Source organism: Opitutus sp. sgz309028 (genome assembly GCF_059821195.1).
In genome coordinates this window covers 1-922,746 of sequence record NZ_JCAMRR010000003.1, presented here as the reverse complement: position 1 = coordinate 922,746, position 922,746 = coordinate 1, and the positions used below count along the sequence as shown (strand labels likewise).

Sequence of the window (922,746 nt, the reverse complement as noted above, 5' to 3'; positions counted from 1 at the left end):
ATTGGGTCTGGCATGTACTTGGAGTGGCATGTTGTTTACAGGAACAATAGGTGGAAAAGTGGTGGCATCTTGGATCGAAATCGACGATAGTCAGTGTGGCGGGACTCCTGGTGTTGTTCGCGCGTGGAGACCCGAAAGCAGTGGGGGGCCTCCGAATAGACCTCAAGGTTCCCGAGGAGATTCCGGTGGAACGGAACAAGCCCCAGATAAAACGGACGAGCAGACTCCATGCGAAAAGCTGATCTCAAAGTATTCAGCCTATCTCAAAAACAAGAACTACGGCAGCGTCGACGAGGCAGCAGTGTCTGGATTGCTCAGGACCTTGACGTCAGGTGGAGTCACGCCTGGCTCAACAGAATACGCTTTCTCGATCTACCGCGATAATAACGACCAGATTCAGCTTGGGCAGTTTGTCACGAATCGGTCAGATCGGTCGGTGAATCTCGGCCTCAACCCATTTTTCAAGCAGATGCTTAGTTTGGGTCGCTTGCTCGGCTGGGGCCATAATCACCCCCCGCCCGGTGGAGAGAGCTTTTCAGGATTCGGCGGAGATAAAGGGTTCTCCGACAATGCTGGTCCAGGTGGAACTCCCGGATATGTGGTTACGCCGACATATAGAATTCTTCGTTACGATCCTCCTGATCTCTCTCACTGGAACGATACCGATACCCGCTACGGCTATGCGAAGCCGCAAGGCACAGTATCTGATCCACTCCTCCCGCCGGAAGATGTCTCACAACTGGTTGACTGCCTCAGGGCGAAAAAGAAATAGGAACAATATGTCTCGCAGACTTCTAGTTCTCGGAATCGCGTTGTGGTGTGCCCAGCCTGGGCTGTTCGGCTTGCCAGCCGCATTCGGAACCCGGGATGCAGCGGCAAAGCATTGGTCCATATTCGAGTTGCTTTGTGGCAAAACCCCTCCGGTAACCCAGAGAGTCAGGGTGATCGGCTATCTTCACGTGGACGGCCAAACCCCGTTGCTGGCGCCATCTCCAGACGTAATCGACATGGAGGATCAGTCTTCCGTCCTTTTCTTAGAGATCGACTATAGCAAACTGAACTGCACTCTGGAGGACGTTCAGAAGCTGTCGGGGTGCTATGTCGTCTTGGAGGGTATTCTCTCTACTGAAGTGAACCGGCATGCGTTTCTCCATCGTCTGACCACGTTGAAGGACGTAACGAGGATTGAGTTCCGGGGGAGGCCTAAACGCGTTAAAACTGACTAGCCCCAAACAATTCGACGACCTCAAGTCGGACACTAATAAGCTTAGGATACACACAGGCATCGGGCTTTGAAGCGCACGGGAAGTATCACACATTCGTCATCGCGACTAACCTTGTTACTGGAAAAAGCTACATTGGGCGCGGTGGACCAAGCGCTCAATCTGCTTCAGGTTCGACTTCTGCAGTGTCGAAATCCACGAGCGGTGGCTCTCTTTCTGCCACAGCTGGTAACGGCGGATCTGGGGGGATGGGATTCGGAACGCTCAGAGGTCAGGCCGCTGAATGGAGCGATAATTTGGCGTTTGATAGACCATCGGATACGGTCCGAACTCAATCGATTGGCGTGGTGAACAGGACGTATGAGGACGTCGTTTCGGCATTGGTAGAGTTTGCGAACGTGACTAACGAGAATCAGATCCCTTACACACCAGCCGGAGGAGGTGTCTTTGGAATGAACAGCAATTCCTATGCGTTCACATTACTCGAAAGCCTTGGCTTCGAACGACCGACACCCCTGCTTCCGGCTCCCGGTTGGCGGAATGGCGAGCCATCAGCAGCGTTAACCTATTAAGCACATGAGATCCGTCCTCGTCTATCTTGCGTTCGCGTGCATCCTGCTATGTCCCGCTTGCGCAAAAGAAACGCCCATGTCTGAACAGCAGGTTGCAGCACTCGTGAATCAAAATCTAAATCCGGGAGATTCTGCTTCGAAAATCGAAGCGTTTCTTTCGGCGCAACATTGGCCATTCTCCTACGACCAGTATCAGAAGCGGTATCAATCTCACTATCCAGCAGGAGAGGAGAACACTCCTTCGTCAAAATCTGGCGTAGCGATTTGGATCTATGTCGACGATCACCGCGCCTTCAAGAAGGTCGTGGTCGAAAGGGTTTACACCGGCATTTGATGCCCCAAACAAGGCACTGAACGATTGCTACGCTGCTGCCCGAGCTGCGCACGCGGCGGATACTGCGAAGTTGGGGCAGATCGGTGAGACACGAGTCGAATCATTGCTCGGTTCAGCGGCTGCTCAACGTAGCGCCGCAAATTGGGGTTTGGCCGAGGGTATCGCGACAACTGTTCGTGATACGTCGCTCGTGGTCGCTGGCACATACGCTGTCGGCTGGGCAGCGGGTGCTACTCAATACGCGAGAATAGCGGCGAGCGGAAGGGCGTTGTATGCGACGGCGAGAAATTGGCAGGAGGTAAACGCAATGTAAGCGTCCGACGCGACACCTCATTGACGGAGCAGGGCTACGGCAGGTGCCCGTGGCCACTAACTCCGTAGTTACCGCCGTTTTGCCGAGTCATTCTACACGACTAGAGTTACCGCAACTACGAGGTTTCGTAAGCGTCCGACGTTCTGCCTCGTAGACGAGTCGTAGTTGTGACGACTACGAACGCTCGTCTGGCATAGTTGTGACAGCTACGAGGCAGTTTTACGAGGGCTGCCACTGTGCCGGCGTGAGCGGAGCGAGGTCGTCCTGGTTGCTCATCGCCGGCAATCGCCGCAGCACGTCGCGCAGATACCCGAGTGGGTCTTTGCCGTGGCGCTGACACGAGACAACGAGCGAGTAGATGATGGCGGAGCGCTGTCCCGCGTCGGGATGTCCGATAAACAACCAGTTCTTCTTCCCGATGGCGGAAGGACGGATCGCGTTTTCGACGAGGTTGTTGTCGAGGCGCGTGAACGGGTGCTGTTGATGCGCGACGAGCGCGTCCCAGTGATCGATGGAGGCGGCCGAAGGGGTCATGTGTGAACTATAGACAAACGTGCAAATCAGAAGCTGATCTGGCGCACATGCCACGGAAGCTTCGACTGGAATACGGGGGCGCTTGTTATCACCTGATCAGCCGGGGCAATTACCGGCGGGATCTGTTTGTGGGGAAGGGCGCGGCGGAGTCGTTCGAGGTCTGCGTGTTCAAGGCGGCGAAGCGGTTTCAGTGGCGGCTGCATGCGTTCGTGATCATGCGCAATCATTTCCATCTGGCGGTGGAAACGCCCGAGCCGAATCTGAGCGAGGGCATGAAGTGGCTGCAGGGGACTTGGGTCGCGCGGTTCAACCGGTTTCACGGCGAGACGGGCCGACCCTTCCAAGGTCGCTACAAGGCACTGCACGTGGAACCCGGCCATGCGCTGGCGCAGGTGGCGCATTACATCCATCTCAATCCGGTGCGGGCCAGAATCGTGCCGGTGGAGCGCTTGCTCGACTATCGCTGGAGCAGCCTGTCGTGGTTTGCCGGGAAGGGCCGACCGGAATGCCTGGAAGCGGCGACGATCCTTGGCGAATGCGGCGGTTTGCGGGACACGACGGCCGGTTGGCGAAAGTATGTGGATTATCTCGGGGTGGTGGCGGAGCAGCCAAGCTTGCGCCGAGGCGGATTGATCCCACTCTATGAGCACGATGGTTTTTGCTGAAATCAAATCGCAGATCGAGCAGCTCCCGCACGAGGAGCTGCTGAAGACGTTGGCGTTTTTGAAGCACCGCTTACGCGTGGAGAATCCCGAATATCAGCGCGAACTCGCGCAGCGTCACGTCGACATCGAGGCGGGCCATGGCGTTAGCCTGACTGAGGCGAAAAAACGCTTGGAGCAAAACGGCTGAACTGCGCGGCGTGCGTGCCTACGAAGTGATTTTGCACGAGCGGGCGTGGGCCGCACTGGCCGCGACGCGCGGCGCGGAAATGCGGCGACTGCTCGCACGACTCGACGAGTTGAAAGCTGAACCATTTCGCCGAGGCGACTTCCAACAGCGCGATACGAGCGGACGCATCAACGAAGTCCTTTTGCTTGGCGATTGGCTGGTGACGTTTTGGAGCGACCACGGCGCCGCCCACATCCACGTGGTGCACTTGGAACGCGTCGAAGATTGACCGCTGCCGCGGTTCTTTGGGCTGCCGGAGCGTGTCTCGAAGCCTGACGAGAGATGGTGAGACCTGGCGTCGTAACTCTTCGCGAGATACGACGCCGATCCAGTGAAAGTCCGGGCAGTGGGGGCCGGGAAAGCGGCCCGCAACAGTTCTTAATTCCAGCCGGGCCTCCGCGATGCATCGAATACGACGAGCGGAATCGCTCGGCCGGGGTGGATGGCGTTCGCGGGCAAGGTAGTGTTTTCGAAAACCAACCGCTTACGTTTCGTCGGACCTCAAGCCACGGCATCCCCGCAGATCGCCTGAAGGTTCCCCGAACCGTTCAGGTAGGGTTCCCGAAGGATCAGGCTACAAAACGGCCGCCTTACGTTTCCCACCATAGCCCGGCAACTCACCTTAATGCGTGCAGGCCGAGGGGAGGATATCCGACGCCTTCAGGTGATCCGTCATGGGAACTCCTGAAGGGATCTGCTCACCGAGCAGGGCATCTGGATGAATATATTCAGGAGGAGTGAAGAGAACGCAGAAAATATAGTATCGGGACGAATATAGCGGGGAAGCGCCGGACCACCGCGTTCATAGATCTGGTTTTTTCGGCAGGAGGCTCTTTCTCCAAGTTCTACGTCGGGATGCGCGTGCCGGAGACACGGCCCATCGCGCATCCAGCAGAAAAACGTAACAACCCTGTTACGAAAATCCGCCGGTGGTGGGAGTTTTCCCGATTTCGCGTTACCCGGCACGGGCCTACACTTGGCGCGCTTCCAGCGTCAACGCCCCACCTGAGTACTCAACCAGGAGACCACAGTGAAATCACACCCCCGCGGAAGCCTTTCCTTCGCGCCCGTTTTCGCAGCGCTCGCGCTCGTCGCGCTGGCGCCCGCTCTTCAAGCCCAGCTCGCTTACCGGCAGAAGAATCTCGTGTCCGACCTGCCGGGCATGGCCCAGTACACCGACACGAACCTCGTCAATCCGTGGGGCATCTCCTCCGGTCCCGCGACACCGTTCTGGGTTTCAAACGCCGGCGCCGGCAACACGACGCTGTACAATACAGCCGGCACGCCACTCCCGCTGGTCGTCTCGATTCCTCATCCGGCCGGAGGCCCCGCCGTTCCCACCGGCCAGGTGTTCAATGGCTCCGCCACTTCGTTCAATGGCAACCGGTTCATCTTCGCCGACGCCCGGGGCACGATCGCCGGCTGGCGGCCCGCGCTGGGTCCCACGGCTGAAACCATGGTCAACAACTCCGCCGCCGGCGCCTCTTATCTCGGCGTCGCCACGGCTACCTCCGGCAGCAACGACTACCTCTACGCTGCGAACTTCACGCAGGGACGCATCGACGCGTTCTCCAGCACGAACGCCCCCGCGTCTCTCACCGGCAGTTTCACCGACCCGACGCTGCCGAGCGGCTACGCGCCTTTCAATATCCAGAACCTCGGCGGCAGCCTTTATGTCACCTACGCGAAGGTGAACGACGAGGGCGACGAGGAGGAAACCGGCGCCGGTTTCGGTTTCGTCAACCGCTTCGACACCGAGGGAAATCTGCTCGGACGCGTCGCCTCCAACGGCGTGCTCAATGCCCCGTGGGGACTCGCGATCGCGCCCGCCACCGGCTTCGGTCCCTTCGATGGCAGCCTGCTCGTCGGCAACTTCGGCGATGGCACCATCAACGCCTTCGATCTCGTCAGTGGCGACCTGCTCGGGACCCTCAAAGACTCCAATGGCAACCCGCTCGTCATCGAGGGGCTCTGGGGCCTCCGGTTCGGCAACGGTGGCGCCGGTGGCAAGCCCGGCACCCTTTATTTCGCCGCGGGAATTCAGGATGAAACGCACGGTCTCTTCGGGAGCATCAGCCCGGTGCCGGAGCCGTCCACCTACGCGGCCTTCGCCGCCGTCGGCTTGATCGCGGTGATCATGCTGCGCCGCCGGCGCGCTGCGAAGCCGGTCGTCACCTAAAGGATGTTTACGCGGGCGGCGGACACCCCGGTGTGCTCGCCGCTCGTGGGTTTCATGGAGGAGACCGTTCCGCCCCACGAGCCTCCTTCGGGTATTAGTTCGATCCGCTCAACGTTCGGGGACGCGAAATGTTTCCCCGACGTTGACGGCGAGCAGTTGATCGTCACGTCCGCGGAACGCAGCCCGAATCCGCCGCGCGGGCTCGTCCATCGGCTCGGAGCTCAGCTTGAAGGTTTCGTGGTGAATCGGGACGAAGGACCGCGCGCCGGCTTGCTGCGCCATGTCGAGCGCCTGCTCCGGACTGCAATGCGCGCGAATCCACGGATCGTAAGCGCCGATCGGCATCAGCATGAGATCGAGCGAATCGACGCGTGAGCGCAGCCGCGCAAAGGCGCGCGTGTAGGCCGTGTCTCCCGCGAAACAAATGGAACGCCCCTCGCGCTCGAGCAGGTAGCCGTTGTAGCCACGGTGATGGTCGCGCAACAGCCGCGCGCCCCAATGCGACACTTCGAGCGCGGTGACGCGCACCTCTCCCGCGCGGGTTTTCACCGGCAGCGATTGGCCCCAGTCGAGTTCATGCACCTGGCGGAAGCGATGCCGCTGCAGGATATCGCGCGTGGCCCGGGCAGTGACGATCGGCGTGTCGCGGCGAAACTTCCGCAGGCTCCAGACATCGAGGTGATCGAAATGAGCGTGGCTGAGCAGAATCAGATCCGGCGGCGGGATCTCCTTCGCGCGAAGCGCCGGCGCGAAATATCGCTTCGGTCCGAGCACGAACGGCGGAATGCCGGGCCCGACGCGACGGAACAGCACCGGATCCGTCAGCACCCACACCCCGAGAAAATTCAGCAACACCGTCGAATGTCCGAGACAACTGCCCGTTACGGCGCGGTCGCTCCAGCTGGCGGGATCGGGCCGATGCCGCGGCGCTGCCGGCGGACCGCGCCCGTCGAAAATCATCTGCCGCAAAAAGCGCGCTCGCGACATCCCGGCTTTATCCGCAACTCACCGGCTGCTGCAGCCGGCCGGCGCAAAGGAACTTCGCACAAACTCCGCGTGCGCTTCGTCGATCTTTTCGAGCGCGTCGGAAACGGCGCGGCCGGCATCGGGAGAGAGGCGGCTGACGTCGCCGGAAATCGTCGCGAGCGTCGCGCGCACGATCTGCAAATCTTCATCCAACACGTGGGGAGGCAGTGACGAGGGAGCGTCCATGGGCTTTTCCGACGTCCCTTCAGCCGAAATGGTTTCCCGAATTTTGTGTGTCAAAAATTGAACGCGCCTGACACCGACACGACGCGGCGGGACGTATCTCCCGCCGCGGATTTCGACCACTCGACTCAGCGGTCGGCGTAGCCGCGCGGGTGGGCCGCGTGCCACTTCCACGCGCTGGCGACGATCGATTCGATGTCGGGATATTTCACTTTCCAGCCGAGCTCGCGCTGGGCTTTCGCCGAGTCGGCGTAGAGGGCCGGCGGATCGCCGGCGCGGCGCGGACTTTCGACGACCTTGACCGGCTTGCCCGTGACCTTTTCGACCGCGCGGATGACTTCGCGATTCGAGGTCGGTTTGCCCGTGCCAAGATTGTAGAAAAACTGCGCACCCGGCTGTCCCAGTTTATCGAATACGGCGATGTGCGCGCGGCTGAGGTCGTCGACGTGCACGTAGTCGCGCAGGCAGGTGCCGTCGGGCGTCGGATAATCCGTGCCGAACAGCTGCAGGTGAGGGCGCTTGCCAACGGCGACGTCGATCGCGACGGGAATCAGGTGCGTCTCGGGATCGTGGTCCTCGCCGATCGAGCCGTCCTCCGACGCACCGGCGGCGTTGAAATAGCGGAACGCCGCGAAGCTGAGTCCGTGCGCGTGGGCGAGGGCTTTCAGCAGATTCTCGACGTCGAGCTTCGTCTGGCCGTAGGGATTGATCGGCGCCTGCGGCAGGTTTTCGTGGATCGGCAGCGTCGCGGGGATGCCGAACGTCGCGCAGGTCGACGAGAACACGAACTTCTTCACGTCCGCCGCGATCATCGCGCTGAGGAGGTGCAGCGTGGCGTCGACGTTGTTGAAATAATACTTGAGCGGATCGGTGACAGATTCGCCGACGTAACAATACGCGGCGAAGTGCATCACGATTTCAATCTTCTCGTCGCGCAGGATGCGGCCGACCGCTGCTTCGTCGCCGAGATTCGCGTTGTAAAACGGAATGTCCGCGGAGACGGCCTGCCGGTGGCCGTAAACGAGATTATCCAGCACCACCGGGCGATGGCCCGCGGCGATGAGCTGGCGAACACAGTGACTGCCGATGTAGCCGGCGCCACCTACGACGAGAACATTCATAAGGAAGTAGGAGTCAGATGGATTGCGGTGTTACGAACCGCCTCGCAATGACAAATCCCGCCGACGGACGTTCGCCACGGAGCGATTTTACTCCGCGGATTTGTCGCGGGAAACGCGTCCGGGTGACGAACCGTGTCTGGAAAGATTGCTTTCGCCCGCGGCTTTCGTAGCCATTGCCGTTTTGTCCAATTCATGAAGCCAGCGCGCATCGTCATCACAGGAGTCGGGTTGACCGCCCCGAACGGCAACTCGCTTGCCGAATTCCGCCGCAACCTGCTGGAGGGCAAAGCCGGAATCGAGCGCATCGACATCCGCTACATGGGCCCGCAGCTCGCCGGCGTGTGCCACTACGATCCGCTGCGCTACCAGAAAAAGAAGGAAGTGCGCGTCGGCACGCGCGCCGGCAGCATCAGCATCTACTGCGCGCGCGAAGCGCTCGCGGACAGCGGCGTGAATTGGGACGCGGTGCCCAAGGATCGCGTCGGCATCTACATCGGCTGCACCGAGCACGGCAACGTCGAGACGGAAAACGAGATCTACAACATCTCGAAATTCAATTACGACACGAAGTTCTGGTCGCACTACCACAACCCGCGCACCGTCGCCAATAATCCGGCCGGCGAGACCTCGCTCAACCTCGGTGTCACCGGTCCGTCCTACACGATCGGCGCGGCGTGCGCGGCGGGAAATCTCGGCCTGATCCACGCGACGCAGATGCTGCGGCTCGGCGAAGTCGATTTCGCGATCTGCGGCGGCGTGAGCGAGAGTATCCATACTTTCGGTATCTTCGCGGGCTTCAAATCGCAGAACGCCCTCGCGACCCACGAGGACCCGCATCAGGCGTCGCGTCCGTTCGACAAGGCCCGCAACGGCATCGTCATCAGCGAAGGCGGCGGCTTGTTCACGCTCGAGCGGCTCGAGGACGCGCAGGCGCGCGGCGCGAAGATCTACGGCGAGATCGCGGGCTATCACGTCAACTCCGACGCGAGCGATTACGTGCTGCCGAATCCGGCGCGGCAGGAAGAGTGCATTCGCGCGGCGATCGCGCGCGCGGGCCTGACGCCGGCCGACATCCATCTCGTCAACACCCACGCCACCGCGACGCCGCTCGGCGACATCCAGGAGTGCGAGGCGATCCGCGCCGTGTTCGGCGAGAACTGCCCCGACACCTACATCAACAACACCAAAAGCTACATCGGCCACTGCATGGGCGCGGCGGGTGCGCTCGAGCTCGCGGGCAACCTGCCGTCATTCGAGGACCTCACGGTTCACCCCACGATCAACGTCGACGACCTCGATCCCGCGTGTGCGTTGCCTAACCTGGTGTTGAACCAGCCGCGCACGGTTGCGAAAGTGGAAACCATCCTGAACAATTCTTTCGGGATGCTCGGAATAAATTCCACGTTGATTGTTAAACGTTTTCGCGCCTAATTCCGCGCCTCAGATCAAAATGACCAAAGACGAATGCAAGAAGGTGGTGCTCGACATCATCGCCGATATCGCCCCTGACGAGGATTTGAGCAACGTGAAGCCGGACGTTCGCCTTCGCGATCAGCTGCAGCTCGATTCCATGGACTTCCTCGACATCGTCATGGAGCTCCGCAAGCGCTACGGCATCGAGGTGCCGGAGAAGGATTACCTGCAGCTCGCATCCCTCGACAGCTCCGCGGAATACCTCACGCCGAAGTTCAACGCGCTCGCCGGCAAAAGCTGAGCGCCCGAACGCGACGCATGTTTTCAAGCCGGGCTTTCCAGCCCGGCTTTTTTGTCTCATCGAAAGGACGTCGCCGGCCTCGCAACATAGCGTCGGCGACGACCGCTTGAGACCTCACTTTCCCTCGTGAACACCTCCTCGCACTACGACGTCGTCATCATCGGCGCGGGCATGTCCGGCCTCGCGGCGGGCATCCGGCTGGCGCATTTTGGAAAGAAGGTGTGCATTTTCGAACGGCACAACGCCGTCGGCGGCCTCAACGGCTTCTACAGCCTCGCCGGGCGGAAATTCGACGTGGGCCTGCACGCGATGACGAACTTCGTGAAGCCCGGCGTGAAGGGCTCGCCGCTCACGAAGCTCCTGCGCCAGCTCCGCATCGATCGCGCCGAACTCGATCTGTGCGAACAGCGCCAGTCGCGCGTTGCCTTCGGACCGCACGGTGAGACGAGTCTGCGGTTCTCGAACGATTTCGCGTTGTTTGAAGCGGAGGTCGCGCGCGCTTTCCCGCAGCAGATCGATGGATTTCGTCAGCTCGTCGCGGCGATCCGCACCTACGACGACGTGTCGCTCGACGCCGCGCCCGAATCCGCGCGCACCGTGGTGCGGCGGCACCTCACGGATCCGCTGCTCGAGGACATGCTGTTTTGTCCGGTGATGTATTACGGCAGCGCGCAGGAGCGCGACATGGAGTTCGGGCAGTTCGCGATCATGTTCAAGGCGCTGTTTCTCGAAGGCTTCGCGCGGCCGTTCGACGGCGTGCGCGTGATCCTGCGCGTGCTGCTCGAAAAATACCGCGCCGCCGGCGGCGAGCGGCGGATGAAATGCGGCGTGCAGCGGATCGTGGCGCGCGCGGGCAGGGCGGCCGCGCTCGTGCTGGACAGCGGCGAGGAGATCACGGCGAACCACGTGTTGTCGTCGATCGGCGCGCCGGAAACCGAACGCTTGATCGAACTCGGCCGCGCGGCTCCGCCGCCGGAATCCGAATCGGAGGAAAACGCGTCCTCGACGCGCGAGATCGGCCGGCTGTCGTTTGTCGAAACGATCAGCGTGTTCGATCGCCAGCCGGCGGACCTCGGCTTGGGCGGCGACACGATCGTGTTTTTCAACGACTCCGCGCGTTTCGATTACGCGCGGCCGGACGACCAGGTCGATCCGCGCAGCGGCGTGATCTGCATTCCGAACAATTTCGATTTCGGCGCGGAGCGTCAGCTGCGCGAAGGCATCCTGCGCGTTACCTGCCTGGCCAATTACGATCGATGGGTGGACTTGGGCGAGGACCACTATCGCGCCGATAAAGCGCGCTGGTTTGACGCGGTGCAGCATTCGGCGCTCCGGTTTTTGCCGGAGTCCGCGGATCCGGGGCGGATCGCGGACGCAACGCTGACCACCGACATGTTCACGCCGCTCACGATCACGAAGTTCACCGGCCATTTCGGCGGCGCGATCTACGGCTCCCCGGTGAAGCACCGCCAGGGCCGCACGGAGCTGGCCAACGTTTACCTTTGCGGCACGGATCAGGGATTTCTCGGGATCGTCGGCGCGATGCTGAGCGGGATCTCGATGGCGAATTACCACATTCTGCAGAAGGAAGCGGCGGGCGGGGGGAGTTGAGTAAGCCATCGGCGGGAAAGCGCTGCCGGCTGGCGCTTGCAAAACCTTTGACCCGCGCGAACGTCAGAGCCGTTCACCCCATGAAAACCAAACTGGCTTGTTTGCTCGTTCCGATTTTGGCCCTTGCCGCGACCGCGTTCGCCAAAGGTCCCGATTTCAAGGACCACCTCGGCATCCAAATGTGGAGCCTCCGCGAAACCACGAAGGAAAGCGGTCCGCTGAAGTCGCTCGACCTCGTGAAAAACTACGGCCTCACCGAAGTGGAGACGGCAGGCTTTGGCGACCTCACGGCCGAGCAATACGCCGCGGAGCTGAAAACGCGCGGCCTGAAAGCGATCGGCGCGCACTACGGCTACGACGCGCTCAAGAACGATCTCGATGGCGCGATCAAAGCCGCCAAGACGATCGGCGCGACCTACATCATCTGCCCCTGGCTGCCGCACGAGAAATCCGGCTTCGACGACGCGCAGGCGCGCAAACTGGCGGCGGATTTCAACGCCTGGGGCAAGATCGTGAGCAAGGCCGGCCTCAAGCTCGGCGTGCACCCGCACGGTTTCGAGTTCGTGCCGTCGCAGAGCAAGCCCGGCGAGACGGCGTTCGACGTGTTCGCGAGCGAAACGGATCCGAAGAATGTCGTGTTTGAGATGGACGTGTTCTGGGTCTTTCACGCCGGCCAGGATCCGGTGAAAATGCTGGAGAAATACGGCAAGCGTTGGGCGCTCCTGCACGTAAAAGATATTCGCAAGGGCGCCGTCACCGGCCTCTCCACCGGTGGCGCGCCGCCGACCGACAACGTGCCGGTCGGCGAAGGTCAGATCGACTGGCCCAACGTCCTCCGCACCGCGCAAAAGGTCGGTGTGCAGCATTACCTGATCGAAGACGAAACGCCCGCCGCGCTGCAGTGCATCCCGAAGAGCCTGTCCTACCTGCGCGGGCTGAAGCTCTGATTCGGCGGAAACGTCGAGCGCGTTCGCCCGTTTTCGGGCACGATTGTCATTCGGCTCCGCCTCGGCGGAGCCGTTTGCGTTTCGGGCGGGCCTGAAACCCCTTGCGCTGGCATCCGCAGCCTCTTCACTGATCCGCTTTCATGGCTTACGACTGGCTCAAAGGAGTTGCCGACGACTACGATGTGATCGTGATCGGCAGCGGTCTGGGCGGACTCACCGGCGCGAACGTGCTGGCCAAGTCCGGCCACCGCGTGCTGCTGCTCGAGCATCATTATCAATTCGGCGGGCTCGCCACGTGGTTCACGCGCAAGGGCGGACACATTTTCGACATCTCGCTGCACGGATTTCCGTCCGGCATGATCAAGTCCTGTCGCAAATACTGGTCGAAAGAGATCGCCGACTCGATCGTCCAGCTGAAGGACATCCGCTTCGTCAACCCGCAGATGGACGTGTGGACGACGTTCACGCGCGAGGACTACACGCGGGTGCTGGTCGAGCAGTTCGGGCTGGCGCGCGAAAAGGTGGAGTCGTTCTACGACTACCTCCGCGCGATGAATTATTACGACAACAACGCGGAAACGACCGGCGAGATGCTCGAACGGTTCTTCCCGGGACGCGACGACGTGAAGCGACTGCTGATGGAGCCGATCGCTTACGCCAACGGCTCCACGCTCGACGATCCGGCGATCACCTACGGGATCGTGTTCTCGAACTTCATGGGCGCCGGCGTCTACACGTTCCGCGGCGGCTCGGACCTGCTGATCGAAAAAATGGTCGCCGAGCTGAAGCGCAACGGCGTCGAGCTGCGGAAGAAAGTTCTCATCGAGAAGATTCTCGTCGAGGAACGCGACGGCCAGAAGGTCGCCTGCGGCGTGGTCGCCCCCGGCGGCCGCGTGATTCGGGCCAAGGCGATCCTGTCCAACGCCAACATCAAGAACACGATTCTCCGGCTGGCCGGAGAGGAGAATTTTCCGCCCGACTACATCGCGGCGGCCAAGGCGGTGCGGATCAATTCGAGCTCGTGCCAGGTGTATCTCGGTATCCGCAAGGGCGAGAGCATTCCGCACATCGGGGATCTGGTGTTCACGTCGGCGAATCCGAAATTCAGCAGCCAGGAGCTGACGCATTTCAACACCACGAGCCGGACGTTTTCGGTTTATTATCCCGACACGCGTCCAGGCTCGGACCGCTACACCGTGGTCGTGTCGTTGAACAGTCAATACGCCGACTGGAATGCACTATCCGAGGAGGATTACGAACGCGAGAAGGAGCGGCTGATCGAGGAATCGATCGCGGCGCTGGAAAAGTTCATCCCGGACGTCCGCGCCAAGATTGATTGGAAGGAGGCCGCCACGCCGCGCACGATCGAGCGTTACACGACGCACATGGGCGGCACGTCGTTCGGCACGAAATTCGAAGGGCTGAAGGTGTCGATGGACCTGTCGGAGAAACTGCCCGGCCTGTATCACGCGGGCTCGGTCGGCATCATCATGTCCGGCTGGCTCGGCACCATCAATTATGGCGTGATCGTGGCCAACAAGATCGACAAGGCGCTGCACGCGATGAAGTCAGCCACCGCGATCGGCTGAAAGACTGAGTAGTTACACAGAGGGCACGAGAGGTGGCACAGAGAGCACAGAGTGATTTTTCGAGAGTCGGCCTTTCTCCGTGACCTCCGTGCATCCTCTTGTGCCCTCTGTGTAACTTAAATTCCCCATCATTCTCCTCATTTCTCAATTCCAAGAGCCAAGGCATAGCTGAATAGTTACACAGAGGACACACGAGGTGGCACAAAGAGCACAGAGTGATTTTCAAAGAGTCTGCCTTTCTCCGTGACCTCTGTGTTTCCTCTCGTGCCCTCTGTGTAATTTAAATTCCCCATCCATTCTCCTCATTTCTCAATTCCAAGAGCCAAGGCATAGCTGAATAGTTACACAGAGGACACACGAGGTGGCACAGAGAGCACAGAGTGATTTTCAAAGAGTCTGCCTTTCTCCGTGACCTCTGTGTTTCCTCTCGTGCCCTCTGTGTAACTCAATTTCCACCCCCATCTCTTCACTTCCCACGTCCATGAGCCAAGTCACCGATCTCATCCCTCATCGCCCGCCGTTTTTGTTTGTCGACGAGATCGTCTCGGAATCGGCCGACGGACTCGTGACGAAGCGGACGTTTCGCGCGGACGAGGATTTTTACCGCGGCCATTATCCCGGCGCGCCGATCACGCCGGGTGTGCTCCTCTGCGAAGCGGTCTTTCAAACCGGTGCGCTGTTCATGTCGCGTCAGGCTGCGGCCGCCGGCGCGAAGCCGGGCGAGGGCGTGCCACTGCTCGCGAAGATCAGCGATGTGCGTTTTCGGAATCCGGTTTTTCCGGGGGAGACGATCGTCATCGAGGTGAAACGCAAGGAAGCGCTGGGCGGCTTCACGATGATGAGCGGTAGCATCAAGAGCGGCGAGAAACGCGTGCTGACGGTCGACTTTGCCGTCGCGTGGAAAACGCCGGAAGCGAAAGCCTGAGCCGCGCCGCGCACACTTCCATGGCCGATTTTCTCCAGCTCAGCGGCAAAACCTTCGTCGTCTTCGGCGTCGCCAATCGCAAGAGCGTCGCGTGGTTCGTCGCCAAATCGCTCGAAGAGCAGGGCGCCCGCGTGATCTACAGCGTGCGCTCCGAAGCGCGCAAGAGCTCGCTCCAGACGCTGCTCGCTGGAAAGCCGGTTTTTCTCTGCGACGTGGAGCACGACGGCGCCGCCGCGAAGCTCGCGACGCAGATCGCCGCCGAGAGTTTTGGGCCGATCCACGGCCTCGTGCACTCGATCGCCTTCGCGAACTACAGCGAGGGCTTCAAACCGTTTCACGAAACGAAACGCGCGGATTTTCTGCAGGCGACCGCGATCTCGGCGTTCTCGCTCGTGGAGATTGCCAACGCCTTCAAGCCGCACCTCGCGCGCAACGCGTCGGTCGTCACGATCGGCATTTCGTCGCTCGTGGTCACGCCTGACAACTACGGCTACATGGGCCCGATCAAGGCCGCGCTCGAGTCGGCTTCGCGCTTTCTGGCGAAGTCCTTCAGCGCCGATACCGAAGTGCGCTTCAACGTCGTCGGCGCGGGTCCGCTGAAAACCAGCGCCTCGGCGGGCATTCCCGGTTATCTGGAAAGTTATCTCTACGCCGAAAAACTCACGTTTCGGAAACGCAATCTCTCGACGCAGGAGGTGGCGGACACCGCGCTTTTCCTGTTGAGCGAGCGGAGCAGCGGCATCAATGGCGCCACGCTCGTGGTCGATGCCGGCTTGGGCTCGAACTATTTCGACAAGGAAATCATCCGGTTGGCGATGCGGCCGCCCGGCGCCGCTCCAAGTTCGGGCAACGCATGAAATTCGAGCACGTTTGCCTCGAAGCGATCGCCGTCGCGCTGCCGGACGAGATCTGGACCTCCGCCTCGATCGAGGAGCGGCTGCGCCCGCTTTACGAACGGCTGAAGCTGCCGGAAGGCCGGCTCGAACTGATGACCGGAATCCGCGAGCGCCGCATGTGGCCCGCCGGCACGCATCCGTCCGACGCGAGTGCGGCCGCGGGTCGCGCCGTGCTCGCGCGTTCGGGCGTCGCGGCGGAGCAGGTCGATCTGTTCATCCACGCCGCGGTCAGCCGCGACATGCTCGAGCCGGCGACCGCGTCGTTCGCCCATCGCAAGATCGGTCTGCCGGGCACGGCGCAGATCCTCGACGTTTCCAATGCCTGTCTCGGCTTTCTCAACTCGCTCACGCTCGCGGCCGGGCTGATCGAAAGCGGCCAGATCCGCTGCGCGTTGATTGTATCCGGAGAAAATGGACGCCCGCTGGTCGAGCAGACGCTGCGGACTCTCGTCGACCGGCCGCTGAGCCGCAACGAGATCAAACCGTATTTCGCCAACCTGACGATCGGTTCGGGCGCGGTCGGTGCGGTGGTCTGTCACCGCTCGCTCGTCCGCGGCCGCGCGCACCGGCTGCTGGGCGGCGTCGCCCGCGCGGCGACGCAGCACAGCGATCTTTGCCAGGGCGACACCTACGGCGCGGAATCGCTCGCGATGCAGACCGACTCCGAGCAACTGCTGCTCGCCGGCGTGGCGCTGGCGCGCGAAACGTGGGCCGATTTCACGCGCGAGCACGGCGACGCGTTCGATCGCTTCGTCTGCCACCAGGTCGGCAGCGTGCACCGGCGAAAACTCTACGAAACGCTCGGGCTCGACCTGGCGAAGGACTTTTCGACCTTCGAAACGCTGGGTAACACCGGATCGGTGGCGCTACCTGCGACCCTCGCGCTCGGAATCGAAGCGGGCGCGGTGCGCGAGGGCGATCGCGTCGGTCTGCTGGGCATCGGCAGCGGCCTCAACTGCCTGATGCTGGCGCTGGAGTGGTGAGCCGAACATGAGCGCCCCGACGATCCCCGCGTGGCTCGCGCCGCTGTATCCGTTTTCGCCGCACACGTTCACGACCGCCGGCGGCGCGCGGATGAGCTTCCTTGACGAAGGGCCGCGCACCGATTCCGCCGTGCTCATGCTCCACGGCAATCCGACGTGGTCGTTCTATTATCGCGACCTGGTCCGCGCGCTCGCGCCGACACGCCGCTGTCTCGTGCCGGATCACGTCGGCATGGGACTGTCGGAGAAGCCGGAGAACTATGACTATTCGCTCGCGACGCGGATCGCCGACGTCGAGGCGTTGATCGACCGGCTCGGGGTCAAACACATCGACCTGGTGGTGCACGACTGGGGTGGCGCGATCGGCTGCGGCGTCGCGGGGCGACGACCGGAGCGGGTAGGGCGCATCGTGATTTTGAATACGGCGGCGTTTGTGTCGCCGCACCTCCCGGCGCGGATCGCGCTCTGCAAGGCGCCGCTGCTCGGACCCTTGCTCGTGCGCGGCGCGAACGGCTTTGCGTGGCCGGCGACCTGGATGGCGATGCACCGGCGCCGGCTCACGACGGACGAGAAGCGCGGGTATCTGTTCCCCTACGATTCGTGGGCGCATCGCGTCGCGGTGAGCGCGTTCGTGCAGGACATCCCGATGAACGCCACGCATCGCAGCTGGTCCACTCTCACGGCGGTCGAGGCGAATCTGGCGCGACTGCGGGACAAGCCGGTGATGATCGAGTGGGGCGGCCGGGATTTTTGTTTCAACGACCGCTTTCTCGGCCGCTGGCGCGAACTGCTGTCGCAGGCCGCGGTGCACCGCATGGCGGACGCCGGGCACTACGTGCTTGACGATGCGCGGGACGAAGTGCTGCCGCGCATCGTCGAATTTCTGCGTTGAGCGCGGATTATTCCTGTGGGGCCGGTGCGGGCTGCTTTTTGCCTTCGCGGCCATAGAGACCGGCGAGTTCGCGCAGGTAGGGGGAGGCGCCTTCGCGAAGACTGCGCAACTGTTCGGCCTGGTAGCGCCACGACCAGTTGCCTTGCGAGGTACCGGGTTTGTTGAAGCGCGCCGCGGAGCCCAGGGAAAGCAGGTCCTGCAGTGGCACGATCGCGAGATTGCTGACGGCGCCGTAGGCGGCGCGAATGAAATCCCAGCCGATCTCACGCCCGCTTACGCGGAGGTAGCGGCGCACGTGGTCGCGCGTCGGCTCGTCGATGGACGCATACCAGCCCAGGGTGGTGTCGTTGTCGTGAGTGCCTGGATACACGGCACTGTTGGCGCGGAGATTGTGCGGCAGGTAGAGGTTGTCGGCACCGCTGCCGAAGGCGAACTGCAGGATCGCCATGCCGGGCAGGCCGGTGGCCTCGCGGAGCGTGATCACCGAGGGACTGAGGTCGCCGAGGTCCTCCGCGATCAGCTTTGCGTGCGGCAGGCGTTCGCGCAGGCGTTGAAAGAAGGGCAGCCCCGGTCCCGGTTCCCATTTTCCGGTGCGGGCATTCGGCGCTCCGGCAGGGATGGCCCAATAGGTGTCGAACGCGCGGAAATGATCGATGCGGACGACGTCGTAGAGTTCGAAATTCGCGCGCAGGCGGTCGAACCACCACGCGTAATCCTCGGCGGCGTGCGCGGGCCAGTCATAGAGCGGATTGCCCCAGAGCTGACCGTCGGCCGAAAAATAATCCGGCGGCACCCCGGCAACGACCGTCGGTCGCGACGTCGCGGGATCGAGCCGGAACAGTTGCGGATGCGCCCAGACGTCGGCGCTGTCGATCGCCGCGAAGATCGGCGCATCGCCAATGATCGTGATGTCGAGGTCGGCGGCGCGCTGCCGGAGCCGGACCCATTGGCCGAAAAAGAGGTATTGGACGAATTCATACGCCTCGGCGCGCGCGGCCACCTGGCCGGCGAGCGGCGATTTCCGTGCGCGCTCCAGCGAGCGGACCTCCGCCGGCCACTCCCACCAGGGCTGGCCGTTGAAATGCTCCTTGATCGCCGAGAAGAGACTGTAGCCGGGGAGCCAGTTTGCATGCCGCTCCCGAAACGTGTCGAAAGACCCATACGGCAGCGGGCGCTTCGAATCGCGTTTCCACGCCGCGTGCGCGGAGAACAGGATCGGCAGTTTGAGCTGATACAGCGCGCCGAAGTCGACGCGGTCCTGACTCAGCGCACGCAGCGGCTGCAGCGCCTCCTCCTTCAGCAAGCCGGCCGCGACGAGCGCACCCGGATCGATCAGGTAAGGGTTGCCGGCGAAGGCCGAAAAGCACTGGTAGGGCGAATCGCCGAAGCCGGTGGGGCCCAGCGGGCACAGCTGCCAGGCCTTGATGCCGGCGGCGGCGAAGAATTCGAGCAGCTCGATCGCTGCCTGATCGAAGGCGCCGACGCCGTAGCGGCTCGGCAGTGCAGTGGGGTGGAGCAGCACGCCCGCGATCCGTTCGTCGAGCCAGTTGAACACTTGGGGACCGGCGGCGGTGGAAGAAAGTGGAGTCGCCATGGTGAGGAGGTCGGAATGCAGCTTCGGAGGCGGGCGAAACGAAGTAAAGCGGCCGCATGGCGCCGGCGAGTCTTGGCCGGCCGTCGTTTCCATGACCTCAGGACCGGGAAACCGGGGTCGTGTGAAATCCGGGAAGATTTTCCGGATTTGGCGCGCTGGCAGACGCTGACATAAACGTCAGGTGGTGGACCTTGTTGCACAGGGAGTTGTGCTCAGGTTGAACCCAACGGTGACGGCCATCCGGCCAACGCAGTGACTCCAGTGGAGTCTGACGATGCGCACCTTCTTTGCGGGCGGATGTCTTCACCGCCTCCATGCTTTATGACGAACAACGTACTCAGAGCTGACAGTCAGCTCCCCCGAATCGCAATGATTTCAACGCACGGCTACGTCGCCGCCGTGCCGCCGCTCGGCGCGGCCGACACCGGCGGACAGGTGGTCTACGTGCTGGAGCTCTCCAAGAAACTCGCCCAACTCGGCTACGAGGTGGACATCTGGACCCGCCGGTTCGAGGACCAGCCGGAGTTCGACCAGGTGAACGATCGCGTGCGCGTGATTCGCGCGCGCTGCGGCGGCAACGAATTTCTACCGAAGGAATACCTCGTCGAGCACATCGACGAATGGGGCGAAAACGCGCTGCGGTTCATCCAGAAGAACGGCCTCAAATACGAATTCATCAACAGCCACTACTGGGACGCCGGCGTGGCCGGCCAGCATCTGGCCGAGGTGCTGAACGTGCCGCACATCCACACGCCGCACTCGCTCGGCTTGTGGAAGCAGCGTCAGATGGAGCGGGACTATCCCGGCGACAGCGCGAAGTTCGAGAAACAATACAACTTCTCCCGGCGCGTGCGCGACGAGCGCAAGCTTTACGCCGACTGCAGTCTCGTCGTGGCCACGACGCCGCCCCAGCTCGATTTCATCATCAACGACTATGGCGTGGCCCCGGAGCGGGTGCGCATGGTCCCGCCGGGTTACGACGACAATCGTTTTTATCCGGTCGGCGAGGCGAGTCGCGAGGCGATCCGCCAGCGGCTCGGCTTCAGCGGCTCCGTCGTGCTCGCGCTCGGCCGACTCGCGCGCAACAAGGGCTACGACCTGCTGATCGAGGCATTCAGCCTCGTGGCGCAACGCGAACCGACGGCGAACCTGTATTTCGCGATCGGTGGTGCGGACCTGAACGAGGCCGAGCAGAAATTCTTCGACGAATTGAAGGAGCTGGCGGCGAAGTCTTCCGCTGCGGATCGCATCAAGTTCGGCTCGTTCATCAGCGAGGAGGAACTCCCGGACTATTATCGGGCGGCCGACATGTTCGTTCTCTCCAGCCGCTACGAACCGTTCGGCATGACGGCGATCGAGGCGATGGCGTCCGGCACGCCGACCGTGGTGACGGTGCACGGCGGATTGTATCGCGCGCTCTCGTTCGGACGGCACGCGCTTTTTGCCGACCCGTTCGACAAGGAGGATCTCGGGATCACGATGGCGAAAGTTTTCCGTCACTCGCGACTGCGCAGCCGTCTGTCCCGCATGGGCGCGCACAAGGCCCGCAGCCTGTTCACGTGGACCGGCATTGCCCAGCAACTCGTCGCGGCGGTCGAACACCGGCCGTCGACCGCGCTGACGCTCGACGACAAGGAGTGGGACGAGCCCTGGAACGATCTGGATTGAGCGGGCATGGCGTCCACCGCTTCCGAAAATCTGCGGCCCGAGGATGCGAAGCCGCGCCGGGTTGCGAAGAGAAGTTGTGCAACGCGCGTCGGTGGTAATAGTGCGCGCATGTCCACCGAAGGCACCGCCGCCATCCGCCTCTTTTCCTCCGATCTCGACGGCACACTCCTGGGCAATCCCGAATCCACGGAACGTTTCAAGCAGACGTGGGACCGCCTCGAGGGCCAGCGCCCTTACCTCGTCTACAACACCGGTCGCTCGGTGAAGGACGTGCGCTCCCTGGTCGCCGCGCGCAAGCTGCCCGATCCCGATTTCATCATCGGTGGCGTCGGCACCGAACTGTTCGACCCGCGGCGCCGGGCTGAGCTGGCGGACTTCGGCTCCCAATTCGGCGAAGGTTGGGATCTGGCCATGGTGGAGGAAATCGTCAGCTCGACTCCGGGCGTCGAACGCCAGCCGCCCGAGTTCCTGCACCCCTACAAATCGAGCTGGTATTGGCATCACGCCAGTCGCGAGAACATCGCGGAATTGCAGCGCCGGCTGCAGGAGGCGGGACTGCAGGTCTCGGTCGTGTATTCAAGTTTGCGAGACCTGGACGTGCTCCCGGCCCGCGCCACGAAGGGCAATGCCCTGATGTGGCTTTGCGCGCGACTTGGCATCCCGCTCGACCAGGTGGTCGTGGCCGGCGACACCGGCAACGACAGCAGCATGTTTCTCGTTCCGGGGGTAAAAGGCATCGCGGTCGAGAACGCACAGCCCGAGCTCTTCGAGGCGGTCGTGCACCTGCCGGTGCTGGTCACGCGCCAGATCATGGCCGACGGCGTGCTCGAGGGACTGCAGCACTACGGGGTCATTCCCGAGGCCCCGCCGCCGCGCAGCCTCCCGCCGCGCGACCGGGCCGCCGGTGCGTGGAAGGGCATGCTGTTCGGCCCGGAAGCGTTTCGCTCGCTCAGTCCCGAGGATCGCGAACTGATCGCGACCGGCTACGAGCACGCGCTTGTGGCACTGCGTAAAAACATCACGCCGCTTGGCTTCTCGGCCTGTTCGCTGGCGGACAACGTGGTCGTCGGGACCGACGTCAATTACCGCAGCATCTGGGCGCGCGACGGTTGTTTCACGATCGTGCAGACGATCGAGATGGACGATCCCGACATCCGCGAAGCGCAGCTCCGGACCTTGCAGACATTGATCAACGCCGTCAGCCCCACCGGGCAGGTGCCGGCCAATGTCCGGATCGAAACGCTCCAGCCCGAATACTCCGGCATCGGCGGCATCTGCTCCATCGACAGCGGCCTCTGGCTGATCATCGCGGTCTATCATTATGTGACGCAAACCGGCGATATGAACTTCCTCACGGAGAATTCCGGCCGGCTGCAGCGGATCATGGACTGGCTGTCGGCGCACGACAGCAACACCGATGGTCTGATCGAAGTGCCGGAAGCCGGCGACTGGACCGACTTGTTCGGACGCAGCTATCACGTGCTCTACGACGAGGTGCTCTGGTATCGCGCCAACGTCTGCTTCGGCCGACTGCTCGAATACCAGCGCGATTTTCCCCGCGCGGCGGACTACCTCCGCTGGTCGCAATACATTGCCGGCAAGATCAAGGTCGCGTTCTGGCCGACCACGCGCGTCGACGGCAATCACACGAGCACCTTTGCGGACCGGCAGACCTCGCTCGGCGATTCTCAGTATCTTTTGGCCGAGATCACGCCGTTCAGCTTCAACTGGCGCTGCGACGTCCTCGGCAACGTCCTCGCGTTTCTCACCAACGTGATCGACGTCGAACGCGCCCGCACCGCGTTTCGCTTCATGTGGGGCGTCGGCGTGAACGATCCGTTTCCGGTCGCGAATCTCTATCCCGCGGTGCAATCCGGCGATCCCGACTGGCGTGCGTATTACACGGTCAACTTGCTCAACCTGCCGCATCATTACCACAACGGCGGCATCTGGCCGTTCATCGGCGGCATGTGGGTGCGTTTCGTGCACCGGCTCGGCCTGCACGACATCGCGCGCAACGAGCTCGTGAAGCTCGCGCGGGTGAACCAGCTCGGGAAAAACCACACGTGGGAGTTCAACGAGTGGGTGCACGGCGTCACCGGCCGCCCCATGGGCAAGGCCTATCAGGCCTGGTCGGCCGCCGCCTACCTGCGCGCGTGCCAGGAACTGCACGTCGGCCCGGATTCGATTCGCGATGAGTAAGGGAGCGGCGAACTCTCGCACCGCGAAGTCGAAGCCGGTCGTTGCCTGCTTCGGCGAGGTGCTGTGGGATTGCCTGCCGCGCGGGCTGTTTCTCGGCGGGGCGCCGATCAACGCCGCGTATCATCTCGCCCGGCAGGGACTGCGGGTGGTGCCCGTCACCGCCGTGGGCGCGGATTTCCTCGGCGAAGAGGCGCTGCGCCGCGTCGCGAACGGGGGCGTGGACACGCGCTTCATCGCGCGCTTGCGGGATCGTCCCACGGGGACCGTGCGCGCGGCGCTCGACGACGCCGGCGTGGCCCGCTACGAGATCGCCCGCCGTGTCGCGTGGGATCGGATACCGGTCACGCCGCGGCTGCGGCGACTTTCTCCCGCACCGGCTGCGATCGTGCATGGCACGCTGGCGTTGCGGGAGCCCGCGAACCGCGCCGCGCTGGACGCGCTTTTCGCTGCGTGGCCCGATGCGCTGCGCGTCGTGGATCTCAATTTTCGTCCGCCGTTCGACACGCCGGCGGTGACGAACCGGGTGCTGCGTTCCGCCCAGTTGCTCAAGCTCAACGACGAGGAACTCGCGCGCCTCGCGCAACGTCCGCGGCTGCGTCCCGCCGAGCTGGCCCGCGCTGCCCGGGACATCGGCGAACGTTACGGCCTCGCACGCATCTGCGTGACCGCCGGTGCCCGCGGTGCCGGGCTGTTATGGGACGGCGCCTGGTTTTGGGAGAAGGCGCGGCCGATCGAGGTGCGCGATACCGTCGGAGCGGGAGATGCCTTTCTCGGCGGCCTGCTGGGCGCACTGCTCGCCCGAGAGGCCACGCCGGCGATCGCGTTACGCCAGGCCTGCCGCTTGGGCGAATTCGTCGCCAGCCAGGACGGCGCGACGCCCGACTACGACATTTCCAAGGTGCTCGCCGGAACCGCCTGATCAGGAGCGGGGGAGGATCAGCCGGAAGATGCTGCCGCGCGGCACGGCCGGCGCGTATTCGAGCGATCCGCCCAACAAACGCATGTAGGCGTGGGTGATCGCCAAACCGAGACCGAAGCCGCCGTCGCGGCGGCTGCGTCCGCTGTCGACGCGATAGAACCGGTCGGTGATGCGCTCGCGTTGCTCCGCGGGAATGCCCGGGCCTTCATCGCTCACGCTGACGACGCAGCGGTTGGGCTGGCTTTCGATCGTGACGCGGATCGTCGACTGCTCCGGAGAATATTTGATGGCGTTGTCGACCAGGTTCTGCAGCGCCTGGCGGAAGATGACGGGATCCGTCGCGAGCGTGCAGCGGTCCGATACGAACGCGATCTGCTGCCCCTTGGCCTCGGCAAGCACGCCGAGTTCGCCGAGGCAGCGGCTGACGCAATCGTCGAGATCCACCGGCTGGAAGCGCACGTTCTGCGCCCCCGCGCTCGCGAGTTCGAGCAGCCGCTGAATCAATAACTGCAGGCGCTCCGACTCCTCCAGCATGCTCGCGATGATCTCGCGATATTCGTTGAGCGTCCGGCTGCGTCGCAGTCCGACTTCGCCGACACTACGCAAGGTTGTCAGCGGCGTGCGCAGCTCGTGCGACGCGTCGGCGACAAAACGGTCGAGCGCGATGAACGAGTTCTCCAATCGCTCGAGGGTGACGTTGAACACCGTCGCGAGCTGCCCGAGTTCGTCGTTCGGATTGTCGACGGTCAGGCGGCGGCTCAGATCCTCCGCGGTGATACGACGCGCCTGTTCGACCATTTGATCGAGCGGTTTCAGCCAGCGGCGCGTGATCGCGTAGCCGCCGAACACCAGCAGCGCGATCACGGCGGGCAAGGCGAGTACGATGATCAGGAGCAGCGCGCGCAGCGCATCCGCCACCCGTTCGTGGATGCGCATGACGCGGATCATCCACGGGCGATCGGCGGGACCGGCGAACGGCACGGAGAGCACCCGCAGCTGCAGGTCCGAGGCGACGTTGAAGATCGACACCGTCTCGCGGTTTTTCGCCGGTGCGGCCGGCAGCCTTTCGAAGCGGCTCTCGTCGAGATGCCAGAAACGCATGACGAGTTCGCCGTGTTCGTCCCAGAGTTCGAACCAGGGGATCGCGCGGGTTTCGGCCCTGTCGCTCTCGAGCGACGCACCATCCCACCGGACGTCGCCGTTCGGGGCGATGGTCAGGTGTTGTTGAATCGCGGCGAGGTCCGAGCGGAGTTGCTCGTCGAGCGGCTGGGCGACGCGGCGCGCGACGAAAAAGTAGAGCGTCGTGCTGAACGCCGATAAAAGCAGCACGCCGCCGAGCGCATACCAGGTGGCGAGGCGGAAACGCAGCGTGCGCTGCCGCCACCAGTGTCTCACTCTTCCTCCTTGCCCAGCCGGTAGCCGCGGCCGCGCAGCGTGTGGATGAGCTTTTGCGAGCCTTCAAAATCGACCTTCTTGCGCAGCCGCATGATCTGTACGTCGATCACGTTATCGAGCGAGGTGAAGCGATGGCTCTGCTTCCATACATCGCGCTCGAGCATCTCCCGCGTCACGATCTGGCCCTGATAGCGCAGGAGGTATTCGAGGATATCCACCTCGCGCGGCGTGAGCGCAATCGGCTGGTTCCCGCGCATCGCGATCCGTGCGCGCGTGTCGAGCTGCAGATCCTCGCAGCGCAGGAACTGGTCGCTGCTCAGGATCGGGCGGCGCAGCAGCGCGCGGCAGCGCGCCACCAGTTCGGCAAACGCAAACGGCTTCGCAAGGTAGTCATCGGCGCCGCTTTCCAGTCCGGTCACTCGATCCGCGACGCTGTCGCGGGCCGTCAACACGAGAACGGGCGTGTGATTACCGCGCTGCCGGATGTGCCGCAGCACGCTCAAGCCGTCGCGATCCGGCAGCATGCGATCGAGCACGATGAGATCGCACGCCTGCGCCTCCAGCAGAGACATGGCTTCGGCTCCGCTCGCGGCGACCGTCACCGACCAGCCCTCAAGCTCGAGTCCTTCTGCGATCGACGCGCGCGTTTTCCCTTCGTCCTCGACGATCAGGACGCGGGCGAGAGAGCTGGAAACATTGGATGACAAGAGGGGACAGGGCTCTGAACTCACGGATTTGCTCACAGCCTGCGAGCGCGCGATGCCGCTTCAAGTTCTCTGTTCGCCGCCCTCAGTCGGCCTGCACGTGATTTTCCTCCAGCACCAAGCGGCCCGGCGGTGCGGCGGGAAACACCTGCGTCGCTTTTTCCGTTTCGATCCGGTTGCCGCGAAGTATCACCTGACCGCCGCTCCCGTGCTTCTGCGAGTGGATGTCCGACACCGCGTCGAAAATGGCGCGCACGCCGCGGGCCTTGATCCGATTGCCCTCGAGGCGCAGATCGCCGCAGGAACCGCCGACGATCGCCACATTCTGCAGCGCCGGCGTGCCGGTGACGTCGAAGTCGGAATCGACGACCGTGCACGCGAAGTTGAATTCCGTGAACGCGACGTTCGTATCGCGAAACCGGCACGCGATGAATTCCACGTCGCCGAACGAACGGGCGAACTGCATCCCCACGGCCGGACGTGCGATCACTTCGCAGCGGTCGAAACGCGCGAAACGTCCGCCGTCGCCATCGATCGTGAGCCCGCCCGTGAAACCGCCCTCGCGGAGATCGCGGATGAACACGCAGTCCGCAAACGCGACCTCGTAGCTGTTGGAAATGTTCACGGCTTTGCGGCGTCCGACGATCGTCAGATTCTCGCAACGGAAATCGCGGGTGCTGCGCGTGAGCTTTAGAATGGTGCGTGACTTCGCGATCTTCTCCCCGGCCGGGATGACGGTGCCCCGCGGGGCGTTGGCGCGTCCGCGGTTCTGCAGGATCAGCGTGTCGCGCCAGGCTTTTCTCACCCGAAAGATATTCTCGCCGATGGTCACGACACACCGTTCCGGCGGCGTGAAAAAGCCTTCGCCGGTGCGGATCTTCACGTCGACCTCGCCGTTCGGCTTCGGCAGCTGGAAGGCTTCGGCGACCTCGGCCGCCCAGTTGACGCTCGCGAGGGTGTAGTCCCGCGCCAGCGCATGTTTCAGACGCAGGATGCCGCCGGATTCCACGGCTTCGACTTCGTTGAACTCGCCGTAGTCCTGGTCGAAACGGTTGGCGCCGTTGCGGACAAAAACGAGCTCGCCGGGCTTGAACTCGTCCGTCCATTCGGCCCGCGTCAACCGGATCCGGCGATCGCCGGCGCGACCGCTGTCACCGGAAAACGGATACTCCCGGTTTGCACCCTCCCGCCAGCCGGCGTGGCGGTAGGGCGCGACGCTCAGGCCGTCGTCAATTCCGGGCGCGGTGGAAAGGGTGGTGCGGTCGGCGCCATCGCCGGTGAGCCGGACGTGGCTGCGCCAGATCCGCCACGGATATCGGCCGCTCACGTAGTGGCCCGCAGGGAAGTGGATCGTCCCGCCCTCGGGCGGGAGCGATTCCTTCGCGAGGACGAACGCGACCTCGTCTACGCTCCAGTCGGTCGAATCGACGAAGGGGAATTGTTTTTGCAGCGCCCGCAGGTTGCGGAACCGCCCCGCCTCGATCCATTCGCTCACGCGGTGAAGTTGTCCATCGCCGACGGCCCCGAAGCGGCGCACGTCGGAAATGACGCCGTCCGCGGCGCGGCCCGCAGTGGCAACTGCAAGCAGCAGGCAAAGCGGCACGGTCCGCCGCAGGAGAGGCGCGAACGAAGCTGGCACGACGCGACCATTGAGCATCGGCGGACGGCTGAAGTTCCAATGCGGCGGGGCCGGAAGAACAGATGTTCCGCGCTGTGGGCGAAAATCAGACAATCCCCGACAATCGGCATCGGTGATTCGCGAGGCGGGCGCTCAGGGGGCGCCGCGTTTTCGGAGCGGAAGCCGCCCGATTCCGAGGTGACGCGTTCATCGCTAACGTAGCGGTGACTTAATCCGCGAAGCGGTCGTCGTCGGGCGACCGCGCGCTTCGGTGTCGCGCTCCGGACACGAAGTTCCGCGGGAAGCCATCAACACCAGCTCCTCCACTCCACATGAAAATTGTCCTTTGGGGCATCAACTATCACCCGGAAGCCACGGGCATCGCGCCCTACAACACGGAGCTCGCGGAATATCTTTCGCGCGCCGATCACGATGTCACCGTCGTGACGGGTTTCCCGTATTATCCGCACTGGCGGAAGGAGCCGGGAGACCGCGGCCGGCTTTACCGGACCGAAACGATCAACGGCGTGCGTGTGGTTCGCTGCGCGCAATATGTGCCGGGCCGCGCGACGACGCTGCGGCGGATTTTTCACGAGCTGAGCTTCGGCCTCAGTTCGCTGCTGCGCGTGCTGTTCCTGTCGCGCGCGGACGTTTACTTTGTCGTCAGCCCGCCGTTGGTGCTGGGATTTTTCGCGTGGATCGCGACGCGGCTGAAGCGCAGTCGCTATGTGTTTCACGTGCAGGACCTGCAACCCGGGGCCGCGGTGGGACTCGGGATGGTGAAGAGCCGGGGCTTTATCCGCGTGCTCTTCGCGCTCGAACGCTTCGCCTACGATCACGCGGCGGCGGTGTCGGGCATCTCCGACGGCATGATGAGCGAGTTTCAGCGCAAGGGCGTGCCGGACCGCCGCCGGATCTATTTCCCGAACTGGCTGCGGAATTCGGGCGGTGCCGCGATGCCCGTCGCGGCCGGCGAGTTTCGCCGCAAGTTCGGCGTGCGGGAGGACGATCTGCTCGCGGTCTATTCGGGCAATCTGGGAAAGAAGCAGGGCATCGACATCCTGCTCGAAGCGGCCCGGCAGCTCATGCTCGGCGATCGCTTCGCCCGGCGCGTCGCGCTCGTGATCGCGGGCGCCGGCGCGGAGCGCGAGGCGCTGGCCGAGCGGGCTCGGAAGCTCGCGCTGCCGAATCTGCACCTGCTGCCGCTGCTGAGCGACGCCGACTACGCCTCGATGCTGGCCGACACCGATGTGGGTTTGATCACGCAGGCGAGCGGCACGGGAGAGTTTTTCTTTCCCAGTAAACTGTTGTCGCTGCTGCAGGCGAAAGTGCCGGTGGTCACCGTGGCGGACGACGCGAGCGAACTGGCCCGCGCCGTCGCCGACGGCGGTTTCGGCGCCAACGTCGCGCCGGGCGATGCGGTCGCACTCGCGGGTGCGCTGGCCAGCCTCAACCGGGATCGCAGCGTGCTGGCCGCGTGGCGTGAACGCACGCGGTGGGTGAATCAGTTCAGTCCCGCGGCGGTGCTGCCGCAGTTCGCGCGCCAGCTCGAACTCGTTGCCGGTGAAGCGTCGGGAGTGTCCGAAATCGTCGGACAGCACGAACCTTCGCGACTTTAAGGCGTCAGTAGGGCCTGCCTATGGATGCTGCCTCCAGCCTGCGCTCAACGAGTGTCTCTCTCGAAACCGACCGCCCCCTTCACGCTGCCACCCGGCGCGCGTGGTGGGCGGGCTTCGCGCTTTTGGCCGTGGCGTGGCTGCTGGTGTGGAACCAGCAGCGCCTCGAATGGAGTGTAAACCCGACCTACGCTTACGGCTGGGCGGTCCCGTTTCTCGCCGGTTATCTCGTCTATGAGCGCTGGCGCACGCGGCCGGCGGCGTGCCGGCCGACGCGTTCCTGGGCCTGGCTCGCGATTCCGGCGCTATTGCTCCTCGCGTATCTGCCGATCCGCGTCGTGCAGGAGGCGAATCCCGACTGGGTGAAGATCAACTGGCTGATGACCGGCCTAGTGATCGGATTGTCGTTCTCCGCCGTGTTCTCGCTCAGTGGCTGGCGCGGCGCGTTGTTCTGCGCGTTTCCAATTCTGTTCTGCATGACCGCGCTGCCGTGGCCGGTGTGGATGGAGGACAATGCGACGAAGTGGCTGATGAGCTGGAATGCCAACGCCTGCGCGGAGGTGCTGACGTTGAGCGGCATGCCCGCGCTGACGAAGGGCAACCTGATTCTCGTCGGCACGTCGTGGGTCAACGTGGAGGAGGCCTGCAGCGGCGTGCGGTCGCTCCAGACCGCGTTCATGGTGTCGCTTTTCTTCGGCGAGTTTTACCGGTTCGGCTGGCTGGCGCGCGGCGCCTTGCTGCTGAGTTCGTTTGCGGTCGCGTTCGGCTTGAACTTTGCGCGGACCGTCACGTTGGCGGCGTTGAGCGGGGTCGGTGGCAATGCGCTCTCGGAAAAATGGCACGACACCGTGGGCAACGTCGCGATGGTGCTTTGCCTCGTTTCGCTTTGGCTCCTGGCGGAGCTGTTTCAGCGCTGGCGGCGTCAGCCGGCGGACGTGCAGCCCACGACTGCGCCCGCCCCACGTCGCGGTCCGTTTCCGTTCTGGTTCGCCCTCGCTGGCCTGGCGTGGCTCGGCACGGCGGAGGCGGCGACGCAGGGTTGGTATGCGTATCACGAACGCCAGTTCGCGAAGCCGGTCGCCTGGGACATCCGCTGGCCACGCGAGGCGGCGCAATTCCGCCAGGACGAACTCGGCGAGCGCTCGCGCGCGCTGCTGAAATACAACGAGGGAAAGATCTCCTCGTGGCGCAGCAGCGACGGTTCGTTGTGGCAGATGTATTATCTCCGCTGGCTGCCGGGACGCGTTTCGAAGTTTCTTGCCGGCGGACATTATCCGACCGTTTGCCTGCCGGCGAGCGGCCTGCAACTGGTCGCGGAGACCGGCCCCTTCGTTTGCCGCGTCGGAGATCTCACGCTGCCGTTCGTCACTTACCTGTTCAACGACGGCGGCCGCGACGTGTATGTGTTCCATGCGATTCTCGAAGACAACCAGGCGAGCTATGACGGCCGCGTCGTTTACCGGCAGGCCAACTCGACCGAACGCATTCGCTCGGTGCTGCGCGGCGAGCGCAATCTCGGGCAGCGCGTGATCGGCATCGCCATCACCGGTCCGCTCGACGGAGCGGAAGCGCGCGACCAGCTCGAGTCGACGCTGCAGGGCATCATCACCACGGACGGGACGCCTCCGGCGTCCGCTCATCGCTCATGAAACTTGGAACGAAATCTCCCGCGCGCCGCTGGCTGATCGTGCTGGTCGTCCTCGGGATCGGCCTGCCCGGCGGCTACTACGTCGCTCGCTATCACGCGTGGCCCGCCTACAAGGGCTGGCGCGAAGCCAAGCTGGCCCGCATGACCGAGAGTTACATGGCGTCGGGCGATTACGACAACGCCCTGCTCACGGCGCGGCAGGCGCTGCGCGACAATCAGCGCAGCCTCTCGCATTGGAAACTCGCGGCGGCTGCGGCGAAGGCGAAGGACACGCCGGAATCGATCTATTACCAACGCAACGTGCTGCGGCTCGAGGATCGGTTGGAGAACCGGTTGGAGTTGATCCGCCTCGCTCTCCAATACGGCGATTATCGCGACGCGATCGATGCCATCGAAGGCGCCGACGACGACGCCAAGCGGAGTGTGCCGTTTCACCAGCTCGCCGCGCAGACCTACCTGGGCGCGGGTCGTCCGGTGGCCGCGAAACTTCACCTTTATTCGCTCGTGAGCCTCGATCCCAACAACGAGGACGCGCGACTCGACCTGGCCGAAATCGAACTCGCCGAGGACCCCGAGGGCCGCGAACCGGAAGTCCGTGCCGAGCTCAAGACGCTCGCCGGGCGTCCGGCTTTGCGCGTGCGCGCGCTGAGCCTGCTCCTGCGCGATGCGCTCGAGCGGAAGGACGATGCCGCGGCGGTCGCGCTGGCGAACGAACTGCGCGAAGACCGCACGCTGAACGGCGAGCAGCAGGTGCTGGTGCTGTCGGGACTCGCGCGTGGCGACAGCGACCGGGCCGAGGCCTATCGCAACCGGCTGCAGACGGAGTTTGCCAACGACCCGCGCGCGGTGGTGGCGCTGATCGGTTACTACCGCGACACCGGGCTCGCGCAGGAAGCGCGCAAGTGGTTCGACTCGCTGCCGCGCGAAGTCCGGGAGGACGTCGCCGTCCAGGAGGCGATCGCCCGAGCGTTTCTCGAATGGAAGGAGTGGGCGCGCCTCGATGCCGCGACCTCCGGGACGCCGTGGAAGAACCGCGAATTCATGCGGCAGGCGTTCACGGCGTATTCGGCGCGAAAAACCGGCCGGCTGGCGGACGCGGGCAACGCCTGGCGGCTCGCGGTGCTCCAGGCCGGCGACAGCCCGCGCCAGATTTCGGAACTGCTGGCTCTCGTGGCGAAGTGGGGCTGGCAATCCGAGCAATACGACCTCGTGTGGAAACTCTTCGCGCTGATGCCGCGCAACGAATCCATCAGCCGCCAGCTGATCGCATGGGAGCGGCATCAGGGACGCACCGCCAATCTCAATCGCATCTTCGTGCGGCTGGCGGAGTTTTCCTCCGACGACCCGATGGTGCGCAACAACGTCGCCTACACGAGCCTGTTGCTCGATTCGAATCTGTCCAAGGCCTACGAATACGCCCAGACCAACTACCGGAGCGATCCGGAGAATCCTTTCTTCGTCACGACCCAGGCCTTCGCGCTTTACAAGCAGAACAAGCCGAAGGACGCGCTCGCGCTCCTCGAGACCCTGCGACCGGCGGCGCTGGCGACGCCCGAACGCACGATGTTCCGGGCGTTGTTCCGGGTCGGCGCCGGCGATCCGGCCGGTGCCGCCGATCTGCTCGCGGGATTGCGCACGACCAATTTCCTGCCCGAGGAACGGCGCCTGGTGGCGCGCACCACCGAGGAGATCGCGCGCGTCGACCGCGAACGCGGTGAAGACCTCCGCCTGGTCGCGCTCAAAAACAGCGGCGAAGTGGATCGCAGCAAAGGCTGGCTGCACAGTTTGCCCGAAGAAGTCCGCCGGACGGCCACCGTCGACATGCAGACCGCGGATGCGCTGTTTGCGGTCGGAGATATCAAAGGGCTCGGCGCGCAACTGCGGAAGGGCGCGTGGGGCGATCACGAACATCTGCGACTCGCGCTGGTGGCCTACGTCTCCCGCTCGCGAGCGGACGAAAGCACGGCACGGTCCTATTGGCGGACGGCGCTCGGCACCGCCTCCGGCGACCGCAGCCGGTTGGAGCAGCTCGAGACGCTGGCGCGGCGGTGGGAGTGGCCGGCGGAGCGCGCCGAGGCGCTCGCGCGGCTCTATGAAAACAATCCCGCGGACACCGAGGCGTTTGCGCAGCTGATGAGTTATTACCGTTCCGCCGGGCGGACGGCCGAGTTGGTGTCCGTGCTTCGCGCCTATCTGTCCGCTCACCCCGACGACGAGAACCAGCGCGCCGGCTTCGCGTATTACAGCATGCTCAGCGGCTTGAACATCACGCGCGCCTATGTCGCGGCCCAGGAGGCGTATCGCGCGGCGCCGAACGAGCCCACGCGCCAGCTGGTTTACGCCTTCTCGCTTTGGAAGCAGCGGCGCGCGGGTGAAGCGTGGGATATCCTCGAGGACCTGCGAGGTGACGACGGGCAGCTCGTGCCTGCGTCGCTGTTGCGAGCGGCCGTGCTCGCGGATCTGCGCCGTCGCGACGAAGCGGCAAAAGCGCTGCAGACCTTCCGCGCGGAAGGTGCGCTTCCCGAGGAGGCGAGCATCGCGACCTTGGTCGCGAGCAAGTTGCGCGAGCTCGACGGCGTGTCGCGTCTGAACTGACGAGCACCTAAAGCGCGAACAAAGGGAGCGGGCTGCGGCCCGCTCTTTTTTTGTGCGCACCTGGATTATCGGGGATTTTACTATTCCGATTATCCAGAATGTTAACCCACTGTGAATACAGGGATGTTCCTAGGTTCTTGATTGAAGAGTTCCGTCGTGTGCCGACACAACGAGGGCACGCGCCAGCGTGTGTTCACGCCACAGCGGGATGGGCGGGGGCGCGTGTGCGGGGCCAAGCGGCTCCGCAACCTCAACGTCATCAAGAATGCTAAAGAAAGTTCTGCTCCTCGTCACGGCGCTCCTTGGGCTCGCAACAGCCGCCAGCGCCCAAGAAAATTTTGTCGGCGCTTTTGCCGAACCTCGCGATGGAGGAAACCTCGATACGAAGTATTCGAGCTTCGACGGCGCCATCGTGACCATCGTGCCGCGCGCACACGCGAGCGAGGCGCTTGGCGGGGCGACCCGCTGGCGCAACGTGCTTTTCGCGATTCGCGGCATGAAGGGAAAGTCGCCGGTCTTTCGTCTGCCCCTCACCTCACCGGGGAGCGGCAAAATGATCCTCCAGGGCGACTCGATTTCCTTTCAACAGCTGAAGCCGGTGTGGAGCTACGAGCCGAACGCGGTGAAGTGGAACGAATTCGACACCTACGCGCGCTCCGGTTCGGGATCCTCCACCTGGAAGGTCGAGGCCCGCAACGCGGCGTCGTTCACCGAGGACGTCGTGTATGTGAGCATCAATGAGCATTTCCCCGTCGGCGATTTCTATGAATGGATCGAAGCCGACGTGCTGACGCATCCGTGGGTCAGGCCGACGCCGAGCGAGAGCGCGGCGGGCTCGTTCCTGATTGGCTACCAGTCCGGCGCCCCGGCGGGCGCGGCGTTCAGTCGCGCGATTCCCGACATGCCGCTCTACGGTTTCGTGATCAAGGATCCGGCGGCGAGCCCCAAGAAGCTCGTGATGCTCGTCAGCGGCCAGCATCCCTACGAGGGCCAGACCAAGGTGGCGCTCCAGGCCGCGGTCGACTGGATTTTGAAGTCCGACAGCGACGAGGCGAAAGCCTACCGCGCCGAATATCTCACGGTCGTTTATCCGTTCGTGAATCCCACCGGCGAACTCGCCGGCCTGTGGCGCGGCACGGCCTACGGCCCCAGCAAGGACACCAATCGCAACTGGCACACCTCGGAAACCGTGCCGTCGCGCAACCGCGCGATCGACACCGTCATCGTGCACAAGAACGCGATGAAAAAGGACATCGCGGCGCTTGGTCTCGGCGAGCCGTATGCGATTTTCGACTACCACCAGAACTTCGGCGACAAGGCCCCGAAGCTCGATTACGTGCTGCATCCGACGTATTCCTCGTCCTCCAGCGTCGTCTCGCGCCGCGCCGTGCTCAACGAGTTCACGCCCTTCTATCAGCGGCTCAACGCCCTGACCGGGATCAGCGAAATTGGCTCCGATCTCACTTCCCAGGAAACGCTGCGCGGCTACATGACCATGCGCGGCGCCACGCTGCCGCTGACGTTCGAGCGCAGCGTCTACAACACGATCGCGAGCGAATGGGCGTTCGGCCAGGCGACGATGAAGGCGTTGGTCGATCCCGCCTTGTTGGTGCCGAGCGTCCCGGTGATCGTCGAGCCCGCGCCCGAGCCGGTGGTGGAAGACCCCACGCCGGAGGAGCCGGTCGTCGAAGCGCCGCAGGATGTGCCGACGGAAGAGCCCGTGGTTGAGGCGCCCGCCGAGCCGACCGAGCCCGCCACGCCGGTTGACCCCGAACCCGAAGTCCCGGCTCCGGCACCGGCTCCGGTCGAAAACCCGCCCGCCGCGGGACCGACGGTCGTGTTGTCCGACGGATTCTCCGCCAGTGGCGGCGTGCTCAATCGCCGCATTCCGGACGGCGTCGCTCCGACTGGCGCCGAGTGGCGGGTCGAAAGCGGACTCTTCACCCTCACCACGACCGGCGAGACGACGACGGTGATCTCAAGCCGCGCGGTAATCGAGACCGGGGTGGCGGACGCGCAAGTCGCCGCGACGGTCCGCACCGGCAGCAATCCGACCGGACTGATCCTGCGCTCAAGCAGCAGCTCCAACTACCTTCGGTTCGTGATCAGCAGCAAGGACTGGGCGCTGCAGAAAACGGCTGGCGGCAGCACCTCCACGCTCACCAGTGGAAAACAGGCGTTCGCGATGGGGGTCGATCACTTGCTCGTGGCGACGCTGAACGGAACGACCATCACGCTGACGATCGACGGCGCGGTCGTGAAGACGATCGACGTTGCATTCAACGAGAGCGCGACGCGGCATGGCTTGTTGAGCAACGGCAGCGGCGAGCGGTTTTGGGATATCTTTCAGGTGAGCAGTTTGGCCGCGAATCCATAGTCTGGCGATTCGCAGTCGATGACTCCCGGCCCGTCGCATGCGACGGGCCTCTTTTTTTTGCTCAGGGCGTGGGGGCGTTCTCCGGCACGAGTTTCGTCGCCGGGACGCTCGCCAGCTGGCGTTGCTTCCGCAACTCGGCCGCTTTCGCCACCGCGAGAAATTCGTAGACCGCGTGCAAACGCGCGAAGAGATAGCCTTCGCGTCCGTCCAGAAAGCCGGCCTGGAAAATGTAAACGTAGAGAAAGCGCAGGAGCGGCCGGCAGGGGAGGCGGCGCACCAGCCGTTTCAACATCCGGCGGAGCCGCACCGGTGCGGATTGCGGCACGTGATTGCGTGCATGATCGAGGCCCTCCTCGAGTTCCAGCCGCGCTTCCCAATTCGAATAGCGGTTGTGCTTCTCGACGAATACGTCGATCGACGCGAACGCGTAGTGATCCATTTCGCAGCGCAGCCGGCCCGTCGTGCCGTTCACGATGATGTGCTCGTGAACCTCGTTGTCGCCGCTTTCGGTGGCGCCCTGCACGAGTCGCTCGTAGCGGCCGAGCCGGTGTTTGAAGAGCCGCAGGTTCCAGTTCGGATAATACGCGTGTTTGAGCCAGCGCCCCATGAACATGAAGCGACGATTGATCCAGTAGCCCGCGTGCCCCGCGCCGTCGCGCGCGACGAGTCCGGCGATCTCTCTCTCCGCGTCGGGCGGCATCACTTCGTCGGCATCGAGAATGAGCACCCATTCATGGCGCCACGGGATGTTCTCCAACGCCCAGTTTTTTTTCTTCGGCCAGATGCCGTTGAACCGAAACTGGACGACCTCCGCGCCGTGCCGGCGCGCGATCTCCGCCGAATCGTCCGTGCTTTGCGAATCGACGACGACAATCTCGTCGGCCCAAGCGATGGAGGCGAGGCAACGGGGGAGGTTGCCCGCTTCATTGCGGATCGGGACGAGGACGGATACAGGGACTTTGGGCATGGAGGTCTTCACGGACAGCGCGAACCCGTTCTGGTGTCAGCTCATGCGCGCTGGTGGAGCCACAACATGACTCCGACTGTGTTTTTCAGCGGGGTGGAGTGAATGATCGGGTCCTCGAAGCGAGGAATCCGCGCGTCCGCCGGCGGCACCACTGCGGCGAGTTCGTCCGGCTTGAACAGCTCGCGCGCCGACGACCGCGCTTGATCGGCCAGCCGCCGCACGACACGCCAGCCCGGCCCGTTGATCTCCATCGTGCGCACATAAAAGCGCGGCTCGCGGCCGATCCGGCATTGCACATGTCGCGACCAGCGCACCAGCCGGCGCCGGAGTTGACCCCAGGGCGACAGTTTCGGGCCGAGAATCGGAAAGGTGTCGACGTAATTGCGGTCGATCTCGAGCCGCGCGAGCTCCGGGAAACGCGTGATGAGCATGTGCGTCTGCACGCGCCTTTTCTCGACCAACGAATGCGGCAGCCGGGCGGCGAGCCGGATCAGACGGCGATCGAGCGCGGGCAGCACGGGCCAGGAAAACAGCGAGAAACGCCAGGCGCACACGCCGACGGCGAAGCGGTGCCGGTGCGCGAGATTCATCCGCCATTCGCGCAAGGCGTCGGTCGGGGCGGCGTCCCGGTAAGCTTTCACCAGCTCGTTGCGGATGTCCTCGCAGGCTGCGAGCAATGCCGGCTCGGCGACGAGGCGTGCGAGTTGCTCGCGCTGGAAGCCGAGGCGTCCGATGCGCAGTTGTTCGAACGCGAGATCGCCGTCTGCGCGAGCAGTGTGCTTCGGACCGCCGATCACGGCGTCGAGCGTCAGGCCGCAGACCATGCGATCCATTTCGACCGGCGGAGGTCGCACCGAAATATTCCAGCCCATTGCCAGCGAATAGAGCCCGCCGCTGAGATTCTCCTGCCGCACGCACGACGACGCATAGCTGGCGTAGTCCGCGGGCTCGCTTTCCCAAAACGTCTGCGGCCACGCGAGGTGCTGTGCCACCTGGGTCGCGCAACGTGCATCGAGATCTTCGCGACGACCGAACGTGAGGCAGGCGGGGTGATGGCCGAGTTCGTGCACGAAACCGGCGAGCAGTCGCGAGTCCAGTCCGCCGGACAACTGCAGTCCTGGCTGACGCGCCGAGCGCAGAGCCGAACGGAGAAACGCGCGGTGCAGCGCGGACGCCTCCTCGACCGCCTCCTCCAGTGACGTCAGCGGAGCCCCGGGTTCGAGCGCGGGCGGCGACAGTTCCACCGCCGCACCACCGGGCGGACACAGCAGCACATGATCCGGACCGAGCCGCGTCACGCCCTGCAGGAGGGTCCGGCCGCCGACCATCCCGCTGGTGAGCAGCAGCGCGGCGATGCCGTGAAGATCGGTCTCGCGGCGGAACGAAGGATGACAACGGAAGAGTTCGGGACTGCTTGCGACCAGGACGACGTCCCCGGACTGCCAGTAATATATCGGGAAGATGCCGAGGACATCCGCCTCCACCCGCAACCCGTGCAACGGGTCGAACATCAGCGCCGCGTAGTATCCATTAAGTTGATGCACCGAATCCCAGGCGATGGCCTGGCGAGCCGACAACGCTGCGGCGTCCACGCTCTCTCCGTCGTCGTCATGCGGTTCGCCAAAGAGGAGGCAGGAGATGCCGGATGGACCGTGCGCGTCGTGCCGGCTGACGGGAGCGCCGGGGGCCGCGGCCCACGCGACCGCATAGTCGGATATCAGGCAGAGATCGGCCTGCATCCGCGGCAGGAAGGCGACCTGGTCGCGCGCCTGTAGTGCGGCGGCGCGGCCGCGGTCGCGATCGGAATCGCGAATCAGGATGAAGTTGGCCATGGAGGGGAGAGTTGAAGCGCGGCGGAGGACCGCTCCGGCTTGGACACAAAATGGAAAAGGCTGCTCCCAACGAATTGGAAGCAGCCCGCAAAGAACGGAATGAACTCGCTTAGGCAGCCGCCGGCGTCGTGGCGGGCTTGTTGCCGCGGAAGCGGCGATAAGCCACGAAGCCGACCAGCAACGCCGCGCCGAAAGCCGCATAGGTGGACGGCTCCGGAACCGGCGTGAACGTCACATAGACGTCGCCCTTTTGCACCCAGGTGTCCTCCGGAACCTGGAATTCCATCGGGTCGAAGTGCACGTGGAACTGCACGAGGTAGTCCGCGATCTTGACCGACGGCGGCTGGGTGAACGCGACCGAGAACTGGTCGGGGTTCGTGCCGGCATTGTTCGGCGTGTGATCGATGTGGAAGGTCATCGTCGTCAGCGCGATTTCCTGCCACTCCGGCGAGGTCAACTCGAGGCCGAGATTGAACTGCGCCGTGGGCGCACCCGAACCCAGCAACGTGCGACCGTTGGTGATCGTGAACAGCCCGACTTGGATCGGCTCGCCATAACCGACATCCGTGAAGGTGTCGTTGGAAAACTCGATCGAGGACTGGGTCGACGCGCCGTAAGGGATGCCCGTCGAGAATTTTGCCCAGCTGCCATCGGGTGCATTGCTGACCGTGGTATTAGCCTCGGCCAGATCGACAAACGTGCCCGTTGTCTTACCGCTCAGCAATAGCTGGGCGTTCGCCAACGAGCACGTCAGCGCCAGCCCACAGGCTGCCGCGAGTAATGAACGAATGCGTGTGTGCATTGTTTTCCTTGGTTGATACTGTTGATGTAACATCAAACGAACTTCGCCACCCGCCAGCGGGTAGCTGCTGTCAGGATGTTTTACAGGTTATTGATTACAAGAGGATTGGCCATCGCATTCTCCCGATTGCCTCATAGGGGAAACGAGCAATCCCGCCCTAGGAACCACCCTTGAATTAGCCGGTCGGCGGGAACATGCGCCCGCCTTTCTCATCCGCTTACGCCGCTTGGCTTTTTGCAGTTGTAGCGTTTATCCCCAACGCGGTCTGCGCAGCCAGCGGCGTTTCTCCCGCGACTGAGGGAACCTCTGATGTCTTCTTGAGTGTGGACTCCGGATACGCGACGCCGCTGGTCGCGTCGGCCGCCGAGTCCGACACCTTGCGCGTCTTCTCGGTCGAAGAAAGAACCGGCATATCGCGGAAGGGTGAGCTGGTCCGCGCGCCGGTCTTCTTTGCGGAGGGAGAGTGCCGCTCCCTGGCCGAACTCGCCGTCGTGGCCGACGACGCTCCGGGGACTCCCGTCGAGGTGCAGTTTGATGACATTCGCCGCGGACCGGATGGCGGTATCAGCCGGGTGCACGTTTGGTTCGCCACCGATCTGCCCGCGTTCGCTCACCGACGTTTCCGGCTGACCAAGCGGTCCGCCGCCGCGTCGGAGGTCGCCCGGAAGCCGACCGAAATCCGGGAGACCAAGGAGGCTTTGATCTATGCGACGGACGAGGGCGAAGTCACCTGGTCGCGTCGCAGCGGCGGATTGAAGAGCGTGCGCCGGGGCGACGCCCGCTGGACCTTCGATGGCGCGGGCCTCGGGCCGAGCGTTCTGCTTCAGGTTTCCGCGGCGAAGGAGGCGGCCGGTTTCGAGACCCGCTTCGATGGCGACTCGAAGCGCGAGGTCGCATGGGCCGCCGGCCCCTTGTTCGCGAAAATGCGTATCCGGATTGTGGATCCAAACGGCGCGGTGCTGAAGCAGGAAATGCGCGTGCCGCGTCACGGCCGCGAAGTCGTGGTCACGACCGATATCATTCCAGGTGTTCGCGCGCGAGCGGCGCTGCGCGATTACCGGGTCCTCACGGGCGAACTGGAGGGCGCGTCCGCCTCCAACCTCACCTTGACCGACATCCCCGCCGGCGTGCGGTTTGCGTTGAGGGCGGAGCAGCCGTACACCGTGAACGCCCTCACGAGCGCCGGACGACGTTCGTCGCTGCTGGCGGTGCCGCTGGTGATCGGCGGACCGAACGGACGTTTCGCGCTCGAGGGGAAACAGCTTTCGCTCCGCGGCCAGACCGCGTCGCAGCGGGGCAATGAGGGCGAGAAAGATTCGCTGCGCGGCTTCTGGAACGAAGTTCGTCTCGTGCCGATCGACACGGCCGAGCCGGAGTCGCTTTGGCGGGCCTATCGCGATCACGTGCAGCCGCTGGTGGCTGTCGTCGAGGAACCGGGTGCGTCGGTCGAGTCGTTGCATGCCGCGCTCCAGGCGATCGCGCGGGAGATGAAACCGATCGGCTGGCGGCAGGAGGCGGGCCGCGCCTGGGTGCTGGGCAGCGCCGATCGCATGCAAAAAATTCTTTCGCAGCCGCAGGTCGCCAAGGAGGCGGATCAGGAGCGGCTCGTCCGTGGGGCAGAGAACTCGCGCGCCAAGCTGACGCAGAACGGAAAACGAAAGCTGCGCGAAGACGAAAAGGGGCGCGCCTACGGGATGCTCGATCCGTATCATATCACCTATACGCAAAGCGCGGCCGCAGCCCTCGGCGTGCTTGCGGACGTGCCGGATCCGGTCCACGCCGTCGGCCTCGCTTACGCGCGCGGGGTTCGTGAGGTGGGCGGACGGGCGGACGCCACCGGATTGCCGTATATCGACTGTTTCAACCGCACGCTGAACATGCAGATGGGGCCGATGCTGTTTGGATTGACGGAAGGGAAGCGCGCCGGAGACGAGGAACTCGTTCGCTTTTACCGCGACCTCGCGACCTCGCCGCCGGTGCTCGGCGTGTTCGGACGCGGACAGCGTCCCTACACCGGCGCCGCGGCGAAAGACGCCGATCAGACCGACTATCTCTACCAGGCCATATCCGATTTTTGGTTACGAACGGCGGAATTGCTGGCAGGGGAGAATCTGCAGCTCCATCCGCTCGCCTATGGACGTTATACCGACTGCATCGACGTCACCGCCGATCTCTACCACGGCGAATGGGCGAAGGATCAGAGCGACTCGGGCGACGTGCGCGCCAACTTTTTCCGCGGCCAGGCTCACACCCACCGGTGGTTGGGCTGGTCATGCGCGCCGTTCATCCGGCTTCTACAGGCGCCCGAAGAGGAAGCGAAGGTCGGCCTGACCGAGGCGATTCGCTACGCCCAGGCGCGAAAGGGGCACTGGAAAAACTGGCCGGACCTCACGTTCTACCTGCTGGCCGATCTGTTGGTTCGCGAAGGACTGACCCGAGCGAGCCCGGTGACATTGCCCGCGCCGCCGGCGGATGTGCGCGTCCAGCGCAATGGCGCCACTGTGCAAGTTTCGTGGACTCCCGCGCCGGGCGCGGCGAGCTATCGCATCTATCGCGCGGAGAAATCGGGCGGTCCTTATCGCTGGCTCAATTCGCCCTACACGGCACCGGCGGGCGAACGCCTCACTGGCACCGGTTACCGGGACGCGAAAAGCACCGCGAACGCCGGTTATGTGGTGACAAGCGTCGACGCGAACGGCCGCGAAAGCGCCTGGCCCGATACTCCGGCGATGCGTTGATCGCGTCTTAGCTGGCGGCCGCAGCCGGACGGCCGCCGAAGAGCCGGCGCACTTTCATCTCCACGCGGCGCACGCGGCCCCAATACAGCGCGCGGGTGAACTGCCGCATCGAAAACGGCGTGCGCTTGATGAAGCGCACGTGCGGCATCGCTGCCAGGCTGTGGTGATAAATGGCCTCGTTCTTGAAGTAGTTGTTGCGATAGAAAAACACCTTCCGGCCCATCATCGCCGCCGTGATCGCGCCGTGCGTGCGATCCGTGTGAATCTCCGAAAAACGCGCGACGAAATCGAGCAAGCGCTCCGGCTCCGTGTCCCGCCCGTAGGAAGCGTCCTCGATGACGTCCATGTTGCGCGGCAGCCGGCCATACGCTGCCTCGTTGTCCTGGCGAAAAACGCCGGCGCGTCCGCTGGCCGGCCGCGCGGTCCAGGGGCTCAGGTCCGCGTGAAAGGCGAGATCGTGGCCGATCAACAGCGCCTTCGGCTTCACGCCGGCCTGGCGCAGCATGTCGAAGCTGACGAGTTCGCGGCAGAACACCGTAAACTTCTGATTCCATGTCTCCGCGAAATCGCGCACCCGCGGCTCGTTGAGATCGAACGACGACGGCAGAATCACGATTTCCGAGAAGCGCGGTGCCATCGACATGAGCAAACGCGGCAGCGAGTGCGTGCCGCGCGAGAGCGCGCCCGCGCCGTAGATCAGCAGGACGTCGCCGTTCATACGGCCGAGGTCGTCCGTTTCGTGGAACTCGCGGCAAGCTACGCCCAGCGACGACAGCAGGCGTCGGCCGCCCATGTGAATCACCCCATCGCCGCGGTTGCCGCGGTTCAACAGCGCAACGATCTCACGCCCGCGGAGATCCGTGAGCAGTTGAGCCAGGGCGCCATTCATCGAGAGTCGGGAAGACATGCTTCGACATACGACCCGGTCCCCGCGTGGGGTTCCCGCAGCCGGCGAAATTCGGCGATAAACCTGCCGGCGATTTCCGGCAGGGTGTAATCATGAGCAGTGGTCCACGCGGCCGCCCGGCGGCGCGCCAGTTCCGCGGCGGAGGCCGTCGCGGATGCGAGCGCTTCCGCGAGGCTGGCGGCCGGATCCGCCCCGCGATGATCGAAGACGAAACCGTTTTCGCCGGCGCGAACGAAATCCTGAAAACAGCCCAAGCTTGAGACCACCGGCGCGCAGCCCGAGGCCATCGCTTCCAGCACGGCGAGGCCGAACGTCTCGCCTTGTTCGGCCAGCGATGGGTAGGCAAAAACCGCGGCGCCTCGATACTGCCTTGCAAGTTCCGTTTCGTCGAAAATCGGCTCCAGCAATTCGATCCGCGCGCCCGCGGGGTGTGCACTGCGGCGCAAGCGTTCCCGATAATCCGCCCCGCCGCCACCTTGCTCTGTGCGCCACGGACCGACGATGCGCAGCGTCCAGTTCTGCAAAGCGCCAGCGCTGACGCGCACGAAGGCGTCGATGAGGAGGTGCACGCCCTTTTCCGGATGCAGCCGGCCGGTGTAGAGAATCACCGGGGGACTCGCTGCTGGCGCCGCCTCCGACAAATACGCCGGCCCGACCGGGTAAGGCACGACCTGCACCCGCGCTCGCGGCGCTTCGCGCAGAATCGCGGCCCGGATCGGCTCGGACACCGTCTGCAAAACCGCCCGGCGCCCATACAGCCGCATCTGCCCCTTGGGAAAACGGGCGACATGCACATACGGAACCCCGCGCGAGCGGCGTCGCTCCACGATCGGCATCCAGAACGTGTTGGTGACCACGACGTCTCCTGGCGGCAGCACCCGGCGGGCGCGCAACGAGTAGAGGAGGTCGAGCTGCTTCAAGCGCCAGAGCGACGCCGGTGTATCGTAACCGCGAATACGACGATGCTGCACGCCGTGCTCGACATTGGCGGCCGGCAGCGCGGGATGGGCGCGACTGACATGCGTCACCTGGTGCCCGGCCCGGGCGAACTCCTGTCCCAGCGCATACCAGGCCTTCTCGACGGCGCCGCCGAGCAGTGGCGGCACCGGGAGGAATGCGCCCTGGACGATCGAAATACGCAACAGCGACGAATCAGTGGACATGAGCCTTCGTGCCGTTGACGGGAGCGGCGGCCCTGGAATGCGTCCGCGCGCGACTGCGCCAGAGGATGCGGTTGGCCGCCGAACGAAAGCCGTCCTGCATCGCGGCGGGCACGAAATCCTTCAGCGCCTTGCCGGCCTGCCAGAGGCGCTGGCGCCGGCGGTTGCGGCTGATCGTGCGGGCAACCGCCGGAACCCAGGGGGCCTGCAAGCCGCGTCGTTTCGCTTCCGTCAAAAGATAGATCTGCTCCTCGAGCGCATTGGGGCCCTTGATCACGAGCCGCTCGATTGCCGACGGGTCGACCGGCAGCGGAAAGGCGTCGGCTTGGGACACGCCCACCAGCTCCAGCATCAGCATCGTGCGCACGCACTTTTCGCAACGACAGCAGTTGCGATCCATTTCCGCGCCCTGCCAGCAGACACGCAGGTGCCGCATCGCCATCGGCCACCGGGCGAGGAGCTCCAGTTTTTGGATACGGCCGAACGACGTGCCGTCGTGCACGATCGGGAACGACAGGCTGGAGAGCATTGGATCCGTGAGCGGGCTCGAGCCGTAGTTGAACTTCGTGTGCGACCAATCCTGGAACGACGGCAGCAAGCCGTAGGAGTAGGCGGGTTGGTAGAATGCCAGGCACGCCGCGACCGCCGTCGCATAAATGTCCTCCCATTTGACGGGGAGCGAGCGCAGGTTGGTCGCCCCGAGGTGCAGCGCCAGCCCGGCGTCGTCGGTCAGATGCCGCGACCGGGCGGCGGCCCGGAGAAAGGTCTCGCGCTGTTCGAGCGGAATATCGAAGCCGTGCATCATCAGCGAACCCGACAGCAGACGCTTCGGCTGCAGCGACGAGAGCGGCGTGTGCCGGTAAACGGTGAAGCAGCTGTCCACGCCGCCCGAGAACGCGCTGATCCCGCGCGGCGTCCGCGCGGGGCGAAACTCCTCCGCCGTGGACGATGCCTGGAGCTCCATTGGCGGCACCGGCCGGCCGCGGTGAAACGCCTGGTAGGCCGATTGAAAATCGGCGAGGTTGGCGAGCAGGCCGGGGGAGACGGCGCCGTGGATGTTCATCCGCTTGTATCGATCCATCGCATACACGAGCGTCGCGATCACGAAGGGATCGGCACGCCGGGTCAGCATCGGCGCGTCGTCCGCTGGAAACCGGAACCACAGCCTGCGCTCGCCGGCCGCGTCCACCAAACGGGCCGAGAATTCGATCTGTTGCGGAGTCGCGGCGAATGGCGCATCGACCACCAGGTCGACGGCACCTTCAGGCGGCATGGGAGGCACGGGGGTTTTCATGGGGAGAGCGCGGACGGGTTGAAGTCAGCTGCGGGCCGATCGTCTCGACGAGACTGCGCGCGACCCGCGAAATTTCGTAGCGCGAGTGAAACAACCGCCGGGCGGCCTCGCGCATCGCCGCTTGCTGCGTGGGCGTGGTTTCCCTCCACCGCCGCAACAGGCGCATCGTGCCGTCCTCGTTGTCGGCATCGGCCCAGCCGGCGCCGGCGCGCTCGATTTCGGGCCAGATGTTCACCTCGCGCGAGATCAACACCGGCGTCCCGGCGGCGAGCGCTTCGACGACCGCGATGCCGAAATTCTCCTGGTGCGAGGGCAACACAAATGCCTCGGCCGCGCGCAACGCGCCCCATTTTTCCGCGCCCTGCAGCATGCCCGCCCAATGCACCGCGCCGCCGGCTGGTAGTTCGCGGACGAGGGAGTCGAGTCGCGCGCGATAGCCTGCGTCGGCACACGGGCCGGCGATCACCAATGCGGGCGGCGGCCGCCTGGTCTCCGCCGCGATCTGTCGGTAGGCCCGCAGCAACAAGTCGACGCCCTTCTTCGGATGGACGCGGCCCAGAAACAGCCAGAAGGGTCGGCCGGCGAGACCGGGCTGCGAGCGCTCCCACGCGGCGATTTGTGCCGCGGCCTCGTCCGGCGGAGCGCCGGCGCCATAAGCGACGACCCGCTCGCGGCACTCGAACGGCCGGAAAGTGGTGCGCGCCAGCCGCAACTCCTCCTCGCAGGTGAAGAGCACCGCGGCAGCGTCCTTCAGCACCCGCCTCTCGCAGAGCTGCCAGTAAACCCATTTTTTGGCATGCTTCAGTGGATACGCGCGACGAAACCACGGATCGAGCATGCCGTGGGGAAACACGAAATAGGGAACAGATGTGTCGCGCAGCGCGGCACGCACCGCGCGGCCGTGATATTGCCAGAGCCCGTGCACGAACACGGCATCGTAGTTCCGCGCGTGACGCTGCAGCCAGGGCAGCAGCCGGGGCGAAAACGCATAGCCGCCACGCGCCGGACCGAGCGCGTGCACCGGCGCATCGCCCACGCGCGGCGCTCCGGAACCCGGAGCATCCAGGCTGACAAACTCCGTCGTGTGTCCGAGGTCCGCGAGCGCAGGCGTGACCGCCCGCAGGCCCGCCGCCGGCCCGCCATGGCGCGGATCGAGGGTGGCGATGACGCGGAGCAGTTTCATGCGGCTGCCGGCGCGTGCGCGTTTATCGCCTGACGATAGACCTCGAGGTAGCGCGCGATCATGTGTCCCGGATTCCATTGGGGCGCGCGGGCGAGTCCGCAGGCGCGCATGGCATCCCGTGCGCCCCAGGCGAGCGCGATCCGGCGCCCGGCCTCGCGCGGGTTGCCCGGCGGCACATAGGCACCCGCTTCGCCGCCCACCTCCGTCATCGGCGCGCGGTCGGAGGTAAAGACGGGGCAACCGCAGGCCTGGGCCTCGGCCACCGGCCAGCCGAATCCCTCGTGCCACGAGGGAAACAGCAATCCCTGCGCGAGCGTGTAGATGGCGGAGAGCTGCGCCTCGGAGACATTCGAGACGTGGACAATCTCCGACGCCAGGCGCAGGCGCTGGATGCGCGCGACGATCTCCGGCGCGAGCGGTTTGCCCACCATGAGCAGCTTCGGCGGCGGAGAGAGGCGTCGGCGCAGCTCGGCGTAGATGTTAATCACCCCGCGGCGGTTCTTGTACCACTGACCACCGCCGATGTTCATGAGGTAGCCGCGGCCATCGAGATCGAGCACGCCCGGATCGAGTCCGCGCTCGACGAGCATCTCGCGCACAATTGCGCGCGCCTGCGCCGGCGGCACGGGTTGATACGGATAATTCAGCGCGAGCGGAATCACGGTGGTGCGCTCGAGCGGCACGTTCGCGAGCCGGCGCAGTTCCAGGCTCGTCTGGTGCGACGTCACCACGATGCGCGGGAGCTTCGCGAGGCTTTCGAGAATCCACGACTGGTAGCGGCGGCCGAGCGCGGAGACCCGGTGCTGGGGGAAATCGCCGTGCGCCGCGCGGATCTGGAGCAGGTCATGGCAGGTGGCTAACAACGGGCGTCCCGCGAACAGCGGACCGTAAACCGCGTTGGCGTGATCGGTGATGTGGACGACGTCCGCCTGCAGCCCGCGCGCGAGTTGCTGCCGCACGCGGCGCGGGAAAAGCACGAATTTGTCGAAATAGCCGATGAACTTCGCCGCGCCGTTGTAACGGTAGCGGGGAAGCAGGCGGACCAGCCGCGGCTCGGGCGACCAGGTTCGCACCTCATGCCCGCCGTCCCGCAGGCTTTGCTCGAGCAGCCGGGAAAAGCGCAGCATGCTTTCCTGCCGGTCAGGCACGAAGTTTCCGATCAAGAGAATGCGCATGGATCGCCGAAGTGAAGGTTGGACCTAGTAACGTTCCCGCCACGGGACCGGCGCGGCGGCCACCGGTTCGACTTCAGTCGATTCATTTTCGTTTTCCGCTTCCTCCTCTTCCTCATCGTCTTCGTCGTTGAGCGAGGCGAGGAGCAGACCGCCGCCGAGCACTGCGAACCCGAGAATCGTCGGTGGCGCCCACTGATTCAGCGCGATGGGAATCGCACAGGCCGAGAAGATCAGCAGCGGAAGGTTGTCGCGATTCTGGAAAAGCGCGCCGAGCGCCTTCAGTCCGAGATGCGCCACGATGCTCAGGCGAAACAGAATGAACGCGCCGCCGAGCACCGGTCCGAGCTCGAGGAAGATCTTGCCCCATTCGTCCTCCGCGAGCAGGAACCCGACGCGACCGGACAACAGCCGTGCGCCGACGTTGGAGCCGACGCCGATGCCGTTGCCGAAAAAGGGCGCGACGGAGGCCCAATGGAGCGGTTGCGTAAAGCCGCCGACGATGCGGCCGACGATTCCGCCCCAGGCGTCGCCTTGGGTGCTGACCGCGGCGGTTTCCCAGCGCGCCTGAAAGACTGTGGATGCTTCGCCGAAAATCGGCAGATAGGAGACCGCGATCGCGACGGCGCCGAGCGCGATGCCGGCCTTCAGGTGCGCGCCGGAGCGGATGCCCGCGCGCGACATGGAGAGGATGAACGCGAGGCCGACGATCGCCGTTGCCAGCATCGCCGTGCGGCTGATCGAGACGGGCAGCGCGATCAGGATCGCGAGGCCGCAACCGATCAACAAGGGCCACCACAGCCGCCGGTGACCGCTCGCCTGATTCAGAAAGAACGCCGCCGCGAGCGGGAAGAAAAGCTGCGGGCCGGTGATGAACGAGAAGAACCCAGGCGGACGAATGCGCCCCATCGCGCCGTAGATTTGCCCGCCCTCGTCGCTGCCGATGCCGCGGTTGATCCACGCATTCATCGGCGAGCGAAACTGCATCATCATGAGCACGGTCATCGGAATCGCCACGAGCAGGATGAAGGAGCCGATACGCTCCACGTCCTTGCGATTCAGCACCTGGGGGATGATCCAGATCAGCGGCACGTGGCCGTAGTTGATGCGCAGCCCGTAAGCCACCACGAGCGCATTGGTGTTGGTCACGAAGAGGCTCGCCACCGTGGAACAGAAGGCGAGCACACCCGTCGCGACGATGAAACCGTTCATCGGAAAACGGCCGGACATCAGCGCGAGTGCATAAATGCCGAGCGCCACCGGATCGCGCGCGATCAGCAGCGGATCCGACAACGATGGCATGACCCACTTGCGCAGCGCGCCCTCGAACAAAAGCAGCACCACGTAGAGCCAGATGAGGAACTTGATCTGCTTATCCATCTTCAGGCGCGAACCAGGCTCGACGACACGCACGCCGCCAGCGACTGGCCGTATTGGTCCCAGGTGAATTCCCGCGCCCGCGCGCGGGCCCGCTCGCCCATGTCGGCGCGCAAATCCGGATTTCGTTGCAACAGCTCGAGCCGCTCGGCGATCGCCGTGGCGGAGCGAATCGGGACAATGAAGCCCTCGACGCCATCCGTAATGAGATCAGGACCGGCGGTGTGCGGTGTGGTCACGATCGGCAACCCCATCGCCATCGCCTCCAGCAGCACGAGTCCGAAACCCTCGAACAGCGACGGGAAAACGAACACGTCGTGCGCGGCCATCTCTGCCAGCACCTCGCGATGCGAGCAGGAGGAGATCCAGCGCGTCTGCGCCAGCGCGCGGTCCAGCGCGGGACACTCCGCCAGCGGACGCGTTCCGATCACGGTCAGCTCCACCGCCGACCCCAGCAGGCGAATCGCCTCGAAAAGGTAACTCAGGCCCTTCCGTTGTCCGAGCGAGCCGACGAAGAGCACGCGCAATTTGGATCCACGGGAGCGCGGTGGGGCGACGGGCGGCGGCGACTCGGGTTCGGGTGCCCCGTAGGGGATCACGACCACGGAGCCGTTGAATTCCGGTGCATGCTCCAGAGTGCGGAGCGTGAACGTGCTCGCGACGACGACGAGGCTGGCCTGATGCAACTCCGCGTCCTTGCGCGCGGTCTTCTGCGGGCTGTCGAGATTGCCGTTGATCGTCATGGCCCACGCGGGCTGCAACTGCGCCTCTTCCTGCAGAATCGACCGCGCGGCGCGCCAGTAGCCGATCGGAAGGTCATAGAACCGCAGCTGGCCATTGCGGGTCGCGGCGCGGAAACTTTCGCGCGCGCCATCCTCGTAGGCGTAGACCGCGCGGAACCGTGGATCCGCCAGGCGTTCGCTTACGCGGCGGTCGAGGGAACGATAGACCGCGTCGACGCTCAGCGGTCCTTGTTCGTGGCGGACGAGCGAGCGCAGTCCGGCGCGCGGCGCGAGCAGCCGGCCGAGTTCGCGCAGGGGGAATGAGCGCATCTTGCCCTCCAGCTCCGCCGGAAAGACCCGGCGTCGCAGCTGGCGCGTGATCGCTCCCGGCAGCAGCCGTCGCAACAGCGGCGTCTCCTGGTAATTGACGCAGGTCCAGAACTCGCCCAGCAAACCGGCGCGGTGCAGCCCGAGCGCGGCGTGGCGGACGTTGGCGTTTCCTGTCGGATGGGAAAAAAGAATCATGCGGTGGCAGCTGGGATGGCGGAAAGGATTGGTTCGAGCGCGGCCGCGAAACGGCGGGGATCGACCACGATGTCGCGCTCGCGCGCGGAAACGTCCGGCACACCGCGCATCACCGGGCCCTCGCCCAGCACGATCGTATGCGATAAGCCGATACGCGCGGAGAGCATCCAGTGATACGGGGCCAGCCAGCCCGGTGGCGCGATCTCGACGACATGGGCGCCCGGTGTCGCGAAGGCCAGGTTGGCGAATGCCGCGCCGGACGGGCCGGCGATGATCGCGGCTTCGGCAAAAAGCCGGGCCTGGGCTTCGATCGAAAGGGTGGCCGGAACCACGATTTCGAAGCCATGCGCCTCGAGCAGCGGCCGCAGTTCCGCCTCGTTGCTGAGTTTGCGGAAGCCGGCGTCGTTGCGGCTGAGAAAAATCCGTCGGCGCGGACGACCCACGTCCTCGGCGGGAAGGAAAACCTGCCGGAGAAAGGCGAGGTCCGCCGAGGGCGCCGTCTGATTCTCCGGCTTCAACGAGGGCACCACCAACCGCCGCGCGCGGAGATGCAGCGCATCGTCCGCGCAGATGATTCTCGCGGGGGAGATTCCCAGTCGCGCCAGGGTCGCAAGCTGATAACGGCGCGAAGCATGATTCACGAGCACGTGATCGAACTCCTCGAGACGCCAGCCCGCGGCGCGGACCCGGCCGAGCCGGGGCAGCAGATCGATCATCCAGTGGTGGAAGTTATCTCCGGCCTCCGGCGTGACCAGATAAAGCAGGCTGCCGTCGGTTCGCTGCGGCCGCGGCAGATGGGTGCGCGTCCACACGGTGTGAAAATCGGCGCCGCACGGATCGTGAGTGAAGGCGGGAACGAAGCGTCCGTCTTTGGTGAATACACCGCCGGTTCCGTGTCCCCACGCGATGCCGTCGGTGAACTCCGCCACGTAGGCCGGCGTGCTGGTTTCCCTCGTGCGGTCGGCGAAGAAGGCGCGAGCGGCGGCGGGAGCGTCCCCGAGCTCCGGCAGCGGCCGCGTGAAGGTCTCGCCGCCGGTCAGGCGCACGACCCGCACGTCCGGCGATGCGTCCCGCAGCGGGTCGAACGTGTCGTTCGACGGCAGATGCAGGCGTCGGCGCAGCCATGGGAGGCGCCGCGGCGCGGCCAGCGCCCGGATGCGCGCGCGCCGGGCGTGATAGAGAACGGATTTGGCCAGACGTCGAGCGGTCATGAGACGGAGGCCTGCTGGCGCGCGGTGTGCGACTGCTGACGCCGATAATACAAGCGATACGCGATCTCCGGCAGCGAATAGCGCAGTAATTGGAGATAAAAGCGGGGATTGCGCCACGGCGAGATGGTGCGAAGCCCGTAGCGCCGGCAAAAGGCGTTGAAGACCCGCGTGCGCATCAGCGTCTGCCGGATCTGGAGATCGCGCGTGCGGTTCCGGATCGAATCGGATGCGACATGGCGACGCCACTCCGTGCAGGCCTGCGGCAGCGTGATCACCCGTCCGAAATACGGCGCGACGATGCTCAGACGTGTGTCGAGCCAGAGATCCATCTCGTCGGAGAAATCGAGCGGCAGCACGCAGTCGAGATACGTGCGCGAGAAAGCGAGCGCGCTCGTCGGATAGAACAAGTCGACGTCCTGTCGCCGGTAAATCTCCTTCAGATGTTCGACCACGTGTTTCCGCGGTTCGGCATTGTTGCCGATCTTGCGGCCGAATTGATCGATCTTGTCCATCGGCGCCTGGATCAGCACCGCGTCGAGATTGGCGCGGTAGACCGAGAGATAGCGCTCGATCTTGTCGCGCTTGAAGCGGTCGTCCCCATCCAGGAGGAAGATCAGCCGGCCGGTCGAGTGCCGGAAAGCCGTGTGCACCGCACAGGCCTGGCCGATACGCGCGGCCCGCTGCTTTTGCCGGCCTTCGATCAACCGGATGCGGCTCCCGTAGCCGCGCAGGCGCGCGACCGTATCGTCGGAGCTGCAATCGTCGTAAACGATGATCTCGTCCGGCAGCACTTTCTGGACGAGCAGCGAATCGATGCATTCCTCGATGTAGGGCCCGTGATTGCAGGTGTTGACGAGAACGCTCGTCGTCACGGCGCCCGGATCGTCGCCGGTGAACGCGTTGCGCGGCTGAGGATCGCTTCCCTCGCGGCGTCCGGAGGCAAACGCCCGCATCTCGCCCGCGAGGAAGCGGGCGACCATTGCGGACACCGGGTTTGCCCCGACCGCCGGCCATGCTGCGACGGTGTGCTTCATGCGGCCTTCGTCTGCAGATCGCGATTCTCCAGGTAGGCGCACCACGACTCGGCCACGACCGGCGGAGCGAATAGTTCGTCGTAGACCCGGCGTTGATCGTCGCGCGATGTCCTGCCGGACCGGATACGCGACGCGAGTTCCCGCACGGCCGCGGCCAGCGTCTCCAATGTGTGCGGCTGGTTGACGACCACGCAGTTCTCGGCGCTGACGGCCATTTCGCGGGTGCCCCCGCGGTCCGTGGCAATCCACGGCAGGCCCGCCGACATCGCCTCCATGAGACTCAGCGGCATCCCTTCGTTGTGCCGGGAGAACAGCACGAGCGCATCGAGGCTTTGCAGGATCGCCGCCTGCTGCGAACCCGCGGTGTAGGGACCGTGATAGACAACCTCGGGGTATTGAGAAAAGAACGACGGCGGGTAGGCGTCGCCGGCGCCGTGCACATGCCAGGTGATGCCGGCGAGATCGGGATCGCGGCTGAGGGCGCAAAGGTCGTCGATGCCCTTCTCCGCCACGAGCCGGCCCATGAAGCCGAAATGCAGGTGGGCATTGGGCGCATAGAGCCGGTCTTTGACGCCCACCGCCGCGACTGGCGCGTTGGTGAGATAGGGGAGGAAGTGCACGTCGTCGCGTTGGAGCGCCTGGCCCAGCGCGCGCTGGGTCGCCCGGCTGCACGCGACCAGTTCGGGCGCGTTCTTCAGCACGCTCCGGAACGCGCGGGACCAGGTGGCCTGCTCGCCGGCATCCGCGGCTGTGTGGTGGTGATGGACGATCCGGGTGTGCGGGCGGGCCGCGAACCATGCGAGGCGGGCGAGGGCGCTCTGCCCGTTCGTGTAGATCACGTCCCAGCGCGTGTTCTCGTTGCGAATCGTCTCCGCGATCAGCCACAGGCTCTTGCGCAGCTTGCCGGCGTGACCGCGACTCCGCGCCAGTTCGCGCAGGATCACGCCGCGATTCCGCAAGCGTTCGCGCAACTGCGGCGCGAGCGAATTGCTGGTGGTCAGGAGCGTCACCGCGTGACCGCGTGATGCCAGGACCGCCGAGAGATCGCACACGTGGCGTTCCATGCCACCGTAGGCGGCCATTTGGGGAGCGTAGACGAGGATGTTCATGCGACGAGAGCGCCTCGGGGAACGGGACCGCTGAGATGACCGATGAAGCGCGCGGCCAGCGCGGGGAGAATGGCCGCGGGCGGACGCCGGGCGCCGAGCCAGCGGGGAAACGACTCCGGCGTCAGATCGGCCAGGCGTTGCAGGAGGGAGTCGCGCGCGCCGGCGATCGTGCCGTGTCGCGGCTGCCAGTCGTCGCGCGGCACCAGCACCGGCAGGCCATGCTCCAGCAGCGTTGCGGTCGTGCCGCTTTTCTCGATCAACGCCCACGGATGGGTCGCCACGCCGAAATCGCAGGCCTGCAGCAGATGCGAAATCTTTTCGGGCGTTTGCGGCCCGAGGGAAAATACCTCGATGGCATCGCCGTCGGCGGTCAGGTGCTGGAGCAGGCGTTGTCCATGCGCGCCGACCCGGCCGATCGCAACCAGGGCAATCGGGCGGCGCGCGGCGGCGGAGACCTCGCGCAGGAACGCGAGCGTCGGTTCCGGGCGCCACTGCGGGTGAATGGTGCCGAAGATCGCCCCGACCCAGCGCGGCTCCGGTGGCAGTGTGGGCCCCGCCAGTTCGCGCAACTCGGCGCGCGCGAGATAGGACTTCACCGGCAGCACCGGCATGTTGCCGAACAGCGGCAGGATCTCAGCCGGCCAGCCGTAATGCGCGAGCGCGAGCTGGTAGGCGGTATTCGTCGTATGGAGACACGCGGGCGCGAGCCGGCGCAGAAATGCGAGCAATTGCCGCCGCTGGAGAGCGCCGATCAGGCGAGGGCGCAGCCGATCCGCCTGGGCGAGGCCCAGCCACAGTTCGTGCAGCATCACGTGATTCTGCCACGGTGCGGCGGCCTCGATCAGGCGTCCCGCGCCCGAGGGCAGCACGCCTTTCGGATGGAAACCATAAGGCACGAGCTGCCAGCTGACCCAGTCGGGATTGAACTCGTGCAGATGCCGCCGCAACAGCTCGCCGCGCTTCTTCCAACTCAGGCTCGCGGAAAAGCGCACCTCGTCCGGCCGCTGGATCAGGGCGGCCGGCGGGGAGACGTGGCGATCGTGCAGCGCGACGAGCGAGCACGTGTGCCCCAGTTCGGTGCAGGCCGCGGCGAGTTGTCGGACATAGTCGCCGACGCCGTCGCGTCCCGGCGCCAAAGACGAACAAAGGAATGCGATTTTCACAGAAGGAAAGTCTCAGGCCCGGCGGTAAACGCGGCCGAGCAGGGCGCTGGATAGCAGCGACAGTTTGAGGCGGGCGAGATGGCCCGCGGGGAACAGCGGCAGCGGCGACTGCGCGAAACGGAAGAAGGATTTCTGCGCCTGCCCGGGCGGATGGCCGCGCAACGCATCGCGCAGAAAACCGCCACGCCACGGCTTGCGACCGCCGATCGCGTGGGAAAGCAGATGCCCGCCGGGGGCGAAGTCCATTCCCTCCGGCCCCGCGGCATTCACCGGCACGTCACTCGCCATCAGGGCCAGGTTCAACGCATCCTGGTCGGGCGTGTGAAACAGCGCCGTCGGCCGGTCGACCTTGATCGTCGCGAGCGAGCCGATGGCCTCGCCGGCGTATTCAATAATCTGTGACCAAGTCCCGAGCAGGTGCCGGTGGATCCGGGGCAGCCCGACAAAGCCGGCATTGTAGTAGCGGTCGAGGGGACGCCGGGCGGGCAGACCGCGGGCGGCCAGAAAATCCGCCCAGGCCAGCCGCTGCGGATGGCGGGCCGGAAGATAGGAGTTCACATCCTCGCACAGCGCCACGCCGTCGGCCGCCCAACGCTCGAGCACGTTCCATGGCGCTTTCACCACGATGTCCGGATCGAAGTAGTAAAGCTGCTGCGCGTCCGGTGCGTGCGCCGCCCAGCATTCCTGCATGAACACGGGTTTGTAGTGGGTGAAATGCACGCGCGGCGTCACCGGCACGAAGCGCACCTCGATGCCGTTCAACCGGCGCGCGTTCCCGGCCCATTCCGGCTCCGCTCCCCGGTATCCACACACGATGCGTCCCTGAAATCCGCTGGCGTGGAGCGAATTGATGAGGGCGCCGACGCCCAGGTGGTAGTGCCCCTCGAAGAGCGTGCAGACGACGTGGTTCATGCGGCTTTTCCGCGGGTGCAGTTCAAGACGGCGGCGGCGAGCCAGTAGCCGTAGGTCGAGGGCGCAAGCGCCCGATGACGGAGCGCGCGGCCGAAAAAGCCGCGCGCGCTGCGTGGATCGTCCCGCAACGCCATGCGACCCGCGGCAACCCACGCATCCGCCGCCTGACTGCGCCGCAGCCGGCTCGGCACCGCTTCCCAATCGATGTTCTTTTCGAAAACGCGCGCGCTCGCGAGCGCCATGGCGACGCCATGGCGCGACATGGCGCCGGCGTGCTTCCGATAAAGGCAGGTGTTAAGCCCAGTGTAGGCGAAGCGCGCGCCGCTCCGGGCGCAGCGAATCCACATCTCGCGATCCTCGACGTAGCGGAACGTCGGATCGAAGCCGCCGACGTCGGCCCACAACTGCCGGCGCATCACGACGGAGGAAGGCTGGATCAGGTAAGCGCCGTTGAAGAGGCTGCGTGGAAAATCGGCGATCTGCTGCGGCGTCGGTGCGCGCACCTCGAGTTCGCGGCCGCTGTCGCTGTCGAAGAGGATCGAGCCCGAATGGATGAGTTCCGCGGGTCCGCGCGAAAATTGTTCGGCGGCGGTCTCCAGGTGTCCGGTGGTCCAGACGTCGTCGGCATCGAGCAAGGCGATCCATTCGCCGCGCGCCGCGGCGATCCCCGTGTTGCGTGTCGCGGGCAGACCCTGATTTTGCGCGTGGCGATCGTAGCGAACGGACTGCGGCACCGTGCGGGCGAAGGCGCGCACGATGTCCTCGGTCGAGTCGTGGGAGCCGTCTTCGGTGACGATCAATTCCCAATCGGTGAACCGCTGGGCGCGCACGGACTCGAGCGCGGCCGGCAGGTAGCGGTCGGCGCGATAGGCGGGAATGCAGATGCTGACAAGAGGTGGCTTCATCTTGGGAGGACGCGAAAAACGCGGCGGGACCAATAAAAAAGCAGGGCGGAGTGTTGGGCCGCTCTGCCACGCGTCAGATCGGAGAAAATCCGATCCGACGGGCAGCGCATGGACAGCAATTCCGGTCAGGAGTGCGCGACAACCTCGTGAACTGTCGGTGGAAGCCCGAGATGCTCGGCAAGGCGGTCGAGGATTGCCGAGTCGACGGTGTCGTCGAACTTTCGGGCAAAATACGCGGGGCTTTGCCGCAGCCGGTCGAAATCCGCCTCGCGAAACGTGCGGGGATGCGGGCGGTTGGGCGGAAAATCGATTTCCCGCAGATGACCGTTGACGATCGTCGAGGCGAGCGGGCTGTTCAGCAGCACGGTTTGAAAAACGATTTCATTGGCATGCGCCGCATGGCTCAACCAGCGCGTGATGCGCTGCGCTTCGGGATCGTGGGCCAGATAGGCTGCACCGGCCCGGCTGAGGATCACATGGTTGGCGCCGCCGTAGTAGCGGAAGTCCGGCCAGCGTCGCGTGTAGCGCGGAAGGTGCGGCAGCCGGTTCCGCCAGCCGAGCAGGCGGCGGATCCGACGCCCGGCGCCGGGCACGCGCAACACGCGCTCCAGCCACGGCCACTCGAGATAATAAAAGCGCATCCGGTCGCGGGCATTGCTCCACAGCGGCGTGAAGACCGGATCGAACCAGCTCACGTAGTTGAATTCCGGATTCGCCGCGAGGTGAGCGTCGAGCGCCGCCACCGGCTTGATCGGGAAATCCTGTCCCGTGAGATTGATGAAATGATGCCAGCGGCCGTCGGCGCGCAGCGCCGCCGCCATCGCCTGGATCTGCACGGCCGCCATGCGGTAGCCACCCCAGAGGATCGTTTGCGGCCGGAGCAGGTGCACATTGCGATGTGCTCGCGACAGTTGCCGTCCGAGCTCGTGCAACGCGGCCGGCGCGCGGCGATCAAAATGCAGCACCACCACATCTTCCGGGCGGTGGATGGCGCGAAAGAGCCGCTCCACCTGTCGAGGGTTCTTGTGCGCGAGAATCAGGAACGCGAGAGACATGCGGGCTCGTTCGCGGGTGACGCGCACTCAGGCGGCCTTCGCGGCGGGATTGGCTGCGCGCCAGTGAGTAAAGGCCAGGTGGACGGGAATCAGCGGGTTCAACGGTTCGCACCGCCACGCCTGCCAGAAACACGCGGCGCTGCGATCGCGGTCGTGCTCGCGCAGCAGACGGCCCTGGCAAATCAGGCTTTGCGCCAGCAGATGGCGCCGCAGCCGCGCGGGCACGGCGTCGAGATTCTGATATTTCTGATAAAACCGGGTAACGTGCTGCGCGACGACGTAGGTGCGCGCCATCGAGCTCGAAAGGTGTTTGGCGTAATTGCAGGTGAAGCGGCCGGTGCCCCGAACCCGCGCGCCGGCCAGCGCGCAACGCAGCCAGTAATCGCGGTCCTCGCCGATGCGCAGGGTGGTGTCGAACTCGCCGGCGCGACCCGCCACGTCGCGCGTCAACGCGACCGAGGAACTTGTGATGATCACGCTCTCTTCGAAAAGCGCGCGCACCGGATCGGCGAACAGCTCCGCCGGCGGCTGCACTTCCTCGATCAGCGTTTTCTTCACGAGATCGAAGGTCCGCACGCCGCTCACGACGAGATCGGCGCCGGCTTCGATCTGTGTCGCGGCATTGGCGAGGTGATCCGGCTCCCAGGTGTCGTCGGCGTCGAGAAAGGCCAACGCGTCTCCGCTCGCAAGCTGGAGCAGATGATTGCGCACCGTGCCGACGCCGAAGTTTTCGCCGAGATTCCGGTAGACGACCGGCTGCACGCACGACGCGGCGAACTCCTCGACGATCGTCTTGGTGTCGTCGCGCGAGCCGTCTTCGACGACGACGATCTCCCAGTCGCGGTGAGTCTGCGCCCGGACGCTGGCGAGCGCCGTGGCGATGAACGGATCGGCGTGAAAGGCGGGGATCAGGACGCTGATTTTCATGCGGCAAAAGACACCTCGCCCTGGGCAAACCGCCACCAGGCGAAACTGCGGTTCATCCCGTCGGCGAAGCTCACCGACGGCCGGTAATCGAGATTTTCCTCCGCCCGCCGGTGCGGCAGTTTCCAGCTGCATTGCTGCAGGAGCGCCATTTCCTGCGACACCCGCGGTTGCGGGCCGTTGGGGATGGTCCACGAATCCTGACGCGGCGCCGGCGCGTTGGCCGCGATCACCGCTTTCGTGCTGCGTTTCAATTTGTAAGGCACCAAGGGCAGCAGCCGTTGCACCAACGGATGCGCCGCCGCGCGGTCGGCGCGCTCTTTCCACGAGCGTTTGAACATCGGCAGTTGCGAGAGCTGGTGAATGCTGGCGAGCGGCACGTCGAGATGCACCGCCGCGGTGCGGTAGAACTGCTCCCACGTGACCGTTTCGGCGTCGCCCACGAGATAGGCGCCCGCGGCGTCATCCGTGGCCTGCAGGCAGCACGAGATCGCATGCACGAGATTGTCGACATAGATGCCGTTGCAGATCCCACGGCCTCCTTCGTAGAGCCACGCGCGGCCTTCGATCATCTCGTTCGCGAGGTCCGCGATCCAGCGGGAGCGCGGACCATAAACAACGCCCGGACGGAGCGCGAAACCGACGAGCGAGAGGCGGCGGCATTCCGCGAAGAAGCGCTGCTCGGCGCGGACCTTCGCGTTGTTGTAGTCCATGGCCTGGTTCGTCGTCAGCGGGCTGTTCTCGTCGGTGCCCGGCGGAGGATTCTGCCCGTGCACGGATGCGCTGCTGAGATAGACGAGTCGCTTCACCCCGGCGGCGGACGCGGCGAGACACAGCGCGCCCGGCATCCGCTCGATCTGGGCCGGGTCGCCGATCGCCGCGTGAATCACCGCCGTGCAACCGCTGAACGCCCGCGCGAGGGCATCGGTGTCCAGGGCATCCGCGAGATGCGTCTCGATCGAGAACCGCGCAGGCAGCGCGAGGCTCGAAGGACGGCGCACGATCGCGGCGAGCGACGGGCCGCCGCCGAGGTGAAATTGTTCGATGATGCGGGTTCCGATGAACCCGCTGGCTCCGATGAGGGCGACTTTCATGTGGCGGCAGGCAGAGCGGAGCTGAATTCCTGGGCGCGCGTCGCTTCCTCCGGCGTCAGCCACGGCTGTTCGATCAACGTGCGATGCGCATAGCACTGCTCGATGAGCCGCAGCGAAAGCTGACCTTCCTCACCCGGCACGAGCAGCGTCTCCTCGCCGGCGATCGAGCCGAGGACGTTCAGCAACTGCAGAATGAAACATTGGGCGTTGGTCTCGAGCGCGCGCGGCTGCGGACAATACGGCGGCTCGGGCAGCGGCGCGATCAGCGTGCCCTGCACCGCGGCGGGCGCGCCCACCAGCTCGACCGTGAGGCCGTTGGCATCGTTGACCTTCCAGGTCACGACGCCGCGTTCGAATTCGAAACGATACTGCTGCATGGTGTTCCAGTCGCGGCTCAGGTGCACCTTTCCGCGCACGCCGTTGGCGTGGGTGAGCTGGAGGAAGGCGTTGGTCTCGAGCCCGCCCATGGCATCGTCGGCGTAACGCAACGTTTCCGGTTCCCCGAGCCACCAGCCCAGCAGGTCGAGCACGTGCACGCCGACGTCGAGCAACACTCCGCCGGGCGTCTGCGCGCGATCGAAGAACGAGGGTCCCGCCGGCCAGCGGAACGGTCCGCCTTCGGAAATCGAGTAGGTCACGAGCGGCCCGAGCAGCCAGTCCCGGCACAGGCTGTAGAGATAGCGACTGGCGGGAAAAAAACGTTTATACAAACCGACGGCGAGCAGGCGATCGTGCCGACGCGCGGCGGCCACCATCTCCGCGGCTTCGGCGGCGCTCGAGGCCATCGGTTTTTCGCAAAGCACGTGCCAGCCGCGTTCGAACGCCGCGATGGTCTGCACAGCGTGAAATCCGGGCGGCGACGCGATGATGGCGAGGGTGCCGGCCGGCGCGGTGGTCTGCTCGAGCGAGGCGGATTGGCCGGCTTTCGGAAACGCACGGGCGACGAACTCGCGGGCATTCACCGCGGGGTCGACGATGGCGGACACGCGCACGAAGCCCGCGTTCTGCAACACCCTGAGCGCGGGCACATAGAACTGCCGGGCCACGGCACCGCAGCCGACGAGAATAACGCGACGGGGGGAGGAAGAAGACATTGAACAGGACGAAGTGACGTCCTTTGTCACGCTGCGCGGCGTTCGGTGCCCGGCAGAAGCGCGTTTGCCAGCTGCGCCTGGATGCGAGTCGGATCGAACTCGGTCTGGGCCAGATGAAGCGAGAGCGCGGCGCGCACCTGCCACACCTCGCGCTGCCGCAGACCGGCGGCCCACTCCTGCAACGCGCGGAGATTGTCCGGCTCGTAGAAATACGGAAAACGCAGCCGTTGCGCCCAACGCGCCACCGCGCTGTCCGCCGGTGCCACGATCGCGACGGGCAGACCCAAATGACAGAACTCGACCAGCTTGCTCGGAAAACTCGTGGCGCACCACGGCATCTGCGCAACCGTGTCCGCATAGGAGACGATCACACCCGCCGCCTCGCCGGCGAGATGCGCGAGCGCCTCGCGGTTCGTCGGCTGCGGCGCCAGGCAGCGGACAGGTTCCGTTTCGCAGAAAGCGCGCAACGTCTCCGACCCTTTCGCCATGATCGTCAGTTCGGCGCCGGCCGACTGAATCGCACGAGCGGCGCGCCCCAGGAGCGGCAGCTGCTCCGGCCACACATGGCCCGCGTAGTAAACCCGGGGAAGGCTGGCGCGCCCTTCGTGCCACATCGCCGGACGATCCCAACCTTCCGGAATCGGATAAAGAATCCGTCGGTGTGGCGCGGTGGACGGATAACAATCCGCGAGTTCGGGCGAAACAAACCAGCACTCATCGGCTGCGTTCAAGATGCCTTCATGCACCGCGCGGATCTCGGCTTCCTTTCCGCGCGCGGCGGGAAATGCCGTCGGATCGTCGTGCACCAGCACGTGCAGCGGTGCGCCCGTGATCTGCGCGACGTGCGTCGCGAGTTGCGTGGCGAAATCGGAGTGAAACGCCAGATACGACAGGATCACGTCGGGGCGCGGGGAGCCCGCGGCCGCTTCGTGCGCCAGGAGCCGCAATCGCAGCCAGCGCAAGCTCGGCGAATGCTTGCGATACGGCGGCCACCACCAGCGGCGATGGCACAGCTGCTTCACGCTCCAACCGGCGTTCCGGCACACGCGATAGTCCCCGCCGTAGTCGCCGACGATGGAGATCTTCCAGCCATCCGCGGCGAAGCGCTGCAAATGACGCAGGACGATCACCGGACTGCCGGTTCCCGTGGTGGGATTCTGGCCGATATAAAGAAGATGAGGCATGCTCAGGAGATCGAACGGGAAACGCGCGCCAGGTTCTTCGCCTTGGCCGGAATCGGCGCGGTTAATGCGTAGCGCAGGCTGCGCCACGACTGCCAGTTCCACGGATCGAGCCGGCAGGCGGCGACGCCGTGCCGCACGGCCACGCGGCGGGAACCAAACTGCAAGGCCGTGGCCGCCCATTCGCGGTAGCGGCGGACCGGATCGGCCCACGCGGCGCTGCGATCCGGAATATCCCGCTCGCTGAACGGCAGACCGCGCGCGCGAAACGCCTCCGCCATCACACCGAGCTTTGTCTGGTAGCGGCCGGTGTTTTTGGTGAAGTTGATGCTCGTCGTGTGAATGCGGTAGCAGAGGAGCGTCTCCGGCAGGTTCGCGAGCCGGCCGACCAGCGCGAGGCGAAGGTAGAGATCCAGATCCTCGACGTATTCGGCCTGGCGACGATACCCGCCGATCGAAAGCACCGCGTCGCGCCGGAGCATCACCGACGGATGAATCATCATGCCACCATCGCCCTTGAGCAGTCCGGACTCGATCGACGCGTGATCCAGCGGACGCGGGCACGACATGACGCGGTGGCCGCTCTCGTCGAGGAAATCGACCGCGGTGCCGAGCGCGACGCAGTTCCGATTCTCCTCCATGTAATTGAACTGGCGCGCGAACCGGTCGGGCAGGGCGACATCGTCCGCATCCATGCGCGCGATCAACGGCGCACTGGCCGCCGCCAAGCCATCGTTCAACGCGCCGACAATTCCGGTGTTGGGCCGGCTGACGATATGCACCCGACGATCACGGCGGGCAAAACGCTGCAGGATCGCGAGCGAGCCGTCCCGCGAACCATCGTCGATCGCGAGCAGTTCGAACCGGGTGAACGACTGCGCGAGGATGCTTTCCATCGCGCCGGCGAGGTAGCGCTCCGCGTTGTAAACCGGGAGCACGACACTGATGAGAGCGGAACGATTCATAAAAGAACGGATTCGCGGCCGGTCGGCGAGGTCGCCTCGGCCCAATCGAGAAATGCACGCAGGTCCGGCGCGGCGAGCAGCGGCTGGGCGGAGCGCAGCCGATCATCGGGCCAGTTCCACCACGCCAGGCGCGACAGCCGGGCGATCGCGGTTTCGTCGAAGCGAAAACGAATGAGCTTCGCCGGGGTCCCACCGACGATCGCGTAAGCCTGAACATCGCGCGTGACCACGGCGCCGGCCGCCACGATCGCGCCATCGCCAATCGTCACGCCGTCGCGGATGAAAGCCCGGGCCCCGATCCACACGTCGTGACCGATCGCGATGGGCCGGCGCTCGGCAAAAAGATCGCGCGACGCGAACGTATCGCCGCATTGGCGACGGAGCGAATAGAAGGCCGGCGACGTGGAGCCGAGATCCGTCGGATGCTCGCCCAAACCCGCCAGCACCGCCGGACCGATCGACGAAAACGAACCGACGTCGACCAGATTCAGATAAGCGCTTCGCCCGACATACGTGTAGCGCCCCACGCGGCAGTCGGTGAGGCTGGCCTGACGCTGAAGCTGGACGTGATCGGCCAACGTGGAGTTGAACAACTCCACGTCGCGTTCGAGCGTGCCCCGCGCGCCGACTGTCGTCCGCGCGACCCGTGACCCGCCGCCGACCACGACTTGATCGCCCAAAGTCACCTCCCGCAGGAGCTCCGCGCCGCGCAAAATCGCGCAACGCTCGCCGGTTCGCGTGCCGCGCGCGATCCGCGCGGCGGACTGAACGTAGGTGCCGCGGCCGAGCACCGCTCGCGGATGGCGGCAACGGTTCCACCAGCCGCGCAAGCGGACCTTCGCGTCCCGGGAGATGGGCAGAGTCAAGGGCATCGTCGGAACGAAATCAGAGCGCCGCGAGCCGCCGCCGCAGCGGCAGCACGAAACGGCTGTGCAACCAGATCCGCGGCACGGAACGATCGACGCGTCCGGAGCGGTAGAATTCATTGATCCGCCAGCGCAGCGCGCGATCCTCCCGCAGTGGAATCCGGTTTACCGGAATGGAGTCGACCGGCTCGGTGTCGAACCGCTGATCGGCATGGCAGTGGACGCCGGTGCCATCGTGACCGACGTTGCGCACGAGCGACTGGGTCGGAAACAGCGAGAGTCCGTCCTGCGCCAGCCACGAGGCATACCAGCGCACGGCCCACGACTTGATGCGTCCCGCCTGGTTCTCCTGCAACTGCCGGTAGAAGTCGGCATGGCCTTCGATATTGAACTTTCGGATACGTCCGGGCGCCTGCAGCCGTTTCAGGTGCAGCGCGACATCCGGCTCGTAGTGCCGCCACGCGCGCGCCCACGTGGCCCAGCCCCAACAGGAGAGAATCTGCAGGAAGGCCGTGCCGCGCCGGCGCAGACCGAGCGGATACATGTAGCCGGAAACATGCATCACCCGCGGCTCGGCGGCGTAAAGTTCGAGGCTCGCGTTGAAATACTCGAGGAAGCCCGGCGAGGTGACGATGTCGTCTTCGAGCACGATGACGCGGTCGTGCTTGGACAGGATCTGGCTGACTCCCCCGACGATCGAGTCGGCCAGACCGCGATTGGTGGGGGATTCGAAGACGTGCGTTTCAGCGGTCCAGCGGCGGCTCCGCACCAGCGCGCGCGTTTCCTCGATCCGTGCGAGCTCGGCCGCCGACGCGCCCGGTTTCGGTCCGTCGGCGAACACATGGAGCGGCGTGTCTGCCGCCTCGCGGTTGCGCGCGAGCGCCTCCAGCGTCTGACGGGTTTTGTCAGGCCGGTTGTAGACGAAGAGAGCGACGGGAGCGCGTCGGGACATGGCAAAATTTAGGTCGCGGGCAGCGTGGCCGCAGCCGGAGCGGCCGCAGGAGCGGCGTCAATCTGCAGCCAGCGTTTTACGGAGTTGTAACACGCCTCGGGCGACAAATGCCGGGCGGCCGCCGCCTGCAGGTCGCGGCCAAGTTGCGTGCGCAGATCCGCACTGGCCAGAACGCGCACCATGGCGTTGGCGAAGGCCTCGGGAGCGGACGCGCACAGGACGGCCGGCTCGAAGAATTTCAATCCTTGCAAACCGACGGGCGTGGTGACGCAGGCTTTGCCGTGGCTCGCCGCTTCGACGAGTTTGATTTTCATGCCCGTGCCCCGGAGGAGGGGAACGACCACGGCTTCCGCGGCCGCGTAATCCTGCGCCAGGTTCTCGACGCGTCCACGAAAGACCACACCCTCGCACGGCTCCCGAAAGACCTCGCACACGCCGCCGCAGACGTGCAGCGACGCCTCAGGCCAGGCGGCACGCACACGGGGCCAGACGCGGTCGAGAAACCAGCGCAGGCCTTCCTCGTTGGGAGCGTTGCGACCACCGACAAAGAGACACCGGCCCGCGACCGTGGACGCCGGGGACGAAGCCGCGGGGAGTGGCGCGGCCTTGGGCACCGTGAGAACGGTTTTGGTCGGATGCATGCCACGGAACACTGCGGCGTCCTCGTCGCTGATCGCGAGAATCGCATCGGCGTCGGCCAGCAGCGCGGCTTCGCCTTCGGGATGCGCGGGATTTCGCTTCCGGGGAAGGTCGCTGCGAGCCGCGCCGGTCAGGCGGAGGCGGTGCGACGCGACATCGTGGGTGAGGACCATCCTGCGGGCATACGGCACCTCCGCAGCCAGCGGCATCAGCCAGCAGTAGTTGATCAGAACGGCGTCCGGGGCGATGCGCGCGGCGAGCGCGCGAAACGCCTGCGTCTCCGCTCGCGACGGCAGGGCACTCCAGGCGAAAGTCGCCGGGGACGGACTGGCCGGGCGGGTGGCGGCGCGTCGGGCGAAACGCTGCCGGAAGGCGGGAAACATGCAGAGCAGGGTTTTGACGAAGTGGAGCGAGCGGGCCTTGAACGGCAGCCACCACACGGAGGGGAAAAAGCGCCAGCGCCCGAAATTGATCGCGCCCGGCAGGTGCAGCCGGGCGACCGCATGGAAACGTCGTGAAGAAATGAATACGCCGCGGCGGTAAAGGGCGCGGTCGGGCTGCAGCCACAGCAGGTCGATGACGGCACCGCCGTGCTTGAGATGGGAGAGCAGGTCGAAAAGGTAGGCCCCGGCGCCGTCGTTTTCAGGAAAGGGACAATGCCGGGTGACCACCAGGAGACGATGGCGAGGTTGAAGCATGGGAAAAAGAGCGTGGACGAAGCGCGTCCTGCCAGGACGGGGCAGGACTGGACGGGGAGAATCCGGCGGCGATCAGGCCACCAGTTCCACACCCGTCCGAACGTTCCACTCGAAAACTGGACTCAAAAAACCGGGGCGGCGCGTCACCAGGCACGGTGAATCGCTCAGGCCGCCGCGAACTTCATACGAGAGCGTCGGACCCTTGACGCCCGGTTCGCAGAACCATTTGCGACGATAGAGACTCATGTAGAGACCGACCCGATACGCGCCTTCGTTGACGAACCGCGCCGGAATTCGTGACGTGAGCCGGACCGAGCCGCGCGGCAGGTCGACCCACGACGCCTCCGGCTGGTCGAGATTTGTGCTCACATACAGCAGGTCCATCTCGTCGGTGAAGAGACCGTAGCCGAGTTGGAGGTTCGAATCCGGCTTCAGCACCTCGCCTTCGATGACGACGCTGACCGGCGTATCGTTGGGCACGGGATGCGTGAGGACGTCGCCGTTGGGATCGGTGAGGTAAAAGCGATCGATGCGAAAATAGTCGTTTTCCCACGAGTTGTCCTCGTTCTGCCAGAACGCGCCCGAGGTGCCCTGTTTGTGCTCCGCGATGTACTGGCGAACGATGCCGCGGACGTCCGGACCCTCGCGGACCATCTGTCCCTGGCGCATGAGCACGCCGCGGGTGCAGATGTTTTCCACCGCGTTCATGTTGTGGCTGACGAACAGCACCGTGCGCCCCTGGCCGCGGGAGATCTCGCGCACCTTGCCGAGGCACTTGCGCTGGAAGGCCACGTCGCCGACCGCGAGGACCTCGTCGACGATGAGGATCTCCGGTTCGAGGTGAGCGGCGACCGCGAAGGCGAGGCGCACATACATGCCGCTCGAGTAGCGCTTCACGGGCGTATCGATGAATTTCCCGATTTCGGAAAACTCCACGATCTCGTCGAACTTCCTTTTGATCTCGAGCCGCGACATGCCGAGGATGGCGCCGTTGAGGAAAATGTTCTCGCGACCGCTGAGCTCCGGGTGGAAGCCGGTGCCGACCTCGAGGAGACTCGCGACGCGGCCGCGGATCCGGATCTCGCCCTCCGTGGGCTCGGTGATGCGGCTGAGGATTTTCAGCAGGGTGCTCTTGCCGGCGCCGTTGCGACCGACCAAACCCACGACTTCGCCCTGCTCGACGTCGAAACTCACGTCGCGCAGCGCCCAGAATTCGGTGGCCGGCACCGGCTTCGCGGTGACGCCGAGCGCGGTTTCGTTGCGGCGCAGGCGCGCCCAACGACGCTGGAGTTCATCGCGCAGCGTGGTCATGCCGACGACGCCGAGGCGGTAGCGCTTCGAGACGTTACGAACGGAAATGGTGGGTTGTGACATGGTTCTTCGGATAAAGGATGAACGGACCGGGGCCGGGCTTCACACCGTGTCGATGAACGTCCGGGCGGTGCGCTGATAATTCAGCACGCCGAACAGGAAAATCGTCACGGCGACGCCGATGGAGAACAGGAGGTAAGGCAGGGGCATGCCCGGGGTACCGAAGAAAAGCGCCCGGACATTCTCGATCACCGCGGCCATGGGGTTGAGCGCGGCGATCCAGGAGTGTCCGGGAAATTTCTGCTGGACGTGAGCGAAGGGGAAAATGACCGGCGACGCATACATCCACAGCTGGAGCATGAAACCGGTGAGGTGTTGAAAATCCCGATACTTCGCTGTGATCGAGGCGAGCGTGAGTCCGACGCCCATCGCCAGCAGCGCGGTGTGCAGAAGAATCAGCGGCAGGGAGAGGAGCGCGATGCCGACCTGCGCCAGCGACACGTCGGCGCGATGGGTCGCGACGTTGAAAGCGAGGACGGCGAGGAACGTGCATAGTTGGATGCCGAACGCGATGCAGCTCGAGACGGACATCGCCAGCGGCACGATGAGCCGCGGGAAATAAACTTTTCCGAACAGACTCGCGTTGTGGAGCAGCGCATTGCTCGTCGTGCTCAGCAGGTTCGAGAAATAGGACCAGGCGAGCATGCCCGAAAGATAGAACAGCATCGGAGGAATTCCCCCGGTGCCCACGCCGAGCACGCGGCTGAACACCACCGTAAACATCAGCGAAGTGATGACGGGATTGATGATGAACCACGCCGGTCCGAGAATCGTCTGCTTGTAACGGGCGATGAAATCGCGCCGCACCATCAGGAATACGAGATCCTTGTATTGGAGGACGCCGCGCCAATCGATGCGCAGCCAGGATTGATTCGGGCGAATGACGATTTCTTCGATAGGAGTCGATACGCTCATGAGGAGGGAGAACTAGACCGTTTTCGCGCCGGGAGTTCCGAGGCACCTGCAGACCAGGCGAGAGCGGCGAGGGCGATGACATTGTATTGGATCGCGGGAATCTGCTGCGGAAAATCGATCAGCGACTGGGTGAGCACCGCCCCCAGCGCGACCGTCGCGCCCGCGCCGATGAAATCCGTGGCCGGCTGTCGGCCGAGGCGTCGCAACGCGTGAAAACCTCCGCCAGGCACGAGCAGCAGCCACCCGGCCGCTCCGATCAGTCCCCATTCGACCCAGGTCTGCAGGTAATCTTCATGGGTGAACTGCACGATGAGAAAAAAAGTTCGCACAAACGGGTCGGAGGAATGGTGCGCGGCGGCGGCCGTCCATCCGCCCGGCCCCCAGCCAAACCAGGGCCGCTCGCGGATCGCGCCGATCGCTGCAGCGTACATCGCGCCCCGATCGCCGAGGGGATAGGCGCTGTGGTCCGAGGGGACGAACAGGTCGTCGCGCATCAGCCGGCGCCAGTCGCGCTCGGGCGGCACGTTGGCCACCCGGCTCGCATCGCCGCGCAATCCCTCCCAGCTCAATAGCGACCAGCGCGCACGGATGTCCTTGATGCGTCCCGCACCGCCGGCCACCACGATTACGCCCACGATCAGTGCCACGGCGCCCAGCGCGATCCGCAATCCGCGAACCTCGCCGAGCACGCGCCAAACTCCAGCCCACAGCGCGAAGACCACGAGCGCTGCCAGCGCGATGACCTGCGGCAGCCGGGACACATGTCCACCGTGCGCCGCCAGGATCAACGCCGCTCCGATCAAACACGCGGCGATCGTCAGCCGCGTCCCTGCCTCGCCGCCGTTGCGGCGAATCGCCGCGAGCGCGAGCGCCAGTCCCAAGGGCCACGCGGTGTTGAGATAGGCTCCGGCTGACGTGTGGTGAAAGAACGGTCCGAAGAACGCGCCCGGCAGCCGGTGCTCGGTGTCCCAGTAAATCCCGCGCGCGCGCGTCGCGTTCTGCAGCAAGCCGAGCAGCCCCACCGTGACGGCCGTCCAGAGGATCACGCCGGCGATGGCCGTTCGCCAGGCCCGCTGGCGGGCGAGGTCCCACAAGGCGACGAAGGCGATCAGCGCGGCGAGCGCCCACAGGAGCAATGAAGAGAAATCGCGCGGCACGACGCTGTGAGGCCAGCGTGCTTGAATGCGCGCGAAGTGGCCGCGCGTAAACGCCGGCACTTCCGGCGGAGTGAAGGCCAGTAGCCAGGCGAGCGCCACGAAAAGAACCAGCAGGATTCCGATGCGCGCGGGCCAGGGCGGCAGAGGAAACTCCCGGCGAACGACCGTGCTCAGGAACCAGCAGCCGCCGCCCGCGAGCGTCAATGCGAACAGCGTTTCAAACGGAACGGGGCGGGTGGAGCCGTAGTTCAGCGGCGCCACCGCCAGCGCGATCAGCAGCACGACGCCGCCGAGCGCGCGAAGCGTATCCGCGAGCGGCGCCCCGCGAGTGGAGTGCGGCATGAGCAGTGTCGATTACGATCACCGCATCAATGCGCCGCACTCGTCTTGGCGTAGGCCTGGTAATACTCCTGGCCATATGCGCCGTAGCCCTGATAGCCGCACGCGCGGAAACGCGACTCCGGCATCTGATTGATGACCAGTCCGAGCACCTTCACGCCGGTCTCGTGCAGCTTCTGCAGCGTGCGCCGGACGTTGTTGAGACGCACGGAGCCGAATTTGCAGACGTAGATCAGCTCCTTGCAATAACGGCTGAGCAGGAGGGCGTCCGGGAAGACCGCGACCGGCGGCGTATCCAGAATGACGAGATCGTAACGCGTCAGCAGCCGTTTGAGCATGCCGGAGGTGACGAATTTCTCGAGCATCTCGGTCGGATTCTTCGCGACACCACCGGAAGGCAGCAGGTCCAGGTTTTCGGTGAACGCGATCGTCGGCGGTTCCGCCGGCGTGCCGGCGGCCGGCGCGGGCGCGTTCAGCGCCTGTATCCATCCATTTGTGACATCGACGCCGAAATACCGGTGCAGCACCGGCCGGCGCAGGTCGCAGTCGACGAGGAGCGTGCGGCGGCCGTGCGCGGCGAACACCGCCGCGAGATTGCTCGCGGTCAGGCTCTTGCCGTCGCCCGGCATGCTGCTGGTGCTGATGATCGCCTTCGGAAAGGCCTCCGTGGAGTGGATGTCGATCGAGCTGTAGATGCCGCGATAGCTTTCGGTGAGCCCGTCGTCCTTGTGCAGTCGATACACATGCGCGCGCTCGACCTCGCCGAGGCCGTCGATCGGCTTGACGGCGCCGAGCAGCACCTCGCCGAGGGAGTCCTCGACGTGCGAGACCGTCTTGATGCGCGTATCGAGAAAACCGAGACCAAGCGGCACGAAGACGAGCAGGCCGACGCCGATGACACCCGCCTTGAGCGCGATGCCGAGCGCACCGTCGCCGATGGCGCTCATCGGCACGTAGGCCGGATCGAAGATCTTGATATTCGTGTTCTCCATCTGGCTCGCGACGCTGGCCTCGTTGAGCCGGTCGACGATGCGCGCGTAAGTGGAGCGCTTGGTGGCCGCATCCTGTTCGAGAAAACGGTAGTCGATGGACGTCTTGTCGAGCTCGTGGGCTTTGCCCTCGGCGTCGGCGAGCTCCTTGCGCAGACGCGACTCATGCTGCGCCGCGATGCGCAGGCGGGTTTCCAGGTTCGCGATCGCCATTTTCACGGCGTCGTTGAGCAGCCGCGACGTCTCGTCGATCTGCAGCTGGTTCTGGACCATCTTGGGGTGGAGCCGCAGGTATTTCTCCGCGAGCAGCAGCCGCGCGGCCTTCAGTTCCTCCAGGCGGACCCGCAGTCCGTTGACCTGGCCGAAGCCATTGATCTGCGGGATCTCGAACAGGTCGCGCTTGTCGGCGCGATACTCCTCGATCTTGTCGAGCACCGAGCGCATCTCGACCTGCTCCATCTGCGCCTGCACGAGCGCGGTGCCGACGGTTCCGACCTTTTGCAGGACCACGCTCTGGTTTTCGCCGAGCGAGGCGATGTTGTACTTCGTGCGATAGTCCTGCAGCGAAGCCTCCGCAGCCTCGACCTGCGCGCGCATCTCCTCCGCCTGATTGCGCAGGAAGATGATCGCCGAGTTCGTGCCGCTGTTGGCGCGATCCAGGTTGAAGTCGATGTAGCGGCGCGCGTAACGGTTCGCGATCAGCGCGGCGGCCTCGGGGTTGCGATTCGTGACGCCGATCACGATGATCGTCGTGTTGCGGCGCGGGTAGATGTTGACGTTGGGCCGGATGATCTCGGCGAGACTCGGCAGCGGCTTGTCCGGCTGCTCGAGGTCGCGATAGGCCTTTTGGATGCGCGCCGTCTCTTCCTTGTTGAAGGAGGACAGCATGTAGTCGAAGAAGGTCTGGCTGCGGAGCTGCTCCGCATGGATGTTGAGCTCGTTGGCGCTCCGCACCCCGGTGTCGACCACCTCCTGGATGTTGAGCACGCGGTCCTTTTTCGATTCGAACAGCAGGCTGACCTCGCTGTAATATACAGGATCTTTACGCGGTTGCAGAAAAACAAACGCCGCGGCCGCGGCGGCGCCAATCAGGAGGCCGATCAACCAGCGCTCCTGAAACATCTGCAGGATGTCCCGCGGAGAAATGCGAAAAGCGGGCGCGGCCGCCGCGGCGGAATTCTTCGTCTTGGCCATAGGTGTGGGAATTTGAAGTTGGAACGAAATCAGAAGAGGCGTTCGGGCACCCAGATCCGGTCTCCGGGATAAATGGCAAATTCGCGGCGGCTCGCATCGCCGCGGCGCCGGCCCGAGATCATGCGTTCCACGTCGACCGTAGTGACCTCCTCGGTGCCGTCCGGTTTGCGGCGAATGACACTGACGGCGTCCGATTTGGCGGTCGGTGAAAAGCCGCCGAGGCGTGTGATCAAGTCGGCGATGTCGAGACTGGTGGTTTCCTTGGGAAACTGGAAATTGCCGGGCGAACGCACGGCGCCGAGCACCGAAACCTCCCGCAAGGCGTAGTTGCTGACCGCAATCGTCACGAGCGGCGACTTCAGCAGTTCCCGTTCCTTGTACAAATTCTCCAGGCGGCCTTCGGCTTCGCGGACCGAGAGGCCGCCGAGCTTGACCTCGCCGATCATCGGCAGGCGCAAGACGCCGGTGGAGTCGAGCCGCTGGGCGGCGGACATGTCGGCTTCGCCGTAGACGTTGACGGACACCGAATCGCCCGCGGTGAGGCGGTAGGACGGATCGGTGTCGCTGGAGGCAGGCAGCACAGGCGTCGGCTCGATGGCCGGCATCTGCGCGCGCGCGGACGCCGCGGACAGCAGCGCCACGACAGACAGGAGGCGAAGGACGGAGGACATTTTAGAAAATGTAGTTCACCGAAACGTAAGCGACATGGCGCGAGTAGTCCGCGTTCGACCAGCTCGAGCTCGAGTCCCGGAGTCGATACTGCGCATGAGCCGACCAGGCCGGATTGATCCGGTAGGCGAGCCCGGCGGAGGCGATCGTGGCGTGATCCTTGCGTCCCGCGGTGCGATAGTCGCGCTGTTCGCGACCGATGGAGGCGTTGGCGTCGATGAAGGCGCCGATTTTCTGGGAGACGCCGATTTCCGCCGCGCTGGTTTCCACGGTGAGATCATTGATCGACAGTTCGAGGGAACGGCGAAGATCGAGGAACACATCGGTGCGCTCGCGGGCGTGCCAGGTCACATGGGCCGAACCCACGAAACGTTCGCCGCCGGTGTCGTTGATGCCGGGCGATTCGGCCTTTTGATAGCCGATGGCGAAGGAAGTCTCGACCTTGGGAAACATCGATTCCGGGAGGAACGGCCCGTCGACGCGAAGCGTCACGATCGAGCCCTCGCTCCGGTCCGAGCGGCCGAAAACTTCGCTGCGCGAACGGTTCAGGATCCGGTAGCCATAGCTGAGCGAGCCGCGAAAATCGTTATAGATCGGCCGGGAAAACGTGATGGAGTAGGTGTCGCTTTGCTGATCGAGCGGAATCCCCCAGGCATTGCCGCCGCTGGATTCGAGATCGGTGTGACGATAGGTGAGTTCCATCATCGCGCCGCCGAGAAAGTTGCCGTAGCGAAAACCCGCGTAGCCATCCCACGATTCGCGATCGCTGAACTGATTGCGCTGGTCGTTGCGGAACGAGCCGCCGAGCACGACGCTCGTTTTCAAGCCCGTCGGAATGAGCGCGTTCGCACTGGTCAGGAAATTTTTCTGACGCACCCGCGTGTTCACGTCGTAATTGACGTCCGTCCGCTCGTCGTAGCTGATCAGGAACGTGCCGGAAAAACGTCGTGCCTCTTCGGGGGGCAGCCGCAGCCGCAGCGAGCCGACGAAATCTTCCGAGTTCAATTCGGTGAAATCCAGGTAACGATTGATGCGCGTGCCCAGCTCGCTCTCGAGTTTGATCTGACCGGCCTCCCGCCGGTAAATCAGCAGCGGTTCGAGCGAGAAGATGTAGTCGTCGGCGCCGTTGGCGCCGCCGAAGACGCGGGAGTCGTATGTGGCCCGGGCCGTGGTCGACAGTTTTGCCTCGCCGCGGGCAAACTCGGCAAACGCGAGGAGGGAACTGGTCGCAGTGAACGTGGCGGCAACCGCCAGGAGGACGTGAGGTGCTTTCATGGATGTGGGAGGAGGCGAGGGGAGCTGGATGCCCACCGGATCGCCGGTTTTCGCCAAGCTGCCGCCTCAGCGCATCGCACTGCGATGCACCTCAGCTGCCAGATCTCCCCTTGGCCGGGAGCTTCACTGCCCCATGGACCTAAAATCAGGCGACTGGTGCCGCGCCGATTTCAGAACGCCTCAATCCCGCGGGGTACTTCCGCGAAGGATCGTCCTCGTTTACAAGTTGGTGGGCCGGAACGCTCACCTGAATCTCCCGCCCGAGCAGGCTGAGTAACACCCGCACCCGTTCGGTCTGCGGATCGAAGGCGAGGACGCGGCCTTCGAGATCGCGAAAACATCCGCTCGCCACGCGCACCCAGGCGCCCGCCGGAAATACCGGCAGCGGATCCGCCGCGCCGGCGCGGCGAAGCTGCGCCCGCAGGAACTCGATCACGCCGTCCGCCACGGTCGGCGGCTCGCCCCCAAAGCTGACGACACCGGTGACGCCGCGGGTGCTCACCACATGCCGCAACTGGTGCGGATATTGAAAGCGCGCGAAAATATACCCCGGAAACAGAGCCTCCGCCACGGAGGTCATCACGCCGCCGCCGGGCCTCGTCCTTGAAATAAGGATACGCGGCGCGAACACCTCGACACCCACACGCTGTTGCAGCGCCAGCGCGGCGGCGTGCTCCCGACGCGTCTGCGCACGGACACAAAACCACCCTGTTCGCGCTGTCGTGTCGGCCGTGTTCATCGCGGATGGTGGCAGCGTCGTTCCGTCTCGGGGCGAGGCAAGGGGGATCGCGCCGGGGAGGCCACGATCAGGGATTGCCCGATGAGATTTACCGCACTGTGGCGGAGGTCCTGAACAGGGGGCCGGACGCTACCTTAGTCACGAACTGGGGCTATGATCCACTGTCGCTGGACACCACACACACACATTCCAGGACCGCTATGCTAAAAGACCGACAAGAAGGGCTGCGCTGCCTCCATGGCTGCGCCTTGGTTCTCACCGCGTCGATCGTCTACGTGGCTTGGGCCGCGGCGATCGAGTGGCTGGGCTGGGTTAAATTGGCGGAGTCCGTCAATCTCTCCATTTATCTGCTCGGCGTGTTCGCCAGCGCCTTGTGGATCACGCACGGATTGCGCGGCTATCAGAGCCGGCTGGGAAATCTCAGTTGGGCCGAGGCCGCGGGGCTCGCGCGCCAGCAGCTCGTCCGGATCATCGCGGTGCTTTTCACGATCGCCTTCGCAACGAAGGACGCCGGCGTCTCCCGTATTTTTCTCTCGAGCTACATGGCGATCATGGCCGTGACGCTGGTCTTCGCGAACCACTTTTTCCCGCGGTTGATCATCCGCCTGTTTTTCCATCGCGGAGTGATGCGCACAGTACTCGTCGCGCCATCGGAAGACCTCGACGATCTCGCCGACTGGATCAAGGAGCGCGAGCACCTTGGTATCCAGGTCGTAGGTTGGGTCGGCAACGGTGGCAACGGGCGTTCGCGACTGCCGCTGCTGGGCAGCTTGTCCGAACTGCGTCGCGTGGTCATCGAACACGACATCTCCCAAGTCGTCGTGTCGCAGTTCGCCCACGACCCGCGGCAGGCGCGCGAGATCGCGCGCTGCGTCGAAGACGCCGGCTGCCGGGTGCGCTTCTACTCCAACAGCCGCCGCTATTTCGGCGGGGCGCCGATCGCGATCGAGCACGAGGGCGACTACACGTTCGTGATGCTCACCGCGGAGCCGCTCGAGAATCCGGCCAACCGCGCCCTCAAACGCACGCTCGACATCGTGGTGGCGCTGCCGGTGGTGCTGTTCGTGCTGCCTCCGCTCGTCGCCTGGGTGGCGCTGATGCAGCGGCTGCAATCGCCGGGGCCGATCTTTCACCGCCAGTTCCGCTCCGGGCTCAACCGCCAGAAGTTTCTCATCTATAAGTTCCGCACGATGCACGTGGCCGGCGCCGAGCAGTCCGTGGCGAAGCAGGCCCAGCGCCAGGACTCGCGCGTGTATCCGTTCGGACGATTCATGCGGCGCACGAGCATCGACGAGATTCCGCAGTTCCTGAATGTGCTCCTCGGCGACATGAGCGTCAGCGGTCCGCGTCCGCATCTGCTGGAGCACGACGAGCAGTTCGCGAAGGTGGTGAACTCCTACTACACGCGCCATTTCGTGAAACCGGGCATCACCGGTCTCGCGCAAAGCAAGGGTTTCCGCGGCGAGATCTCGGAACCATCGTTATTGCACAAGCGGATCGGATACGACATGCTCTACATCCGCCGATGGACGATTTTCCTGGATTTGCTGATCCTCGCTCGGACGGTGCGGCAGGTATTCATTCCGCCGCGCTCGGCCTATTGAGGAAAATTCCCGATGGCGGAGCGGTTTTGCGCGAACCACTTACGCCAGACGAGGTCCATGCGCCGGCAGAAATGTCCCTTCAATACACGTGAAAGTAGCAAGCACCTCCAGCGCCACGAGCGCCAAAACTCCCTCGGTCGTTCGCGTTTACTCGAGCGGACCCGCCGTTCCGAATCCGCCGGCAGCCAAAACCCGGATCTATGTGGTCGACGATCATCCGCTGATGCGCATGGGCCTGCGCGCGATGATCAACGCGGAATCCGACATGGAGGTGTGCGGCGAGGCGGCCGATGCGGCGACGGCCACGGCCGAGATCATGAAGAACCGGCCTGACCTGGTCATCGCGGACATCTCGCTGAAGGGGAATTCCGGCATTGAACTGATCAAGAACATCAAGGCCTTCGATCCGGGGATCGATGTCGTGGTGGTTTCAATGTACGATGAGTCGGTCTATGCCCTGCGCGTGCTGAAAGCCGGCGCGCGAGCGTATGTGATGAAGCAGGACGTCACGAGCCGCGTCCTCGACGCGATCCGGCGCGCCCGCAACGGTCAGCTCTTCGTCAGCGAACGCGTCGCGACCCAGATGCTGAACCGGTTCGTGGACGGCACCGAGGATGGCGCCGCGGATTCGCCGGTGAGCAGCCTGAGCGATCGCGAACTCGAGATCGTCAACCTGATCGGCGAAGGATTGCCGACCCGGGAGATCGCCTCGAAACTTTTCCTCAGTATCAAGACCGTCGAGACGCATCGCGTGCACATCAAGCGGAAGCTGAACCTCAACAACGCCACGCAGCTCGTGCAATTCTGTGTCCGGTGGGTCGAGGAAAACAAGGCGGCGAACAATCACGACGCCGGCCTGCAGCAGCAGACCGCCTGAAGCGGCGTCACCAGTTTTCAACTACAACGTCGCGAGGTGAACGTCGCCTTGCGACGGTTGCGGCTTTCGAAGCCGTCAAGGGCCAATAGTTGTGCGGGTTTCCGCTGGCTTCGATCGGCACGACCGCCTCTGCCGCTTGCAGGAATGCGGCCTGAATGATCGGTCCCGTCGTCCGGCGCCGGGTCAGAGAGTCTCAGTCTCGTATTGCCGTCGATGCGGAGTCGCGACTCACTTCCGGGCATGAATCTGAGTCGCCGCGAGTTCATCATCCAATCCGCCCTCGCGTCCGCCGCGGCGCTGGTGCTGCCCTCCCTGAGTTCGTGTGCCGCGCCGCGAGCCCGCGTGCGTCGCCCCGATCCATCGGCGCGCATCAACCTCGGCGTGATCGGCTACGGCACGATCGCGTTTTCGACGGTGCCCAATTTTCTCGCGGATCCGCGCGTGCAGGTCGTCGCGGTGGCCGATCCCGTCTCCGAGCTGGGCAACTACGGTTATCAGGGCGAGGCGCGCGGCGGCCGGCTGGTCGGTCAGCGAACCGTTGACGCGTTTTATGCGGAGCAGCAGCCGGGCGGGACCTTCAAGGGGTGCCGCGTCTATGAAGATTTTCGCGAAATGCTCGCGCGCGAGGACCTCGACGCGATCTACATCGCCACGCCGGATCACTGGCATTGCGCGGCGACGCTGATCGGCGCGCGGCAAGGCAAGCACATCTATACGCAGAAGCCGCTGTCGCTGACCGTCGAGGAAGGTCAGCGCATGACGCGTGCGGTGCGCGACGCGGGGGTGACGTTTCAAACCGGCTCGCAGCAGCGGAGCTCGACGCACTTTCGCACCGCGTGCGAGTTGATCCGCAACGGCCGCATCGGCCGCGTGCAGAACGTGAAGATCGGTTTCAGCGGCGGGCACACGAACTGGTCGAAGCTCGGCGATCGCAAGCAGCCGGAGCCGGTGCCGCCGGAGCTGAACTGGGATCTCTGGCTCGGGCCGGCCCCGAAACGCGATTACGCTCCCGCGCTGCTGCAGCTCAACTGGCGCCACAACTTCGATTATTCCGGCGGCTTCATCACCGACTGGGGGGCGCATCATCTCGATATTCTCCAGTGGGCGCTGGGCACGGACGATTCAGGGCCGGTGAGCATCGAAAACGTGAAGGCGACGCTGCCGCCGGCGACCGATCTGTATAACACGCCGACGGAGTTTTCCTTCGATGTCGTCTACGCGAATGGCGTCCGCGCAAACGTCGCGCATAACAACCGCAACGGACTCCTGTTCGAAGGCGAAGACGGGCGTTCGATCTTCGTGGCCCGTGGCATTCTGGAGTCGAATCCCGACACCGTGCGTCGCGAGCGAATCGGACCGGGAGAGGTTCGCCTTTACGAGAGCCACATGCACGAGCGCAATTTTGTGGACTGCATTTATAACGCCCAGCCGACGATCGCGCCGGTGGAGGTCGGTCATCGCTCGATCTCGATCGCGCACCTCGCGAACATCGCGATCCGTTTGCGGCGTTCGAGCCTGCGCTGGGATCCCGCGACCGAACGCGTGGTCAACGACCCCGAGGCGAACCGGATGCTTTCGCGTCCGATGCGCAAAGCCTACGCGGTTTAGATTTCGCGTATCGGCCGACGCAAAGACTCGAGCTTGGTCGGCATCGTGTCGGCACTCGAGGATCGCGGGTCAGTCGGTAGCGCGAGCGGCCCACGCTGGCGCGTGAACTCGTGACGCGTTACTGCTTTTGGAACATCACCGCATCCGCGACCGAATAGCCGGCATCGCTGGCGGTGAGTTTGATCGAGTTGCCGGTCCCGGCAGCAAGATTGTAGGTGCCCAGGTAGTACCAGGCACCGCCTTCCAGTTGTTGATTCACCTGAACCGTGGTCGTGGAGGAGCCGCCATTATAGCGGATTTCAAAAGGGGCGGCGTCGGCCCGATTGGCGTGCGCAGTCCAGCGGGTGTAGATCTCGTAGTTGCCCGCAACCGTGATCGTGGGTGTCCACGTGGCGGTCGCCGTGCCAGACGGAGCGGTGAGATAGCTCGAGCCGTAGCAGCCGTCGACGCCCGTCGCGGTGTTCCAGATGCCGGTGGAGGAAAAGCCGGCGGCGCCGTTGTCCAAGACCAGCGTCGGCTGGTTGAGTCCGGTCAGCCATTCGAGATTAAACCGCGCGACAGTGACGCGTGCAGCCGGATTGGCCGGGTCGACGTCGATGTTGTGATTGTTCCCGTCCCGACCGAAGACGCAATAGATGTAGCCGAGCGAATCGCGGGCGAGATCGGAGTAGGTCGCCGGTCCCGTGTAGATCGTTTTGGCGGTCGGCCAGGTAACGCCACCGTCTGCACTGGCTTTGACGGCGAGATTGAGACGCGTGGTGGAGAGCGGGTTGTTGGAAAGTGAATACAAATGGCAGGTGTCGCTGAACCGCAGGAACCCGCCATCGACGAACTTGGTGCCGACGAGGCCGGCGGCGTCGACCCAGTTGTTCCAGTTGAAACCGTTGGATATCGACGATCCGGATACGCGGCTGCGGGTGTGGGTGGTGGTGTTCCAGCGTTTGCGCGCGACAATCGCGAGCGTGCCATCGGCGCGCTCGGCGACGCGCGATTCGTTGGGACCGATGTCGTTGGCGCTGCCGGCGTCGGTCTCCTGCGACATCGGCGGCGGTGTTCCCTGGGCGAGGGTCCAGGCACCGTTCGGATCGCGATAGAGCGTGTCGATGCCGTATTTCGCGGCGCTGGCCGGGGTGGTGGAGCCGGTGCGGTGGTGAAACGTGAGCACGAGCCGGCCGCGATGCGGGTTTTTCAGCTTTTTGATACCGTGGCCGATGGCACCATGTTGCACCCAACCGTGCGGAAAGCTTTGGCCCCAGAGGCTGTTGATGTTTGCCCGTGGCGTGCTCCAGGTCGCGCCGTTGTCGGTCGAGGTTTTGTAGTGTAGCGTCTTGGTGCCGGTGAGTGTGCTGCCGTAAAAAAGGTAGATCGTGGTGCCGTCGACGACGAAGGTGGGATTGGTCCAACTTGCGCCATCACCACCCTCGACCACGATGTCGTTTCCCCATGTGACGCCGCGATCGAGGCTGCGTTTGACCAGCAGGAATTTCGCGCCGGCGTCAGGGGACGACACGCTGTGACTGGTGCGACCTTCGCAGGCGACGAGGATCGTATCGTTCGACGTGACAGCGATGCCATAAACGAAGTGAGGCTCGGGGCCGTTGGCGAGATTGCCATCAAGCTCACCGTTTGCGGGCGTCCAGACATCGCTAAGGATGAACTCGGGAGCGGCGGTCGAACTTCCGGAGAAGAGGACAAGCGGAGCGACGAACGTGGAGAGGGCGCGGAACACGCGCCGCAGGGGCGAGGGGTATTTCATCATGGGTTTTCGGCGCAACTGGGCCGGAGTGGCAAAGTGCCCGTCCTGCCAACGAACGCCGGGGCCGCCCGGACGAAAGCACTGCGTGATGGTCGACCGAGGGGACCGTCGCCGGCTCGGCGCCTCGCGGTGAACTACTGCTTCTGCAGCATCACGGCGTCGGCGCGCAGCATGCCGGCCCCGTTTCGGCGCAGCTGGATCTCGCAGGTCGTCGCCGCCATTACGGGCAGGGTGGTGAAATACCGCCAGGTGGCCCCCTCGACCGTTTGATCGATCGTTTCGGAAAAAACGATCTGACCGTCGACAAGGATCCTGACTTCCGCAGACATGGCGTTTTCCCCGGCGGCCGGCCAGCGGACGAAGACCTCGTAGTTCCCGGACACCGGCAACTCGGCGCGCCACGTGGCGGTCGCGTTTTCATCCATGCTCCGGCGATGCACTCCGCCATAGGCGCCGGCTTCGTCGCCGACGCCCCAGTCGCCGGTCACGGTGAATCCCGCGTCCGTATCGTCGATCACGATACACGGCGTCGGCGCCCCCGTGAGCCACTCGAGGTTGAACTTCGCGAGATAAACCCGGTCGCCCATGAAGTCCGATCCGTCGCCGCCGTAGAGGCAGTAGATGTGACCGAGGGAGTCACGCGCGAGATCGGAGTAAGTCGACTGCCCCTCGTGGACGAGCTTGGGCTCGCCCCACGAGCGACCGCCGTCGGTGCTGACGGCGATGGAGAGGTCGCGACGCTGCTGGGCGGAGCGCGCCTGGCCGGCGGGGAAGGAATAGAGGTGACAAGTATCGCTGAAGCGCAGCAGTCCGCCGTCGCAGACGGTACCGCGGAGGTCCGATTGCGTGGTCCAGGCACTCCAGCGTTCTCCGCTGCCGTCGTCGTCGGAGCGGGCGCGCAGCTGGTTGTTGCCTGCCGCCTGTCGGGCCATGAGATAAATCGAACCGTCAGCGCGTTCGGCGAGCCGGGCTTCGTTGGTGCCCCGGCCGGGCTCGAGCGGAGGGCCGCCAGCAATCTTCCAACCCTTTTCGGTGAGGTGAAGAACATCGTTGCCATAGCCGCGCCGTGCGGGCGGAAGATCGACCCTTCCGCGGTGGTGGAAGGCCAGGAGCACGCGTCCGCGATGCGGCGGCTTCAGTTTCTTGATTCCGTGTCCGATACTCGAGCGCTGCGTCCAGCCGTAAGGATTGTTGTCCCACAATGACGTGATCTCTGTGCGCTCACTCCAAGTCAGGCCATTGTCGGTCGACGTGCGGTAGAAAACACGCCCGATGTCGCTGCTGACGCTCTGGGCATAAAAGAGGTAGGTCGTGAGACCGTCGGTGACAAATGTCGGATTGCTCCAGCTCAGCCTATCGTGAGCGCCCTCGATGGTTTGTTCATCGCTCCAGGTTGCGCCTCGATCCGTGCTGCGCTTGAGGAGGATGTCCTTCTCGCCGGCGTCCGCGCCGCCGACACGCCCCTCGCATGCGACCAGGATGGTATCGTTCCAGGTCACCCCGATGCCGTAGACGAAATGAGATACGTAGCCGTCCTCCTGCAGGTCCCACAATACCTGCTTCGAGAACATCGGCACGGAGTGCAGCGACGAGAGAGCGGCGGTGAGCGAAACGAAAACGAGGGAAACCGGGAGACGGAGCGAAATAGGCATGGGACGCGGAGAACAACGACGGGGATCAGTAAGCGCGGCGAGGGAAACCTGCCGTGCCGAAACCCCGAGCGCAAAGAGCCGTCTGCTGGCATCCCGGAGAGACCACCTCGCGGACCACGCTGAGCCTCTTTCGATGCTGCACCGGGGCGGCCCCAACCCCCGGTCGACGGAAGAGACCACCACGAACGCCTTTCCGTTTTGGTGGAGCAGGGTTCGCTTCGCCACCTCGGACCCATGCCTCCTGCGTGGTGGTCCGCACACAACCCCCGAACCCGCCCCTATGAAGCGACGTCGTTTCCCCGTTGTTCTGCTCACCGTCAGCCTGGCCGCGAAAGCGCCGGCCCAATCGACCGGAGCCGCCGGCCCTTCTCCGTCGCCGTCGGCGGACGAGGCGATCGTGCTCTCGCCTTTCCTTGTTCAAAGCGATCGCGATCGCGGCTACGCCGCGACCCGTTCGCTCGGCGCGTCGCGCGTCGCCCTCGATACCAGCGACGTCCCGGCGTCGGTCATCACCCTCAACGAGCAGCTTTTCGCGAATGTCGGCGCGGTCGATGCGATGGAGGTCGTTTCCTATGCCTCGGGCGTGCAGCGGATCTCCAACAGTGCCCCGGGACAGGAGGCGTTTTCGCTGCGCGGGTTTGCCGTCACGGGACTGCGGATACGCGACGGTCTGCCGGAAGTGGTCGAAGGAGTGGACCAGCCTTACGACGAATCATCGGTTTACGAACGCATCGAGATCCTGAAAGGGCCGGCGGGCACGCTCTATGGCACGACCAGCATGGGCGGAGTCGTGAACAAGATCAGTAAATGGCCGCTGTTCACGCCGAAGGACCAGATCGAGTTGCAGGCGCAGTCCTACGACGAGTTCTACCGCGGTATGGTGGACGCCACCGGTCCGCTCAACGAAAACACCGCCTACCGGGCCGTGCTCTCCAGCCGCACCGGCACGCGCTACTACGCGAAGCACGACGCCCCAAACGACTTCACGAATGCGCTGCTCGCGTTCACGCACCGGATCGGACGTGAGCGTCAGGGAAAAATCTGGACGCGTCTGCAATACCTCCGGGTCGAACTCGATACCGAAGCGGGCCCGCAGTATGCGACCGGCTACCTCGATCCCGTCCGTCCCGGCGTCGCCGCCGTGGTGACGGATCCGAAATTCCCCGTCCCAGTGGACGCAAATCTCTTTCCGGAAGACGACGTGACCAAGGCGAACGTCGCGAGCTTCGAAGCTGGCTACGAGCAAACGTGGGCCGGACCATTTCAAGGGGAATGGACCCTGCGCATCGTTGGCCGCTACAGCAAGGGACGCGGCGACAAAGGCCCGTCGTATGCGGCCGGGCGGCCGGTGCCGGTCGATGCCAGCGGCGCGATCGTGAAATATGTGAATGCCGCGGGACAGCTGCTCAATGGCGACTCCCGCTACATCGGCAGCGACGACCCGCGTGTGGCGGACTGGCGCTCGACCTTGAGCGTGCGCGAGTTTGACGGATTCAGCGAGAGCGGCGGAGCCTTCGCTGACGTGGTCGGAGATTTCTCGACGGGAGTCCTGCAGCACAAACTCGTGCTCAACTCGCAGCTGACGATGACGGGGCGCGAGCGCGCGTTCTTCTTCTGGGACGTGCCGAATCCGGCGAACACGACCGCGCTCGCGAATTCGTTCTCGATGGTCGCTCCCGATTACGCCCGCTTCGATCTCGCGCAGGTGAAGGCCACCGCACCGTTGAAATTCAACCCTTTCAACGGGCACGCGGAGTCCGACGGATTCGCCGCGGGGTTTCAGGACAATATCAACTTTCTCGACGGCCGTTTGATCGCGGTGGTCGGCGCGCGTTTCGACAGCGTTCGCTCGACCACCTATACCTTCGATTCGGCGAAGAGCATCGCGCAGCAGCGGTTTGTGGCGGACCCCGCGAGCACGCGGAACGTCACCAATCACGACTGGACCTTCAAATACGGTCTGGTGGGCAAGCCGGTGCGCGGGCTGAGTGTGTTCGCGCAGGTCGCGGAGACGTATATCCCGATCAATTCCGCGAACGCCGCCGGACAAAAGCACCCGAACCAGGACGGCGAGATTCACGAGGCCGGCGTGAAGGTCGACCTGCTCGGGAACCGCCTGGTGGCCACCGCCTCGGTGTTCGAGATGGAGCTGACGAATGTGCTGATCTCGGTCCCGAATCCGCCGGAACTCGGCGGCGGACTCGTGACCGTGCCCGCCGGCACGCAAAAGACGGACGGTTTTGAGATCGATGTCGCGTATGAGCCGGTGGGAGGGCTGAACCTGTTGCTCGCCTACAGCGACGTGACCTCCACCAACGAAGCGGGAAACAGCTTCCGCGGGGTCTCGATCGATCCGACCTGGTCCGCGTTTGCCAAGTATCGAATCGGCGCCGGCCCGCTGGCGGGAACGTTCTTTGGCGGCGGTTGGAAGCATCTCGGCCGCTCGGCCGGCGATCCGGCGAACACGTTCTATATCGACAAGGCGGATACGTTCGACGCGTTCGTCGGCTACGGCCGCCCGGACTGGAGCCTGCAGTTGAATGTCTTCAACGTCACCAATTCCGACGACATCATCTCGACGGTGGGCGACACGGCGATGTTTCGACCGCTCGCGCGGATGTACCGATTGACGTTCCGCTACACGTTCTAGATGCCTTGGTCTCCGGCGCGGACCGGTCCCGGTTCGCGCCTTCGCCCAAGGAGCGCGGCGGGAGACACGGCCTCCGATCCCCGGCCGCGTTCCGCCGGCGCCGCCGCCAGCCGGTCCCCCCAGGAGACCAGCAAGACAGCCTTTTGTCCGATCCGATTCTCCATCAATTCCTGCCGCCCGATGACGCCACCCCAACTTTCCACTCCCGCCGCCGTGGCCACAATCGACGAGTTGGGCCGCGGAAAGCGCAAGACGGCGTGGCATTTCGCCCCGTGCATCGGGACCTGGCAGGGATTGATCAATCCCGTGTTGGTGTCGGTGCCGACGGTGTTGTTGAAGTCGCTTGGCTTCTCGAACGCCGTGATCGGTTACGCTACGCTCGCGACCCTGCCGATGGCGCTGAAGTTTCTGCTCGGACCGATGGTGGACGCCCACCGCACGCGCCGCTGGTGGTCGATCCAATCGGGCGGGTGGCTGATGGCCTGCGTGCTGGTGCTCGCGACCTCCCTCATGCTGCCGGAGTTCTCGTTGTGGATCTATCTGACGGCGCTGGCGATTCTGGCGGTGGTGAAGTCGATTCAGCAGATCGCACTGCAGGGTTTTTTCACCCTGTCGCTCACCAAGTCGGAACAGGCCTTGTTTTCCGGTCTGGATCCGGTGTGGGGGCGGGCGGCAACAATTTTTAGCGGATCGGTGCTGCTCGCGGCCGCGGGAGCCCTGGGCGACCGGTTGGGCGATGCTCGGGTGACCTGGGCGGCATATTACGGGGGGCTGTTCCTGGTGTTCCTGCCGTTGTTTCTCTACACGCGCCGGATATTTCCCTTTCCGGCGGCGGATCGCGCGCCGGCCGCGAACAGTCGTATGCCGGCATTGCCGTTCTGGCAGGTGTTGCGCGGTTACTTCGCGCTTCCTGCGCTCATCCCGGGTGTCACGTATCTGTTCTTCATGCGGTCGGGCGAGACGTTTCTCGCGAAGATGGGCATGGCGTTCCTGATGGATGCACCGGAGGCGGGCGGCTACGGGCTGAGCATAACGGAAGTCGGCGTGTTCACGGGAGTGATGACGGCGTTTGCGATCACCGGAGGGGCGATCTCGGGCGTGCTCCTCCAACGCTACGGATTGCGACGGGTGGTGTGGCCCTTCTCGCTGGCGGCCGTCGGGCCGAACTTGATCTACGTTTATCTGGCAATGACGAACCAGGCGGGCCGCTCGCTCGTATCGGTGGATCTGACGGCATTCGGCGGCGGGCTCTGGCAGCTCGACCTCGTGTTGTTGCTGCTGCTCGGGCTCGAAAACTTCGGCTTCGGCCTCGGGTTCACCGTGATGAACTACTACATGTTTCGCATGGCGGCAGGCTCGCGTTACCCGGCCTCCTATGTGGCGCTGAATGCGTCGGTGATCTACGCGAGCTACATGATTTTCGGCACGATCAGCGGGGTGTGTCAGGAATGGCTCGGCTATCCCGGGCTCTTCGTGTTGAGCGTGATCGTCTCGTTGCCGGCATTTTTCGCGATTCCCTATCTCAACTACCGCCTGGATCAGCGGAACGATTGAATCGCGGAACGCGGCCGCGGCCTTGTATCGGCCAGGAGGCCGCAACCATTTCCATGAAGATCACCGATCATGCCATCGCCGTCGCCAACGCAAAACATCGCGAACTCGCGCGCGGCTGGAACACCTGGGACACACGCAATGTGCTTCGTCACGTCCTGCTGCCCGAGGGCCTCGCTGTGAGCCTCGGCTTTGCCGCGCTGGATAAACTCGTCTGGCTGAATGACGCGCATTTCGGTCGCAAGGAGCTTGGCCGCACTGCCGGCACCATGTTGACGAGCACGGACAAGGCGCTGCCGATCGCCAACGCCGTTGAAGTGTTGCCCGGACTGCGCAGCTACGATGGGAGCTATACGGATCTGGAGGTGAATCTCCGTGGCGCGCGTTTCCGCGTGGAGACATCGGCCCGGGGCAGCGACTGGGTGGCCTTGGTCACTCCGCTGCAGGAGGAGCCCTGGCCTCGCATCCTGACGGTGCATGCGGGGTTCGTGTGGAATCGCGCCGGTCACGCGACGCGGGCGGACCCGCACCGGCTGACGACGCACACGGACGGGCGCACCCGTGACATCCGGGGCGAGGGGACGCCGGTAGACGATCCCAACCTGCCGGTGCTTTCGCCGTATCTGGCGTTCCGCCTCGACGGACCCGTGGCGATCAGCGCCGGCCGGCCGGCCGACCTGGCGGAGGTTCGCCGCCGGATTGCGTCCGCCCGCGAAACGGTGGTGTCGCTGCACGCGGGCTATGGAGCCCTGCGGGAGGGCCACGAGGCGATGCAAAGCAGCCTCGCCTGGAACATCATTTACGAACCGAAGTTCGAGCGCGTGGTCTGTACGGTCGCGCGGGATTGGAACTGCCTCCGCGGCGGCTACGCGGTGTTTTGCTGGGACACCTTTTTCACGGCATGGATGATCGCGCAGGACGATCCAGAACTCGGCTACGCCTGTATGCTGGAGGCGTTTCGCGAGATGGTGGACGAATCGTTCGTCTCGAACGTCGTGCAGGGCACCGGCCGGCGCGCGCTCGACCGCTCGCAGCCGCCGGTGGCGAGCGTATGCGTGCTGGGCATGTACCGCGACCGGCCTGACCGGGAGGCGCTCACGGCCGCGTGGGCTCCGTTGCTCGCGTGGAATCGCTGGTGGAATCGTGCCCGTCGCAACCCGAAGGGCTCGCTTTCGCTCGGATCCAATCCGTTCACGCCACGCGTCGGCGATCCCGCGGAGTTCGTACAACCGAATTCCCTCGCCGGCGCCGCGCTGGAAGCGCTGGACAACTCGCCCATGTACGATCGGGCGCCCTTCGATCCCGCGACGCACCTCATGCAGGTCGAGGATGTTGGACTGAACTCCCTCTATGTCGCCGATTGCGAAGCGCTGGCGGAGATCGCCTCGATTCTCGGTCATGAGGCGGAGGCCGCGGAGTTGCGCGAGCGTCGGGATCACTATCGTCGACGGATCCAGGACCTCTGGGAAGACGGGCAGGGGATCTTTCTTAATCGACGGCTGGACAACGGCGAAGCGAGTGCGCGGCATTCGCCGACGTCGTTCTACCCTCTGCTGGCCGGGGCGGCGACGGCCGTGCAGGCGGAGCGCCTGGTGCGCGAGCATCTGTTGAATCCCGCCGAATACGCCGGCGAATGGATGATCCCCGCCGCACCGCGCAACGACCCGGCGTATCCGGAACAGCTCTACATGCGTGGCCGGATCTGGCCGCCACTCAACTTCCTCGTTTACCTCGGTCTGAAACGCTACGGCTTCGATGACGTGCGGCGCGAGCTCGCCGGGAAGTCGCTGGCGCTCCTGGCCAGAAACTGGCGCGAGCGCCGGGTCGCGCCGGAAAATTTCTCCGCGATCGACGGCATCGGCGGCGGTGGAACACACACGCATCCGTTGCTCACATGGAGCGGGCTGCTGGCGTTCATCTCCATGATCGAAGGCGGAACTGCCGCGACTCCGCTCGGGCCCGTCACCACGGTCCAGTCCTAGACCGGTGGCGGTGCCAGGGTGCGATCCGCCTTGGCCGTCCGGTCTCTGGAGGACACCGGCTCCCCTGACGCTTCCCATTTTCCCAGTGCCTGTCTCATGAAAATCTCTGCGTTCGTTCCGACAACCCTCGTCTGCGGCGTCACTCTGTGCGGCTTTTCCGCGCCGCTGCCGCTGGTGGATCTTTCAATGGACACGCAACGACATGTGGTCGTCGCAGCGGGGACCGACGTCGTTTATCAGGGCCATCCCACAACCGTGCTCCTGCCCGACGGAAAGACCATGTATGCGGTTTGGACCTACGGTCACGGCGGGCCCTCTCGGTCCGCTGAAGCGCAGCGACGACGCGGGGCTCACGTGGAGCGAGTTGCTGACGGTGCCGGAAAGCTGGCGCGTGGTGCGAAACTGTCCCGCGGTCTATCGCCTCACCGATCCTGCAGGAGCATCCCGGCTCGTCGTCTATGCCGGCGAGGGCCCTGACAGGAACATTCATCGGGCCTATTCCGAAGACAATCTGGAAACCTGGTCCGAAATGGCGAGCATCGGGCTTCCCGGCGTGATGCCGTTCTGCACGATCGTGCCGATTCGCGACGGGGCGGCGCTCCTCGGCATGAGCAACATCCGCCGCCCCGGCGAGGCGATCGAGAAGCGCTCGAATGTTGTCGTGCAGAGTCTCTCGACCGACGGCGGCCTGAGCTGGGAGCCGTGGCGGATCGTGGCGGATCTTCCAGGATTGAAACCGTGCGAACCCTGGCTGGTGCGCTCGCCGGATGGACGGGAATTGTTGTGCCTCATCCGCGAGAACACGAGGAGGGTGGCTTTGCAGATGACGAGCGCGGACGAAGGGGCGACCTGGTCGCAACCGAAACCGCTCCCACCCGGACTGCACGGCGATCGTCACGTGGCAAAGTATCTGCCGGACGGGCGTCTCGTCGTCTGCTTCCGCGACACGGGAAACGACAGTGCGACGCGCGATCACTTCGTCGCCTGGATCGGCACGTATCACGATATTTTGGACGGATCCGTCGGCGCCTATCGCATAAAGCTGCTGCACAGCCACAAGGGCGGCGACGGCGGCTATCCGGGCGTGGAGGTTCTGGAAGACGGCACGGTGGTCGCGACGACCTACATCAAATACCGCGACGGCCCGGAGCTGAATTCCGTCGTCAGCGTTCGCTTTCATCCGCACGAAACCGACCGGCTCGCGCGAATCCTCGACGAGGATCCGTCGCGTTGAGCGACACATTTGGTTCCCCGGGGGAACCGCTACGATGCGATTGAAGGCACCCCGGTCCATCCGTGGGCTCAGCCGCGCAGACGAGAGGACAGGCATCGCTGCGAACCCCGCGAGCTCCCCATCACTGCCACTCCAACTACTCCCATGTTAATGACCTCACATCCCCGACATCGTTTCGCCTTCGCGGTCCGGCCTCGCTTCGCCGCTGTGCTGGCGTTAGCCACCTTGTCCCTTCCGACGTTTGTGCCTGCGCAAACCCTGCCGGCCGCGAGCGATCGCGGCGCCGCTGAGACGCCGGCCGACCAACTGGTGGAAATGAGCCCCTTCGTTGTCGAGGCCACGCGGGACGACAGTTACGGCGCGATCAATTCGAACTCGATCACCAGCTTCAAAACCGAATTGGAGCGTCTGCCGATGTCGGCGGACGTGATCACGCAAGCGTTCATGGAGGACACCGACAGCATGCTGTTGGAAAACATGCTGCGCGAATACTCCGCCGGTTCCGGCACCGGCTCGGCCGCGGGCGACGTCGGCGGCGTTCCCGTCACAGATCCCCTCGATCGGGGCGGCGGCGACAGTGTGTCGGCCGGTGTGCAGTTGCGCGGCCTGGGTGCGGCGGTGGTGAAGCTCGACGGCTTCATGGTGCCGGCTCCCGCGGGAACCGGGTTGAACAGCAACTTCGGCGTCGAGCGCGTCGAGGTGATCAACGGGCCGCAAGCTCTACTCTACGGCAACGGGGGCGGCGGGGGTGTGGTGAACAGCATCTTGCGGCAGGCGCGTTTCGACGGTCGCAGCCGGGGCTCGTTGAAACTGCAGATCGATCAATACGACCATGAGCTCGCGCAGTTCGATTACAGTTTCAACAAAGGCCCGATGGCCGTGACGCTTTCGCTTCTGCATCAGGATCTCGGCGATCGTCGCGACTGGATCGGCGGACCGCTGCAGGGCTTTTACGGTCAGGTCGCCCTGAAGCTCGGCACGAAACATGTCCTGCGGTTTACGGGCAAATACACGCACCTGCACCGGTTCACGCAGCAGACGGCCATCATGGACCAACTCGGCGGAGCCGCGGCCGACGCCCGCCACAATCAGCGCCTTCGCTACCTGCTTGCGTCGGGCCAGCTCGACGCCGCCGCGTCAGGTCCAAGCGCCGCGGGCCCGCTGCTCAACGGCCACGTAAACTGGAACAACGTCGATTCCTTCGGCGGTTCGACACGCGAGGAAATTTCCACCACCAAACTCGGCTCGATTGTTCTCGAGTCGAACTGGGCTCCGTGGCTTTCGACGCAGCTCTCCGTCGGCTACTGGACGAAGGACAGCCTGATCGGCTACGGCAGCGGCTTCGATTTCTTCGCGCCCAACGCCCCGAACAATCCGCTGCCCGGCGGTTGGACGGCGGCGAGCGGCGGCAGCACGGGCGGCGCCGCCTCCGTGCAGCCTTCCGAGTCGCAGGCCTATCGGTTTTCCGCACTGTTCAGCAACGATCTCTTCGACGGCCGTGCCCGCAGCCAGACCATCGTGGGCCTGGAATACACAAAGAGCCTCTTCGCGAACGAAAGCTGGGCTTACTTCGAGGTCGACGCCAACGGCACGTTCAAGACCGACGCGAACGGCTCGCGCTTTCCCTTCCGCCTCGACGAGGGCGACGGCCCTGTTCCGTATTGGTCCGTCCAGGACGGCCCGGTCAAGTATCCGTGGTATCGCGTCGGCACGCCGACGATCACCTACAACGGCGCAAGCTACCGGCTGGCCGTCAACAAGGAGACGGATCCCGCGCTCGTTTCGCCCAACAATCCGCAGGGCGTGATCAGCCATCCCGACAACAACAACCTCTATGTACACAGTCGTGCATATAGCGGAGGAATCTTTGCCGCGAACTATACGAACTGGCTCGACGGACGTCTCACGACATTGCTCGGCGCCCGCTACGTGGACGCGAACAACCAGCAACTGCCATCGACGGCCATTCCGAAGATCGAAGCCGGCGACCGGAACATGAGTTTTTCCGTCGGAGCGAACTACGCGCTCACGCCCTGGCTGCGGCCGTATTTCACGGTGTCCGACACCTACAATCTTCCCGGTGTGCTGTTGACGGTTCCTGCGGATCCGTTTGGCCGACCGGCGCAGGTGGCGCACTCCATCGGCGAGGAAATCGGCGTGAAAGTTGCGCTGGGCAGCAAGGTCTCCGGTTCACTCGCCCTGTTTGCGGTGCAATCCACCAAGGAGCCCTACGCGATCAACACCGCGATTCGGGACGACATTAACGGCGCGGGCATCAACGGCCGCCACCTGGGCGCCACTGGCTCGATCATCTCGGTGGATCGCAAATCGGAAGGCGTGCAGACGGCGATCACCGCCTCGCCCAACAAGAGCTGGCGGATGCGGTTTTCGGCCGCCTACGTGAAGGGCACGATTGGCAGCGACACCAGTTTCCCCACGCTCTATAACGATCAGTTCCACCTGAACGGCAACGGCCAGGTCACCTACGCCAACGGAACCGTCGTCTACGTCCTGAACACCGGGACCGGCAGCAATACTCCCGGGACCTCGGCCAGCGGGGCAAACTACGTGCCGCTTACGATCGCGAAGCTGAGCAATCCGGCGGACCCGTATTATGTCAGCCCCGATCCGGTCAGCGGGCTCTTCACGACCGCGGGTTCGAAGCGCGGCCGCAACGTCCTCAATTCCTCGGGCGGCGGCGTGGTAGCCAACGGTCCGATCAAGACCGGCGTGACGGGTCTGCCAATCTCCGAATACCAGCCGCAGATCGCGGGGTTCACGCCGGTGCCGGAAATCGTCACGTCACGGGTGGGGGACCGCACCACCGGCTATCCCCAGTACAGCCTCAACTTCACGAACATGTATACTTTCCGCAGCGGCCCCTTGAAGGGCTTCCGCGCGGGCGGCACGGTGACGGCCGAGTGGGAACGCGGCGACTTCTACTACTATCCCGACGGCTACGGCCGCGAAGCTCCGCGGGAGCTGTTCACCTGGCCTTTCGCCGTTCGCTTCAATGGCGTGCTCGGCTACGAAAAGAAGTTCAAGTCCTTCACGTGGTCGACGCAGCTCAACATCACGAACATGTTCAATAACTACGATATTCTGATTCGCCCCAACGCCACGCTTGGATTCGCCGGCCAGAAGGACGCGATCTTCTTCGGCCAGCCCCGCGAATATACGTGGACGAACACGTTCAAGTTCTGACGTCGCACCGGGGGCTTCCGGGTCCCGCAGACGCCCGGAGTGCACCGGTGCGATATCGACAGCGTAAAGGCTGTCCGCAGACAATGCGGACAGCCTCCACCAACGCGCTCAATCTCTGAAATCCATGATTCGCCGCTTTTCCCACGCACGATGGCTGGCCACCGTCATCGCCGTAATCGTCGGGGCCAGCGTCGGCGCGCTTGCAGCAACGCCCTCGTCGATTGGCACGCGGCTCGTGCCGCTTTGGCCGGAGGGCAGCGCGAACAATCCCGCGGAAGGACCGCGGCCGTCGCTCGAAATTTTTTCTCCTTTCGATCCGGCTCACGCGATCGCGGCGACGATCGTGATTCTTCCCGGCGGCGGTTATGGCGGACTCAGTCCCTACGAGCGGTTGTTCGCGGAACACTTTCGCGCGCTCGGCTACACCGCAGCGGTCGTCACCTATCGGGTTGCTCCGCATCGGCACCCCGCGGCCTACGCCGACGCGACCCGGGCCATCCGGCTTTTGCGTGCGCATGCCGGCGATTGGAAAGTGCCGGTGCAACGTTTGGCGCTCATGGGCGGCAGCGCCGGCGGGCATTTGGCGGCGCTGGTCGCGACTCGGCCGGACCTCCGTGCCGATCCGGCGGACGATCTCGCCAGCCGGATCTCCGCCCGGCCGGACCGATTGATTCTCGCTTACCCAGTGATCTCAGCGGTGACAGACCCGCATCGGCGCTCGTTCGAACGCCTGCTGGGCCCCGACGCGACAGACGAGTTGAAGCGGGACGTGTCGCCGGAGCTGCACGTGTCCCTCGAGACGCCGCCCTGCATCCTTTTTCACGCCGCGGATGATACGCAGGTGCCGGTGGGGCATAGCGTGATGTTTGCGCAGGCGTGCTGGCAGGCCGGGGTCGCGGCGGAACTGCATGTCTTTCCGCGCGGCGGACACGGACGCTTGTTCGCTTATGCGTCCGACGTGAGCCCCCGATGGCGTGCGCTGCTGGAACAGTGGCTGAATGCGTGGCTGGCGTCGCCGGGCACTCCGGCTTCGACGCCTTGAGGCGGGCGCGCCGGGGACAACACTCACACGCTCCTCACGCGCCGGCCGGCGGCCGGCCGATCGAAGCCCCCTTGATGAAATCCGGCATGATGCGCACTTCGAACCGCGCGGTTGTGCTGCGTTCGAGGACGCGGTTGATGGCGTGATGCAGCGCGGCGGCGAACTTCGCCGGCGGAGTCGAGTAGCGCGTCGGCGCGGGGAGCAGGTGGGTGAGGAACGGCTCCTCGTCGCGGGAGATCAAGGAAAGGTCCCGGGGCACGCGTCGCCCTTCCGCGGCAAAATAGCTGAGGGCGGTCAGATACGAGAAGGAGTTGGACAGCAGGATGCCGGTCGGCGGCCGAGAAAGATTCTGCAGGCGGCGCAACTCGCGCACCACCGAGGCAGCCCCCTTGTCGGGGCGGCAAATCAAAGGATTCTCGGCGTGTTCCGCGCTGGCCAGCCCCTCGCGAAAGCCCTGCTCGCTCTCGGCGTCGCCACCATGGCCGGCTTTCTCCAGAAACACCGCGAGCCGCTCATGTCCGGCGCGGAGAAAGGTGACCGCGGCATGGCGGCAAAGGGCGCGGTGATCGAGATCGACACTGGGAAGATCGATGCCGGGATGCGTCGAACCGGCGACGATCGCCGGCAGCCGGTTGTCGGCGAACCACTGCTGCATGGCGCGGTGCGAGCGGGCGAGGATCCAGCAGCGAGCCGGATGCGCCTTGACCAGACGTCCGAGAGAACGGCCCGAACGCGCGCCGAAGTACTTGGTGCCCGTCACCAGTTCGAGCTGCAGCCCGGATTCCTGGAGACGCGCCATCAATCGGTTGACCCAGAGGACGGTGAACGGCCGCGCTCCCTCGAGCGGCTCCGGCAGCAGCAGGGCGATGCGCCGGAGCGGCCCCGGCGCGTTCTTGATGCGAGTCGCGACGAGCGAACTGGCGCGACTGCGCTCGGTCCGGATGAGACCCTCAGCCCGCAGCATGGCGAGCGCACGGCGGACGGTCTTCCGACTCACATTGAGGCGGGCGGCGAGCTGCCGCTCGCCGGGCAGAATCTCGCGCCAGTCGCCCTCGCGAAGGGAATCCCGCAGCGATTCGGCGACTTGCGCACTGATCGATTGATAGGAGGACGGCATGGAAATGAGGGACCGCCTGAGACCGTGGCATCATGCGCCGCCGGCGTTAAGCCGATGACACTGGTCTCCCCGGGAGACCATCTGGTCAACATTGTTCCGTCCGGCCGGCGGGCCACGCTGGCAGTCACACCTCTGATGCTGCTGTATCCGTTTATTGACGTCGCATTCCCTTCCGGACCGGCCGCTCGCGAGCGCAAAGCACTTCCATGATTTACGACCGACTCGATGCGAGCGACCGCTACCGCGGTCTCGGTCCCGATTTCGCGCAGATCTTCGACCGCCTGCGGGACCCGGCGGCCGTGTGGCCGGACGGACGGACAGAACTTCGCGCCGGCGATCTCTGGTTCTCGGTGGTGCGCAAGGCCGCACGGAGCGCGGTTAGCGCGGGATTCGAATACCACCGCAATTTCGCCGATCTGCACTTTTGTCTCCAGGGGGCGGAGCGCATCGGGTGGCGAGGGGAGGCAGAGGGATTGCCGGTTCGCGCGCCTTTCAATCCGGGCGCCGACTTCGGTCTTTACGACGGCACCCCGGCCCAGTTCCTCCCGGTCACCGGCGACCGCTTCGCGATCTTCTTTCCGGGTGAGCTCCACGCGCCGCTGATCGGTGAAGGCGAGATCACCAAGGTGTGCTTCAAGATCCGGCTAAACCCTTCCGCATGAGCTATCAATTTTCTCCCAACCGCGCCCTCGCGAAAATCCGCTCCGGCGGAGTGGTGACCGTGTATGTCACCGGAAACTTCGCGAGTCCCCGCCATGTCGACTTCGTGAGTGGCTCGCGCCTGTTCGATGCCATCTGGTTCGATCTGGAACACTTCGACATTCCGACCCAGGAACTCGCGACGTTGAATCTGGTGGCGAAAGCCCACCCGGTGACCACGATCGCCCGGCTCAAGGCCGCCGACTACCAGGTCGTGATGCGCACGCTCGAAACGGGCGTGGGCGGCCTGATGTGCTCGATGGTCGCGGACGCCGACGAGGCCCGCCGGATTGTCAGCTGGTCGAAGTTCAACAACCCGAAGCCGCTGGCGGGCGAAGTCACGGGACAGCGCGGTTGGAACGGCGGCAACATCGACAGCGGGTATGCGTCGCATCCGCCGATCGAATACATGCGGCACCAGAACACGCAGACCTTGCTGCTCTGCCAGATCGAACACGAACAGGCGGTGGCGAATGCGGCGGCGATTGCCGCGGTGCCCGGGGTCGACGGACTTTTCTTCGGGCCGGGCGACTACTCGACGAGCATCGGCGTGCCGGGCCAGCTCGGGCATCAGGAGGTGCGCAGCGCGATGGAGAAGGTCGCCGCGGCGGCCAAAGCCTCCGGAAAATTCTGGGGAACGGTCGCGGTCGGCCCTGAGTTGTATGCGCAGGCGGTCGCGCTCGGGGCGCAGTTCCTGTGCCCGGGCGGGGACCTCAAGGTGATGACTCTCGGGCTTCGCGAACTGGCCAGGACCTTGTCGGCCGGGCCTGCCAAAGCGACGGGCGCAACGGTCACCTATCCCTGAGCCATGCCGCTGCAAACCTGCCGCGCGGACGCGGTGATCGCCGGAGGCGGCGTCGGAGGCTGCGCCGCCGCGCTTGCGCTGCTCGAGAACGGCCGCACCGTCATCCTCACCGAGGAATTTGCCTGGATCGGGGGACAATTCACCTCGCAGGCGGTGCCGCCCGACGAGCATGGCTGGATCGAACGCTTTGGCTGCACCGCGCGGTATCGACGTTTTCGAGACGGCGTGCGCGGCTACTATCGCGCGCATTATCCGCTCCGGCCGGAGCACCGGGAGAATCCGATTTTGAATCCCGGCAACGGGTGGGTGTCGCCGCTCTGCCATGAGCCGCGGGTCGCACTCGCAGTGTTGCAGTCGCAGCTCGCGCCGTTTGTCGCAGCGGGGCGGTTGCACGTGTTGACGGAGCACGAGCCGGTGGCGCTCGAGCCGGCGGGGGCAGCCCGGTTCAACGCCCTCGTCGCGAGGAACCGGCGAACCGGCGAGACGACTCGCCTGGTAGGATCCTACTTCCTGGATGCCACGGAAAACGGCGATCTGCTGCCGCTCGGCGGCGTCGAACACGTCACCGGCAGCGAATCCCAAGCGCAGACCGGCGAGCCGGGGGCGGACGCGAGGGCCCGCCCGCGCAACGTTCAGGCCCTGTCGGTTTGCTTCCTTCTTGAAGAAGGGCCGGAGGAACGCGTGCTCCCGGTGTCCGAAGGTTATGCGCGCTGGCGCGACTACGTGCCAGCGTTGACACCGCCATGGCCCGGCCGGCTGCTCGACTGGACGGGATTGAACCCGCGCACGATGGCGGAGATGCGCTATCGTTTCGACCCGCATCGCGAAAAGCCGGGTTTGTTCTCGGGGCTGTGGGCCTTCCGCCGGATCGTCGACCGCTCGCTCTTCCGGGAAGGATTCTTTCCCAGCGACCTGTGCCTCGTGAACTGGCCCATGATCGACTACATGGAAAAAGACATCCTGACGTGCGATCGGGAGGAGCGGGCGAGACGCATCGCGGAAGCACGGGAATTGAGCCGCAGCATGGTTTACTGGCTGCAGACGGAGGCCCCGCGGCCGGACGGCGGTCAAGGCTGGCCCCGGCTGCGATTGCGCGGAGACCTGCTCGGCACCGATGACGGACTGGCAATGGCGCCCTACATCCGCGAATCGCGACGTATCCGCGCGGTTACGACGATTCGGGAACAGGACGTTTCCGCGACGCATCGGTCGGGCGACACGCTGGGCAACCGCCATGCGGATTCGGTCGGAATCGGATACTACCGCATCGATCTGCATCCGACCACCGACGGCGACAACTATGTCGACGTGCCGTCGCTGCCCTTCCGGATTCCCCTGGGCGCGCTACTCCCGCGGCGCGTGGAAAATCTGCTCCCGGCGGCGAAAAATATCGGCACCACGCACATCACGAACGGCTGCTACCGGCTGCATCCGGTGGAGTGGAACATCGGCGAGGCGGCGGGACTCCTCGTAAGCCACTGCCTCGATTGCGGCGTGGGGCCCCACGCGGTGCACGCCGATTCCCGACGCTTGGGCGACTTTCAAGCGATGCTCGTACGGCAGGGCATCGAACTCGCCTGGCCGGAAAACCTGGTGCTCGATGACGGCGATCCCCACGCCCATGCCCGCTGACCCGCGCGACCCGCCGCGGTGTGCGGGCTCGACCCGAAGGAGTTCAATCCGACAGGGATGACTGCACTCGACGGCGTCATTGTGGCTGGCTACCTCGGCGTGGTGCTGCTGGTCGGGGCGCGGTTCGCCCGCCAGGGTTCGCTGCGCGAGTTTTTCCTCGGCAATCGCGATGTCCCGTGGTGGGCGGCGATGTTCTCCGGCATCGCGACGATCGTGAGTGGCGTCTCGTATCTTGGGGCGCCAGGACTCGCCTTCAGTTCGAATTATACGTTCCACCAGATCCGGCTCGGGATGCCGCTCGCCCTGCTGGTGTTGGGCGCCGTGATGCTGCCCATTTTATTCCGGCTCAACATATATTCGATTTACGAATACCTCGAACGCCGCTTCGACCGGAGGACACGGCGCCTCGCCAGCTCGCTTTTTCTCCTGCTCAAGTGCGGATACCTGGCCGTCGTCATCTACGCTCCGTCGCTGGTCCTTGCGGAAATCACCGGATGGCCCGTGCTGGGTTTGATCCTGATGACCGGGCTGACGACCACGCTCTACACGGTGGGCGGAGGAATTCGCGCCGTGATTTGGACCGACACGCTGCAGCTTTTCGTGCTGCTCGGGGGACTCGTCGCGGCCATCGCCATCGTCGTCAACGGCGTCGACGGCGGCCTCGCGCGAATCTGGGACATCGCGGAAGGGGCGGGGCGGCTCCAGCTCTGGGACGCCTCCGCGGACTTCACGAAGACCTACACCTTATGGGGTGGCGTGTTGGGCGGCGCTTTCATGCTTCTGAGCCAATGGGGGTCCGATCAAGCGGAGATCCAGCGCTTCATGACGACCAAGTCGGTCGCGCACGCCAACCGCGCGCTGATTCTATCGATGCTGATTTCGGCCGGCGTGGGACTGGGATTGTTCTTCGTCGGCACCGCGTTGTTCGCGTTCTACTCTGTACATCCGGAAAAGGGCGGCCTGGTCACGGAACCGAATCGGATCTTCGTCAAGTTCATCACCGAGGAGATGCCGGCGGGCGCACGGGGCCTGCTGGTTGCGGCGGTGCTGGCTGCTTCGATGTCCACGATCAGCGCGGTGCTCAACTCGCAGGCTGCGGTGTTGCTTTCCGATTTTTTCACTCCGTGGAAAAAACGCCCGGCGTCCCTGAGGGAAGCTCGCTGGACAACGTTCGCTCTCGGGGTGCTGGTGACGTCTGTCGCGTGCGGCAGCGGCCGGCTGGGGCACTTGCTCGAGGCGACCACTCGCATCATCAATCTTTTTGGCGGCAGCCTCACCGCGGTGTTTCTCCTCGGCATGATCACACCTCGCGTGACGGCGGCCGGAGCGTTCTGGGGGACGCTGTGCGGCATCGCAACCGCGGTGGCGGTTAACTTTCTCACTCCGATCTCGTTTCTCTGGCTGGGACCGATTTCGGCTGCAGTCGTGACAACCGTGGCGCTGGGGATAGCCCGCTTCGGGAGCCGGCAGGAAGCTCGCGACCAAACCGGACTGGTGGCGTTCGAGCAAAGACGCGGCGGCTGAGCGGTCGTTCGGTTTTGGCGGCTTACTCCGGCAGACGCGGTGGCGCGGACACCGGCATCCCCATTTTCGCGCCGGCAAAAAGATAGGTCGCCTGTTCCACGACGCGCTTCCTGGCGTCCGTGACCGTGACCCGATACAGGCCGGGCGCGAGATTCGTGATGGCGGCGGACGTCGCGCCGTTGGACCACGCGTAAGTATAGGGAGCGGCACCGTTGATGGCGTTGGCGGTGATCGCACCGTCGCTGCCCGCACTCGTAGGGGGCTTGGCGACGAGAAAGACAGAAAGCGCACCCGACTCCGCGTAGCCGGCATCGTAGCGGCGGCCCTGGGGTCGTGGCGCGCCCTGAAAATCGGTTGGCACGTAGTCAGGGAGCGGCACACCTTCGTCGATCCCATGCGGCGAGGTGTCGAGGAGACGAAAATCGTAATGGTCGGGATCGGCGAAATGCAGCGCGGCGCGGTCGCGTTGAAAACTGTTTCCCGCTTCAACACCGGTCGGCAACGGATGGTCGGGACGGTTGGGCGGCTTGTCGTAATGGACGAACTCGCGGCCTTCGGATCCCGGGCCGATCGCGAGATTGTTTTTGAATTGATTGTCGGTGAGCGCGCTCATCGTCCACATCGCGCGTCCGGCAATCGCGATGAAGGTGTTGTTGTAAACGTAATACGGCGCTCCGGGCTGAGTCTGCCGCTCGGGCGGAGTGTCCGGCCCGACGGGATCGGGCCGGTTGTCGAGGAAGATCCCGGTGCGCGCGCCGTGGATCAGATTATTGAAGATGATATTGTTCCCGAGCCCGAACATCGCGATGCCCGTGTTGCGGCTGTTGACGATTAGGTTGTTGTAGAGACGGCCGCTGACGCCGGCGCCGAGTTGTACACCGACGCCCGTATCGCCCGATTTTCCGGTGCCGCCGCCGATGCCCGAATCGACGACGACGTTGTTGAAGATCTCGACACCCACCGGAGCACCGCCGACCTGGATGCCGTCCCAGAGACAGCGCTCGACGAGATTGTTATAGATTCTCAGTCCTTCGATATTGTGGGCGTAGCCGCCCTCGCCGGCGGGACAACGATCGTCGGTCCAAAAGGAAAATCCAATATAGAGACCCTCGCCACCGCAGTCGTGGATATAGTTGTCGTGAACGCTGATGTTGCGATAGACGAGATTCGGGTGGGAGGTGGCAGGATTGCAGCGAGGATCCTCCTTGATCATGATCCCGGCGAAGGCGGCCTCGCGGATTTCGAGAAAGCTGACCGCGACGTCGCTGCTGATGCCGGTGACCTCGACGCCTCGTTTGCCGCTGCCGCCGTTTTTGCCGCCGGCCCGGGCGATTTCGATCCCGTAGCGATTCACGGGGTCGTTGTCGCCGCGGAGTTGGACGAATCTGGCGTTGTGGAGGTGAATCGCGGTGCGATGCGGAGCGGAAGCGTTGTCCGGATCGAGATCGCTGATGGAGACGCGACCAGTGCCATGGCGGTTGGTGATGACGATCGGGAAGCGCGCCGTGCCCGCCCAGTTGCGAAACTCGATCGGATTGCGCACTCCGCCCTCGATGCCGATCACGAAGCTGCGATCGGGAGGAAGCTCAACCCCGGTGCCATCGACCAGCGTGACATCGCTGGGAGCTCCGGCGGTCGGCACGATCAAGTCATACGTTTCAAAGCGCTGCGCCTGCATCGCAGATGTGACTAGGAATCCCGCGACAACCGCGCTGACCTGAAATACGGGGGTGAAAAGACGCCGGATGAATTTCATGGGAGACATGAGCAGGCGGGAACCGATTGGTCGACGGGACACGCAGCATCCGCCCAAAGCCGGTGCCGCGACGACACGGTCGCGCGAAGCACGTTTGAAAGACACCGGCCCACGACTCAACCGCATGAGCGGCCAACCTGCACGCACGCGACGATGATCGATCGGCTACGCTCTCCGCGGCCGCGGCGTTAAATCGATGTGCAAAACCCGGTAGCCGCCGATCACTTTGAAATAGAGCAACAGCGAGAGATAGATCGCGGCCATGATGGCGGGAACGAAGGCGTCGGCCTGCAAGGTGCGGCGATCACCGGCGATGCTCGCTTCGTGGACGGTCCGCTCGGCGGGCGTCAAAGCGGCATACGCGGTCGTCGGGGCGGCACCGGTGCGCGCGGCTTCGGCGCGGGCGGCGGCGAGTTTCTCGGAGACCGCGCCGAACTTGCGACCGTCGAGTCCGGTGGCGTCCGAGAAGAAGAGGAACTGCGAGGGCGTGGGAGATTTGTATTCCGCGTAAGCGGCAGGATCGGCCTTCGCGAGTTCCTCACCGGCAAAACGATCCTTGGCGTAGCCAAGCCCGGGACCGCCGATGACGCCCGCCGACAACATGCCGATGCCACCCATGATGGAGATCGCGAGCGCGCCGGTGCGCGGGAAGCGGTCGGACGCGACCGCGAGCATTGTGGGCCAGAAGAAGGTTTTGCCGACCGCGTAGACGCTGAGCGCGAGCAGCGCCATCCCGAAGGAGTTGATGCGACTCGTGAGCGTGAGGCCGAGGCTGGCGAGCACGGCGCATACCAGGAGCAGGCCGACGGGGGAAAGCTTGAGATTGCGCTCGATCCAATCCGCCGAGAACCGGAGCGCAAACATCAGGGCCGAGGTCCAGATGAAGAGCCATTTGCCCTGCTCGGAGCTGAAGAGATTGCCGGTGATGTTCTGGATCCAGCTGTCCGTGCCCAATTCGACGGCGCCGACGAGCAAGTGCGTGAAGAACAGCAGAAACAGCAGGAACGAGCCGAGGGAGAAACGCGTGATCACGCCAACGATCACCAGCAGGACGCCGGCGATGGCGTATCCGGTGTTTTGTGACAGGCCGAGCGCGTTGGCGAGAAACAGGGAAAGGAGATAGCAGACGACGAGCGCTCCCAGCAGACCTACGTCCTTGAACATCTCGGCCAGCCCGATGCCTCTCTCCGACGCCTCGGATTTCGGCGCCTTCTGGCCGAGGAACATCAGGCCGTAGACGACGGTGGGAAGGAGGAACAGACTGAGCTGGATCTTCCAGCCAAGATGAAAGCGGTCGTCGAGGATCCAACCCAGCGCCGATCCGAGCACCAGGCCGGCGGGCCACGCGGCGTGGAGGATGTTGAGGTAATGCGTGCGGTTGTGGGGAAAGAGCGTGGCCACGAGCGGATTCGCGACGGCTTCGAGGGTGCCGTTCGCGACGCCGAACAGGAACGTGCCCCAGTAAAGCATCGTGTAGGCGTTCTCGATCCCTGCGCTCAAGGTCACGATCGCGGACAGGACGTGCAGCACGAAAGCGGCGATCACGAGTTTACCGTAGCCGATCTTGTCGGCCACCAGGCCACCGATGATCACGCCGAAACAGAAGCCGGAGAGTCCGGTGCCGCCAATGTCGCCGAGTTGAGTCGCGTTGAAGCCGTACTCGGCGCCCCAGTTGTCGAGAATGCCGCCGCGAAGGGCGAACCCGACGGCGGTGGCGAGGATGGCGGCGAAGCCGGCCCAAAGGAGGCGCCGGGCATGAGGAGCGGTTCCTTGATCCGAAGCGGGGGAGGCGGTCATGGGGTGAAGGCAGGGTGAAGCGGAGATGTGGAGTGGATCTTTTTTTTGGCGGCGGGAAAGTGCGCGGGCTTCGACTGTTTTTTCGCGAAGCCTGAAGGCGGGGAGAGGCTCCGCGCTCCTGGAGGCGCGAGGCCGAATGGTTCCTAGAGGGTGAAGGCGGGGAGCTTCACGATCCGGCCGCCGGCCAGCGCAGATGCATGGGCGCAAAGCCCCACACAGGTCCAGTTGGCGGACTTTTGGGCGTTCGGATACGGATCGCGGTCTTCGATCAGCGCCGAGATGAACTCGTGCGCAAGATGCGGATGCGAGCCACCATGCCCGGCGCCCTGCGTGAAGCTGAGGTGGGTTTTCTTGCCGAGGTCGTAGACGCCTTTCGTCGTGAAAGGACGGATACCTTTCGGCAGCCGTTTCGCATAGTCGGGGACTTTGACCTTCTTCGGAATCCTGGACTCGGGAAGCTTGGCGGTGTGGAGGACGTGGGGCTCGTGTTCGATGAGCGACCACTCGAAGGATTTCTTCGAGCCGTAAACGTCGATCGATTCGCGATACTGACGGGCGGTGTCGAAGAGCGAGCGGATGATGCGCGCGGAGAGATCGGAATCGCGGAACTTGAGGTGCGCGGTCTCGACGGCAAACGGCGAGCCGTAGTGCTTCACGAGTTCCGGGCGAATGGTGCCGGAGCCGAAGCAGGAAACGTATTCGGCGGCGGCGTCGGTCAGCGCGAGCATCGGTCCGACGCAGTGCGTGGCATACCACATCGGCGGAAGGCCGGGCCAGTAGTGAGGCCAGCCGTCCATGTCCTGTTGATGGCTGGCCTGCAGGAACTGGATCTTGCCGAGTTCGCCGCGGTCGAAGAGGTCCTTGATGAAGAGATATTCGCGGGCGTAAACGACCGTCTCCATCATCATGTATTTCAGGCCGGTCTTGCGCGTGAGTTCGACGATGCGCCGGCAGTCTTCGAGCGAGGTGGCCATCGGCACGGTGCAGGCGACGTGCTTGCCGGCTTGCAGCGCCTGGATGGTCTGACCCGCGTGATCAGGAATCGGCGTATTGATGTGAACCGCCTCGACGTCCGGGTCGCGCAAAAGCTCCCGGTAGTCGGTATAGCCCTTCCCGACGCCGAAAGCTTTTTGAAGCGATACGAGCTTTTTCGGGTCGCGCTGGCAAATGGCGACGAGATTCGCGTGGGGATGTGCTTGATAGATCGGGATGAACTCGGCGCCGAAACCGAGTCCGACGATCGCGACGTTGATTCTTTTAGCCATGAGGAAGCGGTTATTGAGTGAGCGGCACTTGGGTGGGGCTGCGCAGGTAGGCGATGAGGTCGGCGACCTCGTCGTCGTTCATCCCTTGCAGCAGACCGGGGGGCATGAGCGACATCTCGAGCTGCGAGACGCTCTTGATCTGGTCGCGCGCCAGCGTCGTGGATTCAACCTGGTTCACGAGCGTGATGCTCGCGGCGTTCTGACGCCGAAGGATGCCGGCGGCGGTGCGACCGTCCTTCGTTTCGACGGTGGTGAGGAGGTAGTCTTTACCGATGACGGCATTGGGATCGATGAGGTTGACGAGCAGGTAATCGAGGTCCGCGCGATTCGAGCCGGTGAGTTCGGGGCCGATGGTTTTTCCGGAATCGAAAAGCCGGTGGCAAAGGGCGCAGCTCTGCTCGAATTTCGCGCGCCCGCGGACAGGGCTGGCGGCCGCGAGCTTTTCGGGGGTGAGGATCCGTTTCCAGCGGGCGATTTCCTGCGCGGCCGACTCCGGAGATTCGCGCACGACACCCCAAAGGTCCGCGGCAGCGCGCGAGATTTCCGCATCGTGCAAGAGCGCGAGCTGACGCAGCCCGCTCGCATCGACATCGGCTTTCGGAATCGTGCCGGCGCGCACGGCCTCAATCAGGACGCGCGCGTAAGCGGGCCGGCCGGTGAGGACGGAAAGCGCGGCGCGCTTCTCTTCGTCGTTGAAGCTTGAATACATGGCGAGGATCGCCGGCGGGGTCGTGGGCACGTCGTAGGCTGCCAGCCCGCGGAGCGCGCCGAGGCGCAGGCCGGGTTCCGGGAGGATCTTTTGGTAAACCGGCGTGAGCTGGAAATTCCGATGATCGAGCAGGACCTGCAGTGCCGCGAGCCGGGCGGATAACGGCGCGAAGGGGTCGAGCACGACGCCTTGCTTGCGCCACACCATGTCCTTGTCCCCGAGCCGCGCGGCGAGCGCGTCGGCTTTGGCGACGAGTTGCGGGTCCTCGCTGGCGCTGAGCTTCGAGAAAACCGCGCCCCAGGCGGCCGGTGGCTTCAGGTCGGAGCGGCCTTCGGTGGCGCCCATGATGCTGTCGAGAATCTCGTGCTGGTAAGCGACGTCGGTGGTCTCCGCCAGTGCCTTGAGGAGCCCGTCGAGGGAGCTCGCGCCGTCGCCGTCGGCAGCAGCGGTTGCTTCGGAAAGCGTCGCCTGACGTTTTGCGATCCAGCCGCGAACGGCGGTGAGCGGCGTGCGGCCGCCGAGAGCGAGGGCCCGGGCGGGATCGAGGGGCACGAGGGGTTCGAGCGCGAACCAGTAGAGCAGCGGGAGATTGTGGTCGGAAGCGTCCTCCGCATGCGCGAGCAGCGACTCGACGATGTCCCAGCGTTTCGCGGGGGCGATGCGTTGGGCGGCTGAGGCGAGGAAACGGCGCACGACGGGCGAGGGGTCGTTGCGCGCGAGATCGGCGAACGCTGTGAGCAGGGCGGCGGACGGAGCCCTGTCTTCGCAGGCCAGCTGGATGGTCCAGCCGCGGACGTGCGGTTCGGGATGCCGCAGGAGATCGAGGGCGATCGCTTCGGTGAGTCCGCGGACCGCATGCAGGGCCCAGAGGGAGCGGAGCTGGCGCGTCACCTCTTTTTGCGCGCGCAATTGCTCGAGCAGCGCGGCAGCCACGGCGGGATTGGGTCCGCGTTCCTGCAGGAGCAGGCGGGCGCGACGAACCCACCAGTCGTTGGTGTGGAGCTGGAAGGCGACGAGCTCCTCGTTGGAGCAGATCGCGAGATCGACGCGCAACGGTTTCGTTTCTCCAAAGGAGATTTTATAGATGCGGCCGTTGGTGCGATCGTCGGGACGCTGTTGGTGACACGCGCGGGCGTCATACCAATCGCTGTTGAAGAGCGAACCATCGGGACCGACCTCGAGGCGCAGGCCGCGGAACCACGCGTCGTTGGCCTTCATGAAATCCGGCGCGTGACGCCCGATGTAGCCGGAGCCGGACGGCTCAAGCACGTCGCGATTGATCCGGCTGCCCATGATGTTGTGCGTGAAAAGCGAGCCGCGATATTCGGCGGGAAAGCTGTCGCCGAGATAGATCAACGTGCCGGCATGCGCATGGCCGCCGCCGGCGGCGTCGGTTCCGCCCTTGCCCAAACGCGAGTCGACCCAGGTCTGGCCGCGATCGTAGTGGAAGTGATCGGCAATGGTTTTGATGTCGTCGTAAACATGCGGATTCGCGTGTGGGCCAGCCTGGCGTTGGTAGCTCGCGCCCTGGATGACGTGGTAGAGATGCGGTATCACACAAGCGGTGACGAACGCGTCGCCGACATCGTTGAAGTCGAGCCCCCATTGATTGCTCATGCCCTCGGCAAACACCTCGAAAATTTTCTTGGTGGGGTGATAGCGCCAGACGCAGGCATTGAGGCGGATTCGCCCGGCATCGCCGGAACCGGGACGGCCGACGTTCGACTGCGTGAACACGCCCTGGTTGCCGTAGAGCCAGCCATCGGGGCCCCACACGAGGCTGTTCAGCGTCTCGTGGGTGTCGTCATGTCCCCAGCCATCGAGCACCACTTCCGGCGGCCCGTCGGGAATGTCGTCGCGGTTCTTGTCGGGAATGAAAAGCAGATAAGGCGCGCTGCCGACCCACACGCCGCCGAGGCCGACGGCGATGCCGCTGCCGAAGTTCAGCTGATCGTAGAAAACCTTGCTGGTATCGAAACGCCCGTCGCCATTCGTGTCCTCGAAAACGACGACGCGATCGCGCCCATAGGGTGACCAATCGGGATACGAGTAGTTTTCGACGACCCAGAGGCGGCCCCGTTCGTCGATGGTGAAGGCGATCGGCTGGTGCACGTCAGGCTCGCCAGCGAAGAGGGTCGCGTGAAAGCCCGGCGGAAGTGACATCGCCTTGGCGGCGGCTTCGGGGGCGAGACCCGTGCCGGCCGCGATCGGAAAACCCTCCTGGGCGTGAACGGAGACGGCGAAGACAGCAGCGACGGCGAGGGCGGTGAAACGCGAGCACAGGTATCGAAGCATGGAAGGAAACCTCATGGGCGTTCGGTCAGGAACATCAGCAGCTCGACGACTTGCTTCTCGGAGAGCGTTTGCAGCAATCCGACCGGCATGAGCGACTGCTCGAGGGCCTCGCGGTGTTTCAGTTCGGATTTTGGCACGTTGACGGTTTCGGTCGCAGTGCGAACGACGAGTGCGGTCTCCGATTCGCGCTCGACCATACCGGAGACGACGCTGCCGTCGTTCTTGGTAATGAGGTTGAGCTGAAAATCGGTGCCGACGACGGCGTTGGGATCGACGATGTTCTCGATGAAGTAATCGACGCCGTTGCGCCAGGAACCGGTGAGATCAGGGCCGAGGTTTCCGCCCTGGCCTTCGAACTTGTGGCACGTGGCACAAAGCTGCTGGAAGGTTTCCTGTCCGAGGCGCGGGTTGTAAGCCCACCGCGGTGCGCCTGCGAAGGACTTCCGGTAGCGATTCATCTCCGCCTTGATTTCAGCCGGAGACTCGGCCACGCGGCCCCAGAGCCGGTCGAGCAACGTATCGACGGATTTGTTACGCAGGCTCCGCAACTGGCGGACGTGCAGGGCGGTGAGATGCTTTCTGTCGAACGTCCCGGCGCTCACCGCCTCGAGCAGAGCGAGGCCCAGCCGCGGGTGACTGGTGAGCGTCGCGAGCGCGGTGGCGCGATCGGCATCGTTGAGCGATTCGAAATGCCGCAGCAGGCCGGACGCAACCTGGGGATTGTCCACGCCGGCGAGCAACGGGATCACGGCGCTGCGAAACGCCTTCTCCTCGAGCAGGCGGATGTAAACGGGAACCGCGGCCGGATCGCGCGCGCGCTTGAGAAGCGCGAGCGCGTTTTCGCGTTCAGCGAGCGGAGCGCGGGTATTGTCCAGCGTGGCCCGGGTGCGGGCCAGCACCGCTTCGTCGCCGAACAGCGCCGCGAGCTGGAGAGCGGCAGCGCGCTCGGGTGATGTTTCCGGTTGCGAGAGGAACCGCTGCGACAGCTCGGGCCAGAGCGGCGGCATCGGGAGGCTGCTTTCGCTCTCGAGGGCAAAGGCCATGAGGCGCACAGCCCGCGCGGCGACGTCCGGACTAGCGGCCACGAGCTGGGCGACGAGTTGCTCGCGTGCGACGGGACTTTGCGCTGCGAACCAGCGGATCGAGTCGGCAAGCGAGGGCAGCGGTGTGCTGGCGGCCATCTCGAGGCCGCGGCCAGGATCGGCCGCCATGAGCGGGGCGATGCCAAACCAGATCATCCTCGGCAGAAAGCGGTCGTCGATATCCTCGGCGTGCCGCGCGAGCGCCGCGGCGATCTCCCAGCGGTCGGCCGCTGCGAGCGCGGGCAGCGCGGAGGCGAGCGCGAGGCGGACGGTCGGAGAAGGGTCGTCGGACGCCAGCACGACGAGCGATGCAACCGGGAGAGCGGGAGCGCTGCGCCGCTCCGTGGCGAACGTGACGCCCCACGAGCGCACGAGGTCACTCGGGTGCTGAAGGAGCGTGGCGAGTTGGGCGGCGTCGAGCGCGTCGACGACGTGAAGCGTGAAGAGCGCGCGCAAGATCTGCGACACCTCGCTCGATTCGGCAGCAATCCGCCGGAGTTCGGCGAGAGCGGCGGCGTCGATCGGTCTGGCCGCGGAGCGCTCCTGTAGCAGGCGGCGCGAAGTGCGGACAAACCATTCGTTCTTGTGGGTGTGAAGCGCGGCGAGTTCGCGGTCCGTCTTCTCGTAAAGGTTCACCTTCGTCGGTTTCCACGTTTCTCTCCAAGCCATGCGATAGAGCCGACCGTTGGTGCGCTCCCAAATATCGTCGCGCGGTGAATGGCAATGCTGGTGGTCGCACCAGTCGATGAGGTAAACGGCGCCGTCAGGGCCATACTGCAGATCGACGCCCATGAATGTGCGATCGGACGCGAACAGGAGATCGAAACCGGCGTGGAACGTCTCGTATCCAGAACCCTGCCGCACGTTGTGCTGCTGGTTCATCTGGTGACCGTGCAGGTTGAGCGTAAAAAGATGGTCGCGGTAGATGTCGGGCCAGTTGTCGCCGAGGTAGATCATCGTGCCGACGTGCGAGTGTCCGCCGTAGACCGCGGTGGTGCCAGGCTTGCCCGCGCCGCCTTCGCCGCTGTCGTAGCGCGCCGACGAGGGAAGATAGTTCTTCAACGCCGGCGCGAAATCGGGACCGCGATTGGAAACGAACGGCGCGTAGTCGGAGTTGGCCTGATTCCAGTAATGGCCGTTGCGGATGACGTGCGTCGTGCCACCGCCGCCGTAAAAGCTCCGGCAGTGTGTCATGAAGAGGTGGCCCGCTTCGTTGAAATCGAGACCCCATTGATTGCTGCCGCCGCTCGCGAAGATTTCGAACTCATGGCGGAGCGGATGATAGCGCCAGACGCCCGCACGGAGGCGCAGGCGTTCGTTGTCGGGAGTGCCGGGCTTGCCGATGGCGGACGTCGTGAACACGCCTTGCACGCCGTAGAGCCAGCCGTCGACGCCCCAGGTGAAGCTGTTGAGGGTTTCGTGCGTGTCCTGATAACCCCAGCCGTCGAGCAGCACCTGCGGCGCGGCGTCGGGACGGTCGTCGCGATCGCGGTCGGGGATGAACAGCAACTCGGGCGCCGCTCCGATCCACACACCGCCGAAACCCACCTCGAGACCGCTGACGAGATTAAGGCCTTCGATGAAGACCTTGCGCGTTTCAAAGGAGCCGTCGCCATCGGCATCTTCGAAAATGAGGATGCGATCCTTGCCCTGTCCGGCGGGTTGTTTGGTGGGATAGCTGTAGGCCTCGGCCACCCAGAGGCGTCCACGCTCGTCGATGGCAAACGCAATGGGCTGATGAATGTCGGATTCGGCGGCGATGAGCTCGGCTTGAAAGCCGTTCATCACCTTCATGTCGCGCACGACCTTTTGCGCGTCGACATTGGGAATGGCGGTGGGCGCCGCGGGATTCGGCTGCAGGTGCCAGAGCACGGCGCTCTCGTGCTGACGAAAGTCGTCGGGGTTGACCGTGAAATCGGGCTGGCGGTCGTGGAAAACGAAATCGTCGAAATCGATGTGGCCATAGAGACCTTCGGTCGCCTGGTCGACGAGACGGATGAAAACGCGGCGACCGACAGAACGGCCGAAGTCGATGACCTCGCGGCGCAACGCGTCGCTGCCGCGGCCGGAGGCGGAATGAAGAATCGCTTGAGTGGATGCATCCACAAGCTCGATACGCGTCCGGTTGATATCGCTGCCGCCGCCGACCAGATAGCTGGCCCAGCGATGGGTGACCTCGAACGTGGGGGAAATGAGCTGGCCGGTGCCGTGCGGGCCGGGACGCTTGGCCGGGCCGATCCAGAAATTGCCGACGGGATCGGTGGGCGCTTCGCCTTTGCGCCGGGGAGTGTCCGGCTCGTAGTAGCGAACCGGTTGGGCGGACCACGCGTCGCCTTCAACTGTCCAGCCGTCGAGCTTGCCCGTCTCAAAACCGAAATTCAGCGGCTGGCCCGAGGCGTCGGTCGGAGAAATCGAAATGACGGGACGGTTCTCGGCGGCTTCCGGCGCTGGCGGCGGTGGGAGTGCGGTGCGGCCGAGATGAGCGACGCGGAGGTTGCGGAATTGAACTTTCGCAGGGCCCCGGCCGCTGTGCAGCTGGAGCGCGAGCAGCCCGGAGAATTCGGCTTCGCCGGCCTGGTGGTCGTCGAGCGCGGAGACGAGGACACCGTTGATCCAGATCTCGACGTGCGACGCCTTGGCGGTGATGCGACAGGTGTTCCACGCGTCGCGCCGATAAAGCGATTTGAAGCTGGCGGCCGGGGCGAACTCGTCGACCCAGCGACCGCCACCGGGCGCGATGGCGACGCGCGTGCCACGTTCGACGAGCAACGCGCGGCCGTGTTCGTCGTAGATGCGACCGAGCCAGGTCGCGCCATCGTCGAGGTCGGCTTGGTAGCCGGCGGCGTGGCCATCGGGCCCGCGCTGGGAGCGGAACTGGATGCCCGAGTTGGCCGAAGGATCGCCGGAAATGCGGAACTCGAGTTCGAGGACGAAATCGTGGAGTTCTCCGTTCCAATAGATGAACTCGTTCTGGGCGAGCGTTTCACCGGCGCGGATTTCTCCAGTGAGGGCGCCATCCTCGACGCGCCAGGTTTCGGAATTGCCCTGCCAACCGCCGAGCGTGCGGCCATCGAAAATCGGCTGGGTGGGCGGCGGATCAGCGCGAAGGGAAAGAGCGAGGAGGAGAACGGGCCCGAGAAAGGAGCGAACGGTCATGGATGAGGGGCTGCGGGCGAAGGCTGGGAGAGGAAGAGGAAGGTGCCGCGCTTGTTCACGGTAATGAGATCCGGATGACCGTCGGCGTTGATGTCGTCGGCGACGAGTTGCGTGCCGACGCCCGAAGCGCGATCGATCAGCGCAGGCGCGAATGAAACCTCGCCGGCGGGCGTGCGGCGTAGGAGGAAAGCGTAGAGCACAGGATCGGCGTTGGGTGCCGGGTCTTTCGTCGGACCGTGGGCCCACCAGCGTTTACCGGTAACGATGTCGGGGACGCGATCGCCATCCATGTCGGCGAGCGTGACGGCGTGAAGCTGGGAGAATTGAACGCCCGCGACGATCTCTTCGGTCTTCGAAAGGATCGGGTGCTCGCGAAACGAGACGGCGCCGTCGTCGCCGCGCACCTGCTCGAACCAACTCAAGCCGTAGCCGTGCGCGTTGAGCGACGTGATGACGTCGGGCAATCCGTCGGCGTTGACGTCGAGCACGTGGATGTGTGCGCCGTTTCCGAAAGAAGCGGGGTGATGGATCCAGACCGGGTCGTTGACGAGCGAGGCCGGCTGTTCCCACCAGCCCTCCGACGCAAGCAGGTCGGCGCGACCGTCGGCATTGACGTCGCCGAAGCCGAGACCGTGCGTGAAACGATTCCAAGTCCTTGTCTCGGTGACGGGATGAAACGTCCATGGCCGCGTCGGATCGCGGGCATCGGATTTCGCGTAGCCCATGCGACCGTTGCTCATGCAAACGAGCACCGGACGGTCGGCCGCGAGCAGGGGCCCGAACGTGGGTGACTCGTTGTCGACGGGCGCGTAGGCAAAATGACGTCTCCACGTGCCGGCCCGGTCGCGGGGGTTTTCGAGCCAGAAAGCCTCCTGCCCGGGAAAACCGATGACAAACACATCGGGCCAGCCGTCGCCGTCGAAGTCGTGGACGAATGCGGAGAAGTTGTCCGAGTAACCGAGCGGATCGAAAGGTTTTGGTGGATACAGCTCATGCCGCTCGACGAAATCCGGACCGGCATACCAGAACGGGCCGGCGATCGCATCGACGTGACCGTCGCGATCGAGATCTCCGAACGCGCCTCCTTCGGCGAAGAATTCGGTGCTCAGCTGAACCTTCCGGTAGGACAGCGCCGACGCGGAATGGGATTCGGTCGAAGCGGCGAAGACGGTGCCGCTCACAACGAGGACAGCGAGGGCGGAACGAGAAAGCGAGCGGCCAGCGGACATGGGGGTGGGACGACGCCAAAATTAACACAGCCGTCGGCCGGCTCCCATGAGACTTGGCGCAATAATTCTGAGATTTTTCACCAATCGTTGCGTCGGCGTTCGTCATCGAAAATCACCGCCCCTGCCGGAGGGCGATGGCCTGAGTTGATTTTTTGCGAAGCGATCTGCATACCTGCGCGGTGAGATCGCCCGGCTCCCGTCGCTCCGCGCCCCGCCGCCGTCAGGTGGCCTTGCTGATCGAGACGTCCAATGCCTATGCGCGCGGACTGCTGCAGGGCGTGATCCACTACGTGCGGGAGCACCCGGCGTGGTCTTTTCACCTGATGGAGCAGGGGCGCGGAGACGATCCGACCGCCTGGTTGAAGGGATGGAAAGGGGACGGCATCCTTGCGCGGATCGAGACGCCCCGGATCGCCCAGGCGGTGACACGCGCCAAGGTTCCGTGCGTGGACCTGAGTGCGGGGCGGCTGCTGCCGTCGCTGCCTTGGGTGGAGACGGACGATGCAGCGATCGCGGCGATGGCGGCGGGGCATCTGCTCGAGCGCGGCTTCAAGCATTTCGCATTTTGCGGCGACTCGCGCTTCAACTGGTCGCTCTGGCGCGAGCATCACTTTGCGCAGCGGGTGCGCGACGCCGGGCACGATTGCCGCATCTACTCGCTGAAAGGCAGAACCGGCGATCTGGCGTCGGAACGGCGGAAGTTGGTGACGTGGTTGCGTGCGCTGCCGAAACCGGTGGGGATTCTCGCCTGCTACGACCTGCGCGGACGCGAGGTGCTGGAGGCGTGCCGGCAGACGGGCCTCGCGGTGCCGGACGAGGTGGCGGTGCTGGGTGTCGACAACGACGAACTCCTCTGCGAGCTGGCGACGCCGCCACTCTCGAGCGTGATCCCGAACACACGGCGGGCCGGCTATGAAGCGGCGGCGTTGCTGGATCGATTGATGACCGGCGGAAAGGTGTTGCCCGAGCCGCATCTGATTCCGCCGTTGGGCGTGGCGGCGCGGCAGTCCACGGATGTGCTGGCGCTGGACGATCGCGAAGTGGTGCGGGCGGTGCAGTTCATCCGCAGCCATGCTTGTGAAGGGATCAACGTCGCGGACGTGTTGAATGCCGTGAAGATCTCGCGGCGGGTGCTAGAGCAACGGTTCCGCAAGCTGCTTGGACGATCGCCCCACGAAGAGATTCTTCATCTGAGATTGTCGCGCGTGCAGCAGTTGCTCGCCGACACGGATCTTCCGCTTTACACGATCGCGGAGCGGACGGGATTTGAGCACGTCGAATACCTCAGCGTGGCGTTCAAGCGCGAAACGGGCCTGACGCCGCGGGCATTTCGGAACCAGGCGCGCGTCTAGGAACGCGCCAAGGTCTACGCGGTGCCGCGCACACGACGGCGGAAGGCGCGGGGCGACTGGCCGAAACGCCGTTTGAAGCAGCGCGAAAAGTAGAACTCGTCACAGAACTCCAGTTGCGCCGCGATTTCCTTGATGGTGAGCCGGCCTTGGTGAAGCAGGGCCGCGGCCCGATCGATGCGGGAATCGAGATGGAAACGGCCGGGGGCGATGCCGACGGCGTCGCGGAACTTTTTGCGAAACGACTCGTAGGAGAAGCCGAGCCGGCGCGCGACGACCTCGGGTTCCAGACCGCTGACCCCCTCGTGCGTGCCGAGCAGTTCGGAGGCGTCGGTCAGCCAACCTTCACTTGCGGGCGCGGGAGCCTCCTCGGCAGATTCATTGCCCGCGAGCAGTTCCGTAACGACGGCGAAAAAGCGGGTGACGATCACCTCGGGCGGAGTCTTCTCGCGCAGGTGCAGCGGCGGAATGATCTGGAAGAAACGACGAAACCAGAAATCGCTGTCCTGCGTGTGATGCAGCGGACGCTTCGGCGTTATCATGCCGGTCTGCCGCATGAGATCGAACGCGGGCCCTTCGCATTCGAACCAAAGTTCGTCCCAAAATTCCCCCGGCCGCGTGCAACACTGGTGCGGACGTGAAGGAAAAAAAATCACGAGGTCGCCCTTGCTCACGGGAGTCTCCGGCGTGGACGCATCGGAATACACCCCAGTGCCGTTCATGATGTAGGTAAAACCGTAGCACGTCAGCTTGCGGCGGCGGTCGGGCGGGCGACCGATGCCGAATCCGCCCTGGTTGATGCCGCCGAGTCGGATGGTGCCGATCGACGACTTCACGGGCCGCAGCAGCAGGCGCGTTTTGATGGTGGGGTCGGGGCGGTGCGACATGAAGACGGCGATGCCAGAAAACACATGTTTTCTACCAGAGCTCCCATTCTGCAACTCCTAAAATAGGACTACAGTGGCGCATCACATCGGCCCAAGGAGTTCATGTCCCCCACCGCCCCCGTAACTCAGCGTGATGTCGCCCGCGCCTGCGGCGTGCATCCAAGCACGATCTGCCTGGCGTTGAAAAATTCGCCTTCGATCCCGCTGCCGACGCGCTTGCGGGTTCAGGCGGCGGCGGAGGAACTCGGTTATCGCCTCAACGTCGCGGCCCGGAATCTCGCGATGCTGCGCGGCGACAAGCAGGGCGCGGGGCGGCTTCCTATCGCGTGGATCAATCAGGAATCGCAGCGCACTCACTGGCGCACGGTCGCGGAAGCACGGGTGCTGTTTGAAAGCGCGAAGCGTCGCGCCGACGAACTCGGTTATCACCTCGAGGAGATCTGGACCCGCGAGCCGGGCATGAGCACGGGCCGGCTCGTGCAGATCGTGCGGGCGCGGGGGATCGAAGGCGTGATCTTTCCGGTGCATCGCAGCTTCGAGTTCTCGTTGCTGACGCCGGCCTGGGGCGAGTTCTCGCTCGTCGGCCTGAACGATCACCGTTTGAGCGAGTGGGTGGACGTCGTTGGTCCCGATCATTACCGCGATGCCGAACTGATCCTGCGGCAGGTCCGCCGACTCGGTCACACCCGGGTGGGGCTTGCCATCGGCAGCCAGTTCGATTCCGCGAGCAGCGGATTGCTGCATGGCTGTTTTCTGCGCAACCAGACCGACGTCGCACCGGGCGACCGGGTGCCGGTGTGCTTCCTGCCGGACGATGCCGGCAAACAGACGGTGTTTGAGGAATGGCTGAACGCCTATCAGCCCTCGGTCGTTGTGTGCCCGGAAGCGACCGTGGTGGCGCGAGCGCGGGACGAGGGTTTCGACGCGCTGTGGCTCGGCCTCGGATCGGCGTCGGCGCCGTTCGACGGCGGCATCGACCGTTCGGCGGGCGACGTGGCCATGGCGGCCGTCGACTGCGTGGTCGACAAGATGCGCCGTTTCGAGAAAGGCCTGCGCGAAGCGACGCGAATGCATTTGCTGCGAAGCATCTGGGTGGAGCCGCGCGTCGCCCATGAGGTGGAGACGGTCGTGGCATGAGCGTCACCAGGAGCTGGATACGACGGGGGAACCGGGCGCTCGCCGCCGCATGGCTGTTGGCGAGCGGCATGGCCGGCGCTCCGGAACCCACTGGCGAATTATGCGTGGCGTTTTCAGCGACGGACCGCGAGCTGCTGATCCCGGTGGGGAATGCGACCGGCCAGCCGCGCGAACTGCGGCTCGAGACGGACGGGCTGACGCGGCTCGAGCTCGGCGATGACGTCGGTGAGCCAGGCATCATCTATCTGCCGCCGCCGCCGGGCGTGTCCAATGAGGAAGAGGCGAAACGCGGCGCCGAGAACGTCTTCTTTTTCAACGAGCTCACCGACGCAGCGGGCTGGGAACTCGTGGCCAGGTTCGACGACGAAGAACGGGGCAGGTGGAAGCTGAACGGGCGGTTTTCGCCGCTCGGTGGAGCGATCGAGCGGGAGATCGTGATCCCCGTCGCGCAACTCGAGCCCGGAGAGAACCTGCTGCATTTGCGCAGTGCGACCCTGAAGCCGCCAAGGATGTATTTTCGCCGCACACTCGGCGCCGAGACGTCGGTGCGGATCCGTTTGAGCAGTCCGGAATGGGGCGGAAGCGTGACGCTATGGGAACGTGCGGCCGCGGGGGCGTGGCAGCCGGTGAGCCAATCGGTGATCGCGTCGCGTCAGGCGGAGCGCACGCCGGTGGACGTGCGCGGCGCGTGGTGGGATGACCGCACTTTCGTCGAGAACGCGGCGCTGGCGGTGGGGCGCAACCTGCTGGCCGCGCAAGTGCGTCAGCCCGGAAGTTTTTTCGAGGGCGGTTTTCATCTCGTCTACGATCCGACGCACCGGGCTCACCGCATGGCGCACTGGCTCTGGTCCTGGGGCCCGGCGATCGACCTGTTGTTCACGCTCTCGCACGAGGACTTTGCACGCACGGCGGGGTTGGCGGGAAAGTTTCGCGTCGCGGCGATCGCGGCGGCGGAGCGCAGCCTGCAGTTCGGAATGCTCGACGCGACGCATCCGGCGTATGGCGTGTCGACGGTGCGTTGGGAGCCGTCGCGCGCGACACCGAACGGCTGGGCGGAGTATATCTCGACGGCGGACTCGTTGTTTCTCGCGGGCTGGGGCTGGATGGCGGCGCACCGCGAAACGGGGCGGCCGGAATTCCTGGAGCGCACGAAACTTCTCGTCTCCGCGGCGGAGCGATTGATGAAGCAGTATCCGGTGGTGCCGCAGGATTGGATCGTTGAGCGTAACGACTGGACGCCGCACACGCTCGACGAGTCGGTGTTCGGCATGATCGGTTTCCGGCGTTTGTATCAGGCGACGCACTCGAGCTCCGTGGCGGCGGCGGGAAAGCGATTTTTGGACAGCCACCTCGAACACATGGGACGTGAGGGCGGGCTGCTGGCGCGCGGCTGGATGCGCGAGGAAGATCGCGAAATTTGGGATCCGGACATCAAGGGGCACGCGTGGGTGTTCGAGGGCTATCTCGACGCGCACCGCCTGTCCGGTGACCCGCGCTACTTGCAGCTGGCCGACGAACTCGCGAAACGCGTGCTGGAATGTCAGGCACCAGAAGGACGCTGGACGTTTCTTTTCGTCCGGCCGAAACCGGGCGATCCGAGCGACGACAAAGGCACCGCGATCTGGGCGTATCTGCTCTATGAACTCCACCGGAGCACAAAAAATCCGGAGCACCTTGCGGCGGCGCGGCGCGCGCTCGGCTGGTGCCTGCGCCATCAGTATCGCGGCGAGGATCCGAATCTCGACGGCGGTCTGTTCAATCCGAACAGCATGGCGTATGTGCGGCGACGCCCTCTGACGGTTCTCTATGGCACGACCTTTCTCGGGATGGCCTTGCTCGAAGAGCTGAAACTTCGGAGCGCAACGGGGTCGGCAAGCAGGGCGCGACACGGGCCCTGAGACGCCCGGCTCAGACGAGCTGGTTGCGCTTCATCACTTCCGAATACCAGCGGGCGCTGAGCTTCGGAGTGCGCCTGAGGGTTTTGTAGTCCGTGTAGCAGATGCCGAAACGGCGGGCGTAGCCGTCGAGCCATTCGAAGTTGTCCATGAACGACCAGAGGAAGTAACCGCGGACCGGCGCGCCATCCTGAATCGCGTGATGCAACTCGACGAGACACTGGCGGACGTATTCGAGACGATGAACATCGAGGACTTCGCCGTCGACGGGCGGCTCATCGTCGTAGCCGGCCCCATTTTCGGTGATGTAGATCGCCTTCGGCCGATAGAGGCGGGTGACGTGCTGCAGGCCCCAATACATCGCGCGAGGGAGGAGCTTCAGCCACCAGGAATTTTCCGGAGACGGGTAGCCCTTGGGAAAAGGAAGCTGCTCGGGTTGGCCCCCGCGTCCTGCCCGCACGAATACGCCGGTGTAGATGTTGAAACCGAAAAAGTCGGTGGGCAGCGCGATGAGCTCGAAATCGCCGCGCTGCACCTTAGCGCCATCGCGGCCATAGAGGCGTCGGTAAATCGGCGAGTAGTGTCCGCGGAAGATCGGATCGATGGAGCGGCAGTTGAGCTCCTGAAACCGAACGCGGGCCGCGGCGATGTCGTCGGGCGTTTCCGTCACCGGGACCGTGATCGTGGAGTCGTCGGTGAGACCGACCTGCGCACCGCGGCCGCCGTGTTCCCGCACGGCGCGAACTCCGTGCCCGTGGGCCAGGAGGGCATGGTGATAGGTCTGGTTGACCACCTGGATGGACTCGATCACGCCGGGCGGCCGGATCGTATCGCCATAAGCGAGCACGGTGAAACAGCGCATTTCGTTGAGCGTGATCCAGTGCTTCACGCGGTCGCCGTAGGCCCTGACGATCGTGTCGGCGTAAACACCGAACGCTTCGGCCGTCGCCCGGACGCGCCAGCCGCCAATATCTTCGAGCGCCTGCGGCAGGTCCCAATGAAACATTGTCGCATATGGCTGGATACCGTGGGCAAGCATGGCGTCGATCAGCCGGTCGTAAAAGGCGAGCCCCTTCGGATTCGCCGTGCCACGGCCCTTCGGAAAGATCCGCGGCCAGGCGATCGAGAACCGATAGTTCTTCACGCCGAGCGTCCGCATGAGCGCGAAGTCCTGCCGGTAGCGGTGGTAGTGGTCGCAGGCGACATCGAGGGTGTCGCCGTTCGCGATTTTGCCGGGAATTTGGGCAAAGCGGTCCCAGACCGACTCGCCCTTGCCGTCCTCGAAGGCGGCTCCCTCGATTTGCGGGGCGGCGGCCGCGACACCCCAGGTAAACCGGCGTGGGAATTTGTAGATCGTGCGCATGCGGAACGTGAACGGCGCGGACGAAGGGCCGCGATCGGGGCTCAGCTGAACTAGAGAATGCCGAATTTCTTGAAGGCGTCGGTGGCGGACATGCCGCCCTCGATGGCTTGGCGAACCACCTTTTCGCCACGGGCCTTCTCCAGGGCGCGGGAAATCACCTCGGCCTCGAGGGCGCGAGGAACGATGACGACGCCGTCGAGATCGCCGAACACCAGATCGTCCGGCTCAATCCAGACGCCGCCGATTTCGATCGGGCAGCGGTAGGCGGCAATGGCGGTGCGCACCGAGGAGTCCTGCGCAAAACGGCCGCGGCTGAAGACCGGCCAGTTTTGCTCGAGCACCTTCGGCGTATCGCGGTGATAACCGTCAATCACGGCGCCCGCGGCGCCGCGCGCGCGGGCCGTGGCCGTGAGAATCTCGCCCCAGTAAGCGGAGCGCATGGTGCCGCCGCCGCAGACGTAGACCTCGCCGGGACGCAGGTCATCGAGCGCCGCGGTGAGCAGACCGAAAGGTTTGGCCTGCGGTCCATGCACATCGATCGCCAACGCGGGCATCGCGCGCCCGGCCACGGTCATGTCCTCGCGCATCGGTTGGACGGGGGCCGGAAGAAACCGATGGTATTCGCCGAGAGTGTCGAGGATGTCGCCCACGACCGGCGTATAAAGTTCGCGCCGGCAAAGGCGGAAAAGTTCGTCGTCAGATTTCCACTCAGGCATGGCGGGAAAGGTTCGAAATCAAAAGGCGCCGCTGCGCTTCAATTGGGCAACGAGGCGGAGAAAGAGACCGGTGGCATAGGTGCGTTCGCCCAGGCCGGAGAGTTTGTGAATCTCCCAGCCGCCGACGCCGGCGGGGAACTGCGCGCCCACCAATGCGCCTGTTTGCGGAACGATCCACTCGAGCAATTCCCGCCAGCCGCGCAGGACAGGCTGCATCACGGACACGTCGAGCCAGCCCGCGGAGACGCCGGCGGCGAGGCCCGCGAGGATCATCGTGGAGCCGCTGGTTTCCAGATGCGATTCCTCGCATTCCGGAACAATCCGCCAGAGTCCGCACGGGTGTTGAAGACGTAGCAGACCCGCGGCGAGCGAACGGTAGAGCGCGAGAAGATTCTTCCACTCGGCCGTATCGGCCGGGCACGCTTCCAACGTGTCCGCGAAAGAAAGCATCACCCAGCCATTGCCTCGCGACCAAAGCGACGGGCTACGGCGTCCGGTCGCAGGATCGACATCGTGAAAGAAACAGCCGGTGGTCTCGTCGCGCAGGTAACGGGCATGCAGCAGGCATTGCTTCATCGCCTCGTCGGCGTAAGCGACATTTCCCGTGACGCGGTAACCGGCCGCGAGAACGCTGGCCGAGTAAAACAAGGTGTCGACCCACGCGGTCCGGCGGGCATCGGGCCATCCGCCGTGCGCGAGGATGCCACCGTCGAGCCGCGTGCCGCCGGTCAGGACATAATCGCAGATCGTGGCGATCGCGTCGCGATCGCCGGATTGGGGATTGGATTCTGCCAGCGCCGCGAGGACGAGCGGTCCTCCCCAGATGCCGCAATACTCGTTGAGAAAAAAACCGGATTTTGCGGGAACGGCGCAGTCTTCGCGTTGCGGTATGACCTGCACGCCGGCAGCCAGCTGGCGGTCGGCCCAGCGTCGCGCCCAAGCGGTGAGCTCGGGATCATTCCAGGCTGCACCGGCGAGGGCGGCACCGTAGGGCAACAGCACATCCTCCCAATTGGAATCGAGCTCCTCGATGGGGAGATCGAGGAGGCGGCGGCGAAAGCGGGCGAGGGGAGGGAAGTCGGCGAGGCTCACGAGCAGGACAGGATTTCGATCGACGGGGGGCGGTTCATTCGGCGCGAGCCGCGGGGCGGACGCCGGGGCCCGGTGCGCCGTCGCCGAGATCGCGCGCCATCGCGGACGCGAGTCGCTGGAGACGCCGGACGACGTCGGGGTGCCGCGCAGCGAGGTCGGTGCGCTCGCCGAGATCAGTATTCAAATTGTAGAGACGGGCGGAGGAGCCGGCGGCATCCGGCGGGAATTGTGGGTCGCCCAGGTTCTCGATTTGCGGTCGAAGCGCGAGTTTCCACGGACCCGAGCGGACGGCTTCGAGACGATCCACGTTGTAGAAAAACCACGCCTCGTGCGGCGAGACGACGTGGTCGCCCAACAGGAGCGGGGAAAGGTCGCGACCATCGACGCGGGGCGCTTCGGGGATCGGCGCGCCGGCGAGCGAGACGAAGGTGGGCAGCAAATCGATGAGGCCGATGGCGGCGTCGCTCACCGCGCCCGCAGGAATGCGGCCGGGCCACCGCGCGAGAGCGGGGACGCGCACTCCGCCTTCCCAGGTGGACCCCTTGCCGCCGCGCAAAGGGCCGGCGGTGCCGGCCTCCGCGCCATACGGCAGCCACGGTCCGTTGTCGCTGGTGAAGATCACGAGCGTGTTTTCCTCGAGACCGTTCTCGCGGAGCGCCTCGAGGATGCGGCCGACGCTGGCATCGAGTTCCTCGACCCAATCGCCGTAGGGTCCGTTGGCCGATTTGCCCTGGAAGTTTTTTCCGGGAAGCAAGGGGACGTGAACGGCGGTGGCGGCGAAGTAGAGGAAGAACGGCCGCGTGCGCTGTTCCGCGATGAAACGCAGCGCTTCGTCGGTGAAGCGTGCGGTCTGGGTGTTGCGCTCATCGCCTTCGAGGGTCTCGATCACGGTCTCGTCGCGCATGAGCGGAAGTCGGACTCGTCGATCGTAGGGCAAGCCGAAGTAGCGGTCGAAACCGTGGTGGGTCGGGAGGTGCTGCGGTTCGTGACCCAGATGCCATTTGCCGATCGCCATGGTCGCATAACCACGCTCGCGGAGAAGTTCCGGAAGGGTGCGCTCGTCCGGATGAAGTCCGTGCCGATCGTCGGGGAGGACGACGAATGGCACGGAAACGCGTTGGGCGTAGGAGCCGGTGAGAACTTGCGCGCGGGACGGGGAGCACACCGGCGCGGCATAAAAGCTTGTCAGCTTCATGCCCTCCCGCGCCATGCGATCGAGGGCGGGAGTGCGATGGAGGGTGGAGCCGAACGGGCCGATGTCGGCGTAGCCCATGTCGTCGGCGAGAATCAGCACGAAGTTGGGCGGTGGCGCGACGGAGGTGACCGCAGCAACGCCATGATGGCCGAGGCTGGCCAGTAATGTCAGAAGGAGCAGCAGCCGTGGCATGGCGGCGAGGGCACGGCACGCGCTATCCCTGATCCGGGCGGAGCCGGATCTCGAGCAGCGCCACGCCGGGGCATTCCATGGTGAAGCGCGCGACTCCATTCTCGACCGTGACGGGAGTGGAGGACGGGGCGAGGGCGTTGGTGGCGGCGAGCTCACGCGTGTGTTCGCGGGACAGATACACCGGACTGCCGAGCTCGCGCCAGCGGGCGATGACGTTATTTTCGGAGGAATCGATGCGGAACAGCGGGCCGGGTGCGGCCCCGTCCGGCAGCTCAACGGTGACACCGATCGAGTCGCATGTGCTGTCGTCGGCCGGCTCGTAGGCGAAGACCAGCACATGCGCGCCATCGGACGAGACGGTGGCGATCGCATTGCACGTCGGTTCGACGCCCTCGCCGTGCACGGCGACGCGTTCGGTGCCGAGCCGGGAGAGAAGTTCGAATGCGTGGTAGGCGGGTTTGCGCAAGCCCTGCAAGCTCAGCAGGCCGTAACCGCCGAAGAAGGCTTCGCGGCCATAGCCGACCTGGTCGTAGATGTCGCTGAGGCACCAATACGAGAACGCGTCGGCCTCCTGGGAAACTTCGCTGAGCAGGCGGACGATGAAAGCGGCTTCGGAGGGATTTTCGCGGTGATGATCGACGGCGTGGAACGAGCGGCCCCATTCGTTCCAGTGGAGTTCGCCCTTGAAACCGCGGCGGTCGAGCATGGCGCGAACGCCGCGCATGAGGTCCATGGCAAACGTCGGCGACTTGCTGCCGCGGTCCGTGGCGGTGGGGTCGAAGGGCGCGAGCGGGTGGTCGACGGCGCTGTCGTTGTTATAAATGTGGGTGATGAGATAATCGGGGGCACAGTCGTTGGCCGCGCCGAACTCGAGCAGCTCTTCCATCCATTCCGCGCGCGCCGTGGAGGGCCCGCCGACGCGGAGAGAGGCATCGACCGATTTGATCGCGCGATAGGTGCTTTGCCAGAGGCGGAGGAAATCCTGCTGCGTTCCGCCCCAGAACCAGCCCTCGAGGTTGGGCTCGTTCCACACTTCGAACGGCCAGGTGCGCACGACGGAAAGCGAATAACGGTCGACGGCGTGCAGGACCGCATCGCGGACGAACTTTTCCCATTCGCGCCAGTCCTTCGGCGGGCTGGTGTGTGCTTTCGTCGTGAATACCGTCGTCGGCCCCCCCGCGAGCGCGGCGGGGATGAAGCTCGTGGTGAACACCGGGTGCAGTCCGCGATCGACGAGCGAATCGATGACGTAGTCGACGGTCTGCCAGTTCGTGCGCGGCTCGCTCGGCTCGTAGCCCATGAAGGCGCCGGGCCCCTGGCAGAAGACGCGCATCTCATCGTCGAACATTCCCACTGCGCGCACGTGCGTCGCGCGGAGTTCACGCTGGGCCATCTCGAGCTGCTCCTGCAGGTCCCGGCGGACCATCCAGCGGAACTGGTCGACGTTGACGATGCCCTCCCAGGTGTGCCGGAACACGGAGCGAGATCCGGACCACTGCGGCTGTAAACGAAGCGGCCGGAGCGCGGCGCGGCGCGTGGTGGAGAGCGGGGAAGGGGGGCGCGAGGAGATCGGCTGGCCCGTAGCGGTCTGCATGCCTGCAGTAGGCGTTTGAAGATGGTTTTCTGAAACGTTGAGCGCGCTCAATCGCATGAGAGCGCATCGAGGCAGGACCGGCAGGCGCGGGACAATAGGAGCCGACATCGTCGCGACGGATTCTGATAAAATGTCGTTGGGGCTGCGATCTGCATCTTTCCGCCGGAGGCGGGACACGCCAAAATTCGCGGTCCGATCGCGGCGCGGAATGGCAGGCAAATAGGCCGGCCGCGGGGCGTCCACGCGCCGACGCGAAAGCGCCGCCAAGTCGCGGGCAAGTTCAACGGCCCGCTCATGCGATTGAGCAAGCGCTCGGTTTCGTTCGGCGGAAACAATCGCACTTTCGCCGCAGCACCCCGCTACCCCCGGATGATTCATTGCTCGATCCGTTCTCGCATCATCCCGCCCAAACCCTTTCCACCATCGTTAAGCAAAACGTGGAATCCCAAACATGAAACTACCATCCCCCAGCAAAAGCCGGGCCTGGCGACTGGCCGCCAGCCTGCCCTTGACGGCACTGACGGCGTTCGGCCAAGCCACGACCGCTCCCTCCGCCGCGGCGAATCAGGACAAGGATGTCGTCGTCCTCTCGCCGTTCCAGGTCACCGACGCATCGGAAGAGGGTTATTACTCGCCCCAAGCCTTGTCCGGCACGCGCACCCGCACGGAGCTGATCAACCTCCCGCTCAACCTGACCGTCTTCAACGAGAACTTCATCCAGGACATCGGTGCGCGTGACCTGGTCGACATCGTCTCGTTCGCCTCGGGTGTCGGCGGCGGCGGCACCGCGGGCTCCGACCTGCAGAACGGCGACACGCTCGGCTTCATCCTGCGCGGCCAGGGCGGATTCGTGCCGAATCGAAACGGCTTCCGGCGCCTGCGCCTGGTCGATCCGGTCACCATCGCGCGCGTCGAGATCCTGAAGGGGCCGTCCTCGGTGCTCTACGGGCCGGCGTCCCCGGGCGGCAGCGTGAATTATATCACCAAACGTCCTGTGCAGCGGAAAATCATGAGCTCGAGCGTCCGGCTCGGCAGCTACGATTTCTACAAGGGGTCGGTGGACGTGAACATTCCCACGCCCGCCAAGAACTTCGCGGTCCGGTTCGTGGGATCGATCGAGGATTCGCAGTCCTGGATGGCGAACCATCGCAAGCAGCAGACGGTGCTTTATCCTTCGATGACCTGGTGGATCCGCCCGGAGACCACGCTCACGATCGAATACGAGAGCACGAAGAGCCGGGAAGATCCGCAAAGCTCGATTCCGTATCACCCCTTCCTCGATCCGCAGCGGGGCATGCTCGGGGCGGTGGACCGTAGTTTCAATTTCCGCGGACCGCACGATTTCAAAGACGTGACGATGGATGCCTTCACGGTCGAACTCGTCCACAAGTTCAACGAGAACCTGACCCTGCGCGCCAACTGGTCGGATGTGAGCTGGGAGGACAACGTCCGTTACAACAGCCCGACGACGGTCATCGCGAGCGTGGCCGGCGGTGCGCCGACGAATCCGCCGACGCTGCAGGGGCGCGGCTACAGCCGCGGCATTCGCGGCTCATGGGACAAGTATCGCCAGGTCGAACTCCTCAACAATTTCGAGTTTCACGGCGTGAAGGTGCAGAACCTCTTCGGCTACCAACTCGGCAAGGAAAAGTTCGTCCAGGTGTATAACGAAATCGCACCGCCGGTGAACAACGATGTGCGCTGGAATCTCAACGATCCTTCGACCTGGATCCGCTCGGAGCGGTTCGAAGGGTTGGGCACCGCCAACAACACCGGCAATCACGCCCGCAACACCGTCAACAGCGGCTACTTCGTGAACCAGCTCACGCTGCTCGACGACAAGGTGCACACGCTGCTCGGCGTGCGGGTGGACAAAATCCGTTCGGACGGTCGCCAGAATGTGAATACGCCGAACCCGACCCAGACTTATGCCGAGTATCCCTCCAAGACCTCCCCGCAGGTCGGCGTGCTCTACAAACCGGTGGCGGGGCTGTCCTTCTTCGCGAATTATTCGACGTCGATCGTCAACCTCTACACGACGACCGGCCGCCATCCGGACGGCACGTTCTTCAATCCCGTCCCCGGCAGCGGCAAGGGCTATGATTTCGGGGTGAAGACCGACATGTTCAAAGGCAAGGTGTCCGGCGTGCTCTCGATCTATTCGCTCGAGGAGAAGGATATCGTTCGCTTCCTCCCATCCGTCACCATCAACGGCGAAACCTTCACCCCGATCGCCCAGTCCGGCGTGAACAGCAGCACCGGCGCCGAACTGGACCTCAGCTACCGGCCCACGCGGCACACGCAGATCGGCATCGGCTACGCCTACACCTACTCCTACGTGAAGAGCGATGAAGGCACCGCCACCACGATCAACGGTCAGCGCGTGCTGACCCGCCAGAACGTGGGCCTGGCCTACGCCCCGCATCACACGTTTGGCGCCAACATCCGCCACGATTTCGGGGCTTGGGGGAAGCTCGACAACTTCTATGTCATCGGCAACGGCCGCTGGGTGGACGAACGTCGGCATACGGACACGCTGGTGGTGTTGAACAACACCCTGGCCCAAGCCTGGAAACTCGACGACTTTCTCGTCCTCTCCGCTGGCTTCGGTGGCAGCTTCACGTATGGCCGGGCGAAATACACCGCGTCCTTCATGGTGAAAAACCTGACCGACGAGGATTACCTCTCCAGCCGCAACTTCTACGGTGCCCCCCGCACCTACGAGTTCACGCTGCGGATGGATTTCTAGCAACGCGCGAGATCGATCGCCGTGTTTCGCAACCGCCCGCTATTCGGATCGCTCCGATAGCGGGCGCTCACTTTCGCGGACGCGGGTCCCGGCCGGGCGCCGGAGGTTTCGCTTCCCGGCACCGTTCGAACCGGCTATAAAGCCGCAGCAGACGATGAATACACCCCTGTCAGGATGGGGAGGCACAGTGGCGCGGTGGATGACGTTGGCGTTGGTGCTGCCGCTCGCCGGACGGGCGGAGCTTTTCGGCCCCCGCACCACGACGCAGGTGAGGATCGTGGTCGATGTGACGGCCGAGGGCCGCAAGTTACCATCACCGACGGTGGAAAAGCCGGTCGTGTATTTTCCGGTGACGGCTGAACTGGAGGAGCGTGCCGATGCTCCGGCGCGCCAGGATGTGCATCGGTGGCTGGCGCAGGCGCTCGCGTCGCAGGGCTACATCCCGGTGAGTCCCGAGCACGATCGCCCCTCGCAGTTGCTCGTGTTCGAATGGGGCGAGATGGAGCCGCGGATCGAGGACATCGATGGACGAGTCGACGAAGAGAATCCGATCCTGGGGCAGACGTTTTGGAACGAAAGCGAACTGCTCGATCTCGTCGCGGGCCAACGCGCGCAAGGGCCGATGCCTTGGTGGAAGCGAGAGGGATTGCGACGGGAGGGTGTCGCCGGCCGGCATTTCGTGCGACTCGTCGCCTACGATTACGACGCGGCCAAGAAACAGCGGAAGGTGCTGCTCTGGCATGCACGCGTGAGCACGCATTCGGACGGCGTGAAGCTGAACGAGGTGCTGGCGACGTTGATCAAGGCGGGGGCGCCGCACTTCGGCCGGCAGACGCGCGACCCCGTTCTCATTCACCTGCCGTATGTCCCCGCCGGCCGGGTGGAACTCGGCGACCCGACCGTGGAGGAATATATGCCGCCCAGCGACGGAACGAAAAAGTAGAATCGGCGAACGCGTCGCTTGCGTCGAACCGGGCCGGCACTTTCGTGGCCAGATCGACTCCGCCTGCAGTGGTTCCGGTCCGCACTCATGCGATTTAGTCGATCGTGGCTTGGCGCCGAATGCGAACGGAGGTCTCGTGACGGCAGCGATCGGCGCACGCCGCTCCGGTTTCTTCTATGAATTTTTCGCCCCGCTTCGGTCCGTTTCGCGTTTTCATTTTGCTGGCGATCGCTTTCACGCACGGCGTCGCGCTGCGAGGGGCCGCGGCAACGGTGCGCGTCGAGGGCGAAGCCAAGCAGTGGCACAAGGTCACGCTCACGCTGGCTGGTCCCGCCGCGAACGAAACCGACCGCGATCCGAATCCATTCACGGACTACCGTTTCGAGGTGACCTTCACCCACCAGTCCGGCGCGCCGCGCTACACGGTCCCCGGCTATTTTGCGGCGGATGGCGATGCGGCGAACACGTCAGCGAAAGAAGGCAACATCTGGCGCGCGCACTTTGCTCCCGACCGGACGGGCACCTGGAGCTACCGGGTCGTGTTCCGGCGCGGGAAGAACGCCGCCATTGACGGCGGTGGGGCGCGGCTGGCGCCATTCGACGGACTCCAGGGTGAGTTCAATGTCACGGCGAGCGACAAGACCGGCCGCGACTTTCGCGGCCGAGGCTGGCTGCACTACGTCGGGAAGCATCACCTGCGCTTCGCGGGCAGCGGCGAGTATTTCCTGAAGGCGGGACCGGATTCGCCGGAGACGCTGCTCGCGTATCGGGATTTCGACGACACCGCTTCGGACAAGCAGGACGTTCGCCTGAAGACCTGGGAGCCTCACATCCGCGACTGGCGCGAAGGCGATCCGACCTGGGCAGGCGGCAAGGGAAAAGGCTTGATCGGCGCGATCAACTATCTCGCGGACAAGGGCATGAACACGATGTCGTTCCTGCCCTACAACTCCGGCGGCGACGGCGACAACGTCTGGCCGTTCGTGTCGCGCCAGGACAAGCTTCATTACGACTGCTCGAAGCTGGAGCAGTGGGCGATCGTGTTCGACCACGCGCAGGCAAACGGGGTTCACCTGCATTTCAAGCTGCAGGAAAACGAAATGGACGACAACCGCGTTGGCACCTCGCGCGAGGTGAAGGAGGTGCCCGAGTCGTTGGACAATGGCGCACTCGGACCGCAGCGGAAGCTTTACCTGCGCGAACTGATTGCACGGTTCGGACACCTGTTGGGCGTCACGTGGAATCTGGGCGAAGAGAACACGCAAACCCCGGACGAGATCCGGGCGATGGCGCAGTTCATCGCGGATACGCATTACCACCCCAGCAACATCGTCCTGCACACGTTCACGAACGAACAGGAATTTATCTATACGCCGCTGCTCGGAGCGGGCTCGGCCTTGACCGGACTCTCGCTGCAGAACGACTGGTCGGAGACGCACGAATGGACGGTGAAATGGGTGCGCGATTCGGCGCAAAGCGGCCGCCCCTGGGTGGTCGCGAACGACGAGCAGGGGCACTGGGCCTACGGCGTGCCGCCCGATCCTGGCTACGAAGGTTTCGACGGCGTCGCCCGCGATCCGCGGCGCACCTACACGTTGCACGAAATCCGCAAACTCACGCTCTGGGGCAACCTCATGGGCGGCGGCGCCGGGGTGGAGTATTATTTTGGATACCGGTTGCCCGCGCACGACATCAACGCCGAGGATTTTCGCAGCCGTGATCGAAGCTGGGATTATGCGCGGATCGCAGTCGAATTCTTCCACGAACACAAAATCCCGTTTTGGGAAATGCAGCCGGCGGACGAACTGGTGGGCAATTCGATCAACGCGGAGCCGTATTACTGCCTGGCGAAACCGGGCGAAATTTACCTGCTGTATCTGGCGTGGGGCGACGTCTCGGCGATCGACCTGCGCGACACGACGGGCGAGTTTACCGTGAAGTGGTTCAATCCGCGGACCGGCGGCGAACTGATCGACGGACCGCTGACGCGCGTGCGCGGCGGGCAGCGGGTGCGGCTCGGCCTGCCGCCACGTGAAGTCAACGAAGACTGGGTCGCGATCCTCCGCCGCTGAGATGCAACCCTCACCGTCGGCTTGGAAAAACGTCAGGGATTTCGGCGCCGTGGGCGGCGGCGCGACCCTGCAGCACGAGGCGATCAATCGCACGATCGCGGCCTGTCATCGCGACGGAGGCGGAACGGTGCTGGTGCCGGCCGGGATCTATTTGATCGGCACCGTCGACTTGCTCAGCAACGTCACCCTGCACCTGGAGGCTGGCGCGGTGTTGAAGGGCAGCCCGAACCTCGCGGATTACCGGGCGTTGCCCTATGCGAGCGAACTGCGGAACACCATGCTGATCCTGGCGGACGGAGCGACGAACGTCGCGCTCACCGGACGGGGGGCCATCGACGGCAACGCCGACGCGTTTGCGCGCTATGGCGAGGCCGATACGTCGCGGGATTTCGAGGCCCGGCATACGCGGCAGGGCGAGGCGTATTTGGAAATCAACGACGATCCTTCCGATGGTCCGGTCAAGCACAAGTCCCGGCCGGGCATCCTGATCCTGCTGCGGCAGTGTCGCGACGTGCTGGTGCGCGACGTCAGATTATTGAACGCACCCAACTGGTGCCTGCACGTGGCGTGTTCGGAGGACGTGTTGCTCACCGGACTGGAAATCAGGAGCAGCCTGCTGATGCCGAACAGCGGCGGCCTGGACGTGAGCCTTACTCGCAACGTGCGAATCAGCGACTGCAACATCGAGGCGGGGGACGATGCGATTGCGTTCAGTCCCTGCGCGGACGGTTTCGGGACGGGCACGGCGGAGAACATCGTGGTGCAGAACTGCGTGCTCCTGTCGCGGTCGGCGGCGATCCGGATCGGCTGGGGGCTGCACGACTTTCGAAATCTGCTGTTCAACAACATCGTCATCCGCGACACGAACCGCGGCATCGTGCTCAACGTCCGTCACGGCGAAACGATCGAGCACGTGACGTTCTCGAACATCCTGATCGAAACCCGGCTCTACAAAGGCAAGTGGTGGGGCAAGGGGGAGCCGATTCACATTTCGGCGGTGAAGGAGAGGCAGGACGAAGCCCGCCCCCGGGCGGTCCGCAACGTCACGTTCAGTCACGTCTCGGCGACGGGCGACCACGGCGTGGTGATTTACGGGGAAGGAGACGGGGCGATCGAAGCGGTGACGTTCGACCATTGCCGGCTCACGCTGCGGCCGAGCGCGCTGCAGGAGTCGTTTGGCGGTAACTTCGATCTGCGACCGTTCTGGGATCCGTCGCGAAAGGTGTTCAAGCATGACGTCCCGGCGCTGTTCGCGCGTGGCGTGAAACGGCTGGCGCTGCGGAACCTCGACGTGGTGCGCGCGGAAGGCCTGCCGGATTTCTGCCGGCACGCGCTGGAGATCGAGCAATTCGAGGACGTCGTCATTGACGGCTTTCGAGCGCGACGGACTCCGACGACCGCGGGCGCGGAGGCGGTGGAGATCGTGTTGCGCGACGGACGCGAGGCGGTCGTGAGGCACGCGAAGGCGGCGGCGGGAAGGCTTTTGCGCGCGGACCGCGTCGACGAGTTCCACGATGAGACGACGCGAACCCTTTGAACGCATGAAAATCCGCAACGTCATCCTGTTTGTCGTCATTGCCGGCCTGTGGTCCGGTTGTCAGACGCCCATGAAGCCAACGGTCAGACAAGCCGCGAAGAAGACCACGATCACGATGGTCCAGGAGTATCGGTATTTGCGATACCTTCCGCCCGGCTACGGCGACGAGCGGGAGAAGCACTGGCCGCTCGTGCTGTTTTTGCACGGCGCCGGCGAGCGGGGCAGTGACCTCGAACTCATCAAGAAGCACGGGCTGCCAAAGCTGATCGAGGCGGGGAGGGATTTTCCCTTCGTCGTGGTCTCGCCGCAGTGTCCTCCGGGCGAGTGGTGGAACATCTTCGCGCTCGAGGGGCTGATCGAGGAGGCGGCGCGCGAGCTGCGGATCGATCGCGACCGGGTCTATCTGACCGGATTGAGCATGGGCGGTTTTGGCACGTGGGCGCTAGCTGTGCGGCATCCGGAGCGTTACGCCGCGATCCTGCCGGTCTGCGGCGGGGGCGAGCGGCAGCTGGCGCGGACGCTGCGTGATGTGCCCGTGTGGGCGTTTCATGGCGACGCGGATCCGGTCGTGCCGGTGGAGCGCTCGCAGGAGATGATCGACGCGATCAGGAAGCAGGGAGGCTCGCCGCGGCTGACGGTGTATCCGGGAGTAAAGCACGACTCATGGACCGCGACCTATGACAACCCGGAAATCTACGACTGGCTGCTGTCGCACCGGTTGAGCGATCGGACGAAATCCGAGTAGGCTTTCGTCGCTGAAGAGGAACGAGACGCGAGGGGAGCGGATCCTGTTGTCGCCGGGCTCATGCGATTGAGCGAGCATTTCTTGGAGATGTCGCGAAGGTGCATCGACGGTGCGAAGCTAGCGGCCTGAACCATCGTGGCGAAGGCGCCGGCGCACACGTATGAAAACCCCCACCCTGAAAAACAACGCCAGCGCCGGGAGCTGGCTTTCGTCGGTCGAGGCGCGTTCGCTCCTCGGCGCGATTCTGGTCCTGTTCGGCTGCAGCCTTTCGGCCCGGGCTGCGAACATGACCCTGTCAGCGGCCCTGCTCGACAGTCTGAACGGAACCGTCGACTTCTCGCAATCGACGATCGGTTCCGGCGCGCTGGCGGTCAGCAATACACTCGCGCCGGGCGACACGGTGTTCATCGAGGCGCACACCCGAAAGTTTCTGATCCTCCGCAACCTCACGCAGGGCACGACGGCGAATCCGGTCACGATCACGAACACCGGCGGGCAGTTCGTCATCGAAATCCCGACCGTCGACGACGCGGCGGGGCACGGCATGGTGCTCGGTGGCTGCCAGCACGTGATCCTGAAAGGGACGCCCGGAACCGGATATACCTATGGCATCAAGCTCAACGGATCCCGGTACGAGCTGGGTAACAGCGCGCCGGGATTGAGGATCACCGACAACGGCCAGTCCGTGGCCAGCGGAAACTGGGTTGGCGCCCTGGATGTGGAGGTGACCGGGATCGAAGTCGCGAACTCGGGCTTTGCGGGCATCATGGCGAAGAGCGATGCGGCGCCCACGGGCTATGTGTTGGACGGGCTGCACATCCATCACAACTATATCCACGATACGGAGACGGAAGGGATGTATCTGGGGCTGACCACGGTCAACCCGGCCCACACCCTGGCCAACGTCGAGGTGAACGACAACCTCCTCGAAAATCTCGGTTGGGATGGCATCCAGCTCAACACCTGCCTGACCAACGGGAAGGTCCATCACAATACGATCATCGGCTACGGGATCCAGAGCCACGAGGTCTCGTTCAAGTCTCCCGGCGAGTCGCCGCATTGGCAGAACGACGGCATCACCGGCGGCAAGAACGAGGTGGACATCTACAACAACTGGATCGAGGCGACGGCCGACGGCGGCGGGGCGGGAATCTTCCTCTCGGTGCGCAAGAGCCACAACATCTACAACAATGTGGTCATCCACCGCGGCGACTCGGGCCCGACGAACATCGAACCTGGCGTCTACATGCGGGACGACAACCTGGTCGCGGGCACGACGGTGAAGATCATCAACAACACCATCGTGACGCCCGAAGGTCCCGGTGTTCGCGATCAGACGACGGCGCCGGTTTACTACTACAACAACATCGTGGCCCAGCCGGGCGCAGGTTACGGGTATGTGGAAAGCGGAGCGCCGTTCACGTCGTCCAACGCGGTCCACGAATCCACCGTGGCGGGCGTTGGCTTCGTGAATCCGGCCGCCGGCGATTACAACCTGACGGCCAGCTCGCCGGCCTATAATGCCGGCATGGACGTGAGCAGTCATGGCGTGACGACGGATTTCGTCGGCACCGCACGGCCGCAGGCAGGCACCTACGACGTCGGCGCGTATGAGCTGCAGCCGACGACGATCATCACTCCTGTCGCCTGGGGACAGGGTGGCGGCGCGTATTGTCCGGCGACCGGCGCGTTCGACGAGCAGCCGACGTGGAATGCGACCGCGGGCGCGCCGGCGGGCGTCTCGAGCGCTCCCCATGCGAGCACCGCCACCGGTTATGCGAACCGCTATTGGTATGTCGATTTCGGCGCCAATTACGCGAACGTGCGTATCACCGAAATGTGGACGCGTTATCGGCCCAGCAGCTCCGGCAACCAGGCCGGGTTTGGCACGATGTGGTGGGATGCCGATCTCGACACCGTCAAGGAGGGACCGGACGCGACCGGATTCAAATTCAACTCCGCGCAGGGCCTTTCGAGTTCGGGTTCGCAGCAATGGGTGCGGGACGCGGATTTCAACGGGACGCCGAAAACACCCGCCGCGCGCTACCTGATCGTGCCGACGGGCTCGACGGTCACCGACCGGGCGAACGAATTTGCCTTCGTCGGCTACACGGTGCCGTAAGCGATCGCTGAGGAAAGGACTTCATCCGGCGGGCGCGTTCAGAGATGGACGCGCCCGCTTCGCGAAGGCGCGCGAGAAACCGCCGCGAACAATCAGCCGAACGAGGGGGGTGAAACCGCATCGCACGCCGGGAATGTTCAAGCGATTGAGGAAGGCGGCGAATGCCGTCGGCGGCGGACGGACCAGCCTGCAGGGATGAGAAGAGCGAAGCTTCGGGCGGGCGCGGTGATGATCGCGGCGATCGTGGGCGCGACCGAGGCAAGCGTCGCGCGGACGCGGCCGTTGATGCGGGAATTCGTCGGCTTGAACAGTTATGCTCCGGGGCATTCGACGCAGCGGGCCTTCGATCCTGAGTTGTATCGTCCAGTGGCGCGGCGGCTGCGCGAGTATCACAAGGTGGCCCGCGACTTGGGCGACGATCCCGCCGAGCCGGCGCCGCTGCCGCGCGGGAAGGATGGGACGGACTGGGCGGGCATCTATCGCGAGTGGACGGAGAAGGGATGGAACGTCGAAGTCTCGCTGCAGTTCGAGAGCATCGAACGCGAGAAGTGGACGGACATCGCAACCCAGGCCCGGGATTATGGACGGCGCTACGCGCGGGAGTTCGGGCCTTCCGGCGAGCGAAGGCTCGTCGACACGGTGGAGATCGGCAACGAGCCGACGAAGTGGAGCGACGAGGATTACACGCGGATGTTCCGCGCGATGGCGCGTGGCATTCGCGAGGGCGACCCCAGGATGCGGATCGCGACGAGCAACATCACCGCGGGTCCGAGCGGCGCCTGGGACAAAAGTGTGGAGTGCGTCGCCCCGTATCCGGAACTCTATGACGTCCTCGCCCTGCACATCTACGCGGAGATCGAGCAGGATCCGTCATGGCGGCGGAGTTATCCCGAAAATCCGAAGTTGTTGCGGTATCTGAACGATGTCGACGCGTTGTGCCGCTGGCGCGATGCACATGCGCCGGAGAAGGAAGTGTGGGTCACGGAGTTCGGTTACGACAGCAGCACGAAGAAGGCGGATCCGAATGGGAAGCTGCCGCACTGGGTCGGCGTGACGGACGAGCAGCAGGCGCAGTGGCTGGTGCGCTCGTTACTCCTGTTCGCATCGATGGACGTCGGGCGGGCGTATATCTATTTTTTCAACGATCGGGATACGCCGAGCCTGCACGCGAGCGCGGGGATCACGCGGAACTTCGAGCCGAAGCCGTCGTTTCATGCGCTCGCGCACTTGCAGAAGGTGCTCGGGGATTATCGGTTTGGTCGGATCGTGCGTGACGAGCCGGGGCGGGTGCGCGTGCAGGAGTTTGAACATGGCGACGATCCGACCCGGGTGGTGTGGGCGGTGTGGTCGCCAACGGGAGACGGAGTGCTGTCGCGGCAGGTTTTGGCGAATGTGCCGGGCGTGCTCGAACGCGCGGAACGGATGCCGCTGGGGGCGGAGGAAAATGGCGGAGCGAAGGCGCGTCAGCGCGAGGATGGAGCGATTGAAGTCGAGGGGGGCGAGAGTCCCGTTTACCTGATGATCAAAAACAAGAGTCGATGAGGACGAAGGACGCAGTTACGGCGGGAACAAGTCTCCGTGCGAAGGAGCTGAATGCCTGGCTGAGGTCGTTGCACGAGGTGCCCGAGCCGTCAGTGGATCGCGTGATCGTGGGCGATCCCGAGACGCCGGTGCGCGGCATCGCGGTGATGTGGACGCCGACGTGGGACGCGTTGCGCGAATCCCTGGCGGCGGGATGTAACGTCGTCGTGACGCACGAACCCACGTTCTTCAGTCATTTGGATCTGGAGGCGTTCGAGGGCGAAAAAAGCGGTTTGTCCGAGGCGGCGTTGAAGGCGATGGGAGGGACGAGGGACGCGAAGAAGACGTGGATCGAGGAAAACCGAATGGTCGTGATCCGGTGTCACGACGTGCTCGATTTGATGCCGGGCGGCGTGGCGGATTCTTTGGCGAAGAAACTGGGTTTCGCGGCGGAAGACGTGATTGTAAACCAGCCGTATTATCGGGTGGTAAAGATCGAGCCGGCGATGAAGGCGGAGGAACTGGCGCAGCGGATGGCGCAGGCGTTTGGCGAGATCGGACAGCCGGGAGTGGTGTTTTATGGCGATCCGGAGAGGAAGGTGGAGAAGTTGGGACTGGGAACGGGGTATGCGTGCGAGCCGTGGAGGTTTGTGGAGCTCGGCGCGGAGATGGCGCTGACGATCGACGATCGGATCAAAACGTGGGTGGAGACGGAATGGGCGGACGACGCGGGGTTTCCGCTGGCGGTGATCCATCACGGCACGAGTGAGGAGTGGGGCGTGCACACGCTGCACGGGATATTGAAGGAGCGATTTCCCCAGCTGCCGGTGAAGTTGATCGTGCAGGGGTTTCGGGCGCGGTGGATTCCGGCGGAGAGAGGATCCACGAAAAACATGAAATGAAGCACGACGGTGCCGCGCATCGGATTTCTTTATCCTAACGTGCGCCGCGCGTGACGCGGACGGCGAGGCCGGTGGCGGCGGCGAAAACCAAGGCGGCGATGAAGAACGAAGCGCCGGGGAAGTGGAGGCCGGACCTTCCGTCGATGCTGGCCCCGAAGATCCATCCGAAGCAGAGCGGGCCGATCATGCCCGCAATGCAGCGGAGGCCGGTGAGCGCGCCCTGGAGCTGACCTTGTTCGGACGCGGAGACGTGTCGCGTCATGAAGGTTTGCAACGGGGCGTTGCTAAGTCCCCAAAATGCCATGACGGCAATGCCGAGGATGAAAATTTCGGAGCGATACGCGAAGGCGTAGATAAGGAAGCCTGCGGTCGGAGTGACGAGGCCGAGGAGCAACGTGGTGCGCTCCCCGAATCTTTTTACGGAGTAGCCAACGCCCCACAGGCCGACGATCGCAGCGGAAGCGCCGATGGCCGTGACCGCGAGGCCGATGGCGCGCTCGCCCCAGCCGTAGCGGAAGCTCATGTAGAGCACGATCAGATTGGGCAGCGCAGCGTGCGCGAACGCAGTGAGCCAGGCGACCCAGGAAAGACCGTAGAGTTCGGGATGCCGGCGGAGGAGAGCGAGGGCGCCGAAGGGGTTGGCGCGTTTCCAGGAAAACGGCGAACGACGATCGCTCGGAAGCGATTCAGGCAGGACAAAGATACCGTAGGACGCGTTGACGAGGCAGAGAACGGCCGCGCCCCAAAACGGCAGACGAAGATCGATATCGCCGAGGAGGCCGCCGACGGCAGGGCCAATCACAAAGCCGAGACCGAAGGACGCACTGAGAATCCCGAAACGCGCAGAGCGTTGTTCGAGGGGCGTGATGTCGGAGACATAGGCAGCGGCAACCGGATAGGTGGCGGAAGTAATGCCGGAAATGATACGCCCGACGAAAAGCCAGCCGAGCGACGGCGCGAGTGCCATCAGGATGTAGTCGAGTCCGAGCCCGGTCATCGAGAGGAGCACGACGGGGCGTCGGCCGAAACGATCGGAGAGGACGCCGAGTGCGGGGGCGGCGAAGAACTGCATGAGCGCCCAGATGAAACCGAAGACGCCGGTAATGTGCGCGGCGCGGGAGACGTCGCCGTTTTCGAATTCGACGATCAGGCCCGGCAGCACGGGAGAGACGATCCCGAGCGCGAGCATGTCGAGCGTGACAGTGACGAAGATGAACGTAAACGCGGCGCGGGAGGATGAGGGCACGGAAGGGCGCAGACGAGGAGGACGGCAAGTGAGAGACGGACGGATCGCATGGGGATCAAGCGGTGGTCGAGAGCGAGAACGGTCGGGAGAGTTTTCCGCGTTCCCGGGCGGTTTCGGGCGAGCGGGACATAGAAAACACGAGTTCTGCTCCATCGCGGATCGCGGCATGCGGGAGTTCGAGCGAGGTGACGGAGGTGCGGTTGAGTTTCACGTCGCGGACATAGCAGGCGTCGGGCGCTTGCTCTTCGGCGCGGATGCGAAAGGCGCCGCCGTTGGGGAGACGGATTGTGGCGGAGTCGAACAGCGGCGAGCCGAGCACCCAGGCAGGGTGACCGGGCGTGAGCGCGTAAAGGCCGAGCGAGTGGAGGACAAACCAGGAGCCCATCGCGCCGTTGTCTTCGTCGCCGCAAAACGCTTCGGGAGAATAGAGTTCGTTGAGGACACGCCGGACCCAGTATTGCGTGCGATCGGGTCGACCGGCGGCAGTGAAGAGCGACAGGACGTGGTGAACGGGTTCGTTGGAGTGCGCGTATTGGCCGAACGGGACGGCGGCCATTTCGGTCATCTCGTGAATCGTCGCATGATAGCGGCCGATCTCGTAGTGCGGCGGCAACGCGAGCAGGCGGTCGAGTTTCACGATGAAAGCCTCCTCTCCGCCCATGAGGGCGGCGAGTCCGGCCGCGTCGTGGGGTGCGGACCAGGTGTGCTGCCAGGGTCCCCCTTCAATGTAGTCGCGCGTCCAGGCGAACTCGCGGAAGTGAGGCGGAAAGGAGCCGTCGGCGTTGCGACCGCGGAGGAAACCGACGCGAGGGTCGTAGAGGTGGCGGTAGTTGAGCGCCCGACGATGGAAACGGTCGGCGTCGGCGCGATGGCCGAGGGCGCGGGCGAACTGACCGGCGCCGAAATCGCCGAAGGCGTAGTCGCACGTGCGGGCGGCGGAGTGATCGAGTTCGTCGTCGGGCACCCAGCCGAGTTCGTTGAAGCGAGCAAGCCCGGAGCGACCGCAGGCGAAGGACGGCGGTTCCTGCGAGGCGTCGTGGCGGACGGCAGCGTAGGCGGAGGCGATATCGAAATTGCGGATACCCTTGAGGTAGGCGTCGGCAATGGCGACACCGGCATGCGAGCCGACCATGCACGGAATGTAGCCGGGACTGGCCCAACTCGGGAGCCAGCCGCCCTCCTGGAAAGCGTTGACCCAGCCCTGGATCATCTCGCCGTGCTGCTCGGGCGCGATGAGCGTGAGCAGTGGCATGAGCGAGCGATGGGCGTCCCAAAAACCGATGTCGGTATAGAGCGGGCCGGGGGTGACGGCGCCTTCGGCATGGAAGAAGCTGCGGTGAATCTGAGCGCCGGCGGTGTTGAACTCGTGCGCGATTCGCGGATACAGCAGCGAGCGGTAAAGGCACCCGTAGAACGTCTGGCGCTGGGCGTCGCTGGCGCCCTCAATCTCGATCGCGGCAAGGCGATGATTCCAGTCGGTTTCGGCGGCGGCCCGGGTTTGATCGAAGGTGGCGTCGCCGAGTTCGCGACGCAGATTGAGGAGAGCCTGATCGACGCTGATGAAGGACGTGGCGATTTTGGCGGTGATTTGTCCGTGAGCGGGGCGGTCGAGTTTGAGCCAGACGAGTTGCGAAGGATCGTCGGGAGCGGGCGGAGCGCCGTTCACGTCGATGACTCCAAAGTCGAGAAAACGCGTGCTGAGCTCGGCGGCAAAGCAGCAGCCGAATTCGCCGGGCACGGCGGCGCCAGGAGCGATGGCGGAGGAGACCCCCAGGATGAGACGGCGATCACGGTCGACGGAAATAATTTTCCCGGCGGCGGGGCGGAAAGTGAGCCAGGCGTTTTCGCGCGGTTCGTAGGTGAAACGGAAGTGGGCACCGCGTTCGGTGGGTGCGATCTCGGCGACGATATCGTGGCGGACGAGATGCGTGCGGAAGTAGTGAGGGCGGGCAACGGTTTCGGCTTTGGGGTAATAGGATTCGCCGTCGACGACCGTGAGCGGCGGTTGCGGACCGGAGCCGAGAAGAAGGAGGAAGTTACCGTAATCGCCGATCCACGGGGACGGTTGGCGCGTGGCCCGGAACCCCTGAAGCGTGGGCGAGCGGAAATCGAAAGCCCAGTTGCCGGGATCGGTTTGCGGAATCCAGCCGACCATGCCGTGGGGGCGGGTGGTGAGCGGAAGCGTGTTGCCCTTGGAGAAGGCGAGATGGGAATCCGTGCCCTGGAACGTGCTGACGTGATCGACGAGGGATCGGGGGCTCATACGCGGAGGAGACGACGCCAAAGAGGCGCAGACGGCGAAAGAAGGTGGAGCCCGACGACGTCGTCGGACTGGCATGCAGATGGGAGGTGCTTCAGCCCGAGAGGGACGTCGGACCCCGCCGAGGACTTCATAGGCGGAAGGTTGGCGGTGGCGCCGGGGGCGCGACGGGGCGGCGGCTCAAGCGATTGAGTGGAGCGGGGTTCACATCCGGGCGCGAACGCGCCATGGTGGGGCATGCGCTTGGGTATTTGGCGGACGGGTATCGTGGTGGCGATGAGCGCGGCCTGGGTTTGGAGTGCGGAGACGCCGACGATTCCGGTCGGACTCGACGCCTATCGACAGTGGGAAGACTGGGCGGTGCAGCGGATTGGGGTGCGCGCCTACATGCGGAGCACGTATGATCGGAAGGGCGGCAACGAGCGAGCGGATGCGAGCCACTATTTGTATCAGTTGGCGGAGAACAAAAACGTCACCCTCGATGTGGCGGGGCCCGGGGTGCTGTATTTTGCGCGCTACAACCACTGGCACGGGAGTCCATGGATCTACGAGGTCGACGGGGCAGAACATGTGGTCACGGAGACGAGCACGGCGACACCGACGAAGCCGGTGGAGCATTCGGTGTTCGAGCCGCGGGAGGCGCTGCCGAATCCGCTGACGTGGACGTGGTCGGTGACCAAAGGCGCGGACCTGATGTGGGTGCCGATCGGATTTCAGGAGTCGTTTCGGATGATGTATGGGCGGACGTATTACGGCACCGGATACTATATCTTTCATTCGATCGACCCGGCGGCGCCGCTGTCGCAGCCGGTGAAGGCATGGGACGGCAAGACGCCCCCGGGCAAAGACGTGCTGGAGTTGATCGCAAAGTCGGGCAGCGATCTCGTGCCAGCGGTGGGATCGGAGGAAGGGCGGGCGATGGGATTGTGGGAGAAAAACGGGACGCTGGATCTGCCCAGCGGCGGGGTGGCGCAGAAGCTCGTAGAGCTGACCGCCACGGCATCGCAGCAGCTGCGGGCGTGGACTTTTTCGGTGCCGCGAGAACGGGCGATCGATTTCGGACGGGCGCGGCTGCGGGTGACGTGGGATGACGCGGAGCAGGCGTCGATCGACGCGCCGGTGGCGCTGTTTCACGGCGCGGGCACGCTCTACAATCGCGACAACCGCGAGTATCTGGTGAAGGCCTTTCCGGTGAACATCCGCTACGATGCGGAGCGGGTGCATCTCGCGTGTTACTTTCCGATGCCGTTCGAGCGGAAGGCAGTGATCGAGTTGGTCAACGAAAGCGGCGAAGCGATCCGGGATGTGCGGTGGTCGGTGCGGGTGGCGCCGTTGCAAAGGCCAATGGCGCACGTGGGATATTTTCACGCAACGTATCGCGACTTTCCGAATCAGGTGCCCGGCGAGGATATGGTCTTGCTGGATACGCGTGGAGTCGAAGGCGGCGGCGACTGGTCGGGAAGCTTCGTGGGAACGTCGTTCATCTTCACGCACGACAACGTGCTCTGGACGCTGGAGGGCGACCCCCGGTTTTTCTTCGACGACAGCCAGACGCCGCAGGCGTATGGGACGGGCACGGAGGAGTGGGGCGGCGGCGGTGATTACTGGGGCGGGCTGAACATGACGCTACCGTTTGCCGGGCACCCGACCGGAGCGCGGAAGGCGGACGAGGCGAAGAGCGAAGAGGACAAGATTCACTCGGCGTATCGCTTCCTGCTGGCGGATCTGATGCCCTTTGGGAAGAACGCGCTGATCCGGCTCGAACACGGACCGGAAAACGACTCGTGGGAGCACTACAAAACCGTGGCGTTCTGGTATGGGCGGCGCGGCGCGACGCTGGTGAAGACGGATGCCTACAAGCCGGGCGATCCGGCGAGCGAACGCGCACACGATGCAGTGACGCCGAAGGCGTCGGAGAACTATGCGCTGCACTCGCGCTACGAGTGGGGTCCGGACACCCTCAAAGGAAAAGAAATCTATCCGACGCACTCGGAGTGGGCGCGAACGATGACGGGCACGACGGAGTTCACGATGACGATCAATCCGGAGAACGTCGGCGTGTTGCTGCGGCGGAAACTGGATTATCAGTATCCGAATCAGCGGGCGGAAATCTTCGTGGCGCCTGTGGGTCGCGACGGCAAACCGGGGGAGTTCAAGGCGGCCGGCGTGTGGTATCTGGCGGGGAGCAACACGTGTTTGTTTTCGAATGTTTCGCATGAGCTATCGGCGTCGCAGCACGTGGTGCAGACGTCGAACCGGCGTTTCCGCGATGACGAGTTCCTGGTGTCGCGGGCGTTGACGAGCGGGCATGCGAAGATTCGGGTGCGGGTGACATTCACGCCGGTGGAGATTCCGTTGATGCCGGGTCGGCCTTTGCCGGAATTGGCGTGGAGCGAGATCCGTTACGACGCATATAGTGTGATGCCGACGGCGAGATGAACGTGGCAACAGCCGGAACCGGGCAACCTACCTCGAAGAAACGCCATGAACCTGAAACCAATCCTGCTTCTAGTCGCAGCAGCGCTGGGTCTGGGAACGCTCCTGCACGGACAAAGCACCGCCGAGCCCTTCAACGGGCTCGGCATGCACCTCGGCAACCTCTCGCGGCTGTCGACGGCGAAAACGCGTTCCATCAGTCCGGAGAATTTCACCGGCGATAAAGGCCGGGGCGGAATGTCGACCGACGGTCCGGCGCTGCGCGCGGCGGAAAAGCTGGGCGGCCAGGGCTGGAAGGTATCGCCCTATGTGCGAATCCAGCCGGGCCAGACGTTCACGCTCGCGGCAATCGATGGCGAGGGCGCGATCCAGCACATCTGGATGACCCCGACGGGAAACTGGCGGTTCTCGATCCTGCGAATGTATTGGGACGGCGAGGAGCAAGCGTCGGTCGAGGCGCCGGTGGGCGATTTCTTCGGGATGGGTTGGGGCGTGTTCGCGCCGCTCTCGTCGCTCGCGGTGACGGTAAACCCCGGGAGCGCGTTCAACTGCTACTGGGAAATGCCATTCCGGAAGTCGGCGAAGATCACGATGACGAACACGGACGACCGCGAGATGGTGCTGTATTACCAAATCGATTACACGTTGACGGACGTGCCGGACGACGCCGCGTATTTCCACGCGCAGTTTCGCCGGGTGAACCCGGTGCCGGAGCGGAGCGTCTACACGATCGTCGACGGCATCCAGGGGCGCGGGCACTATGTCGGCACCTACCTGGCATGGGGCTCGAATAAACCGGGCTGGTGGGGCGAGGGGGAAATCAAGTTCTACCTGGATGGCGACTCGGACTTCGCGACGATCTGCGGGACCGGGACGGAGGACTATTTCTGCGGATCGTATAATTTCGAGAATCGCGCGACGAAGCAGTATCAGGAATTCAACACCCCGTATGCGGGGCTGCATCAGGTCATCCGGCCGGACGGCGTCTATCAGTCGCAGCAGCGATTCGGAATGTATCGCTGGCACATCATGGATCCGATCCGGTTCGAGCAGGATCTGCGGGTGACGATCCAGGCGCTCGGGTGGGGCGCCGACGGCCGCTACAAAGCGCTGCAGGACGACCTCGCCTCGGTGGCCTTCTGGTATCAGCTCGAGCCTCATGCCCCTTTCCCCAAGCTCCCGGAACGCGGCGAGCTTGAGACGAATTGAGGAGAAATGAACCGCCCGCCCGCAACGAGGCAGGGCGAACGCATTCAAACCATGGATACTAAAACTAGAAACGTCGGGCGCTGGCTGGGGATGATTCTGGGTCTCGCGATCGGGGCCGACGCCGCGGGAGCGCAGGAGCGCCCGAACTTCGTGGTGATTCTGTGCGACGACCTCGGGTGGGGCGACATCGCGTCGAATGGCCATCCCCACATTCGCACCCCGAACCTCGACCGCCTCGCGGCGGAAGGGATGCGATTCACGAGCTGTTACGCGGCGGCCCAGGTGTGTTCGCCATCACGGGTGGGACTCCTGACGGGAAGGAATCCGAATCGCGCCGGGGTTTACGAGTGGATCGCCAACGCACCGGAAGACTGGATCGCGCGGGAACGCAGCCGCCACCTGGTGCACCTGCGGGCCTCGGAGGTGACGCTGCCGCAGCAGTTGCAACGCGCGGGTTACGCCACGGCGATGGCGGGCAAATGGCACTGCAACTCACGTTTCAACGATGCGGCGCAACCGCAGCCGGACGCGGCGGGTTTCGACCACTGGTTCGCGACGCAGAACAACGCGGCCCCCTCGCACGAGAATCCGGTGAACTTCGTGCGGAACGGAGAGCCCGTGGGGAGACTCGAGGGTTTCAGCGCGCAGATCGTGGCCCGCGAGGCCATCGGCTGGCTGGAGCGCCAGCGGGCACGGAATGCGGCGCAGCCCTTCTTCATGTATGTGGCGTTTCATGAGCCCCACGAACCGGTGGCGTCTCCGCCCGAGCTGGTGAACCGCTATCGCGATGTGGCGCGCAACCTCGACGAGGCGCAGTATTTCGCCAACGTGGAAAACATGGACCGGGCCGTGGGCGAACTGCTCGCCGCGCTCGACCGGATGAGGCTGACGGAAAACACGCTCGTGTTCTTCACGAGCGACAATGGGCCCGAAGGGCTTTTCCGCTATCCGGGCACGCCGCGATCGTATGGATCGGCGGGACCGCTGCGCGGAACGAAAGTATGGACAACCGAGGGTGGCGCGCGGGTGCCGGGAATCGTTCGCTGGCCGGCGCAGGTGAAGCCGGGACAAGTTTCGGACGAACCGGTCAGCGCCCTGGATCTGGTCCCCACGTTCTGTGCGCTCGCGAAGGCGGGCTTGCCGGCGGGGCTGACCCTGGACGGCGCGGATCTCCTGCCGGCCCTGCACGGCGGGAAGATCGCGCGGGAACGACCGCTGTTCTGGGTGTATTTCCACGCCGCCAACGATCAACGCGTGGCCATGCGCGACGGCGAGTGGAAGCTGTTGGCGAAGTTGAACGGCGGACGGCTGCCGATGATCGACAACGTGACCGAGGCGACGGCCCCCCAAGTGCGCGAGGCGCAGTTGACGGACTTTTCGCTGTATCGGGTTTCTCGTGACATCGCCGAGGCGACGGAACTGAGCGACGAGGAACCGGAGAAACTGCGGGAGCTGACACGAAAGATGGAGAGCCTGTATCGCGAACTTACGACCACGATGCACGTGTGGCCGGACGAACCGTATCCGGAAGCGGAGATGAAGAAGGTGCGGGCCCGGAACGCGCAGGAACGGGCGCGGTTGGGACTCTGACGGCGGACAGGGCGTCACCCTTTGACGGCGCCGGAGGTGAGGCCGGAGATGAATTCTTTTTGGAGGAGCAGGAAAAGGCACATCACCGGCGCGATGGAAACGAGCGTGCCGGACATGATGAGGCCGTAGTCGGTCGCGTAGATGCCGCGAAGGTTGTTGACCGTGACGGAAAGCGGTAAGAGCCCGGGCTCCTGCAGGACGATCTGCGGGCTGATGAAATTATTCCACGCACCGAGGAAGGTGATGAGGAGAAACGCGCCGATCATCGGACGGACGAGCGGGATCACGATGGTGAAGAAGATGTGGAACTCGCCGGCGCCGTCGAGACGCGCGGATTCGAGGAGCTCGGCGGGCACGGAGTTGAGCATCGACTGGCGGAAGAGAAAGACGCCGAAAGCGGGAGCCAGCGCGGGCAGGATGAGGCCGGAATACGAATTCAGGAGACCAAGCTGCCATAGCAGCTGGTAGCTGGGAGCGATCAGGAGCGGCGCGGGAATGATGAGCGCCCCGAGGACGACGGCGGTGAGCCAGCCGCGGGCGCGAAAATTAAACTTGGCCAGGCTGTATCCACCCATCGCACACGCGAGCGTCGCAGCGGCACTGGAGACACTCGCGAAAAAGAAAGAGTTGAACAGGGCTCGGCCCACGGGATGTTCCGCGAAGAGGCGTTCGAAATTGGCGAACGTGATGCGATCCCACGCGACGCCGAAAAGTCCATCGCCCGCGGGAAGGAAGTAGGACGTGAAGAAGTCCGACTGATTCTTCACGGCGGAGGTGGCCATCCACACGAGAGGGATGAGCGTCAGCGCGGCGAAGAAGATCAGCGCGAGGTAAACGACAGGGAGGGATACGCGGCGCATGGATCAAGCAGAGAGAACCACGAATGGACACGAGTCCGCACGAATGGAGGCGATGGGAATGGTCGCAAAGAGGCGCGAGAAGGCGCAAGAAAGAGGAGCCGCGGATGGATGCGGACGGACACGGATGTGGGGGCTTGGGGATCCGGGTCCATTCGTGTGCATTCGTGGTTAATTTCCCTCGCTGCGAGTGGCGCGGAGTTGAAGCAGCGCGGCGAGCGCGAGGAGGAGACCGAGGATCCAGCCGATGGCACTGGCGTAGCCGAGGTCGCCGGTGAGAAAGCCGGTCTGGTAAAGATACATCACGATCGTGAGACCGCGGTTATCCGGACCGGCGCTGTTGTTGAGCAGGACCCAGGGGAGTTCGAAGGCCTGGAAACTGCCGATGATCGAGAGCAGCAGCACGAAGCCGCCGACCGGTCGGATCTCGGGGAGGATGACGTGGCGGAAACGAGCCCACGGACCGGCACCGTCGAGGCCTGCGGCTTCGAGGAGTTCCCGGCTGACGTTTTGCAGTGCGGCGAGAAAATAGATCATGTTGAAGCCGGCGTAGAGCCACACGGTCGCGACGACGAGCGACGCCATGACGTGCCGGTCGAGCCAGGCGAATTCCGGATCCCACGCGGGGAAAAGGTGGTGAAGGCCGGAGTTGATGAGTCCCGTGCGGCTTTGGAAGAGGAGCGAAAACACCATCGCGACGAAGACCAGGCCGACGAGCGACGGCGCGAAGAAGATGAGACGAAACACGGCGCGGCCGCGGAGACCGGGTCGGTTGAGGAGCAACGCGAGCCCCAGCGCGATCGGGAGCTGAATAAAGACGGAGCCGGCGGTGTAGAGAGCGGTATTGCCCAGCGCGGTCCAGAAGAGCGGATCGCGGAGAAGAAAGCGAAAGTTGTCGAAGCCGACGAAGGCGCTGTGCTTCGGGCCGAAGGTTTGGGAAAACGCCAGCACGAGCGCTTGCCCAAGCGGCCAGAGGGTAAATGCCGCGAACAGCAGCAGGAACGGAGCGAGGAACGCCCACGGCGCCCAGAGGGAATGAGGCGGAGCCGAGCGAAGGTTGCGGCGTGCTCCGGCGCGGGCGTCTCCATCGGCGTGGATCGGGGCGGAACTCATCGCGCGCGATAAAGGTGGTTGCGATCCATGCGCGCGGCGATGTCGGCCTGAGCGGCGTCGACAAGACGTCGGGCCTCCGGCAGGAGTGAATCCGCGTCGAACCGGTTTTGCGCGATGGCGGTGGCTTTGAGCGAGACGAGAATCGCCATCATGCGTTCCTTCACGAGCGAAAGATAAGGAGAGGAGTGGCGCAACGGCACGTGTGGCGCGGCGGCGACGTAGAGTTCGCCTACCGCCTGGCCGCAGAAGAACGGATCGCGCTCGCGATAGGCGGGAAGAGCCCAGAATTTTTTCACGGGCGAGATGATGCAGGTGGCGCGGAAATGCGCTTCGGCGACCTCGGGCGAAAGGTAGAGGTGTTTGGCCATCGACCAGGCACGATCGACGTCAGGCGCGGCTCGTGTGATGCCAAGGCAGCTCCCGCCGGAAACCGAGGTGCGCCGGCCCCCGGGTTCCCACGCGGGCAGCTTCATGAGCTTCACCTTGCCGTGCAGGTCGGGAATGTAGGTCTTCCACGTGCCCGCGAGCCAGTCAGGCAGGATCGAAGCGATGACGGTTCCCTCGATGCGCATGCGGTCGCCCCCGGCGGTGAACTCGCGGGCGTCGACGCAAAAACGATCCGGGCCGGCGATCCAGGAGACCAGGGAGGCAAGCGTGCGGGCGTGACGCGAGGCATTCAGTTGTGGGTAACCATCGGCGTCGAAGAACGGATCGCCGGCCTGCAGCAAAAGTATTTCGATGAGGTCGAAATTGTTGTCCCAGAAATTGAGCAGGAAGCGATCGGGGCGGCCGTCGCCGTCGAAGTCCTGTATCAGCGGCGCAAGCACACGGCGAAAGTCGTCCCAGGTTTCAATCCGGGACACGTCGATTCCGGCGGCCTCGACGATGTCGGCCCGGTAGCCGAGCAGGCAGGGATGGACATCGTGCGGGAGGCCGAAGGTGCGGCCACGGCTGGTCCAGAGGCTGAAGGACGGGGCGTTGATCGCGTCGAAAAGACCTTCGGCGCGCAGACGATCGGTGAGATCGACGAAACCCACACCCTTGATCGGGCCGGCGAAAGCGCGAGCCATCGCCTGGCTTTCGGTTTCGACGAGGTCGGCAATCGGGGCGTCGGCGGTGAAGCCGGCCACGAGGCGGCGTTCCAGCGCCTGGTAATGGATGAGTTGGACGTTGAGCTGGTCCGCGGGATCGCGGTGCGCGGCGTTCCAGGACTTTGCCGCCTCGAGGTAGGGCGGAAGGTTGGGCGGGCTGAAAAGCCAGAAGTCGCGGCCACGGTGCTCGGGGGTTGGGCGAACGAGGTGGAGGGCCAGGGACAGCAGCGCGCCGATCAGAATAAGCCAGGCGCCGAGCGAAAGAAAATCGAGCGGGCGCGACGAAGACATGGGGGCGGCAAACGGAAGCGGTGGACGTCCGCCGGTTCAAGTCCGCAGGAGAAAGCCGAGCAGTGGATCTTCCGACGACTCGGTGAACCACGAGAGCTGCAGCTTCGTTTCGCACTGCTGGCAGGAAGCGGGCTCCTCCCGGTCGGCAAAGACGGCGCGCACCTCGCGCACCGCGGAGGATCGGGTGATCTCGATCGAACCGGTGCCGTCGGGAGCGCGACGGATGAGTGTCGCGCGGTCGACGGAGAGATCCCACCGAAACGCATAAGCGGGGCACGTGATGTCGATGGTGGGCGGGCAGGGTCTCATAGAAGCCTCCCGGGGAAGGTGAGCAGGGCGGCTTGAATGCCGAGCCACCGGCGACTCGTGCGATTGAGTAAGAGCAGCGTTGCCGACGGCTCCCGCAGGCGGTCTTACCTCACAAGGCTATGGCCCTACGTGCGATCCTCGTTCTCGTCGCGTGGCTGATGTTGCTGGCGCGCGTGCCCGCGGCGTCGTCCTCGATCGATGCCTATCGCGAACTGCGGGAGCGGGTGCAGCGCCGGGATTCGACCCAACGGCGGGTGCCGGCGATTCCGCCGAAGGATCAGAAGATTCGGGTGATCATCGACGCCGACGCGCATAACGAGATCGACGACGTATGGGCGATCGCCCTCGCGCTGCTGAGCCCGGAGCGTCTGCAAATCGAGGGATTCGTTGCGGCAAACTACGATAACGAGAACGAGGGCGCGGGACCGCGCAGCATCGAGACGTCGGCGCAAACGATTCACACGCTGCTGCAGAAGGCGGGGCTCGCGGGGAAGATTCCGGTGAAGCTCGGATCCGCGCCGATGCGCTATCAATTCGAGCCGTCGGAATCCGAAGGCGTCGATTTCATCGTGGAGCGCGCGCTCGCGTCGACGCCGGAGGATCCGCTGTGGATCGTCGGTCTCGGGGCCGCGACGAACATCGCGTCGGCGTATTTGAAAGAGCCGCGCATTGCGGACCGCGTGGTGATATTCTGGCACGGACGGACCCAGTGGCCGGACAAAGCCGCGAACTTCAACGTGCACGGCGACGTCCGGGCGGCGCGGCGACTGTTTCAGTCGGATCTTTCATTCGTGCTCTTCGACACGGGCAGTCACCTGTTCTGCCCCATGGCGGAGTCGGCGCCCTGGGCGAAGACGGGGGAGTTGGGCCGGTTCTTGCACGAATTCCGTTTCAAAAGCGGCTGGTATCAGAGCCCGACAAAAGGATTCTACGATCTCGGCGATATCGCGGCGCTGGTGGACCCGTCGCTGGGCAGTTGGGAGGTGGTCGACGCTCCGGAATTCGGCTGGGATCTGGCGTATCAGTTCAAGAACACGCGCGGACGCATTCTCCGCTGCGCGGACATCGATCGCGACGGCACCTTTGCCTTGCTGACACGGAAGCTCAACGAAGCGGCGACTGCGATGCCGGCGGCCGAAACCAGCGAGAAAGTTCGCGTGATCTTCGATACGGACGTAGGCGGCGACATCGACGATGTGGCGGCGCTGGCAATGTTGCATGCGCTCGCGGATCGCGGGGAAGTCGAACTGCTGGCCATGGGCGTGGTGAACGGACACCCGGCGGCGGTGCCGTATGTGGATGCGTTGAACACTTGGTATGGCCGGCCGGACATTCCAGTGGGAACGATTCGCGGGGGCGCGCCGTTCGAGCGGGATTTCTACATGGCGCCGACGGTTGCGGAGTATCCGCACGATTTGACAAAGAAGCAGGCGCCGGAGGTGGTCGGTCTGTATCGCCGGATTCTCGCGACCCAGCCGGATCGCAGTGTCACGTTGATCGCGGTCGGGCCGGTGACGAACATCAGCCGGCTCCTCGCGTCGGGACCGGATGAATACAGCCCCTTGAACGGGGTGGATCTGGTGCGCCAGAAAGTGAAATTCTACAGCGCGGCGGGGAACGGCGATGGCCAACTCCCGCACGGAAAGCCGGGGTTCAATTATCACATGGACATGGCCTCGGCGCGGGACGAACTGGCCAGGTTTCCCGCGGAGGTGCCGCTGGTGCAGGCCGGTGGCAGCGGGTGGCGGCTGACGATCGGCTCCTGTTACTGGAACGCGTGGCCGCAGCATTTCGTGCGGAAGTCGTTCGAGCGGTATTTCAAAGGCAAGCGCGACATGGACCGGCCGACGTGGGATCCGTTGCGGGTGTTGTATGCCTGCCGGCCTGGATCGCGGGAAAACTTCGAGACCTCCGCCGAGGGCGACCTCGGATTCGACGCCCAAGGTTTGCTGCGCTGGACGGCGGAGCCGAAACGCGGGCGCGCGTATGCGTATGTGAAAAACGGTGACGCGGTGCGCGCGGAATTGACAGAGCTGATGATGCACGCGCCCGCCCGATGAGGCGCGCCGACGCGCCCGGGATCCGGCACAGGCGTTAGTGCAACGAAGGTGACCGGTTCGGCTACGCTCCCGACTCGGGGCGAGCACGCCCGGCGGCGCTCCACCGGAGCCATGTCGGGGAAAACGTCAGAAAATCCGAGGGATTTTGCGCGGCCGCGTGTATAGCCGGTGAACCATCATCATGAATTCGCGATTCTCCCTTCGTTCCGTCGTTCTCGCAGCCGGTGCGCTGCTCGTTGCCGCGCCTGTCATCGCCCAGCACGATCATCACGGCTCCGGGCCCAAAACGGATGCGTCCTCCCAAAACGCTCAACTGATTCGCGTCACCGACCAGGACGCGTCCTGGGCCGCGGCGGAGCGAGCCAAGTATCCACTCACTACCTGCGTGGTGTCGGGCGAGGAACTCGGCAGCATGGGCAAGGCCCCCGAATATATTTACCGCGTCAAAGGCCGGCCGGACCGTCTGGTGGTGTTCTGTTGCAGCGGTTGCGATGAGGATTTTCTGAAAAATCCCGCGGCGCATTTGGCGAAGATCGAGGCGGGGAAATCGAACCCCGCCGGCAACGCCGGGGGTGGCCACACCAATCATCACTGATTTGGGCTCTGCGCGCGCAGGATCCTCCGCTCCTCCGATCTCATTTTTCGCGATGCGTTCTCTTATATGCCTCGTTGCCGTCTTCGTCACCGCGCTCCCGCTCCGGACTGTCGCACAGTCCGGCCACGCGCCCGCGGCGCGAACGGAATTTCTGCAAGCCGTCATCTCCGCTCCGGCGCTCACGGCCGCGGGTCAGCGCACCCAAGCGTCGCGCGAACGCGTCGGATCGGCCGGTCGGCTCGCAGATGTTGAGGTCGAAGGCATGGGTTCGCGAATGGTTGGTCCCATGGATGAACGGGCGACCATGTGGGAGGTGAATGTGCGACAGCCGCTGCCCAAACGCGGCGAGCGAGCCGCGGAACGCGAGCGCGCGCGGGCGCTCGTGGCGATGTCCGAAGCCGATTATGCCCTGATGGCCGGCGAAATGGCCGCCGATGTCGCCATGGCGATCGCGGAAGCGGACGGTGCGACCGAGCGAATCCGGCTGCTGGAACGGCAGATTCAACGGCTCGACGCCGTGCTGCGTAGCGTGGAGTCGCGCATCGCGTCCGGCGGCGGACGCATTGCCGATCGGCTCACCGTGCAAACGCGGATCGCGGAAATGCAGCTGATGATCGAAGAGGAGCGTCGCATGAGCGAGGATGCCTTGGCCGACGCCCGCGGGCGTCTCGGACTGGGACCCGATCAAGCGCTGCCAGATTATGCCGCTCCGGCCGGAGATCGGATCCGCCCCGACGATGCCGCAGCAATCCGACTCGCGGCGGCGCGCACGAGCGAGGCCCACGCCATGGTGAAAATGGCACGGGCTTCGGCCCGGCCGATGACGTCGGTGGGAATTCGCTTCGAGCAGGAACGTCGGGCGATGGGAGACGAAAACTCGCTCGGTCTCGCGTTCATGACGGACCTCCCATTTCGCAGCCGTCGTTACGCCCGTGCGGAAGCCCGCGCGGCCGAGGCCGAACGCGACGCCGCCGAGACGGACGCCCGGGCGGTCCGCTACCGGATTTCCTCCGCGTTGACGCGCGTCGATCGCGCGGAGCGCCTGGCCGCGACCGCGCGTAATCTCAGCGCGGATACACTGGTGCGCCTGAACGCCGAATACGACGCGATGGTCCGCTCCGCGGGCGTGGGCGTCGCGGGCACGATGGGCGACTCCACCGTGCTGCAGACGGTGGAAATCCTCGAGAAAACCACCGCTGCCGAACTGCAGGTGATCCGGGCGGATACCGCGGTCCGCGCGGCCCGCGCCGAACTCTGGCGCTACGTGCCGGCCGACGAATTTTTAACCGATAACCAGGACCCTTCATGACCCGAAACCTCTTCATTTTTCTCGCCACCTTCGTGGCCGGTGCCGCCATCGCGCTCGTCGCGCGCGCCGCGATGTTCAAGCCGGACGCCGGGCACGCGGGCCACCCGAGTGGCGGCGGCGATTACGCGCCGCTGGTCGCCAACACCCTCGCGCCAGCGAAAGCCGTGCCGACGCCCAGCCGCGCCGAAGCCGCATCGAAGGGCGACGAGCACGCGGGACACGGCGTTGCGATGTCGGACGCTCCCGCCAACCAGCCGGTGAATTCGATCTGCGCGATCTGCGGCATGGACGTGGATCCCAACCTTCCGACCGCGCAATACCAAGGCCAGACCATCGGCTTCGGCTGCAGGATGTGCCCGGCCAAATTCAAAGCCGATCCGGACCGCTGGGGTCCGCTCTATCTCGAGAACGCCGTCTCGAAGAAATAACCGTCATGCGCTTTCCTTCACTCGTGGTCGCGGCCGCCGGTCTTTGCGCCGGTGCCGGACTGATGGCCCTTCTTCCGCAACGCGCGCTTTTCGCGGTGGCGGACAAACACGATCACGCCGCAGAGGCGGCGAGTGGCGAACGCTGGGCGTGTCCCATGATGGATTTCATCGGCAACCGGCCGGGCGATTGCCCCGTTTGCGGGATGAAGATGACGAAAGTCACCGCGGGCGAATTGAGCGCCGAACAGCAGCGTCGGATGGACGTTCAACTCGCGACGGTCGCGGAAGGCCCGGCGCGCGCGCTCGTTCGCGCCTATGGTGTCGTGCGCTACGACGACCGCACGTTGCAGGTGGTGATTCCCCGAGTCGCCGGACGCATCGTGAAACGCCACGAGGCCGCGCGGCACGGCGGGGTGCTCGTGAAAGCCGGAGACCCCATCGTCGACCTCTACAGCCCGGAGGCTTTCGCGGCCCAAGGTGAGCTGGCGGCCGCGGTGGGTCTCGGCGAGCAGGCCACGATCAATGCGCTGCGCGACCGTTTCGAACGGTGGAATCTCGCGAACGTCGCCGAAGCGATTCTGCAGGGTGGCACGCCCACCGACACGATCACGATCACGAGTCCGTTCGCCGGCCGCGTGGTGCTCGCCGGGGAAGGCGATGCCGAAGGGATGAAGACGCGCCTGCCGCAGGTGGGGCAGGAGGTCATGGGAGATGCGCCGCTGCTGCGGCTGGTCGATCCTCACGCCTACATGATTGTTGTCCAGGTGCCGGAAAACCGCGGACATTGGGTCCGCGAGCATCAGCCGGTTCGACTCGCTTCGGACGACCGGGGCGAATTGCCGGACGTCCAAGCCACCGTCGCGTGGGTTGCGCCGGAACTGAATCCGGAGATTCGAACGCGCGAAGTTCACCTCCATCTCCGCGACCCGAACGGCCGCCTGATTCCCGGCGGGCTCGTCCAGGCGCGCTTCGCCACGGCGCTCAACGCGGAGCTGGACGCCGCCGATGCCGAGAAGCCGGAGACGTGGGGCCGGTTTCCGCTCGTGCCGAAAACGGCGGTGCTCTCAACCGGCGTGCGCCACGTGGCGTGGCGCGTGGTCGAGCGCCAGCGCGACGGCCGGCTGCGTATCGAACTGGCTCCGCTCGCGCTGGGACCACGTCTCGAGGACGAGGCGGGCAACGACGTTTACATCGTGCGCGCAGGTTTGCAGCCCGGCGACGAGGTCGCGGCGCAAGGCGTGTTCCTCATCGACAGTCAGGCGCAATTGGCCGGCACGCCGAGCCTGTTGTTTCCAAACGGCGCGGTCGCTCCAGCCCCGGCCCACCAACACTAGTTTCTTTCGCAGCTTCGCCACGCCGTCCGCGGCGCCGCGAACAGGATTCGCCGATCAATGCTCTCCTTCGTCATTCGAAATTCGTTCCTCACACTCGCCGTCGCCCTCGCGCTCGGAATCGCGGGGCTGTGGGGCTGGCGTCACGTGCCCGTCGATGCGATCCCCGATCTCAGCGACAACCAGGTGATCGTTTGGGCGGAGTGGCCGGGCAAGAGTCCGCAGGACATGGATCAGCAGGTGACGTCGCGCCTCGCACGCGAGCTGCAGGGACTGCCAGGCGTCGAGACCGTGCGCGGAATGTCCCTTTACGGTGCGAGCTATATCTACGTGATCTTCGCCGAAAACCGCGATCTTTACGAATGCCGCACGCGCGTGCTCGAGCGCCTGTCGCAATTGCAGGGGATCCTGCCCGCCGGGGTGACGCCGCGGCTCGGGCCGGACTCCACGGCGATGGGCCAGGTGTATGGGTTCACGCTGCAGGGGCCGCGCGATATCGAAACGAAGCGCTACCTTCTCGATCAGATCGTCGTGCCCGCGTTGCGCGCGGTGCCGGGTGTATCGGAAGTCGCACCGGCCGGCGGCGTGGTCCGCGAATACCAGATCGACGTCGAACCGGAGCGGCTCAAGGAACAGGGCCTCACGCTCGACATGCTCATGATGGCCGTGCAACAGGCCGGGCGCGACGTGGGCGCGATGAGCGTCGAGCAAACCGGCGTGGAAACGATGATCCGCGGCGTTGGCTTCATCCGTTCGGTCCGGGATGTGGAGAACATCGTCATTCGCGGCGACCGGTCGAAAGGCGCGGGCCTGAAGCTCGGCGAGATCGCCACCGTGCGACTCGGCGGCCAGTTCCGCCAGGGCCTGCTCGCGGACGGCTACCAGGAACACGTCGGCGCGTTCATCGGAATGCGCGTCGGCGAGGACCCGAAAACCGTGATCACCGCGGTGAAACAGCGGCTGGCGGATTTGAAGCCGACGCTGGAACGGGAGGAGTTGAGCGTCGTGTCGTTCTACGATCGCTCGCAGCTGATTCGCGAGACGACCGACACGGTGACCGCCACGCTTCAGGAGGCGGTGATCACGACGGTGATCGTCGTAGTGATGTTTCTGTTACACGTGCGGGCGAGCCTCGCGGTGGCGGTCAGCCTGCCGCTCGGGATGCTGTTCACCTTCCTGGTCATGCACCTGTGCGGCATCGGCGCGAACATCATGAGCCTGGCGGGTATCGCGATCGCGATCGGTGTGATGGTCGATTTCGGCATCATCATGACCGAGAACATCACGCAGCATCTCGTGGACCTGCAGGAGAGGTGTAAACGCGAGGGACGCGCGATGCCGACATCGCCGTTCGATCCGGAGATCACGGAGACGGTGGTGCGCGCCGCCCAGGAGGTCGCCCGGCCGTTGCTGACCTCGGCCGCGACGACGGTGATCGGTTTTCTTCCGATCTTCGCGCTGACCGACCAGGCGGGCCGGTTGTTCGAACCGCTGGCGCTGACGAAATCGCTCGCGATCAGCGGCGCCGTGCTTTTCGGCACGCTGCTCGTCCCGGTGCTCTGCCGACTGCTGCTGCCGCCATGGCATATTCGAAAGCCGGTGCTGTTCGGGCTTATCGGCATCGCCGCTGGTGCGGCTTTCGGCTGGTTCGTCCGGGATGGCTGGTCGATGCCGATGGACTACGGTCGATGGACGCTGACGATTCCCGGCTGGCTGTTTGCTCCGCTGCTTGCCGTGCTCGTCGGCTCGGCCATCTGGCGGATCGGCCGGGAGCGGCTCGTCAACTACGAGGAGAATCCGATGAGTCACGCCATTCACGTCGCCTACGAATGGGCATATGCGCGGATTCAGCGGCACAAAGTCGTCTTCACTCTCACGATCGCCACGATGGCGCTGGGCGGCTACCTGCTGGGGGCGGGCTGGCAGACGTTGAGCTGGCCGGTGCGGAAGGTTTTTGAAGCCGCCAGCGGCGACCTGGCGCATACGCGCCTCGATCAGGCGATGACGCGCGCGTTCCCGGGGGTGGGTTCGAGTTTTCTGCCGCCGCTCGATGAAGGCAGCCTGTTGTTCATGCCGTCGATTCCGGCGACGGGCGGGCTGGGCGAGACCCAGCGCATCATGCAGATTCAAAACCGGCTCATCGAGTCGGTGCCGGAAGTCGCCAGCGTGATGGGCAAGATGGGCCGCGCCGAGACGGCGCTCGATCCCGCGCCGATCGGCATGATCGAAACGGTGGTGCTGCTGAAGCCCTACCACGAGTGGCCGACGCATGAAATCATCGGAGCGGACGGCACGATCGCGCACCGTCCGCGCACGCTCGAGGAAGTGCGGTCCGCGCTCGCGGCGATCACCGACATTCCCGGCGTGGCGCCGAGCTGGCTGCAGCCGATCGAAACGCGCGTGGTGATGCTCTCGACGGGCATTCGCAGCCTGATCGCGCTCCAGCTGCTGGGCGACGACAGCGACGCGCTCGAACGTTTCGCGGAGGCCGCGGAGAAAGTCATCCAGCCGACGCCCGGCGCGGCCGACGTGCAGATGCAGCGTGAAGGGGGCAAACCCTACGCGGAGATCCGCCTGGATCCGGACAAACTCGCACGCTTCGGACTCACCAACGAACAGGTGATGCGGGCGGTGGAAGCCGCGCTCGGCGGCATGCCGGTCACGTATTCCGTCGAAGGCGCACTGCGGTATCCGGTTCGCATCCGCTATCTGCGCGAACGACGCGACGATCCGGACGAACTCGTGCAACTGAGAGTTCCCGCTGCTTCGGGCATGGGTTCGATTCCGCTGACGCATCTGCTCGCGATTCCGACGGTGCACGTCCTGGAATTTGGAGGTGCTTTCGATGCCACGGCGCTGAGCCGGCGACTGCCGTTGTCACACCAGCGCAACTACACGATCGTCGATTCGCGGCGCGCGGAGCTCACGGTGCCGGCGGGAGAACCGCTCCCGGAGGAGGTCGCTTCCGCGCTCGCCGCGGGACAACTCCGCGTAACCGCCACGCGTCCGAGCGAAGCCGGCCTCACCTACACGATCGGCCCGATGGCGATCCGCTCCGAAGGCGGCAAGCGCACGCAATACGTGCTGCTCAACGCGCGCGGTCGCGGCGAGGTGGAGGTGGTGCGCGACGCCGAGGCGCGTCTGCAAACCGCGCTCGCCGACGGACGCCTCGAGCTGCCGCCGGGCGCGACCTATCGCTGGGTCGGGCGTTACGAACAGAAAATCAAGGCGGACCAGACCCTGCGTCTGATCATCGCCGTATCGATGGCGGTGATGGTGATGCTGATCTACATCGGCACCCGATCGTGGCTCATCACCGCAATCATCATCCTGGCCAACGCCACGGTAACGACCGCCGGCGGATTCTTCTTCGTGTGGCTCTGGGGCGTCGAGATGACGACCGCCGTGGTCGTCGGATTCCTCGTGCTCCTGGGCGTGATGTTCAACGACGGCATCCTGCTGGGCACCTACATTCAGGAGCAGTTCAAGACGCATCCCGGCACGCTGGACGAGGTCAACCGCCGCGTTTTCGTCGCCGGTCTGCGACGCCGGCGTCCGGCCATCATGACCAACATGACGGCGCTGCTTTCGCTCATCCCCGTGCTGTGGTCCACAGGCCGCGGCTCCGAGCTGATGGTGCCGATGGTGTTGCCGGTCGTAGGCGGCATGATCTTCGACATCGTGTCGCTGTTTTCCGTCCCGGTGTTCTACACCTGGTATTGGGAGCGCCGGCTCGCCCGCGAGGCGGAAGCACGCGCGATGATCGCGGCCTCTCCGTCGACCGCGTAAGCGAAACCGCGGGTAGCCCGAGCCGGGGCCAAGACCTGCGCAGTTTCACGCAAGACCTGCACAGGGTATTGCGAGGGAACGCGCGCCTCCGGGTGTAGTGCTTGGTGAACCCCTTTGCCTATGAAAACAAAAACCATGCTCACGAACATTGTCGCAGCGGGCGCCCTCGCGCTTGGAACAGCTCTGGTCATTCCTTCCGCTTGGGCGCAAACGAGCGCGTCCTCCGTCACCCAGGTCTGCACCGACGCGCGCACGGTATCGGTGAAAGAAGCCAAATGGGTCCCCGGCCTCGGCCGCGGAGTCGTGATCGTCGACGCGGGCAAGGCTCTCGTCTGCAACTCCTGCACGCACGCCGCTCCGGCGGCCCGACCGCGCGACCGCAACTCGAACGGTGCGAAGTCGACGCGCCCGGCGAAAAATCTTCACGACTGCAACCAAGGCGGCTGTGCCGGCGGGAAGGCTGCTCTCGCGAAGTGAAAGGAACGCTCGGCCCGCTAACGTGAAGTGGGGCGGATCGAAAACCCGCCCCGGCGGGGCGTCAGGCAAGGTGGGCGGATTGCGACGCGGTGACTTGATGAAGGAGCGGTTCCCCGCGCAGCCACCGGCGAAGCTCGTCGATCATCGCCCGCCCCAGCCGGGGAGCTTCGGCGGGGCAGGTGCCGGCGATGTGCGGCGTCACCGTGACGTTGGTCAGATCGAAAAGCGGAGAGTCTGAGGCGGGCGGCTCGGGGTCGGTGACATCGAGCACGGCGTGCAAGTCGGGCCGACGGCGCAGGACCTCGATCATCTCGGATTCGCGCACGACCGCGCCGCGCGCCGTGTTGATGAACGTGGCGCCCGACTTCATCGCGGCGAAATGATGACCGCGCACGAGGCCTTGCGTTGCGGGGAGCAGCGGCGTGTGAAGCGAAACGATGTCCGCCCGCGCGAAAGCGTCGTCGAGCGACACGCATTCGACGTCGAGCGTCGCGGCTTCGGCGCGCGACAGGAACGGGTCATGGGCGATCACGCGCACGTCGAACGGGCGGAGGCGTTCACGCACGAGGCGTCCGACGGCGCCGAGCGAGATCAAGGCGACGGTGCTGCGATAGGACCCCGGCAGGTCGGTCTGCCACCAGCGGTCGCGGAATTGACGAACGGTGGACGCATAATGCCAGCCGCGGCGGAGCCCGAAGAGAACGGCGGCGAGCGTGTATTCGGCGACGGGGAGGGCATTGATCTGGTGGGCGGTGGAAACGACGAGGTTGCGCGCCCAGAACTCAGGCGTGGTGAAATAACGGATACTGCCAGCGGCGTGAAACACGGCACGCAAGCGGGGCGCATGCGAAAGGAGTTCGGCGTCGAGGCGGACCATCCCCCAGCTGGCGAGAATCACGTCGACCTTTTCAAGCAGGGTGGGATGCGCGAGGACCGAGTCGGCGCTCTGGGGCGGCGCGACGAGGGCAATGCCTTCCGCGGCAAGCTCGCCGTCGACGGCTTCCGGGTAGATGACGCGCTGCCACCGGGGATCGAGAACGTAGAGAGCATTGAGCATGAGGACGCGATCGGGTTGGACGCCGCAAAAGAAGGAACGAGTCGAGAAGGAACGCCCGCCCGCGACGCCATGGAGGGCCGCTCGGAGGAAAGGCGCGCCGCACCCGGAACTCAACCGCTTGAGCGCCGGCGCAATTACCCGCCGCGAAGAGGTAAACAGCGTGGCGCTTTGCTTACGTCCAACTCCTTTGTCCCGTCGTTCGTTTACGCCTTCGATTCCCGATGATCGCTGTTTCACTGACTGACAAAGCCGCGGTTTGGAGCTTTCGCGAGGTGTCGACCACGCGCTGGCGCGAAGCGGTGGTGCCGGGGTGCGTGCATCGCGACTTGCGGCGTCACGGGCTGATTCCGGATCCGTTCTACGGCAGGAACGAAGAGGCGTTGCAGTGGGTGAGTGAGCGCACGTGGGAGTATCGGACGGAATTCGAGGTTTCGGCGGACATGCTCGCGGAAGAGCGGATCGATTTGGTGGCCGACGGACTCGATACGCTCGCGGCGGTGCGGGTGAACGGGCGCGTGGTGGCCCGCTCGGAGAACATGTTTGTTGGTGTGCGCGTCTCCATTCTTCACGTGGTGAAGCCCGGGCGGAATGTGCTCTCGGTGCAATTCGGCAGCGCGACGAAATTCGTCGCCCGCGAGCGGCTCGATCACCGCCCACGTGAAGTGAACGACCCGGTGGGTGGCTGCACGCGGATTCGGAAGCAGCAGTGCCAGTTTGGATGGGATTGGGCGCCGCGGCTGGTGACGGCGGGAATTTGGCGGGACCTGCGCGTGGAAGCGTGGAGCGGGGCGCGACTGCGGGATATCCGGGTTCGTCAGAAACACGACAGCCGCGGGGTCGTGCTCACGATCGAACCCGAGATTGAACACGGGAAGAAAGCGCGCGGGCGGAAAAACGACCTTTGGATCAAGGGGCGTGTTTTCTTTGGCGGGCAGCTGGTGACGCGGATCGAGAACAACGAGGCCCGAATCGAGGCGCCGCAACTGTGGTGGCCGAACGGGCAGGGGGCGCAGCCGCTTTACGAGGTACGCGTCGAGCTCTGGTGCGGCGAAACGAGGCTGGATGCATGGACGCGGCGGATCGGCTTGCGGACGATCGAAGTGCGGCGGGAACGGGATCGATGGGGCGAGTCCTTCCAGTTCGTGGTCAACGGACGTCCCATCTTCGCGAAAGGCGCGAGCTGGATTCCGGCACACAGCTTCGTCGGAGGCCTGACGCGAAAGGACTATGAACCGCTCCTTAAGTCGGCGGCGGCGGCGAACATGAACATGATCCGAGTCTGGGGCGGCGGAATCTACGAGCACGAATGTTTCTACGATGGGTGCGACGAACTCGGACTGCTCGTCTGGCAGGATTTCATGTTTGCCTGCACCTTGTATCCCGGCGACGCGACGTTTCTGGCGTCGGTGCGGGCCGAGGCGGAATATCAGGTGCGGCGGCTGCGAAACCGGACCTGCCTCGCGCTCTGGTGCGGAAACAATGAACTGGAGTTGTTGAACGGACCCGATCTGGCGAAGCCGCGGGCGCGGCAAGCCTACGATGCCGTGTTCCGCCGGATCCTACCGGAAGCAGTCCGGGCGCACGATGGCGTGACGACCTATTGGCGCTCGTCGCCCACGCAAGCCGATCAGGCGGGATTGCGCGATCCGGAGCGGAGCGGCAACACGCATTTCTGGGACGTGTGGCACCTGTTGAAGCCGGTGAAGAGCTACGAGCAGAAGGTGTTTCGTTTCGTATCCGAATTCGGGATGCAGTCGTTCCCCTCGCTGGCGACTGCGCGGACGTTTTGCCCGCCGGACGAGCTGAACATCTTTTCTCCGGTGATGGAGAACCACCAGAAGAACCCGATGGGGAACCGCATCATCCTGGAATATATCGCGCGGCGTTACCGGTTTCCGAAAGACTACGCGGCGCTGGCGTATCTCTCGCAGCTCAATCAGGCCCATTGCATGCAAGTCGGCGTGGAGCACTACCGGCGAAACCAGCCGCGCTGCGCGGGCACGCTCTACTGGCAGTTGAACGACTGCTGGCCGGTCGCGTCGTGGAGCAGTCTGGAGTTCGGCGGCACGTGGAAGGCGTTGCATCATGCGGCGCGACGGTTTTATGCGCCCCTGCTGATGTCAGCCCACGTGCCAGGCGACGAAACTGCCGGGATCGGCAATCGCCTGAAGAGCACGGTGCGCGAACTGCATTTGTTCACGATTTCAGACGAGCCGCGGACGGTGACCGGAGTGCTGCGTTGGGAATTGTGGTATTTGGACGGCAGCATCATTGCGCGCGGGGAAAAGCGCGTGCGTCTGCGTCCGGGCGAAAGCATGCGGCAGAAAACGGTGAAGCTGGAGCGCGCCGTGGAGAAATACGGCCGCGAGACCCTCTACGTGCGGATCGCGCTGGAAGTCGATGGACGGGACGTGGGCGAAGACACCGTGTTTCTGTGTCCGCCGCGAATGCTGTCGCTCGCGCGCAGGCCGGCGGATGTGCGCCTCGTCGGCCAGTCGCCGACGAAGTGGACGATGGAGCTCACGGCTGCATGTTTTCAGCATCGGCTGGCGTTTGAGCTGGCGGACGTGCCACTGGTCGCGACGAGCGACAACTGGTTCGATTTGTATCCCGGGCGAACAAAGCGCGTGATGATCGAAACGGGCGTGCCCATCGACGAGCCGACGCTGCGATCCGCGCTGCGCCTGCGATCGCTCGTAGACAGCTACAGCGAGGCGGAGTGAAGATGGCGGATGGCTTTGTCGGAGCGCGGCCACTCAAGCGGTTGAGCGTGCCGGAGCGGAGTTCTCCTTGAATCCCGGCCGTTTCGCACCGGTCATTGTCGGGATGTCTGCTCCGCTGGTATTGAGCTATCGCGACCTGGCTGCGCGCGTCGTGGATCTCGAACGGCTGATGCTGTGTCCGCCGCCGGGCGAACGCACCGCGCTGGCCTCGAGCTACGATCGGGCCAGCCGCTACGACGCGGCCCAGGACCGCTATCTCGAATGGGGCGCAAACGCCGACGGGACGGGCGTGGTGCGAATGGAGCGAGAGGAGGCGGTGCTGGCGGAAATCGAAGGTCCGGGCTGCATCTGGCGGATCTGGGCGGCGACGGTGGGCCGCGGGCGGGTGCGTTTCCATCTCGACGGAGCGGCGGAACCGGCGCTGGAACTGCCGTTCGGGGCGTTGTTCGACGGAACCCGGGAGCCGTTCACGCGGCGGAATCTCGTCTATCAAACCGCTGCGATGGGCTACAACAATTACACGCCCATTCCGTTTCAGAAATCCTGCCGGATCGTCGCCGAAAAGGACTGGGGAAAGTATTACCATTTCAACTACACGCAGTTTCCCGCCGGGACGGTGATTCCGACGTTCGCGTGTCCGCTCGACCCCGAAGCGGCGGCGGCGCTGGACGAGGTGGACCGCGTGCTGGGTCGGGCGGGGGAGAATCCGGCCCCGCCGCCGGAGGGCACGCAGGTGTTCGAGCGCGCGCTCACCGCGTTGCCGGGCCGGGCGACGCTCGTGGCGGATCTGCCCGGGCCGCGAATGATCCGGTCGTTGCGCGTGCAGGCCCGGCTGCCGGACGACGTTGAAGCGCAACGCCGGGTGCTGCGCGAGCTGGCGCTTCGGATCACGTGGGACGACGATGCGCAGCCGGCGGTCTGGTCGCCGCTGGGCGATTTCTTCGGATGCTCGGCCGGCGCCGTGCCGTTTCAGACTTTGCCGGTGGGCCTGCGGGAGGATGGCGCGTTTTACTGTCACTGGCCGATGCCGTGTGCGATGCGCGCTCGGATCGATGTTGAAAACGACGGGGCGCAGGGACTCGAGATGAGGTGGGAAATCGAGCATGCGCCGCTGCCGCACGCGATCGAAGACTGCCTGCGGTTTCACGCGAAATGGCATCGGGATGTGCTGCCGGTGCGGGAGGATCGACGGCCAGACTGGACGCTGCTCGAAACGAAAGGCGCGGGCCGGTTTGTCGGCACGCAGCTGCACGTGTGGAATCCGCGCGGCGGATGGTGGGGCGAGGGCGACGAAAAATTTTTCGTCGACGGGGAGAAGTTTCCCTCGACGTTCGGCACGGGTACGGAGGATTACCTCGGATATGCGTGGAGCTCCGGCAACACCTTCGTGCAGGCGTTGCACAGCCAGCCGGTGAATCAGAACAATCGCGGCCACGTGAGCGCGAACCGCTGGCACCTGCCGGACGACGTGCCGTTTCAAAACCGTTTCGAGGCGGCGATCGAAAAATATTTTCCGAACAGCAACCCGTGCGAATGGGCGGCCGTGGCATACTGGTATCTGGCACCGGGCGGCGTCGATCCGTTCGGCGCGGTGCCGGTGCAAGAGCGGATTGGCCCCTGGACCTGGCCGGCAATCTGGCGGGAGACGGACGTGTTCGAAGCGGAGGATCTGCCGGTCGTGAAGGAGCAGTGGACCTACGCTGGCGGCGCGATGGACGCCGTCGCGCGCAACATTCCGGCGGGCGTGCTGAGCGGAGATCGGTTTCTGATCTGGTGGGTGGACGCGGTGGGACACCGCCTCGAACTGGGCGGATTGAAAGTGGCGCGGGCCGGACGATACCGCGTGCTGGCACGCTTCATTCGGGAGCACGAGATGGGCATTTTCCGGTTCGATCTCGGGGGGCGGCCGCTGGCGCAGGCGGTGGACCTGTTTGCGCCGACGAAAGGACATCTGCCGCTGGTCGGCGGACCGGAGGCGCTGGGCGACGTCGAACTGGAGGCCGGAGAACACGTGCTCGGCATCGAGGTGGTGGGCAAACACACGGAATCGACCGGTCTTCTGCTCGCGCTCGATTACGTGAAACTTGTCGCACTTTGATGAATACGTTCGCTCTCACGCCCTCGGAAAAGCCGCAGATCACGCCGGACGGGCGGAAGCTCTGGACGGTCGGGACGCTGACCTACACCACCGGGGGGCTGGTGATCCTGTTCTGCTGGCTGCTCGCGGGCGACTTCGCGTGGTCCATGAAGGAGCGGTCGGTGATGTGGGTGGTGCAGTTGCTCATCAAGAAATTCGAGGCCTCGGACATGATCTCGGGATTTTTGATTGGCACGCTGCCGCAGGCACTGGCGCTCGTGCTGACGCCGATTGTCAGCTACCGCTCCGACCGCCATCGCGGCCGGTGGGGGCGGCGGATTCCGTATCTGATCATACCGACACCCATCGCGGCGCTGTCGATGGTAGGACTGGCGTTCAGCCCGGATCTCGGGACGCTGTTGCATGACACGCTCGGCGGCGTTTCGCCCGGACTGAACCCATCGATCCTGATCGTGTTCGGCGTCTTCTGGACGCTGTTCGAAGTGGCGACCGTGACGGCGAACGCGGTGTTCTTCGGATTGATCAACGACGTGGTGCCGAAAGCGGTGCTCGGGCGATTCTACGGGATGTTTCGGGCGATGGGATTGATCGTCGCGATGGCGTTCAACTTCTGGCTGTTTGGCAAAGCGGAGACGCACTACACGGCGATCTTCATCGGCATCGGGATCTTGTATGGCGTCGGTTTCACGACGATGTGCTTCAAGGTGAAAGAAGGGCAGTATCCGCCGCCTCCGCCGGTGCAGCCGAGCAAGGCCGGTGGTCTCGTGGCGGCGGTGAGAACGTATTTCCGGGAGTGTTTCACGCGGCCGTATTTCCTGTGGATCTACGCCTCGATCTCGCTCTCGTGGATGGCGATGCTGACGGTGAATCTGTTCAACCTGTTTTTCGCGCAGAGCGTGGGGATGAGCATGGACACGTATGGAAAGTATCTCGCGGCGACCTTTCTGATTTCGTTCTTCATGGCGTATTTCATCGGCGCGCTGGCGGATCGGGTGCATCCGCTGCGCCTGAGCCTGGTGCTGCTGGCGATCTTCGCGGTGGTGACGCTTGCGGCGGGTTTGCTGATCAAGGATGCGACAACCTTCGGCATCGCGCTGATCGCCTATGGGGTGGTCGGGGGCTCATGGCAGACCGCGGCGGCCTCGCTGACGATGCGGTTGTTTCCGCAGGCGCGCTATGCCCAGATCGATTCGGCGAAAGGGATCGTGCAGAGCTTCGGCATGATGCTGGTTGGTCCGGCGATGGGCTACTTCCTCGATCTCTCCGGTCACGACTACCGCCATGCCTACACGGCAAGCGGCATCCTGGCGACGCTCGCGCTGCTCACCGGGCTGGTGGTGCACGCACGATTCATGAAACTGGGCGGACCGCAGGCCTACGTGGCGCCGGAGTAAGGGTGCCGAACGCAGAAGCGGATCGATGCCGTCATGGCGCGGGTGATCCGGCGTCAGCCATAGAAGCTGCACAGGCGGCGGCTCTCACAGGTAAACTAATCTACTTAACATAATCTGTATTGTGCGTCAGATAGGCCATGCGATTCGAATCCGGCTGATTGTCTAATGCGCATGTGATTTTGGTCGCCTCGTTCGTCTGCCCGGCCTTCAACCTTCGCGATGAAGGATTCGTTTCGCTTTCCCAAGGGTTTCACCTGGGGCGTCGCCGCTGCCGCGCCACAGATCGAAGGTGCCGCGACCGAAGACGGAAAAGGTCCGTCCATCTGGGACCGCTTCGCCTCCTTGCCGGACCGAGTCGTCGGCGGCGACTCGCCCGCCACGGCCTGCGATCACTATCATCGTTTCAACCAGGATTTCGCCCTCATGCGAAGCCTCGGCGTGAAACACTACCGCTTGTCGCTGGCGTGGCCGCGGTTGTTTCCCGATGGCGGACGCAGCGTCAATGCGCGCGGCATCGACTTTTACCGCCGCGTGTTCGATTCGCTCGCCCAACACGACATCACGCCTTGGGTGACGTTTTATCACTGGGATCTTCCCCAGGCCCTCGAGGACGCCGGCGGCTGGCGGAATCGCGCGACGGTCGATGCCTTCGCGCATTATTGCGACGCGGCCGTTCAGGCGTTTCGCGGCCAGGTGCGCCACTGGATCACGCTGAACGAAATCCCCACCTTCGTTGGACACGGCTATCGTCTTGGCGTGCATGCGCCGGGCGCCCGCGAACCCGCGGCGGTCGTTAATCAGATCTTCCATCACGCTTTGCTCGCGCACGGTCGCGCGGTCCGCGCCGTGCGCGAATTCGGCGCCCGCGGCTCACGCGTCGGGCTCGCGCACGATATCGCCGTGCCGGTGCCAGTCACCGAAACGCCGGCCGATATCGCGGCCGCGCAGGCGCAACTGGCCCACGACCACGCGCACGTGCTCGCCCCAATTTTTCACGGTCGTTATCCGGATGCCTATCTTCGTCGTTGCGGCGTCGATCGACCGCGCGTGGCTCGTGGCGATCTCGCATTGATTGCCGAACCGGGAGATTTCCTCGGTCTCAACATCTACAGTGGATTTTTCGTGCGCGCGTCGTCGCGCGGACGCCCGGAAACGATTCCATTCCCCGCTCAATTTCCGCAGGCCGCGATGGACTGGCTGCGCCTCGTTCCGCAGTCGATCTATTGGGCGCTTCGCCATTGCCATGCCCTCTACCGGCCAAAGGCACTCTACATCACGGAAAACGGCGCCGGCTACGACGAACCCGCCACCTTTGCCGGCGAAATCGCCGACCTCCACCGTCGCGACTACCTGCGCAATTATCTCCTCAACGTTCACCGGGCCGTCGCCGAGGGCATCCCCTGTCGCGGCTACTTTCAGTGGTCGTTTATGGATAATTTCGAATGGGCCATGGGCTACGCCAAGCGCTTCGGCATCGTGCACGTCGATTACGCCACGCAGCAACGCACGCCGAAGTTGAGCGCGCACTGGTATGCCACCGTCATGCGCGAGAACCGGATCGTCTGAACCACGGATCGTCGACGCCGATCACCGGCAGATTTGCCCGCCGCAACGCCCGTTGCAGCGCGGCCGCGTGGGCACGATCGCGGGTTTCTACCGTGCAGATCGCGCGCACCGCGCTGACATCGGGCCCACTGAAGGCCCGATCGTGCGTGATGTCCCGGATGCTCGCACCGGCTTCCGCGATCACCCGGCTCAGGGCCGCCAATCCGCCGGGCCGATCGCTGATCGAAACGACGAACCGGCAGAGACGTCCGTCGGCCACCAAACCGTGTTCGATCACGCGACTCAGCTTTGCCGGATCGATGTTTCCGCCGCAGGCCGTCAGCACGACTTTCTTCCCGCGCAATTCCGGCAGTTTGCCAGCCATCAGCGCGGCCAGTGGAGCCGCCGCCGCGCCTTCTACGACGCTCTTTTCCAACTCCGCCATGCGCAGGATCGCGAGCGCGATCCAATCTTCCGTCACAGTCACCACGCGGTCCACACGGCCACGCGCCAGGGAAAACGCATTCGCGCCCACCTGGAGCACCGCCAATCCATCCGCGAGCGTCGGCCGGCGCCCGATCTCCACCGGCCGGCCGGCTCGCAGCGCAGCGGTGAAACTCGCCGTTTCCCGCGATTCCACACCGATGATTTTCACGCGTGGCCGCAGCGCCTTGGTGGCAACCGCCAATCCTGCGATCAGACCACCGCCGCCGACGGGAGCCACGATGGCATCGACGTCCGGCACCTGCGCGAGAATTTCGAGCGCCATCGTGCCCTGACCCGCGATGATGGCGGGATCGTCGAAGCCGTTGATATACGTCAACTCCTCCGCCACGGCCAACGCGTCGGCACGAACGCGCGCCTCCGAAAAATCCTGACCTTCCAGCACAACGCGCGCACCCAGCCGCGCGCAGGTCGCCTGCTTGATGAGCGGCGCATGCATCGGCATGACGACCGTGACCGGAACTCCCAGCAGGCGTCCGTGATAAGCGAGCCCGAGCGCGTGATTGCCGGCGGAGGCCGTGACGACGCCCCGTCGCCGTTGCGCCGGCGTGAGGAGCGCCAGCGCGTTCCGCGCGCCGCGTTCCTTGAACGAGCCGGTGCGCTGCAGATTATCCAGTTTGCAACAGACGCGTGCGCCGGTGATCTCGGCGAGTGCGATCGATTCGGGACAGGGCGATTTCAGCACGTGTCGCGCGATGCGCCGGGCCGCGGCGTTAACGTCGGCCAGGGTCACGGATGGCTTCATGATGAGGCAGATTCCGCGATTTCGTCCACGGAGGCGAGCTTGCCGCTCAACGCGCGATTCCGGCCTTCGCCAGGACCCAACCGCGGACGCGTTCGTCGACTTCCGGAAAAACCGCGTGTCCCATCCCGAGTGCCACGAGCAATTCCTTCGGCGCCGTCAGTGTGTTGTAGGTGGAAAAAATCGAAGTCGGCGGACAGTTCTCGTCCACATAGCCGAGCGCAATGAGCATCGGCACCCGGATGCGCCGCGCGAGATTCACGGTGTCGTAATAACCGGTCGTCGCGATTTTCTCCGGCGTGCGGTGACGACTGTCGGCGCCACGCATCATGTGCGGCCAGCCGCCGGCGCGATCGTGCAGATAGCCGGTCACGTCACAATAGGCCGGCACCATCGCGGCGGCCGCCGTGACTCGCGGATCCAGCGCTGCGGTGGCGAGGGTCAGCTGCCCGCCCTGGCTCGCGCCGAACACGATCAGGTTCTTCCCATCCCAGGCCTCCCGCGAGGTCAGGAAATCGTTCGCGCGCAGACAGCCGAGATACACCCGGCGGTAATAATACAGCTCGCGATTATCGAGATTGTACAAGGGATAGCCATCGAGTCCTCCCGTGCGCAGCTGTTCATAAATCTCGATCGGCTGATTCACCGGAATTCCGTGGATGCCGATCTCGAGCGTGATCGCGCCGCGCTCCGCCAGTTCGCGTTGCCCGGTGTAGGGCCGCACGCCGGCCGACGGCACGCGCAAAATCGCGGGATAGCGGCCGGGCGCTTTCGGCTCGCACAGGATGCCGTAAATGCGGCCCGCATACTGCGGCGTGGTCGTCGAGCGGCTCCAGTTGCGAAAGCTGACGTGGTAAACGTTGATCGGGCCGCGGCTGGCCTCGGGAATCAGTTCGAGTCGCGGCTCCAGCGGAATTTTGGCGAGCTCCGCTTTGCCGGCATCCCAGAACGCGTCGAAGTCCTCCGGATCCTGCTGCGTCGGCGCGATATTTGCCGGCGCGAAGCCGGCGGCGGCCAATTTGCGGTAAGCGCGTCCATCGATCGTGGCCGTGACCACGCAGCGGATGAATCCCGGCTTCAACAATGTGCCGCCGTCTATCATCAAGCCGTCGGCCGGCACCACCGCGGTGCGCGGCTCGGCCGGCATTCCTTCCGGGCCCACGCGATATTCGATCTGCGCGCCGGCGATGGGCTGACCGTCAGCCGTGAGCCGAACAGTGAACCGCGCGGTTTCGCCGGGCACGTAATGCCAGCTGGCATGATCCGGGGCGACCTGTAGGTCGATCACGGATACGCGTGCCGCCGCCCCGTCGGGGCGAACCGGCGAGGCCAACGCTGCCAGCGAGCCGGTCGCAGCGAGCCAACCGATGAGGCCGATGTGAATCGCCCGCCGGACGCTGAACCCCGCGCGCTTCATTTTGGCGCCCATTGCGCCCGTCCGCCGCGATCAGCCAGAAACGTCAGACCGGCTTCGAAGGCGACCAGGTGCGCGTCGACCAGCATCTCCGGAGTATGCTTGGCCACCTCGCCCGCCCGGTCGACTCCGGCGAAACTGTGGGACGGCGCTTCGATGAGGACGGCGAGCGCGCCACAGTGAAAGTTGAGCGCGGTGTCCAGGTTCATGCGCGGCGAACCGGGCTTCGGCGGCGCCGCCTCCAGCTCGACGTCTTTCGTGCTCTGCAATCCCGCCTGGGTCAGCGCCGTGTGCACGGCCCGATAGAGATCGTCAAACGTCGGCAGCAGCGCCGCCTCCGTCGCAGGCCGGTGCATGCGCACGAAGTAGTTTTTCGGCGGAGCTCCAGTGTGCATGTTGAACATCAGATCGGGACGCTCCCGCGCGACCAGATCGAGCAAGGCCTGGGTCTCGGGCTGCCGGTCGCCGAGGAAGTCGTCGTGCTGAATGTTCACCCCCGCATCGTTCGGATAACCGCCCGGGAATTGGGTGCGGGAAAAATCCAGCGGGATGAATTCCTTGATCGTCGGCCAGCCGATCGGCTTGCCGTCTTTCCAGACACCGGTGTTGAAATAAACATGCGCGCGGTTGTCGGTGCCGAGATACGGCTCCATCCGAAGCGGCACGCGCGCGCGACCGTCGACGTTGACCACCGGGATCAGCACGATGCGATCGACGCGGTCGCGCGCGGCGACGATCCCTGGCCACGCCTTGCCGCGCAGATCGTGCCCGGTTTCGAGCACGGAGATCAGATTCATCACGCCGACGATTCCCTCGAACTCGCCGCCGTGCACCCCACCCATCCCGACGAACACCTTCTTCGCGTAATCCGGTCCGAGATAGGCGCGAACATCGAAGAATCCGAGCGATCCGGAAAAGGTGGTCGTTCCCCTGCCCTGCCGCGGCTTTCCGTAGGACACCGCCCGGATCGGCCGGCCGCCCGCGGTGTGCCCAATGATCTCGACCTGGCCGCGCTTCACCTGCGTCGCGAGATATCGCTCGATCGCGTCAACTTCGCTGACCCAGAAATCCGGGATCGACTCGGCCTGGCGCAGGTAGTCGGCGGGAATGTCGGGAAACGAGGTGGCCGCCGGCGCGGGCGAAACGAGCGCGAAGGCGGCAGCGATCGCGAGTCGCCGGGCAAACCGCCGGCCATCGCGGCCCAAGCTTGCGATCCGGAAGAATGAAGGACGGGGACAGAGGCGCATGGAGATCGGGAGTTGTGGGTTCGTCGTTCTGAGAGGCGCTAAGGGAGATCGGGAATCGGAAGAACCGGCGATCGCTCGCGTCAAGCCAGCCAGGCGGCGCGATGACGGGCAACGAAATCGTCGTCACAAAGCCACGGATACGCGGTGGAGACCCGGCTGATTTCGCGCGCCTGACCTTCGGAGAGCCGTTCGTGCGGATCGAGACACGCGGTGGTTGCGAGCAGCCCCTGCCGCCGCAGCACTTCGTGAATGCCCGGCAGGCAGCCGGCGAATGCGTGGGCGCTGTCGAAGATCGCCGCGTTGGCGTCGGTCAGCGCGACGTTGCGGGCGAGCCAGTCCCGGTCGATCTTCCCGCGCGAGCGGGCCCGCTGGAGCTCGCGAAAAAGCGCGACCGCCCGCTCGGTCCATACGCCCCACTGACCGAGCAGCCCGCCGTCGAACTGACGGGTGCGTCCGGCGAACTGAAACAGCGTCAGCAGGTCCGCGATGATGTTGTCGTCGTTGCCGGTATAGAGAGCCACGTCGTCGCGCCCGGCTTCCATCACCGCGCGCACGGCATCCAGCGTGCGGTAGCGATCAAACGGCGCGAGCTTCAGGGCGACGAGCTCGGGTATCTCGGCAAAACTGCGCCAGAACCGATACGAAAAGATCCGTCCGCCCACTGCCGGCTGAAGATAAAATCCGATCAACGGCAGCTCCGTCGCGACGCGGCGACAATGCTCCAGGACCGCGCTCTCGGGTTCGTTCTTCCACGCTCCGAGGCTCAACAATCCCGCCTCGTAACCGAGCGCGCGGGCCGTGCGCGCCTCCGCGAGCGCCTGGCGGGTCTTGCCACACAAACCCGCGATCAGCGCAAAGGGCCGCGGACGTTTCGCGCGTCCCAACCAGTTGCGGGCGGCGTCGGCCGCCAACGCCAGCACGGGCTCATACAAGCCGATTTTGGGATCGCGGATCGCAAACTGCGTCGAATGCACCGCGACCGCGAGGCCGCCGGCACCGGCGTCGACATAGTAGCGAACCAACGCGCGCTGACGGCGCTCGTCCCAACGGCGGTCATTCCGCAACGCCAGCGGCAGCGCGGGAATCACCTGCCCGGCCAGCAAATGCGAACGCAGTGAATACGAAGAGGCTTTGGTCATCAAAACAGCGGAGAAAATTTGCGGCGCAGGACGCGTTTCAAAACCGACCGTCGCGTCGTTCGAACCCGGTGGGCTTGCCCCATGTCTGGCCCACGCCGCACAGCCACGCGGCCGTCCAGCGCATCATCTCGTCGAGCGAGGTTCGCGGCGCCCCGAACCGTGCATGCGAGCGCCGGGCGTCATTGAGCCAGGCCGTCGGGGCTTCCTGACCGGTCACGATCGCCGGTCGGCCCAGCAACTCGCCGAAGCGTTCCGCGATCTCGCGCACCGCCAGGATCGCACCGCCGGTGACGTTGACCGGCACCGCGGGCGAGCCGGCCATATCGAGAGCTTGGATACTGTGCTCCACCGCGTCCGTCTGCCAGATCACATTGACGTAACCCATCGCGACATCGACGGGCCGCCCCTCGAGCACCTTCTGCGCAATGTCGAGCAACAGGCCGTAGCGGAACTCCACCGCATAATTCAGCCGGATGAGCGCGACGCGGGTTCCGTCCCGGGCGGCGACGTCGGCAAACGCGCGCTCGCGCTCGATGCACGACGCCGCATAGGCGGCCGGCGTCGGGTCCACCGGGGTTTCCTCGGTCGCGCCGCCCGATTCCGGACTCACGAAGGGATACACGCAGCCCGTGGAAAACGCCACGATCTGCGCCTTGCGATAACGCGCGGCCACCAGCCGCGGCATCTCCACATTCATCTTCTGCAGAAGATCGGACGCGGCGGAGGTGCCGAACTTCACCCCCGCCAGAAAGAACACCGTGGGCGCGTCCGGCAGCTTCGCCAGCGCCGCTTCGTCGGCCAGATCGCACGCCACCGTCGAAATACCGCGCGACTCAAAGTCGGCCCGGTCGCGGAGCGTGGAAAAACGGGACACCGCGATCACGGGATCGCGTCGGCCCACGGCGTCCAGTCCGCGTCGCAGCATCGCGCTCAGGTGCAATCCGATCTTTCCGCCCGCTCCGAGCACGAGAAACGGCCCGGCGTGGCGAGCCAGCGTCTCGCTGACGGCCGTCGACGGGCGGCTGAGAAAATCGTCCACCTGCTCCGGCGCGCAAGGCAGCGCGACCGCGCCGTCAGACTGGGGAAACTCAGGACCTTTCGTCACTGCGGCAGACATGGCGCGCACCTTGTCCAATGCGCATTTGAATTCAAGACAATTGGTTCCTTCTCCGGCAAATTATCCGTTGGCGCGACGGCGCTCGGCGAACGGGTGCCGTCGGTCACGGTCCCGGTAGCGCGCCGCGCCATAGGCCCGCAGCCGCGCAGCGACGTCCGCCGCGGTCGCCGAGTAGGCGCATTGGGGACAGTAGTGTTCGTCGCGACGCGCGTCGTGCAGCAGAAACACGACATCGACGTCGCGGGCAAAGCACATCGGACAGCGAAGGGGTTTCATGGGGCGCGCAGGATCAGTCGTGTTTTCAAGCTCTCCCCGGTCGTCACCGGTCCGCTCAGGGTCAGCGTGTAGAAGGGCTGAAACATGAAGCCCTCCCCGGCCTCGCCGTGCGTGACGGGCCCGGCCGGCTCGAGCGCGACTTCACAGCGCACGAATGGCAGCGCGGCACTCACGCGTTTCGGCGCGTCGACTCGCAGCGTGCGCGCACCATAGGCGTAAACCAGTTCCGAGCGCTGGTCGGCCGTTTCCGCAGCGAGGACGATCCCGCGCATGTCCTCGGGATACTCCGTCGTGCCCCAGCAGCCGCGGTGGGTTTCCGCCAGTTCGATCTTCGCGGAAGGATCGGACACCGCCAGGAGGCGGCGTTCGATCTCGACCACTCCGCCGCCGGGGAAACGAAAGACCGAAGCGACGGTCACTTCCACGTCGCCGACGTTCAGCGTCAGCGGCTCCGTAACGAGTTCCGGCCCGCCCTCCTGTCCACGCGTCACCCGGCCGGTGGTTCGTGCCGCGGAAAACGCCACCCGCGCGCCGCGACAGCGCACCTCCGCCGTCTGCCGTGGCCCGGCCGCCACGCCCCCGCGATGCTCCGAGCTGATGAGATACGGGTAGTTCCCGTTCCAGAGATTCTTCGTATCCGCTCCCATGTTACCATCGACCTGTCCCGCCAGCGGGCGCAGATCGCAAAGGGTTCCGCCGGCATTCAGGTCGATCGTCAGACGGAAGAAGGCATCCACATACCAGAACATCTCGCGACGCGAGCCGCAGAGGATGTCGCGCCAGAGGTTTACTTCCGGCCGGGTGAGCGGCTGGCGCTGTCGATACCACTCGCCGGTTTCGCTCACCGTCTGATCGCACACGAGTCCGGCACTGCGGCGATCGGCCAGATAAGCGAGCGATTCGCCATACAGCCGGCGCGCGGCCCCGGGATCGGGCGAGAAGGGATGTCCTGCTGCGAGCCATGGCGGGCTGACAAACAGACTGTAGTAGACGCAGTCGTTGTAGTTCAGCTGGTCGAGCCACTGGTCGATGAAATGCAGCAAATAATCGCAGCGGTCGCCGTCGTTGGCCATGGCGCGAACGAGGTTCACCGGATGGCTCGCGAACAAGTCGTCACGGCTGGTCAGCGACAGCACCATGTCGCGGTTAAGATGCGGCAAGGCCACGATGCCAACGGCATCGGCTTCGTCTTTCGCCGGACAAAGATGATTGTTGCGGGAAGGGTGATAAATTCCCCACGGCCCGCCCTCGCTGAAGAGATGCCACTGGCGATTATTGCCGTGATACATCTTCAATCCTTCCTCGAAACAGCTGACGATCGCCGTGCGGATTTCCGGAAACTCCGTGCGCAGGAAATTGAGCGTGGCCGCGTCGAGAATATACGAACCGATCGCTTGCGGCGTGCGCCCGAAAACCTCGCGGAATCGTCCGATCAAAAACCGGATCACGGCGTAGCGCGTGGCCGACGGCAGCAGATAAATCGCCTTCTCCTCCGTCCCGAAACGCGTGCGATAATCGTCGCAGACGAGTTCGTGCAGATGGAGACCCAGTTCGGTGCCGTGCGCGGAGGCCTGTTGCGCGACGTAATCGCAGACCTGCGGTTCAAAGAGCGCGCCGTAGGTCACGAGGATCGTGGTTCGCAGGCCGTGCCGCTGCGCCTCGGCCTGCTGAAACTGCAGCACCTCGAGCCGGTCCGCCGTCCGGTCGGCCCGGTGAATGACGTTGAGCAACATCCGCTTCATTGGATCGGGAGGTTCACGGCGGCGCCGGTGCGATCGCTCTCCGCCATCGCGGCAACGATGCGGATGCCCTCGACGATGTTGGCAATGCCTGCCGTGTCGAGCGGCCGACGCGCCGTGATCGCGTCGACGAATTCGCGCCACGGATACTCACCACTGCGCGGCGCGACTTCCTCGGTCGCTACCAGCCGGCGTTGCGCGCCGTCGCCCATCACCAGGCTGAGTCGCGCCGCCGAGCCGGACGGCGGACGCCACGGCATCGCCGGATCGAGATTCCGGTAAATCGTGCCGCGCTCGCAATGGAGCAACAGACTGTTCAGATAACGGTCGCCGTCGTCGCAACAGAAAGTCGCGAAGACGCTCGCGAGTCCACCCGAGCGAAACCGGATCGAGAGCTGGCCCTGATCGGCCGTGGGCCGTCCGGTCCGCAGCCGCTCGCCTTGGGCGAAAACCTGGCTCGCGGAGCCAAACAGACGCACGAGATCGTTGATCGAATAAATGCCGAGACGAAACACCGGCGCCAGTGGGCAACGGAGCGGATCGTCATACCACGAGCCGTCTGCGTCTTCGCGGACGCTGGTCAGCATTTCGGAGCGCGCGGCGACCGGCCGACCGAGATCGTAGTCCCGTATCCATTTTTCCATGCGCACGACGTCCGGCGGCTGGGGACTCGGCGAGTTCACGTGGACAACGCGCCCGAGCCGCTGCGCTTCCTCCAGCACAGCGGCCGCGGTGCGCGGATCGAGTTCGAACGGTTTCGTCGTGATGACATCCTTGCCCGCGCGCAGGCAGAGCCGGATGAGCTCGGCGCGTCCCGACGGCGGCGTAAACAGCGCGACCGCGGGAAACCGGGGGTCGGCGAGCGCCTCCTCCAGGCGTTCGAACGCGGGGATGGCGAGTTCGTCGCCAGTGCGGCGCGCCAGCGCGCCGTCGCGATCGCAAACGGCCGCGATACGCACCTCGGCACCTTCGTCACCGCGCAGAACGCGATCGATCAAATAACGGCCGAAACGAAGGCCGACCACCAGCAAGGGCAGTTTCTCTGGTTGAATCATAAAACGTGATGCATTAGCGCGCGCTCGGCGCCGGACCATCGAAGCCCACGGCAAGCGCGTCCGGTCGCCGCGGATCGGCCGCACCGCGCTGCAGGCCGGTTTCCGGATCCACCGCGATCGTCGACGCCGCGCCCTGATAAGCGCCTTCATACGATGCCCGTTCCTCCACGTGGTGTCCGCGCGCGCGCAACGCCGCGACGGTGTCGGCGGAGATCCCGTAACGTTCGTAGGTCAGGACGTCCGGAAGCCACTGATGATGGATCCGCGGCTCCTCCACCGCCTGCATCGCCGGCATTCCAAGATCGACGACATTCGAGACGACCTGCAGCACCGTGTTGATGATCGTGGGGCCGCCGGGACTGCCGGTGACGAGGATCAGGCGGCCGTTCTTCAACACAAACGTCGGCGTCATCGACGACAGCGGACGCTTGCCCGGAGCGATCGCGTTGGCGGAGCCCTGGATCAGTCCGTAGGCATTCGGCCTGCCGGCCGCGGTCGTGAAATCGTCCATTTCGTTGTTCATCAGGATGCCCACACCCGGAATGGTCACGCCGGAGCCGTAGGACCCGTTGAGCGTGTAGGTATTCGAAACGGCATTACCGGCGGCGTCCGTCACGCTGAAGTGCGTCGTCTCCTTCGATTCCGGCGGCGGCAGCGAGGCGACCGGCCCCAGCCCCGGCGCCAGGTCTCGGCTCGAGGTGGCGTGTTGCGGATCGAAGTCCGTCATCCGGCGTGTGAGGTAGTCCCGGTCGAGCAGCCGCGCCACGGGAACGGCGACGAAATCCGGATCGCCGAGATATTCGGCGCGATCGCGAAAGGCGCGACGCATCGCTTCCGCGAAAAGGTGATATCTCGCCGCCGAACGATGTCCCAAAGCCGCGATATCGTAGGGCTCGAGCATCGCGAACATCTGCAGCAGCGCGATGCCGCCGGAACTCGGCGGCGGCATCGTTACGATCTCGTGGCCGCGATACGAGCCGCGGAGCGGTTCGCGCACCATCACCCGATATCCCGCCAGATCGGCGTGCGTTAGCGGTCCGCCATGCGCCGCCATGGCGTCCGCCAGCCGCGCGGCGGTCTCACCTTCGTAGAATTCGCGCGCCCCGAGCTGTTGGATTCGGGCGAGGGTCTCCGCCAGCTCTGGCTGGCGGAGAATCTCACCCGCGGCGTAAAACCGGCGTTCCTTCAAAAAAATCCGCCGCGACTCGGGATCCTGTTCGAGCAGCCGCGCCGCGCTGCGGAGACTTGCGACCGCGCCCTCGCTGAGCGGGAACCCCTCTTCCGCCAGGCGCCGCGCCGGCTCGACGATGTCGGCCCACGAAATTTTGCCCGACCCGTAATGCTCCCACGCATACGCAAGACCGGCGACCGTCCCGGGAATACCGCTCGCGCGCCAGCCGAGCGTCGACGATCCCGGACCAGCGATCGCCTGGCCGTTGGGACTGAGATACATGTTTGCCGTCGCCGCCGCCGGCGCGGTCTCGCGATAGTCGATGGCGAAGTCTCGTCCATCCGCGAGATGAACGAGCATAAAGCCGCCCCCGCCGAGATTGCCGGCGACCGGATACGTGACTGCGAGGGCGAAACCGGTGGCCACCGCCGCGTCGATCGCATTGCCGCCGCGCTTGAGAATCTCCACCCCCGCTTCACTGCCGAACTGCTGGGCGGAAACCACCATGCCGTGCGTCCCCTCCACCGCGAGACGCTGGGCGCGCAGCGGCAGGCTGCCCGCCGCGATCAAGGCCAACAGGCAGAGCGAGCGCACCGCGATTCGTAACGACTTCATGATTTCAAAGATTTGATGCGTCTCTGCGGGGCCGCGGATTCCTCGTCCAGCAGCCGGCGAAAGGCGCCTACGCCCGCCTCGAGTTCGGACTCCTCGATGAACTCGTCGCGCGTATGCGCTTGTTCGATACGACCCGGGCCGAAGGCCACCGCGGGAATCCGGCTGGCGAAGACGTTTCCGTCGCAAAACCAATCCGCGGTGGCCCAGCCCCGCCCCACTCGTCGCAATGTCCTCGCCCACGGCAGCGTGCGTTCGGTTACGAACGACGGACCCTGCCGGTGGAGGCTGAGCCGCGCGCCGGGCGCGTGGGTGGCGATCGCCGTGCGCACGAGGTGCAACGCTTCGCGCGAATCGCATCCCGGATGCAGGCGCAGATCGAGGCCAAGCCGGCAGTTCGCCGGGACGACGTTCAATCCCGAGCCAGCCGCAACGATGCCGAGGTTCAGCGACGCCCGTCCCAACACGGGATGCACGCGTGCGGCGAGCGCCGGAGCAACCTGGTCGCGCAACTCGGCCAGCAGCGGCAGCGCAGCAAAAACCGCGTTGCGTCCACGCTCGGGCGTCGCGCCGTGCGCCGCGCGTCCGGGCACATCGATCCACAGGCGCAGGAGCCCCTTCGCTGCCGAAACTACGCGCAGTTGCGTCGGCTCGAGTGCCACCGCGAAATCGGCCGAGAATCCCTCTTTCATCAGGGCCTCCGCGCCGAGGCTCCCCTGCTCCTCGCCGGCGGTCGCGGCGAAGATCCAGCGCGTGCGCGAAGCAAGCCGCCGGCGCGACTGCGCCCAAACTGAAAACGCGGCGAGCAGCGCCGCCATCGGACCTTTCGTGTCGCACGCGCCGCGGCCCTGCAGACGGGTGCCCCGCCGGGTCAGTTGAAACGGCGGGACGGTCATGCCGTCGACGCCGACCGTGTCGAGATGCGGCACCAATGCGACCGTGGCGGCGGGTTGTCCTGAAGGTTCGAATACGGCTACGACGGAGCTGCGTCCGGGCGCGAGGGCATGCAGACGGACCTCCGCGCCGAGCCGGCGCAGCGTCTCCGCCACGTGCTGCGCCATCGCGGCCTCGCCGGGCGTCGTTCCGCCGGAATCGGCTTCGGGATGAACGCTCGGAATGGCGACGAGATCCGCGAGGATCTTTTGCACGGAAACGGTGCGGCTCATTGGTACGGCGCTCCGGTTTCGATTGCGGGCGGCTGCACCGCATCGGCCATCGCGGCGATCAGCTGCGCGCCGAACTCGATCCGCTCCGCCGCAGTCGGCTGCGTGGCGCTCTTCCGCCCCGGCTCGGTGCGCAGTTCCATGAGGACCACCGGAACCCGAAGTTCCTTCCACAGCACCAGCATGGTCGCGGACTTTCCGCCGTAACCGGGCGGCCGATACGGATCGAAGTGGCTGTCGCGCACCAGTCGATCGAACAGCCGCTGCACCGACGCACGCGCAGGTTCTTCATCGACGGCGCTGTCGAGAAACTCGGAACGCGTGTTGTGCAGATTGACGAGCAGATCGATGCGCTGGCCGGCGCCGAGCCAGCCGACGATGGATTTCTTCACATACCAGCTTTCCGGCATCGCCCGGAGGACGGCCTTGTCGCGCAGGTCGATGTGATCCCAGTGCCGATTGAGATCGTAGCCATTGGCGTTGAAGCGAACGCCGCCGGTCGCGCTGCCGTCGGGATCGACCATCGGCGTGAAACGAAAAATCGTCCGGTCGCGCAGCGCCTGCGCACGTGGGTCGTCGGAAACCACGAAACGCAGCGCGCCTTCCATGGTGAAGGAGGTGCCCGTTTCCCAGGCGTGCTGCCGCGCTTGCAGCCAGACGGTCCTTTTTTCGGCGTCAGATGTTTCGAAATTCGTGACCGTGATCACGTGGAGGTCGCGTCCTTGTACGCTCTTTCCGATCGTCTCGACCCGCGCGAGAGGCGAGCGGTCGATTTCGTCCCGCAGACTCAAGAATCGGGAAAATGGATACGGCTCCAGGTGGGCGATCCAGACGCGATCGGCGACAGGGTGCAGCTTCACGGTGGCTTCCTTCGCCCGCTCGTCCCAGATCATTTCCTCGACCCGCCGCCAGTGCTCGCCGTCTTCGCTGACCCAGGGATGAAGCCTTGGGCTCATCGGCACGGTGCCCGGGATGTCGTTATACTCCCCCACCCAATCGGTGAGCGTCACCGTGATTTCGCGGCCGGCGACGTGATCCATCCGGAAATAATACCACGTCGCCTGTCGGTTGCGTCCGCGCTCGTCCTGCTGGCCGCGGATGCGCACGCGAAACGTCGTCTCGTCGATCGTTTCGACTGCGCCGATCGAGGCGCCTTCGAAGGCGGTGTTGAAACGAATGGGTTCGCGTTGACCCGGCGACGGCAGGGCGAGGCTTACCATCGAAAACGCGCCGGCGGCGATCGCCCAGCCCAACGCCCGGCGGAATGAAAATCGAAAGACGTTCATGGCGTGGCTTTCGGTCCGGGTGACGACGCAGAGGTTTCATCCGCGATTTCGGGCAGGAAGGTCGAGCGATTCGCCTGCGCGTCATCCCGCGCCGTCGCGTCCCCGGGGAAATCGGGCCAGAACTCCACGTCGTCGATCCACTGGTGATTCGGGCCGCTCGCCAGCCACTCCGGACTGAGGTAGAGCTTGAACGGAGACCAGAAGCCGATGGGCAGCGGGCGGTCCGGCTGCTGCGTGCGGCCGCGGCGGAGCGCGACCTGCCGGCCGTCGATGGCCAGCCAGAACAGTCCGTCGTCGGCATGGCGGAAGAAGACCTCCACCTTGAACCACTTTCCCACCGGCACCGGCACCTCGTCGTTGAACAGATCCCAGTCGACCTGGCGGAACGGCTGCGGCGCTTCGCCGCGAACATGCCAGTAGAGCTCGCCGGAAGGTTTGCGCCGAACGTAGCAGGAGATGCGATAGTTGTTCGTTCCGGTTTGCCGATTTTCCGTGGCATGCCGTCGCGGCGCACCTGAATCGGGTTCCTTCAACTCGAAAAACATTCGCCACGAAGTCCGATGATCGCGCGGACAGACTTCGAGATAGTTGTCCTGGAGCTTCATCCAGTAGCGCGTGTAGGCCTGGCGGTAGTCTGGCTTGAAGAGCGAAAACTCGCTGCGGTTGAGGATGCCCGCCGATCGCACCGTCGGATCCTGCGCACGCACCTCCATGCGCAACGCGCGCGTCGGTTTTCCGTCGTGGCCTTCGGTGTCGCGCAGTTCGGTTCGCACGAAGTCTGACGGCCGGGGATGCCGCACGAGATAGAAGAAGTTGGCCGTGGGCGCGGGCAAATCGGTGGACCAGTCGAAACCCGTCGTCGCATCGCGTCCGCTCAGCTGATCGCGGGCGCGCGTCGGTTCATCGTAGCGCAACTCCACTCCCCGTTCGAAGCCGGAGCGGAACCAAGGCCGGGACGCTGCGCGATCGGCGGTGCTTCGCGTGAGCGCCGACACGCGGACATCGGACCACCAGACTCGCGAGCGCCAAGTGCGCAGCGCGAAATGTCCGCCGGGCAACGGCTCGGGATCGCGAAAATCGTGCACGAGTTTTCCGTCGATCCACGCGAGCACACGCCCACCGGCAATCGCGACCCGGAACCGATAGGAGCGGCCAACTTCGGATCGCCAGGAGCGGTCCTCGCTCGCGAGGTTGAAACCGGGATTGCGCCGCGCGCGCGCCCATCCTTCCTGAAAGCCGCCGGTCAGCGTGAGGATGTAATTGGGAATCTTGTGATACTCTCCGTAGCTTCCCGAGCGACCGACGCGGTAGGCGCTCCCATCGAGTTCGCGGGCATGAACGAAAAGATTCAGGTTGGCGGCGTTGTTGTCGTCCGCTGGCGGCGTCGAACCCGCGGTGAACTCGATGAGGACATCCGCCGGCAGCGGCTCCTTCCACCAGATCGTCGCGGCGTCCGCCGTGGCGGGATCGCGCCGGGTGACGACGTTCAGCCGGCCATCGTGCGCCTCCACCTGTGCGTCCCCCTCGACCTGCCACCGGGCATGCCAGCTCTCATCGGCAAAGCTTTCGTGAAACAATTCCGTCGCGCCCCAGCTTTGTCCGTCGATTTCAAGCGAGGCTGGAGCGGCGGCGAGCGCCTGGGCGAAGACGCCGACGACGAGGAGGATCGGGCGAAAGGGGCGGAACACGGGCGGATTTCGGGGGTTGAGAGGAGGCGAAGAGAACCGGCCAGCGGCTCCGGCAGCAATTCACATTCGGCTTTGATTTTATGGCAGCAACTCAGCTTGGGCAAAAACCCTGTCATTGCACGACCGCGATGTGAAGGGTCCGGCGGGCGGATTGAAACAGGAACCACCGGGCGCGATCGGCAAGGATTTTCCGCAAAAGCACGAATTTTATCTAATGCGCTTGTGATTTTTTAATTCCTGTCGTTCCTCGGCGCGCATGTTCGCCTTTCAGGAAACAAGGCCCCCTGCCCTCCGCGGTGTGACGAAGCGGCTTGCGATGCGCGCGTCGCGATTCGCTGATGACAGGACAATGGTCGATACCGGGAATCTCTTGGAGTCATGAGTTCATCGTCGGACCAGCGAACGCCACCATCCCCTCTCCCGGTGCAGGGGCTTGTTGCGCTGAACCGGGAGGAACGCGAGCTGTTCCTCGGCGCGGTCGAGCGTGACTTGCCCGAGCTTCCTGTTCGCTGGCGATTTTTGAGCGACGAAGAGCTCGTCGAAACGGGTTGGCGAGAGCGGCTCGACGAGCTGGCGCCCGCTATTCTGGTGAGCGCTTGGCGAACCCCGCCCATTCCTTCGGAGTGGGTGCAGGGTCCGGAGTGCCCGTTGCGCTATGTCTGTCACCTCGCTGGTTCGGTGCGACGGCTGGTCCCCCGGGCCTTTCTCGAGCGGGGTGGCGTCGTGACCAACTGGGGCACGCGCGCGGCTGCGGCGGTCGCCGAGCACGCGTTGCTGCTCGCGCTGGGCGCGCTCCGCAATTCTCCCGGTTGGTCCGCCTTCATGCGCCAGCCGCCGGAGACGCGGGCGGCCAAGCAGCTGGCAACCCGTTCGTTGTTCGACCGCCGCGTCGGCCTGCATGGCTTCGGCGCGATCGCCCGGGAATTGGTGGCGCTGCTGCGGCCGTTTCGCCCGGCGCTCGCGGCTTATTCGGCCGGCGTGCCGGCGGCTGTCATGACGGACCTCGGCGTCGAACCCTGCGTGTCACTCGAGGAACTCTTTGCGCGCAGCGAGGTGATTTTCGACTGCGAAGCCCTCACTCCCGCCACCACGGGCAGCGTGACCGCCGAAGTGCTGGCGGCGCTGCCGGACGACGGCGTATTCGTGAACGTCGGACGCGGGCGCATCGTCGACGAAGACGCGCTGCTCCGCGAGGCGCGCAGCGGGCGGATTCGCGTGGCGGTCGACGTGACCGCCAAGGAACCGATTGCGCCGACTTCGCCCTGGCTGCAGGAGCCGCGGGTGCTGGTCTCGCCGCACATCGGCGGCCCCACGCTCGATCTGTATCCAGAACTTGGACGCCACGCGCTCCGCAACCTCCAGCACTTTCTCTCCGGACAGCCCACGGAGGCCACCGTCACCTGCGAATCCTACGACCGCTCGACCTGACCGCCCGTCGCACGATCGACCGCATCTCGTTTCCCTACCGACCCCATGCTCCATCCCTTCGATTACGCCGTCATTGCGATCTTCTTTGCCGCCCTCGTGGGCATTGGCTGGTTCTTCCGGCGGTTCGGCGGCGACAGTAATCAATACTTCCGCGGCGGCGGGCGGATGTCGTGGTGGCTGGTCGGCACGTCTGCGTTCATGGGCGCGTTCAGTGCGTGGACGTTCACCGGCGCCGCCGGGCTCGCGTTCGATCAAGGCCTGGTCGTGCTCGCGATTTATTGGGCGGGCGCCTTCGGCTTTTTCTGCAACTGGGCGGGTTTCGCCGCGTGGCTGCGCCAGACGCGGGTGATCACGTCGATGGAAGCGGTGCGCGCGCGGATGGGACCCGCCAATGAGCAGGTCTTTACGTGGCTCACGCTTCCGATCGGGATCATCGTCGCGGGTATCTGGCTCTACGGTCTGGCGATTTTCTGCTCGCCCGTGTTTGGGTTCGAACTGCAGGCCACGATTCTTCTCTGCGGCGTTGCCGTCGTGTTCGTGGCCGCGGCTGGCGGGCAATGGGCAGTGGTGGCGGGAGATTTCGTGCAAGCGCTCATGCTGCTTCCCATCACGATCGTCGCCGCCGTGTGGGCGTGGGTGAAAGTCGGCGGCTGGTCCGGTTTCCAAGCCGGCCTACCCGAATCGCATTGGAGCATCGCCTCCTCCGATGCGCTCGGGTTTGGGAAGTGGTGGCTGCTGGCGATCTTTATTGAGAAATTTTTTGTGCAGAACGCGCTGCACGGTGCTGGTCGCTACTTGAATGTCCGTGATGGCAAAGAGGCGAAACGCGCAGCGCTGCTCGCCATGGTCCTCTACGGCACCGGCTCCTTGCTCTGGTTTCTGCCGCCGCTGGCCGCCCGGGCGCTGGACATGAACCTCGCCGAACAATTTCCGGGACTGACCAAACCAAGCGAGGCGGCGTATGTGGCGATGGCGGCGCAAAGCCTGCCCGTTGGTCTGTTGGGGCTGATGGTCACCGGCATCATTTCGGCGACGCTCTCTTCGATGGATCATGGCCTGAACCGCAATGCCGGCGTATTCGTGCGCAGCGTGTATGTGCCGCTCATCCGGCCGCACGCCAGCGAACGCGAGCAGGTGCTCGCGGGCCGCCTATCTACGCTGGCCTTCGGGGGCATCGTGATCCTCACGGCCTTGCTCTACAGCACGTGGAAAGATCTTGGCGTGTTCAACCTCATGTTCGGCTTCACCGCCCTGCTCGGCATTCCCTATGCCGTGCCGATGGTGTGGTGCCTTCTCGTGCGGCGAGTCCCGGACTGGGCGGGCTGGTCCACGGTCCTCGTCGGAATCGCCGTGGGTGCGGTGGTGGGTAGCGCCCATACCCTCTTCGCTCGATGGGTATCGCCCGATTCGGGCCTGGCCGCACTCCTCCAATGGACGGGCAGCCATCATTTCGCAGCCGTAACCATTTCCGGGACGGTGGTCAGTTCCCTGTGGTTCTTCGGCGCCGCCGCCCTGTTCGGCCACCGCATTCCTCCGCAGCGCGCCGCCCAAATCGACCGCTTCTTCGAAACGATGCACAAGCCCGTCGAACCCGGCGCTGAGGCCGTTGAAGAAGTCAACCACCGCGGCACGCTCGGAATCGGCCGACTGTGTCTCGCCTACGGTGTGTTCATCCTCCTTCTGGTGCTGCTGCCGAATCCGCTGACCGGCCGCCTGGCGATCGCGTTCTGCGCGATGTTCATGCTGGCGACAGGTTGGGCCCTGACGCGCACCGCGCGCAGGTCCATCGCCGGAGGCGTCCTGCCCATCGATCGTTCGGTGGCGGTTTCGACGCCGGTGGTAGAAAATGCCGGAGATCGTCGCCCGCGATAGCTCAAAAGCGCATTTGCTTCGGTTGGTCGGCGGGCCGCCTCCGGCCCACGACCCCGCCCCCGGCCGTCCTTATCATGCGCCGTCCGCTGGGGGCTGACGCCTTATAGTGCAAGTAAACGGCCGCGCCGCTTGAATTCACATGCGCATGTGATATCGTGAAACGAATCCAGCACCGCGCTCCCGGCGCGGTCCGGCCCGTTTTTCGTTTTCGCTTTTTCGACGCCGTCACTGCACCCCGATCCGCCTGGCCTGACCCGAATTCCCCCGACTGCGTTTGGTGCGGTTCAAGACGCGCCGAGGTCGGGCTGGGAGATCATCTCGTTCCGCCCCCATGAAGATACCAGATGCGAAATGTCTGCGCGCGTTCCTGTTTGGAGCCGCTGCGTTCTTCGGCCCCCTGGCCGCAAGCGCCCTGCCCGTGTTCCCCGGTGCGATCGGCTTCGGCACGGACACCACCGCGGGACGCGGCGGCACCGTGTACCGTGTCACCAACCTCAATGACAGCGGTCCGGGCTCGCTGCGCTACGGCATCGAGGATGCCAGCATGCGACAACCGCGCGTGATCATCTTCAATGTCTCCGGCGTGATCGAGCTCCAGTCCGACCTTGTCATCCGGGACGACTCATTCGGCGCCTACTCGCATCTGACGATCGCCGGCCAGACCGCCCCGTTTCCTGGCATCACGCTCAAGAACTACGGCATCAGCATCCGGTCCCACGACATCCTCATCCAGCACATCGCCATTCGTCCGGGAAATCATGTCTTCACGGGCACCCAGCTCGACAATCGCGACGCCATCAAGATCGAGCCTCCGACCGGAGTGACGGTCTCCAACATCGTGCTCGACCACGTCTCGTGCAGTTGGAGCGTCGACGAGATCGCCTCGCTGTGGGCGCAGAACGGCCAGATCAACAATGTCACGTTCCTGAACTGCATCTTCGCGGATCCGATCATGAACGGCGAGCCCGACAGCAGCGGCCACTCGCGTTTGCGGACCCACTCGGAGGGCACGCACGGCTTCGGCCCGCTCGTGGGCCCCAACACCTCCTATGTCTCGCTGATCCAAAACATCTTCGCGTTCATCTACGGTCGAAATCCGGCGGTCTCCAGTTCCTCCGGCGGCGCCCAGATCGTGAACAATCTGATCTATCGTCCCGGCCCGTGGTCCAACAACGTCATTCGGTTCAACACCATTTCCGGGTCGCCTCAGACCGCGTCCGTGATCGGCAACGCCATCATCCGGCATCCGCTGCCGTTCACGATGGACATCACGGAGATGCCCGCACCGCCGGCAACGCAGCAGTTGATCACCACCGCGACGACGTTCACGCAGTTCTACAGCACGGGCATCTACATCTTCGATGACGTGTCGAGCAGCGCGACCTTCTATCTCGACGATAACCGTCTGTTCGATCCGCAGAACGGCTCGTGGCTGCTCAATAACTCGATTCTGCGCGACCGCTCCACCACGCCGGTGACGCGCCGCACCTCTGACTATTATGACAACTCCGGCGGCACCGTCTGGACGCCCTGGGCGTCGGCAGACGTCACTGACAATCTGCTCACCCGGGCCGGCAAGTTTCCCGCGAATCGCGATGCGATCGACGCCGCCCTCATCACCAAGATCCAGAACCGCAACAATCCGCAGCCCGCCGGGGGCACGTTTCTCGAACGCTTGTCCGACCTCGGCACCGATCCCTGGGCGCCGGTCAACCTGACGAATACCCGCGTCCTCACGCTGCCCGGCTCACCCAACACCGTGAATCCGGACGGCTACACCAATCTCGAACGGTGGCTGCACAGTCTCGCCGCCGACGTCGAGGGCACGAGCGGCGGGAGCGGTCCCGCCAATCTGGGTATCTCAACTTTCGATACGTTCAGCGATGGCAACGACAATGGCTGGACCTGGCACGGCGCCGTCAATTGGGCGGTGACCTCCGGCGCCTATCGGCAGAGCGACCTGACAGGCGGCGCCCGGGCAATGCTCGACGGCACGAACTGGGAGGATCAAGTCGTCGAGGCCCGCGTGACGCCGGTCAGCTTCGATGGCACCAGCCGGTTCGCCGCCGTCTATGCCCGCTACGTCGACATCAACAACGGCTACTACGTCGCTCTCCGCAACGGCGTCGGCACGGGCAACCTGGGCCAGGTGGAGCTCAAAAAGGTCGTCAACGGCGCCGCGTCGAATCTCGCCACCGCCCAGAACTTTCCCATCACCGCGGGCACGACCTACAAGGTTCGCCTGGTCGTCTCCGGCACCTCCGTGTCTGCCGTGGTGACGAATCTCTCCAACAACGCCTCCGCGACGTTCACGCCCGTGACCGACACGTCCCTCGCATCCGGTCGCGCCGCGATCGGCACTTACCGGGCTTCGGCAGATTTCGACGACGTGTTCGCCAGCCCGGACGTCACCTCCGTGCCGGTGCTGACGGATGACTTCGACGACGGCAATTCAACCGGCTGGGACACCACTTGGACCGGGATGGGCGGCAGCTGGAGCGTGGTTGCCGACGGTTCGAATGGGCTTCGCCAATCGGCCACTTCCCTCAGCGTCGGCGCGCGCGCGATCGCACCGGACCTCACCAATCTGCCGGGTGCGAATCAATCGATTCAAACGGACGTGAAGCCACTGACGTTCAACGGCAACAGCTGGGTGGGCGTTTTCGCGCGCTTCGCCTCGCCGACGGAAACCTATTACCTGCTGCTGCGAAACAACCGCGATCTGGAGCTGAAGAAACTCACCTCCAGCGGACAGGTGAGCTTCGCCGTCAAAACGATGCCGTCGGGCTTCGATCTCGCCGCCTGGCACACGCTGCGGCTCGTGGTGACGGGCACCTCGACCGTTTCCCTGCAGGCCTACGTCGATGGCGTGCTCGAACTCACCGGCAGCGATTCCTCTTCACCGATCGTGAACGCCAACAAAGCCGGTGTCGGCACGTTCTCCGCGAGCGCTCACTTCGACGACATCGTGATCACCTCGCCGTAAGCAACGGCTACGCCGCTTCTCGCTCCTGGCGCGCCGCGCGAAAGCCAGCGCGCCATTTTTACGTCTCCGTATCGGGCAGGACTCGGCAACCGTCGTGGCGAGAGCATTCCGCTCAAAGCTTACTGGCGTCGCGGCCGCATTGTCATCGCGCGGAGCGCGATGCGCGCCGTGGCGATCCCGCTGAATCGTTCGCCACCACGCTCCTCACTTGGAGCGACCGACTGAGACGTCGATCGCCGTGCTCGGACAAGCCGGGCGGAGGATTTTCCGCCCGGCTGCAAGACAAGTTCTCGACTACGGAGCGACGACCACCAAGTCGTCAAACTCCGCGCTCGCCGACGACGTGATGAATCCTACCGAACCGGTCGAGAAGGCCGCGTCGGTCGCCTGCAGGATGAGGCGGCCGTTCAGGTAAATCTTGAGCGACTCGCCCACCGCCGCGACCCGCAAGGCCTGCCAGGCGTTCACGGCGATCGTCGCGGCACTCGTGGCGAGCGTCGTCGTGACGCCACCTTCGATTTTCTGCAACTCGAGCATGCCTCCGTTCCGCAGCGCGACCGCGTAATGATTCGCGGCGTCGAGGTGACGCACGGTCAGTCCGCACCATCCGTCCGCGGCGCCGAAGCTGAGCGGCTTAATCTCCACGTCGATAATCTGACGGTTGCCGCCGCCGCTGCCAATGTGCGCCCACGCGAGGCCGGTCGCTTCGGTTTGACGAAGCACGTGATTGTCGCCTTCGGCCGCGACCGACCACGCCCCACCCAATGTCGTCCAACCCTCGCTGTCGCCATCCTCGAAATCGTCGGCCGCCAGCACCGGACGGTTCGGCGTCGGATCGATGTGAATGTCGTCGAACGCAACGTCGCTGAAGAACGTCAGCAGACCGGCCGAACCCGAGGTGAAGCTTGTATCCGTTCCTTGGATCTTCAGCTCGCCGTTCACATAACCTTTCAACGTCGAACCGATCGCTTCGAGCCGGAGACGATACGTCGTTCCGACCGCGACCGGAAACGACGTCACCGGCGGCGCGATGTTCGCCGCGACGTTGTTCACGATCCGCTTCAACTCGATCGTGTTGTTGGTCCGCAACACGAGGTAATAGTAGTTGTTCGGAGTGGCACCGTGCCGCGCCAGCACGCCAAAGAAGCGGTTGTTGCCCGTGACTTCGCGCAGCGTCACATCCGCCTCGACGACCTGATCGGCCCAATCCGTGTCCGCGCGCACGGAACGCACCGCGGTTAGTCCGGGATTGGTCTGCCGGTAGACACGTGTGCCGACGTCTGAACTGACGGTCCACGTGCCGCCATCGGAGATCCACTCCTCGGCCGCACCGGTCTCGAAGGTGTCGAAGATCGCATTTGCGACCGTGACGTTCACCGGTGCCGAGGTGGTCGTGTTGCCTTCACGATCGCGCGCGACGGCGGTCAGCACGTAGTCGCCTTCAGTCGTGGGCACTGTGTTCCACTCCAACGCGAAAGGCGCGGTGCGGACTTCGGCGCCCAGATTCGTGTCGTTGGCCCTGAACTGAACGCCGACCACGCTGCGATCGTCGCTCGCCTCGGCCGTGACACTCACCACGCCTTTAATCGTTGCGCCATCGCTTGGCGTGACGATCGCGATCGCCGGTGCGACCGCGTCCGCCGTCTGCCGCAGTGTCGCGCCGCCGTTGACCGTCAGCCGATTCGCGACCACCCGGCCCGCGAGTTGCGCGCCGCTGTTCAGCACGATCGTGCCGGACGGAGCCACGATCGCGCCGTGAAAGGCCACCGCGCCGTTGAGTGTCACGCCTCCCGAGGCAACCTGCAACGTGAGCCATCCGGGATTCGCCGCCGCACCCACGGTGGCGTGGTTGAACATCGCCGTGTTCGCGAGCGTGATCACGACCGGCCCCGCGACCTGCAGCTGGCTTCCGCTGTTCAACGTGAGGCTTTGCAGATGATAGATCGCGGGATGGGCCGCACCCGCAACACCGAGGCGAAAGCCGCTGCCGCTGTTCGCGGTGAAGTTGCCGTAGGTGCCGGGCGGAACCTCGATCGCGCCGACGCCGCTGTTGAGCGTAAGATTCCGCAACGTCGCGAAATCGCCGGGATCCTGGCCCGGATGATTGAGCGACACGTTTCTCGTGCCGGACGGCGTGATCGGTGCCGCGACCGTCGGCAACGCCGGTGCATCGATTCGTCGCATCGTGTGGCGCAGGCGTGCACCGCCGTTGAGCGTGATCCGATGCGCCGTCGGCGAGGCTGCACCTTCGCCATCGATCGTTCCGCCGTAGCTCGGTGTGCCGTTGATCCGCACTTCGGGCGTGCCCGCGACGAGCAGATCGCCGTTCACGCTCGCGCTGCTGTTCAACGTGATGCTCTCCGGCAGGACAACCTGGATCGAACCGTCCACCCCGCCATTGATCGCGGGTGCGTGCCGCACAAACGCGGTGGGTGCGATCACCAAGGTGCCACGCGCGGTGCCGCTGAACGCTGGATCTAGAATCGTCGCGACGACCTCGTAGGAGCCCGGCAACGTTGGCGGAGTCGGACTACCATCGTAAAGCACCTCGACTGCGAGGTTCTCGGGGAACGTAACGACGGTCGCCGGCTTTGGCGTTCCAGAATACGTGAAGTTCAAATCGGCGAACGCGACCGGCGGCGGCACGTCGACGACTTCGACGGTAACGGCGTCGGTGCTCGTCGCGCCTGACGGGTCGGTCACGACCAGCGTCACGATCGTCTGGCCAACCGGCAGCAAAACCGTCGGTGTCGCCCCGGTGGCGCTGCCGCCCGGCCAGGACCAGGTGTAGGCAAGCGCATCGCCGTTCAGGTCATAGGAAGCGCGGCCATCGAGTGTCACCGCCGCCGTCGGCTCGCCGTGCACCACCGCGGTCTGATCGCTGCCGGCATTCGCGACGGGCGGGACGTTGTCGGCCGTTTCGACCGCCGCAGCCATGAGGTGCAGCCACTCTTCGAGATTTGTGTAACCATCGCCGTCATCATCGGCGTTGCCGTTGGCGGGAAGCTCGAGCGAACGCTGATTCTGCAGATTGGCGGGTGCCCAGGGATCGGAGCCGAGATCGGAGAATCGCTCGAGAAACGTGCCGCCGGCCGGATACGGTTTCGTGCGGTCGAGCATCTCGCCGATGAGCGCCGCATCGATCGGATCGCGCTGCGCGGGAAATTTGCCGGCGCCAAGCAGCAGATTCGCTTCCACCTGATCCGATGGCCACGGCGCCCACGACGTGCCGCCGGAGTTCGCATAAGGGTCGGCCTCGAGTCGCGTCACCGGCGTGCCGGAGCGATCGCGGACGATCTCCTCGTTCAGGAGCCAGGCGTTGTTCTGCGGATCGAGGAGCCGGTTGTCCGCGAGATAGAACGCGGCGCTGGCGGACACGTTGTCGCTGATATAGATGCCCGTGCTGTAGAAACTGGGATGGTCCGTCGGCGTGGTGATGAGCGTCTGCGGATCGACAATCGACGGATCCGGCAGCCGCGTGATGTCCATGACGAACGGCGTCGGGTGGCGAACGATCGCGTTGCCGACGACCGAGACCTGATGCGGGGCCGCGGTGATGTTGTCGAAACGGATGACGCCGTTCGGCCACGGGGCGGGCCGATAGATGAGGTTATTGATGATCTGCGCGCCCGCCGTGGCGTTGGCCACCGCAGGATTCCGGCCGTAGTTGAACGCCAGAATGTTTCGAATCAGCGAAATGTTCGAGGTGTTCGGCCCCACGAGCGGGCCGAAGCCGTGCGTGCCTTCCGAATGGCTGCGCAGCCGCGAGTGGCCGCTGGCGTCTGGCTCGCCGTTCATGATCGGTTTCGCGAAAATGCTGTTGAGGAACGTGACGTTCGTGATCGCTCCGTTTGCGCCCCACATCGAAGCCATCTCGTCGACCGACCAGCTGCAGGAAACGTGATCGAGCACGATGTTCGAAACCGTCACACCGGCGGGAGTTTCGATCTTGATCGCGTCACGATTGTCCAGCTGCCCCTGCGTGCCGACGAGATTTCCCGGTCTGATCGCGATGTGCTGGATCAGGATGTCGTGCGAACGAATGCTGATGCCGTAGTTTCGCAGGGTGATGCCGGGATACGGCGCCGTCTGGCCCGCGATCGTCAGGTGCGAATAGGCGCCGAACGAATCGTCGCGAATGACCAGATCCGACTGGAGGTCGATCACGCCCGAGACTTCAAAGACGATCACCCGCGGCTGCCGCATGCTCGCATCTTCGATGCCGAAGCGCAGTGAACCGGGACCGCTGTTGTTGAGGTTGGTGACGCGATAGACGATGCCGCCGCGCCCCGCTGGCGTGTCGGTGCCGAAACCGACGGCTCCGGGCACGACAGGAAGGGCAAACGTCAAAACGGAACTGAGCAATGCGGCAGCCGCCGCGCCCAGGAATCTGAAGGGGGAACAACTCGAGGGTTTCATGGTAGTGGGGGAAGAAAGCAGACGGGAACAGGACGCGGCCCGCGGATGGGCCGGTCTCGCAAAAAAAGGATCAACCGCGAGGTCGACCGCTCTCGAGCGCGGCCGCGAGTCCATGCAGCCACGCCTCGAGATTCGTGTAGCCATCCCCGTCGTCGTCGCCGTGGGGGTTGTCCGGCAAGGTCAGCGACCGCACGTGCTGCAGGTCGACGGGAGCCCACGGATCTTCACCCGCGAGATCCTGAAGAAACGATCCCGTCCGCGCGCGGACTTTTGCCACGAGGGCCGCGTCAATCGCATCGCGCTCCGCCGGCCGCTGCCCCGCCCGCGCGAGCACCGCCGCCTCCACCTCTTCGGAAGACAACGGAGTCCAGGACGTCCCGCCGGAATTCGCATAGGGATCCGAGGTCAGGTGCGCGACGGGATGCTTGGTGCTGTCCTTGAAAATCTCCGTGCTCCACGGGTCGCCATCCGACGGATGCCAGGCGCCGGTTTGCGGGTTCTGCACGCGGTTGTCGTGCAGATAGAGGCCTGCCTCCGGCGAAACGACGTCGTGCACGTAAATCGCGGTGTTGCGATAATCGCTCGCGGCAAAATCGCGCCGCGCTCGTACGCCGTCCGTTCCCGTCATCTCGAGCTGGAACGGCACGGGATGCCGCACGATGATGTTGCCGATCACCGACACCGCGTGCGGCGGCAGCGTGAGGTCGCCGATGTAGATCGCGCCGTTGGACCAGATGCCCGGACGATAAATGAAGTTGTTCACGATCTGCGCGCCGCCGGTCTCGTCGCGGATCAGCGGGTTCCTGCCGAAGTTGAACGCGAGGAGGTTGCCAATCAGCGAAAGCCGGGAGGTGTTTCGGCCACCCAATGGCCCGTAGGGATGCGAGCCCTTGCTGTGGCCGCCGTTGACAACCGGCTCGCTGAAAATGCAGGACGAGAAGGTCACGTCTTCGACGGAGCTTCGGTCGCTCCACGTCGAGACGGTTTCGTCCACCGCCCAGCTGCAGGACACGTGATCGATCACCACGTGATGCACCGGGTGCCCCGGGTAGCCGCCGATCTTGATGCAATCGCGATTGTCGACCGGCTTGAGCCGGTCGCCCGGCCGGATCGCGAGGTGCTGGATCAGGATATCATGAGATTGGATACTGAGACCGCCCCCCGCGAGGGTGATCCCTGGAGCCGGGGCGGTCTGGCCCGCAATCGTGAGGAAGCCGTAGTCGCCGTGTCCGTCGTGACGAATGACGAGATCCGATTCCAGGCGGATCACGCCCGACACTTCGAAGACGATCACGCGCGGGCCCGTAATGTTTTCGACGCCGTGACGAAGCGATCCCGGACCGTCGTTCGCGAGTGTGGTCACGCGATAGATCGCGCCACCCCGGCCTGCGGGAGTGTCGGTGCCGAAGCCGATCGCGTGCGGAAACACGGGCAGCGCGACCGCCCGCGTCGCACCGGGAAAACACGCCCCGCTCAGGGCCAGGATACCTGCGAGAGCCCGCACCGCCCGAAATGGCGCCGCTAAAATTCCAATGCGCATGTGTTCCGCACAACACCCAAGTCCCCGGGCGACGCAAGCAGATATTCGCCGCCCGACTTAGCTCTATACAGGCGGTCCGGCGCCGCGCGCCTTCGCCGCGGTCCGCGCGGCAGCGTGGCCGCAATCTGTCGTGAGGATCACAACCGCATTTGGGCCGACGGTGATTTGGGGCCGTCAGGCGCCGTTCTTCCCAGGCGCCGCGCTCCGCAGATGCGCTATGGGGGCTCCTGCCCCGCAGGTAAAAACCTGCGCTAATTCGGCGGGGTCAGGAGACCCCGCCCTACCTCCCCGCATTCGATTGTCAGGCGCGCCAGACCGGTCCGGTCGATTCGCCAATGATTAACTCGGGCGCGACCGTCTCGGCGTCGGCCCGGCCGCGTTGGTCCGCGGGGAGCTCGAGTTGCTCGAGCAAAAGCGCACCGGCGCGCTCCATCAGCCGAAGCGGATTCTGTTCGATGGACGTGAGCGTCGGATGCAGTTTGCGCGCGAGGTCGAGGTTGTCGAAACCGGTGACCGACATCTCCCGCGGCACGTCGACGTTGGCGTTCTTCAACGCCTGGATCGCGCCCAGGGCCATGCGGTCGTCGAGCGCAATCAGCGCCGTCGGACGCTTCGGCCATTTCAGGACGGACTCGGCCATGAGTTCGCCCGCCTCGATCTGGCTCTCCACCTCGGGCATGCCTTTGACCGCCGTGAGTGCGCGCGACGCATCGAGACCGTGCGCTTCGGCCGTCTCCACCAGAGCGGACCAACGCCACGGATCGTCCTCACCAATCCCCAGCAGCGCAAAGCTCCGATGCCCGAGCCGCAGTAGATGCTCCATCAGCAGGCGCATCGCGCGGCGCCGGTCCACCGAAACGCACATTGTCGGCTGCGGCTCGTGCGGATCCACGTGTACGCACGGAGTATCGCCCAACACCTTTCGCGACGTGGCCGCGTCGAGCTCGGAGTGGATGAGCACGATGCCGTCGACGTGAATGCGCCGGAAATCCTCGATCGCACGCACCTCCTGCTGCACATCGCGCAACCGCATTTCGAGGAGACTGCGCAACTGATGCCGCCGCAGAAACTCCTGCAGATGATAGACCTTCCGATCGAGGATCGGATTGCCGAGCCCCATGAAGCACACGCCGATCATGCTGGTGCGGCGCCCGCCGAGACCACGCGCAAGCGGATTGGGACGGAACCCCACCTCTTCCATCGCCGCCATGATCCGCCGGCGGGTCTTCTCGCTTACTTCGGGATGGCCGTTGATCGCGCGCGACACCGTCCAGCTCGACAGGCCGAGGTATTTGGCGAAATCGGGAATCGACATGATCGGCTCCGGCGTGGTGCGCCGAACCGGTTTCTTCGAGGAAGCTGCACTGCGAGCCATAGACAAGTTGGGTTGCCTGCACGCGGCACTCAGGTCCGGCGCCAGACGTCGCCAGAATTATGCGGGGGGCACCAATAGCAAGGAAACTCTCCCACCCGGCCACGGCCGCCCGGCGGATGGCGGCCCGCGCCGAAACGCATTTCCTCAAACGCGGTTGCCAATAAATCGAGGCTCAAATTTTACGCAAAAAATTCCGCCACAAAGGTCTTTGCGACGACCCTGACGAAGAAATGCATTAACGCTGGACTATATCTAATGCGCATTAGATTAAATGGGGCAAGGGCTCCCTGAACGACGCGGTTGCGCGTCGCGAGCCCGGATCTCTCCTCGCATGATCATTCAGAATTCCCCAGCTCCGTCCGCACCCTCGAAGGTCGGGCGGCCCACACGTTTTGCCTATGTCGGCACCGGCGGCCGTGTCCGCATGTTTCTCGATCCCATACCGCTTCAATTCGCGGACTCTGCCGAGATCGTCGGCCTGTGCGATTCCAGTCTGGTCCGGGCGAACTACCATCGTGACCGCTTGCGGTCGCAATTCGGGTATCGCGAGGTGCCTGTCTACGATGCCGCGAGCTTCGGCCGCATGCTGCAGGAGACGCGTCCGGACACCGTGATCGTTTGCACGATCGACAGCGAACACGATCGCTACATCGCCGAGTCGCTGCGCGCAGGCTGCCATGTCATCACCGAAAAACCGATGACGACGACAGCGGAGAAATGCGCTGCCATCTTTCAGGCCGTCGCCGAGACCGGCAACTCCGTCCGCGTCGCCTTCAACTACCGGTGGGGTGCCGGCCCGACGAAGGTCCGTGAAGTCATCGCCTCCGGAGCGATCGGTCGCGTGCGACACGTCACCATGGAGTATCTCCTCAACACCAGCCACGGCGCAGATTATTTCCGACGCTGGCATGCGCAAAAGCGGAACTCCGGCGGGCTGCTCGTTCACAAATCCACGCACCACTTCGACCTCGTCAACTGGTGGACCGACGCGATTCCCGCCCAGGTTGTCGCCTACGGCGCGCTGCAGTTTTACGGACGCCAGAACGCGATCGCTCGCGGCGACGAAGCCCTGACGCGCTACTCCCGCTACCACGGTAACGCGGTCAATCACGATCCGTTCGCCTACGACTACAACCGATCGATGATCCGGGACCCGGCCATGGAGCAGGCCATTTATCTCGGGGCGGAAAAAGAGACCGGCTACGTGCGGGATCAAAATGTTTTCCGCGACGACATCGACATCGAGGACGCGATGGCGGTGCTGGTGCGCTATCGTGACGGCACGCTGCTGAACTATTCGCTCAATGCCTACAGCCCCTACGAGGGCTATCGTGTCGCCTTCAATGGCGACCGCGGCCGAATCGAATACAGCGAACTTCACGGTGCCCACGTAATCGGCAGTGCCGCGGTCGGTGAGGAGCATCTTGGCGCGCGCGAGCCCGAACTGCGCGTGTTTCCGCATTTCCAAACACCTTATCAGATCCAAGTTCCCCGTCCCAAGGGCGGCCACGGTGGCAGCGATCCCCTGCTGCAGGAGCAGATCTTTTCGCCCCAGCCGCCAGCCGATCCCTTCCAACGCGCCGCCGGTCACGAACAGGGGGCGGCTTCGATCCTCGTCGGCATCGCGGCGAACCAGAGCATCGCGACGGGCCAGCCGGTCGACCTTTCGAGCTTGTTCGATCTGAAACCCGCGGCCCGACGCCTGTCGGAGCTGCAATAACCCCGCCCCCCGCCGTCCGCCGCGTTGCCCGCGCCGGACGGCGCAGCCCTGCTTTCTCATGACCCTCTCCCCTCGCCTTTCCGTCCACCTTGGCCTCACGCTACTCGTGACCGCCTTCGTCTTTGCGGCCGGGCGCGTCGCGGCCGAGACCCGCCCGGAACAACTGACACTGGAGGAGCAACCCGGTGTATTCACGATTCATTACAGCGGGCGTCCGGGCTACATCGGCATTCCGTCCTGGCAGGCCGTCGTCCGCCAGGACGACGCCGGCAACATCACCGCGCTGCACGTGCCGGCGGATCATCCTGTCCCGCTGTCGTCGCGGACCGGCCAGTGGCCGATCAGCATTGTGATGTCGAAGAACACCGGCGGCGTTGAGGGCACCATGACCAAGGGCCGCGAGAATTTCGCCCGGTTTTCCGTCGAAACCTTCCGGCTGGTCGAGCGTTCGCTGGACAAGATCGTGATCGCGGTCGGAGGTCCGTCCAAGAATCGGCACTACGAACACCAGCGCACCTACACGTTCACGCCTGTCGGTATCCAGATTGAAGGCACGCTGCTTCCGCTCATCGATCTTTCGTCGGTGGCCTTCGATCCCCACTTCAACCGCACCCAGATCGCCGATTCGCATCTCGCGCTGCTGCCGCTGCGCACACAGGGACGCGGCGGCTGGGTTTACATGGCCCCGAGCGGTCGCGACGGCGCCACGGCGTTGCCCGAAGGCGTCGATTTTCCGCTCGAGGCGCAGCTTCGCCTGCGGCGCGAGCAGCCGATCTTCCTGAAGATCTTCTACGACCAAACCTTCGAATCCGCCGCCGGCAAACGCGTACTGATCCACAACAACAAGGACGGTTGGGAAGCCAAGGCCGACAAGGTCATCTTCGAAAAGCTGGTCGGCATCGTCGGTTATCCGGTGCCCAAAGGGGCCCGACAGACTTTCAAGGTTCGCTTCGAATTCGAAACGCAGCCTTGGGATTGACGCGCTCCCCGCAGAAGTTTTCCCACCATGGTTTCCCCTCTATTTCCCGCTTTTCCCTTACGGTCGCGTGCGCCCGCCCTCCGCCGCCTCGTCGGCATTGGTATCGCTGTGTGCGGTCTCACGGCGAGCGCCGCGGCCGGCACCTTCCCCGCCGAGTTCCCGATGGCGACGCCCGAAGCGCACGGTTTGGTGTCCGAAAAACTCGATGCGATCTGGTCCGGCCTCGAGCAGCGACAGACGAAGATCTTCGTCGTGATGCGCAACGACCGCATCGTCTACGAACGTTATTCCGGCGGCTACACGCGGACGAAGCCGCATTACACCGCCTCGCTCGCCAAGACGCTCGTCGGCGGCCTTTCGCTCATGCTCGCCATCGACGATGGCCGGATCGACCCAGCCGATCGCGCGAGCCGCTTTGTTCCCCAGTGGCGCGATGATCCGGTGAAGCGCGACATCACCATCGCCCAACTCGCCACCCACACCTCGGGAATCGAAGACGCCAACGAGGAAGGCGTGCCGCATCGCTCGCTCACTGGCTGGAAGGGCGAATTCTGGAAACAGTCGCCCATTCCCAACGACCCCTTCACGCTCGCCCGCGATCGCGCCCCGGTGCTGTTCACACCCGGTTCGCAGTATCACTACAGCAACCCCGGCATCGCGATGCTCACCTACTGCGTCACGGCGGCATTGCGCGACACGCCGCATCCCGACGTGCGTTCGCTGCTGAAAGCCCGCGTGATGGATCCGCTGGAAATCCCCGAGAACGAATGGAGCGTCGGTTACGACCGCACTTATGAAATCGACGGCCTGCCGCTCGTGGGTTCGTGGGGTGGCGCCAATTTCAGCGCCAATGCCACCGCGCGAATCGGCCGGATGCTGCTGCACAAGGGCGATTGGGACGAGACCACGGTTTTCTCACAAGAAATCGTGGCCCGGGCGCGCCGCTCCGCCGGCCTGCCGAGCAATTCCGGGCTCAGCTGGTGGATCAACATCCGCCCCGACTTCACGCGTGTATTTCCCACCGCGCCCGCCGATTCGTTCTGGGGGCTCGGCGCCGGCGGACAATTTTTTCTCGTGATCCCAAGCCTCAACCTCGTCGTCATCCGCTACGGCGAACGCCTGGATCCGGAACGCGAGTTGATCGACACGATGCGCGATTTCATCGTCGCGCCGCTGATGCAGGCGTTCGCGCCGCAGTCCCACCCGCCGTATCCGCCCAGCCAGGTCATTCGCCGGATCGAATGGGCTCCCGCCGACACGATTGTGCGCCAGGCGCCCGGCAGCGACAACTGGCCGATGACGTGGGCCGACGACGACGCGCTCTACACTGCTTACGGCGACGGCAACGGCTTCGCGCCGCTCGTGCCGGACAAGCTCAGCCTTGGCTTCGCGAAGATTGCGGGAGGCCCCGCGGATTTCAGCGCGGAAAACATCCGCACCGCGAGCGGCGAGCAGCTCGGCGACGGGCGTCACGGCAAGAAGGCGAGCGGCATCCTCATGGTTGACGGCGTCCTCTACCTTTGGGTCCGCAACGCCGGCAACTCCCAGCTGGCCTGGTCCGCCGACCACGCGAAAACCTGGACCTGGAGCGACTGGAAATTCACCGAGAGCTTCGGTGCACCTTCGTTCCTCAACTTCGGTCGCAATTACCAGAACGCCCGCGACGGCTACGTGTATGTCTACTCGACCGACGCCGACACCGCCTATGTGCGCGCCGACCGCCTCGTGCTCGCGCGCGTGCCCAAAGACCGGATACGCGAACGCGCCGCCTACGAGTTTTTCGTCCGCGTGGACGAACACGGTGCCCCCGTGTGGTCGCCCAACATCGGCGATCGCGGCGGTGTCTTCACCAACCCCGGCGCCGTTTACCGGACGCAGGTCAGCTATCACGCGTCGTCCAAACGCTACCTCCTCAACACCATCGGGCGCGGCAACGACACTCGCTTCCACGGTGGATTCGGCATCTACGACGCGCCCAATCCGTGGGGCCCGTGGACGACTGCGTTTTTCACCGACAACTGGGACGTCGGCCCCGGCGAGACCAACAGTTTTCCTACCAAATGGATGAGCGCCGACGGCCGCACCGCGTGGCTCGTGTTTTCCGGCGACGATCACTTTTCGCTCCGGAAGGCGACGCTTCACTACGCCGACGGTTCCAATCCGTAACGACGCGGCGTGCAGAAACCGGTTCGAATCTACTCCATGTCTGCCCCGCCGTCATCGCGAGGAGCGCAGCGACGAAGCAATCCGGCTGGATTGCCACCCCGCGTTGGGCGCTTCTCGCAATGACGGGATAGCAGCGCCTCAGCCCATCCGCAGCAGCCGATCCTCGACGTCCTTCTGCAGTCGCCGGACGTGTTCGAGCGTGTAGTCGACGAGCGAGAGCCTCGGCGTATGCAGCAGCGGCGTGAGGTCCATCGCCCAGGTGATGCCGTTCACCCGGTCGGTCGCGTGCGAGGTGTGAAACGTCGCGTGCGCCGCGCGCCGGCCCAGGGCCGCCAGATCGTAGCGTTTCCCGCCGGTCACCTGGGAATCGAACACCTTGAGCAATTCCGCCGCGAGTTCCGGGTGCCGGCCGGAGTCGAGCGCGACTTTGTCATCGTCGACGAGCCAGTCGAGATCGCGCCACACTTCGCAACCGAGAACCTGTTTCGGCTGACGCTCCCGCGGCAGCGCGCGCAAGGCCGTGAGGCAGCGCGCCAGCACCGCGACATGCGTGTCGTGCTTGTCGGCCGGATTGTGCAAATAGACGATCTCCGGCCGGCAGGCGTTGAAGATCGCCGCGAGATCGTGCGCGACGTCCGCATTCCCCGGCGATTTCACCGCCGCACTCGGATGCGCGAGCTGCAGCTGGATCGCATAGCGGCCCAGCCGCGCCGCGGCCCGCTGCTCATTGCGCCGAACCTTCTGCATCTCCGCGTCGGTCATCTGCGCGTAGGTGCCGGTGCGCGGCGATCCGGACCCGTTCGTCACCACCACGCCGCCAAAGGCGCGTTCGGGCGTCTCGAGGCAGTCCGAGATGCCGGCATGCGCCATGATCTCGATGTCGTCCTGGTGCGCCGCCACGCACAGGTGCGTCACGCGCGCGAGCGCCGCTTCCGGCGAGATGTCGCCGGCGGACAGGTAGATGTCGGCTTGGGGCTGGGACAGTTTCATGGAGAAATCTTCTTGCGCAGCGACGGGAGGCTCGCCGCGGCGATCGCCTGGCCGTGACGCTTGTCGTGCTCATTGGGCGTGTGCAGCCGGATCGTTTCCGCGAGGGCCGGAAACTCCGCACGCAAGACCGCTTGCGCCTCGTCGAGAATCACATCGCCGCCCGCGCCGCTCGTCACGCGCCCGAGCACGAGCACGTGCCGCAGCTCGTAAAAATCGGCGTAATGCGCGGTCGAATACCCGAATGCCGCGCCAATCGATTCATAGATCGCCCGCGCCCGCGGATCGCCCTTGGCCATGGCAGACTGCACCGCGACCAGCTGTTCCGGCAAAGGCTGGTCCGAGGGAAAATCAAATCCTGCCGCGCGCGCCAGCCGGCCGACACCTTGCTGCGAGAAATACTGCACGCCGCAGCCGCGATCGCCCGACCATTCGTCCCGCGGCGCATCGGGATGATAATCGACGGGCGCAAAGGCGAGTTCGTTGAGCCACGAGGTGATCCCTCCGCCCGAAGTCACATACCCGCCCGCTTGGCTCGTGCCGAGCGACACGCCCAGCACCGCTCCATCTCCCAAGCTCATCGAACCGGCGAGTGCCGTGACCTCGCCGTCATTCGCCACCTCGAAGGGGACCCCGCCCCATCGCTCCTGCAGCGTGAAAAACATCCGGCGGATTTCGCGGTCGAAGCGCTCCAGCGGCACGCCCCGGAACAGCGACGCGACCCGCACCTCGTTGTTCACATACACCCCGGCGGCACTGCCGCCGATCGCATCGACGCGGGGCAGGTGTGCCGCGGCGCGCCGCAGCGAATCCTGCACGCCTTCGATATGGTAGGCGGGATCCTGTTCGAAATACGGATTCCACGGAATCTCTTCGGAGAACACGACCCGTCCGTCGATCACGGCGGCGGCCTTGCGGTCGCTGCCGCCCAGATCGAAGCCGATGCGGCAGCCGTCCAGATTCCGGCCGAGCGGCAGCACGGCCACCTGCTCGCCGGGAAGCTCGTCGAAGTCCGCCGCTGCCACCGAGAACGCGCGGCCGTAAACCTTCTCACCCATGAAAGCGTGATCGAAGGCCCGCGCCGCACCCGGCGCATAAATCGCGGCCAGCTGCGCGGCCAGCTCCGGCGCGCCGGCAACCAGCACCTTGCTGCCGCCCTTCTGCCACAGCAGGAACTTCAGCAGGCGCTCGATGTAGGTGAGATTCAGATACGCCGCCGGATGTTCGCGCCCGAGCACCCTGGTCTGCTGCCGTGCGGCGGAGCCGTCCGGACGGACGAGTGCGAGGGCGAGCGGCCGGGCGGTGCGATCTTCGGCCACGAGCGCGCGATACGCGCGGTTCCAAAGCGCCGCGGGCAGGAAATTTTTCTCCAGTCGCGGAGGGCGCGCGGGCTGGAGGTTCAGGAGGGTCAAGGGATCCGTCATCGTTGGCATCGGTTAGAAAGGCGCCCGGCAAAACGCCTCGATCGCTTCGTAGTTCGCCAGCCCGAGCCGGTCGTAGGTGTCGGCCAGCCCGCGGTTCTGCTGCTCCGCCTGCTGCCAGGGTTCGCGCAGACCGGTTGCGACCGGCGTCTGGCTGCGCTGGCTCTTGTGTTGAAAGACGGCTTGGATCTTCTGCTCGAGCTCCCGCGGACTGAACGGCACCGCCATGTCGATCTCCCCGGCGTCCCACGGCGTCTCGACGCCGCGATAAAGCCAGACGCGACATGCATCATACCAGGATTCCGCGGCGACGACCTGACAGGCCTGGCGCACGAGATCGAAGCAGACCGCGGAGACCGACGAGGGATCGTCACGATCGCCGGTCACGAAGATCTGATTCGGGGTGCGCTCGCGAAGCACGCGCACGATTGCGTCGACGTCGGCCCGACCGGGCGAAAACTGCCGGTAACGCCCGCGTTCGTAGAAACCGAGATCGAGGAACTGCGCCTGCGCGGCCGGAATCCCGCAATCGCGCAACGACGCCCGCGCTTCGCCGCGGCGCAACAGCCCCTTGAACCGGCGCACCTGCGGCGAGTCGCTCGCGAACGTCGATTTCGCCAGCAGCTCCTCGCGCACCTCGCGGTTGAACGCCTGCATCGGCCCTCCTGTCAGCTCGAACGCACCGCCGAGTTCCCCGATGAAATCGGCCGCGATCACGGCCTCCTCGTCCGGTAATCCGAGATTGCCGGACGTCAGATACACGACGGTCACCTCGTGTCCCTGATCTTGCAGCCGACGCAACGTGCCGCCCATGCCGAGCACGTCGTGCGAAGGCTCCGGACTGAGCACGACGACCCGCTTCGGAAACGGCCTCGCGCGCTCGGGCCGCGCCGAGTCGTCCGCGTCTGGTTTGCCGCCCGGCCAGCCGGTGATCGTATGCTGAAGCTCGTTGAAAATCTGGATGTTCAATCCATACGCCGGTCCCTGCTCCGTCAGCAGATCGGCCATGCCATGCTCGCTGTAATCTTCGTCGAGCAGTTTCAACACGGGTTTGTTGACCGTTTGCGCGAGCCAAACGATGGCCCGTCGGCGCAGTTGCGGCGTCCACTCCACCGGCCCCACTAGCCACGGATGCCGCATCCGCGTGAGCATCGCCGCCGCGGCGGGATCGAGGAAGAAACTCACCTGCGGATGACCTTGCAGGAAGCTCGCCGGCAGCGCGTCGGTCGGCGGTCCTTCCACGGCCTGGGCAACCACGCCGGCCTTCGCCTCGCCCCACGCGAGCAGCACGATGCGCCGGGCTTCGAGAATCGTGCCGACGCCCATCGAAATCGCATGCCGCGGAACGTTCGCCTCGCCGAGAAAATCGCGGGCTGCATCGCGGCGGGTGACACTGTCGAGAGTAACGAGGCGCGTGCGCGAGTCGCGCATCGAACCGGGTTCGTTGAAGCCGATGTGGCCGGTGCGGCCGATGCCGAGCACCTGCAGATCGAGGCCGCCGGCAGCGCGGATCTGTTCCTCGTAGCCGCGACACCAGGCGAAGGTTTCGTTGCGCGGCACCGTGCCGTCGGGCACGTGAATGTTCTCCGCCGGCAAGTCGATGTGATCGAACAACTGCTCATGCATGAACCGCCAGTAGCTCTCCGGATGCGTGCGCGGCAGACCGTAATATTCGTCGAGATTGAAGGTCACCACCCGACGAAAACTCAGCCCCTCCTCGCGATGAAGCCGGATGAGCTGACGATAGAGCCGCACGGGCGTCGAGCCGGTCGCGAGGCCGAGCACGGTCGGACGCCCTTTGGCATCGTGGCGGCGGATGAGAGCGGCGATCTCTGCGGCAACGCGCGCGCACGCGTCGTCGGCGGAGGAAAAAATTTCCGTGGGGATGCGTTCCCGTTCCTGCGATTCGACGGTGGCGGAGGTCATGGGCGGACTACTTGGCTGATTGGGAACGGAAATACTCGAGGGTTGAACGCAGCCCGGCCTCCAGCGAACCGGTCGGCCGGAAACCGGCCGCCGCGAGCCTGTCTACGCTCGCCCGCGAATGCCGCACGTCTCCGGCCCGCTCGGGAGCGTAACGAATCTCCGAACGCGAGCCGGCCAGCGCGATGATCCGCTGCGCCAGCTCCAGGATCGTGATCTGTCCGCCGTAGCCGACGTTGAACGCGCCGCAGGCGCCGGGCGTCGTGGCCGCGAAGACGTTGGCCGCGACAATGTCCTTCACGTAAACGAAATCGCGGGTCTGGCCCCCGTCGCCATAGATCGTCAGAGGCTGATGCGCCAGCGCCCGCTGGATGAAGATCGGCACCGCCGCCGCATACGCGCCGGCGGGATCCTGCCGCGGACCGAAGACGTTGAAGAAACGCAACGCCGCGGTCGCGAGCCGGCCGGATTCGTTGTAGTGCTGGCAGTAATACTCGCCGTCCAGCTTCGTGACCGCATACGGGCTGCGCGGCTCCGGCAGCATGTCCTCACGTTTCGGCACCACCGGATTGCTCCCGTAAATCGCCGCCGAGCTGCTGAGGCAGAGCTTGCGCACGCCGGCCGCGGCTGACGCCTCGAGCACGTTGAGCAGGCCGGTGACGTTGAGCTCGACGCACTCGTGCGGGCGCTCGACCGATTCCGGCACGCTGACCAGCGCCGCAAGATGAAAGACGTAGTCCACGCCCTCGACCGCCCGTCGCACCGCGGCGCGATCGGTGATCGAGCCTTCGATGAACTCGACGTCGAGACCGGCGAGGTTGCGCCGGTGACCGGTGCGCAGGTTGTCGAGCACGCGCACCTGCGCCCGCCCTTGAAAGTGTTCCGCGAGATGGCTGCCGATGAAACCCGCGCCGCCGGTGATCAACACTCTCATGACGCATGCCTCCGCACGATCGCCTCCATCGGGCCGGCCTGCGCCTCGAGGCTGCGCACGAGCGCGAACTGGTTGCGCGCGCGGTCGAGGTTATGGCCTGGCCGCTTCGTTTTGAAATAGATGTCTCCCTCGAGGAAATCAGTCAGGAAACGCAGCCCGACTTCCAGGGTGATGAGCCGGCCCGAGAACGCCAGGTGCGCGATTTCCGCCTCGTTCAGGAACGGCCGCGCGGCCGCGAGATAGCCTTCGACCAGCGCCTCGAAGATCGGCAGGCGCGCATGGACCCGCGAAAGATCCCGCTCGTCCTCGGCCGCCGCATTCGTGGCGGACCGCACCATGTCGCCGAAATCGTAGAGCGCGAGGCCCGGCATCACCGTATCCAGATCGATCACACAAACGCCCTCCTGCGTGGCGTCGTCGATCATCACATTGTTCAGTTTCGTATCGTTGTGGGTGATACGTTCAGGCATCTCCCCCCGCGCCTGCAGGTCGAGCAGCCGGTCCACCTCGGACTCTCGCGCGCGGACGAACTCGAGCTCCGCCCTCGCCTCCGCGGCGCGTCCCTGCTCGTCGCGCGCGGCGGCGCGCTGCAGGGTCTCGAAGCGGCTGCGCGTATGGTGGAAGTTCGGGATGGTCTCGTGCAGGCGGCCGCCCGGCAGGTCGACCAGCAGTTGCTGGAACTCGCCAAAGGCCCGCGCCGCCTCCCGCGCCTGGCGCGGGTTTTCGATGATGTCATGCGTCCGGGCGCCTTCGATGAAAAGATAGCAGCGCCACCAGCCGCCGTCCGCATCGCGGTGCCACGGTTTCCCGTCGAGCGCGGGCACCAGCGTCAGGGCGCGGCGCGCGGCATCCTCCCCGCCCCGCTCGCCGGCTTTCAGGGTAGCATGGGCGGTGACCCGCGAGATGTTCTGCATCAGCGCGGGCACGTCCTTGAAGATCCGATGATTGATCCGCTGCAGGATGTAGCGCACGGGCCGGCCCGCCTGATCGAACGTGACCGCAAAGGTGTCGTTGATATGGCCGCTGCCGTAAGGCGTCCCTTCGCGAAACCGGCCGAGCAGCGGAAAGCTGCGGACGATCGTCGCGAGGTCCGGCCTCGTGGATGCGGCGATGGGAGAAATGGCAGTGCTCATGAAGTGAGAGTCGCGCCCAAGGTTGCCGGATACTCGCCGGCGGCCACGAGTTGCCGGATCGCCTCGACGACGCGGGGTTTGTCGTCGCGGTAGGTGATGCCGAACCACGTCGCCTGAGTGGGCAGAACGCTCACCCGCGCCTCGCCGGATTCGATCATCGCGGAGACGGCAGCCGGCAGATAAAATTCCGATTTCAAATCCTCGCCGCGGGTTTGCAGGAAAGCGGTGAACTGCCGTTCGAGCGCAGCGAAGATCGCCGGCTTCAGCCCCCAGCAGTTCATCGACACGATTTCGTCGCCCGAGAACGTCCGCCCTGGGCCGACATCCTCGCGCCGGATTCCGGTGTGCTCGACGATCGTTCGCAGCCCGTCGTCGCCCTCGGTGCACACGCCTCGTGAGACCGCGCCGTTTTTTGAGAGAGTCCTGGCCAGACGAAAGCCAACCATCGCGAGGTGAGTCGGTTGGGACGACGCGGGGGTGCCGCGCAGAAAGTCGCCGAGTCGGGCCAGCGAGTCGCGGCCGTAGAAATCGTCGGCATTGATCACCGCGAACGGCCCTTGGACGGCCGTTCGCGCACACCACACCGCATGCCCTGTGCCCCAAGGCTTGGTGCGGTCCGAGGGGCAGGTGAAACCCGCCGGCAGCGCATCGAGTTCCTGGAAAACGTAAGCGACCTCCACGGCCGCCGCATAGCGGTCGCCAATGCGGGCCCGGAACTCAGTGGCGAACTCCCGCCGGATCACGAACACGACCCGGGAGAAACCGGCGCGAATGGCATCGAACACCGCGAAATCGAGCACCGTTTCCCCGCCGGGACCGACCGCGTCGAGTTGCTTGAGGCCGCCGTAGCGGCTGCCCATGCCGGCAGCAAGGATCACGAGGCTCGGTTGCATGCGATGTTGGAACAGCGCTCGTCTTAGTTGCGCAACAAAATTATTTTGTTTCACACATTTTCGTTGCGTTGCCGACGGCCTGGTTTTCCTCGGACCCATGGCCCGCGCCCGCTCCAACCGCCCTTCAGCCGTATCCCCCCCGCCGGATCTGGCGGCACGCCTGCGCCGTCTCGTCGCCGAGGCCCCCAACGACCGCCCGCTGCCCACCACCCGTGCGCTCGGGCGGACCTTCGGTGTGGCCAACACCACGGTGTTCCGGCTGTTGCGCGACCTGGGCGCGTCCGGCGAAATCTGGCAGCATCCCACCAACGGTCGCTATTATCCGGCCGCCGCCCAGGCGGTGATCGATCGGCCGAAACCGGTGGCGTGCCTCTTCCGGCGCCTGGAGCTCGGCAGCGCGCTGTATCGGGAGCTGCTCGAGGGCGTGAGTGTCGGCTGCGGCGCCAACCGTCGCACGATGCTGCTCTGGCACGACGAACTTCTCGTCAACCATCCCGACCCTCACGAGCCACCGGTCTTCGCCACCATTGCCCAGCAACGGGCAATTCTCGCCGACTTTCTCGATCGCCACGGCGAGGCGGCGGGAGGTTTCGTGCTCGATCACGTGTGGAGCGACGAAGCGCTGAGCGGCTTTTGCGACCGCCTGCGGCCGGCGGTGGTGCTCTTTCGGAAATCGTCGCTCGAAAGCTGCAGCAATGTGCGGGCTGATTTTTCTGCGGGTGCCTTCAAGGCTCTTGCGCACCTGCTCGGCCGCGGCTTCGAACAGATCGTGCCGGTGGAGCCGTTTCGCGGCGATCCGGCGGTGGCCGAATTCATTGCCGCACTCGATACCGCCGCCGGCGAACTCGATTGTCGTAATCGCATCGCATCGCTGGTCAGCGCCAGCACGGCCAGGGAGCGCGCGGCGCTGATCGAGCGGCTGCGGCGCACGAGCAAGCGCGCCGTCCTGCTATGCCCCGAAGATCATGTCGCGGCGCTACTGGTGGAGGCGGCGCGTGACGCCGGTCTGCGCTGCCCGGAGAAACTCGGCGTGCTTTCGGTGATGGGCACCGACTTCGCGATCAAAACCGGGTTGAGCTGCCTGCGCTTCGATTTCCGCGAACTGGGTCGCCGCGCGGTGGAAGCCCTCGCCAGTGCCGAGCCGCAGCGACACGCGCTGGAGCCTCAATTTTTCAGTGGCTCGACGACCTGAATCCGCCGCGCCTCGCGCAGAGCTCACGGATCCTGCACCAGTCGGAAACGCCCCTCGATCGAAGCCCAGCGGTCGTTCTTCGTGTGCACGATCACGAAGTCGCGGCCATCGGCGCTGAGCCATTTGTTGACGAAGGTGAAGATGATCGTGAGCGCGCCCCAGCGCTCCGGATTATGCTCGGTGTGCACGTGCGTCCACGGGCCCCACGGCTCCGGCGCATCGTAGATGCTCATCCAGCCCGAGCGGTCCTTGGTAATCGTGGTCAGGAGGTAGCGCCGTAAACCCGGGTTGTAACTCACCGCGATGCGGTGCGTGCCATTGACCGCATCCGCCCACGTCGGCTGCCGCCGCGCAAGGTCGCGCGTCCAGCGCGGCTGCCCCGCGTCGTCGACGCCCGCGAAGAACTCGTAGGCCGCCTTGTCCTCGAGGCGGTCACGGTGCACGCGCAGCAAATTGATGCGGCCGGGCAAACGCACGTGCCAATGCGATGGATCGATGATGTCGGGCGCGTAAACGTAGACATAGTCGTCGCGCGCGCCGGCATACGCGCGACCGAACTGACAGAACGCCGGCGCGAACATGCCCGCGTCGTCCGCCGGGAAATCCTCGCTCTTGCTGAAACGCACCCCCGTCGCGCGCCAAGTGGCGCCGAGATCGTCGGAGCGCCAGAGTTCAACGAACTTGAAGTAGCCGGGACTCGAGGCGTCGCCGTCGCGCCAAAGATAAAGCGTGTCACCGAGCGCGAGGATGCCCTCGCTTTTTCCGGTGAACGGCGGCGCATGCGGCGCGCCCACGCCGCCGGCGAGATTCTCTCCCCGATAGTCGCGCGGGCCGCCGATGACGCGCGCCACGCCGAACGAAACGCGGCCTTCGTCGTTGGTGCCGCCGAAGCCGCCGCCGTCGCCCCACGCCGTGTAGAGTTCGCCATCAGCCGCCCACGTGAGCGGCCAGATGTCGCTCCCCGGTGCCTCCGTGCGCGCCGTGGCGTCGTCGAACTCCACGCCAGCGATGACATTACTTTGTGGATACGCGGGGCGAAAGATTGACGGGCCCTCGCCCGGGTTCGCCGGCGCGCTCGACGCAGCTGCGACCAGCGACACGAGTGGCAGCCACCATCTCATCAGAGGGAGCGAGGTCGGGTTCATGGCGCGCGTTCGATTCGGGCGGCGCCGCCAGCCGCGAAAGGGAATTCGATCTTCCAGCCGGCAACGTTCACTCCCACCCGCCCTTCGTCACGCGTCAGCTTGGCGTCTTCGGCAGCAACCGGCGCAGCACCGGCGTCGTCCACGAAGAGCACGTGGAGAAAATAGTCGCGGTTGGCCGGCGCCGACGGTGACACCTCGAGCCTCCAGGCGCCGCCCTCGCGTCCCGGTCGCACGCGGTGCGTCGGGTCCCACGGATGATTCTCGCCGTCGACCCACGCTTCTTTCCCCGGTCCGCCGACGAGGTCGAGCCTCGCCTGCTCGGGCAGCAGCGTGACGCACGTCAACCGGCCGCCCTTGTGCTCCGCGACCGTGACGCGTCCGTGCACCGATGGCTCGTTCACGGTGTGGAGAAGAAACTTTTTTTGGAAATACGGCTTCGCACTTTCGACGCGGTCGAAGACAACGACCACCGGATGCGCGCGCCCGGTGCCGCGGAGATAAACGATGTCGCGCTGGGCGAGGCTCACGCGGGCAGGATCGTAAGCCTTCGTGGCATCGCCCGACGCGTAAGTATAGTCCGCGGTGTCAACGAAACGGGTGATTCCGTCGAGATGGGCTTGGCCGCCGGGTTGCAGGTCCTCGAGCTTCGTCGGCTCTTCGCGGTAGGTTTGTCCACCGTCGTTCGAGGCCGGTTCGCCGAGCACGGTCATCTTCTGGGCGGGATCGAACACCACGATCGCGTTATGGGCGATGGTGCGGGTGAAATAATTGCGCCAATGCGGTCCACCATAGCCGCCTTTCTGGGTGCCGCCTTCATCGTAGAGACCCGAGTCGATTGCGAGGCCGCCGCGATAATGAAGCGTGAACGAGTTCTCGTCGCGGTGGTGATGGTTGGCCGAATAAAACGGCACCGAGCGAAACTGCAGGAGCGTCGTGGCTTCGTCCCAACGGTCGCGCGCGACGACCACGCCAGCGTTGCCGAAATTTTTGCTGAGCGGCAACGGGGCCTGCGGATCGTCCGGCGCGCGCGGCGTAACGCGTTTGTCGCCGAACAGGATGTCGGCGAAGCGGTCGTGATGACGCCGGATGGTCCAGGCCGCGTAAGGATCCTTGAGGACGCCGGACGCGATCATGAGCAGATCGCGATGGTAAGCGTTGAGGTCGTCCTGCACCGTGTAGGCGTCGCCGGTGTTGGGATAGAAGCCGTCGCCCTGCCGGCCGTAGATCCAGAACCGCGGGAGCTTCCCGAGCCAGGGAAAGAAAACCGTTTCGTTGGTTGCGACGGACCAGACGAGATTGATGCCGCCGGTCAGGTAGGCGGCGCTGTAGGCCCAGCCCATGTGATAGCCGCCTTCGTTGGCGATCCACGCCTGGGCCGGGAAATAGCCGTTCAACCAGTGATTGCGCACCACGAGCAGCTTGTCCCGGAGGTCCGGTCGCTCCGACACCACCGCCAGGAGTCCGGCGGCGAGGGCGAAATTCCCCCAGCGGGAGTGACCGCCGATGTAGTTCGTCGACCCGCTCGCGAAATACCAGTTGCGATCGATGTGGGCCACAATGGCCTCCCGCAGCCGCTGTCGCTCCGCGTCGGATAAAAACGGATACAACCAGTCGTAAGCGATCGCCAGACACTGCAGGCGGCCGCGATATTCGTTGTCGTTGCCCACGGGGCCGGCGGCGGCCAGCGCCTCCGCCCAAGCCTTGGCCCATGCGAGATACTTGCGGTCTCCGGTGACCACCGCCGCGAAGACGACGTTGCGGCCCGACCAGAGCTTCAGATGGGGACCTTGCGCAAGCTTCGCTGCGGGCTGGCGCAGCGCCTCCTGCTCGATCTGATCCAGCATCTCCCGCCATTCGGCGCGATAATCGCCCGCGATACGTTCGCGGATCGCCGGCAGGTCCGAACCCCGGAAAAACAAACGCGGATGGCCTTCGTGGACCTGGAAATCGGCGGAATCGTCATGGATCACCACGTTCGGGATCTCCGTCTGGCCAATCTGATAGGTGGCGTGAGCGGACGCGGCGATTCCGACGGAGAAAAGAAAACGAATCAGGGTGGATTTCATGACCATAGCGGAAAGCTGGCTCGTTAGCGTGGATCGACGAGGAGGAGTTTGGCCCGGCGGACCGCGAAACTGTCGTCGCCGGAAAATACAAGATGAACGATCGTGCCGTCGGCGCTCATCCATTTCGCCGGGAAATCGCCGTGTTCGCCGGGGCCGACATCCCACTTTTCGGTGAAGAACGCCGTGGTCCACGGGCCCCACGGTTCCGGCGCATCATAAACTGCGAAGCCGCCCTCGAAGCGCGTGTCGCCACGATCGCGATGTCCACGCGGCTGCGGAATCGCCTGCCACCACAGGTAGCGGCGGAGACCGGGGTTGTAGGTGATCGCGGAGCGAAGGCAGGCGTCCTGGTTTTCAAAAACCGCGGCGCGTCCGCCGATCTCCGGGGTCCAGGTCGGCTGACCGGCGGCATCGCGGCCCGCAAAGAACTCCCACGCCGCGCGCTCCGTGAGCCGGTCCTTGGGCGCCCGCATGAGAATGAACCGATCCGCGGGGACATCGGCGCGAGCGGCATCGTGCGAATACGCGTAGACGAAATCGTCGCGTGCGCCGGCGTAGCCGCGACCGAAGTTGATGAAGCCCACGAGACCAAACTCCGGGAAATGCCAGTCGGCAAACGTCCACGTGCGCGCCTGGTTGCGCGACCAGGCGAGCTGCGCGGCACCGCCGCGCTTGTCGGCGTGTCCAAACCATAGATACAGCACATCGCCGACGGCGAGGATACCCCACCCCTTCAGACCATTGCGCCCTTGTCCGGGTTGTTCGCCGAGCGAGAAAAGATTCTCGCCCACGAATTCGTCCGGGCCGCCGGTCACGCGCGCGAAGCCGCAGCTCAGCTTCTCGGGCACCTTCGGGACGAAGCCGGTGCCGTCGCCCCACGTGGTGTAGATCGCGTCGTCGGCGGCCCAGGTCACGGGCCAGTTGTCGCCGTCTTCGGCGGCGCGGCGGATTGTCTCGACCGGCGCCCACTCGATCGAGCGGATGATGGGGCTCGCCGGATACGGCGGAGTGGCGGCGAAGGCGGCGAGCGTGCCGGTGCCGAGGAGGAACAGCGCGAGAGTCTGAATCGGGTTCATGAGGCGGCGAGACGCAGAAGTCCCCAAAATACAACTACAATACCTCCGGAAATGCCGAGGCACGCCAGGAAGCCCCAGGCATCGAGCCGGTTCCATTGGGTGAACTCCCACGAGGAGTTGGGGAAAAGTTTCAGATGATCGAAGCGACCCGGGTCGCGCAGCGTCGCCGCCATTTCAGCGGCGTCGGCTTCCGGATCGGGCGCCACGGGCGTTTTCATTTTGCCGAAGAACGGATCGAGCACCTCGCGAGGCGGCGGACGCGTGACCACGCTGACGAGGATCAGCAGGACGAAGGGGGCGAGTCCGTCGAAAAGCAGACGGGCCGCGAAACGATGCCCTGGCGACAGGCTTTCCACCGGCACGCCGACGGCGTTCAGCAGATAAAGTTCCGTATGAAAGCGCGTGCGGCCCTCGAGCGGACTGGAAGGGTCCTTCGGATCCAGCCGCGCGATGCTGTCGAAATACACGGGATTGGGCCGGCCCTGCGCGTCCTCGGCGCGAACGGTGAGCGCCGGGTGCAGTTGCACGGCCGGCAGCCGCGCGAGCACCAGCGGTCCGACGATGTTGACCAATGTCGAAACGAGCACCGCCACCCACACAGCTGGCAGCGTCAGCCGTCGCCAGAAGAACATCAAAAACACCGCCGCGCCGAACGGCACATTGATCGTCAGGAGCAGCTGGAAAAACGTGAAGACGTTTTCGGCCAGCAATGCCGCGCCGACGCCGAGCAGCAAGACGGCGGCGATCGTCCAGCGTCCGGCCGTGACCGCTTCGCGCTCGGTCATCCGCGGCCGCAGCGGCCGCCAGAGCGTGCGCACGACCAGCGCCGAAGCCGACATCGCCTGCGCGCCGACCGACGACATGTTCGCCGCGAGCACGCCGGCCAGCATCACGCCCAGCAGGCCGGGGCCGAGCAAATCGCGCGACATCGCGCCCCAGACCATGTCGGCGTCGGACAAACCGCCGGAGTAAAGCGCATAAGCCACCAGCCCGCAGAACGACCACAAAATCACCATGAAACGCTTGGCGTAAGTGCCGGCGACCGCACCAAAGCGGGCCGAGAATTCGGTGCGCGCCGAGCCGCCAATGGTCATGTTGCCCATGATACCGGTGATCTGCACCCAGGAAACGAAGAACACCGCGAACACCGTGAGGCCGGTGACCTGGCTCACTCCGGCCTCGCCGAAAAATTCGAACATCTGCCGCGGCACGCGCTCCGCGAGCTGGTCGAATCCGCCGATCGCCCCGAGGCCGACCGGCAGCAGCATCGAGGAAAAGACGAGGATCAGCACGCACTGCACCATCTCGTTGATCGCGGTCGCCGTCATGCCGCCCATCAAAATATAGGCGCCGATCACCAGCGTATAGAGCAGATAGAACGGCAGCGGGTCGAAAGGACTGATCGTGTCGCGCAACTCGTCGCGGGCCGCCCGTTCGCGCAGGACGTCGAGCTGGCTTTGCTGCGTCGGATCGAGCACGCCGGCGGCGGCGGCTTGCTCGAGTTTTCTCCAGGAGCGATAGCCCTCGACCGACTGGCGCTCGGTCGCCGTCCAGCTCGCTTCCGGTTTCACGACGACCGCCGTGGAAATCTTGTAGGTGACGAAATTGCCGAAACCCACAGTGATGATGACGGCGACCAGCAACTGCAGCACCGCGTAGAACTGCGCGAGCCGGCGGCTGTTCATCCGCTGCTCGAGGAGATCGGCCATCGTCACCAGCCGCACACGGCGGAACCAGAGATTCATGAACCAGAAATACGGGTTCATGAAAACCATCTGGAAGGACAGCCACGCGCCGGAGACGCCCTGCTGATAAACGAGGCTCGCCGTGCTCACGGCGTTGTTCGCGTCGGTGGAGTTTCCGAAGTTGAGAACGAACTGGTACAGTTTGCCGAGTTTGCGCCCGGCCAGAAAGAACCCCTCCTCGCCCTGCGCGGCCGGCTTGCGACTCGCGCGCCGCCCCAGCGCGACGACCAGGATGAAGTAGGCGGCGATGACGAGAAAATCGAGCAGGTGAAGATGACCCATGGAAATTCGAGCGGAGGAGCCCTCGCTAAACACAAGACCGCCGGCGCAGGCGCGAAGGACTTCGCGACGCCGCCGGCGGTCAGTTTTTACCTGAACAACAAAACCGAAGCGTTAGAACGAGAAGGTCGTGCGCAGCGAGATGTATTGCGGCTCGCGGATACGCCAGGCGGCGATCGAGCCGTCGGGCTGCGCCTCGACCGGAATCAACTCTTCGCCGACGCCGACGTTCTTCACGTTCAGCTGCGCCTTGAAGTTGAATTTCTTGAACTTGCGCGAGTAGCCGACCCAGAGATCGAAGTCGGTTTGCTTCGGGCCGTAGTAGGGATTGCGCACGTCGGAAATGCGGTCCAGCGAGGTGTCACCGTTGACGTGGACAACAGGGAAACCGATGGCGACCTCGTCCTGCCAGCGCACGCCGCCACCGATGTTCCACCCCTTCAGGAAGCCCTGGGCAAAGGTGTAGTTGGTGATGGCGTTGAAGCGCCATTCGCGCAGTTCGTTGGCCGGCAGACCCTCGGCCGCAGTCTTGGGCAGCATCTGATTATAGACCTGCAGGGTCATCCGCTCCTTCAGGAATACGGTCTCGAATTCCGAAAAGCCGTTCGGGTTGGGGCTCAACCTGCCGGCGGAGCCGTTGACGAGCGGCATGACGGAGTTGACCATGAGGTCCTGGAAATCGCGCGCGATGTTGGTGCGCACGGCCTGGGCACGGTTCGCGTTGAGCGCGATGCGCCATTGCGGCGTGGGATTCAGAACAACCTCATACTCCTCGCCCTTCGAGACGACATCCGCGGTGGCAACCACGGCGCCGTCACGATCATCATAGTTAACCTCGGCTCCCATACCCGAGCCGACTTCCTCCATGCGGAACGTATTGCGCAGCGCCATGCCCACCGGTCCGTTATACCAGGCATTGAACGCCTCGATGCCCGCGGCGTTGCCAGGATAATTGGCCAGGTCATCGGGATTCGGGTTGTTCCACCAATTGCCGCCCCGGATGATCTGCTCCCGCATCTCGGCGATGCCCTTGGCGAGATTGTTGATGGCCGTGTTCAGGGAGAACAGGGACGACGACAGGCCGGAGGTCGTCTCGTATTTCATAAACTTGAATACGAGTTTGTTATTCAGCGTGGAAACCAGGACGCCGTACTCCTTGCTCTCGCCCGTTTCGGCGGGCAGGAGATTGTCATAGATATCATAGCGCTGGCCGGCCGGGCGGAAGTTGTCCGCTTGATTATAGATCAAGCTGAGCGACGTGCCGAGCGGCAGGTGGCGGCGGATGAAGTCGGGAGAATGCAGCACCAAACCATAGTTGAAGCTGGTTTCGGTCTGCTGGCCCATGGGCACGGGCTCGAAGCCATCGAGGACGGCGCGGCCGGTCTGCGGGTCGTTTTCGACCGAACCGGCATCGTAGGTCCGGACCTTGTCCCGGCGCCAGCCCAGCGTGCTGACGAGCGTGCCGTCCCACCAGTAGCTTTGCGCCACGCCGACGAGCGAGTCGATTTTCTCCCGCCTGCGAACGGCCCGGCTGATCACCTCGTCCACATCCTTTTCACCTGCGGCCAAGATGCTGAACGACTGCTCCGACCACGTGCCCGGGGTGGGACTGGTGGCGGCGGTGGGCTGAGCATAATAAAGGATGCGGGCCGTGCCGAGACTGCCGGTATCCTGGGTGACGGGCACCGAGATCGCGCCGGTCACCGGGCTGGCGGACGCGCTGAGGTCCGGGCCGAGAAAACGCATTACCGGGAGGCCGCGACGGCTCGAGCTCAGGTTGTTCACCGTGCCCCATTCGGTCGCGTTGTAATCAAGGCCCGACGCGAGCGCGAAGTTGTTCCTGCTCTCGAACGCGGAATTGTCCAGCGACGTCCAGGTGCCGGTCAGCCGGTGACGACCCAGCAGTTTGCCGAGCCAGTTGGCGCGCTTGCCGATGTTTTGGAGGTCGAGATCGTAATAGAGCGTGCCGCGCATGCCCTCCTGTTCGTAGCGCTGGAGCGTCGCCTTGCTATAGCCGGTGACAAACGGACGGCCAAAATTCGGGTTCACCTGGCCGTTGCCGAGGTGCGAATTCATGTCGATGCGCAGGGTGTAACCGCTGATCACGCTGTCGAGCTGCATCACGTTGCCGTTGTCGAGCAATTCGCGGTGAAAGGAGAACTCAGCGCCGCCCCTGCCGTTGAAGAGTCGCTGTTCGAGCGTGACGTCATAAGCCTCGAGGTCGGCCCACTCGTGCTTGTTCTGACCGTGCAGCATGTGTTCGTAGAAATTGAAAATCGCCGGATCGGAGATCTGCTGCCCCTTCCAGAACCCCTGGGTGATGTCATTATAGTGGAGAACGCGGTTGTAGATATAGTTCCAATCGCGCACGCCCCGGGTCTGGGTCTGGCTGTACGAGGTGCCCGTCGCATTCGGCTTGTTGCCGTTATAGTTGCCGTTGCGGAAACCGACCACATTGGAGCCGGGGAGCCCGAGGGAAGGAAGCGCGCTGTTGGGATCGTTGTACACAATCACCATCTGGCGCGAACCGTTGCCCATGGCTCCGATCTGGCCGCCGAAGAGATTGCCGGAGTTCGAGGTGTTGGAGCCGTCGTAGGCCGGACCGCCCGTGTTCGCAGCCGCGCCTGCCGCCGTAAACACCGTCGTAGGCCAGCCGGCCGCGGGCGTGCCGAGCAGCACGCCGGTGTTGGTGCTCGGGTTCCACGCCGGCCGGCCCATCGCCCACCACTGCGTGTAGGCATCGCCAGGCGGACGGACCTCGGGCATATTGGAATCGATATCGCCGAATTCGACGCTCGCCTTGATCGTGGTGTCCGCGAAGGGACGATAGGAGCTGGTCAGAAAGATGCGCTTGTTGCGACGCCAAGCCTCTTCGACCTTGTAGGCCTGGTCCTCGTAAACTCCGGCCACTCGCAAGGCCAGCTTGTCGCGAATGAGCATCTGGTTGTGATCCAGGACTGAACGGAACGAGCCATATTGGTCCGTGCGCAGCTCGAGCTCGGTGCGGTTGCGATCGGCCCGGGCGGAAATCAGCGACGCATTGATGATGCCGGACGGGCTGCCCAGACCGAAGAGCATCGCGTTCGGGCCGCGGCTGATTTCCATCCGCTCAATATTATAAGCGTCGACCGGCAGCCGGCTGACGAAAAAGTCACGGGAGAGATCCGCCGAGGTCAGGCCGCGGACGCGCGTGCTCGGTGTCGCCGAGGCGAACGCCGCGTCATAGTCCGTCTCCGCGCCATTGGGATTGTCGACGGTACCGGCATCGGAAAAATTGCCGCCCACGCCGTTGACCTCGGTGCCGAGCGTGTAGACGAGGAGGCCTTCCAGATCCTTCGCGCCGATATCGCTCATGAAATCCTTCGTGATGACCGAGATCGACGAAGCGATGTCCTTCAGATCGGTGCGCAGGCGGGTGCCTGATTGCGCCGTGCTCGCGAGGTAGCCGGTATCGAGATCGCCCCTCACCTCAAACGGCGACAGCACGACCAGTTCGCGATCTCGCTCGGAGGACTCGTTCGATTGTGACCAACTGTTCGGAACGCTGAGAAAGCAGGCGGCAGCGCCTGCGAGGAGGGTCGAAATCACCGGTCTCGTGCGCGGACGACCGAGGACGGTGGTAGGTGTGCGGTGGTCTGTCATGGTGTTATCTGGCAGGGTTGAACAAGAAAGGTGCGAACGAGCCGGCGAGTATCCGGAAAATGGATCAAGCAAGGGGACAGGCTCGGATTGGGAAAGAATCTGGGTGACGCAGGAAGAGCGCCACCCCTGGTAAAACTCCGCGACGAAGCAACTGGCGCGCTGACACCAATGCGCATTGGAATTTTATGTCAACGCGAGAATTTTTGTTTTCTTCGTTCTTCCGCGACCCAAGAAGAATCCGCCACGAAGAAAACTAATGCGCGTTAGCTACGCCTGAAAGTTTTCGATTCCACCACGTTTCCACCTGTATTCCCCCATGCCCTTCTGCCTTGCCTTCTCCACGTTGGAGATCGGGCCCTTTCCGCTCCTGCTTCTCGGCTTGGGCGTGCTGCTAGTCGGCGAATGCCTCGTGCGGCGTCTCACGCTGTTGTCCCGCTCGAACATTCCGCCCGCGATCATCGGCGGATTGCTGGTCGCAGTCCTGCTTCTCGCCATCGGCCAGATGGAGCCGGGCCTCGCGGTTCTTCGTGGCGATACCGCGGCCTCCGCCTGGCTCTGGTCCATCCTGCCGCAGTGGGACCTGCGCCCAGCGGCCCCCATGGATGTCGAGCGCCCGCTGCTGATTCTTTTTTTCACCTGCATCGGAATCAACGCCAGCTGGTCAGTCGCCCGACGCGGAGGGAAACCCCTGCTCCTGCTGCTGTTTTTGTCCATTTCGATCGCGGCGATTCAAGCCGTTCTTGGCGCGTTGACTGCCGCCGCTCTGGGCGAAAATCCGTTGCTCGGCGTCATGGCGGGCAACGTTTCCCTCGTCGGTGGTTTCGGCACCGCGGCGGGATTTGCGCCGGAGTTCGAGAAAGCCGGCCTCGCGGGCGCCGCGGCGATCGGCGTGGCGGCCGCGGCCGCGGGCGTGATCACCGGCGGGCTCCTCGCTGGGTTGCTCGGAAGCTCCCTGATTCGCCGTCTCGATCACCATGCGCCGGCCGCCGCCGCCCTGCGGCAGACCGGCACCGTCCAGGCGGAGGCCGGTTTCGTCGCGGAAGTTCGCCAGCTGAGCCGTCAACCGCGACAGACGTTGCTACATCTGCTCGTCTTGGGCGCCTGCATGAAATTCGGCGCTTTTTTGAGTGTGTGGATCCAGCAAACCGGAATCACGTTTCCGGTCTACATGGGCGCAATGATCGTCGCCGCCTTCCTTCGCAATGCCCACGATCTCCTGCGCGGCAGCTGGCTCAGCGGCGAATGCGCCGATGGGATCGGGTCGGTAGCGCTGATGTGGCTGCTGACGGTGGCCATGATGGACCTGCAACTCGCGGAGCTCGCCCGCTCGGCCGGTCCGCTCCTCGTGATCCTCGCGGCCGAAATCCTGCTCACCGTGTGGCTGGCGCGTTCGGTCGTGTTTCGGCTGATGGGACGCGACTACGAGGCGGCGACCATCAGCGCGGGGATGATCGGATTCGCGCTTGGCGCCATGTCCAACGCCATGGCCAGCATGCGCGTGATGGTGCAGCGTTTCGGCCCGGCGCCCCGCGCCTTTCTGATCGTGCCGATCGTGGGCGCGTTCCTGGTGGATTTCGCCAACGCGCTCATCACCACCCTCGCGCTGAATCTACTGCGGTAGGGACCTGCGTCGCCCAGCTCCGCAGATGCGGCGAGGCTGGTTGCGCCGGCACCCGGAAAGCGCTCCGCCGACTACCGCGCCGGCCCCCAGCGCGACGTAAACGGAAAGTACACCATCAGCGGCCGGCCGATCGCATCCTTGGCCGGCACCAAGCCCCAGTAGCGACCGTCCTGGCTGTTCGACGAATTGTCGCCGAGCGCAAAGTAGTTCTTCTCCGGCACGTGCACGGTGTGACCGGGCGCCAGCAAACCCGATGCGACATAGCCCGTGTATTTGCCGGCGCGTTCGGCGTTGGCGGCAAAGGCCGACGAGCCGGCAATCGGCTGTCCGTTCCGGATCAACGCCGGGCCTTTGATTTCCAGATCGTCGCCCGGCACGCCCGCCAGCCGCTTGATGTAATACTGGTCGCCATACTGCCGCGCGATTTCCGGGATGTTGCCCGTGCGAAACACGATTCCGCTGCCGACCTTCGGCCGGACGAAATGGTAGCTCATGCGATCGACGAACAACTGGTCGCCCGTCAGTTCGTCGAACGACAAAACCCGCTCGCCGCGGGCGACGCGTTTGCCCGTGCGGATGCAATGCAGTCGTTCGCCGTTGACGATCCGCTCCACCACCTGCCCCGACCGGATCCGTTCCTCCATCGCGGCGAGCAGTTTCGATCCCGAATACGCGCCCCGGCCTTCGGCAAAGAACGCGTCGTAGATCGCCCAGTCGAAATCGAAGTCGAGCGGCACGCGCGTCGTCACCGGACGATCCCCGACCAGCAGCGTGTATTCACGAAGCTGAGTCGGCAGCACCAGCCAGGTGCGTCCCGGCACAACGCGGTAATGCACGATCCCGCGGGACTCGCCGCCGACCGGAATCAGGATCTCCCCGTCCGCCGGCGCGTCCAGCCGGTGCGGCCACGCACCGAACGCCGCCATGCGCACGGCCTCGACGGCGGTCGAGGGTTCCGCGGCCGGAGTCTGAAACACCTCCGGCGTCATCCCGTGATACGTCGGCCACATCGAATTCGTCGGAATCTTGAACGGCTGCACGAAATATGTGCGAATGCCGAGAATCACGATCGCGGCCACGAGGAAGAACTCGACGTTCTCCACCAGCGAAGTCTTGGGATACATCGCGCCGCCGGTGCGCCGCAGCACGCCTTCGAGCGCTTCGATCCCGAGTTTCAACCGCGCCGCGTCCGCCCGCGCCTTCAGCTGCTTGCGGAGGTCCTCGGTGCGGCCGAGCAGATCCGCCGATTCCTTCTCGTTCAGCCGGTCGCGCCGGAAATTCCACACTTTCTCCGCCAGTTCGATCCAGTTCGCCGCATTGTGGCGCATCTTCTTCTCCTGCGACGCAAAGAATCCGAACATGGCGGGGACGTTAGTTGGTTTTCAGCACCTTGATGAACGCATCCGATGGAATCGAGACCCGACCGAACTGCTTCATCTTCTTTTTGCCCTCTTTCTGCTTGTCGAGCAGCTTGCGCTTGCGGCTGATGTCGCCGCCGTAGCACTTCGCGGTGACGTCCTTGCGCATCTCCTTCACGTTGTCGCGGGCGATGATCTTGCCGCCGATCGCGGCCTGGATCGCGACCTTGAACATCTGCGGCGGGATGATCTCCGCCAGCTTCTCGCAGAGTTCGCGGCCCCGGCCCTCGGCCTTGTCGCGATGCACGATGCTCGCAAACGCGTCGACCGGGTCGCCGTTGATCAGGATCTCCATCTTGACGAGATCCGCAGCGCGATACTCGCCGAGTTCGTAGTCCATCGAGCCGTAGCCGTGCGTGATGCTCTTCAGCCGGTCGTTGAAATCGACGAGGATTTCGTTGAGCGGGAGACTGCAGGTCAGCATCACGCGGTTGGCGTCGAGGGTGTCCGTGTGATCGACCACGCCGCGTTTTTCCATGACCAGCGACAGGATGTCGCCCATCGCGTCGTTCGGGATGTGGATCGCGGCTTTGATCGTGGGCTCGCGGATCTCGAGGATCGTGCCCGGATCAGGCAGGTTCACCGGATTGTCGACCTCGATGAGCTCGCCGCCGTGTTTCACGACGTGGTATACGACACTTGGATACGTCGAGATGATGTCGACGTCGTGCTCGCGGCGGATGCGCTCCTGGATGATCTCCATGTGCAGCAGCCCGAGGAAGCCGCAGCGGAACCCGAAGCCGAGCGCCACCGAGCTCTCCGACGAGTAAACGAAGGCGGCGTCGTTGAGCCGCAGCCGGCCCATCGCGGCCTTGAGCTTTTCGTAGTCCGAAGATTCGACCGGATACAGGCCGCAAAACACCATCGGCCGCACTTCCTTGTAGCCCGGCAGCATGTCGGTCGCCGGCCGCTGCGAAAGCGTGATGGTGTCGCCGGTCTTGATTTCCGACGTGTCCTTGATGCTCGAGACGACGTAGCCGACATCGCCCGTGCCGAGCGACGCCATCTTCTCCATCTTCGGAACGAAGACGCCGACCTCCTTCACCTCGGATTTCGCGCCGTTGCTCATGAGCATCATCATGTCGCCGGCCTTGATCGCGCCGGAGAACACGCGCACGTAGGCGATGACGCCGCGATACGAATCGTAGAGCGAATCGAACACGAGGGCGCGCGTCTGCGGATAATCCGCCCAGCGCGGCGCCGGCACGCGTTGCACCACGGCTTCGAGGATATCCTGAATTCCGATACCGGCCTTGCCGCTCGCGAGGATGGCTTCCTCGGCGGGAATCGTGAGGATGTCCTCGAGCTGCTTCAGGCAGAGTTCGAGATTCGCGCTCGGCAGGTCGATCTTGTTGATGACCGGGATGACCTTCAGGTGCTGGCCGAACGCGAGGTGCGCGTTGGCCACGGTCTGCGCCTCGACGCCCTGCGCGGCGTCGATCAGGAGCACCGCGCCCTCGCAGGCGGCAAGACTGCGCGAGACTTCGTAGGAGAAATCCACGTGGCCCGGCGTGTCCATGAGGTTGAGCTTGTAGCTCACGCCATCCTTCGCGCGGTAGGTCATCGTCACCGGGTGCGACTTGATCGTGATGCCTCGCTCCTTCTCGAGGTCCATCGCGTCGAGATGCTGGTCGGTCATGACCCGCTGCTCGACGGTGTTGGTATATTCGAGCAGGCGGTCAGACAGGGTCGTCTTGCCGTGGTCGACGTGGGCGATGATGCAGAAATTGCGTGTGTTTACGTGAGACATCTCAGGCGCTTGCGTCGCTGAACTCGGCAAAGCTTTTCACGGTCCAGGTCTTGTCGGTGCGGCGCGCGAGTCCGGCGAGCACGCCGCCGGGCCCCAGCTCCCAAAATTCCGTCGCGCCCGCGGCCACCGCGCTGCGCATGCAGTCTTCCCACAAGACGGACGAAACGACCTGCTTCACGAGCGCGGCCTTGATTTCGGCGGGCTCGCTGACGGCGCGGCCGGTGGTGTTGGTAAACACGGTGAAACGTGGCATCGCGAACGGCACCGAATCGAGGTAGCGCGCGAACTCCGCGCGTGCCGGCTCCATCAACCGGCTGTGATACGCGCCGGCGACATTGAGCGCCATGACCTTCTTCATCCCGCGCTCCTTCGCGCCCGCCACAGCGGCGTCGATCTTCGACTTCTCGCCGGAAATGATGATCTGCCCGGGAGCATTGAAGTTGGCGGCTTCGACATCGAAGTCCCGGCAAAGCTCCGCGACTTTCTCGCGTTCCTCGCCGATCACCGCGGCCATGCCGCCGGTCGTGCGCTCGCAGGCCTGTTGCATCAGGCGCCCACGTTCCGCGACGACACGCAGGCCCGTGGCAAAATCGAACACGCCCGCCGCCGTGTAAGCCGTAACTTCACCGAGGCTGAGCCCGAGCGCGAACTTCACCTCCGGCAGCTTTCCCTGCTCACGCAAGGTCGCGAGCAGCGCCATGCCGTGCGTGAAGAGCGCCGGCTGGCAGATTTTCGTCTGGGTAAGCTCGGCTTCCGGGCCCTCGAAACTGAGCTTCTTCAGATCGAAACCGAGCGCCGCATTTGCCTCGTCGTAAACGGCCCGCGCAGCCGCGGACTGCTCGTAGAGCGACTTGCCCATCCCCACCTTTTGGGCGCCCTGTCCTGCAAATAAAAGTGCCAAAGCCATGATTGAAACGTGCGAGACAATCGGTCGCCACGTCCGAATCCAAGCCCTAAAAACGCTTCAGCTGCTTGAAATACTTTGCGTCTTCGGATCCGCGCAACCACTCGCCCGGCGACGGGGTTTGCGGCGGCGCCGGCCCTTCGCCGCGAGCGGTCGGCGCCGGTCCCGGAACGGCGAGCGAAGGTGGTGCCGGCGGCGGTTTCGCCGGCGCGGAAACCGGTGGCGGAGCGAAGCCCGCGAGCGACGACTCCAGCGGTGCGAGATAAGGATTAGGCAACGGCTCGCGTTGCATCTCGGACGCGAACCCGGGCGCGGGAGAATATACCTTGGCGAAAAATCCGGGGGCGTCCGCCGCAGGTGTGGTCGCGAATCCGCTCACCGCCCGCGGCGCATTCGGTGCGGCCAGAGATGACGTCTTCGCAGCCGACGCCAGCAGCTCGAAATCGCGCGGCGTCATCCATGACGCCATGAATGCATCCAACGGATTCGCCGGCGCGGATTTTTCTTCGTTCTCCGGGTTCGCACTGCGCGCGGCTGGATTCTCGCGGGCAGTCACACGCCCTCCATCGAGCAACTCGCTCTGCAACCGCGCCGCAATTTCCTCGTCCGCCGCGTCGGTCGCGCCGAGCGCTGGAGGCGAGTCACGGTCTGTTTTCAAACGTGCTTTGCTCGATGCAGGTTGGCGCATCGCCTCGAGCAACCAGTTGGCCGACTTCTCGCGCTGAGCTTTGAGCTTTTCGGCCTCGCGCCGCGTCGGCGCACGCGGCGGCTGCAGCGAGAGCGCGTCCGGCACACCGACCGAAATCGGCGGCAGATTGTCCTTCGAGATCCCGAGAGCCGCTTCGGTGCGAACGCCGGGCTTTTTGATCTCGGCGTAGTCGCGCTTCGCGTTTTCGAGCGGCGTGGCCGAAGGCGCGGAGTCCGCGGCGAAACTCGCCGCCGCCGCGAGCAACACGCCCGCGCCGGCAATACGTCCGCCAACCCCCGCCCACCCCGCGCTCACGATTTGATGAAGATGCCCTTCAGATTCATGTCGAGGGCCTGCGGATTCGGCGAGAAACGCAGCCCGTCGGCCTTGCTGATTTTGCCGGCCTTGATCAGGCGATACAGGTCCTTGTTGAAGGAGAAGCTGTTCGAATCGCTGCCGCCGTCGAGGATGCCCTGGATCTTCTCGAACTGACCTTCAAGTATCAGGTTTTTGACGACGGCATCGGCGAACAGGAGTTCGTTCGTCGGCACGCGTCCACCGCCTTCCATCGCGGGGATCAGTTTCTGGCAGATGAATCCGCGCAACGAACCCGCGATCGCGCGCCGAGCCTGGATCTGTTCCTCGGGCGGGAAAAACTCGAACAAGCGCGTAAGCGACTGCGCGACCGTCGCCGCGTGCATCGTGGAGAACACGAGGTGGCCCGTCTCGGCCGCCGAGATCGCGGTCTCGAAGGTTTCGCGATCGCGCATTTCGCCGATCAGGATGATGTCGGGATTCTGGCGCAGCACCGCCTTGATCGCCAATTCGAAGTTGGGCACGTCGAGCCCGATCTCGCGTTGCTGGAAGAGCGATTTGTCGTCGAGAAACGTGTATTCGATCGGGTCTTCGATCGTGACGATGTGCTTGTCCATGTTCTGGTTCACCCAGTTCAACATGGCCGCCATCGTGGAGCTCTTGCCGGAGCCCGTCGCGCCGCACACGAGCAGAATGCCGTCCTTCGCCTGCACGAGCTTGATCAACGCTTCCGCGGTCTGGCCGAGCCCGAGTTGATCGAAATTCGGGACGGTGCTCTTGATATGACGCAGGACGATGCTGACGAGTCCGCGTTGATGAAAGGCGTTGACGCGAAACCGGCCGATGCCCTCGACCGCATACGCGAAGTCGATCTGGCCGACGTCGTCCCACTTCTGTTTGAAGATCCGCGGCACGTGTTCGTCCACCCACGCCTGCGCCTCGGGGCTAGTGATCGGATCCATTTCGACCGGCTTCAACCTGCCGGAGAGCCGCACGTAGCCGGGCTTGTTGGACTTGATGATCACGTCGCTCACTCCGCTGTCCACCGCAAGCTTCAGCAGGTCGTTGATGATTTCGGTGTGGGGTGTGAGGGCTGGCATGGGAAAAAATCGTTGCGGATTCCGTAATTCGCCCTGCTTTGTTCAGCAAGGCTCCTTTGCCAACTCACATGAAACTCCGTCCGCTCACCGGCACGATCACGGCCCTTGTCACTCCCTTTCGGGACGGCGCAGTCGCCTATGACGACCTCGCCAAACTGGTGGCTTACCAGATCAAAGGCGGGATCAACGGCGTCGTGCCGGTCGGCACCACCGGCGAGTCGCCGACGCTGAGCCACGAGGAGCACATGGAAGTCATCCGCGCCACGGTCGCCGCCGCACGCGGACGCGTGCCGGTGATCGCCGGCACCGGCTCCAATTCGACGCACGAAGCAGTCGAGCTCACGCGACTCGCGCAGGCCGCCGGCGCCGACGCGATGCTGGTCGTCGCGCCGTATTACAACAAGCCGAGCCAGGAAGGACTCTTCCGTCATTATTGCGCGGTCGCCGACGCCACCGACCGGCCGATCATTCTTTATTCGATTCCCGGTCGCTGCGGCATCGAGATCTCCGTCCCGGTCGTCGAGCGTCTCGTCAGCCGCTACAAGCACGTCCGCTGGATCAAGGAAGCGGGCGGCAGCGTCGATCGCGTGGACCAGTTGAAACAGGCGCTCGGATCCGATCTCACGGTGTTGAGCGGCGACGACTCCCTCACTCTGCCCTTCATGGCCGTCGGCGCCGAAGGCGTGATCAGCGTCGCGTCGAATCTCCTCGTGCGCGAGGTCGGCCAACTCGTGCGCCACGCGCTCGCCGACGAGTTCGCCAAAGCCACGAAGCTGCACCGCAAGCTGTATCCGGTTTTCAAGGCCCTCTTCATCGAGCCCAATCCCGTGCCGGTCAAAGTCGCGCTCGCGCGCGCGGGCGTGATCGGCTCGGCCGAGGTCCGGCCTCCGCTCTCCGACATGACGCCGGCGAATCTGCAGGTTCTCACGCAGGCGCTCGCCGCGATCGGCCGCTGATTTTTCCGATGTCTACTCGCATTGCGATCAACGGCGCCAAGGGGCGCATGGGCCGCGCTCTCATCGACGCCGCTCGCGAAATGAACCTGTCCGTCGTCGCCACGCTGGATGTGGGCGACGACCTTGCCGCGGGCATTCGCGACGCCGACGTCGTGGTCGACTTCAGTTCGCATCACGCGACCGAGGCCGTGTTGCAGGCGGTCGCGACGCAGAAAAAAGCCGTGGTGATAGGAACGACGGGCCACTCCGCGGAGCAGAAAGCGAAGCTGCTCGCGGCCGCGGCGGGCGTTCCCTGCGTTTGGTCCGGCAACTACTCGGTGGGCGTGAATCTGCTGTTCGCGCTCACGCGTCGCGCCGCGAGCGTGCTCGGCTCCGATTACGACGCGGAAGTGATCGAGATGCATCATCGTTTCAAGAAAGACGCTCCCAGCGGCACCGCCTCGCGTCTGCTCGAAATCATTCTGGAGGAACGCAAGCTCACTGCCGACGCGCTGCGCCACGGCCGGCAGGGCATCACCGGCGAACGCACGCCGACGGAGGTCGGCATCCACGCGCTGCGCGGCGGCGATGTCGTCGGCGACCACACGGTGATGTTCGCCGCGCTCGGCGAGCGCATCGAGCTGACGCACAAGGCGAGCGATCGCGGTATTTTCGCGCGCGGTGCGCTGCGCGCCGCGCAGTGGGTGGTCAGTCGTCCCGCCGGCGTGTATGACATGCAGGATGTGCTCGGCTTGAAGTAAACGCATCGTCCGATGATCACCTCGATCCAGGGCACGCTCACGTCGGCCACGCCGCTCCACGCCATCATCGAACTGAATGGCTTCGGCTACGAAGTGAACATCCCCGTCACCACGGCCGAGCGCCTCCCCGAGGCGGGCGCGGTGGTGAAGCTGCACACGCTGGTGATTTATCGCGAGGACGCGCAAACGCTTTACGGCTTCGCGACGGTGGCGGAACGCGATTTTTTCCGGTTGATGATCGAGCACGTCACCGGCGTCGGTCCGAAGATGGCGCTGGGCATCATGAGCCGGCTGTCGTTGCCCGTATTGCAAAGCGCGATACGCACCGGCGATGTGGCGACCCTCTCGAAATGCCCCGGCATCGGCCGCAAGACCGCGGAACGCCTGGTGGTGGAATTGCGCTCGAAGCTCGGCGCCAGCGAGAATACGGAATTGCCGGCTGTGCCCGGCGAAGCGGCGGCGCCCGCGGCCGATAGCACGCATCGCGATGCGGTGGCGGCGCTGGTGGCGCTGGGTTTCAAGGCGGCGGACGCCGATCAGGCGGTGCGGAAATCCGCGCTCGCGCTTGGACCTCGCGCGAGCACCGAGGCACTGGTGAAGCGCGCCCTCGCACAGGGATAAAAAAAAGCGCCGACCGGAATCGGTCGGCGCGAGAAGTATTTTTCCAGCGGGCGCCGGGCGCCCTCAGCGTTGGAAGCGGAACGCCGCCAGGGTCGTCTGCGGCTCGGCGGGACGGGGCGACCGGAAGATGAAATCGGTCGGCACGGTCGGGTGGCTGTCGAACCAGAATTCCTGCGCCGGGAGGCGCTGGAGGTTCACGCGATTCATCCAGTCGAGTTTGATGTCGGCGGCAAACGCGGCGTCCGCCTTTGCCTCCTCGCCGATCAGACCGGCGAACGCCGGCTGGAGCGCGGGGCGCGCGGGCGCCGGTGCGGCCTGAGCCGGGGGAGCTGCGACGACGGCGGCGACAGCGGGTGCGGCGGAGACCTGCTGCAGCGCCACGCGTTCGTTGAGGCGCGTGCGTTCCACCAGCACGAGCGCCACGCAGGCCGCGGCGGCCAGCATGCCCATGCCGTAGGTTGCGAAGCGAAGACGCGAACGCACCTGACGGGGAAACTCGACCACCTTGCCCGCGGGCGGCACCTGGGTGCGGAAGTTCTCCGCGAGCACGGAACAGGCTTTCTGCATCTGACAATATTGCCGGTAAATACGGCGGCGCTCGGGCGTGCGCTGGATCTCAGCCTCGAGCCGCGCGGCATCTTCGGCGCTGATCTGGTGATCAACGTAGAGGTTCAGCAGCTCGATGAATTTTGAGTCTTTCATTTGAAATCTTCTCCCAGCCGGCTGCGCAGGCTCTCGCGGGCGCGCGCGATCCGGCTCTTAACGGTTCCCACGGAGATATTCAGGATGTCGGCGATCTCTTCGTAGGAGAGGTTCTTCACGTTTCGGAGAATCAGAATCTCGCGGTGTTTGGCGCTGAGCTTCTCCATTCCCCGACCGATCCGCGACACGAATTCCTGCGTCACGGCGATGTCGTCCGGCGTCTCCACTTCCGCCGGGATGATTTCAGCCAGAGTCGTGGCGTTCTCCGCGCTCACGGGCGCGTCGATCGAGACGGACTGGTCGCGCTTGCGCCGCCACCAATACCAGTAGCGGTTGCGGGCGAGGTTCGTGGCGATCTGATACAGCCAGGTGGAAAAGGCGGAGTCTCCACGGAAGTTGGACAGGCCGCGATGGGCGCGGATGAAGGCATCCTGCGTGACTTCCTCGGCGTCCTCCGAGTTGCGGAGGAGCTGGTTGACCATCGCGTAGATGCGGTCCCAATAGCGCGACACCATCTCGTCAAAAGCGGCGTGATCGCCGTTCTTGAAGCGGTCCACGAGCATGCGATCGAGGGCAACTTCCTGCGCTTTGGAAGACATACGTTCTTCCTCGGTCTGATGGGTATATTTCTGGATTGTTCCCAAGATTTTAAGAGGGCCGTTCTGCTTACTCGCGCGAAGCGGCCGGGTCAACGCGGACAGGGTTTTTCAGTCCAAAAACTGCTTGCCAAGCCGAGAAGGCAAAACCCATTTTCGTTCTTCATCGCTCGTGGGTTGGTAGCTCAATGGTAGAGCAGCGTCCTTTTAAGTCGTTGGTTCTGGGTTCGAATCCCAGCCAACCCACCAAGCTGTCCGAAATCCCTCCACTTCACTCTGCGCGGGCCGAAAGAAGCCCCTTACATGAAACGACTCGTTATCGTCGAAGATCAAACCGCCATTCGTGAGATGCTCGTGGAGATCCTCCGCCTGGATGCCAACTACCAGCTGGTCGGAGAAAGCGGCGACGGTCAGAGCGCCCTGTCCCTTTGTCTCGAGGTTAAGCCCGATCTCCTCGTCCTCGATGCCAAGCTGCCCGGTTTGAACGGCGTCGATCTTCTCCGCCGCATCAGCAAGAAGCTGCCGGAGATGCGGGTGCTCGTCTTCTCGGGCCACGAAAATCCGGTGCTTATTCGCGAAATGCTCGAAGCCGGCGCGCACGGTTTCGTCGAAAAGACCGCGGGTTTGTTCGAATTCAAAAAGGGCCTCGAAACCGTGGCCAACGGCGGCACTTACTTCGGGCCGGCGGTCGCCGCCCTGCTGCGCAACGTCGTCGCCAATCCGTCCGCCAGCAACTCCGCCGATTTCCTGACCGATCGCGAGCGCGAGATCCTGCAGCTCGTCGCCGAGAGCCACAGCACCAAGGAAATCGCGGCCAAGCTCGGCATCAGCATCAAGACGGTCGACAACCACCGCACCAACCTGATGCGCAAGCTCAATCTTCACGATGTCGCCAGCCTCACCCGCTACGCGCTGGAGGTCGGACTCATCGAGCCAAAGAAATCGCTGTAAAAGCCTTGCCGCTCCGGGAGCTTTCTTCAATTAGTCCCGCACGGCCATCCGACCTTCCATGAACATCGCCTCGAAGAAATTTTTCCTGATTCTCGCCAGCTCGGCGTTCCTCGTTGCCGGCTGCTCCAAAAAACCGAAGCGCCCGGATCCGAGCGCGACGGTGCTGGGGCCGACAGGAACCGGAGGCGCCCTGAATCCGACGGACGTCAACGCTCAGCTCGACCCGTCCGCCATGGGCCTGGAGGCGCGCGATCCCAACATTCTCGAGGACGCCAACAGCATCCGCGGCCTCTTCCAGCCCGTTTACTTCGACTTCGATCGTTTCAACATCAAGGAAAGCGAACGCGCCAAGCTGCAGGAAGCCGCGAAATACCTGAGCGAGCATCCCGATCAGCGCGTCCTGCTCGAAGGCCATTGCGACTGGCGCGGCACCGCCGAATACAATCTCGGCCTGGGCGATCGCCGTGCCAACGCCGCCAAGCGCTACCTCGGCTCGCTGGTCAGCCCTGATCGCGTCGAAACGCTTTCGAAGGGCAGCCTCGATGCCACGGCCAATGGCGACGATGCCACGATGGCGAAGGATCGCCGCGTCGACATCGTGATCCTCAAGGCCCATCCCTGAGCGCCGACCGACTCTTTGAAAACGAAAGCCCCGGTTTTTACCGGGGCTTTTTTGTGGCGCGAAACCCTCGTCGCGCCTGCGTCTCGCTCTACTTTTTCGCGAGTTCCAGCAGCACGCGCTTCGTCGTCTCCGTGCCGCGCTTCATGATATCGAGGTTAAAGCTTTCGTTCGGCGCATGCAGATTGTCCTCGGGGAGGAACAATCCGAAGAGAATCGAATCGAGCCCCGTCACGCGTTTGATGTCCGCGATGATCGGCACGCTGCCGCCTTCGCGCAGATAGATCGGCGGCTTGCCCCAGACCTCGGCGACCGCCTGCTCCGTCGCGCGAAACGCCCGCGCCAGCACCGGCGACTGGTCCTTCGGCGTGTTCGATTTGCCCGGGGGCACGACCACGTAGGGATCGCCCTTGTGCTGATCGACGAAGTCGATCTTCACGCCGCTCGGCACGCGCGCGCGAATCGCGTCCATCACCAGCCGCTTGATCTTGTCCGGCTGCTGATTCGGCACCAGCCGGCAGCTGATCTTCACGAATGCCTGGCTCGGGATGACCGTCTTGGTGCCCTCGCCCTGATAACCGCCGCCGATGCCGTTGAATTCAAGCGTAGGCTGGAACCGCAGCGCCTCGAAGGGCGAGTAGCCGGGCGTCGTATAGAAACTTTCAATACCAAGGAAGTCCTTGTAAGCCTGCTCGTCGGCGCCGAGTTTCTTCAATTCCTCGCGCTCCCACGGATGCACATCGAGGACGTCGTCGTAGAATCCGGGGACATTCACGCGTCCTTCCGGCGTGTGCAGCGTGGCGATGATCTCGGCGAGCGCCTGGATCGGATTGCGCAGCACGCCACCGTGCAGCCCGGAATGCAGGTCGCCTTTCGGTCCCGTCACATGCAGGTCGAAAAGCGCGAGGCCGCGCAATCCGCTCGTGATCACGACCTGGTCCGCACGCGGCAAAACCGTGTCGGACAGATAAACGAAATCCGCTTCGCGCAGCCGGTCCTGGTGCGATTCCAGAAACTTCGGGAAACTCGGGCTGCCCATCTCCTCTTCGCCCTCGATCAAAAACGTGATCCGCAGCGGCAGGCTTGGATTCTCCGCCAGCGCCGCCGCGACCGCGGCGATGTTCGCCATGAGCGGCCCCTTGTTATCCGCCGCGCCGCGACCGTAGATGCGGTTGCCGACAATCGTCGGCTCAAACGCCGGCGTCTTCCACAGGTTCAGCGGATCCGCCGGCTGCACATCGTAGTGTCCATAGATCACCACGTGCGGCCACGAGGCATCGCCGCCGCGCTGCGCGAAGACGATCGGATGCAGCTCGGTCGGCACGACTTCAACCTTGAAACCCAACGACGTGAGCAGCGAGGCAACAAACTCCTGCGCGCCGCGCATCCCCTCCTTGAACTTCGAATCGGCGGAGACGCTTTGAAAACGAATGAACTCCTTCAGCTTTTCGACGGGATCGAACATCCGGCTACCGTGCGCCAACCCCGTCGCCGCGCCAACCGGAAAAACGCCCGAAAACGCCCTCAGTAGCGGCCGCGATTCTGCTCATAGACCGCCACCATTTCGGGCATCAGCGCCTGCAGGTCCGCGATTCGCTGCTGGTCCGCCGGATGCGTCGACAGAAAGGTCTCGATCTTGCTGGCCGGCGCCCCTTTTTGCGCGCTCATTTTCTGCCAGAACGTGATCGCCGCGCGAGGATCGTAGCCGGCCTTGGCCGCAAACAGCACGCCCATGTGATCCGCCTCGCTCTCGTTCGCGCGCGAATGCGGCAGCACGCGCCCCACCGTCGCCAATCCGGTATAGGCGGTCTGGAAGATCTGCAGCGTCTGCGGATCGTATCGATCCTGCGCATACGCCGTGCCCAGCGCGCCCAGCCCCTGGATCACCATCTGCTCCGACATCCGTTCCGCGCCATGGCGCGCGATCACATGCCCAATCTCGTGTCCCATCACGGTTGCGAGTTCGTCGTCGGAGGCCGCCAGCTTCAGCAAGCCCGTGTAAACCCCGACCTTGCCGCCGGGCAACGCGAAGGCATTCACCTCCGCCGAATCAAAGACCACAAATTCCCACTGCGCCCCTGGCATTTGGTCGCCGACCGCGGTGGCGATCCGTCGCCCGACATTTTGCACGCGCTGGTTCAGCGCGGCATCGGTCGACACTTTTTCCTGCTGACGAATTTCCGCGAACGACTGTGCGCCGAGCGCGAGTTCCTGGCTGGGCTGAACGAGCACCAGCGACTGGCGGCCGGTGACGGGGTTGGTGTAACAGGCAGCCAGCGCCAGCAGCGCCGCGACGGAGAAACCGAGAACAGGGGCCTTCTTCATGCGCCGCAACCATGCGAACTGCGGCGCATTGCGCAAGCGGCCGCGCTCAGTGTTTGAAGTGCCGCACGCCGGTGAAGACCATTGCCATTCCGCGCTCGTCGGCCGCGGCGATCACTTCCGCATCGCGCACCGAACCGCCCGGCTGGATCGCCGCCGTCGCGCCGGCGTTGGCCGCGGCGATCAGGCCGTCGGCAAACGGAAACAGCGCTTCGCTGGCCACGACCGAACCTTTCAAATCAAGCCCGGCCTCGCCCGCCTTCCACACCGCGATGCGCGAACTGTCCACGCGCGCCATCTGGCCCGCGCCCACGCCCAGCGTCTGTTCGCCGCGGCAATACACGATGGAGTTCGACTTCACGTGCTTGCCGACCTTCCAACCAAACATCATGCCCGCCCACTCCTCCGGCGTCGGCTGCCGCTTGGTGACGACCTTGAATTCGCTCACGTTGCCCAGCGTGCGATCGCGGTCCTGCACAAGCACGCCGCCGACCACCGAGCGGATTTCCTGCAGGGCGTCGGCGCCGATGCCGCCCTTCGCAATCATCAGGCGCAGGTTTTTCTTTTTCGCGAAGATCGCGAGCGCCTCGTCGCTGAAACGCGGGGCGATGATCACTTCGGTAAAGATTTCCGCGATCGTCTTCGCAAGGGTGCCGTCGAGCGTCTGGTTGACGATGATGATGCCGCCGAACGGCGCCTGGCGATCGGTCGCGTAAGCCTTTTCCCAGGCGTCGGTCAACGTGTCGGCGCTCGCGACGCCGCACGGATTCGTATGCTTGAGGATCGCGACCGTCGGCCGCTCGAATTCGCCGATGAGATACGTCGCCGACGTGATATCGAGAATGTTGTTATAACTGAGTTCCTTCCCTTGCAGTTGCTGGAAGTGCTCGTGAAACGTGCCGTAAAGCGCCGCCTGCTGGTGCGGGTTTTCGCCGTAGCGCAGCGACTGCGCCTTTTTCCACGATAGCGTGAGCGTGCCGGGAAATCCGCTCAACGCCTCGAGATCCGGCGCCGCTTCCTGCGCTTCGAGATAGCGCGCGATCGCGGTGTCGTAGCTGCCCGTGCGCTGAAACACCTTCAACGCGAGTTGCCGGCGCAGCGTCGCGAGTTGTTCGGGCTTCGCCGTTTCCTCCGCGAACGCCGCGAGCACCCGATCGTAATCGGCGGGGTCGCACACCACGGTCACGCTTTCGTGATTCTTCGCGGCGGAGCGCAGCATCGAGGGCCCGCCGATGTCGATGTTCTCGATCGCTTCCTCGAGCGACACGTTCGGCTTCGCGACCGTTTCCTCGAACGGGTAAAGGTTCACGACCACGAGGTCGATCAGCGCGATGTCGTTGCGCGCGGCCTGCGCGAGATGCTCGGTCTTGTCGCGGCGACACAGCAGGCCGCCGTGGATCTTCGGATGCAGCGTTTTCACGCGGCCTTCCATGATTTCGGGAAACCCGGTGTGCTGGCTGACCTCGGTGACCGGCAGTCCTTTTTCCGCGAGAAGCTTGGCCGTTCCGCCGGTCGAAAGCAGCGTGTAGCCGTGCTGCTTCACCAGGGCCGTGGCGAAGTCCACGAGACCGCGTTTGTCGCTGACGGAAAGGAGGGCGAGTTTGGCCATGAGGGGGCGAGTTTCTGGTTTTCGTCCCGCGTGCAGCAAGCCGATTGTCGGCGCCTGCGCGTCAGCGAAGCGGTCATGCGTCGCCCGCGGACGCGTCTGGATTCGCCGCTTGCCGCACGCGGTTTCCCGGCTCTTGTTGCGGCGTGTCTTGTTTTTCCAGCGAAGTTCCCGGCCTGCAGGCGCGCCTCGATCGGCTCGCCTACCATCATGGCGGCCCGTCGCTGCCGGCGGACAAGCCGCACGCGTTCGTTTATTTCATCACGATCGAGAATGCCTCCGACCGCACCATCACGCTGCTCGGCCGCAAATGGGTGATCCAGCACGCCGACGGCAGCCGGCTCGTGATCGAGGGCGACAAAATCGTGGGCGAAACGCCGCGTCTTGGGCCGGGTGAGCAGTTTTCCTACAACAGCTACCATGTGTCCGGCTGCGACGCCGTCGCGCACGGCTGCTTTCATGGCGTCGACGACCAGGGCAATCGGATCCACGTTCTGCTGCCGCCGTTCGAGATGGAGATTCCGCGATCCTGAAAAACTGCTCGTTTCCGATGCGTTTCCCGTTCTCTCTCGGCGAGATTCATGAAGCTCATTGATCTCAACCGCGACGGCGGCATCGGCGCCAACTCCCTTTTCGTTCAGTTCGGCGACCTGCGCGTCCTCGTGGATTGCGGGCTCCATCCGAAAAAAGTCGGCCGTGCCGCCACTCCCGATCTCACCGCCTTGCGGGGTCACGAGCTCGATCTGATCATCATCACGCACTGCCATCTCGATCACATCGGCAGCCTGCCGGTCGTGATGCGCGAACATCCGAACACGCCGGTGATCATGACGCAGGGCAGCCGCATGCTGATCGAACGCATGCTGCACAATTCCGCGAACGTGATGATGCGCCAGCGCGAGGAGGACAACATCCCCGACTACCCGCTCTTCACGCACGACGACATCGATCGCTGCGCAGGCCGGCTGACCGGTCTGCCGATGGGCCACGTGAAAAAATTTCGCGGCGCGAAGGACGAGATCGAGGTCACCTTTCACCACGCCGGCCACGTCGCCGGCGCCGCGGGCGTCGAGATCCGCCACAAGCACCGCACCGTCTTCTTCACCGGGGACGTGATGTTCGAGAACCAACGCACGCTGAACGGCGCGCGTTTCCCCGCCGGACACTTCGACGTGCTCGTCACCGAAACCACCCGCGGCATCACCGAACGCCCCGCCGGCAAGGAGCGCGTCAACGAAGTCGCGCGTCTGGTCGACACGATCAACGACACCATCCAGCGCGGCGGCTCGTTCCTGCTGCCGGTGTTCGCGCTCGGGCGCATGCAGGAGATGCTCGCGGTTTTCCACGACGCGCGGAAATTCGGCCGGCTCGTCAACTGCCCGATCTACGCGTCCGGCCTCGGCATGGATCTCGCGGACTATTTCGACGAGATCACGCGGAAGACCAAGTCGCTCCAGTTCAATCGTGGCGTCATCAAGGACCTGAAGATCAAGCCGACGCCCCGGAAGCTCAATGCCGGCGAGGATCCGAAGCAGAACGCCATCTATCTCGTGAGCTCCGGCATGATGGTCGAGCGCACGCCCAGCTACACGCTCGCCTCCGGACTGCTCAATCACGCGCGCAACACGATCGGCTTCGTTGGCTATTGCGATCCCGACACGCCCGGCGGCCAGTTGCTCGCCGCGAATCCGGGCGACGACTTCGTTTTCGGCGCCGTGCACGTGAAAGCGAAGGTCAAGGCGCGCATTGAGCGCTTCGAATTGAGCGGTCACGCCGATCGCGAGGAACTGCTCGAATTCGCCGTGCAGACCAGCGCCCGCAGCATCGTCCTGACCCACGGCGATCCTGCCGCGCGCGCGTGGTTCGCCGAATCGCTCGCCGCGGCGTTGCCGGAAACCAAGGTCATCGATCCGGTCCCGCTGCAGTCGTATCAGGTTTAGTCGGACATCGCGCAGGATTCGCGCGCTAAAAGCCAACAAACGCGGAGAATCTCTTCTTCATTTCTGCCACGCTCCGCGCGCGTGGCCGCCCCGGTCGCGCCGCGTCACCCCAGCGCCCCACGCGAGCCACCTCACCGTGCGATTTCCCTCATATCCACGTCGTCCCGTCGCTCGTCCGCTGCGAGGATTTTTCCATTCCCATCGCTGCCTTTACCCCAATGAACATCGCGATCCTTGGTCCTTCCGGCGCCGGTAAGCGCACTCACGCCAGCTCGCTGGCCGTTCGTTACGGACTCCGCGCCGTTTCGCTTGGCGATCTGATTCGCAAGCACCTGCAACAACACACGCAACTCGCCAACGCCGTTCGCCGGCACCAGAAATCCGGCGCGCCGCTGAGCGCCGAAACCATCGCCGCGATGATCGAAGGCTGGTGCGCGGAGCTTCCGCGCCGCGCCGGAGCGTTGTTCGACGGTTTGCCGCGCACGCTCGAGCAGGCGCGCACGCTGGACGAGGCGCTGCTCCGCCACGGACGCACCTTCGACGCCGTCATTCACCTCGAGGTCTCGGATGCCGAGATCCTGCGGCGGCTCGCCGAGCGCATTGTCTGTCCAACCTGCCACATCACCTATCATCCGCACCTGAAGCCGCCGACGCAGTTGGGGGTCTGCGATCTGTGCAACAGCACTCTGCCTTCCATACCCGTCTCTCAGGACGAGCACGCGTCGCGTTTGTTGACCGCCTTTCGCGAAAACATCGCGCCTGTGCTGGATCACTATCGGCGCGCGGGCCGGCTGATCGCCGTGTCCGGCGAAGGCACGATGAGCGAAGTCAATGCCCACCTCATCCAGGCGATCGATCAACTCACCGCCGCGCCGCAGGCGCTGGCCCATTCCTGAGCCGCTGCGTCGCGCGATCTGAGGGTTTACGCCTGCAACAACTCCCGCACGCGCGCGCAGATCGCGGCATTACCCGCGACATAGAAGATCCGCCGCATCTTCAAATCGAACTGCATCAGCGGAAACTGTTCGCCGTTGAGAAACTGCACCTGGCCCTCGCCCGCCAGACAGAGCGGCACCGCGGCGGCGATGTCCCAGATCTTCACGTTGTGGTCGACCGTCCCACCGAGGATGCCGACCGCCACGTAAGCGAGATGCAGCGTGCTGCTGCCGAGGCCGCGAATCTTGAAATTTTGCACCAGCGTCGTCGCATGCGGCGCGAAGGTTTTGTCGTAGGGACTGTGAAATCCGAGCAGCGTCTGCGCATCCGGCGGTTCGCGCCGCACATGCGCCGGCCGGTCGCCATCGAACAACCCCAGCCCCGGTCCGCCGTGGATCAGCGTGCGCCGCGCCAGATCGTAAACCACGCCGTAAACCGGGTGCCCGTTTTCAAACAGGCCGAGCGAGATCGCGCAGTGTGCGATGCCCATGGCGTAATTGTTGGTGCCGTCGATCGGATCGAGCACCCAGGCAAAACGCTTCGTCAGCGGAATCGCGCCGCCGGCGTGCGTCAGCTCCTCGCTGAAAAAATCGTCGTCTGGAAATCGCTTTCCGAGTTCGCCCACGATCGCTGCCGAAATCGCCAGATCGACCGTGGTCACGCGCGTGCCGTCGGCCTTCCACTGGCTCTCGGCTTTGCCGAAGAATTGATGCAGCAGCGGAGTCTGCGCGAGCACCGCGTGCTTCGCGGCTTCAATGCGGGCAAGAAGTTCGGGCGATGACATGACAGTTCCCATGAAAGACACGAATCGCGCGAAAACCAAAAGGAATTCGCGCGTGCGCCGCCTTCGCGCGCGTCCTCACTCGTAATCGTAAAGCTGCGGATCGCGCGCCGGCGCGCCGCGTCGCACGCGAAAACGATGCCGCGGCTCCTTCGGATCCGCCGCGGGGCCGCCGTTTCCCATTCTTTCGCCGAACGGATCGTCGGGATCCGGCATGCTGCAGGGTTTTTCGCCGCCGAGTTCGTCTTCCAGCGCCTCGGGATCGGTGCCCTCCTCGAGCTTGCGCACCACTTCTTCCATTTCGCCGTCGATCTTTTCTCCCGTGAGCTCCGACATCCGCCGCATCATGCGAGCCATCGCGCGCGGATCGTTTTCGTCGACGTTCGCGAACTCCTTTTCCATCGCGTTCATCGCCGCCTCCATCCGCGCGTCCTCCGCCGGATCGCCACTCATTCCCGCGGCGGGATTCGCGTCAACGTCGCCGGAGTCCTTCTTGCGTCCCGTGACCGCGAATTGCGACAGCATCTTCACCATCCGGAATTGCGGATTGTGCGGGCACTTCGGGATCGTGCGCCCCTGCGCCAGCGTCTTCGCGTAGAACTGGTAGATCGTGTGATTGTCCGGGCAGTAATACTCGTAAATCGGCATAGCGATGGCGGACTTAGCGCGCTCGCGAGCGCTTGGCAAGTTGGTGCCCGTGCTGAACCGCCGCCGCGCGTCCGCCACGATTCAATGCATCGATCACCCCGGCGAGGCGGCGGCGCTTCTCATCCGTCTCGGCAAACATCTCCAACTGCGTCGCGCCGTCCTCCACTGCGGAAAACCGCACACTGATCAAACGCAACGGCCGGCGCTTTTTCCACGCGGCCTGCAGCAGCGGTTTCACCAGCGGATAAAACGGCGCCTCCAGGTCCACCGCTTCAGCCAGGCTCCGGCCATGCGACTCCTGCGAGAAGTCCGGATAGCGCACCTTGAGCGTCATCGTGCGCACGCGTTTCCCATCCTCGCGGATCTTCGGCAACAGCTCGTCGATCATCCGCTTGGCCACGCGTTCGATCTCCGCGAAATCGCCGACGTCCTCGCCGAAGGTCTCCTGCTGCGAATAGCTTTTCGCATCCTCGTGTTCCGTTTCCACCGGACGGTCGTCGATGCCGCGCGCGCACTCCACCATCTCGCGCCAGCCGCGGCCGAAGATCGATTGCAGTTCGCTTTCGCTGCGCGCCAGCAGATCGCTGACGAGTTTGATGTCGTGGCGGTGAACCAGCACCTCCTCGGTCTTCGGGCCGACGCCTGGAAGTTTCCCGATCGACAACGGCGCGAGAAACGCCGCCTCGGTGCCGGGCGGCACCACGACGAAGCCGCGCGGTTTGCGCAGTTTCGACGCGATCTGCGCGACGAGCTTGTTGATCGCCATCCCGAACGAAATCGTGATCTGCAACTCGCGCCAGATCCGTTCCTGCAATCCGCGCACGGCTTTTTCGATTTCCTCCGTGCTCCCGAATCCGCACGGCGTGAGATCGAGATAACCTTCGTCGATGGAGTTGCGCTGCACGATCGGCGTGAGCGTTTCGCAGAGCTCGAACATCTGCCGGGACACCTTGCTGTAGAGCCCCGACGTGTGCGGCAGCATGATCAGGTCGGGACAGACCTGCAGCGCGCGCCGGGTCGGCATCGGCGTATACACCCCGCAGGCGCGCGCCTCGTAGCTGGCCGACGAAATGATCCCGCGCTCCCGGCCGCCGACCGCGCACTTCGTCCCCCGCAGCTCGGGCTTGAGCGCGAGCTCGCACGACACGAAGAACGCGTCGGCGTCGAGATGAACGATGGTCGGCAGCTTCACGCCCAAACCTTCGCTTCGCCTCGAACAAAAGCGGAGCGAAATCTGCACTCTATCCGCTCCAATTTACAGCTTCGCCAGCCCGCCGCGTTTCTCCACCAATTGCACCAGCGGCTCCGCGGCGACCGTGCCGGCGGCGATCACGAGCCGCTCGCCCTCGATCACGACCACGCAGACATGCTCCCGCGTGCCGAAGCCGAACGCCTCGCTCGCGTAAATCGCGACCGTGCTGTCGCCATCGTTGACCGCCACGGCGCGATGCCAGCCACGCTCCGCCAGGCGCTGGTCCGCTGCGAGCAATGCCGCCTGACGCTGCGTCGCGTCCGGGGCGTGCGGCAGCGTGTAAACTCCGACGCTCGCCTTGCGCAGAGCGCGCAAGGCCATCCGCGCCTCAGCGGGCACGTTGGGCGCAAACGCCAATCCCGCTCGCGCCGCCGTGAGGAGCACCGGACCGGCCGTGAATTGAATCTCGGTCGACGGGCGCTCGTGCATCGCCTGACGAACGCTGTCCCGCAGCACCGCGGCATCACGCGTGAGCGTCAGGAGATTATACACGCCGACCGCGAGGAGCAGCAGCGAGGCTCCCAGAATCCCCAGGAGCCAAACCCACCACCGGCGACGCGGGGCTTGGGGCGTGGCGTGATTCGCGTTCATGGCTGAGATCGAAGGCGGCTAGCCTATTCTTCACGCGTTCTTGTTGCTCGCCGGCGCAACTTTATCGAGACCCGGCAGATTGAATCGCTTGCTGAGCGCAGCGAGTTGTTCGGGACGAATGCTGCCGACGACATTGACGAAGACCGCCTGCTTTTCATTGGAATCGATGACCGTGACGACGACGCCACCGATCGCCGAGTCGGCGTTCAGTTTGACGAAGACGGCGACATCCGCGTCTCCCTCGCTCGCACCCTGCTTGACGGTGACGGCGCGGGTCCAGCCGGCGTTCTCGAGTTGATCGCGGATCTGGCCGATGCGAGCCAGGGTGTCGGCGCGATTGGTGTCGTTGAAGCCGACGACGTTCACGTGCACGCGTTTCAAATTGCGGATCAACTCGGCCGCCTGCGGCTCCTCCTGACCGACGAAGAGCGACGCGACCTTGAGCAGCGGAAGGTCGAGGTTCACTTCAACAAACTGGCAGCCCTCGGCGGGCGTGAACTTTCCCAGATCGACATAGCCGGGTTCGGCCGCACGGGCGGCGAACGTGCCCAGCGTAATAGCGGCAGCTAACGTGGCGAAACGAAGGGTGGATTTCATGACGGAACGAGGGGGTTGAGGGAAAGGCGCGACGTGCGCCGGATATCCTCAGCACACCGCGGCGGCGCGGAAAGTTACAGCGGGCCTCGTGCTTTTTCGTCCGCCGGATGCCACGCTTCGTCGTTGCGCGCCTTCGGGCCGGTTGTCAGCGTCAGCGGCTTATGGGACGTCAATGGCTCCACGCGAAACGCGCCATCGTAAACCTCAAAAAGGGCCAGGTGGTCGGCAAACTCGTCAAAGAAATGACCGTCGCCGCGAAGCTCGGCGGGCCGGACATTTCGGCGAACGCCCGGCTCTTCGCCGCGGTCGAGAAGTCGAAGAAAGCCAGCGTGAAAGCCGACGTGATCGAGCGTGCGATCGCCAAGGGCTCCGGTGTCGGCGGCGACAAGTCCGCGATGGAGCACGTGGTTTTCGAAGGCTACGCGCCCCACAAGGTGCCCGTGATTGTCGAAGTCTACACCGACAATCCGCAGCGCACCGCGCCCGAGATCCGCGTGTTGTTCAAGAAGGGCGTTCTCGGTGCCGCCGGCAGCAACAAGTTTCTGTTCGATCATGTCGGGATCGTCGAAGCGCATACCGCCGATGCGGCCGCAGATCTCGAAGCCGCGGCGATCGAAGCCGGCGCCAATGATTTCGAGGCGCTCACGCACGAGCAGAACGACGACATCCCGGCCGATCGCAAAGGCGCGCGCTTCATCACCGAGCGCACCGGTGTCCACGCGGTCTCCTCCTGGCTCAGCGGCCACGGCTGGTCCGTCGTCACGAGCGAGATCGGTTACCTGCCGAAGAATTACCCGGAGCTCGACGACAACGCCCGCGGCGAAGTCGGCGAATTTCTCCAGGCGCTCGAGGATCACGACGACGTGCAGCGCGTCTGGGCCGCGGTGCGTTGATCCGTCGCGGCGTGCAAACGCCGACGAACCTCTCGGGTGGCGACCCTAGGAACGCCGTTTCCTGCCGCCGGACTATCCGGCTGTCATGAAACGTTTAACCCCGACTCAGCAGGCGTGCACGCTTGCCCTGACGATCGCCTCGCTCGTCGGCGGCGGCTGCACCAGCACCGCCTCCAACACGCAACGTGGCGCCGCCGGCGGCGCAGCGCTGGGCGCACTCGCCGGTGCGATCATCGGCAACAATCGCGGCAGCGGCAACGCCGCCAGCGGCGCGGCGATCGGCGCGGCCGCAGGTGCGATCGCCGGTGGCGCCATGGGCCACGCCAAAGACAAACGCGAAGCCGCCAGCACCGGCAGCCCGCCGGTCTACAGCGCCGACGCTCCCAGCAACGCGATGACCAATATTTACGTCGACACCCCGCCGCCCATGCCGACGGTCACCGAGCCGGAGTCGATCTCGCAACGGCCCAACGCCCGCGCGCTCTGGGTTCCAGGCTACTGGTCCTACGACAACGGCCAGAATTATTCGTGGGTCGCGGGGCACTGGGAAATCCCGCCGGCCGGATCCACCACCTTCCGCCCGCCGGAGTGGCGGCGCCAAGGCAATGGCTACGTTTACGTGCGCGGTTACTGGCAGTGAAGTCCGCCATCCCTTAAAAAAAACACCCGACCAGCGACAACGCCGGTCGGGTGTTTTGTTGTTGGCGATTTTAACGATCGCGATTCGGAGCGCGACCGCGGCCGTTGTCGCCCCGTCCGCGATCCGAACCGCCGGGACTCGTCGGCTCCGAGCGTGGCGAAAACGACGGTGCTCGTGCGGGCGCCGCGGCGGGTGCACGCGGGGCCGGAGCCGAGGCTGCGACCTGCGGGGCTCGCGGGGCCGCAGTCACGGGCGGACGGGACGTCGCCATTGGCGCCGAACGGATTTCGTTGCGTCGGCCGGGAGGCGGCGGCGTGTCCGGCCGAGCGGCGGGCGCCTGTGCCGTGGCCGACGGCGGCGGGACATTCTGCGATGGCCGCACGCGCGGGACGCGATCGGCATTGCGCGTCCACTCCCGCGGCGGGTTTCCGGACGCAGGCGGCGGCACATTCGGCTTCACTTCGCGTGCTCCCGCCGGGCTGGACGGCCGGTGCTGCCATCGCCGTTCATCGGTCAAGCGCCCGGGCTGCGGCCGCCGGTCACGGTCGCGATCGCGATCGACGCGCGGCGGCCCGACCGGCCCCGGATGGGGAAACTCACGCCGCGATGTGAAATCGCGACGATGAAAAGGCGGACGCGGCCGTCCCGCCGGCGGCGTCCACGGACGCCAGTGATCGCCGAATTGCGGACGGTGCGCGAAATGCTGGCGCTGCCAGTCGTGCAACCGCCAGTGTGCGGCCGGCCGTCGATTCACCACGATCACACGGCGACCCCAATCGCAGTCGTTGTGCAGCCACCAGCCGACGCCGAATCCGACGCCGAACGTCAGCCAGGTGTCCGGCTGATAATAGGTCGGATGCTCGACGTAGATGACGCGATAGTCATACCGCGGCACGTAAATCACTTCCGGCTGCGCGGGCACGATCCGGATGTATCCATTTTCGTCCAACACTGTCTGCTGCGTCGTGCTGACGAGCAGCCCGCCCGCTTTCGCGCGACTGCGCGCGCGCTGCACCGCGGCCATCACGTTTTCCGGGCTGGCGAGATACGCTTCACCGAGCTGCTGCGTCCACGCGAGATTCTCGTCCATCCACTTGATCACATCCGGATAACGCGCGAGCGCCTTGACGTCGTCGTCCCACGACTGGGCATCGATCTGGTTCGCATCGCCGTTGTCGCGCAGGTAGCGCGCAGCGAGCACCACGTCCGAGCTTTCGGTCGAGGCCGGCAGGATCAGCGCCACCAGGACATCGGGATACAACGCGATCGGAGCCACGAGCTGTTCGAGTTGTTCGGGCGCGAGCTGCGAAACCGCCGGCGACGCCGCGGTCTCCGGAGGCGTCGGGGTCTGCCCCCAAACCGATGTTGCTGCAGCGCCGCCGCCGAGGCCGGCCAGCAGCGATGCGCAAAGGAGCAAATGGCGCAGGGGTCTCATGGGGTATCGGAGCAACCAGCACGCATGACGCTGGCGCCCGTCTGAAGTGACACGACGCGATGCGCTTTCGTGCCGCGAAATTCGAGTGATGAAATCTGCATGCATCAACATGGTCCGATCGCAGGAAAACACGAACCACGCCGGCGATTTCCTCGCCGGCGAAAGCGCCACGTGAGCGCGCGGCTCACTCTTCGTGATGCGTCAGCCAGATGAGCGTCACCAGGGCGGCAAACGTCAGGGTCGGGCCAATCACCCAGAACGGATTGAATTGCAGATTCCAATGCCCGACGGCCCACCAGACCGCCGCGCATTTCCCCACAATCACCGCCCAGGCGATCGCCATGAACCAGACGATCCGCCGTGGATACTGACTCACATGAAACGGCGAGTTCATGGCGAAACTCTACGCCGCGGAGCCCGCCGCCGCTGCGCGTTCCTTGGCCAACCCCGCGCCGGAATTGTGCGGCGAAGCGCACCTGCTGCTGTCGCCACCCCTTCAGATGGGGCGAGTCTCCGCCCCGCCTTTTTGCGCTGCACGCGGTCGAAGGCGGGTCGGAGACCCGCCCTACTTTTCATTCGCTAGACCGCGCACGACCGTGGCTAGTCGCGCGCCGCCATCGACCAGCGACGCAGCGCCTCGCCGGTCAGCGAACGCTCGCACGTTTCGATTTCGGAACGCGCCCCGGCGAATACGATCTCGCCGCCATCGCGACCGCCGCCCGGGCCGAGATCGATGATCCAGTCGGCGAGATTGATGACATCGAGGTTGTGCTCGATCACGATCACCGTGTTGCCGGCGTCGCGCAGCTTGAACAACAGGTCCATCAAGCGCTGGATGTCGACCCAGTGCAGTCCCGTCGTGGGCTCGTCCAGGATGTAAAGCGTCCCACCCTGCTGCCGTTTGCTGAGCTCGAGCGAGAGCTTCAATCGCTGCGCTTCGCCGCCCGAGAGCGTCGTCGCCGATTGGCCGAGCGTCAGGTAGCCGAGGCCCACCGCATCGAGCGTGGCGAGCTTGTCGATCACGCGCGGGATATTGCGAAACAACGCGATCGCCTCGCGCACGGTCAAGTCGAGCACGTCCGCGATCGACTTGCCGTGAAACAGAATCTCGAGCGTTTCGCGGTTGAAGCGCCGCCCGCCGCAGCTCGGACAGGGCGCGTAGGCGTCGGCCATGAACTGCATGTCGAGTTTGATCATGCCATCGCCCTGGCAGCGTTCGCAGCGACCGCCGCGCACGTTGAACGAGAACCGGCTCGGCTTGTAGCCGCGCACTTTCGCGAGCGGCACCTGCGCGAACAAATCGCGCAACAGTCCGAGCAGATCGACATACGTCGCCGGATTCGAACGCGGGCTGCGGCCGATCGGCTCCTGGTCGACCTGCACGAGCTTCTCGAAGAAATCGAGATTCTCGATCTGCCGGTGTTTCGCAGGAAACGCTTTCGCGCCGTTCAGCTTGCGCGCGGCGGCGGTGGCGAGGATGTCGTTCACCAAGGTGCTCTTGCCTGAGCCGCTCACGCCGGTCACGCACGTGAGCAGACCGATCGGAAAACGCGCATCGATGCCGCGAAGATTATTGGCCCGCGCTTCGCGCACCGTGAGCCAGGCGCCGTCGGGCTGCTTCGTTTTCGCGTCCTTCACGACACCCAGCGTCCGCGCCAGAAACGGTCCGGTGCGCGAGAGTTTCGCCGGCAGTTTCATGCAGTCCTGCGGCGTGCCTTGAAACAGCAGATAACCGCCTTCGACACCCGCCTCTGGTCCCAGCTCGATCAACTGGTCGGCGATGCGCATCGTGTCCTCGTCGTGCTCGACGACGATCACCGTGTTGCCGCGATCGCGCAGCGCCTGGAGCGTCTCGAGCAGCTTTTGATTGTCGTGCGGGTGCAGCCCGATGCTCGGCTCGTCGAGCACGTAGATCACGCCCATCAATCCCATGCCGAGCTGCGTCGCCAGCCGCACGCGCTGCGCCTCGCCGCCCGACAGCGTCGCGTAATCGCGGTCGAGCGTCAGGTAGCCGAGTCCGGTCTCGAGGAGAAACGCGAGCCGCTGCTCGATGCCGGTCACGACTTCGCGCACCGCTTCGTTCGCGCCGTGCATCGTCACCGCCTGTTTCGCGACAGCGTTCGCGGTCTCGACATCGAGCGCGAGGAATTGCGGATACGTGTGAAACGGCGGCTCGCCGCCCGCGCTTCCCGGTTCGCCGAGATTCAGGCGCACCGCGCCGCTGCGGGCGTTGAGCCGCGTGCCGTGACATTCGGGACACTCGCCCGCGACCATGAAGGTCGTGAGTCGCGCGCGGAATCCTTCGCTGTCGGTGTGCCGCCAGCTGTCCTCCAGATCCGCGATCACCCCTTCGAAGGGCATCGCCTTCGCCTCGCGCATCCGGCGGAGCTTGAACGCAAACTGCCGCTCGCCCGCGCCGTGCAGGATCGCGTCGCGCGTCTCCTCCGGCAGGGAGCGCCACGGCTTGTCGGGATCGAAGGGCAGCTGCTCGGCCAGCTGTTTCAGCAGCGCATTGTGCTTGATGATCAGATTTTTTCCGCCGATCCGCCACGGCTTGATCGCGCCTTCGCGCACGCTCTTCTCCGGATCCGGCACGATCAGTTCCGGCACGAAACGCAGCTTGCGGCCGAGCCCGCCGCAGGTCGGGCACGCGCCCTCGCTGTGGTTGAAGGAGAAATGCCGTGGTGTCAGCTTTTCGAATACATCGCCGCAGATCTCGCACGCGAGCGACTGGCTGAGCGGCAGCTCGCGCCACGGCGCATCGGGCGACTTCTGCGCCAGCACGATCGCGCGGTCCTTGCCTTCGCGAAACGCCAGTTCGAGCGAATCGGCCAGCCGGCTGCGCTGGTCCGCCGACGCCACCAGCCGGTCGATCACGAGATCGACCGCGATCTCCTTCGCCGCGGTGGAAATCAGCTTGGGCTCGTCGAGGTTTTTGACCTCGCCGTCGAGTCGCACGCGTTGAAATCCGCGTTGCCGCAGCCGTGGCAACTCCTCGCGCAACACACTCGCCTTCGCGCGCATCCAGGGCGCGAGCAGGATGATCCGCTCCCCGGCGCACTGGGTCAGCACGCGTTGCACGTTGTCATCGAGCGAGCGTTGCACCACGCGGCCGCCGTCCTTCGGACAGCGTTGCTCACCGACGAGGGCCCAGAGCAGCTGCGCATAATCCGCGATCTCCGTCGCCGTCGCAATCGTGCTGCGCGGTCCGCCGGCACCCGTTCGCTGCTCGATCGCGAGGACAGGCGAGAGACCATGGATGAAATCCACGTCCGGGCGTTTCAGCTGCTCGAGCACCTGCCGCGCCTGCGTGGAAAGGCTCTCCATGTATTTGCGGTAGCCCTCGGCGTAGATCGTGTCGAAGGCCAGCGACGATTTGCCCGAGCCGCTCGGGCCGGTGACGACCACGAGCTTTCCGCGGGGAATCCGCAGCTCGAGGTTCTTCAGGTTGTGCTCTCGCGCACCTTTGACGTGGATGTGAGTCGCGGCCTGCATGCGGGGAACACGCACCGTAATCGAATCGCCGCCACGTCAAAGAGCTAAGTGCAATTTTCCGCCGGCATGTGACGTGATTCCTGTGAGCCGCGGGTCCGAGACCCTCGCGCCGAGTCGCTTTCATGGGCCCTCAGGCGCGTCGCGAGCCACGCCCTTGCCAACCACGCTCCTGACGAATCAGGGCTCGTTGAGCGGCAGGTCCCCGGCAGTAAGCGGTCGACCCAGCAGCCGGGCGTATTTCGCGCAGAGCACCAGCAGCAGCTCCGCCGTCGTGAAGGCATCGCCCTCGGCCGTATGACGCTCCATCGGCGTGATGCCGCAGTGCGTGCAAACCTCGTCGAGCGAGGGCACCCGCTGCCCGGGATAACCGGTTTTCCGAAACGCCTCCAGCGCGCGCATCGCGAGATGCGCCGTATCCAGCATCGGATTACGAAGCTTCACCCGGAAATGCCGCTGCAGCGCGGCATTGAGCATGGCGACGTCGAAGCGCAGGTGATGCCCCACCAGCACCGTGTCCGTCGCAAGCGGCAGCCACGCCTCCAGCACCGCCTCCTCCGGCTCGCCCGTGCGCGTCTCCGACGGAAGGATGCCATGCACCCGCACCGCCTCCGTCAGCCGCGCCCGCGGCTGGTAAACCAACCAGGAACGCAGGCCCGCGAGCTCCGCCACACCCGCGCGCACCGGCACGGCGGCGAGCGAAAGGATGCGATCGTTCACGGGATCGAAGCCTGTGGTTTCCGCGTCGAGCACGAGGAACGACAGCGTGTCGACAGCCGTTTTCTTCGGCACCCGCGGATCGGTGCTCTCGCGATATGCGAGCGCCGACGGCGCGAGCGAGCGGCGTTTGAACCAGGATAACATCAGCGCGGCCCCATCAGATCGAACTCGCGGCGGAGCGCTTCCTGCACGAGCCGCACCACGTCGAAGATGCTCGAGAGCTGGCTGCGCTCGAGCTTGGACAGCTGCCCCGAATTGATGAAGCGCCCCGAGTCGCCGCGCTTGAGTCCGTTGAGTGTGCGCAGCCGCAGCAGGAAATCGTAGGCGTCTCGCGCGGACGCGGCGAGTTCCGCCAGCCGCGGCTGGTTTCGCCGCACCTCCTCCCAGCGGCCGCCCGTGGAGTAGCGGCGGCTCAACCGGTATTTCAGGCACAACAATCGCGCCGCATCGCGCAGCGGAGCCATCCCGCGCGATTTCAGATCGAACTCCTCCTGGCCGGCGCCGAGCTTTTCCATCACGAAACGTCCGATGAAATTGAGCGGCGGCGCCGTATCGACGACGTGTTCCGCCAGACGCCGCTGCAACCGGCCGTTCGCCGTCACGGTGTCGAAAATCGTCCGACGCAGCGTCTCGCAGAGCGACTTGTCGCCGGCGACGTAACGCAGGTCATAGAGCACCATCGCCCGCAACAGCCGATCGCCCTCCAGGTCGTTGCCATAAGTCTGAAATTCCGCGAGCCACTCCGCAGACGTGCGGCACCAGCGCGGATTCAGTGCCATCACGCCGCCCTGGCAGCGCGCGAAGCCTGCCGCCGCCATGCGATCGATCACCCGCGTGGCCAGCTGCAGAAACACCGCCCTCGCCTCCTCGTCCGCCTCGGTCGAGCCGAGCGGCTCGAAAACGAGCGCGTTGTCCATGTCGGTCCGCAGGATCTGCTCGCGGCGTCCGTCGCTGCCGACCGACATCCACGCCCACGCCGTCGGAGGGATCGGCGTGCCCGCATTCGCCAGCTCGGCCGCGGAGAGCTCGATCAGCCGCTGCACGAGTTCGTCGTAAAGCTCCGCGCAAATCTGGCCGAGATAGATCGCCGACACCCCTGCCTCGAGATAGCTGCGGGCGATCGACTGGATTTCGTCGCAGAGCTCGCGAAAACGCGGATTGGTGCGCGCGAGCCGGATCTCGCGCAGCAAGCCGGCGGGATGATGTCCGCTCTGCGCGAGAAGGTCCTTCTGCGTGCAAACGTCCAGCGCCGGCGAGTGCGGCGTCCCGTCCTCGGTCACGCACACCTGCCCGATGCGCTCGCGCAGCATCACCAGCATCGCCGCCGTGGCGCTCGACTGGGGCGAGACCGTGATGACCGGCTGCGCCATGACGGACGCGACTGTCGCCGTTTTTTCAATACCGTCGACGATCACCTGCTTGACGAGAGCGTTGGCGGTCACGATGCCCAGCGGCCGGCGCTCCGGATCGACGATCAGGATCGACGGCACCTGTTTGGCGGCCATGAGCGCCGCGGCGGCGCTGATCGGCGCATCCGGGGCACACGTGAGCAGCCGCTCGGCCGGCCGCAGCTGAATGAGCTGCGCGCCGTCGAGATGCGCCTGCAGGATGTTTTTGGCGCGCCCTGCGATCGCGGAGTCGGTCGGCTCGGTCAACGCCACGGTCTGACCGACGCGGGCGACCCAGTAGGAATGCCGTCGCACATAATGGCGCGCCTCATCGTGCGTCTCGAGCACCGGCCGGATGCGCGCGGCGGGCAGGATGTAGAAAAGACAATCCTCCGCCGCCTGCGCCGAGACGCTGTGCTGGGCTTCGTTGTGCGTGACGGCGGTGAACCCGAGCACGTCGCCGACGTCGCGAATATCCACGCGCTCCCGCCGCCCCTCGACCTGCCAGATATATTCCACGCGGCCGCGCGCCACAAACAGGACTTCGTCCCGCGGCCGATCGCCCTGGCGCCACACGAAGTCTCCCGCCGCCATCGCGCGCACCGAAGCCTCGGCGGCGAGTTGCTGCACCGTTTCCATTTCCATCATGGAAAACGGCGGGAAGCGGCGCAGCGCGGTGGCGATTCGTTCGGTGATGACGTTCTTCGACTGCACAGTGAGAAAGGTAGCCGCCTTTTCTGTCGGCCCGCCAGAAGCGAGTCAACCGGCGCCGCGACCTGCAGCCTCGCTCACTCGTAACGCAGCGCCACCATCGGGTCCACGCGCGCCGCCCGGATCGCCGGCCATCCACAGGCCCCGATGCCCACCACGGCGAAGACGATCGCCACGCTAGCAAACGCCACCACGTCGACCTGCGAAGGTGCCCCGGTCAGAAGACCGAACAACAAACGAACGCCCGTCACCGCGACGGCAGCCCCGAGCGTCCCACCCCACGCCACCGTTTTCAATCCACCCGCCAGCACCAGACGCAACACCGCTGCGCGTGTCGCTCCGAGCGCCATCCGCACTCCGATCTCCTGGGTGCGCTGGCTCGTCGAAAACGCCATCGACGCGTAGATCCCCGAGGCGGCGAGCGCCAGGGCGAGTCCGCCGACAAACACCGCAAGTTGCGTCAACTGTGTCATCGTCCTGAAGGCAATTTCGCGCAGCGGCAGCGCGCGCGGGGTGATCGTCTCCGCCGCCACATTTCGCAACACGTCGTTGATCGCGACCGTCGCGTCTTCTGCGCTCCCTTTCGTCGCGATGAGCAACCCGCGCTCGTTCGTGGCGCGCAGCGGCAGCCCGTCGTAAACCGTGGGTTCGCTGCCGCCATCCTCGACGATCCCCGCGACGAGGTAGCTCTGGTTTTCCACTTCGAAATGTTCCCCGACCGCGTCCGGGCGCGACCAGAAGCGCTTCGCCATCGCGCGGTTCACCACCACCTGCCGCACCGCTCCTTCCGCAACGCGTCCAAACGCAGACGAGCCACGCAGCACCGTCGCCCCCACCACTGCGAAATAGTGTTCGTCGACCCGCCGCAACCATACCTCGGGCCGCAGGTCTGCCGTCTCCGCGCTCGTCGATTTCCTGCGGCCGAAGCGGCGTTTTTCTGCGCCGAGTCCCTCCACCCACGCCGCGTCCGCCACTCCGTCGATCCCCAACACGCGGGACCGCGCCTCCTCGCGCTGCGCCGTCGCCGTCGCTTCATCCGCAGCGTGAGGCCATGGCGCATACGCGAGCCGGTCCATGCGCTGCGCCTGTGCGCCGACATACGCCTCTGCCACCAGAGACTTCACGAACGTGCCCGCCACCGCGAGCAACGCGAAGCTCGAGGCGATCTGCGTGATCAGGAAAAACCCGCGCAGCCGCGAGCTCCGAAACGCCGGCGAATCGCTTTCACCTTTCAACGTCGCGTTGACATCCGGTCGGACTGCCTGGTGGGCCGGCACGAGTCCGAACAGCAACGCAGCCACAACGCTCACCGCGCCGGTGTAGGCAAACACGCGCGCGTCCAGCTGCACGGAGAAGGCTCCGAAGTCCGCGAGGGTGGCGAATACGAAATCGAGAGTCACCGCGCCAAACCACAGTCCTGCGGAGCCGCCCAAGGCCGCGAGCAGGAGGCTTTCGGCCATCAACATGCGCAACAGCCGCCCACGTGTCGCTCCACTCGCCAGCCGGATCGCGATCTCCTTCCGCCGCTGCACCGCGCGGGCGAGCAGGAGATTACCGACGTTCGAACACGCGATCCACAACAGCCCGCCCGCAACGACCAGCGGCACCGTCGTCACGAGAAAAAATTCCGCTTTTTTCGCCGCCGACATCTCGCCGCGCCAATCCTCGCGCCCAAGCGAAAGTCGAAAGCTCAGGTCGGTGCCAAAAACGTCCGGCGAGCGCGCAACGACTAAGTCGACCGCCGCCTGCGCCTGCGCGAGCGAAACGCCGGGCTTGAGTCGTCCGAACGCCGCGAACTGCGTCGGGCCCGCGTCAGCGAGCGCGCCCACCGGCACCCACAAGGCCGGACCTTCCGGACCGGGTCCGTGAAAATCGCGCGCGGCGACGCCGATCACCGTCACGAGCGTGCCGTCGACCCGGAGACTTTGCCCAAGCACTCCGGGATCGGCGCCGAGTGCCTCCCGCCAGAATGCATGGTTCAGCACGGCGACCGAACCGCCGGTCAGCGCGCAAGCCGACTCCGCCGCGAACAGTCTTCCCTGTGCCGTCCGCACACCAAACGTGGAGAAATGATTGGCACTCACCACACCGACGCGCGCCGTCCGCTCTACATTTTCGACGGCCACCGTAGCCTCGAACCCGGCAGCACCGAGCACCTGAGCCACAGGCGCCAATTGCTCGCGCAGCGCTTCCAGTTGCGACCACGAGAGGCGCGGACCGTTGAAAAAGAGCACGCGTTCCGGCTGCGGCACGCCGCGAATCGTCTGATAAAAAATCGCGTTGATGATGCTGAACACGGCGGTGTTCAGGCCGATCCCGATCGCGAGCGACACGACGGCGACGATGGTGAACGACGGAGTTTTCCGCAGCATGCGCGCCGCGAAACGGATGTCCTTCACGCCGTCCTCGAGCCAGCCGAAGCTGCGCTGCGCGCGCGCGACCTCCTTGATCTGCTCCACTCCGCCGAACTGCCGCAGCGCGGCGTAACGCGCGTCCTCGGCGCTCATCCCGGCGGCGATGTTCCTCTCCGTCTGCAGCTCGAGATGCAGACGCATCTCCTCGGCCATCTCGGCCTCGAGGGCCCTCCTCCGGAACAGCGCGCTCAATTGTCGGAAAAGTCTCATGTGCGGCTTGCGATCAACTTGCCACCTTCTGCTTTCACTCGCACCGGAGCGCCACCATCGGATCCACCCTCGCCGCCCGCCGCGCCGGCAGCCAGCACGCGAGCAGGGATACTGCCAGCATCAACAACGAGACCCCGGCGAACGCGATCGGATCGAATCTTCCGACATCGAACAGCCACGCCTGAAGGAACCGCGTGAGGTAAATTGCCGCCACGAAACCAATGGCCACGCCCAGCCCGGTGCGCCACATCCCCTGCCGCAGGATCATCGCGACGATCTGAGTGCGCGTCGCACCGATCGCTCCGCGAATCCCAATCTCGCGCGTGCGTTGCGACACATCGTAAGCGAGCACGCCATAAAGACCGATCCCCGCGAGCACCAGCGCCAGCCCCGCAAAGGCACCGATCAGCAGCGTCACGCCGCGCCGCCCCATCATCAGGCTGTCCAGGCCCTCCTCGATGGTTGCCGTCCCGTACAACGGCAGCGTCGGTTCGATCGCGTGCAGTTTGCGTCGGATTTCCCGGAGGAGATCGCCGGTCTCGCGGGGAGAGCGCACGACGAACGAGAACCCGAAGGCCGGTTGTTGTACCATCGGCATGAATACAATCGGCACGCCGTCGCGCGCCTCCAAACCGGAGAGCTGCGGCCGACGGACCACCCCGACGATTCGCGGCCACGGCCGACCGTCCGGCGGCGGCCGATCCGACAACGCGACCTCCTGCCCCACCGCGCTGCGACCGGGAAAATATCGCTGCGCAAACAGATCGTCGACCACCAGCACCGGACTGCTGCGGATATCGTCTGCGTAGGTGAAGCCTCGCCCTTCGAGCAGCGTGATCCGCAGCGTCTCGAAAAATTCCGGCGACACGGGATCGACCGCCACCAGCGGTCGGTTTGCACCCGGGCTCGCCGCTTCTCCACGGATCACAAACGGTGACGATCGAAAACTCCCCGCCAGCGCATAATCGAACACCAGCGCCGCTCCTTCGACGCCCGGGATCTCCCGCAATCCCTCGACGATGCGCCGCTGCAATCCGACATTGGCGTCGACCGGTTCGAACGCCTTGGGAACGGCCATGCGTCCCTGCACGAGATTCGAGGTGTCGAAGCCGGGATCCGTGGCCAGCACCCGCGCGAAACTTCGTCCCAACAACCCCGCGCCTACGAGGAGCAGCAACGCGATCGCCACCTGCACCACGATCAGGGCGCCACCGAGCACGCGCGCGCTGGTCCCCGCCGAGGCGGTGCGAGTTTCGTTCAGTTTCAAGCCGCGTTTCCACACCAGCGCGAACGGCACCGCGCCGACCACGAGCGCAAGCCCGAGCGCCACGGCGGCTGCCACTCCGACCATCGACAACTCGACCTGCACCGGCGCCGCCGATCCCGCGAACATCGGCAGGTAAACATTGATCATGCGCACCGCGGCCCACGCCATTCCCGCGCCCAGTGCGGTCGCCATCGCCGTGAGCAACACGCTCTCCGCGATCAGCTGTCGCATCAGCGTCGCGCGCCCCGCACCGAGCGCATGCCGGATCGCCAGTTCCGGCCGCTTCGTATTCGCACGCGCCAGCATCAGGTTCAGCACGTTGACCGCGCCGATCAGCAGCACAAAACCCGCCCCGACCTGCAACAACGTGAGCGGCCGCCGCACCAGGTCCGCGACCTGCGCCCCGATGCTCTCGACCCGCACCCGGTGGCCCGTGTATTCGAAATAGGTCCGGGTCGCGGACGCCGCCAGTTCGTCGAGATAGCGGCGGTCAACCGCACTCAGCTGCGCCTCCGCGACCGCGCGCGTGACGCCCGGTTTCAAGCGACCGAACAAAGTCGCTCTCCCGCTGTAACGCGCCCGCGGATCCACCTCGTTGGGCACGGATTCGAAGGGCTTGAAAAATTGCGTGTAGCGGTCGAGCACCTCGACGCTGCGGGGAGCCACGCCGATGACGGTCCACGGTTCCCCGCCAAGTCGCACCGTGCGTCCGATCACACCCGGATCCGCGTTGAATTGGGATTCCCAAAAGGTCCTGGTCAATACGAGCACCCGGTCAGCGCCGACCGCATCTTCTTCCGGCGTGCCAAACCGACCGAGCAACGGACGCACTCCGAGCAGATCGAAGAAACCCGCCGTCACCCGCATGCCCATCACCCGCTGCGGCGCGGTGTCGTCATCCAGCGTCGTGCCCGCGTAACGCATCAACGCAAATCCCTCGAACAAGTCCGCGTGAGCCTGGAAATCCCGGTATTGCGGCACGCTGCCGGCCTGCCGGCTGCGCCCTCCGCCCAGTTTTTCGAAGGCGTTGTAAACCTGAACCAGCCGCTCCGGTTCGTGGAATGGCGCCGGCTTCAGCACCAGCGCATACAGCACGGTCAGAATCGCGGTGTTCGGGCCGATGCAGAGCGCCAGGGTGGCGATGACCGCGCCGCTGAACAAGGGCGCCCGCCGGAGCGACCGGGCCGCGAATCGCAGATCGCGAAAGCTGTTCTCGAGCCAGGTCCACCCGCGCTGCTCCCGACAACGCTCCTTGATCTGCTCCACTCCGCCGAACCGTCGCAGCGCGGCGTAGCGTGCCTCATCGTCATTCATGCCCGACGCGCGATAGCGTTGCTCGAGCATCTCGAGATGGATCCGAATCTCCTGCGACATCTCGACGTCCATTCGCTCTCGGCGCCACCATGAACGCAGAACTGAGGTGAATTTCATAGGGCGCGGGATTCGTCTGGCCGGGGAAGATTGATGCCTCACACGGAAGCGCGGCAGGCACTCGCCGCGTTCACGGTTGCGAAAGCCGTCCGAGCGGTCCGCATCTCGTCCGTCCACTGGCCGAACAGCCGCACAACGGCTTTCTGGATGCGCTCCCGGCGCGTCGCCGGCCGCTTGGCGGTCGCGATCCAGCGCAGGTAATCGGCCCGGTGAACGTAAGGGCACTCGCAGAAAAACTCCTCCAACCCGCTCTGTCGCAGCGCGCGGAGAAAATCCTCTGGAATGGCATTCACGACCTTCGCGCGACTCACGCGTTGCCCAGCACCAGGTTGATCGCGGTCGAGAGCTTCGCCCAGCTCCGCTCCTCGGCCTGGAGCTGCTTCCGGCCGGAAGCGGTCAGCGAGTAGAACTTCGCTTTCCGGTTGTTTTCCGAAACGCCCCACTCGGATTCGATCCAGCCCTGATCCTCCAATCGATACAGCGCAGGATACAACGATCCCTGCTCCACCTGCAGCATGTCCTTGGACATCTGCGCAATTCGCATCGCCACGCCGAAACCGTGCATCGGTTCGTGCTGCAGCGCTTTCAAAATCAGCAGGTCCAGCGTCCCCTGCAGCAGATCGGCTTTTTTGTCCGGCATGGCTCCTCTCCTAGATTATCTAGGAAGAAACCACCTTCCCCTAGATTGTCAAGGAGAGAACCGGTTGCGCCGCCGATCTGAGCGGTCACTTGGCAGTTTCCTTCGTTTCCGATTCCTCGACCGGCCCGAGCGTCTTGAGCTCGCCGAATTCCACCTGGCCGACACGGCGTTTGATGTCGACGCGCTGGATGCCAGGCAGGTGGTGTCCATACACCGGCGAGCCGGCTTCCGCGATCGCCGGGATCGCTTCCGTGAAATTATTCCCGGCGGCGCGCACGCTGATGCGGGTGACCCAGAGCAGGCGCGGCTGATGTTCGCGCCGCATGAACGCGTAGTCGTAGGCCATCACGATCACGAAATAGCGCTCCTCATTCAGCTCCTCGTTCATCGTCTGCTCATCGGCGCTGGAAAACACCTTTCGCTGCTCGCGCTCCAGCACCTCGCGGTAGCCGAGCAACGCGGCATTCCGCGCGATCGCGCCCTGCGCGCTCGCAGAACCATTGGACCTTTCGTTCAGCGCCGCATTCAACGCGCCCGGATCGGCATCGCCGCCGTTGGCGGCCGCGGCGCTGCGATACTCGTTCAGCGCCTCGTTGATCCGCTCCGCGTGGAATTCCTTTTGCGGATCTTCGTAAACCGTCGTCGTGCCCCAGTGCACCATCAGCAGGAGATCGGCCGTCGCCGCGTCCTTGGTGGGAAAATACGCCTGCTTCGCCAGCTGCGGCGCAAGCGCCTCCGCCACGTCCGTGAACCGGGTGCGGCTTTGACTGCGATCGACCGTGCGACCGGCGAAGAATTTCCCTTCGGTAAACACGTAGGTTTGCGGTCGCGGCTGACCGTCGTCGCCGAGGGGGCGGGCGTAATCGCGCACCGCGGTCGCGCTGACCGCGATGAATTTGATCGGGGCGGCCTCCAGGTTGACGCCGACCAGAGCCAGCATCCCCAACCGCAGGGCGAAACGGCGCAGCCAAGGCAGGCGAACGGATTCCGCGTTCATGGCATCGATGAGTTCACGACACCCTCACGCTACATCGTCCGCTCGCCGGGTTAAAGTTTTTTGCCGGAGCGACCGGCCCGTTGCAGGCTTGCGTGCCCTCTGCGGCTCGATTCGCTGCGACACGTTCCGCGCCATGCCGCCCGAGCCCATCCCTCTCCTGAATCCTACCCAGCGCAAGCTCGTCGGTGTCGCACTGACGTTGCTGGCGGTGCTCGGATCCGCGGCGCTCATCGTCGGCGCGTTGATCGTTTTGGGAAATTCGATCAGTTATTTTTCCAATGTGCTCTGGCCGCTCGCCACCGCCGGCGTGCTGGCCCTGATCCTCCGTCCGCTCGTCGACCGGCTGTCGCGCCGGTTCGGCCACCGCCGGTTGGCCGCGGTCATCCTCCTTTACGGCATCGTCGTGCTCGCCATCGCCGGCCTGCTGATCGCCGTCCTGCCGCCACTGATCGATCAGACGGTCAACTTCGTCCTCTACCTGCCGACCCTCTGGCAGAAGGCCTACGACTACGTGCGCGGCCACTACCCGGAGTGGGTCGACGTGATCCAGCGCCAGCTCGACAACCCGACCGTGCGCCAGATCAGCGAAACGGTGGTCTCACAGACCCAATCGCTTTTCAAAGAAGCCCTGCCGTCTCTCAAGGCAGCGGGTGGCGGCGTGATCGGCGTGTTCGGGTTTTTCACGTATGTCGCGATCATCCCGGTTTACCTGTTTTTCTTCCTGCTCGCGCGCGGCGAGCCTACCCGGCATCTCGACCAACACCTGTCGTTCGTTCCGACGCCGCTGCGCGACGACATCGTTTTTCTCGTGCGGGAATTCGTCGCGATCATCGAGGCGTTCTTCCGCGGCCAACTCGTCATCGGCCTCATCATGGGCGTGCTGCTCGCAGCGGGCTTCAGCCTCATCGGCCTGAAGTTCGGCCTCTTCATCGGCCTGGTGCTCGGGATCCTCAATATCGTCCCGTATCTCGGCTCGATCATCGGCCTCGCCGTCGCGCTGCCGCTCGCGTTTTTCCAGCCGGAAGGTGGCTGGCATTTGGTCGGTCTCGTTTTGCTGGTCTTCGTGCTCGTGCAGGCAATCGAAGGCTGGATCCTGACGCCGAAGGTCATGGGCCATCAGACCGGCCTCCACCCGGTTGCGATCATCGTCGCCGTCTTTTTCTGGGGCACCGCGTTCAGCGGCGTCCTCGGCATGCTGCTCGCGATTCCATTGACCGCGTTTTTTGTCACAGCCTGGCGGCTGGTGCGCCGGAAATATTTCACGACGCCCGTCGGAGTCGACAAAGGCAACCCGTCGCTGTCCGCTGTGCCCTGATGCGCCGCCCGCCTCCTCCTTCCGAATGTGCCCAGTGCGGCGCCGAGATCCCGCGCAACGCCCTCGCTTGTCCGGAATGTGGCGCCGACGAACGCACGGGCTGGCGCGAAAGTTCGATTTACGACGGGATGGAACTGCCCGACGACGCCTGGGAGGATGAACACGAAGCCGCGAAGCCTTCCCGCGCGCCCGACCGTCGCGTCAACGGCCTCGCATGGTATTGGTGGGCCGTCGGCGTCGCGTTGTTGCTCCTGATCGGACTGAGCTTTCTCGGCCTGCGGTAGTCCGACCGCCATCCGATGTAGGGCGGGATCTTCCGACCCCGCCGGGTTTTGAACCGGCGAGCATCTCGAACGTCGGGGCCAGAGCCCCGCCCTGCCTGACCAACCGCCGCCGCACCGCGGTGCCACTTGCCTCGCCGGCCGGTTTGCGTCCCTTGCGCTTCGCTTCGCATGTCCTGGGATATCAAGTTCGATCGCGGCGTCTATCTGCCCCAGCTCGACTGGTGGCTCGATGCGCACGATCCCGTGCATCGTTCGTTCGTCTCGCACGCACACTCCGATCACACGGCACTGCACCGCGAGATTCTCTGCTCGGCCGGCACCGCGCGTCTCATGCAAGCGCGACTGCCTGGCGAACGCATCGAGCACGTGCTGCCGTTCGGCCAAACCGAGGCGCTCACCGCCGACTGCGCGGTGACGCTGCACCCTGCTGGGCACATTTTCGGATCGGCGCAGTCGCTGCTCGAACATCCCCAACACGGCTCGCTCCTTTACACCGGCGACTTCAAACTGCGCCGCGGCCTCTCCGCCGAGCCCTGCGCCACGCCGCACGCCGACACGCTCATCATGGAAACAACGTTCGGCCGCCCACACTACGTGTTTCCCCCGACCGAGAAGGTGCTGCAGGACATCGCGCACTTCTGCCAGGAGACGCTCAGCGACGGCGGCACGCCCGTGCTGTTCGGCTACAGTCTCGGCAAGAGCCAGGAACTGCTTTCCGGCCTCGCGGCCGCCCGACTGCCGGTGATGCTGCATCCGCAAACGCACCGCCTCACGCGCGTCTACGAGGAACTCGGCATCGCGTTTCCGCCGTATCGGGATTTCAACGTCACCGAGCTCGCGGGCCATGTCGTGATCTGCCCTCCGCAGTCGCGCGAGTCGTCTTTCGTCCGGCGCATCCCGCGCGCCCGCACCGCCGTCGTGACCGGCTGGGCGATGGATCCAGGCGCGATTTACCGCTACCAGTGCGATGCAGCGTTTCCGCTGTCGGACCACGCCGACTATCCCGATCTGCTGCGCTTCGTCGAAGCCGTCCAGCCGCGTCGCGTGCTGACCCTGCACGGTTTCGCGCAGGAGTTTGCCCGCACGCTGCGCGAACGCGGAATCGAAGCCTGGGCCATCGGTGAACCCAACCAGCTCGAACTCGGCATCGCCGGCGCCGCCGCACCGCGTTTTCCAGCAACGACAGCGATCGTTCCGCTCGCCGAACCGCAGGCAGCGCCGTCTGAAAACATCACCACGCCGCCAGCGGCAGCGGACGCGTTTGCACGTTTCGTCGTCGCGGCCGACGCCGTGAAAGCGACGCCGAAGAAGCTCGAAAAGATCGAACTTCTGCGCGCCTATCTCGCCGCCCTGTCTCCGGACGACGCGGCGATCGCCGCCACGTTTCTCACCGGTCGCGCCTTTCCCCAACGCGACCCGCGCAACCTCAATCTCGGCTGGGCGATCATCAAACGCGCGGTGCTCGAAGTCGCAGGCACCAACGAAGCCGATTATCGCGCCGCGTATCATCGTTACGCGGACGCGGGCGATGCGACCGGCGCCGTGCTCGCGCAGCGCCCTTCCTTTCTCTCAACCCTCAACGCTCAACCCTCAACTCGAGCCACCACCCTCGCCGACCTCGCGGGCTTCTTCGACGCCGTCGCCGCCGCGCGCGGACCGGCCGCCAAGCTCGACCTGTTTCGCGCTCGCCTCGCCGCGCGCTCGCCAGACGAAGCGCGCTATCTCGTCAAGATCATCACCGGCGATCTGCGCATCGGGCTGAAAGAAGGTTTGCTCGAAGAGGCGATTGCCGTCGCCGCCGATCAGCCGCTCGAGTCGGTGCGCGAGGCGAACATGCTCTGCGGCGATATCGCCGCCGTCACTCGCGCCGCCCGTGAGAACCGGCTCGCTGCGATCGAGCTCACGGTCTTCAACCCGCTGCAGTTCATGCTCGCGAGCCCCGAGCCTACCGCCGAAGCGATCGTCGACCGCTTCGCTGCCGGTAGGGACGGCTCTCCGAGCCGTCCGTCTGCATCCGCCGTCCACACCCCGCAAGCGGACGAGAACGCACCGTCTGCCCCCGCACCGCTCTCGATCTGGCTCGAGGAAAAATACGACGGCATCCGGTGCCAGCTCCACAAAGCCGGCGACCGCATCGAACTCTATTCGCGCGATCTGAACCGGATCACCGCGCAATTCCCGGACGTCGTCCGCGCCGCGGCGGAAATCCCCGGCGATTTCATCGCCGACGGCGAGCTGCTCGCCTGGCGCGACGGACGCGCCCTGCCCTTTGCGGAATTGCAGAAGCGCCTCGGCCGCACGGGCGGCGACGATTTTTTCCTCGGCGCCGACATCCCCGTTTCGATCTCGTTCTACGATCTGCTGTGGCTGAACGGTCGCAGCCTGCTCAAGGAGCCGCTCCGCACGCGTCGCGCGCTGCTGGAGAATCTGCTGACCACGCCGGACCACCGGCTCGCCGCTCGCTTCCCCGTCGCGCCGGTGCGTTTCGCGCAAACGGCGCTCGACATCGAGGCGGCCTTTCTCGCGTCGCGGCAGCGCGGCAACGAGGGCCTCATCGCGAAGGACCCCGACAGTTTCTACACGCCCGGTCGACGAGGACTTGCCTGGCTGAAGCTGAAGAAGGCCTACGCAACGCTCGACGTCGTGGTCGTCGGCGTCGAATACGGTCACGGCAAACGCCGCGACGTGCTGAGCGATTACACCTTCGCGATTCGCGACGAGGAAAACGACAACCGCCTGCTCACCGTCGGCAAAGCGTATTCAGGTCTCACCGACGCGGAGATCGCCACGCTGACCCAGCACTTCCTCGATCGCACCCTGGCCGTGCATGGCCGCTATCGCGAGGTGATTCCGGATACGGTGATCGAGGTGGCGTTCGACATTCTCCAGCCGAGCAAGCGCCACCAAAGCGGTTTCGCGCTGCGTTTTCCGCGGATCGCCCGGCTGCGTCCCGACAAGACCGTGCGCGACATCGATACGCTCGAAACGTGCCGCAAGCTCGCGGCCAGCTTCTCGTTCTCGGGTTAGCGCCGCGCCACGATGTTCACCCGCGTCACCGAGCCGGCGCTCTCCGAAGCCGGACTTTTCGCCACCCTCCAGCCCGCGCTGGCGACCTGGTTTCGGACCCGCTTCCAGCACTTTTCGCCCGCCCAACTGCAGGCCGTTCCCGAGATCCTCGCCGGGCGCTCGACGCTGCTCACGTCGCCGACGGGCAGCGGGAAAACCCTCGCCGCGTTTCTGTCCGTCTTCGACGTGCTCGGGCGGTTGCACGATCGCGACGCGTTGCCCAACGGGATCGTCGCCGTCTACGTGTCCCCGCTCCGCGCGCTCGCCTACGACATCCGGAAAAATTTGGAGGAACCACTGGCCCAGCTCGGCTGGGACTGGCTCCGCGTCTCCGCCCGCACCGGCGACACGACGCCGAAGGAACGCGCCGCCCAGCGTCGCCGGCCACCGCACATCCTGGTGACGACGCCGGAAAGCCTCACGCTGATGCTCAGCCAGCCGGCGTGGATCGGTGCGTTCAAATCCGTCCGCTTCCTGATCGCGGACGAACTCCACGCCCTCGCGGAGAACAAACGCGGGGCGATGCTAATGGTCGCGGCCGAGCGGCTGGAGGAAGTGGTCGAGGTGGCAGACGGCTCGGAGAGCCGTCCCTACGTGCGTTCCACAGAGCATCCAAATTCACAGCGCCTCGTGCGGATCGGGCTCTCCGCGACCATTTCGCCGCTGGAGACGGTTGCCGCATTTCTCGTCGGGCCCGGCCGTCCCTGCGGGATCGTCGAAGTGGTCTCGCGCCGGCCCGCCCGCATCGAGGTCTTCTCGCCGCTGCGCGATCATGCGTATCCTCCGGCCGGTTACACAGCGACGCGCGTCTTGCAGGAGCTCGGCACCCTGCTGGAAAAACACGAAACGACTCTCATTTTCACGAACACGCGCAGCGGCGCCGAATCGATCGGTCATCGCCTCAAGCAGCTGTTGCCGGAGCTCAGCGAAATGATCGAGGTGCACCACGCGTCACTCGATCGCGGCGTGCGGTTGCAGGTGGAGGATCGGCTGAAACGCGGCGAACTGCGCGCGGTCGTCTGCTCCACGTCACTCGAGATGGGCATCGACATCGGCTCGATCGATCTCGTCGTGATGGTGTCCGCGCCCAAGGGCGTGAGCCGCGCGCTGCAGCGGATCGGCCGCTCCGGCCACTCGCTCGGGCGCACGAGCCACGGGCTGCTCGTCGCGAGCAACATCAACGATCTCGCCGAATGCGCCGTCACCGCGCGCATGATGGCGCGCCGCGAGCTCGAACCGGTGAAAGTTCACGACAATCCGCTCGACGTCCTCGCCCAGACGCTGGTGGGCCTCGCCGTCTTCGGGAGCGTGACGCCCGACGAGGCGTTCGCGCTGGTGCGTCGCAGTTATCCGTTCCGGCAGCTCGAGCGCATTCAGTTTGATCGCGTGTTGCATTACCTGCGCGGTGGCGGAGCGTCGCTGGAGCGGAATTACGAGAACGTCTTCGGCAAGGTCCGGGTCAACGAATCCGGTTGCCTGAGCCTGCCGCATCCGCGCGTCGCCCGCGCGTTTTACCAAAACATCGGCACGATCAACACGGAGAGCATGGTGCAGGTTCGCCTCGGGCGCCGGAATCTCGGCCAGATCGAGGAATCGTTCATGAAGAACATCCGCGTGGGCGATGTCTTCGTTTTGGGAGGACGCACGGTGCGGCTGGCGAAAACGCATCTGTTGACCGCGCACGTCGTCGCCGCCGACAGCGCGCTCCCGACCGTGCCGCGCTGGTATGCGAACAAGATGCCGCTGGCCTCCGGCCTCGCCGCCGAGGTCGTGCGCCTGCGGACCGAAGTCGCCAGCCGACTCCCTCCGGGTGCCTCAGGCAGGGCAGCGATCGACTTCCTGATCTCCGAATACGGTCTTTCCGCGCGCAATGCCCGCGCGCTGGTGGAACATTTCGAACTGCAGGCGAGGATTTCCGCGATCCCGACTTCCGCTGCGTTTCTCATCGAGCGGTATCAGGAGGGCGACTTGTTACACTATTTCTTCCACTCGCTGATCGGACGCTCGGCGAACGACGCGCTCTCCCGGATCGTGGCGCAGCGCGTGCAGGAAACGAAAGGCGGCAACGCCTTGGTGACGATCGACGACTACGGATTTCTGCTCAGCTTGCGCGGTTTCCAGGAGATGACCCTCGCCGAGCTGCGCGACCTCTTCCGTCGCAGCGGCGCCGAGGAGGCGTTGCGCGCCGCGCTCGCGGAAGCGTCGCTCGTCAAATGGCAGTTTCGCGGCGTCGCGCAAACCGGCCTCATGGTCCCACGTCGCGTGCATGGCGCCGAGCGCGGCGCTCGCATGCTGCAATGGAGCTCCGAGATCCTGTTCGAGGTGCTGCGCAAGCACGAGCCCGACCACCCGCTGCTGCTCGAAGCTTATGCCGAGGCGACGCTGCGCTTCCTCGATCTGCCGCGAGCGCTCGATTTCCTGGACGCGGTGCATGAGCAGCCTTGGGACCTGCGCGCGATCGATCGGGTGAGTCCGTTCTCGTTCGGGATCTACGTGAGCAAGATCAAGGAGACGATGACGCTCGAAGATCCGGAGACCACGATCGAGCGGCTGTATCACTCGATGTATGGGGAGGCGTTAAGCGAAACATCCGGCTGATGGGCAGAACCACGAACTACACGAAAATGGAAAGGCCCACAGAACACACAGAAAAGCCGAAGCCCGCGGCGGGATCACCGATTCATCGTCTGAATTCCGTGTTTTCCGTGCATTCCGTGGGCTCTTCAGGTCGGATCGATTTCGTGTGTTTCGTGTATTTCGTGGTTAATCTCCATCGCTCGTCTAGATCGCGGCGGCGGGATCCGCTTTTCCGGGCCGCGTCGGCAGCGTGAAATAAAACGTCGCGCCGACGTTCACTTCGCCCTCGGCCCACACGCGACCGCCATGGCGATGGACGATCCTCTGCACATTGGCGAGTCCCACGCCGGTGCCTTCAAACTCGCTTTCGGAGTGCAGCCGCTGGAACACGCCGAAAAGGCGGTCCTTGTATTTCGGATTGAAGCCGGCCCCGTTGTCGCGGACGTGCACCGTGATCTCGCCATCGGTGACGGTGGCGCCGATTTCGATGAGCGCCTGCTCGCGATTGCGGGAGTATTTCAGCGCGTTGCCGATCAAATTCATGAACACCTGGTGCAGCATGGCGACGTCGCCGCAGACCTCCGGCAGTTCGTCGATCCGCCAGTCGATAGTGCGCCCGGCCGTTTCGTTGTGGAGCTGACGCTTCACCTCCTCGACCAGCCCGCGGAGGTTCACCGGACCGAACCGCAACTCGGCGCGGCCGTGACGCGAGAAGCTCAGCAGATCGTCGATCAACCGGCCCATGCGCCGTGCCGCCTCGCTGATGACCGTGAGATAACGGCGGCCTTTTTCGTCGAGTCCGGGCCCGACGTGCGCCGCCAGCATCGCCGTGTAGCCGTCGATATGCCGCAACGGCGCGCGCAAGTCATGGGAAACCGAATACGAAAACGCCTCCAGTTCCTTGTTCGCGCTCTCGAGCTGCTGCGTCCGCTGCTCCACGCGCTTCTCCAGCTGCTGGTTGAACGCCTGCAACTCGGCCTCCGCGCGCTTGCGTTCGGTCAGGTCGCTGACGAAGGCGCAGAACGTGATCACGCCGCCGGTGATGATCGGGCTGATCGCCACTTCGACCGGAAAGCCGGTGCCGTCGCGACGTTGTCCCGTTGTTTCGATCGGCCACTGCAGGGCGGCCGCGTCCACGCGGTGGGTGAAGCGCCGCATGCCCGAGGCCCCGGCCGCGGGATCGAGGGGCGCGAGCATCGCGCCCAGGTCCATTCCCATCGCCTCGCCGCGCGCACGCCCGAACATCTTTTCGGCGCACGCGTTCCAGTCGACGATCCGTCCGCGATCGTCGACGACGATGACCGCGATCACGGCGGAATTCAGCACGGCACGCAGCCGCGCCTCGCTTTCCCGCGCGACGCGTTCGCGCATCTGCAGCTGCGCCAGCATGTCGTTGAACGCATCGGTGAGGACGCCGATCTCGTCATTGCCATGCTTCACCGACCGGACGGTGAAGTCCTTCTTTTCCGACACGAGACGCACCGTGTCGGCGAGTCCGAGCAGCGGCCGGGTGATCTGCTGCTGCAACTGCTGGGACAGCAGAAACGCGACGAGCAGCGAGCTGACGACCACCAGGACCGCGATCGATCCGTAAAGCCGCACCCGCTCCTCGAGCGCTCCCATGTCCGATTGCAGGTAGAGCGTGCCGAGGTTCTTCCCTTTCGCGACGACCGGATGAATGCTCGCCACCGAGCCGGTCAGCACCTGGCTGGCCGCGTCAACCGGCGATCGCGGCAGCTCCGCGGGCGGCAGCGTCTCAGGATAGCGCGCGAACAACTCGCCCGTCGTCGTATACAGGGCCGCGGCGACGATGTGCCGTTCGGCCGACAACGCCGACAGGATCTGCGTGGCATCCTCCGCATTGTCGAACGCCAGCGCGGCGGTGCTGTTGGCGGCAATCACTTCGCCGAGCGTCGCGAGATTACCGATCGTGGAACGCCGGAACGTCAGATACTCATACGCGAAGAACGACGCACACATGAACAGCAGCGCGGTGCCGGTGGTCGTGAGAATGATCACGGCCAGCTTGCGGCGGATGGGCGTGTTGCGCAGCGGCATGATCAGGGACTGTCCGCGATGACCTGCTCTGCGGACCGCAGGAGTTTCGAGCTGATCGTCAGGCCCGCGGCGCGCGCGGCTGCGAGGTTGATCTGCAGCCGCACATGCCGGCCCGACATGAAGAGCCGGATCATGCCTCCATGCCGCATGAGCCCTTCCCAATCGCACACCGTCAGGATGCTGCGGCCCGCGATCGTTTTCTCGATCTGCTCGAGATGAGCTCCCTCGGACCCGCTGATGAACAGCACATGACAGGCGTCGACCTCCCCGATCCAACGGTAGCGGCGGACCACGATCGGCCGGCCGTTGACGACCTCTCCTTGCACGAGCTCGTCCAGGAAATCGCCAAACGGATCGAGCCCGAGCACGCCGATGACAAGCGGGCTGCCGGGTCCGTCAAACGCCTCCGCCGGCCAGTCGACAAACTGCGCGAAGTTGTAGAGAAAAACCGCCTTGATCTGGAACTCCTTCGAGACCGCGGGCGCGCGGGCCTGAGCCCAGGCCGGGCCCGACAACAGGAGCAGCGCCAGCAAGATGCCGCGCCAAGGCCTGCTGCCGCGACGCGCCAAGGCGCGAGTCGGAGCGAAAAGACCAAATGCCATAGAATGGCCCTCCTTGCTGAGCGTCCGCGTGGGCTTTCGCCAGACGCAAAACGCACGAACCGCGTAAAAAAAACGTCAACTGGTCCGCGCAAAAACGCGGCCTTGGTCAGAGGTTCCGCTGCGAGCGTCCGCCGCGGAACCGCCCGTCGCAGCAGCGTCAGCTACCGGCCCGACGCTGCGCATCGGCTTCGATCTCCCGGCTCAGGGAATCGAGCGTGGCCTTCACCCGCTGCTTCACCGCCGCGAGTTCCGCCGCGCTGCTCACGTCCTCGCGCGCGAAGAGATAGAACTTCATCTTCGGTTCGGTGCCGCTGCCGCGCGCCGCGAAGGAGTATCCGTTCGACAAGGACACGAAGTAGAGATCCTGCTTCGGAATCAGTTCGCCGTCGGCGTCGCGGATGTCCTGCCGGCCGAAGTCCTCGAACTTCGAGACCGTCACGTCGCCGAACTTCTCCGGCGGATTCGAGCGATAGGTCTCGAGGATGCGCTTGATCTTGGCGCTGCCGCTCGCGCCCTCGTAATAGAGGTTGATCGTGCCCTCGAGGAAGAAGCCGTGACGGAGGAAGAGCTCGTCCAGGTAATCGGTCATCGTGAGCCCGCGGGCCTTCACCCACGCGCACACCTCGGCAAACATGAGGCACGCGGCGTTGCCGTCCTTGTCGCGCACGTAGTCGTTCGGCAGATACCCGTAGCTTTCCTCGCAGCCGAACGCATAGAACGTGCTGTGCTGCTGGAGCAGCTGCACGCGCTGCGCGAACGGCGTCGCGTCGTAATCGAAACCGGCGCCCATCGCGGCCTTCAACTGCTCCTCGTAATGGCGCATCTTGGCGGCGATCCACTTGAAGCCGGTGAGGGTCTTGATGACTTTCACGCCGTGCCCGCGACCGATCGCGTCCTGCAGCTGCGAGGTGACGAACGTGTTCACGATGCAAACGCTCGCCGAGCCGGCGGGCGGGATCCAGCCGAGCTCCTTGAACTTCGCCAGCCGGTAGTCCGCCAGCAACGCGCCGATCTGGTTGCCGGTGAGTAGCTCGAGCTGACCGGCGCGATTCCGCACCGCACAGCCCATGCGATCGCAGTCCGGATCCGTCGCCAGCACGACGTCCGCGCCGTTTTTCTCCGCCAGCGCCACCGCCAGCGCGAGCGCCGCGGAGTTTTCCGGATTCGGCGACTTCACCGTCGGGAAGCGGCCGTCGAACGCGAGTTGCTCGGGCACCGTGTCCACGAGGCAACCCGCGTCCTTCAACAACGGCACGGACTGGATCGCCCCGGTGCCGTGAATGTTCGTGAACACGACCTTGAGCTGGGTGCGGCGAAACGCTTCCGGATCGACGGCGGCCTTGCGCACCACGTCGAAATACGCGCGGTCGGCATCGGCGCCAAGCGTCGTCACCCCCGCCAGCGATTTGTCCACGAAGGTCGCCAGTTCCGCCAGCGGCACGGCGTTCACTTCGTCGACGATCCCCTTGTCATGCGGCGGCACGACCTGCGCGCCGTCCTCGAAATACGCCTTGAAGCCGTTGTCGTGGGGCGGATTGTGGCTGGCCGTGATCACGATGCCGGTGTGCGCCTTCAGCCGGCGGACCGTGAAGCTCAGCTGCGGCGTCGAGCGCGGCCCGTCAAAGATGAACGCCTCGCCGCCGAGCTTGGTCCAGGTCGATGCCGCCAGCTCGCAGAAATGGCGCGAGAAATGCCGCACATCGTGCGCGATCGCGAGCTTCGGCTTCCCGGTATGGCCGCGAGCGGCGAGGTATCGCGCCATGTAGCGATACAGGCCGATGGTCGCGCGAATCAGCGTGAAATCGTTGAGGACGTTGCTGCCGATGGCCGCGTGTTCGGGCGTGCCGGTTGCGCTCAGCCGGCCCGTCTCGGTCGGAGCCGACACGACGCCAATCGTCCGCCCGCGCATGCCGCCGGTGCCGAACTCGAGATAACGATAAAAGCGGTCGTTCAACTCGTCCCAGGCCTCCTGCGTCACCAGTTCTTCAATACTTTTATGCGCCCAGGGCGGAAGCGGCGCAGCCAGGAAGCTCGCGATGTTTTCGGCGGCGCTCGGCAACAGTTTCGAATTTCGGGCGGCGGCTTGGACTCGATCGAGGATTGTCATGGAAGGAAGGAATGCCGCGCGCGCGGGCGCGGCCGGGTTGAATCGCGGTTGAACTCAGGATCCGGCGCGCGGGAAGTGCGAAGGCGCGCCGCGCGGCCGGTCATTCGAGGTATAATCCGTCACGGACCACCGGTTTGGGCGACAATTTTTTCCAGGACTCTGCAAACGAGTCCTCGTCGTAGCCAAACCGCGGCGAAACCTCCACCGTCGCTTGCGGCAACCCCGACGCGTCGGCTTCGAACGCGGCGCCGTTGGCTTTCAACCAGCGGCCGAATTGCCGCAGCTGATCCTCGCGGCAGGTCTGGGGAGAATCGACGCCCTCCGCGTTTTTCACGGGAGAAAAATCGTCCGCGCGGCGCGTCTCGATCACGACCGGGTTCTTCGCGAACGGCAGCGCGTCGAAGACGAACATCTCGAACTTCACGCCATTTGGCTTTTCCGGCTTCACCGCCGAGCCGTCCGCGGCGACGGTCGGGATCTTTTTGTCCGCACGGTGAAACGGCAGCGAGGCGTCGCCGCCGGCCGCCATGCGACGGATGAATTCGCGATCGAGGACATGGATCGCGATGCTCCCGGCGACGTAGCGCAGCTTGCCGTTCGCATCGGTCTCGCGCTGCATCGTCATCGGCAGATCGGAGTATTCGATGACGACGAGTTTTCCGTTCTGGCGGCAGAAATGTCCGAGTTTCTCCTCCGGATAGGCCTTCGGCACCATCTTGCTCGACATCTCGGAGCCGCGGAGCAGATGCCAGCCGATGAAGGCCGGGTCGATGCAACGCACGAGCGGGTTGTCGACCTGGAAATAGCTCAACGTGTCCACGCCCTCGCGTTGCATCACATCGAGCGCGCCGCTGCGTCCGAGTGCGCGCAGGGAACCGCCGTGACCGTCAGGCGACATCGCGATCGAGCCGGGACTTTCGAGCAGGATCTTGCCTTCGAAGTTCACCGCCGGCATGCGGCCCTGGCGGAAGAAATGCACGCGGGCGCGCTCGAGACCGAAGAAACTGTTCTCCTGAAAAAAAGCTTCGGTCGCCGCGTGATTCTGGTGGCTCGTCATGATGAACCAGTGCAGCGGACGCCCATAGCGCACGCCCGCGGCGTGGATCTTTTCGGCGAAGACCTGAAAAAGCGTTTTCTGTTTCAGCGGGGTGACGGGAAACGTGCCCTTCGGGCCATTGTAGCCGAGACGCGTGCCTTGTCCGCCGGCGACGGTGAACGCCGCGACGCGGCCGGCGCGGAGCGCCTCCTCACCCTTCGCCTTCGCTTCCGCCCACGCGGCGGCGTCGCCCCCGTGCTCCGGCAGCGGTTCGTAGGGCGCGGGCTCGAGACCCTCTAGATTCACGCCGGCGGCGGCGCCCTGCCCCAGCAAGGTTTTCGTCAGCTGCGCGATCTCACCCAGATCGATTTCGGCGGCCGCCTCGAGGAGTCGACGCTGTTGGTCGGGAGCGAGCCGGTCGAAGAAGGCAAAGACGTGGCCTTGTCCGGCGCGGTTGAAGTTCTCGATCAAGGAATGCTGGGCCATGCGAATCAGGTTGGGTGTTTAGTCTTCGAAACGAAAAATGAACTCGTCGGGCTTGGCGTAGCCGAGCCGGCGCCGGATCACTTTTTCGACATAGACCGGGTCGGTGCGGAGGCGTTCGAGGATTTTTTCCTGTTCCAGCAGACGCGCTTCCGCTTCGGCGAGCCGCCGCCGGTTCTCGGCCTCGATCTTTCGCAAACGCATATACTCCTCGCGCGCATCCCAGAAGTACATCCCGGACGCCACGCCGATGGCGAGGAAGAGCAGGAGGTAGAGGCCAACGATCAGTTTGCGGGTGTTCACGCCGGGGCGGCAGATGAACGGAAGGCATTTTGCGCACGCAAATCTTTTCCGGACGGCCGCGGAACTTACGAGTCCGGCTGGCGACAGAATCCCGCGCGCTTATGACGAACTTCCCGTCAAAGAAACGCGAAACCGCCGCGACGCGCCGACGCGGACCGGCGCCCGCGGGTTTTTGGCGTGCGTTTTCCCGACCCGCGCGCAGTTTTCGGAACTCCGATGTATCAGAGCTTTTACGGGTTCAAGGAGATGCCCTTCAACATCACCCCGGACCCGCGCTTCCTCTATCTCAGCCCCACGCATCAGGAAGCGCTCCAACACCTGAAATACGGCATCGCGGAGCGCAAGGGCTTCATCGTGCTCGTCGGCGAGGTCGGCTGCGGCAAGACCACGCTCTGCCGTCGCTTCCTCAACGAACTCGATCCCGCGCGTTACGACACCGCGCTGATCCTCAATCCGCGGATCACCGAGACGCAGATGCTCAAGGCAATCCTCACGGATCTCGGCGAAACGAAGTTTGCGCGCACGCAGAACGACCTCGTGGCCCAGATGAATCGCGTGCTGCTCGAACGCATCGACCGCGGCCGCGACATCGTGCTGATCATCGACGAGGCCCAGAACTTGAAATTCGACGTGCTCGAACAGATCCGACTCCTCTCGAATCTCGAGACCGACAAGCAAAAGCTCCTGCAGATCGTGCTCATGGGCCAGCCGGAGTTGAAAACCGTGCTGGCGCGCGAGGAACTCCGCCAGCTCCGGCAGCGCATCCTCGTGCATTACGAGCTGCACCCGCTGTCGCTGCTCGACATGCAGCACTATATCCAGCACCGGCTCTCGCTCGCGGGCGGCACCGGCCGGCCGGCCTTCACGCGCTGGGCGCTCCGCGCCATTCACCGAAAGAGCAAAGGGATTCCCCGCATCGTGAACAATCTTTGTGACAAGGCGCTCCTCGCCGCCTTCATTCGTGACTCCGACGAGGTGAATTACTGGGATGTGCGCCGCGCCGTGCGCGACACCGAAACCCTGACCGGCTGACGCCGCCCGATGAGCCTGATCAACGAAGCCCTCAAGAAAGCCCAACGGCTGCATCACGCCCAGGAAGCCGCCGCCGCGACGGACGCCGACGGAGTCGTCCCCGCCGCGCGAGCGCGCCAGGCCCGCGACCGACGCTCGCAACTCTTCATCCTCCTCGCCGCCGGCGGGACCGCGCTCGTCGTGCTTTCCGTGGTCATCACGGTCGCACTCGTAAACCGCGAACCGCCGAAGCCGGTCGCGACGACGATCGTGCGCCCCGCTCCAACGCCGGTTTCAAGCTCCACATCCAGCGAACCCAGTCCGGTGATCGTCGCGCCCGTCGTGGCCGCACCGATACAGGCCGGCGAAGCGACGAAAGCGCCCTCGCCTTCCTCGCCGGGCGAAGGAACGGCGAACGCGAGCGCGAGCGGCGACGGCACGTCGGCGTCGAATGCAACTCCGGCGCCCGACGCGTCCGCGGCAAACGACGCCGCGCCGACGGGGGCCCCTTTGCCCTTGCCGCAAATTGCGCCGCCGCCCGACCCGGCGATTCAGACGTTCGTGGATTCGATCCGCGTGACCGGCATCCGTTCGTCGGGCAGCGATAGCAAGGTCTTGATGAACGACCGCGTTTATCGGGTGAACGACATCGTCGACCGCACTCACGGCCTCAAGTTGATCAAAGTGGCGCCCGACGCGCTCACGTTCGCCGACGCCAACGGCCTCACCTACACGAAGTCGTTTTAGCGACTAGGAACGGTAGGGACGGCTCTCCGAGCCGTCCGCCAGTTCGCTCAGGAAAGCCCGATCCGCTCGCGCCCTCCTTCGCGTAGCGCCCGCCGAACTCAGGACGCGTGGGACACGCGTCCCAACTTTCCACCTTTTGGCTCTTTCTTAAACCGGTGAAACCCGGCAAGCGCGGTGAGACAGCGTTGCCACCTCGGATTGGCGATCGGGACGATCGCCCCTACCTCGACCCGAATTTTTAAACCACGGAAGGCACAGAATGCACGGAGTGACCCTTGGTAGCGGCCGTCGTCCCAACGGCCAGGTAGCGCGGAACTCCAAACGTTCCGTGCAATCGGTGCCCTCCTTGGATCGAAATCCGTTTTGCGCCAAGCGCTCTAGCCGGTGATGCCCTGGCCTTTCCGCCAGACCGTTTACCACCACGAAAAATTTACTCCGCCACTCACACGAGCGGCAGCAGTCGCGACGCGGCGAACGTCATCACGAGGCCGATCACCGAGAGCACCGTCGCAATCACCGTCCAGCTCTTCAGCGTTTCCTTTTCGGTCAACCCACCCAGTTTGCTGACCACCCAGAAGCCGCTGTCGTTCATCCACGAGCAGCCGAACGCACCGAAGCCGACCGCGAGAAAAATATACATTGGATGAAACGCCAGCGGCGCGTTGGCCGCGGGGTCGATCATCGGCCACATCACCGCCGACGCCGTGATCATCGCGACGGTCGCCGAACCTTGCGCGATACGAATCACCAGCGCCGTCACCCACGCGAGGATGACCAGATTGAGCTGATAGCTTTCAGCGAGGGACTTCACGGCGTCGCCGACGCCCGCGTGCCGCAGCATGCCACCGAACGCCCCGCCCGCCGCGGTGATCAGCACGATCACGCCGGCGGTGGCGATCGGAGGCTCAAGCAGCTCGCCGACGGTTTGCAGCGACATGCGCCGCTGGCGTGCGAGCACCACGATCGCAATCGCCGCACCGAGGCTGAGCGCGAAGTTCTTGTTGCCCGCAAACGCGATGACCTTCGTCGCCAGTGCGATGTGGTCCGCTCCGCCGAACAGCGTCACGACCTGCGGATACGCGCTGAACACTTTCCAAAACGAACCGAACCCGATCAGCAGAATCGGCAGCAGGACCGGAGCGATGCTCGCGGCGAAGGACGGCAGCTCGCGCTCCGGTTTGTGCACGATCGCCTCCAGATCCGCCATCGTCGCCCCGGGCGTTTCGCGCAGCGGCACTTCGTCCCGGCGATCCAGCCAGCGCGCCACGAAATATCCGATGAGGCACGGCGGCACGCCGGCGACGATGCTCCACACCAGCGAGAATCCGGGATCGACGCGCAGATTCTCCACCATCGCGAGCGGACCCGGATGCGGCACGGTGAGGCTGTGCGTGATCATCGCCGCCGAGGCGACCACCAAAAGATAGAGCAGGTAACTCTTGCCCGTGCGCAGCCGGAGCGCTCGCGCCAGCGGCACCATCAGCATGAACATCGTATCGAAAAAAATCGGAATCGAGAGCACGTAGGTGCTCGCCAGCAGCGCCCAGCCGGCGCGCTTCTCGCCGAACACCGCGAGAAACCGCCGCACGACCTTGTCCGCACCGCCGCTCTCCATCACGCAGAGGCCGATGATCGACGCCAGGCCGATCGAAATCGCGATCGCCCCCGCCGCGCCGCCGAACTCGACCGCCGTCAGCTCCATCGCCGCCACCCACGAGTTCGCCTGCGCCTCGTCGCGCAGCGCCGCCGGCAACCGGGCGAGCGAGGCCTCGCTGAATCCGTCGGCCAGGAATCCCGTGAGAAATGCCGCGAGGATCAGCGCCAGAAACGCGTGCATCCGGAGCCGCGTGATCGCCACGACAATGAAGGCGACCGACACGGCCAGCACGACGAAGGGCCAGGTATGAAGCGGGGTAACAGTCGCGGCGAGCGGGACGTTCATGGGGTGCCGCTACGACGGCGAATCCCCGCGACCCATGCAAGCGCCTTTCGTGTCCTGCGAGGCCGGGCGCGTGCCTCGGCGCGGCGTCACTCCGGCGGCGCTTCGTCGGCCGGCGAATCCGGTTCTTCAATACGCTCGCGCAGCGCCCGCCATCGTGACTGCACCCACGGCGCTCCCAGGCGGCCTTCCTGCTCGAGCAGCAACAGCAGTTCGTAACACGCCTCCGCCTCCGCTTCGTGATGCGCATGATCCTGGATGCGCCGCACGATTCCGCCCCAAGCCTCTTCGCCAGCACTGCCCGCCAGCAGATTCTCCTCGGCGAGCGCCTGCAGCAGCGCGAAGAGCACCCGTCCCTCACGCCGAATGTCGCGACAATCTTCCGGCAAGGTCATGGCGGAAACATGATGCGGTCATCCCCGCCAACCGAGGAAATTCGGCGCCGTTCGGGCCGGACAAGCGGGTTCCCGGCGTTCGCCGATGAAGGGCTCGGCGTTCACCCGATATCGGACCTGCGGCGCCGGGACGGGTGGGCTTCGACCGCGACCGAATGTGCCTCCCAGACCTCGGCTTCGGCTTCGCGCCACACGTCCGCCGGGGGCACGCTCCCGGAACGTTGTCGCATGAGTTCGTCAGCCCGCCGGGCGATCATCAACTCGATCCGGGTAAGCTCATCTTCGGCGGCAGGGGTGGGCGGCAGGTTCATCGCTGCAAGGGGCTGGCGTCATAGAAATGCGCTTTCCGCCCCCGCGCAACCGCCCCCCGGTCACAATCAGGCAAAATGGGGCGGACGCCCGCACCGGCTAATAGGCGGTTTTCGGTGGAAACAAAACCTGCGCGAACGTCCTGGCGGTGATCTGCACGTCGAGCCACAGCGACCAGTGCGCGATGTAATGCAGATCCCAATAGTGCCGCCGGTCCAGCATCTCCCGCTCCAGGATCTCGCCGCGATACCCGAGGCTCTGCGCGAGACCGGTGATGCCGGGCTTCACGAGATGGCGCGTGCGATAAGCCTTCGTCTGGGCGCGAAACTCTTCGTCGAGCATCGGCATGTAGGGCCGCGGGCCCACCACGCTCATGTCGCCGCGCAGCACATTCCAGAACTGCGGAAATTCGTCGAGGCTGCGGCGCCGCAGCCAGCGCCCAAACGGAAACACGCGATCGTCGTCCGCCCTCGCCTGCCGGGCTTCGTCCGCCGCGTGTCCGGAACCGACATGCATGGAACGGAACTTCAGCATGCGAAACGTGCCACCGCGGATTCCCCGCCGTTCGCGCACGTGAAACAGCGGTCCCGGCGCCTGGCGTCGCTGCATCAGTGCCACCCATGCGCAGAGCCACGGCAGCACCAGCAGAACCGCAGAGCCCGCGATCGCGAGATCGTAGGAGCGCTTGAGAATCCGGTTCAGCGGATCCTCCAGCGGCTCCTCCTGCAGCGTATAAAAATGCCGGCCGTCCTCGGCGATCGGCACCAGCGGATGGGTGTAGCGCTCCTCGAGATTGTTGTGAATCAGCAGCCGGCAGCCGTGCTCCTGACATTGATCGATCACTGCCCGCGCCTCCGCGTCCGTGGCCGGAAACTCCAGCAGCACCACCTGCCCCACCGGCCGCTCTGCGAGCACGCGACGGAGATCCGCCGTCGGGCCAAGCCACGGCACCGTGCCCGTCGCACCCGGCTCCGGCTTTTCGTCGGACAACACGCCGACCGGGTGAATCCCCAAGGGCGCCTTGCGTGCGATCCAGTCGTCGAGTCGCGAAAACGAAGCCAGCCGGCCGATGAACACCGTCGGCAGTCGATGGCCTTTTTGAAACACCAGTCGCGCGAGGGTTCGCGGCAGCCGGGCGTTGAGGATTGTCAGACCCAGCCAGCTCCACACCAGAAACGTGCCGAGAAACAGTCGGCTGATGCTGCGATCCTGGGTCGCAAACATCATCGTGAAGGTCAGCAGCGCCATCCACATCACCTGCCGGCCCGCAAAGCGCGCGGCCTCCGTCCAGTTCAATACGTGAAACCGCGCCGCCATCCGCACCAGATCACGGGCCGACCACAGCACGCCGCCGAGCATGCAGAGAAAATACGGCAGCAGATTCACGTCGCGGCTCAGCCGCACGAACGGAACGTGATAGATCACGTTCGCATACCCCCAGAAGAAGACGCCGACCAGCAAGGTCGTCGCCGCTGCATGGAGATTGGCCAGGCCGCGCGCCCGGGTCGTGATCATGCGGCGGGTTTATGGGAATCGCGGTCGGACCGCGCAATCCTCAAGCATCCCCGCGACACGCCCGCCGAACGCCCGATGTTCGTGGTTGGATGCAAGGTACAGGGCGGGGTCTCCCGACCCCGCCCTACAAATCGAGCCCCGGGCGAAGCGCCCTGTACAAAACCGCGCCCAAGCTCCGGCGCGGTCGCTCGCACTCTTACGGCCGCACCGCGCGCACGATCTGCGACGCTTCCGTGGCGCGTTGCTGGATCGCCGCCCAATCCTTCTTGCGAATCAGGTCCACCGGCGCGAGCCACGAACCGCCCACGCCGAGCACGAGCGGCGAAGAAAGATAATCCTTCAAATTCGCCGCGCTCACGCCACCGAGCGGAAGATAGCGAACGCCGAGATGATTGAACGGCGCCGACATCGTCTTGAGGTGATTCAATCCGCCCGACGTTTCCGCGGGGAAAAACTTCAGTACACGGCAATCGTGCGTCAGCGCAATCTCGACGTCGCTCGGCGTCATCACCCCCGGCGCAAAGGGCAGCCCGATCTCCTTCGCGGCCTGAAGCGTGGCGGGATTGCATCCCGGCGCGACACCGAAGAATGCACCGGCCTTCAACGCATCCGCCACCTGCGCGCGGTTCAACAGCGTGCCCGCGCCGACCACCACCTCCGGCACTTCGGCACGGATCCGGCGGATCGATTCCTGGGCCGCCGCCGTGCGGAAGGTCAGCTCAATGACCGACACCCCACCGGCATGCAGCGCGCGCGCGACCGGCACGGCGTCTTGCGCATCGTCGACCGTCAGCACGGCGACGACACCAGCTTTCTCCATGTTTTGAACGATATTCGCGGGCAACATATGCACCACAGCTAACACCGCGCTTTCTTCGGGCAAGCCTGCTTGCACCCGCCGGCTGTCGCCCCGTCAACCTCGGCGGTTCACCGTTTTCGTCACCGCCATCGTTTGTCCAAGTCCGGCTTCAGAACAACACGCGGCCGCGACTCTGCGGCGGAGCGGGCAACCCAAGCAGACGCGCCAGCGTCGGCGCAATGTCGTCGACGCCGACGCGCTCCACACGCACGCCGGGCCGCACCCCCGCGCCGAACCACAGCAGCGGCACGTGCGTATCGTAATTGTACGGCAAGCCGTGATTCGTGCCGGTCTTGCGCGACACGAAATAGGGTTTGGCGATGAAATACACGTCGCCGCTGCGGGCGCGGTTGAAGCTCAGCAGCGTTGCGCGGCCCAGTTCGTCCTGCACCTCTCCTTTCTCGAGCTGCGCGCGCGTGAAGGCGGTGGCGACGAAATCGAGAGTGAGCAACGCGTCGCGCACGACCGCCTGCGCGGCCGCCGCGTCGACCTTTTTCTCCTTCAACGCGGCCGGGTGCAGCAGGAACCAGGAATCGTCGCGCACGAGCCAGTTGCCTCCGTCAGCGAGCGGCCCGAACGCGCGATTCAACGCCGCCTCGCCCGTCGCTTGCAGCACCTTGCTGTCGATGCGGCCAGCGACCAGGTGCGGACTCGCGGCCTTGACGCGCTCGGGCATCGGCGCCGCGCCGTGATCGGCCGTGAGCACGATCAGGCAGTTTTTCAACTCCACGTGCTTGTCCAGAAAGGCGAAAAATTTCGCGAGCGTCCGGTCCATCCGCACCACGTTGTCCATGACCTCGTGACTGTCGGGACCATACAGATGCCCGATGGAATCGTTCGCCGAAAAGCTGAGGCACAGCAGGTCGGTGACGCCGGCGTGCCGGCCCAGTTGTTCGTTCAACACCGCGGCCTCCGCAAAGTCCTCGAGCACCTCGTTGCCGAAGGGCGTGTTTTCGAACGCGCTGTAGAACTGGGGGCCGGGCTTCGCGTCGCCGCCGGTCACTTTTTTCGGCAGGGTGTTGCCCAAACGCCCCGCCGTCGTGTCCTCGCCGGGCATGTCGTCGGGGCCCTGGATCGCGTAAGCAGATTCGGGCAGGAAGCGTTCCCACACCCGGCCGAAATAAGCGTCGACCTTCTCCTCCGCATTCCACGCCCGCACCCATTCGGGCAGCTCGCTCATGTAATACGTCGAAGTCACCATCCTGGCGCCATCCATGAAATAGGCGGCGTCGGCCGTCTTGCCGGCCATCAGGATCGCGGACCGATCCTTCCGTGAAATTCCGATCACCTTCGGACGGCCGCCGCGGTTCAGCTTCAATTCGTCGCCCACCGTCACGGCCAGGAAATTGCGCGGCGAGCGACCTTTCTGCGGATTCCCCATTCCTGGCAAAAGCGGTCCGGTGCGCGGCGGGAGGCCGACGATCGCAGCCGACGGATCTTCGACGCACGAGGTCCAGGCGAATGTTTCACGATCGATCCAGTCGTTGGCGATGATGCCGTGCACGTCGGCGTGCACGCCACTGAGAATCACCGCGTGACCGGGGGCCGTTTTCGTGTGCGCATGCCGGTAATGGCAGTCGACGAAGTTCGCGCCACGCTCCAGCAGCAGGTTGAAACCGTCCGGTCCGAAATGACGATGAAAACGCTCCAGATAGTCGCCCCGGAACTGATCGATGCTGATCACGACGACCAGGGCCGGCGCGGCGGAGGCCGGGCCCGTCAACCCGAGCAACGAAACGAGGAAACCGAAGCGAAGAAAAATCGAGAAGCGGTGGGGAGTCATCGTGGAAGCAGGGAAAATCCACGCTCGTCACCCTCCCGCCAAGGCCATTTTCGTCGCGGCGCACAGATGTAACGGGTTGCAAGTCCGCCGGGGCGACCGTGAGCATCGCGGCGATGCGCGCGCTGATCGCTTTCGACAAGTTCAAGGATGCCCTGTCCGCGCGCGACGCCTGCGCCGTGGTCCGTGAGACGTTGGCCTCGGTGCGGCCCGAGATCGAAACAGAGGTTTGTCCACTCACCGATGGCGGCGAAGGTTTCGTCGAAGTGCTCACCTCGGCGCTCGGCGGAGAGGAACGCCGCGCCGTCGTGACCGGCCCGCGCGGAGCTCCGGTCGAGGCGAAGATCGGATTGGTCCCGCTCGCGCACCTCCCGCCGGCGGCCCGCTACCTCCTGGCGCTCCCGACTTCCCTCGACGCCTCAGCGCCGGTGGCGCTGGTCGAAATGGCCGCCGCGAGCGGACTCGCGCTCCTCCGTCCCGAGCAACGCGATCCCTGGCAAACCACGTCGGCGGGCACCGGCGAACTGCTGCTCGTCGCGCGCGACGCCGGCGCGGCGGCAATCGTGCTCGGCGTCGGCGGCAGCGCGACGAACGATGCCGGCGCGGGCGCCCTCGCCGCGCTCGGCGCCCGTTTTCTCGACGCGAACGGCCAAGCCGTCGCGCCGCCCGTTCCCGCCGCATGGCCCCGCGTATCCGAAATCAAAGGACAGCTCGCCGCGCTGCCGCCGGTCCGGATCGCCTGCGACGTTTCGAATCCGCTGCTCGGCCCGCGCGGTGCCACCCTGGTTTACGGTCCGCAGAAAGGCCTCCGGCCAGACGATGCCGAGCGCCTCGAAGCAGAAATGCGGCGCATGGCGGGCCGGCTGCGCGCCTTCGCGCGGGGCGCCGACGCGAGCGCCACGCCCGGCGGGGGTGCAGCCGGAGGTATCGCCTTCGGGCTCGTCACCGCTCTCGGCGCCCACCTGGTCAGCGGTTTCGAATTGCTCTCCGCGTGGTGCGAATTGGAGGCCCGGCTCGCCGCCGTGGACATTCTCCTCACCGGAGAAGGCCGTTTCGACACGACATCGCTGGAAGGCAAGGGCCCCGGTTCGCTCGCGTTGCGGGCCGCGGCACTCGGCAAGCGCGTCGAGGTGTTTGCCGGACAACTCGGGCCGGGTCTGCCGGATTCGCTGCGGCCACACGCGATCACGCCCGCCGATCTGCCGCTGCGGGAGGCGTTGCCCGCCACGCGGCGCCTGCTCGCGGAGTGCGTGGCAAAAACCTTCGCCGCCCGCGATACCGCTTGAACAGGCGGCCCACGGGGTCTCAGCGGTCGGGCGGGTTGTGACGGCTTTGCCACTGCTCCTCGCCGGTGAGCTCGCGCCGCTCCGTGGCGTCCGGTCGCAGGTCGCCGCCCTGGCGCTTGATCGGGCGGCGAAACAGCAGGTAGAGCGCCGGGATGGCCAACAGAATCGGCACGATGATGAAAAGCGGATCCATGGCGCACGATAGGCCCGGGCGCGCGGAGGCGCCACGCGGCCGGCGCCCCATCCGCTCGCGGGAAAAATCCGCACGGGCGCACCGGACGATTGCCCGCAGCGCCGGCCGCGCTCGCGCCGGGCGGAACTGCGCCCGGGCGCATCGGTCTTTCGCGGCATGGCGATCGACAAGGAAAGCAGCGGCCTGCCGGAGGTCGATATCAAGCGTCGCACCACCAAGGTGAATCTTGGTGTGGTCGTCGGCGTGGTGGTGTTTCTCGTGGCGATGGCGGCGATCGTTTACTGGTTCTCGCGCCACGGTTGACCGCGGACGAAACGCGTAAATTCGCCCTTGTGTCACTGCGACGGAAGGACGTTCGCTGGTCGGATGCAGTCTGCTTCGAACGACACCGCGCTCAGCACCACGGAGGTGCGGCGGCGCCACATTGTCTTCAAGGCGATCGTCGTCGGCGTCGTCGCGGGGATTCTCGGAGGTGGGTTTCGCCTCGCGCTGGAAACCGCCGAGCATGGTCGGACGGCCTTGGTTTCGCGCTTTGACGACTGGCGTGGCCTGGCGCTGGCGGTCGCGTTGGGAGTCGTGGGCGGCAGTCTGGCGGTTTGGCTCGTGCGTCGTTTCGCGCCGCATGCCGGCGGCAGCGGCATTCCTCAAGTGAAACTCGTGCTCGCGCGCGAAATGGCGCCGGAGTGGAAACGCCTCCTGCCGGTGAAGTTCATCGGCGGCGTGCTCGGCATCGGTGGCGGACTCGCGCTCGGTCGCGAAGGCCCCACGGTGCAGATGGGCAGCGGCGTCGGCGCAATGGTCTCGGAATTACTGCGCGTGAAGGCCGGCGAAGGCGAACGACGCGCGCTGATCAGCGCCGGTGCGGGAGCGGGACTCGCGGCCGCATTCAACGCGCCGCTGTCGGGGTTGGTCTTCGTGCTCGAGGAGCTGCACGGCAATTTCACCCCGGTGCTGTTTGTGGCGGCGTTTCTCGCATCGGTTTCGGGCGACGTGGTCGCGCGCCTCCTGCTGAACGAGATGCCGGTCTTTCACGTCGGCGGAGTTCCGGCTCCGGGAGTCGCCTCGCTCCCTTGGGCCGCGCTGCTGGGCGTGGTGATGGGTGGCTTTGGCGTGCTGTTCAACCGCTGCCTGCTCGCGAGCCTCGATCTGCGTGATCGCTTCACGCGCTGGTCGCCGCTGCTGATCGGCGCGGCGATCGGCGGCTTGGTGGGGCTGGTCGGGTGGGCGGTGCCGGGACTCGCCGGATCGGGCGGCGGGCTCGTGCAACTCGCGTTGTCGGGCGCGCTCGCGTTTTCCGTGCTGCCGCTGTTCATCGTCGCCCGCTTTTCGTTGACGATGCTGAGCTACGGTTCGGGCGCCGCCGGCGGTATTTTTGCTCCGTTGCTTGTGCTGGGTGCACTCGGCGGGCTGTGTTTCGGCGTCGGAGTGCACACGGTCGCGTCGGCACCGTCGCTGACTCCGGCGGTGTTTTGCGTCCTCGGCATGGGGGCCATGTTCACCGCCGTCGTCCGCGCGCCGCTCACCGGCATCGTGCTGATGATCGAACTGACCGGCGTTTACGGTTTCATGCTCCCCCTCCTCGTCAGCTGCATGGCCGCTTACGGCGTCGCCGAGATGATGGGCAACCTGCCGATCTACGAGGCACTGCGCGAACGCGCGGTCGCGCGCGGACGTTAAGCGCGCGGCCGACGCACCCGCCCGCTTGGGGTGCATGACTTGCAAATACTGCGTGCTCTTCGGCAGCGGATGCGTAGCTCGCGGACGAAGATCGTAAATAATCGACGGATGATCGGGCCGCCTCCACTCACTGCCGCCGCGCGGGCGAGGCGGGAGAGAGAGCGCGCCGCTCCATCGGCGTTTCGCCGATACCGCGCCACCATCGGTGTTCGTCCTTGCGCTGCCGGCACCGGCTGAGTGATTTGCCTACAGGTCCCCCTTCCGCGTCGTTATGCCCCACGCGAAATCCATGACGCCAGCCGGCGACGCTCCGCGCGTGGCGGGCACGGGGTGCGGCCCACGGAAATCGCCGCAGCGGCCGCCGGCCTCGCACAAGTCCGGTCGGCCCGGCTCCCCGATCCCCTCGGGCGACCGCTTCGGGGAACTCTTCCGATTCAGTCCGCTGGGTTACCTGATCCTCGACGAAGAGGGCCGGATCCTGCGGGCGAACCCGTCCGCCGCCCGACTGCTCGGTGTATCCGAAACTTCGATTCAACGGCGCCGGCTCGCGGAATTCGTCGCCGCGGGATCCCAGGACGCGCTTTACGCCTTTCGCCGGCAGCTCTTCGGCGCGCGCGCTCCGCGCACGTGCGAACTCGCCCTCGCCTCCCGGGCGGGCCGGCCCCGGGCTGACACGATCGCCGTCGATGGCGTGCGCCTGCCCGTCCGCGCGGGTGGCCGCGTCAGCGGCCTGTGCGCTGTGCACGACATCTCCGGGTCCGTCCGTGCGACGGAACAGTTGCGCGAGACGCAGGCATTGTTTGCGCGGATCGCCGGCTCGGTGGGCGACGCGATCCTCTCGCTCGACGACCGCCGCCGGATCGAGCTCGTGAATCCGGCGGCCGAGCGGATGTTCGGCGGCGAAGCCGGACGCCTCATCGGACATCGTCTGGAAACCTTGCTGCCCGTCCGCTTCCGCACGGCGCTTCGCGCGCAACTCGAGGATCTGCGGCGACAGAGCGGCCCGACGGCGGTTCGGCTCGACGCCAAAATCGGCCGGCGGATCGACGGGGCGGAGTTTCCGATCGAGGCGACCATCGCGTGCGCGACGCTCGGCGATCGTCGCCGTTGCACGGTGGTGGTGAGAGAGCGGTCGGCTCCGGAGCAGGTCATGCAGCAGTTGCGAGCGCGGCTGGCGGCGATCGAAGCGTCGTCGACGCACGCGATCGTCAGCATCGACCTCGATGGACGCATCGAGTCCTGGAATCACGGCGCCGAACAACTCTACGGCTACGCCGCGTCGGAAATCGTCGGACGCCCGATGAGCGTTCTGCTTTTCCCGGAGGATCGCGACTCGTGGCGCGAAATGGTGGAGCGCATTCAGGCCGGGTCGCCCGTGCCGCCGTTCCATGCCGCGCGGCGCCACCAGCGTGGTCACCGCCTCGTTGTGTCGTCGTCGGTGACGCCGATCCGCGACGCGACGCAAAAGCTCACGGGCCTCGTCTGCCTCTGTCACGACGTCACGGCGCAATTGCAGATGGAGGTATCTCTGCGCGAGCGGGAGCAGGCGCTCACCGATTTTTTCGACGACGCTCCCCTCGGACTGGCCTGGGTCGACCCCGCCGGCGGCGTGATCCGCGTCAATCGCGCCCAAGGCGCGATGCTGGGCCGGCCGGAAGCCGAATTGCTCGGCGGACGTTTCAGCGACTGGTTCGTTCAGCCGGACATCGCGCAGCCGCTGCTGCAGGAGATTGCCGCCCATCGAACGGTGCACAACGTCCGCGTTCACCTGCGGACCCGCGACGGCGGCCGCGTCCACGCGCTGGCCGACGGAAACGGTTTCTGGCGCGACGATCTCCTCCTCTATTCGCGTTGGTTCGTGCGGGACGTCACCCAGCGGGTCGACCTCGAGCGCAGGATCCTGCGGGCGGTGGAAAACGAGCAGCGCCGGTTCGGCAACGATCTGCACGACGACCTTTGCCAGCAGCTTTCGGGACTGGAGTTCACGTGCATGACGCTTTCGCGCGACCGTCAGGCGGTCACGCCGGCCGGCGAGGCGCGGCTCGAGCAGCTCGCGGTCCAACTGCGGCACTGCATCGATCACGCGCGGGCGCTCGCCCGGGGCTTGGTGCCGGTCGCCCGCGGGCGCGACACGCTCGTGTCTGCGCTGCGCGAACTGGCCGCCAACACCGCGCGCGTCTACCGTCGACCCTGTCGTTTCCACTGCGATCCTCCGGTCGTCCTCGAGGATCCCGTGGCGGGCACGCATCTGTATCGCATCGCGCAGGAATCCATCAACAATGCCGTCCATCACGGGCAGGCACGCCGAATTGAACTGCGTCTCGCCGCGCGGGACGGCGAGGTGGAACTGCGGATCGAGGACGATGGCATTGGCGTCCCGGAGCACCCGCGGCAGCGTCCGGGAATCGGACTGCGCATCATGCAATACCGCGCAGCGGCCATCAACGGCACACTGCGCGTGGGCCGCCGCGACGGCGGCGGCACCGAAGTCGTCTGCACGTTTCACCCCGGCACAACTTCGCCCGACGAAGGCAGCGTATGAACCCGGTCAATACTCCGCCGCCGGAATCCGGCGGCCCCCCGCCCGGCGCCGCGAAGGCCCCGGCGCGCGTGATGGTGGTCGACGATCATCCGATCGTCCGTTCCGGTCTGGCGCAGCTGATCGACTCGCAACCCGACATGCAGGTGTGCGCGCAAGCGGCCGATGCCGCCGAAGCGATGGGCGCGCTGCCCCGCGCGCGCCCCGACCTCCTGATGACGGATTTTTCCATGCCTGGCCGAGCCGGCGTCGAGTTCATCAAGGACGTCTGGGCCTTCGATCCCCAGCTCAAGATTCTCGTGCTCACCATGCGCGAGGAGGAGCACTATGCCGAGCGCGCGCTGCGCGCCGGCGCGAGCGGCTTCATCATGAAGAACGCGGGCAGCGACGCGATTCTCGGCGCCATCCGATTGGTCCTCGCGGGCGGCGTCTTTCTCAGTCCCAGCCAGTCGGGACGGATGCTGCGCGGACTCGCCGGCCCCGCGCCACGCAATCACAAATCGATCGTAGGCCGTCTCAGCGACCGCGAGTTCGAAATTTTCCGTCTCCTCGGCGAGGGACGCGACGCGCGCGAAGTCGCGGAACTGCTCCGCCTCAGTCGCAAGACCGTCGACGTGCATCGCGCCAACATCAAGCGCAAGCTCGCGATCACCAGCTCGACGGCGCTCATCCGCACCGCCGTGCAGTGGGTCGAGAACGAGTCCAGGCACTCGAATTGACGTCGTCGCGCCTGCGCGGTTTTTCGCCCTCCGCAGCGCTGGCAAATTCGCCGACAAAAGCGATGCGCCTAAAGCATCCCTTTAGTGCGGATCTCTCAAAATCCTCAGTTGACCCCGCGCACCTCGTCCGCCCCCGCGGTCGGCGCCGCAAGACCCTAGGGAAACGGCCTATTCTGGCCGTAAAATCTACCCAATTGATCGCGACGTAGCCGTCGGATAAGCTGACGTCCATGTCCGACGTAAGGTTTATCTGCCAGCGTTCGTACCTTGCGACAAAGGCTCCGTCGTTCGCGTGCGTTCATGTCAATGCAGCCGACGCGGGCCGCCACCGCCTCTGCGCGCTTTGCTTTCCGGATCGAGTTCGCGCCACGCCGCGGTCGCAGTGATTTTCCTGCTCCTGTTCGTCCTGCCTTAGCGGTTCAGCTCCCTCTTGCCCGCCCTGATCGTCGCCGCCTTCCGGCCGTTGTCGTCGTAGGTGGCTCGCTTCCTTGCTTCGCACCTAAGTGATGTACTTGCCCCTCGGGCATGCACCGCGATGGCGGCAGCTTTTTCAACCAGGCCTTTCCACCACCCCCGCCTCCGATGAACTGGTTCTGCCTCCACACCAAACCGAAGAAGGAGTCGCAGATCGTGACCTATCTTCGCACGAACCTGCAGCTGGAAACCTACTGCCCCCTGCTGCAGGAGTATCGCACGATTCGCCGGGTACGACGTCGCGTCGTCGGGCCGCTTTTTCCGCGCTACGTTTTCTGTCGTTTCGATCCCGGCATCTCCTTTCGCGCGGTCCGCTACGCTCCGGACATCGACGATATCGTACAATTCGGCGGACGCCCGGCCGTCGTCGCGGATGCCTTGGTCGCGGAGTTGCGCGAGTGGGCCGGCGACGCCCTCGCGGCCGCGCAGGTGCAGCGCAGCCTGCAGGCGGGCGACCGCGTGGAAATTGCCCAGGGTCCGCTGCGGGGCCTGACCGCGATTATCCTCCACGCGCGCGACGACGCGGATCGCGTCGAAATCCTCCTCACGCTGCTGCAGCACGGCGCGCGCATGTCCGTGCACCGGGATCAACTCGTGCCGGCCTGACGGCACCTCCTCGTTTCGCTTCGCCTCAATCCAACCCGCCCATCGCCATGAACCTGTTCTCCGGTTTCAACCACCTCGCCGGCGTGCCGGCCTCGCTCGATTCCTGCCCTGTCCTCGGTGCGGTCCTTCGACTGCCCGATGGCGCGAGCACCGCCGCCCTGCTCCTGCTCGGCGTCGCGTTGCTGCTCGGCGCCCTGCGCTTCCTTCGTCCGCGGAAATAGCGACCGTTGTCGCGCCTCCCTCCGCCATGTGCGGCATCATCGGCTACGTCGGACGGCAGCCTGCCGTCCCGATCCTGCTCGAGGGCTTGAAGCGGCTCGAGTATCGAGGCTACGACTCGGCCGGCCTCTGCACGGTCGAGTCGCACGGACTCTCCCTCGCCAAACGTGCGGGGCGGGTCGAGGCGCTGTCGCGGCTCGTCCTGCCGCAGGCGCTGAAAGGAACGTGCGGCATCGGCCACACGCGCTGGGCGACGCACGGACGCGTCAGCGACGCCAATGCGCACCCGCACCTGAGCAGCGACGGGAAGTTCGCGCTGATCCACAATGGCGTCATTGAAAACTTTCTCCCCTTGCGCCGCTTCCTCGCCGAGCGCGGCTATGTTTCGCGTTCCGAAACTGACAGCGAGGTGTTCTGCAACCTGATCGCCTACCATTACGCGCACGCGGACGCCTCGCTCAACGGCAGCCGGCTGCTCGCCGCAGTGCGTGGCGCCCTGGCCGATGTCGAGGGCACCTATGGCATCGCGCTGCTTTCGGTCGATCACCCCGGCAACATCGTGGCCGCGCGCAAGGCCTCGCCGCTGGTGCTCGGGCTGGGCGACGGCGAGTACATCGTCGCCTCCGACGTCGCAGCCTTTCTCGGGCGCACGCAGAACGTCGTTTACCTGAAGGATGGCGAGATCGCGCTGCTCACGCCGGACTCGTTCGCGATCCGGACGTTCGACCTCGCGAGCGTCGAGCCGGCGCTGTCCACGATCGACTGGTCGGTCGACAGCGTGGAGCTCGGCGGGCACCCGCACTTCATGTTGAAGGAGATCTTCGAGCAGCCAACCGCGCTCGAAAACACGATGCGCGGCCGCATCGCGGAGGACGGAAGCACCGCGAAGTTCGGCGGACTCAACGTCACCGCGGCGGAGCTCCGCGGGATCGAACGCTTTCATTTCTGCGCCTGCGGCACCGCGTGGCATGCGTGCCTGGTCGCCGAACATCTGATCGAACGCTTCGCGCGGATCCCCTGCGAAGTCGATTACGCCTCGGAGTTCCGCTACCGCAACGCCCCGCTGCAGGCCAACACGCTGATGTTCGTGATCAGCCAGTCGGGTGAAACGATCGACACGCTCGCCGCCTTGCGCGAGGCCCGGCGCAAGGGTCATCGCGTGCTCGCCATCAGCAACGTCGTCGGCTCCACCATCGCCCGCGAGACCGACGGCGGCATCTACCAGCACGTCGGACCGGAAATCGGCGTCGCTTCGACGAAGGCGTTCACTTCGCAACTGCTCCTCGGCGCGCTGATCGCGCTCTATGTTGCCCGTCTGCGCGACATGAGTTTCAGCGACGGACTCGCCTACGTGACGGCGCTCAAGACCGCGCCGGACCTCGTCCGCCGCGTCCTCGCCCAGGCCCCGCGCGTGCGCGACATCGCGCAGCGTTTTGCGAACGCGAGCGACATGCTTTTCCTCGGCCGGCTTTCGCTCTTTCCGATCGCGCTCGAGGGCGCGCTCAAGCTCAAGGAGGTCTCCTACCTGCACGCCGAAGGTTACCCTGCGGCGGAAATGAAACACGGCCCCATCGCCCTCGTCAGCGAACACTGTCCATCCGTCATCTTCGCCCCGGCCGGCGAGATGTTCCCGAAGGTCCTGTCGTCGATGCAGGAGATCAAGGCCCGCCGCGGGCCGGTGATCGCGATCGTGACCGAGGGCACCGAACTGCCCGACGGGCTCGCCGACGAGACGATTTTCCTCCCGCCCTGCCACGAGGCCGTCCTGCCGATCGTGGCCACCGTCCCCGTGCAGCTCCTGGCGTATTACATCGCCCTCGAGCGCGCCTGCGACGTCGACAAGCCCCGCAACCTCGCCAAGTCCGTCACCGTGGAGTGAATACGGCGGCGCCGCCGTTCGCTCCGTTTCACCCCGCCGGACCCGGCCGGGGTGCCTGCCATGTCCGTTCTGCCGATCTCCGCCGCCGCGGCGCTTCCCCGCTGGAAGCGCACGCTCGATCTCGCGGGCGTCCTCGTCGCGCTGCCGCTGCTGGGAGTGTGCGTGCTCCTGGTCTGGTTCCTCGTGCTGCTGTTTTCCCGCGGACCGATCTTCTTCGAGCAGGAGCGGATCGGCCTCGATGGCCGCGTCTTCCGGTTGCTGAAATTTCGCACCATGCACCTGGGCGCGGAGACCGACTCGCACCGCGCCCACGTGGCCGCCTTGTTCCGCTCGGGGACGCCGATGCAGAAGCTCGACGGCCGCCGCGATCCGCGTCTGTTTCCCGGCGGCTGGCTGCTGCGGGCCTCGGGTCTGGACGAGCTGCCGCAGATCCTGAACGTGCTGCGCAGCGAGATGAGTCTCGTGGGCCCGCGTCCGTGCCTCCCGTACGAACTGGAGCATTTCGACGCCGCACAACGGCGGCGCTTTGCGGCCATGCCCGGCCTGACCGGGCTCTGGCAGGTTTCCGGTAAAAACCGGACCACGTTCGAAAAGATGATCCAGCTCGATCTCGCCTACCGCGAACGGCTGTCGCTGCGCGGCGACCTGTGGATCCTCGCCCGCACCGCGCCGGTGCTCCTCGGGCAGGTGCTCGAGGCGCTTCGCGTTCGCCGCCGCGCCCGGATCGCCGTCCTCGGCGTCGACTCCCGCGATGCGCCCGCTTCCCGCGCCGTGGCCGTGCCGCGGCCCATTCCCTCCACTCCGCATCGTCCGCCTTCCATTCCGGTCCCATGAAAAAAAGAATCAACGTCGCCGTCGTCGGCTGTGGCTATTGGGGCCCCAACCTGATCCGCAACTTTCACGCGCTGGACGAATGTCGTGTGCGCGCCGTGTGCGATGCCAGCCCGGAACGCCTGGCGCACATGCACGAGCTGTATCCTGAGGTCGAAGGGGTCGCGCAGTTCGACGCGCTCGTCCGCCGCAGCGACCTGGATGCGATCGCGATCGCCACCCCGGTCCGGTTTCACTTTCCGATGGCCAAGGCTGCGCTCCTCGCGGGCAAGCACGTGCTGATCGAGAAGCCGATGGCGGCATCGATCGCCCAGTGTGAGGAACTCAATGCTCTCGCCGCCGCCCGGGGACTCGTCCTCATGGTGGGACACACGTTCCTGTACTCGGCCGCCGTCCGGAAGATCAAGGAGATCGTCGACAACCACGACATCGGCGACCTCCGCTACATTTCCGCGCGCCGGCTCAACCTCGGGCTCTTTCAGAAGGACATCAACGTCGCCTGGGACCTCGCACCGCACGATATCTCGATCATCCTGCACATCATGCAGGAGCTGCCGCACAGCGTGAACTGTCGCGGCGCCGCCCTCATCACGCAGGGCATCGAGGACGTGACCGCGATGACCCTGCACTTCGCGAAGGAACGCTCCGCGATCATCCACAGCAGCTGGCACGATCCGCGGAAAATCCGGGAGATGACCATCGTCGGCAGCAAGCGCATGATCGTTTACGACGACATCGCCACGCAGGAGAAGGTGAAAATCTTCGACGTCCGCGTGGAACGCCCGCCGCACTACGACACGTTCGCGGAGTTCCATTACGCGTATCACTACGGCGACACCTATTCGCCCTATGTGAAACAGGACGAGCCGCTGCGCACCGAGTGCCGTCACTTCCTCGACTGCATCGCCACCGGCGCCGTCCCGCTCACCTCGGGCGTGTCCGGCATGGAGATCGTGCGCATCCTCGAAGCCTCCACCGCCTCGTTGAAGGCCAGCGGCGCGCCGATCGAACTCGGGCCGGCGCCGCTGCCCGGACGCTCCGCGCCGCCCTTCTCGTTCAGCTCCGGCTACCGTTCCGCCCGTGCGACGGCCGCCGCGGCTTCAAGCAACGGCAACGGCATCCGCCCGAAATCGCCCGAGGCTCGTCCGCACGCCGCGAAATGAACCTCGCCGCCACCCAGTTGATCGCGCCCGACGTGAAGCTCGGGCGCGGCGTCCGCTGCTACGGTTTCGTCAATCTCTACGGCTGTGAGATCGGCGACGAGACGCGCATCGGCACGTTTGTCGAGATTCAGAAGGGCGTGCGCATCGGCCGCCGCTGCAAGATCTCGAGTCACACGTTCGTCTGCGAGGGCGTCACCATCGAAGACGAGGTGTTCATCGGCCACGGCGTCACGTTCATCAACGATCTCCGTCCCCGCGCGACCAACGGCGACGGTGCGCTGCAGGACGAGCGCGACTGGCAGTGCATTCCCACCGTCGTGAAGCGCGGGGCCTCGATCGGATCCGGCGCCACGCTCCGGGGCGGCATCACCATCGGCGAACGCGCGCTCGTCGGCGCCGGCGCCGTCGTCACTCACGACGTGCCGCCCGACACGGTCGTCGCCGGCAATCCCGCCCGGCCGCTCCCGCCGCACCGCTCCGAGACCGCTGAATCCGCTTCGTCCGCTCAACTCCCATGAAATCCGTCAATGTCCCGTTTCTTGACCTGAACGCGCTGCACCGCCCGCTCCGCGAACAGTTCCTCGCCGCCATCGGCGAGGTGATCGACAGCAGCGCGTTCGCCGGCGGCCCGTTCGTCGCGCAGTTCGAACGCGATTTCGCCGCCTTCTGCCACAGCCGCTACGCCGCCGGGGTGGGCAGCGGCACCGACGCCCTCTGGCTTTCCCTGCTCGCGCTCGGCATCGGTCCGGGCGATGAGGTCATCACCGTTCCCGCCACCTTCATGGCGACGGCGGAAGCGATCAGTTACACCGGCGCCCGGCCGGTGTTCGTCGACATCGATCCGGTCACCTACACCATGAATCCCGCGCTGCTCGAGAGCGCCATCACGCCCCGGACCCGCGCGATCATTCCCGTGCACCTTTACGGGCAGATGGCGGACATGGACGCCATCATGGAAATCGCCCGGCGACACGGCCTGCGGGTGGTCGAGGATGCCTGCCAGGCGCACGGCGCCGAATACAAGGGCCGCCGAGCAGGCTCGATCGGCGACCTCGGCTGCTTCAGTTTTTATCCGGGCAAGAACCTCGGCGCGCTCGGCGAGGCGGGGGCGGTCGTGACCGACGATCAGGCGCTCGCCCAACGCATCTTCGTACTACGCGATCACGGTCAGGAGCGCCGATACCATCACACCCGCATCGGCTGGAACGCGCGCATGGACGGCATCCAGGCCGCCTGCCTCCGCATCAAGCTGCGCACGCTCGAACGCGACAATGCCATGCGCCGCGAACTCGCTCGCGCCTACGAAACCGGGCTGGCCGGCTGCCCCAACATCGTCACACCCGTCACCGCTCCGGGGCAGCTGCACGTGTTCCACCTTTACGCCGTGCGCGTGCGCGGCCGCGACCATCTCGCCAACGTGCTCGCGCAGCGCGGCATCGCCACCGGCATCCATTACCCGAAGCCCGTGCACCTGCAGGAGGCGTATCAATCGCTTGGTTACAAGCCCGGCTCCTTTCCCGTCGCGGAGGAGTGGGCCGGCGAGGTGCTTTCGCTCCCGATGTACGCCCAGCTCACCTTCGACCAGGTGGCCGGCGTCGCCGCCGAACTGCGCGACGCGCTCGAGCAGCAGTCGTCCCAGGCCGAGCTCAGCCATTCCCTCTGACACCTTCCTTCGCGCTGCCCACCCGCTGCGATGCCGGCCGCTCCCGTCCAGCGCGAAAACCCGCTCACCGCGGCGGGCTGGGACCGCCGTGTCGCCGGCCTGCCCGACGCGACCTGCTTCCACACCGCGGGCTGGGCCGCCGTCTTGCACCACGCCTATGGCTGCCGGCCTTTCTATCTCACCACCGCCACCGTCGCAGGAAATCTCGTCGGGGCCTTGCCGTTGATGGAGGTCGACTCCTGGCTCAGCGGCCGACGCGGAGTGTCGCTCCCGTTCAGCGACACTTGTGTCGCGAGCTGCAACGGAGACGCGACGCCTGAAAATCTGCTGGCGGCGGCGATCGCCGAGGGACGCGCCCGCCGCTGGCGCTATCTCGAGCTGCGCAGTGCGTGCGGACTCGCCCCGACCGCCGTCCCGTATTGCCGCTACCACGGCCATCGCATCGATCTCCAGCAGCCGCCGGCCGCACTGTTCGCGGCGTGTCGCGAGCGCACCCGCCGCGCCGTCCGCCGCGCGGAACGCAGCGGAGTTTCCATCGAGTTCTCCCAAAGCCTCGCGTCCGTCCGAAGCTTCTACGAGCTCCACGGCGTCACCCGGCGCCGCCACGGCGTGCCGCCCCAGCCGTTCCGTTTCTTCGACGGACTGCACCAGCACCTGCTCGCGCGCCATCAGGGTTGGGTCGTCCTCGCGCGGCACGAGGGTCGGCCGGTCGCGGGCGCGCTCTTTCTCCATTTCGGCCGTCACGCTCTTTATAAGTACAGCGCCTCGCTGCCGGCGGCCCGTCCGGTTCGCGCCAACCACCTCGTGCTCTGGCGCGCCCTCGAGTGGTATGCGGAGCATGGCTTCGCGTCGCTCGATCTCGGTCGGACCGCGACCGGCCACGAGGGTCTCCGCCAGTTCAAGCTCGGCTGGAATCCCGAGGAACGCCGCATCGACTACTTTCGTCTCGATCCCCGCTCCGGCCGCTTCCTCACCGGCCGGTTGCCTTCCACGGACTGGACCCGCCGCTTCGTCCAGGTGCTTCCTCTTTCACTCGCCCGCTGGGTGGGCGCGACTCTCTACCGGCACGCCGCTTGACGGCTGCCTCCGCTTCATTTTGCCGTGACCCCGCCACTCGATCGTACCGACGGCCCCGGTTGGTCGCTGAGCGACATCTACCTGGTCCTGTTCCGCCACAAGACCGGCATTCTCACGTGCTCGTTCATCGGGATCGCTCTTGCGGTCGCCGCCCGCCTGCTGCTGCCGCCGCCGTATCAATCGGAGGCCAAGCTGTTCATCCGCTACGTCGCCGAGACGAAGGCGCCCGCGCCGGCGGCCGGGCTGGCCACCGCCAAGTCGCCCGACCAGCGCGGCGAAACCATCCTCGATTCGGAAATGGAGATCATCACGAGCTGGGACCTCGCCCGCCAGGTCGCCGAAGCCGTGGGGCCGCGCACCATCCTCGGCGACGCGCCGCCCGGCAACGAGCTCAACCGCGCCGCGGCAACCATCCGCCGCGACCTCCTTGTCGAAAGTCCGCCGCGCAGCAGTGTCATCCGCCTCGCTTACCGCCACCGCGATCCACAGGTCGCCCCGCGCGTGCTGCGCGAGGTGATCGACCACTATCTTCGTCTCCACGTCGAAATCCATCGCGCCTCCGGCACCGTCGACGAATTTCTCACCCGCGAAACCGACCAGCTCCGCGCCCAGCTCGCCCAGACCGAGGAGGATCTCCGCCGCTCGCGTAACAAGGCCGGCGTGCTCTCCCTCGAAGACGCCAAGCGCACCTACACCGAACAGATCGCGTCGTTGCGACAGCAGATCTTCGCCACGCAGGCCGAACTCGCCGAACGCACCGCGATCCTGGAGGAGCTCCGGAAGCGTTCGCCCACGCCGGCCGCGGCGCCGACGCCCACCGTCAACGAAACCGTCGCTCCCACCGAGCGCGTCGAGGAATACCGCAGCCTCGTCCTTCGCCTCGAGGCCCTCCACCGGATGGAGCAGGACCTGCTCACGCAGTTCCGCGACGAAAATGCCCGTGTCAAAGACGTGCGCACACAGATCGCCGCCGTCGAGAAGAGCCGCGCCGAACTCGAGGCCACCTACCCGCAGTTCACCCGCAGCAAGCTCGCTCTCCCGCCGTCCGTCGCCGGCGCCCCGGCGAGCGCTGAGACCGATCTCGAGACCCAGTCGATCCGCGTCGCCGCCCTTGAGTCGAAGCTGAAACTCCTGAACACGCAGATGAACGCGCTGCGCGCCGAAGCCGCCGGCGTCGACGACCTCGAGCCCGCCATCGCCGAACTGCGTCGCAAGAAGGACCTCGCCGAGACGAATTACCGTTACTACGCCTCGACACTCGAGCAGGCGCGGGTTGACGAGGCGTTCGGCGCCGGACGCGTCTCCAATATCAGCCAGATCCAGACGCCCTCGCCGGCCATCCGCGATACCTCCGGTCTTCAAAAGATCATGCTCGTGCTCGGCGGCGGCGGGATCCTCGTGGGTCTCGGCTGGGCCTTCGTCGCCGAACTCTACCTCGACCGCACCGTCAAGCATCCCGCCGATATCGAGCGGCTGCTGCGTCCCCCCATCCTCCTGTCCATTCCAGACGCGCGCCGTCCTGGCCGCTCCCGCGCGCCGGCACTCGTCGCGCTTCGCGACGGCACGGCATCGGAGTTTCTCCGTCCGTTTCACGAGACGCTGCGCGACCGGCTGATCGGCTTCTTCGAAAGCAACGGCCTGGACCACAAACCGAAGCTCGTCGCCGTCACGGGCGTGGGTAAGGGCGTGGGGATCTCCACCACCGCCGCCGGCCTCGCCCGCAGTCTCTCCGAGATCGGCGAGGGCAACGTCCTCCTGGTCGACATGACCATCGGCCAGGAATCCGCGCGCCATTTCGTCCGCGGCAAAGCGATGTGCGATCTCGACCAGGTGCTCGAAACCCAGAGCCGCGACCCCGCGCAGGTGGAGGCCAATCTCTTCGTCGTCGCCGAAGGCGCGAATCACGAGCAGCTCTCCCGCCGGCTGCCGCAGCGCTTCGCGCATCTCGCGCCCAAGCTCCGCGCCAGCGAGTTCGACTACATCATCTTCGACCTGCCGGCCGTCAGCCCGATCAGCATCACTCCGCGCGTCGCCGGCTTCATGGACATGCTCGTCCTCGTCGTCCAGTCCGAGGTCACCGGCCAGGACGTGATGCAGCGCGCCGCCGCGCTCCTCGGGGAGCGGCGGGTGCCGGTCGCGGTCGTCCTCAATCGCACCCGCGCCTACCTGCCCGCGTGGCTGAAGCAGGATTCAGGATTCGAAGCCTGACGCGCCCATGCCGAGCAAGACCGGCCTTTATTATCTGCTGAAACCCATCCTGCCGTGGCGGCTCCGGATGGCGCTGCGCCGCGTCTCCGCGCGTCGGATACGTGCCCGCTCGGCCGCCCACTGGCCGATCGACGAGCGCGCGGGTCGACCGCCCACCGGCTGGCCGGGCTGGCCCGGCCACCTGCCGTTCGCCTTCGTGCTCACGCACGATGTCGAGAGCGCGGCCGGACTCGCGCGCTGCCAGCGTCTGGCCGAGCTCGAGATGGCCCTCGGCTTCCGCTCGTCCTTCAACTTCATCCCCGAAAATGGCTACTCCGTCCCGCCCAGTTTGCGCGACTGGCTCGGCGCGCAGGGCTTCGAGGTCGCGGTGCACGATCTCGAGCACGACGGCCGCCTGTTCGCGTCCGCGCGCGGCTTCGAACGCAAGGCCGCGCGCATCAACCGGTATCTGCGCGAATGGGGCAGCGTCGGCTTTCGCGCCGGCTTCATGTTGCGGAACCTGCGCTGGCTGCATCGGCTGGAGATCGCCTACGACTCGTCCACCTTCGACACGGACCCCTTCGAGCTCCAGCCCCGCGGCGCTGGGACGGTGTTTCCGATCTGGATCCGCGCACCGGCCGGCGGGCCGGACGACGGCTATGTCGAGCTGCCCTACACGCTGCCGCAGGACTCCACCCTGTTTCTCGTCCTGCGGGAAAGCACGCCGGAGCTCTGGTTCCGCAAGCTCGCCTGGATCGCGCGGAAGGGCGGGATGGCGCTGCTCAACGTGCACCCCGACTACGTGCGGTTTCCCGAGGAACCCGCTTCGGCCCGAACGTATCCGGTTTCTCACTATATAGACCTTCTCCGGCACGTCCGCGAGCGCTACGCCGGCCGGTATTGGCAGCCGCTGCCGCGCCAGCTCGCGGCCTGCGTCCGCGATTTTTCGCCTCGCCCTGCGCCGCCCCGGCCGCGCCGGATCGCGATGATCACGCACTCGCACTACGAAAGCGACAGCCGGGTCATCCGTTACGCCGAAACTCTGGTTCGTCGCGGCGACACCGTCGACGTCCTCGCCCTGCGCCGCAGCCCCGAGCTTCCCCGCCAGGAACTCGTCGGCGGCGTGAACGTCTGCCGGATCCAGGCGCGTTTCTCAAAATCCACGCAGTCGCGCCTGGCCTACGCGTGGCCGCTCTTGCGCTTCCTCTGCGCGTCGTCCTGGCACCTGAGCCGCCGGCATCTGCGCGAGCGCTACGATCTGGTCCACGTCCACAACCTGCCCGATTTCCTGGTCTTCGCCGCCTGGCTGCCCCGCCTCGCCGGCACGCCCGTGATCCTCGATATTCACGACCTCGTGCCGGAGTTCTACGGCAGCAAATTCTCGGCGCAGGGGCGGCACCGCCAGCTTGCCCTCCTGCGCTGGATCGAGCGACGCGCCGCCCGTTTTGCCAATCACGTGATCATCTCGAATCACCTGTGGCTGGAGAAATTCGCCGCGCGCACCGGCACCCGCGAAAAATGCTCCGTCTTCATCAATCACGTCGACAACGCCACGTTCCACCGCGGCCTGCGCACCCGTCACGACGAGCGGCAGATCGTGCTTTTTCCCGGCGGATTGCAGTGGCACCAAGGCGTCGATCTCGCGTTGCAGGCGTTCAAGCTCGTTGCCGCGGAGCTGCCGCACGCCGAGTTTCACATCTACGGCGACGGCAACATGGCGCCGGCCCTCAAAGAGCTGGCCGGCCGGATCGGGCTCAACGGGCGGGTGTCGTTTTTTCCTCCCGTGTCCGCGACGCGGATTGCCGCGATCATGGCCAACGCGGACGTCGGCGTCGTGCCCAAGCGGGCCGATTCCTTCGGCAATGAAGCCTACAGCACCAAGATCATGGAGTTCATGTCGCTCGGCGTGCCGGTCGTCGTTTCGCGCACCCAGATCGATCAGTATTACTTTGACGATTCTGTCGTGCGCTTCTTCGAGTCGGGCAATGTCGCCGAGCTGGCGCAGGCCCTCGTCGAGGTGCTGCGGGACGCCGACCTGCGGCAACGGCTGACCGAACGCGCCCTCGGCTACGCGCAGCGTCACGGCTGGGCGTCACGAAAATCCGAATACCTGCAGCTGGTGGACCGCCTCGCCGGTGCCGCCGCGCCCTCCGATGCACCTTGACCGCTTGATCACCCTGCGCCTGGTCCGGCCGTGGCGTTCGCTGTCCGGGCCGGCGGATCCGCACCTGCCGATCCTCATGTATCACCGGCTCGCCGACGACCCGGAGCCGGGAATCCCGCCGTTCAAACGGCTCTGCACGTCGGCGGCGCGTTTCTCCGAGCATATGCAATGGCTGGCCGAGGCCGGCTGGCGCGGCGTCGGAGTCAGCGAGGCGCTGACGGCCGACCCATCTCCCAACAACGCGCATCGCTGCTGCGCGATCACCTTCGACGACGGCTTGCTGGATTTCGCCGTCGCGGCCGCGCCGGTGCTCGCACGTCACGGCTTTGGCGCCACGGTGTATCTCCCCACCGCCTTCATCGGCGACACGCGTCGCTCCTTTCAATCGCATCCGTGCCTGACCTGGGAGGAGGTTCGCGAACTGCACCGCGCGGGCTTCGAGTTCGGCTCCCACACGGTCAATCATCCGCGCCTGCACGAGCTGCCCTGGAGCGAGGTGCTTCACGAAATGGACGCCTCCAAGGCCGCGATCGAACAGCAGCTCGGCGCCCGCATCTCCGGCTTTTCGCATCCGTATGCCTACCCGCAGGCGGATCGTCGCTTCGCGGCGTCGATGGCCCTCGCGCTCCATCTCGCCGGCTACACCCACGGCGTGACCACCGCAATCGGACGCGCCGACCCGGACGCCGAGCGGTTCGCCCTGCGGCGGCTGCCGGTCAGCGGAGCGGACGACCGCGACCTGTTCCTCGCCAAGGTCGAAGGCGCCTACGACTGGCTGGGCCGGCCGCAGGCGTGGTCGAAAACCGCGCGTTATCTCGCCACCGGCCGCGCTTAGCCGCGCCCCGCGCCATGCCTTCTCCCCGCTACGTCGTCGTCACGCCCGCCCGCAACGAGGGCGAGAACCTTTCCCACACGATCGCATCGATGGCCGCGCAAACCGTGCGGCCCGACGGCTGGGTGATCGTCGACGACGGTTCCTCCGACACCACGGGCGCACTCATCGACGAGGCCGCCGCGCGTCATTCGTGGATCGTGGCCGTGCACCGGCGCGATCGCGGTCGTCGATTGCAGGGCACCGGTGTGATCGACGCGTTTTACGACGGCTACCCGCTCGTGGCCGGGCGGCCGTGGGAGTTCATTGTCAAGTTCGACGCCGACCTCTCGTTCTCCGCCGACTATTTCGAACGTTGCCTGGCGGAGTTCGCCGCCGCTCCGACGCTCGGCATCGGAGGCGGTCAAATCTGTCACGACGACGCGGGTCAACTGGTCCCGGAAGCGCCAGCCGATCCGGCGTTCCACGTTCGCGGCGCGACCAAGATTTATCGTCGCGCCTGCTGGGAGGCGATCGGCGGGTTGCTGCATGCTCCGGGCTGGGACTCGATCGACGAGCTCAAGGCCAACATGCTCGGCTGGCAAACGCGCACCTTTCGCCACATTCCGCTCCGCCATCATCGTTTCACCGGTCGCGCCGACGGCACCTGGCGCACGCAGGTCAAATTCGGTCTCGCGAATTATATTTCTGGATACCACCCGCTGTTCATGGCGGCCAAGTGCGCGAAACGCTGCTTCCAGCGGCCTTGGCTGGTCGGCGCCATCGGTCTCGGCTGGGGCTACTGTTCCGGTTATCTGAAACAGATCCCCGCGGTAAACGACCCGGGACTCGTCCGCTACGTGCGCCGCCAGCAGCTCAACAAGCTTCTGCTCCGCCCCAGCCTCTGGTGACGCGCCATGGATCTCTCCATCATCATCGTCAACTGGAACACCGCGGCGTGCGTGCGCCAGTGCCTGCACTCGCTCTTCGCGCACTGCCGGCTGGACGACGTCGAGATCGTCGTCGTCGACAGCGGCTCCTTCGACGGCTGCGACCGGATGCTGGCGCGGGAGTTTCCGGGGGTGCGCTTCGTGCAGAGCCGCGAAAACGTCGGCTTCGCCCGCGCCAACAATCTCGGCGTCCGCTCCGCGCTCGGCGAGGCGTTTCTGTTTCTCAATCCCGACACGGTGCTCCACGAGGACACTCCGGCGCAACTGCTTCACTGTCTCGCCACCCTGCCGCACGCCGGCGCCGTGGGCTGCCGGCTGCTCAATGCCGACGGCAGTGTGCAGACCAGCGCGCTCCAGGCATTTCCCACCGTGCTCAACCAGGTCCTCGACGCCCACTGGCTGCGCGAGCGTTTCCCGGAATCTCCGCTCTGGGGCATGGCGCCGCTGTATCGGCGCGGGTCCGCGCCGTCCGAAGCGGCGGCCCTGTCGGGCGCGTGCCTCGCCGTCACCCGCCAGGCGTTCGCCGCCGTCGGCGGCTTCAGCGAATGCTATTTCATGTATGGCGAGGACCTCGACCTCTGCCGCAAGCTGCATGACGCCGGCTGGAAGGTCTACTACACCCCGGAAACCTCGCTCGTCCACCTGGGCGGCGGCAGCAGCCGGCAGGCGCCGGGGGATTTCTCCATCGTGATGATGCGCATCTCCGTGCACCGCTTCATCCGCCTGCACCAGGGGCGCGCGGCCGCGGCGGGTTATCGCGTCGCCATGGGCGTATCCGCCATCCTGCGACTGCTGCTCATCGGGCCGGCGCGCCTCTTCGGGGACCGCGTGGTCCGGCACGGCGCCGACTCCTGGCGCAAATGGCGCGCGATCCTCGGCTGGAGCGCCGGGCTGCGGATGCTCTGAACCCGCCTCCTTCGTCTGCGATTCCCGTCATGTGCGGCATTGCCGGAAAACTCCTCTTCGATCCCGCGGCGCGCGTCCACCGCGACGAGCTCGCGGCGATGGTCGGAACGATCCTCCATCGCGGACCCGACGGCCGGGGCTTTCATCTCGACGGCGCGTTGGGCCTCGCGCACTGCCGGCTGTCCATCATCGACGTCGCCGGCGGTGCGCAGCCGCTCGCCAACGAAGACGGCACCGTCCACGTCGTCTTCAACGGCGAGATCTACAACTTCCCCGCGCTGCGCGAGGAACTGCTCGTCCGCGGACATGTGCTCCGCACCCATTCCGACACCGAGGTCATCGTGCACCTTTATGAGGAGTTCGGCGCCGATTGCGTGCAGCGGCTCGACGGGATGTTCGCGTTTGCCTTGTGGGACGCTCGGCGGCGCCGGCTGCTGCTCGCGCGGGACCGCGTCGGTATCAAGCCGCTCTACTACGCCGGGCTCGGCGACCGGATCTGTTTCGCGTCGGAAATCAAAGCTTTGCTCGGTGATCCCGCGGTGCCGCGCGACCTCGACTCCGCCGCCCTGCGGCAATTTCTGGCATTCTACTATCTCCCGGGCGAAGCCACGCTGTTCCGTTCGATCCGGAAGCTCCTGCCGGGGCACGTCCTGATCGTGGATTCCGGCCAGGTCAGGGTGCGTCCGTATTGGGATCTCGGATTCACCGATGCGCGGGCCCATCTCGGATTCGAGGCCGCGGTCGAGGAATTGCAGACGCTGCTGCGCGACACGGTGCGCAGCCACCTGCTCGCCGACGTGCCGGTCGGGGTGCTCCTGAGCGGAGGCGTCGACTCCTCCGCCGTGCTCAGTTTTGCCGCCACGTCGTGCGCACGGCCGATCAAGACCTTCACCGTTGGGTTTGAAGGGAACGGCGTTGTCGACGAGAGGCCTTACGCACGGCTGGCGGCTCTTCGTTTCGGGTCCGACCATCATGAGCTCACCATCGGGGCGCAGGACTTCTGGGACTTTCTCCCGGCCTACAGCCGCCACATGGAGGAGCCCGTCTGCGAGCCGCCGGCGGTCGCGCTGTATCACGTTACCCGGCTCGCGCGCCGACACGTGAAGGTGCTTCTCTCCGGCGAGGGCGGCGACGAGGCGTTTGCCGGCTATCCCAATTACCGCCACCAGCTCCGGCTCGCCCACCTCGCCCAACGGCTCCACGCGTTCAGCCGGCCCGTCGGCAGTCTCACCGCCGTCGCGGGCGAATGGTTCGGATCCGACCGGCTCCTCCGCTACGGCACCGCTCTCGGCCGTCCCCTCGCCGCTTCCTACTTCAGCCGCACGTCGTCGCCCGCGGCGTTCTTCAATCGCTGCGAGCGGCAGCTGCTGACGGTTCCCTCGCGCGGACGCGCGGGCGAGTTTGTGAGCGACCTGCTTTCCGCGGTGGGCGACCGCGGCCGTCTGGACCAGATGCTTTACGTCGATACGAAGACCTGGCTGCCGGACGATCTGTTGGTCAAGGCGGACAAGATGACGATGGCCAACTCGCTCGAATTGCGGGTGCCGCTCCTCGACCATCACGTGCTCGAATTTGCCGCCTCGCTGCCCGCCTCCTTCAAGATCGCGGGGAAGGAAACCAAGCGCATCCTCAAGGCGGCCTTCGCGCCGGTGCTCCCGGCGGAAATCCTCCACCGCCCGAAGGCGGGATTTCCCGTGCCTTACGATGCGTGGCTGCGCGGCCCGCTCGCCGACGGCGTGCGCGAGACCCTGCTGTCCTCCCGAGCGCTCGGGCGCGGCTACTTTCGCCGTCCCGCGCTCGAACGCCTCCTCGACGCTCATCGCCGTCAGGGACGTTACGCGAAGGAGATTTTCTCGCTGCTCGCGCTCGAGTTCTGGCACCGGGCGTTTGTCGATCCGCCGGGCCCATCGAGCACGCCCGCCGAAGTCGCCGTGCCGTGGCAGGCCGTCGCGTGAACCCGCCGTCTTCGTCTTCTCTCCGCCGTGTTCGATCTCGCGTTCATCGCGATCGCCGCGATCGCCGTCTTGCGCGCCACGCGTCATGGGCTGAGCGCGGGATTTCCCCTCGCCGCGGGATTGCTCGTGCTCCTGCCGGGGCAGCTTCGCATCGAGCTGCCGGGCGCGCTGCCCGAGCTCACGGTTCATCGCATCATCCTCGCGATCCTGATCTTTCGCTGGATCCAATCCCCTCGCAGCGAGCGGCCGGTCGAGACCGTGCACCTGACCTTCTGGCTCGGGCTGTGGCTCGCGACGCGTGCGGTTTCCGATCTCCTTTCCGTCACTCCGGGCGCCAGCCTGAAGGACCTGCTGGCGTTCGCGATCGAGGCCGTGCTGTTCGTGCAACTCGCCCGTGCGGCCCTGCCCACCGCCGAGGTCCGTCTCGCCACGCTTCGTGCCGTGGTCGTCGCGCTGTTCTTCGTTGCCCTGATCGCCTTCGTGGAACGCTACGGCGGCGTCAACCTGCCCGTTTTGGTTTTCGCCCATTTCAAGTATTGCTACGACGGGATCCAGTCGACTTACCCGCATCGCATTCTGCTGGGCTATGCGATGGCGATGGGCGTGCCGCTGGCGCTGTTCCTGATCGATCGTGCCCGCGATCGGCGCGCACGGCGGCCGTGGTGGTTGATCCTGGTCGCGCTTGTGGTCGCCTGTTTCCTCGCCGACAGCCGCGGCGGCTGGATCGGCATGGCGCTCGCCGGCGCCTTGAGTTTCCTCCTCGGCAGCCAGGCGACGCGGCGGCGCTGCCTGGCGCTGCTCGCGCTCGCGCTATTGACGCTCGGGGTGCGTCCCGGCGTGCGCGAAACGATCCTGTCGCGCATTCACGACACCTACGCCGCGGACTCCTACAAGGGCACTTCCTATCAGTATCGCTGGCGGCTCTGGCATGTCGCCGCGTCGGAAATCGCGCGCTCGCCCGACCGCCTGCTCTTCGGCTACGGCGGGCTGTCGACCGAGTCGATGGACCTCAGCCGCTATTTCGACTACGAGCAGGGCGGCACCGCGGCGAAGATCGGTTACACGTCATGGGATAACCACTACGCCTCGGACCTGATCGAATTCGGCATGGTCGGCCTGGGCGTCGAGGCGCTCGTCTACGCCGCCATCGTCCTGCAATTGCTGCGCGGCTGGCGGCGGGCCTCGCCCGAGGAACGTCCGCTGATCGGCGCCACCCTGATCGGCTGCCTCGTTTTCATGTTCGCCCGCACGAATGTCTACGTCTTCGGCGAGCAGACGAAGTTTCTCTTCTGGACCTTTGTCAGTCTCGGCGCCGCGGCCGCACGCCTGCCGATCGAGATTGTCGATCGCGACCTCTCTGCGCCGGTCACGCCCCTGCGCCCCGTCCAACCGTGAGCGTTCCCGCCCCTGTTCCCCGCCCCACCCGCGCGATCCGCGTCATCGTGATTGGCGCCGGGTTCGGCACCGCCAACTGCGGTGTGGCCGCACTGGCCAGCGGCACGCTGACGTCGATCTACCACGCGTATCCACGTGCGCATGTCGCCTTGCTCGATTACGCGCGCAAGCCGGTGACGCATGAGTTTCGCCACGCCGAGCACGTCCGGAAGATTCCGATGATCGCGCTGCGCTTCTCCAAAAATCCGTTTCAACGGAATCACGTCGTCCGGCTTCTCCTGACGGCGCTGGTGCTGCGCCTGTTCCGGTCGCGGCGGCGCGCCCGCCTCGTCCGGCGCAACGACTGGCTCGGCCCGATCGCCCGCGCGCACCTGGTCGGAGCGTTGAGCGGCGGCGACAGCTTCAGCAGCCTCTACGGGCTGCGACGACTCCTCTATGTCTCGCTGCCGCAGCTGCTCGTGCTCGCGGTAGGCCGGCCGCTCATTCTGTTGCCGCAGAGCTACGGTCCGTTCCACGGGCCCGTTTCACGTTTTCTCGCGCGAACGATTCTGCGCCGGGCCGAACGGATTTTTTCGCGCGAAGAATCCGGTCTGGACGTGGTCCACCAACTCGCACCGGCCGCCGCCCCTCGCAGCGCCTTCGCCTATGATCTCGGCTTCGCACTCGAGCCGCGCCCCGCGCCGGCCAAGGTCCTCGCCGAGCTCGACGACCTCCTCCAACGCGGCCCCGTCGTCGGCCTCAACGTCAGCGGTCTGCTGTTCTCCGCCGGCTCCGCGTCCGCGGGGGCGTTCGGACTTCGCGAAAACTATCCGGCGCTGATGCGCGCGCTGGTGACGCACCTCGTCAGCCAGCGGGGTTGCGCGGTGGTCCTGATCCCGCACGTGCTCGGGCGCGGTGGCGAAAGCGATATTTCGGCGTCGCTTCACCTTGTGCGGGAACTGCCGCCCGACGTCCGCGCCGGCGTGTATCGCTGCGACGCTGAGCTGGATCACCAGCAGGTGAAACATGTCATCGGACACTGCCATCTCCTGGTCGCGTCGCGCATGCACGCCTGCATCGCGGCCCTCTCCCAACTGGTGCCCGCCGTGGCGCTCGGCTACAGCGACAAATTTCGCGGCGTGCTCGGCTCCGTCGGCGCCGGCGACCTCGTGATCGATCTCCGACAAGCGACGCGCGAGGAAGTGATCGCCGCGGTCGACCGCGCCCTCGATGCGCGCTCGGCGCTCGCCGCGCGGCTCGAGAGCCGGATCCCGGCGGTGCGCGATGCCGTACTCAATTTCTTCGTCTCGTTGCGTCCGCCTCCGTTTCCACGCCGGGCCACCCCGGTGCATGTGCTCGCGCAGTCCCATTCCACTCCGCCTTAGCCCGCGTCCGGCCATGATGACATTTCGCGTTCTTTTGTTCTTTTCGCTGCTTCCGCTCCCGGCGTTGGCCGAGAACCTTTACGTTACTTCAACCGGAGCCGGCACGCGCGACGGCACGTCGTGGGCCAATGCTTTCGCCGGGTTCAACGGCATCGTGTGGGGGCCGGGCGCCGCGCAGCTCGGCGAGGACGACATCCTGTGGATTGCCGGCGGCAGTTACGCCGGTCCGCTGGTCATTCAGGGCTCCGGCAGCGACGGTCACCGGATCGTTCTGCAGCGGGCCACCGCTGGCGACGTAATAGCGACGTCCGCCGCCGGTTGGAGCGATGCCTTCGACGCGCCCGTGGTGATCAGCGGAGCCTCGACCGGCATTTATTTCAGCCACGGCATCGGCAGTTACGTCACGATCGACGGTCGCACGACCTCCGGCATCCGCTGCGTTTACGGCGACCACAACAACGGCGTCGAGATCGATGCCACGACAGACACGATCACCGGCATCACGCTGCGCTACATCGAAGCCGCGGGTCCCGGCCCAATCCAGCAAAGCGGGGACACCCGCGGTTTCGATCTCACGGTCACGGGCTTGATCGTGAACCTCACGCTCTCGCACTGTTCGGCGCATCATTCCGACACGCTTTTCCAGATCGCCGCCAGCGTCGGCCTCGTCGTGGAGTATTGCGATTTCCACGACGCCGACGCGCTCAACCCCGACACGTTTCATCCGAACACGATGATCCTGACGAAAACCGAGGACGCGGTGATCCGGTTCAACCGCCTCCACAACATCCGCGTCGAAGGACTGTTCTTCGAGAGCGGTGCCAGCAACAACGTGCAGATTTACGGGAATCTTTTTTACGTCGGAACCGCCCCGCGCGATTCGGGCCGCGGGATCGAGGTGGGCAGCAACGCGGCCGCGACCAATTTCCGCATCTATAACAATACCTTCGTCGATCTACCCTTCCGCGGCCTGCGCCTCAGCGGAATCTCCCACGCCGGCACCGTCGTCGAGAACAACATCTTCTACCGGACGACAGCGGACTTCGGGGACGCGGCACACGACTACAACCTCTACACGGGGCAGAACGACGAGCCCAACGGCATCGGCCACGCGTCCAATCCCTTCGTCAACCTCGAGTCCTTCGATTACCATTTGATCGCCGCGACCGGTCCGCGGCGCGCCCGCGATCGCGGGCGTGATCTGGGCCTGACGTATCAGCCGGACTTGGACGGAAACCTGCGCGGCGCAGACGGCGCGTGGGACATCGGGGCTTACGAATATCACGCCGGCGGCGCCCCGGTCGTCACCAGCGCTCCCCAGGCGGCCGGAGGTTACCGACTCGATTTTTCTTACCAGATCGCGGCCTCTCCTCAGCCCGTGGCGTTTGCCGTCTCCGGCGCGCTGCCGCCCGGCCTCGTGCTCGACCCCGCCACTGGCCGCATCGCCGGGCGTCCCGCCTGGGTCGGAACCTACGAAGTCGTGATCTCCGGGAGCAATGCCGCCGGGGCCGGCGGCGACGCGCTGACCATCGCGATCGCTCCCTCCGCGCTCACACTCGCCGGCGCCGGAGTCGCGACCCGTCCGTTCAACGGCACCGTCGCCGCGACGCTGGATCTTTCCGCGGCGCAGCTCGTCGGCCTCGCGCCCGAGGACGCCGGCGCCGTCGGCCTCGATGCGAGCGCGGTCGTGGCCGCTTATGATTCGCCCAACGTCGGCACCAACAAACCCGTCACATTCTCCGGCCTCGCTCTCAACGGTGCCGCCGCACCCTGCTACTCCCTCCTGCCGTTCTCGCTCACCGGCACGATCACGCCCGCCGTCGCCCTCGTCACCCTCGGCCAGCTCGACCAGCTCTACGATGGCAGCCCCCGGACGGTCACCGTCACGACCACGCCCGCCGGGCTCGGCACAGCCGTCACCTACGCGGGCAACATCGCCGCCCCGGTCGCCCCTGGCAGCTACGACGTTGTCGCCACCGTCGTCGATCCGAACTACAGCGGCAGCGTCTCGGCACGGCTCACAATCCAGCGCCTGTCGCAGTCCGTGCAGTTTCCGACGCCCGCTGGATCGTTGCGGATCGGCGAGCCCGTGACGTTGCAGGCGAACGCGAGCTCCGGGCTGCCGGTCACCTTCGCCGTCGTCAGCGGCAACGCGACTCTCGCGGGCGATCGGCTCACCGCCCTTTCCACCGCGCCCGTGACGGTTCGCGCCACCCAGCCGGGCAACGATCTCTATGCTCCCGCGAGCGCGGAGATCACGCTGTCCAACATCGACAACCCGAGCCGGCCGCCGACCATTGTCAGCCCCGCCGTAGCGACCGGCACTTATCGCGTTCCGTTCTCCTACGCCATTCTCGCCAGCGAATCCGTGGATAGTTACGGCATCTCCGGTTCGCTCCCCGCCGGACTCGCCCTGGACCCCGCCTCCGGCGTGATCGGCGGCACGCCGACCGACTCGGGTGTATTCACTTTTACGATATCGACGGCAAACGACGACGGCACCGACTCGCTCTCGCTCACCGTCACCATCGCGCCGCTCGAGATCGCCGCGACCGGCATCGCCGCGATCAGCCGCAACTATGACGGCAGCGTCGCCGTCGCCCTCGATCTCGCCACGGCCGCGCTCGCCGGCGTGCCCGCCGAGGACCTTGGGCGCGTCACCCTCAACACCGCGAGCGCGATGGGCGCGTTTCAGTCTCCCGCGGCCGGAACCGCCAAATCGGTCGCCATTTCGGGTCTCGCGCTCGCCGGCACGGCCGCCGCGCATTACCGCCTGCGCCCGCTCGCGGTCACCGCCTCGATTCTCCCTGCACCGGCCTTGATCCGGCTGGGCAATCTCGAGCACCTCTTCGACGGGACGCGCAAGATGGCGAGCCTCGTCGTCACGCCCCCCGGCCTTCCGACCGCGATTACCTACGGCGGCCAGAGCACCGCGCCCCTCGCCGCCGGCTCCTACGAGGTGATCGCCACCGTCACCGATCCCAACTACACTGGCCGCGTCACCGCCGTTCTACACATCTTCGACGCCATGGCCGCGCGCGCCGCGCTCCTCCGGGGCGCCGCGCCGGGAGCGCCGGTCTCACTCGCGGTCACCGCGACGGGCGGCGTGCAGTGGCTGCGGGATGGCCTTGCCCTTTCCGGCGCGACGCAGTCGGTCCTCGCATTTCCGGGGGTCACGCCCGACGACGCCGGCATCTACACCGCAACCTTCGACAACGGCACGCGGACCCTTTACGCGATCCTCGGCGTGCTTTCCGCCAGCAAAGTCCTCGGCGCAGCGATTGAGATTCCTCCGCCGGATGTCGTGCATCCCAACGGCAATGTTTACGACCAGACGCTCCTCACCGGCTCCGCCACCACGATCTCCGCCGATCCGGGACAAGCCACGCGTCTGTCGTTCATCGACCTTAACAACGACATCGTGCAGGTCGAGTTCGCCGGTGCCGGCACGCTGACGCTGCTGCTCGACGACGCGAGCGGCCCCGGTCCCGCCGCCAACTACAATCAGCCTCAGGTGCGCTACATCAAGGGCCATGCGCGCATCGTCATCGCCGACGCGGACGAAACCAGCCACGTCACGATCTTCACCGTCGGTCGCGCCACCGCCTTCGACGAATCCGGGGCCTACGACATCACCCGGCCGGTCAGCGCCACGAACGACCCGATGGCGAATCGCAGCCCCCTGTTCACCGGGCACGACGACACGGCCTACGACGGTTTCGCCGATCTCGCCTATCTCGCGATCCAGGCGAGGAACGGGCGTTTCGGCGGCCTGCGCGCCGGCAACGCCGCGTTCTTCGCGACGCACGGAATCACCGGCGTGTTCGCTCCGGACGTCATCTTCACCGGCCCGGTTTACGTCCACGACATCACCGCGTCGGACGCGGCCGTTCCCACCTTGCTGCTCGGCGCCTGCGACGACGTGCGGGTCGCCGGCGGTAATCTCGCGCAGGACAATGCCGCCCCGGTGCGCGTCAGCGGCATTCATCAGCTCAGGTTCACCGACGGCATGTCCTCCGCCGGCCGGATCCTGCTCGCGCAGGCGAATCGTGCCACCCTCGAGCAGGATGGCACGGACATCACCGCGCAGATCGTGCTCAATCCGACCCAGTAATCACGGGCGCGCCCGCTCTGTATCCATGAAACGGATCCGTCACGCCGAGGACGTCGCGCGCTGGCGTCTTTGCGTCGGCTGCGGCGCATGCGCCGCGATCTGCCCCACCAAAACGATTCGTCTCGTCGACGTGATCGACGAAGGCATTCGTCCGCTGGTCGCCGATCCGCTGGCGTGCGGAAACTGTCGCGCTTGTCTGGAGGTTTGCCCCGCGCGGGAGAACGACCATCGCGAGCTCCTGCAGCGGCCGGGGATACTTCGTGAGCTCGCAGCAGACTGCGGTCCCGTGCTCGAAATCTGGGAGGGTCATGCGTGCGATCCCGAGATCCGGCGTCAGGGTGCCTCCGGCGGCGTGCTCACCGCGCTTTCCGCCTACGCGCTCGAACGCGAGTCCGTACATGGCGTCCTGCACGTCGGCATGGATCCGGACGATGCCACGCGCAACCGCACCTTCCTGAGCCGGAGCGCGGAAGAGCTCCTGGCGCGGACTGGGTCGCGCTACGCCCCGGCTTCGGCCTGCGACCGGCTCGATCTGATCGCCGACGCGCCCGGACCGTGTCTCTTCATCGGACAGCCGAGCGAGGTGACCGCGCTGCGGAAAGCACAGCGACTCCGGCCCGAGTTGCAGCGCCAGGTTGCCCTGACGCTTTCGTTCTTCTGCGCCGGCTCGCCCGCCCGTCGCGGCACGCTCCGTCTGCTGGAATCGCTCCATATCGCACCGGCGGAGGTCCGCGAACTCCGCTATCGCGGGAACGGGTTTCCCGGGCATTTCGCGGTCACGTTCGGTCCGGCGCGGGAGGCTGCGCCACCGCTCACTTATCGCGAGGCCTGGGGTTTTCTGCAGGCCTACCGTCCGTTCGCGACACACTTGTTTCCTGACGGCCTCGGCGAGGATGCCGACATCGCGTGCGGCGATCCTTGGTATCGCGATCTCCAGCCGGGCGAACCCGGTTCGTCGCTCGTGGTCGTGCGCACGGAGGCGGGCCGGCGCTTCCTCCACCGTGCGATGGCGGCGGGGTGTGTCGCGCTCACCCCGGCCGAGCCGTGGAAGCTGCGGCAATCGCAGGCCAATCTCCTCGCCAAGCGCGGCGCCATCGGCGGTCGCATCTTCGCCCTGCGACTTCTCGGGCTGCCGGCACCGCGGCTGCGCGGTTTCAAGCTCCTCGTCAACTGGTGGCGTTTGCCGCTGCGCCTCCGCGCGCGCTCGGTGCTGGGCACGATCCGTCGCGCGCTCGGCCGCGGCTATCGCATCCCGCTCGACCTCCGCGCGGCAATCGCTCGCGAGCCGGCCGCCACGGTCGCCGTTTCCCGCTCGTGAATTCGCGTCAACCGATCCTCGTCGCGCCGGCCGCGGCGCTGTCCCGGCACCGTGCCCTCTTCACGATGCTGGAGTCGCTGTATCCGGCCGCGTTCGTCGGCGGCGCATTGACCGACTGCCCCGAAGCTGCCGGAGCGATCTTCTGGGCCGAAGATTCCCGCGATCTCGCCGCGCTCGCGGCGCGTAGCGTCGAATCGCTTGCCATCCTCGCGCCCGCGACCCCCGCCGTCGCCGTCGACCGCGGCCGGGTGACCTTTTCCGATGCGCCGGCCGTTGACCGTTGTTTCCGCCGGGCGACCCTGCGGGAGCGGGGAGTTGCCGAGTTCACGCCGCTGCGCCGCGACGCGGGCGACGATCTCATCTGCACCCTCGATGGCGAACCCGGCTGGATCCGCCGGCGCCACGAACGGATCTCGATCGTCGCGCTCGAGCCGCCGCTTATCCAAGGCACGGATACGCTCTACCGGCACTTCAACCGGCTGCAGTGGCTGCGCCTGCTGCCGTTCCTCGAATTCGTGCAGCGTCTCACGCGCGAGCACGACTGGACGCCGCCACCGCTGCGGGCCTGCCTCATGTTCGACGATCCCAATCTGCACTGGGGCCGCTATGGGTTCATCGATTATCACGCCCTGGCGCGGCACGCGGAGGAGCACAACTATCATGCGGCGTTCGCCACCGTGCCCGCCGACGGGTGGTATGTGCATGCAGCGACGGCGCAGCTGTTTCGCGAGCAACCGGCCCACCTGTCGCTGCTCATGCACGGCAACAATCACGAGAGTGCCGAGCTGGGCCGCGAGCGTTCGCTCGAGGAGTTTGCGGGCACGCTGGCGCAGGCGTTGCGCCGCATCGATGGGTTCGAGCGGCGGTCCGGCCTCGCGGTGGCGCGCGTGATGGCGCCGCCTTACGGCGCTTTCTCCGTCGGCGCCGCCAACACGATGCTGCAGCTCGGCTACGAGGCGGTGTGCGTCTCGCGCGCGTCGATCACCAGTTGGAACCAGCACGCTGCCTGGCCGGTGGGCTTCGGCGGCGGGCCGGCGGAATTCCTGGCGGACGGCCTGCCGCTGATTCCGCGTCACGTGCTCGCACCCGAGCAGATCGACACCTACCGGCTGGCGGCGTTTCTCGGACAGCCGATCATTCCGCACGGCCACCAGCGCGACTGCGCGGGAGGACTCGATCTGCTGGCGGATACCGCCGCCGCGATCAACGGGCTGGGCGCCGTGCGCTGGTGCAATTTGACCGAACTTTGCCGCTCCAACTACCAAACCCGCCGCGAGGGCGACACCCTGCTTGTCCGGATGTTCGCCCGCCAGGTCACGCTGCCGCCGCCGGAGCCGGATGTCCGCCGGCTCGTCGTCGTCCGTCCCTGGCTCGAGTCCGGCGAGTCGCATGAGGAACCGCTCTTCTGCCAGCAGGGCGACCAGCTGCGTCACGCCGGCACGAACGCGCGTGTCAGCCGCGAAATTCCTCTCGGCGGCCCGCTCCCGATCGCGCTCCATGCGCCGCCTCGCGCGACGCTGAATCCCGCGCAGCTGGCACCGCCGTCGCGCCGGGTCTGGCCCGTCGTCCGCCGCCTTCTCGCGGAGGGCCGCGACCGCCTCACCCCGCTCGTCGCCCGCCCGCGGCGCACAACCGCCTGAACTCATCGTGAAAAACAAAGGCTCGATCACGTTCCTCCTCCCCGGAGACAACCTCTCCGGCGGCGTTCGCGTGACCGCACGCATGGCCAATCTGCTCCTCGATCGCGGCTACGACGTGCGGATCGCTTTGCCCTCCCGCTGGCGCCAGCTCTGGGCGAATCCTTCCCTGTTGAAACGTCGCGGCACCGTCAAAGGCGGCTGGTTGCATACGTTCCGCGGATCGATCGCCGGTTACAACGACATCAACTGCCTGCGCTTCGCCCCCGGCGAGGTCGTGATCGCCGTCGGCACGTTCATGATCGCGGACCTGCAGAAGCTGAACCATCCGAACCTCGTCAAGGTGCGCTACAATCACGGATTCCCCACCGAGATGACGCCGGCGTATCGGACCGCGTGGTCGCTGCCGATCCCGACGATCACGGTTTCTCCGACCCTCGTGCCGCAACTCGAACAGCTCTCGGGCCAAGCCGTGCGCGCCGTCATCCCCAACGGCATCGACCGCGAACAATATTTCCCCGTCCGCGGCATCACCCGCGATGCCATCGGCACCATCTACGCCGCGCATCCCAACAAGGCCCCCCGCGACACGGTCGAGCTGATGCGCCGCGTCGCCGCCGAATGGCCGGAGGTGCCGCGCGTCGTCTTCAGCACGGAACCGCGGCCGGTCGGCCTGCCGCCGGGCTTCTACGAACAGTCGCCCACCATCGGTCGCGTGCGCGAGCTCTACAGCCGCGCCGTGGTCTGGCTGCTTGCGAGCTACACCGAGGGCCTCCCCGGTCCCGTGCTCGAAGCCATGGCCTGCGGCGCGGTGGTCATCAGCACGGACAACGACGGCAGTCTCGCCCTCATCCGCGACGGCGAAAACGGCCTCATCGTCGGCAAGAGCGACTTCCGCGGCTTCATCGACCGCATCCGCCGCGTGCGGGAGAACGCCTCCCTGCGCAACAAACTCGTTCGCGGCGGCTTCGCCACCGCGTCGCGCTACAGCTGGGACTCCGCCGCGCGCAAGATGGAGGAGTTTCTGGAATCGCTGGAGAAGCCGGCACTCGTGGCGTGAACGATCGCTCCCCACTCTCGCCTCCGCTGGCTCCGCCACTCCCCGGACCGGCCCCCGAGCCGGCGGTCGATGCGGCCAAGCTGCGCGGACACGCCGTCCGGGGCGGCGCCATCACGCTCATCGCCCAAGGCGTGAAGTTTGTGCTCAACGTCGCCTCGACCGTGCTGCTCGCCCGGCTGCTGTCCCCGACCGACTACGGGCTGTTCGCAATGGTCACCGGCTTCACCAGCCTCGTCGAAATCCTGAAGGACGGCGGTCTTTCGCTCGCGACCGTGCAGCGGGACCGGATCTCCAACGAGCAGATCTCCACGCTCTTCTGGCTCAACCTCCTCCTCGGCGCCACGCTCATGCTGGTCACGTTCGCACTCACGCCGTTGATCACGCATTTCTACGCCGAGGAGCGGCTCACGGGGATTCTTTTCGCGCTGGCCGGCACGTTTCTCATCAGTGGCCTCGGCGTCCAGCACTTTGCCCTCCTTCGCCGCCACCTCCGCTTCACGCTGGTCGCAGCGATCGATGCCGGTTCGATGGCGGTCGGAGTGATTGTCGCCGCGCTGCTCGCCCTGCGTGGCTTCGGCTACTGGGCGCTGGTGGGCATGGCCGTCAGCTCGACCCTCGCAAGCACGATCGCGGTCTGGATCGCCGCGCCCTGGCGGCCGGGCCGGAGCGCACCGCTCCGCAGCGTGGCGCCGATGCTGGGCTTCGGCGGCAACATCATCCTCACGCGCTTCGTCCACCAGTTCGTGCGCAGTTCGCCCAACGTGCTCATCGGCTGGTATTGGGGGCCCGTGACCGTCGGCCTCTATCAACGGGCCTACGCGCTCCTGATGTTTGCCGTCGACCAGATCCAGGGCCCGGTCGCGGCCGTCATGCTTCCGCCGCTCGCTCGTATCCAGAAAGACCCGACGCTGCTCCGGCATCTGTTCCTCACCGGCTACCGGCTCATCGCCTCGGCCATCGTGCCGGTCCTCGCCACGTGCTTCGTGTTCTCCGAGGAAATCGTGGCGCTGCTGCTCGGCCCGAAATGGGGCGAGACCGCCCTCGTGCTGCGGTGGCTCGCCGCCGGCGGCATCGTGGTCGGTTTGCTCAATCCCCAGGGTCTGCTGTTGCTCGCGCTCGGCCGCGCCGACACGTGCATGAAGATCGGTCTCGCCGACGCCCTCGCGGTCGTCACCGGCTATGCGGCAGGCCTGCGCTTCGGCGCGGTCGGCGTCGGCCTCGGCTTTCTCGGCGCCAAGCTCGCCCTCTGTGTTCCGCTCACCTATGCGAGTTTCCGCGGCACGCCGGTGCACTGGCGCGACGCCCTCGGCGTTGTCCGGCCGCCGCTCGCGGCCTCGCTCGCCGCGGCCTTGTTCGGCGCGGTGCTCAAGCACCTGGTGCAGGGAGCACTCGATCCGCGAACGCTCGGTGTCGTCGGCCCGCTTTTCACGCTCCTGCTCTACGCGGCGATTCTCCTGTTCGTCGCCGGCCAATGGTCGTTCTTCCGCGAACTCCTCCAGGAGTTGCGTCCCCGAAAGCGCCCCGCAACCGCATGACCACGATGCATACGCCCCGTCTCAGCGTCGGCCTCCCGGTGTTCAACGGCGCCAACTTTCTCGCCGAGTCGATCGAATCGGTGCTCCGCCAGGATTTCGCCGACTTCGAGCTCATCGTCTCGGACAACGGCTCAACGGACGAGACACCGGAAATCTGCCGCCACTACGCCGCCGCCGATCCGCGCATCCGCGTCATCCGACACGAAATCAACCGCGGCGGCGCGTGGAACTTCAATCACGTCTTCGCGCTCGGCCGGGCGCCGTTTTTCAAGTGGCAGGCGCACGACGATGTCTGTCTCCCCGGTTTCTTCCGCCGCTGCCTCGATCTGCTCGCGGCCGCGCGCCCGCCGGTCGTCATCGCATATCCGCGCATGGAGTTGATCGACGAGCACGGCCGCCCGCTCGACCACTTCCTGCCCGAGTCGATGGAGACCCGCCGGGCGCAACCGCACCAGCGAATCGCCCATGTGCTGCGCACGATGACGATGGGGCGGCCGCAGTTCGGTATCATCCGCACGGATGCGCTGCGCCGCACGCGCCTCTACCTTCCCGTCATCGCGGCCGACTTCGTTCTGCTGAGCGAACTCGCGCTGCTCGGCGAATTCTGGGAGGTGCCGGAGACGCTGTTCCAGCGTCGCATTCACTCCGGTTGTTCCACCCGCGCGAATCGCGGCCTGGATGAGCTGCAGCAATGGTGGGATCCGTCGCAGCGACGTTACCGTCGCTGGCTGCCGCCCATGCTGCGGCTGGGTTTGGAGTTCGTTCGCTCCACCCACCGGCTCCCGCTCCCCGCGCGCGAGAAACTCCTCTGCGATGCGAATGCCCTCTGGGTTTGGTATTTCCGCCAGCTTCGCAACTACGGGGGCCGCTGGCGCCGCCGCCTTTTCCACGGCCTTCGGCCGCAGCCGGCCTGACGCCCGCAAACGCTTTTCTCATGCCGATCGATTCCTCCCGATTCCGCGCGGGCGACTACGTTGAGGTGCGCAGCCGCGGCGAGATTCTCCGCACCCTCGACCCGGAGGGGCGCCTCGACGGGCTGCCCTTCATGCCGGAAATGCTCCGCTTCTGCGGCCGGCAGTTCCGCGTGGCCGCGCGCGCGCACAAGACCTGCGATTTCGTCAACAAGACCGGGGTGCGCGCCTTGCCCGCCTGCGTTCACCTCGAGGGCCTGCGCTGCGACGGCTCCGCGCACGGCGGCTGTCAGGCGCAGTGCACGTATTTCTGGAAGGACGCGTGGTTGAAATTTCCCGGCGAGCCCGCCACCGCGAACGACGCCGGCCCGGCGTTCTGCACTGAGGAGCGGCTGTGGTCCGCCACCACGGCTGCGCACTCCGCGGGCAACAATGGCGATACCGTGTATGTGTGTCAGGCGACCCGCTTGCCGGATTTCACCCGCCCGCTCTCGCCTTGGAATCCGCGGCAATACCTCGAGGACTACCGCTCGGGCAATGTCGCGTCGCTGTCCCGCTTCCTCCCTCGCGCCGCCTACCGCGGGTTCGATGCGCTCGTGAACCTCGGCATCGGCCTCGGTCGTCCGCTGCGCGCAAGCTACGATGTTTTCCAGAAGCTGCTCGGGCGCCGCCGGCTTTATCCCGGCACGCCCGGACGCCTCCCAGCCGGCGCCAAAACCCCGGCTGCCGACCTCAATCTGCAACCGGGCGAACTCGTCCGCGTGAAGGACCACGCGCGCATCCTCGAGACGATCGACGCATATGGCATGAACCGCGGCATGACGTTCAGCGCGGAAATGGCGCCCTATTGCGGCGGCGTGTTCCGCGTGCTGGGCCGCGTCAATCGCATCATCGACGAAAAAACCGGCCGCATGATCCGCATGAAAACGCCGTGCATCGTGCTGCAGGGCGTCGTGTGCCGCGCGCAGTTCAACCGCCGGATGATCTTCTGCCCCCGCGCCACCTACTCCTACTGGCGCGAGATCTGGCTCGAGCGCGTCGGGCCGGCGCCGCAACCCGCGGCGGCGACCGCGCCCACCCTCGTCGCTTCAAACCAGGCCGTCCGCACCTCCTCATGACCACCACCTCCGCCCAAGTCGTGGCCAACGATCTCGGCTTCATCGCCGAGCAATGCCGCGACGAATTCCGTAAACTCGAGGGCCGCAGCGTCCTGATCGCCGGTGGCGCCGGGTTTCTCGGTTTCTACCTCGTGCAGGCCGCGCTGTTCTGGAACGCCGCTCACGCCAGCGAACACCCGATCCGCATCGCCGTGCTCGATAACTTCGTCCGCGGCCTGCCGGACTGGCTCAGCCGCGTCACCTCGAGTCCGAGCCTGCGCCTGATCAAACACGACATCCGCGATCCGCTACCCGCCGATCTGGGCGAACACGACTATATCATCCACGCCGCGTCCATCGCGTCGCCGACGTTCTACCGGCAGCAGCCGATCGAAACGATGGACGCCAACGTCAACGGCCTGCGTTTCCTGCTCGATTACTGCGTCCGCCAGAAACGCGCGCGTCACAGCGTGCACGGCCTGCTGTTTTTCTCGAGCAGCGAAATCTACGGCGACCCCGCGCCGGGCGACATCCCCACGCCCGAAACCTACCGCGGCAACGTGTCCTGCACCGGTCCGCGCGCCTGCTACGACGAGTCAAAACGTTTCGGCGAGACTCTCTGCGTGAACTTTGCCCGTCACCATAATCTGCCGGTCAAGGTCGCCCGCCCGTTCAACAACTACGGTCCGGGCCTGAAGATCACCGACCGCCGCGTGATCCCCGACTTCGCGCGGGATATCTTCGCCAAGCGCGACATCACGATGCTGTCGGACGGTTCCGCGCGCCGCACCTTCTGCTACGTCGCCGACGCGGTGTGCGGCTACTACAAGGTCCTCCTGCACGGCAGCGCCGGCGAGTCCTACAACATCGGCGTGGAATCGCCCGAGATCTCGGTGACCGAGCTCGCCGAAAAAATGGTCGCGCTCGCCCGCAAACACTACGGCTACCCTGGCAGCGTCATCCACCGGCCCAGTCCGGACAAGGATTACCTTGTCGACAATCCCGCGCGCCGCTGCCCCGACATCCGGAAGGCGCGCGCCGGCGTCGGTTACGATCCCCAGGTCGCCATCGATGAGGGCCTCGCCCGCTCGCTCGCCTGGTATGCCGGCAACCGCACCGCCACGGACGCGTAATGAACCTCTCCATCATCGGCACCGGCTACGTCGGCCTCGTCACCGGCGCCTGCCTCGCGGAACAGGGTCACCAGGTAACCTGCGTCGACGTCGACGCCGAGCGCGTGGCACGGCTCAACGCTGGCAGTGCCCCGATCTTCGAGGACGGGCTGGACGAACTGCTCCAGCGCAATGTCGGCCACCGGCTGCGCGCGACGTCGGACCTCGCGAGCGCCGTGCGCGAAACCGCGGCGACCTTCATCTGCGTCGGCACACCGTTCGATGGACAATCGATCGATCTTGCCGCCGTCCTGGACGTCGCACGGGAGATCGGCGCCGCCCTGCGGAGCAAAGCCGACTACCACCTCGTCGTCGTCAAAAGCACGGTCGTCCCCGGCACCACCGAGCAGCGCGTGCGGCCGGCCCTCGAGGCTGCGTCCGGCAAGCAGGCCGGATTTCACTTCGGGCTCGGCATGAACCCGGAATTCCTCTCCGAAGGCGAAGCGGTGCGCGACTTCATGCACCCGGACCGGCTCGTCCTCGGGGCGCTCGATGCGCGCTCCCTCGCGGCCATGGAGGAAATTTATCGGCCGTTTCCCGCCGCGCCCAGGATCCGGACCAATCCCCGCACCGCCGAGCTGATCAAATACGCGTCCAACGCCCTGCTCGCGACGCTGATCTCGTTCGCCAACGAAATCACGAATCTCGGCGCCGCGATCGGCGGCATCGACCCCGCCGAGCTGATGCGCGGCCTCCACCTCAGCCATTATTTCCGTCCCCGCGACGGTCTGCCGCTCCCACCGATCACGTCATTCCTGTATCCAGGTTGCGGATTCGGCGGGAGCTGCCTGCCGAAGGACGTCAAGGCGCTGATCGCGCACGGCAGCGCCACGGGCGAGCCGATGCGGCTGCTCGAGGCCGTGATCGCCACGAACGAGCGCCAGCCGGCCCGGGTCGTGGCCCTGCTCGAGCGTCGCTGGCCCGACCTCCGCGGGATCCGCACGGCCGTCCTGGGCCTCTCGTTCAAGCCGCAGACCAACGACGTGCGCGAGAGTCCGGCGTTTCCCGTGATCCGTCTGCTCCTGGAACGCGGCGCCCGGATCGCGGCGTTCGATCCCGTCGCCATGCCCGAATTCCGCCGCGCGTTCTCCGATTCGCGCGTCCGCTACGCGCCCACGCTCGAGTCGGCCACGAGCGACGCGCAGGCGGTCGTCGTGCTCACGCCGTGGCCGCAGTTCGCCGATCTGCCGCAACAGTTCCGCGAGCAAACCCCGGCGCCGCTCCTTGTCGACGCCCGTCGGGCGTTCTCGCCGCATCTTTTCGCCGACTACGTCGGTATCGGCGACTAGCCGGTCCGGCCGGCTCCTTTGTCCGTTTCCTCCATGAATGCCTCCGCCGTCTCCGCGCCCCCACGGGACCGCCCCGTCGCCGACTCGCAACCCCGGCCGCCTCGCATCGCCGGCGCGACGCCGTTCCGCTGCCGCCATTGCGGTCGTGCGCTCGAGCACACGTTCGTCGACCTCGGCTTGTCGCCGCCCTGCCAGTCCCACATCGAGCCCGAACGGCTCGCCTGCGCGGAGCCGTTCTACCCGCTGCACGTTTACGTCTGCTCGCAGTGTTATCTCGTGCAGCTGCCCGAGCACATCGCGCCCAAGGACATCTTCGTCGAATACGCGTATTTCTCCTCCTACTCCGACACGTGGCTCGCCCACGCGCGCGCCTATGTGGAGACGATGACGGCGCGCTGGCGCCTCGGTCGCGAGAGCCTCGTCGTCGAGCTCGCGAGCAACGACGGCTATTTGCTCCAGTATTTCGCCGAGCGCCATGTCCCGGTGCTCGGCATCGAGCCGGCGAAGAATGTCGCCGCCGTCGCGGTGAAGAAGGGCATCCCGACGCTCACCGAATTTTTTGGCCGCGACGTCGCGCGGCGCCTGGTGGCGGAGGGCCGGCGGGCCGACCTGCTGCTGGGCAACAACGTCCTGGCCCACGTGCCGGACATCAACGACTTCGTCGGCGGGATGAAGCTTCTCCTGCAGCCAGCCGGCGTCATCACGATGGAGTTTCCCCATCTGTTGCGACTGATCGCCGGCAACCAGTTCGACACGATCTATCACGAGCATTACTCGTATCTCTCGTTTACGACGGTGGAGACGATTTTCGCGGCGGCCGGGCTCGCGCTTTTCGATGTCGACGAGCTGCCGACGCACGGAGGTTCGCTGCGCATTTACGCCGGCCACGCCGAGGATATGACGAAGATCCGGAGTCCGCGCGTCGCCGCCCTGAAGGAGCGCGAGGCTCGCTGGGGCGTGGCCGATGTCGCGACCTACGCGCGTTTCGGCGAGCGGGTGAAGGCGACGAAACGACGCATCCTGCAGTTCCTCCTCGCGGCGAAGGACGCCGGCAAAAGCGTCGCCGGCTACGGCGCACCGGGCAAAGGCAACACGCTGCTGAACTACTGCGGCATCCGCACCGATTTCCTCGACTACACCGTCGACCGCAATCCGTATAAGCAGGACAAATACACGCCGGGCACCCGGATTCCGATCCTCGCGCCCGACGAATACCGGCGGACCCGGCCGGACTACGTGTTCATCCTGCCCTGGAATCTCCAGGAGGAGATCATGGCGCAGAACGCCTATATCCGGGAATGGGGTGGCCAGTTCGTCGTCCCCATCCCCGAGCCCACGGTCCATGCGCCCCCGGCATGAATGCGTCCCGTGCCTTGGTGACCGGCGCCGCCGGTTTCATCGGCCGCGCGGTTTGTCGTGAGTTGCTCGCCGGGGGCTGCCACGTCGCCGCGCTTTGCCGCCGTCGCGACCGCCGTCTGCCTCCTGAGATCGAGCCGATCGTGTGCGATCTCGCCGACCGCCGGCAGTTGCTGCGCGCGGTCGAGTCTGCGGCATGCGACTGCATCTTTCATTTCGCCGGCTACACGAGCGCCACCCGCGACCTGCAAGCCGTGCCCGAAACCTTCGATTCGAATCTCGCCGCCACGGTGAATGTTCTTTTCGCCGCCACCCAGGTCGGGTGCAACCGGCTGGTCGTGGCCGGCTCGCTGGAAGAACCTGATCCCGGCGAGGCCCCCTCCTCCCCCTATGCCGCCTCCAAGCTCGCCGGCACTCACTATGCACGGATGTTTCACCAGGTTTACGGAACGCCGGTCGTGATTGCCCGCATCTTCATGGTCTACGGCCCCGACCAGCAGGACACCCGCAAGCTGATTCCCCACACCATCCTGCGCCTCCTCGAAGGCCGCGAGCTCGCATTCGCCAGCGGCCGCCGGGAGCTCGACTGGATCTACATCGACGACCTGGCCCGTGGCCTGGTCGAGCTGGCGCGGCGCGACGGCCTTGCTGGCGAGGTGCTCGATTTCGGCACCGGCACCCTTACGCCTATCCGCCGCGTCGTCGAGATGCTCATCGATCTCGTCGATCCCGCCGCGACTCCGCGTTTCGGCGTACTGCCGGAGCGCAAAGCCGAGCAGATCCGCCAGGCGAACGCGCGTCGCACCGAGGAGCGGCTGGGCTGGCGCGCGACCGTGGGGCTGCCCGATGGGCTCGCCCGCACCGTCCGCCATTATCGCGAACGTCATCCGGTTCCCGGTCCATGAATGCCCCGCTTTCCTTCGGATTGAAGAACCGGCTCGCCGCCGAGGGCCCGATCCGGGTCGGTGTCGTCGGCGCCGGCGCCGCGGCGCGCATGGCGCTCCGCCACCTGCTGCGCTGCTCGACGGTGCGCGTGCTCGGCATCGCCAATCGCACGCCGCAACGCGTCGTCGAGATCCTCGCCGGCGCCGGCCGGCCGTTCGCCATGGTCCGCTCCGCCGCCGAGCTCGATGGCGCCGCGAGCCGCGGCGCCATCGCCGTCGCCACGGACCCCGCGGTGTTGTGCGAGTCGCCCGCGATCGAGGCGATCGTCGAGGCCACCGGCTCCGTCGAGTTCGGCGCCGCGGTTACGCTCTCCGCCCTTCTCAACCGCAAGCACGTCGTGCTCCTCAACGCCGAGCTCGACGCCACCCTCGGCCCGCTGCTGAAGCGCTACGCCGACGACGCCGGCGTGGTGTTCACCCATACCGACGGCGAGGAGCCGGCGGTGGCGTTGCGCCTGGTGCAATACCTGCGGGACCTGGGATTGCACCCGGTCGCAGCCGGCAATCTCAAGGGCATGCTCGATCGTCGCCGGAATCCGGATACGCAGCGGACCTTCGCCGCCGCACACGGGCTGGATCCGGGCAAGGCGGCGTCGTTTGCCGACGGCACCAAGCTCGCGCTCGAGGCGGCGGTGCTCGCGAACGCCACGGGTTTCCGCGCCGGCGTGCGCGGCATGCACGGGCCGCGGTGCGCGCACATCCGGGAGATCGCCACGCTGCTGCCGGCCGGCGAGATGCTCGCGGGCGGTCTCGTGGATTACGCGCTCTCCACCGAACCTTCGTCCGGCGCGTTTGCGATCGTGCACGAGCCCGCCCCGGACATCCGCGCCGATCTCGCGTATTTCAAAATGGGCGCCGGGCCGTTTCACGTGTTCTGCACGCCCTATCACCTTCCGCCCCTACAGATCGTCGCGGCGATCCACGCCGCCGTCCTGCGCCACGAGCCGACGGTCGCTCCGGTCGGTCCGCCCGTGTGCGAGGTCGCCGCGCTCGCGAAGCGTCCGCTCCGGGCCGGCGAGGTGCTCGATGGCGTCGGCGGTTATTGCTGCTACGGCGCCGTGGAGAACGCCGACACCTTCGCGCAGGAGCGTCTGCTGCCCATCGGAATCTCCGCCGGCTGCCAGCTGCTCCGCGATGTCGCCGTCGACGAGGTTGTTCGCTACGACGACGTCGAGTGCCCGCCCAACCGGCGCTGCGACCTGCTGCGCGATGAACAGCACCGTCTGTTTGCCCCGGCGCTGGCCGGCGTGTAGGCCAACGCATCGGTCCGACCCGTTCGGGAGACTTATGAAATCTTCGCGCCCTCCGGGCCGCGCGCCCGCGGTCGATCCCGTCGTCGCCACGGACGATTCCGGGCCCGGCGCCGCCGCGACACCGCTGTTTGTCGATCTCGATGGCACGCTGGTGGCCACCAACACGCTGCTCGAGTGCCTGCTCCTGCGCCTCCGGCATCGACCGCTCGATCTGCTGAAGCTGCCGCTCTGGCTGTGGCGCGGCCGCGCCTACGTGAAGGCCCGGCTCGCCGAGGACGATCGTCTCGAGGTGGGACGGTTGCCCTATCGCGGCGATTTGTGCGATCAGCTGCGACGCGTCCACGCCGAGGGCCGTCGCGTTTATCTCGCCACCGCGGCGGACCAGCGGATCGCACACCGCATCGCCCGACATCTCGGATTTTTCGACGCGGTGCTGGCGAGCGATGGACAACGCAATCTCCGCGCCCGCGAGAAACTCGCGGCGATTCGTGACGTCGCCGCCCGCGATTTCGATTACGCCGGCAACGCGCGCGACGATCTCGTGATCTGGCGGGCGGCTCGTTCCGCCATCGTCGTCGGCGCCCGGTCCGGACTCGTCCGCCGCGTCGCCCGGCTCGGCCGGCCGGCGCAGATCATGCCGGCCACCGCCTCGCCGTGGCGGGAGATCGTCCGCGCGCTCCGTGTGCACCAGTGGCTCAAGAACCTCCTCGTGTTCGTCCCGCTGCTAACCTCGTTTCGTTTCACGGATCCGGGTGTCCTGACCCATTCGCTGGTGGCATTCTTCGCGTTCTGCTTCTGCGCGTCCTCCATTTACATCGTCAACGATCTGCTCGACCTCGAAGCCGATCGGGCGCATCCGCGGAAACGCTTCCGCCCCTTTGCCGGGGGCACGTTGTCGATTCCGGTCGGGCTGCTGGTGGCCGCGTCCGGCATGGGACTGGGCCTCGGGCTCGCGGGGTGGGATTCGCAACATCTCCTCGCGATCATGCTGGTTTATGTGGCGACGAGCACCGCCTACTCGATCCATCTCAAGACGCGCGTGCTGGCCGATGTGATCGTGCTCGCGATCCTTTACACTCTGCGAATCTTCGCCGGCGCCGCCGGCACCGGGATCCCGCTCAGCGTGTGGCTCGTCGCGTTTTCCGTGCTCGTGTTTCTCAGCCTCGGGCTGGTGAAACGCTGTTCCGAGCTGATGCTCCTGCAACGCGAGGGTCGCCAGGTGATCCGGGGCCGGGACTACGTTTTGGACGACCTCAAGATTTTCTGGCCGATGGGCGTCGCGACCTCCGTCGGCGCGGTGCTGCTGTTCGCGTTCTTCATTCATTTCGGCGGCGTGCAGGCGAACTATCGCACGCCAGCACTGCTCTGGATCGTGGCGGTCGGACTCTTCTACTGGCTGAGCCGGATGTGGATCAAAACCGCGCGAGGCGAGATGACTGACGACCCGCTGGTGTTCGCCCTGCGTGATGCCGGCAGCCGGACGGTGATCGCCGGAATGATTCTCGTCACGGTCGCCGCGCGTTACGCGCCTCTCGCCTGGCCATGATCGCGTTCTCCAGTCGAACGACCGTCGGCCCGACGGCGCTGTCCCGCCGCGTGGCGGGCTGGCTCGCCGCGGTCCTGCTCCTGGCTTTCGTGGCGGCGGGCACCGTCACCGGTGTGTTGTGGCTATTTGGATACGACCTCGTCGACGCGGCCCGGCAGACGTCGCCCGGTCGCATCGCGTTCCTGGCGCGGGAGCCGGGTTACGACTCCTGGCGCCCGCTCCTGCGCGCCGGCGAAAGCGTGCGGGACGATCCCGCCGCCGGCTGCTACGCGGTATTCCATTCGCATCGCGGGAAATTCCAATATCCGCCGCTCGCCTTGCTCGCGTATCGCGGGCTGCCTGCGTCCGTGAGCGCAGAGGCGATCAGGACCTGGGCTGGCTCACGCCTCCAACACTGGCACGGCTGGATCTCCCGTTGCGCGTTTCTCGCCACTGTGGTGGTTTCGATTCTCATTCTGCGCGAGGGTTTCCGGCTGAGCGATGCGTCTCCGACCGGATTCTGGTTGCCCGCGCTGCTCGTGGTCCCCGCCGCGTTCACATTTTATCCGCTCATCGTCGCGCATGAGCTCGGCCAGTTCCAGTTGCTGCTCGACGCCTGGGTGGCGCTCGCGCTCCTGGCGTTCATGCGCGGTCAACGGGCGCTGGCCGGCGGCTTCCTTGGACTTTGTTGTGTTCTCAAACCCCCGCTCGCGCTGGTGCTCCCGTGGGCCCTGCTGCGACGCCAGCACTCACTGGCGCTCGCCTTCACCCTCGTCACGCTCGCCGGGTTCGGTTTGTCGCTGCTCGTTTTCGGCTGGTCCGCGCACCTCGATTATCTGGCGGTGCTCCGCACCCTCAGCCGTCACGGCGAAGCGTTCTGGTTCAATCAAAGCCTCGGCGGCGTCCTGCACCGGTGGGTCGATCCCGCCGCGGCGCTCACGTTCGACGCGATCGGCAGCCCGCTGCCGCCGTATCGGGCGGGAATCCACGTCGCCGGCTTGGTTTTCGGACTGGCGCTCGTGACCCTCGTGCTCTTCCGGCGCCGCCCCTGGACTGAGCCGACCGACGCTATCTTCGATTTCTGCGCCTTGCTGCTGGCGGCCACCCTCGCGTCGCCGGTGGCCTGGAACCATCACTTCGGCGTCTGCTTCCCGATCGTCTGCGCCGTGCTGCCGCCGGTGCTGGCGGGGCCCGCCCCCCGGCGCTGGCCGGCGCTGCTGCTCGGCGTTGCCTTTCTGGCGATCGGCTTCGAGCTGATCGCGCCTGAGTTTGTATTCGCCTCTCCCTTACGCGGACTCCTCGGCGCGCACGTCTTTTTCGGCGCACTGGGGCTGCTCGCCCTCCTGCTGATCTGGCGGCTCCCCGTCGACGCCGTCCGCCCGGCGTTCGCGCTCCGCGTCTCGTCACCGTGAATCTCACCGGCCCAGTCAATTTTCGCGCGCCGTCGCTGGCGCGTGGCGCCGTCGCGACGACGAACGATCGCACCGAGGAAAGATCGATCCGTTGGCTGCTCCCCTTGACCCTCGCCATGGGTGCGCTCGTCCGCCTTGCGCTGGCCTTTCACCAGCCGCTCGCGATCGAGGCGGAAGGCGCCGAATACGCCTACATCGCGCGCAGCCTGCTCGAAGGCCACGGCTACGTCGGCAGCCTCGAAGGCGGCGTTCAGCTGCTGTTCCCGCCGCTGTTTCCGTTGCTGATCGCCGGCATCGCGAGCCTGGGTCTCGACGTCGAGACGGCCGGCCGACTCGTCGCCATTGTTGCGGGGACGCTGTTAATTGTGCCGGTTTACGCGATCGCCCGACGACTTTATCAAGGCCGCGTCGCCGTGCTCGCCGCCGCGGTCGTCGCGCTTCATCCCGTCCTCGTTCATCTCTCGATCTCCGTTTACTCGGAGGGCCCTTTCGTCGCGCTGCTGCTGACCGCGGCTCTTTTCAGCCTCCGCTGTCTGCACTTTGCCTCACTGCGGGACGCGGGCCTGGCAGGGTTGTTTCTCGGCCTCGCTTATCTGACGCGCACGGAGGCGGCGTTCTACCCGCTGCTCGTGGCCGCGATTTTCCTGCTCGCCGGTTATCGCCTGCGCGTGCCGCCGCGTCGGGTCACGTTGTTCGCCGCGACGGTCTTCGGGGCTTTCGCGCTCGTTGCGGCACCCTACGCGGTATTTCTCACCGTTCACACCGGATATCTTCGTCTGGAAGGAAAAAGCGCGCTGAACCTCGCGATGGCCGAACGCATGAACCGCGGCATGTCCTATGTGCAGGCCTCCTACGGCGTGAGCGACGACCTGCGCGAGCAGGGTCCGATTTTGAACGTCAACACCTTCATCCGCACCGCCCCGGCGGAGAACCGCAGCCTCGGATCGTTGCTGCATTCGCTGGCGTTGTCCGCCCGGCGCAACGCCCCGGTCATCTACGACCGCTTCCTGTGCCTCGCGTATGGCGGGCCGCTCACGCTGCTGCTGATCGCCTTCGGTTTGTTTGGCCGGCCGTGGAACGCCGAGCGGACCCTGCAGGAGCTGGTGCTGCTGGGCTTCTGCGGGCTGCTCGTCGTCGTGCTCCTGGCGATGAATGGCGTGCTGCACCGCTACACCTTTGCCGCCCTTCCGTTCTTCGCGATCTGGAGCGCGCGGGGCATCGACGAACTCGCCATCTGGGGCCTCCGCACGGCGGCGAAGAACCGTCTCCGCGCCCCCCGGCTCGTCTGGGTGCCGCGCACGCTGCGTATCCTGATTGGCACGACGCTGTTCGCACTCTCGGCCGCGGGCGTGGGCAACATCTCCGAATTCGACAGCGACCGGTCCAGCCATCTCGGGGCGCGCGAGGCGGGACGCTGGCTCGCGGGCTACCGGCCGGGCGAGAAGCGGATCCTCGATGCGGAGCCCACGATCGCCTTTTATTCCCGCGGGACGCTGCTGTGCCTTCCCTGGGCTTCCAGCGACGTCGCGCTGCGCTATATCGCCGGCAAGTCGCCGGACTTCATCGTTCTCAAGGGCCGGCTGATCCGCTCCTGGCCGTTCATGCAGGCGTGGATCGACGGCGGCATTCCGGATGCCAGGGCCCGTCTCGTTTACGCCCGCGGCCAGCGCCCCGACGAACAGCTTTTTATCTACGAGTGGCGCGACTGACGCGCCGCCCGTCCTTTCCCCAACCCAACCGTCCTCCCCATGAAAACCGTGCTGTTCTGCGGCGGACTCGGCATGCGCATGCGCGACATGCCCGAGCCCCTGCCAAAGCCCATGGCGACCATCGGCTATCGGCCGATCCTCTGGCATCTCATGAAATACTACGCGCACTACGGGCATCGCGACTTTGTGCTCTGCCTCGGTTACCGCGCCGACCTCATCAAGCAGTATTTCGTCAACTACAGCGAATACATCACCAACGATTTCGTCCTCTCGGACGGTGGCCGGCAGACCGAGCTGCTGAGCAAGGACATCCAGGACTGGCGCATCACTTTTTTAGATACAGGCCTGAGTCGGAACATCGGCCAGCGCCTCCTGATGGCGCGCCGCTTCGTCCAGGACGAGGAGATTTTCCTCGCGAACTATGCGGACGGTCTCACCGACCTTCCGCTCGACCAGGCGGTCAACTTCTTCCGGCGCAGCGGCAAGGTCGCGTGCTTCCTCGCGGTCAACCCCACCGCCAGCTTCCACATCGCAGCCACCAAACCCGACGGCACCGTCACCGCGATCGAACACATCGGCAAATCCGGCTATCGCATCAACGGCGGCTATTTCCTCTTCCGCCGGGAGATCTTCAACTATCTCCACGAGGGCGAGGAGCTCGTCGAGGCGCCGTTCCGCCGGCTGATCGCCGAGGAGCAGCTGCTCGCGTATTGCTACGACGGATTCTGGGCGTGCATGGACACGTTCAAGGAGAAGCAACACCTAGAGGATCTGCTCGCCCGGGACCAGGCGCCCTGGGAGGTGTGGCGCGGACACGATACCGACCGCTCGCTCTGCGCCGCTTCGTAAACGTCCGCCATGCTCGCGCTCCCTTCCGCTTCGCTTCGCACGATCCTCTGTCTCGGCGCGCACAGCGACGACATCGAGATCGGCTGCGGCGCCACCCTGCTCGCCCTCCTCCAGCAGCAGCCGTCGCTCAAGGTGGTGTGGATCGTCTTCAGCGCCGAGCCGCCCCGGGATGACGAGGCACTGCGCAGCGCCCGCGACTTCCTCGGCGGCAACGGACACGAGGTCCATGTCCATTCCTTCCGCACCAGTTTCTTTCCCTACGAAGGCGCCGCGATCAAAGCCCGCTTCGAGGAACTAAAGGCCGCCGTCGCACCCGACCTGATTTTCACCCACGGCCGCGACGATCTTCACCAGGACCATCGCGTCCTCGCGGAACTCACCTGGAACACCTTCCGCCATCACCTCGTGCTCGAGTATGAGATTCCCAAATACGACGGCGATCTCGGTCGGCCCAACGTCTTCGTCCCGGCTCCCGCGGCGCTCGTCGAACGCAAGGTGGCCCACCTGATGCGCCACTTCCAAACCCAACACAACAAACACTGGTTCACCGCCGACCTCTTTCGCGGCCTGATGCGGCTGCGGGGCATGGAGTGCGGCGCGCCGTTCGCCGAGGCGTTCTTCGGGCGGAAGGTGACCCTCGGCTGCGGCCCCGTATCGTGATGGCCGCCGCTCCAGCCCGCCAAGCCGCCGGCGCGGCCGACCTTCGCGGCCGCCGCGCGGCCGTGATCGCGCTTTCCTACTATCCGTGGGATCCGCGCATCCGCCGCGAAACGGAGGCGCTCGCCGACCTCGGGCTGGCGATCGACCTGTATTGCTTGCAGGAGGACGTCCGCGAGCCGCAACGCGAAGAGATCAACGGCGTCCAGGTCCGCCGCATGCGGCTGCGTCGGGCCCGCACCAGCCGCACGCGCTACTTTTTCGAGTATCTCGGTTTCTTCGTTTGGGGATTCTGGAACCTCACCGTCGCAAGCCTGCGTCACCGTTATGCGCTCGTGCACGTGCACAACGTTCCAGACCTGCTGGTTTTCACCTCGATCGTCCCGCGGCTCCGCGGCGCGCGCATCATTCTGGATCTCCACGATCCGATGCCCGAGCTGTTTCGGACGATCTTCGGGCTCGGCCCGAAACATCCGTTCGTGCGGCTGCTCACGTGGAGCGAACGCATGTCCGCGATGTATGCCGACGTCGTGCTCACGCCCAATCGCGGTTTCCTGAACCTGTTCATCCGCCGCACCCGCCTGCCCCGGAAGTTCAACATCATCATGAACTCGCCCGCGGACGAAATTTTTCGCCCGCGGCTCGACGGCCGTGTGCGTCCCGAGGCCTCCTCCGCCGACCGTCCGTTTCGCCTGATGTATCACGGGCTGATCGCGCAACGCCACGGCCTCGATGTGCTGATTCACGCCGTCAATCTCCTCGTCGCCCGGATCCCTCAGGTGCAGCTCGACATCTACGGTGCCGCCAATCCCTACCTGCCGAAGGTGCTCGCCCTGGTCTCCGAGTTGCGGCTCGAGTCGCGGGTCCGCTACCACGGCAAGAAATCCCTCAGCGAAATCGCCGCGCTCATCGAGGGGATCGACCTCGGCATCGTGCCGAACCGGCGGACGCCGTTCACCGAGATCAATTTCCCGACCCGCATCTTCGAATACCTCGCGCTCCACAAGCCCGTGATCGTCCTGAACACCGCGGGCGTGCGCGATTATTTCACCTCGGACGAAATCTTCTTCTTCGACTCGGACCAGCCCGCCGCGCTCGCCGAGGTCATCGGCCAGATCCACCGCCACCCCGACCGCGCCCTGCGCGTGGTCGAGCGGGGCCGCGCGGTTTACGAGCAGCATCGCTGGCGCGACGAAAAACTCCGCTTCGCACAACTCGTCTCCCAATTGCTGGAAGCACCGCCCCCCGCAAATGCCGCCGCCGCCGAATCCGGCGCGAAATGATGCGGCCACGCCCTCCTTCTTCCCACCTCCTGCCATGAAAATCGCCATCGTCGGCCTCGGCTACGTAGGCCTCCCGCTGTCGCTCCAGTTCGCCCGCTCCGGCGTCACCGTCATCGGTCTCGACGTCGACGCCGACAAGGTCGCGGCGCTCTCCCGCGGCGAAAGCTACATCAAGCACATCAGCCCCCGTTCGATCCGGGAGCAGATCGAGAGCGACTCCTTCGATCCCACCACCGATTTTTCCCGGATCCGCGAAGTGGAGGCGGTGATCATCTGCGTGCCGACTCCGCTCAATCGCAACCGCGAGCCGGACATCTCGTTCATTTTGAACACGGGTCGCGCCATCGCGCCGCATCTGCAACGCGGGACGCTCGTCGCGCTGGAGTCCACGACGTATCCAGGAACTACTGACGAAGACCTCCGGGGCGTGCTCGAGCGCGATTCCGGCCTCGTGGCCGGCCGCGACTTCCATCTCGCATTTTCGCCGGAACGGGAGGACCCGGGCAATCCGAGCAGCGTCGTCGCGTCGATCCCGAAGATCGTCGGCGGCTACACGCCCCAATGCCTCGACCGCGCGGTCGCACTCTACTCGCGCGCGATTTCCAAACCCGTGCCCGTCTCGTCCTGCCGCGTCGCCGAGGCAGCCAAGCTCCTGGAGAACACGTTCCGCAGCGTGAACATCGCCCTCGTGAACGAGCTCAAGGTCGTTTACCAGGCGATGGGCATCGACATCTGGGAGGTGATCGGCGCCGCGAAGACAAAGCCGTTCGGCTTCATGCCTTTTTATCCCGGCCCGGGCCTCGGCGGCCACTGCATCCCGATCGACCCGTTTTACCTCACGTGGAAGGCGCGCGAATATGGGCAACACACGAAGTTCATCGAACTCGCCGGCGAGGTGAACACCGCCATGCCCGAGCATGTCGTGCATCGGACCTGCGACGCGCTCAACGACCGCGCCAAGCCCTGCAAGGGCAGCCGGATCCTCATCGTGGGTCTCGCCTACAAGCCGAATGTGGACGACGAGCGCGAATCGCCGAGCTACGTGCTGATGGACCATTTCCACGAGCGCGGCGCCCAAGTCGCCTACCACGATCCCTACGTGCCCGCGATCAAGCTCACCCGCGAGCACCCGCACTGGGCCGGCACGCGTTCCGTGCCGTGGGAGCGGGAGACCATTTCCCGGTTCGACGTCGCCGTGATCGCCACGCATCACGCCGCCGTTAACTACGAGCAGCTCGCGGCATGGTGTGATTGTATTGTGGATACGCGCAACGCCATGGCGGCCGTCGCCACCCGCTCCGGCCAGGTGTGGAAAGCCTGAGGCCGTCATGCCCGCCGTTCCTTCATGCCCGTCCGTCGTTGCGACGGAGAGGCGTCCGCCGCGCCCCCGTCCGCTCCGCTTCTTCGCCCGCCGCCAGCTCTGGTGGCCCACCTGGCTCGGCTGGGGAATGCTGGCCGCGGTGGCGCTCGGCGCCGGCACGGCCTGGTGGTTCGGCGGCGAAGGTTTCCTCGCCCTCACCGACCGCCCCGCGCCGGACATCCTCGTCGTCGAGGGCTGGATCGGCAACGGCGGCGTCAATGCCGCCGCGTCCGAATTCCGCTCCGCCGGCTTTCACTACGTCGTCGCCACCGGCGGACTCACCAGCGACCGCTGGGACACGCGCCAGTGGAGCTACGCCGAGATGGCGCGACGCGACCTGATCGCCGCGGGCGTTCCTCCGGAGCGCGTCGTGCTCGCGTTGCCAGTCGAAACTTCGAGACAGCGAACATATCAGACCGCCCTCGCCTGCCGATCCGCGCTCGCGGCGCGCGGATTGCATCCGCACTCGCTGACCGTGTTCACGTTCGGCGCCCATGCGCGGCGCAGCCGGCTCGTCTTCGAAAAGGTTTTTCCCTCGGACGTGACCGTGGGCGCGATTTCCTGGCGTCCGGCCGCTGATTTCGAGGGGCCATGGTGGCACTCGAGCGATCGGGCGGAAGATCTCCTCAAGGAAACCGTCGGCTGGCTCTACGAGGCGTTACTCGATTCCGGCCGCTCCTGATCATGCCCGCTTTGCTGTAGGGCGTGCGATAGAGCCGAAACGGCGGGGTCGGAAGCCCCGCCCCACAACCAGAAAGCGCCCCCGAACGCGTCGGGCCACCCATCGCCGGCATGCTCAGAATCGAACGGTGGACTCAGCCTCGCCATGAAATCGCTTCAACTCATGCCGCGCGGCGTCGCGGCTTTGCTCGTCGTCGTCACGCCTCTGCTCGCTCAACCGGTCGTGACCTTGTCGCCGTCGGCCGCTCCCGATCGCACCCCCGCCGCCCTCGCGCCGCGGCCGGAGTCGAATCCGAGCCTCGCCGCCCTGCTGCCGCCGCCGCGCGTCGCGCCGTTCCAATCGGGACCGTTTGCGCTGCGGCCTCACGCCTCCTTCAGCTACGTGCACAGCGACGGCCTGCTGGTGCAACCGGGCGAGCAGCTCACCACGTCGATTTACAGCGTCTCCGCCGGCTGCATCGTCGACCTCGGCACTCATTGGTCCTTCGACTACACCGGGCTCAAAAGCTGGTATTCCAACGACGCGTTTCGCAATTCCTTCGACCATACCGCGGCGCTTTCCGGCGGCACCCAATACGAGGACTGGAGCTTCCGGCTCGGCCATGTCTACGCCACGTCCTCGGCGCCGTTGGTGGAGACCGGCCGGCAGACAAAACAGCATACCCACGTCACCTCGCTCTTCGTCGGTCGCGCGCTCGGCAGCCGGGCCGGCGTCGAAGTCACCGCTGAACAGCAGTTGCGCTCGGCCGAGGACGCCCCGTCCTCGCACGAATGGCCGGTGAACGCGTGGTTCAACTATCGCATCGCACCCGACCTCGATGTCGCCGTCGGCCTTGGCGGCGGATTCGCCGACGTCGAGCCCGGCGCCAACCAACTCTACCGTCGCCCGCAGGCGCGGGTGAGCTGGCGGCCGCGCGATACGCTCACCCTCCGCCTCTCGGGCGGGGAAGAGCATCGCACCTTCTACGGCCACACGACGTCGAAGCTTCGTCGTCCGGTTTTTGACGGAGCCATCGAATACCGTCCCACGCGCACGACGCGGCTGACCGCCCACGGCGGCCGCGAAGTTGCGGTCTCCTATTTCACGAGTCAGGTGAGCGAAAACACCCTGCAAGGCTACAGCCTTCAGCAGCGACTGCTCGGACATTTTTTTCTCACCGCCTCGTTCGAGAAGCAGCGCATGCACTACATCGGCGTCGATCCGCTCGGGCGATTGCTGACGGAACTGCGCAACGATTCCCGCCGCACCTCGCGCCTCGAGCTGTCCACCGCGTTTCTCCAGCGCGGCTCCGCCTCCATCTCCTATCAGCACAGCAAGAACGATTCGTCGCTTCCCGGCTACGGTTTCAGCAGCGACCAATTCGCCGTGGAGCTCGGCGTCCGCTACTAGGTAGTCGCACCCCATGACTCCGCTGCTCAAGCGCGCCTGGTTTCGCGCGGCTGTGGTGCTGCTGGCCGCGGGCTTCGTGAGCCCGCTCCTGGCGCTCTGGCGCTTTGCCGCCGGCAGCCAGCTCTACTCCCACCTGCCGCTCATTCCGCTGCTCAGCCTTTATCTCGCGTGGATGCGTCGCCGCACCCGTCCGCCCGCCGAAACCGGCGACGCGCGCCTTGTGCTGCTGTTTCTCACGCTCGCCCTGGCCAGCTGGACCGGCGGGGAGTTCCTCCGCTTCCGCGGCGGCGACCCGACGTCCGTTCTCGCCGCCGGAGCGCTGTCGTTCGTCGCGTTTGTGGCGGCCGGCGTCAGTGCCTTCAGCGGCCGGGCCCGGCTGCGGCACGCCGGAGCACCGCTCGCCTTTCTTGTATTGCTCGCGCCACTACCCGCGCCCTGGCTCGCCGCCGCCGAATCGTTCCTGCAATCCGCCTCCGCACTCGGCGCGGTCGGCTTTTTCCGCCTGAGCGGCACACCGGTCCTCGCCAGCGGTCCGCTGCTCCAGCTCCCGGGACTCTGGCTGCAGGTCGCGCCGGAATGCAGCGGCATCCACTCCACACTGGTGCTGTTGGTGACGTCCCTCTTCGTGGGTTGCCAGCTCTACGCCCGCGCGTGGCCGCGCGTCCTGCTCGCCGCCTGCGTCATTCCGATCGGACTCCTGCGCAACAGCGTCCGGATCTTCGCGATCGGAGAACTTTGTCTTCGCTTCGGACCGCAGATGATCGACTCGCCGCTGCATCGCCAGGGCGGTCCGTTGTTTTTCGTTCTCTCGCTGTTTCCCCTGCTGGGCTGCGCGTTCTGGCTCGCTCGTCATGAGCCCGTCGCGCCGGCCCGCCTCTCCCGATGCGTCCCGTCGTCCCCCTCCTGATTGTGCTCGCGAGCCTCGCCGCTGGCAGCTGCACCCGCGACACGCGCCGGGCGCGCCATCTCGCCGCCGCCGACGCCTATTTCGCGGGCCACCATTATGCTGCGGCGGAGATCGAATATCTCAACGTGCTGCAGCTTGCGCCGGGCAATCCGCACGCGCTCGCGCGTCTCGGCGAAGTGTGCCTGACGGAGGGGCGCCTCGGCCAGGCGCTCCCGTATCTCCTCCGGACGCGCGAGTTCGCGCCGACCGACGTGGATTCGCGCCTGCGGCTCGCGTTCGCGTTGTTCGCCGCGGGCCGCCTCGACGACGCGCAGGCGGAGGTGGACTTCGTTCTGAAACACCGCACCACGGACATGGAAGGCGCGCTGCTGTTGGTGGAAACGAGCACGACGCCAGCCGCCCTCGAAGCGGTCCGCCGGCGGCTGGAGCCGCTGCACACACGCGACCCGCAGAACGCTCCCATTCTGCTCGCCCTCGGCGCTCTCGCCTTTCGCCAGAATCGTCCGGACGACGCCGGCAAGCTTCTCGGGCAAGCCGCGGCGTTGGCGCCGGAACAGCCGGCCGTGCACGCGGCGCTCGGCACTCTGTGCCGGGCACGAGGAGATCTCGCTGGCGCTCGCGCGCATTTCGCGCAGGCCGCCCGGTGCGCACCGCTGCGTTCGCGTTACCGGCTGCAAGAGGTCGAGTTTCACCTCGCGCAGGGCGACCTCACCGCCGCCCGGGACGCACTGGACCGCCTCGCCGCGGCCGCGCCCGACTACATGCCGGCGCTCATCCGCCGCGCGGAGCTGGCGGCCGCGGAACGCGATTACCCGCGCTGCGAAGCGCTGCTCGCCCGCGCGCTGGCGCGCGATCGCGCGCAGCCGGATGCCTTGCTGCTGCAGGCGCGCGTCCAGCTCGCGCAGGGCAATCTCGCCGCGGCGGCGCGTTCGGTCGACACCTTGGCGCGATTGTATCCGCGCGCCGCGGCGGTTCACTACCAGCACGCGCTGGTCGAGATCGCCCGCCACGATCCGGATGCAGCCCAGGCGGCGTTGCAACGGGCGCTTTCGCTCGCGCCCAACTACGCCGACGCGATCCTGCTGCTCGCGGAAATCCGACTTGGACGCGGCGACACCGCCAGTGCGCTCGGTCCGTTGCGTTCCTTCGTGGAACGGCGACCTGAGCTCGCTCGTGCCCGCGTCCTGCTCGTCCGCGCCTGGCGGGCCGCCGGCGACCTCGAATCCGCGCTCGACGCGTGCCGGCAACTCACCGCCGCGTGTCCGAACGACGCGGCCGGGTTCATTTTGACGGGCCTCACACTCGAACAACTGCGTCGGACCACGGAAGCTCGCGCCGCCTTCGAACACGCGCTCGCGCTCGCGCCCGCCGACGCCGCCGCCATCGAACAGCTCGTCGGACTGGACCTCGCCGCGGGCCGGACCGCCGACGCGCGTCAACGCGTCGACGCCGCCCTCGCGCTCGCGCCTCGGAGCGCGGCGCTGCATGTCCTCGCCGCCAAACTGTTGCTTGGCGCGGGTAATCGCGCGGACGCCGAGCGATCTCTCCACACGGCGATCGCGTGCGAACCTCAATCCGCCACCGCTTACCTCCTGCTTGCCCGCCTGTCGCTGCAGGCCAGGCGCCCCGACGAGGCGGTCGCGCAACTGCGCGCCGGCATCGCCCGCGAGCCAAACGACACCGCGTCCGCCATGCTCCTCGCCGTCATCGAGCATGAACGCGGTCACACCGAGGCCGCCCGCGCGTGCTATGAGCAGATTCTCGCCCGCCATCCCCGTTTCACGCCGGCGTTGAACAATCTCGCGTGTCTCTGCGCCGAGAACCCGTCGCAGCTCGATCGCGCCTACGAGCTCGCGCAACGGGCCCGCCAGCTTTCGCCCGGCGATCCCCACCTGGCGGACACGCTCGGCTGGGTGCTGTATCGGCGCGGGCAGTTCGTCTGGGCTCGCGCACTCCTGCGGGAAAGTGCCGCCCGCCTGCCACGCGATCCCGCGGTCCTCTATCACCTGGGTCTCACCCACTACATGCTCGCCGATCCCGCGCCGGCGCGGGAAACGCTGGCGCAGGCGCTCGCGCTCGAGCCCGCGTTTCCGCATCGCACCGACCTCGTCGCCCGGCTTCGTCTCGTGGAACGCTTCCTCGCCTCCGAACCTACCGACGGCGACGAACCCGCGGTTGCGGATGGCGATGAGATCGATCCGATGGCGCTCCGGCTGCACGGGATCCGGCGGGAGAGATCGGGCGACCTCGCGGGCGCGCGTGACGCCTATCGCCGGGCCCTGGCCGCGAGTCAGGGAAGCGTGCCGCTGAGGCTCGACCTCGCCCGGATCGCGACGCTCACGCACGATCGCGAAACAGCGCTCGATTATGCCAGAGCCGCGCGCCGGCTGGCGCCGAACGATTCCGCCACCGCGCATGAACTCGGTCGCATCGCACTCGCGAGCGGCGATCCTCGCTGGGCGGAAAGCCTGCTCGCTGACGCCGCGCGCGACCTGCCGGACGATGCGCAGGTGCAGACCGATTTCGCCGAGGCCGCGTATCGCATCGGGCGCCTTGATGCTGCCCGCGAGGCGATCCGGCGCGGGTTGGCAGCGGAGCCGGCCGGCGCCGCGCGCGAGCATGCCGCGGCCGTTCTTGCGCTGCTCGAACTGGACAACCCGGCCGCCGCCCGTCGGGCAATCGCCCGCATTGAGACAGCGCTGCTCGCGCACCCGGACTGCACCCCGGCGGCGATGGCCCAGGCCATGGCAAGCGAGGCCGGCCCCGATTCTGCGGCGGCAACGCGCGCCTACCGCGCCTTGTTGCAGCGCTATCCGGATCTCGCGCCGGCGAAGCGACGACTGTTTCTCCTCTTGGCGGACGATCCGGCCGCGGACGCATCGCTCGTCGTTCTCGGCCGGCAGGCGCATGCAGCCTTTCCTGACGACGCGCGCCTCACGAAGTCACTGGGAAAACTGCTCTATCGGCGCGGTGAGTTCGCTCGTGCCGCCGAACTCCTGAACGCGAGCGCACGCGTGCTGACGGACGACGCCGAACTGTTCTTTTACCGCGGGATGACCGAAGCGGCGCTGCAACGCTCCGACGACAGCCGCACGTCGCTGCAGCGCGCCCTCGAACTCGATCTGCGCGCCGATCTCGCCGCCGAAGCGCGGCGGGCCATCGCGGAGTTCGGACGGAAAAAACCGACGCCGCTCTAGAAACGTGCACCCGCTCTCCTATCTTCCCTTCGTGGCCGCGGCCGCGGCCGTCGTCGTCGCGCTGATCGCAGCGGTGCGGGCGGGGGGCTCGCGCCTCAAGACGCTTTTTGTCGCCGGTCTGGGCGCGCTCGCCGCCGAGTCGCTGTTCGCAGGCCTGGCCGCGCACGCCGCGACCGCGGGTCGCGCGGAAACCTGGGAAGCGTGGCGTCTGGCCGCGACCGCGCTGCTGCCGGGGTGGTGGATCTGGTTTGCCTGCCGATATGGGCGGGGACCGGCGTCGCTATCGAAACGCGTCAGCGGCGGTTGGGTGGCCGTGGCCGCGATGCCCGTGACGCTCGCGGGGTGGTGGCACGATGCCTTGGTCACCGCGACCCGTTCGAGTGCCGCCGGCTGGCGGTTTCACCTGCACGGCCCCGCCCTCGCGATCCACGCGGCGGCGCTCGTCGCCGCGACGGTGATGTTGTTCGCGCTCGAACAAACCTTCCGGCGCTCTGCGGGCGCGCTGCGCTGGCGCGTGAAGCTGCTGCTTTTCGGCCTCGGTCTGGTTTTTGCCGCCCGGGTCCTTGCGACCACGCCCATGCTGATTTTTCGCGAGACCTCGCCCGTGGAGGCGCTGGTAGAAGCCGGCGCGCTGCTGGCCGCGTTGGTGCTGATGACCGCGGGACTTCGGCGCGAACCGCGTCTCGACGTCGACGTTCAATTTTCGCCCCCGGGCGCACAGGGAGCGCTGATACTCGGCTGGACCGGACTGTATCTGCTCGGCGCCGGTTTCAGCGCGCAGACCGCGAACCGGCTCACCAGCGACACGATGCTCGCAGCCAGCACGCTCATCGCCCTGCTCGCGCTGGTGCTCCTCGGCCTGTTGACCTATTCCGAGCGGACCCGCGTGCGACTGCGGCGTTTTGCGACCCGGCACTTCCGCCGCTCCGCCTACGATTATCCCGCGACCTGGCGTCGCCTCGCGCGCGACTCGGCGCGCTGCTTCGAGGTCAACGACGTCGCGCGCGCGCTCGCCCGCCAGGTCGCGGAGACGCTGCACGCGCTGTCCGTCACCGTCTGGCTCATCGATGCGTCGCAGGGAACCGTGCAGTGCGCCGCCTCGACGGCGGCCGCGGAACCTGCCGGGCGCGAACTGCCGCTCCCGCCTGCCGGCGTGCGCGAGTTGCAGGGCTACTTCATCGCTCATCCGCGCGCCGTTCCCCTGGACGCGGCGTCCACTGGCTGGGCCGCGGCGCTGTGCGCGTGGCCTCCGGCGCAGTTCGCTCGTGGCGCGGACAGGCTAGCGGTGCCGTTGATCGTTCGCGGTCAGGTGCTCGGCCTCGTCACGATCGCGGATCGCGCCGGCGGCGCGCCTTGCGGCGCGGCGGAATACGACCTGCTCGAATGCATCGCCGATCACGCCGCAGCCGCCCTGCTTAACGCCCAACTGGCGCAGCGGCTGCGCGAGTCCACGCAGCTCGAGGCGTTTCAGACGATGGCGGCGTTCTTCGTGCACGACCTCAAGAATGCCGCATCGACGCTGAGCCTGATGGTGCAAAACCTGCAGGTGCACTGCGACGATCCGGCGTTCCGCCAGGACGCGCTCTCCGGCCTCGCCCGCACGATGCAGCACATGAACCGGCTGATCGAACGGCTCGGACGCCTGCGCCGCACTCCCGAGCTCGAGTTGGAGCAACGCGATCTCAACGACGTCGTCCGGCGCGCGCTCGAGCGCACGCCAGCCGTGAACGGCACGATGGTGCGCAGGTTTTCCGATGCGCTCGACGTGCGGGTCGACGCCGAGCAGATGGAGACCGTCGTCACCAATCTCGTGCGCAACGCGTTCGAAGCGGCGGGACCGTCCGGCCAGGTGGGCGTGACCACTACGCCGCGTGAAGGCTGGGCGGTGCTCGAGATTCGCGACAATGGCGCGGGCATGACGCCGGAGTTCATCGCCCATTCCCTTTTTCGTCCGTTCCAAACCACCAAGCGCTGCGGCCTCGGCATCGGCATGTTTCAAAGCCGAAAGATCGTCGAGGCCCACGGCGGACGCATTGTCGTCGCGAGCGAGCCAGGTCACGGCACCCGGGTTGAGGTGCGCCTGCCCGCCGTCCCCTCTTCGGCATGGCCGCAACCGCAGACCCATCCGTCTGCCGCTTCGCATGAAACCGCACCTGCTCATCGTTGACGACGATCCCGAAATCCAGGCGCAGATGCGCTGGGCGCTCGCGCCTCACTACAGCATCGCCACCGCCACGGACCGTCCGTCCGCCCTGGATGCGTTCCGCGCCACCAAACCGCTCGTCGTTCTGCTCGATCTCGGCTTGCCGCCGGCGCCCGGCGCCGCGACCGAAGGCCTCGCCACACTCGCCGACCTCCTCGCGCTCGATCCGTTGTTGAAGATCGTGATCGTGAGCGGCCAGACCGAACGCGAGGCCGCGCGCCACGCCATCGGCTCGGGCGCCTACGACCACATCGGCAAACCGGTCGATCTCGACGAATTGAAACTGGTCCTGCGCCGCTGCTTCCACGTCGCGCGGCTCGAGCGGGAATTCCGCGAGATGCGCACGCGCATGCAGCACGACACGTTCGAGGGCCTCCTCGGCACCTGCCCGGCGATGCAGGCGGTCTTCGAATCGATCCGCAAGGTGGCCACCACGGATGCGCCGGTGTTGATCCTCGGCGAGAGCGGCACCGGCAAGGAGATGACCGCGCGCGCCATTCATCAGCGCAGCCTCCGCGCGGCGGGTCCGTTCATCGCGATCAACTGCAGCGCGATTCCGGAGACGCTGATCGAAAGCGAGCTCTTCGGGCACGAGAAGGGCGCATTCACCGGCGCCCACACCGCCCGCAAGGGCCGGATCGAACTCTCCCACGGCGGCACGCTTTTCCTCGACGAAATCGGCGAGGTGCCGCTCGGCGTCCAGGTGAAGCTGCTGCGCTTCCTCCAGGAGCAGTCGATCGAACGTGTGGGCGGACGCCAGAGTCTCCACGTCGACAGCCGCGTGCTCGCCGCCACGAACATCGATCTCGAGAAGGCGCTCGCCTCGGGCAAATTCCGCGAGGATCTCTTCTATCGCATCGCCGTCGTGCGGATCGTGCTGCCGCCGCTGCGCGAACGCGGCGAGGACGTGGTGCTGCTGGCGAGCTACTTCCTGCTCCGGTTCGCCACCGGCAACAGCAAGCCGGGCCTCGTCTTCAGCTCCGACGCGCTGCAGGCGATCCGGCGCCACACCTGGCCGGGCAATGTCCGCGAGCTGCAGAACCGCATCCGCCGCGGCGTCATCATGTGCGACGGCAAACAACTCACCGCCGCCGACCTCGAGCTCACGCCGGTCGATCCCACGATCACGCTCGAAGGCGGACCGCTCCGCGCCGCGCGCGAACGCGTGGAACGCGAAATGGTCCGGCAGGCGCTCCGACGCAACGCGGGCAACATCACCGCGGCCGCCGCCGAGTTGGGCATCAGCCGCCCGACACTCTACGAGTTGATGGAGAAACTCGGCGTCGCGCGCTTGCCTTAGCGGCATCCTGCGTCGGCGAGCTTGTCGGAAATCCGACACCGCGACGGGAAAGTTTACGCCCCATCGACGGGCTCGGCCGATTCGCCCGGCGCCCGGAAAAAAATTCGCTTTGCTGATCTTTGCGCCCGCGTGAGTTGCACGAGCGCGCCGATCGCCTGCCCGCCGTGGCAACGCCCATGCTTTTGTCGCCCGCCATGAAACGTCGCTCGCTCCAACTGCCTGTTCTGGCCGCGCTCACCGCCATCGCGGCCCACGCGGATCCCCTCCTGCTCGGAACCAACGTCACGATCTCCGACAACAACTACAGCACGGGGTGGTATGGCAATCGGGAGGACAACGAAACCGAGACCAATCCCGAAACCCTCGTCGGCCAGCAATGGGATCTCGAGGGCATGTATTTGCACGGCACGACGCTTTCCCTCGTCGGCGGCTATGATTTCAAGAACGGCGCCTCCGCCTATGGCCACACCTACCTGTCCGGCGATATCTTCGTCGACGTCAACGGCGACGCGCTTTACGGGACGGCCGCCGCCAACACCGGCGCGACCGAGTATGGCATTCCGCAACCGCTGCTGACCACGAATCTGCTCGGTTACGATTATGCCCTGCAGCTCAACTTCGAAGCGATGACCTACAACGTGCTCACGCTCACCCCGGGCACGTCCGTCGTCAGCCGCGTCACGGATGTCGCGGCCGCGAATCCCTACCGCTACGTCAGCGGTGGCACGCCCGTCGCCGGCGCGCAGAATCTCACGCTCAGCTACTTCGGGCCGCTGTCCGCCGCCAACGCCGGCGATCCGTCCCTCCTCGGTTACGGCGGCAACAACCAGCACTATGTGCTCCAGGTCGATACCTCGTTTCTGCCGTCGGGCATCACTGCGACCTTCCACTACACGATGGAATGCGGGAACGACGACCTGATGGGACGTTTCGCCACTCCGGTCGCGGCGGTGGCGAACCCGGTGCCCGACAGCGCCACGTCCACGCTCCTGCTGCTGGTCGGCGCGACCCTCGCCCTTTTCGGTCTCAGGCGGAGATTCGTCTGACTCTCACTCCGCCTCGATTGTTATTGTGTGTTGGCTGACGCGGGCGCCCCGGCGCCCGCGTTTCGTTTTGCTCCTCGTTCGCCCGCCGCCGCGCAGAGTCGCGACGGCCGGTTCAGCTTCGTCCCATGAAACCGGTCTCCCTGCGAATCATTGCCCTCGTTCTCGCCGCCCTCGCCGGCGGCTGCGCCACTCCGCCGCCGCCCGACCTCCCGCAAAGCCTGCAGCGCGAGGCGGAACAGATCCTCCACGCGGGCGACGTCCTGAAAATCGCGTTTCCCGGCGCGCCCAATCTCGACAGCACCCAGCAGATCCGCCGCGACGGCAAACTCAACCTGCCGATGGTCGGCGAGGTCGTCGCCGCCGACCGCACGCCGGCCGATCTGCAGACCGAATTGCGCGGCGCCTACTCGAAACAGCTGCTCTCGGGCGACGTGACCGTGACGGTCGTTTCCTCGCCGTTCACGGTGTTCGTCGCGGGCGCGGTGCTGCGCCCCGGCAAGATCGCACCGGAGCGCGCCATCACGGCCCTCGAAGCCGTGATGGAGGCCGGCGGGTTCGACAACGCCAAGGCCAACCCTCGCGCCGTCGTCGTGATTCGCAACGAGCGCGACACGATCCGGCGCGTCACGCTCGATTTGCAGGCGCTCCTCGACGGCCGGCAGAGCACGCCGTTCTACCTCAAGGCCTACGACATCGTCTACGTCCCGGAAAAGTTCTCGTTCTTCTAAACGCGCGCGGCGAACCGCCGCCTGTCCCCATGTCACATTCGGTGCTCATCATCGACGACCAGCGCGATGTCCGAGAAATCCTCGCGCTGCTCCTCGACAAGCAAGGTTATCGGGCCGCCACCGCCGGTTCCGGCGCGGAGGGCCTCGAACTCGCCGCGTCGCAATCGTTCGACGTGGCGCTGGTCGACTGGCAGATGCCCGACTCCGACGGGGTCGCGGTGTCGCGCGAACTGCTGGCGGCCGCCCAGGCGCGCCACCAATCGCTCGCCGTCTGGCTCATGACCGGCGCCGATGTCAACCTCGTCAACCGGCAGGCGCAGGCCGCCGGCTGTCTGGGTGTATTCGCGAAACCGTTACACGTGCCCGAGCTGCTCGCCGTCCTGCAGGCGTGGTTCGAGCACCGCGCGCCGGCCTGACTCCCGCCGGCTCCGCGCAGCAAAAAGCCCCGAGGCTCACGCCCCGGGGCTTTTTCTTTGGCGCCGTCGCCGGCGCCGGAATCAACCGTTGTCCGGTTACTCGATGAACGGCTCGCCGAAGACGGCGGTGGCCAGTTTCTGCGTGTCGCGGGAGGTGACGGCGAAGCCGATGTAGGCATTCTTCGCCATCGGGATCCACACCTTCTTCACTTCGGTCCAGTGGGTGCCATCCGCGGAGATCGAGGCGATCACCGTGCTGCCGCTCCGCTCGAGGCGCACCCAATACGGCGACAGGTTCGGCGCCGTGATGGCGTTCGTCGCCCCGCCCGCCCACACGCGCGACTGGAGGCGCGCGCCATTCTTCGGCGTCAGGCCCAGGAACACGTTGCGCGCGCCAGGAGCCAGCGACTCGCGAATCATCACGCCGGCCTTGGCCCCACCATGGGAGGCCGCCACCGAGTCGATGCGCGTTTCAACCACGCCGTCGCCCTGCAGCGGACGATAGACGAAGTGGAACGCATCCGCGTTGCCGCCGATTTCGGTGCCCGCACCCTTGACCGTCAGCGTGGCCGTGCGCTCGTCGGACGATTCGGAGCCCGTGAGCCCCACCTTGCCGACGCTGGTTTCGGACCAGACATTCTGCAGCGGAGCGTCGGTGTCGGCGGCGGCGGCGATCGGCGCATTCATGTCCGCCCGGATTTCGCTTTCGGAAAGCGAGCGATTATAAACGCGCACCTCGTCGATGAGGCCCTTGAAGTACTCGCCATACGGGACGTTGCCGCCAATGCGCAGACCGTTGCCGTTCGATTCGATGGCGCCGGTCTGGGCCTGGCTCGCCACCTGGCGGCCGTTGATGAAGAGGCGCACGTTCGCGCCGTCATAGGAGACGGCGAGATGCGTCCACGCGCCGACCGTGAGGGCGGTGGGCGAGGTCGCCCACGCCTTCTTGCCGCCAAACGTGCCACCGGCCGCAGGCTTCATCGCGCTGTTGCTGCTCGCGTGCAGGAAGTAGCTGTCGACCTGCTTCTGTACGATCGTACGCCAGCCGCTCTGCGTCGCGGTCGGCTTCACCCAGGCGGAGAGCGTCATCTTCGCGCCGAGATTCAGCGAAGCCGACGGCTTCACATAGACGAGGCTGCTGCTCCCGTTGAACACGAGCGCGCCGCCGAACTTGCCCGCGGACGACCAGGTCGCGGCCGTGACGGCGCCGGCATTGCCGTTGCCCGATGCGTCACCCGCGGTCGTGCCGGAGGTTTCGTTGAACGCATACGCGGCCACGAGACCGCTGGCCGGCGTCGCCGGAACGCTGACGGTCAGCACGAAGCTCGTGCTGGCTTGCGCAGCACCATCGCTCACCTTGACGGTGATCGTCGCGGTGCCCGACTGGCTGGCGGCGGGCTTGACGGTGACGGTGCGGTTCGCACCGCTGCCGCCAAACGTCACCCCGCTCGTCGGCACGAGCGTCGTGTTGCTCGAGGTCGCGCTCAGCGTGAGACTGCCGGCCGCGGTTTGGGCGTCGCCCACCGTAAAGGCGATGGGACCGACTGCCACTCCGACCTGCGTGCTCTGCGTCGCGATGCTGGAGATCGTCGGCGCGGTGTTCACCGGCGCGGCGGCATTGACCGTCACCGTGAAGCTGGCGCTGGCCGAGGCCGTGCCGTCGCTGACGGTGATCTTGATCGTGGACGTGCCGGTGCGGCCCGAGGCGGGCTTGACCGTGACGGTGCGGTTTGCGCCGCTGCCGCCAAACGTCACCGCGCTCGTCGGCACCAGCGTCGTGTTGCTCGACGTCGCGCTCAGCGTGAGGCTGCCGGCCGAGGTTTGGGCATCACCGATGGTAAAGGACACCGGACCCACCGTGCCGCCGCTGGTGATCGTCTGATTCGCAATCGACGTGATCGTCGGCGCGGTGTTCACCGGCGCGGTCGCGTTGACCGTCACCGTGAAGCTGGCGCTGGCCGAAGCCGAGCCGTCGCTGACGGTGATCTTGATCGTGGATGTGCCGGTCTGACCCGAGGCGGGCTTGACCGTGACGGTGCGGTTCGCACCGCTGCCGCCAAACGTCACCGCGCTCGTCGGCACGAGCGTCGTGTTGCTCGACGTCGCGCTCAGCGTGAGGCTGCCGGCCGAGGTCTGGGCATCACCGATGGTGAAGGACACCGGACCGACCGTGCCGCCGCTGGTGATCGTCTGATTCGTGATCGACGTGATCGTCGGCGGAGTGTTCGCCGGCGCGGTCGCGTTGACCGTCACCGTGAAGCTGGCGCTGGCCGAGGCCGAGCCGTCGCTGACGGTGATCTTGATCGTCGACGTGCCGGTCTGACCCGAGGCGGGCTTGACGGTGACGGTGCGGTTCGCACCGCTGCCGCCAAACGTCACCGCGCTCGTCGGCACGAGCGTCGTGTTGCTCGACGTCGCGCTCAGCGTGAGGCTGCCGGCCGAGGTCTGGGCGTCACCAACGGTGAAGGACACCGGACCGACCGTGCCGCCGCTGGTGATCGTCTGATTCGCAACCGACGTGATCGTCGGCGCGGTGTTCACCGGCGCGCTGGCGGTCACCGTGACGGTGAAGCTCGTGCTGGCCGAGGCCGTGCCGTCGCTGACGGTGACCGTGATCGTGGACGTGCCGCTCTGGCCGGTGGCGGGTTTGACCGTGACCGTCCGATTGGAGCCGCTGCCGCCGAAAGCGATGCCGGAGTTCGGCACGAGCGTCGCGTTGCTGGAGGTCGCGCTCAGCGTGAGGCTGCCGGCGGCCGTCTGGGTATCGGCCACGAGGAACGAGAGCGGACCGACGGTGCCACCCGAGGTCGTGGTCTGGTTGGCGATGCTCGCGATCGTCGGCGGGGTGTTTGCCGGGGCGCCGCTCGAGGGATACTCGTAGGCGCCGATGTCCCAGGCGCCGTCGGCGCCGCGGACGTTGCCGTCGCGATCGGTCGCATACGTCGAGCCGAGGTTAACGCCTTCGTTGCGGGGCTTGTTCGAGGCGATCGTGCTGACGATGTGGTAGTCGTAAGCGGCGGCATTGACGAACGGAGACGCGCCGTTGGCGATGCCGTTCGGCTCGCCCTGGTTCGAGCCCGAGAAGTAATTGTAGTCGTGGGCGGCCGGACCGAAGTTCGCGGAAGTATTGAAGAAGATGTTGTTCCGCACGACGGCACCGGTGTGGGTGCGGCCGTTGTTGAAGCTCACGCCGAACAGCGGCAGGTCGACAAACGTGTTGTTGTAGATGAGAACGTTTTTCGTATCCGCCGAGTTGTCGAATTCGATGCCGCGGCCCGAGTTCTTCGGGGACGAGCCCTGGTAGAACAGATTGCCGTATATATACGCGCCGTCGTTGCCACCGTCGCCGAAGAAGAGACCTTCCACATCGATCTCGCGCATAATATTATGGCGGATCGTGGCGTTCTTCACCGTGGCAAGGTAGATCGTGTTCGGGTGGTAGGTGGCGGCGTTGATCGCGCCGGCGTGATGCAAGTCACAGTATTCGATCACCAGATTCGTGCTCTGCGAGACCTGCATCAGCGTGTCCGAGTGATGCGCCTCGCAGTGCGAGACGGTCAGGTTCGTCAGCATCCCCTGCGTCGTCAGGTCGAAGCCCCGCGTGTCGCCGTTCTGGGTGATCGGGCCGGGGCCCGCCGCCTCAATGTAGCGGAACGTGGTGTTCGTGAAGTTCGCACCGCCGTTCATCTCCACGCCGCTGCCACCGTTCTGATAATTGACCTTGATGCCGGATTTCACCCGCCCGTCGATGGTCAGGTAGGAACCGAGGCCGTTGTCGAGGTAGATGCAGGAGCCGGGATTGTTGATCACGACCTGGGAGTCGAAACTGCTGCTCCATCCGGCCGCGGCAGCGGGCACCGCATCGCTGGCCCGCACGCGCTTGATCGAGATCGGGCTCGAGGCGGTGCCGCTGGCGCCCACCACGAGCGCGGAGGTGTAGGTTCCGCCGGCGATCCAGAGCGTATCGCCGGGACCGAGCCGGCCCGCGCCGTCGCCCCATTTCACGTCGCTGAAGCTGTTCCAGGCGTTGTTCCAGTCGGCTCCAGTGCGACTGCCGGCTGCTCCGGCCCGCACGTAGAGGTCCTCCGCTCGTGCGACCGCAGCCAGCAGGCCGAGACAGACGCCTGCCCTTGTCAGTATTGATATAGGATTCATCGCGCCCGAGGCATTATATATAAGGAAAGCATGTCAAGGCCTCAGGCCGGCCGCGCCGGGATTTACCATGCTTTTCCCCGGGGCTTTATCACATTTTTATAGCGCGTCGGAAAAGCTTACAACGCTATATATAATGTGAATCAATGCGACTCGCCGCGCGCGGATTTGTTTCAAAAAACTTCGGCGCACTCGAGATTCGGCGGGCCGCTCCGCCGCTTCGCGGTCGCGCGTCGCGCCGCCGTCCGATGGAAGGTGTTGACGGGCGGGTTCCCGCGGGCGGTCCCCGGCGGAACTTGTCGCGTCACGAAACCACGATAGCGCGATGAAACAGGAAGCGGAGATTTTGCTGCGGGTCGTCGTCGCGATCGTGCTGACCGGCATTCTCGGGTGGGAGCGCGAGACCGTCGGCAAGGCGGCCGGGCTGCGCACGCACATGCTCGTCGGCGCGGGCGCCGCGATGTTCGTGGGGCTCGGCCAACTCCTCGTCCTCGAGTTCCAATCTTTCGGCGAACTCCTGCGCTTCGACCCGACGCGGCTGGTCGAGGCCGTCGTGGCGGGGGTGAGCTTTCTCGGCGCAGGCTCGATCTTCTTCGCGCGGCGCAACCAGTCGGTGCAGGGGTTGACGACCGCCGCTTCACTGTGGCCGACGGCCGGGGTCGGCATGGCCGCGGGGCTCGGACGCTACGTTCTCGCCGTCGGCTCGACGCTGCTGGTCTTCGTGATCCTTCACGCGTTCGCCTGGCTCGACGCGAAGGCGCGCAAATCGGATTCCGACCGGAAAACGTCCTGAACGGCCGCCGCGCCGGGCGATCGCGGCAGTCTCTGCGATTTCGCCGAAGTGTGCGGGCGGACAATCCTGCATGCCTCGTTGGGCACGCTCCCCATGGCGGGCCTTCGTGCGCAACGTTAAGCTAAAAATCTCCGCACCGTCCTTCTCACCGCTGCGCGCGTGGCGGATATCCCCGTTCCGTTCATGGACACGCCGCCCAAACGCCCTTCTCCGCCTCGTCGTCCGCCGTTCTCGCCGCGAGCGACGACGGTTTTCCGCGTCTCGCTCGTCGCGGGTGGGCTCGGGCTGGCGAGTGCCGGCTATGCAACCTGGCAATATTACCATTCGCCTTACTGGAATCGCATCGGTTTCGCACCCGGCCAGCCGGTGCTGTTCAGCCATCGGCACCATGCCGGCGAGCTGCGCCTCGATTGCCGGAATTGTCACAGCACGGTCGAATCGTCCGCGTTCGCCGGGATGCCGTCGACGCACACCTGCCTTGCCTGCCACTCGCAGATCTTCACCGGCACGGCGATGCTGCAGCCGGTGGTCGCCAGTGGCGCCTCCGACCAGCCGCTGGCGTGGACTCGGGTCACCGCGTTGCCCGACCATGTTTATTTCAACCACAGCATTCATCTCGCGAAAGGCGTCGGCTGCACCACCTGCCATGGCGACGTCGGCAATCTCGCCCTCATGGCCAAGACCCAGCCGCTGACAATGCGCTGGTGCGTCGATTGCCACCGCGACCCGGGACCCCGGCTGCAGCCGCGCGAGGAACTTTTTTCTCCGCACCCGCCGCCTGCGCGGCGCTCGCCGGCAGAGGCCGCCGCACTGCTGGCCACTTACGGCGTTCACCGCGAGCACCTGACGAACTGCTCGACCTGTCATCGCTGATGTCGGTCCCCTCGCCGCTTTCGCCGCCATGACCCCTCCGGCGCCTTCGTTCTCTCCGCGTCCAGCGCGCGACTTGTGGCGCAGCCTCGCCGAATTCGAAGCGCCGTCCAGTGCTGAAGCCTGCAATCGCACCGACGAATTTCCGGAGGGCGCCTCGCTGTGGCCGGCGGATTTCAATCGCCGCGATTTTCTCAAGCTTCTCGGTGGATCGCTGGCCCTCGCCGGGCTCGCCGGCTGCGGACAGCGCGCAACGAAGATCGTCCCTTATGTCCGTCCCCCCGAAACGGCCGCGCCGGAATCGATCTATTTCGCATCGGCCATGCCGCTGGAGGGGTTCGCCCGTGGCGTGCTGGTCGAATCGCACCTCGGACGACCAACCAAGATCGAAGGAAATCCCGACCACCCCGACAGCCTCGGCGCCGCGGATGCGATGACGCAGGCCGCCGTGCTGGGCGTTTACGATCCCGACCGCTCCCGCGCCCTGCGTCGCCATGGGCAGATCCAATCCTGGGAAACCTTTCAGTCCGAATGGCGGCAGCGCCAGCTGCGCCTGGCCGATTCGCACGGGCGCGGTCTGGTCGTGCTCACCGAACCCACCACATCGCCCACCGAACGTCGTGAACTCCACCGGTTGTTGGACACATTTCCGGAGGCGCGCTGGTTTCAACACTCACCTCTTGCGCGCTACGACTTTGCCGGCGTGCAGGCGGATTATGATCTCGCCGAGGCAGACGTCATTCTCTCGCTCGGCAGCGATTTTCTTTACCGGCATCCGGCAGCGCTGCGTTACGCCCGCGCGTTCTCGTCGCGACGGCGCGTGGTCGACGGACGCGTGAACCGTCACCGTTTCTACGCGATCGACGCCGCCCCAAGCGTCACGACGGCGCTCGCCGATTTCCGCCTGCCCGCGTCCCCGGCGCGCCTGCGGGCCGTGTTGAACGCAATCGCTCGGCGCATGAGCGCCGCGACAGAAAGCGATTTCGGCCACGAGGCGCTGCCTACGAACGAAGCGGCGTTTGTCGACGCGATCGTGCGCGATCTGCGCGCACATCCGGGTCGCGGCGTCTGCATTGCGGGTCCGGAGCAGGACGCCGACGTGCAACAATGGGCGTTCGCGATGAATGCCCGGCTTGGCGTCGGGCCGGAGCTCGTTCGTTTTCTGCCGGCGGCTCGCTCCGACGACGATTCGCGGTCGCACGGCGGACTGGCGGAGCTGCAAACGGCTCTCGGCGACGGCACGGTCGACACCCTGCTGATTCTCGGCGTCAATCCCGTCTACACCGCGCCGGCAGACTGCGAGCTCGGCCCACGGTTGCGCGCGGTCCCGTTCACACTGCATCTCGGATCGCATTACGACGAAACGGCGGAGCACTGCGTCTGGCACGTGCCCGAAAGCCATTTTCTCGAAAGCTGGGGCGACCTGCGGTCCTTCGACGGCACCGTCACGATCCAACAACCGCTGATCGAGGCGCTGGCGCCGTCCCGGTCCGTGCTCGAAATCCTGCGGCTCGTGAGCGATCCGCTTGGAGCTCGCAGCTTCGATCTCGTGCGCGCCGCGTGGGCCGAGAGGGCGGGCGAAGGCGACTTCGAGGCACGCTGGTCGGACTGGCTCAATCGCGGAGTCGTGGCCGACAGCGCTCACGCGCCCGTGCCGGCGCCCGAGCTCGAGGTGCCCGTGCTCTCTTCTGCGACCGACGAGTCCATGTCGCTCACGCTCATCCTCCGCCCGGACGCGAAACTGCTCGACGGCCGTTTCGCCAACCACCCGTGGCTGCAGGAGCTGCCCCACGCGATCACGCAGCTCGTGTGGGACAACGCACTGTGGGTCAGCCCCGCCTTCGCCCGCCAGCACGGGGTCAACGATGGAGATCTGGTCGAGCTGGCGATGCCGGGCGACGCCGGTTCGAGCGCCACGGTTGCGATCCAGGTGGTTCCCGCCGTTGCGTCGGACTGCGTCGCGCTCTCGCTCGGCTACGGCCGTCGCCGCGCCGGCGCGCTGGGCAACGCCCGCGGCTTCGATGCCTACCCGCTGCGCCGCCGCGATGCGCTCTGGCAGCGAACCGGCGTCCGTATCCGGAAACTCGATGCACGCTACCCGCTGGTGACCACCCAGCAGCACTTTGCGATGGAGCACCGGAACCTGGTTCGCCAGGTCACGCCAGACGAGTTGGCCACGGCGCGCCGTCCACTGGCGTCGATCTACCCGCCGTGGCCCCGCGGGCGCTACGCCTGGGGCATGTCGATCGATCTCGGCACCTGTCTGGGCTGCAAGGCCTGCGTCGTGGCGTGTCAGGCGGAAAACAACATTCCCTCCGTCGGCAAGGACCAGGTCGCGCGCGGACGCGAGATGCACTGGCTGCGGGTCGATCGCTATTTCTCCGGCGATCCGGCGAACCCGCGGATGCTGCCGCAGCCTGTGCCGTGCATGCACTGCGAGAACGCGCCGTGCGAAGTCGTGTGTCCCGTGGCCGCGACGGTGCACAGCAGCGAAGGCCTGAACGACATGATCTACAACCGCTGCGTCGGCACGCGCTACTGCTCCAACAACTGCCCCTACAAGGTCCGGCGTTTCAACTTTCTCGACTATCGCGCCCCCGCGAAATCGCCGCTCCATCTGCAGGAAAACCCCGAGGTGTCCGTCCGCGAACGCGGAGTGATGGAAAAGTGCACCTATTGCGTGCAGCGCATCAATGCCGGCCGGATCGCCGCCGAAAAGGAGAACCGCCGGATTCGCGACGGCGAAATCAAAACCGCCTGTCAGCAGGCGTGCCCGGTTGACGCGATCGTCTTTGGCGACCTCAACGATCCGGAAAGTCTCGTCAGCCGTCGCAAGCGCGAACCGGTCGACTACAGTTTGCTGGAGGAACAAAACACCCGGCCGCGAACAACCTATCTCGCCAAGGTTCTCGCGGAGGACGATGCGGGCACCGCGGCGTCGGCTTCCGTGCCCGCCCCGACAGCGGAGGGCCGCCCATGAGCCGCGTCGCGCCCCAGCCTCCGACCCGCGAACCGATCGTCGGACCCGACGAAAGTCTCGCGACCATCACGCGGACGGTCAGCGCGATTCCGCTGGAGCATCCTCACGCTAAGTTCTGGTGGCTGGGTTTCGGGGGCGCGTTTCTTCTGGTGATGCTCCTTGTCGCTGCGATCGGCTGGCTGCTGTTGCACGGCGTCGGCATCTGGGGGGTGAACATTCCCGTCGCGTGGGGATTCGCGATCGTGAACTTCGTCTGGTGGATCGGCATCGGTCACGCGGGCACCTTCATTTCCGCGATCCTGCTGTTGCTGCACCAGCATTGGCGGACCTCGATCAATCGCTTCACGGAAGCGATGACGCTCTTTGCGGTCGCCTGCGCGGGACTGTTCCCGCTGCTCCATCTCGGCCGGCCGCAGTTCTTCTACTGGCTGCTGCCTTATCCCGACACAATGGGACTGTGGCCCCAGTTCCGGAGTCCGCTGGTGTGGGACATCTTTGCCGTCACCACCTACGGCACGGTCTCGCTGCTGTTCTGGTATGTCGGCCTCATCCCCGATCTCGCGACCTTGCGCGACCGCGCGCCCACGCTGGCGAAACGGCGGCTCTACGGACTGTTGAGCCTTGGCTGGCGCGGCGACGCCCGCCACTGGATCCATTACGAAAAGCTCTACCTTCTGCTGGCCGGACTCGCGACGCCGCTCGTCGTTTCGGTGCACAGCATCGTCGGCCTCGACTTCGCCATCGCGATCCTGCCCGGCTGGCACTCGACGATCTTCCCGCCCTACTTCGTCGCAGGCGCGATCTTTTCCGGTTTTGCGATGGTCATAACCCTCGTCGTGCCGCTGCGACGCGTGTATGGACTTAAAAACTACATCACCGACCGGCATCTCGAGCTGATGGCGAAGGTGCTGATGGCCACGGGATGGATCGTGCTTTACGGCTATTTCGCCGAATTTTTCGAGGCGTGGCGCAGCGGCGATCTCCTGGAACGCTCCATGGCGGTCAACCGCGCGACGGGGCCCTACGCGCCCTGGTTCTGGCTGCTGCTGGCCTGCAACCTCCTCGCACCACAACTGTTGTGGTGGCGCTCCCTGCGGCGCAGCGCGCTCGTGCTATGGGTGGTTGCCCTGGTGGTGAACGTCGGGATGTGGCTGGAACGCTTCATCATCGTCATCACGAGTCTGCACCGCGATTTCCTGCCGTCGTCGTGGGGCATGTATATCCCGACCTTCTGGGACTGGGCGACCTTCGCCGGCACCCTGGGCCTGTTCGGCGCGCTGCTGTTCCTGTTCGTTCGCTACTTGCCGGCGATCTCAATGACCGAGATGCGCAAGCTCGTGGCCGAGGAAAGGGAGAAGGCTTCATGAGCGGATCGCGGGGAATCGTCGCGTGCTTCGAAGCGCCGGACGCGTTTCTGGCGGCGCTGCGGCGCGCCCGCGTCGCCGGCTACACCCGGATTGAAGCCTTCACGCCCTTTCCGGTCGAAGGGCTCGACGAACTGCTGCCCCGCGCCACAACGCCGATCGGCTGGATCATGCTGATCGCCGGCGGCGCCGGCTCGACGGGAGCTTACGCGCTGCAGTATTGGGCCACGCACGACTATCCGGTGAACGTCGGTGGACGCCCGTTGCACAGCTGGCCGGCCTTCGTGCCGGTGACCTTCGAACTGGGGGTGCTGGCGGCGGCGATCGTCGGCGTGCTGGCGCTGGGCTGGTTGTGCCGGTTGCCGCGGCTGCATCATCCGGTCTTCGAGGTGCCGGGCTTCGAACGCGCGAGCCAGGATCGGCTGTTTCTGCTGATTCGCGACGACGACCCGCGATTCCACCCGGCGCGCACGCATGCGTTTCTCGCCGAGGCGTCGCCTGAATATGTCACGGAGGTGCTCGGATGATTCCGCCTCGCACTCCTTTTCTCCTCGCGGCACTGGCGTCGGTGCTCGCCGGCTGCGACAACATGAAGCGGCAGCCTAATCTTCGTGCTTACGAGGACACCGCCCACTTCGCCAACGGGAGCGCCGCCCAACGGCCACCCGCGCACACGGTCCCGCACGGAGCGCCTCCGGTGGGCGACGTGCTCACGACCGGCGCGCGGGAGGGCCGGCTGGTCTCAGAATTTCCGATACCGTTGACGCCCGAGCTCCTCGCTCGTGGCCACGCCCGCTTCAACGCCTACTGCGCCCCCTGTCACGGCGAAGATGGTTATGGAAAGGGCATCGTCGTTCGCCGCGGCCTTCCAGCGCCGCCCTCGTATCACGAGCCGCGCCTGCGTGACGCCCCGGTCGGACATTTCTTCGACGTCATCACCCACGGCTACGGCGTGATGTATTCGTATGCGGACCGCGTGGCGGTGGCCGATCGCTGGGCCATTGCCGGTTACATCCGGGCCTTGCAGCGCAGCCAATACGCCACCCTCGCCGATCTCCCGGAGGTGGAGCGGCGCAAACTCGCGGAGCCATGAGCGTCGAAATCTCCAGGCGGTTGGCGCGCGTCGAGCGGTTCGCTCTCTGGATCGGCGCGTTCGCACTCGTGGTGGCCGGCGTGCTCGCGTGGCTCGCGCCGTCCCTCCTCGCGGCTGCCTGGCGGCTGGCGGCGTTTGTCTGCCTCGCGCCGGCGCTCGGCTCGCTTCTTTTCCTGCTGATCCACCGGCTTACCGGCGGGCAATGGGGCACCGCGTTGACGCCTTTCTTCAACGCGGGCGTGGCGCTCCTGCCCTGGATCTGGCTGATCACCCTTCCCCTGCTGCTCTTTCCCGGACGTGCCCTGCCGCAGCCACCGGAGGAACTGCATCTCTACACCAGCGAGGGGTTCTATCTCGTGCGCGCGATCGTTTATGGTTTGGTCTTCTTCGCGCTCGGTGGCTTGGTGCGCTCGGTGCAACGGCGTCGCGCCGCCGGCGATCGGGTTTCGCGGCGGTGGGTCGCTCCCGCGGGATTGCTCGCGTTGTTGTTCCTGCTCCACCTGCTCGCCGACGACTGGCTCAGGGTGCTGGACCCGGAGTGGCATTCGACCGCATTTCCCCTCGTGTGGATGACCGGGGTGGCAGTCGCGGGCCTCGCGCTCGCCATCGTCGGCGCGCTTTTCGCGGGAGCCGTTCCGGGCGCTGCTGGCCACAACGGCCGCGCGCTCGGACTCGACTGGGGCAACCTGCTCCTCGCCGCCGCGATGGTGTGGACCTACGTCGCGTTCGCCCAGTTTCTGATCATCTGGGCGGGCAATCTGCCGCGCGAGATTGGCTGGTATCTGCGACGAACCGAAGGCGGCTGGCTGGGAGTCATCGTTGCGCTCGGCCTGTTCCATTTTGCGCTGCCGTTCCTGTTTCTCCTGTCCCGTCGCTTCAAACGCTGGCCGGCCGGCCTTGGCGGCGCCGCTTTGACGCTGCTGGCGGCGCAATGGCTGTTTCATGCCTGGTTGATCCTGCCCGCGTTTGCGCCCTGGTCGCCGCTCGCTGGCGCGCTCGCGATTGCGCTGAGCCTCGGAGCCGTCGGCCTGTTTCTCAACCGCTACCTGGCGTTGGCCCGCCGGGCGGAGCGCGTCGCATCATGAATCCGGATACGCTGCTGCCCGCTCCCGATTACGAACCGCGCGATGCGTCGTCGCGCCGGCTGCTGCTCGTGGCCGGCGGATTGGGCGCGGGGCTCCTCGGTTGCCTCGCCCTGGCATGGGGCGTTTATCGCTGGCACCATGGCGCCGGACCGCGGGAAAGCGGGCGCCAGACGTCGTTCCGGAACGGTGCAGGCACCACCACGGACATCGCCGCCGACTGGCAGCGCCTCGACGACGAAACGCGACGCCACCTCCAGACCTACGGCTGGATCGATCGGCCCCACGGCGTTGTGCGCATCCCGATCGACATCGCCATGCAGCGGCTCGTCGATGAAGCGGGCCAAACCCAAGGAGGTCGCGATGAAGCGCGCTGACTTTGGGGTCCGGGCAGCCCGGCCGCGGGCCGGCCGGTGGGCGTTCGCAGCGGTGGCACTCGTCGCGATCCTAATCGCTCCGTGGTCGTCAGCGGACGAGCAAACCGGGGCGCCGGGCGTCCGGTTCGAACAACGAATCGGGAAACGTCTGCCGCTGGAGCTCGCGCTGCGCGGCACCGACGGCACCGCCCGCCCATTGGCGGCGTATTTCCGAGAACGGCCGGTTGTGCTCTATTTCGGTTATACCCGTTGCCCACAGCTGTGTTCGGTCGTGTCCGATGCGACGGTCGACGTGCTCCGGCATCTCGAGCCGGGCGTCGGACGCGAGTTCGACGTGATCAATGTCAGCATCGATCCGGCGGAAACGGTTGCCGACGCGCAAACGGCCGAGTCGAGCGCGGTGCGCCTCTACGGCCGGAGCGGTGCCGCGGAGGGCTGGCATTACCTCATCGGTTCCGAACCGGCGATTCGCACGCTGACCGATGCGGTGGGGTTTCATTTCCGCTACGATCCGGTGTCGCGCCAGTATGCGCACGCGAGCGGCTTTCTCATCGCGACGCCGGACGGCACGATTTCGCGCTACTTTCTCGGCGTCGATTTCGCCGCGAGCGACGTCGCGGCCGCGCTCCGCCGCGCCGCGGCCGGCAAAACCGGCGAAAGCGTTTACGATCTGGTGTTGCTCTGCTTTCGAGGCGAGGGAATCAGCGGACGCTATGGCGAGCTGATCTGGCGCGTGCTCGGCGCGAGCGTGGCCCTGACGGTGCTGGGGCTCGGCGGCGGCGTCGGCTGGATGTTGTGGCAGGAACGGCGGGATGGCCCGCGCCGGAGGAAAGCGTCATGAGCGGCGATCGTCTGGCGTTCGCATTGCTGTCCGGCGGCCTGCCCGACGCGAGCACGCTCGCTCCGCGGGTCGACGCGCTGTTCTACGCGTTGCTCGCCACCAGCGCCCTGCTGGTGCTGATCCTCGTCGTCCTCAACCTCACGCTCCTGATTCGTTATCGCCGCGGATCGCCGGCGCCGCGCGGACCGCTGCCGTTCAGCCAGATCAAGCTGGAGATCGGATGGATCGCAGTGACCCTCGCGATCTTCCTCGGCTTCTTTTTCTGGGGCGCCTGGCTTTACCTCGACCAAACGCGACCGCCGGTCGGCGCTTATGAGATTCGCGTCATCGGCCGGCAGTGGATGTGGGACGTTCGCCACCCGAACGGCCGCCGCGAATTCGACGAACTGCACGTGCCGGTCGGCACGCCCGTGCGCGTGCTGCTTTCGTCGGAGGACGTGATCCACAGTTTCTTCGTGCCGGCTTTTCGCGTGAAGCAGGATGCCGTGCCCGGCAAGGTTGTCAGCGCCTGGTTCGAAGCCACCCGGCCGGGCACCTATCACCTTTTCTGCGCGGAGTATTGCGGCACCGAGCACTCCGGGATGACCGGCCAGGTGGTCGCCCTGGCGCCGGAGGACTACGCGGCCTGGCTGGAACGCGGCAATCAGGTCTCCAATCTTCCGATACGTGGCCGCGAGCTTTTCGTCCGCTACGGCTGCGCCGGCTGTCATTCCCCGGGCTCGCAGGTCCACGCGCCGCTGCTCGAGGGGATTTATGGCCGCCTCCAGCCAATGGCGAACGGCGAGTTCGTGCACGTGGACGAGGCCTATCTCCGCGATTCGATCCTGATCCCAGGCCGGCAGATCGTCGCAGGTTATCCCAACCTCATGCCGTCGTTCCAAGGCGTGATTCCGGAGGGCGACTTGCTGGAACTGATCGCGTATCTCAAATCCCTTGGCGCGGCAAATCCACCCGCCTCGCCCGGCCTGGCCCCATGAGCTCCCTCGCATCGCCGCCCGCTCCCTCGTCCGCGCCACGCGGCCCCTCGATGCCCGATTATCTGGCGGCCGGCCACACGGTGCGCTCGTGGCTCGGCACGCTCGATCACAAGCGCATCGGCCTGCTCTACCTGGCCTCGATCACGGCGTTCTTCTGGATCGCCGCCGGCGCGGCCGGGCTGATGCGCTGGGATCTGCTCACGCCGCAGGGAGACGTGGTGACCTCGGATCTCTACAACCGGTTGTTCACGCTGCACGGCGTGCTGATGGTATGGTTTTTCCTGATACCTTCGATCCCCAACGTGCTCGGCAATTTCATCCTGCCGTTGATGATCGGCGCGCGGGATCTCGCGTTTCCCCGGCTTAATCTCGCGAGTTGGTATATCTTCATGGCCGGCGGCGCGCTGGTGCTCTACGCGATCCTCTTCGGCGGCGTCGACACCGGCTGGACCTTCTACACGCCCTACAGCAGCACTTACGCGAACGGTCATGTCATGCTGATGGCGGTCGGCGTATTCGTCACGGGATTCTCCTCCATCGCGACAGGGCTCAATTTCATCGTCACCATCCACAAGCTGCGCGCGCCAGGCCTGACCTGGTTCCGGCTGCCGCTGTTCGTGTGGTCGCTCTACGCCACCAGCCTGATTCTCGTGCTGGCGACGCCGGTGCTCGCGATCACGCTGCTGCTCGTCGCACTGGAGCGCCTGGCCGGCGTCGGCGTGTTCGATCCTAAGCTCGGGGGCGATCCGCTGCTGTTTCAACACCTCTTCTGGTTCTACTCTCACCCGGCGGTCTACATCATGATCCTGCCCGGCATGGGCGTGGTCAGCGAGACGATCGCGGCGTTCGCTCGCCGCCGCGTTTTCGGCTACCGGATCGTCGCGCTCTCCAGCCTGGCGATCGCGGTGCTCGGCTTCCTAGTGTGGGGCCATCACATGTTCGTGAGCAGCCAGTCCGTTTACGCGGGCGTGGTGTTTTCGCTGCTCAGCTTCCTCGTCGCGGTGCCGTCGGCGATCAAGGTGTTCAACTGGACCGCGACGCTTTACCGCGGCTCGATCTCCTTTGAAACGCCGATGCTTTATGCGCTCGGCTTCGGCGGACTGTTCACGGTCGGCGGGCTCACGGGGCTGTTTCTCGCCACGCTGCCGATCGACGTGCACGTGCACGACACGTATTTCGTGATCGCGCATTTCCACTACATCATGGTCGGCGGCATGGTCATGGCCTACATGGGCGGCATCCATTACTGGTGGCCCAAGATCTCCGGCCGCATGTATCACGAATGGACGGCGCGGATCACGGCGTTGATCACGTTCTTCGGTTTCAACCTCACGTTCTTCCCGCAATTCGTGCTCGGCTACCTCGGCATGCCGCGGCGCTATCACGTGTATCCGCCGGAGTTCCAGACACTGAACGTCCTCTCGTCAGCCGGTGCCAGCATCCTCGCCGTCGGTTATATCCTCCCGCTGGTGTATCTCGGCTGGTCGTTCTTTTTCGGCCGCCGCGCGGGGCCGAATCCATGGGGCGCGACGGGACTCGAATGGCGAACGCCGTCACCCGCGCCGCAGCACAACTTCGAGCGCACGCCCGTCGTAACCACCGAGGCATACCACCGCGGCAAACCAACCGATTGATTTTTTCCGACCGTGAGCACCGCCGCCGATTCCGAGCTCTCCCCGTTCCGCGATGCCGAGCAACGCTCCGTCGCGAATCACCTCGGTTTGTGGACGTTCCTCGCCACGGAAATTCTGTTCTTCGGCGGGTTGTTCATGGCGTATTCCGTTTATCGTTACGCCTACCCGGAGGCCTTCGCCGAAGGCAGCCGGCACCTCGACTTCTGGATCGGCACGATCAATACGGCCCTGCTGTTGACGAGCAGTCTGTTCGTGGCGCTGGGCGATCACGCCATCAAAGCCGGCCGCCACGCGACGCTGCGCGGATGCTTGATCGCCGCTTGGCTTCTCGGCGCGTTGTTTCTGGCCCTGAAGTTTCACGAGTATCATTCGAAATACGTCGAGCACCTCGTGCCCGGCCTGAACTTCCGCTACGACGAGCCGACGCACTGGGCGCCGCAGATCCAGTTGTTCATCTTTCTCTACTTCGCCCTGACGGGACTGCACGCGGTGCACATGTTCTTCGGCCTCGGGGCGATCGCCTGGGTGTTGTGGCTCGACCTCCGCGGCCGCGTCACCGCACAGCGTCACGGCGCCGTCGAAATGGTCGGGCTCTATTGGCACTTCGTGGACTGCGTGTGGATTTTTCTCTACCCGCTCCTCTACCTCATCGCTCACCGGTGACACCATGCGCGCGACCCGCTCCACCTTGTTCCGGTCCTACGGCGTGTTGATGCTCCTGCTCGCGCTCACGGCGGCGGCGACGTGGCTGCCGCCGGGGCCGTGGACGTTGTCGGTGTCGCTCGCCATCGCCCTCGCGAAGACGGCGATCGTCTTCCTGTATTTCATGCAACTGCGTTACCAGCGCGGGCTGGTGCGAATTTTCGCACTGGCGGGTTTCGTATGGCTGGGGATCGCCGGGTTGCTCACGTTCGCCGATTACCTCACGCGCGACGGATGAGTGCCGATGGTCACGAGCGGGAGATCGGGCCTGCCGCCGATGCCTTTCATACTGTCGCCCTTGATAAAGGCTTCAATCTGCCGCCCCATGGAACGAGGGAGAGCGGTGAATAGACTTGGTCTCCTATGGCCATCGACAAGGAAAGTTCCGGCGTGCCTGAGGTCGATTTCGGACGTCGCACCACCAAGGTGAACCTCGGGATCGTCATCGGCGTCGCCGTCTTCTACGCGATTGCGTATGGCGCGCTCTGGTGGTTCTCGCGCCGCGGCTGAGCGGCAGAGCGCGGAAAGAAGGCGGCGCGTCGGACGAAACCTGCGAACGAAAACGTCCGACGCGGGTCGACGACGCTGCGCCGGAAGCGTGACGTGACGCGTGGCCGGACGTTGCGCCCATGCTTGTTGTCGTCGCCATCCTTCTGCCGCTCCTGGCCGCGCCCCTGGTTGCCGTCAGCGGCCGCCTCGGCCGCGCCAGCGGCTGGATCGCGCTGGGCACGGCACTCGTTTCCACCGGGCTGATGGGCCTCGCCGCCGCATCCGCGGAGCCGTTTCGTTCTGAGGTCGTGACGTTCGCGTGGGTGCCGTCGCTCGGCGTCGAGGCGTCTTTCCTGGTCGACGGGCTCTCGCTCTTCTTCGGCTTGGTGGTCACGGGAATCGGCGCGTTGGTTTTCTTTTATGCGCTTTACTACTTGGAGGCCACCGGACGGCGGCGCGCGGAATTCTTCGGTTACCTGCTGTTCTTCATGGGCGCGATGCTCGGCACCGTCTTTTCGGAGAATCTGCTGCTGCTGGTGGTCTTCTGGGAACTCACCGGGCTGGCGTCGTTTCTGCTCATCGGCTTCGAACACGCGGACCGCGCTTCGCGCGCCGCCGCCCGCGCGGCCTTGCTCGTCACCGGGGGCACGGGCCTCGCGCTGCTCGCCGGCGTGGCGCTGCTCGCGACCCAGACGGGCACCCTGCGTCTTGCGGAGCTCCTCGTCCTCGACGCCTCGTCCCTTCCAGCCGGGCCAATGAACGCCGCGTTCCTGCTTATCGCGGTCGGGATCTTCGGCAAATCGGCCCAGTTTCCGTTTCATTTCTGGCTGCCGCGCGCCATGGTCGCACCGACGCCGGTCAGCACCTACCTGCACTCGGCGACCATGGTGCAACTCGGCGTGTTTCTCACCGCCCGGCTGTATCCACTTTTCAATTCCCTGGAAACCTGGACGCCGGTGCTCGTCGGCGTCGGCTTCTTCACGATGCTCTTCGGGGCGCTGGCGGCGCTGCTGTCGCACGACCTCAAAGCGCTGCTGGCTTACGCCACGATCAGCCAGCTCGGACTTTTTCTCGGGACCTACGGACTCGAGGACGGAGGTGTTCGCCACGATTTTGCCCACCTGGCCGACCACGTGCTCTACAAGGCCGGACTCTTCATGATTGCCGGCGTGATCGATCATGCGACCGGCATCCGCGATCTGCGCCGGCTCGGCGGACTTTGGCGGCGGTTGCCCTGGCTCGGGATCGCGACGATCGCCACGGCCGGAGCGCTGGCCGGACTTCCCGGCACGATCGGCTGGCCCAGCGTGCTCTCGACCTTCGAGATGGCGTATTCACACTCTGATGACGGCGCGTGGTGGCGCTACGGCCCCCCGATCGCGTTGACCGCGATGACGGCGGTGAACCTCGCGCTCGCCCTCCGCATCGTCTGGTCGGTCTTCTTTGCCTCGCCGCGCGGTCACCTCGCGCAGGCGCCGTTTCATACTCCGGGTCCGGCGCTCCAGGCCCCGGCGCTTCTGCTCGCCCTGGGCTGCGTGATTCTCGGGATCTGGCCGACGGGACTCAGTCTCCTGCTCGATCCGCTGCTCGTGACCGGTCTTCACGCGCCGGATCCGGCGCCGCTGTCGTTCTGGCCCGGGGCTCCGCCCGAGGCGCTGCTGGTCATCGGGGCAACGGCGGCGGGCGGGGCGTTGTTCGCGCTCGGACAGATCTGCCGCTGGCGTTTCAGTATCCCGCGCCGGTTGCGCCTCGAGCGCCATTTCGACCACCTGCTCGACACGCTGCGCGAAGCGGCGCGGCGTTTCACCGCCGCGATCCGCACCGATCAGCCCGGGGCCTACCTCCCGATCACCGCGCTGACGTTCGTGCTCCTGTCCGGCGGCTGGCTGGCCGCAAAATCGGACACGATCGGCTTGAATGCGGAAGCGCTCGCGGGGGCGCCGTGGCCGGGGCTCCTGCGTTCGCTGGTGATCGGCCTGGTGGCCGTCGCGCTTTTCCTGGTGGTGCGGCTCAGACGCTGGAGCGGCCAGCTGATCGCGCTTTCGATCGTCGGCTTTCTCCTCACGTTCTACTATGTGCTGTTCCGCGCGCCGGATCTGGCGATGACCCAGATCCTGATCGACTCCGTGACATTGATCCTCGTCCTGCTCTTGTTGGTGCGATTTTCGCACGCCACGGAACTCGGCGAACGTCAGGATCCGCCGCCGGTGGGGCGGCAAGCCTTCAATATCGCGCTTTCCACCGCCGTCGGGCTGAGCGTAGCCGCCCTCGTTTACGTCACCGCGGCCCGGCCGCATCCCCAACCGGTCGGCGAGTTTTACCTGAGCAACACCGAATCGCTCGCGCATGGACGCAACGCCGTGAACACGATCCTGGTCGACTTTCGCGGTTTCGACACGCTGTTCGAAATCGTCGTGCTGCTGCTGGCGGCGCTCGGCGCGCTCGGCCTTTTCATGCGGTATCGCCGGAGCCGTGAAGAGTATGCGGCCGGCGCGAGCGCCCCGGGCGGACTCGGCATCGATGACGTGGAGAAGGAGGAGGGCCTGTGACGCCGCTGCGTTCGTTTCTCTTCACGCCCGTGGCCGCGCTGCTGTTCTTCGCGGTCAACGTTTTCGCGCTGCATCTGCTGCTGCGCGGTCACAACGCTCCGGGCGGCGGCTTCATCGCCGGTGCCGGCACGGCGCTCACCTTGATTCTGCTCGGACTCGCGGACGGCGTCGAGGCACTGCAGCGCTTCGTCCGCTTCGATCCCATGCGAATCGCGGCCGGCGGCGTGGCGCTCGCCTTCGGGACGGCGACGGTGCCGCTGCTCTTCGGCGAAGCGGTTCTACAGCACCACGAGTTTACGTTCAGTAACCTCCCGCTCGTCGGCGAGATCGCGGTGAGCACGACGCTCGTGTTCGACATCGGCGTCTACCTGCTGGTGGTGGGAACGGTCACCAAGCTGCTCACCGTCCTCGCCCGCTCCGTCGCGCGGCTCGGCGCCTTTTCGCCCGACGAGGTCCGCCACTACGCTGCGAACAAGGAAGAACCGATCGAGTCCGCCCGCCGCTTCCCGCGGCGCAACGGCAAACCCGTCCAACGCTGAACCGATCCGCCATGCCTCTCGAAACCGCTTTGCTCGCCGGCCTTCTGTTCGGCTTCGCCTGCTACCTGTTTCTCCAACGCAGTTTCGTGCGGATCCTGTTCGGGTTCGTCCTCCTTGGGCAGGCAGCCAACATCGCAGTCCTCGCCATGTCGGGGGCGCCGGATGGGAAAGGCTCGCCCATCGTCGGGGGAGCCGGCGGCCCGATGGTCGATCCGCTGCCGCAGGCACTCATCCTGACGGCGATCGTGATCGGGCTCGGCGTCAACAGCTACCTCGTCGTGCTCATGTATCGAATTTTCCTGGACGAGCGCACCACCCGCGTGGACCGGACATTCCGCCCCCGCGGGCCGAAGCCGGAACGGTCATGATGATCGCTGCGATTCCTGTGATGGCGCCGGCGCTGACCGGCATCGCGCTGGTGTTCTGGCGGCGCCCCGGCACCGCGCGCCGGCTCGTCGCCGGCTTCAGCACGCTGCTCCAGCTCGCATTTGCCGTCTGGCTGGTGGGACACATCACCCGCGACGGACCGGTGCTCACGGTGGCGGGAGGCTGGTCGCCGGCTTTCGGCATCGCCCTCGTGGTCGACCCGCTCTCGGCCCTAATGCTGGCGTTGAGCGCCGTCACGACCTGTGCCTGCGTCGTCCTGGGCTTCGCCGAGCAGTCCGTGCGTTTCGAACATCCGCTGCGCCTTCCGCTCCTGCTGCTGCTCGTGGCGGGCACCAACCTGGCGTTCGTCACCGCGGATCTCTTCAATCTTTTCGTCGCGTTCGAGGTCGTGCTCGTCGGCTCGACCGCGCTGCTCACCCTCGAAGCCGACGACTGGGAAGTGAAGCACGCGTTTCCGTATCTCGCGATGAATCAGTTCGGCAGCGCGCTGTTTCTGGTCGCCGCCGCCCTCGCCTACGGACTTTTCGGCACGCTGAATTTTGCGGCGCTGGCGGAGCGCGCGAACTCGCTCGCGGGCGATCCTCGCCTCACGGCGCTCGCGTTGCTGCTGCTCGTCGTGTTCGGGCTGAAGGCGGGACTGTTTCCGTTGCACTACTGGCTGCCGAACAGCTATCCGACGCTGCCATCGCCGCTCGGCGCGTTGTATGCCGCGCTGCTCACCAAGGTCGGCATCTACGCCCTCATCCGCGTGTACGGCACCGTGCTGCCGGCCGATCCGGTCGTGCAGACGGCGCTGCTTTGGATCGCTGGCGCCACCTTGATCGTCGGCGTGCTCGGCGCGCTGGCCCGCGACTACGTGCGCGGCATCCTCGCGCTGCTGCTGACGCAGGTCGGGTTCATCGTGATGGCGGTGGGCTTTGCCGGCACCTACGCCTTCACCGCCGCGATCTACTATCTCATTCATCACGTGCTCGCGATGGCGGCGCTTTTCATGATCAACGGCGCTCTCATCCTGCTCGCGGGCACGGATCGCCTCTCGCGTTGCGCGAACCTCTGGCGCGCGGCGCCCGCTCTGGGCGTTCTGTTTCTGCTCCAGGCGATGTCCCTAGCGGGCATGCCGCCGTTCAGCGGATTCTGGGGGAAATACATGATCCTCGTGCGCGGTCTCGAGCGGGGGGCAACGACGCTCGTGGTCGTCGCGCTGCTGACGTCGCTGCTCACGATGGTCATCGCGATCGATATCTGGAATCGGGCCTTCTGGCGCGAGCGCGCCGACACCGTGCTGCGGCGCGACGATGGACGATGGAAACGAGTCGCTGCCGTTGCCGGCGGTTTCACGCTGCTTTCGCTCTGGGTGGGATTGCAGCCCGAACTTCCGCTTCGACTCGCGACGCAGGCGGCGACGTTCGTCCTCGATCGTTCCGACTACATCGCTTTCGGAAGAAGGGGGGCAACGCCATGAAACCGCTGCTGCTCAATCTCGCGGTCGCGCTCCTTTGGATGTTGCTGGCCGGTTCGCTCAGCACCTCGCGATTTCTCGCCGGCTATCTGATCGGCTTCGGGTTGCTCGCGCTGTTCCAACCGGTGATCGACAGCGGTCCTTACGTGCGGCGCAGTCTGGCGGTGTTGGGTTTTCTCGGCGTGTTGCTGCGCGACTACGCGCGCTCCACCGCGCGCACGCTGCAGCTGTGCCTGTTGACGCCGCGCGATCGGCTGCAACCAAAGCTCCTGGTCTACGACGTCGCGAACCTCACCCGTTTCGAGCGCCTTCTTCTTGCCCACGCGATCACGCTCACGCCGGGATCGGTGGTGATCGACCTCGATCCGCGGGCCGCCGAGTTCACCATTCATTTCCTCGACGGCGCCGATCCCGACGCCTCCCGCGCGTCGCTCGACCACGGGCTCCGCCGCGCCCTCCTCGCTTTCACCCGATGACCTACGCCGCCCTTACCCTCCCTCTGGTGCTGCTGGTGGCCGCGATGCTCCTCGCCCTGGTGCGAGTGGCGCGTGGCCCCACCATCTACGATCGCATCATGGCCTTCGACGCACTGGTGGTCTGCGCCGCCGGCGTCGTGGCGCTGCTCTCGCTCGCGTGGCACACCACCGTGTTCCTGGAGTTGATCCTGATCGTTTCGTCGCTCGGTTTTTTCAGCACGGTCGCTTTCGCCTATTATCTCGATCGCGCCCGGCCACCGGCCTCGGTTCGCCGTCGCCGTCAACGTCAGCCTTCACGAACATGAACGACTCCCTCGCCACCTGGCTTACCACCGCGCTGGCGATCGGCGGCGCGGCGGTGATTCTGCTCTCGCTGATCGGATTTCTCCGAATGCCGGATGTCTACTGCCGTTCGCACGCCCTCGGCGTCGGTTCAACCTGCGGGTTCACGCTGCTCATGCTGGCACTTTGGGGCGACCTCGGGACCGAGGCGGCCGGCTTCAAGGTGATCGCTGCCATTGCCTTTCAGCTCCTCACCATCCCCGTTTCCTCCCACCTGCTGGCCCTCCAGGCTCGCCGCAACCGGCTTCCCGCTTTCGGCGAACCCGGTTTCGAAAAACAAGCGGAGAAACACTCGCACTGACCATTCCATCGCCAGGACCCGGCACAGCGGTTAGGAACGCGCCTCAGCGGAGACGCCCTCGGCCCGATTCGGGTCTTCGCTCACGCCCACGGCCCCATGCATCGGTAGGGCGATCTTTTCGCGACCTCGTCTGCGCGCTCACGGCGTCATGGCTAGATTACGCCGTGGCCCGCGCTGGGGTGCGTCACCTCCGACGCGGCGTGGGCGAAACCGAAAATGAGGAACGATCGATGTCGAAGACGGCCGCTGATGTGATGGTTGAAACCCTGCAACAATGGGGCGTGAAAGTGATCTTCGGCCTACCGGGCGACGGCATCAACGGGATCATTGAAGCGCTGCGCAAAGTCGAACGGCAGCTTCGCTTCATCCAGGTCCGCCATGAGGAGGCCGCTGCGTTCATGGCTTGCGCCTACGCCAAATACACCGGCCAACTTGGCGTGTGTCTCGCGACCTCCGGGCCCGGCGGGCTGCACCTGCTCAACGGCCTCTACGACGCGAAACTCGACGGACAGCCGGTGCTCGCGATCACCGGACATCATTATCACGACCTGATCGACACGCACGCGCAGCAGGACGTGGACCTCGACCGCGTCTACATGGACGTGGCGTATTACAACACGCGCGTCATGGGCGCCGCTCACGTCGCACCGGTGACGAATCTCGCGTGTCGCACCGCGCTCGCGCGCCGCGGTGTCGCGCACATCAATTTCCCCGTCGACCTCCAGTCGCTGCCGCTGAAAAGCGACACGAGTTCCGAGCGAAACCTGCGCGGCCACGCCATGACCGACGTGCGCGCGCAGCGTGCCGGACTCCCGACGGAAAGCGATCTCGCCGCGGCCGCCCGGATCCTCAATCAGGGCCGCAAGGTGGCGATCCTCGCCGGCCAGGGCGCGCTGCACGCGACCGACGAGTTGATCGCGGTCGCGCAGAAGCTCGGCGCGCCGATCGTGAAGGCGCTGCTCGGCAAGGCCGCCGTGCCGGACGACTCGCCCTACACCACCGGCGGTATCGGCCTTTTGGGCACGCGACCGTCGCAGGAGGCGATGGAACAGTGCGACACGCTCCTGATGGTCGGCACGTCGTTTCCCTACATCGAGTTCCTGCCCAAGCCCGGCCGCGCGCGGGTTGTGCAGATCGACCGCGATCCTGCTCGCATCGGCCTGCGATGCCCCGTCGAAGTGGGACTCGCCGGCGATTCGCGGCGAACGCTCCAGGAGCTCCTGCCGCGGCTCGAAACCAAAGGCGACCGCTCCTTCCTCACGCAGGCGCAGCGCGGCATGCGGGACTGGTGGCAGCTCATGAAGAAACGCGGCACCCGCCAGGACCTGCCGATGAAACCACAGGTGGTCGCGTGGGAACTCGGCCAGCGCCTCGATACCGACGCGATCGTCAGCTGCGACAGCGGCACGATCGCGACCTGGTTTGCCCGGCAGATTCCGGTGCGGCGCGGCCAGATGCACTCGCTCTCCGGCACGCTCGCCACGATGGCCAACGGCCTCCCCTACACCATCGCCGCGCAGATCGCGTATCCGGATCGTCAATGCATCGGTTTCGTCGGCGACGGGGGTTTCACGATGCTCATGGGCGAATTCGCCACCGCCGTGAAATACCGGCTGCCGATCAAGATCGTCGTCGTGAAAAACAACTCCCTCGGCCAGATCAAGTGGGAGCAGATGGTGATGCTCGGGAATCCGGAATACGTCTGCGACTTGCATCCCATCGACTTCGCCGCGTTCGCGCACGCGTGCGGCGGCCACGGTTTCACGGTAGACGATCCCGCCCGTTGCGGCGAGATCATCGAGCAAGCGCTCGCAACGCCCGGCCCGGTCCTCATTGAGGCGGTGGTCGATCCGAACGAACCGCCCATGCCGGGCAAGATCAAGGCCCGGCAGGCGCTCCATTTCGCCGAGTCGCTCGCCCGTGGCACCCCCGATCGCGGCCGGATCATGGCCACCGTGGCCGAGGACAAGGTGCGCGAGCTCGTGTAGCGGGCGTCCCACGGCGCGCGTCCGCCATGCCTTCCTCCTCCCTACCGGCCGTCTCCACCCTGCGGATCGACGACCTGCGTGTCGCCGCCTTTCGGATACCGACGGAGTCGCCGGAATCGGACGGAACCTTGGAGTGGACGGCGACAGGGCTGGTCGTGGTGGAACTCGCCGCGGCAGGCGAGCGGGGCTTGGGCTACACCTACGGCGAGGCAGGCATTGGCCGGCTGATCGCGGATGAACTCGAGACGTTGGTCATCGGCCGCGACCCGTTCGACATCGGCGGAATCGGTCGTGACATCGTGGCCCGCTTCCGCAACGCCGGTCGGCAGGGAGCGGTCGCGCAGGCGCTCTCGGCGGTCGACATCGCGTTGTGGGATTTGAAGGCCCGCCTGCTGCAAGTCCCGCTGATCGCGCTGCTCGGGGCCGCGCGCGCATCGCTGCCCGTTTATGGCAGCGGCGGTTTCACCTCCTATGCCGACGCCGAGCTGCAGCGACAGTTCCGCGGCTGGAGCGACGCCGGCATCGCGCGTTTTAAAATGAAGGTCGGTCGCGAGCCGGAGCGCGATCGCGACCGGGTGCGGGCGGCCCGCGCGGCGATCGGCGATCGCGCCGCGCTCTTCGTCGATGCCAACAGCGCCTACACGCGCAACGAGGCGCTGGATCAGGCGCGGATGTTTGTGGACGAGGCCGACGTGCGCTGGCTCGAACAACCGCTGCCTCCGGGCGATCTGGAGGGCTTGCGTTTTCTGCGCGGCCGGGTGCCCGCGGGACTGCGGATCGCCGATGGCGAATACGGTTACGATCTGAATTATTTCCGTCGCTTGCTCGAAGCGCAGGCGGTGGACGTCGTCATGGCCGACGCGACCCGCTGCGGCGGCATCACCGGCTTTCTTGCCGTCGCCGTCCTCTGCGAAACCTGGATGCTTCCGCTCTCCTCCCATTGCGCCCCGGCCTTGCACGTTCATCCCGGCTGCGCGGCGCTGCCGATGATTCACGCGGAATATTTTCACGATCACGCCCGCATCGAGCAGACCTTCTTCGACGGCGCCGCGGAGCCGGCCGACGGAGAACTCCGTCCCGATCGCTCCCGGCCCGGTCACGGGTTGATCTTCAAATGGGCCGATGCTGCTCCGTTTGCGGCGTGAACCTTTTTACCATGGCCACCGAAGTCGCTTCCACCACCTTGCCGCGGACGTCGCCGCACCACCTGCCAACGCATTCGCTCGCCGAGCGGTTGCGCGCGGCCGTGCGCGGCGAAGTGCGTTTCGATGACGGCAGCCGGGCGCTCTACGCGACCGACGGTTCCAACTACCGCCAGCCGCCCATCGGCGTCGTGATCCCACGCGATCGAGCGGACATCGTCGCGACGGTGGCCATTTGCCACGAGCTCGGCGCGCCGCTGCTCTCGCGCGGCGGCGGCACCAGCCTCGCCGGGCAATGCTGCAATCACGCGGTCGTGATGGATCTGTCGAAATACTACCATCACGTCCTTTCGATCGATCCGGTTCGCCGCCTCGCCAAAGTGGAAACGGGCATCGTGCTCGACGAGGTGCAGAAGGCTGCCCGGCCGCACGGACTCATCTTCGGGCCGAATCCCGCGACGCACAGCCGCTGCACCGTGGGCGGGATGCTCGGCAACAACTCATGCGGCATCAATTCGCTCCTCGCGGCGCGACATGGCTTCGGCCTTCGCACCTCCGACAATGTCGCCGAACTCGAGGTGCTGACCTACGACGGCACGATTCTTCGCCTCGGCGAAACCTCCGACGCGGACTTTGCCCGTGCGATCGCCAAAGGCGGACGCCGGGGCGAAATTTACCGCGGACTGCAGCAGTTGCGCGATGAAGCCGGCGACCTGATCCGCGAGCGTTTCCCCAAGATCCCCCGCCGCGTGTCGGGCTACAACCTCGACGATCTTCTGCCCGAGAAACGAACGAACCTCGCTCGCGCGGTCGTTGGTTCCGAGGGCACGTGCGTGGTGATTCTCTCCGCGACGCTGCATCTCGTGCCGCGACCGGAGCACCGCACGTTGCTCGTGCTCGGCTACCCGGACGCGGTGGCGGCGGGTCGTCACGTCACGGACATTCTCCCCGCGCAACCGATCGGGCTCGAAGGCATCGACCGCGCACTCGTCGACATGATGCGCAGCCATCAGATGCACGCGGATGCGCTTGAGCTTCTGCCTGACGGTCACGGCTGGCTGCTCGTCGAATTCGGCGGCGACACCGCTGACGAAAGCCGCGGCCAGGCACAGCACGTGATGGAGCAACTGCGAGGCAAATCCGACGCGCCGACCATGAAGCTTTACGATCAGCCGGAGGCGATCGCGAAAGTCTGGGAGGCCCGTGAAGCCGGACTCGGCGCGACCGCGTTTGTGCCGGGGCAACCGGACACGTGGCCCGGTTGGGAAGATACCGCGGTGGCGCCCGAGAAGGTCGGCGATTATTTGCGCGAGTTGCGCGATCTCTTCGGCCGCCACGGCTATCATCCCGCGCTCTACGGACATTACGGGCAGGGCTGCATTCACTGCCGCGTAAATTTCGATCTCGTGACCGAGGCGGGCCTGCGCAACTACCGCACCTTCCTCGACGAGGCCTCCGATCTCGTGGTGCGCTACGGCGGATCGTTTTCCGGCGAACATGGCGACGGGCAGGCGCGCGGCGAGCTCCTGGAAAAACTCTACGGACCCGAGCTGATGAACGTGTTTCGCCGGTTCAAGGCATTGTGGGATCCGGACTGGAAAATGAATCCCGGCAAGGTCATCGACGCGCGGCCGATCACCTCGGATCTCCGCCTCGGCACCGACTACAATCCCACGCGACCGAAAACGTGGTTCAGCTATGCGGAAGATCACGGCGATTTCAGCCGCTCGGTGTTGCGCTGTGTCGGCGTCGGGCTGTGTCGCCGTCACGAGGGCGGCACGATGTGCCCCAGCTACATGGCGACGCGCGAGGAGAAACACTCCACCCGCGGCCGGGCGCACCTGCTTTTCGAGATGCTGCAGGGGAGCGTCATCACCGATGGTTTCAAGAGCGAAGCCGTGCGCGAGTCGCTCGATCTGTGCCTGTCCTGCAAAGGCTGCAAGGGCGACTGCCCCGTGCACGTCGATCTCGCGACCTACAAGGCCGAGTATCTGGCGCACCACTACGCCGGACGCTGGCGTCCGCGACACATGTATGCCTTCGGTTTGATCGGACGCTGGGCACGCTTCGGCGGTCTGCTGCCCCGCGTGTCCAATTTCGTTCAGCGTGCGCCCGTGTTTTCCGGAATCGTCAAAGCGGCGATCGGCGTGGCGCGGCCGCGCCGGATCCCGCGCTTCGCGCGGGAATCGTTCAAGCACTGGTTCTTCCGTCGCGCGCCGGTGAATCCCGCCGCGTCGCCGGTGATCCTCTGGCCGGATACGTTCAACAACTACTACCATCCGGAGGTCGCGCGCGCGGCCACGGAGTTCCTCGAACGCGCCGGATGGCGCGTGGTGGTGCCGCGCGCGGCGTTGTGCTGCGGCCGTCCGCTCTACGATTATGGCATGCTCGACACCGCGCGCGAGTGGCTGCTGCGGATTCTGGACGAGCTGCGCGCGGAGATTCGCGCGGGGATTCCGATGGTCGGACTCGAGCCGAGCTGCGTGACGACGTTTCGCGACGAGCTGTGCAATATCATCCCGCACGACGAGGATGCCCAACGCCTCGCGTCGCAGACCTATATCCTGAGCGAGTTCATCGACCGCAAGATGCCGGACTATCCGCTGCCGCAGCTGCGGCGGCGCGCGATCGTGCACGGCCACTGCCATCACAAGTCGGTGCTGAAGTTCGACGCGGAGAAGCGCGTGCTCGCGCGGCTGGGCCTCGAGTTTGAAGTGCTCGACTCCGGCTGCTGCGGCATGGCGGGCGCCTTCGGTTTCGAAAAGGAACACTACGATGTTTCGATCGCGTGCGGCGAACGGGTGCTGCTGCCGCGCGTCCGTGAAACGCCGCCGGAAACGCTCGTGCTGACCAACGGATTCAGCTGTCGCGAGCAGATCGAACAGACGACCTCACGCCGGCCGCTGCACCTGGCCGAGCTTCTGGAACTCGCCTGGCGCGAAGGTTCGCCGGCGCCACGTGTTCCCCCACGCCCACCTTCATGAAAACGAAACGACTCAGCGCCACGGCCGGCACCCAAACGCACGTGCTGGTCTTCGAGACCGGCGAGGAGGTGATGCAGGAGCTCACCGCCTACGCCCGGCGCGAAAACCTTCGCGCCGGTCACTTCACGGCGATCGGTGCGTTCCGCGCCTGCGAACTCGCGTATTTCGACTGGGAAACGAAGGCGTATTCAAAAATCCCCGTCACGGAGCAGGTCGAGGTGCTCGTGCTCGCCGGCGACATCGCCTGGAAGGACGACGAACCGGTGGTGCACGCGCACGTCGTGCTCGGCCGCCGCGACGGATCGACGCGCGGCGGTCATCTGTTGTCCGGGCTGGTCCGACCGACGCTGGAAGTGGCCCTGACGGTCGGCGGCTCGCTCGAAAAACGTTTCGATCCCGCCACGGGGCTTTCGTTCATCACCGACCGTTGACCGCCTGACGTCACGCGTCTCGGGGCCCCGCGGCCTCGGCGAGATAATGCGCGGCATTGATCAGCGCCACATGCGAGAACGCCTGCGGAAAATTTCCGACCAGGCGTTTCGCGCCCGCATCGTATTCTTCCGCCAACAGCCCCAAAGGGGTGCGCAACGTCAGCAACTGATCGAATAGCCTGCGCGCTTCACCGCCGCGTCCGATCCGGTCAAGACATTCGACCAGCCAGAACGAACACGGCAGAAACGTCCCCTCGCCCGGCGGCAAACCATCCACATCGGACGATTCGTGCGGGTGGTAGCGATGCACCAAACCGTCCTTCGTCAGGCGATCCCGGATGGCTCGAATCGTCCGCTCCATCCGTGGATCCGACGCCGGCAAGAAACCGACCAGCGGCATCATCAACAGACTGGCGTCGATCCGCTGCGCTCCGAAATACTGGGTGAACACGCCTTGCGCGGCATCGTAGCCGTCACGACAAACCGTCGCGTGAATCTCATCGCGGACCTCCCGCCATCGGCGCAGGTCGCCGTCGAGACCGTGTTTCTCAATGGCTTGCACGCCGCGATCCAGCGCCACCCACGCCATCACCTTGGAGTGCGTGAAATGCCTTCGTCCTCCCCGCACTTCCCAGATGCCTTCGTCCGGCTCCTGCCAATGCGCGGCCACAAACTCGACGAGCTGCCGCTGCAAGCTCCACGCATCCTCCGAGGTATGCAGCCCGAGTTCCCGTTTCAGTTCCGTGGCGTCCAAGATTTCTCCATACACATCGAGCTGGAATTGTTCGGCGGCCGCGTTGCCCACGCGCACGGGGCGGGCACCTTCGTAGCCGGCCAGGTGCGGCAACTCGATCTCGCGCAGGAAACGTTCGCCCGCGGCGCCATACAGCATCTGCAGTTCCGCCGGATCGCCGGCGACCGCCCGCAGCAACCAGTCGCCCCACGCCGCCGCCTCACCGGTGTAGCCGGAGCGCATCATCGCCCGCAAGGTCAGCGTCGCGTCGCGCAACCAGCAGTAGCGATAATCCCAGTTCCGCACGCCTCCGAGCTGCTCCGGCAGGGACGTTGTCGGTGCCGCCACGATTCCGCCCGTCGGATGATACGTGAGCGCCTTCAACACGATGAGCGAACGCACGACCGCGTCGCGATACGGTCCGCGATACGTGCAGCGGCCCGTCCATTCGTGCCAGAAGCGCTCGGTGCGGCGCAGGATTTCCTCCGGTTCGAGCGGCGGTGGCGGCGACTCATGCGCGGGATACCAGCTGAGGTCGAAGCGGCAGCGTTGCCCGGCGGACAACGTGAACTGCCCGCGAATGGTGGCGTCGTCGGACGCGAGCTCGACGTCAGTGCGCAGCGCCAGCGCATCCGGGCCGGCGACCGCGTGGATCTCGCTGTGCGTCCGCCGGATCCACGGTCGCGTGCGGCCATAGCCGAAACGGGGAGTCAGCACCGTCTCCATAACGACGCGGCCGCGCACCCCCTCGATGATGCGGATCACGTCATGACGTCCATCAGCCGGCGGCATGAAATCGATCACGCGCACCTCGCCCTCCCCGGTTTCGAAAACGGTTTCCAGAATCAACGTGTCCGCCCGGTAGGATTGCGTCGCGCGCCGGACCTTTCCCACCGGCGCTATTCGCCAACGGCCGTTGTTTTCGTCGCCCAACAACGCCGCGAAGCATGCGCTCGCATCGAACCGCGGCAGACAGAGCCAGTCGATCGAGCCGTCGCTCCCGATCAGCGCCGTCGTGTGCAAGTCGCCAATCACCCCGTAGTGTTCGAGCTTCACTCGAAATAGGTTCCGGAGCGCGGAAAAGGTTCCTCGCTTCGATCAAGAATGGCTATGGGCAGGACAAGAAAGTCCATTCAGCCGGGGCACGGTTTCGGCTAGGCTGATCATCACGACTTCACCCCATGGTCATCGACGCCCACCAGCATTTTTGGCGCTACACCCGCGAAGACTACGACTGGATCGATGACGCGATGCAGGCGATCCGCCGCGACTTCTTGCCGTCGGATCTGCAACGCGTTCTCGATGTGAACGGGATCGACGGTTCCATCGCCGTGCAGGCGCGGCAGACCGCCGCGGAAACCGAATGGCTGCTCGAACTCGCCGACTCGGCGCCGCGCATTCGGGGCGTCGTCGGCTGGCTGCCGCTCGCCGAACACGGCCGCACGATTGGTGCGCTCCTCGATCGTTTCATGGCGCATCCGCGCTTCAAAGGCGTCCGCCACGTGCTGCAGGCGGAGCCGGATGCGTTTTTCGAGCATGCGGGTTTCAACGCGGCGCTGGCCGAGGTCGCCGGGCGTGGCTTGAGCTACGATCTGCTGATCTTCGCCCGCCAGCTGCCGGCCGCGCTGCGCTGGGTGAAGCGCCATCCCTCGCTGCGCATTGTGCTCGACCATATTGCCAAGCCTGTCGTGCAGGGCAGCCCGCCGGCGACCTGGCGCGATCAACTGCGGGAGCTCGCGCGTCACACGCAGGTCGGCTGCAAGTTTTCCGGTGTGGTCACCGAGGTGCCCGGCTGGCAATGGACGCCCGAGCTGCTGCGGCCGTATTTCGACGTCGCGCTCGAGGCCTTCGGTCCACAGCGCCTGATGTTCGGCTCCGACTGGCCGGTGTGCCTGGTCGCGAGCGATTACGACCGTTGGTTCGAGTTTGTGCGGAGCTGCGTCGCGCCGCTTTCGCGCGAAGAACAGGCGGCGATCCTCGGAGGAAACGCCGCCGCGTTTTATCGGTTGAACGCTTAAGCGCGCTGCCAGCCGCGCGCCGCGAGGCGCGCGCATTCTCAATCGAGCGGACGCCGGTCTGTGTGTTTCAGGCGTCGATCTCGGCGGCGGAAAGCCCGACCGGCAACGCCGGCGGCCGGGCGCATGTGCTGGAAATCTGGATATGCCGGCCGGTGCGCGACGAGGCTTCAAACGCTTCCATCACCTCGAGGACATGCTGCGCGAGTGCGCCGCTCGCGCGCACGGGTCGGCCCGGGCGCTGGATCGAACGCGCGAGATCGGCAACGCCGGAACCGCGGCCGCGGTCGGTCGTGTGCGAGTGCGGCACCTCCTCGTAGGCGTCGACGGCGCCGCGTCGGAGGCGCACCGCGCCGTCGAAACGGTTAGGATCGGGCGCTTCGATCGTGCCCTCCGTGCCGAAGACCAGCAGCGGCGGCAGCGGATACGGCCAGGTGTCGAAACTCGTGACGATGGTCGCCGTTGCACCGCTGGCGAAATCCATGACGCCCGCGACATGCGTCGGCACTTGCACGGGGATCTTCGTGCCGGCGAGCGGCTGACTGGTGATGGTCCGCTCCTGATACGCTGCTTGCGCGGAACCCGACACGCGCACGACCGGGCCGAGGAAATTGATCAGCGCGGTGATGTAGTAAGGCCCCATGTCGAGCATCGGCCCGCCGCCGGGCTCGTAGTAGAATTGCGGACTCGGATGCCAGCTCTCATGTCCGGGACAGAGCATGAACGCGAGGGCCGACACCGGCCGACCGATGCGTCCGTCATCGATCAGCTTGCGCGCCGTCTGCAAACCGCCGCCAAGAAACGTGTCTGGCGCGCAGCCGACGAGGAGACGCTGGCGGCGCGCCAGCTCGAGCACCGCCGCGCCGTCGGCTGCGTGGAGGGCGAAGGGCTTTTCGGTGTAAACATGTTTGCCGGCGTTGAGCGCGGCGGTGTTCACCGCGGCGTGGGCGCGGGGCACGGTGAGGTTGACGACGAGGTCGATCTCCGGATCCGCGAGCAATTGCTCCACGCTGAGGGCGCGAATCCCATGCTCGGCGGCTTTCGCCTGCGCGCGGGCGAGATCGAGATCGGCGCAGGCGACGACGCGGATGAATTCGTAGCGGGCGCAACCCGCGAAATACTGGTCACTGATCTTTCCGCAGCCGATCAGACCGACACGAATGGGTGGGGGCATGACGCCATGCTTCGGCAACGTCGCGAAACGCGTCAAGGGAGCCCGCCACTATTATTGTTGAACCGCTTGAGTGCCGACGGAGAGATCCGGCAGCGAAACAGGAATTTGGCGTCGGCGGGAAATTCCCGTTGACGCAGCCTCGGCGCAGCCTTTGCTCTGGCCCTTCTCGTTTGGGGCCAGATAGCTCAGTTGGTAGAGCAGAGGACTGAAAATCCTTGTGTCCCCGGTTCAATTCCGGGTCTGGCCACCATCCTCACTCTCCGTCGTTCCTGCATCGAACGGCGGCTGCAGATCCCGACGCGCAGTCCGATTTCGGGCGCGTCGATTCGGGATTACTCCGGAAGAATTGGTGGAAAGTTCGCGCGCGAGCGCGATCACTCGCGAGGCACTGCGTCCATTCCTGCCTGTTTCTCACAGCGCTGGCTCAGGGTTACGGCAGCCGATGCTCTTCCATTCTCCCGGCTCGGTGGCGGCCCCGCAGGTCGCCTCGCCGCCAAGTCTGCTCCCCTTCCCGCTCGGCACCTCGAGGTGCAACCGGCGGACACAAAAAAAGCGAACCCGGTGAAGGATTCGCTTTTTAAAAGAAACCGATCGTTCGCTTAGTTGGCGCTCGCCGGGGCCGCGGCGGCGGCGACCTTCGCGGCGTGAATCTCGGCGGAGCGATCCTTGACCTGCACGGCCACCGCGGCCTTGCCGGTGCGGTTGCGGAGGTAGTAAAGACGCGCGCGCATCGTCTCGGACTCGCGCTCGACCTCGATCTTCACGATGTTCGGCGAGTTGACCGGAAACACGCGCTCGACGCCTTCGCCGTAGCTGATGCGGCGAACGGTGAACGTCTCGTGGATGCCATGACCTTTACGAGCGATCACGATGCCCGCGTAGACCTGCACGCGCTCTTTGTCGCCCTCGCGCACCTTCGTGTGCACGCGCACGCCGTCGCCGACTTTGAACGGCGTGATGTCTTTCTTCACCTGAGCGGAGGTGATCTCTTTAATGATCGGGTTCATGGCAGTTTATGTGAGTAAATCGGGTCTGACCTGACGGGTCTTTTCCAGTTGTCGCGCATGCCGCCATTTTTCGATCTCAGCATGATTTCCGGAAAGCAGAACCTCCGGAACGGACATGCCGCGAAATTCCGCGGGACGCGTGTATTGAGGAAAGTCGAGCAACTTGTTGGTGAACGATTCGTGCGTCAATGACTTTTCCTCTCCGAGCACGCCCGGAATGAAACGCGCGAGCGCATCGATCACGACGGCCGCCGCGAGCGTGCCATTCGTCAGCACATAGTCGCCAATGCTGATCTCCTGATCGATGACACAATCGCGAATGCGTTGATCGATCCCTTCGTAATGCCCGCTCAACAGCACGAGATGCTGCTGCTGCGAAAGTTCGTGAGCCAGCGTTGGCGAGAGCGGCTGACCGTCGGGCGTCAGATAAATCCGCCGGCAGCCCGGCGTCTGCACTTGCTCGATCGCCGCAAACACCGGCTCCGGCTTCATCACCATCCCCGCGCCGCCGCCAAACGGCCGGTCGTCGGCGGTACGATGCTTGTCTGTCGTCCACGCGCGCAAATCATGCACGCTCACCGCCAGATGCCCGGCCGCGATGCCTTTGCCGAGAATGCTTTCGGCAAGAAATCCTTCGAGCATCCGCGGGAAAAGCGTGAGGACGTCGATCTTCAGCGGCATGAACGGTGCGAGAGGTTGAAGCCGGGCGCGGTTAACAAAAAACCCCGGAAACGAGTCCGAGGTTTGAAAGATCCTGGTCGGGGAAACTGGCTCCGCGACCTGCGTTTTCCGCGTCGATCCGCTCAGGCAGCGGGCTCGGTGGCGGCCGCAGCGCGACGCGCCTTCTTGATCATCGCGTGCATCGTGTTCGTGGGCTTCGCGCCCTTGCTCAGCCAATAGTCCACGCGGTCGAGCTTCAGATTGATCGGGTTGCCCTTGGTCTTGGGCGTGTAGGTGCCGAGGTTTTCCACGGCGTCGCCATCGCGACGGGAACGCGCTTCAGCCACGACAACGCGGTAAAGCGGCTGATGCACGGAGCCAACCTTGGTAAGACGGATTTTGAGAGCCATGACGGTGTTTTGCGGAGCGTTCTTGCTTTGAAAAGCTGACGACAAGACCGACCCGCAATCGGCTTGTCAAGCACCTACCTGCCACGCGTCGATCTCGGCGCCGACGCGGCATTTGCCGGTCGCGGCAGATAGCGGCGCATGTCCTCGCCGGCGACCTTCCTGAATGCCTGATAGACGGTCTGGATCGAGGTCTTTTCGCGTGACGTCCGACCGATCCGCTTGAACAGGCGCGGCAAAACGTCGTCGCCGTGTTTCGCGCAGATGTCCGCGATTGCCTTGGTCGCAAACGCGTAGTTGGCCGTGTTCAGGTCTTCGCGGTAATTCGATCCGGGCAAATCTTCCACGGTCGGCCAGCGCTCGAGGTCGACGTTCGCCGCCTGCCCGGAATACTTCTGCAACTCCGCATCGAGATCATAATACCGCGCCGCCTCGTCGCGGCCCACGGTGTTCACGAGCGTGCGCCAGGCCACGTAGTTCGCCACGCCGTCGCAGAACCAGCGGCGATCCTTGCTCGTGATATAGTGCGAAACAATTCCGACTTCGGCGACTTCGTGGAAGACGAGGAAGGCCGACATGCGCTGCGCGCCGGAAAGTCCTTTCAGATAATTCGCGATCTCCTGCACCTGCTTCAACCCCGCGCCAATGTCCGCGACCGGCGTGCCACCCGCTTCCCCGATCGGAATCGGGTATTCCATTTCTTCCATCGCCTGCCGGAAGCGCTCCCCCGCGCCCGCGCGCAGCTCGTCGTCCTTACCCTCAAACGTAAAGCCGATCTCGTAGTGGAGCTCGTTCCCGCCGCTGAGCTTGAAATGGGGAATCGTTTCGCCCGCCTGCAGCCGCGCCAGCAACTCGGCGCGACGCCACAACGCGAACTGCCGCGGACGCATCCCGTCCATTTCTCCCATGGCGCCGAAAATGCCCACGAAATTGTCGTAGCTCTCCGTCATTTTCGCGGTCGGCTCCTTCAATCCCAGGGACGCGGAAATCAGTCGCAGAAACTCCGCTTTCCGCTCCGCGAGATCCGCCATCGTCAGCGCCGACGAAGCCGCCGCCGGTTGCTCCGGTGCGAGCTTCGCCACCTGCAACACCAATTCGTCGACATAAGCTTCGTCGCCCGGCGAATACTGCACGCGGATGCCGTCGGTCTCGCGAAACAGCCTCGGCGGAAAACCGTGCGACGGCGTTTCCGCACCCAGCACCGCTCCAGTCATCGCCAGTATCAACAAACCGCACCACGCTCGCAGGGGCATAAAGCGCATGGGTTGCATGTCATGAGTTTCGACTCTGGACGCAAGCAGCGGCGCGCTCCACGCGCCCCTCGGTCCGGCCTTTTCCGTTGACCACGCCGGGAGCGCGGGCGACGTTGCGCGGCTTATGCTGAAAGCTGGCATCGTCGGTCTGCCCAACGTGGGCAAATCCACCCTCTTCAACGCCCTCACCCGCTCACGCAAGGCGGAGGCCGCGAACTATCCGTTTTGCACGATCGACCCCAACGTGGGCGTGGTCACCGTGCCCGACGAGCGCCTCGGCGTGCTCCAGCGGATCGCGAAAACCGGCGTCGTCATTCCCGCCGCGATCGAGTTCGTCGACATCGCCGGGCTCGTCGCCGGCGCCAGCAAGGGCGAAGGTCTCGGCAACCAGTTTCTCGCCAACATCCGCGAGGTCGATGCGATCGTGCAGGTCGTCCGCTGCTTCGAGGATCCCGACGTCGTGCACACGATGGGCGCCGTCGATCCCGTGCGCGACATCGAGGTGATCACCACCGAGCTCGTGCTGGCGGATCTCGACGCTGTCACGAAGCGCATCGAGAAAACGCAGAAAAAGGCGAAGTCCGGCGACAAGGAAGCGCAGACCGAGATCGCGCTCCTGCAGAAGCTCGAGCCGCATCTCAACTCCGGCAAGACCGCCAACACCCTCGCCGCCACGGACGACGAGAAGGCGTTGATGAAGCTCTTCCAGTTGCTCACCGCGAAACCCGTGCTTTTCGCGTGTAACGTCGCCGAGTCCGACCTCGCCACCGCCGAGCAAAATCCGTTCGTGCAGAAGGTCGCCGAATACGTGCGCACGCACCACGACGCGGCTTACGTGCCGATCAGCGCGAAGATCGAAGCGGAGCTGATCGATCTGCCGCCGGAGGAAGCGAAGGTTTTTCTGAAGGACCTCGGCGTCGACGACTCCGGCGTGTCCGCATTGATCCGCGCCTCCTACGCGCTCCTCGGCCTCCAAACGTATTTCACGGCCGGTGAAAAAGAAGTCCGCGCCTGGACGATCAAGAAAGGCTGGAAGGCGCCGCAGGCCGCCGGCGTGATTCACACGGATTTTGAGAAGGGCTTCATCAAGGCCGAAGTCGTCGCCTACGACGACCTCACCCGGCTCGGCTCCGTCGCCGCCGCCCGCGATGCCGGCAAATACCGGCTCGAAGGCAAGGAATACGTTTTCCAGGACGGCGACGTCGCGCTTTTCCGCTTTAACAACTGATCCGCAGGCGGCGGCGTGGCGTGGTAGTTATATAGTTATATAAATAACCACGAAAAACACGAAATACACGAAAAGGAAGAAGGAGCCCACGGAACACACGGAAGACACGGGAAAATGAGTCGTCCCAAAGGAAGCCCTTCCGGAATAGCGCGATCCCGCCTCAAGTCTCCGACCGCTTCCTTCCGTGTATTCCGTGGGCCAAACCTGTTCGGCATCCGCGCCGCCTTGGGCGCTCCGCGATCAGTTTTCGTGTCTTTCGTGTATTTCGTGGTTATATAATCAAACATATAACCACGAAGCCCGCGAAGCCAAAGACGGGAACCACAGATTGCACGGAATGCACAGAGTCAGGATCCGCTCGATTCTTGGAATGAACTAAAGCGGTTCCAGAAGGCCGGGTCTGTTTTCCGTGTCTTCCGTGTATTCCGTGGGCCAACCGATTGATCCCCGCGCTGCCCATGGGCCAGCGCGGCTCGGTTTTCGTGTATTTCGTGTATTTCGTGGTTATATAATTCGATATATAGCCACGACGCCCGCGAAACCCAAGACAGGAACCACAGATTGCACGGAATACACAGAGTCAGAATCCGCTCGATTCTTGGAATGAACTAGAGCGGTTCCAGAAGGCCGGGTCTGTTTTCCGTGCCTTCCGTGGGCCAACCTGTTTGGTTTCCGCGCTGTCCAGGGGCCAGCGCGGATCGGTTTTCGTGTCTTTCGTGTATTTCGTGGTCCCCTCCACCACTTACGCCAGCGGACGCTGGTCCACGAAAGACTCGCGCAGCGCGAGGCTCATTTTGTCCTGCAGCGCCTGAAGCTTCCGATAACGCGCAACGTTCGCCTTGTCCGGCTGGCAACGGGTCGCTTCATCGACGGCGACCACGCCCGTGGTGAAATCCGACAGCTTCGCCTTCTTCTTTCCCTCGCGCAGCGCGACGCACCACGCTGCCTGCAACGCGCCGCCGAGCGCCGCGCCTTCGTCCTCGACCATCGCGACCACCGGCACGCCAAAGATGTCGGCCATCAATTGCCGCCACACCGGCGACTTCGCGCCGCCGCCGGTCACGCGAATTTCCTTCGCCTTCACGCCGAGATCGGCGAGACGGCGCAGGCCGTAGTTCATGCCCATCGTCACACCCTCCATCGCCGCGCGGGCGAGGTGCGCGGCGTTGAACGTGCGCTGATTCAAACCCAGCAGCACGCCCGATCCCTCGGGCACATTCGGCGTCCGCTCGCCCGCGAGATACGGCAGCATCACGAGTCCGCCCGAACCCGCCGGCGCCGAAGCGATCGCCTTGCCCAGCTGCTCGTGATCCATGCCGAAAAGCGTGCGCACCTGCTCGGTGACGGTTGTCACGTTCATCGTGCAGAGCAGCGGCAGCCAGCCGCCGCTCGAGGAACAAAACGCCGCGATCTCACCCTGCGGATCAACGACGGGCTTGTTCGCAAAAGCGTAGATCGTGCCGCTCGTGCCGAAGCTCGCCGTCACGACGCCGGGGCTGACGTTGCCCGTGCCGATCGCGCCCATCATGTTGTCGCCGCCGCCGGCGCTCACCACCACGTCGGTCGAAAGTCCGTATTTCTCCGCCAGTTCCGGCCGCAGCGTGCCGGCGGCCTCGTGCGATTCGGTCAGCGGCGGCAGGTAGTTCGCGAGCTTGCGGTCGATCGCGTTGATCGCGTCCTTCGACCACGTGCGTTTCCGGACATCCATCAGCGCGGTGCCGGACGCGTCGCCGAACTCCATGAAGTAATTTCCGGTGAGATGGAAATTGAGATAATCGTGCGGCAGCAGCACGTGACGCAGCCGCGCGTAATTCTTCGGTTCGTGACGCTTCAACCACAGGATTTTCGGCGCGGTGAATCCCGGAAGAATCAGGTTTCCCGTCTTGCGGATCGCGGCCTTCGGGCCACCGAGTTTTTTCGTGATGATCGCACATTCGGCGGTCGTGCTGGTGTCGCACCACAACTTCGCCGGGCGGATCACTTCGCCTTTTTCGTCGAGTGGCACGAAACCGTGCTGCTGGCCCGAGATGCCGATGCCGCGCACGCGCGACGCGTCGACCTGGCCGACGACTTCGATGATGACCTTGTCGAGCGCCGCGGTCCAATCCTGCGGGTGCTGCTCCATATGCCCGACAGGCAATCCGTCGATCAGCCGGTGCGGCGCACGCGCCTCGGCGATGACTTTGCGCGCCTCGAGATCGAGGACGACGGCTTTCACACTTTGCGTTCCGGAATCGATGCCGATGAAGAGACTCATGGGGTGAAAATCGCCGTCCATGTCGCCGATTCCGCCCGCGGGGCGCGAGTCTTTTCCGTGAATCCGCCGCGCCCGCGCTTCACTCCATCGCCGGCCGCCGCGACAGCCGCTCGAGCAACGTCACCCCCGTAAATCCCGCCAACGCCCCGACCAGAAACGCCCCCGCTTCCGTCCCCACCACCGCCGCCGGCAAACCAAACGCCCCCACGCCCACCACGCCTGCGACAAACGCGATCAGCGCCACGAGGCCGCCCTCCCCGACGCGACGCACCGTGAGCGAACGCCGCGCGCCTTTGACAAATCGTCGCGCGTATCCACCCAAAGCTCCTCCGAACAGCACCGCGATCAGCGGCGTCGTGGGAAACCGTTGCTCAATCACCGTCTGCGCCTGCAGCCCCGCGGCGGTTGCCGTGATCGTCACCGGTCCCAATCCGGACGAACGCACCCGGAAGTCCGTCCGCGCCGCGCCCGCCGGAATCGAAGGCCCGATCGGTTCCGGTCGCGCGCGCGTATCGCTCTCCAACGCCACCGCGAGCGGCGCGTCGACCGGTTTCGGTGCCCCGTAGGGAAAAACGTGTTCCACCGCGACGTCCACGCTCTCCAAGCCAAACCCCAGCATCTCCCGCTGCAGCGGTCGCAGCTCGAGCCGGTCAAGCGCCGCGAGGGCCACATCGACGTCGGAAAGCGTCGAGCGAATCAGCAGCTTCGGCGCAGGCGCGTTGGGCCGGAAGTGCAGCTCGATCGTTTTCTCATGTTCGAGTCCCGGCTGCTCGATGGTAAACGGCGGCACGGCATCGGCCGTCATGGCTTCGAAAGCGAATTTCACGAGGACCGGTCGCTCAAGTTGGATCGATTCCGGAAGGTCCGGCGGCCGTCGCAAACCGAACGTCAACGCCGTCACGTAGCGTCCGAGCACGCCGTTCCATGTCGCCGGGCTCGGGCTCGTCGCGAGTGTCAGACGAAACCAGCCCGATTTCGCCGGCGTGGATTCGTCCGGCGCCGCTACGAGCGGCACAACGATGCCGCCCGGAAGCACGGTTTTGTCGTTCGAGGGCATCGCGATTGTCGCGATGGTTTTCGGTTTCACGATAAACGGATCCAGCTGCGCCACCGTCACGGTCACGCGGCGTCCGTCGGTTTCCGGTTTCAGCTGCGCGGAAACATCGCGCCCGTCGAAATCGCTCAACTTCAGATTCGAGAGCGGCTCCTTCAATCCTTCGATCGGCACGCGCCGCGGCGCCCGCGTGCGCGAATTCTCCGGTTGCGCCGCCGCCAACGAAAGCGTCAGGAGCGCCAGGAACGCCCGGCGCGAAAACCAGCGAGGGGTGAAGAGAGACATGACTCCAGCGGGGTTGTCCGCGCGCGCTGGAAGACGTTCGGCGTCCGGAGCCTGCAGGACGCGCCAGCCGCACGCAAGGCTGCGTCCGGGGCCGAGCGCGCGCCAATCCGTGCCCGACCGCAAAGCTCGCGGCGCGTTTCGCCTCACGGTTTTGCGCCTCTTCGTGTCATCGCGCGGCGGGTTTTGGCCGGTCGACTTGTCGCCGCCGACAAACTGCATAAAGCTCGACGCGTTCCGCTCACCCGCAACGCCCTTCCCCATGATCGCCACCCAAATCCGCCAGAAAGACGCCCTGTTCTACTTCGCTTCCTACGCGCCCGAAACCCTGCTCTCGCACGTCCGCTTCATCAGCCGCTTCTACGACGAGGAAGGCGGCGGGATTCGGCCCGAGGAAGTGCCCGCCGAGGACGATGTCGCGCAGTTCATCTCGCGCGTGGAGCGCAGCGACAAAGCCTTTCAACGCGAGCTCTCGCGCGCGAAAGTTGCTTCGATTCGCAACTTCTACGAAACGGCGATTTCGCAGCCGCCGATCCCCGGCACCGTCCTCTTGTTCACGCCGGAGAAGCTGCATTTCGAAGCGTGGACCGACGGCAGCGGAATCGGAAAACTGCGCGAGCCGGCAGAGAAATTTCTCATCATCGACGGACAGCACCGGCTCGCCGCGCTGCAGTTTTACCTGCGCACGCATCCCGACGAGGCGAAGAACATCCAGGTGCCGTGCGTGATCTTCGACGGACGCAGCGAGGATTTCGCGACGGAGATGTTCGTGATCATCAACTCGACCCCGACGCGCATCAACAAGAGCCACCTCGTCGATCTCTACGAACGCGTGTCGTGGGCCGAGCCCGACCGCCGTTTCGCCGCGCACATCACCGAGATGCTTTATCGCGAAGGCGACAGCCCGCTGCGCTATCGCATCAACCGGCTCGGCGGACGCAGCAAACAGGAAAAATGGATCCTGCAAGCCGAGCTGTTCAACGAGGTCCACCGTTGGGTGAAAAGCGTCTGGAAAAAGATCGAGTCCGAGGGCACCGACAAACGCAACGCGACGCGCTACTATGAGCGCGCCCGCGATTTCCTCAAGGCCGCCTCGCAGGTCTGGGGCGACGCCTGGGGCGATTCCGGCTACCAGCTCACGAAGCCGGTCGTATTGAAGGCGCTGTTACGCGTCTGCGCCGATCTTTCCGCGCAGGACGCCGAACCCGCCGAGGGCCGCGTCGAACGCTGGCGTGAAAAACTCGCACCCTGGAGCGAGCAGACGCGCGAGTTTCGCAACGACGGTTTCTACGAACGCTTCCCCGCCAAGGGCCAGGTCGAGCGCGTCACGCGCATTCACCGCGAGCTCGCTCGGATGGCCGGCATCGCGCTGCGCTCCAAATCGCGCGATTAACGAAGCACCTCCGACTTCAGCTCGAGAGCCAGAAACAAACCGGGCGGCCTTTCAGCCGCCCGGTTGCTTTTCAAGAAACGGAAATCGCGAACGTCACCGCACCGACTTGTCCTCGGGAATCCCGAGTTGCTTGTAGAGATCGCGGCGCGCGCTCTTGTCGCCTTCGAGGATCTTGTGCGCGTAAGCCGCGACGTGCAGCGCATAAGCGCGCGGAACGCAAATCACGCCGTCGCCGTCCGCGACGATCACGTCGCCCGGCTTCACCAGGACGCCGCCGACGACGACCGGCCGGTTGACGGATTCGATTTCGTTGCGACCGGGCCGGATGCCGCGGCCCATCGCGCGCGTGTAGAGCGGCATTTTCTGCGTCATGATCTCGTCCGTGTCGCGCGCGGTGGCATTCGTCACCACGCCGACGCAGCCTTTGGCTTTCCAAATCATGATGTTCGCCGAGCCGATCGAGCCGACGTCGGCATTGGGCGCGTCCTCGAGCACGAGCGCCGAGCCTTCGCGCAGCAGCGGAATGAACGGCTCGCTCGATTTCTCGTTATACCATTTGCCTGCCCAGGCGTCGTAATCCGTTTCCTTCATGACGCCGGGCGCGGGCTCCTGCGTCGGCACGTAACGCGCGGTCACGGCGATGCCGATGAAGCGGTGCGCGTAATCTTTCGCATCGCGCCAGACCGGACGGATCTCGTGATCCATCATGCCGCGGCCAAACAGGCCGACCGCGTCGAGTCCGTCGGTCACGTCCGACACGCGCAGGCCGTCGAAGGCGGCGAGGATCTTTTTGTCGTCCTCCGGCGAATACGTTTGGGTCGCGATGAAGTTCTCGCCGTCGCGCAAGGCGGCGACGTCGGGTTGGGCAGCGCGGAGGGCGGAAACGGCCGACCACGCCAGGAGCGCGGCCGAGCCTCGGAGCAACAGGGAGTGCATCGGTTTCTCAGGGTTTCAACGTTGGGGAACAGCGCGGTGCGCCGCACCGAATTGGTGCAGCGCACGCACGACTGCGTTCCCTGCCCGACGCAAATTCGCGGCGGAAGTTGCGCGACGGGTAAGCGGTCGCGATGTGCAGATTCGCCGTTGCCGCGATCCGCTCCCGCGGCGCAAGCTGCCGGGTTTGCATGCACTGGATCTTAGCGAGCCTCGTTTCGGCGTTCTTCCTCGGCTGGTATGAGCTGAGCATCAAGCACGCCGTGCGCGACAACGCCGTCCTGCCGGTGCTCTTCTTCGCCAATCTCTGCAGCGCGACGGTGTGGGGCGGGTTGATGTCCGCGGGCGCGTTCCTCCCCGGCATGCCCGCAGAGCTCACAGTGCCGTCGCTCACGCTAGTGCAGCATCTGCAACTGCTCCTGAAATCCACCATCGTGGCGGCATCGTGGACCTGCAGTTATTTCGCGGTGAAACACCTGCCGGTCACCCTCGCCTCGCCCGTTCGCGCCACCGGTCCGGTGTGGACGCTGCTCGGTGCGCTGCTGGTCCTCGGCGAACGTCCGAGCCTCATCGAGGCGCTCGGCGTCGTGATCACGCTCGGATCGTTCTTCGGTTTGTCCGCGGCCGGCGCGCGCGAAGGCATCCACTTCGGCCGCAATCGCTGGATCTGGCTGCTGATCGGCGGCACGCTGCTCAACGCGGTCAGCGCGCTCTACGACAAGTTTCTCCTCGGCCAGCAAGGCTTCGCGGCGTCGACCGTGCAGGCGTGGTTTTCGATCTATCTCGCGCTGCTGTTTCTTCCGCTCGCCGTCGGCTGGAAACTGCGCTGGTGGCCGCGGCACGAGTTTCACTGGCGCGGCAGCATCGTGCTGATGTCGGTTTTCCTGCTGATCGCCGACTTCGTGTATTTCAGCGCGCTGCGCGATCCCGACGCGCTCATCTCGCTCGTCTCGAGTTTCCGTCGCGGCAGCATGCTGGTCGCGTTCGCCGGCGGCGTGCTGCTGCTCGGCGAAAAGAACTGGCGCTCGAAACTGCCCGCCGCGATCGGCGTGCTGATCGGAATCGTGCTCACGATTCTCGGCTGAGCTGCGACGGGGTCGCGACGCACTCAATTATTAGAGGAGGCCGCCGCACGGGCGGGCGTCGTTTTGCTGTATTCCGCCACGCAGTAGGTGCAGAGTTCCGGCGCTTCCCCTCATGAACCTGTTCAAATCGCTTGGTCTCACCCTCGTTCTTTGCGCCGCGCCGCTCTTGAGCTCGGCTGCGTCCACCTGGCCGATGTCGACCGTCAATCCGGCGACCGCCGGCTTCTCGCCCGAACGGCTCGACAAACTTCACGCCGCGCTGCGGACGTTCGTCGACAACGGCAGCTACTCCGGCTACATCGAGTTGCTCGCGCGCGACGGCAAGATCGTCGACTGGCGCGCACACGGCTGGCAGGACATCGCCGCGCAAAAGCCGATGCAGAAAGACTCGATCGTGCGCATCTACTCGATGTCGAAGATCATCACGTCGACGGCGATTCTGATGCTGCTCGAGGAAGGAAAATTGCGGCTCGGCGATCCCGTGGAGAAATTCCTGCCGGCGTTGAAAGATCGCCAGGTTCTCGTCGGCGGCACGGCCGACGCCCCCGTGCTGGCGCCCGCCGAACGCGCGATCACCGTGCGCGACCTGCTCACGCATACCGCGGGCTACTATTACGGCGAATCCTGGTCGGCGGAGCCCGTGCCGATGGAGTTGATGAACCGCGCAAAGATCTGGGACGCCGCCAATCTCGACGAATTCGTCGCGCGCGTCGCCACGCTGCCGCTGAGCGAACAACCCGGCACGCGTTACCGTTACGGCATCAACACCGACCTGCTCGGCGCCATCGTCGAAAAAGTCTCCGGACAGCGCCTCAATGTCTTTTTCGAAGAGCGCATCTTCAAGCCCCTCGCGATGCGCGACACCGGTTTCTGGGTGCCCGCGGAAAAACGCGCTCGGCTCGCCATCGTGTATTCGCGCGGACCCGACGGCAAACTCGTCCCCAACGATTGGGCCAATCGCGAACGCGCCACGCCCGAGGGCGGAATTTTGAGCGGCGGCGGCGGATTGTTTTCCACCGCCGGGGACTATGCGCGTTTCGCGCAGATGCTCCTCAACGGCGGCCAGCTCGATGGCGTGCGCCTGCTCAGCCGCAAGACCGTCGAATTGATGACGCAGAACCATATCGCGCACCTGAAGGTGCCGCATCCGTTCAATATTCCGTCGCAGGGCTTCGGCCTGGGCGTCCGCGTTGTCACCGACCTCGGCGCGAGCACCACGATCGGCACACCGGGCACGTTCGGCTGGGATGGCGCCGCGACGACTGTCGTGCAGATGGATCCGAAGGAACGCACCGTCGCGATCCTGTTGACCCAGCACATGCCGTTCAACCAGGACGACATCCTCGCGACGTTCACGAACTGCTACTACGCCGCGATCGCCAACTGAGTCTCCGCGCCGCCGATCGCCGCGTTCGCATTGTCCGGGCAAAGTCCTTCCTTTGCCTTTGACCGCTTTCGCGGCGATCCCTTACGTCAAACCTTTCATTTCTTACCATGCCCGCGTCCCCGACCATCATCTACACCAAGACCGACGAAGCTCCCGCCCTGGCGACCTACTCCCTGCTTCCGATCGTGCAGGCGTTCACCAAACACGCGGGCATCCAGGTGGAGACGCGCGACATCTCCCTCGCCGGCCGCATCCTCGCCGTGTTTCCCGAGTCGCTCACCGAAGCCCAGCGCATCGGGGACCACCTCGCCGAACTCGGCGCGCTCACGCTCAAACCCGAAGCCAACATCATCAAACTGCCCAACATCTCGGCCTCGATTCCGCAGCTGAAGGAAGCGATCGCCGAACTCCAGGCCCACGGTTACAAGGTCCCCGACTATCCCGAATCGCCAAAGACCGACGCCGAGAAGGACATCAAGACGCGCTACGACAAGGTGAAGGGTTCCGCCGTGAATCCCGTGCTCCGCGAGGGCAACTCCGACCGCCGCGCGCCTAAGGCCGTGAAGGACTACGCCCGCAAGCACCCGCACTCGATGGGCAAGTGGTCGCCCGACTCGAAGACGCGCGTCGCCACCATGGGCCGCGACGATTTCTACTCGAACGAAAAATCCGTCACGATCCCCGCCGCCACGACCGTTAAGATCGAATTCGTCGGCGCCGACGGCGCGACGAAGACGCTGCTGCCGAAGCTCGCGTTGAAGGAAGGCGAAATCCTCGACGGCACGTTCCTGAGCCGCAAGGCCCTCGACAGTTTCCTCGAGGCGCAGGTCGCTCTCGCGAAACAGGACAACGTTCTCTTTTCCGTACACCTGAAGGCCACGATGATGAAGGTCTCCGACCCGATCATCTTCGGCCACGCCGTTCGCGCGTATTTCAAGAGTCTCCTCGCCAAACACGCCGCGACCTTCGCCGAAATCGGCGTCGATCTGAACAACGGCTTCGGCGATCTCGTCGCGAAACTGGAAAAACTTCCCGCCGACAAGAAGGCCGCGATCGAGGCCGACATCCAGGCCACCTACGCCGGCGGCCCCGCGGTCGCGATGGTCAACTCCAACCGCGGCATCACGAATCTCCATGTGCCCAGCGACGTGATCGTCGACGCCTCCATGCCCGCGATGATTCGCGCCGGCGGCAAGATGTATGACGCCCAGGGCAAGCTGCAGGACACGCTCGCGGTGATCCCCGACAGCTCCTACGCCGGCGTCTATCAGGCGACGGTCGAGTTCTGCAAGAAACACGGCGCGTTCGATCCGAAGACGATGGGTTCCGTGCCCAACGTCGGCCTCATGGCGCAAGCCGCCGAGGAATACGGTTCTCACAACAAGACCTTCCAGATTCCTGCCGCCGGTCGCGTGCGCGTCGTCGACGACGCCGGCCGTGTCTATCTCGAACACGCCGTCGCCGAGGGCGACATCTGGCGCGCCTGCCAGACGAAGGACGCCGCCATCCGCGACTGGGTGAAACTCGCCGTCAACCGCGCCCGCCTCTCGCAGACGCCCGCCGTGTTCTGGCTCGACGAGAAACGCGGCCACGACGCGCAGCTCATCGTGAAAGTGAAGGCGTATTTGGCGGAGCATGACACCAACGGCCTCGACCTCCGCATCCTCGCGCCGGCCGCCGCGTGCACCTTCACGCTCGAGCGCCTGAAGGCCGGCCAGGACACGATCAGCGTCACCGGCAACGTCCTCCGCGATTATCTCACCGACCTCTTCCCGATCCTCGAGGTCGGCACCAGCGCGAAGATGCTTTCGATCGTCCCGCTGATGAACGGCGGCGGCCTCTTCGAAACCGGCGCCGGCGGCTCCGCGCCGAAACACGTCGAACAGTTCGTCCAGGAAAACTATCTCCGCTGGGACAGCCTCGGCGAATTCTTCGCGCTCGCGGCGAGTTTTGAACATCTCTCGATCGTCGCGAAACACGCGAAGGCCAAAGTTCTCGCCGACACCCTCGACACCGCGAACGGCAAGTTCCTCGAGAACGACAAGTCCCCCGGTCGCAAACTCGGCACGATCGACAATCGCGGCTCGCATTTTTACCTCGCGCTCTACTGGGCGCAGGCGCTCGCCGCGCAGCAACAGGACGCCGATCTCGCCAAGGCCTTTGCGCCGATCGCCGAGAAGCTCGCGGCCAACGAAAAGCAGATCGTCGAGGAGTTGATCGCCGTCCAAGGCAAACCCGTCGACATCGGCGGCTACTACCAGCCGGACGAAGCCAAGGCCTCCGCCGCGCTTCGCCCGAGCGCGACGCTCAACCAAATCCTCGCCCAGCTCTAGCAGGTGGAGCCCGACGTCCCCGTCGGGCGGTTCGCGATTGGCGTTGGCAGGCCGCAGGCAAATCAGCCGGCGGCCGACTCGGCGGCGTTCAAAAGCAGCACCTTGAAGATTAAAGCTCGCGCGTGACCGTCCGCGGTTTCGAATGAGACCATGGACGGTCTCGTCGAATTCCTTCAGCTCAACCTGCAGCGCGCCGGACTGGCCCCGCACGACGCCAATCTCGGGGCGCGAGTGATCGCCTTCATTGCGCTTATCGGCCTCGCCTGGCTCGTCGATCTGATCGCCAAGCGCGTGATCCTGCGCGCCGTGTCGGGATTGATCCGACGCAGTTCTGCGACGTGGGACGATGCCATGCTCGCGGCGGGCGTGTTCACGCGGCTTTCGCACCTCGCGCCCGCCTTGGTGTTTCACGTTTTCGGCGGCGACATCCTCGGCGAGACGCCGGCCATGCACGCGCTGCTCGATACGTTCGTCACCATTTATCTCGTCGTCATCGGTCTCTCGGTCGGCAGCGCCATTCTCAACGGCGCCCAGGCGATTGCCGCTAAGACGCCGTTCGGCAGCCGGGTCCCGCTCAAGGGTTTCGTGCAGGCGCTGAAGCTCGTCGGCTGCCTTGTCGGCAGCATCTACATCCTCGCCCTGCTGCTCGACAAATCCCCGATCTACATCTTCTCGGGCATGGGCGCGCTCACCGCGGTGCTGCTCCTGATCTTCAAGGACGCGCTGCTCGGCTTCGTCGCCGGCATCCAGATTTCCGTCAACCAGCTCGTCCAGGTCGGCGACTGGATCGAGATGCCAAAGGCCGGTGCCGACGGCTTCGTCATCGATGTCTCGCTCACGACGGTGAAGGTGCAGAACTGGGACAAGACGATCACGACGATTCCGACCTACTCGCTGATTTCCGAGTCGTTCAAGAACTGGCGCGGCATGTTCGAATCCGGCGGACGCCGCATCAAACGCGCGATCAATCTCGACATGCAATCGATCCGGTTCGCCGACGAGGAGATGCTGTCGCATTGGCGCAAGTTCCGCCTCCTGCGCGGCTACCTCGCGGAAAAGATCGCGGAGATCGAGGCCGAGAATCGCAGCCTCGGCGAGGACCTCGGCGTGCTCGGCAACGGCCGCCGCCTGACGAATCTCGGCACGTTCCGCGCCTACTGCCTCGCCTACCTCCGCGCGCATCCGGGGGTGAATCAGGACATGCTCCTGCTCGTCCGCCAGCTCGCGCCCGGCGAACACGGCCTGCCGCTGGAACTGTATTTGTTTACCAAGGACGTCCGCTGGGTCGTGCACGAGTCCGTGCAGGCCGATATCTTCGATCACCTCCTGGCCGTGCTACCGCAGTTCGGCCTCCGCGTCTTCCAACAGCCGGTCGGCCACGATCTGCAAACACTCGCGAGCCGCTTCATTCCAGCGCCCGCCCTGCCCGAACCGATGCCGCCGCCCGCCGTCCCGACCGTCCCGGGGCCGGTCGCGCGCAACTAATCCGCCCCCCGTCGTCGGCTCACAATTTCGGCACGCGCATCGTGCTGATCATCGCGCTGCCGCTCAGCACGTAGATCAGCGAGAGCGGATGCAGCGTCAGCCCGGCGAGGTCCCACGCGCCGAGCCAGAGATCGAGTCCCGTGCGGCCGGCGAAATGAAGGATCGCGAGCAGGACCACGATCAAGACGCTGGAAGGAATCGGCGTGCCTTCGAAATACTTCACCTTGCCGCTTTCGTCGGAAAGCGCATCCGCCGTGGCATTGAAACGCGCCAGACGGCTGATTCCGCAGGCCACGAAATAAAGCAGGATCGCCACGTCGAGCGCCCCGCGCAGTCCAACCGCGAATCCCAGCGCCGCGGGCGCCAGTCCGAAGGAGATCACGTCCGCGAGCGAATCCAGATCCGCGCCCAGTAACGACGATCGCCGCCGCCAACGCGCCACGCGACCGTCGGCGAAATCGAACACCAGCGCGATCGGCAGCAGCGCCATGGCGAGTTCCAGCCAGCCATCCTCACCCGTGACCAGATACTGCATCGCCGCCAGCACCGAACCGCTGCCGCAAAAGCCGTTGCCCAGCGTCAGCACGTCGGCCAGCACGAAGGAGCGGATCATCGAAAACCGGTGCGGACGCGCCGGGGCAGGGTCGATCGGGTGCACGGACATGACGCCAAATTTTGTCAGGCGTGCCGCCGGCCCGTTCCGCGTTTTCCGCTACGCGGCGCGGTGAACCGCGCGCGGAATCGCCCGCCAGCCGTGGATCAGCAGCGCCGCGAACGCCAGCGCGAGCGCCACCACCTGCGTCACCGCGAGGGCGCGCACGCTGCTCCAGACCAGCGGCGCGAGGATTGCGTTCAGCGCTGCACCGGACGTCTGGACAAAGGCCTGACACGACGCCGCCAGCCCGCGTTGCACCGGAAACAGGTCGAGCGCGAGCAGCGTGAGCGTCGGAAACGACAGCGACATCCCGAGGACATACAACGTCAGCGGCGCCACGCTCCACGGCAGCCCCGGCGCGTGCAGGAAATGAAAAGCGAAGTTCCACACCGTCGCCACGCCCATCAAGCCGAAGGCCACGCTCAACGTCCGTCGCGGCGACCATTTTCCCGCCAATCGGCCCGACAGCCACGATCCGATCGCCATCCCGATCGTCGCCGGTCCGAAGAGCCAGAGAAACCCCGTCGCCGACACATGCAAATGCTGCCCGAGAAACACGGGGGCGGACGCCACGTAGATAAAGAAGCCGGTGAAGTTAAGCGTCACGGTCAGACAAAGCGCGACGAAGCGGCGCGAGGTCAGCACGTGAAAATACGATTTCAGCAGAAAGAGCGGATTCAGCGGCTGCCGCCGCTCCGGCGGCAACGTTTCCTCGAGCATGAACCGGCACAGCAACCAGCAGGTGCCCGCGAAGAGCACGAGAAACACGAACACCGCGCGCCACCCGAACAGCACCTCCAGCCAGCCGCCCAACACCGGCGCGATCGCGGGCGCCAGCGCAAACGTCAGCGTGATCTGCGACATTACCCGCTGCGCCTCCGCACCATGAAACCGGTCGCGCACGATCGCGCGTCCCACCACGACGCCCGCGCCCGCCGTCATGCCCTGCAGCGCGCGAAACAGCAGCAGCAAATCGATCGTCGGCGCCAGCGCACACGCGACCGACGCGAGGGCGAACAGCGCCGTGCCCCACAGGATCACGCGACGGCGCCCGAGCGCATCCGAGATCGCGCCATGCCACAGCGTCATCACTGCGAACGGCAGCATGTAGGCCGTGAGCGTCTGCTGCACCGCGAGCGGATCCGCGTGCAATTTCTCCCCGATCTCGCCCATCGACGGCAAATACGCGTCGATGGAAAACGGCCCCACGGCCGACAAGGCCGCAAGGAGCGCGGCGAGTCCCCGATGGTTCTGGGCAGGTGGCGGCCGTGGCGTCATGTAACGAAAAGGGGTGAATCGTGCAGAACTGTCGGACGCGCCGCAAATCCCACCGTGTTCGCATTGTCCGAGTTTTCGAATGGTGGAATCCGCCAATTCTCATCGCCTCGAAGCTCCCGGCCTTTTTCGCTGCGACCATGGTGAACGTCACGAAACCCCTTCTGTTGCTGGCCTTTTGCAGCGCCGCCGTGCTGCCGGGTTTTTCCACCCCTGGCGCGCTCCAAACCGGCGCCGCGGACCGCGCATTTACGCTCGCGACGCTCCAGCGCGTTGCGGGCCCCGTGCTCGCCGCGGCCGCCGAGGGACGGCTCAAGACGAGCCTCCCCGTTCACCCTTGGGAAAAGGATCGGGCGGCGTTCACGCATCTGGAGGCGTTTGCCCGCACGCTGACGGGCGTCGCGCCTTGGCTCGAACTCGGCCCCGACGACTCGGCCGAGGGCCGGCAGCGAGCGGTGTGGATCGAGCGCGCCGTCCATGGCGTGGCCAGCATCACCGATCCGCAGTCGCCGGATTTTCTGAATTTTTCGCAGCAGGGCGGGCAGCCGCTGGTGGACACCGCGTTTCTCGCGCACGCCCTGCTCCGCGCCCCGACGCAAATCTGGGGCCGGCTGACGCCGCCGCAGCGCGCCCGCGTGCTCGACGCCTTGCGCGCGTCACGCGCGATCAAGCCGGGACAAAGCAACTGGCTCCTGTTTTCCGCGATGGTCGAAGCCGCCCTCTGGGAATTCAGCGGCGAGTGCGACTTCGCGCCGATCGAAACCGCCGTCGCCAAACACCTCGAGTGGTATGTCGGCGACGGCACCTACGGCGACGGCCCCGTGTATCATTGGGACTACTACAACAGTTACGTGATCCAGCCGATGCTCGTCGACGTGCTCCGCGTCTGCGGGCGGCGCGGCCATCCGCTCGGCGCGCACCTGCCGGCGGTGCTGGCCCGCGCCCGCCGCTACGCCGTGGTGCAGGAACGCCTGATCTCGCCCGAAGGCACGTTTCCCGTGATCGGTCGCTCGAGCGCGTATCGCTTCGGTGCGCTGCAGCACCTCGCGCAGGTCGCGCTGCAGCACGAATTGCCCGCGGAATTGAAACCGGCCGCCGTGCGTGGCGCGCTCACGGCCGTGATTCGCCGGATGATCGAGGCGCCGGGCACGTTCGATGCCGGCGGCTGGCTGCAAGTTGGCGCGGTAGGACATCAGCCCTCGATTCGCGAAGGCTACATCGCGACAGGCAGTCTCTATCTTTGCACCGCGGGTCTGGTTCATCTCGGGCTGCCGCCGGACGATCCTTTCTGGACGGAACCCGCCGAGGCGTGGACGCAGCAAAAAATCTGGAACGGCACGGACATCGCCGCCGACCACGCCTATTCCGAAAAGAAGAAATAGCGCCCCATCCCGCCGGCGGCATCCTCACACCGACATCTGTTTGGCCAGCTGCCCGAGCAGGCCCACCGCACACTCAATGCGCGGGTTCCAGGCGTGGCCACAGTTGATGCGGACGAAATTTCGAAAGCCACCGTCCGGCGAAAACAGCGGACCGGGTGCGATGCTGATGCCGGCTTGTCGCGCGCGTTGCGACAGCTTCAGCGCGTCGACTTTGTCCGGCAGCTCGCACCAGAGCAAAAAGCTGCCGGCCGGTCGCGAGAGGCGCGTGCCGGCCGGAAAACTTTCCGCGATGGTCTGACGCATCCGCTCCACCTGCTGGCGGTAAGACTGGCGGATCGATCGCAGATAGCGGTCGTAACCGCCGTTGCGGAGGAACTCGGCAATGGCAAGCGTCGGGAGCGTGGCTCCGCCGAGCGTGCTGATGCGCTTCAACGCCAGCGCCCGTTCGTGCCATTTACCCGCTGCGAGGTAGCCGACGCGGTAGCCCGGCGCGAGGGACTTTGAGTAAGAGCCGCAAAGAATCACGCTTCCGTCCGGATCGAAGGCCTTCAGGCAGCGCGGCCGGACGCCCGCGTGTTGCAGGTCGCCATAAACGTCATCCTCGATGATCGCGATGCCGCGCGCTGCGAGCAATTGCACGAGCTGTCGCTTGTGCTCGTCCGGCATGAGAAAGCCGACGGGGTTCTGGAAATTCGGATTCACCACGCACGCCGCGATCCTGGTCCGACGCAGCGCGCGGGTCAGCGCCTCGAGGTCCACGCCGGTCGCGCTGTCGACCGGAAGGGGCAACGCCTTCAGCCGCAGCTCGCGGAGCATGCGCGCGAGCCCGAAATACGTCGGCGACTCCACCGCCACCGTGTCGCCCGGCTCGCATGTCACCCGCAGCGCGAGCGACAGCGCTTCCGTGGCGGCGACCGTCACAATGAGGTCGTCCGCCTGCAACGCGCAGCCCCACTCGAGCGACCGGCGCGCGATGGCGCGGCGCAACGTTTCCGCGCCGGGCGGCATGTCATAGGTGTTTCCCGCCGTCTTCGAGTGGCGCGCGATCGCCGCCATGATCCGCGCCAGTTTCGGCCCCGGCAGCAACTCCGCGCTCGGCACCGCGCCGCCGAGCGGCACGAGGTCCGCCGCGCCGAAATCCGCGAGCAGCGAGGCGAACGGATCCGTGTGGGAAAAATCCGTCACCTTCGCGGCCACGGCCGCCGCCCGCGGCGGGTCGAAATTCGCGAGCCGCGCCCGCACGTAAAAGCCCGACTTCGGCCGCGCTTCGAGGAAGCCGCGCATCTCCAGCGTCGCATACGCCCGCAGGGCCGTCGGCACGCTCACGCGTTGCTGCACGCTGAATTGGCGGACCGACGGCACGCGATCGCCGGGACGCAGCGCGCGCTCGGCGATCATGCGTTCGATGAGATTGGCCAGTCGTTGGTAAATCGGTTCGTTGCCGGGCTGCAGGATCGAGCGCATCGAAACCCGCAGTGTATCCCGGCCGGCGTCGCGGTGCACAGTCACAGCGCGGCGAAAAACGTCCTTATACAGATCGCATCGCCGCAGTGCTGTGCAACCTGCGTTTCGTTTCGGCTGTGTCTCCCCGAGGTCCGCCCGGCCGGCTATGCTGGCGCATGCACCGCTTCCCCCCGCGTCCGCGCCGCCTTTCGTCCGCCCCAATCTGGTCCCAAACCGTTGCCTGCATCGGCTTCGCGGCGCGAAAATTCGCGGCGCTGCTGGCCGACTACTACCGGCTGTGCGGCACGGTTTCGTGGCTGAACGAACCCCCTTGCCTGCGCACGATCTGGTTGCGACGCGATGAGTTGCTGCGCTTTACGGCCCGTTCCGGCGTCTGCCGATTGGAAGTGCGGCAGGGCTCGGTGTGGCTGACCGAAACGCCAGCCGAGACCGATATCCTGCTCGAACGCGGCAGCCAATTTGCGCTGAGCAAGGATCGCTGGCCGGTGATCGTGCAGGCCACCGAGGACGCCGAGTTGACGGTGCGGCGTCAGCGCTGATCGGCTTCCCCGCATCGCGCCGACGAGGGCAGCGAGGCGACCGTTTTTCGGATCGCCTCCCGCCGGCGACTCGCCGTTACTCGTCGCAACCACGAAGGCCGCCGCATCCAACGGCGGCGCCACGCGTCTTTCATCAGACCACGCTTACCTCATGTCAGACTATACTACCCTCAATCGTCGCGACTTCATCAAATTCTCGGCCGTCGTGGCCGCGATTCTCGGGCTGCCCGGATGCGTCAGCCTGCAACAAAATCCCCGCCGTCCCCGTCCCATCGCGCCGGGCGCGAAAATCCGCATCGCCCAGATCGGCTGCGGTGGCAAGGGCTTCAGCGATATCATGGCGCACCGCGACGAAGAGGTCGTGGCGCTGTGCGACATCGATCTGAAGGGCTGGCCCCAGACCCAATGGGTCAATGGCGTGAAGCAGGAGCAGCCTTCGGCGATGACGCAGCTGAAAGCCACTTTCCCGAACGCCAGGCTCTACACCGACTTTCGGAAGATGCTGATGGAAATGGACGATCAGATCGATGCCGTCGGCATCGCGACGCCCGATCACATGCACTTCCTGCCCGCCTACATGGCGATCATGATGGGCAAACACGTTTACGTGCAAAAGCCGCTCACGCAGACAGTCGGCGAAGCCCGCGAGCTCCTGCGGCTCGCGCGCCTCAACGGCGTCTGCACCCAGATGGGCAACCAGGGCCACGCGGGCGAAGGCGTGCGACTCGTCACGGAATGGTTCAACGCCGGCGTCATTGGCGACGTCCGGCAGGTGGAGATCTGGACCAATCGTCCGGTCTGGCCGCAAGGCATGGCCGAGTGGCCCAAGCCCGAGCCGACGCCCGCCGGGCTCGACTGGGATTCGTTCCTCGGCCGCACTCCGCAGCGCCCGTTCAGCAGCGAGATCCATCCGTTCAAGTGGCGCGGTTTCAAGGAATACGGCTGCGGCGCGCTTGGCGACATGGCGTGCCACATCATGGACGCCGCCAACACGGCACTGCGTCTCGGCCCGCCGGCCAGCGTCGAGCCGAAGCAGGTCAACGGCGCCACCGCGATCGCGTTTCCCAATTCCGCGATGGTGGAGTTCAACTTCCCCGCGCGCGGCGATCTCCCGCCCGTCAAACTCACTTGGTATGAAGGCGGCCTGAAGCCGGAGAAGCCCGCCTCGATGGAGCCGAACCGCGAGCTCGCCCACGGCGGTCAGCTCATCATCGGCAGCAAGGCGGTCGTGTATGACGCCAACGACTACTGCAACAGCCCGCGCATCGTGCCCGAAACGCTGCACCGCCAGCTCGCGCCGACCTTCCCGCCGCGCACGATCCCGCGCGTGCCCGAGGCCAATCCGCACAAGGAATGGACAACCGCGATCCGCGCAGGCGACCCGCACGGCGCCGGTTCCAACTTCGAATATTCGGTGCCGTTCACCGAGACGGTTTGCCTCGGCACGCTCGCGATCCTCGTCGGCAAGAAATTCTCGTGGAACGCGGAGCGCATGACGACTGGTCTGCCCGAAGCCGACAAGCTGCTCTACCCGACCTATCGCCGCGGCTGGTCGCCGAGCGAGATCCTCTGAGCAACCCTTGCTCTTCCTGAAAACGCAGCACCGGCATCGCGCCGGCGCTGCGTTTTTTTTTAGCGGATGATTTTCAGCGCGACGATCTTGTCGCCGTCCACGCCCAACCAGTAGCGAACGGTCGAGCGCTCCGCCACGTCTTCGATCAGCCGGCCGGTCAGCATCGGTTCGCCATCAAGCGACGACAATTCGTGAACCTCGAGCACCGGCTGTCGAAGCCGGCTGAATTGCTCGAACCACGATCGGATCGCGGCGGGACCGAAATAGACGCCGCCGTCGGCGCGCACGATCGCATCCTCGGCGAAACAGGCGAGAAACGCATCGACATCATGTTCATTGTGCGCCGCCACCATGGCGGCAAGGAGCGGAGGAAGGGAAAGCGTGGTCATGCGCCGCAAGTCTAGCAGCGGCTCCTGACAGCCCTATGTCACCAGGAATTGTCGAATTCTTCCGTCCGTTTTCCTGAAAAAAAAAGAGCCGGCCCGCGGACCGGCTCTCGAAGTCAACCGAGCAAACGGCGTTGAGCCCGGATTATTCCGCGGCCGAATAACCGGAATCGCGATCGGCGATGCTCTTGATCTGATCCTGCGTCACATCGAGGCGGAAGTTGTCGCGATCCGTCGAATCGCGCCGGAGCTGCGAGGCCGGAACGGCCACGAGATCGTCACCCATGCCGAGGAATCCGCCCACGGAAATATAAACCTTGGCCTCGCCCTGCGACGCATCCATCGACGAACCCGTCGATGCCGACGTGCCCGAGGTGCGAGGGGCGGTCGAGCTGCCCGACATGGCCATGCGGTTCGTCGCATCTTGCAACGACGCCGGCAGCACCGACGCGAGGCCGATATCCTTGATCGTGCCGATCTTGTTGCCGTCGCGATCCACCACCTCCTTGCCGATCACCGACTCTGCCGTCAGGCGATTCTCAAGGTCATCCTGTTTCACGCGCTGGATCGAAGCGACGCCGCCGGCGACGCTCGAATGATCCCATTGCGACGCGCTGCCGGAGTTCATCGCGGAGCCCGTCGACGCGCGATCGCGCTTGCCGGAGTTGTAGTTGTTATTGTTGGACATCGAACCGCTGGAGCTGGTGGTGCCGGTGGAGCTGGCGTTGTTCTGGCGCTGCCAATCGCTGTTCGAGGTCGAGCCGGAGCTTTGGGTCGCGGACGAACCGCTGTTCGAGCTGCGTCCGCTGCTCCCGGTCGAACCGGAAGTCTGGCTCCACGCCGCGATCGGCAGGAGTGAACTGATGGCGATCAGGGAGGTGATTTTTTTCTGGTTCATGGTAGTTGGGGATTGGCGGCGGGGCCGCCGTTGCGATTTCCACATGTCGACCCGCATCCTTAAGCGCGGCCTCATGAGCGGCACGTGGGTGCGTGCCTGTGAACGCTTCCCCCTTTCGCATTCGGCGTGCCAACGCCGTTTTCCCCGGAGAGCCGGCGCAAGCCGCCCCGCAACCGGTGCACGATGCAACGCCCGTGCGTTGTTCGTGGGCACCCTGCACGCGGAGAGAGTTCGCCCCATGGTTTCTGGATACGGGCGCCCCACTTCCCCGCTCGTCGGCCCGGCGCGGGGTCCAAGGTCGCACCTGACAAACGCTTTGCGGTTGCCGGAGCGTTGCGGCAATTTCCCGGCGAATGAAATTCGCCCCGCTCTTCTTTCTCGCGGTCGCCATCCCTGCCCTGGTCCACGCCGGCGTCGCCGCTCCCTCCTCGCCCCTTCGCGTCGCGCTCGTCTTCGACGATGGCCCCGTGCCCGGGGCCTCGACGCAGTTCCTCGAGCTGCTCGCACGGGAGCAGGTCCATGTGACCTTCTCCCACGAAGGCCGCTACGTCGCCGCCCATCCCGAGCTCTGCCGCGCCGCCGTCGCCGCCGGCCACGAGATCGCGAATCACTCCTACACGCATCCGCATTTCAAGGAGTTGGATGCCGCCGCCATCCGACGTGAGATCCTGGATACGCAAGCCGCGGTGAAGACCGCGACCGGGCGCGAGCCGCGGTGGCTCTGGACGCCGTTTCTCGAATGGGACGACCGGATCGCCGCCGCCGTGCAGCCCACGGGCTTGAAACACCTGCCCCTTTCGCACCTGCAGCTGGTGTCGTCGGACGACTGGAACCGCGCGACCGATGCCGCGGGCATCCTGCGTAACGCCACCACCGGCATCCGGGACCGCACCGTCATCCTCTGCCATGAATGGCGCGAGGAGACCCTCGCCCAGCTGCCGGCCATTCTCGCGGAGCTCCGCCGCCAGGGTTGCGAGTTCCTCACCTTCAGCCAGCTTGCCGATACGCTTACGCCCGAACAACGCGCCGTCCTCCGCTGACCGTCATGAAAATCCTCCTGCTCCTTGCCGTCGGCGCACTTTGCCTCGGCCTGTCGCGTCCCGCCCGCGCCGGCGAAACCGCCGGCGAATCCGGCTGGGTCTCCCTGTTCAACGGCCGCGATCTCGACGGCTGGATCGTGAAAGTCGCCAAACATCCGCTCGGCGAGAACTTCGCGAATACGTTTCGCGTCGAGGACGGCGTCATCAAGGTGAGCTACGATGGCTACGACCGCTTCGACGAGCAGTTCGCCCACTTGTATTCAACAATCCCCTACTCACGCTACATCCTGCGGCTGGAGTATCGCTTCACCGGTCGCGCGATGCCGGACGCGCCCCGCTGGGCCCACCTGAACAGCGGCGTGATGATCCACTCGCAGTCGCCCCTCAGCATGAGCCGCGACCAGCTCTGGCCGGCCAGTCTCGAGTTCCAGTTTCTCGCCGAAGGCACCTCCGCCGGCCGGCAGACGGGCAATGTCTGCACGCCCGGCACCAATCTCGAGCGCAAAGGCCAGCTCGTCACCGATCACATCATCGACGCCACCGGCAGCACGCTGTCGCCGCTCGACACCTGGATCGCCGTCGAGATCGAAGTGCACGGCAACGACGAGGTGATCCACCGCGTGAACGGTCGCGAGGTGCTACGTTACCAACACCCGCAACTCGACCCGCAAAGCTCCGAAGCGCAGCCGCTCCTCGCCCGCGGCGCGCCGTTGCAGCTCAGCTGCGGCCACATCGCGCTGCAGGCGGAGTCGCAACCGGTCTGGTTCCGCAACATCCGCCTGCGCCCGCTCGATCGCTAGGGCATCCGCGGGAACAGATATTCGCCTTTCTGGCGGACCATCGGACCGAGAATCGTCGTCTCGATCCGCTGCACCGTCACCTGCAACAACTGCCGCGACGCGACGGGTTCGAACGTGAACAGAACCTCCTCGTTGGCCGGCGACTCCCGCCGAAAACGCAGGACGACACTGCTGCCCCGCTGCACATAACCCGTGCGCTCGCCCCACTGGCCGCGCCAGCTCACCTCGCCGTCGCGGTCGATGATCTGGATCTCCAGCGAGCCCGGCACGTGCTTGATGCGGATGCGCGCAGTCTGATCGTGGTAAATCGCAGCGAGCTTCGAGTCGAACTCCAGCCGCACCAACGCCGACAGGAAAGGCTCCTGCGCCATCTCGTCCGAGGTGGCGGACACCACCGAACCGCTGTCCTCGTAGTCGCCCGTCAGGTCGACCGTTTTTAACTGCATCTCCGCCGCGGAGGCGGTGGACGCCAGCAGCGCCGCCACCAGCCAGCAGCCGAAGGATGAAACCAGGAGTGAGGCACGCATGGGGTGAATGGGTTTGTCCGGAGCAGGTTCCCGGTTTGCGCCGGAAATTCTTCTCCGCACCGTTGAATGATCTCCTCAGGCCCCGGCTTCAGCGCCTTCGCACGCCGGAGCCATCCGCAAAGATAGGCCGATCTTGCCGGGAAAAAAGCGGTTTTTTCTTCGCGTTTTTTGGTGCGCGTTTATTGGCCGGCTTCGGCGCCGATGACCTGCAAGCGGGGCGGAAATCGCAAGGTCGGCTTTGAGTCCTGCGGCCTTCGCGTTCACTGTTTCCGCAACTTCCTCGCTCCGATGCCTTCCCTGCTCGTGACGGGTTTGCTCCGCGCCGCTTTCGCCGGCCTGCTGCTGGCTGGCGCCGCGCTGACCACGGGTATCGCCGCGCCCCGGGTGGAAACCCTCGACACGTGCGAGAAGATCACGACGGCCTTTCGCGCGTTCCGCCGCGATGCCTTTCCGCGCGAACAGTGGACCTGCGAAAACGGGGAGTTGCACAGCATCAAGGGCCGCAAGGTCGACCTGATCACGCGCGAGCGCTACACCGACTTCGAGCTCGAGCTGGAATGGAAAGTCGCGCCCGGCGCCAACAGCGGGATCATGTATGGCGTCACCGAAGCGGGCACGGAGACGTTTTGGTCCGGGCCGGAGATGCAAATCAACGATGACCCGCACCATCCCGACGGGCTCCAGCCGAAAACCTCCGCCGGCGGTCTCTACGATCTCATCGCGCCGTCGCGCCGCGATCTCCTGAATCCAACCGGTGAATACAACCGCGTGCGGATCGTCAGCCGTGACGGCCACGTCGAACACTGGCTGAACGGCGTTAGTGTCGTGGCCTACGACTGGGACAGCCCCGAGCTGCGCGCCCTCATCCGCGGCACCAAGTTTGCCCAGGCGCCGCTCTTCATGAAGAACCGCCACGGCCACATCGCCCTGCAAAGCGAGGGCGACGAAGTGTGGTTCCGTCACATCCAGATCACCCGTCTCGACCCGGAAAATCCCCATGACCATGCCCCACCCGCACCCTGATTCCGGCACCACCCGCCGGCGTTTCGTCGGCTCCGCCGCCACCGCAGCCGCCGCCTTCATGATCCTCCCGCGTCGCGTGCTCGGCGGCAACGGCACTCCCGGCGCGAACGACCGTCTGAACATCGCCGCCGTCGGCCTCGGCGGTCAGGGCAATGCCGACCTCCGGCCGCACGTGAACGACAACATCGTCGCACTCTGCGATGTGGATGACGTCAACGCCGCGGCCACGTTTGCCGAGTATCCGCAGGCGAAACGCTACCAGGACTTTCGCGTGATGTTCGACCGCGAGAAGAGCATCGACGCCGTGATCGTGGCCACGCCCGATCACCTGCACGCCGTGGTCACGATGACAGCGCTCAAGCTGGGAAAACACGTTTACTGCGAAAAGCCGCTCACGCGCACCGTCTTCGAAGCGCGCACCATCGCCACCGCCGCGCGTGAGGCGAAGGTGGCGACGCAAATGGGAAACCAAGGCATGACCTTTGCCGGCAACCGCCAGCTGGACCAGTGGATCCGCGATGGTGCCATCGGACCGGTGCGGGAAGTCCACGTCTGGTCCGATCGCCCCACGCAGCGCGGGAAGGTCCCGCTATGGTGGCCGCAGGGCGTCGAAGGCCCGACCGAGACGCCGCCGGTGCCGCCGACGCTCAACTGGGATCTGTGGCTGGGGCCGGCGCCGTTTCGTCCCTATCATCCGGACTATGCTCCGTTCCGCTGGCGCGGGTGGTGGGATTTCGGCTCGGGCGGACTCGGCGACATGGGCATTCATAATCTCGCGCCCGTTTTTTCCTGCCTGCAACTCGACGCCCCCGAGAGCGTCTCCGCCAGTTCAACTCCGCAGGTCGGCGACAGCGTGCCGCTCGCGTCGGTCGTTCATTATCGTTTTCCCGCCCGTCACGGCCGGCCGCCCGTCGCGCTGCACTGGTATGACGGCGGACTCCTGCCGGAGCGCCCCGCCGAGCTCGAAACGGGCAGCGATCTCGATCCGGAGGACGGCATCCTGCTGGTCGGCGACAACGGCAAAATTCTCGTCGAAGGTTGGGGCGGCGAACATCCGCGGATTCTCACCGGCGGAAAGGAAAAATACCGGCGGCCGCCGTCCGACCAAACCGCGCTCGAGCGGCATCACGCCGAATGGGTTGCCGCGTGCAAAACCGGTTCGCCCACGCGGTCGAATTTCGGTTTCGCCGGACCGTTGACCGAAACCGTTCTTCTCGGCGCCGCTTGCGTGCGCCACGGCGGCCGCCCTCTGCAATGGGATCGCGACCGCTTCGCGTTCACCAACGACGAACGTGCGAACCAGCTCCTCCACTACAGCTATCGGCCCGGCTGGGCGCTTTGAGCCGGCAGCGGACTGCCCGAGTTGGCCACGCATGCGGTGCCGCGGCCGACCGGGCGGCGGATCGCGGCGGCGTTCGCCGCGCCGCGATCGGGCAAGGCGCCGATGTTGCACTTCAATTTCGCCGCGGAAAACCCGTGATTGCCGCGGCGGGTCTGCGGCGTAAACAGCGGACATGGAGAATTCCGCCCGTTCATCGTCATCGCCGGAAGATTCGTCCCCGGCGTCGCGTGACGCGGCGGACTACGACCGGTTGTTCAACCTTTCGCTCGACCTCCTGTGCATCGCCGGACTCGACGGCTATTTCAAACGCGTCAACCCGTCCTGGACGCGCGTCATGGGCTGGTCGGAGGCGGAGTTGCTGGCGCATCCGGTCGAATATTTCATGCACCCGGAGGATCGCGCCCGCACCCTCGCGGCGCGCGCGTCGCTCGCGGAGGGCAAGCCTGTGCGCGGCCTCGAGAACCGCTACCTTTGCAAGGACGGCTCGTATCGCTGGCTCTCGTGGCAATCCGTGGTGGAACCCGGGGCGACCACCGTGTTCGCGATCGCGCGGGACATCACCGAGCGGCGGTTGCTCGAGGATGAGCGGCTCGTGTTGAGCAAACTCGAGTCGACCGGGATCCTCGCCGGCGGCATCGCACACGATTTCAACAACCTCCTCGCCACGCTGCTGCTCAACGTCGAGATGATCGGCCTCTGCGAAGCGACCACTGCCCAGCAGGAGTTTCACATCCAGCAGGCGAAACAGACGATCGACGCCGCGCGAGCGCTCACGCAGCAGTTCATCGCGTTCGCCGATGGCGGCATTCCCAGTCGTCGCATCAGCGATGTGCGAGCGCCGGTGCGCGAGGCGTTCGGGATCGCGTTGAGCGGCTCCGCCCTGCGCGGAGAATGCGAGATTGCCTCCGATCTCTGGCCAGTCGAGGTCGACGAGACACAGTTCGGCCAGCTGATCCGCAGCCTCGCCTTGAACGCCCGCGAGGCCAGCGCACCCGGTTCGCGGGTCCGTCTCTTCGCGCGGAATTTCATCGCGGACGAAAAGAGCGTGCCCGATCTGCCCGCCGGCGATTACGTGCGCTTTCAGATCGTCGACGAGGGGGCGGGCATCCCGGGTTCGATCCTGCCGAAGATCTTCGATCCGTATTTTTCCACGAAACAGCGGGGCAATCAGAAAGGCATGGGCCTCGGCCTCAGCATCTGCCGCACGATCGTGCAGAAACATCACGGTCGCATCGCCGTCGAATCGCTGCCGGGCCATGGCACCATCGTGACCTTTTATCTGCCGGCCAGCTCGCGGACCTCAGCCGGGCACCACCCCGAAAGCCCGGCTCGCGTATCCAAAGCCCGGATTCTCGTGATGGACGACGAGCAACTGTTCCGGGATGCGCTGGAAATGGCGCTTCGGCAGCTCGGCTATGACGTCCAAGCCGTCGCTGACGGAGCGCAGGCGGTCGCGGTTTACCGCGAGGCCGCGGCCGCCGGCCGGCCGTTCGACGCGCTGATGCTGGATTTGACGGTGCGGGGCGGACTCGGCGGCGCGGATGCGCTGCGGCAGCTGCGCGCCGGCGACGCGTCGGTCCGCGCGATCCTGATGTCCGGCTACACTCAGGAAAGTGCGTTCCGCGACTACCGCTCGCTCGGCTTCAGCGGTGCGCTCGCAAAACCGTTCTCGGCGGACGCGCTTCAGCAGGCGCTGACGGCCATGCTTCCCTCCCGCTGACGCGCCGCGGATCGCGGTCGATTTCTCGCCGCGCCAATCGACTCTCTCCGAACCACCCTTCTTCGATGCAATACGCGATGCTCGTTTATCACCACGAAGCCGACTTCCATTCGCTGCCCCCCGAGGAGCAGAACCGGCTGCGCAACGCATGCGCCGACTGGTATTCACAACTCGAGGCGACCGGCCGGGCCAGCGGCGCGATGCGACTGCAGCCGACCGTCACGGCGACCACGTTGCGCGAACAAAACGGGAAACTCGTGCTCTCCGACGGGCCGTTTGCCGAAACGAAGGAAATTCTCGCCGGCCTCGTCGTGCTCGAGTGCCAGGACCTCGACGAGGCGATCGCCCAGGCCCGCCGTTTCCCCTCGCTTCCGGCCGGTTTCTCGCTCGAGCTTCGCCCGATCATACCGGACGGCGTGCGGCGCTCCGATCAACCGTGAATCTCGGCGAGCTGTATCGTCGCGATTACGGGCGCATTCTCGCCAGCGTCATCCGCGTCGCCCGCGACATCAGTCTGGCGGAGGATGCGGTTCAGGATGCGTTCGCCGCCGCGCAAGCTCAATGGCCCGTGCACGGATTTCCGGCGAATCCCGCCGCCTGGCTCTACACCGCCGCCCGCAACAAAGCCATCGACCAGATTCGCCGGCGCACGCTGGCCGAGGAAAAACACCGTCAGATGATCACGCTCGCCGCCCCTGAGGAGCACGCGCCCATTCCCGAGGACACCCTGCGCCTCATCTTCACCTGCTGTCATCCCGCGCTCGCGGTCGAGGCGCAGGTCGCGCTCACGCTGCGCACCGTCTGCGGCCTCACCACCGAGGAGATCGCCCGCGCATTCCTGCTGCCGGTCCCAACCCTGGCCCAGCGGATCGTCCGCGCCAAAGCCAAGATCAAACTCGCCGGCATTCCCTACGAGGTGCCCGACGAGGACGCGCTCGACGAACGCCTGCCCTCCGTGCTCGCGGTGATTTATCTGGTCTTCAACGAAGGCTACAGCGCGAGCGCCGGCCCGACTCTCGTGCGCGCTCACCTTTGCGAGGAATCCATCCGGCTCTGCCGCGAGCTGGCTACGTTGCTCCCGCGCGAACGCGAAGCGCACGCACTGCTGGCGCTTTTGCTCCTCACCGATGCGCGGCGCCACACGCGCACGGACGCGGACGGCTCGCTCGTGCGACTTGAAGACCAGGATCGCTCGCAATGGAACCGCCCGCAGATCGCGGAAGGCGCCGCGATCGTCGAGACGGTTTTGCGCGAAGGCCCGGCCGGGCCGTATGCGTTGCAGGCCGCGGTCGCCGCGCTTCACGCCCAGGCGCCGACGTTTGCGCAAACCGACTGGTCGCAGATCGCCGCGCTTTACACGCAACTGGCGCGGCGCCAGCCCTCGGCGGTGATTGAGCTCAACCGCGCGGTCGCGATCGCGATGGTCGAAGGTCCCGCCCGCGGTCTGGAGTTGATGGAGCAGATCGATCTTCCGGGTTATCATCTCCTGCCCGCCGCACGAGCGGACTTGTTGCGGCAGCTCGGCCGCCGCGAGGAGGCCGCCACCGCGTATCGTGCCGCGCTCCGCCTCGTGCAATCGGAGCCGGAACGCCACTTTCTCGAGCGCCGGCTGCAGGAGATTTCGCACTGATGGCGGGCGATATTTTCGGCGGGCGTCGAAACGCCACGAGGCCGTTCGACTGATCGGTGGTCATGAACACATCCTCATCCCTCCCCCGCATCGTCTCTCCCTCCGAATGGCTCGACGCGCGTCGTCAACTGCTCGCCCGGGAAAAGGAGCTCACCCGTCTGCAGGACGCCGTCGCGGCCGAACGCCGTCAGCTTCCCCGGGTGAAGATCGAGAAAAACTACCGGTTCGAAGGCGAGCACGGCCCCGCCACGCTCGCGGAACTTTTCGGGCCGCACCACCAGCTGATCGTCTATCACTTTATGCTGGGTCCCGGTTGGCAGGAAGGTTGCCGTAGCTGCTCGTTCGCGATGGATCACACCGACGGCGCGCTGCCGCACCTGCACGCGCGCGACACCGAGTTTGCCGCGATTTCCCGCGCGCCCTATGCGGAGATCGCGCCGTTTCGCCGCCGCATGGGCTGGGCGTTCAACTGGGTTTCGTCGCACGGGTCGGATTTCAATCGCGACTTCAACGTCTCGTTCTCGCGCGAGGACATGGAGGCCGGACGCGTCACGTATAATTTTCAAACCTTCCCCGCCGGACCGCTGCCGGTCGAGGAGTTGCCCGGCATCAGTGTCTTCGCCCGCGACGACGCCGGAAATGTGTTTCACACCTACTCCGCTTATTCCCGCGGCTGCGAGCCCGCCATCGGCACGTATCGCTGGCTCGACCTCACGCCGAAAGGCCGCGACGAAGACGCCTACGCCTTCAGCATGGCCTGGGTGCGTTATCACGATCGGTATCACGAAAACGAACCCGTCGACACGACCGTGGGCTACACGCCGCCCCGAGGTTCGTTTTGCCGCGCCTGCGATTGAACCTCGATCCCTTCGAGCCCGCAGAAGCGCGGTCGCTCCACCTGTGGCTCACCCCGCGCTTTTCGGCTCGAGACGAAAAGCGCGCAGCGCCAGGAGCGCCGCGAGGAACACCATCAGCGCGCCCTCGAAAAACGGCAGTCCCGCCCACGCTGGATGATCCGCGATCCCGACCGCCCACCCGAAACTCCAGGTGCCGATCAGCGGCCCGGGTATTCCCGCGAGGCTCGACAGCCCGCTGAAAACGCCCTGCACACCGCCTTGTTCGTCCGGCGGCACGTGTTTCGTCAGATACGATTGGAGCGACGGCGCGGTGATGCCGCCGAGCGCGCCGAGCGGGATGATGGCGTAGATCATCCACCCCCGACTCGCGAGGCCGTAACCGATCAGGGCCACAATGGTGAGACTGAAGCCGAGAATCGCCGCGCGTTTGTCGCCGATCTTGGGCACGATCCGGCGCACGAAGAAGGCCTGCACCAGCGCCGACATGACGCCCGCGAGTCCCAGCGAGAGTCCCACCTGGCCGGAACTCCAACCGTAGCGATACCCCATGTAGAGCACCCACGTCGAATACAGCAGCGTCTGCGACAACATCAGGATGAAATACGAGTCGGCGAGACTGCGCACGGTGGGAAAGCGTCCGAGCGCCTTCAGCGCGCCGATCGGATTGGCCCGGCGCCAGTCGAAGGCACGGCGGTTCTCCGCTTTCAACGATTCCGGCAGCACGAAGTAGCCGTAGAGCCAGTTGAGCGCGGCGCAGCCCGCCGCAAACCAGAACGGCAGTCGCAGATTGATCGAGCCGAGCAAGCCGCCCAGCAACGGCCCGAGAATAAAACCGATTCCAAATGCCGCACCCAGCAGACCGAAACCTTGCGCCCGCTTTTCCGGCGGCGTCACGTCGGCAACATAAGCATTGGCCGTCGCCAACACACCGGCCGTGAAGCCGGAAACGATCCGCCCGACGAACAGCCACGTCAGGTTGGGCGCGTTGGCCATGATCAGGTAGTCGATGCTCGTCGCGATCAGCGAAATCAGAATCACGCGACGACGCCCGTATCGATCCGACAACGCCCCCAGCACTGGCGAACCGATGAACTGCAGCAACGCGAACGTGCCGACCAGGAAACCATACGCGTGCGAACCCGCCTCGTAACTGCCACCCTGAAACTCCTTCACGAGATCCGGCAGCACCGGAATCAACAGTCCGAATCCGAGGACGGACAGGACCATCGTGACGAAGATGAAGCCGATCGCGGGCTGACGCGGTGAAGTCATGACCGGGGCATTACACGCATCGCGCGGCCGGCGAGAGCGGGTGGAATCGCGTTTGGCAGGATCAAGCCCTCGGCGGACGGCCCGGCACTCCGTCGAGCACCGGACTGACGTCCGCCACCGGCCGGACCTCGACCGTCAACCCGAGCGGCAAGCCCGGACACTGCTGCGCAATCCGCGTCGCTTCGTCGAGGTCCGCGACCGTGAGAAAAAAATAGCCACCGACGACCTCCTTCGCCTCCGCATAAGGGCCGTCCATCACGCGTTCGCCCCGCGGTCCCGAGACCACGCGTCCATTTAACGCGAGCGGCCGCGCGTGCTGGACTTTTCCCTGCGCGGCCAGCCCTTCGAACCAGTCGTTCCAGCGTTTCGCGAGTTGCACCCGCTCGGCTTCGGTGAGATGCGCGTGCGTTTCCGGACCGGCGTTGCGAAACAGCAAAAGGAAAGCGGCGGGATTCGTCACCGATGCGGACATGGACCGCGTTGATGAGGATTTCGGGACAGCGCGTCAATCGCCGCCGTCGCCCTGCCGGAACCCGAACTCACGATCAGGTTTCACCGGAAGTCCGCGGACTCGACACCTCCGGCGCTGTTCACGATCATCCGACCATGGATGCGTCCGCCCTCACGGTCCGTGGTGACCGGAACAATGCCGGCGCCACGCAGCCGTTCCCATGCTCATGAAAACTCCATCCCCCCGATCCCTGCTCCCGCTTCTCGCCGCCGGTCTGTTCGCCGTGGCGCTGCCGCTGCACGCCGACGACGTCACCGACTCGATCGACGAGGCGTTGAAAGCCTACAAGGACAGCGACTATGCCACCGCCGCCCAGTCGCTCGACGCTGCCGCGCAACTCGTGCGACAGAAGCGCGCCGAGCTGTTCAAGGAACTGCTGCCCGACGCCCCCGCCGGCTGGACCGCTGAGGAGGCCACCGCGCAATCCGCGGCCGCGGCGATGTTCGGCGGCGGCGTCACCGCCGAACGCCACTACACGAAGGGCGACGCCAGCATGACGGTGAAACTCATCACCGATTCGCCGCTCCTCCAAGGCGTGATGATGATGATGGGCAATCCGATGTTCGCGAATGCGGACGGCGGCAAACTGGAGCGCATCAAGGGCCAGAAGGCCGTGATCAAAAACAAGGACGGCAGCGGCTCCGTGAACGTCGTCGTCAACGGCACTTTGCTCGTCCAGATCGAGGGCACCGATGTCAGCGACGCCGACCTGCGGACGTTCGCGCAGGCGGTCGATTACGGCAAGATCGCCGGAAAACTCTGATCCGTTACACCCGCCGGCGGCCGACCGCGGCGCCGGCGGGCTGACACGCGTTGCTGGACCCAGCCATATGACCAGGCCAGCAACATGAGCGCGCACGACGCTTCGAGGATCGCGTAGGCGTAGCTGTGCATGAACGCCTCCGGCAGATGCAGCCCCTCGCGGGAGAGCGTATCGAAAAACCAATACAGCAGCTGGTGGGTCGGAAAAATGAAGATCGTCGCCCCAGACAATCGGCGGCTGAGCTTGCTGGCGGGAACTGCCGACGCGGCGATAAGAAGACCGAGCAGCGTTGGCCAGGCCGCGAGATGAAAGAGCACGGGATCGTTCAAAATCGAGAGCCGGAAATCCACGCGTCCATTCAACATCGCCAGCATCCAGCCGAGTGCGAGCAGCAGCGGCGCCCAAAACCGTGGCAGCGCGAAAACGCGGGCCTGCCATGCCGCACTCCGGCGGAACAGCTGGCCGGCGACAATATACGGCACTGCGGTGAGGGCCGACTCGAGTTCCCAGGGCAGCACGAGGTTCCTCCACGACCACGAAAGCAGCAGACTCCCCCCGATCAGGAACGGCACGACGCCGGCCGGTGCCCGCAAGATCCAGAACGCCAGCCCGAGCGCGACGATGATCGCAGGGAAAAACCACAAGGCGACCGGATACAGCTGGAGGGCATTTTCATTGGGAAAGGTGCCACTGGCGTAAACTACCGATTGCAGTTTCACCATGACCGTGGCCGGGAGCGGGCTCCGCTCGACGCCGGCCTGCGACATCAGCACGTAGTGAAACGCGCCGATGAATCCAAAAATCACATACGCCGCGACGAGCCGCAGCATCTTCCCCCGGAAATACACTCCGGGCGGCGCCGAAAAGCTCTCGGGTGAAATCAGGTAGCCCGCCAGGAAGAGGAAGAGCGGAATCACGAAAGAATGAACCCAGTATTCGACTGGCAGCGAGATGCGCACATGGCCGAATGCGACGATCACAATGCCGAACGCCTTCAAGTGATCCACCCAGGCAAGTCTGTTCATGACAGAGACGGCAAAGACGGTTGAGTTAGCGAGACCGACGCAAGGATAGCACGAAGACAGCGCGCGAAACAATCCCGCGAATACCAAGGTCACCTTTGGGCCCGGTTACGCCGCGGAGCGCAGTGACAGCGCGCTTGATTCGAATCGCCGCGTCGGGCGAGCGGGCGACGAATCGACGCGCCTCGGTCCGCCCCACCCGCGCCCGATTCGCCGCGCCCCTTCCAAGCCCCGCCTGCCAAACCTCCCACGCTCACAAACACAGTGTCATACATTATATGACACTCTGTCTGGGGCTCGCTCGACGCGGCGTGGAGGTTGGGAAGAGCGTGGAAGTTTTTTGATCTGTCGGGCGGGGTCGGGCGCGGGCGGGGGTTTTCGATTGAATCCCCCCTCCGAGCCGCCGCAGGCTCCGTCCTCACCCCTATGAAAATCTCGCTTGTTTCCGGATGGTTCCTCGCTTTCGCCGCCTCGCGCCTGTTCGCCGCGCCCGATCCCGCGTGGCTGGGCCACGACCGCCTTCGCCCGCTTCCTCCCGTCGTCCAACCCGGCACCGCGAGCACGAACGAGAAACCGGGCGAACCGCCGTCGGATGCGGTCGTGCTCTTCGCCGGTAGCGACACCTCCGCCTGGGTCGCGATGGACGGCAGCCCCACGAAATGGGTGGCGCGCGAGGGCGCGCTCGAATGCGTGCCCGGCAGCGGCTACGTCCGCTCTCTACAGTCGTTCGGCGACTGCCAGCTTCACGTCGAATGGGCCGCGCCGGTCCCGGCCAAGGGCGACAGCCAGGGCCGCGGCAACAGCGGCGTCTTCTTCGGAGCCGGCCGTTACGAGGTCCAGGTGCTCGATTCGTATCAGAACAAAACCTACGCCGACGGCTCCGCCGCGTCGCTTTACGGCCAGTATCCTCCGCTCGTGAACGCCTCGCGCCCGCCCGGCCAGTGGCAGACCTACGACATCCTCTGGACCGCGCCGCGCTTCGACGACGAGGGCCGGCTTCTCGCGAAAGCATCCGTCACCGTCCTGCACAACGGCGTGCTCGTGCAGCACAACGCCGAGCTCACCGGCCCCACCGGCTGGATCGGCCGTCTGCCCTACCAGGCCCACCCCGAACGCCTTCCGATCGCCTTTCAGGACCACGGCAATCCCGTGCGCTATCGCAACGTCTGGGTGCGCGAACTCGGCAATTACCGCCAGAAGGAATTCATGCTGCCCGACGCCCTGCTCGAGTCATACGTCGGTGAATACGGCCAAAACGGGCGCAGTCGCGCGCGGATCAGTCGCCTCAGTGACGGACTGCTGTCGCTCGAATTCTCCGGCAGCAACCTCGTTCTCCATGCCTCGTCGCAGACGAAGTTTTATGCCCTCACCACGGACGTGCAGTGTGAGTTCAGCGACGGGGGCAAAAAGCTGGCCATTACTGTCGGCGAGGACTCGGCGCATCCTATGACGTTCGAGCGCCTCGCGCGCTGATCTGTCATCATCGGAGGCGGCGTGATACTCGGCCGCCTCAGCGACCGCCTGAGGTGTGGGCCGGCGGCCTCCCTGATGGGACCCCGGGCGCCAACCGGCTAGAATGAGCGGATGTTCTCCGCTCTGCCACGCATCACGCTTTCCGCCGGCTCCCTGCTGTTGGGCCTGCTTGCCGCTACGCCCACCGTTAACGCGGCTGCGGCGGCGAACTCGCCGTCAGCCGCCGCGACCCCAACCACGGTCAAGCCTCTCGTTTGGCGCGATCTCGTCAATCGGCCCGAGCGCTGGCCCGCCGAGACACGATTGACCACCGAACAGCGCTTCCGCGGCGAGGCACCTCTCCGCGCCGGCACGGTGGTACAGATCAACGCGGTGAAGCCGAACGAGGTGGAGCTCATCGCGCCCGCCGGCTTTCTTTTTGCGGCCGCACCAGGCGACTGTGACCTGCTGGCGGCGGCAAACGCGCAATGGGCGCGCTTCACCCCCGAGCAGCGCGCGCTGACGGTGTCCGATCTGCAGCGGGACATGTCGCTCTGGCCCGGACGCGCCACGCTCACGGTCGACCAATCGTTCGGCTCGTTCGCGCTGAAGGCCGGCGAGACCTATCGCGTGATGCGCGTCTCCGGCGGCGACGTCGCCCTGTGGGTTCCCGGCCGCGACGGGCAGCAGGTGGTGCCATTGACCGCGACCGACGTCTTCGTTCGCGCGCGCGAGCGCGTCGCGCTGCCCCGCGACCAGCGCCCGGGGCGCATGGCCGAGATCCTGGACGGTTTGCTGGTCGACGCCGCTGGAAATCCCACGCCGATCGGGGCCGCCGACGTTTACGTGCAATACCTGTCGGCGAGCACCTGCCCCCGGTGCGCGGTCTTCACGCCCAAGTTCGTCGAACACTACAACGCGGTGCTCGCCGGGCGCGACCGCGTGGCCTTCTTCGGCTCGTCGACCGATGCCACCATGCCGCCCTACTTCGCCTACGTTAAGTCGACCGGCATGCCCTGGCCGACCCTGCCGCACCAAAACAAAAACGTGATGATCGCCCTCGGGAATCTGGGCGTGCTCGAGATTCCGGGCATCGTTGTATTCGATAAATTTGGACAGGTGTTGCTGTCGACCAATCGAATCGGAGGCGCGCCGCTCGCCGCCGCCGAGTCGGCGCTCGCCCAGCTCGACCAGAAGCTTCCCGCCGGTTCCGCCATGGCCCGCTCGCAGTGAGCGGTCACCGCGGTCGCCGGCCATCAACCGGCGACCCGTTGCTCGAGCTGATCGGTGCAGCGCCCCCAGCCTTCGTGGAAACCCATTTTTTCGTGCGCCTCGCGATCAGCCACCGACCAGTGGCGCACGCGGGCCGTGTAGTTGGTTTTTCCATTCACATCCTCAAACGTGAGCTCGATCGTCATGAAAGGTTTCGCCGAAGGCTGCCAGGCCTCGGTGTAGGCGTCGGTCGCGACGATCTTCTCGTTCGGAACGACCTCGAGATACACGCCGCGATTCGGAAACTCGGAACCGTCGGGCCCGCGCATCACGATCAAACTCGAGCCGCCGGGCCGCACATCGAGCTCGGCCCGCGGAGTGGTCCACGGCTTCGGCGCGAACCATTGTTTCAGCAACTCAGGCTGGGTCCACGCAGCGAAGACTTTCTCGCGCGGCGCGTTGATCAGCCGGTTCAGCACCAGTTCGCGGTCAGACGTCGGTCGAGCCGCGGAATTTTCAGGGGGCGGGGATTTTTCGGTATTCATGGCAGATGAGTTTTCGTCGCAGAATGTCGGATTTCCTTACGCCATTTCAACGAGCCACCGTGTTTCCAGCGGACAGGATTACTGAAATTTTCGCGCTGCTTTTCGGTGGTTGAGCGGTTGTTTCGAACAACTGGACCGGTGTATCATGGGCCAGCGCGGCAGACCGCCGCTGCATGAATTACGGTTCCCCACGACTGCTGGCCGTCGGCTTTGCGGCGGCAGGACTGGCCGTCGTCCTGACGGCTGGCGTGAGTCTCCGCGACCTTTCCGATCAGCGCGCCAATGCCCGCAGCACCGCGCGATCCGAAGAGGTGATCGCGCAGCTGGACCAACTGGTCATTGGCGCGACTCGCGCTCAAGCCGCGATGCGGGCCTTCGCCCTGACCGGTTCCGACGCGCATCTGCGACAGCAGATCGCAGCGTCCGCGGGAATCACCACGATCCTCAACCGGCTTCGCCGCGATCTCGAACCAGCCGTTCCGCTCGCATCGCTCGCCAAGCTGTCGCAACGGGCGAAGGAACTGGACGCCTGGCACGAGCAGGTCGTCCGCGCCGTTCGGACCGACGGCGTTTCGGCCGCCCGCGACCTCATCGATAGCGGGCGCGGCACGAGCCTCCTCGAAGAATTGGGCACCGCGGCCGGAGAACTGATCGCGGAGCAGCAGCGCCAGGCGCGCGTTCGCGCAGGTCTCAGCGACGCGCAGGCTGTCCGCTGGCACAGTATGACGCTCATCCTGTCCGCGACCGTGCTCGGCTTGCTCGGCGGCTCCTATGCGCTGATGCGCCGGCTTTTCGCCGCGCGCGCCGGGATCGTGGCCACCCTGCAACAATCCGCCGCTTCGCTCGAAGGTCGGATCCGCGAGCGCATGGCAGAGCTGGGACGCACCCAGGCGGAGCTGAAGCACGCGATCGAGGAGCAGGCTCGGCGCGACACGGCGCTCCGGGAAACGGAGGCGCGTTTCCATACGCTGCTCGATCAGGTCACGGATATCATGATCGTCCACGACGGCGCGGGACACATCGTCGAAGTCAACGAGCGCGCCTGCGCGGCGTTGAGCCGCAGTCGGGAGGAACTCCTCGCCATGAGCATTTTCGACGTGGTCGCCGCGCCGTCTGCGTCTGCGCAGGACTGGACGTCGATTCCGCCCGGCGCTCCCGCGATAAAACAGGCCGAGCACCGTCGCAAGGACGGCACGGTTTATCCGGTCGAGGTTCGCATCGCCTCGCACGACTTCGGCGCGCAGCGGCTGTTTATCCAGATCGCCACCGACATCACGCAACGCCGCGCCGCGGAGCGCATCGCCGCGATGTCCAACGCCATCATCAACTCATCGAACGATGCGATCATCACCGTGACGCTGGAACGCACGATCGCGACGTGGAATCCGGCGGCCGAGCGCCTGCTCGGCTACCGGGCAGCGGAGATCGTGGGCCGTTCGCTGCTGACGCTGGTCCCCTCGGAGCATGAGCCGGAAGCCCGGTTGTCCCTCGAGCGGTTGACCCAGGGAAAACTCACCGGCCCATACGAAACCCTGCACCGCCACAAGGACGGCCGGCTGATTCCGGTCGCCGTGACCACCTCTGCGCTGGTCGATCCGCGAGGTGCTTTGCTCGGCGGCATGGGCATCGTACGCGACATCAGCGAGCGCAAGCAGCTCGAGGCGGAAGTGCTTCGGGTCAGCGATCGCGAACAACAGCGGATCGGCCACGAGCTTCATGACAACGTCGGCCAGCAACTGACCGCCATCGAGATCATGCTTCACCAGCTCACTGGCATGCGCGTCGATCCGCCCGTGCGCGACCGGCAAACCGAACGGATCGCGCAACACGTGCGCACCGTGATGCGCGACGTGCGTGGACTCGCACGCGGACTCACTCCGCACCTCCTCGACGCCAGCGAACTGCCGACGGCGCTCGCCGGGTTGCTCGATCTCACGGCCGGCGCGGTCACCCACCGCCTCTCCTGCCCGCATCCGCTTTCCGGAATCAACAACGACACCGCCACCCACCTGTATCGCATCGCGCAGGAGGCGATCAACAATGCCCTCAAACACTCCGGCGCGACGCTCATCGACGTGACACTGCTGCAGGAGGCCGGGGCATTGCACCTGACGATTGCCGACAACGGCCGCGGCTTCGATGCGCGCGCGGGCGAGGCGCGCGGCGTCGGGCTGCATATCATGCAATATCGCGCCACCCTCATCGGCGGCCGGCTCACCTTCGACTCCCGCCCGGGCCGGGGGCTCACCGTGCAATGCGTCCTGCCGCTGGCATCATGAAACCGCATCGCTCTCACGCGCACCCGCCCGCCGTTCCGCGGCGTGTTATGGTGATCGACGATCACCCAATGATGCGCGCCGGCCTCGTGCAGCTCATCAACAGCCAGCCCCATCTCGAGGCGTGCGCGGAAGCCGGGACGCCCGCCGAGGCCTTGAGCGAACTCGCGCGCACGAAGCCCGACCTCGTGATCGCCGACCTTTCGATGCCCGGACGCAGCGGGATCGACTTGATCAAGGACCTGCATGCGCTGAGCCCCGAATCGCCCATTCTCGTCATTTCGATGCAGGACGAGTTGCTCTACGCGGAGCGCGCCCTCCGCGCGGGCGCCCGCGGCTACATCATGAAGGAGGCGGGCGCGAAGCTCCTGCTCGAAGCGATGCAGAGCGTACTGACCGGCGGATCCTACGTCAGCCCCGCGGTCGCCTCGCGTATCCTTCTTGGAATTACGGGCGATGCCGCCCGCCGTTCGAAATCGCCGATCGAGCAGCTGACCGACCGTGAATTCGAAATCTACCAGCTGATCGGCCAGGGCAAGGACAGCGTCGACATCGCGCACCTGCTCCGGCTCAGCCGCAAAACGGTCGACGTGCACCGTGGCAGTATCAAGCGCAAGCTCGGTCTGCCCAGCGGAGCCGCGCTGATCCACCACGCCGTCCACGCGCAGGAGCTGGGCCGCAACCCTTCGGCTCCCGGCAACGCCCCCACTCCGCCTAAAGATAGTTCTTAAACAACCGGTACCGACTCACCAATAGGCTCGGCTCTCACGGTGCGGTAGGATCAGCGGCACATGACCGCAATTACTGCTTCTCCCACCCGCACCCACTCGTTCGCGTCGCAGCTCGCGCCGTTTTCACCGGTCGAACCGGTGCGGCACGAAATTGATTACGCTCCTTCAGTCGCGAACGCCGCTCCGCGGATTCTCGTCATCGAAAGCGATCCGCAAATCCGCGCGAAGCAGCAGCGGATGTTTTCGCGGGCAGGCTACGTGCCGGAATTCGCCGGCGATGCCGAGGCGGCCTGGCAGTTGCTCTGCCGCAAGCAATTTCATCTCCTGATTCTCAATCACCGGATGGCCCGGCTCAGCGAAGCCGCGCTTTTGGCGGGGTTGGAGGTGCTTGGCGTCACCACGCCGGTGATCGTGACCCTCGGCCTCGAGGTCATCGGAGTGTTGAGCCCCTCGTCCGACCCGCCGCGCTGGTTTGACACCTTCCTCAGCAAGCGGAACCGCCCGACGCGGCTCCTCGCCGTCGCTCACTACATCGTCATGGCGAGCGCACAACCCGAGGCGATCGAGCAACCCACTTCGTTCGGCCGCGTCGCCTGAAGGCGCGTCTGAGGTATCCGCCGCGAACGCTTCGCTGCTTCCATTTTCCTCCGATCCTTTCATCGTCACGGCCAACCATGGCCGCCCCCGTCACCGTCTACTCCTACGCCAAATGCAGCACCTGCCGCGACGCCGCGAAATGGCTCGCCGCGCATCGCGTGCCGTTTGTCGAGAAACCGATTTACGAAACCCCGCCCACCCCCGCCGAACTGCGGCGCATGCTCGCACTCCAGGGCGGAGCGCTCCGGCGGCTCTTCAACACCTCCGGCATCCAGTATCGCGAGCGCGGCCTGGCGGCGAAACTGCCCACGATGACCGAAGCCGAGGCGCTCAAACTCCTCTCGAGCGACGGTCGTCTGGTAAAACGTCCGTTTGTGCTCGCCGCCGATTTCGGTCTCGTGGGTTTCGACCCCGACGCGTGGGCCAAGGCGTTCAAGCTTCGGCCTGCGAAATAAACCCGCCGGATCGCGCGGCACCTCTCCGTGCGTATCCAAATAGTGGATCGAGGCGTCGTGCCGCCTAGCGCGGCGCCGTCGGGTTCACCGCGATCAGCTCGACTTCAAAGATCAGCCCGGAGTTCGGCGGCACGTTTCCGACCTTCACGTGCCGGTAGCCCAGCAGCGGCGGGATGAAAAATTCAGCCCGGCCGCCCGCCTTCAGCGCCGGCATCGCCGCCGCCCAGCCGGGAATCAACCGGTTCACAACGAAATCTTCGGGCTGCCCGCGCTCGCGGGAGCTGTCGAAGACGGTTCCGTCCTTCAACGTGCCCACATAATGCACGCGCACCGTATCGGTCATCGCGGGCGCCGCGCCGTCACCTTCTTTCACAATACGAATCCCCAGTCCGCTGGAGCGCCAGACGATCTCCGGTGCCGCCGCTCGCGGGCCAAACAGCTCCACCCGCCGCGCCGCGGCGGCGTCCGCCACCGCGGCTTCCGTCACCTCCGGTGGTTTCGGCCCGCAACCGACGCCGACGAACGCTCCGGCCATGCTCAACGAGATCCAGATCAAGCAGCGTTTCATGGCAGGGATTTGACTTCTTCGTTCCGAAGCGGGCCAGCCCAAAGCGGACGGCCGCAACCGCACTTGCGCCAACCCGGAAACCGGCGATCTTTCGTGAAGCCGATGAGCACCCGGATTCCTTTCAACGAAGATGCCGTCTGCAGCGCCTGCGGCTGTTTCGGCGCTTACCAGTTCGACGGCCGCGTGCTGTGCGCGGAGTGCTATGCAGGTTGCGGCGCGTGTTGCGCCGAGTTCGCAGGTTTCGATTTGACGGCGAGCGCCGACGAAGCGGCGTCCGAGGCGCCCGAGGGCGGCCGTCGAGACGTGCCGCCGGAAACGCCCGCCGAGCTGCGCTTGTAAGCGTTTTTATTTCGCGGCGCGAACCGTCTGCCTTCCCGCGGCGAGTCCGAGCAACGATCCCGAGAGGAAGCCCGTCACGTGCGCCAGCACATCCACGTGCTGACCGCCCGCACCGAACAATCCCAGCACCACCGCGCCCGTCGCCGCCGGAACGAAAAACGCGCGACCTCGTCCCCGTCGCGAATCCGTTGATGCGATCAGCACCGCCCGCGCCGTCAGCAATCCGAGCGCGGCAAAGACGGCGGTGGAGGCGCCGATGGACCGGTAATCGCCTGAAACATGCGCGGCGGCGACGGCAAGATTGCCGAGCAGGCTGGAAGCGAGGATCAGCAGCCAGCCTCGTCCGCGACCGAACTCCGCCAGCACCGCCGCGAACACGAAGACGCCGCTCACCGCGTTGGCGACCAGATGCGCGATGTCGGCGTGCAGAAACAACGCCGTCAGCGGCCGCCAGGCTTCACCCCGGCGGAACAGCGCGACGGGATCCAGCGCGCCGAGCGCGATCCAGCGCGGATGGATCGTCTCGAGCCAGAAACAGCCGGCGATCGCGAGCACCCAGCAAAACGGAGTAGCGAACTCGAATTGCCGGAGTGGCGGAGCCGCCGTCTGGGACGATCGCGCACTTTCGCGTTCGAAGCAGTCGAGTTCCACCCGCACCCGCGCCGCCGCATGACTTTCCACCAGCAGCCGGTAGCCGCCCGCGTCGTCCACCAACCAATAAGCCTCGCCGATCGCCAGGACGACCAATCCCCGCTCCGCACCTTCGCTGGCCGTGGCATAGACGCCCACCTCCACCCAGCCCTCCGGCACGGCGAAGGCCGCCGTCGGGACCGTGGCGTTGGAATCGGACATCATCCGCGCAGCCTATGAGGCCGCGACGAAAACGCCACCCCCGGCGCGGCACGAGCAGAAGCCAACGTCGCTAGATGAAAAATTGCTCCGAAATGACTTTGCCGTCCTTCACGTGATACACGCAAAGCTCGCCGACATTCATCCGGCCCTGACCTTTCATCGTCACGTCCATCTGCATCGTGCAGGCGAACACGTTGCCCGCGATCAGCGGATCGGATACGTTGAGTTGGTGCATCTGCTCGACGGTCGCGACGAACTTGCGGCCTTTTTCGACGATGGCGGGCAAACCCCGCGTTTCTTTCGGCACGTCGTCCGTCGCATACGGTTCGAGGCTGATCGCATCGTCCGCGTAAAGCTCGCGCTGAGCGGCTTCCCATTTCTGCTCGCGGCTCAACGCCACGAGTCGTTTCGCAATGGCTTCAGTGTTCATAGGGGAAAACGAATTGGGTTGGCAGCGGGCGATTGTCTGACCGGAGCGCGGGACCGAGGTTCGCGAAATCGATCCGATCCCGCGCCGGTTCGGCGAACACCCCTGCCGTTCGTTGCAACCGGCCGCGATTTCGCGACGGCTCACCCGCCGCAACCGCGCTCGACCGCCTTCGCGAGCTCGTCTGGCGAGACGTCGCGAATATGCGTCGCGATCGACCAGCGATGACCAAACGGATCTTCGACGATCCCATAGCGATCGCCCCAGAACGTATCTGAAAGCGGCATCGTGACTTTCGCCCCGGCCTTCACCGCGCGCGCCACGACGGCGTCGGCATCCTCGACATAATGATGAATCGTCACGGGAGAACCCTTCAGCGCGTGCGGCCCGAACGAGCCCCACTCCGGAAACTCCTCGACGAGAAAGACGGACGAATCGCCGAATCGGAGATGCGCATGCATCAGCTTTCCGTCCGGGCCGGGCACTCGCAGCACCTCCTCCGCGCCGAACGCCTCCCGATAAAAATCGATGGCTTTCGCCGCTTGGGCACAAACGAGATGCGGCGTGATCGCGCGCATCCCGGCGGGGATCGGAGGAACGGACGGAGCGGATGAAACGGAAGATGTAGTGCTCATGTGGATAACAGGGTTGAAGATTAAGGTCCGACGCCGGAATGGCGCCGTTCCCTGTTCCAACGAACGAGCGCCTCGATTTCGGACGTCGACCCGCTGGCGGGCCCGGCGGCGAGACACAAAACGTTGCGCTGCCGCGGAAGCCTTGTCCTTTTTGCTCCGCGTCGTCCGTTGAGATATCGGAATCCATTCCTTCCCATGGAAACACATCCCGCCGCCCTTCCCTTCCTGCTCCTGTTCCGCAACTCCGGCCCCGAGACCCACCAGCATCTCTCGCCCGAACAGCGGCAGCAATTGATGGTTCGCTGGAACGCCTGGTATGATCGCCTCGCCGCCGCCGGCAAGGCGGTGGAAGGCCAGCCGTTGGAACTCGAGCGCCGCGTCGTCTCCGGTCCGCGCGGCGAGCGCGTCACCGACGGCCCGTTCGCCGAAACCAAGGAGGCGATCGGCGGCTATGTGAAGCTCATGGTCAGCGGTATCGAGGAAGCGACGGAGATCGCTCAGCAGCACCCCGGCCTTCCCTATGGCTTGAGCATCGAGATTCGAGAAATGGCGTTCAGCTGCCATCTCGGCGTCACGGCCGGACACGGCGCCCCCGCGGAGCGCGCCACGTCGCCCTGATCCGCGGCCACGTCTCATCCGGTTTTATTTCCGTGGCCGCCGACAACGTTTCTCCGCCTCCGCCCGACACGCCTGCGGCGCCCGCGTCGCAACCGACGCAGCTGGTGGAGCATTTCTTCCGCCACGAAACCGGGCGGCTGCACGGCGCGCTGGTTCGCCTGCTGGGGGTTCACAACCTTTCGCTCGCCGAGGACATCGCGCAGGAGGCGATGCTTCGTGCGCTGCGCACCTGGTCGATGGGCGGCGTGCCGCCCAATCCGTCCGCGTGGATCACGCGCGTCGCCATGAATCTCGCCAAGGACATGCTGCGGCATCAGCGGATGTCCGGCACGAAACAGCCGGCGTTGATCACCCATTTCGAGCAGATCCTGCCGCAATCGCCCGCGGCCTCGATCAACGAATGGGAGATTCGCGACGACGCGCTGCGGCTGATGTTTGTCTGTTGTCATCCCGCCATCGCGCCCGACGCGCAGGTCGTGCTCGCGTTGAAAGTGATGGGCGGCTTCAGCACCGGCGAGATCGCGCGCGCGTTCCTCACCAGCGAGGCCGCGATCGAAAAACAACTGACGCGCACCAAGCAGCGGATCAAGGAAGCGGGCATCGGCTTCGATCTGCCCGAGGGCGAAGATCTCGCCGTGCGCGTCGACGGGGTGCTCGCAGCGCTCTATTTGTTGTTCAACGAAGGCTACAAGGCCTCCGCGGGCGACCGCCTGTTGCGCGAGGAATTGTGCGCGGAAGCCATCCGGCTCGCCTCCTTGCTCGTCGAACACCCCGTCGGACGCACGCCCCGGGGCAACGCGCTGCTCGCGTTGATGCTGTTCACGGCCGCGCGATTTCCGTCGCGCGTCGACGAGCAGGGCGATCTCCTCCGACTCGACGACCAGGACCGTTCCAAATGGAACCGCACGATGATCGACCGGGGCCTCGTTCATCTTTTTCAAGCCGCGCAAGGCACCGAGGTGAGCGAGTATCATCTGCAGGCCGGCATCGCCGCGTGTCACTGTCTCGCCCCCGATCACGCATCCACCGATTGGGCGCGCATCCTTCGGCACTACGACGAACTCTATCGCCTCAAGCCCAGTCCGATTGTCGCGCTGAACCGGGCCGTCGCCGTCGCCTATCTGCAAGGCCCGGAGGCGGGGCTTCGCGCGGTCGACGAGATCCCGCAACGCGACCGCCTCGATTCACACTACCTGCTTCACGCGGTGGTCGGCGAACTCCGCTGGCGGGCGAAGGACCACCGCGGCGCCGCTGAGAGCTTTCGTCGCGCTCTGCAACTCGCGAAGGTCGGGCCCGAACAGCTCTACATCACACGGATGCTCGAGCGCGCGGTAGATCAGGGCAACGACGTCGGTTGAACGCAGCGGCATCGAGCTGCGATTGTCCGCTCTGGTCAGATGTCCGGAACGGCCGCGGCGACTCGTTGAAGGAAGCGAAACTCATCACTCCTTCCCACCATGTTCCTGAAAATCCTCATCGCCCTTTCGGTCGTCGTTCTTCTTTTCGTCGCGATCGTGGCTGTCCAGCCGTCGCAGTTCCGCACCGAACGGTCGCTTGCGATTGCCGCCCCGCCCTCCGAGGTGTTTCGCCGCGTCGACCACCTGCGCGAGTTTCAGCGCTGGAACCCATGGAACAAGGTCGACCCGAAGATGCGCACGAGTTACTCGGGGCCGGACGCAGGCGTCGGCGCCGCGTATGAATGGGAGGGCAACCACCAGATCGGGTCGGGACGCATGACGATCACCGAGAGCCGTCCCGTCGAGCGCGTCGAAATGCGGCTGGATTTCCTCAAGCCCTTCCCGTCCGTCTGCACGGCGGAGTTCACGTTTCAGCCGCAGGGCGGGAGCACCGTCGTGACCTGGAGCATGTCCGGCGAACGTTCGTTCATCCCAAAGGCTTTCGCTCTGTTCATCGACATGGACAAAATGATCGGCTCGCAATTCGAAGCCGGCCTGCGCGACCTGAAGACGATCGCCGAAAACGCGCAGCGCTGAGGCGGGCAGCCTTTCGAGCGCGCAAAAAAGCCGCGGCAATTTGCCGCGGCTTTTTGTTCAAAATGACGCAAAGCGCGCGCTCACTGCTTCAGCGTGGCGCAGAAACGCGCGAGCCGCTCGACGCCCTTCTTGATGATTTCGTCGGACGTCGCGTAGCTGAGGCGCAGATAACCTTCAGCGCCGAACGAGCTGCCGGGGACCGCGGCGACCTTTTCCTTTTCGAGCAGGCGCGTGCAAAAATCGGCATCCTTCAAACCGAAACTCGAGATGTTCGGGAAAAGATAAAACGCGCCTTGGGCGAGCAGGCAGGTCACGCCCGGGATCTTGTTGAGTTCGGCGTGCAGGAGCTTCCGGCGGCGGTCGAACGCCGTCATCATCGTCTTCAACGCGGCGGCGGTCTTTTCCTTTTCCTTCAGCGCCGCGAGCGCGCCGTATTGGCCAAACGTCGTCACATTCGACGACATCTGGCTTTGCAATTCCGAGATCGCTTTCGCGATCGGCAGCGGCGCCACGGTGGTGCCGATGCGCCAGCCGGTCATCGCGTAGGTTTTCGAAAAACCGGCGACGATGATCGTGCGCGCCTCGGCCTCCTTGCTGAGCGTCGCGACGCAGGTGGGCTTCGCGCCGTCGTAAACGAGATGCTCATACATCTCGTCGGACAGGATGTAGAGATTGTGCTTCACCGCGACGGCCACGATCGCCTCGAGCTCGGCGCGGCTGTAGACGGCACCCGTCGGATTCGACGGGGAATTCAGGATGACCAGCTTCGTCTTCGGCGTGATCGCCGCCTCGAGCATTGCGGGCGTGAGCCGGAAGCCGGTCTTGTCGTCGGCCAGCACGAACTTCGGCACGGCGCCGGCGAGCTTCACCATTTCGGGATAGCTGACCCAATACGGCGCGGGCACGATCACCTCGTCGCCCGGCGAGCAGGTCGCGAGCACGCCGAGGTAACAGTTGAACTTGCCGCCCGGTGAAACGACCACCTGTTCCGGCGCGACGGTGAGCGAATATTCGGCGCCGTAGCGTTCCGCGACGGCCTTGCGCAGCTCGGGAATGCCGGGCGTGGGCGCATACTTCGTCTTGCCGGCCTTGAGCGCCGCGATGGCGGCCTCCTTGATGTGTTCCGGCGTGTCGAAGTCCGGTTCGCCGGCGGCGAAGCCGCAGACGTCCTCGCCCGCGGCCTGGAGCGCTTTCGCCTTCGCGTCGATCGCGAGCGTCGGCGACGGCGAGACATTACGAGCCCAAGTGGAGAGCGGGAGCGGTGAGGTGGACATGCGAGGAAAGGCGTCCACTAAAACGAAACGCGCCGGGCAAAAGCAAGCCCGGCGCTCGTGAAGGAATCCGGCGGCCGCTCGCCGCCTGGTTTCCGTTTACTTCTTTTTCTTCGCCGGTTTTTCCGGCAGGTCCTCGAGCGCGAGGCGAAGAAGTTCGCCGACGCTCGCATCCTTCTTTTTCGCGTAGCGTTTCAGCATGCCGCGCTGATCGGTGGAGATGCGAACCGAAATCTGGCGATGCGGGACCGAGACCGGCTTGCAGCGATCGAAGTCAAACCGGTCCATCGCCAGCCGCACCACTTCACTGGCGGACTCGAGGCCATAACCGGAACGAAGTGTATCGATTTTCTTGATAAGATCGACGGGGAGGTCGAACGTCAGCGGGGCGGAGCTTTTCTTTGTGCGAGTGGCCATAGGAGAAAGCAGGAGTTTGGGAGAATCGGCGCAGGCCTTCAGGACACACGGACTTGCGCAGCGAGCAATGTTATTTTTTTCGAGGGCACGAGACCCGGAGGATGTAGTGCTTCCGGCACGTCGTTTCAGACCGCCAGGAGCTCATTTCGTAGCACAGCATAGGCCTCCGCCGGCGCGGATACAACCTTCCATGCTTTCATCCGCACCTTTTCGGGTGGGACGCGTTCGTGCGTGATCAGCAGGGTGCGCACGCCGAGCGCGGCGCCCGCCAGCACATCCACGTCCGCGTCGCCCACGAAGACCGCGTCGGCAATATTGACGCCCAGATGATCCAGCGCCGCCTGCAAGCCGGCGGGATCGGGCTTGTGGGACGCCAGGTCGTCGCCGCAGACACAGGTTTGCACCCAGTCGGCGAAACCATGTTCCTTCAGTAACCACGCGGTGGATTCACGTTCGCGGCCGGTCCATAGCCCGACGGCAATCGCGGCGGCCCGCAGCTCCGTGAGCAAAGGCAACGCTCCCACGAAGGGCCGGATCGCGTCGCGATGCTCCGCCAGGTAGTCCTGCAAGCGACGTAAGGCCTCCGCCGCCACCGCAGGATCCGGGATCAGGTCGTTGAAATACCGTTCCGGCGGGCCGCCCAAGCCGTCGAGGATTTCCTCGGGTGTCAGGCTCGGATGGGAAGGCGCCAGCGCGTGCGCGTAGGATCGCAGGACCAGCCGCATGCTGTCGATCAGCGTGCCGTCCAAATCGAAAATCACGCCCCTTGAAGTGCTCATGGCTCGATCGGAAGGATGTCGGTGGCGGACGGCGGCGGGATATCGTCCGCCAGGCGCGCGGGCTCGAACAGCCGGGATGAAAAGTCCAGCCCGAGCGCCGCGCCGGTCACGCTGAATCGCGTCTTGTTTCGCGTCGCTTCGTCGCGGACGTCGATCGTCTTCACGATCCATTGCTCGCCCACCTTCTTCAGGTCCACCACGGAAAGGGTTTTGCTGACGCGTCCATCCGCGCCAAGCAGCTCGGTCTGCACCAGCGCGTTGAACTGCGTATCGAGGTGCACCCGCACGCCGGAGAGTTGCGGATACCGCGCGGCGAAATCCGCCGGCGGCCGCATCACGAGCACGTGCGCCGGACGCCCGCGAAAACGCACGATGCCCTGATACGCGAAATCGTTCCAGTAGAGGAACGGCATCTGCAGGTCGAACGCTGTGAGCTCGGCTTCCGGCACAAGCGGCTCGAACAACGCGGAGACATTCAACATCGCGACGCCCGCGCCTTCATCCCAGCGCCACGCCGCCGAGCGAACTCCATTTTGAATCAGCAGCCGGCGGCGGAGCGCGTCCGCTCCGTTGCCCGTGCCGGGCAGCGCGAGGCTGACGCGGTTGACGAGACCGGTCTCGTTGCGCGTGCCCCAGAGCTGGCCGGGAATCGTGCGCTCGGGACCGCGTCGCGGCATGATCCGCAGTTGGAATTGCAGGAAGTAATCCCCTGCGATGCCGAGACGCCGCATCTGCTCGAGTGCGGTGCGCGCTTCCGCGGGATCGGCCTTGCCGGTTTGCAACAAAGGCGGCGGCGGCTGTCCGCGCTGGGCCAGCGCAACCGGCAACGCGCCGCTCACGACAGCCAAAAAGCAAAGCGCCCGCCAAATGAGGGCGGGCGCGGTTCTAAAAGGATTTCCAGCCATCGAACTACTTCTTGGTCTCCGCCGGCGTGGTGTCGGTCGCCGGGACCGTGGCCGGAGTCGGGCTGGCCGGCGCGGCAATCGTGGGCAAGGCGCTGCCGGACGCGGCGGTCGCCTGCGTGCGCTGGTGGATGCGGCCGAGATAAAGCAGGAAGGCGAGAACGAAAAAGGCGATCGAGAGATTGATCGTGGCCTTGCTCAACACGTTGCTCGTGTCGGCGCCAAACGTCGCCTCGGCCATGCCACCGCCCATCGCCGCACCCATGCCGCCGTCGTTTTTCGCGCGCTGCATCAGGACGATCATCACCAGCAGGATGGAGATGACGATCAGGACAAACGTGAGTATGCCGAGGAGAATGCTCATGTGAAAGGGGTCAGAACATCAGGCGCACCCTCGCTTTGTCAATGCGGGGCTGCGGAGCTGGCGGAAGAAGTGACGTCAGGAATGCCTCAAGCCTCCACGCCCAGTTTTTCCAACAGGCGCTGCAGGTCCTCGTTGCCCCGGTATTCGATCACGATGCGTCCCTTTTTCGGCGTGTGCAGCAGTGCCACCCGGGCTCCCAGATGGGACGTGAGCTTCTTCTCGATTCCGGCCACGGCCTCGGCGTCTTTCGCGGGCAGGTTGCGAGCCTTGGCCGGACGCGCCGGCGGGTTTCCGGCCACCGCCTTGCGGTCGAGCACGAGTTTCTCGGTGGCCCGGACGCTCAAGCCTTCCTCGATGATGCGGCGTGCGAGCACCGTGCGCTGCGCCGGATCCTGCACGCCCAAGAGCACCTTCGCGTGACCGACGCTGAGGAGATTGCGGGCGATGAAGCCCTGAATCTCCGCGTCGAGCGCGAGCAGACGGAGGGCGTTGGCCACCGTGGCGCGGCCTTTGCCCACGCGATCGGCCGCGGTCTCCTGCGTCAGATCGAAATCGCGAATCAGGCTCGCGAAACCGTGCGCTTCCTCGATCGGATTCAGCCCTTCGCGCTGCAAGTTCTCGATCAAGCCCAGCGCGGCGGAGGAGGCGTCGCTCGCCTCCACGACCCGAGCCGGGATGGCCTTGATTTTCAGGTGCTGGAAGGCACGCCAGCGGCGCTCGCCCGCGATCAGCTGAAACTTCTCGCCCACCTTGCGCACGACGACGGGCTGCAACAGCCCTTCCGAGCGAATGCTCTCCGCCAACTCGTGCAGCTGCTCCGCGGTGATCTCGCGTCGCGCCTGATACGGGCTCGGCTCGATCGCGTGCACGTTGACCTCCTGGTATCCGGGCGCTCCGGCCGGCTGGGCCGGCGCCGGCGCGGGCGTCGCCGCCGCCGCCGTGGGCGCGGGAGTCTGGGTCTTCGGGGCGGCCGGCACAGCGCTGGCGATCAAACCGCCGAGTCCGCGGCCGAGGCGGGATTTGGGTGCTGCGGACATGAAATTATTTTCCTCCTGGAATGAAGAGCGTCTGCCCCACGTTGATGCGCGAGGGATCGGAAAGCTTGTTGGCGTTGACGATATCCTGAACCTTCGAGCCGGTCTTCTTTGCGATTTCCGCGAGGGTGTCGCCTTTCTGCACGGTGTAACTGATGCCGTCTTTCGGATAGTCCTCCGAAAAACTCGTCTGCACCGGCGCCCGCGTCGCCATGCCGCGGGCGAGCGAATCGATCGCGGCATTCGTCTGCTTCGCCAGCCGCTCCATCTGCGCGCTCACCTGCTGCAGCGTCTCATTCTTCGTCGCCGCGGCGCTGGACCGGATGCCTTGATTGAGCGTCGTCACCGCCTCGTTCAGCTGCTGCAAGGTCACGTAAGAGCGTTCGGCGTTGCCGGCGCGGCTGCGCAATTCGGCGTTTTCGCGCTCGAGCTGCTCGACGCGCAACGTGAGCTCACCCACGCGCAGCGAAAGTCCGCGCACGTCCTCGCGCAGGTTGGCGATTTCGATCTGCGCAAACGTGGACGGAGTGCTCGCGCCGGCAGCCAACACAAAGATCCACCACACTCGTTTCAACATGCGGCGCAGAATTGGAGAATCTCCGCGCGAAAACAAGCATGACTAGGCCGCCGGCGGCGGGGTCTTTTTTTTGAACGGTTCGCGCGCGACCAGTTCGGTCGAAGGCATCGAGGGCAGGAGCGTTCCGGGCGGAATCGGAAAACCGCGAAGAAACTCCGGCGCGGGCAGCATCTTGCCGCCGGGCCGCTGCAGCTTCCGCACCCGCAACACGCCCGCGCCGCACGCAATCAGCAGTCCCTCGGCATCCGCGCCGAGCACGGTGCCGGCGGCTTTCGTCGTGTCCGCTGACACCGGGGTGTCTCCGGTCCCGGTGACATCGGCCAGCCCGAATTTCACGAGGGTCCCGCTAAATTCCACGCTACACGCCGGCCACGGAAAAAGGCCGTTGATCCGCGCTGCGAGCGTCGATGCCGGCACGTGGAAATCCAGCGCGCCATCTTCCTTTTCCAGCTTCCGACAAAACGTCGCCGCCGCGTCGTCCTGCGGCGCAAACACCAGCGTGCCGTCGCGCACGCCTGGCAGCGTGCGCTGCAACAACGGCACGCAGGCCGCCGCGAGTTTTCCTTCCACATCGAGCGCGGTGTCGAGCGGCGCGATCGGAACGCGTTCGACGTCCGCCACCGGACCGGCATCGAGTCGACGGACCATCCGCATGAACGCCACGCCCGTCTCGCGTTCGCCGTTGGCGATTGCGGTTTGGATCGGTGACGCGCCACGATAACGCGGCAGAATCGAGGCGTGCAGGTTGAAGGTCCCGAGCCGCGGCGTCTCGATGAAGTTTTCCTTCAAGATGTGACCGTAAGCCACCACCAGGGCCACGTCGGCGCCGAGCATCGCATAGTGCACGCGCACGTCGTCGGTCAGCTTGTCCGGCTGGTAAACGGGAATGTGCCGCTCGAGGGCCCAGGCCTTGATGGCGTTGGGCGTCACCTTCTGACCGCGCCCCGTGGCGCGATCGGGCTGCGTGAACACCGCGATCACTTCCGCGAGCGCCCGCCCCTCGCCCGCCAGCCAGTCCAGCAGCGGCCGGGCGATCGGATCGGAGCCGAGAAATACCAGTCGAAGCGGCGTCACGCGAACTGTCAGCGTTTCTTCAGCCAGCTCTGCACGGCCGTCGCGAGCTTCGCGAACGCCGCGTCGGTCGACGGCTTCGGAAGCCCGTCGATCACCGTCCAGAATTCGACGTGCGAAACCGTCGCGCCGGGAGCCAGCGGCCCGAACGCGCCGAGCGTCTCGAGTTCGATCATCTCGCCGTTCGTGAACGTCTCGAACGCGCAACCAAAATCCGGATACGTCGCGCCGGCGAGCACCGGCGCGTATTTCACGAAGGTCGCGCCTTCGTTCCAATACGCCGACCAGCCCGGATAGTTCGTGATGCCGAGCTTCTGCGGTTTTTTCGCCGCCGGCACGTCGATGCCGATGAAATCCCGGTGGAGATCCCACGCCGGCAATGACAGATCCGTGTAGGTCCACGGCACGAGTGAGTAGCCCGGCAGCAGGTCGCCCGCCGCATGATCGCCCTTCGGCAACAACGGCAGCACGCCGTAGCCGCCGGCACGCAGCATCGTGAGCGCCCACGGCGCACACTCAACCGCCCACAATCCGCGATTGGTGAGCCGGTGCGTGACCTTGACGGTGCGGTCGTTGACGAACTCGAGAGCCATCGCCTTCACGAGTCCGGTTTTCTCCTCGACCGGCTGGGTCAGCGAAACGCCCTTCGGCAGCGGACGCACCGCGAGCGGCGCGTCGTCGGTCTGGTAGGTCCGCACGCCGTGCTCCGGCGAATGCCAGAGGCGGTGACCGCCGCGCAGCGCGTAGCCGTTGAGCCGCAGGTCCTCCGGCAGCTCGAGGAAGAGATTGCGTTTGCGACCGGCGGTCGAGCGCAGCGATACGACGCGCGGCCCCACGGACGTGGTGACAATCAGCTCCAGCGCGCGCGTGGCGAGCTTCAGCGCATCGTCGCCGCGGTAATCAGTCTTCGAGGGTTTCATGCGATTCTTTCTCCTCCGCGTCCTCGCGGGTGCGCCACTTCGGCGTCACCGCGACGCCGCGCGCCGCCTTGCCCGAATACGGTGTGCCGGGCTCGTGCTTCTCCTTGCCGACGAGATCGAAATAGATCGGACAGCCCTTCAAATCGAACTCCTCGACCAGTCCCGCCTCGAGATAGCGGCGATACTGCTCCGTCAGCTTCTCCTCGCGGTTGCAGAACAGCTTGATCCGGAACGGACGGTTGCCGGTCTGCGTCGCGTAATAAACCCGGAAGCGTTTCCCGCCGACCGCCGGTGGCGGCGTGCGCTCCGTCAAGTATCCGAGAATCTGATTCAGCTTCGCCGTCGGCAGCTTGGCGTCGAGCTGGCGGTTCAGTTTCACGGCGGCGTTCAGCATGCGGTCGACTTCGTAACCGCTCACCGCGGAGACGAACACCACCGGCGAACCGGGCGTGAAGTACAGGCGGTCGAAAAGCGCAGCCTCGTATTTCTCGCGGTAGTCGCGCTCGCTCTTGTAAGGCTCGAAGCCGCCCTTCGCCTTGAAGGCCTTCTTCACGAGGTCCCACTTGTTCACGACCACCACGATCGGCTTGTGCTCCTTCACCGCTTCGCCGGCGATCGCCTTGTCCTGCTGGGTGACGCCGTCCATCGCGTCGAGCACGAGGAAAACGACGTCCGTCTGCTTGATCGCGTCGAGCGAGCGCAGCCGCGAAAAATATTCGACCGGCGAGGCCAGCTTCGTCGCGGCCTTGATGCCCGCCGTGTCGATCAGGCGGAACGGGTACATCTTTCCGTCGCGGCCGCGAAACTCGAACGGCAGCTCGATCGCGTCGCGCGTGGTTCCGGGCACATCGCTGACGATCAGGCGATCGCTCTGCAGCAGCCGGTTGCTGAGCGAGGACTTGCCGACGTTCGGCCGGCCGATGAAGCAGATGCAGAGCGGATCGGCGGCGGTCTTCGCCGGAGCCGGCTCCTCCGCCTCGGCCGGACCCAGCGCCGCGAGGATCGCGTCGCGCAGCTCCTGTTCGCCGCGTCCATGTTCGGCGGATACACGCAACGGCTCCCCGAGGCCGAGCCGATACGCGTCGGCCAGCTCGATCTTGTCGTCGCTGAAGTCCGCCTTGTTGATGACGAGCCGCACTGGCTTGCCGCTCCGGCGCAGCATCGCCGCGATTTTCTCGTCGAGCGCGGTGACGTTTTCCAGGCCGTCGATGATGAAGAGGATCAACCCGGCCGCTACGATGGCGAAATCGACCTGGGTTTCCGAGGCCTTGACCAGCATCGATGGCGTGTCGCCGCCTTTCAGGCCGAGGCCGCCGGTATCGAGAAGCGTGTAGCCGCCGTCCGCGATCTCGGTCGAGATCACGTCGCGCGTGACGCCCGGCTGGTCATGGACGATCGAGATGCGCTTCCGCGCCAGCCGGTTGAAAAGGCGGCTCTTGCCGACGTTGGGTCGGCCGACGATGGCGACGGTGCGATTCATGAGTGATATTTAAGACGAAAGTTTAGGCTTAAGTCGCGCTCCGCGACGCGAGGCCGCGATCTTAAACCTAAACTTCAAACATCGACTAACGTTTTGTCGCCTTTGCGACAAAACGTTCAACCCGGTCGCAGGCGTCGATGATCTGCTCGTAGCTCGTGGCGAAGCACGCGCGGACGTGGCCGGTGCCGTTCTCGCCGAACGCCGTGCCGGGCACGACCGCGACCTTGTGCTCCTGCAACAGGCCAACGGCGAATTCCTTCTCCGTGAGCCCGGTGGCCGCGATGTTCGGAAACGCGTAGAAGCTGCCGCGCGGCGAATGACACGTGAGGCCGATCTCGTTGAAACGGCGGACGATCAAATCGCGGCGCCGGTGATATTGCTCGCGCATCTTGAGGACGCTGTCCCACCCGCGCTGCAGCGCCTCGAGCGCCGCCTCCTGCGCGATGATCGAGGCGCACAGCATCGAATACTGGTGCACTTTCATCATGGCATCGATGAGCGGCGCAGGGCCGCACGCGTAGCCGATGCGCCAGCCGGTCATCGCAAACGCCTTCGAAAAGCCGTGCAGGAAAACCGTGCGATCCGCCATGCCGGGCAGGCTCGCGATGCTGGTGTGCGTGCCGTCGAAGGTCAGCTCCGAGTAGATTTCGTCGGTCAGGACGAGGAGATCCTTCTCGATGCAGAACTTCGCGATCTTCTCGAGCTGCTCGCGGGTGCAGGTGCCGCCGGTCGGATTGCACGGCAGGTTCAGCATCAGCATCTTCGCGCCGGGCTGCCACGCCGCGCGCAGCGCCTCGGCCGTGAGCGCGAAATTGTCCTTCGCGTAGGTCGGCACCGCGATCCCCTGCCCGTGCGTCAACGCCACGCTCGGGTGGTAGCTGACGTAACAGGGTTGGTGATACAGCACCTTCTCGCCGGGATTGATGAACGCGCGGCAGGCCAGGTCGAGCGCCTCGCTCACGCCCACCGTGACGATGATCTGGTCGTCCGGCCGGTAGCTCACCTGGAAATGCTCCTCGACATACGTCGCGATCGCGCGGCGCAGCTCGATCATGCCGAGGTTCGACGTGTAATACGTCTTGCCCCGCTCGAGCGCGAACATGGCGGCCTCGCGGATGTGCCACGGCGTGACGAAATCGGGTTCGCCGACGCCCAGCGAGATCACGTCCTGGCCCTTCATCTTGGCCACCAGTTCGAAGAAATCGCGAATACCGCTCTTCGGCAGCGCGGACACGTGTCCCGCCACCCAACGTTTCGGGTCGTTGCTCATGGGAAATGGCCGGCCGCTCAGGGCGCGACGTTGAGGCGGGAGCTCTGCGCTTCGCCGCTGTCGAGCAGATAGCCCTGCTCCTTGTAGCAGCGCAGCATGAAATGCGTCGACGTCGAGAGCACGCCCTCGATGGTCGACAGCTTCTCCGAGACGAAGCCCGCCACCTTTTGCAGCGACGAGCCTTTGACGAACACGAGCAAATCGTAGCCGCCCGACATCAGGTAGCACGATTCGACCTCGTCGAATCGCGCGATGCGGTCCGCGAAACGATTGAACCCTCCGCCCCGCTCGGGCGTGATCTTGACCTCGATGACCGCGCGCACGGCGGCGGCGGCGGCGGCTTCGCGCGAAAGATCGAGCACCGGACGCCAGCCGAGGAAGATTTTATCTTTTTTCAGCTGTTCCAGGTGCTGTTGAACTTCGGCTTCAGTCAGACCCGCGACGGTGGCCATCTGGCCGGTCGTGAGGCTGCCGCCTTCGATCAAGAGCTGTAGAACAGGGTTCATAGGCGCGGCGGTTATCCGGAACTCCCCCGCGTTTGGCCAGCGTGAAATCGTTTTGCCCGGAAACGTTTAACTTCGCGCCCGCCCGTGCCGATGCAGGAACGCCGCTTCCAGCTCTGATGAAAATTCTTGTCGCCGACGACGATGAGCCCTGCCTGCAGCTCATCCGGGAAATGTTCGCCACCGACCCGCGCGTGGAACTGACCATCACGCACGATGGCGCCGAAGCCTGGTGGAAACTCACCGATCCCGCGCAGCGTTTCGACCTGGCGATTCTGGATCTGAAGATGCCGACCGTCGACGGCCTGCAACTGATCGAACGCGTCCGCCGCACCGATACGCTTCGCACGCTTCCGATCATCCTCTGCACCGGCATCAACGACCGCGACACCGTCGGCCGTGCCGCCCGGCTCGCCATCAATCACTACGTTGTGAAACCCTACCGTCCCGAAGGCCTTCGCGAGAAAATCGCAGCCCTCGCACCAAGCCGCAGCGGCTTCGGCCGCTAAGCGGAAACGCTGCGCTCGGCAGCGTCAGGATGCAGGAGATGTAGAGGCGGGGTCTCCTTGGCGCGCGTTTCGGGGTCAGCGACCCCGCCCTACATTTCTCCCATGCCGCGCTCGCAGTTCGCACGCTCGGCGCATGGTCGGGCTGGAAATTTGGGTGCATTCGTGTCCATTGCTGGTTCACTCCTCCTTTTCCATGTTCGAATCGCTCACCGAAAAACTCGGCAACGCGCTCCGCAATCTGCGCGGCGTCGGCACCCTCACCGAAGACAACATGGCGGACGCCCTCAAGGAGGTGCGCACCGCGCTCTTGTCCGCCGACGTCCATTTCAAAGTCGCCCGCGAGTTCGTCGAACGCGTGCAGCAACAGTGTGTTGGCCAGCAGGTCACCAAGGGCGTCGCGCCCGGCCAGCAGGTCGTCAAAATCATTCACGACGAACTCGTCCGCCTGCTCGGCGAAGGCGAAAACGCCCTCTCCGGCGCGCGTCCGCTGAAGATCCTCATGGTCGGTCTGCACGGCTCCGGCAAAACCACCTCGAGCGCGAAACTCGGCAAGCTGCTCAAGAAGCGCGGCTATCGTCCGCTCGTCGCGGCCTGCGATGTCTACCGCCCCGCCGCCATCGACCAGCTCGAGATTCTCGCGAAACAGGAAGAGCTCGGTTTCTTCGCCGACCGCGCATCGCAGGATGTGCCGAAGATCGGCACCGCCGCGCTCGAAGCCGCGCGCAACGCCACCGCGGACTGCATCATCTTCGACACCGCCGGCCGCCTGCAGATCGATCACGACCTCATCGAGGAAGTGAAACAACTCCGCGCCCGCGTGCAGCCCGACGAGGTTCTGCTCGTTGCGGACGGAGCGCTCGGTCAGGAAGCGGTCAACGTCGCGAAGGCGTTTCACGACGCCCTCCAGCTCACCGGTTTGGTCCTCACCAAGATGGACGGCGATGCGCGCGGCGGCGCGGCGCTTTCCATCAAGTCGATCACCGGTGTCCCGATCAAATTCGTCGGCACCGGCGAAAAGACCGCGGACTTCGAGCCGTTCTACCCGGACCGTCTCGCCTCCCGCATCCTCGGCATGGGCGACGTCGTGTCGCTCGTCGAAAAGGCGCAGGAGACCATCGACCAGAAGGACGCCGAGAAGATGGCGGAGAAGCTCCGCAAGGCCGACTTCAACCTCGAGGACTTCCTCGCGCAGATGCAGCAGGTGAAAAAGATGGGCTCGATGCAGAGTATCCTCGGCATGATTCCGGGCATGAGCGGCATGCAGCTGCCCGACGGCGCCGATCAACAGATGGCGCGCACCGAAGCCATCATCAAATCGATGACGGTGCAGGAGCGCCGCAAGCCCGAGATCCTCAACGGCAGCCGCCGCAAGCGCATCGCCGACGGTTCCGGCACGAAGATCGTCGAGGTCAATCAGCTTCTGAAGCAGTTCTCCGAAATGCAGAAGATGATGAAGATGTTCAAAGGCGGCGGCGGCAAAAAGATGATGCGCCAATTCGAAGCCATGCGCGGCAAGGGCGGCTTCCCCGGGATGTGATCCGGCCGTCGCGGCGCGTCACGCGAGCGGTTTCAAACCGCTCTCGATTTCCGCGCGTCGCGGCTCGAGAAATGGCGGCAGCGCGAGCCGCTCGCCCAAAGTCTCCACCGCTTCGTCCACCGCGAAACCCGGCTCGTCCGTGGCGATCTCGAACAAGATTCCGTTCGGCTCCCGAAAGTAGAGACTCTTGAAATAGTAACGGTCGACCGGCCCGCTCGAGGGCACGCCCAGTCCTTCGAGCCGCTGCGCCCATTTCTCGTAGTCGGCCATCGTGGTGCGAAACGCCACATGATGCACCCCGCCCGCGCCGGGACGCGCGATCGGCAGATTCGGCTGCACCGCGACGTGCAACTCCGCCGCCGGCCCGCCCGCGCCCATCGCGAACACATGCACCAGCACGCCGTTCCAATCGTAGCTGCGCGCCTTCGTCATGCTCATCAATCCGGTCAGAACACCTTCCGTCGGCTCCAACCGCGGCACGCTGATCACGATCGGGCCGAGACCGAGAATCTGATGCTCCGCCGGGACCGGACTCTTCGTCCAAGGCTGGCTTTCCGCTTTGCCTTCAACATCGACGACGAAGCTCAAGCGCTGTCCTTCAAAATCCTCAAAGTCCAGCGTCAGCCGGCCGTCCCGTCGCTCGATCGGCGTCTGCGTCACCGCCTCCGCCGCGAACCGCGCCGCCCACCAGCGCAAACTTGCCTCGTCCCGCAGCCGCAGTCCCGTGCGCACGATGCTGTGCGTGCCGCGTCGCTCGCGGGCCGCCGGCCAGTCGAAAAACGTGAGATCGGTTCCCGGCGAACCCACGCCGTCCGCGTAGAACAAATGATACGCGGACACGTCGTCCTGATTCACCGATTTCTTCACCAACCGCAGGCCGAGCGTCTGCGTGTAAAACGCGTGGTTCCGCGACGCCTGCGCCGTCACCGCCGTCAGGTGATGAATCCCATGAAGTTGCATCCGCGCAAGGTGCACGCGAGTCCGGTTTCGTCCAGAGCCGAACCGTATCGCCACCGCGCAACGTTTACCTCGCAGACCGTCGGCGCAAAACGTCCGCCCGTTTGAGCCCCTTCCCGACTCGTGTTATCGAGCACCATGCCAACACGACTTACTCTTTTGCTGCTGTCCGTCCTTCTCATTGCCCACGCGAGCGCCGCCGACGGTCCGCGGCTCGAGGATGTTCGTTATCCGTATCCGCCGCAGATCTTCCGTTTCCAAAGTCAGCAGCAGGAACTCGAGATGGCTTACATGAATGTGCCCGCGAAAGGCGCCGATCGTCGGGGCACCGTCGTTCTGTTTCACGGGAAAAACTTCAGCGGGGCCTACTGGCGCGAGACCGCCGCCGCGCTGAGCGAGCGCGGTTTCCGCGTGCTCATCCCGGACCAGATCGGCTTCGGCAAATCGTCCAAGCCGGAGCACTACCAGTTCAGTTTCCATCAACTCGCCACCAACACGCACGCCTTGCTCGAGAAAGTGAAGGCCGGTCGCGTTCACCTCGTGGGCCATTCGATGGGCGGCATGGTCGCCACGCGCTACGCGCTGATGTTTCCCGCCGACGTCCTCACGCTCACGCTCGCCAACCCGATCGGACTCGAGGACTGGAAGGCGAAGGGCGTGCCCTACCAGTCGCTCGACGCCGCGCTCGCGGAGCAGTTCACGCTCACGACCGACAAGCTCCGCGCGTATGAACGAAAGCACTACTACGGCGGCGACTGGCGTCCGGACTACGACGAGTGGGTCGAGTTGATCGGCCACTTCCTTCGCAGCCCCGATTATCCGCGCATGGCCTGGAACCAGGCCCTCACCTCCGACATGCTTTACACGCAACCAGTCGTCTATGAGTTCCCGCAGCTCAAGATGCCCGTGCTCCTGATCATCGGCCAGCGCGACCGCACCGCGCCCGGAGCCGATCGCGCACCGGCGAATATCCGCGACTCGCTCGGCAACTATCCCGAACTCGGCCGCGCCGCGGCCCGCGCCATCCCGCAGGCGAAGCTCGTCGAGCTCGTCGGTCTCGGGCACCTGCCGCACATCGAGGATTTTCCGCGCTTCATCGCGCCGCTCCAGGATTTTCTCTCCGCCCACTCCGCGGCCAACTAAAGCCTTCAGCCGATCAGCGGCAGCGCCGAGTAGTCGCGGCCGAGCACGGAGGCCGCCGGACACTCGAGCCAGCGGTCGAGTAGCGACGCATACACCTGCCGGAAGTCCGTGCTGAACGTGAGATCCTGCTGCCGCCCCAGCTGCAGCGACGGCGCCGTGCCGTGCAGTCCGCCCTGCACGCGCGAACCGAGCACGAAGAGCGGCGCCGCGGTGCCGTGATCCGTGCCCTGGCTTTCGTTTTCGCCCGGCCGCCGCCCGAACTCGGAGAACGTCATCGTCGTTACCTGGCGGTCCAATCCGTGCGTCCGCAGGTCCTGCTGAAACGCCGCGAGCCCGCCGGAGAGCGTGCGCAGGAGATTGGCGTGCTGGCGGAGCTGGTTGCTGTGCGTGTCGAAACCGCTCAGCGAAACGAAATACACGCGCGTCGACATCCCGGCGGCGATCAGCGCCGCCACGCTTTGCAGCGAATGCGCGAATGCAGTTTCCGGATACGGCGCGCCCGCCTTGTAGCCGCGCAGCACCTGCTGGACTTTCCGTTCGGTCACCAGCGCATTCATCATCGTGTGTTGCAGGAAGCCGGCGTTCTCATGCGGGTCCGCCGCATCCGCCTGCATCATTCGTTCGAGCAGCCGCAGGCTTTCACCGCCGCGCCGGCCCTGGGTGTCGGGGTTGAGGCCGAACGTCGCATGCTCCTGCGCGGAGAGAAACGACTGCGGATTCTCCCGCGTGATGTGCACTGCCGGCGGCGCTCCGTCCGCCGGCGCGCCCGCGCAGGCGTTGTCCATGAACCGGCCCAGCCAACCGGTGGGCAAAAACTCGCCGCTGTCGCTCGCCGTCTCCCATATCTCCGTGGAACGAAAATGACTGCGGTTCGGATTCGGGTAGCCGACGTTCTGCACCACCGCGAGCTGGCCTTCCTGGAACAGCGCGTGCAGCTCCGCACACGCCGGATGCAATCCCATCGTGTCGTTCAACCGCAAGATGTCGCGCTCCGGCAACGCGAGCGTCGGACGCAGCCGGCGATAACCGTCATCGGCAAACGGCACCACTGTATTCAGACCGTCGTTACCGCCCGCGAGCTGGACGAGCACGAGGATCGTGCGGTCCTTTTCCGGCGCCGGTGTCGCCGCCAGCGTGGATTCGACCAGGAACGACGGCGCAAAACGGCTGAACGCCAGCAATCCGATCCCACGGGTCGTCGTGCGCAGAAATTCGCGCCGCGTGGAGGGCAGCCAGGAGGAGGTCGCGTTGTTCATCGTTCAGCAGAGTTGGTATTCGGGGAGTTGCAGCAGCACGGCGACGGCATCGCGCCGCGCGGTGCCGGTTCGCCGGCGTTCCAGAAAATCGACGAGCACCTGCGACGCGTGCGGCGGAAGCGGTGCGGCGAGAAATCGCTGCGCCAGTCCGCCGACCGTCTCGTCCGCCGGTTGATCCGACCAGCGCTCGAACCAGTCGTCTCCGACGGTAAAACGCTCGCGCCCCACTTTGCGCGCCTCGGCCAGCGCGCGGACATCGTCGGCGTTCAGCGTGTCCTCGCGCAGCGGTGCGAACAACTGCTGCACGAGATTCCTGCGCGCCGCGAACGTGGTGGAGTTGATCCAGCTGCGGCCGCCGACCCAGCCGCGCACGTTCGGCGGTTGGAACAACTGCTGCCCCATCTGCCGCAGCGGGTTCAGGGTGAAACGCGTGAGGGGAATCACCTCGAGATCGAGGTCCTGCAGCGCGCCGAGATAAAACTGCACCGGGCTCTTGATGAAGTTGCCACGATACTCCGGCGCGAAAAACGCGCGGCTGCGGAAAAATGTCAGCGCCAGCGCCCGCAATTCAAAGCGCTGCTCGCGCCATCGTTCGCCCAGCGCCGGCAGCATCTCCGCCGGCAACGGCCGATCCGAAAGATAGAAACGCGCCAGCTCACCCGGCAGGAACGTCGTCGCCGCCGGCTGCGCGTAAGCGAGATCGATCACGTCGTCGCCGCTGAAGCGACCTGTGCGGCCGAAAATCGTTTTTCTGCCGGCGTCCTGACGCTGCCGCACGAGGCGAAACTCACCGGTGGCCGCCTGCACGCGATAGCCCGTGAAGGCCCGCGCCGCTTCCTTGATGTCCGCCTCCGCGTAATGGCCTTCACCCAGCACGAAAAGCTCGAACAGCTCCCGCGCAAAGTTCTCGTTCGGCGCCTCCGCCACGCTGCGGTCCAGATCCAGGTAACGCACCATCGCCGGCGACCGCGACACGGCTTTCGTCAGCACCGGCGCGGGCCCGAGCGCATGGCGAGCGAGGATTTCGTGATGCCGCCAGAGGAGGTCGGGACTGCGTACCTTCTCCGCGCTGACCACGTAAACGTCGCTGAGAAAGAGCGTCCATTTCGCGAACGCCGCCTGCGTCGAGTCCGCGGCCCGCTGCAGCCATTTGAGGCGAAAGTCCTGCAACGCCGCCTGCGCGCGCTCGCGCATTTCGCGTCGCGCCTCCCTCATCGCCGGCCCGCGCGCGGTGCGAATTTTTCCCAGCAGGTCCGGCAGATCCGCCTCGAAGCGCGCGATCATTTCCGTCTTCGGCAACGGCGCCGGCTCCGACGGGAAACAGCGCTCCAGCGTCGCGTCGATGCCTTCGTCGCACGCGCGTTCGACCTCTTCCAGCCGCGCCGTCCACCCCACCCGCCGGAGCAGATGCCGCGCCGCGTCACGATTCCATTCCGAGGCGGCGAGCGGTTCCCACGCCTGCGCGGACGAAGCGGCGAAATTCATGTCGCCTGATGACGGCATTGTCCGCCAACGGTTTCAATCCGCGCGAAAACCTGCGGGCTGCATTTTCGTTGAAGCGCCGTCCGGCTCGGCAAACCTGTGTCGCCGCCGCCCGTGACCATGAAACGTTTCCCCTGCTCCGCCGCTTTCTCGCTGCTCGCCCTCGGCACGCTCCCGCTCCTCCCCATGAACTCCCCTGCCGCCTCCGCCGCGCCCGAACGCATCGGTTCCGCGGTGTTCGATTTTGCGTCGCTCGCGGTGAAACCCACCGCCAGCGGCAGCCGCCGCGACGTGGTCGATGCGCGCACCACCACGCTCGAGCGTTTCGAGGCGCATATCAGCACCGTCCGGCCGGGCGCCAACACCCACGCACCACATCGGCACGCGCGCGAGGAACTGTTCATCGTGCTCGAAGGTTCGGTCGACGTGCACCTGAACGGTCGCGACACCCGCGTGGGTCCGGGTTCACTGGTGTTCGCTGCCTCCAACGACCTGCATGGCGTCCGCAATGCCGGCGACACGCCGGCGACGTATTATGTTTTCAACTTCGTCACCGCCGCGACCGCGCGCGTCGACGCTCGCCCGGCGATCGACTATGCCGGCCCCGATCTCCTCGCGTCGCACGCGTTCGACTGGGCGGACCTCGCCGTCAAACCGACGAAGGTTGGCGAGCGGCGCGACGTATTCGATTCCCGCACGCTCACGTGCACGCAGTTCGAATGTCACATCACCACGATCAATCCCGGCGAGGCGCCGCACGCGCCGCACCGGCATCCCGACGAGGAAATGATCCTGGTGAAGGAAGGCACGGTCGAGGTCACGATCAACGGCGCGTCGCAGCGGATCGGTGCGGGCTCGCTCGTGTTTCTCGGCTCCAACGACGAACACGGCCTGCGCAACGTCGGCGACGGGCGCGCGACCTATTACGTGCTTCGTTTTTCCACCGAGGCGACGCCGAAAGTCGCGGCGAACTGACCGCATGGCGCGCGAAACCTGCTACCGCTGCTTCTGGCCGAAGCCGCTCTGCTGGTGTGGCTCCATCGTGCCGATGGAGACGCGCACGCGTTTCGTGTTTCTCATGCATCCGAAGGAGTTCAAGCAGGAGAAAGCCGCGACCGGACGGCTCACGCACCTGTGTCTGCCCAACAGCGAGATCCTGATGGGCGTCGGCTTCGACGACCGCGAACGCGTCGCCACGCTGATCGACGATCCGGCGAACTTCCCCGTCCTGCTTTATCCGGGCGAAACCGCGCGCAACCTTTCCCGAGGTGAACTCGCGCCCGCGGAATTGGGCGACCGCCAACTCGTGATTTTCCTGCTGGATGCGACGTGGAGCTGCGCGCGCAAAATGCTCCGGTTGAGTCCGCGTCTGCAGACGCTGCCGCGGATCATGTTCACGCCCTCGGCGCCGAGCCGGTACTTGATCAAGCAGCAACCGCAGGACGGCTGTCTTTCCACGCTCGAAGCGGTGCATGAGACGCTGCTCGCGCTCGCGCGCTCGCAACTTGACCACTACGCGCAGCCCGAGCAGTTGCTCGGACTTTTCCAGCGCATGCAGGAGTATCAACTGCAGTGCGCCCGCGATCCCAACCGCGCCGGGTATCGACGCCGGCCCTACAAGGCGCCGGCCGAACGGGAGCCGGCGCGCAACGCCCGCCGCAGCCGCTTTCTGCGCGCGCCGGTCGAAGGCTGAGCGGCCTCAGGCGCCGTCGTTGCCGATCGAACTGGTGGCGCATTCGGACATCGCCTTTTCGACCAGTTCGATCTCTTCTGCGGTCGCGGGTTGTTTGCGCAAAAACGACATGCCGCTGTCGTCATCGCGGCCGAAGAAATCCGGCGCAACGACGCGACACTGGTCGCAATCGATGCAGGAGCCGTCCACGTAAAACGGGCCGGCGGCATTGGTGGGAAGTCGATCGCTCAGAGAAGCCATGACGGAGTATTGGGTTCGCGCGCACTCTACGCCCGCGGCCCCACACCGTCGCTGCGTCGATTGACGAGCCCTGCGCAAATTTTGCCCGAAAGCCTCCGCACTTTTTGCCCGTTCGGTCGGCGCTGTCGCCAACGACTGGCGCAAGCCCTTCCTGACGCCAGGCCCGAACTCAGTTTCCGCGCAAGGCCTCGATCGGCGCCACCTGCGCGGCACGACGCGATGGCAACAAGCAGGCGAGCAAGGCAACAACGCTCAGAACCGCGACCGTTCCGCCGAGGACGAACAGGTTCGCCGGCTGCACGCCGAACAGCAGCCCTTCCATCGCCCGTCCCGCGAACCACGCACCGAGAATGCCGATCGGCAGACCGACCAACAGCAGTCGCGCGCCGAGGCCGAGAAACTGCAGCAGGATCTGCTCGGCCTGCGCCCCGAGTGCCATGCGCACGCCGATCTCCCGCTGACGCTGCGCGACCGCATACGCGAGCACGCCATAGATCCCGACCGCGGCGAGCACGAGCGCCACGCCCGCGAAGATCCCCGCCAGCAGCAGCGGCACGCGGCGATTCGCCACGCTGTCCTCGATCCGCGCTTCCATCGTTTTCAAATCGTGCAGCGGCAGCTCGGGATCCGTCCGCAACACCGCCGCGCGCAACGCCGGCCCGGCCAACTCCGGTGCCTGCTGCGTGCGCACCGCCACCGTGAAGTGCAGCGCCGCATAATGCCGATACGGAAAATAAATCGCGCCGTTCGCCTTGCGGTCGGCGAGGTCGTTTTGTTTCACCGCTCCGACCACGCCGACGATCGTGAAAAGCGTCTGGTCGTCGCCCGGCGGCCCGTTGGCGAGCCGGTGTCCGAGCGCGCTCTCCTTCGGCCAGTAACGCCGCGCCACATCCTCGTCCACCACGCACACCGGCGACTCGGCGTGCGAATCCGCCGTCGTGATGAAGCGGCCTTCGCGCAGCGGGACGCCGATGGACGTGAAATAGTCGCCCGCCACTCCCCGCGTGTAGTGCGCCTGGATCGCCTCGCCCGGTGCCGGCGCGTAGCCTTCCACCCAGATCGCGTTGTTGTCGTTGGAACCGCTGAACGGCGCCGACGAATCGAAACCGACGGCCGTCACGCCCGGCACCGCCTGCAACTCCAGCGTGAGTTTTTCGACGAGGGCCAACCGCTGCTTCTCCTCCTTGTAAGTCAGCCACGGCAACGCCAGCCGGCCGGTCAGCACGTGATCGGGACGAAATCCCGGATTCACCGCGAGCACACGGCTGAAACTCAGGCCAAGCAGGCCCGTGCCGGCGAGCAGCACGAACGCGAGCGCGATCTGCGCCACGATCAAACCGTGCCGCAACCGGTGCACCGCGCGCGTGGTCGTGCCGCCGCGCGATTCCACCGACAGGGCGTCCGTCAAATTTCCGTGCAGCGTGTGCCACACGACGGGAATCGCCAGCGCGAGTCCGAGGATCAGGGAGCCCGCGAGCGCCGCCACGATCACCGCAAAACCAATCCCGCCCTCGATCGGCAGCGACAGATCCGAGACCATCAGCTCGATTCCGCGCAGGCCCGCCGCGCCGAGCGCGAGCCCGAGCGCGCCGCCGGCCAGCGCCAGCAACACCGTTTCCGTGATCAAGGAGCGCGCGAGCTGCCCACGGCCGGCGCCGAGCGCCTGGCGCACGCAGTATTCCTTCGCGCGTCCCGTCGCGCGCACCAGCATCAGATTCGTCAGATTCACCAATCCGATCAGCATCAGGAAAAGCACGCCCGCCTGCAGCAGCAGCAGGACCGGCCGCAACTCCCGGACGTGATCCTGCGCTAGGCTGAACACCTGCGCGTGAAAACCCGCGTCTTTCACGAGTTTTCCGAACGGATCGGATTCCATCGCGCGCGCGTTCAACGCGTCCACCTGGGCCTGCGCACTCGCCACCGTTTCGCCCGGCCACAGCCGCGCGATCATGCTCATGTTGTTCGCATGGCGGCGCTCCGGTTTGCGGTCATCGTCGCTGAAACACAGCGGCGTCCACACGGCCGCTTTCTCCGACAGAAAACGAAACCCCGGCGCCATCACCCCGACGATCGTGAAGTCCTCGGAATTCACGCGCATCTTGCGGCCGATCACCTCGGGATCGGCGTTGAAGCGCTGTCGCCAGAGTCCGTCGCTGATGAGCGCCACCTGGTGTTTGCCGTAAAATCCTTCCTCGTCAGTAAACGTGCGGCCGAGCGCGGCGTTCACTCCCAGCACGCGGAAGAACGACGGCGTCGCCGAGATCGAATCGACGCGCTCCGGCGAACCCGCTTCGCCAATCGTCACGCCTGACCCGCGATACGCGCCGGATTCCGCCAACGCACCGACGCCCTCTTTTCGCTCTATATAATGCGGCACCGACGTCCCCGCGCGTTCGACGCCCGCCTTCGGGTAGGCGTTCGCCACCAGGACGAGTTGCTCCGGATCGCGAAACGGCAGCGGCTTCAACAGCACGCCGTAAACCACCGCGAAGATCGCGATGTTGGCCCCGAGACACAGGGCGATGATCAACAACACCGTCGCACTGAACTTTCTTTCGCGAGCCAGACTGCGCAGCGACAAACGAATATCACGCCCCAGGGTATCGAGAAGCATGCGGGTAGAACTCCGCTCGGTCGCGAAAGTTTCACCGATTTTCCGTTCGCGCTCATTTTCCCGACTCGACTTGATTGCAGCGGGCCGATGCGGGCCGTCATCTCGCCGCATCGATACCCCCGCTCACCCCGTTTCTTATGCGACCACCCCTGCTGATTTTCGTTCTCGGTCTCATTGCTCTCGCGGCGCGCGCCGACACCGCACCGCTTCAACCCCACGCCCGCGCGGGCCTCGATCTCAATGGCACGTGGCACGTCATCGTCGATCCCTACGAAAACGGTTACTACGATTACCGTCACCAGCCCTACGACGCGCGCGAAAACCCCACCGGCGGCTACTTCCTCGATCGCAAGCCGCGCGACAAAGCCGACCTCGTGGAATACGACTTCGACACGAGCCCGACGCTCACCGTCCCGGGCGACTGGAATTCGCAGGATGACCAGCTGCTTTATTACGAGGGCTCGGTCTGGTATCGGCGAAAGTTCGACTACACGTCCTCAGCGGCCGACGGGCGTCTCTTCCTGTATTTCGGCGCCGCGAATTATCGCGCGGATGTTTATCTCAACGGCCGAAAACTCGGCACGCACCTCGGCGGGTTCACGCCGTTCGCTTACGAGGTCACCGGCCAGGTCAAACCGACCGACAACTCCCTCGTCGTCCGCGTCGATAACACCCGTCATCTCGACGCCGTCCCGACGGTGAACACCGATTGGTGGAACTACGGCGGACTCACGCGCGACGTCCGGCTCGTCGAAACACCCTCAACCTTCATCCGCGATTATCACATTCAGCTCGCGAAGGATTCGCGCGATCGCATCGAAGCTGTCGTGCGCCTCGACGCCGCCGCGACGGGCCCGGCACCCACCGCGGTCGAAATCGCGATTCCCGAACTTCAACTCACCGCGACCGCCCGCGTCGGCTCCGACGGACTCGCGCGCGCGTCGCTGACGGCTCCGCAGCTTTCGCTCTGGTCGCCCGAGAACCCGAAACTTTACGCGGTCGAAATCCGCGCCGGCGCCGATCGCCTCGCGGAGCGCATCGGCTTTCGCACGATCGCCACGCGCGGCGTCGACATCCTGTTGAACGGCGAATCCGTGTTTCTGCGCGGCATCTGCCTGCATGAGGAAAACCCGTTGCGGGGCGGCCGCGCCACGACCGAAGGCGAAGCCCGCATGCTGCTCGGCTGGGCGAAAGAACTCGGCTGCAATTTCGTCCGCCTCGCGCATTACCCGCACAACGAATGGATGGCGCGCGTCGCCGACGAACTCGGCCTGATGCTGTGGGAGGAGATTCCCGTTTATTGGACGATTCAGTGGGAAAATGCCGCCACGCTCGCCAACGCTCAGGCACAACTCACTGACCTCATCGTGCGCGATCGCAACCGCGCCAGCGTCATCGTCTGGTCCGTCGCCAACGAAACGCCCGTCAGCGACGCCCGGACGCGTTTCCTGTCGACGCTGGTCGACACCGCGCGCGCGCTCGATCCGGCGCGACTCGTCTCCGCCGCGATGGAAGTGCACACCGATCCCGCCGATCCGATGCACAAGATCGTCGACGATCCTTTCGGCGCGAAAACCGATCTGCTCAGCTTCAATCAATATGTCGGCTGGTATGACGGCTCGATCGAGAAGCTCGGCCGCCTACGCTGGAGTTTCGGCTACGAAAAGCCGGTGATGATCAGCGAATTTGGCGCGGATGCGCTGCAGGGTTATCACGCCGACAACGCCACGCGTTTCAGCGAGGAATATCAGGCCAAGCTGTTTGCGCAGACGATCGCGATGTTGAAGAAGATCCCGCAATGGCGCGGCGCCACGCCGTGGATCCTGTGCGACTTCCGCTCTCCGCGCCGCCCGCTCCCGCACATCCAGGATGGCTGGAATCGCAAAGGCCTCATTGGTCAAAACGGCATCAAGAAGCAGGCGTTCCACGTCCTGAAAGCCTTCTACGACGAAAAAGCTACCGCCCGCTGATCGCCCCACCACAAAGCCGATCCGGCCCACGGAAAACACGGAACACTCAGAAAGAAGCCATTCCGCGCGCCGCCGCCACGTGAGCTGACCCATCATCATTCCGTGTCGTCTGTGTATTCCGTGGGCCTTCTTTTCGTGTATTTCGTGGTTCGCCGCCCTCACCGCCATTCGTGACGCGGGTAGCGCCGCGAGAGTTCGGCTTTGATTTTTGGATACTGCTCGCGCCAGAAGTTCGTCAGATCATCCGTGACCTGGATCGGCCGCTGGTTCGGCGCGAGGATTTCGAACTTCACCGGCACGCGTCCGTGCCCGATTGTGAACCGACCGTCGATGCCGTAGAGCTCCTGGATGCGCGCCGAAAGAACCGGCGGCCCTTCCTTTTCGTAGCGCAGCTTCGAGCGCCGGCCATTTCCCATTGTCAGCCGCTCCGGCAAATAATCGTCCAGCACCGCGAGCTGTTCCGCCGTGAGCCAGTCGCGCAGCACGGGCATCACCGGTTTGTCCTTCACCGCGCGCGCGCCCAGTTCGCCGTAGCAGACTTGCTCGATGAGCGTCGCGCGATCGGCGTCCGTCAACGGACTCACCTCCAACTCCGGAAACCACTCCGCGAGCCGGTTCACGCGCACGATCCACTGCTCCACCGAGTCGTCCCACGCCTCGAGCTTGATGCGTCCCGCGAGCACTTCGCGCGTCAGCAACGCCGCCGCTTCGTTCAGCGGCGCTTCCTCGCTGCTCGCTTTCGCTTCCAGCACAAGATCGCGGAAACGTCGCTCGCGACGCGACACCACCCGCTTCGCCTGCTCGTCGTAAACCACGCCTTTCGTTTCGCGATAGTCGTCCGGGAAAATCTCCTTCAACCATGCCTCCTCGATCGCCGTCGCCAGCGTAAGCAGCACGTTCACCTCGCCGCCGCGACCTTCGATCTCGCTGATCTCCGCCGCGACCAGCAGCGGCGCTTTCTGAATCACGCTCTCGCGCGCCAGCAATCCGCGCCGCTGATGCACCAGTTCGCACCGCAGCGTGCCCGCATCGAGACGCTTCGCGAGTTGATCGGAAAAACCGGCAAGCACGCATTTCCTCACGTCCGCGCCCTCCACGCGGCGTTCGGAAACGTCGAGTCCTTCCTTTTCCGCGATATCGAGAAACTGCTCGAACAGCGGTCCCACCTGGCGCGCGCCCTGCGCGTGAATCCCCAATCGCCGGCACGCGTCCACCGCAAAGTTCGCCTGCTGCGCAAAACGCCACGCGCGCATCAGCAGGAAGAAATCGCTTTCGTGTTCCTCGCCGAGCACATCCTCGCGCGCCTGCTCGATGTCGCGTGAGACGCCGCGCAGCAGGAAATTCCGCCCCTGCGTCAACGCCGCCATCATCGCCACCGGTCGCACGCAACCGCGTTCCTGCGCCGCCAGCAACATCCGCGCATAACGCGGGTGAACGGGAAACCGCAGCATCTTCCGCCCGATCTCCGTGATACGAAGGGCGGGTCTTTGACCCGCCTGCTCCGAGGACGAATCTGAGCCACTCCCAATCGCCCCCAAGTCCGCGAGCAAGGTCTCCGCGCGTTCGAGCGCCCGCGGATCGGGTTTCTCAAGCCAGCCGAAATTGGCCACGTCGTCGACGCCGCTCGCCTTCAACGTCAATACGACTTCCGCGAGATCGAGCCGGCGGATCTCCGGCAATTCCTGCGGCGCCCGCTGGCCGTGTTCGCGCTCCGTCCACAGTCGCACGCACACGCCGGGCGCCGTTCGGCCCGCACGACCCGCGCGCTGATCTGCGCTCGCCGCCGAAATCTTTTCGATCAGCAACGTGTTGATTCCGCGGTGCGGATCGAACCGCGCGATCCGCGCGAGGCCGCTGTCGATCACCGCCGTCACGCCTTCAATCGTGAGCGACGTCTCCGCGACGTTCGTCGAAACGATGATCTTGCGCGCGTCGTAGCGCGCGACGGCGCGATCCTGCTGCTCCGGCGGCAGCTCGCCGTGCAGCGGAAAACAGACGAAATCCCTCAGTCCGCGCGCGCCCTGCACCGCCTGGACCGTGCGGCCGATTTCATACGCACCGGGCATGAACACCAGCATGTCGCCGGTCGTGTCGCGCGCGATCCGTTCGCACTCCCGCGCCGCCACCTCCCACACCGGATCCTGTTCGAAGTTGACCGTTTTCGGCAGATACTCGATCCGCACCGGAAAGCTGCGGCCCTGCGACGCCAGCACGTCACACGGCGCGAGATAATCCTTCAGCACCGCCGCATCGAGCGTCGCGGACATCACCACGATCTTCAGATCCGGCCGCGTCGTGCGCTGAATCTGCAACGCCCGCGCCAGCGAGATGTCGCCGTAAAGATGCCGTTCGTGAAACTCGTCGAACACGACTGCGCTCACGCCGGACAGCGCCGCGTCGAACGACATCTGCCGCAGCAGAATTCCCTCCGTCACGAATCGGATCCGCGTGCGCGCGCTCACCCGCGACTCGAGGCGTATTTGATATCCCACGACATCGCCGAGGTTGGAACCGACTTCTTCCGCGACGCGCTTCGCCAGCATGCGCGCGGCAATGCGGCGCGGTTGCAAGACGACGACTTCGCCCTTTTCGCCCGCCAGCCCGTGCTGCAGGAGCATCTGGGGGATTTGCGTCGATTTGCCCGAACCCGTCGGCGCCTGGACGATCAGACGGCCTTGTGCGCGCAGCGACGCCACGACGGCGGACTCAAGTTCGTAGATGGGCAGATCGCGCGGAGCAGGCATGAGAAACGGTGCAAAGAAGAAACCTCAAATTGGAAACGGGCCGATCCGCAAGCATCGCCGCGCGCACTACGCCGCTTCAGTTCCGCTGATTCCCGCACGTGTTTCGCCGGCGCCCGTTGACCCCGCTCGCCCCGCGCGCCATGGTAGATCGTTTTCTCCACCCGGTCGTTCGAGTGGAAAATCGCCGCCATGAGCCGCTCCTTTCTCGCCGCGATCGCCCTCGGAGCCTGTCTCGCGAGTCTCTTGTTCCTGCTCGGCGCCTGCGGCAAACCGCCGCCCGCGACCTCGGCCGCGCCGACCGTCGCAGTCGTCACGGTGAGCCCGCGCGAGGTCGCCGACGAGTTGTCCGCGTCCGGCACGATCGAAGCCGTCGACCAGGCGCAACTCGGTTTCATGGTCGCCGGCCGCGTCCGCAGTTTCGAAGTCGAGGACGGCGCGTCCGTATCCGCCGGACAACTTCTCGCGCGACTCGACGACACCGATTACCGCCAGGAAGTCGCGATCGCGGAGGCGCGGCTGGCGGAGACGAGCGCCCGTGCCGCCCGGCTGCGGCAGATGCACGAACTGGGCAGCCTCACCGCGACCGATTTCGACAAGATCAACGCCGGCCTCGCCGAGGCCGAGTCCGCCGCGACCCTTGCCCGCCAGCGACTCGCCTACACCGAACTGCGCGCGCCGTTCGCCGGACGCGTGACCCGCCACGCCGTTGCGGTCGGCACCGTCGTCGCGCCCGGTGTTCCAGTTTGCCGGGTGCTGGCGACCGCGCCGGTCTGGGCGACGTTGAGCGTGCCTGAAGCGACCGCCGTGCGGCTGAAACCCGGACAAAGCGCGCGCGTGCGGCTCGCGGCGAACGAAAGCGTGGCAGCCACCGCGCCCATCGAAACCATCCTGCCGCAGGCCGACGCGATCACGCGCACGTTTCCCGTAAAAATCCGGCTCGCCAACCCCGACCATGCGTTTCGGCCCGGCAACGTCGTCGTCGCGTCCATCGCGGTCGGCTCGCAGCAATCCGTGATCACGCTGCCGCCCGCCGCCGTGCAGCGTTTTCCGGACGGCGCGCTCTACGTGTGGATCGTGGATCCGCAACGTCACACGGTCACGCGCCGCATCGTGAGCGTTGGCCGCCCGCGCGGCGTCGAAGTGGAAATCGTCTCCGGCCTGCAGCCCGGCGAGCAGGTCGTCACCGCGTCCGCCTCACCGCTTTTCGACGGCATGGCGATCGCGACGGGACAGCCATGAAGCTGCTCGTCTGGCCGCTCCGCCATCGCGAGGTGGTGTTTGTGTTGAGCGTCATCGTGCTCGGCCTGGGCCTGCACGCGCTCCTCACGATGCCGCGGCAGGACACGCCGACCATCGCCATCAACAAGTCGCTCGTCATCGCGCTCTCGCCCGGCGCCACCGCGGCGCAGGTCGAGCAGCAGATCACGCGGCCGATCGAGTCATATCTGTTCACGTTCACCGAAATCAACGCGGTGAAAACCTCGTCCGTCACGCGCGACGGCCAGGTCGTCGTCACGGTCGAGCTTCACGAATGGGTCAAGGACAAGGACGCGTTCTGGTCCCGCCTGCGGCTCGGACTCGCGGAGTTGAAACAGCGCGAACTGCCGGCCGGAACCCTCGGGCCGCTCGTGAACTCCGATTTCGGCCAGTCGGTCGCGCTGCTGATCGGCGTCTCGTCGCCGCGGCACAGTTATGCGGAACTCCGCCGCTTCCTCGAGCAGATCGAGGACGCGATCCGCACCGTGCCCGGTGCCGGCCGCATCAAGCGCTTCGGCGAACGCCACGAGACGATTTACGTCGAAGCCGATTCACAGCGGCTTTCCCGCTACGGGCTCGGCCTCGCCCCCGTCGTCACCGCGTTGAAACTGCAAAACGCGACGCCCTACACCGGCTCGATCAAAGTCGACGACGTGCACGTGCCGCTGCACACGCGCGGTCGCTTCACCTCCGTCGAAGAGGTGCGCGAGCAGGTGGTGTTCACCGATCCGGTGACCGGAAGCATTGCCCGCATCGGAGACGTCGCACACGTCGAGCGACGGCTCGCGGACGCCGACTCGTTCCTCCGCATCGATGGCCGCGAGGATCCGGTCCTGCTTCTGTCGGTCGAGATGCAGCCGGGGCACAACATCGTCGCGTTCGGACGCGCGTTGCGGGCCATGCTCGATCGCACCCGCGCGCTGCTGCCCGGCGAGATCGCGCTGACGGTGATCAACGACCAGCCCGCAGTCGTCGCCGAATCGGTCACGCATTTCATCCGCGAATTTTTCATCGCGGTCGGCGCGGTGGTGCTGGTGACGATGCTGCTCCTGCCGTTCCGCGTCGCGTCGATCGCCGCGATGGCGATTCCTGTGACGATCGCGATCACGTTTCAGGTTCTCGCCTGGCTGCACATCGAGTTGCACGAGGTCTCACTCGCCTCGCTCATCGTGGTGCTCGGCATCGTGGTCGACGACGCGATCGTGATTGCCGACAACTATGTCGAGAAACTCGACCACGGCCTGCCGCAGTGGGACGCGGCCTGGCGCGCGGCGAGCGACCTCGCGGTGCCGGTGTTCACCGCGACGCTCGCCATCGTCCTCGCCTTCGCCCCGCTCGGCTTCTTTCTGACCGGATCGGTCGGGGAATTCATCGTCGCGCTGCCGATCACCGTGGCGATTGCGCTGACGGTTTCGTTTCTCGTCGCGATGTTTCTCACGCCGGTCCTGTGTTACACGTTCATCCGGCAAGGGCTGAAGGAACAACCGCGCAACCTCAGCGCGCGCGTGCTCGCCGCCGTGCAATCGCGCTACACGCGCCTCCTGCATCCGTTGGTGCGCCATCCGATCCTGACGCTGATCGCGGGTGTGCTTTCGCTGCCAGCCGCGCTGCTCCTCCTGCCGCTGATCCAACAAAAATTCTTTCCCGCCGCGGAGCGCGCGCAGTTCGTGATCGAAGTCGATCTGCCGCTCGGCACGCGGCTCGAAGCCACGGATCGCGTCGTGCGCCGCATCGAGGAAACGCTCCGCGGTGACCCTCGGATTGCGACTTATGCGGGGTTCGTCGGCACGGCGGCACCGCGTGTCTATTACTCGTTCGCGCCCGAATTTCCCCGTCCGAGTTACGGCATGTTGCTCGTCAGCACGCACAGTGTCGCGGAAGCCGACGCCGCGGTGCGCGATTACGCGGCGAAGCTGCGCGACCTCGCGCCCGGCGCCCGCATCAATGTGGCGAATTTTCAACAAGGCATTCCCGTGGAAGCGCCGGTCGAGGTGCGAATTGTCGGGCCGGATCTCGCCGTGCTGCGCACGCTCGGTGACCAGGTGCGAGCGATCTTCCGTCGCGCGCCGGGAGCGACCCAGGTGCGCGACGATTTCCTCGAAGGCTTTTCGCTCGACCTGCGCGTCAACAGCGAGGTCGCCAACCGCCTCGGGCTCACGACGAGCGTGATCGCGAGCCAGGTGATGACCGGATTCGAAGGTTATGCCGCGACGGAGCTGTGGGAACACGATGCGCCGGTGCCGATCGTGTTGCGGCTGAGCGAAGCGCATCGCAGCGCGTTCGACGATCTCGATCGTTTCATGCTGCGCGCGCCGCTCACGCAGGGAAGCGTGCCGTTGCAACAGGTCGCTGCCGTCGAGCCGGTCTGGAGCCCGGCGCAGATCGCTCACCGCAGCGGCGTGCGCACGCTGACCGTGCGCGCCCAAACGGCGACGAACGTCCTGCCCTCGCAGGTGCTCGGCGCGATCCGACGCGAGTTACCGCAGCTCGAGCTGCCGCCCGGCTACCGCGTCGAAATTGGCGGCGAGCACGAGGGCCAGCAGGAAACCTTCGGGAAAATGGCGGGCGCGCTCCTGGCGAGCGTCGTGTTCATCTATCTTGTTCTCCTGTTCCAATTCAGAAGCAGCCGCGAAACCCTACTCGTGATGCTCGCGATCCCGCTCACGGTTTTCGGGGCGATGGCCGGCCTGGTCATCACGCGCAATCCGCTCGGATTCACCGCCGCGGTCGGCTTGATCAGCCTCGTCGGGATCGTGATTCGCAACGCGATCATCCTCGTCGATCACGCCGACGAACTGCGTCGCGCAGAACCGATCGACGCCCCGACCGCCGCGATCCGCGCCGGCGAACGTCGGATGCGGCCGATCTTTCTCACCTCGATGGCGGCCGCGGCTGGCGTGCTGCCCATGATCCTCTCGCGCTCGCCACTCTGGGCTCCGCTCGCGAGCGTGTTCTCCATCGGCATTCTGTGGTCGATGGCGATGGCCCTGCTGGTCGTGCCCGCCGCCTATGGACTGACGATGAAGCAACCGCCGCCGAACGCCAAACTTGTCCCGCCCGGAGGTGCCGCATGAACACCCGCGCGCTTCTGCTGATCATGGTGATTCCGCTCGCGTTGACCGCGGCGGCGCCGCTCACGGTGGACGAAGCGACGCGGCTCGCGTGGCGCCACAGCAAGGGCGCGCAGCTCACGCGGCTGAAAGCGGACGCCGCTCGCCTCGAGGCCGACGCGGCGCGTCAGCAGCGTTATCCGCGCCTCACCGCCTTCGGCCTCGGCGCCTACGCGTTTCGGCCGGTCGATCTCACGCTGCGCGAAGGCTCGCTCACACCGACGCTCGACGCGCTCGGCGTCGATCTCGGGCTCGGGCCGCTCTCGCCGACGGTCGGACCGTTTCCCGCGCGCGACCTCACGCTGCTGCGTGGCGAACATTTCCTGCGCTTCGGGGGCCTCACGATTCTCCAGCCGCTGACCCAACAATGGCGGATCGCGAGCGGCGTGCGCGCCGCCGATTCCGCGCGTCTCGCGGCCGATCGTGAAACCGCGCGCACGCTCGCCGAGATCCAAGTCTCCGTCGAAGAGCTTTTCGCGGGCATCTTGCTGGAGGACCAACGTCAGGCTCAATACGCGGCGCGGCTCGCCTTCGAAGAACGGCGCTTGCGCGACGCGGAAAACGCTCGCGCGACCGGCGAGGCGCTCGACGACGCCGTGCTCGGCAGCCAGGCGCGGCGCGTGCAGGCCGAGGCCGAGTTGCTGCGCAGCCGTCAGCAGCGCGAACGCCTGGGGTTGCAACTCGCCGAACTGATCGGCCGTCCGGACACGATCGACCTTATACTCGACCCTGTGTTGCCCGAACGCCCGGCGCAGGCGCTCGATTACTGGCTGGCGAAAGCGGTGCAGAATCCCGATGCCCGGATCGCCGCCGCGGTCGTCGAGCGCGCCCGGGCCGGCGTGAGCGCGGCGCGGCAGGCGCGGATCCCGGAGGTGTCCGCCTTCGCCACCGGCTTCGTGCAAGGCGGCCTGCCGCTGGCGCCAAGCACCGGCGGCACGGTCGGCGTCGCTCTGACCTGGGATGTATTCGATTTTGGGAGACGCGACTCGGAGATCGCGCGCGGCTTGAACCGTCAGCGCTCGGCCGAACTTGATCGCGAGCGCCGGGAGGAGGAAGCCGTCCGGTTGATTCGCGTGACGTTTCAGGATTTCACGCACGCCGGAGAACTCGTGGCGCTCGCCGAGCAGGCGCGCGCTTATCGGCGGCGCGCGCTGGAGCTGGCGCAGCAGTCAGTGAAAGCCGGGCTGGCGCTTCCCGCCGTGGCCTTGGAGGCCGAGATGAATTGGCGCGAAGCCGAAGCCGATCTGACCGGAGCGCGGTTGCAGCGGCACGTCGCGGGGTTGCGTCTGCATTTTCTCACCGGCGAGCTCGCGAGCGGGCCGGTGAACAACCGGTGAGTGAGTTTGCTCCCAAGTTATTCACCGGTTTCGGCGGTGCATCGTTTGTGAAGAACAAAGGCTTCTGTTTCTCGCGACGGCCCGCAGTCTCGACCTCGTTCCTTGATAGAACAGTCGCAGCGCGGCGGCCTGAAAAACCCGCCGAAGGCACGACTGGGATAATCCCGGGCGACCGGGGAAAGGCGAGCGGCAGCTGGTGCCGCCCTCCCCTCCGAAACCGCGCATGCGGCGATCGGCAGGCATATATCACCAGCTCCTCTGATCCGGAGTCGTGTCCGGTCAGTTACACGAATCAGGAGCTGTGCGGCCAGGCGCGATCAGAAACCGCGTCCGAGCCGAGTCAGGCCCATGGGACGTTTCGACCCGTGCGCCGACGCAGTTACCCAGAGGGTTCCGGTTGCTACTGCGCAGACCAGAACGCAGTCGCGTTTTTCGGCGGGACGACCCCGCCAGAAGGCCCCGCCTGCTCGCACAGGCCGGGCGCGCAAGGAAGACGCGATTGCGGGGAGCGAGCGAGCCTGGCAAAGCCCGCCAACCTCCTCCACGAGGCGGTCCCGTAAAGCGGGATCACCCCACTGCAAACCCCAACGCAACCTGAGAGGTAAGAGGTCAGACCCGTAACGCGGGGCCAACGTCCGGCCACAAGCCGGAGCCGTCCCCGCGGCCACGGTGCCGACGCGAGATCCGATTGCAGGCGTGTCTGCACCACGTCCGGCGCGTAACTTCCGGCAGGAAGCGACCGAACCGGGCGAAAAGACCTCACTCGATAAATTCCGAACGGAAACGATCGGAACGGTCCCGCCATGAGACCGATACATCCGCATGCCGCGGACAGTGGCGTCGGGGAGCACACGGCCCGCGAAAGCGAGCGCGCCCAACAGTGTGCCGCCGGGAAAGAGCGCGTGGCGAACGCCCACCCCCACATAAGGCCCGGGAACCGGAAGGTTCCCGGGCCTTATTGCTTTCCGGAACCCGTCGCCAAGCACGGGCTTTCGCGGCCCGTCGGGGGTGTTGACAAAGTTTGCTCCGCCTTTGCACCGCTTTGGCTTCCTTCTTGCGTTCATTTTGGGGGTCCCGCACGTTCTTCCCCTTTTTCAAAGCCAGAAGGGCCCCCGCCAATGAACCAGAACATCCGCAATATCGCCATCATCGCCCACGTCGACCACGGCAAAACCACCTTGGTCGACAAGCTCCTGAAGGAAGGAGGCGTATTCCGCGCCAACCAGCAGGTCGAGGAGCGCGCCATGGACTCCATGGACCTCGAACGCGAAAAGGGCATCACGATCAAGGCCAAGAACACCTCCGTTCACTGGCACGACAAGATCATCAACATCGTCGACACGCCGGGTCACGCCGACTTCGGCGGCGAGGTCGAACGCGCGCTCCGCATGGTGGACGGCGTGCTGCTGGTCGTGGATGCCTACGACGGCCCGCAGGCCCAAACACGTTTCGTGCTGCGCAAAGCGCTCGCGCACGGCCTCAAGGTCGTGATCGTCATTAACAAGATCGACCGCGACAACGCCGAGCCGGCCAAGATGTATGACAAGGTCCTCGAGCTCCTGATGGAGCTCAACGCGACCGAGGAGCAGTTCGACGCTCCCGTCGTCTACGGTTCGGGCCGCGATGGCTACATGATGCGCCACCTCGGCGACGAGCGGAAGGACATGACGCCGCTCTTCGAGACCATCCTCGACCACATTCCGCCGCCGTTCGCCAAACCCGACGAGCCGTTTCACATGCTCGTCTCCAACATCGACTGGAGCGACTACGTCGGCCGTATCGCCATCGGCAAGATCCTCGGCGGCACGATCAAGGTCGGCGATCCCGTCTTCATCATCCGCCACGCCGACGGCGGCAAGAAGGTCCGCGCCAAGGTGTCGAAGGTCTTCGAATACTCCGGCCTCAACACCAACGAGTCCAACACCGCCGCCGTCGCCGGCAACATCGTGGGCCTCTCCGGCTTCGAGGACATCGACATCGGCGACACGCTCACCGCCGACGAAAACGGCCACGCCCTGCCCTTCACGCAAATCGATCCGCCGACCCTCGAGATGCAGATCTGCGTCAACGACGGCCCGCTCGTCGGCCAGGAGGGCAAGCTCGTCACCTCGCGCCAGATTCGCGAACGCCTGTTCCGCGAGCTGAAGACCAACGTCTCGATCAGCGTCGACGACACCGACAAGGCCGGTGTATTCAATATCAAAGCACGCGGCGCGATGCAGATCGCCGTCCTCGTCGAAACGATGCGCCGCGAGGGTTACGAACTCCTCGTGTCGCGCCCGACCGTGATCGAGAAGATCGTCGACGGGCAGCGCCTGGAGCCTTACGAGACCGTCTGGATCGAGGTGCCCGACGAGTGCGTCGGCGCCATCATGCAGAACCTCGCCAACCGCAAGGGCCAGCTCACCAACATGGAGAAGCTGCCGCACTCGACCATGATGGAAGCCGCGATCACCACCCGCGGCCTGATCGGTCTCGAGATCGACGTCGTCAACGCCACCAGCGGTCGCGGCGTGATGAGCCATCTGTTCAAGGAGTACGGCCCGCACGCGGGCGAGGTGCTGACGCGCACCACCGGCACGCTGATTTCGACCGAGGCCGGCGAGACGACCACCTACGCGCTCCTCCTCGTGCAGGAACGCGGCAAGCTTTTCGTCGGTCCGGGCGAGCAGGTTTATGAAGGCATGATCGTCGGCGAAAATCCGCGCAACGAGGACATCGTCGTCAACGCCGTCCGCGAAAAGAAGCTCACCAACTTCCGCTCGCAAGGCGAAGGCGTCGCCGCCGGTCTCACGCCCGCCACGAAGCTCTCGCTCGAACGCTCGATCGAATACATCGCGGCCGACGAGTTCGTGGAGGTCACGCCGAAGAACCTCCGTCTGCGCAAGCGCATCCTCAGCCAGACCGAACGCCGCAAGGCCGAACGCGCCAGCAAGGACTGAGCGACGCCCGCCACGCTCTCACCGCGCAAGGCCGTCGCATGCGACGGCCTTGTTGCTTTTTGCGGCACGTTTCGCCTCCGCCGCTTGTCTCAAGGGACGGTCGCGCCGACGCTTCCTCGCTTCAATGGTCACGCCGAGTCTTTTCACCACTGCGGTTCCTCGCCTCGAGATCCGCCCCGGCGTGTGGCTCGATGGACGCCGCGCGCTTTATTTTTCCGCCACCGGCGTGCTCGCCGTGGCGGACCTGCATTGGGGCTACGCGGAAAGTCACCGCGTCCACGGCAATCTTTTGCCGGCCTGGGGCGATGCCGAAATTGCGCGCACGCTGGATGCGCTCGTCGCCGATTACCGGCCGCGTGAACTGCTCTGGCTCGGCGATTCGCTTCACACGCTCGCCGGACGCACCGCCGCCGAAAATTATCTGCGCCGCGCGGCCACCACGGTCGCGATCGTCTCCGGCAACCATGACGGGAAGTGGCCACTCGCCGCGGATCGTCCCTTTCTCGCGCGCGACGGGTTTCTTTTTCACCACGGCGATCGCGCCCCGGCGTGCCCGCCGGATGTAGTCGAGGTCGTTGGTCATCATCATCCCGCGTTCGTCTGGAGCGATGGGGCCGGCGCGCGCCTGAAGCTGCCCGCGCTGGTCGTTTCGTCGCGACGCCTCGTGCTGCCGGCGTTCTCGCCTTGGGCGGCGGGCACGCCGTGGCTGCCTGCCGGCGACGAAAAGGTTTACGCGATCGGCGCGAAACGAATCTTTACAGCGCCGCCCGCCGTTCCTCAGAAAGGCTCTCCCACCGAATGAAGCTGTTCCGTCTGCTCTGCCTGGCTCATGCCTGCGTCGCGCTCGCCGCCGCCGCCGACTCCAGCCTGCCGCTGCGCGACGGCGAGCAACTGAAGTATCGCGTCGCCTGGGGCATCTTCGGCCACGCCGGCGAAATCAACATCAACGCCGCCGCCGAGATCGACGACGGCGTGCCGCATCTGGCCGTCACGACCACGACCATGACGCGCGGTGTCCTGTCGCGGCTGTTTCCCTTCGAAGCCCGCGGCCAGTCCATTTTCAATCAGAACACCGGCCGCCTGATGCTCCTCACCGAAGCGAGTGAAAGCGGGAAGAAACGCACCAACACCGCGATGGAATTCGACTATCAGAAGTCCGTCGCGCAGTTCAGCGATTTCCTCAACTCGTCGCGCGATCGCTCGATCGACCTTCCGCCCGGCGGCGATCCGATGGACCTGATCATGAGTCTGGTGCAAACGCGCACGTGGGAGCTCAAGCCCGGCGATGCCCGCGACATCAACGTCGTCTTCGAAAAGGAAATTTACCAGCTCACCGTGCACGCGCTCGGCTACGAAATGGTCGAAACGCGCCTCGGTCGTTTCAAGACCCTCATGCTCGAACCGCGCATGGAAAAGACTCCGCCCAAAGGCATGTTCAAGCGCGGCTCGCGCGTGCACGTCTGGATCGCGCAGGACGATCCGCGGCGCCTGCCGGTGAAGTTCGAGGTCGAGTTCAAGTTCGGCGCGGGCGTGGCGACGTTGATCGACTACGATCCGCCCGCGGCGGACGCGGCCGCGCTGGCGCAAGCGGAGTGACGTTCGGCCGTTGAACCCCGGGCGGCGTCACGACAAACCGCCACGGCTTTTTCGCCCAGACTTCGCCGGCGAAATCGACCCCGATGCGCGGCGTCGCGATCACCTGCATCGGCGGCACCGCGAGTCCGCGATCCTCCAGCCACAATCCGCTGGCCGGTGCGGCGGAGGCGCCGTTCAACGAGCGATCGATCGCGAGCTGTTTGGTGACGCGGCCGGGCCCGACGATGCCTTCCACGCCGCGAATCAGAATCGCCGCCGGTGCGTCCTCGGGACCGACCACCAGGTTCAGCATCTCGTGAATGCCGTAACAAAGATAAACATACCAAACACCGCCCGCGCGGTAGAGCACCTCAGTCCGGCGCGTGCGGCCCGCCCGCGCGTGGCAGGCCAGGTCATGTTCGCCATCGTAGGCCTCGACTTCGGTGATCATTCTTGCGAGTTCCCGCCCGTCAGGCATCCGCCGCATGAGCACTTTTCCAATTAACTCCCGCGCCAGCGCGACCGTGTCGCGCGTGCGCAATTCGTCTGCAACGATGAGCCGGGCCATAGCGGTCCCGTGAGTGCAGGCAAAATGTCCTCGAACGCAACCGCCCTCTCCCTCCGGTCGCACCGGGCCGACCTGCGCCGCAGCCTGAATCTCTGCATTGCCGACGGTTTCGCCGCGATGCCGATCGTCACGATGTCGCTGCCGGTAAACGTGTTCATCACCGCACTCGTGACGAAAACGTGGGTGTTGCCCAAACCGAGCATCGGGCTGCTCACGGCGATGCCGTTTCTCGCCAACTTTTTTCAGGTGTTTCTCGTCCCGGCACTCTCGCGCTGGCAGCCGCCCAAAGTCCTGACGGTGATCAACGCGTCGCTGAACCTGCTCTGCTGGCTGGTGCTCGCCGTGCTGCTGGAGTTCATCCCGCGCGACGATCCGCACCTCGCGGCGCGCTGGTTCATCGGCTGGTTTTTCGTCTCGAGCATCTTCGGCGCGCTCGCCGGCGTCACGTGGAACGCCTGGATCCAGGAATGGGTGCCCGCCCGGCTCCGCGGAAAATATTTCGGCCGGCGCAACCGCATCCTCCAAATCTCGCTGCTCGCGTTTCTGCTCGGCACCGGCTGGGTGCTCGCCCGCTGGGATTACGCGGTGCGCGCCTGCCAGGCGGTGATCCTCGGCGCGGCGCTGCTGCGCGCGTTTTCCATTTACTGGCAATGGATCAGTCCCACCCGTCCGCACCGGCCGGTCGTGCCGTCACGGCTCTCGCTGACCGAGCAAATCGGCGTGCTGCGACGCTCGACGTCGCTGCTGTGGTTCATCGCGTTTGGCGCGGTGTGGTCCTTCGCGGCAAACTGCTTCGGACCGTTTTACCACGTGTTCTTGTTCGAGCAGATGCAGTTCTCGGCGTGGGACGTCGGCATCCTGTCAACGGTGTCCGCGCTCGGCGGGGCGCTCGCCCTGCCCGGCTGGGGTCGCCTGCTGGACCGTTTCGGCAACCGCCCTGTGATGGTGTGCTCGTTGCTCGCGTGGCAGGTGTCCAATTTACTCTGGTGCCTGCTCACGCCGCACAATCATCCGATCATCTATCTCATTTGGGCGCTCGGCGGCATGACGAGCATGGGCGCGATCGCGAGCTCCGGTTTCGTGCTCGGCCAGTTCACGATCCTGCTGCGGCTGATTCCGCTCGAAGCCAAGAGTCTCGCGATCGGTTTGAATCTCGCCGTCACCTCGCTCGCCGCCGCCATCGCGCCGATCGTCGGCGGCTACGCGCTGCGCTGGGGCCTGCAGCGTTGGAGCGATCCGATCGACGTCTACCACGTCTGCTTCCTGCTGCAGCCGTTGCTCGCCGTTGCCGGCTGCACGCTGCTGCTGCGGGTGCACGAACCGCAGGCGAGCCCGCTGACGATGGTGTTCGGTGCGATGCGCAACATCCGCACGCTCTCCGGCGTGCTCGGCCTCGACTTCCTCGTTAACTACGTGTTTTACCGGCCGCCGAAGCGATGAGTGCCGCACCCCACCTCTTCACGTTCACCGGCAACCTGCTCGCGGAACGGACGCTCGAGTTCGCCACCTGGAGCGCAGGCAAAACCCAGCGCGCCGTGGCCGAGTCGTTTCAGGTCGGCGGCAAGGGCATCAACGTGTCGAAGATGCTCAACCGTCTCCGCGTCGCGAATACAGCGCTCTGCTTCACCGGTGGCGCCGCCGGCGCCGAATGCGAGACCTGGCTGAGGGCGCGCGGCTTCTTCTTCCATGCTTTCGCCTCGGACCGCCCGACGCGCGCGGGCGTCGTTGTCCGCGCTGCCGGGCAGCCCGAGACGACCTTTCTCGGGCCCGATGTCGCGCCTTCGCGCGAGGCGGTCGCGCGCTGCGCGCAATTTCTCGATGCGCAACCCGACGGTCAGCTGCTCGCGATCTGCGGCAGCATCCCGGGCTGGGACGATGCGGCGTTCGATCCGTTGCGCGCGGCGCTCGAGCGCTGGCTGCGGCGCGGTCACCTCGTGGCGGATACCTACGGTCGACCGCTGCAATGGCTCGCCGCGCGCCCGCTCGCGCTGGTGAAAATCAACGCGACGGAATTTCGCACCTTGGGCATCGACGGCGACGCGTTTCCCGCCGCGCTCGAAGCCGCTCGACGCACGCTGCCGGTGCGCGCCTGGATCGTGACCGACGGCCCGGGGCCAATCTGGTTTGCGGATACCGACCACACGCCAGCCAAACTCGAACCGCCGCGCATCCGCGAAGTCTCCGCGACCGGCTCCGGCGACGTGCTCTTTGCGTGCGTGCTGCACCAGCGTTTCGTTCTCCAGGCCAGCCTTCGCGCATCCCTGCTCGCGGCGCTGCCCGCCGCCGCGGCCAATGCCGCGCATCCCGGCATCGCGGAATTTCCCTGAGCGACCGCGCCGCGGTTTCTCCGGAGCGAGCCGAACCCCGCCGCCGCCCCGGTGTCTTCCGAAAGCCGGATGAAAACCGCCGTTCTCCTCATCGTCCTTCTTCTGGCCGGAGCGGCAATTGCCTCGACCTACCACGCTTACCGGCAGCGCACGCGCGACGAACTGGCCGCGCGCCGCGCGCAGCTCGCCACCCAGGAAACGGAGCGGCAGCGGCGCGAGGCCGCCGAAAAAGAGGCTCACCGGCTGACCACGCTTCAGGCGGAACAGACCGCCGCCCTGGCCGCGCAGGCCGCCGCCGAAGAACAGGCCGCCCGTGAAGCAGCGGAACGCCGCCACGCAGAAAACGAAGCCGAAAGGCAACGCCTTGACGCCCAACTCGCGCAACTTCGACGCGAAAGCGATGCGATGATCGCGGAAGTCAAACGCCTGTCGGAAACGCGGCCCGACAATCGCGCCGAACTGGAGCGGGCGCAGGCCGACGCGCTCGAAAAGCTCCGCGCGCTGGAAACCGAAAAGCACGCGGTCGAGACACGGCAGGCGGTGCTCTCCGCCGAGCTTGCGACCGAGCCGCGACTCGAGCGAAAACGGTTGGAGGGAACGCCGGATCCCACCGCGAATTCCGACCCGTAGCGGGCGACGGGATTTGTTCTACCGCAGAGGCTCCCAAACCTTCGCGGGCACCCAAAATATCCTTGCTTTCACAAATCCAAAACCGCTTTATCCGCGGTTTATTTTTATGAAAGCCACCATCAAGACCCAAGGACAGCAGTTCACTGTCTCCGAGGGCGATATTCTTATCGTTAACCGCTATCCGAATACGGAAGCTGGCGCCGTTGTGCAAATTAACGAAGTGCTCGCCACGGGTGAGGGCGAAAATTTCAAGGTCGGCACGCCGACCCTTCCCGGTGCTTCCGTGTCGGCGAAGATCCTCGAAAACAAACGCGGTGAAAAGGTCATCGTGTTCAAGAAGAAGAAGCGCAAAGGCATGGAGCGCAAACGCGGCCATCGCCAGGAGCTTTCCGTCATCAAGATCGAATCCATCACCGCTTAAAGGAGACTACCCGTCATGGCGCATAAAACAGGTCAGGGATCATCGTCCAACGGTCGCGAGAGCAAGTCGAAGCGTCTCGGCGTGAAACGTTTCGGCGGCCAGTCCGTGCTCGCCGGCACGATCATCATCCGCCAGCGCGGCACGCGCTTGCACGCCGGCAAGAACGTCGGCACCGGCCGCGATTGGACGCTCTTCGCGTTGAAGGACGGCGTGGTGAAGTTCGACAAGGTCCACCGCCGCGTCGAAGTCGTCGCCGCCGCCAGCTAACGCTCGCAGCCAGATCATTTTTCAGCGCCGCCCGGCTTCCGCCGGGCGGCGCTTTTCGTTTTGCCAGCCACGATCACGCCCGCGAACGTCACGGCGTGTCCCACGATCGACTCGCCGAGCTCCAGCGTCAGCGCGAACTCGTCCGGGCGCATCTCGCGTGGCTCGACCAGGAAATTGCGGCGGCACTCGGTCGGCCCGCACCCAATCCGCCCCTTCCGCCCACCGCGCCGCCGCCGATCGAAGCCGTGCACGTCACCGACGTGGAACCCTCTCCCGATCCGCTGAGCGCGGCCGCCGACGCGAAGCGAGGGTGTTTCCTCGCCGCCATGACGGTCGCGGCGATCGGGCTGCTCGCGCTGGTGGCGATCTATTTTCTTTGGTATCGCGACCGTCCGCTCCTCTGACGGCGCCGCGATTCGGCGAGATTTGGGCGGGCGGCGTCGCGCGCGAAATTTTGAACCATCCCGCGCTCGCCCGGTCTAGCGGTGATCTTGAACAGCGCAGAGCTGCCGATCAGCGAGAGTTTCACAAAACCAACTTGGGACGAGGTGCGCCGGATTTATCGGCGCATCGGTGTGTTGCGCGCGACCGGTCGAAACGAAGAAGCCGCGGACTTGGAACACGGCGAACTGCCGCGCGCCCTCACCGCCGCCCGCATTCAATCCTCCGCGCCGGATCAGGAGGAAGCCGCGGTCTTCGCGGAGGAAGCGGAACGCCTGGCCAACGCCACGGTGACCGCAGAAATCCTCGCGTCGCTTCTGGCGGAACGCCTGCGGCTGCCCGCAGTCGAACCTCGCGCCGAAAGTCCTCGACCCGCGGCGACCGCCGCCACGCCCCGCGCCAACGAATTTCCACCTGCGCATCCGCGCCCTGTTCCGGCCACGTCCCCGACGATCACCGATCTGCTCGACGGCATGCTGTCGCAGGAGACGGCCGCCGCCCGCACCAAGCCCCGCCCCTGAATTTTTTCATTTTCCCGCTTCGACGAAAGGTCCCGACACAACCCAACCCTGATTGAAATCCTCCATGTCTACCACTTCCGTCGACAAACCTCTCCCCGCTGCCGCCGTCCCGGCGAACGCCCCCAACGTCACCGTTTCGCGTCCTGCGAGCACGCCCGCGAGCACCCCGACGAAAACCAAGACCGTCCTCGTGGGCTTCGATTTCGGCACCAACAAATCCTGCGTGCTCGCCGGTCCGCCCGCCGGCCACGACATCTCCGTCAGCAAGGTCATTCCGACCGTCGTGGGTTACGTGAAGGATGGCATCGTCGACGGCATCGTCGCGGGGAATCGCTCCATCTTGTTCGGTGACGATGCGCTGCAGAACATGCTCCACGTGCGCCTCGAACAGCCGATGACGCACGGCATCATCTCGCATCCGGAGGCGGCGCGCGATTTTCTGAAGCACATCCGCTCGCTCGCCGATCCGACGGGGACGGCCGAGATTCGCGCGGTGGTCGGCGTGCCCGCTAATGCGACCGAGCAGGTGCGCGAAGACATCCGCCGCACCGCGTTTGGCATCTTCGATCGCATCCTGCTGATTCCCGAGCCATTTCTGGCCGCGCTCGGCTACCGCGAGGATTCGCGCTTGGGACAGGCGAACTACATCGATCCGGTGGTCAACTCGCTGTTCGTCGACATCGGCGGCGGCACGAGCGATCTCTGTTTGGTGCAGGGCTATTTTCCCGTCGCCGACGATCAGATCAGCCTTCCGTTCGCGGGCGACGCGATCGATGAACTGCTGCAGGAAGATCTGAATCGGATTTATCCGAACAACGGTCTTTCCCGCCACAAGGTCCGCGAGCTCAAGGAGACCCACGGCTATGTCGGCCCCAGCCGGTCGCCCGTCGAGGTGAAGGTCGTGATCGGCGGAAAGGCCCATACGCTCGAGCTCGGCAACGCCCTCGCCCGTGCGTGCAACGCGCTCATCGATCGGATTTATCCGGCCCTCACGACGTTGATCCAGCGCGCCTCGTCCGACTCGGTGGTCACGCTGCTCCAGAACATCATCATCACCGGCGGCGGTTCGCAGCTCAAAGGCATCGACACCTTGCTGCAGAAGAAACTCATCGAGGACGGCTATGAGTCGCCGAAGGTCAAAATCGCCGGCCAGGATTACAAGCGCTACGTCGCGATCGGCGCGCTGAAAGCCGCCCGCGCCGCGCGCGACAACCAGTGGCAGGTTCTGCTCGGCTAGACGGGCAAACCCGGTTTTGAGTTTTGGGTTTTGAGTTCAGGGTTTCCCAACCCGGAACTCTGAACCCGGAACCCGGAACTCTGAACCGGCGCGGGCGCAGCCCGGCGCGCGTCAGCTCGCCGACGCCGGGTAGCTGCCGAGCCATTTCACGACCGGGCAGAATTTCTTCAGCTCGGCCAGCGCGGCCTTCATGTTCGGATCCTCGTAGTGCCCCGTCACGTCGAGGAAGAAGTAATAATCCCACGGCCGCTTCTTGCTCGGGCGCGATTCGATCTTCGTCAGATTGATGCCACGCTCCGCAAGCGGCATGAGCATTTTCAACAGCGCTCCGGAATGCGACGCGGCTTCGTCGCCAAGCGACACCAGCAGGCTCGAAAGATCCTTGCCGCCACCGACGGACCCCGACGGTTTCCGGCCCAGCACGAAAAAGCGCGTGGTGTTGTCCGCCTTGTCCTGGATGTTGCGCTCGACGACCGGCACGCCGTAGTGCTCGGCCGCGAGATCGCCGGCGATCGCCGCCGCGCCCGGTTCGCCTTTCGCGATCTGCACCGCCCGCGACGTGCTGGGCGCGTCGATCAGCTGCGCATGCGGCAGGTGCCGCTGCAACCAGTGCCGGCACTGGGCGAGCGCCTGGTCTTTCGAATAGACCCGCTCGATATCCTCGAGTCGCGAGTTGGAAATCAGCGCGTGGCTGATCTCGAGATAGATCTGCGCGACGATCTTCAGGTCGCTCTCGACAAAACTGTCGAGCGCCTCGCGCACGGAGCCCTCGGTCGAGTTCTCGATCGGAATCACCGCGTAATCGGTTTCGCCTTTTTCGACCGCGGTGAAGATGTCGCTCACCGTCGCCATCGCGTGATAGTCGACGCTGGCGCCGAACTTCTTCAACGCTGCCGCATGCGTGTTGCTCGCCTCCGGGCCGAGATACGCGATCACCAGCGGCTTCTCGAGCGCGATCGCCGCGGACATGATTTCGCGGTAGATGGCGACGAGTGCCTCGTTCTTGATCGGACCTTCATTGCGGCCGGTGACCTTGCGAAGCACCGCGTCCTCGCGCTCGGCCACGTAAATCTGCCCGCCCTGGCTGCGCTTCAGTTTGCCGATCTCGGCGGCGAGCGTCAGACGCTCGTTGAGGATCTCGACGAGGCGGCGGTCGAGTTGGTCGATTTTCTCGCGAATGGCGGCAAGGTCCATCGTTCAGGAATTGGCGGGCGTTTCGTTTTCGTCGGCAGCGGCGGCGGGCTGGGATTCTTCCGTCGCAGACGCGGGCCCGGGGGCTGCATTCGCGTCGAGCGGCAACTGCTCGTCCGGCAAGCCCATGTCGCGGTCGCCGATCGGCGCCGGATTCGTCGCGGTCTTCAACCACTCGTCGATCTGGCGCGAGCTGAGGACGTCCGACGCCGGCAGTTCATCGAGCGACTTCACGCCGACGAATTCGAGAAACTTGTCCGTCGTGCCATACTGGATCGGCCGGCCCGGCAGGTCCGCGCGGCCGACCACGTAGACGAGTTCGCGCTCGAGCAGCTTGTTGATGCCGGCTTCGGCGGACACACCGCGGATCGTCTCGATCTCGCCGCGCGTGACCGGCTGCCGATACGCCACGATCGCGAGCGTTTCGATGGCCGACTGGCTCAATTTCATCGGCGGCGGCTCCGAACGCAGGATCCGCACCCAGCGCGCAAAACGCGGATGCGTGACGAGCCGGTAACCGTTGTTGCCCTCGATCAGCAGCAGGCCGTCGTCGGCCGCGCGCAGTTCCGCCGCGATCCGATCCATCGCCTCGCGGATCTGCGTGCCCGTGATCAGCGAAGGCACGTCGGAATAAAGTTCGGGGTCGTCCACGGTTTCGAGCGCCAACTCCGTCAGCTCGCCCGCGGGAACATCGCTCCCGGCTTCGACCGCCGGTTCGCTGGCGACGGGCGCCGCCGCTTCCGCATTCTCCGCCGCCGCAGCCTCGGGCAACGACTCGCTGGCGGCCGGCTCCGGCGCCGCTTCGCCGTCCTTCGCCGCTTCGTCGCTCTCCGCACTTGTTTCCACACTCTCGTGGAAACGCGTGAACGCGGCCTGGATGTCTTTGATCGAGAGGGGTTGGCTGGAGGAAAACAGCAGTGCCTTGAGCACCTTTTTCAAATTGAAGGCCATGCGGGAAATTCCGACCAGTGAATGCGGCGCCTCACCGCACAGGCAACCACGAAAGTTGTGCGGCGCTGCCGGCAAACGCGCTTGCCGGAACCGAACCCGTTTGGTGTCCTGCAACCTTCTTTTCCCATGAGCAACCAGCCCAAAAGCGAACTGCCGCGTCCTCACTCCTCCGTGGTGGTCGACGGCAACGACCGTGCCCCTGCCCGCTCGATGTTGCGCGCCGTCGGCTTCACCGACGACGACTTCCGCAAGCCGCAGATCGCCGTCGCGTCCTCCGCGAGCGACATGACGCCGTGCAACGTCCATCTGGGCGAGCTCAGCGATCACGCGCGCAAGGGCGTCGCCGACGCCGGCGGCAAAGCGGTTTATTTCAACACCATCACCGTCACCGACGGCATCAGCATGGGCACGCAGGGCATGCGCTACAGCCTCGTGTCCCGCGAGGTGATCGCCGACTCGATCGAGACCGCCGTCGCGGCCGAGGGGTTTGACGGCCTCGTCGCCATCGGCGGCTGCGACAAGAACATGCCCGGGGCGATGATCGCGATTGCGCGCCTGAACCGCCCGGCGGTTTTCGTCTACGGCGGCACCATTCTCCCCGGCTTCTTGCCCGGCGACTGCGATCACCAGAAGCCGCTCGACATCGTCTCCGTCTTCGAAGCCGTCGGCAAACACGCCAAGGGCGAACTCGACGACGCCGGCCTGAAACAAGTTGAGTCGAGCGCGATTCCCGGTCCCGGCTCCTGCGGCGGCATGTATACCGCCAACACCATGGCGAGCGCGATCGAAGTGCTCGGCATGAGCCTGCCCAACAGCAGCGCCCAACTCGCGATCGGCGAAGCCAAGCGTCAGGATTGCGAACGCGCCGGCGCCGCCGTCGTCAACCTCCTGAAAAAAGGCATCAAGCCGCGCGACATCATGACGCGAAAGGCGTTCGAGAACGCCATCACCGTCTGCACCGCGCTCGGCGGCTCCACCAATCTCATCCTCCATCTGCTCGCGATCGCCCATGCCGCGCACGTGCCGCTCACGCTCGACGATTTCAAGACGATCGGCGAACGCGTCCCGCTCCTCGCCGACCTGAAGCCGTTCGGCAAATACAACATGAGCCATCTCATCCGCATCGGCGGCATCCGCCCGATGATGAAGATGCTCCTCGACCGCGGCCTGCTCCACGGCGACTGCCTCACCGTCACCGGCGAAACCATCGCCGAAACGCTGAAGGACGTGCCAGCCTACGGCGCGTATCCGAACGAGCAGGACATCATTCGCCCGTGGGAGAACCCCATCAAAAAGGAAACCCACCTGCGCGTCCTCCGCGGCAACCTCGCCCCCGGCGGCGCCGTCGGCAAGATCACCGGCAAGGAAGGTCTCTATTTCAAAGGCACCGCCAAGGTTTACGAGGGCGAGGAGGACGCGTTGAAGGGCATCCTCCGCGGCGACGTCGTGAAGGGCGATGTGGTTGTCATCCGCAACGAAGGACCCGTCGGCGGTCCCGGCATGCGCGAGATGCTTTCGCCCACCAGCGCCGTCGCCGGTCGCGGCTTGATCAAGGATGTCGCGCTCATCACCGACGGCCGTTTTTCCGGCGGCAGCCACGGTTTCGACGTCGGCCACATCACGCCCGAAGCGGCGTGCGGCGGCCCGATCGGCATCGTGCGCACCGGCGATCTCATCGAAATCGACGCGGTGAAGAACACGATCAGCGTCCTGATCCCGGAGGCCGATTACGCCGCTCGCATGGCCGCCAACAAGCCGCGTCCGCCTCGCGAGACCCGCGGCGTCCTGGCGAAATACGCCAAGCTCGTCGCCACCGCCTCCGAAGGCGCCGTCACCGACAAATATCTCTGACCACTAAACCGGGAACCACGAAAAACACGAAACACACGAAATTCCTGGATCCGGATCGAGATCCCTTTCGTGTATTTCGTGTGTTTCGTGGTTCTCCCTCTTCTATTCGCGCCATGTCCTGGACCCGTTTCAAAACCCACTTTTACCACAACGCCGACCTCGGCGTTTCGCTCGATATCAGCCGCATTCCGTTTCCGGACGACTTCCTCACGTCGATGGAGTCGCGCATGCAGGACGCGTTCAAGGCCATGGCCGAGCTCGAGGCCGGCGCGATCGCCAATCCCGACGAGAACCGCATGGTCGGCCATTACTGGCTGCGCGCGCCCCAGCTCGCGCCGAAGCCGGAGCTCACCGAGGAAATCACCTCCACCCTCGCCGCGATCAAGGATTTCGCCGCCAAGGTCCACGCCGGCGAAATCGCCGGCCCGAAGGGCAAATTCAAACACCTCCTCGTCGTCGGCATCGGCGGCTCCGCGCTCGGTCCGCAACTCGTCAGCCACGCGCTCGGCCGTCCGCGCAAGGACAAGCTCGCCATCCATTTCTTCGACAACACTGATCCCGACGGCATCGATTACGTCCTCGACGAGCTGCGCAACCAGCTCGCCAAAACGCTCGTCGTCGTCATCTCGAAATCCGGCGGCACGGTCGAAACCCGCAACGGCATGCTCGAGGCCATCGCCGCGTTCAAGGCTGCCGGACTCGATTACGCGAAGCAGTTCGTCGCCGTCACCGGCGCCGGTTCGAAACTCGATCAGACCGCGGTCAACGAAGGCTGGCTCGCGCGTTTCGCGATGTGGGACTGGGTCGGCGGCCGCACCAGCGAGTTGAGCGCCGTCGGTCTTTTGCCCGCCGCGCTGCAGGGCATCGACATTCAGGCAATGCTCGATGGCGCCGCCGCGATGGACGCCGTTACGCGCCAGCCCGTCACCGCGGAAAACCCCGCCGCGCTCCTCGCGCTCATGTGGTTTTTCGCGACCGACGGCCGCGGCGCGAAGGACATGGTCGTGCTGCCCTACAAGGACCGGCTGCTGCTTTTCTCACGTTACCTGCAACAGCTCGTGATGGAATCGCTCGGCAAGGAATTCGATTTGCAGGGCAACGTCGTGAACCAGGGCATCGCCGTCTACGGCAACAAGGGCTCCACCGACCAGCACGCCTACGTCCAGCAGCTCCGCGAGGGCGTGAACAACTTTTTCGTGACGTTCCTCGAGGTGCTGAAGGATCGCGACGCGAAGACTGCGCTCGAAGTCGAACCCGGCATCACGTCCGGCGATTACCTGCAGGGCTTCTATCTCGGCACGCGCGACGCCCTCAGCGAGAAGAACCGCTCGTCGATCACGTTGACGGTGCCCGACGTCTCGCCGCGCACCATCGGCCTGCTGATCGCCCTCTACGAGCGCGTCGTCGGACTTTACGCCTCGTTGATCGGCATCAACGCCTACCACCAGCCCGGCGTCGAGGCCGGCAAGAAAGCCGCCGGCGGCGTCATCGCGCTCAAGCAGCGCATCGCCGCCGCGCTCAGCGCCGCGCCCGACCAATCCTACACCGCCGAGGAACTCGCGGCGCAACTCGGCGCCGACGTTTCGACCGAGCTCGTGTTCAAGATCCTCGAGCACCTCGCCGCCAACCGCCGGCTCACCGGCGTGAAAAAACGCGCGAAAACGCCGTGGCATCTGTCGCGCTACGGGTTGTGACCTGAGGCGCGTTACCTGAGGCCCGCAAAATCGTCATCAGGGCCTTGCCAGTAACGCGCTTCTGCGCTTTTAACCAACGCATTCATGATCTCCCCCAGAAAATCCATCATCAGCGCCGTCCTGATCGCACTGCTCGCCTCGCTGGCGGGCTGCATGTCGGCGCCGAGGGATACGTCGATTCCGTGGAGTCGTCCGGCCGATTGGGAAGGCCAGATTCCGGGCATGGGCGGCGGCTTCGGCCGCTAAATCAGCTCCCGACTTCTCTGAATCCGGCTTCGGCCGGATTCTTTTTTTGTTCGGACCCGCGCGTCCGCCTGCCCACGCTCCCGCCGCCATGGCCGAAAACCTCCCCGCCAATTCGTCCCTCGTCGCGCAACCCGGACACCTTTACGTCGTCGCCACGCCGATCGGAAACCTGGCCGACCTCTCCGACCGCGCCCGAGCGATTCTTGGCGGCGTCGATTTCGTCGCCTGCGAGGACACCCGCACGACCGGCCTGCTGCTCAACCGCCTCGGCCTGCGGAAGGAGCTCGTCCCTTACCACGAACACAACGAAACCGACGCTGCCGAACGCCTCGCCTCTGCGCTCGCCGCCGGCAAATCGGTCGCGATCGTCAGCGACGCCGGCACGCCCGCGCTGAGCGATCCGGGTTTTCGCCTGGTCCGGGCCTGCCGCCGTCGCGGACTGCCCGTTATTCCTGTTCCGGGCGCCAGCGCCCTCACCGCGGTACTCAGCGCGAGCGGCCTGCCGACGAACGGTTTTTTGTTTGTCGGTTTTCTTCCTCCGAAATCGGCCGCGCGGATCTCGTTTTTTGAGAAGTATCGGGAATTCGATTACACACTCGCGCTCTACGAAAGCTGCCACCGGATCGACAAGGCCGTGAGCGAGATCGTAACTACGCTCGGCGGCGAACGCGTGATCTGCGTCGCCAAGGAGGTCACCAAGCTCCACGAAGCGTTCCTCGTCGGCCCCGTCGCCGACGTGCAGGCCCGCCTCGCCAAAACGAGCCTGAAAGGCGAATTCGTCCTTCTGATCGCGCCGAATGGTTTCGTTTTGTAGAACCACGAAAAATACGAAAACCGAAGATTTTCTTCTTTTCGTGTGTTTCGTGTGTTTCGTGGTTCCATGCCTTCCGTCGCCGTCATCGACATCGGTAGCAATTCCATCAAGGCGCTCGTCGCCGAGCGGGCGTCGGACGGCTCCGTTGGCGCCTTGGGCGTCAAAACACTCGACGCGCGAATCAGCGCCGGGATCAGCCGCGAGACTCCCAAATTGAGCGACGAAGGCATCGCCCGCGGGATTGGCGCGATTCGCGAACTCCTCGATTTCATCGCGCCTTTTGCACCGACTCGCATCGCGCTCGTCGCCACCAGCGCGGTGCGCGACGCCCAGAACGGCTCCTCGTTCCGCGCGCAGGTGCAGGCCGCCACCGGCCACGAAATCCGGATCCTGTCCGGCTTCGAAGAAGCGAATCTCATCGGCCGCGGACTCACCTGCGATCCGGCGCTGCTCGGCTTGGAGAATTTCTATGTCTTCGATCTCGGCGGCGGCAGCCTCGAGTGTCTCTCGTTTCGCCAGCGCAAGATCGAGCAGGCGGTGAGCCTGCAGCTGGGCTGCGTGCGGCTGACGGAAACCTTCGTGCGCGATCAGACCGCGCCGATTCCTTTCGGACTGCTCGCCGCGATCCGCACGCTTTCCTCCGCCACCGTCCGAGCCAACTTCCTCTTCACGCTGCCGGACGCCACGGCGGTGGCGACTGGCGGCACGATGACAACCGCCCGCGCCATTCTCGGCGCCCGGCGCGGTCTCGCGCTCGAAGCCACGCCGGCGCGGATCGAGATCGCCGAACTGGTGGTGCTGTGTGACGAACTCGCCGCCATGCCGCTGGCCGAGCGGCAGGCCGTCCCGGGTCTTCCCGCCGCCCGCGCGGACGTGTTTCCCACCGCGTTATCCACGCTGCTCGCCGTCGCCGAAACCGGCGGCTTCACCGCGTATCAGCATTCTCTCTACAACCTTCGCTTCGGCCTCGCCGCCGAGCTGCTCGAACGGTGAGGACGTTTGGCAGGGACGGCTCTCCGAGGCGTCCGAACGGGAGCGCTAAGTTGTCCGGGCGTTCGCTGCCAGCCGCTTGGCGGCCGTTTTCAGCCCCTTCATCATCTTCACGAAATCCTTCGGCAGCGGGGCGCGCAAATCGAGGACCTTGCCGCTGATCGGATGCGCGATGACGAGGTGCTCCGCGTGCAACATGATCCGCTGCGGTTGCTCATCGAGGCGCAGATCCGGTTTCCAGCCATACAGCGAGTCGCCGAGAATCGGATGGCCGAGCGATTTCAGGTGCACGCGGATCTGATGCGTGCGGCCGGTGAAAATCCGGCAGCGGATCAGCGCCGCGAGCGGGCCGAACGTTTCTCCGCGCTCCCAATCCGTGCGCGCGGGCTTGCCGCCTTCGCCGATCGTCATCCGATGGCGATGCACCGGATGCCGGCTGATCGCGCGATCGATCGTGCCGCTCAGCAACTGCGGCACTCCGCTCACGAGCGCCACGTATTCCTTCGTCAGCGTCCGGCTTGCAAACTGATCCGCGAGCGCGCGATGCGCCTTGTCGCTCTTGGCGACAACGATCACACCGGTGGTTTCCTTGTCGAGCCGGTGCACGATGCCGGGTCGCTCCACGCCACCGATGCCGCTCAACGATCCGGCACAGTGCGCGAGCAGGGCGTGCACGAGCGTGTCATCCTCGGTCGCCGCACCCGGATGGACGACCATGCCCGCGACCTTGTTGACCGCGAGCATGTGTTTGTCCTCGAAGAGCACGTCGAGCGGGATGTCGACGGCCTTGATCTCCGCGGGCTTCGTATCGGGAAACGAAAACACGATCTCGTCGCCCTCGTTCACGGTCGCGTCTCGTCCGAGAACTTCGTTTCTCCGGGAAATCAGACCCGCATCGAACGCGCGTTGGAAGGCCACGCGGCTGTGCTCGGTGAAGGCCGCCGCGAGGATTTTATCGGCCCGCGCGCGACGGATCCCGGGAGGAACGATGTAGGTGAGCGGCATGGAGGAGTCTGCTTGCAGGCGGCGGAGCCTCGCGGCTCCCGCGGACGTCTGCAAGCCGGCTCCTCGATGGACCGCGGTGCTCAGGCGTCAGCCCGGCGAACATTCGCGCCCAGGTGGGGCGTGAGCCGGGCCAGCGTCAGCGCACCGGCTAACGCGATCACGATGTCGCGGACGGCGATATCCAGGAATTGACCCGCGGCGATCAATTGCAGCGCGATCGCGAGCAGCCAGCCCATCACCACGAAACCGCCGAGCCGCGGACGCACGAAGACCAGCACGCCGGCCACGATCTCGATCACTCCTACCAGGTGCATGAACGTATTCGCCGAGACGGGCACGATGCGGAGCACCAGCGGATTCAAATAGGTGTCCCATTGCGCAAGAAAGTGGGTGAACTTGTCCGCGCCGGCGACGATCGGCACGGCGGTGAAGATGTAAGTGAGCAGCGTGTGGATCGAACGGACGACCTGGTTATCGGTCTGGAGCGAGGACGCGGCAGCGCCCGAGGGAACGGAATAGGTGGTAGCCATGGAGGATTGAATTTCGCGGTCCGCGGGAGTGCGGTGCCGTTTCCTCATTCGATGCAGCGGGGCGTTGAAGGTTACAGGTGATCGATTCGCCCGTCTTTCCTTTCGCAATTACCCGACCGGTGTAACGTTCGCTGCCGTTCGGCATCAAATCTGACATGAACTCTCCCGCCCGCTCGTTCGCCGCCGCGTCGGAGCCACTGCCGGCTCCCTTCGAAGTCGCGGACATCGAGGCGGTGAACGCCGTGTTGCGCGGTAATCGCGAGATGTTCGAGGTGATCGTGCGACGGCACAACGCCCAGCTTTATCGCGCGGGCATGGCCTATCTGCAGGATCATGGGCAGACCGAGGATGCGATGCAGAACGCCTATCTGAAAGCATTTCTCCACCTGGACCGCTTTCACGGCCGTTCCTCGTTCGGCACCTGGCTCACCCGCATCATGATCAACGAGTGCCTCATGATGCTGCGTGCCAAAAAGCGTTTCGTTCTGGAAACTCTCGCGGAGAACGGCTCCCGCCCCGCGGACGAGCCCTCCGTGCCGGCCGCGGCCGAGCCTTTGCTCAACGCCGAGGAAAAGAAATCCGTATTGGAAGAAGCCATACAAACACTGCCGCGCAACCACCGCGCGGTCTATCTGCTCCGCGAAGTGCAGCGCCTCTCCACCGAGGAAACGGCGCACTGCCTGGGGATCTCCCGCGACAACGTGAAAGTGCTGCTCCACCGCGCGCGCGAGGGATTGAAACGGCAGCTGCTCCAGAATGCCGCCGCGCTCGAGCTTTTCGACTATGTCGCGTGCTACTGCGATCCGATGACGGCCCGGGTCATGGCCGCGATCCGCGCGCTGCCCGATCGTTTTCCCCCGGCCTCCTGAGCGCGCACCGGTGCGTCATCCGGCGCTGAGCCGGTCGATTTCCGCGAGGGAGTGTTGCCTGACTTCCGAGGGCACGTCGGCCACGCTCCAGCCGTTGCGCGCGACCTGCGCCAGCTCCGCGCGCGTGAACTTCAGCTCCGTCGCGAGCGCCGCGTATTCGTCGTTCACCGTGTTCGCAAAGTTGAGCGGATCGTCGGTGCTGACCGTGCAGCGCACGCCTGCCTGCAGCAGCCGCCGGATCGGATGCTCGCGCAGCGACGGCACGACCTGCAGCCGGACGTTGCTGATCGGACAAACGTCAAACGTGACGCCGCGCTCCGCCGCGAGCCGCACGACCGCCGGATCCTCGATCGCGCGCACACCATGTTGCACGCGCGTGACGCCGAGAACTTCGATCGCCTCGCGCACGCGCTCCGCGCCGCCGAATTCGCCGGCGTGGCACTTGGTGACTTTGCCCGCCGCGCGCACCCTCGCCCAGATCGCAGCCGTCTCCGGCTCCGTGCGCATCGCTTCGAAACCGTGCAGGTCCACGCCCGACAGATTCTCCCAGGTGTGCAGCGCGTCGATCGTCGGGCGGAGTTCGCCGACGATGTCGGTGCGAAGCATGCCCGTGAAAACACGCACCTCGAGTCCCGGCGGCGCCGCCGAGAGGATCGCCGCGACGATTTCCGGCCCGGGCACGCCGATGAACTGGGTGACCGGCAGGTGGAAACTGGTTTCGACGTAGCGGACGTTCTGCGCGACGTGCTTTGCGAAGATCGCCTTCGCCGCCTCGTGGTAGCGTTCGGCGCTCGTGAACCACGGCAGCGCGTGCGCCAGCAAGATGGCGTCGAAGTCGGGAAAACTTGGATACCGATAATCCGGGCGACGGAACTCCGGATCGGCCGGATAATCCTCCGGTTTCCACGCGCGCAGCAACTCATAGGGCAGCGCGCCCTCGATGTGCAGGTGCGTCTCCGTCTTCGGCAACGCCTGAATGAAATCGATCAGCGATTGATCCGACATGTTCTCAGCAACCACGAAAAACACGAAACACACGAAATCCGAAATCAGGGGCCTGCATTTTCGTGTATTTCGTGTGTTTCGTGGTTTCCCTCCGAGCCTATTTCTTCCCGAGCAAATACTCCGGGTTCAGCTTCTGCAGCGCCTTCGGCACGAACAGGCCGTCCTTGCGGATCAGTTTGCCGTCGAACCGGATTTCCCCACCGCCGTATTCTGGTCGCTGGATGCAGACCATGTCCCAGTGCACCTGCGATTTGTTGCCGTTACCACATTCTTCATACGCCTGGCCCGGCGTGAAGTGGAACGAGCCCGCAATCTTTTCATCGAACAGGATGTCCCGCATCGGCTGCAGGATGTGCGGATTGAAACCGAGCGCGAACTCGCCGATGTAGCGCGCGCCCGCGTCGCTATCCAGAATCTCGTTCAACCGCTTCGTGTTCGTCGACGTGGCCTCGACGATCTTGCCGCGCTTGAAGACGAGCCGGATGTTGTCGAACGACGTGCCGAGATAAACCGTCGGCGCGTTGTATTGGATCACGCCCTCAACCGAATCGCGCACCGGGCAGGAAAACACCTCGCCATCGGGGATGTTGCGCAACCCGCCGCACGGCACCGCGCCGATGCCCTTGATCGAGAAACTCAGATCCGTGCCGGGGCCTTTGATCTCCACCCGATCGGTGCGCTCCATCAGCTCCTTCAGGGCCGTCATGCCCGGCGTCATCCGCCGGTAATCGAGCGTGCAGACGCGAAAGAAAAAGTCCTCGAACGCCTCCGTGCTCATGCCCGCCTGCTGCGCCATCGCCGAGGTCGGCCAGCGCAGCACGACCCACTTCGTTTTGCCGACGCGATAATCGAGCACCGGCTTCATCAACCGCGACACGAGCTGCACTTTCTCCGGGGGAACGTCCGAGGTCTCGAAGATGTTCTCCGACCCGCGCAGCGCGATATAGGCGTGCACGCTCTGCATCCGCGCGAGCTCCACTTCGGCGAGTGGTTCATAGACACCGGCCTCGGCACCGCGCGTGAGCTCGCGCGTCACGCGCGCGCGATGGAGCTGCACCATCGGTTGCGCTCCGCGCGCCCGCACCGCGCGAATCAGTGCGATCACGATCGCGTCCGGCACATCAAACGCGTCGATCAACACGCGCTCGCCCTTCTTGAGCGACGTGGAGAATCCGGTGAGGCCCTCGGCGAGTTCGTGGTAGCGCGGATCGATGATCATGATCCGCAACTAACGTCGTCCCCGCCCGCGCCCGCAAGGTGGAAGTGGCGCCCGCCACTCCTCTGTCCACGGGTCGAATCCGCCGGCCCGCGACGCCGGGCTCAAGCCGCCTTGCCGCGTCCGCTCTGGGGAAAACAGATCCGCCCCACCGCTTCGTCGAAATCCGCCGCGCCGCGGATGATGTCGATCTCGAGCCGCAAGTAGTAGAGCGGCAGCGGGCACGCGTAAGTTTCCGGGATGCGCACGGCGTCCTTCTCCGTGGTCACCAGGCACTCGGCGCCTTGTTCGCGCGCGATCCGGAACAGGGCCTCGAAATCTTCGTCGACGTAGCGATAGTGATCCAGGAAGCGCTCACGCGCTACGATCAACGCGCCGAGATCGCGCAGAAATTTCTCGAAACTCTCCGGCGTGGCGATGCCGCTGAACGCCATCACGCGCCGTCCCTTCAAAAAGCTCAACGGCTCGCGCGCGCCCGGCGTCTCCGCGGGCAACCCGAAGCGCTGAAGATACTGCGGACGGTGCGCGCACTCGATGATGTCGACGTCGGGGTTGTGCTGCTTGATCAACGACTCGAGTTCCTCGTCGCGATGACCGTTCGACTTGGTCAGAAAAACGTAGCTCGCACGTTTCAGGTGCTTGATCGGTTCCCGCAGGATTCCGCGTGGCAACAGGTGGCCGTTGCCGAACGGATTTGTTTTGTCGACGAGCAGCAGGTTGAGCCGTCCCTTGAGCGGCAGGTATTGGAAACCGTCGTCGAGCACGAGCGTGTCGCAGCCGAATTTCTTGATCGCGAACGCCCCGGATTTCACGCGGTTCTTGTCGACCAGCACGATCACGCCCGGAAGGTTGCGCGCGAGCATGAACGGCTCGTCGCCGGCCTCCTCGGAATCGAGCAGCACCCGCTCGCCGTCGCTCACGATCTTCGGCGGCGGCTCCGCGGTGTGGGTGATGCCGTGCCACCATTTTTTCCAGAACGGCGCCGACTTGCTTTTGTAGCCGCGGCTGAGGATCGCCACTTTGCGGCCACGGTCCCGCAAGGCTTTCGCAAATTTCTCCACGACGGGAGTCTTGCCCGTCCCGCCCACGGTGAGATTACCGACCACGACCACGAGACAGCCGAGCGGCTGGTCGTGCAGGATGCGATGGTGATAAAGCCAGAGTCGCGCCTGCGCGATGGCGTTGAACAACCATGACAGCACCTGCAAAAAAGCGCCATAGACTGCCGCCCCCGTGTCCGCACGGCGGCCGAGAATCACGTCGACCGTATAGAGTTCGAGCGCGTTGACCTTTTTCTTCAGCCAGGACTGCGACATGAGTTTGTGCGAATGAAGGTTGACCCGGCGCGGGGCGTAAACTGTTTTCCGTAGCGCCTACGGGCACGAACTCATGAGCTACAAACTCTTCATCCCTGGCCCCATTGCGGTCTCCGAAAAAACCCTGCGCGCGATGGCGCAGCCGATGATTGGCCACCGCAGCACGGACTTCGTCGCGCTCTACCAGGCGATCCAGCCTGAGCTGCAGGCGCTCTTCTACACGAAGGATCCCGTTTACCTGTCCACCAGCAGCGCCTGGGGCGTGATGGAAGGCTCCGTCCGCAACGTCACCGCGAAGAAGGTGCTCAATTGCATGAACGGCGCGTTCTCCGACAAGTGGAACGACGTCGCCCAGCGCTGCGGCTTCCAGGCCGGCGCGCTCAAGTTCGACTGGGGCCAGCCCGTCGATCCCGAGGCCGTCCGCCGTGAGCTCGCCACCGGCGCCTACGACGCCATCACGATCATCCACAACGAGACGTCCTGCGGCTGCATGAGCGACATCGCCGCGATCATGAAGGTTGTGCGCGAGTTTCCCGACGTCATCTCGATCGTCGACACCGTCAGCTCGTTCAGCGCGATGCCGATCAAGAAGGACGAACTCGGTATCGACGTTTTCATTACGGGCTCGCAGAAGGCCCTCGCCCTGCCGCCCGGCCTCGCCCTCCTCTCGGTTTCCAAGCGCGCGCTCGATCGCGCCGCGAAACAACCCGGCCGCGGCTACTATTTCGATTTCCTCGAATTCCAGAAGAACCACGAGGCCGGCATGACGCCGAGCACGCCGGTGATTCCGCTCATCTACGCGCTCAAGTCGAAGCTCGAGGACATCAAGACTGAGGGCATCGAGAACCGCTACGCGCGTCACGCCCGCCTGAACCAGACGGTGCGCGACCACCTCTTTGCGAAGGGCTTCAAGCTATTCCCGAAGGAAGGTTTCGGCTCCGTCAGCCTGAACTGCTTCGCTAACACGCTGAACATCGACCTCGCCGCGTTGAACAAGACGCTCAAGTCGAAGCACAAGCTCGTGATCGACGGCGGCTACGGCAAACTCAAGGGCAAGACCTTCCGCATTTCCAACATGGGCGACGAGACCGACGCCACCATCGCGGAAATGCTCAAGGCGTTCGACTCCGCCCTCGCCGAAACGCCGAAGCTCGCCAGCTGACGCGTCCGCGTTCGAATCTCTATAGCTCACCAGGCCCGCTGCAACGCGGGCCTTTTTTCAGTAGGTAGGGACGTCTCTCCGAGACGTCCGGAGGCACCAACAATGCTTCCCAGCTCCGACGCCACGCGCGCGATCACCGGCTCCCAGTCTCCCGCACGCTCCTGCCGCCATAAACGCATCGTCGGATACCACGGCGTATCGTCGCGTGTTTCCATCCATCGCCAGTCGGCGGTCACCGGCAGCAGCGTCCACACCGGCACGCCCAGCGCGCCTGCCAGATGCGCCGGGAGGCTGTCGACGCTGATCACCAGATCCATCGCCGCGATCGCCGCCGCGAGTTGCGCCACCGGCGATGGACACCAGCGCACCGCCGTGTCGTTTGGCCATTCGGCCGCGGCCGACGCTTCCTGCAGCAGATAAAGTTTCACGCCTGCCACTTTCGCCAGACGCGCCATCACCCTCGCGGGCACGGAGCGGCTCACGTCCCAATCACCCGAGCGCCACACCACGCCAACCGCCAGCTCGCCGTTCTCCGGTGCTTGCGGCCACGACGACGGCGCGACATGCAGATACGGAACGTGGCGCGGAATCGTTTCCAGCGTGGTGCGGAACACATGCGGCAGCTCCATCAGTTCGACGTCCGCGTCGAACGCGACGTCCGGCACGCCATCGTGCAACGGCAGCAGCCGGTCGATGCCGCTCGCCGTCGCGAGCAAGGGCAGCAGCGCCGGCTGCGCCCACACGATCGTTTCGGCCGCGGCCTCTTTCAGCTGCGGGAGAAATCGGATGAACTGCACGGTATCGCCCAAGCCATGATAGCAGCGCACGAGCACGCGCCGACCCGCCAGTGATCGCCCATCCCAGATATATTGAAGGTGACGCGGCCAGCCCCAACACGGCACTCCGGCCCGTTCGTGCAGCGCGACATCGCTCAACCGCCACGCGGCGGCAAACTCGCCGCGCCGCATCAACTCCGTCCACGAGGGCTGCGAACCGGACCCGCTCATACGTTTTCGGCCGCAACGTCGTTGAGCCGGCGAATCGTCGCGCCATCGTCGTGCAGCGCCACGACGCTCACCGACGCGAGGTCCACCTCGAGCCGCAGGCAGAGATCGATCGGCGTCCCGAGAAAATACGCCAGCGCCAGCCGGATCGGATCCGCGTGACTGACGAGCGCCACTCCGCCGCCGGGTCGCGCAGCGCGGAGTCGCAGCATTTCGGATACAAAACGCGCTTGCACCGCGAGCGCGCTCTCGCCGCCCGGGATGGGCGTGCCGCTGCGAAACGTGTTGAATCGTCGCCAGCGCTCCTGGGGCGCCACCGCGGAGAACGACGCGCCCGTCCACTCGCCGAATTCCACTTCCGTGATCGGGTCGCAGAGTTCGACGCCGAGGCCGCGATCGCGTGCGATGGCGGCCGCGGTTTCCTGCGCGCGCTGGATCGGGCTGCTGAACACCGCGTCGATCCGCTCGCCGCGCAAATGCCGGGCCAGCGCCTCCGCTTGGCGAAGCCCGCGTGCGCTCAGCGCAATGCCGGGCGTTCGCCCCGCGAGCACGCCTTCCACGGCGTCTTTCTCCGCGTGCCGGATCAGATAGAACGTGGTCACAGGATCGCTTCGTGGCGGAAAGCGTGAGCTTTTCACATCGATCGCACCCGGCCAGCAGCGAAAAGCTCACGCTTTCCGCTACGGGTCACACGGGCATCACGCGTGTGATGCGCTCAGCGTTTCCTCGCGCGTGGCGGGAGTGTCCGGGCAACGATTCTCCCGGATGAACGCCTCCGTTTGTTCGCGCGCCTCGTGATCCGTGAACTGCTGCGGCGGCGATTTCATGAAGTAGCTCGCCGGTCCGATCAGCGGGCCCGCGAGACCGTGGTCGAGTGCGAGCTTGATGCAGCGCACCGCATCGATCACGACGCCGGCAGAATTCGGCGAATCCCAGACCTCGAGCTTCACTTCGCATTTCAGCGGCACGTTTCCGAAGGTCGTTCCGTGCATGTGGATGTAGCACCATTTCTGGTCGCTGAGCCATGGCACGAAGTCGCTCGGCCCCACGTGCACGTTCTCCGCCGGCATCGGCTCGCCGAGCTGACTGGTGACAGCGTTCGTCTTCGAAATCTTTTTCGAGTCGAGCCGCTCGCGTTCCAGCATGTTGAGGAAATCGGTGTTACCGCCGAAATTCAGTTGATACGTGCGATCGAGCCTCACGCCCCGTTCGCGAAACAGGTTCACCAGCACGCGATGCGTGATCGTCGCGCCGACCTGCGATTTGATGTCGTCGCCAATGATCGGCAGACCGCGTTCCGCGAATCGCTGCTGCCAATACGGCTGCGACGCAATGAACACCGGGATGCAGTTCACGAAACCGCAGCCGGCCTCGAGCACCTGCTCGACATACCATTTCGTCGCCATCTCGGAGCCGACCGGCAGATAGGAGACGACGACGTCGGTGCCGGTTTCGCGCAGGATGCGCACGATATCGTCGGTGCGCCCCGGCGCCTTTTCGATGCGCTCGGAAAGGTATTTGCCCAAGCCGTCGTGCGTCATGCCACGGTGCACCGGCACGTTCAGCGCCGGCACGTCGGAGAACTTGTAGGTGTTGTTCTGCCCGGTGAAAATCGCCTCCGACAAATCACGGCCGACCTTCTCACGATCGATGTCGAAAGCGGCGGAAAACTCGATGTCGCGGATATGATAACCGCCGAGATTCACGTGCATGAGTCCGGGCACGCGCTCGTCCTCCGCGGCGTCGCGATAGAACTGCACGCCTTGCACGAGCGAGGACGCGCAGTTGCCGACGCCGATGATCGCGACGCGGACCTTGCGGCGGTGTCCGGGCGTTCCGGCGCGGGCTCTGGATTTCGGTGCGATCATAAAGTGTCCTTTCTTCGAGGGTGAGAGTTCGCCGGCGACGAAGGCCGCGGCATTTGGCTAAAGGGTGATCGCCGGTTCGACGACGGCGGCCGATGGCGTGACGTGCACGTTGGGCGATGTCGCATAGCGACGGACCATGCGCGCGCAGAAGTCGGCATACTCGTCGATCGCCTGCGGTGGGCTCGTGTGATGCGGCTGCACGCCGCGATGTTCCGGCGTGAAACAAAAGGTCAGTGTGACGTCGAATTCCTCGAGCGCCGCCATCTGCCGGTCGAACCACGCTTCGGCGTTGGGTCGAAAACTGTCGGCCCAGCTCAAGCCCGTGCGCAGGTAACGCACGCCGAGCATCCGCAACCACTCCACGGCCGAGTCGAGCCGGTGATCTTCGAAATGAAACCACTGGCAAATTCCCATCGCCGGCGCATGCCGGCGAAACTCATCGGCGGCCGGCTTCGGCGTGCCGTCCTCGCGCAACAGCCCCATGTAGAAATGCCGGTAATACGACGAGCCCTCCGCCTCCTTGTGCCGCGTCGTCGCCGGCCAGGCGCGCGGCAGATCGTACAGGCTATACCAGTGGATGCGCGGCACGCGTCCGACCAGCAGCTCGGCCGTGCGATTCAACCCGAACACCTGGACCTCTTCCGCACCGAAGGTCGACACGCCCACTTCCGAGACCCAAATCGGCAGGGTCGTGACGGCCTGGATCTCCTGGATTTTCGCGGGCCACTCGTTGATCTGCCAGTGATTCCAATCGAGCGGGAAACCGTGCACCGCGACGACATCGAGTTTATCGAGCACACCGCGCCGCATCATGTTTTGCGTGAACGCAGCATCGATCGGCGACATCCCGCCGAGCACACGCAGCAGCCGCGGATTCTCGGCCGCGACCGCATCGGCGGCGTGCTTCACCATCTCGGCGAAGATCGCCCACTCCGGATCGATTTCGAAAGCCCAGTGCGACTTGTTGTTGGGCTCGTTCCAGAACATCACAGCTTCGACCATGGCGGAAAATATCGGTTGGTAGATTAAAGTGCGCGCGCGTTGACCGGGCCGCTGTTGCCGCCGACGACGGCCCGCGCCGGCGTGAACGCCTGCCAGCCGTCGGTCAGCGGCGCCGGCGTGTCCACGCGTTCGCCGAGAAGACGAATCGCCTCGCGGTAGCCATGCAGCGTGCCGACGTCCACATACGCTTCGCCGGCGCGCACGCCACGCGCGCGCCCGCCGCGCGCGAGATACGCGTTGACCAGCGTGCCGAAATACTCGTCGCCGCGGCCGGGCTCGCGCCAGAGCGCGTGCAATTCGTGCAGGAGCGCGCCAGGCAGTTTGATCGCGCCCCAGATCCACTTCGAACGCGGTCGTCGCTGCTTCACCTCGATCTCCAGCACGCCGCCGTCGGCGTCCGTGACCACCGCATCGAAAAACTGCGGCTGCTCGACGGGAAAAAGCAGAAATGAAAGCACATCATCCGGCAGGTGCGCGAACCCGTCGGACGGAAACCAGATCGTGTCGGGCAGACCGATCAGCACCGGCTCGTCGCGCGGAATCAGCGGCAGCGCCCGGAAGATCGCATCGCACAATCCCGCCGGGCGCGGCTGCACGACATAGGCGAGATCCGCCGCTCCGACCCGCCCGCCGTAATACTCCAGAATGTCCGACTTCCCCGGCGAGATCACGAAGCAGACTTTGGTCGCCCCGCCGGCCACCATGCGATCGATGAGATATTCGCTGACGGCGCGCGGATGCTCCACCGCGCCTTCATGACGGCTGCCGACCGGCAGCAGCTCCTTGGAAAACGCCAGCGGTTGAATTCGACTGCCCGCTCCCGCCGCAGGAATGATGCCCCACATTCTTCAAGCCTCCACGAGCGGTTCGCTGGGTTGCACGGATTCCAGCAGCCGCTCGCTGGCTGCGTTGGCCGTGTTCTCGAGAATGATCTCGAGGTGGCGCGCCCGATGCGCCGCCGTGTGTTCGTCAAGCACGCGTTCGCGCGCGCGCCGCGCGATCTCCGCTAGCTCCGTGTCGCCGAGCGCCATCGCCGCGAGCGCCTCGTCGTGGTTATGCGCGACGATGATCTCCGATCCGGGCTCGAGAAAGAGTCCCAACCCCGCCCATTCGTCGCTCAAGATCGGCGTTCCGCACGCCGCCGCTTCGAACAACCGGCCCGACGGACAGAACCCCATTTCCTTCATCGCGCGCCGTGTAACATTCAGCGTGATACGCGCCGACGAATAGAATGCGGGATGCTGCGGCGGATCGACGTGCCGCACAAACGAGATGTTGTCCGTCCACGGAAACTCCGCGGGATATTGCGCGCCACCGATCAAAAAGCGCTTTTCCGGCGCGCGCCGTGCCGGCGTGATGAACAACTCCTGCAACGTCGCCTGCCGGTCCTCGGCGTAGGTGCCGAGATACGAGAGATCCGCTGCGAAACACGGCTCCAGCGCCACGCGATGATGCGCGTCGGGATCGACGCTGCCGTAGAGCGCCGCGACGCGTCGCGCTCCGAGCCGCTGCTGCAATTCATCGAGCGCCCGCCCGCCCGTGTAACTCAGGACCAGTTCGAAATCCACCAGCCGCCGCGGCCCGATGTAGTCCACCGGCCGCCCCGCCTGCATGCCGTCGAGCGTGACCGGCGTATCGAGATCGTAGAACACCTTCATCGCGCGCGACGACAACACGAGATCGGTCGCGAGCCGCGCATCCGGACAATACGAGGTCACCATCGCGACGTCGGCGTCCGCAAGATGGCGCCGCGCCTGATAAAGCGCTTTCTCGAAACTCGAGTAGAGCATCAGCTCGCCGTCCGCCCACGCGTGCAGATCGCGGTGCACGGCGTAATACGGCACGTCGCGCTCAAAGAAGACGATCTTGTGTCCGCGTTGCGCAAGTGCCCGGGTCAGTCCCCGCCAAAGGGTCGCGTGCCCGTTGCCCCAGGAGGAACTGATCGTAAGTCCGAAGATGACGAATTTCATGCAGAGCCGCTGCACGCGCGTGTCGCCGCACAACGTCCGGAAAGTAGCTGATGCGCCGAACGCGCGACAGGGGGCCGAATTCCGCCTGCAACCTCGGGAAATCGCCGGGCCGTCACGTGCCAAAACCCGGGGAGAATTCGCGTCGTGCCCGCGACCGTTTCGCGCGCGGAAGCGTTCTCAGAAATAGCCGTCGCGGCAGCGTCCTTCGCGGCGTCGTGCAAAAACAAAACCTTGAAATCGCTCGCACGGGTGCCTAACGCCTCGCCGCTTCATGAAGTCACTTGTCATTGCCGAGAAACCGTCCGTCGCCGCGGACCTTGCGCGCGCACTCGGCAAAATCCCGAAGAAGGGCGATCACTACGAAAACGACGAATTCGTGATCTCCTACGCGCTCGGCCATCTGGTCGAGCTCGAGATGCCCGAGGATATCGACAAGAAGAAATACGGCTTCTGGCGACTCGAGACGCTCCCGATCATCCCGGAAAAATTCGGCCTGAAGCCGATCGAGGATTCGAAGGAGCGCTTTAATGCCCTCAAAAAACTCCTCGCCCGAAAGGACATCGACCAGGTCATCAACGCCTGCGACGCCGGGCGCGAGGGCGAGCTCATCTTCACTTATATCTACCAGCTCACGAAATGTAAGCTGCCCGTGAAACGCGCGTGGATGCAGACGATGACCGCCGAGGGCATCCGTCAGGCGTTTCAATCGCTGCGCGACGGCGAGCAGATGACCGGCCTGGCCGACGCAGCGCGCTGCCGCAGCGAGAGCGACTGGCTCATCGGCATCAACGGCACCCGCGCGCTCACCAAGCGCATGTTCGGTTCCCGCGCCGGCAACGTCGCCTCGGTCGGCCGCGTGCAGACGCCCACCCTCGCGATCGTCTACGCCCGCGAGCTCGAGATCCGCAATTTCAAGCCGCGCGATTACTGGCGCGTCACGGCCACCTTCGAAGTCGCGAAGGGCCGCTACGAAGGCGTTTACCAGCGGCCGAATTTCAAGAAGGCGGAAAACGACGAGCACGACCGGATCGATCGCATCTGGGAGCAAGCCGTTGCCGAGGCCGTTCTCGCCGCCTGTCAGGGCCAGCCGCTCGCCGCCGTCACGGAAGAAAAGAAAGGCAGCACGCAGGCTGCGCCGCGGCTTTACGATCTGACGACGCTGCAGCGCGAGGCCAACAACCGCTACGGTCTCTCCGCCCGCCGCACGCTCCAGATCGCCCAGGCGCTCTACGAGCGGCACAAGATGATCACCTATCCCCGCACGGACTCGCGCGCGCTGCCGGAGGATTACATGCCGATGGTCCGCGAAACGCTGCAGGCGCTCGGCGGTTCGCTCGCGCCGCACGCGCAGAAGGTGCTCGCCGAAGGCTGGGTCCGGCCGAACAAACGCATTTTCAACAACGCCCAGATTTCGGATCACTTCGCCATCATCCCGACGGCGCACGAGGCCAAGAACCTCGAGGAGATGGAAGCGAAGGTGTTCGACATGATCGCACGGCGTTTCGTCGCGGCGTTTCATCCGGCCGCCGAATTCGACATCACGACGCGCATCAGCACGGTCGCGCCGGGTCACGATTTCAAAACTGAGGGTAAGGTCCTGACGTTCCCCGGCTGGCTCGCCGTTTACGGCAAGACGACCGTCGACGAGGACTCGCCGGATTCGAAGGCAATGCCGGCGATCTCCGCCGAGGATGGCAAGCCGCCGCAGGCGAAAACCCTCGATCCCGTCCTGCATGCCGAACAGACGAAACCGCCACCGCGCTACACGGAAGCCACGCTGCTCTCCGCGATGGAAGGCGCCGGCAAGCTGGTCGACGACGACGAGCTCGCCGAAGCGATGAAGGAGCGCGGCCTCGGCACGCCGGCGACGCGCGCCGACACGATCGACGGCCTGATCAACCAGAAGTATATGGAGCGCGGTCAGCGCGAGCTGATCCCGACCGCCAAGGCCGAGCAGCTGCTGCAATTTCTCAGCGCCGTCCATACGGATGCGTTGACCAGCCCCGCCATGACCGGCGAGTGGGAGTTCAAGCTTCGCCAGATGGAGCACGGGAAGTTTTCCCGCGACGCCTTCATGCGCGAAGTCATCGAGCAGACGAAGGGTATCGTGGAACGCGTGAAAGGGTTCGAGGAGGACGACTCCGCCGCGCGCGAAACCGACATCCCCTCGCCGACCGACGGCAAACCGCTGCGCGAAACTCTCCGCGGCTACAAATCGCAGGACGGCGAGTTCATGATCTACAAGGTCATCGGCGGCCGGAAAATGGAGGAGCCGGAGATCCGCGAGCTCGTCACCACCGGCAAAGTCGGCCCGCTCGACGGTTTCATTTCCGCGAAAACCCGCGCCCGCTTTTCCGCCGTGCTTCGCCTCGTGAAAGACGAGGAGAAAAACAAGTGGAAGACGGAATACGATTTCGGCGACAAGCAGGACATCGGCGAGCTCGAGCCTTTCTGGACCGACCCGAACACCGGCGCGCAACTCGTCGAAGCGGGCAACAGCTACGTCCTCCGCGAGAAGACCGACGACGGCTGGAAACCCGCGTTCCGCATCGGCCGGCTGCTATGCCAGAAACCGATCGAGCGCGAGCAGGCGATCAAGTTGGTCAGCGAAGGAAAGACCGACGTGATCAAAGGCTTCATCTCGAAGAAAGGCCGGCCGTTCGATGCGTTCTTCGAACGCGCCGGCGAAAAGGCCGAATGGAAATTCCCGCCGCGCGCGCCGAAGCTCGACAAGGACGGCAATCCGATCGTCCGCAAAGCCAAGGCGCCGCCGGATCTCTCGAAGGCGAAGGTCATCGGCCAAAGCAAGACGTTCAACGGCGAGATCCTCGAAACGGCCGACACGTATTATGTGCGACGTCCGGATCAGGAAAACCGGATCGTGTTTCAGATGAAGAAACACGTTTGCGCGAAGGAGATTCCGCCTGGCGAGCTGCACAACCTGCTCGAGAACGGTCGCACGAATCTCATCGAAGGCTTCATGTCGAAACGCATGACGCCGTTCAGCGCGTATCTCGTGTTGTCGAAGAATCGCGCGAAGGCCGACTTTGAGTTTCCGCCGCGTTGATCCGGCATCGCCCGTCGCTCGCACCGCGACGGGCTTGAGTAACTTCGGCCTCATGCCAGCGTCCCATGGCCGTGCGCTCGCCGAAGAACTTCGTCATTCTGCTTCTGGGCTTCGCCTTCACCGCCTGTGCCATGCTGGCGTGGCGGCAGCATCAAGAGCTTCTTGCGCTCCGCGCCGTCAATTCCGCCGACCGCGCCCCCACGCCCTCGCACGTCGCGCAGACGGAGCGGCCGCCCGCGGACACGCCTGCGGCCGTGCCGGTCAATGCGGATGAAGAGGACGATCACGCGCCGGAGCCGGGTGCGGCGCAATCGGCACCGAATCGGACGTGGTCGCGCAGCGCAGACCGGCGGCGGTTCGCGGCCGTGATGGAGAATCCCGAGATCCAGCGGCTCATGACGCTCCAGCACAAGGCGGCGCTCGATGGACGCTACGCCGCATTGTTTCGGGCGCTCAAGCTCACGCCGGAGCAGTTGGAGAAATTCAAAAACCTCCTCGTCGAGCGCAGCTCTGCCGTGGTGGACGTCGCCGCCGCCGCGCGCGAGCAAGGCATTACCCGCCGCTCCGATCGCGAAGCCTTCGACAAGCTCGTCACGGACGCGCAGGCCGAGATCGATGCAAACATCCGCGCCACGATCGGCGAAACCGGTTTCTCGGACTACAAGAAATACGAGCAGACGATGCCGCAGCGCTCCGTGGTGAATCAGCTCGAGCAGCGGCTGAGTTATTCGTCGACGCCGCTGACACCGCAACAGGCCGCGCAGGTCGTCGACATCCTCGCCGCCACCGCTCCCCGAAGCGATGGCGGAACCAACATCGCCTTCGGGAGCGGCCCCGGCGGCGGCCCGGTGAGCCGGGTGCCGATCACCGACGCGGCGATCCAGCAATCGTTCGGTGTGCTCGCCGCGCCGCAGATCGAGGCGCTGCGGCAGTTGCAGCAGGAACAGCAGGCCCAGGCCGCACTCGGCGCCGCCATGCGCCAGCAGTTTCAGGAACGACGCGCCAGCGGCACGCCCGGCGATTAGCTGGCGCACGGCTAATGGCGCGCGACGCGAAACTCCGCCGGTTCCGCGAACACCGCGGGATTTTTGTCGCCGCACTTTCCTGCTGAAGCAAAAGGGGAAACGAAATTGCGCGCCCGTTCCGGTTTGCCGGCGCCGGCCTGTGCGTATTTTGCGGGAGCCATGACACGAGACGCGCAGAAAATTCCCTTGTCGCTCCCCTGAGCCGCTGCCTTCGTGTTTACTGCAGTTAACTCCGCACCTCTATGATCGTCACCACCGCGCAGCTCTTCAAACACGCCTACGGCAAATACGCCATTGGCGCTTACAACATCAACAACGCCGAGCAGGCGATGGGGCTCTTCCGGGGCTGCATCCAGTCCCAGGCTCCGTTCATCATCCAGATTTCCAAGGGAGCGCGCAAATACACCGACAAGAAGATGCTCGAAGCGATCATCCGCTCGGCCGCCGACATCTTCCCGGAAGCGATCTTCGCGGTGCACCTCGATCACGGCGACGAGGAAACCTGCTACGACTGCATCAACTCGGGCTTCTATTCGTCCGTGATGATCGACGCCTCGCACGATCCGTTCGACAAGAACGTGGAGATCACGAAGCGCGTCGTCGATGCCGCCCACAAGAAGGGCATCTCCGTCGAGGCTGAGCTCGGCATGCTCGGTGGCGTCGAGGAGGACATCAAGGTTGAGGAAGGTCACGCCATGCTGACGAACCCGGCCGAAGCCGAGGATTTCGTGAAGAAGACCGGCTGCGACTCCCTCGCCTGCGCGATCGGCACCTCCCACGGCGCGTTCAAGTTCAAGGGCAAACAGTCGCTGCACTTCGACGTGCTCGAAAAGATCAAGAGCCGCCTGCCGAACTTCCCGCTCGTCATGCACGGCAGCTCCTCGGTGCCGAAGGACGAAGTCGACCGCATCAACAAGGCCGGCGGCACCATCAAGGATTCGATGGGCGTCGACCCGAACGAATATCTTCCCGCCGCCAAGCTCGGCGTGACGAAGATCAACATCGACACCGACGGCCGCCTCGTCTGGACGCGCGTTCACCGCGAGTTCTTCCGCGACAAGCCCGCCGAGTTCGACTTCCGCCCGCCGGGGAAGATCTTCATGGAGGAATACGCGAAGTTCATCGCGAGCCGGAACAAGTTCCTCGGTTCCGAAGGCCAGCTGCCCGACCTCCGCAAGAGCCTCGGCAAGTAAGCCCGGAGTTTCCCTCTCCTTCTCGTGGCGCGCGGTGAAAACCGCGCGCTTTTTGTTTTCCGCCCCGTCCGCGCCTCGCCTCGCAGGCTCAATTTCCGGACAACGGTTCTCAACGCCGGCGCCGATTTCTAGCTGGCGTCGCACGCGTCACCTTGTTGGCTCGCCGTGCCCCGATCGCGTCTTCCAGTCCATCCGATCGAACCCCAAATGAGTTCCGAGAAACTGCCCCTTCGCGAGAAACTAGCCTATGGCTGCGGCGATTTCGCCTCCTGCCTTTATTGGCGGACGTTCATGGTGTATCTGCCGATCTTCTACACCGACATCTTCGGCATCACGGCGGCGGCCGTCGGCACGATGCTCCTGATCAGCCGCATCTGGGACGGCGTCAACGATCCGATGATCGGCATGCTCGCGGACCGCACCGAGACGCGCTGGGGCAAGTTCCGTCCGTATATCATCTACGGCTGCGTGCCGTTCGCGCTCTTTGGCGTGCTCACCTTCACGACTCCAGATTTCGAATACACCGGCAAGCTCATCTGGGCCTACCTCGCCTACAACGGCCTGATGATGCTCTATACCACGGTGAACATCCCCTACACGGCGATGCTCGGCGTGATGACCACGAGCGCCGCCGAGCGCACGCAGCTCTCGTCGGTGAAGTTTGTCTTCGCCTTCTCCGCCGGTATCGTCGTCTCCGCCACGCTGCTGCCGCTGGTGGACCTGCTCGGCGCCGGCAACGCCCAGCGCGGCTGGCAACTCGCGTTCATCGTCTACGGCCTGGTGGCGATCGGCTTTTTCCTCATCACCGGCTTCGGGATCCGCGAACGCATCAAGCCGGCCAAGACCGAAAACGTCTCCGTCGCCAGCGATCTCCGTTTCCTTTTCGCCAACAAGGCCTGGGTGCTGCTCACCGCCACGACGCTCACCTGGATTCTCTTCGTCGGCCTGCGCAGCTCCGTCTCGGCGCATTATTTCAAATACTATATTTATAACGGCTCGCCGGATACGCCGCTGCCGTTTCTCGGTTACGACTTCACGCTCACCGGACTGTTGTCGGCGTTCAACACCGTCGGCCAGAGTGCGTCGGTCGCGGGCGTGCTGATGACGAGTTTCCTCGCGAGCCGTTTCGCGAAGCGCCCGCTGTTCTTCACCCTCTTCACGATCTCGATCCTCTGCACCGCGTCGTATTATTTCCTGCCGCCGGGGGAACTGGGGGCGATCTTCGGCATCGAGGTGCTGGGCAATCTTTCCGGCGCGCCGCTGCCCGTGCTGCTCTGGGCCATGTATGCCGACACGGCGGATTACGGCGAGTGGCGCAGCGGCCGGCGCACCACCGGCCTCGTCTTCTCCGCCTCGACGATGAGCCAGAAAGTCGGCTGGGCCCTGGCCGCGTTCATCGCGCTCCACCTCATGTCGTTCGCGGGCTTCCAGGCCAACGTGATTCCCACGCCAGAAGTGAAGGACAGCATCGTGAAACTGATGAGCATTTTCCCCGCCGCGGTCGGCGTGCTCTCGCTCGTCATCTACCACTTCTATCCGCTGACCGACCGGCGCGTGAACGAGATCAACGAAGAGCTGAAGGAGCGCCGTCTGAAAGCCGGCACCGTTCCCGCCTAAGCCAAAAATCGCGCGTTTAGCAGAGTCCGTTGGTGGAGCCCGGCGACCGCGCCGGGCTCGATTTGCGCCAACTCCGATCTCCCAGCTCCGGCGCAGCCGCGCAGCGGCGCGCCGGCGCTCACGGCAACCAGGGAAACTTCCGCGCGTCGGGGGCGCGTTTCTCCCGCTGCGCCGAGTGAAACTCCTTCGCCTCCTCGCTCATGTAATAGAGCAGCGTGGCATTGCCCGCGAGTTCCTGGATGCCCGCCTGGCCGTCGAGCTCGGCATTGAAACCGCTCTTCAGCAGCCGGATCGCTAGCGGACTCTTCTGCAGGATTTCGTTCGCCCACTGCACCCCTTCCGTTTCGAGCTGGGTTACTGGCACGACCTTGTTCACGAGGCCCATGTCGAGCGCTTCCTGCGCGCTGTATTGCCGGCAGAGAAACCAGATTTCGCGCGCCTTTTTCTGTCCGACCACGCGCGCCAGATAACTCGAGCCGAAACCGCCGTCGAAACTGCCCATCTTCGGCCCCACCTGGCCGAAGATCGCATTGTCCGCCGCGAGACTGAGGTCGCAGACGACATGCAGCACATGGCCGCCGCCGATCGCATAACCCGCGACGAGCGCGATCACGACTTTCGGCATCGAGCGAATCAGTTTTTGCAGATCGAGGACGTTGAGCCGCGGGACGCCGTCCTCGCCGATGTAGCCGGCATGTCCCCGCACGCTTTGATCGCCGCCCGCGCAAAACGCGTATTTGCCATCCGTGTGCGGGCCCGCACCGGTGAGCAACACGACCCCGATCGAGGAGTCGTCCCGGGCATCGCTGAACGCATCATACATTTCGGAAACCGTCAGCGGACGAAACGCATTGCGCTTCTCCGGACGGTTGATGGTGACCTTGGCGATGCCGCCGGCCTTGTGGTAAAGAATGTCCGTGTAAGTCTTTGCGACTTTCCATTCAGGAATCATGGCGCGTAAGCGTTGTGCGATTTCGCCGGGTTGTCCATCGGTAGCTTGCAAATCGGCCCGGGGCGATTCGCCTGCCATTCTGAAAACGGCTTGGCGCAACCGGATCGGCTGCTGAGACTTCCTCCCCCACATGACGACGACCGCCACCCAACGGCTCCCGGCCAAAGCACGCATCGGCCTCGGGATCGGCGCCTTGGGCGTGGTGTTCGGCGATATCGGCACGAGTCCGCTCTACACGATGCGCGAGTGCCTGCATGCATTGCCGCCGGCCGAGCACTCGGTGGCGGTGCTGGGCGTGCTGTCGCTCGTGCTCTGGTCGTTGATCCTGGTGGTCAGCATCAAATACACGGTGTTCGTCCTCCGCGCCGACAACCGCGGCGAGGGCGGTATTTTCGCGCTGCTGTCCTTGGGCCGACTCGATCCCGGCTCGCGGCGGCGAATCGGCATCGGGGCAATCATCGTGCTGGTCGGCGCGGCGATGCTGTGCGGCGAAGCGGTGATCACGCCGGCGATGACGGTGCTAAGCGCGGTCGAAGGCGTGAAGGTGGTCTGGCCGGGAGTCGAACATCTGGTCGTGCCCGCGGCGTGCGTGATTCTCGCGGGCCTGTTCGCGTTTCAATTTCGCGGCACGAAGTTCGTCGGCTCGATTTTCGGCCCGGTGATGCTGCTGTGGTTCACGACTCTCGGGGCGCTGGGTTTGTGGCGGGTTGTCGAAACCCCCGTCGTGTTGCAGGCGCTCAATCCGCTGCTGGGCATACAGCTCCTGCTCGATCATGGCGTCCACGACGTGGCGGTGCTGCTGGGGTCGGTCGTGCTGGCGTTCACCGGTGTCGAAGCGCTCTACGCCGACATGGGACATTTCGGGCGCCGCGTCATCGTGCTGGCGTGGTATGGCGTCGTGCTGCCTGGCCTGACGTTGAATTACTTCGGCCAGGGCGCGTATTTTCTGTCGGGGCGCAGCTCGCCGGAAAATCCGTTCCTCGCGATCGCCCCGGAGGGACCGATCCGTTATGCTTTGCTCGGCCTGTCGGTGTTCGCGGCGGTCATCGCGAGCCAGGCGCTGATCTCGGGGGCCTACTCGCTCGTGCGCCAGGCGATCCAGCTCGGTTATTTTCCCCGCCTGACCGTGCGCCACACGAATGCGCTGCAGCGCGGCCAGATCTACCTGCCGCTCGTCAACACCGCGCTCGCACTCGGCTCGATCGCCACCGTGCTGGGTTTCAAATCCAGTTCCGCGCTCGCCGCCGCCTACGGCATCGCCGTCACCGGCACGATGATCATCACGACCGTCGCCTTGTTCTTCGTGATGTGCCGCGCATGGAATTGGCCGCGGTGGCGTTCTGCGGCGCTCTGTTTCTTTTTCCTCGTGATCGACGTCAGCTTTTTCAGCGCGAACCTGCATAAATTCGCGGACGGCGGGTGGCTGCCGCTCGGCATCGCGGTCGGCGTGCTCTCGATCATGATCACTTGGAAAATGGGAAAGCAGGAGATTTTCCGCCGGGTCTATGCCAACGAAATCACCGAGGCGGAGTTGAAGGACATCGCGTCGAGCGGTCACATCAAACGCGTCCGCGGCACCGGCGTGTTCATGGCGGGCAATCCGACCGGCACCCCGCTGGTTTTGCTGCACCACGTGAAGGCCAACAAGGTCCTCCACGAAACCGTCGTGCTCCTCAGCATCATCACGGAGGAGGTGCCTTATGTCCGCGACGAGGAGCGGCTCGAGGTCCGCGAGATCGGCGAAGGCGTCTGGCGCGCCATCGCCCGCTACGGCTACATGGAATCGCCCGACGTCGCGGAATTGATCGGCGACATCCGCGATCGCGGCGTCCCGCTGAAGCCGTCGGAGGCGACCTATTATTTCAACCGCGAAATGATCATCACGGGCGGCGACGCCCGGATGTGGGAGTGGCAAAAACACTTTTACGGCTTTCTCAGCCGCAACGCGCGCCAGGCCCGCGATTATTATCGTCTGCCGCCGATGCAGATCATCGAGGTCGGGCTTCCGATTCAGTTGTAGGCGCACGAAGGCGCCTTGTTGGCCGCGAGCGGCCGCGGGTCGCCGGCCAGGATCGCTGGCGCAGCGTTTTGCCGGCTCGGTTTGAGATGAGCGTGAGGGGGCGCACAGTGTTCGAGTTCGGCTGCCTGCTCGAATTCCTCGTCATGAATCCCCCCTCCTCATCGAAGCCACCTCCGCCGCAGTTCCGTCCTCCATCCGGGAAATTTCAACTGCCGCCGCGTCGCTCCTGGCTCTGGTTCGCGCTGATCCTGCTACTGAACTATCTGCTCATGCGGAGCTTGTTTCCCAACCCGGACAGCCCGGTGACCGTGCCCTACACGATGTTTCGCGAGGAGGTCATGAAGGGCAATGTGGAGTCCATCTACAGCCGCGGCGAAAGTCTGATCGGCCGCTTCGCCAAGCCGGTCACGTTTCCCCGTCCAAAGGAGAACGCGCCTGAAACCCGCAGCGGCCCGGCCCCCAAGCCGCGCGACGTCCGCAATTTCGCGACCACGCTGCCGGCGTTCGTCGATCCGGGCTTCGAGGGCTTGCTGATCAGCCACAATGTTGAGATCAGTGCGGAACCGATCGACCAAGGCCGCGGCGTGCTCGGCACGCTCCTCTTCGGTTTCGGACCGGCGCTGCTGCTGATTCTGTTTTACGTGTGGCTCTATCGTCGGGCGGCCCAGCAGGGCGGCGGCGGCATGGGCGGACTCATGGGCATCGGTCGCAGCCGCGCCCGCCGCTACGATCAGGAGCAGGGCAAAATCACCTTCGCCGACGTCGCCGGCATCGACGAAGCGGAGAACGAGCTCGTCGAGATCGTCGACTTTCTCCGCGATCCGAAAAAATACTCGCGCCTCGGCGGCGCCGCACCGAAGGGCGTCCTCCTGATCGGCGCGCCCGGCACCGGCAAGACCCTCCTCGCGCGCGCGGTCGCCGGCGAGGCGGGCGTGCCGTTCTATTCGATGAGCGCGTCGGAGTTCGTCGAGATGATCGTCGGCGTCGGCGCCGCCCGCGTGCGCGATCTTTTCAAGCAGGCCCGCGAGAATGCGCCTGCGATCATCTTCATCGACGAACTCGACTCCATCGGCCGGGCCCGCGGGATGACCGCGATCGGCGGCGCGAGCGAGCAGGAGCAGACGCTCAATCAGATCCTCACCGAAATGGACGGCTTTTCCGGACGCGAGGGCATCATCGTCCTCGCCGCCACGAATCAACCCGACGTGCTGGACAAGGCCCTGCTGCGGCCGGGCCGCTTTGATCGCCGCGTCGTGGTGAACCTGCCGGACCGCGTCGGCCGCGAGGCCATTCTCAAGGTGCATACCCGGAAGGTCCCGCTCGCGGAGGACGTGCAGCTGTCCGAGCTCGCCTCGGCCACTCCCGGCCTCTCCGGCGCCGATCTGCGCAATCTGGTCAACGAGGCCGCGCTGCTCGCCGCCCGCCGCGAGCGACAGGCCGTCCGGCAGAAGGACTTTATGGACGCGCTCGAAAAGATCGTCCTCGGCCCCGAACGGGCGCTGCTGCTCAGCCCGCAGGATCGGGAGCGCGTTGCGTATCACGAAAGTGGACACGCCGTGCTGGGGCTCCTCGTCCCCGGTTCCGATCCCGTGCATCGCGTCACCATCGTGCCCCGCGGGCAGGCGCTGGGCGTCACCTACCAGCGCCCCGAAAGCGACCGCTACAACTATCCCGAAGCCTACCTCCGCGCCAAGATCGTCGGCATGCTCGGCGGACGCGTGGCCGAGGAGATCGTTTACGGCACGAAGACCACCGGCGCGGAAAGCGACATCGAACAGGCAACGCAGCTCGCCCGCCGCATGGTCACGCGCTGGGGAATGAGCGAGCGGCTCGGCATGGTGCAACTCGCTCCCCGCGAAAACCCCTACCTCGCCAACGCCGGTCTCATGGAGGCGCGGAAGCCTTTCAGCGAGGAGACCGCCCGGCTGATCGACAGCGAAGTGCTGCGAATCATTCGCGAAAGCCAGGAGGAAGCCCACCGCTTGCTGATCGCGCACCGCACCGCGCTGGATGCCCTCGCGCAGGCGTTGCTGCAGCGCGAAACCCTCGACGAGCAGGACATTCTCGACGCCACCGGGCTCCCTCCCGCCCCTCCGCTCGAAACCAAAAAAAGGATCGAGCCCGCCGCCGAAAGCGGTACTGCCTGACGCGCCGGTCGAGCGATGATCCCGAGCGAGGAGGTTGACGGCACCGGTTGTTCCGCCGCGGAGAGCGGACTATAGTGAGCCATGCAACTCAACAAGACATCCCTCCGCATTCAGAAACAACAGGCTCCGCTCTCCACGCCGACGGATTTGAAACCCGCCGCCACGACGGACATCACCGCCGCGCTCAACAGCCTGCTCGCCGATGTTTTCGCCCTGTATCTCAAGACGAAGAATTTTCACTGGCACATGAGCGGTCCGCATTTCCGCGATTACCACCTGATGTTGGACGAGCAGGCCTCCGAGCTGCTGGCCCTCACCGATCCGATCGCGGAACGCGCGCGCAAGATCGGAGGCACGACCCTGCGCTCGATCGGACACATCGCTCGCGAACAGCGCCTCGCCGACAACGACGCCGCTTACGTGGAGCCGCTCGACATGTTGGCGGAGCTGCGCGAGGACAACCAGACCCTCGCCCGTCGGATGCGGGAAACCCACAATGTCTGCTCCGAGCATCGTGACGTGGCCACCACCAGCCTGCTCGAGGTTTGGATCGACGAAGCCGAACGTCGCGCCTGGTTTTTGTTTGAGACCACACGGGCCGGCACCCCGCGACATTAACCGGCCAACCGCGGAGTGTGGGGACGACGCGGAGGCGAACGCCGCCGCGATCGTGATGTAAGTTTGGATACACGTCGGCGCGCGGCGCGCGCCGCTTCGGCCGCGCGTTGCAAACCACCGGCGGCGCCGCCCGCGAGGGAACGAATTTGCGCGCGTCACGGTTGCTCTAGCCTTGCGTAACTGGAGCTTATTCTCATGTGAGAGTGACCGTTGGCGCGCAATTCCGTTCGTCCCGTCAAATCTGCCGCTCGCCCCTTCAAACCGTAGCGTGATCGTGAATTTTCTGCGACCCGCCTCCTTTACCCCCGCAGCAGAAACGTTCTTTGCCCCGCCCAGGTGCAGGCGATAGCCGTGCGCCCGTGTCCGCCGGGCCGTTGCTTTTTTGTTAGTGCCAGAAACCAACCCCATGCATACAGCCAAAGACCAAACACTGCCTAGATACGCAGTAGCGCTCTCCGCGTTGCTGCTCGCCGGAACCTCGTGGGCGCAGACCGACACCCGCTCGTCGGAGGAGAACGAAGACATCGTTGTGCTTTCGCCCTTCGAAGTCTCTGCCACTGAGGAAACCGGCTACGCGGCCGCGACCACGCTCGCGGGCAACCGTCTGAACACCCAGTTGCGCGACATCGGCAACGCGGTCTCGGTCGTCACGTCGCAGTTCCTGAAGGACATCGGCGCGACCAACAACGAGACCCTGCTCCAATACACCACGGGCACCGAAGTCGGTAACATCTACGGTAACTTCGCCGGCACGGGCGACGGCTCGTTCCTCGACGAATCGACGAAGTTCACCCAGCCCAACAACAACACGCGTGTCCGCGGTCTCACCGCCGCCGACAACACCCGCGACTACTTCATGACCGACATCCCGTGGGACGGCTATTCCGTCGACGGCGTCGATCTGCAGCGCGGTCCGAACTCGATTCTGTTCGGTCAGGGCAGCCCGGCGGGTATCATCAATATCCGCACTAAGCAGGCCTCGTTCCGCAACTCGAACGAAGTCACCGCCCGCGTCGGCAGCTTCGGCAGCAAGCGCAGCACGCTCGACGTGAACCGCGTGCTCCTGAAGGACGAACTCGCGATCCGCCTCGCCGCCGTGTATAATGACGAGGAATACAAGCAGGATCCGGCCTACGAGACGCAAAAGCGCATTTTCGGCGCCTTGCGTTACGAGCCCAAGTTCCTGAAACGAGGCAACGCCCGCACCATCATCAAGGGCACGTTCGAGGCCGGCCGGGTCGACAGCAATCGCCCGCGTTCGCTCCCGCCGATCGACTTGATCACCCCGTGGTTCAAGAGCGGCACCTACCAGGGCTTCTACACGAGCAACGGCACCGACATTACGGGCGAGGCCGTCAAGGCCGGTGATAAGCGCACGTTCAACTACCTGAACCGGGAAACGTTCATCCCGTCGCAGCTGCAGGACGACAACACCGGCCTGCCGAATCACGGTCAGATGCGTCCGTTTATTAACGGCGGCCCCACTGGCGGTCGTTTCAGTCCCTACTACAATCCATGGCTGGGCAACTTCGGCAACCAGTTCGGTGGTCCGCTTGTGTTCTTCAACGACAACTCGCCGACCTCCACCGGCGCCTGGGTCGCGGAACCGAAGACGGTTTATGGCATCGGGCCCAACGGCCAGATCGATAACGGCCTCGCCCTTCCCTTCCAGCGTCCGACCGGTATCGCCACCATGGCCTCGTTCGCCAAGAACGCCGGCCTGCCGTACTCGAAGTTCGGTATCTACAAGGACGTTTCGATCACTGACCCGTCGATCTTCGACTTCTATAATCAGCTCCTCGACGGCCCGAACAAGGGCGAGTGGCAGCGGTTCCGCACCTACAACCTGAACCTCGCCCAGACCTTCCTGGACGATCAACTCGGTTTCGAGCTCGTCTATAACAACGAATGGTCGAAGCGCGGTCAGCTCTCCCTCCTCTCGGGCGAGCGCCAGGCGATCTACATCGACATCAATCGCGTCTATGGCGACGGCACGCCCAAGGGCAAGGATGGCGAGCCCTACGCCGACGGCACCCCGAATCCGAACCTCGGCCGCGCGTTCGTCAGCGACAACGGCCTCTACGGCAACAGCGAAACCGTCACCGAACGCGAAGCGTCCCGCGCGACCGTGTTCGCCGCCCATGACTTCACACGCGACGGCAGCGGCGTCCTTCGCCGCATCCTCGGCCGCCATGTCATCACCGGTCTCGCCGCGCGCGACGAGGTTAAAGCCGACAACCGTGCCTGGGGCCGCTACGGCATCCGCGATGATGCTTACGAACGCCTGCTCAACAGTGGCGCCACGCCGCTGAACATCAACTCCAACGAGCTCGTTCCCAATACCGTCATCTACCTCGGACCCTCGCTCCTGAGCCGCAGCTCGGCTTCCGGCGCGAACCTCCCCGCACCTTCCGCGGTCCACGTGGTGACTAGCGGCAACGTGAAGACCTTTGACTCGCACTGGAACGCCCCGAACGTCGATCCCGCCGCCCTTTGGAACAACGAATACTATCCGGCCGAGTATCCGAACCACGAACCCGTGACGGCCTACACCTCCACTCAGTCCGAAAATCCGGCCAACTACGTCGGCTGGCGGAATGTGCCCGTGCAGATCACTGACTCCGAGGCCGCTCCCGGCAATCGCGATCTCCTCACCCGTGAGGCTCGCCTCACCCGGTCGCTGGTCACCTCGACCGCCGCGGTGTGGCAAGGTCACTTCTGGGACAACTCGATCGTCGGCACCTGGGGAGTTCGCAAGGACATCTCCAAATCATGGACGGTTTCAAAGACAACCAATAGCCCGGATAGTGTTCGCGGCATCGTGAATCTGGCGAACGGATACGAGCTGCCCGCGGACTACAACAACCGCATCCAGGTCACGTCGCATGCGTGGACGGCCGTCGCTCACTTGAACGACCTCCCGTTCCTTGCCAAATGGGGGAAGGATCTGCCGATCCAGGTCAGCTTGTTCTACAACAAGTCGACCAACTTCGCGCCTGAGGCGCAGCGCGTCGACCTCTACGGGGATCCGATCGCGGCGCCCGCCGGCGAGACGACCGACCAGGGCATCCTGCTTGAGACCAGCGACGGCAAATATTCGCTCAAGATCAACAAGTACAAGACCAAGGCGGTCAACGCCAACAGCGGCGCGCTCGGCGGTGCCTGGTTCCTCGGCTCCTCGCAGGCTTGGGCCGCCAACTGGGTGAACCGCTTCGAGTTCAACTGGACTCAGGACAGCAACGCCGGCGCCGTCGCGGTTCCCGATCCGACAAACTCGCAATACAACTACGGCCAGGCTAATGGCGAGTCCCTCGAACAGGCTCAGGCCCGCGAAGCGGCGGTCATCTCCGCCTGGCGCGCCTGGCAGAAGAGCGTGAACCCGAAGTTCTACGAAGCCTGGAAGATCAACCTGAACGATCCGACAAAGGGCGTGACTGCCAGCGTTCCGGCCGGCTTCGCCGTAACCGAAGACAGCGTCTCGAAGGGCTATGAAATCGAGTTCAACGCCCAGCCGATCCGCAACTGGCGCCTGACGTTCAACGCCGCGAAGACCGAAGCCATCCGCAATAACATCGGGGGCAAGGCCATCAGCGAGTTCATCGACGCCTACCAGACCGCCCTCGCGGGCGGCGCCCCGGGCTCCGTCGGCGACCTCCGCATCTGGTGGGGCGGCGCCGGCAACGAGACCGTGCTCATGCAGTGGTACGCGAACATCGGTTCCGAGTATGCCCAGCGCAAACTCCAGGAAGGCACCAACGTTCCCGAACTGCGCGAGTGGCGCTTCAACGCGATCACGAACTACGACTTCGACCAAGGCTTCCTCAAGGGGGTCAACGTCGGCGCCGGCGTGCGCTACGAGTCGGATGTCGTCATCGGCTACAAGCCGGTCGGCGAACCGTACGGGGATGCGATCTCCTTCGACATCGCCAACCCCTACAAGGGACCGGCGCAAACGAACTATGACTTCTGGATCGGCTACAATCGAAAGCTATCCACGAAGATCGATTGGAGCATTCAGCTCAACATCCGCAACGTGGGTGTAGGGGACGAGCTGATACCGATCACCACTCAACCCGACGGGACACCGGCGAGCTACCGCATCAGGCCGCCGCAAACCTGGACGGTTACCAATACCTTCCGGTTCTAGGCTCCGGTTGGTTTGCTTGGACGACGCCCCCGGCTTCACGGCCGGGGGCGTTTTTTTTGCGTGTTGCGTGCCGACGCGATGAGCGACCGCGCGCCACCGCCCTCGTCGCTTACAAGTGCTGCAGGATCTCCCGGCAATGAGCCGCCGTCGTCCGGTTCCCCTGCCGCTCCGCCAGCTCCGCGCCCGCCACGAGCACGCGTTTCGCCTCGGCGGTGCGTCCCACCGCCGCATAAGCCTGCCCCAAAAACAGCGCGGCCTGCGGATCCTCGGGACGCTCCCCGCGAAGCGCTTCCAGCGGCGCAATCGCGTCCGTGAAACGTCCCTGCACCAGCAGCAAGGTGCCAAGACTCGCCTGCAGCTGTGGACTGGCCGCGTCGAGCGCGAGCCCATCCCGATAATGCTGCTCTGCGCGCGGCACCGCACCCGATTTCTCCGCGGCCTGCCCCGATTGAAAATGCCAGTAAGCCATCAGCTGACGGGCTTGCGGCTGCGTCGGATTCGCCTCAAGGAGGCGTCGCAGATACGACTCCGCGGCGGCAAGATCGCCCACCTCCATCTCGATCTGCCCCAGCAGCGCCAAGGCCGGCGCGAAGCGCGGCTGCAACACCAGCGAACGCCGCATCGCCTGCACCGCTTCCGCCGTGCGGCCCAGCGCCAGCAACGACGCTCCGAGATTGAAGTTCGCTTCGGTGTCGTTCGCATTGAGCGCGATGGCTTCGCGAAACGCCACGATCGCATCGTCGTGTCGTTGCAGGTCCGCCAGCGCCGCTCCTTTCGCGTTCCACAATTCCGGCGCTGATCCGGACCGCTGCAATCCGCGCTCCGCGGCCTCAAGCGCCCGGCCGGGATCCTTTGAATCGCGATACGACTGGCTGAGTAGCACGAAGACGACCGGCGGCGGCCGGCCCGCGACCGGCAGTTGCAGGCAGCGCTCGAGCGTCTCCGCTGCGGCCTGCGGCTGTCCCAGTTTCAAATACAGATCGCCGAGCATCTCGTAGCCCGCCGGGTCCTCCGGCGCGAGTTCCAGGGCCCGCCGAAAATATCCCAATCCCCGATCTCCGCGCCCGAGCTGATACTCCATCGTGCCGAGCACGAACAATCGCTTCGGGTCATAACACCACGCGTTCAACTCGGACAACCAGGGGTCGTCGGCCTCGCGAAAGCGCCCCGCCGCCCGGCCGAGTTCGCGCTCCCGACGCGCGCCCGCCTCGTCGCCTTCCGCCGCGAGCATCTCCGCGAGCAGATTGTGACTCGAAGGAAAATCCGGCACGTCGCGCACGATATCCTCGATCGTTCGTCGCGCCTCGGGGCGTCGACCGGCCTGCAACGCCAATCGCGCCAACCCCAGCCGCGCATACGGATCTCCCGGCACGAGCTCGAGGCGCCGACGATAGTCCCGCTCCGCCAAGTCCGCGTTCCCGGTTTTGAACGCCTGCTCCGCGCGCTGCAGCCACGCCGGAGCGTAGTCGGGTGCGAGCGTCAACGTCGTCTCGAGCAGCTTCTCGACCTCGCCGTAGTCGCTCGCCGTCCGACGCAGGTCCGCGAGATAATACGGCCACCGCGGCTCGCCCGGCTCCAGTCCCCGCAGCAGGCGCCAGCACGCCTCGGCTTCCGCGCGGTAACCATTCGCGTGATACAAACGCCCGAGTTGGGCTAATCCCTCGCGCAGCGTGGACCGCCCGCGCACCAGCGCGTTCGCTTCGTCCAGCGCCCTCGCCAGCTGTTCGGGCCGCCCGCTCAGCGACGGCCGCGCCGGCATCGCCGCGACGATCCGCTCCAGCCGGCGGCCTTCGCGCCAATGCCACGCGCCGGCCCCCAACGCAGCCGCGGCGGCGAGCAGCGCGAGCGCAAACAGATACTTGCGACGCGCGTCGCGCGGATCCGCCTCGCTCGGTCGCCCACCCGCTTCGCTCTTTATTTTTTTCGCCACAGGGTGATGTTGCTCAGATTGTCCGGTGTCGGAAATGCCCGACAGCCTCCCGTCACGATCTCGGGCACGCCGTCGCCGTCGAGGTCACCCACCGCCGCCGTGATCAGTTGCGTCGGCACGTGAGCGATCACCACCGGAGTGAAGTTCATCTTTCCGTCGTTGAGCCAGGCCATGATCGAGATCGCCTCGGGATCGCTCCAATCCGCAAAACCACTCACCGCCACGAGATCGAGCGACCCGTCGCCGTCGAGATCGGCCGCACACGGCGCATACGCGCCCGGCATGTCGCCCACCCGATGAAAGCGAAAGCTTCGGCCGTCCACATTCTCGAGCCACTGGATCCCATGCCATGGCCGCGGTCCGCGCATCGAATAATCGAAACCGTCGCCGTTCGTATAAATCAGATCCGGACGTCCGTCGCGATTGAGGTCGACCACGTCGAGCCCGCTGCTGCCGTAGTCTTCGTTCGTCGAGCCCCAGACGACGGCGTCCCTGAACCTCCCGTCGCCTTCGCCCCAAAACAGGTGCACCTCCTCCCATTCCTGCGAGATCAGGTTCGCAAAATCGACGTGCCCGTCGCCATCGAAATCCGCCACGGGCGTGTGAATCGAGCCGGACTGGGTGTTCAACGTCACGCTTTCGAACTGCCAGCCGCCAAGATTTTTCATCCAACGGGTCTCGCCTTGGTCATAGCCGAATTGCCCGACGATCAGGTCAAGACGTCCGTCGCGATGCCCCGACACATTCGCGGCGCGCACGTCCGTCACGCGCATCACCTGATCGATCAACACGTGTTTCCGGAAACGAACGTTGTCCACGTTCTCCAGCACCACCACCGCACCGATGCGGGCGTTGTTCGGCATGATCTGCCCCATGCTCGCGACCAGCACGTCCAGCCGGCCGGTGCCATTCACATCCGCCGCCGCCACATGCGCGGGGCCCGCGATGTCCTCGCCGATGATGTGCTCCGTAAACACGCCGCGCGGCGCCTGGCGGATCCAGCGGACGGAATTCTTCTGCGCCTCGCAATAAACGACATCCGCCAGACCGTCGCGGTCGAGATCCACGATCTGCAGGTGCGTCACCATCGGCCGGCCGAAGTCGGCGACCGGCGCCCCGATCGCGGACGGCTCATAGGCGAGACGCGGCCGCGTTTTCTCCCCCTGAACCGTCGCTGGCTGCACGGCCGCGGTCGGCCGCCCGCCGTCGCTCCATTCCGAATACACCACGCCGAGCGTTCCCGCGAGCGCCAGCACGAAGATATAGGCCGCCACCGAGGTGGCTCCGGGCATTTTCATCTCAAAGTCCCTCCCTCATGTCGGGCGGCAACAGCTGCCGCGCCAGTTCGCGTATCCGCGAATCGGGTATGCCTTCGCCGAGCACGCGAACGAGAAGCTGCCAGCGGTAGAGTGTCACCATGCTGAGCGAGCGCACCTTCGCCTCGTCGACTTCGGCCAGGCCTCGTCGCACCTGCTCCCGCGCCGCGTCGAACCGCCGGCCTTCCGCGAGCAGCACCGCCAGTTCCACCCGGCGATCCCATGGCAGCGCCCCGCCCGCACCGTCCACCACCTGCTGGTCGACCACCTTCACCAGCCCATCGAACTCCGCTCGTTCGCCGCAGGCCATCGCGACCTGCGCCCGCGCCACCAACGCGTCCATTTCGTCCGGGAACGAACTCGCCAGCGCGCGCCCCGCGGCCGCCGCCAGATCGAGTTGACCCGTTTCCGCAAAATACGCCGCTAACCGGCACAGGGCCGTGGCATCGCTCTGCAACTCCGTGACCTCAAACACCGCTACTGACTGGTGCTCGAACCCGGGGATTTGCGGGAGCTGGTAGGCGACCGGCCGCAACCATCGCGGCGGCAGCCAGCGGTGCAGCAGCGCCACCAGGGTGTGACTTTCGTCGTCGGATCCGAGCCGCGCATACTCGTCCATGAAGGCGTCCCACGAGGGCAGGACGATGTGGGTGACGCCGCGTCTTTCCGCCAGCGCCCGCGCTTCATCCGGCGTCGTGGCGCTGCAGATCCGCACCGCGGCCGCAAAACCGTCTCGATTTTCTCGATACGGCGTGCCGAGTCCTTGCAGCCCGCCGTGGAAGTAGAACGATGTTGTCAGATGAGGCGGCGCCAGCACCACCGCGCCCGCAGCCCCGGTGCGCTTCGCGAGCCAGTGGGCGAGGTCGCGGCCAACCAGCGCCTCGATGTCCCGGGCATCGACCTCGTCCGAGGCGCTGCGGCGGTCCGGGACCATTGCCGCGAGACCGCCGACGACGGACGCCAGGCCCAGCAGCGCCCCCGTCGGCGCGAGCCAGCGTCTCGTCGCCGCGAAAGCCGGCGTGGTCGCGACCCACCCCACCGCCACGGCGATTGCCGCCAGATCGAACGCCGCCCACAGGCGAACCTGCCATCCGGCCGCCACGGCCAGCACCCATGCGGCGGCCGTGGCCCAGATAAGCGCCGCCGGCGCCTGTCCGCGGGACGCCCGCTGTCCCACGTCGACCGTGACCAGTGCCACAAACCCGAGCGGCAGCAGGGTCGCGATCAGCACCCCCGCGATGCCCTCGCTGGCGATCAGCTCGAAAATGTTTCCCGCCCCGACTCCTCCGCGTAACGGCGAGAGCTGTTCGGCGAATTCCGGTTTCATGAGCGCGCCGCCGTCCGCCCAGATCGCAGTCGTCGGCACCGCCAGCAGCGCCACCGCCGCCAACCCGGCGAGGATGATCGCCTTCCCCCGGCTCGCGCGCACGTCTTTCGCCGCGCCGCTCCACCGATGCAACCATTCCGCCGCCCCCAGGCAGGACACGCCCCACAGCGGATGCACTGCGGCCAACCGCAGCGTTCCCCACCGATCCGGGTAATATTCCAACCAATACGCCACCAGCACCACGGCGGCTGCTCCCAGGCCCCACCAGCGCCACCCGTCATCCAACTCCGGTTCGTCGGCGCGGCGCGCCCGCTTCGCCCAAGCCACCGCGCCCCCGCCCGCGAAGGTCGCCACCAGGAGTGGCCATGCATCGGCGGGATCGAACCACAACGACAAACCCGCGAGCAGCCCCGCTGCCGTAAGCCACCGGCGCGGGTTTCTCGCGCGTGCCGAAGATCCCCGCGGTGGCAGCAGGCCGGCCACGAGCAGCAAAAAACTCCCCAATCCCGCCGCCAACATCAGCCCGTGGTCGTCGACCCTGCCGCCGCTGTAGATGCTCGTCAGCGGGAACAGGCTCGCCACCCCGAGCGCTGCCACGCCTCCCGCCAGAATCCCCAACCGCCACGCCATTGCCGCCGCCACCGCGACAAACAGCAATCCGCGCAGCAGGGGATTTGCCCGTATCGACATTTCCTCGACAAGAGTTCCCAGCGCCCGCCCCGAGGTCGCGTGCTCCACGCGCGCGAGAAATGCCAGCCACCAGCGATACGGTGAAGCGGTCCAGACCTCCCGCCCCGCCGGCGCATTATCATAAGTCGTGTGCCGCACACGCCACCCTTCCGCTGCGAGCATCTGCTGCGTCTGCGCCATCCACTCATAGTCGTGGCCGCTTCGCTCCGGCAAAACGATCCGGCGCACGCCTCCGGCAAAACCCGTCGATGACGCCGCGTCCGGCGTCAAGGCGTCGCCGCCCGCGAGCCGCGAAAACGTTTCCACCCGTTCGATGCGGACATGATCCGTCCAGAGCACGAAGCCCAGCGCAACAAGAGGAACAATGATCCCGACGCAATAACCCAGCCGGCGGAGTAAGCTCATGCGGTCGGCATCGACTGAAGCTTTCGCGCGCCATGCTGGCAAGCGCGGTCCGGCGCGCGCTTGACTGCCGCAGGCGCACCCCGATTCTCGTCCGCGCTCCGGTTTCACCCCACCGCGCGTTCCCCGTCGACGCGGTTTCCCGTTCCAATCGCCGGACGTCCATGCCCCGCTTCGCTTCCCTTCGTCGCACGCTGCTCGTTCTCCTCCTCGCTTCCGGATCGCCGCGCCTGGCGGCCAGCGCGATCTCCGCGACGCCATTCGCGGCGCATTCCGGCCCCCGCGGGGCGACGCTGTTCACCGTTCTTCCTCCCGCCCACATCGGAATCGTCACCGAAAATCGCTACGCCGATTCGCGCATGTGGGGCGACCTCTTCCCGGAATTCACACTGGGCTCGATCGGCACGGGCGTCGCCATCGGCGACTACGACAACGACGGCCGGCCCGACCTCTTCGTCGTCGCCAAGACCGAAAACGGACGACTCTTCCGCAATCTCGGGAACTGGAAATTCGAAGACACCACCGAACGCGCCGGCCTTCCCGTCGATCCGGAAAGCGCCGCCGTGTGGAAACAGGGGGCGACGTTTGCCGACATCAACAACGACGGATTGCTCGATCTCTACCTCTGCCGTTTCGGCGCGCCTAATCTGCTCTACGTTAACCGCGGCGACGGCACCTTCTCGGAGGAAGCCGCCGTGCGCGGGCTGGCCGTCACCGACGCGTCCGCGATGGCTGCGTTCTGCGACTTCGACCGCGACGGGTGGCTCGACGTCTACGTGCAAACCAATGTCCTCGATTCCAGCCAGCACCCCGCCGGACAGCGCGACTACCTTTTTCGCAATCGCGGCGACGGCTCCTTCGCCAACGTCACCGACCGTGCCGGCATCGCTGGCGAAACCCTCGGCCATTCGGCCACCTGGTGGGATTATGACCGGGACGGCTGGCCCGACCTCTATGTGGCAAACGACTTCTCGCGGCCCGACAGCTTGTATCGGAATAATCGTGACGGCACGTTCACCAATGTCCTCGGTGAGGTCGTGCCCCACACGCCGCACTCCTCCATGGGGGCGGATCTCGGCGACATTGATAACGACGGCTGGGAGGATCTGCTGGTGGCGGATATGGCCGCCACCACTCCCGTGAAGGACCAGCGCGGCATGGCCGAGTCGCGTCTGCTCAACAAGGAAACCGCCGAGGACACCACGCCGACCGCGCAATACATGCGCAACGCCCTCTACCTCAACACCGGCACCGGCCGCTGCCTCGAAATCGCGGCGCTCGCCGGCGTCGCGGCTTCGGACTGGACCTGGTCGGTCCGTTTCGAGGACCTCGACAACGACGGACGCGTCGACCTCCATTTCTGCAACGGGATGGTGCGTGAGCTGCACAACCTCGACCTCATGGCCCGTGTCATGCGAGCGGAGAGTTCCGACGAGCGCATTCGCGTCATGCAACGCAGTCCGGTGCTGCGCGAGCGGAATCTCGCGTATCGGAATCTTGGCGACATGCAGTTCGCCGAGGTGGGCCGCGAGTGGGGTCTCGATCAGGACGGCGTCAGCTTCGGGGCGGCGCTCGCCGACTTCGACGGCGACGGCGATCTGGATCTGGTTCAGGCGAACTACGAATCGGGCGTGACGGTCCTGCGTAACGACTCCGATTCCGGGCACCGCCTGGTCGTCGCGCTCCGCGGCGTTCGCTCCAATCGCTTCGGCATCGGCGCCCGCGTGGAAATCGAAACCTCCTCCGGCATCCAGACCCGCACCCTCGTGCTCGCGCGCGGTTATCTGTCCAGCAGCGAACCCGTCCTGCATTTCGGACTCGGCGAGGAGGCAAGCGTGCGCCGCCTCACCGTTTTCTGGCCCAGCGGCAGCGTGCAAACCTTCGAGAATATCGCCGCCGATCAGCGCCTGCTCGTCACCGAGCCCGCGACACCCACGCCGCCTGCCACCAGCGCCGAAATTGCCCCGCCGCAATTCACCGACGTCACCCGCACGACGCAGCTCGGACTCGATGCACGCGAGCGCACGCTCAACGAAACGGCGCAACAACCGCTGCTGCCGTTTCGACAGAATCGGCGCGGTCCCGCTGCCGCGGTCGGTGACCTCAACCGTGATGGGCGCGACGACATCGTCTTCGGCGGCACCCCGGCGAGCCCGGCCCGACTGCTCTTGGCAGTGGATGGCGGCACCTTCACGGCGATCGACGCCGCCGCGCTGACGGCCGCGTCCGCCGCCAACGACGGGCCGGCTCTGGTGTTTGACTGGGATTCTCACGGCACGGTCGGCGTGCTCGTCACCCGTTCCGGTTCGGCGCTACCCGCCCACGCACCGGGATATCAACCGCGTCTGCTCCTGCTCTCGCCGGATGGCACGTTGAGCGCCGCGCCGCCCGACACGCTGCCTGCCCTGCCCCTCAGTGTCGGTGCGGCGGCCGCCGTCGATTTCGACCGCGACGGCCTTCTCGATCTCTTTCTCGGTGGACGCGTCGTCCCCCGCGAGTATCCGCTCCCGGCCCGCTCGGCCCTGCTCCTCAATCGCGGAGGCCGTTTCGAGGATGTCACGGCCACGCTCGCGTCGGACTTGCTCCAGCCGGGCCTGGTCACCTCCGCGATCTGGTCGGACATCGACGGCGATGGCTGGCCCGACCTGGTCCTCGCCTTCGAATGGGGCCTCGTGCGCTGCTGGCGCAACGATCGAGGCCGGCGGCTCGTCGAGATGAGCGATACCGCCGGGTTTGCCTCGGCGGGCTCCGGTTGGTGGACGTCGCTCGCCAGCGCCGATTTCAACGCCGACGGGCGGCCCGACTTCGTCGTCGGTAATGTCGGTCTGAATACGCCTTATCGCGCAGACCCCGCGCATCCCGCCCTGCTGCTTCACGGCGATTTCCGCGGCAACGGCACTCCGATTGCGATCGAGGCGCTCTTCGACGGAGAGCGCCTGCGGCCGCGCCGCACGCGTTCCGAACTGGGCGCGGCGTTGCCCGCCGTGACGAAACGTTTTCCGCGCAACGACGCCTACGCCTCCGCGTCACTCAACGACATCCTGGGCGACGGGCCGCTCGCGCAGGCCCGGCGTTTCTCCGCCACCGAGCTCCGCAGCGGCGTTTTCCTCAGTCAGCCCGACGGCACCTATCGTTTCGCTCCCCTGCCGAACGTCGCGCAGGTTGCGCCCATCCAGGGCCTCGCGGCGGCCGATTTCGACGGCGACGGGTTCGCGGACATCTACGCTTTGCACAACTCGTATTCGCCGGTGCCCTCCATGGGTCGTTTCGATGGCGGATTGAGTGTGCTCCTGCGCGGCGACGGTCGCGGCCATTTCACCCCGGCGCCCGCGAGCGAAAGTGGTCTGGTGGTGCCCGGCGACGCCAAGGCCCTGGCGGTGCTGGACTGGAACCAAGATGGCTGGCCCGACTTCTTTATCACTCGCAACCGCCTCCCGTCGCTGGCCATGGAGAATCGCGGCCGCCCCGCTCGCCATCCTCTCGCGGTCCGCCTGCGCGGCGCGCCCGGAAACGCTGCCGCAATCGGCGCGCGAGTGGAGCTCGAAACCACGGACGGCCGCCGGCAATCCGCCGAGGTTTTTGCCGGCAGCGGCTATTTTTCCCAGTCCAGCGCCACCTGCTTCTTCGGCTGGACCGACGACGCCGCGCCGCGGCGTGTCCATGTGCGCTGGCCGCACGGTCATGAAACAACCGCGGACGTTCCCGCCGGCGTCGCCCGATTCGAAATCGCGCTTCCGACCACGCCCTGAGCGCACGCCCCGCGCCTCTAGCCGGCGACCTTGACTCGACCTTCGACCCTGCGGGACGCTTGCCCGTCGCCATGTTTTTTTTCCCCCGCCCCGCCCGCCGTCTCCTGTCGCTAGCCCTCCTTGCCGTAAGCATGAGACCGGTCGTCGCCGCCGACGGCGGCGACGGCGTGGCAACACGACCGTTCGCTCCTCGTTCAGGCCCGCGCGGAGCCACCCTCTTCGCCGAGATGCCTGCGGCCCGCACCGGCGTGGTGACCCAGAACAACTACGCCGATCCGCGGATGTGGACCGACCGGTATCAGGAACTTGCCTACGGCGCGATCGGCACGGGCGTGGCGGTCGGGGATTACGACGGCGACGGACGGCCGGACCTTTTCGTCGTCAGCAAGACCGAACAGAGCCGCCTCTTCCGCAATCTCGGCGACTGGAAGTTCGAGGACGTCACCGAGCGTTCCGGTATCGCCACTATCGACGCCACCGCGAAGGTGCTCTCCTGGCTCAAGGATAGAACCGGCAGCGAAGCCGCGACCGTCGACGCCGAACATTGGCGGCAGGGCGCGACCTTCGCCGACATCAACAACGACGGTCGGCTCGATCTTTACGTCTGCCGCTTCGGGGCGCCCAACCTCCTCTATGTCAACCAGGGGGATGGCACGTTCAAGGAAGAGGCCGCCGCCCGCGGCCTCGCGATCGTCGACGCCTCCGTGGTCGGCGCATTCTGCGATTACGACCGGGACGGCTGGCTGGATGTTTACCTGCTCACGAGCATGCTCGACGCCACCAAGGGACCGAAGGGACAACCCGACCGCCTGCTGCGCAACAACGGTGACGGCACCTTCACCGACGTCACCGCTCAGGCGGGCATTTCCCGGGAAGATGCGGCGGGCCACTCGGCCACCTGGTGGGATTTCGATGCGGATGGCTGGCCCGATCTCTACGTGGCCAACGACTACGCCGCACCCGATCGTCTGTATCGAAATAATCGTGACGGCACCTTTGTGGACGTCCTCGACCGCGCCGTGCCGCACTCGCCCTACTATTCGATGGGCGCGGATTTCGGCGACATCGACAACGACGGCCGACTCGACTTCCTCGCCGCCGATATGGCCGCCTCGAATCACGAGAAGGATCAGCGCGGCATGGCCGGTTCCCGCGCGCGCGCGCAGCTCGAGCCGGCGGGACCGGCGGCGGCGCAATACATGCGCAACGCCCTTTATCTTAATACCGGCACCGGGCATTTCCGCGAAGCGGCCTTTCTGGCCGGGGTCGCCGCCACCGACTGGACCTGGTCGCCACGATTCGAGGACTTGGACAACGACGGCCGCGTGGACCTGCACGTCACGAACGGCATGACCCGCGAGTATCACAATGCCGACCTGCTCCAGCGGCTGATGGCGGTCGAGAATCCGCTCGAATCGCGTCGCGTCGTGCGCACGAGTCCCTTGCTCAACGAAACCAATTTCGCCTTCCGCAATCTCGGCGATCTCGCCTTTGAGGACGTCAGCGCCGCCTGGGGGCTCGCGCAGCGCGGCGTCAGTTTCGGCTCGGCGTTTGCCGACTTCGACGGCGACGGCGACCTCGATCTTGTTTTTGGCAACTACCAGCGCGGGGCCACCCTGCTGCGCAATGACAGCGATCACGGCAATCGCGTGGTGATCGCGTTGCGCGGCACACGCTCCAACCGCTTTGGCATTGGCGCGACGATCCGCCTCGAAACGGACGCCGGACTTCAGGTGCGGCAGTTGTCCGTCTCACGTGGATACTGCTCCAGCAGCGAACCGGTCGCCCATTTCGGGCTCGGCGAGAGCGATCGCATCCGGCGCATCACGATCGAATGGCCCAGCGGCGCCATCCAGATCGCGAACGAACTCCCGGCGAATCGGCACCTGACGTTCACCGAGCCCTCCTCGCCGGCAACTGCTCCCGCGGAGGAAGCGCTTCCGCCGCCGTCTTTCGTTGCCGTCGAACAATCCTCCCTCCCACACGCCGGGAGTCGCGTGGCCTCAACGCCGCCGCCGCTGCTCGGGTTCGATCCTTACCGCGCGGGCGCGGCGGCCGCCGTCAGCGACGGTTTGCTCGGCCTCGCCGATGGCGCTCAGGTTCGAGTTTTCCAAATCGCGGCAGATGGAGCGCTTCGCCCCGCTGAACTGTCGGCACCACGTTCCTCCAGCGCCGCGCCGGTGAGCGCACTGCTGTTTGTCGAAACCAACGACGATGCCCGGGACGACCTGCTCATCGCTCGCGCGCTCCCCGGTGAAGCGGCCGGATCCGCGCTTATACCCGAGCTCTGGCTTCGCGAAAACGACGGCTGGCGCGCCGCGCCGGCCGGCACTCTGCCCGATCTGCCGCTCAACGTGAGTGCTCTCACCGCCGCGGATTTCGACCGCGACGGGCGCCTGGATATTTTCCTGGGCGGGCGCCCCGCCAACGACACCTACCCCGCCCCGGGGCGCAGCGCGCTCTGGACCCGGCGGGGAGACCAGTTCGTCGACGTCACCGATGCGCTCGCGCCCGGGCTGCGCGAGTGCGGAGTGGTCGCATCGGCGCTCTGGAGCGATGTCGACGGCGACGGCTGGATCGATTTGCTCGTCGCCCTCGAATGGGGCGGCGTTCGCTTGTGGCGGAACGAAAACGGCGCGCAGTTCACCGACGCGACCGAAGCGACGGGATTCGCCAGCGCGGGCAGCGGCTGGTGGACCTCGCTCGCGACGGCGGACTTCAACGAGGACGGCCGCCCCGACTACGTCGTCGGCAATCTCGGGCTCAACACCCGCTACCGCGCCAGCCCCGCGGAGCCCGCGCTGATCCTGCGCGGCGACTTCGGCGGGACTAGCCCGCTGCTGCTCGAAGCCTGGCACGACCGCGAACGCGTGCTGCCGTGGCTCACCCGCAACGAACTCGCGAGCAAACTCCCCGCCGTCGCCCGCGCGTTTCCACGCAACGACGCCTACGCCCGCGCGACGCTGCCACAGATCGTCGGCGAGGAGCGCGTCGCGACCGCCCGCTCCTACCCGATTTCGGAGCTGCGGAGCGGCGTCTTTCTCAGCGATGCGGACGGCCGTTTCCGTTTCGCGCCTCTGCCGCGCCTCGTCCAGATCGCGCCCGCCCAGGGGATCGTCGCGGGAGATTTCGATGGCGACGGCCATGCCGACATTTATCTCCTGCAGAATGACTTTTCCTTCGCTCCCTCCGTCGGTCGCGCCGACGGGGGACTGAGCCAGTTTCTGCGAGGGGACGGTTCTGGAAATTTTCAGCCCGTCCCGCTGGTCGAAAGCGGCCTGGTCGTGACCGGCGACGCGAAGGCGCTCGTCGTGCTCGATCTCGGCCGTGACGGACGTCCCGATTTCGTCGCAACCCGCAACGGCGACGCGCCGCTCGTCCTGCGCCATCACCGCGGCGCCGACGGCCGTTGCGTCTCGTTACGGCTCCGCGGCCCGGCCGGCAATCCGCACGCGATCGGCGCGCAGATCACGACGGTCGGTTCCGATGGTCGCCAACGCACGGCCGAGATCGGCGCCGGCGGTGGCTATGGCAGCCAGTCGGACGCGACGTGCTTTATTGGATACATCGGATCGGCCCGGCCCGCCGAACTTCGCGTGCGGTGGCCGGATGGACACACCAGCACGCATCCGTTTGCCGACGGGGCTGAACTCGTGATCGATGCACCCCGCTAACGCGCCGGTTTCCAGGCGGCGCCGAACTGCTGTGCATACGCCGAGGCGAGCCGTTGTAGTTGATCCGGCAGGACACGCGGCTGGAAACCAATCTGGGTGAGCCATGCGTCGGCCGCCGCCCGGTCGCCCGTGACGATCGCGTGGTAAGCCAGAATGCCGAGCGCCATCGGATTACCCGGCTCGGCAGTCAGCGCGGCGCGCACCTGCGCCATGCCTTCTTCGGTGCGATCGGCGGCGATCAGCATCTTTCCCAGCTCGAGATAGGCATCCGGTTCGTTTGGCCGGTAGTAAATCGAGGTTTGATACGCCACCATGGCATCCTCGATGCGTCCGGCGCCTTGAAGATTCCTCGCGTGCATCAGATGAAGCCCCGGCGATTCCGGACAATGGGACAGCCCGCGCATCAGGACGCGCTCCGCCTCCGCGCCGTTGCCCTGCCGGCGCAGCAAATCGCTGAGTCGCGCCCAGCCGTCGGCAAACTCCGGCGCGAGCGTGGTGCAGCGTTCGAACTGCTGTTTCGCGCCGGCTACGCTTCCCGTTTCGGCGAGCACGACACCCAGTTGAAACTGCGCGGAAACGTCACTGGGCGCATACGCGACGGCGCGCTGGAGCAGTTCCACGGCGCGCGGCGCCTGTCCGGTTCCCGCCAGCACGCCCGCGGTCAGCGACAAGCGATACGAGTCGAAACACTCGTCGATCAACTCGTCCACCCACGGATCCGCCGGATCGCGATACGAGCCGAAGGCCTTCTGCGCGCTGCGGATGGCGGTGGCGCGCTCCGTCTCACCGGTGCGTTCGTAGACGCTGACGATCAAATCGTAGCCGAGCTGAAACTTCGTTTCGCGCACGATCTTTTCCAAACGGACGCGTGCCGCCTCGAGGCGGCCGGCCTCGAAATCGATGCGCGCGAGGCCGAGCTCGGCGTAGCCGTTGCCCGGTTCGCGCTTGAGCACGTCGCCGTAGGTCTGCGCCGCCTCCGCGAACTGATTCGCCTTCAACTGGCAGTCGCCGAGCCGGAGACGTGCCGGAATGTAGTCGGGTGCCAGCTCGAGCACGCGCTCCCACAACGCGCGCGCGGTCTCGATCTCCCCGTAGCCGGCCAGGATCGTCGCATGCAAGTGCGGCCAGCGCGGTTCGTCGGGCTGCAACTGCTCCAGCTCGCGATAGCACTGGATGGCCTGGTCGAGATATCCATTGGCGTGATACAAGCGCGCCAACCGACCAAGCCCCTCCACCGCGCCGAAACGCGAGCGCGCCGCGGTGTCGGCTTCGGCCAGGTGCTCCGCGAGAATCGACCCATCGCTTTCGATCTCGGGCTGGACGGGAAGTGCCGCAACAACCGCGTCCCTTGCCAGCCCCGCCTGTGACCACCAGATGCCTGCCGCGACCGCCGCGGCGACCAGCACGCCACCTGCCCACCACCGGATTTTCGATTTCATTGCGCTGAAGCTCTCCGCCACAAGGTCACCCGGCCCATCGCATCGTAAGGCGGGTAGATATAGAAGCCGCCGGTGACGAGCGACACCCGGCCGTCGCCGTCGAAATCGCCGGCTCCGAGTGTGATCAGGTCTTTCGGCGCGCGCGCCAGGATCCGCGGTTCGAAATTCATGCGGCCGTCGTTCCGAAACCACACGAGCGAAACGACGTTGCGGTTGCGATTGTTCCAGTCGGCGTAGGCGGCCGACGCAATCACGTCGAGCGCGCCGTCGCCGTCGAGGTCGGCCACGACCGGGCTGTAGGCTCCCGGCAGCGTGCCGATGCGGTGGTAGCGGAAGTTGCCATCGCCCTTGTTCTCGAGCCACTGCAAGCCGTGCCACGGACGCGGACCGGGCGTCGCGGCCGGGCCGAAGCCGTCGCCGTTGGAGTAAACGATGTCCGGCCGGCCATCGCGGTTCAGGTCGGCGACGCTGATGCCGCTGCTGCCGTAGTCCTCGTTCGTCGAGCCCCAGATCCGCCGGCCGGAGAACTGACCGCCGCCCCGGTTTTCAAAATAGTGGATCTCCTCCCACTGCTGCGAGATGAGCGCTACGATGTCCGGCCGGCCATCGCCGTTGAAATCCGCGACGCACGCGTTGATCGCGCCGGAGAGCTCGAGCAGGACATGGCGCTTGAACTCCCACGGCCCCGTCCGCTCCAACCAGCTCACCTCGCCCTGATCGTAGCCGAACTGGGCGAGCACGAGATCGAGCCGGCCGTCGCCGTTCAGATCCGCGGCGCGGACATCCGTCACGCGCGAAGTGTTTTCCAGCACGACATGCGGCGTGAAGTTCTGCCGGCCATCGTTCTCGAGGACGAAGACCGTGCCGATCCGATCGTTGTTGGGAAACACCACCGACATGCTTCCTACCAGCAGGTCGAGATCGCCGTCGCCGTCCATGTCAGCGGCCTCGACATGCACCGGCGCGCGCATGTCCGTCGCCACCGTGCGCTCCTCGAAAACGCGCGGCGCGGTCTGGCGCAGCCAGACGATCTTGTTCTCCTGCGACTCGCAAAACACCACGTCAAGCCGGCCGTCGCGGTCCAAGTCAACTGGATACACATGCGCGATCCATGGTGGCCGCGCGCTCATTGGCCCGAGTTCCTGCGGCTGGAGATAATCCAGCGCCGACACGGCCGGAGCCGGAGCGCCCGGACGGTCGGTGGGCCGCGCAGTGCGTTCGGGCCGGCGACAGCCTCCGCCGCCGGCCAGGAGCAGACTCAGCAGGAGTCCGCTTGCGATCGCGCCCATGTTTCGAAGCCGGACGGCACTCATGCCGGCAGCCTCGCAACTCGCGGTCGTGTTTTCAGCACAAAAAAGACGCTCATTTCGCGGCGGCCCGCGAGCGGGTCGCCGCCGGACGGCCGTTCTCGCGCACGGGCAGCGACGCGCCGTCGAACCAGGTGCCCTCCACCAGCGTCACCGTCGGGAATTCCGGCACGCCATAGGTATTCTGCTGCAGCTGGCCCGCGAGAATCTCCACCGCCAGTTCGCCCACCCGCGCGCAGTTCTGCCGCACGCCCGCGACGCGACCGTCGGTTTTCTCAAGGAGGATGTCGACGAACGCGACATCCTCCGGAACCGACAGGCCCAGCTCCTCGATCCGCGGCATCACCACGGACGCCGCGCTGATGATCACCTCCGGCCGGTGACGTTGCATCCAGTTCTGAAATTCCTTGCGCGGCACGAGTTGCGCCGGCGCGTTCCGATCGGCCACCTGACCGCTCGGCGGCGTGTAGGGAAACAGCAGGATCGGCAGTTGGTCGGACTTGGGCAATTTGCGCTGCTGCGCGAGGTATCCGGAGGACCAAGCCAGGTCCACGCCGTGATCCCAGGTCTCCGGAATCACGAAACCGATCCGCCGGTAACCGGCGTCGATCACCCGCCGCATCGCGAGCTGGATGATGGCCCGCTGGTCATTGGTGACGGTGTGCAGCGGAGGCTCGTGCGGCACGAAGTCGATTTTGACCGCGCTCAGACGCGGCCAGTCGAACGACAGCGGCACTTCGTTCTCATACCGCTGCGAGGCGATGATCACGCCCGTGATGCCGCGGTTATAAAGAATGTCGCTCATCCGCTGATGCGTCAGTCCCGGCTGCCCAAGCCAGAAATGCTCGAGCCGGTAGCCGAGCTGCGTCGCGCGCTCCAGCGCGCCGGAAAAGAAATGCTCGTGCGGCAGGTCGCTTTTCCACCCGAACTCGCTGCCCCAGTTGGTCACATACGCGAGCGTCGGCATATTGCGCTGCGAGCGCAGGCCGCCGCGATAATGAATCAAGGCCCGCAAGGCCGGATCCGGTTGATAACCCATCTCGCGCGCGAGCGCCTGGATCCGCTCGCGGGTCGACGCGGGCAGCGAAGGATGGTTGCGCAAGGCCAGCGACACGGTCGTGACGTGCACGCCCGCGCGCTTGGCGACATCGGCCATGACAACGCGACTGCTCATGAAAGCGAGTTGAAGGTGGGGTGAAGCGGCACGGCTCAGACAAGCAGCCTCCGCTCGCGCCGCAAGCACGGCGTGCAAGGGCGTAATCTAGCCTTTCGGAATGTTTCGGTAAGTCCGCGGCGCGCATCCCATGACCCGGCGAAAACAGCGGGTAAAATAATACGCGTCCGCATAGCCAACCCGCTCCGCGATCGCGCCGACCGCCAGGCGCGTCGTGTCGAGCAGGTGACACGCATGCCGCACGCGCAAACGGATCAGGTAATCGATCGGGGCAAAACCCGTGTGCCGGCGAAATAGCATGGAATAATGTGTCACCGATACACCCGCCGCCGTCGCGAGCTCCTCGAGCCGGTGCGGGCGCTGCCAGTCGCGCTGCAGTTGCTCGACCGACGCCAGCACCCGTTCCTCGGACGAGCGCAACGCCGTCGATGCCAGGGCGAGCTGCGCCACGGCGCTGAAGGCGTTGCGCAGCGCCGTCGCCGCCGCCACCTGCTCGCGCAACGCGTAGCCGCGCTCCAGGGCCGCGAACACCTGGTCCAGCGCCACTTGCTCGAGGCGGTCCTTCGCGAGGGAGATCACCGCCGCGCGCGCGGTCCCCGCCCCCATCAGCAGCTCCCGCCACGCCGGCACCTCGTCTCCCGCAAAATGCGCCCACGCGATCGTCCACGGCTCCGTCCCGCGCGTCCCATAGGCATGCGGTTCGCGCGTCGGCAGCCACGCCCAATCGCCCGCGCCCACCGCATGGATCGCCTCGCCCAGCCGCACCTCGCCGCCGCCGCGCAGACAAAGCAGCGCCAGCGTCGTGGATGCGCCCGTCGGTCGCTCCACCCAGTGTCCCTGCGCGTGCGGAAAATAGCCCGCATCGGTCACGTGCAGCCCGCGCAAAAGCGGGTGCCGCCCGGCCCGCACGCGCTCCGGTTCCGGTAGCACGACAAAATGTTCTCCGGGATAGCCGTCCGGACGCCGGCGCTCTTTCATTCGCAAGATCGTGCAGGTTTATGCGATTTCTGTCCATTGGAACTCCTCGACTGGCAACGTAGGATCATCCCGGTCAGCCACACCCCAGTCCCCATGAATTTCTTCCGTTCCTTCATCCTCCTCCCGGGTCTCTGTCTTTTTTCGCTGATGTTCTCCTCCGCCGCCTCCATGCCATCCTCCCTTCGCCTCGATCTTGCCGGTGACTGGCACTACCGCCTCGATTCGTCCGCCAGCCCCGGCGCGGCCGACGACGCCCGTCGCGCACCGTTCACCGCCACGCTGCCGCTGCCCGGCAGCCTGGAGCAGCAGCGTATTGGAAATCCGGTGACAGTCGACACGGCCTGGACTGGCGGCATCTTCGACCGGTCGTATTTCACGTCACCGGCCTACGCGGCCTATCGCGAACCGGGCAACGTCAAGGTGCCGTTCTGGCTGCAGCCGGAGACGCATTATGTCGGTCGCGCGACGTTTCAACGCACGGTCGATCTGCCCGCGGATTGGACCGGCCGGCGGATCGTCCTCACGCTCGAGCGTCCCCATTGGAAAACCCGCGTCTGGTGGGACGATCGCCTGATCGGCACGGGCGACAGCCTCTCCAACGCCCACCGTTTCGAGATCGGCACCGATCTCGCACCCGGGCCGCACCGGCTCACCATCGAGGTCGACAACACCCTCGATCCGGACATTGGCGAAAACTCCCACAGCGTCTCCGATCACACCCAGGGCAACTGGAACGGCATCGTCGGCCGGATGGAGCTCGTCGCCACCGCCCCCGCCTGGGTCGCCGAGCTCAATCTGTATCCAAATCTCGATGACCGCACCGTCGTCGTCCGCGGCCGCATCGCCGCCGTGTCGGGAACGAAGCTGCCGTCGCAAATCGCCCTCGCTGGCGATCCCGCGAAACCGTCGCAGGAGGTCGCCGTCGCCACCGATGGCACGTTCTCGGCCACCCTCGCGTTTCCCGCCGGGGCTCCGGTTTGGGACGAGTTTACTCCCGCGCTTCACCGCGTCGTTGCCACCCTGCCGAACGGCGAACAGCACACCGCGACCTTCGGTTTCCGCACCATCAGCCACGACGGCCGCCAACTGACGCTTAACGGCCGCAAGCTCTTCCTTCGCGGCACGCTCGACTGCGCGGCTTATCCGCGCACCGGCCATCCGCCGATGGACCTCGCCGAATGGAAACACGTGTTCGGCATCATCCGCAGCTACGGGCTGAATCACGTCCGGTTTCACTCCTGGTGCCCGCCGGAAGCCGCGTTCGTCGCCGCCGACGAACTCGGGCTTTACCTGCAGATCGAGGTCGCCTCGTGGCCGAATTGGAGCACGACGCTCGGCGACGGCAAGCCGGTCGACGCGTGGATCGACGCCGAGACGCAGCGCATTCTCCAGGCCTACGGCAACCACCCGTCGTTTCTTTTTCTGTGCGCCGGCAACGAGCCGTCCGGCGACCACCACGCCGCCTGGCTTTCCGGCTGGGTCTCGCGCCAAAAATCGCGAGATTCCCGCCGCCTCTACACCGCTGGCGCCGGCTGGCCCGAGGTCCCGGAGAACGACTTTCACATTCGTTCGGAGCCGCGCATCCACCAGTGGGGCGATGGGCTCGCCTCCCGCATCAATCGCCTCCCCCCGGAAACGACAACCGACTACCGCGATTTCATCCGCGGCCGCGCGGTGCCGGTCGTGAGCCACGAGATCGGCCAGTGGTGCGCGTATCCGAATTTTGGAGAAATGCCGAAATACACCGGCTACCTGAAGCCCCGCAACTTCGAGATCTTCCGCGAAAGTCTCGCCCGGCACCACCTCGCCGACCAGGCCCACGACTTCCTCATCGCCTCGGGAAAACTGCAGGCACTCTGCTACAAGGAGGACATCGAGTCCGCCCTCCGGACTCCGGAGATGGCCGGTTTTCAATTGCTCGGGCTCAGCGATTTTCCCGGCCAGGGCACCGCGCTCGTCGGCGTGCTCGACGCGTTCTGGGACGACAAGGGCTACATCGATGCCGCCACCTTCCGTCGTTTCTGCGCCAGCACGGTCGTGCTCGCCCGGCTGGAACGCCGGGTCTTCACCACCACCGACACCTTCGCGGCCGGCGTCGAGGTTGCGCATTTCGGCGCGAAGGCGTTGCCGGGTGCAGTCGTCGCCTGGCGCCTCGTTGGCGACGACCATAACGTGGTCGCCGAGGGTCGCTTTGCCCCGCAGGACATTCCCGTCGGGGCCGCCAACGCCATCGGCCGGATCGACCTGCCGCTCGCGCGCGTGCCGGCCCCGGCCCGATATCGCCTGATCGCAGCCGTCGAGCACACGGATTTCGAAAACGACTGGGACGTCTGGGTGTATCCGGAAACAAAAGACACTCCGGCCGACCCGGCCGGGGTCACGGTCGTCCGCGATCTCAGCGCCGAGGCACTACAGCGGCTCGACGCCGGCGAGGCGGTCGTCCTCATGATTCCGCCGGCGCAAGTCGCCCCCGATCCGGAAAAAGGCCGGATCGCGCTCGGTTTCTCGAGCATCTTCTGGAACACCGCATGGACCAACGGCCAGGCGCCCCACACCCTGGGCATCCTGTGCGATCCGCGCCAGCCGGCGCTCGCGGATTTTCCGACGGAGGCGCACAGCAACTGGCAGTGGTGGTATCCGCTGCAGCACGCCGCGCCGATGATCCTCGACGGCCTGCCGGCGGAATTACGGCCGATCGTGCAAGTCGTCGATGACTGGTTCACCAATCGAAAACTCGCGCTGGCGTTCGAAGCGCGCGTCGGTCGCGGACGACTCCTCGTCACCAGCATCGATCTCGCCAGCGGGGACCTCGACCCGGTGCGCCGGCAACTGCGCGCGAGCCTGTTGCGCTACGCGGCGAGCCCGACGTTCTCACCGGGAACGTCGCTCGCGCCGGAGCAGATTGCGGCCTTGTTCGGATCGACGGACGCGCGTTGACGAACGCGTCGACGCGCGGCGTCACCACTTCACGCGAAGAAACTCCATCATGATCGTGGGGTTGGGTTCCTTGTGACGGGAATCCTCGTCGAAGATATCCGTCCAGCGCCACAGCCCGACCTCTCCGACCGCGTTGCCCATGTTTTTGCGGGCAACCGGTCCGCCTTCGATCACCGTAAAGTGCGTGCGATCCTGTGCCGGCAGCGGCGGAGGCCGAAACGGAATCCGGCGCTCCTGCACCGTCACCTTCTCCAGCACCTGCACCTCCGCGCTGGAGGCCAAAGGTTTCTCGTCACGCCGCGCGACGGCGTCGCCATTGGCCTCGCGCTGCAGGCGCACGCGCGGTTGCGGCGTGACGCTGGTCCGTGCCGGACGTTCCTGCGCCACCGCGGCGGCTAGTAGCACAAACAGGGGAAGTAGGCGTGCGATAAGGCTCATGATGGGGTTCCTCTCTGCTGGGTGGTTGAAAGCCTCGCCCGAAACGAAAGCGGCATCGGCTCGCCGCCTCCGCTAAACAAACGCGAATTCGCGTCCGTCTCAACCGCGAATACCGCTCGCCTCGCCGGGCCGCCGCGCGATAAAAGTCCCGCTGGAGAACACTCGCGAGCAGCGAAGCTCTCCGCTCCTTTCATGAAATCTCCGATCCGACTCTTCTCCGGCCTGGCGATTCTCGCCGCTTCGTTTGCCCTCCCCGCCGTTGCGGCGCTGCAAGTCGCCAGCCCGTTCGGCGATCACATGGTGCTGCAACGCGATCACCCCGTGCCTGTGTGGGGCATGGCCGACGCCGGCCAACGCGTCACGGTGAAATTCGCCGGACAAGTCAAAGCCGCGACCGCCGATGCGAACGGCCGCTGGCAGGTCACGCTCGACGCGCTGCGGGCCAGCGCCTCGCCGGAATCGCTGACGATCAGCGCCGCCACCAACAACAGCGGCGCCGCGGAATCGCGTTCATTTCAAGACGTGCTCGTCGGCGAGGTGTGGCTCTGCGGCGGCCAATCCAACATGGAGCGCCAGCTCGGCCTGCGCCCCGGCCAGAAGCCGATCGTCGATTGGGAGCGTGAAGCCGCCGCCGCCGATTTCCCGCAGATCCGCCAGCTCTATGTCGTGCAACGTCTCGCCTCCACGCCGCAGTCCACCGCGGAAATGAGCTGGACCGTTTGCTCACCGGCGACCGCGCCGGATTTCACGGCGGTGGGATTTTTCTTTGCGCGCCAACTCCACGAAGCGCTGCACGTGCCGATCGGGATCATTCATAGTTCGTGGGGCGGCACGCCCGCGGAGGCGTGGACGAGCCAAAAGGGGCTGCAGGCGTTTCCGGAGTTCAGCGATGCGCTTGAACAGATGCAGGCATTCGAACGCGACCCGGACGGCGCGGAGCGCACCTACCGCGAGCGGATCGCACGCTGGTATGAAGCGTCCGATCCCGGCAGCCGCGGCGCCGGCTGGCAAGAGCCCGCGCTCGACACGCACGATTGGGAAACGATGAATCTCCCGACGATGTGGGAAAACGCCGGTCGCGCCGGCTTCGACGGCGTGGGCTGGTTTCGCCGCCGCTTCGACCTGCCGTCCACCTGGCAAGGCGGCGATGTCGAACTCCACCTCAGCGCCATCGACGATCTGGATACAACCTGGGTCAACGGCCAGCTCGTCGGTGCGACCGACCTGTGGCTCACGCCGCGCGTTTATCGCGTGCCCGCCGCCGCGCTCAAGCGGCAGGGCAATGTCATCGCCGTGCGCGTGCTCGATACGGGCGGCAACGGCGGCATCTGGAATCCGGAGCTTCCGCTCGAAGCGCGTTCCCTCGACGGATCGTTCGCGCCGATCCCGCTCACCGGGGCCTGGCGTGCCCGTTTCTCCGTCGCCATGAGCCAGGTGTCGCCGCCGCCGCGCGATCCACGCCGGGGTTCGAATAACCCCACCGTGCTCTACAACGGCATGATCGCTCCGCTCGTGCCCTACGCGATCCGCGGCGTGACGTTCTATCAGGGCGAAGCCAACGCCGACCGTCCGCAGCAGTATCGCGCCTTGTTTCCGGCGCTCATCGCCGACTGGCGCCGCGCGTGGCAGCAGGGAGACTTCCCCTTTCTCTTCGTGCAGATTGCGCCCTTCAAAGACCAGCCTCCCGAGATTCGCGAAGCGCAGCTGCTCGCATGGCAGGCGACGAAGCACACAGCGATGGTCGTCACGCTCGACCACGGCGACGCCGAGGATATTCATCCCGCCGACAAACGGCCGGTCGGCGAACGGCTCGCGCTCGCCGCTCGCGCCCTCGCCTACGGGGAGCCGGTCGAATACTCCGGACCGGTGTATTCAGAAGTCCGATTCAACGGCCGCCGCGCAGAGCTCCGCTTCTCGCACCTCGGTGGCGGCCTTGTCGCCCACGATGGCCCGCTGACCGGCTTCACGCTCGCCGGAGCCGATGGCGTGTTTCATCCGGCGGACGCACAGATCGAAGGGAACACCGTGCTCGTCTCCTCCTCCGCGGTGCTCGCGCCGACTGCCGTCCGCTACGCCTGGGCCAATGTGGCCAGCGGCAATCTGTTCAACCGCGCGGGCCTTCCCGCCTCGCCGTTCCGCACCGACGCGCCCGCCACTCGTTGACGTTTCCCCACCACCCGGGCAGCCCGCATCATCGCCGCGAGCCGGCGCGGGCGTTCGTGGCGCGACGCTCCTCGCCCGGGCTGCGGCCGAACTTCGTGCGATAAGCCCGTGCGAAGCTGTTCGCTGTGGCAAACCCGCTCGCTAGTGCGACCGCCTCGATCGGCTCCTCCGTCGCCGCCAGCATTGCGCGCGCATGCTCCAACCGCAGCCGACGCAGGAAAACTCCAGGCGTCTCGCCGTGCCGGCGCTTGAACTCCCGCATGAAATGCTCGCGGCTGACGCCGCATTTCGCGGCGAGCGTTTTCAAGTTGAGCGGAGAGCGGAAGTGATTCCGCAGTTGCTGGTAACCGAATTCGATTGGATCCACCGCCGAACTCGCCCGCATCTGCTCCCGGTAGAGCGCCGTCAGCAGCCGATAAAGCAACTCCGCTTCCTGCAGCCGGTCGCGAAAACTTCGCGCGCGAAAGCGCTCGAACACCTCGTCGAACAACGTCGCCGCTTCCGAACGCAACGGCAGCGCCACGACCGATCCGAACTCGTGCCGGAGCTGATCGAACACGGCCCGTAACGGCGCACTCGGCTCCAGCGCGATGTAGCGGTGGCGATACGGCTCTTTCGCCTCGGGCGGATAACCATAACGACTCGGCTCGCGATGAGTGAAGAGCATCGCGTGCCCCGCCGGCACCTGCCGGGTTCCTTTCGCATCCGCGAAAAACGCCGCTCCCGCGAGAGTCCACTGCACGACCAGCAGATTGCGGTCGCTTCGCCGCGCATTGTCATAGCCATAGGATGGCCCGCGACGCACTTCCTCCGCACAACCGTGAACGAACCCAAACGCATCGCCGCCCGCCGTCAGCTTGGTCACTTTTTGCATACTACGATCACTCTTTGACGCTCGGGTTCTGCCGCATATCGCCGTTACCGTCGAATCAGTTCTCCCTTCCTCCGGTCACTTTTTTCCTCATGAGCAAAAGCAAAGCCGACGAAGTCGGCCACTCCGCCCACACGCAGGACGCCGCCGCGGCCGGTCTGCCCGGCCAAATGTCGCGTCCGATCAAGCTCACGTTTCTCGGCGCCGGCAGTTTCTTCGCCCCACGTCTGGTCAACGACGTTCTGCGCATCCCCGGTGCGCCGGGCGGCACGATCGCCTTGGTCGACATCGACGCGGGCCGTTTGCGCATTACCGCCCGACTGGTCAAGCGTCTGATCGCCCAACTCGGCGGCGGCCGCTGGAAGTTGCAGGCCCACGTCGACCGCAAGAAGGTCCTGCGCGGCTCGGACTACATCGTGAACTGCATCGAGGTGAGCGGTCTCGAATGCGTCGTCCACGACAACGACATTCCGCTGAAATACGGCGTCGACCAGTGCATCGGCGATACCATCGGCCCCGGCGGTCTCTTCAAGGCCCTGCGCACGATTCCCGTCTGGCTCGACGTCCTCCGCGATTGCGAACGCCTGTGTCCGCAGGCGCTGGTGCTCAACTACACCAATCCGATGGCGATGCTCTGTCTCGCCGCGGCGCGCACGTCGTCGATGTCCGTGGTCGGTCTTTGTCATTCCGTTCAGGGCACAAGCCACTTGCTCGCCGAATACGCGGAGGTCCCGTATCCGGAGCTCGAGTGGGAATGCGCGGGCATCAACCACCTCGCCTGGTTCACCCGCCTCAGTCACCGCAGCCGCAATCTGTATCCAAAACTTCACGCCAAATTCAAACGCGAGATCGCCGAGGGGCTGCGCGAGTTCGACGCCGGGCTCGGCGACCAGGACGCGACCGACAACGCCTTCGGTACCAGCACCGAGGTGCGTTACCGCCAGCGCGACCTGATCCGCAAGGACATGTGCCTGCACTTCGGCGCGTTCATCACCGAGAGTTCCGGCCATCTGTCGGAATACCTGCCGTATTATCGCAAGAGCGAAGCGGGCCGGAAACTCCTGCGACTCGGCTATGACGGCGGCTCGCGTTTCTACGCCACCAACTGGCCGCGCTGGCGGCAGACGGCCGACAGGGAGCGCCGCGCCATGCTTCGCGGCGAGGTGCCGATGCAGTGGGAACGGAGCTGGGAATACGCGTCGTGGATCATCGAGGCGCGCGAGAAGGACTCGCCGTTTCGCATCCACGGCAACGTGTCCAACCAGCACCGCGGCGCTGGCCAGCTCATCACCAACTTGCCTGCCGACAGCTGCGTCGAGGTCGCGTGTCTCGTCGATCGCAACGGCGTCACGCCAACCCGCTTCGGCGCCCTGCCGCCGCAGATGGCGGCGGTGAGTGCGAGCAATCTGAGCATGTTCGATCTCGGCGCCCAAGCCGCGATCGAGCGCAGCATCGAAAAAGCGATCTACGCGCTTTACCTCGATCCGCTCACGTCCGCGGTCTGCACGCCGGCGCAGATCAAGGCGATGGCGCTCGAAATGTTCGCCGCCGAGAAAGCGTTTTTGCCCGGCTACCGCTGAAGCGCCGCGAGCACTTGCTGCGCGCCGCGGTGGTGCGGGTCGATGCGCAACGCCTGCTCCGCCGCCGCGCGCGCGCCGGCGCGATCGCCCGCGCGCAAGAGCACCGTCGCGAGCGCATACGGATAATCGGCCGTGTCGGAGGCGCGTTTCGCCGCCTCGCGCAACGCGTCCACTGCCTCCACGAGTCGCTCCTGCTGCGCGAGAAAAAGTCCCAGATTATACCAGGCGCGATGCAGTCCCGGGTCGCGTCGCACGGCGAAGCGGAACGAGTTTTCCGTTTCCGCCGTCCGGCCCGCCTCCGCATACGCGAGCGCCGCCTGTAGCGCGAGCCGGCCGCCCGCCTCCGGAGAAACTTCCGCCGCCCGGTAATACGCCGCGCCCGCCTCAGACAGACGTCCAAGCTGCGCGAGCACCGCCGCCTCCGATTCGAGAATGCCCGGCGAATGCGGATCCCACTGCGCCGCTTGCTTGATCTCCGCCAACGCCTCCTCAAATCGCCCGCGATTCGCCAGGTCCTGGCCAAGCCGCACGCGCCCCGCCGGCTGGTCGAGCGTCAGCGAGAGATAATTGTCCAACTCCGCGCGCGCCGGCGAATCCGCCGGCAATTGCGGCGACAGCGCCCATGCCGCGTCCAGCCGCACCAGTCGCACCGGATCCTGCAACAGAGGTGTGAGCACACTCGCCGCGTCCGATGCGCCCGCGAAATACCGCACGGCCGCGGCCCGCTCGAGTGGATCGGAAGCACGCAGCGAAGCACTGGCCGCTTCGCGCGCCGCGGCCGCGCTCGCTTCGGACGTGCCCGCGACCAACGAAAGATACGTCGCGCGCCACGCGGGGATGTCTTCCGTTTTCAGCAGATCGAGCAGCGCCTGCGTTGACCCCGGCCGATCGGCTTGAGCCGCCGCCACCGCGCGCGCACGAGCCCGCTGGCGCGAGTCCATCTTCGAGCCATACCACTCGTCCGCCTTGGCGATGTTCCAATCGATGCCTTTGTCCGCGTGGCAATGGCTGCACGCATTCGGAATCCCGAGCTCCTTCGTGAGCAACGGATCGGGTTTCAGCCAGCCGTGATCGTGCCGCGGCGAGCGCTGCATGTAAGTCGTCGTCGGCATGTGGCACGCGACGCAGGAATTGCCCGCACTGTCCGCCGCGTGATGCGAATGCGCGGTCGGATCGATCGGCATCGCGCGCACGCCGCCCGGCATCACGCGTCCGGGCGCAGTGTGACATTGCATGCACAGCTGGTTGTTCCCCGCCGGCAGGATGGTCTTGGTCGTGTGCGGATCGTGGCAGTCGAGACACGTCACGCCCGCATGGCCCATCCGGCTGAGCAGCACGGAGGTCCAGTTGAAATCCTCGTCGCGCTGTTGCCCGTCGGGATAAAACGTCGCCGCGTCCACCGGCAGCACCACGCGATAATGGTCGTGGTAATTGTCGCCCGGTTGAAACTGATCCGTCAGCAACTCGTTGCGCGCATGGCACGGCGCGCAGGTCTGCATCATCTTCTGGCGATCGCCGAAAAACGGCGGCTGCGGTCCGGTTGACGCGAGTTTTGGTTTCTTGCCGTGCCCGGCAGGCATCGGCCCGTGACACTGGATGCAGCCGACGCCGTGCTCGACCCAGGTGGAGTGGTAACTATCGGTGGCCGCCTCGTAATTGCGCTGGTAGCCGGTCATGTGGCAGTGCGCGCACATCGAATTCCAATTCATGCCGCGTCCGGTCCAATGGCCCCATTCTCCAGGCTGGCGTCCTTCATTTCCGAATACGTTGAACCATTCCTTCTTCGCGGGATCGAACGCCTGCTCGTGCGGCTGCCAGCGTCCGCCCGCCGCCGGAATGAGCGGTTGCCACGATGGTTTGTGGCCGAGCACGAGTTCCGGTGCCGCCGAATCCGGTGCCGCCTGCGCGAAGGTCCTTAGCGCCTCGGCGTCGCGTTCCGGATCGATTGGTCGATTCGCCAGCGCGTGATCCGTCGCGGCCCACGCCGCGTGCACCTCCTGGTGACATTCGCGACACGAGGCCGAGGTTTGCCCCACCGCGGCCGCGACCGTCGCCGGAGCACCCCCGGATTGCGTTTTCCCGCAACCGCCCGCCGCAAGGAGCGTGGCCGCGGCGCCCGCGGAAAGAAATGCGAGCGCGATCCGGCGGAGAGGAAAATGATGCGCGAAGGGGTTCTCCAAGTCCGCGATTCCACGGAGAGATTTCGCGGATGCCAAGCCTGCGCGTGGCTGTTGCGGTTGGTTGTCACCTTCCCACCGCGCAGCGGTCGAAACTCAGCGCGCTTTCGCTTTCGCGGACGAAAACAGCGACAGATCGATGGCGTCGGCCATGATTCGATAGCCGGCAGCCGAAGGATGCAGGTGGTCGCCACCGTCGACGGCGGCGGAAAGCCGCGCGGGCTGCGCGGGATCGCGCGTAATCGCGTCGAAATCGATCACACCATCGAACTCGCCGCTGTCGCGAATCCAGGCGTTGACCTTCTGCCGATCCGCTTCGCTCTCCGGCGTGTCGTAGGAGGTGAAACCCGCGAACGGCATGATCGTCGCGCCAATCACGCGGATCCCATGGCGATGCGCGCGCAGGATTATCTGGCGAAACGCGGCAATGAGATCGTCCGCCGACGCCGCCGGCAGCCCCTTCGTTCGCGCGCCGACCGCCGTGCCGAGATCGTTGACGCCTTCGAAGATGACCAGCCAGCGCACGCCGGGTTGCGCAAGCACGTCGCGATCGAAACGCTTCAGCGCGCTGTCGCCCAATCCGTCGCGCAAAACGCGTCCGCCGCCCGCGCCCTGGTTCAGCACCGAAATCTTCGCTGTCGCCGGATTGGCGTGGAGCCGGCGCGCGAGGAGATTCGGCCAGCGATCGTTCTGATTCGTCGTCGAGCCGCGGCCATCCGTGATCGAATCCCCGAGGACGACGATCGCCGCCGCGGTCGGGTCCGCGAGCACCTCGACCGACGCGAGAAGATACCAGTGATCGGTCTGCTGCGCGTCGGGCCATGATGCTTGCACGCGCGCATCGCCGGGCTGAATGAACGAGGTCGTGCGCGAACCGGGATGCCCGGTGAGTTGCTCCGGCACGTCGAGAACATGCACGCTGATGGCGAGATTCTCGAACGCTTCGACCGCGAACGTGACGTCGTCCGACATCATCGACGTGCCGGGTAGAACGGTCACGCCCGCGCGACCATTGAAGGTGACCGCGCGATCCGTGGACAGATCGATGCCGGACGCGCCGGTGGACCGCGCGATTCGCGCGCCGGCAATCACCAGCGACTTCTCGCCGTATTGATTGGAAATCACCACGCGCAGCCGGGTCCCCGCGAGCGTCGGTTGAATGATCTGTCGCAGCGACCGCTCTGCCAAACCCGGCGCCGGTGGCATGTTGCCCGGTTCGGTCAGCTGCTGCGCCGAAACCCAGGTCGGCACCCAATGCCCGTCCCGGCCGGCCGCGTGCGAAGCGGACAGGGCCAACACGAAAACGGCGGAGGACAGAAGCAGGCGGAGTGAGGAGAACGTCATGATGCGGGAGGAGATTCTTGTCTTCGGCTCAGCGGGTTTGAGCGGGCGCGGCGTTCAACGTGACGACCGCTTCGCGCAGTCCTTCGCTCGATGCCGTGACGGTGACCCTGCCCGTTTCTCCGCGTTTCGCGCGCACGATTGCGAGACAGAAACCGCTGAAGGCATTGCGTTCCTGCGATGGGAACGGCTCGAAGCTCGTGGGGTCGCCATTGTCGGTCGCCACGATCTCGCCCGGACCCTCGATCCGGAAACGGATGCGATCATCCGCCCGCGGCACGGTGAGGCCGTTCTGATCGACGATCCGCACGGTCACAAACGCGAGATCGTTGCCGTCCGCCGCGATCGTTGATCGGTCCGTCACCGCGTCCAGCGTCGCGGCGTTGCCCGCGGTTTGCACCGACGACCGCGCCCATTCGCGGCCGTGCTTGTAAGCAATCACTTCGAGCCGGCCCGGCTCATAAACGACGTCGTCCCAGCGCAGCCGATACTCGAACGCCTGCTTCGTTTTGCGTCCGAGCGAGCGTCCGTTGAGGAAGAGCTCGGCCTCGTCGCCCGAGGTGAACACGTGCACCGGCGTTACCTCGCCGGCGCGTTCCGGCCACGTCCAGTGCGGCAGGATGTGCGCCATCGGAAACTCCGGCCGCCAGCGCGCTTGGTAGAGGTAGAACCGGTCCTTCTTGAACCCGGCCAGATCGATGATGCCGCAATAGGAACTGCGCGACTGGTAGTAAGGCGTTGGCTCGCCGAGATAGTCCCATCCGGTCCACACGAACTCGCCTGCCACAAACGGATGCCGGTCGAGCTGTCCGAAAACTTTGTCCGCCGTCGAACCGAAATCGACGGCGTGAAGCTCATACGCCGTCACTTGGCGGATCTGCGAATCGCCACCGCGTCCGTCGCGCACCGGCGCACTCACGAGCGGCGACACGGGGAACAGATACACGCCGCGACTGCTGAAAGCCGACGCCGTCTCCGTGCTCATGATGACCTTGTCCGGGAACTTGTCGCGAAAAGCCGGATACTGCGGCGGCGTGCGAATGCGGTCGGTGCCCTCGAACTCCGGCTCCTGGCGAATGCCCTCGCCCTGATAATTCAACCCGATGATGTCCACCACCGCAGGCAGCGGCATGTCGGGCTTGGCCCAGTTCATCGCGGTCGTGGTCGGCCGCGTCGGATCCTCCTCACGCACGATGTCATGCAACCGTTTCGCCACCGCCGCGCCGGCTTCGTCGGTGTATTGTTCGCCGACTTCGTTGCCGATGCTCCAGATGATCACCGACGGGTGGTTGCGGTCGCGACGCAGCATCGCGCGCATGTCCTGCTCGTGCCACTCGGGGAAAATCAGGTGGGAATCGAGCGGCGTCTTCTTCCGCTCCCACATGTCGAAGGATTCGTCCATCACCAGGAAACCCATGCGGTCGGTGAGCTCGAGCAGCTCCGGCGCCGGCGGATTGTGGCTCATGCGGACGGCGTTGCAGCCCATCTCGCGGAGCAGCTCCAGCTGACGCTCGGCCGCGCGCACGTTGAACGCGGCGCCGAGCGCGCCGAGATCGTGGTGCTGATTGACGCCCTGCAGCGGAATCCGCTCCCCGTTAACATAAATACCGTTCGCCGGATCGAAATGAACCTCGCGCACGCCAAAACGCGTTTCGTAGCGATCGACGACTTCTCCGTCCCGCGTGACGGTCGTCACCGCGACATAGCGATGCGGCGTCTGCGTCGGCGGCGGGCCCCAGAGCCGCGGATTCCGCAGCGTGCCGGCGCCGGCAACCGTCACGCTCCCGCCGGCGGGCACAGTTGTCTCCGACGTTTCAATACGCGCGACCGCGGGGCCGACGATCCGGCCGTTCGCATCGATCGGGTGAATTCCGGCCGCGACCTGCACTTTCGCCGCAGCCGTGGAATCGTTGTCCAGGGTGACTTCCAGATCGACCGTCGCCGACGAGAGGGAGATGTCGCGCGTGGAGACGCGCGTGCCCCAGTGCGCAACGTGCACCGGCTGCGTCTTCACGAGCCAGACGTTGCGGTAGATGCCGCCGCCGGGGTACCAGCGCGAGGACTGCGGCGGGTTGTCGAGACGGATCGCGACCAGATTCTCGCGGCCGGGTTCGACGAAGGGCGTCAGATCCACGCGCCACGACGAGTAACCATACGGCCAGCCGCCGACGATGCGGCCATTGACCCACACGGTCGCATAGGACATCGCGCCGTCGATATCGAGGAAGAGGGATTTGCCGGCATCGCTGGCCGGAAGGTCGAACTTCTTCCGATACCACCCGATGCCGGGGCTCGGCAGCCGTCCCATTCCACCGCCGCCTCCGGTGGTGATGAACGGCCCAGCGATCGCCCAGTCGTGCGGCAAGGTGACGCGCTGCCACGCACCGTCGTCGAAATCCTTTTTCACGTAGGCGACCTCGCCGCCCGGATTTCCCCCGGGTCGCACAAACCGGCGGGAGGGATCTTTGATGAACCGGTTGCCGGTCGGCAGTATCCACGGTTTGAGCACGGTGCGGCGGTCGGCTGCCAGCGCCTCCGCCTCCAGCGGACGCGCGTCCGCCACGCGGTCAACGCCTTCCGGTTCCGCTGGCGGCCGGACGTCGTAGCGCAGATCGACGGTGTTGCCCGGCGGATCCTCTTTTTGAAACTGCCAGCCGTCGTTGAACGAAATCCGCTCCCGCGGCGGGGCCGCGAAGACATCGGCCGAACCGAGGCCGATCAGACTGCACAAAACTACAAAAAAATGACGGGGAGAGATCATGAGGCGAGGGGCGCGGGAAGCATACATTCCCGGCCGCAGGGTCGCCACCATGGAAGCACGCGCAACCGGCCCGCCAGTCCAACAACAGAACGCGCCGGAGGGCGTCAGATTTCGTCCGCGGCGCGACGAAACAGATGCGCGCGCAGGGCCGGATGCTCGGTCAGGCTGGCCGCGCGAGTAAACGCCGCCCGCGCCTCCTCGCGGCGCTTCAGCCACCGCAGCACGTGCGCGCGCGCCGCCCAATACGGTTGGTGCGCGGCAACGCGCTCGGTCGAAATCCCCTCGAGCGCGTGGAGGGCCTCGTCCGCACGGCCGATCTCGGCGAGCGCGACCGCGCGGCCAATTTGCGATCCGATTCCCGGCGCTAGCCGCATGAGCCCTTCGTAAAGCAGCGCAATCTCCGCCCAGTCGATCGTCCCGCTGATTGCCCGGTGCGCGTGGATCGACTGAATCGCGGCTTCGAGTTGAAAACGGCCGGGCTTCCGCTCCGCCGCCGCGCGACGCAGCAGGTCCTCGGCTTCGCGGATCAGCGGCTGCGACCAACGCGCGGTGTCCTGCTCGTCGAGTGGCACGAAGCGTCCGTCGTCCGCGAACCGCGCCGCTTCGCGCGCCGCGCAATGCAACATCAGCGCGAGCAGCCCGAGCGCCTCCGGCTCCTGTGGGCGCAGTTGCACGAGCGTTCGTCCCAGCGCGACCGCGTCGCGTGCGAGCGCGCGAGGCGCGGAGCTCTCGTCCGACACGCTCTCCCAGCCCGCGGTGTAGGCGGAATAAATCGCATCGAGCACAAAGGAAACGCGCTCGTCCCACTCCGCCGGTTCCGGCACGCGAAACGGCACCGCCGCGCTGCGAATCTTCTGTTTCGCCCGCACGAGGCGCTGCTCCATCGCCGACGGCGAAACCAGAAACGCCGACGCGATTCGCGCCGACTCGATCCCGAGCACGGTTTGCAGCATCAGCGGCGTTCGCGCCGCCGGGTCGATGCCGGGATGCGCACAGACGAAGAGCAGCTTGAGCCGCTCGTCGGGAAACTCATCGCTCCGCTCCGCCATCGTTTCGGCTTCGGCGGCGACTTGTTGCAGAAACGCAGTTGCGTCTTGTCGCACCGCCTGACGGCGAAACGCGTCGATCTGCCGGTTGCGCGCGGCGCGCAGCAACCACGCTTCCGGTTTGTCGGGCACGCCGTCGACCGACCAGCGAGCGAGCGCCCGCATAAGTGCGTCGCTCAATGCATCCTCCGCGCCAGCGACGTCGCCCGTGCGGGCCGCGAGATAGGCCACCAGCCGTCCATACGAATGGCGGACGACTTCCTCGATCGTCGCGTGCGCGGCGGGTTCGTTCATCGTTTCGGTGCCGACGCAAACTGTGCGCCAAGCAGCGGTCTCACTTCGACGGAGAAACGATCCGCGAGCGGATGGCGCGCCGCCCATTCGAGCGCCGTATCGAGATCGGGCACATCGATGATGCCGAAGCCGGCGAGAAACTCCTTCGTCTCCGCGTAAGGACCGTCGTGCACCTGGCGTTTGCCGTCGCGGACGGAGACGGTGGTGGCATGGCGCGGCGAACCGAGGCCGGCGCCGCCGACAAAAATTCCGGCGGCTTGCAGCGCTTCGCCGTAAGCGCGGCCGGCGGCAACCGTGGCGGCATCGTCGCGTTGCTCAAAATGGGACGGCGGAACATGGACCAGGAGGGCGTATTTCATGATGTGGTAACAATCCGAGGGTTGATTGCGCCGCGACAAAAGATCGTGGCATCACCCTGAAGACGCGCCACGCCGAACCATCCCGACATTCCGCGAATTTTTTCGCGCCCCTCACGCCTCAACTCTCAACTCTCAACTCTCATCTCTCATCTCTCATCTCTCAACTCCCTCAACCCCCTCCCCCTCTCAAAACGCCACCGAGCAATCGACGCCGTATTCCGTTCCAGAGTTCGGCCGTGCGAGCAGCGCGACCAGATCGCGATCGAGCACGTTGTTACCCGTGAGCCGAACGTTCCACGTCGGCTGGCCCTTGCGCTTGTGCGTGTAGCCGAGATTGGCGCCGAGCAACGTGTAGGCCGGATAATCGAGCCGCTCGCGCACGTCGCTCGTATAATAAGCGATGACTTCCCCGACGTGAACCAAGCTCAGCCCGCACGAAAACCCTTGCAGCCAGCCTGCGTTCCAGGCCCGGCGGACCGATCCGCTGGCCGTCGTCGCCGGCATGCGCGTGAGCGCGCGGCCCACCTCCTCCGGCACGTCGGGCGAAGAGGTCGTGATCGCACGGGTGTAGGCCCCACGGCCGGTAAACGTCCACGCCGGCGAAGGTTTCCAGCCCACCACCACGACGCCACCGGTGAAGCGTTCCGCGCCGCTGGAAACCAGTTGCGGCTGCCGCTGGTTCGCATCCGCGATCGGATCGTCGTAGAGCGGATTTCGCCGTGCGATGTTCTCGTTGGAATATTGGAACGCCGTCAGCGACGCACTCAGTCGCCGGTCAAGCAGCACGGTGCGAAGGCCCGTCTCGTAACCGAAGGTGCTTTCGTTGCCCTGGATTTTTCCCGTGCGCGCGTCCACGCGAGTTGACGGCTCAAAGGCCGAACTGACGGACGCGAAACACAGCGCGTAGCGGCCCAAATACTGGTTGGCCGCGGCGTGGAAGGTCAGCCGGCCCGTCAGGTCCTCCGCGCGCGGCTGTCCCGCGCCCGGCCGGAAATCGTGCACGTCGACCTGCGCGAAATCCTGCCGCAGTCCGAGCGAAAACACCGTGCGGCCGCGCTTCAGCGCGGTGCGACTGTTGAGGACCAGCGCGCCGAACAGGATCTCGTCCTGCCGGTCCGTGATGATTCGCTCATAAAGCGACGGACTGTAGGCCGGCCGGCTGAAATCGGGCGTATCCGGATCGAAAAGACGCGCCGTGACCGGCAGCGCGTTGCGGTCCGCCACCGTGAGCGCGCGCTGTTCGTTGTCGCCGCGCACGAGGGTGCTTTCGACGCCGAGCAGCACTTTGTGATCGGCGTTCCACGCCGCGAAGCGCCACGTCAGGTCGGACTGCAACATCAGGCCATTGAATGCCTGCTCGATGTGCCGCGGTTCGCGCGTGCCGGAAAACCGTCCGGTCGAGACGACATATTGCCCCGTGGTGAAACGATCCTGTTCGATCTGCCGTCCGAACCATTGCGCGCCCGCTCGCAGGCTGAGATTCGGCTTGAGCTGACTCTCGATCTGGCCGCTCAGGCTCAGCACGTCGCGCCGCACCCCGGCATGCGGACCGAACGCGTGAAAATCCACCAGCGGACGATACGGCCCCACGATCCGCGAGCTCGGCGTCAGCCGGTATTCCACGACGCCGGGATTCGGATTACCGTCGTAACGAAACCAATCGAGCTGCCACAACGAACTGGTGCTCCGCGAGTGCTTCACCGCGATCGCGCCGGAAAAATACGCGATGGCGTCCTGCGCGAACGGCTGCGGTCCGCGGCTGCCTCGCGCGCCGAGCGTGACGGCGTGCCACGCCTTCTTGTCGCGGAGGATGCCGGCATCCTTTGCCTCCACGAACCACCGGTCGTTACTGGTGGCGGTGAACCGCAGTTGCCGGGCCGGCCGGCCGCGGGGTCGCAGTGTCAGGAAATTGCGGATACCGCCGGGCGCGGCCCGACCGGTGACCGGCGTCAGCGCGCCGCTGATGGTCTCCGAGCGCTCGCTGTTGATGACTTCCGGAAAGCCGGACTGGGTGAAGCCGTTGCGCCGCATGGGCGTCGGAAAACCGCGCAAATTGAGCCGTTCGCCGCCGAGCGCGGACTCGACCGGACTCGCCCCGGTGGCCTGACTGACCTCGAAATCGAGCTCGCCCACCGGCGCGTCCTCGGCGCCGACGTCCACCAGCAGATCGCTCCCGAACGGCGCCTCACTGCGCTCCGCATCCAGCATGTCCAGGCTGGTCGGATCGTAGTCGGGTGAATCGTCGTCGTCGCTGACAATGAAGTGATCGAGGATGATCGGGCCCTCGCGCAACGGATCGCCGCTCAAGAGCCCGGCGCCCGCGGCGCGCTCCGGCAGGAACCCTGCGGCGGTGCAGAGCAGCGCGACGACCGCAGGAAAAATCCGTCCCGGAGCGACGCGACCCATCACACGCCGAAGCCGGGGCGATACGCCTTGGTCAGGTAGCGGTTCGCGTCAGGCAGATTGGTGATCTGCAGCGCCGACGCGTCCCATTCGATCCGTTTGCGCGCGCGGATCGCCACGTTTCCCAGCAGCACGATCTCGCTGAACGGACCGGCGTAGTCGAAATTGGACCCGGCGGCGGGGCCTCCTTTGCAGGCTTTCACCCATTCGTAGTAATGGCCGTCCGTGCTGCGCGGCAAGGACTTTGCCGGTAAAGAAGGTGCGATTTCGCGCATCCGCGTTTCGGGCACGAAGCGCACGCTCTGATAATAGGTGTCCGCGAGCACCGTGGCCTTGCTACCGACGATCAGCGTGCCGCTTTCGGGCAGCCTCCGATTCTCCTCGAAATCGAGCGGCAGCACCGGCGTGAAACCGCCGTCATACCACGTCCACTTCACCGCCGGCTGCGCGCCGCGCGCCGGAAATTGATACGTCACCATCGCCGCCTTTGGCGCGCCCACCTCGGTCTGTCCGCTGCTGGTCGCCTCCACCCAGATGGGAACCGTGAGTTCGAGCGCGGCATACGCGCCGTCCATGACGTGGCACGCCATGTCGCCGAGCGCACCGCAGCCGTAATCCCAGTAACCGCGCCAGCGGAACGGGGCGAACGCCGGATCGTATTCCCGCGCCGGCGCCACGCCCAGCCAAAGATCCCAGTCCAGTTCCTGCGGCACCACCGGCATCAGCTTGCTGTGATCCGGCGCGCCCATCCCTTGCGCCCACGTCGGCCGGTTCGTCCAGCTGTGGAGCTCGCGCACTTCGCCCAGCAGACCCGCGCGATACCACTCTTTCAACAGGCGCACGCCTTCGTTCGCGTGACCTTGGTTGCCCATTTGCGTCGCCACCTTCTTTTCGCGGGCGAGCCGCGTGAGTTCTCGCGCCTCCCAGACCGTGTGGGTCAGCGGTTTTTCCAAGTAAACGTGTTTGCCGAGCGAGAGCGCCGCGACCGCCATCGGATAGTGCATATGATCGGGCGTCGAGATCCGCACGGCGTCGATTTGATTGCCGAGCCGGTCGAACATCTGCCGGTAATCGCGAAACCGCGGCACGTCCGGAAATTTTTGATACGTGACCGCCGCGCGGGCATCGTCCACGTCGCAGAATGCCACGAGGTTTTCGTTCTGCAGCTCCAGCACCGCATTCCGACCCCGCCCGCCGACACCGATAAATGCAACGTTGAGCCGGTTGTTGGGCGACTCACCGGCTTGGGCTCGAAGGATCGCGGGGAAAGCGACCGCGGAGACGGACGCGATCGAGGCCTTCTTCAAGAAAGAACGACGGGAGAACTTGGAAGTTTTCATGCGGGGTAATCTCAAAAAGTTGAAATCCATCTAACCTAGGTCAATATAATTTGAGCGGCACAGACCAACGTAACCGAGCAGGCGACTCGTCTGTAAATATTTTGTTTTTATTGGTTAATACAATACAATTGACGCGCTCAGCTAGGGAGTATTTCGATCTATATCGCCTTCGATTCCCCACCCGCCGGCCCCTTTCCGATGGAAATCCCACCCCGCCTCCTAATAGTCGCAGCCTGTTCGCTCGTGCTGCTCGCTCCGGCGTCGCCGACCTTCGCCGTCGGATCCGAACGCGTCGATCTCTCCGCGGTCAAAGCCGTCGCGTCCGCCACCGACGAGCCGAAACGCGCCGCGGCGTATGCACGATTCCTCGGCGAGTTGGCGACCGAGTCCGACATGCCGATCGATACGCGCCTGCATTGTGCCTGGGCCGCCTATCTCCTGGCCGCCAACGACGAGGAGCGCGGGCGGCTTCTCGCTTACGCCGCCACGATCCCGGATGCGCGTGCGCGCATGCTCATCGGTTCGTTTCGCGAGTTTCCGGCGTTGCGCAAAGCCTGGTCCGACGCCGACCGCGCCCACTCCGCGCTCCTGCTGAAGGATCGTCCTCGCGTCGTCGCCCCCGGAGAGAAACGGCCGGCGCCGCGCGACGTTTACGGCCCCAATCCCTTCGACGCTCCGTTCACCGCCGATCGTTGGAGCGATCCGCATGGCTTTGTGGGCCGCTGGGCGGCGACCGGGATCACGCTCGACCTGGTGGCGTATCCGGCAGACAACTTCATCGCCACGTTGAGCGGGTTCGACGGTCACGAGCGCCGTCTCCTCGGATTTCGCTCGGGCTCGACGCTGACCCTCCTCGGCCACGATGCCCGCGGCACCTTGCGGGACGGCCGGCTGACGCTCCAATTGAGCGAGGAACGCATCGACCTGCGCCGCACTCCCGTGGGGAAAACCTATTTCGCGCAGCGCCCGGCCGGCGCTCGCGTGCTGCTCGACGACACCACCGGCCTCATCCATTTTCGCCACGCCAACGCAGAAGCTGCCTGGAAAGTTCTGCCGGACGGCTCAGTGGAGATCGAGCCGGCCAAAGGTTCGCTGTTCACGAAAGACGCCTGGGGCGACCTGCGCGGGTATCTGGAATTCCGGCACGCTTACAACAGCGAGAGCCTCGGGCCCCGCCGCGGCAACAGCGGCCTGTATCTTTTCAATTCCTACGAGATCCAGCTGATCGACAGCTTCGGCCTGCCGCCCGCCGAAACCTCGGAAGGTTCCGTCTATCACCTCGCCGTCCCGCGCGTCACCGCCTCCGCTCCGCCGCTCGAGTGGCAATCGCTCGAATTCGATTTTCGTGCCCCCCGCTTCGACGCCACCGGACGCAAGACCGCCTCGGCGCGCCTGACGCTCTGGCTCAACGGCGTGAAGCTCCACGACGACGTCGAGATCCCGCATCCGACCGGCGGGAGTCCCGCCGGCGGACGCGAGCAAACAGATGTGCCCGGCCCGCAGGGTTTCATGCTGCAGAACCACGGCGGTCTTCTCCAGTTTCGCAACATCTGGGTCCTGCCGGCGGAAATCTGAGCCCTCCGTGACCTTTCAAGTCCCCTCCCACCCACCCCCTGAATCCTCTGTCTTCCCAATTATGATACGCCCCCTTGCCTGTCTGCTATCGTTCGGCCTGCTCGCTGCCGGCCTTCGCGCCGCCACCTATGACGTCGTGATCTACGGCGGCACCTCCGCGGCCGTGAGTGCCGCCGTTCAAGCCCGCAAGATGGGCAGGACCGCGATCATCGTCTGCCCCGAGAAACATCTGGGCGGCCTCACCGCCGGCGGCCTTGGCTGGACCGACACCGGTAACAAAACCATCATCGGCGGGCTCTCGCGCGAGTTTTACCAGCGCGTCTGGCAGCATTATCAGCGACCCGACGCCTGGAAGTGGCAGGAGGCGGACGACTATCGTAACGGCCGGCGCACCCGCACCGCCATCGATGACGCCACGAAAACCGCCTGGAACTTCGAACCGCACGTGGCCGAACAGGTATTCGAGGATTTCGTCCGCGAATATCAGATTCCCGTCCGCCGCGACGAGTGGCTCGACCGCGCCCAGGGCGTCAAGCTCCAGGACGGCCGTATCGTTTCGATCACTACGCTCAGCGGCCGGACCTACGCGGGCCGGATGTTCATCGACGCCACCTACGAAGGCGACCTCATGGCCGCCGCGGGCGTGAGCTATCACGTCGGGCGCGAGGCGAACCGCGTTTACAACGAGGAATGGAACGGCGTGCAGGTCGGCATCCTGCACCACCGCCACCACTTTGGTCCCTACAAGGCCGGTGGCGGCCTCAGCGCGCAACCCGCCCTGAAGATCAGCCCCTACGTCGTGCCTGGCGATCCGTCGAGCGGCGTCCTTCCGCGCATCAGCACCGACTCGCCCGGCCTCCGCGGCGAGGGCGATCACCGGGTGCAGGCCTATTGCTTTCGCATGTGCCTGACCGACGTGCCGGAGAACCGGGTGCCGTTTCCGAAACCCACCGGGTATGATCCGGGCCAATACGAACTCCTCCTGCGCATCTACGCGGCCGGCTGGACCGAGACGTTCGGCAAGTTCGACCCGCTGCCCAACGGCAAGACCGACACCAACAACCACGGTCCGTTCAGCACCGACAACATCGGCTACAACTACGACTATCCCGACGCCTCCTACGAGCGCCGGCGCGAAATCGTCCAGGAGCACGTCACCTATCAACAAGGCTGGCTCTACTTCATCGCCAACGACCCGCGCGTCCCCGCCGAGGTGCGTCAGGAAATGCAGCGCTGGGGCCTGCCGAAGGACGAGTTCAAGGACAACGGCCACTGGCCCCACCAGCTCTACGTGCGCGAAGCCCGTCGCATGATCGGCGCCTACGTCATGACCGAAAACGAGCTCCGCAAGAAGCGGCCGACGCCCGACTCCGTCGGCATGGGCTCCTACACCATCGATTCTCACAACGTGCAGCGCTACATCACGCCCGACGGCTACGTGCAGAACGAGGGCGACATCGGCGTCTCGACCGGCGGCCCGTATGCCATCGCCTACGGCTCGCTCGTTCCGCAACGCGGCCAGGCCGCCAATCTCCTCGTGCCCGTCTGCCTCTCGGCTTCACATATCGCTTACGGTTCGATCCGCATGGAGCCGGTTTTCATGATCCTCGGCCAGTCCGCCGCCACCGCGGCCGTGCTCGCCATCGACGGGAAACTCGCGGTGCAGGACGTGCCCTACGGCAAACTTCGCGAGCGCCTGCTCGCCGACGGCCAGGTGCTCGATTACGTGCCGGAGAAAGCCGCCAAGTAACGGAATCTCGTCAGGAAAAAGCGCCGGGCGGCCCAACGCCCAGCGCTTTTTTTTTGCCAAACTTCAAGGCAGCACGCGCACCTTGATGCTGCGGAACTTCACCTTGCTCGCCGGATCGTGTCCCTGCAGCGCGAAGGTGCCGCTCGAGAGCACCCGGCCGGCGAACTGTTTTGGGCGCTCCACGCCTTCCGGTTCCGTATAGTCGACGATCAAGCGGTCGCCCACGAAGGTCCGGATCCGCCGGCCTTCCACCCTGATCCGCAGGGTGAACCACGTTTCGTCCGACGCGACCGTCTCCAGGTTTTCCTCGATGCCCCACACGCTCGCCGTGCGCTTCGGATCCCGGTGCGAGTTGTTCACCTGGATCTCATAGCCTTTCGCCGGCCAGCCTTTTTCCTGAAACGCGGTGTGAAAATACACGCCGGAGTTGGAATTTGGATACGTCATCGCCTCGAGTTGCAGTTCGAAGTTCCGGAAGTCGTGCTTCGCCACCGGCCCGGTGTAGAACAGGTGCGCCCGCGGCCCGTTGACCACGATCGCCCCGTCTTCGACCTTGAAGGTGTCCGGCGATTCGTTCGCCTGCCAGCCGGCGAAGGAGCGTCCGTCGAAGAGCAACTGCCAGCCGTCCTGGACTTCGGAGCGCGTGAGCTCGTTCGGTGAGGCGCCATACCCGCTCATCGCGAGCGCGCCAAAGAGAAGGAACAGTCGGGTCGTTTTCATCGTCAAAGCAGCAGCTGCGGAGCCCGCTGAAATCGCGGGCTCCACCAGGCGCATCGGTTTTATTTTGGCTCACTCGCCCAGCCAGATCCAGCGCACCGTGTCGATCAGCACGACTCCGTCGGCGCCAGCATTCGAAATCTTCACCGACGCCGGCTGGCCGGCCTTGAAGCGGAACTCGCCCAGCGGCTGAAACGCGAACGGTCCCGGCTTCTTCTTCTGATTAAGTTTGATCTCCTTCTTGCCGTCCGCGTGCGTGATCGTCACCGACGCATTCGTCGCCCGGTTGCCGCCGCTCGGAAACGCCATCGCCACTTTGTAGCGGCCGGTTTTCGGAATCGTGGTGACGAAATCCGCGGTCATCGGCTCGCCGCCTGGGCCCTGGTCCATGAGGCCGACGCGCTGACGATATTCCACCTCCGGTCCGCGCGTGCGATTCCAGCGTCCATCGAGCTTCGCCTTGTAGTAGTGAACCTCCCGGTCGAGCGACGGCTCGTTACCGAGCACGACCTCGGCCCGCGCCGGCAGCGCGACCAGGCGTTTCTGATCCTGCACCAGCAGCATGATCTTCGCCGGCGCCGCCTGGTTGAACGTGTAACTCGCCTTCGCGCCCGTCGCCTGCACTTCCCCGCTGCCGTCGAAGTTCCATGCGATCGTCTTCAGCGGCGATTCCACATGCCGCGGGACCAACTCGAATTCCACCGGCTGCCCCGGCTGCGGGTCGCGCGTGAGGACCTTGATATCGACGACCGGACGGAACGGCGCCTTGAGCGGAACGCCGTCACGGCGGAGACGCTCCTGCAGTTTCGCGATGGAAATATCCTGCGCCTTCACGCCATCCTGCCGCGCGATGTCCACCGCGACGCCGCCCGCGTGTCCCAGCATCATGAATACAGGCTCCATCCGCAGGCTGGAATACGCGACGTGCGAGGCGGACACCGCGGCGACCACCACCAGATTGTCGAGCCCATAGGGCAGCAGGCTGCGATACGGAATCTCCCAGGCGTCCGAGGCATCGTTGAAATGCCCCTCCTCCACCGGACCTTCGTCGGTCTGGATGATGTGGATCGCGTGGGCGTCCATGTTGTAGCTGCCCATGCAAACGGTGTCGGGCTTGGCCCGGTCGTAGAGCAGATCGTTCTGCGTGATGAAATAGCGCCCCAACAACCGGCGGGCGACGCGCACGTAAACCTGCGGCGTGACGTGGCCGCTCTCGAGAAACTCGTCCTTCGGCAAACCCCAGCGGCGCGCGTCCGCCTTGAAGGCCTCCGGCAGGCCCGGATCGTTCTGCAACAGATACCAGAGGCTCAGCCAGTAATCCTGGACCTTTTCCGTAATGCGCGCGCGTTGTTCGTAGTCGCCCTCGGCGTAACCGAAATTGACGCCCGGAAAATCGGCTTTGTTCGGATCGCATTTGCCGTTGATCATCGCCCACCGCTGCGTGTCCGTGAACAGCTGATCGAGCCGCGTGAGGCCAAGCCGGTTGACCGTCTCGATGTGGTGCGCATGCGCCTCGCGGTAGTAATGCTTCGGCTTCGGGATCGGCACGCGGTTGTCGTCGCGGATGCTGAGCGTGCCGCGAATGTTGTAGGCCTGCACGCGGTGATCGCCCTTGCCGAGATATTCGACGGGGCCGTTCGTGATGCCGGCGAGCGGCTCGTTGTATTCCGAGCGTGCCTCGCGTCCGACGCGATAAAGGGCGCCCGCCTGCGCCATGAGATCGCCCTCATAACTGCCGTCGACAAATTGCGTGGCGGTGAAGCGCGTCTGCTCCCGCGTCTCATAATTCCGCGTGGTGAACGCCACGATCCGCGTGCCCTTCACCTCCACGTCCTCGAGCCGCTCGCGGATGCGCACCTCGACGCCGGCCTCGGCCAGCATCTCCCGATAGATCTGCAGCGCGACTTTCGTCTCGAAGAAATACCCGCCGCCGCAGTCCTTCACCTGCTGGGAATCCGGACCGTAGACCTTCGTGTAGTGCTGCAGCACGCGGTCGTAGAACTCGCGCGCGAGGCCGCCAATCGTATCCGACTTTCCGATATCCGTTTTGGTCAGCCCGCCGGTTGTCAATCCACCGATCAGGTAGCTGGACTCGACCAGCACGACCTTCGAACCGCCGCGTCCGGCCGCCACCGCGGCAGCGATGCCCGCCGACGTGCCGCCAAACACGACGACGTCGGGAGGCGACGAAGAAGCCGCCGCCGTCCCCATCGGGACGAGCAGCGAGCAGACAAGCACGAACAACGTGGCGAAACGAAGGGGTCTTTTCACGGCTGGGACTGGGTTTTGAGGGGAGTTTGAAGTCGGCGCTCCAGATGGCGCAGCACGCCGATCTGCACAAACGCGGTGGATTCGGGATAGAGATCGAAGTGCAGACGGTCCTCGATCGTGTCGCCATCGGTGTCGGTGACGAAATTGTAAACGCCGCCGGTCTCGGTGAAGAGCCGCGCGTCGAACGGATTGTTGCCGCAGAAATAGCCGAACACCTCGTCGAAGCGCCGGCCATAGCGTTCATCGCCCGTCAGCGCTTCCATCTCTGCGAGCGCCTGCAGCCACAAGCCGGCATGGAAATACGTGAGGTGCGTCGAGGTCGATTGGTGCGCGCGGTAGCGCAGCTCGCCGAGGTTCTCCGGCGTGCGACGACCCACCGGCAGGATCACCGGGCCGCGATAGGCGCCGTCCACGGGACGCGCCGTCAACCAGCCGTCCGCCACGCGCACAGCGACATCGCGCCAGCGCCGCGCCGAAGGGTGCGTCGAAAACGCCATCGCGCCGCGGGCCATCGCCGCGACCGCGGTCGCATCGATGTCGGCAAACGTTGACCAGTAACCTTCCGGCTGCACGGCGCCGGCGAGCGCTTCCAGCCCGAGCTGCGCGAGCGACTGCACCGTCTGCGATTCCGTGAAACCGAACTCTCCCGCGTCAAACACCCGCAAGGCGGCGATCTCCGGACGCTCGCTCGCCGCAATGAGGCCAAGCAGCAAATACGCGTGCTCGCCCGGGCTGCGCCAAAGCGGCCGGGTCGCGCCAGATCCGTCCCGCGCGCGAATCGCCCGCACATAAGGCTGGCCGTCGTCGCTGCGTTCGCGCGCGAGTCCGAAAGCCCATCGCAAGCCGCGCCGCAACGTGGTGCGCAACGTTGCCTCGTCCATGCCGGGCAGCGGACGGCCGAGCGCTTCGCCGACCGCCCAAAGCGAGCGGCCCAGAAACACGCCACCGCGCCGATGGTCGCCTCGTCCCGGCGCCGCAAACCAGCCGGTGCCGTCGAGCACCAACTCGCCGTCGGCAAACATGCCATAATAGAACGCACCCGGACCTTCGACGCCGAGCTGCACCGGCGCGGGATCGTTTTCCGTTCGTTGCATCGCGGCGAGGTTCAGCAGCACTTCGTTGCAGAGCGTCGCGAGGTTGTCCTCCGCGGGATCGACCGTCGCGGACGCCAGCCGCCAGCGGCGAAGATGTGCGACGAGGATGTCCGCGGTGTCGTTCGCGAAGGTAAAAGCTGGATACACGCCGGAGCCGGGCGGCCGCTCGTTGTCGTTCGACGGCCCGAACCAGCTGTCCCACACCGCCTGCCAGAACGACCGCGCCACGCGCCGTCCCAGCGGCGTCGACCAATCGCGATCGCGGGCGTCGAAATCGAACAGTGCCAGCCCGTGCTTGAAAAACGCGAGATCCGTCGGATGCGCCAGATCGAAGTCCGTCCGCCCCACACCCGCCAGCGCGGCGCTCCGGCTCTGAAAATACAGGTTCATCAGCGCACGCGTGCGCGTCCACTCCGGCGCCGCCGCGTCCACGCGTCCGTCCGCGGCCCGCAAATCGGTCGTAAACGCCGCGGGCATCGCGGGCAGACCTCCCGCGCGCGAATCATATACCAGCACCACCGCTTCCGCACGATCGCTCGCCGCTGCGCCGGCCGCAGGCGCCGCGTCGACGAAATAGATTGAAGGCTGCAGTTCTCCGGCGTCGGCGAAATCGCGCGGATAGCGCGCCGTGAATCGACCCGCGGAGACCTTCGCTTGCGTGGTTGTCGTCCGTCCCGCGCCATCCGTCACGCGCAGCCAGATTTCGTTCAGCGTCGGATCGGAAACGCCTCCTTCGATCCGAAGGTCAGACGTGGCCGCGAGGTCGCGAAACGGCGAGGTCGCCACCAGGTCGCGCAGCGACACTGTCAACTCCCGCGCGGTGGTCGTAGTCGCGAGGCACACCGTCGCGATGAAAACTCCTAGTGAGGTGCAACCGGCGAAACGCATGGCGGGATCAGCTGACGGATTGCGATGGCGCCGCGAGCACATACGCATCTTCGCGCAAGGCCGGCGCGGGCCGGCCCGAAAGCAGACGCCACCAGACGCGCGCCGACGTCAGCACGATGCCGAGCACGAGCACGAGAAACGCCCCGGTGACGGCTGCGTTGATATACTGACTCGTCAGGAGGTGCTGCCACTGCGACAGCTGCTCGGCCGTGCCGCCGCAGGCAATCTGTTCGCGATAACGCTCGGCCGCACTGAGAAAACCTAGACGCGGATCCGCGCTGAAAATTTTCTGCCAGCCCGCGGTCATCGTCACCGCGAGCAGCCAGGCGAGCGGCGCCAGTGGCACCCACAGATAACGGCGCCGGCCCATCTTGAGCAGCACCGTCGTGCCCAGCGCGAGCGCGATGACTGCGAGGAGTTGGTTGGCGACGCCGAAGATCGGCCAGAGCGAGTTGATGCCGCCCAGCGGATCCACGACACCTTGATAAAGAAACGAGCCCCACAAGGCCACGAACAGCACGCTGCCCAGCCAGCTCGCCGCCGCGGAATCGGTTCGCCGCAACGGCTTCCAGACGAGGCCGAGCAGGTCCTGCATCAGGAACCGCCCCACCCGCGTGCCGGCGTCGATCGTCGTCAGGATGAACAGCGCCTCGAACATGATCGCGAAGTGATACCAGAGCGCGAGCGCCGTCTTGCTCCCGAGCACGCCGGCAAACATGTGCGCCATGCCGACGGCAAACGTCGGCGCGCCGCCGGTGCGTCCCACCATCGTCTTCTCGCCGACATCCGCCGCGAGCCTCTCCATCTGCTCCACGGTCACGGGAAAGCCCAGCGCCGTGACCTGAGCCGTCACCGCCGCGGGCTCGCCGCGGAGGTTGATCGCAAAATACTCGCCCGGCTCCATCACGCAGGCCGCGATCAGGGCCATCACGCCGACCAGCATCTCGGTCACCATCCCGCCGTAGGCCACCACGCGAATGTCCCGTTCGCGGGCGATGAGTTTCGGCGTCGTGCCGGAGGAGATAATCGCGTGAAAGCCCGACACCGCCGCGCAGGCGATCGTGATGAAGCAGAACGGAAACACGCTGCCGGCAAACACCGGCCCCGTGCCGTCGACGAAACGCGTGAGTGCCGGCATCTTCAGCATCGGCGCGAGCACGACGATCGCGACCGCCAGCAGCGCCACGGCACCGATCTTCATGAAACTGCTCAGGTAATCGCGCGGGGCGAGGAGCAGCCAGACGGGCAGCACGCTCGCGAGCAGTCCGTAGGCCATGATGCCCCACGCCAGCGCGCGACCGTCGAGCGTCAGCCAGGACTCGAGCGGCGTCCCGTGTATCCATTTTCCACCGACGACCGCGAGGAGCAGCCCCGCGACGCCGAAGACCGAGATCGCGCCGACGCCGATCCGGCTGAAGCGCATGCCGAGTCCCATGATCATCGCCACGGGAACCGTCGCCAGAATCGTGAACAGTCCCCAGGGACTTTCCGCCAGCGCGCGCACGACGACAAGCGCCAGCACCGCGAGAATGATCACCATGATCGAGACCGTGCTGATCAACGCCAGCCCGCCTGCCAGTGGCCCCACCTCCTCGCGCACCATCTCGCCCAGCGATTTGCCGCCCCGGCGCGTCGAACAAAACAGAACAATCGAGTCGTGCACCGCACCGCCGAGCGTCGCGCCGACCAGCATCCACAACAATCCCGGGAGAAAGCCGAACTGGGCCGCCAATACCGGACCGACGAGCGGTCCCGGCCCGGCGATCGCGGCAAAATGATGCCCGAACACCACCCAGCGGTTCGTGCGCACGAAGTCCTTGCCGTCCTCCTTCGTCTCCGCCGGCGTCGCCCGCTGCTCGTCGAGGGTGAGCACCTTGGCCATGAGCCATGCGGAATGAAACCGATAGGAGATCGCGAACACGCAGCCGGCGGCCACGACCATCCACAGCGCGTTGACCGGCTCGCCGCGTGAAAGCGCCAGCACGGCAATGGACGAAGCGCCCGTGAGGGCGACCGCGCTCCAGCCGAGCACGCGCAGAAGATTCCAGGAGGGAGTTGGGGGAGACGACAGCTTCATCGACTTTCGAAAGACCGCAGGATGGCGGGTTGAAACGATACGGCTCGAAAGAGCCAGGGGCGTATCATATCGACCTATGTCGGACGAAATCCGATCGCGATGTCAAGGCCGCGATCGCCAACCCCGCGAGTTTTCCGCCCGTTTCCGCGCGAATCCCTCGTTCGTGCGGAGCCGCAACGCAGAGGAAGCAGAAACTCTGCAGAAAAGCACTTGACGGCAAAACTGGCTGACATATGTCACCTACACCCCCGTCGAATGTCTGTTTCGAAGCTCAACGTCGTCCGTAACGGCAAGATCCCGGTTTACGAGCAAATCGCCAACCACCTCAGAGCCCGCATCGCCGCGGGAGAGCTGTCGGCCGGCGAAAAGCTGCCCGGCATCAAGGTGCTCGCGAAGAGCATGGGCGTGAATCACCTCACGATGCGCCAGGCGCTGCGCACGCTGGAGGAAAGCCGCGTCGTCACCACCGAGTCCGCGCGCGGCACGTTTGTCGTGGGCAACGACCCCACCCGCCTGCAGATCGCGCTGCTCCTCCCCAATCTCAACGAAAGCTCTTCGCGCATTTCCGCCGGCGTGCAGGAAGTCATGGCCGGCACCAAGTCGACGGTGGATATCTTCCACTACGACGAGAACGATCCGCTCGAGCGCGAGCAGATCGATCGTCTCGCCAGTGAGGGCTACGACGGCGCAGTGGTGTTTCCCAGCCTCAGCGTCCCGTCGTTGAAGCCGCTGCTGCAGATGATGCTCGAGGGTTATCCGCTCGTCTTCATCGACCGTGCGCCGGGCCAGTTCCCGAGCTGGTCCGTCTGGTCGGACAATTTTCGCGGCGGCCTGATCGCGACCAATCACCTCATCCAGAGCGGCTGCCGGCGTATCGCCTGCGTGGCGACAAAGCTAAGCGGCACGCTCGATCGCTACGAGGGCTACCTGCGCGCGATGGGCGACCACAAACTCGCGGTCGACTTCAACCTCGTCCGCCAAGTCGAGCCGCACGACGAACAGATCGAGCAGATCGTCGACGAATGGCTCAACCTTCCCGAGCCGCCACAAGCGATTTTCTTCACCAACGACTTTCAGGCGTTCCGCGGCCTGCGCCATATCCACGAGCGAGGCCGCAGCGTCCCCGACGATGTTCGCGTGGTCGGCTTCGACGACCTCTCCATCTGCACGTTGAGCGCGCCCGCTCTCACCACCGTGCGCCAGGATTTCTCCGAGATCGGTCGCACCGCCGCCCGGCTGCTCACCGAACAGATCCGCATGCCCAAGGAGAAGCGTTTCGCGGCCAGCCGCCACGAAAGCATCGCGGTCGAGCTCGTGATCCGCGGCAGCGCCTGAACCGGCGCGTCGTCTTGTAAGTCCCTCGTCTTTCGGAATACCCCAAAACCGACCTATTTCAGCCTATATGCAATTCCTTCCAACCCTTTCGAACTCCGCGCCAACGAGGGTGAGTCGTTCGTGCGAACTTCGCCGGTGGTGGCGTATCGGTCACCGGGTGGGCCTGGGGATCGTGGTTGGGTCGGTCGGCCTCTTGGGAGGCGCATCAGCGCAGAGCGCGGCCGCGCCCCGTTCCGCCGACGTGATCGTGTTTGGGGCCACTCCGGCCGGGATCATGGCCTCGGTCGCCGCCGCGCGCCGCGGCGAGTCCGCCATTCTGCTCGAGCCTTCCTATATCGTCGGCGGGATGTTGTCGGGTGGACTCACGAAAACCGACATCGGCGATCGTTCCACCGTCGGCGGGCTCTCGCTCGAGTTCTTTTCGCGCGTCGAACGGTATTACCGCGACCACTACGGTCCCGATTCTTCACAACTGAAGGAGACACGCGGCGGCCTCTTCTTTGAACCGCATGTCGCGGATCTCGTGTTTTCCGAACTCCTGCGCGAGGCCGGCGTGACCGTCCTGCGGAAGCAGCAGCTGGTCAGCGCGGAATTCGACGGCAATGCGCTCACGAGCGTTCGCACGCGTCACTACGAGACGGGCGAGGAAAGCGAGTTTCGCGGCCGGATGTTCATCGATTCGACTTACGAAGGCGACCTGCTCGCCGCGGCGCACGTGCCCTATCGCGTCGGCCGCGAGGCGCGCGCCGAATATGGCGAATCGCTCGCCGGCCTGACCGAGGGTCCCGCCATGTATCGGGGCAAGGGCGATCATCGCGTGCAGGCCTACAACTTCCGCTCCACGCTCACGGACCGGGACGATCTCCGGGTTCCGATCGCGAAACCGAAATACTACTCGCCCGGCCCGCACCGCCATTTCGTCGAAACGGTCCGGAAACACAACTTCCACAGTTTCGAGGAGCTGTTTCACGACGCGCCGCTTTGGGGCCCCGTCAACGGCAAGTCGGATCCCAACAAAGCCGATTTCACCGGGGTCAACTACAACTACCCCGAAGCCGACTACGCCATGCGCGCCGAGATCGCCGCCCGGGTGCGCGATCATTGGCTGAGTCTGTGGTGGATGCTGCAGAACGATCCCGAACTACCGGAAGATTTCAAAGCCTCCGCGCGCCGCTGGGGTTTGCCCAAGGACGAGTTCGTCGAGAGCGGCCACGTCTCGCCGCAGATCTACGTTCGCGAAGCCCGCCGGCTCCTCGGCCGCTATCTGCTCACCCAGCGCGATCTCGAACGCGACCGCCACAAGCCCGACACCATCGCCCTCGGCAGTTACAACATCGATTCGCACGACGTCGCGATCTTCCGCACGCCCGCCGGACTCGTCCTCGACGGCTACCTGATCTCCAGCGTCGACCCCTACGAGATTCCCTATCGCTCCCTCACGCCGTTCGCGCCGGACAATCTCCTCGTCACCTGCGCCGTCTCCGCGACGCACATCGCCTACGGCAGCCTGCGGATGGAGCCGGTATTCATGATGATTGGACAGGCCGCCGGCCTCGCCGCCCACCTCGCGCATCGTCAGCACACCTCAGTGCAGGACGTTTCCACCCCGGAACTGCAGTCGCTCCTGAAGGACGCCGGCATTCCCTTGCAGGCGCCATTCCGTCCGGTCGTCAAGATCGTCGCTCCGTCCGGCCGCATCGCGCCGGGCCAGCCGGTGCGTTTCGAAGCGCGCGACCTGCAGGTGCGCTCGCCGCTCAAATACTATTGGAACTTCGACGGCTCCGGCCGCACCGAGTCGAACGAACGCGTTGTCGAGCACACCTTTCCCGTCGCGAAGGAGGTCATCGTCAGCCTCAAGGCCATCGACGCCGACGGTCGCCATTCGCTCGTTGAGCAGATTGCGCTCACAATCGGCGATGGCGGCGCGACTGACGTGGGCGTCGCCGCCCGCGAGGCCGAACTCGTCGGCCGCTGGGACCGGGGCAGCGCCCGCAGCGTCGAGAATCGCCAGCGCGTCAATCTCCACGACATGAACGCCGGCAAGGGCGAAAAGCGCGCGATCTTCAGCGCCGTGCTGCCACGCTCCGGCACCTACGCGGTCGCCTTCGCGTTCCAGGAAGGCCCGGGCCGTGCCTCCGCCGTGCCAGTCACGGTTCATCATGCCGGCGGCGAAACGCGCGTCACCGTCAACCAGCGCGACCGCGGCACCGTTTTCGTCTTCCGTCCCCTCGGCGAGTTCACCTTCCGTGCCGGCGAGCCCGCGCGGGTTGTCGTGAGCAACGAGGGCACCACCGGTCACGTATCCATCGACGAGATACGCTGGATCTGGCTCGGCCCCTGATTTTCATGAGTTCCGCTTTTCTACCCGACCCTGGCGTTGCGGCCCGGATTCCCATCCGGACCAAGGGCTCCGCGCGGTCGTCTCGCCGCTCCGTTGCCTCGCCGTCGTCCGCCCCGGGTGCGTTGACCGATTGGGTCAACCCGTTTCAAGGCACCGATTCGCACCACGGTTTCTCAACCGGCAACACGCTGCCGCTCGTCGTGATGCCGCATGGCATGACGGCCTGGACGCCGCAAACCGGCGAGGACCGCTGGGCCTTCCAATATTCCGCGGCCCGCCTGCAGGGGTTTCGCGGCACGCATCAGCCGAGCCCGTGGATGGGCGACTACGGGCACTTTCTGCTCATGCCCTCATCCGGCGACACGCCGCCGACGTCGGTCGCGATTTCCGAATCCTCCTACCGCCGCGATCAAACGATCGCCCGCCCGCACTATTTTCGCACGCGACTCCTGCGTCACGATCTGCTCGCCGAACTGACGCCGACCGATCGCGGCGCGTGTTTTCGTTTCACGTATCGTCGCGGCCGACGCGCCTGGCTTGGGTTCAAGCTCGCCGAAGGCCAGACCCTGCGCGTCGATCGCGCGCGGCGGCTCGTCTACGGTGTCTCCACTTCGAATCAGGGCGGCGTGCCCGCCAATTTCGGCTGCCACTTCGTCGCCGAAATCGGCGCCCCGATCGTCGCCAGCGGCCGCTTCGAAACGCCCGCCACCACCTCGGACGGCTCCGGCACCACGGTCGGCGCCTGGGTCGAGCTTCGCCTGCCGCGCGATGGCCGCGTGGTCGTGCGCGTGGCGACTTCGTTCATTGGCCGCGAACAGGCGTTGCTCAACCTTCAGCGCGAACTTGGCGCGCGCAGCTTCGACGCCCTCGTCGCCTCGGCGCAGACCGCCTGGGACCGGCGGCTGGGCGTCATCACGCTCAACGACGTTTCCGACGAACAGCGGCGGACGTTCTACAGCTGCCTTTACCGCTGCTTCCAGTTTCCGCGGCGCTGGGACGAGATCGACGCTGCCGGCCGGCGAGTGCACTACAGTCCGCACAACGGCCGCGTGTATCCAGGTCCCTTTTACACCGACAGCGGCTTCTGGGACGTTTACCGGGCTCTGTTGCCGCTGTTGACGATTCTCGATCCCGACCTGGTCGGCGACATGATCGAGGGCTGGCTCAACACCTACCGCGAAGGCGGCTGGCTGCCGAACTGGCTGTGCCCGGGTTACCGGAGCTGCATGGTCGGCTCGCACAGTTCGACCGTGTTTGCCGATGCGTATCTGAAAGGCATCCGCAACTTCGACGCCGCTACCGCGTTCGCCGCGGCGCGACACGATGCCACCGTGGTCTCGCCCAACCCGGACCGCGGACGCTTCGGTCTCGCGGATTATCTGAAGCTCGGTTTCGTGCCGTCGGACCGCACGGCGCACTCGGTCGCGCGCACGACGGATTATGCTCACGGCGATTTCGGCGTCGCCCAGCTCGCCGCCGCGCTCGGCCATGCCGAGGACGCCGCGGAGTTCACCCGCCGCGCCGCAAATTTCCGGCACGTCTACGACGCGCGCAGCGGCTTCCTGCGTCCCCGCCTCGCCAACGGCACCTGGCGCAAGCCGTTCCGCGAATTCGAATGGTCGCGCGATTACATCGAAGGCAGCGCGTGGCAGCACACGTGGGCGGCACCGCACGATGTCGCCGGGCTGATCAAGCTTATGGGGGGCGAACGGAAGTTCGTCGCGAAGCTCGATCGCATGCTGGCGCTCCCGCCGCATTTCGAAACGGGCAACTACTCGCACGAGATCCACGAGATGACCGAAATGGCCGTCTCGGATTTCGGCCAATACGCGCACTCGAACGAACCCGTTCACCACGTTCTCTATCTTTACACCTACGCTGGCCGGCCCGATCGCACCCAATTCTGGGTGCGCCGCATTCTCGACGAACTGTATTCGCCCACGCGTTTCCCCGGCGACGAGGACAACGGCGCGATGGCGGCGTGGTATGTGTTGAGCGCGCTCGGATTTTATCCCGTCGCCGTCGGTCATCCGGGCTACGTGTTGGGCGCGCCGCGTTTCCCGCGCGCCACGATTCATCAGCCGAACGGCAAGGACTTCGTCATCGAGGCCGAAGGCGACGTGAACGCGTCCCGCTATTGCGCGACGGCCAGACTCAACGGCCGTGAACACGCCAGCCTCGAACTCCCGCACGCGGCGATCGTCGCGGGCGGACGGCTGGTTTTCCAGCTCACCGCCGATCCGGCCGTCGCCGCCGCGCGCGGTCGGCTGACGCCGCCATTCTCGCTCTCGCTCGCCCGTCCGGCGTCGTCGCCGCTGCGCAAACCCGGTGTCCGCCCCTCTGGCCGACGACGAACCTGACCCGCTTTCTACCCCCCCAAAAAAAAACATGACTGCCCCGCGAATCCTCGGACTCCTCGCCGTGCACCTCACGGCGTCCATGCTTGTCGCCGCGGAGCCCGCCCCGGTTCCGCCGCTCCCCGCGCCTACTCCCGGCGCGTTCGCCACTTCGTCCGCAGGATGGATCGATCTCCTTGACGGCCTCGATCTCTCCGCCTGGCAGCGCGCGCGTTATCCCGCCACGAAACCAATGGGGGAAGCCGATCCGTGGAAGTGGGACGCCGCCACCGGCATCCTGCGCTGCGAAGGGGCTGGCATTCACGAGATGCTGCTGCACCGCACGCCGCGCGGCGACGGGATCTTCCACGTCGAGTTTCGTTATATCGGGTCTCCGGCGAAACCAAACTCCGGCGTCTTCGTCCGCACGCTGACCGATGCGTCCACGTGGTATCAGGCGCAGCTCGCGCCGTCCGGGCTTGGAATGCTTTTCGGTCAGATCTCCGGCCAAGGTCCGAAACCCGCGCGACTCAGCGCCGGCGGACGTCACCCCGAGCTGCTCCGTCCCGCCGGCGAGTGGAACACCGTCGAGATCACCTGCCGCGGTTCCACGTTGATCCTTTGGATCAACGGCCGCGTCGCCGCCCAGACGGACGCCTGCACCACCGCCATCGGACACGTCGGCCTCGAGGCTGAGTTCAATCCGGTCGAGTTCCGCCACCTCAAGTTCAAGCCGCTCCCGTGAACGTTTTTCACCGTAACCCCACCCTCCGCTTTTCAACCCAACCCTGCACCTATGACCACCAAGCCACTCGTCCCACGCGAGCGCGCCGCGGCGCGCCGCCACCTCATCTCGCCTCAGTCGTTTCATCTCACTTCCCGATAAATCCAGCCTCAAACCAGAACAACCCATGAACCCCATGCACCCCCGACACGGTCTATCCTTAGGCGCGAGCGCCCTGCTCCTTGCTTTAGGCGCATTCTCCCCATCCTTCGCGCTCGCTCAACCGCGAACAGGAACTTCATCCGATGAAGTCATCACCCTGGAAGACTTCCAGATCACGGCCGAGGGGCTGGAGAACACCTATATCGCCACCGAGGCGATCGCTGGCACTCGCACCGGCGACAAGATCATCGACATCCCGTTTTCGATTCAGGTTTTCACGGAGGATTTCGTTAACGATTTCCAGCTCTTCAACGACGACGACCTGCTCGCCTACGTCTCCGCCGCCACCACCAACACCGGCACGTCCACGGGCATTCGCGTCCGCGGCTTCAACGCCCTCGTCACCCGCGACGGTTTCCAATACGCGATGCCGGGCACTCCGTCCAACACGCTGCAAACGGAAATCATCAAGGGGCCGCTCTCCACGCTCTACGGACGGGCCACTCCGGGCGGCATCATCAACAAAACCTCCCGCCGGCCGACGCTGAAGCCGAAGCACACCGCTTCCGCCACCTACGGCACGGATAACTTCCTCCGCTACAACGCGACGAGCTCGGGTCCCTTGATCAAGGACAAGCTGTATTATCTCGCCTATGCGGAATATCAACGCGCCAAGCCCGCTCACGAGAACTATATAGATGGAAACGAGAAGCTCTATTTCGGCCTCTCCTTCCTCTACAAGTTCGCCGAGAAGACCTCCCTTTCCGCCACGTTCGAATACCAGCCCGAGAGCACGCAGGACTCCGCCGGCGGCATCATCCTTCTTCCCCCGACCGGTGCGGGCGCTTCGTTCCCCGCCGATGTTCCCTATATCACCGGCAACCCGGCGAAGGGCATCCGTCACTGGCAGGGCGTGGGCGACTATTCCGCCTATGGTCCGCAGAACGGCCGCGAGGCCGACTACTACGGCCTCAACCTCCTCTTCGAACATCGCATCAGCCAGGCGCTGTCTTTCCGCGCCGCCTTCCAGACCTACTCGAAGGTGACCGACAAGGATCGCTGGTCCGGCGGTGACCAATATCGTTACTCGCCCACCGGCATCTACGCCGGCACCAATGACCGCCGGCCCTTCCGTCAGCACCAGGACGAGAAGAACTATGCCGGGCAGATGGATCTCCTCGCGAAGTTCAAAACCAACAACGTGACGCATCGGATCCTCGCCGCCGTCGATTCCGCCTTCTTCACCCGCGACGATCTCCAGCTCCTCGGCGCCTACACCGCCAATGGCACCGGGCCCGACAAGCTGCCGACCAGCTTTGCCGGCCGGCGCCTCTCCCTCGGGCGCGTGGCCGGACAGTGGAGCGACGAACCGGTCAACGCCGGCGGCTATGGCGTTTACGATTTCGACAATATTCGCACGCGGAACGCCGACTACACCTGGGAAAAATTCACGGCGGGCGCGCTGCTCAGCTACCGTGCCTCGATGCTCGACGACAAGCTCGCCACGATGGCCAGCGGACGCGTCGATTATTACGATGACCTCTACGACAACGGCCGGATGAACCGCGCCTCCGGCACTCTCTCGGACACCGCGTTCACCTATTCCTTCGGCACGAACTACAAGATCCTCGGCGAGAAACTTCTCGTCTATGCCAGCATCAGCACGGGCTTCGAACCCAGCAGCACGGTGGACGATGGCATCGACGCTCTCGTTCCTCCCGAGGAAAGCTTCGGTTACGAAGCCGGCTTCAAGGGCAATATCAACGAGGGCAAAGCCGGATATACTATTTCCTTCTATGCCATCGATCTCGATAACGTCCGCAGCGCCAACCCGGACTTCATCGCGGCCGGACAGGGCATCCCGCGCTACAGCCTCAACAGCAAGAATTCGGCAACGGGAATCGATGCGAACAGCTTCATCAAGCCGTTCCCCAATCTGACGATTCAGGCTGCGCTCGGCTATACGGATTCCAACACCGACCGGGCTGACGACAGTTTTGCTCTCGGCCAGCCGCTCCAATACGTCGCCAAATGGAACGGCTCCCTCACCGTCCGCTACGAGATTCCCGAATTGCGGATCACCACCGGCGTCGGCGTGCGCGCGCAGAGCGAGTATCTGGTTAACTACGAGACCGCCACGATCAATTCCGTGTGGCGTCCGGGCCTGGCTCTCGCCGACTGCTTTATCAACTACAAGTGGAAGTGGGGACGGACCGTCAACAAGATGTCCATCAACCTGCGCAATATCACCAACGAGAAATATTATACCAACACCGGCCGTCTGAATTACGGCTTCGAAAGCCGGTTCACCTACAGCCTCAACTTCTAAAGCGACCTTGGATCCCACAACGCCGGCGCGTGAAGACGCCCGGCGTTGTGGGAAACCGCTTCCCTCGTCGGTGCGAAGATTCATCCGACGCAGCGACCTCTGAAAGGCTGGCGACGTCCGGACGACATCCGCGCCGCCGCCCCGTTTGGCCACGATCACCCCGAAGACGGCCCGTTCAAACGAATCTCGCGATGCGTTTCCTGCTTCTGCTCATCGGCTTCTTTTCGGCTGCACTCGCCGCCGCTGCCGCACCGGCGCGGTTCATCTCCGCCCTCGAGGCCGGACGGCCGCAGCATGTCGTCATTTTCGGCACCAGCCTCAGCAAAAGCGGCGCGTGGGTTCCTCAGCTCGAAACAACGCTGAACACCCGCTTCCCCGGTCTTGTCACCCTTACCAATGGCGCCAAGGGCGGCCAGAGCTCCGCCTGGGGCGCCGCGCACGTCGACTCCAACGTCATCGCGCACCGGCCCGATGTCGTGTTCGTCGAGTTCGCCATCAACGACGCCGTCGTCCGCTTCCATCTTTCGCTCGAACAGGTTCGCGCCAACGTCGCGCACATCCTCGACCGCATCGCCACGGCGTTGCCCGATTGCGAGATCATCCTGCAGGTGATGAACCCCGCGGTCGGTCATCCGCCCGGCCACCCCAGCGAACGCCACGATCAAGACGCGTATCAACAAATCTACCGCGACGCCGCTCGCGACCGCGGTCTGCTGCTCATCGATCACTCGATTGCTTGGAACGCGTTGCTGACCGCCGAGGGCGCGGCCGGCTTCAAGCGCTACGTCCCCGACGGCGTGCACCCGAACGCCGACGGCTACGCCCGCTTCGTCCTCCCGACAATTCTGCGCGCGATCGGACTTCCTTCTTCCTCATCGAACGACAAGACCGCCGCCATCACCGCTTCCTCGAACACCGAGGAAACCGACGTCCTGATCTACGGCGGCACCGCTGGTGGCGCGATGGCCGCGATCCAGGTCGCGCGGCTCGGACGGCGCGTGATTCTGCTCGAGCCCAGCCGCCACCTCGGCGGTCTCACCACCGGCGGGCTCGGGGCGACCGACGCCGGTCATCGCTACACCGTCGGCGGCATCGCGCGCGAATTCTACCGGCGCATCTTCGATCACTACCGCAATCCCGACGCCTGGAAATACGAGTCGCGCGACGCCTATCTGCCCAAGCATCCGCTGATCGCGACCGAGCCGCTCCAGCTCCAATGGTTTTTCGAGCCCCACGTCGCCACCCGGATTCTCCAGGCCATGCTGGCTGAGTCGAAGGTCGACGTCCGGCTCGGCGCCGCCCTCGCTCGACCCGCCGGTGTTGAAAAGAAGGATACGGAAATCGTCGCTCTCACTACGACGGACGGCCGACGTTTCCGCGCCCGGACTTTCATCGATGCCACCTACGAAGGCGATCTGTTCGCCGCCGCCGGTGCGCCCTTCCGCATCGGACGCGAGCCCAATTCGCTTTATGGCGAAACGCTGAACGGCGTGCAGCTCGCGCCCGCGGAACGCACCGCTCACGTCAGTCCCTTTCGCATCGCCGGCGATCCCGCCAGCGGACTCCTGCCGCGCATTCTCGCCTCGCACGGCACCAACGGCGAGGGCGACGACCAGACGCAAGCCTTCAACTTCCGCCTGTGCCTCACCGACGTCCCGGAAAACCGCGTGCCGATCGCCCGCCCCGACCGCTACGATCCGCTCAATTACGAAGTGATCCTGCGCCACATCCTGGGCCGGCCCGGCATCCGCCTCAACCAGGTCTACTCGTTGACCCCGATGCCGAACCGGAAGACGGACACGAACAACCGCGTCTATTTCTCCACGGACTTCGTCGGCGGCAGCCACACGTGGGCGGAAGCCACCGACGCCGAACGCGCGGAGATCTGGCGGGAACATCGCGATTACCAGCTCGGGCTGCTTTGGTTCCTGGCTCACGATCCACGCGTGCCCGAGTCGCTCCGCCACGACGCCGCGGCATGGGGTCTCGCCCGCGACGAGTTCGTCGATACCGCTCACTGGCCGCCCGCACTTTACGTCCGTGAGGCTCGCCGACTCATCGGCGATTACGTGGTCACCGAACTCGACTGCACCGGCCAGCGCGCCGCGGCGGATCCGGTCACCCTCGGATCCTACGCCATGGATTCTCACGTCGTGAACTACGTGGTCGATGCCGACGGCCGCCTGCGCGTCGACGGCTGGGTTTCGAAATCCTCGAAACCTTACGGCATCAGCTATCGCGCGCTGCTCCCACCGCGCACCGCCGTTTCCAACCTGCTGGTCTCGGTCTGCGTTTCCTCCAGCCACGTCGCCTACGGCTCGCTGCGCATGGAGCCCGTATTCATGAATCTAGGACAAGCCGCCGCCACCGCCGCCGTCCTGGCGCTCGAGCGCGGCGTCGCGCTGCACGACCTGCCTTACCCCACGCTGCGCGGCCGGCTCGAAGCCGACGGCCAGATCTTCGATGCGGCCGCGGCCCGGCGGGAACTCGAAGCCGCACGCAAGGCCGCCGCCCCTTCCTCCTGAGGTTATGCTTCCTCCCCCACCCCGCCCCACCCGCCGCGAGTTCATCCAGCTCTCGCTGCTCGCCGCCGCCGGCGTCGCGCTCCCGCGCCTCGGTCGCGCCGTTCCCACCTCGACGCCACTTTCCCGAACGCCGAAAGTCGTCGATCGCCCGCCCCGCATCGCGCTCATTGGCACGTCGGGCCGCGCCCAGAATACGATTCGCGATTTCCTCCAGCTCGACGTGGAAATCGCCGCGCTGTGCGATGTCGACGCCGCGCGGCTCGCGCGAGGGGTCGAGCTCGCATCGCCGAAGTTTCCCCACGCCCACCGTTACGCGGACTACCGCGAGCTGATCGAAAAGGAGCCGGATCTCGACGGCGTCGTGGTGACGACGCCGGACCACATGCACGCGCCGATCAGCCTGCTCGCGATGTCGCGCGGACTGCACGTGTTCTGTGAAAAGCCGCTCACCCGCACCGTCGCCGAAGCACGCTGGATGCGCGATTTTGCCCGCCAAGCGGGCGTCGTCACGCAGATGGGCACGCAGAGCAGCGCGTCGGAATCGCTCCGCCGCGGCATCGAGTTGATCCAGGCGGGCGTCCTCGGCCAGGTGCGCGAAGTGCACATCTGGACCGACCGCAGCTCGCGTTTGCCGAAGGAGCCGCCGCGACACGAGCCGCCGCCCGGTCTCGCGTGGGATACCTGGCTGGGCGTCGCTGCGGAACGCGAGTTCAACTCCTACTATCATCCGTTCCGCTGGCGCTGGTGGCAGGATTTCGGCTGCGGCCCGCTCGGCGACATGGGATGCCATCTCACGAACCTGTCGTTCCGCGCGCTCGACCTCGCGGCGCCTTCCGAGATCGACGTCGTTTTCAGCGATCCGTTCGCCCCCGGCCTGTTTCCCGCGAGCGCGCGCCTCGACTATCGTTTCCCGGCCCGCGGCCCGCTCGCGCCACTGACGCTCTCCTGGTATGAAGGCGGTCGCACGCCCGATCCGGCCTTGCTCGAATCGCTTGGCATTCCGGCCCAGTTCGGCAGCAAGATCCCCTCCAACAACAAGCTCATCGTCGGCGACCGCGGTATCCTTTATGGCGATACCTATATCAAGCTGCACGGCGAGCCCCGGTTCAACGGCATCCTGAAGCACGAGGCCTGCACCGCCGTTCCCGTCACGCTGCCGCGCAATCGCGAGCAGGGCACCAGCGGTCATTACAACGAGTGGGTGCAAGCCTGTCGCGGACGCGGCACGACGTTCACCGGCTTCGACCTCGCCGCCGCCCAGACCGAGATGGTCCTGCTCGGCACCGTCGCGCTCAAGCTCGGCCGCCGCATTCGCTGGGACGCCGCGACGATGTCCGTGCCGGGTGAGCCGTCCGCCGCCGCACTGCTGCGTCCGAGCTATCGTTCCGGCTTCACCGTCGCTGCCCGCGAACTCCCCGCCCTTCCTGTTCAATCGTGACCGCGCAACCCTCCACCCCAGGCATGAACCGCCGCACTTTTATCCAAACCGCCGCCGTCGCCGCGCTCGCCGCCAGCATTCCCGGCCTCCGCGCGCAGCCCGCGTCCGCTCCGCGTTTCCGCAACCTCATCTCTCCCGCGCGCAAACTTCGGATCGCCGGCATCGGCGTCGGCGGCAAAGGCTCGACCGACCTGCTCAATTGCGCCGATGAGGACATCGTCGCGTTGTGCGACGTCGACTTCAAGCAGGGCAGCGCGTCCTTTCTGCGCTGGCCGCACGTGCCGCGCTTTCGCGACTACCGGCAGTTGTTCGACGAGATGAGCGATGACTTCGACGCCGTCACCGTCTCGACGACGGATCACATGCATTTCCCGATCGCGATGATGGCGATGGAACGCGGCAAACACGTGTTCGTGCAGAAACCGCTTTCGCACACCATCGGTGAAGCGCGCGCCTTGAAGGCCGCCGCGTTGCGCACCGGCGTCGTTACGCAGATGGGCAACCAGGGCCAGGCCGGCGAAGGCGCGCGGCTTGCCAAGGAATGGATCGAGGCCGGCGTCATCGGCCACGTCCGAGAAATTTATTGTTGGGACCAGCGCCCCGTCTGGCCGCAGGGTATTCCGCTGCCGAAACCGGTGAAAGAGATTCCGGCCACCCTCGACTGGAATCTCTGGCTCGGCGTCGCGCCTGAACGCGATTACAGCCCATTGCTCGCGCCGTTCAAATGGCGCGGTTTCTGGGACTACGGTTGCGGCGCACTCGGCGACATGGGCTGCCACCTGCTCAACGCCCCGTTCTGGGCTCTCGATCTGCGCGGCAATGTCCGCGTCTCCGCCGAGAGCGAAGGCAACAGCGAGGTCTCCGCGCCGAAATGGTCCGTCGTCACCTTCGACTTCCCCGCGCGCAATGGCCGTCCGCCCGTAAAACTGATCTGGTCCGACGGCGGAAAGCAGCCTCCCGTCCCGAAGGAACTCGGCCCCAACGCCACGCTGCCCAAAGGCGGCGTCATCTACTACGGGGACAACGGCGTCATCATGGACGGCACCAACTATGGCAGCTCGCCGCGCCTCATTCCGGAGGAAAGAATGCGCGCGTTCACCGACCGCCCGCCGAAGCGACTCCCGCGCGTGCCCGGTGGCATCATGAAAGACTGGATACAGGCCTGCAAGGGCGGCACCGCGCCCTGCTCCAACTTCATCGATCACGCCGCCGACCTCACGGAAATGATCCTGCTCGGCAACCTCGCGATCCGCGCCGGCCAGCCGATCGAGTGGGACGCCGCCCGCGGCGTCTGCGCGAACCTCCCCTCCGCGTCCCGCTTCATCCAAAAAAATTACCGCGTGTTCTGATTCCCCATGAAACGCCTTCTTTCGCTCACCCTTTTTCTTGGCGCGCTGCTGCTGGCCGGCTGTCACCAGGCCGGCGCCACCCGCTCGGCTGACGTTCACGACCACCAGATCGAACTCGGCGTCCAAGCGTGGACCTTCAACCGCGGGACGTTCGCCGAGGCCGTCGACAAAACCGCCGCGCTCGGCGTTCGTTATATCCAAGCTTACCCGCGTCAGAAGATCGGCGGCGGTATCGACGGCACGATGGTGCCGTCGATGGACGCCGCGACCCGCGCCCGGGTGCTCGCGCTCCTCAAGGCCAAAGGCGTGACGCTGACGAGTTTCGGCGTCGTGCGGGCCGAAAACGAGGACGAGTGGCGCCAGATCTTCTCGTTCGCGCAAGCGATGGGCCTGCGCGACATCGCCTGCGAACCGCCCAAGGCGAAATGGGGCGAGGTCTTTCCCGTGCTCGACCGCCTGTCGCGTGACTACGGCGTCGCGGTCACGATTCACAACCACCCGAATCCCCACAATCCGCCCGCCGACGTCGTGGCCGCGCTCGCGCCCTACGGTAAACACATGGGGTTCTGCGGCGACACGGGCCACTGGGCGCGTTCCGGTTTCGATCCCGTCGACTGCCTGCGCGCCGCCGAAGGCCGTCTGATTTCGCTTCATTTCAAGGATCTCACCGAGATCGCGCGTCCCGCGCACGACGTGCCCTGGGGCACGGGCGCGAGCAACGCCGCCGGCCAGCTCGCCGAACTCCGGCGCCAGGGTTTTCGCGGCATCGTTTATGTGGAATACGAACACCGCACGCCGCAGCTCGAGGCGGAGGTCGCGCGCAGTGTGGAATTCTTCCGTCGCGCCGAGAAAGCTTCGGACGCCGACTTGATCGCCGGTCGCGTGCCTCCGCCGGGTTTCTCGCGCGACACCCGCGAACTCAACCAACGCGGCGCCGGCGCAGAATCGGCCCGCTGGGCGCCCGCCGCCCCACTGTTCGCGCCCGATCTGAGCAACGCCGAGTTCAAGCCCGGTTCCTGGGCCTGGGAAAACGGCGTGCTCATCGCTAAGGGCGGCGGCGATCTCTGGACGCGCGAGAGCTACGGCAATTTCGCCGTTCATCTCGAATTCAAGACCCGTGCGGGCGGCAACAGCGGCCTCTTCCTTCGCTGCGACGACACCGTCAACTGGCTGCACCACGCGATCGAGGTGCAGATTCTCCAAGGTGAGGCCGACGACGACAAACATCTCGCCGGCGCGATCTTCGACTGCCTCGCCCCCGCGCGAAAAACCGGGATCGTGCCGGACCGCTGGCACCGGCTCACCGCCATCTGTCGTGCCAACCGCATCACCGTCATCATTGATGGCGACACGGTCACCGAGATGAATCTCGACCAGTGGAAAACCGCTGGCCGCAACCCGGACGGCACGCCCAACAAGTTCGAGACAGCCTACCGCGATATGGCGCGTTCCGGTCGCATCGGCCTCCAATACCACGGCTCGCCGATCTCGTTCCGCAATCTCGCCGTCGAGCGACTCTGAGCCGGCGTCGCTGGCCGCAGTCGTCGTTCGTTTACCTTCGCCCGGGTCCCGCCGGTGCGCGGGCCTCTCATGCTGCGCACCCGCTGGGCGATGCCCCACGCTTCCAACTTTCTTCATGCCATTCCCCTGCTCCTTCCGTGCGCTGGCGCCGCTGTTGTGCGCACTTCTGTATCCACAAATCCACGCCACACCCGTCGACGTCACGATCCGCACCGTGCGCGAGCAGATGCGTTTCGATGTGAAGGAATTCAAGGTGCCCGTCGGCAGTCGCGTGCGTCTGCATTTCCAAAACGAGGACTCGCTGCCGCACAACGTCCTCATCTGCCTGCCACGCGAGGTCTGCGAACCGAACGCCTCCGAAGACAACGGTCTGGAAGTCGCGCAAGCCGCCTGGGCGCTCGGGGCCGATGGTCCCGCGCAACAGTGGATTCCGAAACATCCGCGGGTCTTCGTCGCGACGTCGATGCTCGACGGCGGGCGCGATGAAACCATCGAGTTCGACGCCCCGACGCGCGCAGGACGCTATCCGTTCGTGTGCACGTTTCCCGGCCACGCGATGCTCATGTTCGGCACGATGCACGTGCAGGCCGATGTCGCCGGGCTGCGCGACCTCCGCTACACGATGTTTCGCACCGGCGCGCTAAAGGCATTTCCCGATTTCGACGCGATTCGCGCTCACGCGATCCAGTCGGGGACGTTGCCCGACGGCCTCATCGACGCGACGCCCGTCGCGATCGCGGATCACTATGCGATGGAATTCACCGCCACCCTGCCGGTGGCGGCTGACGGCGACTACATGTTCAGCCTCGCCGCCGACAAGGGCACGCAGCTCTTCATCGACGGCACGCTCGTCGTCGATCACCGCACCGGTCACTCCGCGCGCGCGATCAAGTCCGGCACGGTTCCGCTCCGCGCCGGCGACCGCAAGATCGTGATGCGCTACTGGCACCAGCTCGGCGACGATCCCGAAGTTTCGCTCGTGTGGAGCGGTCCTGGTTTCGAGGAACACGCGCTCTCGCGCCTCAATCTCGTCGAGCGCAAACGGCAGAACGACGGCGACCGGCTCGAGGGCATGCAGCTTCGCCCCGATCACGAACCGATCGTCTACCGCAACTATCTCGCCGGTATCCCGCACGGCGGTTTCGCCGTCGGCTTTCCCGGCGGTGCGAACTTCTCGTGGAATCCCGAGACCTGCAGCGTCAGCTCTCTGTGGGCCGGCGATTTCCTCGACGTGAAAGCCCATCGCGTGTCCCGCGGCATCGGCGCGATCAAGCCCGCCGGTTTCGATGTCGTGCGGCTCCCGCCCATACCAGGTTTTCTCGAGGACACGTCCGCGCCGACACCACCCGAGGTTCGGTTTCTCGGACATCGTTTCGACGCCCAGCGCGCGCCGGTTTTCCGCTATCGTTTCCGCGATTCCATCGTCGAGGAATTCTGGACCTCCAGCGGCGAGGTGACGAAGGACAACCTTGTCCTCACCCGCACCGTGCATCTGAAGAATCCGAGACGCGCCACGAGCGAACTCTGGCTACGCCTCGCCGCTCACCGCCGACTCTCGCTCACGCCGGAAGGGCTATCTCTCGACGAGCGGATGCGCCTCACCGTTTCAGGCGGCAAGATCGAGCTTCGCGAGGAACGCGGCACCCCGCAGGCCGTCGTGCGTGTGCCGATCCGTGACGGACGCGCCGCGCTCACCGTCGAATACCGCTGGCTCTCCACCTCGGCCAAGGCGGCAGCCGCTCACGCTCACTGATTCTCATGCGCTCCTTTCGTTTCCTCCCCGCTTTGCTTGCACTCGCCGCGACCGCCGACGCCCAGCCGGCCGACCTGCCGAAGACCGTTCATCGCGTCACCGCTGCGCCCTACGATTCCGATCTGCGGCGGGAGCGCGAGTTCTACGAGGTGTCTCCGTATTCGTTTTCTGATGACAGGGTGCTGGAAGGCGCCGGCATCGACGTGCTCCCGGACCGTCGCCTGGTCATTTCGACGCGCCGCGGCGAGCTCTGGCTCGTGGACGACGCGTTCGCAGAGGATTTCAACCGCGCGCGGTTCACACTTTTCGCGACCGATCTCCACGAGCCCTTGAGCGTGTTCTGGCGGGACGGCTGGTTCTACGTCACCGAACGCAGCGGCATCACGCGTCTGCGCGATGTCGATGGCGACGGTCGGGCCGACGAATCCGAGGTCCTCACGGACCAGTTTGGGAATTCGGGCAACTTTCACGAATACGCGTTCAGCTCGCGGCCGGACCGCGAAGGCAACATCTGGGCCGCGCTCTGCCTCACCGGCGCGAGCAGCAGCCCGGTGCCCTGGCGCGGCTGGGTGCTGCGCGTCACTCCGGACGGCCGGATCCTCCCGACCGCCGCAGGGGTGCGCTCGCCCGGCGGCGTCGGCTTCAATGCCGACGGCGACGTTTTCTACACCGACAACCAGGGCGACTGGAACGGCACCTCCTCTTTGAAACATCTCGCGCCCGGTTCATTTCAGGGCGCGCCGCCGAGCCTCGCGTGGTGGGATCGCGCTGGCCCGGAACTCGGTGCGAAACCGCTGACGCCATCGACCGGCCGGATCCTCACCGACCATCTCGCCGATCCAAAATTCCTCCCGCCGGCCGTGCTGATTCCGCACAATCGCGCGGGCCGTTCGCCAACGGCGATCGCGTTCGATACCAGCGGAAAATTCGGTCCTTTCGGCCCGCAGCTTTTCGTGGCCGAGCACACGTTCTCGCAGATCACTCGGATCGCACTCGAAAAAGTGAACGGCCTTTACCAGGGCGCCGTGTTTCCCTTTTTCAGCGGACTTCAAAGCGGCCCGATCGGCATGGTCTTCGGCCCCGACGGCTCGCTCTTCGTCACCGGATCGGCGCGTGGCTGGGGCGCAAAGGGCGGCAAGGCTTTTCATTTCGAGCGCATCCGCTGGCGGGGACAGATTCCGTTCGAACCGCTCGAGATTCGCGCGCAGCCGGATGGCTTCGTCGTGTCGTTCACACAACCCGTCGATCCGATCTCGGCCGCCAATCCGGACTCGTATGCGATGGAAGCGTGGACCTATCTCCACAGCGAAGCCTATGGCAGCGAGGAACTGGATCGCGTGATCCCGACGGTCATGCAAGCGATCGTGTCCGTCGACCGTCGCAGTGTGCGTCTCGTCGTTTCTCCCCTCACGCGCGGGCATGTGCACGAACTCCGCCTCGACGGCGTGCGCAGCGCCGATGGCGCGACGCTTGTCCACCCGATCGGCTGGTATACGCTCAACGAAATCCCCGTCCGCTAATCGCAGACGATGTATCTTGCGCCACTCATTCCTTCAGCGCGCCGCTGGTCAACCCCTTCACAAACGGCCGCGTCATGAACAGGAACAGGATCAACAGCGGCAGCGACGCCATCAAATAAGCGGCCATCAATTTGCCCGGTTCGAACTTCAGATCCTGCTCGAACACCAGAAACGCCAGGCCGAGCGGCAGCGTGCGCAACGACTCCGACTGCACTGTCAGCAGCGGCCAGATGTAATTATTCCAGGACGCGAGCAGGTTGAGGATCGCGACCGTGCTGAACACCGGCACCGAGAGCGGCACCACCACGTGCCACAACACCCGCAGCTCGCTCGCGCCGTCGATCCGCGCGGCGTCGAAAAGATCGCGCGGCAGCTCGTCGAAAAACGAACGCAATAGCAGAATCGCGAGCGGCAGCGCGCCGGCGGTCTGCGGCAGCACGAGGCCCCAGACCGTGTCGAGCAAACCCAGCTCGCGGCTGACGAGAAACAGCGGCACGAGCAACAGCGCGCTCGGAATCATCAACGCGAGCAGGAGCGTGCCGAACAACGTCTTTTGTCCGGGAAACCGGAACCGGCTGAACGCATACGCCGCGAGCGCCGCGCAGACCAGCGTCAGCACGCAGACCGCCGCGCTCACCGCGATGCTGTTGCCGAGATACTGCACGGTCGCGCGCAGACCGAACCAGTAGTTTTCCCAGCGAAACGGCGACGGCCATGCCCAGAAACTCAGCGTCAGCTGGCCGAGGTCCTTCGCCGACATCACCGCCATGATCGCAAACGGCAGCGCCGTGAGCAGCGCGAGGATCGCGAGCAGACCGTGGAGCAGCCATTGCCGCGAAACGCCCGCGCGGTTCACGACTGCCTCCTTCCCGCCCACCGCACGAGCAGCGTCAGCGCCGCACACAATGCGAGCAGCACGACGCCGAGCGCGCTCGCATAACCGAGCTGCCCGAACTCGAAACCCGAGCGAAACAGATACAGCGCCGGAGTCAGCGAGGCATTCATCGGCCCGCCGTTCGTGAGGATCTGGATGTTGTCGAAATTCTGCAGCACGCCGAGCAGCGACAGCAGCGCGATGACGCCGATCTGCGTTCGCAGCATCGGCAGCTCCACGCTCGCGAACAACCGCAGCGCGCCCGCGCCGTCGAGCTTCGCCGCCTCGACCAGCGAAGGCGGAATCGACAGGAATCCCGCCAGGTAAATCAGGAGAAACACGCCGCCCGTGAACGGCAGGCCGATCGCCACGATCGCCGGCACCACCGTCGCCGGATCGCCCAGCCACGCGCGCGCGTGTTCGCCGAGTCCCACCGCGTCGAGCAGCACGTTGATCGGCCCCGACGCCCCATACAGCTCCTGCCAAACGAGAATCGTCACCACGCCCGGCACGAGCACGGGGAACACGAGCAGCGTGCGATACCAATACGCCGCGCGCGGCGAGCGGAGCGTGTAGAGCAGCTTCGCCCCGAACAGCGGCCCGAGCGTCTGCACCGGCACGGTCAGCAGCGCGAACCACAGCAGGTTGCGAATCGATTTCCAGAACAGCGGATCGTCGATCAGCTGGCGAAAATTCTCCGTTCCCACCCACTGCCGCATCGCCAGACCGTCCGTGCGGAAAAACGCCAGCGCCAGCGCCGAGAGCGCCGGCAGCACCACGAAAAGTCCGAAGAAGGCCAGCGCCGGCAGCAGGAAACCCGCAGCGCGCCAACGCTCCGATCGGTCGGTTGCAAACGTCATATTCACGGTCGGAAGCCCTCCGGGAGTTGCTGCTGCAGAAACGTCCGGTCCAACTGGGCGGCCTTTTCCTGCGAGAGGCGAAACAGCGCCGCGCGGTGCGACGCGCCCAGCCGCCGCACGAACTCATCTTCATCGATCAGGCCGCCGAGCAATCCCTGCCAGAGATTCCAGAACTCGCCTTCGCTGCGCGCATCGTAGCCGCGAAACTGCGCGAGAGTGAGAAACGCGTAGCGAACCTTCGGCACGAGCGGCTCGGCGCCGGGTTTCGGCGCCACTTCCGGCATCGCCGGCAGATCATAGACCGCAGTGCGCCCAAACGATTCCGCGGCCACCGCCGGCGCCGTGAGAAAGCGCACGAGATCGATCGCACGCCGCTCGCGGTCGGGATCGTCCGGCCGCCGCGGCACGATGAAACACGCACGCAAGCCGGAGTTTTGGTTGATGCCACCGAGACGCGGCAGCGGCGTGCTCTGCGCCGTCAGTTCCGGAAACGGAAACACGGCCCACGGAAACACGCGCTCGGGCGCGATCTCCGCGATGCCCCGCTGCATCGCCGTCAACGGTCGCAGATACCAGGTGCCGTTCAGAAAGTGCACCGACTGCCCGCGCGCGAAAACCCGCGGCACTTCCTCGCCATCGAGGCTCAAAAAATCCGGCCGGAATTCCGCCGCGAGCCGCCGTATCAGCCGCGCCGTCTCTCGAAACGCCGGGGCCCGCGCAGGATCGATCAAGCCGCGGTCGAATGCCACCAGCCGCTCCTCCAGCGTGATCACCTCGCCGCGCGTGCACTCCGGATCTAGCGCGTCGAATTTCCAACCCGCGCGCGTTTGCACGTTCACCTGCTCCGCCACCGGCCGCAGCAGCAGTTCGAGGATCATGTCGGCCATCCACAGCGACTGGTGATCGTTGGGTTTCACGGCCGTGACCAAGGCGCTGCGTCCCGACGCCCGCACCGCGGCGAAGTTGGCCAGCAACTCCTCCCACGTGCGCGGCGGCGACAACCCGAGTTCGTCGTAAACGGCGCGATTGTAGAAAAAGCCGACGCCATACTGCGTGTAAGGCACGCACCAGATCGCGCCCGCCGCATCGCGAGTCTGATGAATCAGCTCGTTTTGAAACGTGTCGATCCATGGGCGCGACGCGTGCGCCCCGTCGTAGTGATTTGGCTGCGACAGCCACGCATCCCAGCGCACCAGCAGGCCGGAATGACCATAGCGCCACGGCAGATCCGTGCTCTCCACCAGCAGCACGTCCGGCGCACTGCGGCTGAGAATCTGCGTGCGAATCCACAACTCGTGCGCCGAATACGGCACCGCCTGCGCCTCGACAGACCAACCGGTTTTCGCCGCAAACTCCGGTAACACCGCCCGAATCCCCGGCAGCAGGTCCTCGTGAATCGACACCACCGTCAGCTGCCCGCGCTCACCGGCACCGGTTTCCGCCCAAGTCGACCCGACTTCCACCCCCAGGGCGATGAACAGCACCCCCACGCGGGCCCAATACCGACGCAACTTCCTCTCTGGGAGGGCCTCCGGGAATGGATCGTAAAGGCTCGCCCACCGGTCGCGCGCCGGCTTGAGCTGCAATTTGGGGATTAAATTTCGTGGGGCAAAGGGCATTACCGTTACTGGTATATGTCGGCCTATATTTTTCACTGCCGCGCACTTTTTCTGTCAATGCCCTTCGCGCCCACCCGTGAAAAACCTGAACCGTCTTTTTGTCGGAGCGAGAGTTCACCGCTCACCGGACAATCGCGTCACAATCCTCGTCGTGCCCGCCGACGCGTTAATTCGTCGCGGATCGCCGGTTCGAGTCGCTCGTAGCTTCGGTAGCCAAGGACCGGAATCAGGCTCAGCAGCAGAAAGCCCGACGGCAGCCAGACGACGCAGAGCTCGATCGCCGACAAGACCGCTTCCGGTTGCACGCCGCCTGGCCGGTATCCGCTCGCCGCCATGATCCAGCCGGGCAACGCGCCACCGAGCCCCGCGCCTGCTTTCAAACTGAACGCCGCCCCGATCGCGGTCAGCAGTCCCGCGGCCCGCACGCCCGTCTTCCATTCGCCGTAATCCACACTCTCCGCGAGCAGCGAAAACGGCATCGCCATCGCCACGCCGCTCGCGAGGAAACCCAGCGCCCAGCCGCTCATCACCCAGAGCAAAGACTGATCCTGACGCAGGCCGATCAGCAGGATCAATTGACCGGCGATCATTCCCGCGAGTCCCAGGCTCCAAGCGGTCGTTTTCGAGGTCGTGCGGCAAAGCCACGGCAGGAGGAAAACGCTCGCGAGCGAGATGAAATCGAGGCCGTTGGCGAGGGGGATGAGATCCTTTCGTTGCAGCGTGTATTCAAAAAACCAGGGCGCCGCCGACACGCGCGCAATGAACGCCACCCAGAAAAAGAGACTGCTCGCGAAGATGATCAGCCACGGCCGGTTGCCGCGCAGCGCCCGAAACCCTGCCCACACCCGCGTCGCCGGAGCGACCGGGACGACTTCGCGGAGATTGCGAAACGCGACGAGATACAAGACCACCGAGCCCGCCGCATAAAACGGCATGGCCAGCATGAAGCCGCGTCGGTCGTCCCCGCCGCCGAGCCAGCCGACCAGCGGCAGCGCACTGAGGTTCACGATCAGCACGCCGAGCTTCGAGCCATACATTCGCCAGCACGTGAGCGTGACGCGCTCGCGCGGCTCGGACGTCAGCGCCCCGAGGATCGACGTCACCGGAGTGTTGATACCGGTATACAGGACGCTCACGACCACATAGGTCGCCGCCGCATACGCGATCTTCGCGACGGACCCGAGTTCCGGCGTCAGAAACGTCAGCACGCCAAACAGCGCAAAGGGTCCGCAGAGCCAGAGAAACCACGGGCGACTTCTCCCCCAGCGGCTGCGCGTGCGCTCGAAAACGATCCCCCACAACGGCGCGTCGAGCGCATCGACCAGGCGTGCGACCAACAAAATCGTGCCCGCCGTCGCCGCCGAGAGACCGTAAACGTCGGTATAAAAATACAGCAGATAAAACGAGATGAAGCAGAAGACGAGTTGACCCGCGACGTCGCTCGCCGCGTAGCTCGCGCGGGTCGTGAGCGTCGTGCGTGTCACCGTTTCGCTCATGCGCCACGCTCGTCCGCCAGCGCTTCCAGTCCGTGTCGCGCGAGGACTGCGCGCACCTTCACTGCCGCGCCCGTCTGCGTCGCCTCCTCCATCGCCTGCAGCAGCGCCACCGTCACCATACCCTCACGCACGTCGGGTAACGGCTGCCGTTCCTCCGCCAGACAACGCGCGAAATACTCGATGTAGTTTTGGTATTCGCCGGCGTGATGCGAGTGGCCGCCGAACCGGAAAAAATACTCGTCCTGGTCCTCAAAGGTTTCGATCGCCGACTGCTCGTCGGTTTTCCACGCGTAGCGCAGATCGTAATAGTCCGCCTGCGAAGCGCCCAACGCTCCGCGGAGCACGCAGCTCATGTTGCTGTCGCGCGCGTTCGGCGTCACCGGCGCCGAATACGTTCCGCTCACGCGCGCGATGCGACCCGACGCGCTGCGGAAGATGAAATGAAACGTGTCGTCGTGCACGAGCCCGAGGCGCCGGCCGTTCTCGCTCAGGCGCCCATAACCCATCACTTCCGCCACGTCCGGCAGATACCAGCGAATGAAATCCGCCGGATGACTCAGCCCGCCGTAAAGCCATTTGAACGCGTCCGTCTTCGCCCAGCCCTTGGCGAGAAACCAGCGGTGATCGGCGTTGTAATACGCTTCGACCGAGTTCAATTCGCCCAACGCGCCCGACTCGAAATGCTCGCGCTGCCGCACGAAGGACGCGAAGAACCGCGAGCTTTGTCCAACCATCACACGCCGACCCGACCGATCGGCCGCGGCGAGCACGTCGGCCGCACGATCCAACCGGTCGAGAAACGGTTTCGTGCAGATGACGTGCTTGCCCGCCGCCAGAATCCGCAACACGTGCTCCGCATGCAGATGGTCCGGCGTGTAAATGCCCACCACATCGACCGCCGGATCGGCGAGCATCGCATCGAGCGACGACGTGAAGCACGCCGCATCGAGTCCAAACTCCGCGCAGCGCTCCCGGCCGAGCGTCGTGTTGAGATCGCAGAGCCGGACCACGCGCCAGAGCGGACTGCGCAGTCCCGCCGAGATGATGCTGCGTCCTTCTCCCAGTCCGAGCACACCGAGTCCGAGCGGTTTCATCGTCAAAATGCGACCGCGGTCAGGCCGCGACGCCGTCGATCGCGAACAGGAATCCCGTGGCCGTGGCAAAACGTCCGCCCTGTGTCGCTGTGTAAAGATATGCCGGCCGGCCATCGCGCATCAGCAGTTGCGGCCGTTCGAGCCGGCCAAACCGGTTCAGGTGCCGCGGTGGCGGCGGCTCGTTCGCATAAGCCTTCAGCGGCTCGTAGGCGATCGTGGGTTCGCTCCAGGCGATGCCGTCATGCGAATCCAAATACAGACCGACCTCGTGGCTGAACACGCCCATGTCGCGCATCACCGCGCGGTAGCGGTCGCCTTGCCGCCAGATGTAGGCGTCCTCGCACTGGCGGTTCTCGCCGCGCCCGGAAAAATCGATGAGCGGATTGTGCGGATGACGCCGATACGGGCCCTCGAGCTTGTCCGCGATCGCGAGCCCGTATTTCCGGTTGCCGCGCACCGGCGGCCCGCCGGCTTCATACTCGGCGGTGTTCCACGACTTGTAGTAGAGCCAGAACTCTCCGCCCGGATGCTGCAGTAGCGACGGATTCGTCGTGCAGTGATCGTCCCACGCTCCGGCCGGACCGGGCTCGAGCAGCGGCGACTCGCTGCGCGTCCATGGGCCGTCGAGTGACGCGGACAACGCGAGCCCGATGCGCTTCGTATCCGTCCGGCCATTGCGGTTGCCCATGTAAAACAGCGCGTAGCGGTCGCCCACTTTTTGAATGTGGGGATTGTGACACGTGGTCGCGTCCCAGTGCGGCGCGCCCCGCGGCGCGAGCACGACACCAGTCACTTCGTAAGGTCCTTCCGGCTTCGGCGCCACGGCGTGGGCGATCTCCGACGAATTGATCCAGCCGCCCATCCCCTTCGCCGCCGGCCAGCGGGAGAAAAACACATGCACGCGTCCGTCCGGCCCGAAGATCGGCGCCTGACACCAGACGTAATATCCTTCCAGCTCGAGAATCCGGCCCAGCGGGCGAAGCCGTCGGGCGAAGTCCGATCGCGCAATCGTGTCGGTGGAGTTGTCCGCTCCGAGCGCGCGCGTAGCTGCCAGCAGGAGCGGCAACGACGCCAGTCCCGTGACAAAGGAGCGGCGCGTAAGTGACAGTTCATCGAACTTCATAAAGAGGGATAGGGTAACGCGCAGACGAGCTGGCAGCATAGCGTCGGGAACGCTCCGCCTCTACTCGCGCGGTGGTGAAAAGTGTCGGTTTCCTAAGTCGCACGGAGGCTCCTTCACCTGACGCTGAACTCCACTACTCGGAGCGCGGAAACGCCGCGGCCGTCGCCTCCAGGAGATCGCGAAATGCCGGCTCCAATCCCGCGGCGGCCTTGATCTTCGCACTCACTTGCGGGCCGTTGTTGGTCCAGACATTGCCCGGCCCGTTCGCATTCTGCAGGAAGCGTGCCTCGGGGCACCAGTTGTCGCGCACCGTGATGAACGCCGAGCCTTCGTCCGTGTAGAGATAGAACCAGTGCTCGGGATCGTGCACGTAAGGGCTCATGTTTATGCTGTGCACGACGTTCTCGCTCACGACGGTGCCCGGCTGATTCGAGAGCGTGTAGATGCCGGCACTGTCGGCGGTGCGCGTCGCCACATAATGAATACGATTCGCGTGCACGAGATTGTTGCGCATCGCATTCGCCGTCCGCGTCCAGCCCCAGCCGAGGCTGATCCCGGTGTAGGAGGTGTGATTGATCTCGTTGTGAACGATCGCGGTGTCCCGCACGAATCCCGCGATCACCGCGACGCCGCCCCAGTCCTCGTTGGCGATGTCGGTCAGCAGATTGTTCGCGATGCGCACCTCCGCCGTGACTTCGCGCTCGTCCGACGGATCATAAGGCAGGTGTGCCTCGAATCCGCCTTCCGGAAAATATCCGGCAACGAGGCCGTTGATCCCGACGTCGCGGAATACGCAGCCTTCCACCGTCGCCCGTTGCACGCCGGTCGAGAGATCGAGGCCACTCGCCGCGAGGTGCTCGAATCGGCAGCGCTGAAAACTCACGTCCTGCGCCCCCCGCACCGTCACCGCCGCCGGCGGACGCCCGATCCACGCCTGATTGTCCAGGCTGCGCCAGTCAGGCGTGCCCTTCGGCCTCAGCGAATACGCTTCCAGCAAATAGAATCCGGCCTGCAAAGGCACGTGACCCGCCAGCGTCGGTCGCAGCCACGTCGTATGCATCATCTCGATACACGTAATCGCCACCTGCCGCACCGGCCGGTCCAGTGTGCCGGCAAGCTCGATCAGCGTCTCCGCGCCCGGCACCACGACCGCGTCGCGGGAAAGATCTTCGTCCTCGCGCGGCCAGTAATACAACCAGCCCGCCTTCGGATCGGCGAACCACTCGCCGGGCGCATCGAGAAACTCGAGCGCGTTCGCGAGAAAGAACGGCGCGTTTCCGGTCGCGTCTCCCATCGGCGGTTGCGGCCAGGGATGCTCGAATTGAATGCGGCTCTCGGGCTCGTGAAACGTCACGTCAATGCGCTCCGCCGTGCGCATCTGCGACTGCAATCGCAGCACCGCGATTTCCCATGCCTGCAGCATCACCATCTCGACGCCGTCCAGCCGCGCCGGCAGCGGCGCGGAGGCCGGCAGTCCGGCGACGCGCGCGGTGCGATCCCAGGCGGTCAGGCGCTCCATCGCTTCTCCATTCGGCCAGCGGGCGCGCACCGCCTTGCGTCCGTCGACCCACAGTTGGCGAAACTCAAGTCTCCGTCCGTTGAATACAGGAATCGGCGCCCGCCAGACGCGGCCTTCCGCGGCGGTCTTCAATCCTGGCGGCGCGTTCTCCACGCGTTGCCAGTCCCGCACTTCGACCCCGCCGGAAAACACCACCCGCTCGCCGGGCGCGGCTGCGATTTTCGTCGGTGCGTCCGGCGTGCCGCTGTCCTCCGGACGAATCCGCAGCGGTTCATGGAAGCGATACGTTCCGCCCTTCAGGAGGATTGTGACGCCGCGCTTCGCCGCAAGGTCGTGGAGGCGCCGCAGCTCGCGCGCCTTCCGCAGCGCGGCGGCCGGCGTTGCGAGCGGTCGATCGGCCGCACCGCTCGCGGTGTCGGCGCCGTCCGGCGAAACCCAGATCTCCGCCGCGGCTGCGCTCGCAACTAACGCCGCCGCCACGAGAATCTGCCGCCAGAACCGCCAAAACGAAAGGAACGATGGCAGCTTCATCCGTGACGCTCGTGTTCGCGACGATACTGCCGCGGCGTGCAACCGCAGGCGCGGCGAAATGCTTCGTTGAACCGGCTGATCGAGTTGAAGCCCGACTCGAAGGCGACATTCACGATCTTGTCGTCGGTCGTCGCGAGCAATCGCTGGGCGTGGGAGATCCGGTGATGCATGAGGTAGTCAAGCAGCGTGGTCCCAAAGGCTTTTTTAAAAAGACCCATCGCGTAGTTCGGATGCAGACCGACGCTGCGACCGATTTCCGTGACGGTAAGTTCCTCGGTGTAGCGCTGCCCGATCACGCACGCGATCTGCTCGACCTTGCTCAACTCTCCGCTTTGCAGGCTCGCGACCGCGCCTTTGCGCGCATTCGCCACCGTGGCCGGCGCGCCGGCCGGCAGCACGACAATCATCCGCCGCAGCCGGGCTTCGATCTCGAGCATCACGATGTGGCGCAGCTCCTCCTCGGAGTTCTGCAGGTCTTCCTCCCAGCGGGAAAACAGGTCCTCGTCCCGCGTCGCATTCGCGTCGGTGCGTTCCTGCAGCACTTCGCCGCGCAGCAACGGCTGCACGAAACGGTCCGCCAGTTTGCACTGCAGAAACCATGCGAGGGGAATCGTCACCACGAAGTATTCGGTCCCTGGATCGAACTCGACGATCTGGTGCGGAATCGCCGCCCAAAACACATTCAGCGACGGCGCCTCGAGGCGCACCTTCCGCCCGCCGAGGAGATACGTCACCGAGCCGCTCACGAGCAGGTTGAGCTCGATCTCGTTGTGATGGTCGGGCCGGCGCATCGGCGCAGGACGCCAGTGCACACAGGCAAATCCATACGGTGAAAAGTCCGGGCGATTGGGATCGAAGGAGACGTAGGGCACGAACTAGGAAAGGGGAAAACCAGACCGGCAGGCGGGGGCGTTGTTCGGAAAAGCAGGACTCCGATTTGCCGTGGTTACCGTGATCGAGGCGACGGTGGCAATCCTCGTTGTTTCAATCGGTCCGCACGCCGACGCGGGCTCCCGGGACGTGGTTAGGATTCCGGAAGAAAATGACTCAATGCCGGGAGTTTAGTCGGGCGGCTTTGCGGTAACTTGAATCGTCGTCGTCGAGCTCCCGTTCGCGGCGCGCCTCCCTCCCCCACACACCTACCCCGACCATGCGCTCTCCTCGAACGCTCTTCTCGCGCGGCCTCGTTTGGCCGTTCGCCTGTCTCGCCGTCCGTCTCTTTTGGGTTGGCCTCGCCGCCGTGATCGCCACGTCCGCGACGGCGCAGCCCGCCGGCACCGGCACGATCCGCGGCCGCGTGCAGAATGCCACCAATGGCGCGTTCATGGAAAACGTGGTCGTCAACATCGCCGGCACCTCGCGCCAGGTGCGCACGAACGCCTACGGCAACTTCGTGCTCGAAGGCGTGCCCGCCGGCGAAGTCACGCTGCGCGCCAGCTACGTCGGCGAGCCGGATCAAACCGCGAGCGTCACCGTGCCCGCGGGTGGCGAAGCCGCGCAGAACTTCACGTTTCGCCGCTCGACCACACACAAAACCACCGAGGACGGCGCCGTGATTCTCGACCCGTTCGTGATCAATGCCGAGCGCTACCGCAACGCCCGCGCGATCGCGACCGCCGAGGAACGACTCTCGATCAACATCAAGAACGTCGTGTCCGTCGACCAGTTCGGCTACATCCCGAGCGGCAATGTCGGCGAGTTCGTGAAGTTCATGCCCGGCGTCCAGATCGATTACGGTTCCAGCAACGGCAACAACCAGGGCTATTCGGAGAACGCCGCCAACGGCGTGTCCGTCCGCGGCTTCGGCCCCGAGGACACCGCGATCCTCATCGACGGCCTGCCGGTCTCCAGCACGCTGCCGGGCAACCTTACCCGCCAGGTCGGACTCGACCAGCTCTCGATCAACAACGCCTCGCGTGTCGAGCTCATCAAGGTCGCCACGCCCGACATGCCCGCCAACTCCATCGGCGGCCAGGTCAACCTCGTCACGCGCAACGCCTTCGAGTATCCTAAACCCACCTACAGCGGACGGCTGTTCTTTAACTTTAATTCGCTCAAGCCCGACCTGAAGAAGACCCCCGGCCCGACCAACAAGGACACGTTCAAGACCACGCCGGGCGTCGATTTCACCGTGACCTATCCGCTCAGCGACACGCTCGGCGTCTCCTTCACCGCCTACTGGGCGCAGGAGTTCAACCAGAACTACCGCGGACGCCCGTATTGGAATAACGACTACGCCTCCAACTACCGCAATGGCGCCGTCACCAACAGCGCCGGCGAAGCCAGCTCGATGGCCAATCCGGTCGTCACGCGCGTCCAGGTCACCGATCAGGGCGACTTCGTGGAACGCCGGTCCGGCAACTTCAAGGTCGACTGGCGCCCCACGCCCAACCAGCTCCTGCGCGCCAACGTCCAATACAGCACCTACACCGCGGACGAGGCCCAGCGTCGGCTCGATTTCCGCCCCAACATTGCCAACGGCATCGAGTGGGGCCCCGATCGCGTCGTCGGCGGCGCCGCGAACAGCACCACCGCGATGACCGTCACGACGCGCGATCGCGACGGCGACACGCTTAGCGCGCAGCTGCAATATGAGCTCGACGTGGCCGGCTTCCGCTTCACCGCCGCCGGCAGCATTTCGGAATCGAAGAGCGATTTCCGCGACGAGGAGAATGGCCACTTTTCCGAAATCGCCCTCAACCTGAACCCCGGCCGCGTCGCCCTCTACGATCTGCGCGATGGCCTGCCCGGCCGCGTCGAGACGTTCACGCGCGGCGCGAACAGCGCGCCCGTCGACTACCGCCAGTTGAGCAACTGGGTGTTCGACGGCACCACCGCCAAATCCGGCCAGTCGCACAATGAACGCACGATCAGCCTCTACAAGTTCGACGTCGAACGTCCGCTCGATTTCATCCCGTTCCTCGGCTCCAACACGCTTTCCGTCCAGGCCGGCTTCCGCCACGACGAGGACGAAAACGTGAAGTCCGGCCGCGGCACCGGCTACCGGCAGATCCTGCGTCCGGGCGCCGCCTACGCGCCGGGCGACATTCTCGACGACGATTATGTCGGTCAATCGCCGGGCTTCGGCCTCGCGTCGCAGCAGTGGGGCTCCACCTACAAGCTCTACGAAATCAACCGCGAGCGAGATATCTTCTACGTTCCCGACTTCGACGAGGAAACCAACACGCGCGTCGAGAACTACAACAGCTACGTCGGCCAGCAGAAGGACCTGAAGGAATCCGTCGACGCCTGGTATGGCATGCTCAACGGCGCGTTCTTCAATAACCGCCTCTCGTTCGTCGCGGGCCTGCGTCAGGAAACCAAGCGCCTCGTCGGCCGCAGTCCGTTCACCGACAGCAAATGGGACTACGTCCGCAACCCGGACGGCACGCTCTACACCGACGCCGCGAATCCCAACGGCCTCCAGACCAGCGCCGGCAACGGCTCCGTGTTGAACGGCGTCTTGATCACGCCCCCCACGAATCGTCCGCTCTATGCCGACACGCCCGCCGGCGAGGCGCTTCGCCAGTCGTTGCGCTCGCAGGGAATCTCGTTTCCCGATGTGCCCTACGGTTCGCCCACCGGCAATGGCGTGCGCGATCTGCGCGCGCGCGAGCTGCAGTATCAACCGCTCCGCGCCGTGAACCAGAAGAGCAAGGGCGACCCGTCCTACAGCTTCAGCACGGTCTACCGCCTCACGAAGAAGATCGACCTCAAGGCCGCCTACTCGCGCTCCTTCAAGTTGCCCAAGCTCGAAGCCGGCGCCGCCGGCGGCGTCATCTCCGGCACCAACAACTTCACGATCGAAGAATACACCGACGCGCAATCCCAGTCGAACCAGGGAGCGCTGGGCCAGATCACCGTCGCCAATCCCGGCGTAAAACCCGAAACCTCCAACAATCTCGACTTCGAGGTGTCCTACCACACCGACAGCGGCGGCAAGCTCTCGGTCGCCTACTGGACGAAGGACATCACCGACCAGATCATGAATTATACGACGTATTCCAACACGCCGACTTTCGCCGCCGTCCTGAATGCGATCGGACTCGATCCCGCGAGCTACGAGGACTGGCGCGTCGTCACATCCACCAACAGCGGCGCCACCCAGAAGCCGTCCGGCTGGGAATTCGAGATTCGCCAGGACCTCGGCTTCCTCGGCGAATGGGGCCGGCGCTTTTCCGGCTTTGTCAGCTATTCCATCAACGAACTCCCGGATCCGCTAGCACCCGTGCCCTACACGATCACCACGCCTTCCGGCGGCGAGGTCACGCTCACGCCGACGGTCGACACGATCGATGTCCGCGCCAACCAGTTCGGCGCCGCCGGCCTGCAATACGCCGGGAAACGCCTCGTCGTCCAGTTCCGCGGCACCTATCGCAACGAGAACCAGGACCCGAACTCCAACCCGATCGACCTTGGTGACGGCAATTTCCTCCGCCGTATCCAACCGGCCGAGACACGCATCGATGTCAACGTGAGCTACCTGCTCACGAAAAACTTCAGCCTGTTCCTCAGCGGTCGCGACGTCTTCAAGGGCGAGCGCGACGTCGTCTGGCGCGACGACCACGGTTCCGAGGTCGCCGATTTCGCGAGTCTTTTCGACCGCAAGAAGTTTGGCGTTTCGTGGACGGTCGGCATCGCCGCGACCCTCTGAACGCCCCCACTTCGCTCCTTTTCATGCGCCGAATCCCCTCCCTGCTCCGGGTTTCCCTCCTAATAACCCTCGCGCTCGGCGCGGCCCTGCACGCGGGCCCGCCCAGCGCCACCCTGCTCGCGCGGGCCGAAAAGATCGTTGCGCGGCTGGCCTTGCCCGACGAAGCGAAAGCCCGCCGCGTGCGGGATCTCGTCGCCGCGCAATACCAGTCGCTCAGCGAACTTCACGCTCAACGCGACGCGCGACTCAGGACGGCGGGGGACGACAAGGCACAGATCGAGGCGATTCACGCCGAGATCGGCGCCGCGCAGAATCGGCTTTTGGCCGACTACCTCGCGGCGCTTTCGCAGGAGCTCACGCCCGCGCAAATCGACCAGATCAAGGACGGCATGACCTACAGCGTCGTGCCCAAGACCTATCGCGCCTACCTTGAGATGCTCCCGGAGCTCACCGCCGCCCAGAAGGAACAGATCCACGCGTGGCTGATCGAGGCCCGCGAGCGCGCGCTCACCGCCGGCACCTCCGAGGAGAAACACCGCTGGTTCGGCAAATACAAGGGCCGTATCACCAATTATCTCGCCGCCGCCGGCTACGACCTCAAAGCCGCCGAGAAAGCCTGGCTCGCCCGCTCACGCTAGCCTCCCGCCTTCACCCGCTCTTCCGATCTCATGCGCTCCTTTTCCCAACTGCTCCGCCTCCTGCCGCTTCCCGCCCTGCTCGCGACGGGATTTGCCCAGGGTTATCCCAAGGTCCCGGGTCCGCTCCAGGCCGAGGCCAACGCCCGCCACGCCGCGGCCGATCGCCGCTCCGACGAAATCTTCGAGCGCGTTCGCCCCGAGATCGAGGCCTGGGCCGCCAAGGGCAAGCCGTATCTCCCCGGCGCCGCCGAACCGGGCGACCTGCCGCGGGCGAAAATCCCCGCGTTTCCCGGCGCCTGGGGCGGCGGCATGTATTCCTTCGGCGGTCGTGGCGGCAAAATTTACGTCGTCAGCAATCTCGACGACTCCGGTCCCGGCAGCTTTCGCGCCGCCTGCGAAGCCGCCGGTCCGCGCATCGTGATCTTCAACGTCGCCGGCATCGTCCGTCTGAAAGAGCGCATCCGCATTCGGGCGCCCTACATCACGATCGCCGGCAGCACCGCGCCGGGCGACGGCGTGTGCATCGCCGGCAACACCGTCGAGCTGGAGACGCACGATGTCGTCATCCGCCACCTGCGTTTCCGCCGCGGGTCGACCGATGTCACCGAGCGCAACGACTCCCTCGGCGGCAACCCGGTCGGCAACATCATGATCGACCACGTATCCGCTTCGTGGGGACTCGACGAAAACATGTCGATGTATCGCCACATGTATCAGCCGCCCGAGGGCGGCAAGGAACTGAAGCTCCCGACGGTCAACATCACCATCCAGCACTCCATCTTCTCCGAGGCGCTCAACACCTACCACCACGCGTTCGGCTCCACCATCGGCGGACTGAACAGCACGTTTCATCACAACCTCTGGGCCTGCAACACGGGGCGCAACCCCAGCGTCGGCATGTATGGCGACTTCACGTTCGCCAACAACGTCCTCTTCAACTGGCGCCACCGCACCATCGACGGCGGCGATCACCGCAGCTTTTTCAACATCATCAACAACTACCTCAAACCCGGTCCCGGCACCCCCGACAGCGACGTCCGCCACCGCCTCCTCAAGCCGGAATCCGAACGCAGCCGCACCGTCATCGACAACTTCGGCCGCGCCTACGTCGCCGGCAACATGGTCGAGGGCAACGACCGCGTGACCCGCGACAACTGGGACGGCGGCGTCCAGCCCGATATCCGAAATTCCGATACCAAGACCATCCTCGCGCGGATCCGCTCCGCCGCACCGTTTCCGCACGCCCCGCTGCCGATCGAATCCGCCGTCGCCGCTTACGAAACCGTCCTCGCCAACGCCGGTGCGACGCTCCCCCGCCGCGATGCCGTCGACGCCCGCGTGACGAGCATGGTCCGCACCGGCCAGGTCGCCGAGGCCCGGCCCAGCGCCGCCGATTCCGAGAAGGCCGCCGCCGTCGGTTACGCGCCGAAATGGGTCAACGAACTCGCGGACCTTGTCGGCAAGGGTTTCATCACCAATCCCGAACAGGTCGGCGGCTACCCGGATTATCGCGGCGAACCCTACGCCGACGCCGACGGCGATGGCCTCCCCGACGACTGGGAATCCCGCCACGGCTTGAATCCGCACGACGCGGCCGACGCCAGCGCCGACCTCAACGGCGACGGCTATACGAACATCGAAGATTTCATTAACGGCCTCGATCCGCGCGCTCCGAAGATCGACTGGACCAATCTGAAGAACAACGTCGACCGCCGCAACCGCACCTGACGGTCGACGGCGGATCGCGATCGCGTTTCGGAATCGTCGTCGGCGCACGGCCACGCGCGCCGGTCGCAGCCCTCCGCCATGGGGCTTTCCCCGGGATCCTGAATTAGGATCGCGGCAGTCATTCGTCTTCGCGCGGGAAGATTCCGGCTCCGTCGGCTGCTAGAGTCAGCGCATCACCCGGCACGGGCCTTGCCCGTCGTCGTCCCCCTGTCGCCGCGGGCCCCTTCTCCAGCGCCCGGATCCGTTGCGTCCAACGCAAGCCTACTCCCCACCCATGCGACCCAACCTTTCCTCCACCGCTGGCGCTGCCCGTCGGCCTTTCCGTATCCGGCATTCTTGGACGTCGGCCTTTCTCCGCCTTTCCGCCGCGCTGATCTTCGTCCTCGTCGCGTTGCCCGCCGGTATCGCCCAGACCGCCGCCACCGGCACGGTCGAAGGCCGCGTGCAGAACGCTACCAACGGCCTCTATGTCGAGCACGCCCGGATTCGCGTCGCGGGCACTTCGCGCCAGACGTTCACCAACGCCGCCGGCGAATACCGGCTCAGCGTTCCCGCGGGCGACGTCACCCTCGAGGTCTTCTTCACCGGTCTCGCGCAGCGTCAGGTGCGCGTCACCGTCGCCGCCGGCGAAGTGGTGCGGCAGGATCTTGCGCTTTCTCGCGGCGAAAGCAGCGCGAGCGATTCCGTCGTGGAGCTCGATCCCTACATCGTCGCCGCCAATCGCGAATACAACGCCGCCGCGATCGCGATCAACGAGCAGCGTTTCTCCGCCAACAAGAAGGACGTCGTGTCCACCGATGCCTTTGGCGAGATCAGCCAGGGTAACATCGGCGAGTTCGTGAAGCACATTCCCGGGATCAGCTTCGAGCTCAAGGACGGCAACAATCTCTCCGGCATCATGGTGCGCGGCTTCAACTCGAACTACACCAACGTCACCTTCAACGGCGCGCAGCTTGCCAGCGCCGCCCTCTCCAACACGCAGAACCACACGCGCCAGTTCGTCCTCGAGCAGGCCAACATCAACAACATCGCGCGCATCGAGGTGGTGAAGCTTCCCACGCCCGACATGGCCGCCAACCTCCTCGGCGGCGCGGTGAATTTCATCAACCGCAGCGCGTTCGAAAGCCCGCGTCGGCAGATCACCGCCGTCGCCTACGTGTCCGCCAACGAAAAGGAGTTTGACCTTGGAAAGACGCCCGGCCCGGGTCGCGAGGAGACCCACAAGATTCGCCCGTCCTTCCGCTTCACCTATCTCGAACCCATCAGCGACAAGCTTGGCTTCACCCTCTCCGGCGCGACACAAAGCCAGTGTTATCTCCAGAATCGCGCCGTCGTCGGCCGCCGCTACAGCGGCTCGGGCGCCAGCGTCGAGAATCCGCAGGCCACGAACGTCAACACCACGGCCGGCGGCAATCTGCAGACGTCCAATTCCCTCGCGATGAAGGTCGACTGGAAGCCGCTCGAACATCACGTCCTGTCGTTCTCCGGCGAGGCCAACGAATTCAAGCAGATGCAGGGCAGCCGCACGCTCAACCACAGCGTCGGCAACGGCGTGCCAGTTTCCTGGGGCGAGAATTTCATCAACGGATCCACCGGCGCGTCCGGCACCGGCAACACGAGCCTCGGCAACGCGTTTCAACATCGTCACGGCCGCACCCGCACCGCGATCGCCCAATGGGAGTTCGACCGCGATATCTGGAAGGCCGACCTCTCCGCCAGCTACTCGCACTCGGCCAGCAACTCGCGCGATATGTCCAAAGGGTTCTTTCGCGGCGTGAGTTCGACCCTTCGTGGCGTCAAGACCGTCAATCTCGCCGACATCGACAACAGCAACGGCTCTTTCGGCACCGCGACCGTCCTCGATGCCGCCGGTAACCCCGTCGAATACGGCCACCTTTCCAGCTACAATCTGACCACCGTGCAGGGCGAGCCGCAGTCGGCTGAGGACACCGTCACCGATTTCCACGGTCGGGTCAGCCGCGACTTCGACCTCCCGCACAACCTCCCGCTCCGGATCACGCTCGGCGGTTCCACGATCAAGATGGAGCGCGAAATCGACTACTCCGTCGCCGCCTACAGCTTCGTCGGCGCCGACGGCATTCCCGACAGCGGCGACGAAAGCCTCGGCTCGTTCGTCGACCCGCGTTACTCCGGCACGAGTCCCGGCTTCGGCCGGCCCGGCATCCAGTGGCCGAGCCCCTATCTCATCTACAACGTGTTCGAGTCGAGCCCGGGGCAGTTCATCCGCACGCCGCGGCAGCAGGGCGACACGATCCGCAACCACGCCACGCGCTCGCCGCGAGTCTATGAGCGCGTCAACGCGGGGTTCATCATGGCGGACACGAAGCTTTTCAACCGCACGCGCGTCGTCGCCGGCGTCCGCTACGAGCAAACCCAGAACTGGGGCTGGGGCTTCCGGCAGGACGGCAGCGCGGTGTATCAGCGCGACGCCGCCGGCAACTTGATCAAGGTGAACGGCCAGTTTATCCGCAAACCCGAGGCCGGCACCTCAGGTTCGGGTCAGGAAGCGGCTCTCGTCTACCATTATCGCGGCCAGTATAACGAACGCGAATACGACGACTTTTTCCCGAGCATCCACACGACCACGGAGCTGCTGCCGAACCTGCAGCTCCGCGTCGCCTACGCGCAGACGATCGGCCGCCCTCGCATCGTCGACATCGTCCCGAATCTCTCGGTCTCCGACAACGTCGGCTTCGATCCCAACGTCGGGGGCTCGGTCCCCGGCTACATCAACTCGGGCAACACCACGCTTAAGCCGTGGAACGGGAAAAACTACGACTACGCCCTCGAATACTACCTGCCCAACAACGGCAGCATCGTCTTCAACTATTTCCGGAAGGACATCTCGGACTTCTTCGGCAACCAGTCTCGCCTCGCGGACGCCGCCCTGCTCGAGGAGCTGGGTCTGCCCGAGTCGTATCTCGGCTATCAATACAGCACACGGATCAACGTCGGCGACGCCCGCATCGAGGGCTGGGAAGCCGCCGTCGTCTTTCCGCTCGCCAACCTCCCCCAGCTCGGAAACTGGGCGAAGCACTTCACGCTCCGCGGCAATATCACGCACCTCGAGCTCAGCGGCTCCCGGGTCGGCCCCGGCGACTTCGGCAACTACGTGCCGCGCATGCGCAACTTCAGCATCGGCTACGCCGACCGCCGGTTCACCGCCAACCTGCTCTTCAATTACAAAGGCAGGATGCTGCGCGACGACAGCGACTGGTTCGAGGGCGCCAACGAATACGTGCGCAGCCGGCTGCAGGTCGACGCCGACGTGAGCTGGCAGTTTCACCGGAACTTCTCGCTCTTCGCCGCCGCGCGAAATCTCACCAACGAACCGGAAGTCTGGGAGGTCAGCGGACCGGTCGCTCCGGCCTACGCCGCGCTCACGAGCTACAGCGACTTCGGCGCCCAATACTCGTTCGGCATCAAGGCGACTTTCTGAGTGCAGAGCGACGGGCACGGCGGGTCGGTTTGACCGGCCCGCCGTCCTTATCGCTGCAAGGTCGCGATGGCTTCCCCTACTGCGTCCGGCTCGCGCAACGCTCCCACCGGCAACGCGGCATCGGCTTTGAAAACGCGCATCGTGTCCGGCGACTCGAGCGTGGTGCGACGTTCGTCCCGCGCCGTCGCCGAGTCATCGAGCCCGAGTTTCGCCGCAAGAAAACGATACATCGCCGCCCGTTTCGACGGTCCGTAATCGTGTCCTTCATTCGCCAGGTGCACGTTCTCCACCTGCCCCTGCGCCGCGAACAGGCCGTAGATCCGCTGACAAAATGGAAACTCGACCTCCGGCGTGAACTTCGTCCAATCGCCGCCATCCGAAATCAGCAACATCGGTCGCGGCGCCGCCAGCGCGGCAATCATCGCGTTGCTCGCAAACACCTCCGTGGACCGGTGAATCGGCCGGCCGCTCTCGCACGGGCAGCCGCCGAAGAAATACGACGACGCCATGACCACCGGCACGCTGACTTTCACGCGCTCATCCAGCGCCGTAAGCAGAAACGCCTGCGTCCCGCCGCCCGACTCGCCCGTCACCGCGATTCGCGCCGGATCGACGTCCGCGCGCTCGCTGAGAAAATCCACCGCTCGCAACGCGTTCCAGAGCTGCACGGCCATCGCCAGCGGCCGCCTGTGCGCGTCGGCACCGAACTGCACGAGCGAATCGCCGTAGCCGAACATATCGAGCGTCAGCACCACCGCGCCCATCCGCGCAAGCGTGGCCGCGCGTTGTTGTACCGCTTCGCCGAACCGTCCGTGACGTGCCCATTCCTCCGCGTTTCGCGCCGGACCCGTATGCCCGTGGGTGGTCAACACCGCCGGCCGCCGTCCCGCGTCTCCAAGCGGTAGATACAGGTTTCCGCATGCAAACACGCCCGGCGCCGTCTCCAGCCGGACGTTCTCCACGCTGTAGCCATCATGGGTGCGTCGCTCGCCGATCGCGGGATGCAACGGCGTGCGTCGCGGCCACGGCGCGAGTCCCGCGCCGGCTTGGATCTGCGCGCGCACGCGCTGCGCGTAAGCCTGCCATTTTTCCGCCCGGTCGAAATGCGCCGCCGCCTCCGCCAACACCGCCGCACCCTCCTCCGGCGTCAGATAGTCACGCGAGCAAAGCGCCAGACCTTCCGCCGGCAGCGGCGGCAGTTCCTTCGGCACCCAGTTTCCCGCCCCCCACGCCGCGGCGGGAAGTCCCAGCAACAGGCTCCATCGTTTCATGCCTTCACCTCAAAGCGATACACGCCGGAGCCAATCTCAAAGATCGCGCGGCCTTCCTCGCTGCGCAGATAGCGCACGCCCGGCCGACGCACCGCGCTTTCGCTGCCTTCGTTCACCTGGCCGACGTCATTGGCCGGCAAATACACCTGCGCGGTCGTGTTCGGCGGCACGATAACCTCCAACCGAAACACGCCGCCGTCCCGCTCCCAACGCACCGCATGCCGCCCGAACAATGATCGATGGCTCGCCTCCACCCAGGTGAGCTCCGGGATCGGATGCGGTTTGACGATCATGCGCTTGAAACCCGGCGATTCCGGATCCGGCGCCAGCCCGGCGAGGTCCGCGTAAAACCACTCCATGATCTGCCCGAGAAAGAAATGATTCTGCGAGGCGCCGCGCTGCGCGCTCCACGATTCCGCCAGCGCCGTATTGCCGAGTTTCAACTGATACGCATAACCCGGAAACTCGGGATCGGTCGCGAGCCGGTAGACCCACTCCGCAGCTCCGCCCTCGGTGAGTGCGCGCAGCAGATAACCGTAGCCCACCGCTCCCGCGGTCGCATAGCCACGCCGTTCGATGTCGCTCACCAGCGCCGAGAACACGCGCCCCCGCTGCGACTCTTCCACGAGCCCCATCGCCAGCGGCACCGCGAGCGAGGTGTGCGATCCCGAGCCGTAGATCTCCATGCTTTCCGGCCGGAAGAACGCGCGATTGAACCCGCTCCGAATCTCTTCCGCGCGCCGGCGATAATCCGCCGCCTCCTCCGGCTTGCCCAACACCTCCGCCGCGCGCGCGAGGGTTGTCGCGTCCAGATAACGATGCGCGGTCGCGGTCAGCGCCGGCGGCGTCAGATAGGCGCGCCCGGGCTTCCCCGGAATCTGATCATACCAATCGCCCAGCCCATCCTGAAGCGGGCCGCCGGCGGCCCGCGTCTCCAGCCAGGCAAAATAGCGTTTCATCCCTTCGTAATTCTCCCGGAGCGGTTCCGTGTCTCCGGAAAACAAATACTGTTGCCACGGCACGAGAATGAACGAGGCGCCCCACTCCGCCGCCGTGCGGAACGTGCCTTTGAACACCGTGTATTCCGGCGCGATGTTCGGGATGAGTCCGTCCGGCTGCTGTGCGTCAGCCATGTCGCGCGCCGTTTTCGCCATGAGCCGGTTGACATCCCATTCGTAACGCAGCGCAGGGCCGTTGAGGTGCACCTGCTCGAGCCAGCCGAGTTTCTCGCGGTGCGGACAATCGGTGAGGATCGACATCAGGTTCGAGCGCTGCGCCCAGCGGATCAGCTCGCGAATCCGGCCCAGCGTCGGATCCGATGCCGCAAACTCCCCGACCGCCTCCGCCGCCGAGTGCGCGATCACCATTTCCACGTCCGCCAGTGCCGGTCGCGGCCCGCGCTCCGTCGCCGGTTGGAGTTCCACGTAAAGATAGCGCGAGCCGAGATAATAGAACTGGGGAAACCACGTCTCCTCGTCGTCGGTCCCCTTCGTATATTCCCACCAGGCGCTGCCGCGATGCGCACCGCCCATCGTGCCCCGATCGATCGTGCCGTCGTCGTTCACGACTTCGCCGCCGGTCAGCCGCACGACGGAGCCTTTCGGTCCGCGCACGCGAATCCGCGGCATGAACGACGCATTCTGGCCGAAATCGACGAGTTGAACGCCGGGCGCGAGGTCGCGCACCGCGACCGCCCGCCGCACTTCGATCGGCATCACCGGCTCGGCCGCACGCGTCATTCCACGCAGCCGGCCGAGATTGTCGTTCATCACTACGGCGTTCGCCCAGGACGCATCGTCGAAACCCACCCGCTGCCAGCCTTCCGGTATCCGCCGTGCATCGAAATCCTCGCCGCCATAAATGCTGGAGAACGTGATCGGGCCGGCGTGCACCTTCCAGCGATCGTTCGTCGTCACGTCCTCGGTCGTGCCATCCGCATATTCTAGGCGCACCTGCACGATCGCGCGCTGCAAGCCGAACGAGCCGACAAATTTCGCGAAACGCCCGGGCGGCCGCACGACGTGATACATCCCGTTGCCCAGCGAAAGCCCGATCGCGTTGCGCCCCGGCTCCAGCAGCGCGGTCACGTCGCGCGTGTCGTAAAGAATCGTCTTCCGATAATCCGTCCAACCCGGCGCCAGCACGTCACGACCGCTTTTCTCGCCATTCAGAAAAAGCTCATAGTGGCCCAGCCCGCTCACGTGCGCGATGGCGCGAACAAGTCCGGTTTTCACCGCAAACTCGGTGCGCAGAAGGAGGTTCTCGACGCGCTCCTCCGAACCGATCCACGTCGCGCGCCAGTCTTCCGAACGCAGGATTCCCATCGTCCACTCCGCCGGCTCGCTCCACGCCGTCACGTTCCCGACTTCGTCCCACGCGCGCACTTTCCAGAACACGCGCTGCGTCGAGGTCAGCGCGCGACCGTCGTAAGGCACAAAGGTCGTTCGATCCGATTCCACGCGCCCGCTATCCCACAGATCGCCGTGTCCTTCCGCCAACCGCGCCGCGGTCGAGGCGACGATCGCCTGCCACGCCGTCTGGCGCGCGCCGCGCACGTCGGACTCGAGTTGCCAGAATAATCGCGGACGCGCCACGTCGACGCCGAGCGGCTTGCGCGCGAGCTCGCATTTCAAGTTCACCACCCGCATCTCCGCCCCCGCGCTCGTCACGAACAGCGCGAACAGCAGGACGCGTCCGCACGTGCCGCGAACTATGTCTGCGAGTCTCCGCACGCGAACTCCTCCGTCAGAGTTTCGCCGGATCGAGCACCACGTGTTTGATCCGCCGCCGGTCCCATGTGTAGGTGATGTGCACGCGACCGTCGCGCGTTTGAATCACCGCCGGATACGCATAGCCGGCCTTGTTCGGTTCCGTCTCGAGCGTGAGCACGCGCTGCCACGCAAGGCCATCCTGCGAGATCGCCACATCGAGCGGCCAGCGGTTGCCCTTCGCCTCAAACGCGCGATGCCCGGAATGATTGTAGACGAGGAGCTGCCGGCCATCCGCGAGCGTGACCGCATCCGTGCCGGAATTCGGATTCGGCAGATCGATCGCCGTCAACGCACTCCACGTCCGGCCCTGGTCTTTGGACCACGTCTGCGCCACCACGCCCTGCTTCGTGCGCATCAGCGCCTGCAGCTGTCCGTCGGGATGGAACAACACGCTGGGCTGGATCGCGTCGAAGCCCGGGCCTTTCGGCGGCTGCGCGCTGCGGGTCCAGGTTTTTCCCCGATCGTGCGAGAGCTCGAAATGCGCGCGCCAGCCGTCCGGATTTCCTTCGGTGCTCGAGGGCGAAAGCCACGTGCCGTCGGCGAGTACGACCGGCTTGTTCTTGATCGGGCCGAGAATCCCGTCCGGCAACCGCCGCGCCGCGCTCCAGGTTTTCCCGCCGTCACCGGAGGTTTTCACCATGCCCCACCATTTGCTCGGCGACGGGCCCACTTTATAAAACAGCACCAGCGGTCCGCCCTCAGGCGCAAACAACACCGGATTCCACGTCGGCTCGCGATGGCCGTCGTCCTGCACGCCGTTCGCGACTTCGACCGCCTCGGTCCACCTCCCCTGCTCGTGTCGCGACACCCAGATGCCGACGTCCGGCGCGCGTTCGTGCGTGCCGCCAAACCACGCCGCGACGAGATCGCCGGACGCCGTCTCGACGATCGTCGAGGCGTGACACGACGGATACGGCGCCGTTTCGAAAATGAACTCGGTCTTGAGCACCGCCGGATGCGACGGCGCCGCGACCGCCGTCGTCCATCCGAGCAGGGAGAGAAGCAAAAACGTCAGAGGTTTCTTCATAAATTCAGGAGCCAAGCTCGCGGAGAAGTTGCAGCATGAACTCGCGCGGGACGGCGACAATGCAGCCGTGACGCGCGTCCGCCGGAAAGCTCACGCGCTCGCTCACATCCTCCCACTTCCGCAAATCGTGCGAGCGCACGAGGCCGATCGCGTTCAGCATGTGCTTGTCGAAATAGACGCGATATTCGTCGCCCACCTTGATCGCGCTCGGCCCTTCCGCCCAATACTCGCCGGTCAGCGGCGGCGACGGCTCGCCCCACGGGCCTTCGGCGGTTTCTCCCCGCACGAGGCGGATATTCTTCTCGGTTTCCGGCTGCACGGTCTCGTTCTTCACGAACATGAGCCAGCGTCCGTCGTCGTCGCGCAGCAGGTTCGCATCGATGACGTTGTATCCACCATCGTAGAACAGCCGCGTCGGCGTGAAGGTCTCGAAGTCCTTTGTCGTGGTTGCGTAGATCCGGTGATTCCGCTCGGGGCGCTTGTTCGACAGCGCCGTCTCCGGAAAACGACCGAGGATTGTCGTCGACCAGAAGATCAAAAAATGGCCGCGGCGATCGTCCCACATCAGTTCCGGCGCCCAACAGTTCTGGGCGTCCGGTTCATGCGCCATGACCGGCAGCGTCTTCTGCGGCGACCAGTGCACGAGGTCGCGGGACGACGCGTAGCCGATCGTCCTGCCCGTCCAGCCGGTCGTCCACACGAGGTGAAACCGCCCGGTCGCGTCACGATAGAGCTGCGGATCGCGCATCAACCGGTGCTCGCCCGCCTCCGGCTTCAACAAACTGCGCCCGCCCGCCAGGGGCTCGAAACGATAGCCGTCCGCGCTCCACGCGAGCCGAAAACCCTCGGCCTCCCGATCGTGATGGAAATACGCGAAAAGATAACATGTCTCCGGAAGCCCCGCCGGGGTTTCGGCCGCGGTCGCGAATCGCGCACCCACCCACACGAGCAGCGCTATGCCCAAACGCCGCAGCGATCGTCGCAAAGAATTTCCGTTCATCGTTGTCTCGTTTCGCCGCTCCATCGCACCTTCGTTCGCGCCTTCGCTCAGTCCGTCGGGAGCTCCGTTTTCGCCGGCGCGCCGCTGGCGTCGAGCCGTCGCACGCGCACCGCGATGCCGGGTTTTCCAGGAAGCGTGACCTTGCGACCGTTCGCGTCGACGAACTGGTAGTTGTCGAGCTTCCGGGTCACGAACTCGCCCGGCACCGGCGTGATCGTCATCTCCCAGGTGTCGATGACTTCGACCTGATAGCGCTGCCCGTCGGCGACGCCATTCTTGTAAAGTTTGAACTCCCACTCCGTCGGCTGCTCGCGCCCGAAGTAAGTGAGGTAATAAAGACCCGGCACGCCGCCGGTGTTCACGTCCTGCCACTTGTCGATCGGATCGATGCCCTGCGGCGGACTGTCTTCGAGAATCTGGCGGAGGAACGCCAGCCGCGGCGCGCTCTCGCCGTGCAGCGTGCCGCCGAACGAGGTCCACGTGTCGGTTTCGTCGCGATAAAAATAGTCGCCGTGCCCAACGTAAGTCCCCGCCACCGTACCGCACCAGAAGCGATGCACCATTTCGCGTCCGCTGAGATTGCCCCAGCGATACTGGCTGTCGCCCTCATACTTCACCTCGTCGTAGACGACCGGCTTGTAATAGACACTTCGATACATCTCCGCGCGGCCCGGCTCCTCGACCGCCGCGCCATTCTGCATCGAGACGTGCGTCACCCACGGCTGGTTGTGGTCGTAAATGATCGAGCCGTTATGAATCGACCGCAGATGCGCGTAAGGATCTGCCGCCTGCACGATCTGAAAATAACGGTCCCAGTCCTCCGTCCGACGCGTCCGCAGAAAATCGTATTCGTTGGCGATCGACCACCACACGTTCCGAAAGGCCCCGAGCCGCGCGATCACGTAGCGCAGGTAGCGTTCGTCGCCGGCCGCATCCATCGCGTCAAAGCCCCACGGTTTGCCATAGGGATGAAAGAGAATCAGGTCGGCCTCGATGCCGAGATCGCGCAGCTGCCGCACGCGCTGCTCGTAGTGGCGGAAGTAGTCGACGTTGAAGCGCGTCGTGTCCCAATCGCGCGGCGGTTTCCCTTCGAACGGCCAGCGCGGCGGCGCGAACTTCCGGCGAAACGCGTCCTGCTGCGGCAGAATCAGCATCCGCACTTTGTTGAACGGTGCCGCCGCGAGGGTCTTCAGCGTCTGCTCCTGCACCTCCTCCGGCGCATCGGTCCAGTTGTAGATCGTCGTGCCGATCTGCTTGAACGGCGTGCCGTCGGCGTAGGCGAAATGAAAGGTGTTGTGCACGCGCACCGGCCCGTGATTCCCCGCGCGCGGCGGCGTCACCTCGAAATCGCCCGTCTTTCCCGTGAGCTCCCAACGATTGCTTTTCGTTTCATAACGCCAGCGCCCCGCCGTCTCCGGCATGAAACGCACGCGATACACGCCGTCACCATCGTAAAACCCGGCCGCTTCGAGCGTGCGCGTGCCGTTGGTGAACACCGCCGAAACCCGCACGTCGACGAAGGGATTGCCCTCGCGCGGCCCTCGCAGCGTCAGCTCGAACACGTCCCATTGCTCGATCGTCGACGCCGTTCTCGCCGTCAGCGTGACCGCCAAGCCAAAGAGCAGCACCACTCGCAGGACCAGGGTTCTCAGGTTGTTCATCGTGAAAAATCGAAACCGTTTCAGGGCGCCAAACCAGGCTGAAGGTCGTCCGCCTCCGGGAGTCCGCTGATCACGGCCTTGCCGGGGAAACGCTCACGATACTCGCGCGCCATCGCGGCGATCGACGCCGCGGAAGGACGCCCGCCCTTCCACAAGCGCAGATGCTGCCGCGGCGCCAGCGACTGTCCGCCGTTCGGCGCAAACTCCCGGCCGCTGTCGGTGCGAAACCAATACGTGAGATCGATCACGTCGACGATCGCCGCGCGCCGCGGATCCGCGAGCACCGCATCCTGCACGTCTTTCGGCGCGCTGAGCGCGATGAGGGGTCGGCGCCCGGTTTCGCGCTCCCACTCGGCCACGACGTCGAGCCAGAACTCCATGAAAGATCGCGGACCGCTGTTCTCCGCCGAGAGCGTGTGAATCACGTTGGGCTCGTCCGCGAGATTCGAGAGACATTGCCGGATGTAAGCGCGGTGCAGCGCGCGGCGAACCGGATGGTTCACATCGTAGAACTCCGTCGCCATCTTGATCGTGTCCCCCGTGAACGGCGGCGGCTCGGTGAAACCGGTGTCGTTAATGTTGTTCACCGGCCGCCACGGCGAATCCACCCAGTGCGCGCCCGACTCGATGATGTTGTGTTGAAAATACATTTCGTTGAGGAGCACCAGACCGCGCCGACGCGCTTCGCCCGCAAACGCGCGCAGCCGCTCGAAATACCACGGATTGTAGCGCGTCAGGTCGTAACGGCTCAACCCGTCCCACGCGCGGCCGCGCCCGCTCCGCGCAAACGGCTGCTCGAAGAACGGCGGCCACACCTCCGCGTCCGGCCGCCGGATCATCTGATGATCGTCGCGCCGCCGGTCATACCACAGCCCGTAATGCTGCCGCAGCAGCACCTCGCCGCGCTGCGCCAGGCGCTCCGCGACCGCCGGGATCTCGTCCGTCAGCCCGGTCCCGCTCCGCCCCGGCGCGCACCGCGTCAACGCCGGCCCGATCTCGTCCGCCCTCGCCGGCTCCAGTCGCCCGCGCCACCACGCCACCTCGGCCTGCTTCCCATGCAGCGGCCGGTCGCCGATCGTCAACACGCCGTCGCGCAGCCGCAGCGTCGTCGCGTCGAGATTCGCCGTGGAACGCTGCGGGCCGCCCAAACGTGCTCCAAAACCGGATACAACGGTTTCGAGCTGCGCTTCCGTCGCCACCGCCGGATAGCGTCGGGGCGCGAGCGCGGCGAGTGCGTCATCGCCGAGCCGCTCGCGCAACTGCGCGCGATAGAGCGACGCAGGTCGCGCGAACTCATTGACCTGACTCCAGGTGCCGTCGCCAACGAACTGAGCCCAGACGCCGACCGCCCAGTTGTTCGCACCTGGCGGACGCCGATTCACGATTACCCCCGCCGACGATCCCCAGATCACGGAATTCGCCGCGGCCCAGCCCACGCCCTGGTTGAACGTTTCGAGATTATCCAGCCGCAGCGCGCCGCCGTCGATCGTCACCGTATCGAACAACACGCCGCTCGCCCAGCTGCCGAGCGAGCCGCTGAAGCCATGCGTCTCGCGCGCCACACAGTCGAGAAACACATTCGGCCCCGCCGTCAGATAGCCGACGGTGAAATCGTTCCGCCCGGCTTCCGACAGACACCGCAGCAACAACACCTGCTCGCCGCGCGCGTGAAACGCCAGCCGGCGATAACCACCCAGTTCCGACACCGGCGCGAGCGACGCGCAATCCTGCACCGTCACGCGCGCCGCCGTTGCCGCCACCTGCACGGCCGAGCCCGCGAAACCCACCGCGGTCACATCGCTCACCCACGCGTCGCGCACCGCACTCAGAGCGATCGCATTCCACGCGTGCTGTTCGTCGAGCGGATTGGTGGCGTCGAATTCCGACTCGCAGCGCAGATTCTCCACGCCGCATTCCGCCAGATAGCCCTCGTCGGCAAATGTCGCTACCGTGGCGCCGCCGTAGCGCGCCTCGATCGCCGTCGTCAGTGGCGCATCGAATTCCAGCGTCGCTCCGTCCTTCGCAACGATCCGCCGATGCCAGATCACGTTCACCGTGTCGGGCCGCCACTGATACGGCTGACGCGCCGGCGCCTCGTGCATCCCGACTTCCTCGATCCACGCCGCCGGACTCGGACGTTCCACTTCCACCGTGTCGCCAATCTTGAAATTGTCCGCGCCCGTCACGCGCACGCGTTTCGCCCCGACGGGCACATAGTCGTCGAGCACCTTGGTCGTTCCCTGCGCATTTTGTTCGAGCGACGTCCCCGCAATTTCGACCAACGTTCGTCGCCCCGTCCCCGTGGCGACGAGCACCGTGCCGTTCTCGTCCTGGCCCGCACCGCGCAACACCACCCCGCTGGCCGCGATGTGCAGCGCGCCCGCGATTTCGAAACGCCCCGCGGTCAACTGCACCGCGCCGCGCCGTCCTTCTGGGTCCGCCGGTAATCCGGCAACGTAGTCGATCGCCGTCTGGATTCGCGCGCCGTCGTCGCCGTCCGCCGGCGCCACCTGCACGCGCACCGGCACGTCCGGCAAAGCCACGCCACCGCCGCGGTAGCCCGCGCTCGAAAAATCCGGCACGCGATTACCACGTTCGTCCGCCACATACTGCAGCGTTCCGTCGGCGCCCACCGTGACCGGCGGCGGCGATTGCCGGGCGCAGAGATTTCCCGTCAACCCCAGCAAGCCGACGAACGCCGCCGCCCGCGCCGCGTTTAGGATCTTCGACGCCGACCTCATCGCGGCAGCGTCACCGTCAATTTCCCCCAGCGCGGCGAACGCGCGAGCGTGTGGCCGTCCACCCAGACGCTCAGGCCCGCACCCCGACCGAATCGGCGCCCGTCGCGATCCCACACGATCGTCACGTCGTGGTCATGATAGCGCATGTTCTCCAGGCAAAACCACGCCCACGTGTCCGCCGGCAGCAGCGGATCCAGCTCGAGCACGTCGCCCGCACGGGGCCGCAGCCCGATCACGCCATCGATCAGCAGATCGGCGAACGTCGAGTGATGATAGAAGCGACTCCGCGGATTCGGGCCCATGATCCACTCGCCCGTTTTCTCGTCGAGATACTCGCCGATGTAGGGTCGTCCGCCATAGCGTTGCGCGCGCACATACGTCATGAACGCGTCAAAGTAATCCTGCTTCGTCACCGCGTCCTGCGGATAGTCGCGCACCACGCGCGCGAGCGCCGTCAGCGTCTGCGACGTCGCAAACGGCCACACCGCGCCGTCCCATTCGCAGGTGCGGATCCCGCGCGTGCGAAACGTAGGATCGCGGCGCTCCGCCGTCGTGATCCCGAACGGCGCCTTGAAGCCCTCCTCGTCCGTCAACTGCCGCCATGCTTCCTCGTAACCGCGTCCCTGTGGCGGCAACCCGAAATACCACGGGATGAACCCGATCTGCTCGCGCACGGGAATGCGCTCGAGCGTCTCGGTGCGCGACGTGAAGAACGTCCGCTCCGGGTCCCACAGCGTATCCACGACCAGGTGACGCAGCTTTTCGGCATCGGCGGCAAACGCCTGCGCGAGGTCGTCGCGCCCCGCCAGCCGCGCGATCGCCGCGATCGCGAGCGCGTTGCCATACATGTAGCTGCTGATCGTCGGGCGCACGTTCTTCACCTTCCGGCCGCCGCTGATCGATTCCTCCATCGCGTCCCACACGTCGTGCTGCCAGAAGAGGCCGTCGGGCCGCCGTCGCTCCGCCTCCCAGCGGCGATAGTCGGCCACGAGATCGTCGAGTCGTCCGACCAGCCGTGACGTGTCCTGCGTCACCAGCCAGCGCTGCCAGAGCGCATACGCGAGCCACTGCGAATATTTGTGGAGATGCGACTGCGGCCCGCCGTAGTGTCCACGCAACCAATACGTCACGTAATCGTCGGCGTAGTCCTGCGTCCGCAGCCAGCGCAGCTCCATCAGGTGATGTCCGAGCGCGCTGCTCACCGGCCGCGGTTTGGTAATGAATTCGGTGAACGTCCAGCAGCCGCTCGCCGGATCGCGCTTCAGATGCTTCCGCAGCGACCACCAGCGAAACCAGTAAATCTCCTCCACCTCGGCGTCGGCACAGACAAAGCGCGGCACGTTTGCCTCCAGCCACCCGGCCGCCTGCGCGTTCGGGACCGCGTTCACCACGCCTTCGTCCTCCATCGCGTTGAAGCGCGCCACGTGCTGCTCGCCCACGCTGGCCGGAACGAGACGACGCGGCGCGTCGGCGCCCTCCGCCGCGGCCGCCCCCGCGCCGCTCGCAAGCGCAAACCAGAAAAGTGCGGCACAAGCGCGGCGACGAAACGAAGCGAGGGGCATGGGGCGAAGGGGAAACATTTCAGACGACGAGGCGGCACCGAAGGTGTTCGCCCGCTCAGCTCACGCGAGCCCGCAGAAACGAGCGACGGCACTAAACCGTCGATCCTACCGCACTGCCGCTGAAGTTCTGCCCGCTGAAACAATATTTCTTTTCGGATTATAACAACCGTCCCGGCTACGTGTGCGCGAAGGGCGGTGGCGTAACGTCACCCGATCCTCGCTGCGGCCTTCCTTTGTATCTTAGGACTAATGACTAATGAAACTCTCGCGAGTGTTCGCTGCGCGCCCGCGACGACGGCTTCGTTTCCCGCTCCACTTTTTTTCGCGCGTCCGAACGGAATGGATTCCGCAGTTGCCAAGCCCTGCAACCGCGCATCTGCCTTTGCGCAGAACGGCCTCGTGGCCGCGCTTTTCCCCTCCGGTGACGCTTCGTTTCCCAGATTATCTTGTGATCGCTCTCTACGCGCTGGCGGTCGCTGTCATCGCGCTGATCTTCTCGCGACGAAAGCAGACGGCAGCGTCCTATTTTATTGCCAACCGTTCGCTGCCCGCGTGGGCCGTGGCGATGGCGATGATGGCGGCGTTGATCAGCAGCAACACGCTCGTGGGTCACCCGGCGACGGCGTATCAAAGCGGTCTCATCCTGCTGCTCGGCAGCCTCACGCTTCCCGTGGTGCTCGTCTTTGTCGCCCGCGTGATCGTGCCGTTCTATCGGCACGCCGTCGGCATGAGCGCGTATGAATACCTCGGCGCGCGTTTTGGCGTCGGCGGACGGCTGTATGCGTCGAGCTGTTTCATCGCCGACCGGCTGTTCGACGTGGGCGTGACCCTGCTCACGACCGCGGTGCCGATCTGCGTGATGACCGGCTGGGACATGCCGTCGGTGATCCTGTGGATGGCCGCGTTCACGATCGCCTACACGGTCGCCGGCGGGATGCAGGCGGTGGTCTGGACGAGCGTGATCCAGGGCGCGATCTTCGTCGGGGCCGCCGTGCTGATCGTCGGCCGGCTGGTGTTTGCTCCCGAATGCGGTCCGCCGGGCGCGGCGGTCGTCTCCGCGTGGAATGCCGGCAAGTTCTCGCTCGGCAATTTCGATTTCGATCTGCGCGCGTTCTTCGATCCCGCGGTCACGACGCAGTGGCTGTTGATCCTCGCCTACGCAGCCAACTGGGCACGGCGCTACATTGCCGACCAGCACATGGTGCAACGCTATCTGATCGCGCGCTCCGACGCCGACGCGAGTCGCGGGGCGTTGTGGAACGGCCTGCTCTGCGTCCCGGTGTGGCTCACGTTCATGCTCATCGGCGCCTGCCTCTACGGTTACTACGTGGCGAGCGGCGCCACTCCGCCGGCAGTCAGCGACGAGGTCGTGCCGCATTTCATCATTCACCACCTGCCGACGGGCATCATCGGTCTGATGCTTGCCGCCATCCTCGCTGCCTCGATGTCGTCGATCAGCCCCGATCTGAACAGTATCGGCACGGCCATTACGGCCGATCTCGTCGGCCATTTTCGCCCAGGCCTGAGCGATCGTCTGCGGCTCGTTTGCGGCCGCATCGCCGTGGCCGTCGCCGGAGCGCTCGCGATCGGCGTCGCGCTGCTGATGGCGCCGCGCGGCGGCGCCGCGACCATCATGGAACGCGCGGTGACGGTCGCCGCGATCCTCTCCGGCGGCATGCTCGGACTCTTTTTCCTCGGCTTCCTGACGCGGCGTGCCACCCGCGAGGGCTGCTACATCGGTCTGGCCGCCTGCGTGATCTTCACCACCTGGGGCACATTGACGGAGCCGAGCCGGCGCCTGCTCGACCTGGGTTTCAATTTTCCGCTCAACCCGATCCTCATCGGCCTGCTCGGCCACGTGATCGTTTTCGTCGTCGGCTACGCCGCCAGCCGCCTGCTCGGCGGCTACATCCCGCCCGACGTCGACCAACTCACCTTCCGCCGCAACCGCCTCTCCCGGCCCATCCAGAGTGTCATATAATGGATGACACTCTAAAAAGCCCTGCGATGACACCGCCCGCGTCGTTTCCTCCGGTCACCCTCCTGACTCCGCCGCGGGTGGAGTTTGGGGCCGGCTGTCTGGAGCGCGCGCTCGCCGGCCTCACCGCCGGGAAACAGCAGGCGTTGATCGTCACCACCGCCGCCGTGCATGCGCACGCCGAGCGCGCCCAGCTCGCGCTCGCGGCGGCGGGGGTTAAAGCGGCGGTGTTCGTGGAGCCGCCCGCCGAGCCCACCGTTTCCTCCTGCGAAGAGCTGCTGCGTCGCGCCCGGACGGTTGGGCCCGATCTGGTGGTCGGGCTCGGCGGCGGCAGCGTGCTCGACGCGGCCAAGCTCGTCGCCGCGCTCGCGCCGATCGCGGACCAGATCGCGCCGTTCTTCGGCTCGGGTCGACTGCCCCCACGCCGTGTCAGCTTGGTGTGCGTTCCGACGACCGCGGGCACCGGCAGCGAAGCCTCCCCGAACGCGCTTTTGTTCGACGAAACGTCGCAGACCAAAAAAGCCGTGATCGGTCCCTCACTCGTGCCGGACGCGGCGGTGCTGGATCCGGAGCTGACCGTTTCGCTGCCCGCGGCGCTCACCGGGCTGACCGGCATCGATGCGCTGTCACACTGCCTCGAGGCTTACGCGAGCCTCGCGGCGCATCCGCTGGTGGATGTCTACGCGCTTGAAGGCGTCCGGCTGATCGCCCGCCATCTCGCCGCCGCGGTCGCCGACGGCGGAGATCTCTCCGCGCGCAGTGCGGTGATGCTCGGAAGTTTTTACGGCGGATTGTGTCTTGGTCCCGTGAATACCAACGGCGTGCACGCGCTCGCCTATCCGCTCGCCGGCGAGCATCACCTGCCGCACGCCCTCTCGATTGCGCTGATGCTGCCGCACGTGGTTGCGTTCAATTGCGAGGCGTTGCCGGAACGTCACGCGGCCCTGGCCCGCGCGCTCGGCGCCCCCGGAGACAACGACGACATCACTACCGCGCGCCAATTGCCCGATCGTCTCCGCGGGCTGCTCCGGGCGTGCGCGATTCCGCAGGGGCTCGGCGCGCACGGCATCGCGCGCGACGCCCTCCCGCGACTCGCCGAGGCGGGCCTCCAAGTCACGCGTTTGCTCAAAGCCAACCCGCGCCCTGTGACTCTCGCCGACGCGCTGCACATCTACGAAGCCGCTTTCTGACATGTCCGCCTTCCTCTCGCCCGCGGGGATCATTGTCCCGCTGATCACCCCTGTCACCGCCGAGGGCCAACTCGACGAACCCGCCGCCGAGCGCCTGGTCGGGCACGTGGCCGGCGCCGGTTGCGGTTTGCTCGTGGCCGGCACGACCGGCGAAGTCGCTTCGCTGCCGTCCGCGTTGCGCGAACGCTATGTGGAAATCGCGGTGCGTATCGCCGCGAAACGCGTGCCGGTGTTTGCCTGCATCGCGCACAACTCGCTCGACGAAGCCGTCGCGCTCGGCCGCCGCCATCTCGCTCAAGGCGCCGACGCGCTCGTCGGCATGTTGCCAAATTACTTCAAACTCGAGCCCGCGGAGATGCAGCGCTACTTTGCGCTTCTCGCCGACCGGGTTGGTGGCGCGCTCTACCTCTACAACATGCCTGCCACGACCGGAATGTCGCTGCCGCTCGACGCGATCGACGCACTCGCGCGCCATCCGTCGATCGTAGGCATGAAGGACTCCGAGCCAACCGCCGGACGCCGCGAAGCCGTGGCGCAGCGTTTCGGCGGACGCGGCGATTTCGCGCTCTTCATGGGCGTTGCGGCGCACGCCGTGCCGGCGTTGAAGCTGGGCTTTCACGGCATCGTGCCCAGCTCCGGCAACTACGCGCCCGCGCTCTGGCGGGATTTGCACGCCGCCGCAAAAGTCGGCGATTGGAATCGCGCCGAGACACTGCAGACGCGCGCGCTCGCACTCGGTGCCGTATTTCAAAACGGGCGCGCCCTCGGGTCATCGCTCGCGGCGTTGAAGGCGGGCGTGTCGCGCCTTGGCATTTGCGCGCCGCATATGCTCCCGCCGCTGGCTGCGCTCGCCGCCGCCGAACAGCGCCAGGTTCACGAACAACTCAGCCAACTTTCCTGATTTCTGTCATGCGCCGCCGACCGTTCATTGTTCTCGCCGACGATCTCACCGGAGCCGCCGAGATCGCCGCCATCGCCCATCAGGCCGGGCTTCGCGCCCTCGTGCTCACCACGCCGCCCGATGGGCCGTTGAACGCCGACGTGATCGTGTGCGACACCGACACCCGCCTGCTCGCGCCTGTGACGGCCGCGCGACGCGTGCAAGCCCTCGCACGTCAACTCAACCGCCGCCCCAACGCCGGCTTCTTCAAGAAGGTCGATTCCGTCCTGCGCGGCAACGTCCTCGCGGAGATCCATGCGATGGTCGACGCCCTGAAATTGCGCCGCACGCTGCTGGTGCCGTGCAACCCGTCCCTCGGGCGCATCATCGACGAGGGCCGGTATCTTATCGCCAGCACGCCGCTGCATCGGACCGGTTTTGCCCGCGATCCGCATCACCCGCGGCGCACCTCGGACGTGCTCAAACTCCTCGGCGACGGCCGCCGGCCGCCAGACGCGGTCTGCTGCCATCCGGCCAATCGAGCGCCGGACGAAGGCGTCGTCGTCGGCGAAGCCCGCAGTCCGGCGCACGTCGATCTCTGGGCCTCACAGGTCGACGACGAAACCCTGCCCGCCGGCGGCGCGGATTTTTTCCGCATGTGGCTCGTGCATCAACGCGCGGGTCGCGCCGCGGTGCCGTCACGCGAGATCTCAGCGCGCTCCGTGCTCCTCTTGAGCGGCACCGCCACGCCGCCCGATCCGATCACGCCATTGTCCGGTCCGATCGTGTCCGTGCGCGCGCGCTCCGTCCCCTCGGTCGCCAAGCTCGCCGGCCTCGTGCAACCGAATCTGCGCACCGCCGGCGCCACATCCGTAGTCATGTCCGGCCCATTGGTGCGCAGCGGCGGCACGCCGGCCACGATCACGCGCACGTTCGCGTCGCTCGCGCGCCGCCTGCTCGCCACGGGCGCCTGCGAACATCTCATCGTCGCCGGCGGCGCGACCGCCGCTTGTGTGCTGGACACGCTGGGCTGGACGCGGCTGGAAGTGCTGCATGTCTGGGGGCCCGGCGTCGTGACACTCAAACCGGTTGGCCACGCAAACTGCGTCGTCACCCTCAAACCCGGCAGTTACCGTTGGCCGCCGGGCCTGGTGAGCCACTTCGAGCAACCCGTCGCCGCCTGACATGACCGGCGCGCCGATCCTCGCCCTCACGCTCGGCGATCCGGCCGGCACCGGTCCGGAGCTGATCCTGAAAGCGCTCGCCGATCCGGCCGTGCGCAGTCTGGCGCGCGTGCTCGTCGTCGGCGATGCGGTCACGCTCGAGCGGGCGCAGCGCTACACCGGCACCGTCCTGCGCATCGACGCCGTGCCGACTGTCGACGAGGCGCGTTTCGATCCCGCCACCGTGACCGTGCTGGACCTGCAGAACGTAGATTTCTTCCGTTTCAGGCTGGGCGCGGTTGACGCGATGTGCGGCCAGGCCTCCTACGATGCAATTCGCACCGCGACCGAACTCGCGCTGGCACGACGCGTCGACGCGATCGTCACCTCCGCGATCAACAAGGCCGCGCTGCACGCCGCAGGGCATCTGTTCGACGGACACACCGGTTTGCTGGCGCATCTTTGCGGCGCCCCAGGAGCGACGATGATGCTCGTCGCCGACCGGCTGCGCGTCAGCCACGTGTCAACGCACGTTTCCCTGCGCGAAGCCATCGACCGCGTGCGGCCCGCGCGCATCCTGAAGGTGCTCCAACTCACGCACGCCGCCGTTCGCGCGCTCGGCATCGAACACCCCCGCCTCGCGGTCGCCGGCCTGAATCCCCACGCCGGCGAAGGCGGAATTTTCGGCCGTGAAGAAATCCGTTTCATCGCGCCCGCAGTCGCGCAGGCGCGCGCCGCCGGGCTCGATGTGCACGGACCGTTTGCCGGCGACACGATCTTCTACCGCGCCGCGCAGGGCGAATTCGATGCGGCCGTCGCGATGTATCACGATCAAGGCCACGTCGCCGCGAAGATGCTCGGCATCTGGCGCGGTGTGAACGTGACCCTCGGTCTGCCGATCGTCCGCACCTCCGTGGAGCATGGCACCGACTTTGCCAACGCCGGCACCGGCCGCGGCGATCCGCGCAGCCTGATCGAGGCGTTGAAACTCGCCGCCGCGCTCGCGGGGCGGAAGTCCGAACCCGTCGCTTCATGAAAACGTCGACCTTGTTTCCGCCCCTACTCGCCACCGCCGCGCTCGCGTGGGGCGCACCGCCGCTCAGCTACGTTGGCCATGACACCGCGACCACCGCGGCCGATGGCGGTCTGCGCCCAGTCGTCGGCGTGCACACTATTCAGGTTTTCCGCTCCAACCGCACCGCCGCGGTTCACGCCGACGGACTAAACCACACCTACGTTCACCAGCCGATGCTCGCGTGGTGGCGCGGAACGTTTTATCTCGAATACCTCAGCGCACCGATCAACGAGCACGACAGCCCGACAGATACCTCGCTGACCACGTCGACCGACGCGATCAACTGGACGACACCGCGACTGATCTTTCCGGCGATCGAGCTTCCGGGCGACGTCCGCTCGATCACGCATCAGCGGATGGGGTTTTACGTCGCACCGAACAACCGGCTGCTCGCGCTGGCCTTTCACGGCCAGCCGCCGACGCCCAACGACGGCACCGGCATCGGACGCGTGGTGCGCGAGATCCGCGCCGACGGCACGTTCGGCCCCATCTATTTCATCCGGCTGAATACCCCGCAGCCGTATCCGAATTTTCAGCACCCTTATCCGCTTTACACCGCCTCGCCCGACCGGGAGTTCGTTGCCGCCTGCGAGGCGCTGCTCGTCGACAAACTCATGACCGCACAGTGGTGGGAGGAGGACCAGCGCGACGACCGCGGCTTCTACGCGGTGAAAGGCAAGGCGCTCTCGTTTATCACTCGGCCCGACGGCAGCACGCTTGGCATCTGGAAAAACGCGCTCGTCGCGACGACCGCCGACCGCGGCCACACCTGGACCACCAAGGAGTTCGCCGCGAACCTGCCCAACAACGCGTCGAAATACTGGCTCCAGCGCACGAGCGAGGGCCGCTACGCGCTCGTCTTCAATCCCACGAACCGGCTGCGTCATCCGCTCGCGCTGACGCTGAGCGACGACGGCGAGCATTTTTCGAACCTGCTCGCCGTTCACGGCGAACTGCCCGACCAACGCTTCGGCGGTGCCTACAAAAACCTGGGACCGCAATACGTTCGCGGCATCGTCGAGGGCAACGGCACGCCGCCCGACGCGGATCGCGCCTTCCGGCTCGCCTACAGCGTGAACAAGGAAGACATCTGGGTCGCGCGCGTGCCCACACCGATTCGCGCTACCGTCGACACCGCCGTGCATGACGATTTCGAGCCCGCCGCTCCCGGCATGTTGCCGTCCGAATGGAACATCTACTCGCCCGCGTGGGCACCCGTGAGGGTCGTCGACACCGCCGATTCCGGCCATGCGCTGGAGTTGCGCGACGAGGATCCGTATGACTACGCACGTGCCGTGCGGGTGTTTCCCGCGACGCATGGGGTGAAAATTTCCCTGCGCGTGCGGCCGCGTCAGACGAACGCGCGGCTCGAGATCGACCTGCTCGATGCCCATGGCGCGCGGCCGGTCCGGCTCGCGTTCGCCGAGGACGGATTTCTCTGGGCGTGCCACGAAGGTCAGTGGTGGAAAGCCGCTGAATATGTCGCCGATCGATGGCAGACTCTTGTGCTCGAGATTCCGTCCAATCTCAAAGCCGACCGCTGCGCCGTGATGCTCGATGGCGAAACCACCCTCTCGCGTCCCGCGATCTTCACCGACCCCGTGCAAACCGTGGAACGCCTCTCGCTCCGCACCGGCGTGTATCGGGATCGCGGTTACGGCGGACGCGACCTGCCCGGCGCCGACACGAAGGTGCCTGCCGCCGTTTTTCTCATCGACGACGTCAGCATCACACCGCTCCCGTGAACGCTTCCGCCCACCGCCATGCTGTTCCGACTCTTCTCCCTGTTCTGTTGCACGCTCGCGCTGGGCGCCGCCGCTGACATCGATCTACCTGCGCACGCCAGCCCGCGTCTTCGTTACGCGGCCGAGCGTTTGCAGAGCAACCTGAACCATGGCGACGACGACGCACTGTCGCGTATCGTCGTGCGCACACGCGCGGATCCGGGTCTCACGGAGCTCCTGGGGGACGCCGCGCGCGACCTCGGCCGAGATCTCAAATCGCCCGAGAGCTTTGTCCTCCTCGGCCTCGCGGGCAACTGCCTCGCGATCGTCGGCGCCGACGACAGTGGCGCGCTCTACGGCGCACTCGAAACCGCGCAACGTCTCTCGCAGGGCGAGCGCTTCCCAGAAGGTTTTCGTTTCGCCGACCGCCCGCAGTTCGTCGTCCGCGGCCCGTGCATCGGCCTGCAAAAAACGCAGTATCTCCCCGGCCGAAAGGTCTACGAATATCCCTACACGCCCGAGGAGTTTCCGTTTTTCTACGATCGCGCCTACTGGACCGACTACCTCGATACGCTCGCCGATCTGCGGATGAACACGTTGTATCTGTGGAACGGGCACCCGTTCGCCTCGCTGGTCCGCCTCCCCGACTATCCCGACGCCGTCGAGGTTTCGCCCGAAACCTTCGCGCGCAACGTCGAGATGTTTCGCTGGCTCGCCGCCGAGTGCGATCGCCGCGGCATCTGGCTCGTCCAGCAGTTCTACAGCATCCTGATTTCGAAGCCGCTCGCCGAGAAGCACGGTCTCTCGACCCAGCTTCACGCCTGGAACGACCTCGCCGCCGACTACACGCGGAAATCCATCGCCGCGTTCGTCCGCGAGTTTCCCAACGTCGGGCTCATGCCCTGTCTCGGCGAGGCGCTGCAAGAGCAGGCGACGCAAACCCGCTGGATGACCGAAGTCATTCTTCCCGGTGTGAAAGACGGCATGGCCGCCGCCGGTTTGAAAACCGAACCGCCCGTCGTGCTTCGCACCCACGCCACCGACGCGACGAAGGTGATGCCCGAAGCGTTGAAGGTGTATCACAACCTCTACACCGAGGCGAAATTCAACGGCGAGTCGCTCACCACCTGGGAGCCGCGCGGCGTGCGCCGGCAACTTCATCTCACGATGAGCCGCGTCGGTTCGACGCACATCGCCAATGTTCACATTCTGGCGAACCTCGAACCGTTCCGCTACGGCGCGACCGAGTTCATCCGCAAATCCGTCCTCGCCATGCGCGACCGACTCGGCGCCCGCGGCCTGCATCTCTATCCGCTCTTTTACTGGGACTGGCCGGTTTCTCCGGACGTCGCGTCGCCGCCGCTCAAGCAGTGGGAACGGGACTGGATCTGGTTCGAGGCCTGGGCGCGCTACGCATGGAATCCCGACCGCGATTCCGCGGGCGAGCGCGCTTACTGGATCGACCGACTCGCCACGCACTACGGCAACCCCGCCGCCGCCGCGCACATCCTCGACGCCTACAACGACGCCGGCGAATGCGCGCCGCGGATCCTGCGCCGCTTCGGCATCACCGAGGGCAACCGGCAGACGATGTCGCTCGGCATGACGCTCGACCAACTCGTCAACCCGGCCAAATACCGCGAGTTTCCCGAGCTCTGGGAATCGCAGTCGCCGCCCGGCGAGCGTCTGCGCGAGTTTGCCGAACGCGAGGCGCGGGGCGAGCCGCACACCGGCGAGACGCCGCCGCAGATCGTCGGTGAAATCGACGCGTTTTCCGCGCGCGCCGTGGCGGCCATCGACGCCGCCGCCCCGCTCGTCACCCGCCGCCGCGCCGAGTTCAGCCGGCTCCGCAACGACGTGCACTCCATCCGTGCGATGTCGCTCAGCTACGGCGCCAAAGCTTCCGCCGCGCTCGAGGTGCTTCGGTATCAGCATTCTCATGACATCGCGCACATGGAGCGCGCCGAGACGTTGCTGGCCGACAGCCTCGAGCACTATCGCACGCTCACCCGCCTGGCCGGGGACGCCTATCGCGCGGCGAATTCCATGCAGACCAGCCAGCGCCGCATTCCGCTGCCCGGTGGACACGGCCGCGAACCGGCGAATTATCATTGGAGGCAGCTCCTGCCGGTCTACGAGCAGGAGCTCGCGAATTTCCGCGCGCAGGTGAGCGCGTTGAAGGATCCTTCCGCCGCGACGCGCACGCACGCCCCGCTTCCCCTCGTTACGTTCAAGCTCCTCACACCAGGCTTGGAAACCTTCACCGTACAGGTCGGCAACACCGCGTTCGCCGACTCCGACGCCACCTTCACCGCCGTCGCGCCCGAGCTCGAGGGATTGCAAGGCATCAAGTTCTCCCGCGCCGCCGTCCGGGACGGCAAACTCCCGCCGATCGAGATCGAAACGACCACGCCCGTCCGCGTGCTCATCGGCTATTTCGATGATCGCGCTCCGGAGTGGCGCCAGCCACCGACGCTCGAGACCGATGCCTCCGCTGCCGAGCGCGGCGGCGCCGAACCGCTCCTGCTCGACGCCGCCCGAGTCGAAGGTCTTCCACCGCTCAACGTCCACGCCTTCACCTATCCCGCGGGCCGCAGCACGCTCGAAGTCCGCGGCACCGGCACCTACCTGATCCTTGGTATCGTAAAATAAGCTCCCTTCCGCCGCACGGCGTAATCGCTCGACGCCACCTTGATTTCGACCGAGAAGGTGGCTCGCTCACCGATGACGCGCGCGTTGACAAACCGGTCATTCTTTCCGCCCGCGTCCGCGACGCTGGAATGGTTGCTCGACTCGGATCCGTCGGTGCGCTGGCAGGTGCTGCAAGATATCGCAGACGCGCCAGCCCGGGAAGTCGCGCGCGAGCGGGCCCGAATCGCTCGCGAGGGCTTCGGCGCCCGGCTCCTCAGCCAGCAGGAGGCGGACGGAACCTGGGGCGGCGCAGCATGGAACCGCGGCTGGAATTCCACCATGCACGCGCTGACGCTCCTGCGAGACTTCGGACTCGATCCCGACGCGCCCGAAGCCCAGCGCGCTTTGCAGCGCGTGCGTGCGGGTGTGACCTGGCGTGGCTGCGGTCCCGACGAATGCGCCGCCAATCCATTTTTCGCCGGCGAACTGGAACCCTGCATCAACGGCCAAGTCGCCGCGGCCGGAGCCTATTTCGCCCAGGAAGTGGACTCCATCATTCGCCGTCTTCTCGCGGAACAGCTTCCCGACGGCGGCTGGAACTGCGACGCCCCGGACCGCTCCGCCCGCTCCTCCTTCAACACCACCCTTTGCGTCCTCGAGGCGCTCCTTGACTACGAACGCATCACGCCCGCTCCCGTCGTCACGCAGGCTCGCCTCCGCGGACAGGATTATCTGCTGGCGCGCCGTTTGTTTCGCCGTCTTTCGAACGGCGCCGTCATTCATCGCGATCGGAAGGGCGGCGCCGACTGGACCCAGTTCGCGTTTCCCACCTGGTGGCACTACGACCTCCTGCGCGCGCTCGATTATCTGCGTCGGGCCGGATGTCCACCCGACGATCGCGTGGCCGACGCGATCGCCGTGCTCGTTTCGAAATGCGATGCCGCCGGACGCTGGCCGCTCGACACCCGGCATCCCGGCACCATGCCGGTCGAACTCGAGGAGTCCGTGGGCCAGCCGAGCCGGTGGAACACCCTGCGCGCGTTGCGCGTGCTGCGCTGGTATTGCCAGCGCTGACCTCCGGCCGTCACCCCAGCGGCACGCGGATCGTCAGCGAATACGTCCGCCCCAGCGGCGAACCGCGCCGGAATCCGTTGAGCGTGTCCGCATACGGCGGCGCGCCTTCGAGCAGGTTGCCGAAACCCGCGGTCACCCGCAGGTCTTGTCCCCATTTCTTAAATACAGGCCGCCGGAACCGGTATCCGATCCGCACGTCGAGGTCGGTCGTCGCCGGCTGCGTCAACTCGCCCTGCGGAATCTCGTCGACGAAACGCGCGCTCGTCGACACGTGCCAGCTTTCCCAATTCCACGACAGCTGCGTGCGCACCGTCCAGTCCGGCGGATTGGCCTCGTTGGCGCTCTCGAACACAAAGGGCACGCCGGGGACCACCTCGTAGCGTCGCGTCAGCGGATGCCGCACCGACGTGGTGAGGCGGAAGTTGCCCAGCGTCTCGGTTCGGCGCTGGTAGCGCAGCGAGAACGCGAGCCCGCTCGCCTCCTGCTCCGCCCGATCGGTCGGGGTCGTGTCGATCCGCACGATCGGCCCGGGTTGCCCACGCAGGAGATCGTCCGCCGACGGCGCTCCGCGCACGACACGACCCGGAAAGGCCAGCTCGTTATTGATCAGATCCTGCGGTTCGAACTCGTCGCTCAACAACCCGCGCCGCACCTGCTCGTCGTAGGTGAGCGAAAACTGCAGCCCCTTGATCGCCGCCGGCTCGACGGTCGCGCCGATCGTGAACTGCTCGTTTCGACCGCGTGTCGTGCCCTCGAAATCCCGCGCGATCAACTCGACGTCGGACGCCGTGGCCGGCTCGCGCCGCGGATCGACGAAGGTCTCGCCGCTCAACGGCTGCAAGTCCGCGACGTAGTGCACCGGCGCCCGCCGCGACACCGAATATTTGGTCTGAAACAGCAGCCCTTGCACCGGCGACCACACCATGCCGGCGCGCTGCGTCCAGGCGCCTTCCGCTCCACTCCGGCGCGAATACCGCGTGCTGAGCTCCGTCTCCCAGCGCTGCAGCGCCGGGCGCGCATTCGCGGTGCCAACCCACGGCAGCTTCAGATTGGCGCCGAGCCGATACGAATCCTCGTCGCGCCGGCTGTCGCGCGCAGAAAGCTTCTCGGCGTTTTCGTAAGCGCGCGTTTCCAGCTGATTCTCGTAGCTCCCGCGCGTCACGAGTCGCATCGGTCCGCCCGCCAGCGTCCAGAGATCCCCACTCGCGGTCGCCTCAAGCTCGTGACGCCACGATTCGGCCTCGCTTTTCCGGTCGATCGCGAGCGTGGGATAGATGTCGGCGTTGCGCGGATCGTCGCCGAAGGGATTGAACCGCACCGCTGGATCCGCAGCCATCAACGCGGCGCGAAACTTGTCCTGGTCGAAATCGTGCGTCGTTTGGCCCGTGAGATTCCAGCGCGTACCGACATTCGCCTTCCACTGCCAGGTATCCGAGAGATGCCCGCTGAAATTGGCCCCGATCTCCGCGCGCTGCCGATCCGTCTCCTGTCGCACGGACCCAAATCCGGGATGCACCATGCCGATCCACAGGTCCTCGCCGAAGGGATTCAGCGCGCCCGGCACGAGCGCGCGATCGCCGATCTTCGTCACCGGCGGTGCGGTCCGCCGCTCGTTTTCCTTGCTGGACAACGTCCCCGACAACGTCGCCTCGATGGCCGGCGTCAGCGGCCGGCTGACGTTGAAATTGAAACCCCAGTCCTCACCCGGCGCGATCAACGTCACGTAGTCCGCCGTGTTGAAACGCCGCTGCCCGCTCGCCAGCGCCACGCCCGTCGCCGGATCCACCGCCGCCGCCAGAAAGTTTCCCGGCGTCAATCCACGCCCATCCTGTCCCGCCGGCACCAGCGTCACCGCCGTGGGATTCCCCGCCGCGTCCGTCACGCCCGCGAGCGCACCGTCTGCCGCTTGCACGACCGCCGGGTAGCCCCATTGCAAACGCAAATCCCGCCCGCCGCGCGCCGTGTGATCCTGCTCGCGCGAGAACGAGCGCTCGGACGCGAGCAATGGTTCCTGCCGCCGATACGAAAGACTGTAGATGACGCGCCATTTGCCCCGCGTGACGGCGCCCGAAAGCGTGAGCCCTTCCTGTTCGCCGCCGCCGGAGAAAGCCCCGCGAAAGATCGTGTCCACCGTTTCGCTGCGGTAGTTCTTCTTCAGCCGGATGTTGATCACGCGGCCGTTCGCGTAAGCGCCGTGCTGCGGCAGCGAGCCGTAATTCGAGACTTCCACGCCCTCGATCATGCCCGGCGGCAGCTTCGAGATATCCATGTAGGTCGGCTGGCCGTCGATCAGCACCAGTTGCTCGTTGCCCAGCGGACTCGGCGGCAACTGCTCCAGAAATTCGCCGACGTCGAACGCACCGGACTCGTCGATGTCGCGCGCGTCGTAGCTATCGGTCGGCTCGACGCCCGCCACCTCGGTCAGGCTCACGCGCTGGCCCGACACCTTGTATTCCTCGAGCTTCACCACCGGTCCCGGATCGGCAACTGCCGGCACGTCCGTTTGCGCCCGGACGACGGCGCTGCTGATGAAGAGAAAAAACGAAAGAGGAAAGCGGAAGCGATGGATCACGATGGGCGGCTCACGACGCGCAAAACCGCCGGGCGTTACGAGAATTTTCCTCCGATTTCACCGCCTTCGTATCCTTCTCGTCCCTACGGCAGAAAAACTCGCTTCAGATAGGCGACATTCGCCGAGAAATTATACTTCACGTCCGTCGCCCGGCTCGCGTCGCGGGAGCGCTCCACCACGAGCCACCCGCTCCAGCCGAGTTCGTCGAGCGTGCGTTTCACTGCGGGCAGATCCACCTGCGGGTCGTGCTGCAGCCAGCGACCGTCCGTATTCGTCGCGTGGATCTGCACGATGCGGTCTTTTCCGAGCGTCCGCAGCTCCCCGTGGAGATCGCGGTCGTTCTGCCACGCGTTCGAGAAATTGAAATAGCTCTTCACGGCCGACGAACCGATCTCGTCGAGCAAGGCCGCCTCCGCTTTCGCGTCCAGCGCCGTCTCGACGCCGATCACCACGCCAGCGGCTGCCGCCGCCTTGCCCGCCGCTCGCAATCGCGCCACGATCCGCGGCCGCAACTCCGGATGCTTCACCAGATCGCCCTGCACTCCGAGCGGAAGGAACAGCACGCGCACGCCAAGCGCCCGCGCGGTGTCGATCGCGTCCTGTACCATCCGCTCCACGCCTTCTCGCTCGGCGAAGGACTGCGCGTAAAAAGCCGACATCGCGATCGAACAGATTTTCACGCCGTGTTTGTTCGCTTCCGCCTGAAACTGCTCCCGCACCGCCTGATCCCCGAGCTTGCTGTCGAACGTCGGCCGGTTGCCCAAACCGCCCATGTCGACCTCCACGCCGTCCGCGCCCACGTCCGCCGCGCGCTGAAACGCGCCGAGCTTCTGGCGCTTCAGGATCATCCAGTCGCAGACCGCGACCGCGTAACGCTCCAGCGGCGCCACCTCACTCCGCTCCGCCGCGATCAACCCGCTCGCCGCGCACACACCGACGCCGAGCCCGATCCGAAGGAGAAAAGAAAATCGCATGCCCCAATCTGTCTGATCGGTCAAAAAACGTCTGCGCGTTTCCACACGGAAACTGCCCGCGAACTCACTCATCGGAGCAACAAGGCCTCCATGCGGACGTCGTTTCTCGCCTCGCCGCGCAACGTCAACCGCGCCGTGTAGCGTCCCGCGTTGAAACTCCATTCTTCCGCCGGTCCGCTTTCTCTTGTGCGGCCTCCGGTGGCCGGCAGTTCCCAGCGCCGCGTCTCCACGATTGAACCGTCGGTGCTGGCGATGCTCAGCTCCGCGAGCACCGGCCCGGCAGCGCTCGCGTAGCGCACGCGCAGTTCGTGCCCGCCGCCGAGCCCGGTCTCGATCGTCCAACTCAGGCGCAGCGCGTCGGCGTAAGATTCGATCCGCGCCGATGAAACGGGAAACGTCACCGCCGGAACTGCATCCACGCGACGGCTCATGGCTGTCACCGGTGTCCGCGGCGCCGTGCGCTTCGCCCACGCCGTGACCTGCGGCACGCGGGCGTTCGAATCTCGCGTGGCGATCGCGATCGCCGAAATCACGGCCTGATACGACGCGACGCGCGGAAACGAGATCTCCAGCCGGCCGTCGACCGCGCGCGCGGTGATGATTTTCCTGACCGCGCGGCTGTATCCAGATTCCCGCCACAAATCGATGTCGCGCAGGTGGGTCACGCCGTTCACCGCCACGTCGAACAGCCGCCAGCCCTCCGCGTTTTCTCCGGCGCGGCCATACCACGGCTCGAGGAAATAAAGTTCGATGCGATACTCGCCGTCCGGCACGGCGAAACGGTAGCTCAATTTCTCGCGTCCGTAACGATAGGTTTGAAACAGCGCCTCGTCGCGCGTGCCGGCCACCGGATCGAAACTCTCCCGCTGGCTGCCGAGCCGCGGCGGCAACTCCGGATCTGCGGCCGCCCAGGATCTCGACCCCCACGGCCGGCCCGGCGCCAGATCCGTGTCCGCGCTCCAGCGCTGACCAGCGGCATCCGTGAAATCGCCGCCACCGCAATTCACCCGGTAAAGATAGTTCCAACCCGCTTCGCCGCGGGTGAGATCCTCGATCTCGCCGTTCAACCGCCAGCGCGTGGGCGCTTCCGGAAGGTGGCGCAGCACAATCGCATCGCACGCGACCACGCGACCGCCCTGCCGCGCTTCCGCATAAAGCACGTTCGTCGCGATCTCCACGTCGTCCCAGCAAAACGCCGTGCCTGGCCCCCGCTGCCGGCGCACGCCGAGCGAGTTCTCCCTGACGCCGTTGAACAGCTCCACCTCGTCGCAATTGGAGTAAACCTTGATTCCGCTTTTCACGCCCGGTGAGCGCCACCGCTCCGGCCAGGTGTGCGACACGATGTAAACCATCGGCTCCTTTTTCGCCGGCACATAGCTCGCGCGATACAGATAAAACGCATCGGTCGGCTCGCCCCACAACGTCAGCAGTCCCTTGTTGTTCGCCGGTCCGATCCGGTCGAGCTCCTCCCAGCCGTCGGTGCCCTGCTGTCCTTTCGCTCCGATCTCGCGACCGGGATTCTCGTGGGTGGCCAGGAGCCAGTGAAAATGCCCGGGCACGCGATCGCTCACCGACTCTGCCCGCTGGATTTTCATTTCGAACAGCGCATTCGCGCGATCCTCGCTGCGCGGTCCGTCCGCAACGAATCCGCCTTCGCTGTGCAGCCCGAGGCTGCGCCAGGCGCCGTATTCGCCGATCAGCCGCTGACGCGACAGATCCTGCGCATACTCGCGCGGATCGCCGCCATAGGTTCCGGTCCAGTTCTGCGGCACATTCCAATCGGTGCCCTGACCGCCGTTGCATGTCGTGATGAGGCGCTGCGACGACGCCGTGGGATCCAGTTCGCGGATCAGCGCGGCGCACTCGGCCGCGAAGTCCTCCGGCAGTTTGCTTTCGTTCGCGAGACCCCAGAGCACATTCGACGGACTGTTCCGCCGCTCGCGCACCCACTCGCGGAGCAGTTGCTTGAAGTTCGCCCGAAACTCGGGCGTATCGAACCAGACCTGCGCGACGAACTGCGGCCACCACAACACGCCGGCCTTGTCCCAGTATTCCTGATACCGCAGGTTGTGCGGCTGGTGGGCGTCGCGAAACGCATTGAACCCCGCCGCCTGCACCTGCCGCACGCGCGTCCGGATCTGCTCCGCCCCAAACGCATGGCTGCCGCCGAGCACGTGCTCGTAGCCGCAGGTGCCGTTAATGAACACCGGCTCGCCGTTCAACCGGAATGGCGCGCTCTCCGCCGCCGTCGGATCCGGCCACTGCACCGTGCGAATCCCAAAGGTCGTCCGCACCCGGTCCGTCGCGTGGCCTTGCTGCCAGAGCTCCGTTTCCACGGTGTAAAGCGTCGGATGCTCGAGCGACCAGAGCGTCACATCCGGCAGCGGAAAGGTCTGCGTCACCCGCGTCTCCGTTCCCGCCGCCAGCTCTTTCCACGCTTTCGCGACCGTTCGCCCATCGGGCGCGAGCAGCCGGGTGGCGATCTCCACTCCGTCCGTGTTTACGCCTCGATCGATCTCGGTGGCGACGTGGACCATCGCCCGCTCCGCGGTCGCATCGGCATCGTTCCACACGTGCACGCCGAACGGCTCCACCCGCGCCGCGCCCGTGGTGATCAAACGCACCGGCCGGAAAATTCCCATCGGCTGGCTGCCCTCCGAAAAACCCGGCGTGCGCGCACAACCGCCGCACACCCACGGCAGATCGGTGATGCCCGCCGGATGATCCGCCCGCACCGCGAGAACGTTTTCGCCGGCGTGGACGAGATTCGTCACCTCGAGCGTGAACGTCGTCCGACCGCCGGCGTGCCGGCCGGCCTCGCGGCCGTTTACCCACACTGTCGCATACGAACCCACGCCTTCGAAAAAGAGAAACACCCGCCGACCGCGTTCCGTCGCCGGCACGTCGAAGCTGCGCCGATACCAAGCGGTGCCGTGACGGTTCCCGTGCACGCGCCGCCGCAGCCCATCGTAGTCGTCCCAGTTGTGCGGCACGTCGACCTGCCGCCAGGAACGGTCGTCAAAATCCGTGCACGCAAAACCCACCGGCTCCTCCGCCGCGCTGTCCCCCGCCCACGTTCGCCAGCCCGCCTCGAGCGACCACTCGCGCCGGGGATCCTCAGACGTCGCGCCCCGCGCCGCCGAAACGACGGCGGCCAGGAGCAGGACAATTCCCAGCCAGCCGCAGCGTTTCACGGTTGGTCCAGCAGACGAATCACGAGCGAGCCGCGCACCGGGTCTGAAAGGATTTTCGGCCGTCCCTGCGGCCCGAGCGCGTCCGGCTTCGATCCTTTCGTGCCGATCCCGGTGATCGCCTGATACACCCCGAGCCCGAGTCGCGGCAGCACGAGCACCGGATTGTTTTTCCCGTCGCGTGGCGAATAGACGCCGACATACGGCTGACCGCCCCCGTTGAGAAAAACGAACCGGCCTTCTGTCGTCGTAAACGCCATCCACCGCCACCCGGAGAACCAACCTTTGAACTCGGGCTGCTCCCAACTCACGCCCGGAATCGGATCGTTGTAGGGAAAATCCCAACGTCCGAGCTGCGTTCCCTTCAGGCGATTCTGCCACACGCGATAGGGCCCGCCGCCGAGCCACTCTTTCGAGCGCATCTTTTCTTCCGGGTAATCGAAATCGACGCCGAGAATATCCACGCTGCCGGGCCCTTCCATCTCGTAATCCAGCCGCACGTCGCCGTCCGGCGAGATCGTCCAGCGCACCTCGCGCAACGCGCCTTCATACCGCGCGGTCACCGTCACCGCGTCACCGGCGCGCGCGGTGTCGAAACGCAACAGCTTCGCCGTGGGCAGCTCGACCGGCACGAAGCTGCGCTCCACTCGCCGGTAGGCGACGAGCCGCGGCCCGTTCGCGAGCGAGATCCGCCGGCCGTCGCGCTCAAGGCCCGCGAGCCGTCCGGTGGTCTTGTCGAAACGCACCGCATTACGGCCCACGACCACCAGGAGTTCTCGCTCGTGGTCCACGAGACTCACGGCCGATTCGCTGGACGACGCGTGCCCGATCGAGGCGACGTCGCTTTTCCACTGCCAGCTCCAGGTCCAGAGCTCGCGCTGGCGGTCATCGAACGCCGCCAAATAAAGCACGTCAGCCTCGCGCCAGTCCGCCGGCAGCGGCACGCGCAACTTTCCGTCTGCGCGCGCGGGCAGATCCGGCCCTTGGAATCGTCCGTGCGCGAGGAGCGTGCGGTGAAACAGCAGCGCGCCCGGCGGCGCAAACTTCATCAGCCGCCACTCGAACGTCACTGTTTCAAGGTTCAGGAAATCGTAACGATTTCTCACCGGCAGCTCGCCGGCGAAGTCCACCGGCAGCTCCGCGAGCGGGACCTGCACCGGGGACCAGATTTCCCGAATCGTGAAAAAACTTCCTTCCTTTTCGTGATGCGGCCCCACGATGCCGTCGGCGCCGAGATCGCGCACCGGATCGAGTTTGCCCCCGAGATCGTCGCGTCGCACCGCTTCGTCCGCCCAGTCCCACAAGAACCCGCCCGCCGCGTGCGGACGCTCGCCCATGATTTTCCAGAAATCGTCGAGTCCGGCCCCGGCGCCGCCGTCGAACAAGCCGTGCAAAAACTCCGTCGGCATGAAGATCTCCGGTCCCTCGGCGAATCGCTTCGTCTCCTCATATTCGCGATAGTGTCGCGTGTTCATGCCGCGAAACGAATGTGCCCACGGATGCAGCACCGGACGCTGCTGCGGATCGTGTTTTGCGAACTCGTCGTCGTTCTCGGTGTTTTCGCCGCCTTCGTTGCCGTTGTCCCAAAACAGGATGCTCGGATGGTTCACGTCGCGCGTCACCAGACTCGCGATCAACCGCCGGCCCGTCGGCGTGTCGTAGGACGCCTGCCACCCGCCGAGCTCGTTCAACACATAGAGCCCCCTCTCGTCGCACAAATCGAGAAACTCGGGATCCGGCGGATAGTGCGACATTCGCACCGCATTCAGATTGGCCTCTTTCATCAACCGCACGTCTTCGCGGTTTCTCTCGTGGGAAAGCGTCCGGCCGGTCTCCGGCCAGAAGCTGTGACGGTTGACGCCTTTCAACGTGATCTTGCTGCCGTTGAGATACAGCCCGTCGCCCGGCCGCAGTTCGAACGTTCGAAAGCCGAATCGCTCCGTCAACGTGTGCGCCGGCGTCGCCGCGTCCCCGCCTCGCAGCGTCACCGTCACGCGATAAAGGTTCGGCGTCTCCGCCGTCCACGTCGCGGGCTGCGACACCTGCGTTTTCACCGTCACGCGTGATGCGCCGGCGGGCACCGCGACGACCGCGGGCTCGCCGACTTTCTCGCCCGCCAGCGTCTCGATTTGCGTCACGACCTCACGATCCGCGGAGATCTCCCCGCCGAGGAAAACATCCGCGTAAAAGCGTCCGTCCGCTTTCGCATCGATCGCGATGCGCTCGAGGTGCTGCACCGGCTTCGCTTCCAGCCACACCGGCCGGAAGATGCCGCCGAAATTCCAGTAATCGGCGAAGCGTTCGGCGCGATTCACGCTGGCGTTGGCGGAACGCTTGCTGACGCGCACCTCGATCTCGTTCGGTGCATCGAAGCGCAGCAGCCCGCCGATCGCATAACGGAAACGGTAGAAACCGCCTTGATGCGGCGCTCCCGCCGGCACGCCATTGATCTTCACTTCGGCGTCGGTCAACACGCCTTCGAACACGATGTCCACCGCGCGGTCCCGCCACGCGGCAGGCACGTGAAACGTCCGGCGATAGATCCCTTCCTCCTGCGGCTGGCGGAGTCGCTCGGGCATGCGCTGGCTCGGTCGGAACTCGACGCCGTAATCGAAGTTCCCAAAACCCTGCAACTCCCAGCACGACGGCACATCGATCCGCGTCCACACGCCGCTGTTGCGCCCTTCCGTGCAGAAGAAATCCCAGCGCACCGGATCGTCGCTGCCGCGGCCGGACAAATACTGCCGCTCCGTCGCGCCCGCGACCGCGACGGCTGTCACGAATTTCAGGATACAAAGAGAAGCGATCAGGCGAAACATGGCTGAAGGAAAGCGGGGGTTCGGACTCGCGGGGTCGGACGGGGAACTTGTGTTCCGCCGAAACTCCACGGCAGCTTCGCACGCTTCGTCAAACCCCACTCCGTTCACCCTTAGAAAGCAGGCACAACTCGCGGAAAATATGGGACAAACGGGGGCCTGGAAGCTTGCAGGTTTCGCGGCGCCGGTCCGGATTCACGGCGTCGAACCCGTCGTCGCATGCCGTCCCCGCGTTTCGCCTTGCTCGCCTTCGTCGCCGCATTCGCCGGACTTCCGGCGGCCCCCAATCCCCGCGTCCGTGCGCTCGCGTGGGGCGATACTGGGCGTCCGAATCTCCTCAACGCCGCCCGACGCGGCGCCGTCATCACCTGTTAACCGCGCCTGACGAGGTTTTGCCGATGGTTGTTTTCCCCTCGATTGCGCCTCTCCGCCGGATCTTCGCCGGCTCCGCGTTGGGCCTGCTGCTCGCCGCCGCTGCGCGGGGCGACCGCGAGGTCCTGCCCTTTCCTCCGCTGCCTCCGCGACCGGTATCCGCCGAGGTGATGCAGCAGATTCACGACGAAGTGCGCACGCCCTTCAAATACGGCGTCGTGCTGAAAGGCGAAGCCGGCGAGCTGGTCGATTGCCCCAACGTGTTTCGTCACGAGGGCCGCTGGTATCTGCTCTACGCCGCGAACAAGGACAAGGTTGGCTACCAGACGTGTCTCGCGCGCAGCGACGACCTCCTGCATTGGGAGAAACTCGGCCCCGTTCTGCCGTTTCGCCGCGAAGGCTGGGACCCGTGGCAGGCGGACGGGGGTCTCGCGCTCTACGATGTCAACTGGGAGGGCTCCCACGCGTTGTCACCGTTCGAAGGGCGCTATTGGATGTCGTTTCTTGGCGGCGCCCAACACGGCTACGAACCCGACCCGCTCGCGATCGGACTCGCGTGGACGACGTCGCCCACCGTCGCCCGGCCCTGGACGCGTTTGCCGGAAAATCCAGTGCTCCATCGCGAGCAGGGCGACGTGCGCGCGTTCGAGACGACGACCCTCTACAAAAGCGCGATCATCCGCGACGCGACTGAGTCGCTCGGGTGGCCATTTGTCATGTTCTACAACGGCAAGGCGCCGCCGAATGGCCATGAGGCGATCGGCCTGGCCGTCTCGCGCGATCTCCGCAGGTGGCATCGTCTTGGCCGCGAGCCGGTGATCGAGAATGTCGGCGCGTCGCGCTGGGCGATCAGCGGCGATCCGCAGATCGCGAAGATCGGCGACGTTTGGGTGATGTTTTACTTCGGCGCGTTTTGGAGGCCGAACGCCTTCGACACCTTCGCGTGCTCCTACGATCTCGTGCACTGGACGAAGTGGGACGGACCGCACCTCGTCGAGCCGAGCGAACCTTACGACCGGCAGTTCGCGCACAAGCCCTGGCTGCTGAAACACGACGGGGTGGTTTATCATTTCTACTGCGCGGTTGGCGACAAAGGCCGCGTCATCGCGCTCGCCACCTCACGCGATCTCCGCCGCGTCACCCCATGACGATGTCCTTTCGCTCGCTGCCCGCCCTGCTCGCCTCCTTCGGACTCCTTGCGATGGTCCGCGCGACGCCTCCGTCTGAATCGCGCATTGTCTGGCTCGACGCGCCCGCGACCGCACTTTTCGAAGGCACCCCACTCGGCAACGGCCGGCTCGGCGCGACGATTTACGGCGGCATCGACGAGGAGCGAATCGTGCTGAATGAAAGCGGTATGTGGTCCGGCTCGCGGCAGGACGCGGACCGCCCCGGCGCCGCCGACGCGCTGCCCGAAATCCGCCGCCTGCTCCTCGCCGGTCGGAACGCCGAAGCCGAGGCGCTCGTGAACGAGCATTTCACCTGCGCCGGACGCGGCTCGAATCGCGGCCAGGCCGCCAACGCCCCGTTCGGTTGCTATCAAACACTCGGCAACCTGCGTATCGAATTCTCGGATTCGAACGGATCCGGTGAGGCAGTGGATTACCGGCGCGAGTTGGACCTCGCCGACGCGGTCGCCCGGGTGAGCTTCCGGCGCGACGGCGTCACCTACGTGCGCGAAGCGTTCGTCAGCGCACCGACCGAAGCGATCGTGGTGCGACTCACCGCGAGCGAGCCGGGACGGCTTTCGTTTCGCGCCACCCTCTCCCGGCCGGAGCGCGCGTGCGTCACAGCGGAGAACGCCTCCACGCTGCGCCTGAGCGGTCAGCTGAACGACGGCTACAACGGCGACCGAGGGGTGTGCTACGCCGCGCTGCTGAAGGTTCGCGCGCAGGGCGGAAAGGTCTCCGCGGATGACGGCGTTCTCGTCGTCGAAGCGGCCGACGAGGTCGAACTGATCGTTACCGCCGCCACCGACATCCGCACGTTTGCGGGCCGACGGGTGTCCGATGCCGGCGCGACCGCTGCCGAGGACCTTCGCCGAGCGCTCGCCCATGATTACGCAACGCTCCGGCGCGAGCACCTGGCGGATTACCGGCGTTTCTTCGACCGCGTGTCGCTGCAACTCGGGCCGGCCGACCACGCTCTCGCCGCGCTGCCAACGCCGGCACGGCTGCGCCGGTTTCAAGCCGGGAAACCGGATCCGTCGCTGGCCGCACTCTACTTCAACTTCGGCCGTTATCTTTTGATCTCATCCTCCCGTCCCGGCGGTTTGCCCGCCAATCTGCAGGGCATCTGGGCCGACCAGATTCAAACGCCGTGGAACGGAGACTGGCATACCAACATCAACGTGCAGATGAACTACTGGCCGGCGGAGGTGACGAATCTCTCCGAGCTGCACCAGCCGCTCTTCGCGTTGATCGCTTCCCTTCCGGAGCCCGGCGCGAAAACGGCCAAAACCTACTACAACGCGCGCGGCTGGGTCGCGTTCCTCCTCGCCAATCCGTGGGGCTTCACCTCGCCGGGCGAGTCCGCGAGCTGGGGTTCGACCGTCTCCTGCTCGGCGTGGCTCTGTCAGCATCTGTGGGATCACTATCTTTTCACCGGAGACCGCGCGTTTCTCGCCTGGGCGTATCCGATCATGAAGGACGCGGCGCTGTTCTACCTCGACATGCTCATCGAGGATCCAAAATCCGGATACCTCGTCACCGCGCCGTCGAACTCCCCCGAAAATGCTTTCTTCCTGCCCGATGGCACACCGGCGCATGTCTGCCTCGGACCGACCGCGGACATGCAATTACTCCGTTACCTTTTTGGCGCCTGCAGCGAAGCCGCGCGTTTGCTCGACACGGATGCGGATCTGCGCGCCCAGCTCGTCGCGACCCGCGACCGGCTCGCGTCCACGCGGATCGGCCGCGACGGACGTATCCTGGAGTGGCTTGAGGAAGTTCCCGAAGCGGATCCGCAGCACCGCCACGTCGCGCATCTCTGGGGCGTGTATCCCGGCAATGAGATCACCCCGCGCGATACGCCGGAGTTCGCCGCCGCCGCGCGGCGCTCGCTCGAGGTCCGCGGCGATGGCGGCACGGGTTGGAGTCTCGCGTTCAAGATGGCGCTGTGGGCGCGGCTGGGCGATGGGGATCGCGCGCACCGCCTGTTGCGCCAGGCATTGAAACCCGCCGATGCCGAAACATCGCAACAACGCTGGAGCGGCGGGACCTACGCGAATCTCTTCGACGCGCATCCGCCGTTCCAAATCGACGGCAACTTCGGTGGCACGGCCGCGATTGCGGAAATGCTCCTGCAAAGTTCGCCCGATGAAATCCTCCTTCTGCCCGCGCTGCCGACCGCGTGGCCCGAGGGCGAAGTTCGCGGCCTGCGCGCGCGCGGCGGTTTCGAAGTCGATCTCGCGTGGCGCGACGGCCGGCTCACGTCCGCCACCGTTCGCAGCGTCGGCGGCAGGGAGACGCGCGTGCGCTATGGCGAGCGCACCGCGAACGCGTCGTTTTCCGCCGAGACCGCGCCGCCGTTCATCTTCGCGCCCTGAAGTGCCGTCGCTCAGGGCTCAAACGTCACGCGTCGCGGATTGAAGACTCGCACCGGACCCAGCAAGCCTGACGCCACCAACGGCTCATCCTTTTCGTAGAAACGCCAGGTCGCGAACGTCGTGCGGCCGCCGGGCGGCTTCGGCTCGCCGCGACGATACCAGTCCGGCAAACGCACGATGCCATGCGGATCCTGTCCGCGCTCATCGCGCAGTCCGAACTCGTCCTCGGCGGGCAACTGTTCGTCGCCGATCAGGCGATTGGTCCAGAGCGTCGAGACCGCGACCGCGAGGTCGTTCGCACCGGCGTGCACCAGTTCGGTCATATCGAGGCGGTAGGGCTCCTTCCAAGCCACACCGGCAGAGCGGCCATTAACCGTCACGGCCGCGATCACCTCCACGCGCCCGAGATCCAGGATCACGCGGCGGTCATCGCCAAGAGATAACGCGGGAATATCCAATTTTTTTCGATACGTCGCCGTGCCGGAAAAATATCTGACTCCCGGATCCTCGTGTCGGTGCAGCGACGCGAGCTCGGGTAGTTCGATCACGTCCGGCGCGCCGTGACCCGGCGGAAACTCGACCCGCCACGGTCCGTCGACGGCGATCGGCGACGCCACCTCGACGTCCGCCCGCGCACGGCCGAGTTCGTATCGACCGCTTTTCCAAACGAGCGCGCTCGCGCTGCCACTCGCATCCCGCCCGAGTTCAGTAACGGTTGGCATCGCCGGCAGCGGGACGCCCTGTGACACGAGCGCCTGCAATTCCCCCTCGTCCAACGCCCGCGGGAGATCCGTCGCCGGCGCGGAATTTCCCTCAAAAAAATACACGAGCCCCCGCGAGGGCGGCGGTTCCTCGCCGGCCGCGCGATACAGTCGCTCGAGCGCGGGAAAATGCAGCCGGTAGTCCACGGGCGGCGGTGGCGAACCCACGCCCGAATGCACCGTTTTTCCGCTGCGCCGGCCCTCGCGCACGAACTTGCCGTCGACATAGAGCCGCGGCGTGCCCTCGCGATAGACCACCGCCACATGCGTCCAGCCCGACACCGGTAGCGCGGAGACGAGCACCGCCGGGCAGTCGGCGTCCGAACGTTCGACCACGAAGATGCCGTTGCGGCCGACCGCCAAGCCGGTCGTGGCGTGCCCGGGGCCGAAGCGCCGGTCGCCCGGATCCGCCGGGATCGCGTAATACTTCCCCACCTCGTCGATCCGTCCGTCCGTCGATTCCTTCGGCATCGCCCGCAGATCGGTGTCCGGCTTCACCCAGATCGCCATGGTGAAATCATTCGCCGGCGCCTTAGCCCGAGGCTCGGGCATGATCGAACTCACGACCGGCTGGCCGTCGCGCGTCAGCCACGGCGCTCCGGTTTCCGCGGGTCGTCGGAATAAAATGAATACGGACTCGCCGGCCTCCAGCCGGAGCGGCACGAGCGCCCGCTTGCCGTCGCGCCCGAAAACCACCGCGTCGGTTCTCTCGCCGGTTTCAGGTCGCCAGATTTCCGGCTGTCTGCCCGCCATCTCGCGGAGCGAAATGACCACGTCCTCGACGCGCCGCTGGCGGTTCGCGATGAAGTAAAGATCGCCGGTCGCCAACCGCCGGTGCTGCCACGCCAACGCCGCGTCGGGCGCGGTTCCGCTGAACGCAAGATCCGGCGCGACCCTCAGCTCCGTCAGCGCCGCCCCGATGGTTTTGTTTTCGAACACGCGTCCACCCGTTTCGCGCTTCGAATCCCAGAGTGCGTCGACGAGTTTCCGCATTTCCTCCTCGCTCGCGGGATGACCGACGAGGGTCGGCGAAAAACGCGGTTTCGGTCCAAGTAACGCGGCACCGTGTTCGACGCCCTCCTTCAGTTTCCGCGCCAATGCGAGCGTCATCGCCTCGAGATCGGGCGGCAACACGAGCAGCCGGTAGCGCCCCCCGTCAGGCAAAACCCACGTCCCGTCCTCCACGCGGACGCGGTGCAGCAGCGCGTCGGCGTTGATCAAATCGTAGGTGTAACCGACGGGCAGCACCGGCTGCGCATACTGCGACGGCTCCGGCGAACGCAGCCCGGTGAAATAGAGGACGTCGGCCACATACGTGCCGTGCCGCAGCAGCTCCTGCGTGCGCGTCAGATACGTCAGCCACGCGCCGCTCTGCGCGAACCAGGTGTTGGTGCGCTCGAAATGAAAGCCCCACGGACCCATCGTCATCCCCGGCACCGCGTCCGGATGCGGCTGGTGCGCGTAGCGGTGAAACACGAATTCGTTCACACCCTGCGCCAGCATCTCGTCACCGAGAAGCTTCAGCGCATATGGATATTCGAGCCAGCGCGAGGTTTGCATCTCGCCGGTAAACGCCTCGGCCGCGACGACCGGCTTGCCGTAAACGTGCGCCGCCGAGGTCACCATCTTCACCGTGCGATTGGGCGTCCACGGCGTGCGCGTCCAAAACTCCGTCATCGGCACATCCGGCGATCCGGCGATTTTCAACTCGTCGAAATTGCCCGGCCCGTAGCCTTCGACGTAAAAACGCATCCCGCGCGCGCGCACGAGTTCGCCCATCCGGCCGTAATAGTATTCCGCCATCAGCTCCGCCTGCACGCGGCGAAAATCGTAGAGGAAGCGCTCGGTGATGCCGGCATCACCCACGATCCGGCCGAGGAGCGCCGGGATGTATCCGGTGATCTCATACCCGGTCCGCCGGGCAAATTCCTGCGGAAACCGCGCCGTCCAGTTCTGCATCCCCGCCTCGTAGCTATCGATCGTGATTGCCTCCGGCCCGCGGGTCCCCGCGGCGGCCGCGTCGGCCACCACCCGGGCAATCACGTGATTGAGGTGATACTCCGTCGCGGTCGGGTCCATCTTGTCGCATTCGAGTCCGCGCCCCGCGGCCGAAGCCGCCACGTTTTCCTTCCCCGTGGTCGTGTGCCCCACGCGCAGGATCGTCCAGGCTCCGGGCGGCGCATCCCAATCCAGCCGGCCGTCTCTGGTGTGCGCGGTGAGGTCGATTACCGTTCGTGGATCGATGGCTGCTCCGGCTGCACCTTCCGGCAGCCGCAGTTGGGCAGACACGCGGTAGTCGAGATTCGCCTTGGCAGGCCAATCCGCGAGCCGCGGTGTCCGATGAAGGATGAAATCCGCCACTTCGCCGTCCGTCGCCGGCGTCACGCGCATGAACCGAGCCCGCACCGGCGCGAAACTCCGCACCGCTGGCGCGATGATGCCGTGGCGTCCTGGATTTGCGACCGTCGCGATGGGTTCGAAGGTTTCGCCGTCGCGCGAGCTTTCGACCTGCAGCCGGGGGAATTTTCCCCTGGCCGTCGGCCACGCCGATAGTCCGTGAAATTCCATGTCCCGCAGGAACTCGATCGTGACGGACTCATCCGCCGCGAGCCGCTGGAACGTATCCGCCAGCCGATCGCTCCACACCTGCGGATCGAGTTCGACGCCGGCGCTCGTTCGCATCACTGCAATTTCGTCCTCATAACGCGTTTCCTCGCCGCGCAACGCCGGAAACGCGATCACGCGTGCATCGCGATAAAAACCGAGATTCGCCTGCGGCAGCGGCAGCGCGAGGTTCACCCGGCCGCCGCCGTCGACGGTGGTTTCGGTCCACACGAGTTGCTGCATCGAATGTTCCGGCGAAATCCACGGGCCGCCGCTGCTGGACCAGCCGGGACCGTTGTGCATCCCGATCTTCAAGCCCAGCCGGCTGCCCTCCTGAAACGCGTGCGTCATCAGCGCGCGCCAGTCCGGCCCGAGATACGCGGCGGGCCCGGCCGGGAGATACGTGCTGCCGTCGAAGATCATCGCGCCGCCGAGGCCCACGCGTTGCATCGCCTCGAGATCGCGCGTGATGCCGTCGCGCGTCACGTGGCCGTTCATCCAATGCCAGAAGGTCTGCGGCTTCGCGCTCGCCGGCGGGTTCGTAAACGCCGACGCAAGGGGATCGGCCGGCGGACGCGGCGCGGCCACTCCCGACGTCAAGGCGATGCCCGCAGCGACCAGCGGAAGCAGAGCGAGGCGAAATTTCATCAAGAATCGCGTTTCAGAGACTCGTCGCGCCGACGACGGAACGTGCATCGATTGGGCGGATACGTCAGGCGCGGCCTTCCAAGGCTACCGGATTCGTGAGCGTGCCGATGCGTTCGATCTCGATGGCAACGCGATCGCCGGCGCGCAACCAGCGCGGCGGCTGCGCCGCCATGCCGACGCCGTGCGGCGTGCCCGTCAGGATCACCGTGCCGGGCACCAGCGTCGTGCTGCCGCTGAGAAATTCGATCAACGACGCGACATCGAAAATCATGTCCGACGTGCTCCAGTCCTGCACTCGCTCGCCGTTCAGTATCGTGGCAATCTTCAGCGTCTGCGGATCGGGAATCTCGTCGGCCGTGACGAGCCGCGGTCCGAGGGGTGCAAACGTGTCGAAAGATTTCCCGCGACACCATTGACCACCGCCGAAGCGAATCTGCCAGTCACGGGCGGACACGTCGTTGGCGCACGTGTAGCCGAGCACATACTTGAGCGCGTCGGCGCGGCTCACGTTCTTGCACGCGCGACCGATCACCACCGCGAGCTCGCATTCGTAGTCGACCTCCGCGCTTGCGAGATGCGTCGGCAGAAGGATGGGATCGCCGGGGTGCTGCAGCGCGTTGAGGCTTTTTACGAAGAGAATCGGCCGCTCCGGCAGCTTCGCTTTCGTCTCCTCCGCATGCCGCCGATAATTCAGCCCGATGCAGAGAATCTGCGTCGGCGCGACGGGCGCGAGCAGCTTCGCGACGTCGGCGGGGTCACCGCTCACGGAGAACGCGCCGAAGATATCGCCGTCAATCCGACGAACGGAACCATCGGGCTGTTCGGCGCCGAAATTCAACGCGCCACGGGGATCGAGATAACGAATGATTTTCATGAGTAATTTGATTGCAGGATAACGCCGTCCCGCGCTCGAGCAGCCGTTCAGATCGCAGCCGCATCGCGCGCGAGATACAAGGCCGCCGTGAGAGACTTCGCGCTGCCGCCGGTTCGCCTTTCAACACGCTCGCAAACGCACCGTGCTGTGCACGGTGTAGCGACCGGGCTCCGCCTCGGCGAAAGCGAAGCCGTCCGCGCGGCCGCTGATCGTCAATCCGTCGGCCACCACCGGCGTGCCGCCCTCACTGGGGATAAACACGCTCGCGCGAGTGTTGGGCGGAACCTGAAACGTCCAGGTCAGCGCTTCGCCCTCGCGATGCCATTCGCTCGCGATCTCCCCGTGCATCGTCCGATACCGCGCGCGCGCAAAGCCCAACTCGACTCCGACAAATGGCTGCAGGCGAAAACGCCGGAAGCCCGGCACTTCGGGGTCGAGCTCGATCCCCGCGACGTGACGGAACAGCCACTCGCCCACCGAGCCCAGCGAGTAGTGGTTGAACGAGTTCATCGCCGGATTGAAGAAACCCTCTTCGTGCGTCCACCCATTCCACCGCTCCCAGATCGTGGTCGCGCCATGCTTGATTGGATACAGCCACGAGGGGAACGTGTCCTGCACCAGCAAGCGATAGGCCACGCCGGCGTGGCCGTTGCGCGTCAGTGTCGGATTGAGATGGCTGATCCCGATGAAGCCGGTGCTGAGATGCCAATCGAGGGACTTGATGTCCGCCACCAACCGTTCGGTCGCGCGCGCGCGCATTGCCTCCGGCAGAAGATCGAACGCGAGCGCGAGCAGATACGCGGTCTGCGTCTCGACCGTCAGCTGGCCGTCCTCGCGCAGGAACTCGCGTTGAAACGCCGTCCGCACGCGCTCGAACATCGCGCGAAAACGCCTCTCCTCCTTGTCGCGCCCGAGCGCATGCGCCATCGTGGCCATCTTCGCGGCGTCGTCCGCCCAATACGCCGTCGCGAGGAAGTTCTTCATCGGCGAATGCGTGCCGAAACTCGTGTCGGTCGGGATGCACAACCAGTCGCCGTAGTTGTTGTGCAGGTCCCGGGTCCGCAGCCCGTCCGGATTCGTGCGTTCGAGGTAATCGAGCCACGCCGTCATCGCGCGCCAGTGCCGCTCGACGATCCGCACGTCGCCGTAAACGCGCCAGATCGTCCACGGCACGATCACGCCCGCGTCCGCCCAGCCCGCCGCACCGCCGAGATCGCCGACGCCGGTCCAGTGAATGTCCTCGCGCAGGCGCGGCGCGATGTCCGGAAAAATCCCGTCCGCCGTCTGCGCGTCCTCCACGTCGATCATCCATTTGGTGAAGAACGCCGCCACATCCATGTTGCAGGTCGCCGTGCGCAAAAACACCTGCGCGTCGCCCATCCAGCCGAGCCGCTCATCGCGCTGCGGACAATCCGTCGGCACCGAGAGAAAGTTGTCGCGCTGCGACCACACGCCGTTGCGCCAAAGCCGGTTCACGTCGGGATGCGAACACTCGAACTCGCCCGCCGGCGGCGTCGCCGAATGCACCACACAGCCCGTCACGAGATCGTCCGGCGGCGTGCCCGTAAAACCGCTGAGCTCCACATATTGAAAACCGTGAAACGTGAAGTGCGGTTCATAGACTTCCTCCGGCGCGCCGGCTGCGATGTAGACGTCCGTCGCCTTCGCGCGGCGCAGGTTCTCGACGTAAAGTGTGCCATCGGGGTTCAGCCGCTCGGCATGGCGGAGCGTTATCCGCGTGCCGGCGGGAACGCCGTGGAGCCGCAACTGCACGAAGCCGCTGATGTTCTGTCCGAGATCGTAGACGAACACGCCCGGCCGGAGCTCATGCCGCGAAACCGGCGCGAGCGTTTCGGTCACGCGGACCCTTTCGGAGCGTTGCGCGACCAGCGCCGCGTTCGGCGGCGCGACTTCGCGGACGGGCAGCCAATCGCGCGCCACGCGACGCGCGTCGAACACTTCGCCCATCATGAAATCCGAAGAAAGGATCGGCCCGGTCGCACATAACCACGACGCGTCGGTGCCGACGAGGAGGCGCTCGCCCGTGTCGAGCTCGACTTCGAGCTGAACCAGCAGGCTATTCTCGAGGCTGCCGTAGCGGCCGCGGTGCTCCTGCCAGCCGACGAAGCCGCTCCACCACCCGTCGCCGAGCGTGGCGCCGAGGGTGTTGGCTCCCGGTCGCACGAGCGGCGTCACGTCATAGGTGCGAAAATGGATGCGCTTGTCGTAGTCGGTCCACTCCGGTGCGAACAGGTCCTCGCCGACCCGCCGTCCGCCCAGCGTCAACTCGAACACGCCCCGTGCGCTGGCGTAAAGCGTCGCGCGTCGCACTTCGGCGGATACGGCGAAGTCTCTCCGCAACACCGCCGGCGTGCCGCAGTCGTGCAAGGTTGACGCGATCGCGTCCGGGTCGCGCCGGACGATCTCCGGATCGGCGGCAATCCAGCGCGCGCTCCAGTCGGCGGGCGAGAGCAAGCCCATCGACCAATGCGCCGGCGCCGAGCGCACGGCCGCACCGGTTTCGTCCCACACTTCCACCTCCCAATGACACACCTCGCGCGAGCCGAGCGGCGCGCCGGCATACACCACGTGTGTCGTTTGATCGCTCGTCACGCGGCCGCTGTCCCAGCGATCGGCCCCGCCACGAGCGAGTTGCTCCGGCGTGCTGGCGACGCGCACGCGATACGCGAGCTGACGCGCGCCGCGGCGGTCCGACGCGAGCGCCCAGCTCAGGCGCGGGGCGCGTTCATCGATGCCGAGCGGATCGACGAGATATTCGCAGCGAAGATGCGTGACGTGCGTGGCGGACATGAGGGGAAGACAACCCTAAGCGAGGACGCGCCGGAAGCGAAACGACGCCGCGCGTCAGGCGCGCTCGGTTTCGATTTGTTCGAGCGATTTGCCGGAGGTGTCGGGCATGAAGAAGTAGCCGACCACGCCGCTGACGAGGAGGAACAACGTCAGCAACGCCGCGACCTCCCCGATGCCGGCACGCGCAAGAATCGGCACGAACAGACTCCAGATGCCGAGAATCGTGCGCGCGACGCCGAAGGTGAAACCCTGCGCGGTGCTCCGCAGCATGGTCGGAAAAAGTTCCTGGCTGAACACCTTGTAGAACGCCTCCCCCGCGAGCGCCGCACCGGCAGAGAAGAGCACGATGTTGGCGACGATCACGGGGATGTTGAACGGCAGCAGCAGGAACAGCGCATACGCGGTCACCTGCATGATCGCGCCGATGCCCCACAGCCGCTTGCGCGTGGCGTGATTGCGGTCGGAGAAGCGCATGAAGACGGTCACTGTCACCAGCAGCATGATGATGAACGCCGCACTCGAGAGCCCGACGCTCGCCGCCTGGCTGCCGGCGTTGAGCGTGCGGATGATGTAGGGATTGAAAATGCCCGCCGTGCCCGCGGCCAGGTTCCAGAAAAGATAAATGGTCGCGGTCCAGATCAGCGCGCGGAGATTGGAGCCGGAAAACAACGCCCGCACGGGGCTGCGCGCCGTCTTTTTCCGGGCCGCCTCTTTCCACCGAGCCGATTCCGCCAATCCGCGGCGCAAGGCCCACGTGACGATCGCGGCGACAAACAGGTGCAGGAAGACGATGCGAATCCCGAGCAGGCCGAGCGGCGCGAGCGCCAGCGCGAGCCACAGCACGATTACCGGACCGAGGCACCACGCCACCTGCGTGAAGCCGAGCAGCTTGCCGCGCGCCTTTGCGGGCGCGATCTCGCCGACAAGTGCGAGCGACGTCGGCACATCCGCGCCGACCGCGAGGCCGACGACGAACGTGCCGAGAAACAGCATCTCGCGATTCATCGCGAGCGCGATGCACAGGATGCCCGCAGCGTAGACCATCAGATCGTATTGATAGATGAACTTGCGCCCGAGCTTGTCGCCGAGCCAGCCGCCGACGATCGCGCCGATCGCGCAGCCCAAGGCGTTGGGGCCGATCGCGGCGAGCACGCCGATCGCGCCGTCACTGAGATTCAAATACGTCTGAAAGACCGCGAGCCCGGCACCCAGCGCCACGATCGAACCCGCATCGAGATACGACGCCATACCGGCGAGCGCGGACCATTTCCATTGTTGTCGCGAGATCCGCTCCGTTTCGTCGGGAGCGGTGGCGCGGAGGGGTTCGAGGTTTTCGTCGGAAGGGGCCGGGGCGATGTGGCTCATCAGTTTTGGGGAAAGAGAAACAGGTTCGGCTCAACGAACGGGAATCCAGACGCTCATCTCCGTGTCGCCACGATTCCCCCACGCGTAATACGGCACGACCTTCAACGTAAACTCCCGCGGCGCGGCAGGCTTCACTTCACGATAAAGCTGATCGCCGGTCCACGCCGCGCGCCGCCGCGCCACGGCTGGCACCGTCAATGCAAGCACGCTCGTTCCCGCAATCTCCGCGCGCTCGGAACGAAATGCCAGCGGACGATCGCCAAGTGCGAGCGCGACGTCCTGCAGCCGCACGCTCTCGGGCAGATCGTTCGATTCCACGCAGTAGACGAGCGGGCCGTATTTCACCGCGACCTGATCGACGGTTTCCTCGACCAGCGGATTTGCTTCCCAGAGCGACGGACTGAAATCCAGCTCGAGATCAACGACGTCGCCCACGCGCCACACGCGTTTCACCTCGGCGTAGCTGCCGGGCTTCAGTTCCGCGTCCACGGCCTGGCCGTTGACCCGCACGCGTGCCTGGCCGGAGCGCAACCAGCCGGGAATCCGAAGTTTGACCGCGATCGCGCGCGCCGGGGCGTCATCGATCGTGAGTTTAACCGCGCCGCTCCACGGATAATCCGTTGCCTGGCGCAACCGGATCCGGTCGCCGCCGGTCCAGGCGGTATCGAGGGTGTTGGGCGCATACAGGTGAACCCAAAGCGTGTCATCGGAAAGCGAATACACGTAGTTGTGCGCCTCCGCGATCGTGCGCACGACATTCGGCGGGCAGCAGAAGCTCGCCTTGATGTTCGGCATCCGCGTGCGCGACCAGCGGAGCGGCACGTCGAAGTCGTGGAGCTTCTTGAGCGGGTTCACGTAGAAGTAGCGGTCGCCGTCCAGATTGATGCCCGGGAGGATGCCGTTGTAGAGCGCCTGTTCGAAGAGATCGGCGTAAGCGGCGTCGCCCGTCACCGTCAGCATCCGCCACAGCCACATGCCGTAACCGATCGTCGCGCAGGTTTCGTTGTAGGCGGTGAGGTTCGGCAGCTGGTAGTCGCGACCGTAAGCCTGGTGGATCGTTTTAATGTATCTGTGCTGGGTGTGATCGACGCCGTCGGGCGACGCGCCGTCGTAGAGCGCGCCCGTCATGCCGGTGATGTAGAGTTTCCGGCCGGCGACGTTCCGGGAGATCGTCTCGAGAGTGTTGAAGAGCGTCGGATCGCCCGCTTCGGCAAACACGTCTGCCACGCCGGCGTAAAGGTAGTTGGCGCGCACCGCATGTCCGACCGCTTCGGTCATCGCGCGAAACGGCATCCGATCCTGGTTCTGATCGCTGCCGTCCTTCGCCGGCACGAGGCTGCGAATCTCGATCAGTTGCCGGCCGAGTTCGAGATAACGCGGATCGCGGGTAACACGATAAAGCTCGATCACGCCCATGTAGTGCGACGGGCAGATCGCGTTGCGCGCGAGTTCGTCGGGCACGTTCTTGCATAGGCGTTCGATGTAGTCGGCGGCCTTGCGCGCGAGGTCGAGCAGCGAGGATTTTCCGGTGGCGCGATAGTGCACGCAGGCGGCGGTCATGAGGTGCCCCATGTTGTAGGTCTCGAAGTGCTCGCGATCGGCGAACTCCCTCGCCTTCCGTCCCTGCCGTTGCGGGATGATCGTCTGCGTGTGCAGATAGCCATCCTCGCGCTGCGCCTTCGCGATCACCGCGATGATCTCGTCCATCTGCCGGTCGATCGCCGGATCCTGGGTGACGGCGTAAACCTGCGCGAGCGCTTCGAACCATTTCAGAAAATCGCCGTCGTTGAACGGCGGTCCGGAAAAACTTCCCTCCTTCAGGCCGGCGGCGATCAGATAATTATCCCACGCATGGCTGGCGACCGGATCGATGAAGATGTCCCACATGTGCGGGATCATCGTCACGCGACAGGTTTCGAAACGTTCGCCGAGGAGACCGCCATTCCAGCGCACGTCGCCGAGATCCACCATATACATTTTCGCCGCCGCGGAACGCGTCGTGTCGACCAGGCTCCGCGCGCCGGCCTGCACCTCGTGGCTTGCGAGAAGGCCCATCGCCACGGCGAGGGCCAGCCGAAGGATCACGCTCCCCACTCGCACTGGCGTTTTGGCGGCGGGTTCGTCGGGAGGAAAATCACGGTCGCCGAAAACAATGCCAGGGATGGGACGAAACGGATTCACGGAAAAATGGGGGCAGGGGTCCCGGTCCACTCCGTTACGCGGGATGCCACTGCTGAAGCGAAGGCGGCCTCCCGCGCCGACAAGCGGCGCCGCAAGAAATGGCAGCATACCCCGCCCGCTCGCGCCGCTCTACTGCGTTTCGCGCGCGACTCTGCTCGAAATGTAAGATCGCCGCGCGCCTCGACGGCCACGCGGCGATCTACTCTGCGGGATTGATGACCGCCGTCCGCGGCGGCGGTGCGCGGTCCCGGCGGTCAACCCACGGGACCCGCCGGTTCAAACGAGCTCGCCTGCGGGCTGCAGTTCAGCCGAGTGGACACGGATGTCTTCCGTGTGGCGGTGACGCCGCTGGGCCGTGGCGCGTTTTCTCAACATGCGATCCAGCTTGCCGATCAACAGGCTGATCGCGAGGTAGGCGTCGTCGTTGCGGGTGGACGCGGCGAGGTCCGGGCCCGCGATGTCGATGTAGCCACGCGCTTCAAACGTGCGGCCGGCACGGGTGGGTTCGCAGGCGACATCGATCCGCAGCTGGATGATCGCGGGCTCATGGCGAAAAAGACGTTCGGCCTTGGTCGCGAGCGAGGCTCGCATGGCTTCGGTGAGATCAAGGTGAATGCCGCGGAACACCAGCTTGGCGGGGCGCACAGACGACGAGGGAGACGACATGTTGATCCTTTCTCTTTGCGCGCCGCATGCGGCGCGCGGTTTCTCACTGTGGGGACTAATCGCGTTCTCCATCCAGCAAGCGTTGAAGAACGCCTCAGCTGACCTAACCAACCGGACACCGACGCGAGGCCGGCCCGGGAAAACTGCGCTGTCAGCCACCGGTCGTCACCGGCAGCCCGGTCGGCACAAGTCCCGCCCGGGCCGTGCTGCCAGCGGATCCGTCAGCCCACTCCGCGGGAAATCGCCAGACCGGCGATCGTGGGAAAACCATGCGGAGCTCTTTCAATATTGGGCTGCGTCATGACACCTCCATCGATGCTCGGCGTCGATGAAGAGTCAAGGCGACCGCCGTCAGAAATAGCGGTAATTCCCGTTTTATTTTCCACGACTGCGCTCCGGCGCGCGGGCAGGTCTTCCCGGAAATACGGCGCAGCTTTGCGTTGACAATCGTTATTTCCGGATCACAGGTGCGGACGAAGTGGAATTCGCCGCCGCACAGAATTATATGAGTCGCTTCCCGCTGCCGTTGGCAGGGGGGCAGGCGCGGTTCCTCTTTCCGGGTTCACCCGGGGCCGCAACCTGACACGGGCGACTGATTCGCCCCATCTCAGGGGCGGTTTACCGGGCGCATTTCCATCAGCCCGCGGCTCTTCGCGCGATCGCGCCCGACGATTCCCGCTTTTCGCTTTCCGGCCGGCTTTGGCCGGCCGCTGAACTCCAAAAACCTTCAACCCCTAATCTCATGAACGATCGACCGATTTACATCACCACCGACGACAATGCCCGCCTCCGCCTGCTGCTGGACGCGGTCTCCACCTCCGGACGCAGTCCCACGCTGCAGAAACTGCGCGAGGAACTCGACCGTGCCGTCGTGCTCGAGCCGAACCTGGTGCCCGCCAACGTGGTCACCATGAATGCGCAGGTGCAAATCGAGGACCTCGCGACCGGCGAGATCGAGGAATACACCCTCACCCTTCCCGAACAGGCCAACGTCGAACAACGCAAGCTCTCGGTCCTCGCCCCCATCGGCACCGCTCTGCTCGGCTTCGCGGAAAACGACGAAGTGAGCTGGAGCACCCCGGGTGGCGTGCGACGCCTCAAGATCCGTCAGGTGAAACGCGCCGTGCCCGCCTCGCTGTGACGAGCGTCAGCGACCCTGCCATGCGGCAGGGTCGCGACGTTCGGTCCGAGGGATTACTCCGTCGTCGTCACCGCGAAGGCCTCCGGCCACTCGCGCTCGGCGACGGCAAACACATCCGGCCATCCCTTGCGGATCAGCGCAGCCGCGGTGTCCTCGTCGAGTTGCGAGAGGTATTCGACCACGATGGCACAGCGGTCCTGCCAGTCGGGATAGACGGCTCGGGCCCAGCCCTGCATGCGGCGGAGGTTGTTGTTACTCAGATTCGAGTTGGTAGGATTATGCATGATTTGAATACGAGCGGTTTCGTCGCTCCAGAGGGTTGAAACGAGGAGGCTGCGCCCGCGGATCGCGCGTGCAGCCGTCGCCGCCCGCGAGGGCGGCTTGCGAGTCGGTCAGCACTCCGGCCGGCGCGGCGCGCCCGATCCCGCCGCTGCGAAACTCAGCGGCGATAATCGAACACCGGCGCACGGCCGGATGGCGTGGGGCAGACGGCACGCATCATTGCCGTGAAGTGGACGGATGGGAAAAGACGCTCAGGCATGTTCCGCGACGGAGTGGATAGCGCTCGTCGGACCGGCATGGCGTCGCCGCGCGAGCCACCGTTCAAACCTCCGGATGTTTTCCACCGGCCCGAGCAGGAGAATTCGATCGCCGCGCAAGAGACACTCGTCCGGCGGCGGCGTCATGATGCGGCGGCCATCACGTTCGATTCCGACAACGCGAACAGCCGCGTCGCCCACCGGCAGCGCCGCCAAACTCACCGCCGGGCCCTCACCGACCTCGCAGGCGCCGAGCACCGCCGGGCCGAACGTCGCGGATTCGGGCGCAAGGTCCGCCACCCGCTCCAGAAAACGCCGCGCCTCCGACATGCGTTCCGCGGGACCGAACACGAGCAGCGTGTCTCCCGCCGACAACTCGAAATCGCCCGCGGGCGCGTAGAGCGGCCGTCCATTGCGCTCCACTTCCAGCACCGCGCAGCCAAAGTCGGCCGGCAGCCTCAATTGTGCGAGCGTGCGTCCCGCCGCCGCGGCCGCCGCCGGCAGCGCGATCTCGGCGACGACGACGTCCCACCGGCCGAGATTCCGATCGAGCGCCGCCCGGGCTTCGGCGCGCAGTTCTCCCGCATCCGCGCGGCGATCCGCCAGCACCTCGCGCACCGAGGTCTGCCATTCGCTGTGCCAGTAAACGAGCCGCCGCGAGAAAAGGAACGTCACCACCGCCGCACCCAAGGCGAGGAACAACCACCCGGCCCAATCGAACTGGCTCCGCGGCAGCAGCAAATACAGCCACGTCACCAGCGCCACCAACGCGATGCCTTTGAGCGCGTTCTCGATCGCAGCGGACGGCAGCCGGCCGCCGCTCCACGTTTCGGCCGTCAACAACGCCAGCGCCGAAGCATTCCTCCACATCGCCACCACCGGCACGAGCAGGAGGATCACGAGCGCCGACCAGAATCCGTAAGCCACGGTGCGGTGATCGACCGCCGGAATCAAACCGGCGACCGCTCGCAGCAGGCTCTCGGCATAGATCAGCAGTCCGCTGACAAAAAGGGCCTCGATCGCAATCTGGCCAAGGCGCGGTCGCAGCAGGCGCCAGAGCGGCGTCGTCGCCGGCCGGTCGCGCACCTGCGACAACCAGTCGTGATACGCGGCCAGCGTGCGCGTGATCCAGCGTGGCTCGATGCGTTCGATAAAGCCGACGATTTTTTCGCGCTGCCGGCAGACGAGCGGCAGCGCGAAGATCGTGAGAATCGAGGCGCCGACCGCGGTCGGATAAAACGTTTCCGGCAACACGGCGGCGGTCACGCCCAGTTGCACGATGATATAGGAAAACTCGCCCAGCGGTGTGAGCAGCAACCCCGCGCGTTTCGCCTCACGCGGCTCCATGCCGGCCGCAATCAGCGCCAGCGAGCACGCCACCGGGCGCGCCACGAGGGCGAACGCCGTGATCGCCAGCACCGTCGGCCACACGCCGACCAGGCTCTGCGGATTGATCATAAGTCCGATCGACACGAAAAACACGCTGCTGAACACGTCGCGCAGCCCGCGAAATGCCCGCTCGAACGCGCGCTTTTGCGGAATCTCCGCCAGGATCGCACCGAACAGGAACGCACCCAGCGCAATCGAGTAGCCGGCCTTCGCGGCCACCAGGGCGAGGGCGAACAACAGCCCCGCCACGATCACCGTCTGCATCTCTGGTGACGTGCGCGTCTCGAGCCGGCGCAGCAGCCGGGGGATCAGCAGCAAACCGGCGCCGATCAGCACCACGACGAACGCACTCATCGCTCCGAGTGCCCGCCCCAATCCGCCGCTTTCGCCCGCCCCGGCGACGACCTGACTGGTCAGGATCGTGAGCATCGCGACTGCCACCACGTCCTCGAGCACCGTCACCGCGAGCGCGGTCTGCGCCGGGCGCTCGTGCATGATTTTCTGCTCCGCCACGACCTTTGCGATCACCGCCGAGCTCGACACCATCAACATCGCGGCGACAAACGTCGATTGCAGCGAAGTCCAGCCCGCCGCCGCCCCCAGGAGCTGCGTCAACACCAGCACCCCGATCGCGCCGAGACCCGTCGCCACCAGCGTGCCGGCGCCCATTCTTCCGAACTTCGAGACGCTCAAGTTGAGCCCGATGCCAAACATCAGGAACACCAGACCGATGTGCGAAAGCGTAAGGATCCGCTCCCCGTCCGTGATCAGCGAAAACGGCGGGGTGTGCGGTCCGATGATCATGCCCGCGGCAAGGTAGCCGACGATGACGGAGAGCCCGATGCGCTTGCACAGGAGCCCCGCCGCACCGGCGACGAGAAGAAGGATCGCGAGATCCTGGAGCAGATTGAGACCTTGCATGGCGGGAAATAATTCCGGCGGCCCCGCGCTCAGCTTAGAGGATTTTCCACCGGATCGCGATGGTCGCGTGAATCCGCGAACGAACCGTCGTCCGTCTCGATCAGCACGGCCTTCGCGGCCCGGACCGCCTCATCCAAATCGCCCAATGTCGCCGGCGAGATCGTGAGCGCCGTGACGCCCGGATGCCGCAGCAGCCAGGCCGACGCGACCTGCGCGCGCGCGAGCCCGTGACGTTCCGCGGCGGCGCGAATCTCGCTTTCCATTCCGTCAAGAAGGCCCGCTCCGAAATGAAGGGCCGCTCCCTCGCCCGCCGTCTGGCGCGCGATGAAACCGAGGCGGTGCTCATGACACATCGCCAGCGCATCCTGCTCGAAACCTGCATTCGCCAGCGGCGGACCGTCCACCTGCACGGCCTCGAACCGGCACTGGTTGCGCAACCGCGAGCGATGCAGCGAGTCGACGACGCGCCAGGCCGGAAATCCCCGCGCCACCGCGTAGCGGGCCACCCCGGCGCGAATCAGCATATCGCACGCCTCGATCACGTCGGCGACCGGAACCAACCGTTCGTCCCAGTCGAACACCAGGAGGTCGACATGCCCGACCTGCAGCCGCCGCAGCGAGCTTTCGCACGCTTCGCGGATCAGATTCACAAACGAGATCGTGCCGCCGCCGGAAGGCCGCGCGAGCGGCAGGCGCGCGGCCAGCGTGATCTGGTCGCGAGAAATCCCGCGGCGCTTGAGCCACCGGCCCACGATCTGTTCGGACGGCGGTTCTGCCGACGAACCCGACGGAACGCCGACGCTTTCGACGAAACTTCCGCCGAACTCGCGATAGGCATTGAGCAGCGCGAAGGAGGTTTCCTCACTCACGGCGGTGCCGAGGGCGGCGGTGTCGAGACACAGTTCCGAAACGAGAAGACTGGTGCGGCCGAGTTTGCGTTTGTTCATGAAGGACGAGTTGGAGTTGCGATGGCAGCCATCTAGGCAGCGGGGACAGCGACTGCGTTTTCCGCCGGACCGCGCCGCTGGCCGGGGCCGAACGTCGCGAGGTCGAAGATACCTTCGATCGCGACCACCCTGCCCTGCGCGTCGTAAACCGGGACCAGGCGATCCTCGATCGGCAGCAGCCGCCGGTAGGCGGTGCGCAGACGGTAATGCAAGGTCGCGCGACGGCGCTCCCTCACCGCGGCCGCGACCGCGTCCTCCACCCGCGCGCGGTCGTCCGGCGCGATCAGATTCGCGAAGGCGAGACTGGCGTTGTGAATGAAGCGGTGCGGATCGTAGCCGGTGAGGTCGCGCACGGCATCGCTCATCAGTTCCATCGTCCACTGCGCATCCGGCTTCCGGCGGTAAACGCAGCCGCCGATGACGGCAACGAGACGCTCCCACATCGCCGGAAGTTCGCGCGGGTCGACGCGGCCGTGGATCGGCACGCGCAACAGGCTGGTCGCGATCATGGGCGGTTCCTCCTTTGGCACCGGCGCAGAAGGCCGGCGGAAGTGGAGCTTGCCGGGGAGATGACAATCAAAGCTTTCATGGTGTCTCCGTTTATTGGTTACAGGTTGGGACGCGGTTCCGGTCGGTTCCGCGCTCATGGGCGAAAGAGGAAGTTTCGAAACTGCCACGGATCGGAGCGATCGACCTGCGGCTCCGCCTTTTCCTCGAAGTAGACGCGTTCGCGGCCGAGCGGACTCCAGTCCGACCGCATCGAAACGATCGTGCCGAGATAAGGCCGGGCGGTTTCGAGGATCGCCTCGTGGGGCAGGTCCTCCGGCAGACAGATGCCCGCCCGCGGATGACGGACCGCCCACACGACCGCGGCGAGCACTCCGGCCGCGACCTGCACGGCCGTCGCATTCACCCCCGGGACGCGCTCCCGCGCCTCCTCGATCGACAGGATGCTGCCGGTCCACCAGGAGCGGAAACCGTGTCCCATGATCAGCGCGCCCACGAGATCGGAGCCGGAGACGATCTCGTTGGCCAGGATGCGGCGTTTCGGATGGAGCTCGTAGTTGCGCGCGCGCAGCTCGTGCAGCGAAACGAGCGAGTCGTTGCACGGCGTGTAGGCGTAGTGAACGGTCGGCCGGTAAACCGGCCGGTCGTTTTCCCTCACCGTCAGCGCATGCGAAAGCCCGAAGGATTCGCCGTGCGTGACGACCATGCCCACGATCTCGTGATGCGGGACCCACGATCGGATCCAGGTGTTGAGCCCCATCTGCGGCAGCACGATCTGATTGCGCGGCCCGTGCTCCGGCAGCGACGCCAGCGGCGGAATCCACTTTTCGTGCGTGCCCCAGCCGATTTCGCAGGGCGAAATCGACTCCTCCCACATGCCCTCGGGACTCCAGGTCGAAACGAATTCGTCGGGCGACTTGGCTTTGTCCGCGCGCTGCGTGTCCCACTCGCTGCAATGGATCACGCGCACGCCCAGCTCCTGCGCGAGTTCCGGAAACAGCTGCTCCTGCAGCAGCAGCTCCAGGCGGCGCTTGCGGACCGCGGGCAGACGTTTCTCCCGCAACAACGCCGCCCCGATATCGAGCAGGCCGTGTTTCACGAAATGCGAGACCAAGCCCGGATTCGAGCCGTGGTCGACGACCGCGGTGGCGCCGTCGCGCCACTGCGCGATCAGCGGCAGCAGCCGGGCGTAACGGTTGTAGAGCGACTTCTCGAGGGTCGGCTTGCGTCCCATCTCCGCAGACGGATCCCACGACTCGAGCGACGCGTTCACATAAAGCACCTCGTGATCGTGCGCCCACCGGATGATGTCGAAGAAGTCCACGCTCCACGCCAGGTCGATGATGAGATCGCCGCCTCGGGCATGCGCCGACAGCAGCCGCGTGAGGCTGAGCGGCGTCACGCGCTCCTGCAGAAACGTCACGCCGCGCGCGATCCAGGGCTCGAGGACGGGCTCGCGATCGGCGAAGTCGATGATGACGATCTGCGAGCACGAAAGGTGGAGATGCCTCACCAGCATCGGCAGCAGCGCTTGCGCGACGATGCCGTGGCCGATCATGAGGATGCGGTTCTTGAACTCCATTGCGATGGGACGAACGTGGCTGGCCCGCAGGCTCAGCTCAGCGACTTGAGCGAGAGTTGCACGGGCTGCCCCTCCGGCGGGCCGCCGAAGCTGGGCCGCGCGACGTGGCGGATCCGCAGCCGACGCACGCCGCCCGGCGTGTTCCAATCGACCTGATCGCCCTCGGTGTAGCCGAGAATCGCGGTGCCGATCGGCGCCAGCACGGACAACATGCGCTGCTCGACATTCGCGCGCTCCGGGAAGGTCAGCGTATATTCCTCCACCTCGCCGGTTGCGAGGTCCTCGATCTCCACGCGCGAATTCATCGTCACGACGTTCGCCGGCACCGCTTTGGGATCGAGCACCACCGCGCGATCGAGCTCCGCCCGCAGTTTCTGCAGCGTGCCCGTGCGGGCCGACAGGCCGAGCGAATCAACGATCAGACGCAGTTTCGCGTAGTCGTCGGTGGTCATGTATAAGGGACGGTCGTTCATATTATTCTATATTTCAGTTTTGGGTTGCAGTGATTCCAGGCGGCGCGGCTCAGGCCACGACAGTCGCAGCGGCCATCGCCGTCTCCGCCTCCGCATCGATCGCGGGAGCTTCGAGCCAGCGAACGCCGAGGGCGGAGGAGACGTGGACGCAGGTCAGCGGATCGGTCTCGACCACGATGTGATTGGGAAACGGCGCGCGTTCGTCGCGGCCGGGGTTGAGCACCAGACTCTCGCCGATGCGATCGAACCAGTTCCGCGGTTCGTGCACCTGCCCGGAGAAGACGATCCGCGGCGCGTGCTCCTTGAGCGCCGCCGCCAGATCGAGGTCACCGCCGTCGCGTCCGCTCGCCCGCCGCGCGACCGCCGTTCCGGCGGGCGGGGCGTGCACGACCCAGAGATCGGCCGCACGTCCCTTGGGCCAGGTAGCGGAGCCGATATTGGCGACGATCTGACCGTCGAACACGGCGAGCTGGCCGTCGGTCCAGACGGTGTCCGACGCGATCTCGCGCAGCCAATACGCCGGCCGCCAGCGCTCCGTCTCGCGATCCCACTCCATATCGTGAGCCCCGCTGCACACGCAGGCGGCGCCGGTATAGTCGGCAAACCAGGCCGAGAGCCACTCGACCTGCGTGCGGCGCGGCACGGCGCTCGACTGGTCGAGCAAGTCGCCCGACATGACGAGCAGGTGATGGGACGGCGCCGAGTGGCGCAGCCACTCGAACCAGCGTTGATTGAAATGAAAATCGGCGACGTGGAGAATCGTCATGGCAGACCTCCGGACAGAAGAGACACGATGCAGCGTGACGCTGCGCGTGAAGGATGCGGTTGAACGGAACAGCCGCGCGAAGCGCGGACGGAATCGAGCGCGCGCACGCGTCCTCCGGACGCAGCGCCGCTGCTGCACGAGTTTATCTATTTCCCGGGGCCGCGCTTTGGGTCTGATCCGCGCGGTCTAAACCGGCGCGACCCTAGTTCGCAGTCCCGGGTTCCCCCGGGAAGATATATAACGCCACGCGACCCGTCGTTTGCAGACGAGCGCAGAAAATATATTTCTGTGGCGTGTTGGGGTTCACTCGATGACGAGAAGTGGAACGAAAAAAAGTATTGTCAACGGCAAAGGCGCCGCTAACGGGCACGCTCCACGTCAGGCCGCGCATTCGTCCTTTTCGGAAGGTGCAACCGCCTTCGGCTGCGACCGAAAAAGAGCGTCCTGCTCCTTCCAGAATGCGAACCATTCATGCGGTCGGAAGCGCGCCATCACGGCCGCGGCGGGAAGAAAAAGATGCACGACGTGGCGATCGCCCACCCGGCGCACGAGGCGAAGGTCGGCCTGACCGCCGAAAGATTCGGCCAGCGGCGTCGCAAACGCGAACGCCCGCCGCGCCGCGTCGGCTTCCTCCGCCATCACGACCGCGCGCTCACGACCGTAGGCCTCCTGCGCCTCGCGCTCGTCGGCGCCGAAAGAATAAAAGATCTCCGGCCCGAAGCAGCAGCCGGCTCCGGCAACGTGGTAAATGCGACCGCTGCGCCAGATGCCGCCGAACAGACCGCGCAGGCCCGGATGCGTGTAGCGCAGCGCGCCCGCGGGCAGCGACACATCGCGGCGCAACAGCTCGGTGGCGTCGTTGGTGACGAGTTGAAAAACGGGAGAGACGGATGGGGTCATGACAAGAATACGGCGTGGCGCCGCGCACGAGGTGATGGATGAGGGGACGGATCGGAGCCACGCGGGACCCGGAAGTCAGGTCACACGCGGTGCCACGATCCACAGCCAGGCCTCTCCTGCGGGGTCCGCAGAGAATCCTGAATCGATAGGGGAAAACAGCCTACCTGCCGGAAAACAGACCGCGCAGGTGGCCGGGGGAAACCGCGGTCGGGGCGGCCGGACGAGGCTCAGCCGCCCACGACCACCAGGAAGATCCGCAAGGCCTCGCGCCACCCGCCGGGCGGAAACGCGAGCACCGGAGAAATATTTATAGAAAGGCGAATCACGTCGCGCACCCGTGTGCGGGCTGGAAGCGTTGTCAATATATAAATCAACATAATCCTTGACAAAGGTCGCGCCGCGGCCGTTGGTGCGCGCGAGACCATGCCGTTCGGTTATATACAACTCGAATTCCGCTACCCCAGCGGCCGCATCTGTCCGGCGAACGCCGGCGCGGTGAGCTGACGAGCCTTGCCTTCGGCCGGGCTCGCACCCGCTCGCACCGGCCGGCCGCCTCGAATACCCCGTGCGCCGTAGGCGCACTCTTTCCCCGGGATTCCCTCTCCGACCAGGGGATCCACCGTTTCGGATCGCGCGCCCGCCGCGCACCTCGTTCCCGCTGCAGGCCGTCCGCCCTGCCCTCCATTTTTCCTCATGCCCACCCAACGTCCGCCTCCTTCCTCGACATGATCGAACATCGCACCCTCGGCCGCACCGGCCTCAAGATCTCCGAACTCTGCCTCGGCACGCTGAACTTCGGCTGGAAAACCGACGAAGCTTCGTCGTTCGCCATCCTCGACGCGTTTCGCGCCGCCGGCGGCAATTTTCTCCAGGGCGCCGCGATCGCGCCCACGTTCACCCTCCCTTCCGCCTCGACGAACGTCACCGAGGAAATCATCGGCCGATGGCGGACGTCGCGGTCGATTCCCCGCGGCGATCTGGTGCTCGGCACCCGGCTGAGTGTGCGACCCGAGCCCGGGGCCAGGACAAATCTCGCCGAGCTTGTCTGCCAGCGGACGCTGGAATCGATGCGTCGCCTGAACACCGACTATCTCGATCTTCTCGTCATCGAGTGGAACGACGCGCTCCTGCCCGCTTCACAGCTGCTCGAAGCATTCGACGCTGCCGTGCGGCAGTGCTTCGTGCGCTACATCGGCGTGTCGAATTTCCCTTCCTGGCGCGTCGTCGACCTGATCGGCCGCGCGTTTCGTCGCAACCAAAGCCGCATGGAGGTCCTGCAGGCCGAATACTCGCTCATGACGCGCGCCCGCTACGAACCCGAGAAAATGTCGCTGTGCGAGGAACAGTTGCTCGGCTTCATCGCCATGTCCCCGCTCGCGCGCGGATTCCTGGCGCAAAGCAGCCACGCACCGGACCGGTTCATCGATCTTCGCCGTCGCTTTGCTCGCCGTTTTGACAATGCCTACGGCGATGCGGCGCGATCCGCGGTCGAGAACGTCGCCAGCCGCCACGGGGCCTCGGCCGCCCAGGTCGCCCTGGCTTGGGTGCTCCACAATCCCACCGTGTCCTCGGCGATGATCGGAGTCCGCTCGCCGCAGGAGCTGAAAGAACTGGCGGTCGCCTGCTCGCTCAGACTTTCGCCCGACGATATGGTGGAGTTGTCCGATGCCACCACCGCGGAAGAAATCATCGTGCCTGGGGCGCGCAGCCAGGCTCCTGCGTTCGCCAGCGAAGTGCTGGCAAACTAGCCGGGCAGCACGAATGTGAACGCGATCGCGCACCTCATCGGCGCGCGATCGCCGCAGACGACGGCCCGTTCAACGCACGAGCTCGGCGCTGACGTCGACTCCGCCGCGCACAAGCTTCGCCCGATTCGACTGCGCCGGCAGCGTCGCGCCGTGGGACGTCATGCCGTCGGTGAATTGCAGGCGATCGATCTCGCCGACCTCGACCGAACCGCCATTGAGCTGCTCCAGGCTCCCGCCCGTGATCCGCGCGTCCGCCACGGCGCCCGTGAGGATTACGGCGATGGCGTCGTCATCGCCGGTGACGTCGCCGATGAACACCTTGTTGAAGGCCACGCCCGGCGCGTAGACGCCGGTCAGTCCGCTTCCCGCGAAATAGTGGGCGTTGCCCGTCCGCAACTCGGCGAACTTGCCGTTGCGGCTGTGGATCGTGACGAGTGCGACATCGGCCACGCCGTCGTAAATCGCGTCGTCACGGAACAGCGTCTGGTTCAAAGCCGTGATTTTGCCGACGCTGAAGATCGTCAGATACGAGCTTTCGTCCGCCTCCGTGATCTCGATCGTGGCGTGTCCTTTCACGTAGTTTACGCCCGGCTGCACGTAGTTGACCGGGGCCGCCGGAACGCTCCCAGCTTCGAGACGGATCGTCAGCGTCCCCGCACCGGAGAACTCGACCTGCACGATGTCGTCGTCGAGATCGATGAACGAGGTGCGCACGATTTTTCCGGGCTGCGCCTTCACGCTCGTCGAGATTCCGGTCATCAGGAACTGATCGTAGATGTGACCGTTCGGGTGCTGGATGTCGGCGCCCACCTGTTCGCTGCTGCCGGTCTTCTGTTCGGAGAATGTCAGCTGCAGCAAGGCGGAACGACTCGCCACCGCGCCCGCCGTGTTGCTCACCATCACGCTGTAGTAGCCGACGTCCGCGGGCTGCACATTGGTCAGCGCCAGCGTGCCGCCCGTCGCGCCGGAGAGGTCGATGCCGTTCCGTTGCCATTGATAGCGCAGACCCGAGCCGGACGCCCGGACCACGAAGCTCGCGCCTTTACCCGGCTCGGCGACGACGTCCTGCGGCTGCTGCGTGATCACCGGCGGCGTCGGGCTCGATCCACCGCCCGACGGCGCGGCGCGCGTGACGCTCACCGAATAGGTGCGCGTCGTCGTGCCATCTTCCGCCGTCACGTCCACCGACAACGAGTTGGAGCCAACGTTGAGCGCGAGCGAATTGCTCGGATTGCCCGAAATGACCGTCGCGCCATTCACCTGGAGGGTGGCGTGCGCGTCGGATGCCGTCGGAGTGACCCTGATGCTCGACACCGCATTCCCGACGCTCGCCGTGTAACTCGTCGTCCCGCTGGCAAATGTCGGCGACAGCGTGCCGGTGCTCAGCACGAGGTTCGACAACGTGGCGTCCGTCGACCGCGCGCGATACGAGCTCACCGACACATCGTCGATCGCCAGGCCGGCGAGCGCCTCGGCATCGTCACTCTCGAGATGGACGCGCAAGCGGATCGTCTTCCCTGCGAAATCGCTGATGAGGACGCGATGCATGCCCCAGCCCGCGGCCTCCGCGATCGTGAGCGCACCGGCGCCGACCCCGTCGTCATGCATCGTGGGTCCGAGCCACCGCCAGACCTCCTGGCGGCGACCGTCGCCACCAACTTCCTCGACGGCGATGTAGGCGTTCACCGTGCTCGCGTCGGCGAGTTGATAACTCATCGCCCACGACAGCTCGATCGAATTGCCGAGGGATACTTCGGTGAGATCGACCTCCGGGGAAACGAGATCCTGGCTGCTACCCGTCGCGTAGTCGCCGGCGAGATTGGTTTTCCACGCCTTCGTGCCGCTGTGCGCGGACGCGATCGGTGCGGCCGCGGGAGCGCCGTGGGCCCAGGTGTCGGCGGTGCCGCTGGACGTGAACCCGCCGTCGTTCGCTTCGAAATCCGCATTCAGATGAACCGTGCGCACGCCGGTGAGGGCGGGATCCTGATCGACGACGATCAAGCTCCACCCCTCCAACACGCCCGTGACCGAATCGGCGTTGCGATCGCGAATCGTCAGCGTCCACACGCCCTGCGCGTCCTGACCCGCAAACCAGCCGAGCCGGTAATTGCGGCCTGACTTGAACACCGCGCCCCGGGTAGTCAGCAGCGGCGTATCCGGATCGATTTGATCGAAACCCAGCGCATACGCGGCGGTGTCGTCGAGAATCACATCGAGGACATTGCCGTTGCCGCCGACGTCGCGGAGCAGTCCCACCTTGTTGCCGCTCGGCGAAGTCAGGTGGAGATCGAGCGCGGAAAGATTGTCGTGGGTGATCTGGAGCGCGACCTTCAAGCGGCCGATCGGCAGACTCGTCGGGATCGTCAGCGTGGACGTGAGTTCACCGCCATCCGGGATTTCGCCCGTGTCCGAGTTCAGCGCGGTGAAGGTGTGCGTGGTCTCGACCGGCGCAGCCAGCACGGTCGCGCTCAGGTGATAATTGCCGAACGATCCGTCGGCGGAGCTGATTTCCAGTGCATACTCACCGGCGTCCTTCACGGTGAACATCATCGCTTCCGAGCTGGGCGGCGTGTTGCTGACGTTGTCGCTGCCGTTCATCTCGAACGACTGCGTTAGATCGCCACCGATAGGCCTGAGCGTCAGCTTCGCATTCCAGCCCGTGTCGTCACGTTCGGGATCGAGATCGAGACTTGCGAAGAGCGTCTGGCCCGCCGCGAGAGTTATCGCATAACGGTCCACTTCGGTGCCGTCGCTCGTCGCGCCGGCGACCCACCCTGCCGTAGACAACGCCTGGCCCGTTCCGCTATCGTCCGTTTCGGTTTCCGGCGATCCGGATTGGACGCGAACATACAAATCGTAAGGAAACACGACCGCCTCCGGACGCCGGCATTCCACCGTCACGTAATATGTGCCGTCCGCCGGGATGCGCAGGCCGGCGATGCTCGACGAGGTGGAACTCAGGCCGCCGTCGTCATCGTCGAGCTCAAGCACGAGTCCATCGCTGCGCGCGAGGTGCAGGACCGTGTCGCGGCTGGCGTTCGTGGCGTCGGAGCTCGAGGTGGTGGCGGTGGCCGCGTAGACGCGATCGCCGGCGTGCGCAAAAAACGAATACGCGTCGACATGCCCCGCCGGATAAAGATTTCCCGACACCCGTGTGCCGGCGCCGACGTTCGTGAGTACCGTCGCCGTCGCGGCGTCCAGCGCCGGTCCCACGAGCAGGTTGAGCGTGAATTCGTTGTCGCTCGAATCGGGATCGGGCACCGACGAGGTCGTGACCACCCACACCCCGGCGCCGGCCCCTTGGGCTGCGGTCGGATCAATCGTGCCGTCCAGAACCACCGTCGCTGAGGCACCGCTAGCCAGCTCCGGGCCAACGAAGAAAATATTGTCCTGGGTGCCGACGCCGGGTGAGTTGAAAAGCGTCCAGCCGGCGTCGGTGGCGTCTGCATCGGGCGCCGCCGATGCGAAGGTCACGCGCCCGGAGAGCTTGGCATAAACCACGACGGTCGACGCCCGCTGCGGTCCGTTGTTCGTGACGGTGATGTTGTAGGTGGCAACCTCGCCGGCGGGCACGCTTCCGCTCGACGCCGCGGTGACCGTCACCGCGAGGTCCGCGTTCGCGGTCACGGAGGTGGTCGCGGTGGCGCTGTTGTTCGCCAGCGTTGGATCTCCGGTGGTCGCGCTCCCCGTGGCAGTGTTGGTCAGCGTGGTGTCGTCGCTCGTCGTCGTGTCGACTGCGACGACCAGCGTGAAGACAGCGCTCGCGCCGGACGCTAGCGTCGCAGCCGAGGCGTTGATCGTGCCATTCGCTCCGACCGCCGGCGTCGTGGCGTTCCATCCTTCGGGACTGGTGAGCGACACGAAGGTCAGCGCCGTGGGGAGCACATCCGAAAATGCCGGCTCAACGGCGGCGTCGGGCCCGTTGTTCGTGATCGTGAGCGTGTAGGTGAGATTGTCGCCGGCCTGCACCGGATCCGGGGCGTCGGTCAACGTCATCGCGAGATCGGCCGCAGGCACGTAGGTGAACTGGTTCGCCGCACTCGTCGCGCTCGTCCCACTCGGCGTGGTGACCGTGATATTTACCACTCCCGCCGAGCCCGCCGGCGAATAGGCCGTGATCTGCGTGTTGCTGTTGACGACCCACCCCCCGGCGGCGCTCGCGCCAAAAAACACCGCGTGCGCGGTCGTAAAGTCCGTTCCGGTGAGCGTCACCATCGTGCCGCCGTCCGTCGGTCCGCTCGCGGGTGAAACTCCCGTCACTGTCGGCGCCGGGGGCTGCGCCGCCTGCACCTCATGACAGAACAGCGTTACGGCGAGCGCCGTGGAAACGCCGACTTGCGCGAGGCGGGCCGGGAACCGGAACGGCGAACGCAATAGAACCGCAACAGCCGCGCGCAATGCCGCGGCGCACGTGAAATGTAGACTCATGGGACGGAAGCTGGATCTCGAACTGGTGTGAAACCCCTAGAATGCCAGAGCTCCCCAACAAATTCCTATAGGCCGTTCGGCCCCATCTCCAAAGACGTCGCACCGCGCCGCTCCGCGGCGGGTATCCCTCACCGATTGAAACCGAATCAACGCCGCCCCAACCACTTCACCGCCGCTTCCGTGCGCGAACGCACTTCCAGTTTCTCATAAATGCGCGCGAGGTGATTTTTCACGGTCGCCGGACTGATCCCGAGTTTTCCCGCGATCTCCTTGTAGGCCAGACCGCGCGCGAGGTGATCGAGGATCTCGCGTTCGCGAGGGGTGACGTCCGCCGTCGCGCGGTCACCCACCGGCGGCGCGGCTTCGACCGGTTGGGCAAACGAAGCCAGCACGCGTCGCGCAATCGGCCGCGACATCGGCGCGCCACCGGCGAGCAGTTCGTCGAGCCCCACGAGGATCTCCGCCGGCGACGCGCTCTTCAGCAGGTAGCCGGACGCCCCCGCCTGCAACGCGGCGAAGAGGTTTTCGGCATCCTCGAAAATCGTCAGCATCACGCATCGCGTTTCCGGATACAACAAGCGCAACCGCCGCACCGCCACCGGGCCCGGCTGGCCGGGAAGATTGATGTCGCAGAGAACCACCGTCGGCGGCTCGCGCGGAATGCCCGCGAGCGCCTCCTCGGCGCTGCCAAATGCGCCGCTGAGCCGAAACCGGCCGCTGGCCGCGAGCATACGTTCGAGACCGGCGCGATAACCGGCGTCATCTTCAATCAAGGCGACCGTCGTCACGCCGGCGAAAAAATCACGATACGCGCGAAACTCACGGCGAAAGTTGTGACCCTAGCCCTCCGTGCCCGGTTTGGGGCCCGCCCTATCCTTGCTCAACCCGTTCCCCGAAACCGGCACGCGCAAGGTGACCTTCGTTCCCTTTCCGGCCGCGCTCTCCACCTCCGCTCGGCCACCCAGCGCCTCCGCGCGCGCGGCGATGTTCCTCAAGCCGTGACCCGAACCGCGACGCTCGCCGGGCGCAAAACCGCAGCCGTTGTCCGTCAACCCGATCGTGAGCCAGCCGTCGGTCACACGCACCTCGAGACGAACCTCCGTCGCCCGCGAATATTTCAAGCTGTTATGCAACGCCTCCTTCACCGCCAGAAACAGGCTGTGCCGTGCCTCCGAACTGAGCGCCAGCGGCGGCGGGTCCGGGTCGAGATCGAGCTGGCACGCGACGCCCGCCGCGCGCAGCACCTCCTCCGCATGGTCGCCCAGCCGCTCGATCAGGCTCGCGACGCGGTCGTTCTGCGGCGTCACCGCCCAGACAATCTCGCGCGCGTGCTGCACGAGTTCCTGCGCCGTCGTCCGCAGGCGGCCGAGCGCCGCCGACAGTCGCACGGAATCGTCCTTCAACCGATCCGCCTCCCCGGCGAACAGGATCACGCGACCGAGGCCCGAGCCCACCTCGTCGTGCAGATCCCGCGCCAATCGCAGCCGCTCCCGCTCCACCGCCGACTCCGTCTCCAGCCACACCAGCCGCCGCCGCAATGCCCGCTGCGCCAACCAGCGCGTCACCGCCGCGATCGCGCCGATCGCCGCCAGCACAGCCAGCGACACACACCACCAGGTCCGCCACCACGGCGGCAGCAGCCGGAACCCGAACTGCGCCACCGTCCCGATGCGCCCACCCGCCGTGCGGGCCTGCACTTCAAATGTGTAGGCTCCCGGCGGTAGCTTGAGATACTCCTGATGCGCGGCTGCATCCCACGTGGACCAATCCCGGCTGAAACCGACCAGCCGCGAACGGTATTCGGTTTTTACCGACGCGAAGGCATCGGGCTGCAACACCAACGCAGCGAATTCGAAACGCAGCGAGTTCAGCTCCGGCTCCAGCGGTGTCGCAAACGGCGTGCCCGCGCCGTCCCATAGCACCTTTTGCTGCGGCCCGATCACCCGGCGCACGCGCACTTCCGGCGAAACCGGCGCCGCGCCGGACCACTCGCGATCGAACGATGCGAGCCCCAGATAACCCAGCCAGATCGTGCGCGCGTCGGGATCGTCGCACACTTCCAGCGGCCGGATCGCCTCGATGCCGGAATACGGCAACGGCTCGATTTTCCAGGTCTGTGGTCCGGTCCGACGCGCGATCGCGGGCGAATTGTCCGGCGTGGAATTCGCCATCCAGAGCGAACCGTCGCGCAACGGAAACGCCCGCGCCCAGCGTCGGAGATCAAGTCCCGCGATCCGCGTTTCCGCCTCGAACCGGTCGCTCGCCGGATCGTGCCGCCACAATCCGTTCGAATTCGTCGCCTCCACGCGACCGTCGAGCAAGAAGATCCAGATCCGCTCCCGGCCGTCGGTCGACACCGGCAGTCCGCGCGCCGGCCCGACGGACTCGAGTTCGGCGTCGACCCGCACGCCCTGGCGCCAGTCGAGCCGGACCACTTCGAGCCGGTTGCGCGTCGCCCACAACCATCCTTCGTCGTCCTCGATCAATGGATACAGCGAGGCGCGGACCTTCGGCAGTTCGGCCTCGAAACGCCACGTTCCCGCCTCCCGCCGGTAGATGCGCACGAGGCCCGGCCCGGTGCAAGCGACGAGGCGGTCCGGATCGCGCCGCAAGCGCACGGCCGACCGGAACAGCAGCCGCTGCGGCTCGATGATTTCCACCGAGCCGTCATCCCGGATCAGCCGCAAATCGAGTCCGCCGACGATCAACCCGTCGTGGACCGGCAACAGCACCCAGGAATCTCCCGGCACGTCCGCCATCGGCACGAAGCGGCCCGCCACCGGATCGCGCACGAACACGCCGTGAGTGGTCGCCACATGCAGACGCCCCCGATGAAAACCCATCCCTTGCACGCGGCCGCGGACACCGCCGTCCCGACCGTGATGCAGGGCGACGGGCGAGCGGATCTGGATCCGCGTGACGCCGGCAAACCGCGCGAGCCACAGACCGCCCTGCGCGTCCGACGTCATCGCCACGATGTTGCTGCTCACGGCGCCCAAACCACCGTCGTCATCGTAGCGCGCCAGCACCCGTCCGGATTCCGCGTCGACGATCAACACACCATGGCCTTCGGTGCCGAGTGCGAACGTGCCATCGCCCAGTGGACAACCGCAGCTCACGCGATCGTTGCCCAGCAGCTTCGCCACCTCGTCGGAAACCAGCGGCGCCTCGCCGCCATGCCAGCGGCGCAGCCCTGCGGCGCTCACCACCCACTCCGACGTGCGGTCGCGCGCCCACACCGACTGCACCTCCAGGCTCGCCAACAACGCCGCCTCAGGCGCGGGCACGCACTCGTCGCCCTCGATACGATAGGCCGCGACCGCCGTGATCACGTGCACGACGCCGGCGCGAACGAACAACTGCACCGGACGTTCGCCGTTCGGCGGGGCGATCTGCCGCACCTCGCCGTGGCGATCCGCGCGCGCGATGAAACCTTTCTTCCCTTGCGTGACGAAATAAGCCCGATCCTCGTGCACCAGCATCCGCAGGACATGCCCCACCCGACGGTCCTCCACCGGCAGTCGCTCCTGCAGTGGCTGCGCTTGCAACATGCCGTGCGCATCGGGCGCCAGCAGACCGAACTCACCTGTCGCCGAATACCAGATACGTCCCGCGGAATCGGCCGCGACCTGGTGCACGATCAGGCCGTCCGTGCCGGCGATCCGCCGCCAGGACGCGCCGTCGTATTCGACGATCCCCGACGTGTTCGCGATGTAGATGAGTCCGTTCGGATGCGCGAGCACGCTGCGGGTCTGCGGGCTGCCGGGAATCTCGCGTTCGGTGAACACCTGCGACACCGGCAGACCGGAATACCGCGGCGACACCCAGGCCCGGGCGAACGAACCGCTCGCGACCAGAAGTCCGACGAGAACAGCGCGCAGCATGACGCCCTTCGCCGCTCTCAGGCGATTGCCCTGAAAAACCAGACCAGCGGCGCGTCGCGCCGAGGTTTCAAGCCCGGCGCTGTATTCCCGGCGGCTAAAGGCGGTGGTGAGTTCGACGGCATCGTGGCGCCGCGATCACGACGTGATGGCACGAATCGTCGGCTCGCAGCGCGGTAATCTGAGCGCGTTTCCGCCCGCCGACAGAAGCAAATTCTTGGGTTATGCCACATCCCGGCACGTATCGGCAAAGTGGCGACAGCACCCGCTGCTGATGGCGTCTTTTGCCGCATTTCGCCCAGCGCATTCGGCATCGCGGCCCTGCACTATCCCATGCTTGCCCCTTCTCGATTGGTGCCGCCGCCCCGCCGCAGCAAGGTTACCCATATTGCAAAGAACGCGCTACCTCCGGCAAGGGGTGCCGAGATTGTAATCGCCATTTTACGGCATAATGCATCTCCCTTTTGCAACTCATCTCCAGCTTATGCGTTCCAGTCCAGTACGGTCGCCGGGTTTAGCCTTATTGCAGACTATTGCTCGAAGTTTCGGTGTTGTGGCCATGGCCGTACGACTGGCCTCGGCCAGCACCCCTCCGCCCGAAAGCCGCCAATCCATCGCCAGCGGCACGGCCGAGCCGACACGTTGGTCGGCATCGGTCTTCCGCGAGACGCTGACGCAGGCCGAGAGCGCCGCCGAGATGCGGATAGCCGTTTCTCTCCGCCTGCGAAATGTCCCGGAACTTCGAGCGCGCGTGGCCGCCGGTGAAATCCTTTCCCATGCTGAACTGGAGGCCAAATACCTCCCCCTTACGGCAGATTACCAGTCGGTCCGGAACTGGCTCGAGCGCGAAGGAATCGCTCCAGCCTCGGTGGACTCCTATCGCACGGTGATCATCGCCAACGCTCCGGCTGTTCGCGTCGCCCGCGCTTTCAAAGCGCCCTTGGTCCGGCTCGCCACCGCCGAAGGCGAGTTCACTTCGAGCCTAAGCACGCCTTCGTTGCCCACGGCGGAGGGACTTCCCCTTGCGGAGATTCTCAGCGTCGATGGGCTGCAGCCCCATCTCCGGGCAAAGACGCTGTCCGTCCGCTCCCAAGCGCCGCTGCTGTCTCTGTTCCACGCGGTCCCGAACAACCCAGGGTTCATTGCCCCGGACGACATCGCCGCTGCCTACAATGTCCCCACCAACGTCGATGGCGCACGCGAAACGATCGCCATCATCGTTGATGCCGTGCCGCAGATCACCGACCTCTCGCAGTTCTGGGCAATCTGCGGGACGAAGCGCAATCAGGCAGCGTACACCGTTGTTCCCGTGAACGGCGGCCCCGCGGACAAGAGTCCGAACAACGCCAATGCCGTGGAGGCTACCCTCGACGTCGCGTGGGCCGGCGCCGTGGCCCCCGGAGCCGCCCTTCGCCTGTATACGCCGCCTTCCCTTGCGTCCGCTGATATTTATGCCGCGTGCGTTCGGATCCTGAACGATCAGCTTGAGGACGAATCGATCCGGCAAGTGTCCCTGAGCTTCGGTAACCCTGAGACGTTGTGGGGCGACGCGACGCTGCAGGCCAGCTCGCAGCTTTACCTCCTGCTCGCATCCCGCGGGATCACGGTAGTCGTGGCCTCAGGAGATGGCGGATCAAATCCGAGCACCGATGGAACGAACGCCTACCACCCCGGGAACCAGGCAAACGTCAGTTACCCGGCCAGCGATCCCAGCGTGCTCGCCGTCGGAGGCACGGTTGTCCGTTTGAATCAGGATGGCATGCTGGCCAGCGAAACGGGCTGGCCGCTTTCCGGAGGCGGCGTGAGCCGGGTGTTTGCGCGCCCGAGCTGGCAAACGGTAGGCAGCGTCGCGGGCGTGCCGACGATGCCGGAACCCATGCGCTATGTGCCTGATGTCGCGGCCGTGGCAGCCGCAACCGGCACCCGGCAAGGAGACGGAGTGACGCAGGCCGAATCCACCTTCGTCATCTTCAACGGCACGGCCCTGAGCCTCGGCGGAACCAGTCTTTCGGCACCGGTTTGGGCGGGGTTCTGCGCCTTGATCAATCAATCGCTCAGAAACGCCGGACGACTCCCCCTCGGACTGGCGGGCCGGCGTCTGTATCCCCTCGCCCAATCCGGAGCGTTCGTCGACATCACGTCGGGCAGCAACGGACTGTTCACCGCCTCGGCAGGATTCGATCTCTGTACCGGACTGGGCCGGCCGGATGTGACCGCGCTTGCCTCACAGCTCGGCAGCGCCGCCCTCCCCGTGATCACAAAACAACCTGCCCCCGTCTCGGTGGTCGCGGGAAGTCCGTTCACGCTCTCCATCGGAGTGTCCGCCGAAGACTGCCTCATCCAGTGGTATCAGGACGGCGTCGCTGTGCCCGATGCGAACGCGGCGACGTTCACCGTCGAACGCGCGGCGCAGGCGGACTCCGGCAGCTACACGGCCAAGGTCCGCAACTATGCGGGTGAAGTCACCACCGAGGCGGCTCGAGTTACGATTGCGCCGGATCCGGCCCACAAGACTCCGACAGCGCTTGCGATCACGACGCTCGCCGGCGTTTCTCCGGGGTTCGCCGACGGCGCCGGAACTCTGGCTCGCTTCCGCGAGCCTCTCGGAATCGCGGCTGACCGCCTTGGAAACATCTACGTTGCCGATTCGGCAAACCATGTCGTTCGCAAGATCACTCCGGACGGCGCGGTCACCACGATCGCCGGAACTCCTGGACAGCCTGACTATATTGACGCGGACCGCCAGAAGGCGCGGCTCGGCTTTGTTCGCGGAATCGTCGTCGACCCCGACTTCAATGTATATATAGCGGACTGGAACACAGTCCGTAAAATCGCGCCTGACGGCCAGGTGAGCACCCTGCCCGGGCTGACGGGAGCGTTCCGCAGTACAGACAGTCTGGCGCTGGATCGCGCGGGAAATCTCTACGTCGTCGACAACCAGAGCTGCACCGTCAGCCGGATCGCGCCAGACGGCACCGTCGCGGTGATTGCCGGTCAGGCCGGCCAGCGCGGTTCGATGGACGGGGTTGGCGCGGCCGCACGATTCGACTCCCCGTCTTCGGTGTCGGCGGAAGCTGACGGAACGCTCTACGTGGCCGACCGGTCGAACTGCACCATCCGCAAGATTACCCCGTCCGGCATCGTGACGACGCTCGCGGGACTCGCCGGCAGCGCTGGCCTGGCGAACGGCCAGGGAGCAAACGCACGGTTTTGGTATGCGGCGGGCGTCGCCGCCGACGGACAGGGTCGAGTGTACGTCGCGGATAGCGGTGCTGATCGCATTCGCGTCATCGCGGCCGACGGGACCGTAAGCTACGTCGCCGGCGCCGTTCTCTCGAGGGGATATTCAATGTCCGGCAGCGTCGACGGTACCGGCCCGAACGCATTGTTCAATCATCCCACGAATCTCGTCGTCGCGCCCAGCGGCGACATCTTCGTCGCGGATACAGGCAACGCCACGATTCGCAAAGTCACGGCCGCCGGAGTGGTCACGACATTTGCCGGAAAAGCCAGCATGGGGACGGCGGACGGAGCCGGCGCCGATGCCCAGTTTCAACACCCCAGAGGTCTCGCGTTGGATGCCGCCGGAAACGCTTACGTCGCCGACCAGCAGAGCAACACGATTCGCCAGATCACGCCCGCAGGCGTGGTCAGCACGTTCGCCGGGGTTGCGGATGGCTCCGTCGCCGCTTTCGACGGGCCCCGGCAGATGGCGCGGTTCTATTGGCCCGCCGGCGTCGCCGTGGACCGCGGCGGGCACGTGTACGTGGCCGACACCATGAACAATCTGATCCGCATTATCGATCGTGACGGCTGGGTCTCGACTCTCGCAGGAAAGGCATTCGCTCTTGCCGAGCCGGGCAGCGCCAATGAGGAGATCGGGGGCCTGAACCCCGGCGGGTCCGCAGATGGCGTGGGCGCCGAAGCGGAGTTCTACGGGCCGACCGGCATCGCCGTGGACCGGGCCGGATTCGTGTATGTCGCCGATCAGGGCAACCACACCATCCGCAGAATCTCGCCCGAGGGGAAGGTCACCACCTTGGCCGGATTGGCGAGGACCCATGGGAGCGCCGATGGCGTGGGCTCGGCCGCGCGCTTTAACTGGCCCAGTGGCGTGGCCGTCGACGCACACGGGAACGTGTTCGTCGCGGATACGATGAACAACGCGATCCGCAAAATCACCCCAGATGGAATCGTGTCCACAATTGCCGGGAAAGTCGGACTGTGGGGGGGCGATGGCAGCCCGACGACCGCCTGGGGTTCAGCCGACGGGGGTGGCGGACGGGCGCGCTTCAATACGCCCGCTGGCGTCGCGGTCGACGACTACGGCAACTTGTACGTGGCCGACCGCGGCAACAGCCTGTTGCGGTTAATCCAGCCCTCCGGCGTGGTGACCACCTTGGCCGGATACGCGGGTTTCAATGGCCTCGGAGCGGGTGAGAGCGGCAGCAGCGGCTCGGTCGATGCGCTGGGTGTTGCCGCGCGGCTCAACCTTCCGACCGGCATCGCGGTCACGCAGTCCGGCACGGTCTATTTCACCGACTCCGGCAACCGTACCGTGCGCGTGGGCGCGCCGGCAACACCGCCCCGCCTGGCTCCAGTGATCGCAGAGGTAACGGCATCCGAGACAAACGTGATCGGCTCCCGCGCCGATCTGAGCGTGAGCGTCCTCGGAACTCCCGCCCCGTCGATCCAATGGCACCACAACGGCGCCGCGCTTGTCCAAGGCACCCGACCGCAACTCTCGTTGCCGGACATTCAGCCCTCAAATGCGGGTATTTACACGGCGGTTGCCACGAACGCCGCCGGCACGATCGACTCAGGACCTTCGATCGTCGGCGTGTCGACGACGGACAAGGTCGCCGGTTCTGGGACGGTGCTCGGTACTGACATCCTTCACCCAAATGGGAGGCGCTTTGACCAGGTGCTGCTCACCGGAGTGGCCGAGGCCATCACCGCCTCACCTGGACGCGTCACCCGCACCTCCTTTATCGACGACAACGACGACATCGTGCAGGTCGAGTTCAGCGGCCCCGGCACACTCTCGCTCGTCCTTGCGAACGCTTCCGCTCCGGCGACGCCGGTGAACTACACTCAACCGATCAAGTACATGAAAGGTCATGCCGGAATTGTGATCACCGGTGCGACCGGACAGACTCACGTGTCCGTGTTCACCGTTGGGCGCGCAACCGCGGTCGATCCCACCGGGGCGTTCGACATCCTCCAATCGCCGGGTCCTGACAACGATCCAGCCCGCAATGGCAGTTCGCTATTCGAGGGACGCAGCCAGACTCGTTACGATGGCAAAGCGGATATCGCGTTCATTGCGATTTCTAGCGCGGACGGTCACTTCGGCGGGATCAGAACGTCGAATGCCTTCTACTCGGCGTCCCGTGGCATCACGGGGGTGTATGCACCCGGCGTGGTCATTGACGGCCCCCTCTTCATCGGCAACATCCGCGGTTCCGGCTCCGCGACCGCCATGATTGTAGTCGGATCGGTCCAGGATGCGCGCATTACGGGCGGCGATCTGCTTCAGACCAATAACTTGCCGGTGCAGGTCGAAGGTTTGACGACACTGCGATCGACGGCCGGAGGGGATTCGCATGGCAATGTGCTTTCGGCTCGGCCGATCGTCGGACTGCTCGCGACCGGAAAGCGGAGCGTGAATGACCTTCTCGTAGTGAATCCGTGATCTCGGCCGGGAACAGGCACAACGGCTCACTCAGACATCGCCGGGCCGAGCTTTTGTGCCGCATACATCCACGTCGGCGGGCCTGCTGTAATAGGCGATGTTCTCCTCGGAAAATTTCGCTGAGGCCTGGCGGGCCTGTGACGATCACCTGGTCACCATTACTCCGTCGGACGCTCAGAGGGGAGCGGCCGGCGGCGCGCACTTTGTCGCTGAGGGCCTCCCGCCGGATGGCCATTCCACGGTTGCCCGCACAAAGCCACTGGGTCAGCTCTCGGCCATGCGCATGTGCTTCGGTTCAGCCACTTTCCCGCTGACTACCGTCTTCGTCCGGTCACTGCAGATGCTGTCCGTGGCGATAAGCCTGTGCGCCTGCACGTCGCTCATGCTCGCATACGCGGGAGACGCCACACTTGCGTCGCAGATTGATCCCCTGTTCGACAAGCTCACCGAAACCACCCCCGGCGCGATGGTGCTGGTCGCGCGCGACGGGAAAGTGCTGTTCGAAAAAGGATATGGCGCTGCCAGTCTCGAGCGCCATGAACCCATTTTGCCGGACACGCGGTTCAGAGTTGGATCGATCAGCAAGGAGTTCACGGCCGCCGCAATATTGAAACTCCAGGAACAGGAGAAACTCCACGTGGCGGATCGCCTGAGCCGATATTTTCCCGACTGGCCGGGAGGCGATGCCATCACGCTCTATCATTTGCTGAGCCACACATCCGGCATTCACAACTACACCGCGAAGCCGGGGTTCGCGAGCAACGTGACGACAGGCATCACGCTCGATGCGTTGATTGAATCTTTTCGAAACGACGCCGCGGATTTCCCGCCCGGCACAAAGTATCTATATGGTAATTCCGGATACGTCCTGGAGGTCGTCACCGGCCGCTACGACATGGGTGGTGGCCTGTTTCTCGTCGTCAGCCGGCGCGAGCGGCATGTTTACATGGAAATCTCCGGGCGGCCGAAAACCGAAATTTTTCCGCGCACCGACCGCACCTTTTGGGTGCCCGGAGCGGGAGCTGAGGCTACGTTTGTTCGAAACGCGAACGGTGAGGTGGTAAAAGCGATCCTGAAACAAGCCGGCGCCCGCTTGGGGCCGCTGCCCCCCGTTCACCTGCGGCCCAACCAGGGCTTCGCCGGAGAGTTTGGTGCTCAGGAAGGGACTCAAACCCTCGTTCGCGCACACTCAAGGGCAGCATTCACCTCTGAAAGCAGATTTGTGCAGCAACTCTTCTCCTGTAATCGTTCACCTTAACGTACACCTCGCCAACGCACTTCGACCAGCTCCGATGGTCGACCTTCATGGAGTGGCCCCGACCGGATCGTCCTTAGGCACCACGTCGAGCACCGAGGTCCCGAAAGAATAGATGATCCGCTTCGGAATAGTAGATCTTCGAGGTCAACCACCAGCATTTTTAAATGTTAGCGACGTTTCTGGAGCGGTTGTGCCGCAGGCTCGCGCCGAAAACCTGGAACATCTATCTCGAAAACCTCAATGGGTTCTTCAACTGAGTGCAGGCGCGACGTTGGGTGGTCCACTTTCCCGTGGGCACACTCAAGGCCCAGAACGTAGTCTTCGGTATCCTAAACGTCACTACGCCGGAAACTGCCCGCGCGCTCGTGCTCAATATCGGCTCCTGCCACAGACTCCGTGAACAATCCAAACGCGTTTAAACCTGCGTGAGTTGGGAGGATTAAGGCGGCACAGCGGGCCGGGCATGGGAAATCCGCGAGTGCATTCACGTGCCGCCCTCGTCGTACTTTTCGGCCGCACACGATTCGAGAAAAGGCGGGATGGTGAGGTTGGATCAGCCCGTGGGCGGTAGGGGGAACTATCGTTACTAGCCGGTAGTCCGCTCGGCGATTCTGACGGCACTTGCCATCTGCTGTTTCAGCCACGCGATCTGCGCGCGCAACGCCGCGATCTCCTCGCGCAGGAGTTGGTCGTCCGTCGCGTCGTCAACCCAAGCTCGCTCGTTCTTACCTCGCGTCTGTTACCTCGCGGCAATCTTTCTCCACATTCGGAACTTCGTTAATACTTTCTAGTCGGCCGGAATGCACGCGGGAGTTGAAGGTAACCGACCGCACCACGGCGACTTTGTCGTAGGGCGGGTCGCGGCGCCGGACGATCACATAGACATCGTGCCTACCGGCCAGGGCTTCCCGCCACGAGAGCGTCGCCGTGGCGGTCTCATCCCAACTTCCCGTCGGCCGTATGTCCGCTGTTGCGACCCGTGGTCCAGCATAGGAATCGAGCCGGAGTTCGAGCACGCCGTCTTTGTCTTGCGCCGCATATTCGCAATCAAGCGAAACCACACCTGTGAGATCGATGCCCTCGAACATCAAATGCGACGGGCTGTCACCGCCCCACAACGAATCGCGAAACCGCTCATAGCCCACATGCGCATCGGCCCATGCGCCCGGAATTGTCGGATGCCGGAGATCCAGCACGGCCTCGCCGGTCAACGAAGGCATGCCCCCGCCGCCGTGGTCCTCGTAGGTGGCCCGCAGCACGTGCCGCACGCGAGGATCCTCGGAATACCCACCCGAAAATGTCAGCCGGCCCCGCGCCGGCAGCGTGCGAATTTCCGGGGTGTCCGAAAGTGCAAAGATCGCACGCACCAAGTCCTCCGCCTCGGCGATCGAGAGCTGCGGGTGCGCCGCCATCGGGATCTCCCCCCAGTTACCGGCGCCACCGGCGATCACCTTTTCCGCGAGCCGCGTGACGATGTCGGGCGTGCCGCGGTAGCGTTTCGCGATGTCAGCATACGAGGGACCCACCGATTTTCCGCGGGACGTATGGCACGCGCGGCAGTCGAGCGTCATCAATGGACTATCCTCCGATAATCCACCCGACACCCGCGAGCCGGCGGCCCGGCGCACCTCCAGCGTCACCGCCGTGGGCGCGAGTTCGGCGCCGTCCTCCCGATCCGTCACCGTGACCGCATACTCGAGCGGATCGCCCGGCCATAGGAAGGTCTGGTTCATCGGCGCCGTGAAGGCGACGCGCGGCGGCTCGTTGCCGACCTCGACCAGCACTTCGTCCTCCGCGGCCATGCCCGCCGCATTGCGGACCCGCAACACCACGCGATACCGTCCCGGCTCCGCGAACACATGGCTCGGCGCGAGCTCGCCCGACTGCGCGCCGTCGCCGAACTCCCACGTGCGTTTCAACCCACCGTCGCCGTCGCGATCGCGCGACTCGCCTGAATCGAACGTCACGGTAAGCGGCGGCGCGCCGGCGATCGTGCGCTGCAGCGCGGGCCAGCGCTGCTCGGACGTGAGGAAAACGCGGGCATTGCGCGCCTGCGCCGCCGCGAGCGCGTCGCGATCCACAATGCCCGCGATCGCCGACGGCGGCCGCACGCCGCGCCGGTATTCGATTTTGGCCAGCCGGGCGTCGTCGTTGTCGGCCCCGTAGACCGATCCGTATTCAAGAACCCACAACACGCCATCCGGCCCGAACGTGAGGTCGATCGGTCGCCGAAAATCCCCCTTGCCCGTCAGGAACGGCGCAATTTCCTGGAGCTGTTCCTCCGGGCCGAAGGCCAGCGTCGCGATCCAGTTTCGCATCCAGTCGAAAACGAAGAGCCGTCCGTCGTAGAACTCCGGCAAACCGCCCGGCGCCACCTTGGACGCATCGTACGTGTAGAACGCGCCCATCATCGCGCAGCGGGCGCCGACTCCGAGTTCGGGAAACTCCTTCGAGGGCGCGTAGGGATACCAGATGAACGGCGGCTGAGCTGGTGGGAGTCGGACGAGCCCGGTGTTGTTGGGTGAATGGTTCTCCAAGGCCAGCGGATCGAATGCGGGCCCCGTGGCGCGTTTTGCCGCCGTATCCCACGGCACATATGGCCGGTTGTTCGCGACGACATACGGCCAGCCGAAATTCCCGGCCCGCCTCGCCTGGTTGAACTCATCGTAACCTTTTGGACCGCGTAGGTCGTCCTCGCCGGCATCCGGTCCGATGTCTGCCCAATAAAGGACACCCGACCGCGGGTTCACCGCGATCCGAGCCGGATTGCGGCAGCCCATGGCGTAGATTTCGGGCCGCGTCTTCTCCTGTCCGACTGGAAACAGATTGCCTTCAGGAATCGAATACGTGCCGTCCGGCTCGGGGTGGATGCGCAGGATTTTTCCACCGAGATCGTTCGTGTTGCCCGCCGACCGCTGGGCGTCATTACCGACCTGGCCGGGACGCTCGTCGAGCGGGGCAAAGCCGCTCGCCGGATGCGGTGGCGTGTTGTCGCCGGTCGCGAGGAAAAGGTTTCCCGCCCGGTCCCACGCCAGCGAACCGCCGTAGTGCGATCCGCCGGCTCGCGACACGCGCACCTGCAGGAGCACTTTCTCCGAAGCCGGATCGATGCCCTCCGGCGTCAGGGTCCACCGCGCCAAGTCGAAGTTGATCCGATCGGTGCCGTCGTCGTTGCGCGCCGGCGTGTAGTAAACGTAGATCCAGCCGTTGCGGCCGAAGTTCGGGTCGAGCGCGAGTCCGATCAGCCCTGCTCCACCGCGACTATAGATGTCGAACGTGTGCACCAGCGAGGTGCGACCGTTGCCGGGGTCGTGCATCATCAGACGGCCGGTGGCGAGTTCCGTGAAAAAGATTCGCCCGTCCTCCGCTGCGACGAGTTCCATCGGCTGACTCAGCTTGTCGACGACGACCGTCTTCTCGAAACGTGTTTCGTCCGGCTGCGCCACCGCACGGGCCCGACGATAATCGCGCCGGCCCTCGCCGATGGCATAGCGGATGCCGCCAAGCAGATGCTCGCGAAACAGCGGCTCCGCAAAACTCTCCGCCGTATGGCCGCCCGCCGTGTAGAACGCCCGTCCGCCGTCGAGCGCATGACACCAGGCAATCGGATGATCCGGACCGTGCGTGCCTCCGAGATAACTGTTCTCATCGAGCCGCGCCAGCACCCGGAGTTCCGGCTGAACCGCGCGAAAATTATACCACTCGTCCTGGCGCTCCCATTTTTCCGGCAGGTGCGCGGTGGATTCGTGCCGCCGGTCGGTCACGTTGATCGTCGCCGACCGCACCCCCGGATTGATGGGGTGGCTCGCGAACCGCGCTCCGACCAGGCGTCCAAACCACGCCCACTCCTTCTCGGTTGTCGATGCGGCGTGAATCCCCACGAAGCCACCGCCCGCCTGGATATAGCGCTCGAACGCCGCCTTCTGCTCTGCGTTCAGCACGTTTCCCGTCGTGCTCAGGAAAATCACCGCATCGTAATCGCGCAGCGTTTCGTCCCGGAAAACCGTCGCGTCCTTCGTGCTGTCGACGGTAAACGCGTGCGCCGCCCCCAATTCGCGGATCGCGTCGATCCCCGCCGGAATCGAGTCGTGCACCCAGCCCGCCGTTTTCGAAAATACGAGCACGCGTTGGTCGTCATTAGTCTCCGCCGGCTGCGCACCCGACCGCGCCAGCCCCGCCGACAAAGCTGCCATCACGAGGAATCGGGAACCATGACAACGAAGGACGGAGAGAAAGGAAACAATCAAGGGCACGAGGGGGGAAAGGGTTGGGCCAGCGATTCAGCCGCCGGGCGACCGCGGGATTTTAGCAGCGCTTCTCCACCCCGGAAATGAACAATCGCATCGCCGGACTGAGTTCCTGCACGCCGCCTCAGGGGCTCAGTTCGAGTCGCGTCGCTCCCGGCGGCACCGCATGCTCCGTCACCGCGCCCGACGGCCAGCGCACCGTGACCCTTCGCGGCGGACGCTCTGCCGCGAAGCCGAAATAGAGGATCGGCGCTCCCTGCGAAAAATAGCCGGAACCCGCGAACGTCTCAGCGACCTGTCGCGTTTCATCGGCGCCCGTCAGCGTGACACGCGCTCCGATGGCCCTTTCGTTGCCTGCCGCTCCGTGCAGCACGATGCTCAACATCTGCCGGCCCCCGCTGCCGCGATGGCGAAACACGAGCGCCGGTTCGTCGTTACGCGTCGCGAGAAAATCCGGCCATCCGTCGCGGTCGAGATCGATCACCGCAAGCGCTTTCGCATCGCCCGGCACGACCAGCCCGCTTTCGCGCGGCGGCACCGGAGTGAACCCTCCGCGGCCGTTGCCGCGCAGCAATTGGCTCAATCCGCCGGCCCAACGCCCCACGTGAGGCTGCGGCGCAAAGGAATTCTGCAGCGCATAGATGTCCGAGTTGCCGTCCGCGTCGAAATCTCCCGTCACCAGCCCTTGCAACGGCGCAACTTGCGCGAGCCGCGGAAGCGGCTCGAAACGATACGTCCCATCCGCCGCGCTCAGGAAAACTCCGCTGCGCAACTCCGTCGCCGCGCGCCGCTCGGCGCCCGCGAGCGCCCGCTCGCCGACGATTTCGCCGAGCGTCGCCCGTGCATACTTCGCATTCGACGGAAATCGCCGCCGCACCTCTGGCAGCATCGCTCCGAGCTGCCGCCGTGTTTGCCACGGCACGATGCGATCGCCATCATAACGTCCCTCAAGCACGAGCGGTTCCTCCCGTCCGCCGAAGAGTCCACGGTAGAGCAACGCCGGGTGCAGGAAACTCGCGCGATAAGGCGTGTTCAGACCGGCGTTGCCGGCGACGTAGTCCGGCCGCCCATCGTTGTTGAAATCCGCCGACGCCAGCGCCGTCCACCATCCCGTGCCCGCGGACGCAAAACCCCACTTGCTCGATACGTCGGCAAAGCCCTTTCCTTCGCAGTTCCGCCAGCAGCGCACGCCGCCCCACTCCAGCGCGATCAAAAGATCCGGCCAGCCGTCGACATCCACGTCGCTCCACAGTGCCGCCGTCACCATCCCGGCGACGCGGAGCCCTGGCGCAAGTTCGTCGGTAACGTCTACGAAATGCCCACCACGATTCGCGAGTAGCACGCTGTTCGGCGGTTCCGGATACAGCCCGGGCATCAACCTCGCGCCGACGAAGATGTCGAGCCGGCCGTCACGGTCGAAATCCGCCGCCGCCAGCGCTCCCGCGCTGATCGAAAGCGGCGGCAGCGCACCGACCGATTCGCTCCAGCGCTCGGCGGCGCCACCGTTGATCAGCAGTCGCGGGCGATATGCCGGCGATCCAGCGAAGAACGCATCGCCACTCGCGGTGGTGAGCACGTCGTTGCGACCGTCGCCATCCGCATCGAACACCAGCAGCGGTCCGTCTGCGCGCGCACCATCGTCCGCACCCGGCAGCGCGGCGGCAGCCACCCAACGGCCGGTCGACGTTCCCCGCAGCCATCGCGCCGGCTCGAGCGAACTCCCGCCAATCACCACGTCGTCAATACCGTCGCCGTCGAGATCGCCAATCGCGAGCGCCGGCCCGCGGCGATCGAATCGCTGCGGCACGAAGAGGCTGCGGTCCGCGTCGTCGGACGGCCGCTCCGCTGCTTTCACCGCGAGGCCCGCAACCGTGGCGAACTCCTCGAACTGCGCCGCCGGCTCGGCCGGCGAGCGAGCCGGCGCGACAGGTGCCGAGGGCTCCGTGACGACAAAACGGCGATCGCCCGACAGGTGCTCGAAGGTCTGCACCGCGCCGCTCGGCCACTCGATCGTCAGCCGCTCGATCCGGTCTTCTTCGCCGAGGCCAAAATGCAGCACCGGCTCGCTCGTGGACAGATACCCGCGCGCCAGCGTGAGCGTCCGCACCTGTCCCCCCGCCGCCGTCTCCAGCCGCACCACCGCGCCGACGCCGAAGCGGTTCGAACGGACACCGCGCAGCGCCACGATCGCCCGATGCCCGGCGTCGCTGTCGTTGCGCAAGACCGTGACGCCCGCCTGATAATTCGCCTGCACCAGGTCGAGGTCGCCGTCGCCGTCGAGATCGCCGAAAGCCGCGCCGAAGCTGACGCCCTTCTGGTCGAGCCCCCAACGCGCGCCGACCTCCTCAAACACGAGGTCGCCGCGATTGCGAAACGCGAGGTTGGTGTCTGCCGCGACCGGGCTGTTGCGGATCGTGGCCACCCGGGCAACCGAGCTCTCCTGCGCCATCGTTCGCGTCCTGAGGTCGACGTTGTCGTAGTCCCGCACCATGCCGTTCGTCACGTGCAGGTCCATCCGGCCGTCGTTGTCGAGATCCTCCGCGCGCACAGACCACGTCCAGTCCGTCGCCGCTAGTCCGGCCAGCTGTGCCACTTCGAGGCAGCGACCGGTGCCCGTGTTCAGATAAAGCGTGTTGCGCATCGTCTGCGGCGCGGCCCCCGGCGGCAAAGGCGCCGGCCGGAGACTCGCCCGCGTGTCGGCAATCGTCTCCTGCTCGCGGACATGCGAGGTGCGCGCCATGTCCGCGACGAAAAAATCGATCAGCCCATCGCGGTCAAAATCGCCGAGATCCGCCCCCATCGCGTGGTGCGGCATGATCGGCACGACTGCATCGATGGTATCGGTGAAGCTGCCGTCGCGATTGTTTCGATACAAACGATCCGGCGTGGAGAAATCGTTGGCCACGTAAAGATCCGGCCAGCCGTCGGCGTCGTAGTCCCACCACGTGGCCGAATGTCCCTGCGTTTCGCCCGCGACCCCGGCCGCTGCCGTGACGTCGGTGAACATACCATCCCCGTTGTTGTGGAAGAGATAATCGCGACGGCCGCGCGCCCCGGCGCTCGCTGACAGGACGTTCGTCTGGAGATAGACGTCGAGCCAACCGTCGCGATCGTAATCGGCAAACGCCGCCATGCCGGAGCCGTCCCGCACGGCCAGCCCGCGGGCCGCCGCCTCCTCGCGAAACGTGCCGTCGCCCTGGTTGACGTAGAGGCGGTTCGGAGCGTCGAAGCGACAGACATACAAATCGAGCCAGCCGTCGTTGTTTACGTCGGCAAAGGCGGCGCCCTGCTTCCATTCGATCGCATCCCGTCCATCGTCGCCGACACCGGCGCGCTCCGTGACGTCCTCGAACCGCCACCCGCCAAGATTCCGAAACAACCGGCAGCTCTCCGTCTTGCTCACCACGAAGACATCGGGCCGCCCATCTCCGTCGTAGTCGCCGATCGTCACGCCCGTGCCGATCGCGCCGACGGGAAACTCATGATAACGCTCGGTCCATATGCGCGGATCGGCATACCGGTTCTCGGTGACCACGCCGGTCTGCTCCGCCGACAACGCGGTAAACATCAGCTCGCCCCGCGGTCCGCTCCTCGCCCCCAGCGGTTCATCGCGCAGTCCGTCGCTCGCCGCGTGGGCCGATGCGGCGCCCCCCAACGCGAACGCTGCTGCTAAGCACACGCGGCGGACGAGAGCTGGGGGTAAGTTCGCGCAAAGCCGGATCGCCACCACGCCAGCGTTTCGAACCGCATTCGACTCGCAAGCCGGGCGAGACTGAGAACCGCATCGAAAAGATTGAGATAATGCGAATGGACTCGAACGCCACGCCGTTGCCGCACCTGCTACTCACGGCGTCCGCCCCAACATCACGCCTCCGCATGCGTCCCATCCTTCGCAGCTGGCTGCTCGCCCCGCTCGCCGTCCTGGTCCTCGTCGCCTGGATCCACTCCGTGCGACTACAGCGCATCGGACATCTTACGAGCCTGCCCGAATGGTCCGTCGACGCCCCGGCGCTTGAGCGCACTTCGGCTACCGGATACCGAAGCGGGCAACGCGCGCTCGTCATTCCCGACCGGCTCGGGCAGAGCCAGCAATGGATTGCGCAGACGCAGACCATGCTTGATCGCGGCGCGTGGCGGCTGCGTCACGTCGACTACGACAACGCGCCGTTCGGTCGCGACACGCACCTACCCGCGCTCTACCGCGGCTGGCTCGGTCTGCTGGCAGTCCTGCATGCGAACTTCACCGGCGTGTCACCTGGTCTCGCGGTCGAGCGTGTCGCTCTCTACGCCGATCCGCTGCTCCAACTTCTCTGGACCCTTGCCACCACGTGGTTCGTGCGACGCCAGTTCGGTCCGCTCGCCGCCGCGCTCGTCGCCGTCGTCCTATTGACACTTTATCCACTCGCCACTTCGTGGCTGCCCGGCGCGCCCGATCCGCAAGGCCTCACCGCCGCGTGCGCGCTGTGGAGCGTGCTCCCGCTGGCGGCCGCCGTGTGGAATCTGCGGGCCAACGGACAGAGGCGGCGGACGCCGCTGCTTGTTGTCGCCGCAGGGGTTGGCGGTGGGCTCGGGCTTTGGCTGAATCTCAATGTCCAGCTGCCGATGCTGGCCGGGCTCGCCGTGGGAGCGGTCGCAGGCGCCGCACTCGTCCGCAAGGCCGGACTCACGAATGCCGTTGCCATCCCCGTCCTGCCGTGGCGGTTGTGGGGAATCGCCGGCGGCGCCGTCAGCCTGTTCGCGTATGCGTTTGAATATTATCCCGATGATCTCGCGTCTCGGCATCCCGGCAATCATCCGCTCCACGCCCTGGCGTGGATCGCAGTCGGCGAGTTGATCCAGCAGGTCGACGGCTGGATCCAGCGCGGCTCGCGGTGGCCCCGGCGGCGCGAAGCCATCTGCGGCGGCGCGGCGCTGCTCGCGCTCGCCGGACTCGTCGCGGCGGCGCTCGCACCACACCAGTCGGGCCTTGTCGCGGATCTCGCGGCCTCACGCCTCACGCGCATCAACGACGGCCTCACCGCGAGTTCGCTCAACCGCTGGCTGGCGGTCGAGGGTTTCTCGTTGCGTGTATTCACGACGCTGTTACCCGCGATCCTGCTATTTGCCATGGGGCTCCCGCTGCTGCGGCGCGGCTCCTCGCCGGCGCGCTGCCACGCGCTGGCGCTGGCGTTCGGACCAGCCGCGGTCGCCGTGGCGCTGGCGATCCTTTTCCTGCGCGAGTGGAACACGTTTGATTCCGTCGCGGTGGTGGCGCTCGCCGTCGCAACGGCCAGGCCGGACTCGGCGACGCCAAACCGCCGGTGGCCCTGGGCGGTCGCAATCGGGTTCGTCGCCGCGCTCGGCGTGCTGCAACTGTTGCCGCCGCGCGCGCTGTTTCATGCCGAGGAGTTCACGCCCGGTGAGATGCAGGCGCTTACCGAACGCGATCTCGCGCACTGGCTCGCGCAACGCGATCCGGACGCAGTCGTCTTCGCGCCTCCCGCCCTCACGACGTCGCTTTCCTTCTACGGCGGCGCGCGCGGGCTCGCGACGTTCGATACCGACAATCGTGAAGGTTTCTCCGGCGGCTTGCGCATCGCCGCCGCAGCCACCCAACAGGAAGCACAGGCCTTGTTACGCCGCCGCGGCGTGACGCATCTCGTCATGCCGGCCCACGACCGCAGTTTTGACCAAGCCGCACGCGAGAGTGTCACTGCCAGCGCCGACGCCCGCCTGCCGGACGGCGTGGAGCGAAAGACCGTCTTCATCGAACAGCTGCGCGAGTGGATTCTCCCGCTATGGGTGCGGCCGGTTGCAGGGGTCACGCCGAAACTCGATGGTTTCGAAACCGACAGCGCGATCGTTTTCGAAATCGTCGAGGAGCAGCGCGAGCCTGTCCTGCTCAGTCACATGGCAACCTATTTTCTCGAGACAGGCCTGACCGGCCACGCTTCCGCGCTGCGGCCATTCCTCCGCCGCCATCCCACCGACCTCGGCGCGCTGGTTTCGCTGGCCGAAATCGAGCGGGCGCGAGAGAGCGAATCGGAGTTCGCCGCAGCGGTTTCCGCGGTGATTGCAGCGTTGAATGCCGGCGCGGATCGTTATCTCCCGTGGGAGCGCCGCATCGCGCTTGCCGCCATTTTGGCCCAGGGCGGCCGGCTCGACCTGGCCCGCGCCCAAATCACACTCTGCTTCGAACGCGCACGACCTGCCGATGTGCAGGCGCTCAGTCCACGCTCGCTCTACCGCTTTTTCGCTCTCGGCCGCCACTATCGTCTCGAGATCGCCGACGAAGCGCTTCGGCGCGGCTCGCTTGCGCTCCTGCCGCCCGAGTTTCGCGAGGCGCTGCGCTAAGGGTGCGCGAGCACCTGCGTCGCGTTTCCAGTGACGAACGCGTGCTCGGTGACCTGGCCGTCCGGCCATCGCACGCGCATCCGACGAGGCGGCCGGTCGCCCGCGTGAGCCAATCGAATCACCGGCGCCCCCTGGCTGTAATAACTAGATCCAGCGCTCATTTCGAAGACACGAGTCGCACCGTCTTCAAACTCGACCCACACGCGCGCGCCGATCGCATGGCGGTTTCCCGCCGCGCCGCGTAAACTGATCTCGACGGCCACGTTTCCCGGCGACGGCACCTGCTGAAACGCCACCGGCGTGTCGTCGTTGCGGCTCACCAGGAGATCGGCAAAGCCGTCGTCATTCCAGTCTGCGACGACGGCCGCCTCGGCGTCGCCCGGCACGACGAGTCCGCTAGCCGCCAGTGATACCGCGATGAAACCGCCGCTCCCGTCGCCCCGCCAAAGCTGGCCCAGTCCTCCCGCGAAACGTCCGATCGACGGCACCGGCGCAGAGGAATTCTGTGCCACATAAAGGTCGAGCGCACCATCGGCATCGAAGTCTGCCGCGACCATGCCCTGCGCGGGCGCGATTTGCGCCAGTCGCGGCAACGGCGAGAACACGTGCGGGCCGTCCGCGCCGCTCAGGAAGATGCCGGTGCGCAGTTGGCTCGCGTAAAAACGTTCCGCGCCCGCCAGCTTCTCGGCCGAGAACACCTCCTCCATCGAAGCGCGGGCAAACGCATCGTTGTGCGGAAACTTCCGCAGCAGCGCCGGGATCGCGACGCCGAGCTGACGGCGCGTCAGCCGCGGGTAAACCCGGCCGGCTTCCGGCACGGCCTCGATCAGCTGCGACTCGCCACCACCCCGGAAATCGCCGGCAAACAACAACGCCGGATGGGAAGCATCCGCGCGATAGGGCGTGTTGAGACCGGCATTGCCGGCGACGTAGTCGAGCTTTCCGTCGCCGTTGAAGTCGCCTGCTCCGAGCGACGTCCACCAGCCATGGCCCGCCGCCGCGAAACCACCCTCCGCGGAGCGATCGCGCCAGTGCACGCCCTCCTCGTTTCGCCACCAGCGCACCGTCCCCCACTCGGCGGTCAACAGCAGATCCACCCAGCCGTCATCGTCGACATCGGTGGCGAGCGCCGCAGTCACCATCCCCACGCTCTCGAGACCCGCCGCGATCTGCCGAGTCACCTCCTCGAACCGACCATCGCGGCTGAGCAATAGCGCGCTCCTCGGCGCTTGCGGGTAACGTCCGGGAGCCACCCGGCCGCCAACAAAAAGATCGAGTCGGCCATCATGGTCGAAATCTGCCGCAACGGCCGCGCCAGCGCTAATCGCCAACGGCGGCAGCATATCGGCCGGCGCCTCGCCAAAGCCACCCCTGCCATCGTTCAGCAGCAGGATCGCGCGATACAACGGCGAGCGGTCAGGCCAGTTCGCTCCGCCGCGAGCGACCAGCAGATCGTCGGCCCCGTCCCCGTTCGCGTCAAAGACCAGCACCGGTCCATCAGCAACCGCTCCACCATGGTGTGTCGCGACTTCCCGGATACGAAAGGAGCCGTCAGCGGCGCGTTCGGCGATTCGGAGCGGGGTCCGCGTGGTGCCGCCAATCACGATTTCCGGCCGCTCGTCCCCCGCCAGATCACCCGCCGCCAGCGCCGGTCCGCGACGATGCAAGCGAAACGGCTGCAGTGGCTGCGGGAGCGAGGCATCGGATGGCTCCTCCTCGCTTCGGACGGCCAGGCCAAGGGCGTCCGTCACCTCGCGAAAGGCCGCCCCGGCATCCGTCGGCCGGGGCGGCGCGGCGTCGCCGCTTTCGGGTTCGACCACGGTGATACGGCGGTCCGCGGGGAGGTGCGCCAGCGTTTGCTCCCGCCCGCTGGGCCACCGAATGACAAGCCGCGCCACCTCGGTGGCGTCGCCAAGTCCGAAGTGCACGGAGGGATCGGAACTCGATGCGTAACCGCGCGCCAGCACCAGCGGTCGCACCTGCACGCCGCTCGCAGTCTCCAGTTCGACGACCGCGCCGACGCCGAAGCGGTTCGACGCCTTTCCGCGCAAGTCAACGATCAGCCGATGTCCGGAATCGCTGTCGTTGCGGAGCACCGTCGGGCCGGTCCGATAGTTCACGTAGATGAGATCGAGATCGCCGTCGCCGTCGAGATCGCCAAACGCCGCACCGAAGCTCACGCCCGCCTGGTCGAGCCCCCAGGCCTCGCCGACCGGTTCGAACGCGAGATCGCCGACGTTGCGAAACGCCAGGTTGCGCTCGGCGAAGACCGGGCTGTGGCGCAGCGCCTGGACCCGCGCGAGCGGATGCTCCGCCGCCATCATACGCGCAAGGAGATCCGAATTGTGCTGCTCGCGGTTCATGCCGGTCGTCACGTGCAGGTCGAGCCAGCCATCGTTGTCCAGGTCCTCGAACCGCACTGACCAGGTCCAGTCCGTCGCCGCTAGCCCCGCGAGGGCCGCGGCCTCGAGGCAGGTTCCCGTGCCCGTGGCGAGAAACAGCGCGTTCCGCTGATACTGCGGAATTTCGCCTCTCGCCGGATCCCGCGCGCGCGCCCGTGAGTCGGCCATGCCGCGGCGGTCTTTCTCCAAGCTCGTGGCGGCCATGTCCGCCACGAGCAGGTCGATGTGGCCGTCGTTGTTCACGTCACCCAGGTCGGCGCCCATCGACGAGAACGGGCAATGCGGCAGCACTGCATCGAGCCGGTCTGAAAATGTTCCGTCGCCATTATTGTGATACAGGGCGTCGCGCGGCGCAAAATCATTGGCCACATACAAGTCGGGCCAGCCGTCCTCGTCGTAATCCCACCAGGTCGCCGAGTGGCCCTTGGCGGCGCCGCGGATACCGGCGCGGGCGGTCACGTCGGCAAAGGTGCCGTCGCCGTTGTTGCGATACATCCGATCGGGTTCGCCGTCGGGATGTGCGACCGCATCGGCGACGTTGGTCAACAAATAGAGGTCGAGCCAGCCGTCGCGATCGTAGTCCGCAAACGCCGCCATGGCCGAGCCCGGCACCCCGGCCAGTCCCCGCACGGCCGCTTCCTCCTGAAACGTGCCGTCGCCTCGATTCATGAACAGCAGATTCGGCGCGCCCGAGCGACACACGTAAAGATCGAGCCGCCCGTCGTTGTCGATGTCGGCGAACGTCGCCCCGTGCTTCCACGTGCCGGACGTGTCGCCCACGCCGGCCAGCTCGGTCACGTCCTGGAAACGCATCCCTCCGAGATTCCGAAACAGCCGGCAGGTCTCGACCTTGCTCACGACAAAGACATCCGGCCGGCCGTCACCGTCGTAATCGCCGATCGCCACGCCGGTGCCGATCGCCCCGCCATTGAATTCCTGATACCGCTGCGCCCACATTTCGGGGTCGGCGTAGCGATTTTCGGCCACGATACCTGTCTCGGCCGGCGGGAGCGCGGTGAAGAGCGTCTCGCCACGAGGTCCCGACGGCGGTGCAAACGGCCGTTCAGTAAAATCCGCACCGGCGAGCGTCCACGCCGCGGCCGCACTCGCGAGCAGCGCACATCCCCAGCGTCGTCTTGATTGAATCCCTGGCATGGCGCCGGAAACATCCCCGCCCACCGCGGAAGTCAAGGCCGGCACCCGTGCGCCGCACGACGCACCGGCACAGCCGCGCCGAGCCACGAGGCAAAGCGCGCGATGGCCGCGCAATATCTCAATTTTTTCCGCGCGGTTCTCCTCATCGTCCACACCGCCGGGAGGCTAAGCTGCGGGCTTGCTTTGGACCACCCTCATTCCTTCGCCATGATCCGGGCGCGCGGCGCGACATTGGGGCTTGTCTTTGCATTGCTCGCGGGCTGCGGCCGCGACGAGCGGGGTTCAACACTCGCCGCCGGCCGCACCGTGATGGCGGACGAGACCTCGTGTGCGGAATGCCACGCGGATCACGCCCGCGGCCACCGCGCCTCTGCGCACGCATTGACCTCGAGCCTGCCCTCTCCCGCCTCGATCAAAGGTCATTTCGAAGCCGGGGCGAACACGTTCGCGACGGCCAACCCGGACGTTTCATTTGTCATGGAGGCTCGGGATGGCGACTTCTTCGAAACCGCGCTCGTCGCCACACCGACAACCACCCTTCGGCGCACCGAGCGAATCGATCTGGTCGTCGGCTCCGGCCGCAAGGGCCAGACCTACCTGTATTGGAACGACGATCACCTTTTCGAGCTGCCGGTCTCCACGTGGACGGAAACCGGCGAATGGATGAACAGTCCCGGCTATCCCGATGGCACCGCCAACTTCGATCGCGGCGTCTCCGATCGCTGCCTGGAATGTCACGCGACCTCCTTCACATCGCTCGCCCCACCGCGCAACCGCTTCGCCCGCGACAGCGTGATTGCCGGCATCGCCTGCCAGAAGTGCCACGGTCCCGCCAGCGAACACGTCGCACGTTTTCGCGCCGCCGCGGCGAGCCGCAGTCCCGTGCCGTCGGATCCTGCGATCGTCAACCCCGCGAAGCTGAACCGGGAGCGCCAGATGGACCTTTGCGCGCTGTGCCACGCCGGCGTCGGCACGCGGAAATCGCCACCGCTATCGTTCGTCGCCGGCGACGCATTAAGCCGGCATCTTGTCGTCGCATCTGCCTCCCCCGACGCGCCGCCTGACCCACATGGGAGCCAGGTGCAGTCGCTCCTGCTCAGTCGTTGTTATCAAGCGAGCACGACGCTGACCTGTTCGACGTGTCATGACGTTCATCAAACGCGCCGCGCCGCCGAGACCTTCTCCGCGAACTGCCTCGCCTGCCACCAAGCGGAGGCGTGCGGAGAACTCTCGCGACGCGGCCCCGCGCTCGCCTCCGGGTGCATCGATTGCCATATGCCGCTCGAGACCACCGAAAAAATCGTGATGCGCGTCGGCGGTCGACGCGTCCAGCCCCAGGTGCGAAGCCACCGCATCGGCCTGCCTCCCCGCTCCACCTCCGACACCCCTTCCTCGCTTCCATGAAACGCCTCCGTTGTCTCCTCCTCGCACTGATCGCCGCCGGCGGAGGCACGCCGCCACGCCACGCGCACCGAACATCGTCTTCATTTTTTCCGACGATCATGCCTACCAGGCGATCAGCGCCTATGGCGATTCGCGCCACTTGATCGAGACTCCGCAGATCGATCGCCTCGCGCGCGAGGGCATGCGCTTCGATGCGCTCGTGCGCTGGAAATATCAACGCTATCTCCACGACTATCTCGGCTGCGTTTGCGCCGTCGGCGAAAGCGTCGGCCGCCTCCTCGCCTATCTCGACGAGGCGGGCTTAAGCGAGAATACGATCGTGATCTACGCCTCCGATCACGGCTTCTTCCTCGGCGAGCACGGTTGGTTCGACAAGCGCTGGATCTTCGAGGAGTCGCTGCGCACCCCATTCCTGGTGCGCTGGCCCGGAGTCGTCCCCGCCGGCTCCGTCAGCAATCGCATCGTCTCCACGCTCGACGTCGCGCGGACGCTGCTCGCCGCCGCCGGGGTTTCCGTTCCCGCGGCGATGCAGGGCCGGTGCCTGCAATCCCTGCTTCGCGGCGAGACCCCCGCGGAGTGGCGGACGAGTTTCTACTACCAGTATTTCGAATACCCCGCGTTTCACGCCGTGCGCCCGCATTACGGCGTGGCCACCGATCGCTACAAGTTGGTTCGCTTCTTCGGGACCGACGTCCAGGACTGCGAATTATTCGACCGGCAGGCCGATCCGCACGAAATGAAGAACGTGGCCGAGGAACCATCCTATCGCGCCGTGCGCGCCGAGTTGGAGAACGAGCTGGCCCGGCTTCGCCGCGAACTTCGCGTGCCGGAAGATGACGCGATCCCCGCAAGCTGGTTCGGGGGGCGGTCCCGCGACGCTGCGCAATCCCGAAGGCGAGCGCCGCTAAGCTGTCGATCTCACACCCTGACGAACAATATCGTCGGCCCCCGGAAAGCGCGCGCCCACCCGGAAGGCCCTGAGCGAAATGCGCCCCGCAGGGCTCGCTTCCTCATCCGCATTCATGCTTTGGAAGGTGGTCCGACGACCGCGGCGGGGTGTTTAGCGATCGCGAGGCGATCCAGCCCGATGGGACGTTTGCCTGCTCCTTTCAAAAGGTAGCTTTCTCCACAACCGAACCGTTTCCACGGCCTGAATCCGGTTCGTCGCTCTCGATGTTCCTTCGCATGAAACACTCTCCCGACCTTGTAACTTCCTGCTTCCTCCGTGCCGGTCCTCCGCGAATCCAGATTCCAGTATGACAGGACTTGATTGGAGCGGGTAAGATCTCTCGAAGCCAAACGGAGACCATCGACCAAAGAAAAAAGGGCACCTCTTTCGAAGTGCCCCGCGTTGTGTTCAAGCGCCTCTCGGGCGCGAGTGACTAGAAGTCGAAGCGCGTGCTCAACTCCCAACTCGTGGTGGCGCCAAGCCGATACTGGCCGACCGTGCCATCCGGGTTCGAGCTGATCGGAATCAGCTCCTTGCCCGCGAAAAGATTCCGCAGATTGAGCTGCACCGACATGTCGACCTTGCTGTTGAGCTTGTAGCGATAATAGATCCACGCGTCATAGTTCACCTCGGAGGGGCCGGGGATCGCCTTGTCCAGATCGGATACCCATACACCCGCATTAGCATCGAACTTGGGATAGAAGCCGAGGTTGGTCCTGCCCTGGTAGCGCACCGCGCCGCCGACACCGAGGCCCTTCAGCACGCCGTGCTTGAAGTCATAAGTGGTGACGACGTTGAAGCGCCATTTGCGCAGCTCGCGAATGGCGCGGTCCTCAGCGGCCTTCGCATTGATATAGGCCTCCTCGACACCGAATCCGCCGTTCGCCACCACCCACTTCTCACCAAACATCTGGTGGTTGTTGCTCGCGCCCTCGTCGCCCCACTCGTCGATTTGCGCGAAGCCGGTGCGGTGCCAGTAGTCGGAACCGTTTTCCCAGTTCGTGCCGCCACTTTTGACATCGTTAAACGTGAAGCCGTCCTTCGCGACGACTTTCATCGCCTCGTAATAGGTCGTCATGCTCTCGCCCATTACGTTTGTGTTGACCGCCTCCGCGCGCGACGCGTTGGCCGAAACACGCCAGTTGCTCGTGATGTTGGCCGTCAGCTCCAGCTCGACACCCTTGGTCTCGATATCCGTGGTGTTCTTGAACGCCGGCACGCTGGTGTAGGCCCAGGTGAAGCCGCTGCCCGCGGGCCCGTTGGGCACGCGGCGCAATTGCAGCGCCGTGAAGAGCTGCTGTCCGAGATCGCCGAAGGGCCGCTGCCATTGCGCGTCGGTGCGCGCTTCATACCAGGCCTTGCGGTAGAGGATTTCCTCGGGACTGATCGTCGGCTGGCTGACGACGGAGCCGTTGGGATTCAAGTGAGTCGTCGGATCACCCCACGTAGCAGCGGCGGCGCGAACCCGCAGCGGATCGTTCAGCATTGCCGCCTTCGACTCCGCCGTGCCGTTTTCCCACGAGCCCGGCACGAAATTCGCGCTCTCGCCCGTGCCGCCAAAGAACCAGCGGTTGACGATCGATTCCGGCAGCGTGCTGATCCGCGTGTTGCCCGTGTAGGAGGCCTCCACCATCAGACCGTTCAAGGTGCGATTCAGCGACTCGCCGATGCTACCAATCGACGGCCCGGGACCCGATGCATAATGCTGACTCGTCTTGTACCAGGTCGCTCGAAAACTCAGCCGATTGTTCAGCGTGTTGATCAACACCGTGTAATCCTTCGACTCGCCCGACTGCGCGGGGATCTGCTGGCGGAAAACGTCAAAGCCCACGTCGGACGGATTCATGTTGGAGGCTTCGTTGTAACCGAGGCTGATCGTTGTGCCCCATGGCAGCCGGCGATTGAGGAACTGCGGCGAGTGCAGCATCACGCCGTAGGAGCGGGTCGTGCCGCCGGTCGAGAGATCGTTGGCCGGATCATAGTTCCACTGCGGGCTGGTCGGATCGACGCGACCCTCGACTGCGCCAGGGTTGTTACGTGCGTCCGGCGCCTGGGTCGGGAGGCGCCCCTTCACCCGCTTGTCGAACATGTCCTTGCGGAGGCCGAACAGACCGACGACGGTGTCGTTCAGAAAGCGCGACTGCCAGATGAACGCCTGTGTGTTCGTGAGCGTCTTGTAATCGCTGCCGCCGGTGTAGAGTTTTTTCAGGTTGGTCGAGGCGTTAAACGTGTCGGCCGTGATCGTGGCAAACTGGCCGATGCTGCGCGGGGTGCGCTCATCGAGCACCTGCGCGGTGATCGAGCCGGGCGGCTGTTGCACGGCATTCAAGCCGGTGATGCCGAGGCCTGCGGCAGAGCCGGCCGTGGCGGGATTCACCGCGCTGCCAAGGTAGTGCAGGCCGATGAAGTCCTGCCCTGAATAAGGGCCGAAACCTTCGCCGATGCCGTAGAGCTGCCAGTCGGCATTGTAGTGATGGTAGCGCTGGCGCGACGCAAGGCCGGTGAAGGTCTGCTCGCCGACAATCGTCGTCAGCAGGTTTTTCCGCTCCAGCATCGTTTCCAGATTCAGCTTGTAGAAGAGCGTGCCGCGCATGTTCTCGCGCATCTCCTGATTCTTGCGGGCGGCAGTGCCCGTCGCGAGATAGGGCCGACCGAAATTCGGGTTCTCCGCCGCGGGGTGCAAGGCGCCCGTCGCATCGTAGGGCAGGTCGCGCTCCGCGCGCACGAAGCGATTAATGTCGATGCCGATCCGCAGCGGATCGTTCACGTAACGGTTGTAGCCGTCCTTGAACTCCTGCTTGTCATAGACGAACTCCACGCCGGCGCGGCCGTCGAGGTAGGTTTGAACGGCACTGAAATTGAGCGCCTTGAAGTCGGACCAGATCGTGTTGTTGGGGCCGGCGACGTCCTGATTCCAGTAGTCGAAGGTGCTCGGGTCGAGAATCTGGGCGCCCTGCCAGCCGGTGAAGCCGCTGAAGGTGCGACCGGACGCCTTCTCCATGGCGTTGATGATCGCCGTTGCCTCCGGATTGTTCGTGAAGGTCGACTTCTGCGCGAGCACGTGCGTCGGATTCGTTGAGTTCTCCGTGAAATTGGCGATGCCGTGAAAGGTGCCGAACGGATTGCCGCCGCGCTGCCGGATCGCGTTGGCGATGCCGGGGCCGCCGACGGCCGAGGAATTCGGGTCGCTGAACACGAGACCCAGTTCGTCATACCAGTTGCCATTCCCCGCGCCGTTGAAGCCGGTGAAGTAGTTGCTCAGCTCCGCCGGCACCGCGACGAACTCGTCCGCCGCATAATACTTGTTCATGTATTTATACCAGTTGCTGATGAAATCTACCGGCGGCGTGAGCGTCGGCGGATTGGCGCGGCGCCGGCCGGTCTCATAGTTCAATGTAAATTGTGTATAGACCGAATCGGCCAGCTCCGGCGTCCAGCGGGGCGAGAGCGTCAGCCGGCGGTTGTCCTCGTATTTGCCCTCCTGGCGAAACTTCTGATTTTCGTCGAGGCCGTTGATCCGGATCGCCAGCTTGCCCGGCACGATCACCTGGTTGAGGTCCGCCGCGCCGCGAACGCCACCGTAGCTGGTGACACGCGCGTCCACCGAATAGGCGTTCTTCGACGTATTCGCGGTTTTCAGCGTGTAATTGATGATACCCGCCGGGCTGCCCAAGCCATACAGAATGGAGTTCGGCCCGCGCTGGATTTCCACGCTGTTGATGTTGTAGGAATCCATCGGGATCTCCGTCACCCAGAAGTCCCGCGTGAGGTCCGCGTTGTTGAGGCCGCGCACCCGCGTCTGATTCTGCGGCCGGAGGGCCTGGTTGGTCGCATAAGCGACGTCCGTCGCGGACGAGCCGAAGAAATTGCCCTCGATGCCGGCGACTTCGGTGTTGGTGGTGAAGACCAGCAGGTCCTGAACTTTCGTCGCACCGGTGTCCTGCAAGAATTGAGGCGTGATTACCGAGATCGCCGACGAGATGTCCTTGAGGCTCGTGTTGAGCCGGCTGCCGGCGAGCGACGACGTGGCCATGTAGCCTTCGTCGCTATCGGAGCGAACTTCGAAGGGGGAAAGCAGCACCACGTCCTCCTTTTCCTCCGCAGTCGCGGTCGAGGAGGCCGGCGCCACTTGGGCTACGGTCGGCGGGACAAGGAATGCAACGAGCACCGACGCCAGGAGCGCTCGATGCCGGGAACAATGACAGTTAGGGGTAGGCTTCATAGTTTGGTTAATGTTATCTTCCGGCCACCGTCAGGGACGGCGATAAAAGGTTGGCGACGCGCGCACAGGCCGCGGCCGACAACGTTGTAACGCCGTGAACCCGAGTCCGCGACGGAAGCGCCCAATGTAGCGATGGATTGCTCGCGCGGGAATGAGAAGGGTCCGCGATAAGCTGCGAATTTCCACACCGCCCCCGCAAGGGCCGCGGGGATCGACGGCGCTCCGGCCCGGGTTTCGCACCGGGAAAAACTCAGGCCGCGCATAACGATTTCACAATTCCCCGCAGTCGACAGCGCCGCGGCCGCGCATCCTGAATTCAACTACAGCGCGCGCCTCTCTGTGCGTCGCGCCCGTGCCGTCATGACGCTTCGCCTGCCCCGCATCCTTTTTTCGCTCCTTCCGCTGGTCGCCGTCACCGCCGCTGCTGGCGATCTCGAGAACACCTTCAGCACCCTTGGATTCAAGGAGAAACCGGGGCCGCGCTCGCCGGTGGTTCACCCCGATGGCCGGGTGACTTTCGTCCTCCACGCCCCTGGCGCCCACGCGGTCGTCGTCGATCTCGGCGAATGGCACGTCGAGCACCTGCCGCTCGCCCGCGCCGACGACGGCTGGTGGAGCGGCACCCTCGGGCCGGTGGCCCCCGGGCTCCATACCTACACGTTCCGCATCGACAGTCTGAGTGTCGTCGATCCCCTCAATCCTCACGTGAAAACTGGCACCGTCGTTTACGGCAGCATCGTCGAAGTGCCGGCGAAGCCACCGAGGTTCGACGCCGTACAGGAGGTCGCGCACGGCGTGACGCATGTGCTACGCTACCAATCCTCCTCCCTGCATCGCTCCAAGACGATGCACATTCACGTCCCCGCGGCGTATGAGCTCGAACCGTCGCGCCGGTTTCCCGTACTCTATTTGCGCCATGGCGGGGGCGACGACGATCACAACTGGCTCCACGATGGCCGCGCCGGCGTTATCCTCGACAACCTTCTCGCGACCGGTGCTGCGGAGCCGATGATCATCGTGATGACCGACGGCATGACCGACGGCACGTGGGCCCACGCCAGCAGCGACGAGGGCATGCGCTTGCTGGAGCGCGAACTGATGGAGGACGTCGTTCCGCTTGTAGATCGCCGCTACCGCGTGTTCGCAGACCGCGAACATCGCGCGCTCGCCGGTTTGTCGATGGGCGGTGGCCAGGCCTTCGTGATCGGACTGCGACAGCTCGATTCATTCGCGTGGATTGCCCAGTTCAGCTCCGGACTGCTCGCGGATCGCGATCTGCACCTCACCGAAATCTCGCCCGCTCTGCGCGACGCCCCCCGCGTCAATGCCGCTCTCCGTTTGCTGTGGGTCGGTTGTGGCGCCGACGACACCCGCTACGCCGGGCACCTCGACCTGGTCGACCAACTGCATGCTCTCGGCGTTCGCGCCGAGTTTCATCCCTCCCCCGGCGGCCACGAGTGGTCGGTGTGGCGCGATCAACTGCACGCACTTTTGCCCGTGCTGTTTCGCCCGGCAGCCGAGTGAGGAAGTCTTCCATGCACGGAGCCACCTCTTCACGGGCGACCGATCTTCCCGAACGCTCGCCGTCGACAGCATGGCCCCAGTGGCCGCTCCAACAACGCCCCGGCCGCACCGGCGATCCACACCAGGACCCGTCGACGCTTCCCCGATCGACCGTCCCGCCCGAAGCTCCGCAGCGTCGCACCGGGCCGTCACGCGCCGAGCTGGTTCCCACGCGCGACGGCGGCTGGACGCTCCGCGGCGGATGGAAGCTCCAGGGAATGACTGCCGTGGCCGCGACCGCCCACGAATTATCGACCCCTGGATTTGACGACGAGACCTGGTTCGACGCGACCGTCCCCGGCACTGTCCTGACGACGCTCGTCGACCAGGGCGTGTATCCAGAACCTACTTACGGGCTCAACAACCTCGCGATCCCCGAATCGCTGAACCGGCAGGATTACTGGTATCGGGTCGAGTTCACCCTTCCGACCACCGACGATGCCCGCACCCCGGCGTTGATTTTTCACGGCATTAACTACGCCGCGGACGTTTGGCTCAACGGCACCCGCCTCGGTGCGATTCGTGGCGCGTTTCGCCGCGGGATTTTCGACCTCGCGGAACTTCTCCAACCCGGTGAACGCGCCGCGCTCCTGGTGCGCGTTTCACCGGTGCCACACCCGGGAATTCCTCACGAGGAATCTTTGCTCGCCGGAGCCGGGCCCAACGGCGGCGCCATGTGCTTCGACGGCCCGACGTTCTTCTGCACGGAGGGCTGGGACTGGCTGCCCGGAATCCGCGACCGCTGCACCGGAATCTGGCAGGACGTGGAGCTTCGGCTGAACGGACCCGTGACGCTCAGAGACGTCCACATCGTCAGCGCGCTGCCACACCCCGATCGCCGCCTCGCCGAAGTCACCGTCTCCGTCCTCGCGACGAATCGCACCCGTCAGCCCCAAACGGTCGTAATCGCCGGGCAATTCGAAAACGTCCATTTCCGTCAGACGGTCGTGCTCGGGTCCGGCACCACCGTCGAGGTGCGGTTCACTCCAGGGGAGTTCGCCGCGCTTCGGGTCGCCAACCCGCGGTTATGGTGGCCCAATGGATACGGAGACCCGGAACTCTACCAGCTCATGCTTAGGGCATTCGATGCATCCGAAGCGGTGAGTGATGTGAAATCGCTCCGCTTCGGCATCCGGGAGCTTAGTTACGAGCTCACCGCGCTGGACGCACACGGTGAGTTGCAGCGTCTCGATTATCTCCCCGCTGCGGCGGGCGGCGTCGCCGTGCTCGACGTGCGCCACGAAGGCCTGCGGCAAACGCCGGCCGGCTGGGTGCCCAGCCTCACCGCGGCGGGTGCGGCCTCGCCGGGGCTCCGGCCGGCACCCGAGTCACGCGCCGCGCCGTTTCTCGTCCTCAAGATCAACGGCGTGCCCATCGTCGCCAAAGGCGGGAACTGGGGCCTCGACGAGGCCCTGAAACGCTGCAGCCGGGAGCGCCTCGAGCCGTTCATCCGACTCGAACGTGACGCGCACCTCACCCTCCTCCGCAATTGGTGCGGCCAGAGCACCAGCGAGGCGTTCTTCGAACTCTGCGACGAATATGGCCTGATGGTCTGGAACGATTTCTGGGCCACGACGCAGGACGCAAATCTCCAGCCGGGCGATCTTGATCTCTGGCTCGACAACGCCGCCGACGTCATCCGCCGCTTTCGCCATCACCCCTCCCTCGTGCTCTGGTGCGGCCGCAACGAGGGCGTGCCGCCTCCGGCGCTCAACGAGGGACTCGACCGGCTGATTCGCAGCCTCGACGGGACCCGGCACTATCAGCCCGGCTCCACTCACATCAACCTGCTCGAAAGCGGTCCGTGGGTCTACGTGGAACCGGTGAAATATTTCTCTGAATACGGCCGGGGATTCACCACCGAGATCGGGCTGCCGTGCGCTCCGACCGCCGACGCCATTCGCGCGATGATGCCGGTAGCGGATCAATGGCCGATCAGCGACACCTGGGCCTACCATGACTGGCATCAGAAGGACCACGGCGAGGTGCACGCCTTCATGGCGGCTCTCGCCGAGCAGTTCGGTCCCGCCACCGGTCTCGAGGATTTTTGCCGCAAGGCACAAATGCTGAACTACGTCGGCCACCGCGCAATTTTCGAAGGCCTGAACGCCCGGTTGTGGTCGCCCGCGAGCGGTCGGCTGCTGTGGATGAGCCACCCGGCCTGGCCAAGTACCGCCTGGCAGCTCTACAGTTCGGACGGCGAAACCAACGGCGCTTACTTCGGCGCCCAGAAGGCCTGCGAACCGCTCCACGTGCAGCTCAACCTCGACGATCGCCTGGTCGTCGTCACCAACGCCACGCTCGCCTCCGTCCCTGGCCTCACCGCACGCGCCGAACTGCTCGATCTGCAAAATCGACTCCTCGCCGCGCAACAAACCTCGTTCGACAGCCCGGCGAACGTCACCACGACCGCCTTTCGTCTCGATGAGACCGCCGCCGCCGCACGACCGATCTATTTCGTCCGCCTGACGCTCACGGATTCGCGAAACGTTCGCCGTTCCGAGAATCTGTATTGGCTCGCTCGCACCGCCGCCGATCATCGTGCGCTCAACCATCTACCCTGCGTTGCGATGGAGGGCAATGTGACCGCACAAATCCGCGGCGGCGCGACGTTCTTTACTGTTCGCCTGCGCAACCCGAGCGACACCGTGGCAGTGATGCTCAGCGTCACTCTGCGCAAGCGATCCGGAGAACGCATTCTACCGGCCTTCGCGAGCGACGGCTGCGTGTCGATTTTCCCAGGGGAGGAAAGAGAGGTCGTCATCGAAACGCCCGCGCCGCCGCCGATCGAGGACATGCAAGTGACCTTGGCCGGGTGGAACGTCGCCGGGGTTTTTTCCGTGGCACGCTGCGATGGCCACTGAGGTATCCATTTTCTTAATCCGATCGGTTTGCGCGCATAAATCTCAGTTTAGATTCGACCGATCTCAGTTTGCGCCCGACGGACGAGCGGGGGTGGACCTTGACCCGGTTCCGCGCGGCTCGCAAAGTCCGCCGCCGTGGATCGCACCCCCGTCCGTCCCCGCTTTCCGCGTCCCCGTTCGCCTGCTTTCATGATGTCGATTCAAGCTGAACCCCGTCTCACCTGGAGTGAGAAGATTGGCTATGCCGTCGGCGATACCGCGTCCTGTCTCTACTGGCAGACGTTCTCGATGTTTCTGATGATCTTTTACACCGACACCTTCGGCCTCGCGCCGGCCGCGGTCGGGACAATGTTTCTCCTTTCACGCTTCTGGGACGCCGCGATCGATCCGGTGATGGGAGTCATAGCCGATCGCACAGAAACGCGTTTCGGCAAATTCCGGCCATGGATCCTTTGGGGCATCGTGCCGTTCATGGTTTCCGGCATTGTGCTCTTTCTCACGCCCGATTTTTCGCCGGCCGGCAAACTCGTCTACGCCTACGTCACCTACACGCTGGTGATGATGGTTTATACGCTGATCAACGTCCCCTACGGCGCCTTGCTCGGCGTGATTTCGCCGCACTCGGAGGATCGCACCACCCTCGCGTCGTTTCGCTTCATCGGTGCGTTCGCCGGCAATATCATCGTCCAAGGTTCTCTCCTTTACCTGGTGGCGACGCTCGGCCGGGGCAACGACCGTGTGGGCTACCCGCTCGCGATGACGGTGTTCGCGCTCCTCGCCGGCGGCCTCTTTTTCTTCACCTTCGCGGCCACGAAGGAGCGGGTGCGTCCGCTCACCGCCCCCACCTCCGTTCGCCGCGATCTGCAGGACCTCCTGCGCAACCGCCCCTGGATTGTGCTCTGCCTCATGGGCCTCGGGACGCTCGTCTATATCTCGGTGCGCAATGGCGCCACGCTGTATTACTTCAAGTATTACGTCGGAGACCAGGAAGCCGCCGCGCCCTTCCTCGTCGCGGGCACGGTGTTCTCGATCCTCGGCGCACTTTTGACGCCGCAGCTCACGCGCCTGTGCGGCGGGAAAAAATCCGCGTTCATCATCCTGACGCTCGCATGCACGGTCTCGATGTCCGTGTTTTACTTCCTGCGCCCGACCGATCGCGTGCTGCTGTATGCCTGCAACATCGTGCAGTCGGTGCCGAACGCCGCCTTGTTTCCCCTCATCTGGTCGATGTATGCCGATACCGCAGACTACGGCGAATGGAAGAACGGCCGCCGCGCCACCGGCCTCGTGTTCTCCGCCGCCACGTTCGCGCAGAAAATGGGTTGGGCCGTCGGCGGCGCCCTCGCCGGCTTCCTGCTCAATGCCGTCGGTTTCGTCGCGAATGCAGCGCAGTCCGGATCCTCCCTCGCCGGCATCCGCCATATGATGAGCACGATTCCCGCCGCCATCAGCCTCGGTGTCGTCGGACTGGCGCTGTTTTATTCCCTCGACTCCCGTGTCGAGCGGCAGATCGGCCTGGATCTCGCCGACCGCAAAAGCACTGCCCCCCTTAGCCCCCATGAAATTCGACGAATCCTTCGGCCCGGTGCGTAAAAACAAAACCCGCAGTCGCTCCACCGCCCCGCGCGTCTCGCCGGCGGAGCTGGGTCTCGCGCCCAGTCCCGCCGATTCGGTCGCTTCAACCAAGTCTCCGAACCCCGCGGCGCGGCGTCACCCGCGGGTGCTTTTGGTTTTCAACTTCTGCTGGGACGATGCCAAGGCCATCCTCATGGGCATCTCCCGCTACGCTCATGGCAACTGGGAGGTGTTGATCGATGCCCAGGCGGCGGCGGCCGAGGAGGACTGGTGGGTGCGCTCGGCAGAGTGGGATGGCGTGATCACGCGCCACATGTCGCCTTCGCTCATCGAAGCCTGCCGCGCCCGGCGCATCCCGCTCATCGATCTCAATGACGCGCCGCTCGTGAAGGACGTGCCGAAAGTCCGGCCCGACAATCACGCCGTCGGTCACATGGGCGCCGAACATTTTCTCGAACGCGGCTTCAAGCACTTCGCTTTCTGCGGTCTCACCGAATCGTGGGCCCGCGAGCGCGCCGCCGGTTTCATGGAAGCACTCGGGCTCGCTGGGAGAAGCTGCAACATCCTGGAGGCCGACTACCGCATGGTCGACCCGAAGTGGGACGAGGAACAACAGGAGCTCATCCGTGAATGGCTGGCGGGGCTCCCGCGACCGCTCGCACTCATGGCCTGCAACGACCTTCGCGCGCTGCAGGTCGTCAGCGCCTGCCGCAAAGCGGGATTCCTCGTGCCGAACGATATCGCAATCTTGGGGGCGAACAACGACTACCTCCGCTGCGCCTTCGGCAACCCCCCGCTCTCCAGCGTAGCCACGGATCGCCAGCTCGCCGGCTACCGCGCGGCCGAACTACTCGACCGCATGATGGTCGCCGGCATATGGGCCGGAAATGACGACATCCGCATCGATCCAATCCGCGTGGTCGTCCGCCATTCGAGCGACGTGCTCGCGATCGAGGATCGCGCCACGTGTGCCGCCATTCATTACATCCGTCAGTTTGCCTGCCAGGGCATCACCGCCGAAGATGTCGCCCGCCAGGTCGGGCTCTCGCGCCACGTGCTCGAGCGCAAGTTCCGCCATCTGCTCGGTCGCTCCGTCCATGCCGAAATCCGCCAGGTCCAGATCGCACGCATCAAGCAACTGCTCATCGAGACTGACATGCCGCTGAAGAACATCGCCGACATCGTCGGCATCGCCCACACCGAGTACGTCAACGTCATGTTCAGCCGCCACGTCGGAGTTACGCCAGGCATGTTTCGTCGGGAACACCAGCCGCGCCAGTCCGAAACGCGCCTGACCTCGTCGCCCGAACCCGATCTGAAGGAAGAATTCTAGCAGCGATCGCGCGTTCGTCTGCGTTCATCGGCGACGAAGGTCAGCGCTGCGGCTTTCGCAGTTTCACCAAAGCCGATCTCATTTACCGGCCCGCCGGCCGGCGCTATGATCGACGGTCGTGGTGACCGTTGATCTCTCCTCCTTTTTTCGACGCAGCGGCGTCGCTGACTTCCTGACGCGAGCCTCTCGACACAGCTTCCGCCGCCTGGGCCTTGTCTCGCTCTGGACGGCCACGCTGTTTTCCACGGCACTGCGCGGCGAAATCGAACAGGCCCTTTGCCTCACGGCGGCACCGTTTCAATACGATCGCGTCGATTTCGTCGTGATCCTCACCGCCGATTGGCATGATCCCTATCGCGCCGCGGACGTTCGTCTCGACCTGGAACTCACTTCGCCCAGCGGTGCGTCGATCGTTGCGCCGGCCTATTTCGAACGAGGCGAGAGCGGCGCGTCGTCCGTCTGGCACGCGCGCTTCACTCCGCGGGAGGCGGGCCAGTATCAAGGTCGCTTCGTACTGAGGCAGCACGATACGGTCGCCGACTCTGCGCCCATCGAGTTCAAGGCCGGCCTTTCCGCAGCGAAGGGCTTCCTCCACCTCGACAGTGCGTGGGCTTTTCGCTTCGACCGTGGCGACGTGTTTCGCGGTATCGGTCAGAATCTCGGCTGGGAATCCCGCTCCGTCGACGATTCCCGCCATTTCAAGAGCCTGCACGAGAATCAGCGTTTCAATTACGAGTATCTCGTCGGCATGCTTCGCATTCACGGAGGCAACTTCTTTCGGACTTGGATGTGCCCGTGGAACCTGCCGCTCGAATGGCAAAAAGTCAGCGACACCAGCCGCTACACGGACGATCCAGCCCGGTTCAATGCTTCCGCGATCCAGCGCATGGATGAACTCGTAGAACTCGCGGCGGCGACCGACACCTATTTCATGCTCGCACTCGACTATCACGGCGCGCTGCAGGGAAGCGGTTGGGGCGCTAACAGCTACAACGCCAAAAACGGCGGACCGGCCGCAACGCCGGCTGATTTCTTTACGAATCCCGAAGCAAAAGCCCGCTACAAGGACCGGCTGCGCTACCTCGTCGGTCGCTGGGGCTACAGCCCGCACCTGGCGGTGTGGGAACTTTTCAACGAGGTCGACAACGCGATGTACGGGCAGAAGCCCGATCCGATCCCCGACGAAACCGTGGCCGCCTGGCACGCCGAGATGAGCGACTTCTTGAAACGCATCGACCCTTACGGCCGGGCTGTCTCGACCAGCATCTCGCATCGCGACGTCGCCGGCCTCAATCGCATTCCATCGCTCGATTTCAACCAGCGTCACATCTACAAGCAAACCGACTCCATCCCGGAGACGATTCGTCGCTCAGAACGGAGCGAAGGGAAACCTCTCGTGATCGGCGAATTCGCCTACGAGTGGGACTGGACCAAAAACTTCAACGAGTTCGCCGGCGAGATGGACCGTGACTTCCAACGCGGCCTCTGGCTCGGGCTGTTTTCACCCACGCCCATTTTGCCCATGAGCTGGTGGTGGGAATACTTCGACGAGCGAAAAACCACGCCGTATCTCGCCCGCGTGCGCGCACTGCACGAACAGATGCTCGCCGCCGGCGGTGGTGAATACGCGGAGCTCGAGGTCCACTGGACCGGCGATCCGCTCCACCACGTGCTCGCGGTCGGCTGCGGCCGCACCCGCTTCGTACTGTTGAGCAACACCGCCGACGCTCCGGCACGCGGCCGCCTCGCCTTTCCCGCTGCTCCACGACCCCGCGCCACAATCCAGATCTATCACCCGGATACGAACCGGTTTCGCCCGCTGAGTTCGAGTGAGACGGCGTTGGATTCCATCGTCATCGAGGCCCACGCCGAACTGATTATCATCGTCACCGAGCAGTGATCGCTCCCGCGCGGAGCGCTCGATGGCGGCGCCTGAACGCGCCGGGGTTCTCCCCGGTCAGCCGTCGGAACATCACGTTCAAGTATTCCGCGTGAGGGACTCCGACTTCGCTGCTGATCCACTTCAGCGGCAGATCCGTTTCGATCAACAGCTGCTTGATCCGGGAAATCTGCATCCGCCTGATCTCGGCATGCGGACTACGCCCGATCGATCGACGAAACCGCCGCTCCAGACTGTGCCGGTCGACGCCCACCTTCGCAGCGACGCCGGCCACCGATAATCCCTGACTGGCGGACTCCCGGATGATTTGAAGCGCCAGTCGGACCACGCGGTCGCGGATCGCAAGCGCGCCGGTCGATTGCCTGCCGACCACCTCGATCGGCGCGATTCGGAGGTCCTCTCCAGCAACGAGGGTGGGCGATGCGATCATTCGATCCAACACCTCCGCCGCCTTGAATCCGGCAAGCCGGAGATCGGTCGCCACGCTCGACAAAGCGGGGGAACTGAAGGCGCAACCCAAGTGGTCGTTATTTACTCCGACCACCCCAATCTCTTCGGGGACGCCAAGCCCCGCTATCCGGGAGGCCGCCAGCAAATGAAGAGCCCTGAGATCGTTGCATCCCATGATGCCGATCGGCACCGGCAGGCTGGCCAGCCGATTTGCAATCAGCATCTCCTGTTCGGAGCGCCAGCCTGGATCTCGCGTTTCGCGAAAGCCCCCGCCGAGTACTTGGCAGTCGAAGCCCGCTCGCTTCAACGTCTCCCGAAACCCCTCTTCGCGTTCGGCAGACCAGGACTCGGCGAGCCCGCAGAATGCGAAGTTGCGATATCCCAGGCTGACGAGGTGCTCGGCAGCCATCCGGCCAACCATGAAATTGTCCGGTCGGATCTTGGGAACGTCTCCGCAACGCGGAGAATCGCTTACATCCACCACCGGCAGCCCGAACCGCCGACACTGATCGAGAAGGAATGGAGTGACGTGTCGTGTGATGACGCCGCTCCAGGATGGTCGGTGTTCCCACCGGCCGGGGCTGAGGGCGGCCGCGGGCAGGTCGAGAAACACCTCCCACCTCCGCCTGGCATAGTGCGCAACGCCCATCAAAATCGCCCAGCTGTCCTCCCAGGAGGAGTCGAAAACCAACAATACACTCGGCCGTTTCGCGGCCTGCTTCAGGTTGGATCGCGCACGGAAACTGACGCCCTCCCCATCTCTGCGCCGTCCGCCGCCACCACGCTCCGGCGGGACGGAACCGCAGGAAACTTCATTGAGGAGGTTGATGTTCATATTTTTCGCAGCGGGAGCGGCTCGCCGTCCCAACGGGCGAAGAGCTAGACACTGATATCCGCCGCGGATTCTACGAAGTGGATGCACGTCGCGCACTGTGTTGGAGCGTGCGCCCACTGAGTTTTATCGGCGCCCGCTACGAGTCATCGCCGGCAGAACCATCGGCGGCACCTCCCCCGCCGCCGACGTTCCCATCGCAACCCCACCCGTCTGCGGGCAGGCGGGCGGGGTTGCGCGGTTGCTGCGTGCACCTACTGGACGGGCGTGCCGTAGATCTCGAACTCGTAGAGCGAGAAGCCGTAGTTCGTGGCTCGGTTGATACAGTAGATTTTCACCCAGCGGGCGGTGCCGCTCAGCCCCGTCTGGTTGTCGGCCGACGACGAGTTTTTACCCCAGAACTCGCGCACAGTCGTCCACGTGCTGTTGTTCGTGGAAAACTGGATCTGGTAATCGCGCGCATACGCCGCCTCCCAGGCCAGCCGCACACGGTTCACGTTATAGTTCGCGCCGAGATCGACGACGATCGACTGGTTGTTCGCCCAGGCACTCGCCCAACGGGTGTTGCCGTTCGCGTCGACCGCCTTGCTGCCTTCCAGACCGGCGCCTTCCGTCGACGTGGTCCAGACCGGACGTTGGTAGGCGATGTTCGGACTGCCCCCGGCCGGATCGGTCGTGACGGTGATGCTGTTGCTCGCGCCCGAAAAATTGCCCGCGGCATCGTAGGCTTTCACCACTAACGCGTAGGAGGTGTTCGCCGTGAGGTTCTGGAGAACGGCGCTCGTGCCGGTCGCCGAACCCATCAGCGCGTTGCTCGGGTTGAAGATTTGGTAACCGGCGACGCCGATGTTGTCGGTCGCAGCAGTCCACGCCAGCGAGATCGACGACGAGGACTTGCCCGTCGAATGAAAATTCGTCGGCGCGCTGGGCGAGACCGTATCGGCGCTGGCTCCGAGTTCGCCGTAGAGCGTGTTGAAGCTGTTGGCCTGAAGCGTGAGGGTGAGCGTCGTCCCATTCGGCGTATACGTGCCGACGATGGTGCTTCGATCGCCGGCCTCGCTGGTCCGCTTGAGTGTCAGCGGCTGGTTGCTGGGCACTCCAGTGAACGTGACGGTGCGTGCGCCGGAAGCCTGGTTGAGGACCTGGAGGACAAATTTGTTCGCCGACTGGTGCTTGTAGGCCACGGTCATGATGTCCCCGCTCGGCTGGCTCGCTTCCACGATCTGCCCGCCGGGCTCGAAGTGGTTCATGTAGGCGAGGTGCACGTTGTGCGACGGGTAGTCGGTGCGCCAGAACCAGCCGGCGGACGTGGACATCCGCGCCACGTAGTAATTTCGATAATAAACACACGCCATCTCCTCCACGCCCGTCCAGTTGTAGCACTCGGGCTTGTCCCAGTAATACGCGTCGTATTCCGTCTCGGTACCCCAGAGGTTGCGATCAATCGATTGGCGCCAAGCGCCCCACTGTTCCCAATACGAGATTGGCTCGCGACCGGTGGTGCTGCCGCCGCGGTAGGTGTGCCACGAGGGGTGGCCGGCGACGCTGAGGTTGTGCACCGCGTTATAGATTTCCTGGTTATACGCTAGGTCCCACAACAGCACGCTGCCGAGGTTCATTTTGGTCGTAAGACCATTCTGCGTGAAGCGGGTCTGGCACTTCTGGATGAGCGCGATGTATTCCTGCGCCGTCAGCGCTATATTTACCCCGGATGTCTTGGTTTCGTTGACGTCCACATAATCCACGCTGAGACCGTAGGTATTCTTGCCGTGTACAAGGAACGAGGTGATGAAATCAGCAAAGTCGTCGAGATTGTTGATATGGCGGTTCGAGCCGGCGGATGGATTGGTCACGAGCCAGTTCGGCACGTCCCAGATGCCGAGAATCGTCGTGATGCCGCGGTCCTGCATGGTCTTCAGCCGGAGAAAGCTGTTGATCACGCGCTGGTCGTTGTAACCGAACGTGCCTTTGGTGGGCTCCCAGGTTCGGTTCGGAAACATGTCGCGGAACAAGGACATGTTATTGTCCAGCATCTGCTGGATTCGCGTATCGATCACATAATAGTTGCCATTGAGGCGATCGCCTTCGTGACAAAAGCCCACGCCGTCGACCGTCTGGCGCGGGGCATTGAGGTTGATCGAAACGGTTTGGGCGGAGAGATGCGCCCCGGTCAGGAGGGCCAGTACAAGCGAACAACAGTGGATGATGCCTATTTTCATGTGGGGTATGTGGGTTTCAGGGCGGACAGAAGAACAGGCGCTCGCGGTTCGCCGGAACCGATCGAGGCGGCCCGTCGGCAAGCGTCGTCAGGGGTAAAGGGGATGACCAGTCAGGCCCGGGCAAAGGGGCACCTTCAGAGCATCAAGTTACCATCCTTCGTCGCGACGTTCATTGAGATTCCGAAACGTCCATCATGAGAATTCGCATCCCGCTCGCGATTGCCTTGCCCCTGGACGCGCATGAGTAACTCAAAACCGGATACACGCGGCCCGCTACCCCTAAAGCGTGTCGAGCAGATCGTAGCGCTTCAGGCTCGGTTCCGGCGCCAGATGCGCACCGGCCTCAAACACCATGATCTTCGGCAGGCTCGCTTGAATCCACGGCCACGCGGGCAAACCGTCTCCGTTGGGATTTCCCGTCCGGATGAAATTCACCAAGTAGCCCTGCATCGCGACGGAGGTTTTCTCGTCGTCGGAACTCCAGTTCCGCCCGGGCAACAACGACAGATTTCCCATCGCGTAAGCGATGTCCGCCGAGTGCGGCGCGCCGCGCTTGGCGGGCGAAGGGCGGGTGCTCTCGCCTTCCTCCGGCGGCAGTGGTTGCGAGTACAAGTAGCGAAATACCGGGGACCCTCCGCTTTTGCTGTGCAGGTCGATCCACTTCCAGGTGTTGTAGGCGTTAAAGCGATCCGACGCCAGGTCGGTCGCCACCGCGGGCACGTCTTCATCCGTCTCGGCGCGGTAAACCGCCAGGACCTCATCGGCGCGCTCGCCGTAGAGTTCCCGAACAGCCCGCTCGAAGTTGCGCCGCGTCGGCTCGGCTTTGCCCAGCAGCGCCCCGTAACCCACCTCGGCTGAAGTCCAACCCGCGAGTAACGGCACGTCCGCCTGCCGGCCAGTCGCGAAAATCTCCTGCGGTCGCACGACGAAGAAATAGTCGTCGAGCGTCGGCGGATAATTACCGAGACCCGGTTCGGCGATGATCGCCAACAGCTTCTCCGCCGGCAGCGCGCGCAACGCCGCAAGATCGACGCACTGCAGTGCCCTGGCCAACGCCAAGCCGTTCGCCTCCGCACGATCGAGCGGCAGCACCGACCGTGTCCCGAGCATCGCGCCACTCTGGCCGATGGCGCCGGCAAATAGCCCGCGCGAGAGTGGAGAAGCCATGTGCGCACTCACGGCTGCGGCTCCGGCGGATTGTCCCGCGATCGTGACCCGCTCCGGATCGCCACCGAACGCGGCGATGTTTCGCCGAACCCACTGCAGTGCCGCATTCTGGTCGAGCAGGCCGTAATTGCCCGAAGCGCCGTGCGGAGACTCCCGGCTGAGTTCCGGATGCGCGAGAAAACCGAAAACGCCGAGCCGGTAGTTCACCGTCACGCAGACGATGCCGTTTCGCGCCATGGCAGTCCCGTCGTAACGCGGCTCCGAACCATCGCCGGCCACGAATCCACCGCCGTGAAAATAGACCAACACCGGAGCAAGCGTGTCCGGAGATGAAGGAGGCGCCCAGATGTTCAGATAGAGGCAATCCTCGCTCATAGCGCCCGAACGGAAAATCATGTCGCTCCACATCCACCGCTGCATCGCGCGAGCGCCAAACTCCACCGCTCGATAAACTCCCGTCCACCGCGCCAGTGCCTGCGGTTCCCGCCAACGCAACTCACCCACCGGCGGCCGGGCGTAAGGCACACCCTTGAAGATTCGGACTCCCCCGTCGGTGCGTGTTCCTTGCAACCGCCCCTCGGCTACCAATACCTCCGGCGCATTTTCGGGATCGGAGGCGTGAACCACCGGTTTCACCATGGCAAAGAAGAGAACGACGAACAGCAGAAGGTGTTTCATATAACTTAAAAATTCCGGGGCACCGGCGTCGAACGGCGCCGCGATCCTACCACACGTAGGTGGCAACGGCCCCACCCGGAAGCATCGCCGCCAGCGCCCCCGCCGCCGATCGCAGTCGAAAACGCCGGGTTGCGGCACCGGGATTCGCAACCAACACGACCGTTTTGCCATCGGGCGTACGGAAAGCGACGTTCGGCAGTTCGGCGCTTTCGGAACTCGCTATCCGCACCGATGCCGGCGGGACAAACTTCGAGATGTGGCCGATGGTATAATACGCCAGGTTCCGCTCGACGATGTCGCCTTCGATCGTGATCGCGCCCTGGCAGATCGAACAGCCGCCGTTGTCCGTATGCGGATCGAAGTTTCGGTCGGCGGCGAGGTTCCAGAGGATGACATTGCGGCTCCAGTTGCGCGTCGCCCCCACCACGATGCGAGCCACGGGCTTCGCTACATTAAAATCCGTTTTGCTCACCGCCATCATCTCGGTGAAATAGATGTTCTTGGCGGGGAAAGCGTCGTGGACGCGGGACATCGCGCTGACTTGGCCCGCGTAGAGATGAAATGCCGAGCCGTCCACAAACCGGGCCGCCTCCGGCTCATTGAAGATCGAGATCGGATATTCAGGCGCATCACAGTTGTGATCGTAAACGATGATCCTTGTCGTGATCCCGGCGCGCTGAAAGGCGGGACCGACATGGTGCGCGATGAATCGCGCCTGCTCCTTCGCGAACATCTGCATGCTCGGCGTATTGCCGTCGTTGAAAGGCTCGTTCTGCAGCGTGACGGCGCTGATCGTGATTCCCTCTCGCGCCATCGCTTGAATATATTTCACGAAATACTCCGCATAGACCGGGTAGTATTCCTCCTTCAACTTGCCGCCTTGCACCCGGCCATTGGTTTTCATCCAAGTCGGCGCGGACCAGGGCGAGCCGAGAATTTCGATTGCCGGATTGATCGCGAGGATCTCCTTGAGGATCGGAACGACGTGTTTCCGATCGTCGCTGAGATCGAAGCGGGCCAAGCCCACGTCGGTTTCACCAGGCGGAAGGTCATCGTAGGAGAAGACGCGTTCGTTTAGATCGGAGGCGCCGATACTCACGCGCAGATAACTGATTCCGATCGCGTCTTTCTCGCGTGAAAAAAGCTCCGTGAGCAACCTGCGGCGCACCGCCGGCGACATCTGGATGAGGTGCTGTGCGCTCCCGCCCGTCAGCGCAAACCCGAATCCCACCATCGACTGAAACCGCTGCGTCTCGCCAAGGATGATCTCGATGTCGTCTGGGGAAGCAGTGAGTGACTCAGCCATGTAAGTCGCGGGCTGCGGCGACAGCAGTGCGCTTTTGTCAGACGTAGTTAACCAAGACTCCACCCTCCGTCCCTCATGTCCCGTCGCAGCCAACGCGGAAACAGCCACGAGCGTCAGCCCGCTGCTGATCAGCCGGCGGGTCCAACGCGAGAACCGCGCACCACCGACGATGCTTCCGCGTAGGGTGCTACTGGATCGCGCAGAACCAGAGGGCTCACCAGCGTTCGCATCGGTCGAAAACGCATTGTCGGGCATGACACAATTTCGAGTCGAGCCGACGCGACTCGCAACGACGGAGAAATGCGATTTCGATAATCCGTTATGAGAGAATCCGGACTGCACGATTTCGATTCAGGCCGAAAAGGGCGAAGGCCCCTTCGCTGAAGATCACGATATCGTATGGTCGCTACGCTCGGAGGGCATGGCAGTCCTCGCATGCGCTTCGCGTTGCGGGACCTCGGCGTGCATTGCGGCCGTCATCGTGTCGCACGCCTGATGCGAACAGCCGGTTTGCGTGGGCGCCAGCGCCGCCGCTTCCGGGTGCGCACGACCGATAGCAACCACGCGCATCCGATCGCGCCCAATCATCTCCTGCAGATCGCCCGGCCGCAGCGGCCGGATGCCCCTGAATTATCGCACGCCTCTCGACTTCGAATCTGTCAGCAACTAACCACTTCAAAACCGCGCAACCCCGTGTCCGAAAAATCGGGGCAAACCCACTTGCCACGCCCAGCCAAGGCGGGCTCTGACACGTTTAGCGGAGGGGGGCTGCGATATTCTCACCCGCATGGTATAGCCTTTTGGAAACGAGGCCCACGCTCGCCCCTACCCCCGGTTTGGGGCCTTTCCGTTCACCAATTGTTCACCTGCCAAGACGCTAGGGGCCTAGCAGGAGAAGAATGGTGCTCAGGAAGGGACTCGAACCCTTACGCCTCACGGCACACGCCCCTCAAACGTGTGTGTCTACCAATTCCACCACCTGAGCAACTTTCACTGAAGGAAGGCGGAATAAGAGGAATCGCGCGGGGCTTGTAAAGCCCCGAAATGACTCCGCTCCGCTTCTTTTTCGGCACCACCGACCTTACGGTCCGCGCAGGACCACCGGACCACTCGGCGCCACCGGAATCGCCGTCCGCGGCTCCTGCGTGATCAGGATTTCAGCCGGCGGTTGCGAGGCTTCAGGCAACGAGTAATAAAAATTTCCACTGCCTCCCTGCAGCTGCGCCGGCACCTCTCCCACGCGATAATATCCGGTCGCGTCCGCCGACTTCACCCACAGCTGCATCGTCTGGTCGACCGCGGGACGCGGCAGATTGTAAACATTCAGATAGCCGCGATGATCCTTGTCGTCGAACACCGACCAGGCATAGGGCGCGTTCGTCGCCGGCTGCAGGCTGTCGCCCGCACCGCTCGCTCCGCCGGGCACGAAACCGGTCGAACCGGGATCGCTGCCGCCGCCTGCGTTGGGCGGAAGATTCAGCGTCGCCACGACGACCCCCGGTTCGGTCAAAATCCCGCGCGCCACATCGACCAGGCCACGCCGCACGCCGCTCGCGTAACTCGCCGCATCCACCAGTTCCATCGCGGCGAGCCGGCCGACGCTGCGTTCGATGACCGCGCGGTCCGCCAGCTGACGGATGATCGTATCGTATTTCGCCCGCAGTTCGGCGTGCTCGTGCTCGAGGCCCGCGTAGTCGCGACGCAGCGCCGCATAATCGCGCTGCATCCGATCAGTCACCGTCGGCGTGGTCGGCCGCGCTGTGCCCTGCCCGTCGGCCAACCGGATCGCGGATGACCTGCTCTCCGCTGGGGGAAACGGTTCCGCCTCGACCGCCACGTCGGCCGGCGAGGACTGCGCGAGCGACTCCGCTGCCGGCGGTTCCGTGCGAGCGGGCGTGCGATCCACCGTTCCCGACGAGGCGGTGTCCTGTGGTCCGATCGCCGGCTGGAGCGGTCGCTTGAAATCCAGAAGATTGAGCGCGAGCAACACCGCCGCCGCCATCGGCCAGATGTAGTGCGACCACTGCAACACCTTCGAGCCCGCGGGAAACGGCCGCACCGTTTCCGGCGCTTTCGTGGCCGCGACGATCGCGGCGAGGGCGGTGCGTTGATCAAAAGCCGACATGGGCTCCGGCGGCGCGGCTTCGCCCGCGAACTGCGCCACCGAATCGGCACAGGCCTGCAACGCTCTTCGCGCCTGCGGGTCCCGCGCGAGCTGCTGCTCGAACGCCTCGCGTCGCGTGGCGTCCATCTCGTTCAGCAGATACTGCAGCGCGTCGTTTTCGAAATCGTCGGTCATGACAGGGCGACCAGTTGCCGGAGTTTGCGCACGCCGCGGCGAACGGGCGCCGGGCGGGGAGCCGCCAAGGCTCGCAGGACCGTGGCGATCTCGGACCGAACCACGCTGCCGAAGAACGGCAGGTCGAGCGCCTGGCGCCGCAGCGCCGCCAGCGACTCGGTGCATTCGGCGAGCGCGATGCGCGCGCCGTGAAAACGGGTGAGCTTGTCCTCGAACGCGGCACGCTCCGCGGGAGCGAGTTCGTCGAGCAGGTAACGCATCGCGTCAGTTTCAAATTCCTTCGTCATGGCGGGTCACGATTTGCCGGAGTTTCTGCAGGCCGCGCCGCAGATGGTTTTTTACGTTGCCCACAGGAGTCTGCATCGTCGCGGCGATCTGCGCCTGCGTGCAGCCTCCGAAGAACGCCAGCTCCAGCGCCTGGCGTTGCGGTGCGGAGAGCTCGCTCAGGTGCCGGCCGAGCCTCTCCTGTTGATCGAAAAGTTCAAATGAGGGCATCGTCAGCTCGCTGCTCTCGCGCTGCAGCGCCTCATGCAGCAGCCGGCGTCGCGCGCCCTTGCGCAGCCGGTCGATCGCGGAATTGCGGGCGATGAAAACCAGCCATGACACGACTTCTCCGCGATCGCGCCGATACGAGGCCGCCTGGTTCCACGCCTTGATGAACGTGTCCTGGACCGCTTCGCGGGCATCCTCCGGATCCTCCAGGATCCGGCGCACCAAGCCGTGCACCTGCGCGTTGAATTCCAGGTAAAGCAGTTGCAGCGCCTCGGAGTCGCCCGTGGCCATCCGCGCGACCAGGTCGCGGTGATGAGCGAGAGCATCGGCATCGAAGGAGCGCACAGCGCGGGACTGGCTATTCACCTTCACCACGGAGATCAACCGTTCCTCTCGGATTGCGTCGCGCCGGACCGGCCGCGGGTGCGGCCGGCCGGCGGACGGTTTCGTTACAATCCCGGTCCATCTCAGGGATGCCGGCCCCGCGGGCCGGTGATGCGCAGCCCCGCTCCGTCGCACGCTGCGACGAAGAGCGGGGGGAAATGGGAGGGAGCCGGGGAAATCATGTGTTGATACCCTTGCTTACGCCCTCCGGAAGCGCGCGGAGTCACCGCGCGCACATTTTTCCGCGCGGTGCCCGCCCGACCTTCTCCGCTCCCCCTCAGCCGCGCTGGCGATCCGAGAGCCCGCGCGCGAGGTCGCGCGCCAGATAAGGACCGCGAAAGATCATGCCGGTGTAGATCTGCACGAGCGTAGCGCCCGCATCGAGTTTCTCCGCCGCGCTCGCGACGTCCTCGATCCCGCCGACGCCGATGATCGGCAGCCGCCCGGCGGTGGCGCGCGCGATGTAGTTGACGATCTCGGTCGATTTCCGCCGCAGCGGCCGGCCGCTCAAGCCGCCCGCCTGGTTGGCCGTCGCAAACCCGCCCGGGCGCGCAAGCGTCGTATTCGTGGCGATGATACCGTCGAAGCCGAACTCCGCGATCGCCCCCAGCACCGCGTCGATCTGCCGGAACGTGAGATCCGGCGCGATCTTCAACAGCAGCGGCACGCGGCGCGTCCGCGCCCGGTTCGCCGCCGCGATGGCGCCGAGCAGCTCCCGCAGGCGGTCCTCCTCCTGCAGTTGCCGCAGCCCGGGCGTGTTGGGGCTGCTGACGTTAAGCGCGACGTAATCCGCGAAATCAGCGACCCGCGCGAAGCTCGCCAGATAATCCTCCGTCGCCCGGGAGATGTCCGTGACCTTCGATTTGCCGAGATTGACGCCCAGCGGAATCCGCCGGTGCCCCGGCGCCGGCTGTCGCGCGAGCCGGCGCGCCATCGCCTCGGAGCCTTCATTGTTAAAACCCATCCGGTTGATCACCGCCCCTTCGGAGGGATACCGAAACACCCGCGGTCGCTCGTTGCCCGGCTGCGCCAGCGCCGTGACGGTGCCGATTTCAACGTGGCCGAAACCGATCGCGGCCGCCGCCGGCCAGGCGACGCCGTTTTTGTCGAAACCCGCGGCGAGTCCGACCGCATTGGGAAACGTCAAACCGAAGACTTCGATCGGCCGCCGACATCCGACCGGCAAACGGCAGCGCCACTCCAGCAACCGGCAAAGCGGCGGCACCTTCGCCAGCAGCGCCAGCGCGTCCACCGCCAGTTCGTGCGCGTGCTCCGGGTCGAGCCGGAACAACCCGCGACGCACCATCGTCTCGTAAACCAATCCCATGGTGGAGCGACACTGAAAACGGTCCCCTAAAAAGCAAGGCGGGGAAATCCCTAAAAGCGCAATAAACGCCGTATAATCATGAGAAAACGCGCACTGATAACGGCGTTCGGAACCTAGCGTTTTTGTGCTTGTTTTTTAAACCTCCCCTCGCACGCTGCGCCAAAAATCGTCCTTTCCCTTCTCATGGCCAAAGCAACTTCAACTCTCGATTGGTGCATCGTCCGCCTCGGCGAAGATCACAACTGGTGGGTCGCCGAAACCAGCGATCCAGTCCGCTGGGATGTCGACGGCCTCAGCATCATCGACCCGCGCCAGCTCGCTCACCTCATCGACCTCGTCGATCCTCTGCGCGACTACGGTTTCGACCAGGACATCATGGAGCGGGCTTTCATTCTCTTCCGGATCGAGAAGGATCTCGGCAACGGCCGCATCCGCCTCAAGCGCACGAAGGAATCGCTCTTCGAATCCGACGAGAAACTTTTCGCACTCGCTGACATCCTTGACGAGGAAAACGGCCCCTACGCCGACCTGCTCGATCACATCACGCGCTGCCGCGTGAAGATGCTGAACGACCTCTTCGAATTCGAATCGAAGCTCACCCTCGACGAAGTCGAAGACGAGCTCCGCGAGGACCAGAACAGCCACTTCATCGAGGGCAAAGCCATCCACTCCTTCGAAGAATTGACGTCGATCCTCGACTTCATGCCCGCCGGCTACGAGTCGGACGACGAAACGCCGGCCAAGTCGCTCGACGACGAAGCCGACGACGCCGACCTGCCCGAACTCGACGAAGAGGAGGAAGAGAAGCTCAAGAACGACGAATCCCTCAAATGGGATGAGGACGAGGATGAAGAGGGCGACGACGAAGAGTCCGACGGCGACGAGGACGACGAGGATGCGGATGACGAGGAAAAAGAGGACGCGGACGACGAAGACGAGAAGCCGCGCAAAAAATCCCGCGGCAAACGCTGACTCCCATCGCTTTTCAAAGCGGCCCACCCGGGCCGCTTTTTTTTGCGGACCACAATCGTGCGGACGGCGTGCGCCCCGCGTCCGCAGCCCGCCATTGCCATTCGTCGCTTCGCCTCGCCATCTTCGCGCCATGCTTTCCCGCTGCGCGCTCCTGCTCGCCTCCGCCCTGCTCTTTTTGACCGGCTGCACCACCGCGACCCTGACCGCCACGCAGCCCGCCATCCCCGCGGCGACTTCCACCGCGCAGCTGCGCCCCGGCGATAGCCTCACCGTTTCTTTGCAGGGCGTGCCTGATCCGTCGCTGAACGCCGTCCAGGTCGACGATCAGGGCAACATCATCCTTCCTTTTATCGGTGCCGTATCCGCGGCCGGTCTCAACACGGGCGAGCTCGCCCAGCGTATCCGCGAAACGTATATCGCGAAGAAGATCTATCTCGGCGTCGACGTCTCCGTGAGCGTCACCGAACGCTACGTTTACGTCGGTGGCGAGGTGGTGCGACCGGGCCGCATCGTCTGGACGCCCGACCTCACCGTCGCCAAAGCGGTGCAGTCCGCCGGCGGCTTCACGCTCTACGCGAAAGAAACCCGCGTGACGCTCACTCGCGAACAGGCCACCTACCCGCTGGACGTGAAGCTCGCGCAGCGCGACCCGGCGCAGGATCCGCGACTGCTCCCGGGAGATTCGATCCAGGTGCCGCGCTCGCCGTTCTAGCGAATATTATGTTCCGAGTTTCGAGTTAGGAGTTCCGAGTTCGAGGTTCCGAGTTGAACCCACGACCGCCCTCCAGTCTGTCGAGTTCGTAACGCGAACTCGGAACCCGGAACCCAAAACTCTGAACCCAAAACCAGCCCCGCCTTAGCCCCGCCGCAGCGCCGCGGCCATGTCCTTCGCGAAATAGGTCAGGATCATGTCGGCGCCCGCCCGCTTGATCGCGAGCAGCGACTCGTGCCGCGTGCGCTCGAGATCGAGCCAGCCCATTTTCGCCGCTGCGTGCAGTTGCGCGTATTCTCCCGAAACCTGATACGCCGCGACCGGTTTTTGCGTCGCGTTGCGCACGTCGCGGATGATGTCGAGATACGGGCCGGCCGGTTTCACCATCACGATGTCCGCGCCTTCCTGCTCGTCGAGCGCCAGCTCCGTAAACGCCGAGCGCCGGTTCGCGGGATCGAGCTGGTAAGTCGACTTGCTCAACAAATGCGTGCCCGCCGCCTTCGCACTGCCCACCGCATCGCGGAACGGACCGTAGTACGCGGACGCAAATTTCACCGAATACGCCATGATGCCCGTGCCGGTGAAACCGGCCGCGTCGAGCGCCTGGCGAATCGCACCGACGCGTCCGTCCATCATGTCGCTCGGCGCCACGAGATCGACGCCCGCACGCGCGTGCAGGACGGCCATGCGCACGAGAATCGACACCGTGCGGTCGTTATCGACGTCGTCGCGCGCCACGTTCAACACGCCGTCGTGCCCGTGCGTCGTGTAAGGATCGAGCGCGATATCGGTCATCACCGTCAGCTCGGGCACCGCTTTCTTCACCGCCCGCACGGCGCGCAGGATGAGCGCATCCTCGTGCAACGCCGCCGTGCCTTCCTCGTCCTTCAACCGCGCGTCGAGCTTCGGAAACAACGCGACCGCCGGGACACCCAACTTCGCGAGCGCGCGGCATTCCTTGACGAGGTCGTTGACGTTGAACCGCATCACGCCCGGCATCGACGCGATCGGCTCCGGCCCGCCCCGGCCGTCGACGACGAAGACCGGCGCGATGAAATCCGCCGGCCGCAACACGGTCTCGCCCACGAGGGCGCGGAGACTCGCGGTGCGGCGCAGCCGACGCGGGCGTTGGGTCAAATCCAGCTTGAAAGAATCGGACATAAGAAAACCGCGACCTTGCACCGGCTTTCCCGCTTTCGCGACTGCATTTTCAGCAGCCACACACGTGCCCATCTGGTTCAACTCTCCGCCAGCGAACGCGACCCGGTGCCGCGACAGTTCGCGCAGGGCTTCTTGACCGAGATGCGGCCGCCCGTGCAGTCGCCGCAAGGGACGCGTCCACTGGCGCAATGCGCGCACGGCTCCTTCACCGCCGAGGCCTTGCCTTTCCCGGTGCCCTCGCACGCCGCACACACGACCGCCCGTCCGTCCTGCACCATTCCACCGGCACCGCCGCACGTCGGACACGGCGGCGATCCGGGTTTGAACGTGTAGCCGAGACCGCTGCAGGCGGGACACTGACGCGTGGCTTTGCCACCGCAGGTCGGACACGCCACCCAATTCGTCGTTTCGCCCACGCCGTTGCACGCTTCGCACGGACGCCCCGTCGTGAGCTCCGCCAGCCGTTTCTGCACCCCCGGATCCTGGTCGCCCGCTTGCGAATAAAAGCGCGCCGCCGCACCGAACTTTCCCTGCCGGTCGAGATGGCGCGCGAGCCGCAACCGCAGCGGCGCGACCAATCCGGCCTGCTCGCGCGTCTCAGCATACCCGGCGGGACTCGCCACCTGCTCGTGTTCGAGCAACGCCTGCACCGCGCCCGCGGCTTGGTCGGGCGTCGTCTGCATCAACTCCAGTAACATCGCCACGGCCGCGCTGGCTTCGCCGGCCGCATATGCGCGCGCCGCCCAGTGCGCCGCGGCCGCCGGATCGGCGGGCGCTCCCTGGCCGGCCCGCGCACGCCGCGCCAATTCGAGCAACGCCGGCGCATAGCCCGCCTCCGCGGCGCGTGTATAGGCCGCGAACGCCTTTTCCGGCGAGGGCTGAGACCCTTGTTCCAACCGTCGCGCGAGGAGCATCCACGCCAGCGGCGGCGCATCGGGAGCGGCGACGATCTTCTGCAACAGCTCCAGTTCGGTGGCTTCGTTTCGCGGCAGTTCGGCCGTCGGCCGCGCATAAAGACTCAGCAGCGGCACCGTCGCTTCCGTTTCGCCGTCGCCCACCCGCGCCTCCAGCCAGCGCAGCGCCGAAGGCAGACGGTCTTTCGCCAGATCCTCGGTCGAAACCCACGCGCGCGCCTCCTTGTCGCCGGCGAGCGCGGCCTCCTCGAAAAACGGATACGCCGCCGTCGCGTTCTCCGGACTTTGGCGGATCAACGCTCGTCCGTAAGCCGCGCGAAACGGCTGACGCGTGCGCACCTTCGTCTTCACGATCGCCTGCATCCGCGCGACCGCCGTCGGCCAATCCGCCGTGCGCATCGCGCGCCGCGCGGCACGCCAGTGCGCGAGCGTCGCCGTATCCGGATGCTCGAAAAAATCCTCCGCCGTCATCACCGTCCCAAGATCGGTGACCAACGGATCGTCCGGCGGCGCGACCGCGCTCAACAACTCGAATCCCAGCATCGTCTGCGGCGTGAGGTTCTCGATGCCCGCCGCGACAAGCTGCCGGCGCAAGGCCGCGATATCCTTCGCCGCGGCCTCGGGCTCGTTTTCCTGGAACGCCCGATAATACGCCGGATTCTGGCGGCTGAACTGCGCCAGCGGGCCGAGGTAATGCCGCGCCTGCAACGCCTGCACCACCGCCGGCTCGGGATATCCCGCGGCCGGCAGCGTGCCCAGCATCGCCCGCGCCTCGATCCACTTTCCCTGTTCGCACCACGCCCGCACGGCCTTCGCGGCCCCCTCGAGTTCGGCCGCCCCCGACGCGGCTTCAACCTCCCCGACGAACGCGTCGAAACGAACCGCGCGTTCCCGCGTCCAGCTGCGCAGGGGTTCCGCGGTCGCGACAGCCGCATCGCCGCGAAATTTCGACGCGCGCCACTGCAAATCCGCGAGTCGTGAGCGATAAGCGACGAGCGGTTCGAGTTTTTGCTCCAGTTGTCGCTCCACGCCGGCGACTTCCTGACGCACCTCCTCCTTCGCACGCTGGTGGAACAGCGTGCCGGTGGTCACGGCTCCGCCCAAGCCGATCACGCCGATCAGCAAAGGCAGCCGCGGCCAGCGCCAGCCGCGAACAACCGCGTTCGTCGCCGGCGCGGGGTCCAATCCGGGAACGGTTCCGTCGGTGGGATCATCCATCTGTGCGCCACCGCTTCATCGGCGCAAACGTGCCCGACTTCATCGCGAAAGCGGCGGCGCGAAATTCGAGTTCCGCTCTGGCGTTCTCTCCGTCAACGTCCACGTTCCTCCGCTGTTTCCATGGCCATCAAGCTCTTCGATTCGCTCTCCCGCGAAGTCCGCGAACTGACTCCGTCGCACGCCGACGGCGTTTTTCGTTTCTATAACTGCGGACCGACGGTTTACGCGCCGGCGCACATCGGCAATTTCCGGACCTTCGTGGTCAACGACGTCCTCCGCCGCCTCCTCGAGCTCGAATTCGGTCCGGACAAGGTGAAACACGTGCGCAACGTCACCGACGTCGACGACAAGACGATCAAGCGCGCCCGCGACGAGAACCGCTCGCTCGCCGCCGTCACGCAGCAGTGGACGGACAAGTTTCACGCCGACTGCGCCGCGCTCAACTGCCTCCCGCCGCACGTCGAACCCACCGCCACCGGACACATCCGCGAGCAGGTCGATATGATCGACTGCCTCATGCGCCACGGCAACGCCTACCGCGCCGCCGACGGCTCCGTGTATTTCAAGGTGTCCTCGTTTTCCAACTACGGCCGGCTCTCGCGCGTGAAAGAGCGCGAGCTGCAGCCCGGCAGCGCGCTCGCCGGCAAATCGCAGGCGGTCGACGCGGACGAGAAAGAAGACGGTTCCGACTTCGCACTCTGGAAGGCGCACAAACCCGACGACGGCGAAAACCGCTGGGACAGCCCGTGGGGTCCCGGCCGGCCGGGCTGGCACATCGAGTGCAGCGCGATGAGCAAGAAGCACCTCGGCGACACCATCGACCTGCACACCGGCGGCGTCGATCTGCTGTTTCCCCACCACGAAAACGAGATCGCGCAGAGCGAGTGCTGCAACGGCGTGACGTTTTCGCGCCAGTGGTATCACAGCGAACACCTGCTCGTGGACGGCAAGAAGATGAGCAAATCGCTCGGCAATCTCTACACGCTCGACGACCTCGTCGCGAAGGGTTTCTCGCCGATGGCGATTCGTTACGCGCTGCTCGCCGGCCATCCGCGCAAGCAGCTGAATTTCACGCTCGATTCGCTGCACGCCGCGGAAAAAGCGCTCGCCACGCTCCGCGCGCACCGCGCCGCGCTCGCGCCGGCGGCCGCCGCGCACGATGCGTTTGCCCCGGTGATCGCGGCGTTGCAGGACGATCTCAACACGCCCGCGGCGCTCGGCGCCCTGTTCACGATCTTGAATCGGAAAGAAGGCCAGCCGGATCTGGCGTCGTTCGACCGAGCGATGTTTGCCCTCGGCTTCGACCTGAGCGCGAAGACCGCTGCGCCCAAAGCCGACGCGCCCGCCGAGATCTCCGCGCTAGCTGAAAAACGCTGGGCGGCGAAACAGGCGAAGGATTTCGCGACCGCGGATGCGCTGCGCAAAGAGCTCGCCGCCGCCGGCTGGACGATGCTCGACCGCAAGGACGGCTACTCGCTCGAACCCGCGAAGAAGTAGTCGAGACATCTGTGGCGACCCAGCGCGCACAGAGAAACCACGGAGGTCATCGAGGCTCCGTCTTGAACTCCGTGGCTTCCGCGCCCTCTGTGTTCCCCATCCGATTCGTCCGCACGCCGCATCACTCGCGTTGACACTGCCGCCGTTTCCCGGCCACCTCTCCCTTCCGCCCTGCAATCGTAGGCAGGACGGCTTTTCACCATGGCCATGACTCCGCTCGAAGAACTTCGTCACTCGTGCTCTCACGTGCTGGCGACCGCGCTCCTTCGCCTCTACCCTGAGGCCAAACTCGACATCGGCCCGCCGACGGACACGGGTTTTTATTACGACGTCGATCTCGATCACAAGCTGACCGCCGAGGACCTCGCGAAGCTCGAGGCGGAGATGAAGAAGATCGCCGACGAAAACCAGGCGTTCATCCGCAAGGAGGTTTCGCGCGACGAAGCGGTCGAGATCATCAAGAAAATGGGCCAGGAGCGCTACAAGCTCGGCCGCCTCGCCGACATCCCGGCGGACGAAAAAATCTCGTTCTACCAGAACGGCGAATTCATCGATCTTTGCGCCGGCACGCACGTGCGCTACACGTCGAAGCTGAAGGCATTCAAGCTCCTCTCGATTGCCGGCTCGTATCACCGCGGCGACGAAAAGAACAAGCAACTCCAGCGCATCTACGGCACCGCGTTTCCGACCAAGGACGAGCTCGCGCAACACCTCGAGCGCATGGAGCAGGCCAAGGCCCGCGACCACCGCAAGCTCGGCCGCGACCTGAAGCTGTTTCACATCGACGAAGAGGTGGGCCAAGGCCTGATCCTCTGGACTCCGAACGGCGCGATCCTGCGCCAGGAGCTGCAGACCTTCATCAGCGAAGAGCTGCGCAAGCAGGGCTACTCGCAGGTCTTCACGCCGCACATCGGCAAGCTCGAGCTCTACAAGACTTCCGGCCACTTCCCCTATTACAAGGAGTCACAGTTCTCGCCCGTCATCGAAAACGAGTCGCTCGCCAAGGTCCTCGGCGAGGGCTGCTCGTGCGGCGAAGTTTTCGCGCGCTTGGAGGCTGTATCCGCAAAACTGGCACAGCAGGTCAACGCCCGCACCGGCCGCGAAACCATCACGCCGGACCGTGTCCGCCCCGACGAGCAGCTGCTCGACGGCTTCATGCTGAAGCCGATGAACTGCCCGCATCACATCAAGATCTTCGCCTCGCAGCCGCATTCGTATCGCGACCTCCCGGTCCGCCTCGCCGAGTTCGGCACCGTGTATCGCTGGGAACAGTCCGGTGAATTGAACGGCATGACGCGCGTCCGCGGTTTCACGCAGGACGACGCGCATCTGTTCTGCACCGAAGAACAGGTCGCGCAGGAAGTGCTCGGCTGCCTCTCGCTCGTGAAGATCGTGCTCACCACGCTCGGCATGTCCGACTACCGCGTGCGCGTCGGCCTCCGCGATCCGGACTCCAACAAATACACCGGCGATCCGGCCAACTGGGACAAGGCCGAGAACGCCTGCCGCGAAGCCGCGAAAACCCTCGGCGTGCCGTTCACCGAAGAACCCGGCGAAGCCGCGTTTTACGGCCCGAAGATCGACTTCGTCGTGAAGGACGTCATCGGCCGCGAATGGCAGCTCGGCACCGTGCAGGTCGATTACAACCTGCCGATCCGCTTCGACCTCTCCTACATCGGCGCCGACAACCAGCCGCACCGCCCGGTGATGATTCACCGCGCGCCGTTCGGCTCGATGGAGCGCTTCTGCGGCGTGCTCATCGAGCATTTCGGCGGCGACTTCCCCGCGTGGCTCGCGCCCGAGCAGGTCCGGCTCGTGCCGATCAGCGAAAAGGTCAACGACTACGCCCGCGCCCTTCTCGCGCGACTCAAGGCCGAGGGTTTCCGCGCGAGCCTTGACGAACACAGCGACAAACTCGGCGCCAAGATCCGCCGCGCCGAACTCGACAAGGTGCCTTACACGCTCGTCATCGGTCAGAAGGAAGCCGAGGCCAACAGCGTGTCCGTCCGCTCCCGCGCCCGCGGTGACGAGGGCGTGATGACCGCCGACACCTACATCGCGAAGCTGAAAACCGAAATCGCGACGCGCGCGCTGCCCGCCAGAAAGCCCGCCGCCGACGCGAAAGCGAACAGCTGAGCCCGAGCCACGTATCCACCAAAAGCGGACGATCCGGTGCGGTCGTCCGCCTCGTTTTCCGCCCGACATGGAAGAATTTCCCGAGCGAGCGCCCTGGCAATCAGAGCTCGACGCGATCGTGGGCGCGCGACACGGCGGCCAGAGCGCCCATGTCCTCGATCTGCTGAAGCAGCTCGACGCGCGTTATCCGAATGTCGCGGAGATCAACCACCAACTCGCGTGGACCTGCGACATCCTCGGCCGCCCGGCCGAGGCGGTGACGTTTTACGAGAAAGCGGTTGCGCTGGGACTACCCGACAACGAGCTCGCCGGCGCGCTGCTCGGATTGGGCAACGTGCTGCGGCTCGTCGGCGAAATTGAGCGCTCCGCCGAGGTGTTGCGCACCGCCAAGCTGCAGTTTCCCGAGAATCCGGAGTTCGACGCGTTCCTGACGCTGACCTTCCACGAACAAGGCCGCCACGCGGAGGCGCTGCGCCTCGCGCTCGATCTGCTCTGCGAGCGCAGCGAGGATCCGGGCATCGCTGCCTACCAGCGTGCGCTGCGTTACCACGCCGCCAGATTGCACTAGAGGCGCCGTCGCCTTCCCCTCCAGCGCCACCCAACCAGAGTGTCATACATTATATGACACTCTGGTTGGCGCTGGCGGAGATAAATCGATGGGCGGCCGGGAAACGGCGCTCGTAGAGAACACCGGCGTGAAGCGCGTAATCGAAAAGGCGCGCAGGCGACGAGACGGGGCGTTCCGCGTCACCCTTTGCGATTCCCCGCCCGTCGACGAAAATCCCTTCGCGCTAAACGCGCGGTGGAATGGGCGAATTACCTCGCCCACTCCAGCGGCTTCGGCGCGGTAAACGTGCTCGTCAGTTCGATCGCGCGGCCTTCGCGGGCCGAGCGGTGGATGTTTTCCATCACGTCAACCACGTGCGCGGCATGAGCGCCCGTCGTCGGATGCGGCGCGCCCGTGCGCAATCCACGCCACAGCTCGCGCACGCCCGCGCCCCAGTCGCACCACCACGGTCCCTCGCCCGCGGGCGGCCGGACCGGCCGCACCGTTTGGTAACGTCCGCCGAACTCGCCGAGTTTCACCGGCGCCGTCGCCGCAAACCACGCGGTCGCGATCGACGCCTTGTCGCCGTGAATCTCGAGCCCCGCGCGATTCTCCGCGGGTTCGCCAACGTAGAAATCCGCCGTCAACCGCGCGCGCAGCCCATCCTGGAAATCCAGCACCGCCACGAGCCAGTCTTCCGTCGCCGTCGTGAACGGCCGGCCGTCTTTCGTCACGCGTTCGGGCAGCACCACGGCGCCGCCCGCCGTTACGCGTCGCACGGGTCCGAACCACGCGGTCAACAGCGACAGCGGATACACGCCGACATCGAAAACCGGGCCGACCGCGTAGAAGGGCGCGGGATTCGGATGCCAGGTTTCGATGCGCCCCCAATCGACCGTCGCATACGCCACGCGCGGCGTGCCCACGCGGCCGTCACGCACGAGTTTCCAAGCCGTCTGTTGCGCCTCGCCGAGCCACGTCACCGGCGCGCAGCTCAAGCGCAGTCCGCGCTTCTCGGCCAGCGCCACGAGACTCGCGGCTTCGGCATGCGTCGGCGCGAGCGGTTTCTCGGAATGAACGTGTTTGCCGGCTTCGAGACAACGCGTGACGACCTCGACGTGCGCCTGCTGGATCGTGAGATTCACAACGGCTTCCACGGACGGATCTGCGAGCACTTCGTCGAGCGACGCATACGCGCGGCCGCCGTTCTTTTCGACCCACGCTTTCGCGGCCGCCGGATTGATGTCGGTCGCACCACGAATCTCGATTCCGCGATCCGCCCGCATCGCTTCGCCATAGGCGCCGGCGATGTTGCCGCAGCCGACGACGGCGACGCGCAGCGGCGGCGCAGTTTCCTTGAGCTCGACGGCGGACCACCAGCGCTCCACGCGCTCGCGGCTCTCCGCGGCGTCGCGGCTCGGATCGAACTCCTCCGGTTCGTGTTCGATGCAAAGCGGTCCGCGAAAATCGCTCGTGCGCAGAAACTCGACGATCGCCGCGGCCGGCACCACGCCATCTCCGAGCCGGCAGGTTTCGTGGCCCATGTCGACAAACTCGAAACCCGTCTTCCCGGCTCGCGGCGCCTTCACGTCCTTCAGGTGCACCGCAAAAAGCCGCGCGCGAAACTCACGCACGGCGTCGAGTGCGTTCCACCGCTGCGTCGCGCACCAACCGGTATCGAGCGCGATGCCGACGATATCCTCGTCGCCCTCGCCGATCCGCGTGCGCAGTTCGTCGCCGGTTTTTTCCGGATGATTCTCGGCGGCATACGCGACCCCGAATTCGCGCAGCACCGCCACCGCATCCGCGCGATGCTTCATGAAGTCGACGATGTTGCCCGCGATCATCGGGTTCTCCAACTCCGCGCACAGCCGGCACGCGCTGCGCAGCTCGGACATGTCCGCGACCCACGCGGCGTAGCTGCGCACGGTCATCGCATGTTTCGCGAGCAGCTGTTTCGCAGCTTCGATGTGGGGCAGCGTCGCCCAATGCCAGTGGAGGTGCGCGCCCCAGAGATCGATGGCGGAAAAGCCGAGCGATTTGATCGCGCAAAGCATTTCTTCGAAGCGGACGGCGAAGGTCTCGCGCGGCGAAAACCAGGCCTGCGTGGCCGCGTCGCCCTGCATCCAGCCGCCGTTCATGTGAAAGCCGAGTTGGCGGGCAACGTAGTTGGCGGTAACGAACGACAGGCGGGGTTTCATGTTCGGAGCCTACCGGAAAACGCGCAAACTGTCTTGTCGCGCGCCCGACGTTTTCTTGCTGTTAATTGATGTCGCTCACGCTGCAGTGGAACCGCCTCTTTCCGTCCGGTCGAGTGAGCCTGATCTCCTGGTCGCGCAAGACGCTTGGCGAAGAGTTCCCGCTGCATGATCATGACTTCCCAGAGGTTTTCTGGATCTCCGCCGGATGCCTGCAGCATGAGCTCAACGGGGTGGGCACCGAACTGCCGCTGGGACGTTTGATGTTCATCCGCCCCACGGACCGGCATGCGTTTCGCGGCATCGACGCGCGCGGCGGCACCGTGTGCAACTTCGCGGTTCGGCCAGACATCGTTGCGCACCTGCGCGAACGCTATTTTGCCGGGCAACGCATCGCCTGGTGGCACGAGGCAGAACCTCCGCCGATGCTGCAACTCGCCCCGGCGGAGCTCCACCTGCTGGACCACGCCGCGCGCGAGTTGGCGGCGACGGGAGATCCGGATCTGCATGCGACCGAGCGCTTCCTGCTGAATCTTTTTCACCTGCTCCGGCAACGCGATGCGCCGGTGCGGCTCACGGCCGAGCCCGCGTGGCTGGCGGCGGCGCGGGTGGCCATGAACGAGCCGCGTCACCTCGCGCGCGGCGTGCCGCAGCTGGTGCGGTTCGCCGGCTGTTCGGCGGAACACCTGGCGCGCACGGTGCGGCGGGTGCACGGCGTGACGCCGACCGACCTGGTCAACCAGCTGAGGCTGGGCTGGGCGGCCGCGGAGTTGCAGTATTCCGGTCGCACCATCGCCGACGTGGCGCTCGCGGCGGGGTTCGAAAGCCTCAGTCACTTCTATCACCTCTTTCGCCGGCAGCATGGCGTGACGCCGCGCCAGTTCCGGTTGCGCGCCCGGGCGCTCGCGTGAGGTAAAAAAAAATGCCGGACCCCGCAGGGTCCGGCATCGAAAAGCCGTGAACGCGTCCGGTCAGATCGCGCTGTCGCCGCGCTCGTCCGTGCGGATGCGGATGGCGTCATCGATCGGAACGACGAACACCTTGCCGTCGCCGATCTTGCCGGTCTTGGCGGTCTTCACGATCACCTCGACGGCCTTGGGCGCCACCGCGTCGGAGGTCACGATTTCGATCTTCACCTTTGGGAGGAAGTCGACCGTGTATTCGCTGCCGCGATAAATCTCGGTGTGTCCTTTTTGACGGCCGAAGCCTTTCACTTCGGTGACGGTCATCCCTTCGACGCCGATGCTGGCGAGGGCGGACTTCACCTCCTCGAGTTTGAAAGGTTTGATGATGGCAATGATGAGTTTCATGGAGGTTCGTTAAGGATTAGCCGATATAACCTTCTTCACCGTGCTCGCTGATGTCGAGCCCGGCGGACTCAACTTCAGGTGCGGCGCGAAGTCCGACCACGGCCTTGACGATGAAGGCAATGATCGTCGTGGCAATCACGCTCCACAAAATTGTGAGCGCAACCGCTTTTAGCTGCGCCATGACGAGGCCCTCCTTGAGCGGACCGACGACGGAGTTGACCTTTTCGTCGGCGAAGACGCCCGTGAGGATGGCGCCGAGCGTGCCGCCGACGCCGTGAACGCCAAAGGTATCCAGGGCGTCGTCATAGCCGAAGGCCTTTTTCAAATACGCGACGGCGAGATACGGAATGATGCCGGCGCACAGACCCATCAGGACCGCGGAGTTCATCGAAACGAATCCCGCCGCCGGCGTGATCACCACCAGTCCCGCCACCACGCCCGAGCAGAAGCCGAGCACGCTGGGGTGGCCGCGCGTCACCCACTCGGCCAGGGCCCAGACGAAACCGGCGGTCGCGGCCGCGAGCGTCGTGGTGGCGAAGGCGTTCGAGGCGATCGCGTCGGCGCCGAGCGCGGAGCCGGCGTTGAAACCATACCAGCCCACCCAGAGCATGCCGGTGCCGATCATGCACAACACCATCGAGTGCGGCGGCATCGCCTCGCGGCCGAAGCCGAAGCGCTTGCCCAGCACGATGCAGAGCACGAGCGCGCTCCAGCCCGAAGTCATGTGAACGACGGTGCCGCCGGCGAAGTCGATCGCCTTGATGCCGGCATTGGCGTTGAGCGGTCCGCACATGAAGCCCGATCCCGACCAGACCATGTGGGCAAACGGGAAATACACGGCAAACATCCACAACGCGACGAATAGGAGCACGGCGCCGAACTTCATGCGTTCGGCCACGGCGCCGACGATGAGCGCCGGCGTGATGATCGCGAAGCTCAGCTGGAACATCGCCCACATCGCATCGCTGATCCAGTAGTAGCCGGCGCCGGTGTTGCCCGGCTCGACGCCTTTCAGAAAGGCGTGATCGGCATTCCCGATGAAGCTGTTGCCGCCGGCGAAGGCCAGGCTGTAGCCGATCGCCCACCAGAGAATCGTGACCAGCCCGGCGATGCCGAGACACTGCGCCAGCACGGAGAGGACGTTCTTGCGTCGCACAAGACCGCCGTAAAACAACGCCAAGCCCGGCAGCGTCATGAAAATGACCAGCGCGGTGCTGACCATCTGCCAGGCGTTGTGGCCGGGCCCCGGCCCGGGGATCTTCGAGGCGACGTCGGGCGTGCGCGCGCCGTTGTTCACGTAAGCTTCGAGGTCCGCGATGCGCTGCTCGAGGGTCGGCTCGGGCGGCGGCGGGGTCGGCGTTTCCTGGGCAAACGCCATGTGGCTGGCGGACCAGCACAACACGGCGGCAATCGCGAGGCGGGTGAGGTGAAACACACTTCTCATATTCGGATCCTCCATGAGCAGCATTGATACCAAGTTCTCCACGCCTCGCGTCATGGCACAAAAAAGCCGGCTCCCCGTGGAGCCGGCGTAAAGCACAGGCGATAACGTCCGTGACTGCGTCTATATATATCAGATGGCGGTTTCGCCGCGCTCGTCCGTGCGGATGCGGATGACTTCCTCGATGGGCATGACGAAGACCTTGCCGTCGCCGATTTTGCCGGTCTTCGCGGATTTGACGATTGCGTCGATGGCCTTGCCGACGAGCGCGTCGGTGGTGGCGACTTCGATTTTCACCTTCGGAAGGAAGTCCACCGTGTATTCGCTGCCGCGGTAGATTTCCGTGTGCCCCTTCTGCCGGCCGAAGCCTTTGACCTCGGTCACCGTCATGCCCTCGATGTTGATCTCGGCCAGGGCGGCCTTCACTTCCTCGAGCTTGAACGGCTTGATGATGGCAATGATGAGTTTCATGCGGGATGGAATGTCAGGGTGATGGGTTGGTAGCCCCGGCGGCAGTTTGGCGCAAGCCCGTAGCCGCCGGCCGAGGCTGAGGCGTCACTTATGAGCGGGCGTGAAATCCGGATAAGCTTCGTTACCGTGTTCGCCGATATCGAGGCCGTCGGATTCTTCCTCGGGCGAGACGCGCAGGCCCATGGTGGCCTTGATCGCGAGGAACGCGATCGTGCAGAACAGGAAGGTGAACAGCCCGATCGAGGCGATGCCGATCAGCTGCGACACGAGCTGCGCGCCGCCGGCCAGGTTGCCGAACAAACCGACCGCCAGCGTCCCCCACACGCCATTGACCAGGTGGACCGAAGTCGCGCCGACCGGGTCGTCGAGCTTCAGCTTGTCGAAGAACGTGACCGCGAGCACGACGAGCACGCCACCGATCAGGCCGATGATCATGGCCTCGTTGGGGCTCATCTGGTCGGCGCCGGCGGTGATCGCCACCAGACCGGCGAGGATGCCGTTCAGCGCCATGGAAACGTCCGGCTTCTTCTGCAGCGTCCAGGACGTGAACGTCGCGGCGAGCCCTCCCGCCGCAGCCGCGAGCGCGGTGGTGACGAGCACCAGCGAAACCGCGCCGGGATTGGCGGACAGCACCGAACCGCCGTTGAAGCCGAACCAGCCGAGCCACAGGACGAACACGCCGATCGTCGCCAGCGGAATCGAGTGACCGAGCAGCGGCAGGACCTTGCCATCGCGGTATTTTCCGGCGCGCGGGCCAAGGATCATGATACCGGCCAGCGCACCCCAGCCGCCCACGGAGTGCACGATCGTCGAACCGGCAAAGTCGTAGAACGGCGTGGACATCGTATTCAGCCAGCCATTACCCCATTTCCACATGCCCGTGATCGGGTAGGAAATTGTCACCAGCAGCACGGTGAACACCATGAACGATCCGAGCTTGATGCGCTCGGCGACCGCGCCGGACACAATCGTCGCGGCGGTCGCGGCGAACATCGCCTGGAACAGGAAGTCGGTCCAGTAGGTGTAGCCGGCGTTATAGACATCGGTCAGGTTGGCCACCTCGTCGGTAACGCTGATGCCGAAGCCGGCAAAACCGAACCACTTCCCGGCGAAGTCCGCGCCTGGATACATGAGATTGAAGCCGACGAGCGCGAACGTCACGATGCCGATGCACGGCACGATCGTGTTTTTGAACATGATATTCGCGGTGTTCTTGGCGCGCGTCAGCCCCGACTCGACGCACGCAAACCCGAGATTCATGAAGAACACCAGGGCCGCGGAAACCATCATCCAGAGGTTGTTCGCGGTGAAGAGCGTGTAGCCCGCGGATTCCGCGAATTCCGCGACATCCTTGTATTTCGGAGCCTCCGCCGCCGCAGCCGCGGCGGCCTCCTGCCCGAAGGCACTGACCAGGGTCAGCGACAAGAAGATGCCTGCCATCTTCAATGCGCCCGAGAGATGCTGGGACCGTAGCTTCATAGTGTGGTTCGTCGAGTGATGGTTGGAAGTCAGCCGCGACCAACCCGGTCGCGACGCGGCCCCGCAAAAGCAGAGGCTGTGCCAAACCCTCCCCCACCACTTCACTCAACCGCCGGCGGTCGGAATTATATAAAAAAAGAGCGGGTCGGGCGACCCGCTCTTTAAAGAGCTTTATATAAAACCGGAGCGACAATCACTCCGGCATCACCGTCTGGATATGCAGCTCCTTCAGCTGCCGTGGCGTCACGGGTGTCGGGCTCTGCGCCATGAGGTCCTGGCCCTTCTGCGTCTTCGGAAACGCGATCACGTCGCGGATGCTCGTCGTGCCGCAGAGCAGCGCGACCATGCGATCCAGACCGAACGCAATGCCGCCGTGCGGCGGCGCGCCATACGTGAACGCCTTCAGCATGTAGCCGAAGCGGCTCTCCACGACGTCCTGCGGAATCTTCAGCACGTCCTCGAAAACTTTTTTCTGCAGCGCCGGTTGATGGATCCGGATCGAGCCGCCGCCGAGTTCCATGCCGTTCAACACGACGTCGTAGTGCTGGCCCCGCACCTTCTTCGGGTCGCTGTCGAGCAGCGCCGCGTCCTCCGCGACGGGCGCGGTGAAGGGATGGTGCGTCGCGACGTAGCGGTTTTCCGCCTCGTCGTAGGACATGAGCGGAAAATCGATCACCCAGAGAAATTTCCAGTCGTCGTGACGGACGGTGAGCTTGCCGCGCTTTTGGAGCAGCGCCGCCGACTCGAGTCGCAGCCGGCCGAGGATCGCGCACGCCTTCTCCCACGGGGCCGCCGCGAAGAAGACGATGTCGCCCTCCTCCATCTTCAGCTTCGCCGTGAGCTCGGCCTTTTCGGCGTCGGAAAAGAATTTCACGATCGGCGACTTCCACTCGCCGCCTTCGACCTTGATGAACGCGAGGCCTTTCGCGCCGAGCGATTTCGCGATGTCCTCGAGGTTCTTCAGCTCGCCCTGCGTGATGTCGGAAAGACCTTTCGCGTTGAGCGCCTTGATCACCCCGCCGCTCGCGACGGTCGCCTGAAACACCTTGAACGCGGAGTTCTTGAACGTCTCCGACAGATCCGCGAGTTCGAGACCGAAACGCACGTCGGGTTTGTCCACGCCATAACGGTTCATCGCATCGACAAACGGCATCCGCGGAAAGGGCGTGGGAATGTCGACGTCCAGCACGTCTTTCCACACCTTCTTCAGCATCCCTTCGAACAGCGCGTAAATGTCCTCGCGCGTCACGAACGACGCCTCGACGTCCACCTGCGTGAACTCCATCTGGCGGTCGGCGCGCAGGTCCTCGTCACGGAAGCAGCGCGCGATTTGGAAATACCGCTCCACGCCCGCGACCATCAGGATCTGCTTGAACTGCTGCGGCGACTGCGAAAGCGCGTAGAACTGCCCCGGGTGAATGCGCGACGGCACGAGATACTCGCGCGCGCCTTCCGGCGTGCTCTTGAACAGCGCGGGCGTTTCCACCTCGATGAACTCCTGCGCATCGAAGTAATCGCGGATCGACTTCGCCGCGCGGTGACGCACCTGGAGATTTTTCCGCATCTTCGGCCGGCGGAGATCGAGATAACGATACGTGAGCCGCAGGTCTTCGTTGACCTTGTCGCCGCCCGCGTCGTCGAGCGGGAACGGCGGCGTATCGGAAATATTGTGCAGTTCGAGCGCGGAGGCCACGACCTCGATTTCGCCGGTCGGCAGGCTCTTGTTTTCCGTGCCCGCCGGGCGCTTCACAACCTGGCCGCTGATCTCGATCACGGACTCCGGCTTCAAGTGCTTCAACTGCTCCGCGAGCTTCGAATTGTCATGCGCCTCGAGCTTGATCTGCGTGATGCCTTTGCGGTCGCGCAGGTCGACGAAGATGATGCCGCCTTGGTCGCGAATGGTGTCGACCCAACCGATCAGGGAAACGGTCCGGTCGAGGTCGGCGGCGGTGAGCTGGGCGCAGTGGTGGGTGCGGTGCATTGCTGGTAAAAACGAAGTTTTCGAGCAAGCCAACCCGCCGCCCCCGGAGCAAGCACAACTCTCGAAGGCATCCCGCACCCGTTTTCGTCCGGTCCCGCGCGGCCGCCAAGCTCGCCCGGGATCAGGTATCCACCGATGGCGATTTAGGTGAGGCGTGCGGTTGAAAAACTCGCCCCCACTGTACGCCCCGGCCTACACGTTTGCCCGGCCAAGACGCCTCCCGGTCTGCATTTCCCCGGAATCCCCCGCCCCCCATGCAAACCTCCCCCGCCTCCCGGCTCGGCTGCGCGTGCCTGCTGACTGGCCTCCTGTTCGCCGGCGCCTGCAAATCGAATCGCGCGTCGCTCGACGACACCGCCGGCGGCCGCAAGCCCGAGGATTTTCCCGAGCTCGCCGACGACGTATTCAAGCCCATGGACGGCGGCATCGCGCTCTCCGTGGACGAGATCAAGGGCCGCAACACCTGGAATCTCTGGACCGGCGGCAACGAGCAGTTCTGGGAGCGCATGTCGCGCGAGAGCTACGGCCTCATCGATCTCCTCAAAACCATTGACTCGCGAAACCGCGCGAGCCGCTTCCAGGAAATGGGCCTCATCAACCAGCCCGGCTACCGGCGGGCGTCCAAGCCGGACGAATACGGCCTCTGGATCGACGAAGCCGACGCGCCCGAACCGACGTCCATCGATCCCAAGGTCTACGGCCGCCCGACCGGCATCATGGGTTTCCGCCTTTTCCCCAACCCCGATTTCGACGCGAAGGCCCGCCAGAAATGGGACGGCGAACGCTACTACCGCGACGCCGATTACGCCGCGAGTCCCGAGCTCGTCCGGCCCTATCGCGTCGGCGTCTCCTGCGGCGCCTGCCACATCGCCTTCAACCCGCTCTCGCCGCCCGCCGATCCCGCGAATCCGAAATGGGAAAACCTCTCCTCCGCAATCGGCAACCAATACATTCGCGAAGGCCGCACCTTCGCCTCCAACGTCAAGGAAGGCGGCTTCTTCTGGGAAATGCTGAAAGCCCAGCCGCCCGGCACGTCGGACACCTCGCGCATCGCTACCGACAATATCAACAATCCGAATACAATTAACCCGATCTTCCTCCTCGGCGAGCGCCTCGCCGCAGGACACGACGAGGTGATTACGAGCGACGAAACCCGCCTGATGCCCGGCATCGCGGTCGACGAAAAAACGCACGCGATGAAGGTGCCGATGGTGCTGAAGGATGGCGCGGACTCCGTCGGCGTGCCGGGCGCGACGCTGCGCGTTTACATCAACATCGGCATGTATTCGCAGCACTGGCTGCAGCAGCACAACGCGCTCGTCGGCCTCACGGGTCAGAAACCGTTCGAGATTTCCACGGCGCAGAAGCACTCCGTCTACTGGCTCGCGACGCAGCAGAAATTCGAAAACATCGCCCGCTTCTTCGCGCGCCTGCGGCCGGTTCATCTCGCCGACGCCCCCGGCGGCGACGCCTACCTGACCAAGGATGGCATCGTGCTGCGCCGCGGCGCGGTCGTATTCGGCGAGAACTGCGCCACCTGCCACTCGAGCAAACGCCCGCCCGCCGGCGCCGCCGAAAAAGCCTGGTTCGCCAAGGCGGTCCTGCAGGACGATTTTCGCGAGAACAACTTCTTCGCCGACGAACGTCGCTACTCGGTCGCCAAGATCGGCACCAACGCCTCGCGGGCGTTCGGCACCAACGCCAAGGCCGGCCACATCTGGGCGAATTTTTCGTCCGACACCTACAAGAATCTCCCGCCGATCGATCCGATCGAGGTCTACAATCCTTATACCGACCGAACCGAAAAATTTCCGTCACCCTCCGGCGGTCCCGGCTACTACCGGCCTGCGTCGCTGATCGGGCTATGGACGTCCGCGCCGTTCTTCCACAACAACGCGCTCGGCAAATTCACCGGCGATCCCTCCGTCGCCGGCCGCATGGAGGCGTTCAACGACGCCGTCGAAAAACTTCTCTGGCCCGACCTGCGCCCCGGCACCGACTCGATCTGGCGCACCTCGCGCGAATGCAATGTCCAGATCCAGGCCGCTGCGCTGCCCAAGGCGCTGCGCGTCTTGCTCAAGCCGCATCTCGATCCCGACGGCTACTTCCGACTCGGCCCGATTCCGGAGGGCACGCCGATCAATCTCATCGCCAACATCGATCCCGACGCCGACCCGGCCGATCTCGCGAAGCTGTTCATCAAGGTCAAAACCGCCCTGCTCCGCATCAAAGTCCAGAATCTCGACGCCGCCGCGGCGAAGGCATTGATGCGCGACGAGGTCGCTCCGGCCATGTTCACCGTCAGCAAATGCCCCGACCTGATCGAGGATCGCGGTCACCTCTTCGGCACCGAACTGCCCGAGGAGGATAAACGCGCGCTGATCGAATACCTCAAAACGTTATGAACCCGCCCGAATCCCGAAAGGCGGAGCCCGACACTCCCATCGGGCTCGACACCCCGCACTCTCCCGTCAACCCGACGAGGACGTCTGGCTCTACCTCGGCGACGATCACCTTCGACCAGCTCAAGCGCCTCTCCCAATCCGAGCTCGACGATCTTTTCCGTCGCAGCCCCGCCGGACCGATTCCCGAAGGCGATGCCGAGGGTGAGGCGATCGTCTGTCCCGGTTCATTCTGGAGTCGTCTGATCGCCCCCTTCGTCCACGCGCTCGCCTGGCAGGGCAAGGTGTTCACCCCAAATCCCGACGGCATCGGGGCCACGCTGGTCAACAAGGTCACTGTCGTCGGCGCCCACGCAATCGTCGCCCGCGTGTATCACACGACGAGTTGGATCGACGGCGCCGAGTGCATCGTCCTCGACTATTCGAAGACGTCGCTCTTCGCCCGAAAAATTCGCGACGAGATCCGTCTCGTCGACGCCGCCCATCGGCTCTACCTCGGCAAGGTGTGGTGGGGCCGGACGCGGCTCGTCGACTTCGCCCTGCGATTTCCGTCAAAGTGAACGGCTGAGCGCCCGCGCGGTCCCGTGGCCCTCTCCGCCCGCCAGCTTCTGCGAAAACGCTCCGAAGAGCTGGACGCGCTCTTTGGCGCCAGCCCCTCCGGACCGATTCCCGAAGGCGAAGCCACCGGCGCCGCGATCGCCTGCCCCGGCACAGTCCTCGCGCGGATCCTGGCCTGGTTCGCCCGCTGGTTCTGTTGGCAGGGCAAAGTCTTCGATCCCGCCGGCGGTTGTCTCCGCAATCGCATTACGCCTTTCGGCTTCCTCGCCATCAAGGCGCAGGTTTACGCGGGGAAAAGTCGTTTCGATGGCCGCGACTGCATCGTCATCGACTACTCGCAAACGTCGCTCGTCGCCCGTTTCGTCCGCGACGAGATCCGCCTCGTTTCCCCCGGACTTTACCTCGGCCAGGTTTTTCTCGGGAAAAGCGCGCGGCCCGCGCTGAAGTTCTCGCTCAGCTTTCAATACGAACCCGCCTGCCACGGCTGGCGTCGGTTCTGGTCGGCCGCCGCGCTCGCCCTCGTCGTCTTCGCCGTCTACTTCGCCGTCCGGCTCCGGCGCGACGAGCCGGTGCACTACGATGCGCCGGACGAGCATTTCAAATACGGCTCGACGGGCGGCGAACGCGACGCCGGCATTCCCTACGCGCTCTGGAAAGTGCTCCCGACGATGTTTCCCGAACTGCTGCCCGAGCCGGAAAAGGGCCTGGCGTCGTTCGGTTTCGTCTTCGATCCGACGCGGCCGCGCGACGCCGATCTTCCGGTTGGCGTTTCCAAGCGCAACGTCCAGGGCATCGAGCGCGTGTTTCTGAACTGTGCCGTCTGCCACGTCGGCACCGTGCGCGACACGCCGCAGAGCCCGCCGCGCATCATCGCCGGGATGCCCGCGAACACCGTGGACCTGCAGGGTTTCGAGCGCTTCCTCTTCAACGCCGCCACGAGCGAAAAGTTCACGCCGGACCGGATCATGGCGGAGATGGAGCGCATCGGCGTCACCGACGATTTCATCAACCGCCAGATCCTGCGCCATCTCGCCATCGACATCGGCCGCCGCCGCCTGCTCTTCCTGCGTGACCGCTTCCGCTTCATGGACCGCGAGCCGGACGCCGGTCCTGGTCGCGTGGATACGTTTAATCCGCCGAAGGTGCTGCTGAACTTTCCGATGGACCGCCTGCCGGAAAAGGAATGGGTGGGAAACTGCGACCTGCCTTCGATCTGGAACCAGCGTCCGCGGCGCGGCATGGCGTTGCACTGGGACGGCAACAACACCTCCGTCGAGGAGCGCAACCGCAGCGCCTCGTTCGGCACCGGCGCGCTCCCGCCGACGCTCGATCGCGCGTCCGTCAAGCGCATGGAGGCCTGGCTCGAGGACGCCCAACCGCCGCCGTATCCGTATGCGATCGACGCCGCCCTCGCGCAGCGCGGTGCCCCGATCTACGCCGAATACTGCGCCGGCTGCCACGGGCGCAACGGCCGCGATTTCGCGGGCGCACACGTCGGCCAAGTGACGCCGATCGAGGCCATTCGCACCGACCGTCATCGCCTCGACTCCTACACGCCCGAGCTCGCCGCCAACCAAAACCTGCTCTACGCGGGCTATCCGGAGGAGCGCTTCCGGCATTTCCGCAAAACCTACGGCTACGCCAACCAGCCGCTCGACGGTCTCTGGCTGCGCGCACCCTACCTGCACAACGGCTCCGTGCCGACGCTGCGCGACCTGCTCGAACCGGTGTCGCGACGGCCGGTGTCATTCCATCGTGGATACGACGTTTACGACCCGAAAAATGTCGGCTTCGTGAGCGACGTGGCGCGGGAAGGAAGCAAAACGTATTTCGCGTTCGATACGTCGCTGCCCGGCAACGGCAACTTCGGCCACGAGGGCCGCGCCTACGGCACCGAACTCGGGGCTGCGGACAAGGACGCGTTGATCGAATTCCTCAAAACCTTCTGACCACCATGTCGCCGCGCTTGAAACGAAAACTGCTGATCGGACTCGCCGTCGTTGTCGTCCTCGGCGCCGCCGGTGCCTGGTTCGCGTGGGAGAAGTTTTTCCGCGAGGAACCCGAGCCGACGTGGGCCGACGCCGCGGAACGTTTTAAATACGGCAGCATCGGCGCGGAGGCGACCCGCGGGATTCCGTTCTACATCTGGCTCGTGCTGCCGCGCGTGTTCCCCGAACACCTGCCCGGCCCCGGCGGCTACAAAGCCTTCGGACTCGTCTGGGAGGAAGGACGCGAGCTGCCGTCAGGTTTCACCAAGCGCGTGATCGGCTTTCCGCGGGTCGCGAACAACTGCGCCATCTGCCACACCGGCACGTGGCGCAGCCGGGAGGACGAAACGCCGCACGTCGTCGTCGGCGCGCCCTCGCACACCACCGACGTGCAGGGTTTGTTGCGTTTCCTCATCGCCTGTGGCCGCGATCCGCGCTTCAACGCCGCCACGCTTCTCCCCGAAATCGATCGCGAGGTGAAACTCTCCTGGATCGATCGTCTGCTCTATCGCTTCGTCCTGATCCCGGTCACCCGCCGCGCGCTGCAGCAACAGGAGCAGCAGCTTGCCTGGATGAACCGGCCCGGCTGGCCGGATTGGGGACGAGGCCGCGACGATCCCATGAACCTCACCAAATATTTCATGACGAGCATGGCCACCGACGATTCGACCGGGCAGGCCGATTTTCCGTCGATCTGGAATCTGCAGGTGCGCAAGGGCGATGGGCTGTATCTCAACTGGAGCTGCGACACCCCCGCTGTCCGTTCCGTCCTGATCGATTCCGCGCTCGGCCTCGGCGCCGCGCCCGACGCCACGGTGCCGCTCGACCAGCTCAACTGGTCAACAAAACGCCGCGCGTGGTTTCTCCAGCGAATGGCGGAGCTCGACGATTTCCTCAGCCGCCTGCCGCCGCCGGCGTATCCATTTTCCATCGACAGCACTCTCGCGGCGCGCGGCCGTCCGCTCTACGCAGCGCACTGCGCGGAGTGTCACGACATCGGCGCGCCGCGGACGAACAAGCCGGTTCCCGTCGCCGAAATCGGCACCGACGCGGAACGCATGAACACCTGGACGCAAGGCGCCGCCGACGAGGCGAATCGCCGGGTGAAGGAGATGGGCATCGATCGTCCCAACATGGTGAAGATCGAGGGCTACCAGTCGCCGCCGCTCGACGGTCTCTGGCTGCGCGCGCCGTATCTGCACAACGGTTCCGTGCCGACGCTGCGCGACCTGCTGAACCCTCCCGACGACCGGCCCAAGGTGTTTCATCGCGGCTACGACGTTTACGATCCGGTGAACGTCGGCTTCGTCACCCGAGGATACGACACGGCGCGTCACGGTTGGAAACACGACACGGCCGAGCGCGGCAACGGCAATGGGGGGCACCTTTACGGCACCCGTCTGACCGAGGACGAGAAGGCAGCGCTGATCGAGTATCTGAAAACGTTGTAACCCGCCCTGCCATGAACCCACCGCTCTCGCTGGACGATGCGAAGTATCCGCCGGAGCTGGAGCTCGCGGAAAAGGAACAGATCGCCGCGCGCCGCCGCCGCAACGAGCTCGATCCGTCGGCGCCGGTGGTGGGCGTCGCCCTGTCCGGCGGCGGCATTCGCAGCGCCACGTTCTGCCTCGGACTTTTCCAGGCGCTCGCCCGCCAGGGACTCGTGCGCCGGATCGACTTTCTCTCCACGGTGTCCGGCGGAGGTTATTTCGGCAGCTTTCTCGGAGCCGCCTTTGCGCGCGAAAACGCCGCAGCCGACGCCGTGGAAAGCGAACTCGCGAACAATCATTCGTGGCCGGTGAACTGGCTGCGGGAGAACGGCCGCTTCCTGTCGCCAAATGGCGCGGGCGACAACTGGATGACCGCCGCAGTCGCGCTGCGAAACTGGGTCGCCTTGCAAACCGTCCTGCTCATGTTCGGATTTTTCGTGCTCGGGTTGGGCGCACTGACCCGCGTCGATCTTTGCACCGCACAGGCCACCCGCGGCACCTGGCTGCAAATCGAAAACTATCTCTGGTCGCATCCGGCGCTCGGGATCTGGTGGAGCCCGTGGCTGGTGCTGCCAATCATCCCGCTGGCCTTGTTGATGGTCCCCACGGGCGTCTTTTACTGGTCAACCCAGCTCCTGCCGTGGATGGAGCTGCTGCGCCGATTCGGGGGTATGTTCGTGTCGCGCTTTCGCGCGATGGAGGCGGCCGAGTTCGCCGCCCGCGTGCAGGGTGCGCTCACCCGCGGGTTCATGGTCGGCCTGATCGCGTTGGTGGCGACCGCGCTGTTCGCCACGATCGATTCGCTCGGTCAGACCGCCTACCTTTACTGGTCGTCGAACAACTTCGAATTTCCGTCGCTCTGGTCGCTGGTCACCGGCGCCGGCGCGGTGACCTTTGGGTTTGGTTCGAAGATCGCGATCTATCTCGAACGACTCCTGGGCAGTCGCCGGTTTCACGTGCCCCTCGGCGTCGTCGCGCTCGTGCTGTCGTTCGCGTGGGTTGCACTCACCGTGATCGCGCTGTCGGTGGTGGCGCTCGGCTTCGCCTGGGAATGGGACCTCGTCTGGAACGGCACCGACTTGCGGCCCATGAGTGGCGGCTGGCCCTTGATGATCGCGGTCGCGGCCGCGTTCGTGGCCTCCTGGTTTTTCAGCCGCAGCTTCGGGTTCGTGAACCTGTCCTCAATGCAGCAGATGTATGCCGCGCGGCTCGCGCGGGCGTATCTCGGGGCGACCAACCCCGAACGTCGGCGTCACCAGAATTTCAATATGACCGAGCTGCTGCCGGGCGACGAGATCGCGCTCGAAGATTACGCACCGCATCGCCACGGCGGACCGCTGCACCTGATCAACGTGACCGTGAACGAAACGCTCTCCGGCAAAACCCAGATCGAACGCCGCGACCGCAAGGGCCTGGCCCTCGCGGTCGGGCCCAGCGGACTCTCGGTCGGACACGACTCGCACGCGCTCTGGAGCAGCGCGCCGGCGACCAGATCTCCCGGTTCGCTGCGCGCGCTGTGGGAAACGCGCCGCCGCGGCATCGTGCCGATCGACTGCGGGTCGAAGCGTTTTCACGCCCTGTGCCATGAGAAACAGGAACATCACCTCATCGAGGCGCTCGCCCTCGGCCGCTGGGTGGCGATCTCCGGCGCCGCGTTCACCACGGGGACCGGTGCGAGCACGTCCCTGGGGCTCAGCCTGCTGCTCGGTCTCGCCAACGTCCGGCTCGGCTATTGGTGGGACAGCAGCATCTGCCCCGAAGCGCGTCCCCACAAGACGCGGCCGAATTTCATCGAGCTCGGCAGCCGGATTCTTAGCCGTCTCCTGCCCGTCCAGACGTGCTTGATGAACGAATTTTTCGCGCGCTTCCACGGGCCCGCGCGGCGGCATTGGTATTTGTCCGATGGCGGACATTTCGAAAACACCGGCTGCTATGAACTGATCCGCCGCCGCGTGCCGTTCATCGTCTGCAGCGATGCGGGCCAGGATCCCGACTACCAGTTCACCGATTTCGCAAATCTCGTCCGCAAGGCTCGCACCGATTTCGGCGCCGAGATCCAGGTCGTCCGCCGCACCGCCGACCTCGCGACTGACGATCCGGGCGCCCGTTTCCCGATGCCGAAACTCGAGGAGATCGTCCACCCCGCGCTCCTCGACGTCATCGGCGTGCCGGAAGATTTCAAACCGCTGCCCGACGTCGCCAGCGGCGACGACGGCGCGACGCCCGCCGTCCGTTCGCAGCGCCATGCGCTCCTCGCGCGTATTCACTATCTCGACACGGACCAGTTCTCCTGGCTGCTGCTGATCAAGCCGTGCCTGATGGGCGACGAAACGGTCGATGTCCTCCAGTATCAGCGCACGCATCCGCTGTTTCCACAGGAGCCGACGACCGACCAGTATTTCGACGAAGCGCAATGGGAGAGCTACCGCAAGCTCGGCGAACACATCGGCACGGAGCTTTTCACGCCGCCCTCCGTCGTCGACGCCGGCAGTTCCGCCACCTGGAGTCCCTCGCAAATGATTGCGCCGAAGTGGCCCGTCGCCCGCCGAGCGCAGGAGCCGGTGACGCTTGCCCGCGGCACCGCTCCCGTGTCGCTGAACTGAAAAGCCCGGCGCAGGGCCGGGCTTGGAGATTTGCTCAGCCGGCGATCAGGCTTTCGCCCGTCATCTCGGCGGGCTTCGGCAGGCCCATCAGGTGCAGCACGGTCGGCGCGATGTCCGCGAGACGACCGCCGTCGCGCATCTTGGTTTTTCCGGCCGCGAAGCCGTCGCCGACGACGAAGACCTCGACCAGATTCAACGTGTGCGCGGTGTGCGGGCCGTTGACGGTCGGATCCCACATCTGCTCGGCATTGCCGTGATCGGCGCAGATCACCGCGCGCCCCTTCATCGTCGCGAGCGCCTCCAGCAATTCGCCGACGCCGCGGTCGGTCGCCTCGACAGCCTTTGTCGCCGCCGGCAGCGAGCCAGTGTGACCGACCATGTCGGGATTCGCGAAGTTCACGACGATGAGGCCGTATTTGCCGGAGAGAATCGCGGCCTTGGCCTCGCGCGTCACTTCCGCCGCCGACATCTCCGGCTGCAGATCATAGGTCGGCACCTTCGGGCTCGCCGGACACGCGCGGTCTTCACCGGGAAACGGATCCTTGCGATAGTTGTTGAAGAAGAAGGTGACGTGCGGGTTCTTCTCGGTCTCCGCGCAACGGAACTGGGCGATGCCCGCGTTCGCGACGACTTCGCCGAGGATGTTTTTCAACTTCGCCGGCTTCGGCGAAATCACGTTCACCGGCAGACCGGCCTCATACTCGGTCATCGTCGCGTAGTAGAGATCGAGTTTTTCCCCGCGGTCGAACTCCTTGAAACCGTCGATCACGAACGCTTTCGTGATCTCGCGCGGACGGTCGCCACGATAGTTGTAGAAGAGGACGGAATCGCCGTTGCCGATCGTGGCGAGCGGCTTCTGGTCGGCGCCGACGATCCACGTCGCCGGCACAAATTCGTCGCCGACCTGCGTCGGGCTCAGCGGCGCGTTGTAGTAGTTCTGCACCGCGGCTTCCGCGCTCGGCGCGGTCGCAACGGCCGCGCGGCCGGTGAGCATGTTGTAGGCCTGGCTGACGCGTTCCCAACGGTTGTCGCGGTCCATCGCCCAGAAGCGGCCGCAGACCGTCGCAATTTTTCCGATACCGATTTCGCGACACTTGGCATCGACCTGCTGCACGTAACCGAGACCGCTGTTCGGCGGCGTGTCGCGTCCATCGGTGAACGCGTGAATGAACACCTGGTTCGCGCCGAGGCCGTCTTCCTTCGCCTGGCGCAGGATGCCGTAAAGATGATCGAGCATGCCGTGCACGCCGGCGTCGCTCACGATGCCCATCAGGTGCAGCTTCGAACCGCGCGTCTTCACGCGCTCGACCGCCGCGCGCCAGACCGGATTGGTCGCGAGCCGTTTCTCGGAAAACAGTTTGTTCAACCGGACCAGTTCCTGGTCCACGATGCGGCCCGCGCCGATGTTCTCATGCCCCACCTCGCTGTTGCCCATCACGCCGTCGGGCAGACCGACGTCCAGGCCCGACGCCTTGACCAACGTGTGCGGATAGAGCGCATGGAGCCGGTCGTCGCAGGGCTTGTGCGCGAGCGCGACGGCATTCGTCGCATTCTGCTTCGGGTCGGGGTTCTTGCCCCAGCCATCGCGGATGACCAGGAGGACGGGTTGGCGCGAGTTGCTCATAAATCAGGCTACACGCATGAACGGGGACCCTTCCGGACAAAAGGCAAAACTCGCCGCGCGACTTGACGTCGTCGCGGTCAAATTTTGCGTAGGTGTGCCGAAGTTGGCAGCAACGTTGCTAAAAGGGAGCCCTCGATGACGCTTATCATTCGAGACCAACTGGTGAATCCGCCCACCTGGTTCAGTTCGTTCCGCGACCTGACGCTCTACTGCCACTTGTTTTTGAAACAGGATGTCGTGATCGAATCCGAGGATCCGGATTTGTATGTCCGCTGGATGCGGGCCCGGGGCGGGCTCGATTTCGTCGAGGATTTTGTCCGGCCCGGAAGCGAGGACGGCGTGCGTCTGGATCTGGAGCACAACTATCCGCGCTCCGTGATCACCGATCGGATCGCGCCGGAAAACGTCCACCGCCTCATCGCGCAGATCGGCTTCTGCCGCGGTGCGGGTTGAGCGGGTCTTTCGAGGCGCTGCGCGGTTCAGACCGTCTGCGCCGCCAGCGCCTCGCGCAGCACGCGCGCGAGATCGTCGACGTCGTAAGGTTTCGCGACCATGCCGCAGAAACCATGCGCGCGGTGGTTCGCCAGCACAGGGTCGCTCGAGTATCCGCTCGAGACGATCGCGCGCACGCCCTCGTCGATCTGCTGCAGGTGCGACAACGCCTCCCGGCCGCCCATCCCGCCGGGGACGGTCAGGTCCATGATCACGAGCGCAAACGGCTCGCCGGCGTCCCGCGCTTCGCGATAGCGCCGCACGGCGTCCGCACCATCGGCGACGCACACCACTTCGAGGCCGAAACGTCGCAACAAGAACGACGCCATCTGGCGGATCGACTCCTCATCGTCCATGAAAAGCACCCGACCGCGAAATCGGGCCGGCTGGATGGGCCCGGACGCTTCCCCGTTGCCGGACCGCTCGCCCACTTTTGCCGGCAGCCAGATGCGAAACGTCGTGCCGACGCCGAGCTGCGACGAGACGTCAACGGCGCCGCGGTGTTTCTGCACGATCGAATAAACCGCCGCCAAGCCGAGGCCGCTGCCGGTTTGTTTCGTCGTGAAATAGGGATCGAAGATCTGCGGCAGATGCTCCGGCCGGATGCCGACGCCTGTATCCGTGATGGCGATATGCACATAGGCCCCCGGCGCGAGCGCCAGCCGCGAGAAGCCGTCCACGGTTTCGTTATTCAGCGCGATGCGGACCATTCCGCCCTCGGGCATCGCCTGGACGGCGTTAAGCACCAGGTTCTGGACCACGCGTCCGATCTGCCCCTTGTCGGCGTCCGCGGGCCACAGGTCGTCGGGAAAGTCGAAGGCGGGCTTCACCCGCGATCCGTGCAGGGCGAACGTCGTCATTTCTCGCACGATGGTGTCGAGCTGCACCGCCGTGCGGACCGGCTCGCCGCCCTTGGAAAACGTCAGCAGTTGCTGGGTGAGATCGCGGGCGCGGAGCGTCGCCTTCTCCGCCTCGCGCAGGCTGCGCCCCGCGTCGCCGTCCGGCGGCACGTCCAGCGCGGCGAGGGCGACATTGCCCATCACCGCGGTGAGGATGTTGTTGAAGTCGTGCGCGATGCCGCCCGCCAGCACGCCGACGGATTCCAGTTTGGATGCCCGCAGCAATTCCTGCTCGAGCCGGTCCTGCTCGGTGACGTCCCGAAACACCAGCACCGTGCCGATCACGCGGCTGTCCGCCGCATGCACGGGCGCGCAGCAGCCCTCGACCAGCCGGATCACGCCGCCGCGGCCGGTCAATCTCGTGCGGGGAGGAATATCGATCACCACGTCGCGGCGCGTCACCGCCAACACGGGCACCTCCACCGGTTCGCCGGTGCCCTCGCTGGCGAACGCGCAGATCGCCTGGATGGGGCGGCCGATCGCGGCCTTCGCCTCGATCCCGACCAGCGTTGCCGCCGCCGAGTTGATGAACAGGATCCCGCCGTCGACGTCCGTCGTGATCACGCCTTCGGCCATGGCGCGCAACGTCACGGCGAGGCGCTCCTTTTCCGCCGCCAACGCCGCCTCGGCGTGCTTAAGCTCGGTCAGGTCCACGAGCACCATCACCGCCCGGCTGAGGCTCAGCCCCTCGTCCGTGCGATCGATCCACCAGCGCAGGTGCATGTCGTGCACGCGGCCCTCGAAATCGCGTATCCTCAACTCGGATTCGTGCGTGTTCTCGCCCTGCCACAGCCGCAGCAGGGTCCGTTTCGCCACGACGAGCGTTTCCGGCGTGGCCAGCAGCCCGCGCCGCCAGCGGAAGTCCGTCTTGCCCTTCGCCCGCAGGATCTGCAGGGCGGCGGCATTGCAGTCGACGAAGCGCGTCCGCTTCAACATGTCCAGGAGCTCGCCGGGCGCATCCAGCCGGATCGCGAGATCCCTCACCCCTTCCTGCCGCAACGCCTGCATCCGGCGCCCCACCTCCGAAAAATCCGCCTCGATGATTGCGACCGGCGTGTGCTGGTAAAGGGTCCGATAGCGCTCCTCCGAGGCGAGCATCGCCTGCTCCGCCTCGCGGCGGGCGGTCAGGTCGGTGATCACGCCGACCAGTTTCCACTCCGCCGGCCCCACCTGCACGACCGACACGTGTTCGTGCAGCCAGAAGACCGCCTCGCCGCGCTGGGCGCGAAACTCCTGCTCGTAGGAATCGCGTCCCGCCGTCAACGCGCGCCACGCGCGCACGTCGTTGGACCGCGCCGTTTCCGGATCCAGCACCTCCAACCAGGGCAGCGTCGCCGGGTCGTCGGGATCGCGGCCGAAGATCTGTCGAAACAGCCGCGAACGCGGGATGAACATCACCCAGCGCTGCTTCGCGGCTCCGGCACTGCCGGTCTCGCTGAAGACCCGCGCCTGCCAAAGCAGGCAGTCCGCGGTCGCGAGCATCTGCTCCAGCTGGGCCTCGCTCGCCTTGCGCGCTTCCTGCGCCTCGCGCTGCGCGGAAATGTCAGTGACCACACCCACGAGCTGCCAGCGGCCGGGCTCCAACGGGACGATTTTCACCATCTCGCGCAGCCAGATCACGCGCCGGTCCTGGATCACCCGAAACTCCTGCTGATAGCCCTCGTGGCCGCCGCGGATCGCCCGCGTCGCCCGCTCCGTCATTTCGTCGAATTCCGGCACGTTCAGCCGCGGCCAGTGAACGCCCGTTTCCGTCGCCTCGTGCCCGAAGAGCCGGCGAAACAGGACCGACCGGGGCGTGTAGAACTCCCACGCGAGGCCCTGCCCGCTGCGATCGGCCACCATCGCCTCCCACACCATGCAGTCGGCGAGGCCCATGATGCGCTGCAACTGCGCTTCCGTCGCCCGCCGGGCGTCCTCGGCCTGCCGCTGCCGCGTGATGTCGGTGATGACGCCCACCAGCCGCCACTGGTCCGGACCGACCGTCTCGACCGATACGCTTTCGCGCAGCCACAACACCCGGTCCTGGCTGAGGACGCGAAACTCCTGCTCGTATCCAGAAGCTCCCGACAACATGGCCTCGTCGCTGCGACGGTTCATCTCCTGCAGATCTGGAACGCGCGCCGGATCCCAGAGCATGCTCGATTCCGCGTCGCGGTGCCGGCCCAGCAGCTCGACGCTCAGTCGCGAATTCGGCCGGTTGAAGTGCGTCCACACCAGCCGGTCGCCCTGGCGTTCCACCGCGGCCCGCCACAGCAGGCAGTCGGCTCTTTCCATGATTTCCCGCAGCGCCCGCTCGCTGCTTTGCCGCGCCTCCTCCGCGCGATGCCGGTCCGTCACGTCCGTCACGACGCCCACCAGCTGCCACTCCCCGCGGCCGACCGACCGGATGGTCGCATGCTCGTGCACCCGGATTTCCTCCGTCCCGAGCCGGCCACAGACCTCCTGTTCGTAGGAATCGGCGCCGGCCCGAATCGCGCGGTCCGCGCGTTCCACCATTTCGTCGTAAACGGCCGGGTTCACGAAATCGCGCCACGGCATGAACTCGTCGGCGCCCGTCGCCGCGCGTCCGAACAGCCGCTGAAACAGCGTGGACTTCGGGACATCGAGCTCCCACACGAGCACCCCGTTTTCGTTTTCCCGCACGCGCGCGTGCCAGAGCAGGAAATCGGCGAGGCCCAAGGCCTGCTCCAGCCGCGATTCGCTCATGTGTCGCGCCCGCTCCGCCTCGCGTTGCGCGGTGATGTCGGTGATGACGCCGACCAGGCGCAGATCCTCCGCCGACAACGCCGTGATCGTCACCACCTCGTGCAGCCGGATGAGTTCGCCGGGCTGGACCACCTGAAATTCCTGCTCGTAGCCGCTCGCTCCGCTCCGCAGCGCCTGTTCGCAGCGCGCGTTCATCTCCGGTCGCTCCGGCACGTCCAGCCGCGCCCAGTCGAAAGCGCCCTGCACGTCGCCAAACAACTTGCGGTAGAGCACCGATCGGGGCGCCTCCATCTTCCAAGTGAAACCGTCCGCCGTCCGCTTCACGTTGGCGTGCCAGATCATGCAATTGGCGCGCTCGAGCACCTGCTGCAGCTGAGCCTCCGTGCGCCGGCGCAGGTCCTCCGCCTCCTGTCGCGCGATTTCCGCTTCGTGCTGCGTGGTGATGTCAGTGATCAGGCCGACCAGCCGAAACCGGTTAGGCCCGTGGGGCGTGATCGACACGCGCTCCGCCAGCCAGATGTCGCGGCCGTTTTCGCGAAAGTGGAATTGTTGCTCGTAGTCCGGCAATCCCGCACGCAAGGCCGCCGTGCTGCGCGCGTTCATCTCCGGCAACTCCGGCACGTCCAGCAGACTCCAGAGCTCGCTGCCGCCGCGGGGGAAACGGGAACCGAACAATCGTCGCGCCATCGCCGAATCCTGCATCGAAAACGTCCAGCGAATATCCTCTCCCGCCAGCGTCACCTCCGCATGCCACAACATGCACTCGGACGACCTCACCATCGCCATGAACTCCCTCGCCGCCCGAGTGCTCTGCCGCCAGCGCCGCCACGCCCAAGTAGCCGCTCCCGCGCCGCCCAAAGCCAGCACCGCGACAGCGCCCCAACCCAAGCCGGGGGTCATCAGGCCGGGCGCGCCGATCCCCGCCGCCAAGCCCGTTGCCGGCGCCGCGAACACTCCACGCAGCAGCCAGACCGCAGTGCGTCGCACGCACCTAGGTCCTCCTACGTTGGCGGACTCCGCAACGGGGCATTCGCCGATCATGGCGTCAGGAACATGTTGTCGTATTGCACAATCGACCTCAGAGCAGCGGACTTGAGGGCGCCTGCCAAGTTCCCGCACACGGTCGCGGCTTCCCCGCCGCGCAAGCCATCTTCATTCAGTCGCTTAAAAAGCCACTTTTTCGCGGCGGCGCCAAACCGCGCCGCGCCCGAACCGTTTTCAGAACCTGCGACCGGTTGACATCTCGCCCGTTCGTCCGACCAATCTCCGGCCGCATGGCCCAACGCGCTGTCCTCCTCGTCAACCTCGGCTCGCCGGACTCGACGTCCGTCCCGGACGTCCGCCGTTATCTCGATGAATTTCTCGGCGACGAACGCGTCATCGACCGCCCCGCCCAGCCGTTTCGCTCGCTGCTCGTCCACCGGATCATCATCCCGCGGCGCGCCCCGAAATCCGCCCACGCCTACGAGCAGATCTGGACGAAGGAGGGCTCGCCGCTGATCGTGATCTCGAAAAGCGTGCAGCAAAAACTCGCCGCCGCGCTCGGGCCCGAGACGCCGGTGTATCTGGCCATGCGATACGGAAAACCGTCGATCGCCTCCGTGATGGCGCAGATCGTCGCCGACGGCGTCGAGGAACTGTTTCTCGTTCCCCAGTATCCGCACTACGCGATGTCGTCGTGGGAGACGGTCGTCGTGAAGGTTTACGAGGAGGCCGCAGGGCTGTCGCCGAAACTGCGCGTCGACTGCATTCAGCCGTTCTACGCGGATGCCGACTACATCGAAGCGCTCCACGCCGTGAGCGCGCCGTATCTTTCGCAGCCGCACGATTACGTGCTTTTCAGCTATCACGGCATTCCCGTGCGGCATCTCCAAAAGGCCGATTCGTCGAAGGCGCACTGCCTCGAGGTCAACGACTGCTGCAACACCTGCTCGCCGATTCACGCGACGTGCTACCGCGCGCAGTGTTTCGCCACCACGCGCGCGCTCGCCGCCCGCGCCGGACTCGCGCCGGATCGTCATTCGGTTTCGTTCCAGTCGCGCCTTGTGGGCGAGCCATGGCTGTCCCCCTACACGGACCACGAGCTCGAGCGTCTCGCGAAAGAGGGTCGCAAGCGCATCCTCGTCCTCTGCCCGGCTTTTCTCGCGGACTGCCTCGAGACCATCGAGGAGATCAGCGGCGAGGGCAAAGAAACCTTTCTGCACGCCGGCGGCGAAGCGTTCACGCAGATCCCCTGCCTCAACGACCAGCCGCCGTTCATCGATTTTCTCGCGCAGCGCGTCCGCCGCTGGCTGGGCTGACGCCCGCTCGAGCCGCCCAACTCCGCGAAGCCCTTGAACGATTCCGCGCCAGCTTCCGCCTCGCCAACGGCCCAACCTCCGGCGGACTTCGCCGCGGTGCTGCTGCTTGATGCCGCCGGCCGGATCACGAGCGCCAGCCGCGCGGCCCGGACCCTCTGGCACACGGGCGACCGCGAACTCGTGGGCGAACCGTTCTCATCGCTTTTCGCCTTCGATGTCGTTTCGCAGGAGCCCGATTGGCTGGAAGCGCAGTGGGACGTGATTCTCGGCGCTACGCTCGACCGCGCCGCCACGCTCACCGCACAACCGCGAGCCGGCGCCGCGTGCGAGGTGCGCGTGCAGCTCGAACGCCTCACGAGCGAAGCCTATCTCGCCACTGTGCAACCTCCCGCGCGGGTCGCGCCGGCGCCGCGCGGCGACGATTCCGCCGCGCTCGACCTGCTCCTCCGCCACGCGCCGGCTGGGTTTTTCGACCTCGATTTGTTGCACGGTCGCGTCGCCTACTCGTCGTCCTGGAAAAAAATCCTCGGCTATGTCGACGCCGAGCTGCCCAACACGCTCGAAACCTGGCGCGAGCTCATTCATCCCGACGATTCGGCCGCCGCGCCGGATCAGATCGGCCGGAAACTCACCGTCGGCGCGCGCCCCTTCAGCGTCGAGTTTCGCATGAAACACCGGCTGGGCCACTGGGTGTGGATCCAGTGCGTCGGCGTGCAGGTGCTCAGCGCGTCCGGCCAACTCGAACGCGTGGTCGGCTTTCACCTCGACATCACCGAGCGCAAGGACCTCGAGGAAGCGAGCGTCACCAACGACGAGCGACTCGAATTCCTCGGCTCCGTCGGTCCGCTCGGCGCCTTCGACCTGGATTTCGCCGGCGACACGTTCTGGTTTTCCTCCGGCTGGAAACGGCTGCTTGGTTACCGCGACGACGAAGCGCCGGACGAGATTGGCACGTTCGCCGCCGCGCTGCCGCCCGACGAGCTCACCGCCGGAGTGCACACCTGGCTGCTGCTGCGCGCACCTGGTCAAAGCAATTTCCTCGAACCCGTCCTGCTCACCGGCAAAGACGGCCGGCGCGTGCCGGTTTTGCTCGGCGCACATCGCGTCCTCACGCGGCGCCGCGATCTCTCGCGCGTCGTCGGTTTTATCTGTCCCGCGCCGGCCGGGCTCCCGCACGCCGATCAGGCCCTCGCCGGGCCGATCGCGCAGGATGCGTTTGCCGCGCTTTCCGAGGGCGTGCTCATCACCGACGCCTCCGGCCGGATTCTTCAGGCGAACTCGACCGCGGTCCGGCTGCTCGGTCTCAAAGCCGATCAGATCAAAGGCCAGCCCGTCGCAGACGTTTTCCGGATCGTGAATCGCGAATCGGGCCGTCCCGGCGACGATCCCTGCGAACGCGCGCTTTCGGCCGACCAGCCGCTACCGTTGTTCAACGACGACGCCATCCTCCCGATCGCCGAAGACGAAGCGCCGCGTCCGATCGCGTGGACGGCTCGCGCTTCGTTCGACGAGTCCGGCAAGGCCCGCGGCGTCGTCATCGTTTTCCGCGATCCGGCCGAGATGAATCTCACGCCGGAGGAGCTCGTGAAAGCGAATCGCTTCGAATCGCTCGGCCTCCTCGCCGGCGGCATCGCCCACGACTTCAACAATCTCCTCACGACGATTCTCGGCGGCATCTCGCTGGCCAAGGACAACCGCGATTACTCCGCGCTCGAGGACAGCGAAAAATCCTGCCTCACCGCCAAAGGTCTCACGAAGCAGCTGCTCATGTTCGCCAAGGGCGGCTCGGGCACACAGAGCGTCGTCGCCGCGAAGGACATCCTCGCTGACGCCGTGAAAATCGCCGCGGCCGGCGCCGACGCCGAGATCACGCTCGACGTCGCCGACAACGCCGAGCCTGTCCGCGTCGATCGCGCGCAGATCCTGCAGGTGTTTCAAAATCTCGTCGTCAACGCGCTCCAGGCCATGCCGCCCGCGCCCCATCGCGCGCGCCTGCTCCTCCGCGCCGCGAACACGCAGCTCGCCGAGAACCAGATTCCGCCACTCGCCGCCGGCACCTATGTCGAGTTCGAGGTGCGCGACAACGGCAGCGGCATTTCGCCCGAGAACCTCCAGAAGATCTTCGATCCGTTCTTCACCACGAAAAAGCACGGCACCGGTCTCGGACTTGCGACGGTGCTCTCGATCGTGCGCAAACACGGCGGTCAGATCGGCGTCGATTCCGTCGTGGGCACGGGCACGGCATTCACGGTTTTTCTCCCGCGCGCCGACGCCCCCGTCGAAGTCCAGGCCCGCCGCGCACCCTCGCTGCGTTTCGGCACCGGACGCGTCCTGCTGATGGACGACGACCCGAAAATCTCTTCGCTCACCGCGACGATGTTGCAGAGCCTCGACTACAAATACGACGTCGCGAAGAACGGCGAGGAGGCCATCACGCTCTACAAGCGCTACCTCAACATCGGTCGGCCTTACGACGCCGTGATTCTCGACATCACCGTGATCGGCGGCATGGGCGGCGAGGAATGCTTCAAGATCCTCCGCGACCTCGATCCCGACGTGCGCGCGATCGTGTCGAGCGGCTACGACAACGAAGACATGGCGCGCCGCTTCCTCGACATGGGTTTCTGCGGGTATTTGACCAAGCCCTACCGCGTCACCGATCTTGGCAAGGTGCTGAAAACCGTTCTGGCCTGAGCCAGGGATCGGAAGAGAGGCTCGCGGAACCCACGGAATACACGGAAGAGTGGATCCTCATTCCGTGTCCTCCGTGTGTTTTGTGGGCTGAAAATCCCCTCCGGGTTTTTCGTGTTTTTCGTGGTTTTCGTGGTTCTACCCGAACCCGTCGCTCACGCGAGCGGTGGCCGCGTCCCGGACTTCTTCGGCGGGATCAGCGCATTCGCGCGTGCCACTGCGGCCTTGAGGTCGGCGACCACGTTTTCACGCCCGACCTCGTCGAGAAAGCCCGCCCGCTCCATCGTGAAATACGGCTGCGTGTGCGGACCTGAGAGAATCAGGTGCCGGCCGTGCCGTCGCAGTTTCGCATGCAGGTCCTCGAGCCGGTCGAGCGCAGTCGCATCGAGGGCAGTCACCGCCGCCAGGTGGAGAATGATCACCCGGGTCTCGCCGCCGGCCCGCCGCAGCACAGTCTCGAGTTTGTCCGCCGCGCCGAACAGCAACGCGCCGAAGACGCGATAAACGACCGCGCCCGGCGGCAGTCCCTTGATCTGCTGATGCGGTGCGCCTTCGCCCTCGCGCGCCATCGCCTGCACCTCGGTTGTGTCGGCCACCCGTTTCACGAACAAACCGGCCGCGAGGATCATCCCGATGCTCACCGCCTTCGTGAGATCGAAGCACACCGTGAGCACAAAGGTCGTGAGAAAAACCAGGCCGTCGCTTTTCGGCCGCCGCTTCAGCCAGAGAAATTCATCCCACTCGCCCATGCGCAACGCGACCACGATGAGCACGGCGGCGAGCGACACGAGTGGCACCTCCGACGCCAGCGGCGCCGCCACCAGCAACACCAGCAGCAGGAAAACCGCGTGCACGATGCCGGCCACCGGCGTGGAGGCGCCGTTGCGGATGTTCGTCGCCGTCCGGGCGATCACGCCCGTGACCGGAATACCGCCGAAAATCGGCACGACAAAATTCGCCACGCCCTGCGCCATGAGTTCCTGATTCGAATCGTGCCGGTCGTCGATCAGGCCGTCGGCAACCACAGCCGAAAGCAGCGATTCGATCGATCCGAGCATCGCGATCGTGAACGCCGGCATCACGAGGTTCTCCAGCGTGCGCCAGTCGAAATCCGGAAACGCCATCGTCGGCAAACCGCGCGGGATGCCGCCGAACTTGCTGCCGATCGTCTCCACCGGCAGCCCGAAAAAATAAACGAGCAGCGTTCCGAACACGACCGCCACGATCGAGCCGGGCACGCGTTTGCTCCATTTCGCCGGCCACCCGCCGACGATCGCGAGCGACACGGCGCCCAGAGTCAGGGCATACCAGTTGATCGTCGGCAGCGCCCCGGCGAGAGCGATCATCTTGGGCAGGAACTCCGCCGGCTCATGTTCCAGCTGCAAACCGCCCAGCGCGCGCAGCTGCGTCGTGATGATCGTGATCGCGATGCCGCAGGTGAACCCCATCGTCACCGGTTGCGGGATGAACCGGATGAGCGAGCCGAGCCGAAACGCGCCCATCACGAACATGATCGCCCCCGCGAGCATCGTGCAGATGAGCAGATTCGGCAGTCCGTATTTCGCGCCGATCAAGGCGACCAAACCCACGAAGGCGCCGGCCGGTCCTCCGATCTGCACGCGCGAGCCGCCCAGCGCCGAAACGATGAAGCCGCCGATAATTCCCGTGTAGAGTCCCGCCGCCGGCGTCACGCCCGACGCAATGCCGAGGCCGATGCAGAGCGAAAGCGCCACGATTCCGACCGTGATCCCCGCGAGAAGATCGGTCATGAAGCGCGTGCGGTCGTAGCCGGCGAGCGCTTCCAGCAATTTGGGGCGGAACGAAAAATATCCGGTGTCGGTTTTCATGACATGCGCGCCGAGCATGCTCCCGGCCACGCCTCACCGGCAAGGTGCGGTATTTGATTTTTCCTGCGCATATCTTGTCGCTGCCGCGGCGCGTGCGACCGGGCCGCGCCTCAACCGCGCCACGTAAACGCGTGACACAGCGCCACGCCCGCGGCATCGGCCTCGTCCGGCGCGAGCGGACGCCCGTGGCCCAGCAGCGCCATCACCGTGCGCGCCATCTGCTCCTTGCTCGCCCGCCCCGCGCCGACCACCGCCTGTTTCACGCGCAACGGCGCGTATTCGAAAACCGGACACTCGTGCAGGGCCGCCACCGCGATCGCCGCGCCCCGCGCGGCGCCGAGGATCTGCGCCGTCTGAAAGTTCTGCACGTAGATCGTCTGTTCCAGCGCCACGTGCTTCACCTCCGTGCCGTCGAGAAACGAGCGCACGCTGCGATGTATCTCGCCGAGCGCGAACGCCATCGTTTCCCGCGAGGGCACGCGCACCGTCCCACAACGCAACAGCACCGGCGGCCGGCCGGGCGCGAATTCGATCAACGCCAGTCCCGTGCCGCGCAACGACGGATCGATGCCGAGCACCCGGCCCGCGAATGCCGAACGCGGCCGCAACCCGATCGCCTCCGCTGCGGTCGCCGCCGCCTCCAGCGGCACGCGCACGGCGGCCGGCAACGGTTTGCCCGCGAGCTTTGCCGCCCACATCTGCCGGACATTCATGCGCGCCATGCGGGAAAGTGAAAGTGAGGGTGAAAGTGAATGTGAAGGTGAAAGTAGCTGCCCCACGCACCTTCCCTTTCACTTTCACTGTCACTTTTCCCTCACACCAGCAGCTTCAGCCCCGCGATCGCGCTCAGCGCCAGCGCCAGATTCTCGAATAGCCGCTGGTCCATCCTCACCAGGATTTTGCGTCCCAGATACGCCCCGAGAAACACCGCCGGCGCGAGCCACAGGTTGAAAGCGAAGCTGGCCGAGTTGATCAGCCCCAGGTTCACCATGAAGGGCACCTTGAAAAGGTTCAGCAGCATGAAAAACACCGCCCCGGTGCCGACGAATTCCAACTTCGGCAACCGCATCGCGAGAAGGTAAATCGCCATCAATGGCCCCGCGGCGTTGGCCACGAGCGTCGTGAATCCCGCCAGCACGCCGATCGTCGGCGCAAACCAGATTCCGTGTTCGCCTTCGCCGACGTGTTTCTTCCGCCGGATGAGATGCAACCCGAGCAGCACGAGCACGATCGCGCCGATCATCACTCTCGCCTGCCGGTCGTCGATTCGTCCGAGCGCGAAATAGCCGAGCACCACGCCGGCGGCCGTCCACGGAAAAAGTTTCCACAAGAAACGCCACTGCGAGTGCTGCCGATACGACGCCACCGCGATGAGATCGCCGAAGCACAACAGCGGCAGCACGACACCGGTCGCCTGCTTCGCCGGCAGGATCTGCGCGAAGATGACCACCGGCAACATCCCGAGCCCGCCGATGCCGGTCTTGGAAACGCCCACGAGGAACGCCGCCGCAATCGCCAACGCCCATTGCCAAGGCTCGAAACTCATCGCGCGACACGAGCTAGAAACCGCCGCGAGGTCGAAGACGAATTATCGGGAAACCACGAAAGACACGAGAAACACGACAGTTTCGAATTTGGCCCACGGAACACACGGATCACACGGAAAAATGGGTCTGAATTCAGTGTGATCCGTGTGTTCCGTGGGCTTGTTTTCAGGGATTCGTTTTTCGTGTATTTCGTGTCTTTCGTGGTTTTCCCCGTTCGATCTCTAGTCACGCGTTTCGAACGTGCCGTCTTTCACCGTGAATACCTGCCACTCGCCGAGCTCCGCATCGGGCAGATGCGTGCCGGTCGCTACGATTTGCGACTGCGGATCGATCGCCGCCCAGAAGCGGCGCCGCCGTTCTGGATCGAGCTCGCCCAGCACATCGTCCGCGAGCAGTACCGGGCGCACGCCGCTCTTCTCCTGAAACCACGCCGCCTGCGCGAGCCGCAACGCGAGCACCAGCGAACGCTGCTGGCCTTCCGAAGCGAAATCCTTCGCCGCCGTGCCTTTCACCGAAAACGAAAAATCGTCGCGATGCGGCCCCGCGAGCGTCGTGCGAAATTGCAGGTCGCGCGCCCGGCCCGACTCCCAGCGCGCCAGCAGCGCCGCGGTATCGGCGTGCTCGAAATTGGGTTCGTAACGCAGCGCGCTCTTCTCCTTCTCGTCCTGCGCGACGAGCTGCGCGTAGGCCGTCCGCACCGTCGCTTCGAGCGCCTTGAGTCCGCTTTCCCGCGCCACAATCAACGCCGCCGCCGCCGGCGCGAGAATCTGCTCGAAGGCCCCCAGTTCCGCGTCGCGCGCGCCGCCGCGCTTCAGGAGCGCGTTGCGCGCCGCGAGGGCCTTCGCGTAGGCCTGCAGCGCGGCGAAGTATCCAGGATCCATGGACGCCAGCGTCAGGTCGAGCCAACGCCGGCGCAGCGCCGGCGCGCCGCGGACAAGCAGCAGGTCCTGCGACGAAAACACCACGGTCGGAAACCGTCCGAGATAATCGCCGAGCTTGGCGATGCGCGTCTGGTCGCACCACAGCTCCTTGCCGTCGCGCCGCAGCGTGATCGTCACCCGCGAATCGCCGAAGCGCTCGTGCTCGATGTCGGCCGCGATGCCCGCCGCCGGATGGCCGATGCCGACGAGCAGCTTGTTGTCCGTCGTGCGAAACGACCGTAGCGCGGTGAGGAAGCCCGCAGCCTCGAGGAGATTGGTTTTCCCCTGGCCGTTCGCGCCGACGAAAAACTGCTGCCGGCCGGCAAATTCGACGGTGGCAAAGCCGACGTTGCGGAAATGACGAAGCGTGAGTTTCCGAAGCCGCATGCGAAAGCCTCACCACGAAACACAGCCGCCCGCGGAAAGGGAGGAGAAACCACGAAAAACACGAACTACTCGAAAAGGCCGAACCTCGATCCGAAGAACCCACGGAACACACGGATTACACGGAAATGAAATCCGGTCCGATTCCGTGTGACCCGTGGGTTCGTTTCCCATTTTCGTGTGTTTCGTGTTTTTCGTGGTTCCACGTCCGCAGCCGCAGCCGCGATTTTGGTTCTTGCGCGTGATCGGCGCCGTGGGTTCCTTGCGCGACTCATGAGCACCACCGCACCTGCCAAGGAAAATGCCATCATCAAGACCAGTTACGGCGAAATGACGCTCGCCTTCTGGCCCGACGTCGCGCCGAAAACCGTCGAAAATTTCAAGAAGCTCGCGAACGAAAAATTCTACGACGGCACCGCCTTTCACCGCATCATCAAGGGCTTCATGATTCAAGGCGGCTGCCCCAACACCCGCCAGGGCGAGAGCGGCATGCCCGGCACCGGCGGTCCCGGCTACAAGATCAAGGCCGAGTTCAACGCCAAGCCGCACGTCCGCGGCGTCATCTCCATGGCGCGCAGCGCGCATCCCGATTCCGCCGGCAGCCAGTTCTTCATCTGCCACGGCGACGCCCGTTTTCTCGACCGTCAATACACGGCCTTCGGCGAATTGATCGCCGGCGACGACGTCCTCGAGCGCATCGCCACGGTGCCGACGCAGAACGGGGGCGGCGGCGAGAAGAGCACGCCGATCGAGCGCATCGAGATCGAGAGCATCCGCATCGTTCCCGCCTGATCGCCTCCCGGCCCGGCGATAACGCCGGACCGCCTTGCCGAAGCCGCGACCCCTCGTCGCGGCTTTTGTTTTTCATCCTTGCCCGCGCGGATCGCGGGCTCAGAAACGCCGCTCCCTTTTCATGCCGACGACCCAAGAACTTTCCCTCGATTCCATCAACGTCTACGGCGGCACGCAGGCTCGCGTCACCACCAACGACGACGCCATCGCCAGCTACGCCGACGAGATGTCGCAGGGCGCCGTTTTCCCGCCGACCTCCGTTTATTTCGACGGCACCACCTACTGGCTCGCCGACGGCTTTCACCGTTATCTCGCCGCCAAGCGTCTCGAACGCGCCGCGATCCTCGCCGAGGTCGAACCCGGCGGACGCAGCGACGCCCTGCGCCACGCCCTCGGCGCCAACGCCACCAACGGCGTGTATCGCAACAACGCCGACAAGCGCAACGCCGTCGAGATCGCGCTCGAGGAATGGCCCGACCTCGCCAATCCCGTCATCGCTGAGATCTGCAAAGTCTCCGCCGAGCTCGTCCGCCGCGCCCGCAGCCAGCTCGTGCAGTCCGGCCGACTCCAAAGTCCGGATACGGTCACCGGCCGCGACGGCAAATCCTACCCGTCGCAAATCGAGCGCCAGCCCCGCGGCAAAACGGAGGCGTCGTCCGCCGACCGCGAATCGGGCGGCGGCGGCGGTTTCTCCCGCGGCAAGGGCGACGGCGGCCACCTCGGCGGCACGTCGACCGAGCTCGAGCGCGACGCGCTCGCGATGATCCACAAGGGCGAGGTCAATCCCTTCGAACTGCCGACCTTGCTCACGGCCAACGCCGACGACTACGCGATCACCGTGATCAATCTCCTGAGCACGATGAAACCCGACGACCCGAAGCGCGGGGCCGGGCTCCTCCGCATCCGCCACTGGATCGACAAGGCCCTCGCCGGCGAAACGACGTCCGCGGCTGCGCCGGCCCCCGCTCACTCGTAGCCGAGGGCTTTCGCCACCGCGGCGTTCACGATCCGGCCATCGCGCGTGTTCACGCCTTTAGCGAGTCCGGGGTGCTCCGCCAGTGCCCGCTCGATCCCTTTTTCCACGAGCATCGCCACATACGGCTCGGTCGCCTGGGTGAGCGCGAGCGTGGACGTGCGCCCGACCAGCGCCGGCATGTTCGGCACGGCGTAATGGTTGACTCCACATTCCCGATACACCGGCTTCGCATGCGAGGTCGCCCGGATCGTCTCGATGCAGCCGCCCTGGTCGATGGCGATGTCCACGATCGCGCTGCCCGGTCGCATGCGCGCGACCATCCGGCGCGTGACCACGATCGGCGCCTTGGCCGCGGGAATCAGGACAGCGCCGACGAGCAGGTCGGCATCCGCGACCGCGTGCTCGATGTTGGCCGCGGTCGCCATCAAGGTGACCACCCGGCCGCGATACTCGGTGTCGAGCGCTTCGAGTTTGCGCGTGTCAAGGTCGAGCACGGTCACACGCGCGCCCATGCCGGCCGCCGTCTGCACGGCGTGCGTGCCGGAATTGCCGGCGCCGACGACGACCACGTGCCCCGGCATCGTTCCGGGCAGACCGCCCAGCAACACTCCGGACCCGCCATGTTGCGTCTGCAGGAAATACGCGCCGATCTGGATCGAGAGCCGGCCTGCGATGTGCGACATCGGTTTCAACAACGGAAACTGGCCGTCGGAACTTTCGACCGTTTCGTAGGAAATGCCCAGCACGTGCTGCTCGAGCAGCGCGGCCGCCAGTTTGGCTCCGGCGGCAAGATGCAGGTAAGTGAACAGCGCCTGTCCCCGCCGCAGCCGCGGGTATTCCGATGCGAGCGGCTCCTTCACCTTCAGGATCAAGTCCGACTCGCGCCAGACTCTTGCGGCGCTCCCGGCGAGGGTTGCGCCAGCCGCCCGATATTCCGCGTCGCTGAATCCGGCGCTCGCGCCCGCGTCCTTTTCCACGAGCACTTTGGCGCCGAGTTGGACGCAGCGGCGGCAGAGACTCGGCGTCATCGAAACCCGCGTCTCGCCCGTTTTGATTTCTTTCGGCACTCCGATTCGCATGGATTTATGACACAGGAAACGACCCCCGTCGCAATGCTCGCGTGAGGTGGCTTCGCGCCAAGATTCGTCTCGCGGCGCGGCGCAGAAAACCCGGTTGCCACCCGGTCCCGCTCCCGTTCGCTTCGCACTCCGCCCTGCCATGTCTCCTGCACCTACCTCCACGGCTCCTACGCTTCAGCCGCCGCTGAACATGATCGTGGCGTGCGCGGAGAACCGGGTGATCGGACGCCAGGGCAGGCTGCCGTGGCGAATTCCAGAGGACTGGCATTTTTTCAAGAACCAGACCGCGGGAGCGACCGTGGTGCTCGGCCGCATCAGCTTTCAATCGTGGCGGAGCGTTTTGGAGGACGACCGTCGCGCGATCGTGCTCACGCGCAATCGCAGCCTCGCAGGGCCACGGGTCGAGGTCGTCTCCTCGCTCGTCGAAGCCATCGGTCGTGCGGGAACGCACGGCCGGCCAGTTTACATTTGCGGCGGGCAACGCATTTTCGAGGAGGCGATCGGCCTGCCGCAGGTGACGCGGCTGTTTCTCACGCTGGTGCACGCGGAGGTGGAAGGTGATCGCTATTTTCCGGAATGGCGCGACGCGTTTCCCCGCGTGATTCAGCAACGCCCGGGTGCGGACGCGAATTTCCGCTACACCTTTTACGAACTCGCGCGCGAGGCCTAGACGCGGCGATCCGGCGAGTCGGACACTTTGGGGGCCTGGGTGCGGCCGGCTTTGCGCTTCGCGCGGCTGGCGCCCACCGCGATCGCAATGACGAGCGCGACGCCGAAAACGATGAGGATGGTCTCAATGCCCATGCGCCAACGTAGTCAGGCGGCGTGGCGCCCGCCATCGGGAGCATCCCTGACGCGCTCGTCCGGTCCCGCGAACCCTCGCTAGCGGCGCTCGTGACCGCGCCCCGCGATTACGTCACCGGTGCGACGATACGGCTGCGCAGCACGGTCGCGGCGAGGTCGACGACCTGTTCGAGCGGCAGGCGGCCGAGATTGCAGACGAGATCGTAGTCGCAGGCACGGGTCACATCCGCTCCGAAGACGGATCGCACGTAGTTCCGGCGCGCGGCATCGATCCGGTCGATCTGCCCCAACGCATCCTCCGCGCCGATACCGAGTTCGCGCGCCAGGTGAGCCGCCCGCATCGCCGGCGGAGCGACCAACCGCACGTGCAGCCCGCTCGCCACCTGATCCGTGGCAAAATTCGCGCCGCGGCCGACGAGGATCACGTGTCCGGCGCGGGCGAGCTCCCGCATCATTTGATTGGTGCGTTGCGTGAGACTCCAGATGCTGGGATGCAGGCCGAGCAGCTCGCCGATGGACGAACCGATCTCGGACACCTTGTCCTCCGGAAGAAAGCGCGCGATCCGCGGCGAGAGTTGTTCGGACTGCAACACCGCTTCGACGAGATTGCGGTCGAACACCGTCCATGGCGTTTCGCCGGGCAGCTCGTGATCGAGACGCGCGGCGAGCATCCGGGCGAAACCATGGCCGCCCGCGCCCGCTTCGCGGGACACCGTCACAAACGGCCCCATGGGCTTGGTCAGATGACCGGGGCCGGAACGAGAGAGGTGGACGTTGATATAGGCCTCGGCTTGGCCGAGGGAGGGCTGAAGATGCATGCGCACTCCTCCTTTCCTTGGGCGCACGAAGATAAGCCCTTCGCGCGCGCTTGGAAAGTCCCCCACGCCTTCTATTTCACCGCAAGATCTGCGGACTGAACGGCGACTGCGAACGCGGTGCGTTCAGCGGCGCGTGGCACGCCGGCGGCGATGCCAGACCAAACCGGCGACGCACAGGCCGAGCGTCCAGAGCGCATACGTGCCGGGCTCGGGCACCAGCACGGCCGTCGGCGAGAAATCGTTATAATGCAGCTGGGCGTTCGAGTAGGTCAGACCACCGGCGAGGATCTGTCCCTCGACGCGACCGGAGCCGTTGGAAAGCGTCGCCTCTGGGGCGAGGATGCTGCCGTAGAAATCGCCGCTGCCCATCAGCGTCACGTTGCCGCTGCCGGTAATATTCCACAGCAACTGGTCGGCACCGCCCGCGCCGACGAACGAGCTCGTGTTGAAGTTCACGCCCTGGCCAATGAGCGTCTTGCCGTTCGCGTTGAGCACATTGACGACAAAAGTCTGGTCGCTGCCGATGTTGAACCTCAGGTTGCTGAAATTCTGCCCGCCGTAGCTGCTGCCGTTCAGCAGCGAGGCATCGAAATTGAAAACCACCACGCCCGCGTCGGTGCTGTTGGGCGAAAACGTCAGCGTCTGATTGCCGGTGTTCACCCCGATGGTGCCGGTCACGGCCGCGGCGGCGAGTTGGGACGACAGCGAGATGGCGGTCGATTCGATCGACGCCCAGTTCCAGTTCGCCGGCGTGGGATTCGTCGTCGGGCTCGTTTTCGCGAGCGGGTTTTGCAGGTTGTCGAGGTTGAGCTTGCCGCCGGTGGTGGTGAGGAAATGGCGCTGGCTGCCGTTGACGGTAACGAAGCTGCCCGCCGAATTCGGGAGCGCCGCATAACCTGACTGCAGTTTCGTCTCGCCGCTGATCTTGAGCTGTCCGCCGACATAGAGCGTCGGATCGCTGCTGTTGGCATACACGGACGTCTTGTAAGCGATCGACCCGCTGGAGGTGGTGAGATTCCCCCGCACCGCGATCGCGCCTTCCATGTTGCTGTTGCTGAACGTGGCGTCGTTCAGGACGATGGCGTTGTAGTTTCGCACCAGCGAATCGAACCCGTTGACGGCAGATAGGGCGGTCTGCGCCTGTGCCGATAGGGCCAAACAGGCCGAAAATAGAGCCGTAACGGCGAACAAAATATAGGGTCTTACCCTCATTTGCATGGATGAAAAGGTCGAACGGACTTCGTTGTCAAAGGTGCTTTTCGACAACTACGCCCCCAAATTGAGGAAAGAATCAGGTATTTTCCTCAGTTGTATGCGTCCAAACGGATTCTTATGCGAGCGGCGGCGGCTTGCAGCAAACGAGCTTCATCAAGCGTCGGGTTCGCCCGCCAAGCGGCCTGCAGCAGCGGCTTCGCTTCGTCGGTCGCCCCCAGCTCGGTTTGGGCCAGTGCCAGCCAGAACGTCACGGCCCGGCGTTCGGCCGTTTCGTCTGACGGAAGCGTGTGCAACAGCGTCACGGCGTCCGCCGGGCGGCGCTGACGCCAGCGCACCGCCGCGAGCGTAACCGTGGTCAAAGGTTGCGCCGGTTTTGCCTGGTGCAGGGCCTCTGCACGGTCGATCGCCGCAGGCGTAAGTCGATCGAGAATCGCACCCAGCAGGATCCACCGGGCGGCTCGCTCGTCATCTTGGGGCCATTGCTTCACCACCTCGCCGTAAACCTGCCACAAACGCGTGAGGTCGCCGCGCGCGGCATGACGATTGATCAGGGCGTCGTAGGCCCAAAAACTCTTCGGAAAGCGTTGCACGACTTTCTCCAACGCGCGGGTGAGGCCGTCATCATCGCCCCAAGCGCTCGCCAGTCGCACCAACGCCCGCAATCCGGGCAACGAACTTTCCGCCGCAGTCAGCGCGGTATCCCACGTGCCGCGCGCCGCCGTCTCGCCATAGCGCAGTTGCTGCAGCCGCGACGCGATCGCGAGCGTCAACGCGTCGCGCGGCCACACGCCCCAGGCGCCGGCGCGCAACTGCTGCTCGAGTCGATCGAGATCGCCGGTCGCGGCACTGATTCCCGCGATCACATCCCGCGCGGCCGCCTCGTTTTTCACCGCGTCCGGCAGGCTCTCGAGCCACACCAGGGTCTCGCGCGGCTGACCGATCTCCGCCAGCCAGCGTCCGAGCACCGCGACCGCCGGCGCGCCGTCGGCTGCCGCCGCCAGCTTGAGTTGCTCGACCAGCTGCGCCCAGCCCGCCGCGCCACCCTGGGGAAAATCTTCGCGCCAGCCGGGGATGAACCGCAGCTGCATCCGGCCGACAATGTCGCGTTGCCGGGCCTCGTCCGTTTCACGCGCGGCAAACTTCACCAGTTCCACCGCCGCCCGCACCCGCACACGCGGATCGCGCGTGAGTTCGTCCAACGCGCGGAGCGCCGACGCCTGTTTGTCCGCGTCGAAGCCCCACAGTCGCGTGGCTTCGAGATTGAGTTTCGCCGCGGCGTCGTCCGGCGCGAGTTCGACCAGCCGCGTCAGATTCGCTTCAACGTCCGCCGTGCGACCGAACGCTTCGGCGAGCGCGGCCGACGAGCGGTAGAATGCGGCGTCCTGGCGCGCCGCCGTCGCAAGTTCCGACAACGCCTCCTCCGCCACCTCGAGGCGCTCGAGGCGCAACGCTTCCTCCACCAGTGCCAGTTTCAGAGCCGGATTGTCGGGATTCAGCCGCGCGAGTTGTTCGCGCGCCATCAACACCGTCGGCGACCCGACCTCGCCGAGCACGCGCGCCGCCTGCTGCCAGGTCGAGGGATTGCCCGGATCGAGCTCAATGGCCCGGCGCAACGCCAGCGTCGCCCGGCGATAATCCTTCGCCTCGGCAAACACCCTCACCTCTTCGAGCGCGCGTCCATGTTGCCATCGTTTCCAGACCGGCCGGCCAGAATACCAGGCGGCCCCCGCCGCCGCCGCGACCAGCACCGTGATCGCGGCCCCCGCCCGCCAGGCGCGCTGACTTTCGCTCAGGCCATGCCAATGATCGTCCGCGCGTTTCTTGAGTGAGCCGAAATTCATCCGTGTTTGTGAAAGGTGCGATTGAGCACGCCTATCTCGGCCGGGCACGGAAAAACTTCAGTCGCGCCGCAACATCGACGCGAGATGCTCGCGCAACCAGGCGACGGCCGACTCGCGATCGGCCAGCGGCACGACAAATGCCAGATAAGCCGCATCCGCGCGGCGTTGACCGAGCCGCACGCGTTCCCACCGCCACGCCGGCACGCTCGCGACCGCTTCGGCCGCATCGCGAGTCCGTCCCAGCCACGCATCCCAATGGCAGTAGAACACGTGCCGCACCGTGCCTTCCGCGACGAAGCGCGCGACGTTGAACGCAATCGGCACGCCGTCGACGCGCACCTCTTCGCGCCGCGAATCCAGCTCCACGGCCAAACCCGCCGCCGGCAGGCAAACGCTCGGATCGTGCAACTGTCCGGCCATGGCGGATTCCACGCGTCCGTCCCAGCGCACGAGCAGCGCCGCGCTGCCGCCTCGGAGATAACCGCGGGCCGAGGTCGCTTGCAGCAAATCGAGCGCCGCCGGCGGCACGTCATACGGCCGCCAATCCGCGGCGGGTGGCTCGAGTCGCCATTGCACGCGCGCTGCGGTCGCCTGCCGTTCGTGCGCACGATACCAAACGACGGGAACAAGCGCCGCCCCGACCGCCGTCAGCGTGAAAAATTTCATTCCCACCCCGGCTCGCGGCCGGAACGGGTCGCTGTCCTCCTGCGGCCGCGCGGGAGCGTGCCGGCCCCACTTCCACGCCCACAGTCCGACGAGCAGCAGCGAGCCGACAAGTTCGATTCCGCCCGCGCGATCGTGCCACTGTTCGCTGAGCGCAGGCGAATACGCCGCCGCCAGCCAGGTGAGCGTGGTCGTGCGAATCCAGTTACACGTGACGGCGATCGCCACCGCGCCGACAACGAGGCCCAGCCGCTTGCCCCAGGACAACCGGAAAAGTTCGCCGAAAAACCAGCCCGCCATCCACACGGCCTGCAGCGAACGCAACCCGCTGCACGCTTCGTTGATCCCGACGAAACCGGTGGCCACCTCGATGACATTGCCGCTCACGATCGCCGGGTGTCCGAGCAGCGAAACCGTGGTGGCGGCGAGATGCACGTTGAGCGCCACGAGCCAGCCGACGACTTTGGTCGTGACGATCGCCGGCCAGGTCAGCGCGGTCGTCACGAAAAACAACGGAAACACGAGCCCCCGCGCGGACGCGTTTCCCGCCGTGCGCGCGACGAAGGCGAGCGTCACCAGCGCGACGAGTCCGAACGTGCCCCATTGCGCCAGCGGCCAGCTGGCGTTGGCCTCGAGCACCGTCAACGCGAGTGGCAGCGCCGCCAGGCCGATCGCGATCGCACTCCACGCGAACGCCGCGGCTGTGCGGGCCGGCGCGGCGGGACGTTCCCGCAGTCGTTCCCATGCGAAATACGCGGCGAGCAGCGGCACCGCCCAGCCGTGCGCCTGGTCGACGCTGGCCGACCACACGCGCGTCATCCGCCACAAAAACGGCAGCCATAGCACCGCCAGCGCGGCGAACCACCACCCGCTCGCGGCCCGCGTTTCGCGTCCGGCCGCCTCTTCGCGGTGCCCGTTCGACGGCATCGCGCGGCTCAGTCGATCTTGACGCGCGAGCGGTAAAACGCCTCGCACTTCGCGTAGATTTCCCGCGGCGAGGTCATCGTCATCGCCTCGTCCGCGAGCGCTTTCGCGTCGGACATCTTCATCGAACGCACGATGTATTTCACCGACGGCAGCCAGGGCGGCGCCATGCTCAGGCAATCGACGCCGAGACCGAGCAGCAGCGGCGCGAACACCGGATCGCCCGCCATCTCGCCGCACACGCTCACGGGCACGTTCTGCTTGTGCCCCTCGTCGATGATCCGCTTCAGCGTGCGGATGACCGCCGGATGCGTGGGTTCATACAAATGCGCGATGCGGTCGTTCACGCGATCGATCGCGAGCAGATACTGGATGAGATCGTTGGTGCCGACGCTGAAGAACGCGCAGTCCGGCGCGAGCAGGTCGACGGTGGCCGCCGCGCTCGGCACTTCGATCATCGCGCCGATCTCGATGTTTTCGTCGAAGGGCAGACCGCGCGACTTCAGCTCCTCCATGCACTCGCCGAGCACGGCATTCGCGCGCGCGAGCTCCTCGTGACCGCTGATCATCGGATACATCAGGCGCACTTTGCCGTAGGCGCTGGCCATCAGGATCGCGCGGAGCTGGTCCTTGAAAATCTCATGATGCTCGAGGCAGAACCGGATCGCGCGAAACCCCATGAACGGGTTGTTCTCCTTCGGAAACAAATCCGGGCTGCCCGCCATCGGTTTGTCGCCGCCGAGATCGAGCGTGCGGATCACGACGGGATTCGGCGCGAGGCCCTCGGCCACCGCCTTGTAAGCGAGAAACTGCTCCTGCTCGGTCGGGATGCGCGAGGCGTTGAGAAAAATATACTCGGTGCGAAACAACCCGACGCCGCGGGCGTTGTAGTCCCGCACGAGCTTCACCTCGTCCGTCTTTTCGATGTTGGCCATCAGGGTGACGTCGACGCCGTCGAGCGTGACTGCGGGCTGCTGGTTGGCCTTCAGCAGGCGGGATTCGAACGTCTTCTTCTGTTCCTGGATCTTGCCGTAGCGGAACAGCGTGCTCTCGGAGGGATTGATGACGACGACGCCGTCGTAGCCGTCGACGATCACCCAATCGCCATGCTTCATGCGGCGCGACAGATCGCGCACGCCCACGACCGCGGGCACCTTCATCGAGCGCGCGACGATCACGGCATGGCTCGTCTTGCTGCCCGAGTCGGTGACGATCGCGAGCGCCGCGCTGCGGTCGATGCTCGCCGAGTCCGACGGCGAGATGTCGTTGGCGACCACGATGCGCTTGTCGGCCAGGCGCGTGAGCGAGTTTTCGGCCTGACCCAGCAGATTCTGGAGGACGCGCTGCGCGACATCGCGGATGTCGCCAGCACGTTCGCGCAGGTATTCGTCGTCGATTTCCGAGAACGCCTGTATGTAACGCGAGGATACCTTGTTGAAACACGTCTCGATGTTGCGACTCGTCGCCTCGAATTCGCGGATCGTCTCGCCGATCAAAGCCTGGTCCTCGAGCACGAGCAGATGCGCGTCGAAGATGAGCGCCTCCTCCTTGCCCAGGTTGCGCTCGACCTCGCTTTGGATTTTCGCGATCTGCTGCCGCGTCGCGAGCAGGGCCTTTTCGAAACGCGCGATCTCCGCGGCCCGCTTCTCCGGTTCCACGAGGTAACTCGGAACCTCCACGTTGCTCTGGATATAAACGAAGACCTGTCCGTAGGCGATGCCTTGGGAGGCGGCGATGCCTTGGACGGTGACTTCGGTCTTGTCGCTAAGATCCATTAATTTTCGTTGCTGAGCCGGCGAGGGATCGCCCCGGAGGTGCGGACGATAACGCCGCCTGTCTGCGACGGGTCAATGCGATTTACTGGGCCAGTTCGGCTTCGACAACAAATGCGGATTCGCCCCATGCGTCGCGGATTCGGGCCACCACCTCCGGCACCGGGGTGTCGTCGCGCAACAAGGCGAAACACGCGCTGCCGCTGCCGCTCATCCGGGCCGCCAGCCGGAACTCGTCCCGCAGTTGGTCCAGCAGCAACGGCAGCGCGGGAAACTTCCGGAACGCCGGCGGCTCCATCGTATTCAACAGCAGCCCTTCGGCCGCCGCCGCGCTGTCGCCGATCCAGGAGCGCAAGCGCGCCTCGGCCACCTCGCCCGGCAAATAGCTCGCCGGCGCCGCTTCCGCGAGTTGTCGATAGGCCCAGGCAGTCGCGATGCCGAACGCCGGCTTGAAAATCAGCACCCGCCGGCCGCGGAGCCGCCCCGCCGCCGACTCAGGCAGCGGCTCCACGCGTTCGCCGCGACCTCGCATCACGATCGGGCCACCATGCAGAAAGAGCGCGCAATCCGAGCCCACCCGCGCCGCGACGTCCCCCAGTGCCTCACGCGTCAACGGTTCTCCCGCGAGCCGGTTCAGCGCCACCAGCGCTGCCGCCGCGTTACTGCTCCCGCCACCCAGGCCCGCGCCCATCGGAATGCGTTTCTCCACTTTGAAATGCACCGCGCCCGCGAAACCGGTCGCGTCCCGAAACGCCCGCGCCGCTTTCAACACGAGATTCGTCTCATCCACCGGCACCGCCGGATCGTCGCATTCGAAGGTCAACGCACCCGGCCGCGCCGGCAGCATGTCCGCCATCAGCGTGTCGCCCCAGTTCACCGGCGCGACCACCGACACGAGTTCGTGAAAGCCGTCCGGCCGCCGGCCCGTAATCGCGAGGAAAAGATTCAGTTTGGCCGGTGAGGAGACTGTCATCGTCGAAAGCACACGAAGCTGCAGTCGCGCAGATCGACGCCTTCAACGCAAAACCGATTTGGAATTTGCCTGTTCCGTCCGCTCCGGGCGGCACCGGAGGTTTTTGCTTCAATCCGGCCGGATCCTGTCGTTTAACTCCCCGTCCAACCTGATGCCTTGCGACCTGATCCTCGTCCTCGACGCGCCATCCCCGCGCGACGTCGCCCCCGCCCTTAAGCGCCTCTCCGGCACCGTCCGCTGGGCCAAAGTCGGCCTCGAGATGTTCACCGCCTGCGGCCCCGACTGCGTTCGCGAGGTCGCCGATTTGGGCTTCAACGTCTTCCTCGACCTCAAGCTTCACGACATCCCCAACACCGTCGCGAAAGCCGTCGAGTCCGCCTCCAAGCTGCCGATCCGGATGCTCACGTTGCACACCGGTGGCGGTCGCGAGATGATGACGTGGGCCGCCAAGGCCCAGCAACAACACGCGCCCGAGCTGCTGCTGCTCGGCGTCACCGTCCTCACCTCGATGAGCGCCGCCGAGCTCAACGGCGTCGGCGTCTCCGCCTCGCCCGCCGATCAGGTCGTGCGCCTCGGCCGGCTCGCCGTCGCCTCCGGTCTGCGCGGTCTCGTCTGTTCGCCGCTCGAGATCGAGCCGCTCCGCGCCACGCTCCCGGCCGACGTGCAACTCGTCACGCCCGGGATTCGTCCGCGCGATGCGAAAGCCGACGACCAGACGCGCGTGATGACGCCCGCCGAGGCCGCAAAGACCGGCGCGAGTTACATCGTTGTTGGCCGCCCGATTTTCAAGGCGCCCGATCCCGTCGCCGCGGCCGAAGCCATTCTCACGGAACTGAATTCCGTTTCTCCGCTCTAGAGCGTTTCCGCCCTCCACTCTCAACTCCCAGCCCTCAACTCCAACCCTCATGTCCCGCACCGCTGCCATCCTTCTCGCCGCCGGAACCGGTGCCCGCATGCAGGGCACTGTCACCGATAAGGTGCTCGCCCCGCTCGCCGGCCGGCCCGTGTTTGCCCACACCGCCGTCGCATTCATGACCAGCGGCATCGCGGATTTCTACGTCGTGGTTTACCGCGACCAGCGGCAGATGACGGAGCTCGCGGCCTACGCGCCGACGCCGTCCGCGCTCGTCCGCGGCGGACGCGAACGGCAGGACTCGGTGATGAACGCGCTCTCCGTGCTGCCGCCGGACATCGCCTACGTGTTCATCCACGACTGCGCACGACCGCTCATCCGCCCGGAACAACTCGTGGCGCTGCACAAGATCGTCGTCCGCGAAGACGCCGTCGTGCTCGCGCACCGCGTCACCGACACGATCAAGGAGCACCGCGACGACGCGCATCTGCGCACGCTCGACCGCTCCCGGCTCTGGGCCATGGAAACGCCGCAGGTTTTCGCGCGCGACCTCATCGTCCGCGGCTACGCGCGCGTGGCGGAACGCAATCTGCGGATCACCGACGACGCCGCGGCCGTCGAAACGCTGAAGCATCCGATCGCGTTGCTGGAGAATCCGTATCCAAATCCCAAGCTCACCACGCCGGCGGACCTCGCCTACATGGAGTTTCTGCTCACGAAGTGACGCCTCTCGCGCTGCAATGACCTTCCGTATCGGGCACGGTTACGACATCCATCGCATCGCGCCGCAGCGTCCGCTCGTTCTCGGCGGGGTGCGTTTCGAAGCCGACTTCGGACTCGAGGGTCACTCGGACGCCGACTGCGTCACGCATGCGGTCTGCGATGCATTGCTCGGCGCCGCCGGGCTGCCCGACATCGGCCACTTTTTTCCGAACACCGATCCCGCCTACCGAGACATCGACTCGCAGGTGCTCCTGCAACGGGTCCGCGCGGAAATCGTAAAACTCGGCTTCGACATCGTGAACATCGATGTGTCAGTGATCGCCGAGAAGCCCAAGATCTACCCGCGACTCGCCGAGATGAAAGCCGCGCTCGCACGTTCGACGCAGCTCACCCCCGACGAAATCGGTCTGAAGGCGACGACCAACGAAGGCGTGGGCGACATCGGCCGCGGACTCGCGATCGCCGCGCACGCCGTGGCCTTGCTCAAACGCCGCTAGCCGCAAAGATGCGCGCGATGCGCTTCGCCCGTCCGTCCGTCCCGTCCGCGTTTCGGTCCCTCGTTTCCCTTCGGCAGGTTTTCGGCCTCGCCGTCGCCGGCCTGATCGCCGCCGTGGTGCTGACCGCGTGCACGCCGCGCGAAACCGCGGTCGATCGGGGCAATCGCGAACAGGTCCTGCACCGCGGCGTCGGGCCCGATCTCGCGGATCTCGATCCGCACCTCGCCACGCAGGCCGGCGATTACAACGTTCTCTCAGCCCTCTTCGAAGGTCTCGTCGCCGAGGATCCCGTCGATCTCCATCCCGTGCCGGGCGTCGCGGAGCGCTGGGACGTCTCGGCCGACGGTCTCACTTACACGTTTTATCTTCGCGCCGACGCGCGCTGGTCCAACGGCGATCCGGTGACCGCCCAGGATTTCATCGCGTCCTGGCGGCGCGCGCTCACGCCCTCGCTCGCCGCTGAAAACGCGCCGCTGCTTTACGTCATCGCCGGTGCGCAGGCATTTCACAGCGGATCAGGCTCCTTCGATCAAGTCGGCCTCGCCGCGCCCGACGCGCGCACGCTGCGCGTCACGCTCGAACATCCGACGCCGTATTTTCTCTCGCTGCTGAATCACGCGATCTGGTTTCCCGTGCATCTCGCCTCGATCGAACAACACGGTTCGCCGACGCAACGCGGCAATCCCTGGGCGCGTCCCGATCGCCTCGTCGGCAACGGTCCGTTCACGCTCGAAGCGTGGCGCAAGGGTCAGGAGATCGTCGTGCGCAAATCCGACACGTATTGGGATCGCGCGACCGTGCGGCTGACGCGCATTCACTTTCACACCATCGACAGCCTCGACGCCGAGGAACGCGCGTTTCGCGCCCGCCAGCTGCATGTCACGGAGGCGCTGCCCCCCGGCAAGGTCGACGTCTATCGCCAGGAGTCGCCCGCACTCCTCCGCATCGATCCGCTGCTCGGCACGTATTTCTACCGGCTCAACACCGTGCGGCCTTTCCTCAACGACGTGCGCGTGCGCCGCGCCCTCGCGCTCGCGATCGATCGTGACGCGCTCGTGGCCAAAATCCTCCGCGGCGGACAGCAGCCCGCGCTGTCCTTCACCCCGCCGGGCACAGCCGGCTATTTTCCGCCCGCTCCGCTGCGCACCGATTTCGAGGCCGCGCGCCAGCTGCTCGCCGACGCCGGTTATCCGGGCGGCAAGGGGCTGCCCGCGTTCGAGCTCCTGTTCAATTCTTCCGAGGCACACCGTGCGATCGCCGAGGCGATCCAGGAAATGTGGCGCCGCGAGCTCGGCGTCACCGTGCAGCTCAGCAACCAGGAAAACACGAGCGTCATCGCCGCCCGCCGCGCCGGAAACTTCGAGATTCTTCGCTCCGTCTGGACCGGCGATTTCGTCGACCCGGTTTCGTTTCTCGAGATCTGGCGGGGGGATTCGGGCAACAACTACACGGGCTGGACGAGCGCCGCCTACGACGCGCTGCTCTTCGCCGCTTCGCGGGAAAGCGAACCGGCCACGCGTTTCTCGCTCCTGCAAAAAGCCGAATCGCTGCTGCTGGACGCGATGCCCATGATTCCCATTTACCACTACACGCACGTGTTCCTGATCCGGCCGTCGGTGAAGGGCTGGCATCCGACCCTGCTCGATCATCATCCCTACAAGCACGTGTGGCTCGAAACCACCCCCTAGCCCCATGCGCCGCTCCACCACGCGTTCGGGCGCTCTCCGTCTCCTCGCCGCCTGCGCGCTCGCGACGATCGTCGGCGCATGTTCGCGCCCCCCGTCGATCGCCGCGGAGAAAACGCTGCGCGTCTCGCAGCGCAACGAACCCACGGATCTCGATCCCGCCACCGCGTCGCTGCCCGACGAATTTTTCGTCATCCGCGCGCTTGGCGAAGGTCTGCTGCTGCCGAATCCCGCCGGCGGCGAACCGCTCGCAGGAATCGCGGAACGTTTCGACGTCTCGCCCGACGGACTCGTTTACACGTTTCACCTGCGCGACGATCTGAAATGGTCCAGCGGCGAGCCGCTCACCGCGAGCGATGTGGTCGCGTCGTTCCAGCGCGCGCTCGCGCCCGCCACGGCCGCGCCGAAAGTCCATCTGTTTTTCCCCGTGAAAAACGCCCGCGCTTACTCGTCCGGCGCGCTCGCCGATTTCTCGGAAGTCGGTTTCCGTGTCGTCGACGCCCGCACGCTCGCGATCGCGCTCGAGCGGCCGCTGTCTCCATTTCCCCATTACGTCGCATCCGGCCCGTGGATTCCCGTCAACCCGCGAGTCGTCGCCGCGCACGGTCGCACTTGGACGCAGCCCGCGCATCACATCGGCAACGGTCCGTTCGTCCTCGCGGAGTGGAGCCCGCAGCAGCGGATCGTCGTGCGCAAGAATCCTCATTATCGCGACGCCGCGCACGTGCCGCTGGCGAAGATCGAGTTTCTCCGTTTCGACAGCACCGACACCGAGGAGCGCGCGTTTCGCGCCGGCCAGATCGACGTCACCGTCGACGTGCCGAAAACGAAGATCGCCGCCTACGCGCGCGAGCATCCCGCGGAACTTCACCGCCTCGCGCTCGCCGAAACGCGTTACCTTTCCTTCAATACGACGCGCGCGCCGCTCGGCGATGCCCGCGTGCGCCGCGCGCTGTCGCTCGCACTCGATCGCGCGAAACTCGTCGAACGCGTCCTGCTCGGCGGCCAAATCCCCGCTAAGCGTTTTCTGTCGCCGGCGATGACGCTCACCACCGCGGCCGAGGATGCGAGCAACCACGATCCGGAGCTCGCGCGTCGCTTGCTCGCCGAGGCGGGTTTCGCCGGCGGTCGCGATTTCCCGTCGCTCGAGCTCACCGCGTGGTCGCCGTCGCAGCTTCCGCTGCTGGAGGCGATCCAGGCGACGTGGCGCGCGGAGCTCGGCGTCGAGGTCCGGATCGCGCTGCACGAAGCGAAGGTCCATCTCGCCGCGCTCAGCCGCGGCGATTACGACCTCGCGTTTATCACCAGCCTGCCGGATGTGCCCGACGCCGCCGCGTCGCTCGCGGAATTCGTCAGCGACGCGCCGGGAAATTATCCGCGCTGGCGCTCCGCCGAATTCGACGCCCTCGTCGCCGCCGGCGATCTCGCGGCCGCGGAAGCGCTTCTCGTCGAACAAGCGCCCGTCGCACCGCTCTATTTCAATGTGCAAAACTGGCTGATGTCGCCGCGCGTCCGCGGCTGGAAACAGGACGCGTTCTGGAACCGCTCCTACGTCGACGTCGATCTCGTTGCCCCCGCGCCATGATTTTTCCCACAACCCTTTCCCGATGATTCCTTTTTTCCGCCGCCTTTTTCCCACAATTGCGCTTCCGCTGGTTTTCGCTGTTTCCGGCTGCCAGCCCAAAGCCGGCGACACCTCCGCCGCCAGCGATCCGCAGGCCAAGATTCTCCTCTACGGCAACGGTGCCGAGGTGCAGGACCTCGATCCGCAGACCGTCACCGGCATCCCCGAGCACAAGGTCGTGACGGCCCTGATCGAAGGCCTCGTCAGCGAGGATCCGGTCGATCTGCACCCGGTGCCGGGCGTCGCGGTCTCGTGGGATATTTCCGCCGACGGTCTTGTTTACACGTTCCATCTTCGGCCCGAGGCGCGCTGGTCCAACGGCGATCCCGTCACCGCACAGGATTTCGTGGGCTCATATCAACGCCTCCTCACGCCCGCGCTCGCCGCCGAGTATGCCTACATGATCTACGACTACGTCGCCGGCGCGCGCGACTACTTCGAGGGTCGTCTCCATGACTTCGGCCAGGTCGGCATCAAGGCGCTCGACGAGCACACGCTGCAGATCCGCCTGCTGCATCCGACACCTTATCTGCTCAGCGCGATGAACCACTACGCGTGGTATCCGGTCCATTTGCCGACCGTGAAAAAATTCGACGGACTCGCGCGGCGCGGCACCCAATGGACGCGGCCGGAAAACTTCGTCGGCAACGGCCCGTTTGTCCTCACGGAGTGGCGTCCGAACCAAATCCTGAAGGTGCGCCGTTCGCCCACGTATTGGGACCGCGCCAACGTGAAGCTCGACGAGATCCATTTCTTCCCGATCGACAATTTGGATACGGAGGAGCGCATGTTTCGCACCGGCCAGCTCCACGTCACCTACGACCTGCCGAGCGCGAAAATCGACACGTATCGCCGCGAGAATCCCGCCGCGCTGCGCACCGATCCCTACCTCGGGGTCTACTTTTATCGCTTCAACGTCACGCGTCCGCCGTTCGACGATGTCCGCGTGCGGCGCGCGCTCGCGCTCGCGATCGATCGCGAGGCGCTCGTGAAAAACGTCGTGCGCGGCGGAGAGCGACCGGCTTATGCGATCAGTTATCCCGACAACCAGGGCTACACGCCGCGCGCGCAACTGCGCGGCACGATCGACAACGCCCGCCGCCTGCTCGCGGAGGCCGGTTATCCTGACGGCAAGGGATTTCCCGTCCGCGAGCTGATCTACAACACGCAGCAAAACAACCGCCTCGTCGCCGAAGCCATCCAGCAGATGTGGCGCAAGCATCTCGGCATCGAGGTCACGCTCGTGAATCAGGAATGGAAAGTCTACATGGACTCCCAGCGCACGAAAAACTTCGATCTCCTGCGCGCCGGCTGGATCGGCGATTATGTCGACCCGCACGTCTTTCTCGACCTGTGGCATTCCACCAGCGGCAACAACACCACCGGCTGGGCCAATCCCGATTACGACCGGCTCTTGGAAGCGTCACTCCGCGCGAAGGACAACGAGGAGCGCTACGCCATCTACCAGCAGCTCGATCAGATCCTCGTCGAGGAGCTGCCCGCCATCCCGCTCTATTACTACAACCGCGTCCACCTCGTGAGTCCGAAGCTTCGGAACTGGTATCCAACGTTGTTGGACAACCATCCGTGGAAATCCGTGGATCTCGCGGACTGATCCGAGCGCTCAGCCGATGGACGCCAACCGCGCCAGCGCCGCGCGCGCGCGATCGGCGAGAATATCGAGCAGCAGCGGATGCGTTCCCATCACCGGCGTGAAACGCACCGCGTCCGCCGTTTCCCCGCGAACGCGCGCCACGATCTGCGCCACGTCGCCGTCCGGCCCGGCATGTTTGCCAGGGGCGATGAACAGCAGCGCCACCGCCAACGGCCCGCGCCGCCACGCGTCGCGCACGAGCAGGTTTTCCAACAGCGGTTCGTTGAATTCAAACTCGGCGCCGGGCCGCCGTTCCATGCTGCACGCAGCGACATCTTCCGCCGTCGCGCCGAGCGAAGCGCGCACCTGGGCCGCCACGGCATCGCGCACCGCCGTCACCGCACGTGACGGACTGCCGTGATCGACGACGGCCACGCGCACCCGCGCGTCGCCCAACCTCGCGAGCTGCTCGCGCGCGAACTCCGCGAGGATTTGTCCGAGGCGTTCCTCGCCCGGCACGAACAGCGGCGCCGCGATCTCGATCCGCGCCGACGGGAACGTTTTCAATCGTTCCGCCACCACCGCCGGCAGATGCCGCACGATCGCGTAGGACGGTCCGACGAACAGCGGCAGCACGACGATTTCGTCGACGCCGTCCGCCAGCGCGCGCGTCAGGGCCGCGTCAAACAATTCCGCCGGCGTGCCATCGAGCGCATCAGCGGACACCTTTGACGAATGCGCCACCGATACCGGCGCGACGTCGACCGCGAGCCGCTCGCTCAGCGCCCGCGCCAGTCGACGCAGTTGTAGCGTGCTCGCCGGTTCGAGCGAGCCGTTGTCGACGAGCAAAACACGTCGCGAAGGCATCGATTCGTTTCGCGTCCGATCGCTCGAATCAGATCTCGCAGCCCATCGGCGCCAGTTGCGCCGCCGCGGAGGCGAGTTCGCTCCAGCGCACGACCTCGCCGACGATGATCATCGCCGGCCGGCCTTGCAGATTGGCCAGCAATTCGTCGGCGCTCGTCAGCGTGCCGACGCGCAGGCTTTGCGACGAAAGCGTCGCGCCCGCGATCACCGCGACCGGCGTCGTTTCCGGGAGGCCGCCCGAAATCAACTCCCGCGCGATTTCGCTGAACCGCCGCGTGCCCATGTAAATGCAGAGCGTCGCCCGCAGCGCGGCGAGCGCGCGCCAGTCCACCGGCGTGCCGTTGCGATCCGCACACGCGTGACCCGCCACGAACACCGTCATCGAGGTCACCCCGCGCTGCGTCAGAGGAATGCCCGCCGCCGCGCCCGCAGCCGATGCCGCGGTCACGCCCGGCACGATCTCGAATTCGAAACCGGCGGTTGCGAGCGCCTCGAGTTCTTCCGCGGTGCGGCCAAAAAACATCGGATCGCCGCCTTTCAACCGCACGACGCGCAGCCCCGCGCGGGCCTTGGCGACGAGCAACCGGCTGATCTCGCCCTGGCTCGCGCTGTGCGCGCCGGCACGTTTGCCGACGTAGATTTTTTCCGCTGTCGGCGGGCAATGATCTAGCAGTTCGGCATTTGCGAGATCGTCATAAAGCACGACCTCTGCTTGCTGCAGCGCCCGCGCGCCGCGCAGCGTAATCAAATCCGGCGCGCCCGGACCCGCGCCGACGAGGCGCACGGGCGCCGGGGGGCGCGTCGACGCGGGCGGGCTTAGTGTGTCATCAAGGGACATGTGTGAGTTTTGTTTTTACTTCTTTAGTAAAGTAGTCAACTCTCCGTTTTCACCTATGCCAGAAGCAGCCACTGCGCCACTCACCTCCAACGAATTCCTGAAGCAGGCCAATCCCACCTTGGCCAGCACGATCGCCGCGACCCTGGCCGACGCGTCCCTCGACCGCTTTTCCGACGACGAGAAGGAGTTCACCAAATTCCACGGCATTTACCAGCAGGACGACCGCGACCTCCGCAAGGCCGGCAAGAAATACATCATGATGATCCGCAGCCGCATCCCCGGCGGCGTCATGACGGCCAACCAGTGGATCACGTTCGACGACCTCGCGACGAATTACGGCAACAATACCCTGCGCGTCACCACCCGCCAGTGCATCCAGTTTCACGGCGTGGTGAAGTCGAACCTCGGATCGCTCATCAAGAAGATCAACGAGTCGCTCCTCTCCACCCTCGCGGCCTGCGGCGACGTCAACCGCAACATCACCGCTTCGCCGACGCCCGCTTACAGCCGCGCTCGCGAAGCCGTCTACGCCGACGCCGCGCGCACCGTCGGCGAGGTCGCACCGAAGACCCGCGCCTACCACTCGATCTGGATCGACAACGTCCAACTCAACCTCGACGACCCCGAGAACAAGAATTTCGTCGATCCGCTCTACGGGCAGACCTACCTGCCGCGCAAATTCAAGATCTCCTTCGTCGTCCCGCCGGTGAACGACATGGACGTGTTCACCAACGATCTCGGCTTCATCGCGATCATCGAGAACGAGCAGGTTCTCGGCTACAACGTCGCCGTCGGCGGCGGCATGGGTCGCAGTCACGGCAACACACAGACGTATCCGCGTCTCGCGGACGTCATCGGTTTCATCACGCCCGATCAGGTGATCCCGGTCGCGAAGGCCGTGATTGCCACGTTCCGCGATTTCGGCGATCGCACGAACCGCAAGCACGCGCGTTTCAAATACGTCGTCGAGGAGCGCGGCGCCGACTGGACTCGTGACGAGATCGCCCGCCGCGCCGGGATCACCTTCGGGCCCGCGCGTCCTTATAATTTCACTACGACCGGCGATCTCTACGGCTGGCACCGCGCGCTCGATGGCAAGCTGTTCCTCACGCTCTTCGTCGAGACCGGCCGCATCAAAGACGTTCCCGGCCACACGCAGAAGACGGCGTTGCGCGAGGTCGCGCTGAAGTTCCCGCACGTGGAATTCCGCCTCTCGGCCAACCAGAACGTCATCATCGCCAACGTCCCTGAGTCCGACCGCGCCGGCATCACCGCGCTGCTCGCCGCGCACGGCGTCAAGGTCGACAACCAGGCTTCCATTCTCCACGCCGCGTCGATGGCGTGCCCCGCCCTCCCGACCTGCGGCCTCGCGCTCGCCGAATCGGAGCGCATGCTCCCGGGTCTGATCGATCGGATCGAAAAACTTGGAGGCGAGCTTGGCCTCGGCGGCGAGGAAATCATCATCCGCTCGACCGGGTGCCCCAACGGCTGCGCGCGTCCTTACATGGCGGAAATCGCGTTCGTCGGCAAAGCGCCCGGCCGCTACCAGATCTGGATCGGCGGCAACGCCGCCGGCACGCGCCTCAACCGCGTCTACAAGGACACGGTGAAGGATCCGGAGATCGAGAACGAACTCCGTCCACTCCTGACGCGCTGGAAGAACGAGCGCCAGCCCGGCGAGCGTTTCGGCGATTTCGCCGCCCGTGCGATCTGGCCCGAACTCGAAGCCGCCCAGGCCGCGGCCGCCGCCGTCGCCGAACCCAAAGTGACCGCCTGAGGTCGAGCCCGACGTCCCCGTCGGGCTTCCCTTATATCGATCCCCCTCTCCGAACTCCGATCTTCGATTTTCGATCTCCGAGCGCATGTCTCCCGCCGAACTTTCCGCCGCCAACGCCGAACTCCGCACCCAATCTCCGCTCGAAATCGTCCGCTGGGCCATTGCCCGCGCGGGCGGCCGGGCGGTGGTATCGACGAACTTCCGTCCTTACGAAGCCGTGGTCCTGCACCTCGCTACTCAGGTGCAGCCCGACATCCCGGTCCTCTGGGTTGACCACGGCTACAATCGTCCCGCGACCTACAAACACGCCGAGCAGCTGCGCGCGCAGCTGAAGCTGAATATCAAACCTTACCTCCCGAAAATCACGCCCGCGCATCGCGACGCGATTTACGGCGAGATCCCGAGCACCGAGGACGAGGAAGGCCTGAAGAAATTCAGCGCGCTGATGAAGCTCGAGCCATTTCAGCGCGGCATGCGCGAGCTCGCGCCGACCGTCTGGATCACCGCGCTGCGCAAGGTCCAGAACCCGAATCGCGCCGGGTTGGACATCGTTTCGCACGACACCAATTTCAACTCCCTGAAAGTGAGCCCGGTGTTCTATTATAGCGACGCCGACATGGAGGCTTACCTCGCGCAGCACCACCTGCCGAACGAGTGGGACTATTTCGATCCCGCGAAAGCCGACGAGAAACGCGAATGCGGTCTCCACGCGTCCTGGGGCGGCAAAGCCGCCGCCAGCGCCTGAAGTCAGCCTTTCGCCTCTCGCCTCTAGCCTCTAGCCTTTCGCCTCTATCCTCAGTTCTCCGTGACCAATTACCACCTCGACCACCTTCAGCTTCTCGAGACTGAAGCCATCCACGTGATGCGCGAAGTCGCCGGCGAGTTCGAGCGGCCCGCGCTGCTCTTTTCCGGCGGCAAGGATTCGATCTGCCTTCTGCGTCTCGCGGAAAAGGCGTTTCGTCCCGCCGAGATTCCGATGCCGTTGCTCAACGTCGACACCGGTCATCACTTCCCCGAGCTCAACGAATTTCGCGACCGCCGCGCGAAGCAGCTCGGCGCCAAGCTCATCGTCCGCAAGGTCGAGGACGCGATCGCCTCCGGCATCGCCACGCCCGCCCCGGGCGAAATCAGCCGCAACAAGCTCCAGATTCCGACGCTCCTCGCCGCGATCGAGGAATTCCGCTTCGACTGCTGCATCGGCGGCGCCCGCCGCGACGAGGAAAAGGCCCGCGCGAAGGAGCGCTTTTTCAGTTTCCGCGACAGCTTCGGCCAGTGGGATCCGAAAAACCAGCGCCCGGAAATCTGGAATCTCTACAACGGTCGTCTCAATCCCGGCGAAAACATGCGCGTGTTTCCCCTCTCGAACTGGACCGAGATGGACATCTGGGAATACATCCGCCGCGAGAAGCTCGAGGTCCCGTCGATTTATTTCAGCCACAAGCGCAAATGCGTCCGCCGCGCCGGCCAGTGGCTGCCGGTGAACGACATCGTCCCGCCGAAGCCCAACGAAGAGGTGCGCGAGCTCGTGGTGCGCGTCCGCACGATCGGCGACATCATCAGCACCGGCATGGTGGAATCGCCGGCGGAGAGCTTCGACGACATCATCGCCGAAATCGCCGCCGCGCGCGTGACCGAGCGCGGCTCCCGCGCCGACGACAAAGCCTCCGAAGCGGCGATGGAAGACCGCAAAAAGGCGGGTTACTTCTAACCCGCCGGAGATGGGAGATGGAAGATGGCAGATGGAGTTCGAACCTTCGAGGACTTGGAAGCTTGGCAGCTCGCCCGCGAGTTGGTTCGCCTGCTCTACTCGATTCTTCGTCGCGATCCCGCGGCACGGGATTTCGGTCTGCGCGATCAACTCCAGCGCGCTGCCGTCTCGGTCATGACCAACATCGCGGAAGGTTTCGAACGCGTTCACATCCCTGAAAAGCTTCAATTCTATAACGTCGCCCGTGCCTCCTGCGGAGAAGTCCGCTCGCTCTCCTATCTGCTCTCCGACCTTTCTTACGCGACACCTACCGAAATTCAAAAACTTCAAAGTCTCCTGATCTCCGTCGGCAAACTCACGACGGGCCTCATCCGCTCCACCGAACAACGCCGCGCATAATATTTCCATGTCCGCCGTCGCCTCTCCCACTCCATCTCCCATCTCCCATCTCCCATCTCCGGCCGCGCGCAGCGCGGCCCCGATCGACATCCTCCGCTTCAACACCTGCGGCTCGGTCGATGACGGGAAATCGACGCTCATCGGTCGCCTGCTCTTCGATTCGAAGAACATCATGGAGGACCAGCTCGAGGCCCTGGAGCGTTCGGCCGACATCACCGGCGGCGGCCAGATCAATCTCGCCAACCTCACCGACGGCCTCCGCGCCGAGCGCGAACAGGGCATCACCATCGACGTCGCATATCGCTATTTCGCGACGCCGAAGCGCCGCTTCATCATCGCGGACACACCCGGCCACGTCCAATACACGCGCAACATGGTCACCGGCGCGAGCAGCGCCAACCTCTCCGTCATCCTCGTCGACGCCCGCGCCGGCGTCATCGAGCAGAGCCGCCGCCACACCGCGATCGCTTCCCTCCTCCGCATCCCGCATCTCGTCGTCGCCATCAACAAGATGGACCTCGTCGAGTGGAGCGAGGCCCGCTTCAAGCAGATCCGCGCCCAGTTCGAGGCGTTTCTTCCCCGTCTCGGTATCAAGGACGTGCAGTTCATCCCCATGAGCGCGCTCAACGGCGACAACGTCGTCGAGCGTTCGAAGAACGCGCCATGGTATGACGGTCCCACGCTGCTCGGTCATCTCGAGCAGGTGCACATCGCGAGCGACACCAACCTCAACTGCTTCCGCCTGCCCGTGCAGTGGGTCAACCGGCCCAACAATCCCACCGACAGCCGGCTCCACGATTTCCGCGGTTTCAGCGGCCAGATCGCCAGCGGTATCGTGCGCGTCGGCGACAAGGTCCTCACGCTCCCCGCCGGCATGGTCGCCACCGTGAAGGAAATCTACACCTACGACGGCTCGCTCAAGGAAGCCTTCGGCCCGCAATCGGTCACGCTCGTCCTCGATCGCGACATCGACATCAGCCGCGGCAGCATGATCGTCGGCATGGATCGCCTGCCCGGCGGCGCCACCGAGCTCGAGGCCAAGATCTGCTGGATGCACCCTCGCGCGCTGCAACGCGGGAAAAAATATTTCCTCAAGCACACGACCAACACCGTCCAGGCCGTCGTCACCGATATCGAACACCGCCTCAACATCGAGACGCTCGAACCCGAAGCCACGCCCGAGCAGCTCGCGATGAACGATCTCGGTCAGGTGCGAATCCGCACCGCCACGCCCATCTTTCACGACGGCTATCCGGCCAACCGGCTCACCGGCGCGTTCATTCTCATCGAACAGGGCACCAACGCCACCGTCGCCGCCGGCATGCTCCTGCGGCCGAAGGAATTCGTTAAACCCGAGAGCGGCGATTACGTGATCTAGGCTCCGACCTCGCTCCGCCGCCAGACGCATCCCGATGAAAATCTCCACCAAGCTCGACTACGCCTGCCGCGTCCTCGCCGAGCTTGGGCGTCTGCACGGCACCGGCGAGCTCGCGCAAAGCGAGCACCTGTCACGCACCGAGCAGGTCCCGCCAACCTTCCTCGCCCAAATTCTCTCCGAACTGCGCAACGGCGGACTCGTCACCAGCCGCCGCGGCATCCAAGGCGGCTACGCGCTCGCCCGTCCACCCGACCAGATTTCGCTCTTCGACATCATGATCGTGATCGAAGGCGAGGTGTTCGGCCTGAGCGGCAATTCCCAGGGCCGCTCCGGCCGCCGCGTGCAGGAAATCTGGCAACAGATTCGCGACAGCCTCATCGAGAAAACGAAGTCCTACACGCTGGACATGTTCGTCTCCAGGCGACCGGAAGAGATGTATTACATCTAGCGCCAGGTCGCGCTGATGCCACGCGTCACGCTTGCGTCAGCCGGGCGGCTGACACATCCGTTTTCCTTTGCATGAGCCTCGACGACATCCAGCGGGCGCTGCTCGCCTCCTACGAGAAGCACGGCGGCATCAATCATCTCGACGGCGTCAATCTCCCGGCGCAGTCGTCGGTCAACCAGATCGCCGTCGACTGCATGCACCTGCTGTTTCCCGGCTTTTTTGAAGACACGGGGCTCACCAAGGAAGCCGCGCCCCGCCACGTATCCAAACTGCTCACCCGGCTGGAAACCCGGCTCGTCGTCGAAATCGAAAAGTGCCTCCGCTTCTCCGGGATTCCCGCGGCCGCCGAAAGCGGCCGCCAGCTCACCGGCAAGCTGCTTCGTCAGCTACCCTCACTGCGCGAAATTATCCAGACCGACGTCAATGCCGCCTACCGCGGCGATCCCGCCGCCCGCAGCATCGAGGAGATCATCCTCGCCTACCCCTGCGTGCTCGCGATCTCCGTGCAGCGTTTCGCGCACGAGCTTTACCGGCTCGGCGTTCCGCTGCTGCCGCGCATGCTCACCGAATATGCCCACGAACGCACCGGCTGCGATCTCCATCCCGGCGCGCGCATCGGCTCGCATTTCTTCATCGACCACGGCACCGGCGTCGTCATCGGCGAAACCGCCACCATCGGCCATCACGTGAAACTCTATCAGGGTGTCACGCTCGGGGCGAAATCGTTCGAGACCGACGAATCCGGCGATCCGATCAAGGGCATCAAGCGCCATCCGGACATCGGCGATCACGTCACGATCTACGCCCACGCCACGATCCTCGGCGGCGACACCCACATCGGCGAGCACTCGATCATCGGCTCCAATGTCTGGCTGATCAAATCCGTGCCCGCCGAGTCCGTCGTTTACAACAAGGGGGAAAACCTCGTCACCCGCACGCGCCGCCGGAAGGAAACGCTCGTCGAGAATCCCTCGACCTCCGACCTCCGGGTCCACGACTGGCAGATCTAGCTCCGCCGCCGGCAAGGACTCCTCTCCGAGGCGTCCGCCCAAAATAGCCTCCCCCTCAGGCGGAAACCAATCGCGTCCACGCGCGTTGAGGGAGGCGTATGCAGCCATCCTCCCTTTTGTCGTGCGCTCCCGCACGTGTAGTTAAATTTCTGCGACGCCTCGCCGTCGCCGTGGCCGTCATCGCCGGGCTCCGCACCGCACACACCGGACCCGTGCCCGCACCGGTCGACACCTACGGCGGTCCGGGCGCGTTCGCCGTCGTCCGCGAGACGTTTCCCAGTCCCGGCTGGCCCGGACAAGAAGTGACCGTTTTCCGGCCCGAAGGCGCGGCCGGTCCGCGACCGACCTGGTTTTTCGCCCACGGTTTCGGGGGCAGCAAAACGCTCTACTACGAGGAACTGCTGGAACACCTCGCCAGCCACGGCGCGGTCGTCGTGTTTTCTCCGTATCCCGCCGAGCTCACGAACGTCGCCTCGAACTACTCGATCCTCTTCGACGGATTCACCGCGGCCGCCGCTCGCTTTCCATCCCTGATCGACACCAGCCGCGTCATCTTCGCCGGCCACTCCTACGGCGGCGGCGCCGTGCCGGCGCTCGCGCTGCGCGCCCTGCGCGAGAAAAACTGGGGTGCCCACGGCTTGGCGCTGCTCATGTTCGCGCCATGGTATAGCCTCATCACGGACGCGGAGCTGGCGGCGTTTCCCGCATCGACGCTCGCCATCGTCCAGATCTACGAGGACGACACGATCAACGACCACCGCATGGCGATCGATCTGTTCAACCACCTCGCATTGCCCGCCGCGAACAAGGATTTCCTCCTCCTCCGCTCCGACCGCATCGCCGGCTACAACTACGCCGCCGATCACACGGTGCCGACCGGCACGAATCGTTTCGGCCCCGCGTTCAACGCCCTCGACACCTGGGGCGTGCATCGCCTCGCGCAGGCCCTCGCCGCCGCCACGTGGGAATCCGATCCCGCTGCGCGCAAGATCGCTCTCGGCCACGGCGCGGCCGAGCAGACGCAACTGGGCGCCGTCGGCGACCGCGCGCTGCGTCCGATGGTCTCGATCGCCGCGCCCGTGCCGCTGTTTCCTTCTTCTCGTTATCTGCAACGCTGGGATAGTTTGCTGAATCCACGACGCGCCACGCCACCGCCGGAAGCTCCTCGCCAGCCGCATCTCGCGGAAATCTCCGCGCGCGCCTTCACGGACTCCGGCGACCGCGTCCTGATCGCTGGCACCGTGGTCGCCGGCCCACGTCCGAAATCGCTGCTCGTCCGCGCCGTCGGCCCCGGCCTGGGCGGACTCGACTCGTCCGAAACGCTCACCGATCCCACGCTCGCGATTTTCCGCGGGCCCACGCCGGACTTGGAAGTCGACGACTGGTCGCAAACGCCGGAACCGAACGTGCTGACCATGGCCGCCGAGGAAACCGGCGCCTTCCCGCTCGCCGAAAACAGCAAGGACGCCGCCGTGCTCGCGTCGTTTCCTCCCGGCGCCGTGACCGTGCACGCCCGCTCGGCCGGGGACCGCGGCGGAATCACGCTGCTGGAAATTTACGACGCCGATCGCGACGACTCCGTCACGCTCGCCAACCTCTCCGCCCGCGCGCACATCGGCACCGGCGACAACGTCCTCATCGCCGGCTTCGTCACCGCCGGCCCGGGCAGTCTGCGCTTGTTGATTCGCGCGGTGGGTCCGGGTCTGGCCGGCGCGCTTCCGTCCACGTTGTCCGATCCGCAGATCGACATTTATCGCGGCAGCGTGCGCGTCGCCGGCAACGACAACTGGTCCACCGATCCGACCGAGGCGGCGGCGATAATCTCCGCCGCACAGAAAGTCGGCGCGGTGCCGTTCGCCGACGGCAGCGCCGACGCGGCGTTGCTGATCGATCTTCCGCCGGGGATCTACACTGCCGTGGTCAGCGGCCGCAGCGGCGCGACGGGCATCGGCATGGTGGAGATTTACGCCGTGCCCTGAAAGCTCGAGTTGGCCATCGTGCCACGATGCGCTCGACGTTCGATTTTGTCTCTCTCGCCGACCACGGACTCGATGCGGCTGCGGAGCTGCTGACACGCGCCTTCGCGGATTACTTCGTGAAGATCGCGTTCACCGCTCCCGGCCTGCTCCAGCTCGCGCGGGTCGACAGCGTCGATCTCGCCGCCAGCCAGATCGTGCGACGCGACGGCGTGGCGGTCGGCGCCGCGTTGATCGCGCGACGCGGTTGGACGAGCCGGCTCGCCGGCATGGGCCTGCTGCCGGAAGCGCGCCGCGGCGGTGTCGGACGCGCTCTCATGGAGCATCTGCTGCGCGACGCGGAGGCCCGGGGCGAACACGCGATGACGCTCGAGGTCATCGAGCAAAACGAAGCGGCGGTGAAACTCTACGAACGTTGTAGGTTCGAAAAGCTGCGTCGGCTCGTCGGTTTCAGCGGCCCCGGCACTGCCATCGCCAACGACGCGCTGCAAACCGTCGATCTCCGCGCCGTCGGCCACGCCGTTTCGCTGCACGGATCAAGCGATCTGCCGTGGCAACTCTCGGGCGAAACGATCGCGCAACTCGGTCCGCCAGACGTGGGCTACTCCTTGTCGGACGCGTGGCTCGCGCTGTCCGGCTTGGCCGGCGACACCGTGTCGATTCGTGCCTGGGTCACGACGCCCGGCCCCGACGCGATCGCGCGCCAGGCTGCGGTGTTGCGCGCAGCCATGGCGAAGCATCCGCAGAAAACCTGGCGCGCGACCGCCGTGTGGCCCGAGGAGCTCAGCGAAGCCTTCAACGAACTCGGCCTCGCTCGCCTCCCGCTGACGCAGTGGCAAATGGTCCGCGCGCTCCGTTGACGCGAGACGCCATCATTTGGCCCGCTGCGCTTCCCACGGCAGCGAAACCTTCTCCTTCTTCCGATTCGTCGCCTCGATCGTGCCCTTGATCGCGTCGCCTTCCAGTTTCCCGGCGTAATTCGTCGTGAAGCTGCGGCGACGGATCTTGCGCGTGACGGTGAATGACACCTGGTCGTTGACGAACTTCGCGTTGCGAATCTCCGCCTTGCCCGCGCGGTTCTCGATCGTGCCGGTCAGCTGTTGATTGTCCCACTTCAGTGTGAGTGTCGAATCGACCGACCGGCCATTCGGGCCTTCGGCTTTGAACTTCCAGGTGCCGGAGGGATCAGCGGCGAGCGCCGCGACCGAGCTCACCAGCGCAATTGTAACCGATGCGAGGATACGAGAGAGTTTCATGATTTTTCGGAGTGGTTCGTCCTTCAACGAGCCAGTCGCCGGTCGGTTTCCGTATTTCCGAAACTTTTTCGGAAACGCCCCGCGCGGTCGTGCGTTGAAACGATAAACCATGCTCCGACCGTCACTCGCCGCGAAAAGCCTGATACCGATCGCCCTTCGCCGGCGTCGTTGGCCCGGTCGCGCTTGAAACCAGAATTCCTCCATGATCCCAACGATGTCACGGCATCGGATCGCGCGGCCACCAGCCGCGGCGACGACGACGCGCTCGCCCGACGCGCAGCCACGGGTGATCGCGCGGCGATGGAACTGCTCGTTGAGCGTCATCACGCGGCGATCGGCCGGCTGCTCTGGCGTTTCGCCCGTTCGCGCGCCGATCTCGACGACCTCGTGCAGGACACGTTTCTCCGCATGGTCCGTGGTTTGCCGAACTGGAGAGCCCAGCAGCCGTTCGCCCACTGGCTGCTGCGGATCGCGACCAATGTCGGCCGCGATTACTTTCGCCGGCAATCGGTGCGTCGCCGTTGGCAGGCCGAGCCCGCGCGTGAGAACGAAGAACGGCCCGTGCCGGACGCGATCGACCCGGCGGCAGATCCCGCGGCGCGCGCGGCCGCCAACGAGGTGAAAACCATGCTCGCGCAACTCGCGCCGGACGACCGCGCGCTCCTGACGCTCCAATACCTCGAGGGCTGGGGTCTCGCGCAAATCGCGACACAATTCGGCTGGACGCTCACCGCGACCAAGCTGCGCGCCTGGCGCGCCCGTCGTCAGCTTCGCAAACTGCTTCATCTCTCCGAACCCTCATGAAACCGCCCCGCTCCCAGTCCGATGCCGCTTGGGAAAACCTCGTCCGCCAAGCGCGACTCGACGCGCCGCCGGCCATCGATCGCGCCGCCTTGTCGCGCGCGATCCGCGCCGAGACGTCCGAGCGTGCCGCATCGCTCGGCTGGATCGCCACCTTCGTCGCCGCGTTCGCGTTTCGCCGCGCAGTGGCCAGTTGCCTGCTCGCGAGTGCAGCGCTGGCGGCGCTCAGCCTCTGGCAGGTGCGGGATTGCGCCGGCGATCTGGCATGGGCGCAGTTGTTTCTCGGCACGACCGGAGGCCTGCGATGAACGGCAACCGCTGGAAAGCATGGATTCTCGCCGCCGCGATTCTGGTCCTCGGCATCGCCCTCGGCGCGTCGACGACGATGTGGTGGGGCACGCGCGTGTTGCGCCGCGCCTTGCACGCTCCGGTCGATGCGCCGGGTCTCGCGGATCGTGCCGCCGCCCGGATCGGCGCCGACCTCACGGAAGAGTTACACCTCACCGCGGAAGAAGCGGCGCGCGTTCAATCCATTCTCGACGAATCCGCCGCCAACTTGAAAACCATTCGCGCTCGCGCGGGCGCGGAAGCCGCGCAGGAACTCCGACGGTCGACGCAAGAAATCGCCGCCGCACTTCCCGCCGCAAAGCGCGCGGAACTTTACCGCGTCCTCAGCCGCCGCTTCGAACGGCTCGGCTTGAAATCGCCCGCGCCTGACTCCTGAGCGGACGGCGCCCGGCGAGTTCGAACGTGCGGCTCCCTGCTTGCCACAGCCGAACGGCTGTTGTCGGCTGAGCGGCACTCGCTCGTCTCACACCGAACTTCGCCCTCCGCCCGCTCTCATGCTGCGTTTCATCGTCCGTCGTCTGCTCGAGACCATTCCGGTCCTCTTCGTGATCGTGACGGCGACGTTCTTCATGATCCGGTTCGTGCCGGGCGGGCCGTTCACCGCGGAAAAGGCCGTGACGCCGGAGGTGATGCGAAATCTCGAGGCGCACTACGGCCTCAACAAGCCGTTGCACCAGCAATATTTCGACTACCTCGGCAGCCTGTTGCACGGCGATCTCGGGCCGTCGTTCAAATATCCGAACCGCACCGTCAACGAAATCATCGCCGACAAACTCCCGACCTCGCTCGAGCTCGGCGGCTGGTCGCTGCTGGTGGCGCTCGTCGTCGGCTTGCCGCTCGGCGTGCTCGCCGCCGTCAAGCGCAACACGTGGCTCGACTACCTGGCGTCGTCGACCGCGATGATCGGCATCTGCGTGCCGACGTTTGTGCTCGGCCCGCTGCTCGTGCTGCTGTTCGCGATCCAGCTCCGCTGGGTCAACGCCTCCGGCTGGTATGAGCCCATCGATCGCATCCTGCCCGCGCTCGTGCTCGGATTCTTTTATTCCGCTTACATCGCGCGACTCACCCGCGGCGGCATGCTCGACGTGCTGAACCAGGACTTCATCCGCACCGCGCGCGCGAAGGGCGCGAGCGAACTGCGCGTGATCTTCAAACATGCCCTCCGCGGCGGCCTCGTGCCGGTCGTGTCGTTTCTGGGGCCGGCGGTCGCGGGGATTTTGACCGGCTCGTTTGTGATCGAGACGATCTTCCAGATTCCCGGACTCGGCCGCGAGTTCGTGAACAGCGCGTTCAACCGCGACTACACCCTCGTGCTCGGCACGGTGATCCTCTACGCGACGCTCGTGATCCTCCTGAATCTTGTCGTCGATGTCGTGCAGGTCTGGCTCAACCCGAAGTTGAAATTCGAATGAGGAAACCGCGCTGATGGTCTCGCTCTCGCCCCGGAATCTTCCCTCCGCCGACCCGACGCCCGATCAACTCGAGCGCGGCACGTCACTGTGGTCGGACGCCTGGCACCGCCTGCGGAAAAACCGCCTCGCGGTCTTCGGCGGCGGTATCCTGATTTTCCTGACACTGCTTTGCGTCGCCGGCCCGTGGTTCGCGCAATCGTATCAGGAGCAGAACCTCGACCTCGGTGCGACGCCGCCGTCGGCCGCGCACTGGCTCGGCACCGACACGCTCGGCCGCGATCTTTTTTCGCGCTGTCTTTACGGTGGTCGCGTGTCGCTGCTGGTGGGCCTGGTGGCGACGTTTGTCGCGCTCACGATCGGCGTGACCTACGGCGCGATCGCCGGCTACGTCGGCGGCAAGACCGACGCGGTGATGATGCGGCTGGTCGACATCCTCTACGCGTTGCCGTTCACGATTTTCGTTATCCTGCTGATGGTGTTTTTCGGCCGGAACATCGTGCTGCTGTTTCTCGCGATCGGCGCCGTGGAGTGGCTGACGATGGCGCGCATCGTGCGCGGCCAGATCCTCTCGATCAAAAAGATGGAATACATCGAGGCCGCGCGCTCGCTCGGTTTCGGCAAGCGGCGGATCATCTTCCGCCACATGATCCCCAACATCCTCGGGCCGATCATTGTCTACACGACGCTCACGATTCCCGCGGTGATGCTGCTCGAGGCGTTTCTCAGCTTTCTCGGACTTGGCGTGCAGCCGCCGATGAGCTCATGGGGCGTGCTGATCAAGGACGGCGCTGAGAAGATGGAGGAATTCCCGTGGCTGCTGGTGTTTCCCGGCGCGATTTTTTCGCTGACGCTTTTCTCGCTCAACTTCCTCGGTGACGGCCTGCGCGACGCCCTCGACGTGCGCGCCTCAAAGGACTGACGCCTGCCACGACCCGGAGCGGAAAGCGTAAGCTTTTCGCCGTCACTTTGAGTTGGCAGCCCCGCCCGCGCTCTCATTTCATCGCCCCGTTTTCATGCGCCGCTTCCGTCCGTATTTTCGCTACCTGCGTCCGCTCCGGCTGCACCTGGTGGCTGCGTTGCTCTGCCTCTGCGTTTACTCGGCCGCGAGCGGCTTCGGCCTGCCATATCTCATCCCGAAGGTTTTCGGGCCGATCTTCGAAACCGCCGAGCGCACGCTGCCGCTGGGAAGCATTGTCAGCCTCGCGTTGCTGATCCCGGCGGTGTTTCTCGTCCGCGGCCTCGCCGGTTATGGCAGCTCGTATCTGTTTCAACTGATCGGCACGCGCGTGCTGGAGTCGTTGCGTCTCGATTATTTTCGCAAGTTGCAGGTTCTGCCGCTCGCGTATTTGCAGAAGCATCCCGCCGGCGATTTCACGTCGCGCGCGATCAGCGATGCGCAGCAGGTGCAAAGCGTCATCACCGCGCTGGCGAACGAGGGCATCAAGCATCCGCTGACGCTCATCGGCGCGATCGCCTACGTCGCCTGGATGGCAGCGTCCACGCACGGCATCGGGCTCGCGATCGTGTGTCTCGCGATCGTGCCGCTGTGCATTTTTCCCGTTCGCTACGTTGGCAAGAAGATCCTCCGTCGCGCGCACCAGGCCCAGGCGCAGATCGGATCGCTGTCGTCGCAGGTGACCGAAAACCTCGCTGCGGCCCGCGAAGTGCGCGCCTTCAATCTCGAGAATCGCACCACCGAGCGTTTCCGCGCGACCACCCATGCGCTGCTCACGGCACAGTTGAAGATCGTGAAATACGCGCAGGCGCTGAATCCCATCATCGAGGTGATCTCCGCGCTCGGCATCGCGTTCACGCTGGTCTTCGCGTATCGCAGCGGCGTCACCCTGTCCGATCTGATGGGCGTGTTGACCGCGCTGTATCTGTGCTACGAACCGGTCAAAAAACTCGGCTATCTCAACTCCGACCTGAAGCGCGGGGCGGCGGCGCTGGATCGTCTCGAGCCCGTGCTCAACGCCCCCGTCGCGATCGCCGATCCCGTTTCGCCGGTGCCCATCTCGCGCGTCCGCGGCGACATCGCGTTCGACCGTGTCACCTTCGCTTACGACGGCGGTGAGCCGGTCCTGCGCGATGCGTCGATCATGATTCCCGCCGGCACCGTCTGCGCGCTCGTCGGCCCGAGCGGCGCCGGCAAGACCACCTTCGCGAACCTCGTCCCGCGCTTCTACGAAGTCGGCTCCGGCCGCGTCACGATCGACGGTCACGACGTTCGCTCGCTCCGCGTCGCCGACCTGCGGCGCAACATCGCGGTCGTTTCGCAGGATCCGGTGCTATTCAACGACACCGTTTACAACAATCTCCTGCTCGGTCGGGAAAACGCCACGCGAGATGAGGTCGTCGCCGCCGCGGTCGATGCGCACGCCGACGAATTTATCCGAGGTCTGCCCGACGGCTACAACACCGTCGTGGGTGAACGCGGCGCGCTGCTTTCCGGCGGACAAAAACAGCGCCTCGCGCTCGCGCGGGCTTTTCTTCGCAACGCTCCGATTCTGATCCTCGACGAAGCCACCTCCGCGCTCGACTCGCAAAGCGAACAGCTGATTCAGGAGGCGTTGAAGAAACTGGTGCGCGGAAAAACGGTCCTGATCATCGCCCACCGTTTCAGCACCATCCGCGACGCCTCCATGATTCTTGTTTTCGATCGTGGCGAACTCATCGCCACCGGCAGCCACGCCGAAGTTTACGCCCACAGCCCGCTCTACAAGCACCTCTACGACAGCCAGACGGTCACCGCCTGACCCGCGGACAATCTTCATCTCGTTTCGTTTTCATGGCCGACGCCCCCCAACCGCTCAGCAAGCTCGCCGAGGATCTCGTCGGCGATCTGCGCGGCGTTGCACCGGAAGATCCGCGTCGCTCCGTCAAGCGCCCGACGCAGCCGCTCGCCGCGGTGCTCGAGCAGCTGATGATCAAGCATCAGATCGGACGCGAATCGCCGGAGCAAACGATTCGCGATCACTGGCCGCAGCTCGTCGGCGCCGCCAACGCCACGTATTCCCACGCAGTGAGCATCGAGCGCAACCGGCTCCTCGTGCTGGTCAGCCACTCGGTTGTGCGCAACGAACTCTTCCACCATCGCGAGGAGATCGTCGCACGTATCAAACAGCTACCCGGTTGCGACAACATAAAATCCCTCAACTTGCGTGCCGGCTAGCGGCGCGCCCGCGCGCCGCGGTTTTGGGTTCCTAATGCAATGTTCCGAGTTCAGTGTTCGGAGTTCCAAGTTTCCCAACGCCAATCCGCCGGCCGGCAACCCGGAACCCGGAACGCAAAACTCAGAACCCCGAAACCGAGAGCAAATTCGGCATCGCCAAATTTGCTCTTGCTCCACTCTTCCGCATTTCCGAACCTCTGCCCTTGCGTCAGTGGAAGTTCGCCGGTTGCGGGCCTCCACCATGATTGGCCCCGAACTCCTCGGGGTTGGAACGGTGACGCCGGCTTCACTCCGATTTCGATCAGGGCGAGGCGGGTGGCACGGGGTCTGCAAAGATCCCCTACAGTCGTGAAGTTCAACCAATAAACCATGTCTACCTCCGTCGTTAAACCCGATATCATCGCTCAGTATAAGACTCACGATAAGGACACCGGCTCGTCCGAAGTTCAGATCGCGTTGCTGACCGCCCGCATCAATCACTTGACCGAGCACCTCCGCACGCATCGCAAGGACTTCCACTCCCGCCGTGGTCTGCTGCAGATGGCCAGCCGCCGTCGCAAGCTTCTCGACTACGTCAAGAGGCACGATCTGCCGAAGTATTCCGAGCTTCTGCAGAAGCTGAACCTCCGCAAGTAACCCTTTTTCGTCACACGGGCGACCCGATCCGCGGGTCGCCCGTTGTCTTAACGACACTCGATTCCGACCGGGACATTTCCGTTTGTTGCAGGGCGCGCTCCGCTCCGCACCAGGCGCCAAACGGAAATCTCTCGCGTCGAGCGAGGAGACTGAGAGTGGGTTCGTGAAACCCAAATCCCGGCGCGGCTAGCCCGCGCCTGACGCCGGCTTTCCCGCCGGCGCTCCCCCGCAGTCCTGCTCCACCGGTTGGAGCGCGACTTGTCCGTATCCGAATACGAAAAACGTAATAGTCCGAAACTAGTCCGAAAGTCCGAATGAATCAGAAATACTCCGTCACGGTCCCCGAACTCGGGATCACGTTCTCCACCGGCTCCATCGCCCTCCTCGCCAACGGCGCCGTCAATGTCCAGGTCGGCGAGACCAATGTCTTCGTCACCGCCTGCGTCGCGCAAAACATGCGCCCCGGTCAGGACTTCTTCCCGCTCACCGTCGATTACCGCGAGAAATACTCCGCCGCCGGCCGTTTCCCCGGTGGTTATTTCAAACGCGAAGGCCGTCCCTCCGAGAAGGAAATCCTCACCTCGCGCCTGTGCGACCGCCCCTGCCGTCCGCTCTTCCCCGAAGGGTTCCTCAACGAAGTCCAGATCATCGGCCAGCTGCTCTCCGCCGACCAGCTCAACGAGTCCGACATCCCGATGGTCAACGGCGCCAGCGCCGCGCTCGCCATCTCCGACATTCCGTGGAATGGACCGATCGCCGCCGTCCGCGTTGCCGAAATCGACGGCCAGTTCGTCGCGAATCCCACCATCGAGCAGATGTTTTCCTCCACGCTCGACCTGATCTACGTCGGCAACGAGAAGGACATGCTGATGATCGAAGGCTCCGCCGACCAGATCTCGGAAGAGCGTTTCATCGAGGCCCTCGAGTTCGGCCACCAAGCGATCCAGCCGATCATCCGCGCCATCAAGGAACTCGTCGCCCAGTGCGGCAAACCGAAGGCCACCTTCGCCCTCGTCGGCGCCACGCCTGAGGCCCGCGCCATCATCGAGCGCGTCGTCCCCGCCGAACGTCTCGCCGACGCCATCTTCGGCAAGGAAAAGGCCGCCCGTTCCGCCGCTGTCAAAGTCCTCAAGGAGGAAGCCAAGGCCGCCCTCACCGCCGAACTCGGCGCCGACAAGTTCACCGACGTCGATCTCAACGTCGTGTTCGAAGACCTCCAATACAAGGCCTACCGCCAGACGGTTCTTTCCCGCGGCGTGCGCGCCGACGGTCGCGATGCCAAATCGCTCCGCCCGCTGCAGGCTCAGGTCGGCGTCCTCCCGCGCGTGCACGGTTCCGCCATGTTCCAACGCGGCGACACCCAGAACATCGCCACGACGACCCTCGGGCCCACCAAGGAGGCCCAGGACCTCGACGCCCTCACCGGCGGCGCCAAGTCGAAGAGCTTCATCCTGCACTACAACTTCCCGCCGTTCTCCGTTGGCGAAACGGGCCGCTTCACCGGTCCCGGCCGCCGCGAAATCGGCCACGGCGCGCTCGCCGAACGCTCGCTCGTTCCCGTGCTCCCGCCAGAAGATGTTTTCCCTTACTCGATCCGCGTCGTCTCCGACATCATGGGCTCCAACGGCTCGACGTCGATGGCTTCGATCTGCGGCGGCTGCTTGTCGCTGATGGACGCCGGCGTGCCGATCACCGCGCCCGTCGCCGGTATTTCCTGTGGTCTCATGACCGAAACCGCCGCCGACGGTTCGATCGCGAAATGGACCACCATCACCGACATCCTCGGTGAGGAAGACCACTTCGGCGACATGGACTTCAAGCTCGCCGGCACCACCAAGGGCATCACCGGCTTCCAGCTCGATCTCAAGATCAACGGCCTGCCCTTCGAGATCGCCAAGACCGCGATCTTCCAGGCCCGCGACGCCCGCATCGAAATCCTCAAGGTCATGCTCGGCTCGCTCCCCGCGCCGCGCGCCGACCTCAGCACCTACGCCCCACGCATCCAGACGATCCAGATCGATCCGGAAAAGATCGGTCTCCTCATCGGGCCCGGTGGCAAGACCATCCGCCGCATCACGGAAACGACCGGCGCGCAGATCGACATCGCCGAAGACGATTCCGGCAAGGTCTTCATCTACTCCAACAACGCCGACGCCATGAACCGCGCCATCCAGGAAATCGATTCCCTGTGCGGCGGCGGTGGTGGTAAGGGCGGCGGCGCCAAGATCGAGGTCGGCAAGATCTACACCGGCCGCGTCACCGGCGTGAAGGAATTCGGCTGCTTCGTCGAGTGCACCCCCGGCAACGAGGGCCTGTGCCACATCAGCGAGCTCGCCGATTTCCGCGTCCGTCGCACCGAGGACGTCGTGAAGCTGGGCGATTCGATCACCGTGAAGTGCATCGGCATCGACGAGCGCAGCGGCAAGGTTCGCCTCAGCCGCAAGGCCGCGATGAAGGAGCTCGAAGGCCAGCAGCCGCAGGAAGCCGCCCAGCCGGCCCCCGCGGAATAAAGTAGGGCCGCCAACGTCGAGACCGTAAGGTAGGGACGCCTCTCCGAGGCGTCCGCTTCCGCTCCGCTCTCCTCACGCGCCTGTTCAACTTCCCCTCCAGCCGGAGCCGCTCACGCGCTCCGGCTTTTTTATTTCGCTTAACTCCCCGCGTCGTCGCGCATCGCGCATCGCCCCGCCAAAACGCGCTTTCCCTTCCTCGCGGTTTCGTGATTTCGTGAGCCTCTTTTTCATGCGTTTTCTCCTCACCAACGACGACGGCATCCAAAGCTACTTCCTCAAGGAACTCGTGCAGGCGCTCCGCGACGCCGGCCACGACGTCGCGGTCGTCGCACCGAAACGCGAACAGAGCTGGATCGGCGCCGCCAAATCCCGCAACCGCCCGGTGCACGCGTGCACCAGCGACAATGGCTTCGCTTGCGACACGTGGGTCGTCGACGGCACGCCGAGCGATTGCGTCAACATCGCCCTCGGTCACCTGCTCGACCGCCCCGTCGACGGCGTGATCAGCGGCATCAACGTCGGACTCAACGCGTCCGTCGCCTTCATCATTGCCAGCGGCACCGTCGCCGGCGCGTTCGAAGGCGCGCTGCACGGACTCCCGTCGATCGCGTTTTCGCAGGATCTCACGCCGCAGCTTTACGACGAACTCAAGGCCAGCGGCGGCGTGCCCGATGCGACGCTGCACGCCACGCTCCGCGCCTCCGCGCAACATGCCGCGCGCCTCGCGCCCGAGCTGATCGGCTCGACCCCGCCGCGCCGTTTCCTCGTGCACAACGTGAATTTTCCGCTGCCTTGCCAGGCAGATTCGCCAGTGCGCCGCACCGTGCCCGCGCAGGTTGTCGTTCCCGGCTTGTTCAGTCCGGCCGCCGACGATGGCACGCACCGTCTCGTGTTCCGGCACGGCGAGGACCTTTCGCCGCCGGGACCGTTGACCGATCGCACCGCGCTCGCGCAGGGCTTCATTAGCCACAGCATTCTCGACTATACGAAACTCGGCTGTTGAACCGTCCGCACGTTTTCGCGCGTGCCTCCGCGCCGTTCGTCGCTCACAACGACGGCTCCGGCATGAAACTCGTGATGTTCGACATGGACGGGACGCTGACCGACGGCTTCTCGCTCGAGGAAAACTGCTACGTGCTCGCAATCCAGCAGGCGCTCGGACTCGAGAACGTCGTCACCGATTGGGAATCCTACACCCACACGAGCTCGTCGTTCTGCCTGCAGGAAATCGTTCGCGTCACCCGCGGCCATCCGCCCACGCCCGCCGAATCCGCCGCGGTCCAGCGCCGGATGATTGCGTTGATGGATGAGATCCACGCGCGCAAGGGCCGGCGAACCCAGGAGATTCCGGGCGCCGCCGACTGCGTTCGCGCGCTGCAAGCCGCCGGCTACGCCGTCGCCATCGCGTCCGGCGATTGGGAAGCCACGGCGCGCCACAAGCTCACCTCCGCCCGCATCCCCTTCGCCGACCTGCCCGCCGCCTTCTGCGACTGCGCCCACGCACGCACCGAGATCATGACCACCGCGCTCCGCCGCGCCGCCGAGACCTACGCGTGCGAATCGTTCGAGCGCATCGTCTACGTCGGCGACGGCGCCTGGGATGTCCGCGCCTGTCGCGACCTCGGCTGGCCGTTGATCGGCGTCGGCCACGGCGCGCACGCCCATCGTCTGCGCGCACTCGGCACCACGCACGTGATCGCCGACTACTCGTCGCTCGAAACGGTTTTTTCCGCCGTCGAACAAGCCGGCGTGCCCGCCGCTCCAGCGCGCCAGGCGATTTGAGTGCGCCGCGCGGGAAAACCCGCGCTACATCCGGTAGCGATCGTGCAGCACCACGATCGACAGCAGCAGCATCACCGTCGCGTCAAGCGCCGCGCGATCCTTCTCCGGCAGCGTCTTCAATCGATCGAGCAGCTGCACGATGCCGGCCTGATTCAAGAACGGCACCGCCGCCGCCGTCTCGCTCCGCAACAAATCCTGCGCCAGCGCCAGCATCGCGCTGCCGTCGCGCAACGTCGACCGCGGCGCCGTGAACGGGTGCTTTTTTCCTGAATACACCGCCTCGGTGACGAACGGCCGCAGCGCCTCCCGCAAAATCCATTTCTCGCGGCCGTCGCGCCAGAGCAGCGAGCCCGGCGCCGGGCGCAGCCATTCGAACACCACATGATCGAGAAACGGCAGCCGCTGCTCCACCGCATGCGCCATGTCGAGCCGCTCGCCGCCGAGCACGTAGTTCGCGAAGCCCGACTTCATCCACAGATAAAGCGCCTGCTTGATCGGCTCACGACCGTCGATCTGCCCCGGCACGTCGTAGTTGCTGAAGAACCGGAAATACGCGTCGGGCCGGCACCATTTTTCCGCAAACGCCGGGTTCAACAGACCGTGCGCCGCCGCGATCTTGCCGGTGGAGTGTCCGAACGTGGACTCCGGAAACCCCAGCGCCTTCGAGCGCTCCATCAATGCCGGCAATCCCGCCGCGATCTCCGCGTCCCCGGGATTCTGCGCTCGAAAAAGCGCGAGCAACGCCTCCGGCCAGGCCGCCGGCGGCACGGGTCCGTCCAGGCCCAGCGTGCGCTCGCAAAAACGATAACCCGCCGACAACTCGTCCGCGCCTTCGCCCGCGAGCACCACCTTGATTCCCGCCCGCTGCACTTCGCGGCTGAGGATGAAGCGCGCCGCGCCGTGCGCGTTGTAGTGAAACCCTTCCGAGTGCCAGACCGCGTCGGAAAACACCGCCGCGAAATCGTCGTTCGTCACCCGAATCGGATGAAACTCCGCGTTCGTGAACGCCGCCGTCTCGCGCGCCTTCGCCGCCTCGTCGTAAGCGGCTTCGTCGAACGAGATCGTAAACGCTTTCAGCGTCCCTGGCGTCAGGCTCCGCGCGATCCCCAGCGCCGCCGACGAATCGAGTCCGCCGCTCAACAGGCAGCCAACGGGCACATCGGCCCGCAGCCGCAGCCGCACCGCGTCCACCAGCCGCTCGCGCGTGCCTTCGATCCACTCCGCATCGGACCGCATTTCCACCGTTCCGTCCAACCGTGGGTAGTCCAAATCCCAATACTTCTGCACCCGCAGCCCGTCGGCGCTCGCGAGCAAAAAACATCCCGGCGGAAGCTGCCGCACGCCGGCGTAGATCGTGCGGTCCGACGCCGCGTTCGCGAACAGGCTTTCGCCCAGCGCCGCCTCGTCCCAGGTCAGTTTCAGGCCCGCCGCCGCCAGCGCCTTCACCTCCGACGCGATCAGCAGCGTCCCGTCGACGAACGAATAAAACAGCGGCTTGATCCCGAAACGATCGCGCGCCGCAAACAGCCGGCCACGGCGTTCGTCCCAGATCGCAAACGCAAATTCGCCCCGTAGGTCGCGCAAGCAGTCCGGTCCGCTCTCTTCGTAAAGGTGCAACGCCACCTCGCTGTCCGAGTGCGTCGCCAGTCGATGGCCACGACCGGCGAGTTCGCGCTGCAAGCGCTCGAAATCGTAGAACTCGCCGTTCGCCACGATCCGGCACGAGCCGTCCTCGTTCGCGATCGGCTGGTCGCCCGTCACCAGATCGATGATACTCAGCCGCGCGTGCGCCAGTCCGGCGAGACCGTCGTCCGCCCGCCAGGTCCGCCGGAGATCGGGCCCGCGATGCTCCATCGCCGCCGCCGCCCGAGCCAGCGCGTCGCTTTCAATCGGCCGGTCACGCGAAACGAAAGCTACGATGCCGCACATGGCGTAAACGAACTTCGCACGATCGAACCGGGTTTCATGGCAGGCAAACGACGGCAGAGGGCCCCATCCAAAGCAACGGGAATGTGCCTTTTCGTTCGCCATCTTCCGCTTTGCTTCGCCGCCGGATCGCATTTCAATGCGCCGCCCATGATCGAAGTGTCCCAGCTCACCCGCGTCTTTCGCACCTACAAGAAGAAGCCCGGTTTCTGGGGCGGGGTGACGGGCCTGTTTCGTCGCGAGTTCGAGGAGACCGCCGCCGCGAAGGATATCTCGTTCAACATCGCGGAGGGCGAGTTCGTCGGTTTCCTCGGTCCCAACGGCGCGGGCAAGACCACGACGCTCAAGATGCTGTCCGGCTTGATTTACCCGACGAGCGGCTCCGCGCGTGTCGCCGGTTTCGATCCGACCAAACGCGAAAATGCCTACCGCCGCATCTTCGCCCTGGTGCTCGGACAAAAAAACCAGCTCTGGTGGGACCTTCCCGCGATCGAATCCTTTCACCTGCTGCGCGCGATCTACGCGCTGCCCGCGGATCAGTTTCGCACGACCCTCGACGAACTCGTCGAACTGCTCGACGTCGGCAAGAAGCTCAACGTCATGGTCCGCGAGCTTTCGCTCGGCGAGCGCATGAAGATGGAACTGATCGCCGCGCTGCTCCACCGCCCGCGAGTGCTGTTCCTCGACGAGCCCACGATCGGCCTCGACGTGGTTTCGCAGAAGGCCGTCCGCAATTTCCTCCGCGATTACAACCGCCGCCACCGCGTCACGATCCTCCTCACCAGCCACTACATGGCCGACATCAAGGAGCTGTGCGAACGCGTGATCGTGATCCACAAGGGCACGAAGATCTACGACGGCCCGCTCGTCCGGCTGGAATCCTCGAGCGGCGCGCGCAAGAAGATCATCTCCTTCGTGCCCGCGCTGGCGGAAGGCGCGCAAGCCTCGGCGTTTCCCGATACCTGGCAGTCACGGCACGGCACCACGTCGCGGGCGCCGGAGGGAAAATTCACGCTCACCGTGCCGGGCGAGAAGGTCGTCGAAGCTTCCCAGGAAATTCTCCGCACCGGCCCCGTCGCCGACATCACGATCGAGGATGTCCCGCTTGAGGACGTGATCGCGGAGCTGTTCCAGTCGCGCTGAGCCGCACGCGGCCTCAGCCGCGATACGCCCGCCGACCGAGGTGCACCTGGACCTTCTCCCACGTGCACGCGAGGCTCACGCGCTCCGCGAGCCAGAGCAGCTCGAGCCGCCGCCCCATCCCGATGCCGCGCCGCAGGAACGGCATCAGGTGCGTTCGCGGATCGAGCACCGAATAGCGCCAGAGGTCCCACGCGAACACGCGCCAGGGCGTGCGTTCCTTTTTCATCAACACCAGCTTTCCGCCGGCCACGCGTCGCGCTTTTCTCGATACACCGCGATACGTGCTGCGTCGCGGGTGCTGCACCACGGCGCCGTCCGCGTAGCGCAGGATTTCGCCTTTCGCCACCGCGTTCATGGTCCAGGCACCGTCGCCGAAGGTCATCAGCTCGGAGTCGAACGGGCCGACGCGCGCGATCGCGTCGCGCCGCGCGAAAATGTTCGCCGTGGCCGCGATGCTGCGGCGCTCGACGAGTAATCTCTGGTTGCCGAGCAGGAACACCATCTCCTCGAAAATCTCGCAGGCGTTCAGCGGCCGGCCGGGATCCAGGTAGTCGACGCGCCCGCCGACGATCGTCGCGCCGAGTGCGTCGAGCGCGCGCACGCCCGCCTCGATCCAGGTGGGCGCCGGCAGGCAGTCCGAATCGGTGAACGCGATCACGTCGCCGCGCGCCTCCTGCAGCCCGCGATTGCGCGCGGCGTAGGAGCCGACGCGTTTTTCTTCGAGCCAGCGCACTCGCGGGAAACGCGACTTCAGCGGCGCGAGATCGGACTTCGTGCCGTTGTCGATCGCGAGAATCTCGACGTGCTCGCGCGGATACGTCTGCACCTCCAGCGCGGCGAGGCATTTTTCGAGCAGCGTCAGCTCCTCGTGAAAGGGAATGATGACGGAGACCGGTTGCATCGTCATCGCGTCAGGAACGCGCGGCCCGTTCGAAGAGCGCGGCCATTTCCGGCGGCACGCGCCACGCCGGCACCAGTTCCGCCATCAACGCCGCGAGTCCCTGCAGCGCGCGGCTCACCGCCGCCTTTAGCTCCGCGTCGTGCAGCCGCGCATCGATCCGCACCCACGCCAGCTCATGCGCCGGCAGGAGCGTTTCGACGCGGCGCCCGAGACCGAACGAGGGCAACGGTTCGCCGCGGCGCAATCGCAGCTCCCTCACGAGCGCGAAATTCGTTTCCCCCAGCGAGCGGTGCAGCAGGTGCTGCGCGGCGGCGAGCTCGCCGCGTTCCAGTTTCTGCAGGATCCACAACGCATCGCAGAGCGACACGCCCGCGCGCTGGATGGCCTCGTCATCGCTCAGTCGCACGCCGCTCATTTCCCCGGCGATGCGCGCGTAAAAACCGCCCCACTCGGCCTCGCCCTTCAAAAACCGGTAACCCGAGCGGATGCAGGTGTTGATTTCGTTGAACGCGCTCCGCACGGGGCCGGATTTGCGATGAAATCCGAGGCGCAGCGCGAGCCGGCCGAGTTTCAGCCGGCTCAGCGGCACGAGCACCAGATCGAGTTGCCCGGTCTTGAAGAGCACCGTCGCCTTGCGCACGCCGCCGGTCGCGGGTCGCACCGCCTGAAAACAAAACTCCTGGTCGGGCAGCGCCTCCGGCCAGTTCACGCGCTCGAGCGCCGCCGCATCCGTCGTGACCACGTGCAGGTCGAGATCCGACCAGTCGTCCGCGGCCGCGTGCTCGTGCTGCGTGCGGGCGCTGGAGCCAAAAAGGATCGCGACGCGCACCCGCGGATCGGCGGTCAACCAGCGTTCGACCGCGGCGGCAAACTCCGATGGCGACGCGCTCATGCGTTACCGGCTGCGCAGCGAAATCAAAATCTCCGTGCCCTCAAGGCCCGGTCCGGCGTGAATCTCGCCGCGGTGAAGGCGCAGCACTTCCTTCGCGAGAAATACCGCCATCCGCCCTTGGTTCGGCACCGAGCCTTCCGACGGCTCCGGCAGAATCCCCTCGAGTTCGAGCTGCTTGCCCTTGATCGAAAACAGCGCGGTCAGCTCCGCCTTCGCGCCGGTCGAGCGCACCTGCAACGTGAGATCGCGCGTCCCGAGCTCGCCGCGATTCTCGGCGATCGTGCCGATGAGCGAGCGCAGCGCGAAATCGAGCAGCTTGCGGCTGGCATGCAGCACCACCGGATCGGGCCCTACTTCGACGCGCAGCCCCAGCGAATGCCCGATCGTCTGCGCCACCTCCCGCACGTCCACCGGCTCCACCTCCGCCTCCTCGAGCGCCTGCAGCAGCCCGAGGTGTCGGTTCACCGTTTCGAGCTTCGCCACATCCTCTTTCACGGTCTGCAACAGGGTCGGCGGCAGCGTCTGCTCGGGGCCGGTCTGGCGGAACATCGCCAGCGAGACGAGCGAGTTGCCCAGTTCGTGGCTCAGCGTGAGTCCGAGTTCGCGCAACAGATTCCGCCGGCTGGCGTGCTGGCGCGCGCTCGCGTCATGCACCTCGGCGCTCGCCTCCTCCCAGAACGCCCACACGCCGCCGGTCTCCGCGATCAAGCCCGCGCTCGCGCGGAATGGCTGCCCGGCGGACGGCATGACGCGGCACACTTCGCGCGAACGTCGCGCCTGGCCGATCAGGTCGCGCACGACCAGCGGCACGTGCCGCGGCGCGCCTTCGTCCGCACCGAGCACGAGCGTGCTCGGCAGGTATTTCGCGCCGATCTTCGCCTGCTCGGCGATGTTGTACAGCCGGCCGAGCAGCGCCGATTTCGAAAGAAAATGTCGGAGAAGCCGCGCGAAGAACACCGCGCGTCCGTGATCCGCCTCATCATACGGTTGGCCGTCGTCGCGGACCCCGAGCGCGATCAAGCCGAGAAGCCGGCCGTTGTCGTGCACCGGCACGAGCAGCCGCGCGCCCCAGAGCGCGAGCCGGTTGCGCACCGCGAGTTCCGCCACGGGATCGGCCGGACTGTGCCAGTGCGCACCGTCGATGACCGCCGGATACATTTCCAAAAAGACCACCAGCGGGTCGTCCGCGGGAAAAAACGACGTGCCGCGATCCGCGCGAAACCCATCCGCCTCACGCAGGAAAAACACCGCGTGCGATGCATGCAGCAGGTAACGCGACGCGCGGCGGAACTCCGCGATCAGGCGGTCGCGCGTATCCAAGTTTTCCACCGCCCCTTCGAGGAAATCCCACAGTTCGGCGGCTTCCATGCCGGCGTTGCTGCGGACCGGCGCGCGCACCGCGCCCGGACGACGAGCTTTTTCCGTCAACAGTTCCACCATCGACTGCTTCTCCGCGAGTTCCTCGATCAGCGGCAGCAGTTCGCGCAGCCGGGAGGCACTTTCCTCGTAGGACAGGTAGACCCGCGCCCGACCCGCGAGCTTGGCCTGCTCGAACGGCAGGCTGCGCGGCTCGCCGACATAAATCGTCGGACACTTGGCCAGATGTCCAGGCAACGCCGTTTCGGTCGCGGCGTCCAGCACCACGACCGCGGTGAATCCCGGCGAGGTGCCGACCGGAAAGGCCTGCGGCGAAAAGCGCACGACCGTGCGCCCGGCCGGGAGCTGACGCTCCCAGGCGTCGGCGAGGGCGAGATCGGCGGTCGCGAGGATGACTAGGCTGGACATGGAAAGACGACGCGGAACAAGGCACCGCGGCCAGGCGTGGACGGATCAACGCTGATCGTGGCGTCAAGTCCAGCGAGGATGTCGCTGCAGATCGCCAAGCCCAGCCCAAAGCCCGATGACTTTGTCGATTGGAAAGGTTGAAATAAACGCGGCCGGATCTCCGGCGCGATCCCCGGACCGCTGTCCTCGACCGACATCTCGACCCCGCGGGGAACGTTGCGCGTCGCGACCTTCACCCAGCGCTCGCCGTTGGGATGCGCCTCGACGGCCTGGATTGCGTTGAGACAAAGATTGAGGACGACCTGCTTCGCCGCCGAGGCATCCGTGAACGCGTGATCGCGCTCGGCCCGAAAATCCATGACGAACTCGATGCGCTTGTCCGTCGCCTTCGCAGCCACGAGTTCGAGGCTCGTGCGCAACACCGGATGCAGTTGCAACGGCTCCGCTTTGTAAGCGCGCGGCGACGCGAGATCGAGCAACTGCTCCGTCAATCGGTCGATGCGCGAAACCTCCTCGCCGATCAGTGCGAAAAATTTGTCGCGGAAACGCTGGTCCTGGTAGTGCTGCGGCAGCAGTTGCACGAAGGTTTTGATCGTGACGAGCGGGTTGCGGATCTCGTGCGCGAGACTCGCGCCGAGGAGGCCGACCGTCGCGAGTTGCTCGGCGTGCTGCGCCTTGACGGAAAAATGCGCGCGCTCGAGCGCGCTCTCCATGATCGATGCGAGTTCGAGGAGCTGCGTGATCTGCGGATACGTGTAGGGACGGCGCGAGGCCGCGACGCCGACGCCGACGAGGGCCGTCAACGTCGGCCCTTCGCCGATCACCAGCGCGCCGAGGCGATGCTCGGTCAGGAATGCGCCGACGACCATGCGGTCGGGCGTGGGCCGTTCGCGCGCGAGGCGTTCCGGCGTCGCCCAGCGCAGCTGACGCAAGCCGCGAACGACGGCGGATTCCTCCGGCAGTTCGACGCCGGCGCCGCGCAGCAGGCCTCGCGTCCCCGACATGAGCACGGCGTGCTCCGTATGGCCCCAGCCCTTGAGAATGTCGGCGAAGGACTTTTCCAGTTCCTCGATCCGCGTTTCCCGCCGGATAACGGCAAAAGCCGCCTGTCGTGCCGCGGTCGCTTCCGGGAAGAAATGAAACCAGCGGTCGAGCGATTTGTTCAGGACTTGGGCCAGCCACAAGCCCACCGCCGTGGCCGCGAGCAACGCAATCGGCTCGGCGAAGAAATAGACACAAACGGTATGAACGACAAACGCCGCCCCCGCCACCGCCACGATCAGGGAAGTCTTTTCCAGGATCACCAAAATCAACTGGCGGGCGTCAAACATCCGATAGGTGGTGATCGCGACCACCATCCCCGTGTAGAAAAACAGGATTACCAGCGGCTGGAGACGGATCAGCCAGGGGACACCGAACATCGCCCGCATGGCCATCAACATCAGGACGACGACCGCCGCCGATGAGCCGCCGAGCAAAACGATCTGCAACTCCAACCGGCTGACTCCGGCGCGCGCGCGCATATCGCGAATCGTTTCCCGGCCGTGCACCACGTAGAAGGAGAGCAATGCGACGATGTAAAGGTAGTAGCCCGCGCCGCGAGGGGCGATCCCCGGCGACGGATCGTGCGGAATAAACCAGCCGGTAAACGGCACCACCCCCAAGGCGAACATCGATAGCAGCCACCAGCGCCGGATTCGCAGGATTCCGCTCAACGATGAACCACCCGTCACGATGCAGTCCTTGATGAGCCAAAGCTGCATCGGGAAGAACGCCCCGATCGACGAATTCACCCTCACCCAAAACAGGCCGTCATCGCTCGTCACCGCCATTTGCAGCGCCCATAGCCAGATGGCCACGTGCACCGACGCGGAAAAAAATGCCTGATTGATCGAGCGCCGCGGGTTCGACCAGAACGCCGCAAAGCCAACGATGACGGCTGCGACCGCCGCTCCAACCGTGGGATTAAAGGTTAACGTGCCAGCACCAAGCATGAGTTCGTGCCCGAGAGCCCGTGGGCATTCACCAACGTTTTCTCATGCGGAACATATCGGACGCTGCCGCACAAGTTTAACGGGCAGGCCGGATCGGCAAAGCGCCAGTTCACCGTCGGCAGCAGGGTCGAGTTCTGCATCGCCAGCACCGCACTCGCGACCTGAATCGCCCCCGCGGCGCCCAGCGGGTTCCCGATCGCGCCTTTGATCGAAACCGCGGGAATCGACGACAGCTCCGACTGAAAAACCTCCTGCAGGGTCCGGGCTTCCGCCGCGTCGATGATCTTGTGGCCCGGCCCCCAGGCATTGATGCTCTCGATCTGATTGGGTCGCACGCCCGAATTCGCGAGCGCCATCCGGATCGCATCGCCCAGTCCGGCGCCGATCTTGTCCAGCGGGTCGGACGCAAACGCATACCCTTCCACGAAACCGTAACCCGGCCGCGGACTATCTTCCGGTTCGAGCAGCAGGACCGCCGCGCCCTCGCCGATCACGCCAGTGGTGCGCCAAAGATCGAAAGGCCTGCATTGACGTTCTGGATACTCCGGATTGCCGGGCGCCAATCCGGCCATCTTGAGCTCCAGCATCGGATGAAAAAACAACGGCGCCTCCGTCCCGCCGCACAATGCGATGTCCGTTTCGCCGCTCGCCACCATCTCGGCAGCGTGACCGATCGCGTCGAGGCCGGCACAACACGCGCTCTGCAATGCGAGCGTCCGCGTCGTCCCCCCGATGACCTCGCCGATCGTGCCGCTGATCGAGCTCACGGATGCCGAAAACACCGACCCCGGCAACGCATTCACCGGCCCGCGACGAAGCACGAGATCGACGCCTTTGTTGATGGCACCGAAATCCATCAGCGAGGCGCCGATGATCACCAGCGGGGCCCGGCCGCGCAGATTCTCGAGCGTCAACCCCGCATCCGCCAGCGCCAGCACCGCGCCCGCGAGTGCAAACTGCGTGTGGCGCGGCATCCGCTTGCTGTTTACTCCCGGCGCGAATTCCTCCAGCCGGAAACCTTTCACCTCCGCCGCCACGAACGCCCCCGCCTCGTCGGGAAACTTCTTCACCGCCCCGACGCGGCTGACCGGCTCCTGAATTCCTTTCCAAAACGCCGCCCGCCCGATGCCGGCCGGCGTGACCGGCCCCAAGCCGGTGATCTTGACGCGACGGCGCTTCATCTCGCCGTCAGGTCAACGAAGGAAAGACGATGCGCACCGTGGTGCCCTTGCCCGGCGCGGATTCCAGCACCAGTGACGCGCCATGCGTGCCCAGCAAATGACGACAAATGCTGAGCCCGAGTCCCGTGCCATGCTCCTTGCTGCTGAACCCGCCCTTCAGGGCCCGGCGCACGTGCTCCGCATCCATGCCGGCGCCGTTGTCGACCACCGTCACCTCGACGCGATCGCCGCTCCGGCTCACCGACACCATCAGTTGTTTCGCTCCGGCCTCGAGCGCGTTCTTGAACAGGTTCTGAAACACCCGCATCAGCTCGAATTTCGAGCCGCGCACCATCGCCGAATTCAAACCGCTGAACTGCACCGCGATCTCGCCGAAAAACACCACGTGCCGGACCTCCTGGATCACGTGCACGAGATCGAGCCGCGTGAACTCCGTGGCCTGTTTCGACGCCGCCCGCCAGTTCTCCGAAAGGTGATGACAATACTCCGCCGCCTTCTCGACGATGCCCGCATAGTCGCGCAGCCGCCGCCCGCGCTCCGCATCCACCGCCGCCACCGCGCGCGCCTCCTCCACCAGCAGCGCCGCATAACCCACGACCACCGTCAGCGGATTGTTCAAATCGTGCACCAGCTCGACCGACGCCCGGCCCTGCCAGATGTGCGGCTGCTTCTCCTCGATCTCGCGCTTCAGCGCCGCGTTCATCTCGCGCGCTTCGTTGCTGAGCCGCGCCTGATGCCGGCGCATGCGCGTCGCCTCCGACTGCTTGCGCACCGCATCGATCAACTCCGCGATATCCGGCGGCTTGCGCAGATACTGGTTTGCCCCGGCGAGCATCGCCTGCTGCGCCGTCAACAGCGTGCCGTATCCAGTTAACATTACAACCGACACGAGCGGATCGATCTTCCGGATCTCCTCGAGGGCGCGGATCCCGTCCATCTCCGGCATGCGGATGTCGAGCACCACCACCGAGAAAATCTTCGCGCGCAGCTTGGCCAGCGCCTCGCTGGCCCGCTCGGCTGTCTCGACCGTGAACTCCGCGGACAGCGTAAACGCGATCGACTCGCGAGGTCCGTATTCGTCGTCAACGACCAACACGTGCGGTTTGGTGGCCACCGCAGGCGGCGCAGGAATGTTTTCGGTGAGCATCGGCGGACGGGCGGGGAGCCGATCCGCCGGCGCGTTCGCCCGCGTCCACTCCCCCGCGTTATGAGTGAATGTCGGCCCCGCGCAGACGTGTCAAGGGGGGCATCTCGCTGGCAAAATATGAGCGGCGCTTCACGTGCGCATTCCGATTTTTCGTGTCGCCAACTTCCCACCACGGCCAGCCGTCGCGCCTCCGGGATTGCGTCGCCCGCAATCCGCCGAAAACTGCGGCCGTGGATCTCTCCGTCGCCGTCATCGCCGCCGGCCTCAGCGGCCTCATCGTCTGGCTCTTTGTATCCGCCCGGCACGCACCGCTGCGCGAACGGCTCCGGATCGCCGGCGAAGAACAACAACGCCTCCAAACCGATCTCGCCGCCGCCCGCACCGAGTTCGCGCAACTCACGTCCGCCAACACCCAGCTGTCGACGCAACTCGCTTCGGAACGCGCCTCCGCCACCGAGAAACTCGCCGCGCTCACCGATGCGCATGCCCGCCTCACCGCGGAATTCAAGGCGCTCTCGGCCGACGCCCTCAGCCGCAACAACGCCGTATTCCTCGAGCTCGCCCGCGAAACGTTCTCCAATCTGCAGCAGCAGTCGATCGGCGATCTCGACAAACGCCAGCAGGCGATCGACGCCTTGGTGAAACCGCTCAAGGAATCCCTCCAGCAGGTCGACGCCAAGATCGGCGCCATCGAAAACGCCCGAAAGGAAGCCTACGGCACGCTCTCCGAACAGCTCCGCTCGCTTAACACCGCGCAGCTCCAGCTCCAAACCGAGGCCTCGCGCCTCTCCACCGCGCTCCGCTCCACCACCTACGCCGGCAGCTGGGGCGAACTCCAGCTGCGCCGCGTCGTCGAGATGGCCGACATGCTCGGCTACTGCGATTTCTGCGAACAGGAAACGTCCGGCAATCTCCGCGCCGATCTCGTCGTGCGCCTGCCCGGCGGTCAGCGCATCGTCGTCGACGCCAAGACTCCGCTCGAAGCGTTTCGCGCCGCCAGCGAAACCACCGACGAAACCCTCCGCGCCACGCGCCTCGCCGAACACGCGCAGAAGGTCCGGGGCCACATCGACGCGCTCGGCGCGAAAAACTACTGGGAGCAGTTTCAACCCGCGCCCGAATTCGTCGTGCTTTTTCTCCCCGGCGATCAGTTCCTCGGCGCCGCGTTGCACGCCGACAGCACCTTGATGGATCGCGCGATTTCGAAACGCGTCCTGCTCGCCACGCCTTCGACCCTCATCGCGCTGCTCAAGGCCGCCGCCTACGGTTGGCGCCAGGAATCGATTTCGAAAAACGCCGAGGAGATCAGTCTCCTCGGCCGCCAGCTCTACGATCGCATCGCGACCTTCGCCGACAATCTCGACAAGATCGGCCGCGCGCTCGAAAACGCGTTGAAGGGCTACAACGCCGCCGTGGGCTCCTTCGAGGCTTCCGTGCTCCCCGGCGCCCGTCGTTTCGCCGAACTGGGCGCGCGCGGCGCGAAAGAGCTCGCCGCGCCCGGCGTCGTCGAAACCACGCCGCGCGAGATCGTGAAACGCACCTGAGCCGTCGCGATGCCTCACGCTCCGCTTTCTCTTCCCGGTCGCTGGCAAATGATTCGTGCCGAGCTCGACGGCGAATCCGCGCCCGAACTCGTCGCGCAACACACCGAACTCCATCTGACCGCCGCCACGTATGCCGTGCGCTTCAACGGCCGGATCATCGATCAGGGCGCCTTCGAAACGGATGCGAGCAGCGCGGAAAAGGTGATCGTCCTGCGCGGCGAATCCGGCCCCAACGCCGGCCGCACAATCCCGGGCATTTTCCAACTGGTCCGCGACCGCCTGCGCATCTGCTACGGACTCAACGGCGTCACGCCTACCGAGTTCACCACCGCGCCCAATCAGGCGCGCTACCTCGCGTTCTATCGTCGCATGTGACGCCATGCACCTTTCCGGGCTCTACGTTTATCCGGTCAAATCGCTGCGCGGCACCGCCGTCACCACAGCCCAGGTCGATGCGCTCGGGGTCGTCGGCGACCGGCGTTTTCTGATCGTCGATCGCACCGGCCGCTTTCTCACGCAACGCACGCTGCCCCGCCTGGCGCGCATCGCGCCGCAGCTCACCGCGACGGACCTTGTGCTTGCGTCCGACGGCGCCGGCCCGATCGCGGTCCCGCTCCACGCGTCCGGCGCGGTTTCGCCGGTCACAGTTTCGATCTGGCGCAGCGAGGGCCTGCTCGCCGAGGACTGCGGCGATGATGCCGCGCGCTGGTTGACGTCGCTGCTCGGCGTCGAGTGCCGCCTCGTCCGCGCCGGCGCACAGTTTTGTCGACCGATTCTCAAATCCGCGGCGCGCGACGGCGATGTCGTGAACTTCGCCGACGCGGTTCCGTTTCTCGCGATCGGTGAAGCCTCGCTCGTCGATCTCAACGATCGCCTCGCCGAAAGCGGCGAGGAGCCGGTGCCGATGAACCGTTTTCGTCCCAATCTCGTCATCGCCGGCTGCCCAGCGTTTGCCGAAGACACATGGCCGCGGGTTCGCATCGGCGACATCGTGCTCCGCGCCGCCGGGCCCTGCGGACGCTGCGTCGTCACCACCACGGATCAACTCACCGGCGAACGCGGTAGGGAACCGCTGCGCACACTCGCGACCTATCGTCGCGACGCCGCCGACCCGTCGGATGTGAATTTCGGCCAGAATTTCATTCACGAAACGAAGTCGGGATGCCTTCGCGTCGGGGACGCCGTCGTCGCGCTGCCCGCGTGACCGAGCTTTGCCCCGCGCCTGCTTTGGCCGACCGCCAGGACCGCGGTTCGCGTCCACGTCGTCACCGTTTTTTTGCGTCGGGTCGGCGTTAAGTTGATATCCGATTCGGAGCTTTTTGTCGGTTTCCCCCTCGCCTTCGCCAGCGCCGCACTCGCTGATCGCCTGCAGCCATGAAACCTCTTCTCCGCGCTGTCGTTGTTTCCTCCCTCGTGGCCACTGGCCTCATGCGCGCCCAGCTGGTGCAGTTTGGACTTTCGGCTCCCATCACCGCCCTGGACGGCAACGCGCCGCACCTGTTCGACGCGTCCGTGAAGCTCGGCACGCCGCTGTCGCTGACGTTTACCTATCCGCTCGACCTGCCCCTTCTGAATCCGCTGGAGAACAGTCCGATTTACTACGGCTCCGGTGGCGGCATTCGGGCGACCGCCGGTGCCGGCGACATGTTCTTCGAACTTAGCAACGTGCGCCTCGAACTGGGAAGCCACGTTTCCGTCACCCTCAGCGACGGGACGACCGGCACTGGCGACTGGCTTTTCCTTTACGCCACCTCTTCCCCGAATGCCCTCTCGCGTTTCGGCTTCTCCCTGGTCCTGGCGTATCCCAACGGAACCTTCCCCAATTTCGACCCCGCCCTGCCACCGCCCAACTTTGCTTTCGGCGAACTCGACCTCTTTGTGAATGAGCCCGGCGAATATCAGACGGCTTCGGCAATCATTCACAATTTTCGTCTCACCGGAGTTCCCGAATCCGGCACGGTCGGCCTCTTCGCCGGGTTGCTCCTCGCGGTCGCGGTGCTTGCGCGCACCCGCCGCTGCGCCTCGCGGCTGACCCGCCACGCCAGCTGATTCACGGTGGCTTCGCCGGCATGCCGGCTAGTCGTCGGCGACCGGCCGCCGCGCGGCCTTGGATTTCGACCGCCGGCGTTTCGCGTCGATCATCCGAGCCTTCTGGCCGCGCGATTTCTGCCGGGTGCGGCGTCGCTCCGTCTCGCGCGCCTGGCGGGCCGCGAGGACGCCCGCCCGCGCCCGCTGCTCCAGCCGGTCGCATAGTTCCCGCCACGCTTCCTCGCGATTGGCGGTCTGCGACCGCTCGGCCTGACACCGCACTTCGACGCCGGTCGGACGGTGTCGCAGCCAGACCGTCGACGAGGTTTTGTTGATTTTCTGTCCGCCCGGGCCGCTGCCGCGCACGAACCGCTCGTCCACGTCCCCCAGGGAGATGCCGAGCCGCTCAAGGCGTTCGTAAATTTGGGTTGGTAAAGCCATGCGTCCGCGTTTCGCTCCTCAATCCGACCGAATTGGATCACGAAACTCCGGAATTACGAACGAACCTCGCCCGGTGTGCGAGCCGGCGTTCTCCGAAATCCGGCTTCATTTCGCGCGTTCCGTGCTATTTCGTGGTCCCTTCCGGCCTCTGTCTGCGAAACATCTTCCCCCTCGCCAAGTCACACGACCCTCCGCTTCAACCTTCTTTTCCGCCCAATGATCACCGGACCTTCCTGGTCAGAAAAACTTCGCGCTGAAATCGGCAAGGCCGTCATCGGTCAGGACGCCGTCGTGGAACGCCTCCTCGTCGCGCTGCTTGCCAACGGCCACGTGCTGCTCGAAGGCATGCCGGGCCTCGCGAAGACCTTGCTCGTCAAATCCCTCGGCACCGCCCTCGGCGTCCAGTTCGAGCGCATCCAGTTCACTCCCGACCTGCTGCCGAGCGACGTCGTCGGCACCATGATTTTCCAGCCCAAAACCGGCGAGTTCAGCGCCCACCGCGGTCCTATTTTCGCCAATCTGCTCCTGGCCGACGAAATCAACCGCGCCCCCGCGAAAGTCCAAAGCGCGCTGCTCGAGGCCATGCAGGAACGCCAGGTGACGATCGGCGGTGGCACGCATCCGCTGCCGAAACCGTTTTTCGTCATGGCCACGCAGAATCCGGTCGAACAGGAAGGCACCTACCCGCTGCCCGAGGCGCAGACCGATCGCTTTCTCTTCAAGCTGCTCGTCGATTATCCGACCGCCGACGAAGAGGCGTCCATGATGCAGCGCTGGGGCCAAGTCACCAAGCAGCCCGCGCTCGAACCCGTTTCCAGCGGCGCAGAACTCCTGGAACTGCGCGCCGAGGTCGACCGCATCCACGTCTCGCCCGCCGTGCAGGGTTACATCCTCTCGCTCGTCCGCGCCACGCGCGCGCTCGCCGAAGCGCCCGAAGCCGGCGCCAACGGGAAAAAGAAATGGCTCACCTTCGGCGCCTCGCCGCGCGCCTCGCTTGCGCTGTTCCAAGCCAGCCGCGCCCTCGCCTGGCTCCGCGGCGTCGACTACGTCTCGCCTGCGCTCATCCAGGAAATCGCGCCCGACGTCATGCGGCACCGTATCGGCCGCACTTACGAGGCCGAGGCGGAGGAAATCACGGCCGACCGGATCATCGGCCAGCTGATCGAACAGACGCCCGTGCCGGCGAAATAGGTCCGTCCGCTCCCGCTCGTCGTCGCGTTCGCCTGCGCTTTCACGCGCGCTCCGCATGGCCACCGAAACGTCCAAATCGAAAATCGAGAATCCGCTCGCGCTGCTCCGGCAGCTCGAATGGCGCGTGCGCCACGCCGTCGAAAACGTGCTCAGCGGCGAGTATCGTTCGACGTTTCGCGGACGCGGCATGGAGTTCGACCAGGTCGTCCGCTACGAATTCGGCGACGATGTCCGCGACATCGACTGGAATGTCACCGCCCGGCTCGGCGAGCCGTATCGGAAGAAATTCGTCGAGGAACGCGAGGTCACGCTGCTCGTCGTGTTTGAGGATTCGCCGTCGCTCAATTTCGGTTCCGGCGCGCAATCGAAGCGCGACGCCCTGCTCGAGCTCGCCGGTCTCGTGATGCTGCTCGGCGCGGTGAATCGCGACCGCGTCGGCTTCGTCCACGCCTCGCCCAGCGGACATCTTTTCCGCGAACCCGTGCGCGGCCGTGGCGCGATTCTCCACGCCGCCGCCTCTCTCCTTTCCCAGCCGCCGCCGCCGATCACCGATCTGCGCTCTCCGCTCTCCGAAATCCCGTGGCGGCTGCTCGCCCGCGCCGCGCCGAAACACAGCGTGCTGCTCTGGCTCGGCGATTTCCCGCCGCGCCCCGAGCCCGACGGCTGGACCGTCATCCAGCGGCGCTACCAGACGATGGGCTTTCGCGTCGACGATCCGTGGGATCGCGAACTGCCCGCCGGCGACGCCTTCGCCGCTTACGATCCGATCTCCGGCCGGCTCGTGACGCTCGAGGGCAACGCCGCCGAACGCGCCGCGCACGCCGCGTGGCGCGAGGAGCGCGAGGCCGCGTGGCGTTCGCTTTTTCCCGCGCCACTCAGCCGGCTCGTCGTCGGCACCGACGAAAACCGCCTCGATGCGCTCGTGCGTTTTTTCCACGCGCGCATGAACGCCCGCTGACCGAGCTGCCGCGTTTTCCCTCATCAATGTCCGCCTTTCTGGATCTTTCGTCCGTTTCCTTTGCGGTTTGGAGCTTCTCGAATTTCCGCTTCGCGCATCCGCTTTGGTTTCTGGCGCTGGTCGCGTTGTTCGCCCTCGTGTGGCTGCGCGGACGACGCAGCGTTCCCGTTCTGCTCGTGCCGTTTGCCGCGGCCTGGCATCGTCCTTCGCTCGCGTCGGTTTCGCGGTGGCCGATGATTCTTGCTCTGATCGGCGCGGCCTTGTTGATCGTCGCCCTCGCCCGGCCGCAGCGCGTCGAGGACAAGCGCGAGGTCCATTCGCAGGGCTACGACATCATGCTCGCGATCGATCTTTCCGGCTCGATGTTGTCGGAGGATTACGAGCGCGGCGGCGATCGCATCAACCGTCTCCAGGCAATCAAGCCCGTCATCCAGGCGTTCATCGAACAGCGTCCCGCCGACCGCATCGGCATCGTGCTCTTCTCCGGCCGCTCCTACACGATGGCGCCGCTGACCTTCGACCACGACTGGCTCGCACGCCAGCTGGAGCGTTTGAAGATCGGCCTGATTGAGGACGGCACCGCGATCGGCGACGGACTCGGCGTGGCGTTGACGCGGCTCGAACAGGCGAAACACGAAAGCGGTGGCAAACGTCAGGGCGCCTTCGTCGTGCTCCTCACCGACGGCGCCAACAACCGCGGCTCGCTCACGCCCGCTCAAGCCGCGGAACTCGCGAAAGCGCGCGGCGTGCCGGTCTACACGATCGGCGCGGGCCGCGACGGCATCGTGCCGTTTCCCGTCTTCGACGACAAAGGCAAGAAGCTGGGCTACCGCCGCGTCATGTCCGATCTCGATGAATCGGCGCTGCGCGATATCGCGGAAACGACGGGCGGCCGTTTCTACCGCGCCGCGGAAACCAGCACGATCGAATCCGCGTTCAAGGCGATCGATCGCGCGCAGAAGATCGAGTTTCAGGCCAAGAGCTACTTGCTCACGTCGGAACTGTTCCTGTGGCCCGCCATTCCCGGACTCGTCGCGCTGCTCGTCGCGGCGTTGCTCGTGCAATGGAAAAATCCGTTGCGCGCCGCGACGGCCTGAGTCTCCCGATTTCCCGTGACCTTCGCTCTTCCTCATTTCCTCTGGCTCGGCCTCGTGCCGGTCGCGCTGCTGGTCTGGGAAATCACGCGCCGGCGTCACGACGCCGCCGCCACGCATCCGCACATCCTGCGCGCCGAAGCGGGCAATCATCGCCTGAAACTCGCCGCGGCGGCCGCCGGCGCCGCGCGCCGGCATCGGGTGCGTCCTTGGTTGTGCGCCGGACTGCTGCTCAGCGTGGTCGCGCTCGCGCGTCCGCAATGGGGCCGCGTCGACGAACCCGTCTTCGATCAGGCGCGCGAGATCCTGATCGCGATCGACCTATCGCGCTCGATGTTGACGCCCGACGTTCGCCCCTCGCGCCTCGATCGCGCCAAGCTCCTCGTTCAGTCGCTCCTCGAAAAACTGAACGGCGAACGCATCGGTCTCGTGGTGTTTTCCGGCACGGCGTTTCTCCAAAGTCCGCTGAGCGCCGATTACGAGATCCTGCGCGAATTCCTGCCGGCGCTGGATCCGGAGTTTTTGCCGGAAGGCGGCACGAATTACCGGGCGTTGATCGACACGGCACTGAGCGCGTTTGGCACCAGCGGTTCGGCGGATCGCTTTTTGATCGTGTTGAGCGACGGCGAAGCCACCGAGGAAAACTGGCGCGAACGCCTGCCGGAATTGAAGACGAAGGGCATCCGCGTCCTCGGCCTCGGCGTCGGCACCGCGGAAGGCGCGATGATCCCCGACGGCTCCGGGGGATTCGTTAAAGACGAGCGCGGCGCCGTGGTGTTGTCGAAACTCGAACCCGCCACGCTGCGCGAACTCGCGGAGACGACGAACGGCGTTTACCAGGACGCGAGCGCGTGGATCGATCTCGCGGCGCTGATCGACTCGACCATCGCGACCGGCCAGAAGGGCGAGTTCCTCGAGAAGAATTCCGTCCGCCTCGTCGAGCGTTTCCAATGGCCGCTCGCGCTCGGTCTGTGGTGCCTGCTGGTCAGCCTCTATTACGAATTCCCCGTGCGCCCGCGCCCGCGTCAACTCACGCTCTCCCCCGCCAACGAGCCCACGCGCGATCCGCCGCCGCTTGCGGCCGCGCCGCCCAGCGCGCCCGCGCCGTCGATCACAACCGTCGCGATTCTGCTGCTGCTCGTTCCGGCGACGCTGTTGCCCGTTCGCTCAGCGCACGCCGCGGAAAAAGCCGCGCCCCCCGCCGAATCCGCGCCGCTCGCGCGAATTGTCACGCGGCTCGCAACCACGCCGCAACGCACCGCGCGCGACTGGGCGGAGTTCGCCCGCGAAACCGTCACGTGGGGCACGCGCCTGCAATCCTCGCAACAAGCCGTCCCCGAAGGTCCCGTCCGCGACGCACTCGCCGCCGTCGAACTCGGTTCGAAACAGGATCCGAAAACCACCGACTGGCCCAAGCTGCGCCAGGAACTGGAGGCGTTGCTGAAAAAACCCGACGACCAGCAGCAGCAGCAACAACAACAACAACAGAATCAGCAGGACCAACAAAAACAGGATCAGTCGCAGCAGGATCAGCAGAAGCAGGATCAGTCCAAGCAGGACTCTTCGTCCGAACCGCAAAAGCAGGATAAATCGCAGCAACAAAAACAGTCGGAGAAAGACGACGCCTCGCAGCAGAACCAGCAGGATCAGCAGAAGTCCGACGGACAAAAGCAGTCCCCGGAATCCGCGTTCGGCGACATGGACAAGAAGGAAGAACCGCCGCCGCCCCCGCCCGAGGAAACGCAAAAGGTCGGAGGCGCGCCGCAAAAGAAAGACGGCCCGCCGCCGACGACCGACCCGTCGCTCGCGCTGCCGCTGCAAAAGCTGGATCAATTGAAAAACCAGGATTCGCCCGCCGAGCTCTTCCGGCTGATGGAAGCCGAGAAGGACCAGACTCCGCGCAAGCCCAAGAAAGATTGGTAATGTTCATGTCCACTCACCCGTCGACCTTCCGGCCGCAACGGAGCGCACGCACGCTGCGCACCCGGGGACGTTTCTCGCGTCCGTTACTCCTGCTTTTCCTGCTGCTCGCGCCGTGTTCGCTGCTGCTTTCGTCCGCGCACGCGCAATCCGTGCGCTGGGATGTCAGCGACTCCGGCGATCCGTCCGAGCTGCTGCTGATTTTCGAGAACTGCGCGCCCGACGGCGAGCCGCAGCTGCCGAAGCTCGATGGCACCACGCTCGCGTTCACCGGCCGCTCCGAGCAGACGAGCATCGTGAACTTCTCGATGACGCGTTCCGTCATCTACAGCTATCGCGCGCGTTCGCAGAAGTCCGGCCCGATCCAGATTCCCGCCTTCACCGTGCAAACCAACAAGGGCCCGCAGCGCGTCGCGGCGTTCACCGGTGGAGCGACCCGCTCGGCCGCCGACGCCAGCGTCTCCGCGCGGCTCGATCCCGGCGCCACCTCGGTCTGGGCGGGCCAGGTTTTCCCGCTCACTTACGTCCTCGACGTGCCGCGCTCGGCCTTCAACCAGCTCGGCAGCAATATCGAGTGGAACGCCGCGCCGCTCGTCGTCGAGGAATGGTCGAAATTCGAACCCAGCGAGGGCATGGCCAACGGCGAAGCCCGCCTCCGCATCACCGCCAAAACGCGCGGCTACGCCAAGAATCCCGGACCGCTCACGCTCAACGCCGCCAACCAGCTCGTAAACCTGCAGGCCGGCAGCATGGGCTTCGGCCTGTTCCAGACACCGCGGATCGAACAACTCGCCGTCGCCTCGAATGCGCCGGCCTTGGTGGTGCGTCCGCTCCCGCCGCCGCCCGCCGGCTACACGGGCGCGGTCGGCCAGTTCAAGCTCACGTCGAAAGTCGTCCCCGCGCAGGCCGCCGTCGGCGAACCGGTCACCTGGACGCTCGAACTCTCCGGCACGGGCAACTGGCCCGACATTGCCGGACTGCCGCAACGCGAGGTCTCGCGCAATTTCCGCGTCGTTCAACCCCAGGCGAAACGCACCCCCGCCGAGGGCAAGCTCTTCGACGTGACGCTCTCCGAGGACGTGGTCCTCATCCCCACCGAGGACGGCACCTACACGCTCGGACCGGTCAACTTCGTCTACTTCGATCCTGCCACCGGCGACTACAAAACGCTCACCACGCCGCGCACCACCGTCTCGATCTCCGCCCCCGCACCCGCTCCCGTCGCGGCGACGCCGGCTCCGTCGACGTCCGATGAAACGCCCGCCAACGGCGCGCCGCGTTTCGAGATCGCCAAGATCAAACCGCCCGCGCCGCCCGCCCCGATTCCGCGCGATCCGTTGCCGGGCTCCGCATCCGCGCCGGTGCCGCTCCGTTCCAGCCTGCTCGTCGCGCTCGCCGTTGCGCCGTTCGTGGTGCTGCTCGGCTTTTGGTTCGCGCTTGCTTATCGGCGCGCGCGCACGACCGATCCGCTGCAAAATCGCCGCGAGGCCCGCGCCCGGCTCGCCGCCACGCTCGCCGCGCTGCGCAGCGCGCCCGCCGCGTCCGTCCACGCGCTCCTGCTGCAATGGCAGCACGACGCCCGCCTTTTGCTGGGACTGCACCACGCCGCCCCGCCGCCGACCGCGCTCGCCGATCCGACATGGTCGCGTCTCTGGGCCGAGGCCGACGCCGCGCTTTATCGCGCCGACGGGCGTCTGCCGTCCGACTGGGTGGCACGGGCCGATGTCGCCGTCTCCGCGCAACGGATACCCGGGATCTCGCCATTCCATCTTTTCCTGCCGCGCAACTTGCTCCCGTTCGTCGCCAGCCTGCTGCTCGTCTCCGCCGCCACCGCGCTGCTCCTGCCGGCTTCGCTGCGCGCCGCCGAGCTCGCGAAACCGGCGACCGACGCGCGCACCGCGTATCGCAGCGGCGATTTTGCCGCCGCCGCGGACGCCTGGCGCAAGACCGTCGCCACCGCGCCGACCGACGCCATCGCGCGTCACAATCTTTCGCTCGCGCTGATCCAGCAGGACCGTTTCGGCGAAGCCGGCGCGCAGGCGGCGGCCGCCTTCGTCCAGGCGCCCTCGGCGCCGGCGATTCGCTGGAATTTTCTGTTCGCGGTCGACAAGTCCGGCGCCGTGCCCGCGCCGCTGCAGCCCTTCCTCTCGCCCGGTCCGCTGCAGTCGCTCGCGAGCCAGGCGACGCCCGGCGCCTGGCAGCGCGCGATCCTCGGCGCCGCGGCCCTCGCTGCGCTCTCGCTCGGCTGGCTGCTCGCGGAACTGTATCATCGGCGCCGCCGCTGGGTCCGGATCTCGGCCACGTCGCTGTTCGCACTTTGCGGGATCGCGCTCGCGCTCGCCGCGGCCTGCGTGCACGCCTACGGACTCGCCGCGGATCGCCGCGCGGTCATCGCCTGGCGCGCCGGCACGCTGCGTTCGATCCCGACCGAGGCCGACAACACGCAAAAAACCAGCGTGCTCGCGCCCGGCAGCGTGGCCGTGATCGACGAGGAGAATTCATTCCTCGGCTGGGTGCGGCTCACGTTTCCCAACGGCCAGACCGGATGGGTCCGCCGCGACGAAGTGATCGGCCTCTGGCGCTGAGCTAGCGCCAGAGACGATGGTGCGTCTTGCGCACCATGCGCGCCATCGATTCCTCGGGATTGAGTCCTGCCACGGCGGATACATCAACCCACGCAAGGTCCTTCGATTCGCTTGTCACGACGAGCGGCTCCGCCGGGTCCGCCTCGATCCGGAAACGCAAATCGTAATGATAATGCGCCGGCTCGCTCTTGCGTGCCGGGATTAAATGCCGGTCCACGTCGAACACCGCCGCACTCACGACCCGCAACCGCGTGAGCCCGCTTTCCTCCTGCGCCTCGCGCAGCGCCACCGCCAGCAGATCCGGATCGCCGTCGGCGTGACCGCCGAGCTGCAGCCATTTGTCGAGTTTGCGGTGATGCGTCAGCAAGGTCTTCGTCGCGGTCGCGTCGACGATCCACGCCGAGCCGGTGAGATGCCCCGGCACGCACGAGCGGTGCAGGCAGTCGTCGTGCGTTTCCACGAAGCGAATCGTGTCCGCGACCATCGCCATTTCGTGCGACTCGAGCGCGCGGGCGGCATGCGCTTTCAGAAGATTCAGGACAGCGGTGCGGTGCATCGAAAGTTCAGCGCTTCTCGAACCACTTCTCCTCGATGGGCGTCGTCGACGCTTCCTCGATCTTCGCGAAGATTTCCGGCACCGCGGCGGCCACGCGAAACACGTCCATGTTGCTCGGCTTGAAAAAGCGTTCGTCGAGCATGCGGCCGAACAGCCGCAGCAAGTCGTCGTAAAACCCCTCCTGGTTGAACAACACGCACGGTTTCCGCACGACGTTGAGCTGCCGCAGCGTGAGGATTTCCATGATCTCCTCCAGCGTGCCGAAGCCGCCGGGCAACGTGACGAACGCATCGGCGCGCGTTTCCATGAGAAGTTTGCGTTCCCGCATGGTGACGACGGTGACGATCTCATCGGCCTCGTCGTAGGCGAGCTCGCGCGCTTTCATGAATTCCGGGATGACGCCGATGACGCGGCCGCCGCCGGCTTTCACGGCGCGGGCCACGGCGCCCATGAGGCCGGTCTTGCCGCCGCCGTAAACGAGCCCCCAACCGCGCGCGACCATCTCGCGGCCGAGCGCCGTCGCCGCGTCGTAATACTTCTGATCCAGCCGGTCGCTCGAGGAGCAGTAAACGCAGAGCAGTTTGGACATGGAAGAGGTTGAGAGCTGAGTGTTGAGAGTTGAGAGATCAAACCCAAAGCTTCCGCCGCTCTGTCCTTCGACCCTCCAACTTCAAACTCAGTCCCGCCGCCGCATGCGGCGTATCGCGGACGCCTGGCGCCGTCGCCGACCGGCTACTTGCATCTCGGCCACGCGCGCACGTTCTGGGTCGCGGGCGAACGCGCCCGCGCGGCCGGCGGCACGCTGGTGCTGCGCAACGACGATCTCGACACCGCCCGCTGCCGCCCGGAGTTCGTCGCCGCCATGCTGGAGGATCTCCGCTGGCTCGGCCTGCGCTGGAGCGAAGGCCCGGATCTCGGCGGCCCGCAGGCGCCGTATGACCAAAGCCGCCGGCGCGAACACTACCGTCGCGCGCTCGCGCAGCTGCACGCCGCGGGACTGATTTTCCCCTGCATGCGCTCGCGCCGCGACGTCCTCGAAGCGGCCACGGCGCCGCACGCGGACGACGAGCCGGTTTATCCGCCGTCGTTCCGGCCGCCGACGAACGCACCGCTGCCGCCGCTCGGCGACACGATTTCCGTGAACTGGCGCTTCCGCGTGCCGGAGGGCGAAGAGGTCGCGTTTCACGATTCGCACTTTGGTCCGCAGCGCGCGATCGCCGGCCGCGACTTCGGGGATTTTCTCGTCTGGCGCAAAGACGACATGCCGAGCTACCAGCTCGCGTGCGCGGTCGACGACGCCGCGATGGGTATCACGGAGGTCGTGCGCGGCGCGGACCTGATCAAATCCACCTTCCGTCAGATTCTGCTGCTACGCGCGCTCGGGCACGACGTGCCGGCTTATCATCATTGTCCGCTCGTCACCGACGATCGCGGCGAACGGCTCGCCAAGCGCCACGACGCGCTCAGTCTCCGCGCGCTGCGCGAGCGGGGTGTCAGCGCCGCGGACGTCGTGCGCGAGTTCAATCTCAACCCGACCGAATTCTCGATTTCTCCGTCCCCATGATCCGCCTCGGCATCCTCAACATCTCCGACCGCGCCAGCGCCGGCATCTACGCCGACGAACCGGGCCAGGCCTGCCTTGCGCTGCTGCGCGAATGGCTCGCGACGCCCTTCGAACCGGACTACCGGATCGTGCCCGACGAACGCGACGTCATTGAAAAAGAACTACGCCGCCTGGCCGACGAGGTCGGTTGCCCGCTGGTCGTCACCACCGGCGGCACCGGGCCGGCCGTTCGCGATGTCACGCCCGAGGCCACGCGCGCGGTGATCGAGAAAGAGCTGCCCGGCTTCGGCGAACTGATGCGCGCCGCGTCGTTGCGCCACGTGCCGACCGCGATCCTTTCGCGGCAGACGGCCGGAATCCGCGGCCGCACGCTGATCGTGAACCTGCCCGGCCGGCCGAAGGCGATTCGCGAGAATCTCGAAGCGGTGTTTCCCGCGATTCCCTATTGCATCGATTTGATCGGCGGCCCGCGACTGGAGACGAACGAAGCGGTGATGAAGGCGTTTCGGCCAAAATCCGGACCGGCGTAGTCGATTCGCGGGAGAGCGCGATCGGGCGTGGTCCCGATTTGCGCGCGGCCGGAAAACGCGGCACACTTCGGGCGTCGGCCGCCCCGTTGAACCCCGTTCAAATTCGCCCCGCCATGCCCTACCTCAAAATCCAGACCAATCTTCCACTCACCGAGAAAGCCGAGGAGACCGTGTTGCGCAGCGCCTCGGCGCTCGTCGCCCGCGAGCTGGAGAAGTCGGAAGATTTCGTGATGATCGCGCTGCAACCCGACACGCCGATGCTCTTTGCCGGCTCGGACGCGCCGGTCGCGTTTCTCGAGCTCAAATCCATCGCGCTGCCCGCGCGACGAACCAAGAGCCTGAGCGCCGCACTCTGCGGGCTGATCGAGGAACATCTCGGGATTCCCAAGGACCGCGTTTACGTGAAGTTCATCGACGTGAGCCGCGGAATGTGGGGCTGGAAAGGCGACGTTTTTTGACGCGCCGTTTCGTAGGTTGCGCGCCGCGGATTTCTTGATCCCTGTGCCATGAGTCCGATTACTGAACCGCGATGGCCACCTACGTCTACGAAACGATTCCGCTCCTGCCCGGCGTCGAGCCGCGTCGCTTCGAAGTGCAGCAATCGATGAAGGAGGCGGCGCTGACGCGCGATCCAGCGACCGGTGAGCCGGTGCGCCGCGTGATTGTCGGCGGCTTCGGCTACGCCGCGCAGAAATCCGCCGCGTCTCCATCCGCGCCACCGGCGAGTTGCGGCCCGCGCTGCGCCTGCTGCCGGTAGTGCCGCGGGGCTCGCGTGCGTGGGGGCGCCTCGCCTCGGCACGAGTCGACCGCCGCAGCCACAGCGTCAGAGTTCGGTGTATTTGTCAGCGCGGCCGCGTGCTTTTTCGACGGGATATTTTTTCGCGTTGGCCGCCATTTTCGCTTCGATGGCGGCGGCGAGGTCGAGCCCGCTGACGTTCGCAAACTCGAGCGAGTAGATGACGATGTCGGCGAGTTCCTCGGCGATCTTCGCCCGTTTCGCCGAATCTTTCACGACCTCGCGCGACACCTCCGACGTGGCCCAGAGGAAATGCTCCATCAGCTCCGCCGCCTCCGCCGCGAGCGCCATGCTGAGATTCTTCGGCGCGTGAAACTGCTCCCATTCGCGCTCGCGGGCAAAGGCCAGCACTCGCGACTTCAACTCCTGGACGGTGGTGGTGGCGTCGTTCATGCCGCCGACGCTGTCGACCGGCACAGCGTCACGCAATCTTCACCATTATACGCAAGTTCATACTTGGCATGCCGGCTGCATTGTGCAGGGTGAAACACGTTCCAATGACCGTTACGCGCAAACATCTCCGCGGCTCCGCCGGCACTTCGTCTACGAAGGCCGTCGCTTGCTATTGCCGCGTCCAGATGCGTGCGGTCTCCCAATATTGGAGCAAACAGCATCAGACCGGCACGGGCTGTCAGGCCTAAACCTCCGTTTTAACGGATCCAGTTTAGAAACCACCTGAAGCCCGGCGGCATCAAGCCCCGAGGAGCGCACTCCTTTTTGTCCTCAACCTCCTTCCAATTTTCCCATGCATACGATCATCCAAACCTCCCGTCCCGCCCATCGCACTCGCCGCGCGGCTTCGTCGTCGTCCACGCCGAAATTCCGTCAGCCGAGCTACGATTGCCGGGAACTCCCGGACGCCGTGAAGCTCACGGTGTACGTCCCGGGCGTCGACGAGTCCGGAGTGGAGATCGAGGCGCGCGGCCCCGATCTGCTGATCACCGCTCGCAAGGCGCATTTCGTCCGGGTGAACTGGCACGCCCTGCATCTGGAAAGCGCGCAGCGCGACTACCAGCTGCGGCTCCGGCTGGGTCACGGCATCGACTATCCGGCGCTGCACGCCGAGATCGCCGAAGGCGTGCTCACCATCGAGCTGCCGAAGCGTCATTCTTTGGAGGATACGCTTCTCACCCGTCGCGTCGCATAAACGTCCCGGCGGCGGGAGAGCGTCGGGCTTCGCCTCCGCTCTTCCCCCGCCCTCCGACTCTCCTCGCGCGACGTCACGATTTCGTGACGCTGCACTTTTTCTCTAACTTTTTGGCACCTTGACCCGATATTTTTGTCACCCTCCCCATCATGCCGTTCCCCGCTCCATATCATGAAACGCCGCCCGCTCAGGCGCCGGCGGCGATTGTGCGGGTTTTGAATCGCGAAGACATCCAGTGGAATCGTCCTCTCTTCAAAGCGCCGCCGTTGAACGTTGTCCCGCCCGTCGCTGACGTGGCTGAACTCGCTCGCGCCGTGCGAAAACCTGACGCCATCGCGGGCTGACGCCCACGATTCCCTCCTTTTCCCAGCGGCGGCCTTCGGGCCGCCGCTTTTTTTTAGCGTTCAGGCACCAGCCACTCCAGCCGGTGCGCCGCGCCCGGTGATTGCGCGAGCAAGCCCGTAAGTTCCGCGAGCAGCGGCCGCGCCGTTTCCTCGAAACGCCAGGGCGGATTGATCACGACGAGGCCGCAGCCGTTCATCTTCGGTCCCGCGTCCGCGCCCGCGACCGTCAACTCGAGCATCAGCGTCGGCGGCAGCGTCAGCGCTCCCAGTTCCTCGAAAAACCGGTCCACGCGCGCCCGCTCCGTCAGCGGATACCAGATCGCAAAGGTGCCGGCCGGAAGCCGGTGCAGCCCTTCGCGCACCGCGGTCACAATCGCCGCGAACTCGCCTTTCGCCTCGAAGGGCGGGTCGATCAGCACCAGCGCCCGACGCTCCGGCGGCGGCAGCATCGCCCGCACGGCCACGTAACCATCCATTTCATGCACCGACGCCCGCGGTGTCTCCCGCAGTTCGGCGCTCAGCGCCAGAAATTCGTCCGGATGCTTCTCGCACAACGCCAGCCGGTCCTGCGACCGCGCCAGCATCCGCGCCAGCGCCGGCGATCCGGGATAATACCGGCACGTTTCCGCGGTATTGCCCGCTTCGCGATCGAAACGCCGCACGAGTTCCCGGTAATCCGCGAGCGCTCCCTGCAGATCGTCCCGCGCCCACAAGCGGCCGATTCCCTCCGGCCATTCGGGCCGGCGCTCCAGCGTGTCGCCCCGCCCGGCCGCGCCGAGATCGTAGCGACCGCGGCCGGCATGCGTATCCAGAAACAGGAAACCTTTCGCCTTCTGCTGCAGCGCGCGGATCAGCGGCACCAGCAGGGCGTGCTTCACCACGTCGGCAAAATTGCCGGCGTGAAACTGGTGGCGGTAGTTCATGCTCCGCGCAACGTCTTCAGCTCCCCGCGACCGGCACCTTGATCACGGTTTTTCGCACGATCCCGCTGCCGCTCTCCGTTTCCAGACAGGGCATGTGCACGTCCGCCGGAAAAAAGATCGCCGCGTCGCCCGCGCGCAACCGCAGCCGGGACGCGCCCCCGACGTCCTGATGCACGATGAGATCACGCTCCTCCTGAAACGGCTGCTTCACCACGCAGTGCGCGAGGTCCGCCACCTCGATCCACTCCTCGCCTTCGACGATCACCTGCACGTCGATCATCTTGCGGTGCGACTCGAAAAAACCGTCGGCGCGCGCCTTCGTGCGATAAACCTGCTCCATCGCAAACGCGCCGCCGGCGAGCTCGATCTTCTGCGTTTCCCCCACGGGGATGCCGCGAATCCGCTTCGCCGCGTCCGAGCCGCCGCGCAGCAGCTCGTCGAGATACGCGAACGCCGCCGCAAATTTCTCCGCCGGCGCGACCTGCGTCCGGATCGTTTCCAGGGTGCCAAAGAGAGCCATGCCGCAATCCATGGCGCAGGCCGCGGACTGGCAAGCGCCGAAACCCCGCGTCAACCGCCCAACGTCGTCGCCGGCATCGCAAAGGTCTCCGGCGGCGGCTCCAAAATCGGCAGCACCTGCCGCAGCACCGTTTCCCGCAAAAGACGTCCGTCCGCGAAAACCTGGATCTGAAACGGCAGGAGAATGCCCGCCACCGGCCGGAAATCGTCGTAACGCGTCTCCATGGTCACCTGCCGCCCACGCGCATTGGTCTGCTGCGTGACGCGCGCGACGACAAAATACGTTTCCGGATCGACGAGGAGAAAACTCGGTTCCTCGCCGGGACGCGTCACCAGCACCTTGAACGCCGTCCGCTCCTGCCACGCCACTTCGCCCGCAAAATCCAGCGCGTAACCGCGCTCGGGCAAACTCGCGAGCGGGTCGTCGAACTCCGCGTCCGCCTTGAACGCCCGCGCGTCGGCAGGCGTGAGCGCTTTCGCCGTCGCGCCGTCAAATTGCCATGCATGGTCCCCGTCGGTCGCCTGCACCAGCTCGCGACCCTCCGAGCGGATCCGCACGTGCACGCGGTTGGGCCGCGCCGCGATCAGCTCGAACTCTAGCTCGCTGCCGTCCGAGAGCACCGTGCCCGTCGCCCGCATCGCCCGCCACCGATCGAGCCGCTCGCGCCCACCAATCGCCTCGGTGTGGATTCGCGCGAGCTCCTCGGCATCCTCCGCGCGAGCGGAAAGGACAATCAACAACAGCAACACCGACACGAAGCGAAGCGGACGCATACTCTTCACTTTCCCAATTCTCGTTTCCCAGCACAAGAGCCTAAAGCGTTGCGCGAACCGCGGCGGTGCGTTCAGGTCCGTTCCCGTCCGTGTCCGTCTCCGTCCTCCGCATCTTCTCCGACCTCCATTACTGCGATCGCGCCAGCCGCGTGACAACGCTGTCGAGCCTCGCGCCGCTGTTCGACGGAGCCGACAAGGTCGTGTTCAACGGCGACACGCTCGACACCCGGCCCAATCACAACGGTCTTCGTCCGCAGGAGGTCGCACAGGAAGTTCGCGATTTTCTCGCGCGCCACGCTCCGCCCACGACGTTGGTCACGGGCAACCACGATCCCGATGTCTCGGCTCACCACCATCTGGAGTTTTCTCAGGGAGAAGTGCTCGTCACGCACGGCGATGCCTTGTTCGAGGATCTGGTTCCGTGGGGACGCGATGCCGCACTCGCCCGTCGCCTCGTCGCCCAGGAACTCGCCCGACTTTCTCCCCCGGAGCGCGCGCAACTGCCCACCTGTCTCGGCGCCTACCGCCGCGCCGCCGCCGCGATTCCCCAGCGCCATCAATCCGAGCGCCGCCGCCTCCGCTACATTGTCAGTTATGTTTTGGACACGCTCTGGCCGCCGACGCGCGTGTGGCGTGTGATTCAGGCCTGGCGCCAGACACCCGCGCGGGCCGACACCTTTGTCCGCCAGTTTCGTCCGCAGGCGCGTTTTCTCGTGATGGGACACACCCACCGGCTCGGCTTCGTGCGCACGCCGTCGGGATTGATCGTGCTCAACACCGGCGCGTTCTGCCCGCCGGGCGGTCCCGGCTTGGTCGAGATCCGCGAGGGTCGATTAACGTTGCGACGAATCGAATCGCGCGGCGGCGAATACCGCATCGGCGAACGCCTCGCGGAGTTTGCGCTGGCGCCAACCTGACCTCCGCCAACACTGCGGCCATGGGCATCGAGTTCGGTTGGTGGAACAAAGATCCGGAACGCGGCAAATACCAGGTCGCGGTCGTCATTCACGGCGGCAACATCCAATGGACCCGCCATCAGGGTCATCACACGTCGTGGGAGCCGCACACGCCCAGCGACGAGGATCGCGAGCGACTCGTGCAGGAAGCCGAGCGTCGCCTGCCGCGCCGGCTGATCACCCAGAAGCAATTCGACGAAATCAAACGTCTCAGCGAACAATCCGGCCCCGGCGGAATCTCCGGGCGTCGTTATCGACCTTCGCCAGAGCTGTAGTTACCGATGGCTGGCGTGAGCGCTCAGGCCGAGGCCGCGCGCTCACTTGCCAGCGTTTTCGCAGCGATCGGCCACAACAGCCGAAACGCCGGGCAATAGTCTTCCGGCTTCGCGGCAATCCGCGCCGTCACCTCCTCCGACGACAACCAGTCGCCGCCTTCAATCTCTTCGGGATGGAGAACAAACGGCCCGCCCGAACGCAGCCGGTAAATCCAGCAAAATTCCCAGCCCGTCTCCGCGCAGGCCTCGATCCGAAACCACCGCTGCGGCGGCTCCGCCACGGTCAGCCCGAGCTCTTCCTGCAACTCCCGCACCGCCGCCGGATCGTAATCCTCGCCCGCGTCCAGGTGACCCGAACACGAGGAGTTCCACAGCCCCGGCGACGTGTCTTTCGTCATCGATCGTTTCTGCAGAAACAGCCGTCCGTGTTCGTCGAATACGAGGATGTGCACCGCGCGATGCAGCAAGTTGCGCGCGTGGACGTCGCGCCGCAGGGCGCGGCCCACAGGCTCGTCGCGCTCGTTCACCACATCGAACCACTCGAGATCGGTCGAAGACACGCGGCACAGGAAGCACATGATTCGTAACGAGTCCAGCGGCCGCCCTGGCCGCCCTCGCCAGCGCCGCAAACCCGTCGAAGATTTGGCTTGGTCAGCCGCGCGTTTGCGGCGATTGGTTTTCTTTTCCCTCCCAAGTTCCCATGCCGAAAATCGATGTCAGCAAGGTCGCGGAAATCCTGAAGAAGAACGAACTCGAGCCTTCCCTGCTCCGACGCGTCATCGAGGAACTCAACCTCGCCGTGCAGCCCGAGACTGAGGAAGACAAGCCGCCGCCGCTCAAGAAGCAGTTCGTCATCCTCGTCTCCGATCCCGAGAGCCAGCTGCCGCCGAAAATCGATTTCACCGGCTGGGTGCTTCAGATTCCCGAGGACGAAAGTCCCGCGACCACGCAGGACCGGATTTTCCGCGCGGTTTACGATTACAACGCGACACGCAAGGGCCGCCTTTATCCCGCGAAAACCGTCGGCGAGGCGCTCGAAAACGTCCCCGCCAAGCACTTCAAGGAAACGGAGGTCTGGGTGAAAACCAAGACGCCCGTGATCCTCCTGAAAACGGACAACGAGATCCCAAAGGACGAATAACGTCCGTGCGGCCCGCCCTCTTTCGCGGGCGCGTCAGTTCTCCAGTCCGTAACGCCGCGGCTCGAAGCCGCGCGCCTGCAACGCCGCGCGCAGGGCGTCCATGTCGAGCTCCGCGCCCGGCTTCACGCCGTTCTCGCGGAACCAGCCTTGATTCATTTCCAACGCGAGCGACAGCAGCGTGCTCCGCGAGCGCACCGGCGTCTCGTCGTAGGGATACAGCGGATAAATTTCCTCGAGCATCCCGTGCGCATTGAAAAATCCGATATCGAGGGGCGTCGGCGTATTGCGCATCCAAAAGCTCATTTGCTGCGGCCGGTTGTAAACGAACAGCATCCCTTCGTCGCGCCCGAGATCGCGCCGCTCCATCAGGCCGCGCTCCATCTCCGGCATGAGCACCGCGAGCTGCATCTGCACGGGCTTTCCGCCCACGCGGATCTCGAAATGGTCGGCAACCGTCTTCGGCTTCTGCTCTGTCGGCGCGCGCTCGTCGTCGCACCCCGCCCACGCCAGCAGCGCGAGCAGCACACCGAGCCATCGAATCGAGGAGCAAACCGGATTTGCGTTTTTCACCGCCCGGGTGGCTAATGCGCGCTTCCCGTCAGTTCAATCTCTTCCCGTGCCTCGCTCCACGCCTCCTCCGCTCCTCTTCGCCGACACGAGCAACGCCGACCAGCTCTATTTCAGCCGCGTCGACGTCCACGATCCGTTCATCGCCTTCGCCGCCGGCGGCCGCCGTATCACCGTCCAGAGCGCCCTCGAGTTCGGCCGGATCAAGAAAGCGAGGACGTTCCACGCGGTGCTCCCGCTCGAAGTCTGGCGCGCCCGCGCCGCGAAGCGTTTTCCCGATCGCAAGGTCGGCCCCGCCGAAATCATCGCCGAACTCGCCCGCGCTCATCGCATCAAGCGCTTCCGCGTCGCCGACGACTTTCCCGCCGCGCTCTTCGTCAAACTCAACGCTCTCGGCGTCACGCTCGAGCTCGCCGACGGCCCGCTGTTTCCTGAACGCGAAATCAAATCCGCCGCCGAAGCCGCCGCCATTCGCGAGGGCAACCGGCTCTGCTCGGTCGGTTTTAAAATCGCCGAAGACATCCTGCATCGCGCCCAGCCGCGCGGGCGTTCCTTGATCTTCGAAAAACGCCCGCTCACGTCGGAGCGCCTGCGCTTCGCGATCGAGTCCGCGATCATGGCCGAGGGCGGACAGGCCAATGACACCACCATCGTCGCCGGCGGCGACCAGGCCTGCGATCCGCACGAGCGCGGCTCCGGCCCGCTGCGTCCGCACGACCTGATCATCATCGATATTTTTCCGCGCGTCACGAAAACCGGTTATTTCGGCGACATGACCCGCACCTTTCTCCGCGGCCGCGCGAGCGACGCCCAGCGCCGGCTCGTCGCGTCCGTGCGCGAGGCCCAACTCGCCGCGCTCGGCGCGATTCGCGGGGGCGTCGACGGCCGCGAGGTCCATCAACGCGTCCTCGCCATCTTCGAGCGCGACGGTTTCGAAACGCGGCACACGAAATCCGGCTCGGTCGGATTTTTCCACGGCACGGGTCACGGTCTCGGTCTCGCCGTTCACGAGGCGCCGCGGATCAGCAGCGCCGTTTCCCAGCCATTGAAAAAAGGCGCGGTCGTCACCGTCGAGCCGGGACTGTATTATCCCGGGCTCGGCGGCTGCCGCATCGAGGACGTCGTGCAGGTCACCGCGCGCGCGCCGCGTCTGCTGTCACAGCACGGCTACGACTGGGAAATCCGCTGAGGCCGCCTCCGCGTTTTCGCCGCCGCCGTTCATGCCCGAACTCGCCGAGGTCGAATTCTTCCGCAAGCGCTGGCACCAGGCCGCCGTCGGCCAGCGCGTCGCGCGCGTCCTGCTGCATCCGCGCGCCAAAGTCTTTCGCGGCACCGATCCGCACGCGATCGCCGACGCCCTCGCCGGCACGCGTTTCGCATCCTCTGCCGCCGCCGCGAAACAGATGCTCTTTCGCTTCGACGCGGATCGCTGGCTCGGCGTTCACCTCGGCATGAGCGGCGATCTTTACGCGCAGCCGCCCGACTATACCCCCGCGAAACACGACCACCTCGTGCTCGCGATGGAGCGCTGCGCGCTGGTGTTTTCGGATCCGCGGATGTTCGGACGCGTGCAGTTTCACCGCGGCGAGGACGCGCCGGATTGGTGGACGCAGATCGCGCCGCCGATCCTGTCGCGCGCGTTCACCGTCGCAGCCGTATCCGACTTTCTGCGACGCCGCGCGCGCGCGCCGATCAAATCCGTCCTGCTCATGCAGGAGCGCTTCCCCGGGATCGGCAACTGGATGGCCGACGAAATCCTCTGGCGCGCGGCGCTGCATCCGCAACGCGCCGCCGGCTCGCTCGACGCCGCGGAGATCAAGACGCTTTGGCGCGAATGCCGCCACGTCGCCCGGCTCGCGCTCGACAAGATCGCCGGCCGCGGCGAGGAGCTGCCGCCCGACCTCAACGTCAACATTCCCGATTCCTGGCTGTTTCACCACCGCTGGCGCGACGGTGGCAGGTGCCCGCTCACGGGCGTGAAACTGCGCCGCACCGACATCGGCGGCCGCACCACCTGCTGGTCGCCCGCGCGACAGAAGTTGAAAGGAGCCCGCGCATGAGCGGCGCGAAACGCATTCGTCTCGACGAGCTCCTCGTCGCCCGCGGACTCGTCGAGTCGCGCGCGCAGGCGAAGGCGTTGATCATGAGCGGACGTGTCCGTCGCGGCACCGAACGGCTCGACAAGCCGGGCAAGGAGTTTCCCGCCGACCTGGAGCTTACGGTCGACCAGCCGCCGCGTTTCGTCTCCCGCGGCGGCGAAAAACTCGCCGGCGCGATCGAGCGCTTCGCTCTGGATTTCCGCGGAGCGCACGTGCTCGACGTCGGCGCGTCGACCGGCGGTTTCACCGATTGCGCGTTGCAGGCCGGCGCGGCTGATGTCGTCTGCGTCGATGTCGGCCGCGCGCAATTGCACGCGAAGCTCCGCGGCGATCCGCGCGTCACGAATTTGGAGAAGATCAACGCCCGCCATCTCACCGCCGCGGATCTCCCGCGGAGCGCCTTCGACGCGATCGTGATGGACCTGTCGTTCATTTCCCTGAAAGCCGTGCTGCCGGCGGTGTGGCCGCTGCTGCGCGCGGGCGGAACGCTGGTCGCGCTCGTGAAGCCGCAGTTCGAGGCCGGGAAAGAGGAAGTCGACAAAGGCCGTGGCGTGATCCGCGATCCGGCGGTGCAGCAGGCCGCGCTCGACGGCGTGCGCGAGTTCGCGCTGGCCGAACTCCCCCACGCGCAACTCGTCGGCACCATGGACTCCCCGATCACCGGCGCCGACGGCAACCGCGAATTCCTCCTCGCCCTCCGCCACCCTTCGCCCACTCCCCTCCCTCCCGCCAGCTCCACCCTTCCGCCCATCTCCCCCGCCTCTCCGTGAGCAACCCAAACCAGAGTGTCATATAATAGATGACACTCTGGTTTGGCGCTTCGCGTGGAAGGCGCGGGCACATCGGCGGCTCGGCGAGCGGCGGCGGGCGCAAGCGGGCGGAAGGTTGGCGAGGCGCATATTCGAATCGATTCGCAGAGATTCGTGGTTTCACTGACAGCGCACATGAAGCCCATTCGGAAAATCGCGTTCGTGGTGAACGAGGAAAAGCACGGCGCGCCCGAGCTCGGCGAGGAGCTGGCTGCCGCCGCCCGCGGCCATGGCCTGAAGGTCAAAACAACGTCCGACTTTCCGCTCAAGAAAGGCTACCTGCGCGGCATGGACGCCTGCTGCGTGATCGGCGGCGACGGCACGCTGCTGGGTGTCGCCCGCGAGGCGGCGCATTTCCAAGTGCCGATCATCGGGGTGAATCGCGGCAGTCTCGGATTTCTCACGACGTTTTCCGCCGACGAGGCGCGCGCGCATTTCGTCGAGTTGCTCGGGGGCAAATATCGAATCGCACGACGCTCGCTGCTCGAGTGCTGCACCGGCCCAGGCTCGCACGATCTCGCGCTCAACGACGTGCTCGTGAAAAACGAGGTCAACTCGCGGCTCGTGCAGCTCGAAGTTTACGCCGACGACGAGCTCGTCACGAACTACACCTGCGACGGTCTTATTTTTTCCACGCCGACCGGCTCGACCGCCTACAATCTTTCCGCCGGCGGCCCGCTCGTCCATCCGGACGCCGCGGTGATCGCGATGACGCCGATCTGTCCGCACACGCTCAGTAATCGCTCGATCATTTTCCGCGATCGCGTGTGCCTGCGGGTGTTCAACCGCTCCAACCACTCGCGCCTGCTGGTGGCGATGGATGGGCAACGCGATCTGAAAGTCGGCATCGATTCGCCGATCGAGATCACGATTTCAAAACTGCAGCTGCCGCTCGTCCAAGCGGTCACGTATTCGCACTTCTCGGTCGTGCGCACGAAGCTGAAGTGGAGCGGCGCACTGCACGACGAGAGCAAGACGCGCACATAAAAAAACCCCGGCATTGCTGCCGGGGTCAGCACCCACGCAAAAGGAACGGCGGCCGCCTACTTGGCGGCTTCCGCGTCGGAGGACTTCTTGGCTTTTTTCTGCGCCCGCTCCTCGCGACTCTTGGCTTTGTCCGCTTCCCAAGCGGCTTTTTCCTCATCGTTGAGGCGACCGTCTTTGTCGACGTCATACTTTTTCAAGGTGCGTTTGCCGACCTTCTGCTCCTTGGCTTCGTCTTTCGCGGTCATCGCCGGCAGGGCCCAAATGCTCGCGACGGCGAGCAGGATCATCACTTTGAGGTTTTTGGTTTTCATAGGGTAACGAGCGCCACCCTATTAACGCATCAATATTGCACCAGCCTAAACGCATATTCATGGCCGTTTTGATGTCATAAACCGCCTCGGCCTAGATCTAGACTCGCCGCACCGCGGCGACTTGCCCGCGGAAAACATGGAATTCACGGCAGAACCTGGCGTTTGGAACCACGAAACACACGAAAGAACACCGGGACTCGGATTAACCGCGAAGGTCACGAAGGATTCGCGAAGAAAAGCCGAGATGCGGCGAGCTTATCGTCAACGCCGATTGAGTTTACTCATCGGCGACAACCATTTCTCCCACCATCTGCGGAGTAGTTTGAGGGCGTGGCAGTGCCACGCGTTCGGCAGATGGGCCGCGAACGCGGACAGCTGGGAAGGCCGTCTCCCCTGGCTGTCGGGACGAGGGCCGCTACCTAGCTCTAGCCTCTAGCCACTCGCCTCTCGGTTTCATCTAAGCCCGAAAGCTTTCAGCTCGCCGCGTGACGCCGCGCCTTCATCTCCGATCTTCCATCTCCGCGGCGGCAAAGCCGCGGCTCGGCCGATTCATGGTGCAACCACGAGCTGCGTTCGCAGCTCCCGGCGGAAATACCGCGCCGCAAACGCCGCGAGATCGGCAATCGTCACCGCTTCGATGCGCGCATCGTAGTTTTTCCAGTCGTTGATCGGCTGTCCCTGCAGCGCGTTCAATGCCGCCTGCATCGCGCGCGAACTGTTGGTCTGCAGGCTTTGGCGCCGCCCGGCTTTCAGTCGGGTCTGGCAGCGGGCCAACTCCTCCGGCTCCACCCCGCCCACACGCATGCGTTCGATCTCCGCGTCGATCTCGGCGAGCACCTCGACCTCGCGACCCGGCTGCGTGCCGGCGAAGAAATAAAACATGCCCGTATCCAAACCGACCACACGCGCCGACCGCACGAAATACGCGAGACCCTTCTCCTCGCGCACGCGCTCGAACAGACGCGAGGCCATCCCGCTGAAAATCTCGTCGGCCACTTCGCCGACGTAAAAGTCGTCGGCATTCACGCGCGGTCCGGGAAACGCCTGCGCCACCACCGCCTGCTCGCGCGGCTGCTTTTCCACGAACTCGCCGGCTTCGGCCGGAAGCCGTCGCGCCGCATCGGCGACCTCCACCCGCGGTGCCGCGGTGCGGGGCAGTTTCGCGAGGAAGCGTTTCAGCTTCGGCGCGAGCACGCGCGGCTCGAAATCCCCTGCGACCGCGAGCACGACATTCGGCCCCACCGCCAGCCGGCGCAAAAGGCGCGCGAGATCCGCCGGCGCGAGGTTCTTGAGCCCGTCCTGGTCTCCCTGCGCGTCGAACGCGAGCGGATGCGGGCCGAAGAATCTTTGCCGCAGACGCTTTCGCGCGAGGGTGACGACGTCGTCCTCGTCCTGCTGCAGAGCCGCGATCTGCGCGTCACGCTCGAGCTGGAACGTCGCCGGCTTGAACCGCGGCGAGCGTATTGCCTGCTCCAATACCGAGAGCGCCCGGTCCGCATCCGGCGGCAGCACCTCGACGGCCAGCCCGACGCTGTTGTTGCCGGAAACCGGATGCAGCGAACCGCCCACCGATTCGATGAACTCCGCGACCTGCGCGGCGCTGCGCAGACGCGTGTCCTTGGTGAGCATCGTCGCCAGCAGCGCGGTCGCGCCGCGCTTGGCCGGCTCCTCGAAAAGCGGTCCGCCGGTCATCATCAGCCGGAAGTGCAGATTCGGCAGCCGGCGATCCGGTTGGAGCAAGAGGCGCGCGCCATTGGGAAGCTTCATTTCCGTGAAGTCCGGCCGGGCCGCCTGCGCCGCCGCCGGGATGGCAGAGGACTTGTTTTTCTCCGGCGGATTCTGCGAGACCGACGTCAGGCGCTCCGGCGCGAGATACTCGCCGAGCGCGCGTTTCAGATCCGCAGGCCGCACCTGCTCGAGCTGTTGGAAATACGCGCGGCTGTGGTCGAGGTCGCCGACGACGACCTCCGCCGCGCCGAGACGCGAGGCCTGGCCGCTCATCGTTTTGCGCGTGTTGATTTCGCTGACCACGAGTTGCCGCACGACCTTCTTCACCTGCGCCGGCGTGAAACCGCGCCGCAGGTGCCGGGCGAGGCAGCGTTGGATCGCGTCCACGGCCGCGAGGCGTTGGTCGGCGTCCGCCGTGAATGAAATGCAAAACAAACCGCTGGAACCCGGGTTCCAGCTCGACGCGTCGATGGAGTGAACGAGCCCCGCCTTTTCGCGGATTTCCTGCCAGAGGATCGAACTGTCGCCGCCGCCCAGCACGCCGGCCAGCAGGTCCAGCACGGGCGCGTCGGCATGCGTGAGTCCGGGAATCGGCCAGGCGAGTGCCGCCCGCGAAACCTCCACGTCTTCGAAACGGTGTTCGCTCCGCGGGCCGAGTTGCAGGGGCTCGGCCGGCACCAGCACCGGTGCGAGCCGCCGGCGCGGCGCGGCGCCGAAATGCCGCTCCACCGCCGCGCGCGTCGCGGCGACATCGATGTCACCGACGATCACCACCACGAGATTGTTGGGCGCGTAACGATCCTGGTAATACGCCACGAGATCTTCGCGCGTGACGGCGGAGAAAATTTCACGATGCCCGATGATCGGCTGGCGATACGGATGCTCGCGAAACGAGGTTTCGAAAAGGGTTTCCCACAGCCGGTTGTCCGGATCGTCCTTCGTCATCGCGATCTCGCGCAAGATGACCTCTTTTTCCTTCGCGCATTCGTCGGCGGGAAGGGTCGAGTGCAGCACCGCATCCGCCAGCAAGTCGATCGCAACCGCGGTATGTTCGCTGGGCAGATCGATATAATAAACCGTGCGGTCGAAGGTGGTATAGGCGTTGATGTAGCCGCCATAGGCCTGAACCGTCGCCGAGATTTCGCGCCCCGCGCGCCGCTCGGTGCCCTTGAACAGCATATGCTCCAGATAGTGCGAGAGACCGGCGCCGAGTTGGGCGCCTTCATGGACGCTGCCGGTCTTGACCCAAACCTGCACCGACGCGAGGGCAGCGGAACGGTCGGGCTTGAGGATCAGCGTCAGTCCATTCGGCAGCACCGAACGCTCCACCGGCTCGCGCCAGAAGGGATCAAGCAGACGAAGGTCGGTGCGGGCGGGAGCGGTCTTGGGCATGATATAAAAACGAATGCGCCAGCGTCACGCCGGCGACAAGGTGTCCGCGTGGCGCTGGAATCAAGAAGGGCAACGTTACGCGGCCTCGGCGTTGAACGATCCGGGACGGACCGGCTTGGCCGGAAGGAAAGGCTTCACGAACGCGTCCTCGAAACTATACAGACCGGCGAAGTCCTCGCGACGATCGTTGTCGGTTTTGCTAAAGACGTTATATTCGATCAGGTTGAAGACGATTTCGCCGAAATCCGAGCACTGCCCGACTCCCCAGGAATTGAGCACCATCTTCGCGAGCGGTCCAAACTGCTCCAGCGCGTAAACCCGCAGCCCGTCCAGCAGTTCCGGACCCGACACATGCCGCGACCGCACGGCGCGGGCGCCTTCCTTTTTTTTCAACTCCTTGACAGTATGATCCAACCCCAGCCGAACGAACTCGTAAGCCTTTCGGTCATAGCGCGAATCTTCCTTGCAGATTAAGCCGACAATCTCGGCAAAGTCCGGATCTTGCATGTGTCGGCCCGAGATAGCACAGCGTTTCGGGCCGCGCAACTAGCAACCCGAAGGGCGCACTCAAGACGAAGCCTTTCAGGGAAAGACCTGATGCAAACTGCTGATTATAATCTCGGAAGGGACTGCTAGCGGGCGCATTCTTGAAGGTGAAATGATTGCATCGACTTCCACGAACCATCCGCTTGCGGATGCGAAGAACAACCCGGCGAAAAACCAAACGCCACTCGACCTCGCTTGCGCCCGCCTGAAAGCCGCTGGCTTGCGAATCACTCAACCGCGTATCGCCATTCTCACTGCGATGATCAATCGCGGCCAGCCGACCACGATCGAGCAGATCCACGCCGACTTGGAAAAAGGCTCCTGTGACTTGGTGACCGTTTACCGCTGTCTGAGTGCATTCGAGGAAATCGGCCTGGTCCGCCGGTCCTTCTATCATAACGGCACCAGCCTCTATACACTCAGCCAGGGCGAGGCACATCCTTATCACGTGGTCTGTAAAGAAACCAACCGCGTGCAGGAAATCGACCCCGCGACCACCGCCGAACTGCGCCGCAACGTCGAACAGATCGAGCAACTGCTGAAATCGCGCGGCTACAACAACGTCACGCACGTGGTCGAGTTCTTCGCCCAGGCGCCGCAGAACGCCGAGTCCTCGGCTCCCATCCGGTAAAGCGACGCCGGACGATCTCTTTCATCAACGCGGGCCCATGCCCGCGTTTTTTTTTGCGCGCGGCGCGCGCAGTGCGTTGTCCGCAGAATACACGGAGTGCATGGAAGGAGCGAAGGCGCCCGCGACTCCGTCGCGGCGTTAGTCGTATTCGCCTTCCAGGAACCAGCCCTGCGTCGTTCGCAACAAGCGGTAAACGCCACCGCCTTCCAGCTCGACGTCCCACTCCACGCGCTGCCAGCGCCGGCCGGCATCCCACCACTCGCCCGACCCGCGCCAAGGCCCCAGCCGGGCCTTCACCGCGCCGGCGGCCGCCGGCGTCCACACGTAAACCGGCGCCGCGCCTTCGAGTTCGACGGTCGCCGGCCGGGGTGGACGATATCGTCGCAGCGGCGGTCCGCGCCATCCCGTCCCTGCGCCGCTCCGCACCGCCGGGACCGCGGCGGCAGGCGCGGCCAGCGAGATCGCATCAGGGCGGTGCGAATCCTCCGCCACCGGAGCCCCGACGCGCTGGGGTCCAACCACTGCGGATACACGGGCCATGGTCTCGGCAAATCCATGCGGATCGCGCAGTTCGCTTTCGAAGAGCCCCTGCTGGCGCTCGAGCGGACGCGCCGGCCGGCACTCGAGCCGCACGCCGCAAATCGTGGCCGCCGTGTGCAGGGTTTCGAGATGCGTGTGCAGGACGCGAAAGAGCACGTCCTCCTTCGTCGTCGGTTCAGGCAGGCGAAACTCGCGCGCATAGCCGGTCTCGTCGCTCAACATCAGACCGAGCGTCAGTGCGCCCGCCGCCAGCCCGGCATTGCGCAATTCCAGCGCGAGCCGGTCGATAAATCGTCGCAGCACGAACAGCAGCGGTTCGAGCGTCTCCACTTCGTGTTCCAGCTCCAGCTCCGCCGCAAACGTGTCAGGCGGCGCGATCGGCTTGAGCGGCCGCGTCGTCTCGCCCGCGGCGCGCTCCCACAAGGCCAGCCCTTCCGGCCCGAGCCGCTGAACGACATCCGCCTTCGCCAGCGCCGTCAGTTCGCCGAGCGTCTGCACGCCCCAGCCCGCCAGAATCGCCGCGACCGGCGCGGAAGGTTCCGCTGTGGCCAGCGGCAGATCCCGCAGGAACTCCGCTTCCGCGCCGGGCGCGATGCATCGGCATCGCTCCGCCGCCCGCGCGGCATAAAGCGCCAGCAGCGGCGTCGCCGCGAGTCCCGCGGTGGCACGCAAGCCCAGTCGCTCGAGCTGCTCGAGAGCCTCCGCCAGCGCCGGTTCCCGTCGGTCGCCGGCGAGGCCGCCCACCTGCAACGTGCACACGCCCGGCGCGGTGGCCTCGACTTGCGGCGAAACGGAAAACGCCGCCGCCCACAATCCCGCCTTCGCCTCCTCTTCCGCGGCGGGTTGCGGCGTGCGCAACTGGATCGTCGCGCAACGCGCCATCGCCTGCGGCGCCGTCTGGCCGGGCTCGACGCCCGCCTGTGCGGCCTCGCGCGTGCAGGCGACGACCACCGGCGGCCGCAACCGGTCGTCGAGCAGCGCGACCGCGCGCCCCGCCAGCTCGCGTTCCAGCCGCAGAACCGCTTGTAGTGAAAAATCGGAGACGTGCAGGACGGCGAACATCGTGGCTTCAACCCGCACGCGTGGCGTTCATCCGCTGCCGCTGCACCTGGGGCGCGAGCGCGTGCGCCAGCGCCTCGCGCGGATCCGCCAGCGCCGCGAAGGGATGCGGCCGATTCAACTCCAGGCGCACGCGGGCGCTGGGCACCGTCACGAAGGGCGTGAACACCGCCAGCACGAGTCCTCCCGCCTCGACCGCGCGCTGCAACCGATACCAGAACGGCGCCGGCGTGCGCCGCAGCTCTTTCGCATCTGCCAGCCGCAAATCGAGCGCGACCAGCTGGAAATTCGCATCGCGCGCGAGAATGTCCGTCGCCCGCAACGCCGTCGCCGCGTCCGGACAGCGCGCCCAGACGACATGCCGCAGCCAGTCGTCCGGCCAGGACTGCGGATCGAAGCTGTCGCCCGCATCCACCAAGGCGACGCGCCCGCGCTCCCGCCGCACCGCGTGCAGCAACGCCCCCAGCAGCAGCTGGCCGCCGCAGCTCGGCGTCGCGCAGACGATCTCGCTCACCGCACCTGCCGGCAATCCGCCCAACGCCTCATCGATCGCGGGCACGCCGGTCGCCAGCGACGCTGCGGAGGTCGTGGTTCCGACCGGGAAACGCTCCGCGAGCAACTGGCGGAGTGACAAAAGCGTTTCGCGGGGAGCGGACATGGCAACGGCGTCGGTCAGGCGGACCATCCGTGGAAACGGGAAAAATCCGGCACGGCACGGCAGACATCGAAAACTGGGTCTTGGCTCCGGGTTTGATCAGCCCACCGCCCGGCGAATGACGCCGACCAGCACACCTTGAATCTCCAACCGCTGTTTCGGCACGATCACCGCATAGCGGGCGTTTTCCGGCTTGAGCGCCGGTTTGCCGCGGGACGAAACGAGGCGTTTGAGCGTCGTGGTGGTTTCATCCACGAGGGCGGCCACGATGTCGCCGGGTTTCGCCTCGCGCTGCTCCAGCACCGCAATGTCGCCGTCGAGAATATGGGCATCGACCATCGAGTCGCCGTGGACCTCGAGGCCCCATAATTTTTCCGGGCGATGGGCGCGAAACACCGCCGGATCGAAACGAAGCCTTTCGACCGGCTGCTGCTCCTGCCACGACGGCGCTCCGGCCGGAATCGTGCCATAGATCGGCAATTCGAAATGCCCTTGCACTTCGTGGACCTTCAAGCCCCAGGTGCCGTCGATCTGATGCAGCTGTCCCTTGCGCGCCAGGGCCCGCAGGTGATTCATCGCCGCGTTCTGGCTTTCGTAACCGAAATGGCGTTGGATCTGTCGCGTGCTGGGCGGTATTCCGCGCTCTTTCTGCACGTTACGGATGTAGTCGAGAATCGCTTCCTGTTTTTCGGTGAGCATGGCGGAAATGTTCATCTGAACACATGTTCGAATGAACAGCCGCTCCCGACTTTGGCAAGCGTCGTTAGGCCACCAGGTGCGCGTGGCAGGCCGCGAGGTGATCCGGTCCGACCTTCGCCAGTTCCGGCCGGTTCGCCTGGCAGGGCGCGAAACAGGCGCTGCAGCGCGGATGGAAAGCGCAGCCGACCGGCAGGCGGCTCGGGTCGGCGATTTCGCCCGGCACCGCCGGCGGGAGGCGAAGATCCGGATCGGGATGGGGCACCGCGGCGATGAGCGCCTTCGTATACGGATGCTGCGGATTGGCGAACACCTGCGCGGTCGGACCAATCTCGACCAGACGTCCCGCATACATCACGGCCACGCGATCGCACACGTGCCGGACGACGTCGAGATTGTGCGCAACAAACAGATACGTCAGCCCGAACTCGCCCTGCAGGTCTTTCAATAGATTCAACACCTGCGCCTGCACCGACACGTCGAGCGCTGACACCGCCTCGTCCGCCACGACCAATGCCGGCTGCAAGATCAACGCCCGCGCGATTCCGATCCGCTGGCGCTGCCCGCCGGAAAACGCATGCGGAAACCGATCGCGGTGCTCCGGCCTCAGGCCGACTTTGCGCAGGATCTCCCCCACCCGGTCGTCGAGTTCCGCGCCGCGCGCCAGCCCGTGAATGATCAGCGGTTCGGCGACAATCTGCCCGACCGTCATGCGCGGATTCAGCGACGCATACGGATCCTGAAAGATCATCTGCATCTCGCGGCGCAAGGGTTTGAGCGCACGCTCTTCCAACGTGGCGAGGTCCACCAGGCCCGTCCGCGAACGAAAAATCACTTCTCCGCTCGTCGGCTGCAACGCCCGCAGGATCGCCCGCGACACGGTCGTCTTGCCCGAGCCCGATTCGCCCACCAGCCCCAGCGTTTCACCCGGACGCAGGTCGAAGTTCACGTCGTCCACCGCTCGCACCACGCCAATCTGCCGGCGAACAAAGCCGCGGCTGTGAATCGGGAAAAACTTGCTCAGCCCGCGCACCGACAGCAGCGGTTCCGTTGCCGCCGCGTCTCCACCCGCGCGTGAAACAGCGGCGGCGGCGTTCCGCGGAGTTTTCGTTTGCTGCGCGGCAATCTCCTGTCCCCGAACGCATGCCACGCGGTGGCCCGCGGAAAACTCGTCGGCATCGGGCGGCCCGCCCACGTCGCAGCGTCCTGCCTGCGCGAACTCGCAGCGCGGATGAAACGGGCACCCCGGCGGAATCGCGTGCAACGACGGCACCGTGCCGGGGATCGATGCGAGCCGTGCCCCCCCGCGGTGGAACGACGGCAGCGAACGCAGCAGGCCTTGCGTGTAGGGATGACGCGGATACTTGAGCACCTCGGCCACTGGGCCGTGCTCGACGACCCGTCCGAGATACATCACCGCGACCTCGTCCGCGCTCTGCGCGACCACGCCGAGATCGTGCGTGATCAGCAGCACGGAGCAGCCGATCTCCTGCTGCAGTTCCCGGATCAACGTCAGGATTTGCGCCTGGATCGTGACATCGAGCGCCGTCGTCGGCTCGTCGGCGATCAGCAATTCCGGCCGGCATACGAGCGCCATCGCGATCACCACCCGCTGGCGCATGCCGCCCGACATCTCGTGCGGATACTGGTCGATCCGGCGTTCCGGATTGCCGATGCCCACTTTTCGCAACATCGCGATCGCGGTTTCCCGCGCCGCCGCCGCATCGAGAGGCTGGTGCAGCCGGATCGCCTCGACGATTTGATTGCCGATCGTGTGCACCGGAGACAGCGCCGTCATCGGTTCCTGAAAAATCATGCTCACGAGGCCGCCGCGCACGCGGTAGAGTTCCTCGTCTTCGTCGTCGAGCTGGGCCAGGTCCAGCGGTGCGCCGCGCGCGGGTCGCAGGATCATGCTCCCGTCGACGATGCGGCCGGGTTTTTGAATCAGCCGCAGGATCGAGGCGCTCGTGACGCTCTTGCCGCAGCCGGACTCGCCGACGAGCGCGAGCGTCTTGCCCCGCGGAATCGAAAATGTGACTCCGTCGACTGCCGGCAGCGCGCGGCCTTCGTCGGTGAAAAAATGCGTCCGCAGGTCGCGAACTTCGAGCACGTGGTCCGCCATGTCAGCGCGCGTTGTAGGGATCGGATGCGTCGCGCAGTCCGTCACCGAGGAAGTTGAAGGATAGCACCGTCAGCACGATCAGCACCACCGGTAGCAACAGCCAGGGATAGCTGCCGACGGTCTGGACGTTGAGACAGTCCTGCAGCAGCACACCCCAGCTCACAATCGGTGGGCGCAGCCCGAGCCCGAGGAAGCTCAACGCCGTTTCGCCCAGGATCATCGTGGGCACGCTGAGCGTCAGCACCACGATGATGTGACTCGTGAAGCCGGGCAGCAGATGTCGGAAGAGAATGCGGCCATGCGATGCACCGAGCAGCCGCGCAGCCACCGCGTAATCCTCCTCGCGCAGCGCGAGGATCTTGCCTCGCACGACCCGCGCGAGGCTCGTCCAGTTGAGCAGGCTGAGCACGATCGTGATCGCAAAATACGTGGTGAGCGGCGACCACGCCGGCGGCAGCACCGCGCCCAGCGCCAGCCAGAGCGGCAGGTTCGGAAACGAATTCACCACCTCGATGATGCGCTGGATAATATTGTCCACCCGCCCGCCGACATACCCGGAGACGCCGCCGACGATCACACCGAGCAGGAAGGTCACCACGACCGCAACCAGTCCAACCGAGAGACTGATGCGCGCGCCGAAAATCAGCCGGCTGAAAATGTCCTGCCCGTATTTGTCGGCGCCGAGAAAATAGAACGTGGGGGAAAACGCTTCCGTTTCCGGCATCGTCACCGCTGCGCGATCCACCCCCAGCAGGCGCCGCTCGAGCGGAATTAGGCCCCACAAACGGTAAGGTTCACCGCGCGCAAAAAACCTCAGCGGGATCACTTGCGACGGATCCTCGCGATAGATCTTCTGGAATGTCACCCGGTCTACGTGCCGCTGCACGCCGAGGACATGGAGTCCGTGCGACCAGGAAAACTTCGGCATCTGCGGCGGGCAATAAACGTAACGAAGGTCGCGCCACTGCGCTGGATACGGCGCCACGAATTCCGCCAGCGCCGCGAGTCCGTAGAGCGCGCCGAGCATGAACAGCGCCGCCACCGCGAGGCGATGCTTGAGAAAGCGCCGGCGAATCAGCGTCCACTGCGTCTCCGGCGCCGGCGCGACGGCGCCAACCAGGGGCTCGTTTAATACCGCGGATTCGCTCCGGCTCATCGCGCCCCTCCTTCGAGCCGGATGCGCGGATCGAGCCACAGCAGCAGCAGGTCGCTGACCAGCGTGCCGCACACGCCGAGCAGGCTCAGAATCATCAGCATCGAGCCGGCGAGATACACATCCTCCACCAGAACGGCATCGAGCATCACCGGTCCGATCATCGGCAAGCTCAACACCAGGGCGACGATCGCGCCGCCCGAAACCAGTTGCGGAAAAAGTCCGCCAAGTCCCGAGACGAACGGATTCAGCGCCAGCCGCACGGGATACTTGAACAGCAGCCGCAGCGGCCGCACGCCTTTCGCCCGCGCCGTCGTGACATAAGGCTTCTTCAACTCGTCCAGGAGATTGGCGCGCATCACGCGGATCATGCTCGCCGTGCTGCCCACCCCGAGCACCAGCACGGGAATCCACAGATGCTTCAGCAGGTCCGCGAATTTTTCCTGATTCCAGCCGGGCATGGTGGCAAACTCCGGCGAGAACAACCCGGACACCTTCAGCCCGAACCACTGGTTCGCCACCCACATCAGGATCACCGCGAACAGAAACGGCGGCACCGACATGCCCAGAAAACCCAGCAGCGTCAGTCCGTAGTCTCCTGGCGAATACTGCCGCACCGCCGAGTAGATCCCGATCGGCAGCGCGGTGAGCCAGGTGAAGACGATCGTCGCCACCGAGACGACCACCGTGAGCAGGATGCGATCGCCCACCACCTCGGCGACGGGTTTGTTGTGTTCCATCGAAAGTCCGAGATGCCCCTGCAGCAGGCCCGCATCCTCCGACCGAAGCGTGAAAAACCATTTCAAGCCGACCCACTGCAGGTAGCGTTGCGGCATCGGCTCATCGAGTCGGAAATCCCGCCGCAGGTCGGCGATCTGCTGCTCCGAAGCCCCGCCGCCGGCAAGTTCGAGCTCGGCGATCTTCGTCTCCACGAAATCGCCGGGCGGCAGCTGCACGATGAGGAAGACCAGGATCGAAACCACGAAGAGCGTCGGCACCATCAACAGCAGCCGCCGGCCGATGAACGGATGCCGCACCGCGACCGCCACGAGTCCGAGCGCTGCGACCGTAAACATCAACGTTCTCAACCAGCCGCCACTGCCGCCGGCCGCTGCCAGCGCCACGCCGCCGCCTTCTTCGTCTTCGGGCGGCGCGCCCGGCATCGGGGTCGCGGCGAGCATCGCCTGCTTGGTTTGCTCGACGGTGGCCGGCGGATCGCGGGGGTCGTCCCAGAAATAGAGTTCGAGGCCGGTATTGCCCGGCGATTGGAGATTCGCGCCGATCAGCGCGCGCGCGGGGACGTTGCGCAGGCCGTTGTTCACGACGGCCAGCTGCGGTGGCGGGGTGCTGATGCTGATGTGCCACAGGTGTTCCGCGCCGATATCGGTGATCTCCCGAAACATCGCGAGCCGCCGCGCCTCGTCCGGCGTGCGCAGAAGTTCGTCATAGAGCTCCATCGTCCGGCGCAGCGGATGACCCGGCGGCGGCTCGATGGCGTTGGGCCGCTGCGCCGCGGGATTTCCGCAGAGTCCGCCGTTTTGAAACCAGATGCCAAAACCGGGCGCGAACGTGGACCAGCGGTAAGTCGGCACGAAGCTGCGCGGCTCGATCAAAGGATAGAATTCGCTCTCGCTCGTGTAGACCGTGAAGTCGTGGGCGTAACCGTTCATCTCCGACTCGAAGAGCTTTCGCGCCTTGATGCGCGGCACGCAGCGAATGCCGACGCGCGCCCAGTCATCGACGACGAATTGCGCCGGCCCGTTGCCCGTCATGTCGGTCATGTGCATGAACCACGTCATGCGCGTGCCGTCGGGAAAGGTGCGAAAACCCTCGCGATCGCGTCGCGCGAGACCGGCGGCATCGAGCAACGCGTTCGCGCGCGCCGGATCGAATTCCGTGAAAGCGTGCATCAACCGCTCGTTGTGAAACGGCGAGTCCGGCCCGGGATCGACCTGCGCGGGTTCGGTCTGGTCGTTGAACTCCGCCGAGATGATCGCCCGCCGGTCGATCGCGAGCGAAAGCGCCTGGCGAAAACGGTCGTCGTTGAGCAGCGCGTGCTTCTTCGCGGAATCCGGATCGTCGGGATCGATGCGGCGATTGAGGTTCGGATAAATCGTGAAGACCGAACGCGTCGCCGGCTGCCAGTGATACACGCGGTAGCCGTTGCGCTTCGCCTCGCCCATCAGCAGCACGTAGTCCTCGTAGCGCACGTGCCGCTCCTGCATCGACGGCTGGCCCGTCGCGGCCGTGAGGCCGATGAGGTTCGACGGACGGATGTCCATCACGAGCCGGTCGAGATACGGGAGCTGGTTGCCGTCCGCATCGACCGCAAAGTAATACGGATTGCGGACGAACGCATGCGGCGCGTTCGCCGAATACACGCGGTAAACCCACGGCCAGAGGCGCGGATGCTCCGGGTTGAGGTGGTGCTTGAGCCGGCGATACACCGCGAGCGGACTCGACAGGCCGAGCGACTTCATCGCCGCCGCGATCGCCTCGCGATCGCCGATCTCGGGATGAAATTTTCGCAGGTAATGCGCCGGCGTGCAGTATTCCGCGTAGAGCTGCGGGTCGCCGCTGACGCCCGCCACCCGCTCGAGAAACAGCGGATTGGGATGCTCGAAAACGAACTTCACCCGCAGGCGGTCGATTTTCTCCACGCGACCGAGACCGCCGCTCGCCCGCAACACGCGGGGCGACGCTTTGAAATACTTCACCTCGTGCTCATACCAATACGCGATGTCGTCCGCCGTGAACGGCTGTCCGTCAGACCAGCGCATTCCTTCGCGCAGCGTGAACGTCCACTCCCGCGCATCCGCCGACATCGTCCACGCCTTCGCGATGTGCGGCACGATTGGTCCGCCCTGCGGCGACCAGCGCACGAGATTCGGATACGACAACCGCCAGTAGATCGTGCGAAGATCCTCGATCGAATTCGCCAGCCGATACCACGTGCCGCCGTAGCGCCCCACGCCCTCCGGTCCCGCCATCACGACCGGCTCCGGACCGACGCGGCTCGCCACCGGCTCGATTCTTCCGTCGCGCACCAGTTCGGCGAGAACCGGAGCCTCGCCCTTTGGCCACCATGCTGCGCCAGCGCCCGCCGCATAATCGACCTCGCGCACCAACACAGGCAGCTTCCCGCGATCGAAACGCGTGTCGCGCCGGGCCGCGCTTTCCGCGATCTCCTCCGCCGAATGCTGCGGCAGCGGCGCCGACAAATCCGGGCTCAGCAGGCGACCGAAAAATCCCAGCAACGCCAGCACGCTGAGGAAAGCGGCGGCCAGTCCGGCCAGGATAATGCAAAGGCGACGCAGCACGCGGTTTCGGGGAAACAAATTCCGGGGCGGCCGACGAAGCATCATGTAACGAACGGCGGCGAGCCTCAACGCCGCGAAAGTTCCGAGAGCGCGCGCACGCCCGGAGCCAGCTTTAGGAGATCGTCAATCCGCACGCTTTCGCCGCGCGCCAGCGAATGGTTCGCGGCGATCCCGACCAGAATCGAGGCCGCGCCTGCCTCGGGTCCCGCATCGCGCCCCAGCGTTTCCTCAGGCGGATGGGCGGAGAAAAAGTGCCGCCACATCGGCTCGTCGCCACCCCAGTGACCGCCCGGGCCGAGCGTGAGCCCGACATCATACGACGCCGCGAAATGGGGATAAACGCGGATGAACGCGCGCTCCGTCGCATGCCGCGGCGAGCCGCCGTTTCGTTCGGTCGAATCGGTCAGGCCTTCGTCGTTCTCGCGTTTTCCCGGGTTCGATTTCTCGAACAGATAATACTCGAGACGACCGCGATCGCCGTTGAATACGACGCGCATGCCTTCGCGGGAGCTGAAGGCATTGAGCGTGTAGGTCAGTATCGCGCCGCCACGGTAGCGCACGAGCACGCTGAGGTTGTCTTCGATGTCGATGCCGGCGCGAAAAACGTTTCGGTCGCGGATGTAGCCGGTCTCGTTTTCCGCCGCAAGATAGAGGGCTTTGAAACGGTCGTTGGCGGAAAGATCGAGGCGGAACGGATCGACCGCGGCCGCCGGCTCGCCGGTGTAACGCGGATAAACCGTTCGCGACGCCTCGCCGCGCGCCACGGCGTTGTCGCGACCGTAAAACATCAGCCCGCCCATCGCGAAAATCGTCTCGGGCACGGCGTCGAGCCACCAGTTCACCAGGTCGAAATGATGCGTCGCCTTGTGCACGAGCAATCCGCCCGAGGCGTCCTTCTCGCTGTGCCAGCGGCGGAAATAATCCGCGCCGTGTTTCACATCGAGCAGCCACTCGAGGTTCACGCTTTTCACCGTACCGATCGTGCCCGCGGCGAGGAGCTCGCGAACTTTCGTGTTCGGCGGCGCCCAGCGATAGTTGAACGCCACCGACACCTTTTGCTCCGGATGACGCTCCGCCGCGGCGAGGATCGCACGACATTTTTCGGCGTCGGTGGTCATCGGCTTTTCCGTGATGACGTCGCAGCCCAGCGCGAGCGCCCGCACGATGTAGTCGTGATGCTGCGAATCAATCGTCGTCACCACGACCGTCGACGGACGCCGCTCCCGCACCATGCGATCGAACTCGTCCGCCGGATAACACGGCACCGGCGGCGTGCCAAAACGCTCGGCCAGCCAGCGGGCCTGCGTCTCCCGCCGCACGCGGCTCAAGTCGCAGAAACCCACGATGTCGGCGTCCGCCGCATAGCGGCCCGCCAGTTCGGCGAGAAAGTTTCCGGCCCGATGCCCAAGGCCCACGAAAGCGAAGCGTTTTTTCAAAAGTTCAGCCATGTTGTAACCATTCCCCTCAGGAGGTGCGAAACGCCCGGCGCGGCGGCCGGGACGAAGCGGCGCGAATCCCGCCCGTCAGTCGTCCAGCTTGTTGCCGGACTTCTTGTCCGGCAGTTTGTCGACGCCGACCCGCCGCGACCACGCGTCCCACCGCCCGACCAGATCGCGCAACACCTCCGGACGCGCCGCCGCGAGGTCGTGCTGCTCCGCGCGGTCCGTCGCGAGGTCGAACAGTTTCCACTCGCCCTTCGGCAGCGCCACGATCTTCCAGTTGCCGCGACGGGCGGCGCGGTCGTGATTATATTCCCAATACAACGTGTCGTGGCCCTCGCGCTTTCCGTCCCGCAGCAGCGGCACCAGCGACCTGCCCTCGAGCGGCGGGATCGTCTCGCCCTGGAAACGCGCCGGATAATTCACGCCGGCAAGTTCGTAGAACGTCGGCGCCAGGTCCATGATGTGCGCGACGTCGTGCGTGATCGCACCGCCCTTGGTTTTCAGTCCGCGCGGCCAGTGGACGATGAGCGGCGACGCGTTGCCGCCTTCGTAACAGGTATCCTTATACGAATAGAACGGCGTATTGCTCACGTCGGCCCAGGGCGTGTCGTAGGTGTGAAAGGTTTCCATCGGGCCCGGACCGGCCGCCGGCACATCCTTCGGGCGCTCACCATAATGGTGCGTGCCGGAGGAGGCGCCGTTGTCGCTGAGGAACACGATCAGCGTGTTCTCCTCTTTCCCGAGTTCGCGCAGCTTGGCGCGCAACCGGCCGATGTTCTGGTCGACGCGGTCGATCATCGCCGCGTAAACCGCCATCTTCAGGTCCCAGTTGTCATGGTCGGGCACCTCGTCCCACGGCAGGATGTCGCCATGGTCGTCCCAGAATCGCGGCATCCACGGACCGGTGTCGCGAACGGACGCAAACCGGATGTTGCCCCGCGGCGCGAGAGGCGCGTCGGTCGGCAGCAGTCCCATCGCGCGCTGGCGCGCGAAACGTTCGGCGCGAATCCGATCCCAACCGGCGCGATAACGTCCACGATATTTCGCGATGTCCTCCGGCCACGCCTGGATCGGATAATGGGGCGCGGTGAAGGCGACATAGAGGAAAAACGGCTTGTCGTCCTTCTGTTCGTCGAGATAGCGGAGCGCGTAGTCGGTGAACGCATCCGTGGAATAGAACTTCGGATCCTCCGGCGTGTAGGGCTCGTAAACCTTGTCGTCGATGCCCCAGCGACGCGTCCACTTGTCGGTCGCGGGCGCAAGCTCGCCCGGCCGCTGCCGGCCGGGATTGAAGTGATTCGCCGCGCCGTCGTTCAAACCGAAGTAGCGCTCGAAACCGCGCGACACCGGCTGATCCTTGCCATGCCACTTGCCCACCATCCAGGTGTGATAACCCGCTTCGCGCAGCAATTCGGCCGCGGTTGCGCAGCCGCTCAGGTTGGCGGCGTTGCGCCCGAGCCCGGTCTGGTGCGGATACAGGCCGGTGAGCAGCGACGCGCGCGACGGAAAACATTTCGGCGTCGTGTAGAATTGGGAGAACCGGAGGCCATTCGCCGCGAGCGCATCGAGATTCGGCGTCTCGATCTCCGCGCCGTAAGGGCCGATGTCGGAATACCCCATGTCATCGACCATGATGAGGACGATGTTAGGCCGCGGCGCGGCCGCGTGAGCCGAAGGGAACTGCAGACCCGTCGCCGCCAGCAGAACAGCGAAGGCGGCGCGAGGGAAATGAAGTAGGGGGCGCAATGACATGAGGGAATCGAATTGAGATTAGTCGTCGCGGCGTCCGCTCGTCGCAGTCCAAGGCGTGAAGATCAGAGACGCGCGCTTCCGGCGAAGATTGAACCGCAACTGGGGCCGCTTCGGATGCGAGAGCGCGCCGATGTCCCTAGCCTGCCGCCGCCGTTGGAGACCCGCGCCATTCGTGACCAACGCGCCGTCCGCAATTCCCAGCCATGCGATGAACTTCATGGCAGCGGTCGGCGTTGCTCGTCCGGAATGCCGGAGAGGGTTTGAAAGTATCCGTTGAACGCGCGGCACCAGTCCTCCGCGTAGCCGATCTGGGCCTCGAGCCGTTCGCGCACATGCGCGAAACGCTCGTCGTCGATTTTTCCCCGCAGTTGCTCCCAGTCGCGCAGGAATCCGCGCACGCGTTCTACGCCCGCGAAGTGCCGGTCGTAAAGTTCCTGGATGAGCGTCCGGCCGTTCTTCAGCCGATGCGTGTAGGGCACATGATGCAGGAACAGCAGCAACTCCTCCGGGCAGTCCGTGAGGGTTTCGAAACGCGAACGCCACGGCTCAAGATACTGCCCCGCGTAACCGGTGCCGGTGGCGACCGTGCGATCGAAGCCGACGCCTGTCGCGGTGCCGCCGTGGTAGTCGGCGCGATTCGCGATGTCGGGATAAAAATGATCCACGCGCCGGCTCAGCAATCCAAGTCCGAGCGGCGAGGTGTAATCTTCAAACGTGCGCCATGATTCGAGGAGGATGCGGTTGACGACCGCGTTGACGTCCAGGTCCCGACCAAAGGTGAGCTGCGTCCATTCCGCGGCGATCTCTGCGGGCGTGAGCGTCGGATCCCAGGCGAGCCGTCCGAACGCATACGTGTTGGCCTGCGCCAGCAGATGGCCGGTCCAGTTGCGCGCGTCGCCGAGATTCATCACTCCGGCGATCGCGGCCAGTTCGCCGGCGAGGCGCGCAGGATGCGTTTCGCCGCGCGGCGGAAAATTCAGCACGTCGCTCCACATTGGCGCGAGGAAGCACACGTGTTTGTCCTGGCCCGTGTATTCCTGCGTGATCTGCAACTCGAGCGCCTGGGCCGTCGCCGGCATCGCGCCGAAGAGCGGCGACACCGGTTCCCGCACTTGGAAATCGAGCGGTCCGTTTTTGATCTGCAGAAACACATTCCGCGCAAACTTCCCGTCGAGCGGCTGGAAATGTCCGAACGCCTGCGTCACGCGATCCCCCGCGGTGCGGTCGTAGACGAACGCGCGCCAGAACACCGCGCCGCCGTGCGGTGCGAGCGCGGCGGCGATGGCGTTGGCGCCGTCGGCATGCGTGCGGCCGTATTTCATCGGACCGGGTTCGCCTTCGGAATCCGCCTTCACCACGAAGCCGCCGAAATCCGGAATCGCCGCATAAAGTTCGTCCACCTTCGCCCGCCACCAGGCCTGCACCGCCGGATCGGCCGGATCGGCGGTCGGCAGCCGGTCGATCAGGATGGGGCTGAAAAAATTGACCGAGATCGACAGCCGGACGCCGTAGGGTCGCAGGATGTCGGCCAGCGCCGCGAGCTTGGGCAAATACTCCGGCGTGAGCAGCCGCCAGCCCTCAAGGCCGCGCTTGGCTGTATTCACATTATTGATAACGATCCCGTTCATCCCCATGGCGGCGAGCAGGCGCGCCCAGTCGTGCAATCGCGGATCGATCCGATCCGGCAGCGCAGGCCAGTCGAAAATGGAATCACCCGCATAGCCGCGTTCGATCGACTCGTTGCGAAAAGTGCCGGAGCGGACGGGGTTATCCCAGTGATTGCCGACGCGCACCGCGAACCGCGGCGTCTCGGCGCGCTGCAGCCTCGCGAGCGGACGTCCGAGTTGGAGGTGCCGGAGCAACGCAAACGTGCCGTGCAGCACGCCACGATCGGTCTTGGCGGCGACGATCACCGCAGCCCTGCCCTCCCATGATCCGGCCTTGAGCAGGAATCCTTCGTCCCCCAACGACGTGAGTTCACCGGCCGCGGCCAGCGACGCGATCGCGGGATGATCGTCCCGCGTGCCGAGGATTATCCGGCCTTTTCCCGCCGCGCCACCCGCGATCGCCGGCCACGCCCGTTGCAGTTCGGCGCGCGCGGCTGCTATCACGGGACGCTCGGGCGTGACGATCCCGGCCGGGGCGAAGTGCGCGTATTCCGCCCGCCTCGTCGCGTCCGGTTCAGGACGGTAGCGCAGCCAAAATTCGTATCCATCCTCGGCGCATAGTCGCGACGCGAGCGTCAGGGCGAACAGCACCGCCACGAGGCCAGGATGGCGGCGACCGAAACACGGTGCGCCACGCCGGCAGGACGTAAAATACGGCCGCGACATCGGATTCAGGCCACCGGCAGTCGCGATGTCAGACGCGCCACCACGTCCGGGTGGTGCGCGGCGACGTTGGTGGTTTCGCGGGGATCTTTGTCGAGATCGAAGAGTACCAGCGGCAGTTCGCCCGCGCCGGCGGAAGAAGCGTCATCATAGTCGTCGTCCTCCTTCGATGCCGGTGCCGCCGGGTCGAAACCACGGATTAACTTGAAGCGTCCGTCCGTCGCCAGCCGCCAGTTTCCGTATCCGGACGTCGCATACGTCGCCGCCTGTGCTCCGCCCGCCGCAAGCAGCGGGCGGAGCGATCGGCAGTCCATCTCCGGCAATGCCCTGGCGCCGGCGAAGTCGAGAAAAGTAGCCGTCAGGTCGAGAGTCGAAACCGCGCCCCGATGGATCGCGCCGCGGCGCACGCCGGGGCCGCGCAGCACGAGCGGCACCGAGACCGAGGCCTGGTAAGGGGCGCGTTTGCCCCAGAGGCCGTGGTCGCCGAGCATGTCGCCGTGATCGCTGCTGAAGACGACAAGCGTGCGGTCCAGCTCGCCGCGGCGTTCGAGGGCCGCGAGGTAGCGGCCGAGCCAGCGGTCGATGTTTTCCACCATCGCCGCATAGGCGCGACGCGCCGCTTGATGTTCCGACGCGGTGAGCTCCGAGCGGCCAAACGGCGGCGCGAACTCCGTGTCGCGATACCATTCTGCCATCGCAGGGGTGATGTCCATCGGCGCGTGCGGTCCGGGAAAATTGACCTGCAGGAACCACGGGTGGCCGGACGAAAATCCCTCGAGCAGCTCGAGCGCCTGCTGCCCGACCCAGTTGTCGTTGTAGGTCTCGTCCGGAATCTGCACCGGCTCGGTGTAGGAATAATTGGGTGCGGGCCGACCCGCGCTTCGCCGGTCGCGGCGCCACTGGATATAGCGCTCCAGGACATCGCCGCCGCGATCGCGCAGCATTTTCATATAGGGCCCGATTGGATCGCGCAGCTGCGTGCCTCCCTTCAGCGTGTCTCCCTTCCCCTCGCTATCGAGTCCGTCGGTGAAACCCCATTCGCGGAAATAGTGGTGGCCGTCGACGCGGTGCTGGCCGTTGGGGCCCCAGCTGAAGGCCGGTTTGCGCAAATCGAGTTTTCCAGTCGAGCCGACCCGATAACCCTCGTCGCGCAACCGCGTGTAAACCGTCTCCACCGCATCGGGCAGCACGGCCTTGTTCGTGGGCACGCCGGCCCGGCCGAACGCGCGGCCGGTCGCCAGACAGGCGCGCGACGGCGCGCACAATGGCGACGGGCAGAACGCGCGGTCGAAACGCATGCCTTCCGCGGCAAGACGCGCGAGGTGCGGGGTGCGCACCGGACAGCCCGGCGTCAGGGCCGTCCAGTCGAACCGCAACTGATCGGGAAAAACGAGCAGGATGTTCGGGCGCTCCGCGCCCGCCGCCCGCAGCCACGCCGGCGCGCAGCCCAGCCCGAGCGCGCCCACGGCGGAGGCTTTGAGAAACTGGCGACGGGTGAGCGGACGGGCGGGCATGGCGGCAGAGCGATGGTGAATCAGAACTCCCAGGCAACGCCCGCGGAGTAGAACCGGCCGGTGTCGCCGTAGAAAAGCGCGCGGGACGGCGAGCCGTGATACTGCAGCTCAGGCGAATTCTGGAGGTTGTTCGCCGAGAGCTGCACGGTCCAGCCGCTGCGGAACTTGTAACCGACCTGCGCGTCGAGGCGGCAGTCGTCATCGAAGAACACGTCGACGTCCTGGCCGGCGAGTTCGCTGAGATATTTCGAGCGGAAGGAATACGAGACGCGCGCGTTCCAGCCATTCTTCTGGTAGAACAGCGCGACGTTGCCGACGGACTTCGCCTGCTTGAAAAGCGTGAAATTTTCGCCGGGACGCTCGGGGATATCGACGTCGGAATCGACGAACGTGACGTTGGCGTAGACGCCGAGACCATCGAACGGCGCGGGCAGGAAACGCAGCTGGTGCTGATAGCTGAACTCGACGCCCTTCAGCGTCGCCTCGCCCGCGTTGAGTTTCGTCACGAACTGGTAGTCATGCACGCCGGTGCCGTCGTCGAACGCGCGCGTGGTCGTGCTCGCGTAGATCGGACCGTCGAGTTGCTTGGCAAACACGCCCGCCGACAGGACGCCGACCGACGAGAGGTAGTATTCGGCGCTGAAGTCCCAGTTCTGCGACTCGGTGGGCTTCAGGTCCGGATTGCCGCCGGCGATGATGCGATCGGCCAGGTTGACGCTGAACGCCGGAACCATGTCGCCCGCCATCGGACGCGCGAGCGTGTTGGTCCACGCCCCGCGGAAGATGAGTTTCCGGCTGGCTTCGTAACGCGCGTGAAACGACGGGAGGACGTTGTCGTAAGACGAGGTCACGTGATAGCGCGAATAGCGGCTGCGGTCGGTGTTGGGCTTCGACGCATCGATCCGGGTGGCGCGGAAATCGAGATCCGTTTGCTCGTAACGCAGACCCGCCACGAACCCCCATTTGCCCCACTGCCAGTCGCCGCGGACGTAGCCGGCGCCGATGTCCTCATCGACGTTGTAGTCGTTCGCGAGCGAGTTGTTGTAGGTGTTGCCGAGGTTGGGCCGGAAGATTCCGGTATTGGTTGGGAACTGATCCGCCGCGGAGTCGTAGCCGGCGCCGCGATTCGCGAGGAAGAACTCCTGCATCTTGGCGGCGTCGACGCTCGGGCCGAAATCGTAGCGCCCGCGCAGATAGCTCGGGTCGATGACGACATTACCGCCGAGCCGGGGATCGTTGAAGTCGAGCGTGCCGCTCAGCACGGAGTCATAGCGCACGGGAGTGTTGTTGCGCGATTTGGAGTTCCAGCGCTGCTTGACGCCGGCGGAGAGCTTCAGCGGCTCGCCGGCCAGGGTGAAGCTGCGCGAGGCGTCGCCTTTCACCATCGTCTCGTCCTGCAGCAGGTAGTCGTTGCGCACGAGGAGCTGGTTGAAGCCGAGGCCGGCCGGATCGTAGAACGGCGTGCCGGTGAGCTGCTGGATTTCCCAGAAATGCGGATCGGTCTGATCGATGACGGCGCGGTTCGCATTCGCTTTGCTGACCCACTGGCCCTGCGTGGTGTTGAGGTCGCTGTCCGCGCGGTTGTAGGCGGCGGCGAGATCGAGCGACCAGTCGGGCTTCTGGACGGCGACGCCGCCGATCACGCCCTTCGAGGTGTCGTCGATGGCGCGCGGCTGGATCTGCCGTCGCGCGGTCGTGCGGGTGGTCGTGTAGCGCTGGAACGTGCCGTCGGAGGAAACGACGATCGGTTGCGTGAGATCGAGATTGCCGCCCGTGGCATTCACGCCGAGCGCGTAGCGCAGGCCGTCGCGAAGATTGAATTCGTTGAACGTGTTCGCAAAGCCGCGCACGTAGAAGCGCACGTCCTCGCCGAATTTCTTCTCGATCGCGCCGCTGATCGACTCGCGGGTTTTCTCCACCGTGACGTTGGTGAGGAGCAAGGTTGCGGGAAGGAATCCGGTGTAGGCGGTGCCGCCGGCGGTGACCTTGGTCGGCGTCCAGTTGTTGGTCTCAACGTTCTGCTCGAGTCCGTTGACGCGCTCGTAGCTGTAGGCGATCTGGATGCCCCAGTCTTTTTTCGCGCCAAAAATATCGCCGTAGCTCAACGCGCCACGATAGCCGAAATCGTCGGCGAGTTCGCTGTAGGTGGAGTGCACGTTCAGGTTCACCACGCGCCGCCCGGCGTCGAACGCGCTCTTGCCCTTCAGCACGATCGCGCCGCCGATGCTGTCGGCGTCCATGTCTGGCGTGACCGCCTTCACGACCTCGATACCCGAGAGCTGCGCCGATGGAAAGACGTCGAGCGACACGGTGCGCATGTCCTGTTCGGTACCGAGGATCGACATGCCGTCCAGCGTGACGGAGTTCAGGTTCGGAGCGGCGCCGCGGACGGTGATGAAACGGGCTTCGCCGCGCTGGCTCTCTGTATGAATTCCGGGGATACGTTGCAGCGACTCGGCGACGTTCTTGTCGGGGAAGTTGCCCATGGCGTCGGCGGAGATGACATTGCGCAGGCTGGAGGCGGTCTTCTGCTGGTTCAGCGCGCGAGCCTGACCCTCGCGCGTGCCCTCCACCTCGAAAGCGGCGAGTCGCAGCACTTCCGAACCGAGGGAAACGTCGAGCGCGGTCACGCCCGCGCCGACGGTCACCGGCTGGGTCGTGGTCTCGTAGCCGAGATATGAAAACGCCACCTCGTAGCTGCCCGGCGGCAGGCCCGTGACGCTGTAGGAACCGTCGCGCGCGGTGACCGCCGAGAAGGCGGTGCCGGACACCTCGACCTCGACGCCCTGCAGCGAGCTGCCATTGTTGGCGTCGCGCACCTGGCCGCGGAGCGCGCCGGTGGTTTGGGCCCGGGCCGCAGGCGGCACGAGCAGAAGAGCGGCGAACGCCAACGCCGCGAAATTGAGGATACGACCGGAGAGGAAACGGGATTTGATCATGACAGACGGGGACGGAACGAAGGAGGCCGGAGGCCGGAGAGGCGCCGCCCGTCTGTCGGGTAGGTCGCGGAAGGATTTCGCCGCGGAACGTGCGGAGTCGCGCGGGCGGAGTAAAGCCGCATTTCGGGCGGCACGCGTGAAAACGCGCGCACGGGCGAACGGAACAGAGGTCTGGGACGGGATCATGGGGCGGGGAGTGTGGGTCAGGAGCGCACCGGATGGGCCGGGACGCGGGGGAACGGCGCCGAGCTTAGGGAAACGCGCGGATCGGCGATATACGATTTTGCGAAATTCGTTTACGATTTTGCGAAATCGTTTGTCGCCGGCCGGAATTCCCGGCAACGTTGCCCATCGCTTGCTTTTGCCTGACCGGTCGCCCCGCCGCTCCCCTCGCCCGCCGCCATGATCCGCCTCCGCTCCGCCGCCCCCGCCCGCGCGCCGCGTTTCGCGATTTTCGTGCAGCTCGACACCGAGCACGGGCGCGGAATCCTGCGCGGCGTGGCGCAGTTCTTTCGGCAGTATCCCGAGGTCACGGTCCTGAAGTTCAACAAGCGCGGCCCCTTCGAGCGCGCGAAGCTTCAGGCGCTCGCGCTCGACGGCATCATCGCCAAGGTCGCCACGCGCGAAGACGAAACCCTGCTGCATCGGCTCGGGCTCCCCGCGGTCAACATCTCCGGCCAGCTGGAAACGCGGCGACTTTCCACCGTTGACACCGATGACCAACTGGTCGGTCGGCTCGCCTTCCGCCACCTGCACGGTCGGGGCTACCGGCATTTCGCGTTCTGTGGCAGCCGTCCGCATCTCGCCGCGCGTCACCGTTGGGAGGGTTTTCGCCAGGAGGCGGCGGCCCAGCATGCCTCCTCGGTGCGGCGCATTCTGCTCGAGCGCGAAGAGCAGAACGAACCATACCGCGAGTCCGAGCGCCGGAAGCTTGACCGCTGGGTGAAGGCACTGCCGAAACCGTCGGCGATCTTCGCCTTCACCGACCGTCTCGCGCTGGAGCTCGACGAGTCGTGTCACCGCAACCGCCTCCCCGTCCCCGACGAGGTGGCGATTCTCGGCGTCGGCAACGACCTCACGCGGCTCGAATTCGCCCAGGTCGACATCTCCAGCATCCAGCTCAACACGCAGCGCATCGGCTTCCTCGCGGCCGAAACCGTGTGGCACCAAGCGACCCAGTCGATCCGCCGGCCCCGCCGCCTCGTCGTGAGCCCGCTCAAGATCGTCGCCCGCCGCTCGACCGATCATTTCGCGGTGGCTGATCCCACGGTTTCGGACGCCCTCGACTACATTCGCGAGCACGCGGGTAACACCATTTATGTCGACGAGATTGCCCGCGCGGTCGGCGTTTCGCGCCGGCTGCTCGAGCGGAAGTTTCGACATACGCTCGGCTCCTCCATTTACGCCGAGGTGCAGCGCCGCCATTTCGAACGCGCGGTCGAATTGATGGCGGATCCCGATCTGACGCTCGGCGAGATCGCTTTTGCAGCAGGCTTTCCCAGCGCCCAGGTGTTTTCCGCTTCGTTCCGCCAGCGTTTCCGCGAGGCGCCCTCGACCTATCGCGAGCGGTTGTCCGGCCGCGCCGCTTCACCCCCGCCATCCGGCCAGGTCGCCGCCGGCCGGTCCCGTTCACGTCCATGACTGCGCCGATGAAAACCTGTTGTTCTCCGACGCGCGACGCGTCCGCGCCGTCGCCCGCCGCGCCGGTCTTCGCCCGGACCGCCGCCGGCCCGCTTGACGGGATGCGACCGATCCCCGGCGGCGAGTTCCTGATGGGCAACGACCGCGATTACGGTTTCGCGGACGACGGCGAGGGGCCGGTGCATTCGGTGCGGGTGGCGCCGTTCCATCTCGATGCGACGACGGTGACGAACGAGCAGTTCAACGCCTTCGTGAACGCCACTGGCTACAAGACCGACGCGGAGCGCTTCGGCTGGTCGTTCGTCTTCTACGCGCATCTCGACTCGCGGCAAAAACACGCGGTCCGCGCGTTCGTGCAGGGCAGCGAATGGTGGTGCCGCGTCGAGGGCGCGCACTGGCGGCATCCCGAAGGTCCCGGCTCGAACATCAAGACGCGCTGGTCGCATCCGGTCGTGCACGTTTCCTGGCAGGACGCGCTCGCCTTCTGCGCGTGGAGCGGGAAACGGCTTCCGACCGAGGCCGAGTGGGAGTTCGCCGCGCGCGGCGGACTGCCGCACCCGAATCGTTTTCCCTGGGGCGACGAACTCGAGCTGGGCGGCAAACACCTGATGAATGTCTGGCAGGGCACGTTTCCCGTTCATAACACGGCGGCCGACGGTCACGTCGGCACCGCTCCGGCGCGCAGCTACAAATCCAACGCCTATGGCCTCTCCTGCATGACGGGCAACGTCTGGGAATGGTGCTGGGACTGGTTTGACCGCGACTATTATCGCCATTCGCCGATCGAGAATCCTCGCGGTCCTGACTCCGGCGAACGACGCGTCATGCGCGGCGGCAGTTTTCTTTGTCACGCGAGTTACTGCAACCGCTACCGCGTCGACGCCCGCAGCAGCAACACACCCGACAGCAGCGCCGGCAACATCGGGTTTCGTTGCGTGCGCGATCGCGGCGATTGACGCCGGAATTCCGAAACGGTCCTTAACTACCGCGGGCCTTGAAACGCGAAATGCGAGAGAGCTCGCGCCACAGCTTGCGCTCCTCGTCGCCGACGGGCGTCGGGGTCTGGAGCCTCGTTTCCAAATACAAGTCGCCGCGCCGGCCGCCCGCGTTCGGCAGTCCGTGTCCGCTCACGCGGAAGGTCTGCCCCGCGGCCGTGCCCGGCGGCACCCGCAGCGAGATGCGGCCGTCGAGCGTCGCGACTTCGATCTTCGTTCCCAGCACCGCCTCCCACGGCGCGAGATCGATCGTCTGATACAGGTCGGTGCCTCTCACCTGGAAATCGGGATGCTGCGCGAGGCGGGCGCACAGGAGAAGATCGCCCGCGGGTCCGCCCTGCGCGCCCGGCTGGCCGGCTCCCGCCAGACGGATGATCTGCCCCTCGTGCACGCCGCGCGGCACTTTCACCCGGTAGGTCCGCGTTTGCGTCTCCCCGGTCGCCGGATTCGTCAACCGCACCGACACCTCGCGGACCGCGCCCCTCAACACCTCCTCGAGGGTAACGAGCAGATCGCCCTCCACGTCCGCACCGGCGCGGCGCCGCGGCTCCGCCTCGAAATGGAACGTTTCGGAGGTTCCGCCGGGGCCCTGCCGCGCCCGCCCACCGAAGAACTGTTCGAAGAAATCGCTGAAGCCGGTGCCGTCGAAATGAAACTCGAAATCTTCCGGCGCGCCGGAGCGCGTCCCTCCGTAGCTGCGCGGCGCACCCCATCCGCCGCCTGCAGCGGCCGCCGCTTCTTCCTCGCGCCAGCGCGCGCCCAGTTCGTCGTAGCGCGTGCGCCGGGCCGGATCGCCGAGCACTTCGTAAGCCTCGTTGATCTCCTTGAACTTGTCCTCCGCCGTGCGCGGATCCTTCGCCGTATCCGGATGGTAACGACGCGCCAGCTGCCGGAAGGCCTTCTTGATCTGTTCCGGCGTCGCGTCCCGGGGGACGCCCAGCACCGCATAGTAATCCTTGTAGTCCACGGCTCCGATCGAAAATCACTCCCTCGGGGGACACCGCCGCCGCCGCGATCCGGTGGTTCCGCGCAGCGGCGGCCGGTGTTCCTCCTTTAAGCGCGCCGGTTGGTCAGGCGACTTTCACCTCCACCGGCTTCGCCCTGGCATGCTCGGCTTTCGCGACCGAAACCGTCAGCATGCCGTCTTTGTAGGATGCGTTCACCTTGTCGGGATCCGCGTCGCCCGGCAGCGTGAAGCTCCGCGCGAACGCGCCATACGCGCGCTCGATCCGGTGATAGCGGCGCCCTTTCTCCTCCTTCTCCTGCTTCCGTTCGCCGGTGAGCGTCAGCACGCCGTTTTCGACGCGCACATGCACGTCCTCTTTCTTCACCTCGGGCAACTCGGCTTTGATGACATAGGCTTTGTCGTCCTCGCTGATGTCCACCACCGGGGACCAATCGGACTCGGCGATCGCCTCCTTGCCGCGGCCGCCGCGGCGCGAAACGAACGGACTCGCATCGAACAACGTCGAGAGATGCCGGTGCATGTCTTCCAGCTCCCGGAAGGGATCCCACTGCATGATCTGATTGCTCATAACCACCCTCGTGGTTGCGGGCGGTGCGGGGATCGGCTCAACCCGCCCGCCCTGCGCGAAGCCAAGCCGAATCGACGCACGCCGGCAAACCGCCGGTCGCCGCCGACGGCCAAAGATATTTCAGCCTGTCCTTCCGCACAAGTCCCGCGGTCAACGCGAGGCCGTCCGTCCCGCGACGCCCATCGCCCCGCGCCATCCGAGATACGAGGCCGCCACCGTTGCCAGGAACACGCCGGCGGCCGTCCAGAACGAATCGTCCGCCGCCACCGCGTAAATCGTCGCGATCGCCACATTCGGCACGAGCGTCGCCTGGAAGATCCGCCGCTGCGGCACGCCCAGCCCCGCCGCGATCAGGACGGAGGTTTCCGCCAGCACGGGCACGCTTCGGAGGCAGGCGAGCGTGACCACCGTGTGCCGCTCGAGCGAATCCCGCAGCCGGGCGAGCTCCGCCGCCGGAAAAAAACGCGGCGCCGCCCGGCCCACCGCGGCGCGGCCGAGCCAGCCCGCCACCACCACGCCCAGCACCAGTCCCAGCGATCCGCCGACGATCCCCGCCGCGATGCCGGCTTGCTGCGCGAGAAAAATGATCACCCACGCCGAGGGCACCGGCAGCACCGCGTCCGCGCCCAACAGCAGCACCGCAAACAGCACCAGCCAGCCCGTCCGTCCGCGAAAAGCGTCGAAGAACGGCACAAACACCGACTCGCCCCACACCAGGAACGGCAGGCACACGAGCACGCTGACGAAAAACACCATCAGGCTGAAACGGAGCAGCGTTTTCCAACCGGGGTTCATGCGCGTTTCAAGGTTCCACCCGCCCGGTCAGTCGCGCGACAAATTTGATCGCATACCACCGCACGCGCTCGCGCACGCCCGCGTCCGTCCCCACGCCATGGATACCGACCGCCGAGAGATCGACCACCACCTGGCCGTCCTCCGGATGCAGGGCGATCCAGGTCAGGATCTGCACCAGTTGCCAGCGCGGCATCGAAAGCTCGAGGCGGTCGAACACGATGCCGGGCATCCATCGCTCGACCGGATTTTGCACCAGGTCCGGCAGCGCCGCGAGGCACAGCAGATTCAGCGTTCGCTGCCGCAAATCCGCGACGCGGCCCGCCGGCCAGGTGGCCAGCCGGCTTTCGATCTGCGCCAGCTGGCGGTCCATGTCTTCGCTCGGTTTTTCGTCCGGGCCCGCGATCGGCGCCACCACGCCGTAGTCCGGCGGCAGGTTGGCGAAATCCAGCCGGGCCACGTCGTCGTCGGTCACCGTTTCCCACGGCTGCTGCGCCGGCGCCGCGAGGCGCGCACGATCCGCCTCCACCGCGACCGGCGCCACGTGGCCGCGCCATTCCGCCGCGGCTCCCACGAGCGCCCAACCCGCCAGCGCCGCCGCCAGCCAGGGTTTCCCCCGCACCGCCGCGAAGCGCTGACCCGACTCCCAGCGAAACAGCTTCGCACCCGCGATCGCACCGGCGACGCCGATCACCGCCAGCGCCGCCAGATCGAAAGGCACGCCGCTCCATCCCGGACCCGTCACGCACGCCTGCAGCGCCTCCACCGCGTAGCGTCCCGGGAAAAACGCCGCGACGTGCTGCGCCCAGGGGGGCAGACTCGCGAGCGGCACCGCCACGCCGCCGATGATCAGCATCGGCAGAAAAATGCACTGCCCCAGCGCTTGCACCGCCGGGACGTTGTCCGCGAGCATCGCGATCACGAGTCCGAGGCCGATGAACGCTCCCGCCACGAACGTAAACGCGACCAGCAGGTCCAGCGGATGCGCCGGCAGAGTCATGCCGACCGCGAGCGCGACCCCCAGTTGCAGCAAACCCGCCGTCAGCAGCAGGACGTAGCGGGCCAGGACCGTGCTCAGCACCACGCTCCACGTGCCTGCCGGCAGCAGTCGATAGCGTCGCCAGACCCCGCGTTCGCGCTCGCTCACGAGCGTCGTCGGCAGCCCGAAACACGCGCCGCCCAGCACGCTCACCGTCAACAGCTCGCCCATGTGCTGCAGCAACGGCACGGACTCGTGCCGATACAGGACCCAGAACGCGCCCAGGAAAATCAGCGGAAACAGATAGCCGTAGACCAGCGCCATGCGGTTTCGCCGATGCAGCCGGAGCGACATCGTGAAGTGCTGGAAAAAGCCGCTCACGACACTCCTCCTTCGTTCGTCGTTTCCGCTCCGGCGTCGCGCGCGCGGGTGAGCTTGAGAAACACCTCCTCCAAGGTCGCCTGCCGCACCGTGAGTTCCACCAATCCCGCCCCGGCGTCCGTCACGCACGCCAGCAGCGCCGCCACCGTCTGGGTCGGCTCCGTCGTTTGGAAAACGAGCCGCGTTCCTTCGCCGCCGATCGCCGCAAGGTCCACGCACGCAGACAGGCCTTCTCGCGGCAGCGGCCGCCGCGTCACCAGGTTCACGGTGTGCCGGGCCGCCGCCGCCGCGATGAGTTCGCCGGGAGCGCCGGTCGCGACGACGCGGCCTGCATCCACAATCGCGATACGGTCGCACAGCTGCTCCGCCTCCTCGAGGTAGTGCGTGGCCAGCAGCACGGTGTGCCCGTCCGCCTTCATGCGCCGGATCTCTGCGTGCAGTTCCACCCGCGACGACGGATCGAGCCCCGCCGTCGGCTCATCCAGGACGACCAGCTCCGGCCGGTTCACAAACGCGAGAGCCAGACCGAGACGATGCCGCTGCCCGGCCGACAACGACGCGAACCGCGCGTCCGCCTTTTCGCGCAACGCGAAGCGTTCCAGCAACACGGCCGGCTCGCTCCGTTCTCTATAATACGAGCCGAACAGCCGGAGCGCCTCGCGCGGCGTGATCTGATCCGGCAGCGCCGTGCTCTGCAGCGCCACCCCGATTTTTTCCCGCACCTCCCGCGGCCGGCGCCGCGCGTCGGTGCCGCCGATGAAAAGCTCGCCTGCGTCCGGCTGCCGCAAGCCCACCAGGCACTCGAGCGTCGTGGTCTTGCCGGCGCCATTGGGGCCGAGCAATCCGAACACCTCGCCCGCCGCCACCTCGAAGCTCGCTCCGCGCAACGCCTCCACGCGTCCATAACGCTTGCGAAGATCTTTGACCGTGACGGAAGCGGACATGCGCCGGTTATCCAGCGGATCGGACCGGCGAGCGCAAATCCGGAAGCGCAGCCGCCCGCTTTTCCGTGCATTTCACGCCGGCCGCGGATAAGGTTTCGCGAAACCCCGATCCGCTCCCGCGGTCGCACGCAGCTCGCGTCATGAGACTCCTCTCCCTTGCCTCTCCGCTCGCGTTGGCGTGCCTGCTGTTCGGCGCGTGCCGCACCGACAGCGGCGCGGCGCCCGAGACCGGGCGCGAACTCTGGCAGGGCGCGCACAGCCACGTCCGGCAGGCGGACACGCGCCTCGTCCGGCAACCGGAGGAATGGCTTCGGCTCTGGAGCGACATCGGCCGCGAGGCGCCGCGTCCGCTGGGCGAAAACGAAATCGCCGCCGCCCTCTTTCTCGGCGAACGCCGCACGGGCGGCTACGCGATCGAAATCCTCGGTGTCGACCTCGATGACGGCCACCGGGTCGTCCGCTATCGGGAGAAAGCGCCGCCGCCCGATGCGATCGCGACCCAGGTGCTCACCCATCCGTGGGCGGTGATCGTGCTCTCGCGTGACGGGCCGCCGGTGATCGCCCGCCAAGCCGGATCGCCGCGACGGCCGCGGCATTGACGCCTTGCCTAAAATCCGACGACTCCCGTTTGTGTTTTGGCTTTAGCCGCTTACAAGAGGCTGCACCGTCACCCTTCCACCATGACCATGTCCACCGTTCGATTCCTTGTCCCTGTGCTTCTCTCCTTCGCGTTTGCCGCCGGCTTGCAGGCGCAGGCGACGAACAAGATCGAGTTTCCCGCGCCCAGCCCGACCGCGTCGCTGAAACAGCGCGTCGGTCTCACCGACATCTCGATCGACTACTCCCGGCCGGGCGTGAAAGGCCGCCAGATTTTCGGCGGACTGATTCCCTACGGTGAAGTCTGGCGGACGGGCGCGAACGCCGCCTCGAAGATCAGCTTCAGCACGCCGGTCAAACTTAACGGCACCGAGATTCCTGCCGGCACCTACGAGCTGTTTTCGATTCCGGCCAAGGACAAGTGGACGGTGATCCTCGCGAAAGATTCGTCCGACTGGGGCGCTTACAGCTACGATCCGAAAAACGATGTCGCCCGCATCGCCGCGCAGCCGCGCACCGCGCCGGAGCTCGTGGAAACGTTCACCATCGGTCTCGGCGACCTGCGCGACGAATCCGCCACACTCTATCTGGCGTGGGAGAACACCTACGTGCCGTTGAAACTCGAAGTGGACGTCGCCGCCAAGCTCGTTCCCCAGATCAAAGCGGCGATGGCGTCCGACAGCGCCGAGAAACCGTATTTCCAAGCCGCGCTCTTCTACTTCGAGCACCAGATCGACCTCAACCAGGCCGCCGAATGGATGGACGCGGCAAGCCAGGCGCAACCTCAGGCTTTCTGGGTGTTTTATCACAAGGCGCGACTGCTCGCCGCGCTCGGCCGCAAAGCCGACGCCATCGCCGCCGCGCAGCGCTCGATCGAGATCGCGAAAAAAGCCGGCGGCGCGGTGCAGGAGGAATACATCCGCTTGAACGAAAACCTCATCGCCCGCCTGCGGTGATGCGTCGCTTCTCGCTCGCGGCCGCGCTGGGCATTCTGCTCGTGGCGGCCGCGCTTCCGCCCGTTTCCGCCGCGCCCGCGTCACCGATGACGGCCAGCGACGTGCTGCAGGAACTGCGCAATTTCCGCGAGTTCGGCAGCGTGCTCTACGTCGCCGCGCACCCCGACGACGAAAACAACCGGCTCCTGCCCTATCTCGCCCGCGGCCGCGCCTTGCGCATGGCTTATCTGTCGCTCACGCGCGGCGACGGCGGTCAGAACCTCATCGGTCCCGAGCTGGGCGACCCGCTCGGCGTCATTCGCACCCAGGAACTGCTCGCCGCCCGCCGCATCGACGGCGCACAGCAATTCTTTTCCCGCGCGCGCGATTTCGGATTTTCGAAAGACGCCGCCGACACGCTGCGGCGCTGGCATCGCGACGAAGTCGTGGCCGACATCGTGCGCGTCATCCGCACGTTTCGACCCGACGTGATCGTCACGCGTTTCTCGCCGGTGCCGGGCGGCACGCACGGCCATCACACCGCGTCCGCGATTCTCACCCTTGAAGCCTTCAAGCTCGCCGGCGATCCCAAGGCGTTTCCCGAACAACTCGGCCACCTGCCGCCGTGGCAGCCGAAGCGCGTGCTCTGGAACAGCTGGTCGCCGTCCGGCACCGGCCCGGCCGGCCCGGGTGTCGTTCAACTCGACGCCGGCGGCTACGATCCGCTGCTGGGCGAATCGTTCGGCGAAATCGGCGCGCGCGGACGCTCGATGCACAAGAGTCAGGGCGAAGGCCGGACTGGCACACGCGGTCGCGCCTTCGAGAACTTCACGCTGCTCGCCGGCGAGCCGGCCGGGCACGACATCATGGACGGCGTCGAGCCGACCTGGGCGCGCATCCCCGGCGGCGCCGGCCTCGCGACGCGGTGCGACGAAGTCCTCGCTAACTTCGATCCGCTTCACCCGGAGAAAAGCGTGCCCGCTCTGCTCGCGATCCGTCGCGAGATGAGTGCGCTGCAAGAGCACCCGCTCCTCGCTGACAAACGCGCGCAACTCGATCACCTCCTGCAGGCGTGTCTCGGACTGCACGTCGAGACGACGCTGCCCAACGCGCAAGTCGTGCCCGGCGAAACGCTGCGTCTGCGCCACACCGCGATCGTCCGCACGGGCGTGCCGGTGCGCTGGATCGGCGTGCGTTATCCCGCGCAACACCGCGAACTCGGCGGCGCGTTTCCCGAGCTTCCGCCCGACGCGGCCGCAAGCCGCGAGTCCGCCGTCGAACTGCCGGTGAGCACGCCGCTCACGCAGCCGTATTGGCTTCGTGGAGACGGAACGGAGGGAATGTTCGAAGTGGCCGACGCGGCGCTGATCGGACGCGCCGAAAACCCGCCGGCGTTCCCGGTCGAGTTTGTCTTCGATGTCGGCGGACAGACCCTCGTGGTCCGCGACGAGCCCGTGCAGGTGATCACCGATCCGGTGAACGGCGAGGTGCGCCGGCCGCTCGAAGCGATCGCGCCGATTTCGGTCGCCTGGAGCGACGAGCTCGCGCTGTTCGCGCCGGGCGAAACCAGGACGGTGTCCGTCGAACTCTCCGCCGCGCGCGCCCACACCGCCGGCGAATTGCGGCTGGAAAGTCCTGCCGGCTGGCGGATCGCACCGACGCAGCAGGCGTTTCAGCTCAACGAGGTCGGCGACCGCGCGGTCGCCGCGTTTCAAATCACCGCGCCCGCCGCCACGGGCAGCGCGCGGTTCGTCGCACGAGCGACCATCGGCGATCGCAGCTATGACCGCGGCCGCAGCGAAATTCGCTATCCGCACATTCCGGTGCAGCTACTGCAGCGACCGGCGGTCCTGCACGCGGTCAGTCTCGAAGTCGCTACGCGCGCGCGCGCCATCGGCTATCTCCCCGGCGCCGGCGATCTCGTCGCTGAAAGTCTCGCCCGCCTGGGCTGCACCGTGACGCCGCTCGGATCCGCCGAGGTCGCGGCGGATAGGCTCCAACGCTTCGACGCCATCGTGCTCGGCGTGCGCGCGTTCAACGTTCGCGGCGATCTCGACGCGTTGATGCCGGCGCTTTTCGCCTACGCCGAACGCGGCGGCACGTTGATCGTGCAATACAACACCTCGAACGGCCTCGCGAGCCAGCGCTTCGCGCCCTATCCTCTCGAGCTCTCGCGCGAGCGCATCACGAATGCCGACGCGCCGGTCACGCTGCTCGCGCCCGGTCACGCGGCGTTCACGACGCCTAATCGCATCACCGCCGCCGATTTCACGGGCTGGATGCAGGAACGGGCGCGTTTCGTCCCGAAAAGCTGGGGTGCGCAATTCACGCCGCTGCTCGCCATGAACGATCCCGGCGAGTCTCCGCTGGAGGGCACGCTCCTCGTCGCGAAGCACGGCCGCGGCCACATCGTTTACACGAGCCTCTCCTGGTTCCGCGAATTGCCCGCGGGCGTTCCCGGTGCCTACCGGTTGTTCGCGAATCTGCTCTCGCTTGGAAAATAGCTTCCCCGATTCCGCCACGACGGGCGCATCGTTCCCGCGCCGAGTGCGTCTTGTTTCCAGCATGTCCCAAGTCCCCCCTTCGACCGAAACGGATGATCCGCAAGTGCCCGGCTTGAGGCGGTGGTCGCATGTCTATCTCGTCGTGCTCGCCGGCTTCGTCGCCACCGTCGGTCTGCTGACCTGGTTTACCCGCGCGTTCGCCGCATGAGCTGGATCGACTACGCGGTTCTGCTCGCGACGATGCTGAGCATCGGCGTCTACGGGGTGTGGCGTTCGCGCAGCCCGCGCGACTTCGCGGAGTATTTGCACGGCAACCGCGCCACCGGCTGGGGCACGATCGGTCTGGGCGTCATGGCCACGCAAGCGAGCGCGGTGACGTTCCTGTCCACGCCCGGCCAGGCGTATGAAAACGGACTCGCGTTCGTGCAGAACTACTTCGGGCTGCCGCTCGCGCTGATCATCGTCGCCGCGGTGTTCCTTCCCATCTACCGCCGGCTCAAGGTTCACACGGCCTACGAATACCTCGGCCACCGCTTCGATCGAAAAACACGGCTGCTCGGCGCCGCGCTGTTTCTCCTCCAGCGCGGGCTCGCGTCGGGCATCACGATCTACGCCCCGGCGATCATTCTTTCAACCGTGTTGGGTTGGTCGCAGGACGTGACGATCGTGGCGATCGGCGTGTTCGTCGTCGCCTACACCGCCATCGGCGGCAACGAAGCCGTAAGCGTCACGCAAAAATGGCAGATGGCCGTGATCCTGGGCGGTCTGCTGGTCGCGTTCCTCGTCGTATTGCAGCGCCTGCCGGTGGGCCTCGGCGAGGCGCTCACGATCGCCGGCGGTTTCGGCAAGTTGCAGGCGGTCGATTTCAGCTTCGATCCCGACCGGCGCTACACGCTCTGGACCGGCCTGCTCGGCGGACTGTTTCTCTCGTTGTCGTATTTCGGCACCGACCAGTCGCAGGTGGGCCGTTATCTGGCCGGCAGTTCGCTGCGCGAAAGCCGGCTCGGGTTGATGTTCAACGCCGTATTCAAGATTCCGATGCAGTTCTTCGTCCTGCTGCTCGGGGCCCTGGTGTTCGTTTTCTACCAATTTCAAAGTCCGCCCGTCTTCTTCAACACCGCGACCTGGCAGGCGCATGCGCAAGGCGCGGACGGCGCGCGCTTCCAGACGATCGAGCGCGACTTCGCGCGCGTCGCGGAGCAGAAGCGGCCGCAGCTCGAAGCCTGGCTCGCGGCCGAGCGCAACGGTGACGCCGCCGGGGCGGCCGCCGCGAAATCCGCCGTGCTCGCGACGCACCGCGAAACCGAGCAGGTGCGCCACGAGGCGCGGCAGGCGCTCGCCGCGAGCGATCCCACCGCACCGACGAACGACGCCGATTACGTCTTCATCCGTTTCGTGCTCGATCACATGCCGCACGGCGTGATCGGGCTGTTGATGGCGCTGATCCTCTGCGCGGCGGTTTCGTCGCTGTCGTCCGAGCTCGTCGCGCTAGGGTCGACGACGGCCGTGGATTTTTATCGCGCGGCCTTCCGCCCCGGCGAAACCGACCGCCACTACGTGTCGGCGTCGAAATGGCTGACGACCCTGTGGGGCGCGATCGCGATCGCCTTCGCCCTGTTCGCGAATCTCGTGGAGAACCTGATCCAGGCGATCAACATCCTCGGCTCGATCTTCTACGGGGTCGTGCTCGGACTGTTTCTGGTCGCGTTCTTCCTCAAGCGCATCGGCGGCACCGCGGCGTTCTGGGGCGCCGCCGCCGCGCAGACGCTCGTGTTCGTCCTCTATGCGAGCCTCTCGATCTCCTATCTGTGGTATAACGTGATCGGTTGCGCCGCGTGCGTGTTCTTCGCGTTCGCGCTGCAGTCCGTCCTGCCCGGCAAACGTTCATGAGCGCGCCCGTCATCTGTTTCGGCCAGCAGCCGTGCGGCTTTTTTCCGCGGCGCTTTCTTTACGCGAAGATCGTCACCGCGCGCCGGCTGCAAAAGGAGATCGGCGGCGAGGTCGTGTTTTTCGTGCACGACAGCGACCACGATCCGCGCGAGACGCAGACCATTCTTCGCCACCGCAAGAGCGGGGAGCCGTTCGCGATGAACTTCGCGTTCGAGAACAAGCTGCAGCGCCGGTTTTCCCCGTTGCATCTGAAACGCATTCCAGCCGGCTGGCGCGAGACCACCGCGCGCCAGCTCGGCGCCTATGTGCCGGCACCGTTGATCGAAGCGGTGAAAACCAATCCCGCCACGACCGTTGCCGATTTCTGTCTCGAGATGTATCGCCGCCTGGGCCTGCTCGAGGGCGTGCGTCTGGTGCGCTCCAGCGATCCCGCGGTCCGCACCGCCGCCTGCGACCTTGCCGACTTCTTCGTCGACGTGCCGCACGAGGGTGAGATCGTGCGCGCCCGCTGGAGCGACGGCGCCTTGAAGCTGCACGAGGGCGGCGAACATTTCACCGTGCTGCCCCCGCAAACGTTCTCGAAAGCGCAGATCTCGCCGGCACGCGATACGCGCCTGCGCTGGATGCAGTCCGTGGTTCGCTGCACGCACTATGTTTGCGGCGCGGGGGAACAGGCTTATTTGAACAAAGCCGACGCGCCCGAGATCGTGTTCGTCAACCGCGACCCCATCGATCGTTCCGATGAAGCCTACACCGAGTAAACCCGCGCCGATCCTCGCGTTCGGCGCGCATCCCGACGACATCGAGTTCGGCTGCGGCGGAGTCGTCGCCCGCGAGACGCAGTCCGGCCGGCCGGTGCACTTCGTCGTCTGCTCGCTCGGCGAGGCCGGCTCAAACGGCACGCCCGCGATCCGCCGGAAGGAAGCCCTGCAGGCCGCAGCGCGCCTCGGAGCGACGATCGAGTTTCTCAAGCTCGACGGCGATGCGCACCTCGAGGTGAAAGCCGCACACGCGATCAAGCTCGCGCGGCTGCTCCGCCGGCTGCGCCCGTCCCTCGTGCTCGCGCCCTCGCTGATCGAAAACCAGCACCCCGATCACTGGCGTCTCGGGCGTCTCGTGCGCGACGCGGCGCGACTCGCGCGCTACGGCGGATTGGCAGAACTACGCGCTCTCAACTCTCACGCCATCGCTCACCTGCTCTATTACGCGGTCACGCCCGAAGCCGAGCCGCACGAGCAGCTGCCGCTGATGATCGACGTTTCCGCTCCCGCCGTGCTGGAGGCCTGGACCGCCGCGATGGCCGCGCACCGCTCGCAGCAGAAAACGCGCGACTACGGCGAGCTTCAACTCACGCGTGCCCATCTGAACGGCTTGCGCGCCGGGGTTTCACACGCGATTCCGCTCTGGCCGAACGATTCGCTCCTGCTCGGGTCGCTCGCCTCCCTCACCCAGGCCGCCCGCGTTTTCTGATCGCGGAATAATCGCGAATTTCACGAATCACACGAAAGCCCTTCGTGTCGTTCCCGGTTCCCGTCTTGCGCAACATGTCTCCCGCTCCGCTCAACATCGGCATCACCTGTTATCCGTCCGTCGGCGGCAGCGGGATCCTCGCCTCCGCGTTGGGCGAGGAGCTCGCGCGGCGGGGACACACGGTGCACTTCATCAGTTACGAGCGGCCGTTTCGCATTTCCGCGGATGTCCCGCACATCGCGTTTCACGAGGTCGTCATCAACGGCTACGATCTGTTCAAGTATCCCGACTACACCCTGCCGCTGTCGGTGAAGATGGCCGAGGTGAGCGACACCCACAGCCTCGACATTCTCCACGTTCACTATGCGGTGCCGCACGCGACCGCGGCGATCCTCGCGCTCGAGATGCTGCCGCCGGCAAAGCGGCCGAGTCTCATCACCACGCTGCATGGCACCGACACGACGCTGCTCGGCGCCGATCCCGGCTACGGGCCCGCCGTGCGCCACGCCCTGGGTCGCTCCGACGCGGTGACGGCCGTTTCCCGCTATCTCGAACAGGAAACGCATCGCGTGCTCGGCCCCGGCTGCCCGATCGAGGTGATCCATAATTTCTTTTCGCCCCGGCCGGTCACGCGTTCGCCCGACGCCATCCGGCGCGAGCTCGGTCTGCAGGACGAGGCGATCATCCTGCACCTTTCGAATCTGCGGCCGGTGAAACGCATCGACCGGCTGCTCGAGACGATCGCGCGCGTGCAAAGCCCCCGCCCGTTCAAGCTGCTCGTGCTCGCGGGAGGCGACTTTTCCCGCTTCGACGCCGACGTCCGCCGGCTCGGCCTCGCCGACAAGATCCTCGTCCGGCAAAACGTGTTCGAGATCGAGGACTACCTGAACGCCGCGGACCTCGCGCTGTTCACGTCGGACTCGGAAAGCTTTTGTCTCAGCATTCTCGAGGCGATGGCGTTCGGCTGCCCGAGCGTCAGCACCGCGGTGGGCGGCATCCCCGAGGTGATCGATCACGAGGAAAACGGCCTGCTCGTGCGGTCGGCGCAGCCCGACGATCTCGCGCGGTCGGTGGAGCGCCTGCTCGCCGACGATCCGCTGCGCGTCCGGCTCGGCGCCGCAGCGCGGGAAAAGGCGCGCACCGCGTTCTCCGCCGACACGATCGTGTCGCGTTACGAGAATTTCTACCGGGTCGTCCGCGCGCGCCGCGGCTGAGGCCGCATCAGGCCGATCCCGCCGGCGGCCCGCCGAACGCGCCGGTGATGATCCGCGCACCGCGTTTGTAGGTAAGATACGAATACACCCAGGTGATGAACACCGAGAGCCGGTTCCGGAAGCCGACCAGGAACACGAGGTGCACGAACAGCCAGGCGATCCACGCGGGATAACCGCTGAAGTGCCAGCGGCCCATCTGCGCCACAGCCTTGGAGCGGCCGATCGTCGCCATCGTCCCCTTGTCCCAGTAGGCGAACGCCTCGCGTTGCGGCGTGCCCATGCCTTTGGCCGGCGAACGCCGGCCCGCGCGCAACTCCTGCGCGATGAGCTTCGCCGTATGCTCACCCATCTGGATCGCCGCCGGCGACACGCCCGGCACCAAGGTGCCGTTGCGGTCGACCAGCGTGGCCATGTCGCCGAGCGCGAACACCTCCGGCCGGCCCGGCACACTGAGGTCGGGCTCGATCTTCACGCGTCCGGCGCGGTCGAGCTCCACGCCGAGCTGTCGCGTGAGCGGCGAAGCCGACACGCCCGCGCCCCAGATGATGTTGGCCGCCCGCACGATTTCGCCGTCGCTCAACTCCACCTCGCCCTCGCGGATCGCCTGCACCCGCACGCCTTTCCGGACGTCGACGCCCAGTCGACGCAGCTGCCGCTCCGCGCTCTCCGACAAATCCTTCGGAAACGTGCCCAACACCCGGTCGCCGCCTTCCACGAGAATGATCCGCGAGCGCCGCGGATCGATCCGGTCGAAGTCCCGCACGAGCACCGTGCGCGCGAGCTCGGCGAACGTGCCCGCCAACTCCACGCCGGTCGGCCCACCGCCGACGACCAGGATCGTCATCAGTTCGAGTCGCTTCTGCTCGTCTCGCTCCATCTCCGCGCGCTCGAAGGCGAGCAGGATCTTGCGACGGATCAGCAAGGCGTCGTCGAGCGATTTCAAGCCCGGCGCAAACGCCGCCCAGTCGTCGCGCCCGAAGTAGCTCGTCACTCCCCCCACGGCCAGAACCAGGTAGTCGTATTTCAATTCGCGGTCCTCGAGTCCGGCGGCCTCGTTACGGACGCGCACGATTTTTGCATCCAGGTCGAGTCCGCTGACCTCCGCCATCATCACTTCAAGCCGCGACTGGCGGCGCAGGATCGAACGGATCGGTTGCGCGATATCCACGGCGGACAAGCCGGCCGTGGCGACCTGATACAGCAGCGGCTGGAAAAGGTGGTGATTCTGCCGATCGATCATCGTGATCCGCGCCAGCCCCGGAGGGAATTTCCGGCAGAAGGTCAGTCCGGCGAAACCGGCTCCAACCACGACGATGTGAGGCAGCGAAGTCTGATCGTCAGCGCGCTTCATAGGTGTAACTGACAAGCGAAAGCCATCTTCGCAACGGCCCCGCCCACATAGTCGGTCCCCGAAACCGCGCCGGTAGACAACCTGATAGGTCATCCGGAGGTTGAAATCCGCGCGCGTTTGCCCACTCCTCCGGCATGCACCAGCCCGTGGACATTCAAATGATCGGCGACGAAATCGCGATTCGCTGGGAGGATGGCGCCGAGACGTATTTCACTTCCGAGCAGTTGCGCGCCGCGTCCCCCAGCGCGGAGACGCAGGGCGAGCGCGACATCTTCGGGCAGCAATACGGCGGACACGGTCCGCGCGCGTTCCCCGGCGTGCGCGTCACCGGTTGGGAGCGCGTGGGCAACTACGCGATCCGCTTCGACTTCAGCGACGGTCACCGCACCGGCCTCTACAGCTACGATTACTTGCGGAAGCTGGCGAATCCGACCTGAGAGTCGGCCGCCATGGTTTGTGCGTCTGCGCGGCTAGGCTGTAAGGCGGAGTCTCCCGCCCCCGCGGGGCGCGCGGAATGCGGCAATCAACCGGCGGGGTCAGGAGCCCCCCCCTTTGCAGACAGCCCGAACGGGCACCCCACGCCGACGTGCCGGCTTGCACGCAGCGGACCGAACTGTGACGCTGGTGCGCCTGCCTTCAGGCACAACCCATCGAACATCCATGAGCACCTACGTCTTCCCCGCGCGCACCACCACCGCCGAGATCGAACTGGGCACGACCCTGCAGCCCAAGTTCGGCCCCGACGGTCTGATTCCCTGCATCACGCAGGATGTGCATTCGGGCGAGGTGCTGATGTTCGCCTTCATGAATGCGGAATCGCTCGCGCACACCTTGCGTTCGAAAAAGGCCACCTATTGGAGCCGCTCCCGCAACAAGCTTTGGATCAAGGGCGAGGAGTCGGGCAACGTGCAGCTCGTGCGCGAGCTGCGGACCGACTGCGATCAGGACGTGCTGTTGATCAAGGTCGAGCAGACCGGCGCGGCCAACGCCTCCTGCCACAACGGCTACAAGTCCTGTTTCTATCGCCGGCTCGCCGATCTCGACGATCCGTCGCTCAAGCTCCAGTTCACCGCCGAACGGCTTTTCGATCCGGCGACGGTTTACAAAAAGAAGTGACGAGCCAGTTGCCCACGGAACCCGCGAACGACACCGAAGGAGCCGTTTTTCGTTTCCGTGTCGCTCGTGGGTTTCGCGGGCTTTCCCTTCAGCGGGTAAACGTCAGACGCCGGGCGCCAGTCCGCGCTCGCTCGCTTTCGCGAACGTGATCAGCCGCTGAAACTCCGCCGTCGCCGCGTGCTCGTGCGCGCCGAGCCGCTCCATCGCCTGTGTGCGGTTCAAGCCGTCGCGATACAGGATCCGGAAAACCTGCTTCACGCGATCGATCTGTTCGGGCGTGAAGCCGCTGCGCTCGAGACCGATTTTGTTGAAGGTCCGCACCGTCGCCGGCGCGCCGTCGGCGATGAAATACGGCGGCAAATCGTGGACCAGTTTCGAGCACGCCGAGAGCATCGCGTGGGTGCCGAGCCGGCAGAACTGATGCACGCCGCCATAGGCGCCGATCAGCACGTGATCCTCGACGATCACGTGACCCGCGAGCCCGGCGTAGTTGCTCATGATCACGCGATTTCCCACGACGCAGTCGTGCGCGATGTGGCAATACGCCAGAATCGTGTTGTCCGAACCGACCGTCGTGAACTGTCCGTCGAAGGTCGCCGCGTGCACGCTCGAGAACTCGCGAAACACATTGCGGTCGCCGATGCGCACACCGGGATTGCCGCCCTTGTATTTCAGGTCCTGCGTTTTTCCGCCGATGCACGCATACGGAAAGATCTCGCAGCGCTCGCCGAGCACGGTGTTGCCCTCGACCGTCGCGTGATGATGCAGCCGCGTGCCGGCGCCGAGGGTCACGCCTGCCCCGACGAACGCGTAGGCGCCGATCTCGACGTCCGCGGCGAGTTGCGCGCCAGGCTCGACGATGGCGGTGGGATGGATGAGGCCGGACATGGCGCTCAGGCTTGGTCGCCGTTTTCCACGACCGCAAACATCAGTTCGGCCGAGGAGACGACGTTGCCGCCGACGGTGCAGGTCGCCTCGGCGACCGCGAGCTTGTTGCCGCGCACCTTGACGAGCTTGCAGTTGATCACGAGCTGATCGCCGGGCCGGACCGGCCGGCGGAATTTCACCTTGTCGACGCTCATCAGAAACGGCGTGCGCCCCTCGCCCGTCGCCATGCGCAGGAGCAGGATGCCCGACGCCTGCGCCATCGACTCGATCTGCAGCACGCCCGGCATCACCGGATCGCCCGGATAATGGCCCTGAAAAAACGGCTCGTTGATCGTGACGTTCTTGATGGCGACGAGCTCCTCCGTGCCGATGAACTCGATCACGCGATCAACCAAAAGAAACGGATACCGGTGCGGCATCATGTCGAGGATCCGCTTGATCTCGAGCGAGGTCTCGCCGGGCTGCAGCGCCTTCGGCGCCGGCGCGGCCTTCTTCTTCGCGCCGCCTTTTCTGCGTTCCTGCAATTTCTCGAAAAGCGCTTTCGTGAGATCGGCGTTGATCGCGTGACCGGGCCGCGTGGCGACGATGTGCGCCTTCAACGGCAGGCCGAGGAGCATGACGTCACCGATGATATCCAGAATCTTGTGACGGACGAACTCGTCTTTGAAGCGCAGCGGCTCCTTCGAGATGATCTTGTCGCCACGGATCACGACCGCGCAGTCGAGCGAGCCGCCCTTGATCTTGCCGAGCTTCAGCAGCTCCTCGATGTCCTCGTAAATCGTGAAGGTCCGCGCCGCCGCGATCTGGGTCATGTAGACCTCGGGATCGATCGTGAGCGAAAGGTGCTGCGTGTGGATGCCGCGGTCGTCGGCCGACGTGCACGAAATTTTCAGCGTGTCGCTCGGCAGCGCGATGATCGACGAGTTGCCGCGCGTGACGGACACGGGCGCCTCGAGTTCGAAATATTCGCGTTCCTTGTCCTGCTCCACCGGCTCGCCCTGCAGGATCATGTTCACGAACGGCCGCGACGAACCGTCCATGATCGGCGGCTCCGAGGCGTTCATTTCGATGAGGATATTGTCGATGCCGCAGCCGTGCAACGCGCTCAGCACGTGTTCCACCGTGTGGATCTTCGCGTGCCCCTCCTGAATCGTTGTGGCGCGGACCAGATCCGTCACCTGATCGACGCGCGGACGCAGCGTCGGAGCGCCGCTCAGGTCGGTGCGCTGGAAGACGATGCCGTGGTCCGCCGGCGCGGGTTTCATCGTCAAAGTGACGGCCTCGCCGGTGTGCAGCGCGTTGCCCTGGATGGTGACTTCGCGCGCGAGAGTGCGTTGCTTCATGAGTGAATCAGTGTCGGAAAGCCCCGCGCAGCAGCGCAAGCGCGGATGTGGCAGTCCGCTGGCAAGACCGCGGTGTCAGGCTCAATCCGGACCGTCCTGCCCGCGGCCTTGACACCCGCAAAGCGGTTTCCTCACTCTCGACCCTTCCTCCCAACAGAACACCCGTATGCCCGCAGCCAACGACATCCGCAAAGGCCAAGTGATTAAATACAATGGCGAGCCGCACCTCGTCATGGAGACGCAGCACCGCACCCCGGGCAACCTCCGCGCGTTCGTCCAGATCAAGATGCGCAATCTCCGCTACGGCAAGGCGCTCGACCAGCGCTTCGCCTCGACGGACACCATCGAGGTGATGCCGACCGAGAAGAAGACACTCGAGTTCAGCTACGCGGACCGCGACACGTATGCGTTCATGGATCCGGACACCTTCGAGCAGATCGAGCTCACCGCCCAAACGCTGGGCGAGACGGTGAGCTATCTCACTCCGGGCGGCAAAGTGGACGTCCTCTTCGTCGACGAGCGCCCGCTCTCGATCGATCTGCCCTCGACGGTGGCGTTGAAGGTGGTGGAGTCCGCCGACGGCGTGAAGGGCGACACGGCGAGCAACGTGCAGAAGCCCGCCAAGCTCGAAACCGGTCTCGTCGTGCAGGTCCCGCTCTTCATCAAGGAAGGCGAGATCATCAAGATCAGCACGGCCGACGCGAGCTACCTCGGCCGCGTCTGAGCGTCCGCCGGTCCACCGGCAGAAAGCGTTTTTCAAAACCAAGCCCGCGATTCGCCGCGGGCTTTTGCTTTACTGCAGCGCGGCGACCGCCCGCTCGTAGGCGATGGTCGCCCGTTCCGAGCTGGCCGCTGTGCAGTTCAAATCCCGCAGCAAGCCATCGCGGATCCCGTAGATCCAGCCGTGCACTGCGAGCGACTGCCCGCGCGCCCACGCGTCCTGCACGATAGTGGTGTGGCAGACGTTCAGGACCTGCTCGACAACGTTGAGCTCGCCGAGACGGTCGACGCGCACGTTGTCGTTCGGGAGCGCGCAGAGGCAGCGCTCGTGCTTCTGTTTCACATCCTCCACGTGCCGCAGCCAGTTGTCCGCGAGCCCGACCCGCTGGCACTTAAGCGCCGCCTGCACGCCACCGCAGCCGTAGTGGCCGACGACCATGATGTGTTTCACTTTCAGCACATCGACGGCGAACTGGATCACGCTCAGGCAATTCAGATCCGAATGCAGGACGACGTTCGCGATGTTGCGATGAACGAACACCTCGCCCGGCAACAGGCCGATGATTTCGTTGGCCGGCACGCGGCTGTCGGAACAACCGATCCAAAGATACTCCGGCGTCTGCTGGCGGGAGAGCTTCTGAAAAAATTCCGGGTCTCTCTGCTTGATCGATTCGGCCCAGGCGACGTTCTGCGCAAACAAGTGACTCAGGTATTCCATGTGTGTGTCCGATTATGCTCCGGTCCGTCGAGGCCTTGTCCATCACGAACGATCGGCCACTGCGGCGTCACCCGCGCGGAAAACCCTCCTCCGCTCCGCATAATCCGGCGTCGCCACGCTCTTTTCCCACGTCGCCGAGCCTGAGCCGACGCCCTGAGGGGAGGCTGCGCTTTTCCCGGAACGGGTGGGATTTCCTCGGTCCCGCTCCCTTTTGCAATAACATGGCGCGGTTATGAGCGACATGTTGCTCTTCGTTCATCGCGGCGAGAGCTGGTATCTCTACTACGCCATCAAGCAAGCCCGTGCCTGGCACCCGAAGGCACGCATCGTGATGATCACCGATCGTCCGCAGCCGGCCCTGCGGCGATATGCAGAAATTCATCCGATCTCCAGTTATTGGAGCACCGCCCAGGCTTTTGAAGGCGTCTACGAACACTTCAGCTGCAATGAACCGAAGTTCGAAAGGTTCTGTTTCCAGCGCTGGTTCGTGATCGACCAGTTTCTGAGGCGACACCGGCCCGAGCGCGCCATCCACCTGGACTCCGACGTCCTGGTTTACGACAACCTGTTTCGGGACTTCCAGCGGCCGGGGAACTGGGATCTCGGAATCGTGGGCTATCAGGGCGTATTCTCGATGCTGATACCGAAACCGGAAATCGTCGGCGCCTTCTGCGAACGGATCACGCATCTCTTCACCACGGAAAAGGCCTCGCTCGCGCAGCTCTATCGGGAATGGACCGACAAAACCGCCGAGACGGCAATGTCCGACATGCACGCGCTGCATACGTTCGTGGAGGCCAACTCGCTGTCCACGCTCGACCTCGGCGCCTGTCACGAGGGGGCGGTCTACGACAACGTCCTCCGCTCCAGCGACGGTTTCCGGATGCGCGATGGCTACAAACAGCTTTTCTGGAGCGACCGGCAGCCCTACGCCGAGCGGTCCGACACCGGGGAAAGGGTGCGCCTCAAAACCATCCATTTCCAGGGACCGGCGAAGTGCAAGATGGTGAGCGCCTTCACCGCGCGGGACGCCGGATATTTCCGCGACCGGCTGCTCGAGAAGCTCGCGCGGCGGCTCAGACCACGCGCGCCCAAAGCACCTTGAGGTAACGGCTGTCCAAGCAGTTCGAATACACGGGATGATCCGCCCCCGGGCCTGTGCGCTCGAAAAACTGCAGCCGGCGGTTCTGCCGGTGCGCGGCCTTGATCACGTGCGCCTCGAAATCCTCGAGCGACAGCAGCCCGGAGCACGAGCACGTCACAAAGATCCCGCCGGGTTTCACCAGCGAGATCGCGAGAAGGTTCAGGTCCTCGTATTTCTGCCGGCCCTCCCAGTTCCCGCCCTCGTCGCGCGTGAAGATGAACTTCGGCGGATCGAGCATCACGACGTCCCATTTTTCCCCGTTCTGCTGCATCTGGCGCGCGTAGGCAAAGGCGTCGGCGTGTACGAACTTCAACCGGGCCTGGTTGAGGTTGGCGTTGCGCTTGGCCTGCGCAATCGCGGCCTCGTCGAGGTCGACGCTCGTCACGTCCGCGGCGCCACCGGCGATCTTGGCGTTGAGCGAAAATCCGCCGGTGTAGCAGCAGAGGTCGAGCACGCGCGCGTCTTTTGTGAACCGCGCAAACGCCCGCCGGTTTTCGCGCTGGTCGCAAAAGAAACCGGTCTTGTGGCCCTCGGCAAAGTCGACCTCGTAGCGAATGCTGTGCTCGCGAATCTTCACGAGCCTCGGCGCCGCGGCGTTCGTTTCCTTGAAGGTCGACGGCTTGATGCCTTCGAGGCTGCCGAGATCATGGTCGACCTGCACGCGCGCGAACTTCGTGCCCGCGAGTTCGTGCAGCAACCGCAGCCACTGCGGCAGGCGTTGCGCGATGCCGAGCGAGTAAACTTCGCAGAGCAACGTGTCGCCATAGCGATCGATCGTCAGCCCGCTCAAGCCGTCGCCATCGGAGTTGATCAAGCGATACGCGTCGGTCGTCTCGTCCAGCTTGAACAGCGTGCGCCGCAACTCCACCGCGCGCCGGATCGCGGTTTCGAAATAGGTTTCGTTCACCGGCTCCGTCGAATGCGCGACGACGCGCAGCGGGATCTTCGCCCGCGGATTGTAGAGCCCGCCACCAGTCAGATTCCCGTTCTTGTCGTAGACGTTGACGAAATCGCCCGGCCGCGCGTCCGACGAAACCTGTCCGAGCAGGCGCGGAAAAATCGCCGGTTGGAACGTGAAATACTTCAGCTGCGCCCAAGGCTTCGGCCACGTCGAGCGGTCGATCGGCGCGAGCGGCGCCTTGCTGGGTTTCTCCGTGGACGGCACGTCAGGCATCGGGCTAATTGGGCGCAGCCCCGCCCCCCGCGCAATTTTTTTAGCGCCGCTGAATCCAAACGCCCGCGCCGCGACACTCACCGACGAACTCCTTCCGCCATGAACTGCCTCTTCTTCGCCACCCTCTCCGGTCTGCACGTCGGCCTGATCTTCGGTCTCGCCGGCCTGGCTTTCGTCGCGCTCTTCGGTGCGCTCGGCATGTATTTTCACCACCGCCGCCAGGAACTCTGGCACGAGACCGCGCGGATCGCCCTCGAGAAAGGCCAGCCGCTCCCCGCGCTGCCCGACGATCCCGGACCGAATGCCGGCGACCGCAAGGATTCCGAGGACAGCGATTTTCGCAGCGGCCTCATTCTCCTCGCCGTCGGAGCGTCACTCTACGTCTTCCTCGGCGCACTCGTCGGCCCCAGTCTCGCCTATGTCGGCCTCGTCCCCGGCTTCATCGGCGTGGCTCTACTGATCTTCGCCCTGATTCGCACCCTTGCGGCCCGCAAACAATCGCGCGACGCGGACCGGCCGCCGCACGCGTGACCTCGGATGCGCAGTTGATCGCGCGATCCCTGCTCGACGACGATCGCATGGCCTTCGGCGAACTGGTGCAGCGTCATCAGTCCGCCGTCCGGCAGTTCCTGCGTCATCTCACGCGCGGCGACGCCGCGCTCGCCGACGACCTCGCGCAGGAAACGTTTCTGCAGGCGCACCGTTCGCTCGCCCGCTTTCACGGGCAGGCGCAATTCTCCACCTGGCTCCTGGGCATCGCCCACAACCACTGGCGCAATCACCGCCGGCGGCAGCGCGACACCGTGGAATTCACCGAACACACCGCCGGCGCGAGCCAGGCATCGACGGACCGTCTCGTTGACCTGCGGACGGACCTCGCCGCGGCGCTCGCCGGACTTTCCGCCGACGAACAGCTCGCGATTCATCTCGGTTATCAGCGCGGTCTCGCGCACAGCGAAATCGCCGTGCTGCTCGAATGGCCACTTGGCACGGTCAAGACTCACCTGGCCCGCGCGAAGGACAAACTCCGTCAACATCTCTCCGCATGGAACCCGCAAACCTGAACGCCTCGCCCTCCCGCGATCCTGAAGACGCGCGCCTCGAGCAGTTTCTCCGGCAACCGCTCGCGCCGTTGCCGGACGACGGTTTCACGGCCCGCGTGCTCGCCACGTTGCCGCCGCCGCCTTCCCGCACGCGCGCCAGAGTATGCCTCGCCGCCGCCAGCGTCGGTGTTTCACTCGCCTTGGTGCGCATCGCCGCCCACGGCGGTTGGGCGGCGTTTCCGGACGCGATCGACGACCGGTGGGCGGCGCTGCAAAACGCGTGGGCCGCGTCGCTCGCGCCCTTGCCTCCCGGCGATCTGGCGATCGCCGCGGTGGTCACCGCAGTCTCGCTGGGCTACGCCTTTCGCGGAAGGCTTCGCCAGAGGTGGACGGCCTGTTTCGGCTGAGCGCGAGAGCAGCGCGACGCGACCGGTTCGCGCCAAAAACAAGGCCGACCGGAGAACCGGTCGGCCTGAGAGTGCGGCAGGGTGTCGCTCGCGGAACTTACGCCACGCGCTCGACGATGAGCGGCGGCGGGGTCGGGCGCTTCGGCGCGAGACGGTAGGCGTTCTTGAAGTATTCGAGCGCCTGCTCGAGCTTCGCCTCGTCGTTGTAGTGAATCATCATCAGCGGCTCGCCCTGCTTGACCTGCGTGCCGACCTTCTTGATCTCGGACACGCCGACAGCGTAGTCGATTTTCGGATGCGCGTGATTGCCGTGGCCGTGACCGTGATTGTGTGAGTTCTGACCGCTGGCGGGCTCGATGCCGGCGCCGAGCAGGTGCACGCCGCGCGCGATCATCGCCGCGTTGATCGTGTGCACGTAGCCGCGCTTCGGGGCGGGCAGCTTGCGGATGTGACGCGCCGCCGGGAATTTCTCCGGGTGGTCGATGAACGCCGTATCTCCGCCCTGGGCCTTCACGAGATCCTTGAATTTCTGCAGCGCCGAACCGTCGCTCAAATGACGCTGGACGGTCTGCTTCGCGGAAAGGGTGGAACCCGCGACGCCGGCGAGGCGCACGATTTCCATGCCGAGCTTGAGGACGAGTTCCTTCATGTCCTCCGGGCCTTCGCCCTTGAGGAGTTGTATCGCCTCCTTGATTTCCAGCGAGGTGCCGACGCTGTCGCCGAGCGGCTGGTTCATGTCGGTCACCAGCGCGACGCAGCGGCGCTTCATCGAGCGGCCGACGCGCGTCATCGAACGCGCGAGCTGCTTCGCCTGTTCGAGATCCTTGATGAAGGAGCCGTTGCCCCACTTCACGTCGATCACGAGGCCTTCGGAACCCTCGGCCAGCTTCTTGGAAAGGACGCTGCCGGTGATCAGCGGCAGGCTGGGGATCGTCCCGGTCTCCTTGCGCAGTTCGAGGAACTTCGCATCCGCCGGCGCGAGCGCGTCGCTCTGCTGCACGATGGCGCCGCCGATGCGGCCGAGCTGGGAGGTAAACTGGTCGATGCTCAGGTTGCCCTTGAAACCGGGGACGGCCGCCAGCTTGTCGAGCGTGTTGATCACGTAATCGTGCTCCACGCCGCACATCATCGGGACCACCACGCCGCTCGCCATCGCGAGGGGCACCAGCACGAGGGAGGTCTTGTCGCCCACGCCCCCGGTGGAATACTTGTCGATCTTCGGCTTGGCGATCGAGGACAGGTCGATCACCTCGCCGGACAGCATCATCTCTTCCGTCAGGTCCGCCGTCTCCTGGGCGGACATATTCGAGAAATAAATCGCCATCATCAGAGCCGCCAGCTGGTGCTGCGGCATCTCGCCGTCGAGCGTGCTATCGATGATATAGCGAATTTCTTCCTGCGTGAACTCGCCGCCATCGCGCTTCTTCTCGATGAGAAATTCGAAGCTTGGCTTGATGAACCGGCGGGCCGGAATAGTGCGTTTCGTCATTTGGGTATGAAGGTGATCGCCGCGCGTTGCCGCGGAGCGGAAAAGTTTGCGAGAAAACCCGCTTATGACAATTTGTCGAGCCAAAACGGGCCCGGCCTCGATGGCCTTGTGAACCTTCCCGCCGCGGTTCGAGTGTGCATAATATAGCGCGAAAGGGCGGCTTCGGCAATACGCCAGTCACCCGCCCGCGCAAACTCCCGGCATTTGGGTTTCGGATACGGCGCCGCGAGCGTTCGGCCAGGTTTCGCCCCTCCCCGAGCGGGCATCGACGCCGGCCGCGGCGGCCCCCATCCAGCGGCAACTCCGCGCTTGCGCGACTCCGCCGGCCTGCCGTTTCCTCGCCGGATGCCCGTGCCATTCAACCTCGCCGTCGAACTCGACTCGGTTCTCAAGTCCGCCGCCGCCGCGGCAGGCCTCGACGCCGCCGGTTTCGCCCCGGAGGTGCGCGTCGCTGACCCCAAGCACGGCGATTTCCAAGCCAATGGCGTCCTGGGCTACGCCAAGTCCCGTAAGGAGAACCCTCGGGCCGTCGCCGAAAAGCTCGTCGCCGCCCTCCCCGAAACGGTCCGCGCGCAATGCGACATCGCCATCGCGGGTCCGGGTTTCATCAATTTCACCCTCAAACCCGCGGCGCTGCTGGCCTGGCTGCAGACGTTTTCCGACCGCGAAGCGCTCACGCGGGGGGCGGGCGCCGCGCATGCCGGCCAGACGTGGGTGATCGACTACTCGTCGCCCAATACCGCCAAACAGATGCATGTCGGCCATTTGCGTTCTGCCGTGATTGGCGAGGCCATTTGCCGGCTGCTGGCGTTCACCGGCGCCCGGGTGATCCGCGACAACCACCTCGGTGACTGGGGCACGCAGTTCGGCAAGCTGATCTACGGCTTCAAGCGCTGGGCCGATCCGGCTGCCCTCGCCGCCGATCCGATCGCCGAACTCGAGCGGCTTTACAAACTCGGCAACAACGCGACGCCCGACGGCTCGCCCGAGCTCGACGAAGCCCGCCGCGAACTCGTCGCCCTGCAAAACGGCGATCCCGAAAACGTCGCGCTCTGGCAGAAGTTCAGCGAGGTCAGCCTCGCCGCGTTCCAGCAGATCTACGACCGCCTCGGCATCCGGTTCGACCACAACCTCGGCGAGTCGTTCTACAACGACAAGGTCGAGCGCGTTTACCGCGAGCTGACCGACACCGGCCTCGCCGTCGAAAGCGAGGGCGCGCTCGTCGTCTTCCATCCCGAGCACCCGCGTTTCAAGTCGCAGCCGTTCCTCGTCCGCAAAGGCGACGGCGCCTCCAACTACGCCACGACCGATCTCGCCACCGCGCTGTATCGGACGGAGCATTTCAATGCCGACGGCATCGTCGTCGTCACCGACTTTCGCCAGAGCGATCACTTCGAGCAGCTGATCCTCACGGTCAAAAAGTGGTTCGCGGCGAAAAACTATCGCCTGCCGGAGTTCCATCACGTGACGTTCGGCGCCGTCACCGGCGAGGACGGCAAGGCGCTCAAGACCCGCAGCGGCGACGTGATCAAGTTGAAGGACCTCCTCGACGAGGCCGAGGAGCGCGCGTTCGCGATCGTCACCGAGAAGAATCCGGAACTGCCGGAGAACGAACGCCGCGACATCGCCCGGGCCGTCGGCATCGGCGCCGTCCAATACGCGGATCTCTCCCAGAATCGCAGCAGCAACTACGTCTTCTCCTGGGACAAGATGCTCGCGCTCGACGGCAACACCGCGCCCTACCTGCTCTACGCCGTTGCGCGCATCCACTCGATCTTCCGCAAGGCGGGCGTGAATCCCGCCGACACCTCCGCCGACGCGCAGGCCGCCGCCCTCGAAACGGACGCCGAGATCGCCCTTGCCCGCAAGCTCGTCAAATTCCCCGACGCGATCCGTCTCGCCACCGAGTCGCTGCGTCCGCACTTCCTCTGCCTTTACCTGTTCGAGCTCGCCGGGGATTACAGCTCGTTCAACAACGCCGACAAGGTCCTCGTCGACGATCCCGCGATCCGCGCGCGGCGGCTCCTCCTTTGCGCCCGCACGCTGCTCGTCCTCGAAACCGGACTGACGCTGCTCGGCCTGCGCACGCTCACGCGGATGTAAGCGGACGGTGAAAGTGGCGCGAGCGGTCGACGTCGCGCCCGGTCCGGCCCTGCGCCCCGCCGGCGGCATCCACTCGCGACCGGGTGTCGCCGCGGCACTTTCAAACTTCACTTTCCTGCGCACATTGACTTTCACTCCCGCATGGCGACGCAGGAATTCTACATCCGCAACGAGTCGGACACCGAGGCCCGCGGGCCTTTCACGCACGAGCAGCTGACGTCGCTGATCGACTCCGGCCAGCTCACCGTCGCCACGCTTTATTACGACGCCCACACGGAACAGTGGACGCCCATTGACGCCAACGCCGAGCTGAAGGCCGCGCTGTTTCCCGAAAAGAAGAAGCTCACCGTCCGGCCCAAGCAGCAGCTCGAAACGCTCAACCGCGAAGCCGAGGGCGCCGCGCCGATCACCGTCAACGACATCCTCGCCGCCGCCGAGGGGCGCACGGCCGACACGCGCGATCGTCAGGATCCGGTCGAAGCGATGGCGCGCGCCGCCGCGATCGGCCGCTGGGCCGCGATCCTCGCGCTCCTGCTCGCCGCCGCCGGCGAAACCATCCCGGCCGCCGACGCGATCGCCTCGATGAATCCGGCCAAGATCTTCGCCGAACCGCTCGTGATCCTGGGCGCGGTCGATCTCCTGCTCGCCGTCGTGCTCGCGCTCGGCGTCGTGGCGGTGTATCCATTGGTTCGATTCAGGGCCGCCCTCGGGCTCGGTTTCCTGGGCTTCATCTTCTGGACGCAGGGCCAGGCGGTTCCGTTTCTCGCCCTCGCCGCCGGTTGCACCGGCCTTTATCTTTGCACGGTGTTCGTGAGCTATCTCGCCGTCGGCCTCGCAGCCGCGCTCGGCATCGGCGGTTTGGCTTTCGTCTCCTGGCAGTTGTTGTCGTAAACCGCTCCGCGCGTTTCGCCGTCCGCCATGCGCTGGTTTGCCGACCGCTGGAAACGCCTCGCCCACCTCTACCAGAAGGGCATCTGGGAGCCGGGACAACTGCAGGGATTTTCCCTGCGCGGCACCTGGTGCGCGATCCTGCGCGTCGTGTCCATCACCTGGACGGTCTTCAACGAAACCAAGGCCGCCAGCCGCGCCGCCGCGCTGAGCTTCAGCTCGTTGCTCGGGCTCGGCCCGCTGGTCGCGTTGACCGTGCTTGTCGCGGGGTTCGCGCTCGACAACCGCGACCCCAATCTCGCGGCCAACGCGCTCAGCCGGCTCATCAACTTCGTCGCGCCGCAAGTCGGCCAATACGGCAAGCTCGACAGTCACCGCAGTCACGACGCCGATACGCCGGAAGAGAAAGCGGACGAAGCGGCCACCGCAGACGGACGCGCGCCGGCGTCGGCCTCGCCGGACGCGGCCCCGGCCGCGTCCGCGCCCGCCACGGAAATCTCCGCCAACACGCCGGATGTCCGGCTCAATCCGCGGCTCGTGCGGATGATCAATAATTTCGTCAGCCAGGGCCGCTCGGGGTCGGCCGGGACGCTCGGTTTCTTTTCGCTGATCCTGATCGTGCTGCTGCTGTTCAAGACGATCGAGGATACGTTCAACGAGATCTGGGGCGTGCGCAGCGGGCGCTCGCTGTTGATGCGTATCATTTATTATTGGACGATCCTCACGCTTGGCGCGGTGCTGTTCTTCGCGTCGGTTACGCTGCTGAGCGCGGGCGCGTTCCTGAGCGTGTTCAACGAGGCGATTGCGCACCTGCCGTTCTCGCAACAGGTGTCGGTCGCACTGCAGTGGTCGCTGCCGGCGTTTTCCTTCACGCTCCTGGTCGTGCTGCTGACGGTATTCTACCGGATCATTCCCAACACGCGCGTGTATTGGCGCGCGGCGTTCGCCGGCGCCGCGGTCGTGGCGTCCCTGCTGATGTTGAACAATTTCCTGGCCTTTCTCTATGTGCGCCGGGTGATCCTGACCGAGAGTCTCTACGGCTCGATCGGCTTCCCGCTCGTCGTGATGTTCGGCCTATATATCTTCTGGCTCTATGTCCTGATCGGCGGCCAGATCAGCTACGCGATCCAGAACGTCCGTTTCCGCAACAGCCAGGCCGCGTGGAGCAGTCTCTCGGAAGCGATGCGCGAACGCCTGCTGCTCGTCGTGCTGCTCACGATCTGCCGGCGGTTTCGCGACTGCCTGCCGCCGGTGGCGGCGTCGCAGCTCGGCACGATGATCAAGGTGCCGACGCAGATCCTCAACGAGTGCCTGAACCGCCTCGTCGACTTGAAACTGATCACGCCGCTGCCCGCCGCGCGCGCCGACGATCCTTCCGATCTGCTCTACCAGCCGGCGCGTCCGCTGAACCGGATCACGCTGTTCGACTTCAAAACGCTCGACGACAACTTCGGCGAAGATCCCGTCGGCACCTCGCTCGAAACCATCGATCCGATCCTGCTCCGCTACACGCAGGCGATGAACCAGCTGGCCGAGCAAAGCATCCTGCGCAAATCGCTCGAGGAACTGCTCGCCGAGCACCCCTTCGACGAATCGCGGCCGCCCTTCGCGATGGGCACTTCGCTCCGCCGCTGACCCGACGGCGCGCGGCCCGAATTCCACCTTGCCACTCCTCCGCCGCAACCTAGCGTCGCCCACTTCCTCCCCATGATCTCCTGGATCCAGAAGTATTTTCAGCACCACTTTAAGATCATTTTCGCCGTTCTGCTGGCGATGATCATCGTCGCGTTCGTGTTCACCATCGGGGCGGCGCCCGGCATCGGCCGCGCCAGCCGCGAGGCCTACGAGCGCCGGGTGTTCGGTTACAATCTCGGCTCGCCCGAGGACCAGACGCGTCTCTTCGGCGACGCCCAGCTCAGCGCCCAGCTCCAGACCGGTTACGGCATCGGCGGCGCGGAGCTCGAACAATACGCGCTCCAGCGCGCCGCGTCCCTCTCGCTCGCGAACGAGCTTCACATCCCCGCGACGACGCAGGCCGAGATCGCCGATCACATCAAGACGCTGCGGATCTTCGTGAACCAGGAGGGCCAGTTCGATGCGCAGCGTTATGCGACGTTCCGGGACTCGCTCAAAACCAATCCGAATCTCAACGAAGCCGTCGTCAGCCGCGTGATCGGCGACGACGTTCGCGCCGCCAAGGTCGAGAAGCTGCTCGCCGGTCCCGGCTACGTGCTCCCGGTCGACGTCAAGCGCCAGCTCGAGCGCGTCGACGCCAGCTGGACTCTCGGCGTCGCCAAGATCGACTACGCTTCGTTCAATCCTTCGATCCCCACCAACGACGCGGCACTGACGAAGTTCTTCGAAGAAAATTCGTTTCGCTACGAGATCCCGCCCCGCGTGGTGGTGAGTTATGCAGACTTTGCCGCGCTGCCGCTGCTCTCCTCGGTGCAGGTGACCGACGAGGAGGTCCGCGCCTACTACAACGCCAACCCCGCCCGCTTTCCGAAGCCCGCGCCGGCCGATCCGAAAGCCGCGCCCCAGACCGATCCCGCCGCCGATTTCGCGGCGGTGCGTCCCCAGGTCGAAACCGCGCTCAAGCTCGAGCGCGCCCGCCGCCTCGCCTCGAAGGCCGCGTCGGATTTCTCGTATGAACTCTACGAGCGGAAACTGAAGCCCGGCACGCCGGAGTTCGCCGAGTTTCTCGCGTCGCAAAAGGTCACGGTCAAGGACCTCGCGCCGTTCACGCGCGAACAGGGTCCGGCCGAACTCGCCAACTCGCCGGAAATCGCCGCCGAGGCGTTCAAGCTGAACCAGGACCGCGTCGTCTCCGACGCCGTGGCCTCGCCGTCCGGCGCCGTGGTGCTCTTCTGGAAGGACCTCCAACCCGCCCGCCAGCCGCTGCTCACCGAGGTGCGCGATCGCGTGGTCGCCGATTATGTGGAGAGCGAAAAACGCAAGCGCTTCGTCGAGCTCGGTCGCTCGATTCGCACCGCGATCGAGAGCCGTCTCAAGTCCGGCGATACGTTCGAAGCCGCCGCCAACGCCGCCGCGAGCAGCAACTCGGTGAAAGTCGAGGCCAAGCAGCTGCCGCCTTTCACGCTGCGCCAGCCGCCGCAGGACCTCGACTACACCGTCTACGGCACGCTCGAGCGTCTCGAAAAGGGCCGCGTCTCCGACATGGTCATCGGCCGCGATCAGGGCGTGATCGTTTACGCGGCCGACAAGAAGCTCCCGAACCTGCAGGAAAGCTCCCCGGAGTTCACCAACACCCGCGAGCAGATCGCGTCGGCCGTCGCCCGCGTCGGCGCCAACACCTATCTCTCCGACTGGGTCGCGCAGGTCATGAAGGATTCGGAACCCAAGGTCCAATAAGCGCCCGCCTTTCCTTCCCACTTTTCGAGGCGGGCCACGCGGCCCGCCTTTTTGTTTTTCCTCAACCGCCTGTCCCCGCCTCAAACCGTTCGCCACGTTTGGTCTGGAAGCGAAGCCCGGAGTTGCCAACCTGCTCCTGCCATGTCGCTGCACTTTCCCGCGTTCGCGCCCTCCTGCCGGTTCCGGCGGGAGCCTCGCGACCGAGCCTGCTCGCCGGCGCGGCCGCTCGCGGGTGAGCGTTCGATCCGCCCTGCGAGCAAAACCTCGCCGCGCCGAAACTTTCCACCTTCGCGTCCGTCTCTCGCGCCAAGCAAACCCGGTTTGCTCTCCTGAACTTCGCCACGCGAGCGGCTTCGAAACGCAGTAACTTTTCCGCCCTCGCCGGTGTTTTCCGGTCAATCTTCTCTCCGCCGACTTTTTCCATGCCTCGCTTCACTGTTCGCGCTGCCGTCCTTGTCCTCAGTTGCGCTGCGCTCCCGGCCATCCGCGCCCAGGAGACCGCCGTCCCGCCGCCGCCGCCGATCGTGACGGCGCCGACCCTGACGATCGAGGAGTGCATCGCGCGAGCGCTGAAGAAGAATTTCGACCTGAAGATCGACGCGTTCTCCACCGACATCGCGCTCGAATCCCTCAATGTCGCGAAGGCCCAGTTCGAACCCACTTTCAACGCCTCCATCCAGCGCTACGCCACGAAGGACCTCACCCTGACGGGCGAACGCCGCACTGAAGTCACGGATACACGCGTCGGCGTCAGCCAGTTCATCGCCACCGGCGCCGACATCAGCCTCAGCGCGAGCCTCGATCGCAACGCCAGCAACTTTTCCCTCTACGCCTTCAACCCGGTTTACACGAGCGACGTGGCCCTGACCGTGACGCAGCCGCTGCTCCGCGGCGCCGGCACCGCCTTCAACCGCTCCCAGATCGAACGCAGCCGCGTCGGTGTGCGCATCGCCCGGCTCAATTTCACCGGTAGCGTCCTCCAGATCGTGCGCGATACGGAAGCCGCCTATTACAATCTCGTCTTCGCCCGCGAGCAGCTCGGCGTGAAACAGCACAGCCTCGAACTCGCGCAACGCCTCTACGAGGAAAACAAAACCCGCAAGCTCACCGGCGTCGCCACCGACCTCGACGTCCTCACCGCCGAAGTCGGCATCGCCACCGCCCGCAACGGCGTGATCGTCGCCCAGGAGGGCGTGCGAAATCGCGAAGACGCCCTGCTCGCGCTGATCGGGCAGTTCGAATTCGACACCCCGCTCGGTTCAGTCGGCCTCGTGCCCTATCAGGAGCCGTCGCCGTCGTTCGACGTTTCCTACAAACTCGCTCGTGAACACCAGCCGGACTACCTCGCCACGATCGAGTCGCTCAAGCAGCTCCAGATCGATGTCGACACCACCAAGAACGCGTCGCGTCCCACCCTGAATCTCGGCGGCAGCGTCGGCTACAACGCCCTCGATCGCAGCTATCGCGGCGCCGTCGACGCCGTTCCGAACAACCAGTCCAACAGCTGGGAGCTCGACCTCACCTTGTCCGTGCCGTGGGGCCTCCATGCGGATCGCGCCCGCCACCGCGCGGCGCTCGCCACCTTGCGCCAGCAGGAGGCGCGACTGCAGCGGGTCGACCAGGATTTGCTCGTGCAGGTCCGCGCGGCCGTGCGCGCCGTCGAGACGAATCAGGAAAGCGTCGAGATCAACCGCAAGGCCACCGAGCTCGCCACCCGCCAATACGAGCTCGAGCTCGCCCGCTTCAAGGCCGGTCTCTCGACCAGCCGCCAGGTGCTGCAGATCCAGGACGACCTCGAATCCACGCGCGTCAACGAGCTGCTCGCCCGCGTCAATCTGCGCATCGCCATCGCCAACCTGCACCAGCTCGAGGCGAGCTCGCTCGAGCGCTACCGCATCACGGTCGGGCAGTAATCTCATCGCCGGTTGCGGCCGCTTAAAAACCGCGACGCCGCTCTCGATCCGGGCTCGCCTCCATCCCGTCCGCCGCTACCAAGGTTGGCGCTGCCGATGGAGTCGCCCGCTCGTCCATCCGTTCTCTCGCTCTGGCCCCTGGTCGTCGCGTTGCTCGCGACCACCGGCCTGATCGCCTGGGCCGCGCCCGCCGCGAACGCTTGGCTCATCGAACACCGCGCCCGCCAGGTCACCGCGGACCTCCGTGGTTTCGCAGGCTTCTTTCATTCGTTCGCCACGGAGCGGGGCGACTGGCCGCCTGGCGACGGCACCCCTGCCGCCATCCCCGCGGGCATGGAGTCCCTGCTCGATTCGACACCCTGGGTCCGGCCGACCGCCATCGGCGGACACTATGCCTGGGAACCCAACAGCGTGCACCAGGGCCTGCGCCATCGCGCCGCGATCACGATCGTCTCCACCGGGGGGGCCGACGTTTCGCGCGATTTCCGCCAGCTCCTCGCCGTCGACCGGCTGATCGACGACGGCGACCTCGCCACCGGCCGGTTTCAACTCGGCTATCGCAACCAGCCGCTGCTCATCCTCGAGCATTGATCCGCCATGTTTCACGTCACCGCGGTCAACCTCACGCCGGATCTCACCTCCGCCCAGCCCGATCTCGGGCGTTGCGATCTCGGGCCGGTCGATCGCGTCCGCCTGGTCGCGCTGCTGGACGCCTTTTGCCGGCTCGATCCCGTGCAGAATCACGATGCCACCCCGGCACTGATCGTCGCAAGCGAACGCGACCAGTTTCTCCTGCGCACGTATCAAGGCCGGCTGCTGTTGTTCGATCCCCGCGCCTCCCGCTCCGGCGGGCTCCCTGTCGACCCGGCGGAGGTGCCGGCGCTGCTGACGCAGCCGCGCCCAGAATTTTCCGGCCCGACGCGGTCTCGCGTGAGCATGCGTCGGCTGCTCGCGGCCGGACTGCTAGTCGTCGCGCTCGCGGCCGATGCCTGGATCGTCGTCCGCGCGTTTCGCCAGGAACCGCTGGACGCTCCGCCGAACGGCACGCCGGTGACGGACGTCGGTGAGATCGTGGCCTTTCAGGAGGCCGCGGCCGGCACCTACCGGACGGGCCCGGCGGCGGGCGACCGCATGATCCGCATCGGCGCCGACCGCCGCATCGAGTTTTTCCAGCTCACCGGCGACGAGCCGCGTCTCATCTCTTCGGATACATTCGATTTCGTGCGCGACGGCCGCCAGCTCCGCCTCGTCACGACCGCCGGCGGAACCGTGGACGTGACGAATATCGATACGCTCGTTTACTACCGCGACACTTACCGGCGCACGCGCTGACGGCGTCGTCAGTCGGCGAACAGCTGCGACGGCGACTGCAGTGCAGCCGCGTCGACGATCCGATGCGGAGGCAGCTGCGTGCGAAACCAGGTGCGCTGCTTCTTCACCAAGGCGCGCGTGTTTTTCGCAATCTCCCCGACGAGTTGTTCCGCCCGCAATCGCCCGTCCAACCGGTCGATCACCTCGCGATAGCCGATCGCCCGGGCCGCGCTGGGGTTTTCCATCAATCCGGCGGCCCGCAGCCGCTCCACCTCCGCAACGAGGCCGTCGGCCAGCATCTGACGCACGCGTTGTTCAATCCGCGCCGCCAACTCCGCCGGTTCGCGCTCGATCCGCGTCAGCCGGACTTCGTGATCCGCAAACGCCGACGGACGTCCCGCGAACGCCGCCTTCAATTCCGTGAGGGTCCGCCCCGAAGCCAGGCACCGCTCGAGCGCGCGAAAGACGCGTCGCGGGTTCGCGACATCGAGCTCGCCCAACCCGCCGGGATTCAGCTCCCGCAACCGCACGATCGCCTGCTCCAGCGTGAGGCGAGCGACCTCCGCCCGCAGCTCCGGTCCGACCTCCACGTCGTCGGCCACCGGCGCGAAAAACGCCTTGAGATAAAAACCGCTGCCGCCCGTGACCAGCACCTCGTTGCCGCGCGCGCGGATCTCCGCGATCGCCTGACGCGCCAGCGAGACGTAACGCGTGACGTCCATCTGCTCGTGGACCGCGCAGACGTCGATCAGGTGATGCGGCACGCGCCGCCGCTCGGCCTCCGTCGGCTTCGCCGTGCCGATGTCCATTCCGCGATAGAACAGCAACGAGTCGCAGGACACGATTTCGGCGCCGCGTTCCTCCGCCCACCGCAGCGCCCACTCGGTTTTTCCCACCGCCGTGCATCCGGTCAGGGCATGCAGCACCGATCTGGACTCACCTTTCGCCGTCGCGGACGTGCTCACGCGCCCGCCTTGCTCCCGGCTGCGAGACTGGCAAACGACCGGGCGCAATTCCGGCCCGCCGCCTTGGCTGCGTAAAGAGCGCGATCGGCCGCGCGCACCAGCTCTTCGGCGGACTCGGCGTCAGCCGGCAACGCGGCCACGCCCGCGCTGACCGTAACGGTCAACGGCAGCGTTTCGCTCGCCCACACCGGTTCCCGCTCCATCGCTGCGCTGGCCCGCCGCGCCGCGGCCATCGCCGCCTCGGCGTCGGACTCCATGATGACGAGCGCAAACTCCTCGCCGCCGAACCGCGCCACGCGATCGACCGTGCGCACTTCCTCCGCCAGCCGGCGCGCCACGTCCCGCAACACCGCATCGCCGATCGGATGGCCATGGGTGTCGTTGATCGACTTGAAACGATCGATGTCGACCATCACCAGCGCCAGCGAATGGCCGAATCGCTGCGCGCGCTCGGTCTCCTCGGCGAGGATCCGGTCAAACTCCCGGCGGTTCAACAAACCCGTCAACTGGTCGCGCGTCGCCAACTGCCGCAGCGCCTCGAGCGTGTCACCGAGTTTCAACGCGTAGCGCAACGAGCGCTCCAGCGAATGCGACGAGATCTCGCCTTTCACCAGATAATCGAGCGCGCCGGCGTTCATCGCATCGATGTCGACGCGCTCCGACGATTCCGCCGTCAGAAAAACGATCGGCGTGCGGCAGCCGCCGGCGACGGCCTGGCGGATCAGCTCGAGTCCGTTGCGCGGCCCGAGCTGGTAATCGAGCAGGCACGCCGCGTAGTCGCCCGACAGCAGCTTTGCGATTCCCGCCTCGAACGTCTCCGCCCACTGCAGTTCGAACGACTCTCCCCGAAAATTCCGGAAATGCGCCTGCGTCAGCCGAAACTGCATCCGGTCATCGTCGATGAGGAGAATTTTTCGGGTCATGCGCTCGTCCACCTGGTCGCTCCCGACGCTAGGAACGCCGCCGCCCGGATCAAGCCACCGCTGGGGCGCCGGCCGACAAACCCGCCGGGCGCCACCTCAGCGTTTCGTGCCGGCAATCAGGTCCTCGGCCACGACCGCCAGCCGCGCGAGAATCTTTTCACGCTGGCCGAGATTTTCGCGGATGCAGTTCACGAGCGCGCTGCCGACAACGACGCCATCCGCCGCGGCGCCGACTTGCGCGACCTGTGCCCGCGTCGAAATGCCAAACCCGACCGCGATCGGCAGCTCGGTTTTCCGGCGGATGCGGGCGACCGCCTCCGGAATGTTTCCCGCCACCTGATCGCGCACGCCGGTCACGCCTTCGCGCGACACATAATAGATGAAACCCGTCGTCGCCGCCGTGATCCGCGCAATGCGAGTGTCGGGCGTGGTCGGGGCGATGATGAAAACAGTATCCACGCCGTGAGCCTTGCACGCCGCGGCGACCTCGTCCGCCTCTTCGGGCGGCAGATCAAGCGTTAACAAGCCGTCGACGCCGGCCTCCCGCGCCTGCTTCACATAGGCATCGATGCCATTCGCGAACACCAGGTTGTAGTAGGTGTAGAAGACGATCGGCACCTCGCTGAATTCGCGAATGCGCCGCACCAGTTCGAAGACGCGTGACGCCGTCATCCCGCTGGCGAGCGCGCGTTGTGCGGCGAGCTGATTCGTCAAGCCGTCGGCCAGCGGATCGGAAAACGGCACGCCGAGTTCGAGCACGTCGATGCCCTTTTCGATCACGGTCCGGCACACCGCGAGCGAGGTGTCGAAATCGGGGTCTCCGGCGCAAAGATAGGCCACGAAGGCCGCTCGGTTTTGCGCACGGGCTTGAGCGAAAGCATGGGCAAGACGTGACATGGAAGGCTATCGCCGCAAAAACCCGCGCGCGGCGCAAAGGCAAAAATCGCCCGGCGCTCCGCAAACGCGCGCATCACGGCAGCGAGAAGTCGACCACCACCGGCCGGTGGTCCGAAAGGAAGGAGCGCACGATTTCGCAATGCGTGACCGCACAGGCCGAAGGCAGGAAAACGAAATCGAGCAGCCGGCCGGGCAGGGGCGACGGAAAGGTCCGGCCGTTCGCCGGGTGCAGCACGTATTCGCCGTAATCCGACAGGTGACTCAGCAGCGCCGCCGTCGCATCCGCGCTCGTGCCCGGGTTGTTCAAGTCGCCGCACACCACGGCCGGCACCTGCCAGCGTCCGTGGGCCTGCTTCTGCTTTTCCCGGAGCCACGCGAGCAGCCGCCCGATCTGCCGGATCCGGTGCTCGCGCGAGCTGAAGTGCAGGTGCAGATTGACCAGCGGCAGCACTTTCCCCCCGACGTTCAGCTCGGCGAAGAGAAAGCCCTTCTCGCCGACGCTGCGTTGCCCGAACACCACCGTCTCGGTTGTCAGCACCGGATGACGCGACAGCAGGGCGTTGCCGTAGCTGAGATTGATCAAGCCGTGGCGTCGGTTGTGCACGCCGAAGACGGCGTGTTCGAAGCCCGAATGCAGGCGCAGGTATTCGAGATGATCGAAATTTCCGGCCCAACGGGAGCGTTCGTCCACTTCCTGCAACGCCACGAAATCCGGTTTCAATTCGCCGAGCAGACTCGCGATTTTCCGCAAATTCGCCCGCAGCTTCTGCGCTCCGGTAAATCCCTGGATCGGAGTGAGCCCGCGGGCATGGGCGATGTTGAACGTGACAAGGCGCAAACGCGACATGGTCGCAGTGAAGCTTGAAATGACGATCTGGCCAGGCAACGGCAAATCCCCGCGCCCGTTTCAGCCATGAAAAAAGGTCCGCGCCGAAGGGCAACGGACCTAAAAACTGGCGGGATGGACGGGACTCGAACCCGCGACCTTCTGCGTGACAGGCAGACGCTCTAACCAGCTGAGCTACCACCCCGTGAGGGGAAAGGCCGGCGAACGTGCTAACCCGCCGCAGGCAAGTCAAGCGTTGGTTTTGACCTTGTCGGATTTCTTTTGCGGAGCTACCGCTTCGCAGCGGTTTTTCACCTTTAACGCGGTGGTAGCTCAGCCGGATAGAGCAACGGTTTTCTAAACCGTCGGTCGCGGGTTCGAGTCCCGCCCACCGCGCCAAAACCCCGGAAGTCACCCCGGCGCCTTGCTCCCGTTTGCCTATCTGTGCAACCGGCTTTCCGCCGATGGCAGGTGGCCGCGCGCGCGAATAAGGTGAACGATGGGATATATTCTTGTTCTCGTTCTGGGCGCCGCGCTGGTGCTGGTGTTGCTCATGGCTTTTGTCGGCGGCAAGCGCCGTGCGACCGGTCGCGCGTCCGGCGGACCGGTCTCGGGCGGAGGCGACGTCACCCCGAAAGCTCCCGAAGCCGAATCGGCCACGCCCGCTGCGTCGAGCATCGCTCCGGAATCCCGCGCGCAAAACGCGCAGAAACACACGCCACCCGCCTAAGCCGGCGCCGCCGCATCATGGCTGCACCTGCAACACCGCCACGCCGCGCGCGTCGAGCGTCAGTTCGCCGTTCACGTCGCGGTCGCTTACCAGATCGCGCCCCGCGGGGAGACCGCGCACCGTTTGCGCCGTCTCGGTATGATTGACGAGAAACCAGAGTGCGCGCTCGCCAGACTCGCGACGAACGACCTCAACGCCCGCCGGCGCTCCACGGAGCGCGGGCTCGATTCCGGCCAGCTGCGCAAGTTGCGGCACCAGTGTTTTCCCGACCTCGCCGACCAAATACGTGCCGACGTAGATCACGCGGCCGCGACCGAGACGCCGCAGGGTCGCCGCGGGCGATCCCGCCAGGTGACGCGACTGCCAACGCAACCAGGTTTCCGTGCCTTCGTCGGGCGCCAATTGTTCATACCACTCGCGCGAACGCACGCGCTGCCCGCCGATCTCGAGTTCCAGCGGACGCGCGTTGGGGGCGTTCTGCCGCCCGTATTCGACCACGGTCGCGCCGACCACATGGCGTAATTTTCCGGGCAACAGCTCGGTGACGACGTTGTTGTCCCAATCCTTCGTTCCCGAGCGGGCGCCGACCACCAAAGTCCCACCCTCCTCGACCCATCGCTCCAATTTCGGCAACCACGCCGGATCGATCAGCGCCAGATGCGGCACGAGGTAAAGTTTCACGCCCGCCAGCGCATCGCCGGGGTGAATCACGCCGACGCGATAACCCGCGCGCCACAGGTGTCCATGCAGTTCCGCCGCCACCTGGCCGGGCGACGGCAGCCCGAAATGCAGCGTCTCGTGCGCGGCGTCGTTATCGAAATCCGTCGCCGCGATCCCGACATCCACGGCCACGTGCGTGCCGAGCACCGCCGGTCCGACGCGCTGCAATTCGGCTCCCACGCGTGCCACTTCCTCGTAGCGCCGCCGCGGCACGTTGTCGTGGTCGAGCACCCCGCACCAATACTCCTCGGCGCCGAAGCGCGCGGTGCGCCAGCGAAACAGCAGCACGCTGTCGGCGCCGTGCGCGATCGTCGTGTAGAGCATCCGCCGCAGTTCGCCGGGCTCGGGGTTGTCGTGGAAATAGTCGGTCTGTCCGCCCGGACCGCTCTGGTGCTCCGGCACGATGAAGTTGCCCGTCCACGCGCGCATCGCATCGAGCGCCCAGGCCTGGGTCGCGCCGCGCGCCGCCGGGTCGTAAGTGAACATCGGATACACATCGTAGCCGAGCACGTCGAGGTCGCGGCCGAAGGTCCCGCGATAATCGATCAGCCGGAAGACGCCGTTGTGCGTGATCCACCAGCGCGGCTGGGCGGCGCGAAGGATTTCGACCTGATCGTGTTGAAACCGCGCCACGCTCCAGGCGATGAAACGAAAGTAGTCGAGGTGATGCGCCGGATTAAGATGCGTCGGCCGGCCGCGCGCGGGCAGCGGCACGTCCTCGAAGCGCGCGTAAGTCTGCGCCCAGAACGCGGTGCCCCAGGCGCGATTCAGCGCCGCGATGTCGCCCTGAAATTTCTCCTGCAGAAATTCGCGCCACGCGCCCTCCGCCGCGGGCGAGTAGTCCTCGGAGAAATGGCAGTTGAACTCGTTGTCCGTCTGCCAGCCGATCACGTGCGGATTGTCGCGGTAGTGCTCCGCCATGGCCCGCGTGACCCGCCGCGAATACTCGCGAAACACCTCGCTGCAATAGCTCGCGTGCTGACGCGAGCCGTGCCGCAGTCGCACGCCCGCGGCATCCTCGCGCAGAATTTCAGGGTGTTTCACGGACAGCCACCGCGGCGGCGCGGCCGTCGGCGTGCAAAGGATCGTGCGGATGCCTTTTTCCCCCAGCCGCGTGATCGCCTCGTCGAACAGCGAAAAGTCGAATCTCCCCTCCTCCGGCTCGAGCAGGTCCCACGCGAATTCCGCCATGCGCACGGTATTCATGCCGGCCGCACGCATGCGCTGCGCATCGAGGTCCAGCGTGGCGAGTTCGCCGTGCTCCGGGTAATACGCCGCGCCCCAGAAAAACTCCCGGAACGGGCTTGGCCGCACATGCGAGGGCGCGACGCGTTCGACGGTCTGGGCGGAAGAAACAGCAACAGTGCTGGCGAGAGCGATCGAGGTCATCAGAACAAGACGGGAGGCGAGCATGGGGAGAAGCGGCTCGCCTCCCAGCCTGCCCCAACACGCACCGCGCAACAATCCGGAAAGCGAACGCCTTGACACCCGGTTGGGCCGGATCGATTGAGGCGGGATGCGACTCCGCACCTTGTTCGCCTCCTCGCTGCTCGCGGCAGCTCTACCGGCGCTCGCGGCGACGACGCCCGACCTCGATCAGCTCCGCCAGATGACCGCGCGCTTCGTGCCGGTCGAGATATCCGCCGACCTCTCCGCGTTACCGCCAAACGAACGCCTCGCGCTAACGCGAATGATCGAAGCCGCGAAGATTTTAGACGCCGTTTTTCTCCGCCAGGTCTCGCCGCTCAACGAAACGCTCCTCAGCGAACTCGTGCGCGACGAATCGCCGCTCGGCCGCGCGCGGCTGCATTATTTCCGGCTCAACGCCGGCCCGTGGTCGCGACTCGATCACGACGCGCCGTTCCTGCCGGGCGTCAGCCCCAAACCCGCCGGCGCGAATTTCTATCCGGCCGATGCAACCCGCGAGGAGGTCGACGCGTGGATGACCGCGCTGCCGGCCGCGGAGCGCGCGTCGGCGCTCGGCTTTTTCAGCGTCATCCGGCGCACGTCGTCGCGAAAGCTCCAGGCCGTCCCCTACCATCTCGAATATCAAAACGAACTCATCCACGCCGCGCGTCTGCTCCGCGAAGCGGCTGAAGCCACCACGCAACCGACACTTAAGACCTACCTCGAAAAACGCGCGGCGGCCTTTTTGAACAACGACTACTACGCGAGCGACGTCGCCTGGATGGAGCTCGACGCGAGCATCGAACCGACGATCGGGCCGTATGAGGTTTACGAGGACGAATGGTTCAATTTCAAAGCCGCCTTCGAGGCGTTCATTACGGTGACGGATCAACCCGAGACCGCGCAACTCGCGCGCTTCAGCGAACATCTTCAGGAGCTGGAGGATCACCTGCCGATCGATCCGCGTTTCCGTCGCGAGAAGCTCGGCGGCTATTCGCCGATCCGCGTCGTGAATCTCGTGTTCAGTGCGGGCGACGCCAATCGCGGCGTGCAGACGGCGGCGTTCAACCTCCCGAACGACGAACGCGTCGTCGAGGAGAAGGGCTCGAAACGCGTCATGCTGAAGAATGTCCAGGAAGCGAAATTCAAGCACGTGCTGGTCCCCATCTCGCGCCGCACGCTCGCTCCGGACGATCAGCCATTTGTCGCCTTCAATCCGTTTTTCACGCACATCCTGATGCACGAGTTGATGCACGGGCTCGGGCCGCAGACGATTCGCGTCGGCGGACGCGAGACCACCGTGCGCGCCGAGTTGAAGGAACTGAACGGCCGCCTCGAGGAAGCCAAGGCCGACATCTCCGGCCTGTGGGCGCTGCAACATCTGATGGATTCAGGGGTGATGGATCGCGCCGACGAACGCGCGCTCTACACGACGTTTCTCGCTTCAACCTTTCGCACGCTGCGCTTCGGTTTGAACGAGGCGCACGCCAAGGGCATGGCGCTGCAACTGAACTGGCTCCTCGACTGCGGTGGGTTCGTCGCGAAACCCGACGGCACCTTCGCGGTGGATTTTGCCAAGGTGAAGGACGGCGTCGTGTCGCTCACGCGCGAAGTCATGACCCTCCAGGCTCACGGCGATTACGCCGCGACGAAGGCCCTGCTCGATCGCATGGTCGTGATCCGCCCCGAAGTGCAACGCGCGCTCGACCGGCTCGCCGATCTGCCGGTGGACATCGAACCCGATTTCGTGACCGCGAAAGCGCTCACGCGCGGCGAATAAATCCAGAACTTACGCGCGGAGCGCGGCGAGTTGTGCGCGCCAGAGTTCGGCTTCGCCCGGATGGCCGTGGCGGCGCAGCTGGGCGTCGATTTCCTCGATCGTCGGCTCCGCGATCGGATGACGTGGATCGGCCGGCAACTCCGGTCGCAACGCGCGCACGAGTGCCCAGCACGCCCACGCGCGCCAGCGCCGCTGCTCGCGACGCGGTTCGTTCATCCGCCCGGCGTAATGTTGAAAATGCACGCGCGGGTTGCCGAGAAACACGCCGGCGGGCGTGTGCCGGATGAACCAGGTCATCGCCGCATACGGCAGCGGCCAGTCCCGCAGCACCGGTTCGTCGCCGCGGAGCTCGGCGCCGAACGCGCGGTCGAGACACAGGATCGCGCGCGCCGCGAAGCCGCGCTCCCAGAGCGACTCGCCGTATTCGAGGCAGGCGAGGTAAAACTCCGCGCCGCGGTCGCGTGCGCGAAATCCGTGCAGCAGCCGCCAGTCGAGTCCCGCGCGTGGACGCGGCAGATGGGGGCAAGGCGGCAGCAGCATCGCGCGTTCGTGGCGGCGATCGCGGAGCGCGTCAATGAACGATCGCGCGAGTCTTCGCTTGGCCCGCGCGAAACTTTCTCCGACAAACTCCCGGCCTGAACCCGAATCCGTCCAACGCCAGTTCTCCTCCCCGGCCCGCGCCGAAAGTGCACGTCGTGCCGCTGCCAAAGCGCATTCTGCTCTGGCCGCTCGTGAAACTCGTGCGGCTCTGGGGCATGTCGCTGCGCTTCGTCGCCACGGAGGAGGACGTGCGCAATTGCTCGAAATGCGACGAGCCGGTCGCCTTCGTGCTCTGGCACAACCGGCTGTTTCTCGCGTCCGAGGTGCACCGGCGCTACCGTTCGCACCGCCCGCTGCACGCGTTGATCAGCGCGAGCAAGGACGGCGCGATGCTCACCGCGTTTTTCGCGATGGTCGGCGGCTTGCAGGCGGTGCGCGGGTCGAGCAGCAATTTCGCGCGCGAGGCCGCCACCGCGCTCATCGACGTGATGCGGCACGGCGACGACATCGGCATCACGCCCGACGGCCCGCGCGGCCCGTGCTACGATTTCAAGCCGGGCGCGGTGATCGTGCCGCGGCGCGCGAACGCCCCGATCCTGCTCCTCGGCGGCGAGTTCGAGGCCGCGTGGCAGCTGAAAAGCTGGGACCGCTTTTATCTGCCGAAACCGTTTTCGCGGGTCCGGCTGCGTTGCGAGCTGATCACCGTCGACCAGCTCGCCGATCGCGATGCGGCGATCGCGCGTCTGCAGACGCGCCTGCGCGAGATCAATCCCGACGTCGTTTAGAACGTCGGCGTCAGCGTGACGGACGTGCCGGCCGAGATCGTGAAATCGGGGCCGCTGCTCCACTTCTCGTCGTTGACGAGAAATTTGAAGACAAACGGCCGCTCGGCATCGCCGAGCGCGAGCGACCAGCGGTCGTCGGCGACGCATTCCATGCGCACGCCTTTGTCCCAGCTCAGGCCCGGACCCTCGCCGCGCAGGTAGAGGGAATTGCCGAAACCTACGTCGATGTTCGCCGAAATGGTCGTGACAACCGCCGTCGGCACCACCTTCGGGGCGGGCACGGCAGCGGCCTTCGCGACTGCTTTCGTGGATTTTTTCGCCGGGGTGAGCGCTTTCGTTGCTTTGGTTGTTTTCTTCATGGCGTTCTTGGTTGAACCAGCGGTCAGACTAACCGGTTTCAACCGCAAAAAAAGCAAATAGAGGGCCAAGGCCCCGCGTGCTCGCGAATTTGCCGTTCCGTCACCGAAACCGCACCCGACGCGCACGCGGCCTAGGCGGGGGCGCGAACGCCATCGTCCGGCAGCGCGGCGGCGACGGCGTGCAGGAGTTCGTCCAGCTCCTGCGCGCGCAGCGGCTTCGTCACGTGCGAGAAAAAGCCGGCGCCCTTGCTGCGCGTGACATCCTCCTCCATGCCGTAACCGGTGAGCGCGACCGCGAGCCAGTTTTCGCTCGCGCCGAGCTCCTGCAGCAGGTCGTAGCCGCTGCCATCCGGCAGGCCGATGTCGGTCATCAAAAGATCGAACGCTCTCGCCGCCGCCAGCGTCCGCGCGTCCGCGACGCTCGCCGCCGCCTGCACCTCGTGTCCGCGCAGCATCAGCAAGCTCCGCAGCGCTTCGCGCGAGGGATCGTGATCTTCCACGAGCAGGATCCGCAGTTGCCGGACCGGGCGGCGGCCGGGCTTGGCCGCAGGCGCGGGCGAGTTCAAAAATCCTGCGGCGAACGGCACAACGATGCGGAACGTGCTGCCTCGTCCCGGACCGTCGCTCTCCGCCGTGATCCTGCCCGCGTGCATTTCCAGGAGGGAGCGTGAGATCGCGAGCCCGAGTCCCAGCCCGCCGAAACGGTGCGGACCGTCGCGCGTCGCATGGCTGCCCTGGGCAAACGCGTCGAAAGCCGACTCGAGCTCCGGTGGCGCCATCCCGATACCGCTGTCCACCACGGCGATTTCGGCGTCGCCTTCGTCCGCCCGCCGGCTCACGTGCACGGCGATCGTGCCGCCGGGCGGGGTGAACTTCGCCGCGTTCCTGAGCACATTCCAGAACACCTGCTGCATGCGGGTGAGATCGCAGGCCACGACCACCTCAGGCAGATCGACCCGGACATCGATCTGCAGCTTCTTGGCCGCAAATTCCGAGCGCACCGTCTCGATCGCGTCGTGCAGCACGGGCAGCACATCCGCCGGCCGGAGCTCCAGCTTGAGCTTGCCGTGGGCGATGCGGTTGAGGTCGAGCAGATCGTCAATCAGGCGGGCTTCGAGCTCGACGTTCTTGACGATCGAGCGGAACGCCCGGCGCGCGTGGGGTGTGGTGGCGGGATCGTTGGCGGCTTCGCTGGCCGTGAGGAGGACCGGGGTCAACGGCGTGCGGAGTTCGTGCGACAGCGCGGCGATGAAATCGTTCTTCGCGCGGTCGGCGTGGAGCGCCTTCGCCTCGGCCGCCTTGATCGCTTCGATGTGCGCGCGCGTCTCATACTGTCGCCAGCGGGCGCGCAGCGCCGCCTGCACCGCGCTCAACACCGAGCGCATCGCCGTCGGGCGCTCGAGGATGAGGACGCTCGTGAGGCGTTGCAGCGCCTCGGCGGCGGCTTCGTTGTGCACACCGCCGGGCATCAGCAGGACGACCGGGAGATCCGACCACTCGGCCTGCTCCTCGAGCGTGTCGAACAGCGGCGCGGCATTGTCCGGCTCCAACAGTTCCTCCGTCGCCAGGATCGCAGCCGCGCCGGCGCGTATCTCCGCACCCAATACGGCCGGCGTCAGGCACGCGTGGGACGAAATCCCCGCCGACGCGAGCAGCCGCTGGCTGACGTCGGCGTCCTTGCGCGTCGCGACAAACAGCAGGACGCGTCGCTCCACGTCGACGGCGTTATCCGGTCCGGGATTCATGCGCTGGCCGACGGCGGTTTGGACAGGCGCTGCGGAACTCCCATCAGCACCCCGTGGAAACCCGTCAAGGGCGGGCTCAACGTGATGCCACCGGGCCCGGTGCGCAGTTCGCGGATGGTGTCCTCGTGAGGACCGCTGCGTTTCTTGATCACCGACATGGCGCGCTTCACCCTTCCGGCGTCCTCGAAGAACCGGAACAGAAGCACGGAGTCCGCAAGATAGCTCGTGTCGACGGGCGTTTCCATGTTGCTGCCCACGAGTCCGTGCTGCGCCACGACCATGATCGTGCAGACGCCGCGCTCGCCAAGATAGGCGAGCAGCTCGTGCAGCTGCGCCGTGAGGTAGCGCTCCTGGGTCATCGCATTGAGATAGCCGTTAAGGCTGTCGATCACGACGACGGTCGCATGATCGCGCTCGACGGACTCGCGAACGAGGTGGGCGAATTCGCCGGGCGAAAGTTCGCTCGGGTCGACCTGGCGTACGCAGATCTGTCCCGGGCCGCGCCCTTCCTCGAACGGCATGCCGATATGCTGGCTTCGCGCGATCAGTGTTCGCGCGAGTTCGTCGAACGCGAAGATCACCGCGTGCTCGCCGCGACGCGCGGCCGCGACCGCATATTGCATCGCGACGGTGGATTTGCCCGAGCCGGCGGGTCCGAGAAACAGCGTGCTGGTGCCGCGATGCGGGCCGCCGCCGAGCAACGCGTCGAGCGCCTCGACGCCGCTCCTGATCGGTTCGAGCGGCAGGTTGGAGCGGTGCTCGGCGGCGACCAGCCGCGGGAAAACGCGCACCCCCTCCTCCGTGACAACGAAATCGTGATACCCGCCGCGGAAGTTGGTCCCCCGGTATTTCACGACGCGGAGGCGGCGCCGGTCACCGCCATAATCCGGCGCGAGCTGCTCCAGTTTGATGACGCCGTGGGCGATGCTTTGCAGCTGCAGATCGGGCCCTTCGCTGGTCCCGTCGTCGAGGAGCAGGACCGTGCAGGCGCGGCCCGAAAAGAATTGTTTCAGGGCGAGAATCTGCCGCCGGTAGCGCAGCGAACTTTGCGCGAGCAGCCGCATCTCGGACAGAGAGTCGAATACCACGCGCGTGGGATTGGATTGCTTCACGGCGGCGAGCACCGCTTGCGTCGTTTCGCCCAAGTCGACTTCCGACGGATTGAACATCGTCAGCCGGCTCTCTTCGTCGAAGCCGGCGTCCCGCGGCACCAGCTCCACCAGCTCGATGCCGTCCAACGACCAGCCGTGCGACGCCGCGCCGGCGATCAGCTCCTCCTTCGTTTCCGATAACGTCAGGTAAAGTCCGGTTTCGCCCCGACGTTTGCCCTCAAGTAAATACTGCAGGGCGAGCGTCGTTTTGCCCGCTCCCGGGTCGCCTTCGATCAAGTAGAGGCGGTCGGGGACCAGGCCTCCATGCAGAACATCGTCCAGGCCTGGAATCCCGGTTAAGCAGCGTTGCTTGGGGGAACTCATGCAGCAAATGACCACAAAAGCGGGATTTCGTTCGCCCGGCCCCCGGCGAATTCCCTCCCGCCGGCACCTGCAACGCGCTGATGGCGAAGAGAGATGCGGCCGAGCCTGCGCCAATTTTGCGCGCCCGGCCACTCAGGGCCGCGGGACTCGCGTATCCAGAAAGGTCGCTACGCCACCGGTAGCAGGAACAGCAGCACCGCAAGATAGTGACAGGTGCCACCGCCGAGGACGCAGGCATGCCACACGCTGCGATGGTAATGCAGCTGCCGCCAGCGCGCGAAGAGCACACCGGCCGCGTAGCACAACGCGCCCGCGAGCAAGAGCCAGAGGCCGCCGGTCGGGATGTCTGCCAGCATCGGTTTCAAGGCCGCGACCACGATCCAACCCGCGAAAATCACCGCCAGCGCCGACGTGAGGCGACGGCGACGGCGCCACACCCGTTGAAACACCGCGCCGGCGGCGCACACGCCCCAAAGAGCGCCAAACAACGTCCAGCCCAGCGGACCGCGCAGGTGCGTGAGCAGGAAAGGCGTGGAGGTGCCCGCGACCAACAGGAGAATCGCCGCCGAACGCAGCTGGCGGAAACGCCGCTGCGCGCCTTCATCGCGCTGGGCCTGATGCAGCGCCGACACCGTGGCCAGCAGCAGCAGGGTCAGCCCGAACACCGAGAAACTCACGACATGCCAGGCATCGCCGCGATAGCTCGCCCAGGCGATCAGCACCGTGAGCCCGGCGACACTGGCCGCCAGCCCAACGCCGTGCGTGATCCAGTTCGCGATGTCCTCGCCCCGGGTGTAGCCGCGGTCGCGCGGTCGCTCGAACGTGGTGACGCGCGTTGCGCGCGCGCGGCGCCGCTGCACGGAGGCGGCCGCATGCCGGTCGAGCCAGCGAATGAACGCAGACGGGCGCGGACTGCGGAATTTGTCCGGCGTCCACTCCTCGCCTTCGTCATAGACGGTCTGCGGAATCACGCACGTGCCGAAAGCCCAGTCCGCCACCGGCAAACCGAAGAAACCGGAGATGGCTTCGTTGCAGTCGGTCACAGCATGGTGCCGCAGATGAAAGCCATACACGGGCCGCCAGAACCAGCCCCAGCGCCGGTGCTGAATCAGCGGCTCCCAAGTCTCGAAGGGCCAGTGATTGATGGCGTGCAACACCTCATAGAGCGTCAGTGACACGGCCAGCGCGGCGAAGCCGCCGAAGAACCACGGGAAGGCCGGCAGCAGCCATTGCAGCACTGCAAGCAGCGGCGAGAGCGCGAGGGCAAACACCGCCAGCGAATACCACGGAAAGAACGACGCCTCGCCCTGCTCCGGCTCCACGATCGGAAACTTGTTCTCGATGAAAAGAATCCCGCTGCCGTTGGCTCCCGGCCGGCGCGCGATCCGGGTGAGCGCGTGATGCAGCGTGTGCTGCTTGTAGAGGCGCCGCAGCAGCGGCACCGCCGGCGTATGCAGCAGGTAACGGTGAAAGAAATACTCGAAGAAACAGTTCACCAGGCTGATCGCGACAAACGCCGCCGCCGCGTAAGGCCACGAGGGCAGAAATTGCGCGGTCCAGACGGCCGGGGCGAAAAACCACAGGTCCGCCAGAAGGGCGGCCAGCGTGACGAGCACGGTGAAACTGAAAAGCGGAAGCGAAAAGGCCTCGTGGTGGTGAGCGTGTCCGGCGGACGGCGACTGAGACATAGGGATCGTTAGGCGAAAAACTGCACGTGATAACGGCAGAATCTCCCTGCCCGATCGCTGCGTGGTGCGAGCAGCCTGCGCGCGACGGGTGCCGCCGCAAGCTTCGAACCGAGAATGAGGCCGCAATGATGCTGCGAGGCGGCCCTCAACCTTGAACTTTACACCTTAAACTCGCGCGCGCGTCAGAGGGCGCACGGCGAGCGGGGCGGGACGAAGCTATTTCGGTGAAAATTGATGTTTACTCGCGCGCGCCGATTGCCCAAAACCTGCCCTCCCTTTCATGGGCCGGTAGCTCAGTTGATAGAGCGCGTCGTTCGCAACGACGAGGTCGTCGGTTTGATCCCGATCCGGTCCACCATTTCGCGCGTAACGCGACCAAGCCGCGACTTGCGTCGCGGCGGAGATGGCAGATCGAAGATCGGAGATCGGGGGGCGCCGCGATGCGGCGCGGTAGCACGGAATGCACGGAAGGATCCGGAATTCCAGACCACGAAAAACACTAAATACACGAAAACGGAGGAATCCGGATTAACCGCGAAGAGCGCGAAGCTGCGCGAAGGAACGCCGCGATGCGGCGAGTTGAAGGTGACGGAGCCGGGAGGCGAACCAGGCCGCGACTGCGTCGCGGCGGAGATGGCAGATCGAAGATCGGAGATAGGGGGCGCAGCGCGAAGCGCCCGCCAAACTCAGGACGCGTGGGGACACGCGTCCCTACCTCGGAATGGCGGTCGGGACGACCGCCGCTACCTGGCTCTCAACCCTCAACTCTCAACTCTAGGCTCTCAGCTCTCAGCTCTAGGCTCTGGGCTCTGGGCTCTGGGCTCTGGGCTCTGGGCTCTGGGCTCTGGGCTCTGGGCTCTGGGCTCGCCGCTGCTTCGCAGCGGCGGCGCCGTCACCGCACCGCGCTCACCAGCCGCGCGAACACCATCTTGCCGCCGCCGCTCGGGAGCACGCTCGTGATCTCGGCCGTCACCCGATGACCGATCAACGCCCGGCCGTCCGACACCACCACCATCGAGCCGTCCTCGAGATAACCCACCGCCTGCCCTTCTTCCCGGCCGGGTTTCACCAGTTCGACTTCGACGTTCTCGCCGAGCATCAGCTCCGGCCGCAAGGCCTTCGCAAGCTGGTTCAGGTTCAACCACGCCACGCCGTGAAACTCCGCGAGCTTCGCCAGGTTGTAATCCGTCGTGAGCAACTTCGCGCGCATCGACTGCGCCAAAAACACCAGCTTCGCGTCCACGTCGGCGCGTTTCTTCACTTCGCTCTCAGGCATGCGGATGTCGAGGTGCTTGATCCGGCGAAGCTCGTTCAACACTTCCAGCCCGCGGCGTCCGCGCGCCTGTTTCTGCGGATCCCCCGAGTCCGCCACCGCGTGCAGTTCGTTGATCACGAAGCGCGGGATCACCAGCGCCGCGTTGAGAAAACCCGCCTCGCACACGCGCGCCACCCGGCCGTCGATCAGCACGCTCGTGTCCACGACGACGAGCGGCACGTCCACCTCGTGCGGCACGAAGCGCACATACGGGATCACGAGGTTGAACTCGTCCTTTCCGCGCAGCGCGATCACCGTCGCCAGATACGTGCAGATGAGAAACAGCGCCAGCTGCGCGAGGTAAACGAGCTGCGCATCGCCCCACATGAAGAGCGGCGAGGTCCCGATCAGATAAGCGATCAAGCTCCCGATCGCCAAACCGAACGTGATCGCCGACAGTCCGCGCAGCGAAAATCCCTTCAGCAGGATGTCCACCAGGATCACCAGCGCGCCGATCAGAAAGCCGATCGTCGCACCGAGCCAGCGGCTGTCGTCCCACTCGCGCACCGCATAGCACACCAGCCAGCCGCCGGCGCCGCAGAGCAGAAAAAACACCGCGCGGATCGGGAGCAGGGTTCGTCTCATGAGGTTTTCAAGCCGAACAGCCAGAAAAGCAGAAACGGCAACGTCACCCCCACCGCCATGCAGATCATGAGGATCCGGAGGTGCCGGCCGGCTTTTGCCTTTTCAGCGTCGGTCTCGTCCATTCCATTGCGAGCGCACCAAACCGATCTTTTCATGACAACCCAATACTGGCTGGTGAAATCCGAACCCGACGCCTACGCGTGGAGCGATCTCGTGCGCGATCGGCGGACCGACTGGACCGGCGTCCGCAACTACCAGGCTCGCATTCATCTCAACGCCATGCGCCGCGGCGATCGCGTGTTGTTCTACGAGAGCGTCACCACTAAGGCCGTCGTCGGCATCGCCGAGGTCACGAAAACCGCGTTCCCCGACACGACCGCCGAGGAACCCGGCTGGGTCGCCGTCGAACTGAAAGCGGTCGCGCCGCTCGCGCGTCCCGTGACGCTCCCCGAAATCAAGGCCGACCGCGCGCTCGCCGACATCGCGCTGCTGCGACAGAGCCGTCTGTCCGTCATGCCGCTCACCGCCGCCGCGTTCAACCGCATCGTCCAGCTCGCGGGCTGATCCCGTCACGCATCCCGCTCGACTCTCCTTCCCCTCCTCCGCTTCCTCTCAGGCGAATCTCATGCCGCTGTCGCTTTCCATTCTCGCTCCCGGCCTGCTCGGCGGCTCCGTCGCGCGCGCCGCGCGCCTGCAGGGCGCCGGCGGTCGCATCACGATCTGGGCGCGCCGCCCCGAGACGCGGCTCGCGCTCCGCGAGCAGGACTGGTGCGACGAGGTCGCCGACTCGCCCGAGGCCGCGGTCCGCAACGCACAACTCGTGGTGATCGCCTCGCCGGTCGATCGCATCGTGCCGCTCACGCAACAGATCGCGTCGCATCTGCCCGAGGGCGCGATCGTCACCGACGTCGGCAGCGTCAAAGGCGAGATCGCACGGCTCGGCCACGCCGCGTTGCCCGCCGGGCGGTATTTCGTCGGCTCGCATCCGATGGCCGGCTCCGAAAAAACCGGCTGGGAGCACGGCGACGCCGCATTGTTCAAGGGCCGTACCTGCTTCGTCACGCCGCTCGCCGAAACGAATCCCGCCGCCGCCGAAACGGTCGCGCGTTTCTGGCGCGAACTCGGCGGCGAACCGGTCACGGTGACGCCCGACGCGCACGACGAAATCGTCGCGCACATCAGCCACCTGCCGCAGGTGCTCGCGTCGAGCCTGTGCGCGTTTCTCGCGCGGAAGAATCCCGCGTGGCGCAACTTCGCCGGCGGCGGCCTTCGCGACACCACGCGCATCGCCGGCAGCGACCCGCAGCTCTGGCGCACGATCCTCGAACAGAACCGCGACGAAGTCCTGCGCGCCTTGCGCGAATTTCAGGAAGAGCTGCACGCCTTCCAGATCGCGCTCGCCAATCGCGATTACGCCGACGTCGTCGCACGCATGGAGCGCGGTCACGCGTATCGCCGCGAGTTTCGTCCGTAACGCCTCCACTCCGCTCTCCCGTCGTGCGGGTGCGATGACGCTCCCGCCGCGCCATTTCTGCCCTTAAAAATTCATGTCCGATCCTCGTGAGATTTCCGCCGGCCGCGCGTCGGTCGCCCCGCTGCCCGACCTGCTGCCGATTCCGCCGTTCACGGGGCCCGCGCGCGGCGAACTCGTGCTACCCGGTTCGAAGAGCCTGACGAATCGCGCGCTGCTGCTCGCCGCGTTGTGCGATCAACCGGTGACGCTCACCGGCGCGCTGTTCAGCGAGGACACGGAGCTGATGGCCGAGGCGCTGCGCCGGCTCGGTTTGACGGTGAACGCGGACGCCACGGCAAAAACCCTCGCAATCTCCGGCCAGGCTGGCGCGTTTTCGAACACCGAGCCCGTCGAGCTTTTCGTCGGCCTCGCAGGCACAGCGGCGCGTTTTCTCACCGCGTTGTGTGCCGCGGCGCCGCGCGGTGTTTACCGGCTCGATGGCGTGCCGCAGATGCGGAAGCGTCCGATGCGCGGACTGATCGAAGCGCTCCGCGCGCTCGGCGCCGAGGTGCGCTGCACCGGCGAGGAAGGATTTTTCCCCCTCGAAATCCACGCGCGCGGACTTTCAGGCGGAGCGATCGGGCTCGACGCCAGCGAAAGCAGCCAGCTGCTCTCTGCGTTGCTCATGGTGGCGCCGCTCGCCCGTGCGCCGATCGAGGTAAAACTCCAGGGCGGCGTCCGCTGGACGTTCGTCGAGATGACATTCCGGTTGATGGCCGAGTTTGGCGTTGGGATCGAACGCGACGCGACCCGCGGCCAGTTCACCGTCGAACCCGCGCGCTACCGTTCGCCGGGTGTTTATCCGATCGAGCCCGACGCCACCGCCGCGAGTTATTTCCAGGCGCTGCCGCTCGTGACCGGCGGCGAGTTGAAACTGCCCGGACTGCGTCCGCCGGGCGAAGGCCTGCAGGGCGATTCCGCCTTCATCGAGGTGCTCGGCCGCGTGCGCGCGCGGGCGTCGGGCGCGCGGCTGGAGGAAAACTTTCATGAGATTTCGGATACGTTTCTCACGCTCGCGGCGATCGCGCCGCTGCTCGACGGACCGACGCTGCTCACCGGTCTCGCGCACACGCGCAAACAGGAGACCGATCGCGTCGCCGGCATGGCGCGCGAGCTCACGCGGCTCGGTCAGGAGGTGATCGAAAAGGAGGATTCCCTCGAGATTCACCCGCGTCCCCTGCGCGCCGGCGAAACGATCGAGACCTACGGCGATCATCGCTTCGCGATGAGCTTCGGCATTCTCGGGTGTCACAACCTACACGGCGACGGCCGGCCGTGGCTCACGATTCGCAACCCGGCGTGCTGCGCGAAGACGTTTCCGCACTTTTTTGAATTGCTCGAGGCGATCCGTCAAAAATCGTTGGCAGGCTGATGGCCTCTTCCTCCTTTCTCATCGTCGCCATCGACGGCGGCGCGGCGTCCGGCAAGTCGACTTCGTCGCGTGTGCTCAGCGAACGCTTTCACCTGCTGCACGTCGACACGGGTTCGTTTTATCGTGCGGTGACGGCCGAGCTGCTGCGCCGCGGCGTGGCGCCGGCGGATCTCGGCGCGGTGAAGGCCGCGCTCGCGGAGCTGAAGTTCGGCACCCGCGTCACCGGCCGCAGCGCGGAGATGGAGATCGGCGGACGCGTGGTGCCCGACGCGGAGATCCGCACGCCCGCGGTGAATGGCGCCGTCGCGCTCTTCGCCGCGATCCCCGAGGTGCGCGCCGCGCTGCTCGATTACCAGCGCGGCCAGGCGGACACGGCGCGCACGCACGGCTTTCGCGGACTGGTGATGGAAGGCCGCGACATCGGCTCGAAGATTTTCCCGGACGCGGACCTGCGTTTCTTTTTGTTTGCGGATCCTGAGGAGCGCGCCCGCCGCCGGGCGCAGCAAGGTCAGCACGATCACGTTGCCAAACGCGACACCCTCGACAGCCAGCGGCTGAGCGAGAGCCTGCAGGGCGCCACGGTGATCGACAGCACCACGCTCACGCTCGAGCAGGTCGTGGAACAGATGTCGGCGGCGATCGCGGCGAAGTTGTCATGAGCCGCTTTCCGCAGTCGCGCATGGAGCCGGTGTACGGCTTCTTTCATTATCTCGTCACGGTCTTCTACCAGGTGTGTTTCCGCGGCGAAGTGGCCGGCCAGGAAAACCTGCCGCGCGACGGCGCGTTTCTGATCGCGGCAAATCATCTCAGTTTTCTCGATCCGCCGCTGATCGGCAGTCAGGTGCCGCGTCAGCTCTGCTTTTTCGCGCGCAAGACCTTGTGGAAACCCGGCGTCGCCGCCTGGTGGCTCGATGCCGTCGGCACGATTCCGGTCGACCGCGACGGCGGTCAGGACGTGAGCGCGTTGAAGCGCGTGCTGCGGGCGCTGAAGGACAACAAAGGCCTGATCCTTTTTCCGGAAGGCACGCGTTCCCCCGACGGGCAGCTGCAGGCGCCGAAGGCGGGGGTCGGTTTCATCGTCTGCAAATCGCAGGTGCCGGTGGTGCCCGCGCGGATCTTTGGCTCGTTCGAGGCGTTTGGGAAAGGCGTGAAGTTCCCGCGGCTCGGCACGCCCGTATCCGTGGTTTTTGGACGCCCGCTCCCGCCGTCGGCGTACGACGACCCGGGCGCCGGCAAGGACCGCTATCAGGTCGCCAGCGAGCGGATCATGGCCGAGATCGCGAAGATCGCCCCGCCGCGGATCGAGATCGTCTGAGCCGCTGCGGCGGCGCGCTGCGCCGAGTGAAAGTGGCGGGGTGGCTAAAGGCTAAAGGCTAAAGGCGAGAGGAGCGACAAAGGCGCTGCTGGATCCGACTCTCAACTCGCGCGTCAGCGCGTTGCCCACGGAATACACGAACGCCGCTGCGACGCAGCGGCGAGTTGAAGGTGAAAGTTAAAGTGAAAGTGGGGATAAACCGCGAAGGGGCGAAGCTGCGCGAAGGGTGATTGAAGGTAGGGACGGTTCTCCGAACCGTCCTGGGTTTGGTGGGCGAACTCCGGATTGAACCACGAAAAACACTAAATACACGAAAAGGGGCAAAGGCGGCCGCGGCTCTGCCGCGGCGGAGATGGCAGATCGAAGATCGGAGACGGGGGGGGGGGGCGCCGCGATGCGACGACTTGCGGCGCGAAGCGCCCGCCAAACTCAGGACGCGTGGGGACACGCGTCCCTACCTCGGGATGGCGGTCGGGACGACCGCCGCTACCTGGCTCTCAACTCTCAACTCTAGGCTCTCAGCTCGCGCGTCAGCGCGTTGCCTCTCGCCTCTCGCCTCTCGCCTCTGGCCTCTAGCCTCTAGCCTCACCTTCACCTTTCACCTTCAACTCGCGCCGCGCCGTGCGCGGCGCGCTACGCCGCTGCGATGCCACACGCCTGGCGGGCGCGCTTCAGCACCACCGACGCGGTCGCGCGGGCTTTTTCAGCGCCGTCGCGGAGGACTTTTTCCACATAGTCGAGATTCGCGGCCAGCTCGGCGCGGCGCGCGCGATACGGCGCGAGGAAGGCCCAATACTGCTCGAACAACGCCTTCTTCAAATCGCCATACCCCAGCCCGCCGGCGCGCAGGCGGCTCTCGTAATCCGCCGCAAGCTCCGGCGCGGCCACGAGCTTCATCAGCTGGATCGCAAGGTTCTGGTCGGCGTCGGGCTTCGGCTCAGCCGGCGTGCGCGAGTCCATCACGATGCCCATGATTTTCTTCCGCGTGGCCTTTTCGTCGCCGAAGAGGTCGATCGTGTTGCCGTAGCTCTTGCTCATCTTCTGGCCGTCGAGACCTGGCACGACCGCGAGTTCGTCGCGGATGTCCGCCTCCGGCACGACAAACGTCTCGCCGTAGGCCTGGTTGAACTTGATCGCGATGTCGCGGGTCATTTCCAGGTGCTGCTGCTGGTCGCGGCCGACCGGCACGACGTGGGTATCGTACAGGAGGATGTCAGCGGCCATGAGCACGGGATAGGCGAAGAGGCCGAAGTTGGGCGAGATGCCCTTGGCGGTCTTGTCCTTGAAACTGTGCGCACGCTCGAGGAGGCCCATTGGCGTGAGCGAGCCGATCAGCCACATCAGCTCGGTGACCTCCGGCACGTCGCTTTGCCGCCAGAAGACCGAGGTCGCGGGATCGAGTCCGCACGCGAGCCAGTCGAGCGCCACGTTCAACGTGTTCTTCCGGCGCTCGGCCGGGTCGAACAGCGACGTCATCGAGTGGTAATCGGCGATGAAATAGAAACAGTTGCCGCGCGCTTGGGCCTCGATGGCGGGGCGCATCGCGCCGAGATAATTGCCGAGGTGCAGCGTGCCGGACGGCTGGATGCCTGTGAGGGTGCGCATGGGATCGTCGTTCTCGTTTAAGAACCGGAAAGAGAGAACGAGAACGCCGCCGAGAACGAGAACGATTTTCTCAGTCGCGGCGCGGCAGCGTGACGATCGGCTGGCGGTGACGCGCGATCGTATTCGGCGCGAGCACGCCGCCGAACGCCGTCAGCGGCGTGACGAGCGCGCGGCGTCCCAGCAGCGTGCCGGGCTGGAGCACGGCGTTGCAGCCGACCTCGGCGCCATCGCCGAGGATGGCGCCGAATTTCCGCAGGCCGGTCTCGAAAGTTTCGTTTTCGCCCTGCACCACGACGGGTTTCTGATCGAGCCGCAGGTTGGAACAGATCACGCCCGCGCCGAGGTGCGTGCGATTGCCGAGGATGGAGTCGCCCACGTAGCTGAAATGCGGGACCTCGACCTCGTCCATCAGCAGGCAGTTCTTGAACTCGCAGGAATTGCCGAGGACGCAGCCCTCGCCGACGATGACGTTGCCGCGCGAGTAGGCGCCGGGGCGGATCTCGGTGTGGGCGCCGACCCAGAGCGGGCCGATCAGCGTGGCTTGGGCGGGGAGCTTGACGGAGGGGTGCAGCCAGACCGGGCCGGCGACGTGGACGCCGGGTGGCAGGTCGGTGCGCGGCGTGGGCGGCGGCAGCGCGGCGAGGGCGGGGCCGATGCGTTTCAACCATTCCCACGGACGGGCGTCGGCGGGAAAATGCTCGGCGAAGAGGGCCAGCGACGCTGGCAGCGCGAAGAACTCGGAAGCGTTCACGCGGCGGAGGGTGACGCCGCGGTGACGCCGCGGCGAGTGAAAGTGACGGAGCCGGCGAAACGCTGAAAAGCTGAAAGGGTGGCGATCGTCCCGACGGCCATCCCTTGAACTTCAATCTTAAACGTAAACCCGCCGCAGCGCGGCGATGGGCACGGAAGATTCCGGAGAGGAACCACGAAAAACACGAAATACACGAAAGCCTGAAGCGCGAAGTCGCCAAGGTGGCGAAGATGCGCGGAATAAGCATTTTTCAGCTTTTCAGCATGTCAGCTTTTCAGCGTTTCAAGCGCCCCTCGCCTTTCGCCTCTAGCCTCTGACCTTAAACTTTAATTCGCCGCAGTGCGGCGAGCGCTTCCGCGCTCCGTCGGGGATTTGATGGCCTCCAGGCGATCCTCGTGAATCTCCACCAAATCGGCGTTTTCGAGCAATCCGAGGACTTTGGGCCAGACCCGCTCCAACAAGTCATGGAGATCGATACGCCGCATATTTCCGGTACGAACCCAGACGATCTGCGGCGGACTGCCATGCACGATCAGTCTATCGAAAAAATCGGCATCCTTCGTCAAGATGACCAACTTTTGTTCCGCAGCATACGTCCAGAGCTCGTCGTCGGTGGGTTGATTTCCGAGTTCCGTCGCGTGCGTGCACTCTGGCCCCACGATCCTCTCCAGATCAGCCGGGAGATTTTCGTCGACCAGAATCCGCTTCACGAGGCGAGTTCGATCGTCGTATGCAGGTCGCTCACCCGCCGCGCATATTCCAGGCACGCGAGCACATCCTCACGTGTGAGACGCGGATGAGCCCGCAGCACCTCCTCCACGCTATCGCCGGCGGTGAGGTACGAGAGCACCGTCTGCACGGTGATTCGCGTGCCGTGAATCACAGGCTTGCCGTTGCAGACCGCCGGATTGAGTTCGATGCGTTTCATACGTCAGACGTTTCAAGCAATCGCCAACTCGCCCCGGACGCAAGCGCAGCGCGCTCCGCGCGAGTTTAGGTTTAAAGTGTAAAGTTTAAGGTGGGAGGGTAAGGCGAAAGGCGAGAGGCAAGAGGCAAGAGAAGCGGCAAAGCCGTGCGCCAGCGCGTGAACCGCGAAGGGGCGCGAAGGAATTGAAGGTAGGGACGGTTCTCCGAACCGTCCTGGGTTTGGCGCGCGAATTCGGGATTAGCCCACGGAATACACGGAAGGCACGGAACGGATTAAGCACGAAGGACGCGGAGAAACGCGAAGGTGGTGAAGGACGACAGATCTGAACCACGGATTGCACAGATTGCACGGATCGGGCGAATGGATCCCGAGCTTTGAACCACGTTCCGAGCGAAGCGAGAAGCCTGACAAAACACGGAATACACGAAAGAGACGAAGGCGGCCGCGGCTTTTCCGCGGCGGAGATAGGAGATGGGACGGAGTCCTCGAAACGCCGTGCGCCAGCGCGTGAACCGCGAAGGAACGCGAAAACTCGCGAAGGAATTGAAGGTAGGGACGGTTCTCCGAACCGTCCTGGGTTTGGCGCGCGAAATCCGGATTGAACCACGGAATACACGGAGTGCACGGAAGGATCCGGAATTCCAGACCACGAAAAACACGGAATACACGAAACGGGCAGAGGCGGCCGCGGCTCTGCCGCTGCCGGAAATCGGCGGGGACATGGCGCGCCGCTTCGCCCACGACCTCGAGCGCGCGGATCACCGCCCAAAAGGTGCGACGATCATCGGCCAGTGCCTGCACGTCGGGAACGTCTTTTATGAACTCGATGGCCGCTTATGCGTGCTCGAGAATATCGCGCAGGTAATCGGAAAAGTCCCTATCCCGGATCATACGGCGATGGCTTCGGCCAAAACGCGTTGACCGATCCGGGGCCGCAGCGAGGTTTTCATCACCAAATCGACCTTAAGACCGAGATGACGACTTAGGCGCTCCTCCAACTCCACAAACCGAAAAAATCCCGGCGTTCGATCGAATTCCACCAGGATATCGACGTCGCTGTCCGGGCGGGCAGCCCCTCTCGCTCGCGAGCCAAACACGCTCAAAGCGCTCACCCCAAACTCCTGGGCGAGATCCGGAAGAACTATCCGCAATCGGGAGATAATTTCCTCCGGGGAGAGGATTCGCGATTCGGTGGACATGATTGTAAGCGTCCGACGTTCTGCCTCGTAGACGAGTCGTAGTTGTGACGACTACGAACGCTCGTCTGGCATAGTTGTGACAGCTACGAGGCAGTTTTACGAGGGCTGCCACTGTGCCGGC

701 protein-coding genes, 6 tRNA genes and 3 pseudogenes (1 of these 710 only partly in view) are annotated in these 922,746 nt (G+C 65.4%); 374 read left to right on the top strand and 336 right to left on the bottom strand.

Going from position 1 to position 922,746, the window contains the following annotated elements:
* Together AC6RV7_RS15390 and AC6RV7_RS15385 are read left to right on the top strand one after the other, a co-directional pair.
* A protein-coding gene (locus tag AC6RV7_RS15390; protein ID WP_500094907.1) for an RHS repeat domain-containing protein crosses the window boundary here: on the top strand, positions 1–772 show its 3' end. The gene continues 908 nt to the left of window position 1, outside the view; the window shows 772 of its 1,680 coding nt (coding positions 909–1,680); its start codon lies off the left edge, out of view; its stop codon occupies positions 770–772.
* Between the two features lie 1,027 nt (positions 773–1,799).
* Entirely contained in the window at positions 1,800–2,129 is a 330-nt protein-coding gene (locus AC6RV7_RS15385) for a hypothetical protein (RefSeq protein ID WP_500094906.1), read from the top strand.
* 532 nt (positions 2,130–2,661) lie between these two features.
* Here the strand turns inward: AC6RV7_RS15385 and AC6RV7_RS15380 are convergent.
* Complete coding sequence (locus AC6RV7_RS15380) at positions 2,662–2,976, bottom strand: IS66 family transposase (RefSeq protein ID WP_500094905.1); 315 nt, start codon at positions 2,974–2,976, stop codon at positions 2,662–2,664.
* A 47-nt stretch (positions 2,977–3,023) separates the two neighbouring features.
* On the opposite strand from AC6RV7_RS15380, the gene AC6RV7_RS15375 reads away from it, so the two are divergent.
* The 4 genes from AC6RV7_RS15375 to AC6RV7_RS15360 all read left to right on the top strand — a co-directional run bounded on the left by AC6RV7_RS15375 (position 3,024) and on the right by AC6RV7_RS15360 (position 6,046).
* Positions 3,024–3,641, top strand: coding sequence for a transposase (locus tag AC6RV7_RS15375; protein ID WP_500094904.1), 618 nt, complete (start codon positions 3,024–3,026; stop codon positions 3,639–3,641).
* Positions 3,628–3,828 carry a hypothetical protein gene (locus tag AC6RV7_RS15370; protein ID WP_500094903.1) on the top strand — a complete coding sequence of 67 codons (201 nt, stop codon included), beginning with the start codon at positions 3,628–3,630 and terminating at the stop codon, positions 3,826–3,828. Before AC6RV7_RS15375 ends, AC6RV7_RS15370 begins: the two co-directional genes overlap by 14 nt.
* A gap of 10 nt (positions 3,829–3,838) precedes the next feature.
* On the top strand, positions 3,839–4,096 hold the full coding sequence (locus AC6RV7_RS15365) for a hypothetical protein (protein WP_500094902.1): 258 nt from the start codon (positions 3,839–3,841) through the stop codon (positions 4,094–4,096).
* Between the two features lie 801 nt (positions 4,097–4,897).
* On the top strand, positions 4,898–6,046 hold the full coding sequence (locus tag AC6RV7_RS15360; protein ID WP_500094901.1) for a TIGR03118 family protein: 1,149 nt from the start codon (positions 4,898–4,900) through the stop codon (positions 6,044–6,046).
* A gap of 108 nt (positions 6,047–6,154) precedes the next feature.
* Here AC6RV7_RS15360 and AC6RV7_RS15355 read toward each other — a convergent pair whose 3' ends face one another.
* The 3 genes from AC6RV7_RS15355 to galE all read right to left on the bottom strand — a co-directional run bounded on the left by AC6RV7_RS15355 (position 6,155) and on the right by galE (position 8,376).
* On the bottom strand, positions 6,155–7,006 hold the full coding sequence (locus tag AC6RV7_RS15355; protein WP_500094900.1) for an MBL fold metallo-hydrolase: 852 nt from the start codon (positions 7,004–7,006) through the stop codon (positions 6,155–6,157).
* Between the two features lie 45 nt (positions 7,007–7,051).
* Positions 7,052–7,258 (bottom strand): hypothetical protein, encoded by a 207-nt coding sequence (locus tag AC6RV7_RS15350; protein ID WP_500094899.1) that lies wholly within the window; start codon positions 7,256–7,258, stop codon positions 7,052–7,054.
* 125 nt (positions 7,259–7,383) lie between these two features.
* The gene (gene galE / locus AC6RV7_RS15345) at positions 7,384–8,376 is read right to left on the bottom strand and encodes a UDP-glucose 4-epimerase GalE (protein ID WP_500094898.1); all 993 of its coding nucleotides are present in this window, start codon (positions 8,374–8,376) and stop codon (positions 7,384–7,386) included.
* A gap of 192 nt (positions 8,377–8,568) precedes the next feature.
* On the opposite strand from galE, the gene AC6RV7_RS15340 reads away from it, so the two are divergent.
* The 9 genes from AC6RV7_RS15340 (at position 8,569) to AC6RV7_RS15300 (ending at position 17,933) form a co-directional block, all read left to right on the top strand.
* A complete protein-coding gene (locus AC6RV7_RS15340) occupies positions 8,569–9,807 on the top strand; it encodes a beta-ketoacyl-[acyl-carrier-protein] synthase family protein (RefSeq protein ID WP_500094897.1) in 1,239 nt (412 codons plus the stop codon).
* A 19-nt stretch (positions 9,808–9,826) separates the two neighbouring features.
* Positions 9,827–10,090: an acyl carrier protein gene (locus tag AC6RV7_RS15335; protein WP_500094896.1), complete on the top strand. Its 264-nt coding sequence runs from the start codon at positions 9,827–9,829 to the stop codon at positions 10,088–10,090.
* Positions 10,091–10,216: 126 nt separating this feature from the next.
* Positions 10,217–11,701, top strand: coding sequence for a phytoene desaturase family protein (locus AC6RV7_RS15330; protein WP_500094895.1), 1,485 nt, complete (start codon positions 10,217–10,219; stop codon positions 11,699–11,701).
* 80 nt (positions 11,702–11,781) lie between these two features.
* The gene (locus tag AC6RV7_RS15325) at positions 11,782–12,648 is read left to right on the top strand and encodes a sugar phosphate isomerase/epimerase family protein (protein ID WP_500094894.1); all 867 of its coding nucleotides are present in this window, start codon (positions 11,782–11,784) and stop codon (positions 12,646–12,648) included.
* 140 nt (positions 12,649–12,788) lie between these two features.
* Complete coding sequence (locus AC6RV7_RS15320; RefSeq protein ID WP_500094893.1) at positions 12,789–14,237, top strand: phytoene desaturase family protein; 1,449 nt, start codon at positions 12,789–12,791, stop codon at positions 14,235–14,237.
* A gap of 481 nt (positions 14,238–14,718) precedes the next feature.
* A complete protein-coding gene (locus AC6RV7_RS15315) occupies positions 14,719–15,162 on the top strand; it encodes a 3-hydroxyacyl-ACP dehydratase FabZ family protein (protein WP_500094892.1) in 444 nt (147 codons plus the stop codon).
* A gap of 20 nt (positions 15,163–15,182) precedes the next feature.
* On the top strand, positions 15,183–16,019 hold the full coding sequence (locus AC6RV7_RS15310; RefSeq protein WP_500094891.1) for an enoyl-ACP reductase FabI: 837 nt from the start codon (positions 15,183–15,185) through the stop codon (positions 16,017–16,019).
* The gene (locus AC6RV7_RS15305; protein WP_500094890.1) at positions 16,016–17,041 is read left to right on the top strand and encodes a 3-oxoacyl-ACP synthase III; all 1,026 of its coding nucleotides are present in this window, start codon (positions 16,016–16,018) and stop codon (positions 17,039–17,041) included. The genes AC6RV7_RS15310 and AC6RV7_RS15305 overlap by 4 nt, the downstream gene beginning before the upstream one ends.
* 7 nt (positions 17,042–17,048) lie before the next feature.
* Positions 17,049–17,933, top strand: coding sequence for an alpha/beta fold hydrolase (locus AC6RV7_RS15300; RefSeq protein WP_500094889.1), 885 nt, complete (start codon positions 17,049–17,051; stop codon positions 17,931–17,933).
* A gap of 7 nt (positions 17,934–17,940) precedes the next feature.
* Here AC6RV7_RS15300 and malQ read toward each other — a convergent pair whose 3' ends face one another.
* Positions 17,941–19,527 carry a 4-alpha-glucanotransferase gene (gene malQ / locus AC6RV7_RS15295; RefSeq protein ID WP_500094888.1) on the bottom strand — a complete coding sequence of 529 codons (1,587 nt, stop codon included), beginning with the start codon at positions 19,525–19,527 and terminating at the stop codon, positions 17,941–17,943.
* A 321-nt stretch (positions 19,528–19,848) separates the two neighbouring features.
* On the opposite strand from malQ, the gene AC6RV7_RS15290 reads away from it, so the two are divergent.
* The 3 genes from AC6RV7_RS15290 to AC6RV7_RS15280 all read left to right on the top strand — a co-directional run bounded on the left by AC6RV7_RS15290 (position 19,849) and on the right by AC6RV7_RS15280 (position 24,316).
* Positions 19,849–21,195: a glycosyltransferase gene (locus AC6RV7_RS15290; RefSeq protein WP_500094887.1), complete on the top strand. Its 1,347-nt coding sequence runs from the start codon at positions 19,849–19,851 to the stop codon at positions 21,193–21,195.
* Between the two features lie 108 nt (positions 21,196–21,303).
* Entirely contained in the window at positions 21,304–23,397 is a 2,094-nt protein-coding gene (locus AC6RV7_RS15285) for an HAD-IIB family hydrolase (protein WP_500094886.1), read from the top strand.
* Positions 23,390–24,316 (top strand): PfkB family carbohydrate kinase, encoded by a 927-nt coding sequence (locus AC6RV7_RS15280; protein ID WP_500094885.1) that lies wholly within the window; start codon positions 23,390–23,392, stop codon positions 24,314–24,316. The genes AC6RV7_RS15285 and AC6RV7_RS15280 overlap by 8 nt, the downstream gene beginning before the upstream one ends.
* Here AC6RV7_RS15280 and AC6RV7_RS15275 read toward each other — a convergent pair whose 3' ends face one another.
* The 3 genes from AC6RV7_RS15275 to AC6RV7_RS15265 form a co-directional block, all read right to left on the bottom strand.
* Positions 24,317–25,711, bottom strand: a complete 1,395-nt coding sequence (locus AC6RV7_RS15275) for an ATP-binding protein (RefSeq protein WP_500094884.1) — start codon at positions 25,709–25,711, stop codon at positions 24,317–24,319.
* Positions 25,708–26,418: a response regulator transcription factor gene (locus AC6RV7_RS15270; protein WP_500094883.1), complete on the bottom strand. Its 711-nt coding sequence runs from the start codon at positions 26,416–26,418 to the stop codon at positions 25,708–25,710. The genes AC6RV7_RS15275 and AC6RV7_RS15270 overlap by 4 nt, the downstream gene beginning before the upstream one ends.
* Positions 26,419–26,500: 82 nt before the next feature.
* Positions 26,501–28,072 carry a hypothetical protein gene (locus AC6RV7_RS15265; protein ID WP_500094882.1) on the bottom strand — a complete coding sequence of 524 codons (1,572 nt, stop codon included), beginning with the start codon at positions 28,070–28,072 and terminating at the stop codon, positions 26,501–26,503.
* A 293-nt stretch (positions 28,073–28,365) separates the two neighbouring features.
* Between AC6RV7_RS15265 and AC6RV7_RS15260 the strand changes: the two genes are divergently transcribed.
* From AC6RV7_RS15260 to AC6RV7_RS15245, 4 genes are all read left to right on the top strand, one after another.
* Positions 28,366–29,652 (top strand): WcaI family glycosyltransferase, encoded by a 1,287-nt coding sequence (locus tag AC6RV7_RS15260; RefSeq protein ID WP_500094881.1) that lies wholly within the window; start codon positions 28,366–28,368, stop codon positions 29,650–29,652.
* Positions 29,653–29,672: 20 nt separating this feature from the next.
* On the top strand, positions 29,673–31,298 hold the full coding sequence (locus AC6RV7_RS15255) for an exosortase/archaeosortase family protein (RefSeq protein ID WP_500094880.1): 1,626 nt from the start codon (positions 29,673–29,675) through the stop codon (positions 31,296–31,298).
* A complete protein-coding gene (locus AC6RV7_RS15250) occupies positions 31,295–33,892 on the top strand; it encodes a tetratricopeptide repeat protein (RefSeq protein ID WP_500094879.1) in 2,598 nt (865 codons plus the stop codon). The genes AC6RV7_RS15255 and AC6RV7_RS15250 overlap by 4 nt, the downstream gene beginning before the upstream one ends.
* Before the next feature lie 265 nt (positions 33,893–34,157).
* On the top strand, positions 34,158–36,269 hold the full coding sequence (locus AC6RV7_RS15245) for a hypothetical protein (protein WP_500094878.1): 2,112 nt from the start codon (positions 34,158–34,160) through the stop codon (positions 36,267–36,269).
* A gap of 61 nt (positions 36,270–36,330) precedes the next feature.
* Here the strand turns inward: AC6RV7_RS15245 and AC6RV7_RS15240 are convergent, their stop codons facing one another.
* From AC6RV7_RS15240 to AC6RV7_RS15230, 3 genes are all read right to left on the bottom strand, one after another.
* The gene (locus AC6RV7_RS15240) at positions 36,331–37,236 is read right to left on the bottom strand and encodes a glycosyltransferase family 2 protein (RefSeq protein ID WP_500094877.1); all 906 of its coding nucleotides are present in this window, start codon (positions 37,234–37,236) and stop codon (positions 36,331–36,333) included.
* A gap of 41 nt (positions 37,237–37,277) precedes the next feature.
* A complete protein-coding gene (locus AC6RV7_RS15235; protein ID WP_500094876.1) occupies positions 37,278–39,068 on the bottom strand; it encodes an asparagine synthase-related protein in 1,791 nt (596 codons plus the stop codon).
* Positions 39,069–39,177: 109 nt separating this feature from the next.
* The gene (locus AC6RV7_RS15230; protein ID WP_500094875.1) at positions 39,178–39,870 is read right to left on the bottom strand and encodes a choice-of-anchor K domain-containing protein; all 693 of its coding nucleotides are present in this window, start codon (positions 39,868–39,870) and stop codon (positions 39,178–39,180) included.
* A gap of 317 nt (positions 39,871–40,187) precedes the next feature.
* On the opposite strand from AC6RV7_RS15230, the gene AC6RV7_RS15225 reads away from it, so the two are divergent.
* Positions 40,188–42,608 carry a hypothetical protein gene (locus AC6RV7_RS15225; protein ID WP_500094874.1) on the top strand — a complete coding sequence of 807 codons (2,421 nt, stop codon included), beginning with the start codon at positions 40,188–40,190 and terminating at the stop codon, positions 42,606–42,608.
* Positions 42,609–42,615: 7 nt separating this feature from the next.
* On the opposite strand, the gene AC6RV7_RS15220 is transcribed toward AC6RV7_RS15225, so the two are convergent.
* The 29 genes from AC6RV7_RS15220 to nusG (AC6RV7_RS15080) form a co-directional block, all read right to left on the bottom strand.
* Positions 42,616–43,515 (bottom strand): polysaccharide pyruvyl transferase family protein, encoded by a 900-nt coding sequence (locus AC6RV7_RS15220; RefSeq protein ID WP_500094873.1) that lies wholly within the window; start codon positions 43,513–43,515, stop codon positions 42,616–42,618.
* Positions 43,494–44,678, bottom strand: coding sequence for a glycosyltransferase family 4 protein (locus tag AC6RV7_RS15215; protein ID WP_500094872.1), 1,185 nt, complete (start codon positions 44,676–44,678; stop codon positions 43,494–43,496). The genes AC6RV7_RS15220 and AC6RV7_RS15215 overlap by 22 nt, the downstream gene beginning before the upstream one ends.
* Complete coding sequence (locus tag AC6RV7_RS15210) at positions 44,668–45,948, bottom strand: hypothetical protein (RefSeq protein ID WP_500094871.1); 1,281 nt, start codon at positions 45,946–45,948, stop codon at positions 44,668–44,670. The genes AC6RV7_RS15215 and AC6RV7_RS15210 overlap by 11 nt, the downstream gene beginning before the upstream one ends.
* Positions 45,938–47,152, bottom strand: coding sequence for a glycosyltransferase (locus AC6RV7_RS15205; protein WP_500094870.1), 1,215 nt, complete (start codon positions 47,150–47,152; stop codon positions 45,938–45,940). The genes AC6RV7_RS15210 and AC6RV7_RS15205 overlap by 11 nt, the downstream gene beginning before the upstream one ends.
* Entirely contained in the window at positions 47,149–48,327 is a 1,179-nt protein-coding gene (locus AC6RV7_RS15200; protein WP_500094869.1) for a glycosyltransferase family 4 protein, read from the bottom strand. The genes AC6RV7_RS15205 and AC6RV7_RS15200 overlap by 4 nt, the downstream gene beginning before the upstream one ends.
* A 24-nt stretch (positions 48,328–48,351) precedes the next feature.
* Positions 48,352–49,704 carry a hypothetical protein gene (locus tag AC6RV7_RS15195; RefSeq protein WP_500094868.1) on the bottom strand — a complete coding sequence of 451 codons (1,353 nt, stop codon included), beginning with the start codon at positions 49,702–49,704 and terminating at the stop codon, positions 48,352–48,354.
* Between the two features lie 2 nt (positions 49,705–49,706).
* The gene (locus tag AC6RV7_RS15190; protein WP_500094867.1) at positions 49,707–50,948 is read right to left on the bottom strand and encodes a glycosyltransferase family 4 protein; all 1,242 of its coding nucleotides are present in this window, start codon (positions 50,946–50,948) and stop codon (positions 49,707–49,709) included.
* A complete protein-coding gene (locus tag AC6RV7_RS15185) occupies positions 50,945–52,159 on the bottom strand; it encodes a glycosyltransferase family 61 protein (protein WP_500094866.1) in 1,215 nt (404 codons plus the stop codon). Before AC6RV7_RS15185 ends, AC6RV7_RS15190 begins: the two co-directional genes overlap by 4 nt.
* Positions 52,156–53,193 (bottom strand): glycosyltransferase, encoded by a 1,038-nt coding sequence (locus tag AC6RV7_RS15180; RefSeq protein ID WP_500094865.1) that lies wholly within the window; start codon positions 53,191–53,193, stop codon positions 52,156–52,158. The genes AC6RV7_RS15185 and AC6RV7_RS15180 overlap by 4 nt, the downstream gene beginning before the upstream one ends.
* Complete coding sequence (locus AC6RV7_RS15175) at positions 53,190–54,302, bottom strand: glycosyltransferase family 4 protein (protein WP_500094864.1); 1,113 nt, start codon at positions 54,300–54,302, stop codon at positions 53,190–53,192. Before AC6RV7_RS15175 ends, AC6RV7_RS15180 begins: the two co-directional genes overlap by 4 nt.
* Positions 54,299–55,465: a glycosyltransferase family protein gene (locus AC6RV7_RS15170; RefSeq protein ID WP_500094863.1), complete on the bottom strand. Its 1,167-nt coding sequence runs from the start codon at positions 55,463–55,465 to the stop codon at positions 54,299–54,301. Before AC6RV7_RS15170 ends, AC6RV7_RS15175 begins: the two co-directional genes overlap by 4 nt.
* Positions 55,466–55,477: 12 nt before the next feature.
* Entirely contained in the window at positions 55,478–56,377 is a 900-nt protein-coding gene (locus AC6RV7_RS15165) for a hypothetical protein (RefSeq protein WP_500094861.1), read from the bottom strand.
* Complete coding sequence (locus tag AC6RV7_RS15160; RefSeq protein WP_500094860.1) at positions 56,374–57,282, bottom strand: glycosyltransferase family 2 protein; 909 nt, start codon at positions 57,280–57,282, stop codon at positions 56,374–56,376. The genes AC6RV7_RS15165 and AC6RV7_RS15160 overlap by 4 nt, the downstream gene beginning before the upstream one ends.
* A gap of 125 nt (positions 57,283–57,407) precedes the next feature.
* Positions 57,408–58,337 (bottom strand): beta-1,6-N-acetylglucosaminyltransferase, encoded by a 930-nt coding sequence (locus AC6RV7_RS15155; protein WP_500094859.1) that lies wholly within the window; start codon positions 58,335–58,337, stop codon positions 57,408–57,410.
* A 27-nt stretch (positions 58,338–58,364) separates the two neighbouring features.
* Complete coding sequence (locus tag AC6RV7_RS15150; protein ID WP_500094858.1) at positions 58,365–59,264, bottom strand: glycosyltransferase family 2 protein; 900 nt, start codon at positions 59,262–59,264, stop codon at positions 58,365–58,367.
* Positions 59,261–60,355 (bottom strand): NAD-dependent epimerase/dehydratase family protein, encoded by a 1,095-nt coding sequence (locus tag AC6RV7_RS15145; protein ID WP_500094857.1) that lies wholly within the window; start codon positions 60,353–60,355, stop codon positions 59,261–59,263. Before AC6RV7_RS15145 ends, AC6RV7_RS15150 begins: the two co-directional genes overlap by 4 nt.
* The gene (locus tag AC6RV7_RS15140) at positions 60,352–61,449 is read right to left on the bottom strand and encodes a Gfo/Idh/MocA family protein (protein WP_500094856.1); all 1,098 of its coding nucleotides are present in this window, start codon (positions 61,447–61,449) and stop codon (positions 60,352–60,354) included. The genes AC6RV7_RS15145 and AC6RV7_RS15140 overlap by 4 nt, the downstream gene beginning before the upstream one ends.
* 26 nt (positions 61,450–61,475) lie before the next feature.
* Positions 61,476–62,633, bottom strand: coding sequence for a glycosyltransferase family protein (locus AC6RV7_RS15135; RefSeq protein WP_500094855.1), 1,158 nt, complete (start codon positions 62,631–62,633; stop codon positions 61,476–61,478).
* A 2-nt stretch (positions 62,634–62,635) separates the two neighbouring features.
* The gene (locus AC6RV7_RS15130) at positions 62,636–63,595 is read right to left on the bottom strand and encodes a glycosyltransferase family 2 protein (RefSeq protein ID WP_500094854.1); all 960 of its coding nucleotides are present in this window, start codon (positions 63,593–63,595) and stop codon (positions 62,636–62,638) included.
* Positions 63,592–64,467 carry a xenobiotic acyltransferase family protein gene (locus AC6RV7_RS15125; RefSeq protein WP_500094853.1) on the bottom strand — a complete coding sequence of 292 codons (876 nt, stop codon included), beginning with the start codon at positions 64,465–64,467 and terminating at the stop codon, positions 63,592–63,594. Before AC6RV7_RS15125 ends, AC6RV7_RS15130 begins: the two co-directional genes overlap by 4 nt.
* A gap of 13 nt (positions 64,468–64,480) precedes the next feature.
* The gene (locus AC6RV7_RS15120; protein WP_500094852.1) at positions 64,481–65,413 is read right to left on the bottom strand and encodes a glycosyltransferase family protein; all 933 of its coding nucleotides are present in this window, start codon (positions 65,411–65,413) and stop codon (positions 64,481–64,483) included.
* A gap of 8 nt (positions 65,414–65,421) precedes the next feature.
* Positions 65,422–66,750, bottom strand: a complete 1,329-nt coding sequence (locus AC6RV7_RS15115) for a glycosyltransferase family 4 protein (protein ID WP_500094851.1) — start codon at positions 66,748–66,750, stop codon at positions 65,422–65,424.
* 72 nt (positions 66,751–66,822) lie between these two features.
* On the bottom strand, positions 66,823–68,124 hold the full coding sequence (locus tag AC6RV7_RS15110) for an ABC transporter ATP-binding protein (RefSeq protein ID WP_500094850.1): 1,302 nt from the start codon (positions 68,122–68,124) through the stop codon (positions 66,823–66,825).
* Between the two features lie 39 nt (positions 68,125–68,163).
* On the bottom strand, positions 68,164–69,036 hold the full coding sequence (locus AC6RV7_RS15105; protein WP_500094849.1) for an ABC transporter permease: 873 nt from the start codon (positions 69,034–69,036) through the stop codon (positions 68,164–68,166).
* A complete protein-coding gene (locus AC6RV7_RS15100) occupies positions 69,033–70,535 on the bottom strand; it encodes an O-antigen ligase family protein (protein WP_500094848.1) in 1,503 nt (500 codons plus the stop codon). Before AC6RV7_RS15100 ends, AC6RV7_RS15105 begins: the two co-directional genes overlap by 4 nt.
* Positions 70,536–70,561: 26 nt before the next feature.
* Positions 70,562–72,715: a GumC family protein gene (locus AC6RV7_RS15095; protein WP_500094847.1), complete on the bottom strand. Its 2,154-nt coding sequence runs from the start codon at positions 72,713–72,715 to the stop codon at positions 70,562–70,564.
* Positions 72,716–72,744: 29 nt separating this feature from the next.
* On the bottom strand, positions 72,745–73,386 hold the full coding sequence (locus AC6RV7_RS15090; RefSeq protein ID WP_500094846.1) for a polysaccharide biosynthesis/export family protein: 642 nt from the start codon (positions 73,384–73,386) through the stop codon (positions 72,745–72,747).
* A 1-nt stretch (position 73,387) separates the two neighbouring features.
* On the bottom strand, positions 73,388–74,659 hold the full coding sequence (locus AC6RV7_RS15085) for an outer membrane beta-barrel protein (RefSeq protein WP_500094845.1): 1,272 nt from the start codon (positions 74,657–74,659) through the stop codon (positions 73,388–73,390).
* Positions 74,660–74,804: 145 nt separating this feature from the next.
* Complete coding sequence (gene nusG, locus AC6RV7_RS15080) at positions 74,805–75,398, bottom strand: transcription termination/antitermination protein NusG (RefSeq protein ID WP_500094844.1); 594 nt, start codon at positions 75,396–75,398, stop codon at positions 74,805–74,807.
* Between the two features lie 248 nt (positions 75,399–75,646).
* Here nusG (AC6RV7_RS15080) and AC6RV7_RS15075 point away from each other — a divergent pair, with 248 nt between their 5' ends.
* The 3 genes from AC6RV7_RS15075 to AC6RV7_RS15065 all read left to right on the top strand — a co-directional run bounded on the left by AC6RV7_RS15075 (position 75,647) and on the right by AC6RV7_RS15065 (position 79,487).
* Positions 75,647–77,002: an exopolysaccharide biosynthesis polyprenyl glycosylphosphotransferase gene (locus AC6RV7_RS15075; protein WP_500094843.1), complete on the top strand. Its 1,356-nt coding sequence runs from the start codon at positions 75,647–75,649 to the stop codon at positions 77,000–77,002.
* An 88-nt stretch (positions 77,003–77,090) separates the two neighbouring features.
* The gene (locus AC6RV7_RS15070; protein WP_500094842.1) at positions 77,091–77,879 is read left to right on the top strand and encodes a response regulator; all 789 of its coding nucleotides are present in this window, start codon (positions 77,091–77,093) and stop codon (positions 77,877–77,879) included.
* Positions 77,880–78,119: 240 nt separating this feature from the next.
* Entirely contained in the window at positions 78,120–79,487 is a 1,368-nt protein-coding gene (locus AC6RV7_RS15065) for a Gfo/Idh/MocA family protein (RefSeq protein ID WP_500094841.1), read from the top strand.
* A gap of 118 nt (positions 79,488–79,605) precedes the next feature.
* Here AC6RV7_RS15065 and AC6RV7_RS15060 read toward each other — a convergent pair whose 3' ends face one another.
* Positions 79,606–81,246, bottom strand: a complete 1,641-nt coding sequence (locus tag AC6RV7_RS15060; RefSeq protein ID WP_500094840.1) for a golvesin C-terminal-like domain-containing protein — start codon at positions 81,244–81,246, stop codon at positions 79,606–79,608.
* Between the two features lie 131 nt (positions 81,247–81,377).
* Complete coding sequence (locus AC6RV7_RS15055) at positions 81,378–82,895, bottom strand: exo-alpha-sialidase (protein ID WP_500094839.1); 1,518 nt, start codon at positions 82,893–82,895, stop codon at positions 81,378–81,380.
* A 280-nt stretch (positions 82,896–83,175) separates the two neighbouring features.
* Between AC6RV7_RS15055 and AC6RV7_RS15050 the strand changes: the two genes are divergently transcribed.
* The 6 genes from AC6RV7_RS15050 to AC6RV7_RS15025 all read left to right on the top strand — a co-directional run bounded on the left by AC6RV7_RS15050 (position 83,176) and on the right by AC6RV7_RS15025 (position 94,558).
* Positions 83,176–85,545, top strand: coding sequence for a TonB-dependent siderophore receptor (locus AC6RV7_RS15050; protein ID WP_500094838.1), 2,370 nt, complete (start codon positions 83,176–83,178; stop codon positions 85,543–85,545).
* Between the two features lie 213 nt (positions 85,546–85,758).
* On the top strand, positions 85,759–87,099 hold the full coding sequence (locus AC6RV7_RS15045) for an MFS transporter (RefSeq protein WP_500094837.1): 1,341 nt from the start codon (positions 85,759–85,761) through the stop codon (positions 87,097–87,099).
* A 53-nt stretch (positions 87,100–87,152) separates the two neighbouring features.
* Positions 87,153–89,078 (top strand): MGH1-like glycoside hydrolase domain-containing protein, encoded by a 1,926-nt coding sequence (locus AC6RV7_RS15040; protein ID WP_500094836.1) that lies wholly within the window; start codon positions 87,153–87,155, stop codon positions 89,076–89,078.
* Between the two features lie 283 nt (positions 89,079–89,361).
* A complete protein-coding gene (locus AC6RV7_RS15035; RefSeq protein WP_500094835.1) occupies positions 89,362–90,312 on the top strand; it encodes a sialidase family protein in 951 nt (316 codons plus the stop codon).
* A gap of 144 nt (positions 90,313–90,456) precedes the next feature.
* The gene (locus AC6RV7_RS15030; RefSeq protein WP_500094834.1) at positions 90,457–93,516 is read left to right on the top strand and encodes a TonB-dependent receptor plug domain-containing protein; all 3,060 of its coding nucleotides are present in this window, start codon (positions 90,457–90,459) and stop codon (positions 93,514–93,516) included.
* 124 nt (positions 93,517–93,640) lie between these two features.
* The gene (locus AC6RV7_RS15025; RefSeq protein ID WP_500094833.1) at positions 93,641–94,558 is read left to right on the top strand and encodes an alpha/beta hydrolase; all 918 of its coding nucleotides are present in this window, start codon (positions 93,641–93,643) and stop codon (positions 94,556–94,558) included.
* A gap of 34 nt (positions 94,559–94,592) precedes the next feature.
* Here the strand turns inward: AC6RV7_RS15025 and AC6RV7_RS15020 are convergent, their stop codons facing one another.
* The gene (locus AC6RV7_RS15020) at positions 94,593–95,675 is read right to left on the bottom strand and encodes a substrate-binding domain-containing protein (protein WP_500094832.1); all 1,083 of its coding nucleotides are present in this window, start codon (positions 95,673–95,675) and stop codon (positions 94,593–94,595) included.
* 206 nt (positions 95,676–95,881) lie between these two features.
* Here AC6RV7_RS15020 and AC6RV7_RS15015 point away from each other — a divergent pair, with 206 nt between their 5' ends.
* The 4 genes from AC6RV7_RS15015 to AC6RV7_RS15000 are packed head-to-tail and all read left to right on the top strand — an operon-like array spanning position 95,882 to position 100,335.
* Entirely contained in the window at positions 95,882–96,337 is a 456-nt protein-coding gene (locus AC6RV7_RS15015) for a NanQ anomerase/TabA/YiaL family protein (protein ID WP_500094831.1), read from the top strand.
* Positions 96,334–97,179 carry an HpcH/HpaI aldolase family protein gene (locus tag AC6RV7_RS15010; RefSeq protein WP_500094829.1) on the top strand — a complete coding sequence of 282 codons (846 nt, stop codon included), beginning with the start codon at positions 96,334–96,336 and terminating at the stop codon, positions 97,177–97,179. Before AC6RV7_RS15015 ends, AC6RV7_RS15010 begins: the two co-directional genes overlap by 4 nt.
* 3 nt (positions 97,180–97,182) lie before the next feature.
* Positions 97,183–98,811 carry an FAD-dependent oxidoreductase gene (locus tag AC6RV7_RS15005; RefSeq protein WP_500094828.1) on the top strand — a complete coding sequence of 543 codons (1,629 nt, stop codon included), beginning with the start codon at positions 97,183–97,185 and terminating at the stop codon, positions 98,809–98,811.
* 57 nt (positions 98,812–98,868) lie between these two features.
* Positions 98,869–100,335: a sodium:solute symporter family transporter gene (locus AC6RV7_RS15000; protein ID WP_500094827.1), complete on the top strand. Its 1,467-nt coding sequence runs from the start codon at positions 98,869–98,871 to the stop codon at positions 100,333–100,335.
* Positions 100,336–100,357: 22 nt separating this feature from the next.
* On the opposite strand, the gene AC6RV7_RS14995 is transcribed toward AC6RV7_RS15000, so the two are convergent.
* The 6 genes from AC6RV7_RS14995 to AC6RV7_RS14970 all read right to left on the bottom strand — a co-directional run bounded on the left by AC6RV7_RS14995 (position 100,358) and on the right by AC6RV7_RS14970 (position 113,624).
* Positions 100,358–102,100, bottom strand: coding sequence for a right-handed parallel beta-helix repeat-containing protein (locus tag AC6RV7_RS14995; protein ID WP_500094826.1), 1,743 nt, complete (start codon positions 102,098–102,100; stop codon positions 100,358–100,360).
* A 156-nt stretch (positions 102,101–102,256) separates the two neighbouring features.
* Complete coding sequence (locus AC6RV7_RS14990) at positions 102,257–103,888, bottom strand: MFS transporter (RefSeq protein ID WP_500094825.1); 1,632 nt, start codon at positions 103,886–103,888, stop codon at positions 102,257–102,259.
* A 143-nt stretch (positions 103,889–104,031) separates the two neighbouring features.
* A complete protein-coding gene (locus AC6RV7_RS14985) occupies positions 104,032–105,153 on the bottom strand; it encodes a Gfo/Idh/MocA family protein (RefSeq protein WP_500094824.1) in 1,122 nt (373 codons plus the stop codon).
* Positions 105,154–105,163: 10 nt separating this feature from the next.
* The gene (locus AC6RV7_RS14980; RefSeq protein WP_500094823.1) at positions 105,164–108,157 is read right to left on the bottom strand and encodes a PVC-type heme-binding CxxCH protein; all 2,994 of its coding nucleotides are present in this window, start codon (positions 108,155–108,157) and stop codon (positions 105,164–105,166) included.
* Between the two features lie 11 nt (positions 108,158–108,168).
* The gene (locus tag AC6RV7_RS14975) at positions 108,169–112,395 is read right to left on the bottom strand and encodes a PVC-type heme-binding CxxCH protein (RefSeq protein WP_500094822.1); all 4,227 of its coding nucleotides are present in this window, start codon (positions 112,393–112,395) and stop codon (positions 108,169–108,171) included.
* The gene (locus tag AC6RV7_RS14970) at positions 112,392–113,624 is read right to left on the bottom strand and encodes an FG-GAP repeat domain-containing protein (protein ID WP_500094821.1); all 1,233 of its coding nucleotides are present in this window, start codon (positions 113,622–113,624) and stop codon (positions 112,392–112,394) included. The genes AC6RV7_RS14975 and AC6RV7_RS14970 overlap by 4 nt, the downstream gene beginning before the upstream one ends.
* 224 nt (positions 113,625–113,848) lie before the next feature.
* Here AC6RV7_RS14970 and AC6RV7_RS14965 point away from each other — a divergent pair, with 224 nt between their 5' ends.
* Positions 113,849–114,976: a XylR family transcriptional regulator gene (locus AC6RV7_RS14965; protein WP_500094820.1), complete on the top strand. Its 1,128-nt coding sequence runs from the start codon at positions 113,849–113,851 to the stop codon at positions 114,974–114,976.
* A 14-nt stretch (positions 114,977–114,990) separates the two neighbouring features.
* On the opposite strand, the gene AC6RV7_RS14960 is transcribed toward AC6RV7_RS14965, so the two are convergent.
* A complete protein-coding gene (locus AC6RV7_RS14960) occupies positions 114,991–115,860 on the bottom strand; it encodes a helix-turn-helix domain-containing protein (protein ID WP_500094819.1) in 870 nt (289 codons plus the stop codon).
* Positions 115,861–115,962: 102 nt separating this feature from the next.
* Here AC6RV7_RS14960 and AC6RV7_RS14955 point away from each other — a divergent pair, with 102 nt between their 5' ends.
* Together AC6RV7_RS14955 and AC6RV7_RS14950 are read left to right on the top strand one after the other, a co-directional pair.
* Positions 115,963–116,997 carry a LacI family DNA-binding transcriptional regulator gene (locus AC6RV7_RS14955; RefSeq protein WP_500094818.1) on the top strand — a complete coding sequence of 345 codons (1,035 nt, stop codon included), beginning with the start codon at positions 115,963–115,965 and terminating at the stop codon, positions 116,995–116,997.
* Positions 116,994–118,895 (top strand): hypothetical protein, encoded by a 1,902-nt coding sequence (locus AC6RV7_RS14950; RefSeq protein WP_500094817.1) that lies wholly within the window; start codon positions 116,994–116,996, stop codon positions 118,893–118,895. The genes AC6RV7_RS14955 and AC6RV7_RS14950 overlap by 4 nt, the downstream gene beginning before the upstream one ends.
* A 10-nt stretch (positions 118,896–118,905) precedes the next feature.
* Here the strand turns inward: AC6RV7_RS14950 and AC6RV7_RS14945 are convergent, their stop codons facing one another.
* The 5 genes from AC6RV7_RS14945 to AC6RV7_RS14925 are packed head-to-tail and all read right to left on the bottom strand — an operon-like array spanning position 118,906 to position 124,927.
* Positions 118,906–120,255: a GH1 family beta-glucosidase gene (locus AC6RV7_RS14945; protein ID WP_500094816.1), complete on the bottom strand. Its 1,350-nt coding sequence runs from the start codon at positions 120,253–120,255 to the stop codon at positions 118,906–118,908.
* 50 nt (positions 120,256–120,305) lie between these two features.
* Positions 120,306–120,971: an RraA family protein gene (locus tag AC6RV7_RS14940; protein ID WP_500094815.1), complete on the bottom strand. Its 666-nt coding sequence runs from the start codon at positions 120,969–120,971 to the stop codon at positions 120,306–120,308.
* Positions 120,972–120,989: 18 nt separating this feature from the next.
* Positions 120,990–122,063, bottom strand: a complete 1,074-nt coding sequence (locus AC6RV7_RS14935; protein WP_500094814.1) for a glycoside hydrolase family 88 protein — start codon at positions 122,061–122,063, stop codon at positions 120,990–120,992.
* Between the two features lie 34 nt (positions 122,064–122,097).
* Positions 122,098–123,450, bottom strand: coding sequence for a sulfatase family protein (locus tag AC6RV7_RS14930; protein WP_500094813.1), 1,353 nt, complete (start codon positions 123,448–123,450; stop codon positions 122,098–122,100).
* Between the two features lie 22 nt (positions 123,451–123,472).
* Positions 123,473–124,927, bottom strand: a complete 1,455-nt coding sequence (locus tag AC6RV7_RS14925) for a GH39 family glycosyl hydrolase (RefSeq protein WP_500094812.1) — start codon at positions 124,925–124,927, stop codon at positions 123,473–123,475.
* A gap of 568 nt (positions 124,928–125,495) precedes the next feature.
* On the opposite strand from AC6RV7_RS14925, the gene AC6RV7_RS14920 reads away from it, so the two are divergent.
* The 8 genes from AC6RV7_RS14920 to AC6RV7_RS14885 all read left to right on the top strand — a co-directional run bounded on the left by AC6RV7_RS14920 (position 125,496) and on the right by AC6RV7_RS14885 (position 137,635).
* Entirely contained in the window at positions 125,496–127,793 is a 2,298-nt protein-coding gene (locus AC6RV7_RS14920; RefSeq protein WP_500094811.1) for a TonB-dependent siderophore receptor, read from the top strand.
* A 154-nt stretch (positions 127,794–127,947) separates the two neighbouring features.
* Positions 127,948–128,736, top strand: a complete 789-nt coding sequence (locus AC6RV7_RS14915) for a hypothetical protein (protein ID WP_500094810.1) — start codon at positions 127,948–127,950, stop codon at positions 128,734–128,736.
* Positions 128,737–128,912: 176 nt separating this feature from the next.
* Entirely contained in the window at positions 128,913–130,808 is a 1,896-nt protein-coding gene (locus AC6RV7_RS14910; RefSeq protein WP_500094809.1) for a DUF5060 domain-containing protein, read from the top strand.
* Between the two features lies 1 nt (position 130,809).
* A complete protein-coding gene (locus tag AC6RV7_RS14905) occupies positions 130,810–132,345 on the top strand; it encodes a glycoside hydrolase family 28 protein (RefSeq protein ID WP_500094808.1) in 1,536 nt (511 codons plus the stop codon).
* 4 nt (positions 132,346–132,349) lie between these two features.
* Complete coding sequence (locus tag AC6RV7_RS14900) at positions 132,350–133,090, top strand: carboxylesterase family protein (RefSeq protein WP_500094807.1); 741 nt, start codon at positions 132,350–132,352, stop codon at positions 133,088–133,090.
* A gap of 160 nt (positions 133,091–133,250) precedes the next feature.
* Entirely contained in the window at positions 133,251–135,212 is a 1,962-nt protein-coding gene (locus AC6RV7_RS14895; protein WP_500094806.1) for a choice-of-anchor Q domain-containing protein, read from the top strand.
* A 195-nt stretch (positions 135,213–135,407) separates the two neighbouring features.
* Entirely contained in the window at positions 135,408–136,754 is a 1,347-nt protein-coding gene (locus AC6RV7_RS14890; protein ID WP_500094805.1) for a glycoside hydrolase family 5 protein, read from the top strand.
* 77 nt (positions 136,755–136,831) lie between these two features.
* Positions 136,832–137,635: a Nif3-like dinuclear metal center hexameric protein gene (locus AC6RV7_RS14885; RefSeq protein WP_500094804.1), complete on the top strand. Its 804-nt coding sequence runs from the start codon at positions 136,832–136,834 to the stop codon at positions 137,633–137,635.
* Positions 137,636–137,669: 34 nt separating this feature from the next.
* Here the strand turns inward: AC6RV7_RS14885 and AC6RV7_RS14880 are convergent, their stop codons facing one another.
* Positions 137,670–138,881 (bottom strand): TCR/Tet family MFS transporter, encoded by a 1,212-nt coding sequence (locus tag AC6RV7_RS14880; RefSeq protein WP_500094803.1) that lies wholly within the window; start codon positions 138,879–138,881, stop codon positions 137,670–137,672.
* 55 nt (positions 138,882–138,936) lie between these two features.
* Entirely contained in the window at positions 138,937–141,219 is a 2,283-nt protein-coding gene (locus tag AC6RV7_RS14875; protein WP_500094802.1) for a GH92 family glycosyl hydrolase, read from the bottom strand.
* Between the two features lie 159 nt (positions 141,220–141,378).
* Between AC6RV7_RS14875 and AC6RV7_RS14870 the strand changes: the two genes are divergently transcribed.
* The 3 genes from AC6RV7_RS14870 to AC6RV7_RS14860 are packed head-to-tail and all read left to right on the top strand — an operon-like array spanning position 141,379 to position 146,376.
* Positions 141,379–143,580: a DUF2961 domain-containing protein gene (locus tag AC6RV7_RS14870; RefSeq protein ID WP_500094801.1), complete on the top strand. Its 2,202-nt coding sequence runs from the start codon at positions 141,379–141,381 to the stop codon at positions 143,578–143,580.
* 51 nt (positions 143,581–143,631) lie between these two features.
* Positions 143,632–144,786: a glycoside hydrolase family 172 protein gene (locus AC6RV7_RS14865; RefSeq protein WP_500094915.1), complete on the top strand. Its 1,155-nt coding sequence runs from the start codon at positions 143,632–143,634 to the stop codon at positions 144,784–144,786.
* A gap of 51 nt (positions 144,787–144,837) precedes the next feature.
* The gene (locus AC6RV7_RS14860; RefSeq protein ID WP_500094800.1) at positions 144,838–146,376 is read left to right on the top strand and encodes a sulfatase-like hydrolase/transferase; all 1,539 of its coding nucleotides are present in this window, start codon (positions 144,838–144,840) and stop codon (positions 146,374–146,376) included.
* Between the two features lie 14 nt (positions 146,377–146,390).
* Here AC6RV7_RS14860 and AC6RV7_RS14855 read toward each other — a convergent pair whose 3' ends face one another.
* The 4 genes from AC6RV7_RS14855 to AC6RV7_RS14840 form a co-directional block, all read right to left on the bottom strand.
* Positions 146,391–147,236, bottom strand: coding sequence for a carbohydrate ABC transporter permease (locus AC6RV7_RS14855; protein WP_500094799.1), 846 nt, complete (start codon positions 147,234–147,236; stop codon positions 146,391–146,393).
* A gap of 168 nt (positions 147,237–147,404) precedes the next feature.
* Positions 147,405–148,346, bottom strand: a complete 942-nt coding sequence (locus AC6RV7_RS14850) for a carbohydrate ABC transporter permease (RefSeq protein WP_500094798.1) — start codon at positions 148,344–148,346, stop codon at positions 147,405–147,407.
* Entirely contained in the window at positions 148,343–149,728 is a 1,386-nt protein-coding gene (locus AC6RV7_RS14845) for an ABC transporter substrate-binding protein (RefSeq protein ID WP_500094797.1), read from the bottom strand. The genes AC6RV7_RS14850 and AC6RV7_RS14845 overlap by 4 nt, the downstream gene beginning before the upstream one ends.
* A 36-nt stretch (positions 149,729–149,764) precedes the next feature.
* On the bottom strand, positions 149,765–150,037 hold the full coding sequence (locus AC6RV7_RS14840; RefSeq protein ID WP_500094796.1) for a hypothetical protein: 273 nt from the start codon (positions 150,035–150,037) through the stop codon (positions 149,765–149,767).
* Between the two features lie 119 nt (positions 150,038–150,156).
* On the opposite strand from AC6RV7_RS14840, the gene AC6RV7_RS14835 reads away from it, so the two are divergent.
* The 7 genes from AC6RV7_RS14835 (at position 150,157) to AC6RV7_RS14805 (ending at position 160,026) form a co-directional block, all read left to right on the top strand.
* Positions 150,157–152,097: a nucleoside hydrolase gene (locus AC6RV7_RS14835; RefSeq protein ID WP_500094795.1), complete on the top strand. Its 1,941-nt coding sequence runs from the start codon at positions 150,157–150,159 to the stop codon at positions 152,095–152,097.
* 181 nt (positions 152,098–152,278) lie between these two features.
* Positions 152,279–152,692 carry a hypothetical protein gene (locus AC6RV7_RS14830; protein ID WP_500094794.1) on the top strand — a complete coding sequence of 138 codons (414 nt, stop codon included), beginning with the start codon at positions 152,279–152,281 and terminating at the stop codon, positions 152,690–152,692.
* Positions 152,693–152,744: 52 nt separating this feature from the next.
* Positions 152,745–154,001, top strand: coding sequence for a TolC family protein (locus AC6RV7_RS14825; RefSeq protein ID WP_500094793.1), 1,257 nt, complete (start codon positions 152,745–152,747; stop codon positions 153,999–154,001).
* Entirely contained in the window at positions 153,998–154,429 is a 432-nt protein-coding gene (locus tag AC6RV7_RS14820; RefSeq protein WP_500094792.1) for a hypothetical protein, read from the top strand. Before AC6RV7_RS14825 ends, AC6RV7_RS14820 begins: the two co-directional genes overlap by 4 nt.
* A gap of 5 nt (positions 154,430–154,434) precedes the next feature.
* The gene (locus AC6RV7_RS14815; protein ID WP_500094791.1) at positions 154,435–155,763 is read left to right on the top strand and encodes a heavy metal-binding domain-containing protein; all 1,329 of its coding nucleotides are present in this window, start codon (positions 154,435–154,437) and stop codon (positions 155,761–155,763) included.
* 57 nt (positions 155,764–155,820) lie between these two features.
* Entirely contained in the window at positions 155,821–159,549 is a 3,729-nt protein-coding gene (locus AC6RV7_RS14810; protein ID WP_500094790.1) for an efflux RND transporter permease subunit, read from the top strand.
* Between the two features lie 120 nt (positions 159,550–159,669).
* Positions 159,670–160,026: a hypothetical protein gene (locus AC6RV7_RS14805; protein WP_500094789.1), complete on the top strand. Its 357-nt coding sequence runs from the start codon at positions 159,670–159,672 to the stop codon at positions 160,024–160,026.
* Between the two features lie 61 nt (positions 160,027–160,087).
* On the opposite strand, the gene AC6RV7_RS14800 is transcribed toward AC6RV7_RS14805, so the two are convergent.
* A complete protein-coding gene (locus AC6RV7_RS14800; RefSeq protein ID WP_500094788.1) occupies positions 160,088–161,083 on the bottom strand; it encodes a hydroxyacid dehydrogenase in 996 nt (331 codons plus the stop codon).
* 221 nt (positions 161,084–161,304) lie between these two features.
* Between AC6RV7_RS14800 and AC6RV7_RS14795 the strand changes: the two genes are divergently transcribed.
* From AC6RV7_RS14795 to AC6RV7_RS14780, 4 genes are all read left to right on the top strand, one after another.
* Complete coding sequence (locus AC6RV7_RS14795; RefSeq protein WP_500094787.1) at positions 161,305–163,806, top strand: beta-mannosidase; 2,502 nt, start codon at positions 161,305–161,307, stop codon at positions 163,804–163,806.
* Positions 163,807–163,909: 103 nt separating this feature from the next.
* The gene (locus tag AC6RV7_RS14790; RefSeq protein WP_500094786.1) at positions 163,910–165,904 is read left to right on the top strand and encodes a glycoside hydrolase family 172 protein; all 1,995 of its coding nucleotides are present in this window, start codon (positions 163,910–163,912) and stop codon (positions 165,902–165,904) included.
* Positions 165,904–167,298 (top strand): MFS transporter, encoded by a 1,395-nt coding sequence (locus tag AC6RV7_RS14785; RefSeq protein WP_500094785.1) that lies wholly within the window; start codon positions 165,904–165,906, stop codon positions 167,296–167,298. The genes AC6RV7_RS14790 and AC6RV7_RS14785 overlap by 1 nt, the downstream gene beginning before the upstream one ends.
* 219 nt (positions 167,299–167,517) lie before the next feature.
* Complete coding sequence (locus AC6RV7_RS14780; RefSeq protein WP_500094784.1) at positions 167,518–168,864, top strand: GH1 family beta-glucosidase; 1,347 nt, start codon at positions 167,518–167,520, stop codon at positions 168,862–168,864.
* Here the strand turns inward: AC6RV7_RS14780 and ilvA are convergent.
* From ilvA to AC6RV7_RS14720, 12 genes are all read right to left on the bottom strand, one after another.
* Entirely contained in the window at positions 168,839–170,092 is a 1,254-nt protein-coding gene (gene ilvA / locus AC6RV7_RS14775) for a threonine ammonia-lyase (protein ID WP_500094783.1), read from the bottom strand. The genes AC6RV7_RS14780 and ilvA overlap by 26 nt on opposite strands.
* 46 nt (positions 170,093–170,138) lie before the next feature.
* Complete coding sequence (locus tag AC6RV7_RS14770; protein ID WP_500094782.1) at positions 170,139–171,518, bottom strand: acetylxylan esterase; 1,380 nt, start codon at positions 171,516–171,518, stop codon at positions 170,139–170,141.
* A complete protein-coding gene (locus AC6RV7_RS14765; RefSeq protein WP_500094781.1) occupies positions 171,503–172,750 on the bottom strand; it encodes a M14 family zinc carboxypeptidase in 1,248 nt (415 codons plus the stop codon). Before AC6RV7_RS14765 ends, AC6RV7_RS14770 begins: the two co-directional genes overlap by 16 nt.
* An 80-nt stretch (positions 172,751–172,830) precedes the next feature.
* Positions 172,831–173,889 carry a dihydrodipicolinate synthase family protein gene (locus AC6RV7_RS14760; RefSeq protein WP_500094780.1) on the bottom strand — a complete coding sequence of 353 codons (1,059 nt, stop codon included), beginning with the start codon at positions 173,887–173,889 and terminating at the stop codon, positions 172,831–172,833.
* Between the two features lie 37 nt (positions 173,890–173,926).
* Positions 173,927–175,006, bottom strand: coding sequence for an NAD-dependent epimerase/dehydratase family protein (locus tag AC6RV7_RS14755; protein ID WP_500094779.1), 1,080 nt, complete (start codon positions 175,004–175,006; stop codon positions 173,927–173,929).
* A gap of 60 nt (positions 175,007–175,066) precedes the next feature.
* A complete protein-coding gene (locus tag AC6RV7_RS14750; RefSeq protein WP_500094778.1) occupies positions 175,067–175,282 on the bottom strand; it encodes a hypothetical protein in 216 nt (71 codons plus the stop codon).
* Complete coding sequence (locus AC6RV7_RS14745; protein WP_500094777.1) at positions 175,279–177,024, bottom strand: hypothetical protein; 1,746 nt, start codon at positions 177,022–177,024, stop codon at positions 175,279–175,281. The genes AC6RV7_RS14750 and AC6RV7_RS14745 overlap by 4 nt, the downstream gene beginning before the upstream one ends.
* The gene (locus tag AC6RV7_RS14740; RefSeq protein ID WP_500094776.1) at positions 177,021–178,076 is read right to left on the bottom strand and encodes a Gfo/Idh/MocA family protein; all 1,056 of its coding nucleotides are present in this window, start codon (positions 178,074–178,076) and stop codon (positions 177,021–177,023) included. The genes AC6RV7_RS14745 and AC6RV7_RS14740 overlap by 4 nt, the downstream gene beginning before the upstream one ends.
* A gap of 13 nt (positions 178,077–178,089) precedes the next feature.
* Complete coding sequence (gene ggt / locus AC6RV7_RS14735) at positions 178,090–179,862, bottom strand: gamma-glutamyltransferase (RefSeq protein ID WP_500094775.1); 1,773 nt, start codon at positions 179,860–179,862, stop codon at positions 178,090–178,092.
* Positions 179,859–181,025 (bottom strand): M20 family metallopeptidase, encoded by a 1,167-nt coding sequence (locus AC6RV7_RS14730; protein WP_500094774.1) that lies wholly within the window; start codon positions 181,023–181,025, stop codon positions 179,859–179,861. The genes ggt and AC6RV7_RS14730 overlap by 4 nt, the downstream gene beginning before the upstream one ends.
* A complete protein-coding gene (locus AC6RV7_RS14725; protein ID WP_500094773.1) occupies positions 181,022–182,308 on the bottom strand; it encodes a M14-type cytosolic carboxypeptidase in 1,287 nt (428 codons plus the stop codon). Before AC6RV7_RS14725 ends, AC6RV7_RS14730 begins: the two co-directional genes overlap by 4 nt.
* Positions 182,305–183,996: a DUF6250 domain-containing protein gene (locus AC6RV7_RS14720; RefSeq protein WP_500094772.1), complete on the bottom strand. Its 1,692-nt coding sequence runs from the start codon at positions 183,994–183,996 to the stop codon at positions 182,305–182,307. Before AC6RV7_RS14720 ends, AC6RV7_RS14725 begins: the two co-directional genes overlap by 4 nt.
* Positions 183,997–184,419: 423 nt before the next feature.
* On the opposite strand from AC6RV7_RS14720, the gene AC6RV7_RS14715 reads away from it, so the two are divergent.
* The 3 genes from AC6RV7_RS14715 (at position 184,420) to AC6RV7_RS14705 (ending at position 190,282) form a co-directional block, all read left to right on the top strand.
* Positions 184,420–185,424 (top strand): hydroxyacid dehydrogenase, encoded by a 1,005-nt coding sequence (locus tag AC6RV7_RS14715; protein WP_500094771.1) that lies wholly within the window; start codon positions 184,420–184,422, stop codon positions 185,422–185,424.
* A gap of 45 nt (positions 185,425–185,469) precedes the next feature.
* Entirely contained in the window at positions 185,470–187,296 is a 1,827-nt protein-coding gene (locus AC6RV7_RS14710; RefSeq protein ID WP_500094770.1) for a sodium:solute symporter family transporter, read from the top strand.
* Positions 187,297–187,627: 331 nt separating this feature from the next.
* Positions 187,628–190,282 (top strand): hypothetical protein, encoded by a 2,655-nt coding sequence (locus AC6RV7_RS14705; RefSeq protein ID WP_500094769.1) that lies wholly within the window; start codon positions 187,628–187,630, stop codon positions 190,280–190,282.
* A 294-nt stretch (positions 190,283–190,576) separates the two neighbouring features.
* Here the strand turns inward: AC6RV7_RS14705 and AC6RV7_RS14700 are convergent, their stop codons facing one another.
* The 3 genes from AC6RV7_RS14700 to AC6RV7_RS14690 all read right to left on the bottom strand — a co-directional run bounded on the left by AC6RV7_RS14700 (position 190,577) and on the right by AC6RV7_RS14690 (position 197,556).
* Positions 190,577–194,611: an MBG domain-containing protein gene (locus AC6RV7_RS14700; RefSeq protein ID WP_500094768.1), complete on the bottom strand. Its 4,035-nt coding sequence runs from the start codon at positions 194,609–194,611 to the stop codon at positions 190,577–190,579.
* Between the two features lie 160 nt (positions 194,612–194,771).
* The gene (locus AC6RV7_RS14695; RefSeq protein WP_500094767.1) at positions 194,772–196,205 is read right to left on the bottom strand and encodes a hypothetical protein; all 1,434 of its coding nucleotides are present in this window, start codon (positions 196,203–196,205) and stop codon (positions 194,772–194,774) included.
* 337 nt (positions 196,206–196,542) lie between these two features.
* Positions 196,543–197,556: a LacI family DNA-binding transcriptional regulator gene (locus AC6RV7_RS14690; protein ID WP_500094766.1), complete on the bottom strand. Its 1,014-nt coding sequence runs from the start codon at positions 197,554–197,556 to the stop codon at positions 196,543–196,545.
* A gap of 391 nt (positions 197,557–197,947) precedes the next feature.
* Between AC6RV7_RS14690 and AC6RV7_RS14685 the strand changes: the two genes are divergently transcribed.
* From AC6RV7_RS14685 to AC6RV7_RS14675, 3 genes are read left to right on the top strand one after another with little or no spacing between them, the layout of a single operon-like run.
* Positions 197,948–199,336 (top strand): Gfo/Idh/MocA family protein, encoded by a 1,389-nt coding sequence (locus tag AC6RV7_RS14685; protein WP_500094765.1) that lies wholly within the window; start codon positions 197,948–197,950, stop codon positions 199,334–199,336.
* A gap of 58 nt (positions 199,337–199,394) precedes the next feature.
* A complete protein-coding gene (locus AC6RV7_RS14680; protein WP_500094764.1) occupies positions 199,395–200,315 on the top strand; it encodes a hypothetical protein in 921 nt (306 codons plus the stop codon).
* A gap of 27 nt (positions 200,316–200,342) precedes the next feature.
* Positions 200,343–202,481, top strand: coding sequence for a serine hydrolase (locus AC6RV7_RS14675; protein ID WP_500094763.1), 2,139 nt, complete (start codon positions 200,343–200,345; stop codon positions 202,479–202,481).
* Positions 202,482–202,619: 138 nt separating this feature from the next.
* Here AC6RV7_RS14675 and AC6RV7_RS14670 read toward each other — a convergent pair whose 3' ends face one another.
* From AC6RV7_RS14670 to AC6RV7_RS14645, 6 genes are read right to left on the bottom strand one after another with little or no spacing between them, the layout of a single operon-like run.
* On the bottom strand, positions 202,620–203,471 hold the full coding sequence (locus AC6RV7_RS14670) for a PIG-L deacetylase family protein (protein ID WP_500094762.1): 852 nt from the start codon (positions 203,469–203,471) through the stop codon (positions 202,620–202,622).
* Positions 203,468–204,892, bottom strand: coding sequence for an ROK family protein (locus AC6RV7_RS14665; protein ID WP_500094761.1), 1,425 nt, complete (start codon positions 204,890–204,892; stop codon positions 203,468–203,470). The genes AC6RV7_RS14670 and AC6RV7_RS14665 overlap by 4 nt, the downstream gene beginning before the upstream one ends.
* Before the next feature lie 12 nt (positions 204,893–204,904).
* Complete coding sequence (gene nagB / locus AC6RV7_RS14660; protein ID WP_500094760.1) at positions 204,905–206,815, bottom strand: glucosamine-6-phosphate deaminase; 1,911 nt, start codon at positions 206,813–206,815, stop codon at positions 204,905–204,907.
* Between the two features lie 7 nt (positions 206,816–206,822).
* Positions 206,823–207,746, bottom strand: a complete 924-nt coding sequence (locus AC6RV7_RS14655) for an NAD-dependent epimerase/dehydratase family protein (RefSeq protein WP_500094759.1) — start codon at positions 207,744–207,746, stop codon at positions 206,823–206,825.
* Positions 207,743–208,879 (bottom strand): phosphotransferase enzyme family protein, encoded by a 1,137-nt coding sequence (locus AC6RV7_RS14650; protein WP_500094758.1) that lies wholly within the window; start codon positions 208,877–208,879, stop codon positions 207,743–207,745. Before AC6RV7_RS14650 ends, AC6RV7_RS14655 begins: the two co-directional genes overlap by 4 nt.
* A complete protein-coding gene (locus AC6RV7_RS14645) occupies positions 208,876–209,772 on the bottom strand; it encodes a nucleotidyltransferase family protein (RefSeq protein WP_500094757.1) in 897 nt (298 codons plus the stop codon). The genes AC6RV7_RS14650 and AC6RV7_RS14645 overlap by 4 nt, the downstream gene beginning before the upstream one ends.
* A 97-nt stretch (positions 209,773–209,869) precedes the next feature.
* On the opposite strand from AC6RV7_RS14645, the gene AC6RV7_RS14640 reads away from it, so the two are divergent.
* Positions 209,870–210,964, top strand: a complete 1,095-nt coding sequence (locus AC6RV7_RS14640; protein WP_500094756.1) for a substrate-binding domain-containing protein — start codon at positions 209,870–209,872, stop codon at positions 210,962–210,964.
* Between the two features lie 23 nt (positions 210,965–210,987).
* On the opposite strand, the gene AC6RV7_RS14635 is transcribed toward AC6RV7_RS14640, so the two are convergent.
* From AC6RV7_RS14635 to AC6RV7_RS14615, 5 genes are all read right to left on the bottom strand, one after another.
* On the bottom strand, positions 210,988–212,109 hold the full coding sequence (locus AC6RV7_RS14635; RefSeq protein WP_500094755.1) for a DUF4185 domain-containing protein: 1,122 nt from the start codon (positions 212,107–212,109) through the stop codon (positions 210,988–210,990).
* A complete protein-coding gene (locus tag AC6RV7_RS14630; RefSeq protein ID WP_500094754.1) occupies positions 212,106–214,175 on the bottom strand; it encodes a heparinase II/III domain-containing protein in 2,070 nt (689 codons plus the stop codon). Before AC6RV7_RS14630 ends, AC6RV7_RS14635 begins: the two co-directional genes overlap by 4 nt.
* Positions 214,176–214,198: 23 nt before the next feature.
* Positions 214,199–215,251 (bottom strand): glycoside hydrolase family 183 protein, encoded by a 1,053-nt coding sequence (locus AC6RV7_RS14625; RefSeq protein ID WP_500094753.1) that lies wholly within the window; start codon positions 215,249–215,251, stop codon positions 214,199–214,201.
* Positions 215,248–217,278, bottom strand: a complete 2,031-nt coding sequence (locus tag AC6RV7_RS14620; protein WP_500094752.1) for a sodium:solute symporter family protein — start codon at positions 217,276–217,278, stop codon at positions 215,248–215,250. Before AC6RV7_RS14620 ends, AC6RV7_RS14625 begins: the two co-directional genes overlap by 4 nt.
* A gap of 111 nt (positions 217,279–217,389) precedes the next feature.
* Entirely contained in the window at positions 217,390–220,761 is a 3,372-nt protein-coding gene (locus AC6RV7_RS14615) for a TonB-dependent receptor plug domain-containing protein (RefSeq protein WP_500094751.1), read from the bottom strand.
* Positions 220,762–221,233: 472 nt separating this feature from the next.
* On the opposite strand from AC6RV7_RS14615, the gene AC6RV7_RS14610 reads away from it, so the two are divergent.
* Positions 221,234–222,538 carry a sodium/glutamate symporter gene (locus tag AC6RV7_RS14610; RefSeq protein WP_500094750.1) on the top strand — a complete coding sequence of 435 codons (1,305 nt, stop codon included), beginning with the start codon at positions 221,234–221,236 and terminating at the stop codon, positions 222,536–222,538.
* A 71-nt stretch (positions 222,539–222,609) separates the two neighbouring features.
* On the opposite strand, the gene lepB is transcribed toward AC6RV7_RS14610, so the two are convergent.
* From lepB to AC6RV7_RS14585, 5 genes are read right to left on the bottom strand one after another with little or no spacing between them, the layout of a single operon-like run.
* Positions 222,610–223,899 (bottom strand): signal peptidase I, encoded by a 1,290-nt coding sequence (gene lepB, locus AC6RV7_RS14605; RefSeq protein WP_500094749.1) that lies wholly within the window; start codon positions 223,897–223,899, stop codon positions 222,610–222,612.
* 10 nt (positions 223,900–223,909) lie between these two features.
* Positions 223,910–225,706, bottom strand: coding sequence for a translation elongation factor 4 (gene lepA, locus AC6RV7_RS14600; RefSeq protein ID WP_500094748.1), 1,797 nt, complete (start codon positions 225,704–225,706; stop codon positions 223,910–223,912).
* 1 nt (position 225,707) lies between these two features.
* The gene (fabD, locus tag AC6RV7_RS14595; protein WP_500094747.1) at positions 225,708–226,613 is read right to left on the bottom strand and encodes an ACP S-malonyltransferase; all 906 of its coding nucleotides are present in this window, start codon (positions 226,611–226,613) and stop codon (positions 225,708–225,710) included.
* Between the two features lie 46 nt (positions 226,614–226,659).
* Complete coding sequence (locus AC6RV7_RS14590) at positions 226,660–227,613, bottom strand: hypothetical protein (protein ID WP_500094746.1); 954 nt, start codon at positions 227,611–227,613, stop codon at positions 226,660–226,662.
* Positions 227,610–228,713 carry a type IV pilus twitching motility protein PilT gene (locus AC6RV7_RS14585; protein ID WP_500094745.1) on the bottom strand — a complete coding sequence of 368 codons (1,104 nt, stop codon included), beginning with the start codon at positions 228,711–228,713 and terminating at the stop codon, positions 227,610–227,612. Before AC6RV7_RS14585 ends, AC6RV7_RS14590 begins: the two co-directional genes overlap by 4 nt.
* A gap of 68 nt (positions 228,714–228,781) precedes the next feature.
* Between AC6RV7_RS14585 and dapA the strand changes: the two genes are divergently transcribed.
* Genes dapA through ruvA form a run of 3 tightly spaced genes read left to right on the top strand, consistent with a single transcriptional unit; the run spans position 228,782 to position 231,030 of the window.
* Positions 228,782–229,669, top strand: a complete 888-nt coding sequence (dapA, locus tag AC6RV7_RS14580) for a 4-hydroxy-tetrahydrodipicolinate synthase (protein ID WP_500094744.1) — start codon at positions 228,782–228,784, stop codon at positions 229,667–229,669.
* 8 nt (positions 229,670–229,677) lie between these two features.
* Entirely contained in the window at positions 229,678–230,409 is a 732-nt protein-coding gene (dapB, locus tag AC6RV7_RS14575; protein ID WP_500094743.1) for a 4-hydroxy-tetrahydrodipicolinate reductase, read from the top strand.
* A 12-nt stretch (positions 230,410–230,421) separates the two neighbouring features.
* Positions 230,422–231,030 carry a Holliday junction branch migration protein RuvA gene (gene ruvA, locus AC6RV7_RS14570; RefSeq protein WP_500094742.1) on the top strand — a complete coding sequence of 203 codons (609 nt, stop codon included), beginning with the start codon at positions 230,422–230,424 and terminating at the stop codon, positions 231,028–231,030.
* Positions 231,031–231,093: 63 nt separating this feature from the next.
* Here the strand turns inward: ruvA and AC6RV7_RS14565 are convergent, their stop codons facing one another.
* Together AC6RV7_RS14565 and AC6RV7_RS14560 are read right to left on the bottom strand one after the other, a co-directional pair.
* Positions 231,094–231,732, bottom strand: coding sequence for an anti-sigma factor family protein (locus AC6RV7_RS14565; protein WP_500094741.1), 639 nt, complete (start codon positions 231,730–231,732; stop codon positions 231,094–231,096).
* Positions 231,729–232,331: an RNA polymerase sigma factor gene (locus AC6RV7_RS14560; protein WP_500094740.1), complete on the bottom strand. Its 603-nt coding sequence runs from the start codon at positions 232,329–232,331 to the stop codon at positions 231,729–231,731. Before AC6RV7_RS14560 ends, AC6RV7_RS14565 begins: the two co-directional genes overlap by 4 nt.
* 171 nt (positions 232,332–232,502) lie before the next feature.
* Here AC6RV7_RS14560 and AC6RV7_RS14555 point away from each other — a divergent pair.
* The 3 genes from AC6RV7_RS14555 (at position 232,503) to AC6RV7_RS14545 (ending at position 233,901) form a co-directional block, all read left to right on the top strand.
* A tRNA-Lys gene (locus AC6RV7_RS14555) sits at positions 232,503–232,577 on the top strand.
* Between the two features lie 54 nt (positions 232,578–232,631).
* Complete coding sequence (locus AC6RV7_RS14550) at positions 232,632–233,279, top strand: response regulator (RefSeq protein ID WP_500094739.1); 648 nt, start codon at positions 232,632–232,634, stop codon at positions 233,277–233,279.
* A 58-nt stretch (positions 233,280–233,337) separates the two neighbouring features.
* The gene (locus AC6RV7_RS14545) at positions 233,338–233,901 is read left to right on the top strand and encodes an OmpA family protein (RefSeq protein ID WP_500094738.1); all 564 of its coding nucleotides are present in this window, start codon (positions 233,338–233,340) and stop codon (positions 233,899–233,901) included.
* Between the two features lie 88 nt (positions 233,902–233,989).
* Here the strand turns inward: AC6RV7_RS14545 and AC6RV7_RS14540 are convergent, their stop codons facing one another.
* From AC6RV7_RS14540 to purH, 3 genes are read right to left on the bottom strand one after another with little or no spacing between them, the layout of a single operon-like run.
* Positions 233,990–235,363 carry a dipeptidase gene (locus AC6RV7_RS14540; protein WP_500094736.1) on the bottom strand — a complete coding sequence of 458 codons (1,374 nt, stop codon included), beginning with the start codon at positions 235,361–235,363 and terminating at the stop codon, positions 233,990–233,992.
* A gap of 59 nt (positions 235,364–235,422) precedes the next feature.
* On the bottom strand, positions 235,423–236,223 hold the full coding sequence (locus AC6RV7_RS14535; RefSeq protein ID WP_500094735.1) for a M48 family metallopeptidase: 801 nt from the start codon (positions 236,221–236,223) through the stop codon (positions 235,423–235,425).
* A 46-nt stretch (positions 236,224–236,269) separates the two neighbouring features.
* Positions 236,270–237,829 (bottom strand): bifunctional phosphoribosylaminoimidazolecarboxamide formyltransferase/IMP cyclohydrolase, encoded by a 1,560-nt coding sequence (purH, locus tag AC6RV7_RS14530; RefSeq protein WP_500094734.1) that lies wholly within the window; start codon positions 237,827–237,829, stop codon positions 236,270–236,272.
* Positions 237,830–237,972: 143 nt separating this feature from the next.
* Between purH and AC6RV7_RS14525 the strand changes: the two genes are divergently transcribed.
* The 3 genes from AC6RV7_RS14525 (at position 237,973) to AC6RV7_RS14515 (ending at position 240,662) form a co-directional block, all read left to right on the top strand.
* Positions 237,973–238,359 carry a Co(2+)/Mg(2+) efflux protein ApaG gene (locus tag AC6RV7_RS14525; protein WP_500094733.1) on the top strand — a complete coding sequence of 129 codons (387 nt, stop codon included), beginning with the start codon at positions 237,973–237,975 and terminating at the stop codon, positions 238,357–238,359.
* Between the two features lie 48 nt (positions 238,360–238,407).
* Positions 238,408–239,766 carry an MBL fold metallo-hydrolase gene (locus AC6RV7_RS14520; protein ID WP_500094732.1) on the top strand — a complete coding sequence of 453 codons (1,359 nt, stop codon included), beginning with the start codon at positions 238,408–238,410 and terminating at the stop codon, positions 239,764–239,766.
* Between the two features lie 218 nt (positions 239,767–239,984).
* On the top strand, positions 239,985–240,662 hold the full coding sequence (locus AC6RV7_RS14515) for an adenylate kinase family protein (protein ID WP_500094731.1): 678 nt from the start codon (positions 239,985–239,987) through the stop codon (positions 240,660–240,662).
* 26 nt (positions 240,663–240,688) lie between these two features.
* Here AC6RV7_RS14515 and AC6RV7_RS14510 read toward each other — a convergent pair whose 3' ends face one another.
* The 5 genes from AC6RV7_RS14510 to AC6RV7_RS14490 all read right to left on the bottom strand — a co-directional run bounded on the left by AC6RV7_RS14510 (position 240,689) and on the right by AC6RV7_RS14490 (position 244,571).
* Positions 240,689–241,486, bottom strand: a complete 798-nt coding sequence (locus tag AC6RV7_RS14510) for an inositol monophosphatase family protein (RefSeq protein ID WP_500094730.1) — start codon at positions 241,484–241,486, stop codon at positions 240,689–240,691.
* Between the two features lie 75 nt (positions 241,487–241,561).
* Positions 241,562–242,131 (bottom strand): FmdB family transcriptional regulator, encoded by a 570-nt coding sequence (locus AC6RV7_RS14505; RefSeq protein WP_500094729.1) that lies wholly within the window; start codon positions 242,129–242,131, stop codon positions 241,562–241,564.
* Positions 242,132–242,144: 13 nt separating this feature from the next.
* Positions 242,145–243,323 (bottom strand): DNA polymerase IV, encoded by a 1,179-nt coding sequence (gene dinB, locus AC6RV7_RS14500; RefSeq protein ID WP_500094728.1) that lies wholly within the window; start codon positions 243,321–243,323, stop codon positions 242,145–242,147.
* A gap of 63 nt (positions 243,324–243,386) precedes the next feature.
* Positions 243,387–243,974: a hypothetical protein gene (locus AC6RV7_RS14495; protein WP_500094727.1), complete on the bottom strand. Its 588-nt coding sequence runs from the start codon at positions 243,972–243,974 to the stop codon at positions 243,387–243,389.
* Positions 243,975–244,004: 30 nt separating this feature from the next.
* Positions 244,005–244,571, bottom strand: coding sequence for a DUF4252 domain-containing protein (locus tag AC6RV7_RS14490; protein WP_500094726.1), 567 nt, complete (start codon positions 244,569–244,571; stop codon positions 244,005–244,007).
* Between the two features lie 161 nt (positions 244,572–244,732).
* Here AC6RV7_RS14490 and AC6RV7_RS14485 point away from each other — a divergent pair, with 161 nt between their 5' ends.
* Both AC6RV7_RS14485 and AC6RV7_RS14480 read left to right on the top strand, forming a co-directional pair.
* Positions 244,733–245,464 carry a YebC/PmpR family DNA-binding transcriptional regulator gene (locus AC6RV7_RS14485; RefSeq protein ID WP_500094725.1) on the top strand — a complete coding sequence of 244 codons (732 nt, stop codon included), beginning with the start codon at positions 244,733–244,735 and terminating at the stop codon, positions 245,462–245,464.
* Between the two features lie 85 nt (positions 245,465–245,549).
* Positions 245,550–246,104 (top strand): YMGG-like glycine zipper-containing protein, encoded by a 555-nt coding sequence (locus tag AC6RV7_RS14480; RefSeq protein ID WP_500094724.1) that lies wholly within the window; start codon positions 245,550–245,552, stop codon positions 246,102–246,104.
* A gap of 70 nt (positions 246,105–246,174) precedes the next feature.
* On the opposite strand, the gene AC6RV7_RS14475 is transcribed toward AC6RV7_RS14480, so the two are convergent.
* The 10 genes from AC6RV7_RS14475 to AC6RV7_RS14430 form a co-directional block, all read right to left on the bottom strand.
* A complete protein-coding gene (locus AC6RV7_RS14475) occupies positions 246,175–247,539 on the bottom strand; it encodes a DUF3300 domain-containing protein (protein ID WP_500094723.1) in 1,365 nt (454 codons plus the stop codon).
* 184 nt (positions 247,540–247,723) lie between these two features.
* The gene (locus AC6RV7_RS14470; protein ID WP_500094722.1) at positions 247,724–247,933 is read right to left on the bottom strand and encodes a hypothetical protein; all 210 of its coding nucleotides are present in this window, start codon (positions 247,931–247,933) and stop codon (positions 247,724–247,726) included.
* 206 nt (positions 247,934–248,139) lie between these two features.
* Complete coding sequence (gene uvrA / locus AC6RV7_RS14465) at positions 248,140–251,034, bottom strand: excinuclease ABC subunit UvrA (protein WP_500094721.1); 2,895 nt, start codon at positions 251,032–251,034, stop codon at positions 248,140–248,142.
* Between the two features lie 177 nt (positions 251,035–251,211).
* Positions 251,212–251,895: a 3'-5' exonuclease gene (locus AC6RV7_RS14460; protein ID WP_500094720.1), complete on the bottom strand. Its 684-nt coding sequence runs from the start codon at positions 251,893–251,895 to the stop codon at positions 251,212–251,214.
* On the bottom strand, positions 251,895–253,853 hold the full coding sequence (locus tag AC6RV7_RS14455; protein ID WP_500094719.1) for a DUF294 nucleotidyltransferase-like domain-containing protein: 1,959 nt from the start codon (positions 253,851–253,853) through the stop codon (positions 251,895–251,897). The genes AC6RV7_RS14460 and AC6RV7_RS14455 overlap by 1 nt, the downstream gene beginning before the upstream one ends.
* Positions 253,854–253,927: 74 nt before the next feature.
* The gene (locus tag AC6RV7_RS14450; protein WP_500094718.1) at positions 253,928–256,474 is read right to left on the bottom strand and encodes an ABC transporter permease; all 2,547 of its coding nucleotides are present in this window, start codon (positions 256,472–256,474) and stop codon (positions 253,928–253,930) included.
* Positions 256,475–256,508: 34 nt separating this feature from the next.
* Complete coding sequence (locus AC6RV7_RS14445) at positions 256,509–259,172, bottom strand: ABC transporter permease (protein ID WP_500094717.1); 2,664 nt, start codon at positions 259,170–259,172, stop codon at positions 256,509–256,511.
* A 38-nt stretch (positions 259,173–259,210) separates the two neighbouring features.
* Complete coding sequence (locus AC6RV7_RS14440) at positions 259,211–259,465, bottom strand: YdeI/OmpD-associated family protein (protein ID WP_500094716.1); 255 nt, start codon at positions 259,463–259,465, stop codon at positions 259,211–259,213.
* 14 nt (positions 259,466–259,479) lie between these two features.
* On the bottom strand, positions 259,480–259,812 hold the full coding sequence (locus AC6RV7_RS14435; protein WP_500094715.1) for a PadR family transcriptional regulator: 333 nt from the start codon (positions 259,810–259,812) through the stop codon (positions 259,480–259,482).
* 85 nt (positions 259,813–259,897) lie between these two features.
* Positions 259,898–260,809 carry a hypothetical protein gene (locus AC6RV7_RS14430; protein WP_500094714.1) on the bottom strand — a complete coding sequence of 304 codons (912 nt, stop codon included), beginning with the start codon at positions 260,807–260,809 and terminating at the stop codon, positions 259,898–259,900.
* Positions 260,810–260,942: 133 nt separating this feature from the next.
* On the opposite strand from AC6RV7_RS14430, the gene AC6RV7_RS14425 reads away from it, so the two are divergent.
* The 4 genes from AC6RV7_RS14425 to AC6RV7_RS14410 all read left to right on the top strand — a co-directional run bounded on the left by AC6RV7_RS14425 (position 260,943) and on the right by AC6RV7_RS14410 (position 268,072).
* Positions 260,943–262,124: an AI-2E family transporter gene (locus AC6RV7_RS14425; RefSeq protein WP_500094713.1), complete on the top strand. Its 1,182-nt coding sequence runs from the start codon at positions 260,943–260,945 to the stop codon at positions 262,122–262,124.
* Positions 262,124–262,408, top strand: a complete 285-nt coding sequence (locus AC6RV7_RS14420) for a zinc ribbon domain-containing protein (protein ID WP_500094712.1) — start codon at positions 262,124–262,126, stop codon at positions 262,406–262,408. The genes AC6RV7_RS14425 and AC6RV7_RS14420 overlap by 1 nt, the downstream gene beginning before the upstream one ends.
* A gap of 168 nt (positions 262,409–262,576) precedes the next feature.
* Positions 262,577–265,435 (top strand): ATP-dependent DNA ligase, encoded by a 2,859-nt coding sequence (locus AC6RV7_RS14415; RefSeq protein ID WP_500094711.1) that lies wholly within the window; start codon positions 262,577–262,579, stop codon positions 265,433–265,435.
* Positions 265,436–265,447: 12 nt separating this feature from the next.
* Positions 265,448–268,072 (top strand): DEAD/DEAH box helicase, encoded by a 2,625-nt coding sequence (locus AC6RV7_RS14410; RefSeq protein ID WP_500094710.1) that lies wholly within the window; start codon positions 265,448–265,450, stop codon positions 268,070–268,072.
* Positions 268,073–268,255: 183 nt separating this feature from the next.
* Here the strand turns inward: AC6RV7_RS14410 and AC6RV7_RS14405 are convergent, their stop codons facing one another.
* The 5 genes from AC6RV7_RS14405 to AC6RV7_RS14385 form a co-directional block, all read right to left on the bottom strand.
* Positions 268,256–270,109: a sensor histidine kinase, YfiR-like protein-associated gene (locus tag AC6RV7_RS14405; RefSeq protein WP_500094709.1), complete on the bottom strand. Its 1,854-nt coding sequence runs from the start codon at positions 270,107–270,109 to the stop codon at positions 268,256–268,258.
* A 2-nt stretch (positions 270,110–270,111) separates the two neighbouring features.
* Positions 270,112–270,711, bottom strand: coding sequence for a TOL_0243 family YfiR-like periplasmic protein (locus tag AC6RV7_RS14400; RefSeq protein WP_500094708.1), 600 nt, complete (start codon positions 270,709–270,711; stop codon positions 270,112–270,114).
* Between the two features lie 157 nt (positions 270,712–270,868).
* Complete coding sequence (locus AC6RV7_RS14395; RefSeq protein WP_500094707.1) at positions 270,869–272,818, bottom strand: phospho-sugar mutase; 1,950 nt, start codon at positions 272,816–272,818, stop codon at positions 270,869–270,871.
* Positions 272,819–272,918: 100 nt separating this feature from the next.
* The gene (locus AC6RV7_RS14390) at positions 272,919–274,340 is read right to left on the bottom strand and encodes a UTP--glucose-1-phosphate uridylyltransferase (RefSeq protein ID WP_500094706.1); all 1,422 of its coding nucleotides are present in this window, start codon (positions 274,338–274,340) and stop codon (positions 272,919–272,921) included.
* 18 nt (positions 274,341–274,358) lie between these two features.
* On the bottom strand, positions 274,359–274,640 hold the full coding sequence (locus AC6RV7_RS14385; RefSeq protein WP_500094705.1) for an FtsB family cell division protein: 282 nt from the start codon (positions 274,638–274,640) through the stop codon (positions 274,359–274,361).
* 216 nt (positions 274,641–274,856) lie between these two features.
* On the opposite strand from AC6RV7_RS14385, the gene AC6RV7_RS14380 reads away from it, so the two are divergent.
* Both AC6RV7_RS14380 and AC6RV7_RS14375 read left to right on the top strand, forming a co-directional pair.
* Positions 274,857–275,672, top strand: a complete 816-nt coding sequence (locus tag AC6RV7_RS14380) for an ExeA family protein (RefSeq protein WP_500094704.1) — start codon at positions 274,857–274,859, stop codon at positions 275,670–275,672.
* 9 nt (positions 275,673–275,681) lie between these two features.
* Positions 275,682–276,398, top strand: coding sequence for a hypothetical protein (locus AC6RV7_RS14375; RefSeq protein ID WP_500094703.1), 717 nt, complete (start codon positions 275,682–275,684; stop codon positions 276,396–276,398).
* A 442-nt stretch (positions 276,399–276,840) separates the two neighbouring features.
* On the opposite strand, the gene AC6RV7_RS14370 is transcribed toward AC6RV7_RS14375, so the two are convergent.
* From AC6RV7_RS14370 to AC6RV7_RS14345, 6 genes are all read right to left on the bottom strand, one after another.
* On the bottom strand, positions 276,841–278,340 hold the full coding sequence (locus tag AC6RV7_RS14370) for a GntP family permease (protein ID WP_500094702.1): 1,500 nt from the start codon (positions 278,338–278,340) through the stop codon (positions 276,841–276,843).
* 86 nt (positions 278,341–278,426) lie between these two features.
* Positions 278,427–278,732: a hypothetical protein gene (locus AC6RV7_RS14365; protein ID WP_500094701.1), complete on the bottom strand. Its 306-nt coding sequence runs from the start codon at positions 278,730–278,732 to the stop codon at positions 278,427–278,429.
* A 101-nt stretch (positions 278,733–278,833) separates the two neighbouring features.
* Positions 278,834–279,043 (bottom strand): hypothetical protein, encoded by a 210-nt coding sequence (locus AC6RV7_RS14360; RefSeq protein WP_500094700.1) that lies wholly within the window; start codon positions 279,041–279,043, stop codon positions 278,834–278,836.
* A gap of 97 nt (positions 279,044–279,140) precedes the next feature.
* Entirely contained in the window at positions 279,141–280,556 is a 1,416-nt protein-coding gene (locus tag AC6RV7_RS14355) for an exopolysaccharide biosynthesis polyprenyl glycosylphosphotransferase (RefSeq protein ID WP_500094699.1), read from the bottom strand.
* A 196-nt stretch (positions 280,557–280,752) separates the two neighbouring features.
* The gene (gene eda, locus AC6RV7_RS14350; protein ID WP_500094698.1) at positions 280,753–281,376 is read right to left on the bottom strand and encodes a bifunctional 4-hydroxy-2-oxoglutarate aldolase/2-dehydro-3-deoxy-phosphogluconate aldolase; all 624 of its coding nucleotides are present in this window, start codon (positions 281,374–281,376) and stop codon (positions 280,753–280,755) included.
* Positions 281,377–281,524: 148 nt separating this feature from the next.
* Entirely contained in the window at positions 281,525–283,198 is a 1,674-nt protein-coding gene (locus AC6RV7_RS14345; RefSeq protein ID WP_500094697.1) for an alkaline phosphatase family protein, read from the bottom strand.
* A 113-nt stretch (positions 283,199–283,311) separates the two neighbouring features.
* On the opposite strand from AC6RV7_RS14345, the gene AC6RV7_RS14340 reads away from it, so the two are divergent.
* Entirely contained in the window at positions 283,312–284,481 is a 1,170-nt protein-coding gene (locus AC6RV7_RS14340; protein WP_500094696.1) for a glycerate kinase family protein, read from the top strand.
* Positions 284,482–284,500: 19 nt separating this feature from the next.
* Here AC6RV7_RS14340 and AC6RV7_RS14335 read toward each other — a convergent pair whose 3' ends face one another.
* The gene (locus tag AC6RV7_RS14335; protein WP_500094695.1) at positions 284,501–284,674 is read right to left on the bottom strand and encodes a hypothetical protein; all 174 of its coding nucleotides are present in this window, start codon (positions 284,672–284,674) and stop codon (positions 284,501–284,503) included.
* 156 nt (positions 284,675–284,830) lie between these two features.
* Here AC6RV7_RS14335 and AC6RV7_RS14330 point away from each other — a divergent pair, with 156 nt between their 5' ends.
* The 48 genes from AC6RV7_RS14330 to AC6RV7_RS14095 all read left to right on the top strand — a co-directional run bounded on the left by AC6RV7_RS14330 (position 284,831) and on the right by AC6RV7_RS14095 (position 347,602).
* On the top strand, positions 284,831–284,977 hold the full coding sequence (locus AC6RV7_RS14330) for a hypothetical protein (protein ID WP_500094694.1): 147 nt from the start codon (positions 284,831–284,833) through the stop codon (positions 284,975–284,977).
* Positions 284,978–285,040: 63 nt separating this feature from the next.
* Positions 285,041–286,351 (top strand): H(+)/Cl(-) exchange transporter ClcA, encoded by a 1,311-nt coding sequence (clcA, locus tag AC6RV7_RS14325; RefSeq protein WP_500094693.1) that lies wholly within the window; start codon positions 285,041–285,043, stop codon positions 286,349–286,351.
* A 289-nt stretch (positions 286,352–286,640) separates the two neighbouring features.
* Positions 286,641–288,893 carry a PAS domain-containing sensor histidine kinase gene (locus AC6RV7_RS14320; RefSeq protein WP_500094692.1) on the top strand — a complete coding sequence of 751 codons (2,253 nt, stop codon included), beginning with the start codon at positions 286,641–286,643 and terminating at the stop codon, positions 288,891–288,893.
* Complete coding sequence (locus AC6RV7_RS14315) at positions 288,890–289,609, top strand: response regulator (protein WP_500094691.1); 720 nt, start codon at positions 288,890–288,892, stop codon at positions 289,607–289,609. The genes AC6RV7_RS14320 and AC6RV7_RS14315 overlap by 4 nt, the downstream gene beginning before the upstream one ends.
* Before the next feature lie 582 nt (positions 289,610–290,191).
* On the top strand, positions 290,192–290,689 hold the full coding sequence (nusG, locus tag AC6RV7_RS14310; protein WP_500094690.1) for a transcription termination/antitermination protein NusG: 498 nt from the start codon (positions 290,192–290,194) through the stop codon (positions 290,687–290,689).
* Positions 290,690–290,736: 47 nt separating this feature from the next.
* Complete coding sequence (locus AC6RV7_RS14305) at positions 290,737–290,910, top strand: hypothetical protein (RefSeq protein WP_500094689.1); 174 nt, start codon at positions 290,737–290,739, stop codon at positions 290,908–290,910.
* Between the two features lie 26 nt (positions 290,911–290,936).
* Positions 290,937–292,787: a glutamine--fructose-6-phosphate transaminase (isomerizing) gene (gene glmS / locus AC6RV7_RS14300; protein ID WP_500094688.1), complete on the top strand. Its 1,851-nt coding sequence runs from the start codon at positions 290,937–290,939 to the stop codon at positions 292,785–292,787.
* Between the two features lie 60 nt (positions 292,788–292,847).
* Positions 292,848–293,621 (top strand): sugar transferase, encoded by a 774-nt coding sequence (locus tag AC6RV7_RS14295; protein WP_500094687.1) that lies wholly within the window; start codon positions 292,848–292,850, stop codon positions 293,619–293,621.
* Positions 293,618–294,781 carry a Gfo/Idh/MocA family protein gene (locus AC6RV7_RS14290; protein WP_500094686.1) on the top strand — a complete coding sequence of 388 codons (1,164 nt, stop codon included), beginning with the start codon at positions 293,618–293,620 and terminating at the stop codon, positions 294,779–294,781. The genes AC6RV7_RS14295 and AC6RV7_RS14290 overlap by 4 nt, the downstream gene beginning before the upstream one ends.
* A complete protein-coding gene (locus AC6RV7_RS14285) occupies positions 294,778–295,299 on the top strand; it encodes an acyltransferase (protein ID WP_500094685.1) in 522 nt (173 codons plus the stop codon). The genes AC6RV7_RS14290 and AC6RV7_RS14285 overlap by 4 nt, the downstream gene beginning before the upstream one ends.
* On the top strand, positions 295,296–296,444 hold the full coding sequence (locus tag AC6RV7_RS14280) for a DegT/DnrJ/EryC1/StrS family aminotransferase (RefSeq protein WP_500094684.1): 1,149 nt from the start codon (positions 295,296–295,298) through the stop codon (positions 296,442–296,444). Before AC6RV7_RS14285 ends, AC6RV7_RS14280 begins: the two co-directional genes overlap by 4 nt.
* Positions 296,445–296,474: 30 nt before the next feature.
* Positions 296,475–297,521: a lipid II:glycine glycyltransferase FemX gene (locus tag AC6RV7_RS14275; RefSeq protein WP_500094683.1), complete on the top strand. Its 1,047-nt coding sequence runs from the start codon at positions 296,475–296,477 to the stop codon at positions 297,519–297,521.
* Positions 297,522–297,545: 24 nt separating this feature from the next.
* A complete protein-coding gene (locus AC6RV7_RS14270) occupies positions 297,546–299,729 on the top strand; it encodes a GumC family protein (RefSeq protein ID WP_500094682.1) in 2,184 nt (727 codons plus the stop codon).
* A 7-nt stretch (positions 299,730–299,736) separates the two neighbouring features.
* Positions 299,737–301,872, top strand: coding sequence for a glycosyltransferase (locus AC6RV7_RS14265; RefSeq protein WP_500094681.1), 2,136 nt, complete (start codon positions 299,737–299,739; stop codon positions 301,870–301,872).
* Positions 301,862–302,707, top strand: a complete 846-nt coding sequence (locus AC6RV7_RS14260) for a polysaccharide deacetylase family protein (RefSeq protein ID WP_500094680.1) — start codon at positions 301,862–301,864, stop codon at positions 302,705–302,707. The genes AC6RV7_RS14265 and AC6RV7_RS14260 overlap by 11 nt, the downstream gene beginning before the upstream one ends.
* A gap of 14 nt (positions 302,708–302,721) precedes the next feature.
* Positions 302,722–303,594 (top strand): glycosyltransferase family 2 protein, encoded by an 873-nt coding sequence (locus AC6RV7_RS14255; RefSeq protein WP_500094679.1) that lies wholly within the window; start codon positions 302,722–302,724, stop codon positions 303,592–303,594.
* Between the two features lie 6 nt (positions 303,595–303,600).
* Positions 303,601–304,539: a glycosyltransferase family 2 protein gene (locus AC6RV7_RS14250; RefSeq protein WP_500094678.1), complete on the top strand. Its 939-nt coding sequence runs from the start codon at positions 303,601–303,603 to the stop codon at positions 304,537–304,539.
* Between the two features lie 29 nt (positions 304,540–304,568).
* Positions 304,569–306,494, top strand: a complete 1,926-nt coding sequence (asnB, locus tag AC6RV7_RS14245) for an asparagine synthase (glutamine-hydrolyzing) (protein WP_500094677.1) — start codon at positions 304,569–304,571, stop codon at positions 306,492–306,494.
* Between the two features lie 27 nt (positions 306,495–306,521).
* A complete protein-coding gene (locus AC6RV7_RS14240) occupies positions 306,522–307,889 on the top strand; it encodes an O-antigen ligase family protein (RefSeq protein WP_500094676.1) in 1,368 nt (455 codons plus the stop codon).
* On the top strand, positions 307,886–309,253 hold the full coding sequence (locus tag AC6RV7_RS14235; protein WP_500094675.1) for a polysaccharide pyruvyl transferase family protein: 1,368 nt from the start codon (positions 307,886–307,888) through the stop codon (positions 309,251–309,253). The genes AC6RV7_RS14240 and AC6RV7_RS14235 overlap by 4 nt, the downstream gene beginning before the upstream one ends.
* A gap of 13 nt (positions 309,254–309,266) precedes the next feature.
* Positions 309,267–313,367, top strand: a complete 4,101-nt coding sequence (locus tag AC6RV7_RS14230) for an MBG domain-containing protein (RefSeq protein WP_500094674.1) — start codon at positions 309,267–309,269, stop codon at positions 313,365–313,367.
* 25 nt (positions 313,368–313,392) lie between these two features.
* Positions 313,393–314,685 carry a Coenzyme F420 hydrogenase/dehydrogenase, beta subunit C-terminal domain gene (locus AC6RV7_RS14225; protein ID WP_500094673.1) on the top strand — a complete coding sequence of 431 codons (1,293 nt, stop codon included), beginning with the start codon at positions 313,393–313,395 and terminating at the stop codon, positions 314,683–314,685.
* Complete coding sequence (locus tag AC6RV7_RS14220; RefSeq protein WP_500094672.1) at positions 314,682–316,325, top strand: hypothetical protein; 1,644 nt, start codon at positions 314,682–314,684, stop codon at positions 316,323–316,325. Before AC6RV7_RS14225 ends, AC6RV7_RS14220 begins: the two co-directional genes overlap by 4 nt.
* Positions 316,326–316,332: 7 nt before the next feature.
* Positions 316,333–317,382, top strand: coding sequence for a glycosyltransferase family 4 protein (locus AC6RV7_RS14215; protein ID WP_500094671.1), 1,050 nt, complete (start codon positions 316,333–316,335; stop codon positions 317,380–317,382).
* Complete coding sequence (locus AC6RV7_RS14210; protein WP_500094670.1) at positions 317,379–318,917, top strand: lipopolysaccharide biosynthesis protein; 1,539 nt, start codon at positions 317,379–317,381, stop codon at positions 318,915–318,917. The genes AC6RV7_RS14215 and AC6RV7_RS14210 overlap by 4 nt, the downstream gene beginning before the upstream one ends.
* Positions 318,918–318,922: 5 nt before the next feature.
* Complete coding sequence (locus tag AC6RV7_RS14205) at positions 318,923–319,831, top strand: glycosyltransferase family 2 protein (RefSeq protein ID WP_500094668.1); 909 nt, start codon at positions 318,923–318,925, stop codon at positions 319,829–319,831.
* A gap of 20 nt (positions 319,832–319,851) precedes the next feature.
* The gene (locus tag AC6RV7_RS14200) at positions 319,852–320,946 is read left to right on the top strand and encodes a hypothetical protein (protein ID WP_500094667.1); all 1,095 of its coding nucleotides are present in this window, start codon (positions 319,852–319,854) and stop codon (positions 320,944–320,946) included.
* Positions 320,943–322,058, top strand: coding sequence for an NAD-dependent epimerase/dehydratase family protein (locus AC6RV7_RS14195; protein ID WP_500094666.1), 1,116 nt, complete (start codon positions 320,943–320,945; stop codon positions 322,056–322,058). The genes AC6RV7_RS14200 and AC6RV7_RS14195 overlap by 4 nt, the downstream gene beginning before the upstream one ends.
* Positions 322,058–323,386 (top strand): UDP-glucose dehydrogenase family protein, encoded by a 1,329-nt coding sequence (locus AC6RV7_RS14190; protein ID WP_500094665.1) that lies wholly within the window; start codon positions 322,058–322,060, stop codon positions 323,384–323,386. The genes AC6RV7_RS14195 and AC6RV7_RS14190 overlap by 1 nt, the downstream gene beginning before the upstream one ends.
* 33 nt (positions 323,387–323,419) lie before the next feature.
* Entirely contained in the window at positions 323,420–324,745 is a 1,326-nt protein-coding gene (locus AC6RV7_RS14185) for a methyltransferase domain-containing protein (RefSeq protein WP_500094664.1), read from the top strand.
* A complete protein-coding gene (locus AC6RV7_RS14180) occupies positions 324,742–325,647 on the top strand; it encodes an NAD-dependent epimerase/dehydratase family protein (protein WP_500094663.1) in 906 nt (301 codons plus the stop codon). The genes AC6RV7_RS14185 and AC6RV7_RS14180 overlap by 4 nt, the downstream gene beginning before the upstream one ends.
* Positions 325,644–326,939 (top strand): NAD(P)H-dependent oxidoreductase, encoded by a 1,296-nt coding sequence (locus AC6RV7_RS14175; protein ID WP_500094662.1) that lies wholly within the window; start codon positions 325,644–325,646, stop codon positions 326,937–326,939. Before AC6RV7_RS14180 ends, AC6RV7_RS14175 begins: the two co-directional genes overlap by 4 nt.
* 34 nt (positions 326,940–326,973) lie before the next feature.
* Positions 326,974–328,485: a UbiA family prenyltransferase gene (locus tag AC6RV7_RS14170; protein ID WP_500094661.1), complete on the top strand. Its 1,512-nt coding sequence runs from the start codon at positions 326,974–326,976 to the stop codon at positions 328,483–328,485.
* Entirely contained in the window at positions 328,482–329,876 is a 1,395-nt protein-coding gene (locus AC6RV7_RS14165) for a glycosyltransferase family 87 protein (protein ID WP_500094660.1), read from the top strand. Before AC6RV7_RS14170 ends, AC6RV7_RS14165 begins: the two co-directional genes overlap by 4 nt.
* Positions 329,873–331,585 (top strand): ArnT family glycosyltransferase, encoded by a 1,713-nt coding sequence (locus AC6RV7_RS14160; RefSeq protein ID WP_500094659.1) that lies wholly within the window; start codon positions 329,873–329,875, stop codon positions 331,583–331,585. Before AC6RV7_RS14165 ends, AC6RV7_RS14160 begins: the two co-directional genes overlap by 4 nt.
* A 39-nt stretch (positions 331,586–331,624) precedes the next feature.
* Entirely contained in the window at positions 331,625–332,434 is an 810-nt protein-coding gene (locus tag AC6RV7_RS14155) for a sugar phosphate nucleotidyltransferase (protein WP_500094658.1), read from the top strand.
* 9 nt (positions 332,435–332,443) lie between these two features.
* Positions 332,444–333,094: a PIG-L deacetylase family protein gene (locus AC6RV7_RS14150; protein WP_500094657.1), complete on the top strand. Its 651-nt coding sequence runs from the start codon at positions 332,444–332,446 to the stop codon at positions 333,092–333,094.
* Positions 333,094–334,374, top strand: coding sequence for a glycosyltransferase family 4 protein (locus AC6RV7_RS14145; RefSeq protein WP_500094656.1), 1,281 nt, complete (start codon positions 333,094–333,096; stop codon positions 334,372–334,374). Before AC6RV7_RS14150 ends, AC6RV7_RS14145 begins: the two co-directional genes overlap by 1 nt.
* A gap of 34 nt (positions 334,375–334,408) precedes the next feature.
* Entirely contained in the window at positions 334,409–335,695 is a 1,287-nt protein-coding gene (locus AC6RV7_RS14140) for a nucleotide sugar dehydrogenase (RefSeq protein ID WP_500094655.1), read from the top strand.
* A 7-nt stretch (positions 335,696–335,702) separates the two neighbouring features.
* Positions 335,703–336,416 carry a YdcF family protein gene (locus AC6RV7_RS14135; RefSeq protein WP_500094654.1) on the top strand — a complete coding sequence of 238 codons (714 nt, stop codon included), beginning with the start codon at positions 335,703–335,705 and terminating at the stop codon, positions 336,414–336,416.
* 144 nt (positions 336,417–336,560) lie between these two features.
* On the top strand, positions 336,561–337,805 hold the full coding sequence (locus AC6RV7_RS14130) for a hypothetical protein (RefSeq protein ID WP_500094653.1): 1,245 nt from the start codon (positions 336,561–336,563) through the stop codon (positions 337,803–337,805).
* Between the two features lie 13 nt (positions 337,806–337,818).
* Positions 337,819–338,712, top strand: coding sequence for an exosortase/archaeosortase family protein (locus AC6RV7_RS14125; RefSeq protein WP_500094652.1), 894 nt, complete (start codon positions 337,819–337,821; stop codon positions 338,710–338,712).
* Positions 338,688–341,909, top strand: coding sequence for a tetratricopeptide repeat protein (locus tag AC6RV7_RS14120; protein WP_500094651.1), 3,222 nt, complete (start codon positions 338,688–338,690; stop codon positions 341,907–341,909). The genes AC6RV7_RS14125 and AC6RV7_RS14120 overlap by 25 nt, the downstream gene beginning before the upstream one ends.
* A gap of 4 nt (positions 341,910–341,913) precedes the next feature.
* Complete coding sequence (gene prsK / locus AC6RV7_RS14115) at positions 341,914–344,076, top strand: XrtA/PEP-CTERM system histidine kinase PrsK (protein WP_500094650.1); 2,163 nt, start codon at positions 341,914–341,916, stop codon at positions 344,074–344,076.
* Positions 344,051–345,412, top strand: coding sequence for a PEP-CTERM-box response regulator transcription factor (gene prsR, locus AC6RV7_RS14110; RefSeq protein ID WP_500094649.1), 1,362 nt, complete (start codon positions 344,051–344,053; stop codon positions 345,410–345,412). The genes prsK and prsR overlap by 26 nt, the downstream gene beginning before the upstream one ends.
* 194 nt (positions 345,413–345,606) lie before the next feature.
* Positions 345,607–346,458 carry a hypothetical protein gene (locus AC6RV7_RS14105; protein WP_500094648.1) on the top strand — a complete coding sequence of 284 codons (852 nt, stop codon included), beginning with the start codon at positions 345,607–345,609 and terminating at the stop codon, positions 346,456–346,458.
* Positions 346,459–346,583: 125 nt separating this feature from the next.
* Positions 346,584–347,186, top strand: coding sequence for a polysaccharide biosynthesis/export family protein (locus AC6RV7_RS14100; RefSeq protein WP_500094647.1), 603 nt, complete (start codon positions 346,584–346,586; stop codon positions 347,184–347,186).
* Between the two features lie 29 nt (positions 347,187–347,215).
* A complete protein-coding gene (locus AC6RV7_RS14095) occupies positions 347,216–347,602 on the top strand; it encodes a response regulator (protein ID WP_500094646.1) in 387 nt (128 codons plus the stop codon).
* 96 nt (positions 347,603–347,698) lie between these two features.
* On the opposite strand, the gene AC6RV7_RS14090 is transcribed toward AC6RV7_RS14095, so the two are convergent.
* Positions 347,699–351,757, bottom strand: a complete 4,059-nt coding sequence (locus tag AC6RV7_RS14090) for a LamG-like jellyroll fold domain-containing protein (protein WP_500094645.1) — start codon at positions 351,755–351,757, stop codon at positions 347,699–347,701.
* A 322-nt stretch (positions 351,758–352,079) separates the two neighbouring features.
* Between AC6RV7_RS14090 and AC6RV7_RS14085 the strand changes: the two genes are divergently transcribed.
* The 25 genes from AC6RV7_RS14085 (at position 352,080) to AC6RV7_RS13965 (ending at position 377,554) form a co-directional block, all read left to right on the top strand.
* On the top strand, positions 352,080–352,547 hold the full coding sequence (locus AC6RV7_RS14085; RefSeq protein WP_500094644.1) for an MgtC/SapB family protein: 468 nt from the start codon (positions 352,080–352,082) through the stop codon (positions 352,545–352,547).
* 183 nt (positions 352,548–352,730) lie between these two features.
* Positions 352,731–353,420: a cytochrome c3 family protein gene (locus AC6RV7_RS14080; protein ID WP_500094643.1), complete on the top strand. Its 690-nt coding sequence runs from the start codon at positions 352,731–352,733 to the stop codon at positions 353,418–353,420.
* A 28-nt stretch (positions 353,421–353,448) separates the two neighbouring features.
* Positions 353,449–356,397, top strand: coding sequence for a TAT-variant-translocated molybdopterin oxidoreductase (locus AC6RV7_RS14075; protein WP_500094642.1), 2,949 nt, complete (start codon positions 353,449–353,451; stop codon positions 356,395–356,397).
* A complete protein-coding gene (gene nrfD, locus AC6RV7_RS14070; protein WP_500094641.1) occupies positions 356,394–357,764 on the top strand; it encodes an NrfD/PsrC family molybdoenzyme membrane anchor subunit in 1,371 nt (456 codons plus the stop codon). Before AC6RV7_RS14075 ends, nrfD begins: the two co-directional genes overlap by 4 nt.
* Positions 357,761–358,288: a DUF3341 domain-containing protein gene (locus tag AC6RV7_RS14065; RefSeq protein WP_500094640.1), complete on the top strand. Its 528-nt coding sequence runs from the start codon at positions 357,761–357,763 to the stop codon at positions 358,286–358,288. Before nrfD ends, AC6RV7_RS14065 begins: the two co-directional genes overlap by 4 nt.
* Positions 358,285–358,854, top strand: a complete 570-nt coding sequence (locus AC6RV7_RS14060; RefSeq protein WP_500094639.1) for a c-type cytochrome — start codon at positions 358,285–358,287, stop codon at positions 358,852–358,854. Before AC6RV7_RS14065 ends, AC6RV7_RS14060 begins: the two co-directional genes overlap by 4 nt.
* Positions 358,851–359,939, top strand: a complete 1,089-nt coding sequence (locus tag AC6RV7_RS14055; protein WP_500094638.1) for a hypothetical protein — start codon at positions 358,851–358,853, stop codon at positions 359,937–359,939. Before AC6RV7_RS14060 ends, AC6RV7_RS14055 begins: the two co-directional genes overlap by 4 nt.
* Entirely contained in the window at positions 359,936–360,313 is a 378-nt protein-coding gene (locus AC6RV7_RS14050) for a hypothetical protein (protein ID WP_500094637.1), read from the top strand. The genes AC6RV7_RS14055 and AC6RV7_RS14050 overlap by 4 nt, the downstream gene beginning before the upstream one ends.
* Positions 360,300–361,154, top strand: a complete 855-nt coding sequence (locus tag AC6RV7_RS14045) for an SCO family protein (protein ID WP_500094636.1) — start codon at positions 360,300–360,302, stop codon at positions 361,152–361,154. Before AC6RV7_RS14050 ends, AC6RV7_RS14045 begins: the two co-directional genes overlap by 14 nt.
* The gene (gene coxB / locus AC6RV7_RS14040; RefSeq protein WP_500094635.1) at positions 361,151–362,131 is read left to right on the top strand and encodes a cytochrome c oxidase subunit II; all 981 of its coding nucleotides are present in this window, start codon (positions 361,151–361,153) and stop codon (positions 362,129–362,131) included. Before AC6RV7_RS14045 ends, coxB begins: the two co-directional genes overlap by 4 nt.
* The gene (locus tag AC6RV7_RS14035) at positions 362,128–363,765 is read left to right on the top strand and encodes a cytochrome c oxidase subunit I (protein ID WP_500094634.1); all 1,638 of its coding nucleotides are present in this window, start codon (positions 362,128–362,130) and stop codon (positions 363,763–363,765) included. Before coxB ends, AC6RV7_RS14035 begins: the two co-directional genes overlap by 4 nt.
* Positions 363,766–363,777: 12 nt before the next feature.
* The gene (locus tag AC6RV7_RS14030) at positions 363,778–364,428 is read left to right on the top strand and encodes a cytochrome c oxidase subunit 3 family protein (RefSeq protein WP_500094633.1); all 651 of its coding nucleotides are present in this window, start codon (positions 363,778–363,780) and stop codon (positions 364,426–364,428) included.
* Between the two features lie 4 nt (positions 364,429–364,432).
* Positions 364,433–364,705: a cytochrome C oxidase subunit IV family protein gene (locus AC6RV7_RS14025; RefSeq protein ID WP_500094632.1), complete on the top strand. Its 273-nt coding sequence runs from the start codon at positions 364,433–364,435 to the stop codon at positions 364,703–364,705.
* 125 nt (positions 364,706–364,830) lie between these two features.
* The gene (locus tag AC6RV7_RS14020) at positions 364,831–364,977 is read left to right on the top strand and encodes a hypothetical protein (RefSeq protein ID WP_500094631.1); all 147 of its coding nucleotides are present in this window, start codon (positions 364,831–364,833) and stop codon (positions 364,975–364,977) included.
* A 119-nt stretch (positions 364,978–365,096) separates the two neighbouring features.
* Positions 365,097–367,505 (top strand): hydrogen gas-evolving membrane-bound hydrogenase subunit E, encoded by a 2,409-nt coding sequence (gene mbhE, locus AC6RV7_RS14015; RefSeq protein ID WP_500094630.1) that lies wholly within the window; start codon positions 365,097–365,099, stop codon positions 367,503–367,505.
* Positions 367,502–368,044, top strand: coding sequence for an MnhB domain-containing protein (locus AC6RV7_RS14010; protein ID WP_500094629.1), 543 nt, complete (start codon positions 367,502–367,504; stop codon positions 368,042–368,044). Before mbhE ends, AC6RV7_RS14010 begins: the two co-directional genes overlap by 4 nt.
* An 11-nt stretch (positions 368,045–368,055) precedes the next feature.
* A complete protein-coding gene (locus tag AC6RV7_RS14005; protein WP_500094628.1) occupies positions 368,056–368,412 on the top strand; it encodes a sodium:proton antiporter in 357 nt (118 codons plus the stop codon).
* On the top strand, positions 368,409–369,893 hold the full coding sequence (locus tag AC6RV7_RS14000) for a complex I subunit 5 family protein (protein WP_500094627.1): 1,485 nt from the start codon (positions 368,409–368,411) through the stop codon (positions 369,891–369,893). Before AC6RV7_RS14005 ends, AC6RV7_RS14000 begins: the two co-directional genes overlap by 4 nt.
* Positions 369,890–370,366 (top strand): Na+/H+ antiporter subunit E, encoded by a 477-nt coding sequence (locus tag AC6RV7_RS13995; RefSeq protein WP_500094626.1) that lies wholly within the window; start codon positions 369,890–369,892, stop codon positions 370,364–370,366. Before AC6RV7_RS14000 ends, AC6RV7_RS13995 begins: the two co-directional genes overlap by 4 nt.
* Positions 370,363–370,671, top strand: a complete 309-nt coding sequence (locus tag AC6RV7_RS13990) for an MrpF/PhaF family protein (protein ID WP_500094625.1) — start codon at positions 370,363–370,365, stop codon at positions 370,669–370,671. Before AC6RV7_RS13995 ends, AC6RV7_RS13990 begins: the two co-directional genes overlap by 4 nt.
* On the top strand, positions 370,668–371,009 hold the full coding sequence (locus tag AC6RV7_RS13985) for a cation:proton antiporter (RefSeq protein WP_500094624.1): 342 nt from the start codon (positions 370,668–370,670) through the stop codon (positions 371,007–371,009). Before AC6RV7_RS13990 ends, AC6RV7_RS13985 begins: the two co-directional genes overlap by 4 nt.
* Positions 371,010–371,239: 230 nt before the next feature.
* Complete coding sequence (locus tag AC6RV7_RS13980; protein ID WP_500094623.1) at positions 371,240–372,997, top strand: thiamine pyrophosphate-dependent enzyme; 1,758 nt, start codon at positions 371,240–371,242, stop codon at positions 372,995–372,997.
* A 26-nt stretch (positions 372,998–373,023) separates the two neighbouring features.
* Positions 373,024–374,142, top strand: coding sequence for an enolase C-terminal domain-like protein (locus AC6RV7_RS13975; RefSeq protein WP_500094622.1), 1,119 nt, complete (start codon positions 373,024–373,026; stop codon positions 374,140–374,142).
* A gap of 11 nt (positions 374,143–374,153) precedes the next feature.
* A complete protein-coding gene (locus tag AC6RV7_RS13970) occupies positions 374,154–377,123 on the top strand; it encodes an FAD-binding and (Fe-S)-binding domain-containing protein (RefSeq protein ID WP_500094621.1) in 2,970 nt (989 codons plus the stop codon).
* A complete protein-coding gene (locus AC6RV7_RS13965; RefSeq protein ID WP_500094620.1) occupies positions 377,120–377,554 on the top strand; it encodes a PPC domain-containing DNA-binding protein in 435 nt (144 codons plus the stop codon). Before AC6RV7_RS13970 ends, AC6RV7_RS13965 begins: the two co-directional genes overlap by 4 nt.
* Positions 377,555–377,564: 10 nt before the next feature.
* Here the strand turns inward: AC6RV7_RS13965 and AC6RV7_RS13960 are convergent, their stop codons facing one another.
* Positions 377,565–379,343 carry a glycoside hydrolase family 15 protein gene (locus AC6RV7_RS13960; protein WP_500094619.1) on the bottom strand — a complete coding sequence of 593 codons (1,779 nt, stop codon included), beginning with the start codon at positions 379,341–379,343 and terminating at the stop codon, positions 377,565–377,567.
* Between the two features lie 125 nt (positions 379,344–379,468).
* On the opposite strand from AC6RV7_RS13960, the gene AC6RV7_RS13955 reads away from it, so the two are divergent.
* Positions 379,469–380,305 carry an amidohydrolase family protein gene (locus AC6RV7_RS13955; RefSeq protein WP_500094618.1) on the top strand — a complete coding sequence of 279 codons (837 nt, stop codon included), beginning with the start codon at positions 379,469–379,471 and terminating at the stop codon, positions 380,303–380,305.
* Positions 380,306–380,372: 67 nt separating this feature from the next.
* Here AC6RV7_RS13955 and AC6RV7_RS13950 read toward each other — a convergent pair whose 3' ends face one another.
* Entirely contained in the window at positions 380,373–381,476 is a 1,104-nt protein-coding gene (locus AC6RV7_RS13950; protein WP_500094617.1) for a Gfo/Idh/MocA family protein, read from the bottom strand.
* Positions 381,477–381,650: 174 nt separating this feature from the next.
* On the opposite strand from AC6RV7_RS13950, the gene AC6RV7_RS13945 reads away from it, so the two are divergent.
* Positions 381,651–381,726: transfer RNA gene (locus tag AC6RV7_RS13945), tRNA-Phe, on the top strand.
* Positions 381,727–382,075: 349 nt separating this feature from the next.
* On the opposite strand, the gene rplS is transcribed toward AC6RV7_RS13945, so the two are convergent.
* From rplS to AC6RV7_RS13925, 4 genes are all read right to left on the bottom strand, one after another.
* A complete protein-coding gene (gene rplS, locus AC6RV7_RS13940; protein WP_500094616.1) occupies positions 382,076–382,483 on the bottom strand; it encodes a 50S ribosomal protein L19 in 408 nt (135 codons plus the stop codon).
* 6 nt (positions 382,484–382,489) lie between these two features.
* Positions 382,490–383,164, bottom strand: coding sequence for a tRNA (guanosine(37)-N1)-methyltransferase TrmD (trmD, locus tag AC6RV7_RS13935; protein WP_500094615.1), 675 nt, complete (start codon positions 383,162–383,164; stop codon positions 382,490–382,492).
* 122 nt (positions 383,165–383,286) lie between these two features.
* Positions 383,287–383,553 carry a 30S ribosomal protein S16 gene (gene rpsP / locus AC6RV7_RS13930; protein WP_500094614.1) on the bottom strand — a complete coding sequence of 89 codons (267 nt, stop codon included), beginning with the start codon at positions 383,551–383,553 and terminating at the stop codon, positions 383,287–383,289.
* Positions 383,554–383,627: 74 nt separating this feature from the next.
* Positions 383,628–384,812: a hypothetical protein gene (locus AC6RV7_RS13925; RefSeq protein WP_500094613.1), complete on the bottom strand. Its 1,185-nt coding sequence runs from the start codon at positions 384,810–384,812 to the stop codon at positions 383,628–383,630.
* A 115-nt stretch (positions 384,813–384,927) separates the two neighbouring features.
* On the opposite strand from AC6RV7_RS13925, the gene ychF reads away from it, so the two are divergent.
* The gene (ychF, locus tag AC6RV7_RS13920) at positions 384,928–386,031 is read left to right on the top strand and encodes a redox-regulated ATPase YchF (RefSeq protein WP_500094612.1); all 1,104 of its coding nucleotides are present in this window, start codon (positions 384,928–384,930) and stop codon (positions 386,029–386,031) included.
* 742 nt (positions 386,032–386,773) lie between these two features.
* On the opposite strand, the gene xylB is transcribed toward ychF, so the two are convergent.
* Both xylB and AC6RV7_RS13910 read right to left on the bottom strand, forming a co-directional pair.
* On the bottom strand, positions 386,774–388,288 hold the full coding sequence (gene xylB, locus AC6RV7_RS13915; protein WP_500094611.1) for a xylulokinase: 1,515 nt from the start codon (positions 388,286–388,288) through the stop codon (positions 386,774–386,776).
* Positions 388,289–388,367: 79 nt separating this feature from the next.
* Positions 388,368–389,627: a hypothetical protein gene (locus AC6RV7_RS13910; protein WP_500094610.1), complete on the bottom strand. Its 1,260-nt coding sequence runs from the start codon at positions 389,625–389,627 to the stop codon at positions 388,368–388,370.
* A 259-nt stretch (positions 389,628–389,886) separates the two neighbouring features.
* Between AC6RV7_RS13910 and AC6RV7_RS13905 the strand changes: the two genes are divergently transcribed.
* Positions 389,887–391,017, top strand: a complete 1,131-nt coding sequence (locus AC6RV7_RS13905; protein ID WP_500094609.1) for a DGQHR domain-containing protein — start codon at positions 389,887–389,889, stop codon at positions 391,015–391,017.
* A 93-nt stretch (positions 391,018–391,110) separates the two neighbouring features.
* Here AC6RV7_RS13905 and AC6RV7_RS13900 read toward each other — a convergent pair whose 3' ends face one another.
* Positions 391,111–391,953: an RraA family protein gene (locus tag AC6RV7_RS13900; protein WP_500094608.1), complete on the bottom strand. Its 843-nt coding sequence runs from the start codon at positions 391,951–391,953 to the stop codon at positions 391,111–391,113.
* Positions 391,954–392,141: 188 nt separating this feature from the next.
* On the opposite strand from AC6RV7_RS13900, the gene AC6RV7_RS13895 reads away from it, so the two are divergent.
* From AC6RV7_RS13895 to AC6RV7_RS13880, 4 genes are all read left to right on the top strand, one after another.
* Positions 392,142–393,035 carry an EamA family transporter gene (locus AC6RV7_RS13895; protein ID WP_500094607.1) on the top strand — a complete coding sequence of 298 codons (894 nt, stop codon included), beginning with the start codon at positions 392,142–392,144 and terminating at the stop codon, positions 393,033–393,035.
* A 112-nt stretch (positions 393,036–393,147) separates the two neighbouring features.
* A complete protein-coding gene (locus AC6RV7_RS13890; protein ID WP_500094606.1) occupies positions 393,148–394,422 on the top strand; it encodes a serine hydrolase domain-containing protein in 1,275 nt (424 codons plus the stop codon).
* A 107-nt stretch (positions 394,423–394,529) separates the two neighbouring features.
* Entirely contained in the window at positions 394,530–396,755 is a 2,226-nt protein-coding gene (locus tag AC6RV7_RS13885; protein ID WP_500094605.1) for an NADP-dependent isocitrate dehydrogenase, read from the top strand.
* A gap of 150 nt (positions 396,756–396,905) precedes the next feature.
* On the top strand, positions 396,906–398,240 hold the full coding sequence (locus AC6RV7_RS13880) for a mechanosensitive ion channel family protein (RefSeq protein ID WP_500094604.1): 1,335 nt from the start codon (positions 396,906–396,908) through the stop codon (positions 398,238–398,240).
* Positions 398,241–398,259: 19 nt separating this feature from the next.
* On the opposite strand, the gene AC6RV7_RS13875 is transcribed toward AC6RV7_RS13880, so the two are convergent.
* The gene (locus AC6RV7_RS13875; protein ID WP_500094603.1) at positions 398,260–398,904 is read right to left on the bottom strand and encodes a CDP-alcohol phosphatidyltransferase family protein; all 645 of its coding nucleotides are present in this window, start codon (positions 398,902–398,904) and stop codon (positions 398,260–398,262) included.
* A gap of 48 nt (positions 398,905–398,952) precedes the next feature.
* A complete protein-coding gene (locus tag AC6RV7_RS13870) occupies positions 398,953–400,173 on the bottom strand; it encodes a multidrug effflux MFS transporter (RefSeq protein WP_500094602.1) in 1,221 nt (406 codons plus the stop codon).
* Positions 400,174–400,310: 137 nt separating this feature from the next.
* Here AC6RV7_RS13870 and AC6RV7_RS13865 point away from each other — a divergent pair, with 137 nt between their 5' ends.
* Positions 400,311–401,552: a DUF2264 domain-containing protein gene (locus AC6RV7_RS13865; RefSeq protein WP_500094601.1), complete on the top strand. Its 1,242-nt coding sequence runs from the start codon at positions 400,311–400,313 to the stop codon at positions 401,550–401,552.
* A 24-nt stretch (positions 401,553–401,576) separates the two neighbouring features.
* Here the strand turns inward: AC6RV7_RS13865 and AC6RV7_RS13860 are convergent, their stop codons facing one another.
* A complete protein-coding gene (locus tag AC6RV7_RS13860) occupies positions 401,577–403,061 on the bottom strand; it encodes an aminotransferase-like domain-containing protein (protein ID WP_500094600.1) in 1,485 nt (494 codons plus the stop codon).
* 110 nt (positions 403,062–403,171) lie between these two features.
* On the opposite strand from AC6RV7_RS13860, the gene AC6RV7_RS13855 reads away from it, so the two are divergent.
* Both AC6RV7_RS13855 and AC6RV7_RS13850 read left to right on the top strand, forming a co-directional pair.
* Positions 403,172–403,555 (top strand): DUF2917 domain-containing protein, encoded by a 384-nt coding sequence (locus tag AC6RV7_RS13855; RefSeq protein WP_500094599.1) that lies wholly within the window; start codon positions 403,172–403,174, stop codon positions 403,553–403,555.
* Between the two features lie 151 nt (positions 403,556–403,706).
* Positions 403,707–405,128: a Gfo/Idh/MocA family oxidoreductase gene (locus tag AC6RV7_RS13850; protein ID WP_500094598.1), complete on the top strand. Its 1,422-nt coding sequence runs from the start codon at positions 403,707–403,709 to the stop codon at positions 405,126–405,128.
* Between the two features lie 59 nt (positions 405,129–405,187).
* Here the strand turns inward: AC6RV7_RS13850 and AC6RV7_RS13845 are convergent, their stop codons facing one another.
* Positions 405,188–405,517 carry a nuclear transport factor 2 family protein gene (locus tag AC6RV7_RS13845; protein ID WP_500094597.1) on the bottom strand — a complete coding sequence of 110 codons (330 nt, stop codon included), beginning with the start codon at positions 405,515–405,517 and terminating at the stop codon, positions 405,188–405,190.
* A 142-nt stretch (positions 405,518–405,659) separates the two neighbouring features.
* Positions 405,660–406,412 (bottom strand): PRC-barrel domain-containing protein, encoded by a 753-nt coding sequence (locus tag AC6RV7_RS13840; protein ID WP_500094596.1) that lies wholly within the window; start codon positions 406,410–406,412, stop codon positions 405,660–405,662.
* A gap of 353 nt (positions 406,413–406,765) precedes the next feature.
* Here AC6RV7_RS13840 and AC6RV7_RS13835 point away from each other — a divergent pair, with 353 nt between their 5' ends.
* Positions 406,766–407,452 carry a polysaccharide deacetylase family protein gene (locus tag AC6RV7_RS13835; RefSeq protein ID WP_500094595.1) on the top strand — a complete coding sequence of 229 codons (687 nt, stop codon included), beginning with the start codon at positions 406,766–406,768 and terminating at the stop codon, positions 407,450–407,452.
* Between the two features lie 5 nt (positions 407,453–407,457).
* The gene (locus AC6RV7_RS13830) at positions 407,458–408,252 is read left to right on the top strand and encodes a 3-keto-disaccharide hydrolase (RefSeq protein WP_500094594.1); all 795 of its coding nucleotides are present in this window, start codon (positions 407,458–407,460) and stop codon (positions 408,250–408,252) included.
* Here the strand turns inward: AC6RV7_RS13830 and AC6RV7_RS13825 are convergent.
* On the bottom strand, positions 408,249–408,779 hold the full coding sequence (locus AC6RV7_RS13825; protein WP_500094593.1) for a hypothetical protein: 531 nt from the start codon (positions 408,777–408,779) through the stop codon (positions 408,249–408,251). The genes AC6RV7_RS13830 and AC6RV7_RS13825 overlap by 4 nt on opposite strands.
* A 288-nt stretch (positions 408,780–409,067) precedes the next feature.
* On the opposite strand from AC6RV7_RS13825, the gene AC6RV7_RS13820 reads away from it, so the two are divergent.
* The 6 genes from AC6RV7_RS13820 (at position 409,068) to AC6RV7_RS13795 (ending at position 415,351) form a co-directional block, all read left to right on the top strand.
* Entirely contained in the window at positions 409,068–409,802 is a 735-nt protein-coding gene (locus tag AC6RV7_RS13820; RefSeq protein WP_500094592.1) for a 3-keto-disaccharide hydrolase, read from the top strand.
* Complete coding sequence (locus AC6RV7_RS13815) at positions 409,777–411,144, top strand: Gfo/Idh/MocA family protein (protein ID WP_500094591.1); 1,368 nt, start codon at positions 409,777–409,779, stop codon at positions 411,142–411,144. The genes AC6RV7_RS13820 and AC6RV7_RS13815 overlap by 26 nt, the downstream gene beginning before the upstream one ends.
* Before the next feature lie 172 nt (positions 411,145–411,316).
* Positions 411,317–412,864 (top strand): hybrid sensor histidine kinase/response regulator, encoded by a 1,548-nt coding sequence (locus AC6RV7_RS13810; RefSeq protein WP_500094590.1) that lies wholly within the window; start codon positions 411,317–411,319, stop codon positions 412,862–412,864.
* Positions 412,865–412,929: 65 nt separating this feature from the next.
* On the top strand, positions 412,930–413,304 hold the full coding sequence (locus tag AC6RV7_RS13805; protein ID WP_500094589.1) for a YciI family protein: 375 nt from the start codon (positions 412,930–412,932) through the stop codon (positions 413,302–413,304).
* Complete coding sequence (locus AC6RV7_RS13800) at positions 413,301–414,494, top strand: RNA polymerase sigma factor (RefSeq protein WP_500094588.1); 1,194 nt, start codon at positions 413,301–413,303, stop codon at positions 414,492–414,494. The genes AC6RV7_RS13805 and AC6RV7_RS13800 overlap by 4 nt, the downstream gene beginning before the upstream one ends.
* Before the next feature lie 62 nt (positions 414,495–414,556).
* Positions 414,557–415,351 carry a DUF899 domain-containing protein gene (locus AC6RV7_RS13795; RefSeq protein WP_500094587.1) on the top strand — a complete coding sequence of 265 codons (795 nt, stop codon included), beginning with the start codon at positions 414,557–414,559 and terminating at the stop codon, positions 415,349–415,351.
* Positions 415,352–415,399: 48 nt separating this feature from the next.
* Here the strand turns inward: AC6RV7_RS13795 and AC6RV7_RS13790 are convergent.
* A pseudogene (locus AC6RV7_RS13790) lies at positions 415,400–416,638 on the bottom strand (TCR/Tet family MFS transporter); the annotation flags it as partial.
* Between the two features lie 46 nt (positions 416,639–416,684).
* Entirely contained in the window at positions 416,685–417,095 is a 411-nt protein-coding gene (locus tag AC6RV7_RS13785; protein ID WP_500094586.1) for a YciI family protein, read from the bottom strand.
* Positions 417,096–417,300: 205 nt separating this feature from the next.
* On the opposite strand from AC6RV7_RS13785, the gene AC6RV7_RS13780 reads away from it, so the two are divergent.
* Positions 417,301–417,897: a hypothetical protein gene (locus AC6RV7_RS13780; RefSeq protein ID WP_500094585.1), complete on the top strand. Its 597-nt coding sequence runs from the start codon at positions 417,301–417,303 to the stop codon at positions 417,895–417,897.
* Here the strand turns inward: AC6RV7_RS13780 and AC6RV7_RS13775 are convergent.
* A complete protein-coding gene (locus AC6RV7_RS13775) occupies positions 417,870–418,922 on the bottom strand; it encodes an acyltransferase family protein (protein ID WP_500094584.1) in 1,053 nt (350 codons plus the stop codon). The two genes, AC6RV7_RS13780 and AC6RV7_RS13775, sit on opposite strands and share 28 nt — an antisense overlap.
* A gap of 423 nt (positions 418,923–419,345) precedes the next feature.
* Between AC6RV7_RS13775 and AC6RV7_RS13770 the strand changes: the two genes are divergently transcribed.
* Complete coding sequence (locus AC6RV7_RS13770) at positions 419,346–420,392, top strand: 3-keto-disaccharide hydrolase (RefSeq protein ID WP_500094583.1); 1,047 nt, start codon at positions 419,346–419,348, stop codon at positions 420,390–420,392.
* 111 nt (positions 420,393–420,503) lie between these two features.
* Positions 420,504–421,604 carry a thioredoxin domain-containing protein gene (locus AC6RV7_RS13765; protein ID WP_500094582.1) on the top strand — a complete coding sequence of 367 codons (1,101 nt, stop codon included), beginning with the start codon at positions 420,504–420,506 and terminating at the stop codon, positions 421,602–421,604.
* A gap of 23 nt (positions 421,605–421,627) precedes the next feature.
* Here the strand turns inward: AC6RV7_RS13765 and AC6RV7_RS13760 are convergent, their stop codons facing one another.
* The gene (locus AC6RV7_RS13760; protein ID WP_500094581.1) at positions 421,628–422,128 is read right to left on the bottom strand and encodes an SRPBCC family protein; all 501 of its coding nucleotides are present in this window, start codon (positions 422,126–422,128) and stop codon (positions 421,628–421,630) included.
* Positions 422,129–422,301: 173 nt separating this feature from the next.
* Between AC6RV7_RS13760 and AC6RV7_RS13755 the strand changes: the two genes are divergently transcribed.
* The 4 genes from AC6RV7_RS13755 to AC6RV7_RS13740 all read left to right on the top strand — a co-directional run bounded on the left by AC6RV7_RS13755 (position 422,302) and on the right by AC6RV7_RS13740 (position 426,187).
* Positions 422,302–424,407 (top strand): PAS domain S-box protein, encoded by a 2,106-nt coding sequence (locus AC6RV7_RS13755; protein ID WP_500094580.1) that lies wholly within the window; start codon positions 422,302–422,304, stop codon positions 424,405–424,407.
* Positions 424,404–425,135, top strand: a complete 732-nt coding sequence (locus AC6RV7_RS13750) for a response regulator (protein WP_500094579.1) — start codon at positions 424,404–424,406, stop codon at positions 425,133–425,135. Before AC6RV7_RS13755 ends, AC6RV7_RS13750 begins: the two co-directional genes overlap by 4 nt.
* 60 nt (positions 425,136–425,195) lie before the next feature.
* Positions 425,196–425,732: a response regulator gene (locus AC6RV7_RS13745; RefSeq protein WP_500094578.1), complete on the top strand. Its 537-nt coding sequence runs from the start codon at positions 425,196–425,198 to the stop codon at positions 425,730–425,732.
* A gap of 77 nt (positions 425,733–425,809) precedes the next feature.
* Entirely contained in the window at positions 425,810–426,187 is a 378-nt protein-coding gene (locus AC6RV7_RS13740; protein WP_500094577.1) for an arsenate reductase family protein, read from the top strand.
* 64 nt (positions 426,188–426,251) lie between these two features.
* On the opposite strand, the gene AC6RV7_RS13735 is transcribed toward AC6RV7_RS13740, so the two are convergent.
* Complete coding sequence (locus AC6RV7_RS13735) at positions 426,252–426,755, bottom strand: FKBP-type peptidyl-prolyl cis-trans isomerase (RefSeq protein WP_500094576.1); 504 nt, start codon at positions 426,753–426,755, stop codon at positions 426,252–426,254.
* A 102-nt stretch (positions 426,756–426,857) separates the two neighbouring features.
* Here AC6RV7_RS13735 and AC6RV7_RS13730 point away from each other — a divergent pair, with 102 nt between their 5' ends.
* Positions 426,858–427,094, top strand: a complete 237-nt coding sequence (locus AC6RV7_RS13730) for a hypothetical protein (RefSeq protein ID WP_500094575.1) — start codon at positions 426,858–426,860, stop codon at positions 427,092–427,094.
* Positions 427,095–427,100: 6 nt separating this feature from the next.
* Here the strand turns inward: AC6RV7_RS13730 and AC6RV7_RS13725 are convergent, their stop codons facing one another.
* The 3 genes from AC6RV7_RS13725 to AC6RV7_RS13715 form a co-directional block, all read right to left on the bottom strand.
* The gene (locus AC6RV7_RS13725) at positions 427,101–427,949 is read right to left on the bottom strand and encodes a rhomboid family intramembrane serine protease (RefSeq protein WP_500094574.1); all 849 of its coding nucleotides are present in this window, start codon (positions 427,947–427,949) and stop codon (positions 427,101–427,103) included.
* Between the two features lie 67 nt (positions 427,950–428,016).
* Positions 428,017–428,376, bottom strand: coding sequence for a SnoaL-like domain-containing protein (locus AC6RV7_RS13720; protein WP_500094573.1), 360 nt, complete (start codon positions 428,374–428,376; stop codon positions 428,017–428,019).
* A gap of 140 nt (positions 428,377–428,516) precedes the next feature.
* On the bottom strand, positions 428,517–429,008 hold the full coding sequence (locus AC6RV7_RS13715; RefSeq protein ID WP_500094572.1) for a VOC family protein: 492 nt from the start codon (positions 429,006–429,008) through the stop codon (positions 428,517–428,519).
* A 195-nt stretch (positions 429,009–429,203) separates the two neighbouring features.
* Here AC6RV7_RS13715 and AC6RV7_RS13710 point away from each other — a divergent pair, with 195 nt between their 5' ends.
* From AC6RV7_RS13710 to AC6RV7_RS13700, 3 genes are all read left to right on the top strand, one after another.
* Entirely contained in the window at positions 429,204–429,626 is a 423-nt protein-coding gene (locus tag AC6RV7_RS13710; protein ID WP_500094571.1) for a YciI family protein, read from the top strand.
* 32 nt (positions 429,627–429,658) lie between these two features.
* The gene (locus tag AC6RV7_RS13705; RefSeq protein WP_500094570.1) at positions 429,659–430,984 is read left to right on the top strand and encodes an RNA polymerase sigma factor; all 1,326 of its coding nucleotides are present in this window, start codon (positions 429,659–429,661) and stop codon (positions 430,982–430,984) included.
* Between the two features lie 99 nt (positions 430,985–431,083).
* Entirely contained in the window at positions 431,084–431,620 is a 537-nt protein-coding gene (locus tag AC6RV7_RS13700; protein WP_500094569.1) for an SRPBCC family protein, read from the top strand.
* Between the two features lie 80 nt (positions 431,621–431,700).
* On the opposite strand, the gene AC6RV7_RS13695 is transcribed toward AC6RV7_RS13700, so the two are convergent.
* The 12 genes from AC6RV7_RS13695 to AC6RV7_RS13640 form a co-directional block, all read right to left on the bottom strand.
* Positions 431,701–432,894: a pyridoxal phosphate-dependent aminotransferase gene (locus AC6RV7_RS13695; RefSeq protein ID WP_500094568.1), complete on the bottom strand. Its 1,194-nt coding sequence runs from the start codon at positions 432,892–432,894 to the stop codon at positions 431,701–431,703.
* 96 nt (positions 432,895–432,990) lie between these two features.
* Positions 432,991–433,308, bottom strand: a complete 318-nt coding sequence (locus tag AC6RV7_RS13690) for a ribbon-helix-helix domain-containing protein (RefSeq protein WP_500094567.1) — start codon at positions 433,306–433,308, stop codon at positions 432,991–432,993.
* Between the two features lie 125 nt (positions 433,309–433,433).
* The gene (locus AC6RV7_RS13685; RefSeq protein WP_500094566.1) at positions 433,434–434,087 is read right to left on the bottom strand and encodes an HAD family hydrolase; all 654 of its coding nucleotides are present in this window, start codon (positions 434,085–434,087) and stop codon (positions 433,434–433,436) included.
* Complete coding sequence (locus tag AC6RV7_RS13680; protein WP_500094565.1) at positions 434,084–434,926, bottom strand: outer membrane lipoprotein-sorting protein; 843 nt, start codon at positions 434,924–434,926, stop codon at positions 434,084–434,086. The genes AC6RV7_RS13685 and AC6RV7_RS13680 overlap by 4 nt, the downstream gene beginning before the upstream one ends.
* Before the next feature lie 70 nt (positions 434,927–434,996).
* Positions 434,997–435,353 carry a preprotein translocase subunit SecG gene (gene secG / locus AC6RV7_RS13675; RefSeq protein WP_500094564.1) on the bottom strand — a complete coding sequence of 119 codons (357 nt, stop codon included), beginning with the start codon at positions 435,351–435,353 and terminating at the stop codon, positions 434,997–434,999.
* 86 nt (positions 435,354–435,439) lie between these two features.
* The gene (locus AC6RV7_RS13670; RefSeq protein WP_500094563.1) at positions 435,440–436,390 is read right to left on the bottom strand and encodes a ParB/RepB/Spo0J family partition protein; all 951 of its coding nucleotides are present in this window, start codon (positions 436,388–436,390) and stop codon (positions 435,440–435,442) included.
* Between the two features lie 4 nt (positions 436,391–436,394).
* The gene (locus AC6RV7_RS13665; protein WP_500094562.1) at positions 436,395–436,964 is read right to left on the bottom strand and encodes a LysM peptidoglycan-binding domain-containing protein; all 570 of its coding nucleotides are present in this window, start codon (positions 436,962–436,964) and stop codon (positions 436,395–436,397) included.
* A gap of 42 nt (positions 436,965–437,006) precedes the next feature.
* A complete protein-coding gene (fmt, locus tag AC6RV7_RS13660; protein WP_500094561.1) occupies positions 437,007–438,038 on the bottom strand; it encodes a methionyl-tRNA formyltransferase in 1,032 nt (343 codons plus the stop codon).
* A gap of 8 nt (positions 438,039–438,046) precedes the next feature.
* Positions 438,047–438,955: a hypothetical protein gene (locus AC6RV7_RS13655; RefSeq protein ID WP_500094560.1), complete on the bottom strand. Its 909-nt coding sequence runs from the start codon at positions 438,953–438,955 to the stop codon at positions 438,047–438,049.
* Positions 438,936–440,435, bottom strand: a complete 1,500-nt coding sequence (gene der / locus AC6RV7_RS13650) for a ribosome biogenesis GTPase Der (RefSeq protein WP_500094559.1) — start codon at positions 440,433–440,435, stop codon at positions 438,936–438,938. Before der ends, AC6RV7_RS13655 begins: the two co-directional genes overlap by 20 nt.
* Positions 440,436–440,520: 85 nt before the next feature.
* Positions 440,521–441,705 (bottom strand): pyridoxal phosphate-dependent aminotransferase, encoded by a 1,185-nt coding sequence (locus AC6RV7_RS13645; protein ID WP_500094558.1) that lies wholly within the window; start codon positions 441,703–441,705, stop codon positions 440,521–440,523.
* 17 nt (positions 441,706–441,722) lie between these two features.
* Positions 441,723–442,211: an Lrp/AsnC family transcriptional regulator gene (locus AC6RV7_RS13640; protein ID WP_500094557.1), complete on the bottom strand. Its 489-nt coding sequence runs from the start codon at positions 442,209–442,211 to the stop codon at positions 441,723–441,725.
* Between the two features lie 116 nt (positions 442,212–442,327).
* Here AC6RV7_RS13640 and AC6RV7_RS13635 point away from each other — a divergent pair, with 116 nt between their 5' ends.
* Positions 442,328–442,717, top strand: coding sequence for a response regulator (locus tag AC6RV7_RS13635; RefSeq protein ID WP_500094556.1), 390 nt, complete (start codon positions 442,328–442,330; stop codon positions 442,715–442,717).
* Between the two features lie 193 nt (positions 442,718–442,910).
* The gene (ffh, locus tag AC6RV7_RS13630; RefSeq protein WP_500094555.1) at positions 442,911–444,254 is read left to right on the top strand and encodes a signal recognition particle protein; all 1,344 of its coding nucleotides are present in this window, start codon (positions 442,911–442,913) and stop codon (positions 444,252–444,254) included.
* A gap of 18 nt (positions 444,255–444,272) precedes the next feature.
* Here ffh and AC6RV7_RS13625 read toward each other — a convergent pair whose 3' ends face one another.
* The gene (locus AC6RV7_RS13625) at positions 444,273–445,214 is read right to left on the bottom strand and encodes a ring-cleaving dioxygenase (protein ID WP_500094554.1); all 942 of its coding nucleotides are present in this window, start codon (positions 445,212–445,214) and stop codon (positions 444,273–444,275) included.
* Between the two features lie 135 nt (positions 445,215–445,349).
* On the opposite strand from AC6RV7_RS13625, the gene AC6RV7_RS13620 reads away from it, so the two are divergent.
* On the top strand, positions 445,350–446,354 hold the full coding sequence (locus AC6RV7_RS13620; RefSeq protein WP_500094553.1) for an alpha/beta fold hydrolase: 1,005 nt from the start codon (positions 445,350–445,352) through the stop codon (positions 446,352–446,354).
* Between the two features lie 5 nt (positions 446,355–446,359).
* Here the strand turns inward: AC6RV7_RS13620 and AC6RV7_RS13615 are convergent, their stop codons facing one another.
* Both AC6RV7_RS13615 and AC6RV7_RS13610 read right to left on the bottom strand, forming a co-directional pair.
* Positions 446,360–447,610, bottom strand: coding sequence for a DUF1501 domain-containing protein (locus tag AC6RV7_RS13615; protein WP_500094552.1), 1,251 nt, complete (start codon positions 447,608–447,610; stop codon positions 446,360–446,362).
* A 3-nt stretch (positions 447,611–447,613) separates the two neighbouring features.
* Complete coding sequence (locus tag AC6RV7_RS13610; protein WP_500094551.1) at positions 447,614–449,095, bottom strand: DUF1800 domain-containing protein; 1,482 nt, start codon at positions 449,093–449,095, stop codon at positions 447,614–447,616.
* 117 nt (positions 449,096–449,212) lie between these two features.
* On the opposite strand from AC6RV7_RS13610, the gene AC6RV7_RS13605 reads away from it, so the two are divergent.
* On the top strand, positions 449,213–450,067 hold the full coding sequence (locus AC6RV7_RS13605) for a cupin domain-containing protein (RefSeq protein ID WP_500094550.1): 855 nt from the start codon (positions 449,213–449,215) through the stop codon (positions 450,065–450,067).
* Positions 450,068–450,071: 4 nt separating this feature from the next.
* On the top strand, positions 450,072–450,785 hold the full coding sequence (locus AC6RV7_RS13600; RefSeq protein ID WP_500094549.1) for a tRNA-uridine aminocarboxypropyltransferase: 714 nt from the start codon (positions 450,072–450,074) through the stop codon (positions 450,783–450,785).
* A gap of 6 nt (positions 450,786–450,791) precedes the next feature.
* Here the strand turns inward: AC6RV7_RS13600 and AC6RV7_RS13595 are convergent, their stop codons facing one another.
* Complete coding sequence (locus tag AC6RV7_RS13595; RefSeq protein WP_500094548.1) at positions 450,792–451,025, bottom strand: ferredoxin; 234 nt, start codon at positions 451,023–451,025, stop codon at positions 450,792–450,794.
* A gap of 169 nt (positions 451,026–451,194) precedes the next feature.
* A complete protein-coding gene (locus AC6RV7_RS13590) occupies positions 451,195–453,639 on the bottom strand; it encodes an ABC transporter permease (RefSeq protein WP_500094547.1) in 2,445 nt (814 codons plus the stop codon).
* Positions 453,640–453,776: 137 nt separating this feature from the next.
* Here AC6RV7_RS13590 and AC6RV7_RS13585 point away from each other — a divergent pair, with 137 nt between their 5' ends.
* Entirely contained in the window at positions 453,777–455,609 is a 1,833-nt protein-coding gene (locus AC6RV7_RS13585; RefSeq protein ID WP_500094546.1) for a glycoside hydrolase family 2 protein, read from the top strand.
* Positions 455,610–455,767: 158 nt separating this feature from the next.
* Here the strand turns inward: AC6RV7_RS13585 and hrpB are convergent, their stop codons facing one another.
* A complete protein-coding gene (hrpB, locus tag AC6RV7_RS13580; RefSeq protein ID WP_500094545.1) occupies positions 455,768–458,353 on the bottom strand; it encodes an ATP-dependent helicase HrpB in 2,586 nt (861 codons plus the stop codon).
* A 189-nt stretch (positions 458,354–458,542) separates the two neighbouring features.
* Here hrpB and AC6RV7_RS13575 point away from each other — a divergent pair, with 189 nt between their 5' ends.
* The 6 genes from AC6RV7_RS13575 to AC6RV7_RS13550 all read left to right on the top strand — a co-directional run bounded on the left by AC6RV7_RS13575 (position 458,543) and on the right by AC6RV7_RS13550 (position 468,595).
* Positions 458,543–459,592, top strand: a complete 1,050-nt coding sequence (locus AC6RV7_RS13575; RefSeq protein ID WP_500094544.1) for an efflux RND transporter periplasmic adaptor subunit — start codon at positions 458,543–458,545, stop codon at positions 459,590–459,592.
* A complete protein-coding gene (locus AC6RV7_RS13570) occupies positions 459,589–462,684 on the top strand; it encodes an efflux RND transporter permease subunit (RefSeq protein ID WP_500094543.1) in 3,096 nt (1,031 codons plus the stop codon). Before AC6RV7_RS13575 ends, AC6RV7_RS13570 begins: the two co-directional genes overlap by 4 nt.
* Positions 462,681–464,057, top strand: coding sequence for a TolC family protein (locus tag AC6RV7_RS13565; RefSeq protein ID WP_500094542.1), 1,377 nt, complete (start codon positions 462,681–462,683; stop codon positions 464,055–464,057). The genes AC6RV7_RS13570 and AC6RV7_RS13565 overlap by 4 nt, the downstream gene beginning before the upstream one ends.
* Positions 464,058–465,175: 1,118 nt before the next feature.
* The gene (gene typA, locus AC6RV7_RS13560) at positions 465,176–466,999 is read left to right on the top strand and encodes a translational GTPase TypA (protein WP_500094541.1); all 1,824 of its coding nucleotides are present in this window, start codon (positions 465,176–465,178) and stop codon (positions 466,997–466,999) included.
* 124 nt (positions 467,000–467,123) lie between these two features.
* The gene (locus AC6RV7_RS13555; protein WP_500094540.1) at positions 467,124–467,801 is read left to right on the top strand and encodes a metallophosphoesterase; all 678 of its coding nucleotides are present in this window, start codon (positions 467,124–467,126) and stop codon (positions 467,799–467,801) included.
* Positions 467,798–468,595, top strand: a complete 798-nt coding sequence (locus tag AC6RV7_RS13550) for a DUF3108 domain-containing protein (RefSeq protein WP_500094539.1) — start codon at positions 467,798–467,800, stop codon at positions 468,593–468,595. Before AC6RV7_RS13555 ends, AC6RV7_RS13550 begins: the two co-directional genes overlap by 4 nt.
* Here the strand turns inward: AC6RV7_RS13550 and AC6RV7_RS13545 are convergent.
* On the bottom strand, positions 468,513–469,142 hold the full coding sequence (locus tag AC6RV7_RS13545; RefSeq protein ID WP_500094538.1) for a DNA-3-methyladenine glycosylase: 630 nt from the start codon (positions 469,140–469,142) through the stop codon (positions 468,513–468,515). The genes AC6RV7_RS13550 and AC6RV7_RS13545 overlap by 83 nt on opposite strands.
* 24 nt (positions 469,143–469,166) lie before the next feature.
* On the opposite strand from AC6RV7_RS13545, the gene AC6RV7_RS13540 reads away from it, so the two are divergent.
* From AC6RV7_RS13540 to beeR, 8 genes are all read left to right on the top strand, one after another.
* On the top strand, positions 469,167–470,582 hold the full coding sequence (locus tag AC6RV7_RS13540; protein ID WP_500094537.1) for an MFS transporter: 1,416 nt from the start codon (positions 469,167–469,169) through the stop codon (positions 470,580–470,582).
* Positions 470,579–471,469: a PfkB family carbohydrate kinase gene (locus tag AC6RV7_RS13535; RefSeq protein ID WP_500094536.1), complete on the top strand. Its 891-nt coding sequence runs from the start codon at positions 470,579–470,581 to the stop codon at positions 471,467–471,469. Before AC6RV7_RS13540 ends, AC6RV7_RS13535 begins: the two co-directional genes overlap by 4 nt.
* A gap of 69 nt (positions 471,470–471,538) precedes the next feature.
* Entirely contained in the window at positions 471,539–472,099 is a 561-nt protein-coding gene (locus AC6RV7_RS13530; RefSeq protein ID WP_500094535.1) for a hypothetical protein, read from the top strand.
* A 106-nt stretch (positions 472,100–472,205) separates the two neighbouring features.
* Positions 472,206–472,520, top strand: a complete 315-nt coding sequence (gene rplU / locus AC6RV7_RS13525; RefSeq protein ID WP_500094534.1) for a 50S ribosomal protein L21 — start codon at positions 472,206–472,208, stop codon at positions 472,518–472,520.
* 15 nt (positions 472,521–472,535) lie between these two features.
* The gene (rpmA, locus tag AC6RV7_RS13520; RefSeq protein WP_500094533.1) at positions 472,536–472,787 is read left to right on the top strand and encodes a 50S ribosomal protein L27; all 252 of its coding nucleotides are present in this window, start codon (positions 472,536–472,538) and stop codon (positions 472,785–472,787) included.
* A gap of 95 nt (positions 472,788–472,882) precedes the next feature.
* On the top strand, positions 472,883–473,191 hold the full coding sequence (locus tag AC6RV7_RS13515) for a hypothetical protein (protein WP_500094532.1): 309 nt from the start codon (positions 472,883–472,885) through the stop codon (positions 473,189–473,191).
* A gap of 87 nt (positions 473,192–473,278) precedes the next feature.
* Positions 473,279–473,749: a hypothetical protein gene (locus AC6RV7_RS13510; RefSeq protein WP_500094531.1), complete on the top strand. Its 471-nt coding sequence runs from the start codon at positions 473,279–473,281 to the stop codon at positions 473,747–473,749.
* A 64-nt stretch (positions 473,750–473,813) separates the two neighbouring features.
* The gene (gene beeR / locus AC6RV7_RS13505) at positions 473,814–474,986 is read left to right on the top strand and encodes a BeeR family actin-like protein (RefSeq protein ID WP_500094530.1); all 1,173 of its coding nucleotides are present in this window, start codon (positions 473,814–473,816) and stop codon (positions 474,984–474,986) included.
* Positions 474,987–475,097: 111 nt separating this feature from the next.
* Here the strand turns inward: beeR and pheA are convergent, their stop codons facing one another.
* Positions 475,098–476,180: a prephenate dehydratase gene (pheA, locus tag AC6RV7_RS13500; protein ID WP_500094529.1), complete on the bottom strand. Its 1,083-nt coding sequence runs from the start codon at positions 476,178–476,180 to the stop codon at positions 475,098–475,100.
* 3 nt (positions 476,181–476,183) lie between these two features.
* Positions 476,184–477,128 (bottom strand): SMC-Scp complex subunit ScpB, encoded by a 945-nt coding sequence (scpB, locus tag AC6RV7_RS13495; RefSeq protein ID WP_500094528.1) that lies wholly within the window; start codon positions 477,126–477,128, stop codon positions 476,184–476,186.
* 126 nt (positions 477,129–477,254) lie between these two features.
* Here scpB and ilvD point away from each other — a divergent pair, with 126 nt between their 5' ends.
* From ilvD to AC6RV7_RS13470, 5 genes are all read left to right on the top strand, one after another.
* Positions 477,255–478,979 carry a dihydroxy-acid dehydratase gene (ilvD, locus tag AC6RV7_RS13490; protein WP_500094527.1) on the top strand — a complete coding sequence of 575 codons (1,725 nt, stop codon included), beginning with the start codon at positions 477,255–477,257 and terminating at the stop codon, positions 478,977–478,979.
* A gap of 113 nt (positions 478,980–479,092) precedes the next feature.
* Positions 479,093–480,673, top strand: coding sequence for a glucose-6-phosphate isomerase (locus AC6RV7_RS13485; RefSeq protein WP_500094526.1), 1,581 nt, complete (start codon positions 479,093–479,095; stop codon positions 480,671–480,673).
* 84 nt (positions 480,674–480,757) lie between these two features.
* Positions 480,758–480,919, top strand: a complete 162-nt coding sequence (locus tag AC6RV7_RS13480) for a hypothetical protein (protein WP_500094525.1) — start codon at positions 480,758–480,760, stop codon at positions 480,917–480,919.
* 88 nt (positions 480,920–481,007) lie between these two features.
* The gene (gene rsmI, locus AC6RV7_RS13475) at positions 481,008–481,733 is read left to right on the top strand and encodes a 16S rRNA (cytidine(1402)-2'-O)-methyltransferase (protein ID WP_500094524.1); all 726 of its coding nucleotides are present in this window, start codon (positions 481,008–481,010) and stop codon (positions 481,731–481,733) included.
* 66 nt (positions 481,734–481,799) lie between these two features.
* Positions 481,800–482,726, top strand: a complete 927-nt coding sequence (locus tag AC6RV7_RS13470; protein WP_500094523.1) for a Ppx/GppA phosphatase family protein — start codon at positions 481,800–481,802, stop codon at positions 482,724–482,726.
* Between the two features lie 45 nt (positions 482,727–482,771).
* Here the strand turns inward: AC6RV7_RS13470 and AC6RV7_RS13465 are convergent, their stop codons facing one another.
* Together AC6RV7_RS13465 and AC6RV7_RS13460 are read right to left on the bottom strand one after the other, a co-directional pair.
* Positions 482,772–483,728, bottom strand: a complete 957-nt coding sequence (locus AC6RV7_RS13465; protein WP_500094522.1) for an RluA family pseudouridine synthase — start codon at positions 483,726–483,728, stop codon at positions 482,772–482,774.
* An 80-nt stretch (positions 483,729–483,808) separates the two neighbouring features.
* A complete protein-coding gene (locus AC6RV7_RS13460; protein ID WP_500094521.1) occupies positions 483,809–484,258 on the bottom strand; it encodes a tRNA (5-methylaminomethyl-2-thiouridylate)-methyltransferase in 450 nt (149 codons plus the stop codon).
* Between the two features lie 155 nt (positions 484,259–484,413).
* Here AC6RV7_RS13460 and AC6RV7_RS13455 point away from each other — a divergent pair, with 155 nt between their 5' ends.
* Complete coding sequence (locus AC6RV7_RS13455) at positions 484,414–485,127, top strand: sigma-70 family RNA polymerase sigma factor (protein ID WP_500094520.1); 714 nt, start codon at positions 484,414–484,416, stop codon at positions 485,125–485,127.
* Between the two features lie 15 nt (positions 485,128–485,142).
* Here the strand turns inward: AC6RV7_RS13455 and AC6RV7_RS13450 are convergent, their stop codons facing one another.
* The 3 genes from AC6RV7_RS13450 to lpxK all read right to left on the bottom strand — a co-directional run bounded on the left by AC6RV7_RS13450 (position 485,143) and on the right by lpxK (position 488,664).
* Positions 485,143–486,132 carry an adenosine deaminase family protein gene (locus AC6RV7_RS13450; protein ID WP_500094519.1) on the bottom strand — a complete coding sequence of 330 codons (990 nt, stop codon included), beginning with the start codon at positions 486,130–486,132 and terminating at the stop codon, positions 485,143–485,145.
* Between the two features lie 97 nt (positions 486,133–486,229).
* Positions 486,230–487,351, bottom strand: a complete 1,122-nt coding sequence (locus tag AC6RV7_RS13445; protein ID WP_500094518.1) for an aminopeptidase — start codon at positions 487,349–487,351, stop codon at positions 486,230–486,232.
* A 101-nt stretch (positions 487,352–487,452) separates the two neighbouring features.
* Complete coding sequence (lpxK, locus tag AC6RV7_RS13440; RefSeq protein ID WP_500094517.1) at positions 487,453–488,664, bottom strand: tetraacyldisaccharide 4'-kinase; 1,212 nt, start codon at positions 488,662–488,664, stop codon at positions 487,453–487,455.
* 73 nt (positions 488,665–488,737) lie between these two features.
* Between lpxK and AC6RV7_RS13435 the strand changes: the two genes are divergently transcribed.
* Entirely contained in the window at positions 488,738–489,826 is a 1,089-nt protein-coding gene (locus tag AC6RV7_RS13435; RefSeq protein WP_500094516.1) for a pyridoxal-phosphate-dependent aminotransferase family protein, read from the top strand.
* Positions 489,827–489,852: 26 nt separating this feature from the next.
* On the opposite strand, the gene AC6RV7_RS13430 is transcribed toward AC6RV7_RS13435, so the two are convergent.
* From AC6RV7_RS13430 to AC6RV7_RS13405, 6 genes are all read right to left on the bottom strand, one after another.
* Positions 489,853–490,833 (bottom strand): glycosyltransferase family 9 protein, encoded by a 981-nt coding sequence (locus AC6RV7_RS13430; RefSeq protein WP_500094515.1) that lies wholly within the window; start codon positions 490,831–490,833, stop codon positions 489,853–489,855.
* Positions 490,830–491,432 (bottom strand): histidine phosphatase family protein, encoded by a 603-nt coding sequence (locus AC6RV7_RS13425; RefSeq protein ID WP_500094514.1) that lies wholly within the window; start codon positions 491,430–491,432, stop codon positions 490,830–490,832. The genes AC6RV7_RS13430 and AC6RV7_RS13425 overlap by 4 nt, the downstream gene beginning before the upstream one ends.
* 96 nt (positions 491,433–491,528) lie before the next feature.
* The gene (locus AC6RV7_RS13420) at positions 491,529–492,698 is read right to left on the bottom strand and encodes an inositol-3-phosphate synthase (RefSeq protein ID WP_500094513.1); all 1,170 of its coding nucleotides are present in this window, start codon (positions 492,696–492,698) and stop codon (positions 491,529–491,531) included.
* A 57-nt stretch (positions 492,699–492,755) separates the two neighbouring features.
* Complete coding sequence (locus AC6RV7_RS13415) at positions 492,756–493,700, bottom strand: glycoside hydrolase 5 family protein (RefSeq protein WP_500094512.1); 945 nt, start codon at positions 493,698–493,700, stop codon at positions 492,756–492,758.
* A 23-nt stretch (positions 493,701–493,723) separates the two neighbouring features.
* Complete coding sequence (locus tag AC6RV7_RS13410) at positions 493,724–494,545, bottom strand: nucleotidyltransferase family protein (protein ID WP_500094511.1); 822 nt, start codon at positions 494,543–494,545, stop codon at positions 493,724–493,726.
* 3 nt (positions 494,546–494,548) lie between these two features.
* Positions 494,549–495,670 (bottom strand): CgeB family protein, encoded by a 1,122-nt coding sequence (locus AC6RV7_RS13405; RefSeq protein WP_500094510.1) that lies wholly within the window; start codon positions 495,668–495,670, stop codon positions 494,549–494,551.
* A 271-nt stretch (positions 495,671–495,941) separates the two neighbouring features.
* Between AC6RV7_RS13405 and AC6RV7_RS13400 the strand changes: the two genes are divergently transcribed.
* The 4 genes from AC6RV7_RS13400 (at position 495,942) to AC6RV7_RS13385 (ending at position 502,572) form a co-directional block, all read left to right on the top strand.
* Positions 495,942–498,737 (top strand): DNA topoisomerase III, encoded by a 2,796-nt coding sequence (locus tag AC6RV7_RS13400; protein ID WP_500094508.1) that lies wholly within the window; start codon positions 495,942–495,944, stop codon positions 498,735–498,737.
* 65 nt (positions 498,738–498,802) lie between these two features.
* Positions 498,803–499,762, top strand: a complete 960-nt coding sequence (locus tag AC6RV7_RS13395; RefSeq protein WP_500094507.1) for a hypothetical protein — start codon at positions 498,803–498,805, stop codon at positions 499,760–499,762.
* Between the two features lie 242 nt (positions 499,763–500,004).
* Positions 500,005–500,955, top strand: a complete 951-nt coding sequence (locus AC6RV7_RS13390; RefSeq protein ID WP_500094506.1) for a class II fructose-bisphosphate aldolase — start codon at positions 500,005–500,007, stop codon at positions 500,953–500,955.
* A 207-nt stretch (positions 500,956–501,162) separates the two neighbouring features.
* Complete coding sequence (locus AC6RV7_RS13385) at positions 501,163–502,572, top strand: MFS transporter (RefSeq protein ID WP_500094505.1); 1,410 nt, start codon at positions 501,163–501,165, stop codon at positions 502,570–502,572.
* A gap of 118 nt (positions 502,573–502,690) precedes the next feature.
* Here AC6RV7_RS13385 and menB read toward each other — a convergent pair whose 3' ends face one another.
* Complete coding sequence (menB, locus tag AC6RV7_RS13380) at positions 502,691–503,524, bottom strand: 1,4-dihydroxy-2-naphthoyl-CoA synthase (RefSeq protein ID WP_500094504.1); 834 nt, start codon at positions 503,522–503,524, stop codon at positions 502,691–502,693.
* 130 nt (positions 503,525–503,654) lie between these two features.
* Here menB and AC6RV7_RS13375 point away from each other — a divergent pair, with 130 nt between their 5' ends.
* The 4 genes from AC6RV7_RS13375 to AC6RV7_RS13360 all read left to right on the top strand — a co-directional run bounded on the left by AC6RV7_RS13375 (position 503,655) and on the right by AC6RV7_RS13360 (position 512,456).
* Positions 503,655–505,544, top strand: a complete 1,890-nt coding sequence (locus AC6RV7_RS13375) for a potassium transporter Kup (RefSeq protein WP_500094503.1) — start codon at positions 503,655–503,657, stop codon at positions 505,542–505,544.
* Between the two features lie 143 nt (positions 505,545–505,687).
* Positions 505,688–507,691 (top strand): ATP-dependent zinc metalloprotease FtsH, encoded by a 2,004-nt coding sequence (ftsH, locus tag AC6RV7_RS13370; protein ID WP_500094502.1) that lies wholly within the window; start codon positions 505,688–505,690, stop codon positions 507,689–507,691.
* A gap of 81 nt (positions 507,692–507,772) precedes the next feature.
* A complete protein-coding gene (locus AC6RV7_RS13365) occupies positions 507,773–508,309 on the top strand; it encodes a Dps family protein (RefSeq protein WP_500094501.1) in 537 nt (178 codons plus the stop codon).
* A gap of 406 nt (positions 508,310–508,715) precedes the next feature.
* Positions 508,716–512,456: a TonB-dependent receptor plug domain-containing protein gene (locus AC6RV7_RS13360; protein ID WP_500094500.1), complete on the top strand. Its 3,741-nt coding sequence runs from the start codon at positions 508,716–508,718 to the stop codon at positions 512,454–512,456.
* Between the two features lie 109 nt (positions 512,457–512,565).
* Here the strand turns inward: AC6RV7_RS13360 and AC6RV7_RS13355 are convergent, their stop codons facing one another.
* The 3 genes from AC6RV7_RS13355 to AC6RV7_RS13345 are packed head-to-tail and all read right to left on the bottom strand — an operon-like array spanning position 512,566 to position 518,124.
* The gene (locus AC6RV7_RS13355; protein WP_500094499.1) at positions 512,566–514,386 is read right to left on the bottom strand and encodes a tetratricopeptide repeat protein; all 1,821 of its coding nucleotides are present in this window, start codon (positions 514,384–514,386) and stop codon (positions 512,566–512,568) included.
* Positions 514,371–515,684 (bottom strand): FG-GAP repeat domain-containing protein, encoded by a 1,314-nt coding sequence (locus tag AC6RV7_RS13350; RefSeq protein WP_500094498.1) that lies wholly within the window; start codon positions 515,682–515,684, stop codon positions 514,371–514,373. Before AC6RV7_RS13350 ends, AC6RV7_RS13355 begins: the two co-directional genes overlap by 16 nt.
* Position 515,685: 1 nt before the next feature.
* On the bottom strand, positions 515,686–518,124 hold the full coding sequence (locus AC6RV7_RS13345; RefSeq protein WP_500094497.1) for a hypothetical protein: 2,439 nt from the start codon (positions 518,122–518,124) through the stop codon (positions 515,686–515,688).
* A 161-nt stretch (positions 518,125–518,285) separates the two neighbouring features.
* Between AC6RV7_RS13345 and AC6RV7_RS13340 the strand changes: the two genes are divergently transcribed.
* Both AC6RV7_RS13340 and AC6RV7_RS13335 read left to right on the top strand, forming a co-directional pair.
* Positions 518,286–521,870, top strand: a complete 3,585-nt coding sequence (locus tag AC6RV7_RS13340; RefSeq protein ID WP_500094496.1) for a CRTAC1 family protein — start codon at positions 518,286–518,288, stop codon at positions 521,868–521,870.
* A gap of 227 nt (positions 521,871–522,097) precedes the next feature.
* Positions 522,098–525,544 (top strand): FG-GAP-like repeat-containing protein, encoded by a 3,447-nt coding sequence (locus AC6RV7_RS13335; RefSeq protein WP_500094495.1) that lies wholly within the window; start codon positions 522,098–522,100, stop codon positions 525,542–525,544.
* Here the strand turns inward: AC6RV7_RS13335 and AC6RV7_RS13330 are convergent.
* From AC6RV7_RS13330 to AC6RV7_RS13315, 4 genes are all read right to left on the bottom strand, one after another.
* The gene (locus tag AC6RV7_RS13330; RefSeq protein WP_500094494.1) at positions 525,541–526,983 is read right to left on the bottom strand and encodes a tetratricopeptide repeat protein; all 1,443 of its coding nucleotides are present in this window, start codon (positions 526,981–526,983) and stop codon (positions 525,541–525,543) included. The two genes, AC6RV7_RS13335 and AC6RV7_RS13330, sit on opposite strands and share 4 nt — an antisense overlap.
* A complete protein-coding gene (locus tag AC6RV7_RS13325) occupies positions 526,980–528,272 on the bottom strand; it encodes an FG-GAP repeat domain-containing protein (RefSeq protein WP_500094493.1) in 1,293 nt (430 codons plus the stop codon). The genes AC6RV7_RS13330 and AC6RV7_RS13325 overlap by 4 nt, the downstream gene beginning before the upstream one ends.
* A 73-nt stretch (positions 528,273–528,345) precedes the next feature.
* Positions 528,346–529,464 (bottom strand): LacI family DNA-binding transcriptional regulator, encoded by a 1,119-nt coding sequence (locus tag AC6RV7_RS13320; protein ID WP_500094492.1) that lies wholly within the window; start codon positions 529,462–529,464, stop codon positions 528,346–528,348.
* A gap of 87 nt (positions 529,465–529,551) precedes the next feature.
* On the bottom strand, positions 529,552–530,442 hold the full coding sequence (locus AC6RV7_RS13315) for a helix-turn-helix domain-containing protein (protein WP_500094490.1): 891 nt from the start codon (positions 530,440–530,442) through the stop codon (positions 529,552–529,554).
* A 93-nt stretch (positions 530,443–530,535) separates the two neighbouring features.
* On the opposite strand from AC6RV7_RS13315, the gene AC6RV7_RS13310 reads away from it, so the two are divergent.
* Entirely contained in the window at positions 530,536–533,379 is a 2,844-nt protein-coding gene (locus AC6RV7_RS13310) for a DUF8487 domain-containing protein (RefSeq protein ID WP_500094489.1), read from the top strand.
* Positions 533,380–533,400: 21 nt separating this feature from the next.
* Here AC6RV7_RS13310 and AC6RV7_RS13305 read toward each other — a convergent pair whose 3' ends face one another.
* Positions 533,401–533,817 (bottom strand): hypothetical protein, encoded by a 417-nt coding sequence (locus AC6RV7_RS13305; RefSeq protein WP_500094488.1) that lies wholly within the window; start codon positions 533,815–533,817, stop codon positions 533,401–533,403.
* A 192-nt stretch (positions 533,818–534,009) separates the two neighbouring features.
* On the opposite strand from AC6RV7_RS13305, the gene AC6RV7_RS13300 reads away from it, so the two are divergent.
* Positions 534,010–535,980: a sialate O-acetylesterase gene (locus AC6RV7_RS13300; RefSeq protein ID WP_500094487.1), complete on the top strand. Its 1,971-nt coding sequence runs from the start codon at positions 534,010–534,012 to the stop codon at positions 535,978–535,980.
* Between the two features lie 28 nt (positions 535,981–536,008).
* Here AC6RV7_RS13300 and AC6RV7_RS13295 read toward each other — a convergent pair whose 3' ends face one another.
* Positions 536,009–536,854 (bottom strand): helix-turn-helix domain-containing protein, encoded by an 846-nt coding sequence (locus AC6RV7_RS13295; RefSeq protein ID WP_500094486.1) that lies wholly within the window; start codon positions 536,852–536,854, stop codon positions 536,009–536,011.
* Between the two features lie 89 nt (positions 536,855–536,943).
* Between AC6RV7_RS13295 and AC6RV7_RS13290 the strand changes: the two genes are divergently transcribed.
* Positions 536,944–538,431 carry an alpha-glucosidase/alpha-galactosidase gene (locus AC6RV7_RS13290; RefSeq protein ID WP_500094485.1) on the top strand — a complete coding sequence of 496 codons (1,488 nt, stop codon included), beginning with the start codon at positions 536,944–536,946 and terminating at the stop codon, positions 538,429–538,431.
* Here AC6RV7_RS13290 and AC6RV7_RS13285 read toward each other — a convergent pair.
* The 7 genes from AC6RV7_RS13285 to AC6RV7_RS13255 form a co-directional block, all read right to left on the bottom strand.
* The gene (locus AC6RV7_RS13285) at positions 538,422–540,611 is read right to left on the bottom strand and encodes a tetratricopeptide repeat protein (protein WP_500094484.1); all 2,190 of its coding nucleotides are present in this window, start codon (positions 540,609–540,611) and stop codon (positions 538,422–538,424) included. The genes AC6RV7_RS13290 and AC6RV7_RS13285 overlap by 10 nt on opposite strands.
* Positions 540,612–540,704: 93 nt before the next feature.
* Positions 540,705–541,952 carry an SGNH/GDSL hydrolase family protein gene (locus AC6RV7_RS13280; RefSeq protein WP_500094483.1) on the bottom strand — a complete coding sequence of 416 codons (1,248 nt, stop codon included), beginning with the start codon at positions 541,950–541,952 and terminating at the stop codon, positions 540,705–540,707.
* A gap of 28 nt (positions 541,953–541,980) precedes the next feature.
* Entirely contained in the window at positions 541,981–544,737 is a 2,757-nt protein-coding gene (gene galB / locus AC6RV7_RS13275) for a beta-galactosidase GalB (RefSeq protein WP_500094914.1), read from the bottom strand.
* A 77-nt stretch (positions 544,738–544,814) separates the two neighbouring features.
* The gene (locus tag AC6RV7_RS13270; protein ID WP_500094482.1) at positions 544,815–546,050 is read right to left on the bottom strand and encodes an RNA polymerase sigma factor; all 1,236 of its coding nucleotides are present in this window, start codon (positions 546,048–546,050) and stop codon (positions 544,815–544,817) included.
* Complete coding sequence (locus tag AC6RV7_RS13265; protein WP_500094481.1) at positions 546,047–546,409, bottom strand: YciI family protein; 363 nt, start codon at positions 546,407–546,409, stop codon at positions 546,047–546,049. The genes AC6RV7_RS13270 and AC6RV7_RS13265 overlap by 4 nt, the downstream gene beginning before the upstream one ends.
* A gap of 186 nt (positions 546,410–546,595) precedes the next feature.
* Complete coding sequence (locus AC6RV7_RS13260; RefSeq protein WP_500094480.1) at positions 546,596–548,815, bottom strand: TonB-dependent receptor; 2,220 nt, start codon at positions 548,813–548,815, stop codon at positions 546,596–546,598.
* Entirely contained in the window at positions 548,815–550,152 is a 1,338-nt protein-coding gene (locus tag AC6RV7_RS13255) for a Gfo/Idh/MocA family protein (RefSeq protein WP_500094479.1), read from the bottom strand. Before AC6RV7_RS13255 ends, AC6RV7_RS13260 begins: the two co-directional genes overlap by 1 nt.
* Before the next feature lie 198 nt (positions 550,153–550,350).
* On the opposite strand from AC6RV7_RS13255, the gene AC6RV7_RS13250 reads away from it, so the two are divergent.
* Positions 550,351–551,727 carry a 3-keto-disaccharide hydrolase gene (locus AC6RV7_RS13250; RefSeq protein ID WP_500094478.1) on the top strand — a complete coding sequence of 459 codons (1,377 nt, stop codon included), beginning with the start codon at positions 550,351–550,353 and terminating at the stop codon, positions 551,725–551,727.
* A 61-nt stretch (positions 551,728–551,788) separates the two neighbouring features.
* Positions 551,789–553,477, top strand: coding sequence for an FAD-dependent oxidoreductase (locus tag AC6RV7_RS13245; protein WP_500094477.1), 1,689 nt, complete (start codon positions 551,789–551,791; stop codon positions 553,475–553,477).
* A gap of 63 nt (positions 553,478–553,540) precedes the next feature.
* Here AC6RV7_RS13245 and AC6RV7_RS13240 read toward each other — a convergent pair whose 3' ends face one another.
* The 4 genes from AC6RV7_RS13240 to AC6RV7_RS13225 form a co-directional block, all read right to left on the bottom strand.
* On the bottom strand, positions 553,541–554,197 hold the full coding sequence (locus tag AC6RV7_RS13240) for a 3-keto-disaccharide hydrolase (RefSeq protein WP_500094476.1): 657 nt from the start codon (positions 554,195–554,197) through the stop codon (positions 553,541–553,543).
* A gap of 69 nt (positions 554,198–554,266) precedes the next feature.
* On the bottom strand, positions 554,267–556,465 hold the full coding sequence (locus AC6RV7_RS13235; RefSeq protein ID WP_500094475.1) for an FAD-dependent oxidoreductase: 2,199 nt from the start codon (positions 556,463–556,465) through the stop codon (positions 554,267–554,269).
* Positions 556,462–558,447, bottom strand: a complete 1,986-nt coding sequence (locus AC6RV7_RS13230; RefSeq protein ID WP_500094474.1) for a hypothetical protein — start codon at positions 558,445–558,447, stop codon at positions 556,462–556,464. The genes AC6RV7_RS13235 and AC6RV7_RS13230 overlap by 4 nt, the downstream gene beginning before the upstream one ends.
* Before the next feature lie 7 nt (positions 558,448–558,454).
* The gene (locus AC6RV7_RS13225; RefSeq protein WP_500094473.1) at positions 558,455–560,524 is read right to left on the bottom strand and encodes a carbon starvation CstA family protein; all 2,070 of its coding nucleotides are present in this window, start codon (positions 560,522–560,524) and stop codon (positions 558,455–558,457) included.
* A gap of 255 nt (positions 560,525–560,779) precedes the next feature.
* On the opposite strand from AC6RV7_RS13225, the gene AC6RV7_RS13220 reads away from it, so the two are divergent.
* The 11 genes from AC6RV7_RS13220 to AC6RV7_RS13170 all read left to right on the top strand — a co-directional run bounded on the left by AC6RV7_RS13220 (position 560,780) and on the right by AC6RV7_RS13170 (position 579,857).
* Positions 560,780–561,859 (top strand): substrate-binding domain-containing protein, encoded by a 1,080-nt coding sequence (locus tag AC6RV7_RS13220; protein ID WP_500094472.1) that lies wholly within the window; start codon positions 560,780–560,782, stop codon positions 561,857–561,859.
* A 67-nt stretch (positions 561,860–561,926) separates the two neighbouring features.
* Positions 561,927–564,200 (top strand): FAD-dependent oxidoreductase, encoded by a 2,274-nt coding sequence (locus AC6RV7_RS13215; protein WP_500094471.1) that lies wholly within the window; start codon positions 561,927–561,929, stop codon positions 564,198–564,200.
* Positions 564,201–564,205: 5 nt separating this feature from the next.
* Positions 564,206–566,560: a GH92 family glycosyl hydrolase gene (locus AC6RV7_RS13210; protein ID WP_500094470.1), complete on the top strand. Its 2,355-nt coding sequence runs from the start codon at positions 564,206–564,208 to the stop codon at positions 566,558–566,560.
* 28 nt (positions 566,561–566,588) lie between these two features.
* Positions 566,589–567,281 (top strand): 3-keto-disaccharide hydrolase, encoded by a 693-nt coding sequence (locus AC6RV7_RS13205; RefSeq protein ID WP_500094469.1) that lies wholly within the window; start codon positions 566,589–566,591, stop codon positions 567,279–567,281.
* 166 nt (positions 567,282–567,447) lie between these two features.
* Complete coding sequence (locus AC6RV7_RS13200; RefSeq protein ID WP_500094468.1) at positions 567,448–569,751, top strand: TonB-dependent siderophore receptor; 2,304 nt, start codon at positions 567,448–567,450, stop codon at positions 569,749–569,751.
* Between the two features lie 191 nt (positions 569,752–569,942).
* On the top strand, positions 569,943–572,276 hold the full coding sequence (locus tag AC6RV7_RS13195; protein WP_500094467.1) for an FAD-dependent oxidoreductase: 2,334 nt from the start codon (positions 569,943–569,945) through the stop codon (positions 572,274–572,276).
* Positions 572,277–572,280: 4 nt separating this feature from the next.
* The gene (locus tag AC6RV7_RS13190) at positions 572,281–573,714 is read left to right on the top strand and encodes a Gfo/Idh/MocA family protein (RefSeq protein ID WP_500094466.1); all 1,434 of its coding nucleotides are present in this window, start codon (positions 572,281–572,283) and stop codon (positions 573,712–573,714) included.
* Positions 573,715–573,737: 23 nt separating this feature from the next.
* Entirely contained in the window at positions 573,738–575,063 is a 1,326-nt protein-coding gene (locus AC6RV7_RS13185; RefSeq protein ID WP_500094465.1) for a Gfo/Idh/MocA family protein, read from the top strand.
* A gap of 6 nt (positions 575,064–575,069) precedes the next feature.
* On the top strand, positions 575,070–576,584 hold the full coding sequence (locus AC6RV7_RS13180; protein ID WP_500094464.1) for a 3-keto-alpha-glucoside-1,2-lyase-like domain-containing protein: 1,515 nt from the start codon (positions 575,070–575,072) through the stop codon (positions 576,582–576,584).
* Positions 576,585–576,699: 115 nt separating this feature from the next.
* Positions 576,700–578,337, top strand: coding sequence for a PA14 domain-containing protein (locus tag AC6RV7_RS13175; protein WP_500094463.1), 1,638 nt, complete (start codon positions 576,700–576,702; stop codon positions 578,335–578,337).
* Between the two features lie 5 nt (positions 578,338–578,342).
* Complete coding sequence (locus tag AC6RV7_RS13170; RefSeq protein WP_500094462.1) at positions 578,343–579,857, top strand: PQQ-dependent sugar dehydrogenase; 1,515 nt, start codon at positions 578,343–578,345, stop codon at positions 579,855–579,857.
* 25 nt (positions 579,858–579,882) lie between these two features.
* On the opposite strand, the gene AC6RV7_RS13165 is transcribed toward AC6RV7_RS13170, so the two are convergent.
* The 8 genes from AC6RV7_RS13165 to AC6RV7_RS13130 all read right to left on the bottom strand — a co-directional run bounded on the left by AC6RV7_RS13165 (position 579,883) and on the right by AC6RV7_RS13130 (position 589,845).
* A complete protein-coding gene (locus tag AC6RV7_RS13165; RefSeq protein WP_500094461.1) occupies positions 579,883–580,713 on the bottom strand; it encodes a carbohydrate ABC transporter permease in 831 nt (276 codons plus the stop codon).
* Positions 580,710–581,591 carry a carbohydrate ABC transporter permease gene (locus tag AC6RV7_RS13160; protein WP_500094460.1) on the bottom strand — a complete coding sequence of 294 codons (882 nt, stop codon included), beginning with the start codon at positions 581,589–581,591 and terminating at the stop codon, positions 580,710–580,712. The genes AC6RV7_RS13165 and AC6RV7_RS13160 overlap by 4 nt, the downstream gene beginning before the upstream one ends.
* Before the next feature lie 2 nt (positions 581,592–581,593).
* Entirely contained in the window at positions 581,594–583,177 is a 1,584-nt protein-coding gene (locus AC6RV7_RS13155) for an ABC transporter substrate-binding protein (protein WP_500094459.1), read from the bottom strand.
* Positions 583,178–583,347: 170 nt separating this feature from the next.
* The gene (locus AC6RV7_RS13150; RefSeq protein ID WP_500094458.1) at positions 583,348–584,706 is read right to left on the bottom strand and encodes an MFS transporter; all 1,359 of its coding nucleotides are present in this window, start codon (positions 584,704–584,706) and stop codon (positions 583,348–583,350) included.
* Entirely contained in the window at positions 584,703–585,800 is a 1,098-nt protein-coding gene (locus AC6RV7_RS13145) for a Gfo/Idh/MocA family protein (protein WP_500094457.1), read from the bottom strand. The genes AC6RV7_RS13150 and AC6RV7_RS13145 overlap by 4 nt, the downstream gene beginning before the upstream one ends.
* 19 nt (positions 585,801–585,819) lie before the next feature.
* The gene (locus tag AC6RV7_RS13140; protein ID WP_500094456.1) at positions 585,820–586,923 is read right to left on the bottom strand and encodes a glycoside hydrolase family protein; all 1,104 of its coding nucleotides are present in this window, start codon (positions 586,921–586,923) and stop codon (positions 585,820–585,822) included.
* A gap of 133 nt (positions 586,924–587,056) precedes the next feature.
* Complete coding sequence (locus AC6RV7_RS13135) at positions 587,057–588,973, bottom strand: right-handed parallel beta-helix repeat-containing protein (RefSeq protein ID WP_500094455.1); 1,917 nt, start codon at positions 588,971–588,973, stop codon at positions 587,057–587,059.
* The gene (locus tag AC6RV7_RS13130; RefSeq protein WP_500094454.1) at positions 588,970–589,845 is read right to left on the bottom strand and encodes a helix-turn-helix domain-containing protein; all 876 of its coding nucleotides are present in this window, start codon (positions 589,843–589,845) and stop codon (positions 588,970–588,972) included. Before AC6RV7_RS13130 ends, AC6RV7_RS13135 begins: the two co-directional genes overlap by 4 nt.
* Positions 589,846–590,123: 278 nt before the next feature.
* Between AC6RV7_RS13130 and AC6RV7_RS13125 the strand changes: the two genes are divergently transcribed.
* From AC6RV7_RS13125 to AC6RV7_RS13110, 4 genes are all read left to right on the top strand, one after another.
* Positions 590,124–593,627 (top strand): TonB-dependent receptor, encoded by a 3,504-nt coding sequence (locus AC6RV7_RS13125; protein WP_500094453.1) that lies wholly within the window; start codon positions 590,124–590,126, stop codon positions 593,625–593,627.
* Positions 593,628–593,650: 23 nt separating this feature from the next.
* Positions 593,651–594,265 carry a DUF3826 domain-containing protein gene (locus tag AC6RV7_RS13120; RefSeq protein ID WP_500094452.1) on the top strand — a complete coding sequence of 205 codons (615 nt, stop codon included), beginning with the start codon at positions 593,651–593,653 and terminating at the stop codon, positions 594,263–594,265.
* Between the two features lie 30 nt (positions 594,266–594,295).
* Positions 594,296–595,993: a pectate lyase family protein gene (locus AC6RV7_RS13115; RefSeq protein ID WP_500094451.1), complete on the top strand. Its 1,698-nt coding sequence runs from the start codon at positions 594,296–594,298 to the stop codon at positions 595,991–595,993.
* 274 nt (positions 595,994–596,267) lie between these two features.
* Positions 596,268–599,453 carry a TonB-dependent receptor gene (locus AC6RV7_RS13110; RefSeq protein ID WP_500094450.1) on the top strand — a complete coding sequence of 1,062 codons (3,186 nt, stop codon included), beginning with the start codon at positions 596,268–596,270 and terminating at the stop codon, positions 599,451–599,453.
* Between the two features lie 47 nt (positions 599,454–599,500).
* Here AC6RV7_RS13110 and AC6RV7_RS13105 read toward each other — a convergent pair whose 3' ends face one another.
* The 7 genes from AC6RV7_RS13105 to AC6RV7_RS13075 are packed head-to-tail and all read right to left on the bottom strand — an operon-like array spanning position 599,501 to position 611,486.
* Positions 599,501–600,724, bottom strand: a complete 1,224-nt coding sequence (locus tag AC6RV7_RS13105) for an alpha/beta hydrolase family protein (RefSeq protein WP_500094449.1) — start codon at positions 600,722–600,724, stop codon at positions 599,501–599,503.
* A complete protein-coding gene (locus tag AC6RV7_RS13100) occupies positions 600,721–603,456 on the bottom strand; it encodes a family 78 glycoside hydrolase catalytic domain (RefSeq protein ID WP_500094448.1) in 2,736 nt (911 codons plus the stop codon). Before AC6RV7_RS13100 ends, AC6RV7_RS13105 begins: the two co-directional genes overlap by 4 nt.
* A 13-nt stretch (positions 603,457–603,469) precedes the next feature.
* Positions 603,470–604,522, bottom strand: a complete 1,053-nt coding sequence (locus AC6RV7_RS13095; RefSeq protein ID WP_500094446.1) for a sialidase family protein — start codon at positions 604,520–604,522, stop codon at positions 603,470–603,472.
* A gap of 4 nt (positions 604,523–604,526) precedes the next feature.
* A complete protein-coding gene (locus tag AC6RV7_RS13090) occupies positions 604,527–605,522 on the bottom strand; it encodes a glycoside hydrolase family 43 protein (protein WP_500094444.1) in 996 nt (331 codons plus the stop codon).
* A 47-nt stretch (positions 605,523–605,569) separates the two neighbouring features.
* The gene (locus tag AC6RV7_RS13085; protein ID WP_500094443.1) at positions 605,570–607,183 is read right to left on the bottom strand and encodes a DUF5060 domain-containing protein; all 1,614 of its coding nucleotides are present in this window, start codon (positions 607,181–607,183) and stop codon (positions 605,570–605,572) included.
* A gap of 20 nt (positions 607,184–607,203) precedes the next feature.
* Positions 607,204–609,924 (bottom strand): DUF6298 domain-containing protein, encoded by a 2,721-nt coding sequence (locus AC6RV7_RS13080; protein WP_500094442.1) that lies wholly within the window; start codon positions 609,922–609,924, stop codon positions 607,204–607,206.
* Positions 609,921–611,486, bottom strand: a complete 1,566-nt coding sequence (locus tag AC6RV7_RS13075; protein WP_500094441.1) for an MGH1-like glycoside hydrolase domain-containing protein — start codon at positions 611,484–611,486, stop codon at positions 609,921–609,923. Before AC6RV7_RS13075 ends, AC6RV7_RS13080 begins: the two co-directional genes overlap by 4 nt.
* A gap of 448 nt (positions 611,487–611,934) precedes the next feature.
* Here AC6RV7_RS13075 and AC6RV7_RS13070 point away from each other — a divergent pair, with 448 nt between their 5' ends.
* The 8 genes from AC6RV7_RS13070 (at position 611,935) to AC6RV7_RS13035 (ending at position 623,201) form a co-directional block, all read left to right on the top strand.
* Positions 611,935–613,467 carry a sodium:solute symporter family transporter gene (locus AC6RV7_RS13070; RefSeq protein ID WP_500094440.1) on the top strand — a complete coding sequence of 511 codons (1,533 nt, stop codon included), beginning with the start codon at positions 611,935–611,937 and terminating at the stop codon, positions 613,465–613,467.
* A 26-nt stretch (positions 613,468–613,493) separates the two neighbouring features.
* The gene (locus tag AC6RV7_RS13065) at positions 613,494–614,654 is read left to right on the top strand and encodes an iron-containing alcohol dehydrogenase (RefSeq protein ID WP_500094439.1); all 1,161 of its coding nucleotides are present in this window, start codon (positions 613,494–613,496) and stop codon (positions 614,652–614,654) included.
* 1 nt (position 614,655) lies between these two features.
* The gene (locus AC6RV7_RS13060) at positions 614,656–615,555 is read left to right on the top strand and encodes a dihydrodipicolinate synthase family protein (protein ID WP_500094438.1); all 900 of its coding nucleotides are present in this window, start codon (positions 614,656–614,658) and stop codon (positions 615,553–615,555) included.
* Positions 615,556–615,563: 8 nt separating this feature from the next.
* Positions 615,564–616,718, top strand: coding sequence for a four-carbon acid sugar kinase family protein (locus AC6RV7_RS13055; protein WP_500094437.1), 1,155 nt, complete (start codon positions 615,564–615,566; stop codon positions 616,716–616,718).
* 1 nt (position 616,719) lies between these two features.
* Positions 616,720–617,733, top strand: a complete 1,014-nt coding sequence (gene pdxA / locus AC6RV7_RS13050; protein ID WP_500094436.1) for a 4-hydroxythreonine-4-phosphate dehydrogenase PdxA — start codon at positions 616,720–616,722, stop codon at positions 617,731–617,733.
* Positions 617,730–619,517 (top strand): exo-alpha-sialidase, encoded by a 1,788-nt coding sequence (locus AC6RV7_RS13045; RefSeq protein WP_500094435.1) that lies wholly within the window; start codon positions 617,730–617,732, stop codon positions 619,515–619,517. Before pdxA ends, AC6RV7_RS13045 begins: the two co-directional genes overlap by 4 nt.
* Positions 619,518–619,535: 18 nt before the next feature.
* Positions 619,536–622,148 (top strand): hypothetical protein, encoded by a 2,613-nt coding sequence (locus AC6RV7_RS13040; protein WP_500094434.1) that lies wholly within the window; start codon positions 619,536–619,538, stop codon positions 622,146–622,148.
* Between the two features lie 72 nt (positions 622,149–622,220).
* A complete protein-coding gene (locus AC6RV7_RS13035; RefSeq protein ID WP_500094433.1) occupies positions 622,221–623,201 on the top strand; it encodes a hypothetical protein in 981 nt (326 codons plus the stop codon).
* 10 nt (positions 623,202–623,211) lie between these two features.
* Here AC6RV7_RS13035 and AC6RV7_RS13030 read toward each other — a convergent pair whose 3' ends face one another.
* From AC6RV7_RS13030 to AC6RV7_RS13015, 4 genes are all read right to left on the bottom strand, one after another.
* The gene (locus AC6RV7_RS13030) at positions 623,212–625,773 is read right to left on the bottom strand and encodes a TonB-dependent receptor (protein WP_500094432.1); all 2,562 of its coding nucleotides are present in this window, start codon (positions 625,771–625,773) and stop codon (positions 623,212–623,214) included.
* Between the two features lie 83 nt (positions 625,774–625,856).
* On the bottom strand, positions 625,857–626,747 hold the full coding sequence (locus tag AC6RV7_RS13025; RefSeq protein ID WP_500094431.1) for a sugar phosphate isomerase/epimerase family protein: 891 nt from the start codon (positions 626,745–626,747) through the stop codon (positions 625,857–625,859).
* 68 nt (positions 626,748–626,815) lie between these two features.
* Complete coding sequence (locus AC6RV7_RS13020; protein ID WP_500094430.1) at positions 626,816–629,941, bottom strand: malectin domain-containing carbohydrate-binding protein; 3,126 nt, start codon at positions 629,939–629,941, stop codon at positions 626,816–626,818.
* Positions 629,938–632,757 carry a glycoside hydrolase family 2 TIM barrel-domain containing protein gene (locus tag AC6RV7_RS13015; protein ID WP_500094429.1) on the bottom strand — a complete coding sequence of 940 codons (2,820 nt, stop codon included), beginning with the start codon at positions 632,755–632,757 and terminating at the stop codon, positions 629,938–629,940. The genes AC6RV7_RS13020 and AC6RV7_RS13015 overlap by 4 nt, the downstream gene beginning before the upstream one ends.
* A 216-nt stretch (positions 632,758–632,973) precedes the next feature.
* Between AC6RV7_RS13015 and AC6RV7_RS13010 the strand changes: the two genes are divergently transcribed.
* The 3 genes from AC6RV7_RS13010 to AC6RV7_RS13000 are packed head-to-tail and all read left to right on the top strand — an operon-like array spanning position 632,974 to position 636,673.
* A complete protein-coding gene (locus AC6RV7_RS13010; protein ID WP_500094428.1) occupies positions 632,974–633,129 on the top strand; it encodes a hypothetical protein in 156 nt (51 codons plus the stop codon).
* Positions 633,130–633,152: 23 nt separating this feature from the next.
* Complete coding sequence (locus AC6RV7_RS13005; RefSeq protein WP_500094427.1) at positions 633,153–634,274, top strand: glycoside hydrolase family protein; 1,122 nt, start codon at positions 633,153–633,155, stop codon at positions 634,272–634,274.
* Entirely contained in the window at positions 634,271–636,673 is a 2,403-nt protein-coding gene (locus AC6RV7_RS13000) for a glycoside hydrolase family 95 protein (protein WP_500094426.1), read from the top strand. The genes AC6RV7_RS13005 and AC6RV7_RS13000 overlap by 4 nt, the downstream gene beginning before the upstream one ends.
* A gap of 11 nt (positions 636,674–636,684) precedes the next feature.
* On the opposite strand, the gene AC6RV7_RS12995 is transcribed toward AC6RV7_RS13000, so the two are convergent.
* The 6 genes from AC6RV7_RS12995 to hpf form a co-directional block, all read right to left on the bottom strand.
* Positions 636,685–640,686: a glycosyl hydrolase gene (locus AC6RV7_RS12995; protein ID WP_500094425.1), complete on the bottom strand. Its 4,002-nt coding sequence runs from the start codon at positions 640,684–640,686 to the stop codon at positions 636,685–636,687.
* A 64-nt stretch (positions 640,687–640,750) separates the two neighbouring features.
* A complete protein-coding gene (locus tag AC6RV7_RS12990) occupies positions 640,751–641,560 on the bottom strand; it encodes a fumarylacetoacetate hydrolase family protein (RefSeq protein ID WP_500094424.1) in 810 nt (269 codons plus the stop codon).
* A 120-nt stretch (positions 641,561–641,680) separates the two neighbouring features.
* Positions 641,681–644,371, bottom strand: coding sequence for an alpha-L-rhamnosidase (locus tag AC6RV7_RS12985; protein WP_500094423.1), 2,691 nt, complete (start codon positions 644,369–644,371; stop codon positions 641,681–641,683).
* A gap of 54 nt (positions 644,372–644,425) precedes the next feature.
* Positions 644,426–645,736 carry an MFS transporter gene (locus tag AC6RV7_RS12980; RefSeq protein WP_500094422.1) on the bottom strand — a complete coding sequence of 437 codons (1,311 nt, stop codon included), beginning with the start codon at positions 645,734–645,736 and terminating at the stop codon, positions 644,426–644,428.
* Between the two features lie 30 nt (positions 645,737–645,766).
* Positions 645,767–647,917: a glycoside hydrolase family 127 protein gene (locus tag AC6RV7_RS12975; RefSeq protein ID WP_500094421.1), complete on the bottom strand. Its 2,151-nt coding sequence runs from the start codon at positions 647,915–647,917 to the stop codon at positions 645,767–645,769.
* 276 nt (positions 647,918–648,193) lie between these two features.
* Entirely contained in the window at positions 648,194–648,583 is a 390-nt protein-coding gene (hpf, locus tag AC6RV7_RS12970; protein ID WP_500094420.1) for a ribosome hibernation-promoting factor, HPF/YfiA family, read from the bottom strand.
* Between the two features lie 742 nt (positions 648,584–649,325).
* Here hpf and rnk point away from each other — a divergent pair.
* Positions 649,326–649,724, top strand: a complete 399-nt coding sequence (rnk, locus tag AC6RV7_RS12965) for a nucleoside diphosphate kinase regulator (protein ID WP_500094419.1) — start codon at positions 649,326–649,328, stop codon at positions 649,722–649,724.
* Positions 649,725–649,777: 53 nt separating this feature from the next.
* Here rnk and AC6RV7_RS12960 read toward each other — a convergent pair whose 3' ends face one another.
* From AC6RV7_RS12960 to AC6RV7_RS12925, 8 genes are all read right to left on the bottom strand, one after another.
* Entirely contained in the window at positions 649,778–650,008 is a 231-nt protein-coding gene (locus tag AC6RV7_RS12960; protein WP_500094418.1) for a hypothetical protein, read from the bottom strand.
* Positions 650,009–650,257: 249 nt separating this feature from the next.
* Positions 650,258–652,573, bottom strand: coding sequence for a cation:proton antiporter domain-containing protein (locus tag AC6RV7_RS12955; RefSeq protein WP_500094417.1), 2,316 nt, complete (start codon positions 652,571–652,573; stop codon positions 650,258–650,260).
* A gap of 29 nt (positions 652,574–652,602) precedes the next feature.
* Entirely contained in the window at positions 652,603–653,520 is a 918-nt protein-coding gene (locus AC6RV7_RS12950) for an aldo/keto reductase (RefSeq protein WP_500094416.1), read from the bottom strand.
* A gap of 32 nt (positions 653,521–653,552) precedes the next feature.
* Entirely contained in the window at positions 653,553–654,029 is a 477-nt protein-coding gene (locus AC6RV7_RS12945) for a PAS domain-containing protein (RefSeq protein WP_500094415.1), read from the bottom strand.
* Positions 654,030–654,163: 134 nt separating this feature from the next.
* A complete protein-coding gene (locus AC6RV7_RS12940; RefSeq protein ID WP_500094414.1) occupies positions 654,164–655,609 on the bottom strand; it encodes a saccharopine dehydrogenase C-terminal domain-containing protein in 1,446 nt (481 codons plus the stop codon).
* 32 nt (positions 655,610–655,641) lie between these two features.
* Positions 655,642–656,082: a GreA/GreB family elongation factor gene (locus AC6RV7_RS12935; protein WP_500094413.1), complete on the bottom strand. Its 441-nt coding sequence runs from the start codon at positions 656,080–656,082 to the stop codon at positions 655,642–655,644.
* Between the two features lie 49 nt (positions 656,083–656,131).
* Positions 656,132–656,848: a metallophosphoesterase family protein gene (locus AC6RV7_RS12930; RefSeq protein WP_500094412.1), complete on the bottom strand. Its 717-nt coding sequence runs from the start codon at positions 656,846–656,848 to the stop codon at positions 656,132–656,134.
* 378 nt (positions 656,849–657,226) lie between these two features.
* Positions 657,227–657,748, bottom strand: coding sequence for a hypothetical protein (locus AC6RV7_RS12925; RefSeq protein ID WP_500094411.1), 522 nt, complete (start codon positions 657,746–657,748; stop codon positions 657,227–657,229).
* A gap of 725 nt (positions 657,749–658,473) precedes the next feature.
* Here AC6RV7_RS12925 and AC6RV7_RS12920 point away from each other — a divergent pair.
* Positions 658,474–659,496, top strand: a complete 1,023-nt coding sequence (locus tag AC6RV7_RS12920) for an aldo/keto reductase (RefSeq protein WP_500094410.1) — start codon at positions 658,474–658,476, stop codon at positions 659,494–659,496.
* Between the two features lie 900 nt (positions 659,497–660,396).
* Here the strand turns inward: AC6RV7_RS12920 and AC6RV7_RS12915 are convergent.
* The 3 genes and pseudogenes from AC6RV7_RS12915 to AC6RV7_RS12905 all read right to left on the bottom strand — a co-directional run.
* Positions 660,397–663,924: pseudogene (locus AC6RV7_RS12915) on the bottom strand (cadherin-like beta sandwich domain-containing protein); the annotation flags it as partial.
* 146 nt (positions 663,925–664,070) lie between these two features.
* Complete coding sequence (locus AC6RV7_RS12910; RefSeq protein ID WP_500094409.1) at positions 664,071–664,712, bottom strand: LuxR C-terminal-related transcriptional regulator; 642 nt, start codon at positions 664,710–664,712, stop codon at positions 664,071–664,073.
* A gap of 51 nt (positions 664,713–664,763) precedes the next feature.
* Positions 664,764–667,808, bottom strand: coding sequence for an ATP-binding protein (locus AC6RV7_RS12905; protein ID WP_500094408.1), 3,045 nt, complete (start codon positions 667,806–667,808; stop codon positions 664,764–664,766).
* A gap of 556 nt (positions 667,809–668,364) precedes the next feature.
* Here AC6RV7_RS12905 and AC6RV7_RS12900 point away from each other — a divergent pair.
* Complete coding sequence (locus AC6RV7_RS12900) at positions 668,365–673,500, top strand: immunoglobulin domain-containing protein (protein WP_500094407.1); 5,136 nt, start codon at positions 668,365–668,367, stop codon at positions 673,498–673,500.
* Positions 673,501–673,597: 97 nt separating this feature from the next.
* Complete coding sequence (locus AC6RV7_RS12895) at positions 673,598–674,758, top strand: serine hydrolase domain-containing protein (protein ID WP_500094406.1); 1,161 nt, start codon at positions 673,598–673,600, stop codon at positions 674,756–674,758.
* Positions 674,759–675,483: 725 nt separating this feature from the next.
* Here AC6RV7_RS12895 and AC6RV7_RS12890 read toward each other — a convergent pair.
* The gene (locus AC6RV7_RS12890; RefSeq protein WP_500094405.1) at positions 675,484–679,011 is read right to left on the bottom strand and encodes a ThuA domain-containing protein; all 3,528 of its coding nucleotides are present in this window, start codon (positions 679,009–679,011) and stop codon (positions 675,484–675,486) included.
* Between the two features lie 118 nt (positions 679,012–679,129).
* Positions 679,130–682,573 (bottom strand): CRTAC1 family protein, encoded by a 3,444-nt coding sequence (locus AC6RV7_RS12885; RefSeq protein WP_500094404.1) that lies wholly within the window; start codon positions 682,571–682,573, stop codon positions 679,130–679,132.
* A gap of 308 nt (positions 682,574–682,881) precedes the next feature.
* Here AC6RV7_RS12885 and AC6RV7_RS12880 point away from each other — a divergent pair, with 308 nt between their 5' ends.
* Positions 682,882–685,338 (top strand): hypothetical protein, encoded by a 2,457-nt coding sequence (locus AC6RV7_RS12880; protein WP_500094403.1) that lies wholly within the window; start codon positions 682,882–682,884, stop codon positions 685,336–685,338.
* Here the strand turns inward: AC6RV7_RS12880 and AC6RV7_RS12875 are convergent.
* Positions 685,335–688,895 carry a CRTAC1 family protein gene (locus tag AC6RV7_RS12875; RefSeq protein WP_500094402.1) on the bottom strand — a complete coding sequence of 1,187 codons (3,561 nt, stop codon included), beginning with the start codon at positions 688,893–688,895 and terminating at the stop codon, positions 685,335–685,337. The genes AC6RV7_RS12880 and AC6RV7_RS12875 overlap by 4 nt on opposite strands.
* 207 nt (positions 688,896–689,102) lie before the next feature.
* Between AC6RV7_RS12875 and AC6RV7_RS12870 the strand changes: the two genes are divergently transcribed.
* Together AC6RV7_RS12870 and AC6RV7_RS12865 are read left to right on the top strand one after the other, a co-directional pair.
* Positions 689,103–690,299, top strand: coding sequence for a multiheme c-type cytochrome (locus tag AC6RV7_RS12870; protein WP_500094401.1), 1,197 nt, complete (start codon positions 689,103–689,105; stop codon positions 690,297–690,299).
* 10 nt (positions 690,300–690,309) lie between these two features.
* On the top strand, positions 690,310–691,419 hold the full coding sequence (locus AC6RV7_RS12865; RefSeq protein WP_500094400.1) for a sulfatase/phosphatase domain-containing protein: 1,110 nt from the start codon (positions 690,310–690,312) through the stop codon (positions 691,417–691,419).
* A 262-nt stretch (positions 691,420–691,681) separates the two neighbouring features.
* On the opposite strand, the gene AC6RV7_RS12860 is transcribed toward AC6RV7_RS12865, so the two are convergent.
* The gene (locus AC6RV7_RS12860) at positions 691,682–695,416 is read right to left on the bottom strand and encodes a TonB-dependent receptor plug domain-containing protein (protein WP_500094399.1); all 3,735 of its coding nucleotides are present in this window, start codon (positions 695,414–695,416) and stop codon (positions 691,682–691,684) included.
* A 414-nt stretch (positions 695,417–695,830) separates the two neighbouring features.
* On the opposite strand from AC6RV7_RS12860, the gene AC6RV7_RS12855 reads away from it, so the two are divergent.
* The 5 genes from AC6RV7_RS12855 to AC6RV7_RS12835 all read left to right on the top strand — a co-directional run bounded on the left by AC6RV7_RS12855 (position 695,831) and on the right by AC6RV7_RS12835 (position 704,705).
* The gene (locus AC6RV7_RS12855) at positions 695,831–696,994 is read left to right on the top strand and encodes an alpha/beta hydrolase (RefSeq protein WP_500094398.1); all 1,164 of its coding nucleotides are present in this window, start codon (positions 695,831–695,833) and stop codon (positions 696,992–696,994) included.
* Between the two features lie 11 nt (positions 696,995–697,005).
* Positions 697,006–699,897, top strand: coding sequence for a glycoside hydrolase family 2 protein (locus AC6RV7_RS12850; protein WP_500094397.1), 2,892 nt, complete (start codon positions 697,006–697,008; stop codon positions 699,895–699,897).
* Between the two features lie 189 nt (positions 699,898–700,086).
* Positions 700,087–701,490, top strand: coding sequence for an MFS transporter (locus AC6RV7_RS12845; protein WP_500094396.1), 1,404 nt, complete (start codon positions 700,087–700,089; stop codon positions 701,488–701,490).
* Positions 701,456–702,805, top strand: a complete 1,350-nt coding sequence (locus tag AC6RV7_RS12840) for a XylR family transcriptional regulator (protein ID WP_500094395.1) — start codon at positions 701,456–701,458, stop codon at positions 702,803–702,805. The genes AC6RV7_RS12845 and AC6RV7_RS12840 overlap by 35 nt, the downstream gene beginning before the upstream one ends.
* A 121-nt stretch (positions 702,806–702,926) precedes the next feature.
* Positions 702,927–704,705 (top strand): DUF5060 domain-containing protein, encoded by a 1,779-nt coding sequence (locus tag AC6RV7_RS12835; RefSeq protein WP_500094394.1) that lies wholly within the window; start codon positions 702,927–702,929, stop codon positions 704,703–704,705.
* Here AC6RV7_RS12835 and AC6RV7_RS12830 read toward each other — a convergent pair.
* The 4 genes from AC6RV7_RS12830 to AC6RV7_RS12815 form a co-directional block, all read right to left on the bottom strand.
* On the bottom strand, positions 704,692–705,990 hold the full coding sequence (locus AC6RV7_RS12830; RefSeq protein WP_500094393.1) for an AraC family transcriptional regulator: 1,299 nt from the start codon (positions 705,988–705,990) through the stop codon (positions 704,692–704,694). The genes AC6RV7_RS12835 and AC6RV7_RS12830 overlap by 14 nt on opposite strands.
* A 251-nt stretch (positions 705,991–706,241) precedes the next feature.
* Positions 706,242–708,206, bottom strand: a complete 1,965-nt coding sequence (locus tag AC6RV7_RS12825; protein WP_500094392.1) for a discoidin domain-containing protein — start codon at positions 708,204–708,206, stop codon at positions 706,242–706,244.
* Positions 708,207–708,485: 279 nt separating this feature from the next.
* Complete coding sequence (locus tag AC6RV7_RS12820; protein WP_500094391.1) at positions 708,486–710,051, bottom strand: carboxylesterase/lipase family protein; 1,566 nt, start codon at positions 710,049–710,051, stop codon at positions 708,486–708,488.
* Positions 710,052–710,097: 46 nt separating this feature from the next.
* Positions 710,098–711,612, bottom strand: coding sequence for a glycoside hydrolase family 30 protein (locus tag AC6RV7_RS12815; protein WP_500094390.1), 1,515 nt, complete (start codon positions 711,610–711,612; stop codon positions 710,098–710,100).
* Between the two features lie 165 nt (positions 711,613–711,777).
* Here AC6RV7_RS12815 and AC6RV7_RS12810 point away from each other — a divergent pair.
* A pseudogene (locus AC6RV7_RS12810) lies at positions 711,778–711,978 on the top strand (IS3 family transposase); the annotation flags it as partial.
* A gap of 279 nt (positions 711,979–712,257) precedes the next feature.
* Here AC6RV7_RS12810 and AC6RV7_RS12805 read toward each other — a convergent pair.
* From AC6RV7_RS12805 to AC6RV7_RS12785, 5 genes are all read right to left on the bottom strand, one after another.
* A tRNA-Leu gene (locus AC6RV7_RS12805) sits at positions 712,258–712,342 on the bottom strand.
* Between the two features lie 96 nt (positions 712,343–712,438).
* Positions 712,439–713,656, bottom strand: a complete 1,218-nt coding sequence (locus tag AC6RV7_RS12800; protein ID WP_500094389.1) for a hypothetical protein — start codon at positions 713,654–713,656, stop codon at positions 712,439–712,441.
* Positions 713,653–713,943: a hypothetical protein gene (locus AC6RV7_RS12795; protein WP_500094388.1), complete on the bottom strand. Its 291-nt coding sequence runs from the start codon at positions 713,941–713,943 to the stop codon at positions 713,653–713,655. The genes AC6RV7_RS12800 and AC6RV7_RS12795 overlap by 4 nt, the downstream gene beginning before the upstream one ends.
* On the bottom strand, positions 713,927–714,493 hold the full coding sequence (locus AC6RV7_RS12790) for an RNA polymerase sigma factor (RefSeq protein ID WP_500094387.1): 567 nt from the start codon (positions 714,491–714,493) through the stop codon (positions 713,927–713,929). The genes AC6RV7_RS12795 and AC6RV7_RS12790 overlap by 17 nt, the downstream gene beginning before the upstream one ends.
* A gap of 316 nt (positions 714,494–714,809) precedes the next feature.
* The gene (locus tag AC6RV7_RS12785; RefSeq protein ID WP_500094386.1) at positions 714,810–715,859 is read right to left on the bottom strand and encodes a quinone-dependent dihydroorotate dehydrogenase; all 1,050 of its coding nucleotides are present in this window, start codon (positions 715,857–715,859) and stop codon (positions 714,810–714,812) included.
* A gap of 183 nt (positions 715,860–716,042) precedes the next feature.
* Between AC6RV7_RS12785 and AC6RV7_RS12780 the strand changes: the two genes are divergently transcribed.
* Both AC6RV7_RS12780 and AC6RV7_RS12775 read left to right on the top strand, forming a co-directional pair.
* Positions 716,043–716,831 carry a hypothetical protein gene (locus AC6RV7_RS12780; protein ID WP_500094385.1) on the top strand — a complete coding sequence of 263 codons (789 nt, stop codon included), beginning with the start codon at positions 716,043–716,045 and terminating at the stop codon, positions 716,829–716,831.
* A gap of 130 nt (positions 716,832–716,961) precedes the next feature.
* Positions 716,962–717,543, top strand: a complete 582-nt coding sequence (locus tag AC6RV7_RS12775; RefSeq protein ID WP_500094384.1) for a polysaccharide biosynthesis/export family protein — start codon at positions 716,962–716,964, stop codon at positions 717,541–717,543.
* 144 nt (positions 717,544–717,687) lie between these two features.
* Here AC6RV7_RS12775 and hemB read toward each other — a convergent pair whose 3' ends face one another.
* Positions 717,688–718,704, bottom strand: a complete 1,017-nt coding sequence (hemB, locus tag AC6RV7_RS12770; RefSeq protein WP_500094383.1) for a porphobilinogen synthase — start codon at positions 718,702–718,704, stop codon at positions 717,688–717,690.
* A 77-nt stretch (positions 718,705–718,781) separates the two neighbouring features.
* Complete coding sequence (locus AC6RV7_RS12765) at positions 718,782–720,836, bottom strand: hypothetical protein (RefSeq protein ID WP_500094382.1); 2,055 nt, start codon at positions 720,834–720,836, stop codon at positions 718,782–718,784.
* Positions 720,837–720,956: 120 nt separating this feature from the next.
* Here AC6RV7_RS12765 and cysS point away from each other — a divergent pair, with 120 nt between their 5' ends.
* From cysS to AC6RV7_RS12750, 3 genes are all read left to right on the top strand, one after another.
* The gene (gene cysS / locus AC6RV7_RS12760) at positions 720,957–722,333 is read left to right on the top strand and encodes a cysteine--tRNA ligase (protein ID WP_500094381.1); all 1,377 of its coding nucleotides are present in this window, start codon (positions 720,957–720,959) and stop codon (positions 722,331–722,333) included.
* A gap of 201 nt (positions 722,334–722,534) precedes the next feature.
* Positions 722,535–724,469, top strand: a complete 1,935-nt coding sequence (gene thrS / locus AC6RV7_RS12755) for a threonine--tRNA ligase (protein ID WP_500094380.1) — start codon at positions 722,535–722,537, stop codon at positions 724,467–724,469.
* Positions 724,470–724,536: 67 nt separating this feature from the next.
* Complete coding sequence (locus AC6RV7_RS12750) at positions 724,537–725,037, top strand: tetratricopeptide repeat protein (protein WP_500094379.1); 501 nt, start codon at positions 724,537–724,539, stop codon at positions 725,035–725,037.
* A 248-nt stretch (positions 725,038–725,285) separates the two neighbouring features.
* Here AC6RV7_RS12750 and AC6RV7_RS12745 read toward each other — a convergent pair whose 3' ends face one another.
* Positions 725,286–727,217, bottom strand: a complete 1,932-nt coding sequence (locus AC6RV7_RS12745; RefSeq protein WP_500094378.1) for a Gfo/Idh/MocA family oxidoreductase — start codon at positions 727,215–727,217, stop codon at positions 725,286–725,288.
* A gap of 68 nt (positions 727,218–727,285) precedes the next feature.
* On the opposite strand from AC6RV7_RS12745, the gene AC6RV7_RS12740 reads away from it, so the two are divergent.
* Positions 727,286–728,125 (top strand): helix-turn-helix transcriptional regulator, encoded by an 840-nt coding sequence (locus AC6RV7_RS12740; RefSeq protein ID WP_500094377.1) that lies wholly within the window; start codon positions 727,286–727,288, stop codon positions 728,123–728,125.
* A 60-nt stretch (positions 728,126–728,185) separates the two neighbouring features.
* On the opposite strand, the gene AC6RV7_RS12735 is transcribed toward AC6RV7_RS12740, so the two are convergent.
* The 5 genes from AC6RV7_RS12735 to aspS form a co-directional block, all read right to left on the bottom strand.
* Positions 728,186–728,524 (bottom strand): P-II family nitrogen regulator, encoded by a 339-nt coding sequence (locus AC6RV7_RS12735; protein ID WP_500094376.1) that lies wholly within the window; start codon positions 728,522–728,524, stop codon positions 728,186–728,188.
* Between the two features lie 16 nt (positions 728,525–728,540).
* On the bottom strand, positions 728,541–729,983 hold the full coding sequence (locus AC6RV7_RS12730; RefSeq protein WP_500094375.1) for an ammonium transporter: 1,443 nt from the start codon (positions 729,981–729,983) through the stop codon (positions 728,541–728,543).
* Positions 729,984–730,097: 114 nt separating this feature from the next.
* Positions 730,098–730,436, bottom strand: a complete 339-nt coding sequence (locus tag AC6RV7_RS12725) for a P-II family nitrogen regulator (protein WP_500094374.1) — start codon at positions 730,434–730,436, stop codon at positions 730,098–730,100.
* 84 nt (positions 730,437–730,520) lie between these two features.
* Positions 730,521–731,726, bottom strand: coding sequence for an ammonium transporter (locus AC6RV7_RS12720; protein WP_500094913.1), 1,206 nt, complete (start codon positions 731,724–731,726; stop codon positions 730,521–730,523).
* 382 nt (positions 731,727–732,108) lie between these two features.
* Positions 732,109–733,896 (bottom strand): aspartate--tRNA ligase, encoded by a 1,788-nt coding sequence (gene aspS / locus AC6RV7_RS12715; protein ID WP_500094373.1) that lies wholly within the window; start codon positions 733,894–733,896, stop codon positions 732,109–732,111.
* Positions 733,897–734,150: 254 nt separating this feature from the next.
* Here aspS and AC6RV7_RS12710 point away from each other — a divergent pair, with 254 nt between their 5' ends.
* From AC6RV7_RS12710 to AC6RV7_RS12690, 5 genes are read left to right on the top strand one after another with little or no spacing between them, the layout of a single operon-like run.
* Complete coding sequence (locus AC6RV7_RS12710; RefSeq protein WP_500094372.1) at positions 734,151–736,301, top strand: hypothetical protein; 2,151 nt, start codon at positions 734,151–734,153, stop codon at positions 736,299–736,301.
* Positions 736,298–736,858 (top strand): hypothetical protein, encoded by a 561-nt coding sequence (locus tag AC6RV7_RS12705; RefSeq protein WP_500094371.1) that lies wholly within the window; start codon positions 736,298–736,300, stop codon positions 736,856–736,858. Before AC6RV7_RS12710 ends, AC6RV7_RS12705 begins: the two co-directional genes overlap by 4 nt.
* Before the next feature lie 24 nt (positions 736,859–736,882).
* Complete coding sequence (locus AC6RV7_RS12700; RefSeq protein WP_500094370.1) at positions 736,883–738,805, top strand: c-type cytochrome; 1,923 nt, start codon at positions 736,883–736,885, stop codon at positions 738,803–738,805.
* Between the two features lie 5 nt (positions 738,806–738,810).
* Positions 738,811–740,295 (top strand): c-type cytochrome, encoded by a 1,485-nt coding sequence (locus tag AC6RV7_RS12695; protein ID WP_500094369.1) that lies wholly within the window; start codon positions 738,811–738,813, stop codon positions 740,293–740,295.
* An 11-nt stretch (positions 740,296–740,306) separates the two neighbouring features.
* Positions 740,307–742,937, top strand: coding sequence for a hypothetical protein (locus AC6RV7_RS12690; RefSeq protein WP_500094368.1), 2,631 nt, complete (start codon positions 740,307–740,309; stop codon positions 742,935–742,937).
* 34 nt (positions 742,938–742,971) lie between these two features.
* On the opposite strand, the gene gpmI is transcribed toward AC6RV7_RS12690, so the two are convergent.
* Positions 742,972–744,561, bottom strand: a complete 1,590-nt coding sequence (gpmI, locus tag AC6RV7_RS12685; RefSeq protein ID WP_500094367.1) for a 2,3-bisphosphoglycerate-independent phosphoglycerate mutase — start codon at positions 744,559–744,561, stop codon at positions 742,972–742,974.
* Between the two features lie 162 nt (positions 744,562–744,723).
* On the opposite strand from gpmI, the gene AC6RV7_RS12680 reads away from it, so the two are divergent.
* Positions 744,724–745,014: a hypothetical protein gene (locus AC6RV7_RS12680; RefSeq protein WP_500094366.1), complete on the top strand. Its 291-nt coding sequence runs from the start codon at positions 744,724–744,726 to the stop codon at positions 745,012–745,014.
* Positions 745,015–745,040: 26 nt separating this feature from the next.
* Here the strand turns inward: AC6RV7_RS12680 and AC6RV7_RS12675 are convergent, their stop codons facing one another.
* On the bottom strand, positions 745,041–749,645 hold the full coding sequence (locus AC6RV7_RS12675) for a PAS domain S-box protein (RefSeq protein WP_500094365.1): 4,605 nt from the start codon (positions 749,643–749,645) through the stop codon (positions 745,041–745,043).
* Positions 749,646–749,932: 287 nt separating this feature from the next.
* Here AC6RV7_RS12675 and hemH point away from each other — a divergent pair, with 287 nt between their 5' ends.
* Positions 749,933–750,958 (top strand): ferrochelatase, encoded by a 1,026-nt coding sequence (gene hemH / locus AC6RV7_RS12670; protein WP_500094364.1) that lies wholly within the window; start codon positions 749,933–749,935, stop codon positions 750,956–750,958.
* Between the two features lie 33 nt (positions 750,959–750,991).
* The gene (locus AC6RV7_RS12665; RefSeq protein ID WP_500094363.1) at positions 750,992–753,652 is read left to right on the top strand and encodes a PAS domain-containing hybrid sensor histidine kinase/response regulator; all 2,661 of its coding nucleotides are present in this window, start codon (positions 750,992–750,994) and stop codon (positions 753,650–753,652) included.
* 152 nt (positions 753,653–753,804) lie between these two features.
* On the opposite strand, the gene AC6RV7_RS12660 is transcribed toward AC6RV7_RS12665, so the two are convergent.
* The 4 genes from AC6RV7_RS12660 to recF form a co-directional block, all read right to left on the bottom strand.
* The gene (locus AC6RV7_RS12660) at positions 753,805–755,496 is read right to left on the bottom strand and encodes a SulP family inorganic anion transporter (protein ID WP_500094362.1); all 1,692 of its coding nucleotides are present in this window, start codon (positions 755,494–755,496) and stop codon (positions 753,805–753,807) included.
* Positions 755,497–755,606: 110 nt separating this feature from the next.
* Positions 755,607–756,218: a crossover junction endodeoxyribonuclease RuvC gene (locus AC6RV7_RS12655; RefSeq protein ID WP_500094361.1), complete on the bottom strand. Its 612-nt coding sequence runs from the start codon at positions 756,216–756,218 to the stop codon at positions 755,607–755,609.
* 92 nt (positions 756,219–756,310) lie between these two features.
* Complete coding sequence (locus AC6RV7_RS12650) at positions 756,311–757,042, bottom strand: sulfite exporter TauE/SafE family protein (RefSeq protein ID WP_500094360.1); 732 nt, start codon at positions 757,040–757,042, stop codon at positions 756,311–756,313.
* A gap of 222 nt (positions 757,043–757,264) precedes the next feature.
* Positions 757,265–758,350, bottom strand: coding sequence for a DNA replication/repair protein RecF (gene recF / locus AC6RV7_RS12645; protein WP_500094359.1), 1,086 nt, complete (start codon positions 758,348–758,350; stop codon positions 757,265–757,267).
* 270 nt (positions 758,351–758,620) lie between these two features.
* Here recF and AC6RV7_RS12640 point away from each other — a divergent pair, with 270 nt between their 5' ends.
* Both AC6RV7_RS12640 and AC6RV7_RS12635 read left to right on the top strand, forming a co-directional pair.
* Positions 758,621–759,139: a peptidylprolyl isomerase gene (locus tag AC6RV7_RS12640; protein ID WP_500094358.1), complete on the top strand. Its 519-nt coding sequence runs from the start codon at positions 758,621–758,623 to the stop codon at positions 759,137–759,139.
* 121 nt (positions 759,140–759,260) lie between these two features.
* Positions 759,261–760,115 (top strand): chromosome partitioning protein ParB, encoded by an 855-nt coding sequence (locus AC6RV7_RS12635; protein ID WP_500094357.1) that lies wholly within the window; start codon positions 759,261–759,263, stop codon positions 760,113–760,115.
* Here the strand turns inward: AC6RV7_RS12635 and ald are convergent.
* The gene (gene ald, locus AC6RV7_RS12630) at positions 760,106–761,194 is read right to left on the bottom strand and encodes an alanine dehydrogenase (protein ID WP_500094356.1); all 1,089 of its coding nucleotides are present in this window, start codon (positions 761,192–761,194) and stop codon (positions 760,106–760,108) included. The two genes, AC6RV7_RS12635 and ald, sit on opposite strands and share 10 nt — an antisense overlap.
* A 139-nt stretch (positions 761,195–761,333) precedes the next feature.
* Here ald and AC6RV7_RS12625 point away from each other — a divergent pair, with 139 nt between their 5' ends.
* On the top strand, positions 761,334–761,864 hold the full coding sequence (locus AC6RV7_RS12625; RefSeq protein ID WP_500094355.1) for a dihydrofolate reductase: 531 nt from the start codon (positions 761,334–761,336) through the stop codon (positions 761,862–761,864).
* Here AC6RV7_RS12625 and AC6RV7_RS12620 read toward each other — a convergent pair.
* The 7 genes from AC6RV7_RS12620 to ispE form a co-directional block, all read right to left on the bottom strand.
* Positions 761,861–761,998 carry a hypothetical protein gene (locus tag AC6RV7_RS12620; protein ID WP_500094354.1) on the bottom strand — a complete coding sequence of 46 codons (138 nt, stop codon included), beginning with the start codon at positions 761,996–761,998 and terminating at the stop codon, positions 761,861–761,863. The genes AC6RV7_RS12625 and AC6RV7_RS12620 overlap by 4 nt on opposite strands.
* Positions 761,999–762,105: 107 nt before the next feature.
* A complete protein-coding gene (locus AC6RV7_RS12615) occupies positions 762,106–762,816 on the bottom strand; it encodes a cytidylate kinase-like family protein (protein WP_500094353.1) in 711 nt (236 codons plus the stop codon).
* Between the two features lie 123 nt (positions 762,817–762,939).
* On the bottom strand, positions 762,940–763,974 hold the full coding sequence (locus tag AC6RV7_RS12610) for a collagen-binding domain-containing protein (protein WP_500094352.1): 1,035 nt from the start codon (positions 763,972–763,974) through the stop codon (positions 762,940–762,942).
* Positions 763,975–764,120: 146 nt separating this feature from the next.
* Positions 764,121–765,872, bottom strand: coding sequence for a tetratricopeptide repeat protein (locus tag AC6RV7_RS12605; RefSeq protein ID WP_500094351.1), 1,752 nt, complete (start codon positions 765,870–765,872; stop codon positions 764,121–764,123).
* A 57-nt stretch (positions 765,873–765,929) separates the two neighbouring features.
* The gene (locus AC6RV7_RS12600; RefSeq protein ID WP_500094350.1) at positions 765,930–767,462 is read right to left on the bottom strand and encodes an exosortase/archaeosortase family protein; all 1,533 of its coding nucleotides are present in this window, start codon (positions 767,460–767,462) and stop codon (positions 765,930–765,932) included.
* Positions 767,463–767,470: 8 nt separating this feature from the next.
* On the bottom strand, positions 767,471–769,234 hold the full coding sequence (ptsP, locus tag AC6RV7_RS12595) for a phosphoenolpyruvate--protein phosphotransferase (RefSeq protein ID WP_500094349.1): 1,764 nt from the start codon (positions 769,232–769,234) through the stop codon (positions 767,471–767,473).
* 82 nt (positions 769,235–769,316) lie between these two features.
* Complete coding sequence (gene ispE, locus AC6RV7_RS12590) at positions 769,317–770,204, bottom strand: 4-(cytidine 5'-diphospho)-2-C-methyl-D-erythritol kinase (RefSeq protein ID WP_500094348.1); 888 nt, start codon at positions 770,202–770,204, stop codon at positions 769,317–769,319.
* 151 nt (positions 770,205–770,355) lie between these two features.
* Between ispE and pyrF the strand changes: the two genes are divergently transcribed.
* Genes pyrF through AC6RV7_RS12560 form a run of 6 tightly spaced genes read left to right on the top strand, consistent with a single transcriptional unit; the run spans position 770,356 to position 777,201 of the window.
* Positions 770,356–771,060, top strand: coding sequence for an orotidine-5'-phosphate decarboxylase (gene pyrF, locus AC6RV7_RS12585; protein WP_500094347.1), 705 nt, complete (start codon positions 770,356–770,358; stop codon positions 771,058–771,060).
* Positions 771,061–771,109: 49 nt separating this feature from the next.
* On the top strand, positions 771,110–771,781 hold the full coding sequence (gene ispD / locus AC6RV7_RS12580; protein ID WP_500094346.1) for a 2-C-methyl-D-erythritol 4-phosphate cytidylyltransferase: 672 nt from the start codon (positions 771,110–771,112) through the stop codon (positions 771,779–771,781).
* Between the two features lie 16 nt (positions 771,782–771,797).
* Positions 771,798–772,277: a 2-C-methyl-D-erythritol 2,4-cyclodiphosphate synthase gene (gene ispF, locus AC6RV7_RS12575; protein ID WP_500094345.1), complete on the top strand. Its 480-nt coding sequence runs from the start codon at positions 771,798–771,800 to the stop codon at positions 772,275–772,277.
* Between the two features lie 17 nt (positions 772,278–772,294).
* On the top strand, positions 772,295–773,965 hold the full coding sequence (locus AC6RV7_RS12570; protein WP_500094344.1) for a peptide ABC transporter substrate-binding protein: 1,671 nt from the start codon (positions 772,295–772,297) through the stop codon (positions 773,963–773,965).
* A 4-nt stretch (positions 773,966–773,969) separates the two neighbouring features.
* Positions 773,970–775,547: a peptide ABC transporter substrate-binding protein gene (locus AC6RV7_RS12565; RefSeq protein WP_500094343.1), complete on the top strand. Its 1,578-nt coding sequence runs from the start codon at positions 773,970–773,972 to the stop codon at positions 775,545–775,547.
* A 22-nt stretch (positions 775,548–775,569) separates the two neighbouring features.
* Positions 775,570–777,201: a peptide ABC transporter substrate-binding protein gene (locus tag AC6RV7_RS12560; RefSeq protein ID WP_500094342.1), complete on the top strand. Its 1,632-nt coding sequence runs from the start codon at positions 775,570–775,572 to the stop codon at positions 777,199–777,201.
* 9 nt (positions 777,202–777,210) lie between these two features.
* On the opposite strand, the gene AC6RV7_RS12555 is transcribed toward AC6RV7_RS12560, so the two are convergent.
* Both AC6RV7_RS12555 and cobA read right to left on the bottom strand, forming a co-directional pair.
* Entirely contained in the window at positions 777,211–778,047 is an 837-nt protein-coding gene (locus tag AC6RV7_RS12555; protein WP_500094341.1) for a sirohydrochlorin chelatase, read from the bottom strand.
* Positions 778,048–778,075: 28 nt separating this feature from the next.
* Positions 778,076–778,831 carry a uroporphyrinogen-III C-methyltransferase gene (gene cobA / locus AC6RV7_RS12550; protein ID WP_500094340.1) on the bottom strand — a complete coding sequence of 252 codons (756 nt, stop codon included), beginning with the start codon at positions 778,829–778,831 and terminating at the stop codon, positions 778,076–778,078.
* Positions 778,832–778,940: 109 nt separating this feature from the next.
* Between cobA and AC6RV7_RS12545 the strand changes: the two genes are divergently transcribed.
* The 9 genes from AC6RV7_RS12545 (at position 778,941) to AC6RV7_RS12505 (ending at position 788,441) form a co-directional block, all read left to right on the top strand.
* Positions 778,941–780,662 carry an NADPH-dependent assimilatory sulfite reductase hemoprotein subunit gene (locus AC6RV7_RS12545; RefSeq protein WP_500094339.1) on the top strand — a complete coding sequence of 574 codons (1,722 nt, stop codon included), beginning with the start codon at positions 778,941–778,943 and terminating at the stop codon, positions 780,660–780,662.
* Positions 780,663–780,747: 85 nt separating this feature from the next.
* On the top strand, positions 780,748–781,407 hold the full coding sequence (locus tag AC6RV7_RS12540; RefSeq protein ID WP_500094338.1) for a phosphoadenosine phosphosulfate reductase domain-containing protein: 660 nt from the start codon (positions 780,748–780,750) through the stop codon (positions 781,405–781,407).
* Between the two features lie 117 nt (positions 781,408–781,524).
* A complete protein-coding gene (gene cysD, locus AC6RV7_RS12535; protein ID WP_500094912.1) occupies positions 781,525–782,370 on the top strand; it encodes a sulfate adenylyltransferase subunit CysD in 846 nt (281 codons plus the stop codon).
* Positions 782,371–782,424: 54 nt separating this feature from the next.
* Positions 782,425–782,769, top strand: coding sequence for a four helix bundle protein (locus AC6RV7_RS12530; protein ID WP_500094337.1), 345 nt, complete (start codon positions 782,425–782,427; stop codon positions 782,767–782,769).
* Positions 782,770–782,851: 82 nt separating this feature from the next.
* Positions 782,852–784,147 (top strand): sulfate adenylyltransferase subunit 1, encoded by a 1,296-nt coding sequence (locus AC6RV7_RS12525; RefSeq protein ID WP_500094911.1) that lies wholly within the window; start codon positions 782,852–782,854, stop codon positions 784,145–784,147.
* 34 nt (positions 784,148–784,181) lie between these two features.
* Positions 784,182–784,595 carry an RrF2 family transcriptional regulator gene (locus AC6RV7_RS12520; protein ID WP_500094336.1) on the top strand — a complete coding sequence of 138 codons (414 nt, stop codon included), beginning with the start codon at positions 784,182–784,184 and terminating at the stop codon, positions 784,593–784,595.
* A gap of 71 nt (positions 784,596–784,666) precedes the next feature.
* Entirely contained in the window at positions 784,667–785,605 is a 939-nt protein-coding gene (locus tag AC6RV7_RS12515; protein ID WP_500094335.1) for a serine O-acetyltransferase, read from the top strand.
* A 170-nt stretch (positions 785,606–785,775) separates the two neighbouring features.
* Complete coding sequence (locus AC6RV7_RS12510; RefSeq protein WP_500094334.1) at positions 785,776–787,584, top strand: hypothetical protein; 1,809 nt, start codon at positions 785,776–785,778, stop codon at positions 787,582–787,584.
* Between the two features lie 26 nt (positions 787,585–787,610).
* Entirely contained in the window at positions 787,611–788,441 is an 831-nt protein-coding gene (locus AC6RV7_RS12505; RefSeq protein ID WP_500094333.1) for a GNAT family N-acetyltransferase, read from the top strand.
* Between the two features lie 12 nt (positions 788,442–788,453).
* Here the strand turns inward: AC6RV7_RS12505 and AC6RV7_RS12500 are convergent, their stop codons facing one another.
* The gene (locus AC6RV7_RS12500; protein WP_500094332.1) at positions 788,454–788,837 is read right to left on the bottom strand and encodes a hypothetical protein; all 384 of its coding nucleotides are present in this window, start codon (positions 788,835–788,837) and stop codon (positions 788,454–788,456) included.
* Positions 788,838–789,020: 183 nt separating this feature from the next.
* Here AC6RV7_RS12500 and AC6RV7_RS12495 point away from each other — a divergent pair, with 183 nt between their 5' ends.
* From AC6RV7_RS12495 to AC6RV7_RS12445, 11 genes are all read left to right on the top strand, one after another.
* Positions 789,021–789,641, top strand: a complete 621-nt coding sequence (locus tag AC6RV7_RS12495; RefSeq protein WP_500094331.1) for an RNA polymerase sigma factor — start codon at positions 789,021–789,023, stop codon at positions 789,639–789,641.
* Entirely contained in the window at positions 789,638–789,946 is a 309-nt protein-coding gene (locus AC6RV7_RS12490; protein WP_500094330.1) for a hypothetical protein, read from the top strand. The genes AC6RV7_RS12495 and AC6RV7_RS12490 overlap by 4 nt, the downstream gene beginning before the upstream one ends.
* Positions 789,943–790,362 carry a hypothetical protein gene (locus tag AC6RV7_RS12485; protein WP_500094329.1) on the top strand — a complete coding sequence of 140 codons (420 nt, stop codon included), beginning with the start codon at positions 789,943–789,945 and terminating at the stop codon, positions 790,360–790,362. The genes AC6RV7_RS12490 and AC6RV7_RS12485 overlap by 4 nt, the downstream gene beginning before the upstream one ends.
* A gap of 118 nt (positions 790,363–790,480) precedes the next feature.
* A complete protein-coding gene (locus tag AC6RV7_RS12480; protein WP_500094328.1) occupies positions 790,481–791,398 on the top strand; it encodes an ABC transporter permease in 918 nt (305 codons plus the stop codon).
* Positions 791,399–791,411: 13 nt separating this feature from the next.
* Positions 791,412–792,317 (top strand): ABC transporter permease, encoded by a 906-nt coding sequence (locus AC6RV7_RS12475; protein WP_500094327.1) that lies wholly within the window; start codon positions 791,412–791,414, stop codon positions 792,315–792,317.
* 94 nt (positions 792,318–792,411) lie between these two features.
* Positions 792,412–794,154: an ABC transporter ATP-binding protein gene (locus AC6RV7_RS12470; protein WP_500094326.1), complete on the top strand. Its 1,743-nt coding sequence runs from the start codon at positions 792,412–792,414 to the stop codon at positions 794,152–794,154.
* 32 nt (positions 794,155–794,186) lie between these two features.
* Entirely contained in the window at positions 794,187–794,570 is a 384-nt protein-coding gene (locus AC6RV7_RS12465) for a DciA family protein (RefSeq protein WP_500094325.1), read from the top strand.
* 369 nt (positions 794,571–794,939) lie between these two features.
* Positions 794,940–795,206: a 30S ribosomal protein S15 gene (gene rpsO / locus AC6RV7_RS12460; RefSeq protein ID WP_500094324.1), complete on the top strand. Its 267-nt coding sequence runs from the start codon at positions 794,940–794,942 to the stop codon at positions 795,204–795,206.
* Positions 795,207–795,520: 314 nt separating this feature from the next.
* The gene (pnp, locus tag AC6RV7_RS12455) at positions 795,521–797,716 is read left to right on the top strand and encodes a polyribonucleotide nucleotidyltransferase (RefSeq protein ID WP_500094323.1); all 2,196 of its coding nucleotides are present in this window, start codon (positions 795,521–795,523) and stop codon (positions 797,714–797,716) included.
* A gap of 229 nt (positions 797,717–797,945) precedes the next feature.
* Positions 797,946–798,719 carry a 5'/3'-nucleotidase SurE gene (surE, locus tag AC6RV7_RS12450; RefSeq protein ID WP_500094322.1) on the top strand — a complete coding sequence of 258 codons (774 nt, stop codon included), beginning with the start codon at positions 797,946–797,948 and terminating at the stop codon, positions 798,717–798,719.
* A complete protein-coding gene (locus AC6RV7_RS12445) occupies positions 798,716–799,498 on the top strand; it encodes an HAD family hydrolase (RefSeq protein WP_500094321.1) in 783 nt (260 codons plus the stop codon). Before surE ends, AC6RV7_RS12445 begins: the two co-directional genes overlap by 4 nt.
* A 24-nt stretch (positions 799,499–799,522) precedes the next feature.
* On the opposite strand, the gene asnB (AC6RV7_RS12440) is transcribed toward AC6RV7_RS12445, so the two are convergent.
* A complete protein-coding gene (gene asnB / locus AC6RV7_RS12440) occupies positions 799,523–801,427 on the bottom strand; it encodes an asparagine synthase (glutamine-hydrolyzing) (RefSeq protein WP_500094320.1) in 1,905 nt (634 codons plus the stop codon).
* 147 nt (positions 801,428–801,574) lie between these two features.
* Here asnB (AC6RV7_RS12440) and AC6RV7_RS12435 point away from each other — a divergent pair, with 147 nt between their 5' ends.
* The gene (locus AC6RV7_RS12435; RefSeq protein ID WP_500094319.1) at positions 801,575–802,567 is read left to right on the top strand and encodes an ABC transporter ATP-binding protein; all 993 of its coding nucleotides are present in this window, start codon (positions 801,575–801,577) and stop codon (positions 802,565–802,567) included.
* Positions 802,568–802,580: 13 nt separating this feature from the next.
* Here the strand turns inward: AC6RV7_RS12435 and AC6RV7_RS12430 are convergent, their stop codons facing one another.
* The 6 genes from AC6RV7_RS12430 to AC6RV7_RS12405 all read right to left on the bottom strand — a co-directional run bounded on the left by AC6RV7_RS12430 (position 802,581) and on the right by AC6RV7_RS12405 (position 810,467).
* A complete protein-coding gene (locus AC6RV7_RS12430) occupies positions 802,581–803,468 on the bottom strand; it encodes a glycosyltransferase family 2 protein (RefSeq protein ID WP_500094318.1) in 888 nt (295 codons plus the stop codon).
* A 10-nt stretch (positions 803,469–803,478) separates the two neighbouring features.
* Positions 803,479–804,360, bottom strand: a complete 882-nt coding sequence (locus AC6RV7_RS12425) for a hypothetical protein (protein ID WP_500094317.1) — start codon at positions 804,358–804,360, stop codon at positions 803,479–803,481.
* Positions 804,361–804,363: 3 nt separating this feature from the next.
* Positions 804,364–806,145: a hypothetical protein gene (locus tag AC6RV7_RS12420; RefSeq protein WP_500094316.1), complete on the bottom strand. Its 1,782-nt coding sequence runs from the start codon at positions 806,143–806,145 to the stop codon at positions 804,364–804,366.
* Positions 806,133–808,004, bottom strand: a complete 1,872-nt coding sequence (locus tag AC6RV7_RS12415; RefSeq protein ID WP_500094315.1) for an ATP-binding protein — start codon at positions 808,002–808,004, stop codon at positions 806,133–806,135. The genes AC6RV7_RS12420 and AC6RV7_RS12415 overlap by 13 nt, the downstream gene beginning before the upstream one ends.
* 113 nt (positions 808,005–808,117) lie before the next feature.
* On the bottom strand, positions 808,118–809,320 hold the full coding sequence (locus tag AC6RV7_RS12410) for a beta-ketoacyl-[acyl-carrier-protein] synthase family protein (protein ID WP_500094314.1): 1,203 nt from the start codon (positions 809,318–809,320) through the stop codon (positions 808,118–808,120).
* Positions 809,321–809,327: 7 nt separating this feature from the next.
* Entirely contained in the window at positions 809,328–810,467 is a 1,140-nt protein-coding gene (locus tag AC6RV7_RS12405) for a hybrid sensor histidine kinase/response regulator (RefSeq protein ID WP_500094313.1), read from the bottom strand.
* Between the two features lie 152 nt (positions 810,468–810,619).
* On the opposite strand from AC6RV7_RS12405, the gene AC6RV7_RS12400 reads away from it, so the two are divergent.
* From AC6RV7_RS12400 to AC6RV7_RS12385, 4 genes are all read left to right on the top strand, one after another.
* Entirely contained in the window at positions 810,620–812,011 is a 1,392-nt protein-coding gene (locus tag AC6RV7_RS12400; RefSeq protein ID WP_500094312.1) for a DNA recombination protein RmuC, read from the top strand.
* 9 nt (positions 812,012–812,020) lie between these two features.
* Positions 812,021–812,386 (top strand): TIGR03067 domain-containing protein, encoded by a 366-nt coding sequence (locus AC6RV7_RS12395; RefSeq protein ID WP_500094311.1) that lies wholly within the window; start codon positions 812,021–812,023, stop codon positions 812,384–812,386.
* A 4-nt stretch (positions 812,387–812,390) separates the two neighbouring features.
* Positions 812,391–813,215, top strand: a complete 825-nt coding sequence (locus AC6RV7_RS12390; RefSeq protein WP_500094310.1) for an MOSC domain-containing protein — start codon at positions 812,391–812,393, stop codon at positions 813,213–813,215.
* A gap of 170 nt (positions 813,216–813,385) precedes the next feature.
* Positions 813,386–814,060, top strand: a complete 675-nt coding sequence (locus AC6RV7_RS12385) for a hypothetical protein (RefSeq protein ID WP_500094309.1) — start codon at positions 813,386–813,388, stop codon at positions 814,058–814,060.
* 27 nt (positions 814,061–814,087) lie between these two features.
* Here the strand turns inward: AC6RV7_RS12385 and AC6RV7_RS12380 are convergent, their stop codons facing one another.
* Complete coding sequence (locus AC6RV7_RS12380; RefSeq protein ID WP_500094308.1) at positions 814,088–814,480, bottom strand: peptide chain release factor family protein; 393 nt, start codon at positions 814,478–814,480, stop codon at positions 814,088–814,090.
* A gap of 216 nt (positions 814,481–814,696) precedes the next feature.
* Here AC6RV7_RS12380 and AC6RV7_RS12375 point away from each other — a divergent pair, with 216 nt between their 5' ends.
* The 5 genes from AC6RV7_RS12375 to AC6RV7_RS12355 are packed head-to-tail and all read left to right on the top strand — an operon-like array spanning position 814,697 to position 822,228.
* Positions 814,697–815,671 carry an AAA family ATPase gene (locus AC6RV7_RS12375; protein WP_500094307.1) on the top strand — a complete coding sequence of 325 codons (975 nt, stop codon included), beginning with the start codon at positions 814,697–814,699 and terminating at the stop codon, positions 815,669–815,671.
* Between the two features lie 55 nt (positions 815,672–815,726).
* Positions 815,727–816,629: a DUF58 domain-containing protein gene (locus AC6RV7_RS12370; protein ID WP_500094306.1), complete on the top strand. Its 903-nt coding sequence runs from the start codon at positions 815,727–815,729 to the stop codon at positions 816,627–816,629.
* A gap of 26 nt (positions 816,630–816,655) precedes the next feature.
* Positions 816,656–817,726 (top strand): vWA domain-containing protein, encoded by a 1,071-nt coding sequence (locus AC6RV7_RS12365; RefSeq protein WP_500094305.1) that lies wholly within the window; start codon positions 816,656–816,658, stop codon positions 817,724–817,726.
* Between the two features lie 15 nt (positions 817,727–817,741).
* Positions 817,742–819,646, top strand: coding sequence for a VWA domain-containing protein (locus AC6RV7_RS12360; protein ID WP_500094304.1), 1,905 nt, complete (start codon positions 817,742–817,744; stop codon positions 819,644–819,646).
* A gap of 5 nt (positions 819,647–819,651) precedes the next feature.
* Positions 819,652–822,228 (top strand): BatD family protein, encoded by a 2,577-nt coding sequence (locus AC6RV7_RS12355; protein ID WP_500094303.1) that lies wholly within the window; start codon positions 819,652–819,654, stop codon positions 822,226–822,228.
* A 1-nt stretch (position 822,229) separates the two neighbouring features.
* On the opposite strand, the gene AC6RV7_RS12350 is transcribed toward AC6RV7_RS12355, so the two are convergent.
* Complete coding sequence (locus AC6RV7_RS12350) at positions 822,230–822,784, bottom strand: NUDIX hydrolase (RefSeq protein WP_500094302.1); 555 nt, start codon at positions 822,782–822,784, stop codon at positions 822,230–822,232.
* 7 nt (positions 822,785–822,791) lie between these two features.
* Positions 822,792–823,373 carry an LOG family protein gene (locus AC6RV7_RS12345; protein WP_500094301.1) on the bottom strand — a complete coding sequence of 194 codons (582 nt, stop codon included), beginning with the start codon at positions 823,371–823,373 and terminating at the stop codon, positions 822,792–822,794.
* 60 nt (positions 823,374–823,433) lie between these two features.
* Between AC6RV7_RS12345 and gluQRS the strand changes: the two genes are divergently transcribed.
* The 4 genes from gluQRS (at position 823,434) to AC6RV7_RS12325 (ending at position 825,635) form a co-directional block, all read left to right on the top strand.
* Positions 823,434–824,348, top strand: a complete 915-nt coding sequence (gene gluQRS, locus AC6RV7_RS12340; protein ID WP_500094910.1) for a tRNA glutamyl-Q(34) synthetase GluQRS — start codon at positions 823,434–823,436, stop codon at positions 824,346–824,348.
* Positions 824,345–824,878, top strand: coding sequence for a molybdopterin adenylyltransferase (mog, locus tag AC6RV7_RS12335; protein ID WP_500094300.1), 534 nt, complete (start codon positions 824,345–824,347; stop codon positions 824,876–824,878). The genes gluQRS and mog overlap by 4 nt, the downstream gene beginning before the upstream one ends.
* A 113-nt stretch (positions 824,879–824,991) precedes the next feature.
* A complete protein-coding gene (locus AC6RV7_RS12330; protein WP_500094299.1) occupies positions 824,992–825,336 on the top strand; it encodes a phenylpyruvate tautomerase MIF-related protein in 345 nt (114 codons plus the stop codon).
* Positions 825,337–825,407: 71 nt separating this feature from the next.
* Positions 825,408–825,635 (top strand): FmdB family zinc ribbon protein, encoded by a 228-nt coding sequence (locus AC6RV7_RS12325; RefSeq protein WP_500094298.1) that lies wholly within the window; start codon positions 825,408–825,410, stop codon positions 825,633–825,635.
* A 66-nt stretch (positions 825,636–825,701) separates the two neighbouring features.
* Here the strand turns inward: AC6RV7_RS12325 and AC6RV7_RS12320 are convergent, their stop codons facing one another.
* Positions 825,702–826,067 carry a MazG-like family protein gene (locus AC6RV7_RS12320; protein WP_500094297.1) on the bottom strand — a complete coding sequence of 122 codons (366 nt, stop codon included), beginning with the start codon at positions 826,065–826,067 and terminating at the stop codon, positions 825,702–825,704.
* A gap of 352 nt (positions 826,068–826,419) precedes the next feature.
* Between AC6RV7_RS12320 and AC6RV7_RS12315 the strand changes: the two genes are divergently transcribed.
* On the top strand, positions 826,420–826,821 hold the full coding sequence (locus AC6RV7_RS12315; protein ID WP_500094296.1) for an Hsp20/alpha crystallin family protein: 402 nt from the start codon (positions 826,420–826,422) through the stop codon (positions 826,819–826,821).
* 149 nt (positions 826,822–826,970) lie between these two features.
* Entirely contained in the window at positions 826,971–827,165 is a 195-nt protein-coding gene (locus tag AC6RV7_RS12310) for a hypothetical protein (protein WP_500094295.1), read from the top strand.
* 53 nt (positions 827,166–827,218) lie between these two features.
* On the opposite strand, the gene AC6RV7_RS12305 is transcribed toward AC6RV7_RS12310, so the two are convergent.
* The 3 genes from AC6RV7_RS12305 to AC6RV7_RS12295 are packed head-to-tail and all read right to left on the bottom strand — an operon-like array spanning position 827,219 to position 829,381.
* Positions 827,219–828,088 (bottom strand): 23S rRNA (adenine(2030)-N(6))-methyltransferase RlmJ, encoded by an 870-nt coding sequence (locus tag AC6RV7_RS12305; protein WP_500094294.1) that lies wholly within the window; start codon positions 828,086–828,088, stop codon positions 827,219–827,221.
* Between the two features lie 16 nt (positions 828,089–828,104).
* On the bottom strand, positions 828,105–828,608 hold the full coding sequence (locus AC6RV7_RS12300) for a NanQ anomerase/TabA/YiaL family protein (protein ID WP_500094293.1): 504 nt from the start codon (positions 828,606–828,608) through the stop codon (positions 828,105–828,107).
* A gap of 50 nt (positions 828,609–828,658) precedes the next feature.
* Positions 828,659–829,381, bottom strand: a complete 723-nt coding sequence (locus tag AC6RV7_RS12295) for a hypothetical protein (protein ID WP_500094292.1) — start codon at positions 829,379–829,381, stop codon at positions 828,659–828,661.
* 89 nt (positions 829,382–829,470) lie between these two features.
* Here AC6RV7_RS12295 and AC6RV7_RS12290 point away from each other — a divergent pair, with 89 nt between their 5' ends.
* Both AC6RV7_RS12290 and AC6RV7_RS12285 read left to right on the top strand, forming a co-directional pair.
* Positions 829,471–830,298: a metallophosphoesterase gene (locus AC6RV7_RS12290; RefSeq protein WP_500094291.1), complete on the top strand. Its 828-nt coding sequence runs from the start codon at positions 829,471–829,473 to the stop codon at positions 830,296–830,298.
* Positions 830,299–830,318: 20 nt separating this feature from the next.
* Positions 830,319–830,612, top strand: a complete 294-nt coding sequence (locus AC6RV7_RS12285; RefSeq protein WP_500094290.1) for a hypothetical protein — start codon at positions 830,319–830,321, stop codon at positions 830,610–830,612.
* A gap of 23 nt (positions 830,613–830,635) precedes the next feature.
* On the opposite strand, the gene AC6RV7_RS12280 is transcribed toward AC6RV7_RS12285, so the two are convergent.
* Entirely contained in the window at positions 830,636–831,172 is a 537-nt protein-coding gene (locus AC6RV7_RS12280) for an NUDIX hydrolase (RefSeq protein ID WP_500094289.1), read from the bottom strand.
* A gap of 140 nt (positions 831,173–831,312) precedes the next feature.
* Between AC6RV7_RS12280 and AC6RV7_RS12275 the strand changes: the two genes are divergently transcribed.
* Positions 831,313–831,753: a hypothetical protein gene (locus AC6RV7_RS12275; RefSeq protein ID WP_500094288.1), complete on the top strand. Its 441-nt coding sequence runs from the start codon at positions 831,313–831,315 to the stop codon at positions 831,751–831,753.
* Positions 831,754–831,786: 33 nt separating this feature from the next.
* Here AC6RV7_RS12275 and AC6RV7_RS12270 read toward each other — a convergent pair whose 3' ends face one another.
* Positions 831,787–832,323: a DUF192 domain-containing protein gene (locus AC6RV7_RS12270; protein ID WP_500094287.1), complete on the bottom strand. Its 537-nt coding sequence runs from the start codon at positions 832,321–832,323 to the stop codon at positions 831,787–831,789.
* A 46-nt stretch (positions 832,324–832,369) separates the two neighbouring features.
* Between AC6RV7_RS12270 and AC6RV7_RS12265 the strand changes: the two genes are divergently transcribed.
* The 4 genes from AC6RV7_RS12265 to AC6RV7_RS12250 all read left to right on the top strand — a co-directional run bounded on the left by AC6RV7_RS12265 (position 832,370) and on the right by AC6RV7_RS12250 (position 836,215).
* The gene (locus AC6RV7_RS12265; protein ID WP_500094286.1) at positions 832,370–833,509 is read left to right on the top strand and encodes a M24 family metallopeptidase; all 1,140 of its coding nucleotides are present in this window, start codon (positions 832,370–832,372) and stop codon (positions 833,507–833,509) included.
* Between the two features lie 31 nt (positions 833,510–833,540).
* Positions 833,541–834,380: an Fpg/Nei family DNA glycosylase gene (locus AC6RV7_RS12260; protein WP_500094285.1), complete on the top strand. Its 840-nt coding sequence runs from the start codon at positions 833,541–833,543 to the stop codon at positions 834,378–834,380.
* A complete protein-coding gene (locus AC6RV7_RS12255; RefSeq protein WP_500094284.1) occupies positions 834,377–835,189 on the top strand; it encodes a TlyA family RNA methyltransferase in 813 nt (270 codons plus the stop codon). Before AC6RV7_RS12260 ends, AC6RV7_RS12255 begins: the two co-directional genes overlap by 4 nt.
* Positions 835,190–835,363: 174 nt before the next feature.
* Positions 835,364–836,215: an NAD(+)/NADH kinase gene (locus AC6RV7_RS12250; protein WP_500094283.1), complete on the top strand. Its 852-nt coding sequence runs from the start codon at positions 835,364–835,366 to the stop codon at positions 836,213–836,215.
* Between the two features lie 56 nt (positions 836,216–836,271).
* Here AC6RV7_RS12250 and AC6RV7_RS12245 read toward each other — a convergent pair whose 3' ends face one another.
* From AC6RV7_RS12245 to AC6RV7_RS12235, 3 genes are all read right to left on the bottom strand, one after another.
* Entirely contained in the window at positions 836,272–836,526 is a 255-nt protein-coding gene (locus AC6RV7_RS12245; protein ID WP_500094282.1) for a hypothetical protein, read from the bottom strand.
* 549 nt (positions 836,527–837,075) lie between these two features.
* The gene (locus tag AC6RV7_RS12240; protein ID WP_500094281.1) at positions 837,076–839,646 is read right to left on the bottom strand and encodes a M16 family metallopeptidase; all 2,571 of its coding nucleotides are present in this window, start codon (positions 839,644–839,646) and stop codon (positions 837,076–837,078) included.
* 75 nt (positions 839,647–839,721) lie between these two features.
* Positions 839,722–840,153, bottom strand: a complete 432-nt coding sequence (locus AC6RV7_RS12235) for a Minf_1886 family protein (protein WP_500094280.1) — start codon at positions 840,151–840,153, stop codon at positions 839,722–839,724.
* Positions 840,154–840,304: 151 nt separating this feature from the next.
* Between AC6RV7_RS12235 and AC6RV7_RS12230 the strand changes: the two genes are divergently transcribed.
* The gene (locus tag AC6RV7_RS12230; protein ID WP_500094279.1) at positions 840,305–840,823 is read left to right on the top strand and encodes a Fur family transcriptional regulator; all 519 of its coding nucleotides are present in this window, start codon (positions 840,305–840,307) and stop codon (positions 840,821–840,823) included.
* Positions 840,824–840,961: 138 nt separating this feature from the next.
* On the opposite strand, the gene AC6RV7_RS12225 is transcribed toward AC6RV7_RS12230, so the two are convergent.
* The 12 genes from AC6RV7_RS12225 to AC6RV7_RS12170 all read right to left on the bottom strand — a co-directional run bounded on the left by AC6RV7_RS12225 (position 840,962) and on the right by AC6RV7_RS12170 (position 860,345).
* Positions 840,962–842,443 carry a DNA polymerase Y family protein gene (locus AC6RV7_RS12225; RefSeq protein ID WP_500094278.1) on the bottom strand — a complete coding sequence of 494 codons (1,482 nt, stop codon included), beginning with the start codon at positions 842,441–842,443 and terminating at the stop codon, positions 840,962–840,964.
* Positions 842,433–843,080, bottom strand: a complete 648-nt coding sequence (locus tag AC6RV7_RS12220) for a hypothetical protein (RefSeq protein ID WP_500094277.1) — start codon at positions 843,078–843,080, stop codon at positions 842,433–842,435. Before AC6RV7_RS12220 ends, AC6RV7_RS12225 begins: the two co-directional genes overlap by 11 nt.
* A gap of 96 nt (positions 843,081–843,176) precedes the next feature.
* Positions 843,177–843,776: a transcriptional repressor LexA gene (gene lexA / locus AC6RV7_RS12215; protein ID WP_500094276.1), complete on the bottom strand. Its 600-nt coding sequence runs from the start codon at positions 843,774–843,776 to the stop codon at positions 843,177–843,179.
* Positions 843,777–843,840: 64 nt separating this feature from the next.
* The gene (locus tag AC6RV7_RS12210; protein WP_500094275.1) at positions 843,841–845,895 is read right to left on the bottom strand and encodes an ABC transporter ATP-binding protein; all 2,055 of its coding nucleotides are present in this window, start codon (positions 845,893–845,895) and stop codon (positions 843,841–843,843) included.
* A 1-nt stretch (position 845,896) separates the two neighbouring features.
* Positions 845,897–847,051 (bottom strand): ABC transporter permease, encoded by a 1,155-nt coding sequence (locus tag AC6RV7_RS12205; protein ID WP_500094274.1) that lies wholly within the window; start codon positions 847,049–847,051, stop codon positions 845,897–845,899.
* Positions 847,048–850,368 carry an ABC transporter substrate-binding protein gene (locus AC6RV7_RS12200; RefSeq protein ID WP_500094273.1) on the bottom strand — a complete coding sequence of 1,107 codons (3,321 nt, stop codon included), beginning with the start codon at positions 850,366–850,368 and terminating at the stop codon, positions 847,048–847,050. The genes AC6RV7_RS12205 and AC6RV7_RS12200 overlap by 4 nt, the downstream gene beginning before the upstream one ends.
* Before the next feature lie 65 nt (positions 850,369–850,433).
* Positions 850,434–851,816, bottom strand: a complete 1,383-nt coding sequence (locus tag AC6RV7_RS12195) for a Gfo/Idh/MocA family protein (RefSeq protein ID WP_500094272.1) — start codon at positions 851,814–851,816, stop codon at positions 850,434–850,436.
* Positions 851,817–851,891: 75 nt separating this feature from the next.
* Positions 851,892–853,562 carry an arylsulfatase gene (locus AC6RV7_RS12190; protein ID WP_500094271.1) on the bottom strand — a complete coding sequence of 557 codons (1,671 nt, stop codon included), beginning with the start codon at positions 853,560–853,562 and terminating at the stop codon, positions 851,892–851,894.
* Positions 853,563–853,580: 18 nt separating this feature from the next.
* A complete protein-coding gene (locus tag AC6RV7_RS12185; protein WP_500094270.1) occupies positions 853,581–853,781 on the bottom strand; it encodes a hypothetical protein in 201 nt (66 codons plus the stop codon).
* A complete protein-coding gene (locus AC6RV7_RS12180; RefSeq protein WP_500094269.1) occupies positions 853,778–855,826 on the bottom strand; it encodes an alpha-glucuronidase family glycosyl hydrolase in 2,049 nt (682 codons plus the stop codon). The genes AC6RV7_RS12185 and AC6RV7_RS12180 overlap by 4 nt, the downstream gene beginning before the upstream one ends.
* A gap of 74 nt (positions 855,827–855,900) precedes the next feature.
* The gene (locus AC6RV7_RS12175; protein WP_500094268.1) at positions 855,901–857,406 is read right to left on the bottom strand and encodes a sulfatase family protein; all 1,506 of its coding nucleotides are present in this window, start codon (positions 857,404–857,406) and stop codon (positions 855,901–855,903) included.
* Between the two features lie 20 nt (positions 857,407–857,426).
* Positions 857,427–860,345: a TonB-dependent receptor gene (locus AC6RV7_RS12170; RefSeq protein ID WP_500094267.1), complete on the bottom strand. Its 2,919-nt coding sequence runs from the start codon at positions 860,343–860,345 to the stop codon at positions 857,427–857,429.
* A gap of 402 nt (positions 860,346–860,747) precedes the next feature.
* Here AC6RV7_RS12170 and AC6RV7_RS12165 point away from each other — a divergent pair, with 402 nt between their 5' ends.
* A complete protein-coding gene (locus AC6RV7_RS12165; RefSeq protein WP_500094266.1) occupies positions 860,748–861,986 on the top strand; it encodes a substrate-binding domain-containing protein in 1,239 nt (412 codons plus the stop codon).
* Positions 861,983–862,942: a formylglycine-generating enzyme family protein gene (locus tag AC6RV7_RS12160; protein WP_500094265.1), complete on the top strand. Its 960-nt coding sequence runs from the start codon at positions 861,983–861,985 to the stop codon at positions 862,940–862,942. The genes AC6RV7_RS12165 and AC6RV7_RS12160 overlap by 4 nt, the downstream gene beginning before the upstream one ends.
* Before the next feature lie 22 nt (positions 862,943–862,964).
* Here AC6RV7_RS12160 and AC6RV7_RS12155 read toward each other — a convergent pair whose 3' ends face one another.
* From AC6RV7_RS12155 to AC6RV7_RS12135, 5 genes are all read right to left on the bottom strand, one after another.
* Positions 862,965–863,948: a DnaJ C-terminal domain-containing protein gene (locus AC6RV7_RS12155; protein ID WP_500094264.1), complete on the bottom strand. Its 984-nt coding sequence runs from the start codon at positions 863,946–863,948 to the stop codon at positions 862,965–862,967.
* 103 nt (positions 863,949–864,051) lie between these two features.
* Positions 864,052–864,516, bottom strand: a complete 465-nt coding sequence (locus AC6RV7_RS12150) for an Hsp20/alpha crystallin family protein (protein ID WP_500094263.1) — start codon at positions 864,514–864,516, stop codon at positions 864,052–864,054.
* Positions 864,517–864,666: 150 nt separating this feature from the next.
* Positions 864,667–865,311: a TVP38/TMEM64 family protein gene (locus AC6RV7_RS12145; RefSeq protein WP_500094262.1), complete on the bottom strand. Its 645-nt coding sequence runs from the start codon at positions 865,309–865,311 to the stop codon at positions 864,667–864,669.
* Positions 865,312–865,318: 7 nt separating this feature from the next.
* Positions 865,319–866,668, bottom strand: a complete 1,350-nt coding sequence (locus AC6RV7_RS12140; RefSeq protein WP_500094261.1) for an ABC transporter permease — start codon at positions 866,666–866,668, stop codon at positions 865,319–865,321.
* On the bottom strand, positions 866,665–867,612 hold the full coding sequence (locus AC6RV7_RS12135) for an ABC transporter ATP-binding protein (RefSeq protein ID WP_500094260.1): 948 nt from the start codon (positions 867,610–867,612) through the stop codon (positions 866,665–866,667). The genes AC6RV7_RS12140 and AC6RV7_RS12135 overlap by 4 nt, the downstream gene beginning before the upstream one ends.
* A gap of 140 nt (positions 867,613–867,752) precedes the next feature.
* On the opposite strand from AC6RV7_RS12135, the gene AC6RV7_RS12130 reads away from it, so the two are divergent.
* The 8 genes from AC6RV7_RS12130 to bshA all read left to right on the top strand — a co-directional run bounded on the left by AC6RV7_RS12130 (position 867,753) and on the right by bshA (position 876,222).
* Positions 867,753–868,211, top strand: coding sequence for a protease complex subunit PrcB family protein (locus AC6RV7_RS12130; protein ID WP_500094259.1), 459 nt, complete (start codon positions 867,753–867,755; stop codon positions 868,209–868,211).
* Positions 868,212–868,298: 87 nt separating this feature from the next.
* Positions 868,299–869,165 carry a DUF2911 domain-containing protein gene (locus AC6RV7_RS12125; RefSeq protein ID WP_500094258.1) on the top strand — a complete coding sequence of 289 codons (867 nt, stop codon included), beginning with the start codon at positions 868,299–868,301 and terminating at the stop codon, positions 869,163–869,165.
* A complete protein-coding gene (locus AC6RV7_RS12120) occupies positions 869,165–871,648 on the top strand; it encodes a PIG-L family deacetylase (protein ID WP_500094909.1) in 2,484 nt (827 codons plus the stop codon). The genes AC6RV7_RS12125 and AC6RV7_RS12120 overlap by 1 nt, the downstream gene beginning before the upstream one ends.
* A gap of 61 nt (positions 871,649–871,709) precedes the next feature.
* A complete protein-coding gene (locus tag AC6RV7_RS12115) occupies positions 871,710–871,856 on the top strand; it encodes a hypothetical protein (protein ID WP_500094257.1) in 147 nt (48 codons plus the stop codon).
* Positions 871,853–873,538 carry a sodium:solute symporter family protein gene (locus AC6RV7_RS12110; protein ID WP_500094256.1) on the top strand — a complete coding sequence of 562 codons (1,686 nt, stop codon included), beginning with the start codon at positions 871,853–871,855 and terminating at the stop codon, positions 873,536–873,538. Before AC6RV7_RS12115 ends, AC6RV7_RS12110 begins: the two co-directional genes overlap by 4 nt.
* On the top strand, positions 873,535–874,299 hold the full coding sequence (locus tag AC6RV7_RS12105) for a hypothetical protein (RefSeq protein ID WP_500094255.1): 765 nt from the start codon (positions 873,535–873,537) through the stop codon (positions 874,297–874,299). Before AC6RV7_RS12110 ends, AC6RV7_RS12105 begins: the two co-directional genes overlap by 4 nt.
* Positions 874,280–875,008, top strand: a complete 729-nt coding sequence (locus AC6RV7_RS12100) for a PIG-L family deacetylase (RefSeq protein ID WP_500094254.1) — start codon at positions 874,280–874,282, stop codon at positions 875,006–875,008. Before AC6RV7_RS12105 ends, AC6RV7_RS12100 begins: the two co-directional genes overlap by 20 nt.
* A gap of 74 nt (positions 875,009–875,082) precedes the next feature.
* The gene (gene bshA, locus AC6RV7_RS12095) at positions 875,083–876,222 is read left to right on the top strand and encodes an N-acetyl-alpha-D-glucosaminyl L-malate synthase BshA (RefSeq protein WP_500094253.1); all 1,140 of its coding nucleotides are present in this window, start codon (positions 875,083–875,085) and stop codon (positions 876,220–876,222) included.
* Positions 876,223–876,229: 7 nt separating this feature from the next.
* Here bshA and AC6RV7_RS12090 read toward each other — a convergent pair whose 3' ends face one another.
* Positions 876,230–877,573 (bottom strand): NAD(P)/FAD-dependent oxidoreductase, encoded by a 1,344-nt coding sequence (locus AC6RV7_RS12090; protein ID WP_500094252.1) that lies wholly within the window; start codon positions 877,571–877,573, stop codon positions 876,230–876,232.
* Positions 877,574–877,707: 134 nt separating this feature from the next.
* On the opposite strand from AC6RV7_RS12090, the gene AC6RV7_RS12085 reads away from it, so the two are divergent.
* Together AC6RV7_RS12085 and hisI are read left to right on the top strand one after the other, a co-directional pair.
* Positions 877,708–878,010, top strand: a complete 303-nt coding sequence (locus AC6RV7_RS12085; protein WP_500094251.1) for a gamma-butyrobetaine hydroxylase-like domain-containing protein — start codon at positions 877,708–877,710, stop codon at positions 878,008–878,010.
* 223 nt (positions 878,011–878,233) lie between these two features.
* Positions 878,234–878,689 (top strand): phosphoribosyl-AMP cyclohydrolase, encoded by a 456-nt coding sequence (gene hisI / locus AC6RV7_RS12080; RefSeq protein ID WP_500094250.1) that lies wholly within the window; start codon positions 878,234–878,236, stop codon positions 878,687–878,689.
* Between the two features lie 102 nt (positions 878,690–878,791).
* Here hisI and lpxA read toward each other — a convergent pair whose 3' ends face one another.
* Both lpxA and AC6RV7_RS12070 read right to left on the bottom strand, forming a co-directional pair.
* Entirely contained in the window at positions 878,792–879,577 is a 786-nt protein-coding gene (gene lpxA / locus AC6RV7_RS12075; protein WP_500094249.1) for an acyl-ACP--UDP-N-acetylglucosamine O-acyltransferase, read from the bottom strand.
* 5 nt (positions 879,578–879,582) lie between these two features.
* Positions 879,583–880,920 (bottom strand): bifunctional UDP-3-O-[3-hydroxymyristoyl] N-acetylglucosamine deacetylase/3-hydroxyacyl-ACP dehydratase, encoded by a 1,338-nt coding sequence (locus tag AC6RV7_RS12070; protein WP_500094248.1) that lies wholly within the window; start codon positions 880,918–880,920, stop codon positions 879,583–879,585.
* Positions 880,921–881,086: 166 nt separating this feature from the next.
* Here AC6RV7_RS12070 and efp point away from each other — a divergent pair, with 166 nt between their 5' ends.
* On the top strand, positions 881,087–881,644 hold the full coding sequence (gene efp, locus AC6RV7_RS12065) for an elongation factor P (RefSeq protein ID WP_500094247.1): 558 nt from the start codon (positions 881,087–881,089) through the stop codon (positions 881,642–881,644).
* Positions 881,645–881,713: 69 nt separating this feature from the next.
* On the opposite strand, the gene can is transcribed toward efp, so the two are convergent.
* A complete protein-coding gene (gene can, locus AC6RV7_RS12060; protein WP_500094246.1) occupies positions 881,714–882,358 on the bottom strand; it encodes a carbonate dehydratase in 645 nt (214 codons plus the stop codon).
* A 232-nt stretch (positions 882,359–882,590) separates the two neighbouring features.
* On the opposite strand from can, the gene AC6RV7_RS12055 reads away from it, so the two are divergent.
* Complete coding sequence (locus tag AC6RV7_RS12055) at positions 882,591–883,463, top strand: hypothetical protein (protein ID WP_500094245.1); 873 nt, start codon at positions 882,591–882,593, stop codon at positions 883,461–883,463.
* Here AC6RV7_RS12055 and AC6RV7_RS12050 read toward each other — a convergent pair.
* Positions 883,435–884,676, bottom strand: a complete 1,242-nt coding sequence (locus AC6RV7_RS12050; RefSeq protein WP_500094244.1) for a class I SAM-dependent rRNA methyltransferase — start codon at positions 884,674–884,676, stop codon at positions 883,435–883,437. The two genes, AC6RV7_RS12055 and AC6RV7_RS12050, sit on opposite strands and share 29 nt — an antisense overlap.
* Before the next feature lie 99 nt (positions 884,677–884,775).
* Here AC6RV7_RS12050 and AC6RV7_RS12045 point away from each other — a divergent pair, with 99 nt between their 5' ends.
* Genes AC6RV7_RS12045 through AC6RV7_RS12035 form a run of 3 tightly spaced genes read left to right on the top strand, consistent with a single transcriptional unit; the run spans position 884,776 to position 886,126 of the window.
* The gene (locus AC6RV7_RS12045; protein WP_500094243.1) at positions 884,776–885,207 is read left to right on the top strand and encodes a DUF6249 domain-containing protein; all 432 of its coding nucleotides are present in this window, start codon (positions 884,776–884,778) and stop codon (positions 885,205–885,207) included.
* On the top strand, positions 885,204–885,740 hold the full coding sequence (locus tag AC6RV7_RS12040; protein ID WP_500094242.1) for an RNA polymerase sigma factor: 537 nt from the start codon (positions 885,204–885,206) through the stop codon (positions 885,738–885,740). Before AC6RV7_RS12045 ends, AC6RV7_RS12040 begins: the two co-directional genes overlap by 4 nt.
* The gene (locus AC6RV7_RS12035; RefSeq protein ID WP_500094241.1) at positions 885,722–886,126 is read left to right on the top strand and encodes a DUF5056 domain-containing protein; all 405 of its coding nucleotides are present in this window, start codon (positions 885,722–885,724) and stop codon (positions 886,124–886,126) included. The genes AC6RV7_RS12040 and AC6RV7_RS12035 overlap by 19 nt, the downstream gene beginning before the upstream one ends.
* Before the next feature lie 97 nt (positions 886,127–886,223).
* Here AC6RV7_RS12035 and AC6RV7_RS12030 read toward each other — a convergent pair whose 3' ends face one another.
* On the bottom strand, positions 886,224–887,615 hold the full coding sequence (locus tag AC6RV7_RS12030; protein ID WP_500094240.1) for a thymidine phosphorylase: 1,392 nt from the start codon (positions 887,613–887,615) through the stop codon (positions 886,224–886,226).
* Between the two features lie 345 nt (positions 887,616–887,960).
* Here AC6RV7_RS12030 and argS point away from each other — a divergent pair, with 345 nt between their 5' ends.
* From argS to AC6RV7_RS11995, 7 genes are all read left to right on the top strand, one after another.
* Positions 887,961–889,718, top strand: a complete 1,758-nt coding sequence (gene argS / locus AC6RV7_RS12025) for an arginine--tRNA ligase (protein WP_500094239.1) — start codon at positions 887,961–887,963, stop codon at positions 889,716–889,718.
* A 141-nt stretch (positions 889,719–889,859) separates the two neighbouring features.
* Positions 889,860–890,609: a GYF domain-containing protein gene (locus AC6RV7_RS12020; RefSeq protein WP_500094238.1), complete on the top strand. Its 750-nt coding sequence runs from the start codon at positions 889,860–889,862 to the stop codon at positions 890,607–890,609.
* Between the two features lie 27 nt (positions 890,610–890,636).
* Positions 890,637–892,241, top strand: coding sequence for a YihY/virulence factor BrkB family protein (locus AC6RV7_RS12015; protein ID WP_500094237.1), 1,605 nt, complete (start codon positions 890,637–890,639; stop codon positions 892,239–892,241).
* 72 nt (positions 892,242–892,313) lie between these two features.
* Positions 892,314–893,978, top strand: a complete 1,665-nt coding sequence (locus AC6RV7_RS12010; protein WP_500094236.1) for a peptidyl-prolyl cis-trans isomerase — start codon at positions 892,314–892,316, stop codon at positions 893,976–893,978.
* Between the two features lie 422 nt (positions 893,979–894,400).
* On the top strand, positions 894,401–895,891 hold the full coding sequence (locus AC6RV7_RS12005) for a TolC family protein (RefSeq protein ID WP_500094235.1): 1,491 nt from the start codon (positions 894,401–894,403) through the stop codon (positions 895,889–895,891).
* 96 nt (positions 895,892–895,987) lie between these two features.
* The gene (locus AC6RV7_RS12000; protein ID WP_500094234.1) at positions 895,988–896,482 is read left to right on the top strand and encodes a hypothetical protein; all 495 of its coding nucleotides are present in this window, start codon (positions 895,988–895,990) and stop codon (positions 896,480–896,482) included.
* A gap of 6 nt (positions 896,483–896,488) precedes the next feature.
* On the top strand, positions 896,489–897,223 hold the full coding sequence (locus AC6RV7_RS11995) for a hypothetical protein (RefSeq protein ID WP_500094233.1): 735 nt from the start codon (positions 896,489–896,491) through the stop codon (positions 897,221–897,223).
* An 8-nt stretch (positions 897,224–897,231) separates the two neighbouring features.
* Here AC6RV7_RS11995 and miaA read toward each other — a convergent pair whose 3' ends face one another.
* The 5 genes from miaA to AC6RV7_RS11970 all read right to left on the bottom strand — a co-directional run bounded on the left by miaA (position 897,232) and on the right by AC6RV7_RS11970 (position 901,018).
* Positions 897,232–898,167, bottom strand: coding sequence for a tRNA (adenosine(37)-N6)-dimethylallyltransferase MiaA (gene miaA / locus AC6RV7_RS11990; RefSeq protein ID WP_500094232.1), 936 nt, complete (start codon positions 898,165–898,167; stop codon positions 897,232–897,234).
* Positions 898,164–899,090 (bottom strand): GGDEF domain-containing response regulator, encoded by a 927-nt coding sequence (locus tag AC6RV7_RS11985; RefSeq protein ID WP_500094231.1) that lies wholly within the window; start codon positions 899,088–899,090, stop codon positions 898,164–898,166. Before AC6RV7_RS11985 ends, miaA begins: the two co-directional genes overlap by 4 nt.
* Before the next feature lie 96 nt (positions 899,091–899,186).
* Entirely contained in the window at positions 899,187–899,987 is an 801-nt protein-coding gene (trpA, locus tag AC6RV7_RS11980; RefSeq protein WP_500094230.1) for a tryptophan synthase subunit alpha, read from the bottom strand.
* Between the two features lie 73 nt (positions 899,988–900,060).
* Complete coding sequence (locus tag AC6RV7_RS11975; protein ID WP_500094229.1) at positions 900,061–900,834, bottom strand: endonuclease/exonuclease/phosphatase family protein; 774 nt, start codon at positions 900,832–900,834, stop codon at positions 900,061–900,063.
* Positions 900,835–900,941: 107 nt separating this feature from the next.
* Positions 900,942–901,018: transfer RNA gene (locus tag AC6RV7_RS11970), tRNA-Asp, on the bottom strand.
* 117 nt (positions 901,019–901,135) lie between these two features.
* On the opposite strand from AC6RV7_RS11970, the gene AC6RV7_RS11965 reads away from it, so the two are divergent.
* Together AC6RV7_RS11965 and AC6RV7_RS11960 are read left to right on the top strand one after the other, a co-directional pair.
* A tRNA-Arg gene (locus AC6RV7_RS11965) sits at positions 901,136–901,212 on the top strand.
* Between the two features lie 100 nt (positions 901,213–901,312).
* A complete protein-coding gene (locus AC6RV7_RS11960; RefSeq protein WP_500094228.1) occupies positions 901,313–901,543 on the top strand; it encodes a hypothetical protein in 231 nt (76 codons plus the stop codon).
* Positions 901,544–901,558: 15 nt separating this feature from the next.
* Here AC6RV7_RS11960 and AC6RV7_RS11955 read toward each other — a convergent pair whose 3' ends face one another.
* A complete protein-coding gene (locus AC6RV7_RS11955) occupies positions 901,559–903,676 on the bottom strand; it encodes a beta-galactosidase (protein WP_500094227.1) in 2,118 nt (705 codons plus the stop codon).
* Positions 903,677–903,779: 103 nt separating this feature from the next.
* Between AC6RV7_RS11955 and AC6RV7_RS11950 the strand changes: the two genes are divergently transcribed.
* Positions 903,780–905,450, top strand: coding sequence for a DUF8614 domain-containing protein (locus AC6RV7_RS11950; protein ID WP_500094226.1), 1,671 nt, complete (start codon positions 903,780–903,782; stop codon positions 905,448–905,450).
* Between the two features lie 9 nt (positions 905,451–905,459).
* On the opposite strand, the gene AC6RV7_RS11945 is transcribed toward AC6RV7_RS11950, so the two are convergent.
* A complete protein-coding gene (locus AC6RV7_RS11945) occupies positions 905,460–905,990 on the bottom strand; it encodes a hypothetical protein (protein ID WP_500094225.1) in 531 nt (176 codons plus the stop codon).
* A 155-nt stretch (positions 905,991–906,145) separates the two neighbouring features.
* On the opposite strand from AC6RV7_RS11945, the gene AC6RV7_RS11940 reads away from it, so the two are divergent.
* Positions 906,146–906,775, top strand: a complete 630-nt coding sequence (locus tag AC6RV7_RS11940) for a lysophospholipid acyltransferase family protein (protein WP_500094224.1) — start codon at positions 906,146–906,148, stop codon at positions 906,773–906,775.
* Here AC6RV7_RS11940 and AC6RV7_RS11935 read toward each other — a convergent pair.
* The 4 genes from AC6RV7_RS11935 to trhA form a co-directional block, all read right to left on the bottom strand.
* Complete coding sequence (locus tag AC6RV7_RS11935; protein WP_500094223.1) at positions 906,772–907,134, bottom strand: hypothetical protein; 363 nt, start codon at positions 907,132–907,134, stop codon at positions 906,772–906,774. The two genes, AC6RV7_RS11940 and AC6RV7_RS11935, sit on opposite strands and share 4 nt — an antisense overlap.
* Positions 907,135–907,265: 131 nt before the next feature.
* On the bottom strand, positions 907,266–908,879 hold the full coding sequence (locus AC6RV7_RS11930; protein WP_500094222.1) for a hybrid sensor histidine kinase/response regulator: 1,614 nt from the start codon (positions 908,877–908,879) through the stop codon (positions 907,266–907,268).
* Positions 908,876–910,354: an ATPase domain-containing protein gene (locus AC6RV7_RS11925; protein ID WP_500094221.1), complete on the bottom strand. Its 1,479-nt coding sequence runs from the start codon at positions 910,352–910,354 to the stop codon at positions 908,876–908,878. Before AC6RV7_RS11925 ends, AC6RV7_RS11930 begins: the two co-directional genes overlap by 4 nt.
* 167 nt (positions 910,355–910,521) lie before the next feature.
* A complete protein-coding gene (gene trhA / locus AC6RV7_RS11920; protein ID WP_500094220.1) occupies positions 910,522–912,042 on the bottom strand; it encodes a PAQR family membrane homeostasis protein TrhA in 1,521 nt (506 codons plus the stop codon).
* Positions 912,043–912,324: 282 nt separating this feature from the next.
* On the opposite strand from trhA, the gene AC6RV7_RS11915 reads away from it, so the two are divergent.
* Positions 912,325–912,400: transfer RNA gene (locus AC6RV7_RS11915), tRNA-Ala, on the top strand.
* A gap of 534 nt (positions 912,401–912,934) precedes the next feature.
* Here the strand turns inward: AC6RV7_RS11915 and AC6RV7_RS11910 are convergent.
* Both AC6RV7_RS11910 and AC6RV7_RS11905 read right to left on the bottom strand, forming a co-directional pair.
* Positions 912,935–913,942 (bottom strand): PIN/TRAM domain-containing protein, encoded by a 1,008-nt coding sequence (locus AC6RV7_RS11910; protein ID WP_500094219.1) that lies wholly within the window; start codon positions 913,940–913,942, stop codon positions 912,935–912,937.
* Entirely contained in the window at positions 913,939–914,097 is a 159-nt protein-coding gene (locus AC6RV7_RS11905) for a hypothetical protein (RefSeq protein ID WP_500094218.1), read from the bottom strand. The genes AC6RV7_RS11910 and AC6RV7_RS11905 overlap by 4 nt, the downstream gene beginning before the upstream one ends.
* Between AC6RV7_RS11905 and AC6RV7_RS11900 the strand changes: the two genes are divergently transcribed.
* The 5 genes from AC6RV7_RS11900 to AC6RV7_RS11880 all read left to right on the top strand — a co-directional run bounded on the left by AC6RV7_RS11900 (position 914,096) and on the right by AC6RV7_RS11880 (position 918,142).
* Positions 914,096–914,506: an EVE domain-containing protein gene (locus AC6RV7_RS11900; protein WP_500094217.1), complete on the top strand. Its 411-nt coding sequence runs from the start codon at positions 914,096–914,098 to the stop codon at positions 914,504–914,506. The genes AC6RV7_RS11905 and AC6RV7_RS11900 overlap by 2 nt on opposite strands.
* Before the next feature lie 61 nt (positions 914,507–914,567).
* The gene (locus AC6RV7_RS11895; protein WP_500094216.1) at positions 914,568–915,416 is read left to right on the top strand and encodes a prephenate dehydrogenase; all 849 of its coding nucleotides are present in this window, start codon (positions 914,568–914,570) and stop codon (positions 915,414–915,416) included.
* Between the two features lie 73 nt (positions 915,417–915,489).
* The gene (gene aroA / locus AC6RV7_RS11890; protein ID WP_500094215.1) at positions 915,490–916,827 is read left to right on the top strand and encodes a 3-phosphoshikimate 1-carboxyvinyltransferase; all 1,338 of its coding nucleotides are present in this window, start codon (positions 915,490–915,492) and stop codon (positions 916,825–916,827) included.
* Positions 916,827–917,486, top strand: a complete 660-nt coding sequence (locus AC6RV7_RS11885) for a (d)CMP kinase (protein ID WP_500094214.1) — start codon at positions 916,827–916,829, stop codon at positions 917,484–917,486. The genes aroA and AC6RV7_RS11885 overlap by 1 nt, the downstream gene beginning before the upstream one ends.
* On the top strand, positions 917,483–918,142 hold the full coding sequence (locus tag AC6RV7_RS11880; RefSeq protein ID WP_500094213.1) for a lysophospholipid acyltransferase family protein: 660 nt from the start codon (positions 917,483–917,485) through the stop codon (positions 918,140–918,142). The genes AC6RV7_RS11885 and AC6RV7_RS11880 overlap by 4 nt, the downstream gene beginning before the upstream one ends.
* 633 nt (positions 918,143–918,775) lie before the next feature.
* Here AC6RV7_RS11880 and trpS read toward each other — a convergent pair.
* Both trpS and AC6RV7_RS11870 read right to left on the bottom strand, forming a co-directional pair.
* Entirely contained in the window at positions 918,776–919,747 is a 972-nt protein-coding gene (gene trpS / locus AC6RV7_RS11875; protein WP_500094212.1) for a tryptophan--tRNA ligase, read from the bottom strand.
* 70 nt (positions 919,748–919,817) lie between these two features.
* Positions 919,818–920,498 (bottom strand): acyltransferase, encoded by a 681-nt coding sequence (locus tag AC6RV7_RS11870; protein WP_500094211.1) that lies wholly within the window; start codon positions 920,496–920,498, stop codon positions 919,818–919,820.
* Positions 920,499–920,602: 104 nt separating this feature from the next.
* On the opposite strand from AC6RV7_RS11870, the gene AC6RV7_RS11865 reads away from it, so the two are divergent.
* On the top strand, positions 920,603–920,815 hold the full coding sequence (locus tag AC6RV7_RS11865; protein WP_500094210.1) for a hypothetical protein: 213 nt from the start codon (positions 920,603–920,605) through the stop codon (positions 920,813–920,815).
* Between the two features lie 9 nt (positions 920,816–920,824).
* Here AC6RV7_RS11865 and AC6RV7_RS11860 read toward each other — a convergent pair whose 3' ends face one another.
* Both AC6RV7_RS11860 and AC6RV7_RS11855 read right to left on the bottom strand, forming a co-directional pair.
* Positions 920,825–921,208: a DUF5615 family PIN-like protein gene (locus tag AC6RV7_RS11860; protein WP_500094209.1), complete on the bottom strand. Its 384-nt coding sequence runs from the start codon at positions 921,206–921,208 to the stop codon at positions 920,825–920,827.
* On the bottom strand, positions 921,205–921,426 hold the full coding sequence (locus tag AC6RV7_RS11855; RefSeq protein ID WP_500094208.1) for a DUF433 domain-containing protein: 222 nt from the start codon (positions 921,424–921,426) through the stop codon (positions 921,205–921,207). The genes AC6RV7_RS11860 and AC6RV7_RS11855 overlap by 4 nt, the downstream gene beginning before the upstream one ends.
* A gap of 507 nt (positions 921,427–921,933) precedes the next feature.
* Between AC6RV7_RS11855 and AC6RV7_RS11850 the strand changes: the two genes are divergently transcribed.
* Positions 921,934–922,347, top strand: a complete 414-nt coding sequence (locus tag AC6RV7_RS11850) for a hypothetical protein (protein ID WP_500094207.1) — start codon at positions 921,934–921,936, stop codon at positions 922,345–922,347.
* Here the strand turns inward: AC6RV7_RS11850 and AC6RV7_RS11845 are convergent.
* The gene (locus AC6RV7_RS11845; protein WP_500094206.1) at positions 922,314–922,625 is read right to left on the bottom strand and encodes a nucleotidyltransferase family protein; all 312 of its coding nucleotides are present in this window, start codon (positions 922,623–922,625) and stop codon (positions 922,314–922,316) included. The two genes, AC6RV7_RS11850 and AC6RV7_RS11845, sit on opposite strands and share 34 nt — an antisense overlap.
* Between the last annotated feature and the right edge of the window lie 121 nt (positions 922,626–922,746).

Excerpts from the sequence above, each read along its gene's own strand:
- AC6RV7_RS15385 (WP_500094906.1), top strand. The coding sequence starts at position 1,800 with ATGAGATCCGTCCTCGTCTATCTTGCGTTCGCGTGCATCCTGCTATGT.
- AC6RV7_RS15380 (WP_500094905.1), bottom strand. The coding sequence starts at position 2,976 with ATGACCCCTTCGGCCGCCTCCATCGATCACTGGGACGCGCTCGTCGCG.
- AC6RV7_RS15375 (WP_500094904.1), top strand. The coding sequence starts at position 3,024 with ATGCCACGGAAGCTTCGACTGGAATACGGGGGCGCTTGTTATCACCTG.
- AC6RV7_RS15370 (WP_500094903.1), top strand. The coding sequence starts at position 3,628 with ATGGTTTTTGCTGAAATCAAATCGCAGATCGAGCAGCTCCCGCACGAG.
- AC6RV7_RS15355 (WP_500094900.1), bottom strand. The coding sequence starts at position 7,006 with ATGATTTTCGACGGGCGCGGTCCGCCGGCAGCGCCGCGGCATCGGCCC.
- AC6RV7_RS15350 (WP_500094899.1), bottom strand. The coding sequence starts at position 7,258 with ATGGACGCTCCCTCGTCACTGCCTCCCCACGTGTTGGATGAAGATTTG.
- galE (WP_500094898.1), bottom strand. The coding sequence starts at position 8,376 with ATGAATGTTCTCGTCGTAGGTGGCGCCGGCTACATCGGCAGTCACTGT.
- AC6RV7_RS15340 (WP_500094897.1), top strand. The coding sequence starts at position 8,569 with ATGAAGCCAGCGCGCATCGTCATCACAGGAGTCGGGTTGACCGCCCCG.
- AC6RV7_RS15335 (WP_500094896.1), top strand. The coding sequence starts at position 9,827 with ATGACCAAAGACGAATGCAAGAAGGTGGTGCTCGACATCATCGCCGAT.
- AC6RV7_RS15325 (WP_500094894.1), top strand. The coding sequence starts at position 11,782 with ATGAAAACCAAACTGGCTTGTTTGCTCGTTCCGATTTTGGCCCTTGCC.
- AC6RV7_RS15320 (WP_500094893.1), top strand. The coding sequence starts at position 12,789 with ATGGCTTACGACTGGCTCAAAGGAGTTGCCGACGACTACGATGTGATC.
- AC6RV7_RS15315 (WP_500094892.1), top strand. The coding sequence starts at position 14,719 with ATGAGCCAAGTCACCGATCTCATCCCTCATCGCCCGCCGTTTTTGTTT.
- AC6RV7_RS15310 (WP_500094891.1), top strand. The coding sequence starts at position 15,183 with ATGGCCGATTTTCTCCAGCTCAGCGGCAAAACCTTCGTCGTCTTCGGC.
- AC6RV7_RS15305 (WP_500094890.1), top strand. The coding sequence starts at position 16,016 with ATGAAATTCGAGCACGTTTGCCTCGAAGCGATCGCCGTCGCGCTGCCG.
- AC6RV7_RS15300 (WP_500094889.1), top strand. The coding sequence starts at position 17,049 with ATGAGCGCCCCGACGATCCCCGCGTGGCTCGCGCCGCTGTATCCGTTT.
- malQ (WP_500094888.1), bottom strand. The coding sequence starts at position 19,527 with ATGGCGACTCCACTTTCTTCCACCGCCGCCGGTCCCCAAGTGTTCAAC.
- AC6RV7_RS15290 (WP_500094887.1), top strand. The coding sequence starts at position 19,849 with ATGACGAACAACGTACTCAGAGCTGACAGTCAGCTCCCCCGAATCGCA.
- AC6RV7_RS15285 (WP_500094886.1), top strand. The coding sequence starts at position 21,304 with ATGTCCACCGAAGGCACCGCCGCCATCCGCCTCTTTTCCTCCGATCTC.
- AC6RV7_RS15280 (WP_500094885.1), top strand. The coding sequence starts at position 23,390 with ATGAGTAAGGGAGCGGCGAACTCTCGCACCGCGAAGTCGAAGCCGGTC.
- AC6RV7_RS15265 (WP_500094882.1), bottom strand. The coding sequence starts at position 28,072 with ATGCTCAATGGTCGCGTCGTGCCAGCTTCGTTCGCGCCTCTCCTGCGG.
- AC6RV7_RS15260 (WP_500094881.1), top strand. The coding sequence starts at position 28,366 with ATGAAAATTGTCCTTTGGGGCATCAACTATCACCCGGAAGCCACGGGC.
- AC6RV7_RS15255 (WP_500094880.1), top strand. The coding sequence starts at position 29,673 with ATGGATGCTGCCTCCAGCCTGCGCTCAACGAGTGTCTCTCTCGAAACC.
- AC6RV7_RS15250 (WP_500094879.1), top strand. The coding sequence starts at position 31,295 with ATGAAACTTGGAACGAAATCTCCCGCGCGCCGCTGGCTGATCGTGCTG.
- AC6RV7_RS15245 (WP_500094878.1), top strand. The coding sequence starts at position 34,158 with ATGCTAAAGAAAGTTCTGCTCCTCGTCACGGCGCTCCTTGGGCTCGCA.
- AC6RV7_RS15240 (WP_500094877.1), bottom strand. The coding sequence starts at position 37,236 with ATGCCCAAAGTCCCTGTATCCGTCCTCGTCCCGATCCGCAATGAAGCG.
- AC6RV7_RS15235 (WP_500094876.1), bottom strand. The coding sequence starts at position 39,068 with ATGGCCAACTTCATCCTGATTCGCGATTCCGATCGCGACCGCGGCCGC.
- AC6RV7_RS15230 (WP_500094875.1), bottom strand. The coding sequence starts at position 39,870 with ATGCACACACGCATTCGTTCATTACTCGCGGCAGCCTGTGGGCTGGCG.
- AC6RV7_RS15220 (WP_500094873.1), bottom strand. The coding sequence starts at position 43,515 with ATGTCTTCCCGACTCTCGATGAATGGCGCCCTGGCTCAACTGCTCACG.
- AC6RV7_RS15215 (WP_500094872.1), bottom strand. The coding sequence starts at position 44,678 with ATGTCCACTGATTCGTCGCTGTTGCGTATTTCGATCGTCCAGGGCGCA.
- AC6RV7_RS15210 (WP_500094871.1), bottom strand. The coding sequence starts at position 45,948 with ATGCCGCCTGAAGGTGCCGTCGACCTGGTGGTCGATGCGCCATTCGCC.
- AC6RV7_RS15205 (WP_500094870.1), bottom strand. The coding sequence starts at position 47,152 with ATGAAACTGCTCCGCGTCATCGCCACCCTCGATCCGCGCCATGGCGGG.
- AC6RV7_RS15200 (WP_500094869.1), bottom strand. The coding sequence starts at position 48,327 with ATGCGCATTCTCTTGATCGGAAACTTCGTGCCTGACCGGCAGGAAAGC.
- AC6RV7_RS15195 (WP_500094868.1), bottom strand. The coding sequence starts at position 49,704 with ATGGATAAGCAGATCAAGTTCCTCATCTGGCTCTACGTGGTGCTGCTT.
- AC6RV7_RS15190 (WP_500094867.1), bottom strand. The coding sequence starts at position 50,948 with ATGATTCTTTTTTCCCATCCGACAGGAAACGCCAACGTCCGCCACGCC.
- AC6RV7_RS15185 (WP_500094866.1), bottom strand. The coding sequence starts at position 52,159 with ATGACCGCTCGACGTCTGGCCAAATCCGTTCTCTATCACGCCCGGCGC.
- AC6RV7_RS15180 (WP_500094865.1), bottom strand. The coding sequence starts at position 53,193 with ATGAAGCACACCGTCGCAGCATGGCCGGCGGTCGGGGCAAACCCGGTG.
- AC6RV7_RS15175 (WP_500094864.1), bottom strand. The coding sequence starts at position 54,302 with ATGAACATCCTCGTCTACGCTCCCCAAATGGCCGCCTACGGTGGCATG.
- AC6RV7_RS15165 (WP_500094861.1), bottom strand. The coding sequence starts at position 56,377 with ATGAACCACGTCGTCTGCACGCTCTTCGAGGGGCACTACCACCTGGGC.
- AC6RV7_RS15160 (WP_500094860.1), bottom strand. The coding sequence starts at position 57,282 with ATGAAGCCACCTCTTGTCAGCATCTGCATTCCCGCCTATCGCGCCGAC.
- AC6RV7_RS15155 (WP_500094859.1), bottom strand. The coding sequence starts at position 58,337 with ATGTCTCTCGCGTTCCTGATTCTCGCGCACAAGAACCCTCGACAGGTG.
- AC6RV7_RS15150 (WP_500094858.1), bottom strand. The coding sequence starts at position 59,264 with ATGAAAATCAGCGTCCTGATCCCCGCCTTTCACGCCGATCCGTTCATC.
- AC6RV7_RS15145 (WP_500094857.1), bottom strand. The coding sequence starts at position 60,355 with ATGAAAGTCGCCCTCATCGGAGCCAGCGGGTTCATCGGAACCCGCATC.
- AC6RV7_RS15140 (WP_500094856.1), bottom strand. The coding sequence starts at position 61,449 with ATGTCTTCTTCCTCCCCCCGTCGCGTTATTCTCGTCGGCTGCGGTGCC.
- AC6RV7_RS15135 (WP_500094855.1), bottom strand. The coding sequence starts at position 62,633 with ATGCCTCATCTTCTTTATATCGGCCAGAATCCCACCACGGGAACCGGC.
- AC6RV7_RS15130 (WP_500094854.1), bottom strand. The coding sequence starts at position 63,595 with ATGAATCGTTCCGCTCTCATCAGTGTCGTGCTCCCGGTTTACAACGCG.
- AC6RV7_RS15125 (WP_500094853.1), bottom strand. The coding sequence starts at position 64,467 with ATGCCCTTGACTCTGCCCATCTCCCGGGACGCGAAGGTCCGCTTGCGC.
- AC6RV7_RS15120 (WP_500094852.1), bottom strand. The coding sequence starts at position 65,413 with ATGTCCCGACGCGCTCCCGTCGCTCTCTTCGTCTACAACCGGCCTGAC.
- AC6RV7_RS15115 (WP_500094851.1), bottom strand. The coding sequence starts at position 66,750 with ATGCTTCAACCTCGCCATCGTCTCCTGGTGGTCACCCGGCATTGTCCC.
- AC6RV7_RS15110 (WP_500094850.1), bottom strand. The coding sequence starts at position 68,124 with ATGTCACAACCCACCATTTCCGTTCGTAACGTCTCGAAGCGCTACCGC.
- AC6RV7_RS15105 (WP_500094849.1), bottom strand. The coding sequence starts at position 69,036 with ATGAGCGTATCGACTCCTATCGAAGAAATCGTCATTCGCCCGAATCAA.
- AC6RV7_RS15100 (WP_500094848.1), bottom strand. The coding sequence starts at position 70,535 with ATGCCGCACTCCACTCGCGGGGCGCCGCTCGCGGATACGCTTCGCGCG.
- AC6RV7_RS15095 (WP_500094847.1), bottom strand. The coding sequence starts at position 72,715 with ATGGCCAAGACGAAGAATTCCGCCGCGGCGGCCGCGCCCGCTTTTCGC.
- AC6RV7_RS15090 (WP_500094846.1), bottom strand. The coding sequence starts at position 73,386 with ATGTCCTCCGTCCTTCGCCTCCTGTCTGTCGTGGCGCTGCTGTCCGCG.
- AC6RV7_RS15085 (WP_500094845.1), bottom strand. The coding sequence starts at position 74,659 with ATGAAAGCACCTCACGTCCTCCTGGCGGTTGCCGCCACGTTCACTGCG.
- nusG (WP_500094844.1), bottom strand. The coding sequence starts at position 75,398 with ATGAACACGGCCGACACGACAGCGCGAACAGGGTGGTTTTGTGTCCGT.
- AC6RV7_RS15065 (WP_500094841.1), top strand. The coding sequence starts at position 78,120 with ATGAATCTGAGTCGCCGCGAGTTCATCATCCAATCCGCCCTCGCGTCC.
- AC6RV7_RS15060 (WP_500094840.1), bottom strand. The coding sequence starts at position 81,246 with ATGATGAAATACCCCTCGCCCCTGCGGCGCGTGTTCCGCGCCCTCTCC.
- AC6RV7_RS15055 (WP_500094839.1), bottom strand. The coding sequence starts at position 82,895 with ATGCCTATTTCGCTCCGTCTCCCGGTTTCCCTCGTTTTCGTTTCGCTC.
- AC6RV7_RS15050 (WP_500094838.1), top strand. The coding sequence starts at position 83,176 with ATGAAGCGACGTCGTTTCCCCGTTGTTCTGCTCACCGTCAGCCTGGCC.
- AC6RV7_RS15040 (WP_500094836.1), top strand. The coding sequence starts at position 87,153 with ATGAAGATCACCGATCATGCCATCGCCGTCGCCAACGCAAAACATCGC.
- AC6RV7_RS15035 (WP_500094835.1), top strand. The coding sequence starts at position 89,362 with ATGCGGTTTGGACCTACGGTCACGGCGGGCCCTCTCGGTCCGCTGAAG.
- AC6RV7_RS15030 (WP_500094834.1), top strand. The coding sequence starts at position 90,457 with ATGTTAATGACCTCACATCCCCGACATCGTTTCGCCTTCGCGGTCCGG.
- AC6RV7_RS15025 (WP_500094833.1), top strand. The coding sequence starts at position 93,641 with ATGATTCGCCGCTTTTCCCACGCACGATGGCTGGCCACCGTCATCGCC.
- AC6RV7_RS15020 (WP_500094832.1), bottom strand. The coding sequence starts at position 95,675 with ATGCCGTCCTCCTATCAATCGATCAGTGCGCAAGTCGCCGAATCGCTG.
- AC6RV7_RS15015 (WP_500094831.1), top strand. The coding sequence starts at position 95,882 with ATGATTTACGACCGACTCGATGCGAGCGACCGCTACCGCGGTCTCGGT.
- AC6RV7_RS15010 (WP_500094829.1), top strand. The coding sequence starts at position 96,334 with ATGAGCTATCAATTTTCTCCCAACCGCGCCCTCGCGAAAATCCGCTCC.
- AC6RV7_RS15005 (WP_500094828.1), top strand. The coding sequence starts at position 97,183 with ATGCCGCTGCAAACCTGCCGCGCGGACGCGGTGATCGCCGGAGGCGGC.
- AC6RV7_RS15000 (WP_500094827.1), top strand. The coding sequence starts at position 98,869 with ATGACTGCACTCGACGGCGTCATTGTGGCTGGCTACCTCGGCGTGGTG.
- AC6RV7_RS14995 (WP_500094826.1), bottom strand. The coding sequence starts at position 102,100 with ATGTCTCCCATGAAATTCATCCGGCGTCTTTTCACCCCCGTATTTCAG.
- AC6RV7_RS14990 (WP_500094825.1), bottom strand. The coding sequence starts at position 103,888 with ATGACCGCCTCCCCCGCTTCGGATCAAGGAACCGCTCCTCATGCCCGG.
- AC6RV7_RS14985 (WP_500094824.1), bottom strand. The coding sequence starts at position 105,153 with ATGGCTAAAAGAATCAACGTCGCGATCGTCGGACTCGGTTTCGGCGCC.
- AC6RV7_RS14980 (WP_500094823.1), bottom strand. The coding sequence starts at position 108,157 with ATGCTTCGATACCTGTGCTCGCGTTTCACCGCCCTCGCCGTCGCTGCT.
- AC6RV7_RS14975 (WP_500094822.1), bottom strand. The coding sequence starts at position 112,395 with ATGACCGTTCGCTCCTTTCTCGGGCCCGTTCTCCTCCTCGCTCTTTCC.
- AC6RV7_RS14970 (WP_500094821.1), bottom strand. The coding sequence starts at position 113,624 with ATGTCCGCTGGCCGCTCGCTTTCTCGTTCCGCCCTCGCTGTCCTCGTT.
- AC6RV7_RS14960 (WP_500094819.1), bottom strand. The coding sequence starts at position 115,860 with ATGTCGCACCGCCCCGACCCCACCATCAAAACGCGCCTGCTGCTGCGG.
- AC6RV7_RS14955 (WP_500094818.1), top strand. The coding sequence starts at position 115,963 with ATGTCCCCCACCGCCCCCGTAACTCAGCGTGATGTCGCCCGCGCCTGC.
- AC6RV7_RS14950 (WP_500094817.1), top strand. The coding sequence starts at position 116,994 with ATGAGCGTCACCAGGAGCTGGATACGACGGGGGAACCGGGCGCTCGCC.
- AC6RV7_RS14945 (WP_500094816.1), bottom strand. The coding sequence starts at position 120,255 with ATGCGCACGATCTACAAATTCCCACGCCGGTTTACCTGGGGTGTCGCG.
- AC6RV7_RS14940 (WP_500094815.1), bottom strand. The coding sequence starts at position 120,971 with ATGCCTGAGTGGAAATCTGACGACGAACTTTTCCGCCTTTGCCGGCGC.
- AC6RV7_RS14930 (WP_500094813.1), bottom strand. The coding sequence starts at position 123,450 with ATGCCACGGCTGCTGCTCCTTCTGACATTACTGGCCAGCCTCGGCCAT.
- AC6RV7_RS14920 (WP_500094811.1), top strand. The coding sequence starts at position 125,496 with ATGAAACTACCATCCCCCAGCAAAAGCCGGGCCTGGCGACTGGCCGCC.
- AC6RV7_RS14915 (WP_500094810.1), top strand. The coding sequence starts at position 127,948 with ATGAATACACCCCTGTCAGGATGGGGAGGCACAGTGGCGCGGTGGATG.
- AC6RV7_RS14910 (WP_500094809.1), top strand. The coding sequence starts at position 128,913 with ATGAATTTTTCGCCCCGCTTCGGTCCGTTTCGCGTTTTCATTTTGCTG.
- AC6RV7_RS14905 (WP_500094808.1), top strand. The coding sequence starts at position 130,810 with ATGCAACCCTCACCGTCGGCTTGGAAAAACGTCAGGGATTTCGGCGCC.
- AC6RV7_RS14900 (WP_500094807.1), top strand. The coding sequence starts at position 132,350 with ATGAAAATCCGCAACGTCATCCTGTTTGTCGTCATTGCCGGCCTGTGG.
- AC6RV7_RS14895 (WP_500094806.1), top strand. The coding sequence starts at position 133,251 with ATGAAAACCCCCACCCTGAAAAACAACGCCAGCGCCGGGAGCTGGCTT.
- AC6RV7_RS14890 (WP_500094805.1), top strand. The coding sequence starts at position 135,408 with ATGAGAAGAGCGAAGCTTCGGGCGGGCGCGGTGATGATCGCGGCGATC.
- AC6RV7_RS14875 (WP_500094802.1), bottom strand. The coding sequence starts at position 141,219 with ATGCCAGTCCGACGACGTCGTCGGGCTCCACCTTCTTTCGCCGTCTGC.
- AC6RV7_RS14870 (WP_500094801.1), top strand. The coding sequence starts at position 141,379 with ATGCGCTTGGGTATTTGGCGGACGGGTATCGTGGTGGCGATGAGCGCG.
- AC6RV7_RS14860 (WP_500094800.1), top strand. The coding sequence starts at position 144,838 with ATGGATACTAAAACTAGAAACGTCGGGCGCTGGCTGGGGATGATTCTG.
- AC6RV7_RS14855 (WP_500094799.1), bottom strand. The coding sequence starts at position 147,236 with ATGCGCCGCGTATCCCTCCCTGTCGTTTACCTCGCGCTGATCTTCTTC.
- AC6RV7_RS14850 (WP_500094798.1), bottom strand. The coding sequence starts at position 148,346 with ATGAGTTCCGCCCCGATCCACGCCGATGGAGACGCCCGCGCCGGAGCA.
- AC6RV7_RS14845 (WP_500094797.1), bottom strand. The coding sequence starts at position 149,728 with ATGTCTTCGTCGCGCCCGCTCGATTTTCTTTCGCTCGGCGCCTGGCTT.
- AC6RV7_RS14840 (WP_500094796.1), bottom strand. The coding sequence starts at position 150,037 with ATGAGACCCTGCCCGCCCACCATCGACATCACGTGCCCCGCTTATGCG.
- AC6RV7_RS14835 (WP_500094795.1), top strand. The coding sequence starts at position 150,157 with ATGGCCCTACGTGCGATCCTCGTTCTCGTCGCGTGGCTGATGTTGCTG.
- AC6RV7_RS14830 (WP_500094794.1), top strand. The coding sequence starts at position 152,279 with ATGAATTCGCGATTCTCCCTTCGTTCCGTCGTTCTCGCAGCCGGTGCG.
- AC6RV7_RS14825 (WP_500094793.1), top strand. The coding sequence starts at position 152,745 with ATGCGTTCTCTTATATGCCTCGTTGCCGTCTTCGTCACCGCGCTCCCG.
- AC6RV7_RS14820 (WP_500094792.1), top strand. The coding sequence starts at position 153,998 with ATGACCCGAAACCTCTTCATTTTTCTCGCCACCTTCGTGGCCGGTGCC.
- AC6RV7_RS14815 (WP_500094791.1), top strand. The coding sequence starts at position 154,435 with ATGCGCTTTCCTTCACTCGTGGTCGCGGCCGCCGGTCTTTGCGCCGGT.
- AC6RV7_RS14810 (WP_500094790.1), top strand. The coding sequence starts at position 155,821 with ATGCTCTCCTTCGTCATTCGAAATTCGTTCCTCACACTCGCCGTCGCC.
- AC6RV7_RS14805 (WP_500094789.1), top strand. The coding sequence starts at position 159,670 with ATGAAAACAAAAACCATGCTCACGAACATTGTCGCAGCGGGCGCCCTC.
- AC6RV7_RS14800 (WP_500094788.1), bottom strand. The coding sequence starts at position 161,083 with ATGCTCAATGCTCTCTACGTTCTCGATCCCCGGTGGCAGCGCGTCATC.
- AC6RV7_RS14795 (WP_500094787.1), top strand. The coding sequence starts at position 161,305 with ATGATCGCTGTTTCACTGACTGACAAAGCCGCGGTTTGGAGCTTTCGC.
- AC6RV7_RS14790 (WP_500094786.1), top strand. The coding sequence starts at position 163,910 with ATGTCTGCTCCGCTGGTATTGAGCTATCGCGACCTGGCTGCGCGCGTC.
- AC6RV7_RS14785 (WP_500094785.1), top strand. The coding sequence starts at position 165,904 with ATGAATACGTTCGCTCTCACGCCCTCGGAAAAGCCGCAGATCACGCCG.
- AC6RV7_RS14780 (WP_500094784.1), top strand. The coding sequence starts at position 167,518 with ATGAAGGATTCGTTTCGCTTTCCCAAGGGTTTCACCTGGGGCGTCGCC.
- ilvA (WP_500094783.1), bottom strand. The coding sequence starts at position 170,092 with ATGAAGCCATCCGTGACCCTGGCCGACGTTAACGCCGCGGCCCGGCGC.
- AC6RV7_RS14770 (WP_500094782.1), bottom strand. The coding sequence starts at position 171,518 with ATGGGCGCCAAAATGAAGCGCGCGGGGTTCAGCGTCCGGCGGGCGATT.
- AC6RV7_RS14765 (WP_500094781.1), bottom strand. The coding sequence starts at position 172,750 with ATGCGCCTCTGTCCCCGTCCTTCATTCTTCCGGATCGCAAGCTTGGGC.
- AC6RV7_RS14760 (WP_500094780.1), bottom strand. The coding sequence starts at position 173,889 with ATGACCAAAGCCTCTTCGTATTCACTGCGTTCGCATTTGCTGGCCGGG.
- AC6RV7_RS14755 (WP_500094779.1), bottom strand. The coding sequence starts at position 175,006 with ATGTCTGCCGCAGTGACGAAAGGTCCTGAGTTTCCCCAGTCTGACGGC.
- AC6RV7_RS14750 (WP_500094778.1), bottom strand. The coding sequence starts at position 175,282 with ATGAAACCCCTTCGCTGTCCGATGTGCTTTGCCCGCGACGTCGATGTC.
- AC6RV7_RS14745 (WP_500094777.1), bottom strand. The coding sequence starts at position 177,024 with ATGAAGCGGATGTTGCTCAACGTCATTCACCGGGCCGACCGGACGGCG.
- AC6RV7_RS14740 (WP_500094776.1), bottom strand. The coding sequence starts at position 178,076 with ATGATTCAACCAGAGAAACTGCCCTTGCTGGTGGTCGGCCTTCGTTTC.
- ggt (WP_500094775.1), bottom strand. The coding sequence starts at position 179,862 with ATGAAGTCGTTACGAATCGCGGTGCGCTCGCTCTGCCTGTTGGCCTTG.
- AC6RV7_RS14730 (WP_500094774.1), bottom strand. The coding sequence starts at position 181,025 with ATGAGCCGCACCGTTTCCGTGCAAAAGATCCTCGCGGATCTCGTCGCC.
- AC6RV7_RS14725 (WP_500094773.1), bottom strand. The coding sequence starts at position 182,308 with ATGAACGTCTTTCGATTTTCATTCCGCCGGGCGTTGGGCTGGGCGATC.
- AC6RV7_RS14710 (WP_500094770.1), top strand. The coding sequence starts at position 185,470 with ATGCTCCATCCCTTCGATTACGCCGTCATTGCGATCTTCTTTGCCGCC.
- AC6RV7_RS14705 (WP_500094769.1), top strand. The coding sequence starts at position 187,628 with ATGAAGATACCAGATGCGAAATGTCTGCGCGCGTTCCTGTTTGGAGCC.
- AC6RV7_RS14690 (WP_500094766.1), bottom strand. The coding sequence starts at position 197,556 with ATGTCGATTCCCGATTTCGCCAAATACCTCGGCCTGTCGAGCTGGACG.
- AC6RV7_RS14685 (WP_500094765.1), top strand. The coding sequence starts at position 197,948 with ATGATCATTCAGAATTCCCCAGCTCCGTCCGCACCCTCGAAGGTCGGG.
- AC6RV7_RS14680 (WP_500094764.1), top strand. The coding sequence starts at position 199,395 with ATGACCCTCTCCCCTCGCCTTTCCGTCCACCTTGGCCTCACGCTACTC.
- AC6RV7_RS14675 (WP_500094763.1), top strand. The coding sequence starts at position 200,343 with ATGGTTTCCCCTCTATTTCCCGCTTTTCCCTTACGGTCGCGTGCGCCC.
- AC6RV7_RS14670 (WP_500094762.1), bottom strand. The coding sequence starts at position 203,471 with ATGAAACTGTCCCAGCCCCAAGCCGACATCTACCTGTCCGCCGGCGAC.
- AC6RV7_RS14665 (WP_500094761.1), bottom strand. The coding sequence starts at position 204,892 with ATGACGGATCCCTTGACCCTCCTGAACCTCCAGCCCGCGCGCCCTCCG.
- nagB (WP_500094760.1), bottom strand. The coding sequence starts at position 206,815 with ATGACCTCCGCCACCGTCGAATCGCAGGAACGGGAACGCATCCCCACG.
- AC6RV7_RS14655 (WP_500094759.1), bottom strand. The coding sequence starts at position 207,746 with ATGAGAGTGTTGATCACCGGCGGCGCGGGTTTCATCGGCAGCCATCTC.
- AC6RV7_RS14650 (WP_500094758.1), bottom strand. The coding sequence starts at position 208,879 with ATGAGCACTGCCATTTCTCCCATCGCCGCATCCACGAGGCCGGACCTC.
- AC6RV7_RS14645 (WP_500094757.1), bottom strand. The coding sequence starts at position 209,772 with ATGCAACCGAGCCTCGTGATCCTTGCTGCCGGCATGGGCAGCCGCTAC.
- AC6RV7_RS14640 (WP_500094756.1), top strand. The coding sequence starts at position 209,870 with ATGGCCCGCGCCCGCTCCAACCGCCCTTCAGCCGTATCCCCCCCGCCG.
- AC6RV7_RS14635 (WP_500094755.1), bottom strand. The coding sequence starts at position 212,109 with ATGAACCCGACCTCGCTCCCTCTGATGAGATGGTGGCTGCCACTCGTG.
- AC6RV7_RS14630 (WP_500094754.1), bottom strand. The coding sequence starts at position 214,175 with ATGAAATCCACCCTGATTCGTTTTCTTTTCTCCGTCGGAATCGCCGCG.
- AC6RV7_RS14625 (WP_500094753.1), bottom strand. The coding sequence starts at position 215,251 with ATGAACCCGATTCAGACTCTCGCGCTGTTCCTCCTCGGCACCGGCACG.
- AC6RV7_RS14620 (WP_500094752.1), bottom strand. The coding sequence starts at position 217,278 with ATGGGTCATCTTCACCTGCTCGATTTTCTCGTCATCGCCGCCTACTTC.
- AC6RV7_RS14610 (WP_500094750.1), top strand. The coding sequence starts at position 221,234 with ATGCCCTTCTGCCTTGCCTTCTCCACGTTGGAGATCGGGCCCTTTCCG.
- lepB (WP_500094749.1), bottom strand. The coding sequence starts at position 223,899 with ATGTTCGGATTCTTTGCGTCGCAGGAGAAGAAGATGCGCCACAATGCG.
- lepA (WP_500094748.1), bottom strand. The coding sequence starts at position 225,706 with ATGTCTCACGTAAACACACGCAATTTCTGCATCATCGCCCACGTCGAC.
- fabD (WP_500094747.1), bottom strand. The coding sequence starts at position 226,613 with ATGGCTTTGGCACTTTTATTTGCAGGACAGGGCGCCCAAAAGGTGGGG.
- AC6RV7_RS14585 (WP_500094745.1), bottom strand. The coding sequence starts at position 228,713 with ATGCCAGCCCTCACACCCCACACCGAAATCATCAACGACCTGCTGAAG.
- dapA (WP_500094744.1), top strand. The coding sequence starts at position 228,782 with ATGAAACTCCGTCCGCTCACCGGCACGATCACGGCCCTTGTCACTCCC.
- dapB (WP_500094743.1), top strand. The coding sequence starts at position 229,678 with ATGTCTACTCGCATTGCGATCAACGGCGCCAAGGGGCGCATGGGCCGC.
- ruvA (WP_500094742.1), top strand. The coding sequence starts at position 230,422 with ATGATCACCTCGATCCAGGGCACGCTCACGTCGGCCACGCCGCTCCAC.
- AC6RV7_RS14565 (WP_500094741.1), bottom strand. The coding sequence starts at position 231,732 with ATGAAAGACTCAAAATTCATCGAGCTGCTGAACCTCTACGTTGATCAC.
- AC6RV7_RS14560 (WP_500094740.1), bottom strand. The coding sequence starts at position 232,331 with ATGTCTTCCAAAGCGCAGGAAGTTGCCCTCGATCGCATGCTCGTGGAC.
- AC6RV7_RS14550 (WP_500094739.1), top strand. The coding sequence starts at position 232,632 with ATGAAACGACTCGTTATCGTCGAAGATCAAACCGCCATTCGTGAGATG.
- AC6RV7_RS14545 (WP_500094738.1), top strand. The coding sequence starts at position 233,338 with ATGAACATCGCCTCGAAGAAATTTTTCCTGATTCTCGCCAGCTCGGCG.
- AC6RV7_RS14540 (WP_500094736.1), bottom strand. The coding sequence starts at position 235,363 with ATGTTCGATCCCGTCGAAAAGCTGAAGGAGTTCATTCGTTTTCAAAGC.
- AC6RV7_RS14535 (WP_500094735.1), bottom strand. The coding sequence starts at position 236,223 with ATGAAGAAGGCCCCTGTTCTCGGTTTCTCCGTCGCGGCGCTGCTGGCG.
- purH (WP_500094734.1), bottom strand. The coding sequence starts at position 237,829 with ATGGCCAAACTCGCCCTCCTTTCCGTCAGCGACAAACGCGGTCTCGTG.
- AC6RV7_RS14520 (WP_500094732.1), top strand. The coding sequence starts at position 238,408 with ATGAAGCTCATTGATCTCAACCGCGACGGCGGCATCGGCGCCAACTCC.
- AC6RV7_RS14515 (WP_500094731.1), top strand. The coding sequence starts at position 239,985 with ATGAACATCGCGATCCTTGGTCCTTCCGGCGCCGGTAAGCGCACTCAC.
- AC6RV7_RS14510 (WP_500094730.1), bottom strand. The coding sequence starts at position 241,486 with ATGTCATCGCCCGAACTTCTTGCCCGCATTGAAGCCGCGAAGCACGCG.
- AC6RV7_RS14505 (WP_500094729.1), bottom strand. The coding sequence starts at position 242,131 with ATGCCGATTTACGAGTATTACTGCCCGGACAATCACACGATCTACCAG.
- AC6RV7_RS14495 (WP_500094727.1), bottom strand. The coding sequence starts at position 243,974 with ATGAACGCGAATCACGCCACGCCCCAAGCCCCGCGTCGCCGGTGGTGG.
- AC6RV7_RS14490 (WP_500094726.1), bottom strand. The coding sequence starts at position 244,571 with ATGAAATCCACCCTTCGTTTCGCCACGTTAGCTGCCGCTATTACGCTG.
- AC6RV7_RS14485 (WP_500094725.1), top strand. The coding sequence starts at position 244,733 with ATGGGACGTCAATGGCTCCACGCGAAACGCGCCATCGTAAACCTCAAA.
- AC6RV7_RS14480 (WP_500094724.1), top strand. The coding sequence starts at position 245,550 with ATGAAACGTTTAACCCCGACTCAGCAGGCGTGCACGCTTGCCCTGACG.
- AC6RV7_RS14475 (WP_500094723.1), bottom strand. The coding sequence starts at position 247,539 with ATGAGACCCCTGCGCCATTTGCTCCTTTGCGCATCGCTGCTGGCCGGC.
- AC6RV7_RS14470 (WP_500094722.1), bottom strand. The coding sequence starts at position 247,933 with ATGAACTCGCCGTTTCATGTGAGTCAGTATCCACGGCGGATCGTCTGG.
- uvrA (WP_500094721.1), bottom strand. The coding sequence starts at position 251,034 with ATGCAGGCCGCGACTCACATCCACGTCAAAGGTGCGCGAGAGCACAAC.
- AC6RV7_RS14460 (WP_500094720.1), bottom strand. The coding sequence starts at position 251,895 with ATGTTATCCTGGTTCAAACGCCGCTCGCTCGCGCCGTCGGCGCTCGCA.
- AC6RV7_RS14450 (WP_500094718.1), bottom strand. The coding sequence starts at position 256,474 with ATGAGACTTTTCCGACAATTGAGCGCGCTGTTCCGGAGGAGGGCCCTC.
- AC6RV7_RS14445 (WP_500094717.1), bottom strand. The coding sequence starts at position 259,172 with ATGAAATTCACCTCAGTTCTGCGTTCATGGTGGCGCCGAGAGCGAATG.
- AC6RV7_RS14435 (WP_500094715.1), bottom strand. The coding sequence starts at position 259,812 with ATGCCGGACAAAAAAGCCGATCTGCTGCAGGGGACGCTGGACCTGCTG.
- AC6RV7_RS14430 (WP_500094714.1), bottom strand. The coding sequence starts at position 260,809 with ATGAACGCGGAATCCGTTCGCCTGCCTTGGCTGCGCCGTTTCGCCCTG.
- AC6RV7_RS14425 (WP_500094713.1), top strand. The coding sequence starts at position 260,943 with ATGCCGCCCGAGCCCATCCCTCTCCTGAATCCTACCCAGCGCAAGCTC.
- AC6RV7_RS14420 (WP_500094712.1), top strand. The coding sequence starts at position 262,124 with ATGCGCCGCCCGCCTCCTCCTTCCGAATGTGCCCAGTGCGGCGCCGAG.
- AC6RV7_RS14415 (WP_500094711.1), top strand. The coding sequence starts at position 262,577 with ATGTCCTGGGATATCAAGTTCGATCGCGGCGTCTATCTGCCCCAGCTC.
- AC6RV7_RS14410 (WP_500094710.1), top strand. The coding sequence starts at position 265,448 with ATGTTCACCCGCGTCACCGAGCCGGCGCTCTCCGAAGCCGGACTTTTC.
- AC6RV7_RS14405 (WP_500094709.1), bottom strand. The coding sequence starts at position 270,109 with ATGCCGCTGCGCAACACGCCCATCCGCCGCAAGCTGGCCGTGATCATT.
- AC6RV7_RS14400 (WP_500094708.1), bottom strand. The coding sequence starts at position 270,711 with ATGGCATTTGGTCTTTTCGCTCCGACTCGCGCCTTGGCGCGTCGCGGC.
- AC6RV7_RS14395 (WP_500094707.1), bottom strand. The coding sequence starts at position 272,818 with ATGACAATCCTCGATCGAGTCCAAGCCGCCGCCCGAAATTCGAAACTG.
- AC6RV7_RS14390 (WP_500094706.1), bottom strand. The coding sequence starts at position 274,340 with ATGGCCCAGCATTCCTTGATCGAGAACTTCAACCGCGCCGGACAAGGC.
- AC6RV7_RS14380 (WP_500094704.1), top strand. The coding sequence starts at position 274,857 with ATGTATCAGAGCTTTTACGGGTTCAAGGAGATGCCCTTCAACATCACC.
- AC6RV7_RS14375 (WP_500094703.1), top strand. The coding sequence starts at position 275,682 with ATGAGCCTGATCAACGAAGCCCTCAAGAAAGCCCAACGGCTGCATCAC.
- AC6RV7_RS14370 (WP_500094702.1), bottom strand. The coding sequence starts at position 278,340 with ATGAACGTCCCGCTCGCCGCGACTGTTACCCCGCTTCATACCTGGCCC.
- AC6RV7_RS14365 (WP_500094701.1), bottom strand. The coding sequence starts at position 278,732 with ATGACCTTGCCGGAAGATTGTCGCGACATTCGGCGTGAGGGACGGGTG.
- AC6RV7_RS14360 (WP_500094700.1), bottom strand. The coding sequence starts at position 279,043 with ATGAACCTGCCGCCCACCCCTGCCGCCGAAGATGAGCTTACCCGGATC.
- AC6RV7_RS14355 (WP_500094699.1), bottom strand. The coding sequence starts at position 280,556 with ATGATCACGACCCGGGCGCGCGGCCTGGCCAATCTCCATGCAGCGGCG.
- eda (WP_500094698.1), bottom strand. The coding sequence starts at position 281,376 with ATGGAGAAAGCTGGTGTCGTCGCCGTGCTGACGGTCGACGATGCGCAA.
- AC6RV7_RS14345 (WP_500094697.1), bottom strand. The coding sequence starts at position 283,198 with ATGACTCCCCACCGCTTCTCGATTTTTCTTCGCTTCGGTTTCCTCGTT.
- AC6RV7_RS14340 (WP_500094696.1), top strand. The coding sequence starts at position 283,312 with ATGCGCGCGCTGATCGCTTTCGACAAGTTCAAGGATGCCCTGTCCGCG.
- AC6RV7_RS14335 (WP_500094695.1), bottom strand. The coding sequence starts at position 284,674 with ATGGATCCGCTTTTCATCATCGTGCCGATTCTGTTGGCCATCCCGGCG.
- AC6RV7_RS14330 (WP_500094694.1), top strand. The coding sequence starts at position 284,831 with ATGGCGATCGACAAGGAAAGCAGCGGCCTGCCGGAGGTCGATATCAAG.
- clcA (WP_500094693.1), top strand. The coding sequence starts at position 285,041 with ATGCAGTCTGCTTCGAACGACACCGCGCTCAGCACCACGGAGGTGCGG.
- AC6RV7_RS14320 (WP_500094692.1), top strand. The coding sequence starts at position 286,641 with ATGACGCCAGCCGGCGACGCTCCGCGCGTGGCGGGCACGGGGTGCGGC.
- AC6RV7_RS14315 (WP_500094691.1), top strand. The coding sequence starts at position 288,890 with ATGAACCCGGTCAATACTCCGCCGCCGGAATCCGGCGGCCCCCCGCCC.
- nusG (WP_500094690.1), top strand. The coding sequence starts at position 290,192 with ATGAACTGGTTCTGCCTCCACACCAAACCGAAGAAGGAGTCGCAGATC.
- AC6RV7_RS14305 (WP_500094689.1), top strand. The coding sequence starts at position 290,737 with ATGAACCTGTTCTCCGGTTTCAACCACCTCGCCGGCGTGCCGGCCTCG.
- glmS (WP_500094688.1), top strand. The coding sequence starts at position 290,937 with ATGTGCGGCATCATCGGCTACGTCGGACGGCAGCCTGCCGTCCCGATC.
- AC6RV7_RS14295 (WP_500094687.1), top strand. The coding sequence starts at position 292,848 with ATGTCCGTTCTGCCGATCTCCGCCGCCGCGGCGCTTCCCCGCTGGAAG.
- AC6RV7_RS14290 (WP_500094686.1), top strand. The coding sequence starts at position 293,618 with ATGAAAAAAAGAATCAACGTCGCCGTCGTCGGCTGTGGCTATTGGGGC.
- AC6RV7_RS14285 (WP_500094685.1), top strand. The coding sequence starts at position 294,778 with ATGAACCTCGCCGCCACCCAGTTGATCGCGCCCGACGTGAAGCTCGGG.
- AC6RV7_RS14280 (WP_500094684.1), top strand. The coding sequence starts at position 295,296 with ATGAAATCCGTCAATGTCCCGTTTCTTGACCTGAACGCGCTGCACCGC.
- AC6RV7_RS14275 (WP_500094683.1), top strand. The coding sequence starts at position 296,475 with ATGCCGGCCGCTCCCGTCCAGCGCGAAAACCCGCTCACCGCGGCGGGC.
- AC6RV7_RS14265 (WP_500094681.1), top strand. The coding sequence starts at position 299,737 with ATGCCGAGCAAGACCGGCCTTTATTATCTGCTGAAACCCATCCTGCCG.
- AC6RV7_RS14260 (WP_500094680.1), top strand. The coding sequence starts at position 301,862 with ATGCACCTTGACCGCTTGATCACCCTGCGCCTGGTCCGGCCGTGGCGT.
- AC6RV7_RS14255 (WP_500094679.1), top strand. The coding sequence starts at position 302,722 with ATGCCTTCTCCCCGCTACGTCGTCGTCACGCCCGCCCGCAACGAGGGC.
- AC6RV7_RS14250 (WP_500094678.1), top strand. The coding sequence starts at position 303,601 with ATGGATCTCTCCATCATCATCGTCAACTGGAACACCGCGGCGTGCGTG.
- asnB (WP_500094677.1), top strand. The coding sequence starts at position 304,569 with ATGTGCGGCATTGCCGGAAAACTCCTCTTCGATCCCGCGGCGCGCGTC.
- AC6RV7_RS14230 (WP_500094674.1), top strand. The coding sequence starts at position 309,267 with ATGATGACATTTCGCGTTCTTTTGTTCTTTTCGCTGCTTCCGCTCCCG.
- AC6RV7_RS14225 (WP_500094673.1), top strand. The coding sequence starts at position 313,393 with ATGAAACGGATCCGTCACGCCGAGGACGTCGCGCGCTGGCGTCTTTGC.
- AC6RV7_RS14205 (WP_500094668.1), top strand. The coding sequence starts at position 318,923 with ATGCATACGCCCCGTCTCAGCGTCGGCCTCCCGGTGTTCAACGGCGCC.
- AC6RV7_RS14200 (WP_500094667.1), top strand. The coding sequence starts at position 319,852 with ATGCCGATCGATTCCTCCCGATTCCGCGCGGGCGACTACGTTGAGGTG.
- AC6RV7_RS14195 (WP_500094666.1), top strand. The coding sequence starts at position 320,943 with ATGACCACCACCTCCGCCCAAGTCGTGGCCAACGATCTCGGCTTCATC.
- AC6RV7_RS14190 (WP_500094665.1), top strand. The coding sequence starts at position 322,058 with ATGAACCTCTCCATCATCGGCACCGGCTACGTCGGCCTCGTCACCGGC.
- AC6RV7_RS14185 (WP_500094664.1), top strand. The coding sequence starts at position 323,420 with ATGAATGCCTCCGCCGTCTCCGCGCCCCCACGGGACCGCCCCGTCGCC.
- AC6RV7_RS14180 (WP_500094663.1), top strand. The coding sequence starts at position 324,742 with ATGAATGCGTCCCGTGCCTTGGTGACCGGCGCCGCCGGTTTCATCGGC.
- AC6RV7_RS14175 (WP_500094662.1), top strand. The coding sequence starts at position 325,644 with ATGAATGCCCCGCTTTCCTTCGGATTGAAGAACCGGCTCGCCGCCGAG.
- AC6RV7_RS14170 (WP_500094661.1), top strand. The coding sequence starts at position 326,974 with ATGAAATCTTCGCGCCCTCCGGGCCGCGCGCCCGCGGTCGATCCCGTC.
- AC6RV7_RS14165 (WP_500094660.1), top strand. The coding sequence starts at position 328,482 with ATGATCGCGTTCTCCAGTCGAACGACCGTCGGCCCGACGGCGCTGTCC.
- AC6RV7_RS14155 (WP_500094658.1), top strand. The coding sequence starts at position 331,625 with ATGAAAACCGTGCTGTTCTGCGGCGGACTCGGCATGCGCATGCGCGAC.
- AC6RV7_RS14150 (WP_500094657.1), top strand. The coding sequence starts at position 332,444 with ATGCTCGCGCTCCCTTCCGCTTCGCTTCGCACGATCCTCTGTCTCGGC.
- AC6RV7_RS14145 (WP_500094656.1), top strand. The coding sequence starts at position 333,094 with ATGGCCGCCGCTCCAGCCCGCCAAGCCGCCGGCGCGGCCGACCTTCGC.
- AC6RV7_RS14140 (WP_500094655.1), top strand. The coding sequence starts at position 334,409 with ATGAAAATCGCCATCGTCGGCCTCGGCTACGTAGGCCTCCCGCTGTCG.
- AC6RV7_RS14135 (WP_500094654.1), top strand. The coding sequence starts at position 335,703 with ATGCCCGCCGTTCCTTCATGCCCGTCCGTCGTTGCGACGGAGAGGCGT.
- AC6RV7_RS14130 (WP_500094653.1), top strand. The coding sequence starts at position 336,561 with ATGAAATCGCTTCAACTCATGCCGCGCGGCGTCGCGGCTTTGCTCGTC.
- AC6RV7_RS14125 (WP_500094652.1), top strand. The coding sequence starts at position 337,819 with ATGACTCCGCTGCTCAAGCGCGCCTGGTTTCGCGCGGCTGTGGTGCTG.
- AC6RV7_RS14120 (WP_500094651.1), top strand. The coding sequence starts at position 338,688 with ATGCGTCCCGTCGTCCCCCTCCTGATTGTGCTCGCGAGCCTCGCCGCT.
- prsR (WP_500094649.1), top strand. The coding sequence starts at position 344,051 with ATGAAACCGCACCTGCTCATCGTTGACGACGATCCCGAAATCCAGGCG.
- AC6RV7_RS14105 (WP_500094648.1), top strand. The coding sequence starts at position 345,607 with ATGAAACGTCGCTCGCTCCAACTGCCTGTTCTGGCCGCGCTCACCGCC.
- AC6RV7_RS14100 (WP_500094647.1), top strand. The coding sequence starts at position 346,584 with ATGAAACCGGTCTCCCTGCGAATCATTGCCCTCGTTCTCGCCGCCCTC.
- AC6RV7_RS14095 (WP_500094646.1), top strand. The coding sequence starts at position 347,216 with ATGTCACATTCGGTGCTCATCATCGACGACCAGCGCGATGTCCGAGAA.
- AC6RV7_RS14090 (WP_500094645.1), bottom strand. The coding sequence starts at position 351,757 with ATGAATCCTATATCAATACTGACAAGGGCAGGCGTCTGTCTCGGCCTG.
- AC6RV7_RS14085 (WP_500094644.1), top strand. The coding sequence starts at position 352,080 with ATGAAACAGGAAGCGGAGATTTTGCTGCGGGTCGTCGTCGCGATCGTG.
- AC6RV7_RS14080 (WP_500094643.1), top strand. The coding sequence starts at position 352,731 with ATGGACACGCCGCCCAAACGCCCTTCTCCGCCTCGTCGTCCGCCGTTC.
- AC6RV7_RS14075 (WP_500094642.1), top strand. The coding sequence starts at position 353,449 with ATGACCCCTCCGGCGCCTTCGTTCTCTCCGCGTCCAGCGCGCGACTTG.
- nrfD (WP_500094641.1), top strand. The coding sequence starts at position 356,394 with ATGAGCCGCGTCGCGCCCCAGCCTCCGACCCGCGAACCGATCGTCGGA.
- AC6RV7_RS14065 (WP_500094640.1), top strand. The coding sequence starts at position 357,761 with ATGAGCGGATCGCGGGGAATCGTCGCGTGCTTCGAAGCGCCGGACGCG.
- AC6RV7_RS14060 (WP_500094639.1), top strand. The coding sequence starts at position 358,285 with ATGATTCCGCCTCGCACTCCTTTTCTCCTCGCGGCACTGGCGTCGGTG.
- AC6RV7_RS14055 (WP_500094638.1), top strand. The coding sequence starts at position 358,851 with ATGAGCGTCGAAATCTCCAGGCGGTTGGCGCGCGTCGAGCGGTTCGCT.
- AC6RV7_RS14050 (WP_500094637.1), top strand. The coding sequence starts at position 359,936 with ATGAATCCGGATACGCTGCTGCCCGCTCCCGATTACGAACCGCGCGAT.
- AC6RV7_RS14045 (WP_500094636.1), top strand. The coding sequence starts at position 360,300 with ATGAAGCGCGCTGACTTTGGGGTCCGGGCAGCCCGGCCGCGGGCCGGC.
- coxB (WP_500094635.1), top strand. The coding sequence starts at position 361,151 with ATGAGCGGCGATCGTCTGGCGTTCGCATTGCTGTCCGGCGGCCTGCCC.
- AC6RV7_RS14035 (WP_500094634.1), top strand. The coding sequence starts at position 362,128 with ATGAGCTCCCTCGCATCGCCGCCCGCTCCCTCGTCCGCGCCACGCGGC.
- AC6RV7_RS14025 (WP_500094632.1), top strand. The coding sequence starts at position 364,433 with ATGCGCGCGACCCGCTCCACCTTGTTCCGGTCCTACGGCGTGTTGATG.
- AC6RV7_RS14020 (WP_500094631.1), top strand. The coding sequence starts at position 364,831 with ATGGCCATCGACAAGGAAAGTTCCGGCGTGCCTGAGGTCGATTTCGGA.
- mbhE (WP_500094630.1), top strand. The coding sequence starts at position 365,097 with ATGCTTGTTGTCGTCGCCATCCTTCTGCCGCTCCTGGCCGCGCCCCTG.
- AC6RV7_RS14005 (WP_500094628.1), top strand. The coding sequence starts at position 368,056 with ATGCCTCTCGAAACCGCTTTGCTCGCCGGCCTTCTGTTCGGCTTCGCC.
- AC6RV7_RS14000 (WP_500094627.1), top strand. The coding sequence starts at position 368,409 with ATGATGATCGCTGCGATTCCTGTGATGGCGCCGGCGCTGACCGGCATC.
- AC6RV7_RS13995 (WP_500094626.1), top strand. The coding sequence starts at position 369,890 with ATGAAACCGCTGCTGCTCAATCTCGCGGTCGCGCTCCTTTGGATGTTG.
- AC6RV7_RS13990 (WP_500094625.1), top strand. The coding sequence starts at position 370,363 with ATGACCTACGCCGCCCTTACCCTCCCTCTGGTGCTGCTGGTGGCCGCG.
- AC6RV7_RS13985 (WP_500094624.1), top strand. The coding sequence starts at position 370,668 with ATGAACGACTCCCTCGCCACCTGGCTTACCACCGCGCTGGCGATCGGC.
- AC6RV7_RS13980 (WP_500094623.1), top strand. The coding sequence starts at position 371,240 with ATGTCGAAGACGGCCGCTGATGTGATGGTTGAAACCCTGCAACAATGG.
- AC6RV7_RS13975 (WP_500094622.1), top strand. The coding sequence starts at position 373,024 with ATGCCTTCCTCCTCCCTACCGGCCGTCTCCACCCTGCGGATCGACGAC.
- AC6RV7_RS13970 (WP_500094621.1), top strand. The coding sequence starts at position 374,154 with ATGGCCACCGAAGTCGCTTCCACCACCTTGCCGCGGACGTCGCCGCAC.
- AC6RV7_RS13965 (WP_500094620.1), top strand. The coding sequence starts at position 377,120 with ATGAAAACGAAACGACTCAGCGCCACGGCCGGCACCCAAACGCACGTG.
- AC6RV7_RS13955 (WP_500094618.1), top strand. The coding sequence starts at position 379,469 with ATGGTCATCGACGCCCACCAGCATTTTTGGCGCTACACCCGCGAAGAC.
- AC6RV7_RS13950 (WP_500094617.1), bottom strand. The coding sequence starts at position 381,476 with ATGCCCCCACCCATTCGTGTCGGTCTGATCGGCTGCGGAAAGATCAGT.
- rplS (WP_500094616.1), bottom strand. The coding sequence starts at position 382,483 with ATGAACCCGATCATTAAAGAGATCACCTCCGCTCAGGTGAAGAAAGAC.
- trmD (WP_500094615.1), bottom strand. The coding sequence starts at position 383,164 with ATGCCGCTGAAGATCGACGTCCTCACGCTTTTCCCGCGGATGCTCGAA.
- rpsP (WP_500094614.1), bottom strand. The coding sequence starts at position 383,553 with ATGGCTCTCAAAATCCGTCTTACCAAGGTTGGCTCCGTGCATCAGCCG.
- AC6RV7_RS13925 (WP_500094613.1), bottom strand. The coding sequence starts at position 384,812 with ATGCGCTTTATGCCCCTGCGAGCGTGGTGCGGTTTGTTGATACTGGCG.
- ychF (WP_500094612.1), top strand. The coding sequence starts at position 384,928 with ATGCTGAAAGCTGGCATCGTCGGTCTGCCCAACGTGGGCAAATCCACC.
- xylB (WP_500094611.1), bottom strand. The coding sequence starts at position 388,288 with ATGAGTCTCTTCATCGGCATCGATTCCGGAACGCAAAGTGTGAAAGCC.
- AC6RV7_RS13910 (WP_500094610.1), bottom strand. The coding sequence starts at position 389,627 with ATGTCTCTCTTCACCCCTCGCTGGTTTTCGCGCCGGGCGTTCCTGGCG.
- AC6RV7_RS13905 (WP_500094609.1), top strand. The coding sequence starts at position 389,887 with ATGATCGCCACCCAAATCCGCCAGAAAGACGCCCTGTTCTACTTCGCT.
- AC6RV7_RS13900 (WP_500094608.1), bottom strand. The coding sequence starts at position 391,953 with ATGCACTCCCTGTTGCTCCGAGGCTCGGCCGCGCTCCTGGCGTGGTCG.
- AC6RV7_RS13895 (WP_500094607.1), top strand. The coding sequence starts at position 392,142 with ATGCACTGGATCTTAGCGAGCCTCGTTTCGGCGTTCTTCCTCGGCTGG.
- AC6RV7_RS13890 (WP_500094606.1), top strand. The coding sequence starts at position 393,148 with ATGAACCTGTTCAAATCGCTTGGTCTCACCCTCGTTCTTTGCGCCGCG.
- AC6RV7_RS13885 (WP_500094605.1), top strand. The coding sequence starts at position 394,530 with ATGCCCGCGTCCCCGACCATCATCTACACCAAGACCGACGAAGCTCCC.
- AC6RV7_RS13880 (WP_500094604.1), top strand. The coding sequence starts at position 396,906 with ATGGACGGTCTCGTCGAATTCCTTCAGCTCAACCTGCAGCGCGCCGGA.
- AC6RV7_RS13875 (WP_500094603.1), bottom strand. The coding sequence starts at position 398,904 with ATGTCCGTGCACCCGATCGACCCTGCCCCGGCGCGTCCGCACCGGTTT.
- AC6RV7_RS13870 (WP_500094602.1), bottom strand. The coding sequence starts at position 400,173 with ATGACGCCACGGCCGCCACCTGCCCAGAACCATCGGGGACTCGCCGCG.
- AC6RV7_RS13865 (WP_500094601.1), top strand. The coding sequence starts at position 400,311 with ATGGTGAACGTCACGAAACCCCTTCTGTTGCTGGCCTTTTGCAGCGCC.
- AC6RV7_RS13855 (WP_500094599.1), top strand. The coding sequence starts at position 403,172 with ATGCACCGCTTCCCCCCGCGTCCGCGCCGCCTTTCGTCCGCCCCAATC.
- AC6RV7_RS13850 (WP_500094598.1), top strand. The coding sequence starts at position 403,707 with ATGTCAGACTATACTACCCTCAATCGTCGCGACTTCATCAAATTCTCG.
- AC6RV7_RS13845 (WP_500094597.1), bottom strand. The coding sequence starts at position 405,517 with ATGACCACGCTTTCCCTTCCTCCGCTCCTTGCCGCCATGGTGGCGGCG.
- AC6RV7_RS13840 (WP_500094596.1), bottom strand. The coding sequence starts at position 406,412 with ATGAACCAGAAAAAAATCACCTCCCTGATCGCCATCAGTTCACTCCTG.
- AC6RV7_RS13835 (WP_500094595.1), top strand. The coding sequence starts at position 406,766 with ATGAAATTCGCCCCGCTCTTCTTTCTCGCGGTCGCCATCCCTGCCCTG.
- AC6RV7_RS13830 (WP_500094594.1), top strand. The coding sequence starts at position 407,458 with ATGAAAATCCTCCTGCTCCTTGCCGTCGGCGCACTTTGCCTCGGCCTG.
- AC6RV7_RS13825 (WP_500094593.1), bottom strand. The coding sequence starts at position 408,779 with ATGCGTGCCTCACTCCTGGTTTCATCCTTCGGCTGCTGGCTGGTGGCG.
- AC6RV7_RS13820 (WP_500094592.1), top strand. The coding sequence starts at position 409,068 with ATGCCTTCCCTGCTCGTGACGGGTTTGCTCCGCGCCGCTTTCGCCGGC.
- AC6RV7_RS13815 (WP_500094591.1), top strand. The coding sequence starts at position 409,777 with ATGACCATGCCCCACCCGCACCCTGATTCCGGCACCACCCGCCGGCGT.
- AC6RV7_RS13810 (WP_500094590.1), top strand. The coding sequence starts at position 411,317 with ATGGAGAATTCCGCCCGTTCATCGTCATCGCCGGAAGATTCGTCCCCG.
- AC6RV7_RS13805 (WP_500094589.1), top strand. The coding sequence starts at position 412,930 with ATGCAATACGCGATGCTCGTTTATCACCACGAAGCCGACTTCCATTCG.
- AC6RV7_RS13795 (WP_500094587.1), top strand. The coding sequence starts at position 414,557 with ATGAACACATCCTCATCCCTCCCCCGCATCGTCTCTCCCTCCGAATGG.
- AC6RV7_RS13785 (WP_500094586.1), bottom strand. The coding sequence starts at position 417,095 with ATGTCCGCATCGGTGACGAATCCCGCCGCTTTCCTTTTGCTGTTTCGC.
- AC6RV7_RS13780 (WP_500094585.1), top strand. The coding sequence starts at position 417,301 with ATGAAAACTCCATCCCCCCGATCCCTGCTCCCGCTTCTCGCCGCCGGT.
- AC6RV7_RS13775 (WP_500094584.1), bottom strand. The coding sequence starts at position 418,922 with ATGAACAGACTTGCCTGGGTGGATCACTTGAAGGCGTTCGGCATTGTG.
- AC6RV7_RS13770 (WP_500094583.1), top strand. The coding sequence starts at position 419,346 with ATGAAAATCTCGCTTGTTTCCGGATGGTTCCTCGCTTTCGCCGCCTCG.
- AC6RV7_RS13765 (WP_500094582.1), top strand. The coding sequence starts at position 420,504 with ATGTTCTCCGCTCTGCCACGCATCACGCTTTCCGCCGGCTCCCTGCTG.
- AC6RV7_RS13760 (WP_500094581.1), bottom strand. The coding sequence starts at position 422,128 with ATGAATACCGAAAAATCCCCGCCCCCTGAAAATTCCGCGGCTCGACCG.
- AC6RV7_RS13755 (WP_500094580.1), top strand. The coding sequence starts at position 422,302 with ATGAATTACGGTTCCCCACGACTGCTGGCCGTCGGCTTTGCGGCGGCA.
- AC6RV7_RS13750 (WP_500094579.1), top strand. The coding sequence starts at position 424,404 with ATGAAACCGCATCGCTCTCACGCGCACCCGCCCGCCGTTCCGCGGCGT.
- AC6RV7_RS13745 (WP_500094578.1), top strand. The coding sequence starts at position 425,196 with ATGACCGCAATTACTGCTTCTCCCACCCGCACCCACTCGTTCGCGTCG.
- AC6RV7_RS13740 (WP_500094577.1), top strand. The coding sequence starts at position 425,810 with ATGGCCGCCCCCGTCACCGTCTACTCCTACGCCAAATGCAGCACCTGC.
- AC6RV7_RS13735 (WP_500094576.1), bottom strand. The coding sequence starts at position 426,755 with ATGAAACGCTGCTTGATCTGGATCTCGTTGAGCATGGCCGGAGCGTTC.
- AC6RV7_RS13730 (WP_500094575.1), top strand. The coding sequence starts at position 426,858 with ATGAGCACCCGGATTCCTTTCAACGAAGATGCCGTCTGCAGCGCCTGC.
- AC6RV7_RS13725 (WP_500094574.1), bottom strand. The coding sequence starts at position 427,949 with ATGATGTCCGATTCCAACGCCACGGTCCCGACGGCGGCCTTCGCCGTG.
- AC6RV7_RS13720 (WP_500094573.1), bottom strand. The coding sequence starts at position 428,376 with ATGAACACTGAAGCCATTGCGAAACGACTCGTGGCGTTGAGCCGCGAG.
- AC6RV7_RS13715 (WP_500094572.1), bottom strand. The coding sequence starts at position 429,008 with ATGAGCACTACATCTTCCGTTTCATCCGCTCCGTCCGTTCCTCCGATC.
- AC6RV7_RS13710 (WP_500094571.1), top strand. The coding sequence starts at position 429,204 with ATGGAAACACATCCCGCCGCCCTTCCCTTCCTGCTCCTGTTCCGCAAC.
- AC6RV7_RS13700 (WP_500094569.1), top strand. The coding sequence starts at position 431,084 with ATGTTCCTGAAAATCCTCATCGCCCTTTCGGTCGTCGTTCTTCTTTTC.
- AC6RV7_RS13695 (WP_500094568.1), bottom strand. The coding sequence starts at position 432,894 with ATGTCCACCTCACCGCTCCCGCTCTCCACTTGGGCTCGTAATGTCTCG.
- AC6RV7_RS13690 (WP_500094567.1), bottom strand. The coding sequence starts at position 433,308 with ATGGCCACTCGCACAAAGAAAAGCTCCGCCCCGCTGACGTTCGACCTC.
- AC6RV7_RS13685 (WP_500094566.1), bottom strand. The coding sequence starts at position 434,087 with ATGAGCACTTCAAGGGGCGTGATTTTCGATTTGGACGGCACGCTGATC.
- secG (WP_500094564.1), bottom strand. The coding sequence starts at position 435,353 with ATGAGCATTCTCCTCGGCATACTCACGTTTGTCCTGATCGTCATCTCC.
- AC6RV7_RS13670 (WP_500094563.1), bottom strand. The coding sequence starts at position 436,390 with ATGTCCGCAGCACCCAAATCCCGCCTCGGCCGCGGACTCGGCGGTTTG.
- AC6RV7_RS13665 (WP_500094562.1), bottom strand. The coding sequence starts at position 436,964 with ATGTTGAAACGAGTGTGGTGGATCTTTGTGTTGGCTGCCGGCGCGAGC.
- AC6RV7_RS13655 (WP_500094560.1), bottom strand. The coding sequence starts at position 438,955 with ATGAAACCCTCGAAGACTGATTACCGCGGCGACGATGCGCTGAAGCTC.
- der (WP_500094559.1), bottom strand. The coding sequence starts at position 440,435 with ATGAATCGCACCGTCGCCATCGTCGGCCGACCCAACGTCGGCAAGAGC.
- AC6RV7_RS13645 (WP_500094558.1), bottom strand. The coding sequence starts at position 441,705 with ATGAGCAACGACCCGAAACGTTGGGTGGCGGGACACGTGTCCGCGCTG.
- AC6RV7_RS13640 (WP_500094557.1), bottom strand. The coding sequence starts at position 442,211 with ATGAACCCTGTTCTACAGCTCTTGATCGAAGGCGGCAGCCTCACGACC.
- AC6RV7_RS13635 (WP_500094556.1), top strand. The coding sequence starts at position 442,328 with ATGAAAATTCTTGTCGCCGACGACGATGAGCCCTGCCTGCAGCTCATC.
- ffh (WP_500094555.1), top strand. The coding sequence starts at position 442,911 with ATGTTCGAATCGCTCACCGAAAAACTCGGCAACGCGCTCCGCAATCTG.
- AC6RV7_RS13625 (WP_500094554.1), bottom strand. The coding sequence starts at position 445,214 with ATGCAACTTCATGGGATTCATCACCTGACGGCGGTGACGGCGCAGGCG.
- AC6RV7_RS13620 (WP_500094553.1), top strand. The coding sequence starts at position 445,350 with ATGCCAACACGACTTACTCTTTTGCTGCTGTCCGTCCTTCTCATTGCC.
- AC6RV7_RS13615 (WP_500094552.1), bottom strand. The coding sequence starts at position 447,610 with ATGAACAACGCGACCTCCTCCTGGCTGCCCTCCACGCGGCGCGAATTT.
- AC6RV7_RS13610 (WP_500094551.1), bottom strand. The coding sequence starts at position 449,095 with ATGAATTTCGCCGCTTCGTCCGCGCAGGCGTGGGAACCGCTCGCCGCC.
- AC6RV7_RS13605 (WP_500094550.1), top strand. The coding sequence starts at position 449,213 with ATGAAACGTTTCCCCTGCTCCGCCGCTTTCTCGCTGCTCGCCCTCGGC.
- AC6RV7_RS13600 (WP_500094549.1), top strand. The coding sequence starts at position 450,072 with ATGGCGCGCGAAACCTGCTACCGCTGCTTCTGGCCGAAGCCGCTCTGC.
- AC6RV7_RS13595 (WP_500094548.1), bottom strand. The coding sequence starts at position 451,025 with ATGGCTTCTCTGAGCGATCGACTTCCCACCAATGCCGCCGGCCCGTTT.
- AC6RV7_RS13590 (WP_500094547.1), bottom strand. The coding sequence starts at position 453,639 with ATGCTTCTCGATACCCTGGGGCGTGATATTCGTTTGTCGCTGCGCAGT.
- AC6RV7_RS13585 (WP_500094546.1), top strand. The coding sequence starts at position 453,777 with ATGCGACCACCCCTGCTGATTTTCGTTCTCGGTCTCATTGCTCTCGCG.
- hrpB (WP_500094545.1), bottom strand. The coding sequence starts at position 458,353 with ATGCCTGCTCCGCGCGATCTGCCCATCTACGAACTTGAGTCCGCCGTC.
- AC6RV7_RS13575 (WP_500094544.1), top strand. The coding sequence starts at position 458,543 with ATGAGCCGCTCCTTTCTCGCCGCGATCGCCCTCGGAGCCTGTCTCGCG.
- AC6RV7_RS13570 (WP_500094543.1), top strand. The coding sequence starts at position 459,589 with ATGAAGCTGCTCGTCTGGCCGCTCCGCCATCGCGAGGTGGTGTTTGTG.
- AC6RV7_RS13565 (WP_500094542.1), top strand. The coding sequence starts at position 462,681 with ATGAACACCCGCGCGCTTCTGCTGATCATGGTGATTCCGCTCGCGTTG.
- typA (WP_500094541.1), top strand. The coding sequence starts at position 465,176 with ATGAACCAGAACATCCGCAATATCGCCATCATCGCCCACGTCGACCAC.
- AC6RV7_RS13555 (WP_500094540.1), top strand. The coding sequence starts at position 467,124 with ATGGTCACGCCGAGTCTTTTCACCACTGCGGTTCCTCGCCTCGAGATC.
- AC6RV7_RS13550 (WP_500094539.1), top strand. The coding sequence starts at position 467,798 with ATGAAGCTGTTCCGTCTGCTCTGCCTGGCTCATGCCTGCGTCGCGCTC.
- AC6RV7_RS13545 (WP_500094538.1), bottom strand. The coding sequence starts at position 469,142 with ATGGCCCGGCTCATCGTTGCAGACGAATTGCGCACGCGCGACACGGTC.
- AC6RV7_RS13540 (WP_500094537.1), top strand. The coding sequence starts at position 469,167 with ATGTCCTCGAACGCAACCGCCCTCTCCCTCCGGTCGCACCGGGCCGAC.
- AC6RV7_RS13535 (WP_500094536.1), top strand. The coding sequence starts at position 470,579 with ATGAGTGCCGCACCCCACCTCTTCACGTTCACCGGCAACCTGCTCGCG.
- AC6RV7_RS13530 (WP_500094535.1), top strand. The coding sequence starts at position 471,539 with ATGAAAACCGCCGTTCTCCTCATCGTCCTTCTTCTGGCCGGAGCGGCA.
- rplU (WP_500094534.1), top strand. The coding sequence starts at position 472,206 with ATGAAAGCCACCATCAAGACCCAAGGACAGCAGTTCACTGTCTCCGAG.
- rpmA (WP_500094533.1), top strand. The coding sequence starts at position 472,536 with ATGGCGCATAAAACAGGTCAGGGATCATCGTCCAACGGTCGCGAGAGC.
- beeR (WP_500094530.1), top strand. The coding sequence starts at position 473,814 with ATGTCTACCACTTCCGTCGACAAACCTCTCCCCGCTGCCGCCGTCCCG.
- pheA (WP_500094529.1), bottom strand. The coding sequence starts at position 476,180 with ATGGACCTTGCCGCCATTCGCGAGAAAATCGACCAACTCGACCGCCGC.
- scpB (WP_500094528.1), bottom strand. The coding sequence starts at position 477,128 with ATGGCCTTCAATTTGAAAAAGGTGCTCAAGGCACTGCTGTTTTCCTCC.
- ilvD (WP_500094527.1), top strand. The coding sequence starts at position 477,255 with ATGAGCAACCAGCCCAAAAGCGAACTGCCGCGTCCTCACTCCTCCGTG.
- AC6RV7_RS13485 (WP_500094526.1), top strand. The coding sequence starts at position 479,093 with ATGTCCTGGACCCGTTTCAAAACCCACTTTTACCACAACGCCGACCTC.
- AC6RV7_RS13480 (WP_500094525.1), top strand. The coding sequence starts at position 480,758 with ATGATCTCCCCCAGAAAATCCATCATCAGCGCCGTCCTGATCGCACTG.
- rsmI (WP_500094524.1), top strand. The coding sequence starts at position 481,008 with ATGGCCGAAAACCTCCCCGCCAATTCGTCCCTCGTCGCGCAACCCGGA.
- AC6RV7_RS13470 (WP_500094523.1), top strand. The coding sequence starts at position 481,800 with ATGCCTTCCGTCGCCGTCATCGACATCGGTAGCAATTCCATCAAGGCG.
- AC6RV7_RS13465 (WP_500094522.1), bottom strand. The coding sequence starts at position 483,728 with ATGCCGCTCACCTACATCGTTCCTCCCGGGATCCGTCGCGCGCGGGCC.
- AC6RV7_RS13460 (WP_500094521.1), bottom strand. The coding sequence starts at position 484,258 with ATGGCTACCACCTATTCCGTTCCCTCGGGCGCTGCCGCGTCCTCGCTC.
- AC6RV7_RS13455 (WP_500094520.1), top strand. The coding sequence starts at position 484,414 with ATGAACTCTCCCGCCCGCTCGTTCGCCGCCGCGTCGGAGCCACTGCCG.
- AC6RV7_RS13450 (WP_500094519.1), bottom strand. The coding sequence starts at position 486,132 with ATGTCGGATCAATCGCTGATCGATTTCATTCAGGCGTTGCCGAAGACG.
- AC6RV7_RS13445 (WP_500094518.1), bottom strand. The coding sequence starts at position 487,351 with ATGATCATCGATCCGCGCTACCACGAACTCGCCGAGGGCCTCACCGGA.
- lpxK (WP_500094517.1), bottom strand. The coding sequence starts at position 488,664 with ATGTCGCAGTCCTGGCTGAAGAAAAAGGTCAACGCGCTCGAACTCTAT.
- AC6RV7_RS13435 (WP_500094516.1), top strand. The coding sequence starts at position 488,738 with ATGAGCTACAAACTCTTCATCCCTGGCCCCATTGCGGTCTCCGAAAAA.
- AC6RV7_RS13430 (WP_500094515.1), bottom strand. The coding sequence starts at position 490,833 with ATGAGCGGGTCCGGTTCGCAGCCCTCGTGGACGGAGTTGATGCGGCGC.
- AC6RV7_RS13420 (WP_500094513.1), bottom strand. The coding sequence starts at position 492,698 with ATGATCGCACCGAAATCCAGAGCCCGCGCCGGAACGCCCGGACACCGC.
- AC6RV7_RS13415 (WP_500094512.1), bottom strand. The coding sequence starts at position 493,700 with ATGGTCGAAGCTGTGATGTTCTGGAACGAGCCCAACAACAAGTCGCAC.
- AC6RV7_RS13410 (WP_500094511.1), bottom strand. The coding sequence starts at position 494,545 with ATGTGGGGCATCATTCCTGCGGCGGGAGCGGGCAGTCGAATTCAACCG.
- AC6RV7_RS13405 (WP_500094510.1), bottom strand. The coding sequence starts at position 495,670 with ATGAAATTCGTCATCTTCGGACTTACGATCAGTTCCTCCTGGGGCAAC.
- AC6RV7_RS13400 (WP_500094508.1), top strand. The coding sequence starts at position 495,942 with ATGAAGTCACTTGTCATTGCCGAGAAACCGTCCGTCGCCGCGGACCTT.
- AC6RV7_RS13395 (WP_500094507.1), top strand. The coding sequence starts at position 498,803 with ATGGCCGTGCGCTCGCCGAAGAACTTCGTCATTCTGCTTCTGGGCTTC.
- AC6RV7_RS13390 (WP_500094506.1), top strand. The coding sequence starts at position 500,005 with ATGATCGTCACCACCGCGCAGCTCTTCAAACACGCCTACGGCAAATAC.
- AC6RV7_RS13385 (WP_500094505.1), top strand. The coding sequence starts at position 501,163 with ATGAGTTCCGAGAAACTGCCCCTTCGCGAGAAACTAGCCTATGGCTGC.
- menB (WP_500094504.1), bottom strand. The coding sequence starts at position 503,524 with ATGATTCCTGAATGGAAAGTCGCAAAGACTTACACGGACATTCTTTAC.
- AC6RV7_RS13375 (WP_500094503.1), top strand. The coding sequence starts at position 503,655 with ATGACGACGACCGCCACCCAACGGCTCCCGGCCAAAGCACGCATCGGC.
- ftsH (WP_500094502.1), top strand. The coding sequence starts at position 505,688 with ATGAATCCCCCCTCCTCATCGAAGCCACCTCCGCCGCAGTTCCGTCCT.
- AC6RV7_RS13365 (WP_500094501.1), top strand. The coding sequence starts at position 507,773 with ATGCAACTCAACAAGACATCCCTCCGCATTCAGAAACAACAGGCTCCG.
- AC6RV7_RS13360 (WP_500094500.1), top strand. The coding sequence starts at position 508,716 with ATGCATACAGCCAAAGACCAAACACTGCCTAGATACGCAGTAGCGCTC.
- AC6RV7_RS13350 (WP_500094498.1), bottom strand. The coding sequence starts at position 515,684 with ATGAAAATGCCCGGAGCCACCTCGGTGGCGGCCTATATCTTCGTGCTG.
- AC6RV7_RS13345 (WP_500094497.1), bottom strand. The coding sequence starts at position 518,124 with ATGAGCTTACTCCGCCGGCTGGGTTATTGCGTCGGGATCATTGTTCCT.
- AC6RV7_RS13340 (WP_500094496.1), top strand. The coding sequence starts at position 518,286 with ATGCCCCGCTTCGCTTCCCTTCGTCGCACGCTGCTCGTTCTCCTCCTC.
- AC6RV7_RS13335 (WP_500094495.1), top strand. The coding sequence starts at position 522,098 with ATGCCTGCGGCCCGCACCGGCGTGGTGACCCAGAACAACTACGCCGAT.
- AC6RV7_RS13330 (WP_500094494.1), bottom strand. The coding sequence starts at position 526,983 with ATGAAATCGAAAATCCGGTGGTGGGCAGGTGGCGTGCTGGTCGCCGCG.
- AC6RV7_RS13325 (WP_500094493.1), bottom strand. The coding sequence starts at position 528,272 with ATGGGCGCGATCGCAAGCGGACTCCTGCTGAGTCTGCTCCTGGCCGGC.
- AC6RV7_RS13320 (WP_500094492.1), bottom strand. The coding sequence starts at position 529,464 with ATGAGCAGTCGCGTTGTCATGGCCGATGTCGCCAAGCGCGCGGGCGTG.
- AC6RV7_RS13315 (WP_500094490.1), bottom strand. The coding sequence starts at position 530,442 with ATGAAAGAGCGCCGGCGTCCGGACGGCTATCCCGGAGAACATTTTGTC.
- AC6RV7_RS13310 (WP_500094489.1), top strand. The coding sequence starts at position 530,536 with ATGAATTTCTTCCGTTCCTTCATCCTCCTCCCGGGTCTCTGTCTTTTT.
- AC6RV7_RS13305 (WP_500094488.1), bottom strand. The coding sequence starts at position 533,817 with ATGAGCCTTATCGCACGCCTACTTCCCCTGTTTGTGCTACTAGCCGCC.
- AC6RV7_RS13300 (WP_500094487.1), top strand. The coding sequence starts at position 534,010 with ATGAAATCTCCGATCCGACTCTTCTCCGGCCTGGCGATTCTCGCCGCT.
- AC6RV7_RS13295 (WP_500094486.1), bottom strand. The coding sequence starts at position 536,854 with ATGCAAAAAGTGACCAAGCTGACGGCGGGCGGCGATGCGTTTGGGTTC.
- AC6RV7_RS13290 (WP_500094485.1), top strand. The coding sequence starts at position 536,944 with ATGAGCAAAAGCAAAGCCGACGAAGTCGGCCACTCCGCCCACACGCAG.
- AC6RV7_RS13280 (WP_500094483.1), bottom strand. The coding sequence starts at position 541,952 with ATGACGTTCTCCTCACTCCGCCTGCTTCTGTCCTCCGCCGTTTTCGTG.
- galB (WP_500094914.1), bottom strand. The coding sequence starts at position 544,737 with ATGTATGCTTCCCGCGCCCCTCGCCTCATGATCTCTCCCCGTCATTTT.
- AC6RV7_RS13270 (WP_500094482.1), bottom strand. The coding sequence starts at position 546,050 with ATGAACGAACCCGCCGCGCACGCGACGATCGAGGAAGTCGTCCGCCAT.
- AC6RV7_RS13265 (WP_500094481.1), bottom strand. The coding sequence starts at position 546,409 with ATGAAATACGCCCTCCTGGTCCATGTTCCGCCGTCCCATTTTGAGCAA.
- AC6RV7_RS13260 (WP_500094480.1), bottom strand. The coding sequence starts at position 548,815 with ATGGGTCGCGTCGCTCCGGGACGGATTTTTCCTGCGGTCGTCGCGCTG.
- AC6RV7_RS13255 (WP_500094479.1), bottom strand. The coding sequence starts at position 550,152 with ATGAAAACTTCCAAGTTCTCCCGTCGTTCTTTCTTGAAGAAGGCCTCG.
- AC6RV7_RS13250 (WP_500094478.1), top strand. The coding sequence starts at position 550,351 with ATGGAAATCCCACCCCGCCTCCTAATAGTCGCAGCCTGTTCGCTCGTG.
- AC6RV7_RS13245 (WP_500094477.1), top strand. The coding sequence starts at position 551,789 with ATGATACGCCCCCTTGCCTGTCTGCTATCGTTCGGCCTGCTCGCTGCC.
- AC6RV7_RS13240 (WP_500094476.1), bottom strand. The coding sequence starts at position 554,197 with ATGAAAACGACCCGACTGTTCCTTCTCTTTGGCGCGCTCGCGATGAGC.
- AC6RV7_RS13230 (WP_500094474.1), bottom strand. The coding sequence starts at position 558,447 with ATGCGTTTCGCCGGTTGCACCTCACTAGGAGTTTTCATCGCGACGGTG.
- AC6RV7_RS13225 (WP_500094473.1), bottom strand. The coding sequence starts at position 560,524 with ATGAAGCTGTCGTCTCCCCCAACTCCCTCCTGGAATCTTCTGCGCGTG.
- AC6RV7_RS13220 (WP_500094472.1), top strand. The coding sequence starts at position 560,780 with ATGTCTGTTTCGAAGCTCAACGTCGTCCGTAACGGCAAGATCCCGGTT.
- AC6RV7_RS13215 (WP_500094471.1), top strand. The coding sequence starts at position 561,927 with ATGCAATTCCTTCCAACCCTTTCGAACTCCGCGCCAACGAGGGTGAGT.
- AC6RV7_RS13210 (WP_500094470.1), top strand. The coding sequence starts at position 564,206 with ATGAGTTCCGCTTTTCTACCCGACCCTGGCGTTGCGGCCCGGATTCCC.
- AC6RV7_RS13205 (WP_500094469.1), top strand. The coding sequence starts at position 566,589 with ATGACTGCCCCGCGAATCCTCGGACTCCTCGCCGTGCACCTCACGGCG.
- AC6RV7_RS13200 (WP_500094468.1), top strand. The coding sequence starts at position 567,448 with ATGAACCCCATGCACCCCCGACACGGTCTATCCTTAGGCGCGAGCGCC.
- AC6RV7_RS13195 (WP_500094467.1), top strand. The coding sequence starts at position 569,943 with ATGCGTTTCCTGCTTCTGCTCATCGGCTTCTTTTCGGCTGCACTCGCC.
- AC6RV7_RS13190 (WP_500094466.1), top strand. The coding sequence starts at position 572,281 with ATGCTTCCTCCCCCACCCCGCCCCACCCGCCGCGAGTTCATCCAGCTC.
- AC6RV7_RS13185 (WP_500094465.1), top strand. The coding sequence starts at position 573,738 with ATGAACCGCCGCACTTTTATCCAAACCGCCGCCGTCGCCGCGCTCGCC.
- AC6RV7_RS13180 (WP_500094464.1), top strand. The coding sequence starts at position 575,070 with ATGAAACGCCTTCTTTCGCTCACCCTTTTTCTTGGCGCGCTGCTGCTG.
- AC6RV7_RS13175 (WP_500094463.1), top strand. The coding sequence starts at position 576,700 with ATGCCATTCCCCTGCTCCTTCCGTGCGCTGGCGCCGCTGTTGTGCGCA.
- AC6RV7_RS13170 (WP_500094462.1), top strand. The coding sequence starts at position 578,343 with ATGCGCTCCTTTCGTTTCCTCCCCGCTTTGCTTGCACTCGCCGCGACC.
- AC6RV7_RS13160 (WP_500094460.1), bottom strand. The coding sequence starts at position 581,591 with ATGACGTTTGCAACCGACCGATCGGAGCGTTGGCGCGCTGCGGGTTTC.
- AC6RV7_RS13150 (WP_500094458.1), bottom strand. The coding sequence starts at position 584,706 with ATGAGCGAAACGGTGACACGCACGACGCTCACGACCCGCGCGAGCTAC.
- AC6RV7_RS13145 (WP_500094457.1), bottom strand. The coding sequence starts at position 585,800 with ATGAAACCGCTCGGACTCGGTGTGCTCGGACTGGGAGAAGGACGCAGC.
- AC6RV7_RS13140 (WP_500094456.1), bottom strand. The coding sequence starts at position 586,923 with ATGAAGTTCGATGAACTGTCACTTACGCGCCGCTCCTTTGTCACGGGA.
- AC6RV7_RS13135 (WP_500094455.1), bottom strand. The coding sequence starts at position 588,973 with ATGAAGCTGCCATCGTTCCTTTCGTTTTGGCGGTTCTGGCGGCAGATT.
- AC6RV7_RS13125 (WP_500094453.1), top strand. The coding sequence starts at position 590,124 with ATGCGCTCTCCTCGAACGCTCTTCTCGCGCGGCCTCGTTTGGCCGTTC.
- AC6RV7_RS13120 (WP_500094452.1), top strand. The coding sequence starts at position 593,651 with ATGCGCCGAATCCCCTCCCTGCTCCGGGTTTCCCTCCTAATAACCCTC.
- AC6RV7_RS13115 (WP_500094451.1), top strand. The coding sequence starts at position 594,296 with ATGCGCTCCTTTTCCCAACTGCTCCGCCTCCTGCCGCTTCCCGCCCTG.
- AC6RV7_RS13110 (WP_500094450.1), top strand. The coding sequence starts at position 596,268 with ATGCGACCCAACCTTTCCTCCACCGCTGGCGCTGCCCGTCGGCCTTTC.
- AC6RV7_RS13105 (WP_500094449.1), bottom strand. The coding sequence starts at position 600,724 with ATGAAACGATGGAGCCTGTTGCTGGGACTTCCCGCCGCGGCGTGGGGG.
- AC6RV7_RS13095 (WP_500094446.1), bottom strand. The coding sequence starts at position 604,522 with ATGAAGAAACCTCTGACGTTTTTGCTTCTCTCCCTGCTCGGATGGACG.
- AC6RV7_RS13090 (WP_500094444.1), bottom strand. The coding sequence starts at position 605,522 with ATGAACGGAAATTCTTTGCGACGATCGCTGCGGCGTTTGGGCATAGCG.
- AC6RV7_RS13085 (WP_500094443.1), bottom strand. The coding sequence starts at position 607,183 with ATGAACAACCTGAGAACCCTGGTCCTGCGAGTGGTGCTGCTCTTTGGC.
- AC6RV7_RS13080 (WP_500094442.1), bottom strand. The coding sequence starts at position 609,924 with ATGAGGTCGGCGTCGAAGATCCTAAACGCGGCGCGGGCGGCGGCGTTC.
- AC6RV7_RS13075 (WP_500094441.1), bottom strand. The coding sequence starts at position 611,486 with ATGCCCCTCGCTTCGTTTCGTCGCCGCGCTTGTGCCGCACTTTTCTGG.
- AC6RV7_RS13065 (WP_500094439.1), top strand. The coding sequence starts at position 613,494 with ATGACACCGCCCGCGTCGTTTCCTCCGGTCACCCTCCTGACTCCGCCG.
- AC6RV7_RS13060 (WP_500094438.1), top strand. The coding sequence starts at position 614,656 with ATGTCCGCCTTCCTCTCGCCCGCGGGGATCATTGTCCCGCTGATCACC.
- AC6RV7_RS13055 (WP_500094437.1), top strand. The coding sequence starts at position 615,564 with ATGCGCCGCCGACCGTTCATTGTTCTCGCCGACGATCTCACCGGAGCC.
- pdxA (WP_500094436.1), top strand. The coding sequence starts at position 616,720 with ATGACCGGCGCGCCGATCCTCGCCCTCACGCTCGGCGATCCGGCCGGC.
- AC6RV7_RS13045 (WP_500094435.1), top strand. The coding sequence starts at position 617,730 with ATGAAAACGTCGACCTTGTTTCCGCCCCTACTCGCCACCGCCGCGCTC.
- AC6RV7_RS13040 (WP_500094434.1), top strand. The coding sequence starts at position 619,536 with ATGCTGTTCCGACTCTTCTCCCTGTTCTGTTGCACGCTCGCGCTGGGC.
- AC6RV7_RS13035 (WP_500094433.1), top strand. The coding sequence starts at position 622,221 with ATGACGCGCGCGTTGACAAACCGGTCATTCTTTCCGCCCGCGTCCGCG.
- AC6RV7_RS13025 (WP_500094431.1), bottom strand. The coding sequence starts at position 626,747 with ATGCGATTTTCTTTTCTCCTTCGGATCGGGCTCGGCGTCGGTGTGTGC.
- AC6RV7_RS13015 (WP_500094429.1), bottom strand. The coding sequence starts at position 632,757 with ATGTTTCGCCTGATCGCTTCTCTTTGTATCCTGAAATTCGTGACAGCC.
- AC6RV7_RS13010 (WP_500094428.1), top strand. The coding sequence starts at position 632,974 with ATGCCGTCCCCGCGTTTCGCCTTGCTCGCCTTCGTCGCCGCATTCGCC.
- AC6RV7_RS13005 (WP_500094427.1), top strand. The coding sequence starts at position 633,153 with ATGGTTGTTTTCCCCTCGATTGCGCCTCTCCGCCGGATCTTCGCCGGC.
- AC6RV7_RS13000 (WP_500094426.1), top strand. The coding sequence starts at position 634,271 with ATGACGATGTCCTTTCGCTCGCTGCCCGCCCTGCTCGCCTCCTTCGGA.
- AC6RV7_RS12995 (WP_500094425.1), bottom strand. The coding sequence starts at position 640,686 with ATGAAATTTCGCCTCGCTCTGCTTCCGCTGGTCGCTGCGGGCATCGCC.
- AC6RV7_RS12990 (WP_500094424.1), bottom strand. The coding sequence starts at position 641,560 with ATGAAAATCATTCGTTATCTCGATCCCCGTGGCGCGTTGAATTTCGGC.
- AC6RV7_RS12985 (WP_500094423.1), bottom strand. The coding sequence starts at position 644,371 with ATGTCCGCCACGCACGTCACGCATCTTCGCTGCGAATATCTCGTCGAT.
- AC6RV7_RS12980 (WP_500094422.1), bottom strand. The coding sequence starts at position 645,736 with ATGAGCCACATCGCCCCGGCCCCTTCCGACGAAAACCTCGAACCCCTC.
- hpf (WP_500094420.1), bottom strand. The coding sequence starts at position 648,583 with ATGTCGTCTCCCTCGTCGTCTGTGCGCCCCGCCAAGCTGGTGTTCCGC.
- rnk (WP_500094419.1), top strand. The coding sequence starts at position 649,326 with ATGAACGATCGACCGATTTACATCACCACCGACGACAATGCCCGCCTC.
- AC6RV7_RS12960 (WP_500094418.1), bottom strand. The coding sequence starts at position 650,008 with ATGCATAATCCTACCAACTCGAATCTGAGTAACAACAACCTCCGCCGC.
- AC6RV7_RS12955 (WP_500094417.1), bottom strand. The coding sequence starts at position 652,573 with ATGCAAGGTCTCAATCTGCTCCAGGATCTCGCGATCCTTCTTCTCGTC.
- AC6RV7_RS12950 (WP_500094416.1), bottom strand. The coding sequence starts at position 653,520 with ATGAACAAACGCAAACTCGGCCGCACCAGTCTTCTCGTTTCGGAACTG.
- AC6RV7_RS12945 (WP_500094415.1), bottom strand. The coding sequence starts at position 654,029 with ATGATCGCGACCAGCCTGTTGCGCGTGCCGATCCACGGCCGCGTCGAC.
- AC6RV7_RS12940 (WP_500094414.1), bottom strand. The coding sequence starts at position 655,609 with ATGGAGTTCAAGAACCGCATCCTCATGATCGGCCACGGCATCGTCGCG.
- AC6RV7_RS12935 (WP_500094413.1), bottom strand. The coding sequence starts at position 656,082 with ATGAACGACCGTCCCTTATACATGACCACCGACGACTACGCGAAACTG.
- AC6RV7_RS12930 (WP_500094412.1), bottom strand. The coding sequence starts at position 656,848 with ATGACGATTCTCCACGTCGCCGATTTTCATTTCAATCAACGCTGGTTC.
- AC6RV7_RS12925 (WP_500094411.1), bottom strand. The coding sequence starts at position 657,748 with ATGACCCCATCCGTCTCTCCCGTTTTTCAACTCGTCACCAACGACGCC.
- AC6RV7_RS12920 (WP_500094410.1), top strand. The coding sequence starts at position 658,474 with ATGATCGAACATCGCACCCTCGGCCGCACCGGCCTCAAGATCTCCGAA.
- AC6RV7_RS12905 (WP_500094408.1), bottom strand. The coding sequence starts at position 667,808 with ATGCTGCGCGCTGTTCTCGTCGGACTTCTGGTCGCGAGCGGTTCGTTC.
- AC6RV7_RS12900 (WP_500094407.1), top strand. The coding sequence starts at position 668,365 with ATGGCCGTACGACTGGCCTCGGCCAGCACCCCTCCGCCCGAAAGCCGC.
- AC6RV7_RS12895 (WP_500094406.1), top strand. The coding sequence starts at position 673,598 with ATGTTCTCCTCGGAAAATTTCGCTGAGGCCTGGCGGGCCTGTGACGAT.
- AC6RV7_RS12885 (WP_500094404.1), bottom strand. The coding sequence starts at position 682,573 with ATGTTTACCGCGTTGTCGGCGGAGCAGACCGGCGTGGTCACCGAGAAC.
- AC6RV7_RS12880 (WP_500094403.1), top strand. The coding sequence starts at position 682,882 with ATGCGTCCCATCCTTCGCAGCTGGCTGCTCGCCCCGCTCGCCGTCCTG.
- AC6RV7_RS12875 (WP_500094402.1), bottom strand. The coding sequence starts at position 688,895 with ATGCCAGGGATTCAATCAAGACGACGCTGGGGATGTGCGCTGCTCGCG.
- AC6RV7_RS12870 (WP_500094401.1), top strand. The coding sequence starts at position 689,103 with ATGATCCGGGCGCGCGGCGCGACATTGGGGCTTGTCTTTGCATTGCTC.
- AC6RV7_RS12855 (WP_500094398.1), top strand. The coding sequence starts at position 695,831 with ATGACGCTTCGCCTGCCCCGCATCCTTTTTTCGCTCCTTCCGCTGGTC.
- AC6RV7_RS12850 (WP_500094397.1), top strand. The coding sequence starts at position 697,006 with ATGCACGGAGCCACCTCTTCACGGGCGACCGATCTTCCCGAACGCTCG.
- AC6RV7_RS12845 (WP_500094396.1), top strand. The coding sequence starts at position 700,087 with ATGATGTCGATTCAAGCTGAACCCCGTCTCACCTGGAGTGAGAAGATT.
- AC6RV7_RS12840 (WP_500094395.1), top strand. The coding sequence starts at position 701,456 with ATGAAATTCGACGAATCCTTCGGCCCGGTGCGTAAAAACAAAACCCGC.
- AC6RV7_RS12830 (WP_500094393.1), bottom strand. The coding sequence starts at position 705,990 with ATGAACATCAACCTCCTCAATGAAGTTTCCTGCGGTTCCGTCCCGCCG.
- AC6RV7_RS12825 (WP_500094392.1), bottom strand. The coding sequence starts at position 708,206 with ATGAAAATAGGCATCATCCACTGTTGTTCGCTTGTACTGGCCCTCCTG.
- AC6RV7_RS12820 (WP_500094391.1), bottom strand. The coding sequence starts at position 710,051 with ATGAAACACCTTCTGCTGTTCGTCGTTCTCTTCTTTGCCATGGTGAAA.
- AC6RV7_RS12815 (WP_500094390.1), bottom strand. The coding sequence starts at position 711,612 with ATGCCCGACAATGCGTTTTCGACCGATGCGAACGCTGGTGAGCCCTCT.
- AC6RV7_RS12800 (WP_500094389.1), bottom strand. The coding sequence starts at position 713,656 with ATGACCGACGATTTCGAAAACGACGCGCTGCAGTATCTGCTGAACGAG.
- AC6RV7_RS12795 (WP_500094388.1), bottom strand. The coding sequence starts at position 713,943 with ATGACGAAGGAATTTGAAACTGACGCGATGCGTTACCTGCTCGACGAA.
- AC6RV7_RS12785 (WP_500094386.1), bottom strand. The coding sequence starts at position 715,859 with ATGGGATTGGTTTACGAGACGATGGTGCGTCGCGGGTTGTTCCGGCTC.
- AC6RV7_RS12780 (WP_500094385.1), top strand. The coding sequence starts at position 716,043 with ATGGCCAAAGCAACTTCAACTCTCGATTGGTGCATCGTCCGCCTCGGC.
- AC6RV7_RS12775 (WP_500094384.1), top strand. The coding sequence starts at position 716,962 with ATGCTTTCCCGCTGCGCGCTCCTGCTCGCCTCCGCCCTGCTCTTTTTG.
- hemB (WP_500094383.1), bottom strand. The coding sequence starts at position 718,704 with ATGTCCGATTCTTTCAAGCTGGATTTGACCCAACGCCCGCGTCGGCTG.
- AC6RV7_RS12765 (WP_500094382.1), bottom strand. The coding sequence starts at position 720,836 with ATGGATGATCCCACCGACGGAACCGTTCCCGGATTGGACCCCGCGCCG.
- cysS (WP_500094381.1), top strand. The coding sequence starts at position 720,957 with ATGGCCATCAAGCTCTTCGATTCGCTCTCCCGCGAAGTCCGCGAACTG.
- thrS (WP_500094380.1), top strand. The coding sequence starts at position 722,535 with ATGGCCATGACTCCGCTCGAAGAACTTCGTCACTCGTGCTCTCACGTG.
- AC6RV7_RS12750 (WP_500094379.1), top strand. The coding sequence starts at position 724,537 with ATGGAAGAATTTCCCGAGCGAGCGCCCTGGCAATCAGAGCTCGACGCG.
- AC6RV7_RS12745 (WP_500094378.1), bottom strand. The coding sequence starts at position 727,217 with ATGAAACCCCGCCTGTCGTTCGTTACCGCCAACTACGTTGCCCGCCAA.
- AC6RV7_RS12740 (WP_500094377.1), top strand. The coding sequence starts at position 727,286 with ATGTCGCTCACGCTGCAGTGGAACCGCCTCTTTCCGTCCGGTCGAGTG.
- AC6RV7_RS12735 (WP_500094376.1), bottom strand. The coding sequence starts at position 728,524 with ATGAAACTCATCATTGCCATCATCAAACCTTTCAAACTCGAGGAGGTG.
- AC6RV7_RS12730 (WP_500094375.1), bottom strand. The coding sequence starts at position 729,983 with ATGGAGGATCCGAATATGAGAAGTGTGTTTCACCTCACCCGCCTCGCG.
- AC6RV7_RS12725 (WP_500094374.1), bottom strand. The coding sequence starts at position 730,436 with ATGAAACTCATCATTGCCATCATCAAGCCGTTCAAGCTCGAGGAAGTG.
- AC6RV7_RS12720 (WP_500094913.1), bottom strand. The coding sequence starts at position 731,726 with ATGATGGTTTCCGCGGCCCTGGTGTTCTTCATGAATCTCGGGTTTGCG.
- aspS (WP_500094373.1), bottom strand. The coding sequence starts at position 733,896 with ATGCACCGCACCCACCACTGCGCCCAGCTCACCGCCGCCGACCTCGAC.
- AC6RV7_RS12710 (WP_500094372.1), top strand. The coding sequence starts at position 734,151 with ATGCAAACCTCCCCCGCCTCCCGGCTCGGCTGCGCGTGCCTGCTGACT.
- AC6RV7_RS12705 (WP_500094371.1), top strand. The coding sequence starts at position 736,298 with ATGAACCCGCCCGAATCCCGAAAGGCGGAGCCCGACACTCCCATCGGG.
- AC6RV7_RS12695 (WP_500094369.1), top strand. The coding sequence starts at position 738,811 with ATGTCGCCGCGCTTGAAACGAAAACTGCTGATCGGACTCGCCGTCGTT.
- AC6RV7_RS12690 (WP_500094368.1), top strand. The coding sequence starts at position 740,307 with ATGAACCCACCGCTCTCGCTGGACGATGCGAAGTATCCGCCGGAGCTG.
- gpmI (WP_500094367.1), bottom strand. The coding sequence starts at position 744,561 with ATGAGCAACTCGCGCCAACCCGTCCTCCTGGTCATCCGCGATGGCTGG.
- hemH (WP_500094364.1), top strand. The coding sequence starts at position 749,933 with ATGGCCCAACGCGCTGTCCTCCTCGTCAACCTCGGCTCGCCGGACTCG.
- AC6RV7_RS12660 (WP_500094362.1), bottom strand. The coding sequence starts at position 755,496 with ATGAAAACCGACACCGGATATTTTTCGTTCCGCCCCAAATTGCTGGAA.
- AC6RV7_RS12655 (WP_500094361.1), bottom strand. The coding sequence starts at position 756,218 with ATGGCGCGCATGAATGTCCGGCAGATGTGGGCGGCAAAGCTCGCGGGC.
- AC6RV7_RS12650 (WP_500094360.1), bottom strand. The coding sequence starts at position 757,042 with ATGAGTTTCGAGCCTTGGCAATGGGCGTTGGCGATTGCGGCGGCGTTC.
- recF (WP_500094359.1), bottom strand. The coding sequence starts at position 758,350 with ATGCGGCTTCGGAAACTCACGCTTCGTCATTTCCGCAACGTCGGCTTT.
- AC6RV7_RS12640 (WP_500094358.1), top strand. The coding sequence starts at position 758,621 with ATGAGCACCACCGCACCTGCCAAGGAAAATGCCATCATCAAGACCAGT.
- AC6RV7_RS12635 (WP_500094357.1), top strand. The coding sequence starts at position 759,261 with ATGCCGACGACCCAAGAACTTTCCCTCGATTCCATCAACGTCTACGGC.
- ald (WP_500094356.1), bottom strand. The coding sequence starts at position 761,194 with ATGCGAATCGGAGTGCCGAAAGAAATCAAAACGGGCGAGACGCGGGTT.
- AC6RV7_RS12625 (WP_500094355.1), top strand. The coding sequence starts at position 761,334 with ATGTCTCCTGCACCTACCTCCACGGCTCCTACGCTTCAGCCGCCGCTG.
- AC6RV7_RS12620 (WP_500094354.1), bottom strand. The coding sequence starts at position 761,998 with ATGGGCATTGAGACCATCCTCATCGTTTTCGGCGTCGCGCTCGTCATT.
- AC6RV7_RS12615 (WP_500094353.1), bottom strand. The coding sequence starts at position 762,816 with ATGCATCTTCAGCCCTCCCTCGGCCAAGCCGAGGCCTATATCAACGTC.
- AC6RV7_RS12605 (WP_500094351.1), bottom strand. The coding sequence starts at position 765,872 with ATGAATTTCGGCTCACTCAAGAAACGCGCGGACGATCATTGGCATGGC.
- AC6RV7_RS12600 (WP_500094350.1), bottom strand. The coding sequence starts at position 767,462 with ATGCCGTCGAACGGGCACCGCGAAGAGGCGGCCGGACGCGAAACGCGG.
- ptsP (WP_500094349.1), bottom strand. The coding sequence starts at position 769,234 with ATGGATCTTAGCGACAAGACCGAAGTCACCGTCCAAGGCATCGCCGCC.
- ispE (WP_500094348.1), bottom strand. The coding sequence starts at position 770,204 with ATGACAGTCTCCTCACCGGCCAAACTGAATCTTTTCCTCGCGATTACG.
- pyrF (WP_500094347.1), top strand. The coding sequence starts at position 770,356 with ATGCCTTGCGACCTGATCCTCGTCCTCGACGCGCCATCCCCGCGCGAC.
- ispD (WP_500094346.1), top strand. The coding sequence starts at position 771,110 with ATGTCCCGCACCGCTGCCATCCTTCTCGCCGCCGGAACCGGTGCCCGC.
- ispF (WP_500094345.1), top strand. The coding sequence starts at position 771,798 with ATGACCTTCCGTATCGGGCACGGTTACGACATCCATCGCATCGCGCCG.
- AC6RV7_RS12570 (WP_500094344.1), top strand. The coding sequence starts at position 772,295 with ATGCGCTTCGCCCGTCCGTCCGTCCCGTCCGCGTTTCGGTCCCTCGTT.
- AC6RV7_RS12565 (WP_500094343.1), top strand. The coding sequence starts at position 773,970 with ATGCGCCGCTCCACCACGCGTTCGGGCGCTCTCCGTCTCCTCGCCGCC.
- AC6RV7_RS12560 (WP_500094342.1), top strand. The coding sequence starts at position 775,570 with ATGATTCCTTTTTTCCGCCGCCTTTTTCCCACAATTGCGCTTCCGCTG.
- AC6RV7_RS12555 (WP_500094341.1), bottom strand. The coding sequence starts at position 778,047 with ATGCCTTCGCGACGTGTTTTGCTCGTCGACAACGGCTCGCTCGAACCG.
- AC6RV7_RS12545 (WP_500094339.1), top strand. The coding sequence starts at position 778,941 with ATGCCAGAAGCAGCCACTGCGCCACTCACCTCCAACGAATTCCTGAAG.
- AC6RV7_RS12540 (WP_500094338.1), top strand. The coding sequence starts at position 780,748 with ATGTCTCCCGCCGAACTTTCCGCCGCCAACGCCGAACTCCGCACCCAA.
- cysD (WP_500094912.1), top strand. The coding sequence starts at position 781,525 with ATGCGCGAAGTCGCCGGCGAGTTCGAGCGGCCCGCGCTGCTCTTTTCC.
- AC6RV7_RS12520 (WP_500094336.1), top strand. The coding sequence starts at position 784,182 with ATGAAAATCTCCACCAAGCTCGACTACGCCTGCCGCGTCCTCGCCGAG.
- AC6RV7_RS12515 (WP_500094335.1), top strand. The coding sequence starts at position 784,667 with ATGAGCCTCGACGACATCCAGCGGGCGCTGCTCGCCTCCTACGAGAAG.
- AC6RV7_RS12505 (WP_500094333.1), top strand. The coding sequence starts at position 787,611 with ATGCGCTCGACGTTCGATTTTGTCTCTCTCGCCGACCACGGACTCGAT.
- AC6RV7_RS12500 (WP_500094332.1), bottom strand. The coding sequence starts at position 788,837 with ATGAAACTCTCTCGTATCCTCGCATCGGTTACAATTGCGCTGGTGAGC.
- AC6RV7_RS12490 (WP_500094330.1), top strand. The coding sequence starts at position 789,638 with ATGAAACCGCCCCGCTCCCAGTCCGATGCCGCTTGGGAAAACCTCGTC.
- AC6RV7_RS12485 (WP_500094329.1), top strand. The coding sequence starts at position 789,943 with ATGAACGGCAACCGCTGGAAAGCATGGATTCTCGCCGCCGCGATTCTG.
- AC6RV7_RS12480 (WP_500094328.1), top strand. The coding sequence starts at position 790,481 with ATGCTGCGTTTCATCGTCCGTCGTCTGCTCGAGACCATTCCGGTCCTC.
- AC6RV7_RS12475 (WP_500094327.1), top strand. The coding sequence starts at position 791,412 with ATGGTCTCGCTCTCGCCCCGGAATCTTCCCTCCGCCGACCCGACGCCC.
- AC6RV7_RS12470 (WP_500094326.1), top strand. The coding sequence starts at position 792,412 with ATGCGCCGCTTCCGTCCGTATTTTCGCTACCTGCGTCCGCTCCGGCTG.
- AC6RV7_RS12465 (WP_500094325.1), top strand. The coding sequence starts at position 794,187 with ATGGCCGACGCCCCCCAACCGCTCAGCAAGCTCGCCGAGGATCTCGTC.
- rpsO (WP_500094324.1), top strand. The coding sequence starts at position 794,940 with ATGTCTACCTCCGTCGTTAAACCCGATATCATCGCTCAGTATAAGACT.
- pnp (WP_500094323.1), top strand. The coding sequence starts at position 795,521 with ATGAATCAGAAATACTCCGTCACGGTCCCCGAACTCGGGATCACGTTC.
- surE (WP_500094322.1), top strand. The coding sequence starts at position 797,946 with ATGCGTTTTCTCCTCACCAACGACGACGGCATCCAAAGCTACTTCCTC.
- asnB (WP_500094320.1), bottom strand. The coding sequence starts at position 801,427 with ATGTGCGGCATCGTAGCTTTCGTTTCGCGTGACCGGCCGATTGAAAGC.
- AC6RV7_RS12435 (WP_500094319.1), top strand. The coding sequence starts at position 801,575 with ATGATCGAAGTGTCCCAGCTCACCCGCGTCTTTCGCACCTACAAGAAG.
- AC6RV7_RS12430 (WP_500094318.1), bottom strand. The coding sequence starts at position 803,468 with ATGCAACCGGTCTCCGTCATCATTCCCTTTCACGAGGAGCTGACGCTG.
- AC6RV7_RS12425 (WP_500094317.1), bottom strand. The coding sequence starts at position 804,360 with ATGAGCGCGTCGCCATCGGAGTTTGCCGCCGCGGTCGAACGCTGGTTG.
- AC6RV7_RS12420 (WP_500094316.1), bottom strand. The coding sequence starts at position 806,145 with ATGTCCAGCCTAGTCATCCTCGCGACCGCCGATCTCGCCCTCGCCGAC.
- AC6RV7_RS12410 (WP_500094314.1), bottom strand. The coding sequence starts at position 809,320 with ATGAAGCGCCGTCGCGTCAAGATCACCGGCTTGGGGCCGGTCACGCCG.
- AC6RV7_RS12405 (WP_500094313.1), bottom strand. The coding sequence starts at position 810,467 with ATGCTCACCGAAAACATTCCTGCGCCGCCTGCGGTGGCCACCAAACCG.
- AC6RV7_RS12395 (WP_500094311.1), top strand. The coding sequence starts at position 812,021 with ATGCCTCACGCTCCGCTTTCTCTTCCCGGTCGCTGGCAAATGATTCGT.
- AC6RV7_RS12390 (WP_500094310.1), top strand. The coding sequence starts at position 812,391 with ATGCACCTTTCCGGGCTCTACGTTTATCCGGTCAAATCGCTGCGCGGC.
- AC6RV7_RS12385 (WP_500094309.1), top strand. The coding sequence starts at position 813,386 with ATGAAACCTCTTCTCCGCGCTGTCGTTGTTTCCTCCCTCGTGGCCACT.
- AC6RV7_RS12380 (WP_500094308.1), bottom strand. The coding sequence starts at position 814,480 with ATGGCTTTACCAACCCAAATTTACGAACGCCTTGAGCGGCTCGGCATC.
- AC6RV7_RS12375 (WP_500094307.1), top strand. The coding sequence starts at position 814,697 with ATGATCACCGGACCTTCCTGGTCAGAAAAACTTCGCGCTGAAATCGGC.
- AC6RV7_RS12370 (WP_500094306.1), top strand. The coding sequence starts at position 815,727 with ATGGCCACCGAAACGTCCAAATCGAAAATCGAGAATCCGCTCGCGCTG.
- AC6RV7_RS12365 (WP_500094305.1), top strand. The coding sequence starts at position 816,656 with ATGTCCGCCTTTCTGGATCTTTCGTCCGTTTCCTTTGCGGTTTGGAGC.
- AC6RV7_RS12355 (WP_500094303.1), top strand. The coding sequence starts at position 819,652 with ATGTCCACTCACCCGTCGACCTTCCGGCCGCAACGGAGCGCACGCACG.
- AC6RV7_RS12350 (WP_500094302.1), bottom strand. The coding sequence starts at position 822,784 with ATGCACCGCACCGCTGTCCTGAATCTTCTGAAAGCGCATGCCGCCCGC.
- AC6RV7_RS12345 (WP_500094301.1), bottom strand. The coding sequence starts at position 823,373 with ATGTCCAAACTGCTCTGCGTTTACTGCTCCTCGAGCGACCGGCTGGAT.
- mog (WP_500094300.1), top strand. The coding sequence starts at position 824,345 with ATGATCCGCCTCGGCATCCTCAACATCTCCGACCGCGCCAGCGCCGGC.
- AC6RV7_RS12330 (WP_500094299.1), top strand. The coding sequence starts at position 824,992 with ATGCCCTACCTCAAAATCCAGACCAATCTTCCACTCACCGAGAAAGCC.
- AC6RV7_RS12325 (WP_500094298.1), top strand. The coding sequence starts at position 825,408 with ATGGCCACCTACGTCTACGAAACGATTCCGCTCCTGCCCGGCGTCGAG.
- AC6RV7_RS12320 (WP_500094297.1), bottom strand. The coding sequence starts at position 826,067 with ATGAACGACGCCACCACCACCGTCCAGGAGTTGAAGTCGCGAGTGCTG.
- AC6RV7_RS12315 (WP_500094296.1), top strand. The coding sequence starts at position 826,420 with ATGCATACGATCATCCAAACCTCCCGTCCCGCCCATCGCACTCGCCGC.
- AC6RV7_RS12310 (WP_500094295.1), top strand. The coding sequence starts at position 826,971 with ATGCCGTTCCCCGCTCCATATCATGAAACGCCGCCCGCTCAGGCGCCG.
- AC6RV7_RS12305 (WP_500094294.1), bottom strand. The coding sequence starts at position 828,088 with ATGAACTACCGCCACCAGTTTCACGCCGGCAATTTTGCCGACGTGGTG.
- AC6RV7_RS12300 (WP_500094293.1), bottom strand. The coding sequence starts at position 828,608 with ATGGCTCTCTTTGGCACCCTGGAAACGATCCGGACGCAGGTCGCGCCG.
- AC6RV7_RS12295 (WP_500094292.1), bottom strand. The coding sequence starts at position 829,381 with ATGCGTCCGCTTCGCTTCGTGTCGGTGTTGCTGTTGTTGATTGTCCTT.
- AC6RV7_RS12285 (WP_500094290.1), top strand. The coding sequence starts at position 830,319 with ATGGGCATCGAGTTCGGTTGGTGGAACAAAGATCCGGAACGCGGCAAA.
- AC6RV7_RS12275 (WP_500094288.1), top strand. The coding sequence starts at position 831,313 with ATGCCGAAAATCGATGTCAGCAAGGTCGCGGAAATCCTGAAGAAGAAC.
- AC6RV7_RS12260 (WP_500094285.1), top strand. The coding sequence starts at position 833,541 with ATGCCCGAACTCGCCGAGGTCGAATTCTTCCGCAAGCGCTGGCACCAG.
- AC6RV7_RS12255 (WP_500094284.1), top strand. The coding sequence starts at position 834,377 with ATGAGCGGCGCGAAACGCATTCGTCTCGACGAGCTCCTCGTCGCCCGC.
- AC6RV7_RS12250 (WP_500094283.1), top strand. The coding sequence starts at position 835,364 with ATGAAGCCCATTCGGAAAATCGCGTTCGTGGTGAACGAGGAAAAGCAC.
- AC6RV7_RS12245 (WP_500094282.1), bottom strand. The coding sequence starts at position 836,526 with ATGAAAACCAAAAACCTCAAAGTGATGATCCTGCTCGCCGTCGCGAGC.
- AC6RV7_RS12240 (WP_500094281.1), bottom strand. The coding sequence starts at position 839,646 with ATGCCCAAGACCGCTCCCGCCCGCACCGACCTTCGTCTGCTTGATCCC.
- AC6RV7_RS12235 (WP_500094280.1), bottom strand. The coding sequence starts at position 840,153 with ATGCAAGATCCGGACTTTGCCGAGATTGTCGGCTTAATCTGCAAGGAA.
- AC6RV7_RS12230 (WP_500094279.1), top strand. The coding sequence starts at position 840,305 with ATGATTGCATCGACTTCCACGAACCATCCGCTTGCGGATGCGAAGAAC.
- AC6RV7_RS12220 (WP_500094277.1), bottom strand. The coding sequence starts at position 843,080 with ATGTCCGCTCCCCGCGAAACGCTTTTGTCACTCCGCCAGTTGCTCGCG.
- lexA (WP_500094276.1), bottom strand. The coding sequence starts at position 843,776 with ATGCTCACCGAAAAACAGGAAGCGATTCTCGACTACATCCGTAACGTG.
- AC6RV7_RS12210 (WP_500094275.1), bottom strand. The coding sequence starts at position 845,895 with ATGGCGGACCACGTGCTCGAAGTTCGCGACCTGCGGACGCATTTTTTC.
- AC6RV7_RS12205 (WP_500094274.1), bottom strand. The coding sequence starts at position 847,051 with ATGAGCCGGAGCGAATCCGCGGTATTAAACGAGCCCCTGGTTGGCGCC.
- AC6RV7_RS12195 (WP_500094272.1), bottom strand. The coding sequence starts at position 851,816 with ATGGCTGAACTTTTGAAAAAACGCTTCGCTTTCGTGGGCCTTGGGCAT.
- AC6RV7_RS12190 (WP_500094271.1), bottom strand. The coding sequence starts at position 853,562 with ATGTCATTGCGCCCCCTACTTCATTTCCCTCGCGCCGCCTTCGCTGTT.
- AC6RV7_RS12185 (WP_500094270.1), bottom strand. The coding sequence starts at position 853,781 with ATGAAGTTCATCGCATGGCTGGGAATTGCGGACGGCGCGTTGGTCACG.
- AC6RV7_RS12175 (WP_500094268.1), bottom strand. The coding sequence starts at position 857,406 with ATGCCCGCCCGTCCGCTCACCCGTCGCCAGTTTCTCAAAGCCTCCGCC.
- AC6RV7_RS12170 (WP_500094267.1), bottom strand. The coding sequence starts at position 860,345 with ATGATCAAATCCCGTTTCCTCTCCGGTCGTATCCTCAATTTCGCGGCG.
- AC6RV7_RS12165 (WP_500094266.1), top strand. The coding sequence starts at position 860,748 with ATGATCCGCCTCCGCTCCGCCGCCCCCGCCCGCGCGCCGCGTTTCGCG.
- AC6RV7_RS12160 (WP_500094265.1), top strand. The coding sequence starts at position 861,983 with ATGACTGCGCCGATGAAAACCTGTTGTTCTCCGACGCGCGACGCGTCC.
- AC6RV7_RS12150 (WP_500094263.1), bottom strand. The coding sequence starts at position 864,516 with ATGAGCAATCAGATCATGCAGTGGGATCCCTTCCGGGAGCTGGAAGAC.
- AC6RV7_RS12145 (WP_500094262.1), bottom strand. The coding sequence starts at position 865,311 with ATGAACCCCGGTTGGAAAACGCTGCTCCGTTTCAGCCTGATGGTGTTT.
- AC6RV7_RS12135 (WP_500094260.1), bottom strand. The coding sequence starts at position 867,612 with ATGTCCGCTTCCGTCACGGTCAAAGATCTTCGCAAGCGTTATGGACGC.
- AC6RV7_RS12130 (WP_500094259.1), top strand. The coding sequence starts at position 867,753 with ATGAGACTCCTCTCCCTTGCCTCTCCGCTCGCGTTGGCGTGCCTGCTG.
- AC6RV7_RS12125 (WP_500094258.1), top strand. The coding sequence starts at position 868,299 with ATGTCCACCGTTCGATTCCTTGTCCCTGTGCTTCTCTCCTTCGCGTTT.
- AC6RV7_RS12120 (WP_500094909.1), top strand. The coding sequence starts at position 869,165 with ATGCGTCGCTTCTCGCTCGCGGCCGCGCTGGGCATTCTGCTCGTGGCG.
- AC6RV7_RS12115 (WP_500094257.1), top strand. The coding sequence starts at position 871,710 with ATGTCCCAAGTCCCCCCTTCGACCGAAACGGATGATCCGCAAGTGCCC.
- AC6RV7_RS12110 (WP_500094256.1), top strand. The coding sequence starts at position 871,853 with ATGAGCTGGATCGACTACGCGGTTCTGCTCGCGACGATGCTGAGCATC.
- AC6RV7_RS12105 (WP_500094255.1), top strand. The coding sequence starts at position 873,535 with ATGAGCGCGCCCGTCATCTGTTTCGGCCAGCAGCCGTGCGGCTTTTTT.
- AC6RV7_RS12100 (WP_500094254.1), top strand. The coding sequence starts at position 874,280 with ATGAAGCCTACACCGAGTAAACCCGCGCCGATCCTCGCGTTCGGCGCG.
- bshA (WP_500094253.1), top strand. The coding sequence starts at position 875,083 with ATGTCTCCCGCTCCGCTCAACATCGGCATCACCTGTTATCCGTCCGTC.
- AC6RV7_RS12090 (WP_500094252.1), bottom strand. The coding sequence starts at position 877,573 with ATGAAGCGCGCTGACGATCAGACTTCGCTGCCTCACATCGTCGTGGTT.
- AC6RV7_RS12085 (WP_500094251.1), top strand. The coding sequence starts at position 877,708 with ATGCACCAGCCCGTGGACATTCAAATGATCGGCGACGAAATCGCGATT.
- hisI (WP_500094250.1), top strand. The coding sequence starts at position 878,234 with ATGAGCACCTACGTCTTCCCCGCGCGCACCACCACCGCCGAGATCGAA.
- lpxA (WP_500094249.1), bottom strand. The coding sequence starts at position 879,577 with ATGTCCGGCCTCATCCATCCCACCGCCATCGTCGAGCCTGGCGCGCAA.
- AC6RV7_RS12070 (WP_500094248.1), bottom strand. The coding sequence starts at position 880,920 with ATGAAGCAACGCACTCTCGCGCGCGAAGTCACCATCCAGGGCAACGCG.
- efp (WP_500094247.1), top strand. The coding sequence starts at position 881,087 with ATGCCCGCAGCCAACGACATCCGCAAAGGCCAAGTGATTAAATACAAT.
- can (WP_500094246.1), bottom strand. The coding sequence starts at position 882,358 with ATGGAATACCTGAGTCACTTGTTTGCGCAGAACGTCGCCTGGGCCGAA.
- AC6RV7_RS12055 (WP_500094245.1), top strand. The coding sequence starts at position 882,591 with ATGAGCGACATGTTGCTCTTCGTTCATCGCGGCGAGAGCTGGTATCTC.
- AC6RV7_RS12050 (WP_500094244.1), bottom strand. The coding sequence starts at position 884,676 with ATGCCTGACGTGCCGTCCACGGAGAAACCCAGCAAGGCGCCGCTCGCG.
- AC6RV7_RS12045 (WP_500094243.1), top strand. The coding sequence starts at position 884,776 with ATGAACTGCCTCTTCTTCGCCACCCTCTCCGGTCTGCACGTCGGCCTG.
- AC6RV7_RS12035 (WP_500094241.1), top strand. The coding sequence starts at position 885,722 with ATGGAACCCGCAAACCTGAACGCCTCGCCCTCCCGCGATCCTGAAGAC.
- AC6RV7_RS12030 (WP_500094240.1), bottom strand. The coding sequence starts at position 887,615 with ATGACGAAACGCACTATTCCGGCCCGCCGGTTCATCAAGCCAAGCTTC.
- argS (WP_500094239.1), top strand. The coding sequence starts at position 887,961 with ATGCCCGTGCCATTCAACCTCGCCGTCGAACTCGACTCGGTTCTCAAG.
- AC6RV7_RS12020 (WP_500094238.1), top strand. The coding sequence starts at position 889,860 with ATGGCGACGCAGGAATTCTACATCCGCAACGAGTCGGACACCGAGGCC.
- AC6RV7_RS12015 (WP_500094237.1), top strand. The coding sequence starts at position 890,637 with ATGCGCTGGTTTGCCGACCGCTGGAAACGCCTCGCCCACCTCTACCAG.
- AC6RV7_RS12010 (WP_500094236.1), top strand. The coding sequence starts at position 892,314 with ATGATCTCCTGGATCCAGAAGTATTTTCAGCACCACTTTAAGATCATT.
- AC6RV7_RS12005 (WP_500094235.1), top strand. The coding sequence starts at position 894,401 with ATGCCTCGCTTCACTGTTCGCGCTGCCGTCCTTGTCCTCAGTTGCGCT.
- AC6RV7_RS12000 (WP_500094234.1), top strand. The coding sequence starts at position 895,988 with ATGGAGTCGCCCGCTCGTCCATCCGTTCTCTCGCTCTGGCCCCTGGTC.
- AC6RV7_RS11995 (WP_500094233.1), top strand. The coding sequence starts at position 896,489 with ATGTTTCACGTCACCGCGGTCAACCTCACGCCGGATCTCACCTCCGCC.
- AC6RV7_RS11985 (WP_500094231.1), bottom strand. The coding sequence starts at position 899,090 with ATGACCCGAAAAATTCTCCTCATCGACGATGACCGGATGCAGTTTCGG.
- trpA (WP_500094230.1), bottom strand. The coding sequence starts at position 899,987 with ATGTCACGTCTTGCCCATGCTTTCGCTCAAGCCCGTGCGCAAAACCGA.
- AC6RV7_RS11975 (WP_500094229.1), bottom strand. The coding sequence starts at position 900,834 with ATGTCGCGTTTGCGCCTTGTCACGTTCAACATCGCCCATGCCCGCGGG.
- AC6RV7_RS11960 (WP_500094228.1), top strand. The coding sequence starts at position 901,313 with ATGGGATATATTCTTGTTCTCGTTCTGGGCGCCGCGCTGGTGCTGGTG.
- AC6RV7_RS11955 (WP_500094227.1), bottom strand. The coding sequence starts at position 903,676 with ATGCTCGCCTCCCGTCTTGTTCTGATGACCTCGATCGCTCTCGCCAGC.
- AC6RV7_RS11950 (WP_500094226.1), top strand. The coding sequence starts at position 903,780 with ATGCGACTCCGCACCTTGTTCGCCTCCTCGCTGCTCGCGGCAGCTCTA.
- AC6RV7_RS11945 (WP_500094225.1), bottom strand. The coding sequence starts at position 905,990 with ATGCTGCTGCCGCCTTGCCCCCATCTGCCGCGTCCACGCGCGGGACTC.
- AC6RV7_RS11935 (WP_500094223.1), bottom strand. The coding sequence starts at position 907,134 with ATGAAGAAAACAACCAAAGCAACGAAAGCGCTCACCCCGGCGAAAAAA.
- AC6RV7_RS11930 (WP_500094222.1), bottom strand. The coding sequence starts at position 908,879 with ATGAATCCCGGACCGGATAACGCCGTCGACGTGGAGCGACGCGTCCTG.
- AC6RV7_RS11925 (WP_500094221.1), bottom strand. The coding sequence starts at position 910,354 with ATGAGTTCCCCCAAGCAACGCTGCTTAACCGGGATTCCAGGCCTGGAC.
- trhA (WP_500094220.1), bottom strand. The coding sequence starts at position 912,042 with ATGTCTCAGTCGCCGTCCGCCGGACACGCTCACCACCACGAGGCCTTT.
- AC6RV7_RS11910 (WP_500094219.1), bottom strand. The coding sequence starts at position 913,942 with ATGAGACGAACCCTGCTCCCGATCCGCGCGGTGTTTTTTCTGCTCTGC.
- AC6RV7_RS11900 (WP_500094217.1), top strand. The coding sequence starts at position 914,096 with ATGACAACCCAATACTGGCTGGTGAAATCCGAACCCGACGCCTACGCG.
- AC6RV7_RS11905 (WP_500094218.1), bottom strand. The coding sequence starts at position 914,097 with ATGAAAAGATCGGTTTGGTGCGCTCGCAATGGAATGGACGAGACCGAC.
- AC6RV7_RS11895 (WP_500094216.1), top strand. The coding sequence starts at position 914,568 with ATGCCGCTGTCGCTTTCCATTCTCGCTCCCGGCCTGCTCGGCGGCTCC.
- aroA (WP_500094215.1), top strand. The coding sequence starts at position 915,490 with ATGTCCGATCCTCGTGAGATTTCCGCCGGCCGCGCGTCGGTCGCCCCG.
- AC6RV7_RS11885 (WP_500094214.1), top strand. The coding sequence starts at position 916,827 with ATGGCCTCTTCCTCCTTTCTCATCGTCGCCATCGACGGCGGCGCGGCG.
- AC6RV7_RS11880 (WP_500094213.1), top strand. The coding sequence starts at position 917,483 with ATGAGCCGCTTTCCGCAGTCGCGCATGGAGCCGGTGTACGGCTTCTTT.
- trpS (WP_500094212.1), bottom strand. The coding sequence starts at position 919,747 with ATGCGCACCCTCACAGGCATCCAGCCGTCCGGCACGCTGCACCTCGGC.
- AC6RV7_RS11855 (WP_500094208.1), bottom strand. The coding sequence starts at position 921,426 with ATGAAACGCATCGAACTCAATCCGGCGGTCTGCAACGGCAAGCCTGTG.
- AC6RV7_RS11845 (WP_500094206.1), bottom strand. The coding sequence starts at position 922,625 with ATGTCCACCGAATCGCGAATCCTCTCCCCGGAGGAAATTATCTCCCGA.